The 777,889-nt window shown below is 72.4% G+C and carries 653 protein-coding genes, 4 tRNA genes, 13 pseudogenes and 1 riboswitch (1 of these 671 cut by a window edge); of the genes and pseudogenes, 263 read left to right on the top strand and 407 right to left on the bottom strand.

What is annotated here, in order from left to right:
• From BU52_RS03795 to BU52_RS03785, 3 genes are all read right to left on the bottom strand, one after another.
• Positions 1–2,140 (bottom strand): putative bifunctional diguanylate cyclase/phosphodiesterase (locus BU52_RS03795; protein WP_037927648.1); only part of this gene is annotated, 2,140 nt, incomplete at its 3' end.
• Entirely contained in the window at positions 2,137–2,949 is an 813-nt protein-coding gene (locus tag BU52_RS03790) for an SAM-dependent methyltransferase (RefSeq protein WP_037927645.1), read from the bottom strand. The genes BU52_RS03795 and BU52_RS03790, both read right to left, overlap by 4 nt.
• A 275-nt stretch (positions 2,950–3,224) precedes the next feature.
• Positions 3,225–4,166: an SCO0930 family lipoprotein gene (locus BU52_RS03785; RefSeq protein WP_037927640.1), complete on the bottom strand. Its 942-nt coding sequence runs from the start codon at positions 4,164–4,166 to the stop codon at positions 3,225–3,227.
• Positions 4,167–4,821: 655 nt separating this feature from the next.
• Here BU52_RS03785 and BU52_RS36765 point away from each other — a divergent pair.
• Positions 4,822–4,950, top strand: coding sequence for a hypothetical protein (locus BU52_RS36765; protein WP_037927634.1), 129 nt, complete (start codon positions 4,822–4,824; stop codon positions 4,948–4,950).
• A gap of 37 nt (positions 4,951–4,987) precedes the next feature.
• Positions 4,988–5,752: a bestrophin-like domain gene (locus tag BU52_RS03770; RefSeq protein WP_078903092.1), complete on the top strand. Its 765-nt coding sequence runs from the start codon at positions 4,988–4,990 to the stop codon at positions 5,750–5,752.
• Between the two features lie 91 nt (positions 5,753–5,843).
• On the opposite strand, the gene BU52_RS03765 is transcribed toward BU52_RS03770, so the two are convergent.
• A complete protein-coding gene (locus BU52_RS03765; RefSeq protein ID WP_037927629.1) occupies positions 5,844–6,341 on the bottom strand; it encodes a hypothetical protein in 498 nt (165 codons plus the stop codon).
• Positions 6,342–6,675: 334 nt separating this feature from the next.
• On the opposite strand from BU52_RS03765, the gene BU52_RS03760 reads away from it, so the two are divergent.
• Positions 6,676–7,344, top strand: coding sequence for a class F sortase (locus tag BU52_RS03760; RefSeq protein ID WP_037927628.1), 669 nt, complete (start codon positions 6,676–6,678; stop codon positions 7,342–7,344).
• 30 nt (positions 7,345–7,374) lie between these two features.
• Here BU52_RS03760 and BU52_RS03755 read toward each other — a convergent pair whose 3' ends face one another.
• The gene (locus tag BU52_RS03755) at positions 7,375–8,214 is read right to left on the bottom strand and encodes a polysaccharide deacetylase family protein (protein ID WP_200881141.1); all 840 of its coding nucleotides are present in this window, start codon (positions 8,212–8,214) and stop codon (positions 7,375–7,377) included.
• 150 nt (positions 8,215–8,364) lie between these two features.
• On the opposite strand from BU52_RS03755, the gene BU52_RS03750 reads away from it, so the two are divergent.
• Both BU52_RS03750 and BU52_RS03745 read left to right on the top strand, forming a co-directional pair.
• Positions 8,365–8,826: a universal stress protein gene (locus BU52_RS03750; RefSeq protein ID WP_037927624.1), complete on the top strand. Its 462-nt coding sequence runs from the start codon at positions 8,365–8,367 to the stop codon at positions 8,824–8,826.
• Positions 8,827–8,931: 105 nt separating this feature from the next.
• On the top strand, positions 8,932–10,344 hold the full coding sequence (locus BU52_RS03745) for an amino acid permease (protein WP_037927622.1): 1,413 nt from the start codon (positions 8,932–8,934) through the stop codon (positions 10,342–10,344).
• A 293-nt stretch (positions 10,345–10,637) separates the two neighbouring features.
• Here BU52_RS03745 and BU52_RS03740 read toward each other — a convergent pair whose 3' ends face one another.
• Complete coding sequence (locus tag BU52_RS03740; RefSeq protein ID WP_037927618.1) at positions 10,638–11,792, bottom strand: CapA family protein; 1,155 nt, start codon at positions 11,790–11,792, stop codon at positions 10,638–10,640.
• Positions 11,793–12,002: 210 nt separating this feature from the next.
• Between BU52_RS03740 and BU52_RS03735 the strand changes: the two genes are divergently transcribed.
• The 3 genes from BU52_RS03735 (at position 12,003) to BU52_RS03725 (ending at position 14,010) form a co-directional block, all read left to right on the top strand.
• Positions 12,003–12,548: a sigma-70 family RNA polymerase sigma factor gene (locus BU52_RS03735; RefSeq protein ID WP_037928014.1), complete on the top strand. Its 546-nt coding sequence runs from the start codon at positions 12,003–12,005 to the stop codon at positions 12,546–12,548.
• A gap of 136 nt (positions 12,549–12,684) precedes the next feature.
• Positions 12,685–13,206: a hypothetical protein gene (locus BU52_RS03730; RefSeq protein WP_037927616.1), complete on the top strand. Its 522-nt coding sequence runs from the start codon at positions 12,685–12,687 to the stop codon at positions 13,204–13,206.
• A gap of 150 nt (positions 13,207–13,356) precedes the next feature.
• Positions 13,357–14,010 (top strand): zf-HC2 domain-containing protein, encoded by a 654-nt coding sequence (locus BU52_RS03725; RefSeq protein WP_037927614.1) that lies wholly within the window; start codon positions 13,357–13,359, stop codon positions 14,008–14,010.
• Positions 14,011–14,028: 18 nt separating this feature from the next.
• On the opposite strand, the gene BU52_RS03720 is transcribed toward BU52_RS03725, so the two are convergent.
• Together BU52_RS03720 and BU52_RS03715 are read right to left on the bottom strand one after the other, a co-directional pair.
• Positions 14,029–14,892 carry an Fpg/Nei family DNA glycosylase gene (locus tag BU52_RS03720; protein ID WP_037927611.1) on the bottom strand — a complete coding sequence of 288 codons (864 nt, stop codon included), beginning with the start codon at positions 14,890–14,892 and terminating at the stop codon, positions 14,029–14,031.
• A gap of 31 nt (positions 14,893–14,923) precedes the next feature.
• A complete protein-coding gene (locus tag BU52_RS03715; RefSeq protein ID WP_037927606.1) occupies positions 14,924–17,020 on the bottom strand; it encodes a SpoIIE family protein phosphatase in 2,097 nt (698 codons plus the stop codon).
• 143 nt (positions 17,021–17,163) lie between these two features.
• Between BU52_RS03715 and BU52_RS03710 the strand changes: the two genes are divergently transcribed.
• Positions 17,164–18,585: a lipase maturation factor family protein gene (locus BU52_RS03710; RefSeq protein WP_037927603.1), complete on the top strand. Its 1,422-nt coding sequence runs from the start codon at positions 17,164–17,166 to the stop codon at positions 18,583–18,585.
• Positions 18,586–19,004: 419 nt separating this feature from the next.
• Here BU52_RS03710 and BU52_RS03705 read toward each other — a convergent pair whose 3' ends face one another.
• On the bottom strand, positions 19,005–19,457 hold the full coding sequence (locus BU52_RS03705; protein WP_037927600.1) for a DUF3291 domain-containing protein: 453 nt from the start codon (positions 19,455–19,457) through the stop codon (positions 19,005–19,007).
• 88 nt (positions 19,458–19,545) lie between these two features.
• On the opposite strand from BU52_RS03705, the gene BU52_RS03700 reads away from it, so the two are divergent.
• Both BU52_RS03700 and BU52_RS03695 read left to right on the top strand, forming a co-directional pair.
• Positions 19,546–20,193, top strand: coding sequence for a MerR family transcriptional regulator (locus BU52_RS03700; protein ID WP_037927598.1), 648 nt, complete (start codon positions 19,546–19,548; stop codon positions 20,191–20,193).
• Positions 20,194–20,330: 137 nt separating this feature from the next.
• Positions 20,331–20,726 (top strand): VOC family protein, encoded by a 396-nt coding sequence (locus BU52_RS03695; RefSeq protein ID WP_037927592.1) that lies wholly within the window; start codon positions 20,331–20,333, stop codon positions 20,724–20,726.
• Positions 20,727–20,741: 15 nt separating this feature from the next.
• On the opposite strand, the gene BU52_RS03690 is transcribed toward BU52_RS03695, so the two are convergent.
• Both BU52_RS03690 and BU52_RS34580 read right to left on the bottom strand, forming a co-directional pair.
• The gene (locus BU52_RS03690) at positions 20,742–21,224 is read right to left on the bottom strand and encodes a GNAT family N-acetyltransferase (protein ID WP_037928011.1); all 483 of its coding nucleotides are present in this window, start codon (positions 21,222–21,224) and stop codon (positions 20,742–20,744) included.
• Positions 21,225–21,270: 46 nt separating this feature from the next.
• Positions 21,271–21,444: a hypothetical protein gene (locus BU52_RS34580; protein ID WP_107061065.1), complete on the bottom strand. Its 174-nt coding sequence runs from the start codon at positions 21,442–21,444 to the stop codon at positions 21,271–21,273.
• 421 nt (positions 21,445–21,865) lie between these two features.
• On the opposite strand from BU52_RS34580, the gene BU52_RS36760 reads away from it, so the two are divergent.
• On the top strand, positions 21,866–21,997 hold the full coding sequence (locus BU52_RS36760; RefSeq protein ID WP_268747593.1) for a hypothetical protein: 132 nt from the start codon (positions 21,866–21,868) through the stop codon (positions 21,995–21,997).
• 120 nt (positions 21,998–22,117) lie between these two features.
• Here the strand turns inward: BU52_RS36760 and BU52_RS03685 are convergent, their stop codons facing one another.
• The 12 genes and pseudogenes from BU52_RS03685 to BU52_RS03630 all read right to left on the bottom strand — a co-directional run bounded on the left by BU52_RS03685 (position 22,118) and on the right by BU52_RS03630 (position 40,655).
• Positions 22,118–23,032: an ATP-grasp domain-containing protein gene (locus tag BU52_RS03685; protein ID WP_037927589.1), complete on the bottom strand. Its 915-nt coding sequence runs from the start codon at positions 23,030–23,032 to the stop codon at positions 22,118–22,120.
• Complete coding sequence (locus tag BU52_RS03680) at positions 23,029–23,841, bottom strand: hypothetical protein (RefSeq protein WP_037927587.1); 813 nt, start codon at positions 23,839–23,841, stop codon at positions 23,029–23,031. Before BU52_RS03680 ends, BU52_RS03685 begins: the two co-directional genes overlap by 4 nt.
• Before the next feature lie 16 nt (positions 23,842–23,857).
• Positions 23,858–24,838: a hypothetical protein gene (locus BU52_RS03675; protein WP_037927584.1), complete on the bottom strand. Its 981-nt coding sequence runs from the start codon at positions 24,836–24,838 to the stop codon at positions 23,858–23,860.
• Positions 24,839–24,840: 2 nt separating this feature from the next.
• On the bottom strand, positions 24,841–28,614 hold the full coding sequence (locus BU52_RS03670) for a hypothetical protein (RefSeq protein WP_037927582.1): 3,774 nt from the start codon (positions 28,612–28,614) through the stop codon (positions 24,841–24,843).
• 3 nt (positions 28,615–28,617) lie between these two features.
• Complete coding sequence (locus tag BU52_RS03665) at positions 28,618–32,166, bottom strand: hypothetical protein (protein ID WP_037927578.1); 3,549 nt, start codon at positions 32,164–32,166, stop codon at positions 28,618–28,620.
• A gap of 22 nt (positions 32,167–32,188) precedes the next feature.
• A complete protein-coding gene (locus BU52_RS03660; protein WP_037927575.1) occupies positions 32,189–32,947 on the bottom strand; it encodes an N-acetylmuramoyl-L-alanine amidase in 759 nt (252 codons plus the stop codon).
• A gap of 587 nt (positions 32,948–33,534) precedes the next feature.
• Positions 33,535–33,723, bottom strand: a pseudogene (locus BU52_RS37255) (DUF7715 family protein); the annotation flags it as partial.
• 403 nt (positions 33,724–34,126) lie between these two features.
• Positions 34,127–35,620 (bottom strand): SDR family NAD(P)-dependent oxidoreductase, encoded by a 1,494-nt coding sequence (locus BU52_RS03650; protein ID WP_037927570.1) that lies wholly within the window; start codon positions 35,618–35,620, stop codon positions 34,127–34,129.
• 105 nt (positions 35,621–35,725) lie between these two features.
• Positions 35,726–37,153, bottom strand: a complete 1,428-nt coding sequence (locus BU52_RS03645) for a wax ester/triacylglycerol synthase family O-acyltransferase (RefSeq protein ID WP_037927567.1) — start codon at positions 37,151–37,153, stop codon at positions 35,726–35,728.
• Between the two features lie 293 nt (positions 37,154–37,446).
• Positions 37,447–38,667 carry a glucose-1-phosphate adenylyltransferase gene (glgC, locus tag BU52_RS03640; protein WP_037927564.1) on the bottom strand — a complete coding sequence of 407 codons (1,221 nt, stop codon included), beginning with the start codon at positions 38,665–38,667 and terminating at the stop codon, positions 37,447–37,449.
• Between the two features lie 51 nt (positions 38,668–38,718).
• Positions 38,719–39,870: a glycogen synthase gene (gene glgA / locus BU52_RS03635; protein WP_078903089.1), complete on the bottom strand. Its 1,152-nt coding sequence runs from the start codon at positions 39,868–39,870 to the stop codon at positions 38,719–38,721.
• 38 nt (positions 39,871–39,908) lie between these two features.
• A complete protein-coding gene (locus BU52_RS03630) occupies positions 39,909–40,655 on the bottom strand; it encodes a (2Fe-2S)-binding protein (protein WP_037928008.1) in 747 nt (248 codons plus the stop codon).
• Between the two features lie 228 nt (positions 40,656–40,883).
• Between BU52_RS03630 and BU52_RS03625 the strand changes: the two genes are divergently transcribed.
• Positions 40,884–42,041 (top strand): DMT family transporter, encoded by a 1,158-nt coding sequence (locus tag BU52_RS03625; protein ID WP_051857866.1) that lies wholly within the window; start codon positions 40,884–40,886, stop codon positions 42,039–42,041.
• Here BU52_RS03625 and BU52_RS03620 read toward each other — a convergent pair.
• Positions 42,011–43,297: a transglycosylase family protein gene (locus tag BU52_RS03620; protein ID WP_037927557.1), complete on the bottom strand. Its 1,287-nt coding sequence runs from the start codon at positions 43,295–43,297 to the stop codon at positions 42,011–42,013. The genes BU52_RS03625 and BU52_RS03620 overlap by 31 nt on opposite strands.
• A gap of 402 nt (positions 43,298–43,699) precedes the next feature.
• Here BU52_RS03620 and gndA point away from each other — a divergent pair, with 402 nt between their 5' ends.
• Positions 43,700–45,139 (top strand): NADP-dependent phosphogluconate dehydrogenase, encoded by a 1,440-nt coding sequence (gene gndA / locus BU52_RS03615; RefSeq protein ID WP_037927554.1) that lies wholly within the window; start codon positions 43,700–43,702, stop codon positions 45,137–45,139.
• 474 nt (positions 45,140–45,613) lie between these two features.
• On the opposite strand, the gene BU52_RS03610 is transcribed toward gndA, so the two are convergent.
• The 3 genes from BU52_RS03610 to panD are packed head-to-tail and all read right to left on the bottom strand — an operon-like array spanning position 45,614 to position 47,088.
• Complete coding sequence (locus tag BU52_RS03610) at positions 45,614–46,258, bottom strand: aspartate/glutamate racemase family protein (RefSeq protein ID WP_037927551.1); 645 nt, start codon at positions 46,256–46,258, stop codon at positions 45,614–45,616.
• A gap of 28 nt (positions 46,259–46,286) precedes the next feature.
• A complete protein-coding gene (locus BU52_RS03605; protein WP_037928001.1) occupies positions 46,287–46,631 on the bottom strand; it encodes a GNAT family N-acetyltransferase in 345 nt (114 codons plus the stop codon).
• A 34-nt stretch (positions 46,632–46,665) separates the two neighbouring features.
• Complete coding sequence (gene panD / locus BU52_RS03600) at positions 46,666–47,088, bottom strand: aspartate 1-decarboxylase (RefSeq protein WP_037927547.1); 423 nt, start codon at positions 47,086–47,088, stop codon at positions 46,666–46,668.
• Between the two features lie 506 nt (positions 47,089–47,594).
• Between panD and BU52_RS03595 the strand changes: the two genes are divergently transcribed.
• Positions 47,595–47,846: a hypothetical protein gene (locus BU52_RS03595; protein WP_157847809.1), complete on the top strand. Its 252-nt coding sequence runs from the start codon at positions 47,595–47,597 to the stop codon at positions 47,844–47,846.
• A 304-nt stretch (positions 47,847–48,150) separates the two neighbouring features.
• Here BU52_RS03595 and BU52_RS03590 read toward each other — a convergent pair whose 3' ends face one another.
• From BU52_RS03590 to BU52_RS03575, 4 genes are all read right to left on the bottom strand, one after another.
• Positions 48,151–48,666: a hypothetical protein gene (locus BU52_RS03590; protein WP_037927542.1), complete on the bottom strand. Its 516-nt coding sequence runs from the start codon at positions 48,664–48,666 to the stop codon at positions 48,151–48,153.
• 58 nt (positions 48,667–48,724) lie between these two features.
• Complete coding sequence (locus BU52_RS03585; protein WP_200881148.1) at positions 48,725–49,513, bottom strand: ArsR/SmtB family transcription factor; 789 nt, start codon at positions 49,511–49,513, stop codon at positions 48,725–48,727.
• Positions 49,514–49,712: 199 nt separating this feature from the next.
• The gene (locus BU52_RS03580) at positions 49,713–50,111 is read right to left on the bottom strand and encodes an N-terminal phage integrase SAM-like domain-containing protein (RefSeq protein WP_235216248.1); all 399 of its coding nucleotides are present in this window, start codon (positions 50,109–50,111) and stop codon (positions 49,713–49,715) included.
• Positions 50,112–50,272: 161 nt separating this feature from the next.
• Positions 50,273–52,843 carry a heavy metal translocating P-type ATPase gene (locus BU52_RS03575; RefSeq protein WP_051857892.1) on the bottom strand — a complete coding sequence of 857 codons (2,571 nt, stop codon included), beginning with the start codon at positions 52,841–52,843 and terminating at the stop codon, positions 50,273–50,275.
• Positions 52,844–53,663: 820 nt separating this feature from the next.
• Here BU52_RS03575 and BU52_RS03570 point away from each other — a divergent pair.
• Positions 53,664–53,930 (top strand): SHOCT domain-containing protein, encoded by a 267-nt coding sequence (locus BU52_RS03570; RefSeq protein WP_200881147.1) that lies wholly within the window; start codon positions 53,664–53,666, stop codon positions 53,928–53,930.
• 138 nt (positions 53,931–54,068) lie between these two features.
• On the opposite strand, the gene BU52_RS03565 is transcribed toward BU52_RS03570, so the two are convergent.
• The 4 genes from BU52_RS03565 to BU52_RS03555 all read right to left on the bottom strand — a co-directional run bounded on the left by BU52_RS03565 (position 54,069) and on the right by BU52_RS03555 (position 58,282).
• On the bottom strand, positions 54,069–54,635 hold the full coding sequence (locus tag BU52_RS03565) for a GNAT family N-acetyltransferase (RefSeq protein WP_037927534.1): 567 nt from the start codon (positions 54,633–54,635) through the stop codon (positions 54,069–54,071).
• 81 nt (positions 54,636–54,716) lie between these two features.
• On the bottom strand, positions 54,717–55,163 hold the full coding sequence (locus BU52_RS36120) for a DUF6215 domain-containing protein (protein ID WP_362267683.1): 447 nt from the start codon (positions 55,161–55,163) through the stop codon (positions 54,717–54,719).
• Between the two features lie 6 nt (positions 55,164–55,169).
• Entirely contained in the window at positions 55,170–56,705 is a 1,536-nt protein-coding gene (locus BU52_RS03560; RefSeq protein ID WP_037927531.1) for a glycoside hydrolase family 43 protein, read from the bottom strand.
• A gap of 143 nt (positions 56,706–56,848) precedes the next feature.
• A complete protein-coding gene (locus BU52_RS03555; RefSeq protein WP_037927528.1) occupies positions 56,849–58,282 on the bottom strand; it encodes an endo-1,4-beta-xylanase in 1,434 nt (477 codons plus the stop codon).
• A 436-nt stretch (positions 58,283–58,718) separates the two neighbouring features.
• Here BU52_RS03555 and BU52_RS03550 point away from each other — a divergent pair, with 436 nt between their 5' ends.
• Together BU52_RS03550 and BU52_RS03545 are read left to right on the top strand one after the other, a co-directional pair.
• Complete coding sequence (locus BU52_RS03550; protein ID WP_037927526.1) at positions 58,719–60,185, top strand: non-reducing end alpha-L-arabinofuranosidase family hydrolase; 1,467 nt, start codon at positions 58,719–58,721, stop codon at positions 60,183–60,185.
• 830 nt (positions 60,186–61,015) lie between these two features.
• Entirely contained in the window at positions 61,016–62,425 is a 1,410-nt protein-coding gene (locus tag BU52_RS03545; RefSeq protein WP_037927523.1) for an ABC transporter substrate-binding protein, read from the top strand.
• 62 nt (positions 62,426–62,487) lie between these two features.
• Here the strand turns inward: BU52_RS03545 and BU52_RS03540 are convergent, their stop codons facing one another.
• Positions 62,488–63,804 (bottom strand): ABC transporter substrate-binding protein, encoded by a 1,317-nt coding sequence (locus tag BU52_RS03540; protein ID WP_051857864.1) that lies wholly within the window; start codon positions 63,802–63,804, stop codon positions 62,488–62,490.
• 253 nt (positions 63,805–64,057) lie between these two features.
• Positions 64,058–64,807, bottom strand: a complete 750-nt coding sequence (locus BU52_RS03535; RefSeq protein ID WP_037927520.1) for a hypothetical protein — start codon at positions 64,805–64,807, stop codon at positions 64,058–64,060.
• A 200-nt stretch (positions 64,808–65,007) separates the two neighbouring features.
• On the opposite strand from BU52_RS03535, the gene BU52_RS03530 reads away from it, so the two are divergent.
• Positions 65,008–67,164: a glycoside hydrolase family 9 protein gene (locus BU52_RS03530; RefSeq protein WP_037927519.1), complete on the top strand. Its 2,157-nt coding sequence runs from the start codon at positions 65,008–65,010 to the stop codon at positions 67,162–67,164.
• Positions 67,165–67,370: 206 nt separating this feature from the next.
• Here BU52_RS03530 and BU52_RS03525 read toward each other — a convergent pair whose 3' ends face one another.
• The 8 genes from BU52_RS03525 to BU52_RS03490 form a co-directional block, all read right to left on the bottom strand.
• The gene (locus BU52_RS03525; protein WP_037927516.1) at positions 67,371–68,381 is read right to left on the bottom strand and encodes a DUF6215 domain-containing protein; all 1,011 of its coding nucleotides are present in this window, start codon (positions 68,379–68,381) and stop codon (positions 67,371–67,373) included.
• A 224-nt stretch (positions 68,382–68,605) separates the two neighbouring features.
• On the bottom strand, positions 68,606–68,851 hold the full coding sequence (locus tag BU52_RS03520) for a DUF5302 domain-containing protein (protein WP_037927987.1): 246 nt from the start codon (positions 68,849–68,851) through the stop codon (positions 68,606–68,608).
• 73 nt (positions 68,852–68,924) lie between these two features.
• Positions 68,925–70,346: a DEAD/DEAH box helicase gene (locus BU52_RS03515; RefSeq protein ID WP_037927513.1), complete on the bottom strand. Its 1,422-nt coding sequence runs from the start codon at positions 70,344–70,346 to the stop codon at positions 68,925–68,927.
• Positions 70,347–70,485: 139 nt separating this feature from the next.
• The gene (locus BU52_RS03510; protein WP_037927511.1) at positions 70,486–72,168 is read right to left on the bottom strand and encodes a SulP family inorganic anion transporter; all 1,683 of its coding nucleotides are present in this window, start codon (positions 72,166–72,168) and stop codon (positions 70,486–70,488) included.
• An 8-nt stretch (positions 72,169–72,176) separates the two neighbouring features.
• The gene (locus BU52_RS03505; protein WP_037927508.1) at positions 72,177–72,854 is read right to left on the bottom strand and encodes a GAP family protein; all 678 of its coding nucleotides are present in this window, start codon (positions 72,852–72,854) and stop codon (positions 72,177–72,179) included.
• A gap of 11 nt (positions 72,855–72,865) precedes the next feature.
• Positions 72,866–74,299, bottom strand: coding sequence for a DUF1254 domain-containing protein (locus BU52_RS03500; protein WP_200881140.1), 1,434 nt, complete (start codon positions 74,297–74,299; stop codon positions 72,866–72,868).
• A complete protein-coding gene (locus tag BU52_RS03495; RefSeq protein WP_051857862.1) occupies positions 74,287–75,216 on the bottom strand; it encodes an HAD family hydrolase in 930 nt (309 codons plus the stop codon). The genes BU52_RS03500 and BU52_RS03495 overlap by 13 nt, the downstream gene beginning before the upstream one ends.
• A 46-nt stretch (positions 75,217–75,262) precedes the next feature.
• Positions 75,263–76,855, bottom strand: coding sequence for a DUF1254 domain-containing protein (locus BU52_RS03490; protein WP_037927505.1), 1,593 nt, complete (start codon positions 76,853–76,855; stop codon positions 75,263–75,265).
• Between the two features lie 379 nt (positions 76,856–77,234).
• Between BU52_RS03490 and BU52_RS03485 the strand changes: the two genes are divergently transcribed.
• The 9 genes from BU52_RS03485 to heR all read left to right on the top strand — a co-directional run bounded on the left by BU52_RS03485 (position 77,235) and on the right by heR (position 87,857).
• On the top strand, positions 77,235–78,599 hold the full coding sequence (locus tag BU52_RS03485) for an ABC transporter substrate-binding protein (RefSeq protein ID WP_037927502.1): 1,365 nt from the start codon (positions 77,235–77,237) through the stop codon (positions 78,597–78,599).
• Between the two features lie 83 nt (positions 78,600–78,682).
• Entirely contained in the window at positions 78,683–79,630 is a 948-nt protein-coding gene (locus BU52_RS03480; protein WP_037927498.1) for a carbohydrate ABC transporter permease, read from the top strand.
• Positions 79,627–80,538, top strand: coding sequence for a carbohydrate ABC transporter permease (locus BU52_RS03475; protein ID WP_037927495.1), 912 nt, complete (start codon positions 79,627–79,629; stop codon positions 80,536–80,538). The genes BU52_RS03480 and BU52_RS03475 overlap by 4 nt, the downstream gene beginning before the upstream one ends.
• Entirely contained in the window at positions 80,535–82,574 is a 2,040-nt protein-coding gene (locus tag BU52_RS03470) for a beta-galactosidase (RefSeq protein ID WP_037927492.1), read from the top strand. Before BU52_RS03475 ends, BU52_RS03470 begins: the two co-directional genes overlap by 4 nt.
• A 4-nt stretch (positions 82,575–82,578) precedes the next feature.
• A complete protein-coding gene (locus BU52_RS03465) occupies positions 82,579–83,418 on the top strand; it encodes a DeoR/GlpR family DNA-binding transcription regulator (RefSeq protein WP_051857860.1) in 840 nt (279 codons plus the stop codon).
• On the top strand, positions 83,415–85,586 hold the full coding sequence (locus BU52_RS03460; RefSeq protein WP_037927489.1) for an alpha-galactosidase: 2,172 nt from the start codon (positions 83,415–83,417) through the stop codon (positions 85,584–85,586). Before BU52_RS03465 ends, BU52_RS03460 begins: the two co-directional genes overlap by 4 nt.
• A gap of 106 nt (positions 85,587–85,692) precedes the next feature.
• Positions 85,693–86,157 (top strand): Asp23/Gls24 family envelope stress response protein, encoded by a 465-nt coding sequence (locus BU52_RS03455; protein ID WP_037927974.1) that lies wholly within the window; start codon positions 85,693–85,695, stop codon positions 86,155–86,157.
• Positions 86,158–86,264: 107 nt separating this feature from the next.
• Complete coding sequence (locus BU52_RS32695; protein WP_051857858.1) at positions 86,265–87,038, top strand: ANTAR domain-containing protein; 774 nt, start codon at positions 86,265–86,267, stop codon at positions 87,036–87,038.
• A gap of 36 nt (positions 87,039–87,074) precedes the next feature.
• On the top strand, positions 87,075–87,857 hold the full coding sequence (gene heR, locus BU52_RS03445; protein ID WP_235216246.1) for a heliorhodopsin HeR: 783 nt from the start codon (positions 87,075–87,077) through the stop codon (positions 87,855–87,857).
• 13 nt (positions 87,858–87,870) lie between these two features.
• On the opposite strand, the gene adhP is transcribed toward heR, so the two are convergent.
• The 3 genes from adhP to BU52_RS03430 all read right to left on the bottom strand — a co-directional run bounded on the left by adhP (position 87,871) and on the right by BU52_RS03430 (position 90,615).
• Entirely contained in the window at positions 87,871–88,893 is a 1,023-nt protein-coding gene (adhP, locus tag BU52_RS03440) for an alcohol dehydrogenase AdhP (RefSeq protein WP_037927483.1), read from the bottom strand.
• A 33-nt stretch (positions 88,894–88,926) separates the two neighbouring features.
• A complete protein-coding gene (locus BU52_RS03435; RefSeq protein WP_037927480.1) occupies positions 88,927–89,832 on the bottom strand; it encodes a universal stress protein in 906 nt (301 codons plus the stop codon).
• Between the two features lie 153 nt (positions 89,833–89,985).
• Positions 89,986–90,615 (bottom strand): DoxX family membrane protein, encoded by a 630-nt coding sequence (locus tag BU52_RS03430; RefSeq protein ID WP_051857856.1) that lies wholly within the window; start codon positions 90,613–90,615, stop codon positions 89,986–89,988.
• Between the two features lie 407 nt (positions 90,616–91,022).
• Here BU52_RS03430 and BU52_RS03425 point away from each other — a divergent pair, with 407 nt between their 5' ends.
• Positions 91,023–91,913, top strand: coding sequence for a universal stress protein (locus tag BU52_RS03425; protein WP_037927475.1), 891 nt, complete (start codon positions 91,023–91,025; stop codon positions 91,911–91,913).
• A 247-nt stretch (positions 91,914–92,160) separates the two neighbouring features.
• Entirely contained in the window at positions 92,161–94,440 is a 2,280-nt protein-coding gene (locus tag BU52_RS03420) for a heavy metal translocating P-type ATPase (protein WP_107061074.1), read from the top strand.
• Positions 94,441–94,458: 18 nt separating this feature from the next.
• Here the strand turns inward: BU52_RS03420 and BU52_RS03415 are convergent, their stop codons facing one another.
• The 4 genes from BU52_RS03415 to BU52_RS03400 all read right to left on the bottom strand — a co-directional run bounded on the left by BU52_RS03415 (position 94,459) and on the right by BU52_RS03400 (position 99,282).
• Positions 94,459–94,956, bottom strand: coding sequence for a flavodoxin domain-containing protein (locus tag BU52_RS03415; protein ID WP_037927470.1), 498 nt, complete (start codon positions 94,954–94,956; stop codon positions 94,459–94,461).
• A 28-nt stretch (positions 94,957–94,984) separates the two neighbouring features.
• On the bottom strand, positions 94,985–97,384 hold the full coding sequence (locus BU52_RS03410) for a glycoside hydrolase family 65 protein (RefSeq protein WP_037927467.1): 2,400 nt from the start codon (positions 97,382–97,384) through the stop codon (positions 94,985–94,987).
• A gap of 57 nt (positions 97,385–97,441) precedes the next feature.
• Positions 97,442–98,314, bottom strand: coding sequence for a universal stress protein (locus BU52_RS03405; protein ID WP_037927961.1), 873 nt, complete (start codon positions 98,312–98,314; stop codon positions 97,442–97,444).
• Positions 98,315–98,460: 146 nt separating this feature from the next.
• On the bottom strand, positions 98,461–99,282 hold the full coding sequence (locus tag BU52_RS03400) for a universal stress protein (RefSeq protein WP_037927463.1): 822 nt from the start codon (positions 99,280–99,282) through the stop codon (positions 98,461–98,463).
• Between the two features lie 288 nt (positions 99,283–99,570).
• Between BU52_RS03400 and BU52_RS03395 the strand changes: the two genes are divergently transcribed.
• From BU52_RS03395 to BU52_RS03385, 3 genes are all read left to right on the top strand, one after another.
• Positions 99,571–100,452, top strand: a complete 882-nt coding sequence (locus BU52_RS03395) for a universal stress protein (protein WP_037927958.1) — start codon at positions 99,571–99,573, stop codon at positions 100,450–100,452.
• Between the two features lie 19 nt (positions 100,453–100,471).
• Entirely contained in the window at positions 100,472–101,359 is an 888-nt protein-coding gene (locus BU52_RS03390) for a universal stress protein (RefSeq protein WP_037927460.1), read from the top strand.
• A gap of 63 nt (positions 101,360–101,422) precedes the next feature.
• Positions 101,423–101,677 carry a LapA family protein gene (locus tag BU52_RS03385; RefSeq protein WP_063829989.1) on the top strand — a complete coding sequence of 85 codons (255 nt, stop codon included), beginning with the start codon at positions 101,423–101,425 and terminating at the stop codon, positions 101,675–101,677.
• 22 nt (positions 101,678–101,699) lie between these two features.
• Here the strand turns inward: BU52_RS03385 and BU52_RS03380 are convergent, their stop codons facing one another.
• Positions 101,700–102,584 carry a universal stress protein gene (locus tag BU52_RS03380; protein ID WP_037927953.1) on the bottom strand — a complete coding sequence of 295 codons (885 nt, stop codon included), beginning with the start codon at positions 102,582–102,584 and terminating at the stop codon, positions 101,700–101,702.
• Positions 102,585–102,894: 310 nt separating this feature from the next.
• Between BU52_RS03380 and acsA the strand changes: the two genes are divergently transcribed.
• Genes acsA through BU52_RS03355 form a run of 5 tightly spaced genes read left to right on the top strand, consistent with a single transcriptional unit; the run spans position 102,895 to position 108,398 of the window.
• The gene (gene acsA, locus BU52_RS03375; RefSeq protein ID WP_037927457.1) at positions 102,895–104,685 is read left to right on the top strand and encodes an acetate--CoA ligase; all 1,791 of its coding nucleotides are present in this window, start codon (positions 102,895–102,897) and stop codon (positions 104,683–104,685) included.
• Entirely contained in the window at positions 104,682–105,743 is a 1,062-nt protein-coding gene (gene pdhA, locus BU52_RS03370) for a pyruvate dehydrogenase (acetyl-transferring) E1 component subunit alpha (RefSeq protein WP_078903082.1), read from the top strand. The genes acsA and pdhA overlap by 4 nt, the downstream gene beginning before the upstream one ends.
• Complete coding sequence (locus tag BU52_RS03365; RefSeq protein ID WP_037927454.1) at positions 105,740–106,732, top strand: alpha-ketoacid dehydrogenase subunit beta; 993 nt, start codon at positions 105,740–105,742, stop codon at positions 106,730–106,732. Before pdhA ends, BU52_RS03365 begins: the two co-directional genes overlap by 4 nt.
• 2 nt (positions 106,733–106,734) lie before the next feature.
• Complete coding sequence (locus BU52_RS03360; protein ID WP_037927451.1) at positions 106,735–108,156, top strand: 2-oxo acid dehydrogenase subunit E2; 1,422 nt, start codon at positions 106,735–106,737, stop codon at positions 108,154–108,156.
• Positions 108,153–108,398: an acyl carrier protein gene (locus BU52_RS03355; RefSeq protein ID WP_037927446.1), complete on the top strand. Its 246-nt coding sequence runs from the start codon at positions 108,153–108,155 to the stop codon at positions 108,396–108,398. The genes BU52_RS03360 and BU52_RS03355 overlap by 4 nt, the downstream gene beginning before the upstream one ends.
• 39 nt (positions 108,399–108,437) lie before the next feature.
• On the opposite strand, the gene BU52_RS03350 is transcribed toward BU52_RS03355, so the two are convergent.
• The 3 genes from BU52_RS03350 to BU52_RS03340 form a co-directional block, all read right to left on the bottom strand.
• Positions 108,438–109,484: an alcohol dehydrogenase catalytic domain-containing protein gene (locus BU52_RS03350; RefSeq protein WP_037927443.1), complete on the bottom strand. Its 1,047-nt coding sequence runs from the start codon at positions 109,482–109,484 to the stop codon at positions 108,438–108,440.
• 90 nt (positions 109,485–109,574) lie between these two features.
• Positions 109,575–111,056 (bottom strand): bifunctional aminoglycoside phosphotransferase/ATP-binding protein, encoded by a 1,482-nt coding sequence (locus tag BU52_RS03345; RefSeq protein ID WP_037927946.1) that lies wholly within the window; start codon positions 111,054–111,056, stop codon positions 109,575–109,577.
• Positions 111,057–111,159: 103 nt separating this feature from the next.
• Positions 111,160–112,032, bottom strand: a complete 873-nt coding sequence (locus BU52_RS03340) for a universal stress protein (RefSeq protein WP_037927440.1) — start codon at positions 112,030–112,032, stop codon at positions 111,160–111,162.
• Between the two features lie 247 nt (positions 112,033–112,279).
• Between BU52_RS03340 and BU52_RS03335 the strand changes: the two genes are divergently transcribed.
• The 5 genes from BU52_RS03335 to BU52_RS03315 all read left to right on the top strand — a co-directional run bounded on the left by BU52_RS03335 (position 112,280) and on the right by BU52_RS03315 (position 116,084).
• Positions 112,280–112,882, top strand: a complete 603-nt coding sequence (locus BU52_RS03335) for an Rv1733c family protein (protein WP_037927437.1) — start codon at positions 112,280–112,282, stop codon at positions 112,880–112,882.
• Positions 112,883–112,919: 37 nt separating this feature from the next.
• Positions 112,920–114,311 carry a nicotinate phosphoribosyltransferase gene (locus tag BU52_RS03330; RefSeq protein WP_037927943.1) on the top strand — a complete coding sequence of 464 codons (1,392 nt, stop codon included), beginning with the start codon at positions 112,920–112,922 and terminating at the stop codon, positions 114,309–114,311.
• Positions 114,312–114,321: 10 nt separating this feature from the next.
• Positions 114,322–114,606 carry a DUF1876 domain-containing protein gene (locus tag BU52_RS03325; protein WP_037927434.1) on the top strand — a complete coding sequence of 95 codons (285 nt, stop codon included), beginning with the start codon at positions 114,322–114,324 and terminating at the stop codon, positions 114,604–114,606.
• A gap of 38 nt (positions 114,607–114,644) precedes the next feature.
• A complete protein-coding gene (locus tag BU52_RS03320; RefSeq protein ID WP_037927432.1) occupies positions 114,645–115,112 on the top strand; it encodes an Hsp20/alpha crystallin family protein in 468 nt (155 codons plus the stop codon).
• Positions 115,113–115,208: 96 nt separating this feature from the next.
• Complete coding sequence (locus BU52_RS03315; RefSeq protein WP_037927430.1) at positions 115,209–116,084, top strand: DUF1918 domain-containing protein; 876 nt, start codon at positions 115,209–115,211, stop codon at positions 116,082–116,084.
• A 39-nt stretch (positions 116,085–116,123) separates the two neighbouring features.
• On the opposite strand, the gene BU52_RS03310 is transcribed toward BU52_RS03315, so the two are convergent.
• From BU52_RS03310 to rpmG, 10 genes are all read right to left on the bottom strand, one after another.
• Positions 116,124–116,780 (bottom strand): potassium channel family protein, encoded by a 657-nt coding sequence (locus tag BU52_RS03310; protein WP_037927427.1) that lies wholly within the window; start codon positions 116,778–116,780, stop codon positions 116,124–116,126.
• On the bottom strand, positions 116,777–117,436 hold the full coding sequence (locus tag BU52_RS03305) for a potassium channel family protein (RefSeq protein ID WP_037927422.1): 660 nt from the start codon (positions 117,434–117,436) through the stop codon (positions 116,777–116,779). Before BU52_RS03305 ends, BU52_RS03310 begins: the two co-directional genes overlap by 4 nt.
• The gene (locus BU52_RS03300; protein ID WP_268747592.1) at positions 117,433–120,318 is read right to left on the bottom strand and encodes a cation-translocating P-type ATPase; all 2,886 of its coding nucleotides are present in this window, start codon (positions 120,316–120,318) and stop codon (positions 117,433–117,435) included. Before BU52_RS03300 ends, BU52_RS03305 begins: the two co-directional genes overlap by 4 nt.
• Positions 120,273–122,954, bottom strand: a complete 2,682-nt coding sequence (gene fdhF, locus BU52_RS03295) for a formate dehydrogenase subunit alpha (protein ID WP_037927419.1) — start codon at positions 122,952–122,954, stop codon at positions 120,273–120,275. The genes BU52_RS03300 and fdhF overlap by 46 nt, the downstream gene beginning before the upstream one ends.
• A complete protein-coding gene (locus tag BU52_RS03290; protein WP_037927417.1) occupies positions 122,951–124,636 on the bottom strand; it encodes an NAD(P)H-dependent oxidoreductase subunit E in 1,686 nt (561 codons plus the stop codon). The genes fdhF and BU52_RS03290 overlap by 4 nt, the downstream gene beginning before the upstream one ends.
• Positions 124,637–124,693: 57 nt before the next feature.
• Positions 124,694–125,347, bottom strand: coding sequence for a CBS domain-containing protein (locus tag BU52_RS03285; RefSeq protein ID WP_037927414.1), 654 nt, complete (start codon positions 125,345–125,347; stop codon positions 124,694–124,696).
• 114 nt (positions 125,348–125,461) lie between these two features.
• On the bottom strand, positions 125,462–125,695 hold the full coding sequence (gene rpsR / locus BU52_RS03280; RefSeq protein WP_037927412.1) for a 30S ribosomal protein S18: 234 nt from the start codon (positions 125,693–125,695) through the stop codon (positions 125,462–125,464).
• Positions 125,696–125,760: 65 nt separating this feature from the next.
• Complete coding sequence (locus BU52_RS03275; protein ID WP_037927410.1) at positions 125,761–126,936, bottom strand: GTP-binding protein; 1,176 nt, start codon at positions 126,934–126,936, stop codon at positions 125,761–125,763.
• The gene (locus BU52_RS03270) at positions 126,933–127,190 is read right to left on the bottom strand and encodes a type B 50S ribosomal protein L31 (protein ID WP_037927407.1); all 258 of its coding nucleotides are present in this window, start codon (positions 127,188–127,190) and stop codon (positions 126,933–126,935) included. The genes BU52_RS03275 and BU52_RS03270 overlap by 4 nt, the downstream gene beginning before the upstream one ends.
• Before the next feature lie 5 nt (positions 127,191–127,195).
• Positions 127,196–127,360 (bottom strand): 50S ribosomal protein L33, encoded by a 165-nt coding sequence (rpmG, locus tag BU52_RS03265; RefSeq protein ID WP_037927404.1) that lies wholly within the window; start codon positions 127,358–127,360, stop codon positions 127,196–127,198.
• 87 nt (positions 127,361–127,447) lie between these two features.
• On the opposite strand from rpmG, the gene rpmB reads away from it, so the two are divergent.
• Both rpmB and rpsN read left to right on the top strand, forming a co-directional pair.
• Positions 127,448–127,684 (top strand): 50S ribosomal protein L28, encoded by a 237-nt coding sequence (gene rpmB, locus BU52_RS03260; protein ID WP_037927402.1) that lies wholly within the window; start codon positions 127,448–127,450, stop codon positions 127,682–127,684.
• Positions 127,684–127,989 (top strand): 30S ribosomal protein S14, encoded by a 306-nt coding sequence (gene rpsN, locus BU52_RS03255; RefSeq protein ID WP_037927399.1) that lies wholly within the window; start codon positions 127,684–127,686, stop codon positions 127,987–127,989. The genes rpmB and rpsN overlap by 1 nt, the downstream gene beginning before the upstream one ends.
• Before the next feature lie 55 nt (positions 127,990–128,044).
• Here the strand turns inward: rpsN and BU52_RS03250 are convergent, their stop codons facing one another.
• The 5 genes from BU52_RS03250 to BU52_RS03230 form a co-directional block, all read right to left on the bottom strand.
• Positions 128,045–128,281: a hypothetical protein gene (locus tag BU52_RS03250; protein WP_051857854.1), complete on the bottom strand. Its 237-nt coding sequence runs from the start codon at positions 128,279–128,281 to the stop codon at positions 128,045–128,047.
• 285 nt (positions 128,282–128,566) lie between these two features.
• Positions 128,567–129,022, bottom strand: a complete 456-nt coding sequence (locus BU52_RS03245; protein ID WP_037927397.1) for a VOC family protein — start codon at positions 129,020–129,022, stop codon at positions 128,567–128,569.
• On the bottom strand, positions 129,013–130,059 hold the full coding sequence (gene tgmB / locus BU52_RS03240) for an ATP-grasp ribosomal peptide maturase (protein ID WP_078903079.1): 1,047 nt from the start codon (positions 130,057–130,059) through the stop codon (positions 129,013–129,015). The genes BU52_RS03245 and tgmB overlap by 10 nt, the downstream gene beginning before the upstream one ends.
• A complete protein-coding gene (tgmA, locus tag BU52_RS03235; RefSeq protein ID WP_037927394.1) occupies positions 130,059–130,304 on the bottom strand; it encodes a putative ATP-grasp-modified RiPP in 246 nt (81 codons plus the stop codon). Before tgmA ends, tgmB begins: the two co-directional genes overlap by 1 nt.
• Positions 130,305–130,558: 254 nt before the next feature.
• Positions 130,559–133,474 (bottom strand): AfsR/SARP family transcriptional regulator, encoded by a 2,916-nt coding sequence (locus BU52_RS03230; RefSeq protein WP_157847807.1) that lies wholly within the window; start codon positions 133,472–133,474, stop codon positions 130,559–130,561.
• A gap of 99 nt (positions 133,475–133,573) precedes the next feature.
• Between BU52_RS03230 and BU52_RS36115 the strand changes: the two are divergent.
• The 6 genes and pseudogenes from BU52_RS36115 to BU52_RS03205 all read left to right on the top strand — a co-directional run.
• Positions 133,574–133,695 (top strand): annotated as a pseudogene (locus tag BU52_RS36115) (VOC family protein); the annotation flags it as partial.
• Positions 133,696–133,944: 249 nt separating this feature from the next.
• Positions 133,945–134,331, top strand: coding sequence for a hypothetical protein (locus tag BU52_RS35515; RefSeq protein ID WP_037927388.1), 387 nt, complete (start codon positions 133,945–133,947; stop codon positions 134,329–134,331).
• Positions 134,331–135,305: a tyrosinase family protein gene (locus BU52_RS03220; protein ID WP_037927385.1), complete on the top strand. Its 975-nt coding sequence runs from the start codon at positions 134,331–134,333 to the stop codon at positions 135,303–135,305. The genes BU52_RS35515 and BU52_RS03220 overlap by 1 nt, the downstream gene beginning before the upstream one ends.
• Before the next feature lie 153 nt (positions 135,306–135,458).
• A complete protein-coding gene (locus tag BU52_RS03215; RefSeq protein WP_037927384.1) occupies positions 135,459–136,298 on the top strand; it encodes a hypothetical protein in 840 nt (279 codons plus the stop codon).
• Between the two features lie 33 nt (positions 136,299–136,331).
• Positions 136,332–137,255, top strand: a complete 924-nt coding sequence (locus tag BU52_RS03210; RefSeq protein ID WP_037927381.1) for a hypothetical protein — start codon at positions 136,332–136,334, stop codon at positions 137,253–137,255.
• Positions 137,252–139,522, top strand: coding sequence for an ATP-binding protein (locus BU52_RS03205; protein WP_157847805.1), 2,271 nt, complete (start codon positions 137,252–137,254; stop codon positions 139,520–139,522). The genes BU52_RS03210 and BU52_RS03205 overlap by 4 nt, the downstream gene beginning before the upstream one ends.
• A gap of 187 nt (positions 139,523–139,709) precedes the next feature.
• On the opposite strand, the gene BU52_RS03200 is transcribed toward BU52_RS03205, so the two are convergent.
• Positions 139,710–140,345 (bottom strand): VanZ family protein, encoded by a 636-nt coding sequence (locus BU52_RS03200; protein ID WP_063829988.1) that lies wholly within the window; start codon positions 140,343–140,345, stop codon positions 139,710–139,712.
• A gap of 155 nt (positions 140,346–140,500) precedes the next feature.
• Between BU52_RS03200 and BU52_RS03195 the strand changes: the two genes are divergently transcribed.
• Both BU52_RS03195 and BU52_RS03190 read left to right on the top strand, forming a co-directional pair.
• Positions 140,501–141,682, top strand: coding sequence for a sensor histidine kinase (locus BU52_RS03195; protein WP_157847803.1), 1,182 nt, complete (start codon positions 140,501–140,503; stop codon positions 141,680–141,682).
• Entirely contained in the window at positions 141,679–142,329 is a 651-nt protein-coding gene (locus tag BU52_RS03190) for a response regulator (protein WP_037927375.1), read from the top strand. Before BU52_RS03195 ends, BU52_RS03190 begins: the two co-directional genes overlap by 4 nt.
• Before the next feature lie 56 nt (positions 142,330–142,385).
• Here BU52_RS03190 and BU52_RS03185 read toward each other — a convergent pair whose 3' ends face one another.
• Positions 142,386–142,718, bottom strand: a complete 333-nt coding sequence (locus BU52_RS03185; protein ID WP_037927371.1) for a hypothetical protein — start codon at positions 142,716–142,718, stop codon at positions 142,386–142,388.
• A gap of 135 nt (positions 142,719–142,853) precedes the next feature.
• Between BU52_RS03185 and BU52_RS03180 the strand changes: the two genes are divergently transcribed.
• Both BU52_RS03180 and BU52_RS03175 read left to right on the top strand, forming a co-directional pair.
• Positions 142,854–143,711, top strand: coding sequence for a helix-turn-helix domain-containing protein (locus BU52_RS03180; protein ID WP_051857851.1), 858 nt, complete (start codon positions 142,854–142,856; stop codon positions 143,709–143,711).
• On the top strand, positions 143,708–143,920 hold the full coding sequence (locus BU52_RS03175; RefSeq protein WP_037927367.1) for a DUF397 domain-containing protein: 213 nt from the start codon (positions 143,708–143,710) through the stop codon (positions 143,918–143,920). The genes BU52_RS03180 and BU52_RS03175 overlap by 4 nt, the downstream gene beginning before the upstream one ends.
• Positions 143,921–143,939: 19 nt before the next feature.
• Here the strand turns inward: BU52_RS03175 and BU52_RS36110 are convergent, their stop codons facing one another.
• Both BU52_RS36110 and BU52_RS03165 read right to left on the bottom strand, forming a co-directional pair.
• Positions 143,940–144,875, bottom strand: coding sequence for a hypothetical protein (locus BU52_RS36110; protein ID WP_235216245.1), 936 nt, complete (start codon positions 144,873–144,875; stop codon positions 143,940–143,942).
• 302 nt (positions 144,876–145,177) lie between these two features.
• Positions 145,178–145,498: a hypothetical protein gene (locus BU52_RS03165; protein WP_051857849.1), complete on the bottom strand. Its 321-nt coding sequence runs from the start codon at positions 145,496–145,498 to the stop codon at positions 145,178–145,180.
• A gap of 109 nt (positions 145,499–145,607) precedes the next feature.
• On the opposite strand from BU52_RS03165, the gene BU52_RS03160 reads away from it, so the two are divergent.
• The 3 genes from BU52_RS03160 (at position 145,608) to BU52_RS03150 (ending at position 149,475) form a co-directional block, all read left to right on the top strand.
• Complete coding sequence (locus BU52_RS03160; protein ID WP_235216244.1) at positions 145,608–146,276, top strand: hypothetical protein; 669 nt, start codon at positions 145,608–145,610, stop codon at positions 146,274–146,276.
• Positions 146,277–146,663: 387 nt separating this feature from the next.
• Positions 146,664–148,649 (top strand): N-6 DNA methylase, encoded by a 1,986-nt coding sequence (locus BU52_RS03155; RefSeq protein WP_037927363.1) that lies wholly within the window; start codon positions 146,664–146,666, stop codon positions 148,647–148,649.
• Positions 148,650–148,734: 85 nt separating this feature from the next.
• Positions 148,735–149,475: a nitroreductase family protein gene (locus tag BU52_RS03150; RefSeq protein ID WP_051857845.1), complete on the top strand. Its 741-nt coding sequence runs from the start codon at positions 148,735–148,737 to the stop codon at positions 149,473–149,475.
• A 66-nt stretch (positions 149,476–149,541) separates the two neighbouring features.
• On the opposite strand, the gene BU52_RS03145 is transcribed toward BU52_RS03150, so the two are convergent.
• The 4 genes from BU52_RS03145 to BU52_RS03130 are packed head-to-tail and all read right to left on the bottom strand — an operon-like array spanning position 149,542 to position 155,000.
• Entirely contained in the window at positions 149,542–151,917 is a 2,376-nt protein-coding gene (locus BU52_RS03145) for a beta-xylosidase/alpha-l-arabinosidase (RefSeq protein ID WP_107061063.1), read from the bottom strand.
• Complete coding sequence (locus BU52_RS03140) at positions 151,914–152,732, bottom strand: carbohydrate ABC transporter permease (protein ID WP_037927359.1); 819 nt, start codon at positions 152,730–152,732, stop codon at positions 151,914–151,916. The genes BU52_RS03145 and BU52_RS03140 overlap by 4 nt, the downstream gene beginning before the upstream one ends.
• Positions 152,729–153,685, bottom strand: coding sequence for a carbohydrate ABC transporter permease (locus BU52_RS03135; protein WP_037927357.1), 957 nt, complete (start codon positions 153,683–153,685; stop codon positions 152,729–152,731). Before BU52_RS03135 ends, BU52_RS03140 begins: the two co-directional genes overlap by 4 nt.
• Before the next feature lie 10 nt (positions 153,686–153,695).
• Positions 153,696–155,000, bottom strand: coding sequence for an ABC transporter substrate-binding protein (locus tag BU52_RS03130; protein ID WP_037927353.1), 1,305 nt, complete (start codon positions 154,998–155,000; stop codon positions 153,696–153,698).
• Between the two features lie 138 nt (positions 155,001–155,138).
• Between BU52_RS03130 and BU52_RS03125 the strand changes: the two genes are divergently transcribed.
• Positions 155,139–156,161, top strand: a complete 1,023-nt coding sequence (locus BU52_RS03125; protein WP_037927351.1) for a LacI family DNA-binding transcriptional regulator — start codon at positions 155,139–155,141, stop codon at positions 156,159–156,161.
• A 113-nt stretch (positions 156,162–156,274) separates the two neighbouring features.
• On the opposite strand, the gene BU52_RS03120 is transcribed toward BU52_RS03125, so the two are convergent.
• Positions 156,275–156,610: a DUF6343 family protein gene (locus tag BU52_RS03120; RefSeq protein WP_200881139.1), complete on the bottom strand. Its 336-nt coding sequence runs from the start codon at positions 156,608–156,610 to the stop codon at positions 156,275–156,277.
• A gap of 176 nt (positions 156,611–156,786) precedes the next feature.
• Here BU52_RS03120 and BU52_RS03115 point away from each other — a divergent pair, with 176 nt between their 5' ends.
• Complete coding sequence (locus tag BU52_RS03115; RefSeq protein ID WP_037927348.1) at positions 156,787–157,212, top strand: DUF2267 domain-containing protein; 426 nt, start codon at positions 156,787–156,789, stop codon at positions 157,210–157,212.
• Positions 157,213–157,226: 14 nt separating this feature from the next.
• Positions 157,227–157,871 (top strand): dienelactone hydrolase family protein, encoded by a 645-nt coding sequence (locus BU52_RS03110; RefSeq protein ID WP_037927345.1) that lies wholly within the window; start codon positions 157,227–157,229, stop codon positions 157,869–157,871.
• Between the two features lie 51 nt (positions 157,872–157,922).
• On the opposite strand, the gene BU52_RS03105 is transcribed toward BU52_RS03110, so the two are convergent.
• The 8 genes from BU52_RS03105 to BU52_RS03070 all read right to left on the bottom strand — a co-directional run bounded on the left by BU52_RS03105 (position 157,923) and on the right by BU52_RS03070 (position 164,875).
• Positions 157,923–158,927, bottom strand: a complete 1,005-nt coding sequence (locus BU52_RS03105; protein WP_037927342.1) for a polysaccharide deacetylase family protein — start codon at positions 158,925–158,927, stop codon at positions 157,923–157,925.
• A gap of 25 nt (positions 158,928–158,952) precedes the next feature.
• Entirely contained in the window at positions 158,953–159,945 is a 993-nt protein-coding gene (locus BU52_RS03100) for a glycoside hydrolase family 11 protein (RefSeq protein WP_037927339.1), read from the bottom strand.
• Positions 159,946–160,251: 306 nt separating this feature from the next.
• A complete protein-coding gene (locus BU52_RS03095; RefSeq protein ID WP_037927338.1) occupies positions 160,252–161,679 on the bottom strand; it encodes a flotillin family protein in 1,428 nt (475 codons plus the stop codon).
• 139 nt (positions 161,680–161,818) lie between these two features.
• The gene (locus BU52_RS03090) at positions 161,819–162,328 is read right to left on the bottom strand and encodes a hypothetical protein (RefSeq protein WP_037927336.1); all 510 of its coding nucleotides are present in this window, start codon (positions 162,326–162,328) and stop codon (positions 161,819–161,821) included.
• Between the two features lie 340 nt (positions 162,329–162,668).
• Positions 162,669–163,292: an Rv1733c family protein gene (locus tag BU52_RS03085; RefSeq protein ID WP_037927334.1), complete on the bottom strand. Its 624-nt coding sequence runs from the start codon at positions 163,290–163,292 to the stop codon at positions 162,669–162,671.
• A gap of 42 nt (positions 163,293–163,334) precedes the next feature.
• The gene (locus BU52_RS03080; RefSeq protein WP_037927331.1) at positions 163,335–164,138 is read right to left on the bottom strand and encodes a rod shape-determining protein; all 804 of its coding nucleotides are present in this window, start codon (positions 164,136–164,138) and stop codon (positions 163,335–163,337) included.
• Positions 164,135–164,503 carry a TraR/DksA family transcriptional regulator gene (locus tag BU52_RS03075; protein WP_037927328.1) on the bottom strand — a complete coding sequence of 123 codons (369 nt, stop codon included), beginning with the start codon at positions 164,501–164,503 and terminating at the stop codon, positions 164,135–164,137. The genes BU52_RS03080 and BU52_RS03075 overlap by 4 nt, the downstream gene beginning before the upstream one ends.
• A 45-nt stretch (positions 164,504–164,548) precedes the next feature.
• Positions 164,549–164,875: a TraR/DksA family transcriptional regulator gene (locus BU52_RS03070; RefSeq protein WP_037927325.1), complete on the bottom strand. Its 327-nt coding sequence runs from the start codon at positions 164,873–164,875 to the stop codon at positions 164,549–164,551.
• A 271-nt stretch (positions 164,876–165,146) separates the two neighbouring features.
• Between BU52_RS03070 and BU52_RS03065 the strand changes: the two genes are divergently transcribed.
• Genes BU52_RS03065 through secD form a run of 4 tightly spaced genes read left to right on the top strand, consistent with a single transcriptional unit; the run spans position 165,147 to position 169,617 of the window.
• Positions 165,147–166,151, top strand: a complete 1,005-nt coding sequence (locus tag BU52_RS03065) for a HAMP domain-containing sensor histidine kinase (RefSeq protein WP_037927322.1) — start codon at positions 165,147–165,149, stop codon at positions 166,149–166,151.
• A complete protein-coding gene (locus BU52_RS03060; protein WP_037927319.1) occupies positions 166,148–166,834 on the top strand; it encodes a response regulator in 687 nt (228 codons plus the stop codon). Before BU52_RS03065 ends, BU52_RS03060 begins: the two co-directional genes overlap by 4 nt.
• Complete coding sequence (locus BU52_RS03055; RefSeq protein WP_051857841.1) at positions 166,831–167,247, top strand: hypothetical protein; 417 nt, start codon at positions 166,831–166,833, stop codon at positions 167,245–167,247. Before BU52_RS03060 ends, BU52_RS03055 begins: the two co-directional genes overlap by 4 nt.
• A 42-nt stretch (positions 167,248–167,289) precedes the next feature.
• A complete protein-coding gene (secD, locus tag BU52_RS03050; protein ID WP_051857839.1) occupies positions 167,290–169,617 on the top strand; it encodes a protein translocase subunit SecD in 2,328 nt (775 codons plus the stop codon).
• 106 nt (positions 169,618–169,723) lie between these two features.
• On the opposite strand, the gene BU52_RS03045 is transcribed toward secD, so the two are convergent.
• The gene (locus BU52_RS03045; protein ID WP_037927313.1) at positions 169,724–171,616 is read right to left on the bottom strand and encodes an ABC transporter ATP-binding protein; all 1,893 of its coding nucleotides are present in this window, start codon (positions 171,614–171,616) and stop codon (positions 169,724–169,726) included.
• Positions 171,617–171,863: 247 nt separating this feature from the next.
• Here BU52_RS03045 and BU52_RS03040 point away from each other — a divergent pair, with 247 nt between their 5' ends.
• Positions 171,864–172,961 carry a mechanosensitive ion channel family protein gene (locus BU52_RS03040; RefSeq protein WP_037927311.1) on the top strand — a complete coding sequence of 366 codons (1,098 nt, stop codon included), beginning with the start codon at positions 171,864–171,866 and terminating at the stop codon, positions 172,959–172,961.
• A 161-nt stretch (positions 172,962–173,122) separates the two neighbouring features.
• On the opposite strand, the gene BU52_RS37080 is transcribed toward BU52_RS03040, so the two are convergent.
• The gene (locus tag BU52_RS37080; protein ID WP_051857837.1) at positions 173,123–176,743 is read right to left on the bottom strand and encodes a SpoIIE family protein phosphatase; all 3,621 of its coding nucleotides are present in this window, start codon (positions 176,741–176,743) and stop codon (positions 173,123–173,125) included.
• Positions 176,744–176,746: 3 nt separating this feature from the next.
• Positions 176,747–176,953, bottom strand: coding sequence for a hypothetical protein (locus BU52_RS03025; protein WP_037927308.1), 207 nt, complete (start codon positions 176,951–176,953; stop codon positions 176,747–176,749).
• Positions 176,954–177,401: 448 nt separating this feature from the next.
• On the opposite strand from BU52_RS03025, the gene BU52_RS03020 reads away from it, so the two are divergent.
• Both BU52_RS03020 and BU52_RS03015 read left to right on the top strand, forming a co-directional pair.
• Positions 177,402–179,621, top strand: coding sequence for an NADP-dependent isocitrate dehydrogenase (locus BU52_RS03020; RefSeq protein WP_037927305.1), 2,220 nt, complete (start codon positions 177,402–177,404; stop codon positions 179,619–179,621).
• A 460-nt stretch (positions 179,622–180,081) separates the two neighbouring features.
• Entirely contained in the window at positions 180,082–180,879 is a 798-nt protein-coding gene (locus BU52_RS03015; protein WP_037927303.1) for an N-formylglutamate amidohydrolase, read from the top strand.
• Between the two features lie 75 nt (positions 180,880–180,954).
• Here BU52_RS03015 and BU52_RS03010 read toward each other — a convergent pair whose 3' ends face one another.
• From BU52_RS03010 to BU52_RS03000, 3 genes are read right to left on the bottom strand one after another with little or no spacing between them, the layout of a single operon-like run.
• On the bottom strand, positions 180,955–181,434 hold the full coding sequence (locus BU52_RS03010; protein WP_037927300.1) for a hypothetical protein: 480 nt from the start codon (positions 181,432–181,434) through the stop codon (positions 180,955–180,957).
• Positions 181,431–182,006, bottom strand: coding sequence for an RNA polymerase sigma factor (locus BU52_RS03005; RefSeq protein ID WP_037927295.1), 576 nt, complete (start codon positions 182,004–182,006; stop codon positions 181,431–181,433). Before BU52_RS03005 ends, BU52_RS03010 begins: the two co-directional genes overlap by 4 nt.
• A 59-nt stretch (positions 182,007–182,065) precedes the next feature.
• Positions 182,066–183,496: a S8/S53 family peptidase gene (locus BU52_RS03000; RefSeq protein ID WP_037927293.1), complete on the bottom strand. Its 1,431-nt coding sequence runs from the start codon at positions 183,494–183,496 to the stop codon at positions 182,066–182,068.
• A gap of 165 nt (positions 183,497–183,661) precedes the next feature.
• Here BU52_RS03000 and BU52_RS02995 point away from each other — a divergent pair, with 165 nt between their 5' ends.
• Entirely contained in the window at positions 183,662–186,235 is a 2,574-nt protein-coding gene (locus tag BU52_RS02995; RefSeq protein ID WP_235216251.1) for a CHAT domain-containing protein, read from the top strand.
• Positions 186,236–186,312: 77 nt separating this feature from the next.
• Here BU52_RS02995 and BU52_RS02990 read toward each other — a convergent pair.
• Positions 186,313–186,386: transfer RNA gene (locus tag BU52_RS02990), tRNA-Pro, on the bottom strand.
• A 164-nt stretch (positions 186,387–186,550) separates the two neighbouring features.
• Here BU52_RS02990 and BU52_RS02985 point away from each other — a divergent pair.
• Entirely contained in the window at positions 186,551–187,708 is a 1,158-nt protein-coding gene (locus BU52_RS02985) for a Gfo/Idh/MocA family protein (protein WP_037927289.1), read from the top strand.
• Positions 187,709–187,748: 40 nt separating this feature from the next.
• On the opposite strand, the gene BU52_RS02980 is transcribed toward BU52_RS02985, so the two are convergent.
• Both BU52_RS02980 and BU52_RS02975 read right to left on the bottom strand, forming a co-directional pair.
• Complete coding sequence (locus BU52_RS02980; RefSeq protein ID WP_235216243.1) at positions 187,749–188,354, bottom strand: TMEM175 family protein; 606 nt, start codon at positions 188,352–188,354, stop codon at positions 187,749–187,751.
• 75 nt (positions 188,355–188,429) lie between these two features.
• Entirely contained in the window at positions 188,430–189,464 is a 1,035-nt protein-coding gene (locus BU52_RS02975; protein WP_037927281.1) for a LacI family DNA-binding transcriptional regulator, read from the bottom strand.
• A 109-nt stretch (positions 189,465–189,573) separates the two neighbouring features.
• On the opposite strand from BU52_RS02975, the gene BU52_RS02970 reads away from it, so the two are divergent.
• From BU52_RS02970 to BU52_RS02955, 4 genes are read left to right on the top strand one after another with little or no spacing between them, the layout of a single operon-like run.
• A complete protein-coding gene (locus BU52_RS02970; RefSeq protein ID WP_037927277.1) occupies positions 189,574–190,749 on the top strand; it encodes a phytanoyl-CoA dioxygenase family protein in 1,176 nt (391 codons plus the stop codon).
• Positions 190,750–190,768: 19 nt separating this feature from the next.
• Positions 190,769–191,545, top strand: a complete 777-nt coding sequence (locus BU52_RS02965; RefSeq protein WP_037927264.1) for an SDR family oxidoreductase — start codon at positions 190,769–190,771, stop codon at positions 191,543–191,545.
• 52 nt (positions 191,546–191,597) lie between these two features.
• Positions 191,598–192,602, top strand: a complete 1,005-nt coding sequence (locus BU52_RS02960) for a Gfo/Idh/MocA family protein (RefSeq protein ID WP_037927261.1) — start codon at positions 191,598–191,600, stop codon at positions 192,600–192,602.
• On the top strand, positions 192,599–192,853 hold the full coding sequence (locus BU52_RS02955) for a hypothetical protein (RefSeq protein WP_037927259.1): 255 nt from the start codon (positions 192,599–192,601) through the stop codon (positions 192,851–192,853). Before BU52_RS02960 ends, BU52_RS02955 begins: the two co-directional genes overlap by 4 nt.
• Positions 192,854–192,912: 59 nt before the next feature.
• On the opposite strand, the gene BU52_RS02950 is transcribed toward BU52_RS02955, so the two are convergent.
• The 5 genes from BU52_RS02950 to BU52_RS02930 are packed head-to-tail and all read right to left on the bottom strand — an operon-like array spanning position 192,913 to position 197,869.
• Positions 192,913–193,932 carry a Gfo/Idh/MocA family protein gene (locus tag BU52_RS02950; protein WP_037927256.1) on the bottom strand — a complete coding sequence of 340 codons (1,020 nt, stop codon included), beginning with the start codon at positions 193,930–193,932 and terminating at the stop codon, positions 192,913–192,915.
• 20 nt (positions 193,933–193,952) lie between these two features.
• Positions 193,953–194,855, bottom strand: coding sequence for a sugar phosphate isomerase/epimerase family protein (locus BU52_RS02945; protein WP_037927254.1), 903 nt, complete (start codon positions 194,853–194,855; stop codon positions 193,953–193,955).
• A gap of 1 nt (position 194,856) precedes the next feature.
• Positions 194,857–195,768, bottom strand: coding sequence for an ATP-binding cassette domain-containing protein (locus BU52_RS02940; RefSeq protein WP_037927251.1), 912 nt, complete (start codon positions 195,766–195,768; stop codon positions 194,857–194,859).
• 5 nt (positions 195,769–195,773) lie between these two features.
• On the bottom strand, positions 195,774–196,850 hold the full coding sequence (locus BU52_RS02935; protein WP_037927248.1) for an ABC transporter permease: 1,077 nt from the start codon (positions 196,848–196,850) through the stop codon (positions 195,774–195,776).
• Positions 196,850–197,869, bottom strand: a complete 1,020-nt coding sequence (locus tag BU52_RS02930; protein ID WP_037927245.1) for a sugar ABC transporter substrate-binding protein — start codon at positions 197,867–197,869, stop codon at positions 196,850–196,852. The genes BU52_RS02935 and BU52_RS02930 overlap by 1 nt, the downstream gene beginning before the upstream one ends.
• A gap of 318 nt (positions 197,870–198,187) precedes the next feature.
• On the opposite strand from BU52_RS02930, the gene iolC reads away from it, so the two are divergent.
• From iolC to BU52_RS02905, 5 genes are read left to right on the top strand one after another with little or no spacing between them, the layout of a single operon-like run.
• Positions 198,188–199,180 (top strand): 5-dehydro-2-deoxygluconokinase, encoded by a 993-nt coding sequence (gene iolC / locus BU52_RS02925; RefSeq protein ID WP_037927242.1) that lies wholly within the window; start codon positions 198,188–198,190, stop codon positions 199,178–199,180.
• Between the two features lie 13 nt (positions 199,181–199,193).
• Entirely contained in the window at positions 199,194–200,069 is an 876-nt protein-coding gene (locus tag BU52_RS02920; protein ID WP_037927240.1) for a Cgl0159 family (beta/alpha)8-fold protein, read from the top strand.
• 28 nt (positions 200,070–200,097) lie between these two features.
• A complete protein-coding gene (iolB, locus tag BU52_RS02915) occupies positions 200,098–200,988 on the top strand; it encodes a 5-deoxy-glucuronate isomerase (protein WP_037927238.1) in 891 nt (296 codons plus the stop codon).
• Positions 200,985–202,856 (top strand): 3D-(3,5/4)-trihydroxycyclohexane-1,2-dione acylhydrolase (decyclizing), encoded by a 1,872-nt coding sequence (gene iolD, locus BU52_RS02910; RefSeq protein WP_037927236.1) that lies wholly within the window; start codon positions 200,985–200,987, stop codon positions 202,854–202,856. Before iolB ends, iolD begins: the two co-directional genes overlap by 4 nt.
• A 42-nt stretch (positions 202,857–202,898) precedes the next feature.
• Positions 202,899–203,684 carry a GntR family transcriptional regulator gene (locus tag BU52_RS02905; RefSeq protein WP_037927235.1) on the top strand — a complete coding sequence of 262 codons (786 nt, stop codon included), beginning with the start codon at positions 202,899–202,901 and terminating at the stop codon, positions 203,682–203,684.
• Here BU52_RS02905 and BU52_RS02900 read toward each other — a convergent pair.
• A pseudogene (locus BU52_RS02900) lies at positions 203,674–204,480 on the bottom strand (DUF427 domain-containing protein). The gene BU52_RS02905 and the pseudogene BU52_RS02900 sit on opposite strands and share 11 nt — an antisense overlap.
• A gap of 64 nt (positions 204,481–204,544) precedes the next feature.
• Entirely contained in the window at positions 204,545–205,525 is a 981-nt protein-coding gene (locus BU52_RS02895) for an aldo/keto reductase (protein ID WP_037927234.1), read from the bottom strand.
• Positions 205,526–205,689: 164 nt separating this feature from the next.
• Here BU52_RS02895 and BU52_RS02890 point away from each other — a divergent pair, with 164 nt between their 5' ends.
• Both BU52_RS02890 and BU52_RS02885 read left to right on the top strand, forming a co-directional pair.
• Positions 205,690–206,631: an endonuclease/exonuclease/phosphatase family protein gene (locus BU52_RS02890; protein WP_235216250.1), complete on the top strand. Its 942-nt coding sequence runs from the start codon at positions 205,690–205,692 to the stop codon at positions 206,629–206,631.
• A gap of 456 nt (positions 206,632–207,087) precedes the next feature.
• Complete coding sequence (locus tag BU52_RS02885) at positions 207,088–207,273, top strand: hypothetical protein (RefSeq protein WP_157847801.1); 186 nt, start codon at positions 207,088–207,090, stop codon at positions 207,271–207,273.
• Between the two features lie 204 nt (positions 207,274–207,477).
• Here the strand turns inward: BU52_RS02885 and BU52_RS02880 are convergent, their stop codons facing one another.
• Positions 207,478–208,302, bottom strand: coding sequence for a M23 family metallopeptidase (locus tag BU52_RS02880; RefSeq protein WP_167343492.1), 825 nt, complete (start codon positions 208,300–208,302; stop codon positions 207,478–207,480).
• A gap of 241 nt (positions 208,303–208,543) precedes the next feature.
• A tRNA-Pro gene (locus BU52_RS02875) sits at positions 208,544–208,617 on the bottom strand.
• Between the two features lie 104 nt (positions 208,618–208,721).
• Between BU52_RS02875 and BU52_RS02870 the strand changes: the two genes are divergently transcribed.
• Together BU52_RS02870 and cobF are read left to right on the top strand one after the other, a co-directional pair.
• Positions 208,722–209,252 carry a DUF309 domain-containing protein gene (locus tag BU52_RS02870; protein WP_037927225.1) on the top strand — a complete coding sequence of 177 codons (531 nt, stop codon included), beginning with the start codon at positions 208,722–208,724 and terminating at the stop codon, positions 209,250–209,252.
• 54 nt (positions 209,253–209,306) lie between these two features.
• Positions 209,307–210,080, top strand: a complete 774-nt coding sequence (gene cobF, locus BU52_RS02865) for a precorrin-6A synthase (deacetylating) (RefSeq protein WP_037927223.1) — start codon at positions 209,307–209,309, stop codon at positions 210,078–210,080.
• A 9-nt stretch (positions 210,081–210,089) separates the two neighbouring features.
• Here the strand turns inward: cobF and BU52_RS02860 are convergent, their stop codons facing one another.
• Complete coding sequence (locus BU52_RS02860) at positions 210,090–210,839, bottom strand: cobalt-precorrin-6A reductase (RefSeq protein ID WP_037927221.1); 750 nt, start codon at positions 210,837–210,839, stop codon at positions 210,090–210,092.
• A gap of 120 nt (positions 210,840–210,959) precedes the next feature.
• Between BU52_RS02860 and BU52_RS02855 the strand changes: the two genes are divergently transcribed.
• Entirely contained in the window at positions 210,960–212,366 is a 1,407-nt protein-coding gene (locus tag BU52_RS02855; protein ID WP_037927218.1) for a diacylglycerol/lipid kinase family protein, read from the top strand.
• On the opposite strand, the gene BU52_RS02850 is transcribed toward BU52_RS02855, so the two are convergent.
• Both BU52_RS02850 and BU52_RS02845 read right to left on the bottom strand, forming a co-directional pair.
• Positions 212,352–213,125, bottom strand: a complete 774-nt coding sequence (locus tag BU52_RS02850) for a sulfite exporter TauE/SafE family protein (protein WP_078903075.1) — start codon at positions 213,123–213,125, stop codon at positions 212,352–212,354. The two genes, BU52_RS02855 and BU52_RS02850, sit on opposite strands and share 15 nt — an antisense overlap.
• A gap of 77 nt (positions 213,126–213,202) precedes the next feature.
• Positions 213,203–214,390: a thiolase family protein gene (locus BU52_RS02845; RefSeq protein ID WP_037927209.1), complete on the bottom strand. Its 1,188-nt coding sequence runs from the start codon at positions 214,388–214,390 to the stop codon at positions 213,203–213,205.
• Between the two features lie 266 nt (positions 214,391–214,656).
• Between BU52_RS02845 and BU52_RS02840 the strand changes: the two genes are divergently transcribed.
• The 5 genes from BU52_RS02840 (at position 214,657) to BU52_RS02820 (ending at position 217,670) form a co-directional block, all read left to right on the top strand.
• Positions 214,657–215,139 carry a Dps family protein gene (locus tag BU52_RS02840; RefSeq protein WP_037927206.1) on the top strand — a complete coding sequence of 161 codons (483 nt, stop codon included), beginning with the start codon at positions 214,657–214,659 and terminating at the stop codon, positions 215,137–215,139.
• A 42-nt stretch (positions 215,140–215,181) separates the two neighbouring features.
• Positions 215,182–215,514 carry a DUF3140 domain-containing protein gene (locus BU52_RS02835; RefSeq protein WP_037927203.1) on the top strand — a complete coding sequence of 111 codons (333 nt, stop codon included), beginning with the start codon at positions 215,182–215,184 and terminating at the stop codon, positions 215,512–215,514.
• Positions 215,515–215,516: 2 nt separating this feature from the next.
• Entirely contained in the window at positions 215,517–216,179 is a 663-nt protein-coding gene (locus BU52_RS02830) for an HhH-GDP family DNA glycosylase (protein ID WP_037927200.1), read from the top strand.
• Positions 216,180–216,298: 119 nt separating this feature from the next.
• Entirely contained in the window at positions 216,299–217,111 is an 813-nt protein-coding gene (locus tag BU52_RS02825; RefSeq protein ID WP_037927887.1) for an SAM-dependent methyltransferase, read from the top strand.
• Between the two features lie 31 nt (positions 217,112–217,142).
• Positions 217,143–217,670, top strand: coding sequence for an NUDIX hydrolase family protein (locus BU52_RS02820; protein WP_037927199.1), 528 nt, complete (start codon positions 217,143–217,145; stop codon positions 217,668–217,670).
• 11 nt (positions 217,671–217,681) lie between these two features.
• Here the strand turns inward: BU52_RS02820 and BU52_RS02815 are convergent, their stop codons facing one another.
• The 9 genes from BU52_RS02815 to BU52_RS02775 all read right to left on the bottom strand — a co-directional run bounded on the left by BU52_RS02815 (position 217,682) and on the right by BU52_RS02775 (position 225,930).
• On the bottom strand, positions 217,682–218,860 hold the full coding sequence (locus tag BU52_RS02815) for an ABC transporter ATP-binding protein (protein ID WP_037927195.1): 1,179 nt from the start codon (positions 218,858–218,860) through the stop codon (positions 217,682–217,684).
• Between the two features lie 25 nt (positions 218,861–218,885).
• Positions 218,886–219,719: a carbohydrate ABC transporter permease gene (locus BU52_RS02810; protein ID WP_037927193.1), complete on the bottom strand. Its 834-nt coding sequence runs from the start codon at positions 219,717–219,719 to the stop codon at positions 218,886–218,888.
• Entirely contained in the window at positions 219,719–220,648 is a 930-nt protein-coding gene (locus BU52_RS02805; protein ID WP_037927190.1) for a carbohydrate ABC transporter permease, read from the bottom strand. Before BU52_RS02805 ends, BU52_RS02810 begins: the two co-directional genes overlap by 1 nt.
• Positions 220,645–221,928 carry an ABC transporter substrate-binding protein gene (locus BU52_RS02800; RefSeq protein ID WP_200881138.1) on the bottom strand — a complete coding sequence of 428 codons (1,284 nt, stop codon included), beginning with the start codon at positions 221,926–221,928 and terminating at the stop codon, positions 220,645–220,647. Before BU52_RS02800 ends, BU52_RS02805 begins: the two co-directional genes overlap by 4 nt.
• A gap of 159 nt (positions 221,929–222,087) precedes the next feature.
• On the bottom strand, positions 222,088–222,795 hold the full coding sequence (locus tag BU52_RS02795) for a response regulator (RefSeq protein WP_037927188.1): 708 nt from the start codon (positions 222,793–222,795) through the stop codon (positions 222,088–222,090).
• Positions 222,796–222,812: 17 nt separating this feature from the next.
• Entirely contained in the window at positions 222,813–224,036 is a 1,224-nt protein-coding gene (locus BU52_RS02790; RefSeq protein WP_235216242.1) for a sensor histidine kinase, read from the bottom strand.
• 72 nt (positions 224,037–224,108) lie between these two features.
• The gene (locus BU52_RS02785; protein ID WP_037927186.1) at positions 224,109–224,579 is read right to left on the bottom strand and encodes a hypothetical protein; all 471 of its coding nucleotides are present in this window, start codon (positions 224,577–224,579) and stop codon (positions 224,109–224,111) included.
• 89 nt (positions 224,580–224,668) lie between these two features.
• Positions 224,669–225,607 (bottom strand): hypothetical protein, encoded by a 939-nt coding sequence (locus BU52_RS02780; RefSeq protein WP_037927183.1) that lies wholly within the window; start codon positions 225,605–225,607, stop codon positions 224,669–224,671.
• Between the two features lie 249 nt (positions 225,608–225,856).
• Positions 225,857–225,930: transfer RNA gene (locus BU52_RS02775), tRNA-Pro, on the bottom strand.
• A 135-nt stretch (positions 225,931–226,065) separates the two neighbouring features.
• Between BU52_RS02775 and BU52_RS02770 the strand changes: the two genes are divergently transcribed.
• Positions 226,066–226,773 (top strand): thiamine pyrophosphate-dependent enzyme, encoded by a 708-nt coding sequence (locus BU52_RS02770; RefSeq protein ID WP_037927179.1) that lies wholly within the window; start codon positions 226,066–226,068, stop codon positions 226,771–226,773.
• 41 nt (positions 226,774–226,814) lie between these two features.
• On the top strand, positions 226,815–227,738 hold the full coding sequence (locus BU52_RS02765) for a transketolase family protein (RefSeq protein ID WP_037927176.1): 924 nt from the start codon (positions 226,815–226,817) through the stop codon (positions 227,736–227,738).
• A gap of 33 nt (positions 227,739–227,771) precedes the next feature.
• Here the strand turns inward: BU52_RS02765 and BU52_RS02760 are convergent, their stop codons facing one another.
• The 12 genes from BU52_RS02760 to BU52_RS02705 all read right to left on the bottom strand — a co-directional run bounded on the left by BU52_RS02760 (position 227,772) and on the right by BU52_RS02705 (position 239,621).
• Positions 227,772–228,131, bottom strand: a complete 360-nt coding sequence (locus BU52_RS02760) for an MmcQ/YjbR family DNA-binding protein (protein WP_037927173.1) — start codon at positions 228,129–228,131, stop codon at positions 227,772–227,774.
• Between the two features lie 68 nt (positions 228,132–228,199).
• Positions 228,200–229,105, bottom strand: a complete 906-nt coding sequence (locus BU52_RS02755) for a LysR family transcriptional regulator (protein WP_037927171.1) — start codon at positions 229,103–229,105, stop codon at positions 228,200–228,202.
• A 36-nt stretch (positions 229,106–229,141) separates the two neighbouring features.
• Complete coding sequence (locus BU52_RS02750; RefSeq protein ID WP_037927168.1) at positions 229,142–230,341, bottom strand: glycine C-acetyltransferase; 1,200 nt, start codon at positions 230,339–230,341, stop codon at positions 229,142–229,144.
• A gap of 26 nt (positions 230,342–230,367) precedes the next feature.
• The gene (gene tdh, locus BU52_RS02745) at positions 230,368–231,396 is read right to left on the bottom strand and encodes an L-threonine 3-dehydrogenase (protein ID WP_037927165.1); all 1,029 of its coding nucleotides are present in this window, start codon (positions 231,394–231,396) and stop codon (positions 230,368–230,370) included.
• Positions 231,397–231,577: 181 nt separating this feature from the next.
• Complete coding sequence (locus BU52_RS02740; protein WP_037927162.1) at positions 231,578–232,153, bottom strand: GAF domain-containing protein; 576 nt, start codon at positions 232,151–232,153, stop codon at positions 231,578–231,580.
• A 58-nt stretch (positions 232,154–232,211) separates the two neighbouring features.
• Complete coding sequence (locus BU52_RS02735) at positions 232,212–232,841, bottom strand: GTP-binding protein (RefSeq protein WP_037927160.1); 630 nt, start codon at positions 232,839–232,841, stop codon at positions 232,212–232,214.
• Positions 232,819–233,190 carry a DUF742 domain-containing protein gene (locus tag BU52_RS02730; protein WP_037927157.1) on the bottom strand — a complete coding sequence of 124 codons (372 nt, stop codon included), beginning with the start codon at positions 233,188–233,190 and terminating at the stop codon, positions 232,819–232,821. The genes BU52_RS02735 and BU52_RS02730 overlap by 23 nt, the downstream gene beginning before the upstream one ends.
• Before the next feature lie 2 nt (positions 233,191–233,192).
• A complete protein-coding gene (locus BU52_RS02725) occupies positions 233,193–233,627 on the bottom strand; it encodes a roadblock/LC7 domain-containing protein (RefSeq protein ID WP_037927155.1) in 435 nt (144 codons plus the stop codon).
• A 68-nt stretch (positions 233,628–233,695) separates the two neighbouring features.
• A complete protein-coding gene (locus BU52_RS02720; RefSeq protein WP_037927877.1) occupies positions 233,696–235,561 on the bottom strand; it encodes a sensor histidine kinase in 1,866 nt (621 codons plus the stop codon).
• A 784-nt stretch (positions 235,562–236,345) separates the two neighbouring features.
• Positions 236,346–237,539, bottom strand: coding sequence for an MBL fold metallo-hydrolase (locus BU52_RS02715; protein ID WP_037927153.1), 1,194 nt, complete (start codon positions 237,537–237,539; stop codon positions 236,346–236,348).
• A 112-nt stretch (positions 237,540–237,651) separates the two neighbouring features.
• Positions 237,652–238,437 carry an SGNH/GDSL hydrolase family protein gene (locus BU52_RS02710; RefSeq protein ID WP_037927149.1) on the bottom strand — a complete coding sequence of 262 codons (786 nt, stop codon included), beginning with the start codon at positions 238,435–238,437 and terminating at the stop codon, positions 237,652–237,654.
• A gap of 206 nt (positions 238,438–238,643) precedes the next feature.
• A complete protein-coding gene (locus tag BU52_RS02705; protein ID WP_037927147.1) occupies positions 238,644–239,621 on the bottom strand; it encodes a M23 family metallopeptidase in 978 nt (325 codons plus the stop codon).
• Between the two features lie 2 nt (positions 239,622–239,623).
• Positions 239,624–239,788: riboswitch (cyclic di-AMP (ydaO/yuaA leader) on the bottom strand.
• Between the two features lie 453 nt (positions 239,789–240,241).
• Here BU52_RS02705 and BU52_RS02700 point away from each other — a divergent pair.
• Positions 240,242–241,039: a tyrosine-protein phosphatase gene (locus BU52_RS02700; RefSeq protein ID WP_037927144.1), complete on the top strand. Its 798-nt coding sequence runs from the start codon at positions 240,242–240,244 to the stop codon at positions 241,037–241,039.
• 13 nt (positions 241,040–241,052) lie between these two features.
• Here BU52_RS02700 and BU52_RS02695 read toward each other — a convergent pair whose 3' ends face one another.
• The 20 genes from BU52_RS02695 to BU52_RS02605 all read right to left on the bottom strand — a co-directional run bounded on the left by BU52_RS02695 (position 241,053) and on the right by BU52_RS02605 (position 262,213).
• Positions 241,053–241,181, bottom strand: coding sequence for a DUF6126 family protein (locus BU52_RS02695; RefSeq protein WP_037927140.1), 129 nt, complete (start codon positions 241,179–241,181; stop codon positions 241,053–241,055).
• A complete protein-coding gene (locus BU52_RS02690; RefSeq protein WP_037927137.1) occupies positions 241,178–241,789 on the bottom strand; it encodes a helix-turn-helix domain-containing protein in 612 nt (203 codons plus the stop codon). Before BU52_RS02690 ends, BU52_RS02695 begins: the two co-directional genes overlap by 4 nt.
• Before the next feature lie 80 nt (positions 241,790–241,869).
• On the bottom strand, positions 241,870–243,297 hold the full coding sequence (locus tag BU52_RS02685; RefSeq protein WP_037927134.1) for an aspartate aminotransferase family protein: 1,428 nt from the start codon (positions 243,295–243,297) through the stop codon (positions 241,870–241,872).
• Positions 243,294–245,207: a 1-deoxy-D-xylulose-5-phosphate synthase gene (dxs, locus tag BU52_RS02680; RefSeq protein WP_037927133.1), complete on the bottom strand. Its 1,914-nt coding sequence runs from the start codon at positions 245,205–245,207 to the stop codon at positions 243,294–243,296. The genes BU52_RS02685 and dxs overlap by 4 nt, the downstream gene beginning before the upstream one ends.
• 29 nt (positions 245,208–245,236) lie before the next feature.
• Positions 245,237–246,394 (bottom strand): flavodoxin-dependent (E)-4-hydroxy-3-methylbut-2-enyl-diphosphate synthase, encoded by a 1,158-nt coding sequence (gene ispG / locus BU52_RS02675; RefSeq protein WP_037927131.1) that lies wholly within the window; start codon positions 246,392–246,394, stop codon positions 245,237–245,239.
• A gap of 4 nt (positions 246,395–246,398) precedes the next feature.
• On the bottom strand, positions 246,399–247,421 hold the full coding sequence (gene hpnH / locus BU52_RS02670; protein WP_037927129.1) for an adenosyl-hopene transferase HpnH: 1,023 nt from the start codon (positions 247,419–247,421) through the stop codon (positions 246,399–246,401).
• A 5-nt stretch (positions 247,422–247,426) separates the two neighbouring features.
• Positions 247,427–248,083 (bottom strand): 5'-methylthioadenosine/S-adenosylhomocysteine nucleosidase family protein, encoded by a 657-nt coding sequence (locus tag BU52_RS02665; RefSeq protein WP_037927126.1) that lies wholly within the window; start codon positions 248,081–248,083, stop codon positions 247,427–247,429.
• Positions 248,083–250,122 carry a squalene--hopene cyclase gene (gene shc, locus BU52_RS02660; RefSeq protein WP_037927123.1) on the bottom strand — a complete coding sequence of 680 codons (2,040 nt, stop codon included), beginning with the start codon at positions 250,120–250,122 and terminating at the stop codon, positions 248,083–248,085. Before shc ends, BU52_RS02665 begins: the two co-directional genes overlap by 1 nt.
• 119 nt (positions 250,123–250,241) lie before the next feature.
• Positions 250,242–251,306 carry a polyprenyl synthetase family protein gene (locus tag BU52_RS02655; RefSeq protein ID WP_078903073.1) on the bottom strand — a complete coding sequence of 355 codons (1,065 nt, stop codon included), beginning with the start codon at positions 251,304–251,306 and terminating at the stop codon, positions 250,242–250,244.
• Between the two features lie 71 nt (positions 251,307–251,377).
• Positions 251,378–252,805, bottom strand: coding sequence for a hydroxysqualene dehydroxylase HpnE (gene hpnE / locus BU52_RS02650; RefSeq protein ID WP_037927117.1), 1,428 nt, complete (start codon positions 252,803–252,805; stop codon positions 251,378–251,380).
• The gene (locus tag BU52_RS37075; RefSeq protein WP_362267532.1) at positions 252,802–252,924 is read right to left on the bottom strand and encodes a DUF6380 family protein; all 123 of its coding nucleotides are present in this window, start codon (positions 252,922–252,924) and stop codon (positions 252,802–252,804) included. The genes hpnE and BU52_RS37075 overlap by 4 nt, the downstream gene beginning before the upstream one ends.
• Positions 252,924–253,874 carry a presqualene diphosphate synthase HpnD gene (gene hpnD, locus BU52_RS02645; RefSeq protein WP_037927114.1) on the bottom strand — a complete coding sequence of 317 codons (951 nt, stop codon included), beginning with the start codon at positions 253,872–253,874 and terminating at the stop codon, positions 252,924–252,926. The genes BU52_RS37075 and hpnD overlap by 1 nt, the downstream gene beginning before the upstream one ends.
• Complete coding sequence (gene hpnC, locus BU52_RS02640; protein ID WP_037927112.1) at positions 253,871–254,782, bottom strand: squalene synthase HpnC; 912 nt, start codon at positions 254,780–254,782, stop codon at positions 253,871–253,873. Before hpnC ends, hpnD begins: the two co-directional genes overlap by 4 nt.
• Positions 254,783–255,141: 359 nt before the next feature.
• On the bottom strand, positions 255,142–255,921 hold the full coding sequence (locus BU52_RS02635; protein ID WP_037927109.1) for an ABC transporter ATP-binding protein: 780 nt from the start codon (positions 255,919–255,921) through the stop codon (positions 255,142–255,144).
• Positions 255,914–256,849 (bottom strand): ABC transporter permease, encoded by a 936-nt coding sequence (locus BU52_RS02630; RefSeq protein ID WP_037927103.1) that lies wholly within the window; start codon positions 256,847–256,849, stop codon positions 255,914–255,916. The genes BU52_RS02635 and BU52_RS02630 overlap by 8 nt, the downstream gene beginning before the upstream one ends.
• A 95-nt stretch (positions 256,850–256,944) precedes the next feature.
• Positions 256,945–257,817, bottom strand: a complete 873-nt coding sequence (locus tag BU52_RS02625; RefSeq protein WP_407702027.1) for a glycosyltransferase family 2 protein — start codon at positions 257,815–257,817, stop codon at positions 256,945–256,947.
• An 8-nt stretch (positions 257,818–257,825) separates the two neighbouring features.
• Complete coding sequence (locus BU52_RS02620; RefSeq protein WP_167343491.1) at positions 257,826–258,605, bottom strand: CDP-alcohol phosphatidyltransferase family protein; 780 nt, start codon at positions 258,603–258,605, stop codon at positions 257,826–257,828.
• Complete coding sequence (locus BU52_RS02615) at positions 258,583–259,644, bottom strand: iron-containing alcohol dehydrogenase family protein (RefSeq protein WP_037927097.1); 1,062 nt, start codon at positions 259,642–259,644, stop codon at positions 258,583–258,585. The genes BU52_RS02620 and BU52_RS02615 overlap by 23 nt, the downstream gene beginning before the upstream one ends.
• The gene (locus BU52_RS02610) at positions 259,632–260,384 is read right to left on the bottom strand and encodes a phosphocholine cytidylyltransferase family protein (RefSeq protein WP_037927095.1); all 753 of its coding nucleotides are present in this window, start codon (positions 260,382–260,384) and stop codon (positions 259,632–259,634) included. Before BU52_RS02610 ends, BU52_RS02615 begins: the two co-directional genes overlap by 13 nt.
• Complete coding sequence (locus BU52_RS02605) at positions 260,381–262,213, bottom strand: DUF5941 domain-containing protein (RefSeq protein WP_037927093.1); 1,833 nt, start codon at positions 262,211–262,213, stop codon at positions 260,381–260,383. The genes BU52_RS02610 and BU52_RS02605 overlap by 4 nt, the downstream gene beginning before the upstream one ends.
• Before the next feature lie 300 nt (positions 262,214–262,513).
• Between BU52_RS02605 and galE the strand changes: the two genes are divergently transcribed.
• The 3 genes from galE (at position 262,514) to idi (ending at position 265,438) form a co-directional block, all read left to right on the top strand.
• Entirely contained in the window at positions 262,514–263,503 is a 990-nt protein-coding gene (gene galE, locus BU52_RS02600; protein WP_037927091.1) for a UDP-glucose 4-epimerase GalE, read from the top strand.
• A 133-nt stretch (positions 263,504–263,636) separates the two neighbouring features.
• Positions 263,637–264,575, top strand: coding sequence for a cation diffusion facilitator family transporter (locus BU52_RS02595; RefSeq protein WP_037927090.1), 939 nt, complete (start codon positions 263,637–263,639; stop codon positions 264,573–264,575).
• Positions 264,576–264,844: 269 nt separating this feature from the next.
• Positions 264,845–265,438 carry an isopentenyl-diphosphate Delta-isomerase gene (idi, locus tag BU52_RS02590; RefSeq protein WP_037927087.1) on the top strand — a complete coding sequence of 198 codons (594 nt, stop codon included), beginning with the start codon at positions 264,845–264,847 and terminating at the stop codon, positions 265,436–265,438.
• Here the strand turns inward: idi and BU52_RS02585 are convergent.
• Positions 265,371–265,901 (bottom strand): ATP-binding protein, encoded by a 531-nt coding sequence (locus tag BU52_RS02585; protein ID WP_167343490.1) that lies wholly within the window; start codon positions 265,899–265,901, stop codon positions 265,371–265,373. The genes idi and BU52_RS02585 overlap by 68 nt on opposite strands.
• A gap of 137 nt (positions 265,902–266,038) precedes the next feature.
• Complete coding sequence (locus tag BU52_RS02580) at positions 266,039–266,683, bottom strand: HdeD family acid-resistance protein (RefSeq protein ID WP_037927085.1); 645 nt, start codon at positions 266,681–266,683, stop codon at positions 266,039–266,041.
• 111 nt (positions 266,684–266,794) lie between these two features.
• Here BU52_RS02580 and BU52_RS02575 point away from each other — a divergent pair, with 111 nt between their 5' ends.
• Positions 266,795–267,568 carry an enoyl-CoA hydratase/isomerase family protein gene (locus BU52_RS02575; RefSeq protein ID WP_037927082.1) on the top strand — a complete coding sequence of 258 codons (774 nt, stop codon included), beginning with the start codon at positions 266,795–266,797 and terminating at the stop codon, positions 267,566–267,568.
• Here BU52_RS02575 and BU52_RS02570 read toward each other — a convergent pair.
• Entirely contained in the window at positions 267,537–268,172 is a 636-nt protein-coding gene (locus BU52_RS02570; RefSeq protein WP_037927078.1) for a DJ-1/PfpI family protein, read from the bottom strand. The two genes, BU52_RS02575 and BU52_RS02570, sit on opposite strands and share 32 nt — an antisense overlap.
• A 10-nt stretch (positions 268,173–268,182) precedes the next feature.
• Positions 268,183–269,151: a GlxA family transcriptional regulator gene (locus tag BU52_RS02565; protein WP_037927076.1), complete on the bottom strand. Its 969-nt coding sequence runs from the start codon at positions 269,149–269,151 to the stop codon at positions 268,183–268,185.
• 144 nt (positions 269,152–269,295) lie between these two features.
• Here BU52_RS02565 and BU52_RS36755 point away from each other — a divergent pair, with 144 nt between their 5' ends.
• Both BU52_RS36755 and BU52_RS02560 read left to right on the top strand, forming a co-directional pair.
• Positions 269,296–269,427, top strand: coding sequence for an LPFR motif small protein (locus tag BU52_RS36755; RefSeq protein WP_268253499.1), 132 nt, complete (start codon positions 269,296–269,298; stop codon positions 269,425–269,427).
• Between the two features lie 105 nt (positions 269,428–269,532).
• Positions 269,533–271,893: a Tex family protein gene (locus BU52_RS02560; RefSeq protein WP_037927071.1), complete on the top strand. Its 2,361-nt coding sequence runs from the start codon at positions 269,533–269,535 to the stop codon at positions 271,891–271,893.
• Between the two features lie 40 nt (positions 271,894–271,933).
• On the opposite strand, the gene BU52_RS02555 is transcribed toward BU52_RS02560, so the two are convergent.
• Positions 271,934–273,574 carry an ABC-F family ATP-binding cassette domain-containing protein gene (locus tag BU52_RS02555; RefSeq protein ID WP_037927067.1) on the bottom strand — a complete coding sequence of 547 codons (1,641 nt, stop codon included), beginning with the start codon at positions 273,572–273,574 and terminating at the stop codon, positions 271,934–271,936.
• Between the two features lie 143 nt (positions 273,575–273,717).
• On the opposite strand from BU52_RS02555, the gene BU52_RS35195 reads away from it, so the two are divergent.
• Both BU52_RS35195 and BU52_RS02550 read left to right on the top strand, forming a co-directional pair.
• Positions 273,718–273,867 carry a hypothetical protein gene (locus tag BU52_RS35195; RefSeq protein ID WP_157847799.1) on the top strand — a complete coding sequence of 50 codons (150 nt, stop codon included), beginning with the start codon at positions 273,718–273,720 and terminating at the stop codon, positions 273,865–273,867.
• A 266-nt stretch (positions 273,868–274,133) separates the two neighbouring features.
• Complete coding sequence (locus BU52_RS02550; RefSeq protein ID WP_037927057.1) at positions 274,134–275,087, top strand: FAD-dependent oxidoreductase; 954 nt, start codon at positions 274,134–274,136, stop codon at positions 275,085–275,087.
• A gap of 90 nt (positions 275,088–275,177) precedes the next feature.
• Here BU52_RS02550 and BU52_RS02545 read toward each other — a convergent pair whose 3' ends face one another.
• Both BU52_RS02545 and BU52_RS02540 read right to left on the bottom strand, forming a co-directional pair.
• Entirely contained in the window at positions 275,178–276,908 is a 1,731-nt protein-coding gene (locus BU52_RS02545; RefSeq protein WP_407702025.1) for a BCCT family transporter, read from the bottom strand.
• 137 nt (positions 276,909–277,045) lie between these two features.
• Positions 277,046–277,525, bottom strand: coding sequence for a macro domain-containing protein (locus BU52_RS02540; protein WP_037927048.1), 480 nt, complete (start codon positions 277,523–277,525; stop codon positions 277,046–277,048).
• Between the two features lie 99 nt (positions 277,526–277,624).
• On the opposite strand from BU52_RS02540, the gene BU52_RS02535 reads away from it, so the two are divergent.
• A complete protein-coding gene (locus BU52_RS02535; protein ID WP_037927045.1) occupies positions 277,625–278,332 on the top strand; it encodes a MerR family transcriptional regulator in 708 nt (235 codons plus the stop codon).
• 17 nt (positions 278,333–278,349) lie between these two features.
• Here BU52_RS02535 and BU52_RS02530 read toward each other — a convergent pair whose 3' ends face one another.
• The 4 genes from BU52_RS02530 to BU52_RS02515 all read right to left on the bottom strand — a co-directional run bounded on the left by BU52_RS02530 (position 278,350) and on the right by BU52_RS02515 (position 283,473).
• A complete protein-coding gene (locus BU52_RS02530) occupies positions 278,350–280,527 on the bottom strand; it encodes a 3-hydroxyacyl-CoA dehydrogenase NAD-binding domain-containing protein (protein WP_037927042.1) in 2,178 nt (725 codons plus the stop codon).
• A 47-nt stretch (positions 280,528–280,574) separates the two neighbouring features.
• Entirely contained in the window at positions 280,575–281,789 is a 1,215-nt protein-coding gene (locus tag BU52_RS02525; protein ID WP_037927039.1) for an acetyl-CoA C-acetyltransferase, read from the bottom strand.
• Between the two features lie 11 nt (positions 281,790–281,800).
• Positions 281,801–282,964, bottom strand: a complete 1,164-nt coding sequence (locus BU52_RS02520) for a CaiB/BaiF CoA transferase family protein (protein ID WP_037927038.1) — start codon at positions 282,962–282,964, stop codon at positions 281,801–281,803.
• A gap of 128 nt (positions 282,965–283,092) precedes the next feature.
• Positions 283,093–283,473: an MmcQ/YjbR family DNA-binding protein gene (locus tag BU52_RS02515; protein WP_037927034.1), complete on the bottom strand. Its 381-nt coding sequence runs from the start codon at positions 283,471–283,473 to the stop codon at positions 283,093–283,095.
• A 90-nt stretch (positions 283,474–283,563) separates the two neighbouring features.
• Between BU52_RS02515 and BU52_RS02510 the strand changes: the two genes are divergently transcribed.
• Entirely contained in the window at positions 283,564–284,742 is a 1,179-nt protein-coding gene (locus tag BU52_RS02510; RefSeq protein WP_037927031.1) for a saccharopine dehydrogenase family protein, read from the top strand.
• A gap of 201 nt (positions 284,743–284,943) precedes the next feature.
• On the opposite strand, the gene BU52_RS02505 is transcribed toward BU52_RS02510, so the two are convergent.
• The 3 genes from BU52_RS02505 to BU52_RS02495 all read right to left on the bottom strand — a co-directional run bounded on the left by BU52_RS02505 (position 284,944) and on the right by BU52_RS02495 (position 287,235).
• Positions 284,944–285,666, bottom strand: coding sequence for an endonuclease V (locus BU52_RS02505; protein WP_037927027.1), 723 nt, complete (start codon positions 285,664–285,666; stop codon positions 284,944–284,946).
• 67 nt (positions 285,667–285,733) lie between these two features.
• On the bottom strand, positions 285,734–286,057 hold the full coding sequence (locus tag BU52_RS02500; protein ID WP_037927025.1) for a hypothetical protein: 324 nt from the start codon (positions 286,055–286,057) through the stop codon (positions 285,734–285,736).
• Positions 286,058–286,128: 71 nt separating this feature from the next.
• Positions 286,129–287,235 carry a WD40/YVTN/BNR-like repeat-containing protein gene (locus BU52_RS02495; RefSeq protein WP_051857831.1) on the bottom strand — a complete coding sequence of 369 codons (1,107 nt, stop codon included), beginning with the start codon at positions 287,233–287,235 and terminating at the stop codon, positions 286,129–286,131.
• A 221-nt stretch (positions 287,236–287,456) separates the two neighbouring features.
• Here BU52_RS02495 and ssgD point away from each other — a divergent pair, with 221 nt between their 5' ends.
• On the top strand, positions 287,457–287,870 hold the full coding sequence (gene ssgD / locus BU52_RS33185) for a spore wall synthesis regulator SsgD (RefSeq protein WP_078903099.1): 414 nt from the start codon (positions 287,457–287,459) through the stop codon (positions 287,868–287,870).
• A gap of 12 nt (positions 287,871–287,882) precedes the next feature.
• Here the strand turns inward: ssgD and BU52_RS02490 are convergent.
• Together BU52_RS02490 and BU52_RS02485 are read right to left on the bottom strand one after the other, a co-directional pair.
• A pseudogene (locus BU52_RS02490) lies at positions 287,883–288,719 on the bottom strand (isocitrate lyase/PEP mutase family protein); the annotation flags it as partial.
• Positions 288,720–288,832: 113 nt separating this feature from the next.
• Positions 288,833–289,477 (bottom strand): GOLPH3/VPS74 family protein, encoded by a 645-nt coding sequence (locus tag BU52_RS02485; protein WP_037927020.1) that lies wholly within the window; start codon positions 289,475–289,477, stop codon positions 288,833–288,835.
• Between the two features lie 343 nt (positions 289,478–289,820).
• On the opposite strand from BU52_RS02485, the gene BU52_RS02480 reads away from it, so the two are divergent.
• The 3 genes from BU52_RS02480 to BU52_RS02470 all read left to right on the top strand — a co-directional run bounded on the left by BU52_RS02480 (position 289,821) and on the right by BU52_RS02470 (position 294,960).
• The gene (locus tag BU52_RS02480; RefSeq protein WP_037927016.1) at positions 289,821–291,446 is read left to right on the top strand and encodes an ABC-F family ATP-binding cassette domain-containing protein; all 1,626 of its coding nucleotides are present in this window, start codon (positions 289,821–289,823) and stop codon (positions 291,444–291,446) included.
• Positions 291,447–291,456: 10 nt separating this feature from the next.
• Positions 291,457–293,721 (top strand): ATP-binding cassette domain-containing protein, encoded by a 2,265-nt coding sequence (locus BU52_RS02475; protein ID WP_037927013.1) that lies wholly within the window; start codon positions 291,457–291,459, stop codon positions 293,719–293,721.
• Positions 293,722–293,982: 261 nt separating this feature from the next.
• Positions 293,983–294,960: an acyl-ACP desaturase gene (locus tag BU52_RS02470; protein ID WP_037927010.1), complete on the top strand. Its 978-nt coding sequence runs from the start codon at positions 293,983–293,985 to the stop codon at positions 294,958–294,960.
• A gap of 13 nt (positions 294,961–294,973) precedes the next feature.
• Here BU52_RS02470 and BU52_RS02465 read toward each other — a convergent pair whose 3' ends face one another.
• The 4 genes from BU52_RS02465 to BU52_RS02450 form a co-directional block, all read right to left on the bottom strand.
• The gene (locus tag BU52_RS02465) at positions 294,974–295,219 is read right to left on the bottom strand and encodes a WhiB family transcriptional regulator (protein ID WP_051857828.1); all 246 of its coding nucleotides are present in this window, start codon (positions 295,217–295,219) and stop codon (positions 294,974–294,976) included.
• A 136-nt stretch (positions 295,220–295,355) separates the two neighbouring features.
• Complete coding sequence (locus BU52_RS02460; protein ID WP_037927004.1) at positions 295,356–296,150, bottom strand: VOC family protein; 795 nt, start codon at positions 296,148–296,150, stop codon at positions 295,356–295,358.
• 122 nt (positions 296,151–296,272) lie between these two features.
• Positions 296,273–297,304: a LacI family DNA-binding transcriptional regulator gene (locus BU52_RS02455; RefSeq protein WP_037927001.1), complete on the bottom strand. Its 1,032-nt coding sequence runs from the start codon at positions 297,302–297,304 to the stop codon at positions 296,273–296,275.
• Between the two features lie 85 nt (positions 297,305–297,389).
• Complete coding sequence (locus tag BU52_RS02450; RefSeq protein WP_037926999.1) at positions 297,390–298,376, bottom strand: multicopper oxidase domain-containing protein; 987 nt, start codon at positions 298,374–298,376, stop codon at positions 297,390–297,392.
• A 201-nt stretch (positions 298,377–298,577) separates the two neighbouring features.
• Here BU52_RS02450 and BU52_RS02445 point away from each other — a divergent pair, with 201 nt between their 5' ends.
• Both BU52_RS02445 and BU52_RS02440 read left to right on the top strand, forming a co-directional pair.
• Positions 298,578–301,088, top strand: coding sequence for a ThuA domain-containing protein (locus tag BU52_RS02445; RefSeq protein WP_407702024.1), 2,511 nt, complete (start codon positions 298,578–298,580; stop codon positions 301,086–301,088).
• A 23-nt stretch (positions 301,089–301,111) separates the two neighbouring features.
• A complete protein-coding gene (locus tag BU52_RS02440) occupies positions 301,112–303,301 on the top strand; it encodes an OmpL47-type beta-barrel domain-containing protein (RefSeq protein WP_037926993.1) in 2,190 nt (729 codons plus the stop codon).
• 29 nt (positions 303,302–303,330) lie between these two features.
• Here the strand turns inward: BU52_RS02440 and ligD (BU52_RS02435) are convergent, their stop codons facing one another.
• On the bottom strand, positions 303,331–304,353 hold the full coding sequence (gene ligD, locus BU52_RS02435; RefSeq protein WP_037926990.1) for a non-homologous end-joining DNA ligase: 1,023 nt from the start codon (positions 304,351–304,353) through the stop codon (positions 303,331–303,333).
• A 74-nt stretch (positions 304,354–304,427) separates the two neighbouring features.
• On the opposite strand from ligD (BU52_RS02435), the gene BU52_RS02430 reads away from it, so the two are divergent.
• Positions 304,428–305,495, top strand: a complete 1,068-nt coding sequence (locus BU52_RS02430; protein WP_037926987.1) for an ATP-dependent DNA ligase — start codon at positions 304,428–304,430, stop codon at positions 305,493–305,495.
• 1 nt (position 305,496) lies between these two features.
• On the opposite strand, the gene BU52_RS02425 is transcribed toward BU52_RS02430, so the two are convergent.
• Positions 305,497–306,687 (bottom strand): zinc-dependent alcohol dehydrogenase, encoded by a 1,191-nt coding sequence (locus tag BU52_RS02425; RefSeq protein ID WP_037926984.1) that lies wholly within the window; start codon positions 306,685–306,687, stop codon positions 305,497–305,499.
• Between the two features lie 257 nt (positions 306,688–306,944).
• Here BU52_RS02425 and BU52_RS02420 point away from each other — a divergent pair, with 257 nt between their 5' ends.
• On the top strand, positions 306,945–307,880 hold the full coding sequence (locus BU52_RS02420; protein WP_037926981.1) for a DUF3048 domain-containing protein: 936 nt from the start codon (positions 306,945–306,947) through the stop codon (positions 307,878–307,880).
• Positions 307,881–307,896: 16 nt separating this feature from the next.
• Here the strand turns inward: BU52_RS02420 and BU52_RS02415 are convergent, their stop codons facing one another.
• Positions 307,897–310,584, bottom strand: coding sequence for an ATP-binding protein (locus BU52_RS02415; RefSeq protein WP_037926979.1), 2,688 nt, complete (start codon positions 310,582–310,584; stop codon positions 307,897–307,899).
• A gap of 264 nt (positions 310,585–310,848) precedes the next feature.
• Here BU52_RS02415 and BU52_RS02410 point away from each other — a divergent pair, with 264 nt between their 5' ends.
• Positions 310,849–311,799, top strand: coding sequence for a DUF2510 domain-containing protein (locus BU52_RS02410; RefSeq protein WP_037926978.1), 951 nt, complete (start codon positions 310,849–310,851; stop codon positions 311,797–311,799).
• Between the two features lie 138 nt (positions 311,800–311,937).
• Here BU52_RS02410 and BU52_RS02405 read toward each other — a convergent pair whose 3' ends face one another.
• Positions 311,938–312,552, bottom strand: coding sequence for a TetR/AcrR family transcriptional regulator (locus tag BU52_RS02405; protein WP_037926972.1), 615 nt, complete (start codon positions 312,550–312,552; stop codon positions 311,938–311,940).
• A gap of 642 nt (positions 312,553–313,194) precedes the next feature.
• On the opposite strand from BU52_RS02405, the gene BU52_RS02400 reads away from it, so the two are divergent.
• Positions 313,195–313,791, top strand: a complete 597-nt coding sequence (locus tag BU52_RS02400) for a response regulator transcription factor (RefSeq protein ID WP_037926969.1) — start codon at positions 313,195–313,197, stop codon at positions 313,789–313,791.
• A 42-nt stretch (positions 313,792–313,833) separates the two neighbouring features.
• On the opposite strand, the gene BU52_RS02395 is transcribed toward BU52_RS02400, so the two are convergent.
• The 5 genes from BU52_RS02395 to BU52_RS02375 form a co-directional block, all read right to left on the bottom strand.
• Positions 313,834–315,708: an ATP-binding cassette domain-containing protein gene (locus tag BU52_RS02395; protein ID WP_235216241.1), complete on the bottom strand. Its 1,875-nt coding sequence runs from the start codon at positions 315,706–315,708 to the stop codon at positions 313,834–313,836.
• Positions 315,705–317,495, bottom strand: coding sequence for an ATP-binding cassette domain-containing protein (locus BU52_RS02390; protein ID WP_037926966.1), 1,791 nt, complete (start codon positions 317,493–317,495; stop codon positions 315,705–315,707). The genes BU52_RS02395 and BU52_RS02390 overlap by 4 nt, the downstream gene beginning before the upstream one ends.
• A 127-nt stretch (positions 317,496–317,622) precedes the next feature.
• Positions 317,623–317,751, bottom strand: coding sequence for a mycelium formation morphogenetic lantipeptide SapB (gene ramS, locus BU52_RS02385; RefSeq protein ID WP_006130296.1), 129 nt, complete (start codon positions 317,749–317,751; stop codon positions 317,623–317,625).
• Complete coding sequence (gene lanKC / locus BU52_RS02380) at positions 317,748–320,417, bottom strand: class III lanthionine synthetase LanKC (protein ID WP_037926964.1); 2,670 nt, start codon at positions 320,415–320,417, stop codon at positions 317,748–317,750. The genes ramS and lanKC overlap by 4 nt, the downstream gene beginning before the upstream one ends.
• Before the next feature lie 373 nt (positions 320,418–320,790).
• Positions 320,791–321,450, bottom strand: a complete 660-nt coding sequence (locus tag BU52_RS02375) for an MmyB family transcriptional regulator (protein WP_037926962.1) — start codon at positions 321,448–321,450, stop codon at positions 320,791–320,793.
• Between the two features lie 223 nt (positions 321,451–321,673).
• On the opposite strand from BU52_RS02375, the gene BU52_RS02370 reads away from it, so the two are divergent.
• From BU52_RS02370 to BU52_RS02360, 3 genes are all read left to right on the top strand, one after another.
• Complete coding sequence (locus BU52_RS02370; protein ID WP_037926960.1) at positions 321,674–322,330, top strand: helix-turn-helix domain-containing protein; 657 nt, start codon at positions 321,674–321,676, stop codon at positions 322,328–322,330.
• 31 nt (positions 322,331–322,361) lie between these two features.
• Positions 322,362–322,901, top strand: coding sequence for a hypothetical protein (locus BU52_RS02365; RefSeq protein WP_037926953.1), 540 nt, complete (start codon positions 322,362–322,364; stop codon positions 322,899–322,901).
• Between the two features lie 151 nt (positions 322,902–323,052).
• Positions 323,053–323,289, top strand: coding sequence for a hypothetical protein (locus BU52_RS02360; RefSeq protein WP_037926950.1), 237 nt, complete (start codon positions 323,053–323,055; stop codon positions 323,287–323,289).
• A gap of 57 nt (positions 323,290–323,346) precedes the next feature.
• Here BU52_RS02360 and BU52_RS02355 read toward each other — a convergent pair whose 3' ends face one another.
• Both BU52_RS02355 and BU52_RS02350 read right to left on the bottom strand, forming a co-directional pair.
• On the bottom strand, positions 323,347–324,024 hold the full coding sequence (locus BU52_RS02355; protein ID WP_037926948.1) for a 4'-phosphopantetheinyl transferase family protein: 678 nt from the start codon (positions 324,022–324,024) through the stop codon (positions 323,347–323,349).
• Entirely contained in the window at positions 324,021–324,878 is an 858-nt protein-coding gene (locus BU52_RS02350) for a metallophosphoesterase family protein (protein WP_107061056.1), read from the bottom strand. The genes BU52_RS02355 and BU52_RS02350 overlap by 4 nt, the downstream gene beginning before the upstream one ends.
• A gap of 237 nt (positions 324,879–325,115) precedes the next feature.
• Here BU52_RS02350 and BU52_RS02345 point away from each other — a divergent pair, with 237 nt between their 5' ends.
• Entirely contained in the window at positions 325,116–326,255 is a 1,140-nt protein-coding gene (locus tag BU52_RS02345) for an ATP-grasp domain-containing protein (protein ID WP_037926942.1), read from the top strand.
• A gap of 178 nt (positions 326,256–326,433) precedes the next feature.
• Here BU52_RS02345 and BU52_RS02340 read toward each other — a convergent pair whose 3' ends face one another.
• Positions 326,434–327,771, bottom strand: a complete 1,338-nt coding sequence (locus BU52_RS02340) for a 6-phospho-beta-glucosidase (RefSeq protein WP_037926939.1) — start codon at positions 327,769–327,771, stop codon at positions 326,434–326,436.
• Between the two features lie 270 nt (positions 327,772–328,041).
• Here BU52_RS02340 and BU52_RS02335 point away from each other — a divergent pair, with 270 nt between their 5' ends.
• The 10 genes and pseudogenes from BU52_RS02335 to BU52_RS02290 all read left to right on the top strand — a co-directional run bounded on the left by BU52_RS02335 (position 328,042) and on the right by BU52_RS02290 (position 341,990).
• Complete coding sequence (locus BU52_RS02335; protein WP_037926936.1) at positions 328,042–329,238, top strand: sensor histidine kinase; 1,197 nt, start codon at positions 328,042–328,044, stop codon at positions 329,236–329,238.
• Entirely contained in the window at positions 329,235–329,906 is a 672-nt protein-coding gene (locus BU52_RS02330; RefSeq protein WP_037926932.1) for a response regulator, read from the top strand. The genes BU52_RS02335 and BU52_RS02330 overlap by 4 nt, the downstream gene beginning before the upstream one ends.
• A 130-nt stretch (positions 329,907–330,036) precedes the next feature.
• Entirely contained in the window at positions 330,037–332,145 is a 2,109-nt protein-coding gene (locus BU52_RS02325) for an MMPL family transporter (RefSeq protein WP_037926929.1), read from the top strand.
• Between the two features lie 428 nt (positions 332,146–332,573).
• Positions 332,574–333,621 (top strand): annotated as a pseudogene (locus BU52_RS02320) (transaldolase family protein).
• Entirely contained in the window at positions 333,618–335,273 is a 1,656-nt protein-coding gene (gene zwf / locus BU52_RS02315; RefSeq protein WP_037926927.1) for a glucose-6-phosphate dehydrogenase, read from the top strand. The pseudogene BU52_RS02320 and the gene zwf overlap by 4 nt, the downstream one beginning before the upstream one ends.
• Positions 335,270–336,205 carry a glucose-6-phosphate dehydrogenase assembly protein OpcA gene (opcA, locus tag BU52_RS02310; RefSeq protein WP_037926924.1) on the top strand — a complete coding sequence of 312 codons (936 nt, stop codon included), beginning with the start codon at positions 335,270–335,272 and terminating at the stop codon, positions 336,203–336,205. The genes zwf and opcA overlap by 4 nt, the downstream gene beginning before the upstream one ends.
• Positions 336,198–337,841: a glucose-6-phosphate isomerase gene (gene pgi / locus BU52_RS02305; protein WP_037926921.1), complete on the top strand. Its 1,644-nt coding sequence runs from the start codon at positions 336,198–336,200 to the stop codon at positions 337,839–337,841. The genes opcA and pgi overlap by 8 nt, the downstream gene beginning before the upstream one ends.
• A 6-nt stretch (positions 337,842–337,847) precedes the next feature.
• Complete coding sequence (gnd, locus tag BU52_RS02300) at positions 337,848–338,732, top strand: phosphogluconate dehydrogenase (NAD(+)-dependent, decarboxylating) (RefSeq protein WP_037926898.1); 885 nt, start codon at positions 337,848–337,850, stop codon at positions 338,730–338,732.
• A gap of 3 nt (positions 338,733–338,735) precedes the next feature.
• Positions 338,736–339,320, top strand: coding sequence for a histidine phosphatase family protein (locus BU52_RS02295; protein ID WP_037926896.1), 585 nt, complete (start codon positions 338,736–338,738; stop codon positions 339,318–339,320).
• 276 nt (positions 339,321–339,596) lie between these two features.
• The gene (locus BU52_RS02290) at positions 339,597–341,990 is read left to right on the top strand and encodes an ATP-binding cassette domain-containing protein (protein ID WP_037926895.1); all 2,394 of its coding nucleotides are present in this window, start codon (positions 339,597–339,599) and stop codon (positions 341,988–341,990) included.
• 28 nt (positions 341,991–342,018) lie between these two features.
• Here the strand turns inward: BU52_RS02290 and BU52_RS02285 are convergent, their stop codons facing one another.
• Positions 342,019–342,465, bottom strand: a complete 447-nt coding sequence (locus tag BU52_RS02285) for a PPOX class F420-dependent oxidoreductase (RefSeq protein ID WP_037926893.1) — start codon at positions 342,463–342,465, stop codon at positions 342,019–342,021.
• 48 nt (positions 342,466–342,513) lie between these two features.
• Here BU52_RS02285 and BU52_RS02280 point away from each other — a divergent pair, with 48 nt between their 5' ends.
• Entirely contained in the window at positions 342,514–343,743 is a 1,230-nt protein-coding gene (locus BU52_RS02280) for a serine hydrolase domain-containing protein (protein ID WP_037926890.1), read from the top strand.
• Between the two features lie 10 nt (positions 343,744–343,753).
• Here BU52_RS02280 and ribA read toward each other — a convergent pair whose 3' ends face one another.
• The gene (gene ribA, locus BU52_RS02275; RefSeq protein ID WP_037926886.1) at positions 343,754–344,413 is read right to left on the bottom strand and encodes a GTP cyclohydrolase II; all 660 of its coding nucleotides are present in this window, start codon (positions 344,411–344,413) and stop codon (positions 343,754–343,756) included.
• 41 nt (positions 344,414–344,454) lie between these two features.
• Between ribA and BU52_RS33180 the strand changes: the two genes are divergently transcribed.
• Positions 344,455–345,222 carry a creatininase family protein gene (locus BU52_RS33180; RefSeq protein WP_078903072.1) on the top strand — a complete coding sequence of 256 codons (768 nt, stop codon included), beginning with the start codon at positions 344,455–344,457 and terminating at the stop codon, positions 345,220–345,222.
• 314 nt (positions 345,223–345,536) lie between these two features.
• Here the strand turns inward: BU52_RS33180 and BU52_RS02270 are convergent.
• From BU52_RS02270 to BU52_RS02250, 5 genes and pseudogenes are all read right to left on the bottom strand, one after another.
• Positions 345,537–346,397 (bottom strand): annotated as a pseudogene (locus tag BU52_RS02270) (lysylphosphatidylglycerol synthase transmembrane domain-containing protein); the annotation flags it as partial.
• 92 nt (positions 346,398–346,489) lie between these two features.
• Complete coding sequence (locus tag BU52_RS02265) at positions 346,490–347,440, bottom strand: class I SAM-dependent methyltransferase (RefSeq protein WP_407702026.1); 951 nt, start codon at positions 347,438–347,440, stop codon at positions 346,490–346,492.
• Between the two features lie 98 nt (positions 347,441–347,538).
• The gene (locus BU52_RS02260) at positions 347,539–348,777 is read right to left on the bottom strand and encodes a glycosyltransferase family 4 protein (protein WP_107061055.1); all 1,239 of its coding nucleotides are present in this window, start codon (positions 348,775–348,777) and stop codon (positions 347,539–347,541) included.
• The gene (locus BU52_RS02255) at positions 348,774–349,172 is read right to left on the bottom strand and encodes a 6-pyruvoyl trahydropterin synthase family protein (protein ID WP_037926879.1); all 399 of its coding nucleotides are present in this window, start codon (positions 349,170–349,172) and stop codon (positions 348,774–348,776) included. The genes BU52_RS02260 and BU52_RS02255 overlap by 4 nt, the downstream gene beginning before the upstream one ends.
• A 166-nt stretch (positions 349,173–349,338) precedes the next feature.
• Complete coding sequence (locus tag BU52_RS02250) at positions 349,339–350,334, bottom strand: zinc-dependent alcohol dehydrogenase (RefSeq protein ID WP_037926878.1); 996 nt, start codon at positions 350,332–350,334, stop codon at positions 349,339–349,341.
• Positions 350,335–350,442: 108 nt separating this feature from the next.
• On the opposite strand from BU52_RS02250, the gene BU52_RS02245 reads away from it, so the two are divergent.
• On the top strand, positions 350,443–351,210 hold the full coding sequence (locus BU52_RS02245) for a CDP-alcohol phosphatidyltransferase family protein (protein ID WP_037926872.1): 768 nt from the start codon (positions 350,443–350,445) through the stop codon (positions 351,208–351,210).
• Positions 351,211–351,379: 169 nt separating this feature from the next.
• A complete protein-coding gene (locus BU52_RS02240; protein WP_037926871.1) occupies positions 351,380–352,342 on the top strand; it encodes an ATP-binding protein in 963 nt (320 codons plus the stop codon).
• Between the two features lie 68 nt (positions 352,343–352,410).
• Here BU52_RS02240 and BU52_RS02235 read toward each other — a convergent pair whose 3' ends face one another.
• Positions 352,411–352,905, bottom strand: a complete 495-nt coding sequence (locus tag BU52_RS02235; RefSeq protein WP_051857887.1) for a hypothetical protein — start codon at positions 352,903–352,905, stop codon at positions 352,411–352,413.
• A gap of 170 nt (positions 352,906–353,075) precedes the next feature.
• Between BU52_RS02235 and BU52_RS02230 the strand changes: the two genes are divergently transcribed.
• Entirely contained in the window at positions 353,076–353,699 is a 624-nt protein-coding gene (locus BU52_RS02230) for an HD domain-containing protein (RefSeq protein ID WP_051857825.1), read from the top strand.
• A 19-nt stretch (positions 353,700–353,718) separates the two neighbouring features.
• On the opposite strand, the gene betT is transcribed toward BU52_RS02230, so the two are convergent.
• The 3 genes from betT to BU52_RS02215 form a co-directional block, all read right to left on the bottom strand.
• Complete coding sequence (gene betT, locus BU52_RS02225; RefSeq protein WP_037926868.1) at positions 353,719–355,845, bottom strand: choline BCCT transporter BetT; 2,127 nt, start codon at positions 355,843–355,845, stop codon at positions 353,719–353,721.
• Positions 355,846–355,949: 104 nt separating this feature from the next.
• Complete coding sequence (locus tag BU52_RS02220) at positions 355,950–357,521, bottom strand: GMC family oxidoreductase (protein WP_037926865.1); 1,572 nt, start codon at positions 357,519–357,521, stop codon at positions 355,950–355,952.
• Between the two features lie 75 nt (positions 357,522–357,596).
• Positions 357,597–359,063, bottom strand: coding sequence for an aldehyde dehydrogenase family protein (locus BU52_RS02215; RefSeq protein ID WP_037927860.1), 1,467 nt, complete (start codon positions 359,061–359,063; stop codon positions 357,597–357,599).
• Between the two features lie 597 nt (positions 359,064–359,660).
• Between BU52_RS02215 and BU52_RS02210 the strand changes: the two genes are divergently transcribed.
• On the top strand, positions 359,661–362,525 hold the full coding sequence (locus BU52_RS02210; RefSeq protein WP_037927859.1) for a type 1 periplasmic-binding domain-containing protein: 2,865 nt from the start codon (positions 359,661–359,663) through the stop codon (positions 362,523–362,525).
• Between the two features lie 49 nt (positions 362,526–362,574).
• Here BU52_RS02210 and BU52_RS02205 read toward each other — a convergent pair whose 3' ends face one another.
• Entirely contained in the window at positions 362,575–363,018 is a 444-nt protein-coding gene (locus BU52_RS02205; RefSeq protein WP_037926862.1) for a hypothetical protein, read from the bottom strand.
• Between the two features lie 76 nt (positions 363,019–363,094).
• On the opposite strand from BU52_RS02205, the gene BU52_RS02200 reads away from it, so the two are divergent.
• Positions 363,095–363,430: a hypothetical protein gene (locus tag BU52_RS02200; protein ID WP_235216240.1), complete on the top strand. Its 336-nt coding sequence runs from the start codon at positions 363,095–363,097 to the stop codon at positions 363,428–363,430.
• A 161-nt stretch (positions 363,431–363,591) separates the two neighbouring features.
• On the top strand, positions 363,592–363,918 hold the full coding sequence (locus BU52_RS02195; protein WP_051857823.1) for a barstar family protein: 327 nt from the start codon (positions 363,592–363,594) through the stop codon (positions 363,916–363,918).
• A gap of 83 nt (positions 363,919–364,001) precedes the next feature.
• Here the strand turns inward: BU52_RS02195 and BU52_RS02190 are convergent, their stop codons facing one another.
• The gene (locus tag BU52_RS02190; RefSeq protein WP_037926855.1) at positions 364,002–364,271 is read right to left on the bottom strand and encodes an NYN domain-containing protein; all 270 of its coding nucleotides are present in this window, start codon (positions 364,269–364,271) and stop codon (positions 364,002–364,004) included.
• A 770-nt stretch (positions 364,272–365,041) separates the two neighbouring features.
• On the opposite strand from BU52_RS02190, the gene BU52_RS02185 reads away from it, so the two are divergent.
• Positions 365,042–365,650, top strand: coding sequence for a hypothetical protein (locus tag BU52_RS02185; RefSeq protein WP_037926853.1), 609 nt, complete (start codon positions 365,042–365,044; stop codon positions 365,648–365,650).
• Positions 365,651–365,881: 231 nt separating this feature from the next.
• On the opposite strand, the pseudogene BU52_RS36105 reads toward BU52_RS02185, so the two are convergent.
• The 3 genes and pseudogenes from BU52_RS36105 to BU52_RS02175 form a co-directional block, all read right to left on the bottom strand.
• Positions 365,882–365,989, bottom strand: a pseudogene (locus tag BU52_RS36105) (VOC family protein); the annotation flags it as partial.
• Positions 365,990–366,171: 182 nt separating this feature from the next.
• A pseudogene (locus BU52_RS02180) lies at positions 366,172–366,946 on the bottom strand (hypothetical protein).
• 59 nt (positions 366,947–367,005) lie between these two features.
• On the bottom strand, positions 367,006–367,356 hold the full coding sequence (locus tag BU52_RS02175; protein WP_157847795.1) for a HEAT repeat domain-containing protein: 351 nt from the start codon (positions 367,354–367,356) through the stop codon (positions 367,006–367,008).
• 275 nt (positions 367,357–367,631) lie between these two features.
• Here BU52_RS02175 and BU52_RS02170 point away from each other — a divergent pair, with 275 nt between their 5' ends.
• The 3 genes from BU52_RS02170 (at position 367,632) to BU52_RS02160 (ending at position 371,184) form a co-directional block, all read left to right on the top strand.
• Entirely contained in the window at positions 367,632–368,462 is an 831-nt protein-coding gene (locus BU52_RS02170) for an SAM-dependent methyltransferase (protein WP_037926850.1), read from the top strand.
• 126 nt (positions 368,463–368,588) lie between these two features.
• The gene (locus tag BU52_RS33165) at positions 368,589–369,365 is read left to right on the top strand and encodes a hypothetical protein (RefSeq protein WP_051857819.1); all 777 of its coding nucleotides are present in this window, start codon (positions 368,589–368,591) and stop codon (positions 369,363–369,365) included.
• A 256-nt stretch (positions 369,366–369,621) separates the two neighbouring features.
• A complete protein-coding gene (locus BU52_RS02160) occupies positions 369,622–371,184 on the top strand; it encodes a hypothetical protein (protein ID WP_037926847.1) in 1,563 nt (520 codons plus the stop codon).
• A gap of 223 nt (positions 371,185–371,407) precedes the next feature.
• On the opposite strand, the gene BU52_RS02155 is transcribed toward BU52_RS02160, so the two are convergent.
• Together BU52_RS02155 and BU52_RS02150 are read right to left on the bottom strand one after the other, a co-directional pair.
• Positions 371,408–372,934 (bottom strand): hypothetical protein, encoded by a 1,527-nt coding sequence (locus BU52_RS02155; RefSeq protein ID WP_037926845.1) that lies wholly within the window; start codon positions 372,932–372,934, stop codon positions 371,408–371,410.
• A complete protein-coding gene (locus BU52_RS02150; protein WP_037926842.1) occupies positions 372,931–373,182 on the bottom strand; it encodes a hypothetical protein in 252 nt (83 codons plus the stop codon). Before BU52_RS02150 ends, BU52_RS02155 begins: the two co-directional genes overlap by 4 nt.
• 177 nt (positions 373,183–373,359) lie before the next feature.
• On the opposite strand from BU52_RS02150, the gene BU52_RS36100 reads away from it, so the two are divergent.
• The 3 genes from BU52_RS36100 to BU52_RS36095 all read left to right on the top strand — a co-directional run bounded on the left by BU52_RS36100 (position 373,360) and on the right by BU52_RS36095 (position 375,056).
• Positions 373,360–373,566, top strand: a complete 207-nt coding sequence (locus BU52_RS36100; protein ID WP_235216239.1) for a hypothetical protein — start codon at positions 373,360–373,362, stop codon at positions 373,564–373,566.
• Positions 373,567–373,576: 10 nt separating this feature from the next.
• Positions 373,577–374,458, top strand: a complete 882-nt coding sequence (locus BU52_RS02140) for a hypothetical protein (RefSeq protein WP_037926839.1) — start codon at positions 373,577–373,579, stop codon at positions 374,456–374,458.
• A 469-nt stretch (positions 374,459–374,927) separates the two neighbouring features.
• Positions 374,928–375,056 carry a DUF6408 family protein gene (locus BU52_RS36095; RefSeq protein WP_107061054.1) on the top strand — a complete coding sequence of 43 codons (129 nt, stop codon included), beginning with the start codon at positions 374,928–374,930 and terminating at the stop codon, positions 375,054–375,056.
• Positions 375,057–375,108: 52 nt separating this feature from the next.
• On the opposite strand, the gene BU52_RS02135 is transcribed toward BU52_RS36095, so the two are convergent.
• The 4 genes from BU52_RS02135 to BU52_RS02120 form a co-directional block, all read right to left on the bottom strand.
• Positions 375,109–377,223 (bottom strand): DNA/RNA helicase domain-containing protein, encoded by a 2,115-nt coding sequence (locus BU52_RS02135; RefSeq protein WP_037927846.1) that lies wholly within the window; start codon positions 377,221–377,223, stop codon positions 375,109–375,111.
• Positions 377,224–377,427: 204 nt separating this feature from the next.
• A complete protein-coding gene (locus BU52_RS02130) occupies positions 377,428–379,314 on the bottom strand; it encodes a DUF2075 domain-containing protein (protein WP_037926836.1) in 1,887 nt (628 codons plus the stop codon).
• A 162-nt stretch (positions 379,315–379,476) separates the two neighbouring features.
• Positions 379,477–379,887 (bottom strand): hypothetical protein, encoded by a 411-nt coding sequence (locus BU52_RS02125; RefSeq protein ID WP_037926833.1) that lies wholly within the window; start codon positions 379,885–379,887, stop codon positions 379,477–379,479.
• A 156-nt stretch (positions 379,888–380,043) separates the two neighbouring features.
• Positions 380,044–381,249, bottom strand: a complete 1,206-nt coding sequence (locus tag BU52_RS02120) for an erythromycin esterase family protein (RefSeq protein WP_037926830.1) — start codon at positions 381,247–381,249, stop codon at positions 380,044–380,046.
• A gap of 58 nt (positions 381,250–381,307) precedes the next feature.
• On the opposite strand from BU52_RS02120, the gene BU52_RS02115 reads away from it, so the two are divergent.
• From BU52_RS02115 to BU52_RS02075, 9 genes are all read left to right on the top strand, one after another.
• Positions 381,308–382,048, top strand: a complete 741-nt coding sequence (locus BU52_RS02115; RefSeq protein WP_037926827.1) for a TioE family transcriptional regulator — start codon at positions 381,308–381,310, stop codon at positions 382,046–382,048.
• 346 nt (positions 382,049–382,394) lie between these two features.
• Entirely contained in the window at positions 382,395–383,024 is a 630-nt protein-coding gene (locus BU52_RS35875) for a hypothetical protein (RefSeq protein ID WP_037926824.1), read from the top strand.
• 24 nt (positions 383,025–383,048) lie between these two features.
• Entirely contained in the window at positions 383,049–383,975 is a 927-nt protein-coding gene (locus BU52_RS02105; RefSeq protein ID WP_051857817.1) for a universal stress protein, read from the top strand.
• A 337-nt stretch (positions 383,976–384,312) separates the two neighbouring features.
• Positions 384,313–384,831, top strand: a complete 519-nt coding sequence (locus BU52_RS02100) for a hypothetical protein (RefSeq protein ID WP_051857815.1) — start codon at positions 384,313–384,315, stop codon at positions 384,829–384,831.
• Positions 384,831–386,225, top strand: a complete 1,395-nt coding sequence (locus BU52_RS02095; RefSeq protein ID WP_037927839.1) for a hypothetical protein — start codon at positions 384,831–384,833, stop codon at positions 386,223–386,225. Before BU52_RS02100 ends, BU52_RS02095 begins: the two co-directional genes overlap by 1 nt.
• Positions 386,222–387,640 carry a vWA domain-containing protein gene (locus BU52_RS02090; RefSeq protein WP_037926819.1) on the top strand — a complete coding sequence of 473 codons (1,419 nt, stop codon included), beginning with the start codon at positions 386,222–386,224 and terminating at the stop codon, positions 387,638–387,640. The genes BU52_RS02095 and BU52_RS02090 overlap by 4 nt, the downstream gene beginning before the upstream one ends.
• Positions 387,641–387,697: 57 nt before the next feature.
• Positions 387,698–388,822, top strand: a complete 1,125-nt coding sequence (locus tag BU52_RS02085) for an ATP-binding protein (protein WP_037926816.1) — start codon at positions 387,698–387,700, stop codon at positions 388,820–388,822.
• Positions 388,819–391,728, top strand: a complete 2,910-nt coding sequence (locus BU52_RS02080) for a DUF5682 family protein (protein ID WP_037926811.1) — start codon at positions 388,819–388,821, stop codon at positions 391,726–391,728. The genes BU52_RS02085 and BU52_RS02080 overlap by 4 nt, the downstream gene beginning before the upstream one ends.
• 439 nt (positions 391,729–392,167) lie before the next feature.
• On the top strand, positions 392,168–393,961 hold the full coding sequence (locus BU52_RS02075) for a hypothetical protein (RefSeq protein WP_037926808.1): 1,794 nt from the start codon (positions 392,168–392,170) through the stop codon (positions 393,959–393,961).
• Between the two features lie 67 nt (positions 393,962–394,028).
• On the opposite strand, the gene fusA is transcribed toward BU52_RS02075, so the two are convergent.
• A complete protein-coding gene (gene fusA / locus BU52_RS02070) occupies positions 394,029–396,077 on the bottom strand; it encodes an elongation factor G (protein ID WP_037926805.1) in 2,049 nt (682 codons plus the stop codon).
• A 425-nt stretch (positions 396,078–396,502) separates the two neighbouring features.
• Between fusA and BU52_RS02065 the strand changes: the two genes are divergently transcribed.
• Positions 396,503–397,906: an MFS transporter gene (locus BU52_RS02065; protein ID WP_037926801.1), complete on the top strand. Its 1,404-nt coding sequence runs from the start codon at positions 396,503–396,505 to the stop codon at positions 397,904–397,906.
• Positions 397,907–397,992: 86 nt separating this feature from the next.
• On the opposite strand, the gene BU52_RS02060 is transcribed toward BU52_RS02065, so the two are convergent.
• The 18 genes from BU52_RS02060 to BU52_RS01975 form a co-directional block, all read right to left on the bottom strand.
• Positions 397,993–398,391: a hypothetical protein gene (locus BU52_RS02060; protein ID WP_037926798.1), complete on the bottom strand. Its 399-nt coding sequence runs from the start codon at positions 398,389–398,391 to the stop codon at positions 397,993–397,995.
• Between the two features lie 442 nt (positions 398,392–398,833).
• Positions 398,834–399,457 (bottom strand): DUF6461 domain-containing protein, encoded by a 624-nt coding sequence (locus BU52_RS02055; RefSeq protein WP_037926795.1) that lies wholly within the window; start codon positions 399,455–399,457, stop codon positions 398,834–398,836.
• A gap of 328 nt (positions 399,458–399,785) precedes the next feature.
• A tRNA-Leu gene (locus BU52_RS02050) sits at positions 399,786–399,870 on the bottom strand.
• Positions 399,871–400,164: 294 nt separating this feature from the next.
• On the bottom strand, positions 400,165–401,361 hold the full coding sequence (locus tag BU52_RS02045) for a sugar phosphate isomerase/epimerase family protein (protein WP_037926792.1): 1,197 nt from the start codon (positions 401,359–401,361) through the stop codon (positions 400,165–400,167).
• A 115-nt stretch (positions 401,362–401,476) separates the two neighbouring features.
• Positions 401,477–402,856, bottom strand: a complete 1,380-nt coding sequence (locus BU52_RS02040) for a nucleotide pyrophosphatase/phosphodiesterase family protein (RefSeq protein WP_037926789.1) — start codon at positions 402,854–402,856, stop codon at positions 401,477–401,479.
• Positions 402,853–404,022, bottom strand: coding sequence for a metabolite traffic protein EboE (gene eboE, locus BU52_RS02035; protein ID WP_037926787.1), 1,170 nt, complete (start codon positions 404,020–404,022; stop codon positions 402,853–402,855). The genes BU52_RS02040 and eboE overlap by 4 nt, the downstream gene beginning before the upstream one ends.
• A gap of 3 nt (positions 404,023–404,025) precedes the next feature.
• Positions 404,026–404,916: a TatD family hydrolase gene (locus tag BU52_RS02030; RefSeq protein ID WP_037926784.1), complete on the bottom strand. Its 891-nt coding sequence runs from the start codon at positions 404,914–404,916 to the stop codon at positions 404,026–404,028.
• Positions 404,916–405,647: an EboA domain-containing protein gene (locus BU52_RS02025; RefSeq protein WP_037926781.1), complete on the bottom strand. Its 732-nt coding sequence runs from the start codon at positions 405,645–405,647 to the stop codon at positions 404,916–404,918. Before BU52_RS02025 ends, BU52_RS02030 begins: the two co-directional genes overlap by 1 nt.
• Positions 405,644–406,594: a sugar phosphate isomerase/epimerase family protein gene (locus BU52_RS02020; protein WP_037926778.1), complete on the bottom strand. Its 951-nt coding sequence runs from the start codon at positions 406,592–406,594 to the stop codon at positions 405,644–405,646. Before BU52_RS02020 ends, BU52_RS02025 begins: the two co-directional genes overlap by 4 nt.
• Positions 406,591–407,634 (bottom strand): SCO3242 family prenyltransferase, encoded by a 1,044-nt coding sequence (locus BU52_RS02015; RefSeq protein ID WP_078903071.1) that lies wholly within the window; start codon positions 407,632–407,634, stop codon positions 406,591–406,593. The genes BU52_RS02020 and BU52_RS02015 overlap by 4 nt, the downstream gene beginning before the upstream one ends.
• Positions 407,631–408,785, bottom strand: a complete 1,155-nt coding sequence (locus BU52_RS02010) for an inositol-3-phosphate synthase (RefSeq protein WP_037926775.1) — start codon at positions 408,783–408,785, stop codon at positions 407,631–407,633. The genes BU52_RS02015 and BU52_RS02010 overlap by 4 nt, the downstream gene beginning before the upstream one ends.
• 155 nt (positions 408,786–408,940) lie before the next feature.
• Positions 408,941–412,654, bottom strand: coding sequence for a ThuA domain-containing protein (locus tag BU52_RS02005; RefSeq protein WP_037926772.1), 3,714 nt, complete (start codon positions 412,652–412,654; stop codon positions 408,941–408,943).
• 267 nt (positions 412,655–412,921) lie between these two features.
• The gene (locus tag BU52_RS02000; RefSeq protein WP_037926769.1) at positions 412,922–413,920 is read right to left on the bottom strand and encodes a sugar phosphate isomerase/epimerase family protein; all 999 of its coding nucleotides are present in this window, start codon (positions 413,918–413,920) and stop codon (positions 412,922–412,924) included.
• A gap of 14 nt (positions 413,921–413,934) precedes the next feature.
• Positions 413,935–415,143, bottom strand: coding sequence for a Gfo/Idh/MocA family protein (locus tag BU52_RS01995; RefSeq protein WP_037926766.1), 1,209 nt, complete (start codon positions 415,141–415,143; stop codon positions 413,935–413,937).
• A gap of 80 nt (positions 415,144–415,223) precedes the next feature.
• Entirely contained in the window at positions 415,224–416,270 is a 1,047-nt protein-coding gene (locus BU52_RS01990) for a substrate-binding domain-containing protein (protein WP_037926763.1), read from the bottom strand.
• A 17-nt stretch (positions 416,271–416,287) separates the two neighbouring features.
• Entirely contained in the window at positions 416,288–417,307 is a 1,020-nt protein-coding gene (locus BU52_RS01985) for an ABC transporter permease (RefSeq protein ID WP_037926759.1), read from the bottom strand.
• Positions 417,304–418,821 (bottom strand): sugar ABC transporter ATP-binding protein, encoded by a 1,518-nt coding sequence (locus tag BU52_RS01980; protein WP_037926756.1) that lies wholly within the window; start codon positions 418,819–418,821, stop codon positions 417,304–417,306. The genes BU52_RS01985 and BU52_RS01980 overlap by 4 nt, the downstream gene beginning before the upstream one ends.
• A 279-nt stretch (positions 418,822–419,100) precedes the next feature.
• The gene (locus tag BU52_RS01975) at positions 419,101–420,282 is read right to left on the bottom strand and encodes an ROK family protein (protein WP_037926753.1); all 1,182 of its coding nucleotides are present in this window, start codon (positions 420,280–420,282) and stop codon (positions 419,101–419,103) included.
• A gap of 349 nt (positions 420,283–420,631) precedes the next feature.
• On the opposite strand from BU52_RS01975, the gene BU52_RS01970 reads away from it, so the two are divergent.
• Together BU52_RS01970 and BU52_RS01965 are read left to right on the top strand one after the other, a co-directional pair.
• Complete coding sequence (locus BU52_RS01970) at positions 420,632–422,296, top strand: serine/threonine-protein kinase (protein WP_037927832.1); 1,665 nt, start codon at positions 420,632–420,634, stop codon at positions 422,294–422,296.
• Positions 422,293–422,970, top strand: coding sequence for a hypothetical protein (locus tag BU52_RS01965; RefSeq protein WP_078903070.1), 678 nt, complete (start codon positions 422,293–422,295; stop codon positions 422,968–422,970). The genes BU52_RS01970 and BU52_RS01965 overlap by 4 nt, the downstream gene beginning before the upstream one ends.
• A gap of 59 nt (positions 422,971–423,029) precedes the next feature.
• Here the strand turns inward: BU52_RS01965 and BU52_RS01960 are convergent, their stop codons facing one another.
• Complete coding sequence (locus BU52_RS01960) at positions 423,030–423,977, bottom strand: beta-ketoacyl-ACP synthase III (protein ID WP_037926750.1); 948 nt, start codon at positions 423,975–423,977, stop codon at positions 423,030–423,032.
• A gap of 298 nt (positions 423,978–424,275) precedes the next feature.
• Between BU52_RS01960 and fdhD the strand changes: the two genes are divergently transcribed.
• Positions 424,276–425,124, top strand: a complete 849-nt coding sequence (gene fdhD / locus BU52_RS01955) for a formate dehydrogenase accessory sulfurtransferase FdhD (RefSeq protein WP_037926747.1) — start codon at positions 424,276–424,278, stop codon at positions 425,122–425,124.
• 117 nt (positions 425,125–425,241) lie between these two features.
• Positions 425,242–426,477 (top strand): DUF4185 domain-containing protein, encoded by a 1,236-nt coding sequence (locus BU52_RS01950; protein ID WP_037926745.1) that lies wholly within the window; start codon positions 425,242–425,244, stop codon positions 426,475–426,477.
• On the opposite strand, the pseudogene BU52_RS01945 reads toward BU52_RS01950, so the two are convergent.
• Positions 426,413–426,634 (bottom strand): annotated as a pseudogene (locus tag BU52_RS01945) (bile acid:sodium symporter); the annotation flags it as partial. The gene BU52_RS01950 and the pseudogene BU52_RS01945 overlap by 65 nt on opposite strands.
• A gap of 306 nt (positions 426,635–426,940) precedes the next feature.
• Here BU52_RS01945 and BU52_RS01940 point away from each other — a divergent pair.
• Both BU52_RS01940 and BU52_RS01935 read left to right on the top strand, forming a co-directional pair.
• On the top strand, positions 426,941–428,767 hold the full coding sequence (locus tag BU52_RS01940; protein ID WP_037926738.1) for an AMP-dependent synthetase/ligase: 1,827 nt from the start codon (positions 426,941–426,943) through the stop codon (positions 428,765–428,767).
• A gap of 133 nt (positions 428,768–428,900) precedes the next feature.
• Positions 428,901–429,689 carry an aldo/keto reductase gene (locus tag BU52_RS01935; protein WP_051857885.1) on the top strand — a complete coding sequence of 263 codons (789 nt, stop codon included), beginning with the start codon at positions 428,901–428,903 and terminating at the stop codon, positions 429,687–429,689.
• A gap of 63 nt (positions 429,690–429,752) precedes the next feature.
• Here the strand turns inward: BU52_RS01935 and BU52_RS01930 are convergent, their stop codons facing one another.
• The 3 genes from BU52_RS01930 to BU52_RS01920 form a co-directional block, all read right to left on the bottom strand.
• Entirely contained in the window at positions 429,753–430,454 is a 702-nt protein-coding gene (locus BU52_RS01930; RefSeq protein WP_037926732.1) for an SDR family oxidoreductase, read from the bottom strand.
• Between the two features lie 68 nt (positions 430,455–430,522).
• Positions 430,523–431,425, bottom strand: a complete 903-nt coding sequence (locus BU52_RS01925) for a class I SAM-dependent methyltransferase (RefSeq protein WP_037926729.1) — start codon at positions 431,423–431,425, stop codon at positions 430,523–430,525.
• A gap of 161 nt (positions 431,426–431,586) precedes the next feature.
• Positions 431,587–433,311, bottom strand: a complete 1,725-nt coding sequence (locus BU52_RS01920; RefSeq protein WP_037926726.1) for a glycoside hydrolase family 6 protein — start codon at positions 433,309–433,311, stop codon at positions 431,587–431,589.
• Between the two features lie 493 nt (positions 433,312–433,804).
• On the opposite strand from BU52_RS01920, the gene BU52_RS01915 reads away from it, so the two are divergent.
• Entirely contained in the window at positions 433,805–436,720 is a 2,916-nt protein-coding gene (locus BU52_RS01915; RefSeq protein ID WP_037926722.1) for a glycoside hydrolase family 48 protein, read from the top strand.
• Between the two features lie 288 nt (positions 436,721–437,008).
• Here BU52_RS01915 and BU52_RS33155 read toward each other — a convergent pair.
• The 3 genes and pseudogenes from BU52_RS33155 to BU52_RS01905 all read right to left on the bottom strand — a co-directional run.
• A pseudogene (locus tag BU52_RS33155) lies at positions 437,009–437,425 on the bottom strand (rhamnogalacturonan endolyase family protein); the annotation flags it as partial.
• Between the two features lie 34 nt (positions 437,426–437,459).
• Positions 437,460–438,236: a class I SAM-dependent methyltransferase gene (locus BU52_RS01910; RefSeq protein ID WP_037926718.1), complete on the bottom strand. Its 777-nt coding sequence runs from the start codon at positions 438,234–438,236 to the stop codon at positions 437,460–437,462.
• Positions 438,237–438,241: 5 nt separating this feature from the next.
• Positions 438,242–438,547, bottom strand: a complete 306-nt coding sequence (locus tag BU52_RS01905) for a 4a-hydroxytetrahydrobiopterin dehydratase (RefSeq protein WP_037926715.1) — start codon at positions 438,545–438,547, stop codon at positions 438,242–438,244.
• Between the two features lie 125 nt (positions 438,548–438,672).
• On the opposite strand from BU52_RS01905, the gene BU52_RS01900 reads away from it, so the two are divergent.
• A complete protein-coding gene (locus BU52_RS01900; protein ID WP_037926712.1) occupies positions 438,673–439,494 on the top strand; it encodes a helix-turn-helix domain-containing protein in 822 nt (273 codons plus the stop codon).
• On the opposite strand, the gene BU52_RS01895 is transcribed toward BU52_RS01900, so the two are convergent.
• Positions 439,476–439,901: a hypothetical protein gene (locus tag BU52_RS01895; RefSeq protein ID WP_037926710.1), complete on the bottom strand. Its 426-nt coding sequence runs from the start codon at positions 439,899–439,901 to the stop codon at positions 439,476–439,478. The two genes, BU52_RS01900 and BU52_RS01895, sit on opposite strands and share 19 nt — an antisense overlap.
• A gap of 237 nt (positions 439,902–440,138) precedes the next feature.
• Between BU52_RS01895 and BU52_RS01890 the strand changes: the two genes are divergently transcribed.
• Positions 440,139–441,002 (top strand): helix-turn-helix domain-containing protein, encoded by an 864-nt coding sequence (locus tag BU52_RS01890; protein ID WP_037926707.1) that lies wholly within the window; start codon positions 440,139–440,141, stop codon positions 441,000–441,002.
• An 18-nt stretch (positions 441,003–441,020) separates the two neighbouring features.
• Here BU52_RS01890 and dnaK read toward each other — a convergent pair whose 3' ends face one another.
• From dnaK to BU52_RS01860, 6 genes are all read right to left on the bottom strand, one after another.
• Positions 441,021–442,901 carry a molecular chaperone DnaK gene (gene dnaK, locus BU52_RS01885; RefSeq protein WP_037926704.1) on the bottom strand — a complete coding sequence of 627 codons (1,881 nt, stop codon included), beginning with the start codon at positions 442,899–442,901 and terminating at the stop codon, positions 441,021–441,023.
• A gap of 86 nt (positions 442,902–442,987) precedes the next feature.
• Complete coding sequence (locus BU52_RS01880) at positions 442,988–443,731, bottom strand: glycerophosphodiester phosphodiesterase family protein (protein WP_037926701.1); 744 nt, start codon at positions 443,729–443,731, stop codon at positions 442,988–442,990.
• 79 nt (positions 443,732–443,810) lie between these two features.
• Positions 443,811–444,239, bottom strand: coding sequence for an OsmC family protein (locus tag BU52_RS01875; RefSeq protein WP_037926698.1), 429 nt, complete (start codon positions 444,237–444,239; stop codon positions 443,811–443,813).
• 86 nt (positions 444,240–444,325) lie between these two features.
• Positions 444,326–444,883, bottom strand: coding sequence for a hypothetical protein (locus tag BU52_RS01870; RefSeq protein ID WP_037926695.1), 558 nt, complete (start codon positions 444,881–444,883; stop codon positions 444,326–444,328).
• Positions 444,884–444,927: 44 nt separating this feature from the next.
• On the bottom strand, positions 444,928–447,012 hold the full coding sequence (locus BU52_RS01865) for a phage holin family protein (protein ID WP_037926692.1): 2,085 nt from the start codon (positions 447,010–447,012) through the stop codon (positions 444,928–444,930).
• A gap of 92 nt (positions 447,013–447,104) precedes the next feature.
• Positions 447,105–447,506, bottom strand: a complete 402-nt coding sequence (locus BU52_RS01860; protein WP_037926690.1) for a hypothetical protein — start codon at positions 447,504–447,506, stop codon at positions 447,105–447,107.
• 84 nt (positions 447,507–447,590) lie between these two features.
• On the opposite strand from BU52_RS01860, the gene BU52_RS01855 reads away from it, so the two are divergent.
• Together BU52_RS01855 and BU52_RS01850 are read left to right on the top strand one after the other, a co-directional pair.
• Complete coding sequence (locus tag BU52_RS01855; RefSeq protein ID WP_037926687.1) at positions 447,591–448,364, top strand: MBL fold metallo-hydrolase; 774 nt, start codon at positions 447,591–447,593, stop codon at positions 448,362–448,364.
• A 38-nt stretch (positions 448,365–448,402) separates the two neighbouring features.
• Positions 448,403–449,035: a DedA family protein gene (locus BU52_RS01850; protein ID WP_051857883.1), complete on the top strand. Its 633-nt coding sequence runs from the start codon at positions 448,403–448,405 to the stop codon at positions 449,033–449,035.
• A 12-nt stretch (positions 449,036–449,047) separates the two neighbouring features.
• On the opposite strand, the gene BU52_RS01845 is transcribed toward BU52_RS01850, so the two are convergent.
• The 5 genes from BU52_RS01845 to BU52_RS35510 form a co-directional block, all read right to left on the bottom strand.
• Positions 449,048–450,118 (bottom strand): MBL fold metallo-hydrolase, encoded by a 1,071-nt coding sequence (locus BU52_RS01845; RefSeq protein ID WP_037926681.1) that lies wholly within the window; start codon positions 450,116–450,118, stop codon positions 449,048–449,050.
• Positions 450,115–451,359: an aminotransferase class I/II-fold pyridoxal phosphate-dependent enzyme gene (locus BU52_RS01840; protein ID WP_037926678.1), complete on the bottom strand. Its 1,245-nt coding sequence runs from the start codon at positions 451,357–451,359 to the stop codon at positions 450,115–450,117. Before BU52_RS01840 ends, BU52_RS01845 begins: the two co-directional genes overlap by 4 nt.
• A 126-nt stretch (positions 451,360–451,485) precedes the next feature.
• Entirely contained in the window at positions 451,486–452,172 is a 687-nt protein-coding gene (locus tag BU52_RS01835; protein WP_037926674.1) for a hypothetical protein, read from the bottom strand.
• A gap of 138 nt (positions 452,173–452,310) precedes the next feature.
• A complete protein-coding gene (locus BU52_RS01830) occupies positions 452,311–453,111 on the bottom strand; it encodes an RNA polymerase sigma factor SigF (protein ID WP_037926671.1) in 801 nt (266 codons plus the stop codon).
• Between the two features lie 129 nt (positions 453,112–453,240).
• Complete coding sequence (locus BU52_RS35510) at positions 453,241–453,405, bottom strand: hypothetical protein (protein WP_167343489.1); 165 nt, start codon at positions 453,403–453,405, stop codon at positions 453,241–453,243.
• Positions 453,406–453,562: 157 nt separating this feature from the next.
• On the opposite strand from BU52_RS35510, the gene BU52_RS01825 reads away from it, so the two are divergent.
• The 3 genes from BU52_RS01825 (at position 453,563) to BU52_RS01815 (ending at position 455,057) form a co-directional block, all read left to right on the top strand.
• Positions 453,563–453,955 carry a DUF2795 domain-containing protein gene (locus BU52_RS01825; RefSeq protein ID WP_037926666.1) on the top strand — a complete coding sequence of 131 codons (393 nt, stop codon included), beginning with the start codon at positions 453,563–453,565 and terminating at the stop codon, positions 453,953–453,955.
• Positions 453,956–454,046: 91 nt separating this feature from the next.
• Complete coding sequence (locus BU52_RS01820) at positions 454,047–454,511, top strand: CBS domain-containing protein (protein WP_051857811.1); 465 nt, start codon at positions 454,047–454,049, stop codon at positions 454,509–454,511.
• A gap of 6 nt (positions 454,512–454,517) precedes the next feature.
• Positions 454,518–455,057 carry a type 1 glutamine amidotransferase domain-containing protein gene (locus tag BU52_RS01815; RefSeq protein WP_037926664.1) on the top strand — a complete coding sequence of 180 codons (540 nt, stop codon included), beginning with the start codon at positions 454,518–454,520 and terminating at the stop codon, positions 455,055–455,057.
• A gap of 109 nt (positions 455,058–455,166) precedes the next feature.
• On the opposite strand, the gene BU52_RS01810 is transcribed toward BU52_RS01815, so the two are convergent.
• On the bottom strand, positions 455,167–455,454 hold the full coding sequence (locus BU52_RS01810; protein ID WP_037927826.1) for a DUF6158 family protein: 288 nt from the start codon (positions 455,452–455,454) through the stop codon (positions 455,167–455,169).
• Between the two features lie 61 nt (positions 455,455–455,515).
• Between BU52_RS01810 and BU52_RS01805 the strand changes: the two genes are divergently transcribed.
• Entirely contained in the window at positions 455,516–456,625 is a 1,110-nt protein-coding gene (locus tag BU52_RS01805; protein ID WP_037926662.1) for a baeRF2 domain-containing protein, read from the top strand.
• Between the two features lie 6 nt (positions 456,626–456,631).
• Here BU52_RS01805 and BU52_RS01800 read toward each other — a convergent pair whose 3' ends face one another.
• Positions 456,632–458,251: an ABC-F family ATP-binding cassette domain-containing protein gene (locus tag BU52_RS01800; protein WP_037926660.1), complete on the bottom strand. Its 1,620-nt coding sequence runs from the start codon at positions 458,249–458,251 to the stop codon at positions 456,632–456,634.
• 146 nt (positions 458,252–458,397) lie between these two features.
• Between BU52_RS01800 and BU52_RS01795 the strand changes: the two genes are divergently transcribed.
• The gene (locus BU52_RS01795) at positions 458,398–459,240 is read left to right on the top strand and encodes a methyltransferase domain-containing protein (protein WP_037926657.1); all 843 of its coding nucleotides are present in this window, start codon (positions 458,398–458,400) and stop codon (positions 459,238–459,240) included.
• Positions 459,241–459,311: 71 nt separating this feature from the next.
• Here BU52_RS01795 and BU52_RS01790 read toward each other — a convergent pair whose 3' ends face one another.
• The 13 genes from BU52_RS01790 to BU52_RS01730 all read right to left on the bottom strand — a co-directional run bounded on the left by BU52_RS01790 (position 459,312) and on the right by BU52_RS01730 (position 469,274).
• The gene (locus BU52_RS01790) at positions 459,312–459,647 is read right to left on the bottom strand and encodes a gas vesicle protein K (RefSeq protein WP_407702023.1); all 336 of its coding nucleotides are present in this window, start codon (positions 459,645–459,647) and stop codon (positions 459,312–459,314) included.
• On the bottom strand, positions 459,644–459,832 hold the full coding sequence (locus tag BU52_RS01785) for a gas vesicle protein (RefSeq protein WP_037926654.1): 189 nt from the start codon (positions 459,830–459,832) through the stop codon (positions 459,644–459,646). Before BU52_RS01785 ends, BU52_RS01790 begins: the two co-directional genes overlap by 4 nt.
• Positions 459,829–460,608: a GvpL/GvpF family gas vesicle protein gene (locus BU52_RS01780; protein ID WP_037926651.1), complete on the bottom strand. Its 780-nt coding sequence runs from the start codon at positions 460,606–460,608 to the stop codon at positions 459,829–459,831. Before BU52_RS01780 ends, BU52_RS01785 begins: the two co-directional genes overlap by 4 nt.
• On the bottom strand, positions 460,605–460,946 hold the full coding sequence (locus tag BU52_RS01775; protein WP_037926647.1) for a gas vesicle protein: 342 nt from the start codon (positions 460,944–460,946) through the stop codon (positions 460,605–460,607). Before BU52_RS01775 ends, BU52_RS01780 begins: the two co-directional genes overlap by 4 nt.
• Positions 460,943–462,190: an SRPBCC family protein gene (locus BU52_RS01770; RefSeq protein ID WP_037926645.1), complete on the bottom strand. Its 1,248-nt coding sequence runs from the start codon at positions 462,188–462,190 to the stop codon at positions 460,943–460,945. Before BU52_RS01770 ends, BU52_RS01775 begins: the two co-directional genes overlap by 4 nt.
• Positions 462,190–462,813 carry a hypothetical protein gene (locus BU52_RS01765; protein ID WP_037926642.1) on the bottom strand — a complete coding sequence of 208 codons (624 nt, stop codon included), beginning with the start codon at positions 462,811–462,813 and terminating at the stop codon, positions 462,190–462,192. The genes BU52_RS01770 and BU52_RS01765 overlap by 1 nt, the downstream gene beginning before the upstream one ends.
• A complete protein-coding gene (locus BU52_RS01760) occupies positions 462,810–463,076 on the bottom strand; it encodes a gas vesicle protein GvpG (protein ID WP_037926639.1) in 267 nt (88 codons plus the stop codon). Before BU52_RS01760 ends, BU52_RS01765 begins: the two co-directional genes overlap by 4 nt.
• 4 nt (positions 463,077–463,080) lie before the next feature.
• On the bottom strand, positions 463,081–463,854 hold the full coding sequence (locus BU52_RS01755; RefSeq protein WP_037926635.1) for a GvpL/GvpF family gas vesicle protein: 774 nt from the start codon (positions 463,852–463,854) through the stop codon (positions 463,081–463,083).
• Complete coding sequence (locus tag BU52_RS01750; RefSeq protein ID WP_037926632.1) at positions 463,851–464,285, bottom strand: gas vesicle structural protein GvpA; 435 nt, start codon at positions 464,283–464,285, stop codon at positions 463,851–463,853. Before BU52_RS01750 ends, BU52_RS01755 begins: the two co-directional genes overlap by 4 nt.
• Before the next feature lie 59 nt (positions 464,286–464,344).
• A complete protein-coding gene (locus BU52_RS01745) occupies positions 464,345–464,719 on the bottom strand; it encodes a gas vesicle protein GvpO (protein WP_078903096.1) in 375 nt (124 codons plus the stop codon).
• Positions 464,720–464,806: 87 nt separating this feature from the next.
• Positions 464,807–465,748 (bottom strand): non-homologous end-joining DNA ligase, encoded by a 942-nt coding sequence (gene ligD, locus BU52_RS01740; protein ID WP_037926626.1) that lies wholly within the window; start codon positions 465,746–465,748, stop codon positions 464,807–464,809.
• Positions 465,745–467,592, bottom strand: coding sequence for a transketolase (locus tag BU52_RS01735; RefSeq protein WP_037926623.1), 1,848 nt, complete (start codon positions 467,590–467,592; stop codon positions 465,745–465,747). The genes ligD (BU52_RS01740) and BU52_RS01735 overlap by 4 nt, the downstream gene beginning before the upstream one ends.
• The gene (locus BU52_RS01730; RefSeq protein WP_037926620.1) at positions 467,589–469,274 is read right to left on the bottom strand and encodes an NAD(P)/FAD-dependent oxidoreductase; all 1,686 of its coding nucleotides are present in this window, start codon (positions 469,272–469,274) and stop codon (positions 467,589–467,591) included. The genes BU52_RS01735 and BU52_RS01730 overlap by 4 nt, the downstream gene beginning before the upstream one ends.
• 143 nt (positions 469,275–469,417) lie before the next feature.
• On the opposite strand from BU52_RS01730, the gene BU52_RS01725 reads away from it, so the two are divergent.
• Positions 469,418–470,380 carry an LLM class F420-dependent oxidoreductase gene (locus BU52_RS01725; protein WP_037926617.1) on the top strand — a complete coding sequence of 321 codons (963 nt, stop codon included), beginning with the start codon at positions 469,418–469,420 and terminating at the stop codon, positions 470,378–470,380.
• A gap of 594 nt (positions 470,381–470,974) precedes the next feature.
• Here BU52_RS01725 and BU52_RS01720 read toward each other — a convergent pair.
• A complete protein-coding gene (locus tag BU52_RS01720; RefSeq protein WP_037926613.1) occupies positions 470,975–471,397 on the bottom strand; it encodes a phage holin family protein in 423 nt (140 codons plus the stop codon).
• A 123-nt stretch (positions 471,398–471,520) separates the two neighbouring features.
• Between BU52_RS01720 and BU52_RS01715 the strand changes: the two genes are divergently transcribed.
• Positions 471,521–471,868, top strand: coding sequence for a VOC family protein (locus BU52_RS01715; RefSeq protein ID WP_037926611.1), 348 nt, complete (start codon positions 471,521–471,523; stop codon positions 471,866–471,868).
• Positions 471,869–471,875: 7 nt separating this feature from the next.
• On the opposite strand, the gene BU52_RS01710 is transcribed toward BU52_RS01715, so the two are convergent.
• The 7 genes from BU52_RS01710 to BU52_RS01680 all read right to left on the bottom strand — a co-directional run bounded on the left by BU52_RS01710 (position 471,876) and on the right by BU52_RS01680 (position 480,117).
• Entirely contained in the window at positions 471,876–473,834 is a 1,959-nt protein-coding gene (locus tag BU52_RS01710) for a DUF5107 domain-containing protein (protein ID WP_037926609.1), read from the bottom strand.
• A gap of 48 nt (positions 473,835–473,882) precedes the next feature.
• Positions 473,883–474,437, bottom strand: a complete 555-nt coding sequence (locus BU52_RS01705) for a GNAT family N-acetyltransferase (RefSeq protein WP_037926607.1) — start codon at positions 474,435–474,437, stop codon at positions 473,883–473,885.
• Between the two features lie 18 nt (positions 474,438–474,455).
• Positions 474,456–475,388: a S66 peptidase family protein gene (locus BU52_RS01700; protein ID WP_037926604.1), complete on the bottom strand. Its 933-nt coding sequence runs from the start codon at positions 475,386–475,388 to the stop codon at positions 474,456–474,458.
• Entirely contained in the window at positions 475,385–477,349 is a 1,965-nt protein-coding gene (locus BU52_RS01695) for a prolyl oligopeptidase family serine peptidase (protein WP_107061051.1), read from the bottom strand. Before BU52_RS01695 ends, BU52_RS01700 begins: the two co-directional genes overlap by 4 nt.
• Positions 477,350–477,354: 5 nt before the next feature.
• Positions 477,355–478,659, bottom strand: coding sequence for a M20/M25/M40 family metallo-hydrolase (locus tag BU52_RS01690; protein WP_037926600.1), 1,305 nt, complete (start codon positions 478,657–478,659; stop codon positions 477,355–477,357).
• A complete protein-coding gene (locus BU52_RS01685) occupies positions 478,652–479,485 on the bottom strand; it encodes a M55 family metallopeptidase (protein ID WP_037926599.1) in 834 nt (277 codons plus the stop codon). The genes BU52_RS01690 and BU52_RS01685 overlap by 8 nt, the downstream gene beginning before the upstream one ends.
• A 65-nt stretch (positions 479,486–479,550) precedes the next feature.
• Positions 479,551–480,117 carry a DUF4383 domain-containing protein gene (locus tag BU52_RS01680; RefSeq protein WP_037926597.1) on the bottom strand — a complete coding sequence of 189 codons (567 nt, stop codon included), beginning with the start codon at positions 480,115–480,117 and terminating at the stop codon, positions 479,551–479,553.
• A 144-nt stretch (positions 480,118–480,261) separates the two neighbouring features.
• On the opposite strand from BU52_RS01680, the gene BU52_RS01675 reads away from it, so the two are divergent.
• The 5 genes from BU52_RS01675 (at position 480,262) to BU52_RS01655 (ending at position 486,774) form a co-directional block, all read left to right on the top strand.
• Positions 480,262–481,152 carry an SDR family oxidoreductase gene (locus BU52_RS01675; RefSeq protein ID WP_037926595.1) on the top strand — a complete coding sequence of 297 codons (891 nt, stop codon included), beginning with the start codon at positions 480,262–480,264 and terminating at the stop codon, positions 481,150–481,152.
• Between the two features lie 122 nt (positions 481,153–481,274).
• A complete protein-coding gene (locus BU52_RS01670) occupies positions 481,275–482,210 on the top strand; it encodes an AfsA-related hotdog domain-containing protein (RefSeq protein WP_051857809.1) in 936 nt (311 codons plus the stop codon).
• Between the two features lie 45 nt (positions 482,211–482,255).
• Positions 482,256–483,848: an SDR family oxidoreductase gene (locus tag BU52_RS01665; RefSeq protein WP_037927817.1), complete on the top strand. Its 1,593-nt coding sequence runs from the start codon at positions 482,256–482,258 to the stop codon at positions 483,846–483,848.
• A gap of 42 nt (positions 483,849–483,890) precedes the next feature.
• Positions 483,891–485,264, top strand: a complete 1,374-nt coding sequence (locus BU52_RS01660) for a cryptochrome/photolyase family protein (protein ID WP_037926593.1) — start codon at positions 483,891–483,893, stop codon at positions 485,262–485,264.
• 13 nt (positions 485,265–485,277) lie between these two features.
• A complete protein-coding gene (locus tag BU52_RS01655; protein WP_037926589.1) occupies positions 485,278–486,774 on the top strand; it encodes a cryptochrome/photolyase family protein in 1,497 nt (498 codons plus the stop codon).
• Positions 486,775–486,784: 10 nt separating this feature from the next.
• On the opposite strand, the gene BU52_RS01650 is transcribed toward BU52_RS01655, so the two are convergent.
• From BU52_RS01650 to BU52_RS01640, 3 genes are all read right to left on the bottom strand, one after another.
• Positions 486,785–487,495, bottom strand: coding sequence for an SDR family NAD(P)-dependent oxidoreductase (locus BU52_RS01650; protein WP_037926586.1), 711 nt, complete (start codon positions 487,493–487,495; stop codon positions 486,785–486,787).
• Between the two features lie 87 nt (positions 487,496–487,582).
• Positions 487,583–488,833: an NAD(P)/FAD-dependent oxidoreductase gene (locus BU52_RS01645; protein WP_037926583.1), complete on the bottom strand. Its 1,251-nt coding sequence runs from the start codon at positions 488,831–488,833 to the stop codon at positions 487,583–487,585.
• 212 nt (positions 488,834–489,045) lie between these two features.
• Complete coding sequence (locus BU52_RS01640) at positions 489,046–490,038, bottom strand: MerR family transcriptional regulator (protein WP_037926580.1); 993 nt, start codon at positions 490,036–490,038, stop codon at positions 489,046–489,048.
• Between the two features lie 163 nt (positions 490,039–490,201).
• Here BU52_RS01640 and BU52_RS01635 point away from each other — a divergent pair, with 163 nt between their 5' ends.
• The 4 genes from BU52_RS01635 (at position 490,202) to BU52_RS32675 (ending at position 492,918) form a co-directional block, all read left to right on the top strand.
• Positions 490,202–490,810 carry a sigma-70 family RNA polymerase sigma factor gene (locus BU52_RS01635; protein ID WP_037926577.1) on the top strand — a complete coding sequence of 203 codons (609 nt, stop codon included), beginning with the start codon at positions 490,202–490,204 and terminating at the stop codon, positions 490,808–490,810.
• 104 nt (positions 490,811–490,914) lie between these two features.
• Complete coding sequence (locus BU52_RS01630; protein WP_037926575.1) at positions 490,915–491,751, top strand: DUF4397 domain-containing protein; 837 nt, start codon at positions 490,915–490,917, stop codon at positions 491,749–491,751.
• A 1-nt stretch (position 491,752) separates the two neighbouring features.
• Positions 491,753–492,397: a class F sortase gene (locus tag BU52_RS33145; RefSeq protein ID WP_235216238.1), complete on the top strand. Its 645-nt coding sequence runs from the start codon at positions 491,753–491,755 to the stop codon at positions 492,395–492,397.
• 98 nt (positions 492,398–492,495) lie between these two features.
• Positions 492,496–492,918 carry a hypothetical protein gene (locus BU52_RS32675; RefSeq protein WP_157847793.1) on the top strand — a complete coding sequence of 141 codons (423 nt, stop codon included), beginning with the start codon at positions 492,496–492,498 and terminating at the stop codon, positions 492,916–492,918.
• A gap of 93 nt (positions 492,919–493,011) precedes the next feature.
• Here BU52_RS32675 and BU52_RS01615 read toward each other — a convergent pair whose 3' ends face one another.
• Together BU52_RS01615 and BU52_RS01610 are read right to left on the bottom strand one after the other, a co-directional pair.
• Entirely contained in the window at positions 493,012–495,408 is a 2,397-nt protein-coding gene (locus tag BU52_RS01615; RefSeq protein ID WP_037926569.1) for an MFS transporter, read from the bottom strand.
• 165 nt (positions 495,409–495,573) lie between these two features.
• Positions 495,574–496,017, bottom strand: coding sequence for an SRPBCC family protein (locus BU52_RS01610; protein WP_037926567.1), 444 nt, complete (start codon positions 496,015–496,017; stop codon positions 495,574–495,576).
• Positions 496,018–496,175: 158 nt separating this feature from the next.
• Between BU52_RS01610 and BU52_RS01605 the strand changes: the two genes are divergently transcribed.
• The 4 genes from BU52_RS01605 to BU52_RS01590 all read left to right on the top strand — a co-directional run bounded on the left by BU52_RS01605 (position 496,176) and on the right by BU52_RS01590 (position 499,905).
• Complete coding sequence (locus tag BU52_RS01605) at positions 496,176–497,210, top strand: Rv2578c family radical SAM protein (RefSeq protein WP_037926563.1); 1,035 nt, start codon at positions 496,176–496,178, stop codon at positions 497,208–497,210.
• A gap of 136 nt (positions 497,211–497,346) precedes the next feature.
• The gene (locus BU52_RS01600; protein WP_037926559.1) at positions 497,347–498,927 is read left to right on the top strand and encodes an alpha/beta hydrolase; all 1,581 of its coding nucleotides are present in this window, start codon (positions 497,347–497,349) and stop codon (positions 498,925–498,927) included.
• 55 nt (positions 498,928–498,982) lie between these two features.
• Positions 498,983–499,381: a RidA family protein gene (locus BU52_RS01595; RefSeq protein ID WP_037926556.1), complete on the top strand. Its 399-nt coding sequence runs from the start codon at positions 498,983–498,985 to the stop codon at positions 499,379–499,381.
• A gap of 20 nt (positions 499,382–499,401) precedes the next feature.
• Complete coding sequence (locus BU52_RS01590) at positions 499,402–499,905, top strand: GNAT family N-acetyltransferase (RefSeq protein WP_037927812.1); 504 nt, start codon at positions 499,402–499,404, stop codon at positions 499,903–499,905.
• A gap of 377 nt (positions 499,906–500,282) precedes the next feature.
• Here the strand turns inward: BU52_RS01590 and BU52_RS01585 are convergent, their stop codons facing one another.
• Positions 500,283–500,888 carry an adenylosuccinate lyase gene (locus BU52_RS01585; RefSeq protein ID WP_037926553.1) on the bottom strand — a complete coding sequence of 202 codons (606 nt, stop codon included), beginning with the start codon at positions 500,886–500,888 and terminating at the stop codon, positions 500,283–500,285.
• A gap of 352 nt (positions 500,889–501,240) precedes the next feature.
• On the opposite strand from BU52_RS01585, the gene BU52_RS01580 reads away from it, so the two are divergent.
• The 9 genes from BU52_RS01580 (at position 501,241) to pssA (ending at position 512,156) form a co-directional block, all read left to right on the top strand.
• Positions 501,241–503,046: a 3-hydroxyacyl-CoA dehydrogenase family protein gene (locus tag BU52_RS01580; RefSeq protein WP_037926550.1), complete on the top strand. Its 1,806-nt coding sequence runs from the start codon at positions 501,241–501,243 to the stop codon at positions 503,044–503,046.
• Between the two features lie 163 nt (positions 503,047–503,209).
• Complete coding sequence (locus BU52_RS01575; protein WP_037927809.1) at positions 503,210–504,022, top strand: TetR family transcriptional regulator; 813 nt, start codon at positions 503,210–503,212, stop codon at positions 504,020–504,022.
• A 385-nt stretch (positions 504,023–504,407) separates the two neighbouring features.
• A complete protein-coding gene (gene ccrA / locus BU52_RS01570; protein ID WP_037926547.1) occupies positions 504,408–505,751 on the top strand; it encodes a crotonyl-CoA carboxylase/reductase in 1,344 nt (447 codons plus the stop codon).
• 10 nt (positions 505,752–505,761) lie between these two features.
• Complete coding sequence (locus tag BU52_RS01565; protein ID WP_037926544.1) at positions 505,762–507,789, top strand: protein meaA; 2,028 nt, start codon at positions 505,762–505,764, stop codon at positions 507,787–507,789.
• Positions 507,786–508,751, top strand: a complete 966-nt coding sequence (locus BU52_RS01560) for an HpcH/HpaI aldolase/citrate lyase family protein (protein WP_037926541.1) — start codon at positions 507,786–507,788, stop codon at positions 508,749–508,751. The genes BU52_RS01565 and BU52_RS01560 overlap by 4 nt, the downstream gene beginning before the upstream one ends.
• Before the next feature lie 16 nt (positions 508,752–508,767).
• Positions 508,768–509,280 (top strand): MaoC family dehydratase, encoded by a 513-nt coding sequence (locus BU52_RS01555; protein WP_037926538.1) that lies wholly within the window; start codon positions 508,768–508,770, stop codon positions 509,278–509,280.
• Between the two features lie 2 nt (positions 509,281–509,282).
• Positions 509,283–510,488 (top strand): acyl-CoA dehydrogenase family protein, encoded by a 1,206-nt coding sequence (locus BU52_RS01550; protein ID WP_037926536.1) that lies wholly within the window; start codon positions 509,283–509,285, stop codon positions 510,486–510,488.
• Between the two features lie 170 nt (positions 510,489–510,658).
• On the top strand, positions 510,659–511,315 hold the full coding sequence (locus BU52_RS01545) for a phosphatidylserine decarboxylase (protein WP_037926534.1): 657 nt from the start codon (positions 510,659–510,661) through the stop codon (positions 511,313–511,315).
• Positions 511,316–511,337: 22 nt separating this feature from the next.
• Positions 511,338–512,156 carry a CDP-diacylglycerol--serine O-phosphatidyltransferase gene (pssA, locus tag BU52_RS01540; RefSeq protein WP_037927806.1) on the top strand — a complete coding sequence of 273 codons (819 nt, stop codon included), beginning with the start codon at positions 511,338–511,340 and terminating at the stop codon, positions 512,154–512,156.
• A 256-nt stretch (positions 512,157–512,412) separates the two neighbouring features.
• Here the strand turns inward: pssA and BU52_RS01535 are convergent, their stop codons facing one another.
• A complete protein-coding gene (locus BU52_RS01535; RefSeq protein ID WP_078903067.1) occupies positions 512,413–513,582 on the bottom strand; it encodes a glycerate kinase in 1,170 nt (389 codons plus the stop codon).
• 153 nt (positions 513,583–513,735) lie between these two features.
• Between BU52_RS01535 and BU52_RS01530 the strand changes: the two genes are divergently transcribed.
• The gene (locus BU52_RS01530; protein ID WP_037927803.1) at positions 513,736–514,809 is read left to right on the top strand and encodes an ADP-ribosylglycohydrolase family protein; all 1,074 of its coding nucleotides are present in this window, start codon (positions 513,736–513,738) and stop codon (positions 514,807–514,809) included.
• Positions 514,810–514,821: 12 nt separating this feature from the next.
• Here BU52_RS01530 and BU52_RS01525 read toward each other — a convergent pair whose 3' ends face one another.
• Entirely contained in the window at positions 514,822–515,268 is a 447-nt protein-coding gene (locus tag BU52_RS01525) for a DUF1772 domain-containing protein (protein ID WP_037926528.1), read from the bottom strand.
• Positions 515,269–515,360: 92 nt separating this feature from the next.
• Between BU52_RS01525 and BU52_RS01520 the strand changes: the two genes are divergently transcribed.
• The 5 genes from BU52_RS01520 (at position 515,361) to BU52_RS01500 (ending at position 520,415) form a co-directional block, all read left to right on the top strand.
• Positions 515,361–515,939, top strand: coding sequence for a TetR/AcrR family transcriptional regulator (locus tag BU52_RS01520; RefSeq protein ID WP_037926526.1), 579 nt, complete (start codon positions 515,361–515,363; stop codon positions 515,937–515,939).
• A 131-nt stretch (positions 515,940–516,070) separates the two neighbouring features.
• On the top strand, positions 516,071–516,721 hold the full coding sequence (locus BU52_RS01515) for an NADPH-dependent F420 reductase (protein WP_037926524.1): 651 nt from the start codon (positions 516,071–516,073) through the stop codon (positions 516,719–516,721).
• A 131-nt stretch (positions 516,722–516,852) separates the two neighbouring features.
• Complete coding sequence (locus BU52_RS01510) at positions 516,853–517,356, top strand: NUDIX domain-containing protein (RefSeq protein ID WP_037927800.1); 504 nt, start codon at positions 516,853–516,855, stop codon at positions 517,354–517,356.
• A 59-nt stretch (positions 517,357–517,415) separates the two neighbouring features.
• Positions 517,416–518,153, top strand: a complete 738-nt coding sequence (locus BU52_RS01505; RefSeq protein ID WP_037926520.1) for an SIR2 family NAD-dependent protein deacylase — start codon at positions 517,416–517,418, stop codon at positions 518,151–518,153.
• A 144-nt stretch (positions 518,154–518,297) separates the two neighbouring features.
• Positions 518,298–520,415: a LamG domain-containing protein gene (locus BU52_RS01500; protein ID WP_051857804.1), complete on the top strand. Its 2,118-nt coding sequence runs from the start codon at positions 518,298–518,300 to the stop codon at positions 520,413–520,415.
• Here the strand turns inward: BU52_RS01500 and BU52_RS01495 are convergent.
• The 4 genes from BU52_RS01495 to BU52_RS01480 all read right to left on the bottom strand — a co-directional run bounded on the left by BU52_RS01495 (position 520,375) and on the right by BU52_RS01480 (position 527,429).
• A complete protein-coding gene (locus tag BU52_RS01495; RefSeq protein ID WP_037926517.1) occupies positions 520,375–520,968 on the bottom strand; it encodes a methylated-DNA--[protein]-cysteine S-methyltransferase in 594 nt (197 codons plus the stop codon). The genes BU52_RS01500 and BU52_RS01495 overlap by 41 nt on opposite strands.
• Before the next feature lie 22 nt (positions 520,969–520,990).
• Entirely contained in the window at positions 520,991–522,472 is a 1,482-nt protein-coding gene (locus tag BU52_RS01490) for an AlkA N-terminal domain-containing protein (protein ID WP_327147917.1), read from the bottom strand.
• A 133-nt stretch (positions 522,473–522,605) separates the two neighbouring features.
• Positions 522,606–523,481, bottom strand: a complete 876-nt coding sequence (locus BU52_RS01485) for a DUF72 domain-containing protein (RefSeq protein WP_037926514.1) — start codon at positions 523,479–523,481, stop codon at positions 522,606–522,608.
• A 39-nt stretch (positions 523,482–523,520) separates the two neighbouring features.
• Positions 523,521–527,429, bottom strand: a complete 3,909-nt coding sequence (locus tag BU52_RS01480) for a glycoside hydrolase family 2 TIM barrel-domain containing protein (RefSeq protein ID WP_037926511.1) — start codon at positions 527,427–527,429, stop codon at positions 523,521–523,523.
• Between the two features lie 353 nt (positions 527,430–527,782).
• On the opposite strand from BU52_RS01480, the gene BU52_RS01475 reads away from it, so the two are divergent.
• A complete protein-coding gene (locus tag BU52_RS01475; RefSeq protein ID WP_037927792.1) occupies positions 527,783–528,214 on the top strand; it encodes an NfeD family protein in 432 nt (143 codons plus the stop codon).
• A gap of 4 nt (positions 528,215–528,218) precedes the next feature.
• Positions 528,219–529,280 carry an SPFH domain-containing protein gene (locus BU52_RS01470; protein ID WP_051857802.1) on the top strand — a complete coding sequence of 354 codons (1,062 nt, stop codon included), beginning with the start codon at positions 528,219–528,221 and terminating at the stop codon, positions 529,278–529,280.
• Positions 529,281–529,354: 74 nt separating this feature from the next.
• Here the strand turns inward: BU52_RS01470 and BU52_RS32670 are convergent, their stop codons facing one another.
• Positions 529,355–530,287 (bottom strand): hypothetical protein, encoded by a 933-nt coding sequence (locus tag BU52_RS32670; protein ID WP_051857800.1) that lies wholly within the window; start codon positions 530,285–530,287, stop codon positions 529,355–529,357.
• On the bottom strand, positions 530,287–530,697 hold the full coding sequence (locus BU52_RS01460; RefSeq protein WP_037926508.1) for a hypothetical protein: 411 nt from the start codon (positions 530,695–530,697) through the stop codon (positions 530,287–530,289). Before BU52_RS01460 ends, BU52_RS32670 begins: the two co-directional genes overlap by 1 nt.
• A 56-nt stretch (positions 530,698–530,753) precedes the next feature.
• Between BU52_RS01460 and BU52_RS01455 the strand changes: the two genes are divergently transcribed.
• Both BU52_RS01455 and BU52_RS01450 read left to right on the top strand, forming a co-directional pair.
• Positions 530,754–534,278 carry a CHAT domain-containing protein gene (locus BU52_RS01455; RefSeq protein ID WP_157847791.1) on the top strand — a complete coding sequence of 1,175 codons (3,525 nt, stop codon included), beginning with the start codon at positions 530,754–530,756 and terminating at the stop codon, positions 534,276–534,278.
• A gap of 3 nt (positions 534,279–534,281) precedes the next feature.
• A complete protein-coding gene (locus BU52_RS01450; protein ID WP_037926502.1) occupies positions 534,282–535,814 on the top strand; it encodes a tetratricopeptide repeat protein in 1,533 nt (510 codons plus the stop codon).
• Positions 535,815–535,860: 46 nt separating this feature from the next.
• On the opposite strand, the gene BU52_RS01445 is transcribed toward BU52_RS01450, so the two are convergent.
• From BU52_RS01445 to BU52_RS01425, 5 genes are all read right to left on the bottom strand, one after another.
• Positions 535,861–536,373, bottom strand: a complete 513-nt coding sequence (locus BU52_RS01445; RefSeq protein WP_037926499.1) for an O-acetyl-ADP-ribose deacetylase — start codon at positions 536,371–536,373, stop codon at positions 535,861–535,863.
• Positions 536,370–537,779, bottom strand: coding sequence for a phytoene desaturase family protein (locus BU52_RS01440; protein WP_037926496.1), 1,410 nt, complete (start codon positions 537,777–537,779; stop codon positions 536,370–536,372). The genes BU52_RS01445 and BU52_RS01440 overlap by 4 nt, the downstream gene beginning before the upstream one ends.
• A 99-nt stretch (positions 537,780–537,878) precedes the next feature.
• Positions 537,879–538,727, bottom strand: a complete 849-nt coding sequence (locus BU52_RS01435; protein WP_037926492.1) for an inositol monophosphatase family protein — start codon at positions 538,725–538,727, stop codon at positions 537,879–537,881.
• A gap of 100 nt (positions 538,728–538,827) precedes the next feature.
• On the bottom strand, positions 538,828–540,654 hold the full coding sequence (locus BU52_RS01430) for a gamma-glutamyltransferase family protein (protein WP_037926488.1): 1,827 nt from the start codon (positions 540,652–540,654) through the stop codon (positions 538,828–538,830).
• Positions 540,655–540,758: 104 nt separating this feature from the next.
• Complete coding sequence (locus BU52_RS01425; protein WP_157847788.1) at positions 540,759–542,804, bottom strand: glycosyltransferase family 4 protein; 2,046 nt, start codon at positions 542,802–542,804, stop codon at positions 540,759–540,761.
• Between the two features lie 206 nt (positions 542,805–543,010).
• Here BU52_RS01425 and BU52_RS01420 point away from each other — a divergent pair, with 206 nt between their 5' ends.
• The 4 genes from BU52_RS01420 (at position 543,011) to BU52_RS01405 (ending at position 547,537) form a co-directional block, all read left to right on the top strand.
• Positions 543,011–544,354, top strand: coding sequence for a glycosyltransferase (locus tag BU52_RS01420; protein WP_037926485.1), 1,344 nt, complete (start codon positions 543,011–543,013; stop codon positions 544,352–544,354).
• A gap of 88 nt (positions 544,355–544,442) precedes the next feature.
• Positions 544,443–545,507, top strand: a complete 1,065-nt coding sequence (locus BU52_RS01415) for a lipoate--protein ligase family protein (protein WP_037926482.1) — start codon at positions 544,443–544,445, stop codon at positions 545,505–545,507.
• Positions 545,508–545,688: 181 nt separating this feature from the next.
• On the top strand, positions 545,689–546,354 hold the full coding sequence (locus BU52_RS01410) for a hypothetical protein (RefSeq protein WP_037926479.1): 666 nt from the start codon (positions 545,689–545,691) through the stop codon (positions 546,352–546,354).
• 358 nt (positions 546,355–546,712) lie between these two features.
• The gene (locus tag BU52_RS01405) at positions 546,713–547,537 is read left to right on the top strand and encodes a CAP domain-containing protein (RefSeq protein WP_037926476.1); all 825 of its coding nucleotides are present in this window, start codon (positions 546,713–546,715) and stop codon (positions 547,535–547,537) included.
• Here the strand turns inward: BU52_RS01405 and BU52_RS01400 are convergent.
• From BU52_RS01400 to BU52_RS01360, 8 genes are all read right to left on the bottom strand, one after another.
• Positions 547,534–549,069, bottom strand: coding sequence for an NCS1 family nucleobase:cation symporter-1 (locus tag BU52_RS01400; RefSeq protein WP_037926473.1), 1,536 nt, complete (start codon positions 549,067–549,069; stop codon positions 547,534–547,536). The two genes, BU52_RS01405 and BU52_RS01400, sit on opposite strands and share 4 nt — an antisense overlap.
• Before the next feature lie 27 nt (positions 549,070–549,096).
• On the bottom strand, positions 549,097–550,098 hold the full coding sequence (locus BU52_RS01395; protein ID WP_037926469.1) for a TIGR03842 family LLM class F420-dependent oxidoreductase: 1,002 nt from the start codon (positions 550,096–550,098) through the stop codon (positions 549,097–549,099).
• 9 nt (positions 550,099–550,107) lie between these two features.
• Positions 550,108–551,511, bottom strand: a complete 1,404-nt coding sequence (gene hydA / locus BU52_RS01390) for a dihydropyrimidinase (RefSeq protein ID WP_037926466.1) — start codon at positions 551,509–551,511, stop codon at positions 550,108–550,110.
• A 38-nt stretch (positions 551,512–551,549) separates the two neighbouring features.
• Positions 551,550–552,392: a nitrilase-related carbon-nitrogen hydrolase gene (locus BU52_RS01385; protein ID WP_037926463.1), complete on the bottom strand. Its 843-nt coding sequence runs from the start codon at positions 552,390–552,392 to the stop codon at positions 551,550–551,552.
• 155 nt (positions 552,393–552,547) lie between these two features.
• On the bottom strand, positions 552,548–554,110 hold the full coding sequence (locus BU52_RS01380) for a PucR family transcriptional regulator (protein WP_037926460.1): 1,563 nt from the start codon (positions 554,108–554,110) through the stop codon (positions 552,548–552,550).
• A gap of 31 nt (positions 554,111–554,141) precedes the next feature.
• A complete protein-coding gene (locus tag BU52_RS01375) occupies positions 554,142–555,428 on the bottom strand; it encodes an aspartate aminotransferase family protein (RefSeq protein ID WP_037926457.1) in 1,287 nt (428 codons plus the stop codon).
• Positions 555,425–556,267, bottom strand: a complete 843-nt coding sequence (locus BU52_RS01370) for a nitrilase-related carbon-nitrogen hydrolase (protein WP_037926455.1) — start codon at positions 556,265–556,267, stop codon at positions 555,425–555,427. Before BU52_RS01370 ends, BU52_RS01375 begins: the two co-directional genes overlap by 4 nt.
• A gap of 372 nt (positions 556,268–556,639) precedes the next feature.
• Positions 556,640–556,900, bottom strand: coding sequence for a helix-turn-helix domain-containing protein (locus tag BU52_RS01360; protein ID WP_037927783.1), 261 nt, complete (start codon positions 556,898–556,900; stop codon positions 556,640–556,642).
• Between the two features lie 33 nt (positions 556,901–556,933).
• Between BU52_RS01360 and map the strand changes: the two genes are divergently transcribed.
• Both map and BU52_RS01350 read left to right on the top strand, forming a co-directional pair.
• The gene (gene map / locus BU52_RS01355; RefSeq protein ID WP_037926450.1) at positions 556,934–557,710 is read left to right on the top strand and encodes a type I methionyl aminopeptidase; all 777 of its coding nucleotides are present in this window, start codon (positions 556,934–556,936) and stop codon (positions 557,708–557,710) included.
• A 535-nt stretch (positions 557,711–558,245) separates the two neighbouring features.
• Complete coding sequence (locus BU52_RS01350) at positions 558,246–560,774, top strand: ATP-dependent Clp protease ATP-binding subunit (protein ID WP_037927781.1); 2,529 nt, start codon at positions 558,246–558,248, stop codon at positions 560,772–560,774.
• Positions 560,775–560,813: 39 nt separating this feature from the next.
• On the opposite strand, the gene ggt is transcribed toward BU52_RS01350, so the two are convergent.
• A complete protein-coding gene (gene ggt, locus BU52_RS01345; RefSeq protein WP_037926449.1) occupies positions 560,814–562,622 on the bottom strand; it encodes a gamma-glutamyltransferase in 1,809 nt (602 codons plus the stop codon).
• 152 nt (positions 562,623–562,774) lie between these two features.
• Between ggt and BU52_RS01340 the strand changes: the two genes are divergently transcribed.
• Positions 562,775–563,530 carry a hypothetical protein gene (locus BU52_RS01340; protein ID WP_037926447.1) on the top strand — a complete coding sequence of 252 codons (756 nt, stop codon included), beginning with the start codon at positions 562,775–562,777 and terminating at the stop codon, positions 563,528–563,530.
• A gap of 353 nt (positions 563,531–563,883) precedes the next feature.
• On the opposite strand, the gene BU52_RS01335 is transcribed toward BU52_RS01340, so the two are convergent.
• The 23 genes and pseudogenes from BU52_RS01335 to BU52_RS01230 all read right to left on the bottom strand — a co-directional run bounded on the left by BU52_RS01335 (position 563,884) and on the right by BU52_RS01230 (position 613,630).
• On the bottom strand, positions 563,884–564,291 hold the full coding sequence (locus tag BU52_RS01335; RefSeq protein ID WP_037926444.1) for a DUF6278 family protein: 408 nt from the start codon (positions 564,289–564,291) through the stop codon (positions 563,884–563,886).
• Between the two features lie 75 nt (positions 564,292–564,366).
• Entirely contained in the window at positions 564,367–565,146 is a 780-nt protein-coding gene (locus tag BU52_RS01330) for an exodeoxyribonuclease III (protein WP_037926442.1), read from the bottom strand.
• A gap of 52 nt (positions 565,147–565,198) precedes the next feature.
• Entirely contained in the window at positions 565,199–565,834 is a 636-nt protein-coding gene (locus tag BU52_RS01325; RefSeq protein WP_037926441.1) for an MBL fold metallo-hydrolase, read from the bottom strand.
• Between the two features lie 47 nt (positions 565,835–565,881).
• Entirely contained in the window at positions 565,882–567,180 is a 1,299-nt protein-coding gene (gene pcaDC, locus BU52_RS01320; RefSeq protein WP_037926438.1) for a bifunctional 3-oxoadipate enol-lactonase/4-carboxymuconolactone decarboxylase PcaDC, read from the bottom strand.
• 426 nt (positions 567,181–567,606) lie between these two features.
• Positions 567,607–567,762, bottom strand: a complete 156-nt coding sequence (locus BU52_RS34560) for a hypothetical protein (RefSeq protein WP_010059700.1) — start codon at positions 567,760–567,762, stop codon at positions 567,607–567,609.
• A gap of 398 nt (positions 567,763–568,160) precedes the next feature.
• Positions 568,161–568,454, bottom strand: a pseudogene (locus BU52_RS01315) (hemolysin III family protein); the annotation flags it as partial.
• Positions 568,455–568,461: 7 nt separating this feature from the next.
• Positions 568,462–569,958, bottom strand: coding sequence for a DEAD/DEAH box helicase (locus tag BU52_RS01310; protein ID WP_037926435.1), 1,497 nt, complete (start codon positions 569,956–569,958; stop codon positions 568,462–568,464).
• A gap of 303 nt (positions 569,959–570,261) precedes the next feature.
• Complete coding sequence (locus BU52_RS01305) at positions 570,262–570,465, bottom strand: cold-shock protein (protein WP_009719280.1); 204 nt, start codon at positions 570,463–570,465, stop codon at positions 570,262–570,264.
• Between the two features lie 532 nt (positions 570,466–570,997).
• A complete protein-coding gene (locus tag BU52_RS01300) occupies positions 570,998–572,305 on the bottom strand; it encodes a cation:proton antiporter (RefSeq protein ID WP_051857798.1) in 1,308 nt (435 codons plus the stop codon).
• Between the two features lie 411 nt (positions 572,306–572,716).
• Positions 572,717–574,303, bottom strand: a complete 1,587-nt coding sequence (locus tag BU52_RS01295; protein WP_037926430.1) for an MBL fold metallo-hydrolase — start codon at positions 574,301–574,303, stop codon at positions 572,717–572,719.
• Positions 574,304–574,382: 79 nt separating this feature from the next.
• Positions 574,383–575,195 (bottom strand): desulfo-A47934 sulfotransferase, encoded by an 813-nt coding sequence (staL, locus tag BU52_RS01290; protein WP_037926427.1) that lies wholly within the window; start codon positions 575,193–575,195, stop codon positions 574,383–574,385.
• A complete protein-coding gene (locus BU52_RS01285) occupies positions 575,192–576,499 on the bottom strand; it encodes an FAD-dependent oxidoreductase (RefSeq protein ID WP_037926425.1) in 1,308 nt (435 codons plus the stop codon). The genes staL and BU52_RS01285 overlap by 4 nt, the downstream gene beginning before the upstream one ends.
• A 44-nt stretch (positions 576,500–576,543) precedes the next feature.
• Entirely contained in the window at positions 576,544–577,689 is a 1,146-nt protein-coding gene (locus BU52_RS01280) for a cytochrome P450 (RefSeq protein WP_235216237.1), read from the bottom strand.
• A 76-nt stretch (positions 577,690–577,765) separates the two neighbouring features.
• Positions 577,766–579,235, bottom strand: a complete 1,470-nt coding sequence (locus BU52_RS01275) for a tryptophan halogenase family protein (RefSeq protein WP_037926419.1) — start codon at positions 579,233–579,235, stop codon at positions 577,766–577,768.
• 73 nt (positions 579,236–579,308) lie between these two features.
• A complete protein-coding gene (locus tag BU52_RS01270) occupies positions 579,309–580,505 on the bottom strand; it encodes a cytochrome P450 (RefSeq protein WP_037926416.1) in 1,197 nt (398 codons plus the stop codon).
• Positions 580,495–581,649 (bottom strand): cytochrome P450, encoded by a 1,155-nt coding sequence (locus tag BU52_RS01265; protein ID WP_037926413.1) that lies wholly within the window; start codon positions 581,647–581,649, stop codon positions 580,495–580,497. The genes BU52_RS01270 and BU52_RS01265 overlap by 11 nt, the downstream gene beginning before the upstream one ends.
• Before the next feature lie 20 nt (positions 581,650–581,669).
• The gene (locus BU52_RS01260; RefSeq protein ID WP_037926410.1) at positions 581,670–582,845 is read right to left on the bottom strand and encodes a cytochrome P450; all 1,176 of its coding nucleotides are present in this window, start codon (positions 582,843–582,845) and stop codon (positions 581,670–581,672) included.
• Between the two features lie 112 nt (positions 582,846–582,957).
• The gene (locus tag BU52_RS01255) at positions 582,958–583,167 is read right to left on the bottom strand and encodes an MbtH family protein (RefSeq protein ID WP_037926407.1); all 210 of its coding nucleotides are present in this window, start codon (positions 583,165–583,167) and stop codon (positions 582,958–582,960) included.
• A gap of 15 nt (positions 583,168–583,182) precedes the next feature.
• Complete coding sequence (locus tag BU52_RS01250; protein ID WP_200881137.1) at positions 583,183–588,777, bottom strand: non-ribosomal peptide synthetase; 5,595 nt, start codon at positions 588,775–588,777, stop codon at positions 583,183–583,185.
• On the bottom strand, positions 588,770–600,970 hold the full coding sequence (locus BU52_RS01245; RefSeq protein WP_037926404.1) for a non-ribosomal peptide synthetase: 12,201 nt from the start codon (positions 600,968–600,970) through the stop codon (positions 588,770–588,772). The genes BU52_RS01250 and BU52_RS01245 overlap by 8 nt, the downstream gene beginning before the upstream one ends.
• 29 nt (positions 600,971–600,999) lie before the next feature.
• Positions 601,000–605,475, bottom strand: a complete 4,476-nt coding sequence (locus BU52_RS01240; RefSeq protein ID WP_235216235.1) for a non-ribosomal peptide synthetase — start codon at positions 605,473–605,475, stop codon at positions 601,000–601,002.
• 2 nt (positions 605,476–605,477) lie between these two features.
• Positions 605,478–611,681 (bottom strand): non-ribosomal peptide synthetase, encoded by a 6,204-nt coding sequence (locus BU52_RS01235; RefSeq protein ID WP_200881136.1) that lies wholly within the window; start codon positions 611,679–611,681, stop codon positions 605,478–605,480.
• A gap of 5 nt (positions 611,682–611,686) precedes the next feature.
• The gene (locus BU52_RS01230) at positions 611,687–613,630 is read right to left on the bottom strand and encodes an ABC transporter ATP-binding protein (RefSeq protein ID WP_051857795.1); all 1,944 of its coding nucleotides are present in this window, start codon (positions 613,628–613,630) and stop codon (positions 611,687–611,689) included.
• A gap of 258 nt (positions 613,631–613,888) precedes the next feature.
• Between BU52_RS01230 and BU52_RS01225 the strand changes: the two genes are divergently transcribed.
• Positions 613,889–614,584: a response regulator transcription factor gene (locus BU52_RS01225; protein ID WP_037926398.1), complete on the top strand. Its 696-nt coding sequence runs from the start codon at positions 613,889–613,891 to the stop codon at positions 614,582–614,584.
• Positions 614,585–614,594: 10 nt separating this feature from the next.
• Positions 614,595–615,674 carry a sensor histidine kinase gene (locus BU52_RS01220; protein WP_217437809.1) on the top strand — a complete coding sequence of 360 codons (1,080 nt, stop codon included), beginning with the start codon at positions 614,595–614,597 and terminating at the stop codon, positions 615,672–615,674.
• Between the two features lie 78 nt (positions 615,675–615,752).
• Here the strand turns inward: BU52_RS01220 and BU52_RS01215 are convergent, their stop codons facing one another.
• Positions 615,753–616,217, bottom strand: coding sequence for an RrF2 family transcriptional regulator (locus tag BU52_RS01215; protein ID WP_037926394.1), 465 nt, complete (start codon positions 616,215–616,217; stop codon positions 615,753–615,755).
• A gap of 344 nt (positions 616,218–616,561) precedes the next feature.
• Between BU52_RS01215 and BU52_RS01210 the strand changes: the two genes are divergently transcribed.
• Positions 616,562–619,270 carry an FAD/NAD(P)-binding protein gene (locus BU52_RS01210; RefSeq protein WP_037926391.1) on the top strand — a complete coding sequence of 903 codons (2,709 nt, stop codon included), beginning with the start codon at positions 616,562–616,564 and terminating at the stop codon, positions 619,268–619,270.
• 380 nt (positions 619,271–619,650) lie between these two features.
• On the opposite strand, the gene dpgD is transcribed toward BU52_RS01210, so the two are convergent.
• The 6 genes from dpgD to BU52_RS01175 form a co-directional block, all read right to left on the bottom strand.
• Positions 619,651–620,454 carry an enoyl-CoA-hydratase DpgD gene (dpgD, locus tag BU52_RS01205; protein ID WP_037926387.1) on the bottom strand — a complete coding sequence of 268 codons (804 nt, stop codon included), beginning with the start codon at positions 620,452–620,454 and terminating at the stop codon, positions 619,651–619,653.
• Positions 620,451–621,767 carry a (3,5-dihydroxyphenyl)acetyl-CoA 1,2-dioxygenase DpgC gene (gene dpgC, locus BU52_RS01200; protein WP_037926382.1) on the bottom strand — a complete coding sequence of 439 codons (1,317 nt, stop codon included), beginning with the start codon at positions 621,765–621,767 and terminating at the stop codon, positions 620,451–620,453. Before dpgC ends, dpgD begins: the two co-directional genes overlap by 4 nt.
• The gene (gene dpgB, locus BU52_RS01195) at positions 621,764–622,456 is read right to left on the bottom strand and encodes an enoyl-CoA-hydratase DpgB (RefSeq protein WP_375336282.1); all 693 of its coding nucleotides are present in this window, start codon (positions 622,454–622,456) and stop codon (positions 621,764–621,766) included. The genes dpgC and dpgB overlap by 4 nt, the downstream gene beginning before the upstream one ends.
• Positions 622,453–623,547 (bottom strand): 3,5-dihydroxyphenylacetyl-CoA synthase DpgA, encoded by a 1,095-nt coding sequence (gene dpgA / locus BU52_RS01190; RefSeq protein ID WP_051857877.1) that lies wholly within the window; start codon positions 623,545–623,547, stop codon positions 622,453–622,455. Before dpgA ends, dpgB begins: the two co-directional genes overlap by 4 nt.
• A gap of 223 nt (positions 623,548–623,770) precedes the next feature.
• Complete coding sequence (locus BU52_RS01180; RefSeq protein WP_173943912.1) at positions 623,771–625,009, bottom strand: aminotransferase-like domain-containing protein; 1,239 nt, start codon at positions 625,007–625,009, stop codon at positions 623,771–623,773.
• A gap of 281 nt (positions 625,010–625,290) precedes the next feature.
• Positions 625,291–626,445 carry a prephenate dehydrogenase gene (locus tag BU52_RS01175; RefSeq protein ID WP_063829987.1) on the bottom strand — a complete coding sequence of 385 codons (1,155 nt, stop codon included), beginning with the start codon at positions 626,443–626,445 and terminating at the stop codon, positions 625,291–625,293.
• A 186-nt stretch (positions 626,446–626,631) separates the two neighbouring features.
• On the opposite strand from BU52_RS01175, the gene hppD reads away from it, so the two are divergent.
• Positions 626,632–627,729 carry a 4-hydroxyphenylpyruvate dioxygenase gene (gene hppD, locus BU52_RS01170; protein ID WP_037926369.1) on the top strand — a complete coding sequence of 366 codons (1,098 nt, stop codon included), beginning with the start codon at positions 626,632–626,634 and terminating at the stop codon, positions 627,727–627,729.
• Positions 627,713–628,813 (top strand): alpha-hydroxy acid oxidase, encoded by a 1,101-nt coding sequence (locus tag BU52_RS01165; RefSeq protein ID WP_037926366.1) that lies wholly within the window; start codon positions 627,713–627,715, stop codon positions 628,811–628,813. Before hppD ends, BU52_RS01165 begins: the two co-directional genes overlap by 17 nt.
• 121 nt (positions 628,814–628,934) lie before the next feature.
• Here BU52_RS01165 and BU52_RS01160 read toward each other — a convergent pair whose 3' ends face one another.
• Positions 628,935–629,927 (bottom strand): ParB/RepB/Spo0J family partition protein, encoded by a 993-nt coding sequence (locus tag BU52_RS01160; protein ID WP_078903063.1) that lies wholly within the window; start codon positions 629,925–629,927, stop codon positions 628,935–628,937.
• A 1,408-nt stretch (positions 629,928–631,335) separates the two neighbouring features.
• Between BU52_RS01160 and BU52_RS01155 the strand changes: the two genes are divergently transcribed.
• Both BU52_RS01155 and BU52_RS01150 read left to right on the top strand, forming a co-directional pair.
• Positions 631,336–632,370, top strand: a complete 1,035-nt coding sequence (locus tag BU52_RS01155) for an endonuclease/exonuclease/phosphatase family protein (RefSeq protein ID WP_037926358.1) — start codon at positions 631,336–631,338, stop codon at positions 632,368–632,370.
• Positions 632,371–632,458: 88 nt separating this feature from the next.
• Positions 632,459–633,625 (top strand): lipid II:glycine glycyltransferase FemX, encoded by a 1,167-nt coding sequence (locus BU52_RS01150; protein WP_037926356.1) that lies wholly within the window; start codon positions 632,459–632,461, stop codon positions 633,623–633,625.
• A 12-nt stretch (positions 633,626–633,637) separates the two neighbouring features.
• Here the strand turns inward: BU52_RS01150 and BU52_RS01145 are convergent, their stop codons facing one another.
• Positions 633,638–634,978, bottom strand: coding sequence for a UDP-N-acetylmuramoyl-tripeptide--D-alanyl-D-alanine ligase (locus tag BU52_RS01145; protein ID WP_037926351.1), 1,341 nt, complete (start codon positions 634,976–634,978; stop codon positions 633,638–633,640).
• 127 nt (positions 634,979–635,105) lie between these two features.
• On the opposite strand from BU52_RS01145, the gene BU52_RS01140 reads away from it, so the two are divergent.
• From BU52_RS01140 to BU52_RS01125, 4 genes are all read left to right on the top strand, one after another.
• Positions 635,106–636,098, top strand: a complete 993-nt coding sequence (locus tag BU52_RS01140) for a D-isomer specific 2-hydroxyacid dehydrogenase family protein (protein ID WP_063829986.1) — start codon at positions 635,106–635,108, stop codon at positions 636,096–636,098.
• Positions 636,086–637,126 (top strand): D-alanine--(R)-lactate ligase VanA-Sc, encoded by a 1,041-nt coding sequence (gene vanA-Sc / locus BU52_RS01135; RefSeq protein ID WP_037926348.1) that lies wholly within the window; start codon positions 636,086–636,088, stop codon positions 637,124–637,126. Before BU52_RS01140 ends, vanA-Sc begins: the two co-directional genes overlap by 13 nt.
• A 14-nt stretch (positions 637,127–637,140) precedes the next feature.
• Positions 637,141–637,749 carry a D-Ala-D-Ala dipeptidase VanX gene (gene vanX / locus BU52_RS01130; protein ID WP_037927753.1) on the top strand — a complete coding sequence of 203 codons (609 nt, stop codon included), beginning with the start codon at positions 637,141–637,143 and terminating at the stop codon, positions 637,747–637,749.
• A gap of 98 nt (positions 637,750–637,847) precedes the next feature.
• Positions 637,848–639,533, top strand: a complete 1,686-nt coding sequence (locus tag BU52_RS01125; protein WP_037926342.1) for a ribonuclease J — start codon at positions 637,848–637,850, stop codon at positions 639,531–639,533.
• An 89-nt stretch (positions 639,534–639,622) separates the two neighbouring features.
• Here BU52_RS01125 and BU52_RS01120 read toward each other — a convergent pair whose 3' ends face one another.
• A complete protein-coding gene (locus tag BU52_RS01120; protein WP_030052720.1) occupies positions 639,623–639,826 on the bottom strand; it encodes a cold-shock protein in 204 nt (67 codons plus the stop codon).
• Between the two features lie 251 nt (positions 639,827–640,077).
• Complete coding sequence (locus BU52_RS01115) at positions 640,078–640,566, bottom strand: GNAT family N-acetyltransferase (protein ID WP_078903062.1); 489 nt, start codon at positions 640,564–640,566, stop codon at positions 640,078–640,080.
• Positions 640,567–640,810: 244 nt separating this feature from the next.
• Between BU52_RS01115 and BU52_RS01110 the strand changes: the two genes are divergently transcribed.
• Positions 640,811–641,185, top strand: a complete 375-nt coding sequence (locus BU52_RS01110) for a roadblock/LC7 domain-containing protein (protein WP_037926336.1) — start codon at positions 640,811–640,813, stop codon at positions 641,183–641,185.
• Between the two features lie 203 nt (positions 641,186–641,388).
• A complete protein-coding gene (locus tag BU52_RS01105; protein WP_037926333.1) occupies positions 641,389–641,754 on the top strand; it encodes an ArsR/SmtB family transcription factor in 366 nt (121 codons plus the stop codon).
• Positions 641,755–641,772: 18 nt separating this feature from the next.
• Here BU52_RS01105 and BU52_RS01100 read toward each other — a convergent pair whose 3' ends face one another.
• The 14 genes from BU52_RS01100 to BU52_RS01035 all read right to left on the bottom strand — a co-directional run bounded on the left by BU52_RS01100 (position 641,773) and on the right by BU52_RS01035 (position 660,462).
• On the bottom strand, positions 641,773–642,681 hold the full coding sequence (locus BU52_RS01100) for an endo alpha-1,4 polygalactosaminidase (RefSeq protein ID WP_235216234.1): 909 nt from the start codon (positions 642,679–642,681) through the stop codon (positions 641,773–641,775).
• The gene (locus tag BU52_RS01095; protein ID WP_037926328.1) at positions 642,678–643,352 is read right to left on the bottom strand and encodes a spherulation-specific family 4 protein; all 675 of its coding nucleotides are present in this window, start codon (positions 643,350–643,352) and stop codon (positions 642,678–642,680) included. Before BU52_RS01095 ends, BU52_RS01100 begins: the two co-directional genes overlap by 4 nt.
• A complete protein-coding gene (locus tag BU52_RS01090; protein ID WP_037926325.1) occupies positions 643,349–644,272 on the bottom strand; it encodes an NAD-dependent epimerase/dehydratase family protein in 924 nt (307 codons plus the stop codon). The genes BU52_RS01095 and BU52_RS01090 overlap by 4 nt, the downstream gene beginning before the upstream one ends.
• A 7-nt stretch (positions 644,273–644,279) precedes the next feature.
• A complete protein-coding gene (locus tag BU52_RS01085) occupies positions 644,280–644,993 on the bottom strand; it encodes a sugar phosphate nucleotidyltransferase (RefSeq protein ID WP_037926322.1) in 714 nt (237 codons plus the stop codon).
• A gap of 53 nt (positions 644,994–645,046) precedes the next feature.
• Positions 645,047–646,048, bottom strand: coding sequence for a GDP-mannose 4,6-dehydratase (locus BU52_RS01080; RefSeq protein WP_037926319.1), 1,002 nt, complete (start codon positions 646,046–646,048; stop codon positions 645,047–645,049).
• A gap of 128 nt (positions 646,049–646,176) precedes the next feature.
• Positions 646,177–647,592 carry a hypothetical protein gene (locus BU52_RS01075; protein WP_037927750.1) on the bottom strand — a complete coding sequence of 472 codons (1,416 nt, stop codon included), beginning with the start codon at positions 647,590–647,592 and terminating at the stop codon, positions 646,177–646,179.
• Positions 647,589–649,178, bottom strand: coding sequence for a GT4 family glycosyltransferase PelF (gene pelF, locus BU52_RS01070; RefSeq protein WP_051857788.1), 1,590 nt, complete (start codon positions 649,176–649,178; stop codon positions 647,589–647,591). Before pelF ends, BU52_RS01075 begins: the two co-directional genes overlap by 4 nt.
• A gap of 85 nt (positions 649,179–649,263) precedes the next feature.
• The gene (locus BU52_RS01065) at positions 649,264–651,396 is read right to left on the bottom strand and encodes a hypothetical protein (RefSeq protein WP_037926316.1); all 2,133 of its coding nucleotides are present in this window, start codon (positions 651,394–651,396) and stop codon (positions 649,264–649,266) included.
• 397 nt (positions 651,397–651,793) lie between these two features.
• Complete coding sequence (locus BU52_RS01060) at positions 651,794–652,318, bottom strand: hypothetical protein (protein ID WP_037926313.1); 525 nt, start codon at positions 652,316–652,318, stop codon at positions 651,794–651,796.
• A 360-nt stretch (positions 652,319–652,678) separates the two neighbouring features.
• The gene (locus BU52_RS01055; RefSeq protein WP_037926311.1) at positions 652,679–654,736 is read right to left on the bottom strand and encodes an SWIM zinc finger family protein; all 2,058 of its coding nucleotides are present in this window, start codon (positions 654,734–654,736) and stop codon (positions 652,679–652,681) included.
• The gene (locus tag BU52_RS01050; protein ID WP_037926308.1) at positions 654,733–657,642 is read right to left on the bottom strand and encodes a DEAD/DEAH box helicase; all 2,910 of its coding nucleotides are present in this window, start codon (positions 657,640–657,642) and stop codon (positions 654,733–654,735) included. Before BU52_RS01050 ends, BU52_RS01055 begins: the two co-directional genes overlap by 4 nt.
• 109 nt (positions 657,643–657,751) lie before the next feature.
• Entirely contained in the window at positions 657,752–658,330 is a 579-nt protein-coding gene (locus BU52_RS01045) for a hypothetical protein (RefSeq protein ID WP_037926305.1), read from the bottom strand.
• The gene (locus BU52_RS01040) at positions 658,327–659,475 is read right to left on the bottom strand and encodes an ROK family glucokinase (RefSeq protein WP_037926302.1); all 1,149 of its coding nucleotides are present in this window, start codon (positions 659,473–659,475) and stop codon (positions 658,327–658,329) included. The genes BU52_RS01045 and BU52_RS01040 overlap by 4 nt, the downstream gene beginning before the upstream one ends.
• A gap of 237 nt (positions 659,476–659,712) precedes the next feature.
• Positions 659,713–660,462, bottom strand: a complete 750-nt coding sequence (locus BU52_RS01035) for a GntR family transcriptional regulator (protein ID WP_037926301.1) — start codon at positions 660,460–660,462, stop codon at positions 659,713–659,715.
• A 116-nt stretch (positions 660,463–660,578) separates the two neighbouring features.
• Between BU52_RS01035 and BU52_RS01030 the strand changes: the two genes are divergently transcribed.
• Positions 660,579–661,598 (top strand): Gfo/Idh/MocA family protein, encoded by a 1,020-nt coding sequence (locus BU52_RS01030; RefSeq protein WP_037926296.1) that lies wholly within the window; start codon positions 660,579–660,581, stop codon positions 661,596–661,598.
• 12 nt (positions 661,599–661,610) lie between these two features.
• Here the strand turns inward: BU52_RS01030 and BU52_RS01025 are convergent, their stop codons facing one another.
• On the bottom strand, positions 661,611–662,039 hold the full coding sequence (locus BU52_RS01025; RefSeq protein ID WP_037927746.1) for a PaaI family thioesterase: 429 nt from the start codon (positions 662,037–662,039) through the stop codon (positions 661,611–661,613).
• Between the two features lie 384 nt (positions 662,040–662,423).
• Between BU52_RS01025 and BU52_RS01020 the strand changes: the two genes are divergently transcribed.
• Complete coding sequence (locus BU52_RS01020; protein WP_037926293.1) at positions 662,424–662,624, top strand: hypothetical protein; 201 nt, start codon at positions 662,424–662,426, stop codon at positions 662,622–662,624.
• A gap of 31 nt (positions 662,625–662,655) precedes the next feature.
• Here the strand turns inward: BU52_RS01020 and BU52_RS01015 are convergent, their stop codons facing one another.
• The gene (locus BU52_RS01015) at positions 662,656–663,546 is read right to left on the bottom strand and encodes a universal stress protein (protein WP_407702022.1); all 891 of its coding nucleotides are present in this window, start codon (positions 663,544–663,546) and stop codon (positions 662,656–662,658) included.
• Positions 663,547–663,757: 211 nt separating this feature from the next.
• On the opposite strand from BU52_RS01015, the gene BU52_RS01010 reads away from it, so the two are divergent.
• Complete coding sequence (locus tag BU52_RS01010; RefSeq protein WP_200881135.1) at positions 663,758–664,522, top strand: SDR family oxidoreductase; 765 nt, start codon at positions 663,758–663,760, stop codon at positions 664,520–664,522.
• A 93-nt stretch (positions 664,523–664,615) separates the two neighbouring features.
• Here the strand turns inward: BU52_RS01010 and alc are convergent, their stop codons facing one another.
• Both alc and allB read right to left on the bottom strand, forming a co-directional pair.
• On the bottom strand, positions 664,616–665,713 hold the full coding sequence (gene alc / locus BU52_RS01005) for an allantoicase (protein ID WP_037926287.1): 1,098 nt from the start codon (positions 665,711–665,713) through the stop codon (positions 664,616–664,618).
• A gap of 32 nt (positions 665,714–665,745) precedes the next feature.
• Entirely contained in the window at positions 665,746–667,086 is a 1,341-nt protein-coding gene (allB, locus tag BU52_RS01000; protein WP_037926285.1) for an allantoinase AllB, read from the bottom strand.
• Between the two features lie 237 nt (positions 667,087–667,323).
• On the opposite strand from allB, the gene allR reads away from it, so the two are divergent.
• Positions 667,324–668,130: an allantoin degradation transcriptional regulator AllR gene (gene allR, locus BU52_RS00995; RefSeq protein ID WP_037926282.1), complete on the top strand. Its 807-nt coding sequence runs from the start codon at positions 667,324–667,326 to the stop codon at positions 668,128–668,130.
• A gap of 33 nt (positions 668,131–668,163) precedes the next feature.
• On the opposite strand, the gene BU52_RS00990 is transcribed toward allR, so the two are convergent.
• Positions 668,164–668,478 (bottom strand): DUF5955 family protein, encoded by a 315-nt coding sequence (locus tag BU52_RS00990; RefSeq protein WP_037926279.1) that lies wholly within the window; start codon positions 668,476–668,478, stop codon positions 668,164–668,166.
• Between the two features lie 201 nt (positions 668,479–668,679).
• On the opposite strand from BU52_RS00990, the gene BU52_RS00985 reads away from it, so the two are divergent.
• Both BU52_RS00985 and aceB read left to right on the top strand, forming a co-directional pair.
• Positions 668,680–669,342, top strand: a complete 663-nt coding sequence (locus BU52_RS00985; protein ID WP_235216233.1) for a nucleotidyltransferase family protein — start codon at positions 668,680–668,682, stop codon at positions 669,340–669,342.
• A 122-nt stretch (positions 669,343–669,464) separates the two neighbouring features.
• Entirely contained in the window at positions 669,465–671,090 is a 1,626-nt protein-coding gene (aceB, locus tag BU52_RS00980; protein ID WP_037926276.1) for a malate synthase A, read from the top strand.
• 54 nt (positions 671,091–671,144) lie between these two features.
• Here the strand turns inward: aceB and BU52_RS00975 are convergent, their stop codons facing one another.
• Complete coding sequence (locus BU52_RS00975) at positions 671,145–672,059, bottom strand: HipA family kinase (RefSeq protein WP_037926273.1); 915 nt, start codon at positions 672,057–672,059, stop codon at positions 671,145–671,147.
• A gap of 304 nt (positions 672,060–672,363) precedes the next feature.
• Between BU52_RS00975 and BU52_RS00970 the strand changes: the two genes are divergently transcribed.
• The gene (locus BU52_RS00970; RefSeq protein ID WP_051857787.1) at positions 672,364–673,356 is read left to right on the top strand and encodes a ParB/RepB/Spo0J family partition protein; all 993 of its coding nucleotides are present in this window, start codon (positions 672,364–672,366) and stop codon (positions 673,354–673,356) included.
• A gap of 47 nt (positions 673,357–673,403) precedes the next feature.
• On the top strand, positions 673,404–674,234 hold the full coding sequence (locus BU52_RS00965) for a response regulator transcription factor (RefSeq protein WP_407702021.1): 831 nt from the start codon (positions 673,404–673,406) through the stop codon (positions 674,232–674,234).
• 33 nt (positions 674,235–674,267) lie between these two features.
• Here BU52_RS00965 and BU52_RS00960 read toward each other — a convergent pair whose 3' ends face one another.
• The 4 genes from BU52_RS00960 to BU52_RS00945 all read right to left on the bottom strand — a co-directional run bounded on the left by BU52_RS00960 (position 674,268) and on the right by BU52_RS00945 (position 679,572).
• The gene (locus BU52_RS00960) at positions 674,268–675,272 is read right to left on the bottom strand and encodes a beta-ketoacyl-ACP synthase III (protein ID WP_037926270.1); all 1,005 of its coding nucleotides are present in this window, start codon (positions 675,270–675,272) and stop codon (positions 674,268–674,270) included.
• 196 nt (positions 675,273–675,468) lie between these two features.
• A complete protein-coding gene (locus BU52_RS00955; protein ID WP_037926268.1) occupies positions 675,469–676,620 on the bottom strand; it encodes a DegT/DnrJ/EryC1/StrS family aminotransferase in 1,152 nt (383 codons plus the stop codon).
• The gene (locus BU52_RS00950) at positions 676,617–677,831 is read right to left on the bottom strand and encodes a 3-deoxy-7-phosphoheptulonate synthase (RefSeq protein ID WP_037926266.1); all 1,215 of its coding nucleotides are present in this window, start codon (positions 677,829–677,831) and stop codon (positions 676,617–676,619) included. Before BU52_RS00950 ends, BU52_RS00955 begins: the two co-directional genes overlap by 4 nt.
• Before the next feature lie 142 nt (positions 677,832–677,973).
• Positions 677,974–679,572, bottom strand: coding sequence for an FAD-dependent monooxygenase (locus tag BU52_RS00945; protein ID WP_235216232.1), 1,599 nt, complete (start codon positions 679,570–679,572; stop codon positions 677,974–677,976).
• A gap of 278 nt (positions 679,573–679,850) precedes the next feature.
• Between BU52_RS00945 and BU52_RS00940 the strand changes: the two genes are divergently transcribed.
• A complete protein-coding gene (locus BU52_RS00940; protein WP_051857783.1) occupies positions 679,851–680,609 on the top strand; it encodes a DUF6081 family protein in 759 nt (252 codons plus the stop codon).
• Here the strand turns inward: BU52_RS00940 and BU52_RS00935 are convergent.
• From BU52_RS00935 to BU52_RS00895, 9 genes are read right to left on the bottom strand one after another with little or no spacing between them, the layout of a single operon-like run.
• Positions 680,602–681,303, bottom strand: a complete 702-nt coding sequence (locus BU52_RS00935) for an SDR family NAD(P)-dependent oxidoreductase (RefSeq protein WP_037926260.1) — start codon at positions 681,301–681,303, stop codon at positions 680,602–680,604. The genes BU52_RS00940 and BU52_RS00935 overlap by 8 nt on opposite strands.
• Positions 681,304–681,359: 56 nt before the next feature.
• Entirely contained in the window at positions 681,360–681,998 is a 639-nt protein-coding gene (locus BU52_RS00930) for an isochorismatase family protein (protein ID WP_037926258.1), read from the bottom strand.
• Positions 681,999–682,028: 30 nt separating this feature from the next.
• Positions 682,029–682,814: a 2,3-dihydro-2,3-dihydroxybenzoate dehydrogenase gene (locus BU52_RS00925; RefSeq protein WP_037926255.1), complete on the bottom strand. Its 786-nt coding sequence runs from the start codon at positions 682,812–682,814 to the stop codon at positions 682,029–682,031.
• A 2-nt stretch (positions 682,815–682,816) separates the two neighbouring features.
• Positions 682,817–684,004, bottom strand: coding sequence for an FAD-dependent monooxygenase (locus BU52_RS00920; protein WP_037926253.1), 1,188 nt, complete (start codon positions 684,002–684,004; stop codon positions 682,817–682,819).
• Between the two features lie 10 nt (positions 684,005–684,014).
• Positions 684,015–685,331 (bottom strand): phenylacetate--CoA ligase family protein, encoded by a 1,317-nt coding sequence (locus tag BU52_RS00915; RefSeq protein ID WP_037926252.1) that lies wholly within the window; start codon positions 685,329–685,331, stop codon positions 684,015–684,017.
• Positions 685,328–686,089 (bottom strand): amidohydrolase family protein, encoded by a 762-nt coding sequence (locus tag BU52_RS00910; RefSeq protein WP_037927726.1) that lies wholly within the window; start codon positions 686,087–686,089, stop codon positions 685,328–685,330. Before BU52_RS00910 ends, BU52_RS00915 begins: the two co-directional genes overlap by 4 nt.
• A gap of 32 nt (positions 686,090–686,121) precedes the next feature.
• Complete coding sequence (locus BU52_RS00905) at positions 686,122–687,225, bottom strand: 3-dehydroquinate synthase II (RefSeq protein ID WP_037926249.1); 1,104 nt, start codon at positions 687,223–687,225, stop codon at positions 686,122–686,124.
• A gap of 51 nt (positions 687,226–687,276) precedes the next feature.
• On the bottom strand, positions 687,277–688,101 hold the full coding sequence (locus BU52_RS00900; RefSeq protein WP_037926247.1) for a 2-amino-3,7-dideoxy-D-threo-hept-6-ulosonate synthase: 825 nt from the start codon (positions 688,099–688,101) through the stop codon (positions 687,277–687,279).
• 15 nt (positions 688,102–688,116) lie between these two features.
• Complete coding sequence (locus tag BU52_RS00895; protein ID WP_037926244.1) at positions 688,117–689,385, bottom strand: aspartate kinase; 1,269 nt, start codon at positions 689,383–689,385, stop codon at positions 688,117–688,119.
• A 236-nt stretch (positions 689,386–689,621) separates the two neighbouring features.
• On the opposite strand from BU52_RS00895, the gene BU52_RS00890 reads away from it, so the two are divergent.
• Both BU52_RS00890 and BU52_RS00885 read left to right on the top strand, forming a co-directional pair.
• A complete protein-coding gene (locus tag BU52_RS00890) occupies positions 689,622–691,625 on the top strand; it encodes an anthranilate synthase family protein (RefSeq protein WP_078903059.1) in 2,004 nt (667 codons plus the stop codon).
• Positions 691,622–692,020, top strand: coding sequence for a DoxX family protein (locus tag BU52_RS00885; protein ID WP_037926242.1), 399 nt, complete (start codon positions 691,622–691,624; stop codon positions 692,018–692,020). Before BU52_RS00890 ends, BU52_RS00885 begins: the two co-directional genes overlap by 4 nt.
• 37 nt (positions 692,021–692,057) lie before the next feature.
• Here BU52_RS00885 and BU52_RS00880 read toward each other — a convergent pair whose 3' ends face one another.
• Together BU52_RS00880 and BU52_RS00875 are read right to left on the bottom strand one after the other, a co-directional pair.
• Entirely contained in the window at positions 692,058–694,052 is a 1,995-nt protein-coding gene (locus tag BU52_RS00880; protein WP_037926239.1) for a multicopper oxidase family protein, read from the bottom strand.
• Positions 694,049–694,489 (bottom strand): DUF6220 domain-containing protein, encoded by a 441-nt coding sequence (locus tag BU52_RS00875; protein ID WP_051857781.1) that lies wholly within the window; start codon positions 694,487–694,489, stop codon positions 694,049–694,051. Before BU52_RS00875 ends, BU52_RS00880 begins: the two co-directional genes overlap by 4 nt.
• A gap of 224 nt (positions 694,490–694,713) precedes the next feature.
• Here BU52_RS00875 and BU52_RS00870 point away from each other — a divergent pair, with 224 nt between their 5' ends.
• Entirely contained in the window at positions 694,714–695,406 is a 693-nt protein-coding gene (locus tag BU52_RS00870; RefSeq protein ID WP_107061047.1) for a response regulator transcription factor, read from the top strand.
• An 89-nt stretch (positions 695,407–695,495) separates the two neighbouring features.
• Here the strand turns inward: BU52_RS00870 and BU52_RS00865 are convergent, their stop codons facing one another.
• Together BU52_RS00865 and BU52_RS00860 are read right to left on the bottom strand one after the other, a co-directional pair.
• Positions 695,496–697,205, bottom strand: a complete 1,710-nt coding sequence (locus BU52_RS00865; RefSeq protein WP_037926233.1) for a solute symporter family protein — start codon at positions 697,203–697,205, stop codon at positions 695,496–695,498.
• Positions 697,202–697,537 carry a DUF485 domain-containing protein gene (locus BU52_RS00860; RefSeq protein WP_037926230.1) on the bottom strand — a complete coding sequence of 112 codons (336 nt, stop codon included), beginning with the start codon at positions 697,535–697,537 and terminating at the stop codon, positions 697,202–697,204. Before BU52_RS00860 ends, BU52_RS00865 begins: the two co-directional genes overlap by 4 nt.
• Positions 697,538–697,776: 239 nt before the next feature.
• On the opposite strand from BU52_RS00860, the gene BU52_RS00855 reads away from it, so the two are divergent.
• Positions 697,777–698,172, top strand: coding sequence for a VOC family protein (locus BU52_RS00855; RefSeq protein ID WP_037926227.1), 396 nt, complete (start codon positions 697,777–697,779; stop codon positions 698,170–698,172).
• 90 nt (positions 698,173–698,262) lie between these two features.
• On the opposite strand, the gene BU52_RS00850 is transcribed toward BU52_RS00855, so the two are convergent.
• Both BU52_RS00850 and BU52_RS00845 read right to left on the bottom strand, forming a co-directional pair.
• Complete coding sequence (locus BU52_RS00850; protein ID WP_037926216.1) at positions 698,263–698,670, bottom strand: DUF6223 family protein; 408 nt, start codon at positions 698,668–698,670, stop codon at positions 698,263–698,265.
• A gap of 101 nt (positions 698,671–698,771) precedes the next feature.
• Positions 698,772–700,955, bottom strand: coding sequence for an MMPL family transporter (locus BU52_RS00845; RefSeq protein ID WP_235216231.1), 2,184 nt, complete (start codon positions 700,953–700,955; stop codon positions 698,772–698,774).
• Between the two features lie 229 nt (positions 700,956–701,184).
• Between BU52_RS00845 and BU52_RS00840 the strand changes: the two genes are divergently transcribed.
• Complete coding sequence (locus BU52_RS00840; protein ID WP_037926210.1) at positions 701,185–702,420, top strand: sensor histidine kinase; 1,236 nt, start codon at positions 701,185–701,187, stop codon at positions 702,418–702,420.
• A gap of 313 nt (positions 702,421–702,733) precedes the next feature.
• Positions 702,734–704,197, top strand: coding sequence for a DUF6851 domain-containing protein (locus BU52_RS00835; RefSeq protein WP_037926203.1), 1,464 nt, complete (start codon positions 702,734–702,736; stop codon positions 704,195–704,197).
• A gap of 92 nt (positions 704,198–704,289) precedes the next feature.
• On the opposite strand, the gene BU52_RS00830 is transcribed toward BU52_RS00835, so the two are convergent.
• The 9 genes from BU52_RS00830 to BU52_RS00790 form a co-directional block, all read right to left on the bottom strand.
• The gene (locus BU52_RS00830) at positions 704,290–705,939 is read right to left on the bottom strand and encodes a prenyltransferase/squalene oxidase repeat-containing protein (protein ID WP_037926201.1); all 1,650 of its coding nucleotides are present in this window, start codon (positions 705,937–705,939) and stop codon (positions 704,290–704,292) included.
• A 147-nt stretch (positions 705,940–706,086) separates the two neighbouring features.
• Positions 706,087–706,974 carry an aromatic prenyltransferase gene (locus BU52_RS00825; protein WP_037926198.1) on the bottom strand — a complete coding sequence of 296 codons (888 nt, stop codon included), beginning with the start codon at positions 706,972–706,974 and terminating at the stop codon, positions 706,087–706,089.
• Positions 706,975–707,039: 65 nt separating this feature from the next.
• Positions 707,040–708,197: a hydroxymethylglutaryl-CoA synthase gene (locus tag BU52_RS00820; protein ID WP_235216230.1), complete on the bottom strand. Its 1,158-nt coding sequence runs from the start codon at positions 708,195–708,197 to the stop codon at positions 707,040–707,042.
• Positions 708,198–708,214: 17 nt separating this feature from the next.
• Positions 708,215–709,279: a hydroxymethylglutaryl-CoA reductase gene (locus tag BU52_RS00815; RefSeq protein ID WP_157847785.1), complete on the bottom strand. Its 1,065-nt coding sequence runs from the start codon at positions 709,277–709,279 to the stop codon at positions 708,215–708,217.
• Positions 709,276–710,382 carry a type 2 isopentenyl-diphosphate Delta-isomerase gene (fni, locus tag BU52_RS00810; protein ID WP_037926194.1) on the bottom strand — a complete coding sequence of 369 codons (1,107 nt, stop codon included), beginning with the start codon at positions 710,380–710,382 and terminating at the stop codon, positions 709,276–709,278. Before fni ends, BU52_RS00815 begins: the two co-directional genes overlap by 4 nt.
• The gene (locus BU52_RS00805) at positions 710,379–711,488 is read right to left on the bottom strand and encodes a phosphomevalonate kinase (RefSeq protein WP_037926193.1); all 1,110 of its coding nucleotides are present in this window, start codon (positions 711,486–711,488) and stop codon (positions 710,379–710,381) included. The genes fni and BU52_RS00805 overlap by 4 nt, the downstream gene beginning before the upstream one ends.
• Positions 711,485–712,534, bottom strand: coding sequence for a diphosphomevalonate decarboxylase (gene mvaD / locus BU52_RS00800; protein WP_200881134.1), 1,050 nt, complete (start codon positions 712,532–712,534; stop codon positions 711,485–711,487). Before mvaD ends, BU52_RS00805 begins: the two co-directional genes overlap by 4 nt.
• Positions 712,524–713,624, bottom strand: coding sequence for a mevalonate kinase (gene mvk, locus BU52_RS00795; RefSeq protein ID WP_078903057.1), 1,101 nt, complete (start codon positions 713,622–713,624; stop codon positions 712,524–712,526). Before mvk ends, mvaD begins: the two co-directional genes overlap by 11 nt.
• A complete protein-coding gene (locus BU52_RS00790) occupies positions 713,624–714,712 on the bottom strand; it encodes a polyprenyl synthetase family protein (protein WP_051857779.1) in 1,089 nt (362 codons plus the stop codon). Before BU52_RS00790 ends, mvk begins: the two co-directional genes overlap by 1 nt.
• Positions 714,713–715,150: 438 nt before the next feature.
• Here BU52_RS00790 and BU52_RS00785 point away from each other — a divergent pair, with 438 nt between their 5' ends.
• On the top strand, positions 715,151–717,757 hold the full coding sequence (locus BU52_RS00785) for an AAA family ATPase (protein WP_037926190.1): 2,607 nt from the start codon (positions 715,151–715,153) through the stop codon (positions 717,755–717,757).
• 86 nt (positions 717,758–717,843) lie between these two features.
• On the opposite strand, the gene BU52_RS00780 is transcribed toward BU52_RS00785, so the two are convergent.
• Positions 717,844–719,865, bottom strand: a complete 2,022-nt coding sequence (locus tag BU52_RS00780) for a LuxR C-terminal-related transcriptional regulator (RefSeq protein WP_157847782.1) — start codon at positions 719,863–719,865, stop codon at positions 717,844–717,846.
• Positions 719,866–720,329: 464 nt separating this feature from the next.
• Positions 720,330–721,919, bottom strand: coding sequence for an IucA/IucC family protein (locus BU52_RS00775; RefSeq protein WP_037926188.1), 1,590 nt, complete (start codon positions 721,917–721,919; stop codon positions 720,330–720,332).
• 100 nt (positions 721,920–722,019) lie between these two features.
• On the opposite strand from BU52_RS00775, the gene BU52_RS00770 reads away from it, so the two are divergent.
• The 4 genes from BU52_RS00770 to BU52_RS00755 all read left to right on the top strand — a co-directional run bounded on the left by BU52_RS00770 (position 722,020) and on the right by BU52_RS00755 (position 726,401).
• Positions 722,020–723,534 (top strand): IucA/IucC family protein, encoded by a 1,515-nt coding sequence (locus BU52_RS00770; RefSeq protein ID WP_037926186.1) that lies wholly within the window; start codon positions 722,020–722,022, stop codon positions 723,532–723,534.
• 45 nt (positions 723,535–723,579) lie between these two features.
• Positions 723,580–724,854: a VWA domain-containing protein gene (locus tag BU52_RS00765; RefSeq protein ID WP_107061045.1), complete on the top strand. Its 1,275-nt coding sequence runs from the start codon at positions 723,580–723,582 to the stop codon at positions 724,852–724,854.
• Complete coding sequence (locus BU52_RS00760; RefSeq protein ID WP_037926180.1) at positions 724,854–725,654, top strand: hypothetical protein; 801 nt, start codon at positions 724,854–724,856, stop codon at positions 725,652–725,654. Before BU52_RS00765 ends, BU52_RS00760 begins: the two co-directional genes overlap by 1 nt.
• 207 nt (positions 725,655–725,861) lie before the next feature.
• The gene (locus BU52_RS00755; protein WP_107061068.1) at positions 725,862–726,401 is read left to right on the top strand and encodes a GNAT family N-acetyltransferase; all 540 of its coding nucleotides are present in this window, start codon (positions 725,862–725,864) and stop codon (positions 726,399–726,401) included.
• 87 nt (positions 726,402–726,488) lie between these two features.
• Here the strand turns inward: BU52_RS00755 and BU52_RS00750 are convergent, their stop codons facing one another.
• Positions 726,489–727,118, bottom strand: a complete 630-nt coding sequence (locus BU52_RS00750) for a winged helix-turn-helix transcriptional regulator (protein WP_037926176.1) — start codon at positions 727,116–727,118, stop codon at positions 726,489–726,491.
• 81 nt (positions 727,119–727,199) lie between these two features.
• On the opposite strand from BU52_RS00750, the gene BU52_RS00745 reads away from it, so the two are divergent.
• The 6 genes from BU52_RS00745 to BU52_RS00720 all read left to right on the top strand — a co-directional run bounded on the left by BU52_RS00745 (position 727,200) and on the right by BU52_RS00720 (position 732,410).
• Positions 727,200–728,408 (top strand): pyridoxal phosphate-dependent aminotransferase, encoded by a 1,209-nt coding sequence (locus BU52_RS00745; RefSeq protein ID WP_037926173.1) that lies wholly within the window; start codon positions 727,200–727,202, stop codon positions 728,406–728,408.
• 353 nt (positions 728,409–728,761) lie between these two features.
• Complete coding sequence (locus tag BU52_RS00740; protein WP_037926171.1) at positions 728,762–729,391, top strand: hypothetical protein; 630 nt, start codon at positions 728,762–728,764, stop codon at positions 729,389–729,391.
• 65 nt (positions 729,392–729,456) lie between these two features.
• Positions 729,457–729,879, top strand: coding sequence for an acyl-CoA thioesterase (locus BU52_RS00735; RefSeq protein WP_037926164.1), 423 nt, complete (start codon positions 729,457–729,459; stop codon positions 729,877–729,879).
• A 229-nt stretch (positions 729,880–730,108) separates the two neighbouring features.
• Positions 730,109–730,993: a lysozyme gene (locus BU52_RS00730; RefSeq protein WP_037926161.1), complete on the top strand. Its 885-nt coding sequence runs from the start codon at positions 730,109–730,111 to the stop codon at positions 730,991–730,993.
• A 102-nt stretch (positions 730,994–731,095) separates the two neighbouring features.
• A complete protein-coding gene (locus tag BU52_RS00725; RefSeq protein ID WP_037926157.1) occupies positions 731,096–731,755 on the top strand; it encodes a peptidoglycan recognition protein family protein in 660 nt (219 codons plus the stop codon).
• A 55-nt stretch (positions 731,756–731,810) separates the two neighbouring features.
• A complete protein-coding gene (locus BU52_RS00720) occupies positions 731,811–732,410 on the top strand; it encodes a 3'-5' exonuclease (protein ID WP_037926155.1) in 600 nt (199 codons plus the stop codon).
• Here the strand turns inward: BU52_RS00720 and BU52_RS33130 are convergent.
• The 7 genes and pseudogenes from BU52_RS33130 to BU52_RS00680 form a co-directional block, all read right to left on the bottom strand.
• A pseudogene (locus tag BU52_RS33130) lies at positions 732,379–732,794 on the bottom strand (solute carrier family 23 protein); the annotation flags it as partial. The gene BU52_RS00720 and the pseudogene BU52_RS33130 sit on opposite strands and share 32 nt — an antisense overlap.
• Before the next feature lie 126 nt (positions 732,795–732,920).
• A complete protein-coding gene (locus BU52_RS00705; RefSeq protein WP_037926144.1) occupies positions 732,921–734,300 on the bottom strand; it encodes an 8-oxoguanine deaminase in 1,380 nt (459 codons plus the stop codon).
• 140 nt (positions 734,301–734,440) lie between these two features.
• Positions 734,441–735,346 carry a factor-independent urate hydroxylase gene (gene pucL, locus BU52_RS00700; protein WP_037926142.1) on the bottom strand — a complete coding sequence of 302 codons (906 nt, stop codon included), beginning with the start codon at positions 735,344–735,346 and terminating at the stop codon, positions 734,441–734,443.
• Between the two features lie 6 nt (positions 735,347–735,352).
• Positions 735,353–735,760: a hydroxyisourate hydrolase gene (gene uraH / locus BU52_RS00695; protein WP_037926140.1), complete on the bottom strand. Its 408-nt coding sequence runs from the start codon at positions 735,758–735,760 to the stop codon at positions 735,353–735,355.
• Between the two features lie 5 nt (positions 735,761–735,765).
• Positions 735,766–736,281, bottom strand: a complete 516-nt coding sequence (uraD, locus tag BU52_RS00690) for a 2-oxo-4-hydroxy-4-carboxy-5-ureidoimidazoline decarboxylase (protein ID WP_037926137.1) — start codon at positions 736,279–736,281, stop codon at positions 735,766–735,768.
• Between the two features lie 134 nt (positions 736,282–736,415).
• On the bottom strand, positions 736,416–736,784 hold the full coding sequence (locus BU52_RS00685; protein WP_037926134.1) for a helix-turn-helix domain-containing protein: 369 nt from the start codon (positions 736,782–736,784) through the stop codon (positions 736,416–736,418).
• On the bottom strand, positions 736,781–737,032 hold the full coding sequence (locus BU52_RS00680; protein ID WP_037926131.1) for a hypothetical protein: 252 nt from the start codon (positions 737,030–737,032) through the stop codon (positions 736,781–736,783). The genes BU52_RS00685 and BU52_RS00680 overlap by 4 nt, the downstream gene beginning before the upstream one ends.
• 219 nt (positions 737,033–737,251) lie before the next feature.
• On the opposite strand from BU52_RS00680, the gene BU52_RS00675 reads away from it, so the two are divergent.
• From BU52_RS00675 to BU52_RS36080, 3 genes and pseudogenes are all read left to right on the top strand, one after another.
• Complete coding sequence (locus BU52_RS00675) at positions 737,252–737,491, top strand: hypothetical protein (RefSeq protein WP_037926118.1); 240 nt, start codon at positions 737,252–737,254, stop codon at positions 737,489–737,491.
• Between the two features lie 161 nt (positions 737,492–737,652).
• Entirely contained in the window at positions 737,653–738,339 is a 687-nt protein-coding gene (locus BU52_RS00670) for a hypothetical protein (RefSeq protein WP_037926116.1), read from the top strand.
• 32 nt (positions 738,340–738,371) lie between these two features.
• Positions 738,372–738,629, top strand: a pseudogene (locus BU52_RS36080) (GNAT family N-acetyltransferase); the annotation flags it as partial.
• Here the strand turns inward: BU52_RS36080 and BU52_RS00660 are convergent.
• The gene (locus BU52_RS00660; protein ID WP_037926110.1) at positions 738,626–740,239 is read right to left on the bottom strand and encodes an AMP-binding protein; all 1,614 of its coding nucleotides are present in this window, start codon (positions 740,237–740,239) and stop codon (positions 738,626–738,628) included. The pseudogene BU52_RS36080 and the gene BU52_RS00660 sit on opposite strands and share 4 nt — an antisense overlap.
• The gene (locus tag BU52_RS00655; protein WP_037926107.1) at positions 740,236–741,909 is read right to left on the bottom strand and encodes an AMP-binding protein; all 1,674 of its coding nucleotides are present in this window, start codon (positions 741,907–741,909) and stop codon (positions 740,236–740,238) included. The genes BU52_RS00660 and BU52_RS00655 overlap by 4 nt, the downstream gene beginning before the upstream one ends.
• A 138-nt stretch (positions 741,910–742,047) precedes the next feature.
• Here BU52_RS00655 and BU52_RS00650 point away from each other — a divergent pair, with 138 nt between their 5' ends.
• The 3 genes from BU52_RS00650 to BU52_RS00640 all read left to right on the top strand — a co-directional run bounded on the left by BU52_RS00650 (position 742,048) and on the right by BU52_RS00640 (position 746,222).
• Positions 742,048–742,878 carry a helix-turn-helix transcriptional regulator gene (locus tag BU52_RS00650; RefSeq protein ID WP_037926104.1) on the top strand — a complete coding sequence of 277 codons (831 nt, stop codon included), beginning with the start codon at positions 742,048–742,050 and terminating at the stop codon, positions 742,876–742,878.
• 154 nt (positions 742,879–743,032) lie between these two features.
• Positions 743,033–745,843, top strand: a complete 2,811-nt coding sequence (locus BU52_RS00645; RefSeq protein ID WP_037926100.1) for an ATP-binding protein — start codon at positions 743,033–743,035, stop codon at positions 745,841–745,843.
• Positions 745,844–746,033: 190 nt separating this feature from the next.
• The gene (locus BU52_RS00640; RefSeq protein ID WP_037926097.1) at positions 746,034–746,222 is read left to right on the top strand and encodes a hypothetical protein; all 189 of its coding nucleotides are present in this window, start codon (positions 746,034–746,036) and stop codon (positions 746,220–746,222) included.
• 74 nt (positions 746,223–746,296) lie between these two features.
• Here the strand turns inward: BU52_RS00640 and BU52_RS00635 are convergent, their stop codons facing one another.
• On the bottom strand, positions 746,297–747,421 hold the full coding sequence (locus BU52_RS00635) for a winged helix DNA-binding domain-containing protein (protein ID WP_037926092.1): 1,125 nt from the start codon (positions 747,419–747,421) through the stop codon (positions 746,297–746,299).
• 118 nt (positions 747,422–747,539) lie between these two features.
• On the opposite strand from BU52_RS00635, the gene BU52_RS00630 reads away from it, so the two are divergent.
• Both BU52_RS00630 and BU52_RS00625 read left to right on the top strand, forming a co-directional pair.
• Entirely contained in the window at positions 747,540–748,469 is a 930-nt protein-coding gene (locus tag BU52_RS00630) for a polysaccharide pyruvyl transferase family protein (RefSeq protein WP_037926089.1), read from the top strand.
• 70 nt (positions 748,470–748,539) lie between these two features.
• Entirely contained in the window at positions 748,540–748,860 is a 321-nt protein-coding gene (locus tag BU52_RS00625) for a DUF3040 domain-containing protein (RefSeq protein WP_037926086.1), read from the top strand.
• 269 nt (positions 748,861–749,129) lie between these two features.
• Here the strand turns inward: BU52_RS00625 and BU52_RS00620 are convergent, their stop codons facing one another.
• Genes BU52_RS00620 through BU52_RS00595 form a run of 6 tightly spaced genes read right to left on the bottom strand, consistent with a single transcriptional unit; the run spans position 749,130 to position 754,569 of the window.
• Entirely contained in the window at positions 749,130–750,026 is an 897-nt protein-coding gene (locus BU52_RS00620; RefSeq protein ID WP_037926083.1) for a glycosyltransferase family 2 protein, read from the bottom strand.
• A complete protein-coding gene (locus tag BU52_RS00615) occupies positions 750,023–750,904 on the bottom strand; it encodes a glycosyltransferase family 2 protein (RefSeq protein ID WP_037926080.1) in 882 nt (293 codons plus the stop codon). Before BU52_RS00615 ends, BU52_RS00620 begins: the two co-directional genes overlap by 4 nt.
• Entirely contained in the window at positions 750,901–751,911 is a 1,011-nt protein-coding gene (locus BU52_RS00610; protein ID WP_037926077.1) for a glycosyltransferase family 9 protein, read from the bottom strand. Before BU52_RS00610 ends, BU52_RS00615 begins: the two co-directional genes overlap by 4 nt.
• On the bottom strand, positions 751,908–752,900 hold the full coding sequence (locus BU52_RS00605; protein ID WP_037927701.1) for a glycosyltransferase family 9 protein: 993 nt from the start codon (positions 752,898–752,900) through the stop codon (positions 751,908–751,910). The genes BU52_RS00610 and BU52_RS00605 overlap by 4 nt, the downstream gene beginning before the upstream one ends.
• Positions 752,897–753,568 carry a D-glycero-alpha-D-manno-heptose-1,7-bisphosphate 7-phosphatase gene (locus BU52_RS00600; protein ID WP_078903055.1) on the bottom strand — a complete coding sequence of 224 codons (672 nt, stop codon included), beginning with the start codon at positions 753,566–753,568 and terminating at the stop codon, positions 752,897–752,899. Before BU52_RS00600 ends, BU52_RS00605 begins: the two co-directional genes overlap by 4 nt.
• Entirely contained in the window at positions 753,565–754,569 is a 1,005-nt protein-coding gene (locus BU52_RS00595; protein WP_037926075.1) for a glycosyltransferase, read from the bottom strand. Before BU52_RS00595 ends, BU52_RS00600 begins: the two co-directional genes overlap by 4 nt.
• Positions 754,570–754,872: 303 nt before the next feature.
• On the opposite strand from BU52_RS00595, the gene BU52_RS00590 reads away from it, so the two are divergent.
• Both BU52_RS00590 and BU52_RS00585 read left to right on the top strand, forming a co-directional pair.
• A complete protein-coding gene (locus BU52_RS00590) occupies positions 754,873–755,628 on the top strand; it encodes a polysaccharide deacetylase family protein (protein ID WP_078903054.1) in 756 nt (251 codons plus the stop codon).
• Positions 755,629–755,725: 97 nt separating this feature from the next.
• Positions 755,726–756,166 (top strand): Immediate-early protein 2, encoded by a 441-nt coding sequence (locus tag BU52_RS00585; RefSeq protein ID WP_037926072.1) that lies wholly within the window; start codon positions 755,726–755,728, stop codon positions 756,164–756,166.
• Positions 756,167–756,199: 33 nt separating this feature from the next.
• Here the strand turns inward: BU52_RS00585 and BU52_RS00580 are convergent, their stop codons facing one another.
• The 5 genes from BU52_RS00580 to BU52_RS00560 all read right to left on the bottom strand — a co-directional run bounded on the left by BU52_RS00580 (position 756,200) and on the right by BU52_RS00560 (position 762,862).
• Positions 756,200–757,351 (bottom strand): XdhC family protein, encoded by a 1,152-nt coding sequence (locus tag BU52_RS00580; protein ID WP_037926069.1) that lies wholly within the window; start codon positions 757,349–757,351, stop codon positions 756,200–756,202.
• Between the two features lie 46 nt (positions 757,352–757,397).
• A complete protein-coding gene (locus tag BU52_RS00575; protein ID WP_037926067.1) occupies positions 757,398–758,855 on the bottom strand; it encodes an NCS2 family permease in 1,458 nt (485 codons plus the stop codon).
• A 157-nt stretch (positions 758,856–759,012) separates the two neighbouring features.
• Positions 759,013–761,397, bottom strand: coding sequence for a xanthine dehydrogenase family protein molybdopterin-binding subunit (locus BU52_RS00570; RefSeq protein WP_037926065.1), 2,385 nt, complete (start codon positions 761,395–761,397; stop codon positions 759,013–759,015).
• 2 nt (positions 761,398–761,399) lie between these two features.
• Positions 761,400–761,972, bottom strand: coding sequence for a (2Fe-2S)-binding protein (locus BU52_RS00565; protein WP_037926062.1), 573 nt, complete (start codon positions 761,970–761,972; stop codon positions 761,400–761,402).
• A complete protein-coding gene (locus BU52_RS00560; protein WP_037926060.1) occupies positions 761,972–762,862 on the bottom strand; it encodes an FAD binding domain-containing protein in 891 nt (296 codons plus the stop codon). The genes BU52_RS00565 and BU52_RS00560 overlap by 1 nt, the downstream gene beginning before the upstream one ends.
• Positions 762,863–763,206: 344 nt before the next feature.
• Between BU52_RS00560 and BU52_RS00555 the strand changes: the two genes are divergently transcribed.
• Together BU52_RS00555 and BU52_RS00550 are read left to right on the top strand one after the other, a co-directional pair.
• Positions 763,207–764,895 (top strand): PucR family transcriptional regulator, encoded by a 1,689-nt coding sequence (locus BU52_RS00555; protein WP_037926059.1) that lies wholly within the window; start codon positions 763,207–763,209, stop codon positions 764,893–764,895.
• A gap of 142 nt (positions 764,896–765,037) precedes the next feature.
• The gene (locus BU52_RS00550; protein ID WP_078903095.1) at positions 765,038–765,814 is read left to right on the top strand and encodes a hypothetical protein; all 777 of its coding nucleotides are present in this window, start codon (positions 765,038–765,040) and stop codon (positions 765,812–765,814) included.
• Positions 765,815–765,967: 153 nt separating this feature from the next.
• Here the strand turns inward: BU52_RS00550 and BU52_RS00545 are convergent, their stop codons facing one another.
• Positions 765,968–766,786, bottom strand: a complete 819-nt coding sequence (locus tag BU52_RS00545; RefSeq protein ID WP_037926053.1) for a GntR family transcriptional regulator — start codon at positions 766,784–766,786, stop codon at positions 765,968–765,970.
• A 166-nt stretch (positions 766,787–766,952) separates the two neighbouring features.
• Here BU52_RS00545 and BU52_RS00540 point away from each other — a divergent pair, with 166 nt between their 5' ends.
• On the top strand, positions 766,953–767,810 hold the full coding sequence (locus BU52_RS00540; protein ID WP_037927690.1) for a (2Fe-2S)-binding protein: 858 nt from the start codon (positions 766,953–766,955) through the stop codon (positions 767,808–767,810).
• A gap of 303 nt (positions 767,811–768,113) precedes the next feature.
• Positions 768,114–769,160, top strand: a complete 1,047-nt coding sequence (locus BU52_RS00535) for a DUF2637 domain-containing protein (protein WP_037926052.1) — start codon at positions 768,114–768,116, stop codon at positions 769,158–769,160.
• Positions 769,161–769,256: 96 nt separating this feature from the next.
• On the opposite strand, the gene BU52_RS00530 is transcribed toward BU52_RS00535, so the two are convergent.
• Positions 769,257–769,658 carry an ATP-binding protein gene (locus BU52_RS00530; RefSeq protein ID WP_037926050.1) on the bottom strand — a complete coding sequence of 134 codons (402 nt, stop codon included), beginning with the start codon at positions 769,656–769,658 and terminating at the stop codon, positions 769,257–769,259.
• Between the two features lie 221 nt (positions 769,659–769,879).
• Entirely contained in the window at positions 769,880–770,500 is a 621-nt protein-coding gene (locus BU52_RS00525; protein WP_037926046.1) for a hypothetical protein, read from the bottom strand.
• A 252-nt stretch (positions 770,501–770,752) separates the two neighbouring features.
• Between BU52_RS00525 and BU52_RS00520 the strand changes: the two genes are divergently transcribed.
• A complete protein-coding gene (locus BU52_RS00520; RefSeq protein WP_037927686.1) occupies positions 770,753–772,180 on the top strand; it encodes a helix-turn-helix domain-containing protein in 1,428 nt (475 codons plus the stop codon).
• 6 nt (positions 772,181–772,186) lie between these two features.
• Here the strand turns inward: BU52_RS00520 and BU52_RS00515 are convergent, their stop codons facing one another.
• Together BU52_RS00515 and BU52_RS37070 are read right to left on the bottom strand one after the other, a co-directional pair.
• Complete coding sequence (locus tag BU52_RS00515) at positions 772,187–773,929, bottom strand: pyruvate dehydrogenase (RefSeq protein WP_037926042.1); 1,743 nt, start codon at positions 773,927–773,929, stop codon at positions 772,187–772,189.
• A 67-nt stretch (positions 773,930–773,996) separates the two neighbouring features.
• Positions 773,997–775,091 (bottom strand): protein phosphatase 2C domain-containing protein, encoded by a 1,095-nt coding sequence (locus tag BU52_RS37070; RefSeq protein WP_407702020.1) that lies wholly within the window; start codon positions 775,089–775,091, stop codon positions 773,997–773,999.
• 1,128 nt (positions 775,092–776,219) lie between these two features.
• Here BU52_RS37070 and BU52_RS00505 point away from each other — a divergent pair.
• Positions 776,220–776,702 carry a DUF456 domain-containing protein gene (locus BU52_RS00505; protein WP_037926040.1) on the top strand — a complete coding sequence of 161 codons (483 nt, stop codon included), beginning with the start codon at positions 776,220–776,222 and terminating at the stop codon, positions 776,700–776,702.
• A gap of 13 nt (positions 776,703–776,715) precedes the next feature.
• Here the strand turns inward: BU52_RS00505 and BU52_RS00500 are convergent, their stop codons facing one another.
• Positions 776,716–777,210 (bottom strand): methylated-DNA--[protein]-cysteine S-methyltransferase, encoded by a 495-nt coding sequence (locus tag BU52_RS00500; RefSeq protein ID WP_037926038.1) that lies wholly within the window; start codon positions 777,208–777,210, stop codon positions 776,716–776,718.
• Between the two features lie 2 nt (positions 777,211–777,212).
• Positions 777,213–777,889 carry the end of an AlkA N-terminal domain-containing protein gene (locus BU52_RS00495; RefSeq protein WP_235216229.1) on the bottom strand. The gene runs 766 nt beyond the window's last position, so 677 of the gene's 1,443 nt are visible here — the last part of the coding sequence; its start codon lies beyond the right edge, outside the window — the gene reads right to left on this strand; it ends in the stop codon at positions 777,213–777,215.

Here is a 777,889-nt window from a genome sequence, read left to right as displayed (position 1 = left end):
AGCCCGTCGCGTCGACGAGGGCCAGCTCGTGCAGCCGGTCCGGCGGGCCCGGGCGGGCGTAGTACCAGCCCTGGGCCGTGTCACAGCCGAGGAGGCGGAGCTGTTCGGCCTGGGCGCCCGTCTCCACGCCTTCCACCGTGACCGCGAGGTCGAGGCTGTGGGCCAGGGAGACGATCCCCTCGACGATCTTCAGGTCGACGGGGTCGGCCGGGAACTGCTGCATGCCCTGGGTGAAGGAGCGGTCGAGCTTCAGGACGCTCACCGGGAGACGGCGCAGGTTGGTGAGGTTGGAGTAGCCGGTCCCGAAGTCGTCGAGGGCGATGTCGACGCCCATCTCCGCCAGGCGTCGCAGGGGCTTGAGGAGGTCGTCGTCCGCTCCGATCAGCGCCGACTCGGTCACCTCGAGGCACAGTGCGTCGGGAGCCACGCCGGCGCGTTCCAGGATGTCCACGGTGTCCTGGACCAGCCCGGGGTGAGTGAGCTGGCAGGGTGAGAGGTTGACGTTGATGCGCAGTGGACCGACCGCCTCTCCCCCGTTCCGGTCCCGCCACTCGCGGGCCTGGCGCACCGACTGCTCCAGCACCCAGCGGCCCAGCGGAACGATCAGTCCCGTGTGCTCGGCGAGCGGTATGAACCGGTCCGGCGACAGCACGCCGTGCTGCGGGTGCAGCCAGCGCACCAGCGCCTCGGCGCCCCGGACGCTGCCGTCGCCGAGGTGGACCAGCGGCTGGTACTCGATGAAGAACTCGCCCCGGTCCAGGGCCGTGGGCAGCGCCGTGGTGAGCCCGTGCCGGGTGATGGCGCGGGCGTCGGCCTCCGCGTCGGCGAGCTCGAACCGGTTGCCGCCCGCCGACTTGGCCCGGTACATGGTGATGTCGGCGCTGCGCAGCACCTCCGCCGCGCTGCGCTCCCCGGCCGGTCCCTCGACGATGCCGATGCTGCCGCGCACGGTCAGTTCCCGGCCGTCGACGCTGATCGGGGCGAGCAGCGCGTTCATGATGCGGGCCGCGAGCTCGTCGACGGTGCGCTCGGTGTCGGGGCCGGTGATCAGGGCCACGAACTCGTCGCCGCCGAGCCGGGCCACCATCTCGCCGGGCGCGGTGGCGCAGGCCTGGAGCCGGTCGGCGACCTCGACGAGCAGCCGGTCGCCGGCCGCGTGCCCGAGGCTGTCGTTGACGGTCTTGAAGCCGTCCAGGTCGAGGTAGCACAGCCCGAACCGCTGGCCCTCGCCGGCGCCGAGTGCCTTCTCCAGGCGCTCGAAGAAGAAGGTGCGGTTGGGCAGTCCGGTGAGCGCGTCGTGGGTGGCCTCGTAGCGCAGCCGGAGGTTGAGCAGCCGCCGCTCCGTGGTGTCCTCCATGAGGGCGAGCTGGTACTGCGGCTCGCCGTCGGGGTCGCGCAGCAGGGACACCGTCAGATTGGTCCACAGGACCGTTCCGTCCGGGCGGTAGAACGCCTTCTCCAGGTGATAGTGCTCGCGCTCGCCGGTCACCAGTTCGTCGTAGAGCCGCCAGGTCTGCGGGGCGTCGTCGGGGTGGACCCAGTCCTTGACGTTGCGGCCGCGAAGCCCCTGTTCGGAGAGTCCGAACATGCGCCGCAGCGCGCCGTTGACCTGCAGGACGTTGCCCTCGAGGTCGGCGATGCCGATGCCTATCGCCGCGCCCTCGAACACGGCCCGGAACCGGGCCTCGGTGGCGTGCAGCGCCTGCGCCACGACGCCCTGTGCCTCCAGCGCGGCCTGGGCGACGGCCTCCTGCTCGGCCAGCGTCCGCTCGCGCAACGCCTGCGCGAACCCCGCGGCCATGGCGTGCTGGAGCCTGGCGCTGCGTGCCCTGAGGTCCTCGCGGTCGCCGTCCCCGCCGCAGTACAGGACGAGATAGGCGTCCACGCAGTCGAGGGTCCGGCTGAGCGCCTCCGGGTCGGTGCAGTGCGCCTCCACCAGCGCCGCGCCGGCCGTCCTGCCCGCGTCCGCGTCGAAGGACCTGGCCCGCAGTGCCTCGCTGAGCCGGCGGGCCAGCGGCAGCAGACGTTCCTCGAACTCCGGGCGGGTCGACGAGGTGGAGGTCACCGGGAAGACCGCCCGGCTCCAGATCGTCGCGAACCGGCGCAGTCTGTCCTCCGGCCCGTCCGGCTCCGCGCTCACGCCGTACGCCCCACGCCCGCGAAACCGGAGAAGGCGTAGGGATCCTCGTCCTCCGGTGCGGTGTCCGGCCGCCACTGCGGCATCGGCACCAGTCCGGGTTCCACCATGTCGTACCCCTCGAAGAACCGCGCGATCTCTTCGCGCGTGCGCATGATCAGCGGGTTGCGAATGCTCTGGTACACGTCCACCGCCCCCTCGGCCCGCTCCGGCGGCAGCGGAATCCCGTTGTAGGAGGCATGGGTGAGAATGAGCATGCTGCCGGGCGCGAGGCCCTCGCGCAGCTCGGTCACCGCCGCATACGGGTCGTCCGCGTCTTCCACGAAGTGCAGTATGGCAACGAGAAGCAGCGCCACTGGCCGATTCAGGTCGATCAGCCGGAGCACTTCGGGACTGGTCAGGATCTCCCGCGGTTTGCGGAGGTCCGCGGCGAGAATGCCGGCCCGGTCGTTGCCCTGGAGCACCGCCTGGCTGTGCGCCACGGCCACGGGGTCGTGGTCGACGTACATCACACGTGCGTCCGGGTCGGCCGCCTGGGCCGCTTCGTGGACGTTGCCGAACGTCGGGATGCCGGAGCCGATGTCCAGGAACTGGGTGATGCCCTCGGCGACGGCGAAACGCACCGCCCGCCGCATGAACGCCCGGTTCGCCTGCATGATCTTGGGCAGTCCCGGCATGAACTCCATGGCACGGCGGGCCGCTTGCCGGTCGACCTCGAAGTTGTGCGAACCGCCCAGGTAGAAGTCGTACATCCGGGAGACGCTGGGCACCGTGATGTCGATGCTCCGGGGGGCCCAGGCGGGACGCTCCATGTATCTCTCCAAGGCGTAGGCGATCCGGTGTTCGAGCAGAGGCTACTGATCGCCCGCCAACGGAGCGACCCCAACCGGAAATTGACCATCCGTTCCCGGTCACTGCCAGTGGCACGTGCCGCGTCGGCCCGCTCCTGTGCGTGACGGGACGTGCCCGCGGGAATCCGGAGTGTTCCCGGTCGCGTCACGGCACAGCGGTCCGCCCCTCCGCGGGCTGCGGAGGGGCGGACACATGGCCGGCGGCATCCGGAGTGGACGACACCCTGGGGAGGTTGTTACTTCTCCGAAGCGCCGACCGGCTTTCCGTCGGGGCGTACGGCGTACCAGGTGCCGCCGACTCCCTGACCGTTGGTGTCGCCGGGGGCCTTGTCACCGGCGAAGGTGTAGATGGGCCAGCAGTTGATCGTCTGCTGTTCGGCTCCGTCCGGGCGGGTGAAGGTCATGTAGCCCTTCTTCTGGATGCCCTTGGTGTCCTCGAAGTCGACCGGCGACACCACCGGCCACTTCTCCAGACAGGCACCGGTGCAGGCCGACACGGGCTTCGGCCACGCCTCGTCCTTCATGAAGCGGTAGACGGTCATGCCGTTCTCGTCGACGACGATCTCGCCGAGCTTCGGGTCCTGCCGGGTGGACAGCCCGGCACCCTCGGCCACCTGTGCCTTCTTGCCTTCGGGGGTCAGCGCGTACCACTTGCCGCCCACACCCTGCCCCTTGACGTCACCGGCGTTGACGTCCTTGACGTAGCGGTAGGCGGGCCAGCCGCCGACGGTGAGCTGCTTGGTCCCGTCGGCCCGGGTGACCTCGCCGAGCAGGGACTTGTCGATACCCTCGCCGGCCGTGGCGTCGTCGGCGGGCACCGGCGGCCAGGTCTTGGCGCAGTCGTCCTCGCAGTTGGACGTGGGCGGCTCCGCGGTGTCCTGGTCGAAGCGGTACAGGGTCAGTCCGAGGTTGTCGGTCACCAGCTTGCCCAGTTCGGCGTTGGTGGAGACGTTCAGCTCACCCGCGGTGTTGGAGGGACTCGCGGCGGCCTGCCCGTTGCCGGCCTTGTCGCCGCCACTGCCGGCCGTGCCCGCGTTGCCGTAGTCCCCGGCCGCGGCCGTGGCGCCCACGTTCTGGCTGGAGGCGGGCGGTGGGGCGTCCTGACCGCACGCCGTGGTCAGGGCCAGCACCGCCGCGGCGCTCGCCACCAGTGAGGCGGTCCGCCAGGAGGTCTTCATCGTCAACTCCACATCATCGCCAGGGTCCTGCAGCGCCCTGCTGTGCCGCCGCTCGACGATGGGTACGCACGGAAGCACGCGTGGTGTTCAACGGCGGCCCGGATTTCTTTCGTTAACTCCTTCGGGGCAATCCCCCCGCTCCCGCGCGTGACCGGACGGTTCGCGACTCATGATCCCCCTCGTGCACCCACTCGTTCCCACCCGATCCCGCGTCGCCGCAGAGGTTCTGGCCGCGACGGCGCTGGTCTGGGCTCTCGTCGGCGCCCCCGGCGCGGCGGTGGCGGACGCCTGCGCGTACGCCTCCACGGGGCCGGGCGGCACGGAGGCGGTGGCGGTCGCCGGCAGTCTCACCTGGACGGACCCCCCGCCCTGCGTACCTCCTCCCCCGTCCCCGACGCCCACCCCCACGCCGTCCCCGACGCCCCCGCCCACGCCGACCCCGGCACCCCCGCCCACGCCGACCACACCCGCGCCACCGAGGCCCAGCCCTCCCCCGGAGCCACCTCCGCCGCCCCCGCCCGAGGCCCGTCCCGCACCGCCTCCGGCCCGTCCGGCACCGGCTCCCACCCCCTCGCCCCGCCCGCCGTCGCGCCCCGCGCCACCTCAGCCTCCGGCCCCGTCGGTCACGCCCGGGCCGCGGCCGTCCGTGACACCGGTGCACTATCCGCCGTACCGCGCGGCGCCGTCCCGCAAGCCCTCCCGTGGCGCCACCTCGCCGCTCACCTTCGTCCTGCTGATCACCACTCCCGCGGTGGTCGCCGTCGCCGCGCTCCGTCCGCGCTGACGAGCGGCCCGACCCCGACCCCTTCTGGAGGCACCTCTTGCCGGAATGGCTTGTTCTCACCCTCGCCATGCTCGCCGCGTGCGTCGTCGTGGTGGTCATCACCCTGGTTCGGCACCGCAGGGCGGCCGACGACGAGGACCCCAGCGAGACCCCCGACGTCATCGAGTACATGACGATGTGGATCGGTGTGGTGTACGCCATCGTCCTGGGTCTGGCGATCGCCGGCGTGTGGGAGGGGCGCAGCGCGGCCCAGGAGCACGTACGGGCGGAGGCGGTGGCACTGCACGAGGTCACCGAGCGGGTACGCGTCTACCCCGCAGAGGTGCGTGACCGCATCCGGGGCGATGTCAACGCCTATGTCGGACACGTCGTCACCACCGAGTGGCGCACCATGGCCGACGAGGGCCGGGTGACCGGGCGCGGCACCGAACTGCTCGACCGGGTCCGCCGGGACGTCACCGACTACCGGCCGCGGACGGACCACGAGGCACAGGCCTACCAGCCGCTGATGGACCAGGTGGCCGCCGCCGACGAGGCACGCGGCGCACGGGCCGGGGCGACCGGGCAGACCATGCCGGGCGTGGTGTGGTTCGGGCTCGTCTCGGGGGCCGTCATCACCATCGGCATGATCTTCGCGCTGCAGATCCGGCGCACCGGCCGGGAGCTGGTCCTCGCCGGGCTGTTCTCCGCGCTGATCGCGTTCCTGCTCTTCCTCATCTGGGACTTCGACGCCCCCTACAGCCGGGGCCTCGCCGCGTCGGCGGACCCTTTCCTGCGACTCTTCCCGCACATCGGGACCTAGGAGGGTACGGAAGAGCTTCGCCCCGGATCCGGCGGGATCCGGGGCGCGGCCTGTCGGACACGTGCGGAACGGAACCGAGGGGAACAGCGGCTCAGATCCGCTTCTCGGCGCGACGGCGCATCCAGAAGACACCGCCGCCGGCGACCGCCGCGGCCACCAGTGCGCCGCCGATCGCCATGTCGGTCGGGGTGGCCCCGCTGGTGCTGCTGCCGCCGACACCGCCGCGGACACCGCCGATGACGGTGAAGGCGGCCGGGCGGGTCAGGCTCCTGCCGGAGCAGTGGACCGTGATGTCGTAGGAACCGGGCCGGGCGTCCTCGTCGATGGTGGCGGTGCCCTTCGAGGTGTCGTGGGCACCGTGGACGGGCGTCAGATTCGTCCTCGGGAACGCGTTGGAGGTCGCCGTGCCGCCGTTGGGGCAGCCGTCGACCGTGATGGTCAGCTGGCCACCGCGGGCGATGACGCTGGGCAGGGCGACGATGTTGGACGGGTGGGGAACCCGGCCGGAGTCCGCGACGGCCGCCGGGGCGGCGAGCCCGAGGACGGCGACCGCGGCGCCGGCGGCCGCCAGAGCACGTGAGTTACGCATGTGATCCTCCGCGGAAGACGCCCCGGGTCCCGTCCCCGGTCCGATCGGCGAGAAAGCGCCTCCCAGAAAGACCCTCAGTTGCCCTGCGCGGCACCGCATTTCGGGAATGGTCCGTACCGGTGAGGCCCACCCCGTCGGGAAACCGCGCGAGAGGATATCGCCGCAGGTCACGGACCGTCAGAGGATCTTCGTCGACCCGCGCCCCGGATGGCGCACCCCGCCTCCTCCGCACCACCCGTTCGCCGCCGCCCCGTCGCCGGTCGGGCGCGCTCGGCCTAGCGTCTTCTTCATGCGCGAGTGGTACGGCGACGGCCGTGTCGAGAGGGGAAGGCGAATGTCTGCTTTCGAGCCGGACGAAGCCGAATGGGAGGCGCGGCGGAGGAAGCGCGCCCCGTGGGGCGTGATAGCGCTGGTGCTGCTGACCGGCCTCGCGCTCATCCGCAACGGCTCGGGGGAGTTCGACGCGGGCCCGCCGCAGCCGGCCGGTGCGGCCGCCGCCGACAGCAGGACCCCCGGCGGCATCGTGGTGGACGCGGTGCCGCCGCTGCCGTACGCGGTTCCGGAACGGGTGCGGATCCCGTCGATCCAGGTGGACGCGCCGGTCATTCCGGTGGGTCTGGACATGGAGGGCTGGGTGGACGCGCCGCCGCCCGAGGACCCGAACCTGGCGGGCTGGTTCACCGGCGCCGTCTCACCGGGCGAGAAGGGCACGGCGGTCGTCGTCGGCCATGTCGACAACGCGCAGGGACCGGCCGTGTTCTACGGGCTCGGGGCGCTGAAGAAGGGGAACCACGTCGAGGTCGCACGGCAGGACGGGAAGACCGCCGTGTTCGAGATCTACGGCGTCGAGGTCTTCGCGAAGAACGACTTCCCCGGGGACCGGGTCTACGCCTCCAAGGGCGGCGCGGAGCTGCGGGTGATCACCTGCGGCGGCGGTTTCTCCCAGCAGAACGGCTACGACGGGAACGTCGTCGCCTTCGCCCGCCTGGCCGAGGTCCGCTGAGCGGTCCCCGTCCCGGCGGGCGGGAAACCCTCAGAGGTGCTGCCGGCGGGGCACGGTGACGTGGTAGCCGGAGTCCAGCAGTCGGGGCAGGTAGCGGCGCAGGGCCCGCACGCTCTGCGAGCGGTCGCCCCCGGCGTCGTGCGAGAGCACCACGACGCCGGGGGCGGCGCCGTCCTCCACCCGGTCGACGATGGTGGCGGTGCCCGGCGCGGTCCAGTCGAGGGTGTCGACCGTCCAGGCCAGAGGCTCCATGCCCAGGTCGGCGCCGAGCCGGAAGGCGGCGCGGTTCCATGCGCCGTAGGGTGCGCGGAACCACTCGGGACGTTCACCGTAGGTCTTCTCGATGACGTCGCAGGTGCGCTCCATCTCGGTGCGGATCCGGCGGCGGCCGAGGCGGGTGAGCAGGGGGTGGCTCCAGGTGTGATTGCCGACGACGTGGCCCTCGTCGGCCATGCGGGCCACCAGGTCCCGGTTGCCGGTCACCATCTCCCCGCACACGAAGAACATCGCGCGCACCTCGTACCGGGCCAGCGTGTCCAGGATGTGCGGGGTGTAGCGGGGGTCGGGTCCGTCGTCGAAGGTCAGCACCATGGTGCGACCGCGCCCCGACACCCGCAGCAGCGGTTCCCTGCGCACCGGCGTCCTGCCTGTGGTGGTGGGCGGGGGGCCGTAGCCGGTCAGGGGGCTGAGACGGTACTCGGAGGGCTTGAGCGGGCGGCGGGCGGCCTGGGCCCCGGCGGCGGGCGGAGCGGGGGGCGCGGCCCGGTCCCCCGTGCCCGGGGAGAGCACCGCGGCCACCCCTGCCGCGCCCAGGCCGGCGGCGCCGGTGAGCAACGCCCGCCGTCTGGTGAGCAACTGATCCTTCTGCATGACTCATCAGTCGCCACCCGGAGGGGTGGCGCACCCCGGCGACACCGGTGCGGCGGCACGATTTCATCCGTCCGGCGCAGAGCCGGGCGACGGAGCCTGACGGAGCCCGACGGAGGCGGCCCGGGCACGGCTTCCGATAACCTCGCTCACGTGACGGGACAGCAGGCCCACCGGTTCGAACGGGGCACGGACGGCCCGAAGGTGATCGTGACCGGCGTGGACGGCTCCGACTCCTCGCTGCGGGCGGCGGCCTACGCCTCCGGCCTGGCCCGTCGTCAGGGCGCCCTGCTGGCCATCGTGTACGTGCAGCCGGTGTTGGGGGCCGGCGCGGCGCTCGGCGCGCCGGTGGCCGACACGACGGAGGAGATCGCCCAGGACCTGGTGGCGCAGATCAGGGAGGCGATGGAGCGGTTGAGGGGGATCTCCGACCTCCGCTGGGAGTTCCACACCTCCCGCGGTGATCCCTACAACGGCCTGGTGAAGGCGGCGGACGACCTCAAGGCGGACGCGGTGGTGGTGGGGGCCTCCGAGCAGGCGGGCCACCGGCTCATCGGGTCGGTCGCGGTGCGGCTGGTGAAGGCGGGGCGCTGGCCGGTCACGGTGGTGCCTTGAGTCCGCGAAGGGGTGCCCGGCACGCGTGGTGGCTTCCGTCGGCGACGCCGCGGGGGCATCATGATCCGCCGTCAGCCGTTCGCCGATCGTGAAGAGGTGAGGCACGTGGCCGGTCTCCGGGCGGGTGAGGGGGTTCTCCGCCGCAAACCCATCGAGCACATCGAGGCGACGGAGGCCGGTGAGGGCACGCGGCTGGAACGCTCCCTCGGCCTGTGGCAGCTCACCGCGATCGGCGTGGGCGGCATCATCGGCGCCGGCATCTTCACGCTCGCGGGGACGGTCGCCAACGGCACGGCGGGACCCGCGGTGCTGATCTCCTTCCTCGTCGCGGGTGTGGCCAGCGCCGCCGCCGCGCTGTCCTACGCCGAGTTCGCGGGCCTGATCCCGAAGGCGGGCTCGGCCTACACGTACGGGTACGCGGTGCTCGGCGAACTCGCCGGCTGGTTCATCGGCTGGGACCTGCTGCTGGAGTACACGGCGATCGTGGCGGTGGTCGCGATCGGCATCTCCGGCTACTTCAGCTTCCTCGTGGACGAGATGGGCGCCGACCTGCCCGCCTGGATGCTGGGGGCGCCCGGCACCGGCGACGGCCGTCGCGTCGACCTGTTCGCTGTGCTGCTGTGCCTGCTCATCGCCTTCCTGCTGAACCTCGGCATCAAGAACGCGGCCCGGTTCGAGACGGTGGTCGTGGCGCTGAAGGTGCTGGTCGTGCTGCTGGTGATCGCGGTCGGGGTGTTCCACATCGACACCGCCCACTACAACCCGTTCTTCCCGTACGGGGTCGGCGGGGCGTTCACCGGCGCGGCGACGGTGTTCTTCGCGGTGTTCGGCTACGACGCGATGTCGACGGCGGCCGAGGAGTCCAAGGACGCCCAGCGGCACATGCCGAAGGCGATCATCTACTCGCTGATCATCTCGATGGTCCTGTACGTGGCGGCCTGCCTGGTGCTCACGGGCATGCAGGACTACCAGGACATCGACCCGGAGAGCGGCTTCTCCACGGCGTTCAAGTCGGTGGGGCTGGGCGGGCTCGCGGACGTGATCGCGGTGGGCGCCATCATCGGCATCCTCACGGTGATGTTCACCTTCATGCTGGGTGTCACCCGGGTGTGGTTCGCCATGTCGCGGGACGGGCTGCTGCCCCGCTGGTTCGCCAGGACCCACCCGACCCGGCACGTGCCGACCCGGGTCACCTGGATCGTCGGGGTGGCGTCGGCCGCCATCGCCGGGTTCCTGCCGATCGGAGAGGCGGCCGAACTCACCAACATCGGCATCCTGCTGGCGTTCGTGGTGGTGTGCACGGCGGTGATCGTGCTGCGTCACCGGCATCCGGAGCTGCCGCGCACCTTCCGCACCCCGTGGATGCCGGTCGTGCCGGCGCTGGGCGTGGTCTTCTCCGTCTGGCTGATCACGTTCCTGCAGTGGCAGACCTGGGCACGGTTCGCGATCTGGTTCCTGGTCGGCCTGGTGGTCTACTTCGGGTACTCCTACCGGCGTTCGGAGCTGGCTCGGCGCTGACGCCGCACCAGGCGGCTCGGAGTGCGGCGAGGAACCCGGTGACGAGGTCGTTGCAGGCGTCGGGACGTTCGTCGACGTCGTCCGCGCTCCGGTGCGGGCCGGCCGACGAGGGGCGCCCGGTGATCACCGCCGCGGTCGACCGCGAGCACCGGATACCCCGGGCGGTGGGCGGGGGCGGAGGGCGGAAGCGGTGGGCGGGGCCTCACGGACACCGGGGCGACGGCCCGTCGGCGTGTCACCGGGTCCACGCCGACGGCCCTCGACCGTGTGGACGTCGGCTGACGGGCTCCGGGCTACTTCCCCATCACCAGGCCGTCCTGCGCCGCGCCCCGGCTCAGCACGACGTCGCGGATGCGGTCGCGCACCGCGTGCACCTCCGCGCCCTGCTCCAGCGCCCGGTTGAGGTTGACCACACGCCCGGCGTCCACGTCGAACAGCTGCGGGACGAACTCCGCCCGGGTCACCTCCCAGCGGCCCCCGGGGCGGGCCGGCGGGGCGAAGGTGAAGCGGCCCACGGTGGACTGGTTCCCGCGCGGGTCCTGGAGCCCCTCGTGGTTGGTCATCGCGCCGGCGATCTGGTCGCCCATGCCGTAGATCACCCAGGTGCCGTTGACCTTCTCGTACGCCTGCGGCACATGGGCGTGGGTGCCGAGGATCAGGTCGATGTCGGGGCGGCCGCCGGTCTGCGAGGCGGTGAGCGAGCGGGCCAGGCCGGTCTGCTGCCCGTCGGGCGCCTCCTGCCATTCGGTGCCCCAGTGCAGGGAGACCACGACGACGTCGGCTCCGGCCCGCCGGGCGGCCCGCGCGTCGGCGACGATCCGCGCCTCGTCGACGAGGTTGACCGCCCAGGGGCTGTCCGGCGGCAGCGGGATGCCGTTGGTGTCGTAGGTGTAGGCGAGGTGGGTGAGGCGTGCCGCCCCCGCCCGCAGCACGGTCGCCGTGCGGGCCTCCCGCTCGCTGCGCGCCGAGCCCGCGTGGCGCACACCGGCCCGGTCGAGGGCGTCCAGGGTGCGGCGGATACCGGCCACGCCGTCGTCGAGGGAGTGGTTGGAGGCGGTGGAGCAGCCGTCGTAGCCGGTGGCGGCGAGGCCGTGGGCCACCTCGGGCGGGGACCTGAAGAGGGGGTAACCGGTGTAGTCGCCGTCGGCGCCGTAGACGGTCTCCATGTGGCAGAGCGCCACGTCCGCGGGGGCGACGACGGAGCGGATGCCGGAGAGCATCGGCCGGAAGTCGTAGCCGGTGCCCCCGGCGTCGTAACGGGCGCGTTCGATGATCGAGCTGTGGGGCAGTACGTCGCCGGAGGCGACGAGGGTGAAACCGCGGCGCTCCGCGGCGGACGGGGCCGGACGCCCCGGTTCCGGTGGCCGGTGCTCGCGGGCCTGGCAGGCGGCGCCCGCGGCGAGGACGAAGGTCAGGACCAGGGCCACCTGCCGGCTGCGTGCGATCATCACTCACCCCGCTGTAGTCGTATTTATGGATAAACAGGTAAGAAGCACCACCCGTTCCCCGGCTGTTCCGACACGCTCTTTAGGCCGTCCGGCGTGCGCGAACGGCCTCCTCGACCGTTCGTCGAACCGTTCGTCGACGCGATCGACCGTCCGCCGCACGCCCATGTGCGCGCCCTGTCCCCGGGCAGCGCCGTGCGCTGCCATACGGCCATGACGGCCGGAATCACACTCACGAACGGGACGACCGCCGAGCACGAGCTCGCCGCACTGCAGCGCGAGCACGGCAGGCCCCTCTTCGCGCTGCTGCTCCGGCTCTGCGACGGGGACCGGCAGCGCGCGGAGGATCTGGTCCAGGAGACACTGGTGCGTGCCTGGCAGCACCCCGAGGCCCTGCGCGCGGAGGACTTCGACTCCGTGCGGCCCTGGCTGCTCACCGTGGCGCGGCGGCTCGCGATCGACGCCCGGCGGGCCCGTCAGGCCCGCCCGGCCGAGGTCGGCGACGCCGTGCTGGAGAACGCGCGGGTGATCTCCGACCACGCCGAACGGGCCGCGGCGATGCTCGACGTCCGCGAGGCTGTGAAGACACTCACTCCCGAGCACCGTGAAGTCCTGGTGCTCGTGTACTTCCAGGGGGCGAGTGTGGCGGAAGCCGCGGCGGCCCTCGGAATTCCGCCCGGTACCGTGAAGTCCCGCGCGTACTACGCGCTGCGCGCCCTGCGCCGGGTGCTTCCCGGATACGCCTCCGACATGCGGTGAAACCGGCCGTCGAGTCAAACCTCCGTAAAGCGCCTTGCCGATGACCCCGGTTGAGTAATCGGCTGTCCTCATCCGTGTTCCGGACCGGGGGCCCGGGTTCGGGCGACGCGCACGCACCGGAGGAAGGCAGGAAGGGATGCTGCACAGAGGTCCAGAGAGCACGGACGGCACCGGTGACGGTGAACTGACCGTCCCCATGGCCTGGTTGTACGCCGAGTACATCGCCGACGAACTGCTGCGCAGCGGCGATCTCATGCCGCCGACGTCCTTCGAGTTCCGGGCCGGCCGGGACGCGCTGGCGCTGACCGTCTTCCTGTCCGACACCGACGGCGAGCTGTCCGGCATCCGGGTGGTCACCCAGCTGGAGACCTGGCTGTCGCTGACCGCGTACGACCAGCCGTGGCAGGAGTGGGTCCAGGGGCGTCTGGCAGACCTGGCCGCCGACGCCGGCGCCTCCGGCCGGCCGGTGCCGGATCCGGATCTGGAGCTGGCCCGCGAGGCCTGGCGCTGGCTGCGGGAGACGGAACTGCTCGCGCCCGATCTGAACGCGGTGCCGGGCGGCGGCGCGGTGGCGGGTGAGGACGAGGGGCCCAAGGTGTGGACGCCGGCCTGGCAGCTCGGGCTGCCGCTCGGCCACCTCGCCATCCACCTCTTCTAGATTCCGGGAAATCCGACCAATCCGCGGGCCGGAGGGCTCCGAATCCTTTGGTTACGATTCGGCACGCCGCTTGAGTGATTCGGCCGGCTGGTGCGTACCGGTGGGAGCAAGGAGTAACCCCACCCGCACCCAACGGTACGAGGATTCGGCATGAGGTCCCTGGAGAGGCATCGCGACGTCGGCGCCTACGCGCTCGGCGTGCTGGACGAGGCGGAGGCGTTCCGCTTCGAGGACCACCTCATGGAGTGCCCGAGCTGCGCTGTCCAGGTGACCGAATTCGGCCCCGCCGCACGTCAGTTGATGTTGTACCGGAGCGCCACTCCGCGACCGGTGAGCCCGTTGGCCACGCCCGGCCCGAGGATGCTGGACCGCCTGCTGTCACAGGTCGCGGTCCGCAACCGCGCGGGACGCCGCCGGTTGCTGCTGGCGCTGGCCGCCTCGGTGGTGCTCGCGGTGTCCGCGCCCGCGATCGCGGTGATGGCGGAGGACGGCGGCCCGGACCCCGTGAGCATCGCGGCGACCGACGAGCGGTCCGGGGTGTGGGCGGAGGTGACCGCCGAGGACAAGGCCTGGGGCAGCCGGCTGGAGTTGCGGGTCAAGGACGGCGCGGGCCCGCGCGCCTGCCGCCTGGTGGTGGTCGGCCGGGACGGCTCCGAGGAGACGGTGACCAGTTGGAGCGTGCCCCGGCACGACGCCCGCCCCCACATGATGCCGGGCGGCTCCGCCATGCACCCCGAGGAGATCGCCCGCTACGAGGTGCGGACGGCGGACGGCGAGCGCCTGGTGACCCTGGAGCCCCGCTGACCGGTCCGCACCGGTGGCTCATTTCAGCAGACGGGAGAGCCTGCGGTCGGCCAGCGGCCTGCCGCCGGTCTGGCACGTCGGGCAGTACTGCAGCGAGGAGTCGCTGAAGGAGACCTCGCGGACGGTGTCCCCGCACACCGGGCAGGCCTCGCCGGTCCGGCCGTGGACCCGCAGCCCGCTCCTCTTCTCGGCCTTCAGCCGTCCGGCCGCGACCCCTCGGGAGCGTTCCACCGCCTCGGTGAGGGTGGTGCGCAGGGCCTCGTACAGCCGGGTGGTCTCCTCCGGAGTGAGGGAGCCGGCCGGTTTGTAGGGGGACATGCGGGCCGCGTGCAGGATCTCGTCGCTGTAGGCGTTCCCGACGCCCGCGATCAGGCTCTGGTCGCGCAGCGCGCCCTTCAGGCGGCGGCGTTCCCCGGACAGCAGGTCCGCCAGGCGCCGCTCGTCGAAGTCGTCGGCCAGCGGGTCCGGCCCCAGCCGCGCGATGCCCGGGACCTCCCCCGGGTCCGCCACGACGTACACCGCGAGCCGCTTCTGGGTCCCCGCCTCCGTCAGGTCGAAGCCCGCGCCGGTCTCCAGCGCGACACGCAGCGCGAGGGGGCCCTTGCCGGGGCGGGGAGGGCCGCTGGGCAGGCTGTCCTTCCAGTGCAACCAGCCCGCGCGGGCCAGATGGGCGACGACGTACGGTCCGCCGTCCGTCTCCAGGGCGAGGAACTTGCCGTACCGGCGCACGGCGGTGACCTCGCGGCCCTCGACGGCCGTGAGCGGCGGGTCGTAGGTCTTCAGGACGCTGATCGCCACGGGCAGCACCCGGACGATCTCGTGGCCGGTCAGGTGCTCGGTGAGGAAGTCCTTGAGCGCCTCGACCTCGGGGAGTTCCGGCATACGTCAAGGGTGCCACCGGGGACCGGCGCGGTCAGGCCGGGCCGGGCCCCTCGGGCACGACGAACTCGCTCCACACGCACTTGCCGCCACCCCGTGCCTCCACGCCCCACACGTCGGTGAGCATGTCGACCAGGAGCAGGCCCCGCCCGGAGACCCCCGACTCGCCGGCCTCACGGCGGCGCGGCAGGGCGCTGGAGGAGTCCTCGACCTCCACGCGCACCCGCCGGTCCTTGCCAGTGAGGACCCTGAGGGTGACGACCGCGGTGCCCTCGGTGTGCATCAGGACGTTGGTGATCATCTCGTCGGCGACCAGTTCGATCTCGTCGGCCCGGTCCCCCGCGCCCCACGCGCTCGCCGCCTTACGGATCATGCGCCGGGTCTCGGAGAGCGCGCCGGGGTCGCCGGGCGGCACGTGCTGCTTGAGCCGGCCGCCGGAGCGCGGGCTGTCCAGGGCGCGGCGGCGCAGCAGGAGCAGCGCCACGTCGTCGTCGCCGCCGCGCTCCTCGGCGACGACGATGAGCCGGTCGGCGAGGTCGCGCACGTCCTCGGGGCCCACGGCGATCAAGGCGGACAGGGCCCGCATGCCGTCGTCGAGGTCGGCGCCCGGCTGTTCGACGAGGCCGTCGGTGCACAGCAGCAGGGTGTCGCCCGGGTCCAGCTCTATCGTGCCGACCGGGTAGTCGAGTCCGCCGAACTCCGCGGACAGACCGAGCGGCAGTCCGCCGGGCACGGGAACGCGGTGGCAGGAGCCGTCGGTGCGGCGCACCAGCGGGTCGATGTGGCCGGCCCGGACCACCTGCACCACGCCGGTGGACAGGTCGGCCTCGGCGTAGAGGCAGGTCGCCGAGCGGTCGGTGTCCAGCTCGTCGAGGAAGACGGAGGCACGGGCCATCACGGTGGCCGGCGGGTGCCCCTCGGCGGCGTAGGCGCGCAGCACGATGCGCAGCTGGCCCATGACGGCGGCGGCGTGCGTGTCGTGGCCCTGGACGTCGCCGATGACGGCACCGACCCGGCCCCCGGGCAGCGGGATCAGGTCGTACCAGTCGCCGCCGATGTCCCGGCCGAAGGTGCCACCGAGGGAGGCGGCGCGGTAGCGCACGGCGAGATCGGCGCCGGGCACGCTGGGGATGGTGCGCGGCAGCATGGCCTGCTGCAGGCTCTGCGCGAGGTCCATCTCCTGCTCGTAGAACATCGCGCGTTGCAGGCTCTGCGCGATGCTGCTGCCCAGGGCGACCAGGATGTTGCGCTCCTCGGCGGAGAAGCCGTGCCGGTCGCTGTAGAGCAGGCCCATCGCGCCGATCGGGCGGGCCTGGACGATGAGCGGCAGATAGGCGGCCGAGGTGATGTTCAGACCGGTGATGCCCTGCCAGAGCTTCGGGTAGCGCTCGGCGAACTCCTCCGGCGACTCGATGAAGCACGGGCCGAGGGTCCGCACCACCTCGCTCATCGGGTAGGGCTCGTCTATCCGGGTGATGCGGGTGCCCTCGACGAAACTGCCGTCGGGGCCCTCGGCGATGAGCCGGATGCGGCCCGCCTCGACCAGTCCCATGACGAGGCTGGTCGCGCCCAGATGAGTGAGCCCGTGGGTGTCCTTGAGGGCGTCGATGACCTCGCGCACGGTGCGGGCGTGGGCGAGGGCGGCGGTGGTGAGCTGGACGATGTTGGTCTGCCGACGCCGCGCGTCCTCCTGTTCCGCCTGCGCGCGTCGCGCCTCGGTGTCGCTCAGTTCCTGGGTGGCGTCCCGGACGATGCCGATGATGCGGCGCGGCCGGCCCGTCTCGTCCCGCCGGATGTAGCCCTGGGTGTGGGTCCAGCGCAGCCCGCCGTCGCGGCGGCGGACGCGGAAGTAGGCGCCGTAGTTCTCGCTGCCGTTCTTCAGCGCCTGCGAGACCGCCGAGTCCAGCCGCCGGGCCTCCCCGGGCGGCACCCGTGCCGACAGGGTCTCGGGCCGGTCGTCGTACTCGTCCGGGCGCACGTCGAAGATCTCGTGCGCCCGGGCGTCCATCTGCATGGCCCCGGAGTCCAGGTCCCAGTCGAAGCTGCCCATGCGGTTGAGCACCAGGATCGGATCCGGGTGGTCCGGCCAGTCGTCCGGGAGTGACAGGGGGCTCGCTCCCCGATCAGACATGGGCCCACCTTGCCAGGATTCACGCGATTCTTCGACCGCTGGACGCGTTCTGCCCGCATCTCTCACATGGGTTGCTCGTGCCACCTGATGGTATACGGAGAGTCATACGGATTCGGGCGTGACGGCGGAGGGAGCGCGCGGCCGTGGAGTGGTTCACCGCATCCGACTACTGGCTCGGCCGGCTGGTCTTCCAGCGGGCGCTGGCCGGGCTGTACCTGGTCGCGTTCCTGAACGCCGCGCTGCAGTTCCGTGCGCTGATCGGGGAGCGCGGCATGCTGCCGGTGCCGCGTTTCGTGGAGCGGGTGCCGTTCCGGAGGTCGCCGAGCCTGTTCCAGCTGCACTACTCGGACCGGTTCTTCGCGGGGTGCGTCTGGGCGGGGTGCGCGGTGTCGGCGGCTCTGCTCGCGGGGCTCGACTCGCTGCTTCCGCTGTGGGGCGGGATGCTGCTGTGGGTGGTGCCGTGGGCGCTGTACCTGTCGGTCGTCAACGTCGGGCAGACCTGGTACTCGTTCGGCTGGGAGTCGCTGCTGCTCGAGGTCGGCTTCCTCGCCGTGTTCCTCGGCAACGACGAGGTGGCGCCGCCGGTCGTGGTGCTGTTCCTGCTGCGGTGGGTGCTGTTCCGGGTGGAGTTCGGCGCGGGACTGATCAAGATGCGCGGCGACGCCTGCTGGCGGAAGCTGACCTGTCTGGACCACCACCACGAGACGCAGCCGATGCCGGGGCCGCTGAGCTGGTTCTTCCACCACCTGCCGAAGCCGCTGCACCGGGTCGAGGTGGCGGCGAACCATGTCACCCAGCTGGTGGTGCCGTTCCTGCTGTTCGCCCCGCAGCCGGTGGCCTCGGCCGCCGCCGCCCTGATGATCGTGACCCAGCTGTGGCTGGTGCTGTCGGGCAACTTCGCCTGGCTGAACTGGATCACGATCGTGCTGGCCCTGCCGGTGATCGCCTTCCCCGCCGATCCGCCCGCGGTGCCCGGCGCGCCGCTGTGGTACGTGGTGGTCGTGTCGGCGGTGTCCGCCGTGCTGCTCGGCCTCAGCCACCGGCCCGTCCGCAACATGGTCTCCCGCCGCCAGGTGATGAACCGCTCCTTCGACCCGCTGCACCTGGTCAACACCTACGGCGCGTTCGGCAGCGTCAGCCGCATCCGCTACGAGGTGGTCGTGGAGGGCACGGCGGACGAGGTGCCCCGGGAGGACTCCGACTGGCGGGAGTACGAGTTCAAGGGCAAGCCCGGCGACCCACGGCGCTGGCCGCGCCAGTTCGCGCCGTACCATCTGCGGCTCGACTGGCTGATGTGGTTCGCCGCGCTGTCGCCCGCGTACGCCGGCCCGTGGTTCGGGGCGCTGGTGGAGCGCCTCCTGGAGAACGACCGGGACACTCTGGGACTGCTGCGCCGCTCCCCGTTCCCCGCGGACGCGCCGCCCCGCCACATCCGCGCCCGTCTCTTCCGCTACCGGTACACGACATGGCGGGAGCTGCGGGAGACCGGCGCGTGCTGGGAGCGGACCTACGTGCGGGAGTTCCTGCCGCCGACCCGGCTGACGGGGGCGGCTCCCGGGCCGTAGCCACGGCTGGTCCCGGACAGCTGCCCGTGTTCGGCGCGGCCTCCGGTGAGGCGGGGCAGGGTCCGCCGTCGGGGTGCACCCCGGCCAGTCAGATCCGAGGATCAGCCGTCCGGCCCCGAAGGCGTCCGGCGCGGCTCCGGCGTCCGGCCTCGGGGCGTCGACGGTCCAGCACGCCGGGTCGGCCTCGGTGACCGGTCCCGGGAGCTTGTGCAGGGTGTCGGGCAGGACGGCCAGGCGCGGAGGCCCCACGCCGAGGGTTCGAGGGCGCCGGAGGCGGCGGGCGGCGTGCCCTGGTGGTCCAGGACGAAGGTGAGCCCGCCCTGCACCCCGGCCGCGGTCGCGCGGGCGGGCGGGCAGTTGACGCGGCGACACGACGAGGTCGTACACGAGGCCCGCGTCGGCCACGGTGGGCGCGCGGGTCAGCGCGCCGCGCCGCGGCCGTCCGGTGCGCCGCCGCGGCCGTCCGGGTCACCGGCCCGTGTCCGCGCCTGGGCCTCGATGCGGCGCTTGGCGTCCTCCCAGTCGACCGGCAGCCGTTCGACCGGCACCTCCCAGAAGGTGAACGTCGAGTCGCGCATCGTCTCCCGCAGGCCGGTCATGACGCTCTTGTGCGGTTCGGTGCGGGCGTAGGCGTACAGCGCCTCCCGGCTCTCCCACGCGGACAGGGTGTGGAAGACCCTGCCGAAGGGCTTGGCCTCCAGGGAGGCGCCCAGCGCTCCGGGTGCCCTGCGCACCTGGGCCCAGGCGGAGAGCGACTTCAGGAAGAACCGGGGGACGTCCTTCAGTGACCGCACCTCGAAACGGGAGGCCATGACGAAGGCACGGGTGCCGGGGCGTGCCGGATTCGGCGTGACCCAGGGAAGAACAGGCACGATAGTCTCGCCTCCACAGTTGGTGAGTGACGCTATCCAGATTAGACAGTGCCGCTACCCAATTGCCAGAGGGAGAGCGGAGAAGCATGTGAGAATCTCGGAACTCAGCCGTCGCAGCGGGGTGCCGAACGCGACGATCAAGTACTACCTGCGGGAGGGACTGCTGCCGCCCGGCCGGGCCACCGCGGCGACTCAGGCCGAGTACGACGAGACCCATCTCAGGAGGCTGCGGCTGATCCGCGCGCTGGTCGGCGTGCGCGGTCTGTCCGTGGCGTCGGCCAAGCAGGTCCTGGAGGCCATGACCGAGCACCGGACCGACCCGCACGAGGTGCTGGGGATCGCTTTCGGTATCCGGCCGTCCGGCTCCGGCGACCCGGGCGCGGCCGAGGACGACGGCACCGACGGGACGAACCCCGAGGCCGCCGCCCTGGTCGAGGCGATGGGCTGGTCGGTCTCCGAGCACAACCCCGCACGGCAGATCATCGACCGGACACTTCGGACCCTGCGCTCCCTGGACGTCGCCTACGACTGGCAGGCACTCCTCCCCTACGCCGAACTGGCGGAGCGGACGGCCCGCTACGACCTGGACCGGATCGAGTCGATCACGGACCCGCTGGAGAAGGCCGAGCGGGCGGTGCTCCTGACCTTCCTGCTGGAACCGGCGCTGATGGCCCTGCGCCGGCTGGCGCAGGAGAACGAGTCGACGGCACGGCACGGCGGGCGCGCGCACCCCTAGGACCGGTTCTCCGCGGATCTTGCCGTGAGCGGACCGGGGGGCCCAGGGTCGGCCGGGTGACTGCCGGGTCGGCCGTAGGCCATACACGTAAGGCGTTCCCGGCCTCGATGTGAGGCCGGTGCGGGGCGCGTCCAGCCATGTCCGAAGCACAGCACATCGAGCTGAACCACACCGCCGTCTACGCCAGCGACCGCCACACCTCCGCCGGGTTCCTCGCCGGCATACTCGGACTGGAGGTCGGGGCGCCGTTCGGCCCCTTCCTCCCGGTGGACCTGGGCAACGGTGTGACCCTTGACTACTACGAGAAGCGGGACGAGCCGATCCAGGCCCAGCACTACGCGTTCCTGGTGCGGGAGGAGCGGTTCGACACCATGATCGCGCGCCTGGAGGCCGCCGGGGTCACCTACTACGCGGACCCCGGCCACAGGCAGCCCGGCCGGGTCAACGACCTCTTCGGCGGACGCGGCGCCTACTTCGACGACCCGGACGGCCACAGCATGGAGATCATGACCCGGCCGTACGCCCTGCCCTGAGACCGGACGGATCCGTCACAGTGCCCGGTACATGATGTGCAGCCCGACCGGACCGTGCCGCGGGTGGTCGAACGCATGGGGCACCGTCCCGAGGATCGTGAAGCCGAGTGACGTCCACAGCCGGACCGCCGGGTTGGTCTCGACGACCGCGTTGAACACCATGCCCCGGTAGCCGGCGTCCCGCGCCTCGGACAGGACGTGCTCGGCGAGCAGGCGTCCGACGCCCCGGCCGGCCCGGTCGGGGTCGACCATGAAACCGGCGTTGGCGATCCGGGCGGCGGGGCCGCCGTAGTTGGGGGTGACGTAGGCCGAGGCGACTACGGCGCCCGTGTCGTCCTCGGCGACGTACACCTGTTTCGCCGGACTCATCCACAGAGCCCGGGCCGCCTCCTCGGAGGTGCCAGGGTCCCAGGCGTAGGTCTCGCCGGCGGCGACGATGCGGTGCCAGAACGGCCAGACGCGCGGCCAGTCGTCGGCGGTCGCTTTCCTGATCAGCACGGTCGCGGGACCCGCACACACACGGGCCGGCCGGACGCGGCCGGCGTCAGTCGACGCCGGGCAGGATGTGCGGCTCGGCCAGGTCGTCCTCGTAGCCCGCCAGACGGATCGGGGCCGAACGGGCCCACACGTCGAGGAAGCCGATTTCCCCGGGCCGGCGTCCGGGACGCTCCGTGCGTTCCTCGGGGCGCTGTTCGCATGTCGTCTTCTCCGGTGTCACCGCGCACTCCTTATGTGTCGGTCACCCTCGGGACGTACTGCGTCGGCCCTGCGCCTGGCGCCTGACGTCCGCTCGGGTCTGAGTCGAAAGCCGTTCGGACGCGGTGGCGCCGGTGATTCGGGGGAGAGCAGGCCGTGGTGAACCGGCTGGTCCCAGACGGACCGTGGGTGCGGGTAGGACCCTGACTGCTGTCCGTCCGCATCAGAGTAACCAAATGAGCGACCCCCCGCTCGATGGGGCTCCAAACTGTCGGTAACAATCACGCGACAGGCTGCACTCCATACACCTCCATATGACGCTATTTCGCCACTCAGGCGGCATCTTCCCTCACTCATTCGGACTACTCGGGCATCGACGCATGCGAGGAGGTCGCATGGCCGCGGCGCAGTTCAGGTCCCGTTGACCCGCCCGCAAGCTCGCCATGGTCAGCTGCCGCACCGCAACGGCTGTCTCCCGGGACGACCCGCGCATGGAACTGCGCACCGTCGAGGAGCTGATGGACCTGCTGGAGCTGTTGGCGGAGCGCCACGCACGCTGCGTTCCGTCCGCGTAGTAGGTGAGCGCGGGATCGGACATGGTTCGCGGGGCGGGTCACGTCCGATGTCAGGGGGCGCGGGACCGTGGTTCCCGGTCGGCACATGGCGTTGCCGACCACCCCCGCCGTTCGTCATCGTCATCGTCCGAGCAGGGCCCGGGCAATCGCGTCGGAGATCGGCTGGGCCGTGTGGTCCTCGTAGAAGCTGTACGCGGGGCTGGGGTTGACCTCTAAGCAGTAGAACTCGCCGTCGTCCGTGAGGACGAGGTCGATGCCGGCGAGGGCGAGGCCGAGCCCGGTGGCGAGGTCGGCGCAGCGGAGCGCCAGTTCGCGGGGCGGGGTCCACGGCGTGAGGTCGGCGCGGCCGCCGAACCGGCCGGCGTAGCGGTAGTCCACCTGGTCGGTAGCAATGCGGGTGGCGACGACCTCGCCCGCGACGACGTGCACGCGGATGTTCACGCCGGTGACGTAGCGCTGGAACTGGACTGGGCACGAGCGGATCCGCGGGAGCCGGGCGGTGGCCTCGTCGTCGAGCAGCCGCACGATCGAGCGCACCGAGCTGATCGACTTGTAGACGACCCGCCCGTGCCGGTCTCGGAAGGCGAGGGCGCGGTCCGGGTCGTCGGTGACGAGGGTCTCGGGGACGCGGAACCCGGCACGGCGGATCAACTGGGCCTGGTAGGGCTTGGAGCGGTTGGTCGCCGTCGCGGAGGCGCGGTTCATCACGCGTCCCGGGGCGATCTCGATCCAGGTGGCGAGGGCCTGGTGCCAGGCCTGGCAGTGCCGCAGCGTCTCCCCGTCCGCGCCGCGCGTCCCGGGAAGCAGCCGCCAGTCCATGAGCCGGGTGTAGATGCCGGTGACGTCGGAACAGCTGACGGTCCGGCCGTTGCAGCGCAGGTGCCCGCTCACGTCCGTGCCGTCCACACGGATGTCGATCGGGCTGTCCGCGAAGCGTCGCTGGTGCAGCACGGCGTACGGCAGGCCTCGGCGTCGCAGGGCGTCGGTGACGAGGGCGATCGGCCGCTCGCTGGCAATGCCGCAGACGACGATCACCGTGACCTCGCGGGTAGCCGGGCCAGGTACGCGTAGAGGCCGTCGAGCACCGGGGCGCCCGCGATCCGCAGGTCGGGCAGGAGCGTGGCCCCCGCGAATCGCGCGCCGTGCCGGGCGTGCGCGTCGGGCTCCAGATGGATGCCCAGGAGGTCAGCTCCCGCGCTGCGGGCGAGGCGGATGCAGGCCGGGGAGAGGTCGCCGAGCGCGTCGCCGCCGTGGACGCGGTAGACCTCGTCGCCGAGGACGACCAGGGTACGGGTGGACGGCGGCCGGTCCGTGGGCGGATCGTCCGGGGTGTCGGTGAGTCTCAGCGGCGACACCGCCAGACCCGCGGCGGCGGCGAGCAGCGTCCACTCGGCGGGAGAGCGCAGGGTGCCGGAAAGGCCGAGGGGGCTGGGGCGGTTGACCGTCACGGGGGCGAGGCACTGGAGCCAGCTGAGGACGAGCGCGTCCCATTCCGCCATGGCGTAGACGGTATCGGCATAGGAGGCGAAGCGGAGATGGTGAAGGGGGGCGAAGGTGAGCCGGTTGACCACGCCGTGGACGTCGTCGCTCGCGAGGCCGCGCCCGTCGGGCAGGGTGAGCTCGAAGTCGGCCCGATCGCCCTCGACGGCAGCGCCGCTGGACGGGTCCGGTGCGGTTCGGTCCCGCCCCTGGCCTCGTTCCTCCTCGATCCGGTGCGCGGACCGTTCGGTGCGGGTCAGCGTCCCGGCGTCGACGACCTCCAGCGGGTCGAGCCCCCGTTCGCGCAGTCCCGCCGCGGCCCAGTGGGCCGCCCGGTCCTCCGCGTCGCACAGCACCAGCCACATGACGACCGCCGCCGCGCTACGGCGCCGGGTCCTCGTGGACGAGGGCGCTCGTCGACAGGTCGGGACGCAGTTCCCGGGGGATGAAGTGCACGTGCGGGGAGGCGGCACCGGCCCAGGCGACGACGGGTGAGAGGGGTGTGGGGAAGAGGTCCCCGACCATCATCAGCTCGTGCGGCGTGTCCTTCTGCTCTTTGTCCTTCACATCCTTGCCCTCCTTCTCCTTGCCCTCCTTCTCCTTCTCCTTCTCCTTGCCGAACTTCTCGGAGACGCTGAGGTGGAGCGTCCGCTGCTCTTCGTCGCGCGTGTTGGCCTCCAGGGTGAAGTCGGTGGAGTGTCCGGCGTCGAAGGGGATGCCCCCGACGGGAGGAACGTGGATGGTGAGGTGGCCGCAGCCGTTGACCGGGACGGTCGGTGTCACCTCGTCGAGGACGAAGCCGTCGCCCAGGTCGGTGCCTGCCGGGGTGTCGATGGTCAGGTCCCCCGTACCGACGTTGGCCACGTTCACCACGATGTCGTCGGAGGCTCCCGGGAGGGCTACTCGGCTGTGGGACCGCTCCATCAGAATCCGGGGTTGACGGGTGTCCTCGTCGAGGTCCGAGACGACCCAGACGAAGAGGAGTTCCACCGGCGCCTTGTTCGTGATCCGCATCTCCCAGGGCATGTCGGATGGTTTGGTGATATCCACTCTGATCAGGATCACGCCCCGGGGCTCAGGGAGCCAGGATGCCGTGGCGACCGGCGTCAGGGAGGTGTCATTGATCGTGACGGTGTCCGGTTCGCGTGGCACCGGAACGAAATCGCCCTCTCCCGCGCGCAGTTCGATGACCACGGCCGATTCCCCGGGAGGCGCGCACTTCGTCCCCGCCTTGATGAGGCGAAGGAACACGCTCGTCAGCTGGGCACCCACCACGAAGGCCACCGGGGTGCTGGGTGGCGATCCCACGGCGAGTCGCAGCGGCTCCTCCTCGGGATACATCTGGAAGACGGGGTCGGCCATGGTCACCACACTCCAAGGGGGACGATGTCGGCGTAGACCAGCCGCCCCGGACCTTCCACGGCGGAGCCCGTCTCGTTCGTGGCGGGCGGATGCGTCTCGTACTCCTGGACGACGATGCGCTGGGGGCGGTCCCCGGTGGCGGGGAGGTCGAGGTCGCGGCCCTGACCGAGGGAGCCGGTGGTCCGGAAGACGGTGCTCCAGCCCGCGCCGCTGTCCGCGGCTGGGTCGGACTTGACCTGGAGTTCGGTGCGCACGAGGTTCGACCGGGGGCCGGAAGGGCCGAGTCCGTCGACGAGCACGGTGGCCCGTCCCGTCGTGCGGGTGACGAGGAGGCGGCGATGGGGCGGGAGCTGGACGGGCTCCGTCGGCACCGAGGGGGACAGGGTGGGCACGCCGTCGACGGTGTGGTCCTGGTAGCGGGCCAGGGCCAGCCGGACGAAGGGGAAATAGGAGGCGGTGACGAGCGGGGAGAGGTCGATGTCGGCGTACCAGCGGTCGGCCGTCTCGTCGAAGCGGACGGGGTACGCGATCACGTCGAGCGCGCGTTCCAGTTCCGGCAGCTCCGCCCGGTCGCCGCGCGGGGCGACGACGTCGCTCTGGCTGAGGACGGGGGGCGGGGCGCCGGTGGTCCAGATCGGGTCGCGGCCCGCGACGCTGACGTACCGCAGCACGTCGGCGGGGGCGGAGGGGCTGGGCCAGGTGAGGACGGCGAGGCGTTCGCCGTCCCCAGACACGTACCAGGGCCGTTCGAGCAGGACGCGCAGGCCGCCTCCGTACCGCCACCGGGTGAGTGACTTCTGGCCGTCGTGCGAACGGGTCCAGCGAAACGTCGGCACGGTGTGGAGGACCTTGGGCGCGGGCGGTCGGGCGGAGCTCGGCACGTCCGTGACCTCCAGGACGCCCTCGCTCAGGCAGGCCTGGGGGTCGCCGGCGGTGGCGCGGGGGAAGCAGTCCTGGAAGCGGGAAACGGCGGTGGCGCGGTACGTGACGTGCCGGCGGCGGGTGTCGCCGAACTCCTGGCGGATCGTGGGGAACGCCTCGTGCTGAGGGGCGCGCTGGACGTCGTACGAGCCGAGGATGGCGGTCCGCCGGCGCTCGGCGGGCTTCTGGGGCGGGATGTCCTCGTGGTCGGTCCACTCGGCGCGCAGGTCGAGGCGGCCGGTGCTGGCGATGTGGAGGCGCAGGTCGTCGGTGCGCAGGACGGCGCTGGTCTCTCCGGTGGTCCGGCGGGCGGCGAGCAGGCCGGAGGGGATCGCCAGGGGCCGCTGCACGGCGTGGACGAGCCTGACGGTGCGCGGCGGTGTGACGAGGCGGTTGCGGCCCTCGGTGATGGGCTTGAACGCGGTGGGGTCGGTGGCGTCGATGCCCAGCCAGGTGACGATGCCGAACAGCTGGACGCTGCGGGTGCCGGGGCAGGAGGGGATGTCGAACGTGACCTCTTCGGCGGGGCCGAGCGCGACGGTGAACGTGCGCTGGTCCGGGGAGCGGGTCAGGGTGCAGCCGCCGGGGCCGCCGACGAGGCGGAGCGAGATCGGCGCGTACGCCGGCCAGGTGCCCTGCCACAGGCCGGTCCTTTTGTCACCCACGACTGTTCCGTACTTTCCGGAGTCGGGGTCGATGGGCCTGCGGCGCGGGTTCAGGGCGAGGTGCGTGGTGGCCGGGTCCGGGAGCCACGGCAGGGTGACGCCGGTCTCGGGGAGGAAGACGTACGGGGCGGGGACGGTGGAGCCGGTCTCCGTTCCCACGACGACCGCGCCGGCGATGTCGGAGACGTCCCGGTCGGCTCGTTTGGCGACCTCGAAGAGTTCCTTCACCTTCGCGGTGGGTACGTCGGGGCCGAGGGCGGCGTCGAAGGTGCGTTCGTGCTGGAGGGCCAGTTCGAGGGAGCACGGGGGGGCGAGGAGGTGGCGGAGGTCGAAGGCACGGTGGCCGTGGGCGGCCGCGTACGCCTCCACCGTCGTGTCGCGGTCGCTGCGGATGACCATCAGGTCCAGGGTCTCGCCGTCGGCCAGTTCGCGGGTGGGGACGAGTTCCGGGGGCGGCAGAGGCTCGAAGCGGTGGTACCGGAAGACGTTCGTCCGTTCCTCTTCGAGCCCGGTCTCGTCGGGGCGCAGTCCGCCCCCGGCGAGGTCGGCGATCCGTACGCGGAGGCGGTAGTCGCGGCCGAAGCGCAGGCGGGGCAGCGATCCCGGGTCGGTTTCGACGACCGCGTCGAAGGGGGGCGGGTCCGCCGCCGCCGACATCGTGTCCCCCGTGTCGACGATCCGCTCGGGTCGCTCCACGACCGGGCTCCAGCCGTCGAAGCGCATGACGATCTGGTGGAGGTACAGGGCGTCCTGGTCGCCTGCTCCGGTCGTCGCCGCTTCCGGGCGCAGAAATCCTTCCTCGAGGAGGCTGGCGGGGCCGCCGCCGGTGGCGTCCTGTCCGATCGTCACGTCGCCGATCTTGTAACGGACGCGCCTGCGGCACAGGGGGTACCACTGCTTCCTCGCCACGTCGAAGACGTCCACGCGGTAGCCGCCGAGCAGCGCGTCCGCCGTCACCGGCTGGGAGGTGAGGCCTGCGGCCGTGGCTCGCTGGGCGGCCCGCTCGAGCTGCCTGCGGTGCTCCTGTACGCGGTCCCGCTCGACGAGGGCGAAGCCCATCGACCGCAGGGCGGGCAGCGCGCCGACGCCGGCCCCGTTCTGCGAGGCCGCGCGGGCGCGGTCGGATTCGGCGACGCCGACCAGGCGCAGGGCGGCGCCGTCGACGTCGAAGGGCATCACCTCGTACCGGGCTCCGGCGTCCCCGCCGGAGGACGCCACGCCGGTTCCGGCCAGGGGCAGCATGCCGCGCTTGAGTTCGGTCGCCGCCCCTCCCGGCAGTGACGCGGCGACGAAGCGCTTCCCCTCCAGGAGGTAGGCGGTCTTCGGGGACAGGTCGTCCTGGGTGGCGTGGGACCACCCGGACGGTGCGGAGCCGTCGGGGTTCGGCCAGTGCGGGACGACGCGCAGCTCCTTCGCTCCGCCGGCCGCGGTCAGCGAGGCCGGTTCCACGGCCAGGTCGATCAGCAGTCCGAGCGCGCGGAGGAGCAGCGGGTGGTCGGCGAGGCGGGCGACGGTCTCGTGGAACTCGTGCACGGGTACGGCGGTGGGCGGCGGAAGCGCCGTGAACGCATCGTGGTCGCGCCGGTAGAAGGCGTACGCCTCAGTGAGCGCCGACCGGGGTGCGGACGGGTCCTGCTCCGCCGTGCCGTCCAGGGGTGCGAGCCGCGACTGCCACATCGCGCTCACCCGGCTCAGCGCCGCCCGCAGCTCGGGGTCGGTCTCGGGGGCCTCGCCGTCGTGGTCGAGGTGGACGCGGGCCGTGGCCGTGTACGCCTGGCGGACCTCGGCGGCGGCCTCTGCGGCCGGGAACTCTCGGACGTCCCGTTCGGCGTAGGAGGTCGTCCGGTACGGGACCACCGGCGAGGCACCGGTGAACAGGGCCTTCCAGGCGGAGAGTTGGCGGGCGGTGGTGAAGCGGACCTCTTTCTGCTCGATGGTGAGGTGAGGGACCTGGTGGGCGGTGACGGGCTGCGTCCCCCGGTAGACGTCGAACCGGAGGGCGGCGAGCCGTTCGGGCCAGGTCTGCATGCCGAAGTCCGACAGCTTCCGCTCTTCCGGGGGGCCGATCAGCCGGGGGGTGAGGAGGACGGACAGCAAGGCCATCGGGGTGGAGTGTCCCGGGACGAGGGCGACCCGCCCGGCCGGGACCGTGGTCCAGACGAACTGTCGCCGCAGGCCGGTGGTTGCCATGGCTCACTCCTTCGCGAAGGCCCTGCAGTACGTCTGCCACGGGAACGAGGAGCCCTGGGGACCGAGCGCGGCCTCGACGGCGGAAGTCGACGGCGCCGCGCCCGCGGAGGCCTGCCGGGCCTCCGCGGACGCCGTCAGGGCGTCCCGGGGGCCGGCGACGAGGCTGGGGCCCTTGAAGCTCTTGTGGCATTCGAGGGTGACGGAAGTGGACCAGAAGGTGAGGTCGACGGTGATCACGAGCCGGGCGGAACCGTGCAGCTCGTTGCGCTCCACGTCGTAGGTGAGGCTGAGCGTCAGCTCCACGGAGACCCGGATCAAGCCCAGGACGGAGACACTGCCCCCGATCCGCAGATAGCCCGTGATGTCGACCGTGCCGCCCTGCTTGACGAAGACGACACCGCCGAAGACGTGGACCTCGCCCGCCGCGACGCCGAAGTCCATGGCGACGCTGGCGCCGAACTCGATGCCGCCGACCAAGCGCCGCAGTCCCCCGTCGGACTTTCCGGCGCTCACTCCGATCTCCAGGTAGCCGCCGCCGCCGAAGCCGCTGACGGTGACGAGGAACGGCCGTTCCCGTGTGGCGAAGGCGAAGTCGATCTCGATGGGCCGCTGTTCGAGGGAGAGGGTGAGGCCGATGCGGATGGCCAGGTTCTGCACGGTGAAGACGCCCATGCCGAGGGTGGGCACGGCGATCGTATACGTGGCCCGGATCCGGACCGCCGAGATCTCGACGTGCGGCCCGCCGCGCCCCGCCTGCGGGATCTTGTCGGCCAGTGTCTTGACGAACGTCAGTTTCCCGGCGAGCCGTGCGTCGGCGAGCTCGAAGGTGAGGGAGGGGTTCTCTCCGGAGTTTCCGGTGAAGCGGACCTTCTTGAAGGTGAGGACGACGAGGGCGGAGGCGCGGGTGGGGATCTCCAGCGCGAAGTCCGTGACCTCGCCGGTCGTGCGCAGCTGCGGCCGACCGTCGACGACCTGGGAGACGACCTCCAGGAAGACCAGAGAATCGGGCCTCTTCGGGTAGAAGGGGTCCGCGTCCGTCGTCAGCTTCTCCCTCCACGTCAGCTTCGCGGACGGCGCGCCGGCCACATCGGACCACGTGATCTGAGGCCGGGAGGTGATGACGGACACGATGTCGCGGAGCGAGACGACGCCGAAGAGTCTGGCGTCCTCGGCGAACATGTCCTTCGGTTCGGGCGGGAAGGGGCCGCCGGCGATCGGTCCGGCCAGCCGGGAGATCTCGGTGACGGCCATGTTCGGCGCGGCGACCATGCCCGTACGCGCCCCGGCCGCGGCGAAGTCGATGACCTTCGGCTCCAGGAGGGCGAGCAGGACCTCGGGCCGCTGGGCGTCCGTGGCCGCCAGGAACGCCTTCGAGAACTCGGCCGGCACCGTCGGCGACGATCCGATCAGCTGGCGAACCGCCGGCAGCGCGACCTCCAAGCGGGTGACGCGGGGGTGGAAGCCGACACCGTTCGCGGCGAGGGCGGCGCCGACGCCGCCGAAGGACATCGACCGCACTTCATGGACCGCCCCTTCGAGGGGCTGGGTCGTGGTCTTCATGGCGAGTGCGATCCTGCGGCCGACCTCTCGCGTGGGGTGTCCGATGTCGCGCTGTACACCCGAGCGCGGTCCGCCGGCGTACGCGGCGTCGAGCGAGGCGGCGTGGGAGGTGCCGAGGACCGCGTCGTCGACGAACAGCAACGGCAGCCGAAAGTCGACGACCTCCCGGTCCGCCCGCGCGCGTACGGTGAACTCGACGGTGACTCCCGACTGCTGGGGCCAGAACGCCTTGCAGGGCAGCCACACCGCCGTGTCCAGGTCCGTGAGCTGGCGGGGCTCGACGGACACCTCCTGGAAGGGGAAAGCACGCTCGTACGCCTTTCCCGCGCCGTCGCCGATGCCGTACCGGCGCGTCGGCTCGGTGACGATCAGCGTGCGGGTCGTGCGGAGCGCCGCCACGGCCGGAGCCTGCCGGTCGAACCGGCGCTCGGTGACCTCGACGAAGGCGGCCCGGTGTCCGAAGGGGAAGAGCGCACCGCGGGTGAGCACGCGGACGTAGTAGTCGCGTCCCATCGCAGTCCGGTGGGTCCAGTCCAGTGTGGGCCAGGAGGCGGAGGCGTCGAACCAGGCACCGAACGCGCTGAGAACAAGCCGGTCGACCGTCACGGGCGGGTCGGCGGACTGCACCCCGAGGGCAGCGATCTTCGACGCGTGGTGGCCGAGCGGGGTGGCGAGGGCCGATTCGTTCGGGAGGGCCTTGACGGGCCTCACCCGCAGCGCGTCGGCCCCGTCGGGGCGTGTGACGCGGCTGTGCCACAGCTCGGTGATGCCGTCGTGGCCGACGGCGGGTTGGGTGTGGTGCGTGCAGTGGGCGCCGCCGGGCAGCTGCAGGAGCAGGCGCCAGGGCAGTTCGAGGCGGGCGCCTTCCGCTCCCGCGGTCTCGGGCGTCGCGACCAGGGGCAGTTTGCGCATGGCGGTCAGTACGCCGTCGACGGTGAGCGGTACGGCCTCCTGGCCGATGGCGAAGGCCAGCCGTGAGGGTCCCGCGATCCGCGCTTGGCTGGTCGTGCCCGTCTCGGAGACGGTCTCGGCGATGTGCTGCGGTGGGAACTCCACGATGAGCCGGGCGTCGGACCGGGCGGCGACGAACTCCACCACGCCGTCGACGCGGACTCGTTCGCGCAGTCCGCTCCCGCGGACGGTCAGTGCGACGAGGTCGTCGGGGCGCAGCGCCTGGTAGGTCCGCACGTCGGCCCAGATGTCGACGAGCTGCCAATCGGACCAGGTGCGGTCGAGCTGCCGGTGCATCAGGGCCGTACCGGCCCAGACTGCGAACACGTGGGTGGACCCGGCCTCGTCGTGGGCGGCGGCGATGTGGGGGGCGGTCGTGTCGTCGGTGGTGAGGTCGCCGCCGAGGTCCTCCCATGCGGTGCTCTCCGTCCACATGCGGTGCCACAGTCTGTGACCGGCGACGGCGAAGAGGTCACGTTCCGTCGTGGCGAAGGCGGTAGGGCGAGGGTCGACGTCGGAACGTCGGCCCTCGGAGAGCTGCCTGCGGAGGAGCGTCCACTGCTCTTGCGTCGGGAGCGGGTCGGTCGCCGCGGGCCGCGCGGCGAGCGGGTCGGGCGACGTCCACGGGGTCCAGCCGTGGCCGGCCGCGTCACCGAGGACATCGCCGACGACATCACCGGCTCCGCCGCCCGCCTCGGCACCGGCGGCGTCCCCGGCCTCGGCATCGGCCTCTTCGAGGAGCGTGTCGAGGGCCCCGTCACGGGCCGCCGCGAAGAGCCTGTGCTTCGTCCCGCGACCGCTGTCCAGGGCGAGGAGTTCGATCCGGCCGAGGTCGGAACGCACGACAGTCAGCCAGCCGGTGCGCTCCGGCGCTCCGGGCGAAGGCCACGGCCGGCCGAGCGAGTGCCACGCGCCCCAGCGGCCTCGGAGCGCCGTGCGCGTCCTGTGCCATACGCCGCCGTCACCGTCGCCGACGAACAGGTCAAGGCGGCCGGGAGCGGCCGAACAGGCGGCGAGCGCGGTCACCGTGGAGCCCAGCATGGGACGTCACCTCATTCGGCGGTCACAGCGTCTGGTAGGCGGGCTTCCCGGACCCGTGTACCTCCCGGATCGGTTTGGCGGACGCCGGCGCGGCGCCGGGCGGGGAGTCTGCGGCCATACGGCCGTAGAACCACTGCACGAGGTCGATGTAGTAGTCCCACGGGAAATACGGACCCGGGTCGGTGTGGCTGTTGTTGGGCACGTTGTAGTGTCCGCCGAAGCCCGTGAACCAGTCGCGCTCATCCGGGGCGAGCGGCACCTCGACCGGGATGGCGTACGTGTGGCACAAGTACGCCGACAGCTCCGCCGAGGACTCCATCATCTCCGTGGTCCAGTCCTGGGGGCCGGTCGCGCCCGTGTACCCGTACTCGTGCTCGATGCCGATGTAGCGGGTGTTTCCTCCCTTGCAGTGCCAGGCCGTGTACCGCCCGTCCCGTGGGCCGTTGGTGTCGGGGTCGGGCAGCGGGACCATTTGGATGCGCCGGCCGTCCCTGGCGACGATGAAGTGCGCCGAGACCTTGGACGCGGAATTCTGGAAGTGGCCGATGGCTCCCTGGTACTTGCCCTGGGTGTAGTGGACGACGATGCCCTGCGGGACCAGCGGACCGTACGCGTCACGGTTCGGACTGTTCGTGTACGGAATATCGAGGCTCCGCAGGTTGCCCAGGTCCTGATGGAAGGCCAGGCCCGACTGCTCGGGCGCCTCGCCGTCCGTCTGCACGGGGTACGTCGACTCCTCGCCGCAATTCGGGCAGGTGAACTGCATGTTCTTGATGGTCATGTCGCTCTCCGGAGACTGATCCGGTCCGAGGTGCCCTCCACACAGGGGAGGAGAACGATCGTTGATGTGACAACTTCTAGCCGTGACGGGCGATTCCGGTCCGCACTGAGCTGTCTCCCTCCATACTCGTACGCATTCAGCAACCGCTCAACCGGGGAGCCGTGAGCGAGCGCGCGGGGGACGAGACCGCACCGCATGAGCGAACGATCCGGTGAGTAGGCGACGGTGTTCCGGACGGCCGCCGGCCTGGCGCGCGGCAGGGAAGCCGACGCCGGCGGTGTCGTCGCCGTTCCCGGAATCCCTTACTCGGCCCTGCCGTTCGGCGTCCGACGCTTCGTCGAGCCGTAACCCTCGCGGGCACTGGGAGGGGTCCGCAACAGTACGGCGTTGGCGCCCGTAGCCCCGCAGTCGACGGAGCTTCCCAGGGCGCCCGTGTGGCGCCCCGCTGACGAGACGTCCCACGCGGATAATGAAGCGGTTGAAGAGGCTGCGCTGTGCTGCGACGTGGCGGTCGCCGACTGCTCGGCGGCGGTCGTAGTGGGCACTGGCTCCTGGTGACCAGGTGACCTGGTGCGCGTGCTCCCTATCTTGTCGGTGACCTCGTCGCGGGCGACGTCGAGTGCGGTGACCCGGCCGTGCGTGGTGTACCGGCGGCTGTCGATGCCGGCAAAGGCTTCGTCGGCGCCGATGGTGAGGATCTCTTCGGGGTCGGTCCAATTGTGGTCCGTGGCGGATGCGCGGTAGTGCTGGTCGAAGGCGGGGATGATCAGCTTCATCAGTGGTGTTCCGTGGCGGCCCTGCCGGGAGCGAAGGCGGCCGCCGCAGTCCTCGCTCCCGGGCTGGCTCAGGTGCGCGCCGCCTCGGCCTCCTCGTCCTCGGCCTTGAGCTCTTCGTAGTAGGCGCGGGCGCCGTCGGCCATGCCGGGGAGGTCGCACCCGAAGGACCGGGCCGCGTCCGGAGCACCGCGAGCATGGCGGCCTCTCGTTCAACCCCGGCGGCGGCGACGGCGCACGGGACATCGAGCCTCACGGGGTACGCCTCGCTGCGCAGTCCCTCGGCGGCCTGGTGGAGCTCATGGAGGGTGACCCGCCACGCCGAGCCGTTCACGCGCGGCCAGCTCGGGAACGGGCAACAGGGCCCGGGGGCCGGCCGGCTGACGGCGCCCTCGGGGCGCCGGGGTCACCACCGGCCGGGCGCGTAGTCCTTCAGGAAGACGCCGTACAGGTCCTCGCCGGCCTCGCCGCGCACGATCGGGTCGTAGACGCGGGCAGCGCCGTCGACCAGGTCGAGCGGGGCGTGGAAGCCGGCCTCGGCGAGGCGCAGCTTGTCGAAGTGGGGACGCTCGTCGGTGATCCAGCCGGTGTCGACCGAGGTCATCAGGATGCGGTCGGTGTCGAACATCTCCTGCGCGCTGGTCCGCGTCACCATGTTCATCGCCGCCTTGGCCGCGTTGGTGTTGGGGTGCCCCGCGCCCTTGTAGCCGCGGTCGAACACGCCCTCCATCGCCGAGACGTTGACGACGTACGCGCGACCGTTGGACGCCCGCCGCGCGGCCTCGGCCATCGCCGGGCGCAGCGCGCTGATCAGGATGAACGGCGCCGTGTAGTTGCACAGCTGGGTCTCCAGCAGCTCCACGGGGGAGATCTGCTCGATGGTCTGGACCCAGGTGTTGGAGTCGACGACGTCGGGGACCAGGCCGCCCGCGTCGATCGCCGTGCCGTCCCGGTGGCGCACCACGCTGGCGTTGCCCGCGACCAGCGCCAGGTCGGCCACCTTCTGCGCGTCGAGTCCGCTGACCCCGACGGGGAGCGCGGTCAGTCCGTCGACCGCGCCGGAGTTGAAGGCACCGATGACGTGGTGGGCGGGCAGCTCACCGGCCGGCAGCGGGGCGCTCTCGCCCTCGACGAGCGCGGCGTACGCGGACGGCAGGCGGCGCACGGTCTGGGTGGCGTTGTTGATCAGGATGTCGAGCGGGCCCTGCTCCGCGACCCGGTCGGCCAGCGCGACGGCCTGGGCCGGGTCGCGCAGGTCGATGCCGACGACCTCGAGGCGGTGCATCCAGTCACCGGAGTCGTCCATGGCCTTGAAGCGGCGGATGGCGTCCTTCGGGAAGCGTGTGGTGATGGTGGTGTGGGCACCGTCACGCAGCAGCCGCAGCGCGATGTACATGCCGATCTTGGCGCGTCCGCCGGTGAGCAGCGCCCGCTTGCCGGTGAGGTCGGTGCGGGCGTCGCGCCGGGCCCGGTTCTCGGCGGCGCACGACGGGCAGAGCTGGTGGTAGAAGTAGTCGACCTCGACGTAGCGGGCCTTGCAGGTGTAGCAGGAGCGCGGGCGCTGGAGTATCCCCGCGATCTTCCCGGGCTCGACGCGGGAGGAGGGCAGGATGCCTTCGGTCTCGTCGTCGATGCGCTCGGCGGAACCCGTGGCGGTGGCCTCGGTGACCGCCTTGTCGTGGGCGGTCTTCGCGGCCCGGCGCTCCTGGCGGCGGCGCTGCTTGACCGTGCGGTAGATGTGCGAGGTGGCCCGGCGGACCAGGATCGCGTCCGGGTGGTCGACGTCGAGTTTGTCGAGTTCCTCGAGCACGCCGAGGCAGACGGCCAGCCGCTCGGGGTCGATGCCGGGCCCGTATGCCACCGCGTCCGTGGCCTCGGGGCCGTCCTGTGTCACCGTCATCGCCGCTGCCGTTTCCCGCTCTGCTTCTCGCGGCGCTCCGTTCGCGTCCGCTGTCGAACGCCGGATTTTACTTCAGCGCCCGGCCGCGGCACCAAACCCGCTCGCTCAGTGCTCGCAGACGGCGGTCAGCGTCGTCACCTCCTCGGTCAGCGCGTGGGCCAGGCGGTCGAGGTCCGGGACGGCGGCGCCGTCGGCGACCAGCCCGTAGTGGACGCGCCCGCGGTAGGTGGACACCGCGACCGCGAGGGAGTGGCCGGGGGCCAGGGGCGCGAGCGGGAACACGGCGCCGAGCGGGTTGCCGCCGAGCCTCAGGCCGAAGCCGGGCAGGGGCACGCTGGTGACCAGGACGTCGAACCAGAGCCGGGCCGCCTGGCCCAGCAGCGGCCCGCCGAGCCGGTGGCCGAGCGGCGGTACGTGATCGGCGAGCAGGGCGACGGCGCCCGCACCCCGGTGCGGCCCGGCGTCCTTGTTGCGGTCCATGGCGGTGCGCACGTGGGAGAGCCGGGCGAGTGGGTCCCGCTCGTCGACGGGAAGCCGTGTCAAGTACCCGGAGAGCCGGTTGCCCTGGGGGTGGGCGGTGCGCGGCCTGCGCCGGGAGACGGGGATGAGGGCGCGCGGGGCGACCCCTTCGCTGCCGTCGCCACGTTCGTCGAGCCAGCGGCGCAGCGCGCCGGCCACCACCGCGATCGTGACGTCGTTGACCGTGCCGCCGGCGCTCTTGCGGATCCGGTGCACGTCGTCGAGGTCCACGACCGCGCCGGCGGTGCGGCGGGTGCCGCTGGGCGCGCAGGTCAGGGCCGGCGAGGAGCGCATGTCGAGGGTGGAGCGGGCGACGGCGGCGCCGATGTCCAGGGCCCGGCCCGCGTCGGACAGGGCGTCCCGCACCAGGCCCGGCACCTCGCGCACGTCCGGGAGCAGTCCGCGCGGGGACTCGGCGGGGCGGGACCGGGGGGTGGGCAGGTCCATCGGGTCCATCAGCGCGGCGGCGAGGGCGAGGGCCCGCAGTCCGTCGGCGAGGGCGTGGTGGAACTTGAACAGGACGGCGAAGGAGGCGCCGTCCTCCCCCGGCAGCACATGAGCCTCCCAGGGCGGCCGGGTGCGCTCAAGGGGGCGGCCCATGAGCCGCCCGGCCGCGGTGTGGAAGTCGTCGGCGGCGGCGTGGAGCCGGACGTGGTCGAGCGGGTCGAAGGCGGGGTCGGGCTCCCGGCTGGCACCGCCGAAGGCGCGCGAGAGGCGCACGGCGGAGGCGAGCGGCTGCCGCAGCGCGGCGGTGAGGGGCTCGCCGGGGGCCGGCCACGGGCGGCGCAGCGCCGACAGCGACCGCCGCAGTCCGGGGGCCTGCCAGGTGTCCCGGATGCGCATCCGCAGCCCGGGCACGGCGGCGGCACGGGCGGCCAGCAGGTCCGCCGCGTGGGCCGCGGCGGAGGGTGAGCCGGCGGAGAAGACACCGAGCGCCGCGAGGTGCATCGGGTGACCGGCCGACTCGATGTTCCAGAAGGCCAGATCGAGAGGAGCGAGCGGGTCTGCGGTCATGTCGGGGCCTCGCGTCGACGTCGGGAAAGGATCAGCAGTCAATCGCTCCCGGCCGATTACGGTCAAGTACGATCTGGCTACACGTAGTTAACAGCATGTGACGTCGCTGCCCCACTCAGCGGCACGGCGCAGGGGCGGGTCCGGGGTGTCACACGGGGGCCGACGTGGCACGATCACCGCCCACCGGGCGGCGGATGCCACCCGGACGGGCGCGGCCCACTGGAGGAACGGTTCGCCGCACGCCCGCCTCCGGAGGCGGGCAGCCGCGTCCCCAACCTCTCTGGGCAATACACCTAGGGCACCCGCTGCCCCTTGCCGAGCGCGATCACGCCGCCCTTGGACACCGTGTACAGCTCGGCGTCACGCTGGGGGTTGACGCCGATCGTCGCGCCCGGCGGCACCTCGACGTTCTTGTCGAGCACCGCCCCGCGCACCACCGCGCCCCGCCCGATGTGCACGTTGTCGTGCAGCACCGAGCCCTGCACCACGGCCCCCGGGTCGATCACCACTCCCGGCGACAGCACCGACCGCGTGACCTGGCCCCGGATCAGGCAGCCTGCGCTGATGATCGACTCGCTCGCCATGCCGCCGGCGTTGAAGCGGGCCGGGGAGAGCTGACCGGAGTGGGTGTAGATGGGCCACTGCCGGTTGTAGAGGTTGAAGGCGGGGCGCTCTGCGATCAGGTCCATGTGGGCGTCGTAGTACGCGTCCAGGGTGCCGACGTCCCGCCAGTAGCCCTGGTCCCGGCTGGTCTCGCCGGGCACGTGGTTGGAGCTGAAGTCGTACAGGTGGGCCTCGCCCCGGTCGGTGAGCTGGGGCAGGATCGAACCGCCCATGTCGTGCACCGAGTTCTCGTCCTCCGCGTCCCGGTGCAGGGCCTCGATGAGCGCCTTGGTGGTGAAGATGTAGTTGCCCATGGAGGCGAACACGCACTCGGGGTCGTCGGCGAGGCCCGGCGGATCGGTGGGCTTCTCCAGGAAGCCCTCCACCGTCTGCCCGTCCGAACCCGGCGTGATCACACCGAAGGCGGAGGACTCCGAGCGCGGCACCCGGATGCCGGCCACCGTGACCCCGGCGCCGCTCTCGATGTGCTGGGCCAGCATCTGGCGCGGATCCATGCGGTACACGTGGTCGGCGCCGAAGACGGCCACGTACTCGGGCTGTTCGTCGTGGATCAGGTTCAGCGACTGCAGGATGGCGTCGGCGCTGCCCAGGTACCAGCGCGGGCCGAGGCGCTGCTGGGCGGGGACCGGGGTGACGTAGTTGCCGAGCAGGCTCGACATGCGCCAGGTGGTGGTGACGTGCCGGTCCAGCGAGTGCGACTTGTACTGCGTGAGTACGCAGATGCGCAGGATGTCGCCGTTGACCAGGTTGGACAGGACGAAGTCGACCAGGCGGTAGGTGCCGCCGAAGGTGACCGCCGGTTTGGCGCGGTCCGCGGTGAGGGGCATCAGGCGCTTGCCCTCGCCGCCCGCGAGCACGATTCCCAGGACCGAAGGACCACCACGACGCATGGCCGCTCCCCTCACGCCGAGTTTTCCCAAGACTGCCCCGGACAGGCGGGACTAAGCCTGCTTGAGGATCTCCTCGTAGAGCCCGGCCGTGCGCCGGGCTACCGCGTCCCAGCCGAACTCCGCGACCGCGCGTTCCCGCCCCGCCTCACCCATCCGCCGTGCCGTGGCCGGATCGCCGAGGACCGAGTCGAGGGTCCGCGCGAGGCCCGCCTCGAAGTCGTCGTCCACCTCCACGAGTACCCCCGTGGAGCCGTCCGCCACGACCTCCGGGATGCCGCCGACCCGGGAGGCGACCACGGCGGTGCCGCAGGCCATGGCCTCCAGGTTGACGATGCCGAGCGGTTCGTACACCGAGGGGCACACGAACACGGCGGCGTGCGTGAGCAGCTGGATCACCTCCGGGCGCGGCAGCATCTGCGGAATCCAGTACACCCCCTCGCGCACCCGGCTCAGCTCCTCGTACAGCTCGCGGAACTCCCGGTCGATCTCGGGCGTGTCCGGCGCCCCCGCGCACAGCACGACCTGTGCGGCCGGGTCGATGCCGCGCACCGCCCGCAGCAGCTGGGGCACGCCCTTCTGCCGGGTGATACGGCCGACGAACAGCACGTACGGGCGGGAGCGGTCCAGGCCGATCCGGTCCAGGGCGTCGGTGGCGGGGTCGGGACGGTACAGGGTCGTGTCGATGCCGTTGTGCACGACGTGCACCCGGGCGGGGTCCAGGGCCGGGTAGCAGCCGAGGATGTCGTCGCGCATGGCACCGGACACCGCGATCACTCCGTCGGCGGCCTCGACCGCGGTGCGCTCGGCCCAGCTCGACAGGGCGTAGCCGCCGCCGAGCTGCTCGGCCTTCCAGGGGCGCAGCGGCTCCAGGGAGTGGGCCGTCATCACGTGCGGGACGCCGTACAGCAGCTTGGCGAGGTGACCGCCGAGGTTGGCGTACCAGGTGTGGGAGTGGACCAGTTCGCGGTCCTGCAGGGCGGCGGCCATGGCCAGGTCCACGGAGAAGGTCCGCAGGGCGTCGTTGGCCCCGTCGAGCGTGGACCAGGGGCGGTGGCGGAGCACGCCGTCCGTCCTGCCCTCGCCCCAGCAGTGCACCTCCAGGTCCACCAGGGGCCTCAGCTCCCGGGCGAGGAACTCCACGTGGACCCCCGCGCCGCCGTACACGTCCGGGGGGTACTCCCGGGTCAGTAGTCCCACTCGCACCCGTGAACCCCCTGTCTGCGCGGACGTTCCTCTCATGGTCACTCAGACGGGGCGCGTGGGGAAGAGCAGGGGGGCCGTACGAAGCAACAGTCGCCGCAGACGCCCCCGCCGGGCACCCGGTAGTACAGGCAGCAGCTGCGGCGCCGGAAGACGGTGCCGGTGAGGGTCCCGGTCCCGGCGAGCAGCGGGTCGGCGAGTATGTCGCGGGTCAGGGAGGCGGCGCGGGCGGCGACGTCCGTACGGCCGTGGCGCCGCCCCCAGCGGTCCAGTTCCCGGGCGGCGCCCGCGAGCGCGGAGGCGGCGTTGCCGCGCAGCAGTCCCGGCGCGAGGCGGTGCCGGGTGCGCAGGGCCTCGGCGAGGGGCTCGAGATGGGCGCGCAGGACCAGGTCCACGAGCGTGGGCGCGTCGCCGGCCAGCGGACGCACCTCGGTCAGCCACAGGTCGTCGGGGGCGCTGCCCTCGGGGTCCCACCGCAGCAGCGGCGGGGCGAGGTCGGGGACGGCGCCGCAGAGGACGGCGCTGCCGAGCGCCACGGACCACAGACGGGCGGCGAGACCCTGGTGGGCCACCGACGCGGCGACCCGCGCCTCCGGCACCTTCAGGGCATCGGCGACCCTGCGGATCCGGGAGGCCAGGGCGTCGCCCTGAACGTCCGGGCGTCCGGGACCGTATGCCTGGGTGAGCGTGGGCAGGGAACGCAGGGAACGGCCGGCCGCTCCCTGCGTGCGCAGTACGAAGAAGCCACCGAGCCGGTGAAGGGCGGTGAGGCGGGGGTCGAGGTCCACGACGTGCAGTAGTACCAAGCCCCTTAGGGGAAGCAACCAGGGGCCCTCCGTCCGCGGGCGCCCACCCAGGGGATGACGGGGTCGCCGTCGTACTCCATCGGCAGTAGGACTCATTGAGTGCTCAGGGACGACGACGGGAACATCCTGACACGGCATCGTGTTGGTTATGAGAGCCGACCGTTCGCCGCGCCGGGTCCACCGCCCCGGCCTCACGCAGAGGAGCAGCCGATGAGCGCCCTCGCGTTGTCCGTGCTGCTGTCGTTCGTGTCCGCCGTGGCGTACGCCGGCGGAGCGATCGTGCAGGAGCAGGTCGCGGTGTCCTCGCCCGGCACGCAGCAGTACGCACCGCTGCGCCGGCCGGGCTGGTGGGCGGCGGTCGTGCTCAACGGTCTCGGCGGACTGCTCCACGTGGTGGCGCTGGCCTACGGCCCGCTGAGCCTCGTCCAGCCGCTGGGCGCGCTGACCATCGTGTTCGCGCTGCCCATGGCCGCGCTGTTCGTCGGCCGCAGGGCCGGGGCGACCGCGTGGCGGGGCGCCATCATGGCGACCGTGGGCCTCGCGGGTCTGCTCTCCCTGGTCGGCGCGTCCGACGCGCAGTCGCTGGACACCGCACAGCGGGTGGCGGTGGCGCTCGGGACGGCCGGTGCTGTCGTGGCGCTGATGGCCGCGGCCCGGGCCGTGCACCGGCATCCCGCGGTGCGCAGCATCCTGCTGGCCACCGCGTCCGGTGTCGCCTTCGGTATGTCCTCGGTCTTCACCAAGACCGTCGCGGTGGACTGGACGGGCGGCGTGACGGCCGGGGACCTGCCGTCCCTGGCGGTGATCGGTGTCCTGGCCACGGCCGGCATGCTGCTGTCGCAGGCCTCCTACCGGGGCGCCGGACTGGCGGCTCCGCTGGCCACGCTGACGGTGGTGAACCCGGTGGTGGCAGCCGCGGTCGGCATCACGATGTTCGGTGAGACCTTCCGCTACGGCGCGACGGGCACGGCGCTCGCGCTGAGCTGCGGGGTGGTGGCGGCCGGCGGGCTGATCCTCCTCACGACGGAACGGCTGGCACGCGAGCAGCAGGAGACGGCCCGGACGGCCGACGCCCGGGTGCGCGTACCGGAGGCCGGGTCCGAAGCGGTTCCGGCCACCCGGTCCACGGCGGAGCCCCGCGGGCAGGCGGCGGATCCCGCCGAGGCGCTGCTGGCGCGACTCACGCTGCCCGCGGACGTACGGCACCCGCTCCCCGCACCGTCGGTGGGCGGCCCGTCCGACGGCACGGATCCGGCCCTGGTGCCGCTCGCGCCCTTCCACGGCGGCCCGTACGTGCCGGTTCCGGTGCCGCCGGTGGACCGGCACCGGGGCCCGCGTCACATCCTGACGCCGCCCGCCCTCAGATAGGCGACCGGGTCGACGTCCGATCCGAAACCGGGCCCCGTCCGCACTTCGAAGTGCAGATGCGGGCCCGAGCTGTTGCCGGTCGAGCCGGAACGGCCGATGCGCTGGCCCGCGCCGACGGACTGCCCGCTCTTGACGGAGATCGCCGACAGGTGCGCGTACTGGCTGTAGCGGCCGTCGGTGTGCCGGACCACCACCTGGTAACCGAAGGACCCCTCCCAGCCCGCGCTGACCACGGTGCCCGCCGCGACCGACTTCACGGACGTGCCGGTGGGGACGGGGAAGTCGATCCCTGTGTGGTAGCCCTTCGACCAGGCGGACCCGGCCTTGTGGTAGGGCGTGCCGAGGGCGGCGCTGACGGGGGCGACGAGACCACCGCCGGTCTTGGTGGCGCGGTCGGCACGGTCCTCGGTGCGCGGTGCGGCGGCCTTCCTGTCGGTCTTCTTGTCGGCCTTCTTGTCGGCCTTCTTGTCGGCCTTCTTCGCGGCCTTCTTCGCGGCCTTCTCGCGGGAGTGCTCGTCCGGCCGCTGGTCGGCCTGCCTCTTCGCCGGGGGCGCGGGGGCCTTGGCCGTCCCGTCGGGCAGGGCGAGGCGCTGACCGGGCACGATGAGGTCGGGATCGGCGCCGATCGTCGAGCGGTTGGCGGAGTACAGCCCCCGCCAGCCGCCCCGCACCCGCTCGTCCTCCGCGATGCCGGAGAGGGTGTCGCCGCGGACCACGGTGTACATCTCGGCGCGGCCCGCGCGGGACTGGGGCGTCGTGTGCGGCTTGACGTCCTCGACGGAGGGACGGGCGGACTTCTTGCCCTCGCCCTGTGTGCCCGGCTTGTTCTGCGTGCCGGCCTTCCTGTCGGCGGCCGGCTGGATGTCGGGGGTGTCACCGCCCCGGGTCAGTCCGGCCCGTACCGAGCAGACCGGCCAGGCGCCGGGGCCCTGCCCGTCGAGGACCTTCTCGGCCACGGCGATCTGCTGGTCCTTGGTGGCCAGATCGGCGCGGGGCGCGAACCGGGCACCGCCGAACGCCTCCCAGGTGGACTGGGTGAACTGGAGCCCGCCGTAGTACCCGTTGCCGGTGTTGATGTCCCAGTCGTTGGTGGACTCGCACGCGGCGACCTTGTCCCAGGTCCCCACGTCGGCGGCCTGGGCGGCGCCGGTGCCCATGAGCGGGAGCGCCATTCCGGCACCGCCCGCCGTGACGGTGAGCGAGGCCCGGTTGATCCTGTTCGGCTGATACCGGCGGTGCCTGCCGCGGACGGCCATGGAATCCCCCTCGACAATGCGTCAGGAGGGGCAAAAGTAAGCGCTGCGAACTGGCCGTGACAAGGCGGCTATCGGCCGCACGGATGCGCCAAGTGGCCAAGAGTTTTCGCCCGTTGCGCCCCCCTTGGCGCGTGGAGGCACGCGTGCGCGGGCGGGTGTGCCCGTCCGCGGGGGCACGCGGGTGCGTGCGCCCGGTGGGCGCTGTCCCGCGGGGTGCCGGGCACGGCGGCTGAGTACGGCGGGTGCCTTCGCTCGTATGTGCCTGCGCGGCGTCGAGGCGACCCGCGCATGCGCACGGGAGTGCGGCACGTCAGGATGGTCGTTGGCAGGACTGACGGGCGTCGACCGGCAGCACCGGCGCACCGGCAGTACCGATACCGAGGTCACTAGGAGCCACCCCATATGAGCAGTTCAGCGCAGATCGGCGTCACCGGACTCGCGGTCATGGGCCGCAACCTCGCACGCAACTTCGCCCGCAACGGGTACACGGTCGCCGTGCACAACCGGACGCCGGCGCGCACGCGCACACTGGTGGAGGAGTTCGGACACGAGGGCACCTTCGTGCCGGCCGAGACGGCCAAGGAGTTCGTGGCGGCACTGGAGCGGCCGCGGCGGCTGGTCATCATGGTGAAGGCCGGCGAGCCGACGGACGCGGTGATCGAGGAGTTCGCCCCGCTCCTTGAGCCCGGCGACATGATCATCGATGGCGGCAACGCCCATTTCGCCGACACCCGGCGCCGGGAGAAGGCGCTGCGCGAGCAGGGCATCCACTTCGTCGGCATGGGCGTCTCCGGCGGTGAGGAGGGCGCGCTGCACGGCCCGAGCATCATGCCGGGCGGCCCCGGGGAGTCCTACGACTCGCTCGGCCCGATGCTGGAGAAGATCTCCGCGAAGGCGAAGGACGGCTCCCCCTGTGTCACACACGTCGGCCCGGACGGCGCCGGACACTTCGTGAAGATGGTGCACAACGGCATCGAGTACGCCGACATGCAGCTGATCGGTGAGGCGTACCAACTGCTGCGCGACGTCGCCGGGTACACCCCCGCGCGGATCGCGGAGATCTTCCGCACCTGGAACACCGGCCGGCTGGACTCGTACCTGATCGAGATCACGGCCGAGGTCCTGTCGCACGTGGACGCCGCCACGGGCAAGCCGTTCGTGGACGTGGTGGTGGACCAGGCGGAGCAGAAGGGCACCGGCCGCTGGACCGTGCAGATCGCCCTCGACCTCGGCGTGCCCGTGTCCGGCATCGCCGAGGCCGTGTTCGCCCGCTCCCTCTCGGGGCACGCGGCGCTGCGCGAGGCCTCGCGCGGGCTGGCCGGCCCGAAGGCCACGCCGATGAGCGAGTCGGAGGCGGCGGCCTTCGCGGACCGGGTGGAGCAGGCGCTGTACGCGTCGAAGATCGTGTCCTACACGCAGGGCTTCCACGAGGTCGCCGCGGGCAGCGAGGAGTACGGCTGGAACATCGACCTCGGCGCGGTCTCGGCGATCTGGCGGGGCGGCTGCATCATCCGGGCGGCCTTCCTCGACCGCATCCGGGCCGCCTACGACGCACGGGCCGACCTGCCGAGCCTGCTGTCCGACGAGACGTTCGCGCGGGAGATCGCCGAAGCGCAGGACGACTGGCGCGAGGTCCTGATCGCGGCGACCCGCCAGGGCGTGCCGACCCCCGGTTTCGCGGCGGCCCTCGCCTACTACGACGCCCTGCGCGCGGAGCGCCTGCCGGCCGCGCTCACCCAGGGGCAGCGGGACTACTTCGGTGCGCACACCTACCGGCGCACGGACCGCGAGGGCTCGTTCCACACGCTGTGGGGCGGGGACCGGTCGGAGGTGTCGGCGTAACACCGCGGGACGGAGGCGGTGGACGGCCCCGTGGCCGCCACCGCCTCCTCTGTCCCGGTGGCCCGCTCAGCTCAGCGGAGGGCCGGGTTCCGGGTTCGGCACCGGTTCGGGGCCCGGCGGAATCGGCGACGGGGACGGCTCGGGCGGCCCCGGGTGCGGCGGGGGCGGCTGCGGTCCCGGCCCCGGGGGCTGCGGCGTCGGTTCCGGCCCGGGGCCCGGCGGCGGGGGTACGGGGTCCGGGCCGGGGGGCGGCTCCGGAGACGGCACCGGATCGGGGTAGGGCTCGGGGTGCGAGGGGTCGGGGCCCGGGGCCGGTCCCGGTGTGGGACCGGGCGGGACGGGATCCGGGTACGGATTGGTCATGGCGCGTGTCCTCCGGCCTGTCGGTCGACGTCGGCTCTGGACTACTCCCCCACCTACCCGACGTCCGCGGCTCCAGTCACCCGCCCGCGTGACGCCGCGGGGCCGGCCGGCTCATCCGGAGGGGTCCCGCAGCAGGCCCGCTGCCGCCGCGAGCCCCCATCGAGGGCTCGACAGCACGGGGACCCGGGCCGTGGTGAGCCGCTCCGCCGGAGCCATGGAGGCCTGGGCGAGGACGATCACATCGGCACCGGTGACGGCGTCGGCGGCATCCGCGACCCGCCGCGCGTATCCCGGGGCGTCTCCCGCCTCGAAGCGTTCCCAGGCGCCTGGCACCAGCACGGTCCGCACGCGGACGGACCGCCCGGCGCGACCGGCCTCCTCCTCGATCAGCGCGACCGTCGGCCCGAGCGTGCTCTTCAGCGCGGCGAGGACGACCACACGCGGCCCGGCGGCCACGGCCGCGCCCGCCATCGGCCGGTCGACGCGGACCACCGGAACGCCGGCCCCGGCGGCGGCCGCCTCCGCGACGCCTCCGATGGTCGAGCAGGTGCACAGCACCGCCCGGGCACCGCCGTCGGCGGCGTCCCTCACCCGCGCCCGTACGTCGTCGGCGACGGTGGCGGGTCCGGTGGCACGGGCGCGCTCCAGCAACTCCTCCGCGACGACGTGCCGCAGTTCCAGCCCGGGACGGATCTCGTCGCGCAAGGCCTCGAAGACCGGCACGTGCACCGGAGAGGTGTGCAGGAGTGCGAGCACGAGCGACGCTCCTCGTCGTCAGGGCGCCTCAGAACCGCTCGGGGTGCGCCGCCGGCCACTCCCTCGCCGCCCTGATCAGCTCGGGGTGTGCCGCCGGGGCCTCGTCCGGGTGACGCTCGGCCCACTTGGCGACGTACGGGCACAGCGGGGCGACGGCACGGTCCTCGCGTGCGGCGACGGCGTAGAGCTCGCGGGCGAGGGAGCCCGCGACACCCTTGCCCTCGTGGGCCGTCTCCACGACGGTGTGCACCGGGACGAGCGCGCGCCCGGGCGCGTCCAGGACGAAGTACTCGATCCGCCCGACGACCTCGCCGCCCGCCACGGCCTCGAGCCGGCCCGCCTCCCGGTCGTCACGGATCCCGATGTCACCCACGGCCATGTCACGCTCCTGCCTCGGTCTGCTCCGCTCAGGCCGTGGCGACGGCCTGCGGGCTGCGCTCCTGGTCCAACCCCGGCACCGGCTCGGACGCGTCGGCGCCCAGGGCCACGATGCGGTTGCCGGCGTCCACGTGCACCACCCGGGGCACCAGCGCACGCGCCTCGGCGTCGGTCACCTGGGCGTAACTGATGATGATCACCAGATCACCGGGGTGCACGAGGTGGGCGGCGGCCCCGTTGATCCCGATCACCCCGGATCCACGCTCCCCCTCGATGACGTACGTCTCGAGCCGGGCCCCGTTGGTGATGTCGACGATGTGCACGAGCTCGCCGGGCAGCAGGTCGGCGGCGTCGAGCAGATCGGCGTCGATGGTCACGGAGCCGACGTAGTGCAGGTCGGCCTGGGTGACGGTGGCGCGGTGGATCTTGGACTTGAACATGGTGCGCAGCACGTTGGACTCCTGGAGGACGGCTCCCTGCCTGCTTTTTGCAGGTCAGGGGCGCCCCTCACTGTACATCGGCATGCCTTCGGCTCGAAAACCTTCAGGAAAATCGTGCGTTGCTGTGACCAGGCTTGCCGCCCGCGTCTTTCTGCGCCAGCAGGCTGCCACCAAGCCACCGACCGGGCGCACGCGCGGAGAGCCGTATGGGACTGATGCTGAGTGGATGCTGACTAACCTGACGTCCCATCAGACATGTCGAGGGTCGGCGGCGTTGGGCCTGCTCGGGAGTAGCAGACGGTCAACGTCTTCCTCACTGCTATGGGCGAGCAAGTTCCGAACCGCTCGTGGACCAGCGCGGCAGATCCCTCGCGGTACCCCGTAGAGCTCGTAACACGATCTTGCGGTGCACTTCAGCGCCCAGCAACGCAGCGGCTGTCCACCAAGGGGGAACCAGACGGTCTACGCTCACGCCGGACGCGTCCGGCGGGGCCAGCAGCCCCCTGGATGTGCTGGGCGTGGTTCTGGACCTGTCCCGGGTCGTGTCGCGGGTCTTCAAGCCCCACTCCGTCGATGCGCTCCTCGCCAGGCCCGACGTCAACCTCGACCTCGGCGCCGACCTGGGCGAGGCGGAGCCGGGAGACGCTCCAGAGCCGCATGTGATCGCCCAGCAGATCTCCGGGCGGCTGGAGGACACCTGGCGACGGTTCGCCAGGCTTGCGGAGGAGCTCACGCCACCGCGCGATGCTCGTACGTTCCGGTCCGGCTGAGGGGGATCCGATGCAGCTGCTGCAGCTGAGGCTGCCCGACTACCGCGGCCTGCGGGACTTCACCCTCGACCTGGAGAGCGCCGTCGACAAGGGGCAGACCATTGCCGTACTGATCGGTCCCGACAGAGGCGGGAAGTCCCGGATCCTGCATGCGCTCGCGGAGCTCTTCGGGGCTCTCTACCGCTGCACCTTAGGCCATTCGGGCCGTACGGACTTCGGATACGAGGTGCGCTACCGGCTCCGCGACACGACCGTCGAGATCGTGCAGCCGTCCGCCGAGGCAGATCCGCTGCATGTGCCGTGGTCACCGCGTGGCCTCGGTCATGGCCCGCTCGAGGAGGAGGGCGAGGAGCTGTTTCGTGTGACCGGGCAGTTCTGCCTCCGCCAGTCCGGTGACGATGTCGCGCAGCGGCATGGGCTGATCGACCAGGGGGGTGTCGTTGGACAGGAGCCGGGCGGGCACCAAGGTGTCGAGCTCGGCGTCGCTGAGCGCCGCGCCTCCGGCGAGTGCGCACAGAGCGGCTGCCTGGCCGCTGATGCGGTCCCGGAGCCCGGCGTTGCCGCCGGCATGAGCGATGGTCTGCCGGATGGTCCAGGCGTCGAGGGCGATCCGGTTGTCATACGTCGTGTTGGCCCCCGCTGCGATATCTGCGACGACGGCGATGGTGGCGGCGCCGACGAGAGAGACGTGCGCGAGGATCTGGTCGGCGTTCCACTCGCCGTCCGGTGGGGCGGGGCTGGGGTTGTCGGCGCCGGCCACGGTGGCGGCGGCGTCGAGCAGTGCTCGGTAGGCGTCCTGGAGTGGGCCGGTGTCCAGCATGTGTTGCACCTGTCTGTGCGGGCGTATGCGAAGTGAACCAGGAGCTGAGAGGCGTGGCTCAGGTGTGGGCGCGGGACATCTCCCAGGGCGCCTGCGGCAGGACCTCGCCGGTCTCCAGCATCGACTTGAGGTTGGCCAGCACGGCCGGCCAGCCAACCGAGATGCCGCCCAGCATCTCCTGGTTGGGGAGCCTCTCGTGGGTCACGGTGAGGCGGACGATGTCCTGATGCGGCTCAACGAGGAAGGTGACGACCGACGGATCCCTCGGCGATCGGGCATCGAGGGCGTCATCGAAGGTGATGACCAGCCGGGTCGGGGGCTCGGCCTCCAAGACGCGGCCCACCACGTCGACCTTGCCCGAGCCGTCGGCTCGCCGGTGCTCCCAGGCCGATCCAGGCTGCCAGTCGGAGACGTTCGCGTGACCCCAGTAGCGCGCCGTCAGGTCGGCGTCGGTCAGGGCTTGCCACACCTGCTTCGCACTGGCGCGGATGTAGGTGACGTATACGTAGTCCGGCACCGGTGCGGGTGCATCGGTCATGGCGTACTCCTCTGCCTGGTGCTTGATGGCGCTGATCGCTTGCAGGCGGGGCTTGTCGAAGCCGGAGATCCAGCGCTCCTCGATCTCGTGGATCGGGGCCGGGTTCAGGTAGTGCAGCCGCTCCCGGCCGCGCCGTACGACGGTGACGAGGTTGGCCCGCACGAGGACGTCCAGGTGCTGCGTCGCCGACTGGCGCGCCATGTCAAGGCGCTCGCACAGTTCGCGCAGCGTCTGTCCGTTGTGCTCGCGCAGCCGGTCGAGCAGGAGTCGCCGAGTGGGATCGGCCAGCGCCTTGAACACCGAGTCGATCGCTGTTGCTTCGAGGCTCACACTCGACATTATGCAGGCATTCACCTGCCTATCGTCAAGGGCGCGATGGCCGGCCCTGCGAACCGGGTGCAGCGACGTGCGCCCACCTCTGGGGTCGATCGGCGTCACACCGCGTGTGACTTCGATCGATTGGTGGCCCGGTACTCTCGGGCGCCGCCGAGGTCGGCGGGTTCGAGGATCAGTAGTTCACCTGGCTCCCGCGGCCCACCCCCTCGGCCTCCAACTCGTCCAGGAAACGCTCGACCACGATCGGCGTGACAGAGTTCAGCTTCCTTGATCCGAGACGGGGGACGATGTGCACGTTGATGGAGCTGTCGACGTGCCAGCCCGTGGAGTACTCCGTCATCCTCCGCTGCCGCGGCCGCCACTGCTTCGCGTACTCCGCGACCGTCTGCTGACCGACTTCCCGGCGAGCCTCGGCAACGGACAGCGCCGTCCTCTTTTTCTCCGCGGAAATTTGCGTGAGACGCTCGATCGCATCGTCCTGCGTGTCGTAGCCGGCTTCTTCACGTTGCTTGCCGAGAGCGTCCCGGAACCGAATCGTGTACGGGTGCGGGCAACGGGTCGGCCTGGACAACCGCACTCCTTGAAATTCAGCGGCCAGAGTACGCCGCACTCGCACGGCTGGGTCACGACGCCACCCCGGCCGTCTCCTCTGACTGCTGTTCGTCTCAGGGCTCTCGTGCGCCGTTCGGTACGACGGGCAGGTCGTCCACGCCCTGCCCGTGGCCCGGGAGGTCACGCTGCACGGCGCCCGATGTCGGAGCCGGCGCTCTCCCCGGTGGCGGGAACAGCCGGCGCGCCGGGGGGCCGGCCGACGACGGGCGACTGCGCCGCGGTGGGGAGGTGGAGGCGTTTGAGCGCGAGGGCGTTGACGGCGACGATGATGCTGGACCCGGACATGGACAGCGCGGCGATCTCCGGCCGCAGCACCAGGCCGAGGGCGGGTTCGAAGACACCCGCGGCGATGGGCAGCGCGATGGCGTTGTAGCCGATGGCCCAGCCGAGGTTCTGCCGCATCTTGCGCAGGGTGCCGCGGCCGATGCGCAGCGCGGTCGGCACGTCGAGGGGGTCGGAGCGCATCAGGACGAGGTCCGCGGTCTCGATGGCCACGTCGGTGCCGGCGCCGATGGCGATGCCCAGGTCGGCCTGGGCGAGGGCGGGTGCGTCGTTGACGCCGTCGCCGACCATGGCGACCTTGCGGCCGCCGCGTTGCAGTTCGGCCACCTCGGCCGCCTTGTCCCCCGGCAGGACCTCGGCGATGACGGTGTCGATGCCCAGACGGTCCGCGATCCGCTCGGCGGTGGCCCGGTTGTCGCCGGTGAGCATGACCACTTCGACGCCGAGCGCGTGCAGTTCGGACACGGCGCCGGCCGAGGTCTCCCGGGCCGCGTCGGCGATGCCGATCAGGCCCGCCGCCCGTCCGTCGACGGCGGCGACGACGACGGTACGGCCGGTGGCGGCCAGCGCCTCGCGTCGGACGGCCAGTTGGCCGAGGTCGACTCCTTCGCGCACCGCCAGTCCGCGGTTGCCGACCGCGACCCGGTGGCCGTCGACGACCGCGGTCGCACCGTGGCCGGGGACGTTCTCGAAGTGCCGCGCGCTCACCGCCGTCACGGCCCGGCTCTCGGCGTACCGTACGACGGCTTCGGCCAGAGGGTGCTCGGACTCACGCTCCACCGCCGCGACCAGCCGCAGCAGGTGGTCCTCGTCCGTTCCCGGGGTGGTGATCAGGTCGGTCACTTCCGGTTCGCCCTTGGTCAGGGTGCCGGTCTTGTCCATGACCACGGTCTGGATCCCGGCCGATGCCTCCAGGGCGACGGCGTTCTTGAACAGCACCCCGCGCCGGGCTCCCAGTCCTGTGCCGACCATGATGGCCGTAGGGGTGGCCAGACCCAGGGCGTCCGGGCAGGTGATGACGACGACGGTGATGGCAAACAGCATCGCGGTGCCCAGCGAGCGGTCGGTGGCCAGCAACCAGACGGCCAGCGTCGCGGCGCCGCCGATCAGGGCGACGAAGACCAGCCAGAACGCGGCCCGGTCGGCGAGCCGTTGGCCAGGGGCTTTGGAGTTCTGGGCTTCCTGGACGAGTTTGACGATCTGTGCCAGGGCGGTGTCGGAGCCGACTTTGGTGGCGCGCACGCGGAGCGTTCCGTTGGCGTTGATGGTCGCACCGACGACCTGCGAGCCGGGGGCTTTGTGCACGGGCAGGCTCTCCCCGGTGACCATCGACTCGTCGACCTCGCTCTCCCCCTCCTCGACGGTTCCGTCGACGGCGATCTTGGCTCCGGGCCGGACCAGCAGCAGATCACCGGCCACGACCTCGGCGGTGGGCACCTCCACCGGCTCACCGCCCCGCACGACGAGTGCCTTGGGCGGGGCCAGGTCGAGCAGGGTGCGGATGGCGTCGTTGGCGCCGCCCCGGGCCCGCATCTCGAACCAGTGGCCGAGCAGCACGAACGAGGCCAGCACGGTGGCCGCCTCGTAGAAGACGTCGCCGCCCCCGGTGAGCGTGATGATCAGCGAGTACAGCCAGCCGGAGCCGACGGCTACCGCGACCAGCACCATCATGTCCAGGGTGCGGGCACGCAAGGCTCGAACCGCGCCGACGAAGAAGATCGAGCACGAGTAGAAGATCACCGGCAGGCTCAGCAACAGCGCCCAGACGTCCTGACGCAGCCCGAAGGGCACAGGAGCGACCAGGCCGAAGACGTCCTCGCCGATCGGCGACCAGATGACGATGGGGATCGAGAACAGCAGCGCTACGAGGAAGCGGTTGCGCATGTCGGCCACCATCGACGCCATCGACATGGCCCCGTGGCCGCCGTGCCCCATCAGCTCGTGCGGTGTCGGCATCTCCTCGGCAGCGGCGGGAGCCTCGGCCGCCGCATGCCCGACGTGGTCGGCGTGCTCCGCGGGGGCGCTTGGAGCCGCCACCCGCGCGGCCTGGCCCCTAGAAGTCGCATGACGTTCTTCAGTGGCCTCCACAGCAGGGTCCGGTTCGGCCAGCGGATCACAGACATGGGACGGCACGGACTGGCCCGCGCAGTGATAGCCGCATTCGGTCACCCAGCGGCGCAACTCGGCCAGTGACGTACGCCTCGGGTCAAAGGCCACCGTCGCCGATTGCGCGACCGGGTTGACCTCGACCTGAAGTACGCCGGGCCGTCGCCCGAGCGCAGCGGTGACGGTGTTCTGCTGAGACACCCAGGCCAGACCTCGCACATCCAGAACCGCCGTAGCCCGCTCCTTACCAGGATCCTCGCGCCCGGACGTTTCGTGATCGTGGGGATCCGCGTGATGCTGCACGGCCACTCCTCCTTCGGTGTCCGCAGCGCTGCCCGGTGGCAAGGCCGAGAGCAAGTCACTCTTCGCGCCAGCCGAGTTTGATCAGCAGGTTCTTGGCCTCCTCGGCGACCTCGGCGTCGGCAACCACGTCGTGACGGGCGGCCACGATCCGGCCGCGGGGAGAGAAATCGCGGTGGCCCCCGCTGGCAGCGTGACCGCGAACCCGAAGAGCGCGCCGACGACCGGACGATCGACCTCTGAGGTAGGCGGGTGCTGGGTCGTCGAAGGACTCCCCTCCTCATCAAGCAGCCTGCGCCCGTACCACCTCTCGTGCAACGCAGGCTGCCGTGAGTGAGCGCATGAGGGGCGGAAGAACAGGTCGGCGACCTCGGGGTTCCGGGGAACGCGATGCCTCACCGGTGCCGGCCTCGGCGCGCGCCCCCAGCAGCCTGCCCAGCGGGATCAGGGTGGGCAGGCTGTTGCGCCGAAGAACTCGTGCTGCCGCGGTCTCGCCGCCCGGCGAACTGCTCGCCGACCCGGCTGCAGTCGTGGTGGAAGGAAGCCCGGCGCTGACCCGCAGGTCGGGAAGACGACCCGGGAGGTGCACTCCCCGCTTTCCTGCCGGTCGAAGACCAGCTCCACCGGCCTCTCTGCGTTTCACTCCCTCAGCCTCGCTCGCGGCTACCCCTACCGGGTAGGGGCCGGCCGATCCCGCCGTTCGGGACCGGTGGGCCCTGTGCCCTCAGGCCGGAACGGGAGGACCCTGGAAGTAACACAAGAACGAGGCCGGACAGCGCGGGCCCTGCGCCCGCCGCCCGGGTGACCTGGGGACGTGATGGCGATGATGTTCTGGTACGACCACGACGTCAGCGGGTGGGGCTGGTTCGCGATGTCGGCCGGCATGATCCTGTTCTGGGCGTTGATCATCACTGCCGCCGTCCTGCTCTTCCGGGCCCTGGGCCGCCCCCACGAGCACACGCACAGCCCGGCCGGCCCCTCGCCCGAGCAACTGCTCGCCGAGCGGTTCGCCCGCGGCGAGATCAACGAGGAGGAGTACCAGCGCCGCCTGGCCACCCTGCGCTCCTCAGGCCCTTTCACCACACACTGACCCGCCCTCCCGCGGAGAAGGCCCCGCCATGAGGAACAACCGAACTACGCGGCCCGGGGTGCCGGTGCAGCGCACCCTTCCGGGGGCGGTCGCGCCGGGCGACGGGGGCCTTCCGTCCGTGTGCCGCCTGCTGTCGGCTCAGGGGCAGGGCATGCTCATGTAGAGCGCTTGCTCGCCCTCGGAGGGTGTTCCCTGGTACAGGGCGGTGTCCAGCCCGCAGAAGGTGAAGCCCATGCGCCGGTACGCGTGGATCGCGGGCGCGTTGACGTTGGTGACCTCGAGCCAGAGGTGGCCGGCGCCCCGCTCACGGGCGAACTCGGCCGCGAGCCGCATCAGCGTCCGGCCGACCCCCCGTCCCCGGTGCTCCGGCGCGATCTCGATGTCCTCGACCGTCAGCCGGCGGTTCCACCCGGAGTACGAGACGGCGAGGAACCCCACCAGGTCGCCGGAGGACCCGTGGGCGACGAAGGTACGGGAGTCCGCGTCGTCTTCCTCGACCGCGTCGTCGCCGTCGTGCTCGTCCTCGGGGAAGACCTTGGTCAGGGGCGGGTCCACGGCGATCTCCCGCAGGGCGAACCCGTCGTCGGCGACGGTCACCCGGAAGACCGTGCCGGTGGTGAAGGAGCCGTCCAGGGCGTCGATGGCCTCTGCGTCCCCGGGGGCTGCGGTGCGGTACCGGTAGGCGGTGTTCTCAACAGTGGTCACGGCACCGACGCTAGGGCCGCTCGGACCACGGCGGGACGGCTTTCGGCCGCCCGCGCAGGCGCCCTCGGCCCCGGCCCGGGCTCACACGTGCACCTTTCGTCCCGCCACGGCCGCGGCGGCAGTCACCGGGCCGGCGCGCCGGACGCTCCCGCGCCCGATACCGGCCACATGCCGACCTGAACGGGAACACGTCGCCGGCCTGCTGCATCGTCCGGATCCCGCCCAGCCCTGCCGAAGGACCGGACGGGCTGGAGAGCCGTCGGACCACCCCTGGCGTGATCCGGGAACAGGACGGCGGGCCGGCCGAGGACCGAGAGCGTCCTGACGTCCGTCTCCTCCCCGCTCGCTGTGCGGGAACGAGACGTTCACGGTGCGAGTGCCGAGCCGGACCTCGGCCTCCGGCCGGGCAGCCTTCCCCTCGGTCTGGGCAGCGGTGTTGCCGGGGCCGGATGCCGTCGCCGGGGTCACCGCGGGTGTGCCCGGGAGCCGGGCCGGGTCGGACCGGCTGAGCGCCTTCCGCGCGCGCACCGAGCGTCACACGGACGACGCCCGGGCCGGGGTGTACTCGAACCAGTCGAAAGCGACCGCGCCCTCGGTGGCGTACATGCCGATCACGCGGCCGGTGAAGCCGCAGGCGACCTCGGTGGACAGGTAGCGCCCGTCCAGTTCGGCGAGCGGCCGGGCCTGAGGAGCGACGGGATCACCGAGCCAGAAGGCGATGGTGTCGGGGCCCGTGGTCCCGCCGTCGGTGAGTGCGGGCGACGCGGGCACGAGCCCCGACGTCCGGATCGTCACGGTGAGGGTCAGCGGCCCGGCCGGAACCGGCCGACGGGCCACGGTCTGGCGCAGCGGTCCGATCCGGGCGACGACACCGACCTCCCCGTCCCCGGCCTCCACCTCGTAATGGTGGGCCTCGTCCAGGCGCACACAGAGACCGCCGCGTCCCGTACCCGGGTCGATCACGGCGGTGACGCGGCAGTCGTGATGCTGCTGGCGGCGGCCGACGAAGGTGTACCCGGGGCTGTCCAGGGTGGGGCCGGTGGCGTTGAGGACCAGCCGGCCGGGGTGCTCGGTGAGCGACCAGGAACCCTCCGGGCGGGCGAACGGCGAGATCCAGTGCGGCGCGAGAGCGGAGCCTTCGAAGTCGTCGCGGGCGGGCGGGGCCGGGAGGAGATGCCGGGCACCGCCCGGGGCCGCGTGACTCTCGGGAACCGGCGCGACGACGGGCCAGCCGTCCTCGCCCCACTCCACGGGGGTGAGGAACGTCTCGCGGCCGAGCACGTGCACGTCGGGCGTGAAGCCGCGGGGGCGGACACCGAGCAGCACCATCCACCAGCTGCCGTCGGGAGCCTGCACCAGGTCGGCGTGACCGGTGTTCTGGATGGAGCGGGCGGTACCGCTGTGGGACAGCAGGGGGTTGGCGGGTGCGCCCGCCCAGGGGCCGCGCGGCGAGCGGCTGCGGGCGATGGACACGCTGTGGCCGCGTTCCGTACCGCCTTCCGCGATCAGCAGGTACCACCAGTCGCCGATGCGGTAGAGGTGCGGCGCCTCGGGGTACTTGAGACCGCTGCCCGACCAGGTACCGAAAGGACCCTCCAGCACCTCGCCCTCGGCCGGGTCGATGCGGGCCATGTTGATGCCCCCTTCGGGACCGGAGAAGGCGCACCAGCAGGTGCCGTCCTCCTCCCACGCCAGGTCGGGGTCGATCCCGGAGAGGTCGATCCACACCGGGTCGCTCCACGGCCCCTCGGGCAGCTCCGCCGAGACGACGAAGGTGCCGCCACCGTCGACATTGGTGGTGATGACCCAGTAGCGGCCGTCGTGGTGGCGGATGGTGGGGGCGTAGAGGCCTCCGGACGCCTTCGCGCCAGGGAGGGGCAGCGGCAGTTGTCCGGGCCGGTCGAGCACGTTGCCGATCTGCTCCCAGTGCACGAGGTCCTTGCTGTGGAAGAGCGGCAGCCCGGGAAAGTACTCGAAGCTGGAGCACACCAGGTAGTAGTCGTCACCGACCCGGCACACGCTCGGATCGGGGTGGAACCCGCTGATCACCGGGTTGTCGTAGCGATGCACGGAGACGTCTTCCTCTCGAGTCGCCGGGCGCCGTGACGCCGTGACGCCGTGACGCCGACCACGGGGCCATGCCGATCACGAGGACCGCCACCACCTGGGCGGCGACCCTCGCGAGCGTCGGCGATCTCTTGTGACAGGGCTTGTCAGGCGCGGGTCCAGCGCTGGTTGCTGCCGTTGGAGCAGGTGTAGAGCTGGATCAGGGTGCCGTTGGCGGTGCCGCCCCCGACGGCGTCGAGGCAGAGGCCGGACTGGACGCCGACGATGGATCCGTCGGAGTTCAGGCGCCACTTCTGGTTGTCGCCGCCCCAGCAGCTGTAGATCTGGACCTTGGCGCCGTTGCCGGTGCCGGCGGCGTCCAGGCACTTGTTGCCGTAGACCCTGAGCTCACCGGCGTCGGTGTACGTCCACTGCTGGTTGGTGCCACTGTGGCAGTCCCACAGCTGGACCTGGGTGCCGTCGGTGGTGCTGGCGCTGGGCACGTCCAGGCAGCGGCCCGAACCGGCGCCCTTGATCTGTCCGCCGTCCGCGGGCGGCGGTGTGGTGGAGCCGCCGTTGAGTGCGTTCAGGACGGCGGTGTAGGCCGGCTTCTTGCTGCCGTCGTTGTTGAACAGCAGCGGTGTGTCCCCCGATCGCCAGGAGTCGCTGTCGCGCACACCCCAGACGGTGACGCCGAGGCAGCGGGAGACGGCCAGGCAGTCGTTGACCACGTTGGCGTAGGTCGAGGACGGGGCGCCCTGGATGTCGAGCTCGGTGACGGCCACGTCGACGCCGAGGGCGGCGAAGTTCTGCAGAGTGGTGCGGAAGTTGCTGTTGTAGGGGCTGCCGCTGTTGAAGTGCGACTGGAAGCCGACGCAGTCGATCGGCACACCGCGCTGCTTGAAGTCCCGCACCATGCGGTACATGGCCTGGGTCTTGGCCCAGGTCCAGTCCTCGACGTTGTAGTCGTTGTAGCAGAGCTTGGCGGACGGGTCGGCGGCGCGCGCGGTGCGGAAGGCCACCTCGATCCAGTCGCTGCCGGTGCGTTCCAGGTTGGAGTCGCGCCGGGCTCCCGAACTGCCGTCGGCGAAGGCCTCGTTCACGACGTCCCACTGCGCGATCTTGCCCTTGTAGTGAGCCATCACGCCGTTGATGTGGTCGATCATCGCCTGGCGCAGCGCGCTGCCGCTGAGGCTCTGCATCCAGCCGGGCTGCTGGGAGTGCCAGGCCAGGGTGTGGCCGCGCACTTCCTTGCCGTTCTGCACCGCCCAGTTGTAGACGCGGTCGGCGGCGGTGAAGTTGAACTGGCCCCGCTGCGGTTCGGTGGCGTCGATCTTCATCTCGTTCTCGGCCGTCACCGAGTTGAACTCACGGGCCGCGATCGTCGCGTACGTCGAGTCGCTCAGTCTGTTCGCGGCGATGGCGACGCCGAAGTAGCGGCCGCTCTGCGCCGCCGCGGCGCCGAGCGTGCTCTCGGCGGCCTGAGCCGGCTGCGGCGCGGCCAGCGCGCCGGCCATTCCGAGGGCGCCGACGAGCAGCGTCGGCAGCAGAACGCGGATCTTCCGCCGGACGGCGGCTCTGGGAAGGGCACGAAAGCCCATGGATGTGCCTCCAAGGTAGGTGCGGCACCGTCTGCACAGGACGAGCGGTGTTCGGCATTTCGCACTGCGGTCGGATTGCCAAACAGGATGGTGCGGGGTTGACAGAGGCTCGTCAAGCCTCTCGACGAAAGAAGTTTCCGCATCTCTTTCGAAACTTTCGGCACCTCGTAGAAGCGCTCGGATTCTCGAATCGATCAGCCGTACCACGCACCACCTGCGTATTTCCGGTCGGCCTCAGGGCCCATGACATTCGGAAACGGGGCTTGTTTGCGGTCAGATCAGCGACAGACCTTGACCGGAGGGCTCCGTCTTCCTAGCTTGTGGCGATACGGAGCCGGAATGACCTCGAAACATTCGATCCCGTTCCCGCCCGGCGTGACTGCCGCTCCGCCGTTCACCGGCGTCACCTCGCCCCCCACCTCAAGGAGGCTTTCCGATGTGGCTTCGCCACGCGTTCCCGGTCCGTCCACGACGCTTACTCGGCGTCCTCGCGCCCCTGCTGCTCGTGGCGGCCTTCCTCGGTGCCCAGCCCGCCGAGGCCGCGACCGTGGACCCCAACGCCTCGTACGTGCTGGTCAACCGCAACAGCGGCAAAGCCCTGGACGTCTACAACAGGGCGACCGACGACGGCGCCCGCATCACCCAGTGGACCAGGAACGACCAGAGCCAGCAGCAGTGGCAGTTCGTCGCTTCCGGCGACGGCTACTACCGCGTCAAGTCCCGCCACTCGGGCAAGGTGCTGGACGTCCACAACTGGTCCACCGCGAACGGCGGCTCGATCGTGCAGTGGGCCGACCTGAACGGCACCAACCAGCAGTGGCGGCTGGACGACAGCTCGGACGGCTACGTGCGGCTCATCTCGCGCCACAGCAACAAGGCCCTCGAAGTACAGGGCGCCTCCACCGCCGACGGCGCGAACGTCGTCCAGTACGACGACTGGGGCGGCACCAATCAGCAGTGGCAGCTCGTCAAGGTCGGCTCCGACACCCCCGGAACGTGCGATCTTCCGTCGAGCTACCGCTGGACGTCGACGGGCGCGCTGGCACAGCCCAAGCAGGGGTGGGTCTCGCTCAAGGACTTCACCGTCGCCCCCTACAACGGCAGGCAACTCGTCTACGCGACCACGCACGACACGGGGACGAGGTGGGGTTCGATGAACTTCGGCCTGTTCACCAACTGGTCGGAGATGGCCTCGGCCGGCCAGAACACGATGTCCAACTCGACGGTCGCACCCACGCTCTTCTACTTCGCGCCGAAGAACATCTGGGTGCTCGCCTACCAGTGGGGCGGGACCGCCTTCTCCTACCGGACCTCGACCGACCCCACCAACCCGAACGGCTGGTCCTCCGAGCAGGTGCTCTTCTCGGGAAGCATCTCGGGCTCCGGAACGGGACCGATCGACCAGACGCTCATCGGTGACGGCACGAACATGTACCTGTTCTTCGCCGGCGACAACGGCAAGATCTACCGGGCCGGCATGCCGATCGGGAACTTCCCGGGCAGTTTCGGCTCGACCTCGACAGTGATCATGAGCGACACGACGAACAACCTGTTCGAAGCCCCGCAGGTCTACAAGCTGCAGGGTCAGAACCGCTACCTCATGATCGTCGAGGCGATCGGCTCGCAGGGCCGGTACTTCCGCTCGTTCACGGCCACCAGTCTGAACGGCTCCTGGACGCCCCAGGCCGCGACCGAGGGCAACCCCTTCGCCGGCAAGGCCAACAGTGGCGCCACCTGGACCAACGACATCAGCCACGGCGAACTGATCCGCACCGGCGCCGATCAGACCATGACCGTCGATCCCTGCAATCTTCAGTTGCTCTACCAGGGACGCAGTCCCGACTCCGGCGGTGACTACGGTCTCCTGCCCTACCGTCCGGGTCTGCTGACCCTGCGGCGCTGACGGCGCGACGGAACCCTGCTCCGAGGGGGAGCCGGTGTGGCGGGCCCGGCGGAACGCCGGGCCCGCCACACCGTCGTCCGAACGGCCCGGTCAACCCCACCCGCCTTCGCGGTGAGGGACGTTCAGTGATCGTCCTCCGGTGCGCCGGCCGTGCTGCCGGGCGGAACAAGGCAGCGGCGCACCAGGACGAGCGTGCGCTCCGTGACCGTGTCGAGCGGAGCACCGCCGTCGACGGCGGCACGGCGTGTGCAGCGTCCCGGCGATCAGGTCGGCCGTGAGCGCGGGCTCGGGAGCGCCGAGTCGCCGGACGGCCGCACGGAGCGGCTCGACTCGTGCGACGCCGTGAACGCCGGCAGCCGGCGCCACAGGAGGCGCGGAACTTGGCGTCCAGGGAGGAGACATCGCTCGCAGGCCGCCGGTCATGGTGACGGTGACCTGCTCGCTCCAGGTCGCGGCGGTCGCCGAGAGGTCGGCGCTGGTGGAGACCGCCAGGGTGCCGCTCCGATTTCCAGACCGTTGCGGGTGGCAGCGGCCGGGGCGGCGGCGACACCGGTGCGGGTCTTCGCCTTCGCGGGGGCGGGGTGACCGTCCCACAGGACTCGACGGGCCCCGCGCGGCGCTCCCTGGACCCGGCGCGGTGGGGGGCACTCCTCACCGCAGCCGGCCGCGAACCTGCTGGTCCGGGTGGTCGCAGCACTGGACGCCGCGGACTTGGCGGTGGACGCGGAACGTCACCCGTTCGACGTAGTTCTGAAGGTGCTCCCCCGTCGTGAGGCCCAGTGTGGAGGCAGCCCCGACTCCATCGTCCGGGGGAACACGGAGGGAAGGGCATGGGGTACGACCAGGCAGGTGTGTCTCGGCGCGGGCTGCTGAAGACGGCGGGTGTCACGGGCCTCGGTGCGATAGCGGCCGGGTCCGCCACCGGAGGGGGCGGGAACCCGCCCACCTCGGTGCCACCGGTGCCCGCCACCGTCCACCTCACACCGACGCGGAAGCTCGGCGGCACGTTGTCGATTCTCCAGTTGAACCACTACGTGGCCCGCTACGACACGTGGTTCGACGCCTATGCGCAGGAGTGGGGAAGACGGGTGGGCGTGGACGTCCGCGTCGACCACGTCCCCCCGGAGCGTCTGGTCGCGCGCACGCTGGCGGAGATCTCGGCGGGCTCGGGCCACGACCTCATCGAATGGATCAGCCCTCCCTCCCAGCTGGAGCCGGACGTCGTCGACCTCTCCGACCTGCACGACGAGGCGGTCAGGCGGTTCGGTCTGGAGCAGCCGTTCTGCAAGAAGGCGGCTTACAACCCGTCCACGGACAGGTACTACGGCTACAGCCACGCCTGGACGCCCGATCCGGGCAACTACCGCAAGAGCCTGTGGCGCCAGGTGGGGATGGGCGACGGGCCGTCGACCTGGGAAGAACTGCTCGAGGGTGGCAAGGCGGTCAGGCAGAGGTCCGGGACCCCCCTCGGCCTCGGCATGTCGGACGAGCTCGACTCCAACATGGCGGCCCTCGCACTCCTCTGGTCGTACGGCGCGTCCGTGCAGAACGAGATCGAGCAGGTGGTGCTCGACTCTCCGGAGACGGTCGCCGCCGTCACGTACATGACCCGGCTCTACAAGGAGACGATGACCCCGGAGGTGTTCTCCTGGAACTCGGCCTCCAACAACACGGGGCTCGTCACCGGGCGTCTGTCCTACATCCTCAACGCGGTCTCCGCGTACCGCACCGCGCAGTCCGACGCTCCCGGGACCGCGGACGACATCTCCTTCACCCCCGCGCTCAGGGGCCCGACGGGTCTCGGGATCGCCGGCCAGCACGCCGTGTTCGTCTACGTCGTCCCCCGGTTCTCGGGCAACGTCGACGCCGCCGAGGAGTTCCTCCTCAACCTGTCGGCCAACGACGCGGTCGGTACCTACCAGTCGGAGCTGTACAACCTCCCCGCCTTCCCCACCCGCGTGCCGCAACTCGACCCCTGGCTGGCCACCGACCCGTTCGGGTCACGCCCGTCCGACAAGCTCGAACTGCTGCAGGGTTCGGGAACATGGACCGCGGACATCGGCTATCCGGGGCCGCCCAACCCGGCCGTCGGCGAGGTGGTCACCCGTTTCGTCCTGCCGCACATGATGGCCCGCGCCGCCCAGGGCAGGCAGTCGCCCGAGGAGTCGGTGGCCCAGGCGGAGGCGGAGGTGCGGGCGATCTTCGACAAGTGGCGGGCCCGCGGCCTGGTCGGCCGCTAGGGCGGGACACCCAGACCAGAGCCCGGTCACCCGACCTCGCCCACGCGCGAGCCGGCCCGTCGTCACTTGCCCGCGGTGGGCACCACCTGCTCGCGGTCGCGCGCCGCGGAGATCGGCCAGACGACCTGTCGGCTTCGGAGATCGTCCGGGTGGACGACGCGCCAGCGGCCGTCGAGGAACTGCTCGACGACTCCCCCGGCACCGGTGTTCTGCCCACTGGCGTCGAACCGTACGTGGTCCCAGGAGCCCATGATCAGGTCACGGCGCGGCAGGCTCACGGCGCTCAGCGCCGAGCGGATCCTCTCCGGATCGCTGGAGCGCGCCTCGTTGACCGCCACGGCCAGCGTCATCACGGCGGTGAAGGCGCGCGCGGAGTTCTCCGTCATGGGGGCGCCGAACTCCGCCGCGAACATCTGGGCGACCTTCCTGGCCGTCGGGTCGCGTTCGGCCAGCTCGGCCGACCACGCGGTGCGGCGGATGAAGCCCCGGGCGTCGGCTGCCCGAGCCGGGCCGGACACGAACTCGGGGTCGGAGAAGCCGCCGCCGTAACCGAGCACCGCCGGCGGCAGGTAGCCGAGCCGGGTGAACGCCTTCTGCAGCAGCAGCGCGTCCCTGGTGTACGACAGGACGAAGAGCGCGTCCGGTTCACTGGCGCGGATCTGCCGCACATACGGCACCAGGTCCGAGGACGTCGCGCCGTAGGCGACGTCGGCGCCCACGGTCAGGCCGTGCTCCCGGGCGAGCTGCCGGGTGACCGCGGCGCCCTCGTTGCCGTACTGGTTGTCGACGTGCAGGATGCCGACGGTCGAGATCGGCACCCCGGCGGCCTTGCGGTCCTCGATCAAGGAGAAGAAGGCCCGGCCGAAGGTGAGGTCGCTGGGGCCGGTGCGGAAGAAGTAGCGCAGGCCGCGTCCGGTCAGCGCGGGCGAGGAGGAGTCACCGTTGACGAAGGGGATGTGGAGCCGCTCGGCGCGTTCACTGGCTGTCCGGGTGACGGACGAGTGGTAGGCGCCCGTCAGGGCGACGGCCCCTTGGCCGGCCACCAGCCGCTGCGCCTGGCTCGCCCCGGTTCGCGGGTCACCCCCGGTGTCGGCGTCGACGAGCTCGAGCCTGGCCCCTCCCAGGCCCGGCAGGCCGGGCTCGCCGGCCAGCGGGAGCGCCAGGTCCGGGAATTCCCCGTTGACGATCTCCGCGGCGAGTCGTGCGCCGTTGCGTGCGTCCTTGCCCGCCGAAGCGTCCGGTCCCGAGACCGGCTCCAGGACCCCGATTCTCACCTGCTCGGCCTGTGTGCCCGCACCGCGGTCGGCGCAGGCCACGGCAAGTGCCGGGAAGGGAGCGAGGACCAGCAAGAGGGCCAGACCCCGCAGCGTGCCACGCATGGCAGCCTCCTCTCCGGCCATGTGGCCGGTACGATCGGCGGCTGCCCGCCGGGGATGTGCGCTCCATGCTCGTACCGCCCCGCCGGTGCCGCCACGGGACGGCACCGACCGGGTTACTGGGGCCCGGGTCCTCGGCCCCGCCCGTCCCGCCCTCCGGGACCGGCCCACCGCCCGCCCCGGGGAGCCCGCGCATGCCGGGCGTCACCCGGCGCGAAAGCCGAGGCGGCTCGGCCCGCCGTGTCCGAACGCACGCTCAGAGCCGGTACCGGACCCAGACGTTGGGCTCGCAGTACACGGCGTGCTCGTGCCGGAGGGAGCAGTACACCGGCACCAGCGCCCCGGGAACCGTGACCGGCCCCTCGGAGTCGAACGGCAGCCCGGTCCAGCGACGCCACTGGCCGAGCGAACCGACGACCGTCCTCGACGCGGGGGCGACCGACTCGACCGCGCCGCCTGCCCTGACGTGCACCCGCAGCCAGGGGTCGTGCGGCAGCCCGTCCTCCGGGCGGTCCCGGACGGCGTACGCGGCCGTCGGCGTGTCCGGTTCCCGGTGCTTGGCGCTCGGCCGCGCGGGCGCGACGAGCTCCTTGAATCCGCCCGCGCGGGCGTTGTCCCGCAGGGCGGACACCATGCGGCCGGCGATCCCCCTGCGCTGGGCTCCCGTCGCGACGGTCATGTCGATCGCGCTCACCGTGTCCGGCGTACGGCCGTGCCGCAGGTCCGTCAGTGCCCAGCGCAGCGTCTGGTCCCATCCGGTGGCCGGCAGTTCCCCCCGCCCCTCGGTGCCGAGAACGAACGGGACGCTCAGCGCCCTGGCCACCAGGTCGCCCCCGGGACCGGTGGCGACCAGGACGTGCTGCGGGAACCCGGCGGCGATCCACTCGGTGTCACCCCCGACGAGTTCGTGCTCCATGAACGCCGGCCAGGTGTGCGGCATGCTCCACAGGGATGCGCTCAGCTCCGGCCGCTCCGCCAGGGTCGTGATCACCAGGTCACCGTTCATTCCGGGCAGACTAATCACGCGGATGACGTTTGCCCTTGTTTGCACCGATCCGGGGCGTGTCCGTCCGGCCTTCCGCCTCGCCCACACCACCGGACTCCCGGGAGCCGCCCTGCCCCCACCCTTGAACTCCCACCCCTGCGGGTCCACCATGGGAGCGCTCCCACCACGGGAGCGTCCCCACAGTGACTCAGGAGCCGCTCATGCCACCCTCCCTGTCGTTACCCCGGCGCAGAACCCTCTCCGCCGTCCTCCTGGCCGGTTCGCTCCTCGCCGGTGGTCTGCTGACCGCTCCGGCCGCGGCGGGACTCCCCACCGCCGCGGCGGAGACCACGGCGGTCCGCGTCAATCAGGTCGGATATCTGCCGGACGGCCCCAAGCGCGCCACCGTCGTCACCACGTCGCCGCAGGCGCTCACCTGGCAGTTGCGCACCGCGTCCGGCGCGGTGGCCGCCTCCGGCTCGACCGTCCCGCGCGGCGCGGACCAGGCGTCCGGACAGTCCGTCCAGGTGGCCGACTTCTCCTCGTACCGGGACACGGGCTCGGGATACGTCCTGACGGTGGACGGCAGGAGCAGCGACCCGTTCGACATCCGCGCCGACCTCTACGACCGTCTGCGCTCGGACGCGATGGCGTTCTTCTACCACCAGCGCAGCGGCATCGCCATCGAGTCCTCCCTGGTCGGCTCCGCCTACGCGCACCCGGCCGGGCACCTCGGTGTGGCCCCGAACAAGGGCGACACGTCCGTCCCCTGCCAGTCCGGGGTCTGCGACTACACCCGGGACGTCAGGGGCGGCTGGTACGACGCGGGCGACCAGGGCAAGTACGTGGTCAACGGAGGCATCTCCACCTGGCTCGTCGTCAACTCCTTCGAGCGGGCCGGGCGTGCGGGTACCGACGAGGCGCTGGGCGACTCGACGCTGCGCGTCCCCGAGCGGGGCAACGGCGTGCCGGACGTCCTGGACGAGGCCCGCTGGGAGCTGGACTTCCTGATGCGGATGCAGGTGCCCGACGGCAAGCCGCACGCGGGCATGGCGTTCCACAAGGTGCACGACGCGGAGTGGACCGGCATACCGACCCGCCCCGAACAGGACGCCCAGGTCCGTGAGCTGCACCGTCCGTCCACGGCGGCCACCCTGAACCTCGCGGCGGCCGCCGCGCAGTGCGCCCGCGTGTACCGGTCCTACGACGCCGAGTTCGCCGACCGCTGCCTGGCGGCCGCCCGCAAGGCCTGGACGGCGGCGCGGGCCGAACCGGCCCTCTACGCGCCGGACTCGGACAGCACGGGCGGCGGGGCCTACGGCGACACCCAGGTGACCGACGAGTTCTACTGGGCGGCCGCCGAGTTGTACGCGACGACCGGTGAGAGCGCCTACCGGGACGCCGTCACCTCCTCGTCCTGGCACACCTCCGCCGGCGCCTTCACCCGGTACGGCTTCGGCTGGGCGGACACGGCCGCGCTCGGACGGCTCACCCTGGCCACCGTGCCCAACGGGCTGTCCGCCGCCGATCTGTCCCGCATCCGCTCCTCGGTGACCGCGGCCGCCGACGGCCACCTGTCCACGATGGCCGGACAGGGGTACGGAGTGCCCATCCCCGCGGACGGGTACTTCTGGGGGTCGAACAGCGCGCTCGCCAACAACGCGATCGTCCTGGCCGTCGCCGGAGAGCTGACCGGTGACGCGCGCTACCGCGCCGGAGCGCTGGAGGCGATGGACTACCTTCTCGGGCGCAACGCCCTCGGGCAGTCCTACGTCACCGGCTACGGCGAGACGTCCTCACGCAACCAGCACCACCGCTTCTGGGCGCACCAGCTGGACGCCTCGCTGCCCAACCCGCCGGCGGGCTCGCTCGCGGGCGGCCCGAACAGCGGCCTGCAGGACCCGGTGGCGCAGGAGAGGCTGGCCGGCTGCGCGCCGGCCGCGTGCTACGTCGACGACATCGGCTCGTACTCCACCAACGAGGTGGCGGTCAACTGGAACGCCCCGCTGGCCTGGCTCGCCGCCTTCGCGGCCGAGCGGACGTCCACCGGTGAGCAGCCGGGGGCGGCCTGCGCGGTGACCTACACGGTGGACAACGCCTGGAACGACGGGTTCACCGCGACGGTGACCGTCAGGAACACCGGCCCGGCCGCGGTGGACGGGTGGCGGCTGGAGTGGAGCTACCCGGGCGGCCAGCGCGTCACCAGTGCCTGGAACGCGACCGTCACCCAGAGCGGCACGGCCGTCGTCGCCCGCAACGTGGAGTGGAACCGGGTGATCCCGGCCGGGGGGACGGCCAGTTTCGGCGTCCAGGGGTCGCTCAGCGGGGGCAATCCGGCCCCCACGGCCTTCACGCTCGACGGGAACGCCTGCGCCTGACCGCGCGAACGAACCGCGGGACGAAGGCCGGACGGACACCGCCCGCGCATGGCCCGCCGCATATGCGCGGCGGGCCGTGCGCGGGCTGGTCCGACATGTACGCCGCACCCGGATGCGGCGTCTCCGCGCCGGCCCGCGCCGCCACCCCGACCCCGCGCGCCGGCTCGACGAGACCGGCTCTGTCCACACCCGCCGCCGGGGCCTCGTCAGACGGTCCGGTCGGGAAGCGCCGGAAGGACCGTCTCGGCGATGCCGAGGAGGGCGCTGTCGTCCGGGAGGGTTCCGGACGTGCTCCACACGGTGATGTCGTAGTAGCCGCCCCGGTCCTTCCCGTCGAGGGCCACGGTCAGTGTTCTGGCCAGGGGGCCTTGTTCGACGGGTCCGCCGGACCCGCCGCCCCCGAGGCTGATCTCGATCTTCATGGTGTGATCCGAGAAGAGGACCGCGGGCCGGCCGAGCACCGAGAGCGTCCTGACGTCCGTCTCCTCACCGAACTCCATCAGTTTCACGTACTGGGCGATCGACATCCGGTTGTACGTGGCCGAGACGTTCACGGTGTAGGTGTCGAACCGGACCTCGGCCTCCGGCTGGGCGACCTTCCCGTCGGTCAGGGGAGCGGTGTCGCTGGTGCCGGACGCCACCGTCGCGGTCTCCCCGGGCGTGCCGAGGAGCTGGGCCAGGTCGGACCGGTTGAGCGCCTTGCACAGCTCGTCGCCGGTCACAGCGCGGGACGTCTTCTTGTAGGCGCTCGGCAGTTCCTCGCCTTCCCCGCTCGGACACGAGGCGGCCCGCGGCGTGCCGTCGTCGCCCGAGGGCAGCAGCTGCGGGCCCAGCCACGCCGCGGCCCCGAGTGCCGCGAACACGGCCACGGCCGCGACGGCCTGGCCCCACGCGTTGGGTTCCTTCTCCGAAGCGGCCGGGGTCGGACGCCGCCCCGCCGGAGCCTGCGGCTGCGGCTGCGGCCGGGCAGCATCGTCGGGCACCGCCCCGCCCGCGGACGCCGCCGGGCTCGGGTTCCGGCGGGCGCGCAGGGCCCGGACCACCGTGTGGACACGTACCGCGGTGAACACCAGGAACGCCACACCGATCGCGGCCGCCACCCATGTGCCGTCGCGGAGGGCGAGGTACATGATGCGTACGCCGAAAACGGACCCGACCACGATGAGCAGAGGCTCACGGACCCAGAAGGGCAGGAGACGGAGGAGGAAACCGAGCATCCCACGATCACACCAGGACAAGATCACGTCAGCCGTGATGGAAGCCACAATTCCGGCTCGGGACCCAACCGTGACCAACGAGGGCTCGGGCCCCCCGAGTGCGCCCGGTGCGGACGTGTCTGCTTCCGCCGTCGGTCCGGGCCACACGGCGGGTCGCCAGTTCCGCCGTCAAGGGCTGACCGCATCCGTGCGGGGCACCGGGCAGTGCGCCAGGCAGACCGTGCTCAGCCGCCGCTCTTGCGCCGGAACGACCGCTGGCTCGCGGCCGGTCCGTGCGCCCTGCGCACCTTCGCCGCACCCGGGTTGGCGGCGACATCGGCGGCCTCCGCCTGCGCGCCGCGCTTGCGCGCCAGGGCTTCGCGGAACTTGCGCTTGAGGTCGTAGTTGCCGTCGGCGTCCGGTGCCAGCGGGGGCGTCCCGGGGGCAGCGGGCTGCTCCGAACCGTCCGTTGATGCGGGCTGTGCGGTCATGGTGACCTCCTGGGTTCGGGGTGTGGGCAGGCACAGCTTGTCACGCCGCGCGCGGTGCGGGGGGCCGGCCACGTCATCCCGCTCGGCCGTTGCGGCGCACGAGGGCGGCCTTGCGGGCTTCGGCGAGCTTGCGGGCCTCGCCCGTCTTCCGGGACCTGCCGCCGCCGCGGGAGGTGTCCTTGCTGGTGCCGAGGCCGCGGAAGGGGAGGTTGGTGTTCTTGGGACGCGGCACGGCGGGCCCGCCGTCGAGCGGGATCCCGGACGGAGCCCTGGCGCCGGTGATGCGGCTCAGCTCCGCCTCGCCCGAACGCACCTCGGTGACGGTCGCCTCGATTCCGGCGGCGGCCAGCATGCGGGTCGTCTCGCGGCGCCCGCCCGCCGGCACGAGGGTGACCACGCTGCCCGACGCGCCGGCGCGGGCGGTGCGGCCCGCACGGTGCACGTAGTCCTTGGGGTCGGTGGGCGGGTCGACGTTGACCACCAGACCGAGGCCGTCGACGTGCAGGCCACGGGCCGCGACGCCGGTCGCCACCAGAACGGTGAGCCCGCCGCTGCGGAACTGCGCCAGGGTCCGCGTGCGCTGTGGCTGGGACTTGCCGCTGTGCAGGGCCCCGGCGTGCACCCCGCTGGCCCGCAGATGCCGGGTGAGCTGGTCGACGGCGTGCTTGGTGTCGAGGAACAGCAGGACGCGGCCGTCGCGGGCGGCGATCTCCGTGACGACCGCGTAGCGGTCGGGACCGTGGACGACCAGGACGTGGTGCTCCATCGTCGCGACCGTGCCCGCGGACGGGTCGACCGAGTGGACCACGGGGTCGTGGAGGTAGCGACCGACCAGCTCGTCGACGTCGCGGTCGAGCGTGGCCGAGAACAGCATGCGCTGCCCGTCGGGGTGCACCTGGTCGAGCACCTGGGCGACCTGCGGCAGGAATCCCAGGTCGCACATCTGGTCGGCCTCGTCCAGCACGGTGATCCTCACCCGTCCCAGGCGGCAGGCGTTCCGCTCGATCAGGTCGTGCAGGCGTCCGGGAGTGGCGACGACCACCTCGGCGCCCTGGCGCAGTTCGGCGGCCTGCCGGCCGATCGACATGCCGCCGACGACCGTGGCCATCCGCAGTCGCAGTGCCTCGGCGTACGGCGCCAGCGCCCGGGTGACCTGCTGGGCCAGTTCGCGGGTGGGCACGAGGACCAGGGCGAGGGGCTGCTTCGGTTCGGCGCGCCGCCCGGCCGTACGGGTGAGCAGCGGCAGGCCGAAGGCGAGCGTCTTGCCCGATCCGGTGCGCCCGCGTCCCAGGACGTCGCGTCCCCGCAGGGCGTCGGGCAGGGTGGCGGCCTGGATCGGGAAGGGCTCGCTCGCCCCCTGTGCGCTCAGTGTCCGCAGAACCTCGACCGGCAGTTCGAGGCCGGCGAAGGAGGCGGCCGGGGGCGGTGTCGGAGTCGTGGTCCCGGGCCGGGCGGGACCGCCGGGAGCGTTGCCGGAGTCGTCGGGGTGCTTCATGAACAGCCTTCCGCAGGGGAACGTACCGAGGAAGGCCCGGCAGGACGGAACGGTCCACGCACCGGCGGAACCGAACAGATGGCTGCGCCCACCGCGACGACCACGAAAAACGCATGACCCTACCACGCGGCGGGTCGGGTCACGTGCCGTGCCTGGCCGCGTCGACCGCCGCCCGCACCGTGGGGTACACGCGTCTGAGCTGCTTTCGGGCTTCGGCGGTGCGCAGTACGTCCCTCACCTGGCCCACGTCGCGGGCGAGCAGGAGCCGGACTCCGAGGGAGTCGAGTTCCTCGGCCAGGTCGTCGAGCATGCGCACGGCGCTGACGTCGACGAAGGGGACCGTCTCGCCGTCGATCACGACCGCCGTCACCCCTGTGCGGGCGGCGCCCCTGCGGACCGTGGACCGGATCCGGTCGGCGTTGGCGAAGTAGATGCCGGCCTCGACGCGCAGGACGACCACGCCGGTGATCCTGCGGCTCTCGCTGTGTCTGTCGAGTGCGGCGAAGTGGCCGTTGCCGGGCAGTTGCCCCAGTTCGCTGACGACCGGGCGCGAGGAGCGGTAGAGGAGCAGGAGCAGGGAGACTCCGATGCCGATGAAGAGGCCGGGCAGCGTGCCGAAGACCATCACCCCGAGCATCGCCGCGACGGCGGCGAGGAAGTCGGGCCGCGCGGCGACGCCGTAGGCCTGGCCGAGCCTGCGCGTGAAGACGCGGTGGAGGTGGACCAGGGAGCGGATGTCGACCAGCTCGACCACCGCCGCGATCACCACCCCCGCGAGCACCGCCTCGGGGAGCTGCTCGAAGAGGCCGGTGAGGAAGAGGAGCGTGACCACGGACAGGGCGGCCACGAGAACGCCCGAGAGCTGGGTGCGGGCGCCGGCCGACCAGTTGACCGCGGTCTTCGAGAGGCTGCCGTTGACGACCATGCCGCTGCACAGGCCGGCGCCCAGGCCGGCGGCCCCGAGCCCGATGAGCTCGCGGTCGGCGTCGACCTCGTAGTGGTCGCGGGAGGCGTAGGTCCTGGCCGCACCGAATCCTTCGGCGAAGGCGACGACCAGGACGCCGACGCCTCCGGCGGCGAGGTCGCCGAAGGCGCCGGCCGGGATGTCGGGGAAGCCGAGGGAGGGCAGACCGGTGTCGATGGCCCCGACCACGTCGACACCGTGGTCGGCCAGGTCGAAGGCGGCGGACGCGGCGATCCCCAGCACCACCGCGATCAGTGAGCCGGGCACGGCCGGGGCGACGCGTCTGAGGACGAGGATCAGCACGAGGCCGGTGAGGCCGACCAGGAGGGTGAGGCCGCTGGTCGCGCCGAGGTCCCCGATCAGCCCCCGGACCTTCTCGAAGTAGTTGCCCGAGCCGCCCTCGACGCCGAACAGCTTCGGCAACTGGCCGGCGATGATCGTCATCGCCAGGCCGACGATGAAGCCCTTCAGCACGGGCTCGGAGATGAAACTGGCGAGGAAGCCGAGGCGCAGGAGCCCGGCGAGGAGCGCCGCGACGCCCACCGTGACGGCCAGGGCCGCCGTCGTCGCGGCGAAGTCGGTGCTCGATCCGCCGGCGGTCTCCCCGACGATCGCCGCGGAGAGCGCCGCCGTCGCCGCCATCGGCCCGGTGACCAGATGCCTGGAGCTGCCGAAGGCCGCGTAGAGGATCAGGGCCGCCGGCGCGGCGTAGAGGCCGACCACGGGCGAGACGCCGGCGATCGTCGCGTAGGCGAGGGCCTCGGGCACGAGGACCGCCCACACGGTCACCCCGGCCAGCGCGTCCCGCCCCAGCCACTGCCGCCGGTAACCCCGCAGTGAGGGGAACAGCCGGAGCATGCCCGTCCTCAGGAGGAGAGGTCGGTGACGGCGTCACCGATCAGCTTCGCGGCCATGAGCAGGCAGACCACGGCCGTGATCGCCGCGTTGTTCCGCTCCATCCAGAGTTTGAGGCCGTCGAGGACGTGCTGCGAGCGTTCCCTGAGGGTGAAGAAGAGCACGAGGGGCGCCGCCGTCCCGAGCGCCCCGATCACCACGAAGACCGCGAGGGCCGCGGCCTGCGCGCCGGCGGAGGTGTCCGTACGCGCGATCGCCGCCGCCGCGGCGATCACGAGCAGCAGGTTCTTCGGGTTGAGGGCGGACAGCACGGCCCCCAGCGCTCCGGCCCTGGCGGGGGTGAACGAGTCCACGGTCCGCATCCACTTCGGCAACGCCACCTCCTCGTCGCCGCGCGGCCGGTCGCGCCAGTGCGTCACCGCGACCCACAGCAGCAGCACGCCCAGCGCCAGGTCGAGCGCGCTGACCCAGACGGCCGGCTGCCCCTGTTCGCTCGGGCCCGCACCGCCGGAGACCAGCAGCACGACCGTGCCGACCAGGGCCAGGCCCGCCACCCATCCCAGGAGCAGCGCCGGCCCGTTGGACCGTGCCCTGGGGGTCGCGAGCATCAGCACCATGCCGATGACGGGGAAGGGGCTCAGTGCCACCGCCACGCCGTACGACAGGATCTGACCGATCGCCTCACCCACGTCCGTCTACCTCACACCGGTTCGATCTCGCCCGGCCGCCAGCTCTGGTCGAACCAGCTTTCGAGCGGGCCGTAGAGTCGCAGGACGACGAACCACCCCTTGCCGGGAACGGTCCGGATCCAGTTCGCCTCCCTCCCCTGCGGCGCCGTCGGGCCGAAGTGGACGACCGTCTCCCCGCCGTCCTCGGCCCTGACGTCCTCCGAGAGGCTGTTCACGCTCGGGTGGGGGTCCTCGGTGCGCAACAACGACCGGGTCTGCGGGTCGTAGGCGGTGACGGACCAGAAGTTCTTCACCGGGATGCCGGCCGGCAGGGTGAGCGTGTATCCGCGGCCGCCTTCGAGCAGCGCGCCGGTGGAGTCCTCCGCCGTGTAGACGTACTGCGAGCCGGCCCCGACGGCGGCCGCCGCCATGGCCGGTGAGGTGCCCGCCGCGAAGTAGTGGTACACCGCCCGTGCGTCCAGCAGCCGGGCCCCCTCCGGCGAGAGGAACTCGTGGTTGTGCGACGGCCACGGGTTCTTCCACGAACTGCCGGAATAGACGAAGAAGCCGGGGTCGCGCGGCTTGAAGCACAGCGTCCGTACGATGCCCGAGGCGATCCTGGCGGCGGTGTCGAGGATCGAGCGCATACGGTCGTCCGGCCGGAACGGCTTGCCCGGCACGATGCCGATCGCGGCGAGCTGGCCGGCCCGCTCGGGATCGAGTGCCTGGGGCGGTTCGCCCTGGACGAGGGTGTCGATCTCCTCGAAGAACGTGAAGTCGTTCGCGTGGATGGTGTTGAACTCCGACTCCGCGAAGTTGAGGAACCGCTGCTCGGGCGGGTCCGCCGCCTCCGAGAGCGGATAGATCCGCGACTGGAGCAGGCCCTCCATGCCGTTCAGCGCACGCAGCAGTACCCAGGAGGAGAAGGTCGCCGGCCGTACGACGAAGTACCCCTCGGGGACGTCGCCCTGGTGGCCCGGGGGCAGGAAGAGGTACTTGCCGCCCGCTCCCTTGTCGGGTCCGGCGATGCCCATGTCGGCGACGTGGCGCTGCCAGAGGTCGTTGACGAAGCACAGCGAGTTGCCCGGTGCCTCGATCACGGTGGGTCCGTCCTGGTCGAGTGCCAGGCAGGTCATCCCGTACGTGGTCTCCGTGTTCGCGGTGAGGATCAGTGGCGCGGAGCTGCACCGCGGGGACAGGCAGCCGATCGTGCGGGAGTCGACGCCGATGGCGTGCAGGCCGCGCCGCATCGCCACCATGGAGGCGCCGGGCACGCAGTTGAGGAACACCTCGATCCCGCGCAGCAGGTCCAGCGCGTCATAGCCGTGGCCGACCGCGTCGGGCAGGGGCAGGCCGTCGAAGAAGTCCATCGCGCCGAAGACCGTGTCCAGCCGGTCCGGCATGCTGATCGACGGAAGAGTCCCGGCCGATGTGCCGGGGCTGGGGGCGTCGTTCACCTGTGGCACCGCGTTACCTCCTGGTCGGGTCGTTCCGTGAGCACCGTGTTCCAGTCGTTCTTCACGCTGACCGTCGTCCAGCCGGACCGCTCGGCCGTCGCGCGCGCCCTCTCCGCGTTGTCGGTGTAGGCGTACTCCCGCACGTCGTCGTCGTGCACGACGAGCAGGGCGAACCGCGCGGACTGCAGCATCTCGACGTCCACGTCGTCGTTGCCGGCCGCGAAGCACGGCAGCCGGCCGGTGCGGGCGAGGACGTACTCGGGCTTCCCCGGGCCGAGCGCGAGGGGTCCGTGCAGTTCCGCCCGGCGGACCGGCACGCCGTCCCGGTAGGCGAACTCCGGCGCCGAGCCGATGACGTTCTCCCGCGGCAGGCCCCAGAGCTCCTCGCAGAACACCCGCATGAAGTCGCGCCCGCCGCCCGAGCAGACGAACAGCCGCCAGCCGTGGGCTCTGAGGTAGTCGAACAGCTCCAGCATCGGCCGGTAGACGAGGCCCGTGTACGGCAGACCGAAGCGCTCGTGACGCCAGGACGCCAGGTACCGGGCGGCCTCGGCCTCGTACTCCTCGGGGGTGGTGCCTTCCCAGGCATAGCCGAGTGCCCGCACCATGAGCGTCACGGCGCCCGGATCCTGGGCCTCCAGTGCCCGGAAGAACGCCTCGTCCCCGTCGACGACCGCCCGGTAGGGCTCGCGGCCGGCCAGCGACGGATCGGCCCGCACCCGCGCGGCCAGTTTCCCGAGGACGAACGCCGTCTGCACCGGGGCGGGTTTCTCGACCCACAGGGTCCCGTCGTTGTCGAACACGGCGATCCGGTCCGCCGGGGGGACGAAGCCCGGCGTCCCTTCCCGGGCAGCGGACGTCACGAACTCGACGATCGCCCGCTTGGCGGCACCGTCGTTCCAGCTCTCCAGTGGGCCGGTGTCCATGGCCACCCCTCCGTCCGGGTCGTCGCGCCGTCGGATCGCCGCGCGCTCAGCCGACCGCCTCGATCTCGCCCGGCCGCCACGTCCTGTCGAAGAACGGCGGCAGGGGGCTGTAGAACCGCAGGACCACGAACCATCCCTTGTTCGGCACGGTCTGGATCCAGTTGCCCTCCGGGACGCCGTCGGGCCGGTCCGGTCCGAAGTGCACCGTGGTCGTGCCGTCCGCGCCGGCGACCGCCGCCGGTGTCGGGTAGTCCTGGCTGCCGGCCCGGGGGAAGCGCTGCGGCGTGTCGAGCATCGAGCGGGTCTGGTTGTCGTACACGGTGCACGACCAGAAGCGGGCGGCCGGGATGTCCGGCGGGAGCACCAGACGGTAGTGCCTGCCGCCGTCGAGCGCGCGGTCCTGCCGGTCCGCGAACGCGAACAGGTACTGCGAGCCGATGCCGGGCAGCGGCGCGGTGAACGCCGGGCTGATGCCCACACCCAGGTACCACCACCAGTTCCGCAGGTTGAACCTGCGGGCGCGGTCACTCGGACGGAGCTGGACGCCGCTGTCGGTGATCTCCGGGGGCGGGGTCATGAAGTCGTGGCCGGACACGAGCAGGCCGTTGACCCACTGGGAGGAGGGACCGTAGTAGTGGGCCCCCTCGGCCGGGCGCGGGCGGCAGGCGAGGGTGCGGGCGGTGGCGTTGCCCACCGCGGCCGCCTCGGTGAGGATCTCCCGCATGCGCGCGTCCGGCCGGAAGGGCCGGCCCTTGACGATGCCGACCGCGGCCAGGGCTCCGGCGATCTCGGGGTCGAGCGCCTCCGCCGGCTGGTCGTGAACGAGTTCGCTCGCGAGGTCGAAGTACGTCGCGTCCCCGGGCGGGACCGTGTTCACGACGAACCCGCTGCCCTCGACGAAGCGCGGTGGGTCGGGCCTGCGGAGCGCGGCGGTCCAGGTGTCGGCGGTCCACGGCAGCGGCGGCGCCGTGCCGCCGGTGACGATCTCCCCGATGCTGGTTCCGTAGAGCCCGGGGACGTAGCGGTGGATGCGCAGTCCCTCCTTGATGCGCTCGACCGCCGGCTTCGGGTCGTCGCCCTCAAGGAAGGCGCGCCCGCCCAGGACCAGCCGCGTGGTGCGGGCGGGCTGCGTGAAGAACCCGCCCTGCGGGAGGGGGCCTTCGTAACCGGGCGGCACGAAGAGATATCTGCCGCCGGCCCCGCGGTCCGGCCCCGCCATGCCGGGGTCCGCGACCCAGCGGTACCACATGTCGTTCACGAAGCAGAGGGACAGGGGCGGCATGTCCACCACCAGCGGGCCCTCGGTCAGGTCGAGGAACGTGATGAAGTAGACGGTGTCCGCGTTCCCGGTCAGCACGAGGGTCCGGGGATCCATGAACTCCGAGAAGAGCAGGACGTCGTGGTCCTGGATGCCCGCCGCCAGGAACCCCTTGCGGGACGCCCACATGTTCACGCCGGAGTACGCGTCGAGGAACGCGCCGACCGCGCGGACGTGGTCCAGGTGGTCGTAAAGACGGTGCGCCGTCTCCTCGGTGGGCACACCGAGCGGGAACTCCAGGGTGCCCAGGCGGGTCTCGAGCCGTTCAGGAGTCGAGATCGACTCCACGACCTGCGATGAGATGTGTGCGGCGTGCTGCACGGCTCGCTCCGTCCTCGGGAAGGGGTCGCCCTGTCGACCATGAGCGGTCGCGCCGGGGCCCGCCACCGGACCTGGGCCATCGGAGCGTCGCGAGCGGGCCGGCGGCCCGTCGGGCGGCCGAACACGGACGCTCTTCGCAGGTGCACATTCACTGAAACGTTTTCTGACAACGTTCGACAATCCCGCCCGGCAACCGGCATGTCCAACCCCCGCAGGTAGAGACCAATTTCGGCCGGTCCCGCATGCCGCATAACGGTTCTTGTTTGATTCCGTTATTTAGCGATGGACCCTGTTGACTTCACGAGGAGTTAACAGTCAAGGTGTGCGCACCCCGTTGCTCCGGGACACCTGGCGGAGCGGCACGCACAAAGGAGACGCCATGTCACTGCGGACCCATCGCCCCGTGCTTCGCCGGGCCCTGGTGGCCCTCGCCGCACTCCCCCTGCTCGCCACCGCGGCCTGCGGTGGCTCCGGCACCGAGGACGGCGCGTCGGGCGAGCAGGCCACGTGCGAGAAGAGCGACGGCAAGGTCAAGCTCACGTACTGGTCGTGGATTCCCGGCGTGGAGAAGGCCGTCGCCGAGTGGAACCGCCAGAACCCCGACATCCAGGTGACCGTCAAGTCGACCCCCGCGGGCAACGCCGGCACCTACCAGAACATGTCGAACGCGCTGAAGGCGGGCAACGCCCCCGACCTCGGCCAGATCGAGTACGACTCGCTGGCGAGCTTCCGTCTCCAGGAGGGCCTGACCGACATCGCGTCCTGCGCGGGCGTCAAGGAGGCGGAGGGCGACTTCGCCGACTGGACCTGGTCCCAGGTGACCTTCGGCGCCGGCGGCGAGGACGGCGTCTGGGCGGTGCCGCAGGACACCGGCCCCATGGCGCTCTTCTACCGCAAGGACCTGTTCGAGAAGCACGGCATATCCGTCCCGAAGACCTGGGAGGAGTACCACGAGGCGGCCAAGAAGCTGAAGAAGGCCGACCCGAAGGCGTACATGACGCACTTCTCGCAGACGGACCCCAACTGGTTCAGCGGCATGCTGTGGCAGAAGGGGGCGAACATGTTCGCCCAGGAGGGCGACGCCTGGAAGGTCGACGTCGACAGCCCGGCCGCCGGCGAGGTGGCGGACTACTGGCAGAAGATGATCGACGAGAAGCTGGTCGCCACCGACCTCCAGGGCTTCTCCCCCGCGCTCTACAAGGCGTGGAACAACGGCGAGGTGGCGACCTGGGTCAGCGCCGCCTGGGGTTACAGCACCATCCGGGACAACGCCAAGGCGACCGCCGGCAAGTGGGCCGTGGCGCCGATGCCGCAGTGGTCCGCGGGCGAGAACAAGGCCGGCAACTGGGGCGGTTCGACCACCGCGGTCCTCGGCAAGAGCGAGCACCCCTACGAAGCGGCGCAGTTCGCGCTGTGGCTGAACACGGACGCGAAGGCGCTGGAGATCCTCAACCGTGAGGGCGGTCTCTACCCCGCGGCCACGGCGGGCCTCCGGCTGGAGGCGCTGCAGCAGCCGGTGGACTTCTACGACGGCCAGAAGATCTTCGACGTCTTCGCGCAGGCCTCCGGGAACGTCACCACCGACTGGACCTTCGGCCCGACGATGACCGACACCTACCGCTTCATGGGTGACGGCATCGCGGGAGCCCTGGGCGGCAAGGGCACGCTGAAGGACGCCCTCGCGCAGACCGACGCCAAGACGGTGGACTCGCTGGAGAAGCAGTCCCTCGAGGTCGCCAAGTAGGTGACGAGGGGCCGGCCCGGCCGCGGACCCCGCCGGCCGGCCCCGTCCTCCTCACTCAGCACACCTCAGGAAGTGACCACGACATGACCGCCGACCCCATAGCGGCGACAGCCGCGCCGCCGACACCGCCCGCCCCGGCACGCAAGCCCCCGCGTCGCGGACGGAACTGGGCGCCCCTCTTCTTCCTCCTGCCGTTCTTCGTGCCGTTCGTCCTGTTCACGCTGGTCCCGGTCGGCTACGCGCTCTACCAGAGCCTGCTCAGGACCGAGCGGACCGGCGGCACCTTCGGCCGCAAGACGACCGTCTTCGCCGGCCTCGACCAGTACAAGGAGGTACTCGGCGACTCCGAGTTCCTCGGCAGCGTCGGCCGGGTGCTGGTCTTCGGGCTGGTGCAGATCCCGGTGATGCTGCTGCTGGCGCTCGTGCTCGCGCTGCTGCTGGACTCGACCGTGGCCCGCCTCAAGCGCTTCTTCCGGATCGCCTACTTCGTGCCGTACGGCATCCCCGGCGTGATCGCGGCGCTCATGTGGGCCTTCCTGTACGACCCGAGGCTGTCGCCCATCGTGGAGCTGCTCGACAAGGCGGGGTCCGCGCCGGACTTCCTGGGCTCGTCGATGATGCTGTGGTCCATCGGCAACATCGTGACCTGGACGTACACCGGGTACAACATGCTGATCATCTACGCCGCGCTGCAGGCCGTCCCGTCCGACATCTACGAGGCGGCACGCATGGACGGCGCGAGCGAGGCGGCCATCGCCTGGCGGATCAAGGTCCCGATCCTGCGTCCGGCCCTCGTTCTGACGGGCGTCTTCTCCATCATCGGGACGCTGCAGCTGTTCACCGAACCACAGGTACTGCGGTCGATCTCCACCAGCGTGACCAGCACCTACACGCCCAACCTGGCGGCCTACTCGCTCGCCTCGGCGAACAACTACAGCGAGGCCGCCGCCATGTCGGTGACGCTGGCGCTGGCCACGTTCGTCCTGTCGTTCGGTTTCCTCAAGCTCACGGGTCGAAAGGCTGAATCATGAGCCTCCTCACGGACACCGCGGGCGCCCACGCGCCCCGCCGGACCTCGGGGACGGCACCACGCGGTCCCAGGGAGAGCCGTCTGTCGGTGATCGCCGCCACCGGATTCCTGGTGGTCGTCGCGCTTTACATGCTGCTCCCGGTGTTCTGGCTGGTCGTCTCCGCCACCAAGAGCCAGGGTGACCTGGTCGACTCGTTCGGGCTGTGGTTCTCCGACATCCACCTGTGGGACAACCTGCGGGCACTGTTCGCCAAGCAGGACGGGGTGTACCTGCCCTGGCTGTTCAACAGCCTCCTCTACGCGGGGGCGGGCGCGGCGGTGGGCACGCTGCTGTCCGCCATGGCCGGCTACGCGCTGGCCAAGTACCGTTTCCGGGGACGTGAGTTCCTGTTCTCCGTGGTGCTCGGCGGTGTCCTGGTCCCGGCCACGGCGCTGGCGCTGCCGCTGTTCCTGCTCTTCGCCGAGATGGACGCCACCAACACGTTCTGGGCGGTCTTCCTGCCCAGCGTCGTCAGTCCCTTCGGCGTCTACCTCTCCCGCATCTTCGCGGCCGCCTCCGTGCCGGACGAACTCCTGGAGGCCGCCCGGATCGACGGCGCCGGCGAGTTGCGGACCTTCTTCACGATGGCGCTGCGGCTGATGTCGCCCGCGATGGTGACGATCTTCCTCTTCCAGTTCGTGGTCATCTGGAACAACTTCCTGCTGCCGCTGGTGATGCTCCAGGACGACCGCCTCTACCCGGTCACCCTCGGGCTGTTCACCTGGCAGTCCCAGGTCAGCCGCGACCCCTCGCTGCAGATCCTGAGCCTCACCGGGTCGCTCGTCTCGGTGGTGCCGATCGTCATCACCTTCCTGGTGCTCCAGCGGTACTGGAAGGCCGGGCTCGCGGCGGGAGCGGTGAAGTCGTGAACGACGTGCTCAAGCAACTCTCCGACCGGCTCGGCGGCATCGCCTACGGCGGTGACTACAACCCGGAGCAGTGGCCGCGCGAGGTGTGGGACGAGGACGTCCGCCTCATGCGGGAGGCCGGCGTCAACCTCGTCACCGTCGGCGTCTTCTCCTGGGCGTTCCTCGAACCCCGCCCCGGGCAGTACGAGTTCGGCCTGCTCGACGAGGTCATGGACCTGCTGCACGCGCACGGGGTCGCGGCCGACCTGGCGACGGCCACGGCGTCCCCGCCGCCGTGGTTCTCGCTGCGGCACCCCGAGGCGCTGCCGGTGACCGCCGAGGGCGTCCGGCTGAGCCACGGCTCACGGCAGACGTTCTGCCCGAGCAGCCCGGCGTACGCCGAGGCGGCCGGCCGTCTCGTCGAGCGGCTCGTGGAGCGGTACCGCGACCACCCCGCGCTCGCGCTGTGGCACCTGCACAACGAATGGGGCAACCACAACGCGCACTGCTACTGCGACACCAGCGCCGGGGCCTTCCGGGACTGGCTGCGGGACCGGTACGGGGATCTCGACGGCCTCAACCAGGCGTGGGGCACGGCCTTCTGGAGCCAGCGGTACGGCGACTGGGCGGAAATCGTGCCACCGCGCGCCACGGCCGCCGTCCCCAATCCGACCCAGCAGCTGGACTTCTGGCGGTTCTCCTCCCACGCCCTGCTGACGCTGCACCGGCGTGAGGCGGAGACCGTACGCCGCCTCTCCCCCGGCGTGCCGCTGACCACCAACCTCCTGGTCACGCTGGAGAAGAAGGTCGACGGCTTCTCCTTCGCCCGGGAGTGCGACGTCGTGTCCGTGGACCAGTACCTCACGGCCGCCGACCCCGAGGCGCACATCGGCCTGTCCCTCGACGCCGACCTCGCCCGCGGCATGGGCGGCGGCGCTCCGTGGCTGCTGATGGAGCACTCCACCTCCGCGGTGAACTGGCAGCCGCGCAACGTGGCGAAGACCCCGGGGCAGATGCGGCGCAACAGTCTCGCGCACGTGGCGCGCGGCGCGGACGGCGTCCTGTACTTCCAGTGGCGCCAGTCGCGGGCCGGCGCCGAGAAGTGGCATTCGGCGATGCTGCCGCACGGCGGCACCGACACCAAGACCTGGCGCGAGGTGACCGCCCTCGGCCGGGAGCTGAGGGCACTCGCGGAGGTGCGCGGCAGCCGCGTCGAGTCGGACGTGGCCCTGCTCTTCGACTGGAACGCCTGGTGGACGCTGGAGATGCCGGCCACCCCCTCACAGGACGTGCGCTACCTCGACCAGGTCCGTGCCTGGTACGAGGCCCTGTGGTCGCTGGGCATCACCTGCGACCTCGTGCACCCGTCGACCGATCTGAGCGACCGGCGGCTGGTGCTGGTCCCGAGCCTCTGCCTGACGAGCGACGCCGACGCGTCGTCGCTGGACGCGTTCGTGCGCGAGGGCGGGCACGCGGCCGTCGGCTTCTTCAGCGGCGTGGTGGACGAGAACGACCACGTGCGGCTCGGCGGCCATCCCGGGGCGTACCGGGAGATGCTCGGGATCCGGGTCGACGAGTTCTTCCCGCTGCGGGAGGCCGGGACGGCCCTGCTCTCCGACGGCTCACCGGCGCGTGTCTGGACCGAGCTCGTGGAGCCGAGGGGTGCCGAGACGATCGTGTCGTTCGACGAGGATCCGTCGGCGGGTGGGCCGGTCGCGGGGCATCCCGCGGTCACGCGCAACGCGTACGGCGACGGCGTGGCCTGGTACGTGGCGACGCGGCCGTCCGCCGGCACCTTGCGCGCCCTGCTGGCCCGGGTCTGCCGGGAGGCCGGGGTCACGGCCGCGGCCGAGGTGCCGCCGGGGCTCGAGGCCGTCCGCAGGAGCGGCCGGGACGCCACCTACCTCTTCCTGATCAATCACACCACCCGTGACGTGCCCGTCCGTGCGAAGGGCACCGACCTGCTGAGCGGCGCCGTCGCCGACGGCGCCGCCGTCGTCCCCGCGGGTGACGTCATGGTGATCCGGGAAGACGGCACCCCGCCGTCGGAGCGGTGACGGGATGCTCGCCAGACAACGGCAGGAGGCGATCGCCGAGCTCGTCCGGCAGCACGGTTCGATCCGGGTGGGCGCGCTGACCGAGCGGTTCGGCGTGTCCCACATGACGATCCGGCGCGACCTGGAGTCCCTCGCGCGCCGTGGCCACCTCGACAAGGTCCACGGAGGCGCGGTCACAACCGAGCACGGCAGCACCGCGGAACCGGCGTTCCGGGAGAAGCGGTCCCGTGAGGTCGCCGCCAAGGAGGCGATCGCGGCCGAGGCCGCCCGGCTCGTCGTCCCGGGCTGTGCGGTCGCACTGACCGCGGGGACCACCACCTGGACCCTGGCCCGGTACCTCCTCGACGTCCCGGACATCACGGTGGTCACCAACAGCGTCCGGGCGGCGCACACCCTGCACGCCCACCGGCGGCACCGGCAGACGGTCGTGCTCACCGGTGGCGTCCGCACCCCCTCCGACGCGCTGGTGGGTCCGGTGACGGTCGCGGCTCTGGCGTCGCTCCACGTCGACGTGCTGTTCATGGGGGTCCACGGCATGGACGCCCGGAAGGGCTTCAGCACGCCCAACCTCGAGGAGGCGGAGACGAACCGGGCGATGTGCCGCTCGGCGCGCCGGGTGGTGGTGCTCGCCGACCACACCAAGTGGGACACGACCGGACTGGCGGCCATCGTCGCGCTGGAGGCGGCCGACCTGCTCATCACCGACGCGCGCATCGACCGGCACGGCCGTGAGGTGCTGGAACGCGGGGTCGGTGCGCTGACCGTCGTCGAGCCGGCCCGGCCGCCGCGGCCCGCGGCTCCCCTCCCCCTGACCGACGCACCGACCGGAGGCGTACGCACGTGACATCCGACCGTTCTTCCGGCCTCCTGCATCTCCGTGCCGGAGGCACCGGCCTCGTCCTCGACTGCGCGGGTCCCAGGTTGCCCCGGATCCTCCACTGGGGGGCCGACCTGGGCGGCCCGGAGGCGGACACGCCCGGCGACGACAACGTCCTGACCTCCCTGGCCTGGGCGAGCCTCACCGAGGTGGGCACCAGCGTGCCCGACGCGGTGGTCCCGGTGAGCGTGCTGCCCGAGCAGTCGGCCGGCTGGCTGGGGACGCCGGGGCTGTCCGGCCACCGGGAGGGCGCCGACTTCTCCAGCGCCTTCACCGTGCGGGAGCTGCTCTTCCCGGACCCGCTCTCGCTGGTGGTCGAAGCCGAGGACGAGCGGGCCGGGCTCGCGTTGCGGTGGGAGCTGGAGCTGACCGGGTCCGGACTCGTCCGCCATCGCGCGGTGCTCACCAACCAGGGGCGGGGTCCGTACACGGTGGACGCGCTGCAGCTCGCGCTCCCGGTTCCGGCCCACGCCACCGAGGTGCTCGACCTGACGGGCCGTCACCTCAGGGAGCGTTCACCGCAACGGCACGAGTTCACCCTCGGCACGCATCTGCGGGAGAACCGCCGCGGCCGGACCGGTGTCGACGCCACGCTCCTGCACACGGTCGGTGAGCGGGGCTTCGGCTTCCGAAGCGGTGAGGTGTGGAGCCTGCACGTGGCGTGGAGCGGCAATCACCGTACCTTCGCCGAGCGGACGAACGCGGGGGTCTGCCTCCTGGGCGGCGGTGAACTGCTGCTGCCCGGCGAGATGCGTCTGCGGCCCGGTGCCTCGTACGAGACGCCGTGGATCCTGGGCTCGTACGGCCGTGGCCTGGACGAGATGGCGGGGCGCTTCCACACGTATCTGCGGCAGCGCCCCCACCACCCGGCCGCCCCGCGGCCCGTCACGCTGAACACCTGGGAGGCGGTCTACTTCCGGCAGGACCTGGGCACCCTCACCGCCCTGGCGGACGCCGCCGCGGAGGTCGGCGCCGAGCGGTTCGTGCTGGACGACGGCTGGTTCCGCGGCCGCCGCGACGACCGGGCGGGACTCGGCGACTGGTACGTGGACCCCGAGGTCTGGCCGCGCGGGCTCCACCCGCTCGTCGAGCACGTCCGCTCCCGGGGGCTCCAGTTCGGCCTCTGGGTCGAGCCGGAAATGATCAACCCGGATTCCGACCTGGCCAGGGCCCACCCGGAGTGGATCATGTCGGCGGCCGGGCGCATGCCGCCGGAGGCACGGCACCAGCAGGTACTGGACCTGGGACGGCCGGAGGCGTACGCGTATGTGCTGGAACGCCTGGACGCCCTGGTCACCGAGTACGCGGTCGACTATCTCAAGTGGGACCACAACCGCGATCTGGTCGACGCGGGCAGCGGCCCGTACGGCGTCGGCGGGGTGCACGCCCAGACGACCGCGGTGTACGCGCTGATGGACGAGCTGCGCCGCCGCCACCCCGCGCTGGAGATCGAGTCCTGTTCCTCCGGCGGCGCCCGGGTGGACCTGGGCATCCTCGAACGCAGCGACCGCGTGTGGACGAGCGACTGCATCGACGCGCTGGAACGGCAGCAGATCCAGTGCTGGACGGGCCTGCTGCTGCCGCCGGAACTGATGGGCGCGCACGTCGGCGCCCCGACCTCGCACACCACCGGCCGCACGCACGACCTCGGCTTCCGCGCCGGTACCGCGCTCTTCGGTCACATGGGCATCGAGTGGGACCTCACCCGGGCGACGCCGGGGGAACGCCGTCTGCTCGCCGAGTGGATCGCGACCCACAAGCGGCTCCGGCCGTTGCTGCACGGCGGGACGGTGGTCCACGCCGACCACCACGATCCCGCGGTGCTCGTGCACGGCGTGGTGGCGCCCGACCGGTCCCACGCCGTGTACGCGGTGGTGCAGAAGGCGACCGCCGTGCAGGTCCCGACGGGCCGCGTGCGCCTGCCCGGCCTGGCCGAGGACGCACGCTACACCGTCACCCCGTTGCCGCCGGGGGACGCGGCGCGGGGACCGGTCGTCGGCGCGCTGCCCTGGTGGACACCGGAGGGCGTCGAACTGCCGGGCCGTGTCCTGTCCGTCCTCGGCGTGCAGGCGCCGACCCTCCACCCGGAGAGCCTCGTACTGATCGAGGTCACGCGGATCACCCACCGGGCATGAGGAGCCCCATTCGCCACGGTTAGTCCCTTACGTCACTCCGCACTACAGTGGGCAAGGGGGCAGGACATCCACCCGAGGCCGCACCCACGATCGCGAGGTGACCGTCATGACGGAGACTTCGAATCGCCCCGACACCGGCAAGAAGGGCACGACTCTGCAAGGTCGCCGGGGGACCGACGTCCCTCCGGGGCAGCGCGGGAACACCACCGTCGCGGACGGTGTGGTGGCGAAGATCGCGGGCATGGCCGCCCGTGAGATTCCCGAGGTCTACAACCTGGGAGGCGGGGTGGCCCGTGCGTTCGGGGCGATGCGCGAGCGCGTGCCCGGCGGCGGGAGCGGCGTCACCCGGGGAGTGAGTGTGGAGGTCGGGGAGCGCCAGGCGGCCGTCGACCTGCAGGTGGTCATCGAGTACGACGCCTCGATCACGGACACGGCCGGGGACATACGCGCCAACGTCATCAACGAGATCGAACGGATGACCGGCCTGGAAGTCGTGGAAGTGAACATCGCCGTGAACGACGTCCACCTGCCGGGTGAGGAAGAGCCGGAGGAGGAGCGGCGAGTGACGTGACCGACGTCCCGGGCCCGCGCATGACGCCGGGGCCTGTGCCCCGGACGCGGGCCCGGACCGCGGGGGCGCCGGGTGTCGGCCCCGGCCGACCGGGTAAACGCGGGGGCATGTCGTCGCACGTCGCCCCTGGTCCCGTCGATTTCCGAGCCGCGTTCCTCGCCTCGCCCGCGCCCCTGCTGATCCTGGACACGCACCTGGTCATCAGGGACGTCAACCCCGCCTACGCCGTGGCCACGCGGCGGGAGCGCGACGAACTGCTCGGCCGGCTCATGTTCGACGCGTTCCCGGACAACCCGCACGACCCCGAGGCGGACGGCGTGGCCAACCTCGGTGCCTCGCTGGAGCGAGCCCTTCGCGACCGTGTGACGGACACGATGCCGGTCCAGAGGTACGACATTCCCTGGAAGCAGTCCGCGACCGGCTTCCAGGAGAGGTACTGGACCCCGGTCAACAGTCCCGTCCTCGACCGGGACGGGGAGGTCACCGGGCTCGTCCACCACGTCGAGGACGTCACGGACGTCCACGAGCGGCTGCGGCGGGTGCACGAGGCCCATGAACGGACCGACACACCCGCCGCGCACCAGGCCCAGGCACAGCACCGGTTCGCCCGCTATCTGGCCCGCGCCGAACAGGACCGGATGCGCCTGGAGCATCTGGAGGCGGAGACCGAGCAGCTGCGCCACGCCCTCACGTCACGCGCCGTGATCGACCAGGCCATCGGCATCGTCGGAGCCGAACGCCGGTGCGCCCCGGACGACGCCTTCCAGATCCTGGTCGGCATATCCCAGCGCACCAACGTCAAGCTGCGGGACGTGGCGGCCGCCCTCGTCGGCAGGGCGGCCGCCGAACGCACCGGACCTCTGCTGCCGGACGCCTGGTGAGGCACCGGACGCACTGCGGCGACCCCGGGAGGAACCGTGGGACGAGAGAACGGCACACCGGTGGCCACGGGTGTCACCGCCGAACGGCTCGCCGGGCTCCGCTCGTGGAACCTGGGGCTCACGCTGCTGCACCTGGTCCAGGCCGTGGTGATCGTCCTCCTCGCCGGGAGCTTCTCGATCACCGTGACCTCATCCGTTCCTGAGGGGCCACCGGGGACGCCGGCGCCCGCACCCGACGCGCTGTTCGACGTGCCGATCGGCTGGGCCGTCGCCGTCTTCCTCGCGCTCGCGGCACTGGACCACCTGCTGACGGCGACGGTGTGCCGCGGCACCTACGAACGCGACCTCCGACGCGGCATCAACCGTTTCCGGTGGCTGGAGTACGCGCTGAGCGCGACCCTGATGGTGCTCCTCATCGGCTTCTACGCGGGCATCACCGGCCTGAACGCCGTCATCGCCGTCGCCGGCGCCAACATCGGGATGATCCTCTTCGGCTGGCTCCAGGAGCTGATGAACCCGCCGGGGCGGACGGTGACCACGATGCTCCCGTTCTGGTTCGGGACGCTGGTCGGCGTGACGCCGTGGTGCTCGATCGTCTACAACATCGCCGCGGCCGGCACCGTCCCCGGTTTCGTGTACGGCATCGTCCTCGTCCAGGCCGCTCTCTTCTTCAGCTTCGGTCTCAACCAGTGGCTCCAGTACCGCGGAGCGGGGCGGTGGGCCGACTACGCGTACGGCGAGAAGGCCTACCTGGTGCTCAGCCTCGTGGCCAAGTCGCTCCTGGCCTGGCAGATCTTCAGTGGCTCGCTGGCCGGCTGAGCCCTCGTCCTCGTCAGTCCCGCGCGCCGAGGTCGAAGACGATGCGGGCCTTCACCTGACCGCGCAGGACCTCGTCGATGGATTCGTTGACGGCGGTGAGCGGGCGGGTCTCCTGGATGACCTTCGTCCGGCCGGCCGCGTGGAGCCGGAAGACCTCGGCGAGGTCCTGGCGGGTGCCGACGATGGAGCCGATCACCGAGGTGCCGTTGAGCACGGTGTCGAAGATCGGGAGCTGGATGGTGCCGTGGGCGGGCAGGGCGACCATGACGAGCTTCCCGCCGCGCCGCAGCCCCGAGTTCACGGCTTCGAAGGCGGCCGGGTTCACGGCGAGGGCGAGGGCCGCGTGGGCGCCTCCGTGCCGCTTCAGCTCCGCGCCGACGTCCTGGGTGCGGGCGTCGATGAGGATGTCGGCGCCCAGCTCCCGGGCGAGTTCGAGCTTGTCGTCGGTGACGTCGACGGCGGCTACGGTCGCGCCGGCGATCTTCGCGTACTGCACCGCCAGGTGGCCCAGTCCGCCGACGCCGGAGACGGCGACGAGCTGGGCGGGCCGTACGCCGGCGACCTTCAGGGCCTTGTAGGTGGTGACGCCCGCGCAGGTCAGCGGAGCGGCGTCGAGGGCGCTGACGCCCTCGGGCACCACCTGGGCGAAGTCGGCGCGGGCGAGCATCTTCTCGGCGTACCCGCCGTCGCAGCCGTATCCGGTGTTGACCTGGCTCTCGCACAGCGTCTCCCAGCCGGACAGGCAGTGTTCGCACCGCCCGCACGCGCTGCCGAGCCACGGCACGGCCACCCGTTGTCCCACCGCCAGGTGGGTGACGCCGTCGCCGAGCTTCTCGACGATGCCGACCCCTTCGTGGCCGGGCACGAACGGCGGGACGGGCTTGACGGGCCAGTCGCCGTGCGCGGCGTGAATGTCGGTGTGGCACAGCCCGGACGCCTCGACGCGGACGCGGACCTGTCCGGGTCCGGGCTCGGGGTCCGGACGCTCCTCGATGACCAGGGGCTTGCCGAACTCCCTGACGACCGCTGCCTTCATGATGCTTTCGCTTCTTTCCTGTGGTGATGCGCGTCAGTCGTGCGCGACGACGGCGACGGGGGCGGTGGAGTGGTGCATCACCGCGTGGGTGACGGCACCGATGTGGACGCCGAAGGGGCTCCGGCGCACGCGCCGGCCCACGACGACGAGGGAGGCGTCGCGGGAGGCGTCGGCCAGGAGGGCGGCCGCGCTGCCCGGGCGGGAGACCTCCACGACCCGCACATCCGGGTACTTCTGCCGCCAGGGACGCAGTGCCCCGGCGAGCGCCTCGGCCCGTTCGCGGGCGAACTCCTCGTGGGGCTCGAAGCCCGATCCGACGGTGTAGACGGAGTAGGGCGACGCGTTCCAGGCCTGGACGACGTTCAGGTCCGTGGCACGGCGCTGTGCCTCCTGGAAGGCGAAGTCGACGACGGTGCCGTCGGGGCCTGCGGAGTCCAGGCCGAGCACGACGGGCCGGAACGCGGTGGCGGCGGACGGGACGCCGACGGGGTCCGGCACGTGCTCGTCGGCGGCCTGTTCCCCGGCGCGCACCAGGATCACGGGCACCTCGGTCCGGGCGACCACGGCCTGCCCGACGGACCCGACCAGGAATCCGCCGAGCCCGCTCAGCGCTCGGGAGCCGAGAACCAGCAGTTCCGCCTCACGGGCGGCCTCCACGAGGATGTCGGAGGGCGTTCCGGAGCGGAGTTCGGTGCGCACCTCGACCCGGGGGTGACGCAGGCCCAGGCCCTCCGCGGCCTCGCGGGGGATCCGCTCGATCCACTGCTGCTGCGTCTGTGTGCCCAGGAGCGGAGCCTGGGCGATCGGCTCCGGCACCGGCTGCCACACGTGGACCAGCCTGACCGGCAGGCCGCGCAGCTCCGCCTCACGGGCCGCCCACTCGGCAGCGGCCCGGCTCTCGGCCGAGCCGTCGAGTCCCACGGTGATCGTGCGGGCCATGACGCCCTCCTCCTGTGTCGAATGCTCCGGTACGAGCATCTCGTTCCGGCGGCCTCCCCGGCAGGGGCTGCTGGTCCCCCGTCAGGGACCGACCGGCCCCACCGGCGCACCGGTGCGGCGGGCCCGCCAGGGGGCCCGCCGCACCGGAGGCGTTCAGCGCAGCCATCCCGCGCCGCGGACGAACGGGAGCCGGGCCCACAGGCGTCCGAGACCCAGGGTGTCGCCCGCGGAGGTGACGGCCAGGGCGATGAGCACCACGGCGTAGACGACGTGGTAGTCGGCGAACGGGTTGGTCGACATGCTGAGCGACCCGTCGGACAGGTGCTGGGCGGGCGGCCACTCGGCCACCCACATCAGCGCCATCATCGCCGAGCCGGCGGCAGCCGCCAGGCGCAGCGCCACACCCGCGGTCAGGGCGACGCCGATGCCCAGCAGGCCGAGCATGAACAGCCAGTCCGCCCAGGCGGCGCCGGCCCACGCGTGGAAGGTCGACTCCATCGGGCCGACGGCTACATGGCCGAGGAAGCCCTCGGTGGGGGAACCGCCGTCGATCCAGCCCTTGCCGGACCGGGTGGCGTAGCCGAGGCCGAAGGTCTTGTCGAGGAAGGCCCACAGGAACACGAAGCCCATCAGCAGGCGCGCCGAGGCGAGGACGTAGGCACGGGCGGTGCGGGTGTCGCTGCGTGCCGAGAGGGCGGACTCGGGAACGGAGGTGGTCCGGTTCCTGCGGAAGGACGGCAGGTGGAAGCCCTCGGCGTGGTGAGAGTGCTGGTGCACGGCCATGGCGGTGATCCCTCCGGGAACGGTCCGGGTCGGTTTCTGACACCACTCACTCTGGCGGAGGAACCGGCCTGGGACCGGGTGCCGATGGGCCGCACTCCCGGGGCTCAACGCCCCTTCTCCCTCGGGACGTTCGGCCACGAGCCGGGACAGGGGCCGTCCGGCGCCCGGCAGGACCGTGCGGCCCCTCGCCCACCCGGGGGCCGGTCGGTGCGCGCCCCGCATGCGCACATCCCCTTCGCGGCCCGGCGACCAGGCGATCAGGTCCCGCGTCCTGGGCCCCAGCCCGCTCGCCGCGGCGTTCCGCGGGCCGCGGCCCGTGCCTGGCGCGGGCTCGTCCCGTGGCGGCCGGGCACCACCGGGGCGAGTCTGGGAGGGCAGGCAGGAACGCTCTCGACGCGGGAGGCACCGTGGGTGGTCTGGTGATCGTCGGTGTGGACGGGTCGGCGTCGGGTCTCGCCGCGACGGAGGCGGCCGCCCGGGAGGCCGGGCTGCGGGGGGCCGGACTGAGAGTGGTGCACGCCTTCCTCTGGCCCGCGCTCCACGTTCCCGTCGGCCCCTCCCCCCTGGGCCCTCCGGAGGGCGGGATACGGAACATGGTCGAGCGGCTGGTGGCGGAGGCGGTGGCGCGCGCCAGGACGGCGGCACCGGACGTGGAGGTGTCGCACGCGGTCATGACGGGCGACCCGTTGACGGTGCTGGAGGCGCAGTCGCGGTCCGCGCAGCTGGTGGTCGTCGGCTCCCGTGGGACGGGTGGCTTCGTCGGCCTCGTGGTGGGGTCGACGGCGGTGCATCTCGCGGCGCACGCGCGCTGTCCCGTGCTGGTCGTGCGGGAGGAGGACCGCGCGGACGGACCGGTGGTGGTGGGCGTCGACGGTTCGCCCGCCGGGGACCGGGCGGTGGACTTCGCCTTCACGGAGGCCGAGCTGCGCGGAACCCCCCTGGCCGCCCTGCACGCCTGGACCACGTGGAGCGCGCCGCTGCCGCCCCCGAAGGACCCGGCTGAGCCGTACGCGAACCCGGCGGGTGAGCTCGGGCGGGAGGAGGAACGCCTGCTGTCGGAAGCACTGGCCGGGCATCGGGAGCGGCACCCGGACGTCGTGGTGGAGCACAGGGTGGTGCACGGCCCCACCCGCGAGACGATGATCGCGGCGAGCCGGTCCGCCCAGCTGATCGTGGTCGGGGCGCGGGGGCGCGGCGGGTTCACCGGCCTGCTGCTGGGGTCCGTCAGTCAGGCCCTGCTGCACCACGCGCACTGTCCCGTCGCCGTGGTGCGGGGAGCGGACGCACCCCACCGATGACCACCGGGCACCGGGCGGGCGCCGCGGCCGGCCGCGGCGCCCGGGGAAAAGCGTGGGGCCGTGCGGCCCTGGATCCGTCCCGCGCCCCATCGGATGCTGGACACAGGGCACGGGGCGCACCCGGCCGGCCGGACACGCCACCGTGCTTCCCGCCGCGAACCTGCCGACGGTGAGGACCGCCATGAGTCACATCGAACGCGCCACCCGGGAGAAGCCGGAGCCCGCACCCGCCTCGGCACGGACGCCGATGTCCTGGGTGGAACCCGCTCTCCTGGTGGTGACGGCCTCGGCGCTGGCGGCAGGGGGTGTGCTCCGGCTGCTGGGACACGCGGAGGCAGCCGACATGTGCTGGGCGCTGGGAACGGTCGCCGCCGTGGTGCCCGCGGTCGGCTGGGTGCTGGTCGCCCTGCGGCGCCACCACGCCGGCGTGGACCTCATCGCGGTGCTGGCACTCGGCGGCACCCTGGCCGTCGGCGAGTATCTCGCCGGGGCGCTGATCGGCCTGATGCTCGCCACCGGCCGTACGCTGGAGGCCGCCGCCCAGCGCCGTGCCTCCCACGATCTGCGCGCGCTGCTCGCGCACGCTCCCCGTACCGCACGCCGCCGCACCGGCGCCGAGGTCCGCCCGGTCCCCCTCGCCGAGGTCGCCGTGGGTGATCTGCTCGTCGTGGGCGCGGGTGAGGTCGTCCCCGTCGACGGGCAGGTGGTGGGGCCGTCGGCGGTCCTCGACGAGTCGGTGCTCACGGGCGAGTCGGCGCCGGTGGAACGGGCGGCCGGGCAGACGGTCCGCAGTGGAGTCGTCAACGCGGGTGGCGTCTTCGAGGTGCGGGCGACGGCGACCGAGCAGGACAGCACCTACGCCGGCATCGTGCGGCTGGCCCGGCAGGCGGGCGCCGAGGCGGCCCCCGTCGTGCGCCTGGCGGACCGCTACGCGGCGTGGTTCCTTCCGCTCTCGCTGGTGATCGCGGGAATGGCCTGGCTGCTCAGCGGCTCCGCCGTACGGGCTGTCGCGGTCCTCGTCGTCGCCACGCCCTGCCCGCTGCTGCTCGCCGCCCCGGTGGCGATCGTCTCCGGGCTGTCCCGGGCGTCGCGGCTGGGTGTGGTGGTCCGGGACGGCGGCGCCCTGGAGCGGCTGGGCCGGGCCCGTACGCTGCTGCTCGACAAGACCGGCACCCTCACCGGTGGCCGCCCGCGCGTGCTCGACGTGATCGCCGCCCCCGGGCGGCAGCCCGCCGAGGTGCTGCGGCTGGCGGCCACGGTGGACCAGTACTCCCCCCACGTCCTGGCCCACGCCATCGTCGACGCGGCCCGGGAGCGCGGGCTGGAGCCCTCGGTGGCCACGGACGTGTCGGAAGAGGCCGGCAGGGGCGCGTACGGGGTGGTCGGGGGCCGCAGGACGACCGTGGGCCGGCTGGACCCCGGCGCGGCGGTCCCGGACTGGGCGCGGGGGGCGGAGAACCGGGCGCTGCTGGACGGTGCCGCCGTCGCGTGGGTCACCGTCGACGGCGCTCCCGTGGGGGCCGTCCTGCTGCGCGATCCGCTGCGCCCGGACGCGCCCCGCGCCCTGCGGCGGCTCCGTACGGCCGGGATCGGGCGGATCGTGATGCTCACCGGCGACCGGCCCGAACCCGCCCGCGAGATCGCCGCCGTCCTGGGGCTCGACGGGGTACGGGCCGAACTCGCTCCGGCGGACAAGGTGGCCGAGGTACGCAAGGAGCGCCGGAACGCCGTCACGGTCATGGTCGGTGACGGCGTGAACGACGCTCCCGCCCTCGCCGCGGCGGACGTCGGCGTGGCGATGGGCGCGCGGGGTTCCACCGCGTCCTCCGAGGCCGCGGACATCGTCCTCACCACGGACCGGGTGGACCGGCTGGCCGACGCCACGTCGATCGCCGTGCGGGCCCGCCGCATCGCCGTGCAGAGCGCGCTCGGCGGCATGCTGCTGTCCCTGGCGGCCATGGGAGCGGCCGCCGCCGGACTGCTGCCGCCGGCGGTCGGCGCCCTGCTGCAGGAGGGAATCGACGTGGCGGTCATCCTGAACGCGCTGCGCGCCCTGCGGGTGGATCACGGCGCGCGGCCCGCCCTGGAACCCGCCGCCGAGGCCCTGATCCACCGCTTCGCCGCCGAGCACGAGGATCTGCAGGACGTGCTGCAGGCGGTGCGGGACGCCGCGGCCTCGCTCTCGGCACCCGGACGGGACGGGCAGGCCCTGGAGGCGGTGCGCGAGGTCGACCGGCTGCTCACCGAGCGGCTGCTGCCGCACGAGTACGCCGAGGAGCACCAGCTCTACCCGGCGCTCGAACGCACGCTCGGCGGCCCCGAGGCGACGGCGACCATGAGCCGTGCGCACGCCGAGATCGAACGGCTCTCCGGGCGCGTGGCCGCCCATCTGGCGCTCGCCGAGGGCCGGGAGGCGCTGGAGCCCGAGCAGCTCGAGGACCTGCGCGCCTGCCTGTACGGTCTGCACACCGTGCTGCGGCTGCACTTCACGCAGGAGGAGGAGAACTACTTCTCCCTGGCTCCCTGACCGTGTCCCCGCGGCAGGTCAGCCGTTCGTCAGCTCCTGGCCGATGCGCGCGGCCCACGCCTCGATCCGGCCGAAGTCGCGGTAGTCCCCGCCCTTCCCCTGACGGACGATCATCCGTGCGACCCAGCCCTTCGCTCCCTCCTTCAGGCAGCCGCCGAAGGTCACGTGGTCGCGCGCGTCGAGGCGCGCCACGGCCTTCTGCACCCACGGCACGGGCGGGATGTCCCGCTCCGACGCGGAGGCGTCGAGTGGTCCGCTGCTGAAGAGCCACAGCGGGCGTGCGGCCAGGTCCTCGCCGTGGCGGCGGACGAAGCGGCGGGCGTCGCGGTGCCAGCGGCCGGCGTACAGTCCGCCGCCGACCACGACCGCGTCGTACGACGCGACACCCGGCACGGACCCGGCGGCACGCGCTTCGGCCGTCAGCCCCTCCTTGCGCAGGACCCCGGCGACGGTTTCGGCGATCTCCGCCGTCGATCCGTTCGTTGATCCGTAGGCGACCAGCACGTTCTTCGGCATGGCGGTCGGTCTCCTCTCAGAGCGTCCCTCAGCTCGTCGGCAGTTGCAGCGTGCATGTCTCTCCGGGCGCGACGGTGACGGCCCGGTCGGCCAGCACCACGCGGACCGGCGACTGCTCCGAGTCCGGTACGGCGAGCTCCAGCCGGCCGCTGTGGCGCCGCAGACTGATGCCCCAGTGACCCCGGTGGCTCAGTGCGAACCCGTATTCCGAGAGGGCCGGCAGCGGCACCGGGTCCAGCGCCAGGGCGTCCCCGCGGGTCTCCAGCCCCGTCAGGCAGCGCTGGACCAGGTCGAGGGTGCCCGCCATGGCGCCCAGGTGGATGCCCTCGCCGGTCGTGCCGCCCTGGATGTCGGTGATGTCCGCCTCCAGGGCCTCGTGGAAATACTGCCACGCCTCGGCCCGCCTCACCCGGGTGAGGACCCAGGCGTGCACCAGTTCGCTGAGGGTGGATCCGTGGCTGGTGCGGCGCAGGTAGTAGTCGACGGTCCTGCTCCAGACGTCGTCGTCCAGGTGGTACCCGAGGCGCCGGAACAGGCCGTGCAGCTCGGCGGGCGGGAACAGGTGCCCGAGCATGAGCACGTCCGCCTGTTTGGACGCCTTGTAGCGGTTGACCGTGTCGCCCTCGGCCTCCAGGAGCCGGTCCAGGCGGCGGATGCTGTCGTACCGGGCCCGGTAGGCGTCCCAGTCCAGCTCGGCCAGGTCGTCGTACCCCGCGAACTGGCTGATGACGCCCTGGTGGTACGGCACGTGCAGCCGCCGGGAGACCTCCTCCCACCTCGGGAGTTCGCCCGGGTCCAGCCGGATGCGCTCGAACAGCTCCCGCCGGCGCCAGACGGGAAGGCGGCGCAGGAGGTCCAGGGCGCGGGCGATGACCCAGGCGGCGGTGACGTTGGTGTACGTGTTGTCGTCCAGTCCCGGCCGGTCGGCGCCGGGGTAGCCGTCGTGGTACTCGTCGGGGCCGACCACGCCGCGGATGCGGTAGCGGCCCGCCGCCGGGTCCAGGACCGCGCTGTCCGCCCAGAAGCGGGCGATCTGCACCAGCATCTCGGCGCCCTTGGTGAACAGGAACTCGGTGTCGCCGGTGGCCTCGCAGTACTGCCAGACGTTGTAGGCGACCGCCGAGCCGACGTGGTGCTGCAGCCGGGAGTTGTCCGGCAGCCAGCGGCCCGAGCGAGGGTTGAGGTGCAGCTCCTGTGTCTCCTCGCGGCCGTCGCTGCCGCTCTGCCAGGGGTACATGGCCCCGGCCCGGCCGATGGCCTCGGCGGCCCGGCAGGCCCGGCCGAGACGCCGGTGACGGTAGGTCAGCAGGGCCCGGGAGACCTCGGGGAAGTGCAGGTTGAGATACGGCAGGACGAACAGCTCGTCCCAGAACACATGTCCGCGGTAGGCCTCGCCGTGCAGCCCCCGGGCCGGCACGCCGACGTCGAGATCGGCGGTGTGCGGGGAGAGTGTCTGCAGCACGTGGAACAGGTGCAGGCGCAGGATACGGCCCGCCTGGCCGGGGATGCGGATGTCCGACCGCCGCCACAACCGCCGCCAGGCCGCGGTGTGGGAGAGCAGCAGGGCGGAGAAGCCGGGCGCCGCGGTCACCCGGTCGACGGCCGCGCCGAGCGGGTCGCTGATCGCGGTGTCGCGGGAGGTGTGCAGTGCGACGGTCTTCTCCACCTCGACGGGCCGGCCCGGAGCGAGCGGCACCACCATGCGGTGGATCGCGCGGTGCCGGCCGGGCCGCAGCTGCGAGGACACGGCGGGCGGTCCCACGGCGACGCTCCGGGCCGCCATGGCGATGCCGATGTCGGAGGAGCTTGTCCGGCAGTGCAGCCACACCGTGCCGGGCTCCCGCCCGCCGGTCCGTACGCGGGCCAGGTGGCGGCGGTTGAGGGACCGGTAGCGGTGGACGTTGGCGTTCATGACGTCCCCGTCGAGGGACGACTCGATCTCGACGTCCCCCGACCAGTCCTCGGCGGTGAGCACCGTCCGCAGTGCCGCCAGATGCGGGTCCCCCATGTGCACGAGGCGGGTCTGTTCCACCTGGAGCACTCTCCGGGCCTCGTCCCGGTAGCGCGAGGTCCGCACGAGCACGCCGCGGCGCAGGTCGAGGACCTGCCGGTGGTCGAGCAGGGCCGCGGAGTCCGGGGTGAGCCACGGCCCCCGGACGCCGTCCGGCGACCGCGCGCGGAAGCGGAGCAGCAGCCAGTTCGGCAGATTGACCATGTCCTCGTTGACGACGTCGCGTCCCACCACGGTCGATTCCAGGCGGTTGTAGCACCCGGCGGCGTACGTGCCCGGGCAGTGCACCAGGCCCGGCCGGCACTCGGGGATCGCGCCCCGGGTGGCGAAGTAGCCGTTGCCGAGCGCGCAGAGCGATTCCCGCAACCGCTCGGCGGAGGGGTCGTACCCCTCGTACTCCCATGTCCACTCCGACATTCGGCCGCCCTCGCCCTTCTCCTCGCCGACCAGCGCACGAAGGCGCCCCACGTGGGCTCAGACCCGTTGGGGTACGACGGCGACCGGGCACTCGGCGTGGTGCAGCAAGGTGTGGGCGACCCTGCCGAGCTGGAGACCGAAGTGACCGTGCTGCCGCAGGGCGCCGACCACGACGAGGTCGGCACCGGCCGACGCCTCCAGCAGGACCTCGTGGGCGGGGCCCTCGACCGGTGTCCTGTGCACCTCCACGTCCGGATGTTCGCGCACCGCATCGCGCAACGCCTCGGTCAGCCCGGTGGAGGCCCGTTCCTCGGGCGCGGACGTGCCGTCGTCCGCCGCGCCGGGGGCCGGGTGCCCGGGGGCGGGACTGCGCCAGGCCCGCACGGCCCGCAGGGCCGAGCCGCGCACCGCGGCCTCGCGGAGGGCGAAGCGCACCGCGCCCAGGGAGTGCGGCAGGTCGCCCACCCCGATCACCACCCGCCCGAAGGCCCCCGCCCGGTTCCGCTCCCCGCCACGGACCACGACGACCGGGCACGTCGCGCGGGCCGCCACCCCGAGACCGACCGAACCGAGGGTCAGCCCGGCCAGTTCACCCCGCCCGCGGGAACCCGTGACCAGGAACCACGCCTCGTGTCCTGCCGCGAGCAACGCCGACACCGGGTCGTCGGGAATCACGTCACTCGTCACCTTGACCTCCGGACGGCGCTGCCGGGCGCGTTCCGAGCCGGAGGCGACGATGTGCTGGGCGAGGACCTCCTGCGGGGGACGCTGCCGTCCGAAGGACGGGACGCTGCCTTCGTACCGTTCCCAGAGCGAGGCGTGGACGAGCCGCAGAGGCCGACCGTGCCGCGCCGCCTCCTCCACCGCCCAGTCCACCGCGTCGAGGCTGGGACCGGAACCGTCGACCCCCACCACCAGCGGGAGATCCATGGTCGCCACCGCCTTCCTGTCCTGCGCTTCCCGTCCTGCGGCTCACGAGGTTCTCTGCATACCGTCGCACCACCCACGGTCCGCCGCGACCTCCGGACGCGGTTCCCGGACTCCGCCGCCCCTCCGGTACCGGCCGGCCGCACGCGTCAGATCTGGGGCACGACCGCGACCGGGCACGGCGCGTGGTGCAGCACCGCGTGGCTGGTCAGGCCGAGTTGCAGGCCCCAGTGGCCCTTTCGTCTGCGCGCGCCGACGACCAGCAGGTCCGCGTCTGCCGCCGCCTCCAGCAGTGCCTGGCGCGCCGGTCCCCTGATCACCCTGCGGACCACCGTCGCGTCCCGGTACCGCTCCAGCGGGTCACGCAGCGCGTCGTCGAGTACCCGGTCCGGCGGACGCCGGTGGGCTTCGAGGGCGTACCAGCTCGGGGCCTGGGGCGTGGTGAGGGCACCGGCGCCGGGGCCCCAGGCGTGCACCGCCACCAGCCGGCAGCTCCGCGCCCGCGCCTCCCGCAGCGCGAAGTCCACCGCTGTGCCGCTTCCCTCCCCCTCCTCGACGCCGACGACGACCGTGGCGAACCCCGCGTGCCGGTGCTCCGCCGCGCCGCGCACCACGACCACCGGGCAGTCGGCGCGGGCCGCCACGGCCAGACCGACCGAACCGAGGAGCATGCCGGGCAGGCCCCCGAGCCCTCTCGAACCCAGGACGAGCGCCAGGGCGTTGCGTCCCTCGCCGGCCAGGGCGGCGGCCGCCTCCTCGTGCAGCACCCGGCTCGACAGCGGCACGGTGGGAGCGGCTGTCCGGGCCCGCCCGGCGGCGGCGTCGACGACGTCGGCCGCCTCGCCGTCGCCTGCCGCCGCGTGCAGGAGACGGAGCGGCACGTCGTGCCGCATCGCCTCTTCCGCCGCCCAGTCCACCGCCTCCAGGCTCGCCTCGGACCCGTCGACCCCGACCACCAGAGGAATGGTCACCGCCCGCGTCCCTTCTCCCGCCCGGTCCCGCCCTCCTGCTTCCCTCTCCGTCGGCTGCTTCCGTCTCCGTCGGCGTGCTGCTCCGTGTCCGTCGACCGCGACCGTCCGTCCCGGTCCCTCCCAGCTTCGTACGGATCGGAGGCCGCCGCCATGCCACCGGCCGGCTCCCGCCGCCGCCCACGTTTGAGATGCCGTCCACGGCCCACTCTGGTCGCACGGGGCGTCCGGTGCGGATGGGGCCGTGAGCGGCCCGGTCGTCGCACAGGAGCAACGCGGGAGGTGCCGGCCATGCACGCCGACGGACGGAGGCCGGTCGTGATCGGTGTCGATCCCGATCCCGGCAAACGGGCGGCTCTGGCCTGGGCCGCGGACGAGGCGGACCGGCGCCGCCTGCCCCTGACCCTCGTCCACACACAGGGCGAGCCGGTCCCCGGGTACCGGCTGGAGGGCACCCCGCCCTCGTGGGAGAAGTGGCGCGACGACCTGCACACCGCCGGCAACGACGTCCTCGAGCGCGCCGCGGCCTTCGTCGGCACCCGCCACCCGAATCTGGAGACCTCCCTGGTCCTGGCCGAGGGCCACCCCGCCTGGGTCCTGGCCGAACACTCCCGGCACGCCACCCAGGTGGTCGTCGGCTCCCGGCACCTGGGCAGCACACGCGAGCTGCTCGGCTCCGCGGCCGTCGCCCTGCCGCTGACCGCCCACGCCGCCTGTCCCGTCGTCGTCGTGCGCGACACGGAGCACACCACCCAGCAGCCGCCCTACTTCGTCGTCGGCGTCGACGGCAGCCCCCACTCCGCCGCCGCCGTCGACCTCGCCTTCGAGGAGGCCTCGCTGCGCGGAGCCGCCCTGCGCGCCCTCTATGTCTGGCACACCCCCCTGCTCGGCGTCCTCGACGAGGACGCCGCGCTAAGGGAGTGCCGCCGCCTGCTGTCCGAGACGGTCGCCGGACGCACCAACGCCCACCCCGAGGTGGAACTCCACCACGAGGTCGTCAAGGGACACCCCGTCCAGGAACTGACCAAGGCCTCCGCCCACGCCCTGGGCCTGGTCGTCGGCACCCACGGACACGGCGGCTTCCGCGGCATGCTGCTCGGATCCGTCAGCCAGGGCACCCTGCACCACGCACAGTGCCCCCTCCTCACCGTCCCCCACCCGGCGAAGCCTTAGCGGCACGGGGAGCGTCGTCATGGAACAGCCGGTGGTGGTGGGGGTGGACGGGTCCCCGTCGAGTCTGGAGGCGGTCGGGGCGGCGGCCCGGGAGGCCGCGCTCCGAGGCGTGGGCCTGCGGCTGGTGCACGCCTTCGGACAGCAGTCCCCGCACGGGCCGCCCGCCGGGCCGCCGTGGAACCCGGCCGCGGCGGGCGTGCGCGAACTGATCGACGGCACCCTGGCCGAGGCCGAGCGGCGGGCCCGGCGCACGGGCCCCGAGGTGGAGGTCTCCCGGGACGTCGTCGTGGGTGATCCGTCGGCGGTGCTGGTGATCGCCTCGAGGACGGCCTCGCTCGCGGTGGTCGGCAGCCACGGCCACGGTGCCGTCGGCGGACTGCTGCTCGGTTCGACCGCCGGGCGGCTCGCCGCGCACGGCCACTGCCCGGTGCTGGTGGTGCGGGGACGGACGGCGCCCGGCGGTCCGGTGCTGCTGGCGGTCGACGACGCACCCGTCACCGCGCCGGCCGTCCGGTTCGCCTTCGCCGAGGCCCGTCTCCACGGTGCCGCACTCACGGCCGTGCACGTGTGCCGGCCCGACAGCGCGTACGCCTACGACGGACCGGCGGATCCACCCTTCGTGACGTACGACAGGAGCCACTTGCGTGAGCACGCGGAACGCGTGCTCGACGTGGCGCTGGCCGGGCAGGAGCAGCGATATCGGGACGTCGCCGTGGAGCGCCGGCCGGTCGTCGGCCGCGTGCGCCACACGCTCGTCGGGGCGAGCGCGGACGCGCGGCTCCTCGTCGTCGGCGCGCGGGGCAGGGGCGGCTTCGCGGGCCTGCTGCTCGGGTCGGTGAGTCGGGGCGTCCTGCTCCACGCGCGGTGTCCCGTCGCGGTGGTCCGGGACGGGGCCGGCAAGGAGTAGCGTCCTTCGGCCGGAGGCGGTCACGGGTCGCCGTCGCGCACCCGCCGACCGATAATGACCCGTATGAGCAGAAACGCCTCGCACGCCTATGGTCCGCCGACACTGACCGTCAAGGGACGGGATGTCAGGCTGCGCACCATCGGCGTCGTGCTGCTCGCAGGCCTGGCCATCTGGTTCATCGCCGCCAACACGGGCTCGGTCACCATCAAGCTGTGGATCCCGACCGTCACGCTCCCGCTGTGGAGCGTCCTCACGGTCACGCTCCTCGTGGGCACGGCCATCGGCCTGCTCCTCGCCCGGCGGCGCGCACGCCGGTAGCGCGCCGCCGGACCCGGCCGTCTCACGCGGGCCGGGGCACCTCGGGTACCACCGCCACCGGGCACTGGGCGTGGTGCAGGAGCGTGTGGGCCGCCCGGCCGAGCTGGAGGCCGGCGTGGCCCCGGTGGCGCCGTGCGCCGACGACGGCGAGGTCGGCGGCGGCGGACCGCAGCACGAGGACCTTCGACGCCGGACCCTCGACCGTCGCACGGCGGACCCGGACTCCCGGGTGAGCGGCGACCGCCTCGCGGAGGACCGCGTCGAGCAGGGCGGATGCCCGCTCCTCGTACCGGCGTTCCGGTGCGCCGGTCGTCGCCGGGTGGTCGAGGCTCTCGTACGCCGGGCAACGCCAGGCGCGTACGGCGTCCAGCGCGCATCCGCGGGCCTCGGCCTCGCGGAACGCGAAGCGCACCGCCTCACCGCTCGTGCCGGGGTCCCCCGCGCCCAGCAGGATCCGTCCGTGGCCGCCGGCCAGACCGGCCGGGTCGCCCCGCACCACGATCACCGGGCAGTGCGCCCGCGCCGCCACGGTGAGCCCGACCGAGCCCAGGAGCAGTCCCCGCAACGGGCCGCGGCCCCGCGATCCCAGAACGAGGAACGCCGCGTCGCCGGCTTCGTTCAGCAGGGCACGGGCCGCCTCCTCGGCGAGGACCGCGGTGGAGACCTCGATCCGCGGGTCGCGCCGGTGAGCACGCCCGGCGGCCGCGGCGAGAACCCGCCCGGCCGCCGCACGGGCGGACGGCGGTCCGCCGGACGGGGGCACGGCGCTCTCGTGGGCCGCCCACGGGGACGCGTGCACCAGGCGCAGCGCCAGGTGGTGCCGGGCCGCCTCGTCCACGGCCCAGTCGACCGCCAGGAGAGCGGGCTCCGATCCGTCGACGCCCACGACCAGGGGCAACGGGGCCATGGTGTCCACCGCCTTCCTCATCCCCTGCCGGCCATTCTCCGCCGGTACGGGCCATCCGGCCCTCCCGGCCGGGCCGTCCGGCCCTACGGCAGGCGTCCACGGCGCGGTGTCATGGAAGGGAGCCGAGGGCCACAGCAGACACGGAGAAGCGGAGCGAAACCGCGCACCGTGCAATGAGGGCCCGCAAGAAGCGGGCGGCCCTCGGCTCCATCGCGTGCCGCCACCGCCCTTCCACGGCCCCGGGCCGACGTGCGGCCGGCGCGCCGCTCCGCGACCCTGGACATCAGGGGCAGTGCCGCGAGGAGCACCTATGGACTGGGAAACGATCCGCAAGGACACCGAACCGGTCGTGCCACCCCGGCTCCCCGATTACGAACGGGCCCGTTCGACGTTTACCTGGGCCGAGGCGCACGGCGCGCTGGCCGGCCTGCCCGGCGGCGGGCTCAACATCGCGTACGAGGCGGTCGACCGGCACGCGGCATCGGACCGTGCCGGCAAGGCCGCACTGCGCTGCGTCGCCCGGGACGACACCGTCGCCGAGGTCACGTACGCCGAACTCGCCAGGCGTACGGCACGCTTCGCGAACGTGCTGCGGGCACTCGGCGTCGCCCGCGGCGAGCGGGTGTTCACGCTCCTCGGCCGCTGTCCCGAGCTCTACACCACGGTGCTCGGCACGCTGAAGAACGCCGACGTGCTGTGTCCGCTGTTCCCCGCGTTCGGCCCGGACCCCGTGGAGCAGCGGCTGCGTCTCGGGGACGCCCGGGTTCTGGTGACGACGGCGGCCCTCTACCGGAAGAAGGTGGCCGGCCGCCGGGACGCGCTGCCCGGCCTGGAACACGTCCTGATCGTCGGGCCCGGCGCCGGGGAGCTGCCCGGCACCTCCTCCTTCGACGAGCTGACGGCCGCCGCCGCGGACACCTTCACGATCCCGCCGACCTCTCCCGGTGACATGGCCCTGCTGCACTTCACCAGCGGCACCACCGGCACTCCCAAGGGCGCGGTGCACGTCCACGAGGCGGTGGTCGCCCACTACGTCACGGCCGCCTACGCGCTGGACCTGCACCCCGACGACGTGTACTGGTGCACCGCCGACCCCGGCTGGGTCACCGGCATGTCGTACGGCGTCATCGCCCCGCTGGTGCACGGCGTCACGACGATCGTCGACGAGGGCGACTACGACGCCCGCCGCTGGTACCGGATCCTCGGTGAGCAGCGGGTCACCGTCTGGTACACGGCGCCCACCGCGCTGCGCATGCTCATGCGCGCGACCCCGCGCCACGGGCCCTACGACCTGCCGCGCTCCTACGATCTGTCGGCCCTGCGCCTCATCGCCTCCGTCGGGGAGCCCCTCAATCCGGAGGCCGTTCTCTGGGGCCGGGACGTGCTGGGTCTGCCCGTGCACGACAACTGGTGGCAGACGGAGACCGGCTGCATCATGATCGCGAACTTCGCGGCCTGCGACATCCGGCCCGGCTCGATGGGCCGTCCGTTGCCCGGCGTCGAGGCGACGGTGCTGAGGACCGGTGAGGACGGCCGGGCACGGGTCGCGGGCGGCCGGGTCACGGAGGTGGAGAGCCCCGACGAGGAGGGGGAGCTGGCGCTGCGTCCCGGCTGGCCGTCGATGTTCCGCGCCTATCTGCACGACGAGGAACGCTACGACGCCGCCTTCGCCGACGGCTGGTACCTGACCGGTGACCTGGTGCGGCGGGACGCGGACGGCTGGTACTGGTTCGTGGGGCGCGCCGACGACGTGATCAAGTCGGCGGGTCATCTGATCGGCCCGTTCGAGGTGGAGAGCGCGCTGATGGAGCACCCGGCCGTCGCGGAGGCCGGGGTGATCGGGCGGCCGGACCCCGTGGCGGGGAACGTCGTCAAGGCCTTCGTGTCGCTGCGCCCCGGCGTCGAACCGTCCCCCGGTCTGCGACGCGAGTTGCTCGCCTTCGCCCGTCGGCGGCTGGGACCGGCCGTCACGCCCAGGGAGATCACGTTCGACCCGAACCTGCCCAAGACCCGCAGCGGCAAGGTGATGCGCCGGCTGCTGCGGGCGCGCGAACTCGGCCTGCCCACCGGCGACCTGTCGACCTTGGAGGGATCCGCATGACCGCGTCCCGGCCCACCACCCGTCCACGCAAGGAGCCGTCGTCGGCGAAGCCGGGGCGGAAGGCCGCCGCCAGGAGGTCCGGCGCCGGGCACCGGACGGACCTCCTGGAGGCGATGCTGCGCATCCGGCGTTTCGAGGAGCGGTGCGTCGAGCTGTACAGCGCCGCCAGGATCCGGGGCTTCGTCCACCTCTACATCGGCGAGGAGGCCGTCGCCGTCGGCGTCACCGGTGCCCTGGAGCCCGGGGACGCGGTCGTCTCCACCTACCGCGAACACGGTCACGCGCTGGCCCGCGGCCTCACGCCGGAGTCCGTCATGGCCGAGATGCACGGCAAGGCGACCGGCTGCAGCGGCGGCCGGGGCGGGTCCATGCACCTGTTCGACGCGAGCCGCCGGTTCTACGGCGGCAGCGCGATCGTCGCCGGCGGGCTCCCCCTGGCCGCCGGTCTCGCCCTCGCCGACCTGATGCGCGGCCTGCCCGGCGTCACCTGCTGCTTCTTCGGCGACGGGGCCTTCGCCGAAGGCGAGTTCCACGAGACGGCGAACCTCGCCGCCCTGTGGAACCTCCCCCTGCTGCTGGTCTGCGAGAACAACCTGTACGCCATGGGCACCGCGCTCGCCCGTGAGCACGCGCAGACCGACCTGGCGATGCGCGCCGCCTCCTACGGCATGCCCGCCTGGGCCGTGGACGGCATGGACGTCGAAGCCGTGGAGCAGGCCGCCCGGCGGGCCGTGGGGGGAATCAGGGCGGGCGCGGGCCCGCACTTCCTGGAGCTGCGCACCTACCGCTTCCGCGCCCACTCGATGTACGACCCGGACCGCTACCGCGACAAGGCGGAGGTGGAGCGGTGGAAGTCCCGCGACCCGATCGCCCGGCTGACGGAACGCATGCGCGACGGCGGCGAACTGGACGACGAGGCGCTCGCCCGGACCGAGCAGCGGCTCGCCGAGGAGATCGATCACGCCGTGACGGCGGCCGAGCGGGCGCCCGAGGAGCCGGTCGGGGACCTGCTCCGCCACGTCACCAGCGCGCCGTACGGCGAGGTGAGCCGGCCGTGAGCACGGGGACGCGAGCCCGGGGGACGACGTACCGGGAGGCGATGCGCGAGGCCCTGCGGGAGGCCCTGCGCTCCGACGAGCGGGTCTTCCTCATGGGCGAGGACGTGGGCAGGTACGGCGGTTGTTTCGGCGTCAGTCTCGGGTTGCTCGAGGAGTTCGGTCCGGACCGAGTGCGGGACACACCGCTCTCGGAGTCCGCGTTCGTGGGCGCAGGCATCGGCGCGGCACTGGCCGGGATGCGGCCCGTCGTCGAGATCATGACCGTCAATTTCAGTCTGCTGGCCCTGGACCAGATCCTGAACAACGCCGCCACGCTGCTGCACATGTCGGGTGGTCAGCTGCCCGTGCCCCTGGTGATCCGCATGACGACGGGCGCGGGACGGCAGCTCGCCGCGCAGCACTCGCACAGTCTGGAGAGCTTCTACGCGCACATCCCCGGCATCCGCGTGCTCGCCCCGGCGACGCTCGAGGACGCGCGTCATGTGCTCGCCCCGGCACTGGCCGACCCCGACCCGGTGGTGATCTTCGAGCACGGCAGCCTGTACAACGCCGCCGGTGAACTCGACCCGGCGGCCGGGCCCGTGGAGCTGGACCGCGCGGCGGTCCGCAGGCCGGGAACCGACGTCTCCCTGATCACCTACGGCGGTTCGCTGCCCAAGGCGCTCGCGGCGGCGGACGAGCTGGCCGCCGACGGCGTCGACGCGGAGGTGGTCGACCTGCGGTCGCTGCGTCCCCTGGACGGCGCGACCATTGCCGCGTCCGTGGCTCGGACCCACCGTGCGGTGGTCGTCGACGAGGCGTGGCGGACGGGGAGCCTCGCCGCCGAGGTGTCCGCCCGGATCGCCGAGGAGTCCTTCTACGAGCTGGACGCCCCCGTCGAACGGGTCTGCAGTGCCGAGGTGCCCATTCCGTACGCCCGGCAGCTCGAGGAGGCCGCCCTGCCGCAGACCGCCGACATCGTCGCCGCCGCGCACCGGGCGGTGGACTGATCATGGCCGAGTTCACGATGCCGTCACTCGGCGCCGACATGGACGAGGGCACACTCGTGGAGTGGCTGGTGGCGCCCGGCGACCCCGTCCGCAGGGGCGATCCGGTGGCGGTCGTCGAAACCGCCAAATCCACCATCGAGGTGGAGTGCTTCGAGAGCGGTGCGATGGGACGGCGGCTCGTCGAGCCGGGTACGACCGTCCCCGTGGGCACGCCGCTCGCCCTGATCGAGCCCGCGGCGGAACCGCGGGAGGAGCCCGGGGAAGCCGGCCGGCCCCGGGAGGAGCCACGGGTCCCGTCCGCTTCCCGGCGGGCGGCACCCGCCCCGGCCGCCGGGGCCGGGGCAGGCCCGGCACCCGCCCCGGCCGCCGGGCCCGCCCCGCCCCGCGCACCGGCGGCGTCCGGGGCTCCGGAGCACGGAGCCGCCGAGGCGGGACCGCTGGTCCGGCACCTCGCGGAGCGGAGCGGCGTCGACCTCGGGTCCGTGCACGGGACCGGACCGGCGGGGCGTGTCACCCGGGCCGACATCGAGCGGGCGTCGGCCGGGGCCGCGCCCCGGTCCCCGCGGGTACGGGCCACTCCCCTCGCCCGCCGGCTCGCCGCCGAGCTGGGCGTCGGCCTGTCCGAGGTGACCGGCAGCGGCAGGGACGCCGCCGTCCGCGCCAGGGACGTGAGCGGGGCGGCCGCCCGGCGGAGCGCCGCGCACCCGCCGCAGCGCCCGGCCACCGCCGCGGCCCGGGCCTCCCGCCCTCCCGGGGAGGAGGCTCCCGGTATGCGTCAGGCGATCGCACGTCTCATGACCCGCGCCAACCGGGACATCCCGCACTACTACCTGTCCACCACCGTCGACATGACCGCCGCGACGGACTGGCTGCACGACCACAACCGGCGCGCTCCCCTGCCCGAACGGCTGCTCCCGGCTGCCCTGCTGCTCAGGGCGGCCGCCGTCGCGGCGCGCGAGGTTCCCGAGCTCAACGGCTTCTGGGCCGACGACCGGTTCACCCCGGGCGAGGGCGTCCATCTCGGCGTGGCGGTCTCCCTGCGCGGCGGGGGACTCGTCGCCCCCGTCCTGCACCGGGCCGACACACTCGACCCGCACGCGCTGATGGCCGCGCTGAAGGACCTGGTCACCCGTGCCCGCACGGGCAGACTGCGGGGCTCCGAGGTGTCCGGCGCCACCATCACGGTCACGAACCTGGGCGACCAGGGCGTGGAGACCGTGTTCGGCGTCATCCATCCTCCGCAGGTGGCTCTGGTCGGCTTCGGACGGGTCGTCGACCGGCCGTGGGCCGTCGGCGGACTGCTCGGGGTGCGGCCCGTCGTCACCGTCACCCTGTCGGCGGACCACCGGGCGACGGACGGCGCCGTGGGGGCCCGCTACCTCTCCGCCGTCGACCGCCTGCTGCAGAAACCGGAGAAGCTGTGAACCGAGCCGACGCACTGAACCTGGTCAAGGAGTCGATCACCCAGGTCGTCCCGGACGCCGACCTGGCCGCGCTGGGTCCCGAGGACACCTTCCGGGACGCGCTCGAGATGGACTCCCTCGACTTCCTGTCCTACCTGGAGATCCTCGGTGAGCGCACCGGCGTGCGGATCGACGACGCGGACGCGCCACAGCTCACCACACTGTCCGGCAGCGCCGACTTCCTCGCCGCCCGTGTGACGTGAGCGGGCGGCCGTCGCGCCCCGGGGCCACCCGGGGAACGGCTACCGCGGCGGTTCCGGCAGCTCGCGGTGGAGCACGACCTTGAGGGCGCCGGTCTCCGGTCCCCGTGCGAAGACCTCGTAGGCGTGCTCCATGTCCTCCAGGGCCAACCGGTGGGTGACGAGCGGGAAGACCGCGAGACGTCCGTAGGCCAGCAGGTCGAGCAGCCAGGGCGTCGAGGAGGTGTCGACCTGGCCGGTGCTGATCGTCAGGTTCTTCCGCCACAGGTCCTCGAGGTGCAGGGTGGCGGGATTGCCGTGCATGCCGACGTTGGCGATGCGTCCGCCCGCCCGCACCACGCGGGTGGCCAGGAGGAAGCTCTCCGGATCGCCCGCGGCCTCGATGACGACGTCGGCGCCCGCGCCCTCGGACATGTCGGCGACCATCGCCCCGGGCAGTTCGGCGGAGTCGGCGCCCATCCGGGCGGCGGCCGCCAGCCGGGACGGCGACAGGTCGACGGCGACGATCCGGCGGGGCGAGTAGAGACGGGAGATCATGACGGCGGCGAGCCCCACGGGGCCCGCGCCCACCACGACGACGGTGTCCCCCGGCCCCACGTGTCCGTTGCGTACGCCGACCTCGTACGCCGTGGGCAGCAGTTCGGCGAGCAGGACCGCGTCGTCGAGGGAGAGGTACGGGGGCCGCCGGTGCGTGGAGTGGTCGGCGAAGGGAACCCGCACGAACTCGGCCTGCGTCCCGTTGATCAGGTTGCCCAGCAGCCATCCGCCGCCGCCGCGGCACTGCCCGTACTGGGCGTCGCGGCACAACGGGCAGTGTCCGCAGGCGGACACGGACGACACGATCACCTGGTGTCCGGGCCGCCGGGTGTTCACCCCGCGGCCGACTTCCACCACCTCTCCGACAGCCTCGTGACCGAGGACCGTTCCCGGTTTCACGTCGGGGAGGTCGCCCCGCCGGATGTGCAGGTCGCTTCCGCAGACGGTGGTCGCGTCGACGCGCACGATCGCGTCGGTGTCGTCCTCGATCACGGGGTCGGGGACGGTGTCCCATGAGGTGTGTGCAGGCCCGTGGTAGACGAGTCCTCGCATGGTGACTCCCTCGGTCGCCGTCTCACCTCCACCGTCGCCCCCGGTGGCCTCGTGGGCAACACGGCGGAGTGCCGCTGCCGCGTGCCCGGATCAGTCCGGCTCCATGTAGGGACGGCGGAAGACCGGGGCCCGGCCGGTGCCCCGGGGGCGCAGGACCGCCAGCGCCTGCGCCACCGCGGACTCCAGGGGGCCGCCGGTGTCCACCGTGTGGGCCTCGGGCCACGGCGGCTCCTCGGCCGCCATGGCGGCGGCAACGGCGGGGCCGGCGTCCGACGCCGAGGCGCCGGGGGTGCGTGAGGCGAGGCGGGCCGCCGAGATGCCGCCGGGGACCCGGCAGTGCAGGGCCACCAGGTCGGCGCCGGCGCCTTCGGCCGTACGCAGGGCCGCCTCGCGCTGTTCCGCGTCGGTCCAGGTGGCGTCCAGGACGACGGATTCGCCCGAGGCGAGCAGGGTGGACGCGCGGTCCAGCAGCGCGGCGTAGGTCCTTGCGGTCCACTCCGGCGTGTACAGGCCCTCCCGGTAGCCGGCCGCCGCAGCCTGTTCGGCGGGGACGCCGGCGAGTTCCTTGCGGAGACGGTCGCTGCTCAGCAGGGTCACGCCCAGACGGTCGGCGAGGGCACCGGCGAGCGTGGACTTCCCGCTGCCCGGCAGCCCGCCCACCAGCGTCAGGCCGACGGCCGAGGTGCGCAGGTGCCGCTGTGCCGCCGCGACCAGCCGCCGGGAGGCCGCCTGCGCGCCGGCCGCTCCCTGGCGTGCCTGGATCAGGGAGACCTTGGCGCGGACGAACGCCCGGTAGGCCACGTAGTGGTGCCACAGTGAAGGGGGCGCGGGGTCGCCGGAGTACTCGCTGTAGCGGGCGAGGAAGAAGGCCGCGGATTCCGGGACGCCCAGCTGTTCCAGGTCCATGGCCAGGAACGCGGCATCGTCGAGGCCGTCGACGAAGCGGAGGTGGTCGTCGAACTCCAGGCAGTCAAGGATGCGCGGGCCGTCGTCGAGGCAGAAGACGTCCTCGGCCAGCAGGTCGCCGTGGCCGTCGACGACCCGCCGCTCCCGGATCCGCGTGTCGAACAGCCGTTCACGCCCGGCGAGGAAGCGGCGTACCAGCCGCTCCACCTCGTCGACGCCGTCGGGCAGGGGGACCTCGCCGGACAGGGCGCGGACCTGCGCGAAACTCGCCTCCCACCGGGAGGAGAGCGCGTCGCGGGTGCCGTGCGCGTCCACCTCCGGACCGCGGCGCGCGTCGGCGTGGCGGGCGGCGAGTTGCCGGGCCACCGAGCGCAGGACGTCGTCGACGCGGGCTCCCTCCCGCACCAGCCGGGACAGGCGGCGGTCCGCCGGCATGCGACGCATCACCACGAGCGGTTCGGCCGTGTCGGTGTGCGGCAGCCGGATCTCCCCCAGGCCCAGGTAGACGTCCGCGGCGAAACGGCGGTTGAGGGCGACCTCCTGGGCGCAGGCGGCCCGGCGGGCCGCCACCGTGGTGTAGTCGAGGAAGCCCAGGTCGACCGGTTTCTTGATCTTGTAGGCGTGCTCGCCGAAGAGGAGCACGATCGCGGTGTGCGTCTCGTGCAGTTCCGCACGCGGGAACGCCGCACTGCCGGGCGCGGGGCCGGGACGGAGCACGGACGCGTCGGTCCGGTGCGCGGCCGTCGTCGCTTCCCCCGGGCCCTGCGGCTCAGTCATGGGGGACGACCGCCACGGGACAGCGGGCATGGTGGAGAGCGGCCTGGGCGACGGGGCCCAGACGCGGTGCCGGAAGGCGGTGCCTGCGCCGGCCGACGACCACCAGCCCGGCGCCGTCGGCGGCCCGCAGCACCGCCCTGGCGGGGCTTTCCAGTCCGACGGTGTCGGCCACCTCGACACCGGGGTACTTCACGCGCCAGGGGTGGAGGACCTGCTCCAGTTGCTTCCTGGCGTCCTGCGCGACGCCGTCGGCGACGTCGTGGTCCACCCCCCACGGGACGTAGGCGTGCACGGGCAGGCTCTGCCCGTGCACGGCCCGCACCGGCGCGTTCCGCGCCGCGGCGGCCGCGAAGGCGAAGTCGAGCACGTCGTCGCAGGGTCCGTGCAGCTTCAGCGCTACCACCACGTCGTTCGCCCGCTCGGGTGCGGCAGGCGGCGCCTGCACACGGGTCCCGGCACGGACCAGGACCACCGGCCGCTCCGAGCGCGCCGCGACGGACATGCTGGTGTCGCCCAGGAAGTAGCTCTCGACGAGCTCCAGACCTCGCGAGCCGAGCACGGTCATGGTGGATTCCGACGCCGCGTGCAGCAGCGCGTCCTGGGCCTCGTCGGCCACCAGGCTGACGAGGACGGTCAGACCGGGGCGGCGCTTGCGGAGTTCCGCCTCGGCGTTGTGCACCAGCCGCCTCGCCCAGTAGTTCTGGTCGATCTCGGCGGGCACCGCGGTGGGTTCCGGCGCGAGCAGGGGCCACGCGTGCAGCAGTCGCAGGGTGAAGCCGCGGTACCCGGCCTCGTCCGCGGCCCAGCGGGCGGCCGCGAGACTCTCCGGTGAACCGTCGAGGCCGACGGTGATCACTGGTTCCATGGCGTCCGCCTCCGTCTCGTACGACACTGGACAGGGCGCCGCCGGACCGCGCGGTGCCGCCGTTCATTCGAGAGTTACCGCAAACCCCTCCCCGGCGCACCCGGACCCGGCGGGCCCCGGAGGGGGCAAGCCCGGCACCGGGGCCCGGCGGACCGCCGGCAGGGACCTTCGGCCCCGTGACCGGAGCCCGGCCGCCGTTCGACGGTGGTGAGCGAAGCGACCGGCGCACTGTGCTGGAGGCCCGGCGATGAGTACCCGAAGTTCACCGTACGCGTCCGGACCGCCCCCGCGCGGGGACCAGGCGCCAGAGGTCCGCAATCCCCTGATCCGTACGTCGGACCGGGTCGAGTGCTGGGTGCGTCGCGCGCTCATGGTCGTCCTCGTCGTCGGACTGCCACTCGCGGGGCTCCTCGCGGGCAGGGCGGCGCAGGAGTCGTCGTCGCACGCGGCGCGGGCGCAGTCGGCCGAGCGGCAGCAGGTCGGTGCCCGCGTGCTGTCGGTCACCGGGAACCCCGGACAGCCGGCGAAGGAGCGGGCGCAGGTCCGCTGGACCGACAGCGGCGGAGAGGTTCGCACGGCGACCGCCCTCCTGTCACCGGGCACGGCCGAGGGCGCCACGGTGCGCGTCTGGGTGGACCGGGACGGCACCGTCACACGTGCGCCCCTGACCGAGCGCCAGGCCGTGACCAACGGCTGGTTCGTCGGAAGCGTCACCGTGATCGGCGGGGCGGCCGGGGTCTTCATGACGCGCGCCGGAACGCGTCTCGTGCTGGACCGGAGGAGGTACGCGCGGTGGGACGCCGAGTGGGAACTCGTGGAACCCCGGTGGACCGGCCGGTTCCGGCGGTGACGCCCGCGAGCGGAACGGGATGGAGGAGGCGGCGCTGATGTCCGAGGCGACGACCACCGATCTGTACGAGGTGACGATGGCGATGTCCTACCTGCGGGAGGGGATGACCGCTCCGGCGACCTTCAGCCTCTTCGTCCGGGATCTGCCGCCGGAGCGGGGCTTCCTCGTCGCGGCGGGGCTCGAGTCGGCCCTGGACCACCTGTCCGGCCTGCGGGTCGGCCCGGAGGACGTCGCCGCCTTCGCCGCCGCTCTCCACCGCCCGCCGCGGGATCTGGAGCCCCTGCTCGGACTGCGGTTCACCGGCAGCGTACGGGCGGTCCCGGAGGGGCGGATCGTCCTGGCGGGAGAGCCGCTGCTGGAGGTGACGGCTCCGCTCCCGGAGGCGCAACTGGTGGAGACGTACGTGCTCAACCTGCTCAGCCATCAGACGGCGGTCGCCTCGAAGGCCGCGCGATGCGTGATCGCCGCGGCCGGGCACCCGGTCGTGGACTTCTCCCTGCGACGGACCCACGGTCCGTGGGCCGGCTTCCAGGCCGCCCGGCTCGGCGCGATGGCCGGTTTCGCGGGGACCAGCAACGTCGCCGCGGCCACGGCCCTGGGCATCCCCGCCGTCGGCACGATGGCCCATTCGTACGTGGAGGCGTTCGAGGACGAGGAGGAGGCGTTCCGCGCGTTCGCCCGGACCCACCCCGGCCCGGTGACCTTCCTGGTGGACACCTACGACACCGAGGCCGGCGTGCGCGTCGCGGCCCGGGTCCTGCGTGACCTGGACCGCGGGCCGGGGTGCGCCGTGCGCCTGGACAGCGGCGACCTGGGGGCCCTGGCCGTGCGGGCCAGGGCCGTCCTCGACGAGGCGGGCCCGCCCGGCGTACGGATCACCGTCAGCGGCGGTCTGGACGAGTACGGCGTGGACGACCTGGTCCGCTCCGGAGCGCCGATCGACGTCTACGCGGTCGGCACACGCGTCGGGGTCTCGGCCGACGCGCCGTATCTGGACTCGGCCTACAAAATGGTGGAGTACGACGGGCGGCCGGTCATGAAGCTGTCGTCGGCGAAGGTGACGGCGCCCGGACGCAAGCAGGTGTTCCGCAGGCCCGGCGGTGCCGACGTGATCGGTCTCGCCGACGAGCGGCCGCCGCACGACGGCGCGCCCCTGCTGGAGACGGTGATGCGGCACGGACGGCGCACCGGTGACCCGTCCTCACTCGGCGAGTGCCGGAAGAGGTTCGCCGCGGACCTGGCCGCGCTGCCGCCGTCCGCCCGCCGGATCGGGTCTCCCGTACCTCCCCGCCCGACGCCCTCCGAGCCGCTGAGCGCGCTCACCGACCGCGTCCGGCGCCGCATCGCGGAGCGCACGAGCACACCCGCCGCACGTCACGGGACGCACGAACGGACCGCGTCCGGGCGGCGGAGGTCCGTCCCGAGCTGAGGAGGCACAGATGTCGCACACCCTGGAGTGGAAGACCCGCCTCTACCTCTTCGAGGAGGAGGGAACGACGAAGGCCCGCGCGGTGGTCGACACCGGGACCACGGTGCTCACCGGGCGAGGCACCGCACGCCGGAACCCGGCCGACCCGGAGGTGCCGGAGATCGGCGACGAACTGGCCGCGGGCAGGGCCCTGCAGGACGTGGGCCGCCAACTGATGGACATCGCGAAGCGCGACGTCGAGGGCACGGGCGCGACGCGAGCCGAGCCCCGGCCGGCCGTCGGGTGGTCCACCTGACACCGGCCGGGACATCAGCAACCGAGGAGGAATGACCGATGACGCTTCCAGCGCACCGCGGCAGGGGACCGGTCTCCGGATGGGACCCCTTCCGGGAGCTTCAGGACCTGCGCACCCGCATGGACCAGCTCATGCACTCCACCTTCCCCTTCCCCGGAAAGGGCTTCTCCGAGGCCGGGGCCGAGGCATGGGCGCCCCTGGCCGACGTCGAGGACACCGAGGACGCCTACCTGATGGAGCTGGAGCTCCCCGGCGTCGACAAGGACCAGGTCACCGTGGAGGTCGGAGAGGGTGAGCTCGACATCCACGGCGAGATCAAGGAAAGGGAACGCACCGGCGTGCTCCGCAGGCAGGCCCGGCACGTCGGGGAGTTCGACTACCGCGCGAGTCTGCCTCCGAACGCCGACACCGAGCACATCACCGCGGAGTTGGCCAACGGGGTCCTCACGGTGCGCGTCCCCAAGACCCACAGGGCCGAGGCGCACCGCATCGAGATCACCGGCTGAGAGAGGGGGCAGGGACCGGCCGGCGCGCCCGCGGCGGCCGGGCCCGCCCGGCCAGGGGGGAGTTGTCATGGGTACCTTGAGGAAAGGGCGGCGACCATGCGAGCTCACCTGGGCGATCAAATCGTCATCGAGAGTCCGGCGACCGGCGGCGCGAGGCGCGACGGCGAGATCGTCGGCCTGCACCACGCGGACGGAACGCCCCCTTACGACGTCCGCTGGTCGGACACGGACGACGTGACGCTCGTCTTCCCCGGCCCCGACGCCCACATCGAGCACCTCGGACACGAAGCCGAGGCCGGTGCCGCCGCGCCGCCGCCCGCCGGCCCGCCCGACCCCGGCGACATCGGACGGCGGATCGCCACCGAGCGTGAACGGCAGGGTCTGACCCGCGAGGAGACGGCCCGCCGCGCGCGGATGGCGCCGGCCTATCTCGCCTACCTCGAGGAGCGCCCCGGCGATCCCAGTCTGGCCACCCTCATCAGGCTGGCCGCGGCGCTGAACACCAGCGTGCAGGAACTGCGCGGCGGGGGCGCCGACCGGCCGCCCGGTCAGGGCATGGCGCTGCTGCACCCGCAGCTCCACGACCTCACGCCCGAGGAGTGCCGGACCCTGCTCTCCACGCACGGGGTCGGGCGTATCGCGGTGACGACGCCCGAGGGCCCCACGGTGGTACCGGTCAACTACGACGTCGTCGACGACGTCATCGCCTACCGGACCGCTCCCGGCTCCGTCCCCGCGGCCGCCGTGGGCCTGGAGACCGCCTTCGAGGTCGATCACTTCGACGAGGCCGGAAGCCAGGGCTGGAGCGTCCTCGCCGTCGGCCCGGCGCAGGCGGTCACCGATCCCGACGACGTACGGCGCCTGACCGAACAGGCACGCAGCACGCCGTGGGCCGGGGGCGGGCGTGAGATGTGGGTGTCGATCCGGCCCGAACGGCTGACGGGACGCCGCATCACCCCGGCCGGGCCGTGAGCGGTGCCGCGGCCCGCCGTCCCGGCCGGTGGTGTCCGCCTACTGGAAGGCCGCGTGGATCTCCTCTTCGGTAGCGGCGTGGGAGACGACGAGGAGTTCGTCGCCGGGACGCAGCCGCACCCCGGGCGCCGGGACGGTGGGCCGGCCGTCGCGGACGACGGTGGCGATGACGGTGCCCTCCGGGAGCGCGATCTCGGCGAGGGTGCGGCCCACGGCACGGGACCGCGCCGAGATCGTGGTCTCGATGACGTCGACACCGGCCTTGCTCAGCCTCAGCAGCGCGACGGTGTCGGTGGCACCGGTGGCCTCCTCGATGAGGGAGATCAGGGGTGTGGCGGCGGGTACCGCGGTGTCCACTCCCCAGCTGCGGTCGAACAGCCAGGCGTTCTCGGTGTCGTTGACGCGGGCCGCGACGCGCGGCACGGCGAAGCGGCGTTTGGCGAGCAGACAGATGACGAGGTTGTCCTCGTCGCTGCCGGTGGTGACGACGACGAGGTCGGCGGTGAGGACCCCGGCGTATTCGAGGACGGCGGGCTCGCAGGCGTCCCCGGCCAGGAGGCGCACGGGCAGCCGGCGCTCCAGTTCGGCGACGCGGTCGTCGTCGATGTCGACCAGGGTGACGTCGTTGCGGGCGGCGGCGAGCACCTGGGCGATCTGCGCGCCCAGGCGTCCGGCACCGACGATGAGGGCCTTCACGTCCCCAGCTCCTTGTCCAGGAAGCCGCGCAGCCGGCCGAGCGAGGTGGCGGCGACGGCGAAGGTGACCAGGTCTCCGGGCTCGGCCGGGGTGTGGTGCGCGGGAATGTGCGAGCGGCCCGCCCGGGTCACCTCGATGACGCGGATCTCGCCGTCGACCTCGAGTTCGGCCAGGCGCCGTCCGGTGAGGTAGCCGGGCAGCCGCGAGCGGATCAGCAGCGTCTCGCCGTTGCCGAAGGCGAGTTCGGGGGTGAGGTGGCGGTGCAGCAGCATCCGGTGGATCTGGTGCACGGTCCAGCGGACGCTGGCGACGGTGGGGATGCCGAGTTCGCGGCAGATGCCGGCGCTGCGGGGGGCGTAGACGTGGGCGAGGACCATCGGCACCCGGTACGTGTCCTTGGCCGTCCGCGCGCTGACGATGTTGCTGTTGTCGCCCGAGGTGACGGCGACGAACGCGTCCGCGTGCTCGATCCCCGCGGCCTCCAGGACCGTACGGCTGAATCCGCTGCCCTCGTGGAACCGGCCCTGGAACCCCGCGGGGAGCAGTCTGCGGGCCCTGGCCGAGCGGTCCACGATCCGTACGTCGTGGCCTTCGGTGGCGAGCCGGGCCGCGAGCTGGGAGCCCGCCCGTCCGCAGCCGACGATGATCACCCTCATCGGGTCGCTCCCTTCGCAGCCGTGGAGCCACGGCGCCGCAGCCACATCTTCCTGAGCTCCTCGGCCACCAGGACCAGCGAACCGAGACCGGCGAGGAGGGCCCAGTCTCCCGGGCCCAGCGGGGCGGTGTCGAACAGCGCCTGCAGCGGGGGCAGATAGCTGATGCCCGCCATGATCGTGATGCCGAAGCAGCCCGCGGCCAGCAGCCAGGGGTTGGACAGCAGGCCGATGCGCAGCAGGCTCTGCCGGTCGGTGCGTACCGCGAGGGCGACGAAGAACTGGCTGAGCACGATCCCCGCGTGCACCAGCGTGACCGCCTCCCGGTAGACGAGGTCGTCCTCGTCGAGGTCGGCCCACGGGACGCCGGAGGCGTGGATGTGCCAGAAGAACACGGTGGTCACGCCGATGGCCTGGATGCCGCCCAGGAACAGGATGCGGCCCATCACCGCGGTGGAGAACAGGCGTTCGCTCCGGGAACGCGGCGGGCGGTCCATGACGTCGGGTTCCGGGGGCTCGGCGCCGAGCGCCAGCGCGGGCAGGACGTCCGTGCCCAGGTCGATGGCGAGGATCTGCACGGCGCTGATCGGCACCAGCGGGAACCCGGCGAACGTCGCGGCCACGATCGGGACGAGCTCCCCGATGTTGCTGCTGAAGACGTAGACGAGGAACTTGCGGATGTTCTGGTAGACCGACCGGCCGAGCCGCACCGCGGCGGCGATGGACGCGAACGAGTCGTCCAGCAGCACCATCACGGCCGCTTCCCGGGCGACGTCGGTACCGGAGGCGCCCATCGCCACGCCGATGTCGGCGTGCTTGAGCGCCGGAGCGTCGTTGGCGCCGTCGCCGGTGACGGCGACCACCTCGCCGCTCCGGTGCAGGGCGCCCACGACCCGCATCTTGTCCTCGGGGCTGACACGGCACAGCAGCAGTTCTCCGGGCCGGCCCAGCAGCGCGTCCAGGCCGTCGTCGTCCAGCGCCTCGAACTCCGCTCCGGTCAGCACGGCGGGTGCGGCGCCGGTGACGATCCCGACCCGCCGGGCGACGGCCTCCGCGGTCAGCGGGTGGTCCCCGGTGACCATCACGATCCGGATGCCGGCCCTTCGGCAGGCGGCCACCGCTTCGCTGACCTCGGGCCGCGGCGGGTCCAGCATCCCGACGAGTCCCAGAAGCGTCAGCTCCGACTCGGCCGTCGCGCGGTCCAGCCGGGGATCGGACGCCGGTCGCCGGGCCACCGCCAGGACCCGCAGCCCCTGGGTGGCCAGCCGGTCGTTCGCCGCGAGGACCTCGGCCCGCAGCGCGTCGGTCAGCGGCCGGTGCTCCCCCGCCCAGTCGGCGGCCGCGCAGCGGCCGAGGAGTTCCTGCGGCGCGCCCTTGGCGTACACGAGGAAACCTCCCGTGCCGGTGTCCCGGTGCACGGTGCTCATGAGCTTGCGTCCGGAGTCGAACGGGTGCTCCGCGACGCGCGGCGCCGCGGCCTCCTCGGCCGCCTGATCGAGCCCCGCCTTCCGCGCGGCGACGAGCAGCGCACCCTCGGTGGTGTCGCCGAGCACCCGCCACCCGTGGTGCTCCGAGGGCGGGACCAGGCGGGCGTTGCTGCACAGGGCCCCGACCCTCAGGAGCTCCCGCACCGGCCCGGGATCGTCGACCTCGCCGTCGGGCGCGTAGCCCACGCCGGTGACGGCGTGCTCCGTCCCGCCCGACCAGATCCGCACGACGGTCATCTCGGCCTGGGTGAGGGTGCCCGTCTTGTCGGTGCACACGACCGTGGTGGAGCCCAGCGCCTCCACCGCCAGCAACTGCTTGACCAGAGCGTGCCGCCGCGCCATGCGCCGCACGCCGATCGCCAGGGACACCGACAGGGTGGCGGGCAGGCCCTCGGGGACGAGCGCGACCATGACGCCGAGGGCGAAGACGAACGTCTCGACGAACGGCTGCCCGGTCGGCAGGCGTACCAGGAACAGCAGCGCGCCGATCGCGAGGGCCGTCCCCGCGACCCTGCGTGCCATGAGGGCGACCTGGCGTTGCAGGGGGGTCCGCTGCCGGGGTGCCGCGGCCGTCAGCCGGAAGATCTTGCCGAACTCGGTGGCCGTGCCGGTGGCGAACACCACCGCCTTCGCGGAGCCCGCCGTCACGTCGGTGCCCATGAACACGCAGTTGCGGGCCTGGAGGACCGGTCCCGCGGCCACGGGGTGGGCCGTGCGGCCGACCGCGTCGCTCTCCCCGGTCAGCGCCGCGTTGTTCACGGAGACCTCGTGCGCCTCCACCAGACGGCAGTCCGCGGGCACCGCGTCCCCGGCCTCCAGGACGACCACGTCGCCGGGCAGCACCTCCTGCGAGGGGATCTCGCGTCGCTCCCCGTCGCGCAGGACCCGGCAGGTGTGTCTGACCATCGCCTGCAGCGACTCGGCCGTCCGTTCGGCGGAGTACTCCTGGGCGAAGCCGATGGCGGCGTTCAGCACCACCACGCACCAGATGGCCACGGCGAGCTGCAGCGTGCCGGCGTCCCGGGGGTCCTGCAGCCCGTAGGCCAGGAAGGTGATCGCCGACGCGATGAGCAGGACGACCGCGAACAGGTCGGTGAACTGTGCGGCCAGCCGCCGCCAGAGCCGTCCGCGGGCGGCCGGCGGTAGTTCGTTGGGGCCCCAGCGGGCCCGCAGCGCCGCCGTGCCGGCGGTGCTCAGTCCGCGCGGCGAGGTGCCGAGCGCTTCGAAGACCTCCTCGGCCGGCAGGGTCCGGACCTCGTCCCCGCGCGGGGCGGCCGGGCCGGCGCCCCCCTCCGCGGCCGCCCGCCCGGGACCTCCGGCGCCCGTCACCGGGCTTCCGGCCTCCCGCGCCGTCACGTCGCGACCAGGCGGACCGCCGTCACCTTGTACTCCGGGCACGAGGTCACCGTGTCGGCGTGTCCGGAGGTGAGGCGGTTGACCCCGCTGGCGGGGAAGTGGAAGGAGCAGAACACCTGGCCGGGGGCGGTCTGCTCGCCGATCCGGGCGATGAGGCCGGCCCGGCCGTGCCGGCTCTCCACCGTGACCGGCTCGCCGTCACGGACGGCGTACCGGTGGGCGTCGCCGGGGTGGAGGTCGAGGAAGTCGACGGGGTCGAGGGCGAGGTGGGGACCGCGCCGGGTCATGCTGCCGGAGTTGTAGTGCGCCCAGCGCCGTCCCGTGACCAGGAGGAGCGGGTAGTCGTCGTCGGGGTGTTCACCCGGCGGCAGGTAGGGCGCCGCGGCCAGGTGGGCGCGGCCGTCGGCGGTGGCGAACCGCTCCCGGTACAGCTTCGCCTCACCGGGCCGGCCGGGGTCCGGGCAGGGCCACGGCACGGCTCCCTCCCGGTCGAGCCGGTCGTGGGACAGGCCGGTGAAGACGGGGGCGACGCGACCGCATTCGGCCAGGGCGGCCGCCGGTGTCGGGCAGCCGAGGCCGGCGCCCATCGCCGCCGCGACGGCGTGCACGACGTGGAAGTCGCTGCGGGCCCCGCCCGGCGGGGGAACCGCGGGACGGACCCGCTGGAAGCGGCGGTCGAAGTTGACGAAGGTGCCGTCCTTCTCCAGCCAGGAGGCGACGGGCAGCACCACGTCGGCGCGGCGGGCGGTCTCGGACGGGAACAGTTCGCTGCACACCACGAGGGGGCACGCGTCGAGGGCCGCGGCCACCTTGTTCGTGTCGGGGTCGGTGGCGCACACGTCCTCCCCGATGACCCACAGCGCCCGCAGTTCTCCCGCCCGCGCGGCGGCGAACATGTCCGGGATCCTCAGTCCGGGCCGCTCGGGTACCGGGACGCCCCACACCGCCTCGGCACGGGCCCGCGCCGCCGCGTCGGTCACCTTGCCGTAGCCGGGCAGGAGATCGGGCAGCGCGCCCATGTCGGAGGCGCCCTGGACGTTGTTCTGGCCGCGCAGGGGGTTGACCCCGTGTCCGCGGTCGGTGCCGACGGCGCCGCGCAGGACCGCCAGGTTGGCCAGCGTCCGTACGCCGTCCGTGCCGTGCAGGTGCTCGGTGACCCCCAGGCCGTAGACGATCGCGGGACACCGGGCGCGGCCGTACAGCCGGGCGGCGGCGATCAGGTCGGCGGCGGGCACGCCGGTGATCTCCGCGACCCGGTCCGGCGGGTAGTCGGCCAGCAGCTCGGTGAGCTCGGGCAGACCGGTGGCCCGTGCCCGCAGGAAGGCCTCGTCGGTCATGCCCTCGGCGAGCAGGACGTGGGCGAGCCCGTGGAAGAGCGCCACGTTGGTGCCGGGCCGGGGCCGCAGATGCACATCGGCGTGCGCTGCGAGCCCCACGGCCCGCGGATCGGCGACCACGAGAGCGGCGCCTTCCAGCGCGCGCCGCAGCAGCCGCGCCCCGACCACCGGGTGGGCCTCGACCGGGTTGGCCCCCACGACCAGCAGGCAGTCGGAGCGCTCGACGTCGTCCAGGGTGTCGGTGCCGCCGGACAGGCCGAAGGAGGCGGTCAGGCCGGCCGCGGACGGGGAGTGGCACAGGCGGGAGCAGTTGTCGACGTTGTTCGTGCCGATGACGACCCTCATGAACTTCTGGACGAGGTAGTTCTCCTCGTTCGTCGCGCGGGCCGAGGAGATCGCCGCCACGGAGTCCGGGCCGCCCGCCGCCACGGCCGCGCGCAGCCCGCGGGCGACGTGGCCGAGCGCCTCGTCCCAGCCGACGGGCTCGAGGCGGCCGTCACGCCGGAGCAGGGGCCGGGTGAGCCGTTCGGAGGAGGTGAGGTAGCCGTGGGCGAAGCGGCCCTTGACGCAGGCGTGGCCCCGGTTGACCGGGCCGTCGCGGGCGGGCAGGACGGCGGTGACCGCGCCGTCTGCGGTGACGACGTCCAGGGCGCAGCCGACCCCGCAGTAGCCGCACGTGGTCCGGGTGGCGGGCGGATGGTGTCCGGACGTGAGCCCGCGCGCCGGGCCGGGTTCGGTGAGCGCGCCTGTGGGGCAGGTGTCGACGCAGCCGCCGCAGGCCACGCAGTCGGACTCGGCCCAGGGCCCGCCGGTGCCGGGCGCGACCACGGTGTCGGCGCCCCGTCCGACCAGGGTCAGGGCGAAGGTGCCCTGCACCTCCGCGCACATGCGGACGCAGCGGCCGCAGGCGATGCACAGGTCCCGGTCGAGATGGACGTAAGGGTGGGACTCGTCCCGCCCCCGGTCCGGGGCGCCCCGGGCCGTGTCGGGCCCGATGCCCAGCGACCGGCAGACCCCGGCCAGTTCACTGGGGTTGTCCTCGGCGAGGGCGCGGGGCGGCAGGGCCGAAGCGATGACCTCCACCGCCTCCCGGCGCAGGTGCAGGAGCGCGTCGGTGGCGGTCTCGACGCGCGTGCCGGAGGAGGCCGGGGTGACACAGGCCGCCACGGTCCGTCCGTCGGCGCTCACCAGGCAGGTGCGGCAGGACCCGGCGGGGCCGATCCGCTCGTCCGAGCAGAGTGCGGGCAGGTCGGCCCCGGCCGCCCGCACCGCGGCGAGCAGGGACGCTCCCTCGGGCACGGTGACGCTCGTGCCGTCGACCTGGATCTCGGTACCGGTCATGACTCCCATCCCGCCAGTCGCTCGCCGTAGACGCGGGCGAGGCTGCGCACGGCGGGCGGGATGCGCCGTCCGAACGCGCACAGGCTCGCCTCGGTCAGCACGTGCGCGAGCCGTCCCCACTCGTCACCGGGGCCGACGCCGGCCCCGGCCAGCTCCAGGCCGCGGCGCGAGCCCACTCGGCAGGGGGAGCAGGCCCCGCAGCTCTCCGCCGCGGCGAACTCCCACACGTGCCGCAGCAGGTCCCGCGGCGCCACGTACTGGTCGACGGCGACGAGTCCGGCATGGCCCAGCGCGGCGCCGCGGGCGGACAGGCCGGCCGTGGTGAGCGGCACGTCGAGCGCGTCGGGGCCGAGGAAGCCGCCCAGGGGGCCGCCCACCTGGACGGCGGTCAGGTCGCTGCCGTCCTTCAGGCCACCGCCCAGTGCGGTCACGATCCGCCGCAGTGAGGTACCCAGCTCGACCTCGTACACCCCGGGCCGGGCGAAGCGCTCCGAGAGGCAGACCAGTTTGGTGCCGGTCTCCTCCGGCGTCCCGCGCCGGGCGTAGGCCTCGCCGCCCCGGGCCACGATCCAGGGAACGGCCGCGAGGGTCTCCACGTTGTTCACCACGGTCGGCGCGTCCCACAGTCCGCGCGCGGTCGGGTAGGGCGGACGCGGCCGGGCGCAGCCCCGGTCCCCTTCCAGGCTCGCGATGAGCGCGGTCTCCTCGCCGGCGACGTAGGACCCGGCACCCTGGACCACCTCGACGTCCAGGGCGGTGTCGGTACCGTGCACGGCGGGGCCCAGGTGGCCGTCGGCGTAGGCCTCGCCGACCGCCTCCCGCATCCGTTCCAGCGCCCGCGGGTACTCCGAGCGGACCAGCACCACCGCCCGGCGGGCGCCACAGGCGAAGCAGGCCAGCGCCAGGCCCTCGAGGACCCGGCGCGGGTCGTCCTCCATCAGCAGCCTGTCGGCGTAGGACCCCGGGTCCCCCTCGTCCCCGTTGGCCACGACCACGGTGCCGGGCGCCCGGCCGGCCGCCTCCCACTTCGCCGCCACCCGGAAGCCCGCTCCCCCGCGTCCGCGCAGCCCGGACGCGGCCACCTCCCGCTGGACCCGGTCGGGTCCGCCCGCCCTCACGATCCCCGGCCACACCTGCCACGCGGGCTCACCCGCGACCACGCCCGCCAGCAGCACGGGGTCGCCGGTGTCGTCCGCGACCGGGATCCGCGGCGCGGACGGCGGCTCACGCCCGGAGAGCCGATCGGCGAGCGCGGGCCCCGTGCAGGGCGTGGTCCCGTCGAGTGCGGCGGGGCCGGCGTAGCAGTACCCCAGGCAGCGCACGGCCTGCAGCGAGGTCTCTCCGTCCGGGGAGACGGTTCCGGCGGTGACGCCCAGTTCCCGCTCCACCTGCGGGAGATGACGTCCTGCCTGTGCGGCGAAGCACGCCGTCGCCGAGCAGATCCGGACGTGCCGGCGGCCGTGGGGGGCGACGAGGTCCGCGTAGTAGGCGGCCGGTCCGAGTGCGGCGGCCGCGGGCAGGCCCAGGCCGGCGGCGACCGCGGGAGCCCAGCCCTCCGGCCCGTCCGTCGTGCCTTCTCTGACCCCGGCCAGATCCTCGATCAGCGCCTCACTGGCTCTCCCGTGCCGCTCGGAGAGGGCACGGAAGGCGTCGAACCGGCCGGCGGGACGGATCACAGCCATGCCTTCATCGTGGCGGCAGTCCCGGTGCACCACAATCGGAGCGTCGGCCGGAAGGGGTCAGGGCCCGTCCGTGCGGTGTGCGATGTGTTCGGAGACCGAGACCACGCCGTCGACGCTCCTGCACAGCCGTTCGATGACGGGGATCAGGAGCTTGATGCCGACGGTGCCCCCGAGGGTCACTCCGCCCTCATGCACGTCCACGGTGACCTGGGAGGCGGCGGGTCCCAGCGTCCGCCGCAGGACGTCCCCGGTGATCTCGTCGCGGATGGCGTCGTCGCGGCGCAGGAAGATCCGGAGCAGATCGCTCCTGCTGACGACGCCCTGGAGCCGGTCGCTCTCGTCCACCACGGGCAGCCGCTTGACGTTCTGCACCTCCATGAGGCGGGCCGCCTCGACCACGGTCCATTCGGGACGGGCACACACGGCCGGGGCCGACATGAGCTCCTCGGCCCGTGTGCCCTCGGCCTTGGCCCGCTCCCACGCCTCGAGGTGCGGGATCGGCGCCCGTCCGGACGGGTCGGACCGGCCGGAGGACTTGCGCATCAGGTCGGCCTCGGACACCACGCCCACGGGCCGGTCCAGTTCGTCCACGACGGGCACGGCGCTGACGTCGTTGTCCTCCAGCAGCTTGACGATCTCCTTGAACGGCATGTCACGTCGTGCCCTGACCACGTTCCGGGTCATGAGCTCCCCGACCGTGCGGTGGTGCATGTCGCGTCTCCGTTCCGCGTGGCGGTCCAGACGGTCCTTCGCCTCACAGCCCCATTGTCGGGCAGGGAGCGCGCGGGGGCCCGGCGGCGAGCCGGGCCCCCGCCGCGGCCGGGGCTAGGACCGGGAGCCGTAGGGGAGCAGGGCCATCTCGCGCGCGTTCTTGATGGCCCGCGCCACCTGCCGCTGCTGTCGCCGCGTCACGTGGGTGACCCGGCGGCTGCGGATCTTCCCCCGGTCGGAGACGAACCTGCGCAGCAGATCGGTGTCCTTGTAGTCGACGTGGGTGATGCCGGCGGCGTCCAGCGGGTTGACGCGCGGGCGCCGGTCGGTGCCGGGTCGTCGGGGCATGGTGGATCGTTCCTTCCTTCGATGGCGATGCGGTGCGTACCGCGGTGCGGGCCGGCTGTCGGAGGTCAGGCCGCCGGGTCGAGCAGGTCGTCGAACGCGTGGGGCAACTGCTGCCAGCGGCTCCTGCCCGCCGCGTACTCCTCGTCGGTGAGCAGGCACGAGTCGAGGAGGGCGAGCAGCCCGTCGCGGTCCAGGCCGGGTGCGGTGAAGGTGAGGTACTGGCCGCGGTCACCGTGTTCGGGGTGCCAGTCCACCGAGGCGGCCGCGCGGCGTTCGGCGGGCACCATCTCCCAGGCCGCGTCCGGCAGCGAGGCCAGCCAGGGACCGGCCGACTCCACGCACAGCGCGCCGCCCGCGGCATCCCAGGACAGCAGGGTGTCGGGACGGTCCGCCAGCCAGAACCGGCCACGGCTGCGCGCGGCGGCGCAGGTCAGGTCCTCCAGCGCCGCGTGCAGCCGCTGCGGGTGGAAGGGCCGCTCCCGCCGCCAGACGACGGTGCGCACACCGTGCTCGTCGCCCTCCTGCGGCAGCAGCGCGCAGGCGGGATGCACGCGGGCGGCGGCCGCCGCCACGTCGAAGCCCTCCGACAGAGCGGCGCCCAGGGCTCCGCCGCCCGCGGGCACCTTGCGCGCGCCGGGGGTGAGCTGGGCGAGCAGCGCGTGGTCGCTGTCCTCGGCGGCCTCGTGCTCCTCCCCTCGGACGCCGTCGTCGGCGACGGCGATCACCGTGGGGTACTCCAGTTGCCGGGCGAAGGTGTCGGCGACGGTGCGCCGGTCGGCCGGGGCGGCGGCGAGACCCGCGTCGGCGAGGTCGTCGCTGTTGCAGAGGTACGGCAGGACGAGAGCCGGGTCGACCACGGTGGCCACCCCGGTCAGGGTGAGCGGCGCGCCCGCGGCGGCGACGACCGGGGCCATGCCGTGGGGTTCGACGGAGTCCCACAGTTCCACGACGGCCAGCCGGTGACCGCCCGCTTCCGCGAGCCGGACCAGTTCGGGGACGAGGTCCTCACGCAGCGCGCAGCACGCGCAGTCGTTCACCAGGGGCGCCTCACCGGCACCGAGCAGACCGCCGGCGTCGCGCACGGTCCGGCGCACCGAACCGTCGACGGCGTACGTCAGGTCGTGGTGCAGGGCGACGGAGCCGGGGACCGTGCGCAGGATCCCGTCGACGGCGGCCCGGCGGGCGTCGGCGTGCAGTCCGGCGACGATCGCGACCGGCAGCCGCGTCCGGTCCCCGCTCACCTGCCGCTCCGTTCGCGTCCGTAGCGCCGTTCGAAGCGCTCGACGCGTCCCGCGGTGTCCAGGACGCGCTGGGTGCCGGTGTAGAAGGGGTGACTCGCCGAGGAGATCTCGACGTCGATCACCGGGTAGGTGTTGCCGTCCTCCCACTCGACGGTCCGGTCGCTCGTGGCCGTCGACCGGGTGAGGAAGGCGAAGTCTGCGGCCCGGTCGCGGAAGACGACGGGGCGGTACTCGGGGTGGATTCCGGGCTTCATGATGCTCAGCGCTCCTCACGGAAGTCGACGTGGCGCCCGGCGATCGGGTCGTACTTGCGCAGCGTCAGCCGGTCGGGGTCGTTACGGCGGTTCTTGCGGGTCACGTAGGTGTAGCCGGTGCCGGCGGTGGATCTCAGCTTGATGATCGGTCGCAGTTCGTTACGGGCCATGCACCGCACTCTACACGCTATTGAATTTCATTTTCATCTAGGTGTTAGTGTGCTGCCGTCATCCGCACCCGCACTGAAGGAGGAACCTTGTCCGCCCACTGCCAACTCACCGGCCGCCGGCCCGGCTTCGGGAACCGGATCTCGCACTCCCACCGGCGCAGCAAGCGCCGCTTCGACCCGAACGTCCAGCGCAAGCGCTACTGGCTGCCGGGCGAAGGCCGCCACGTCCGGCTCACCCTGTCCGCCAAGGGCGTCAAGACGGTCGACGCGATCGGCGTCGAAGCCGCGGTGGCGCGCATCCGCGCCCGGGGAGGGAAGGTCTGATGGCGAAGAAGAGCAAGATCGCGAAGAACGAACAGCGGCGACGCGTCGTGGCCCGCCACGCCGAGCGCCGCGCCGAACTCAAGGCGGTCATCGCCTCCGTCCGGACCTCGGACGAGGAACGCGCCGCCGCCCAGCGGGAACTGCGCCGCCAGCCCCGCGACGCGAGCGCCACCCGCGTACGCAACCGCGACTCCGTGGACGGCCGCCCTCGCGGCCACCTGCGCGCCTTCGGACTGTCCCGCATCCGCCTGCGCGAGATGGCCCACGCGGGCGAACTCCCGGGAGTGACCAAGAGCAGTTGGTGACCCGCACCCGAGGCGTGCGAGGCCGCACCCGATGACGGAGCGCCGCCTCGCGACGTCAACTCCGGGCCGCGGTGGGGTTCCTCAGCGCGGGGATCACCGCGCGCAGGTCGTCGCCCTGGACCGACATGGTGGCGGGGGTGCCGGTGTGGGGCGGGGCGTTGACGATGCCCCGCCCCACGGAGTCGACGAGGGCGCTGCCGGCCGGGCAGGCGCCCACAGCGGCGCAGTCCTCCGGGGCGACGCCGAGTTCGTCCGTTCGCCGGCGGGCGAACTCGCCCTCGTCCGTGAGCACGGGTGAGTCTCCGGCCTTGCCCGTGAAGCGGCCGTGCGCCGTCTCCAGGGAGCAGCCGAAGGAGGAGTGGACGCCGAACCGGCCGGCGAGGTGTGCGCCACCGCCACCATGAACGCCGGTCCGGCCGGCCCGAAGACGACCCGCCAGGTGCGCGAGACGGCAGCCTGGTCAAACGCCACCGGGCCGTTGCCACTCGATCCGACAGACTCGCCGTCCGCCACGAAGCAACCATGCCGGCCGCAGCCCATCAACGAGTGGCTGGGACCGGCACCGTCGCAACGCCCCTCAGACAATGTCGAATTCGTTGCCCTCCGGGTCCTGCATGGCGGCGGCGTAGAACCCCGCATCCGGATCGTCCTTGATCCGCAGCACGGTGGCACCGGCTTCGACCAGCCGCTCCACCGTAGCCTTGACCCGCTGTGTGCGGACGTCCAGTGGGACGTCACGGCCCCCACCGACCTTCAGGTCGAAGTGCCACCGGTTCTTGGCGACCTTCGGTTCCGGAACCTCCTGGAACCACACCCGTGGCCCGCGTCCCTCGGGATCGATGATCGACTCCGGAATGTCCCCGGCGCCGGCCGGCAACTCCTCCTCGGGCACCCCCGTCGCCGCCCAATAAGCGCGCCACGTGGCATGCCCGTCCGGCGCAGGCTCAGGTACATAGCCCAGGGCCTCGGCCCAGAAGGCCACCATCCTCCGCGGATCGGAGCAGTCGATCGTCAGCTGCACTGTCATCTCCATGCGCGAAGCATGCCAGGCAGGTCCGACACACGATCCACGTTCACAACAGGCCCCGGGGGACGGGCCGGCTCATGCTCCAGGGCCCTTTGCAGCTCGTCTGCGATGGCATGGCCGATCGAGTCGGTCACCGGGTCGGGCTGCCACGCCCACTGTCCGTTGGGGTTGCACTCGAGGAAGTACCAGTCGCCGGCGGGTGTGACGGCGAAGTCGAAGGCGCCGAAGACCAGTCGGAAGGTGGTGAGGTACGCGGACACCGAGCGCGCGATCCGGGCGGGGACGGCGAGCGGCGTGCACTCCATGAGGGACTGCCGTCGCCGCCAGTCCAGGTCCGGACTGTCGATGCGGACCGCGAACACCCGGCTGCCGACGGCTGTGAGTCGTACGTCGAACGCCTTCTCCACCTTGGCCTGGAACAGATGCGGGCAGACGGCCACGGCGGGCGTGATCTCGTGCGGGCGCACGTCACGGACCCATACCTGTTGTGCCCTGCCGTCGATCGCGTAGGGCGTGTTCCACAACGGCTTGTAGACCACGGAACCGGCGTGCTGGGCGGCGAACTCGCGCGCCTGCTCATGGTCGTTGGTGATCAGCGTGGACGGGACGGACAGACCGCTGCGCTGCGCGGTGACCAGCTGGGCCGGCTTGTACTCGGCTGCCCGGTTGTTCCACGGGTGGTTGACGTAGTGAGCTCCGGGAAGCGACGCCAGGATGCCGCCGACGCCCCACAGGGACTGAGAGGCAGCGAACCGGCGCTCCTGGCCGCTCAGTTCGGGCGGCCCTTGGTAGGGGGAGGGACGGCGTGTCCAGACGGAGCGCACCTCGGTGAGGTCGAGTTCGCGGGTCGGTGTGCGCAAGGTGCCTCGTAGATCACCGCTACGGTACGTGGCGGTGAGCGCGGCACCTGTGTGCAGGTCCGTGCCGGGGTCGAGACGTACCACCGGGACCTGGCGTTCCGCGAGGACGCGCAGGACCACATCGGCGGTCACGTCGTGGAGGCTGGTCAGGACCAGCACCGGCCCGCTCGGGAGTGTCGTCATCAGTCGTGGTCGGAGTCCGACGAGCTGTCCGAGTCGTAGCTGTCGGCGCAGCTGGTACTCGTGGAGCTCGACGTGCCGCTGCCCGTTTGGTGGTGGAGCTCGACCGCCTGGCCGTGTTCGTCGATCACGACGGCGATCTGGGTCTCCGGGTCGATCATCGCGGTGATCAGGGGAACCGGCCGCGTCTCGGCATGCGGTGCCAGGCGGGTGATACCCCAGGGCGCGCCGGCGTTTCGCTTTGTCATCGTGCGTCTCCTTCGTGTGCGACTGTTCGGGGGCTCGCTTCCTCCGTAGGGGAGGTCTCCGGGTTGTTCGTGCTCACTCCCGGCGCCATGTGGGTCAATCTTCGTTGTGGACGCAGGCGCGGCTCGCACGGTGAGCGATGAGTCCATGCTGGCGAGGGGCGTTGAAGTACGGATGAAATCCCGGTTCGTCGGGCGGAGCGGCGGCAGCGGTGCGGCAGGGGGATGACGAACAGCCGTGTGGGACGGATGCGGGCTTACCCGAGTTCACCGGATGCGGTGCGGGAGCGGGCGACAGCCCGCTCGAACCGGTCGCGCGCCTGGAGGAGGTCCTCCGTCGCGGCCTGGTGCCAGCCCAGCCGGTTACGGATCTCCGCCTTCAGTCCGGCGCCGGGCCGTCCGCCGACCGCCGCCTGCGCCTCGGCGTGGAAGCGCGCCGCTCCGGCCGGGTTGCCCAGGCACTCCTCTGCGGCTGCGAGTCTGCCGAGGACCGCAGCGAGGAGGGGGAAGTCCCCCACACGCTCCGCGAGTTCGGCTGCCCTGGTCAGCGCGTCGGCGGCCTGCGCGTGATGCCCGCGGTCCAGCTGGAGCGTACCCATACGGAAGAGCGTCTTGCTCAGGAGCCGGGGCCTGCCGATCCTCTCGGCAAGACCGACCGCTGCCGCGTAGCACTCCTGCGCCTTGTCCTTCTCTCCCACCTGATGGTGGACGGCGCCCACATTGGCCAGGTACATCACGGCGAGCCAGTCGTCCTCCACCCCCCGGGACAGGTCAGCGGACTCGGCCAGGAGCGCGGCGGCCTCGGCCGGCTCCCCTGCCGCGTTCGCGAAAATCCCGAGGGAACCCAGAGCCCGTGCCTGCTCAAGGACGTCTCCGGTGCGGCGGCTGATCCGGAGCGCTTCGCCCAGCCAGCGGCGCGCCTGCCCGTAGTGGCCCTGCAGCCCGTACGCGATGCCCATGCAGGTGCGCAGTTGGGAGACCATGCGCTCGTCGGTGAGCTGCTCCGTGAGCGGCAGCACGATCTCGACGGCGGCCCGGCACTCGTGGTACCGGCCCTGCCGGGTGAAGTAGTCGCACAATCCCTCGGCGAGCCGGCCGGCGTCGTCCACGTGGCCCACGGTCACCGCCTGGGCGACCACCTCGACCAGTTCGCCGCCCGCCGCGTCCAGCCATTCCGTCGCCTCCTCCCCGTCGGCGAAGGGCGCCGTGTCGGCCCTCGGGCCGGTCGGGAACGCGACGGGGCCCCAATCGCTCGCACGGCGGGCGGCGGCCACGTAGAGCCGGAAGACCCCGGCCCGCGCCGCGGCGACTTCTGGGGGGTACGCGGCGGCGACGCGCCGGGCGTAGACCGCGACCAGGTCGTGCAGGCGGTAGCGTCCCGTGACGGCCTCCTGTACGAGACTCGCCTCGACCAGGCTCTCCAGGACGCGCTCGGCGGCGGGCGGGGTGATGCCGAGCAGGGCGGCCAGGGTCAGCCGGTCGAAACTCACGGTGGGCGAGAGGCCCAGTACGCGAAACGCCCGACGCTGCGCGTCGGGAAGCTGATCGTAGGAGACCTGGAAGGCCGCCTCCACACTGCGGTCCTCGGCCGCGAGTTCCTCGAGACGGTGTTCGTCGTCGGCCAGCCGGACCACCATGCGCTCCAGCGCCCACAGCGGGCGGCTCTGCATCCGAGCCCCGACGACCCGCAGCGCCAGCGGCAGCCGGTCGCACAGGCGGGCCAGTTCGCGTACCGCAGCACGCTCCGGATCGGAGGCCGTGCCACCGACGACCCCGGTCAGCAAGGCCTCCGCCTCGTCCGTCTCCAGCGGCGCCAGCGACATCCTGCGATCGACGTCGAGCCCGGTCAGCCGCCGGCGGCTGGTCACCAGCACGAGGCTGCCCGGACCGGCGGGCAGCAGTGGGCGCACCTGTTCTGCGGCGCGTGCGTCATCGACCACCACCATGAGTCGGAGGAAGGCGGTGGCCGCTCTCCAGGACGCCGCCAGGCGCTCGACGTCCCCGGAAGGATCGTCGTCACCTTCCGTGAGGCCGCCGACCGCCCTCAGCAATCGGCGCAGCACGCGCTCCGGCACAGCTGGTTCCCGTCCCTGCCGGTGACCGTTGAGGTCCACGAACAAACAGCCGTCGGGGAAGCGGTCGCGTACCGCCCGCGCGGCGCGCACCACGAGCGCGGTCTTGCCGACTCCGGCCACCCCGTCCACCGCACGGACTGTCACTGCCTGCTCGTCCATCGGCGCGAGGAGGGCGTCCAGCTCGTGGCTGCGCCCGGTGAAACCGCCGACATCGACCGGTAGTTCGTTCCGCAGGCGCCGAAGAGGGCGCGCGGCCGGCGGCCGCCGGTCTGTCGATCGGCTTGCCGGCGGGGGTGCGCCGACGAGGAGACCTTCATCAGCGCGCAGCACCGCCTCGTGCACCCGCCGCAGTTCAGCGCCCGGCTCCGCTCCCTGTTCCTCCACCAGACGGCGGCGCACCTTGGTGAAGACGGACAGCGCGTCGGCTTGCCGGTTGGCGGCATAGAGGGCGCGCATCAACAGGGCGGCCACAGACTCGTTGTGGGGGTGCGTCGCGGACAGAGCGAAGAGCTCCGCGACGACCTCGGCGTGCCGGCCCAGCCGCAGCTGGTACTCCACCTTGTCCCGCACCAGCACGAGCCTGTACTCCAACAGCCGTAGACGCTCCGCCTCGGCGAACGGCCCGGGGAGCGCCGACAACGGTTCACCGTGGAACAGGTCCAGAGCAGCGGACCACGCGCTCACCGCGGCGGCCGGATCACCGGAATCCCGCGCGCTGTGGGCCTCTTCGACAATCTCCCTCAGTCGGGCCACGTCCGTCCGGACGCCTCGCTCGTCGAAGCGGTAGCCACCCCGGTCGGTCACGATCACGGACCCGGAGGTGCTCCCTGCTTCCGTGTCCAGACGCCGGCGCAGCTGGTGCACATAGACCGGGACGACCTTGGCGCCGGTGCCCGGTGGCTCCGGGCCCCATACACCGTCGAGCAGCTGCTGCCGGCTGACAGTGGTGCCCAGCCGCAGCAGCAGAGCCGCCAGCAGGGCCTGTTGGCGCACCGGACCGAGGTCCAGCCGCACGTCGCCGCGCCAGGCCTGGAGCGGACCGAGCACGGCGAACCGGAGCGGACTGCCGTGCATCGACAACTCCCCGTTGGACGGCACGCTCGGGAGTATAGGGCCGCGTTCCCCGCTCACAGGGGCCGGACTTCACCGGCAGCCGGGCGAGAGGCAGGGGGTTTCGGTTTCCCTGAGAGTGCGTCGATGCCGTCGATCAGGCAGTTCCACGTCACCTTCGACTGTGCGGAACCCGGGCGCCTGGCGCGCTCCTGGTACGAGGTGCCGGGTACTTCGTACCGCCGCCGGAGGGTTTCGCCACCTGGGACGGTTGCGCGAAAAGGTGCTGGCCAACCCGGGCGCGATACGACCACCTCCTCGGAAGGGCCACCGACGGCGTCCGTGACGATCGCCGCAGTGAGCCCCGACAACCCGGCTCCGCCCGGCCGGTCGCACCGCGGGGCACCTGTTCGGCCGTGCCCGGCGTGCGGCCGGACCGGCTCGCTCCGAAACTCTCAGCAGGGGAAGGACGTGTATCCCGGAATCCGTCGCCCCCTTCGAGCTCAGGAGGGCCTCCTGTGACCCCCGAGGAACTGGCCGCGGCCGCTGACCCGGCGACGCTGGGCAACTACCTGTCGGCGTTGCCCGAACCACCGCACCACCACGGCCCCCTGACGAGCGTGCGCACCGACGTGTTCCAGGGGCACCACATCATGATCAGGACGACGTACGAGGTCACGGTGGACGGCGCGCAGCTCACCGCTCCGCTCGTCGTGTCGGACGACGGCCACGTCCACTGCCACGCCCTGCCCACCTACGAGTTCCTGTCCGCGACGGAGACCATCCGGGCACTGATCGGCAACTTCCCCGACGACTTCCCGGGCGGCGTCCGCCCCGCCGACGACGACCACGACGGTCACCCGCCGCACCACGAGAACCGGACGGGCGACGAGGGAGGCTCCTGATGGCCGTCGTACGCAAGAACATCATCACGAACCCCGCCGTCCGGGACGCCTTCATCGAGGGTGTCCTGCGCCTCAAGCGGGAGGACTCGACGCTGAAGACCACCGCCTTCGGCATTCCGGGGCCGCCCGCACCGGTGCGGACCTACGACCTGTTCGTCATCTGGCACTACAGGGCCATGATGACTCCCGTCCCCCCGAACGGGGACACCAACATCCGCAACGCCGCGCACCGGGGTCCGGTCTTCCTCCCGTGGCACCGGTTCATGCTCAATCTCTTCGAGGCGCACCTCCAGAGGGTCCTCGGCGATCCCGGCTTCGGACTCCCCTACTGGGACTGGTCGATCGACGGGTCGCTGCCCTCCCCGGAGACCGCGCTGATCTGGAAGCCGGACTTCATGGGCGGCCAGGGCGACCCGGTGAACGACGGGCCGTTCGCGTTCAACCCCGGTGACCCGAACGGCTTCCGGGTACGGCTGGACTCGGGGCCGAACGTCAACCTGCGCCAGACGGACCGGGGCCTGCGCCGCGCCTTCGCCAGTGGATCCCCCACCCTTCCGAACGCCCTGGACGTGGGCGCCGCGTACAACACGCTGCCGGCACCGTTCGGCGACCCCGATCTCGCCACCTACGACTTCGCTCCCTGGCTCGCGAACTCCCGCGGGTTCCGCAGCCGGCTGGAGGGATTCACCGGGACGGGGCTGCACAACCAGGTGCACCGCTGGATCGGCGGTGACATGGCGCCGGCCTCGTCGCCCAACGACCCGGTCTTCTACCTGCACCACGCCAATGTCGACCGGCTGTGGGAGGGCTGGATGAACCGTCACGGACGGACGTACCTGCCCTCGATGGCGGAGTCGGCGGACCTGCTGGGCCATCGGATCGACGACCCCCTGATCTCGCCCCTGGGCGCCGGTGCCACTCCTCGGACGACTCTCGACAACACGGCCCTGTTCACCTACGACGTCGTCCCCTGAACCGGCGTTCCGGACCCAACGGATGCGACGGCTTCCCCACGGTCCCGGGGGAAGGTTTCGGCGTCCGGGCCGGACCATCCCGGCCCACCCGGTAGCCTCTTAGCCGATTGATCAGCGCATCGAGCGGTGGGGGGCTGTCGCGTGCGGAAATCCGTGCTGCTGATACCGTGCGCGGCGCTGCTGCTGGCGTGCGTACTGGGGCAGGGCACGGCCTGGGCCGCATCACCGAGCGACGCCGAGAAGGTGTTCTGTCTGACGGGCGCCGGGCGTCAGGGTGTCGTCGACGCGGCCGTCGCCCTCGGTCTGGCAGCGCCCGGTAGCACCGGCACGACGATCGATCCGACCGGCGGCGGCGCCGAGTCGCTGGGTCTGGAGGCGTGGCAGAAACGCGAGCAGGCCGATTTCCGGCGCGCCTGCGCGGCCCACGTCAAGGCGGTGGGACTCGCGCAGGGGGCCCAACCGTCGTCCCCCGCCTCCCCCGGCTTCCTGACCTGGCTGCTGCCCCTGCTCGTCGGAGCCGCACTCACCGTGGGCTCGGCCGAGTTCAGGAGCACGCGGGAACGCGGACTCGCCGACGCGAACGGGATCAGAGCGGCGTCGGGCGCCTTCCGGGACACCGTGTCGTCGTACGCCGCCGCATGGTCGGAGACGGCGGTCGGTGCCCGGCCCTCCTCCACCGCCCTCGACGCGGCACGCCGTCAGCTGGTCACGACGCTGCGCCGGGCGACGGCAGGCCGGGGTGAGTGGGGGTTCGCCGCCCAGCTGGTCAGCGATCTCGAAGGGCCGCGCTACCGCTTCGAGCTGACGGACGGTTGGCAGGCCGACCGGACGGTCGGGCGTCTGAAGGACCGTGTGGAGCGCCTCGGTGCGCTGCTCGGCGCCCTGGAGTCGGACGTGGAACGGATCGCCACCGCGGTGCAGGAGTTGACTCCCGGCCCACGCCGCCGGATGAGGCGGGACGCTCCCGCCTCCCCCTCGTGTCCCGTTCGCTGACAGTGACGTCGCAGGCCAGGAACAGTCGGAGAGATGATGCCCAACCCCTTCACCGTGCCGGACCGCACCCCGGCCGACAATCGTCCCCTGTGCCCGTGGGAGACGCCCGCACACGACGCGTTGTACGCACCGGTCGACCACTCGGAGGACGCGTACAACGCGTACGTGACGCATCTTCGGGAGGACCCGGACCTCCGGCAGGCAGGCAAGGTCGCTCTCATCACCGGTCCCGAGGGGTGCGGGAAGACCGCTTGGATGCATCGCGCCGCCCACTGGACGCGGGACTTCCTCGAGGGACGGTACGCCCCGCTCAAGGTGCACATCGTCGATCTGACGGCCGACGGACGGCCGGGCGACGACACTCCGACGCGCGTCCGGCACGTGGTCAGCAGGCTCCTGGACGAGCTGGAGTTCTCGGGTGACTTCAGCGCCGGAGAGCTGGAGGGGCTGGACAAGCGACGCGAAGACGCGGCGACACTGTACCCGTACCTCTCCCGGGTGCTCCGCGCCAAGAGTCTCGCCCTGCTCGTCCTGCTCCCGCCGTCCGAGCTGGTCGACGAGGTTCAGCAGTATGTGCGGCTGTCCCAGCGGAGTCTGCTGTTCTTCTGTGAGTCGTCGTACGACTCGGTGGCCCACGCCGCCTCCTCGCTGAGCGCCTCCGGGGCGAAACCCGTCGCCCACTTCGAGGTCGGCACGCTCGACGAGAGCGACGGCTGGAGCTTCGTCAGCCATCGCTTGGCCCTCGCCGCCGCCACCGGGCACGCGGTGCCCGCGATCGACGAATCGACCATCGCGCGGTTCATGCGGACACGGATCAGCGGCCGCGGCCGCACCACCATCCGCGAACTTCAGATCACCTGCGAACACGTCCTGGACTCCGCGATCCGGGCACACAGCAGCAGCATCACCTACGCGGACTTCACCGAGTACTACGCAGCGAAGGCGATGTTGTCATGAGCGCCGGCCCCCACCACCTCCAGGACCTAAGAGGTTCCAATCCGTTCCCCGTCTCCGCGGTGGCCAGGCACTCCGCCTCGGACGGACCCGACTTCAGCATCGAGACCCCGGCACTGCGCCAGGCTGTCGACTACGTACGCGGCTTCCTCCGCTCCCCGGAGACGGGAACCGATCAGCCGGACGCGAGTGGCACCGGCCATGTGATCGCCGTGGTCGGCGAATACGGGACGGGCAAGACGCATCTGACCGTCGAAGTGCTCCGACAGGTGCTGAGCGGCGGGGACGAGACCGTGCACACGCTCTACGTCGACGCGCCCGCCGACACGTTCCTGGCGCTCTACAAGGAACGCTTCTTCCGCAAGCTCGACAAGGCCGACGTGCGACGGCGGGTGACCGAGTACTACGCGGACATCGTTGCCGACGAGCTGACCGACTCGCCTCTCACCTCGGACGCCGCACGGCTGCTGCGGGAGCGGCAGCTCAGCCCTCAGGACGTGGTCCGCAGGCTGGGACTGCGTGAATCGACGTTCCTGCAGGAACTCCAGGCGCGCCTTGGGCACATCACCGAGCACGCCGACTTCGGCACGGCCCTGGCCCTTTTCCTGCGGCCGGAGTTCGAGGCCGCGGTCTGGGAGTGGCTGGCCGGCCATCCCGCCGACCCCGCCCTCAAGGAGCGGGGGGTCGAGCGCACGATCGACAACGACATTTCCGCGCTCGAGGCCATCGGCGTGTTCGCGTTCCTGTACGGCAGGCAGGGGCACCGCTTCGTCCTGGCCGTCGACGAGTTCGAGAAGGTGTTGTCGCGCGGAACACGGAGCGCCCGGCACGAGGGGTCGGTACTCGCCTTCAAGAAGCTGCTCGAAGTCTTCGCGCAGACCCGTTCGCTGCTGATCCTCAGTGGTCTGCCCGACTTCATGGAGATCCTGCCGCCGGACGCCCAGCAGAGGATCTCCTGCCTGGTCCGGCCCACCGCGCTGTCCTTCGAGGACGCCAGGCAGTACATCAGGTACTCGCTGGGCCGAAGCGGCACCGACGCGGGTCTGCGCCCGTTCAGCGACGAGGTCATCGCCTACCTCGTGGAACTGGCCGGGGGCAACGCCCGCAAGGTCATCCGGCTCTGCTATCACGCCTACCAGGCCGGCGCGGCGGCCGGCACCGACATCACCCGGGCCATGATCCGGGAAGTCGCACGCGACCAATTCGAGGTCTCCTCGCCGCAGGACGTGCGTGCCGAGATCGTCCGCGTCCTCGACAGCGGCGGCTGGGCCTTCGAACCCGACCACCGCCTCGGTGAGGACGACGGCACCCAGGTGACCTTCTGGCTGCCGGTCGGTGACAACGGCACGGGGCTCGGCGTCGTCGTCACTCAGTCCATCCTCAACGAGGAGGAGGCACTGCGAGTGGCCCAACAGGGCGAGCAGGTGCTCGCGGCGACCACGGCATCGTCCTTCGTGGTCCTCGTCGTGAACGGCTATCTCGCGGGACAGCTCGCCGACACCGTGACCAGCGAGTTCGCCCGGGTCTTCACCTACTCGCCCCGGCGCTTCCCGGAAGACTTCGCAGCGGCCGTCAAGGGCTTCATGCAGCGGCTGGAAGCCACCTTCAACGACGACCGGATCTCGCTGATCGAGAACCGTATGGCCCAGCTGATGCGCCAGACGTCCAGTGTGCGAGGCTCGCTCGACGAGATGGGCAGCCGTCTGACCTCTCCCGCGATGCTGGAGAGGGCCGTAGCCCGCGGTGTCCAACGCGCCTTCGGCGCCGCCGCGGGGACGATGAACGCACAGGCGGACATCTCGCTGCCGCCGACGGTAGCCCTGCGGTTCCGGCAGTCGGCGCTGGAACTGCAGACGTGGCGGGAAGCACTGGAGACGTCCGTCGACGCACTGTTCGACGGCAGCGATGACCCTTACGGGCCACCGTCGGTGCATACGTCCCTCACCAGGGCACTCGGCGCGCTGTATCTGCAGGAACGGACCTTGAGCGGCTTCCGCGACGCGGTCAACCGCCTGCTCGACAGGACGCCGGAGGAAAGGCACAGGGCCGCGTCGGACTCCCTCGGACAGCTCTGCAGCACCTACGACCGCCTCACTGACGGCAACGCGGACATGCTGGAGCAGCTCGGACCGCTGAACGAGCTCTGGCAGGGGGCGCATCCGACGAGTCGGGGAAGCCTGGCCGACCGGAACACGCCCCACTTGCTCGTCCTCAGCCTCCGCAGCCTCGCCCGTGACGTCTACGACCTGTGTCAGTCCTACTACTACTAGCGCGGCGGGACCGCACAGGTCGCCCCGGCACGGTGTGCGAACCCGCCCTGGCCGCGACGGCGCGCGGTGTCTCTCATCGCCCACCTCGTCCGGCACCGTGGGCGGCTGGGAGGCGGTCGGGCGTACCGAGCTCGCCCTCCCGACGACCGCCGTGCCGGGCCCCGCGAGGAAGCGGGGCCCGCCGGTGTCAAGGGCGGACGGCGGGACCCGCGATCGGGGCCTCCTCGGTGCCGTCGGCGGTAGCCGCCCGCCGGCGGTCGGCCCGCGACGCGGCGGAGCGGGGCAGCGCGGCCGCGAGGAGGGTCCCGCGCAGGGCCGGCACGCGCAGGGCGAGGGTCACCAGGGCGTAGCCGGCGAGCCCGCCGAGCGTGTTGGCGAGGAGGTCGTTGACGTCCACGGAGCGACCGTTGTCCAGGACGATGTACGACAACAACTGGGCGGCTTCCACGGACAGGCTGGCCGCCGCCGTCATCAGGGTCGCCCGCGACGCTGAAGTGGCGTTCCGGAAGAGCAGGGGCAGCAGGAAGCCGGCCGGCACCATCATGATGACGTTGGGCACCATGGTGACGTCCGCGGTGAGCAGCGGGACGAAGTTGATCTGGCCGATCCAGGGGGCCTGGTTGGCGTACTCGCCCCATGTCACGTTCAGCGGGAAGACCGTCAGGGACAGCACGGCGGCGACGTAGACGGCGGCGGCCAGCCGCAGCAGACCGCGGCGCTTGTCCCAGACCCCACGCCTCACCCGGATGACGGTGCCGGTCGCGAACAGGACGAGCGCGGGGCCGAGAACGGGTGCGGAGTCCACCTGGAAGCGCATGTCCATGAGGGCTGGTCCTTCGGTCGGAGCGAGCGGTGCTGACGTGCTTCAGCCTCCTTCCGGGCCGGTCCCGGCGGATCTCCCGAAGGACCCATTGCCCGGTGGATGGCTACGACTTTCGGCAGAGGGACCCGGTGCCGCGCGCGGCTAGGGTGCTCACCATGCTCAGACCACTGCGCGCGCCGGCCGCCGGCCGGTTCGCCGTCAGCGCCCTGCTGCTCTGCCTCCTCGCAGCGGCCCTGCTGACCGACGTCGACACCGGCACCCTCCGAAGCCAGGGCACCGGGGTCACGTTGTTCCTGTCGACGGCCGCGGCGGCGGCCGTCGTCCTCCCGGCCGTGGTGATCAAGTCGTCCCCCGCGGTGCTGGCGTGGGCGGCAAGCGGCACGGCCCTGGTGTCGCTGGCCTGCTCGGTCGCACTGCGCGTGGCGGCGAGCGGCGGTCCGGTCCTGGACCAGGCCTCCGACGCCTACACCCTGTTCGAGCCGACGGCTCTGATGGTGCTGCTGCACGTGACGGCGCGGCGGGGTTCCCCGGTCGGCACCGCTGTCGCTCTGCCGCTGCTGATGGCCGCCGTCATCCTGCGTCCGCTGGTGATCGAGGTGGACGAGGGCAGCAGCATCGTCGCGCTCGTCCTGACGCTGGTGGCCGGCGGCGCCCTGGCCTCCGGCCTCACCGTCCGTCTGGTCGCCGCCTCCCGTCGGCAGCGCGAGGAGCGGATCAGACTCGAACAGCGCCTGGGTTTCGCCCGCGACCTGCACGACTTCGTCGCCCACCACATCTCGGGCATCGTGCTCCAGGCACAGGGCGCCCGTGCCGTCGCGGCCAGGAAGCCCCAGGCGGTGGGCGACGCCCTGGAACTGATCGAGGCCACCGGGGCGGAGGCGCTGACCGCCATGCGCAGGATGGTCGGCGCCCTGCGCGAGGACACCGCCCCGGACACCCGGTCACCGGGCACGGACGCCGTCCGCGCCCTCGTCGCCGGCTGCCGGCTCCCCGAAGCCCGGGTCGGCTTCACCGAGACCGGCCCGGTCGACGGCCTCCCCGCGGACGCCGCCCGCCTCGTGGAACGCGTCGTCATGGAGGCGTTGACGAACATCCGCAAGCACGCCCACGACTGCACCACCGCACACGTGCACCTGGACGTCTCCCGCCGCCGGGTGACCGCGCGGATCACCGACGACGGACACCACCGTCCGTCCGCCGGCACCGGCTACGGGCTGCGCGGCCTGCGCGAGGTCACCGTCGCCGCCGGGGGCACGCTGACCGCTGGCCCCGGCCCCGGGGCCGGCTGGCACGTCGCACTCGAACTCCCCCTCCCTCTGCGGCAGGCTCTCCGATGACCATCCGTGTCCTCCTCGCGGACGACCAGACGATCGTCCGTACCGGCATGGCCATGATCCTGTCGGCCGAGGACGACATCGAGGTCGTCGCCCAGGCCGCCGACGGGGTCGCCGCGATCCAGCAGGCCGACCTGCACCGCCCCGACGTCGTCCTCATGGACATCCGCATGCCGCGGCTGAACGGCATCGAGGCGCTGCGGCACCTGTACCGGCCCGGGGCCCCGCACACCCCGAAGGTCGTCATGGTGACGACCTTCGACGACGACGAGTACGTCCACCAGGCCCTGCACCACGGCGCCTGCGGCTTCCTCCTCAAGGACGCGGGCCCCCGTCTGCTGGCTGAGGCCGTCCGCTCCGCCGCCTCCGGCGAGGCCCTCATCAGCCCTTCCATCACCGTCCGCCTGCTCCAGCGGTTCGCACGCCCCGCCGCCGCTGCCGGCCCGGTCCGTTCCTCGCCCCTGTCCGAGCGCGAGACCGAGGTCACCGCCCTCGTCTCCCGCGGGCACACCAACGCGGAGGTCGCCGCCGCCCTGCACATCAGCGTGGGCACGGTGAAGACCCACCTCACCAACATCCAGGGCAAACTCGGCGCCCGCAACCGGGTGGAGATAGCGGCGTGGGCCTGGGAGTGCGGGCTCGCCCGCTGACCGAGCCACGCACGACGGCCCCGATCCTCACCGGCTGCACGTGGAGCTGTTCTCCGTCACGGCACGTCGTAGCGTACGAGCGCCCTGGCGAAGGGCTCCCCCGTGCGACGGGCGTAGGCCATCCGCTCGCGTACCTCCCTCAGGGTGCGCGGACGGTACCCGGGCCCGCCGCAACAGCTGCTGTGGAAGCGGACCCCGGCGTGCAGGAGAACGGACAGCGCTCGCCAGGCCGCGATGTCCCGGCGCGGGGGCGCCGCGAACGCCGACCCCACGTGGATGAGCGGTTCCGCGCAGCGGGGGCAGGTCCTGTGCGGCCTGTCCCTGTCGTAGGGCTGCTTGTAGGAGGCCCGGCAGGGCAGGCAGACGTAGGAGGTCTTCCCGTGGCTCATCCGGCAAGGGTAGGCGGCGGCCTGCGCGCAGTTCGACGCGTTTGTACGGCCGCCGTACGGGTCCGTGCACGTGGCCCGAACGCCGGTTCCGCCGTTACCGGTCACGACGGAACCTGTGCGGAACCAGGGGGCGCGATGGTCAGGACCACCCAGCGGGAATGCGGTATCACCGGCCGACGTGGACCGGAGAAGGAGCGTCCGGCGGCCTGGAGCGCCTACGGCAAGCTCGTCCGCCTCTTCCGTGAGCGGGCCGGCCTCGCCCAGCAGGCCCTCGCCGAGGCGATCGACTACTCGCTGGAGCAGGTCGCCTCCGTCGAGCAGGGGCGGAGACCGGCGAAGGCGGCCTTCACGGAGGCCGCGGAGCGGGTGCTGGAGGCGGGCGGGGCGCTGCGGGTGCTCCAAGGTGACGTGGACCGGGCCAAACTTCCGCTGTTCTTCCAGGACTTCGCCTCACTGGAGGCGGAGGCGGTCAGCCGCTTCTCGTACGACCCGATGCTGGTGCCGGGACTGTTGCAGACGGAGGCGTACGCCCGGGCACTCCTGGAAGCGCACTTCCCGCCGCTCGAAGAAGAAGCCATCGAGCAGCATCTCACCGCCCGGCTCGCCCGGCAGTCCCTGTTGACGCGCAAGAACCCGTGCGTCGTGTTCTCGTTCATCCTCGAAGAGGGCGCTCTCCAGCGGATGGTGGGAGGCAGAGCCGTCATGGGGGAACAACTCGCGCGCCTGTGGGACTGCACCCGCATGCGAAACGTGGAGATCCAGGTAATGCCCACGAAGCATGCCGCGCACAGCGGGCTCAACGGCCAGATGGTTCTGTTGGAGACCGTCGAACGGCGGCAGTTCGTGTCCATCGAGGCGCAAGGGATCGTGAACATCCGCTCGGACCGAAACGAGGTCAGCGAGTTCTGCCTCCAGTATGGAATGCTGCGCTCACAGGCCCTCAACACCGAGGAGTCTGCCAGGTTCATCGAGCGCTTGGCAGGGGAGCTATGAGCATCGACCAGCACATTGAGCAGCCCGGCGACCTCGTCTGGTTCAAGAGCAGCCACAGCGGAACCAACGGCGGGGACTGTGTAGAGGTGGCCGTGGCCGCCTGCGCGGGTGCCGTGTACGTGCGGGACTCCAAGGCCGTGGGCAGCGGGCTCGTGCTGCGGGTCGGCCGGGACGAGTGGGCTGCGTTCGTGACGCACGCTGCCCGGTAGTCCCGGCGCGTTCAGCCTTTCACGCCTCGATGCGCAGCCAGGTGTCGCCGGTGCGGAGCCAGAGCGTTCCCTCGCGCCCCTGACCGCAGCGGACGACGACCCGGCCGGGAACGTCGAGTACGCGGTGATCGGTCACCGTCCAGGTGATGCCGTCGAGTTCGGCGCGGGTGAGTTCGACGGTGCGCTGGTTGTGGTGGCGGCGGGTCAGTACCGCCCGGTGGCCGCGGAACGCGAACCCGTCCGGGTCGCGGACAGGGCTGGGGTAGGTCGTCACTTCGCCGGTGGACGGGGTGACGCGGGTGAGGAAGGTGCCGTGTCTGCCGCCCGCGTACCAGACCAGCCACACCTGGTCGCCGTCGGTCGCGGCCGTGCAGCCTTCCAGTGGGTGACTGGGCAGTCGCCCCTCCGGACCCCATATCGCGCGGCCGTCGGTGTCCCAGCCCGCGAGGCCGGCCCCGGACTCGGGGTGCCCCCCGTAGATGCCTTCGTCTCCGTAGGCCGTCCAGACCCGCCCGTGGCGGTCGGTCACGAGGGCGGGAATGTCGTCGCCGATGCAGAACTCTCCCTCGGGTGTGCCCGACGGGGAGTACACCACGGCGTTCGGTGCCCAGAGGCCGCTGGTCCTGTCCAGTGGCGCACGTCCGCTCACCAGCAGGAACCGCGAGTCCGGAAGCAGGGCCAGGTGGCTGGGGCGGCCCCCGATGTTCTCCACCGTGGTGCGCCGCTCCTCCTGTCCCGTGACGGTGACCAGCTCGCCGGTGAACGTGCCCTTCGGTATCCATCCGACCCATCCCTTGATGGAGGGGATGTGTTCCAGGTACCGCCGGTGGACGAGCAGGACCGAGAGTTCCCCGGCCGGGCCGACGCTCCACCACAGTGCCTTGCGCCCTTGCGCGATGTCGGCGGCGGGCACGCTCCATGCCTCGTGCAGCGTGGCATCGGTGTGATCACTCATCGAACGACGCGTCATCGAGATCGGTCACCTCAGGAACTCCGGAGGCCGACGCCACCCGAAGATCACCACCTTACTGGCCGCGAGGGCGGTGACATACGGGTTTTCGTACGGGCGTCTTACGGCTCCGAAGACGTGTCCCCGTCTTCGCGACTCGCGTCGGGCCAGGCCCGGCAGCAGGCACGCCACGGTTGCGTCTGCCACCGGCTCCCCTGCCAGACCTTTCGCGCAGTGGGCTACGGAGAACATCGCCGCTTCCCTCTGACGGCCCCGCGGGACAGCTCCTCCGCAGCGGGGCGTGGACGTCAGGGCTTCCGGCTGCGCATGGGTGCCCGGTTCAGTTTCTCGATGTACATGATCCGGCCGTACACCACATCAAGGAGCAACATGCCCTCTGAAGGAAGGAGCGGTACGCATCGGTGGCCCTCGCCGTACGGCGTGCCTTTCTGGTGCACCGCCGTGTGGATGCTCTGGCAGAAGTCGTCGCCACAGTCGCACATGGCGGCCAGACGGACATCCCACACGCAGCTGGCCAGCTCACGCTCTCCCTCGTCTTCCAAGAGGGTGGCCAGCTCGGCGATAAGGTCGGGGAAAACGTCGCGGACGAGGGGATGCTCCTGCTCCATGCGGGGAGGGTAGCCGGAGCGGCGATCGGACGGTTCGGCCAGAGATGTGGAGCAGACGCTGAACACAACGGCACACCCCCCGTCGACACGTGCTCTCACCCGGGAGTCCGTGAGGGCCCGGCAGCTCCTCGCCGCGGGCGAGTGGTGCCTGGCCCCGGCGGACGCCGGGGCGGTGACAGCTGTCCTCGCCCGCCTCACCGCCCCGCTCCCGACCCGGCGGGGCACAGTGGCACGGACCAGGGCGACGGACCGGGACAGACGGCTTCAACGCATACTCCGGACCACCGTCCACCACCTCGACGCCGGTACCGTCAGCCCGGCTGCCGCCGCCCTCCTGGCCGCCGTCGCCCGCGCCCTGCTGCCCTGGCACGCGGCCCCGAATCCGCCCCGAGCGGCCGCGGCGCCGAGGTATGGCATCGTGCCGGGGACGACGGAACACGCGGCGCCGCCGACCGAAGCAGGCGAAGCCCTGCTCCCCGAGCTGACCGAACTGTTCACCGCCCTGGCCGCGACGAACGCACCCGGAGCCGTCCCGCTCACGCCGCCGGTCGAGCCCTGGCAGGCCCGTCATGCGGGCAGATTCCGTCACTACACCAGACCCGCGCCGGATGTATGGGCGGCCGAAACCGTCGGCTGCCCCGAGTGCGGAGGCAAGGACGGCCCCTGGACAGTGACCTGCGACTGGCACCGGGCCACGTTGGGCTGCCCTTGCGGGGCGGTGATGCGTAAGCACGGCCTCGCCTTCTCCGAGATCTGGCTCGTACTGCCGGAGACCTGACCGATCCTCCGGGCAACCAGGGCGTCCGGCCGTCGGCCGCGTCACTAGCCGTGGGCCAGCAGCTGATCGATCCAGCTCGTCACCCGGTACTTCACCGCGTGCCGGCGGTTGCAGTACTTTCGCCACCGGCGCTGCTTCAACGGGCGGTCGCACCGCTTGCACATCACCCCCGGCCGAGCACCGCTGTGAGCGGGTAGCGGTCCAGGAGAACCGTTCCTGGCGCGCATCCCCTCATTTCTCCCGTCCTCCACACGTTCCGCACATCGCATGCGGATATTTGCACTGTGAACACAGTCAATGAGCGTAGTAGCCTCTCATGCACAGCCGCCTGGAGACCCGTACACCGCCGACCCGCTCTCACGCGCCCCAGCACCTCGGAGACTGTCGATGAGCACCACCGGTTCCGTGCCCGTCAGCCTCGCCGAGATCGCCCGGATCGCCGGCGTGGGGCGCGCCGCGGTGAGCAACTGGCGGCGGCGTCACGACTCCTTCCCCACCCGTATCGGCGGCACCGACGTCAGTCCGCAGTTCTCCCTGGCGGAGGTCGAGCGGTGGCTGCGCGACAACGGCAAGCTCGACGCCATCGGGGGGCGGGAGCTCCTGTGGCCCCGGTTCGAGGCGCTGGGCAGCAGGGACGAGTCGGGTCTGGCGATCGCCGAGGCGGCCCGCCGTATGCGCTCCCCCCATACCCACACCCCGCAGGTGGAACTCACCACGGAGGCCGAGGCCCTGGCGGTCGAGGCGGCGAAACTGGGGCAGGACGAGGGAACGCGTGAGACGTTCGAGTTTCTGCTCCAGCGGTGGCTCGAGACCCATGTGCGCCAGCTCAGCACGACGCCCCCGCCGCTCGCGGCCATGATGGCGCGGATCGCGCTCGCCGTCCGCGCCGAGGGGACCGGCGAAGAGCTCACCGTCCTCGATCCGGCGTGCGGCACCGGGCACTTGGCCGCCGCGGCCGTGCAGGAGTACACCGGCGGGAACGTGGCGGTGCTGGCGTGTGAACGCGATCCCGCTCTCGCCGCGCTGGCGTCCGCCCGGCTGGCGTTCGTCGCGGACGAGTCCGACGCCCGTACGGAGATCGCCACGGCCGACGCTCTGCGAGCGGACCCGTTCGCCGCGGCACGGGCGGACATCGCGCTCTGCAACCCGCCCTTCAACGAGCGCGACTGGGGCTACGAGGAACTCGCCACCGACCAGCGCTGGACACACGGTCTCCCACCGCGTACCGAGCCGGAGCTGGCCTGGGTGCAGCATCTGCTGGCTCACCTCAGGCCCGGCGGGACCGCCGTCATCCTCCTGCCGCCCGCAGTCGCCTCACGCAAGGCCGGCCGCCGGATCCGGGGCTCCCTGCTGCGGACCGGTGTGCTCAGGGCCGTGGTCTCCCTGCCGCCCGGCAGCGCCCAGCCGCACAGCGTCTCGCTCCAGCTGTGGGTCCTCAGATGCCCTCCGGCCGGTCCTGACTCCGTCACGCCCGGCCAGGACGCGCTCCTGGTCGACGCGACGCGCTTCGCACGCGCCGGCACGCGGGAAACCGGCCCCCGTTGGGAGGCGCTCCAGGCTTTCGTCCTCTCCGCCGTGCAAGCCCTCGACCATCCGGAGACGGAACTGCCGGACGGCAGCGTCCGCGTACCTCTCATCGACCTCCTGGACGACGAGGTGGACGTCACGCCCGGACGGTACACCTCGGCGAGCACCGAGCCGTCCGGCCTGGAACTCGCGGCTTCCTGGAAGGAAGTGGGATCGATCCTGACCGACCTGGCCCGTCGGGCCCGGCGTCTGGCGGAACTGGAGTTCGACACTGGTAGGCCGCAGACCACGGTCGGCGTCGGGGATCTCGTCAAGGCCGGTGCCCTGTCGCTGCGCGCCGGGCAGCAGCCGCCGGACGACGCGGTGACGTCCGGCGGAGACACCGTGCCTCTCCTCAGCGTCACCGACCTGCTGACGGACGGCACTCCCAGTGGACGCGTCGCCACCGGATCGGCCCCCGCGGTCGTCGAGAAGGGCGATGTCGTGGTCGCCGGTGTCGTACGGGCGTTCCGGGCATGGGTGCACGAAGGACCTCCGACGGCTCTCGGGCCCCAGCTCTACGCCCTCAGAGTGGATCCGGCCAAGCTGGACGCCCACTTCCTGGCAGGCTGCCTGCGAGCGCCCTCCAACGGACGGCAGGCGGGTACCCACGCCTCCAGTTCGTCGAGGGTCGACATCCGGCGCCTGCAGGTACTCCAGCTGCCCCTGGACGAGCAGGCGGCGTACGTCGAGGTCTTCCGCAGTCTCGGGGAATTCGAGGCCCGCCTCGGTCATGTCGCCGGGCTGGGCGGCGAGTTGGTGAACGACGTGTCCGACACGCTCGCGGCCGGCGCGCTCGACGTCTGACTGGCCGGTCGGGAGTTCGCAACCCGTCGCGTGACTTCAACGGGAAGCGGTTCAGGGGTTCTTCACAGTCCCTACACTCACGATCATGACGACCACCGAACACCCCCTCCCCGGCGTGCCGGCCGACGACGCCGGCGACCCGGCCCTCTTCGCGACCATGTCCACGATGAGGGCCATGCGGCGCCTGAAGCCCGATCCGGTGCCCGACGAGCTCCTGGACCGGCTGATACAGGCCGCCGTCTGGGGCCCCAGCGGCGGCAACATGCAGCGCTACGAGTACGTCGTCGTCACCGACCCCGCGGTCATGGCCGAACTCGCGCCGCTGTGGAAGCGGTGCGTGGACGCCTACCTCGCCACGACCGGCAAGTACGCCCCCGCGGGGATGGACGAGGCCGCCTACGCGCGCATGGTCGCGGCCATCGAGTACCAGCGCGACCACTTCGCCGAGACCCCTGCGCTGATCATCCCCTGCTACCGGTTCCCGGCGCCGAGGATCGAGCCGGAAGGGCTGCGCGTCTACGCCGAAGCGCTCGGGGCGGAGGCGACGGAGCGCATGGCGCGGATCCAGGAACGCTTCTCCGCCCTCGCGGAGGGTTCCTGCGTCTACCCCGGTGTGCAGAACCTGCTGCTCGCCGCGCGGGGCCTGGGTCTGGCCGCCAACATCACCATCTGGCACCTGTTCCTGGAGAGCGAGTGGAAGGCGGTCCTCGGCATCCCCGAGGACATGAACACCTTCGCGGCCATCCCGGTGGGGTGGCCGCGCGGCAGGTTCGGTCCGGTGAGCCGCCGTCCGGTCGAGGAGGTCGTGCACCGCGACCGCTGGTAGACGGCGCGCGGCCGTCCGGGACCGCGGGTGCGGTCCCGGACGGCCGGGTGGAGGCCGGGTCCGTCCTTACGCCACCGGCTCCTGTGTGAACGCCGCGTGGAGGCGGCGGGTGTGGTCCACCCGGCGTTCCGGGCCGGTCAGGGTCACTGTCGCCGTCAGGCGCGCGTCGGTGCTCGACGCGGACAGACGGAGTTCCAGGGCCCCGGGTTCGACGATCCGGCGGCCGTCGCGGCCGGTGAAGGACGCCACGTCGGCCGGGACCGTGACGCGCACGCGGCGCGCCTCACCCGGCTCCAGCGGGACACGGGCGTAGCCGACGAGCCGCTGCACCGGCTGGACGACGGAGGCGACCGGGTCGTGCAGGAAGAGCTGGACGACCTCGGTGCCGGACCGGTCCCCGGAGTTGCGGACGGTGAGGGCGAGGGCGAACTCGCCGTCCGTCGGCGCCTCCTCGGCCTCCACGGCGAGGTCGCTCCAGGTGAACGTCGTGTACGTCAGACCGTGGCCGAAGCCGAACGCCGGGGTCGGGTCGATGTTGGAGACCTCGCTGGCCTGGGCGAGCCGGGCGCCGAGGTAGGTGGTCGGCTGGGATCCCGGGCCGCGCGGCACGCTGACCGGAAGCCGTCCGGAGGGGGCGGTGCGGCCGCTGAGGATGCCGGCGATCGCGTCGGTGCCCCCGACCCCGGGGAAGAAGGACTGCACGATCGCCGCGGACTCGGTGACGGCCCGGCCGAGCGCGTACGGCCGCCCGGCGAGCAGGACGGTCACCACCGGCCTGCCGGAGTCGAGCAGCGCGTCGAGCAGGTGCTGCTGGGTGCCGGGCAGGGCGAGGGACTCCGCGTCGCAGCCCTCCCCGCTGGTGCCGCGGCCGAACAGGCCCGCGCGGTCACCGAGGACCGCGATAACGATGTCCGCCTCCCTGGCCGCGTCCACCGCCGTGCCGATGCCGGAGAGGTCCCCGTCGTCGACGCCGGTGCCGCGCGCGACGGTGATGTCCGCTTCGGGGAACTCGGCGGCCAGGGTGTCCCGCAGGGTGGGCAGGTCGATCCCGACCGGGACGTCCGGGTGCTGCACGCCCACGTGCTGGGGGAAGGAGTAGCAGCCCAGCACGGCGGTGGCCTCGGTCGCGTTGGGGCCGACGAGGGCGATGCGGCGGGGCCGGGCGAGCGGCAGGGTGCCGTCGTTGGTGAGCAGGACGACCGCCTTCTCGGCGACCTCGCGGGCCAGTTCCCGGTTCTCCGGCCCGTCCAGGTCGATCCTGCCGCGCAGGGCGTCCGGGTCGTCCAGGTCGGCGCCGTCGAGTGCGGGCGGCACCGGGCTCCACTCCGGGTCGAGCAGGCCGAGCATCGCCTTCTGGGCGAGGACGCGGCGCAGGGCGCGGTCGATGACCGCCTCCGGTACCCGGCCGTCGGCGACGGCCTCGGCGAGCGGTGCGCCGAACGTCTTGACGGTGGGCAGTTCGATGTCGACACCGGCGTTCAGCGCGGCGCCCGCGGCCTGCGCCCAGTCGCCCGCGACGCCGTGCAGGGTCTTGAGGAAGGCGATGCCGAAGTAGTCGGCGACGACGGTTCCCCCGAAGCCCCAGGTGTCGCGGAGCAGTCCGGTCAGCAGGCTCTCGTCGGCCGCTGCGGGGACGCCGTCGGTGTCGGTGTAGGAGTGCATCACGGAGCGGGCGCCGCCCTCGCGGATCGCCATCTCGAACGGCGGCAGCAGGACGTCGGCCCGTTCGCGGGCGCCCATCGGCGAGGGGGCGAGGTTGCGTCCGGCGCGGGAGGCCGAGTAGCCCACGAAGTGCTTGAGGGTGGCGACGATCCCGGTGGACTCCAGGCCCTGGACGTAGGCGGTGCCGATGGTGCCGACGAGGTAGGGGTCCTCGCCGATGGTCTCCTCCACCCGGCCCCAGCGGGCGTCGCGGACCACGTCGAGGACGGGCGCGAGACCCTGGTGGACGCCTACGGACCGCATGTCGCGGCCGATGGCGGCGGCCATGCGGCGCACCACGTCCGGGTCGAAGGTGGCGCCCCAGGAGAGGGGGACGGGGTAGGCGGTGGCGCCCCAGGCGGCGAAGCCGGCGAGGCACTCCTCGTGGGCGACGGCGGGGATGCCGAAGCGGTTGGCCGAGGCGATGCGGGACTGGGTGCGCAGCAGGGAGAGCGCGCCGAGCGCCGGGTCGACGGGTGCGGTGCCGAAGGGGCGGGTCAACTGGCCCAGTCCGTGCGGCAGGAGCGCGTCGAGGTCGACGGCCTCCTCCATGTCGTGCTGGTGCGGGGCGACTTCGCCGCCGTTGGCGGACGCGCCGACCCACACGCCGTACAGCTGGGCGATCTTCTCGTCCAGGGTCATCGCGCCGACGAGTGCCTCGACTCGGGCGGTGACGGGGCGGTCGGGGTCGTTCCACAGGGGGATTTCGGGGGTGGTCTCTACGGCCACGTCGGCAGTCACTTTCCTCCGACACCCATCAGGCCCTGGACCAGGGCGCGACGGGCGAACAGGTAGACGAGCAGGATGGGCACCATGGACAGCACCACGGCTCCCAGCAGACCGGGGATGTCGATACCGTGTTCGGTCTGGAAGTTGTACAGGCCCAGGGTGACCACCTTGGTGGAGTCGGACTGGGTCAGCACGAGCGGGAACAGGAAGCCGTTCCATGCCTGGAGCGCGGAGAAGACCACGATGGTGGACAGTCCGCCCCGGGACAGCGGGAGCACGAGCTGGAAGAACATGCGCCGCGGGGTGGCGCCGTCCATGGCCATGGCCTCGTACAGCTCCGGGGAGATGTCACGCATCGCGCCGCTGAGGATCAGCGCCGACATGGGCAGGCAGAACGCGGCCGTGGGCAGGATGACGCCGAGCAGGTTGTCGTACAGCCCGGCCTCGCTGATCAGGTAGAACATCGGCACGATCACGGCCTGGGCGGGGATGGCGAGTCCGAGGAGGAACAGCCGGAAGATCGCCGACGTGGTCCGGCCGCGGCTCCGGACGATCGCGTAGGCGAGCGGCGGGACCAGCAGCACCACGATGCCGATCACACAGGCGGTGACGACGAGCGTGTTGACGAAGTACTGGCCGAAGCCCGAGTCGAAGGCGCCGGTGTAGTTGTCCAGGGTCAGGCTGTCCGGGAGCGAGACCGGGCCGTTCTCGGCGTAGTCCTGGCGGGTGCGCAGGGTCGCGGCGAGCATCACGTACAGCGGCAGGCCGACCAGGAAGAGCCAGAAGAGGGAGCCGGCGCCGGCCAGGTAGTTCGGTCGGCGCCTCATGACACACCCTCCATGGAGCTGCGCATCTTGTCGTAGCCGGAGACCCGGACGACGATCAGCGAGATGATCGTGGCCGCGACGACCAGCACCAGGGCGATGGCGGAGCCGGTGCCGTAGTCGAAGCTCTTGAACGCCTTGTCGTACATGTAGTAGGCGCTGATGGTGGTGTCGGTGCCGGGGCCGCCCTGGGTCAGGATGAGGACCGTCTCGAACGTGGTCAGGCCGCCGACGATCATCAGGATCATCGAGGTGATCATCGCGTTGCGCAGCTGCGGCAGGGTGATGTGGAAGAACTGCCGGTAGCGGCCCGCTCCGTCGATCTCCGCCGCCTGGTACAGCACGTGGGGGACGGCGCGGGCGGCACCCTGGTAGATGAGGGTGTGGAACGGGGTGAACTGCCAGGTGCTGACGAACGCCAGCACCCCGATGGCGGTGGCCTGCTCACCGAACAGGTTGCCGTCGCCGAAGAGCCAGGCGGCGTCCGCCGGGATGCCGAAGTTCGGGTCGAGCAGCGCCCGCCACAGCACGGAGACGGCCGTCGCGGACAGCAGCAGCGGAATGAAGTAGATGACGGACAGTACGGCCCGGTTGCGCTGGTAGCCGGCGGCCCAGACGCCGAGCACGATGCTCAGCGGCGTCTGGACGACCACGCCGAGCACGGTCAGGAGCAGGGTCAGCCAGATGCTCTTGACCATCACCGGGTCGTCCATGAGGCGCGACCAGTTGTCCATGCCGACGAACTCGGGCGAGCTGAGGCCGTCCCAGCTCATGAAGGACAGCACCGCGACCATGATCAGCGGGGTGATCGCGAAGAGGGCGAAGAACACTGCGGCGGGCAGCGCCCAGGCGAAGCCGGGGCGGCCCACCGTCGTTGCGGACGAGGCGGGCGGCCGCCGCCGGGACCCCTTGCGGGGTCCGGCGGCGGGCCGGGCGCTCGTGATCTGTGTGGTCATGAGCCGTTCGTCACTCGGTCGGGAGGGCCTGCATGGCCTTGACGAAGCCGTCCGTGTCGAGCTGTCCGTTGAAGAACTGCTGGATGGCCTTGTGCAAGTCCGAGCTCGCCTTCTGCGGGTACGCCTGGTCCCAGGACAGCTGGAACGACGGGGCGTCGGCGACCAGGTCGTACTGGAAGCGCGAGTACTCGGCGTTCCCCGTGGTCTCGATGAACTTGTCGGTGTTGGTCGTCGTCGGCAGGTTGCCGATGTCCAGCTGCGCCTTGACGAACTCGTCGGAGTACATGAGCTTCAGGAACTCGGCGACGGCCTCGGGGTGCTTGGTCTTCTTCATCACCGAGTAGTAGTTGTTGGTGTTGCCGGCGACGTTGCCCGGGTCGCCCTTGCCACCCGCGACGGTCGGGAAGGCGGTGTAGCCGAGGTCCTTCTCGGCGAACTCCTTGTGGTCCGTGAGCTGCTGGGAGTAGTACCAGGAGCCCATCAGCTCGAAGCCGGCCTTGCCCGAGGCCACCAGCTGGACCGAGCCGCCGTTGGTGTACTTCACGGAGTCGTAGTTCTTGCCGAAGGCGCCGGCGTCGACGAGTTCCCTGATCATGTTCAGGGCCTTCTTGCTGTCGGCGCTCTCCCAGGCGCTCTTGTCGCCCCCGACGGCCTTCGCGAACAGCTCCGGTCCGGCGATGCGGTCGAAGAGGTACTGGAACCACATCTGCGTCGGCCAGACGTCACCGCCACCGAGCGCGATCGGCGTGACGCCCTCGTCCTTGAGCTTCCCGACGGCGTCGAGCAGTTCGTCCCAGGTCTTCGGCGGCTGGACGCCCGCCTTGTCGAGGACGGCCTTGTTGTGGAAGAGCAGGACCGGCTGGGTGCCGCGCATCGGGATGCCGTACGGCTTGCCGTCGACGACGGCGTTGTTGAAGACGGACGGCAGGAAGTTGCTCTCCAGGCCCGGGTCCTTCTTGATGAAGTCGTCCAGCGGCATCAGCAGGCCGGCCTTGACGAACGGCTTGATGCTGCCGCCGCCCCAGTTGAAGAAGACGTCCGGGGCCTGGGGGGTGCTGATGATCGTCTGCAGCTTCTTCTGGTAGTCCGCACCGGGGATGGTGTCGAGGACGACCTTGACGTCGGACGTCTTGTTGAACGTGTCGACGAGCTGCTTCTCGACCTTGTTGGTGGCGTCCCCGTAGACCAGGACATGGATCTTGCCGTCGTCCGCCGACGCCCCGCCGTCCCCGTCACCGCAGGCCGTCAGGGTCAGGGCCAGGGCGAGCGTCGCACCGCAGGCGACCAGTCTGGGCAAGCGCGCACGTGTCTTCATCGTTCGCCTTTCGAAAGTTTCGGCTTCATCACCGAAAGTCCATGCCGTGGGACAGTAGGTCAGACGGGAGTTTCGGTCAACGGTCGAGTCGGTACTCACCCAAACCGTTATCGACACCCGGTGCCGTATCCTGCGCCTATGCACGATGACGAGGAGACGAGCGGCAGAGTCACCCTGGCCACGGTGGCGAAAGAGGCCGGTGTTTCGATGCCGACAGTTTCGAAGGTCCTCAACGGCCGATCGGATGTCTCTCGCGCCACGCGTGCCAAGGTGGAACGGCTGCTGGACGCGCACGGCTACCGCCGTCGTGCCCAGCCGGCGTCCCGCTCCCCGCTCATCGAGATCGTCTTCCACGAGCTCGAGAGCGTCTGGGCGATGGAGCTGATCCGGGGCGTGGAGAACGTCGCCAAGGAGAACCGCGCGACGGTGGTGCTCACCGAGAGCGGCACCCGGCACACCCCGGCGCCGGAGTGGCTCCCGGGTGTGCTGCAACGCCGGCCGCTGGGCGTCGTGCTGGTCTTCTCCACCCTCCCGGAGGACATCAAAGCCCAGCTCAGGGCGGCGGCCATCCCCTTCGTCGTCATCGATCCGGCGGGCGACCCCGACCCCGACGTCCCGTCGGTCGGGTCGGCGAACTGGGCGGGCGGCCTGGCCGCCACCCGCCATCTCACCGATCTCGGGCACCGGCGGGTCGCCATCATCACCGGCCCCGAGGACATGCTCTGCTCGCTCGCCCGTCTCGACGGCTACCGCTCGGCCATGGCGATGGCGGGCCTGGAGACCGACCCGCGCCTGATGCGCTTCGGCGACTTCCACGTCCAGAGCGGCTTCGAGCACGCCCTGGACCTGCTGGACGGCCCCGGCCGCCCGACGGCCGTCTTCGCGGGCAGCGACCTCCAGGCGCTCGGCGTCCTGGAGGCGGCCCGGGTCAGGGGCCTGCGCGTACCGGAGGACCTGTCGGTGGTCGGCTACGACGACGTCCCCCTGGCCCAGTGGTCCAGCCCGCCCCTCACCACGGTCCACCAGCCGCTGCGCCACATGGCCGAGGAGGCGGCCCGCATGCTCCTGCGCCCGGGCGCCCCGGGCACGGCGGCGCAGCGCATAGAGCTGGCGACCCACCTGGTCGTACGGCAGAGCACGGCACGGCTCGAAGAGATGTGAGCCCGGTACGCGTCAGGCGCCGGCAGCGGGGCGGTGGTGCGGCGCGACCTGTGCGTGGGGACGGCGGCGAAGCCACCCCCGGGAGGGGCGTGGGGCGCGTGGGGCGACGGCTGTCAGCGGGCGGTGCCCCGTTCGCGGCGCAGGCGGCGCAGGATGACGAGGAGGTCCAGGAGGGCCGTCAGGGCGAGGACTCCGCAGACGGCCGAGAGGAGGATCAGCGGGCCCCTGCCGGGGCTGTCCCCGGGGCCGGCGTCCGTGGCCCCTACGGCGAAGAGCGCGCATCCCGCGACGAGGAGCGGCAGGAAGACCGCGGCGAGCAGGAGCCGCAGGCGCAGCGGGCTGCGCGCGGTGACCGGCTCGGTGCCCGTCCGGGGGAAGCGGCGGCCGATCGTTCCGGAACGGGCTCGGGAGACCGGCTTCCCGTCCTGGCCGGTACCTTCGTCGCGCACGCCACGCACCTCCTCGGCCACGTCCGTCCCGGACCGGGTAGCCGTCGGCGACCAGGGCAAACCGGCGCTCGTTGGGGGCAGGCATTCCGGGTACCCGGCAGGTGTCCGACCGCCGACCGTCGCGGGCGACGGCACCATGTCGCGGACGACCGCACCATGAGGAAGGACGACGCCTCATGCAGCACGATCAGATCATCGGAAAAGTGCAGGCTCTCACCCGGCTGCCGGACCGGGGATCGGCCGAGACGGCGACCCGCGCCGTGCTCACCACGCTGGCCGAACGGCTGCCGTCCGGACTGACGGACCACGTGGCGGCCCAGCTGCCGCCGACCCTTGCCGCACCCATGCGGCAGGCCAGGGACTCCGCCACCGAGGGCGCGGCGGCCACCTCGGGCGAGCGCTTCGGCCTGACCACGTTCGCGGGGCGGATCGCCGGCCGCACGGAGACGGACGAGGACGCGGCCCTGCGGGAGGCCGCCGCCGTACTGGAGGTGCTCGACGCCGCGCTCGCTCCGGAGCTGACGGAGAAGGTGGCCGCCGCGCTGCCCAGGGACATCGGCGCGCTGCTGCCCGCCGGCCGTGCCGCCGAGGACACCGACTGAGGAGGTGACCGGGCATGGTCTCCGCATCCGTGACGATCCCCTCGGACGGGGCGGTTCTGGCCGGTGATCTGGAGATCCCCGCCGGAGTGCGCGGGATGGTGCTGTTCGCGCACGGCAGCGGCAGTTCGCGGCACAGTCCCCGTAACCGGGCCGTCGCCACCGCCCTGCAGCTGGCCGGGTTCGGCACGCTTCTCCTGGACCTGCTGACCGAGGAGGAGGAGAGCGAGGACGTCGTCACCGGTCGGCACCGCTTCGACATCGGCCTGTTGTCCCGGCGGCTGGCGCACGCCGTCGACTGGCTGGAACGGCGTCCGGACACCGCGGACCTGCCGGTGGGTCTGTTCGGGGCGAGCACGGGAGCCGCCGCCGCCCTCGTGGCGGCGGCCGAGCGGCCCCAGCGGGTGTCGGCGGTGGTGTCCCGGGGTGGACGTCCGGACCTGGCCGACGACGCGCTGCCCCTGGTCTCCTCCCCCGTGCTGCTCATCGTGGGCGGGGACGACGAGGTCGTCCTCGACCTCAACCACCGGGCCGCCGAGCGGCTGTCCGCCGCCGCCCACCAGGTCCACGTGGTGCCCGGCGCGACCCATCTCTTTCCCGAACCCGGCGCGCTGGAGCAGGTGGCGGAGCTCGCCGCCGACTGGTTCCGCGAGCACCTGTGACACGACGTGCGGCGAGCCGCGGCGCACACCACGCCGCGGCTCGCCCCTCGCTCAGGTGGTGCTGCAGGAGACGGTCGGCCAGGTCCAGTTGCCGTTGGTCTGGATCGTCACCCCCCAGGTGTTGCCGCTGCCGTTGGACTTGGCGACGAGCGTCTGGCTGTCTGGATAGGAGGCGCTGACGTTCCAGGTCGCGGAGACCTTCGCCGGGGACGGCACCTTCATGGTCACGGTCCAGTTGTCCGCACCGCTGACCGACACGTTGAGGTTGTAGCGGTCGCTCCAGCGGCTGCCCGCGGACAGGGTCGCGGTGCAGGCGCCGCCGCCACCGCCTCCGCCGTCCCCTCCCCCGCCGGAGCCGTCGGGGGCCACCGCGCGGCCGGTCGCCGGGGAGATCATGCCGGCGCACAGGCCCCGGGAGGCCAGGTTCTGCGCGATGCGCGGGATCGCGGCGATGGTGTTGGCCGGCCAGTCGTGCATCAGGATCACCTGACCGTCGGTCAGCCGGGAGGCGGCCTGCACGATGGCGTCGGTGCTCGCGTTGTTCCAGTCCTGCGAGTCGACGTCCCAGATGATCTCGGTCAGGCCGTACTTCGCCTCCACCGTCCGCAGCGTCGAGTTGGTCTCGCCGTACGGCGGGCGGAACAGCTTCGGTGTGCCGCCGCCGGCCGCGGCGATCGCCTGCTGGGTGCGGGCGATCTCCGAGTCCATCTGGGACTGGCTCAGCTGGGTCATGTGGGGGTGGGTGTAGCTGTGGTTGGCGACCCACATGCCGGCGTCCACCTGGGCCTTGACCAGGGAGGGGTTGGCGGCGGCGTACTGGCCCTGGTTGAACATCGTGGCCCGCAGCCCGCTCTGCCTGAGCGCGTTCAGCAGGCTCGGGGTGGAGCCGGTCGAGGGGCCGTCGTCGAAGGTGAGTCCGACGTAGCCGTTGCAGGCGGCCGCCCGCGCCGGGGTGGCGTCGACGGCCGAGGTCACGGTGCCTGCCACGGTCAGTGCGGCGACGGCCAGTCCCGGGACCAGGTACCGGGTGACCGGCTTTCGCTTTCCGGTGCTCATGTGTGGGGTCCTCCTCGTCCGCCGGTCAGCCTGCGCTGCAGGAGACCGTCGGCCAGGTCCAGTTGCCGTTGGTCTGGATCGTGGCTCCCCAGGTGTTGCCGCTGCCGTTGGGCCTGGCGACGAGCGTCTGGGCGTCGGGGTAGGAGGCGCTGACGTTCCAGGTGGAGGAGACCTTCGCCGGGGACGGCACCTTCATGGTCACGGTCCAGTTGCTGGAGCCGGTGACCGAGACGTTGAGGTTGTAGCGGTCGCCGAACTTCTCACCGGCGGACAGCGTCGCGGTGCAGCCGCCGGTGTCGCCACCGCCGCCTCCGCCGCCCCCGGAGCCCTCACTCACCGTGATGTTCGAGCTGCCGCTGCTCTGGTAGCCCTCGGTGGCCATGATCATGTAGTTGTGGTTGCCCAGGTTCATCCCCTTGCCGGCCCACGCGTCGAAGTGGTTGCCGCTGGTGATGGTGCCGCCGGTGCGCTTCGACTGCCGGACGCTCCAGTACTGGTCGAAGGTCCTCGTGCCCTCGATGGAGGGGGCGTTGTACCGGGTCGTCTTGTAGATGTCGTACGTGCCGCCGTCGGTGGTGACGGTGCCCTTGTACTCGCCGGTGGGCCGGTAGGTGCCCCAGTTGTCGACGATGTAGTACTCGATGAGCGGGCTGGTGGTCCAGCCGTAGAGCGTCAGGTACGCGTTGCCGGACGGGTTGAAGGACCCGGAGTAGTTGACGGTCTTGCGCCCGCCTGTGCTCCAGCCCTTGCCGGCGACGAAGTTGCCGGTGTTGCTCCACCGGGTGCTGTAGTTGCCGCCGGAGCCCAGGTCCATGGAGACGGTTCCCTGGGCGTCGGTCCAGAACGAGTACCACCAGCCGTTGTGGGTGCCGGTCTGGTTCGTGGTGACGGCGGCGGTGGCGGTGGTGGCGGTCAGGAGCAACGCGGTGACGGCGGCCAGCGCGATGGTCCAGACGCTTCTGACGCCGAGGAGCAGGCGGCCGCGCCTGCGGGCCTCGGGGGGTGCGGACACGTTCATGTGGTGCGCCTCCTGTGACGGCTCGATGGGGAGGTCGATGCCGGACAGTTTTGGTCTGTGCGCGTCAACCGTCAACACTTTCGTTGAATATTTCGAAATCTTCGCTCGACTGAACAAGAGGCGCGCCTGGTGTTCTTGCAGTTCAAACCGCCAGTGGGCCCGGTTTAGTTGAGATGCTCCCTAGCATGTGACAGCGCAACATCGAAGCATGATGGACAGTCATCGAATGTTTCGAGAGACTCTGGTGCTGCACAAACACCGGAGCCCGGACGCCTGTTCGGCGTCCGGGCTCCGAGGGCGTGCGACTCACTCCGTGATGTCGACCTTTCCGTTGCCGGCCTCCACGGGAGCGGGAGTCGCCGGCTTGCCCCGCTGGGCCAGTCCCTGGAGGAGCTGGGCGAGGTCGACGCCCGTGGTGGAGCTGAGCAGTTCCATGCCCTGGGCGACGTTGTCGGCGACCGTGCGCGGGAGTTGACCGGCGCCGTCCGTGGAGATGACCGTCAGCTTGTCGACGGCGGCCAGCGGCTCGGCCGCCTTGCCGACGACCTGCGGCAGCACCTCGACCAGCATCTGGAGCACGGCGGCGTCGCCGTACCGCTCGAAGGCGTCGGCCTTCTTGTGCATCGCCTCGGCCTCCGCCGCACCCTTCGCGGCGATCGCGGCCGCCTCGGCGTCACCCTCCAGGCGTACGGCGTCGGCGAGGGCCGCGCGCTGGGCCTTCTCGCCCTCACCCGTCAGCCTCGCCCGCTCGGCGGCCGCCTCGGCCTCCTTGACCAGGGCGATACGGCGGGCCTCCGCCTCCTGCTCGGCCTGATAGCGGGCGGCGTCGGCGGGCTTGCGGACCTTGGTGTCCAGCTCACGGTCGGTCAGCGCCGCCTGCCGGGTGGCGACCTTCTCCTGCTCCTGCAGGACCTCCTGCCGGCGGGCCGCCTCGGCGAGCGGGCCGGCGGCATCGGCGCGGGCGGCCGCCTCGTCCGTCTCGGCCTTGATCTCGGCCTGCTTCAGGGCGAAGGTGCGCTGCGCGATCGCGATCTCCTCCTCCGCCTTGAGCCGCGCCTGCTCGGAGGCGCGCCGGGCGACGGCCTCGGCGATGTCGGCCTCCTGCTTGGCGCGGGCGGCCTCGGGGCGGCCGAGGTCCTCGAGGTAGGACCCCTCGGTGGTGATGTCCTGGATCTGGAAGGCGTCCAGAACCAGGCCCTGCCCGGACAGACTGGCCTCGGCCTCCTCCGCGACCTGGCCGGCGAAGGCGGCACGGTCCCGGATGATGTCCTCGACCGACATCCGTCCGACGATGGAGCGCAGGGCGCCGGACAGCACCTCCTGGGTGAACCCGACGATGCCGCCCTGCTGCTGCAGGAAGCGCTGGGCGGCGGCGCGGATCGAGTCCTCGGTGCCGCCGACCTTGACGATGGCGACGCCCTCCAGGTTGGCCTTCACCCCGCGCAGGGTGACGGCGCCCCGGACGGCGATCGGGATGTGCCGGCTGGACAGGTCGAGGGTGAACTTCTGCTGGACGAACGGCACGACGAAGACGCCGCCGCCGACCACGACCTTCTGGCCGCTGTTGTCGGTGAAGATCCGGCCGGTCTCGGGGTCGGTGGACTTCTTGCCGCGCCGTCCGGTGACGATGAACGCCTCACTGGGGCCCGCCACCTTGTAGCGGGTGACCACCACCAGGGCCAGCAGGACGACGAGTACGACGACTCCGACCACGGCGATCAGTACTGGGCTCATGCTCGTGCATCTCCTCAGCCCTCCCGGGGGACGGCGGTTCGGATCGGTTCGGGAACGGTCACGGGAAGGGACGCGGGCGTGGCACGGTGCCGTACGCCGCCGTGCCGAGCGCCGTCGTGCGGTGTCGGGGCGGTGCCGGTCAGCGCTCGACCGGACGGACCGCGACCGAGGTCGCGGACAGCGCCGATTCCACCCAGATCTCGGCACCCCTGGCCACGGGCACCGGGCACGTGGCGGCCAGCTTCAGCGGCTGCCCGGCGAGACGCACCAGCACCTCGCCGTATCCGTCGGCCGGGATGGCGGTCACCACGGAGCCCGAGGTGCCGATGAGATCGTCGCCCCGCGGTGTGGCGTCGGTCTGGTCCCGCATCAGGAGCCGGCTCAGCTTCCAGGTCAGCCAGCCCGCGCCGACCCCGGCCAGCACGCCGGTCGCCGTCGCCCCGGTGACTCCGAGGTCCGTCGTGCCCAGCACGATCGCTCCGCCGAAGCCGAGCATGGACACGAAGCCGGCGATCACCGGAAGCGACAGCAGCCCGTCGAACAGCCCGTCCAGCACACCGTCGAACACGCCTTCAAGGATCCCGTCGAAGACCAACGAGAGCAGCAGCAGAACCAGCCCCGCCACACCGAGGCCCACGAACCACTCCACAGGGCCCCCCGCTTTCGCTCGATGGCCTCCCCGCGCACACATGTTCCCATGTGACCGGAGCGCGGCACATTGCCCGAACCCGGCAGTCTTCACGTGGCCTTGATGCCGCCTTCCACCGGATGCCGGGATTCCGCTCATGTTCGGGGCCTCGCGGCGGCAACGCGGCGCGCGACCGGCGACGCCGCACGCCCGTCGCGGACGCGCGGCAAGGGCCGTACGGAGCGGGTGTCTTGCCCGGGTCCGGCAGTCGCCCGGAGGCCGCCGGGCCTCTGCCGAACGGGCCGTCGACGACGCCCGCGCGGGGTCGAGGCCGCCACGACGGGGTTGCGGTGACGGTGCCTCAGGTGGGGGTCGTCCAGCGCGGGGCCGTCTCCGCCCAGGCCGTGTCCCAGCGGGCCAGATTGCGGCGGCGCAGCGCGAGGCCGGTCAGAGCGTGGGCGGCGGCGCCGGTGAGGACGACACCGATGGCGGCGACGAGGGCCCAGCCCATGGTGCGGCTGCGGATCTCCCGCGCGGTGAGCGGCGCCTCGGCCGCCTCGCCGTCGGCGGTGATCCAGAGGCGAACGGTGTTGCCGGCGGTCAGCCCCGGCTGGACCTCGGTCCGGGTGGCGCGGGTCCGTCCCTCGCGGGTGACGACGCGTACCTCGACCGGATAGCGGGTCTTCTTCTCCTCGTCCGAGCCGGGCTCCGGATGGCGGGGAGCGTCCTCAGTGAGCGTCGCGTCGGTCTCGTACCGGGTCTGCCTCTGGTGGCGGGCGGTGTCCTCGTAGTGGCTGCGGGCGGCGTCCGCCACGAGTACCGCGACCACCGGAGCCACCGCCAGTACGGTGATCAGCACGCCGAGGCCCAGCCACGCCTGGAGCGCGTCGGTGCGGCGGCGCAGGGGGTTGCGCCGCCAGCGCCACAGCAGGGGGCGCGAGGGCGGGCCGGGGGGCGGCTGTGCGGGAGGTATCTCGCCCGCCACGTCGTCTCTCCGTTCGTACGGGGTCGCAGGCAGCCGGACGGTTCAGACGGCTCCGGTGACCGAGGGGTGGTGGTGCGCCGCGGCGAGGAGCCCGGCGGCACCCCGCACGGCGGCGGTGTGCGGGGAGGGCACCGGCTGCACCGGGCAGCCGAGGCGGTCGGGGAGGTCACGGGTGATGTCGGGGCGCAGCGCGCCGCCGCCCGCCAGCAGGATGCCGCGACGCAGAGCGGTGCGGGTGAGCGCGGTGCGGTCCTGCCGCAGCATCGCCGTCACCATCCCGGTCACCGCCTCGGTGACGAGCTCGGGTGGCGTGCCGTCGCCCAGGTCACCGGTGCCCAGGGCGGTGCGGCGGGCGTCGGTCACGGCGCCGTCGGCGAGCAGCACCACCTCGGTGAGGTGGGCGCCGATGTCCACGACGAGCAACGGCCTGATGTGGTCGGCGCCCGCGGCCAGGGCCACCGCCCGCGCGCCCGGAACGGTCAGCACGGCGCGCGGCCTGAGGACCTCGACGGCCGTGCGGGCCGCGGTACGGAAGGCGAGTCCGTCCAGGACCGGTGCGGTGAGGACCACGAGCGGGCGGCCGATCCGGGGCATCCGGTGTCCGAGGAGCCGGTCCAGCATGCGGGCGGTGCCGGGGGTGTCGACGATGGTGCCGCGCTGGATGGGGTGGACGGCCCCGGTGCCCGGGAAGGTCACGGTGGGCACGTCCAGCACCATCCCCCGCCCGGCGATCCACGCGCGGGTGCGGGCGCTGCCCAGGTCGAGAGCGATACCCGAGCAGCGCCGGCACAGCGGCCAGTGCCGGTGACGGACGGGTGCCGGCCGGGAGTGCCGGATCACGGTCACCGGCCGGCCTCCCTCACCTGCTGGCAGCGCCCGCAGTAGCGGGCCTGGGGGACGATCAGCAGGCGGTGGCGTTCGACCGGGCGGCGGCACAGATGACACGTGCCGTACTCCCCGGAGTCCATCCGGGCGAGCGCCGCCTCGACGTCGGCGAGCACCATGCGGGCGGAGGCGGCCAGTTTGACGCCGACCTCGATCTGGGCGGCGTCCGCCTGCCGGCGCCGGTCGTCGGCGCGGGACGTCGAGGCGAACTGCCGCAGCTGCTCCTGCCGGAACAACCGCTGCTCGTGCAGGTTCTCGCGCAGTGCGGCGAGGTCCTCGGGGGTGAGGGCCGTGTCGCACTCGCCGATGGTCTGGTGGGTCACCACTGCACCCCTTGGGCAGAGCGGGAGAGAGAAGGACGGGGGCGGGCGTCAGGCCGCGCGGCGCTGGCAGGCCACGCAGTACCGGGTGTGCGGGAGGATCTCCAGCCGCTCCGGCGGCACGGCCTTGGAGCAGCCGAGGCACGTGCCGTAGGTGCCGTCGTCGACCCGGGCGAAGGCCTCGTCGATCTCCGTGAGGACCCGCTTGATGGCGTCGATCTGGTTGGACATCAGGTGGTCACCGGGACTCTGCCCGGTGTCGTCGAGCGCCTTGAGCTGTGCCAGCCGGGTCGTGCGAGCGTGTTCGAGCCGCTGACGGACCTCGTCCGCGGCCGGGTGGGCGGTGCGCGGTTCGGTGCGGGGCAGGTCGAGCGACACGGGGGTCCTCCTCGATGACGTACGGGTGATGTCCCCACCCTCGCCCGTCCCCGGCTCCGCGCCCATCGGGCGCGGTACCCATCTGTGCGGGGGCGGAGGACCCAGCCCGTCCGGGATGGGTCGGGCGGGCCACCGGAAATGGGGCGCGGGGCCCATCGACCCGGACCGTGCGCGCCGTGCACGCTGGCCGCTGTCCGCCGGGACCAGGGGGTCGCGGCCGCACGACGGGGCACGGTGACCGACAGTAGAGGCAGACGAGAAAGAGGAAGGCGTGACCTCCGTGTCCCTGTACTGGCGGATCTTCGGGCTCAACGCGGTGGTGCTGGGCAGCGCCACCGCGCTGCTGCTGTGGGCTCCGGTGACCGTGTCCGTTCCCGTGCTGCTCACCGAGGCGGTGATCCTGGTGGGCGGGCTCGGCGTCATGCTCGTCGCCAACGCGGCCCTGCTGCGCATCGGACTCGCCCCACTGGACCGGGTGACCCGGCTGATGACCACCGTGGACCTGCTGCGCCCCGGTCAGCGGCTGCCCGTACGGGGTGGGGGCGAGGTCGCCGGGCTGGTCAGCGCCTTCAACTCCATGCTGGAGCGGCTGGAGGGGGAGCGCGCCGCGAGCAGCGCCCGCGCCATCCTCGCCCAGGAGGGCGAGCGGCGCCGGATCGCCCAGGAGCTGCACGACGAGGTCGGGCAGAGCATGACCGCCGTGCTGCTGGCCCTCAAGCGGGCGTCGGACGAGGCGTCCGAGCCGCTGCGCGGTGAACTCCAGCAGGCGCAGGAGATCACCCGGGAGAGCCTGGACGAGGTCCGCCGGCTGGTGCGCCGGCTGCGTCCGGGGGTGCTGGACGACCTCGGCCTGGTCAGCGCGGTGACATCGTTGGCCACCGAGTTCGCCACGCACAGCGGGCTGCGGGTGCGGCGCCGGTTCGACCCGGATCTGCCGGAGCTGGACCACGAGACGGAGCTGGTGATCTACCGGGTGGCGCAGGAGAGCCTGACCAATGCCGCGCGGCACGCCGAGGCACGGTGCGTGGAGGTGAGCCTGCGCGGCGGCGACGGGTGTGTCGTCCTGGAGGTGAGCGACGACGGGCGCGGCATCGGTGCCGCGCGGGAGGGCGCCGGACTGCGCGGGATGCGGGAACGTGCGCTGCTGATCGGGGCCATGCTGGACATCTCGAGCCCGCGCGGGACCTCAGCGGACCCCGCACACTCCGCCATCTCCGCACCAGGGAGCGGGACGCGTGTCCGGCTCAGCGTGCCCGCCGTCAGGAAGCAGTCATGACCCCTCACGACATCCCCGCCGACCACCGCACCCGGCCCACGATCCGGATCCTGCTCGCCGACGACCACGCGCTGGTGCGGCGCGGCGTCCGGCTCATCCTGGACCGGGAGCCGGACCTGGAGGTGGTCGCCGAGGCGGGTGACGGCGCGGAGGCGATCGCCATGGCCCGCTCCCACGACGTCGATCTGGCCGTCCTGGACATCGCCATGCCGCGGCTGACCGGTCTGCAGGCCGCGCGCGAGCTGACGGCGCTGAAGCCCGGGCTGCGCATTCTGATGCTGACGATGCACGACAACGAGCAGTACCTGTTCCAGGCGCTGAAGGCGGGAGCGGGCGGTTATGTGCTCAAGTCCGTCGCCGACCGTGATCTGGTCGCCGCCTGCCGGGCCGCGATGCGGGACGAGCCGTTCCTGTACCCGGGCGCGGTGACGGCCCTGATCCGCAACTACCTCGACCGGGTGCGGCACGGGGAGGAGGCTCCGGAGCAGCTGCTGACGCCGCGTGAGGAGGAGGTGCTGAAGCTCGTCGCCGAGGGCCACTCCTCGAAGGAGATCGCCGAGCTGCTGTTCATCAGCGTCAAGACGGTGCAGCGGCACCGTGAGAACCTGCTGCACAAGCTGGGGCTGCGGGACCGCCTCGAGCTGACCCGGTACGCCATCCGCGCCGGGCTCGTCGAGCCTTGACCGCCGGCCCGCGGGGACGCTCCACCCGCCTTCCGTTCCGCGGTGCCGCCGCGGCCCTCGCCGCCTTCGCGGCCGTACTGATGGCGCTCGGGGTGACCGGCGGTGCCGGGCTCGTCCCCGGCGCCGTGCCGCCGTCCTCCCCCGCGGCGTCCACCCCTTCGTCGTACTCCTCCGGCACCCGCCCGTACAGCGACGACGCCTACGTCGGTGCCCGCACCGTTCTCACCAGGCCGGAGCGGGACGTCGGTGAGCGGGCGGTGTCCGCCGGGCATCCGCTCTTCACCGCGGCGTACACGCCGCCCGTGCCGCCGCGGCCGGCGCGTCCCGCGCCGGTGGCCGGCCACGTGCCGTCCGCCGCCGCGCACATGCCGTCCGATCTGGGACGGGCCCCGCCCGCCGTCTCCAGCACCTGAGATTCCCCTTTCCTCATCCTCGCGTGCCTGCTGGAGGCATCTGTGAAACGTCCCGCCCGCGTCAGGGCGTTGTTCGCGCTCGTCGTGATCGCCGCATCCGTGTTCATCGCCGTCACCGTTCCGGTCCGTCTGGGCCTGGATCTGCGGGGCGGCACCCAGATCGTGCTGGAGACCCGTTCCACCGAGACCGTCGAGGCCGACGGGGAGGCCACCGACCGCACCCTGGAGGTGCTGCGCGGCCGCGTCGACGCGCTCGGCGTGGCCGAACCGGGCATCGTCCGCTCCGGTGAGAACCGGATCATCGTCGAACTGCCCGGCCTGCAGGACCCGCGGCAGGCGGCCGACGTCCTGGGCCGTACCGCCCAGCTCTCCGTCCACTCCGTGCTCGGCACCGCGACCGGGACCGACAAGCCGAAGGACAAGGGCGAGCGGGTGCTGCCCGACGAGTCCGGGGAGCGGCTCCGCCTGGGCGCCGCCGCGCTCACCGGCCAGGACGTGAAGGACGCCGAGGGCCGCTTCGACCAGCAGAGCGGCGCCGGCTGGCACGTCACCGTGGACTTCGAGGACGGCAAGGGCTGGGCCCGGCTGACCGGTGAGGCCGCGTGCCACCCGGCGGGCGACCCGAAGCGCCGGGTCGCGATCGTGCTGGACGACAAGATCATCTCCTCGCCCCAGGTCGACCCGTCCGTCGCCTGCGGGGCGGGCATCACCGGCGGGTCCACCCAGATCACCGGTTCCTTCACCAGCGACGAGGCCAAGGAGCTGGCGCTGCTGATCAAGGGCGGCGCCCTGCCGGTGCCGGTCGAGACGGTCGAGCAGCGGACCGTGGGCCCGACGCTGGGCGCCGAGGCCATCGAGGCGAGCGCCTGGGCGGCCGTCGTCGGCACCGCCCTGACCGCGCTCTTCGTCATCGTCGTCTACCGGCTCATGGGCGTCCTGGCCACCCTCGCCCTGCTCTGCTACGGCCTGATCTCCTACGCCGGTCTCGCAGCCCTCGGCGCGACGCTGACCCTGCCCGGTCTCGCCGGTTTCGTGCTGGCCATCGGCATGGCGGTGGACGCCAACGTGCTGGTCTTCGAACGGGCCCGGGAGGAGTACGGCAAACGCAACCGGCCCAGCAGCCGCTCGGCGCTGACCGCCGGCTTCAAAGGCGCGTTCAGTGCCATCGCGGACTCCAACGTCACCACGCTGATCGCGGCGGCGCTGCTGTTCCTGCTCGCGTCCGGTCCGGTGAAGGGCTTCGGCGTCACGCTGGGCATCGGTGTCCTCGCGTCCATGATCAGCGCCCTGGTGATCACCCGGGTGCTCGCCGAGTTCGCCGTGGCCCGCCGCTGGGTGTTCCGCAGGCCGGGGCTCACGGGTCTGGCCTCGATCGGCCGGGTCCGCGCGTACCTCACCCGCCGCGACCCGCAGCTGATGCGGCGCCCGCGCCGCTGGCTGGCCGTCTCCGCCCTCGTGCTCGTCGTCACCGGCGCGGGTATCGCGGTGCGCGGGCTGAACTTCGGCGTGGAGTTCACCGGCGGCCGCCTGATCGAGTACTCCACCGCCACCGCCGTCGACCCGGACCGGGCCCGTCAGGCGCTGGCCGACGCCGGCTTCCCGCAGGCGGTCGTGCAGTCGTCCGGCGACGACAAGCTGACGGTGCGCACCGAGGAGCTGACCAACGCGGAGGCGGTCGAGGTGGCCGATGCCGTCGCCGAGGTCGGCGGCGGGGCGGAGAAGGTCCGTGACGAGCTGATCGGCCCGAGCCTCGGCGACGAGCTGCGGCGCAACGCGCTGATCGCGCTCGGTCTGGCGCTCGGCGCGCAGCTGCTGTACCTGGCCGTACGGTTCCGCTGGATGTTCGGCGCGGGGGCGGTGGCCGCCCTGGCGCACGACGTGGTGATCCTGACCGGCGTCTTCGCCTGGCTGGGCAAGCCGATCGACGGCGTGTTCCTGGCGGCGCTGCTGACCGTGATCGGTTACTCGGTGAACGACTCGGTGGTGGTGTTCGACCGGATCCGCGAGCTGTGGCGGAAGGACGGCAAGGCGCCACTGGCCCAGGTCACCAACCGGGCGATCCTGCAGACGGTGCCCCGGACGGTCAACACCGGTATCGGTGTGCTCTTCATCCTGGCCGCGCTGGCCGTGCTGGGCGGTGACTCGCTCACCGACTTCGCGCTCGCCCTGCTGATCGGCATGCTCGTGGGCACGTACTCGTCGGTGCTGACCGCCTCGCCCCTCGCCATCGAGCTCGACGCGTACGCCGGCGGGAGCAGGGGCGGGAAGGACCGCGGGGGCCGCGGTCGCGACGGCGGCGGTCCCGCGCGCGCGAGGTCGGGCGCCGGTCAGGCCCCGGACCGGGCCGCGGCCACCAGCCGAGGACAGTGACGCAGGGCGGCTCCCGCCCGGGAGCGGCCCTGCGCCGCAGTGCGCCGCCGCCGACCACGGAACCGGGGTCGGCGGCGGCGCGCCGTGCGGGGGCGGTGCGACGTGGTCAGGCCGCCGCCGGTGCGCCGTCGTCCTGGTCTCCCCGCGCGGGAGCGAACTGGGTGCGGTACAGCTCGGCGTAGCGGCCGCCCGCGGCGAGAAGCTGCTCGTGCGTGCCGCGTTCCACGATCCGGCCGGCCTCGACGACCAGGATGAGGTCGGCCGCGCGGACGGTGGACAGGCGGTGGGCGATCACCACGGCGGTCCTGCCCTCCAGTGCCTCGGTGAGGGCCTCCTGGACGGCGGCCTCGGAGGTGTTGTCCAGGTGGGCGGTGGCCTCGTCGAGGATGACGACCCGCTGACGGGCCAGCAGCAGCCGGGCGATCGTCATCCGCTGGCGTTCGCCGCCGGAGAGCCGGTAGCCGCGTTCGCCGACCACCGTGTCCAGACCGTCGGGCAGGGCACGTACGAGGGTGTCGAGGCGGGCCCTGCGCAGGGCGTGCCACAGGTCGGCCTCGCTCGCGTCCGGCCTGGCCAGCAGCAGGTTCGCGCGGACCGTGTCGTGGAAGAGGTGACCGTCCTGGGTGACCATGCCGAGGGTGGCGCGCAGCGACCGGGCCGTCAGGTCGCGGACGTCCACGCCGCCCACGCGGACGGCGCCCGCGTCGACGTCGTACAGCCGCGGCAGAAGCCCCGCGATGGTCGACTTGCCGGCGCCGGACGAGCCGACGAGGGCGACGGTCTGCCCGGGTTCGGCACGGAAGGAGATGCCGTGCAGCACTTCCTCGCCGCCGCGCGTGTCGAGGGCGGCGACCTCCTCCAGGGAGGCCAGGGAGACCTTGTCAGCGGACGGGTAGCCGAAGCGCACGTCGTCGAACTCGACGGACACCGGCCCCTCGGGCAGCTCACGCGCGTCCGGCTTCTCCCGGATCAGCGGCTCGAGGTCCAGGACCTCGAAGACGCGCTCGAAGCTGACCAGCGCGCTCATCACCTCGACACGCGCCCCGGCCAGCGAGGTGAGCGGCGCGTACAGGCGGGTGAGCAGCAGCGCGAGCGCCACCACCGCGCCCGGTTCCAGGGCGCCGGTGAGGGCGAGCCGGCCACCGAGGCCGTAGACCAGGGCGAGGGCGAGGGAGGAGACGAGGGTCAGCGCGGTGATGAAGACCGTCTGCGCCGTGGCCGTGCGGACGCCGATGTCCCGCACCCGGCGGGCGCGCGCCGCGAACTCCTCCGACTCCTCCTCCGGGCGTCCGAACAGCTTCACCAGGGTGGCGCCGGGCGCGGAGAACCGCTCGGTCATGCGGGTGCCCATGGCCGCGTTCAGGGCGGCGGCCTCACGCTGCATGCCGGCCATGCGGCGGCCCATGCGCCGGGCCGGGATCACGAACACCGGCAGCAGGACCAGCGCCAGCAGGGTGATCTGCCAGGACAGGGTGAGCATCACGGCGAGGGTGAGCACCAGGGCGACCACGTTGCCGACCACGGTCGACAGCGTGTTGCTGAAGGCGCGTTGGGCGCCGATGACGTCGTTGTTGAGACGGGAGACGAGCGCTCCCGTACGGGTGCGGGTGAAGAACGCGACGGGCATGCGCTGGACGTGGTCGAACACCGCTGTCCGCAGGTCGAGGATGAGTTCCTCGCCGAGCGCCGCCGACAGCCGCCGGCCCAGAATGCCGAGGGCGGCCTCCACGATCGCGATCAGCGCGATGAGCAGGGCCAGGCGGACGACCGTGGTCTCGTCGCCGCCGGACACGATCGTGTCCACGACGCGCCCGGCCAGTACGGGCGTGGCGACGGCGAGCGCCGCGGTGGCGGTGCCGAGCAGCACGAACAGGACGAGCCGGCGGCGGTGCGGGCGGGCGAAGGCGCCGATCCGGCGCAGGGTCGCCCTCGTGACGGGGCGGTGCTCGTCCTCGGCGGACATGACGCTGCGCAGCTGTGTCCACGCTGTGGTCTCCATGCTCATGCCGACGACGGTAGAACCTCGACCATGATTCAGGTCAAGGACCGGGCGGTCCCGCTCGGGTTCGACCCGTGACACCCGGCGGGGTACGAACTGCCCTTCGGCATACGGCAGGATGAGCCCTCGTGCCGGCCTCGGGCCACGGCGGCGCGGCATCTCGTAGACCCATAGAGATCGAGCAGGTGACACACGTGACACGACTTCACACACGGCCGTGGGCCGGGGACTTCGCCGGGGGTGAGCGGTGACCCGCTCGCTCACCATGGACGATCTGGTGTTCGCCGGCATCGCCCTCGCCGCCGGCATCCTGGCGGCGTTCCTGCTCCGGATGCTGCTGCGCTGGCTGGGGCGGCACGCCGAACGCACCACCTGGCGCGGGGACGACGTCCTGGTGGACGCGCTGCGCATGATCGCGCCGTGGGCCGCCGTCGCGGCCGGGGCGGCCTCGGCTGCGGCGGCGCTGCCGCTGACGCGGACCGTGCAGCACAACGTCAACCAGACGCTGACCATCATGGTCATCTTCGCCGCGACCGTGTCGGCGGCCCGGGTGGTGGCGGGCCTGGTGCGCTCGGTCACCCAGTCCCGCTCCGGCGTCGCCGGCTCGGCGACCATCTTCATGAACATCACCCGGATCCTGGTCCTGGCGATCGGCTTCCTGGTGGGGCTGCAGACGCTGGGCATCTCGATCGCGCCGCTCCTCACCGCCCTCGGCGTCGGCGGTCTCGCGGTGGCCCTGGCGCTCCAGGACACGCTCGCCAACCTGTTCGCCGGCATCCACATCCTGGCCTCCAAGACCGTGCAGCCCGGCGACTACATCCGGCTGAGCAGCGGGGAGGAGGGCTATGTCGAGGACATCAACTGGCGGCAGACGACCGTCCGTGAGCTGTCGAACAACCTGGTGGTCATCCCGAACGGGCAGCTCGCCAGGACGAACATGACCAACTTCATGCGTCCCGAGCAGCAGCTGACCATCCTGGTGCAGGTCGGCGTGTCGTACGACAGTGACCTGGAGCAGGTGGAAGCGGTGACGAAGGAGGTCGTCACCGAGGTGATGACCGAGATCACCGGCGCCGTGCCGGAGCACGAGCCGGCGGTGCGCTTCCACACCTTCGGCGACTCCCGCATCGGGTTCACCGTGATCCTGGGCGTGGGCGAGTTCAGCGACCAGTACCGCATCAAGCACGAGTTCATCAAGCGCCTGCACCGCCGCTACCGCGAGGAGGGCATCCGCATCCCCTCCCCCGCGCGTACGGTGGCGCTCCAGCAGGGCGCGGCGCTGATCCCCCAGCAGCGGGGCGCGGAGTCCGCGCCGGACGACATGACGACGACCCGGCCGATCTGAGGGCCGGGCGCGCGGCCCTGAGCGGTCCGCCTCGACGGCGCGCTCGACGCCCGTCCTGGCGGTCCGCCTCGACGACGGGCTCATCACCGGCCTGTTTCCCGTGAGCATCCCGGGGAGCTCTCGCACGCCCGGCGGGCGGCCGGGTCCGCGGGCGGCGCGGGTCAGCCTCCGGGCGTCCCCGGTGTCGTCTGCTCCGCCCAGATGACCTTGCCCTCCTTGGTGTAGCGGGTGCCCCAGCGCTCGGCGAACTGGGCCACGAGGAAGAGGCCCCGTCCGCCCTCGTCCGTGCTCGCCGCATAGCGCAGATGCGGCGAGGTGCTGCTGTGGTCGGAGACCTCGAAGGTGAGTCCGCGGTCGCGGATCAACCGCGCCTTGATCGGCCCTGTGGCGTGGCGCACGGCGTTGGTGATGAGTTCGCTGCAGATCAGCTCCGTGGAGAAGACGAGATCCTCCAGCTCCCACTCCATGAGCCGGGCGGAGACGGCAGCGCGTACACGGCTGACGGCGGCGGGGTCGCGCTCCACGTCCCACTCGGCGACGTGCCCCGGCCCCAGCACCCGCGTACGGGCGACGAGCAGTGCGATGTCGTCGCTCCGGGGTTCGGGGAGCAGGGCGTCGAGCACGGCGTCGCAGGTCCCCTCGGGCGACGGGTCCGCGCGCGCCAGGGTTTCGCGGAGCAGCCGGAGACCGATGTCGATGTCCAGGGCGCGGCGCTCGACGAGGCCGTCCGTGAACAGGACGAGCCGGCTGCCCTCGGCCAGACTCAGCTCGGTGGCCTCGAAGGGCAGCCCGCCGATGCCCAGGGGAAGGCAGGGCGGCACGTCCAGGAACTCGACCCTCCCGTCGGGGTGGACGAGCGCGGGCGGCGGGTGACCGGCGCTGGCGATGACGCAGGTGCCGGACACGGAGTCGTAGACCGCGTACAGGCAGGTGGCGCCGGTGACGGTGGTCCTGTCGCCGGCCGTGATCGCGTCCTGGTCGATCAGGGTGACCAGCTCGTCGAGATGGCTGAGGAGTTCGTCCGGCGGCAGGTCCAGTGGCGTGGAGAAGTTGTGCACGGCGGTACGCAGCTGCCCCATGGTGGCCGCGGCATGCAGTCCGTGCCCGACGATGTCGCCCATGACCAGCGCCACCCTGGCGCCCGGCAGCGGGATGACGTCGAACCAGTCGCCGCCGACTGCCTGGGCGGGGAGGTAACGGGAAGCGACCTCGACGGCGTTCTGTTCGGGCAGCCCGCGGGGCAGCAGTCTCCGCTGCAGCGCCACGGCCAAGCCGTGCTCGCGGGTGTAGCGGCGCGCGTTGTCGACGGAGACGGAGGCTCGGGTGGCCAGTTCGGCCGCGAGGGAGAGATCGTCCTGATCGAAGGGCTCGGGCTTCTCGGAACGCCAGAAGTGGACCATGCCCAGCAGCACGCCGCGGGCGGACAGGGGAGCCGTGATGAGCGAATGGATCCCGTAGTCGATGACACGGGAGCCGCGCGCGGGGTCCAGGTCCACTTCCCGCCACTGCGTGGACTCACGCAGACGAGGCACCAGGACCGCCACGCCGTTCTCGACGGCGCGGGCCTGTGGGGAGGACGGCGAGAACGTCAGCCGGTCGCCGACGGCGAACAGGGGAGCGTCGTCGCGGATGCCGCTGACGGCCGCGCGCTGCATCCGCTTGATGCCGGTGCTGGTGCCGTCCGCCCCCAGTTCCTCCTCGCGCAGCACGGACTCGGCCAGGTCGACGGCGACGTAGTCGGCGAAGCGCGGAACCGCGACCTGCGCCAGCTCTTCGGCGGTACGGGTCACGTCCAGCGTGGTGCCGATGCCGCCGGTCGCGTCGTAGAGCAACTTCAGCCGCCACCGGACCAGCTCGACCCTCTGTGACGCCTCGCCGATCATCCGCATCACTTCTTCGGTGCCGACCTCCTCCTCTCCGGCGACCGCGGCGACCGCGAGCCGCGCGGACGCGGCGCCCACCGAACCGGCGAGCTGGGCCTCCGCGTGGTGGACCAGCTCCGGTGGCGCTTCGGCTGCCGGTGAGTCAGGTCTCCTTCCGGGGGAGGAGCGCAGCACGCGCTGGGCGCCCTCCGGCCCCAGGAAGCGCTCCAGCAGGGTCTGCAGCTCGCCGACCGTGGCACGGACCTGCCGGCGACGCTCCCTGAGGGGTTCTTCGAGGACCCCGACGAACTGCACCGCCTGTGCCCGCTCCGCAGCGCCCGGTGGGTCCGCGAGCGAGACGACGACGTACCCGCCGACGTTCACCAGCGCACTCCAGAACATCGCATGACTGATCGGGTCCATCGCCGGCATGCCGAACAACTGCTCCGGCCGAAGCAGCCCGATGCCGAGCGGGCCCTCCCGCAGGAACGCGGCAGACAGCAGCCCGGCATCGGCGAAGGTCGGCAGCACCAGGGTGTACGCCCACACGGCGAACCCCGCCACCAGGCCGACCAGCACGCCCCGGCGGGTTCCGCCCGTCCAGAACAGGCCGCCCAGGATGGCGGGCGCGAACTGTGCCACAGCCGCGAACGACACCAGGCCGATCGACACCAGTGCAGTCTCCCCGCCCGCGACCCGGAGGTACCCGTACCCGAGCAGCAGGATCAGCACGATGGCGGCCCGGCGAATGCCCAGCACCAGCCCGGCGAGGTTGTCCCGGTGCGCCAGCCTGGACTTGCTGCGCAGCAGCAGCGGCATCACGAGTGAGTTCGACACCATGGTGCTGAGCGCGATCGTCTCGACGATGATCATGCTGGTGGCCGCGCTGAGGCCACCGATGAAGACGAACAGCGCGAGTGCCTCCTGGCCTCCGGCCATCGGCAGGGTCAGCACAAAGGTGTCGGCGTCGGCCCCCGTCCCGAACCGCAGAAGTCCGCCGGCCGCGATCGGAAGAACGAAGGCACTGATCACGAGCAGGTACAGCGGGAACAGCCACAGCACCCGTTTGAGGTGCCTCTCGTCGACGTTCTCGACCACGCTGATCTGCCACTGGCGGGGCAGCAGCACGATCGCCAGCATGGACAGCACCATGAGCCAGACCCAGGAGCCGTAGCCGGTCTGCCCGCGCAGGGTGAACAGCGTGGTGTGGCCGGCGTCCGCGGCCCGGGAGAACAGGTCGTCGAACCCCCCGAACATCGAGAAGACCACGAAGATCCCGACGGAGAGGAACGCGACGAGCTTGACCACGGACTCGAACGCGATGGCGGCGACCATGCCCTCGTGGCGTTCGGTGGCGTCCAGATGACGGGTACCGAAGAGGATGGTGAACGCGGCCAGCACCAGCGCCGCGTACAGCCCGGTGTCCTGCAGCACCGGGATATGGCTCAGTTCCGTGGCGGAGGTGATCTCGGGGTGGCGCCGAAGGGTCGCGAAGGTGATGGAGACCGCCTTGAGCTGCAGTGAGATGTAGGGAATGACCCCCACCACAGCGATGATCGTCACCAGAGCGCCCAGTGCGGTGCTCTTGCCGTAGCGGGCGGAGACGAAGTCGGCCAGCGAGGTGACCCGGTGCCGGCGGCTGATCCGGATGATTCTGCGCAGCACCAGCCAGCCCAGCGCGAGCATGATCGTAGGCCCCAGGTAGATCGGCAGGAAGCCGACTCCGGCCCTGGCGGCCCATCCCACGCTTCCGTAGTACGTCCACGAGGTGGCGTACACGCCGAAGGACAGCGCGTAGACCGTGGCGTTGTTGATGATGCTCCGGCCGGAATCCGCCCGCCGGTCACCGTAGTGGGCCACGGCGAAGAGCAGGCCGAGGTACGCGGCCGAGACGGCGACGATGAACCAGGTCTGGAGCACTGCCTACCTCGATCTGCCGCCGATCACGGCGACCAGACCGATCATGATCGCCCACACGAGAAACAGGTAGGCCGCGAGAACGGGGACGCCGAACACCTGGCCCACTCGATCGAACCGCGCCAAGAACGGCGGAATGGTCAGCACGAGCCCCAGCACCGCCACCGCCGCCAGGCGCAGACCGAGCTGCTCGTCGTCCCGCGACTCCGCCATGAGCCGCCTCCGCATCCTCGATGTCGCACACCGTGACGTACGCCTGCAGGTGGTCATGTCACACCGCGGCCCGGTCGGCGCCGCGGTGACGCGCACTCCGCTCAGTTCAACACGGCACCGGGACGCCCGCTACCTCGCTGAACCGGCACTCCCACCACCCGCTGCGCATCGGGCCGCGGCTCCCCGTGCCGGTTCGACACGGGACGTACGGCACCCGCGCGGTCCCCCCGGCACGCGTCGGTCGGCCGACCAGCAAGGCGCCGCTGCCGTTCCGGGACCCGGACCACGAGGGCCGGCCGCCGCCCCGGGTCAACCCGGCCAGGTGGCGTGGCTGACGGCCCGACGGCCCGTGCCCGAGGGCAAGCGGCCTCCGCCCCCTGTCGAGCCGCGGGCCGTCACAAGATATCTTGATGTCGAGCAATGTTGCAGACGTGGAGCGGAGCACCCGGTGACTGACTCGACCATCATCTATACGCACACTGACGAGGCCCCGGCCCTGGCGACGTATTCCTTCCTGCCGGTGGTCCAGGCGTACGCCTCGCAGGCGGGTGTCCCCGTGGAGACGCGGGACATCTCGCTGGCCGGGCGCATCATCGCCGTGTTCCCGGAGTACCTGACCGAGGACCAGCGCATCCCGGACGCCCTCGCGGAACTCGGTGAGCTCGCGAAGACGCCCGCGGCCAACATCATCAAGCTGCCGAACATCTCGGCGTCGATCCCGCAGCTCAAGGCCGCGATCGCCGAGCTCCAGGGCCAGGGCTACGCGCTGCCGGACTACCCGGACGACCCGAAGAGCGACGAGGAGCGCGAGATCCGCGCCCGCTACGACAAGATCAAGGGTTCCGCCGTGAACCCGGTCCTGCGCGAGGGCAACTCCGACCGCCGCGCCCCCGCCTCGGTGAAGAACTACGCCAAGGCCCACCCGCACCGCATGGGCGCCTGGACCGCCGAGTCGAAGACCAACGTCGCCACCATGGGCACGGACGACTTCCGCTCCACCGAGAAGTCGGTCGTCATCGCCGAGGACGGCGCGCTGCGCATCGAGCTCAAGGGCGACGACGGCTCCACGACCGTGCTGCGCGAGTCCGTACCCGTCCTGAAGGGCGAGGTCGTCGACGCCTCCGTGATGCGCGTCGCCGCGCTGCGCGAGTTCCTGACCGCGCAGGTCGCCCGTGCCAAGCAGGAGGGCGTGCTGTTCTCGGTGCACCTCAAGGCCACGATGATGAAGGTCTCCGACCCGATCGTCTTCGGTCACGTGGTGCGCGCGTTCTTCCCGAAGACGTTCGCGACGTACGGCGACAAGCTCGCCGCGGCCGGCCTCACCCCGAACGACGGTCTGGGCGGCATCCACAAGGGCCTGGAGTCGCTGCCCGAGGGCGCCGAGATCAAGGCGTCCTTCGACGCCGAGCTCGCCGAGGGCCCGGAGCTGGCCATGGTCGACTCCGACAAGGGCATCACCAACCTGCACGTCCCCTCGGACGTCATCGTCGACGCCTCCATGCCCGCCATGATCCGCACCTCGGGCCACATGTGGGGCCCGGACGGCCAGGAGGCCGACACCCTCGCGGTGCTCCCGGACTCCAGCTACGCCGGTGTCTACCAGGCCGTGATCGAGGACTGCCGTGCCCACGGCGCCTACGACCCGTCCACCATGGGGTCGGTGCCGAACGTCGGTCTGATGGCGCAGAAGGCCGAGGAGTACGGCAGCCACGACAAGACCTTCGAGATCCCCGTCACGGGCACGGTCCGGCTGGTCGACGCGGACGGCAACGCCGTCATCGAGCAGGCCGTCTCCGCCGGTGACATCTTCCGCGCCTGCCAGACCAAGGACGCCCCGATCCGCGACTGGGTGAAGCTGGCCGTCACCCGTGCCCGCGCCACCGGCGACCCGGCGGTGTTCTGGCTGGACGCCACCCGCGCGCACGACGCCAACCTGATCGCCAAGGTCGAGCAGTACCTTCAGGAGCACGACACCGAGGGCCTGGACATCCGCGTCCTGTCCCCCGTCGAGGCGACCAAGCTGTCGGTGGAGCGCATCCGCCGCGGCGAGAACACCATCTCGGTGACCGGCAACGTGCTGCGTGACTACCTCACCGACCTGTTCCCGATCCTGGAGCTGGGCACCAGCGCCAAGATGCTGTCGGTCGTCCCGCTGATGGCGGGCGGCGGCCTGTTCGAGACGGGCGCGGGCGGCTCGGCGCCGAAGCACGTGCAGCAGCTGGTCAAGGAGAACTACCTGCGCTGGGACTCGCTCGGTGAGTTCTTCGCGCTGGTGCCGTCGCTGGAGCAGTACGCCGAGACCACCGGCAACGCCCGTGCCAAGGTCCTCGCCGACACCCTCGACCGCGCCACGGCGACGTTCCTCAACGAGGACAAGTCCCCGACCCGTCGCGTCGGCGGTATCGACAACCGCGGCAGCCACTTCTACCTGTCCCTGTACTGGGCACAGGAGCTGGCCGCGCAGACCGAGGACGCGGACCTGGCGAAGGCCTTCGCCCCGTTCGCCGAGACGCTCGCCGCCAACGAGGCGAAGATCGTCGAGGAGCTGATCGCGGCGCAGGGCCGGCCGGCCGAGATCGGCGGCTACTACCAGCCCGACCCGGCCAAGGCGGCCGAGGTCATGCGCCCGTCCACGACGTGGAACGAGGCACTGGCGTCCCTGAGCTGACCCGAGCGGCCCCGCTCCGCCCCGGCCGGAACCCTCCGGCCGGGGCGGAGCCCTTTCCCGGTCCGCGCGAGGGCCTGACGGCGGCCCCGCACACGCGTACGGGCCGCGCTCGGTGTCCCGGCCACCGCACCCCCACCTGCCGGGACCGACCACAGTCCGCAGCCCGGCGCGTCGCCCCCGGACACGTCCCGCGCGCGGCCCGACGACCCGCCGCGCCGCGTGCAGTCTCCGGGGCCCGCGTGGCGGCCCCGCCGGGGCCGACGACCACTTCAGCGGCGTCGCGTCCCGCTCGGGCACGTCCCGCCGGAGTCGCTGCCGTGGCGGTGGCCCGGCAGGGCCGACCGTGCACGGGGGTGATCGGTTGCCCCCACCGGCTTCCCGGCCGGTGTGCCGGCGGCGTTGTCAGTGGTGTGTGGCACCGTGATCACGCCGTGCACCACCGACACCCCGGAGCAGCCGCATGACCGATGTCCCGCCGTCCTTCGAGTTCCTTCCAGGCGACGCGGACTCCCCCGTGATCCTCCACGTCCCGCACTCCGCGAGGGAGATACCGGCCGGCGTACGGTCCGGGATCGTGCTCGACGACGCCGCGCTGGAGCGGGAGCTGGACCACATCACCGACGCGCACACCGCGTCGGTCGCCGAGGCCGCCGCCCGGGCGGCCGGTGTCACGCCCTGGCGGTTCGTGAACCGGTTGTCGCGGCTGGTCGTCGACCCGGAGCGGTTCCCGGACGGGCGGGAGGAGATGCTGGCCGTCGGCATGGGCGCGGTCTACACGCGGACCACGCACAAGGAGGTGCTGCGGCCCGACGGATTCGACGCCGAGCCGCTGATCGCACGGTACTTCCGGCCGTACGCGCGGGCGATGACGGAGGCGGTCGCCGGCCGGCTCGCGGCGACCGGGCGGGCCGTGGTCATCGACGTGCACTCGTATCCGAGTGTGCCGCTGCCCTACGAGCTGCACGGCGAGGGGCCGCGTCCCGAGGTGTGCCTGGGAACCGACTCCTTCCACACGCCGCCCGGGCTGCTCGACGCCGCCCGCGAGGCGTTCGCGTCGTGCGGGCGGACGGGACTGGACAGCCCGTTCGCCGGTACGTACGTTCCGCTGGAGTTCTACGGCGAGCGGGCCGAGGTGTCCGCGCTGATGGTCGAGATCCGCCGCGACACCTACATGACCGAGCCGGGCGGCCCCGCGGGCCCGGGTCTGCGCGGGCTCGCCTCGGCACTCGCCACCCTGGTCGACGCGGCCTCCCGCTGATGCCGCCACGGCGCAATCCGGCTCCCTCCGGGCGAGTTCGAGGAGCCGGGGTCCGGGGGCAGCGGCCCGGAAGGGCTACACGCGGAGCCACTCCGTGACCACCACGTCGTCGCCGGTGCGCAGGCGCAGCGCGAACGGACCGGAGGGCGCCGTGCCGGCGGTGAAGCGGCCCATGTCGTCGGCGGTGAGCGCGGCGGCCGGCTGCGGGCCGCCGAGCAGCTCGACGCGGACCGGCCCGGGCGGCAGCACCTGGCCGATCAGCCCCTGCTCGGTCACCTCGACGTCCAGCATGACCTCCCCGGCGGTGAACGTCAGCAGGCGCGGCGCGTCCGTCGCCCCCCTGACCGGGAGCGCGTCGACCAGCGAGTCGAAGGTCAGCTCGGCCACCCGGGCGTCGAGGTCGTGCAGCGCGTAGGCGTCGACGGCGCTCTGCAGCAGCGCCGGGGGCAGCGGGTCCAGGACCGCCGCCGCCTGCCGGAGCTCCTCCTCCAGCAGCCCGGTGTCGAAGTCGTCGTCGGACTCGGTGTCGTCGTTGGTGCCGTTCGCGTCGCTCACGCCGCCCCCCGTGACTCGAGCCGGGCCCGCAGCCGGCGCAGACAGCGCTGGCGCAGCGGTCCGATGCTGCCCACCGCGATGTCGAGCGCGGCGGACACCTCCTGATAGCTGGGCGGCGGCGAGGCGATCAGCACGCGCAGCAACTGCCTGCACCGCTCGCCCAGTTCCTCGAACTCCTGCCACAGCCGCCGCACGCGTTCGCTCTGTGCGGCCGCCTCCTCCGCCTCCAGCAGCGACTGCTCCGGCGAGCCGTCCTCACTGACCCGGTCCAGCACATGCGGATCGTCGGTCAGCATCAGCCGGCGCGCGTTCCTGTACACCTTGAGGCACTCGTGCCGCGCGGTACTGGCCAGCCAGGAACCCGCCTTCTCCGGTTCCCGCAGCCGTCCCAGGTGCTGGGCGAACCGGAACCACACGGTCTGGTAGACCTCGTGCGCGTCGGCGTCGGACAGCCGGTGCGCGCGCACCACGGACCACACCAGGGGGCCCAGCCCTTCCACGATCGCCTTCCAGGCCGCCGCGTCACCGTCGACAGCGGACCGGACCAACGCGCCGATTTCACTACGCTCCACGGTCCCACCCCTCGTGTACGGCACGTCATGGTACGCCGCGGAGGGGACGGATCCGGTCCTCATGCCCCGGCCGGGGGCGGCGAGACCTGCGTGGGGCGCCAGGTGGGCGGCAGGAGCGCCGGGACGTGCGCCCCACGCACTTCGGCGAACTCGGTGGTGGCGTCCATCAGTTGCCGGCGTGCCTTGCGCGGGTCGGTCTCCGCCCGCGCGGTCATGTGGGCGGCGATCATGCCGACCGCGACGGGGGTGGCGAACGAGGTCCCGCTCCACTGGGCGAGCCCTTCGAACATCACCTGGTCCGGTTTGCCCGAGCCGCCGTCCTCGCTCAGTACGCCGGTGTGACGCGGGTGGTGGCAGGTGCAGGCGTAGGTGAAGCCGTAGCGGCAGGCGTCGTAGGTGGAGTGCTGGTACACGTACGGTACGGGGCTGTCGAAGCCGGTGAGGGCGCTCACCAGACGCTCGCCGGGGGCGTAGGCCTTGACCCAGCCGCCGTGGTTGCTGAAGCAGGCGCCGAACTCGCCGTCCGCGCGCAGCGCGCCGACCGACAGCACGGCGTTCTCGTAGCCCGGGAGGTCGGCGTAGGCGGCGGGCCAGAAGGGTGTGGCGCTGCCGTTGTTGCCGGCCGCGGCGACCAGCAGGGTGCGCCGCTCGCGCAGTTCCCGCATGAAGGCGTCGACACCGAGGAGACCGTCGGTACGGCCGTTGGACGTGCCGGCGGAGAGGCTGATGACGTCGGGCCAGCCGTCCCGGTCGACGGCGTCGAAGAGCTTCTCGCCGAACTCGGACTCCAGGACGGCGCCGGCGTCGTTGAGCGTGCCCCGGACGGTGATGTCGGTGTTGGGGGCGACGGCGGCGACGAGCCCGGCGATGAACGTGCCGTGGCCGCAGTACTGCTGGAGGATCCCGTCGTCGTCGCACTCCGCGACCTGGGCGTCGCCGCGGGTGTGGGCGAGCAGTGGGTAGGAGCGGTGGTCGTGCATGAGGCCGGTGTCGATGACGAGGACGCCGACGGCGCTCTCCGGGTCGTGGGCGCCGTCGGCGACGGCCGGGTTGGGCCGCCCGCCGGGCGCCACGGGTACGGGCTCGTCGCCGGGGCAGGCGTTGACCGCGATGGACACCACGTGATTGCGGCTGATCAGCCGGCGTCCGGCCCTGCCCTCGGCCGCCGAGAGCGCCCGCAGGGCTCCCGCGACCGCCGGGTCGCCGCTGCCGTCGCCCTCGCCGGGGTCGGCGACGCGGATGCGGGTGATGCCGGAACGGCTGGTCTCCGGGCTCGCGCGGCGCACATGGTCAGGGGTGAGGCCGGCGAAGGTGGTGAAGTGCTGTCGTACGGCGTCCTCGACGACGCGGGCCTCCTCTCCGTCGCGGGCGAGGACGACACCCTTCTCGTAGAGGAACTCACCCGCGTCGTCCGGCCCCACCGCCAGGGGGACGCCGGGCATCGAGCGCTGGATCTGTGTGAACTGCTCACGGAATCTCTGTGGTGCCATGGCGTGTCCTCCACTCGGGCGACGGTGACCGGAGCCGCGGAGCTGTCGTGATACAGAGCCGCAGCGCGGGCGTTTGATACAACGTCGAACCTGTGGGGCGTGGTTGCGGACCACTACGATCGTGGGGTGACAGCGGGAAGCGACACGGTGCTGGAACTGCTGCCGATGGTGTTCGCCGCCCCGGGTGAGGCGCTGGCGAGGGCGGAAGGGGTCCTGGGGGACCGTCCGGCGCCGCTGCACGCCTCCGTCGCGCACCAGGTGATCGGCATCTGGCAACGGGACTTCGGCGACATGCGGCTCGCCCTGAACCATCTGCGGCGGGCCAGGGCCTGGGCGGCACGCGCGGACTCCGCCGAGCGGGAGGCGGACGTCCTCGCCACGCTCGGGGTCGCGCTGGTCCACGCGGGGCGTACCCGGCACGGGCTGGACGCGCTGCGGCGGGGTGTCGAGCGCGGTACGGGGCACACACGCGCGAGGGTGCTGTTCCGGCGGGCGTACGCGTGGTGGGTGCTGGGCCATCACCGGGAGGCGCTGGAGGACGTACGGCGGGCGATTCCCGTGCTGCGGCAGGCCGACGACGTCATCTGGACGGCGCGGGCGCTGACGCTGCGGGCGACGGTGCACCTGGCGCTCGGGGCCGTGGAGCGGGCGGAGGCCGACTTCACGGCGGCGGAGGCCCTGTGGGACACCACCGGCCAGGAGCACGACAAGGCGGACGCCGTGGAGAGCCGGGGGCTGGCCGCGTTCCGCTCGGGCGACGTCCCCGCGGCCCTGCGGCTGCTCGACGAGGCGGAGAAGCGGTACGCCGAACTGGGCACGCCGACGTTCATGCTGAGCATCCGGCGCTGCGAGGTGCTGATGGCCGCGGGGCTGGCCGCGGAGGCGCTGGCCGAGGCGGACGCGGCGATCCGGGCGCTGGACGGGATCGGCGGGCAGTCGACGCGCAAGGCGGAGCTGCTGCTGGCCGCCGCGCGGGCGGCGCGGCTGGCGGACGAGCCGCAGACGGCGATCGCCCGCGCGGCACTGGCCGTGCGGCTGTTCGCGGGACAGCGGCGCACCTGGTGGGAGACGCACGCCCGGCTGGTGCTGATCGGGGCGAGGCACGCCGCCGGACGCGGGTCGCGCCGGCTGGTCGCGGACGCGGCGGCGGTGGCGGAGAAGCTGGCCGCGCTCGGTGCCCCGGCCGCTCCCGAGGCCTCGCTGCTCGCGGGCCGGATCGCGCTGGACCTCGGCCGGACGGCGGACGCGGAGCGGCATCTGGCGGTGGCCGCGCGCAGCAGGCGCGGCGGGCCGCCGCTCGCGCGGATGACGGGTTGGGCGGCACAGGCGCTGCGCGCGCAGGCCGCCGGTTCCGCGCGTGGGGTGCTGGAGGCCTGCCGACGGGGCCTGGACGTGCTGGACGACCACCGGATGACGCTGGGGGCCTCGGAGTTGCGGGCCCGCGCCACGGCGCAGGGCGCGGAACTGGCCGCCCTCGCGCAGCAGGCCAGTCTCGTCTCCGGCGGGCCGCGGCGGCTGCTGGTGTGGAGCGAACGCTGGCGGGCCACCGCGCTGTCCGCACCGCCCACCCGGCCGCCGGCCGACCCGGCGCTGCTCAGCGGCATGACCGCCTACCGGGAGATCGCCGCCCGCGCGGAGGAGGCCCGCATGGAGGGCAGGCCCGTGCCGGCCCTGGAGCGGGAACAGCGGCGCCTGGAGAGGGAGATCCGCTCGCGGACGCTGCACATGCGCGGTGAGGCATTCGACGGCGGTGACCGTTTCGACGTCGGCCGGCTGCTCGCGCGGCTCCGCGACAGCGGCGACGGGCAACTCGTGGAACTGGCCGTGCTCGACGGGCGGGTCCAGGTGCTGCTGTGCGGACGGGGCAGGGTGCGGCGGTTCGAGGCGGGACTGCTGGCGGCGGCGGAGACCGAGGCCGAGCACGTGCAGGCGGGGCTGCGGCGGCTGGCCCATCCCGGGGCGGCCGCCCGGCTGCCGGTGGTGGAGGCGGCGGGCCGCCGGCTGGAGGAGCTGCTGCTGGGCCCGGCGGCCGCACACCTGGGGGACGGCCCGGTGGTGGTCGTGCCGCCGGGGCGGCTGCACCGGGTGCCGTGGGCGCTGCTGCCCTCACTGCGGGAGCGGGTGCTGAGCGTGTCGCCGTCGGCCGGCAGCTGGCTGCGCGCCAAGGAGACCGCGCCGCCGCGCGGGGGCCGTCAGGTGCTGGTGCGCGGGCCGGGTCTCGCGACGGGCGGCGCGGAGGTGCCGGTGCTGGCGGGCCGCTACCGTGGTGCGACGGTCCTGGAGTACGAGGACGCGACGGTGCCGCGGGTGCTGACCGAGCTGGACGGGGCCGCGCTGGCGCACATCGCGGCGCACGGCGCGTTCCGGGCGGACGGCCCGCTGTTCTCCTCGCTGCGCATGGCAGACGGGCCGCTGATCGTGCACGACTTCGAGCGGCTGGACCGCAGCCCGTACCGGATCATCCTGTCCTGCTGCGACACCGCCCGGTTCGCCACGGTGGGAGCCGACGAACTCCTGGGCCTGGTCACGGCGTTGCTGCCGCTGGGCACGGTGGGAGTGGTGGCGTGCAGTGCCCCCGTCAACGACGCGGCCGTCGTGCCGCTGATGCTCGCCCTGCACCAGGGGCTCGACGCCGGTCTCTCCTTGGCGGAGGCGCTGCGTGACGCCCGCGCCGCGCTCCCGGCGGACGCGCTGCACCGTGCGACGGGGTGGGCGTTCACCGCCTTCGGGGCGGCGTGAGCCGGCCGACCGACCGGCCCACGCGCGACGAAGGGAGCCGCACCGGATGAATCCGGTGCGGCTCCCTTCGGCTTCCGTCGGGACGACAGGATTTGAACCTGCGACCCCTTGACCCCCAGTCAAGTGCGCTACCAAGCTGCGCCACGTCCCGATGCCTCTCGCGCGGCGGACCGCGTGATCAAGCAGGTCAACCCTACCTCATGTGAGCGGTGGCTCCGGGGCGCCGGATATTGTCCTGTCAAAAGGTTGACATGACGCATGCGCGGCGCGGAGGGTGGGCGGGCAGGACTCGGACCGGGCCGGAGAGAGGCGTTCATGGTGGATGCGCTGGGTGTCGCCGTCGTGGGATTCGGCTGGATGGGGCGGGTGCACACCCAGGCCTACGCGCGCGTGGCGCACCACTATCCGCTCCTGCCCCTGCGTCCTGAGCTGATTACGGTCGCCGAGGAGGTGCCGGGCAGGGCCGAGGAGGCCGCCGCGCGGTTCGGGTTCGCCTCGGCTGCCCGCGACTGGCGCGAGGTGGCCGCCGATCCACGCGTGCGGGCGGTGAGCATCACCGCCCCCAACTTCCTGCACCGCGAGATCGGTGTCGCGATGGCCGAGGCCGGCAAGCACGTCTGGATCGAGAAGCCGGTGGGACTCGGCCCCGAGGACGCCCGCGCGGTGGCCGACGCGGTCGCCCGGGCGGGGGTGCAGGGCACGGTCGGCTTCAACTACCGCAACGCGCCCGCCGTGGAGGTGGCCCGTGAGCTGATCGCCTCCGGCGAGATCGGCACGGTCACCCATGTGCGCCTCCGCCTCTTCAGCGACTACGCCGCCCATCCTGAGGGTGCCCTGACCTGGCGTTACGAGCGGGAACGGGGCGGTAGCGGGGTGCTGGGCGACCTGGCCTCGCACGGCGCCGACCTGGCCCGGTTCCTGCTCGGTGACATCGACTCCCTGACCGCCGACACGGCCGTCTTCCTGTCCGAGCGGGCCCGTCCGGCGGGCGCCACGGCCGGCCACTCCCGCGCGACGGGCGGCGAGCTCGGCGCCGTGGAGAACGAGGACTACGTCAACTGCCTGCTGCGGTTCGCCTCCGGCGCGCGCGGGGTGCTGGAGGCCTGCCGCGTCTCGGTGGGCGAGCAGAACAACTACGGCTTCGAGGTGCACGGCACGCGGGGCGCGGTGTTCTGGGACTTCCGGCGGATGAACGAACTCGGCGTCAGCCGCGGCACCGACTACCAGGACCAGCCCGTCAGCACCGTCTACGTGGGGCCCGGCCACGGCGAGTTCGGTGCCTTCCAGCCGGGTGCCGCGAACGCCATGGGGTTCGACGACCTGAAGGTGATCGAGGCCTACCGCTTCCTGCGTTCCGTCGCCGAGGGCGTCCCGTACGGCGCCACGCTCGGCGACGCCGTGCGCAGTGCCGTGGTGCTGGACGCGATGGCGCGGTCGGCGGAGAGCGGGGCGTGGGTGCCGGTGGCGTACTGACGTCCCTCCTCGCCGCGGGAACCCCCACCCACCCGCCGCGTCAGGCGTTCTCCCTTCGGCCCAGCCAGACCTTGACCGGTACCAGGACCAGCCACCACCACATCGACGCGGGCCCGACGAGCAGGGTCAACGGGATCGTCACCAGGAAGACCACCACCGTCGCCCCCAGGTCGACGGTGGAGAGCACCCGGTCCCGCACGGGTGCGGCTCCGCCGCGCAGCCAGGGTCGCCGGGCGACCAGGGCGGCGAGCGTGAGGTGGACGGCGCCGAGGGAGGCGACCACCGCCGAGTAGATGATCACGGAGACCTGCTCGTCGCCGTACTCCGAGACCAGGGCGGTGGGGAACGGCACCAGGGCCGCCAGTCCGAGACCGAGCACGGTCAGCGTGATCACGTCCCCGTCCACCTGCTGGACGCCACGGAAGATCGCCCGGTGCTCACGCCAGAAACCGGCCAGCACCGCCAGGCTGATGCCGTAGGCCCCCAGGTTCGGCAGCGTGTCGCTGAGCGCCCGGTGGAACTGCGCGGAGTCCAGCCCCTGGGGCACGGAGATGTCCAGGACCAGCAGGGTGATGGCGATGGCGAACACGCCGTCGGCCAGTGTCACCAGCCGTTCGGGCCCGCCCTCCGGGGTCGGTTTCCTCATGCGCACGACGGTAGGCAGGCCCGGCCCGGCGGGCGGGGGTACACGCCCGGGCCGGGGTGCGCTCCCCGCGGGCCCTCACCCGGCCAACGCGGTGGGCGGCATGTTGTAGGGGGTCACCACCTGGATGGCGGAGGGCAGGGTGGGCCCGGTGGGCGGCAGCGCGCCGTGGGCGCGCATCACGAGGTGACAGGCCTCCCGCACGTCGTGGCGCAGATCGTGATGGAGCACGGCGGACAGCCGGTGCTCGCGCAGCAGCCGGGTGTTGTCCTGGTCGAGGTCGTGCGCCACGAACACGGCGCACTCGCGCCCGGCGTCCTCGAAGGCCCGCAGGGTGGCGATGTTGCCGCCGCCGATCGAGTACACCGCGCGGATCTCCGGGTCGCGGTCCAGGGCGTCCCGGACCAGGTCGTACTGGGTGGCGTCCAGGCCCTGCCCCTCGGTGATCTCGACGAGGGCCCGCCCGGGGTACCGGGCGCGCATGGCGCTGCGGAAGCCCATCTCGCGCTCCTCCTCGTTGCGGAAGAAGCCGCTGGAAAGGCTGGTGAGCACGTTGCCGGGGCGGTCGCCCAGCCACTGCCCCATGAGGTAGGCGGCGGTGGCTCCCGCCGCCCGGTTGTCGCTGCCGACGTGGCCGAGCCGGGCGCTCGCGGGCAGGTCCGTCACCAGGGTCACGACCGGGACGCCCGCCGCCGCGAGCCGGGCGACGGCGGCGGTGACCTCGGGGACGTCGGGCGCCTTGAGGACCACGCCCTGTGAGCCGCGCCGGCCGATCCGGTCGAGGACCGCGACCAGTTCCTCCGCCGGGCCCGTCTCGCGGAAGTGGAAGCGGGAGCGGACCACCGCCGGGTGCAGGGAGGGCAGTTCGGCCTCCAGGGCGGCGCGGACGGCGGTGGAGAACCGCTCCGGCGACTGCATCACGATGTCCACCATGAACGTGCGGCCGACCAGACGGACCTGGGTGCGCTGCCGGTCCAGGTCGGCCATCGCCCGGTGCACCTCTCGCGCGGTGCTCTCCCGCACCCCGCCCCGGCCGTTGAGGACACGGTCCACGGTGGCCTCGCTCAACCCGGCCTGACGTGCGATTTCCCTGATCGGGAACGGGTGGCCCATGCGACTGCTCCTGAGGGGTTTTTGATGGCTTCCTGATGGTTGTTCGAAGGGTTTGTACTGACAAGAATGACATCAGCCGCGTCGCTCCGTGACCCGAAGGGACGACTTCATGTCCGCATCCTCCTCCGTGCAGGACCCCGCGCCGGCCGCCTGGCTGTCCGAGCGGGACTGCGACCTGGAGACCTTCCGCGCACTGGTCGAGCAGGAGACCGACCTCGCCGCCCACCCGCACGCCAGTGCCGTCGAGCGGAACGTGCTGCTCTACGACGCCGAACGGCTCGCCCTCGCCGACCGCCGCGCCGTGCAGGCCGAACTGGTGCGCGCCCTGGCCGGCGGGCCCGGCATCGTGGTCGTGCGCGATGCCTTTCCCGACCCGGCGGTCGTGGACCGGACCAGCGCCGTGTTCGACGCCCTGATCGCCGAACAGCGCGCCTCGGGCGCCACCGCCGGTGACCACTTCGCCGCGCCGGGCGCCAACGACCGGGTGTGGAACGCCCTGGAGAAGGCGGCCCTGTACGACCCGCAGGCGTTCGCCGACTACTACGCAAACGAGGTGATCGCCCTGGTCTCCTCCGCCTGGCTCGGCCCCGGCTACCAGGTCACCTCCCAGGTCAACGTGGTCAACCCGGGCGGGGCCGCGCAGACGGCGCACCGCGACTACCACCTCGGGTTCCTGTCCAACGACGTCGCCGCGGCCTACCCGGCGCAGGTGCACCGCCTCTCCCCCGCGCTCACGCTCCAGGGCGCGGTGGCGCACTGCGACATGCCCGTCGAGTCCGGGCCGACGCTGTACCTGCCGCACTCGCAGAAGTTCGAGCCCGGTTATCTCGCCTGGCGGCTCCCCGGGTTCCGGGCGTACTTCGAGGAGCACCACGTCCAGCTGCCGCTCGCCAAGGGGGACGCGGTGTTCTTCAACCCGGCGCTGTTCCACGCCGCCGGCGCCAACCACTCGGCGGACATCCGGCGCATGGCCAACCTGCTGCAGGTGTCCTCCGCGTTCGGACGGGCCATGGAGACCGTGGACCGCGAGGCCGTGGTGAGCGCCGTGTACCCGGTGCTGCTGGGCCGCAGGGCCGAGGGCGCCGGGGAACAGTGGCTGGAGAACGTGATCGCGGCGAGCGCCGAGGGCTACCCCTTCCCCACCAACCTCGACAACGACCCGCCGGTCGACGGTCTGGCCCCGCCCTCGCAGGCCGACGTCGTGCGCCGGGCGCTGCGCGAGGGGTGGACCCCGCGGACCCTGCGGGGCGAACTGCGTGCCGGTGCCAAGCGGCGCGAGAGCTGAAAGGAACCCGGAACAGATCATGGGACTTCTCGACGACAAGGTCGTCCTGGTCAACGGCGGCAGCCAGGGCGTCGGCGCCGCCGTCGCGCGCGCCGCGGTCCGTGAGGGGGCGGTCGTCGCCGTCAGCGGGCGGCGCCCGGAGCCCGGTGAGGCGCTGGTCGCCGAGCTGACCGCCCGGGGCGGCACGGCGTCGTTCGTACGGGCCGACCTGGCCGACGCGGGGCAGGCCCGGGCCTCGGTCGCCCGGGTGGTGGAGGCGCACGGCCGGATCGACTGCCTGGTCAACTCCGCCGGCCTGACCGCGCGCGGGACGCTCCTCGACACCACGCCCGAGCTGTTCGACCAGCACGTCGCGATCAACCTCAGGGCGCCGTTCTTCGCGATGCAGGCCGCCGTCGCGGACATGGTGCGGCGCGAGGAGCCCGGCACGATCGTCAACGTCATCACCTCCTCGGCGCACGGCGGGCAGCCCTTCCTGGCGCCCTACGTCGCCGCGAAGGCCGGGCTGATCGGCCTGACCCGCAACGCGGCGCACGCCCACCGCTGGGACCGGATCCGGATCAACGGCCTGAACATCGGCTGGACCGCCACCGAGGGCGAGGACGCCACCCAGCGCACCTTCCACGGCGCCGGGGACGACTGGCGCGAACAGGCCGCCGCGCGGCTGCCGATGGGCAGGCTCGGCCTGCCGGACGAGATCGCCGACTTCGTGGTCCTGCTGCTCTCCGACCGTTCCGGCGTGGTCACCGGGTCCGTGATCGACTGGGATCAGAACGTCCTCGGCGGCCTCGACTGAACCCCTCTCCCCCCACTCGTCCGCACCACCCGCACTCAAGGAGCACCGCCTCATGCGCATCGGAATCCTCGGCCTCGGCCGCATCGGCGCCTTCCACGCCGAGACCCTGTCCGGGCTCGACGCCGTCGGCTCCCTCGTCGTCTCCGACCCGTTCACGGACGCCGCGAAGGCCGCCGCCGAGCGGTTCGGCGCCGAGGTCGCGGACTCCCCCGAGGCGATGCTCGCGGCCGGGGTGGACGGCGTGGTCGTCGCCGCGGCGACGGACGCCCACCCGGCGCTGATCCTGGCCTGCGCGGAGGCGGGCGTCCCCGTCTTCTGCGAGAAGCCCGTGGCCAGGACCATGGCCGAGGGGGTGGAGGTGCTGAAGGCGGTCGCAGGGCGGGACGTGCCGATCCAGATCGGCTTCAACCGCCGCTTCGACGCCGGCTTCGTCGCCGCGCGGGCCGCCGTGCGGGGCGGGGAGCTGGGCAGGCTGCACACCGTGCGCTCGACCACGCTCGACCCGGCGCCGCCGCCGGCCGCGTACATCGCCGCGTCCGGGGGCATCTTCCGGGACTGCTCGGTGCACGACTTCGACATCATCCGCTGGGTGACCGGCCGCGAGGTCACCGAGGTGTACGCGGCGGGCGGCAACCGGGGCGCCGGCTACATCAGGGAGGCCGGTGACGCCGACACCACGGGAGCGGTCCTCACCCTGGACGACGGCACCCTCGCGGTGGTCTCCAACAGCCGTCACAACGGGCGGGGTTACGACGTCCGCATGGAGCTCCACGGTTTCGAGGACTCCATCGCGGTGGGCCTGGAGGACAAGCTGCCGCTGCGGTCGGTGGAGCCGGGCGTGACCTTCCCTGCCGGCACCCCCCACGACTTCTTCATGGACCGCTTCACGGCCGCCTACCGGGCCGAGCTGACCGCGTTCACCGAGGTCGTGGCGGGCTCCCGCCCCTCGCCGTGCACGGTCGCGGACGCCCTGGAGGCCGGCTGGATCGCCGAGGCGTGCACCCTGTCGCTGCACGAGCACCGTCCCGTCACCCTCGAGGAGGTACGGCAGGCATGAGCGGGCCCGGCCGGGAACCCCTGCGCACCGGAGTCCCCCGGATCGTGGTGCGCACCGCGGGCGGCGAGCGCAGGGAGCACCTGGGCACCCGGTCGTCGTGCACGTACCAGACGGAGGCGTTCGCCGCCCGGGTGCGCGAGGGCGCACCGCTCGCGCCGGACGCCGACGACGCGGTGACGACCATGCGGCTCATCGACGCGTGCCACGAGGCGGCGGGGCTCGCTCCGCGCCCGCGCGCCGCGACCGGCTGACGTCTCGGGCACCCCACGGGTGACGGCCGCTCCCTCGGGGGCGGCCGTCACGCGTGGGGTCAGCGGTACAGCGGCGGTCTCTCCACCAGGTCGACCGCCACCCGGCGGCCGTCCTCCAGCGCCCGGACGCCCGCCTCGCAGACGGCCGCGGCGGCGTAGCCGTCCCAGGTGCTGGGGCCGGTGACCTCGCCGCGGCGGGTGGTGTCGACCCAGGCCTGCACCTCGTCGTCGTAGGCCTGGGCGAAGCGCTCGGTCCAGTCCTGGGCGACGGTGCCGCCCCAGCGGCCGGCCATGGTGGTGACCAGGGCGTGGCCGTCGCCGATGCGGGCGGTGCCGAGTTCGCAGACCACCTCGGCCTGCACCTGGTAGCCGAATCCGCAGTTGACGAAGATCTCGACGTCCGAGAGCGCGCCGCCGTCGGTCTCCAGGACGACGAACTGCGGGTCGCGCAGTCCCTCGGGGGCTCCGGCCGACCGAGTGGGGCGCAGGACGGTGACGGCGGTGATCTCGTGGCCGAGGAGCCAGCGGGTGGCGTCCACCTCGTGGGCCACCGAGTCGCTGATCAGCATGGAGCTGGTGAAGAAGGGCGGGCTGGCCACGTTGCGGTGCCGGTTGTGCAGCATGAGCGGGCGGCCCAGCCGGCCGGTCTCCAGCAGGGCCTTGAGCCGCACGTACTCGGTGTCGTAGCGGCGCATGAAGCCGACCTGGACCCTCCGGTGGCCGAGGGCCGCTTCGGCTTCCATGACGCGCAGGGCGGAGGCCGCGTCGGGGGTGAGCGGCTTCTCGCACAGCACGGGCAGATCGTGCTCGAACGCGGTGAGCAGGGCGGCCTCGTGGGCCGGCCCCGGGGAGGCGACGAGTACGGCGTCGACGTCGGCCGCCGCCATCGCGGCGGCCGGGTCGGTGTGGGCGGTGCAGCCGTCGACGCCCGCGGCGACGGCCTCGGCCCGTTCGGCGTCGATGTCCACGACGGCGGTGACCCGCGCGCCGCTGATGACCCGGTCGATCCGGCGTACGTGGTCCGCGCCCATGCGGCCGGTGCCGACGACGGCGATGCCCAGAGGCCGGAACCGGTTCATCTCGCGTCTCCCTCCGGTCGTCAGGCGCCGCAGGAACGGAGGAACGCGCGGGTGCGTACCGCGATCGGCAGGGGCTTGTCCGGCTCGCAGGGGTACATGTCCTGCTCGACGATCGCGAACAGGTCCACCCCGAGCTTCTGGGCGGCCGTGAGGACCGGACCCAGCTCGGGGACACCGGCGGGCGGTTCGCACATCACCCCGCGCTGGACGGCGGGCCCGAACGGGATCTCGTTCCTGACGACGTCGGCGAGGATCTCCGGGTCGACCTGCTTGAGATGGAGGTAGCCGATGCGCTCGCCGTAGGTCTCGATCAGCTTCACGCTGTCGCCGCCGCAGTAGGCGTAGTGGCCGGTGTCCAGGCAGAGGCTGACCAGGCCGGAGTCGGTCGAGTCGAGGAAGCGCTCGACGTGCTCCTCGGTGTCGATGTGGGTGTCGGCGTGCGGGTGGACGACGATGTCGAGCCCGTACGTCTCCTTCACCTCGCGGCCGAGGCGTTCCATGCCCCGGGTGAGGTGGCCCCACTGCTCGGTGGTGAGCTCCGGCGGCTCCAGGATCTCGGCGGTCTTGTCGTCGCGCCAGAAGGACGGGATGACGACGAGGTGCTTCGCGTCCATGTCCCGGGTGAGGGCGGCGACGCGGCTGACCTGCTCCCAGGTGGCGTCCCACTCGGACGGTCCGCGGTGCAGCCCGCAGAAGATGGTGCCGGCGGAGACCCTCAGGCCCCGCCGCTCCACCTCCTCGGTGAGGCGGGCCGGGTCGGTGGGGAGGTAGCCGTAGGGGCCGAGCTCGATCCAGGAGTAGCCGGCCTCGGCGACCTCGTCGAGGAAGCGCCGCCAGGGCACCTGCTGGGGGTCGTCGGGGAACCAGACGCCCCAGGAGTCGGGGGCGGAGCCGACCCGGATGCGGTCGAGGGCGACTGCCATGTCAGGACTTCCCTTCCGGAGTTGCGGCTACGGGGGCCTGCAGGTCACCCTCCTCGGGGAGCCCCGCGGTGTCGACACCGCGGACCTGCGCCAGCTCGTGCTTGAGCGCGGCCAGTTCCGCGCCGCCTGCCATGTGGTTGGTCAGCTCCTCGAGGCTCACCTCGCTGCGGTCGGCGCTGAGCTCCATGGTGCCCAGGCGCAGCACGCTGAAGTGGTCGCCCACCATGTACGCGTGGTGCGGGTTGTGGGTGATGAAGATGACGCCGAGGCCGCGGTCGCGGGCCATCGCGATGTACTTCAGGACCACACCGGACTGCTTGACGCCGAGGGCGGCGGTCGGCTCGTCGAGGATGAGGACGCGGGCGCCGAAGTAGACCGCACGGGCGATGGCGACGCACTGGCGCTGGCCGCCGGAGAGCGTGCCGATGGGCTGCTCCAGGTCGTCCAGGACGATGCCCATGTTGCGCAGTTCCTCGTCGGCCGTCTTCTTCATCCGGTCGATGTCGAGGCGGCGGACGGGCCAGGGCCCCTTGGTCACCTCGGAGCCGAGGAAGAAGTTCCGCCACACCGGCATCAGCGGCACGACCGCGAGGTCCTGGTAGACGGTGGCGATGCCCTTGTCGAGGGCCTCGCGCGGGGTGGAGAAGCGCACCGGCCCGCCGTCGACGAGGAACTCGCCCTCGGTGTGCTGGTGAAGTCCGGAGATGATCTTGATGAGGGTGGACTTGCCGGCGCCGTTGTCGCCGAGGACGCAGGTCACCTTGCCGGGGTGGACGGTGAGGTCGACGCCGTGCAGCGCGCGGATGTTGCCGTAGGACTTGCCGGCCGCGCGGAGTTCGACCAGGGGGCGGTCGCCGTCGGCCGGGGTGCCCGTCGGGGCGGCACCGTGGGCGGAGGTCGTCTTGTCGGTCATTGCGGTCACCTCCGGGTCGCCGTGCGCTGGACCCACAGATTGATGAGGACGGCGCCGAGGAGCATCACGCCGAGGAAGGCCTTGAACCAGTCGGGGTTCCAGCCGGCGTAGACGATGCCCTGCTGCACCATGCCGAACATGAAGGCGCCGAAGACGGGCCCGATCGCGGAGCCGTAGCCGCCGGTCAGCAGACAGCCGCCGATGACCGCCGCGGCGATGTAGATGAGCTCCTGGCCCACGCCCTCGCCGGACTGCACGGTGTTGAAGGAGAACAGGTTGTGCATGCCGACGAACCAGGCGCCGAAGCCGACCAGCATGAACAGCGAGATCTTGGTGAAGGTGACGGGGACGCCGACCGCGCGGGCGCTCTCCTTGTTGCCGCCGACCGCGAAGACCCAGTTGCCGTACTTGGTGCGCAGCAGGACCCAGGTGGCCAGGGCGGCGAAGACCAGCCACCACACCACGGTGATCTTCACCTGGACGCCGCCGACGTCGAAGCTGGAGGCGAAGAGCGCCTGGGCCTGGTCGAAGCCGTCCATGTCGCTGATGTCGTCGGTGGCGACGTTGCCGGTGACCAGCTTGGTCACCGCGAGGTTGACGCCCTGCAGGATCAGGAAGGTGCCGAGGGTGACCAGGAAGCTCGGCAGTCCCGTCTTTACCAGCATCCAGCCGTTGAACATGCCGACGGCGAGGGACACCACCAGGGCGACGACCACGCCCACCCACACGTTCAGGGTGAGCTGGTAGCTGAGCATGCTCGCGGTCAGCGCCGAGGTGACGACGGCGACACCGGCCGAGAGGTCGAACTCGCCGCCGATCATCAGCAGGGCCACGGGCAGCGCCATGATCCCGATGGTCGACGACTGGTACAGGATGTTCGCCATCGAGCTGCCGTCCCGCACCGGCGGGGCGGCGAACAGGAAGAACACCAGGACGGCCACGGCACCCAGGAACACGCCGACCTCGGGCCGGGCGAGCAGGCGCAGCGCCAGCGGGCGCCGCGCCGTCCGGCCGTCGGTCTGCCGGGGGCCGGGGGCCGGCGGTGTGTTCACCGCCGGCTCAGCCTGTTGGGCCTTGCTCATCACCGAGTGCCCTTCCCGGCGAACTCGGAGACCGCGTCGACGTTGGACTCGTCGACGAACGCCGGGCCGGTGAGCACCGGCTGCTCACCGCCGCCGCTGTAGTTGCCGTTGTTCTTGTAGAGCCACAGCCCGTCGACGGCGAGGTAGCCCTGGAGGTAGGGCTGCTGGTCCACCGCGAACTGGATGCCGCCGTCCTTGATGGCCCCGGTCAGCTGCTTGTTGAGGTCGAAGGTGGCGACCTTCGCCTTGCTTCCGGACTCTTCCACGGACTGCACCGCGGTCAGCGCGAAGGGCGCGCCGAGGGTGACGACGTAGTCGATGGAGGAGTCCTGCTTGAGCTTCGCGGTGATCGTCGACTTGACCGAGGGCATGTCCGTGCCGTTGACGTTGAGGACCTGGGTCTTGCCCTCGAAGGTCTTCTTCACCCCGTCGCAGCGCTGGGTCAGGCCGACGTTGCCCTGTTCCTGGACGACGCAGACGGCGTTCTTCGCGCCGACCTCGTTGAGCTTCTTGCCGAAGGCCTCGCCCGCGACGGACTCGTCCTGGCCGAAGAACTCCAGCAGGCCGAGGTCCTTCCAGTCGCTCACGCCGGAGTTGAGGCCGACGACCGGGATGCCGACCGCCTCGGCCTTGGCTATGACGCCCTTGAGCGCGTCCGGCTTGGCGAGGGTGACGGCGATGCCGTCGACCTTCTGGTCGATCGCGTTCTGCACCAGGTTGGCCTGGTTGCCGGCGTTCGGGTCGGCGGAGTAGACGAGCTTGACGTTGTCCTTGTCCGCGGCGGCCTGGGCGCCCTTGCGGACGATGTCCCAGAAGGTGTCACCGGGGGACTGGTGGGTGACGAGAGCGACCGTCATACGGGGCGTCGAGGCCTTGCCCGCCGAGGCGTCGGCGCCGCCTTCCTCGGACTTCTTGCCGCCCGAACCGCTGGAACAGCCGGCGAGGGTCAGGGCGGCTGCCGCTGCGACCGCGACGAACGGCGCGATTCTGCGGGAGCGGGTGAGAGAAGAGCGGTCCATCTGTCCTGCACCTCACTGTGCTACGCGGGGAAAGGGCGGGAGTCCGAGGATCCGGTGCCCGGAGCCTCGGAGATCCGGGTGTGTGCCGTGGCACACGGCTGTCGTGCTGGGACGCGATCCAATCCCCAGATACGGCTACTGTCAATACTTTGTTAAGACATCATTTCACGCGCTCGTCCGAATGTAAGTACAAACTATTGACATCGCCGCCCTCCGAGACCTACACCTGAGAGGCGGCAGGTCCCTGGAATCCACGCCCCCCACCGTGGCAGGGCGTCCCGGGACCCGCATCCCCAAGCGTTTCAGGAGCATCGCTTCATGGCCGACTCACCACAGTATTTCGACCTGATCACCATGGGTCGCATCGGGGTCGATCTTTATCCCCTGCAGACCGGTGTGCCGCTGTCACGAGTGGAGACATTCGGGAAGTTCCTGGGTGGTTCGGCCGCCAACGTCGCGGTCGCGGCCGCCCGGCTGGGCCGCTCCACGGCGGTGATCACCCGCACGGGGGCCGACCCGTTCGGCACCTACCTGCACGAGGCGCTGAGGGACTTCGGCGTCGACGACCGCTGGGTCACCCCCGTGCCCGCGTACCCCACCCCCGTGACCTTCTGCGAGATCTTCCCGCCGGACGACTTCCCGCTGTACTTCTACCGCCGGCCCAAGGCGCCCGACCTGGAGATCCACACCCGGGAGCTGGACCTGCCCGCCGTCCGCGCGGCCGGGATCTTCTGGGTCACCGGTACCGGCCTCAGCGAGGAGCCGAGCCGCTCGGCCACCCTCGACGCACTGGCGGCGCGCGACAGGGCCGGCACCACCGTGTTCGACCTGGACTGGCGTCCCATGTTCTGGCGGGACACCGGCCAGGCGCGTCCGTACTACCGCGAGGCACTGCGCCACGCCACGGTGGCGGTCGGCAACCTCGACGAGTGCGAGGTCGCCACCGGCGTGCGGGACCCCGAGGCATGCGCCGAGGCGCTGCTGGCGGCCGGTGTGGAGCTGGCCGTGGTCAAGCAGGGCCCCAGGGGCGTGCTCGCCGTGCACCGCGACGGTACCCGGGCCGAGGTGCCCCCGGTGCCGGTCGAGGTGGTCAACGGCCTCGGTGCGGGAGACGCCTTCGGCGGCTCGCTCTGCCACGGCCTGCTGTCCGGCTGGGACCTGGAGCGGACCATGCGCCACGCCAACGCCGCCGGCGCCCTCGTCGCCTCGCGCCTCGCCTGTTCGTCCGCCATGCCGACCCCGTCGGAGGTCGCGGACCTCCTCGCGCGGGCCGCCTCGCCGGACGCGGCGGGCCTGCCGAGCCAGTCCTGAACGGAGCCCTCCCTTGAATCTCAGCATCCCCGACCTCACCGCGGTCCGCGCCCGCCATCCCGAGGCCGTCGCCGAGGCGGCCGCCCGCCGGGCCCGGCGTCCGCTGATCGGCGACAGCGGCCGGCTGATGATCGTGGCCGCCGACCACCCCGCCCGGGGCGCGCTCGGCATCGGCGACCGGCGCCTGGCCATGGCGGACCGCGCCGACCTGCTGGAACGTCTCTGCGTCGCGCTGTCCCGGCCGGGCGTGGACGGGGTGCTGGCCACCGCCGACATCCTGGAGGACCTGCTGCTGCTCGGGGCGCTGGAGAACAAGGTCGTCATGGGTTCGATGAACCGCGGCGGGCTGGCCGGAGCGTCCTTCGAGATGGACGACCGCTTCACCGGCCACCGCGCCGAGGACATCGCCCGGCTGGGCTTCGACGCCGGCAAACTGCTGGTCCGGGTCGACTACGACGACCCGGGCTCGCTGACCACCCTGGAGTCCGCCGCGCGCGCGGTCGACGCCATGGCCGCGCACCGGCTGCCGGTGTTCGTGGAGCCGTTCATCTCGCGCCGGGTGGACGGCCGGGTCCGCAACGACCTGTCCGCCGAGGCCGTCACCCGTTCCATCGCCATCGCCTCCGGGCTGGGCGGCACCTCCGCCTACACCTGGCTGAAGCTGCCGGTCACCGACGACGTCGACGACATGTCCGAGGTGCTGCGGACCTCGACGCTGCCCGTCGTCCTGCTCGGCGGCGAGGTGGGCGACCAGGAGGCGGCGTACGAACGCTGGGGCAAGGCGCTGCGGCTGCCCACGGTGCAGGGGATGGTCGTCGGCCGCTCGCTGCTCTACCCGGCCGGAGGCAGTGTGGAGACGGCGGTGGACACGGCCGTCGGCCTGTTGTGAGAAGCCCGTCCGACCACGGAGGCATGGCATGACGCATCACCTTCCCGCAGGCGGGGCCGCCGGCCCCTACGCCGTCGACGTGACCCCCGAGACCGCCGGCTGGGGTTACTCCAGCCTGCGCGTCCTGGAGCTGGAGCCGGGCGGCATCCACACCTTCGACGCCGGTGACAGCGAGTGGATCGTGCTGCCGCTGAGCGGCGGCTGCACGGTCGCGGCGGACGACGACCACGGCCACGACACCTTCGAGCTCACGGGCCGCGCCAGTGTGTTCGACGGTGTCACCGACTTCGCCTACGTCCCGCGCGACGCCCGCGCGACGGTGTCCTCGGCCGGCGGCGGACGGTTCGCGCTCACCGGCGCCCGCTGCACCCGCCGGCTGCCCGCCCGTTACGGGCCGGCCACCGGCGTCCCCGTGGAACTGCGCGGCACCGGGAACTGCTCCCGGCAGGTCAACAACTTCGGCGCCGCGGACGCGTTCGAGTGCGACAAGCTCATCGCCGTCGAAGTGCTCACGCCGGGCGGCAACTGGTCCTCCTTCCCGCCGCACAAGCACGACGAGCACCGGCCGGGCGAGGAGTCGGTGCTCGAGGAGATCTACTACTTCGAGTTCACCGGCCACGACGGCACCCCCGGCCTCGGCTACCAGCGGGTCTCCCCCTCCGGCCCGGGCCGCGACACGGACGTCCTGGCAGAGGTGCGCGACGGCGACGTCGTCCTCGTCCCGGACGGCTGGCACGGGCCCTCCATGGCCGTGCCGGGCCATCACATGTACTACCTCAACGTCATGGCGGGGCCCGGGGCCGAACGCGCCTGGCTGATCTGCGACCACCCCGACCACGCCTGGATCCGCGACACCTGGCAGGGCCGGCCGGTCGACCCCCGGCTCCCCCTCTACACCGCACCGGAGAGGTCCGCATGAGTGCCACCACCCGCCGACTGACGACCGCCCAGGCCCTGGTGCGGTTCCTGTCCGCCCAGTACACCGAGCGCGACGGCGTGCGCCGCCGGCTGATCGCCGGCACCTGGGGCATCTTCGGTCACGGCAACGTGGCCGGTATCGGGCAGGCCCTCGTCGAGCACCGCGACGTCATGCCGTACCACCAGGGCCGCAACGAGCAGGCGATGGTGCACGCCGCCGTCGGCCACGCCCGCCAGCTGAACCGGCTCTCGGCGCAGGCGGTGACGACCTCCATCGGTCCCGGGGCGACCAACCTGGTCACCGGCGCCGCCCTCGCCACCATCAACCGGCTGCCGGTGCTGCTGCTCCCCGGCGACTACTTCGCCTCCCGCGTCGCCGACCCGCTGCTCCAGCAGCTGGAGCACCCGGTCGAGGCCGACGTGTCGGTCAACGACACGCTCCGCCCGGTGTCGAGGTACTTCGACCGCGTCACCCGCCCCGAGGCGCTGATCCCCTCCGCGCTGAACGCCGTGCGGGTGCTCGCCGACCCGGCCGAGACCGGCGCCGTCACCCTCGCACTGCCGCAGGACGTGCAGGCCGAGGCCTACGACTGGCCGGAGGAGTTCTTCGCCGAGCGGGTCTGGTCCGTGCGCCGTCCCGCCCCCGACCCGGTGGAGCTGACGGCGGCCGCGGCGGCCGTACGGGCGGCGCGGCGGCCGCTGGTCGTCGCGGGCGGCGGGGTGCACCACAGCGAGGCGGAGGAGGCACTGAGGGCGTTCGTGGACGCCACCGGCGTCCCCGTCGCCTCCACCCAGACCGGCAAGGGCTCCCTGCGCCACGACCACCCCGCCGACCTCGGCGGCATCGGCCACACCGGCACGGCGGTGAGCAACGCACTCGCGCGCACCGCCGACCTGGTGATCGGCGTCGGCACGCGGTACTCCGACTTCACCACCGCCTCCGGCACCCTCTTCCAGCACCCGGACGTGCGCTTCCTCAACCTCAACATCACCGGCTTCGACGCCCACAAGCTGGCGGCGCGCACCCTGGTATGCGACGCGCGGACGGGTCTGGAGCAGCTCACCGAGGCCCTCGCCGGGCACCGGGTGCCGGAGCCGTACGAGGCGGAGTACAGGGCCGGCAAGGAGCGCTGGGAGCAGGTGGTCGAGGCCGCCTACCGGGCCGACGACGACGCGGCCGTCCCGACCCAGACGCAGGTGCTGGGCGCGCTGGACGCGGTCGTCGGCGACGAGGACGTGGTGATCAACGCGGCCGGTTCGCTCCCCGGCGACCTGCACAAACTGTGGCGCTCGCGCAGCCCCCGCCAGTACCACCTGGAGTACGGCTACTCCTGCATGGGCTACGAGATCCCGGCCTCCCTGGGTGTCCAGCAGGCGGCACCCGGCACCCCGGTCTGGGCGCTGGTCGGCGACGGCACCTATCTGATGATGCCGACGGAGATCGTCACCGCCGTCCAGGAGGGTCTGCCGGTCAACATGGTCCTGATCCAGAATCACGGCTACGCCTCCATCGGCGGCCTGTCCGAGGAGACCGGCGGCGAGCGCTTCGGCACCGCCTACCGCCACCGCGCCGCCGACGGCGGCTTCACCGGCGCCCCGCTGCCCGTCGACCTCGCCGCGAACGCGGCCAGCCTCGGCATGGACGTGCTGCGCGCCAAGACCGTGCGGGAGCTGCGCGACGCGCTGGCCGAGGCCCGCGCCTCCGACCGTCCGACGTGCGTGTACGTCGAGACGGATCCGACGCCCACCGCTCCCCCGGCCGAGGCCTGGTGGGACGTCCCGGTGGCCGAGGTGGCGTCCCGTGAGGCGGCGGTCCGGGCCCGCGAACGGTACGACTCGCAGGTCGCCGGCCGCCGCCGCCACCTCTGAACCCGCCCGCACCGACCGCGTCCCCACAGGAAGGCACCTCCCATGGCGAAGACCGGTGACCCCGCACGCGCCGCGACCGGACCCGCGCTGAGCACCCTGGACTTCGCCCTGGACCGGGGCAGTCCGGTGCCGCTGTACCACCAGCTCGCCCAGCAGCTCGAGGCGGCGATCGAGCACGGCGTCCTCGCTCCCGGCAATCTCCTGGGCAACGAGGTCGACCTCTCCGTACGCCTCGGTCTGTCCCGCCCCACCGTCCGCCAGGCCATCCAGTCCCTCGTCGACAAGGGGCTCCTGGTCCGGCGGCGCGGGGTGGGCACCCAGGTGGTGCACAGTCAGGTCAGGCGCCCCCTGGAGCTGAGCAGCCTGTACGACGACCTGGAGGCGGCCGGCCAGGGCCCGACCACACAGGTCGTCCGCAACGAGACGGTCCCGGCCCCGGGCGACGTCGCCGCCGCCCTCGGGCTGGCGGAGGGCGGCGAGGTCGTCCTCCTGGAACGGCTGCGGCGCACCCACGGCCGGCCGGTCGCCCTGCTGTGCAACTACCTCCCGGGGGACCTGCTGGAGCTGGACACCGCCCGCCTGGAGTCGACCGGCCTCTACCGGATGCTGCGGTCGGCCGGCGTCACCCTGCACAGCGCCCGCCAGACCGTCGGCGCCCGCTCGGCCACCGCCCAGGAGGCCGCCCGCCTCGACGAGAGGGAGGGCGCCGCCCTGCTCACCATGCAGCGCACGGCCTACGACGACACGGGCCGGCCGGTGGAGTACGGCACCCACATCTACCGCGCGTCCCGGTACTCGTTCGACTTCCAGCTGCTGGTCAGGTCCTGAGGCCGGCGCTGAACGGGGTGACCGGGCGCGGCAGCCGCTCGCCGTCCACGGTGAGGTCGACCACCTCGTTGAAGAAGGCCACACGGCCCTTGATCGCGGCCACGGCGGGCAGCGGATCGGGATAGCTCCACAGGATGTCCGGCGGCACGGCGCCCGCACCGTGCCAGGACCAGTACTCCCGCGCCGTGCCCTTGTACGGGCACCGGGTGCTGTGGTCCGTGGGCTCGAAGAGATCCAGACGCACGTCCTCACGCGGCAGGTAGTAGCGGATCGGCAGCGACGTCTCGAAGAGCAGGACCGGTGCGCGGGTGTCGGCGACGACCGTGCCGCCGATCTCCACGAGGACGTGGCGGCTGCTGGGCATGGCGTCCACCCGCTTGTACGGGTCGCGGGGGTGGACGAAGACCTCCTCGTCCTCCTCGTACCAGTGGTCGAGTCCGGTGCCGGTGCGCCCGAACCACGCGAAGGCGATGTGCCCGGACAGGTCCTCGCCGGGGAAGGTCCAGGCGGCGTTCGGGCGCGGGTCGCCGCCCGCGACGAGGTCGTAGAAGACCGCCGGGCCCGTGCGCTCCTCCACGGGCGGGTGCCGGGCGGGTCGCAGCAGGTCCGTGCGCACCTCCTCGCGGGGGAAGGCCTACTGCGGGACGGGTAGCCGCGGCTCCCAGACGAGCACCGGGTGGCGGCTGTCGACGACGGTGACGTCGCCCCGGACGCCGCGCACCCAGCGCTCGCTGGGCTCCCACAGCAGGCCTTCGGGGGTCGCCCGCAGGGCACGGGCGGCGGGGTGGGTGGTCATGGCGGGGCTCTCCTTCGTGGGTCCGGGTACCCCTTCCACGGTCCCACCGGGCGGCGCGGACGTCTCAGTGCGCCGCGTCCAGCCGGGCCCGCTGCTCCGGGGACAGTTCGAGGTCCACCGCCGCCAGGTTCTCCTCGAGCTGGGCCGGGGAGGACACCCCGGCGAGCGGGATGACCGGCAGTGCGTGGCCGATCTGCCAGGCCAGGACCACCTGGCCCGGCGTCGCGCCGGTCTCCCGGGCGATCTCGTGCAGCACCGCGAGGCGGGCCGGGGTGCCCGGGTGGTCGTAGTCGTGGGGCAGCCGTCCGGGGTGCGTGTAGGCGCCCTTGAGCAGCGGCGAGTAGGCGACCAGGGTCAGTGCCGGCTCGGCTCGGAGGTAGCAGGCCAGTTCCGCCCCCGCGTGGCCGAGACTGCCGTCCGGGAAGAGGTCGGCCGGGATGTCGGTACGGGGGCGCAGATGGCTGTGCTGGTACTGCAGGACCTCGTAGCCGGGCAGTCCGGCCGCCGCCGCGAGCGCGCGGGCCCGCTCCACCCGCCACACGGCCTGGTTGCTCACGCCGAGCAGTCCCACGGTGCCGTCGGCGACGAGGCCGCCGAAGGCCTCGACCGTCTCCCGCTGCGGGACGGTGTGGTCGTCGATGTGCGCGTACAGCAGGTCCAGCCGCTCCAGCCCCAGCCTCTCGCGGCTGCGCTCGGACGACTCCCGGATCACCTTCGCGGACAGCCCCTCGGGGTTGTCGGTGTAGCTCGTGCCGGGGGCGAGGGGCCGCGCGCCGAGCTTGGTGGCGAAGACGATCTCGTTCCCCACGCCCCGGCTGCGCCGCCAGCGGCCGAGCAGTTCCTCGCTCTGTCCGCCCTGGCCGCCGTCGGTCCAGAAGGCGTAGTTGTCGGACGTGTCGATGAAGTTCCCGCCGGCCTCGGCATAGCGGTCGAGCAGGGCGAAGGCGGTCTTCTCGTCGGTCACCGACCCGAACAGCATCGCGCCGAGCGCGAGTACGCTCACGCGACGGCTGTGCGGACCGGTTCCGATGGTGCGGTACTTCATGGCGGATCCCTCCCGTTTCCCACCCCGTTGCCGGGGGACGGAACGGGAGTCTTCCCGCTGAAGTGCGCTCCAGGTCAAGGGAGCGGCGCCGTGTCCTGGCCGACGAGCCGAGTGGAGGGGGGAACCGGGTGGAGCGGGAGGGCGGCGATGCGCGGCGGACGGCGGTGCCGTGGGGCCGGTGCGTGTGGACGCGGGGCCGGGTGCTCGCCGGGTGCGCCGTGCTGACGGCGGGGCTGCTGGCGTTCCCCGGGGCGGTGCCCGACTCGCCGGGCCGGCTGGGCAGTCTGCTGGACACGTTCCTGCCGTGGCTGGGTCTGGTGATCGTCCTGCTCACCGGTTGGGCCCTGCTGCGCCGTTCGGCCGTCGCCCTGCTGGCCCTGCTGCTGCCCGCCGCCGCCTGGACACAGTTGTACGCCGGATCGCTGCTGCCCGGGGCGGCGTCCGGCCCGCGCGGCCTGGTGGTGGTGCAGCACAACGTCAGCGACGAGAACCCCGACCCGGCGGGCACGGCCCGGGCCCTGGCCGGCACCGGGCCCGACCTCATCGCGCTGCAGGAGCTGGTGCCTGCCGCGCTGCCGGTCTACGCCAGGACGCTCGCCGCGGACTACCCGTACCACGCCGTCCGGGGCACCGTCGGGCTGTGGTCGAGGTATCCGCTCACCGGCTCACGCCCGCTGGACATCAGGCCCCGGGGCATTACGGGGCCGTGGAACCGCGGACTGCGGGCCGTGGTGCACACCCCGCACGGCGCGGTCGCGGCGTACGTCGCGCACCTGCCCTCGGTCCGCTTCGGCGCGGGGGGCCTGGCCTCCTCCCGGCGCGACGAGAGTGCCGGGATGCTGGGCAGGGCCCTGGCCGCCGAGCGGCTGGACCGGGTGATCCTGCTGGGCGACCTCAACGGCACGGTCGACGACCGCGGACTGGCCCCGCTGACCTCACGGTTGGACGGGGCGCGGCGGGGCTTCGCCTTCAGCTACCCCGCGGGCCTGCCGCTGGTGCGGATCGACCAGGTCATGGCGCGCTCGGCGCGCGTCGACCACATCCGCGCCCTGCCCGCCACCGGCAGCGACCATCTTCCGGTGGCGGCCCGGGTCACCCTGCTCTGACGCCGCCGAAGGGCCCTCAAGGGCGGCCCACGTCACGTCCCTGGCCCTCACCCGGGGATAGCCGGGCCGCCGGGCAGGAGGACGCGTACGGGAAGCACGGACACGGAAAGGGTCAGTTTGGTCAGGACTCTCGGCTGCCGACTGCCGTCCGGCAGCCGGTCCTTGGGTCCTCCGAAGGGAGACCGATGCACAGACCACGGGCCGTAAGGCTCCTGGCCTCGGGTGCGGCGCTCGCGGTCCCCGCGACCGTCGCGCCGGTGACGCCGGCGTTCGCCGCGCCACCCGGCACGGGCCGACTCGTCGACGGTCTCCGCGACTTCCTGGTTCAGCAGGACACCGACCCACGGCGTCCTCGGACCGGATGCCGACGCGCTGTCCGACTCGGGCGGTTGGCCGGGGGCCGTGCGCGAGGCTCTCGGGACGGCACAGCAGTACGGGCTGCCGCGGGAAGCCGCCATGTTCTACCCGAGTACGCACGGCGCTCCCTTCACGGTCGTCTCCGCCCGGTCCGGCGAGCGGTACTGGAGGCTGGGCCGGCACGATGCCCAGCTGAATCCCGGCTACTACGTGCCCGACTACGTCCCCGACGGCGACGGGCATACGAGGAGGTGCAACTCGACGCCGACTGACGGGTGCCGCTGAGTGAGGAGGAGCCCTGCCCGGAGCAGATCCGGGCAGGGCCCCGTCCCGTTCCCCTCGGCGGACGAAGGGGAGGAACCCCGGAAACGATGATCGAGGTGCCCGTCGCCGACGTCGTCCCCGCCTGGGGGCCGAGCACCTGGGGAGGCCCGACCGGACACCGTGCCCGGGCGGGCCTCGGCCGCTTCCGTGCGGCCGGCGGTTCCGTCAGTCCCAGCGGTCCTCGTTGAGGAAACGGGCCACCGCACGCCAGGAGTTGGGCCCCATCACGCCGTCGATGGGGCCGGTGTAGCCGTACTTGGCGGCCAGCCGCTGGAGGGCCATGTAGGTGTACTTGCCCGGGACCCCGTCGATGGGGCCGGTGTAGCCGTAGTGGTCACGCATGTTCCGCTGGAGGGCCATGTAGGTGTTCACCCCCGGGACGCCGTCGATCGGTCCGGTGTAACCGGACTCGATCGACAGCCAGTTCTGCGCCCGCATCCAGAAGACCGTCCCCGGCACGCCGTCGTACTCCGTCGAGGTCTTCGGCAGCGCGCCGCCCCCGCCTCCGAGGTAGGTGAGCGGGTTGATGCGGACCCCGTTGGGGTCGATCATGTGCCAGTGGACGTGCGGACCGGTGGACGAGCCGGAACCGGGGGCCCCCACCGCTCCGCCGGAGAGTCCGACGGCGCCGCCGATGCCGACCCAGGTTCCGTTGGCGAGCAGGAACTGGGAGAGGTGCATGTACTGCGTGCGGTAGCCGTTGCTGTGCCGGATGGTCACCGTGTGCCCGCCGGTCCCGTTGTCCGGGGTGTTGTAGACCGTTCCGGCACCGGCCGCGGGTAGCCGGGTGCCGACGCCCATGCCGTAGTCGATGCCGCCCAGGGAGCCCCTGTTGAGGTGGTCCTGCCACGTGCCGGTCATCGTGTAGCCGCTGAAGGGGTTGTAGAAGTCGGCGGCGTGCGCGGGGCCGGCGGCGAGCAGGCTCCCGCCGCCGACCGCGAGGCCGCCGACCGCGGCGGCGGCGCCGCGCATCAGCGTGCGTCTGCTCACGCCGGTCGAGGGTTCCGCAGAGGAGTGGTCGACGCACATACGGGCTCCCGGGGGGAAGAGAAGGTCGGGACGTTGGAACTTTGAAGCTATCCCTTCCCATGACGAGAGCATGTCATTTGCAGGATGCGGAGAGACGCGTTTGCGGACGGTGAGCCCCGACGTGACAACCGGTCCCCGACAATGGCCAAGGGCCGGTTTCGAATGCCTTCGAAACCGGCCCTTGGCCTGCGACTTCGCAAAGTCGGGACGGCAGGATTTGAACCTGCGACCCCTTGACCCCCAGTCAAGTGCGCTACCAAGCTGCGCCACGTCCCGGTGCGTTCACGTGCGGTGAAGTGAACCGCGTGATCGCGCGACCCTCACTTTACCCCACACCCACGCCCGCGCCGAAGCGAGTCCGGGCTTGGGACAATCGGGGCATGGACAGCACCGACAGCACTCCCCCGCACCGGACGGCCGCCGCGCGGGACCGGGACGCCGAGGGGCGGGCGCGCAACGCACGGCCCCGGGACGGGCTCGGGCGGCCCCTGCCGTACGGCGCGGAGGGGGTGCCGCGACAGCCCGAAGGGGTCGTGCGGCGGCCCGAGGAGAGCGTCGCGGAGGCACAGCGGCTGCTGGACGAGGGGAAGCCGTTCCACGCGCACGAGGTCTTCGAGGACGCGTGGAAGTCGGGGCCTCGGGAGGAACGGGAGCTGTGGCGGGGGCTGGCCCAGCTCGCCGTGGGGCTCACGCACGCCGCGCGCGGGAACGTCACCGGCGGGGCGCGGCTGCTGCGGCGCGGGGCCGGCGCGGTGGAGGAGTGGGCTGCGGGGGCGGGTCCCCGGCCGCACGGGATCGACCTTCCCGGTGTGATTGCCTGGGCCCGGGGGCTGGCTGCGGAAGCGGAGCGGGGCGGCGGCGTTGCGGTGGACGCGGCGGCGCGGGCGCCCCGGCTGCGGGGGCCTCGCTGACGGGAGACCGGACGCGGTGCACGGGCCGCCGGGGGTGTGGGGCAGACTCGGGGCGTGCGAGAGATTCATGTCATCGGTATCGGCGCGGGCGACCCCGACCAGCTGACCCTTCAGGCGGTCAAGGCGCTGCGGAGCACGGACGTGTTCTTCATCCTGGACAAGGGGGAGGCGAAGGCGGACCTGACCCGGCTGCGCCGGGACATGCTGGACGCGCACGTACCGGAGGGTGCCTACCGCGTCGTGGAGGCGCGTGACCCGGAGCGGGACCGCACGGCCGGCGGCCAGGCCTACTCCCCCGCCGTCGGGGACTGGCGCAGCGCCCGCGCGGACATCTACGAGCGGCTGATCGCGCGGGAACTGCGGGAGGACGAGACGGGAGCCTTCCTCGTGTGGGGCGACCCGTCGCTGTACGACAGCACCCTCGCGATCCTCGAAGAGGTCCTGGAGCGCGGAGCCGTTCCCTTCACGTACGACGTCGTGCCGGGCATCAGCAGTGTGTCGGCGCTGGTGGCCCGGCACCGTACGGGGCTCAACCGTGTCGCCCGTCCGGTGCAGATCACCACGGGCCGGCGGCTCGCCGAGGGCTTCCCGGAGGGCGTGGACGACGTGGTGGTGATGCTGGACGCCCATCAGGCCTTCCGTGCGTACGCCGAGCAGGACGTCGACATCTACTGGGGCGCCTACATCGGCACCCCGGACGAGATCCTCGTCTCCGGGCCCCTGGCGGAGGCCGGTCCCCGTATCGAGCGGCTGCGCGCGGAGGCCCGGGAGCGCAAGGGCTGGATCATGGACACGTACCTGCTGCGCCGCGGACCGGGCCAGGGCTGAGCCCGGCGGTCAGTGCGCGCGCAGGGCGTCGAGGCGGCGCAGGGCCTCCGGTACGTCGTCGACGGCGGCGACCCCGTCCGGCAGGGGCGGGCGTCGCACGACGACGACCGGGAGGCCGAGGTCGCGGGCCGCGGTGAGTTTGGCGGAGGTCGCCGCTCCCCCGCTGTCCTTCGTCACCAGTACGTCGATGCGGTGGTCGCGCAGGAGGGCCGTCTCGCCGGCCACGGTGAAGGGGCCGCGGGCCAGCAGCACGTGCGTATGCGCGGGCAGGGGTGGCCCGGGGGGCTCCACCGACCGCACGACGAACCGCAGTTCCGCCAGATGGGCGAAGGCCGCGAGGCCCAGGCGGCCCGTCGTGAGGAACACCCGGTGTCCGAGCCGGGGCAGCAGGGCGGCCGCCGCCTCCAGTGACGGGGCCGGGTGCCAGCGGTCCCCCGGACCGGGCCGCCAGGCGGGACGGCGCAGGACCACCAGGGGCACTCCGGTGGCCGTCGCCGCCCGTACCGCGTTCGCCGTGATCGTCCCGGCGAAGGGGTGCGTCGCGTCCACCACGCAGTCCACGCGCCGCTCGCGCAGCCAGGCGGCGAGTCCCTCCGCCCCGCCGAAGCCACCGACGCGCACGTCACCGGCGACGGCGCCCGGACGGCTCACCCGTCCGGCGAGCGAGGTGGTCACCCGCGTTCCGGGGCAGGTGGTCAGCGCGGCGGCCAGTTCGCGTGCCTCGGTGGTGCCGCCGAGGACCAGGACGTGCGGGGACATGCGCCGAGGGTACGGGGCCAGGGCGACACGTCCGGCGCCGGCCCGAGCGTGCGTGATCACCGTCCGGCCGCACGGATGCGCGCTCACGCCCTACGATGACGCCGGGCGACCGAAGGAGTCATGGCCGTGGACTGGAGCGAGCGGGGCTACCACGCCCAGCGCTGGGCGGCCCGGGGGGCGCTGGCCGCCGCCGCGCTCGCGGTGGCGACCCCGTTGGTCTACGGCGGGCTGCGCGGCCTGCTGCTGCTGGTGTGCGGGGTCGTGGGGCTGGCGCTGAGCGCCGCCGCCGTGTGGTGGACGCTGACCCTGCGGGGTCCGCTGCGCTGGGTGTCCGCGCTGATCGCCGTGTGCGTGCCGGCAGGTCTGCTCGCCCTGTTCGCGGTGACCCTGTTCTGGGGCCTGCTGATGTCGCTGGTCTTCTGGTGTCTCGCGGTGTGGAGCGGCCGCTTCGCGCTGCGCGGAACGGGCGGCGGGCACGCCGACCGGCGGGAGCGGCGGCTGCCGCCGCCCCGGAAGCCGGTGCTGATCATGAATCCCCGTTCGGGTGGCGGCAAGGTCGGCCGGTTCCGGCTGCGGGAGAAGGCCGAGCGGATGGGCGCCCGGGTGGTGGTTCTGGAGCCCGGCGAGCAGCACGACGTGACCGCGCTGGCCCGGGCCGCTGTCGCGGACGGGGCCGATCTGCTGGGCGCCGCCGGTGGCGACGGCACACAGGCGCTGGTCGCGGCCGTGGCCGCCGAGCACGACGTCCCGTTCCTGGTCATCAGCGCCGGGACCCGCAACCACTTCGCCCTGGACCTCGGCCTCGACCGGGGGGACCCGGCCGCCTGTCTCGACGCGCTGACCGACGGCGTGGAACTCCGCGTCGACCTGGGGTTCGCGGGTGAGCAGCCGTTCGTCAACAACGCCTCCTTCGGCGCGTACGCGGCGATCGTGCAGAGCCCCGCCTACCGCGACGACAAGATCGGCACCAGCCTGGAGATGCTGCCGGACCTGCTCACGGGTCAGCAGGGGCCCCGGCTGGTCGCCCGGGCGGGGGACACGGTGCTCGTCGCGCCGCAGGCCGTGCTGGTCAGCAACAATCCGTACCGCACCGGTGACCCCTTCGGGCTCGGCCGGCGTGAACGGCTCGACTCCGCCGTGCTGGGGGTCCTCGGGGTCAAACTGGAGGGCGCCATCAGCGCCGCCGGGCTGCTGCTCAACCCGGACCCGAGCGCGCTCACGAGCCTGACCGCTCCCGAGGTCGTGATCGAGGCGGACCGCGAGGAGATCGCGGCCGGCGTCGACGGGGAGGCCGTGGTGCTCCCGGCGCCCGTGCACTGCCGCATCGCGCCGGGCGTGCTCCGCGTCCGGGTCCCGCGCAAGCGGCCCGGCGTCACGCCGCCCCCGCCCCGGCTGGACTGGCGGCGGCTGCGGAAGCTGGCGGCGACGGTGGGCCGTACCGCCGCGCCCCGCCGGCTGCACCGCCCGTTCGCCGCGCCCCACGGGCCCCGGCGGCCGGACCGGCCGTCCTCCTCAGCCCACCAGTAGCTGTACGCCGCCCGCCACGGTCGCCGCGATGACCAACTGCTCGAAGAGCCGCTGGTTGATCCTGTCCACGGCCCATCTGCCGAGCAGCGCGCCGGGCACCACGAACAGCACCAGCGCGGCGTCGAGCAGCAGGGAGTCGGCGTCGATGAGACCGAGACCGGCGCTGAAGGGCAGCTTGGAGGTGTTGACGATCAGGAAGAAGAACGCCGAGGTGCCCAGGAACCCCAGCTTCCGGAAGCCCGCGGAGAGCAGGTACAGCGACATCACCGGGCCGCCCGCGTTGGCGACCATGGTGGTGAAGCCGCCGAGGACGCCGTAGGAGCGGGCCTTGACACGGCCCGCCCGGGTGGTGAGCCCGTCGGGCTCCTCCCCGGCAGCGGCCCGGCGCCGCCGCCAGACCGTCACCCCGGCCATCAGCAGCAGGATCGCCCCGATCGAGGTCCGTACGACGCCGTCGTCGGCCCACATCAGGAACACGGTGCCGACGACGACGCCCGCGGCGACCGCCGGGAACAGCCGCCACAGCGTCGGCCAGTGGGCGTGCCGCCGGTAGACGAGGACGGCGAGCACGTCACCGGCGATCAGGATGGGCAGCAGGACGCCGGTGGAGGCGCGGGCGGGCAGGACGGCGGCGAAGATCGCGAGACTGACCGTGTTGGCCCCGCTGACGGCGGTCTTGGAGAAGCCGACGAGCAGGGCGGCGAAGGCGAGCGCGGCGAATTCCCAGCCGTCGAGGTGCCAGAGCGTCATGGTGTTCATTGCGGGGACCGATGCTACGTGCAAGCAACGGATGCCCGTACGGAACGTCCCGCCCGGTGGCTCCCCGGCGGCGGTGGTCAGTGCCGTTCGACCAGCACCGCGCTCCCCTGCCCCACGCCCACGCACATCGTCGCCAGTCCGCGTTCGGCGCCGGTGCGGCGCATCCGGTGCAGCAGGGTGGTCAGGATGCGGGCCCCGGAACAGCCCAGCGGGTGACCGAGGGCGATCGCGCCGCCGCTGGGGTTGACCAGGCCGGGGTCGATGCCGAGCTGGTCCACGCAGGCGAGCGCCTGGGCCGCGAACGCCTCGTTGAACTCGGCCTCCTGGAGGTCGGCGACGGTCCAGCCGACGCGGGAGAGCACCTTGCGCGTCGCGGGGACCGGGCCGATGCCCATGACGTCCGGGTGGACGCCCGCGGAGGCACCGGCGACATAGCGGCCGAGCGACTCCAGTCCCAGGTCGTTCAGGGCCTCCTCGCTGACCAGGAGCAGGCCGGCCGCGCCGTCGTTCATCGGGGAGGCGTTGCCCGCGGTCACCGTTCCGCCCGAGCGGAAGGCGGGCTTCAGCCGGGCCAGCTTCTCGACCGAGGTGTCCTCGCGGATGCACTCGTCGGCGTCGACGACCACCCCGTCCGGGCGGGTCACGGGCAGGAGCTCGTCGTCGAAGTGGCCGTGTCTGCGGGCGTCGGCGGCACGTTGGTGGCTGCGCAGGGCGAACTCGTCCTGCCGTTCGCGCGGGATGCCGTACCGGGTGGCGACCTCCTCGGCCGTCTCCCCCATGGCGAGCAGACCGTGCAGGTCCTTCATGGCGGGGTTGACCAGCCGCCAGCCCAGGCGGGTGTCGGCGGTCTCCATGCGGTGCGGGAGCGCCTCGTCGGGGCGGGGCAGGACGAACGGGGCGCGGCTCATCGACTCGGAGCCGCCCGCGATCACGATGTCGGCCTCGCCGGCCGCGACGGTGCGGGCGGCGGTGGTGACGGCCTCCAGTCCGGAGGCGCACAGCCGGTTGACCGTGGCACCCGGCACGGAGTCGGGGAGCCCGGCGAGCAGGGCGGCCATGCGGGCCACGTTGCGGTTGTCCTCGCCGGCCTGGTTGGCCGCGCCCCAGTAGACGTCGTCGACGCGGGCCGGGTCCAGCGCGGGCACGTCGGCCACCAGGCCGCGGACGACGGCGGCGGCGAGGTCGTCGGGCCGTACGGCGGAAAGGGCTCCGCGCAATTTGCCGATGGGGGTGCGGCGGGCGGCCGCGAAGTGGACGGGACGCACGACTGGACTCCTGACCCGGTTCCGGTCGCGAGGCCGTGACCGGCGAGGCTGCTCGTAATTAGCACTGCTAGTTTTCGACTATAGACCGGCGGACGGCCCTCTGGGAAGATCCCGGCCGCACCCGCACCCGCGCGTTTGCCCCGGAGGGCCACGGGCACCCGCGCGTCCATGGAGGGGCCGCGGAGCGCGGCCCGCGTCGGCGAGGACGAGCGCGAGGCACCGCCCCGCGGAACCACGGACGAAGCGAGAAGGAGGAACGGCACTTCATGACCGTCGTGAGGAGCACCCTGCCCGACGAGGCCCGCCGGGTTTCCTGCGAGGCCCTGCAGGACACGCTGGTGGACCTGCTCGGTCTGTCACTGATCGGGAAGCAGGCCCACTGGAACGTCGTGGGGCCGCGGTTCCGTTCCGTGCACCTCCAGCTGGACGAGGTGGTCTCGGTCGCTCGCACCCAGGCCGACACGGTGGCGGAACGGGCGGCGGCGCTCGGCGTGCCGCCGGACGGCCGTCCGGAGACCATCGCCAAGGTCTTCTCGCTGCCGGCCCCCAAGGAGGGCTGGCTGCGCGACGCGCAGGCCGTGAAGGTGATGACCGAGGCACTCGGCGCGGCGGTCACACGGCTGCGCGAGCGCATCGACGCCACCGAGAAGGCCGATCCGGTCACCCAGGACCTGCTGATCTCGATCACCGCGGAACTGGAGAAGCAGCGCTGGATGTTCGAGGCGGAGAACTACCCCGGCGACTCCTGACGGCCGCGGCACCGGGAAGCACACGCACGTAAGGGGCACATCATGGGCGACTCCCTCGAGATGGACGCGCTGTGGAACGAATTCCACCGAGTGGTGAACATGACGTCGGCGGAACTGGCGGCCTGGCTGCGGGTGAGTGACGCAGGTGAGACGACGGAGCCGCTGCCCGACCGGGCGGGCCCGGAGACCGGGCAGCACGTCCTCGCCATACTGCAGAAGCGCCGCACCGACCTCACCGAGGACGACCTGCGCGTGATGGAGGAGGTCGTGGACGCCGTCACCGCCCAGACCGACCTGGAGAACGAGCCGCTGGCGGAGGACACCCCCCGCCGGCACCGTCTGATGACGCTCGGCCACGATCCGCTCAAGGCCTGACCGTGTCCCGCCGGGACGAGGGGCGGGCGGTGGTGCGCGCCCTCCTCGACACGCACGGCGAGACCTACGCGGCGGAGGCCGGCATCGGGCTCCGGAACACCCCGCAACCGCTGTACCGGCTGCTGGTGCTGGCCCATCTCCTGAGCGCCCGCATCAAGGGGTCGATCGCCGTGGCCTCCGCCCGTGCCGTGTACGAGGCGGGGCTGGGCGATCCCCGCCGCATGGCCGGGGCCGGCCGGCAGGACCGGGTGGACGCGCTGGGCCGGGGCGGCTACCAACGCTACGACGAGCGCACCGCGGCCCAACTGGGCGACGCGGCCGGTCTGCTGAACGAACGCTGGGGCGGCGACCTGCGCGGGCTCCGCGCGGAGGCGGACGGTGACGTCGGCGAACTGCGCCGTCTGCTGCAGGAGTTCCCGGGCATCGGCCCCGTCGGCGCCGACATCTTCCTGCGCGAGGTCCAGCTCGTCTGGCCGGAGGCGGCCCCGCTCCTGGACGGCAAGGCCCTGCAGGGCGCGCGGCGGCTGGGGCTGCCGCAGGACCCGGAGCGTCTCCTCGGCCTCGCCCGAGGCACCGAACCGGCCGTGCTCGCGGCCGCGTTGGTGCGTGCCGCGATCGACAAGGACGTCGTCGAGGACACCCTGAGCCTGGCCGCCTCCGTGTGAGACCCACGCCGGCCCGACCGCACTTCCCTCGCCCGTTCACGGGACACCGTGAACAGGCGAGGGGCACAATGGCCGCGGTGGTCCGCACGGGCCGTAAGGGCGAGCGAGAGGGAGACGACGTGGGCGGCAGCCGCACCCCGCCGAGCGGTTCGGCCAGACTGGACACCGGTGTGGCGCACAACGCGCGCGTGTGGAACCACTGGATCGGCGGCAGGGACAACTACGAAGTCGACCGGCGGGTCGGGGACCACGTCGCCTCGATCATCCCGGTCATCCGGGACATCGCCCGCGCGGACCGCGACTTCCTGGGCCGGGCGGTGACGTACCTCACCCGTGAGCGCGGTGTGCGGCAGTTCCTCGACGTGGGCACGGGGCTGCCGACCGCGGACAACACCCACGAGATCGCGCAGCGCGTCGCGCCGGACTCACGGATCGTGTACGTCGACAACGACCCGCTCGTGCTGGCGCACGCCCGCGCCCTGCTGACCGGCAGCAGCGAAGGCGCCACCGACTATATCGACGCCGACGTGCGCGACCCGGAGGCGATCGTGGAGCGTGCCGCCGCGACGCTCGACCTGGCCAGGCCCGTCGCGGTGATGATGCTCGGCATTCTGAACTTCGTGCTCGACACCGGCGAGGCCCGGGACATCGTGCGCCGGCTCGTGGCGGCGGTGCCCTCGGGGAGCTTCCTGGTGCTCACGCACCCCACCTTCGATCCGGAGGTCGGCGGCGAGCTGCAGGTCCCCGCCATGGAGTTCTGGAACGAGAACGCCACTCCCCCGATCACCGCTCGCGGCGCCGCGGACATCACCGCGTTCTTCGAGGACCTCGAACTGGTCGAGCCCGGCCTGGTGTCCTGCTCGCGGTGGCACGCCCCGTCCGACTCCGCCGTCGTGGTGCCGCAGTACGGCGCGGTGGCCGTGAAGCCTTGACCGCTGAAAGTATGATCAAGCAATGTCTGACATGACCGAAACCACGCCGGGCTGGCTGTCCTCCGACGACCTGGAGATGGCGCGCGCCCAGATGCCGATCCTGTACGTCGAGGCCGTCCCCGTGCGGGTCGACGACAGCGGCGAAGTCACCAGCGTCGGTCTGCTGCTGCGCATCGGGCCCGACGGAACGGTCAGCCGGACCCTGGTCTCCGGCCGGGTGCTGCACCACGAACGCGTCCGGGACGCCCTGCTGCGTCACCTGGAGAAGGACCTCGGTCCGGTGGCGCTGCCCCGCGTCCCCGCGTCGCTCCAGCCGTTCACGGTCGCGGAGTACTTCCCCACCCAGGGCATCACCCCCTTCCACGACCCTCGTCAGCACGCGGTGTCCCTGGCCTACATCGTGCCCGTGACGGGTGACTGCCGGCCCCGTCAGGACGCGCTCGACCTGGTGTGGTTCAGCCCGCGGGAAGCGGTCTCGGCGGCGGTGCAGAGCGAGATGCCGGGCGGGCACGGGGTGCTGCTGAAGCAGGCGCTGGCGCACGCGGGCTGTGTGATCTGACGCGGAGGACGCTAGCTCGCCGGGTGGGTCAGGTTGGCCCCGGTCGACGGGTCGAAGACGTGGGCCTTGCCCATGTCGATCCGGAGCTCGACGGGTGCGCCCTCGCGGGCGCGGGTGGCGGCGTTCAACCGGGCCACGATCTGCTGGGCGCCTCCGGCACCCGTGTCGCCGAGGCCCGAGTCCGTTGCCAGTTCCTGCAGTTCGGCGGTGGTCACCGGGCCGCCCTCGGCGCTGAAGTAGACGTACGCGTCGGAGCCGAGGGACTCCAGCACGTCCACCGTGGCGGTGACGAGGGGGCCGCCCGTCTCACGGGCGAGGCCCGCGTCCTCGAAGGCCTCCGGACGCAGCCCCAGGATGACCTCGCGGGGCGCCCGGCGCTGTTCCAGCGCCCGGAGCGAGCGGTCGTCGAGCGGCAGGTCGCCCAGCGGAGTGCGCAGGCTGCCGGCGGACAGGGTGGCGTTGACGAAGTTCATGGCCGGGGAGCCGATGAAGCCGGCGACGAACAGGTTGCGCGGTGTGTCGTAGAGCTCGGCGGGGGTGCCGACCTGCTGGACCAGGCCCTGCCGCATCACGACGACCCGGTCGCCGAGGGTCATCGCCTCGGTCTGGTCGTGGGTGACGTACACGGTGGTGGTGCCCAGGCGGCGCTGCAGCCGGGAGATCTGGGTGCGCATCTGCACGCGCAGCTTGGCGTCCAGGTTGGACAGCGGTTCGTCCATCAGGAACGCCTTGGGGTCGCGGACGATCGCCCGGCCCATCGCCACCCGCTGGCGCTGTCCGCCGGAGAGGTTGGCGGGTTTGCGGTCCAGGAACTCGCTCAGGTCGAGCACCCGGGCGGCCTCCTCGACCTTGGTGTCGACGGTGGCCTTGTCCACCTTCGCCAGCCGCAGCGGGAAGCCCATGTTCTCCCGCACGCTCATGTGCGGGTACAGGGCGTAGCTCTGGAACACCATGGCGACGTCACGCTCCTTGGGGGCCAGGTCGTTGACGACCCGGCCGCCGATGCGCAGGGTGCCCTCGGTGATGTCCTCCAGGCCGGCGATCATGTTCAGGGTGGTGGACTTGCCACAGCCCGACGGGCCGACCAGGATCACGAACTCGCCGTCGGCGATGTCGAGGTCCACGTCCCGCACGGCGAGGGATCCGTCGGGATAGCGCTTGGTGACTCCCTCGAGGACGATCTCGGCCATGGGTGCTGCCTCCTTGCCTTCACGCTCATCCCTTGACCGCGCCGGAGGTGAGTCCGGCGACGATCCGCCGCTGGAAGAGCAGGACGAAGATGATGATCGGGACGGTGATCACCACGGCTGCGGCGGCGATCGACCCGGTGGGCTGCTGGAACTGCGAGCTGCCGGTGAAGAACGCGATCGCGGCGGGCACCGTGCGCGCGGACTCGGTGGAGGTCAGCGAGATCGCGAACAGGAAGTCGTTCCAGCAGAAGATGAACACCAGGATCGCCGTGGTGAACACCCCCGGCGCGGCCAGCGGCACGATGACCAGGCGGAAGGCCTGCGCGGGGGTGGCCCCGTCCACCTTGGCGGCCTTCTCCAGGTCCCAGGGGATCTCGCGGAAGAACGCCGACAGGGTGTAGATCGCCAGCGGCAGCGAGAAGGTCATGTACGGGATGATCAGGCCGGACCAGGTGTCGAAGATCCCGATGATCCGCTCGATGTCGAACAGCGGGGACACCAGGGAGATCGGTGGGAACATCGCGATGAGCAGTGACATGCCGATGAGGACCTGTTTGCCGGGGAACCGCAGCCGGGCCACCGCGTAGGCGGCCATGGTGCCGAGGATCACCGCGATCACGGTGGCGATGAGGGCGATGCCGATCGAGTTGATCAGCGCCCGGGTGAACTCGGAGGTCTCGAAGATGCCCCGGTAGTTCTCCCAGGTCCAGTCCCGGGGGATGTAGTTGCCGTCGGTGAGGGTGCCGGGGTCCTTGAACGACAGCGCGGCGATCCACCACACCGGGAAAAGGGCGTACAGCACCACCACGACGTTGACGACGCCCCACCGGGTCGCGTGCGTCCTGCCCGCGGCGGCCATCAGCGCTTCACCTCCGCGCCGGGTGCGGCGGCACCGAACAGCTTGACGAAGGTGAAGGCGATGATCCCGACGCAGAGGAAGATCAGGACCGAGATCGCCGACCCGATGCCCAGGTTCAGCGCGGTGAACAGGTTGTCGTAGCCGAGGATGGACAGGGAGCCGGTGCCGTGGGCGCCCGCGGTCAGGACGTAGATGTTGTCGAAGATCCGGAAGGCGTCCAGGGTCCGGAAGAGCAGGGCGACCAGGATGGCCGGCTTCATCAGCGGCAGCATGACCTTGGTGAACCGCTGCCAGGGGGTGGCGCCGTCGACCATGGCCGCCTTCAGGGTCTCCTCGGGGACGAGGGCGAGGCCGGCGAGCAGCAGCAGCGCCATGAACGGCGTGGTCTTCCACACCTCGGCGAGGATGATCAGCCACAACGCGGGCCACTGTTCGGTGAGCGGGGCGTCGCCGCTGGGCAGCAGCTCGGCCAGATAGCCGAGTTCGGGGGTCCAGGCGTACTGCCAGGAGAAGGCCGCGACCACGGTGACGATGCCGTACGGGACGAGGACCGCGGTGCGCACGGTGCCGCGCAGGAAGAGCGTGCGGTGCATCACCAGGGCGAGGCCCATGCCGAGGACGAGTTCCACCGCCACGGACACGGCGGTGAGGAACAGCGTCACCCAGAAGGCGTCCCACCAGAACGGCGAGGTGAGCACCGCCCCGTAGTTGTCCAGGCCCACGAACTCGGCACGGGCCGGGAAGCGCAGGTCGTAGCGCTGGAGGGACAGGTAGACCGCGTAGCCGATGGGGTAGGCGGTCACGGCGACCATGACCAGGACGGCCGGCGCGCACAGGAGCCAGCCCAGCCGGCGCTCCTGCCTGGCACCGGCGGAGAGGGCCTTCCCGGCCCGCGCCGTGTCCTTCACCGGCTCTGCCGTGGTGCTCACGGGATCACACCCTCGGATCGCAGGGCCTGGTCGATCTGCTCCCCGATGGTGCCGACCGCGCTCTCGGGCTCGATGGCCGACGGCGGGGACAGGGCGTGGGAGACGGCGATCGACACGTTCTGGTAGGCGGGGGTGAGCGGCCGTACGCTCGCCGACTCCAGGGAGGACAGGACCTCCTCGGAGAAGGGGTACTGCTTCATGAACGACGGTTCGTCGTACAGGGCGCGCAGGGTGGGCGGCAGTCCGCCCTCGAGCGCGGCGGTGAGCTGGTTCTCCCGGTCGCGCAGGCACAGGGCCGCCTCGAAGGCCAGGCCGGGGTGGCGGGAGTAGGCACTGACGGCGAGGTCGATGCCGCCGATGGTGGGGCGGGCGGGACGGTCCGCGTCCACCCTGGGGTAGGGCGCCCAGCGGAAGTCCTCGAAGAGCCGCGGGTTGTTCGACCTCATCGACGGATAGACGAAGGGGTAGTTGACCTCGAAGGCCGCCACACCCGACTCCATGGCCAGGCGGTTCTGGTCCTCCATCTGGTTGGGCAGGGAGGGGTCGGCGGCCGGGGAGCGGGCGAGGTCGCGCATGATCGAGGCGGCCCGTACGGCGGGCGGACCGAGTGAGGGCTCGGTGGCGCTCGGGTTGAGGATCGAGCCGCCCGCGCTGTTGACCAGGGAGTTGAACCAGACGGTCAGGCCCTCGTACTGGGCGCCCTGGATCTCCACGTAGTGCGGTTTGCCCTGCCGGGCGAGGCCGCGTGCCGTGTCCAGCATCTCGGACCAGGTGCTGGGCGGGGTGGGCACCAGGTCCTTGCGGTACCACAGGAGCTGGACGTTGGTGTTGTACGGGACGGCGTACAGCCTGCCCTTCCAGGTGGCCGTCTGCAGGGGGACGCGCAGCGTGCCCTCGGTGGCCCGGCGCTTGGTCTCGCCGGTCCACTCGCGGATCCAGCGCGCCTCGGCGAACTCGGCGGCCCAGGTGACGTCGAGTCCGAGGATGTCGAGGGAGTCGTCCTCGGCGGCGAGCCTGCGCACCATCTGCTGGCGCTGGCCGTCGGCGGCGCGGGGCAGCTTGTTGTAGCTGATCCGGTAGCGGCCGCCGGACGCCCGGGTGCACCGGTCGGCGGCCTGTTGCAGGGCGCCGGAGTCGTCCGGGAAGTTGTACCAGTTGAGGGTGGGGCGGGAGGTGTCCTCGTCACCGCCGCAGGCGGCGAGCGTCGATGCCAGCAGGGTCAGCGCGACCAGCGCCCGCGTCCGTCGCGGCCCTCCGGTACGTCCGCGCCTCGCGTGCACGCGCTCCACACCTCGCTCCCGGGGTCGCGGCGCGGGTGTCGGAGCCCGCGGCGGTGCCTACCCGGGGAACGTTAAGCAGTACACAGGGTGACATCAAGGACATCTGCTGACGATTCGCCTGGACCCGCCCGTGTGTGCGAGCGGCGTACGGACGGTTGTTCAGCCGGTGGCACCTCCCGGGGTCACCAGGCCGGTCTCGTAGGCCACCACGACGGCCTGGGCGCGGCTGTCGAGGTCGAGCTTGGCCATGGTGCGGTTGAGGTGGGTCTTGACCGTCGCCTCGCTGATGAAGAGCTGTTCGGCGATCTCGGTGTTGGACAGTCCCCGCGCCGTGAGCAGCAGCACCTCGCGTTCCCGGGCCGTGAGCGCCTCCAACGACGCCGGGGAGTCAGGCACCGGCTCCGAACGCTGGACGTAGGCCTCGATGAGCCGGCGGGTCACGCTCGGCGCGAACAGCATGTCGCCGCGGGCGACCGCCCCGATCGCCTCCAGCAGCCGCTCGGGTCCCGTGTCCTTGAGGAGGAAGCCGGAGGCCCCGGCGCGGAGGGCGGCGTACACGTACTCGTCGAGGTCGAAGGTGGTGAGCACCAGTACGCGCGGCAGTGCGGGTCTTCCCGCCGATGCTCCGGGACCCGGTGGCGCGGCGGCGGCCTCCGCGAGGATGCGTTCGGTCGCGGTGATGCCGTCCGTGCCCGGCATGCGGATGTCCATGAGGACCACATCGGGCCGGGTACGGGCAGCGCAGGCGACGGCGTCCGCACCGCCGGTCGCCTCCCCGACGACCTCCACTCCGGACGCGGCCCGCAGCAGAGCGACGAGCCCCGCGCGGATCAGGTCCTGGTCGTCGACCACGAGCACCCTGATCATCCCCGTAATCGATTCCCTCATTTCCCGGCGGTCCGCACCGCGGTGGGAAGCGTGAGGCACACCCTGAAGCCACCGTCGGCGCGCGGACCGACGTCCACCGTGCCGCCGTAGAGCCTGGCGCGTTCCCGCATGCCGATCAAGCCGTGCCCCGACGACGGCGGAACGTTGGCCGGAAGCGGTCGCTCCCGTCGTCCGTCGTCGGTGACCGTGACGGTCAGTTCCCGCGGGCCGTACGCGACGACCACGACGGCGTCGGCCGGGCGCGCGTGCTTGATCACGTTGGTGAGGGCTTCCTGCACCACGCGGTACGCGCACAGCTCGACACCGGGCGCCAGTGACCGGGGAGTTCCCTCCGTCCGCAGATCCACCGGGACCCCCGCTGCCCGGACCCGCTCGACCATCTCGCCGAGCCGGGACAGACCGGGCATCGGCGCATACGGCGTCGCCCCCGCGTCCGCCGGCCGCAGACCCTCCGGATCCGTGCCGTCCTCGGGCCCGGTGCGCAGCAACGTCAGCATACGGCGCAGTTCGCCGAGCCCTTCTTGGCTGGTTTCGTTGATCGTGCGCAGGGCCGCGCGGGCGGTTTCCGGTTCGGAGTCGAAGACGTAACTCGCCAGACCACCCTGCACGTTGATGACCGACATGTGGTGGGCGACGACATCGTGCAGCTCGCGGGCGATCCGCCGCTGCTCCTCGGCGACGGCGTGACGCATCCGGTCCCGCTGCTCGCGCCGCAACTGCTCGGCCAGTTCGGCGAGCCGGTCGGCGCGGCGGGCGGAGACCTGTGCGGCGACGCCCGCCCGGCATCCGACGGCGGGGAAGACGGCCGCCTGGGCGAGTACGGCGGGCGTGGCCTGCCCGGCCCGCCAGCCGGCGTACATCCACACGGCGCCCACCAGCACCGTGCAGACGACGGCCGGGCGCAGGGGGCGCAGCGAGGCAACCGTGTACAGGGCGAAGAACGGCCCCATCGAGTTCACGACGGGCCAGTAGCCGAGGGTGATGAACAGCGCCCACGCCGAGCCGCTCACCGCGAAGACCGTGAGCGGGGCGCGTCTGCGCAGCGCGAGAGGCGCGTTGACCAGGCAGGTGAGGGCGATCCCGAGGCCGTCCTGGGCCTGCCAGTCCGCCCCGGGTTCCGGCTCACCGCCGAGCAGGACGGCCACCACGGTGAAGGCCGCGGCGATCGCGGTGTCCAGCCAGAGATCCCGACGTTCGATCAGCCGTTTGATCCAGCGCACGGGCGCAGCGTACGGCTACGGCGGCGCCCCGGCCGCCGGTTCACGACGCCCGGGGTCCCCCTTCCCACCGGGTCACGTCAGGAAGTGGCCGTAGCACTCGGACTTCCACGCCCAGCGGTGCGAGCTGATGCCGTTGTTCACTCCGGCCCCGCTGCTGAACCGGTCGTCGCTGAGGTTGCTCGCGTAGAGCTCATTGCGGGCCAGGCAGCTGTAACCGCCGCCCCAGTCGGTACCGGTGCCGTTGTAGACGGCTACGGCCATGGTCGACTTGCCCTTGTTCAGCACGGAGCTCGCCCTGTTGGTGTCGCCGCCCTGGAAGGAGCCGGAGCTGTTGCCCCAGTTGGAGTCGTTGCCCTTGGCCTTACCGAGGAAGCCGGTGCAGTTGGTGCCGTTGTAGGCGTAGAAGTACTCGGGGGTCGCGCCGTACCACGCGTCCTTGCAGGTGGCGGCCGGCTGCGCGGCGGCCTGGGCGGTCGTCGCGGGAACGCCTGCGCCCAGGGCCGCGAGGGCGAATGCCGCCAGGACGGCGGAGGTTTTCCGCATGAGTCATCACTCCTTGCGTCGATGTGCGTACGAGTGCCTGATCGGTGGTGCGCTCCGCGGCTCGGATGCCGCGGAAGTCCTCGCCCGGGTCAGGGCGACGCGGCGCCGGCGCCGAGGCTCCGGGCACGGGCAAGCGCGGTGAGGTTCATGCGCCGGAAGGTGGCGATGTCGTCGCGGTAGGGGCGCAGCCTCTCCTCTCGCAGCCGGCGTTCGAGGGTGCGTGCGGTGCGGACCAGCGGGGTGCTGTTGGCGCAGGTCGCCTCGGCGACGGCGATCCTCACCTCGGTGGCCCGCGCGGCGTCCGGGCTCATGCCCTTGGTGATCCGCGGCCGCTTCTCGCGGATCTCGCGCGGGGTGGCGTAGGGATGACCGGCTTCGCGCATGCAGGCCGCCCATGCGGTGACCGCGCGCTCGAAGCGGGGGTCTGCGACGAGGTCGGGGGCGTAGAGGGCGGTGAGGCTCTGGGCCGTCTTCCTGACGCGGAACCAGGTGGGCAGATCGCCGTACAGCTGCTCCATGGCCGTGGAGCGGCAGCCGTCCCGGGGCGTCGACACCGTGCCGCCCAGCGGCAGTTGGACGGTCAGGACCTCGTCGAGCGTGCCGTCGAGGGTCTTGTTGTAGCGGACGAGGTCCGGCTGGTTCAGACGCTCCGCGTAGGCGGCGTTGCGGTCCGCCAGTCGCGCCCGTTCCGCCCTCTCCTCGAGTTCCCGGCCGTAGCCGTACTTCTGCGCCCAGGCGACGTCGGTGAGCACGTATCCGTGGCCCTGCCGGTCGGCGACGCTCGCGACGGGGCTGAGCCAGTACGGGAAGCCGTGCTCCTTCATGCACCTCCTGACGAGCATCTCCTCGCCGCGCTCGACCGTGATCTGCTCGGCGTACGTCAGGTCGCGCGGCGTTGCCGGGCCGGCGGCCGGAGGCCGGTTCCCGCTCGGGGCGCACCCCGCCACCACGACTGCCGCGGTGGCGGTCAGCACCGCGCAGAGCGGGGCGAGCAGCCACCTCCCCCTGCCATGGCCGTTCCTGGTCATGGGTGACTTCATGCCCGCCCCCCTGCAGCCCCCGTCAGCGAGGTGTTCCCCGCTCGACAACAGAAGGTAGGCCGCCGGCTCCGGGGGATCGTCAGCCCACCGGTTGACGATCCCGGTAAACCCTGGCGGTACTCCGTCGGGTGGACTCAACCGTGGGTGCAGGCGGCACCCGGTCCGGTGTGGGGGCAGAAACGGCGAAGAGGCCGTCCGGGTGTCCCCGATACGGCCTCCGACCTGCTCCTCGGCAAGTCGGGACGACAGGATTTGAACCTGCGACCCCTTGACCCCCAGTCAAGTGCGCTACCAAGCTGCGCCACGTCCCGTTGCCCGCCTGACCTGGGGATTCCCCCGGCCGAACGCGCACGGAAACCATACCGCACTCGGGGCGGTGATGGCGCACCCGTTTCCCCCGGGGGACGACTTGACCTCAACCAAGGTCGAGGTCGCACGATCGGCGTATGACGATCACCGAAGAGCGCACGCGCCCCTACGGCTACACCGATCTGCCGGCCCTGATGGGGCTGATGACGGGCGACGAGAAGCACGGTCCCGCCGCGACGTCCACGCTGGACGTGCTGTGGGTGCTCTACGACCGGGTGCTGCGGGTCGGGCCCGGACGGACGGACGATCCGGGGCGGGACCGGTTCCTGCTGTCGAAGGGGCACGGGCCCATGGCGTACTACGCCGTGCTGGCCGCCAAGGGATTCGTGCCGGTGGACTGGCTTCCGGGGTTCGGCTCGTACGACTCCCCCCTCGGCCACCACCCCGACCGCGTGCTCGTGCCGGGGGCCGAGATCGGCAGCGGGTCGCTGGGGCACGGCCTGCCGATCGCGGTCGGCACGGCGCTGGGGCTGCGCGCCCAGGGGCTGGACGAGCCGCGGGTGTGGACGCTGATCGGGGACGCCGAGCTGGACGAGGGCAGCAACCACGAGGCGATCGCCTTCGCCGGTCCCGCCGGCCTGGAGCGGCTGCACACCGTCGTCGTCGACAACTCCTCCGCCTCCTGGGCCCGGCCCGGCGGGATCGTGGCGCGCTTCGAGGCGGCCGGCTGGTCCGCGCTCACGGTCGACGGCCGCGACCACGAGGCGCTGTACGCCGCGTTCACCGCACCGCATCCGGGCAGGCCGCACGCGGTCGTGGCCCGGGTCGAGCCGAAGAGCGCGTGAATCTCCCCCTGTCGTTCTCCTCAAGGAAGGGACTTGTCTCCGTGGACACCATGCGTGAACGTTTCGCCCCTGTCGTCACCCGGCTGCTGGACGAGGATCCGCGGGTCGCGGTGGTGCTCGCCGAGATCGGCGCGGACGGGTTCGCCGAGGCGCGGCGCAGGCATCCGGACCGGGTCGTCAATGTGGGCATCCGGGAACAGCTTCTGGTCGGTGCGGCGGCCGGAATGGCGCTGACCGGGCTGCGGCCCGTCGTGCACACCTTCGCGAGCTTCCTGGTCGAGCGTCCGTTCGAGCAGGTCAAGCTGGATCTCGGGCATCAGGGTGTCGGGGCGGTGCTGGTGAGTGCCGCCGCGTCCTTCGACTGGCCGGCGGGCGGATACACCCACATGGCCCCCGGTGACGTGGCACTGCTGGACACCCTGGACGGCTGGACCGTGCACGTGCCGGGACATCCGGACGAGGCCGAGACGCTGCTGCGGCACGCGGTGGCCGCCGGTGACGACAAGGTGTACGTGCGGCTGTCGCTGCAGTCCAACACGCGGGGACTGCCCGTGGACGGAGAGCGCTTCCGCACCGTCCGGGAGGGCCGCTCCGGCGTCGTCGTCGCCGTCGGACCGGTGCTGGACGCCGTGCTCGACGCCACGGAGGGCCTGGACGTCACCGTGCTGTACGCCACCACCGTCCGCCCCTTCGACGCGGCCGGCCTGCGCCGTGCCACCGCGGCGGCCGGGACGGACGTCGTCCTCGTGGAGCCGTACCTGGCGGGTACGTCGACGGCCGCGGCGAACGACGCGCTGGCCGATGTGCCGCACCGGGTGCTGGGGCTGGGCGTGGGCCGGGCCGAACTGCGCCGGTACGGGCGGATCGACGAGCATGTCGCCGCCCACGGTCTGGACGCCCGGTCGCTGCGGGCCCGCATCGGCGGGTTCGTCGGTGCGGGCGGGACGGTGCCCGCGGGCGTGTGACCGCCGGGGGCCGGCCTTCCGGGGGCGCGCGTCTCAGTCCGCGGGCGGCAGTCCCAGCCGGGGGTGTGCCTCCAGGAGCCGCGACGGGGCCGCCTGGCGCCAGGAGTCGGCGAGGATGTCGTGCAGTTCGCCCTCGCCGTCCAGGGCCGACAGGCGGACCCTCACCCAGGCGAACTGTGCCTCGTGGCCGGCGATCCAGAACTTCTCCGGTTCCGCGAGGGCCAGTTCGTCGCGCTCCTCCTTGGGGCAGCGCACGGCGATGGAGGTCTCGTCCTCGGGCAGCGTGGCGAACATCTTCCCCGCGACCCGGAACGTGGGCATGCTCCAGGCGGTCTTCTCCGTCGTGTCCGGCAGGGACAGGGCGATCCGTCGTACGTCTTCGGCATCCGGCATGGCAGGCACCGTAGCGGCCGTCACTGACAATCAGAGACGTTGTCCCGGATGTGCGACGCCGGGAAGGTCTAAGCCTCCGCGGCCGCCGCGCCGAGCGCGTCCAGCACCGGCCGGATCAGCGGGTGCTCCTCGGCGCCCCGGCGCACGGCGGCGAAGACCCGGCGGGTCGGTGCCACACCGTCCACCGGGCGGACGATCACGCCCGTGAGGTCCATGCCGCGCAGCGCCGAGCGGGGCACGAGAGCGACGCCCACGTCCGCCGACGCGAGGGCGACCACCGCGCGGAAGTCGTCCGAGGAGTGCTCGAGACGGGGCTGGAACCCGGCGCTCTCGCAGGCCAGCACGACGACGTCGTGGCAGGGGTTGCCGGGGTAGGGGCCGATCCAGGGATCCTTGGCCAGCTCGGCGAGCGGCACCTCGCCGGTGCCGGCCAGCCGGTGGGTGACGGGGACCACCGCGTCGAAGGGTTCCGCGTACAGCGGCAGGTGCGCCAGGCGCGGGTCGTCGGCGGGCGGGGCCCCGCGGTACTCGACCGCCACGGCGACGTCGACCTGGCGGTCGAGGACCATGGGCAGGCTGGCGTCGCCCTCGGCGTCCTGCACCCGGATGCGGATGCCGGGCGCCGAGTCGGCGAGGCGGGCCACCGCGGGCGCGACGACCTGGGCGATGCCGGTGGCGAAGGCGGCGACCGTGACGGTGCCGGCCTGGCCGGACCCGTAGGCGGCCAGTTCGGCCTCGGCCCGCTCCAGCTGGGCGAGGACGGCGTTGGTGTGGCCGAGCAGGATCTCGCCCGCCGGGGTGAGCCGTACGCCCTTGGCACCGCGTTCCACGAGGCGGTGGCCGGTCTCCTGTTCGAGGGCGGCGAGCTGCTGGGACACGGCCGACGGGGTCAGGTACAGCGCGGCGGCCGCCGCCGTGACCGTGCGGTGGTCGGCCACCGCACGGAGGATGTGGAGCCGCCGTGCCTCGATCATGAATGCGATTGTCTCAAATCGCTCGGTGCGCTCCGTTCAGGCGTCGAGCTCCGCCCGCGCCGCCACGAAGGCGTCCACCGCGCGGTTCACGTCGTCCGTGGAGTGCGCCGCGGACAACTGGACGCGGATCCGGGCCTGACCCTGCGGGACGACCGGGTAGGAGAAGCCGATCACGTACACCCCGCGCTCCAGCAGCAGCTCCGCCATGCGTCCCGCGCGGGCGGCGTCGCCGATCATCACCGGGGCGATGGCGTGGTCGCCGGGGAGGATGTCGAAGCCCTCCTCGGTCATCCGGCGGCGGAACAGGGCGGTGTTCCCGGCCAGCCGGACGCGCAGGTCGTCGGCCGACTCCAGCAGGTCGAGGACCTTCAGGGAGGCGGCCGCGATCACCGGGGCGAGCGTGTTGGAGAACAGGTACGGGCGGGACCGCTGGCGCAGCAGGGCGACGATCTCGGCCCGGGCGGCGACGTAGCCGCCTGAGGCGCCGCCGAGCGCCTTGCCGAGGGTGCCGGTGATGATGTCGACGCGGTCCATGACGCCGTGCAGTTCGGGCGTGCCGCGCCCGCCGGGACCGACGAAGCCGACGGCGTGCGAGTCGTCGACCATGACCATCGCGCCGTGCCGGTCGGCGAGCTCGCAGATCTCGTCCAGCGGGGCCACGTAGCCGTCCATGGAGAACACGCCGTCGGTGACGATCAGCGTGCGGCGTGCGCCGCCCTCGGCGGCCTCCTTGAGCCGGCGCTCCAGGTCGTCCATGTCGCGGTTGGCGTAGCGGAAGCGGCGGGCCTTGGACAGCCGGATGCCGTCGATGATCGACGCGTGGTTCAGGGCGTCCGAGATCACCGCGTCCTCGGGGCCGAGCAGCGTCTCGAAGACACCGCCGTTGGCGTCGAAGCAGGAGGAGTAGAGGATCGTGTCCTCCTGGCCGAGAAACGCGGACAGCCGCGCCTCCAGCTCCTTGTGCACCTCCTGGGTGCCGCAGATGAAGCGCACGGACGCCATGCCGTAGCCCCAGCGGTCGAGCGCCTGGTGGGCGGCGGCGATCACCTCGGGGTGGTCGGCGAGGCCGAGGTAGTTGTTGGCGCAGAAGTTGAGGACCTCGCCGGGTCGGCCGCCGGCGGTGACGTTCACGGTCGCGGACTGCGGGGTACCGATGACGCGCTCGGGCTTGTGCAGCCCGGCGGCGCGGATCTCGTCGAGGGTGGCGCGCAGGTCGTCGCGCACGGAGTCGAACATCTCAGAAGCTCCTAGAGGCAGATGGCTTACGCGGTCCAGTCGAGGATGACCTTGCCGCCCTTGCCGCCGGCCGCCTCCTCGAAGGCCGCCTCGAAGTCGCGGAAGGAGTAGCGGCCGGTGATCACCGGGGCGAGGTCGAGGCCGCCCTCCAGCAGCACCGACATGGCGTACCAGGTCTCGAACATCTCGCGGCCGTAGATGCCCTTGATGGTGATCATCGAGGTGACGACGCGGGCCCAGTCGACCGGGAACTCCTCGGCCGGCAGGCCGAGCATCGCGATCCGGCCGCCATGCGTCATGTTGTCGATCATGTCCCGCATGGCCTCGGGGCGGCCGGACATCTCCAGGCCGATGTCGAAGCCCTCCCGCAGCCCGAGGGCGTGCTGCCCGTCGGCGATCGTCGACTCGGCCACGTTCAGCGCCAGGGTCGCCCCGATCTTGCGGGCGAGTTCCAGGCGCTCCTCACTGACGTCGGTGATCACGACGTTGCGCGCTCCCGCGTGCCGGGCCACGGCGGCAGCCATCAGACCGATCGGGCCGGCGCCCGTGATCAGGACGTCCTCGCCGACGAGCGGGAAGGACAGGGCGGTGTGCACGGCGTTGCCGAAGGGGTCGAAGATCGCGGCGACGTCGAGGTCGACGGGGACCCGGTGCACCCAGACGTTGGTGGCGGGGAGCACGACGTACTCGGCGAAGGCACCGTCGCGTCCGACGCCGAGGCCGACCGTGGCCCGGCACAGGTGGCGGCGTCCGGCCAGGCAGTTGCGGCACTTGCCGCAGACCAGATGGCCCTCGCCGCTGACCCGGTCACCGGTCGCGATGTCGGTGACGTCCCGGCCGGTCTCCACGACCTCGCCGACGAACTCGTGCCCGAGGACGCGCGGGGTGCTGATCGTCTGCTGGGCCCAGCCGTCCCAGGACCGGATGTGCAGGTCGGTGCCGCAGATACCGGTGCGCAGCACCTTGATCAGCACGTCGCCGGGTCCGACGGCGGGCTCCGGTACGTCCACGAGCCACAGCCCGGGCTCCGCCTTCTCCTTGACCAGCGCCTTCAACGGTACGGCTCCCGAGGGTGAGTCCCGGCCCCCGGGCACGCCGAAGCGGACCCGGTCCGGGAGGAGGAGTGGAATCGCACTGCAATCTGCCGTACGACACCCTTGCCGGTCCATCGAGGATTTCTTAAGCGCGGCCACAGCTTTGCTTCACACCGTCACTCCATCGGCGGCGCCGGAGCCCTCACAGCGGCGGTCCGCCGGTTCCCCGGTGCTCCAGCCGTACGGCGAGATCCGCCGCCTGTGCCTTGATGGCGGCGAGCCCCGGCTGCCCCCAGGCCCGTGGCCGGACGTCGGTGACCGAGACGGTGCCCAGCACCATGCCGGTGCTGTCGATCAGCGGCGCGCCCATGTAGGACCGGACGCCGAACCCGTCCACCACCGGGTTGCCCGCGAACCTCGGGTAGTCGCTCACGTCCTGAAGGACCAGCGCCTTGCGCCGGGCCACCACATGGGGGCAGAAGCCGTGGTCGCGGGGCAGCACCCGGCCGAGCAGGGCGCCGGTGCCGTCGCCGCGCACGACCGGTGCGACGGCCGGTGTGTGCAGCCCCGCGAAGAACTGCCCCTCCTCGCCGAGGAAGTTGACCATGGCGTACGGCGCCCCCGTGAATTCCGCGAGACCGTGGGCGAAGGCGTCGAGCGCGGGCTCCGGGTGGCTCCCCAGCCCCAGCCCGCGCAGCCTGCGGACGCGAGCCGGGGCCTCCTTGTCCTCGGGGGTGAGCAGCAGACGACCGGCCGGGCGGGGCGGGTCGTAGCTCATGGGCGGGCTCCCGGGTGGTGGGCGAAGGTCATGGAGGGGCTCCGTGGGTGTGCGGGGATCACCTGTGGGCGCCGTACCCCGTCGCGGCGACCGGGGCGTGGACGATGAGGTGGCGGACGAGGGTCAGCAGGGTCTGGACGCCCGAACTGGAGATGCGGGCGTCGCAGCGGACGACGGGGACCTCGGCGGGGAGGTCGAGGGCGGCGCGCACTTCCCCCGGTTCGTAGCGGAACGCGCCGTCGAACTCGTTGACGGCGACGATGAATCCGAGGCCGCGCTGCTCGAAGAAGTCGACCGCCGCGAAGCACTCCTCCAGGCGCCGGGTGTCGGCGATGACGACCGCGCCGAGCGCACCCTCGCAGAGCTCGTCCCACATGAACCAGAAGCGTTCCTGGCCAGGCGTGCCGAACAGGTACAGCACGTGTTCCGCGTCGAGGGTGATGCGGCCGAAGTCCATGGCCACCGTCGTCTCGACCTTGTTCTCGATGCCGTCGAGGCTGTCGGTGGCGGCGCTGACCGTGGTGAGGAGTTCCTCCGTGCTGAGCGGCGCGATCTCGCTGACGGCGCCGACGAAGGTCGTCTTGCCCACGCCGAACCCGCCCGCCACCAGGATCTTGAGCGCGGTCGGGAACGCCTCGTCACCGTGGTCCGTGCCGGCGGCCCGGTCAGAGCTGTCGTCGTAGTCCATCGAGCACTGCCTCCAGAAGGGCCCGGTCCGTCGGGTTGTGGTGGAAGGCGGGGAGCCTGTCGGTCAGCGCCCCGCATTCGACGAGGTCCGCCAGCAGCACCTTGGTGACGGCCACCGGCAGCCTGAGGTGTGCGGCGACCTCGGCGACCGGGACCGGGGCGCGGCACAGGGCGAGGGCCTGCGCGTGCTCGGGGCCGAGGTAGCCGAGGGGGGTGGCGCCGGTGGCTCTCACCTGCGACAGCAGGTCGAGGGCGACGGTGGGGCGGGTACGGCCGTCGCTGACCGTGAAGGGGCGCACCAGCCGACCGGCCGCGTCGTCGAGCCACGGCCCGTCACCGGCCGCCTTCACGCTCAAGGCCTCATCGCCGGCGGTTCGGCGCCCTGCTGCCGGGGAGCGGTCACCAGGTACGGGCGGACGGACTTCACCAGCATGGCCATCTCGTACCCGAGCACCGCGGCGTCCGCCTCGCGGCCCGCCATCACGGCCAGGCAGGTGCCGGATCCGGCGGTGGTGACGAACAGCAGCGTCGAGTCGAGCTCGACGACGACCTGGCGGACGTCACCGCCGTCGCCGAAGCGGACGCCGGCGCTGCGGCCGAGGGAGTACAGGCCGGAGGCCAAGGCCGCCATGTGGTCGGCGCTGTCCGGGTCGAGGCCGTGCACGGACTTCACCAGCCCGTCGCAGGACAGCAGTACGGCGCTGTTCGTGTGCGGTACGCGCTGCACGAGGCCGCTCATCAGCCAGTCGAGGTCGGATACCTGGGCGGTCGGCGCATCGCTCGCCATGGTGGATCGACTCCTTGGGGTACGAAGGTCTGCGGGAGCGCTGGGGACGCGGGTGGAGAGGCGGGTGGTCATCCGGCGGGCCGGCTCCCGTCGTTCCGGGCGGTGTGGTCGGTGCGGGGTGCGGCGGCTGACGGCCGCGGTGCGGCGGTCAGCTCCTGCCGGGACTCCGCGAGGCTGACGCCCCGCTGGAACGCCGCCATCAGCTGGGGGTCGTGGCCGGTGACGTACTCGGTGTCCTTGCGCGGTGCCGGCCCGTCCCGCAGCTGCGGCGCGAGGTGCTCCTGGGCGCGCCGGCGGGGCAGCCGGGGTCTGCCCATGACGCCGCGCACCGTGGTGCCGCGCGGGGTGAGGGGCGTCGTCCCGGCGTCGTCGAGGGCGTCCGGGCCGCCGTGGCGGGGGCCGGGTACGGGCTCGATGGGGTGGGGGCGTGCCTCACCGGTGCCGCGCACGGGCAGCGGCGGGGCGACGGCGCGGTGGCCGGGGTGCGGGGCCGGGGTGCGGGCAGGGGGCTGGGGGGTGACCGGGGTGAGGGACGCCGTGGGCGGGTGCGGGACCGCGGCCTCGTGCGTGGTGCCCGGCCCGTCCTCGGGGCCCGGGGCCACGGGCAGGTGGCGGGCCGCCGGGAACGCGCCGCTGCCGCCGTCCCGCGGTTGCCGTTCCGCTCCCGCGTCCGCTTCCCGCCCGGCGCCCGGGGCGCCCGGCTCCGTGCCGAGCAGGGCCTGCGGCACCACGAGCACGGCCTGGATCCCGCCGTAGATGTTGCTCTGGAGCCGGACGTGGATGCCGTGCCGCCTGGCGAGCTGGGAGACCACGAACAGGCCGATGCGGCCGTCGGCAAGCAGGCCGGCGACCTGCACCTGGTCGGGGTCGGTGAGCAGCGCGTTCATCCGGTCCTGCTCGCCGACGGGCATACCGAGCCCGCGGTCCTCGACCTCGACGGCGAGCCCGGAGGTGACCAGGCCGGCCCGCAGCAGCACCTGGGTGTGGGGGGCGGAGAACACCGTCGCGTTCTCGACGAGTTCGGCGAGCAGGTGGATGACGTCGGCGACGGCGTGCCCGCGCAGCGTGCCGTCGATCGGGGGCACGAGCTTGACCCGCGAGTACTGCTCGACCTCGGCGATCGCGGAGCGCAGCACCTCCGTCAAGGGGACCGGGTTGCTCCACTGCCGCCGGGAGACGGCCCCGCCGAGTACGGCGAGGTTCTCGGCGTGGCGGCGGATGCGGGTGGCGAGGTGGTCGACGTGGAAGAGCCCCTTGAGCAGGTCGGGGTCCTCCATCTCGTTCTCCAGCTCGTCGAGGAGGGAGATCTCGCGGTGCACCAGGGACTGCAGGCGTCGCGCGAGGTTGACGAACACCTCGAGCTTCTGCTCGCTGCCCGTCCGGCCGGAGAGCCGCGCGGCCTGGACGACTGCGGTGACGGCACCGTCGTACGCACGGGCGAGGTCGGCGGAGAGGAGGTCGAACTCGTCGGCATGCCTGTCCTGTTCACCGCGCCGTGCGCGTGGCGGCGGGTTCTCTCCGTGGCGCAGCGCCTCGACGAGGGCGTGCAGATCGGCCTCGCGCCGGGCGGTGCTCCGGCGCAGGGCGGCGACGCGGTCGTGCACGGACCGGGCGGCGCGGTCGGCGGCCACCGCGGCGATGACGATGCCGGCGCAGGTCACCGACAGGGCGCCGCCGAGCACGGCCCACAGGGTGGGACCCGTCCGCACTCCGGTGGAGCGCACGGTGAAGAGCACGGCCGCGCAGGCGCTGAGCGCCACGGCGACGGGAGGCAGCACGGCGAGGCGCAGGAGCTGCGACCGTAAGTGGGTCCCGGGCAGCGTGGGAGCGGTCCGCGCGGGCGGCCGTCCGTGCCGTCCGCCCTCACGCCTGTCCGGCCGGTTTGGCGGACCGGTCCGGCGGGCCCCGGGCTCCCCCTCGTCGCGGTCCGGCACTCGGGCCGCGATCGCGGTGCCGACGGGCACCGGCGTGCGGACCGTGCCCTGCGCTCCGGCCGGCCCCGGGGCGTCGGCCGGGCCCGGGTGCCGGGGCCTGTCGCCCCGTCGACTCCCTCGTCCGCCTTCTGGCTGCACGTACCGGTCCCCGCTCCCTGATCCCGTTCCCATCGACGCGGCCCCTCGGCTCTGCGCGTCCTGCGGCGTGAGCCGTCACGCCTGGCGACCGACACTCACCGTAGTCGTCACCGCATCATGGGCGGGGGGCAGTTGACAAACTCCCGCGGACAGCATCGCGCTCTGGTATGAGGCGTCGTACGACAGACCGATAACCGTTCAGCACAAGGGATCGAGAGTGGACATTGGGAGATCAACCCTGGTCACAAGTGGTCGCCACGAGTCTGCGGGAACGGAGCCGTCCCGGCGGCACACCTCGCGCGATCCGCCCTTCGGCCGTCCGGGGCTGCCCGGCCGGGGCCTCGCGACCGCCGCCTCCCCTTCGGCCAGGGCATCACCCTCCGTAGCGACGAGGGCAGCGGGTCCGTCGGCCGGCACCGGGGCGGCCACGCCGTGCGGCGCGAACCCGGCCGGCCTCCCGGTGACGTCCTTCAGGGAAGACGGCCCGGCGCCACCTCACGGACTGGCTGAAGGTACATGCCCCGGTCTCCTACGCCTCCTGCTGCCGGCCGGCCCCCGAGCAGGCAATCGAGGCCGCGACACCCGGCTGAGGCATCACCTCGGCTTCGGTCTCCCCGCCGAGACCCCCGTTCGGTCCCGACCGACGTCACCGCTCACCGGCGAGGTCGAGTTCACCCCAGCTCGCCTCCGTCACGGCCTCACCACTGCGCGGACGCCGCCACAGGTGCGCGATCGGCCCCGAGACCGCCCGCCACCACGCCTCCACCGGCAGTTTCCCGGCCGGCTCGAACGGCTCGCCCGGCCGCGGGAACGCCACCGCCTGCCCCGCGTCCTCAGCCGTGTCCTTCATCCACTCCCCCGGCTCCGCCCACGCGTGCGGCGCCAGGTTGAAGGTGGCCCAGTGGATAGGCAACAGCACCCCGGCCGCCGCGCCGCCCTGCAGGTCGAGATGCGACCGCACGCCCTCCTCGGGCGTCATGTGGATGTCCGGCCAGAAGTCGGAGTACGCCCCGACCTGGATCATCGTCGCGTCGAACGGACCGTGGGCGGCGCCGATGTCCCGGAATCCGTCGAAGTAGCCGGTGTCACCGCTGTGGTAGATCCGGTGTTCCTCGCCGGCGACCACCCAGGAGGCCCAGAGGGTGTGCTGGGTGTTGCGCAGGCCCCGGCCGCAGAAGTGGCGGGCCGGGGTGGCGGTCAGGGTGAGACCGCCGACCCTCGTCGTCTCGTGCCAGTCCAGCTCGCGCAGCCGGCCCTCGGACACGCCCCAGCGCTCCAGGTGCGCACCGACGCCGAGGGGCACGGCGAACAGGGTGTCCGTGCCCGCCAGTGCCCTGATCGTCGGCAGGTCGAGGTGGTCGTAGTGGTCGTGGGAGATCACGACGGCGTCGACCGGGCCGAGCGCGGCGAGCGGCAGGGGCGCGGGATGCAGCCGCTTCGGTCCGGCGAAGGGGAAGGGCGAGCAGCGCTCACCCCACACGGGATCGAACAGGACCCGGTGCCCGTCGATCTCCGCGAGGACGGCGGAATGGCCCATCCAGGTCAGACGCAGCCCCGTGGCGGGCGGGCGGGAGATGTCGGCGAGGGTGGTGGGGTGCACCGGCACGGCTCCCGCCGGGGCGCGGCGGGACCGGCTGTCCTTGTCGAAGTAGACCTTCGCCAGGTCCCGTGCCGATCCCGAGGGACGGATCCGGGCGGGGCCGCCCGGATTCTGGAACACGCCGTCCCTGAAGTGCGGGGATCTGTGGATGCGGGCCATGCGTTCACCACTCGGGTCCGCGCCGAAGGCCACGGGCCGCAGGGCGCGGAGCCCGGAGCGCTGGAAACGGTAACCGGCCACGGTACCTCCAAGTGGAGTCGGTCAGGCTTTCCATTATGTGTGGGTGGTACGGCACCGGGCTGCCGGTTACCGGCCGGGCTGCCCCGCGGCACCACCGCACGTGCGCGCGGCCTCACGCCACCGAGGCGATCCGTACCTTGATGTCGTCCGGCGACAGCGTGCCCTTCGCCCTCACATGGTCGCCCGAGGACTCGCCCCGCAGCCGGCGGCCGATCCACGGCACCAGGTACTCACGGGCCCAGTGGACGTCGTCCCGGCGGACCTCGAAGGTGCCGCGGGGCGGCAGCGGCGGCCAGGGCTGCTCCGGGTCGGCGGGGACCTCGAGGCCGAGGGCCAACCCGGCGCGGAGCGCCACGCGGGTGTGCCCCTCGGGTGACAGGTGCAGCCGGTCGGCGTCCCAGGCCCTGCGGTCCTGGACGCTCCTGAGGGACCACAGGTCGAGCACCGGGCACCCGTAGCGGTCGGCGATGGCCCGTACGTGCCCGTTGTACGTGGCGATCTTGCCGCGCAGATGCCTGAGCAGGGGAACGCCACGGGTGTCGAACCCGGTCGTCACCATCACGGTGCCCGACACGGCCGCGAGCGCGGCGATCGCTCGCTCGAAGCGCTCGGCCACCTCGTCCGGGTCGGAGCCGGGACGGATGATGTCGTTGCCGCCCGCGCAGAAGGAGACCAGATCGGGGGCGAGTTCGGCTGCCCTGGGCAGCTGGTCCGCCACGATCTGGTCCAGCAGCTTTCCGCGCACGGCGAGGTTGGTGTACGCGAAGTCCCCTTCGGGCCGGCGGTCGGCGAGAAGCACGGCGAACCTGTCGGCCCAGCCGACGAACGCCCCGTCGGGGCCGGGGTCGCCGACGCCCTCGGTGAAGCTGTCCCCCACCGCCACGTACGACCCGATCACTCTTCTGCTGTCACTCTTCGAATCGTCTGCCACAGCAGCTCATGATTCACCGTCGAATGTGACCTACGCGACCGTAGGAAAGGGTTGACGTGCGGTGAGATAAGACACTTTCAAAATGTTGACCAATTGCGGAATACGCCGAGGGCCGGACCCGGGGATCGGGGTCCGGCCTTCGGCGCGCGTGTCAGGCAGGCTTCCGCGAGGTGTCAGAGGGAGACGCCCTTGGAGCGGAGGTAGGAGACCGGGTCCACGTCCGAGCCGTAGTCCGGGGTGGTGCGGATCTCGAAGTGCAGGTGCGGACCGGTCGAGTTGCCGGTCGAGCCGGACAGGCCGACCTGCTGGCCGCCGCTCACGGTCTGGCCGGCCGAGACGGACAGCGAGGACAGGTGGGCGTACTGGGCGTAGTAGCCGTCGTTGAGCTTGATGACGACCTGGTTGCCGTACGCGCCGGCCCAGCCCGCGGAGACGACGGTGCCAGAACCGACGGCCTTCAGGGAGGTGCCGGTCGGAACGCTGAAGTCGACGCCGGTGTGGTAGCCGCTGGACCACATGCTGCCGGCCACCTTGTAGGCGGTACCGACGGCGCCGCCCGGCACGGGGGAGCTGTAGCCGGAGGCGGCCTGGTTCGCGGTGGCCGTCTGGGTGGACGGCTTCGAGGAGGACTGCTGCGAGGACTGCTGCGCAGGCTTCTCGGCAGGCTTCTCGGCCTTCGGCGCGGCAGGCTTCTCGGCCTTCGGCGCGGCAGGCTTCTCGGCCTTCGGCGCGGCGGGCTTCTCGGCCTTCGGCGCGACGGACTTCTGGGGCGCGGCCTTGGCGGCCTCGCCGTCGATGGACAGCTTCAGGCCCGGGTGGATGAGCGAGGGGTCCTCACCCACGGCCTCGCGGTTGTCCGCGTAGAGCTGCTTCCAGCCGCCGTCGACGTCCTGCGTCTCGGCGATCTTCGCGAGGTAGTCACCGGCCTTCACGATGTACGTACGGGCCTCGCCGCTCTTCTCGGCGGTGGCCTTCTGGCCGGCGGAAAGGGACTGGACGGCCTTTTCGGGGGCCGTCTGCGGTGTGGCGGCGTTCGCGCCCGTGGCGCCGAGAAGCGGCAGGGCGAGTGCGGCGCCACCGGTTCCGGCGACGGCGATGGAACGGGCGAGACGCTGAGCCTTGGTACGGCGGTGCTTACCCTTGGCGGGCATGACGAATTCCTCTCCGGCGCCTACGAGGTGAGCTGTCGGGTTCGGACTGGAGATGCCCGGCCGCGATGCAACGCGGCTTAACCCCAAGCCTGTTCCGGGAACCGGAACAGGCAGTCGTACCTGTGGGTCCCCCGCTCCTGCCGTACACGGGTCAGTGTGTGCGGGCTCCGGGCGGCGGCAGGATTAGGCGTCCGTCCGGATCGGTGGTGAACGTAAGCGACCCGGACGCGGAGGGACAAGCGGAGGTTCTCCGCGAACCCGTTTTTCCCGTGATCCACTGGGGGAAATGACGTCACCGAGCGTCATCCGCGGGACGAATGCGCGCCAAATTCCCTTGCGTTTCCCATGAATTACGTGGGCATGGCGACAACACATCGTCACGGATATGACGATGCTCACGCACCCCGTCCCCATCTCACTTTCTACCGGGGCATGTTATGTCTAATCCACCTAAACGGACAGAACGCCCTTATCGCCAGATCGCGGGCGGTGCGGGGAGACGTCCGGCGCGGGCGGGGCCCTGCCTGTGGACAACTCATCACCCCAGGCAGGCATGTCGTATCGTCGGGTGGTGCCCGTCGGCGAGCGGCGGCGGCGGCGCCGAGTGGGAGGAGTCCTCAGTGACGCAGCAGATCCCGTCGACGGAACCCGAACTGGCGGGAGTGCGCAACTTCCGCGACGTGGGCGGACTGCCGACCGTGGACGGTCGGCGGGTGCGGCACGGGGTGCTGTTCCGCAGCGGTCACCTCGCCCACGCGACCGCGGAGGACGCCGTCTTCCTCTCCACGCTCGGACTCCACACCATCTTCGACTTCCGCAACGCGGCCGACCAGAAGCTGGAGGGGCCGGACGTCGCGCTGCCGGGCGTGCGCAATGTGAACCTGCCGCTCAGCGACCCGGCCGACGGCGCCGAATTCTGGAAGATGGTCCGCGACGGCGACCTGGACCAGCTGCGCTCGATCCTCGCCGACGGCAAGGGCGCGGCCCGGATGATCACCTCCTACCGGATGATCATCAAGGAACGCACCGCCGAGCACGCCCGGGTGCTGAGCGCGCTCGCCGAGGACAGCGTCCCCGCGCTGATGCACTGCGCGGCGGGCAAGGACCGCGCGGGTCTCTCGGTGGCGGTGACGCTGCTCGCCCTGGGCGTCGAACGGGACGCGATCGTCGACGACTACCTGAAGTCGAGCGCCAAGCACCGCCGTTACAGGGTGCACCGCAGCAGCAGCTCCGCCTCGGCCTACTCCCCCGAGGTGATGGAGCTGCTCGACCCGCTGTTCGACGCCCGGGCGGAGTACCTGTCGGCGGCCTTCGAGACCGTCGAGGAGACGTGGGGCGGCGTGGACACCTATCTGGAGCAGGGTCTCGGGCTCACCCCCGAGACCCGGGAGCGGCTGCGCGCGCGCATGCTCGACTGAGCCGGGCGCCGCCCTATTTCTTGGGAGCCATCTCGAACAGGAAGTAGATGAAGCCGGCGAAGAGGTGCCCCACCACCACGTAGATGAACAGCCGCACCCACAGGGCCCGGGGGAGCTTCTCCTCCATGTCTTTGCCGGTCATGTCGCATCTCCGTGGATCGGGCCCAGGCACAGGGCGGCCGTGGGACTCTGCAGCAGGGTGTGGACGAACAACAGCTCGACCCCGTCGGGGTCGGAAGCATCGATACGGTGCGGGGTCAGCGAGTCGTAGTGCGCGCTGTCGCCCGGGGCGAGCCGGTGCGGGGTGTCCCCGAGCCGCAGTCGCAGCCGGCCCTTGAGGACGTACAGCCACTCCTCGCCGGGATGGACGCGCACGATGTCGCCCTGGGAGCCGTGCGGCACGTGGACCCTGAGGGCCTGCATGCCGCGCCCGGGTGCACCGGCCGGCCAGTACGTCCAGCCGCCCGCCGCCGTGGGTTCCATGTCGGCGGCGCGGATCACGGCGTCCCGGTCGGTGACCGCCTCACCGAGCAGCTCCGACACCGTCGTACCGTAGATCCGGGCGAGAGAGAGCAGCATCGGCAGCGAGGGCTGGCGCTGCCCGGTCTCCAGACGGGAGAGGTGGGCGGGCGACAGACCGGCGTCGCGGGCGGCGGCCTCGAGCGTCAGGGAGGCCCGCCGGCGCAGTGCGCGCAACTGCGGCGCGACCGCGGGCAGTGCGCCGGCCGGCTCGGTCTCGGAGGAGCTCATGCCCCCATTGAGCCGGAAATTTGCCCCTCTGGCAATTTTCTTGCCTCAGAGGCAAATCCCCCCGGCAGTGACCCGGCCGGTCAGCGGCCCGCGACCGCCTGCTTCACCAGGGTCCGCCCGAACTCCCACACCAGGCCGCCGCCGTCGTGCGCGTCGTCCATCACCGCACTGAAGGCGCTCACGAACCGGTCCACGTCCCGTTCGTCGATGATGAGCGGCGGGATCAGTTTGATCACCTCCATGTGGTCGCCCGACACCTGGGTGAGGATCCGGTGCCGTTGCAGCAGCGGTACGACCACCATCTGCGCGAAGAGCCCCTTGCGGGCCGCCTGGAGCACGGTCCAGCGCGAGCGCAGCTTCAGCGACCGGGGCCGGCCGAACTCGATGCCGATCATCAGGCCCCGGCCGCGGACGTCGGCCAGCAGCTCGTAGCGGTCGGTCAGGGCGGCCAGCCGGGTCCGCAGCAGCTCGCCGGTGGTCCGGACGTGCGCGACGACCTGCTCGTCCTCCATGACCGACAGCACCGCGAGCCCCGCAGCCATGGCCTGGGCGTTGGCCCCGAAGCTGGCCGAGTGCACCAGCACCCGGTCCATCGACGAGTAGACCTTCTTGAAGATCCAGTCCCGCCCGATGGTCGCGCCCACCGGCACGTACCCGCCGGAGAGCGCCTTGGCCACACACACCAGGTCCGGCTCCACGCCGTCCTCGTGCTGGTAGGCGTAGAAGTCACCGGTCCGGCCCAGCCCGGTCTGCACCTCGTCGGCGATCAGCAGGGCCTTGTGCCGGCGCAGCAGCTCCTGGGCGGCCCGCAGGTAGCCGGGCGGGGCCTCGTGCACGCCCTTGCCCTGGATCGGCTCCACGATCAGGGCGGCGACGTCCCCCTTGCGCAGTTCCCGCTCCAGGGCGTCCAGGTCTCCCAGCGGTACGGCCGTGTCGGGCAGCAGCGGGGCGAACCCGTCCCGGAATCCGGACTCGCCGTTGACGGAGAGGGAACCGGTGGTCAGACCGTGGAAGGCGTGCTCGCAGTGCAGGACCCGCGGCCTGCCGGTCGCGCAGCGGGCGAACTTCAGGGCGCCCTCGACCGCCTCCGTGCCGCTGTTGCCGAAGAACACCCGGTCCAGGTGGGGACTGTGCGCGAGCAGCTTCTCGGCGAGCAGTCCGGGAAGCGGCTGGCAGTCGAACCGGGTGAGGTCGGCCAGGGAGGCGTCCAGGACGTCGTGCAGCGCCTTGCGGACCACGGGGTGGTGGCGGCCCAGGCCCATCACCCCGAACCCGGCCAGCATGTCCAGGTAGTCGTGCCCGTCGTCGTCCCAGAAGTGGGCGCCCTCGGCGCGTACGTAGACCTTGTCGAAGCCGATGGTGCGCAGCATGCGCGGGAGCTGGTGGTTGAGGTACCGGGTGTGCAGCTCGTAGCGCTCGGCCCCGCGCTCGGCCAGCAGCGCGCCGAGGTCGAACCCCTTGGTCCCCGACGCCTCCGGCGACTCCGACGCCGACTCCGCGGTGGTCATGCCTGGTGCTCCTGTACGTCCGGTGACTGTTTCGCGAGGACTTCCCCGGCGGCGAGGCTCGCACTGATCCGCCCGGCGATCTCGACGGGCGTGAGACCGATGTCGGCGAGCAGCTCGCCGCGTCCGGCGTGCGCGAGGAACCGATCCGGGATGCCGAAGCGGCGTACGGGCACGTCGACCTCGGCGTCGCCCAAAGCCAGCGCGACCGCCGAGCCCACCCCGGCCGCGCGGCTGTTGTCCTCGACGACCGCCACCAGGCGGTGACCGGCGGCCAGTCGCGGGAGGGCCGGGTCGACGGGCTTGACCCAGCGGGGGTCGACCACCGTGCACCCGGTGCCGCGGGCCTCGAGCAGTTCGGCGGCCCGGAGGCAGACGGGCGCCATCACGCCGACGGCCACCAGCAGCACCTCGGGGGCGTGCGCCCGGTGCAGCACGTCCGTGCCGCCGATCCGGTCGACCGCAGGGATCGCCGGGCCCACGGATTCCTTCGGGAACCGCAGCACGGTGGGCGCGTCGTCGACGGCGACCGCCTCGCGCAACTGGGCGCGCAGCTGGTCGGCGTCGCGGGGCGCCGCGATGCGCAGGCCGGGAACGACCTGGAGGACGGACATGTCCCACATGCCGTTGTGCGAGGGCCCGTCGACGCCGGTGACACCGGCCCGGTCCAGGACGAAGGTCACCCCGCAGCGGTGCAGCGCCACGTCCATCAGGAGCTGGTCGAAGGCGCGGTTGAGGAAGGTGGCGTAGACGGCGACGACCGGGTGCAGGCCGCCGGTCGCCAGACCCGCCGCGGACACGGCGGCATGCTGTTCGGCGATACCGACGTCCCACACCCGGTCGGGGAACCGCTCGGCGAAGGCACCGAGACCCACCGGACGCAGCATGGCGGCGGTTATCGCCACCACGTCCTCGCGCTCCTCGCCGATCCGGACGATCTCCTCACCGAAGACCGAGGTCCAGGACGGTCCACCGGACGGCGCGAGGGGCGCGCAGGTGAGCGGGTCCATCACGCCGACGGTGTGGAAGTGGTCCTCCTCGTGGGCGAGGGCGGGTTCGTAGCCGCGGCCCTTCTCGGTGAGGCAGTGGACCAGGACGGGGCCGTGGAAGCGTTTGGCGCGGCGCAGTGCGGACTCCACGGCCTTGATGTCGTGGCCGTCGATCGGGCCGACGTACTTCAGTCCCAGGTCCTCGAAGAGGCCCTGGGGGGCGAAGGCGTCCTTGAAGCCCTTCTTGGCGCCGTGCAGCGCCTCGTAGAGCGGGCTCCCGACCACGGGGGTGCGCTGGAGCACGTCCTTGCCCCAGGCCAGCACGCGTTCGTAGCCGTCGGTGGTGCGCAGGGCCGCGAGGTGGTTGGCGAGCCCGCCGATGGTCGGGGCGTAGGAGCGTTCGTTGTCGTTGACGACGACGATCAGCGGCCGGTCCTTGGCCGCGGCGATGTTGTTCAGCGCCTCCCAGGCCATACCGCCGGTGAGCGCGCCGTCGCCGATCACCGCGACGACGTGCCCCCGCTCACCCCGCACCTGGCGGGCCTTGGCCAGGCCGTCGGCCCAGCCGAGCGCCGTGGAGGCGTGGCTGTTCTCGATGACGTCGTGCTCGGACTCCTCGCGCGAGGGATAGCCGGACAGGCCGCCCTTGCCGCGCAGCTTGGAGAAGTCCTGCCGACCGGTCAGCAGCTTGTGCACGTAGCTCTGGTGGCCGGTGTCCCACAGGATGCGGTCCACGGGCGACTCGAAGACCCGGTGCAGGGCCACGGTGAGTTCGACCACCCCCAGGTTGGGTCCGAGGTGACCGCCGGTCCTGGCGACGGCCTGCACCAGGAACTCCCTGATCTCGTGCGACAGTTCGCCGAGTTCAGTCTCGGACAGCGCCTTCAGGTCGCGCGGTTGCCGGATGCTCTGAAGAATCGTCACGCTCGGGCCCCCTTCGAATGCCGTGCTGTTCAGTTCACGGTGACGGCCGGCTCCCCCGACGCGATGCCGTCCTTCTCCATCTGCTCGGCGATCTTCATCGCCTCTTCGACGAGCGTCTCGACGATCTTCGACTCGGGGACGGTCTTGACGACCTCGCCCTTCACGAAGATCTGGCCCTTGCCGTTGCCGGAGGCGACGCCGAGGTCGGCCTCACGGGCCTCGCCCGGGCCGTTGACGACGCAGCCCATGACGGCCACCCGCAACGGCACCTCCATGCCGTCCAGCCCCGCGCTGACCTCGTCGGCGAGCTTGTAGACGTCGACCTGGGCACGCCCGCAGGACGGGCAGGACACGATTTCGAGACGCCGCTCCCTGAGCCCCAGTGACTGGAGGATCTGGATGCCGACCTTCACCTCCTCGGCCGGCGGCGCCGACAGCGACACCCTGATGGTGTCGCCGATGCCCTCGCTGAGCAGCGCTCCGAAGGCGACGGCCGACTTGATCGTGCCCTGGAACGCCGGGCCGGCCTCGGTCACGCCGAGGTGCAGCGGGTAGTCGCAGCGCTCGGCGAGCATCCGGTAGGCGTTGATCATGACCACCGGGTCGTTGTGCTTCACCGAGATCTTGATGTCCCGGAAGCCGTGCTCCTCGAAGAGGGACGCCTCCCACAGGGCGGACTCGACGAGCGCCTCCGGCGTCGCCCTGCCGTACTTCTGCAGCAGCCGCCGGTCCAGGGAGCCGGCGTTGACCCCGATCCGGATCGGGGTGCCATGGTCCTGGGCGGCCCGGGCGATCTCCTTGACCCGGTCGTCGAACTGCTTGATGTTGCCCGGGTTGACGCGGACGGCGGCACACCCGGCCTCGATGGCGGCGAAGACGTACTTGGGCTGGAAGTGGATGTCCGCGACGACCGGGATCTGCGACTTGCGGGCGATGGTCGCGAGCGCGTCCGCGTCGTCCTGCGTGGGGCAGGCGACCCGGACGATCTGGCAGCCGGAGGCGGTGAGTTCGGCGATCTGCTGGAGGGTCGCGCCGATGTCGGACGTGCGGGTCGTCGTCATCGACTGCACGGACACCGCCGCGCCGCCGCCGACCACCACCGGACCGACCTGGATCCGCCGCGACGCGCGCCGCTCGGCGAGCGGCGGCGCGGGCGCCCCGGGCATCCCCAGTGGGACAGCGGTCATGACCTCACTCCCGGTTTCCGGAGACGGTCTCGCGCAGGGCACGCAGCGACTCCTTCAGCGAGCCCATGGTGGCGAGGACGGCGGTGGGCTCGTAGCCGCAGTGCGCCATGCAGTTGGCGCAGCGCGGGTCCTTGCCTCGGCCGTACCTGTCCCAGTCGGTGTCCTCGATCAGTTCCCGGTACGTCGGCACGTACCCGTCGCTCATCAGGTAGCAGGGGCGCTGCCAGCCGAAGAGCGAGTAGTTCGGGATCGCCCACGCGGTGCACGGGAAGTCGACCTTGCCCTCGAGGAAGTCGAGGAACAGCGGTGAGTGGTTCAGCCGCCAGCGGCGCCGGTTGCCGCCCGCGAAGGCCTTCCTGAACAGCTCACGGGTCTGTTCCACGCCCAGGAAGTGCTCCTGGTCAGGGGCCTTCTCGTAGGCGTAGGCGGGCGAGATCATCATCTCGTCGACCTCCAGCTCGTCGTTGAGGTAGTTGAGCACCTCGACGACGGTCTGCGGGGTGTCGGTGTTGAAGAAGGTCGAGTTGGTGGTGACCCGGAAGCCGCGCCGCTTGGCCTCCTTGATGGCCTCCACGGCCTCGTCGAACACGCCCTCCTTCGCCACGGACTCGTCGTGCCGCTCCCGCAGGCCGTCGATGTGCACCGCGAACGCGAAGTAGGGAGAGGGCGTGAAGCGGTCCATCTTCTTGCGCATGAGCAGGGCGTTGGTGCACAGGAAGACGTACTTGCGCCTGGCGACCAACTGGCGTGCGATCTCGTCGATCTGCGGGTGCATCAGCGGCTCGCCGCCGGCGATCGACACCATCGGAGCCCCGGACTCCAGCACCGCGCCCACGGCCTGGGCCACGGGCATCCGCTGCTTCAGCACGCCGGCCGGGTGCTGGATCTTGCCGCACCCCTCGCACTTCAGGTTGCAGGCGAAGAGCGGTTCCAGTTCGACGATGAGCGGGAACTTGTCCCGTCTGCGGAGCTTCTGTTCGGCCAAGTATGTAGCGACCTTGACGGACTGACGCAGCGGCATGGCCATCTGGCTCACCTCCTGGGGAGCAGCAAGGAACGGTGCCATTCATAGAAAGCCGGGAGTACGGAACGAAGGACACGGAAAGCCGATATTCCACCGCGGACCGTGCCGATGCGGACGAGTTCGTGTTCTGGAGCGTCCACGACCACCCGGACGGCCGCAACCGGGCGCGCGCCCGCGCGGACGGCGCTCAGGAGCGTGGCCGCCGATTCCATGTCGACCGCGATCGCGCCGGTCGCCAGCAGATCGGACCGTTCGTGGCCGCGGACGACGTGGCCGGAGCCGGTGAGCGGACCGGTGTGGACGGTGCGCCCCGGGACCGCGCGCACCAGCTCCTTCACCAGCCGCTCGGTCCCGACGCAGGGCACGCTGCCGCGCGGGTCCCGGGTCTCCTCGGCGACCACCAGGTCACCCGGGTGCATACCGGGGGCGAGGCCCGCGCAGAAACCCGTGGCCAGCACGGCCGCCTCACGCAGGGCCGGGCCGGCGAGCACCCGGGCGACGGAGCGCTCGGCCGCCGCCGGGCCCATGCCCGTACGCAGGACGGTGACCGGCCCGCCCGGGCCCCGGTCGCCCCGCCCGGCGCGCTCACGTCTGCGCAGGGCGACCTGCTCGATGCCGAGCGCGCAGGCGATCAGCAGCGGGGCCGGGACGGGCTGGGAGCCCATCAGCTTCCCTTCGCCTCGGCCAGGGGCTGCCCGGCACCGGCCCGTGCCGTCACCGGCTTCTTGGTGAAGGGCTCCCCGTGCACGTACCGGCCGAGGGCGGTGAGCGGGAAGACCTGCCGGTACAGGTGGTAGTTGATGGAGAAGTCCCAGGGGAAGCCGGTGCCGGTGAAGTACGGCTCGTCCCAGGAGCCGTCCTCGCGCTGGGTGGCCGCCAGCCACTGGACACCGCGCTCGACGGCCCTGGAGCCCCGCTCCCCCGCCGCCAGCAGCGCCATCAGCGCCCACGCCGTCTGGGAGGCGGTCGAGGCGCCGCGGCCGCTCCACCGGGCGGCGCGCTCGTAGGAGCGCAGGTCCTCGCCCCAGCCGCCGTCGTCGTTCTGCACCTTCTCCAGCCAGGCGACGGCCCGCCGGATGGCCGGGTGCGAGCCGGGAATCCCGGCGGCGGTCAGGGCGGGCACCACGGAGCCGGTGCCGTAGAGGTAGTTGACTCCCCAGCGCCCGAACCAGGAGCCGTCGGGTTCCTGTTCCGCGAGCAGCCACCGGATGCCGCGCCGGGTGCGCGGGTCGTGGGCGAGGCCCTCCACGGCGAGCATCTCCACGACGTGCGCGGTGACGTCGGCCGACGGCGGGTCGATGACCTCGCCGAAGTCGCAGAACGGCAGCCGGTTGGGGAACGGGCTGGTGTTGTCGACGTCGAAGGCGCCCCAGGCGCCGTTCTTCGACTGCATGCCGAGGTTCCAGCGCACCCCACGGCCGATGGCGTTGTCCAGCCGCTCGGGGTCGTGGTGCTTGACGCGGCGCAGCGCGAGGACCACCTCGGCGGTGTCGTCGATGTCGGGGTAGTTGTCGTTGTGGAACTCGAACGCCCAGCCCCCGGGCGGGAGATGAGGCCGGCGCACGGACCAGTCGCCGGGCCGCACGATCTGCTCGCCGAGCATCCAGTCGGCGGCCTTGACCAGTTGGGGGTGGTCGGCGGGCAGGCCCGCGTCGGCCAGCGCGATGGTGGCGAGGCAGGTGTCCCACACCGGGGACTGGCAGGCCTCGATCATGCGGGCCCCGTCCTCCCGCCACACGGCGAACCGGTCCAGCGACTCCAGGCCCGCGCGCATCACCGGATGGTTCAGGTCGTAGCCGAGCAGGTGCAGCGCGATGACCGAGTACACCGCCGGGGGCTGGATTCCGCCCCAGCAGCCGTCGTTCTCCTGGCGCTCGATGATCCAGCGGGCGGCGGTGTTCATGGCCGCCGCGCGCAGCCGGCGCGGCACCGCCCGGCGCAGGGCGTGCAGAGCCCGGTCCAGCCGCTGGAAGGCGCCGTCCCAGGTGTTCGCCGGAGCGAGCGGCAGAGGAGGGCAGGGGTGACGCGGGTCGGTGTGCAGTTCGTCCAGCGGGAACGGGGCGGGGCGCACCGGCCGTTCGGCGGACACGATCGTCAGCGGCACGATGGTCTGCCGGGCCCAGCATCCGAAGTCGTAGATGTTGAGCGGCAGCCAGGAAGGGAACCAGATCAGCTCGGGCGGGAGTTCGGGCAGGTCCTCCCACTTCCACCAGCCGAACAGGGCCAGCCAGATCCGGGTGAAGACCCTGGAGGCGGCGATGCCGCCCCGCTCGCGGACCCATGCCGACGCCTTCGCCATGTGCGGGGCGTCGGGCGGGTCCCCGGCCAGCCGCAGGGCGACGTACGCCTCGATGGTGGTGGAGAGTTCGCCGGGTCCGCCGTAGAAGGTGGCCCAGGTGCCGTCCTCGCGCTGCTCCCCGCGGATGAACAGGGCCGCGGCGCGGGTGGTGTCGTCGTCGCGGATGCCCAGGAACTGGCGCAGTAACAGGTCCTCGGCGTCCATCGTGACGTTGGTCTCGAGGTCGCCCTTCCACCAGCCCTGGTCGTCCTGCCGGGACAGCAGGAAGTCGGTGGCGCGCCGCATGGCGCGGGCGGCGATGTCGGGAACCCCGGCCGCCTCGGGGATGTCGGTGTCGTTTTCGCTGGCCGCGGTCACGCGGGGCGGCAGGGCCGCCCCGGTGCTTCCGTCGGTCGTCGCTGTCATGGCTTCCCCTTCGTGCAGTCCTGCAAGTGGTGCGTCTGCTGTGGGTCCGCCGTCGGCCGGTGCCGTTCTCCCCGCAACACCGGCCGGCGACTACGCGAGGGCTATTCGACCGATAGTGATCATCTCTTTCGTACGACGACGAAGTCCGCGAGCGCCGTGAACTGCTCCCGCACCCGGTCGGGCATGTCCACTGCGTCGAGGGCCTCGAGGGCGATGGTGTGCTGACGGCGTGCCTCTTCGGCGGTCCACTCGCGGCCGCCCGCCTCCTCGATGAGGGCGGCCCGGGCGGCGAACTCCTCCTCGGAGAAGGCCGCGAAGTCGCTGCTCTTGGCGTCGGCCGCGAGAATCTCGCCCAGCCGCCGGGAGGCGGGGCCGTCCGCCGCGAGCGCGGCAACGACCGGGAGGGACTTCTTGCGCTGGCGCAGGTCGCTCCAGGCCTGCTTGCCGGTGGCCTCCGGGTCGCCCCAGATGCCGAGGAGGTCGTCGACGGCCTGGAACGCCAGGCCGAGGTGGTAGCCGTACCTCTCCAGAGCGTCGGCGGTGCGGTCGTCCGCGCCGCCGAGCACCGCGCCGATGGAGCTGGCGCAGGCGAGCAGGGCCCCCGTCTTGTTGCCCTCCATCTCCAGGCACTCCTCGACGCTGACGCGGTCGCGGTGCTCGTAGGAGATGTCCTGGGCCTGGCCGTCGATGAGCGCGCGGCTCGCCGTGGTCAGCCGGCGGGTGGCGCGGCCGGCCTCGACGGTGCCGAGTTCCAGGAGCACCTCGTTGGCCAGGGCGAACAGGGCGTCGCCGACCAGGATGGCCTGGGCGGGGCCGTGCACCTTCCAGACGGTGTCACGGTGCCGGCGCTGTTCGTCGCCGTCCATCAGGTCGTCGTGCAGCAGCGAGAAGTTGTGGACCAGTTCGACGGCGACCGCGCCGGGAACGCCCGTCTGCGGGGCGGCGCCGGTGACCTCAGCGGACAGCACGGCGAGGGCGGGGCGCACGGCCTTGCCGCCGTCGCCGTCCGCGGGCCGGCCCTGGGCGTCGATCCAGCCGAAGTGGTAGGCGGCGACCGTGTCCATGGGAGGTGCCAGGCGGTCGACGGCCGCCCGCAGTACCGGCGTGGCCAGGGTCCGGCCGCGCTCCAGGAGCGCGGACACGTCCACCGCGGTCCTTCGAGCGGCCTGCGAGGCCGGGGGCACAGTGGGCACAGTCTCTCCTCTTGTTGCGGTACGGGGGGTGCGGGGACCTGCCGCGCCGCTCTCCTGCAGCATCAGGCCGCCTCCTCGATCGCGAAGAGGTGTCGGGGGCGGGGCCGGCCGAGGGCGCCCAAGGCGGCGTCCGCCGCGCCGACGCCGCTGCGGACCGCACTCTCCATGGTCGCGGGCCACCCGGTGGCGGTCCACGCTCCGGCCAGGTACAGGCCGGGTGCCTTGGTGCGGGCGCCGGGCCTGAGGCGTCCGACGCCGGGAGCGGGAGCGAACGTGGCGGCGCGTTCCCGGGTGACGAAGAAGTCCTCGACCCGGGCGTCCCGGGTACGTGGCAGCAGCCGCTCCAGTTCGGGCAGATACCGCTCGCGCAGCACCGCCACCGGCTCGTCGATGTCGTCCTGGGCGACCGACTGGGACAGCGCCAGGTACTGACCGCGCCGCAGGCCGGACGCGTCGGTCCGGTCGAAGACCCACTGCACGGGGGTGCCGAGAGCGGCGAAGAACGGGCGCGCGAGCACCTGGCGGTCGTAGACGACGTGGATGTTGAGGATCGGTGCGGTGCCGATCTGCAGGAGCCGCTCGGGGGCGTCGAGGGCGCCGGCGGGCAGCAGGCCGTACGCCTCGCGCTGCGGCACGGCGAGGACGACCGCGTCGGCCCGGATCGTCCCGCCGGGAACGCCGACGCTCCACCCTCCGTCGCCGTTCGCGGATACGGAGGTGACCCGGGTCCGGACCTCGGTGCGCACGCCCGCGGAGTCGAGCGCCCCGCGGGCGAGCCGGTCGTGCAGTTCGCCCAGCGGCACCCGGGCCCAGCCGATGTCGGCCGCCCCCGGGTCGGACAGCAGACCGGTCTTGAACACCATCGCGGCGAGCGACAGGGACGTGTCACCCGCGACCGCGTTGAGGGTGGCGACCCCGACCAGGTCCCACAGGGCCTCGACGGCGCGCGCCGACTGGCCGTGGGCCGCGAGCCAGCTGCCGAAGTCCTGGGCGTCCAGGGCCGGATCGGCGAGGTCGAGCCCGTTCAGCGCGAGCGCGGCCCGGACCGCTCCGGCCCGTTCGGCGAGCGACAGGTGCGGATAGGCGGCGAGGCTGCGCGCCAGGTGCAGGGGCACCGGCAGGGCGTCGCGCCGCAGTCTGCCGAGCCGCCGGCCCGCGGGGCGCGTGACGTCGAGCACGGGCACGTCGAGGCGGTCCTGCAGCGGGGCCAGCGCGGCTCCGCCGATCCGGTCGAGGAACCACCGGTAGGCGGTGCAGCAGCGCAGGTACACGTGCTGGCCGTTGTCGACCGTGAGGTCGCCGCGCCGGAAGGAGAAGGCGAGCCCGCCCAGCCGCGGCCTGCCCTCGAGCAGGGTGACGCCCACTCCGGCGTCGGCCAGGGCGAGGGCCGCGGTGACGCCGGCCAGTCCGCCTCCGACCACGACGGCGTGCCGTCCGGCCGGGACGGAGCCGTCCGGGAGCGGCCCCTCGGTGCGTGTCCCGTGGCTCATGCGCCCTCCCCCGACCGGCCGGGCCGCGTGAACCGTGCACGGCCGGCCGTCTCGGTGGGGGACGCGGTGTCGCGGCGGAGGGTTGCCCACCGCTTTCCGCCGGGGAGCGGGATGCCCATCAGCCACGCCTCCTGACGGCCCGCCGGGTCACGTGCCGGGTGTCCAGACCGGACAGGCCGCGCACCGCGACGTAGGCCTTCTCGCGTCCGGGCAGGGAGACCCGGCCGCGCAGCACGGCCCCGGGGTCGCGCTCGATGCGGTCCAGGAGCCGGCGGTAGATGCCGGCCATGGCGGCGACGCAGGCGCCGCTGCGCCGGTCGAGCAGGGGGAGCAGCCGGTAGCCCTCGGCGAAGAGGGCGCGGGCCCTGCGCACTTCGAAGTGCACCAGGCCCGCGAAGTCGGAGCCCTCCGGTGGCGTCGGCCCGCCGAACCCGGCCGAGCACCCGAACTTGGCGAGGTCGTCGGCGGGCAGATAGGTGCGGCCGCCCTCGGCGTCCTCGCGGACGTCCCGGAGGATGTTGGTCAGCTGGAGTGCGAGGCCGAGCGTGTCGGCGTACTCGGGGGCGCGCTCGGCGCCGCGCGCGCCCGGTTCGGTGCCGAACACGCCGAGGGAGAGCCGCCCGATGGCGCCCGCGACGCAACGGCAGTAGGCCTTGAGGTCGTCCCAGGTCTCGTAGGTCTCGCCGCGTACGTCCATCTGGACGCCGTCGATGAGTTCGTCCAGGCCGCCCAGGGGGATCGGGAAGCGCCCGGCGGCGTGCGCGAGGGCGACGGCGACCGGGTCGGTGTCGTCCTCCTCGACCGCACCGTCCCGGATCCGGGAGAGCAGCGCCCGGGTGTCCTCCAGCCGGGCGACCTTGACGTCGTCCGCCAGGGCGCCGTCGCCGATGTCGTCGACCCGCCGGGAGAACGCGTACAGCGCCGACATCGCGCGCCGCTCGGCCGTCGGCAGCAGCCGGATGCCGTAGGCGAAGTTGCGTGCCTGCTGTCCGGTGACCGTCTCGCAGTAGCTGTAGGCGGCGAGTACCGGTGCGGAGGCGGGTGGATGCGACCCCACGGCCCGGATCACCCCTTTCCTCGCAGAGTCACGCCCGCCTCGCGCAGCAGCCGGACCTTGCCGGGCTTCGGCGGGCCGGGGAGTACGTCGTATTCGGCGGCGGCGATCGCCCGGAGGGCCGCCCTTCCTCCCGCCACGAACCCCGCGAGCAGCAGTCTGAGCCTGCCGTGGACGCTGTCCACGAGCGGGGCCCCCTCGTCCAGCAGGTCGCGGGCGCGTTGCGCCTGGTACGCGACGAGCGCGCGCACCGACGCGCCTGCGGTGGGAGCGGCGAGGTCCGCCTCCTGGACGTGGAAGAGCTTCATGTCCGTGGCGGGCAGGTAGACGCGGTCGCGGCCGAGGTCCTCGGCCACGTCCTGGAGGTGTTCGACGATCTGCAGGGCCGTGCAGATCGCGTCGGAACGGCGGATCCGCTCCGGGGTGGTGGTCCCGGTGACGGCGAGGACGAGGCGGCCGACGGGATTGGCCGACAGTGCGCAGTAGGCGAGCAGGTCGTCGTAGGTCTCGTAGCGCTTGACGAGCTGGTCCTGGCGGTTGGCCGCGATCAGCCCGAGGAAGGGCTCGGGGGTGAGCGCGTGGCGACGGACCGTGGGCCGGAGCCGGATCAACAGCGGATGGCGGGGCTGGGGGCCCTCCGGGTCGAACACCCGGCGCAGGTCGTCCTCGAAGGCGTCCAGGAGCCCCAGCCGGTCCCCGGCCCGATCGGCCGGGACGCCGAGAAGACGGGCGTCGGCGCCGCCGGGGGCCAGATCGCCGTCACCGATGTCGTCGACCAGACGGGCGAAGCCGTAGACGGCCATCAGGTCCTCGCGCCAGGATCTGGGCAGGAAGAAGGGGGCCACGGGGAAGTTCTCGGCGGCGGCCTTGTCGAGCGTGGCGCGCTCGACGCCGGCGCCGCGCGCCCGGCCGGGGGGCGTCATCGTGGACTGCCCGGGGCGGCGACGGCGCACGCTGCGTTCAGCCGGGGAGTTTCCGTAGCCATTGCCGTCACATCTCCCGTTCTACACTGCTGACCCAATGCACACTATTTCGGACACGCCGCCCAGGTATTCCCCACGCGGTATCGATGGATGATGTCGGGCATTATGGCCCTGATTGCCGCCTTTCGGGACCGGTACAGCTTACGTTGTACAACGCGGCGCGCACCGCGGGGGGTCTCCCGGGCAACCCACAACACACCGATCGGCGTCAAGATTCCACGGTTGTGCAGGAGTTGACATTTCCTTTGCAGACGCCGGGCCCCACCGGACAGTTCCGGCGGGGCCCTCGTCGCATCGGGCTACTTCCCCGTGAACTTCTCGTATTCCTTGAGCACCTCGTCGGTCGGCCCGTCCATGCGCAGCTCACCCCGTTCCAGCCACAGCACGCGGTCGCAGGTGTCGCGGATGGACTTGTTGTTGTGGCTGACCAGGAAGACCGTGCCGGCGTGCTTGCGCAGCTCGCGGATCCGGGCCTCGGAGCGCTTCTGGAAGGAGCGGTCGCCGGTGGCCAGCGCCTCGTCGATCATCAGGACGTCGTGGTCCTTGGCGGCGGCGATGGAGAAGCGCAGCCGGGCGGCCATGCCGGAGGAGTAGGTCCGCATCGGCAGGGTGATGAAGTCACCCTTCTCGTTGATGCCCGAGAAGTCGACGATCTCCTGGTAGCGGGCCTTGATCTCCTCGCGGGACATGCCCATCGCGAGCCCGCCCAATATGACGTTCCGCTCGCCGGTCAGATCGTTCATCAGCGCCGCGTTGACGCCGAGCAGGGAAGGCTGGCCGTCGGTGTAGACCTTGCCCTTCTCGGCGGGCAGCAGCCCGGCGATGGCCCGCAGCAGGGTCGACTTGCCGGAACCGTTGGAGCCGATCAGGCCGATGGCCTCGCCGCGGTAGGCGACGAAGGACACGCCGCGCACGGCGTGCACCGTGCGCACCCCCCGCTCCTCGCCCCGCTTCAGGATGCGGCTGAGCGCCGCCGTGGCGCTGCCCTTGCCCGACTTGGCACCGTTGACGCGGTAGACGATGTGCAGCTCGTCCGCGATGACGGTGGGCACGCGCGCGCCCGTCCTGTCGTCAGCCACGGCCGTACCTTTCCTCAGCCTTCCAGAAGTAGACGAAGCCGACCACGCCGGTCAGCAGCGCCCAGCCCAGCGCGAACGCCCACACGTGCGGGGGCAGGTACGAGGAGCCGTAGTCGTCGATCATCGCGAAGCGGACCAGGTCCATGTAGATCGCGGCCGGGTTCCACTGCAGGACGTCGGCGAGCCAGCCCGGCACGTCCTTGCCCTCCAGCATCGCCGGGATGCTGAACATCACACCCGAGGCGTACATCCACGTGCGCAGCACGAACGGCATCAGCTGCGCCAGGTCCGGCGTCTTGCTGCCCATCCGCGCGAAGATCAGCGCCAGTCCGGTGTTGAACACGAACTGCAGCACCAACGCCGGCACCACCAGCAGCCACGACAGATCGGGGAAGATCCCGAAAGCCAGCATGATCACGACGAGCACGACCATCGAGGCCAGCAGCTGCTGGAGCTGCTGGAGCGCGAAGGAGACGGGCAGCGACGCGCGCGGGAAGTGCAGTGCCCGCACCAGCCCCAGGTTCCCCGAGATCGCGCGGACGCCGGCCAGGACCGAGCTCTGCGTGAACGTGAACACGAACACGCCCGTCACCAGGAACGGCACGTACACGTCGCTCGGGATGCCCCGGTTGGCGCCGAGCAGCAGACCGAAGATGAAGAAGTACACGGCCGCGTTCAGCAGCGGGGTCGCCACCTGCCAGAGCTGGCCGAGCTTGGCCTGGCTGTACTGGGCGGTGAGCTTCGCCTGGGAGAAGGCGAGGATGAAGTGCCGCCGGCCCCAGAGCTGACGGACGTACTCGGCGAGGGACGGCCGGGCGCCGCTGACGGACAGCCCGTACTTGGCGGCCAGCTCGACCGGCGTGAGGCCCTCGTCGGGCGACACGGGCGCGGTGGCCGCGACCGTGTCGTCATGCGTTGTCTCACTCACTGGTGAAAAACTTTCGTCCTCGGGATGCGCGGCCCGCGGGCCTGGTATGAGCCGGAGAACCCGGGTACGACCCTGGTTCCCCGGACACGAGCTTGTCAGATGACGGGGGGCCGGCCCAGTCGGGTCAGCCGCCACACCGTACGCCACTTCATGGGCCGGCGGGGACCGCAGGGGGTACTCAGGCCCTCGCGGAAGCCTCCGAACCAGGCCTTCAGGGCCGGGAGCGAGGGACGGCGTACGAGGGTGAGCAGGAGCCAGACGCCCAGGTAGACCGGGACCAGGGGGGCGGGGAGGTTGCGGCGGGCGAGCCAGACGCGGTTGCGGGCGACCATGCGGTGGTAGACCGCGTGCCGCGACGGGGCGGTCGTCGGGTGGTACAGCACCATGTCGGACCGGTAGTCGATCATCCAGCCGGCGTCGAGGGCCCGCCAGGCCAGATCGGTCTCCTCGTGGGCGTAGAAGAACTCGTCCGGCAGCCCGCCCACCTCGGCGAAGACCTTGGTGCGTACGGCGTTGGCGCCGCCCAGGAATGTGGTCACGCGGGAGGAGCGCATCGGGTCGGAGGCACGCAGCCGGGGCACGTGGCGGCGCTGGGTGACCCCGGTCTCCGGGTCGGCGATGCGGAAGCTGACGATGCCGAGCCGCGGGTCGGCGGCGAAGGCCTCGCGGCACAGTTCGGCGGTGTCGTGGCCGGCGAGCAGGCCGTCGTCGTCGAGGAACAGCAGGATGTCGACGTCCCGGCCGCCGGGGCCGAAGGCCTCGATGCCGATGTTGCGGCCGCCCGGGATGCCGAGGTTCTCCGGCAGCTCGACGGTCCGCACCCCCTCGGGAACCTCGGGGACGGGTGAGCCGTTGCCGACGACCACGACCTGGACGGGGTCGCCGTCCTGCTTGGCGACCGAGTCCAGCAGGGCGCGCAGTTCGTCGGGGCGGTTGCCCATGGTGATGATCACCGCGCCGACCTTCATGGCGGCGCTCACTTCAGCCTGCTGGACGCGAGGACGGACACCAGGTGCAGCACGGTCTGCAGCAGGGCGATACCGGCGAGCACGGCGGTGCCGAGCCGGGTGAAGAACAGGTCGCCCCGGGTGGCGTCCAGGATCGCGAGGAGCAGGATCAGCAGCGACGCCTCGATGCCGAGGATGAGCCGGTGGAACTTGAGCGCGGCGGCGGCCCGGCGGGCCAGCGCCATGCCGGAGGAGCGCGGCTCGGACGCGGCCTCCTTCACCGGCGGCAGTCCGCCCTGGTGGCGGGCGACGCCGACCAGGTCGGTCTCGGCCTTGACCAGGATCGCGCCGAGCGCGGCCAGCGTGCCCAGGAAGGCCCACAGCCAGTCGATGCGCCCGGAACCCCACAGGTCGGCGGCGCGCAGGCCGAGCCCGACGAGGACGGCCGCGTCGCACAGGTAGGCGCCGACGCGGTCGAGGTAGACCCCGCCGAGCGAGTACTGCCTCTTCCAGCGCGCGACCTCGCCGTCGACGCAGTCGAGCAGCAGGTAGAACTGGACCATGACCACACCGAGGACGGCCCCCGCGATCCCCGGCACCAGGAGGGCCGGGGCCGCGAGGACGCCGAAGACGGTCATCAGATACGTGAGCTGGTTGGGAGTGACCCTGGTGTTCACCAGGTAGCGGTCCACCCGCAGGGACACCTCACGCATGTAGAGGCGCCCCATCCAGTGCTCACCGCTGCGCCGGTCCTTGACCCCCGCGGGGTGCACGACCGGGCGGAGTTCAGCTACCGATGGCCTTGACATAGTCGGCGTAGACGTCCTTGATCTGGTCGGTCTTCAGGTCGAGGTGCTCGAGGATGGTGAAGCGGCCGGGGCGGGTTTCCGGGGCGAACTCCACGGCGCGGACGAACTCGTCCACCGTGAACCCGATCTCCTCCGGCAGCACCGGGAGCCCGTGCCGGCGCAGCACCTCGGCCGTGGCCGCCGACTCCTCGTGTGCCCCGCGCAGGTACATCGCGAAGGCGGCGCCCAGTCCGCACTGCTCGCCGTGGGCGGCGGCGCGCTTGGGGTAGAGCAGGTCGAAGGCGTGGTTGATCTCGTGGCAGGCTCCGGAGGACGGGCGGGAGTCGCCCGACACGGACATGGCGATTCCGGTGAGGACCAGCGCCTCGGCGAGCACCTGCAGGAAGCCGTCGTCGCCGACCCCGCCGGGGTGGCGCAGCACGGCCTCGCCTGCCTGGCGCGCCATCGCCGCCGCGAGGCCGTCGATCTTCTCGCCGTTGACGCGGTGGGACAGTTCCCAGTCCGCGACGGCGGAGATGTTGGAGATGACGTCGCCGATGCCGGAGCGCACGAACCGGACCGGCGCCTCCCGGATGACGTTGAGGTCGATGACGACCGCGATCGGGTTCGGCACACCGTACGATCCGCGGCCGGCGTCGTTGTCCAGGGTCGCGACCGGCGAGCACAGGCCGTCGTGCGCCAGGTTGGTGGCGACGGCGACGAGGGGCAGGCCGACGCGCGCCGACGCGAACTTGGCGCAGTCGATGATCTTGCCGCCGCCGAGTCCGACGACCGCGTCGTAGCGGCCGCCCTGGACGTCGCCCGCCAGGCGGACCGCGTCGTCGAGGGTGCCTCCGCCGACCTCGAACCAGTCGGCCCCCGGCAGGGTCGGCGACAGCCGTTCGCGCAGCCGGGCGCCCGATCCGCCGCTGACGGCGATGGCGAGGCGGCCCGACTGCGAGATCCGCTCGTCGGCGAGGACGCTCGCCAGGTCGTCGAGGGCACCCGGGCGGATGTCCACGACGACCGGCGAGGGGATGAGCCGGGTCAGTACTGGCACGCGATCTCCCGCCCGCGCGCGAGGTCGTCGTGGTTGTCGATCTCGACCCACGCGACGTCACCGATCGGTGCCACGTCGATCCGGAAGCCGCGGTTCACCAGCTCCTGGTAGCCGTCCTCGTAGTACAGCTGCGGGTCCCGCTCGAAGGTCGCCTTCAGCGCGTCGGCCAGCTCTCCGGCCGCCTCGCCCTCGATGAGCGTGACCCCGATGTACTCACCGCTCGCCTCGGCCGGCTCCATCAGCTTGGTGATCCGCGTCATCCCCTTGTCCGGGTCGACGACGACCTTCATCTCCTCGTCGGCGAGCTTCTTCACCGTGTCCAGCGCGAGGATGATCCTCCTGCCGTCGCCGCGCGCGGCCAGGAGCGTCCTCTCCACCGACACCGGGTGCACGGTGTCGCCGTTGGCGAGGATCACCCCGTCCTTCAGGGCGTCACGGCCGCACCACAGCGAGTAGGCGTTGTTCCACTCCTCGGCCTTGTCGTTGTCGATGAGCGTGAGCTTCAGGCCGTACTTCCGCTCCAGGGCCGCCCTGCGCTCGTACACGGCCTCCTTGCGGTACCCGACGATGATCCCGGCCTCGGTCAGCCCGACCTCGGCGAAGTTGGCGAGGGTCAGGTCCAGGACCGTCGGCTCACCCTCTATGCCCGCGGGTCCCACCGGCACCAGCGCCTTGGGGAGCGTGTCCGTGTAGGGGCGCAGACGCCGGCCGGCGCCGGCCGCAAGCACGAGGCCGATCATGCGGGTTCTCCTTCGTCGTGTACGGCGGGCGCCCCTGCGGACGCCCAGAAGCGGATGCTCTCGGCGAGCACCACGAGGGCCACGGCCACGGCGAGGGCCGTGAGCGCGACGGTGAACTGGGAGGCGGTGAGCACGGCCGCCAGCACGGCGACCCCGAGGGTGCGGCCCTCGTGCCCCCCGATCGCCCGCACCAGCCAGCGCGGGGACGCGCCCGCGTTGCCGCGGATGCGGTAGACCGTGTCGTAGTGATGGTAGGCGACCGCGGCCACCAGCCCGTAGGCCGCCGGAAGGGCTCCGTTCACGTCCGCGTCGGCCGCCAGTGCAAGGACGGTGCCGTACTCGGCGGCGCGGAAGAACGGGGGGACCAGCCAGTCGAGGGCCCCCTTGAGGGGGCGGGCGACGGCGAGGGCCGAGGTCAGGACGTAGCAGCAGGCGGCGACGACCGTCCACGGGCCGCCGAAGCCGGTGAGCGCGGCCGTGGCGACCACGGCGAGACCGCCGGCCAGGGCGACGGCGGGGACGGCGAAGCCGGGCAGACGGCGCGCGGGGTTCGTCAGCGGGCCGGCCAGGGCCTGGGCGAACGGGCCGGAGTCGGCGAGGTCGGCGAGCGCCTGCGCCGCCCGGTCGGTCCTTCGGGCCTTGCGGGGCAGCGAGCGCAGGACGCGGCCCGCCGTGGTGTACGTCGCGGCGAACGCGCAGCCGACGAGCAGCGCGTAGAAGGTGATCCGGGGGGTGGTGAGGGCCGTGAGGACGGCGATCATCGCCCAGCGTTCGCCGATCGGCAGGACGATCATGCGGCGCGCCCAGACCGTCCAGCCGACGCCGTCGAGCTTGTCGGAGAGCGCGGCAGTGGGGCTGGCCGGCGACACTTCACCGAGCGCGGTGGCGTCGTGGTTGGCCTCGTTGAAGGAGAAGTCGACCACGTGCCGGCAGGTCTGCAGGACCATCGCGCCGAGGGCGAGGGCCCAGACGTCGTCCCCGCCGCGGGCCGCGCCGAGGGCGAGGCCGGCGTAGTAGGCGTACTCCTTGGCGCGGTCGAAGGTGGCGTCGAGCCAGGCGCCGAGGGTGGAGTACCGCAGGGAGTAGCGGGCGAGCTGCCCGTCGGTGCAGTCGAGCACGAACGAGGCGATGAGCAGGACGCCGGCGGCGACGAAGCCGCCCCGGGTCCCGGTGGCGGCGCAGCCGGCCGCTATGAGCGCGGTGAGCAGGGAGGCGGTGGTGACCTGGTTGGGGGTCAGTCCGCGGCGGGCGCACCAGCGGGCGATGTAGCGGGAGTACGGGCTGACGAAGTGGGTGGTGAAGAAGCCGTCGCGGGCCTTGACGGCGGACTTGAGGCGTATGGCCTCGTCGTCGACGGCGGCGACGGCCTGCCGGGCCTCGTTGCGGGCCTGGGGGTCGGCGGGAACCGTGGCGACGAGGCTGCCGAGCTCCGGCCGGTGCACGTCGGCGCCCTCGGTGTCGAGGGCGGTGACGACGCGGTCCGCGAGGCTGTCGACCAGGGTGGTGCCGCTCCCGGCCGCCTCGCCCGCCGAGTTCTCGCGGGCCATCGCCCGGGTGAGGGCCCGGCGGCCGGCCTGCTGGGCGGTGACGGCGCCGGGGATCGCGGAGATCGGGAAGCGGGGGTCGGTGAGGCCGAGGCGAAGCGCGTGGACATGGCCCACGAACCGGGCGTCGACCAGGGCGACCCGCTGTCCCGCGGGCACTGAGGCGAGCAGGGTCTCGGCCTCGGCGGTGCCGGAGGCGATCCGCACGTCGAAACCGAGGGAGCGCAGATCGCCCTCGAGTGACGAGCCGGGGACCGGCTGGCCGGTGAGGATGGCGGTCGACAACCGAATCTCACTCCCTGGGTGCCGACGCGATCACGCCGGTCATGTACACGGTGGAGGCGCCCGTGCGGGGCCTCCGGGCGGCATGTCGGCAGAGGCTATCGGATCCCCGGAAGCCCGCGTTCACCGCCCGTTCGGCGGCTGGATCGACGCGGTTCGCCCGCGCCCCCGCCGCGGATCATCATCGGGGATGCGGGGCCCGGCCCACAAACCGCGCCTCCAGAAGGGGCGTACGGGGTCGATCCGGGGCACAGCGGCCGGTTCCCGTACCCGCCGGCGCGGGTCGGCATAGGGTGAGCGACCATGACGTGGCTGATCACCGGCGGAGCCGGATACATCGGGGCACATGTGGTGCGGTCCATGACGGGTGCCGGGGAGCGGGTCGTCGCCCTGGACGACCTCTCGGCCGGTGTGCCGGGACGGCTGCCCGCCGACGTACCCCTGGTCAGGGGCTCGTCGCTGGACGGCGCGACGCTGAAGCGGGTGCTCGCGGAGCACGAGGTGACGGGCGTGCTGCATCTCGCCGCGCGCAAGCAGGTCGCCGAGTCCGTGGCGCAGCCGACCCGGTACTACCGGGAGAACGTGGGGGGCCTGGCGACGCTGCTGGACGCCGTCGCGGAGGCCGGGGTGCGGCGCTTCGTCTTCTCCTCGTCCGCGGCCGTCTACGGCGACCCCCGGGTGGACCTCATCACGGAGGACACGCCCTGCGCGCCCGTGAACCCCTACGGGGAGACCAAGCTCGCCGGCGAGTGGCTGGTGCGGGCGGCCGGCCGGGCACACGGCATCGCCACGGCGTGCCTGCGCTACTTCAACGTCGCGGGGGCCGCGGCACCGGAGCTGGCCGACACGGGCGTCTTCAACATCGTGCCGATGGTGTTCGACCGGCTCACCCGCGACGAGGCCCCGCGCGTCTTCGGCGACGACTACCCGACACCGGACGGTACGTGCGTACGTGACTACATCCACGTGGCCGATCTGGCGGAGGCGCACCTGGCGGCGGCCCGCCGGCTGTCGGACGGGGACGCGGCCGGCGACCTGACGATGAACATCGGCCGCGGCGAGGGCGTCTCGGTGCGCGAGCTGATCACGGCGATCGGCGAGGTCACCGGCGACAAGCGGGCCCCGCTCGTCGAGCCGCGGCGCCCCGGCGACGCGCCCCGCGCGGTGGCCTCCGCCGCCCGGGCGAGGGAGCTGCTCGGCTGGAGCGCACGCCGCTCGGTGCACGAGATGGTCGACTCGGCCTGGCGGGGCTGGCGGCTCCACCAGGCCCGGAACACCACCGAACACCAGTGAGCAGCGCTGACCTGCGGATCGTTTCCGCAGGTCAGGGCACATGACAACGGTGTTCAGTGCCGCGTTGCCCGATACCCCCCGCCCGTAGTTCACTGTGGTCCCAGGAGACGGTCACGGAAGGGCGGCGGCACCCATGGGGGCTGGGCACGATCACGGGCACGCGCACGGTGCGCCTGCCGGCGGGACGGCGAGTGCGGCGTACCGCGGCAGGCTGCGGGCCGCGCTGGCGATCACCGTCGGCGTCATGGTGGTCCAGATCGTCGGCGGCCTGCTGGCCGACTCGCTCGCCCTGGTCGCGGACGCCGCCCACATGGCGACGGACGCGCTGGGCCTGGGCATGGCACTGCTCGCGATCCACTTCGCGAGCCGACCGCCGAGCGAGCACCGCACGTTCGGGCTCGCCCGCGCGGAGATCCTCGCCGCCCTGGCGAACTGTCTGCTGTTGCTCGGTGTCGGCGGCTACGTGCTGTACGAGGCGGTCGAACGGTTCGTCACCCCGGCCGCCACCAAGGGCGGCCTCGCGTTCGGTTTCGGCGCGATCGGCCTGCTTGCCAACCTGGTGTCGCTCACCCTGCTGATGCGCGGCCGGAAGGAGAGCCTGAACGTGCGCGGCGCCTTCCTGGAGGTGGCGGCGGACGCGCTCGGCTCGGTCGCGGTGATGCTGTCCGCGCTGGTGATCGTGACCACCGGCTGGACGGCCGCCGACCCGATCGCCTCCCTGGTGATCGCGCTGATGATCGTGCCCCGCACGGTGAAGCTGCTGCGCGAGACGCTGGACGTCCTGCTGGAGGCGGCACCCAAGGGCGTGGACATGGCGCAGGTGCGGGAGCACATCCTCGGTACTGACGGCGTGGAGGACGTCCACGATCTGCACGCCTGGACGATCACCTCCGGAATGCCGGTGCTCTCCGCTCACGTGGTCGTCAGCTCCGAGGTGCTGAACGCCATAGGGCACGAGAAGATGCTCCACGAGCTGCAGGGCTGTCTGGGCGATCACTTCGACGTGGAGCACTGCACCTTCCAGCTGGAGCCCCGTGGCCACGCCGAACACGAGGCGCGTCTCTGCCACTGAGCCGGCCCGGAAGCGCCCCCGCGCGCCGATGCGCCGGGGAACGCGGCCCTCCGCCCTCCGTACGGCGTCCCTCCATGCACAGGCCGCCCCGCCGCGGCCGCATGTCCGCCGGCCGCCACGGGCACGATCAGCTCCGGGCGGGTTTCCGTCGTCCGGCCGGTGCGACCGCCTCCCCCGTCGCCGGGGGACATGCGGGCGGAGACCGGAGTGCCGGGAGTGCCGGATTCGTGCGGCAGACTTGGGGCGCGAAGACCGAGTGAAGGATGGGTATGCCGATCACACCTGCCACCGCGACGAACAGCCCGTCGAGCGGCACCGCCGAGCCGATTTTGCTGGAACTGGTCGATGAGGACGGCGAGACGATCGGCACCGCGGAGAAGCTCGCCGCCCATCAGCCGCCGGGGCGGCTGCACCGGGCGTTCTCGGTGTTCCTGTTCGACGAGCGCGGGCGGCTGCTGCTCCAGCAGCGGGCGCTGGGCAAGTACCACTCCCCCGGTGTGTGGTCCAACACCTGCTGCGGCCACCCCTACCCCGGTGAGGCACCGTTCGCCGCGGCGGCCCGGCGGACCTTCGAGGAGCTGGGGGTGTCGCCCTCGCTGCTCGCCGAGGCCGGAACGGTCCGCTACAACCACCCGGACCCGGAGTCCGGCCTGGTGGAGCAGGAGTACAACCACCTCTTCGTCGGCATGGTGCAGTCGCCGCCGCAGCCGGATCCGGACGAGGTGGCGTCCACGGCGTTCGTGACCCCGGCCGAGCTGGCGGATCGGCACGCGGAGGCCCCCTTCTCTGCCTGGTTCATGACCGTTCTGGACGCGGCCCGCCCAGCGGTCCGGGAGCTGACGGGGCCTTCGGCGGGCTGGTGACCTGGGGCATTCCCGCGGGCTTGAGCGGCAGGGCGGCCCAGATCACCTTGCCGCCGGTCGCGGTGTGCTCGACCTCGCACGCCCCGCCGGCCTCGCGGGCGGTTTCACGCACCAGGAGCAGTCCCCGGCCGCCGGTGCGGGCGTGGTCGGTCTCCAGTGCGGTGGGCCGGTAGGGGTGGTTGTCCTCCACGGACACCCGGACCCATGCGGCGCCCACGGCGACCTCGACGGCGAGCGTCGGGGACAGCAGCGCCGCGTGCCGTACGGCGTTGGTGACCAGCTCCGAGACGATCAGCAGCAGCCCCTGCACCACCTCGTCCGCGACGGGCACGCCCTGCCGCACCAGCAGGTCCCGTACGGCGTGGCGGGCCCGCGGGACCGAGGCGTCCACGGCCGGGGCGGTGAAGCGCCAGACACCTTCGTACGGCAGTGGATCGCCACTCTCACGCTCGGTTGTCACCACACGTCGAGTGTTGGTACGGAAGGGCCCGCCCCGCGACGCTGAACAGAAGTCGGCGCATATCGAGCGTTCACGACCGTCTGCGTACGACTCCGTCGATCGCGGGACCGTTCTCGTACGCCTTGTGCCGTGTCGGCGAACTATTCGGGTTGTACGGGTTTGGCGGCCGGCGCTTTCCCGGTCCCTTCCGCCCCCTCGGTGGCCAGCCGGTCGGAGACCATGCCGACGATCCGGCGCCCGCCGTACCCGGTGGCGATCAGGCCGAGCCCGTCGAAGAGCAGGGACAGGGAGAAGAACGTTCCGATGACGTACTGGCTGCTGCTCGGCCAGGTGGCCAGCACGAGGGCGCCGAGCAGCAGGCCGAAGGCGCCCTGGACCAGGGTCCAGCCGAACTGCGGCCCGCGCACCACGAGGCTGCCGACCAGCCGGAAAAGCCCGCCCGTGAGGAAGAGCAGGGCGGCGAACATGGTCAGCGCCTCGGCCGCCGCCTCCGGTGTCCGCAGCACCACCACACCGGCCGCGATGTTCAGCGCCGCGACGACCACGCCGAGCCAGAAGAAGTTGGTGTGCCGCGCCTGGACGGCGTGCAGCAGTCCGACCACGCCGCCGATCAGCAGCAGCCAGCCGAACAGCACCATCGAGGTCAGGGTGGCCACGCCGGTGTACACCAGGCCGACCAGCCCGGCGACGACCAGGATCACTCCGAGTACGGCGAGCCAGCCGAAGCCGCGGCTCAGTCTGGCCGCCTCGCCCTGCGGCTTGGTGGTGCCGGTGGACTCGGCCATGCGTGCCTCCCGGGTTGCGTCCCCCTCTCCAGTCCCCCGCCACGGCCGGTCGTAACGTCCCGCCCACTCCTGCCGATCAGCGTGCCGACCGGGACGGATAGCATCCGGCCCATGGAGCCGCAGCTGCTGCACAGCGTCACCGACTCGGTCGCGACGGTCGTCATCCGCCATCCGGCGAAGCGCAATGCCATGACGGCCGGGATGTGGAGTTCCCTGCCGCCCCTGCTGGACACCCTGGCGGCCGATCCCGGCGTACGGGTCCTGGTGCTCACCGGTGAGGGCGCCACGTTCTGCGCCGGGGCGGACATCTCCACGCTGCAGGGGTCGCCGCTGGAGGCGCAGCGGCTTGCCGTCGCGGCGGAGGAGTCGCTCGCCGCCTTCCCCAAGCCGACGCTGGCCGCGCTCCGCGGGCACTGCGTGGGCGGCGGGGCGCAGCTCGCGGCGGCCTGCGATCTGAGGTTCGCCGAGGAGGGGACGCGGTTCGGGGTGACCCCGGCGAAGCTCGGCATCGTCTACCCGGCCTCCGCCACCCGGCGGCTGGTGTCGCTGGTGGGGCCGGCGACCGCCAAGTACCTGCTGTTCTCGGGCGAGTTGATCGATGCCGGGCGGGCCCTGCGCACCGGTCTGGTGGACGAGGTGCTCCCGCAGGGCGAACTGGACGCGCGCGTCGCGGAGTTCACCCGAATCCTGGCGTCCCGCTCGCAGCTGACGCAGGCCGCGGCGAAGGAGTTCGCGAACGGCCGCGCCGACCGGGACGCCCACTGGAGCGAACGGTCGCGGGAGAGCGGCGACACCGCGGAGGGGGTCGCCGCGTTCCTGGAGCGCCGGCCGCCCCGCTTCACCTGGAGCGTGTCTACGTCAGGACGAAGCGGCTCCGCGACCTGAACTCCTCGACGAGATGTGCGGGCGCCTTCCGCGGGGAACCCGCGTCGTAGGGCGGCTGCGGGTCGTACTCGGTGAGCAGCTGGACGGCCTGGGCGTGTTCGTCGCCGGCGATCCGGCCGAGCAGGGTGAGTCCCATGTCGATGCCCGAGGAGACGCCGGCCGCGGTGACGTACTTGCCGTCGGTCACCACGCGCTCGCCGGTCGGCTCGACGCCGAAGCGCTTCAATTGGCCGAGGGCCAGCCAGTGCGACGTGGCCCGGCGCCCCCGGAGCAGTCCCGCCGCGGCCAGGAGCAGGGAACCCGTGCACACCGACGTCGTCCAGGTGCTGGTCGCGTCGGCCGTGCGGAGCCAGTCCAGCAGGGCCCCGTTCTCCATCTGGGGCGTCTGTCCGGGGCCGCCGGGGACGACGACGACATCCGGGCGCGGTACGTCGGCCAGGGTCCGGTCGGCGGTGAGCGCGAGGTCGCCCGTCTCGTTGCGCACGGGACCGGTCCGCTCGGCGACGAAGACGGTCTCCGCGTCGGGGAGGCGGCCGAGGGTCTCGTAGGGTCCCACCGCGTCGAGGGCGGTGAAGCGGTCGAAGAGGACGATGGCGATCTGCATCGGTGGCCTTTCAGGTGCGGGCGGTTGAGGGAGCGGGCCGGAAGCGACGGCGGTACTCCGCCGGTGACGACCCGAGGGTCCGGACGAACGCGCGGCGCATCGCCTCGGAAGTGCCGTAGCCGCTGGCGCGGGAGATCTCCTCGACGCCGTCGCCGGTGTCCTCCAGCAGGCGCCGGGCGTGTTCGAGGCGGACCCGGTCGACGTAGCGGCCCGGTGTCGTGCCGGTCTCGGCGTGGAAGGCGCGGGCGAAGTGGCGCGGCGAGAGGGCGGCGCGGGCGGCGAGCGCCCCGACGGTCAGATCGGCGCCGGGGTGCTCGGTGATGAACTGCTGGACCTCGCGCAGCGGCTCGCGCCGTGCGGTCTGGGCGGCGAGCTGCGCGCTGAACTGGGCCTGGTTCCCGGGCCGGCGCAGGAACACCACCAGGTGCCGGGCGACGGTGAGGGCGGCGTCACGGCCGAGGTCCTCCTCCACCAGGGCGAGCGCGAGGTCGATGCCCGAGGTGACCCCGGCGGAGGTGGAGACGTGGCCGTCACGGACGTAGATGGGGTCCGGGTCGACCTCGACGGCCGGGTGGTCCCGGGCGAGGCGTTCGGTGTGGGCCCAGTGGGTGGTGGCGCGGCGGCCGTCCAGCAGCCCGGCTCCGGCGAGCAGGGCGGCCCCCGTGCAGACGGAGACCAGCCGCTCGGCCCGCGGTCCGTGCCGGCGCAGCCAGTCGGTCAGCCGCGGGTCGGGCCGGCGGCTGCCGCGTCCGCCGGGCACCAGCAGGGTGTGCGGCTCGGGCGCCCCGGCGAGCGCCCCGTCCGGTACGAGGGTCAGTCCGCTGGTGGCCCGTACGGGGGTTCCGTCGAGGGACGCGGTGCACAGCCGGTAGGTCCCGGGGGTGTGCTGCTCGGCGCCCGCGAAGACCTCCACGGGACCGGTGACGTCGAGGCTCTGCACCCCGTCGAAGAGGACGACGAGAACGGTTCGTTGCGCCATGCGGTCGATTCTTGGCGACGCCCGGGGTGGCCGCAATGACGGGTTGCCCACCTTTTCTGCCACGCGCGCACGCATACGGAAGCGCCGGCGAGGTACCCACAGTACTTCCGGCCGGACCGGTCGGAAGTACGAAAGGGGAGACACGTGTTCCGTGCCATCGCAGACGTCCTGCGCCAGATCGGCGGCGCGATCGCCACCGTCGTGACACTGCCGTTCCGGGCACTCGCCCGGCTGTTCGGCGGGGCCTCGTCCACCGCCCGCGGCCGTCGCGCCTGACTCCACCCGTGCGGCCCGGGGGCGAGTCGGCGCCCTGATCCCCGATTGACGGCGTCACCTGCCACAATTGCCGCGCAACCTCAGTGGAGAAGGCGGTACGGGAACGTGACGACACCCCTCGCAGGGTCCATCGAAGGCAGGATCGCCGAAGAGCTCGGCGTAAGGGAGCGGCAGGTCAGGGCTGCCGTCGAACTGCTGGACGGCGGTTCGACGGTGCCCTTCATCGCCCGCTACCGCAAGGAAGCGACCGAGATGCTCGACGACGCGCAGCTGCGTACGCTCGAGGAGCGGTTGCGCTACCTGCGGGAGCTGGAGGAGCGTCGTACGGCGATCCTGGAGTCGGTGCGCGAGCAGGGCAAACTGACCGAGGAGCTCGCGGCCCGGATCCGGGGCGCGGAGACCAAGGCGCGCCTGGAGGACATCTATCTGCCCTACAAGCCCAAGCGGCGCACCAAGGCGCAGATCGCGCGCGAGGCGGGGCTCGGGCCGCTGGCGGAGGGGCTGCTCGCCGATCCGGGGGTGGAGCCCCTCGCCGCGGCCGTCGCGTTCGTGGACGCCGACAAGGGTGTCGCCGATCCGCAGGCCGCGCTGGACGGCGCGCGGGCGATCCTCACCGAGCGCTTCTCGGAGGACGCCGACCTGATCGGTGAGCTGCGCGAGCGTATGTGGGTGCGCGGGCGGCTGGTCGCGAAGGTGCGCGAGGGCAAGGAGGAGGCGGGCGCGAAGTTCGCCGACTACTTCGATTGCGCCGAGCCGTTCACCGAGCTGCCCTCGCACCGCGTACTGGCGATGCTCCGCGGCGAGAAGGAGGAGGTCCTCGACCTCGTCCTGGAACCCGAGGAGCCCACCGACGGGCCGTCGTCGTACGAGGGGGTCGTCGCGCACCGCTTCGGGATCGCCGACCGGGGCCGTCCGGCGGACAAGTGGCTCGGCGACACGGTCCGCTGGGCCTGGCGCACCCGCATTCTGGTGCACCTCGGCATCGACCTCAGGCTCCGGCTGCGCACCGCCGCCGAGGACGAGGCGGTGCGGGTGTTCGCGGCGAACCTGCGCGACCTGCTGCTCGCCGCCCCGGCCGGCACACGCGCGACCCTGGGCCTCGACCCCGGTTTCCGTACGGGTGTGAAGGTCGCCGTGGTCGACGCGACCGGCAAGGTGGTGGCCACGGACGTGATTCACCCGCACGTACCGGCGAACCGGTGGGACGAGGCCCTCGCCAAGCTCGCGCGGCTGGCGAAGGAGCACGCGGTCGAGCTGATCGCGATCGGCAACGGCACGGCGTCCCGCGAGACCGACAAGCTCGCCGGTGAACTCATCGCCCGGCACCCCGAGCTGAACCTGACCAAGGTGATGGTGTCCGAGGCGGGCGCCTCCGTCTACTCGGCCTCCGCCTTCGCGTCCCAGGAACTCCCGGACATGGACGTCTCGCTGCGGGGCGCGGTGTCGATCGCGCGCCGGCTCCAGGACCCGCTGGCCGAGCTGGTGAAGATCGACCCGAAGTCGATCGGTGTCGGCCAGTACCAGCACGACCTGTCCGAGGTGAAGCTGTCGCGCTCGCTGGACGCGGTCGTGGAGGACTGTGTGAACGGCGTGGGCGTGGACGTCAACACCGCGTCGGCGCCCCTGCTCGCCCGGGTCTCCGGCATCACCTCCGGGCTCGCCGAGAACATCGTGGCGCACCGCGACTCCAACGGGCCGTTCCGGTCGCGCGCCGAGCTGAAGAAGGTCGCGCGGCTCGGCCCGAAGGCGTACGAGCAGTGCGCGGGCTTCCTGCGGATCCGCGGCGGCGACCCGCTGGACGCGTCCAGCGTGCACCCGGAGGCCTATCCGGTGGTGCGGCGCATGGTGAAGACGTCCGGTGCGGAGGTGGCCTCGCTCATCGGGAACACCGCGGTGCTGCGGTCGCTGAGGCCGCAGGAGTTCGTGGACGAGACGTTCGGTCTGCCGACGGTCACCGACATCCTCAGGGAACTGGAGAAGCCGGGACGCGACCCCCGGCCCGCGTTCCGGACGGCCGTCTTCAAGGAGGGCGTGGAGAAGATCTCCGACCTGTCCTCCGGGATGGTGCTGGAGGGTGTCGTCACGAACGTCGCCGCGTTCGGGGCGTTCGTGGACGTCGGTGTCCACCAGGACGGCCTGGTGCACGTGTCCGCGATGTCGAAGACGTTCGTCAAGGACCCGCGGGACGTGGTGAAGCCGGGTGACATCGTCAAGGTGAAGGTCCTGGACGTGGACATCCCGCGCAAGCGGATCGCGCTGACGCTGCGGCTGGACGACGAGGCCGCGCCCCAGGCTCAGGCCTCCGGTGGTGAGCGCCGGCAGCGTGGCGGACGTCCGCCGCAGCAGCGCCAGGGCCGCGGTGGCGGTGGCGGCGGCGCGCGCCAGGCGCCCGCGCCGGCGAACAGCGCGATGGCCGACGCCCTGCGGCGGGCCGGTCTGGTCGACCCGAAGCGCGGCAGGCGCTGAGCCCGTTCCGGGCCGGCGCGGTAAGCGTCCGGCCCGGACGTCAGCGTTCGGTCACCTTGCCGTCGGCGACGTCCAGGCGGCGGGTCACGCGGACCGCGTCGAGCATGCGGCGGTCGTGCGTGACCAGCAGCAGGGTGCCCTCGTAGGCGTCGAGGGCGGACTCCAGCTGTTCGATGGCGGGCAGGTCGAGGTGGTTGGTCGGCTCGTCCAGCACGAGGAGGTTGACGCCCCGGCCCTGGAGGAGGGCGAGGGCGGCGCGGGTGCGTTCGCCCGGGGACAGCGTGGCGGCGGGGCGCACGACGTGGTCCGCCTTGAGACCGAACTTGGCCAGCAGGGTGCGGATGTCGGCCGGTTCCAGGCCGGGGACCGCCGGACGGAACGCGTCCAGCAGGGGCTCAGGACCGTGGAACAGCGCGCGGGCCTGGTCGACCTCTCCGAGCAGGACGCCCGAGCCCAGTGCGGCGTGGCCCGCGTCGAGCGGGACGCGGCCCAGCAGGGCGCCCAGCAGGGTGGATTTGCCCGCTCCGTTGGCGCCGGTGACGGCGACCCGGTCCGCCCAGTCGATCTGCAGGGACACCGGGCCGAGGGTGAAACCGCCGCGGCGGACCTCGGCGTCACGCAGGGTGGCCACCACGGCGCCGGAGCGCGGGGCGGACGCGATCTCCATGCGCAGTTCCCACTCCTTGCGCGGCTCCTCGACGACCTCGAGGCGTTCGATCATGCGCTGTGTCTGGCGTGCCTTGGCGGCCTGCTTCTCGCTGGCCTCGCTGCGGAACTTGCGGCCGATCTTGTCGTTGTCGTTGCCCGCCTTGCGGCGGGCGTTCTTCACGCCCTTGTCCATCCAGGTGCGCTGCATCTGTGCCCGGTCCTGCAGCGCGGCCCGCCTGTCGGCGTACTCCTCGTACTCGTCCCGGGCGTGCCTGCGGGCCACGTCCCGCTCCTCCAGGTAGGCCTCGTAACCACCGCCGTAGAGGCCGATCCGGCGCTGGGCCAGGTCGAGTTCGAGGACCTTGGTGACGGTGCGGGTGAGGAACTCGCGGTCGTGGCTGACGACGACCGTGCCGGCCCGTAGTCCGCTGACGAAGCGTTCGAGGCGCTCCAGGCCGTCCAGGTCGAGGTCGTTGGTCGGCTCGTCGAGGAGGAAGACGTCGTACCGGGACAGGAGAAGGGAGGCGAGCCCGGCGCGGGCGGCCTGGCCGCCGGACAGCGAGGTCATCGGCTGGTCCAGGCCGACGGCCAGACCCAGGGAGCCGGTGACCTCCTCGGCACGCTCGTCGAGGTCGGCGCCGCCCAGGGAGAGCCAGCGCTCCAGGCTCGTGGCATAGGCGTCGTCCGCGCCCGGAGCGCCGTCGACCAGGGCCTGGGTCGCGCTGTCCATGGCGCTCTGGGCCTCGGCGACCCCGGTGCGGCGGGCCAGGAACTGCCGCACCGTCTCGCCTGGCCGGCGCTCCGGCTCCTGCGGCAGGTGCCCGACGGTCGCGGTGGGCGGGGAGAGGCGCAGCTCGCCCTGCTCCGGTGGGGTGAGCCCGGCGAGCAGGCGCAGCAGCGTGGACTTGCCCGCGCCGTTGGCACCGACCAGACCGATCACGTCGCCGGGGGCGACGACGAGGTCGAGACCGGCGAACAGGGAGCGGTCGCCGTGCCCGGCGGCGAGGTTCTTGGCGACGAGGGTGGCAGTCATCAGACCGCCGATCCTAGTCGTCGCGCGCGGCCGGCCGCGCGCCGGTTATCGCCGTCGCACGGCTGTCACCAGCACCGTCCCGCCGGTGCGCGCCACGGCGTCCGCCTCGCCCCGCGCACCGCCGCGGCGTCCAGGGGGAGGCGGTGGCGGCCGGCGCCGTCGACGACGTCCCGCGTGGGGGCGCGGGAGAGCCGGTCGACCCGGTACGCGGTGAGCCGCACCCCGGCAGGAGCAGGGGGGCGACCGGGGGCGAGGCCGTCGACACGGTGCTCGTCGACGCGGGCGGGCTGTGAAGGCGCGGCGGACGACGTCGCGTTCGGCGGTGCCGCCCGACGGGCCGAGGACGACGGCGCCGTAGCCCCGCGGCTCCTCGGTGGGGACGCCGTCGGCGCTCTCGGCGCCGATTCGGCGCAGGGCGGCGGCGAGCCCGGCGCGCGGGCGACCCGTGCGCCGATCAGCAGGACACGGCGGCGGGCGCCCGGGAGGCCGCCGTCCAGGGGCATTCCCACCGCGGGCCGCACCTGAGCACGGAATGGAGTCTTCGGCTAACGTCCGCCCGATGGAGAGCGAACTTCCCTGCGACGTACTGGTGGTCGGCGGCGGCGTCGCCGGGCTGACCACGGCCGTGGTCCTGGCCGAGCGCGGTGTGCGGGTGCGGCTGTGGACGCGGGACCCGGTGGAGCGGACCACCTCGGCGGTCGCGGGCGGGCTGTGGTGGCCCTACCGCGTCGAGCCGATGGCGTCGGCGCGCGCGTGGGCACTGCGGTCGCTGGACGTGTACGAGGGCATGGCGGCACGGCCGGAGACCACCGGCGTACGGATGGCGGAGGGAGTACTGGGTGAAACGGGCCTGGACGACGTCGACTCCTGGGCCGCCGCGCGGCTGCCGGGGCTGCGCCGGGCGACGGCCGGGGAGTATCCCGCCGGGCCGGGGGTGTGGGCCAGGCTGCCGCTCATCGACATGTCGGCTCATCTGCCATGGCTGCGGGAGCGGTTCCTCGCGGCGGGGGGCGCGGTCGAGGCGCGTACGGTGACGGATCTGACCGAGACCGGCGCGCCGGTCGTCGTCAACTGCACGGGGCTGGGGGCACGGGAGCTGGTGCCGGATCCGGCGGTGCGGCCGGTGCGGGGGCAGCTGGTGGTCGTGGAGAACCCGGGGATCCGTACCTGGACGGTCTCCACCGGGGCCGACGGCGCCTTGGCGTACGTCCTTCCGCAGCCGGGGCGGCTCGTGCTGGGCGGTACGGCGGAGGAGGACGCCTGGTCCACGGAGCCGGACCCGGCGGTCGCCGAGGCGATCGTACGGCGCTGCGCGGCCCTGCGCCCGGAGATCGCCGGCGCTCGGGTCCTGGACCACCGCGTGGGCCTGCGCCCGGCCCGCGGGACGGTCCGTCTGGAACGCACGGTGCTCCCCGACGGCCGGGTTTTGGTCCACAACTACGGCCACGGCGGCGGGGGCGTCACCGTGGCCTGGGGCTGCGCGGAGGAGGCGGCGGCACTGGCCACCCGGTGAAGGGGGACGACCGGCCCGGGTCGCGCGGCGGCGGTGGCGTGAACGCCGCCGGTGCGCCGGCCCGGGGGCGCACCGGCGGCCGGGGGCGGGTCAGTGTTTGCCGATGGGGTCGCCCTCCACGTCCGTGCCCCGGCCCGGGCCGACACGGAGTTCGAATTCGCCGTCGTACCTCTTGTGGCCCTCGATGACCGCCATCTCCACGGCCTCGGAACCCATCTCGCCCCTCACGATGAGGGGATCGCGGCGCAGGTCGCGCATGAGCGCCACGCACATGAAGAGCATCACGACGACGAACGGCGCCGCCGCGAGGATCGTGAGGTTCTGCAGGCCCGTCAGCGCGTCGCCCTGTCCGCTCCCGACCAGCAGCATGATCGCCGCCACACCCCCGGTGACCACGCCCCAGAACACCACCGCCCAGCGGCTGGGTTCGAGCGCGCCCTTCTGCGAGAGGGTGCCCATCACGATCGAGGCGGCGTCGGCGCCCGAGACGAAGAAGATGCCGACGAGGATCATCACCAGCAGGCTGGTGACGGTGGCGACCGGGTACTCCTGCAGCACGGCGAAGAGCCGGCCCTCCGGGGTCGACTCGTCACCGAGCCGTTTCTGCTCCTGGAGCCGCATCGCCGAGCCGCCGAAGATCGCGAACCAGACCAGGCTGACCGTGCTGGGGACGAGGATGACCCCGCCGATGAACTGGCGGATGGTGCGGCCCCGGCTGATGCGGGCGATGAACATGCCGACGAAGGGCGTCCAGGAGATCCACCACGCCCAGTAGAAGACGGTCCAGCTGCCCAGCCAGTCGGCGACGCCCTCACCCCCGCTGATCTCGGTGCGGCCGGCCAGTTCGGGAAGGTCGCCGAGGTAGGCGAAGACCGAGGTCGGCAGCAGATCGAGGATGAGGATGGTCGGACCCGCGACGAACACGAACACGGCGAGGATCAGGGCCAGCACCATGTTGGTGTTGGACAGCCACTGGATGCCCTTCTCGACACCGGAGACCGCGGAGGCCACGAACGCCACGGTCAGCACCGCGATGATGCCGACCAGCAGCCCGGTGCTGACCCTGTCCATCCAGTCGAGTTTCTCCACACCGGACCCGATCTGCAGCGCGCCGAGGCCCAGTGAGGCCGCGGAGCCGAAGACCGTCGCGATGATGGCGAGGATGTCGATGACCCGGCCGCCGACGCCGTGCGCGTTCTTCTCACCGATGAGCGGGGTGAACACGGCGCTGATGGTCTGCCGGCGGCGCCGGCGGAAGGTGCTGTAGGCGATGGCGAGGCCGACCACCGCGTAGATCGCCCACGGGTGGAGCGTCCAGTGGAAGAGGGTGGTGGCCATGGCCGTCTCCATGCGGTCGCCGGAGTCGGCCGGACTGGTGCCCGGCGGAGGCGTCGTGTAATGGGCGAGCGGTTCGCTCACGCCCCAGAACATCAGGCCGATGCCCATGCCCGCACTGAACATCATGGCGATCCAGGACACGGTGCGGAACTCCGGCTCCTCGCCCTCGGCACCGAGGTGGATCCGGCCGTAGCGGCTGGCCGCGAGCCAGAGGGCGAAGACCACGAAACCCGAGGCGGCCAGCATGAATCCCCAGCCGCCGTTGTGCATCAGCCCGCCGAGCATGCTGGAGGAGACGTCCTCGAGCGAGTCCGTCCAGATGGCGCCCCAGAGCACGAACGCGAGGGTGAGCACGGCGGTGACGCCGAACACCACCCGGTCGGTCCGCGGCCCCTCCCGGCCGGGCAGGCCCGCTTCGGAACCGGGTAGTGGGCCTGCCGTGGGGTCATGGTCTGCGTGCTGTTCCTGTGTCACGGGCGGCACCTTTCCTCGCAGCCGTGGGACGGAGGGCGCTCCTCCCGCTACGCCCTTACCACCTTTGGCGCAAAACTCACCTCATTGGCAGAATGTGTTCGCCACCGCTCCCCCAGGTGGCACGCGGCCCGTCGGCCACCCGCCGTTCAGTCCCCGTGGTCGTACACCGTCACGGATATGCCCTGCCCGGCCAGCCGTCGGTCGATCAGCGGTTCGACACGCGGCCACGTGCCGCCGGCCAGGCCGCAGCCTATGCGGGGCATGTGGACCGAGGCGCCGAGGGCGCGCGCGTGTCCGGCCAGGCGGGCGAGGGCCGTGTCGATCGCCTCGTAGCGGACGGGGGCGCCCTTGCTGCCGGTCCGTGTGCCGCGCTGGCCGATCATGTTGGCCACCAGGACGTACCGCTCCACCCGGACGACCTGCACGGCGCCCAGCGCGAAGTCGTTGGAGGCGCGGTCGCGGTGCCAGGCGCGGTAGGCGGCCTCCGGCTCGGGCCAGCGGCGGGACACGGCCAGGACGAAGCCCTTCCCCCAGCCCCCGATGTCGTTGCAGACGTGGGCGATGATCTTGACACCCTTGACCGACGGAGCGGTGGCGTCGCCCCGGACGTACGTGATCCCCGGCATGGTCTCACCGTAGGCGGCCGCACCGACGACGGGCCGGGCGCGTGGGCGGCCGGGAGGCGGAGGTGTCGCAGTGGTGGTGGCACAGCGATACTGGCGGACATGACGACCGAGACCGAGGCCCTGACGATCGACGAACTGGCGGCCCGGGCCGGGGTCACCGTGCGCACGGTCCGCTTCTACGGCACCAGGGGGCTGCTGCCACCGCCGGCGATCGGTCCCCGGCGGGTCGGTCACTACGGGCGGGAGCACCTGGCCCGGCTGGAGCTCATCGAGGAGCTGCAGCACCGCGGCATGACGCTGGCGGCGATCGAGCGGTACCTGGGGCAGTTGCCGCCGGACCTGAGCGCGCGCGACCTGGCGGTCCAGCGGGCGGTGGTGGCCTCCTGGGCGCCGAGCGCGACGGAGACGGTGTCGCGCGGCGAGCTGGAGCGCCGTGCGGGGCGTGAGCTGGACGAGGAGGACCTGAAGCGGCTGGCGGCGATGGACGTCGTCGAGCCCGTCGGCGGGGCCCCGGACGGCGAGGCCTTCCGGGTCGACGCCGGGCTGCTGCGGCTCGGCGTCGAACTCCTGGACGTACCGCTGTCGCACGAGACGGTCCTCGCCGCCCGCACCACGCTGACCGAGCACTCCCGGGCCGCCGCGCACGAGCTGTCGCGGCAGTTGCGCGACGCGGTCGCGGACAAGGACGCGCGGGACGTGCGGTCCCTGTCCGCGCGGATGCATCCGCTGGTGGTGCAGGCGCTGCTCACCACCTTCCAGCGGTCGCTGAGGGAGGAGCTGCGGGAGTGGCTCGACGAGGAGGGGTGAGACCCCGGTGAACGGCGTCAGCGCGCGTCCTTGAACACCTCTCCCCTCTCCGCCTTCTCCACCAGCAGGGCGGGCGGGGTGAAGCGCTCGCCGTAGCGCTCGGCGAGTTCGCGCGCGCGGGCCACGAATCCGGGCAGGCCGCCCTCGTAGCCGTTGATGTACTGCAGCACGCCACCGGTCCAGCCGGGGAAGCCGATACCGAGGATGGAGCCGATGTTGGCGTCGGCGACGGACGTCAGCACGCCCTCCTCCAGCAGCCGGACGCTGTCCAGCGCCTCGGAGAACAGCATGCGTTCCTGCATGTCGCGGAACGGGATCCGGTGCCCGGGCTTGGTGAAGTGCTCGCGCAGCCCCGGCCACAGGGCGCCCCGCCTGCCGTCCTCGCCGTACTCGTAGAAGCCGGCCCCGCCGCTGCGGCCCGTGCGGCCGAACTCGTCGACCATGCGGTCGACGACCGCCTCGGCCGGGTGCGCGGTCCAGGTGCCGCCGGCCTCCTCGACCGCCCGCTTCGACTCGCTGCGGATCCTGCGCGGCAGGGTGAGGGTCAGCTCGTCCATCAGGGAGAGCACCTTGGCCGGGTAGCCCGCCTGGGCGGCGGCCTGCTCGACCGACGCGGGCTCGACGCCCTCGCCGACCATGGCGACGCCCTCGTTGATGAAGTGCCCGATGACGCGGGAGGTGAAGAAGCCGCGCGAGTCGTTGACGACGATCGGGGTCTTGTTGATCTGCCGGACCAGGTCGAAGGCCCGGGCCAGCGCCTCGTCCCCCGTGCGCTCACCCTTGATGATCTCGACCAGCGGCATCCTGTCGACGGGCGAGAAGAAGTGCAGCCCGATGAAGTCGTCCTGGCGCTCGACGCCTTCCGCCAGGGCGGTGATGGGCAGGGTGGAGGTGTTGGAGCACAGCAGCGCGTCGGGGGCGACGACGTCCTGGATCTCCTGGAACACCTTGTGCTTGAGGGCGGTGTCCTCGAAGACGGCCTCGATGACCGCGTCGCAGCCGGCGAGGTCGGCGGCCTCGGCGGTGGGCGTGATCCGCGCGAGCAGCGCGTCGGCCTTCTCCCGGCTGGTGCGGCCCTTGGCGACGGCCTTGGCGCACAGCTTCTCGGAGTAGCCCTTGCCCTTGACGGCGGCTTCCAGGGAGACGTCCTTGAGGACGACGTCGATGCCCGCGCGGGCGCACGAGTAGGCGATGCCGGCGCCCATCATCCCGGCGCCGAGGACGGCGACCCTGGTGACCCTGCGCGGCTCGACGCCCTTCGGCCGGTTGGCGCCGGAGTTGACGGCCTGGAGGTCGAAGAAGAACGCCTGGATCATGTTCTTCGACGTCTGTCCCGCGGCCAGCTCGACGAAGTAGCGCGCCTCGATGACCTGGGCGGTCTCGAAGTCGACCTGGGCGCCCTCGACGGCCGCGGCCATGATGTTGCGCGGGGCCGGGTAGGGGGCGCCGCCCGTCTGCTTGCGCAGGTTGGCCGGGAAGGCAGGCAGGTTGGCGGCGAACTTGGGGTGGGCGGGGGTGCCGCCGGGGATGCGGTAGCCGGGCCTGTCCCAGGGCTGCGCGGACTCGGGGTGGGCGTCGATGAAGGCGCGGGCCTTGGCGAGCATGTCCTCGCGCGTGTCGGCGATCTCGTCGACCAGGCCGTTCTCCAGGGCCCGGCGCGGGTTGTACTGGGTGCCCTGGAGCAGCACCTTCAGCAGCGCGTCGGTGATACCGAGCATGCGGACGGTGCGGACGACGCCGCCCCCTCCGGGGAGCAGGCCGAGCGTGACCTCGGGGCAGCCGATCTTGGAGCCGGGGGCGTCGAGGGCGATCCGGTGGTGGCAGGCCAGGGCGAGTTCGTAACCGCCGCCGAGCGCGGCGCCGTTGATCGCGGCGACGACCGGTTTGCCGAGGGTCTCGATGCGGCGCATCTGGCGCTTGAGCGCCATCCCGCCGTCGAACAGCTGCTGGGCCGTGTCCGGGGTGACGCGGATCAGGTCCCGCAGGTCGCCGCCGGCGAAGAAGGTCTTCTTGGCGGAGGTGAGGATGACGCCGCGGAGGGAGTCCTTCTCCGCCTCCAGGCGGTCGGTGATCACGGCGAGTGAGTCGCGGAACGCCTTGTTCATGGTGTTCGCGGACTGGTCGGGGTCGTCGAGGACGAGGGTGACGACGCCGGTGTCGTCCTGTTCCCAGCGGATCGTGGTGCTCTCGGTCATGAGGGGTCTCCGGGTCTTCGTGGAAGTCGCGTGCGGTCGCTGGGGGTTCAGAGGCGTTCGACGACGGTGGCGATGCCCATGCCGCCGCCCACGCAGAGCGTGGCGAGGCCGTAGCGCTTGTCCTGGCGTTCGAGTTCGTCGACGAGCGTGCCGAGGATCATCGCGCCGGTGGCGCCGAGCGGGTGGCCCAGCGCGATGGCGCCGCCGTTGACGTTGACCTTGTCGAGGGACAGGCCCATGTCCCTCACGAAGCGCAGGACGACCGCTGCGAAAGCCTCGTTGATCTCGACCAGGTCGATGTCGTCGATGGTCAGGCCGGCCTTGGCGAGGGCCTTGCGGGTGGCGGGGGCGGGGCCGGTGAGCATGATGGTGGGCTCGGAGCCGGAGACGGCGGCGGAGACGATCCGGGCGCGCGGGGTGAGTCCGTTGCGCTCGCCGGCCTCCTTGGAGCCGATGGCGACGAGGGCGGCGCCGTCGACGATGCCGGAGGAGTTGCCCGCGTGGTGGACGTGGTCGATTTTCTCCACCCAGTGGTACTTCTGCAGCGCCACCGCGTCGAACCCGCCGAGTTCGCCGATGTCGGCGAAGGACGGCTTCAGCTTGCCCAGCGAGTCGGCGGTGGTGCCGGGGCGCAGGTGCTCGTCGTGGTCGAGGACGACCAGGCCGCTGCGGTCCCTCACCGGGACGACGGACCGCTCGAAACGGTTCTCCTTCCAGGCGGTGGCCGCGCGCTCCTGCGAGAGGGCCGCGTACTCGTCGACGTCGCGCCGGGAGAAGCCTTCGATGGTGGCGATCAGATCGGCGCCGATGCCCTGCGGGACGAAGTTGACGGCGAGGTTGGTCATCGGGTCGTTGAACCAGGCGCCGCCGTCGGAGGCCATGGGGACGCGGGACATGGACTCCACGCCGCCCGCGAGGACGAGGTCCTCCCAGCCGGAGCGCACCTTGGCGGCGGCCATGTTGACGGCCTCGAGGCCGGAGGCACAGAAGCGGTTCTCCTGGACGCCGGCCACCGTGTCCGGCAGGCCGGCGGCCACGGCGGCGATGCGGGCGATGTCGGAACCCTGGTCGCCGACCGGGCCGACCACGCCGAGCACGATGTCGTCGACGGCGGCGGGGTCCAGGTCCGGGAAGCGGTCGCGGATCTCGTGGATGAGGCCCACCACCAGGTCGATGGGCTTGGTCCCGTGCAGGGCGCCGTTCGCCTTGCCGCGCCCGCGCGGGGTGCGGATCGCGTCGTACACATACGCTTCGGTGCTCACGAGAGGGCCTTTCACTGAGGATTCGAGGGCTTCGGGGGCTTCGGGGTCGAGGACCGCAGCCGGGGTACGTCCCAGTCGCGGGCCACGTCGTCGGTGTCGGCGCCCGGCCGGGCGGGCCCGGTGCGGACGGTGGTGGGGGTCGCGGAGAACCGCGGGGCCGGCGCGGGCTGGGTGACGCCCGCGTGGTCCGTGAACGTGGAGCGGGCGGCGAGGTGCGGGTGGTGCGGGGCCTCGCGCAGGCTCAGCACGGGCGCCACGCACGCGTCCGAGCCGTCGAAGCGGGCCGCCCACGCGTCGCGGGTACGCGTCCTGAAGCGGGCGGCGACCCGTGCGCGCAGTTCCGGCCAGCGGGTGACGTCGGCGTGGGCCCCGGCCCGGTCGTCCAGGCCGAGCAGGCGCAGGAACTCGGCGTAGAACCGCGGCTCCAGCGCGCCGACCGCCATGTGCCCGCCGTCGGCGGTCTCGTAGACGCCGTAGTAGGGGCAGCCCCCGTCGAGGAGGTTGGCGCCGCGCCGGTCCTGCCAGGCGCCGGCGGCGAGCATGCCGTGGATCATCGACGAGAGGTGGGCGGTACCGTCCACGATCGCGGCGTCGACGACCTGTCCGGTGCCGGTCGCGCGCGCGTGGTGCAGGGCGGCGAGGACGCCGACGACGAGGTAGAGGGAGCCGCCCGCGTAGTCGCCGAGCAGGTTGGCCGGGACGGCAGGCGGCCTGTCCGGGTCGCCGATCATGCCGAGGGTGCCGGTGAGGGCGATGTACGCGATGTCGTGTCCCGCACGGTCGGCGAGGGGACCCCGCTGGCCCCAGCCGGTCATCCGGCCGTAGACCAGGCGCGGGTTGCGGGCGTGGCAGTCCCCCGGTCCGACACCGAGGCGCTCGGCGACGCCGGGGCGGTAGCCCTCGACGAGGATGTCGGCGCGTTCGGCGAGGTCGAGGACGCGGGCGGGGCCGTCCGGGTCCTTCAGGTCGACGATCACGGAGCGCTTGTTGCGGTTGGTGACGTCACGGGCCGGGTCGATCCCCAGCCCCGGGCCGCCCGGACGGTCCACGCGTACGACATCGGCGCCCAGGTCTGCCAGGAGCATGGCGGCGAACGGGCCCGGCCCGATCCCGGCCAGCTCGACCACGCGCACGCCGGTGAGCGGACCGCTGCCCGGCGCCTTCGCCTCCGTCATCGAGCCCCCAACGGCTGTGACACATCTGATGTAACACCAGCGATGTTAAGAACACGTTCCACCCGGCACAAGACCGGGCGAGCAAGCGCTTAGCCACTCTACGGGGCGGTGTCCGGCCGCGCGCCCGCTCAGGGTGCGTCCAGCTCCGCCGCCAGCCGCTTGGGCGCGATGGTGCGGTAGCTCTCCTCCACCCAGTCGCACAGCAGGTCGGCCGTCGGGGCGCCCGCGGGTTCGAGGGGAACGCGCACCCAGCCTGCCTTTCCCAGTCCGTATCCGGCGGGCTCGGCGCCGGGGCACGCCAGCGCATGGGCGTGCGCCGTCTCGTCCTTGAGCTTCACCGTCACCCCCATGGGGTAACTGCCGTCGTCGGCGCCGAGGAAGACGAACACCTTCCCGCCCACCTTGGCGACGGTCTCGCCCCAGGGGTGCTCCTCGACGGCTCCCGGCAGCCGCAGGGCGTAGTCGCGCACTTTTTCCCACTTCTTCAGGGCGTTCGGCGGTACGGACATCGCTTTCCTCCGGGCTCGTCGTCGGGCTCCGCACCCCTCACGCTAGCCTCGGCCACCGACAGCGGCGCGGCTGCAGGACCAAGGGGTGTCATGAGCAGGCTGAACAGGACGGACCGTCCCTACGACATCGTGCTCTTCGGAGCGACCGGCTTCGTCGGGACGCTGACCGCGGAGTACCTCGCCGCCCACGCCCCCGCGGGGCTGCGCTGGGCGATCGCCGGCCGCAGCACGGAGAAGCTGGAGCGGTTGCGCGAGCGGCTGCCCGCAGGCGCGGAGCCGGGGCTGCTGCGGGCGGACGTGACCGACCCCGCCTCCCTGCGCGCCCTCGCCGAGAGCGCGCGCGTGGTGGCCACGACCGTGGGCCCCTACGTGGAGTACGGCGAGGAACTCGTCGCCGCCTGCGCGGACACCGGGGCCGACTACGTCGACCTGACGGGTGAACCGGAGTTCGTGGACCTCGTGTACGTCCGTCACGACGCCCGCGCGCGGGAGACCGGCGCGCGGCTGGTCCACGCGTGCGGCTTCGACTCGGTGCCGCACGACCTGGGCGCCTACTTCACCGTGCGGCAACTGCCGGAGGGGGTGCCGCTGTCCGTGGACGGCTTCGTCACCGCCGACGCGGCCTTCTCGGGCGGCACCTTCGCCTCGGCGCTGAACCAGTTCGCCCGGCACCGCGGGCTCCGCGCGGCGGCCCGCGACCGCCGGCACCACGAACCGCGCCTGGTGGGCCGGCGGGCCTCGGCCCCCATGGGCGCGCCGCGCTACGCACCGGAGGTCGGCGCCTGGGCGCTGCCCCTGCCGACGATCGACGCGCAGATCGTGCGCCGCTCGGCGAGGTCACTCGACCGGTACGGCCCCGACTTCCGCTACCGGCACTACGCGGCCGTGCGCCGCCTCCCGGTGGCCATGGGCGGGGTGGCGGCCGTGGGCGCGCTGGTCGCCGCGGCCCAGGTGCCGGCGCTGCGGCGCCGGCTCTCCGAACGCCTCGGGCCCGGCGACGGACCGAGCCCCGAGAAGCGCGCCAGGAGCTGGTTCACCGTCCGCTTCGTCGGCGAGGGCGGCGGCCGGCGGGTGTACACGGAGGTCTCGGGCGGCGACCCCGGCTACGACGAGACGGCGAAGATGCTGGCCGAGGGGGCCCTGTGCCTGGCTCTCGACGACCTTCCGCCGGCCTCGGGTCAGGTCACGACGGCGGTGGCGATGGGCGACGCACTGATCGGCCGCCTGCGGACGGCGGGCATCCGCTTCCGCGTCGCCGCGACCCGCTGACGGCACGGCCGTCGGGGGGCACAGCGGCCACTCGACCAGCGTGTGGATCATCCCGCCGAGCCGGCCGGGATTGGTGAGTACGGCGAGGGCCGGCCGACGGTCACGGGCCGGCCGTCGGCGGCCGGCGGGCTCGGGTGCACGGTGCGTCGTCACGCACGCCGGCCTGCCGGGGCGGGCGGGGTCCCGCATCCGTCGCGGTACTCAGGCCCCGCACTCACCTCGGACGGAATGCCCGGCGGGGGCCGCCCCGGCGAGTGCCCGCCGGCACAGGGCGTCCGCCCGGCGGGTGGTCTCGGGGAGGCGGTAGCGGGGGGCCAGTGCGAGGGTGTGGGCGCAGGCGTTGTCCAGGCTCACGCGGTGGCCGACCGAGACGAAGACGGGCTTGACGGCGTGTCGGGTGCGCAGCGCGCGGCCGACCTCCTCGCTGCCGGCGAGGAGCGGGGAGGAGCTGCCGCGCGGGGGGTCCGGTTCCTCGTGGGTGAAGGTGAAGGGGTTCTTGGCGACGCCGATCGTCGGCAGGCCGGTGAGGACGCCGAGGTGGCTGGCCAGGCCGAAGCGTCGGGGGTGGGCGAGGCCGTAGCCGTCGCAGACCAGCAGCCCGGGCGGGCACGGCAGGGCGTCCAGGGCGGCGAGGACGGCGGGGATCTCGCGGAACGCGAGCAGGCCGGGGACGTACGGGAAGGGGACGCGGCCCACGGCCGTGGACTCGGCGACCACGTCCAGGGTCGCCGCGTCCAGGACGACGGCCGCCGCGGCGACGACGTCCCGCTCGTCGTCGTACGCCACGTCGACCCCGGTGACCCGGCCCGTGCCGGGCGGCGGGCCCGGTTCGTCGCGCACCACCCGGGTGCGGAGCCGGTCCTGGACCGCTCGGGCCTCTTCCTCGGTCACGGGCCAGTCGGCCGGTGTGCGTACGGTCGTCATCGTGCCCCTGAGCCTACGGGGCGGGTGCTCTCCGCGCGGCGGGAGTCCCCGTCCGCGCGGAGGCGGCTCACTTGCCGAGCGCCCGCTGGAGCTGGCTCTTGTTCATGTTCGAACGGCCTTCGACGCCCCGCTTCTTGGCCTCTTCGTACAGCTGGTCCCTGGTGGGGCCCTGGGAGCCCTTGCCGGACCGCTGGCCGCCGCGCCTGCCGGACGACATGTCCTGTGTGGAGGTGCGGCTGGCCGTCCTGGACTCGCCGGACCGGGCACGCTCCTTGTTCACCGTCCGGGCGGCGATCTCCTTGGCGCGCCCGGTGCTCTCACCCCGGTCCTCCGCGCTCTCCTTGATGTGCTCGTACTGACGCTCCCGCTTCGGGCTGGAACCGCGTGGCATGTCCGCTCACTTCCTCTCGTGTACAGCGAACGGGTACCCACGTTGGCAGCGATCAGGTCAGGCCGCACGCGTCAGTGCTCCAGGCGGGCAACCCGTCCCTTCTCCCCCGCCGCCCAGCAGCCGTGGTCGGGCGTGCAGTCGACCGTGTCGTACGACCCGGTGTCGACGGTCCGCCAGGTGCGGCCGGCGTCGGTCGTCAGGTCGGTGCCGGTGGGACCCACCGCGAGGGCCGCGGTGCTGCTGTGCGGGAGCCAGGCGACACCGGAGCGGTAGGAAGAGGGCGGCGCGCCGGCCGGGCGCCAGGTGCGGCCGCCGTCGGCGCTGCGGGCGGCCGCGTCCGGCGAGGCCTCGCCGGGACGGAAGTCGCCGCCGACGGCGAGGCCGTGGGCGCGGTCGCGGAAAGCGAGGGCGAAGACACCGCGCGCCGGGTCGCCGCCCGGGATCGGGCTGTCGGTGACCGTCCAGGTGCGGCCCCGGTCGGCGGAGTGCAGCACGCGTGCCCGTGCGGCTCCCCCGGTGGCCAGCCAGACGTCCTTCGGTCCCGAGGACACCAGGCACTGGCCGCTCGCCGCGAAACCGGCCTCGCCCTCCAGCGCCGGGGGCATCCCCCCGTCGGGCAGCACTCTCCAGCTGCGGCCGCCGTCCCGGGTCGACAGGATGCGGAACCTGCCGTCCACCGGGTCGCTCATCGCGAGGCCGTGGCGGTGGTCGAAGAAGGTGAGGCAGTCGTAGAAGGCCCGGGCGTCGGTGTTGCGGAAGGACTCCGTCCAGGTCGCCCCGCCGTCATCGGTGCGGTACACCCGGGACGCCTCGCCCTCGCCGATGGCCAGCACCACGGCCCGCCGCGCGTCGAACGCCTCGATGTCCCGGAACTGCAACTCCCCCGAGCCCGGCGGGGAGACGTTCCGCCAGCTCCCGCCGCCGTCGGTGGTGCGCAGGACGGTGCCGTGGCTCCCGGCCACCCAGGCGGTGCCGCGGCTGACGGCGGACAGGCCGCGGAACCTGACCTCCGGAGTGCCGGTGTCCTTGACCGACCAGTGCGGCGCCGTCCGCCCGTCCGGTCCGTGCGCCTGGGCCGGTACGGCCGTCAGAGCGGCCAGGGCCGCCGCGCACGCGGCGGCCGCGGTCACCCGGCGGTGGGTTCGTCTCGTCCGTCTCGTGTTCCCCGAGCGCCTCATGGCGGGCGAAGCTAGTCCACCGTCCGGGCGCCGTCCAGAGGGCGTTGGCGAGGCGGGGGCCCGCAAGGAGGCGCGGGAGAGCCGTGTCACTCGGGTGCATGAAGGCGGTGACAGAGGTCACTCGCTCTTCGTGTGCACGGATTGGCTGATTCCGTCGTCTCCTCGAGTAGCCGACCCGATCCGCCCGGAAGCCCGTCCAGCCGTCACGAGGGAGCAAGGCGTTGTCCACCGTCATCGAACAGCCCGTAGAGGCCCGTCTGGTCGCCGCCGCGCCGCGGATGCCGAACATTCCCGCCACGCTGCACTACGACCGCGACGACCCGTTCGCCGTCCGTATGACCTTTCCCGCGCCGGCCACCCTGGAGGGCGTCGAGGTCTGCTGGACGTTCGCCCGCGAACTGCTGGCCGCGGGGCTGCGGGGACCCGAGGGCCACGGCGACGTGCGGGTGCGCCCGTACGGCTACGACCGCACCGTGCTGGAGTTCCACGCCCCCGAGGGGACCGCCGTCGTGCACGTCCGCTCGGGCGAGGTGCGCCGGTTTCTCGACGCCACGAGCGAACTGGTGCCGGCCGGTCTTGAGCACCTCCAACTCGACCTGGACCACGACCTCGCGGAGCTGATGCGCGACGCCTGACGGGTTGGGCCAACGACCTGCGGCCATCAGGGTGTTGAGGACTTCGAACGCCAGGCCGTCGGCTTGCGCGTGGTACGTCCCGTCGTCGAGCAGCTCCCGCGCGGCGCGGCGGACCAGGGCGTGCGCGGCCTGGGCGATGCCGGATCCGACGCTCACGCGGGCCACTCCCAGGGCGGCCAGTTCACCGGCCGGCGGGGCGCCGGGACCGGCCATGACGTTCAACGGGGCGTCGATCCGCTCGGCGAGCTCCCTCACGGTCCCCGGGTCGACGGTACCGGGGACGAAGATCCCGTCGGCGCCCGCGGCGAGGTAGGCGGCGGCGCGCTCCAGGGTGTCGTCCACTGCCCCGGTGCCGCTCAGGAAGGTGTCGACGCGGGCGTTGACGAAGAGCGGCACGCCGGCCGCGTCCGCGGCCGCGCGGGCGGCGGCGATCCGCTCGGCCTGCTCACCGGCCGGGCGCAACGGGCCCCTGCCGCTGCCGTGCAGGGCGTCCTCGATGTTCACCCCGACCGCGCCCGCCGCGAGCACGGCGCGCACGGTGGCGCCGACTCCCGCCGGATCCTCCGCGTAGCCGCTCTCGATGTCGGCGGTGACGGGCACACGGACGGCCGCGGCGATCTCCGCCACGGCGCGCAGGGCCCGCCCGCGGTCCAGCCGGTCCCCGTCCGCCGCGCCGAGGGCCCAGGCGACCCCGGCGCTCGTGGTCGCCACGGCACCGGCGCCCGCGTCCTCCACCAGACGGGCACTGGCGAGGTCCCAGGCGTTGGGCAGGATCAGCGGACGCCCCGGGACGTGCAGGGAGCGAAAGGCGAGGGCGCGGTCACGGAGCTCGGTGGCGGGGTTCGTCATGCCGGCCACTCAACCAGCGCGGCAGGCGTCGTGTCCGGCGAGAATCCGACAGGGGCGTACCCGGCGGAGAAGCGCGCGAGCCGGGCGCGGCAGCCGCCGGCTCCGCCGAGCGTTCAGCGGCCCCGGGTGAACGAGGGCATCGGCGCGGCGGTCGTCAGCCCCGCGCGCAGCTCGCGCAGGACGGCGGCGAACGCGGGTGCCGACGATCCGGCGCGGTGGGTCAGGGCTTCACCGCGCCGGTCGTAGGAGGAACCGTCCGGGGCGGGCGGCAGACCGGCCGCGGACGCGAGGGCCAGGGCGGTGAGCGTCGGCTCGGGGACGCTCCCGACCGGTACGGCCCCGGCCAGGACCCGGTGGGCCTCCCGGCGCAGGGCGTCCGCGCGGGCGGTGTCCGCGAGGACGTGGTCCACGGACGGGAACACCCCGAGGACCCGGTGCTTCTCGGCACGCAGCAGGCCTTCGGCCACCAACTGCTCCCGGACCGCGTCGAGGGTGAGCCGCGCGTGCAGCGTCACCCAGGTGCGCCAGCGGTGCGGGAAGGACTCGCGGGCCAGCTCCAGAAGTCCGTCGAGGACCGCGTCACCCGTGCGGGAGTCCAGGTCGACCGGTGTGGCGATGCCGTCGTCATCGGTCAGCAGCCCGCGCCGGGCCAGCTCGGCGAGGGCACCTGCCCGCACCAGGGGTGACAGCCGGGCGGGGTCGGTGTCCCAGGCCAGCAGGCAGAGACGGGCCGGCAGTGAGAGCGGGCCGCTGGGCACGGGGCCTCCTCGGGGGCGGTGAGGTCGTGGTCGGTGAAAGGCGTTGACAGCCGGTCCGGGCTCTCCTACGTTGTACAGCGGTCCTGTTGCCGTCGAATGGAGAAGGACGTTGCTCGTCTGAGGTTCTGAGACACCGCGTCACACCTGTCGGGTGTGTACGTCGCGTGCGACCTCGGCGTTCGAGCCGTCCTTGCGGTCCCTTCGGAGCAGGGCTCTTCTCATGCCCACGGTTTCCCCTCCGGCTGCCGGTCGTCGTCCCGCGGTGACCGGCTGCCGGTCGTCGTCCCGCGGTGTCTCGATACGCGTTTGCCCCTGATCGCCCCGAGCAACCGCGGAGGCCCGCATGTCACCTTCCCTCACCTGTACGTCCCTCGCCTTCGGCTGGCCCGACGGCACCGCCGTCTTCGAGGGCCTCGACGTCTCCTTCGGCCCCGGCCGCACCGGGCTCGTCGGCGTCAACGGTTCGGGCAAGTCGACCCTGCTGAAGCTGATCGCCGGTGAGCTCACCCCGGCCGACGGCACCGTCCGCGTCGCCGGCGAGGTGGGTTACCTGCCGCAGAACGTGACGCTCGACACCGCGCTGAGGGTCGACGAGGCCCTCGGCATCGCCGCTCGGCGGGCCGCGCTGCACGCCATCGAGGCGGGCGACGTCGCCGAGGAGCACTTCGAGACCGTCGGCGACGACTGGGACGTCGAGGAACGCGCCGTCGCCACGCTCGGCGAACTCGGCCTCGGCCACATCGGCCTCGACCGCACCGTCGGCGAGGTGTCGGGCGGCGAGTCGGTGCTGCTGCGGCTCGCGGCGCTGCTGCTGCGGCGCCCCGACGTCCTGTTGCTCGACGAGCCCACCAACAACCTCGACCTGTACGCCCGCAGGCGGCTGTACGCGGCCGTCGCCGGCTGGCCGGGCGTCATGATCGTGGTGAGCCACGACCGTGAGCTGCTGGAGCTGGTCGACCAGATCGCGGATCTGCGCTCCGGGGAGGTCACCTGGTACGGCGGCAACTACTCGGCGTACGAGGAGGCCCTGGCCGTCGAACAGGAGGCCGCCGAGCGCATGGTGCGCGTCGCCGAGGCGGACCTGCGCAAGCAGAAGCGAGAACTGGTCGACGCCCAGGTCAAGTTGGCGCGCCGAAAGCGGTACGGGCAGAAGATGTTCGAGCAGAAGCGCGAGCCGAAGATCGTCATGGGGGCGCGCAAGCGCGCGGCGCAGGTGTCCGCGGGCAAGCACCGCGTCATGCACGAGGAGAAGCTCTCCGAGGCGAAGGAACGTCTCGACGACGCGGTGGAGGCCGTACGGGACGACGACGAGATCCGTATCGACCTGCCGTACACGGCCGTGCCGCCGGGCCGAGGGGTCCTCACCCTCATGGACCTGGAACTGGTGTACGGCGCCCGGGTGAAGGGCGGCTTCGACCTGCGGGGCCCGGAGCGGGTGGCGCTGATCGGACGCAACGGCGCGGGCAAGACGACGCTGCTGCGCACGATCGCCGGGGACCTGGAGCCGGTCTCCGGCGAGGCGAGGGCCCATGTGCCCCTGCGGTTCCTGCCGCAGCGGCTCGACGTCCTGGACGCGGAGCTGTCCGTCGCCGAGAACGTGGCCCGGTTCGCCCCGGGCGCCACGAACAACCGGGTCCGGGCCCGTCTCGCCCGCTTCCTGTTCCGGGGCGCGCGCGCCGACCAGAAGGCGGCGACGCTCTCCGGCGGCGAGCGGTTCCGTGCGGCGCTGGCCGCGCTGATGCTGGCGGAGCCCGCGCCGCAGCTGCTGATGCTGGACGAGCCGACCAACAACCTCGACATGGCGAGCGTCCGGCAGCTCACGACGGCGCTGGAGTCGTACGAGGGAGCCCTGGTCGTGGCCAGTCACGACCTGCCGTTCCTGGAGTCCGTCGGCATCACCCGGTGGCTGCTGATGGAGGAGGGAGGGCTGAGGGAAATCACGACAGAAGCTGTCGGGTATTCCGCCTAGCGTCTGCGGTATGAGCCAGTCCAGCGAGTACATCACCATCACCGGAGCCGGGGAGAACAACCTCAAGGACGTCGCGCTCCGCATCCCGAAAGGCCGGCTGACCGTGTTCACCGGTGTTTCGGGGTCGGGGAAGTCGTCGGTCGTCTTCGACACGATCGCGGTCGAGTCGCAGCGGCAGCTCAACGAGACGTTCACGTGGTTCGTCCGCAACCGGCTGCCCAAGTACGAGCGGCCGCACGCGGAGGCCCTGGAGGACCTGACGCCCGCGATCGTCGTCGACCAGCGGCCGATCGGCGGCCACTCGCGGTCGACGGTGGGCACGATGACGGACGTCTACTCGGTGCTGCGGGTGCTGTTCTCCCGGCACGGCACGCCGAGCGCCGGGCCGGCGACGGCGTATTCGTTCAACGACCCGTCGGGCATGTGCCGTGAGTGCGACGGCCTGGGCCGCACCGTGCGTCCGGACTGGGACCGCATCCTCGACGCGGACCGCTCCCTGGCCGAGGGGGCGGTCCGCTTCCCGCCGTTCGCCGCGGGGACCTGGCAGGGGCAGGCCTACACCAACAGCGACGACTTGGACCCGCACAAGCCGGTGCGGGAGTTCACCGCCGGGGAACGGCGGTTCCTGATGCGGGGGCGGCCCGGCAGCAAGGTCACCGTGAACGGTACGGGCGGCACCTGGACCACGGAGTACGAAGGGCTCGCCGACCGCTTCGAACGGCTCTATCTCAAGCGGGACCTGGCCGCGATGAGCCAGAAGACCCGGGACATGGTGCGGGAGTTCCTGGCCGAGGGCGTCTGCCCCGCCTGCCGCGGGGCCAGGCTGAACGAGGCGGCGCTGGCCTCCCGGATCGGCGGGCGGTCCATCGCCGACTGTGCCGGGATGCAGGTCACCGATCTCGTCGCCGTGCTGCGGGAGATCGACGACCCGGTGGCCGGGCCGGTCGCCGGGGCCGCCGTCGCCGCGCTCGAGCGGATCGAGAGGATCGGACTCGGTTACCTGAGCCTCGACCGGGAGACGTCCACCCTCTCCGGCGGCGAGGGGCAGCGGCTGAAGACGGTCCGGCACCTGGGGTCCAGCCTGACCGGGATGACGTACATCTTCGACGAGCCCAGCGTCGGACTGCATCCGCGCGACGTCCACCGGCTCGGGGAACTGCTGCTGCGACTGCGCGACAAGGGCAACACCGTGCTGGTCGTGGAGCACGACCCGGACGTCATCGCACTGGCCGACCACGTCGTCGACATGGGGCCGGGGGCGGGCGCCGAGGGCGGCAGAGTGGTGTTCGAGGGGACGCCGCGGGAGCTGGCCGCCTCGGGCACCCTGACGGGGCGGTGCCTGGGACGGCGTACGGCGGTCAAGGACGCGGTGCGGGAGGCGGCCGGCGAGCTGTGGGTGAAGGGGGCCGACCGGCACAATCTGCGCGACGTCACCGTGCGGTTCCCGGCCGGTGTGCTCACCGCGGTGACGGGGGTGGCGGGCTCGGGCAAGAGCACCCTGGTCGCCGAGTTCACCGCCGCCCACGGGGACGCCGTGGTGGTCGACCAGTCCTCGATCGGCATCTCCGCGCGGTCCACCCCGGCCACGTACCTCGGGATCATGGACACGGTACGGAAGATCTTCGCGCGGGAGACGGGTGCCGAACCGGGGCTGTTCAGCTTCAACTCCGACGGCGCCTGCGAGACCTGCGGCGGCCGCGGAATCCTGCACACCGACCTCGCCTTCATGGACCCGGTGACGACGGCCTGCCACACCTGTGAGGGGCGGCGGTTCAAGGACGAGGTGCTGCGGCTGACCGTGGGCGGCCGCTCCGTCGCCGACGTGCTGGGGATGACCGCCGAGGAGGCACTGGGCTTCTTCCACGACACGGGCGTACGGCGCCGGCTGCGCGCACTGCGGGACGTCGGCCTCACCTACCTCACGCTGGGCCAGCCGCTGTCCACCCTGTCCGGCGGCGAGCGGCAGCGGATCAAGCTCGCCACCCGGCTGCACCGCGAGGGCGTGGTGTACGTGCTCGACGAGCCGACGACCGGGCTGCACATGGCGGACGTGGACGGTCTCGTCGGCCTCCTGGACCGGCTGGTCGACGCGGGAAACACCGTCGTCGTCGTCGAGCACAACCTCGATGTCGTCGCACGCGCCGACTGGGTGATCGACCTCGGCCCGGGCGGTGGGAGGGACGGTGGCCGGGTGGTGTTCGAGGGAACACCGGCCGAGTTGCTCGTCGCCGAGGGTTCCTTCACGGCGGAGCACCTGCGGCGGGCCGTGCGCTGAGGCCGTCACCGGTGGTCTCTCGGTGCGCCTGCGGGAGCTGTACGCCTGACCGGCGGGCGTGTCACCCGTACGGCTCAGCGACGTGCGGCTGGGGACACCCGGGGCGCGACACGCCCGTACGGAGGGGACCCCGCTGATCAGGGGTCTTTACGGCGGCCTTAACCTACGGCTACGTAACCTACGGATTCGTAGCCTACGATTCCGTAGGTTCCCGGCACCGCTCGCCGGACCTCCCTGCGTCCCCGTCCCCTGGAGTCACCCGTGACGATCGCCTCTCCCCACCTCGGCAGCCCTTCCGTCTGGACCGACGCACGGCTGTTGTACGCCCTGGAGGAAGTGGTCGAGAAGGAGCTCAACCGGCACCTGCAGGTCGCCAAGGACTGGATGCCGCACGAGTACGTGCCGTTCAGCGACGCCCGCAACTTCCCCGGCTTCTTCGAGGACGGCGAGGCCTGGGACAAGGAGCAGTCGAAGGTCACCGAGGTCGGCCGCATCGCGCTGGTGGTGAACCTGCTGACCGAGGACAACCTCCCCAGCTACCACCACGAGATCGCCACGCTGTTCGGCCGGGACGGCGCCTGGGGCACCTGGGTGCACCGCTGGACGGCCGAGGAGGGCCGGCACGGCATCGTGATGCGGGACTACCTGCTCGCCTCGCGGGCGGTGGACCCGGACAAGCTGGAGCAGTTCCGCATGGCGCACATGAGCGAGGGCTTCGAGTCGGACAACCGGCACTCGATGCTGCACTCGATCGCCTACGTCGCCTTCCAGGAGCTGGCCACCCGCATCTCGCACCGCAACACCGGCCACCAGTCCGGCGACCCGGTCTGCGACCGCATGCTGGCCCGCATCGCGACCGACGAGAACCTGCACATGGTCTTCTACCGCAACCTGCTGAAGTCGGCCTTCGAACTCGCGCCGGACCTCACGATGCAGGCGGTGCGCGACGTCGTGGTGAACTTCCGGATGCCCGGTCACGGCATCCCCGGGTTCGAGCGGGCGGCCGCGCAGATGGCCATCGGCGAGGTGTACAACCTGCGCATCCACCACGACGACGTGCTCCAGCCGGTGCTGCGCTTCCTGAAGGTCCTGGAGATCGACGGGCTGGGCCCCGAGGGCATCAAGGCGCAGGAGGAGCTGGGCCTGTTCATGGGCGGTCTCGACGCGGAGGCCGCGAAGTTCGACGAGAAGCTGGCGGCCCGCAAGGCCCGTATGGCGGCTCGCGCCGGCCAGAGCTGAGGCAAGGGCGGAACTACCGTCCCACGCGCCGCAGCTCCAGGCGTTCCTTCTCCGACAGGCCGCCCCAGACCCCGAAGCGCATGTCGTGGGTCATGGCGTACTCCAGGCAGGCGGCGCGGATCGGGCAGAGACCGCAGATGCGCTTGGCCTCACGGACCGAACTGCCGGGCTCGGGGAAGAAGAAGTCTCCTCCCGTCTGGGCGCACAGCGCCTGCTCCTGCCAGGTGAGGTCGGGCGAGGGGTATGTGTCGGTGTGCATGGCCGGAAGCGTGCCCGACGGCGAAAAACGTTCGATCAACGCCGTATCAACGCGGCAGCAGCAGGGGGTTCTCGCGGCACTCCCCGGCATGAGGATGGCGCCCGGGAGGGTGCCGCGCACGGCGGCACGCCGGTGTTCAGGTCTGGCGCGGATCTCCCTTGAGGACCGCGAAGCGCGCGCCGTACGGGTCCTCCAGGCGGGCGAGGCGGCCGACCCCGGCCAGGGACGTGGCGGGCATCCGCACGCTGCCGCCCAGCTCGACGGCCCTGTCGACGACGGCGTCCGGGTCCTCCACACCGATGTAGGGCAGCCAGTAGGGGTGTCCGCTGCGCGCCTCGACGGGGTCGTCGGCCAGCGGCACCAGCCCGCCGAACATGCCCTCGTCCCCCGCCCCGGCCGGGGTGACGGACGTGTAGACGCCGCCGGGGAAGGTCACGGCCGAGGTCTCCCAGCCGAGGGCGGAGTGGTAGAAGGCGGCGGTCCGGGCGATGTCGGGGGTGTAGAGCTCGACCCAGCACAGCGAGCCGGCCTCGCCGGCCGCCTCGACGCCCTTGCGCCGCGCGGGCTCCCAGATACCGAAGGGAACACCCGCCTGATCCGCGAGGATCGCCGCCCTGCCCTGTTCGCTCACCTCCGCCGGAGGCATGAGCACGCTGCCCCTGGCCTGCCGGGTGGCCTTCGCGGTGGCGTCCGCGTCGGGGCTCTGGAAGTACACGGTCCATGCGGGCGGGCCCTGCTCCGGTGTGGTCCGCATACCGCCCGCGACGGTCCGCCCGGCCAGCTCGAAGAACCCGTACCCTCCGGCGTCGGGCCCCGCCGAACGGAACTCCCAGCCGAACAGGCCCCCGTAGAAGGATGCGGCGCCCTCGATGTCGGCGGTGCCGACGTCGATCCAGTTCGGGGCGCCGTTGACGAAGTGGGTGGTGAGCATGGTGCCTCCTCCGAGCGGTCCGGTCGCCTGCTGCGGCGAGTCTTCCACCGCCCACTGACAATTCCCCTCGGAGCACCCGGACGGGCGTGTCCCGAGCGCTCGGGCGCCGGGCTACCGGTGGTTCACGCGGAGGCCCGGTGGATCAGCGTCGTCGGGAGGACCACGCCGGCGGGGCCGCCGCCCGCCGCCTCGTCCGGCACGCCCGTGCGGTCCAGGTCGCGCAGCAGGAGGCGGGCCATGAGGCGGCCCATCCCCTCGATGTCCTGGCGGACCGTGGTGAGCGGCGGCTCGGTCTGTTCGGCGATCGGCAGCATGTCGTCGAACCCGACGACCGCCACGTCGTCCGGCACCCGCCGCCCGCGCTCGCGCAGCGCGCGCAGGGCGCCGGCCGCCATGAGGTCGTTGCCGGCGAACACCGCGTCCAGGTCGGGGCGGCGGTCGAGCAGTTCCCGCATGGCCCGCTCGCCGCCCGCGGAGGTGAAGTCGCCTTCGACGACCAGCCGCGGGTCGGCGTCGGGCATGACGTCCCGGAAACCGTCGAGCCGGTCCACGGCCGACGTCTGGTCGAGGGCGCCGGTGATGTGGGCGACGCGGCTCCGGCCGAGGGCGAGCAGATGCCGCACGGCGTCACGGGCGCCGCCCCGGTTGTCGCTGTCGACGTAGACGACGCGGCCGTCGAAGTCGGGGCGGCCGCCGAACACGGTCGGCACCCCGGCGCGCTGGATCAGCCCGGGCAGCGGGTCGTCGATGTGGAGCGAGATCACCAGCGCTCCGTCCACGTGACCGCCGGCGAGGTAGCGGCCGACCCGGGCGTGGTCCTCCCGGCCCTCGGTGAGCAGCAGGACGAGCTGGTTGTCGTGCGCCGTCAGTTCCTTGCTGATCCCGCGCAGCTGCCGGGCGAAGAAGGGGTCGGCGAAGACGCGGGTCTCCGGTTCGGCGACGATGACGGCGACCGCGTCGTGCCGCTTCGTCACCAGGCTGCGGGCGGCCTGGTTGGGGACGTACCCGAGTTCCTCCACCGCCTGTCTCACCCGCTCGGCCAGGGGTTCGCGCACCCCGTCGTAGCCGTTGACCACGCGGGAGACCGTGGCCCGGGAGACCCCGGCCCGTGCGGCCACCGCCTCCAGCGTGGGGCGCGGCACTGTCTCGTTCACTCGGGCGCTCCTCACCTGCGGCTGCGGGAAAGGATAGCCCCGGCCCACTCCCGGGTGAGAAGGCTCCCGGATCACCTCCGGCGCGTCAGTGTTCGTGCGCCGGCTCCTCCGCGCCGGCGGGCTCGTGGGCGTGATCGTGCGGGTCGTACCCCGGGATGGTGCCGTCCGGCTTCTTCACCAGGAACAGACCGACCATGCCCATGTCGGAGTGGCTCTGCACGTGACAGTGGTACATCCAGGCGCCCGCGCCGACCCCCTCTCCGGCGACGACCTGGAAGCCGAAGGAGTCGGCCGGACCGCAGATCTTGTTGTCGATGACCTGGCTCGGGTCGTCGGGGCCGGTGAGCATGCCGGTGCGGTTGTCGGCCCAGCGGTGACCGTGCATGTGGAACGTGTGGTAGTACTCGCCGTGCGTGATCATGACGAACTCCACTCGGTCGCCCACGGTGGCCTCGAAGTCCGGGCCGCTGTGTGCGGGCTTGTTGTTGATCGTCATGTCGTTGAAGACGATGGTGTGGGTCGCGTCGGGCAGGACGTCGCCCTTGCGGCGGACGATCACCGGGCCGTAGAGCCCGCTCCGGATGCCGCCGGTGCCGTGCGCCGTGCCGACGACGTGGTCGTGGTAGTGCCAGTAGCCCGCGCTGCCCGCCCGCCAGGTGCCGTCGGGGCGGCGGCCGGGCCTGTGGGTGCGCCAGGTGTAGGTGCGGGTGCCGCCGGGCTCGACGTGGCTCCTGTTCTGCTTGGTGCCGTCGCTGGAGATCTCGTAGTCCAGGCCGTGGACGTGCAGGCTCACGGGCACGTCCATGGTGTTCTCGAACTCGACGTGCAGCGTGTCGCCCTCGTTGAGCTCGATCAGCGGGCCCGGGATCGACGCCTTGCCCTTCTCGAAGCCGTAGCCCATCTGCCCGCCGGCCAGCCGCTCGGCGTACATCGTGACGCGCCGCACCTCGCCCCCGGCGGGCGCGGTCCTCGCCGGCCGCGCCGCGCCCACGGCCTCGGGCGCGACGGACAACGATGTCGCAACGGCAGCGCCGCCCAGCAGTACCCGACGGTTGAAACCGCGTCTGTCCATGCCGAACTCCCCACGTGGCTGTCATGAACCTGTGAAACCGTAGCGACCACCTCCGCGTTTATCCACACCCAGGACAAAGTTCGTTTCATTGCTGCGATAGGTATTGGCGTGTGGTGCAAAGAGGTCTAGCTTCCTTGACGCTGTTGCTGCGACCGAGGAGGGGTGGGTGGCCACGTGCGGTCCACATCGCATCAAGAACCCATGCGCTTGAGAGGGTTGAGCGTTTCAGGCGCCAGGGACACACGGAGGACGAGAACGAGGCGACGCACCTGGGCGGCCACCGTGGCCGCCGGAGCCGTCGCCGCCGGGCTGCTGTCGGGTCCCGCCGCCAGCGCGCGCCCGGCCCCGGAGCCGTCCCTGACAACGATGTCCATCACGTCGCCCCCGGGCGGCGCCAACGTACGCGTGCTGCTGTTCCACGGCTCGGCGGCCGGCGGTGACGAGTCGCCGCTGGTGAACGCGGGGATCGCGGCGATCGAGAAGATCGGCCTGTCCGGCCCGGCGGACCAGCGGTTCAAGGTCACCGCGACCGACGACGCCTCGGTCTTCACCGACGCCAGGAAGCTGGGCCGTTTCAACACCGTCGTGTTCCTGACCGGCGGCGGGGACGTCCTCGACCCGGACCAGGAAGCGGGACTGGAGGCTTACATGGAGGCCGGCGGCGGTTTCGTCGGTCTGCACGACGCCGCCCGCGCGGAGCCGTACTCGGACTGGTTCACCGGTCTGATCGGCGCCCGCCCGGCCGCCTCCGGCCCCGGCACGGTGCAACGGGCGACCGTCGAGGTCGGCGACCGGACGCATCCGGCGACCAAGGACCTGCCGCCGCAGTGGAAGCGGCCCGACAAGTGGCTCAACTGGGTGAAGAACCCCACCGGCGACGTGCACACGGTCGCCAGGGTGCGCGAGTCGACGTACACGCCCGGCGCGGGCGCGAACGGCTGGGACCACCCGGTGAGCTGGTGCCGTGACTACGACGGTGGCCGGTCCTTCTACACCGGCATGGGCGGCACGGTGTCGTCGTACGACGAGACCGACTTCCGCGAGCACCTGCGCGGCGCCCTGCTGTGGACCAACCGGCTCGTCCGGGCCGACTGCACGGCGACCATCACCGGCAACTACACGGCCAAGCGGCTGACCAAGCCCAACCAGCCGGGGCGGAACGACCAGATCGGCGAGCCGCACGGCCTGGTCACCGCGCCCGACGGACGGGTCTTCTACATCGGCCGGGGCGGCGCCGACTCCTCGCAGCCCGTCGTCACCGACTGGAACGACCCGGACATCGGCAAGGGCAAGGGCGAGATCCACGTCTACGACCCGAGGACCGGGAAGGTCACCCTCGCCGGGGCGCTCACCGTCTTCGGCAACAAGGGCGGCGGCGACGAACTGCGGAAGGTCGAGGAGGGCCTGCTCGGCATCGAACTGGACCCGCTCTTCGAGCAGAACGGATGGGTGTACCTGCACTACACGCCCCACTCCGGGATCAACCGGGACACGCACATGGGCGAGCGGCGGGTCTCCCGCTTCACACTCGACCGGGCGACCGGCAAGCTGGACCTCGGCAGCGAGAAGGTGCTGCTGAAGTGGCCGGTGCAGATCCACAGCTGCTGCCACGCGGGCGGCGGGATGGCCTGGGACTCCGAGGACAACCTGTACATCGCCACCGGTGACACCAACTCCAGCGGGTTCAGCGGCGGTTACTCGGGCAACAACCCGGAGCCCAATTTCAAGGGCGTGTCCTTCGCGGACGCGCGCCGGACCGCCGGCAACACCAACAACCTCAACGGCAAGATCCTGCGCATCCACCCCGAGCCGGACGGCACGTACACCCTCCCCGAGGGCAACCTGTTCACCGGCAAGGAGACCGCCGAGGGCGGTGGGAAGACGCGCGGCGAGATCTATGTGATGGGCGTGCGCAACCCGGCGCGCATCTCCGTCGACAAGAAGACCGACACCCTCTACGCGGGCTGGGTCGGCCCGGACGCCGGCTCCCCGTCGCCCACCTGGGGCCCCGCGAAGTACGACACGTTCGCCGTCATCACCGAGGCGTCCAACCGCGGCTGGCCGTACTGCATGGGCAACAATCAGCCCTACCGGGACCGGAACCTGCCCGACCCGTCCAAGCCGCTCGGCTGGTACGACTGCGACGCCCCGAAGAACGAGTCGCCGAACAACGACGGTCTGGTCAACCTGCCGCCCGTGACGGGCAACAACATCTGGTACTCGCCGCAGGGCGGAGCTCCGGACTACCCGCGTGACGAGAACGGCGTCCCGTCGTACGAGCAGAGCGAGGCCACCTACCGGCTGCCCTGGCTGAAGGGCGGCGGCCAGGCCGCGATGAACGGCCCGGTCTACCGCTACGACGCCGGCAGCCCCAGTGAGGTCAAGTGGCCGGCGTACTGGGACGGCAAGTGGTTCGTCGGTGACTTCTACGACGCCGACCAGCCGCGCAACGCGGTGCTCATGGACCCGAAGACGCAAGGAGACGGCGGTCTTCCGGTGCACTCGGAGTCACTGAAGAAGATCGTGCCGGTCGGCAACGACGGCATCAAGAACCTGATGGGCTGGACGTTCGGCCCGGACGGCGCGCTGTACGTCCTCGACTACGGCCGCGGCTTCTTCACCTCCGACGCCAAGTCCGCGCTGTGGCGGGTCACCTACACGGGCGGCGGCCCGACCCCGGCCGCCGGCCGGCTCGCGAGGAAGGCCGAGTGAGACCAGTGATACGGAAACGAGGCATGTGGGCCGGCCTGCTGGCCGCCCTGCTGATGACGCTCGGCCTGCAGACGACGACGTCCGCGGCCGGCGAGCCCGGACCCGGGGCCATTGCTGCGGAGCAGGTGCTCACCTGGACCGCCGGGGACGGCATCACCGCGTACACCGCCGCGCCGGCGACCGCGGTGGCCGGTGCGGCGACGATCGTCTTCGAGAACAGCGCGGCGACCGGCAACACCACGGGAATGCCGCACACGCTGACGTTCGTGACCTCCGACCCGGAGTTCAACGACGACGTCCAGCTGAACATCCTGGCCAGTCCGAACGACGCCCAGGGCGGCCGGCACACCGCCGAGGTGACGCTCACCCCGGGCCGCTACTTCTACCACTGCACCATCCCCGGCCACGGCGAGATGCAGGGCATCCTGACGGTGACCGAGGGCGGCGGCGAGGACACCACCGCGCCCGAGACCACCGCGAAGGTGACCGGCTCGCAGAACGACAGGGGCGAGTACGTCGGTTCGGCCAGCGTCACGGTCGAGGCCACCGACGAGGGCTCGGGCGTGGAGCGGATCGAGTACGCGCTGGGGGCGGACGGCGCCTGGCAGCCGTACACCGCGCCGGTCGTCGTCGACCAGGTCGGCACCCACGCGGTGCGCTACCGCGCCCTGGACAGGGCGGGCAACGTCTCGGCGGAGAAGACGGCCGGGTTCACCGTCGTCGCGCCGCCGACGGACGACACCACCGCGCCGGAGACCTCGGCGACGGTGGACGGCGAGAAGGACGACGACGGCGCCTACATCGACATGGCGACGGTCACCGTCACCGCGTCCGACACCGGCTCCGGGGTCAACACCATCGAGTACGCGATCGGTGCCGACGGCGCCTGGCAGCCGTACACCGGCCCGGTGATGGTGCACCAGGTGGGCACGCACACCGTGCGCTACCGGGCCACCGACAGGGCGGGCAACGCGGCGGCGGCGAAGAGCGTGGAGTTCACGGTCGTCGCCGCTCCCCCGCAGGACACCACCCCGCCGGCGACCGGCGCCACCGTGGAGGGCACCAGGAACTCCGACGGTGCCTACGTCGGCGACGCCACCGTGACCCTCAGCGCCGACGACGGGCACGGGGGTTCCGGTGTCGCGGGCATCGAGTACTCGCTCGACGGCGGACCGTACCTGGCCTACACCGAACCCGTGGTCGTCGACCGGGCGGGCCGGCACACCGTGGCGTACCGGGCGAGCGACGAGGCGGGCAACACCTCCGAGCCGCTCACGGTGAGCTTCACGGTCGTGGCGGACGGCGGGGTGCCCGCGCCCAACTGTCCGGAGTACGACGAACGGCTGACGGTGATCGTCGGCACGGTCGACTCGGGTGTGCCGAACCGGGTCACCAACAACCGGTGCCGGATCGGCGAGCTGATCGAGGACGAGAAGGAGTGGACCTCGCAGGCGCTGTTCCTCAAGCACGTGACGGGCGTCCTGGACGCCCTGCGGAAGGAAGGCGTCATCGACAAGCGGGAGTACCGGGCCATCAGCAAGGCGGCCCGCCAGTCCGGCATCGGCAGGCCCGGCCAGACCGAGGGCTACCGCAAGATCCTCGACGGCACTCAGGAGTCGTTCGCCACGTGGGAGCACGTGGGCGGCGGTTCGTTCGCGCTGAACCCGGACGGGTCGATCACCTCCGGCACCACCCGGGGCGGGCTCGGCATGCTGTGGTTCCCCGAGCGCACGTACGGCGACTTCTCGCTGAGGCTCCAGTGGCGTGACGACGCCCCGGGCACCGGCAACGCCAACTCCGGTGTGTTCGTGCGGTTCCCGCAGATTCACGACCACCCGGAGGAGCCCCGGCCGGAGTGGGCCGCCATCAAGTTCGGGCACGAGATCCAGGTGTTCGACTCGCCCACCGGCGACATGTACAAGACCGGCTCCGTCTACGGGTTCGACCGGGTGGGCCTGGCCGGTGCGGGCGTGACGCAGAAGGGCACCTGGAACGACTATGAGATCCGCGTGGTGGACCAGCACTACTCGGTCTACCGCAACGGTGTGCTGATCAACGAGTTCGACAACACCGGCGGCCAGGACTTCACCCCGCCGCGCTCGGACGACCCGGGCACGGACGGGCGGAGGTACGCCTCCGGATACATCGGACTGCAGGTGCACGGCACGACGGACGTCGTCTCCTACCGGGACGTCCGGATCAAGGACCTGTAGTCCCGCACGGGCCCGTGTGACGCGCCGGGTCAGGAGGCCGAGGATCTCGGCTTCCTGGCCCGGCTCGGCTGTACCCGGCTGGGTTCTCCCGGCATCTTCGGATACTCGGGCGGGTACGGCAGATCGCCCAGGCCGTGGTCGTGCTCGTCACGACGGGCGAGTTCGAGCAGGGGCTCCAGCGAGAAGGCGTGATCGTCCATGTCCGCGTGCACGTCGCCGAACTCGGCGAAACGCGCGGGCATGGTCGTGATGTCGAAGTCCTGCGGACGCGCTGCTCCGACCTCCTCCCAGCGCAGGGGCGCCGACACGGGCGCGTGCGGGCGGGGCCGCACGGAGTAGGCGGAGGCGATGGTGCGGTCGCGGGCGGTCTGGTTGTAGTCGACGAAGATGCGTTCGCCGCGCTCCTCCTTCCACCACTTGATGGTCACCTGCTCCGGCATCCGGCGTTCCAGTTCCCGGCCCACGGCGATGGCGGCACGGCGGACCTGGGTGAAGGTCCAGCGCGGCTGGATCGGGACGAACACGTGGAGGCCGCGTCCACCGGAGGTCTTGGGCCAGCCGCGCAGCCCGTACTCGTCGAGCACGGCGCGCAGTTCACCCGCGGCCCGGACGGCGTCGTCGTAGTCGGTGCCGGGCTGCGGATCGAGGTCGATGCGGAACTCGTCGGGGTGGTCCACATCCGTGCGGCGCACCGGCCAGGGGTGGAAGACGAGCGTGCCGTACTGGGCCGCCCACACCACGGCCGCCTCCTCGGTGGGGGCCATCTCGTCGGCGCTGCGACCGCTGGGGAAGGTGATGTGCGCGGTGGGGATCCAGTCGGGCATGCTCTTGGGCGCGCGCTTCTGGTAGAACCACTCGCCGGTGATGCCGTCGGGGTACCGCTGCAGGGTGGTGGGCCGGTCGCGCAGGGCGCGCAGCAGGCCGGGGGCGACCGCCTGGTAGTAGCGGGCGACGTCCAGCTTGGTGTAGCCGTGCTCCGGGAAGAAGACCTTGTCCGGACTGGACAGCCGTACGGTCCGGCCGGCCACCTCGAGTTCCACCGCGTCACCCATGCGAGCCACGGTAGGCGTAGCGCACATACCTCGCACACCGGGCGGCAGCGGGCGGGGGCGCGCAGAATCGGAGCATGGATCTGCCCGTCATGCCGCCCGTGAAGCCGATGCTCGCCAAGTCCGTGGCGAAGATCCCGCCGGGCATGCAGTACGAGGCGAAGTGGGACGGCTTCCGGGCGATCGTGTTCCGCGACGGGGACGAAGTCGAGCTGGGCAGCCGCACCGGCAAGCCGCTGACCAGGTACTTCCCCGAAGTGGCCGCGGCGCTGCGGGAACGGTTGCCGCAGCGGTGCGTGATGGACGGGGAGATCGTCGTCGCGCGGGAGGGCCACCTCGACTTCGACGCCCTCACCGAACGGATCCACCCCGCGGACTCGCGGGTGCGGACGCTCGCCGAGCGGACCCCGGCGTCCTTCGTCGCCTTCGACGTGCTGGCCCTGGGGGACGAGTCGCTGCTGGACGTCCCGCTGACCGACCGGCGCGAGCTGCTGATCCGGGCGCTGGAGGGGGTCACCCCTCCCGTCCACGTGGCACCGGCGACGACGGACATCGAGGTGGCGCGGGGATGGTTCGAGCAGTACGAGGGAGCGGGCCTGGACGGGGTGATCGCCAAGCCGCTGAACCTGCGCTACCGCCAGGACGAGCGGGTCATGTTCAAGATCAAGCACGAGCGCACGGCCGATGTGGTCGTCGCCGGGTACCGGCTCCACAAGAGCGGCCCGGTCGTGGGCTCGCTGCTGCTGGGTCTGTACGACGACGGCGGCCGGCTCCAGCACGTGGGCGTGTCCGCGGCGTTCCCGATGAAGCGGCGCGCGGAGCTGATCGAGGAGCTCGAGCCGCTGCGGATGGACGACGTGTCGGGCCATCCGTGGGCGGCGTGGGCGGACGAGGCGGCGCACGGGTCCGCGCGGCTGCCCGGCGCGCCGAGCCGCTGGTCGGGGCGGAAGGACCTGTCGTGGGTGCCGCTGCGGCCGGAGCGGGTGGCCGAGGTGGCCTACGACCACATGGAGAACGGGCAGCGCTTCCGGCACACCGCCCGTTTCCGCCGCTGGCGCCCGGACCGCACTCCCCCGAGCTGCACCTACGAGCAGCTGGAGGAGCCGGTCCGCTACGACCTGGCCGAGATCCTCGGCGGGCCCTGAGTCAGGGCTTGAAGACCACCTTGACCGCGCCGTCCTGCTTCTTCTGGAACATGTCGTAGGCGTGCGGTGCCTCGGTGAGCGGCATGTGGTGGGTGGCGAAGTCGTCGACGCCGAGGGGGTCCTCGTCGGTGAGGTAGGGGATGATCTCGTCACTCCAGCGGCGTACGTTGGCCTGTCCCATGCGCATCTGGATCTGCTTGTCGAACAGCGTGAGCATGGGCAGCGGGTCGGCCATGCCGCCGTAGACCCCGCTGATCGAGATGGTGCCGCCGCGGCGCACCAGCTCGATGGCCGTGTGAAGGGCGGCGAGCCGGTCGACGCTGAAGCGTTCCGCCATCGGACCGCTGAGCTTGCGGGGCAGCAGCGCGGACGCGTTCTGCACCATGCGGGCCGCCGCGCTGCCGTGTGCCTCGGTGCCGACGGCGTCGATCACGGCGTCGGGGCCACGGCCGTCGGTCTGGTCGCGGATGGCGGTGACGAGTTCCTTCTCGTCGTCGAAGGAGCGCAGGTCGAAGGTCTCCACGCCGCGTTCCTTCGCCCGGCGCAGCCGCTCGGGGACGAGGTCCACGCCGAACACCCGCCCGGCGCCCTGGACCTGCGCGACCCGGCAGGCCATGTCGCCGATGGGGCCGAGCCCGAGCACGGCGACGCTGCCGCCCTTGGGGACACCGGCGTAGGCGACCGCCTGCCAGGCGGTGGGCAGCACGTCGGAGAGGTAGAGGAACCGGTCGTCGGACGGCCCCTCGGGGACCTTGATCGGGCCGTACTGGGCCTGCGGGACACGCAGGTACTCGGCCTGGGCACCCGGCACCGCGCCGTAGAGCCGGGTGTAGCCGAACAGGGCCGCGCCCATGCCCTCGGCGCTGACCTGCGTGGTCTCGCACTGGGTGGGCAGTCCGGTCAGGCACATCCAGCAGTTGCCGCAGGCGATCTGGAACGGCACCACGACCCGGTCGCCGACCTGGAGGTCGGGCACTGCCGCGCCGACCTCCTCGACGATCCCCATCGGCTCATGGCCGAGGATGTCACCGGGGGTCATGAACGGGGTGAGCACCTCGTACAGGTGCAGGTCGGACCCGCACAGCCCGCTGGAGGTGACGCGGATGACCGCGTCCGTCGGCTCCTCGATCCGTGGGTCGGGCACGGTCTCCACCCGTACGTCCCGCTTTCCCTGCCAGGTCAGTGCCCTCATCGCCGCCCGCTCCCTCCGTTGTGGCCGGTCTGTCGCTCGTGCGGTGGGCGTCCGGGTACCCGGGCGCCGGCCACCGAACCGCGGGACGCTGGACCGTTCGGCGGAAGCCGCCGCGCGGGACCGCCGACGTTCGCCGCTGGCCAGCGACGATCAGACAAGCGCACAATCGAGACAACGGATGATCCGAGGCAGGCGCGGTGACGACGGTGGGCACGGAACGAGGAACGCGCCGGCGGCGCGTCACGGGGGTGGCGGGGATGCTGCTCGCCGCCGTGCTGGTGGCCGGGACGGCCTCGGGTTGTACGACGTCGGACGGTCCGCGCGACGACGGGCGGGGCTCGCCCAGCGAGTCGCCGACCGGGCCCGGCGGTCGGAACGGGCCGCCACTGCTCGCCGTGAAGATCGACAACGCCCCGGCAGCCCGGCCCCACACCGGCCTGGACACCGCCGACGTGGTGTACGCGGAACAGGTCGAGGGCGGGACCAGCAGGCTGATCGCCCTGTACGCCACCGAGCTGCCGGAGACCGTCGGGCCGGTGCGCAGTGCGCGGGAGTCCGACCTGGAGCTGCTGCGCCAGTTCGACCGGCCGCTGCTGGCCTTCTCGGGGGCGCAGAGCAAGCTCATGCCGCTGATCGATCAGGCACCGCTGGAGGCGGTGACGCCCGGGTCGGAGCCCGGCGCGTACACCCGGGGCGCCGGCCGGCCCGCACCCCACAACCTGTATCTGCGCCCGCGGAACCTGACGGACGACCCGCCCGGCGAGGCCGCCCTGACCACGGGTTTCCGCTTCGGCCGGCCCCCCGCCGACGGCGAGCCCGAGAACGAGCTCACGGTGCGCTTCCCGGCGGCCCGCTTCACCTTCACCTGGTCAGGCGACCGGGACCGCTGGCTGGTCTCGATGGACGGCGCCCCGGCGCTCACCACGGACGGCGAACGGCTGGCACCCGCGACGGTCGTCGTGCAGTACGTGACCGTGCGCCCTTCCGGCTTCGGCGATTTCCTCGGCAACAACACCCCCTACACCGAGACCGTGGGCTCCGGCAAGGCCACCGTGCTGCGCGACGGCCGCGCCTACGAAGGGAACTGGGACCGTCCGGCCGCCGAGGACGGCACCTCGTTCACCACCGGCTCCGGCGAGCGCCTGAACTTCGCGCGCGGTCAGGTGTGGGTGGTGTACGCGAAGGCGCCCTGAGCGGACCGGCGCCGCGTTACCCCAGGCCCGCGCCCGTCTCCAGCTCCGCCCCGGCCCGCCGCACCAGGCCGTCCGCTCCGCAGGAGCGGGCGAGCGCCAGGCCGCGTTCGAGGTCGGGAACGGAGCGGGCGAGGATGCCGTACTCGACGCGGGCCGCGGCGTGTTCGTACTGGCAGGGCGAGGACTCCAGGTACGTGACCGCCTGGGCGGCGAGACGCACCGCGCGCTGGCCGGTCTCCAGGGCGGTGGCGACCCGCAGGGCCTCTCCTATGGCGGTGTCCGTGCCGAGGCGCTCGGCGTGTCGGCGGACGTCGACGGCCAGCCGCGCGGCGCGGGCGGGGTCCTCGGTGGCGAGCGCGCGGGCGAGGTCACCGGCCCCGAAGACGTGCACCGGGTTGTGGTGGCCGCGGGCGGCCGCGGCCTTCTCCGCCGTCTCCAGTTCGTTGACGCCGTCCTTGGTGCGGCCCACGGCGAGCAGCAGGCGGCCGCGTACGGAGCGCGGGTCGGGCAGCACCACGGTGGACGGGTAGGGCGGTGTGAAGCCGTGCCGTTCCGCCGTCGCCCAGGCCTCGTCGACGTGACCGCGGGCGAGCAGGGTGTCGACGAGATTGCAGGTGGCCGTCCAGTACAGGGGCAGTCCGCGGCCGACGCGCTCGGCGAGGCGCAGGGACTCGCGCAGTGAGGCCTCCGCCGCCTCCAGCCGGCCCCGTCTGCGGTGCGCGAGACCGACGTAGGCGTGCGCCAGGGCCAGGTGGCCGCCGCTCCAGCCGGCCGTGTCGTAGGCGTGCAGGGCTTCGCTGTACAGGCTCTCGGCGCGGTCGAGGCGGTCGGTGTAGGCGTAGGAGGTCGCCAGCATCAGCAGGAGTTCGACGCCCCACTCGGAGTCGGTCCAGCCGAGGCCCGGCGCGAGGCGGCCGTTGACGAGGGCGCGGTCGCAGACCTCGACGATCTCCTCGGCGTTCTCGCCGCGCATCATGGCGTCGAAGCCGCGCAGGATGAGCAGCGCCCGTTCGGAGTTGTCACGACCGGTACAGGTGGCGGCGAGCCGGGCGAGGCGCTCGGAGCGGCCGGGTGTGACCGTCCCACCGGTGTGGATGCCCTCCCACATGAACTGCACTGCCTGGAGGCGCAGTCGGGCGGGGCCGGGTTCGAGCCGGGCGGCCTCCGCCTCGACGGTGCGGACGGCCTCTTCCATCTGGTCGTTGTGCAGCAGGGCCTGGGACAGCCGGATCACGGCGTCCACCCGGCGGTCGCCGTCGAGGCCGGGCATGCCGAGCGCGGTCCGCAGGTGGCCGATGGTACGGGCGGGAGCGGTGAGGAAGGTGGCGCAGCCCAGTTCGTACAGGACGTGCGCGTGGATCTCGGGGCGGGGTGGCTCCTCGAGGGCGCGTTCCAGACAGCGGCGGGCGGCGTCGGGGGCGCCGACGGCGAGATGTTCGCGGGCGGCCTCGCGGAGTTGCCAGACGAGCTCCTCGTCGTCGTCCGGGTGGACCTCGAGGAGGTGGCGGGCGGCTGACGCGGCGCCGCGTCCGGAGTCGGTGACGATCCGGGCCGCGATGCCGTGCATGGCCCGGCGCAGGGCGTCGGGGATGGAGTTGTAGACGGCCGTGGCTATCAGGGGGTGGACGAACTCGAGGCCGGCGGATCCTGTGCCGCCCGTGCCGGCCGGATCGGGGACGGTGAGGATGCGGGCGCCGCGCAGGCGTTCGGCGCAGCGGTCCGCGTCGTCAGGGGTGAGGGTGGCGAGCCGGGCCACGAGGTCGACGGTGATGTCGTCGCCGAGGATGGCGGCGGCCCAGGCGAACCGGGTGGCGTCTATGCCGAGTTGTTCCAGCCGGGCGACGAGGCCGCCGCCACGGGCGGAACGGTTGAGGTCGCGCAGTTCGCCGGCGTGGGCCTCGACGGGTTCGAGTTCGCTGTCCTGGACCTTGGCGAGGAGCTCGACGGTCTCGTAGGGGTTGCCTGCGGTGACGGCCCACACCTCGCGGCAGAACGCGGCGTCGGCGTTCTCCCCGAGGGTGGCGCGGGTGAGTCCGGCGGCGGCGTCCGGGGTGAGGGCACTGAGGGTGGTGACGGCGCGGTCGGCGGCGGCGGCCACGGCGTCCAGGTACCGGGCTCCGGTCCCGGAGATCTCGCCGGGCCGGCGGGCGACCACGACGAGGACGGACAGGTCGGCCAGGCGCTCGGCGAACGCGGCCAGCCAGTACAGGGTCTCCTGGTCGGCCCAGTGGGCGTCGTCGATCAGCAGGACCAACGGCCAGTCCCGGCGGGCCAGTCGGCGTACCGCGGCGACCAGTCCCTCGCACACGCCCTGCGGATCGGCGTGCCGGTCCCCGGGGTTCGCTATGCCGAGGGCGGGGCCCGCGAGGTCGTACCAGTCGCCGAGGTACACGCGTGCCTCCTCCGGCAGCATCGACACCAGGGCGGGCTGCAGGAGTTGGCGTACGACGTTGAAGGGGACGGAGCGCAGGGTCTCGCCGCCGCGGGCCGACCAGACGGTGCAGCCGCGCTCTTCCGCGATGCGCCGGGGCTCCGCCAGCAGCGCGGTCTTGCCGAGCCCCGCCTCGCCCCGGAACACCAGCAGGCTGCCCGGCGAGGAGCGGTCGGCGCACAGGATGTCGACGGCCTCCTTGATGGCGGCGACTTCCTCGTCGCGCTCCCACAGGGAAGCCGAGGAAGCGGCCGGGGGCCGTACCTCCGTCATCCCGCTACCTCCCCGAGTCGCCCGAATGACGTACCGGTGTCGAGCGTAGCCCTCCTCCCGTCCGAGCGGTGCCCGGTCGGAGCACGTGTTGCCGTGAGGAGTGACACCCGGCGCCCCGGGTCGACGCCGGCCGCCTCCCACCAGGTGTCACCGGTGGTCAACTGCTCTCGTTCCAAGCCGGGTTGCGCGGGGCGTACCGGGCGGGGACGCGCGCCGGCGGGACTCTCTCATACGGCTTTCACCGTCGCCTCATACGGTGGGGGCATGACGCAGGTGACTCCTCCCGGGTGGTACCCCGACCCCGGGCACACGAATGACGGACCGGCCACCGAGCGCTGGTGGGACGGCGCGGCCTGGACGGACCAGGTCCGGCCGGCGGGGCCGGCCACCGCCTGGGGGCCGCCGGCGCCGGGCACCGCGGCCGGGGCGGCGCTTCCGGCCCACCCGGTGCATCCCGTTCCGCCGCCGTCCGGCCGCGGGCACCGTGTGCGCAACGGCATAGCCGTCGCGGTGGCCGTCGCCGTCCTGGCGAGCATCGGTGTCGGCGTGTACGCGCTGACGGACGACGGCGGAGGCGGGGGCTCCACGGCCTCGCGGGGACCGGGCGGGCGGGACGGCCGGCCGGACGACGACTCCGGCGGGGGCGGGGAACCGGGACCCGGCGGTTCCGAGGCGCCGCGGGTCGAGAGCGGATCGGTGACCGACGCGCTGAGCGGGATCAGTCTGCCCGTCCCGGACGGCTGGTACGGGCAGGAACTGCGGTCGGGTGCCGCGGTGACGTCGAAGGACGAGTACGACTGCCCCGGCAACACGTCGAAGAGCTGCACCAAGGGCGGTGCGTACTCGGCGCCCGCCCTGGCGCTCGGCGCCCGGGGCTCGACCGCCGAGGAGGTCGCCAAGGCGGACATCGCCGCCAACGCCGAGCAGAGCTACGGCGGTGACTCCTACGGGAAGATCACCTCCCACGACGTGCTCGCGTCCAGGGCAGTGACCGTGGCCGGGCAGAAGGGCTACCTGGTGCGCTGGAAGGCGGTCACCAGCAAGGGTTCGGACGGGTACGTGCAGTCGCTCGCCTTCCCGTCCCCCGCGCAGCCGAAGCAGATCGTGGTGGTCCGTTTCGGGGTCGACACCGACCAGACGCAGTCCGTTCTCGACGAGATCACCGAGGGCATCGAGCCGGCGTCGGGCGGCGGCGGCAACGGGCAGGACGTCTGACACCCCGCGTACGGCGGCCGGGTGGGACACCCCTCCGCTCAAGAGGTGTCCCACCCGGCCGGGTGGGCGCCGCCCCCGTCCCCACGGTGCGGCGCGTCAGGCCACCGCCCGGTCGGCCCGGGAACGGCGGCCCGGGTCTCAGGGGAGGCCGAGTGCCGGCAGTACGGCGGCCTCCACGAACCGCACCAGATAGTCCGGGTCCGCGTGGCGCCCCTCCAGCATGGGTCGCACCCGCAGCACACCGAAGATCTGCGCCGGGACGAACGCGAGCGCCGGGTTCCCGGCGTCGACCTCCCCGCGCTCGGCCCCGCGCCGCAGAATCTCCTCCAGCGCCGCGAGTTCGGGGTCGACCAGCGCCTCGCGCAGCGCCTCCGCGAGTTCCTGGTCCTGCAGCACCGCGTGGCCGAGTGCCTGCAGCAGCTGGGTGTCCTTCGGTGACCACTCCCCCGCGCACCGCGCCGCCTCGCGCAGGTCCCCGGCCAGGGTGCCGGTGTCGATGCCGGCGAACCGCGCCTGCCGGCGGGACCGCAGGGCGGCGGCGACGAACCGGGGCTTGGTCCGCCACTGCCGGTAGAGCGTCGACTTGCTGCACCGCGTTCTGGCGGCGATGCCCTCCATGCTCACGGCGTCGTAGCCGCACTCCCGGATCCGGTCCAGCACCGCGTCGAAGAACTCCCGCTCACGCTCCGGCGTGATCTTGGAGCGGCGCGAGGTTCCGGCCGACCCCGGTCGGCCCGCGTCCTGCGACGTCATCGGCTCGGCTCCTTGCCCCTGGAGTGCGTTTCGCGTCCATCGATACGCCAGTGTACCGGTACGGAGGCGTATCGATACACCTGCGTATCGGTACGGGTCGGTGGAGCCCGCCCGGACCCCTTGACCGGGCGAGCGGCCCGAGCGGGTCCCCTCGGTGCGGCACGCCTCAGGGCAGGTGACAGGCGCTGAGGGGCGCGAGGCGGCCGCCGCGCGGGAGGGGAACACCCGCGGACGCCGTGGGAATCGCGCCAGATTGCAGCCTGACTGTTTCCAGCCGTACTCCCGGACGGGCAGAAAGCGTCACCCGGCCGTCCGGTTCCACGGGGTGCGGCGGGGCCGGCCGGCCGTGTACGGCCGTGGCCAGCGCCGGGAGCGGCCGTCGCGGGTGCGACGGCCGGCCGCCGCGTTCCGCCTGGGCGGCCGCCGCCCGCCGCAGGGTGGGCGATGCCGCCCTTTTCGGCCGGACGGACGCGGCCGGACCGCCCTTCGGGGAGTGCGGGGGGCGGCGGATTGCGTCCGGTGCGGTTCGCACGTGCGTACGCGCGTGTTCCCCCGGGACGGATCAGGGCACATGGCCCCTGGCTCCAAGGAGTGCGAGGCCGGCTGCCCCGGGGCGCGGGCCGCTGACAAGAGGTGGGGGAGATGGTCCGTACAGTCGTGGTGCACGACGAGGAACTGCTGCGGTCGGCATTGGTGGAACTGCTGAGATCCGATGTCGCACTGGAGGTCTCGTCCATGTCACCCGGCGCCGACCTGCCGGATCCCGATGTGCTGCCCACGGACGTGTGGGTCGTGGACGGCGACTGCCTGCGGTGCCCCGGGCAGACGCACGACGCCCCCTTCCGGGCGCGGCACGGGGACCGGCTCGTCGTTCTGACGAGCGCCAAGCGGCCGGGCGTCCTGCGCAGGGCGTTCGACGGCGGTGCTCTCGGACTGGTCGACAAGAACGCCCCGGGCCGCCGGCTGATCACGGCGGTGCACGCGGTCGCCAAGGGTGAGCGTTTCCTCGACGAGACGCTCACCGTCGCCCTGCTGGAGGGAGCGGAGATGCCGCTGACCACCCGGGAACTGAGCGTGCTGTCCCTCGCCTCCCAGGGGGCGCCGATGGCCGAGATAGCGGCCCGCCTGCACCTGTCCCGGGGGACCGTCCGCAACTACATGGCCACCGCGATCCGGAAGGTGGGCGCCCGCAACCGGGTCGACGCGATACGCATCCTGCAGAGCGCCGGATGGACGTGACCGGCGTGCGGTGACGTCTCCGTGCGGCCCGGCCGGCCACGGTCAGGACCGCCGGGCCGGGCCGCCGTTCCAGTGGCCCGTCAGGTCACGGTAGAGCGGCGAGCGGTCCAGCACCTCCGCGTGGGTGCCGCAGACCGCCTCCGTCCCGTCCAGCACCAGTACCCGGTCGGCACGGACCGCCGACGACAGGCGGTGCGCCACCACCAGCAGCGTTCCCGGGCGCCGTGCGAGAGCCTCCTCCGCCCGCGCCTCGGCCGCCGGGTCGAGGTGGCAGGTGGCCTCGTCGAGCAGCAGCAGCGGCGCGGGCGCCAGGAACGCGCGGGCCAACGCGACGAGTTGCCGTTCGCCGGGGGACAGCTCGGCGGGCCGCACCGGTGCGTCGAGCCCGCCCAGGCGTTTCACCAGGGGCCGCAGGCCGAGGCCCTCGACGGCGGCGTCGAGGTCCGCGCGGCTCACGTCGGGACGCAGATACGCGAGGTTGTCGCACAGGGTGCCGGAGAAGACGTACGCCTCCTGGGGCACCAGTACGCGCAGTGCGGCGAGGTCGGCGGGGGCACGCCCGGTCACCCCCCGGCCGGCCACCCGGACCTCGCCGCCGCTCGGCGCGAGCGTCCCCGCCACCAGGCGGGTGAGCGTGGACTTGCCGATGCCGCTCGGTCCGACGACGGCGAGGTGCTCGCCGGGGGCGACGCACAGGTCGAGCGCGTCGAGTACCGGTTCCGCGCGGGCGCCGTAGGAAAGGGTGACGGCTCGCAGTTCCACCGCCGGGGGCCGGGCGCCGGGGGTGGGGACGCCGACGGTCGTCCGGGGCGGGGCGGTGAGGACGGTCTTCTGCACCGCCTTCGGTTCCGGTTCCGGATCCGGTTTGGGATCCGGTTTCGGATCCGGTTTCGGATCCGGGTCCACCTCCGGATCCGGGCCGATGATGCGGTCGAGGACGACCAGCAGCCGGGAGCCCGCCGCGCCGAGCGCCGTCATCAGCGTGTGGAGGGCGGGCAGGAGCGACTGGACGAGATAGGTGAAGGCGCCCAGCAGCGCGCCGGCGGTCACCCCCCGCCCGCGCAGCCACGGCACGGCCAGCAGCAGTGCCAGGACGGGCAGATGACCCGCGACGCCGAGCGCCGCCGTACGCACCGCCGCCCAGCCGGCCAGGACGCGGGCCGCCGCGGCGGCACCGTCGATCAGTTCCGCCCCGCACCGCGCCGCCTCGGGTCCGGTCCCGCAGGCCGTCAGGTCCCGCAACGCCGCCCGTGTCCTGGCCGCGTGGTCGCCCAGCGCCTCGTCGGCCGCCAGCGCGCGTCGCTGAGCCGCCGCCATGGGCCGCAGCGTCGCCAGGAACAGCACCAGACCGCCCGCCAGCGGTGGCAGCACCACCACGAGGAGGGCGGGATGCAGCGACGCCAGCCCCAGCAGCGCTCCGGCGGCGGTGAAGACGAAGGACCGCAGGGTCAGCACGAGACCGGCGAAGCTGTCCCGGGCGATCTCGACCTGGTTCGTCAGCCGGGAGACGGCCGCCCGGTCCGTCCCGCCGGACCCTCCCGGTGCCGCTCGGGCCAGGGACCGGTCGACCGCCCGCCGCACCAGGCCGTCGCGCAACGGTTCCGTCAGAGAGGCCAGCTCGGTGAACACGCCCCGGATCACCGGCGCTCCGAGCAGCACGGCGACCAGCGCGACCGTGAGCCACAGCAGCCCCCGGCGCGCGTCACCGGCGAGAAACCCCTGGTCGACGGCTCGGGCGACGCCGTAGCCCACGAGGAACGCCTGCCCGGTCTCGGCCAGCGACCAGAGCGCGAGACGTGCCAGTACTCCGGTGCGGCGGGCGAGGAAGCGGCGGGCGTGCGGCGCGATGCGGCGCAGCGCCCCCGACCCGTCACCCGTGCTCCGCGCGTCCGCGGTCACGCGCGGGGCGCGCCTCACGGCCGCGCTCCTTCGGGTTCGGACCGGAGCGTGGCGCTCCCGGGCGGTGCCCCGGCCGCGGTGCCGTCGGCGGCGAAGACCGCCCGGTAGGCGGCCAGGTCCCACAGTTCGTGGTGGGGCGCGACGGCCCGCACCTCCCCGTCCTCCAGCCAGATCACCAGGTCCGACCGGGCAGCCACCGACGGGCGGTGCGCGACGACGAGCCGGGTCCCGGGCCGCACCGAACGGCGCAGTGCCCGGTCCACCTCGTGCTCCGTCGCCGTGTCCAGACTGGACGTCGCGTCGTCCATGATCAGCAGCCGTCCGGCGTGTGCGAACGCCCGGGCGAGCCCGAGACGCTGATGCTCGCCGCCCGAGAGCGGCGCCGCGGGCAGCGGGGTGTCGTAACCGTTCGGCAGCCGGCGGACGAAGCCGTCCGCGCCCGCGGCACGGCAGGCCTCCCGTACCCGCTCCGGCGACACCTGGCGCGGGCCGGTGGCGACCGCCTGGGCGATCGTTCCCTCGCCCAGCGCCGGACGCTCGAACGCGTAGGCGACTTCCGTGCGCAACGCCTCCCGGGTCAGCCGGTCGAGGGCGACCCCGTCCAGCAGCACCTGTCCCTCGTCGGGGTCGGTCAGCCGCCCCGCCACGGCGGCCAGCACGGACTTCCCCGCTCCGCTGCGGCCGACCACCGCGGCAGTGGCGCCGCCCGGCACCCGCACACCGTCCGCGCGCAGCACCTGCCGGCCGTCGCGCACCACCCGTACACCGCGCAGTTCGAGCTCGCCCGGCCCGTCCGGGGGCAGGCGCCGCGTCCCGTGGACCAGTGCGGGCACGCGTGCCAGCGCCAGCGTCCGGTTCCGTGCCTCACGGCCCCGTACCACCGCTCCCAGCAGGGACGCGGCGCCCCCGACGCCGGCCGTCAGCTGCGCGTACCGGAACACCGCGAGCAGCTCGCCCACGCTCAGGGCGCCGGACGCCAGACGCAGGCCGCCGACGGCCGTGGCGGCGAGGGTGAGCAGCGGGACCAGGACGCCGCTGCGGGCCAGGGCCCGGCCGTGCAGCGCCCACATGAGCCGGCCCTGGGCCGCGAGCTGCGTCAACGGCGCGAGGACGCGGGCTCGTTCACGGGCGACGGTTCCTGCCGCGGCGATCGTCGCCGCCCCCTCCAGGGCCTCCAGCAGCCGGGACGCGATGTCCGACTGCGTGTGCTGGTAGGAGGCGACCGAGGCACCGGTGTCGCGGGCGAAGGCCCGCAGGACCAGCGCCAGAGCGGGCAGCCCTGCCAGTACGCAGACCGCCGCCCATATGTCGACGAGGGCGAGCGCGACGAGCGCGCCCACGGGCGTGAACGCCGAGGCCACCAGCGCCGCCCGGGCCGCGGGGGCACCCCCCGCGTCGGCGGCGTTGAGGGTCAGGCGGGTTCCGACGTCCCCCGGCGTGCAGGACCGCGCACGGTCCGGTACGGCGCGCAGCAGACCGTCGTGGGCGCGGGACCGGACGGACGCCGTCCACGCGGCGTTGCAGCGGCCGGTGAACAGGGAGGTGAGACTGTCGAGGAGCAGTTCGCCGACGAGCAGCGCGGCACTCAGCGCCAGCCAGCGTCCCGCGGCACCGCCGCCGTCCGTGCCGTCGTCCAGGAGCAGATCGAGTGTGCGGCCGAGGACGAAGGGCTGGGCCACCGTCGCCGCGGCGGCGGCGACCGAGCACAGCAGGACAAGCACTTCGGGCGTGCGTCCCGGCGTCGGGCCGTCGGCTCCGCTCCGTGCCCCGTCCTCCGGCCGTGCCCGGGTCCCGGTCGTCGGCACCGACCGGCCTCCCTTCCGTCCGTGCCTCGTGGCCTCCCTTGCAGGCGCCGGCGCCCCGGGCACGAGCCCGGGGCGCCGGAGCCGAGCGGTACGACTCACCGCGTCGCCGCGGCGGTCGCTGCCGGCGTCAGTTGCAGGTGGTGACGCTCAGGCTGCTGTCGCCGCAGAGGAGCAGGCTCGCGCGGCTGCCCGTCTCGACGTCCCCCATGGCCTCTTCCTTGGGCGTCTCCATCGACTGCAGGTCGAACAGGTTCATGACGTCTTCCCTTCGTAGAGCAACGGGTTGTCCTCTTTCATCACGACCCCCTGGGGGGCCGAGTCGTGGGGCCGCCCGGCGGTGCGCGGGGGCGGCAGGAACGGCAGCCCGGCGGAGGGGGTGCCGTGGACGGAGGCGACGGCCAGCAGGCATCCCGCCGTGCCCGTGGAAAGGTCCATGGACAGGCGCATCATCTGCTCTCCGGGGAAGGCGAGATGGTCGCGGTAGGACATGGCGTGCCAGGACAGCGCGTCGAGCTGGCGCCGGACGGCCTCCGGACCGGTACCGGGCACCGCGGCCGTGGTGCGGCCGAGGTACAGCACCATCCCGGAGACACCCCGGTACAGGCCGGGCTGGGCGTAGAACATGGCCTGCGCCGCGGCCACGATCTCGCCTCTCGCCTGCTCGAACTCCTCGTCCTCCCGGTGCGCCAGATAGTCGTCGAGCACCATGCCGATGCCCACGCTGCCGGCGCCCAGGTAGGGCATGGTGCGCCATCCCTCGTCCACCTGCAGGGCGCCGCCCGCGCCGCGGACGCAGCGGGACAGGTCCTGGCGCAGCGCGTCCCGTGCGAGGTCGAGCAGCGCGGGGTCCCGGTCGCGTTCGTACAGCCGCACGAAGAGCAGGGCGCGTCCCGCGGCGCCGTACAGCAGTCCCGCGCGGCTCCGGCCGGCGCTCGGGCCGACGGGCCTGTCCCGGGCGGTCAGTTCGGCGCAGCGCAGCGCCGCCGAGCGCAGGGCGGTCTCCCCGGTGGCCGCGGCCAGCGCGTCCAGGGCCAGGCCCAGTCCGGCGGTCCCGCTGTGCAGGTCCTGGGCGAGGTGGTCGAAGGGCTGGTCGAGGAGCAGTTCGGCGAGGTCGAGGGCGCGGTCACGGTGCCCGAGGTACTCCAGCGTCCAGGCGACACCGGCGAGACCGTCGTGGAAACCGAGCGGCATGCCCGACGGAGGCTGTTTCGTCCGCTCCAGCAGCCACTGCTCTCCGTCCTCGTCCCTTCCCGCCCCGCTCGCGGCGAGGGCGTACAGCACTCCCGCCGCGCCGTGGCCGAAGGCCAGGCCACCGCCTGCGGTGGCGAACTGGGCGATGTCGCCGGGGAAGAGGCGGTCGGTCCGGGACGGTGTCGCCGAGGCGCGGACGGCCGCGGCCATGGAGGTGCGGCTGTCGGGCCAGTCGTCCGGCCGGACGGGTGCCACCGGCCCGGCCGTCCGTCGCGCCGCCGGAGCGCCGGCGGTCGCGGTCGCGGTGGTGCCGTCGCCCGTGATCTCGTCGACCGCGGCGTCCAGGAAGGCCCGGTCCACCGGGAACTGGCCGGCCACCACATCGGCCAGGTGGGCCGCCTTGCGGCGGTCCAGCGCCAGCAGGCTGGTGAGCGGGAGGAACAGCGCGAGCCGCAGGCAGGCCAGCGCGTACCGGTCCACCGCGACGCCCCTCCGGTCGGGCGGCGCCACGAATCCCGGGTTGGCGACGGTCTGCCGGCCGGGTCCGCCGACCTCGTGCGCCGCCTCGAAGTCCAGCAGGGCGACGCTGTCGTCCTCGCGGATCATGATGTTGAACAGGTGCAGGTCGTTGAAGACGACGCCCCGTGCGTGCACGTCCTCGACGGCACGTTCCACCCGGGCGTGGACGTCGAGGGCCCAGGCCGTGTACTCGGCCAGCCGCTGCTCACCGGGGTCGGCCTCGATGAGCGGGTGGCGGCGGGCGAAGAACGTGTTGAGCGGCTTGCCCTCGATGTACTCCAGCACCAGGAAGTGGTGCTCCCCGACCGTCAGGTGGTCGAGCACCTCGGGTGTGCAGCCGAGGCCGGAGAGACGCTCCAGCGCCCGGCGTTCACGGTGCAGCCGGGTCACGGCGTCCGCGCCGTCGGCCGCCAGTCCGGCGTGCGGACGGGCCTCCTTGAGGACGACCCGCTGCCCGGTGCGGGAGTCACGGGCGAGGTAGACGCCGCCGCCGTTGGAGAAGTGCAGTGCCGACTCGATGGCGTAGGGCAGGCCGGTCACGGTCAGCGCGTTGCGGGCCTCCAGGTGCGGGCGCAGGAAGGCGGGCGGACCGACCCAGTCCGGTACGCGGAAGACGGGGCCGCGCAGATCGGGCACCAGCGTCCCGTCGGGTCCGGTCACGGCCGGCCGCAGCTCCCCCTGCTCGTCGTAGCAGTTGCGCCGGGTGAAGCCGCCGTACCGCACGTGCACGGGGCCGTCACCGAGCCGCAGGTCGCTCAGGATGTGCGGCCCGGGTTCGCCGGCCAGCAGCTCCGCCAGCTCCCCCGCGAGCCGTTCGAACCCCGCTTCGTCCGCCGGGTACACGGTGATGAACTTGCCGCTGCCGGCCCGGTCCGCGTACTTGGCGTTGCGCTGGTGCAGCAGGTAGCGGCTGGGGACGAACTTGAAGGCCGTGCGCCCGGCGACGCAGTGCCGCCACACCCGCTCGAGCACGGACTCGGCGTTGTCGAGACAGGCGGAGACATGGATCTTCCAGCCCTGGTCGGGCAGTTCGGCGTCGACGGGGCGAAGGGCGAGCCAGTCCCCGCTCTCATTGCGCTGCCAGCCCGGCGGCACGGGCCACGAGGCCGCGGCGTACCGGGAGCGCCCGGAGCCGGCCGGGGAGACGGTGCGGTGCGGGGCGTCGTAGAAGTACGGGTCCGCGTCGCAGTACACGGCATAGCCCTTGTTCACGCCGTCTCCCTCCCGTCGATCGCTGACGGGCATGACGTTGTCACGGGGCGTACCGTCCCGCACAGTCACCGCTGTCATCACTCCGACGTGCGGAACGCACGGGTAACTTCGCGGCGGGGTCTTCGCGGAGGAATCCTCGCGGCGGGACGAAGGTGGTCCGACGGGAGGACTCGTTCACGGACCAGGTGTCCAGGGGCGGTTCACCGCGCGCGTGGAGCCGCGTCCTGCACCCCGGTCCCGGTGCAGGCACAGGCGGCGCCCGCCGTCCCGGCGTCCACTGCCACGACCTCGCGGGCAGGCGGCTCGCTCACGCCGGCACTGCCACACGGCACCTGTGCGGGGAACAGGGCGGTCACGGTCGGCACGGGGCCGCTCAGTCGACGGCGGACACGACCCGCAGATGGGAGGCGGCACGGCGGGTCCTGCGGCCCGGGGCCGCGGCGCGGCGGGTCTCACGCAGCACCAGGGTCAGCCGGACGCAGCCCATCTCCTGGAGGGTCCCGGTCGTCTCGACGACGATGCGGCAGTCCGTGACGCCCCAGCGTGGATCGGGGTGCAGCAACGGCCTGACGGCGCCGTCGTGTTCGGCGGCCCGCTCACCGACGGCCCGGAGCCAGTGCGGCAGCCCGTGCCGGTAGGCGGCCTCCATGATCGGGTCCTGGGCGATGTCCCGGCGGATGGCCTGCAGCCCGTGGTCGTGGCCGTGGCGCTCGACGGCCTTGGCGAAGTGGGCCAGCATCGGCAGGCACCAGCTCGACTCGTGGTCGCCGAGGACCGTGGCGGCGTCCGGATGGAAGAGGACGAACCGCAGGAAGTTGTCGCCGGGCAGGGCGGTGGGATGCGGCTCGACGTCCTGGAAAAGTGTCCGGAAAGCACTGTTGGTGAGCAGCACGTCCCAGCGGTGGTCCACCACAAGGGACGGGAACGGGGCCGCCTCCAGGAGAGCGGCGTAGTCCTGGAGATAGGCCTGGGCCTCGGGAGTCCCGGGGACGGGCCGCGGTGCCGGCCGCTGCCCTCCTGCCTGAAATGCCATCGGGAGGTCACCCCTCTTGCCTGTGCGGCCCTGACGCGGCGCCCCGATCCTGGTGCCCGGACATGTGGCATGTCAACTATCGTGGCATTCCACGACGGTTGACGGCTGAAATTGGCCACAGTTGTGGCGAGACCTGGATGAGAGTGAGAACCACCGGCTAGTCTCCGTGAAGTTCACGGCAATCGCTTGTGAGAAGCCTGTGAGAGACGTAGGAGATCTTTCGGTGACGGGTGGCTTCGAGGGTCCGGGCACCGCGCCGACGACCGCGCTGCCGGCCGTCGTCGGCCGCGTCACCGCACTCGCCGACCGGCTCGGCGTGGCGCACACCGAGGTCTTCGACGTCGGCAGGCTGTCCGTCGCCTCCGGCGTCCCGGAACCCGTGGTCAAGGCGCTGCTGAGCGGCCGGTCCGCGGGCGAGCCCGATGTGCAGGCCCGGTTCGTGCAGCGGCTGGACCTGTTGCGCCGCACCCGGCTCAAGCCGAACGGCCGCAAGTACACGCAGCAGGAGATCGCCGACGGCGCCGGCATGTCGCGGCAGCAGGCCGGCGCCCTGATCAACGGCGACCGGCGGCCCACCATGGAGCACTGCGACGCCATCCAGCGGTTCTTCCGGGTGCACGCCGGCTTCCTGACCGCCGAGGACCCCGAGGCGCTCACGAGCGCCCTCCAGCACACCGAGCAGGAGCTGCTGCAGAAGCTCGCGGACCGGGAGCGGGAGGCGGCGGCGGGCACGGCCGACCCCCTGGAGCGGCTGCTGCAGGACCACGGTGTGCGCGGGATCGCCTGGCGGGCCGCGCAGCTGCCCACCGACCAGCACCGCGACAAGGTCGCGGAGTGGCTGGACATGCTCCTGGAGAGTGTCCAGCGGCCCAAGGCGTGACCCGGGGAGAACTGTGGGCATCGGTAGGGAAATGCGCCGCCTGTGCGGCGAGTTGGTCGCGGAGCTGACGCTTCCCGTCCCGGCACGGCCCGCCGATCTGTACGCCGCCCTGTGCGAGGCGATGAGCAGGCGCCGCGGCCGGCCGGTGCTGTTCCGTACGGCCGCCTTCCCGCCGGGGACGGCGAGCGGGCTGTGGCTCGACATGAGGGACCAGGACCTCGTGGTGATCGAGGAACGCACGGCTCCCGACCACCAGTTGGTGATCCTGGGCCACGAGCTGTGGCACATGAAGGCGGGTCACTGCGGTCACCATGTCGCGGGCGCGGAGGTCGCGACCCGGTTACTGGGCACGGCGCCCGACGAGGACGCCCTGCGGGCGACGGTCCTGAGGGTCGCCGCGCGCACCCGCTTCGACCTCGCCGAGGAGAAGGAGGCCGAGGCGTTCGGTCTGCTGCTGGCCAGCAAGTGCCGCACCCGGCTGGCCGGTTCCGCCCTGCGGGGGCCGGTGCGGCGGGACCACCTGGCCGGCCGCATCGGGGCGTCGCTCGGGTATCTGGGTCCGCAGAGCTGAGCGGGCGCGCCCCGGCGTGCGAGCCCCGCCGGGCGGGCGAACCGGCCCTCGCCGCGGCCCGATTGTCAGTGGTGGACGGCAAGCTGGAGGTGCGCCCCCTCCGTGTGCGGGGGCGCGGGACCGACGACCACGACACGGGGAGAGCCGAGCGATGCCCATCGCCGTACCGACCGACCGCGAGCGCACCGCCGTCCAGGCCTATCTGCGCCTGCTGCACACCGTCCGGGCCGCCCTGGACACCCGGCCCGGCCCGCCGGGCACACCCGGGCCCCCGCTCGTCCCGCCCTCCGTGCTCGCGGAGGCGGAAGCCGCCCTGGCCCGGGCGGGTCTGACCGGCAACGAGGAGGCGTTCTTCCGCATGCTGCGCGACTGGCACCCCGAGCGGTAGGCCGGATGCCGCACCCGGCGCCCCGTGGTGGCGGGCCGCGCCGCCACGGGGGCCCTGTCAGGTGTGCGGGACCGCGATCGCCGTGGCGATCAGCCCGCCCTCGGCGGTCCAGCGGCCGGTGAAGTGGTCCACGCGGCGGCCGCCCACCAGGGGGCCGGGCACGAGCAGGGTGGCGCGGAAGCCGCCCCGGGCGTCTTCCCCGGCGTCGGCGAAGAGGTCGATGTCCGCCTCCTGGAAGTCCAGCCACTTCCCGGTGAGCGGGAACCATGCCTTGTAGACGGACTCCTTGGCGCTGAAGAGCAGCCGGTCCCAGTGCACGTCGGGCACGTCCCCGCTCAGCCGGGCTATGCGGTCCGCCTCCGCGGGCAGCGCCACGGCGGGCAGGACGCCCTCGGGCAGCGGCCCGTGGAGCTCGGCGTCGATGCCGACGGACGCCAGGTCGTCGGCGCGGACCAGGGCGGCGGCGCAGTAGCCCCGGCAGTGGGTCATGCTGCCGGCCAGCCCTTCCGGCCAGAGTGGAGCTCCGCGCTCTCCGGGCAGCACGGGCTGCGGTGGCACGCCGAGCTTCTCCATCGCGCGGCGGGCGCAGGCGCGTACGGCGGTGAACTCGCGGCGGCGTTTGAGCACCGCCCGCTCGACCAGCGCCTCCTCCGCCGGGTACAGCGGGGCGTCCGCGCCCTCGTCGCCGTAGGCCTCGACGGCGACCACCGTCTGCGGCAGCAGGTCCTCGATCATCGTCCCTCCCCCTCCCGGGGCACGATCCGGCGCAGCCGCCCCGGCGGCCGGTCCCGCTTGCGCCACTCGCGCGGGTAGCCCACCGACACCTCCTCGAAGCGGACACCGTCCTGCCAGGTGGTCCGGGGGATGTGCAGATGGCCGTAGACCACCGTGTGGACGGGGAATCTGCGGTGCCAGTCGCCGGTCAGCACGGTGCCGCACCACATGGCGAACTCCGGGTACCAGAGCACCTCCGTCGGATGGCGGTGCAGCGGGTAGTGGTTGACGAGGACCACGGGCAGGCCGTCCGGCAGCTCGGCGAGCCGGCGCTCCGTCCCGGCGACCCGGGCCCGGCACCAGTCCTCCCGGCTCGGGTAGGGGTCGGGGTGCAGCAGGTGCTCGTCCGTGCAGACGACGCCGGTGCCCTGCGCGTACTCCAGCCCCTCGTCCTTGGTGGCGCAGCCGGGCGGCAGGAACGTGTAGTCGTACAACAGGAAGAGCGGTGCGACGGCCACCGGACCCCCGGGGCCCTCCCAGACGGGGTAGGGGTCCTCGGGGGTGACCACTCCGAGGTCGCGGCACTGTTCGACCAGATGGTCGTAGCGGGCGACGCCGCGCAGGGTGACCGGGTCGCTCGGGTGGGTCCACAGCTCGTGGTTGCCGGGCGCCCAGACGACCTTGGCGAACCGCCCCGCGAGGGTCTTGAGGGCCCAGCGGATGTCCTCCACGGTCTCCGCGACGTCCCCGGCCACCAGCAGCCAGTCCTCGTCCGACCCGGGCTGCATCGCTTCGACCAGGGCACGGTTCTCGGCGTAGCCGATGTGCAGATCGCTGATGGCCCACAGCCGTCCGCCGCCGCCTGTCCCCGACATCACCCGTGGTCCCTTCAGCCGTCACCGAACACCACCACGAGATCACATCCGTGCCACCGGAACAAGCACGACCCGTCTCCCGCGGGTGGTGTCAGCGGCCGCCGCCGAAGCCGTATGATCGCCCCGACACCACCGCCGTGAAACGCCCTTCGCGCAGGGCGGTTTGGTGACCCTCCCCACCTCTGCCCGGGCAACGGGCCGCTGAGCCCTGCCCGCGAACCGTGAAAGGCGGCCTGCATGGTCTCTCGCGTACGCGTCTGGCTCAACCGCACGTACGCGGAGAACGTGTTCTTCATGGATCAGCTGAGGAGAAATCCCAGCGACCGGGCCGTCGAGATCCACGCCACCCACGGCGACCCCGACTCCCCCGTGCTGGCCGCCGCGGACACCGCCGAGCTGGAGCCCGAGGGCCTGTCCCCGGCCGCGTACGTCGAGTACGCGCTCATTCAGTGCGAGCGCCGCGGCATCGACGTGTTCGTGCCCCGGCTGCACCAGTCGGCGATCGTCGCGCACCGCGCCGAGTTCGAGGCGGTCGGTACGGCGCTGCTGGCGCCCCCGCCGGAGGCGGTGGCCGTGTTCCAGGACAAGGTGATCGCCTACGAGGCGGTCCAGGCGATCGGGGTGCCCGTGCCGCCGTGGTGGCGGGTGCGGGGCGCGGACGAACTCGTCGCGGCGGTGGAGGAGCTGGAGGGGCGCGGGCACCTGGCCTGCTTCAAGCCCGCTTCCGGGGCGGGCGGGGTCGGGTTCCGGATGATCACGCGTGCTCCCTTCTCGCTCGCGCAGCTGAGCGGCTTCCCGAGCCCGTACGTGCCGCTCGGCCTGGTGCTGGACGCCGTGCGGCAGGCCGAGGAGCCGGTGGACTGGCTGGTGATGCCGCGGCTGGAGCAGCCCGAGGTGTCGGTGGACTGCCTGACCGGGCCCGACAATCGCGTCCGGATGGCGGTGGGACGCACCAAGAACGGCCGGCGCAGGGGCTTCACCCTGGACGACCAGTGGCTGGAGCCGGCGCGGCGGATCGCGGAGGGCTTCGGGCTGCACCACCTGTCGAACATCCAGTTCCGGATGCTCGGCGGTCGGCCCGTGCTCATGGACGTCAACACCCGTCCGGCGGGCGGGCTGCACCAGTTGTCGCTGTGCGGCGTGAACGCCCCGTGGGCCGCCGTGCGGCTGGCGCTCGGTGACGACCCGGGCGAGCTGGTACCGCCGTTCCTCGGCCAGGACTACTCGGTGGTGGCCGGTCCGCGTCCGCTGCTGCCGGTGCCGTTGCCGTTGCCGCAGCGGCACGCGGAGGTGCAGGCGGCCGTGTCCGCGCCGGCTGCCGTACCCGCTCCGGCGGCGTCCGTGGAGCCGAGGACGGCGACCGGGGCACGCTCGTGAGAAATTCCCCCGGGAATTTTTCGCCGGGGGTGTATCAGGGGCCGGTCCCGGTGCTCTAGATGGTGCAGGCGACTGGGGAAGCCGCCGAGGGGGGAGCACGGGGGAGCCGGGGGGCTCGGGTCGGTCGGCCGCTGTCACGGGGGGCGACCGGCCGGCCCGAAGACGTTGCCGGTGGCGGCTACGCCAGGTAGGCGAGGCCGGGGTGGACGGCGGTGTAGCCGTCGACGAGTCGGCGGGCCACGTTCACCGAGTCCACGAGCGGGTGCAGCGCGAACGCCTTCACCGCCGTCGCGCGGGAGCCCGACCGGGCGGCGGCGAGCACCTCGCGCTCGACGGCCTTGACGGCGCAGACCAGTCCGGTGGCGTGGCCGGGCAGCGGGTCCACGGAGACGGGGTGGGCGCCACTGGCGTCCACGAGACAGGGCACCTCGATCACGGCGTCCGCGTCGAGCGGCGAGAGGGTGCCGCGGTTGCGGACGTTGAGGATCAGGGTGGTGCGTTCGTCGCGGGCGACGGCCCGCATCAGGGCGAGGGCCACCTTCTCGTAGCCGCCGGACAGGTCGTCGGCCTCGCGTTCACCCGCGCCCGCCGCCTCCCGGTTCTCGGACATGTAGGTGGCCTCGCGTTCGGCGCGGGTGCGGTCCCACAGGTCCAGGGCGGAGACGCCGGGGTCGTCCGTCCCGGCGTAGAAGTGGGCCTGCTGGTCACGCAGGAACGCGCCGCGGGTCCGCTCGGCCCGCCGGTAGGCGTCCACGGCCTCACGGTTGAAGTAGTAGTAGTGCAGGTACTCGTTGGGGATCGCGCCCAGGGACCGCAGCCAGTCGAGGCCGAAGAGCCTGCCCTCCTCGAAGGAACCGAGCAGGGCGGGGTCGGCCAGCAGGCCGGGGAGCCGGTCCCGGCCGCCGACCCGCAGGCCGCGCACCCAGCCGAGGTGGTTGAGGCCGACGTAGTCGATCCACGCCTCCCGCGGTCGCGCGCCGACCGCCCGGGCGATGCGGCGGCCGAGTCCGACCGGTGAGTCGCAGATGCCGATGACGCGGTCGCCGAGGTGGCGGGACATGGCCTCGGTGACCAGGCCGGCCGGATTGGTGAAGTTGATGACCCAGGCGTCGGGGGCGAGGCGCGCCACCCGGCGGGCGATGTCGACGGCGACGGGCACGGTGCGCAGACCGTAGGCGATGCCGCCCGCGCCGACCGTCTCCTGGCCGAGCACGCCCTCGGCGAGGGCGACGCGTTCGTCGTGCGCCCTGCCCTCCAGGCCGCCGACGCGGATGGCCGAGAAGACGAAGTCGGCGCCGCGCAGCGCCTCGTCGAGGTCGGTGGTCGTGGTCACTTCGGGGGCGTCGGGCACACCGGCGGCCTGCTCGGCCAGGACCCGGGCGATCGCCCGCAGCCGGCTGGCGTCCACGTCGTGCAGGACGACCCGGGTGACCCGCCCCTCGGCATGGTCCCCGAGCAGCGCCCCGTACACCAGCGGCACGCGGAACCCTCCGCCGCCCAGAATCGTCAGCCTCACGTCCGCACCCTTCCCACCACGACGAACGAGGACGACCCTACTCGCGAGGCGGCCCCACGGCGGGCCGCCCGACCGGGCCACGCTCGCCTCCGCGGGCGGCCGGCGGATCACCGGCATTCTCGTCGAGGGGCGCCGGTTCCGGGAGCGGGGCCCACCGGCCGGGGACGGACCGTCGCCTTTCGTTTCCGTGCTCGAAATCCCTCTCACCGGTGAGGACCGGGTCCGGGCCCCTCGTGATACTGGGACGGCCCCTGCCCCGAGGAGCCGCTCATGTCCCTCCGGTCCGCCCTCTCGACGGTCGTCACCCGCTGGCGTCCGGTCAATCCGTACGCCCTCGACACCGCGCTCGCCTCGCTCGTGCTGTTCGCCGTCTCCCTGCAGTGGATCTTTCCCGACGAGGGCGACGACCCGCTGACCTGGCAGGGCTGGCTGCTCGGAGCCGCCACGGCCGTACCGCTGGTCTGGCGGCGGCGCGCCCCCTGCACGACCGCGTGGGCCGTGACGGCCGCCACCCCGGCGCAGGCCCTTTACCACGCGCCCCCGCCCGACGTGATGTACGGCGGGATGGTCGTCCTGTACACCCTGGCGACCGTGGGCCGTCCCTGGCAGCGCAGGATGATGCTCACGGGCTGGGTGATCGGGGTCGTCACGACCATGCAGCACCAGACGGACAAGGAGCCCTTCGAGTACGCCTTCCACCTGATGGGACTCGTCTGCGCCTACGCCCTCGGGATGCTCGCGCGTGTGCAGCGCGCCTACACGACGGAGCTGGAGGACCGGGCACGCCGCCTGGAGCGGGAGCGGGCCGCGGACACCGCGCGGGCGAGGGCCGAGGAACGGGCCCGGATCGCCCGGGACATGCACGACATCCTGGCGCATGCGGTGAGTCTGATGGTCGTGCAGGCGGAGGCCGGGCCGGTCGTGGTGCGCAAGGATCCCGAGCGGGCGGAGGCGACGTTCGACACCATCGCGGCGACGGGACGGGACGCGATGACCCAACTGCGCCGCATCCTCGGTGTGCTGAAGGAGGAGCGGCCGGGCGACGAGACGGGGCGGCGGCTTCCGCAGCCGAGCGTGACGGCCCTGCCCGGCCTGGTCCGCCGGGTCCAGGACTCCACGGGGCTGCGCACCGAGCTGCGCACCAGGGGCGAACCCTGCCCGCTGTCCACGGACACCGAGGTGGCGGCCTACCGTGTGGTCCAGGAGGCGCTCACCAACACCGTGAAGCACGCCCGTGCTTCCCGCGCGGTGGTCGAGCTGGACTGGGCGGAGGACCAGGTGACCCTCACGGTGACGGACGACGGACGGGGCACGTCCGGGCAGGCCGGGGGCCACGGGCTGATCGGCATCCGGGAGCGGGCCGCGGCCTGCGGCGGCAGCGCCGAGACGGGCAGCGGCCCGGACGGCGGGTTCCGGGTCGTCGTACGGCTGCCCGCGGCCGCCGACCGGGAAGGGGCCCTCGGGTGAGTATCCGGGTGGTGGTCGCCGACGACCAGGAGCTGGTCCGGGCCGGCTTCGGCATGATCCTCGACGCCCAGGACGACATCGAGGTGGTCGCCGAGGCCGGTGACGGCGAGGAGGCCGTGGCGGCGGTGCGCCGGCACACGCCGGACGTGTTGCTGCTCGACATCCGCATGCCGGTGATGGACGGTCTGGAGGCGGCCCGCCGGGTGTGCGCGCAGTCGGGCTGCAAGGTGGTCATGCTGACCACGTTCGACCTGGACGAGTACGTGTACGAGGCGTTGTACGCCGGTGCCAGCGGCTTCCTGCTGAAGGACGTCCGCCGGGACGACCTCGTGCACGCGGTGCGGGTGGTGGCGGCCGGTGACTCGCTGCTCGCGCCCGCGGTGACGCGGCGGCTGGTGGCGGACATCGTGCGGCGCCGCCGGGAACGCGCCACGGCCGATGCCGCGACCCCGCGGCGCCTGGACGCGCTCACCGCCCGCGAGGTGGAGACCCTGCGGCTGCTGGCCCGGGGGCTGTCGAACGCGGAGATCGCGACGACCCTGTTCGTCAGTGAGCACACCGTGAAGACGCATGTGAGCAACGTGCTGAGCAAACTCGGTCTCAGGGACCGGGTGCAGGCGGTGATCTGCGCGTACGAGACGGGGCTGACCACGCCCGGCTCCCCCTGAGGAGTGAGGGGGACGGCCGTCTCCCCCGTACGGGCGAGGGCCGCCAACCGCTCCCTCCGGCGATCCGCCGACCCGCCCTCCGGCGCGAGTCTGAGGCGTGTCGACGCACCATCACACGCCGGGAGGGACCGTGCTTTCCGCACTCGCCCGGGCGGCCACCCGCCGCCCCTTGACCGTGATGCTCCTGTGGGGGCTCTTGCTGCTGCTGGGCTTCGGCCTGGGAACGGGGGTCTTCGCGCGGCTCTCCGACAATGTGCCCGAAGTGCCCGGGACCGAGTCGGAGTCGGCCGCCCAGTACCTGGACCGGGTGGATCCGGCGGGCGAGACGGTCACCGGCGTGGTGTCCGGCACCGCCGTCTCGGACCCGGAGCTGCGCGCCGACGTCGAGCGGGCGGTGGCCGACGTCCGGGAGGTCGCCGGGGTGGCCGCCGTGCCCGACCCGTACACCACGCCCGGCCTGACCGCCGAGGACGGGCAGGCGCTCATCATCCCCGTCACGCTGACGGGCGGACTGGACGACGGCGCCGAGGAACGCACGCTCGACGCGGCGGCCGACCGGATCCGGGAGATCGAAGCGCCCGACGTCCGGGTGAGCGGCGGCCCGCTGCTGGGGCAGCAGCTCGGTGAGCGCGCCCAGGAGGACGTGAGGAACGCGGAGCTGATCTCCCTGCCGGTGGTTCTCGCGCTGCTGCTCGTGGTGTTCGGCGGGCTCCGGTCGGCGCTGCTGCCGCTGATCGTCGCGGTCAGCGGGATCGCTGGGGCCTTCCTGGCCCTGTTCGTCTTCAGCGAGGTCACCGACATCTCCGTGTACGCGATCCAGGTGACGACGATGCTGGGCCTCGGACTGGCCGTGGACTACGCCCTGTTGATGCTGGTGCGGTTCCGGGAGGAGCGCCGGCAGACCGACGACGTCGTCGAGGCGGTGCACCGCACGGTCGCCGCCGCAGGGCGGACGGTGCTGTTCTCCGGGCTCACGGTGGCCGTCAGCCTGACCGGGCTGCTGGTGTTCCCCAGTGTGTTCCTGCGCAGCATGGGCCTCGCGGTCGCCGCCGTGGTCGTCATCGACATGCTGGCCGCGCTGACCCTGCTGCCCGCGCTGCTGGCGAGGTTCGGCGGGCGGATCCCCCCGGCGAAGACACCGGAGCGCGGCGAGGAGGGCCGGTTCTTCGCCCGCGTCGCCCGGTTCGCGGCGCGGCGCAGGGTCGCCGTCCTGGCCGTGGTCGTCCCGGCGCTGCTGGTCATGGCGCTGCCCGTGTCCGGGATGAGCATCGCCGTGGGCGACGCCCGGCAGCTGCCCACGGACACCGAGGCCCGGCGGCTGCACGACACCGTCGCCGGGCACTTCCCGCCGGGCACCGGGGTCTCGCCGGTCACCGTCGTGGTCGGGCCCGGCACGGACGCGGCCACCGCCGACCGGATCCGGGCGCTGTCGCCGCGCGCCGGAACGCGTGAACTGCCCGGCGGCGCCGCGGTGATCGAAATCCCGCCGCCGGGCGGGGCCGACGGCCGGGAGGCGACCGAACTGGTCGAGCGGGTACGGGAGGTGCGCGGCGACGAGCCGGTCGAGGTCACGGGCACCGCGGCCCGGCTCGTCGACTTCCGCGCGATGCTCGCGGAACGGGGGCCGTGGGCGGCCGTGACCGTCCTGGCCGGCATCTTCCTGCTGCTGTTCGCGTTCACCGGCTCGGTCCTGCTGCCGCTGCGGACCATCGCGACGACCCTGCTCAGTCTGGGCGCCGCGCTCGGCGCGGTCGTGTGGGTGTTCCAGGACGGCCATCTGGCGGGGCTGCTGGGCGCAGAGGGGCTGGGCGCGCTCAGCCTCACCGCGCCCCCGCTGATCGTCGCGATCGCGTTCGGACTCGCCATGGACTACGAGCTGTTCATCCTGGCCCGGATGCGCGAGGCCCGGCAGCGCACCGGCGACGACCGGGAGGCCGTGGTGGCCGGGCTGCGCCGCTCCGGACGGGTGGTCACCTGCGCGGCGCTGCTGCTGGCGGTGGTCTTCGGCGCCTTCATGACAGGCGGGTTCTCGCCCATCCTGCAGATCGGCCTCGGTCTCACCCTGGCCGTCCTCGTCGACGCGACGGTCGTCCGGATGCTCCTGGTCCCGGCCACCATGGCGGTCCTCGGCCGGCGCGCCTGGTGGGCCCCGGGGCCCCTGCGCCGGGCGCACGACCGCTTCGGCCTGCGGGAGGAACCCGGGGAGGAGTCCCGGCCACGCGTGCCGACAGCGGTGTGAGCGCGGGCCGGCGGACTTCGTGGATGTCGACCGGTCCGCCTTCATAGCACCGGCCCACCCCCGCACCCGGTTCCCCGCGGCCGGCTGACGAAGGGGGCTCCACACGCGTGTGGAGCCCCCTTCCGCATGTCCGTCCCTCTTTGCGCAAGGCCATGCGCATGACCGGAGCGGTTCCGCGGTACCCGCCGCCGGGCGAGGGGCCGCCAGAGGGGGGTGGCCCCTCGCCCCCTAAAAGTCATACTTAATGGTGGACACGCTTCCGTGGGAGGTGGTGCGGCCCGGCCCGACCGGCCCCGAACGGACCAGCGTTCGCGTCCGGAGGGGGCTGACGTGGTACCCGTTCACGCGAGTACGGATTCGCCCCGACGACGGAGTCACCGGGGAATCAGCCGTAGGCGCGCACGGTTGACGCCATCGCGAGAGAGAAGATGATCACTGTGAGCGGAGCAACGGCGGGCGCGGGAGCCCTGACACGGCTGCCCGACGCGGGCGTCTCGGTGTGGCTCGACGACCTGTCCCGCGAGCACCTCGGCTCCGGCGGACTCGCCGGCCCCACTGTGCGGGGCGCGACCCCTGACGAGGCCGTACGGACGACGACCACCACCGACGTCCGGGCGGCCGCCGACGTTCTGCGGCCCGTGGACGAGGCGACGGGCGGCCGGGACGGACGGGTCCGCCTCGGGGCCGACCCGCGCCCGGCGCACGACACGGCGGCCCCCGTGACCAAGGCGAGACGCCTCTCCCGGCTGGTGGACCGGCCCGACGTGCTGATCGGCGTCCCGGCGACCGCGGCGGGCCTCCCCGCCGTCACCGAGGTGATCGGCACCGGGATCGGCGTCACTGTCACGCCGGTCCTCTCCCCGGAGCGCCACCCCGAGGTGATGGACGCCCACCTCGCCGGCCTGGAGCGGGCACACGCCGCCGGATTCGGCCTGGCCGCTGTCCACTCCGTCGGCTCCTTCCCCGTCTCCCCCGTCGGCAACGAGAGCGACGAACGGCTGACGGTGCCGGACACGGGCGAGGCCCTCGCGCTGCGGGGCCGGGCGGCCCTGGCGGACGCGCGGCTCGCCCACGAGGAGTACGAACGGTTCTCCTCGGGTGAGCGCCGGCCGGCGCCGGCCGGCGGGGCCCGGGCCGACAAGCAGCGGCCGCTGCGGGCGTCCACCGGGGTGATGGATCCCGCCCACAAGGACACCCGGTACGTGGAGGAGCCGGCCGCACCCGGGACCGTCGTCACGATGACCGGGGCCACGCTGCGGGCCGCCGTCGGCCACGGGACGGTCCGGAGCGACACCGTGACCGGCGCTCACGTCCAGACACGCCGATCCGGCCGCCGTCGAGCGGCTCGGCCTCTCCTGCGACGAGGTGGTGCGGCAGCGGGGGGACGAGGGCCTCGCGGCCTTCCGGGACGCCGGGCAGGACCTGGTCGACGCGGTGACGAAGTCGCCCGACAGCAAGGGAGTTGACGCCACATGACCGACGAGACGACCGGAGCGGGGACGGGCACCCCCGACGGGACGGCCGCGATGGCGGGCGCCCCGGCGACCGGTGCGACCGCGCCGGAACAGCCGGCGGAGACCCTCACCGCCCTTCCCGCGCCCCCGGCCGGCTGGTCCAATCCGCTGCGCGACCCGCGGGACCGCCGGCTGCCCCGGATCGCGGGCCCCTCCGGACTGGTCATCTTCGGGGTGACCGGCGACCTGTCCCGCAGAAAGCTGATGCCGGCCGTGTACGACCTCGCCAACCGGGGTCTGCTGCCGCCCGGTTTCTCGCTGGTGGGCTTCGCCCGCCGGGACTGGGAGGACCAGGACTTCGCCGAGGTGGTGCACGACGCGGTCAAGGAGCACGCGCGGACGCCGTTCCGCGAGGAGGTCTGGCAGCAGCTCTCCGAGGGCATGCGGTTCGTCCCGGGCGACTTCGACGACGACCACGCCTTCGAGCAGCTGCGCAAGGCCGTCGACGAGCTGGACGCCTCCCGGGGCACCAGCGGCAACTACGCCTTCTACCTCTCCGTACCGCCCAGGTTCTTCCCGAAGGTCGTCCAGCAGCTCAAGAAGCACGGGCTGGCCGACGCCCCAGAGGGCTCCTGGCGGCGCGCGGTGATCGAGAAGCCGTTCGGCCACGACCTGAGGTCGGCCCACGAGCTCAACGCGATCGTGCACGACGTGTTCGAGCCGGAGCAGGTCTTCCGGATCGACCACTACCTGGGCAAGGAGACCGTCCAGAACATCCTGGCGCTGCGCTTCGCCAATCAGTTGTTCGAGCCGATCTGGAACCGGTCCTTCGTGGACCACGTGCAGATCACCATGGCCGAGGACATCGGTATCGGCGGGCGCGCGGGCTACTACGACGGCATCGGCGCCGCCCGCGACGTCATCCAGAACCACCTGCTGCAGCTGATGGCGCTCACCGCGATGGAGGAGCCGGCCTCCTTCGACGCGGCCTCGCTGCTCACCGAGAAGCTGAAGGTGTTCCGGGCCGTGCGGCTCCCGGACGACCTCGGCCGGCACACCGTGCGCGGGCAGTACGCGGGTGCCTGGCAGGGCGGTGCGAAGGTGCGCGGGTACCTGGAGGAGGAGGGCATCGACCCGGCCTCCACCACCGACACCTACGCCGCGATCAAGCTGGCGGTGGACAACCGCCGCTGGGCGGGCGTGCCCTTCTACCTGCGCACCGGCAAGCGGCTCGGCCGCCGGGTCACCGAGATCGCGGTGGTGTTCCAGCGGGCGCCGCACTCCCCCTTCGACTCCGGCGCGACCGAGGAACTGGGTGAGAACGCGGTCGTCATCCGCGTCCAGCCGGACGAGGGCATGACGGTCCGGTTCGGCTCCAAGGTGCCGGGGACCTCGATGGAGCTGCGGGACGTCACCATGGACTTCGCCTACGGCGAGTCGTTCACCGAGTCCAGCCCCGAGGCGTACGAGCGGCTCATCCTGGACGTCCTGCTGGGAGACGCCAACCTGTTCCCCCGGCACCAGGAGGTGGAGGAGTCCTGGAGGATCCTCGACCCGGTCGAGGAGTACTGGGCGGCGCACGGCCGGCCGGCGCGCTACACGTCGGGCAGCTGGGGCCCCGCCGAAGCCGACGAGATGCTCGCACGAGACGGACGGAGCTGGCGCAGGCCATGAAGATCGACCTGACCGACACCACGGCAAGCAAGGTCAACAAGGCGCTCGTGCAGGGCCGACGCGCCATCGGCACCCCCGCCGTGGGCATGGTCCTGACGATGGTGATCGTCACCGACGAGGAGAACGCCTACGACTCGATCAAGGCGGCCGAGGAGGCCTCGCACGAGCACCCTTCGCGCACCCTGGTGGTGATCAAGCGGCACACCCGCACTCCACGCGAGCGCACGCACTCCCGGCTGGACGCCGAGGTCCGTGTCGGTTCGGAGGCGGGCACCGGGGAGACGGTCGTGCTGCGGACGTACGGCGAGGTGTCGGAGCACGCCGACTCGGTGGTGCTGCCGCTGCTGCTGCCGGACGCGCCGGTGGTGGTCTGGTGGCCGGCGGACGCGCCCGAGAACCCCGCGAAGGACCCGCTGGGGGCGCTGGGCCAGCGCAGGATCACCGACCTGTACGCCGTCGAGAACCCCATGGGCGTGCTCCAGGCCCGGAAGCGCACCTACGCGCCCGGCGACACCGACCTCGCCTGGACCAGGCTGACCCTGTGGCGTTCCATGCTGGCGGCGGCCCTGGACCAGGCGCGGGCCGCGGTGACCTCGGCGACGGTGGAGGCCGAGGCGGACAACCCGGCCGCCGAGCTGCTGGCGCGCTGGCTCGAGGCACGGCTGCGGGTCACCGTCGACCGGGTGGTGAGCGCCGGGCCGGTCGTCACGGCGGTCCGGCTGGGCACGGAGGACGGCGAGGTCGTCATCGACCGGCCCGAGGGCCCGCTGGCCACGCTGACCCTGCCGGGCCAGCCCCCGCGCCGGCTGGCCCTGAAGGTCCGTCCCACCTCCGAGCTGATCGCCGAGGAGCTCAGGCGCCTCGACGCGGACGAGATGTACGCCGTCGCCCTGCGCGGCGAGGCCACCGAGGAGGCCCCCGCCCATGTCTGACGTCCCCGAGCCGACCCGGCGCCCCGAGTGGACCGCCCTGGAGGACCACCGCGCGGACACCCTGCCGCACCCGGACCTGCGCGCCCTGTTCGCCGACGATCCCTCCCGCGCGCAGCGGTACGTCGTGCACGTGGGCGACCTGCGCATCGACTACTCCAGGCATCTGGTCGGTGACGAGACGCTCGCCCTGCTGCTGGAACTCGCCGGGGCCACCGGCGTCTTCGCCCAGCGCGACGCCATGTTCCGCGGCGAGAGGATCAACGTCACCGAGGACCGTGCCGTGCTGCACACCGCCCTCCGCGCACCGCGGGACGCGGTGATCGAGGTCGACGGGGAGAACGTCGTTCCGGCCGTGCACGCCGTGCTCGACAGGATGGCCGGCTTCGCCGCACGGATCCGCTCCGGCGAGTGGACCGGCCACACCGGCAAGCGCATCCGCAACGTCGTCAACATCGGCATCGGCGGCTCCGACCTCGGCCCGGCGATGGCGTACGAGGCGCTGCGCGCCCACACCGACCGCGGTCTGACGTTCCGGTTCGTGTCCAACGTGGACGGCGCCGACCTGCACGAGGCGCTGCGCGACCTGGATCCCGGGGAGACCCTGTTCATCGTGGCGTCCAAGACGTTCACCACGATCGAGACGATCACCAACGCCACCTCTGCGCGTGCCTGGTTGCTGAACGCGGTCGGCGACGAGAGGGCGGTCGCCCGGCACTTCGTCGCCCTGTCGACCAACGCCGGGAAGGTCACGGACTTCGGCATCGACACGGCGAACATGTTCGAGTTCTGGGACTGGGTCGGCGGACGCTACTCCCTCGACTCCGCCATCGGCCTGTCGTTGATGATCGCCATCGGCCCGGACCGTTTCCGGGAGATGCTCGACGGATTCAGGATCGTCGACGAGCACTTCGCCAACGCGCCGGCCGAGGCCAACGCCCCGCTGCTGATGGGCCTGTTGGGGGTCTGGTACAACAACTTCCTGAGCGCCGGGTCGCACGCGGTGCTGCCGTACTCGCACTACCTGTCGAAGTTCACCGCCTACCTCCAGCAGCTGGACATGGAGTCCAACGGCAAGTCGGCGGACCGCCAGGGCCGCCCCGTCGCCTGGCAGACGGGGCCGGTGGTGTGGGGCACGCCAGGCACCAACGGGCAGCACGCCTACTACCAGTTGATCCACCAGGGGACGAAGCTGATCCCGGCCGACCTGATCGGCTTCGCCCGTCCGGTCGCCGGGCTGGGCGACGAGCTCGGGGCACAGCACGACCTGCTGATGGCCAACCTGTTCGCGCAGGGGCAGGCGCTCGCCTTCGGCCGGACCGCCGACGAGGTGCGGGCGGAGGGCGTGCCCGAGGAGCAGGTACCGCACCGCGTCTTCCGGGGCAATCACCCCACCACCACGATCCTGGCCACCGAACTGACCCCCTCGGTCCTCGGCCAGCTGATCGCGCTGTACGAGCACAAGGTGTTCGTACAGGGCGCGATCTGGAACATCGACTCCTTCGACCAGTGGGGCGTCGAACTCGGCAAGGTCCTCGCCAAGCGCGTCGAACCGGCCCTCACCACAGGCGCCGACGTCCCCGGCCTCGACCCGTCCACGGCCGCGCTGGTGGCCGCCTACCGCGAACGCAGGAAGTGAACTGACATGCAGATCGGTCTGATCGGGCTCGGCAGGATGGGCGGCAACATGCGCGAGCGCATCCGCAACGCCGGCCACACCGTCATCGGGTACGACACCAACCCGGAGGTCTCCGACGTCACCCACCTGTCCGACCTCGTCGACGGGCTCGACGGGCCGCGCGCGGTGTGGGTGATGGTGCCGGCCGGTGCCGCCACCCAGCTCGTCATCGACCAGCTGTGCAGCCTGCTCAAGCCCGGCGACACCGTCGTCGACGGCGGCAACTCCCGCTGGACGGACGACGAGAGGCACGCCAAGGAGCTGGGTGCCCGGGGCATCGGCTTCGTCGACGCGGGCGTCTCGGGCGGCGTCTGGGGTCTTGAGCACGGCTACGCGCTGATGGTCGGCGGCGACGAGGAGCACGTGGAGCGGCTGAAGCCGATCTTCGACGCGCTCAAGCCCGACGGCCCGTACGGCTACGTCCACGCCGGCGGGGTCGGCGCGGGGCACTTCGCGAAGATGGTCCACAACGGCATCGAGTACGCCATGATGCAGGCCTACGCCGAGGGCTGGGAGCTGCTCGAGAAGGTCGACTCGGTGGACAACGTCCGGGAGGTGTTCCGCTCCTGGCAGGAAGGCACGGTGATCCGTTCCTGGCTGCTCGATCTGGCGGTCGGCGCCCTCGACGAGGACGAGCACCTGGAGCGGCTGCGCGGGTACGCGGACGACTCGGGCGAGGGCCGCTGGACGGTGGAGGCGGCCATCGCCAACGCGGTGCCGCTGCCCGCGATCACCGCGTCCCTGTTCTCGCGCTTCGCCTCCCGTCAGCAGGACTCGCCGCAGATGAAGATGGTCGCGGCGCTGCGCAACCAGTTCGGCGGGCACGCCGTCGAGCCGGTCGAGAAGGCATGAAGGGTGGGTGACCTGCTGCTGGCGCGGCACGGTGAGACGGAGTGGAGCAGGGCGGGACGGCACACCGGCCGCACCGACCTGCGGCTGACCCCGAGAGGCGAGGCCCAGGCCACGTCCCTCGCCCCGCTGCTCGCGGACCGCGCCTTCCGCCTGGTCCTCACCAGCCCACTGGTCCGCGCCCGGCGCACCGCCGAACTGGCGGGCCTGACCGGCGCGGAGGTGGAGCCCGGGCTGCGGGAATGGGACTACGGCGGCTACGAGGGGGTCACCACGGCGGACATCCGCCGCACCCGGCCCGGCTGGGACCTGTGGACCGACGGAGTGCCGCCCGGCCGGGAGTTCCCCGGCGAGTCACCGCAGCAGGTCGGCGAGCGCGCGGACCGGGTGCTGTCCCGGGTGGCCGGGGCGCTGGGCGAGGGGGACGTGCTGCTGGTGGCGCACGGCCATCTGCTGCGCGTCCTGACGGCCCGCCACCTGGGACTCCCACCGGCCCACGGACGGCTCTTCCTCCTGGGGACGGGAACCCTGAGCCGGCTGTCCCTGGAGCACGGCACCCCGGTCGTCGCGGAGTGGAACACCCGCCCGTGACACCGGCCGGCCCCGGTCACGCGCCCTTCGTCGGGCGTGACCGGGGCCGCGTCATGTCCTCGGCCGGTCAGGAATGGAGAAGCGCAGGTGGCCGCCCCGCGCCTAGCCTAGCCTTGGCGCGGGGCCCGGCCGGGGAGGGCCCTCGGCGGACTGCGCACCACGGCCATGACCGCGCCGGCGCAGGACGGCCGGACGCACCTGTCCCCAGTGCTCGGACCGAGCCGGAGGACGCCGGCGGAGACCGCGACGGCGGCTCCGCCCGACGGATGGAGACCGATGAGCAAGGCCACGAGGACGGTCCGGCAGCCGGACGCGCCGCACGCCGCCGACAGCCACGATCTGATCCGCGTGCACGGGGCGCGCGAGAACAACCTCAAGGACGTCAGCGTCGAACTCCCCAAGCGCCGGCTGACCGTGTTCACCGGTGTGTCCGGCTCGGGCAAGAGCTCGCTGGTGTTCGACACGATCGCCGCGGAGTCGCAGCGGATGATCAACGAGACGTACAGCGCCTTCCTGCAGGGTTTCATGCCGACGTTGACGCGCCCCGAGGTCGACGTGCTCGAGGGGCTGACCACCGCGATCACCGTCGACCAGCAGCGGATGGGCTCCGACCCGCGTTCCACGGTCGGCACCGCCACCGACGCCAACGCGATGCTGCGCATCCTCTTCAGCCGGCTGGGCAAGCCGTACTTCGGCCCGCCCGGCGCCTTCTCCTTCAATGTCGCCTCGGTCCAGGCGAGCGGAGGCTTCACGGTCGACCGCGGCAGCGACAAGACCAGGACGGAGAAGGTGTCCTTCAGCCGCACCGGCGGCATGTGCACGCACTGCGAGGGCCGGGGCACGGTCTCGGACATCGACCTGGCCCAGCTCTACGACGACTCCAAGTCGCTCTCCGAGGACCCCTTCACCATCCCCACCTACACCGGGGGCGGCTGGGTGGTGCGGGTGATCGCCGAGTCCGGCTTCTTCGACCCGGACAAGCCGATCCGCGAGTACACCAAGAAGGAACGCCACGACTTCCTGTACCGCGAGGCGACCAAGGTCAAGATCAACGGCATCAACCTCACCTATGAGGGACTGATCCCCAAGCTGCAGAAGTCGATGCTCTCCAAGGACCGGGAGTCGATGCAGCCCCACATCCGGGCGTTCGTGGACCGTGCGGTCACCTTCGCGACCTGCCCCGAGTGCGACGGCACCCGGCTCACCGCGGGCGCCCGGTCGTCGAAGATCAAGGGGATCTCCATCGCCGACGCCTGCGCGATGGAGATCAGGGACCTCGCCGAGTGGGTCCGCGGCCTCGACGAGCCGTCGGTGGCACCGCTGCTCACCGCGCTCCAGCACACCCTCGACTCGTTCGTGGAGATCGGTCTCGGCTACCTCTCGCTCGACCGGGCCTCGGGCACGCTGTCGGGCGGCGAGGCCCAGCGCGTCAAGATGATCCGGCACCTCGGGTCCTCGCTCACCGATGTCACCTACGTGTTCGACGAGCCCACCATCGGCCTGCACCCGCACGACATCCAGCGGATGAACACCCTGCTGCTGCGCCTGCGGGACAAGGGCAACACGGTGCTGGTGGTGGAGCACAAGCCGGAGGCGATCGCGATCGCCGACCACGTCGTCGACCTCGGTCCCGGCGCCGGCACGGCGGGCGGCACCGTCTGCTTCGAGGGCACCGTCGAGGGGCTGCGGGCCAGCGACACGATCACCGGCCGCCACCTCGACGACCGGGCGTCGGTCAAGGAGACGGTCCGCACCCCGACGGGCACGCTCGCGATCCGCGGCGCGGCGGCGAACAACCTGCGGGACGTCGACGTCGACATCCCCCTCGGGGTGCTGACCGTCGTCACCGGTGTGGCGGGCTCCGGCAAGAGTTCGCTGGTGCACGGGTCGATCCCCGCCGAGGAGGGCGTGATCGCGGTCGACCAGACCCCCATCCGCGGCTCCCGGCGGAGCAACCCGGCGACCTACACCGGACTGCTCGAGCCCATCCGCAAGGCGTTCGCCAAGGCCAACGGCGTGAAGCCGGCGCTGTTCAGCGCCAACTCCGAGGGCGCCTGCCCCACCTGCAACGGCGCCGGCGTGATCTACACCGACCTCGGCATGATGGCCGGTGTCTCCGCCACCTGCGAGGACTGCGGGGGCAGGCGGTTCGACGCGTCGGTGCTTGAGTACCGCTTCGGCGGCCGCGACATCAGCGAGGTGCTCGCGATGTCGGTGACGGAGGCCGAGGAGTTCTTCCGTGCGGGCGAGGCGCGGATCCCGGCCGCCCACAGGATCGTCGAGCGGATGGCCGACGTCGGCCTCGGCTACCTCACCCTGGGCCAGCCGCTCACCACGCTGTCCGGCGGCGAACGGCAGCGGCTCAAGCTGGCCACGCACATGGGCGACAAGGGTGGCGTCTACGTCCTGGACGAGCCGACCACCGGCCTGCACCTCGCCGACGTCGAGCAGCTCCTCGGACTGCTGGACCGGCTGGTCGACTCCGGCAAGTCGGTCATCGTCATCGAGCACCACCAGGCGGTCATGGCGCACGCCGACTGGATCATCGACCTCGGTCCCGGCGCGGGCCACGACGGCGGCCGGATCGTCTTCGAGGGCACCCCGGCCGACCTGGTCGCCGCCCGTTCCACCCTCACCGGTGAGCACCTGGCGGAGTACGTGGGCGCCTGAGCGGAGGTCCGCGCACGCGCCGGGGCCGCTACGTCCCGGCGCGGCGCGGGATGCCGTACGCCCGTTCCACCCGCAGTCGCAGGACCAGCCGCCGGTCGCGGACCATCGCCGCGCGGTACTCCTCCCAGTCGGAGTGCTCGCCGTTGATGTCCCGGTACAGCCGGACGAGCTCCTCCACCGTCTCGTCGTACGGGCCCCCGGCGACGGGTGACAGCTCGGCGGTGCCCTCGGCCACCGTGTAGGCCCACCGGTCCGGGGTGGTGACGTGGTAGGACGCTCGGGGGTCCCGCCGCAGGTTGCGGGTCTTGGCCCGGTCGTCGGTGAGCGAGACGCGGATGACGCGTTCCTCGGGGTAGTAAGCGTGCATGACGTTCGACAGCTGCGGCCGTCCGTCGCGCTTCAGGGTGACGAGCACTCCGCCGTGCCCCTCGGAGAGCAGGGCGAGCAGTGCGTTCTGTTCGGCGTCCTGGGTCATGACTCGATCAACGGTCCGCGGCGGGCCGGCGTTCCCCGGAGGAGAGCGATGACAGTGCTGCGGCAGGAGACCGGTCCCGAGGATGCCGGTCTGGACGCGGGGGCGCTGGAGCGTCTGGACCGGCACTTCGCCCGTCTGGTCGACGCGGGGAAGCTGCCCGGTTTCCTCGTGGCGCTCGCCCGGGGCGGGCAGGTCGCGCACCTCACGGCGTACGGGGCGCGGGACGTCACGGCGGGGCTGCCGGTGGAGAGCGACACGCTGTGGCGGATCTACTCCATGACCAAGCCGGTGACGGCCGTGGGCGCGCTGATGCTGATGGAGGAGGGGCTGCTGTCCCTGGACGACCCGGTGGGCCGCCACCTGCCGGCGTTCGCCGAGCCGCGCGTCTACGAGAGCGGCTCCGGTGACCGGGTACGTACCCGTCCGGCCGCCGGCCCCCTCCTCGTACGGCATCTGATGACGCACACCGCCGGGCTGACGTTCGCCTTCTACCATGCCCACCCCGTCGACGCGCTGTACCGCGCGGCCGGCCTGGAGTCGTCGGTGGCGCCCGGGACGGACCTCGCCGGCACGACCGACGTGTACGCGAGCCTGCCCCTGCAGTTCGATCCGGGAACGCAGTGGAACTACTCGGTCGCCTCGAACGTACTGGGCCGGATCATCGAAGTGGTCTCGGGCCGCCCCCTCGACGCGTACCTGGCCGAACGCGTCTTCCGGCCGCTCGGCATGAGCGACGCGGGGTTCCAGGTCACCGAGGAACAGGCGGAGCGCCTCGCGGAGTTGTACGGGGAAACGGACGACGGCGGCATCGAGCCGATCCCGGGGCTGCCCCTGCGGGGACGCCCCCGTTTCCTGTCCGGCAGCGGCGGCATGGTGGCCTCCGCCCATGACCTGCACCGTTTCATGGAGCTGCTGCGCCGTCGCGGCGAACTCGACGGCACGCGTCTGCTCGCCCCCGCGACCGTGGACCTGATGACCCGCAACCACCTCCCCGGCAACGCCGATCTGCGCGCCTTCGGCAGCCGCCCCGCGCACGACGAACCCGGCAACGAGGGCGTCGGCTTCGGTCTCGGGGTCTCCGTCGTGATCGACCCGTCCCGCACCCGGTCCCCGTCCGCTCCGGGCAGCTTCGGCTGGAGCGGGGTGGCCACCACCACCTTCTGGGTCGACCCGGGCCGCGACCTGACCGTGCAGTTCTGCACGCAGGTGCGGCCCAGGTCCTCCCATACCGTCTTCCAGGACCTCAAGCGGCTGGTGCACGAGGCGGTGACGCACTGACCGGGCGCCGTCAGGACAGGTGCGCCACCGCGTCGAGGTGGGGCAGGTGGTGGTCGAGACGCTCCCGCTTGGTGCGCAGATAGGTGATGTTGCTCTCGCACGGCGGTATCAGCAGCGGCACCTGCTCGGCGACCTGGACACCGTGCCGGACCAGCGCCTCACGCTTGCGCGGGTTGTTGGACATCAGCCGCACCGACCGCACGCCCAGGTCCTGGAGCATGCCGGCGGCGACGGCGTAGTCGCGGGCGTCCACGGGCAGGCCGAGTGCCAGGTTCGCCTCGACGGTGTCCAGCCCCTCCGCCTGCAGGGCCATCGCGCGCAGCTTGGCGAGCAGGCCGATGCCGCGCCCCTCGTGCCCTCTCAAGTAGACGACCACGCCGGCCCCTTCGGCGACGACCGCGCGCAGCGCCGCCGCCAGCTGGTCACCGCACTCGCAGTGCTGGGAACCGAAGGCGTCGCCGGTCAGGCACTCCGAGTGCAGCCGGGTGAGGACCCGGTCCGGGCCGAGATCGCCGTACACCAGGGCGACTTGCTCGTCACCGCGGTCGTGGTCCAGGTAGCCGACCGCCTGGAACTTCCCGTACACGGTGGGCAGCGGCGCATTCACGACGCGTTCCACACCGGTCCGCCGCGGAGGCTTCTTGCCGAGTACGCCTACTTTTTCTGTCATGATTCCCGAGTTCCTAAGCAGAGACGAAAGGCCGTGACGTTATGGGTGGTTCACAAAAGCGGTCGGCGGCATACGGCCCGGTACACGGTCTGTTGCCGGCGGATACTACAGAGGATGTACGGAAGCGGGGAGCCGGCGTCTCACGGCAGATCGCGGTACTTCCGGTCGGGAGTTACGAGCAGCACGGTCCGTTCCTGCCGCTGGCGACCGACACGCTGGTCGCCGGCGCGATCGCGCGGGAGATCGCCGACGCCTACCCGGTGCACCTCCTTCCTCCGGTGGCCATCTCCTGCTCGCACGAGCACGCGGCCTGGCCGGGGACCGTCTCCCTCTCCTCCACGACACTTCACGCGGTCGTACGGGACGTCGCCGACTCGCTCCGCCGCTCGGGCGTGGACACCCTCGTGCTGGTCAACGGCCACGGCGGGAACTACGTGCTGGGCAACGCCGTTCAGGAATCCTCCGTACGGGGCGAGCGGATGGCGCTGTTCCCGGCCCCGGAGGACTGGGAGACGGCGTGCGAGCGGGCCGGTGTCGCCACCTCGCTCCTCACCGACATGCACGCGGGCGAAATCGAGACCTCCATCCTTCTGCACACGCATCCCGAATTGCTCCGGCCCGGTTACGAGACCTCCGATCACGTCGCGGACGACCGACGTCATCTGCTCACCCTCGGCATGTCCGCCTATACGGATTCGGGTGTCATCGGCCGCCCTTCGCTGGGCTCACCGGAAAAGGGCAGGGAACTCCTGGCAAGCCTGACGGATTCCTTCGGCGCGTATTTCTCCCTGCTGACCCCGGACACCTGAGAACCGGCCCGGCGGCCACCTCCCGGCCCGTCCGGCTTCGAACCGGCCCGGTCGCCGCTCCCCGGCCCGCCCGGCACCTTCGAACCGGCCCGCGGGGAACCCCCCGGCCACGGGGGCGCCTTGGAGCCGACCCGAGGGTCACCTCCCGGCCCGTCCGGCGTTCGAGGACGAGGCCGAAGGCCGACCGGGGGTCCGGGGTCAGCGCCCCCGGGGACGGGAAGGGAAGGGGCGGCGGGGGCGGGAGAAGCTCGGTCACCGGCCCGGCGGACACCCACGTACCACCGGGCGACAAGCACCACAGCACCCGGCAGACTCGCCACCAGGCTCAGCACGCCGTACACCACGGCAACCGTCAGCCCCCGCCCCGCCCCCAGCCCCGCCGCCCCGAACGCCCACGCGGTGACCCCTTCCCTGGGCCCCCACCCCCCGACGTTCAGCGGCAGCCCCATCGCCAGCAGCGCCAGCACCGCGAGCGGCAGCAACTCGGCCACCGACGCACCCACGCCCACGACGTCCGCGGCGAGCACGAACATCGCGACGTACCCGGCCAGCACGACGACCGACGAGACCAGCACGCCAGGCGCGTTGCGCCGCGAGAACAACCCCTCACGCGCCTCGCCGAGCACCCCGCGCCCCACCCCCGGCCCTCGCCCGCGCGCCGACGGCGCCCGGTTCATCCGCAGGGCCAGAACCACGGCGCAGGCCCCCAGCACCCCGAGCCCGGCGACCGGCGCCGCCTGCCGCACCGCACCGAGCACCGGGGACGGCATGCTCACCAGCACCACACCACCGGCGGCGAACAGTGCGAGCTGCCCCGCCGTACGCTCCAGCACGACCGCCCGCACCCCCCGCCCCAGATCGCCGGCGTCCTTCCCGTGCCGCACGGCCCGGTGCACGTCGCCCAGGACGCCTCCGGGCAGGGCCGCGTTGAGGAACAGGGCGCGGTAGTAGTCCGCGACGGCCGCCGCCAGCGGGAGCCGGATGCCGATGCCCCGCGCCACCAGCGCCCAGCGCCACGCGCTGAACGCGGTGGTGACCGCCCCGATCGCCAGCGCCGCGAGCAGCGTCGCGCCGTCGATGCGGCGCAGCCCGTCCACGAAGGCACCGGTACCGAGCCGCCAGAACAGCACCGCCACGATCGCGGCACCGGCGAGGATGCACAGGCGGGTCCGCATGGTGCGGGTGGTGAGCCGCCCGAGCAGTCGACGGAAGCCGCCCTCCCCGTGCCCGGACGGCGCCTCCGCGGTGGCCTCCGCCGTCTCCCCGCTCATGCGGCCCCGTTCACCGGCCTGCACAGGGCGAGCAGGTCACTGTGGTGAACGACGACCCGCAGTTCCCCTGCCGCACAGGCTTCCAGACGGTCAGCCAGATATCCGTCGGCGCGCGCCCCCAGCTCCGGCCGCTCCTCCACGGCCGCACCGACCCAGCCCCGCAGCCACTGCCCGGTCAGTTCGGCCTGCTCCGGCCCGAGCCGCCAGGGGCTCGGGTTCAGCCGTACGGTCGCCCCGTGCTCGGCGAAGGCCTCGGCCGCGACGGTGACCGCGTCCGGTCCGAGCAGACCGTCGCGCCGCTGATGGGCGTTGAACGCCTCGGTGATCTCCTCGTCCATCGGATGGGGAGCGGTCAGCTCCACGCGTCCGGCCACCGACAGGGTCAGCAGAGCCGGGCAGCCCGCTCCCGCGCAGGCGGCGGCGAGGGCGCCGGCCTCCTCACGCGTGAGGACGTCGAGCAGGGCGGAGGCGGTCACCAGGGAGGCGCCGGACAGGGCGTCCGGGGTGAGCCGGGCGACGTCACCGCGCCGGGTCTCCACGGTGACGTGGCTGCCGTCGGCGGCGGAGCGCGGGGAGGCGACGGCGGCGAAGTGCAGCAGGTAGGGGTCCCGGTCGTGCAGGACCCAGTGCTGGGCGCCGTCGAGGTGGGGAGCGAGCCATCGGCCCATCGAACCGGTGCCGCACCCGATGTCGTGGATGACGAGCCCGTCCGCCGCCCGCCCCGGGAGGTTGGCGAGCCGGATCCGCAACGGGTCGAGCAGGCCGTACGAGCGGGCGGCGGCGTCGGCCGGTTCGCGCAGCTGGAGCCACTCGGGGGCGTACCGGGCCGGTTCCTCCTCGCCGGTGTCCCGCAGCCGCAGCGTGTCCCGCTCCCGGCTGGGCGCGGCGGGGCCGGCGCCCGGAATGACCGACGCTCCGAAGGCCGTGCCGGTGGTCTCGTGTTCCATGTCGCCCCCTCGCCGGCCGGCTGCCGCGTCCGTGACGTCCCGGTGGCCGGGCCGGGCCGGGATCGTGCCGCTGTGCTGGGTGGCGGTCGCCGGTTCGGTCATGCGGCCCTCCGGGGTTCGGTCGGGAGCCTGCGCAGGACCGCCGCCAGGCTCTGTGCGGTGCTCGCCCAGCCGCCGAGCGCGGCCCGCCGGCTGCGGGCGGCGGCCCTCAGCCGGCGCCGTACGTCCGCCTCGCCGAACCAGCCGCGCAGTTCGGCGGCGATGGCGGCGGGGTTCTCCGGCGGGACGAGGATGCCGGGCACTCCGCCGCCGGGTGCGCGGCCGACCGCCTCGGGCAGTCCGCCGACGTCGGTGGCCAGGACCGGGATGCCGCGCGCCAGTGCCTCGGTGACCGCCATGCCGTACGTCTCCGCGTAGGAGGTGAGCACCATCAGGTCGGCGGCGGCGTAGCTGGCGTCGAGGGCCGCGCCGGTCTGCGGGCCGGTCAGCTCCAGCCGGTCCTCGAGGCCGTGCCCGCGGACGAGGTCGCGCAGGTGGGCGACGTACTCGGGGTCCTGGGTGAGCCCGCCGACGAGCGCGCAGCTCCAGGGCAGGTCGGCGACCGCCGCCAGTGCCTCCACGAGCCGGTGCTGTCCCTTGCGCGGCGTGACGGCGGCCACGCACAGCAGCCGTGAGACGCCGTCGGTGCCGGGCGCGAGGGGCGCGATGTCGGCGCCGGGGGCCGCGACGCGGACGCGGTCGGGGGCCAGCCCGTGGTGGGAGACGAGACGGCGTACGGCCCAGTCGCTGGTGGCGATGACGGACGGGACCGCCCGCAGCACCGCACGCTCGCGGGCGTCCAGTTCGGCGGCGTCGGCCGCGTCGAGGCCGGTCTCGTCGCCGAGCGGGAGATGGACGAGGACGGCCGTGCGCAGCCGGCCCTCCTCCGCCGCCGGGACGATGATCTCGGGCACGCCGCAGGCGACCAGCCCGTCGAGCAGGACGACGGCGCCGTCCGGCAGCTCGCGCAGGATGCGGGCGAGTTCGGCCCGGGCGGCGGCGTCCGGGCGGGGCCAGGCGCCGGCCACGGTGTGCCGGTGGGCCTGCCAGCCGAACCCGGGCAGGTCCAGGCAGACACGGCGGTCGTAGGCGTTGCCGCCGCTGGGCGCGGCCGGGTCGTCGACGCCGCCCGGCATCACGAAGTGGACCGTACGCAGGGACATGGGGATGATCCCGCCGTTCCTCTGGAAGGACGCCTGCAGCGGAACATGGCCCGGGCGGGCGGCCCCGGCCCGCCCGGTGGCCTTGCCGGTCACGCCGGTGTTCGTGCCGGTCACGTCGATGGTCGTGTCGGTCACAGCGCACGCTCGTAACTCGCCCAGGCGATGTGGGACTCGTGCAGCGTGACGGCGATCTTCGCGATGCCCTTGGCGCCCTCGCCCAGAGCGCCCTTGTGGACGCGCTCGGCGAGCCGGTCGGCGATGACCTTGGCCAGGTACTCCGTGGAGGTGTTGACCCCCGCGAAGTCGGGCTCGTCGTCGAGGTTGCGGTAGTTCAGCTCGCCGACGACGGCGCCCAGTTCCTGTGTGGCGAGCCCGATGTCGACGACGATGTTGTCCTCGTCCAGCTGTTCGCGCCGGAACGTGGCGTCCACGAGGAAGGTGGCCCCGTGGAGGCGCTGGGCCGGTCCGAAGACCTCGCCGCGGAAGCTGTGGGCGATCATGATGTGATCGCGGACGGTGATGCTGAACAACGGACGACCCTCCAGGTGCGGCGCGTCTGTTCCCCGTCCGGTCTCCGGCGGGGATTGCCGTGTAGTACGGCTGACTGTCTTCCCCTGTTCAGCGTCGGCTACGTCTTTTCTCAGGTCAGGCGTGTTCGCCGTCTTCTCGGCCCAGGCGTGTTCGCGTCGTCTCGGGTCAGGCGTGTTCGCCGCGGTCCGGGTCGGTGTAGCGGACCCGGTGGCAGAGCGCGGGGATCTCGCCGGAGGCGAGCCGGGGCATGACCTCGGGCAGGTCCTCGAAGGCGGATTCGCCGGTGATCAGGGCGTCGAGGGCGGGGTCGGTGAGGAGGTCGAGGGCCAGGGCGAGCCGGTCGGCGTAGCCGCGGTTCGCGCGGGCCGGGGAGACGGTGCCGACCTGGCTGCCGCGGACGGTCAGCCGCCGCGAGTGGAAGGCCTCGCCCAGCGGGAGGCTCACCTTCCGGTCGCCGTACCAGCTGAGTTCGACGACGGTGCCCTCGGGGCGGAGCAGTTCGAGGGCCCTGCTCAGCCCCTGCTCCGTGGCGCTGGCGTGCACCACCAGGTCGCACTCGCCGAGGGCGTCCGCGGGCAGGGCGAACCCCGTGCCGAGAGCCTCGGCCGTCTTCGCCCGCGAGGGGTCCGCGTCGACGAGCTGGACGCGTACGCCCGGGAAACGGGCCAGCAGCGCGGCCACCGAGCAGCCGACCATGCCGCCGCCGACCACGGCGATGCGGTCACCGACCAGGGGTGCCGCGTCCCACAGGGCGTTGACCGCGGTCTCCACGGTGCCGGCGAGCACCGCCCGCCCGGCGGGCACGCCGTCGGGCACAGGCGTGACGGCGCTCGCCGGAACGACGTACCGCGTCTGGTGCGGGTGGAGGCAGAACACCGTACGCCCGGCGAGCGCGTCGGGCCCCTCCTCCACCACGCCCACGCTGAGATAGCCGTACTTCACCGGCCCCGGGAAGTCGCCCTCCTGGAACGGCGCGCGCATCGCCGTGTGCTGGCTCTCGGGCACGCCGCCCCGGAACACGAGCGTCTCGGTACCACGGCTCACCCCGGAGCAGAGCGAGCGCACCAGCACCTCGTCCGCGCCGGGCTCGGGCAGCGTGACCTCACGGATCACCCCTCGGCCAGGCGAGTCGAGCCAGAACGCGCGGGCGGTGCGGTTCATCGAAGTCCTCCTGAACGATCGGGATCCTGCACGCGTACCGAGTGGTGCACAGGCCGCGCACAAGGTAGCGGCGTTGATCGACTCTGTCATACGGCCGGAGGATGCTCGGTGGCCCTGAACAACAGTGACGACGCGAGGCTCGTACAGCAGGAGACCGCCGTGGGGGCGGGCGTGCAGATCCTGCTGCTGGCCCTGATCGGTACGGCGATCGGCATGGGCCCCGCGGGCTGGCTGACCGGTCTCGCGTTCGCTGTCGCCACCTGGGCGGTGCTCTCCCGGGCCCTGCACCGGTCCGGGTCGCGCTCGTTCGGTGCGGCGAACCGGGTCACCCTCGGCCGGGCCACCCTCGTCGGCGGGGTGACCGCACTGGTCGCCGACTCGTTCCAGGACTCCCCGCCCGTGTCCCTGTTCGTGGGCCTGACCGCCGTGGCCCTGATCCTCGACGGGGTGGACGGCAAGGTGGCCCGCAGGACCGGTACGTCGACCCCACTGGGCGCCCGCTTCGACATGGAGGTGGACGCGTTCCTGATCCTGGTGCTGAGTGTGTACGTGTCGATGGCGATGGGCCCGTGGGTGCTGCTGATCGGCGGAATGCGCTACGGCTTCGTCGCGGCGGCCCGGGTCTGGCCCTGGCTGACCGCCCCGCTGCCGCCGAGCACGGCCCGCAAGACGGTGGCCGCGCTCCAGGGCGTGCTGCTGCTGGTGGCGGGTGCGGCACTGCTGCCGCACGCGGTCGGCGTCGCCGTGGTGGTGCTGGCACTGGGTCTCCTGGTGTGGTCGTTCGGCCGCGACGTGCTGTGGCTGTGGCGGACGTCGCGGGTGGCGGCGGCCGCCCCGTCCGGACACGAGGTGCGCCGGGAACTGGTCGCCGGCTGACGGCCGCCCGGGTGGGTGGTCGCCCACGGGCACCATCACCTGCGTGAAGCCTCCCTGGCTGCTCGACGGGGTGAGGATCACCGGACACGACGCGAAGAATTTGACGCGGCCCCGAGACCACCCCTACAACTGCACACATGACATTCATTTTCAACAGCGCGAGGCGCTGGTGAGGATCGCGTTCGTCGGCAAGGGCGGCAGCGGCAAGACCACCCTGTCCGCTCTCTTCACCCGCCACCTGGCCCACTCCGGCGCCCCGGTCCTCGCCATCGACGGGGACATCAACCAGCACCTGGCGCAGGCGCTCGCCCCCAACGAGGACAGCCCGTCGACACCCCCTCCCCTGGGCCCGGCCCTTTCCGGCATCAAGGCCTTCTTACGCGGCACCAACCCCCGCATCACCTCCGCCGAGTCCATGATCAAGACGACCCCGCCCGGCCGGGGCTCACGTCTGCTGCGTCTTCTCGGCGACGACGAGCTGCACACGCGGCACGTCGCCCGGGCCGGCGGAGTGCCCCTGATGGTCACGGGCGAGTTCGACGAGAGCGACCTGGGCGTGGCCTGCTACCACTCCAAGCTGGGCGCGGTGGAGCTCTACCTCGGCCACCTCGTCGACGGCCCCGGCGAATACGTCGTGGTGGACATGACCGCCGGTGCCGACGCCTTCGCCTCCGGCCTGTTCACCCGCTTCGACATGACCTTCCTTGTCGCCGAGCCGACCCGCAAGGGCGTCTCGGTCTACCGTCAGTACCGCGACCACGCACGCGAGTTCGGCATCCCCCTGGCGGTCGTCGGCAACAAGGTGAACGGAGAGGACGACCTTCTCTTCCTCAAGGAACAGGTCGGCGACGACCTCCTGACCCATCTGGTGCAGTCGGACTGGGTGCGCGCCGCGGAACAGGGCCGGGCCGAGTCGGAAGCGCTCGACGCACTGGAGCCGCACAACCACCACGCGCTGACCGTCCTGCGCGCGACGGTGGACGCGCAGACCCGCGACTGGGACCGGCTCCACCGCCACGCCGTGGAGTTCCACCTCCGCAACGCACGCGCGTGGGCGGACGCGCGCACGGGCGAGTCCCTGGCGGCCCAGGTGGACCCGGACTACGTACCGGGCCCCGCGGCCGTGTCCTGACCCCGGCCTTCCTGAACCGGCTACTCGATCCCCGTGGCATCGAGTAGCCGGACCACGTCCTTGCGCCCCTACCCGAGCAGCCGGGCCCGGTCGGCGGCCATCACCAGCAGGTGCGCGACGATCTCCGCCGCGTATCCGTTCTTGGTGTCGGTGTCGAACCACTCCTCGGGCTTCTCGACGCCCAGACTGTTCATCACCAGCCCGTGATCGCGGCGGATATCCGCGACCGTGCCGGCGACCGCGTCCATCAGCGTCTTCCCCGGCCGCTCGCACTCCAGGGCGAAGCACCCCCGGTCGACCGGCACACACCCCTCCGGCGGACGGGCCCGCAGCCCCGCGTACCGCTCGTCACCGAACCCGGAGTCCCGGAAGTCGTCGTGCACCAACGAGAACCGGTGGAACCCGGGCGGCACGGGAGGAGGCGGAGGCGTGTACTCCCACCCGGCGTCCTCGCACAGCTGCCGCTTCACCTCTTCCGCTTCGGCATGCGTCACGGTGAAGCCGTTGGCCTCGTTGCGCCCGGTCGTCGTGCCGTCGGCGTTGCGGTGGAAGGCCAGTTCCATGATGTGCTCCCCGTTTCCGTGCTGAGAAGGGACGACACGTCCCGTCACCAGCTCGAACGGCCCGCGCACCCGGCAGGTGCCCGCTCCCCGGAGCACCATCCGATCGCGTGAAAAAGGGCACCGCGGGAACTGCCCGCCCCGGCCCGGTGAACGGTTGTTACGCTCCCCCGATGAGGATTCCGGGCCCCGAAGAGATCCGCGCGCTGCACGAGAAGCACGCGCCCACCCCCGAGGCGTTCGCCCTCGTCCACACGCACTGCGAGATCGTCTGGGGCGTCGCCGAGCAGCTCCTGGCCGCGCCCCGCCTCGCGCACCTCGACGCCGAGCTGGTCCGCGCCGGCTGCCTCCTGCACGACATCGGCGTCTACCGTCTCTACGACGACGACGGACGCCTGGACCACGAGAACTACATCAGGCACGGTCTCCTCGGCCACGAGATCCTCCAGAGCGAAGGCTTCCCCGAGCCCCTGCGCCGTTTCTGCTCCCACCACACCGGAGTGGGCGTCACCCGGCACGACATCCTGTCCCAGGGCCTGCCCCTCCCGCCCGGCGACTACCTCGCGGTCACGGAGGAGGAGAGGCTGGTGATGTACGCGGACAAGTTCCACAGCAAGTCCCGGCCGTCGGCGTTCCTCTCCCCCGACGAGTACGCCGCCCACGTCCGCCGCTTCGGCGAGGACAAGGTGACGGCCTTCGAGGCCCTGCGCACGCGGTTCGGCGACCCGGACCTCACCGGGCGGGTGCCGGGCGCCGGACCGCAGGGGGACGCGGTGACGTCCGCCGTACGGGCGTAGGCCGGCGGCGCCCGCGCGCCTACTGCTCCGGCAGGTGGGCGTCCGGCGCGTCCGGACGGTGGTCGGGAAGGGCCGACCCGGCGGCCGTCTCATGGCGCACCCTCAGGAATTCCAGGTGCCGCTCGTACTGGTCGAGACTGTCGGCGATGAGCTGCTCCTTGGTGTACCCCATCACGTCGTACTCCTGGTTGCCCTCGGTGAGCCGGACCTCGAAACGCACGTAGGTGTCGTGCGTGGTGACCGACCGGGTGGCGAACGCGGGGGTCGGCAGCTCCACCGGCCAGACCTCGTAGAGGAACGTGTCACTGGTGCCGATAGGCACCCGCAGCCCGACATGGGTGAGGCCGTTCTCCTCGACGGTGCCTTCCAGGACCTCCGCCTCCACTCCCTGCTCCCGCAACGCCTCGGCGACCTCCTGGAAGGCGGGGCGGCAGACCTGGTCGACGAAGCGCGCGGCCGCCCGCCTGCTGGGGAACGCCATCGCGCGCGCCAGCCGGTGCCGCCAGTTCGGCGCCCCCGGCAGACCGTGCTGCGGCATGCGCCCCGACAGCGACAGGGGAAGCGTGGTCACCCTCGCCTCCACCTTCATGTACTCGGTGCGCAACGCCAGATAGAGCCCGGCCATGATCAGGAACATCACGAAGGAGAAGGGCAGCCCCATGATGATGGTGGCGTTGGTGAGTGCCTGCACCCCGCCCACGATGAGCATGGCGAGGGTGAGGAGCCCCGTCGCCACCGCCCAGAAGATGCGCAGCCACGGGGGCGCGTCGGTGACCGGGGTGGGCAGTTCGGCGCTGAGGTTGCCCATGACCAGGGCTCCGGAGTCCGCGGAGGTGACGTAGAGGAGCAGCCCGACGAACGTCGCGAGTCCGGCGCTGAACAGGAACCCCGGATACTGCTCCAGGAGCGTGTAGAAGCCCTGCTCGGGGACGTTCATGGCCGTTTCGCCGAACTCGGCGTTCCCGTCGCGCACCACGAACAGGGCGCTGTTGCCGAAGATCGCCAGGAAGAGACCGGTGAAGAGGAACGGGATGACCAGCGTCGCCGCGACGAACTCGCGCAGGGTGCGGCCGCGGGAGATGCGGGCCAGGAAGAGCCCGACGAACGGCGCCCAGGCGACCCACCATGCCCAGAAGAAGAGCGTCCACGCGTCCAGCCACTCGGTGGGCTGGTCGTAGGCGAAGGTGTTCAGGGTCATCGAGGGGAAACGGCTGACGTAGTCGCCGACGTTCTGGACCACGGCGTTGAGCAGCCGGAACGGTTCACCCACGACCAGGATGTAGAGCATCAGCAGGGTGGCGAGGAGGATGTTGAGCTGCGACAGCCTGCGGATTCCCTTGTCCACACCGGACGCCGCCGACGCGGTGGCCATTCCCACCGCGATGACGATCAGGGCGATCTGCGCGGCGAGTCCCTCCGGCACGTCGAAGAGGACCTTCAGTCCGTAGTTCAGCTGCACCACGCCGATGCCGAGGGTCACGCCGATGCCGAAGACGGTGCCGATGACGGCCGCCAGGTCGACGGTGTCACCGATCCGTCCGTGGATCCGGCGGCCGATGATCGGATAGAGAGCGGAGCGGATGGCGAGCGGCAGCCGGTAGCGGAACGAGAAGTAGCCGAGCGCCATGCCCATCAACGCGTACATGCCCCAGCCGGTGATGCCGTAGTGGAACAGCGTCCACACCACGGCCTGCCGGGCGGCCTCCAGCGTTTCCGGTTCACCCTGCGGCGGCGCGAGGTAGTGGCTGACGGGCCCGGAGACCGAGAAGAACATCAGGTCGATGCCGATGCCCGCCGCGAACAGCATCGCCCCCCAGGTGAAGAGGCCGTAGTCGGGCTTGGAGTGCTTGGGGCCCAGCTTGACCGTGCCGTACTTGGACACGGCGATGAAGACGACGAACAGCAGGTACAGACTCGCGGCGAGGAAGTAGTACCAGCCGAACCAGCCGGAGATCCTGCCGACCACCACTCCGATGGTCTCCTCCGCGCCGGAGGGGGTGATCATCGCCCAGATCGAGATCGCGAGAATGAGGACGGCCGACCCGAAGAACACCACGGGTTTGAGCCGGACCGTCCCCATCGGTACCTCCTCCGACGGCGTCTCGTCCGGCGCCGTCCCGGGACCCTCCCTTCCGGTGGTCGACACGGTCGTGTTCCTCCTTCACTGAGGGCCAGTACGTCGGCCGCCGGCGGCCGACGGCATTCGCCGGCGCTCCACGGCGCGGAAGACCCACGGGGACCGCGGACCGGTCACCGTGCCCCCGCCCGCCCGGTGGGCGCCGGGCGACCCGTGAGCAGGTCGGCGGCGCGTTCGGCGGCGAGCAGGACGGTCACCATGGGGTTGATGGTGGGCATCGTCGGGAACACCGACGCGTCGACGATGCGCACGCCCTCGGCGCCGCGCAGTCTCAGGTGCGGGTCGCAGACGGCCATCGGGTCGTCCGCCGCGCCCATGCGGCAGGTGCCCGCCGGGTGGTAGACGGTGTGGGCCGCGCGGCGCCCGTACTCGGACAGGGCGGCGTCGGAGGTGACGTCCGGGCCGGGTGCGACCTCGCGCACGAGCCAGCCGCTCAGGGGATCGGTGGCGGCGACCTCCCGGGCCAGTTTGAGCCCTTCGACGATGGTGCGCTCGTCGTGGCCGTCGGGGTCGGTGAAGTACCGGAAGTCCAGGGCGGGGTGCTCGGCCGGGTTGGAGCTGCGCAGCCACATGCGGCCGGTGGAGCGGGCCCGGGGCACGTTCGGTGTCATGCACACCCCGTACTTGGGGACGGGGTAGCCCAGACGTTCGGTGTTGACGGTGAACGGCACCTGGTAGAAGTGGAACATCAGGTCCGGGCGCGGCTGCCCCTTGTCGAGGCGCAGGAACAGGCCGGCGTCGGAATCCATCGCGGAGTTGGGCGGCAGCGGGCCTTCCGTCTCCCAGACGATCACCGACTCGGGGTGGTCCAGCAGGTTCTCCCCCACGCCGGGCAGGTCGACGTGGACGTCGATGCCGACGCGGCGCAGGTCGTCGGCCGGGCCGATGCCGGACAGCATCAGCAGCCGCGGGGTGTCGATGGCGCCGGCGCACAGCAGGAGTTCGCGTTCGGCGCGCACGGTGGCGGGCTCGCCGTCGGCGCCGCGGACGGCGACGCGGGTCAGCCTCCCCGACGCGTCGGTGAGCAGCCGGTGGGCCCAGGTCTCCAGCAGCAGCGTGAGGTTGGGGCGGTGCAGAACGGGGTGGAGGTAGGCGACGGACGCCGAGGAGCGCAAGTTGCCCTCCGGCTTGTACGCGAGGGAGAAGAAGCCGGTGCCGTCGGCGAAGGGCTCGGCGTTGAAGTCGTCGATGACGGGGACCCCGGTGGCGCGGGAGGCGGCGGTGACGAAGTCCTTGGCGATGGGATTGCGGTCGGCCTCGGCCACCGGGACGATCGTGGTCCGCAGCCGGTCGCGGTACGGGAGGATCGTCGCCGGGTCCCAGCCGGCGCAGCCCGCGGCGACCCAGTCGTCGAGGTCCTGCGGCAGCGGCAGGAAGCTGATCAGCGTGTTGTGGGAGGAGCAGCCGCCGAGCACCCGGGCCCGTGAGTGCAGGATGTGGGAGTTGCCGCGTGGCTGTTCGACCGTGGTGTAGCCGTAGTCGAACTCCGAGCCGAGCAGGTTGATCCAGTTGCGCAGGCGCAGGATGCGCTCGTCACCGACGTCGCTTGGGCCGCCCTCGATGACGCAGACGCGGCAGTCGGGGTCCTCGCTCAGGCGGGCGGCGAGCACACAGCCGGCGGTGCCGCCGCCGACGACGACGTAGTCGTAGGAGGACTCCGCGCCGTGCGGGGTGGTGGAGGTCATGGAGTGCCTTTCCTCGGGGCCGTCGGTGCCGTCGGGACCGTCGGGTGGTGACGGGCGGTACCGTGCCGTGCCGGGTCAGCCCTTGAACCAGCCGGAGGGCGCCGGAGCGAGGTTCTGGTAGATGTGCTTGGCCTCCTGGTACTCACGAAGGCCCGTGGGACCCAGCTCGCGCCCGACGCCGGAGCGGCCGAAGCCGCCCCACTCGGCCTGCGGTACGTAGGGGTGGAAGTCGTTGATCCACACGGTGCCGTGCCGCAGCCGCTGGGCGACGCGCTGGGCGCGGCTCGCGTCGGAGGTCCACACACCGCCGGCCAGGCCGTAGCGGGTGTCGTTGGCCAGTTCCACCGCCTCGTCCTCGGTGCGGAACCGCTCGACGGTGACCACGGGCCCGAAGACCTCCTCCTGCACGATGCGCATGGACCTGTCGCAGTCGGCGAAGACCGTCGGCAGCAGGAAGAAGCCGCGGCTGAGCGCCGGGTCGTCGGGGCGGGTGCCGCCGGTGACGAGCCGGGCGCCCTCCTCCTGGGCGACGGCGATGTAGCCCTCGACCTTCTCGCGGTGCTCGGCGGAGCTGAGCGGGCCGCTCTCGGTCCCCTCCTCCATGCCGTTGCCGAGACGGATCGCCCGGGCGCGCCGGGCGAGGGCGTCGACGAACCGGTCGTGCAGCGAGTCCTGGACGAGCAGACGCGAACCGGCGGAGCAGACCTGCCCGGCGTGCAGGAAGGCGGCGTCCAGCGCGTAGTCCACGGCGGCGTCGAAGTCGGCGTCCTCGAAGACGATGTTGGGGTTCTTGCCGCCGAGTTCCAGGGCGATGTTCTTCGGCCCCTCGGCGGCGGCGGCCATGATGGCCCGGCCGGTGGCCAGGCCTCCCGTGAAGGAGACCAGGTCGACCTCGGGGTGGGCGGTCAGCGCCGCACCGACTCTCGCTCCGGAGCCGAGCACCAGGTTGGCGACGCCGGGCGGGGCACCGGCCTCCTCGATCAGCCGGATCATGGCGATCGTGGTGAGCGGTGTGGTCTCGCTGGGTTTGAGGACGAAGGTGTTGCCCGCGGCCAGCGCCGGAGCCACCTTCCACGAGGCCTGCAGCAGCGGGTAGTTCCAGGGGGCGATGAGCGCGCACACCCCGACCGGCTGGTGGACGACCCGGCTCAGGACGTCCGGGCCGACGTCCACGACACGGCCGCCGTCCTTGCCCGCCAGTTCCGCGAAGTAGCGGAAGGCGTTCGCCACGTCCTCCACGTCGATGCGGGCCTCGGTCAGCGTCTTGCCGGTGTCGAGGGTCTCGGTGCGGGCGATCTCGTCGATGTCGCGCAGCAGCAGGTCGTGGACCCGCATCAGGAGGTCGGCACGCCGGCGGGTGGGGGCGTTTGCCCAGTCCTCCTCCTCGAAGGCGCGCCGGGCGGCACGCACGGCGCGGTCCACGTCGGCGGCGTCCGCCTCGTCCACGGTGGTGACGACGGAGGCGTCGTACGGGTTGACCACCTCCCGCCGTCCGCCTGCCGCCGCCGCGGTCCACTCGCCGTCGATGTACAGCTCGCCCATCCCGGGGGCCTCCTTCGCATCCGACCGGCACCGATCGGTCCGCCGGTCGGCGACACGGCCCATCGTGCGGCCGACGGCGACGGGACGCACGGCAGCCGTCGCGACCGGGTGGTGACCGGGTGGCCGGGTGACCCGGGCGGCCCAATGGGCGGCCGGGACGGGGCCGGGGAACCGGTTGCCGCGGTCACCCGGCTCCGGGAGTCGGGGGTCGGCGGTCAGCGGTTGGCGGATGGCGGTCGGCGGTCGGCGGTCGGCGGTCGGCGGTCGGCGGTCGGCGGTCGGCGGTCGGCGGTCGGCGGTCGGCACCGAGAGCATGCGGGCTGTCCGTCGTACGACACCACCGCACCGGCCCGTGCCCCGTCCTACGACACCCCCGCCCCCGTACGTGCCCCGCCGTACGGCATCACCCGATCGCAGGACCTTCCGCGGGGGCGGATGACCGCCACGACGAACTGTGTTTTCGCCAGGAGCAGTTGTCGGAGCCGGGCGATATCCTCACAAGGCGCTTGTGACACATGTGTCTTACGACAACGGGGGGTGTCCATGCACGGCCGCGACCAGAACTTCCCTCAGGACTGCCCGGGCGGTCACCCGGGCATGTCGACCGGGGCGGGGATCGACGTGCAGCGACAACTGGAGTCGCTGATCCAGGACTTCCGGGCCGGTGATCCTCCGATGCCGGTGATCGTGCTGCACGCGGAGGACGCCGCCGACGACGACCGCGTCACCGAACTCGTCGACGAACTGAGCGAAGGACAGCAGCGCCACGGTACGCGCCTGGCCGTCGCCCCGACCGAGCCGCAGCCGGGAAGCCTCGACCCCACCGCCCAGGCCGTACGGCTCCTGCGCGACCTCGGCGACCCCCGGAAGTGGGGCGACCGTTCCGCGACCTACCGGCCCTACTCCTTCCCCCGCCTGGGCCTCGTACGCGCCCTTCAGGAAGCCACCGACGATCCGGAGATGCGCGAGCACTGGCCGACCGCCCCGGCAGGCACCCCGGACGGGAACGCCCAGCGGGAGCAGGCCCAGACACACCTTCTGCGCATCCTCGCCCGGCAGCGCTGGCGCCCTCGCAGACCCCCGCGCCGCAACCGGCAGGTGCTGCTCAACGACGTGCAGCAGTTCCTTCCCATGGGTGTCCTGGGAGCCTTCACCGCGCTGCTCACCCGTCCCGAGTGGTACGTCGCCGTCCTGGCGGGCATCGGGCTGATGATCCTGCTCGCCCTCCTGAACCACGTGCCCGGACGCGCGCCCCTCTTCCTGTGGCTGCGCAGGGAGAGCCGGTGGTTCCTGACCACGACGTTCCTGCAGTCCGCCGCCCGCCGCCAGTCGACAAGCGTGCGGCTCCTGCGGCCGGTCCGCTCCTGGCGGGCCATAGCGGCCCGCGCCTACGACGTGTCCGAGGCCATGCGCGAGGGCGGCCCGTTCCCCCTCCAGTTGTACGTGCTGGCGCTCTTCGAGGATCTGCGGGACAGCCACCGGCGCGGCAGCTGGGACCTGCGAGGGCTGAAGCGGACCCGGCCGCCGGTGCTGTTCCTGCGCCGGGTGGGCCGGGAGAACGGAGGTATCGAGCTGATCAGGGCGGTCAGTGACGTCCGCAGCCGACGCAGCGAGCTCGACCCGCTGCTGATCGTGGCGGGCGTGGCGTCGGGCGACGCGGCGCTGCTCGACCGGGGCCCCGACGGAACCGCGCCGATGAACCGGCCGCAGCCCCAGCCCCCGTCCCGGACCGGGCCCTCGCGCCTGCAGCACCGGTTGCGGCACTGGTATGACGAATGGGCCGGGAATCTCCGGGCCGACCAGTCGCCGAGCAGGACCAACGCCCTGCCCTGGGTGCTCAGGATCCCGCTGCCCCGTGACGAGCTGGTTCAGCTGCGCCAGACGGACTGGCGGTGCGTGAGGGCCGGGCACCGGCCGTCCGTGGCCCGTGTCGTGTGGTCGGCGCACAGCCTGATCCTGGTCCTCGCCCTCGCCGCCACCGCGGGCGTCGTCCACGCCCGCGAACTGCACCGGACGTACTGCTCGGCAGGTCTGCTGACCGCCGACCGCGACACCGAGCTGCGTCGCGCGCCCGGGGGCGGCACGGAGTGCGTCGGCATAGCCGCCGGGGACGTGCGGTTCGGCGCCCACCTCTCCGGCGGGGCCGGCGAGGAGGGCGGGAGGCTGCGCGAGCTGGAGGAGCTGGTGCACGCCGAGAACGCCGAGGTGCTGCGCGACCACCCCGGCACCTACGTCACGGTGGTGTACGCGGGACCGCTGAGCTCGGCCGCGGTGGACCCGTCCCTGGTCAAGGGCGCCGAGGAGCTGGCCGGCGTCTACCTCGCCCAGCGTGTCGTCAACGAGAACTACCGGGTGAAGGTACGGGTTCTGCTCGCCAACGGCGGCGCGGACATGGGGCACCAGCGCGTCACGGCCGACGCGATCGCCGCCTACGCCGACCGTGACCCGACCGTCGTCGGAGTCGTCGGCTTCGGCCGCGACCTGCAGAGCAGCCCCGACGTGACGCGCCGGCTCCACGCGGCGGGACTGCCGGTCGTGTCCGGCACCAACTCGGCGACCTACCTGCCGAAGGAGTTCTCCAACTGGTTCAGCCTGGCCGCTCCCGACGAGCACCAGGCGGAGGCGCTCGGTCTCGTCGCCCGGCAGCTGCGCGGCCGGGACAGGGCCCCGCACGCCCTGGTGCTGGCGCGTGACACGAAGGAGTCGCAGGACCGATACACCAGCGAACAGGCGCTGTACGGCGGGGAGATGCTGAAGCGGGAGGGGTTCCGGCTGCTGCCCGCGCGGACCTACCGGGTGGCGAACGGAAAGCCCGAGCTGCGCCTGCACGCGGAGAGCATCTGCCGCGGGGAGAACGTCCCCTCGGTGATCTACTTCGCCGGACGGGTCGAGGACATCGGGCCGCTGATGACCCAGCTGGGCGTCGAACCGGGCTGCGCGAACAGGGAGATCTCGATCCTCACGGGTGACGACCTGAGCAAGGCCAAGTTCTCCGGCACGGGCGGCCGGGACGGCGTGGCTCCGCGGATCACGCTGTACCACGCCGCTCTGGCCGAGCTGCGGGAAGCGGCGTCCGGGACCGCCTTCTACCAGGACGCCGCCGAGCACCTCCCCTGGCTCAAGGACGGGGAGGCCACGTACGACGCCGCCGACTTCGCCAGCGGTCAGACGGCCCTGTCCCACGACGCCACGCGTGCGCTGTACTGGGCGGCCAGCCTCGGAGACGTACCCCAGAGCCGCGCCGCGACCTGGATCAACCTCAGGAGCGTCAAGCTGGACGGGATGGCCACCGGCACGATCGACTTCACCGACGCACCCCTGTACGGCGAACGGCACGGCCACAGCATCGTCCTCGCCCGGGTCCGGAGAACCCCGGAGGGTGTGTCGAAGGCGGAGGTCCTGTGCAGCAGACCGGCGGGCGACACGACACCGCTGGACGTGAAGGAGTGCTCGATCAAGTGAGCGGGGTGCCCGGCGCCGCACCGGGAGGAGACGCGGCACCGGCCACCGTTCAGGCGTAGAAGTCGGGGATCACGTGATCCGCCGTCCCGACGGTCCTGTCGACACGCAGGACCTCTCGGCGTACGGCTCCGCTCTCCGCGATCAGCACGTCGGGGACATCCTCTTCGTAGAAGCGGAGGTGCCCCACGGTGCCCACGGTCGTCGTACGAGCGCCGAGCCAGAGCACGATCCTGCGCAGAGCGTCGAAGTGGTCGGGATGCGTCTCCTGCCGCACGGTCAGCGCCCATCCCGCACCACCACCGGAGTGCAACTCCCCGACCAGCGCGCCCCCGATCCGCAACGCCGCGCCCCGGGCGTCCCACAGGGGGTACGCGTAACCGCCACCCTGCCGTCCGCCCTCCATCCCCAAGTGCCATCGCAGCAGGGCGAGGTCATCGGGTGCGAAGGAGCCCGGAAGGTGGAGAGCGAGTTGGAGTTCGTAGAGGTCGGCCACGCAGCATGCTACGAGTGAGGGCACCGAACAGGGCAAAGCCCTCGTGCCTCCACGTTCGTTGATCTACCGTGACGGCATGACGCAGAAGTCTCTTCCCCACCTCACTCCGACGGGCACCTGCTGGTGCGGCTGCGCAAAGAAGGTCGGCACCGGATCGTTCTTCGCCCCCGGTCACGACAAGGTGGCGGAGGCGGCACTGCTCGCGGTCGAGTACGGCTCCTCCATCGCCCAGTTGCTCCACGGACACGGATACGGGCCCGGCCACTCGGTGAGCGCGCGTGCCGTGTCCGAGGGAGTGTGGCTCACGTGCCCCGCGTGCGACTACGTCGGCGCTCCGGCGAGCATCGCCAACCACTCGAAGAAGGCGCACGCCACGACGATCGGCGAACAGGCACAGGGGGCGGAGCGTTGACCGAGCCGTCCGGCAGCCGGCGCGCCGTCTCGAGAACGACCCACAGGACAAGCACACCCACCAGATCCTCCGGGACCTCGCGAGCGAGGGCCTGCTGGTGAAGGTGGAGGACTGGCCCGTCCCCTACACCGCGGTGCGGGCGGACTGAGACCACAGCCACCATGGCAGACGAAACAAGCGGGGTGGAGCCCACGGATGCTCCCGACGCACTGGTCATCGATCTGACCGAGGTGCGGAACGCCGAGGAGCTCCACCGGCTCCTTCAACGGGAACTGCGGTTCCCCGACTTCTACGGCCGGAACTGGGACGCGCTGTGGGACGCGATCACCGGCCTCGTCGACCTGCCGCACGGGCTGACCTTCACGGGCTGGGCCGCCTTCTCGGCCACCCTTCCTGCGGAAGCACACACGCTGCGCGAACTCTTCGACGGCTGTCTGCGGGAGTACGGCCGGCATCTCGCCGCACCCCGCCGCATCCACTACCAGTAGGACCCGCACCGCAGGGCTTCCCTGCGGTGCGCCGCGCTGGGCCCCGGCGCACCGGAAGTACCGTCAGTGGTCCCCCCCCCCGGTCAGCGACGACGTCCCGCTGCCCCGGTGGCGTTGGGCCTGCGCGGGTTGAAGACCCACACTCCCTGGGACTGCGTGGCACCCAACACCCTGCCGATGTCCAGAAGCCAGGGATTGGCCTTCTGGAACGGGGCGAAATTGTCGTTCGAAACAATCACTCCGTCCACCTCTTCGGCGATGCTGATGACAAGCGCGTCCCCCCGGCCCTCGGTGCCCGCCGGCGGCTGCACCACGGTGCCGGCGGCGATCGCCTCAGCAGACCGGCTCGACACCCGCGCAGCACTGTGACGCCCCCGTCTTGTCTGTCCGCCATACCGCTCTCAGTCCTCTCCGTGCCCCCGTCCTGCTTCCAACCCACAAGCAGGGGACACGAAAGAGCAGCGGTGCACATGATCCAAGGCTGATCGGGTGAGAGACAAGAACGCCTGAGGAAACCAGCCACACGACGCGTTGCCTGGGCTCCCACCGGCGGACAGACGGGCGGGCTCACTCGATAACAAGCTCACACAGCACCAAGCAACGCCGACCACACCTGCAAGCCGACCCCGAGTACAGGCCTACCCTGCGCTACGTACTTCGAGTCACGCACATGCAACACCGACAGCCGTAAGGGCGGCCTTAACGCACGCTCCACCCGACCCCGTGCTGTAACTGCTGGTGCGCCAGCACAGCTTGGCCTCACCGCGCGTCGCGCCTTCCGCGTTCATAGTTCTCCCAGCATCTTCTCGAGTACCCCAGGGACTCGCACCGCGGCTCCCGTGACCACGCCCCTCGAAGACGATATGGGTGATATCTACCGCAGAATCTCTTTAAGTTCCTCCGTGCTACCCAACGCACCCAAATCCATGACCAGTTGATCACCAACACCACGACGAGGGGTACTGCCCTGCGGGTGCGTGATCCCGACCGAGTGGCGCTCGCTTCAATATCCTCCCGTGCAGGTCACTGGAGCATATATACCCAACGATTACTGGGCAGTTGACCTCAGGGTTTCGTGGTAGCGTCCTCGCTCGGAGGGACAGTGCAACCTGAAAGGGAAATCGTGAACACGGAGAAGATCGCCGCTCGCCGCCTCTCACTGGAAGAGGTGACGAAGCTCGGCGTGAAGGACAGGCTCTTCGTTTCCGCCGACACGGAAGTACTCAAACTTCCCGACTGCTATGTCCCTGCTTTTCTGACCAAGCCCGGTGAGGATTTCGAGGGCGGCTCGATCACGGCGAGGACCGTATTCCAGGAAGAGGTCTTCTGCCTTCCCGACGACGAGAACGAAGCCGGGATCTACGTGGCCGACGAGAGTGGTCCGGTGACCATCGAGGTCCTCCAGTCCGCCGGTGTCGTTCTGGACCTGGCGCTCTTCGTCCCCGGTGGGGACAAGGGGTCCCTCTCGGCCCTTTACGCCGCGGCCCGGCAGGCGTTCGGCGCCGACGTCGTGCAGATCTGGCGCCAGGGCCTCAAGGAGGTTCCCGACGTGAAGGTCGACATCTTCGAGGAGCAGATTCCCCGGGGGCGCAAGGCGAGCGACAGCCCCAAGCGTGACCGTCGTGCGATCGACACCTACCCCACCCGTGCGGACTTCATCGAGTTCTCCGCGGGGTGGAAGCCGGTCGTTGAGATTCACAAGCCGGTCGTCGACGACACCCCGACCATCTGAGGCGGGGCCGCCTCTCGTCCCACCCGACCGGGATCAAAGCCTGAAAGTCGTTCTACGACAGCCCCACAGGGCTTCGGTGCCGGCTCTTCGCACAGTCCCTCATGCTCGCGTGTCGATGGGTGCGAAGGGACTGGCATGCCAGGGCGCCGTCTGCGATCTCATGAGGTACGAGCAACGGCCGAGGGCCGCACCCCCGCGCGGGGGTGCGGCCCTCGGTGCATGGGGTGACGAGGCCCAGCCGCCGCCCGGCACGGTGATGAGCTCCATGGGGTGGCCCGCCGGGTCCATGAAGTACGCGCCGCGGCCACCGTCGTTGTGGTTGATCGCGTCAGGCTGCTTGGCTGCTCAGACGCGACAACGCCGGCAGGGAAGACGCCACAGGAGCGACGCATCGGCTCCCTGTTCCCCATGGGGGGCGCCCTCCACTGGGGCGCCGCCAACACCTGAGTGGCAGCACCGCTCCTCCTGAACTCAAGCCCGCGGTAGCAGACGAGGGCGCGGGCCATGCTCATCGCACCGGCTCAGCCGGCCGGAGTGTCCTGTGCCGCCTCACGTGCTTCGGTGAGGGCTCGCTGCCTGATGTTGCCGCCGAACAACTGGATGGTGGTGGCGGCCAGAACGTCGTCCCTGCCGATGGTCCGCCCGTCCCCCCTGCGGGTGGACAGGGCCAGGAGGGAATCCTTGAGGGGCGGAGGCGGGGCCGGTTCGCCCGGCATCACCAGGGCGACCGAACCGAAACGTTTGACCCCGCCCTCGCGGACGACCATGGCCGCGTCCGGGGCGAGGTCCGTCAGGAACACACTCGTGATTCCCCTCAGGTCACGGACCATCGCCGGGACGGCCGTCACCCCCTGCCTCCGCAGCAGCTTCCTGACCCCGGCCTCGAACCTGTGGGCGCCGACCACAGCACTCGGTCGACGCGACCTGCTGCGCTTGGGAGAAGGCACGATGACACCCTGGGCGTCGTGCACGACACCGGTCAGGCCCTGAAACGTCGGGCTGTGGTCGTACCACTGGCTCCCGACCTCGATCTCGACGTTCCGGTCGATCGCCGAGAGAAGGTCCCCGGGAACCAGCCTCTTCCGGGACTCTTCCGCCGCTCCTCGCGCCGTCGATGATCTCCGTCAGCACTGTCCGCGTCACCGACGCGGCGGCCCGCGCGGCCGGCCGGGAGACGTGCATCGGGGTCACGTCCCTGAACACCGCCTTGACGAGAGGAGGCTTGAACGGCGGGACATCCATGACCGAGGCGGTCTCGGGACCACTGCGCTCAGGGCGTGCGGGCTGTGCGGTCATCGGAAGAAACGCTCCCTGCTGTCGGATTGTTCGGAGGCCCACACTTCACCACGGGCGCTTCAGGTCCGGGCCGTGCCTGAGGGTTGAGCGACCGTCCGGAGAGTCGTGGCCGCGGACGTCTCGGCCAGGGCCGTCGCCGCGAGGCCGCCGTAGGAGCCGCTCAGGAACGTCATCGTCCCGGTCCTCTCGGGCGGCCGAGCGACCACCTGCGTCAGTACGTCGACGACGGCCGGGCCGGCGACGCCGAACCGCGTCAACGCGAAGGCGGAGGCCCAGCGCAACTCGGCGATCGGGCTCTCCAGGTAGGGCTCGATGAAGGGGACGGTCGCCGCATCGCCGAGCAGGCCGAGGGCGACCACTCCCGTCGCCGCGGCGCCGGGCGATGCCTCATCGGCGACGAACGCCTGCAACAACGGAACCGACGTCGCAACGGACTCAGGGAACCACGCGAGCAGGTTCGTCGTTTCGGCCCGCAGTTCAGGGCTGCCGACCCGCCCACCCCGCCGGTGGCGGACCGGCGCGCTTCCGGGTTCCCCGACGTCTGCGGCGCCCTCGTCCCGGCCGACCGTACCGGCGGTCGGGGCGACCCTCCCCGCGCGGTCGTGGACCGGGGCCGCCCCGGCCTCGGACCCCGTCCGCCCGGGGATTCAGGAACGCCGGTCGGCAGGTGACCTCGCGGGGGAGGATGGCCGGCATGACGGTTGAAGGTTCCTCCATCGACTCCACCCGGCCGAGCATCGCCCGCGTCTACGACTACCTGCTCGGCGGCAAGGACAACTACGCAGTGGACCGGGAGGTCGGCGATGTGTTCCTCCGGGACCTCCCCGGCTCGGTGGCCATCGCCTTTGCCAACCGTGCGGCGCTGACGCGGGCGATCGCGCAGATCGTTACGACCACCGGCATACGGCAGTTCATCGACCTGGGCAGCGGTCTGCCGACCGCCGACAACGTCCACCAGGTCGCTCAGCGGCACGCCCCGGAGTCCCGGATCGTGTACGTCGACAACGACCCCCAGGTGCTGGTCCACGGCTGCGCGCTGCTGGAGCAGAACGACCGGACCCGGGTCGTCCGGGCCGACGTACGCGACCCCGATGGCGTCCGCACCCACCCGGACACCCTGGAACTGATCGACTTCGACCGCCCCGTCGCCGTCGTCCTCAGCGCCGTCCTCCACCACGTCAACGACGAGGAGGACCCGGCCGGGATCGTCCGCCACTGGCGCGACCACGTACCCTCCGGGAGCCACTTCTTCATCAGCCACTTCCGTTCCGGCGGCAACCCGGAGACCGCGGAGGCCGAGCGGGTCCTCCAGCAGACCTTCGGCCGCGGCCGGTGGCGCACCGACGAGGAGATCGCCTCCCTGCTGGACGGCCTGGAGATCCTCGACCCCGGAATCGTTCCCGCACCCCTGTGGCGTCCCGACACGACCGCCAACCGTTGGAGCGCCGACGGCGCGCAGCCGGAGCTCAGCGTCTGGCAGCACCTCATCGTCGCCGGGCTGGCCCGCAAGGCGTAGTGACCCCGGCGGGCGACGACCCATGGAGTGCTGGACCGGGCGGGGTCAACAGGGGCGGGGCACGGAAGTTGGACTCTCTACAGCGCCGAAACGGCTAATATCGCCTGAGTCTCGGCGGGGGAGGGCATGGTGGCAGGCGCATCCGGTGACCACTCCACTGCCAAGGTGTGGGCACTGATCGGCGGGATCTCATCCGTGCTGTCGATCCTGGGCTGGCTGGGCTTGAACAACGCGGGCGAGCTGAAGGACTTGCTGGCCGACTCGCCCCCCTCCAGTTCCAGCCCGGCCCCGTACACGTCTTCGCCGACCGACCGCATCCCCGATGACTCCGACACCGGTGAGGGGAGCACTGACGAGTCCGGCCCCGAGCCGTCGACACCCGCTCCGGATCCCACCGGAGAGGCGTTCGAAGCCATCTCGGTCGGCCACTGCCTGCCGGTCTACGACACGGGCCGCGGGGGCACCACCAGCGTCGACTGGAGCGTCGGTGCTCCGCCGGACCCCGTGTCCTGCGCCGGCGAGCAGGCGCAGGTCCAGGTGTCCGCCGTCAACACGGCCTGCCCCACCGGCTATGGGAAGTCGTACTGGAGCTACCGGTCCGCCACCACCGGCGACACCACGAAGCTCTGCCTCACCCGCGTCTACCACGCCAACTACTGCATTCTCGGCCGGCAGTCCGGCGACTCGATCTCCCTCGCCCTGATGACGGCCGTGGCCTGCCGACGCGAGCCGGTACCCGTCCCGTACAACCAGATCATGCACATCACAGGGGTCTACCGCGCCCCGGCGGGCGCCGACGCGAACAACTGCCGCCGGGTGGCGGGCGACCAGACGCGCTACTGGGCCGCCCTGGTGGACGACGGCGCCACGCTGCTGTGCACCACGATCTATCAGGGCAGCTGACCGACAGCTCAGTTCCTCCCAGCCGCCCGAGTACGCTCGCGGAAAGGCCGGTTCGGACCCGTCTCCGTCGTCGTGACGGCCGTCGTGCCCGGGTTCACCGACACGCACGGCGTTGTCACCCGAAAGCCCTCACCCTGTGCGATTTCATCCCCCTTCACCTCTGTGCCGCATACCGTGAACCCGCCGCCCGAACACCTCTCGGCACAACGGGAAGCGGCGGCGACACGCAGGTCACGGGAGACGGAGGAAGAACGGGATGACACAGGCCGCCGCAGGGAGCGAGCTGGACGAACGGGTGCCGGGACGCCGGTGGACCGTGCGTCTGGACCCCGTCGGCCGAGGCAGCGCGGAGGTGCGCGTCTCGTGCAGCCGACCCGCCTGTGCCGAGCGGCGTCTGCCCTCCGCGGCGGCAGGCCGTACGGCCGCGGTCGCCCACCTGACGGCGCACCTGCGCGCCACCTCCGCCCCCAGAGCCGACACCTACTGCGCCTGCCGGGCGGACGGCTGCCGCGCCCACCTCCCCGACACCGGCCGGCGTGCGCGTACCGAACAACCCTGGCGGTGCGGCGGACCGGTCGTCCTGGCCGTGATCACCGACCGGGCAGGACGCTGGTGGCAGGCCCTGGAGTGCTGTTCACAGTGTGCCGCCGCCACTCCCGGGGCCCGGCCCGCGGCCACCTCCCCTCCGTCCGCACCCCGGACCGCCGGCCGCCCGACCCCCGCGGCGGCGGGCACCGGCGCGGGCACGCCGCAGTTCTCCGACCAGCAGGTCACCATCCGGACGGGATGTCCTGCGCCCCTCTCCGTACCCGCACCCCGCCCCGTGCCCGCGCGGCGCCGCCGCCCGCCGGAGGCGAGGGTCGGCCGGCGTGTCATTCCGCAGGACCTGCGGCCCGTGTCCCTGCGGGACGAACTCACCGAGCTCGGTGACCTCTTCCGCGCCTACCAGAAGCGCCCCGAGCCCGACCTGGCGCTGCTGGCCGATCTCCAGGAACGCAAGGCCCGCGCCTTCCTCACCTGGTCCGACGTCAGTTGCGACGTCACCCTGAGGCTGGAGGCCCGGCGTGCCGAGCAGGCCGCCGCCGTCATCCGACGCCAGCACCAGCACCGCACCGGCTGCGTCCGGGACGGCGACGAACCGGGCGTGGCGCGCCTGCTGACCGTGCCGGCGCAGTGGGAGCACGCGCGCTCCGTCCTCGCGCACGTGGCCGGCCACACGCCGCTGCCCGGAGCGGAAGCACGGCTGCTGGTGCTGATGCTGACCCTGCGCACCGCGCACACAGGCACCGGCAACCTCGTCGGCCAGGACGTCAACGCGCTGGGCCTGACCGACCCGGAGGACCTGGTCGAGCAGCTGACCGGCTGCGGCTGGCTGTCCCTCCCCGGCACCGTCGGCGACCTGCTCGCCTCCCGGCCGGAGAACCCCACCCCTGTCACCGTCCCCTCCCTGGTGCCCGACGAGGACGGGACGGGCCCGTTCACGTTCGGCAGGAAGACCCGGCCCAAGCTCTCCGGCTGGGCCCAGAGAGTGGTCTCGGACAAGAAGCTCCGCAAGGCCAAAGCCCCCGCCGGCGCCCGGCTGCTCGCCGTGACGCTGGCCACGTGGACGGACGACGTGGGACGCCTCGGACCCGGCGGCCGGGGCGTCACCCTGGACGCCCTCGCCACCCGGGTCCCGGTCGGCCCCGGCGAACTGCGGGACCTGATCGACCGGCTGACCGCAGCGGACTGGCTCACCGACGCCGCCCTCACCGACACCCACCTCACCGGCCGGCTGACCGAACGCGTCCTCCCCCTCTCCTGCCCCCTGCCGGATTGAGCTCCCGCTTACTCTCGTCCGCGACCGCACGCGTGGGCGGGGCGCCGCCGCCCCGTCCACGGGTTCACCACCACTCCACGTCGGTGGTTCGGTCGTTCTCCCTGTCGGCGAGCTCGGAGAATGCCACGCTGACGGTGGTGCGTCGCTCGTGGCAGCGGGCGAGGAGGTGCTTCGGCCGCCCCTGCTTCCCGGCGGGCCGGCCGGCCGCCCGCTGTGCCCGTCCTCAGTCGACCTCCCGCACGCGTGCAGCGGTCCGTTCGGCGAGCTCGCGGACGCCCTTGGCGGCGTTGTCCGAGAGGTCGCCGAGTACGGCGTCGGCGGCGGTGAGGAGGGCACGGGCCTCCTCGGGGTGGCCCGCGTCGGCCAGGGCGAGGGTGAGCCGGTAGTGCTCCTCGGCGATGAAACGGCCGAGGTTGACCCGCTGCCAGTAGCGCAGTGAGTCGTCGCCCGGAGTCGCCAGGGCCTCGCGCACGGCGGCCAGGCTGTCCACCGCCTGCGGCAGCCGACCCGCCTCCCGCTCCAGGCGGGCGAGGGTGTGCCGGGCCGAGGCCCGGTCCCACGCCGTCTCCTGAAGGGCGGCGTACAGGCGCTGGGCACGCAGCGCCTGGGGAAGGTCGCCGAGTTCCTCGAAGTCCTGGGTGAGCGCGCTCAGCGGAGCCGTGGCCAGGGTGCCGGGCGCCCCGGGGCGGCGGAGTCTGCTCTGGTCCATGACGATGCTGTCGAGTTCGCGGATCAGCGTCACCCGCGCGAGGTCCGTCATCCCCTGGTCCCGCGCCAGGTCGGTCCAGGTGGAGACCGGCTCGTCCGACGGGTCCGTCCCGAACATCGACTCGTCGAGTTCCCTCGCCCACTGTTGCAACTCGTCGGCGCTCGCTCCCGGTTCCGGCACACCGCCCAGGCCGCACGCGGTGTCGAAGTCCGTCTCCCGGACCTCCAGCAGCAGCGGCAGGTCCCCGGTGTCCCCGTACAGCCCCACCAGCACGGCAGCGAGCCGCAGTTCATCCGTCATCGATGACTGTGTCTCGTGCCGCAGCAGGTGCCGCAGCAGCTCCAGGTCGCCCTCGACGCGGTCGAACTGCGCGGCGCGCAGGGTGAGCCGGCGCCGGACCGGGTCCTCGGCGACTTCACTCCATGCCGTGGGGTCGCCCTCCCGCAGGCGGGCGAGATCGGCGCGGCCCGCCGCGAGCACCGTCTCCCACAGCGGTGGACCGGCCGGGCCCAACCGGTCGTACGCGCACCCCTCGTCCGCGTTGAGCAGGACGAAGTCCGGCTCGGTGCGCAGCAGGGCGGCATGCAGTCTGCCCACCAGCTCGACCGGGGAGCGTTCCGGGATGCCCAGCGCCGCACGGAGCTCGGCCCGCTCCTCGTCGATTCCGTGGTACTCACGGATCTCGTCCTCGGTCTCCGCGACGTACGCCAGGATCTTCTCCTCGCCGTCGTCCGGCGACAGACGCGTGCAGCCGCGCCAGCCGGGCAGGCCGATCACGACCTCCAGGGCCTCGTCGACGCTGGAGCCGATGATCCCCGCGGCGCCCTCCGAGTCGGCGTAGAGCACCGAGCCGTCCGCGCACACGAAGTACGTGCCGCCGGTGTCGTCCCCGGCCACCGTCTCCAGCGGTCCGCCCGAGGCGAGGCGGACCTCCTCGACATGGCCGTGGGTGGCACGGTCGAGGTCGAAGTCGAAGGGGAAGGCGGCCAGTGCGGCCAGGCGGCGGTCCTGCCGCAGCAGCCGTAGCGCGTGATCGGTCATGTCGCGGAACGTAACACCGCCCAGTGACCGCGGACTCGCGGCCCTTGCAGGAGGCCATGTGAACCGATCCTGCGCTCACCGTCGGCGGTGATGTACGTGAACCACACGCACCGCCCGTCGGGTGCCGTCACCGCGTTCTGCTCGACGTCGCCGGTCGCGCCGCTCAGGCGCAAGAAGTCGTCGGCGTTGCCGCCGCTCTCCACGTAGCCGGCGTGCGTCGTCCTGCCGTCCGCGTCCCATGACCGCATCTCCCTACCTACCCCGATCCGACAGGGCGGCAGCGGCGCTGTGCGCCCCTGCTCGGCTCGCCTGAGGACCTGCGGCAGCCCGGGGTCCGGGAGGCGGCCGAGCGTGCGCGCGACCTGCTGCGGTCGGGTCCGGACGCCGACGAACTCGCGTCCTGCTACCGCGCCCTGGACACGGCGTTGCGTCGGAACGGGGACGCACGCGGGCTGGTCGGCGGATCCCGGGGCGCCACGGCTCCCGGCATCGCGCCCCACATCAAGGTGGCCGTCTGCCCCAGGGCGCCCCTCTGTGCCCGGGTGGAACGGGCCCGCGACCTGCTCCCCGCCTCGTACTGCGCCGTCCACGGCACCCGCATGCGCAAGAGCCGACTGGGCTCGGCACTGTGATTCCGCCGCCGTGAACCCCCTCCTCGCCACCCTGGGCGGCAAACTCACCGAACGCTGGCTGAATTCGCTGGTCCTCGGTGCTCTGTTCCTCGCCGCGACCGCCGTCGGCGCCACCCTGGGGCACCGCCACTGGCTCGACGTCGACCGGCTGCGCACCACCTTGGACGACCTCGCCGCCCGCCCCGCCCTGGACCGCACCGGCACCGCCGCGCTCCTGGTCGCCCTCGTCCTGCTCACCGCGACCGCGGCCTCCCTCGCCGCGCAGTTCCTCGGCAGCGGGATCGAGCGGTGCTGGCTGCGTTTCGGCCGGGACCCGCTCTCGCGGGCCAGGACAGCACGCCGGGCCCACCGGTGGCGGCAGAAGGACGCGAAGCTCACCCGGGCCATCGAACACGCCCACCGTGTAGGTGCCGGACCCGGCGATGCGGGGACGAGCGCGAACGACGCCCTGGCACGGGTCCAGGCCCTCACCGAGGCCCGCGACCGCATCGCGCTGCGCGAACCGGCCCGCCCCACCTGGTACGGCGACCGTATGCAGGCAGCGGCTGATCGCGTCGAGGCCGCCTACGGGGTGAACCTCGCCGTCCTCTGGCCCAGGTTGTGGCTGATTCTCCCCGAACCCGCCGTACGCCGGCTTCAGTCGGCACGCGACTCCTTCACTGCCGCGGCCCGCCTCGCCGCCTGGGCCGTCGGCTGCGCGTCCGTCGCCCGGTCGCGCGCCCGCACCGCTCTCGAGGCACTCGCGGAACTCGCGGAACTCATCGAGGCCGCCGTCGACGTCCACGGCCGCGAGCTGGCCACCCGGATCGGCCTGATGTCTCCGGATGCGCCAGGACGGCTGGCCCAGGACACGGGAGACGCGATGTCGGCGGTCTTCAGGAAGGCCGAGTGACGGACGGACACGTACAGGTGAACCGGGCGTTGTGCAGCGCGAACACGGTCGTGCCGCTCGTGCGGGACGTTGCGGAACTGCTCACTCTGGCCGCTACGAGCAGGGGCTTGGAGAAGCGCACCTCGGTCCTCGGCATGGGGGTGTCGCCCCCTGCGGTGAGCGACCGACGGCCGCCGTACCGGAGGGCAGCACTTTCGACGGCGCCTCACGCCCGCCACCGTACCCCGCCATCCGGCAGGACGATGTGGCCCGGTGCGTCCGCTTAACCTGCGGACCGTACAACTGTGTGTGAAGTAGAGTGACTTGTGCTGCGCATCCTCCCGGAGGGGTACGAGTGCGGAGTTCATGTGCCACTCGGCGGCATGTGAGCAGTGGTGGTGTATCGCCGTACGCGTGCGTGCGGTGTGTGAGCGGATGCCCGGTGGGCCGTCCCCCACCATTCCTGCTCACCACCAAGGAGTGGTCACCCATGGACCCTGTCGAGTACCAGCCTGCGCGTTACGCCCGGCTCCGCAAGATCCTGGCGGACGTCGCCGTCAACGTGGTCGCCAACCTGTTGGTGGCCGCGATGATGTCGGCAGCGCACCTGCTCTTCTGAAGCAGGCGAGTGGCGGGCTCCGGGGCCCGCCACTCCACAGCTGGCCGAGCACTCAGAACAACATCATCTCGCTCTTCCGCTTCGCCTTGTTCCGTGCGCGTCGGGCCCTGCGGCCCCGCGCGCCCCCACCCTGCCGGGTGATCCGCAGCTCGGGCGGGATGGACTCCTGGGTCGGCCGGAGCCCGTGCACGTCGGTCTCTCCGACCAGTTTCCTGAGGTGGCGCCGGGTCTCCTCGTCGGTGGAGTAGAGCACGCTGGCCCGACTCGCCCTGGTCAGGAGCACGTGGTAGGCGTGACGGACGCAGCGGGCGAAGTCTTCGTCGTCGAGGGTGCTCGTGCGGACCTTCGGATCGAGCGACCCCGCCTTCGCCACCCGGTTCACCCCGGCCGCCGGGTCCTTGCGCTGCTTGCCTCGCTGGTACACCCAGCGGTCGGTGCGCCAGACCATGTCGTCGCCCATGATCACTCCGCACCAGTCCCACTCGAGCCCCTGCGCCGTGTAGACGCAGCCGATCTGCCCGATGCCGGCGTCGTGCACGGGCCAGATCCTCGACGGCGGTTCGCCGTTGGCGCAGAAGGATTCACCCGACGCGTTCCACGGGCGGTGCCAGCCGCCGATACGCACGTCGTTCTCGAGGTTCTTGTCCTTGTCCGGCTTGCTCCAGGGCCAGCAGTACCCGGCCACCATGCGGGCGGTCGCACCGGCGTCGAACTCGGTGCGGACGATGCGTTCCATCTCGTCGGGCGTGTCGACGACCTCGATGTGCATGAGTCCGTCCGGGACCCACCCGTACGCCTTCTCCGATGACACACCCAGCAGCGCACGGACCCAGCGGATGTAGGCGTCACTGCCTCCGCACCGGTACTGCTCCACCAGACGGTAGTGACGGAAGACCGCGTCATGGCGTCGCGCCGCGTCCTCGATGAGTTCCGGCGTGCCCACCTCGTAGGGGCGCACGGTCTGTGCCCCGTCGAGGAAGAACACGGTCAGGCGGGACGCGTCGAGGAGTTCGTCCACCTGCGGCTTGGTGCCCTGCTTCTCCGCGGGCAGCCGCCAGTTCTTGGACATGTCCCGCAGCCGGTGCGCCTCGTCGCAGATCAGCACGTCCAGTGGTGGATCCGGCGGGGTCACGAAGCTGCTGAAGTACGCGAAGCGCCCCCGGAACTCCTTCGCGGTGTAGCCGACATTCTCCTTGATCGCGGCATTGAAGGCCCTCGACCCGCTCGCGTACTTCACCGTTCGGCCGGCGGCTTCGAGATCGGCCCGCAACTGCAGTCCGATGGCGCTCTTCCCGGTACCGGCTCCCCCGGTGACCAGGAAGACAGCACGCTGCGGGCGGGGGACGAGCGCCTCTCGGTCCGGTGGGTCCAGGATCATTTCCGAGGCTTTCAGGACCTCGTCGGCGACCTTCTTCTGGCGGCCTCTCAGGGTGAAGACCGTGTCCTCGCCGTTCGACCTGACCATGGCGTCGAGCAGCGGGGTGTTCCGAAGGTTCATCCGGTGCAGGATGTACTCGGCCGCCGAGTAGTCGTCCTCGTCGGTGAAGTGGCGCCGCAGATCCTTGAGAAGCCGACCTCGGGTGTCGCTCGTGTAGGTATGGGCATAGGGGCCCGTGGGCGCTTGGACACCGAGCAGCGGCCGGACGGATTCCTCCGTGGCATTGTGCAGGTAGGCGAATCCGCCGCATTCGAACGACAACCCGTTCAGTGGGCCGGTGGGGCCCGTGAACAGCGCATGGTACTCACCGAGCTGAAGGGCGGGGTGGGCGACGGGCCCCTCGATCCCCTCCACGTACACGAGATCGGCGGTCGCGGCCTCCACCCTCGTCACCGACGACCACTGCTTCAGCTCGACGAGCTGCACGGAAAGGGTGCCTTCCGCGGGATGCCTGCCCACCAGGACCACATCGATCTGGCCGTGTGCTCTCGCCGCCCCCTCGGACGCGTCCACGGTGGGCGAACACTCGACGATCATCTCGACGTTGCCGCGGTCGGCGGCGACCAGGTCCTCCGCCAGCGAGACGAGACTGCGCGCCCACGCGGAGCGCTCCCCGTCGGAGGCATCACCCCGCTCGAAGTGCACCCAGCGGGCCGCAAGGTGGGGCACCAGACGGTGCCGTGCGTTCAGAGCGAGCAGGTCCCGCGCCGCTAAGCGCAGCAGGAGCATGGACACGAGGAGGGTCCCCCAGAGCACGAGTGACTCGTGCGGGTGGGGGCGTGTCCATGCAGGAAGCCCGTCGGGCCGCAACCGGTTTCGGGGGATCTTAGACAGGCACCGCCTCAGCCTGGTAACCACGGGCGGGAACCGGTCCGTTCGGGCGAACCGGATGGCTTGATGACGCCTCGCCGGGAGGGCGGGGCGGGGCAGCAGTCAGGCCGGCGCCAGCTGCCTCGTCGCACCTCCCGCGAGTTGGCGCAGCTTCGCCCGTGTCTCGGGGTCCGTCGACCAGACGACCGTGCCGACCATTCCCCGGGTCAGCAGCACCTTGTAGGTGTTGCGGATCAGTCGGTCCACGTCGGCGTCCGGGGTGGACTTCTTGAACACCGGGTCCTTGGAGGCCGTTCGGTCGGTGATCCAGCGGTCGCCGCGCCACAGCAGGTCGGGGCCGATGATGACGCCGGACCAGTCGTACTCGAAGCCTTGGGCGGTGTAGACGCAGCCGATCTGGCCGAAACCGGCCGGGTCGGTGGCCCACAGGGCGGCCGGAGGCGCGCCCGAGACGGAGCGTTCGCCGCGCAGGTTCCAGGGGCGGGCCCAGTCCCCGATGACGACGTCCAGCGGGAGCGGGTGGCCGGGCTTGGGCTCCGGGGACCAGCGCCAGCAGTAGCCGGCGGACATACGGGCTCCGTAGCCTTGTGCCCGGCGGGACTCGAGGAACGCTTCCATCTCCTGCGGGCTGTCGGCGACCAGCAGTTGCATGCGGTCGTCGGGTTCCCAGACGACTGGGCCGCCGGGATCGAGGCCGAGGAGCCGGACGACCCAGCGCAGGTAGGCGTCGCTGCCGCCGCAGCGGAACTGGTTTTCCAGCGGGACGACGTGACAGGGGATGTCCCGCTTGGCCGCCGCCGCCTTGATGTCGGCCACGGTGCCCATCTCGCCCGGCCGCACCACCTGGTGCTCGTCGAGGAGGAAGACGGGCACGTGGGCGACGTCGATGAGTTCGTCGATCTGGGCCTTACCGGTCCGGTGCTCGGCACGCGTGTAGCGGTTCGCCGACGTCTCCCGGATGCGGTGGGCCTCGTCGCAGATCAGGACGTCCAGGCTGTTCTTCTCGGCGGTCATGAAGCTGTTGAAGTACTTGAAGAGGTCCTGCACCTCCCGCTTGCGGGAGCCCGCGACCTTCCTCATCGTCTTGGTGAACGACTGGGAGCCGGTGGCGTGCAGGGCCGGCATCCCCCGGCGGTACAGCTCGCCGAGCAGTTGGAGAGCGATCACGCTCTTGCCGGTGCCGGGGCCGCCGGTGACGACGACGATCTCCTTGCGGTCGGCGCGCTTGGCCTTCTCCACCGCATTGAGCACCATCCGGTAGGCGACCTGCTGCTCGTCGAGGAGCACGAACTGCTGCCGTTCGCGCACCTCCTCGGCGGCCACGGACATGAGCTGCTTCGACGGCACCGTGGCGCCCGAGAGCAGTTCGTCCGCCGCCCGGGCACCGGGATACCGGTCGCTCAGCCTCGAACGGAGGTGGTCGAGGAATTCGCCGCGCCGTTGCCCCGTGAACAACAGTCCGCGGCCGTCGCGCTCGATCTCCCGCAGGCCGGCGACACCGAACTCGGTGGCATTGTGCAGGAACGCCACTCCGCTGACCCTGTGCCCGTGTTCGGCGACCGCTCCGTTGAAGTTGACCAGGTAGTCACAGTAGCGGCGGACCTGCTCGATCGGGTTGAGAACCGGGTGAGTGTAGCGCTCGACGTGGCACAGCGTGTAGTCGTCCTCGTGGGGCAGGACATCGCTCCACTGTTTCAGTTCCACCACGACGTACGACGGCTCCCCGGTAGAGGGGTGCACGCCGGCGAGTACGACGTCGGCGCGCTTGCTGTTCAGCGGGAGCGCGTACTCCAGCATGACCTCCACGTCGCCGAGCCCCGCGTCGTTGAGCGCGGCCGCCAGGACGGGAATACTGCGCTCCCAGGAGCGCACCTCTGAGGAGCCGGGCCGGTAGCCGTGCATGTGGACGAACTGGTCGGTGAGGTGCAGGAACAGCGAACCGTCGAGCGCCATGACGGCGACCGTTTTCGCGGACGCGCGGAACAGCAAGGACTTCCCCCAGGCAGCACGAAGTGACTCGTGCGGGTGGGGGCATGTCCTTCGAGGCTCCACCGGGGTGGAGCGGAAGCCCGTCGGGCCGCGTTGACGACGTTGTCGAGGTTACCTGGCATCGCCGGGAACCGTGCAGTTGACCTGGAGCGGAAGCCAGCCTCAGCGCAGGAGCGACCGCGGGTCCCGCAAGGCGTGCCACAGTCCCGCCCCGAGCAGTACGACCGTCAGGGCGAAGAAGATCCAGAAGAGGAACGTGGTCCCGGGCGCGAGGTCGTAGACGGTGCCGTCCTCCCACTGGCAGTAGGCGCGCGGCGGGAACGGGGTGGAGATGCCCGAGACCTCCCCGTCCCCCAGGATGCCCTCGCGCATCGGCTCCTTGGGGCAGGGGGCCGTGTCCGGGAAGAGGACGGGGTCGTCCGCCACCATGATCACGGCCCAGGTGAGGGCGCAGAGCGGCAGCGCCCAGAACACCGCTGTCCGCACCCACCACGGCAGGAGCGGATGCACCAGCAGGCCGCGCAGTGCGACCCGGGCGACCACGAGCACGACGAAGACCGTGAGCAGGGTCATGACGCCTCCGAGACGACGCCCGCCGTGGTGACGAGCGCGCCGGCGGCGCAGACCACGACGGGACCCGGGCCCGTCGGCAGCGTCAGCAGCGCCGTCACGTCCTTCCGAGGGGAGGTGGGTTACCGGTAACCGGTCACGACGTCACGGGGACAGACCCTAGCCGCGCGCGACGTCCCTGACGTACACCACCCCTTCCGTGCGCGGCAGTTGGGCCGGGTCGAGTGGGGCGTAGCCGTAGTAGGGGGACACCCGGGGGGCGGGAGGCGGGTCGCCGAGGGTGTCGGTCAGCCGGGAGGAGGCGATGAGGCAGGCGGCGTCCGGGAGGGTGAACAGGAGGCCTTCGAGGGTGTCCGGGGGTGGGGTGTCCACTCCGTGGTGCCGGATCGTGCCGAGGGCGGTGGCGAGGAAGGCGTACTCCTCGCCGAGGTGGGCGCTCACGAGTGCGCCGGCGCTCCACCACTCCAGCAGCGGGTGGTCCCCCATGCGCATCGAGCTCTTGTCCCGCTGCAGATGGCTGTTGTGGGCGTGGACGAGTACGGGGCCCCGCGCGGCGAGCGCGAGGAGGTTGCCGGCCATCATGCCGTCCCGCGTGGCCAGCAGGTGGGTCATGCGAGCCGGTGAGGTGTCGGCCATCCAGGAGTGGTAGCGCAGCAGGCCGGTGGCGGTACGCCCGTACAGGCGCGCCCGGTCCCGGTCGTCCCGTGAGGTCGCCGTGATCAGGTGGGGCGTCTGCGCGTCGAGCAGCGCCACCAGGTCGTCGGCGAGCAGCCGCAGCCGCCGCGCCTCGTCCGACCGGCCCACGGACCGGGACGGGTCCGTCATCACGGCCGCGTCGGTCCACGGCTCGTCGGCGTCGAACAGGCGGTCGAGGGTGTCCGCGGTGCAGGGGAGCAGCGTCGTGTCGACGTGGGCCGCGAGGTAGGCGTGGAGTGCGGTGAGGGACTGGCGCGGGCTCGCGGCGCCGGTGATCTCCAGGGGGCCGTCGATGCCTGAGAAGCGGACCTGCTCGGGTCCCGGGCGGTCGCCGTTGAACGCCCGCATCCAGCGGACCAGTTCGCGGTTGGCCGCCGAGGCGCCCCATCCGTGGCTGAAGCCGTGCTCCATGACCTCGTCCAGGGTGCCGGTGCCGGAGGTGACGTACGCGTCCACGATCAGGCCGGCCATGCAGTCGGTCTCGAGTGCGATCGTCCGGTACCCCTCCCGCTCGACGAGCTGCCGGAAGAGTGCGTTGCGGAGGTCGAGCAGCGTCTCCTCGCCGTGGGTGGGCTCCCCCAGGGCCAGTACGCGTGGGCGGGCCGGAAGCAGCTTCATCACGGCTGCCGCGTCGACGGAACGGGCGATGCCTTTGAGGTCGGTTGCCATGCATTCAACGGTATCGTTGAACTTCCGGTGGAAACTTGGGCGCGATATCGTCGGCCCCGTGGGGCGCAACCTTCAAAGCGGTGAGAAGCTCAGGCCGGTCGACCTGGCGCGACGGCACGGTCTGTCCACGCAGGCGGTCAGGAACTACGAGGACGCCGGCATCCTTCCTGCCGCCGACCGCTCGGCGACGGGCTACCGGGTCTACACACCACTGCACGAACGGGCCCTGGGCGCCTTCCTCGCCCTGGTGCCCGGCCACAGCCATCGGACGGCGACGGCGGTCATGCAGGCCGTGAACCGATGCGATCTCGACGAAGCGTTCCGCCTCATCGACGGGAGTCACGCCCAACTGCTGGACGACCGGCGCACCCTTCAGGCCGTGGAGAGGGCCCTCCGCGGCCTCTCGCCCCGGACGGGCCCTGCGCTCGGCCCGCCCCGGTCGGGCCGTACGTTCATCGGCCCGCTGGCCGCGGAGCTCGGTGTCCGGGCGGCGACGCTGCGCAAGTGGGAGCAGGCCGGGCTCGTGCGGCCGCGCCGTGACCCGGTGACCGGGTACCGGGTCTACGACGAGGCCGACGTGCGCGACGCGCGGCTGGTCCAGCAGCTCAGGCGCGGGGGGTATCCGCTGGAGCAGATCGCCCCGTTGATCACGCAGGTGCGGACGGCCGGCGGGCTGGAGCCCCTGGAGAGGGCGCTGCGCGACTGGCACGGCCGGCTGTCCGCCCGTGGGCGGGCGATGCTGGCCGGGGCCGCTGAGTTGGAGGCGTACCTCCGCGCCCGCGGACGAGTGCTTCCGTAACCGGCACCCGGCCGCAGCACCCCGCGGCGGGGAAGAGAGAGTGTGGCTAATATTTTTTCGCGAAAGTTATTTTACGAAAAATAATTCGCGTAACTCTTGACGGGCGTCAGTCGGCCCGGGGACTCTGAAGACATCCCCCCATGACAGCCGGGGCGGCGGCACAGCCCGGTCACACCGCACTGGATCCCGCCCGCCCAGGGAGGTGAGCGCCTATGTGAACCCCGGACCGGCGGCCGGGCCCGGCTCCCTCCGTAATCCGCCGCGGCCCGGCCACCGCGCCCTCTTCCACCCGTCCCTCCTCACCCCAGCGCACAGCACCGCACGGCACACACGGCAAGGAATCGCCATGACCACCCCCCTGTCCTCCCCGCCGGCCTCCGCCTCCCAGGCCCCCGCCCCGGCCCGAGTGCACCTCCACCGCTTCTCCTCGCGGGCCGACGGCAGCGTCCTGGCGCTGTTCACCGGCTCCCGTGCCGATCAGGAGGTGGCCGCCCGCGCCGCCGACCTGGCCCGGGCCGGACGCCCCGTCGTCGCCGCAGCCGTCGTCCGCTCCACCGGCTTCAGCATCAACGCCGTGCTGCACCACGCCCGCGCCCGCCGGGTCCAGGCCGAGGCCGACGCCATCCTCGCCGCCGTACTGCCCGTCGTCGCCCGTGCCGGGCCCACCCGGACCGGTTCCCTGGTCGTGCCCGCCCGGGTCAACCCCTACCGGGCCCTGCCCGTCGGCCGGGCCGAACGGGCCGCTGTACGCGCCGGCGCCGACGTCGTCCTCAGCCCGGTCCCCCTGACGGGGCGGACGCCGCCCGGCGCACGGCGTCTGCGGGACGTGCAGGCCCCGCAGGACACCCCCGTCCCCGGCCGGCGGGTGGCACCCGGGCGTCACGAGCCCGCAGGCCGAACCGCAGGCCGAACCGCCGGCCACCGATCCCGGAGCGGCCGCCCTGGGCCCGCGGCCGCTCCCGGGACACCTCGGTGACGGTCCACGAGAAGGGCAGTCGTGATGAGTGACCTGGTCATCGCCGGCATCGACGGTTCGGCCTCGAGCCTGGCCGCTGTCGAAGCAGCCGCGCAGGAAGCGCGCTTGCGCGAGGTCGACCTTCATCTGGTGCACGCGTGCGTCCGGACCGCGACGCGCGCGCCGAGGGGCGCATCCGTGCAGATCCCGCCCGACGGTACCCCGCACATGACGGTCGAACGTCTGACGGCCGAGGCCGAGGACCGCGCGAGAGCAGCGGCACCGGAGGTGAACGTGACCACCGCCGTGGTCGGCGGGCACACACCGACCGTGCTCACCGCCCAGTCGTTCGCCGCGCAGCTCATGGTGGTCGGCTCCCGGGGTCTCGGTGGTTTCGCCGGGCTGGTGGCGGGCTCGAACGCGGTCCATCTGGCCGCCCACGGCGCCTCCCCCGTCCTGGTGGTCCGGGCACCGGGCGATCCCACCGGACCGGTCCTGCTGGCCGTCGACGGATCCCCGGCCGGGATCGGAGCAGTCCGGTTCGCGTTCGCCGAAGCGGCGCTGCGCGGGGCGGACCTGCTCGCCCTGCACGCCTGGACCCCCTGGAACGCGCCGATGCCCCCACCGCCCGATGCGGCCATGCCGTACGCCGGTGCCCCGGGCACGCTGGCCGAGCGTGAGGCGTGCCTGCTGTCCGAGGCGATCGCCGACCAGCGGGCCGTCCATCCGGACGTGAACGTCGTGCGCCGGACCGTGCGACGGGGGACCCGTGAAGCACTCCTCGACGCCAGCCGCACCGCACAGCTGCTCGTCGTGGGTGCCAGAGGCCGCGGCGGGTTCGCCGGCCTCCTCCTCGGGTCGGTGAGCCAAGCCATGCTCCACCAGGCCCACTGCCCCGTGGCCGTCGTCAGAGCGGCCGCCGCGGTCCCGTCGGGAGCCGCCACCACCCTGCCGGCGGCCCGCCCCCGCTGAGGCCGGCACGGGACACCCTCTGTGCGGCAGCGTCTTCTGAGACGCCGCCACCGGACCGCACCCCGCCGCACGGGACACCACAGCAGCGGCGGTCAGCTCGCCACCCCGCCTCCGGCTCTTGCGAGGCCTGGGGTCACGCCTGCCGCCTGCGGTACAAGAACGTCCGCCGGACCTTCGGCTGAGCAAGGCCCCCTGGGCGCGGGACACCCCGCGCCGGTCCCGACGCGCGTCGAGAGCGCCCCGAGGGCCGGGTCCGCGTCCGGACGGCGTTGTCAGTGGGCGTCGATAGATTTCTTCCCGTCCCGCCGGTCCGGCGAGGGCGTCCCCTTTCGCATGCATGGGAGATGGTGCGTTGTCCGTCTGGGAGAGGTCGAGTACGGCGCGGGTGGTGCCGTCCGCGCGGCCCCGGAAGCTCGCCAAGGTGCCGTTCGTCGAGTTGGCCGACGGGCGGTTGCAGGGGGTGGTGTCCAGTGGCTCGGACATCGGGCGGGTGTACGTGTCGTCGGTCGAGGCGGGGACGTACGCGTTCGCGTGCAGCACCAACAACAACCGCCCGTGCGGCGGGGCACGCGGGTCGTTCTGCAACCACATACGGGCGCTCGTCGGTGAGGCCCTGCTCCAGTACGGCGTCGAGCGCGTGGCCCGGTACCTGAAGGTGGAGGTCTCCGGTGAGGCGGCGGACGCGAACACCGTGACCGGTGCCATGGTCTCGACGCGGCCCGCGCAGGGGGACGGTTCGGCCGCGGCCCAGGTGTTCAGCCGGTTCCTGCGGCACCTGGCCTATCTCGAATTCGAGCCGACGACCGCCCCGTTGCCGGAAATGCAGTGGTTCCCCAGCACGAGGGCGGTGGCCTGATGCGTGCCGATCTGCTGACCGATGCCGTCGACGGGCTCGACGAGGCCCTGGCCGCCGTGGACGGTTTCGACGAGGTTCTGGTGGACGGGCTGCTCCGTCCGCAGCCCGCCCAGGCCGTGGGGCCGGCCGGGCTGGCCGATGCCGTCGCCGGGTCCCCGCTGGCCGGGCGGGTCGCCGAGGCGGCCGAGAAGACGGCTGCCGGGGCCGCCGGCGAGGACCACTTCGTGGCACTCGCCGCCGCGCGCACCGCGCTGCTCGGTTCCGTGCACGACGCGCTCGTCGTGCGGGCCGAGGAGGCCGTCGGGCGGCCTCGTCCGGAGGAGATCGGCACCGCCCCGCCCGGCGGTGCGGAGCATGCGGTCAACCTGCTGGTGGCCGCCCGCAGTTGGCTGTGCGACCTCGCGCGTGCGGGATGGCGCGGTATCGACCACGAGCTGGTCGCGGGAGCCTCGGCCGTCGTGTCCGCGATGCTGCCCGAGCCGGGGCTGCGCCGCCTGGCGGCGCTGCTCGACGGGTTCGCCGCCGAACTCGCCGCGTCCTGTCCCGGAGCGACCCTGGAGCAGGTTCCCGTACGCCGGTGGGCCGACCTGTGGTCGCGGGCGATGCTGCTGACGCTGCCGGGCGCCGTCTCCGCGCCCGCCGTCGCCGGCGTCACCGGCCGTCTGCTGCCGCTGGGGATGGATCTCCAGGAGCACGCCACCGCCGTGCAGGCGCAGGTGCACGCGGTGTTCGAGCCGGCCGACGGTGGCGCGTCGCGTCTGGTGCGGGCCAGTGTGTCCGCGCCGAAGCCCGACAGCGTCGTCGGGGCGGGGCTGTGGCAGTTGCTCCGGCCGCGCCTGTCCCTGCTGGCCGCCGTGAGTGAGGGGCGTGCCATGGAGCTGGACGCCATGCCGGTGACGGCGGAGGGCGATCTCCTCTGGGACGACGCCCGTGCCAGGACGGGTGAGCCCGCCGAGGTCTTCGCCACCGCGCGGGTGGCGCTGCCCACCGCGGTCGCCTCCCCGACCGCCCCGCTGGACCGGCATCCGGCGCGGATCGCCGTGCCCGTGCTGCTGGAGGGGTACGGGGTGGAGGAGGGCGAGGACGGGCCGGTCTTCCTGGTGGCCGGGGTGCGTCTCGCCGTCGACGTGGACCGGGTTCCGGCCGCCGGTCCGCTGACCCCGGAGGCCGTCGCCGGATCCGGTGCGTGTGTCGGGCTGCTGCGCTGGGACGCCGGGGCGTTCGTGCTGCAGCCGCTCGCCGTCGAGCGGACGGTGCGCAAGAAGGCCGTCGCCGTGCACGCGGGGGCCTGGGCCGGGGGGACGTCCGACAAGGCCGGTGTGCGGGCCGAGAAGGCGGCGACCGACACCGTCACGGTGCTGCGTGAGCGGGCGGGAAGGCTGCTGCGGAAATGAGCGAGGACAGGAGCGGGGGGATCCCGGCGCCCGATCCCGACGAGAACCGGCGGCAGGTGCTCTACTGGCGTCTGCTGGCCCGGCTCTTCGATCCGGAGGAGCAGGCGTCGCTTGAGGCGGCGAGTGTCGCCGTGGTCGAGGACATCGGTCTGCCGTCCGCGCTGCTCGATCCGGGGGCGTCGGTCGACTCCGTGATGCAGCGGCACCCGGAGCTGGCGGCCGAGTTCGACGGGCTGATGACGCCCGGGCCGGACGAGGAGGGCACGCGTGACCGGGCGGCGGAGGTGCGACGCGCCGCGCTCGTGTCGAAGGTGCTGCTGAACGTCTTCGCCACCGGCTCCGGCACCGTCACCGCCGAGCAACTGGCCCGCTGGCAGTCCGACGCGGGCTGGCTGGAGCGGGCGCTGGGCTGCCGGCCCGGTGACCTGCGCGGCGGTGGGGGCCGGCGGGCCGGGGCCGGAGGGGGTGTCAGCCCCACCGGTACGGGTGTCGGCGGGCCCGCGCCCGACCTCAGCCGGCTGATTCCCGAGATCGGGCCCGAGCTGGGCTCGATCGAGGCCGGTCTCGTCAAGCGGATGCATCTGCGCGAGGTGCTGGCCGATCCCGCCCTGGCGTCCCGGCTGACGCCGAGCATGTCGCTGATCGAGCAGTTGCTGCGGGACAAGGACAACCTCTCCGGGGTGGCCCTGGCCAACGCCAAGGCGCTGATCCGGCGTTACGTCGACGAGGTGGCCCAGGTCCTGCGCAGCCAGGTGGAGAAGGCCACGGTCGGCGACATCGACCGGTCGGTCCCGCCCAAGCGGGTGTTCCGCAATCTCGATCTCGACCGCACCATCTGGAAGAACCTCACCAACTGGAGCCCGGAGGAGGAGCGGCTCTACGTCGACCGGCTCTACTACCGGCACACCAGCCGCAGGACGACACCGCAGCGGCTGATCGTGGTCGTGGACCAGTCGGGTTCCATGGTCGACTCGATGGTCAACTGCACCATCCTGGCGTCCATCTTCGCCGGGCTGCCGAAGGTCGACGTGCACCTCATCGCGTACGACACGCAGGCGCTGGACCTCACGCCCTGGTCGCACGACCCGTTCGAGACGCTGCTGCGCACCAAGCTCGGCGGCGGCACCGACGGCACGGTCGCGATGGCGCTCGCCCAGCCGAAGATCGCCGAGCCGCGCAACACGGTCGTGGTGTGGATCTCCGACTTCTACGAGTGGCGCACGGACGAGCTGTTCGAGAGCATGGCCGCCATCCACCGCTCGGGGGCGAAGTTCATCCCGGTGGGTTCGGTGACCAGCTCCGGGCGCGGCAGCGTCAACCCGTGGTTCCGGGAGAAGTTCAAGGACCTCGGTACGCCGGTGATCTCCGGCCACATCAAGAAGCTCGTGCACGAGCTCAAGACGTTCCTCACGTGACCGGCGAAGCGCCCCACGTCTCCCTCTGATCATCCCCGTACGAAAGGCTTTCCCCTCATGTCCGACCTGCTGCGCGCGCCCGCCGAGATCAAGTACGCCGAGGAGCTCGACTGGCTGGAGTCGATCGACGACAACCCCAAGCCGTTCTCGTGGCGCCTGTCGCCGAAGATGGTCCGCCTGTTCATCCTCGGCTCGGAGCGGGCCGACGGGCTGGACCGGGAGGTGTCGCAGAAGTGGTTCGGTGACCGGAGCTTCGTCGAGCGGTCCATCGTCACCCTCGCCTCCGACCGCGGTCTGCTGCTCATCGGCGACCCGGGCACGGGCAAGAGCTGGCTGGCCGAGCTGCTGTCCGCCGCGATCTGCCGCAACTCCACGCTGGTGGTGCAGGGCACGGCCGGCACCACCGAGGACCACATCAAGTACTCGTGGAACGTGTCGATGGTCATCGCCAAGGGGCAGTCGCGGGAGTCGATGATCCCCTCGCCGATCATGACCGCGATGGAGGCGGGCGCCATCGGCCGCTTCGAGGAACTGACCCGGTCCACGAGTGACGTCCAGGACGCGCTGATCTCGATCCTCTCCGAGAAGTACATCTCCGTGCCCGAGCTGGAGAGCGGGGGCGGCGACGACAACATCGTGTTCGCCAAGCCGGGCTTCTCGATCATCGCCACGGCCAACAGCCGCGACCGGGGCGTCAACGACCTCTCCTCCGCGCTGAAGCGGCGCTTCAACTTCGTCCGCATCCCGGTCGTGACGAACAGGAGGAGCGAGGCGGAGATCGTCCGCTTCCGCACCGAGGAGCTGCTGCGCCGGCACTCGATCGAGCTGGACGTGCCGCCGACCCTGCTCGACGTGCTGCTGCAGAGCTTCGCCGACCTGCGCGCCTCCGCCGCGGCGGCCGGCAGCGACGACGAGAAGCTGGAGTCGGCCCTGTCGACGGCCGAGCAGATCGGTGTGCTGGAGGACGCGGTCCTGCACAGCAACTTCTTCGGCGAGCGCGCCCTCACCGCGCGCACCCTGGCCTCCTCGCTGGTCGGTTCGCTCACCCGGCGCGAGCCGGAGGACCTGGCCATCCTCAACAAGTACCTGCACGGGGTCGTCGAGCCGCGCAGCAAGGACGAGGGCGGCTCCTGGCCCGAGTTCCTGGAGGGCGGCCGCGACGCGATCGCCACCCTGTCATGAGCGGGCCCCGGGAGAGCACGTCGTTCGCGGCGCTGCGCGGTCAACTGCAGGAGGCGGCGGCCGCGTTCGCGGGCGGGCCGGACGCCCTGGAGGGCATCCTCCTCGGCATGGTCGACGACGTGGACCGCGCGGCGCGCGAGCCGCTGGAGATCTTCCCGGTCTGTCACCACTCCCCCGCCTCGGCGCTCGCCATGGCCCGGCGGCTCCGGGAGAAGCAGCCGAAGGTGGTGTACCTGGAGCTGTGCGAGGACCTGGCGCCGCTGCTGACGGAGCTGCGCAACTGCCGGCTTCCGGTGGCGGTGCAGGCGTTCGCCGGCGATGTCGACGGCTTCCCCCAGGAGTGGGCGCCGTTGTCGGTCGTCGCGCCGATCACCGAGGCGTCCGCCGAGTACCAGGCCGTCGCCTACGCCCTGGACACCCCGGGGGTGGAACTGGTCCTCGTCGACCGGTCCTCGGACCACGTCTTCCAGTGGGACGGCAGGGGCGACCGGGCCCCGGAGGGCGGCGAGCCCCCGGCCGAGGAGGAGGCCGCGCTGCACGGTGAGGCCGTCGGCGTGGAGATCGGCGACCTGCGGCCGCGCTTCGCCGAGCTGGAGGAGCATCTGCTGCGCCACGGCAAGGTGCGGCACTGGTCGGAGTGGTGGCACCAGTACGTCGAGGTGCCGCTCGGTGACGGCGCCGCCGACCACGACACCTACCGCCAGGTGATGTTCCTCATCGGCAGTCTGTTCCGGCGGCTCGCCCCGGGCGACGGTGCCCGGGTGCGGGTGGACGAGGACCGCGAGCGGTACATGTGGACACGGATGCGTGAGCACCTGGCGGCGACGGGCACGGATCCGGAGGACTGCCTGTACGTGTGCGGGGCGTTCCACGCCGCGAGCCGTGTCGAGGAGTTCGGGGTGCACGGCGGCACCGGCACGTTCACGATCCCGCCGCGTACCGCCACCACCTGGCAGTACGGGCTGATCCCGTCCAGTCACGCGGCGATCGAGGCGCAGTTCGGCCTGGCGGCCGGTTCGATGTCGATCGCGGCGACGGAGTGGGCGAAGAGCCTGAAGCGGACCCGGGTGACGCCGTACCGGCTGGACGGCCAGGCGGGGACGAAGAAGACCGGGAGGAGGAAGGCGGCCGCCGCCCCGGTCGTCGCGGCTGCCCCGTCCGCGGACGCCGGGGACAGGCTGTCCGGGTTCCTGCGCCGGCCGCCGGTGCTGGACGGTCTGGACGAGGCCGAACTGCTCGGCTGGTCGGTGGACATCGTGCGGGCGGCCCGCCGCAACGGCTACCTCGCCTCCACCGCCGACGCCATCGCCGTGTTCGAGACGTCGATCCTGCTCGCCGGCATGCGGGACCGTGCCAAGCCGACGCCGTACGACTTCCAGGACGCGGCGGTCACCTGCATAGAGAAGGACAGCGTCCCCGGGCGGCGGGACGTGCGGCGGCTCGTCGAGATCATGATGGGCGGCGACCGGATCGGCCAGGTGGGCTACGAGGCACTGCCGCCGCTCGCCCGCGACGTGTACGACCGGCTCGAACCGCTGGGGCTGAAGCTGCAGCAGCGGGGCGTGCAGCGGGCGCTCCTCGACATGACGTCCCGGCCGGAACTTCAGGCGTGCTCCGACATCCTGTGGATGCTGCGGCGGCTCATGCCGCACGGCGCCGCGCGGCCGATCATGGGCGAGCGGCGGCTCGGTGAGCGGTCGATCCAGGAGTCCTGGGACCTGGCCATCGGCACCCACCAGCGGGCCCTCATCGAACTCGGCTACGAGGGCGTCAGCCTCGAACAGGTGCTGGAGCAGCGGCTGCGGCGCGAGGCGTACGGGCCGCAGGCGACCACGGCGACCGTGCTGGCGGCGGTCGAGGACACGCTGCTGTACCTGCGCGGCCGCCGTCTCGCCGACGAGCTGGGCACGCACGCGCTGAAGGTGCTCGCCGCGGAGCGCGGTGTCGACGGGGCGCCGGAGGTGCTGCGCCGGGCGCGTGCGCTGCTGGCGTACTACCGGACCAGCGAGCCGGTGCTGCCGGGCTGGATCGAGTCCTTCGTGAAGACGGGTTACGCCCACTACTGCACGCTGCTGCCGACGGCCTTCCGTGACGAGGACGCGACGGTGGGTCAGGTCGCGGCGATGCTCGGCTTCCTGTTCAGCATGGAGAGCCTCGCGCTGTCGCTGGGCTGCGACCGGACCCAGCTGGAGCTGGCGGTCGCCCAGTCGCACCCCGACGACCCGTCGAAGACGGCCCTGCTGTGGGCGGCGCAGGTGCAGCTCGGCACCCTGTCCCGGGCGGAGCTGCGGACGCGGTGCGAGGCGCTGCTGGACAACCCGCTGGTGGTGCCCGCCTACCCGCGCTACCTCAGCGGTTTCGTGCAGGCCCTGGAGCCGGTTCCGGGGCTGGCGGACGTGGTCGTGGAGGCGGTGTCGAACGCCTTCGGACGGCTGCCGGACGCGGTGCTGCTGCCGTGGCTGCCGCTCCTGATCACCACCCTGCGCTCCGGCGCCGGGGATCTCGCCCCGCTGCTGATCCGGGAGGCGGGGCGGATCTTCCCGGGGCGGCTGGCGGCGCTGGACGCGTGGACGCCGCCGTGGCGGATGCCGGAGGCCGATCCGTTCGCCGCCAAGCCCGTGGCCGGTGTCCGCCGTGGCGCGGCACTGCTCACGGCGCACCCGGCGACGTGCGACGCGGTGGCGGGGGTGCTCGGCTGTGAGGGAGGCTGGGCGCCGTCCGAGGCCCCGGCCGCGCGGGGCGTGGGACTGCTGGCCGCGTATCCGGCGGCCTGTGACGCGGTGGCGGGGCTGCTGGGCTGCGCCGAGGCGTGGGTGACGGCCGGTCCCGGCCCGTCGGGCGCCGTACTGACGAGCCGTCATCCCGCGACGGCCGGGGCGCTGGCGTCGTTGCTCACCGGTGACTGACCGCTGACGAGCCGGCCGGCCGCCCGTGGCAGCACGGGCAGCACGGCCGGCCGCCCGTGCTGCCCGACGGAAGTGTCGTCGGGCAGTGCGGGCGGCGCTTCCTCCGGGAGTGTCCGCGGAGGCTCACCGGTGGGCGGCACGGACGGCGTCGTCGGGGTCCACCGGGGATGCACCGCCCCGGACGCCGCCGCCGCGATGCGGACGGTGCCACGGCGGCGGCGGGCATGCCGTGGCGCGGCACCGGCGCAGACAGCGCCACATGGCTTAATTCAAGACGTGAGTTAAGCGGTTCGGTATCGGTCCGTCAAGGGCCTGGACGGACCCGCCCGAGTCGCGCCGCCCCTCTTGACGCGCGCCTTCCACGGATGAACCATTCAGCGGCGAGAGAGCGCTCTCAGCACCCCACGCCGTTCACTTCCCGAACCAGGAGAGCCACCCCATGACGTCCGACTCCCCCTCTTCTCCCCGGCCGCCCGCCGTCGGCCGCCGCACCGTTCTCGGCGCCGCGGCAGCCGCTCCCGTGCTGGCCGCACTGCCCTCGGCGGCCGCCGCCGCGCCCGCGGCCGGGCACGGGGGACCTCGCCGGCTGCAGGGCGGCGGCGACCTCGGCCCCAACGTGATCGTCTTCGACCCGTCCACGCCGGGCATCCAGGCCAGGCTGGACGAGGTGTTCGCCCGGCAGGAGGAGGACCAGTTCGGCCCCGGCCGCTACCAGTTCTTCTTCAAGCCCGGCGCCTACCACGGGCTCAACGCCCAGCTCGGCTTCTACACCTCCGTCTCCGGCCTCGGCCTGTCCCCCGACGACACCACCATCCACGGCGACCTGACGGTCGACGCCGGCTGGTTCGACGGCAACGCCACTCAGAACTTCTGGCGTTCGGCGGAGAACCTGGCCCTCGTCCCGGCCAACGGCACCAACCGCTGGGCGGTCGCCCAGGCCGCGCCGTTCCGCCGGATGCACGTACGCGGCGACCTCAACCTCGCCTCCTCCACCTACGGTTGGGCCAGCGGCGGTTACATCGCCGACAGCCGGATCGACGGCACGGTCGGCCCCTACTCGCAGCAGCAGTGGTACACCCGGGAAAGCTCGGTCGGCGGCTGGACCAACGCCGTGTGGAACATGGTGTTCTCCGGCGTCGAGGGCGCCCCCGCGCAGAGCTTCCCGGACCCGCCGTACACCACGCTCGACACGACGCCGATCTCCCGCGAGAAGCCCTTCCTGTACCTCGACGGCGAGAAGTACCGCGTCTTCCTGCCGGCACTGCGGAGGAACGCGCGCGGCGTCACCTGGGGCAGCGGCACCCCGCGCGGCACCTCCCTGCCGCTGGAGCGCTTCTACGTCGCGCAGCCGGGCGACTCTTCGGCCACCCTCAACCGGGCGCTCGAGCAGGGCCTGCACCTGCTGCTCACGCCCGGCATCTACCACGTCGACCAGCCGGTCCGGGTGAACCGGCCGAACACGGTCGTCCTGGGCCTCGGCTACGCCACCCTCGTCCCCGACAACGGCGTCACCGCACTGAAGGTCGCCGACGTCGACGGCGTACGACTGGCCGGCTTCCTGATCGACGCCGGAACGGTCAACTCCCCGGTCCTGCTGGAGGTCGGGCCGCGCGGCGCCTGCCAGAACCACGCCGCCAACCCCATCACCGTCCAGGACGTCTTCATCCGGATCGGCGGTGCGGGCCCCGGCAGGGCGACCACCAGCATGGTGGTCAACGCCCGGCACACCATCATCGACCACACCTGGGTCTGGCGCGCCGACCACGGCGAGGGTGTGGGCTGGGAGACCAACCGCTGCGACTTCGGTGTCGTCGTCAACGGCCACGACGTCCTCGCCACCGGCCTGTTCGTCGAGCACTTCAACAAGTACGACGTGCAGTGGAACGGCGAACGCGGCCGCACGATCTTCTTCCAGAACGAGAAGGCCTACGACGCCCCGAACCAGGCCGCGATCCAGAACGGCTCGCTCAAGGGCTACGCCGCCTACAAGGTCGGCGACCACGTCACCACCCACGAGGGCTGGGGCATGGGCAGCTACTGCTACTACAACGTCGACCCGACGATCGTCCAGCACCACGGCTTCGCCGCCCCGGAGCGGCCCGGGGTGCGCTTCCACCACCTGATGGTCATTTCCCTGAGCGGGCACGGGCAGTACGAGTGCGTCATCAACGACACCGGAGCGCCGACCTCGGGCACGAACACCGTGCCGTCGGTGGTGGTGTCCTACCCCTGACCGGTGGCGGTCCCTCCCCCACTGGGCGGGGGAGGGACCGCCGGGGACCGGCCACCGCGTCAGCGCGTCACCGCGCGGGCGCTTCGGCCGGTGCCGGTGCGTAACCGGTCGGCCGGGTGGTGAAGGTGCCGCGGCCCTGGGTGCGGCTGCGCAACCGGGTGGCGTAGCCGAAGAGTTCGCCCAGCGGCACGGTCGCGGTGACGACCGCCGCGCCCGCCCGGGTGGCCGAGCCGCTCACCCGGCCGCGCCGCGCCGCCAGGTCACCGAGCACGGACCCCACCGCGTCCTGCGGCACGGTGACCGTGACCTCGGCGACCGGCTCCAGCAGCACCATCGCGCACGCCCGCAGGGCATCCCGCAGTCCGAGCCGGCCCGCGGTGCGGAACGCGGTTTCGGAGGAGTCCTTGACGTGCGTCGAACCGTCGGTGAGCGTCACCCGCAGGCCCGTCACCGGGTGCCCTCCGAGGGGCCCCTCGGTGAGCGCGTCCCGGCAGCCGGCCTCGACGGCACGGACGTACTCCTGCGGCACGCGCCCGCCGACGACCGTCGAGCGGAACTCGAAACCGGCCTCCGGCGAGTCCAGCGGTTCCACGTCCAGGACCACTTGGGCGAACTGACCCGCGCCGCCGTCCTGTTTGACGTGCCGGAACACGAACCCGGACACTCCTCCACCGACGGTCTCCCGGTAACTCACCCGCTGCCGGCCCACGTTGACGCCCAGCCCCTGCTCCCTCCGGATCTTCTCCACCGCGACCTCCAGATGCAGCTCGCCCATGCCGGACAGCACCGTCTGGGCGGTCTCCGGATCGGTGCGCACGACCAGCGAGGGGTCCTCCTCCGCGAGCCGCGCCAGCGCCGACGCCAGGCGCCCGGTGTCCGTACCCTTCAGTGCCTCCACCGCCACGGAGACGACCGGGTCGGCGACACCCGGGGGCTCCAGGACCAGCGGGGCGCCCGGGGCGCACAGCGTGGAGCCCGCGCGGGCGGACTTCAGCCCGACCACGGCGACGATGTCGCCGGCGGTCGCACGCTCCAGCCGGTCGTGGCGGTCGGCCCGCACACGCAGGATCCGTCCGACGCGCTCGGTGCGGCGTGCGGTGGCGTCCCACACGGTGTCTCCCTTCTCGATCGTGCCCGAGTACACCCGCAGATAGGTCAGCCGCCCGGTGGCGGTGGCGTTCACCTTGAACGCGAGGGCGGTCAGCGGTGCCGCCGGGTCGGCGGTCCGCTCCTGCTCGCTGCCGTCGTCGCACGTACCGCGCACCGGTGGCACGTCGAGCGGCGACGGGAGGTAGGCGAGGACGGCGTCCAGCAGCGGCTCGATGCCGCGGTTGCGGTAGGCGGAGCCGCACAGCACGACGACGGCGGAGCCGCTGCGGGTCAGGTCCCGCAGGGCGGCCGCGAGCGTGCCGCTGCCGAGCGCACCCGTGTCACAGAACTCTTCGAGGGCCCCCGGGTGCAGTTCGGCGACGGCCTCCTCCAGCAGCCGGCGCCGCCGGTGCGCCTCCTCCCGCAGCTCCTCCGGCACCGGTGCCGGCTCGCGGGCCACGCCCTCGTCGCTCCAGGTCAGGGCCCGCATGTGCAGCAGGTCGACGACACCGGTGAAGGTGTCCTCCGCGCCGATCGGGAGCTGCACGGCCAGGGGTGCGGGGTGCAACCGCTCGCGGAGGGAGGCGACGGCGGCGTCCAGCACGGCCCCCGCCCGGTCCATCTTGTTGACGAACGCGATGCGCGGCACACCGTGCCGGTCCGCCTGCCGCCACACCGACTCGCTCTGCGGCTCCACACCGGCGACCGCGTCGAACACGGCGACGGCGCCGTCGAGGACGCGCAGTGAGCGCTCCACCTCGTCGGCGAAGTCGACGTGGCCGGGGGTGTCGATGAGGTTGATCCGGTGACCGTCCCAGGCGCAGCTGACGGCGGCGGCGAAGATGGTGATGCCCCGGTCGCGCTCCTGCGGGTCGAAGTCGGTGACGGTGGTGCCGTCGTGGACCTCGCCGCGCTTGTGCGTGGTGCCGGTGGCGTACAGGATCCGCTCGGTGACGGTGGTCTTGCCGGCGTCGACGTGGGCGAGGATGCCGAGGTTGCGTACGGCGGCGAGTGGGTTGGTGCGCATGGCCCGTGGCCTTTCGGGTGTACCGGAGAAGGGCGGCGCGATCTCCCCTGGCGCACGGCGCCGGACGCCCCTTCAGGCGTGGGGCGTCGGCGATCAGGCGTGCGTCAGGGGCATCCGGTGCCGGCCGCGCAGCGGGCACCGGACGGCGGGAGACACCAGGATCACCACGGACCGACGGGACCGGGAACGGGGAGCGGCAGCGGTGGCGTGGTGACGCACGGCCGGTCTCCCCTCACTGGTCATGGATGCGCGGCCCGGCAGCGGGCGGCGCCTGTGCGGTGAGTGTAGGGAGGGAGGGCAGGGCGGAGCCACGCGTTTTCCGCGGCTGACACATGACCTGGTGGTCTCACATATCGGAACTGCTTTCCTGATTGATGAGACATCTGAGAGCCTTGGGCAACCGTTCTCCCTGGAAAGACCGTGAAATGCCCGCACCATCCACCGGCCCGGCCCCCGTCAACTCCCGCTCGCGGGTCCTCATCGCGAGCCTCATCGGCACGACGATCGAGTTCTACGACTTCTACATCTACGCGACCGCCGCCGTCCTGGTCTTCCCCGCGCTCTTCTTTCCGAGCAGCGACCCGACCACGGCCCTGCTGTCGTCCTTCGCGGTGTTCGGCGCCGCGATGGTCGCCCGCCCGATCGGCGCGGTGGTCTTCGGACACCTCGGCGACCGGCTCGGCCGCAAGGGCACGCTGGTGGCCTCGCTCCTCACCATGGGCATCGCCACGTTCCTCATCGGCGTGCTCCCCACCTACGCGCAGGCCGGCTGGATCGCCACCGCACTGCTGGTGCTGATGCGGCTCGCGCAGGGCTTCGCCCTCGGCGGCGAGTGGAGCGGCGCGGCCCTGGTCGCCACCGAGAACGCCCCGAAGGGCAAGCGCGCCCTCTACGGCACCTTCCCGCAGCTGGGCGCCCCGCTCGGCTTCATCATCGGCAACGGGCTCTTCCTGATCATCGGCGCGCTGCTCCCGTCCACGGCGGGCGCCGACCCGTCCCAGCCCTCGGACGCCTTCCTGAGCTGGGGCTGGCGCATCCCGTTCCTGTTCTCCGCCGTGATGGTCGCGATCGGCCTGTGGGTGCGGATGCGCCTGGTGGAGGCCCCGGTCTTCGCCAGGACCCAGGAGGCAGGGCTGGTGCGGAAGCTGCCGCTGGCCACCGTCTTCCGCGACCACTGGAGGCAGTTGGTCCTCGGCACCTTCTTCATGCTGGCCACGTACGTTCTCTTCTACCTGATGACGACGTTCTCGCTGAGCTACGGCCGCACGGCTAAGGACGCGGCCGTGCCGGGCCTGGGGTACGACTACACGACGTTCGTGCTGATGATGATCTTCGGTGTGCTGTTCTTCGCGGCGTTCACCCTGGTCTCCGGCCCGCTCGCGGACCGCTACGGCCGGCGCGCCACGCTGATCGCCGTCACCGCCGGGATCCTGGTCTTCGGGCTGGTCTGGGTGCCGCTGATCGGCCTGGGCACGGTCGGCGTGGTGCTGTGGCTGGTGTTCGGCTTCACGCTGATGGGCATGACGTTCGGCCCGATGGGCGCGCTGCTGCCGGAGCTGTTCCCGACGAGCGTGCGCTACACGGGCTCCGGCATCTCCTACAACGTCAGCTCGATCCTCGGCGCTGCCGTCGCCCCGTTCATAGCGGTCGCCCTGTGGGAGGCCGGCGACGGCTCGCCGTGGCTGGTCGGCGTCTACCTCTCCTCGATGGCGCTGCTGACGCTGGTCGCGCTGCTGCTCGGCAAGGAGACGAAGGACGTGGGGCTGGAGGAGGGCGAGGCCGTCGAGGCACCGGCCCGCGACGAGGCCGCCGCTGCTGCGGCTCCCTGAGGCCCTCTGAACCGCTGAGGCCCTCCGCGTCCGACGATCGGACGCGGAGGGCCTTCTGTCACTGCTCAGCTGCCGCGGGAAACGGATCAGTAGGCGACCTGTCCGTAGCTGGGATTGTCGAACAGCAGGTAGAACTTGGTGCCGTCCAGAACGGTAGTGGCTGCCGTGCCCCAGGTATTGGCGTAGATCGTGCGGTAGCTGTTGCACGTGACCTCGTTGGTGCTGGATTTGAGGAGGCAGGCGCTCACCCTCACCGTACGGCTGGGCTTGACGTTGATGTCTGCGCAGTTGGACGTGGTGGTCGCCCACGCCGTGGCAGTGGGCCAGGCGTAAGTAGTGCCGGTGCTGTAGCTCTTGGCGCTGCCGTAGCAGGACAGGGCGGCAGCAGGTGCCGCCACCGCAGAGGTGCTGGTGGCGGCGGTGAGGCCACCGGCGGCCAGGGCGGCGGCAGCCGCGACGGTCATGGCGCGTGAACGGATTCGCACGTTGTTCCCTCCCCTTGGGTTTGCCGGTAAGGCCCGTGCTCCCTCGCTGTCAGCCAGCCGTGTACCGGCGCCAAGCAGTGTGGCAGTCATCAACCACTGCGTAAACAGCGGTGGTTGAGGCACTCCAGGAACCGGGGCCGGACGGGCCACGGGCAGGGCCCTGTGCGGGGACACCCTGCAGGCGAAGAACCTGAGTGACGAAGAAGCGGACCGAGCGGACGAGGCATGCCGCACGGTTCCGGAAACTCCCGCACCCTCGGCGCGATCGTCGTCGCGCCGACGGTCGGCGAGGAGACGAAGAAGGTCCCGCAAGGCGAAGGCGAAGTACCCACCGCGCCCGGACGGTACGAGGCCACCGGCAGCGGGACAACCCGTTGCCGAGTGCTGGAGGGAGCGGCGTGTACTGCGGTGAGAGGCATGGGCGTAGGGGACGGCCCAGGGCCTACAGCATTTCGATGGCGCCCGGCGGGACCGGGCCCTCGCCCGCGTAGGAGTCGCCGCGTGGTGCGGACGGAGCGTCGTCCTCCGCGACGGTCAGCGTGGGCCAGGGGGCAGCCAGGGTCGCGTCGTCCAGGGTGAGGCCGAGGTGGTCGAGGACGAGGGCGACCACGGGGGCGATTCCGGAGCCCTCACGCTCGGCCAGGGCTTCCTGAATCCTGTCCCACCAAGGACCGGGATGTTCGGGCCGGGGTTGTTCCGGGCCGGGTTCGAAGTTCTCCAGGCACTGGCCGTCGCGCCAGTGCTGGAAGACGGCAAGGCCCTCAGCGGACAGGACGCTGTAGGTCTCGGTGCCGCGGGACAGCGCGGCGAGGAGTTCGGGCCACGAGCCGATGACGCCGTCCTCCTCGACGCAGAACGTCCAGTCGTCGAGCCTTCCCGCCCGCAGGAGCGATACCGTTCCGGCGGCAAACTGACCTGTGGGCAGGTCGGACGCGGCGTCCGCATCCAGCAGGCGGGAACGGGCCGGGTCGGCGCCGTAGCGGGTGAAGACCTCGGCGGGGCCCAGGCCCCGGGTGAAGGTGACGCACATCTGGTCACCAGCCCAGTCGAACGCGTCCGTTGCCATGTTCTGCCTCCGTCCTGTGCACCGGCGCCGTCTGCCGGAACCGTGTCTGCCGGGCCCCCGCGGCGCAGCGCGGGGCCCGGTTCATGGTGCCCGGTTCAGGCGGTGAACTCGATGCGGAACGGGCCGTCCGTCACCAACTGCTGGTACGTGCGCGGGGAGGACGTCGAGGAGGTCACCTTTGGCCCACCGGACCGGACGGCCCGCAGAGCGCATGACCCAGCACCAAGACGTCACTCTGCGTAGGCCCAAAACGACGGTCGGCGACGAAAACGCCACGAGGACCGCGACCGTCAGGTCGAGGCCCTCGTGAACGTATCGTCCAGCTGAGTGTCCGAGGGGGGACTTGAACCCCCACGCCCGATAAAGGGCACTAGCACCTCAAGCTAGCGCGTCTGCCATTCCGCCACCCGGACAAGGTGTGTGTCACATGCGGGGCGGTCCCCGCAGCGACATGGACAACCATATCAAGGTTTCGCGGTGCCTTTCACCTGCGTTTCCGTCGTCCGGGAGGCGGTGCGGACGGCAGCCTGGGCGGCCGGGCCGCGACGGGCTCAGGGCATCTGCCGGTGGTCCGGGAAGCGGCCGGGCAGCCGCTCCCCCGCCGGGCCCCGGTTCACCGCGCGGACCAGGAGCTCGTCGCCTCCCCTTCGAGGCTGCGGCGGCCGCGAGGCCGATGCGGAAGGGCCGCCCGGTCCCTTGTCATGCTGTCAGCGGCAGCGCTTGCGCAGGGCCGCCATGTTGTCGTAGCTGATCTTCGCCTCCCGCAGTGACTGTGCGGGGTCGGTGGCGCTCGGAGAGTTGTCGTCCTCGACCATCGGGTTGTGGTAGTTGCGCTGCCCGACCCGGGAGAAGAACGTCGTGTAGTCGATGTCGCCCGTTCCGAACGGCACCATGTCGTATCCCATGCCGTTGGTCGTGTCGACGACGCCGTCCTTGGCGTGGAACAGCGGGTAGCGCTTGTTGTGCCGGGCGACCAGGCCCGCCGGGTCGAAGACGCTTCTGCGGCTGGAGCCGTCGTGGGCGGTGTACGTGTGGAACTTGTACTGGGCGACGTGCGCCCAGAAGATGTCCATCTCCAGCCAGACGAGCCGGGGGTCGGTGACCTTCAGGAAGTACTCCAGCTTCCGGATGCCCGAGCTGCGGGTCGGGCGGCCCTGGTCGTCCAGCGGGCCGCCGTCGAGCAGGAAGCCGTAGGCGCTGTCGTGGTTGTGGGTGTAGAGCTTGATGCCCTCGCGGCGGGCGATCTCGCCCAGGGCGTTCCACTTGTCGGCGGCCACGTCCCAGTCGGCGCGGTGGGAGCTGCCGGTGGGGTCGCCGCCGGTGCCCATGTGGTCCATGCCGAGAATGTTGGCGATCTCCAGGTGCTTCTTGAAGGTGTCCTTGTCCGCCTCGCTCAGCGGCCAGGAGGACGGGATGAAACCGTGGTTGCCCTGGGCGCGCAGGCCGTTGTCGTCGAGCCAGGAGCGCAGCAGCCGGGCGCCCTCGACGGACTCCAGGTTGTCGCCGCCGGGCGCGTTCGCGTGCTGGCGGTAGCCCGCGAACTCGACCTGGCGGTAGCCGTGGCGGGCCAGCTGCCTGAACACGTCGCGGAAGCCCGAGGGCAGGTCGCTCGCGAGGGGGTCGCGGGCGGTGGCGTCACGCACGGTGTAGAGGATGATGCCGCGCTTGTGCGGGGGGACGAGCACGTGGCCGCGTCCGTGCCCGTGGTCGTGGTCTGCGCCGCGGTCCTGGGCCAGGGCGGGGGCCGCGCCGAAGACGGGCGCCGCGACGGCTCCCGCCGCCACGGCGGTGCAGGTGCTGAGGAAACGGCGCCGGCCCAGACCGAGGCTGCGGCGCAGTCCCTCGTCCGGGGTGGCGGCGGCGACGGCATCGGCGCGGGAGGAGGGGTCGGGATACAGGGTCACGGATGGCCTGCCTTCTCGGTCGTGGCCGGTTCCGGTGCCGCCGGGACCGGCCGTTGTCAGTGCCGTGTGTTTCACTCTCGGTAGTCGGAATGCGGCGGCCGTGCGTGGTGCGGTGTCAGCCGAGTCCGGCGAGCCGGAGCAGGAGTTGTTTCACATCGGTGGCCGCGACGCGGTCGCCGACGGCGCGGGGGGTGGAGCAGATGAGGAGCGGACCGTCGTCGTCGCTCGCGGGGAGGCGGCCGTGGCTGCCGCGAATAGGTGAGGGGTCCAGCGGCACGACCGCCATGCGGTAGCGCATGCCGAGCTTCTTGCGCGCCAGCGCGGTGGCCGCCTTGACCTTCACGTAGGGGTCGAGGGGGTCCATGAACAGTTCGACCGGGTCGTAGCCGGGTTTGCGGTGGATCTCGACGAGCTGCGCGAAGTCGGGCGCGCGGGCGTCGTCGAGCCAGTAGTAGTACGTGAACCAGGCGTCGGGTTCGGCGACGGCGACCAGTTCGCCGGCGCGCGGATGGTCGAGGTGGTGGGCCTTCTTGCCCTCGTCGTCGAGGAGCTGCTCGATGCCGGGCAGTCCGTCGAGGGCGGCGCGGGTGGCGTCGAGGTCCTCGGGGCGGCGCACGTAGACGTGGGCGATCTGGTGGTCGGCGACCGCGAAGGCGCGTGAGGCCATCGGGTCGAGGTACTCCATGCCGTCCTGGGTGTGCACCTCGAGCAGATCCGCGCGGCGCAGGGCGCGGTTGATGTCCACGGGCCGGTTCACGCGGGTGATGCCGTACTCGGACAGGGCGACGACGGTACGGCCCTCGGCGCGGGCGTCGTCGAGGAGCGGGGCGACGGCGGTGTCGAGGTCGGCGGCCGCCTTCAGGGAGCGCGGGTCGTCGGGGCCGAAGCGCTGCAGGTCGTAGTCGAGGTGCGGGAGGTAGCAGAGCGTCAGGTCGGGGCGCCGGGTGCGCATGACGTGGCGGGTGGCGTCGATGATCCACTGGCTGGAGACCAGGTCGGCGCCGGGTCCCCAGAAGTGGAACAGGGGGAACGTGCCGAACTTCTCGGTGAGTTCGTCATGCAGGGCGGGCGGCCGGGTGTAGCAGTCGGGTTCCTTGCGGCCGTCGGCGTAGTAGACGGGGCGGGGGGTGACGGTGATGTCGGTGTCGGCGCCCATGGCGTACCACCAGCAGATGTTGGCCACGGTGTAGCCGGGGTGGGCGCGGCGGGCGGCGTCCCAGAGCTTGTCGCCGGCGACGAGACCGTTGTGCTGCCGCCACAGCAGTACGTCGCCGAGCTCGCGGAAGTACCAGCCGTTGCCGACGATGCCGTGCTCCGCGGGCGGGGTGCCGGTGAGGAAGGTGGACTGGGCGGCGCAGGTCACCGCGGGCAGGACGGTGCCCAGCGGGGCCCGGGAGCCGGACTGTCCGAGCGACGTGAGGTGGGGCATGTGGTCGAGCAGACGGGGGGTGAGGCCCACGACGTCGAGGACGAGGAGAGGGGTGGGGTCGCTCATGGGAGTTCCTTCAGGCCGAGGTCCGTCAGGAGGTCGCGGGCCAGGGCGAGTTCGGCGGCGATGCCGTCGGCGAGCTGGGACCGGCCGCGGGGGCGCAGGGCGGGCGGGAGGGCCTGCCAGGTGTAGGTCTCGACCTCGAGGTGGCGGGTGAGCGGGTGCGGGCCGCCGACGAGCCGGGTCAGGACGGATGTCAGGACGGGCAGCGTGGAGGTGAGGGGCGCGGCGGGGGCCGCGTGCAGCGGGACGTGGAAGTGGGCGCGCCAGGGTGCCGCGTCGGGCAGGGCGTCGGCGGCCAGGGCCTCGTCGAGGTCGTCGGTGCCGCGCAGGCCGGCGAGGGTGGAGGTGCGGGTCTGGTGCAGGAAGCGGGGTTCGGCGAAGGCGGCCAGGGCCTCGCGGACCTCGGGGAGGTGGGGCTGTTCGGCGTGCAGGGCGGCCGAGAGCTGGGACTTGACCACGGGCACTCCGGCCCGGACGAGGTCGTCCAGGGCGGTGTGCGGGTCCTCGAAGGAGGTGGCGAGGTGGCAGGTGTCGACGCAGATGCCGACGCGGTCGTGGCCGATCGCGGTGAGCGGGGCGATCGCGTCGCGCGTGGTCTCGACGACGCAGCCGGGTTCGGGTTCCAGGGCGACGCGGATGGAGCGTCCGGTCAGCTCCTGGAGCGCGTCGAGGCGGTCGGCGAGGGTACGCAGGGCGGTGTGGGCCGTCCCGGCGCGTTGGTCGTCGTAGGCGGTGCGCCAGGCGAGGGGGAGGGTGGAGATGCTGCCGTCGGTGACGTCGTCGGGGAGCAGCCCGGCGAGGACGCGGGCCAGGGCGGCGGTGTGCTCCAGGCGTTCGGGGTCCGCCCAGTCCGGCGTGTAGACGCGGTACTTCACCTCCTCGGCGCCGAAGCCCTCGTAGGGGAAACCGTTGAGGGTGACGACCTCCAGGCCGCGCCGTTCGAGTGCGCAGCGCAGTTGGCGCAGGGCGGACGGGTCGGTCGCGAGGGCGTGGGCGGCGTCCTTGGCGAGCCACAGGCCGATGCCGAGCCTGTCCCGGCCGAGGCGGCGGCGGACGGGCTCGCAGTGGTCGCGGAGCTGGGCGAGGACGCCGTCGAGGGTTTCGGCGGGGTGGACGTTGGTGCAGTAGGCGAGGTGGACGGTGGAGCCGTCGGGGTGGCGGAAGCGCATGGCTCACGCCTCCGTGGCGGAGCCGCCCGCGGCCCGCGGCTCGTCCTTGGGCGCGCCGCGCAGGATGGAGTTGCCCTCGTGGGTGGCGTCCGTGGCGGTGACGTCGAGGTTCAGGCGGCCGCTGAGTCCGTAGAAGGCGACGGGGTTGCGCCACAGGACCCGGTCGACGTCGTCCTCGGTGAATCCCTCGGTGAGCATCAGGTCGGCGACGCTGCGGGTCTTGAGGGGGTCGCTCCTGCCCCAGTCGGCGGCGGAGTTGACCAGGATCCGCTCGGGGCCGTGGGCGCGGAGGACGGCGACCATCCGCTCCTCGTCCATCTTGGTGTCCGGGTAGACGGAGAAGCCGAGCCAGGCGCCGCTGTCCCTGGCCTCCTTGACGGTGGTCTCGTTGAGGTGGTCGACCAGGACGCGGTCCATCGGCAGCGCGGACTCGCGGACGACGTCGAGGGTGCGGCGCAGCCCGGCGAGCTTGTCGCGGTGCGGGGTGTGCACCAGCGCGGGCAGGCCGTGGTCGGCGGCGAGCTGGAGCTGGGCGGCCAGGGCGGTGTCCTCGGCGGGGGTCATGGAGTCGTAGCCGATCTCGCCGACGGCGACCACGTTGTCCTTGACGAGATACCGGGGCAGCGCGTCGAGGACGGGCGTGCAGCGGGGGTCGTTGGCCTCCTTCGGGTTGAGGGCGAGCGTGCAGTGGTGGGCGATGCCGTACTGGGCGGCGCGGAAGGGTTCCCAGCCGAGGAGGGAGTCGAAGTAGTCGAGGAAGGAGGCCGGGGAGGTGCGGGGCTGGCCGAGCCAGAAGGCGGGTTCGACGACGGCGCGCACGCCCGCGGCGTACATGGCCTCGTAGTCGTCGGTGGTGCGCGACGTCATGTGGATGTGGGGGTCGAAGATGCGCATCAGGACTCCTTGCCGTGGGGGTCGTCCGTGCCGTGTGCCAGGGTGGCGGACTCGGTCAGGGCCAGAACGCGGCGCAGGTCCTCCGGTACCGGGCGGCCGGCGGCGCTGCGCTCCTCGGCGTGGTCGCCGAGCATGCGGCCGAGTTCGCGGTCGCCCCGGGCGCGGCGGGCCAGGTCCGTCACCTGGTCGAGGCCGGCGCCGGTGAAGAGGCACTTCAGTACGGCGTGCCGCCAGGCGTGGGCGTCCAGGTGGCGGGCGCCGTAGGGGCCGAGTGCGGCGGTGAGAAGCCGGGTGTCGTTGGTGCGCAGGGCGTCCTCGACGAGCGGCAGGGCGTCGGGGCCGGGCACCAGGTGCGGCAGGGCGTGCAGGACGGCGCGGCGTTCGTCGGCGGTCCCCTGGAAGTAGACCCGGGTCAGGGCGTCGGCGTCGGCGCGGGCCGCGTGCAGGACGAGTACGCGGGCGGCGTCGGCGTGGGCGGGACCGCAGCGGCGGCCGGCTTCGGCGAGGCGCAGCTCCCACACCGAGATGGGGCCGTGGGTGCCGGGGTGGGCGGCGGCCTCGTCGAGGGCCTGGTCGAGCCAGGCGCGGGCGGCTCCGCCCAGCAGGCCGGTGAGGTGGCGGTGCAGCTCGGCGGGCGGGGTGAGGGCCGGGGTGGTGCCGTCACCGGGGGTCGCCGGTCTGCCGGTGGTGTCTGCCTCCGGGGTGGCCGGGGTGGCACGGGGGCGGGTCATGGGGTGCTGCTCCCTTCGGGGGTGGCGGAGGGATCGCCGTGCGAGGGGACGGGGGCGGAGGGGGTGGCGGTCGCCGCGAGCCGGGCGGCGCGGCGGAGGAACGGCAGCGAGTGGGCGGCGAAGTGGGGGCCCGCGTGGGAGTGGCGGGGCAGTTCGACGACGGTCAGGCCCTGGTACCCGGTGGCGGCGAGGGCCGCGAGGACGGGCGGGAAGTCGATCTCGCCGTCTCCGAAGGGGAGGTGCTCGTGGACGCCTCGGCGCATGTCCTCGATCTGGACGTGCCGCAGCCAGGGGGCGGCCTCGCGCACGCAGTCCGCGGGAGGGAGGGGTTCGAGGCACTGGCAGTGGCCGATGTCCAGGGTGAGGCCCAGGGGCTCCGGGTCGCCGAGCATCCGGCGCAGGTGGTGGAAGCCGGCGAGGGTGGCGAGGAGGTGACCGGGTTCCGGTTCGACGGCGAGGGGCACGCCGGCGTCGGCGGCGGCGTCCAGGACGGGGGTGAGGGCCTCGGCGAGACGTTTCCAGGCGGTGTCCTCGTCGGTGCCGTCGGGGACGGTCCCGCTGAAGCAGTGCACGGCGTGCGCGCCGAGGTCGGCGGCGACGCGGACGGCCCGGACGAGCAGGCCGACGCGGCGGGCGCGGTCGTCGGGGTCGGGGTCCAGCAGCGAGGGGCCGTGCTTGCGGCGGGGGTCGAGCACGTAGCGGGCGCCCGTCTCCACCGTGACGCCGAGACCGAGCTCGTCCAGACGGCGCGCCACCCGGCGGGTGCGGTGGGCGAGGCCGGGGGCGAGCGGGTCGAGGTGCATGTGGTCGAGGGTCAGGCCCACGCCGTCGTAGCCGAGGTCGGCGAGCAGGGCCAGGGCGTCGTCGAGGCGGAGGTCGGCGAGGCCGTTGGTGCCGTAGCCGAGGCGGAGGGGAGCCGCGGTGACGTCGCTGGTGTTCCGGCTCACGTGATGCTCACCTTCCTCATGGCGGCCCTCCTCGCGAACGCGCGGCCGGCCGGGACGAGGCACGCGATCAGGAGGGAGGTGGCGGTCGAGCCCGAGCGGGCGGCGAGCGCGGCCTGGAGCGGGACGGTGGCGCGGATGCCGCCGCCGACGGCGCGTTGGGTGAGGGGTGGTGAGGGATTGAGCGCGGCGTGGGCGTAGGGCCTGGCGGCGGTGGCGGCGTAGGCGGCGCCCAGGGCGGCGGCGAGGACGCCGGTGGTCCCGGGCGGGCCGGAGCCCGGCAGGCCGGGGGCGGCTGCTGCCCGCCGGCCTGCCGGGAGTCGGGTGCGGCGGCGGGTGACCAGCCGCGTCAGCGCCCCCGTCGTCGCGAGCGCCGCCAGTGGGGCCAGGACCGAACCGCCGGTGGTCTCCCGGCGGGACACGGCCGTGACCGCGAGGGTGTGGCTGCCGAGCAGCGCGGCGGACGGCAGCGCGGCCCGGGTGCCGGCGCCGGTCGCGGCGGCACCCAGGAGCAGGTCGAGTCCGCGGGCGGCGGCCATGGCCGCGGGGCCGGCGGGCGTGTGCTTCAGGGCCAGGTCGTAGGCCCAGACGGTCGCCGCCAGCGGTGCGGCCACCGCGAGGGCGGGCCGGCCGGCACGGGCGGCGAGCAGCAGTCCGGCGCCGGTGAGACCGCAGGCGGCGGTGAGGGCGGCGGACGGCTCGATCCGGCCGGAGGGAATCGGGCGGTGCGGGCGCTCCGCGGCGTCCTCCGCACGGTCCGCCCAGTCGTTGAGAGCCATGCCGGCCTCGTACAGGCAGAGGGAGGAGCCGATCGCGAGCAGGGTCCGCGGGCCGGGGCGCACGCCGGCCGCCGCCGCGCCGGCCAGGGCGTCACCGGGGACGGTGGGGAGGGCGGGCAGCCGCAGCAGTTCGGCCCAGGCGCCCGCGCGGCCACGGCGGGACGCGGCGTCGGCGGGGCGCGGGGCGGCGTCCCCGGCGGCCGGCAGGCGGTCCGTCGTCGTCGGCGGGGCCGTGCGCTGCGCGGGGATGTTGGTGCGGCTCATCGGCCGGCCCCCCGGCCGTCGGTGTCACGCAGCCGCTCGGCGAAGCCCCTCAGCTCCGCGTACTGCTCGGCCAGTGACGACGGGCCGTCGCCGACCGGGTCCTTGAAGTAGAAGCCCAGTTCGCCCAGCGGCCCGGACAGGCCTCTCTGCCGGGCGCGGGCGGCCAGCCGGGCCAGGTCGAGGACGAGCGGGGCGGCGAGGGCCGAGTCGCAGCCCTGCCAGATCGTCTGCAGGACCATGCGGGAGCCGAGGAAGCCGTCGAAGGCGATGTGGTCCCAGGCCGTCTTCCAGTCGCCGAGCGCGGGCACGTCGTCGATGTGGACCTCGCCCTCGGGCGCGGCGCCGAGGGTGTCGGCGAGGACGCGTTCCTTGCCGGCGTTCTTGGCGGCCGCGGCCGCGGGGTCGGCGAGGGCGGCGCCGTCGCCGCCGCCCAGCAGGTTGGTGCCGGACCAGGCGCGCACGGCCAGGGCGCGCTGCCGGAACATCGGGCCGAGCACGGAGCGCAGCAGGGTCTGCCCGGTCTTGCCGTCACGGCCCGCGTGGGGCAGGCCCGAGGACTCGGCGAGCGGAGCCAGCGCCGGGTGGTGCAGGCCGGTGGACGGGGTGAAGTTCACATAGGGGCAGCCGGCCCGCAGGGCGGCCGCCGCGTAGAGGGAGCTGGGCGGCAGGGAGCCGTCGGTGGGGGCGGGCTCGGTGGAGGCGACGTTCACCACGACGGCGCCCGCGAGGTCCTGGCGGCGGACGAAGTCGCGGATGTCGGCCGCGAACACGTCGATCCACTGGTCCTGGGTTCTGCCGGTGTCGCCGGGCAGGGGGCCGCCGGGCCTGATCTCCCGGTCCGCGGCGACGAGTTCGGCGTGCACGGCAGACGGCAGGCCGTGCGGCAGGACGCCGCCGGCGGCGAGGTGTTCCGCCCGTTTGGGCAGCGGGCAGTCGACGGTGTCGTGACCGCCGAAGACGAGGGAGGACAACGACGGCAGGCCGCACGGGGCGAAGTCGGGGGTCTCGGTGACCATGCCGGTCGGCGGGTGGAGACCGGCGGCGACGGCGGCGCAGCCCGCGACGGCGGTCGTGGCCACGGATCCGCGTGCTCCGACGAACCAGACGCCGTGGCGGGAGGAGGGGGTGGCAGGGGAAGGTTCGGCGGACATGGGCAGCCTCCTTGTCGTACGCGAACCTGGTGCGATCGCCGGGGGGGGTGAGCGGGTGCCGGGCGCAGGGGGTCAGGCAGGATGCCCGGCCCCTGTGCCCGGCGGGACGGCGGGCGGAGGTCCGGCGTCCTCCGCCCGCCGCCGTTCCGGTCGCCCTAGGAGGGCAGTTCCTTCAGCCGGATGTCGCGGAAGGAGACCTGGTCGCCGGCGCCGTGGTTCTGCAGACCGATGTAGCCGTCGGTCAGGCTCCGCCCAGGGTCCTTGTTGGTGAAGTCGTTGATCTTGACTCCGTTGAGGAACACCCGGAGGCGTTCGCCCTGGACCTTGATCTCGTAGGAGTTCCACTGGCCGGGCGGCCGCAGGACCTGGTCACGGGCTTTGATGTTCGCCGACTTGAACGAGTAGACGGAGCCCGTGGTGCGGTCGGGCGCGTCCGTGGCGTCGATCTGGATCTCGTAGCCCTTGTTCACCGCGGACCAGGGGTCGTCGGAGGCCGGGAAGCCGACGAAGACACCGGAGTTGTCGTCGCCCCGCATCTTCCAGTCGAGCTTGAGGGAGTAGGACTTCAGCTCCTTGGCCTGGTACCAGAGCAGGCCCATGCCGCCCTCGGTCTCCATCACGCCGTCCTTGACGACGAACCTTCCTGGCCCGGCCTGCTTCCAGCCGTCCAGGGTGTGGCCGTTGAAGATCGTCCGGTAGCCCTTGTCCGGCGTGCAGTCCGCCTTGACCTGGCCGGTGGCGTACTGCAGACCGCCGAGCAGATGGGCGCGGAAGGCCTCCTCGGCGTACGACTCCTTGGTGTGGCCGCCGCCGGTGTAGAAGGAGCGGCCGCCGCCGTAGCTCTGGCACCAGGCGATCGGGTGGTCGCCCTTCATGGTGCCGCCCTGGTAGGTGGTCTCGTCCAGGGTGGCGAGGACCTTGGCCTGCTCGCGCGGGTTGGTGCGGTAGTTGTACCACTCGTCGGTGCGCTCCCAGGCGTCGTCCAGGTGCGCGGTCGACGGGTGGTCGTGGTCCTCGACGCGGACGGTGGCCTTCTGGATGGCCGGGTGCGAGTCGAAGTAGGCGCCGACGAGACCGCCGTAGAACTCCCAGTCGTACTCGGTGTCGGCGGCGGCGTGGATGCCCAGGTAGCCGCCGCCGCCCGCCACGTAGTCCTCGAACGCCTTCTGCTGCTCGGCGTTCAGGACGTCGCCGGTGGTGGAAAGGAAGGCCACGGCGTCGTACTTGGCGAGGTTGGCGGTGGTGAACTGCCGGGCCTCCTCGGTGGCGTCGACGGTGATGCCGGCCGGGCCGCCGAGCTCCTTCAGCGCGGCGATGCCGGCCGGGATGGAGTCGTGGCGGAAGCCCGCGGTCCTGGAGAAGACCAGGACCTTCTTGCCGCCCTTGAACGGCTCGGTGGAGAACTCGAAGTCGTCCACGTCGTACAGCGCGCCCTCGCCGCCCTTGAAGACCAGGTAGATGTCGGTGGTCTTCTTCGGCAGCGACCGCAGCGGCACGTCGACGTCCTGGAAGGTCTCCCAGCCGCCGGTCGGCGGGATGTAGGCGGAGCCGTGCAGCGGTCCCTCGGGGGACCCGGTGCGCAGCTCGATGAAGCCGCCCGCGCCGCCGGAGGAGGCCCGCACGGTCATCTTCTTCTGCCCGGCGAACTTGTAGGGGCCGAAGGAGATCCAGTCGCCGTCGTGGACGTCGCCGACGGTCCTGCCGCCGTTGGCGCCGGTCTTGTCGATGACGGACACGCCCGACTGGGTGGTGAAATGCTCGGCCTGGCGGTGCAGCGGCTGCAGCACGGTGCGGGCGGTGCCGGTCAGCGCCTCCTGGCCGTTCGCCCCGCCGTCGGTGTAACTGGCGCCGACGACGCCGTAGATGTTGGCGTTGGGGTCGTGACCGCCGTCACCGGGGGGCGGCGTCAGGGTGCCCTCGCAGCCCGTCTCGCTGGTCAGCTCGTGGGCGTGGGAGTCGTGGCCGAGGCTGTAGACGACCTTGACCCTGGAGCAGTCGATCGTCTCCTCGGGGTCGGTGACGGTCACCTTGAACGGGACGGGTTTGCCGAACTCGGCCAGGGTGCCGTTGCCCGGGACGTCGATCCGCACCTTGGGCTCGGTGTTGCCGACCACGATCCGGACGCTGGCGTTGCCGGTGTTGCCCTCGGGGTCCCTGGCGGTGAAGGTGGCGCTGTAGGTGCCGGCCTTCTTGTACCGGTGGGTGGGGTTGAGGCCCTCGCCCCTGGTGCCGTCGCCGAAGTCCCAGCTGTAGGTGAGGTCCGGTGAGTCGGCGTCCTTGGCGGAGCCGGTGAAGGTGACCTTCAGGCCGGCCGCTCCGGACGTCTTGTCGGCGCTCACCTCGGCGATCGGCGAGAAGCCGTCCTCGGCGTTCTCGATCCGGTACAGCGCGGAGTGCTCGTCGCCCTGGAACCAGGAGACGCCGTAGTCGAGCACGTAGAGCGCGCCGTCGGGGCCGAACTCCATGTCCATGATCTGGGTGCCGGTCCACGGGAAGTCGTTGATCTTCGCGACGGAGCCGTCCGCGTTCTGCTCGATCCGCTTGATCCAGCGGCGGCCGAACTCGCCGGCGAAGAAGTCGCCGTCGTAGGCCTCGGGGAACTTCACGCTCGAGTCGAGGTCGGAGTCGTAGCGGTAGACCGGGCCCGCCATGGGGGACTCGGAACCGGTGCCGAACTCGGGCAGGGAACCGCCGTCGTACGGGATCCACGCCGCCTGTGCGGGGGGCAGGTCGACCAGGCCGGTGTTGTGCGGGGAGGTGTTCTTCGGCGCGGCGCAGTCGAACGTCTCGCCGGACTCCTTGGTGGCGAAGTCGTAGTCGACGTAGGCGTCGTTGTCGCCGGTGCAGAAGGGCCAGCCGAAGTTGGCGGCCTCGGTGACCTTGGCGAACTCGACCTGCCCCGCAGGGCCCCGGTTCGGGTCGGCGGCGCCGGCGTCGGGGCCGTAGTCGCCGACGTACACGGTGCCGGTCTTGTCGTCGACGCTCATCCGGAAGGGGTTGCGGAAGCCCATCGCGTAGATCTCGGGACGGGTCTTCTCGGTGCCCGGGGCGAAGAGGTTGCCCTCCGGGATCGTGTACGAGCCGTCCTCGGCGACCTTGATGCGCAGGATCTTGCCGCGCAGGTCGTTGGTGTTGGCGGAGCTGCGGCGGGCGTCGAAGGCCGGGTTGCGGTTCGGGCGGTCGTCGATCGGGGTGTAGCCGTCGGAGGCGAAGGGGTTGGTGTCGTCGCCGGTCGACAGGTACAGGTTGCCGTCCGCGTCGAAGTCGATGTCGCCGCCGACGTGGCAGCAGATGCCGCGGGAGGCCGCGACGTCGAGGACCTTCTTCTCACTGGCCATGTCCAGTGTGCCGTTGGCGTTCAGCACGAAGCGGGAGAGACGGTTGACGCCGTCGAACTTCTTGAAGTCCTCGGCGGTGCCGGTCTCCGGGGCGTCGCCCGCAGGGGTGTCGAGGGGTGGGGCGTAGTAGAGGTAGACGGCCCGGTTGTTCTCGAAGTCCGGGTCGATGCCGACGCCTTGGAGGCCCTCCTCGTCATGGCTGTAGACGGGGATCTTGCCGGCGACCTTGGTGACGCCGCCCTGGTCGGTGAGACGCAGCGTGCCGTCGCGCGAGGTGTGCAGGACGCTGCGGTCCGGGAGCACGGCGAGTGACATCGGTTCGCCCGTCTCGGGTTCGCCCTTGGCGAGCGGTACCTGCTGGAACTGTCCCTCGGCGGCCGCCGGTCCGTCGTGTTCCGGGTGGCCGGGATGGGCGCCGGCGACGGTCGCCGGCGTGCCCACGGCCAGGAGCAGGCCGGTGAGCAGCGCGAGGGGGGTGCGAAGTCCGGTACGCCTCGTGGTTCGGGTGGATGTGAGTCTGCTTCTGTGCACGAAGTCCCTCCGGGAACGGGGTGGGGCCGTACGGAACAGGTGCGAAGACGTGTGGTGCGTGCGGGCGCCGGGGTGCGCCGTCACCCCGGAGGCGTGGGTGTCCTGAACACCTCAGGGACGGTAACCGCGTTCTTCCGGAGGCAACACCCCTTGTACCGGCCCTGGTTGAACTTCTTCCCAACTCAGGACAAAGCGGGACGCGGGCAGGCCGGGCCGGGGACCGGCACCCTCGCCGGACCCCGCTCCCGACCTGGGTCGGCCGGCCGGTCAGCTGTTGAAAGCGGCGTCGAAGGACGCGCTGGGCGGCTCGAAGTCGTACGCCTTCAGCCGGGTCAGCGCCTCGGGGGCGCCTTGGAGGCGGTCCATCCCGGCGTCCTCCCACTCGACGGAGATCGGGCCCCGGTAGTCGATGGAGCGCAGCATGCGGAAGACGTCCTCCCAGGGGACGTCCCCGTGGCCGGCGGAGACGAAGTCCCAGCCCCGCCGGGGGTCGCCCCAGGGCAGGTGGGAGCCGAGACGGCCGTTGCGGCCGTCTAGGCGCTTGCGGGCCTCCTTGCAGTCGACGTGGTAGATCCGGTCGCGGAAGTCCAGAAGGAAGCCGACCGGGTCGAGGTCCTGCCACACGAAGTGGGAGGGGTCGAAGTTGAGACCGAAGGCGGGCCGGCGGCCGACGGCGTCCAGGGCGCGCGCGGTCGTCCAGTAGTCGTAGGCGATCTCGCTGGGGTGGACCTCGTGCGCGAAGCGCACGCCCTCGGCGTCGAAGACGTCCAGGATCGGGTTCCACCGCTCGGCGAAGTCCTCGTAACCCCGCTCGATCATCGACTCGGGGGCGGGCGGGAACATGGCGACCAGGTGCCAGATCGCGGAACCGGTGAAGCCGATGACGGTGTCGACACCGAGGAGGGCCGCGGCGCGCGCGGTGTCCTCGATCTCGGCGGCGGCCCGCCGGCGCACGCCCTCGGGCTCGCCGTCGCCCCAGACGCGGGCGGGCAGGATGGCGTGGTGGCGTTCGTCGATGATGGCGTCGCAGACGGCCTGCCCGACCAGGTGGTTGGAGATCGCCCAGCACTTCAGGCCGTACTTGTCGAGCAGCCGGTGGCGGGAGGCGACGTAGGAGGGGTCGGCGAGTGCCTTGTCCACTTCGAAGTGGTCGCCCCAGCAAGCCAGTTCGAGTCCGTCGTAGCCGAAGTCCCGGGCCAGTCGGCAGACCTCCTCAAGGGGCAGGTCCGCCCACTGGCCGGTGAAGAGCGTGAAGTCGCGCGGCATCCGTATCCGTCCTTTCAGGCGGCGATCGGGGTGTAGACGGAGTTCTTCTCGGCACTCTCCTCCACCGCCGCCAGGACGCGCTGCACCTGCAGCCCGTCGGCGAAGGAGGGTTCGGGGCCCCGGCCCTCGGCGACCGCGTGGACGAGGTCACGGGCCTGGTGGACGAAGGTGTGCTCGTAGCCGAGGCCGTGGCCGGGCGGCCACCACGCCTCGAGGTAGGGGTGGTCGGGTTCGGTGACGAGGATGCGGCGGAAGCCGGCGTGCGCGGCGGGCTCGGTACCGTCGTGGTACTCCAGCTCGTTGAGCCGCTCCAGGTCGAACGCGAGCGAACCGCGCTCGCCGTTGAGTTCGATGCGCAGGGAGTTCTTCCGTCCGGTGGCGTACCGGGTGGCCTCGAAGGAGGCGAGGGCGCCGGAGGCGAAGCGCCCGGTGAACAGGGCGGCGTCGTCGACGGTCACCTCTCCGGTGCCGGAGGCGGAGACGGCGGCCAGGCCGCTGCTGGGGGCGTCGGGCAGCGGCCGCTCCCTCACGAACGTCTCGGTGAGCGCGGAGACGCCCGCCAGCCGCTCACCGGCCAGGTGCTGCGCCAGGTCCACGATGTGCGCGCCGAGGTCGCCGAGCGAACCGGACCCGGCGTGCTCCCGGCGCAGCCGCCAGGTCAGCGGGAACGCGGGGTCCACCAGCCAGTCCTGCAGGTACGCCACCCGTACGTGCCGCAGTCTGCCGATCCGGCCCTCGGCCACCATCCGCCGGGCCTGCGCGGTCGCGGGCAGCCGGCGGTAGTTGAAGCCGACCATCGCCAGCTGACCGCGCGAGCGGCCCTCCTCTGCGGCGCGGGCCATCGCCTCGGCCTCCGCGACGGTGTTGGCGAGCGGCTTCTCGCACAGCACGTGCTTGCCCGCCGCGAGCGCGGCCAGCGCGATCTCGGCATGGCTGTCACCGGGGGTGCAGATGTCGACGAGGTCGATGTCGTCCCGCCGGACCAGGGCGTGCCAGTCGGTCTCGGTCTCCGCCCAGCCGTGCCGGTCCGCCGCCGCGCGCACGGCGTCGGCGTCCCGGCCGCAGATCACGGCCAGTTCGGGGCTGAGCGGCAGGTCGAAGACGCGGCCCGCGGTGCGCCAGCCCTGGGAGTGGGCGGCACCCATGAAGGCGTAACCGACCATGCCGATGCGCAGCGGTGGCTTCCCCGTCTCCGCCCCTTCGGACGCTTGCGGCTGTGCCATTCGGATGTCCTCCTCGTCGTCGTGGCGGGCGGGGGTGGGCCCCGCCCGGTGGGCTGGTCAGGCCCGTGGGGCGGGGCTCCTCACTTGAAGCCGGTGGACATGTAGCGGTCCACGTTCTCCTTGTCGACGACGGCCGAGTAGCAGGTCACCGACGAGGGGATCTCGAACTCGGCGAGGCCGCCGACGCCCTTGCCCTGGCCGAGGGCGCGGGCAAGGTCGATCGCGGAGGCGGCCATGGTCGGCGGGTAGAGGACGGTGGCCTTCAGGACACCGTTGTCGGCCTTGATGGCCTCGAAGGCGGAGAGCGCGCCCGCACCGCCCACCATGAGGAACTCGTCCCGCCCGGCCTGGTCGATGGCGCGCAGCGCGCCCACGCCCTGGTCGTCGTCGTGGTTCCACAGCGCGTCGATCTGCGACTGGGCCTGGAGCAGCTGGGCCATCTTGGCCTGGCCGGACTCGACGGTGAACTCGGCGGCCTGGCGGGCCACCTTCTTGATGTTGGGGTAGTTCTTCAGCGCGTCGTCGAAACCCTGGGTGCGCTGCTTGGTCAGCTCCAGGTTGTCCAGACCGGCCAGCTCGACGACCTTGGCGTCCGGCTTGTCCTTGAGCTTCTCGCCGATGTAGTGGCCGGCGTTGAGGCCCATGCCGTAGTTGTCGCCGCCGATCCAGCACCGGTATGCCTGCGGGGTGTTGAAGATCCGGTCGAGGTTGACGACCGGGATGCCGGCGCGCATCGCCTTGAGCCCGACCTGGGTGAGGGCCTTGCCGTCGGCGGGGAGGATCACCAGGACGTCGACCTTCTTGTTGATGAGGGTCTCTATCTGGCCGATCTGCTGCGCGGTGTCGTTGGAGCCCTCGGTGATCTCCAGGGTGACGTCGGAGTACTTCCCGGCCCGCTTCTCGGCGTTGTCGTTGATGGCGTTGAGCCAGCCGTGGTCGGCCTGCGGGCCGGCGAAGCCGATGGTGACCTGCTTGCCGGGCTTGTCGTCGGCGGCCGGCTGGTCGTTCGCGGCCGGCTCGTCGTCACCGGACTCGTTGCTCGTGCAGCCGGTGACGAGGACGCCGGCGGACACGGCGGCCGCTCCGAAGAGCAGTCCTCTGCGGCTGGTGGAAGGCGTCTTGGGCATGGCGGTGAACCCTCTCCTCAGGTCGTGCTCGCGGTACGGCGCTGGACCAGCACGGCGGCGACGATGATCGCGCCCTTGGCGATCTGCTGGACGTCGCTCTGCAGGTTGTTCAGGGCGAAGATGTTGGTGATGGTGGTGAAGATCAGGACACCGAGGACGGAGCCGACGATGGTGCCGCGGCCCCCGGTGAGCAGGGTGCCGCCGATGATCGCGGCGGCGATGGCGTCGAGTTCGTAGAGGTTGCCGTTGGTGTTCTGGCCGGAGCCGGCCAGCACGATCAGCAGGAAGGCGGCGATGCCGCAGCACAGCCCCGACAGCAGGTACAGGTAGAGCCGCTGGCGGCGTACGTCGATGCCGGCGAGCCGGGCGGCCTCCGCGTTGCCGCCGACGGCGACGGTGCGGCGGCCGAAGGTGGTCCGGTTGAGCACCAGCCAGCCGATGACCGTGACCGCGGCGAACACCAGGACCAGCGGCGGCACGCCGAGCACGTAGGAGTCGCGTTCGCCGAGGTCGAGGACGCCGTCGACGGTGACGATCTGCGTCCGCCCGTCGGTGATCTGCAGCGCGAGACCGCGGGCGGAGGCGAGCATGGCGAGGGTGGCGATGAACGGGACCATCCCGCCGTAGGCGATGAGCACCCCGTTGACCAGCCCGCATCCCAGCCCCACGATCACGGCGGTGAAGAGGATGCCGCCGAAGCCGTACTCCTGCGTGGCCACCGTGGTCGCCCACACCGAGGCGAGGGCGACGATCGCGCCGACCGACAGGTCGATGCCGCCGGAAATGATGACGAAGGTCATGCCGACGGTGACGACGCCGATGACGGAGGCCTGGGTGAGCACGAGCTGGAGGTTGCGGGTGTCCAGGAACTGGTCCGGTGTGGTGATGCCGCCGATGACGATCAGTACGGCGAGCACGCCGAGCAGGGACAGCGTGCGGACGTCGGCGCGGAACAGCACGGCGCGCCAGGCGGGTGGTTCGCCTGCCGGGGAGACCTTGGGAGTGCTGTCCCGCGGCGGGGAGACGTTCTGCGTCATGACGCCGGGCTTCCTTCCATGACCAGGTCGAGTACACGGTGTTCGTCGAGCTCACGGGCGGGTGCCGTGTGGACGACGCTGCCCTCGCGCAGCACCAGGACGCGGTCGGCCAGGCCGAGCACCTCGGGTACCTCGCTGGAGACCAGCAGCACGGCGAGTCCCTCGTCCGCCAGCCGGCGGACCACCGCGTACAGTTCGGCGCGGGCGCCCACGTCGACGCCGCGGGTGGGTTCGTCGAGCAGCAGCACCCGGCAGCCGCGCAGCAGCCAGCGCGCGAGCACGGCCTTCTGCTGGTTGCCGCCGGACAGGGTGCGCACGGGCACGTTCGGGTTGTCGGGCCGCAGGGACAGTTCACGGACCGCCGCGCGCGCCGCCCCCAGTTCGGCGCCGCGGTCGATCCAGCCCGCCCTCGCGAAGCGGGACATGGAGGAGACCGACACGTTGCGGGTGACGGACTCCAGCATGAGCAGGGCCTGCGCCTTGCGCTCCTCGGGGGCGAGCCCGAGTCCGGCGCGCACGGCCGCCCGCACACTGCCGGGTCTCAGCGGTTTCCCGTCGACGAGGACCCGGCCGGTGTCGGGCCTGCGGGCGCCGTAGACCGTCTCCAGGATCTCGGAGCGTCCCGAGCCGACGAGCCCGGCGAGCCCCACGATCTCCCCCGGGCGCACCTGGAGGTCGAGCGGGGCGAACTCGCCCCGGCGGGACAGCCCTTCGACGGTCAGCACCGGCACGCCGTCCGGTGGGGCGGCGGGCCTCTCCGGGAAGACGTACTCGACGTTGCGTCCCGTCATCAGGGCGACCACCTCGCGGGTCGGCGTCGACTTGGCGGGCAGCCCGCCGGCGACGGCCCGGCCGTCCTTCAGGACGGTCACCCGGTCGCCGATGCGCCGGATCTCCTCGAGGCGGTGCGAGATGTAGACGACCGCGACTCCGTCGGCGGTGAGGTCGCCGACGATCCGGAAGAGGTTGTCGACCTCGTCCGGGTCGAGGGCGGCCGACGGCTCGTCCATCACGATGAGCCGCACGTCGTGGGAGAGCGCCCGTGCCATCGACACGATCTGCTGCTGCGCCGCCGACAGGTCCCCCACCAGCCGGGCCGGGTCGATCTCCGGGTGCCCGAGCCGCTCGAGGAGTGCGGCGGCCGACGACCTGGCGGCCCTTCCCCGTACGACGAAACCGGCGGCGGTGGGTTCGTGGCCCAGGTGGACGTTCTCGGCGACCGACAGGTGCTCCACCAGGTCGAGTTCCTGGTAGATGGTCGCGATGCCGAGACGCATGGCGGCGATGGGCGAGCGCAGCGTCACCTCTTCGCCGCGCCAGCGGATGGTGCCCGAGCCGGGCTGGTGGGCGCCGGCCAGCACCTTGATCAGGGTGGACTTGCCGGCGCCGTTCTGGCCGAGCAGGCAGTGCACCTCGCCGGCCTGGACGTCGAGGTCGACGCCGTCCAGGGCCCGGACTCCGGGGAACGACTTGGTGATGCCGGACATGCTGAGCAGCGGTGGTTCTGGTGCCATGCGGATTCCCCTCGGCGGGCGTTCGGGCCGGTGTCAGGGCGGTCCCCTTGCGGGGGCAAGCGTTTTCAGGCAGGGCAGAGCAGGGGCGGGGTGCTGTTGCTCGCGGTGAGGCGGGTGACGCGGTGCGGGGTGCCGTTCCGTGCGGTGGGCGGGCGGGACAGGGGCAGGGCTGTTCCGTGCGGTGGAGCGGGTGCGGCGAACGGCGTGGCCGTCGCGCGCGGTGGAGCGGGTGCGGCGAACGGGTGGAGCCGTTCCGTGCGGTGGGGCGGGTGGGGCTGCTTACGCGGGTGAGAACAGGTGGTCGCTGATGAGCCGGGCCCCGCCGATGACTCCGGCGGTGGGCCCCAGTTCCCCGAGGACGATGGGCAGGTTGCCCGTGGCCAGGGGCAGCGACCCGCGGTACACCTGGGTGCGGATCGCGGCGAGCAGGGTGTGGCCGAGGCCGGTCACCCCGCCGCCGATCACCACCAGGCCGGGGTTGAAGAAGCTGACCAGTCCGGCGATGACCTGGCCGGTGCGGTTGCCGCCCTCCCGGATCAGATCGAGGGCGGTGGCGTCACCGGCCGCCGCAGCGGCGGCGACGTCGACGGCGCTGAGCGTGCCGTTCGACTCCAGTCGGTTCGCGAGTTCGGCGGAGAGCTGCTGCCGGGCGGCCTCCGTCGCGTCCCGGGCGAGGGCCGCGCCGGAGAAGTGCGCCTCCAGACAGCCCCGGTTGCCGCACGCGCACGGACGGCCGTCGGGCACGGCCTGGATGTGCCCGATGTCGCCCGCGCTGCCCGTCGTACCGCGGTAGACCTCACCGCCGACGACGATGCCGCAGCCGATGCCGGTGCCGATCTTGACGCAGAGGAAGTCGCCGACGGTGCGGGCGACGCCCGCGTGCTGCTCCCCCATGGCCATCAGGTTCACGTCGTTGTCGACCATGACGGGGCAGCCGAGGTCCTGGCTGAGCGCCTCCCGCACGGGGAAACCGTCCCAGCCCGGCATGATCGGCGGAGCCACCGGGACGCCCTCGGGGAAGCGGACCGGGCCGGGGACGCCGATGCCGGCGCCGTCGAACCCCTCCGCGAGCCCGGAGGCCCTCAACTTCGCTGCCATGGCGAGCACTTGCTCGAAGACCGCGACCGGGCCCTCGCGCACGTCCATGGGCTGGTTGATGTGCCCGAGGATCTCCAGTTCGGCGTTGGTGACGGCGACGTCGACCGAGGTCGCGCCGATGTCGACGCCGAGGAAGCGCAGATGCGGGTTGAGGCGGATGTTGTGGGAACGCCGGCCGCCGCGCGAGGCGGCGAGTCCGTCGGCCACGACGAGTTCCGTCTCCAGCAGCCGGTCCACCTCCACGGCCAGCTTCGACCGGGAGAGGTCGACCTGGTCGCCCAACTGGGCGCGGGAGTTGGGGCCACCGTCGCGCAGCAGCCTGAGCAGTCGTGCCTGATGGGCGTTCGCGGGTCGCGCGGTCATGCGTCTCACGAGTCCCTCCCCGCCTCATCGGCCTGTGCGCGCCGGATTCCGGCCACGTGTGTGGCGTTCCTTCGGAGGGGAAAATAGCAGCGCCTGCCGGAGGTGGGAAGAAGTCGCGCAGGAATTCGCCCCTACTTTTTCCACTCGCAGGACAAAGGGTGCTCCGGCGGCCCTCGGCCGCCCGTCGCTCCGGCAACGGGCGGGCGGCCCGGCGGGAGGAGCCGCCGACGCCCGGACCCCGTGCTCCGCAACCGCGGTGGCCTGAAGTGTGTCTGTCATCGCGAGGGCCGGATGCCCCGGAGTGCCGCGAGACTCCCGGGGACGGAGGACGGCCCCTGGGGGGATGTCGATGAGCACATGGACGGTGCCGGGGTACACCGAGTCGCTGGAACTCGGTGCCGGTGCGAGCGGACGGGTGGTTCTGGCCATCCACGAGGTGACCGGTGTCCCGGTCGCGGTCAAGTACCTCAGCGAGTCGCTGCACACCCGCCCGGGGTTCGTGCACGACTTCCGCGCCGAGGCGCGGCTGCTCGGCGGACTGGACAGCCCGTACGTCGCCGGGCTCTACGAGTACGTGGAGAGCCCGGACGGGGCGGCCATCGTGATGGAACTGGTGGACGGCGTGTCCCTGCGGGCCGTGCTGGCCAGGCAGGGCCCCCTGGATCCCGAGGCCGCGCTGGTGATCCTCAAGGGGTCGCTGCTGGGCCTCGCCGACGCGCACCGGGCCGGAGTGGTGCACCGGGACTACAAACCGGAGAACGTCCTGGTCACGCCCGACGGCGCGTCGAAGCTCGTCGACTTCGGGATCGCGGTCGACACCCGTACGCGCGCCGGTGTGGCGGGAACCCCCTCCTACATGGCGCCCGAGCAGTGGCGTGGCGAACCCGCGTCCCCGGCCACCGACGTGTACGCGGCCACGGCGACCTTCTTCGAGTGCCTGACCGGCCGCAAGCCCTACGCGGGCGACAACATCGCCGAGCTCGCCCTGCGGCACGTGGACGCGCCGGTCCCGGCCGAGGACGTGCCGGAGGCGGTGCGTCCCCTGGTCCGCCGCGGGCTGGCCAAGGAGGCGGCGGGGCGGCCGGGCGACGCCGAGGCGTTCGTCACCGAACTGGAGGCGATCGCGGGCACCGCCTACGGGCCCGGCTGGGAGGAACGGGGCCGCGGGCGGCTCGCCGCGCTGGTGGCGCTGCTCCCGCTGCTGCTCCCGTCGGCCCGCACGCCGGGGCGGTCCACGGCCGACACCGCCCGTACCGTGCTGCGGCAGCCGCCGGGCCGGGGCCGGGCGGGGGCCTGGAAGCCCACCGGGCCGGGGATGCTGGCCGCCGCGGCGGCGGTGCTCCTGGCGGTCCTGTCGGCCCTCGCCGCCCCTCCGGATTCCGGCGCGGCGCAGGAGCGGGCGGCCGAGGCGTTCGCCACCACCGGCGCCGGTCCGGAGGTGACCGCGGGCCCCACCGTCCCGCCGCCGTCCGCGTCCCCGACGCCCGGCACTCCGGGGGCGTCCGCCTCCGGCCCGGCCTCCGCGAGCGCGGGCGGGCCCTCGGAGACCACGACGGAGCCGGGGCCGGACCCGGGCACGGGCCCCGGGGCGGATCCCGGCACGGACCCCGCGACCGGCACACCCGCCGGTGCGCCGACCGCGACCGGTACCCCCTCCGCGTCCCCCGCGGACACCGCCCCGGCCGCGCCCGCGGTCAAGGACGTCACCGTGTCGGAGTTCCGGCAGACGGGCCCCGGCACCGCCACGACCACGGTCACCGTCCTCACCGACGGCACCGGACCGGTGTCGATCGACCTCCGCTGGTCCGTGGGCGACACCGCGGGCGGGCCGGGCACCCCGGACGGCGCCGGCCAGGTGTTCCGGCGCAGCGGCGCCACCGCGTACACGGTGACCGCCGAGCACGTCTTCCAGAACCTCGGCTGCTACTGGACCGTGACGGCGACGACCACCCCGGCCTCGGCCGACGGGGGCGCGTCCCAGCAGCTCCTCACCAGGCGGTGCGATCTGCGATGAAGGCGACGAACGAGTCCGCTGAGCCGCCGGGCGGGGACGCCCGGCCCGGCGGGGACGACGAGTACAGCGCCACCGTGCTCGCGAGCCACTGGATCCAGCGGCCCGAGCAGGACACCACCGTGACGGCGACGGCACGGGAGGACGGTCCCCCGGCCGGCGCACCCACCCGGCCCGACCGGATCGAGGGCACGGTGCTGCGCTTCGGCCCGGGAGTGCAGGGCGCCCTCGCGCACCGGTCCACCCGGACGCCGCCCTCCGTGCCGCTGCCCGCCGGGCCCCGCCGGCGCGGTCCGCGCCGGCACGCGCTGCCGGCGCTCGTCCTGCTCGCCGTCCTCGCCTTCCTGGCCTGGCAGCGTGTCGGTCCGGGGCTCACGGTGCGGGGGGTGACGGTCACGGCCCCGTCCGCCGCCGTGGGGTGCGACGGCACCGCGGACCTCGTGGGCACGGTCACCACGAACGGCCGCCCGGGCACCCTGACCTACCGCTGGACACGCAGCGACGGCACCTCCTCCGGCGTGCTGCGCGAGGAGGTGACACGGGGTCAGCGGCAGGCGCGACTGCACCTGCTGTGGACCTTCGAGGGCACGGGCCGTTACGAGGCGCGGGCGGAGCTGCGGGTCCTCTCCCCCTCCGGCCGCCACGCGACGGCCGCCCTCACGTACGTCTGCCCCTGAGCACGCGGCCGCGCGCCGTGCCCACGGCGTGTGTGCCGGAAGGCTCGGCAGGGGACGGTTCAGGGGCAGCGCACGACCTGCCCCGCGTACGACAGGTTCCCGCCGAAGCCGAACAGCAGCACCGGGTCGCCGCTCGACACCGCGCCCCGTTCGACGAGTTTCGAGAAGGCCAGCGGGATACTCGCGGCGGAGGTGTTGCCGGACTCGGTGACATCGCGGGCCACCACGGCGTTGACGGCGCCGAGCCGGCGTGCGAGGGGTTCGATGATCCGCAGGTTGGCCTGGTGCAGCACCACCCCGGCCAGGTCCTCGGGCGTCAGCCCCGCCTTCTCGCAGGCCTGCCGGGCGATGACCGGCAGCCGGGTGGCCGCCCAGCGGTAGACGCTCTGCCCCTCCTGCGCGAACCGCGGGGGCGTCCCCTCGATCCGCACCGCGTGGGCCATCTCGGGCACCGACCCCCACAGCACCGGCCCGATCCCCGCCTCCTCGCCCGGGGCGCAGGCCTCCACCACGGCCGCGCCCGCACCGTCGCCGACGAGGACGCAGGTGGAGCGGTCGGTCCAGTCGGCCACCTCGGACATCTTGTCGGCGCCGACGACCAGCACCCTGCTCGCGCCACCGGCCCGCACGGAGTGGTCGGCGGTGGCGAGGGCGTGGGTGAAGCCGGCGCACACCACGTTGAGGTCCATGACGGCGGGTCCGGGCATGCCGAGGCGGGCGGCGACCCGAGCGGCCATGTTGGGCGAGCGGTCGATCGCGGTGGACGTGGCGACCAGGACCAGGTCTATCTCGTCGGGCGTCCGGCCGGCCGCCGCGAGCGCCTTGGCGGCGGCGTGCGCGGCCAGCTCGTCGACGGGTTCGTCGGGGCCCGCGATGTGGCGGGTGCGGATGCCCACCCGGCTCGTGATCCACGCGTCGCTCGTGTCGACCATGCCCGCCAGGTCCTCGTTGGTGAGGACCCGGGCGGGCTGGTAGTGGCCGACGGCGGCGATGCGCGAGCCGATCATGGGTGGTCCCCCTCGTTTCCGGTTGCGGGATGCACCAGTCTGATCAGTGACTCACCGGTACGAGGGCAGGTGAAGCGACAGGAAACGGGCGCCGAGCTTGTCGGCTTCCCTCACCTGCCGGAGTCCGGCACGGTCGTGCGCGGCACGGCCCGCGCACGGCCGTGCCGCCTTGCGCACGCGCGCGTACGGACCGTGGGCGAGCGAACGCAGGCGTGCCGCGGCGCGGGCCGCTGCCTCGGCGCTCCGTGCAGGACAATGGGAACGTGTGGAACCCGGGCTGAGCGGAACTGGTAGGGACATGGGACGAGTCACTGAACGACGCAAGGTGGTCCGCATCCGGGACGGGGCGGTCTCCAGCCGTCCCGACACGCTCGTCACCGAGGAACCCCTGGAGATCCGGCTGAACGGCAGGCCGCTGGCGATCACCATGCGCACGCCCGGGGACGACTTCGCCCTGGCGGCCGGGTTCCTGGTGAGTGAGGGCGTGCTCGCGAACGCCGCGGACCTGCGGAACATCGTCTACTGCGCGGGCGCGACAGCCGACGGCGTGAACACCTACAACGTGGTCGACGTCACCACGGCCCCCGGCGTCGCGGTCCCGGACATCACGCTGGAACGCAACGTGTACACCACGTCCTCGTGCGGACTGTGCGGCAAGGCCAGCCTGGACGCGGTGCGCACGACGGCCCGCCATCCCATCGCCGACACTCCCCCGCTGCGGGTGGAGCCGGGCCTGCTGTCGAGCCTCCCGGACCGGCTGCGGGCGGCGCAGCGGGTCTTCGACCGCACCGGGGGCCTGCACGCGGCGGCCCTGTTCGACGAGAACGGCGAGCTGCTGGACGTACGCGAGGACGTGGGCCGGCACAACGCGGTCGACAAGCTGGTCGGCCGCGCCCTGCAGAGCGGGCACCTGCCGCTGTCCCGGACGATCCTGATGGTCTCCGGGCGGGCCTCGTTCGAGCTGGCGCAGAAGGCGGTGATGGCCGGCATACCGATGCTGGCGGCGGTCTCGGCGCCGTCCTCGCTGGCCGTGGACCTGGCGGCGGAGACGGGTCTGACCCTGGTGGGCTTCCTGCGCGGCAGTTCCATGAACGTGTACGCGGGTGAGGACCGCGTCGCCCTGCGGGCCCCGGCCGCCCGGGGCTGACCGGTCCGGCCCACCGCACGGCGGCGCCCCCGCCCGGACCGCCCGGGGCTTTTCGGATCCGGCCCGCCCCGGGGCCCCATGGACCCGGGCCCCGGCGACCCACTAACGTCCCCGGGCATGCCCGACGACGCTGCCGGAGCACGACGACGCACGGGGACCGGGATCGCCCTGGTGCTGACCCTGGTCCTCGGTGCCCTCCTGGTCACCGGTCTGCCGGACGACGACGACCGTGGCCCGGACGGCGCGGACTGCCGGCCGCGCACGGTCGCCTCCTGGACCGCCGACGACACCCTCACCGCCGAGTTCGCCCGCTACGGCGACGACCCCGGCCGCACCGACGACTGGACCGGCGGCGACGGCACCCACTCGGTGCGGCTGCCGGACGGCCGGCTGCTGTGGCTGTTCTCCGACACCTTCCTGGGCCGGGTGCACCGACCACCGAACCCGGTCGGCGAGTCGTACGCGTGGCGGGACGCGAACACCCCGCTCGTGCGTAATTCGGCCGTGGTCATGCGCGACGGCGGGCTGGAGAGCACCCTGCCCGCGCCGCTCTTCCCCGATCCGGCGCCCGACCGGTGGCGCTGGCCGGTCGCCGCCCGGGTCGAGCCGCGTTCCCCCGGCTCCTCCGAGCAGGTACTGCGGGTCCTGCTGTGGGTGCGCCGGGCCGGGCAGCACCCGTGGATCTACGGCGTGCCCACCGCCACCGAGGTCGCCACGCTCTCCCTGCCCGGGCTGCGCCTGGAGTCGGTGTCGACGGTGCTCGACCAGCAGCAGGTCGCCGACCCCTCCCGGCGGGTGCTGTTCGGGACGACGCTGGTCGAGGAGGGCGGCTGGACGTACGTCTTCGGCGGTGACGACGGCCGCCCCGCCGACCGCCCTGCCTCGCACGCGTACGTGGCCCGCGTCCCGGAGGGCCACCTCGGCGACCCCGCCGCCTGGGAGTACTGGAACGGGTCGTCCTGGCAGACCCGCGCCCGCCCGCGTCCCGTGCTCGGCGACGGGCGGCGCACCGGTGTGGGCAGCGCGTTCTCGGTGGTGCGGGACGAGGGGACGTACGTCCTGTTCACGATGGCCGCGGGCGCCGCGGGGCTGACGACGGTGGCGTCGTACTGGGCCTGCTCCCCGACCGGGCCGTGGCACGGTCCCGCGCGGGAGTTCACCCCCGCGCTGCCCCACGGCGGGACCGCCGCCTACAACCCGCAGGTCCATCCGGAGCTGAGCGGCGACGGGCGGCTGGTGCTCAGCCACGACGTGAACTGGCTGGAGACGGCCGGGGCGGCCGGGATGCTCAGCCGGAACGTGTCCCTGTACCGGCCCCGGTTCGTGAGCGTCCGGCTCGGCCCGGGGCGGTGACCTCCCCGAGGGGATCGTGCGACCGGTGCCTGGCGGTCACCGTGCACACCATCAGCCGCATCCGGTGGAACAGCATCAGCGGCAGCACCGCCGCCGAGGTCTGGGCGCCGAACAGCACACTCGCCATGAGCAGCCCGGCCGCCAGCGACTTCTTCGAGACCAGCACCTTCCGGTGCCGGGTGACGAATCCGCCGATCCAGCGGCGCAGCCGTGGCTTCCCAAGGAGCGGTCATGCGCTCGTACAGATTCGGTGGAGATTGCTCCACCGAACCTTACTCATGGGTCAGGTTTCTGTCCGACCCTTCCCGATGTGAGCGCTTTTTCCTCCCCTGACCAGCGCGGACGAGACCCCGGCCCGATTTTCCGGCCCCTCCCGGCCTCCGGCCGCGTGGGGTAGCTTTCACGGCGCCGTGCGGGACGACGACGTCGCGCAGCGGTCCGGCGCCGAGGAGCGGGGGAGCGATTGCGCGAGTTCACCAACCCTCCGTTGTCCTTGGAGCCCGCGGTGGGCGGTCTGGCCGACGTGGTCTTCCGGTATGCCGAGGAAGACCCGTCGCGCGTCGCGCTCGGCCGCAGGGACGGCACCGGCAGCTGGCGGGACGTGTCCAGCGCCGAGTTCCGCGACGAGGTGCTCGCCCTCGCGAAGGGCCTGCTCGCGAGCGGGGTCCGGTTCGGCGACCGGGTCGCGATCATGTCCCGTACCCGCTACGAGTGGACGCTCTTCGACTTCGCGCTGTGGACGATCGGTGCGCAGGTCGTCCCCGTCTACCCCACCTCCTCCGCCGAGCAGTGCTCCTGGATGCTGCACGACGCCGAGGTGACCGCCGCGGTGGTGGAGCACGAGGACCACGCGATGACCATCGCCACGGTCATCGACCGGCTGCCGCGGATGCGCCGGCTGTGGCAGCTCGACGCGGGCGCGGTGCAGGAGCTGTACGACGCGGGCGCCCATCTGGACGACGAGGTGGTGCACCGGCACCGTCAGGCGGTCACCCCCGACTCGGTGGCGACGGTCATCTACACCTCGGGCACCACCGGCCGCCCCAAGGGCTGCGTGCTCTCGCACGGCAACTTCATGTACGAGGCGGACACCGTCATCGAGCGCTGGGAGCCGGTGTTCCACTCCCGCAGGGGCGACGAGGCGTCGACGCTGCTTTTCCTGCCGCTCGCCCACGTCTTCGGCCGGATGGTGGAGGTGGCGGCGATCCGCGGGAGGGTGAAGTTCGGCCATCAGCCGCAGCTGAACGCGGCCGCGCTGATGCCCGACCTGGCCGCGTTCCGGCCGACGTTCTTCCTGGCCGTGCCGTACATCTTCGAGAAGGTGTTCAACGCGGCGCGGCGCAAGGCGGAACGGGAGGGGCGCTCGGGGGCGTTCGAGAAGGCCGTCGACGTGGCCGTCACGTACGCGGACGCGGTGGAGGCGAAGGCCTGGGGCACCGGGCCCGGCCCGTCGGCGGCACTGCGGATACAGCACCAGCTCTTCGACAAGCTCGTCTACTCCCGGATCCGCGCGGCGATGGGCGGCAGGATCCGGCACGCCATGTCGGGCGGCTCCGCGATGGACCGCCGGCTAGGACTGTTCTTCGCGGGCGCGGGGGTGCGCGTCTACGAGGGGTACGGACTCACCGAGTCGACGGCGGCGGCCACCGCCAACCCGCCCGAACGCACCCGGTACGGCACGGTCGGCCAGCCCGTTCCCGGCGTCACCGTGCACATCGCGGACGACGGCGAGATCTGGCTGCACGGCGACAACGTCTTCGGGGGCTACCTCAACAACCCGAAGGCCACCGGCGACACCCTGCACGACGGCTGGCTGGCCACCGGGGACCTCGGTTCCCTGGACGACGACGGCTATCTGACGATCACCGGGCGCAAGAAGGAGATCCTGGTCACCTCGGGCGGCAAGAGCGTCTCCCCGGGGGTGCTGGAGGAGCGGGTGCGTGACCATCCGCTGGTCAGCCAGTGCATCGTGGTCGGCAACGACCGCCCGTACATCGCCGCTCTGGTCACCCTCGACCCGGAGGCGGTGGAGCACTGGCTGACGATGCGCGGCAAGGCACCGATGCCGCCGGCCGAGCTGGTGCGCGACGCGGACCTGGAGACGGAGGTGCGGCGCGCGGTGGTCACGGCCAACACGCTGGTCTCGCAGGCCGAGTCCATCCGTACCTTCCGGATCCTGGCGCAGCCGTTCACCGAGGAGCACGGGCTGCTCACCCCGTCGCTGAAGCTGAAGCGCAGGGCGATCGAGAAGGCGTACGAGGACGAGGTCGAGGCGCTCTACCGCGCGTGAATCATCCGGTCAGGAATGCGCCGCGGGCCGTGATCGTTGACGATGGGGGTACACCTGTAACACCTGACCACAACCGAAGGATCGAGAGCTCGTGAGCAAGGTCCCCCCGATCATCCTGAACAACGGCGTCGAGATGCCCCAGCTGGGGTTCGGCGTCTGGCAGGTGCCGGACGCGGAGGCCGAGACGGCCGTGGCGACGGCACTTGAGGCGGGCTACCGCAGCATCGACACCGCGGCGGTCTACGGCAACGAGGAGGGCACCGGCCGGGCCGTCGCGAGGTCGGGCGTCCCGCGCGAGGACCTCTTCGTCACCACCAAGCTCTGGAACAGCGACCAGGGGTACGACTCCACCCTGCGGGCCTTCGACACGTCCCTGTCGAAGCTCGGCCTCGACTACGTGGACCTGTACCTCATCCACTGGCCGGCGCCCGCCCGTGACACGTACGTCGACACCTACAAGGCGTTCGAGAAGCTGCACGCCGACGGCCGGGTCCGCGCCATCGGCGTGTCCAACTTCCTGCCGGAGCACCTGGAGCGCCTGATCGGCGAGACGTCCGTCGTGCCGGCGGTCAACCAGATCGAACTGCACCCGCATCTGCAGCAGCACGCCGCCCGCGAGTACCACGCCGAGCAGGGCATCGCCACGGAGGCGTGGTCGCCGCTCGGCTCCGGCAAGGGCATCCTGGAGATCCCGGCGATCGTGGCGATCGCGCGGAAGCACGGCCGCACTCCGGCGCAGGTGGTGCTGCGCTGGCACCTCCAGCTGGGCAACGTCGTCATCCCGAAGTCGGTGACGCCGTCCAGGATCCAGGAGAACATCGACGTCTTCGGGTTCAGTCTGGACGCCGAGGACCTCGCCGCCATCAGCGCGCTGAACGAGGACCGGCGGATCGGTCCCGACCCCGCGGAGTTCAGCGGCTGACCTCACGCGCGCGACGGCCTCCCCCGCTCCGGGGGAGGCCGTCGCGCGTCCGCGGGAGGGTGCTCAGTTGGGCTGGCCGACGGGCCGTACGACCACGGTGTTGACGTCGACCCCGGCCGGCTGTCCCAGGGCCCACACGACGGAGTCGGCGATCTGGCCCGCGGTGAGCAGATGCCCGGGCGGCAGGCTGCCGTGGGCGTCCCAGAACGGGGTCTCCACCCGGCCGGGCGCGATCAGGGTGACGCCGACACCCCACTCGGTGACCTGCCGCCGGGTGTTCTCGGCGAGCCCGGTCACCGCCCACTTCGTGGCGCCGTACAGATTGCCCGGCGTGGGCACGAACCCGGCGACGCTGCCGACCAGGACGATCCGTCCGCGGGTCTCCTTGAGGGCGTCGATGGAGGCCCTGATGAGCAGCGCGGGACCGAGGACGTTGGTCAGCACCATGTCGGTCCAGCCCGCAGGGTCGCCGTCGGCCACCGAGTCGCCGGTGGCGAAGCCCGCGTTGGCGACGACGGTGTCCAGGCGGCCGAATTCCGTGAGCACGGTGCCGACCGCGGCCCGTACGTCGTCGTACTCCGCCGCGTTGCCCGGGATCGTCAACAGCCCTTCCGGCTCCTCCAGTTCCTTCGCGAAGCCGCGCAGCCGCTGCTCGCTCCGCCCGGTGACGGCCACCCGCTGTCCCGCGTCCAGCAGCCGCCGTGCGACGGCGGCGCCGATGCCGCTGCCTCCGCCGGTGACGAGCGCGACCGGAGAGTCGGTCATGGAAACCCCCTGTGTGTGCGTTGCGTGCCGGGGAGTCCATCACTTGGAGAGCTCTCCAAGTCAAGCCGTCACACGGGTCGCACCGCCGCGTGGACCGTGTGGGCCGCCAGGACGAACAGGTCCGGGCGGTGGTGCACGCCCGCCGGGTCGCCGGGGTCGAGGAGGCGGTCGAGGGTGGCGCGGTCGTCGGCGTCCAGGTCCTCGCCGATGATCTCGCGGGTGCGGGTGAGCGCGGCGGTCACATAGGCGCGGGCGCGGTCCGTGGCCGGGGCGGGGAGGTCGAGGAGGAAGGTGCGCGAGCGGGTGTGGTGCAGGCCGGCCGAGGTCAGCAGCGCGTGCCAGTCCTCGACGGCGGGCACCGAGCCCGGCAGTTCGGCGCGCATCCGGCTGAACCGGTCCTCCTCCGCCGCGTCGATGCGGGCCTGGAGTCCCGGCCGGCCGAACCCGATGTCACGGGGCAGGAAACGCGCCGGCAGTCCGCCCTCCATCACCGCGAGGGTGCCGCCGGGCGCCAGGCGCTCGGCGCAGGCGGCCAGCGCGGCGCCCTGGTCGCCCAGGTGGTGGACGCTGCGGCTGGCCCACAACAGGTCGGCCGGGTAGTCCAGTTCGCCCAGCACGTCGGGGAGTTCGCCGGCGAGGGTGCCGAAGCGGTCGGCCGTGCCCTGGCGCTCCGCCCGGGCGCGGGCCCGCTGGAGCAGCGGCTCGGAGCCGTCCACGGCGACGATCCGGGCACCGGGGAACGTCTCGGCGAACAGGCAGGCGATCACTCCGGGCCCGCTGCCCGCGTCCACGATCAGTCCCGGTTCGGTCACCTCCTTCGCCAGCCAGCTCAGGGCACGCTCGTACAGGGGGGTGAACAATTCCGCCTGGGCCTCGAGCAGGGGTGCCATCTCGGCCCAGTCCATGTCGTCGTGGCCGTGGCCGTGGCCCTGCTTGTCCGCGTGGTGCTCGTGCTCGTGGTGGTGCGCCATGCCGATCAGCCTCTCGCTCGGATGCCGTCAGCGTGCGCCGACGCACCGCGCACGGGCAACCGATGTTGCCGTTCACGCAAAAACGTGCCGGGCGGGAGGGTCGCGGCGTCCGCAGGGCCCGGACCTCGTGGCCCGGACCCGGCGGACCGGTGGTCAGCCCGTCACGACAGCGGCGGGTAGGCGTTCTTCATCAGCTCCTGGAACTGGGCGGAGAACCAGTGCCCGGAGATCGGGGCGTCGGGCAGGGCGCCCGACATGTTGTTGTCGTTGCGCGGGTTGCCGGTGTACGTCGGGTCGCACATCCGGTCGAAGCCCTTGCCCTCGTCGTTGTCGATGGCCTTGCTCGCCCCGTCGGACTCGCCCGGGGGCTTCATCCACACGTAGGCGTCGATCCCGGGCTCCGGTGCGGCCTTGGGCCGCTCGCCGAGACCCGCTCCCATCTGGTTGCACCAGTTGCCGGTGTTGAACCGGCGGTCGTAGCGTCCGCCGTCGACGTAGGTGTCCACGCTGGTGGTGGCGCCGGGTCCGGTGGGCCGGTTCGCCCCGCCCCAGCCGTTGCGGGACGTGTCGATCAGCATGCCGATCTTCGAGTCGAAGCCGAGCGAGACCAGCTTCTCGCGCAGGGCCTGGGCGTACGACAGCTCGTCGACGTACCGGTTCCAGCTGACCCACTTCGACTCGCGCACCGACTTGCCGGCCACGGTGTCGTTGATGGAGAAGTGGTCCTCCTTCAGCGTGCTGTAGTTGGCCGTGTTGGCGATGAAGCCGTGCACGTCGGCGACGGTCGCGCCTTCCGCGGTGGCGGCCTGCTTGAACATCTCGGCGGAGGCGCCGAAGTTGTCGTCCCAGCCCAGCCAGCCGTGGTGGCCGGCGTCCACGTAGTTGTAGACGTTGGGCACGTCGCCGAGCTTGTTCAGGGCGTAGCCGACGCCCTTCACGTAGTTGCCGTTGGCCTTCATCACGTCGCAGTTGGGCGTGGCGGTGGCCCGCGGGGAGACGTTGGTGACGAGGTTGGGCAGGGAGTCGATCTCGACCGTGGTGACGATCCGCAGCGAGGCGTACTTCGGGTCGGCGAGGATGGTCTTGATCGGGTCGATGTAGTCGGTCTTGTACTTGTCGATCTCCGTCGGGCCGAGTTCGCCGTTGGAGGCGAGGGCGGCGCAGTCGCGGCCGGGCAGGTTGTAGATGACCAGCTGGACGACGAGCTCTCCCGAACCCTTCTGCCGCAGGGCCTCGTCGAGGTGGTCGCGCAGGCCCATGCCGCCGTTGACGCCGTTGATGGCGGCGGTGCGGTCCAGCCACACGCCGGTGGGCTGGTCCGCGATGCGGCTGCCGCCGGGTTCCGCGGCGGCCTTCGCCGACCACTCGGGGTTCACGTACACCTTGGCGCCGCTGTAGGGGTTGTCCACCCGGCTGCCCGCGGGCGGGTCGGTCGGTGGATCGGTCGGCGGATCGGTGGGGCCGCCGGAGTCGACGTTGCAGGTCACGCCGTCGAGGGTGAAGGTGGCGGGGACGGCGTTGCTGCCGCTGTAGGTGCCCTGGAAGCCGAAGGTGGCCGAACCACCGGTGGCGAGCGCGCCGTTGTAGGCCTCGTTGGCGGCGGTGACGTTGGCGCCGGACTGGGTGACCTTGGCGTTCCAGAAGTTGGTCACCTTCTGGTTGCCGGCGTAGGACCACTTCACCGCCCACGACGACTTGGCGGCGCCGTTGTTGGTGACCTTCACGGACGCGGTGAAGCCGGTGTCCCACTGGTTCTGCACCTGGTAGTCCACGGTGCAGGGGACGGCGGCCGCGCCGGCGTCGCCGGGGACGACGGCGAACGCCGTCCCGGTGGCGCCGGCGACCAGCGCCATCGCGGCGAGTAGCGCGGTTCTGGTGCGACTCATGGTGCGGGTTTCCTATCCGTAGGGGGCTGTCCTTCTGGGGCACGCGCGGACGATCGCGCGGCCTGGTGCCTTACGGGTGGGAGTGCCGTCCGGGCCTGCTTCGGACAGGCCCGTGGGCCGCCCGGGACAGGTCCGGGCAGCACGGACGGCAAGGGGATCCCACGGGAACGAGCGCCCCGCGTCAGGTGCTCCACGTGAGCGCGGGGACGGCTAAAAGTACTGAACGCGGGGGGTGACGCACGAGCGACTCCTTGCAGCTCGGACGCGTCGTGACGGACGCGTCGACTGATGGAACCGCTCCCACTGGTGCACCCGAAGCTAGCGCCAAGTGACGGCGAAGAACAGAGGGTTGCCGACATTCGCCCCGCGGGAACCGTCGAAATGTTTTCGATTCGACACAAGGCTTGACCGCTCACCACGCCGTCCTCACTATGGGAGCGCTCCCACTGGTTCAAGGCTTGACAATGACCGAGTCGCAGGAGGAACCAGCACCATGCATCCCCCACCCAGAAGACGCAGCGGCGTCCGGCGCCTGTTAACGGCCGCCGCGGCCGCTCTGGCGCTTCCGTTGACCATGCTCTCGACCGGCTCGACTCCCGCCCAGGCGGCCGCGGTCCGGTGCAGCGTCGACTACAAGGCGAACGACTGGGGGTCCGGCTTCACCGTCGACCTGACCCTCACCAACCGCGGCGCGGACGCCATCGACGGCTGGACCCTGACGTACGACTACGCAGGCAACCAGAGGCTGGTCAACGGCTGGAACGGCACCTGGTCGCAGTCCGGCCGGACCGTGACCGTGAAGAACGCCGGGCACAACGCCCGGATCGCCGCCGGCGGCGCCGTCACGACCGGCGCCCAGTTCTCCTACAGCGGCAGCAACACCGCTCCCACGTCCTTCGCGATCAACGGCACCACCTGCACCGGGGCCCACCAGCCGCCGATCACCGTGCTGACCAGCCCTGCGGCGGGCGCGGTCTACACGCAGGGCGAGACCGTCCCGCTCGCGGCCACCGCCGCGGCGGCCGACGACGCCACGGTCACCAAGGTGGAGTTCTACGACGACACCGAGCTGCTGGGCACCGACACCAGCGCGCCCTTCACGCTCTCGGTCGCCGGCTTGACCGTGGGCAGTCATTCGCTGGTGGCGAAGGCGTACGACAGCATGGGGGCCTCCGCCGACTCCACCCCGGTCGGGATCACGGTCGCCTCCGGTCCGGCCGTGGTGGCCTCACCGTCCCAACTGGGCGTTCAGCAGGGCGAGTCGGGCACGTACGACGTGAAGCTGTCCAAGCAGCCGACCGCCGACGTGACGGTCACGACGACGCGTGCGAGCGGCAACACGGGACTGTCGGTCTCCGGCGGCGCCTCGCTCACCTTCACGCCGTCGAACTGGAACACCGCGCAGAAGGTGACGATCTCCGCCGACTCCTCGGGCAGCGGCTCGGCCGTCTTCGAGACCTCGGCACCCGGCCACGCCAAGGCGACGGTCACGGTGACGCAGCTGGGCGCCCGGAAGACGTACGACGCGCGCTTCCTGGAGCTGTACGGGAAGATCACGGACCCGGCGAACGGCTACTTCTCGCCGGAGGGAATCCCGTACCACTCGGTCGAGACGCTGATCGTCGAGGCGCCGGACCACGGTCACGAGACCACCTCGGAGGCGTACAGCTACCTGCTGTGGCTGCAGGCGATGTACGGCAAGGTGACCGGTGACTGGTCGAAGTTCAACGGGGCCTGGGAGATTATGGAGAAGTACATGATCCCGACCCACGCCGACCAGCCGACGAACTCCTTCTACAACGCCTCGAAGCCGGCGACCTACGCGCCGGAACACGACACTCCGGACGAGTACCCGTCGCAGCTCGACCCGGGCGTCTCGGTCGGCCCCGACCCGATCGCGGCCGAGCTGAAGTCCGCCTACGGCACCGACGACGTCTACGGCATGCACTGGATCCAGGACGTCGACAACGTGTACGGCTACGGCAACTCGCCCGGCACGTGCGAGGCGGGTCCGGCGGACACCGGACCGTCCTACATCAACACCTTCCAGCGCGGCCCGCAGGAGTCGGTGTGGGAGACCGTCCCGCAGCCCACCTGTGACGCCTTCAAGTACGGCGGGAAGAACGGTTACCTGGACCTGTTCACCAAGGACGCGTCCTACGCCGAACAGTGGAAGTTCACCAACGCGCCGGACGCCGACGCGCGTGCCGTGCAGGCCGCGTACTGGGCGGACCTGTGGGCGAAGGACCAGGGCAAGGGCTCCCAGGTGTCCGCGACCGTCGCCAAGGCCGCGAAGATGGGTGACTACCTGCGCTACGCAATGTACGACAAGTACTTCAAGAAGGTCGGCAACTGCACCAGCCCCTCCTGCCCGGCCGGCACCGGCAAGGACGCCTCGCACTACCTGCTGTCCTGGTACTACGCCTGGGGCGGTGCCACCGACACCTCGGCGGGCTGGGCCTGGCGCATCGGCTCCAGCCACGCGCACGGCGGCTACCAGAACCCGCTCGCCGCGTACGCGCTGAGCAGTTACGCGCCGCTGAAGCCGAAGTCGGCGACGGGCGCGGGCGACTGGGGGAAGTCGATGCAGCGGCAGCTGGAGTTCTACCGCTGGCTGCAGTCCGACGAGGGCGGCATCGCGGGCGGCGCGACCAACAGCTGGGCGGGCCGGTACACCACCCCGCCGTCCGGTACGCCGACCTTCTACGGCATGTACTACGACGAGAAGCCGGTCTACCACGACCCGCCGTCCAACCAGTGGTTCGGGTTCCAGGCGTGGTCGATGGAGCGTGTGGCCGAGCTGTACCAGCAGACCGGCAACGCCCTCGCCAAGTCGGTCCTCGACAAGTGGGTGGACTGGGCGCTGTCCGAGACCACGATCAACCCGGACGGCTCCTTCCGGATCCCGTCGACGCTGCAGTGGTCGGGCAAGCCCGACACCTGGAACGCGTCGTCGCCCGGCGCCAACAGCGGGCTGCACGTCAGCGTCGCCGACTACACCAACGACGTCGGTGTGGCCGCCGCCTACGCCAAGACGCTGACGTACTACGCCGACCGCTCCGGTGACACGGAGGCGGCGTCCACGGCGAAGGCGCTCCTGGACGGCATGTGGCAGAACAACCAGGACGCGCTCGGCATCGCCGTCCCGGAGACCCGCGCCGACTACAACCGCTTCGACGACCCGGTGTACGTCCCGAGCGGCTGGAGCGGCACCATGCCCAACGGCGACGCGGTCAACTCGTCGTCGACGTTCGAGTCGATCCGTTCCTTCTACCAGGACGACCCCGCGTGGTCGAAGATCGAGTCCTACCTGGAGGGCGGCGCCGCGCCCACCTTCACGTACCACCGGTTCTGGGCCCAGGCCGACATAGCCCTGGCCATGGGCTCGTACGCGGAGCTTCTCGAATAGCCCCCGCCGAGCGCTCCGCGGGACGGGCGGTTCCTCGGCTGCGGGCCGTACGTGGCCGGTCGTGCAGTTCCCCGCGCCCCTTGGGGGCGCGGGGGGTACCGCCGCTTTCCGGTGCGCTTGACAGCTCCGTGTACCCGGTCCCGTCACAGGACGACGGGCCCATCCGACCGGGCGGCCCCCACCCACGCCAAGGGCCGCCCGGTCCTCGCGTGCTCCCTCCACCTCCCTCCACCTCCCCCCACGAGGAAGGAACACCGTGCGAAGAACCCGCGTCCTCACGGCCGTGCCCGGCGGGCCGAGCGGTGCGTCCTTGTAGCCCGTGCGGAACTGGATCGCGTGGACCGAGTCGCCCTGCTCGGTGCCGTTCACCACCGCGCGCACGGTGTAGTCGGCGTGCGAGGGGGCGCCGGCGTGGAAGTAGGTGGTCGAGCCGGTGACGGGAGTGGCGTTGACCTTGGTGCCGGCCCGGTAGACGTTGAAGGCGACGGTGTCCGGGTCGGTGCCGAGCCGGCGCCGGCCGACCAGGTTGCCGCTGCCGGTGCGGACGCTGACGACGCCCCGGTCGAGCCTCTCGACCTGACGGGCGGTGGCGGCCTCGGCGGACGACGGCGACATCGCGGTCAGGCCGGCGCCGGCCAGGGCCGCCGCGGCGAGTGCCGCGGGGAGGAGCACACGGCTTCTGCCGTGCCTGCGGGGGTGCTTCACGGGACGGACCTCCTGGGAGACGGACGGATTCCGTCTACCGGTCGCCGCCGGGGGCCTCCGGGTTGCCGCGCAGGGGTCTGCGGTACGCGCGGAGGCTGAACACGGGATCGGGGCGGGGCCGGTCCTGGTCGGGCAGGCCGGCCAGCCGGGAGGCGAACTCCTCGGCGAGCGGTTCCCCGGGGGGCAGGGTGACGAACCAGCCGCGCCGCAGGTCCGCGATGGTGCGGCGGGGGCTGCGCCCCTGACCGTGGCCCCGGAAACGGGCCTCCCCCGCGGGGAGCAGTCCGTGCGCGGACGCGGCGGCCGTCACGGTGGCGGGGGCGTCGGGCACCGGGCTGGGGGGACGCGCGGCGAGCACCGCGTCGATGTCGCTGCCGACGTTGTGGGAGGCCCCCTTGTCCACGGTGGTGACGTACACCCCGCCGGGCCGCAGGACGCGGGCGCACTCTCCGACGACCGTCCGCACCTCCCCCGGTCCGGACAGGAGGTGCAGCAGCCACACGCTGACCACCACGTCGAACCGGGCGTCGCCGAAGGGCAGGGCGCGGCCGTCCGCGCGGACCACGGCGCCCGGCAGGCGGGCGGCGGCCATCCGGGTCATCGACGGGGCGAGGTCGGCGCCCGTCATCCGCAGTCCCGAGCGGGCGGCGGGTAACCGCCGGGTCACGATGCCGGTTCCGCAGGCGACGTCCAGCAGGTCACGCGCACCGCCCGGCACGAGGCTCAGCACGGCCGCGGCGGCGGCCGCCGCCCGGGCCTCGCCCCCGCGCAGGGCGTCGTACCGTTCCGCTTCCTCGTCGTAGTCCAGCACGCGCCTCAGTGTGCACCGTGTCCGGGCGCCAGGTCCTCCACCCTGCGGGCGAGCTCGAGGTCCCTGGCGGTGACGGTGCCGCCCGCGCTGTGGGTGTGCACGGACAGGGACACGGTGTCGTAGCCGAGGGTGAGGTCGGAGTGGTGGTCGAGTTCCTCCTGCACCTGGGCGATGTGGACGACCATCGCCGTCGCCGCGACGTGCGAGCCGAGCCGGTAGGAGCGGGTGAGGCGGTCCCCCTCGAGCGACCAGCCCGGCAGGCCGGCCAGCCGGTCCTCGATCTCCTTCTGCGACAGCGGTTCGTCGGGCATGGGCTGCGCTCCTTCGCCGGTTCGGGTCTCGTGCCGGACTCCCAGGCTGCCACAGGAGGGCTCCCGGGACCCGGCCGGAGGCGGGCGGCTCCCCGGTTCGGCCGCTTCTCGACTACGGTCCTGGCATGACCACTGTCCCGTCCCGAACCGCCGCCGGCGCCGATGGCGTGGGCCCGTTGCTGCGCGCCTGGCGAGAGCAGCGGCGGGTCAGCCAGCTGGAGCTGGCCCTGCGCGCCGACTCCTCCGCCCGGCACATCAGTTTCATCGAGACGGGCCGCTCCCGGCCCAGCGAGGAGATGGTGCTGCGGCTGGCCGAGCAGCTGGACGTCCCGGTACGGGAACGCAACGCGCTGCTGATGGCCGCCGGTTACGCGCCCCGGTTCCCGCACACCCCGCTGGACGATCCCGCGCTGGACGCGCTGCGGGACGGCATCGAGCGGCTGATCGGCGGCTTCGAGCCGTACCCGGCGCTGGTGGTGGACGCGATGTACGACGTCGTGGCGGCCAACCGGGGGGTCATGATGCTCTTCGACGGTGTCCCGGAGTCGCTGCTGACGCCGCCGCTGAACGCGGTGCGGCTCACGCTGCACCCGCAGGGGCTGGCGCCGCGGATCCTGAATCTGCGGGAGTGGCGGGGGCACCTGCTGGAGCAGATGCGGCGGCAGATCGCGCTGCACCGCTCCGAGCCGCTGCGGGCCCTGTACGAGGAGGTCGCGGCGTTCCCGGTGCCCGACACCGACGAGCGGCGCCCGGAGGAACCGGAGGTGCCGGTGGCGTACTTCGCGCTGCCGATGGTCATCGAGCACGAGGGCCGGAGGCTGTCGTTCGTGTCGTCGATCTCGACCTTCAACACACCGATGGACGTGACCGTCGCCGAGCTCGCCGTGGAGACGCTGCTCCCGGCGGACCCGGCGACGGCCAAGTACCTTCAGTCCTGGTTGAGCTGACGTGCCCTCAGCGCCATGTGCTGGAGCACGGCGAAGCCCGCCACGGTGAGCGCCTGGAGGACCGTCCACACCGCGCCCGCCGTGGTCGGGGAGAGCCACAGCGCGAGGGCGGCGACGCTCACCGCCGCCCAGACGAGGTTGGCCTCGACGACGGCCCGCACGGCGAGTGCCGGCGGATGGCGGCGCGCGGCCAGCAGGCCCACTCCGGCGGCGTACACGGCGAGGAACGCGCCGAGCCCGAGGAGCAGGCCGGAGCCGACGCCGAGGAACCGGCCGAGCGGGCCGGCCAGGGCCAGGTAGGCGAGCGCGTTCGCGCCGGTCACCGCGGCGTCGAGGGCCAGGAAGCGGCGCAGCATCCGCTGCGGCTCCACGGTCCTGGCGAGCGCGGCAAGCTGGGTCGCGGACATGATGGATCACCCTCCGTCGGGTCTGTCTGTAGCGGTGGCCGGTGCCGGATCCCGGGCCGGAGTGCGCCGGCCCGGAACCCGGTGCGTCCACGATGGCGCGGAGGCGGCGCCGGGTCGATTACCTGCCGGGTAATGGGGTGGGGAGTAGGGAAACAGGGCGGTTTCCCGTGGCCCGTGAGAGTGTCGGAGGAACATGGCAGACTGAGCGCGTGCCCGGGCGCGTTGGGGAGGCGTGGCGTGAGTGAGCGGCGGGCCGCACCGACCGTGGGCCAGGTGGTCCTGGGAAGGCGGCTGCATGAGCTTCGGGAGGCCGCGGGCCTCTCACGGGAGGAGGCCGCCCGGATCCTGCGGGTGGCGCCCGCGACCGTGCGGCGGATGGAGACCGCCGAGGTCGCGCTGAAGATCCCGTACGTCCAGTTGCTGCTGACCGCGTACGGGGTGCCCGAGAGCGAGTCCGACACGTTCGTGGAGCTCGCCGAGGAGGCGAACCGGCCGGGCTGGTGGCAGCGGTACCACGACGTGCTGCCCGAGTGGTTCAGCATGTACGTGAGCCTGGAGGGCGCCGCCCGGATCATCCGGTCGTACGAGCCGCACTTCGTGCCGGGGCTGCTGCAGACCGAGGACTACGCGCGTGCCGTCCTGGAGGCCGGGACGATCGGCAACGCGGGGCCGGAGGCCGTCGAGCGGCACGTGTCCCTGCGCATGGAGCGGCAGAAGCTCCTGGAGCGTCCCGATCCGCCGCACCTGTGGGTGCTGATGGAGGAGACGGTGCTGCGGCGCCCGGTGAGCGCCGACGGCCGGGTGATGCGCGACCAGCTCGACAAGCTGCTGGAGTACTCCGAACGGGACCGGGTCACGCTGCAGATCGCCGAGTTCGCGGACGGGCCCCACCCGGGGACGTACGCGCCGTTCTCGCTGTTCCGCTTCGCCGAGCCGGAGCTGCCGGACATGGTGTTCACCGAGTACCTGACGGGCGCCCTGTACCTGGACTCCCGCAAGGAGGTCGCGGTGCACCTGGAGGTCCTGGACCACATGACGGCACGGGCGGCCTCGGCCCAGCGCACGGAGAAGCTGCTCCGGGAGTGCCGGGAGCACCACTGAGGCGGGGACGGCCCGGGGTCAGGCCTCGCCGTCCTTGCGGCCCGAGGTGCCGGTGTCCCTGTCGTCGTCGACGATCTCCGCGTCGACGACCCCGTCGTCGTCCTGCGGTGAGGATTCCTGTTCGGTGCCTCCGGTGGGGGCCGACGCGGTCTGCGCGTACATCGCCTGGCCCATCTTCTGGCTGACCGTGGCGAGTTTCTCCACGCCGGCGCGCAGCTCGGCCGTGTCCGTGGCCTCCCGCCCCAGCAGCTGCTTCAGTTCCGCGACGGCGGACTCCACCTCGCTCCTGGTGTCGCCGGGCACCTTGTCGCTGTTCTCCCGCAGGAACTTCTCGGTCTGGTAGACGAGTTGTTCGGCCTGGTTGCGGGTCTCGGCGGCCTCGCGGCGCTTGCGGTCCTCCTCCGCGTACTGTTCGGCGTCGCGCATCATGCGGTCGATGTCGTCCTTGGGCAGGGCCGAGCCGCCGGTGACGGTCATCTTCTGCTCGCGGCCGGTGGCGAGGTCCTTGGCGGACACGTGCATGATGCCGTTGGCGTCGATGTCGAAGGCGACCTCGATCTGCGGGACGCCGCGGGGGGCGGGCGGCAGGCCGGTGAGGTCGAAGACGCCGAGCTTCTTGTTGTAGGCGGCGATCTCGCGTTCGCCCTGGTAGACCTGGATGCCCACCGAGGGCTGGTTGTCGGCGGCGGTGGTGAAGATCTCCGAACGCCGGGTGGGGATCGTGGTGTTGCGCTCGATCAGCTTGGTCATGATGCCGCCCTTGGTCTCGATGCCGAGGGACAGCGGGGTGACGTCGAGGAGCAGCACGTCCTTGACGTCACCGCGCAGGACGCCCGCCTGGAGGGCGGCACCGAGGGCGACGACCTCGTCGGGGTTGACGCCCTTGTGCGGTTCCTTGCCGGTGAGCTCGCGGACCAGGTCGGTGACGGCCGGCATCCGGGTGGAGCCGCCCACGAGGATGACGTGGTCGATCGCGGAGAGGGTCACGCCGGCGTCCTTGACGGCCTGGTGGAAGGGCTTCTTGCAGCGTTCCAGCAGGTCGGCGGTGAGTTCCTGGAACTGGGCACGGGTGAGTTTCTCGTCGAGGTGCAGGGGGCCTTCGGCGGAGGCGGTGATGTAGGGCAGGTTGATCGTGGTCTCCGTCGACGAGGAGAGTTCGATCTTCGCCTTCTCGGCGGCCTCCCGCAGCCGCTGCACGGCCATCTTGTCCTGCGCCAGGTCGACGCCGTAGTGCCCCTTGAAGCGCTTGGCGAGGTACTCGACGACGCGCTGGTCCCAGTCGTCGCCGCCGAGGTGGGTGTCGCCGTTGGTGGCCTTCACCTCGATGACGCCCTCGCCGATGTCGAGCAGCGACACGTCGAAGGTGCCGCCGCCCAGGTCGAACACCAGGACGGTGTGGTCGTTCTCCTTGTCCAGGCCGTACGCGAGGGCCGCCGCCGTGGGCTCGTTGATGATCCTCAGCACCTTCAGGCCGGCGATCTCCCCGGCCTCCTTGGTGGCCTGCCGCTGGGTGTCGTCGAAGTACGCCGGTACGGTGATGACCGCGTCGGTGACCTCCTCGCCGAGGTAGGACTCGGCGTCCCTGCGCAGTTTCTGCAGCACCCGGGCGGACAGTTCCTGCGCCCGGTAGCGGGTGCCGTCGACGGAGCCCTGTTCGGGGAACCGCCACTGGGCGTCGCCCATGTACCGCTTGACCGAGCGGGCGGTGCGGTCGACGTTCGTGACGGCCTGCCGCTTGGCGACCTCGCCGACCAGCACCTCGCCGTTCTTGGCGAACGCCACGACCGAGGGGGTGGTGCGCGCGCCCTCCGCGTTGGCGATGACCGTGGGCTCACCGCCCTCGAGCACGGCCACCACCGAGTTCGTCGTTCCCAGGTCGATTCCGACGGCACGTCCCATCGCTGTCCCCTTCCGTCAGGGCACCTCTCCGGACTTCCAGCAGAAAACTTGAGCGCCCCATTGTCAATGGTTCGTGTGGATGGTTGTCAACGAGAGGTGTGGGCGTCGGGCCTCCCGCGCAGTTCCACGGCGCGGCGGGGGCGGTCGGTGATCAGCACGTCCACGCGCGGGTCGCCGAGGAAGCCCGACAGCGCCGCGTCCTCGTTGACCGTCCACACCATGGTGAACAGTCTGTTACGTGCGGCCTCACGCAGCACGGTGGCGCGGGCCAGACGCTGGTGCACGGCGACCCCGTGGGCGCCGCAGGCGCGGACCCGGCGCATGGGGAGCAGTTCGCTGATCCGGGTGGCCGCCAGCCTGCGCCGGCCGATGCCCTCGCCGCTGCGGCCCAGGGACAGCACGGTGCGCACGCGCGGGCGGGCGGCGGTGATGGCGGCGACGGAGCGGTCCTCTAGGGTGGTGGCCACGAAGCCGTCCTCGCCGAGCAGGGCGACCGCGCGGTCGATCAACTCCCGCTCGTGACCGGTCTCCTTCAGGTCCAGGTGCCCGACGAGCTTCCCGGCGATCAGCTCCATGACCTCCTCCACCACCGGCACGGGGTATCCGGCACGCTCGTTCAGTTCGGCGTGGGTGAGTGTGGACAGCGGCGGGCCGGTGCGGCGCACGCGGGGGTCGTGGTGGACGACGAAGACGCCGTCCGCCGTGCGCCGGACGTCGAACTCGACGTACTCCGCGCCGGACGCGAGCGCGTCCTCGTACGCCTCCCGGGTGGCCGGGGCGGCGCGCTCGGAGCCTCCCCGGTGGGCGGAGACGGCGGGTCGTGACGTCATGGTGGTCGCTCCCGGAGGGGGACGTGCCGCGGGCCGCCCCCCGGGGAGCGGCCCGCGGTGGCCCGACGCGGCGAGCGGGTCAGGCGAGCTTCGCCGTCAGGGTGATGTTCGTGCCCTTCAGCGCCTGACTGACCGGGCAGTTCACCTTGGCGTCCTCGGCCGCGGCGACGAAGCCCGCCTCGTCCAGGCCGGGCACGGTGCCCTCGACGGTGAGGTGGATGCCGGTGATGCCCTCGCCGGGCACGAAGGTGACGTCGGCGGAGGTGGTCAGCCTGGTCGGCGGGGTACCGGCCTTGTCGAGTCCGTTGGACAGGGCCATGGAGAAGCAGCTGGAGTGCGCGGCGGCGATCAGCTCCTCCGGGCTGGTCTTCCCGTTCGCCTCCTCGGCACGCGACGCCCAGGTGACCGGCTGCTCGGCGATGCTGCCGGAGGAGTCGAAGGCGACGACCCCGCTGCCCTTGAAGAGACTGCCTTCCCAAACGGTGTGTGCGGAGCGCGTGGCTGCCATGACGCATCCTTTCGAAAATGTCCGGCCGTGTGTCCGGCGGTGCTCGGTCCGGGCCCCGGGTCACCGGGTGCCCGTCCCCCATCCGATCACATCACGGCTCGGCTCACCCGTAAGACGGGTCCTCTCGCGGTGAGGTCCTCGGCGGCCCGATGCCGGGCGCGCCCCGGAGGAACAGGGGGCAACGCGTTCTCCGCGCGGTCAGCCCCGCCGGGCGCGGTCGAGGGTCTCGACTGGGTGAACCCCCGACGCAGGCGCCGGTGCGCCACGTGGACCTGGGCGCAGGTGTCCGGTCTGAACCAGGCCCAGCCCAAGGGGCCGATCCCGTTGATCCTCGCATGGACGCGGTCGCCGTACACCAGGGCGGCACACCCGTGTTCCTCCGCCTTGTGGGCCGGGACCGTGCCGACCCAGCGGTGGAGCTCGTCGAGGAACCCGTAACGGGCCAGCTCCCGCAGACCGGTCCGCTCCGTCCGGGCGTCCCCGTGGCCGTCGAGGAAGACCATGAGCTGGGGAATCCCCCGGCGTCGGCTCCAGTGGGCGGGGAGGTCCCGGACGACGCGGTCCAGGACGCGGAGGACGTCCGTGCGCACCGCCGGTTCCAGTGCCCGGAGCTGGTGCAGCGTGTACGCGGCGGCCTCGTTCATCGCGTCATCGTCCCCCGGGGACGGCCGTCGGATCAACGGCCCGCTCAGGCGGCGCGCCTGCGGTCCGGGGCCGCGGGCCGCCGCGCCGCGTCCGACTCCGTCAGCCAGCGGCGCAGTACGCGGTGGACCTGCTCGGCGCCGGCGAGTTCCGCGCCGTCGGCGACCGGTGCGGACAGGACGAGCGGGGACAGCAGGAAGGGGCGGGACTGGGCGCCGCCCAGACCGCCGTGGGAGCCGATCTGCTCCTCGAAGGCGAGCACCTCGCCGTCGGTCGGGTCGTGGAAGGAGTTGACCATGATGTCGGCGGTGTGCGGAAAGGTGTGGGTGCGGCGGACGACGTCGGCGGCGCCGGGACCGAACGCGGCCAGCGGCCCGGGGTTGTCGTCCAGCTCGTCCAGCGGGATCTCCGCGCCGTACGCGCCGAGCACGACGCCGCCGTGGCGGGCGCTGCGGACCAGGAGGAAGCCGACGCCGGGATGGTTGGCGAGGGTCGGCAGCAGGGCGGGGTGGCGGGCGTCGATCTCCTCCTTGGTCATCCGGTGCGGCACGTCCGGGAAGGAGACCAGGCCCAGATTGCCGGAGGCGAGCACGACGGGTTCGGAGCCGCGCGAGGGGCGGTAGTGCTCGGTGCCCTCCTCGACGGGTCTGCGCAGCGCCGCACGGACGGCCGCGCGGGCCTCCGCGCCGCTGTGGGTGCGCCGGGCGCGGCGCGGCACGGGCAGCCCGCAGCCGGCCCGCACCAGGTCGGCGAGGGTGAGGCCGTAGCGGGAGCGGAAGGTCTCGCCGGGGCTCTGCCCGTGGTCGGAGAGAACGACGATGCGGTACGGGCGGGGGGCGTGCTCGGCGACGTGCTCGATCAGGGCGAGGGCACGGTCGAGGCGCCGGAGGACCTTGTCGGTGTCCCGGCTCGCGGGCCCGGAGTGGTGGGCGACCTCGTCGTAGGCCACCAGGTCCGCGTAGACGGCGGTGCGTCCGGCCAGCAGGTCGCCCGTCACGGCGGCCACCACGACGTCCCGTTCGACGACGGTCGCGAAGGCCCGTACGAACGGGTAGAGACCGCCGCGCGAGACGCGCGGGCGCTGCTTTCCCAGCCGGGCCCGGGTCGACTGGCCGATCTCCCGGCCCGCCTCGGCGACGAAGGACAGCGCGGTGCGCACGGCGTTGGCGGGGTCGGAGAAGTAGGCGAAGTAGCCCGCGCGGGAGCGAGCGGCCGGGCCGCGGCGGCGGGTGGCGATGGAGAGCACCAGGGCCTGTTCGCCGGCGCCGCCGCTGAACAGGTTGCCGCGGCTGGCGCCGTCGTCGGCGAGCAGTCCGGCGTGGCCCGCGTACTCGACGGCGCGGGCCTGGAGTTCGGCGGCGCTGGTGGGCCGGTTGCAGACCATGACCTCGCGGCGGGCCTTCTCGTACCAGCGGAACGCGGGGACGTCGTGGTTGCTGCCGTGCAGGATGCCGAGCTGGCTGGCGCCGGTCTGGCTGGACCAGTCGGTGCGCCAGGGGGTGAGGCGGTGGCTGGGCCGGTCGCCGGCGGTACCGGTGCCGAGCCAGCGGGCGACGGTGGGCATCAGTCCCTTGCCGACGGCGTCCAGGAGCACGTCGTGGCCGACGCCGTCGAGTTGCAGGAACACGGTGCCCGGGGTCGGGGGGCAGGGCGGGGCGGAGCCCCGTCTTCGGTGGGCGAGGCGGTAGAGGCGGCGGCGGTAGGCGTCGTCGTCGCGCACGGCGAGGGCGGCGCCCGTGGCGGAGGCGACGGCGGACATGACCGCGGCGACCACGACCGCGGTCTGGGGGGCCGCGGCGCCCCGTTCGACGGGGTTGAGCCACAGGGCCAGCCACAGGAGGGCACCGTTGAGGAAGAACACCAGCAGGCCGAGGACGAGTGCCGGCACGAGCAGCAGCAGCCGCACCAGCAGCGGCCAGACGAGGGCGGACAGCAGGCCGAAGGCGCCGGCGCCGAGGGCGGCGGTGACCGCGATGTCGGTGGCGCTGTCACCGTCGGCCGAGCGCAGCCGGAAGTCCGGCAGGATCCCGGCGAGCAGCAGCATGGTGAGGGTGGAGACCACCCACACGGCGACACTCCGCCCGATCTGACTGGCGACCCGTCGCCACCGCTCGCCACCCACGCCCCGCACACCTCACGTCCCGGCCGGTTCCGACTCGTATTCACCCTGTCACAACGTCCGGAGCAGGCGTTCCGTCCCCGGCGGCGCGGGCCGCCGGCGGCTCAGCGGCCGTCGTAGCCGGCGGTCGGCATCGACAGCCGGCGGTGTACACGTGCCTTCATCGCCGCGTCGTACTCCGGTTCCGCGCGGCCCACCGTCTCCACGCGCACCCCGCGTCGCGCGCACTCGGCGGTGAACGCCTCCACGGAGGACAGTGCCCGTTCCAGTACCCGCAGGCTGGGTGCCACGAACAGATCGGTGCCGGGCCGCACGCCCTCCCACAGCACGCCGTGGTCGGGGCGCAGCCCCCGTACCAGCAGTTCCCGTGCCACCACATAGCCCTGCTCGGCGGCCCAGCGGGCGCACATGGCGTGCTGGCTGCGCGAGTCCACCAGGAAGGGGTCGGCGTCGAGTTCCTCCAGCGGCGTCAGACTCGCGATCGCCGTCACCCGCACCGCCCCCATGGCGTCCCCCCTCACCTCCGGTTTTCGCCGCCGACCCTACTCCTGCGCGTAGGCTTCGGGGAGTCGCGCGAAGGAGGCGGGGAAGTGCCGGTGGAGGTCACGTGGTGGGGTCACGCCACCTGCACGGTCGAGGATTCGCACACCCGTGTGCTCACCGATCCCCTGTTCGCCCGCCGGCTCGCGCACCTGCGGCGCAGGCGCGGCGCCGTGCCGCCCGCCGATGCCCGGCACGCGGACGTGGCCCTCGTCTCCCACCTGCACGCCGACCATCTGCACGTGCCGTCCCTGGCCCGGCTCGCCCCGGGCACGCGCCTGCTCGTGCCCCGGGGCGCACGACGCGCGGTGCCGGGACTGCGCCGGCTCACGCATCTCAGCGTGAGCGAGGTGGCACCCGGCGACGTGACGAAGGTCGGGCACCTGGTCGTACGGGCGGTGCCCGCGTGGCACGACGGGCGCCGGCTGCCGTTCGGGCCGCACCGCTCCCCCGCCCTCGGCTACGTCCTGGAGGGTGAGGGGCGGACGTACTTCGCCGGGGACACCGGCCTGTTCGAGGGGATGGCCAAGGAGGTCGGGCCGGTCGACGTGGCACTGCTGCCGGTGGGCGGCTGGGGACCGTACCTCGGGGAGGGGCACCTGGACGCGGGGCGCGCGGCCGAGGCACTGGCCCACCTGGGGGCGCCCAGCGCGGTGCCGGTGCACTACGGCACGTACTGGCCGATCGGGCTGGACGCCGTGCGCCCGCACGAGTTCCACGCTCCGGGCCACGAGTTCGAGCGGCTGGCGGCCCGGCACGTTCCCGGGGTCGCCGTGCACCGGCTCGGGCACGGGGAGAGCGTGCGCCTGGAGGGCGCCCGGTGATCCTGCCCGCCGCCCTGAGCCAGGCGGCCGGTGCGTCCCTGCCGACGGTCGCCTCACCGTCGCTCGTACCGGTCGTGGCGCCCGGTTCGACCCAGCAGGTGGTCGCGTATCCCTCGCTGTTCCTGCTGGTGCTGATCGGGGCACTGGTGCCGGTGGTGCCGACGGGCGCGCTGGTCAGTTCGGCGGCCGTGGTCGCCGTCCACCGGACGGCGCCGTTCTCGCTGGCGCTGGTGTTCGTCACGGCGTCGCTGGCCGCTTTCCTCGGGGACGTGGCGCTGTACTGGCTGGGACGGCGCGGCATGACGTCGAAGAACGGCTCGCGCTGGCTGGAGGCGATCCGGCAGCGCGCCCCGGAGGACCGGCTGGCGCAGGCGCAGCGCAAGCTCGCCGACCACGAGGTGGCCGTGCTGGTGCTGTCCCGGCTGATGCCGGCCGGGCGGCTGCCGGTGATGCTGGCCTGTCTGCTCGCCAAGTGGCCGGTGCGGCGCTTCGTGCGCGGCAACCTGCCGGCCTGTCTTGCCTGGGCGGCGACGTACCAGCTCATCGGCATCCTCGGCGGGTCGCTGTTCGAGGAGCCGTGGGAGGGCGTGCTCGCGGCGATCGTGCTGACGGTGCTGATCAGCGCGGCCCCGAGCCTGTGGCGGCGGGTGCGGGGCACGGCGGCGGGGTGACACCGTCGCCGGTCACTCCAGGATCCGGGAGGCGCCCACCGGCAGGTCCCACAGGTGCTCGCGCGGCAGGCCCGCCTTCGCCCACGCGGCGCGGACGCGGACGAGGGGCTCCAGGACCGGCTCCGCGGAGAGGACGAACGTGCCCCAGTGCATCGGGGCCATGCGGCGCGCGCCCAGGTCCTGGGCGGCGCGGACCGCCTCCTCCGGGTCGCAGTGCACGTCGGCCAGCCACCAGCGGGGATCATAGGCTCCGATGGGCATCAGGGTGAGGTCGATGCCGGGGTAGCGGCGGCCGATGCGGGAGAACCAGTGACCGTAGCCGGTGTCGCCCGCGAAGTGGACGCGCCGGCCCTCCCGGTCGGTGAGCACCCAGCCGCCCCACAGGGAACGGCAGGTGTCGGTGAGGGTGCGCTTGGACCAGTGGTGGGCCGGTACGAAGTCGAAGCGCACGCCGTCCAGTTCGGAGGCCTCCCACCAGTCGAGCTCGGTGACCCGGGTGAACCGGCGGCGGTGGAACCAGCGGGCGAGCCCGGCCGGCACGAACACCGGGGTGTCGCGCGGGAGCCGGCGCAGCGTGGGGGCGTCGAGGTGGTCGTAGTGGTTGTGGCTGATGACGACCGCGTCCACGCGCGGCAGCGCCTCCCAGGCGACGCCGACGGGGGTGATCCGCGCCGGGGTGCCGAGGATGCGGCGGGACCACACCGGGTCGGTGAGCACGGTGAGCCCGCCGATCCGCAGGACCCAGCTGGCGTGCCCCACCCAGGTGACGGCGACCGTGCGGGCGTCCACGCGGGGCAGGGGGCCGGGGGCGCAGGGCAGCAGGGGGATGTCGGCGAGTCCGTCCGGCGTGGGGCGTACGGCGCCCTCGCGGGCGAAGCGGGCGAGCGCCCTGAGCCCGGGCAGCGGGGCCGTCAGCCGGTCGTGGAAGGCGCGCGGCCACACCCGGCGTTCGGCCGGCGGGCGGGGTTCGGCCGGCGGGGGGTACGGGCGGGCGGAGGGGGGCGGGCCGCCGGCGTCCGGTGCCGTCCCGGCGCAGGCCGTGGTCGTGGCCGTGCCCTCGGCCGGCTCGGGCCGCTGCGTCATCGGGGGGACTCCCATCGCCGAGCGTCGTCACGGAGATCGTCGAAGACCGATGTCAGATGGGTCAACGCGCTGTGCACGTGCGGTAGTTCCAGGGGTGCGGGCGCGTTCAGGCACTCCGCGCGCCGCTCGGGGGTGCCGCCCAGCAGAGGAGCGGTGGACAGCCGCACGCGCGGCGCTTCCAGCTCGTCGCCGAAGCGGTGGCCGCCCGGCGCGGGCATGCCGAGCCGGGCGGTGAGGAAGTCCTCCAGCTCCTGGGCGTCCCCGACGCCGTGCGCGGTGAGCGCGGGCGCCAGGGGCGTCAGGTCGACATACAGGTGCCGGCCGCAGCGCGGGGGCCGGGACAGGGCTCCGGCGGCGACGACGGCACGGTGCGCGGCGGCGGCGAGGCGCGCGTGCAGGCGTACGGTGGCGGCGACGCGCTCGGTGAGCGGTGCGGGCTCCGACAGCGCGTACACCGCCGCGGCGGCGACGGGGGCGGCGACGCGCGCGTCGAGTGCGGTGAGCACGTCGAGCACGCGCGCGTGCAGCGCGTTCCCCTGCTCGCCGGCCGGGAAGCGGGCCACCGCGGCGGGCCAGCCGGGCGGGAGCAGGGCCCCCACCAGGTCGGTGACGACCGTGACCCGCTCGGGCACCATCTCGGCGGGGCTGAGCAGCACGGTCTCGCGCGGGTCGTGCAGGGTGTCGCGCCAGGTCTCGTCGCTCACCAGGTGCAGCCCCTCGCCGACCGCGGCCTCCACGGTCTCGTGCAGCAGTTCGGGCGGGGCGACGGTCGCCGTGGGGTCGTCGGCGACGGAAAGCACCAGCAGGCGCGGGTCACCGCCCTCGGCCCGCATCCGGCGCACGGTCTCGAGGAGCGCGTACGGATCGGGCACCCCGCCGCTCTCGGCCGGGGTCGGCACGTGGAAGGCGGGGCGGCCGAGCAGGCGGGCGTAGGGGGCCCACCACGCGGCACAGGGTCTGGGCACCAGGACGTCGCCGCCGATCGCGGCGGTCAGGGCCACCAGCAGGGCGGGAGCACCGGGGGCGACGGCCACCCGGTCGGGGGCGGCGGGCAGTCCGCGCCGGTCGCCGTAGCCGCACGCGGCGTCCAGCAGGGCGGGGCCGCCGCCGACCGGTTCGGCAGCGGCGCGGGAGGCCGCCGCGGCCAGGACGGCGGCCAGTTCGGGGAGGACGGGAAGCCCGTCCTCCGGGTCCGGCGGTCCGAAACGCACGGGGCCGTGGCCTTCCGGATCCGTCCGCATCCCTACCTCCGCGCAGTCCCTGGCGCCCCGGCGTCGTGCGCCGGCGTCCGCTCGTGCCGTCCCTCGGCCGCTCAGTACCCTGCCTGCCGCGAGCCATGGGTCCGGGCCGGGGAGGGACGGCGGCTGTCAGGCATCCGTCCGGGTCGTGCGGTCCCGGTACAGCCGGTGGGCGGCGGCGCCGAACGCGCCCGCGATGAGCAGTCCGCCGGCGGCGAGGGCGGCCACGGAGTCGGTGAAGGTCCCGCCCTCCCCCGCGTGTACGCCCTGGGGCGCGGGCGTACCGGCGCAGTGGGTGCGCTGTGGGGCGGTGGCCCGCGGTTCGGTGGTCCTGGGACCCGGTGTGTGGGGAGCGGCGGTCCTCGACGCGGCGGGCGCGTACACCCCGCCGGTCCCGGTCGGCCCGGGGGCGGGAAACTCGGCGTCGGGCACGGCGGCGTCCGGTGCGGGACCGCCCGGAGCGGGTTCCTCGAGCGTTTCCGGTCCGAGGGCCTCCTCCTCCACGGCCTCCTCCTCGACGGCCTCTTCGAGGGGCTCCTCCTCAAGGGCCTCCTCCTCGAGGGTCTCCTGCTCGAGTGCTTCCTTCGCGAGGTCTTCCGGTTCGGCGGCCTGCGGCCGGGCGGCGCCCGGTGCGGTGCTCCCAGGGGTGTGCCCCTCCCAGCCGTGCCCCCCGGGTTCCGGGCAGGGCGCGTGGGAGGCGGTGCCCCACGACGGTCCGCTGCCGGGCACCGTTCCCGCGGACGCTGCCGGTACGAGCGCGCCGAGGACGGTACCGGCGACGGCGGCGAGGGACAGGGCACGGGCGGTGCGGCGCATGGTGCGGGCTCCTTCGAGCGACGGCGGGGGCACGGTTCTCGGCTGCCCCACAGCCATCACAGCCCGCCCGCCGTCCGGCCGCGCGCGGCCGGACGCCATTGGCGGCACCCGGCGCACCCGTGCGGGTGACGGCCTCCGCTACTCCTCGCCGGTGTCCCGCAGGGCGTGCTCGCGCACCCGGCCGCAGCAGCGGCTGATCAGGCGGGAGACGTGCATCTGCGAGATGCCGAGCTCCTCCGCGATGCCGCTCTGGGTCATGTCGTCGAAGAAGCGCATGTAGAGGATGGCCCGCTCCCGCTCGGGAAGTGCGGCCAGTCCTTCCTTGACGGCCTCGCGGTCGACCACGGTGTCCAGCGCCGGGTCGGGCGCGCCGAGGGCGTCGCCCAGCGAGTAGCCGTCGTCACTGCCGGGCAGCTCGGCGTCCAGGGAGAGCGCGCTGAAGCTCTCCAGCGCCTCCTGACCCGCGCGGACCTCCTCCTCGCTGAGACTGGCGTGCTCGGCGATCTCGGCCACGGTCGGCCGGCGGCCCGGGATGGTCTGGGAGAGTTCCTGGGAGGCGAGCCGGACACGGTTGCGCAGCTCCTGGACCCGGCGCGGTACGTGCAGGGTCCACATGTGGTCGCGGAAGTGCCGCTTGATCTCGCCGGTGACGGTCGGCACGGCGTAGCTCTCGAAGGCGTTGCCGAGGTCGGGGTCGTACCGGTCCACGGCCTTCACCAGGCCCAGCGCGGCGACCTGCCGCAGGTCGTCCAGGTTCTCGCCCCGGCTGCGGAAACGTCCGGCGAGGCGGTCCGCCATGGGCAGCCACGCCTCGACGATCTCGTCCCGGAGCGCTTCGCGCTCCGCGCCGTCGGGCAGTGCGGCGAGGCTGCGGAAGGCGGCCGCGGTGTCGGGGGCGTCGTCGTGCGGACGGTGCTTCGTGATCGCTCGGGTGGGCATGGTGCGTCGCCACTCCCTCGGAGGTGCTCGGGGACGGAACAGTCACCGCGGCGAGCGCACTGAAGGGGGACAGGCGCCCGGAGCGACGTCATGCCGCTGCCACGGGGCGTGCCTCCTGTCCGAAGCACTTCAGGTGCGCATGCCCCTGCTTCGCCGCCCCAAACCACCGAGCGGCGTCCGGTTCGGTGAGTCGTCCTCGGGCCGGGCGGGTGGGAGCAGCAACTCCTCGTAACGGCCCAGCATCAGGATCACGCCGAGCATGAGGGGCGGGATGAACAGGGCGAGCACCGCCATGGCCGGTCCTTTCCAGGAGGCTCGTGGGGGGCGTGCGTACCGGGTCTCCCTCCACCCGGGGGCCAAACCCGGCCCGTGACGATCCGCCTCCCTCAGCCCGTGTCGGCCTCCGCTCCCCGGGTACGCGGTCCGCACCCCGAGGCACCTGGAGGGAGACATGCAGCGAGGCAGTGACCGGCTCAGCGTCCACCGTGACGACGAGATGAAGCACGAACTGCAGGGTCTGCTGAGGTCCGGGCACCCCACCCGCACCGAGGAGTGGCACGACCCGGAGCCGTACGCCGACGACGACCCCGAGGTCACGTACGGCCCGGTGACACCGGGCCGCGGCCCGACGTCGCTGGAGTCGGTACGGCTGGACCTGGCGAGGATCCTGGGCCGCGGGGCGTTCCCCGCGGGCCCGCGCGAGCTGATGCGCGCCCTGGACCGGCGGCACGCGCCCGACGCCCTCGTCGAGGCGCTGGAACGGCTGCCGCGCCAGGCGCGCTACCACAGCGTCCAGGAACTGGCCGAGGCGCTGACCCGGACCCGGGAGACGGAGACCGCGTGAGCGGCCCGTCCGGAGCGCCGTGTCCGCACCGTCCCGCGGGGCGGCGGGCCGCGGCGCCCCGGGGGCCGGAACCGGACGGAGGGCACAGGTCATGGCCGTATTCGTCAAGGACGTGATGACTCCGGGCGTGGTCGCCGTACGCCCGGACGCCTCGATCGTCGAGGCGGCGCAGCTGATGCGCACCCAGAACATCGGCGACGTGGTGGTGGCCGACGGCCAGCTGGTCGTCGGCGTGCTCACCGACCGCGACATCACTGTCCGGGCGGTCGCCGAGGGCGCGGATCCCCTCGGCGTGAGCGTCCGGTCGGTGTGCACGCCGGACCCGCTGACGCTCGCCCCGGACGAACCGGTGTCCGCGGCCGTCGCCCTGATGCGCGAGCACGCCGTACGGCGGGTTCCCGTCGTCGAGGGCGGGATCCCCGTCGGACTGGTGAGTCTCGGCGACCTGGCGGAGGCGCGGGACCCCGGGTCGGCACTGGCCGACATCAGCCGCGCGGAGCCGGACACGAGTGCTGTGACCGGACGAGAACAGCCGAAGGCGGACGAAGGGACGTAGGACATCATGCGCATCGCATTTCTGACCGCACCCGAGGGTGTCGAGCAGGTGGAGCTGACCGAGCCGTGGCAGGCGGCCGTCGACGCCGGTCACGAGGCCGTGCTCGTGTCCACCAAGCCGGGCAAGGTGCAGGCGTTCGACCACCTCGACACGGCGGACACCTTCCCCGTGCAGGAGGTCGTCGGCGAGACGTCGGCGGACTCCTTCGGCGGGCTGGTGCTGCCGGGCGGGGTGGCCAACCCCGACTTCCTGCGGATGGACGACAAGGCCGTCTCGTTCGTGAGGGACTTCTTCGAGCAGGGCCGGCCGGTCGCCGCGATCTGTCACGCCGCCTGGACCCTGGTGGAGGCCGACGTCGTACGCGGCCGGGAGCTGACGAGCTGGCCCAGCCTGCGGACCGACATCCGCAACGCCGGCGGCACCTGGGTCGACGAGCAGGTGAAGGTGTGCGACCACGGGCCGAACAAGCTGGTCACCAGTCGCAAGCCTGACGACCTGAAGGCGTTCTGCGGGACGTTCCTCGAGGTGTTCGGGGCGGAGGCCTGAGACGGGCCCGGTTGGCGTCCGGCACGACGGCAGACAGGACGGCACGAAGGGGCCCGCGTCCGCGCGGGCCCCTTCGCCGTACCCGGGCGGGCGCGGCCGGTGGCCGGGCTCAGGTGCCCGGGGCCGTGGGCGTCGTCGTGTCCGCGGCGTTCCGCTCGCGGGCCCCCTCACGGGTGCGGCCCGCGGCCACCGTGCGGCGCGGGTTGCGGCGCAGGTACTCGCCCTCCAGCTGCGCCATCCGCTCGTTGTGCGTGCGCAGCGCGTCGTTGGAGCCGTACAGCAGTGTGTCGTGGCGCGTGCGGTGGATGGTCTCCAGCTCCTTCATGAGCTGCTGGTCGTCCAGGCGGTCCGGCTCGACTCCGGTCATCGTGGTGCCCCGCTCGTCGTGTGCGTCCATGCGGCCCGGGTACCCGCCGGTCGGCACCAGCACTACCCCGATCGGCAACCGGGAGGGAACCATGGAACTCGCATTCCTCAGTCCACTCTACGAACGTCCCGGCCCCTGGGCATCCGTCTACGTCGACACCTCCCGGCACACGGAGAGCACCCCGCAGGAGCGGCAGCTGACGGCCCGGGCGATGGCCCAGGACCTCGCCGCCCAGGGCGCGGACGAGGCCACCTGCCAGGCGGTGCGCCACGCGATCGAGGAACTCCGGCACTCGGGCGAACCGCACGGGCGCGCTTTCTTCGCCCGGGACGGCCAGGTGGTGCTCGACCCCGCGCTGGCCCGGTCCCCGCAGCGCGACTGGGCGCAGTGGGCGCCGCTGCCGCGGGTCGCGCCGCTGCTGGAACTGGCCGGTGAGAACCCGGTGTGCGTCGTCGCCTACGTCGACCGCAAGGGCGCCGACTTCGAGCTGCGCAGCGCCCTCGGCCGGGACGACGCCGGCGGCGTCACCGGGCAGGAGTGGCCGCTGCACCGGACCTCCTCCGTCGACTGGTCGGAGCGGCATTTCCAGCTCCGGGTGGAGAACACCTGGGAGCACAACGCCGCGGAGATCGCCGACGCGCTCGCGGTCTCCCAGGAGGAGACCGGGGCCGATCTGCTGATCCTCGTCGGGGACGACCGGGAGCGGCGGTCCGTGCGCGAGCGGCTGCCGCAGCGGCTGCACGGACGGGTGGCCGAGGCGTCCCACGGCGCCGGCAGCAGGCTGCTGGACGAGGAGGTGGAGCAGATCCGCGCGGAGCACGTCCAGGAGCGCACCGCCGCCGAGCTGGAGCGGTTCCTGGCCGCCCGCGGACCCGGCGACAAGGGCCGTGCGGGCGCCGTCGAGGGCGTGCCGGCCCTGGTCGAGGCCGCGCGCGAGCACCGGATCGACGAGCTGCTGATCCGGCCGGACGGGCCGGACGCGCACCGGGAGGTGTGGATCGGCGAGGATCCCGACCAGCTGGCGGTGCGGCGCACCGAGCTGAAGGTCCTCGGCGAGCAGAACTCCTGGTCGGCACGCGCGGACGACGCGCTGATCCGGTCGGCGGTGGCGACGGACGCGCCCGCGCTTGCGGTCACCGGTCCGGGCGCCGCGGAGGACGCGCCGGTCGGCGGGCTAGGCGCGTTGCTGCGCTGGAAGTGACGTTCCCTAGCGGACCCGCTGCACCCGGCGCTCGTCCCAGACCGGTTCCGGGGTCTCCCTGACCCGGCCGTCGCTGCCGAAGACGAGGAAGCGGTCGAAGGAGCGGGCGAACCAGCGGTCGTGGGTGACGGCGAGCACCGTGCCCTCGAACGCCTCCAGGCCCTCCTGCAACGCCTCCGCCGACTCCAGGTCGAGGTTGTCCGTGGGCTCGTCGAGCAGCAGGGCGGTGGCACCCCGGAGCTCCAGCAGCAGGATCTGGAACCGGGCCTGCTGGCCCCCGGAGAGCCGCTCGAAGGTCTGCTCGGCCTGGCCCGTCAGCTCGTACCGGCGCAGCCGGGACATGGCGGCTCCCCGGTCCTGGGCGTGCTCCTTCCACAGGATGTCCAGGAGGGTGCGGCCCTGGAGTTCCGGGTGGGCGTGGGTCTGCGCGAAGTGTCCGGGGACGACGCGGGCACCCAGGCGCCATCCGCCGGTGTGCGTCACGTCGTCCCCGGCGAGCAGGCGCAGGAAGTGCGACTTGCCGGAGCCGTTGGAGCCGAGCACGGCGACCCGCTCGCCGTAGAACACCTCCAGGTCGAAGGGCTTCATCAGGCCGGTGAGTTCCAGCTGTTCGCAGGTGACGGCGCGGACTCCGGTACGGCCGCCCTTCAGGCGCATGGTGATGTTCTGCTCACGCGGCGGCTCCGGCGGGGGCCCCGCCTCCTCGAACTTGCGCAGCCTGGTCTGGGCGGCCTGGTAGCGGGAGGCCATGTCGGGACTGTTCGCCGCGGCCTGGCGCAGGTTCAGGACGAGCTTCCTGAGCTGGGCGTGCTTCTCGTCCCAGCGCCGGCGCAGCTCCTCGAAGCGGGCGAAGCGTTCCCTGCGGGCGTCGTGGTAGGTGGCGAAGCCGCCGCCGTGCACCCAGGCGTCGGCGCCGGCCGGGCCCGTCTCCAGGGAGACGATGCGCTGGGCGGCGCGGGCGAGGAGTTCGCGGTCGTGGGAGACGAACAGGACGGTCTTGCGGGTCTCCCCGAGACGCTCCTCCAGCCAGCGCTTGCCGGGCACGTCGAGGTAGTTGTCGGGCTCGTCGAGCAGCAGGACCTGATCGGTGCCGCGCAGCAGCGCCTCGAGGACCAGGCGCTTCTGCTCGCCGCCGGAGAGGGTGCGGACCTCACGCCACTGCGCCTTCTCGTACGGGATGCCCAGCGCGGCCGTGGTGCACATGTCCCACAGCGTCTCCGCCTCGTAGCCGCGGGCCTCGGCCCAGTCGGCGAGGGCCTGGGCGTAGCCGAGCTGCGCCGCCTCGTCGTCGACCGTCATGATCGCGTGCTCGGCCCTGTCGACTGCGTGGGCGGCTTCCCGGATCCTGGGCGTGGCGACGGAGACGAGCAGGTCGCGCACGGTCGTGGCGTCCCGTACGGAGCCGACGAACTGGCGCATGACGCCGAGACCGCCGGTGACGGTGACGGATCCGCCGCGCGGCTTCAGCTCCCCGGCGAGGAGGCGGAGCAAGGTGGTCTTCCCCGCTCCGTTGGGGCCCACCAGGGCCATGACCGCTCCCTCGCCCACCCGGAAGGACACATCGCCCAGGAGAGCCCTCCCGTCGGGGAGGTAGTACTCCAGATGCGCTGCTTCCAGGTGGCCCATGGTGGGGATTGTGCGGTCTCGCCGACGCGGGTGGCAAACGGGTTTCCGGGCGACGCCTGTCCATTATGCGATACGTCGGTCTCATGATGCGGGTACCGCGCGTAGCGTGAGGGGCCTCCTACGACAGCGGAAGGGGTGGGTTCGGCATGCCGGAAGCGCGCGAGACGGCCGTGTACACCCACGGGCACCACGAGTCGGTGCTGAGGTCGCACACCTGGCGGACCGCCGAGAACTCCTCGGCGTACCTCCTCGGGGTCCTGAAGCCCCACATGCGGATCCTGGACATCGGGTGCGGGCCCGGCACCATCACCGCCGGCCTGGCGGCGCTCGTTCCCGGCGGCCACGTCACCGGTCTCGACCGCGAGCCGGGGGTCCTGGAACAGGCCCGGGCGGTGGCCGCGGAGCGGGGACTGGTGAACGTCGGCTTCACGACGGGGGACGTGCACGCGCTGGACTTCCCGGACGACACGTTCTGCGTGGTCCACGCCCACCAGGTGCTCCAGCACGTGGGCGACCCGGTCCGTGCGCTGCGCGAGATGCGGCGGGTGACGAGGCCCGGCGGGTACGTCGCGGTACGGGACTCCGACTACGCGGCGATGACCTGGTACCCCGGGTCGGCGGGCATGGACCACTGGCTGGACCTGTACCGGCGGGTGGCCCGGGCCAACGGGGGTGAGCCGGACGCCGGGCGGCGGCTGAAGTCCTGGGCGCTGGCCGCCGGATTCACGGACATCACGGCGACCTCCGGCACCTGGACGTTCTCGACCGCCGGGGAGCGGTCCTGGTGGAGCGGCCTGTGGGCGGACCGCACCGTGGCGTCCGCCTACGCCGAGCGGGCCGTTCAGGGCGGCCACGCCACCCGTGAGCAGTTGCGGGAGGTGTCCGCGGCGTGGCGGGAATGGGGCGCGCGGGAGGACGGCTGGTTCAGCGTGCTGCACGGGGAACTCCTCTGCCGCGAGGAACACCGAACCCCACCGGTTGCGGGATGAGAGGAAGTCCCCGGGACCGAGGCCCCGGGGACTTCTCTGTCTGTCTCTGTCCGTCTCTGCCTGCGCGGACCTCAGTCCCGGGGAAGCAGCGGTCCCAGCGGCCCGAGGTCCAGATTCAGGTCCTCGGGCCGCAGGCCGTACCGGTCCCGCAGTTCCGCCATCCGGTCCTCGAGCAGCATCAGGGTGAGCCCGACCCGCTCCTCCTGCTCCTCGCTCAGGTCCCCCTCGTCGAACCGGCGCAGCGCCTGGCGCTCCATGAGCTGGCGCAGCAGTTCCACGACGGTGAGCACCAGTTTGATCAGGTCGCGTTCGACCGTGTCCGGCTCCAGGTCCAGCCGCTTGTGCCGACTGGCGTGCGGCTCCACGGCCCGGCCGGCGTGCCGGTCGTCGTCGGGGGCGGCCGTCACAGCGACCCCTCGAACGGCGAGGGGACCTGTTCGTTCACCGAGCTGATGAGCGCGTTGAGGTCGATCCGCACCAGGTCGACGTCCGCGATGCGCAACGTGATGTCGCCCGTGATGACGACTCCGCCGGCCAGGAGCCGGTCGAGCAGGTCCACCAGGGCTATCTCGCGGCGTTCGACGACGGTCACGGTCCCTCCTTCCCGGCCGTTTCCTCACCGGCGAACGAATAGGCCGCCCAGGGGCCGGTGAGTTCCACGCGGATTCCGGGGACCCCGTCCTTCGTCCGGTCCACCCGTTCCACGAACTCCTCGGACCTGGCGCGCGGCACCAGGTACGCGGCGTTGAGCACGTTGCGTCCGGAGGCACCGGAGAGCGTGGGGTTCTGCGGAGCGTGCAGCCGGGAGTCCTCGGCGCTTTCACACAGCGTCTCGTGCAGCCGGGTCGCGAAGGTCTCGGCCCGCTGCCAGAGGTCGTCCTGCGACCTGGTCTGCATGCGCCGCTGCCTCAGGTAGTCACGGCCGGACGCCGGCTTCGGCGCGGGCGCGGCGGACGCCTCGGGCGGACGCTCCGCCTCGACGTACACCTTGACGCCCCATTCGACCCGGCCCTCGAGCCGGTCGAGGACGCGCAGGAAGCTCTCCTCCCGTGCCTCGATCATCGACCGCACCCCGCTGTCGTCGCGGAACACCGTGCCGAGCCGCAGGGGCAGCGGGGTGGTGACGGTGGTGAGCGCGTCGATCACGCCCTGGTGGGCGCGGGCGACCCCGGTCAGCCAGTCGAGGTCCTCCAGGTGGGCGCGCAGCGGGTCCTCGGCGAAGTCCGCCTCCGGGACGTGACTGACCACCGCCACCAGGTCGTGGTGGGGCACCAGCCGGGGCGGATCACCGCCGACCCCGGTCAACTGGGCCTGGAGCGGTGTGCCGAAGGGGCGGCAGACCGCGTAGACGTACCGCAGTCCTGTCACGGCCTCTCCTCCTGTGCGCGACGGGTCTCGAGACCCAGCTCCTCCAGCCGGGCCAGCCGCTCCCGCAGCTCGGCGTTCTCCCTCGTCAGCTCGTCGCGGCGGGCCTTCGAGGACAGCGCCGGGTCGGACTCCCACCAGTCGATCCCCATCTCCTTCGCCTTGTCGACGGAGGCGACGACCAGGCGCAGCTTGATGGTGAGCAGCTCGATGTCGAGCAGGTTGATGCGGATGTCACCCGCGATCACGATGCCCTTGTCCAGCACCCTTTCCAGGATGTCGGCGAGATTGGCGCCGCTCCCCTGGCCGTACGGATCGGGGAGCCGGCTGGGCGTGGTCATCGGCGGCTCCGGCTCTCGGCTCGCTCGGGCTCCTCCTCCGGCTCGAGCTCGTCCTCGTCCTCGTCCTCGTCCTCGGATTCGGCCTCGGGCTCGGGCTCGGGCTCCTCATCCTCGTCCCGGTCCTCGTCCTCGTCCTCGTCCTCCGCGTACTCCTCCTCGGGGTACTCGTCCTCCTCGTCCTCGTCGGCGGGTTCCTCGTCCTCGGACTCCGGCTCGTACTCCTCTTCGGCCTCCGTGCCGGTTTCGTCCTCGGCCTCTTCGTCCTCGTGCTCGCCCTCGGCCTCGTCGCCCTCGTCGTACTCGTCGGACGGGGTCTCCTCGCCTTCCTCGGGCTCCTCGGACTCCGCTTCCTCCTCCTCGGCCAGCGCGTCCTCGTGGCTGCGGACGACCTCGCCGTCGCGGATCTCGCCGCGCCAGCTGTCCTCGGCCTCGCCCTTGAGGGTGATGAAGCGGACGAAGTTCTTCAGGTCGAGCCGGGCGCGACGGCCCTGGGCACGCCAGATGTTGCCGGTCTTCTCGAAGAAGCCCGAGGGGTAGTACTCGATGACCAGCAGGACCCGGGTGAGGTTGTCGCCGAGGCTGTGGAAGGAGACGACGCCCCGCGTCGTGCCCTTGGCGCCCTCGGAGGACCATGCGATGCGGTCGTCCGGCACCTGCTCGGTGGTCTTCGCCTTCCAGCTGCGGTTGGACCACCAGATCTTCGCCTGCCAGTCCGACGTGGTGTCGTCGGCCTTGCTGGCGCTCTTCACGCCCTTGGCGAAGGTGCTGAAGTCCTGGTACTGGGTCCACTGGTCGTAGGCCGTGCGCAGCGGGACCCCGACGTCGATGTGCTCCATGATGACGGTGGGCTTGTTGCCGGACGAGCGCTTGCGCTTGCCCTTGCCGCCGCCCCCCAGTCCCTTGAGCTTGCCCATGACGTTGTCCTTGGCCCGTGAGGCCCCGAGTTCGATGGCGCTGCGCAGCGGCCCCTTGCCCTCGGCGATCTTGCGGCCGCCGTCGAGGGCGAGCTTGGCGAAGCCGGGGCTGTTGCCCTCGGCGATGTCCGTGAGCTTGTTGGTGGTCTCGCCGAGCTTGTTCCCGAGGCCGCTCAGCACGCGGGTGGCCTGGGCCGCGAGGTAGTCCTGCACCTCGGCCTTGAGCCGGTCGGCGGCCTCACTGTGGGCGATGTCGGCGAGGGGGTTCTTCGCTGCCCCGTTCGCCCCGTCACCTGCGGCGGAAGTGGCCTTGCCGATGGTCTCGGTCATCACTCACCGCCTCCCTTCGACGTGCGGGAGCGGCCGCCGCGGGACGCGGCCGCGGTCTTCCTGGCCGCCGTCTTCTTCGCGGGGGCCGTCTTCTTGGCCGCGGTCTTCTTGGCCGGCGCGGTCTTCTTCGCGGCGGCCTTCTTCGCCGGCCGCTCCTGGTCCGGCTCCTCCTCGGAGGCGGGTTCCTCCTCGTGGTCCTCCTCGGAGGCCGGTTCCTCCTCGTGGTCCTCCTCGGAGTCCGGCTCCTCGTCCCGGTCCTCGGGCGCTTCCTCGTCCTCGTCCGCCTTCGACCGCTTCTGCGAACCGCCGCCTGCCATCTCGTCGCGCATCTCGGCGGTACGGCCGTGCAGCCGGTCGGCGAGCGAGCCGAGCTGCCGCTCGACCAGTGCGCCGGAGGCGGCCTTGCCGACACCGCGAAGATCCCCGCGCAACTGGTCGCCGAGCTCCTTGAACTGCGGGTTGTCACGCAGTTGCTGGGAGAGCAGATCGCCGACCATGCGCGGGCTGAGGTTCAGCTTCTTGCCCGCCACCAGGCCGCCGACGGCGACCGCCATTTTGAGCTTCTTGGTCCGTCCGAGGAGATATCCGGCCCCGATCGCGAGGCCAAGTGTCGTTCGATTCATTGTCGTGCCGTCCCGTCGCCTGTGCCCGCGCCTGTGCGCGTGGCGGTCTCCAGCCGGTCCAGGAGTTCGTCCTCCTGCCGGTCGAACTCCTCCTCGGTGATCTCTCCGGCCTCCAGCTGTTCTTCGAGCCGGGCCAGCTCGGCACGGATCGTGGCGGGGTCGTAATAGATGCGCTCCGCCTCCTGGATCACCTGCCGGATGGCCCAGGAGGCGCCGCGTGCCGGTGCGAACGGCAGCAGCAGCACCTCCGAGATCAGGCCCATGACGTCACCCCGCTCCGGTGTCCGCCCCACCGGCCGCGGTGCCCGCCGGCTCGGCCGGCCCCGGCTCGACGAAGCTGTACGGCGGCAGCGGCCCGTTCAGACGGACCTCGAGGTGGGGCATGTCCGAGCGGACCTGCTCCACCGCTGCCAGGAACTCCTCGGCCGTCTCCCGCTTCACCAGGTAGGAGACGTTGGCCAGCCAGCCCGTGGACTCGGGGCCCACGCTCACGGCGTCGGCAGCCCCCTCCAGGGCGCGTTCCACGGCGGCGCCGTCCTCGGACTCCTTGGCCTTGACCGCCGCGGCGACCATCTCGCCGAGCCGGATCTTGTCGTCGTAACTACCGCCGCCGGACTGCCTGTTGGCCTCCGCGAGGGCCCGGATCTCCGGGTTGCCGGCCATGACGTGGTGCAGGACGGCTTCCTCGACGTGGTTGGCCTTGACGTTGTACTCGACCCGGTCGTCCAGCGCGCGCAGCCGCTCCAGGTAGTGATCGGCCCGCTCGGTGAGGACGGCGGTGACGGAGTCGTCGTCCGGAGCGACACTGCCGAACCGCATGGGCAGCACGCAGCCGGCCGCACCGATCTCGCTGAGCACGTTCTGGTGGGCCAGCAGTTCCCTGCGCTTGGGGCGCAGCCCCTCGGGCGCGTCGCTGACGACGGCGGCCAGCTCCCCCGCGCGCAGGATGCGCACCGGGCGCGACGGATCGCCGACACCGCCCATGCCCTCGGGCAGTGACGGGTGCGACGCCGCCGTGATGCCGTAGACGTAGGTGCTCACTCCTGCTCCTCCTTACGCCGGGCGGCGGTGCTCTTACGGGCCCGCGGACGGGACTCGGTCTCGCGCTCGGAGCCGCCCTCACGGGACTGCTTGAAGGCGTCGGAGATGGTCTCGGCCGCACCGGAGAGGGCGCCCTTGGACTTGCCCTTGGCACCGGACTCGGTGACCTCGCCGACGATCTCGGGCAGGCCCGGGCTCTTGCGGGGCCCGGCCTCGAGGTCGAGGCGGTTGCACGCCTCGGCGAAGCGGAGGTAGGTGTCGACGCTGGCGACGACGACCCTCACGTCGATCTTGAGAATCTCGATGCCGACCAGGGACACGCGCACGAATGCGTCGATGACGAGCCCCCTGTCCAGAACAAGCTCGAGCACGTCGTAGAGGCCGCTGCTGCCGCCCCCACCGCCGGTCTGCTGTGCCGGTACGACTGTCATGCCGGCTGTCCCTCCTTGTCTGTGTGTGTGAGTCCGTGTACGAAGTCCAGCCGGGCGGCCTAGCGGCCGCCGCGCGCGTCGGCGCGTCCCCGCTCGTAGCGGCGGACCCGCCGGTAACCGGTGAGTTGCCCGTCCGGGTCGAGCTCGACCTGGTACGTCGCCATCAGGCTCATCGTGTCGGGCACACGCTCGAGTTCGAGGACCTCGACCTCCAGTGCCCAGCCCTCCTCCGTCTGTTCGAAGGACGACACGGACTCGGCTTCCATCCCGGTGAGCTCCGCGAGCTGCCCGCGCGCCTGGCGCAGCACCTCCATCGGGCCCGGCCGTTTGGTGGTCGTGTTGTCTTCGGTCTGCTTGCGGGACGTTCGTGCACTACGGGAAGTACGGGGTTCCTGTGAACCCTGTGACTCTTCGGTGTTCTTCGTGTTCGACATGGCCACCTCCCCCTCCGTGTGGCCGCAAGACTGTTCGCCAAACCTCCATGGGCTCACCCGGTTGCCACGTCCGGGTGTCACACCTGGTCAGCGCGGGTTACCGCGCCCGGTCAGCCCCGCCAGCCGCCTGCGCGCCGGGCCCAGGGCACGCCCCCGGCGCAGCAGACCGGCCCACGGATCGGAGCGGGCCTGCTCGACCGCGTCGGCCACCGTCCAGCGCCGGGCGTGCACCTCCGGATCGTCGAGCTGGTCCCAGGAGACGGGCACGGCGACGGGGGCGCCGGTCAGGGCCCGGACGGTGTAGGGGGCGACCGCGGTCTGCGCGTAGGCGTTGCGCTGCACGTCGAGGTAGAGCCGACCCCCGCGGTCCTTCTTGCGCGCGGCGGTGGTGAGCCGGCCGGGGTGGGCGTCGGCGAGGGCGTCGGCGACCTCGCGGGCGAAGGCGCGCACGTCGTCGACGTCGTGGTCGCCGTTCAGCGGCACGATGACATGCAGGCCCCTCGATCCGGTGGTCATCGGTGCGGAGGGCAGCCTCAGCTCGTCGAGCAGCTCCCGCAGCAGCCGCGCGGCCTCCCGGACCGCCCCGAAGTCGTCACCCGACGGGTCGAGGTCGAAGACCAGCCGGTCCGGCCGGTCGATGCCGGCCGTCCGGGACAGCCAGCGGTGCAGCGTGATGCTCGCCTGGTCGACGAGGTAGAGGAGGGTGGCCGTGTCGTCGCACACGGTGTGTGTGACGGTGCCGTCCTCCTTGGCGACCTCGGCCCGGGTGATCCAGCCGGGGTACCCCTCCGGCGTGTTCTTCTGCATGAACGCCGGGCCGTCGATGCCGTCCGGGCGCCGGTCCAGCATCAGCGGGCGGCCCCGCAGGTGCGGCAGCATGAACGGGGCGACGGCCCGGTGGTAGTCGACGAGGTCTCCCTTGGTGTACTCCTCGGCGTCCGCGCCGCCGGGGAAGAGCACCTTCCCCGGGCGGTGGATCTCCACCGAGCGGCGGCCGGCCCGTACGGTGCGCGACCCGTCGCCGCTCACGACACGACCGCCTCCCCCACCAGCAGCCGGCCGGCCGCGGCGATCGACTCCGCGTCGATGCCGGACGCGTGAAGCTGCTCCTGCGGGGAGGCCGAACCCGGCATGTTCCGCACGGCCAGCCGCACCAGGCGCGGTACGGGTCGCCCGTCGCCGAAGGCCTCCGCGACCGCGTCCCCGAGGCCGCCCTCCGGGTGGTGGTCCTCCACGGTCATCAGGCAGCCGGTCTCCTCGGCGGCCGTGCGCAGGGTCTCCCGGTCGACCGGCTTCACCGAGTACAGGTCGATCACCCGTACGGCGATGCCCTCGCGTTCCAGGGCGTCCGCGGCGGCCAGTGCCTCGGGCACGGTGACGCCCGCGGCGACGAGGGTGAGCCGGTCGCGTCCCGAGGAACGCAGCACCTTGCTGCCGCCGACGGGGAACTCCTCGTCGGGACCGTAGATCACCGGGCTCTCGCCGCGTGAGGTGCGCAGGTAGCGGATGCCGTCCAGGCCGGCCATCGCGGCGACCAGCCGTGCGGTCTGGTTGGCGTCGCACGGGTAGAGCACGGTCGAGCCGTGCACCGCGCGCATCATCGCCAGGTCCTCCAGGCCCATCTGGCTGGGGCCGTCCTGGCCGATGGCGACGCCCGCGTGCGAGCCGACGAGGTTGATGCCGGAGCCGCTGACCGCCGCCATGCGGATGAAGTCGTGGGCGCGGGTGAGGAAGGCCGCGAAGGTGGCGGCGTACGGCGTCCAGCCGCGCGCCGCGACGCCCACCGCCGCCGCGACCATCTGCTGCTCGGCGATGTAGCACTCGATGTAGCGCTCGGGGTGCTCCTTGGCGAAGAACTCCGCGCGGGTGGAGTCGCCGACCTCCCCGTCGAGGGCGACGACGTCGCCGCGAGCGGTGCCGAGCGCGGCCAGCGCCTCCCCGAAGGCGTTGCGGGTGGCCACCTCCTCACCCTTGTCCCAGTGGGGCAGGCGGGGTTCCCCGGTGTGCCGGGCCGGCGGTGTTCCGCCGGAGGACGGCCGGTGCGCCGGGATGCGCAGGTCGCGAGGGCCGCCCAGTTCGGTGACGGCGTCCTCGGCCTCCGGCAGCGGCTTGCCGTGCAGTCCCTCGCGGTCCTCGGCCGACTCGACGCCCTTGCCCTTGAGGGTGCGGGCGAGGATCACGGTGGGCTGGCCCCGGGTGGAGAGTGCCTCTCCGTAGGCGCGGTCGACGGCGTCCACGTCGTGGCCGTCCACCTCGACGGTGTGCCAGCCGAAGGCCTGGAAGCGGCGGGCGTAGGCGTCGAGGTCGTGGCCGTGCCGGGTGGGGCCGCGCTGGCCGAGCCGGTTGACGTCCACGACCGCCGTGAGGTTGTCCAGGTGCTCGTACGCGGCCTGCTCGGCCGCCTCCCACACCGAGCCCTCGGCCAGCTCGCTGTCGCCGCACAGCACCCACACGCGGTAGTCGGCGTGGTCCAGCCGCTTCCCGGCCAGCGCGATGCCGACGCCGACGGGCAGGCCCTGGCCGAGCGAGCCGGTGGCCGTCTCGACCCAGGGGAGCCGCCGCGGGGTGGGGTGCCCCTCGAGGCGGCTGCCGTCCTCGCGGAAGGTGAGCAGTTCCTCGTCGTCGATCGCGCCGGCCGCCTTGAGGGTGGCGTACATCAAGGGCGAGGCGTGGCCCTTGGAGAGGACGAAGCGGTCGTTGGCCGGGTGGTCGGGCTGCTGGAAGTCGTAGGTGAAGTGGCGGGCGAACAGGACGGCCATCAGGTCCGCCGCGGACATCGACGACGTGGGGTGCCCGGAGCCCGCGGCGGCCGCGGCACGGACACTGTCCACGCGCAACTGCTGTCCGAGCTCGACGAGTTCGCCGGTGTTCATGAGTCTCCTTCGGTGAATCGGTCGGTACGCCTGACGGGTCCGGGCGCGACGTCGGGACCGGGCGGCGGCTGGTCGGGCGGCGGCGTGACGCCGGGCTGGTTCTTCGCGGGCTCCCCACCGGGCTGATTCCTGGCGGGCTCCCCACCGGGCTGATTCCTGGCGGGCTCCCCACCGGGCTGATTCCTGGCGGGCTCCCCACCGGGCTGATTCCTGGCGGGCTCGCCGCCGGGCTGATTCCTGGCGGGCTCGCCGCCGGGCTGATTCCTGGCGGGCTCCCCACCGGGCTGATTCCTGGCGGGCTCCCCACCGGGCTGGTTCTTCCCCGGTTCCGTGCCCGCCTCCGGCCCGCCGGGCGCCGACCCCCGGGTCCGCTCCGGCATGCCCGGCACCCGTGCCAGTTCCGGGGACGCCGTGTCCAGCGGCACCGACCAGGACCGTACGAGCCCCAACTGGACCGCCTGGCGCGGCAGTACGGCGTCGAGCAGCCAGTCGGCGGCCACCCGGACGCGGTTGCCCGGCATCGCGGCGAGGTGATAGCCGCGGGTGACCGCTCCCGCCGCGATCCCGGACAGGTTCACGCCGAGCGGGTTGGCGGCGGCCTTCACCCCGCCCAGGTCCACCACGAAACCCATGTCCTTGTGGCGGTAGGCACGCCGCTCACCGTCGCCGAACGACGCGGCGATGTTGTGCCCGCACACCTTGCCCTGCCGCCAGGCGTGCTGGGCGGTCATCGGGGTGTACGACCCCGGCTTCTCCAGATCGGGCACCGCCGCCGCGTCACCGCAGGCGAACACCTCCGGCCGGCCCGGCACCTGGAGGTGCGGGTCGACGAGCAGCCTGCCGCGTTCCATGGGCAGTCCGAGCGACTCGGCGAGCGGGTCGGGGCGGACGCCCACGCACCACACGAGGGTCTGGGTGTCCACGAACTCCCCGTCGGTCAGGAGCACTCCGTCGTGTGTGGCCTCCTTCACGGAGGTGCCCATCCGTACGTCCACGCCCCGCTCGCGCAGGACCGTGTCGGCCGTGCGGGAGAGCCGTTCGTCCAGCTCGGGCAGGACCCGGTCGGCGATGTCCAGCAGGATCCAGCGCGGCCGCATGCCGGTCCGCATGGGGTGCCTGCTGACCTGCGAGTCGGTGAAGAGCTGCCCGTGCGCGGCGACTTCGGTGCCGGTGTAGCCGGCGCCGACGACGACGAAGGTGCAGCGGGAGGCGCAGCGCTTGGGGTCGTCGGTGGTCGCGGCGAGCTCCACCTGCCTGGTCACGTGGTCGCGCAGGTAGAGGGCTTCGGGCAGGCCGCGGAAGCCGTGGGCGTGCTCGGCGACGCCGGGGATCGGCAACAGCTTGTTGACGCTGCCGGCGGCGAGCACCAGCCGGTCGTAGGAGAGGATGCCGCCCTCGCCCTCGGGCCCGGTGTAGTGCACCTGCCGTGCGTCGAGGTCGATGCGGTCGGACTCCCCCAGCACCAGCTTCACGTGCGGCAGCGTGCCGGAGAGGGAGATGGTGACCCGGCGCGGCTCCAGGATGCCGGCCGCGACCTGAGGCAGCAGCGGAAGGTACAGGAAGTAGTCGGTCGGGTTGAGCAGGACGATCTCGGCGCGGCCACGGGCCAGCCGGGACAGGGTCTGGGCCGTGCGGTACCCGGCGAAGCCGGCACCGACGATCACTATGCGGGGTCGACTCACGGTTCGCCTCCGGCGCTGTCGCGTACGTCGGGAGACTTCCGCGTCCCCCTGCCCGGGGCCGCCAAACGTCCGGCCGGTTTCCGCCGGGCCCCCCGGGTACCCGGCACGGGACCCGAACCGCCCATGTCGCGGAGGCACCCCCCATGCCCGAGTACGGTTACTTCCTCTCGTGCGAGCAGTACGGTCCCGCCGAGCTCATCGAGCAGGCGCGGATGGCCGAGCAGGCCGGGTTCCAGGCCCTGTGGATCTCGGACCACTACCACCCGTGGAACGACGAGCAGGGGCAGAGTCCCTTCGTGTGGTCGGTGATCGGCGCGCTGTCCGAGGCGGTGTCGCTGCCGGTGGGCACGGCGGTGACCTGCCCCACCGTGCGGACACATCCGGCGGTGGTGGCGCAGGCGGCGGCCACCAGCGCGGTGATGGCGCCGGGGGAGTTCCGGCTGGGCGTGGGCACGGGCGAGGCCCTGAACGAGCACATCCTGGGGGACGCCTGGCCGCCCGCGCACGTACGTCTCGAGATGCTGGAGGAGGCCATCCAGGTGATGCGCCGGCTGTTCACCGGCGAGGAGGTCAACCATCACGGCACGCACTACACGGTGGAGAACGCCCGCCTGTACACCCTCCCGGACCAGCCTGTGCCCATCGACATCTCCGGCTTCGGCCCGGCGGCGACCAAGCTGGCGGCCCGGGTCGGCGACGGCTACATCACGATGATGCCGGACGCCTCGATGGTGGAGCAGTACCGCAAGGGCGGGGGCGGCGGGAAGCCGGTCAGCGGCGGCACCAAGGTCTGCTACGGCACCGACCGCGACGCGTGCGTGCGCACGGTGCACCGGCTCTGGGCGAACGAACAGCTGCCCGGCGAGCTGGGGCAGGTGCTGCCCTCGCCGAAGCACTTCGAGCAGGCGCAGACCCTGGTCACCGAGGACATGGTGCGCGAGAACCGGGTGTGCGGCGACGACGTGGACGAGCACGTCGCCGAGCTCCGGCAGTTCGCCGACGCGGGATTCGACCGGATCTACGTCAACCAGATCGGGCCCGACCTGCGCGGCTTCTTCGACTTCTACCGCACCAAGGTGCTGCCGCAGCTCCAGCAGGCGGGCTGAGCCCCGGGCGGGGGACGGACCGACGACGGGACTGCGCCGCCTGCCCGGGAGTCCCTGGACATCCCGGCCGTGCACGAGGCGATGAGCCGCTCGGTCCGCGACACCGGCCGGCCGGGCGGCGCGGCCCGTACGGTCCCGGCACCGGACCTCACGCTGAGAAACCTGAAGGCCCGGCTGCTGGAACTGCCCCTGGTGCGAGGGCTGGGGGCCGCGACGGGAGCGGGGCCGGCGTGCGTGCGGGTGGGGCACGTGAGCGACGTGGCCGCCGGGGGCACGGCTTCGACCGGCCGTACTTCGCCCGCACGATCACGGGCCGGTGCGGTGGACCGCTGCCTGGTCGACGCGACACGCCACGGCGGCGTCACCGGTCTCCTGCGCGCGGCGGCGTCGGCGGAGGCACGCGGTCTGGAGGCTCCGCCCGCCGGCCCCGCACGCCCGGGGCGGCGGTGGCGGCCACGGGTCTCGAAGCCGCGGCACGGTCGGCGGCCCGCTCGGGGGTGCCGGCCTCGGTCCGGCCCCGCGGACGGAGGACGCCGCGGAGTACCGGGGGGGCCGGCCGGCCGGACCGTCAGAGGGTCCGGACCTTGTCGGGGGTCACGGCCGGTGGTGGGTGTCACGGCCGGAGTCGTCCGGTCGTGGCGGTACGAGACCCGCGGTGGGCGGGGTGGACGGCACCGGCGGGATCGGGGTGCCCCGGCCTCCGGGTGCGGTGGCCTGCCGGGGAGCCGAAGGCCGGGCCGCGCCGCGCAGGGCGTAGGACAGCGCCGCCAGGATCGCGGCCGTGATCAGCGCGGCGGCCCAGTCCGGCAGGACCAGGGCGAGTGCGAGGCCCACGGCCAGCGAGACCGCCGCGCCCGCGTAGAGGGCGGCGGTGCCGGACGCGGCGTAGAGGGCCGCCTTACGGCGCTGGCCCCGCGCCTGTTCGCGTAGTTCGTCGCGTACGGTCTCGCGGGCCACCTGCGCCAGTTCGTCGACCAGGTGCTTGTCCAGATGCTCCAAGTGCTCCAAGCGCTGCATGGCGCACCGGGTACCCGCGGCCCGGGGCGCGTAACGCCGGCGGACGCGGGGCGTGATGAGCGGCCGGGGTGACCGGCCGGGGCGGGACCCTCGTCCCGGCCGTCCCCAACTAGGCTCCTCCCCATGGAGATTCTGGGTGCCACACTGCGCGTCTGCGTCGACGACATCGAGACCGCCATCCCCTTCTACGAACGGCTGGCGGGCGGCAGGGCCCTCCGGTTCGAACGAGCCGGCGTCCAGGTCGCCGCGGTGGGCTGTTTCCTGCTGATGAGCGGTCCCGCCGCGGAGCTGGAGGTGCTGCGCAAGGTCGCGGCGACCATCGCGGTGCAGGACGTCGACGAGGCCCGCCGGGTCCTCGCGGAGATGGGCGCCGACATCATCGCGGGGCCGGTCCCCACCCCGGTGGGCCGCAACCTCATCGCACGGCACCCGGACGGGGCGGTCTACGAGTACGCGGACCGCCGCGCCTGACACCCGCTCAGGGCGTGGGCCGCATCCGGAAGTCGTGGCGTTCCGGCAGGGGTTCGTCGGTGAGGGCGGACCACAGCCGTCCGATCACCTCGTCCCCCTCCCGCAGGTCGGCCACCTCGAAGCCCGCGTCGAACACGGCGCGGGCCTCCTCGCGCCGGCCCTCGGCGAGCAGCAGCGCCGCCTCGGTCAGCCGGAACCGGCCGCGGGCGCGCGTGGCGGGGTCCAGCCGCCGCCACACGGACCGCGCGTCCGCCGTACGCCCCACCGCGAGCAGCGCCTCGATCGCCTCCCGTCCGAGCGCCGCGGTGACGGCAGTCCCCGCGCCCTCCTCGTCGCAGGGCGCGCGGCACAGGTCGTCGAAGGCCCGCGCGTAGCGGTCGGCGGCGCGTTCGGGATGGCGGGCCTCCTGGTCGGCGACGGCGAGGCAGCGCAGCGCCGGCCACCAGGACGAGGTGTTCCGCAGGGCCCGCTCCCAACTGCGCTCCGCCTGGGCCCGGTCGCCCGCGTGCCACTGGGCGACGCCCAGGTGGTACTCGGTGAGGGGCGTCGCGGGCGCGGTCTCCAGCATGTCCCGCCAGTGCCGGGCGACCAGCGTCCCGCCGGGCGGCCGGGTGCCGGGCGGCTCGGGGAGGGAGCCCGCGCGCAGCAGGTGCAGCCAGGGTGCCTGCTCCTCGCCCAGGGTGCTCTCCTCGAAGGGCGTGCCGGGCAGCTTCCAGCCGGCGCGCAGCACTTCCAGCGCGCCCCAGCCGGAGCCGGCCGCGAGCCGCTCGCCGGGTTCGGTGTCGGCGTACGGCCGCCAGGCCGCGTACGCGGAGTCGACGCCGGCGCGCGGCAGGACCGCTTCGAGCCGGTTCTCCGCCTCCTTCAGTACGCCGTTCCACTCCCCCTCGGGCCGGGTGGTGAAGGGGCCGTAGGCCTCCAGCCAGGACACCTCGCTCTCGGCCTCCAGCCGGACGTGTTCCAGCTGGGTGCGGGCGAGCCCGGCCTGGATCTCGCAGTAGCCGCCGGTGCCGGGCTCGGTGAGCCACCGCTGCCAGCTCCGCCCGCCCGGTCCCCGGCCCCACACGAACAGCTTGCGGCCCCGCAGCGCGTCGGTGGAGGTCTGCACGAGTCCGTGGCCTTCGTGGTCCAGCGCGGCGATCCAGCGCCTGCGGCCGTCGGGGACGTCGTAGAAGTAGTCCGCCGCGTACGTGCTGTGGGGTGGGCAGGTGCGGTCGACGCCGTCGTACTCGGGGACGGGCACCCGGCGCAGCCGGCGCTCGTAGCCGAAGTGCCAGGCCTCCTCGGCCGGCGCGAGGACGCGGCACTCCTCGGGGACGGCGATGTTGGACCACCAGTAGGTCGGCACCGGCATCTCGTGCGGGTTGCGGATCCGGACGCCGGCGTACAGGAAGTCCGAGCCGTCCGGCAGCCACAGGTCGACCTGGAAGGGCAGGTCGCGCAGCCGCTCCCACTCCCACAGGCGCAGCATCTCCCCGCCGCCGGGGGCGGGCACGCGGGCGGCGTGCACGGGCGAGCAGGAGAGGGTGGTGTGCCCGGTGGCGCCGATGTTCCATTCGATGCCGCCGGAGAACCAGGCTCCGTTGAGGGCGAAGTTGGCGGGCTGGAACACCGGGTTGCGGTACAGCAGTTCACGGCCGGTGGGCCGGTGGACGAGGGAGACGACCCGGCCGCCGAGGGCGGGGAGCACGGTGGCGCGCAGCCGGTCGTTCTCGATCACGAGGGCGTCGACGGCGCGGGGCGCGCGCCGGCGGTCGTAGCCGTCACGGACGGGGACGGGCAGCAGACTGTGCAGGGGTGCGTGGCCGATCTGCCGCGCCATGTCGCGCGGCAGGTCCTCCTTGTCGCGGTCCTCGATGCGGTGCGTCTCGTCGAGGGGCCGCAGGGCGGGCAGCGGGTTGTCGGGGCCCAGGTGCGCGGCGGGCAGCGTCAGTACCTCGTGTCGGATCGTCGTCACGACCTCCATGGAAGCCGCCGCGGGCCCGCGTGACCAGGGGGCGGGGGCCGGCCCGCTTCAGCGTCCGGCCGTCATCTCGCTGGTGATGGCCCAGCGTTGGTGGTCGCGCCAGGCCCCGTCGATGAAGAGCATCTTCGGCGAGAAGCCCTCCAGGCGGAACCCGCAGGCGCGGGCGAGGGCGATGGAGGCGGCGTTGCCGGGCTGCACGTTGATCTCCAGACGGTGCAGCCGCATCGGGCCGAAGGCGTACCGCACGACGAGGTCCAGGCCCTCGCGCATCAGCCCCCGCCCCGCCGCGTGCGCGAAGGCGCCGTAGCCCAGCGCGCCGCACAGGAAGCCGCCCTCGACGATGTTGTTGATGTTGATGAATCCGGCGAGGGCACCGTCCGCCTCCTTCTCGCAGACCAGGAACCCCGCCTTGGCGGGGTCCTCGATCAGCCGCCGCGCGTACGCGGCGTAGGCCGGGGCGCTGTCCGGCGGGAACAGCCAGGGGTGGTGCAGGTCCTTGCTCTCCCGGGCACGGGCGGTGAACTCGGCGCCGTCCGCGTGGGTGAAGTGACGCAGGCCCACGCGGGCGCCCTCGGCGAGATAGCGGGAAGTGGTGTGCGGCACCCCGCCACCCTACGACGGTCAGGCGAGCGCCGGTTCCTCCAGCGTCAGCGTGCCCGCGTCCGCGTCGAGTTCGGCGGCGACACCGAAGGGGACGGTGAGCGCGTCGTCGCAGTGCCCAAACCCGAACTGCTCGGCCACCGGCACACCGAGGCCGCCGAGCCGGTCGGCGAGCAGTGCCCGCACCCCGTCGTAGGGCTCGCACTGCGCCCAGGAACCGAGGAGCAGCCCGGCGACCCCGTCCAGCCAGCCGGCCCGCAGGAGCTGGGTGAGGTAGCGGTCGAGCCGGTAGGTCTCCTCCCCCACGTCCTCCAGGCACAGCAGTCCGCCCCGCGCGGAGGGCCTGGCGTGCGGGGTGCCGAGGTCCGCGGCGAGCAGGGAGAGACAGCCCCCCAGGGTGACGCCGCGCGCCCGGCCGGGGACGAGCGCGGTGCCGTCGGAGACGATGGTGCGGACGGTGTCGGGGGCGAGGAGGGTGGCCCGGAGGTGGTCCTGGGCCCGGGTGCTCTTCACGAAGTCGAGGCCGGCGGCCATCGGTCCGTGCAGGGTGACCAGTCCGAGCCGGACGGCGAACGCCTCGTGCAGGGAGGTGATGTCGCTGAACCCGACGAACACCTTGGGCCCGGCCGCCCGCATCGCCTCCCAGTCGAGCGCGTCGACCATGCGCTGCACGCCGTAGCCGCCGCGGGCGCAGATCACCGCGTCGACGTCCGGGTCGCACCACGCGGACTGCAGATCGGCGGCCCGGTCGGCGTCGCTGCCCGCCAGGTAGCCGAACCGGCCGTGCCGGTCGAGGACGTGGGGGGCCACCACCGGGTCGAGGTCCCAGCCGCGCAGCACGTCGAGCCCGGCCCTCAGCCGCTCCTCGGGCACCGGACCACTGGGCGCGACGACGGCCACCCGGGCGCCGGGAGCGAGGCGGTGCGGCCGCCGCAGCGGTTCGGCCCGGCTCACGTGCCCAGCTCCAGGGCCGGGACGCCGGGCGCCTTCAGCCCGAACACCTGGGCGTACAGGGACATCTCCGCCTCCAGGGCGCACACCATCGTCTCCGCCCGCCGGAAACCGTGCCCCTCGCCCTCGAAGGTGAGGTAGGCGTGCGGCACGCCCCGGCCGGCCAGCCGGGCCAGGAACCGCTCGCACTGGACGGGCGGGCAGATCGGGTCGTCCAGTCCCTGGAGCATCAGGAAGGGCACGGAGAGCCGGTCGGCGTGTTCGACGGGCGAGCGCCGCACGTACCGCTCGGGGACCTCGGCGCGCGGGCCGATCAGGCTCTCCAGGTACTGGGACTCGAAGTCGTGGGTCTCCCCCGTGCCCCAGCCGGTGAGGTCGAGCACCGGGTAGATGATCGTGCCGCAGGCGTAGACGTCGGTCGTGGTCAGCGAGGCGGCCGTGGTCCAGCCGCCGGCGCTGCCGCCGCGGACGGCGAGCCGGTCACGGTCGGCGGTGCCCTCGTCGGCGAGGGCCAGCGCGACCGCCGCGCAGTCCTCGACGTCGACCACGCCCCACTGCCCGCGCAGCCGGTTGCGGTACTCGCGCCCGTATCCGGTCGAGCCGCCGTAGTTGACCTCCGCGACGCCGATGCCGCGCGAGGTGAAGTAGGCGATCTCCAGGTCGAGCACGAGCGGCGTCCGGCCGGTGGGGCCGCCGTGTGCCCAGATCACGTACGGGGGACGCTCGTCCGCGGGGCCGGCGCACTCCGGGTGGTGCGGCGGGAAGACCTGGGCGTGGATCTCCCGGCCGTCCGGCCCGGTGAACGTGCGGACCTGCGGCCGCGGGTAGTAGGCGGGGTCCACGGCGTCCTCGTGCGCGGCGCCGATCACGCGCGCCCTGCCCGTCCTGGTGTCCAGCTCCACCACCTCGTGGGCGCTGCGCGGGCCGGCCCCGATGGCGACGACGCGCTCGCCGTGGGCCGCCACGGAGGGCGCGAACTCGGTCCAGGGGCCGACGGCGTCGACGACCTCGCCGGTCTCCGGGTCGAGTACGCCGAGCCGGGGGGCGCCCCGGCCGTGCACGACGGCGATCAGCCCGCTGTCCAGCGGGGCGAACCAGCGGTGCCCGACTTTCCACAACGGTCCGCCGAACTCCTCCTCGCGGGGGCAGAGCGGCTCCCCGTCCCGGTAGAGGTTCCACCAGCCGGTGCGGTCGCTCGAGTACAGCAGCCGGCCGTCGTGGGTCCAGTCGGCCTGGGTGATGGACTCCTCGGGCCCGCCGGCCACCGTGCGGGCGTCGCGCAGGCTGCCGTCGTCGGTGACCTCGGCGGTCATCAGCTCGGTGCCGTCCCACGGCATGCGCGGATGGTCCCAGCCGAGCCAGGCGGCGCTCCGCCCGTCGGGCGAGAGACGTGGCCCCGTGACGAACCGGTGCCGTCCGTCGCTCAGTTCCCGCACGGCGTCACGGTCGTCGGCGGCGGTGCCGTCCAGCGGTACGGCGGCCAGGACCCGGCGTACGTCGCTGGGGCCGTCGCCGGTGAACTCCTCCAGGACGCACCACGCCTCGCCGCGCTCGGGCAGCAGCACCGGGTCGGCCCAGCGCAGGCCCCCTCCGACCGGCGACACCGGGGTGAGCGGGCGCGGCTCGCCGCCCGGCTCGTAGAGGTACAGGCGCTGGTCGGCGAAGTGCGCGAACACCACGAGCGGGCCGCCGTCCCCCACGGCGCCGGCCCAGGGCCGGCCGCCGTACTCGATGACGCGGGTCCGCACGTTCCACGGTGCGGGCAGGACGGATTCCTCCGTGCCGTCGGCGCGCCGGCGCACCAGCGTGCGCCGGCCGGCCTCGGTGGGCCGGGGCTCGGTCCACCACACCTCGTCGCCGACGAAGCCCGCGAACTCGGGGCTGCCGTCATGGGCCGCGGCGGTGGCCGCGTCGATGGGCGAGGGCCACTCGCCGTATGCCAGGATCTGCACTGTCTCCCCCACTTGGCTCAGGCCGAACGCAGGAACCGGTCGAGAACCCGGACACCGAAGTGGAGCGCCTCGACCGGGACGCGCTCGTCGACGCCGTGGAACAGGGCCTGGTAGTCGAAGCCCTCCGGCAGCTTCAGCGGAGCGAAGCCGTACCCGGTGATGCCGAGCCGGGAGAACTGCTTGGCGTCCGTGCCGCCGGACATGCAGTAGGGCACGACGTGCCCCTCGGGTGCGAACTCCTCCACGGCGGCCCGCATCCGGGCGAACGTCGGCGAGTCCACCGGAGCCTGCAGGGCCACCTCGTGGTGTTCGAACTCCCAGCCGACGTCCGGTCCGGTGAGCCGGTCCATCGTCGCGCGGAACTCGTTCTCGGCACCCGACAGGTACCGGCCGTCGACGCGCGCCACGGCCTCACCGGGGATCACGTTGACCTTGTAACCGGCGTCCATCATGGTGGGGTTGGCGCTGTTGCGGACGGTCGCCTCGACGAGCTTGCCCGCCGTGCCGAGCTTCTCCAGCAGGGCGTCGACGTCGGTCAGGTCCGTCTCGATGCCGTACACGGCGGCGAGTTCGGTGAGCGCGGCCCGCACCGTGGGGGTGAGCCGCAGCGGCCACTCGTGTTCCCCGATGCGGGTGAGGGCGGCGGCGAGGCGGGTCACCGCGTTCTCCCGGTTGACCTTGGAACCGTGCCCGGCCCGGCCGCGCGCGGTGAGCTTCAGCCAGGCGGTGCCGCGTTCGCCGGCGGCGATCGGGTAGAGCTGCCGGCCGTCGCCGTCGTGGAAGGTGAACGCGCCCGACTCGCTGACGCCCTCGGTGCAGCCCTCGAAGAGGTGGGCGTGCCGGTCGGCGAGGAACCCGGAGCCGTCCTCGGCGCTGGCCTCCTCGTCGGCGGTGAACGCGACGACGATGTCACGGCGGGGCCGCACGCCCTGCCGGGCCCAGGCGCGCACCACGGCCAGGATCATCGCGTCCATGTTCTTCATGTCGACGGCGCCGCGCCCCCAGACGACGCCGTCGCGGACCTCCCCGGAGAAGGGGTGCACGCTCCAGTCGGCGGCCTCGGCCGGCACGACGTCCAGGTGGCCGTGGACCAGCAGCGCGTCGGCCGACGGGTCGGTGCCCTCCAGGCGCGCGACGACGTTGGTCCGGCCGGGGGTGCGCTCGAGGAGGACCGGCTCCAGGCCCGCCTCGGCGAGCCGCGCCGCGGCGTACTCGGCGGCGGGCCGCTCCTGGCAGTCGCCCCCGCCCCTGTTGGTCGTGTCGATCCTGATCAGGTCGGACGTGAACGTCACGACCTCGTCCAGGGCCCGCTCGTCAGCCATACTGCTCCTCCACCGCAGCCGAGGCGATCGTGGTGACCGCCTTGAACGTGCGGATGCCGTCGTACATGGTTCCGCTGGTGTAGGCGACCTTCCGCTCGCCGGTCCGGGTCACACCCGGCACGACGGTGACGGCCATCGCCAGGTGCTCGGCGTCGAACTCCACCGCGACGGTGAAGGGCCCGCCGTCGGCCGGCTCGCGCCGTCCGGCCAGCGCCGCCGCCTGCTCGGCCGCCGCGCGGATGTCGGCGGCCGTCCGGGCCGGGGTGCGGCACACGGCCGCGTACCGGGACACGTGGTCCTTGACGGCGACCTTCAGCGCCTCCGGCGCGTAACCGAGGGCGTCCTCGCAGGCCACGTCGTCACCCGTGACCAGGACCACCGGCACCCCGTACTCGGCGGCCACGTGCGCGTTGAGCAGTCCCTCGCTCGCCCGTACGTCGTCGACCCACACCCCGGTGATGGAGTTGGCGAGGAAGGTGTGCGCGAGGACGCCCTCCATGCCGGCGCCGGCGTGGTAGCCGACGAACGCGATGCCGTCGACGTCACCGTGCTGCACGCCCTCGACCATGGAGAGCGACTTGTGCCGGCCGGTGAGCATCTGGGCCCGCTCGTCCAGCCGCTCCAGCAGCAGGTTGCGCATGGTCCAGTGGGCCTCGTTGATCAGCACCTCGTCGGCGCCGCCGTCGAAGAAGCCCTGCACGGCCGCGTTGACGTCCGAGGTGAACAGCGACCGGCACCGCTCCCACTGGGGAGTCCCCGGCAGCACGTCGGCCGGCCAGGTGACACCGGTGGCGCCCTCCATGTCGGCGCTGATGAGGATCTTCATGGTGCCTCACGTTACGCGTCGGCCGGGGGCCCGTCCCAGGAGGGGTGGGGCGGGGCACCCCGTGCTCACCGCAGCGCGCGGCGTCCGTCGCGGGGACCGCGCCCCTCTCCCCCGGACAGAGCGGGCGGCTCCGCGTCCGGCGGCGCGAGGGCCCGCGCACCGTCGGCCGTCCGCCCGGCGTGCCGACGGCGCCAGTAGGGATTGTCGCGGGGCAGCCGGCTGGAGACGCGGCCGTACATGCCGAACGTCGCGATGAGCAGCCCCATGACGAAGCTGAAGATCACGTTGGTCATCCCGAAGTCCAGGATGTTGGCGGAGCGGTCCAGCAGAAAGGTGTGGGCGAAGCCGCTCAGCACGAACAGCCCGCCGATCGTCATGTTGAGGTTGGACGCGAAGTTGCCGCCGATGACGGCGCCGACGAGCAGCGCGCATCCCACGACGGTGGAGATGACGCTGAGGGTCACGTTGCTGGTCATGCCGGCGATCGTGTCGCCGGACGTGTCGAAGGGACTGAGGGCGTCGGCGAAGCCGAGGCACGCGAAGGTCAGCAGGACCAGGCCGCAGAAGGCGGCTCCGTAGCGGTACACGGTCGCCAGGTGGTGGTCGACCGGAAGTTCGTCTCGCAGCTTCATGTCACCGTTTCGCCCCGGAAAGTCCGTATGGATGCGCATGCGAGCCGTTTCGGACGCGGAGGGGAGCAGGCCGCCGGCATGCCGACGGCGTCGGCCGTGCTTACGGTGAGCAGGACGAACGCCGCACGGAACAGGAGCCGCCGTATGCCGGTCACCGGGAGCCCGTTGGACGGAAGGACCGCCGTCGTCACCGGAGCGGCGCGCGGCCTGGGAGCGGCGATGGCGCGGGAGCTGTCCGCCCGTGGTGCGCGGGTGGCGCTGCTCGGGCGGGAGGAGCGGACGCTGAAGCGGGTCCAGGACACCCTGCCGGGCGCCTGTGGCTGCTGGCAGGTCGATGTCACGGACGACAGGGGGCTGGCGAGGGCAGGGGCGGACATCCGCGCACGGCTCGGTCCCGTCTCCGTCGTCGTGGCCAACGCGGGCGTCGCCGAGGGCGGGCCGTTCGCCGAGTCCGATCCCGCGGTGTGGCGCCGGGTGGTCGAGGTGAACCTCATCGGCAGTGCCGCCACGGCCCGTACGTTCATCGGGGACCTGCTGGACACGTCCGGCTACTTCCTCCAGGTCGCCTCGCTCGCCTCCATCGGTACGGCGCCCATGATGAGCGCGTACTGCGCGTCCAAGGCCGGGGTCGAGTCGTTCGCCCACGCACTGCGGGCCGAGATGGCCCACCGGCGCGTGGGCGTGGGCATCGCCTACATCAACTGGACGGACACCGACATGGTCCGCGACGCGGACGAGTTCGCGGTGCTCCGTGAGCTGCGCGGCCACATGCCGCCGCCGGCGCGCAAGGTGTACCCCGTCGAGTACGTCGCGGGCCGCCTGGTCACCGCGATCGAGCGGCGCCGCCCGTCGGTCTACGTGCCCGGCTGGCTGCGGTCGGCCCAGCTCGTGCGTGCCGCCCTGCCCCCGCTGGTGACCCTGCTGTCGCGACGCGAACTGCCGCGGCTGGCCGCCGTCGAGCCGTTCGAGGCCACGGGGCTCCTGGGCGCCGGCGGCCGGGCGGACCGGGACGCCACCCGGCCCTCTCGCGGTTAGGGACGGGTCCGACCACATGGGGTGAGGGCGTTCGCGTGACGGGTGCATCCGTCGGGCCGGTGGCCGGTGAAGTGGCTGTGTGGGGCGGTCGCACCGTCCGACGCCTTCGGCAGGAGACGCTCATGCACACTACGGCGATCGATACGGCTCCCGCGCCCGGCGCGTGGTCACGGAGCGACCGTGACGGACCGGATGCCCGGGAGACCGGGCACGGCGACCCGCTGCTGTGGCACACGATCGGGCTGGAGACCATGGCGTCGCTGCTCGTCGTGTCGCTGCGCCGGCAGGGCAGCCACTTCTTCGCTGCCCGGTGCCAGTGGCCCCGGCTGCACCCGCTCAACGAGCGGACGGCCACCGTGAGACACCATCCGCTGATCATGGCGGAGTCGACCCGTCAGCTCGCCACGGCCCTGGAGCACACACATCTGCCCGGGGTGGGGACTGCGACGTTCGAGCCCGTCTCGGTCAGCATGGGGACGCCTCCGCGGACGCAGCCGGTGGAGAGCGGCAGCGCGACCGAGGTGGCCGTCCGGATCGGCGTGAGCGATCTCGTACGGCGGGAGGACGGCGCGCTCGTCGCCTACCGCGTCACGGCCGAGTACCTGCACGCCGGTACTCCCATCGGGTCGTGCACGATGCGGTTCGCCCGTGCGGCGCAGTCCGCCCCGGACGGCGGGCACGCGACGGTCCCGCCCACCCTGCTGCACCCCGCCGCGGCGGCGGTCGGTGCCGCCGCGGAACACGACGTCCTCCTGGCACGGGCGCCGCAGGGGCGTCTGGTGGTCGCCCCGCGGGACCCGGCACACCCCGTTCTCCTCCCCGGGCGCCCGTCCCGCATGCCCGCCCTGGCGCTCCTGGAGGCCGGGCGGCAGGCGGCCCTGCTGAACTGCGGGAGGACGGCGGGCGCCGTGGCCGGGCTCGGCATCGACCTGCGGGCACCGGTACCGGCCCGCGGCGCCCGGCTGGAGGTGGCGGCGGAACCGGGCGGCTTCCGCTTCCTCGTCATGGTGGCCGGCCGCGTCGGCGCGACGGGCACGATCGCCCTGTTGCGCTCATGATCGGACGCAGGAGGACGTCGTGACGGAACAGAAGCCGTGAAGGACATGGGAGGAACAGTCGTGGCGGTCGAGGACGGACAGCGAAGCGGTGAGCGGCTGCACTGCCTGGTCACCGGGGCGTCCGGGTACGTCGGCGGACGTCTGGTGCCGGAACTGCTGCGGGCCGGGCACCGGGTCCGCTGCCTGGCCCGATCCCCCGGCAAGCTCCGCGACCACCCCTGGGCCCCGGACGTGGAGACCGTCCGCGGTGACGTCACGGACGCGGACTCCCTCGCGGCGGCCATGCGCGGAGTGGACGTGGCCTACTACCTGGTGCACGCCCTCACCACCGGCCCCGGTTTCGAGGAGACCGACCGTCGCGCCGCCCTGAACTTCGCCGAGCAGGCGCACGCCGCCGGCGTCCGGAGGATCGTCTACCTGGGCGGGCTCACCCCGGAGGGGGTGCCCGAGCACTCCCTCTCCCCGCACCTGCGCTCCCGGGCGGAGGTGGGGCGCATCTTCCTCGACTCCCCGGTGCCCGCCACGGTGCTGCGGGCGGCGGTCGTCATCGGCTCGGGATCGGCGTCGTTCGAGATGCTGCGCTACCTCACCGAGCGCCTGCCCGTGATGGTGACCCCCAGCTGGGTGCAGACGCGGACCCAGCCGATCTCGGTCCGCGACGTGCTGCGCTACCTCGTCGGCTCGGCCGGCATGCCGCCCGACGTCGACCGGGCCTTCGACGTCGGCGGGCCGGACGTCCTGACCTACGAGAAGATGATGCGCCGTTACGCCGAGGTCGCCGGGCTGCGGCGACGGCTCATCGTCCGGGTGCCGGTCCTCACCCCGCGGCTGTCCAGCCACTGGGTGGGCCTGGTCACCCCGGTGCCCGCCTCCATCGCCCGCCCGCTGACCGAGTCGCTGCGCCACGAGGTCGTCTGCCGGGAACACGACATCGCCCGCTACGTGCCCGATCCGCCGGGCTGTCCGCTGCCCTTCGACCAGGCACTGGTCCAGGCGCTGCGCAAGGTCCGGGACGCCCAGGTGGACACCCGCTGGTCGTCCGCGGCCGTACCGGGGGCGCCCAGCGACCCGCTGCCCACCGACCCCGACTGGGCCGGCGGCAGCCTCTACCGGGACGAACGGTCCCTGCCGGTCGACGCCTCCCTCGCGTCGCTGTGGAAGGTCGTCGAGGGCATCGGCGGCGACAACGGCTGGTACTCCTTCCCGCTCGCCTGGGCGGTCCGGGGGTGGCTGGACCGGTTCGTCGGCGGGGTCGGCCTGCGCCGCGGCCGGCGTGACGCGGCCCACCTGAGGGTCGGTGACTCCCTGGACTTCTGGCGCGTCGAGGAGATCGAGCCGGGCCACCTGCTCCGGCTGCGCGCCGAGATGCGGCTGCCCGGACTCGCCTGGCTGGAGATGTACGCCGAGACGGACCCCGCCGGCCGGACCCGCTACCGTCAGCGCGCCCTGTTCCACCCGCGCGGCCTGCTGGGCCACGCCTACTGGTGGAGCGTCTCGCCGTTCCACGCCGTCGTCTTCGGTGGTATGGCCCGCAACATCGCGCGGGCCGCCGCCAAGGGCCAGGCCCGTACGCGCGGCCGGGCGGCGCGTACGGGCCGGGGCCGGCACGCCCGGCCCGCGCACCGGTTCCGTCCCTGACCGGCCGCCGCGGCACCGCCTCACCCCACCAGGAGCGACGACATGACCCGCGCGGTCGTCCTGTTCACCTCGGATCTGCGCCTGCACGACCATCCGCCGCTGCGCGCCGCACTCGCGGCCGCCGAGGAGGTGGTGCCGCTGTTCGTCCGCGATCCCGCCGTGCACGCGGCGGGGTTCGACGCCCCCAACCGCGGCGCCTTCCTCGCCGACTGCCTGGCGGACCTGGACGCCTCGCTGCGCCGCCGCGGCGGCCGGCTGGTCCTGCGCGGCGGCCCGGTCGCGCGGGAGGTCGGCGCGGTCGCGGCCGAGTCCGGCGCCACGGAGGTCCACATGGCCGCGGCGGTGACGGGGTTCGGCCACCGGAGGGAGGAACGGCTGCGCGAGAGCCTCGGCGCCCAGGGTGTGGTGCTCCACGTGCACGACACCGTGGTCACCGCCGTCGCTCCCGGACGGGTGGCGCCGTCCGGCTCCGACCACTACGCGGTGTTCACCCCCTACTTCCGCCGCTGGTCCGCCGAGCGGCTGCGGGAGGTGTGCCCGGCGCCCCGCGCCGTGCCCGTGCCGGACGGGGTGCGCGGTGAGCCGCTCCCGCCCCGCCCGGCCCCCTCCCTGCTCTCGCCGGGCCTGCCCGCCGGGGGCGAGAAGGCCGGCCGGGAGCGGTTCGCCCGGTGGGCACGGTCGGGGATGCCCGCGTACGAGGACCGGCAGGACGACCTGGCCGGCGACGCGACGTCACGGCTGTCGCCGTTCCTGCACTTCGGCGCCCTGTCCGCGTCGGAACTCGTGCAGCGGGCGCGCGCGCAGGGCGGTCCGGGCGCCGAGGCATTCGTGCGGCAGCTGTGCTGGCGGGACTTCCACCACCAGGTGCTGGCCGCGCGTCCCGAGGCGTCCGCACGGGATTACCGCACCCGGCACGACCGGTGGCGGACCGGGCAGGAGGCCGCCGAGGACGTCGCGGCCTGGCGGGAGGGCCGTACCGGTTATCCGGTCGTCGACGCGGCGATGCGCCAGCTCCGCCACGAGGGCTGGATGCACAACCGGGCGCGTCTGCTGACGGCGAGCTTCCTGACCAAGACGCTCTACGTGGACTGGCGGATCGGTGCCCGGCACTTCCTCGCCCTCCTGGTCGACGGCGACATCGTCAACAACCAGCTCAACTGGCAGTGGGTCGCCGGCACCGGCACGGACACCCGCCCGCACCGCGTCCTCAACCCGGTCGTCCAGGGCCGGCGCTTCGACCCGCGGGGGACCTACGTACGGCGGTGGGTGCCCGAACTGCGCGACGTGGAGGACCGTTTCGTGCACGAGCCCTGGCGGCTGCCGGAGGACCGGCGGGCCCGCCTCGGCTACCCCGCACCGGTGATCGACCTGTCCGACGGGCTGGCACGCTTCCGGCACGCCCGCGGCCGCGACTGAAAGGGGACGCGCCGTGCACTGGCTCTTCGGGGATCAGCTCGGTCCGCACTTCCTCACCCCCGGCGAGGGCGGGCCGGGCCGTGACACACCGCTGCTCATGATCGAGGCCCGTTCGGTGTTCCGCCGCCGGCGCTTCCACCGGGCCAAGGCTCATCTGGTGCTCTCCGCCATGCGTCACCGGGCGGCCGAGCTGGGCGACCGGGTGACCTACGTGCGGGCCGGCACCTACCGGGAGGGGCTCGCACGAGCCGCGGGCGACCGCCCGGTCACCGTCCACCACCCGACCTCGTACGCCGCCCTGCGGCTGGTGCGCTCGCTGCCCCAGGTCACCGTGGGGCCCGCCCGGGGCTTCCTGGTGCCGATGGACGACTTCGCGGCCTGGGCCGACGGGCGGGGCGGCGGGCGGCTGCGGCAGGAGGACTTCTACCGGTGGGTGCGGCGCGGCCACGACCTGCTGATGGACGGCGACGCCCCGGCCGGTGACCGGTGGAACCTCGACCACGACAACCGCCGGCCCCCGCCGCGCGACGCCTCCACCCTCCCGGTTCCCGCGCCGTACCGGCCGCGCGAGGACGAGATCGACGAGGAGGTCCGTCACGACCTGGACCGCTGGGCGAAGGACGGCGACGTGTCGTTCGTGGGGCGGGACGCACCGCGCGCGTTCCCGGCGGACCGCGCCGGGGCACGCGCGGCGCTGAAGCGTTTCCTCACCCACCGCCTCACCACCTTCGGCCCCTACGAGGACGCCGTGCTCGCCGCCGACCCGGTGATGAGTCACAGCCTGCTGTCGTCCTCCCTCAACCTCGGCCTGCTCGACCCGGCCGAGTGCGTCGAGGGCGCGGAGGCGGAGTGGCGCGCCGGCCGGGCCCCCCTCAACAGCGTGGAGGGGTTCGTCCGGCAGATCGCCGGCTGGCGCGAGTACGTCTGGCAGCTCTACTGGTACTTCGGCGAGGACTACCGGCGCTCCAACGTCCTGGGCCACACCGCCCCGCTGCCCGACTGGTGGAACGAGCTGGACGCGGACGCGGTGCGGGCCCGCTGCCTGCGCACGGTGCTGGCCCAGGTGCGGGACACGGGCTGGACCCATCACATCCCGCGGCTGATGATCCTCGGCAGTCACGCGCTCCAGCGGGGCTGGGACCCCGCCGCGGTCACGGACTGGTTCCACCGCTGCTTCGTGGACGGGTACGACTGGGTCATGGTGCCCAACGTCGTCGGCATGTCCCAGTACGCCGACGGCGGCCTGATGACCACGAAGCCCTACACGTCGGGCGGCGCCTACCTGCACCGCATGAGTGACCTGTGCGGGCCGTGCCGCTACCGGCCGGGCGACCGGACCGGGGAGCACGCCTGCCCCTACACCGCCGGCTACTGGAGCTTCCTCGACCGGCACCGCGAACGGCTCGGCCACAACCACCGCACCGCCCGTCCGGTACGGCAGCTGGAGCGGCTCGGCGACCTCGGCGAGCTGCGCCGCCAGGAGCGCGCCCGGGGCGACGCACCGCCGTGACGGGGCCGGCTCACCTGGCGCGCCGTTCCACGACGGGCGTCCCGTCCGGGGCGGTGCGCAGCAGTTCGGCGTCCGCTTCCAGCGCGTCGGCGACGGCCCGCACGACTCGGCCCGGGTCGCCTCCCGGCGCCATCGGCGGGGCCGCGCCCGCGACGGAACGGCCGGCGAAGCCGGTGTCCAGGTGTCCGGGGCTGACCTCCAGCACCCGGACGCCCCCGGTCCGTACCTCGCGGCGCACCGCGGCGAGCCAGGCGCTCAGCGCCGCCTTGGAGGCGCTGTAGTCGGCCATCCCCGCCTGCGGGCGCTGCGCGACCACGCCGGTGAACGCGGCGATCACGGAACCGGGCCCCATGACGGAGAGCGCGGCACGGAAGAACGCGGCGGGCGCGAGGAAGTTGACGGCCGCCAAGTGCTCCGCCACTTCGTCCCCGGTCTCCGCCGCCCGCCCGAAGCCCACCGAGCCGAACGCCGTCACCACGGCGTCCAGCCCGCCCAGCAGCGTGTTCGCCTCGTGGACGGCGCGGGCGCAGGACGCGGGGTCGTACGCGTCGAACACGACGGCCGGGGCACCCGGACAGGCATCAGCGGCTCGGGCGAGACGCGTCGGATCGCGTCCCGCGAGCGCCGGCCGAGCCCCGCGTGCGGCCAGTTCGGCGGTGAGGGCACCGCCGAGGACTCCGGTGGCACCGGCCACCAGGATGTGCGCGCCGTCGAGCTCCATCGTCCGCTCCTTCCTTCGTGGACAGGCCACCGGCCCCGCTCGTGCGCGCCGGTCTCCCCCGGCGTACGTGCCCGGGCCGGCCGGGCGTCAGCCGGACACCGTGTCGGCGAGCAGTTCGCGGGCGGCGCGGGTGCCCGAGGCCAGCGCGCCCTGCACGCTGCCGGTGGCCCGGTGGTCCCCGCAGACGTACCTGTGTGCGGAAAGACGCGTGGTGCGGCTCAGCGGCCACGGAGGCGTCATGGCGGGCAGGGCTCCCTCGACGGTGTACGCGGCGACCTGCCGCCAGGTGCCGGTGTCGGTGCCGTACAGCTCCGCCAGGCGCCGCAGCACCGCTCCGTCCGCCCCGGGCCGGTCGGCGCCCAGTACGGACGTGGACACGAGCGCGGTGCCCGGCGGCGCGTAGGTGGGCGCGACCTCGGTGAGGACGCAGGTGTTCAGCAGGGCGCCGGAACCGTCGACCACCAGGGTGGGCTCGGTCAGCGGCGGGCGCCGTACGGCGTGGTAGTAGGTGGTGACCGTCCGGGTCCCCGGAACGGCGAGCCCCGGCAGCAGGCGCGCCGCGGCGGCCGCGTCCGTCGCCACCACGACCGACGCGGCCGGCAGTTCCCGGCCGTCCGTCAGCAGGACGCCCGAGTCGGTGACCGCGTCCACGGGCGTCTCGAGCCGCAGCACACCGTCGGGCAGACGGTCCGCCAACTGGGCGGGCACGGCGCCCACGCCGTCGGCGGGCAGGCAGAGCGTCCCCCTGACCATGCTGCGCCACACCAGGTGGAAGAAGCGGGCCGAGGTCTCCAGGCGGTCCTCCAGGAAGACTCCGGACAGGAAGGGCCGCAGGATGCCGGTGACCGTCGCGGCCGACACCCCGGCGCGCTCCAGGGCGGCGGCGGTGGAGCGGTCCGGACGGCGTTTGAGGAGGCCGGCGGGCAGCAGGGCGTCCCGCACGGTGAGCGCGGCCAGGGCGGCGAGGTCCCGGGCCGGGAGGACCCGGCCCGGGAGGAGGGCGCCCGCGGCGTCCGGCCGCCTGGTGGGGTCGGCGAGACGGACGGGCCCGGCCGGCGTGTGGGCGATCAGGCCCGGGGTGAAGGGCCTCAGCCGCAGGCTCCGCAGGTTAAGACGCCGTTTGACCTGCGGGTAGGAGGTGTTGAACACCTGGAAGCCCCGGTCGAGCAGGAAACCGTCCCGCCGGTCCGTCCGCATCCGGCCGCCCACGCCGTCGGAGGCCTCGAGCAGGGCAACCCGCCGGCCGGCGCGGCACAGATCCAGGGCGCAGGCGAGACCGGCGAGCCCCGCCCCGACGACGATGGTGTGCGGGGCGTCGCGGTGGTGGTGACTGGTCATGGTCCTCTTCCCTCGTCGCCGGCCGTCGCGCCCCCGGTCGGCCGGCAGCGGTCCCTGGGCGGCGTTCCTGCCGTCGCGTCCTCCGCGGGCCGCCCGGCACGCGGTGCGTCGTTCCTGTTGCGTCGTTTCCGTCGGCGCGGGCGCGCGAGCCCGGGTGCTCCGCCCGGCGGAGGGACCCGGCGCCACCCGTGTACCCGGTGGGCGGTGCCGCCTCACCCACGGACGGCCGACTCCACCACGGCGACGGCCTCCGCCAGCCCGGAGGGGTGCGGCAGGCCCGGCGCCCGCTGACCGGCCCAGCCGGGGCCGAGCGTCATGACGACCGGCTTCCGGCGAGCGCCGCGCACGCCCCACTCGATCGCCGCGACGTGCTGGGCCAGCGGCCGGCTGGCCGTGGTCCGGGACTGCGCCCACAGCCCCACCACGGCCGGCCCGGTCCGCCGCACGGCGGCCACGAGGGACTCGACGGGCAGCGCGCCGCCGAACATGCGCACGGGCAGGTTCCGTTCGGCCAGCGCGGCGGCGAGCACCTCCAGGGGCAGCGTGTGGTTGTCCGCGGGCACGCAGGCCAGCACCGTCACGGCACCGGGGCGATCGGTGGACACGGGGGACGCGTGGCGCCGCAGGGCGCCGGAGACGTGCCAGGACAGGAAGTGCTCGACCTCGACGTACCTCTCCCCCGAGCTCTCCCACTTGCGGCCGACCGCCTGCAGCGTCGGCATGATCACCTCCGTCCAGGCGGCGATCAGGCCGTGCTCCTCGATCGCGTCCCTCAGCAGGGCGTCGAGGGCGGCGGCGTCGAGGCGCAGGGCCGCGCGGGCGACCCCTTTGCACTCCTGACGCACGTCGCCGAGCCCCAGACCGCTGCCGGCCCGGCTGCGCGCGCGGGCCGCCGGCCGCGGCGCGCGAGCGGAGTCCCCTGCGGGCACGGGTGTGTCCGTCGCCGTCGCGTCGAGGGCCAGGCGGGCGGCCTCGGCCGGGGGGAGTCCGGTCGCCGTCAGGGCGCACATGCGCTCCAGCCGGGCCAGGTCCTCGGGGGTCCAGCGGCGGTGCCGCCCACCGGTGTGCGCGGCGGGGCCGAGGCCGTAGCGGCGGTCCCACGAACGGACCGTCGTCGGTGCCACGCCCAGACGCCTCGCCACCTCGCCGGTGGTCAGCCCACCGGCACGCGGCGCTTCAGCCGTGTCGTTCTCGCGCTCGTTCATGTCCACACCCCCATCTTACGACGCACAACCGATGCATGTTGTGTGCGTCGTTTCCGCTCACAAGACTGAACCGCACGAGCCGGTGGCAGCGGCACACGCCGTCCCGACCCGCTCCGCGGGCGAACTCCCCCGCGCACAGCGCCGACGGCAGGAGGAACAGGTCATGACCACGAACTCGCCCCACGCAGGTGTCCGGTCCCAGGTCCCCGAGGAGGACCGCTGCGAGGAGGAACTCGCCCGTGGTCTGCTCGCCGCCGACGAGCACGCGTTCGCGGCCGTCTACCGGCGCTGGGGGTCGCTCGTCCACACGATGGCCACCCGCTCCCTCGGCGACACCCACGAGGCCGAGGACGTGACCCAGCAGGTCTTCCTCGGCGCCTGGCGCGGACGGAACGGCTACCGGCCGGAGAGAGGTCCACTCGGCGGCTGGCTCGTCGGCATCACCCGCCGCAAGATCGTCGACGCGCTGGCAGCCAGGACGCGGCGCCTCACCCTGGTCGACAGCGTGGCCCACGACGCCGACGGCCGGGGCCGGACCGACGGCGCACCGGACGACGTCCTGGACCGGGTGCTCCTGGTCGACGCGCTGTGCCGGCTGCCGCGCAGCCAGCGCGAGGTGCTGTGCCTGGCCTTCTACGAGGACCTCACCCAGGCCCAGATCGCCGAGCGCACCGGCATGCCCCTGGGCACCGTGAAGAGCCACACCCGGCGTGGCCTGCTCCGGCTGCGCGAGGGGATGGAGCAGGGCCGCGCCGTGGACGACGCCGCGTAGCCGCACCAGAAAGGCCGTCCCGCACGCATCCACGGCGACACCCCCGCACGAACCACTCACGAGACCGCGCACTTGGCGCATCCCCCCATGAAGGGACGATCCCCATGACCTCCCGGACCCCCCTCCTCCTGGGCGCATCGGCCGGAGCCTGCGCCCTCGCCCTGGCCGTGACCGCCCCCGCGACGGCCGCCGCCGCCGACGGGGACGACAAGGCCATGGTGTCGGTGTTCCACGGTGTCCCCGGACTGACCGTGGACGTCTACGCCAACGGTGACGAACTCCTGAGCGACTTCGAGCCCGGTACCGTGACCGACCCGCAGTCGCTCGACGCCGGTACCTACGAGATCCAGGTCTTCGAAGCCGGCAAGGGCCCCGACGGCACCCCCGCCGTCGAGAAGAAGATCGAGGTACCGGCCGGCGCCGACGCCACGGTCGCCGCGCACCTGTCCGCCGACGGCACTCCGCAGCTGACGGCCTTCACCAACGACGTCTCCGAGGTCGACGCGGGCAAGTCGCGGCTGACCGTGCGTCACGTGGCCGCCGCACCGGCCGTGGACGTCCGGGCCGGCGGCCAGCCGGTCTTCGAGGACCTGGAGAACCCGAAGCAGGACACCGCCGTGGTCGACGCCGGAACCGTCCCGGCCGACGTGGTGCTCGCCGGCACCGACACGGTGGCCATCGGACCCGCCGACCTGAACCTCGAGGAGGGAACGAGCAACATCGTCTACGCCTGGGGCAGCGCGGAGGACAAGAACCTCGCGCTGGCGACCCAGACCCTCAGCGGCATGGAATCCGCACCGGACACCGTCAACGCGGGCGGCAGCGGCGCGGCGGCCACGCCCAACTCGTCCGACGACTGGCTGGCCTGGGCAGCCGTGACCGGCATGGTCGGCCTGGCCGGTGCCCTGCTGATCCGCCGGACCACGAGCCGGCGTGGGTGACGTGTCACGACGACTCACCGGCCTCACCGTGGCGACCGCCGCCCTGGCGGCGGTCCTCACGTTCGGGGCCGCTCCGGCGGAACACGGTTCGCCGCCACCCGATTTCGGCGCTGCCGGCGCCCCGGACGCCACCGCGTCCGAGGCGTCGCCGGGCGCCGTCTCCGACCGGTCGCGCCCCTCGTCCCCGGCGCGACCCGCGCTCCCGCCCCAGCGGATCCTCATCGACACGGTGGGACTGGACGCCCGGGTCCGGCCGGTGGGCGTCACCGGAGCGGGTGACATGGCCGTCCCGTCCGATCCGGCCGTCGCGGGCTGGTACCGCTTCGGGCCGGCCCCCGGCGGCGACCGGGGTTCCTCCGTGCTCGTCGGGCACGTGGACGGCGACACCGGGGACCTCGGCGAGTTCGCCTCGCTCTACGAGGTGAGGCCGGGAGACCCGGTCGAGGTGCGGCGCACCGGGGACGAACCGGTCCGCTACCGCGTCACCGCGCGTTCGACCGTCCCCAAGGACTCCCTTCCGCCGTCGGCGTTCCGCAGGAGCGGCCCGCCGGTTCTCACCCTCATCACCTGCGCGCCTCCCTTCGTGCCCGAGCGGGGCGGCTACCAGGCCAATCTGATCGTCACCGCGGAACCACTCACCACCTGACACCGAACGGACCCGGTACGGAGGTGAGCACGTCGGCGGACGGTCACCGCCCGCACGGGTTCGGGAGGACGGCCAAGCACACGAACAGGAGGGTGAAGGTGCCGCACGTCGACCCCACGCACCTGGTGGAACTGGCACTGGGAAACGGCGTCTCGCACGACGACGCCAGTGCCCTGCAGCACATCGCCGTGTGCCCGAGCTGCTGGGAGGAACTGAGCCTGATGACCCGGATCGTCGACGCCGCCCGCGGGATCGAGGAGCCGGATCTGCCGACCGCGCCCCCGGACCGGGTGTGGCAGCGCATCACGGAGGAGCTGGCCTGCACGCGGACACCGGCCGCTCCCGCGCCCGCGGCTCCGCTCTGCGGGCACCGGCCGGCCTCGACGTCCCCGCGCACCGGCCCCGTCCCGGACGCCCGGCAGCGAAGAGCCGGTGTCGCGCTCGGCCTCGCTTCCGGCCTCGCCGCCCTGTGGTGGTGGCACCGGACCCGGTCGGCGCGCTGCCCGGCACGGGACGGGTGACCGCCCGCCGGAGCACGTGGACGCGGGCGGCCGGGGACGTGGCCGGACGGGCGAGACCTCCGCCGAGGGAGACATGCCGTCCGGCGGGCCGTTTCAGTCCTCGTGCCCCAGTTGGAGGTCGCGTTCCGTACGGCCCCCGCCGGCCACCTGGAGCACGGTCGCGACCGGCGGGTAACCGGCGGCGATGACGGTGTACTCGCCGGAGGAGAGGTCGACGAAGCGGAAGGTGCCGTCGGGGCCGGTGGTGAGGGTGTCGACGACGTTGCCCGCCGCGTCCAGCAGCGTCACGCGCGCCTCCTCGACGGCCCGTCCGCCGCCCGCCCGTACCGTGCCGCGCAGCACGGCACCGCCGGCCAGCTCGACGTCCTGGCGGGTCTCGCGGGCCGCCTGGACGGTGACGGGGAGCGCGGCCGGGCGGAAGGCGGGGGCGCTCGCGGCGAGGGTGTACTCGCCCGCCACCAGCTCGCTGATGACGTAACCGCCCTCGCGGCCGCTGCGGGTGCTCGCGACGACCTCCCCGTGGACGTTGGTGAGGGTGACGGCGGCGTCCCGCACCGGGCTGCCGTCGGCGGTGAGGACGCTGCCGGCCAGGCGGCCCGCGCCGCCGAGGACGACGTCGAGCTCGACGGGCCGCTCGCCGACGGTCACGGAGACCGCCTGCGGCTGGTGGCCGCCGGCGGCGGCGATCAGAACGTACGAACCCGGCCCCGGCGTGGCCAGCGCGTACCGGCCGTCCTCACCGCTGGCGCCGCGGCCGGTCTGCTGTCCGCAGACGTCGATGAGGGTGAGCGCCGCGCGCGGTACGGCGGTCCCGTCGGGGTGCTGCACGGTCCCGCAGACGGGGATCCCGCCGATGTGCGGGGCGCGGGCCTGGGGCACGCGCGTGGGGGCGTGCGGTGCTTCCTGAGCCGGGTCGGCGAGGGGTGTGTGGTGGGACACCAGGGGTTTCTCCTTGAGGAAGAAGGCGATGAACAGGCCGAGGACGAGCACCGGCACCAGGTAGAGGAAGATGCGCGGCATGGCGTCGGCGTAGGCCTGCACGTAGGCGTCGCGCAGCTCGGGCGGCAGCGCGTGCACGAGCTCCGGTGTGATCGACTCGGCGTCCGGCGTGACCGCGTCCGCGGGGAGGCGCTCGGCGAGCGCGTCGGAGAGCCGGCCGGCGAAGAGGGTGCCGAAGACGGCGGCCCCGACGCTGCCGCCGATCTGCCGGAAGTAGTTGTTGGCGCTGGTGGCCGTGCCGAGGTCGGCGGGGCGCACGGAGTTCTGCACGGCGAGGATCAGCACGGGCATCACCATGCCGATGCCGGCGCCGAGCACGGCCATCCAGATGCTGTAGTGCAGCCGGGGCGTGCCGGTCTCCAGGCGGGAGAGCAGCCACATGCCGAGGACGGACAGGGCGGAGCCGACCACGGGGTGGCGCCGGTAGCGGCCGGTGCGGCTGATGAGCTGGCCGGAGACGACCGAGGCGCCGACGATGCCGCCCATCATGGGCAGCATCAGCAGTCCGGACTCGGTGGCGCTGGCCCCGTCGACCATCTGCAGGTACGTCGGCAGATAGCTGGCGGCACCGAACAGGGCGACACCGATCACCAGGCCCACCAGGCCGGTGACGTTGAAGACGGAGTCCCGGAACAGCCTGAGCGGGATGAGCGGTTCGGCGGCGAAACGCTCGACGACGAGGAAGAGAACGGTGGCCGCGGCGGCACCCGCGCCGAGACCGAGCACGAGCCGGGAGTCCCAGGCGTGCTCGGTGCCGCCCCAACTGGTCAGCAGGACCAGGCAGGTGGAGGCGGCGGCCAGCAGCAGGGTGCCGAGCACGTCGAAGCGCCCCCGGGCCGACGGCTTGGGCAGCTTGAGCACCAGGGCGACGACGACCATGGTGACGATGCCGAACGGCACATTGATGTAGAAGCACCAGCGCCACGAGAGGTGGTCGGTGAAGTAGCCGCCCAGCAACGGTCCGGCGACGGACGCCAGGCCGAAGGCGGCGCCGATCAGACCCATGAAGCGGCCGCGCTGCCGTGCGGGCACGATGTCCGCCATGATCGCCTGGACGCCGATCATCAGCCCGCCCGCGCCGACCCCCTGCACCGCGCGGCAGGCGATGAGCTGGTCCATGGTCGTCGCGCGGCCGGCCAGCGCGGATCCGACGACGAAGACGAGGATCGCGAACTGGAAGACGCCCTTGCGGCCGAGCAGGTCGCCGAGTTTTCCGTAGACGGGCAGTCCGACGGTGGCGGTGAGCAGGTAGGCCGTGATCGCCCAGGACATGGTGTCCAGGCCGTGCAGTTCACCGACGATCTTCGGGAGCGCGGTGGCGACGATCATCTGCTCCAGCGCGGCGAGCAGCAGCGCCAGCATCAGCGCGACGAAGACCAGCCGGACCCGGCGCGGGCTCAGACCCGGTTCCGTGAACGGCGCCGGGGGCGGCGGGCCCCCGGCCGGTGGCGCCGTGACCGGCTCGTCCTGCGTCAGAGTGATCCCGCCCACGTGCCGCTCCCCTCGTCGCACCGCCGGACAATTGCCGCGTAAAAGCGACAACTACGAGCAAGCGCGACGAGTTACGGGACAGAGGCGGTCCGTCGGCGGATCACTCGAACCGGTGAGAGGGCAACTCCCCTCCGGTTCTGCGTTTTTGAGGGTTCGCGACGTCCGCTACTTCTCAACTTCCGTGGCCAGCTTGGCCAGCAGGGCGTCGTAGATGCGGGCGAGGCCCCTGGGGGCGAAGGTCTTCTCGAAGAAGCCGCCGATACCGCCGGCGCCGTTCCACACGGTGGTCACGACGACCCGGGACCGGCCCTCACCGGCGGGCGTGACGCGCCAGGTGGTGACCATGGAGGAGTTGCGGTCCTTCTCGACGAGTTCGCCGTCGGCCGGCTCGGTGACCTCCAGGAGGCAGTCGCGCACGCGCTTGCTGGTGGCCTGGAGCTTCCAGTGCACCAGGGTGCCCTCACCGTCGCCACCCTCGCGGACCTCGTACTCGCTGAACTGCTCGGGCAGCAGCCTGCCGCGGGTGCCGCTGTAGTCGGCGAGGGCGTCGAACACCGTCTCCGCGTCCGCCGCGACGATCCGCTCCGTAGTGGCCTCGACCTGCGCCATCGCTTTCCTCCAGGGCATGGGTTCTCGGGGTCGGGGCAAGCCAATCACCCCCCGGCCCGGCCGCCCAAATCGGGGTTCCGGATCTGACCGAACATGTCACTCGCACGATCATGGGAACACTTGTTCTATTGTGGGCGGAGCACAGCCAAGGAGGCGCCATGCGCTGGGAGAACCTCACCCCGGACTCCGGACACGGCCGGGCCGACGCCGCGCTGTTCGGCGCGGACGCGGTGATCACCCGTACCTTCGACACGCCGGAGTTCCGCGGCATCACCTTCCACGAGATCCGGGCCCGCTCGATCGTCAACCGGGTGCCGGGAGCGTCGCGCCTGCCCTTCGAGTGGACGGTGAACCCCTACCGGGGCTGCACGCACGCGTGCGTCTACTGCTTCGCGAGGAAGACCCACAGCTACCTGGACCTCGACACCGGCCTCGGCTTCGACAGCCAGATCGTGGTCAAGGTCAACGCGCCCGAGCTGCTGCGCCGCCGGCTGTCCTCCCGCGGCTGGCGGGGCGAGCACATAGCCATGGGCACCAACGTCGACTGCTACCAGCGCGCGGAGGGCCGCTACCGGCTGATGCCGGGCATCCTGGCGGCCCTGCGCGACCACGCGAACCCCTTCTCGATCCTCACCAAGGGCACGCTGATCCTGCGGGACCTCCCCCTGCTGCGGCAGGCGGCCGAGGTGACCGACGTGGGCATCTCGGTGTCGGTGGGTTTCACCGACGAGACGCTGTGGCGCACGGTGGAGCCGGGCACGCCGTCCCCTCAGCGGCGGCTGGACGTGGTCCGCGCGCTCGCCGGGCACGGCATCGGCTGCGGGGTCCTGATGGCGCCGGTGATCCCGTTCCTGAGCGACCGGCCGGACCAACTGCGCGCGACGGTGCGGGCCGTGGCGGCCGCGGGCGCCACCTCCGTCACGCCCCTCGTGCTGCACCTGCGTCCCGGCGCCCGCGAGTGGTTCACGGCCTGGCTGGCACACCACCACCCGCACCTGGTGAACCGTTACGAGCGGCTGTACGCGGAGGGGGCCTACGCGCCGAAGTGGTACCAGCGCCGCATCACCCGTCAGGTGCACGACCTGGCCCAGGAGTACGGCATCGGTCCCACCCGCGCGGGCATGCCGCGCCGGGACGCCGCCGCACCCGCGGAGCACCCGACGGCGGAGCCCACCCAGCTGACGCTCCTCTGAGCGCATCCGGGGGCATCCGTCGGCCCAATGGGGTCAACAATCGATCGAACGCGTTCCTGTGGGGTCCTACATCGGGACGATGCCGCGTGGACCACGAGCCTCGCGGTCCACAGCACCTCCGTCCTGGGAGGACCCCATGAGTAAACGCGCAGCCGTGCTGTGCGGTGCCGTCGCCGTCGTGGCCGCGAGCCTCACGGCCGGCCCCGCCGAGGCCGGCACTCCGCGCGCCGCGGAACCCTTCCACGCCGCGAAGCCCGCGTGGAGGAAGTGCGGCACCGACGACTACCCGACGCTGCAGTGCGCGTCCGTCGAGGTGCCGCTCGACCACTCCGCCCCCGCGGGGCGGACGATCACACTGGCGCTGTCCCGCGTGCCGCACACCGCGAAGACGTACCAGGGCCCCCTGCTGGTGAACCCGGGCGGCCCCGGCGGCAGCGGGCTGACGCTCGCCGGGTTCGTGGCGTCGTCGCTGCCGAAGAAGGTGGCCGCCCAGTACGACGTCATCGGTTTCGACCCGCGCGGCGTGGGCGCGAGCGAACCCGCGCTGGACTGCGCGCCGGACCACTTCGCCGCGGTGCGCCCCGACTCGGTGCCCACCTCGCCCGAGGTGGAGCGGGCCAACCTCCGGCGCGCGAAGTCCTTCGCCGAGGCCTGCGGCCGGAAGTACGGCGACCTGCTGCCGCACCTCCATACAGGGGCCGCGGTGCGCGACATGGACGTGATCCGGCGGGCACTGGGCGCTCAGAAGATCAACTACTTCGGCTACTCCTACGGCACCTATCTCGGCACCGTCTACGCCAAGGTGTTCCCGCAGCGGGTGCGTCGGCTGGTCCTGGACTCGGTGGTCGACCCCACCGAGGTCTGGTACGACGCCAATCTGAACCAGGACCACGCCTTCAACGACCGCCACCGCGCCTTCATGGACTGGGTGGCCAAGTACGACACGACGTACCGCCTCGGCACCGACCCGGAGAAGATCGAGGCCAAGTGGTACGCGATGCGCGCGGACCTGAAGAAGCACCCGGCCGGCGGCAAGGTGGGCGCCGCCGAACTGGAGGACACCTACATCCCGGGCGGCTACTACAACGGCTACTGGCCCTATCTCGCGGAGGCGTTCTCGTCCTACGTGAACGACGGGGACGCCGAGCCCCTGATCGAGGCGTACGAGAACTTCGGCGCGAACGACGCCGCAGGGGACAACGGCTACAGCGTCTACACGGCGGTCGAGTGCCGGGACGCCTCCTGGCCGCGGGACTGGCGGCAGTGGCGGAAGGACAACTGGGAGGCCTACGAGCGGGCACCGTTCATGACCTGGAACAACGCCTGGTACAACGCGCCGTGCGCGTTCTGGCCGACCGAGTCCCTGCGGCCGGAGCGCATCGCCAACAGCAAGCTGTCGTCGGCTCTGCTGTTCCAGGCGACGCACGACGCGGCGACCCCGTACCAGGGCGGTGCCACCGTCCACCGGCTGTTGTCGCGCTCCAGCCTGGTCGTCGAGTCGGGCAGCGGCAACCACGGCATCACGCTGAGCGGGAACGCCTGCCTGGACCGGCACCTGGCCGCCTACCTGGCCGACGGGACCGTGCCCCGTGGCCGTCACGGCGAGGCCGACGCGGTCTGCGCGGCGCTGCCCGACCCGAAGCCGCTGACGTCGAAGGCGGCACCGAGCACGGCACGCGGCTCGACGCTGCACGGCCTGCTGGGCCCGCGCGGCTGAGCGCCTGACGCCCCGTCGGGACGTGACTGTCGTACCCGTGGTCCATCATGAACGCATGAGCGACCTGACCCGCATCCCCGCCCCCGACGGCGTGGCCCCCGCGGCCCAGTACACCCACGTGGTGACGGGCACGGGACGCCTCGTCGCCGTCTCCGGCCAGCTCGCTCAGGACGAGGACGGGGAACTCGTCGGCGCGGGTGACGCCGGCGCCCAGGCCCGTCAGGTGTTCGAGAACCTGCGGCGCTGTCTGGCCGCGGCCGGGGCGACGTTCGACGACGTCGTGAAGCTCACCTACTTCGTGACGGACATGGCGCACATGCCGGCCGTCCGCGCGGCCCGCGCCGAGCACATACGCGACGACCGGCTGCCGGCCGCGTCGGCCGTGCAGGTCGCCGGGCTGGTCCGCCCGGAGTTCCTGATGGAGATCGAGGCCCTCGCGGTGGTGGCCGCGTGAGCGGGCTCGTGGTGCGGCCCATGACGGCCGGGGACTGCGAGGGCGTCGCCGAGATCCGGATACGCGGGTGGCAGCACGCGTACCGGGGCCTCGTCCCGCAGCCGTATCTCGACGGCCTGGACGCCCGGGCGGACGCCGAGCGGCATCGCGCCCGCCTGCTGGGGGGCGACGGCAGCGTGGTGGACCTGGTCGCCGAGGCGGCGGGCGGTGAGCTCGTGGGATGGGCCTCGTCCGGCCCGTACCGGGACGGCGACGTGCGCACCGGGGACGCCGAGTTGTACGCCCTGTACCTGCGCCCGGAGCACATCGGCCGGGGCGTGGGGCGGACCCTCCTGGCCGAGGCGGCCCACCGCTGCGCCTCCGGGGGCCCCCGGCGCATGTACCTGTGGGTCCTCGAGCACAACACCCGCGCCCGCCGCTTCTACGAGCGCGCGGGCTTCGCCGCTGACGGCGCCGGGGAACCCTTCGAGGTGGCCGGGGTGACGGTGCCCGAGGTGCGGTACGCGCGGGAGCTCGCCGGCTGACGGCGCGGCCACCACCGGCCGCCGGCACCCCGCGGTACGCAGCCCCCTGCCCGGACCCGCACTCCGGCGCGCGCACCGCCGGCCGGGCCGGAACGCCGCCCGGACACCGACGGTGCCGCGAGACACGCCGAAGCGAACGGGACACGGCACGTCCGGGAGCCCACCGGCCGGGTCCCTGAGGACTCGCGGTCACCCGCCCCGGGCGATCCGGTCGGCACAGGCACCACCGGACGGGCCGCACACCGCGGAGGCACCCTGCTTCGGGAGTCCGCAACCACCCACCCGGGGCCCGGCGCGCGCGCCGCCGAGCAGGCGGTACGCGTCAACGTGCCGGCGGAACGCACGGGTGCGGTACGCGCCGGCGGCCGGCGGCGGGGCTACCGCTGTCCGGGGACCCGTCCCCGGGCGCCTCCCTGCCGGGGGATCCGGGCCAGGGCGCGCACCGCCGCCTCGGCCAGGGCCGGATGGGCGAGGGCGTCGTTCAGCACGGGTTCGGCGCGCGGGTCGCCGAGTTCGCCCAGCCCCTCGACGCAGGCGAGCGCGACCCGGCGGTACGGGTCGCGGGGGTGGAGCCGGCGCCGCAGGGTGGTGATCAGGGCCGGTACGGCCTCGGGTGAGCGCAGCGCGGTGAGCAGGCGGACCGGGTGCAGGGCGTAGGCGACGCGGAGTTCGTTGGTGGCGAGGGCGGCGGCGGCGCGGGCGGTGCGCGGGTCGCCGAGGCGGGCCAGGGCGTGGGCGGCGGAGGCGCAGCGCGGCGGGTCGCGGTGGTTGAGGAGGAGGACGAGGGCCTCGAAGGCCCTGCGGTCCCCCGCCACTCCCAGCCGGAACGCGGCCATTTCCCGCGCCCACAGCGGCTGTCCGGGCTCGGTGAGCACGCCGGCCAGGGTGTCGGGGTCGTCGGTGGCCAGGAGACGGTCGTACGCCGCCGATCCGCCCGACTCCGCCCGTAAGCGCTCCGTGAGCGATCGCAACTCTTCGTCCATGCCCCAGAGATTAGGGGGCGGGCGGGGCCCTCGGGACCTACCTCACACAGCAGGGGGCTGGCGCGCTCGTTACCCGCGGGTTAAGCTCAGACGAGCGAGTTACCCACTCGCCACCCTCCTCACGCCGGTCTGGTGACGCGGCCGTCGTGAGTCGCAGTCGGTTCGGTACCCCGTGTACCGCAGTACGGCCCGGCCCCGGGACAGGGCCGGCCGGATCACCCGTCGCTCGTCGACGGCACCGGGCGTGTGCGCTCGCAGCCCGGTCCACACCCGCATCCCGCACGTACCCGGTGCGCCCCTGGGCGCACCCGGGCGTGTTTCCCGTCGTCACCCTCATTCCTGGAGTCCCGCGATGGCCACTCCCCTGTCCGACATCTCTCTGTCCCCGCTCCGGACCATCGCCGTGGTCGGCCTCGGCACGATGGGCACCGGCATCGCCGAGGTCCTGGCCGCGGCCGGCCGCGACGTCGTCGGCATCGACATCAGCGAGGCCCAGGCCGCCCGGTGCGTCGCCGCCCTGGAGGCCTCGACCACCCGGGCCGTGGAGCGCGGCCGGCTGACCGAGCAGCAGCGCACGGGGCTCCTGGCCCGCGTCACCACCTCCACCGACCTCACGGCCGCGGCGGACGCCGATCTGGTGATCGAGGTGGCGCCGGAGTCGTACGAGATCAAGCAGCAGATCCTCCGGGAACTCGACGGGATCGTGCGGCCGGAGACCATCCTGGCGACGGGCACGAACGCCCTGTCCGTCACCCGGCTCGCCGCCGACTCCGCCCGCCCCGAGCGGGTGCTGGGCATGCACTTCTTCAACCCCGCGCCGGCGATGAAGCTGGTGGAGATCGTCTCCTGTGTACTGACCGCCCCCGCGGCCGTCACCGCGGTCACGAACCTGGCCCTGGACCTCGGCAAGGAGCCGGTGGCGGTCGGCGACAGGCCCGGATTCGTCGCCGACGGCCTGCTGTTCGGCTACCTCAACCAGGCCGCGGCGATGTACGAGGCCAACTACGCCTCGCGGGAGGACATCGACGCCGCGATGCGGCTGGGCTGCGGGCTGCCCATGGGCCCGCTGGCACTGCTCGACCTGATCGGCGTCGACACCGCGCGCACGGTCCTCGAGGCCATGTACGCCGAGTCCGGTGACCGGCTGCACGCCCCGGCCCCCGTGCTCAAGCAGCTCAGCGAGGCGGGCTTGACGGGCCGCAAGGCGGGGCGCGGCTTCTACACGTACGAGGCGCCCGGCAGCGGAACCGTCGTGCGCGACACCCTCACCCCGCGTGCCGACGGCGCCGCGGCCGGGGGCCGTCCGGTCCGCTCGGTGGGCGTCGCGGGCTCGGGCACCATGGCCTCCGGCATCGCCGAGGTCTTCGCGAAGGCGGGCTACGACGTGGTCCTTGCCGCCCGCAGCGAGGAGAAGGCTGTCGGTGCCAAGGCCCGGATCGGGAAGTCCCTGGCGCGCTCCGTCGACAAGGGCCGGATGACCGCGGAGGCCGCCGCCGAGACCCTGGAGCGGGTCCGTCCCACGGGCACCTACGACGACTTCGCCGACGTCGATCTCGCGCTCGAGGCGGTCGCCGAGGACCTGGAGGTCAAGCGGCAGCTGTTCGCGACGCTGGACAAGGTCTGCAAGCCGGGCGCCGTGCTCGCCACCACCACGTCCTCCCTGCCGGTCGTCGCCTGCGCCCGCGCCACCTCGCGCCCGCAGGACGTCATCGGCATGCACTTCTTCAACCCCGCCCCGGCCATGAAGCTGGTCGAGGTGGTCCGTACCGTGCTGACCGCCGACGACGTGCACGCCACCGTGCGCGAGGTCTGCGGGAGGATCCGCAAGCACGCCGTGGACTGCGGCGACCGGGCCGGGTTCATCGTGAACGCCCTGCTGTTCCCGTACCTCAACAACGCGATCAAGATGGTGCAGGAGCACTACGCGTCCCTCGACGACATCGACGCCGCGATGAAGCTGGGCGGCGGTTACCCGATGGGCCCCTTCGAGTTGCTGGACGTCGTCGGGCTGGACGTCTCGCTGGCCATCGAGAAGGTGCTGCACCGCGAGTTCCGCGACCCGGGCCTCGCCCCGGCCCCGCTCCTGGAGCATCTGGTGGCCGCGGGCTGCCTCGGCCGCAAGACCGGCCGTGGCTTCCGCGAATATGCCAAGCGCTGAGCAGCGCCCCGGCGACCGGTTCCTGAGCGGCGCGGAGTGGGGCGGCCTGCTCGACCCCGACCGGTTCCCGCCACCCGCCCGCAGCGCCCCTCCCCCGCCCGCCGAGGGCGGGGGAGCCCCCGGTCACGCGCATCGAGCTGCGCACATGCAGTACGTTCAGGGCATGTCCCAGCCCGCCAAGTCCGCACGTACGCCAGCCACGACCGAGCCGCCGGAAAGCGCCGCAGGCTCTCGTGCCGCCGCCCAGCGGCTCAAAATGCGCCGGGAGCTGGCGGCCGCCGCGATGGAGCTGTTCGCGACCAAGGGGTACGAAGCCACCACCGTCGACGAGATCGCGGCCGCCGCCGGGGTGGCCCGCCGCACCTTCTTCCGCCACTTCCGCTCCAAGGAAGAGGCCATCTTCCCCGACCACGACGACACCCTGGTCCGCGCCGAGGCGGTGCTCAACGCCGCCCCCGCGCACGAGCATCCGCTCGACACGGTGTGCCGCGGCATCAAAGAGGTCATGAAGATGTACGCGGCGCGGCCGGAGATCTCGGTCGCCCGCTACAAGCTGACGCGCGAGGTGCCCACCCTGCGCGAGGCCGAGATCGCGTCGGTGGCCCGCTACGAGCGGCTCTTCACCCGCTACCTGCTCGGCCACTTCGACGAGCACGCGCACGACGACGACGCCAACGACGACCCGCTGCTGGCGGAGGTCGCCGCCTCGGCCGTGGTCACCGCGCACAACCACGTGCTGCGGCGCTGGCTCAGGGCCGGCGGCCAGGGGGACGTGGAGGCCCAGCTGGACCACGCCTTCGCGATCGTCCGCAAGACCTTCGGCAGCGGGATCATGGCGGGCCGGCGCACCGCGCCGCCCGGGCCGCCGGCCGCCACGGCCTCCACGCACGGCGAGGTGCTGGTGACGGTCGCCCACGTGGACGCCTCGCTCGACGAGGTGATGCGGACCATCGAGCAGGCGCTCAAGGAGCGCTGAACAGCCCTCTCACCGCTGTGACGACGGCCACCCCACCGGGTGGCCGTTTTGCCATGTCAGGGCCCCTTTTCGCACCGATTTCAGGGCCCGTTCGATCGATCATCGCTCATCTGATGCGTAAAGATTTCACCTGAGCCCAGGTTCTGGCACGCAGTGCCTTGCCGGATGACACGGCGTGCCATACGTTGAAGGAGTCCGGGCGAACCGTCCCGGCGGGCCCACCGCCCGCACGTCCGGACGCCTGCGTCACAGGCAACCTCCCGCGCCCACCAAGCGCTGCCGAAGCACCACCGCCGAACCGACGGCAAACCCCCGACCCTCAGCAGCACACCGACGTAACCCTCAGCGCCCCTCCCTCAGGGCGCTCATCGCCGGAGGCAACACCGTGACCGTCAAGGACATCCTGGCCGCGATCCAGTCGCCCGACTCCACGTCGGAGGACTTCGCCGCCCTGCCGCTCCCCGAGTCGTACCGCGCCATCACGGTGCACAAGGACGAGACGGAGATGTTCGCGGGTCTCGAGACCCGCGACAAGGACCCCCGCAAGTCGATCCACCTGGACGACGTGCCGCTGCCCGAACTCGGCCCGGGCGAGGCCCTGGTGGCCGTCATGGCCTCCTCGGTCAACTACAACTCGGTGTGGACCTCGATCTTCGAGCCGCTGTCCACGTTCGGGTTCCTCGAGCGCTACGGCCGCACCAGCGAGCTGGCCAAGCGCCACGACCTGCCGTACCACATCATCGGCTCCGACCTGGCGGGCGTCGTGCTGCGCACCGGTCCCGGCGTCAACTCCTGGCGGCCCGGCGACGAGGTCGTCGCCCACTGTCTGTCCGTCGAGCTGGAGTCCAGCGACGGCCACAACGACACGATGCTCGACCCGGAGCAGCGCATCTGGGGCTTCGAGACCAACTTCGGCGGCCTCGCCGAGATCGCCCTGGTGAAGTCCAACCAGCTGATGCCGAAGCCGGACCACCTCAGCTGGGAGGAGGCCGCCGCCCCGGGCCTGGTCAACTCCACCGCCTACCGGCAGCTCGTCTCCCGCAACGGCGCCGGCATGAAGCAGGGCGACAACGTCCTCATCTGGGGCGCGAGCGGCGGACTCGGCTCCTACGCCACCCAGTTCGCGCTGGCCGGCGGCGCCAACCCGATCTGCGTCGTCTCCAGCGAGCAGAAGGCGGACATCTGCCGGTCGATGGGCGCCGAGGCGATCATCGACCGCAGCGCCGAGGGCTACAAGTTCTGGAAGGACGAGAACACCCAGGACCCCAAGGAGTGGAAGCGCTTCGGCAAGCGCATCCGCGAGCTCACCGGCGGCGAGGACATCGACATCGTCTTCGAGCACCCCGGCCGTGAGACCTTCGGCGCCTCGGTCTACGTCACCCGCAAGGGCGGCACCATCACCACCTGCGCCTCGACCTCGGGCTACATGCACCAGTACGACAACCGCTACCTGTGGATGTCGCTGAAGCGCATCATCGGCTCGCACTTCGCCAACTACCGCGAGGCCTGGGAGGCCAACCGGCTGATCGCGAAGGGCAAGATCCACCCGACGCTGTCGAAGGTGTACTCCCTGGAGGACACCGGCCAGGCCGCCCACGACGTGCACCGCAACGCGCACCAGGGCAAGGTCGGCGTGCTCTGCCTGGCGCCCGAGGAGGGCCTGGGCGTGCGCGACCACGAGAAGCGCGCGAAGCACATCGACGCCATCAACCGCTTCCGGAACGTCTGAGGGCCGGGACATGACAGAGCGCCAGAAGGACCGTCCGTGGCTCATGCGGACGTACGCCGGTCACTCGACCGCCGAGGCGTCCAACGAGCTGTACCGGCGCAACCTCGCCAAGGGCCAGACGGGTCTGTCGGTCGCCTTCGACCTGCCGACCCAGACCGGGTACGACTCCGACCACGTCCTCGCCCGCGGCGAGGTCGGCCGGGTCGGAGTGCCGGTGGCCCACCTCGGTGACATGCGCCGGCTGTTCCAGGACATCCCCCTGGAGCAGATGAACACCTCGATGACGATCAACGCCACCGCCATGTGGCTGCTGGCGCTCTACCAGGTCGTCGCCGAGGAGCAGGGCGCGGACATCACCAAGCTCCAGGGCACGACCCAGAACGACATCGTCAAGGAGTACCTGTCCCGGGGCACCCACGTGTTCCCGCCGGGGCCGTCGCTCCGCCTGACGACGGACATGATCGCGTACACGGTCTCGCACATCCCGAAGTGGAACCCGATCAACATCTGCAGCTACCACCTGCAGGAGGCCGGGGCCACGCCGGTGCAGGAGATCGCGTACGCGATGTCCACGGCCATCGCCGTCCTGGACGCCGTCCGTGACAGCGGGCAGGTGCCGCAGGAGCGCATGGGCGACGTGGTCGGCCGTATCTCCTTCTTCGTGAACGCCGGTGTCCGGTTCATCGAGGAGATGTGCAAGATGCGGGCCTTCGGACGCATCTGGGACCAGGTCACCCGCGAGCGGTACGGCATCGAGAACCCCAAGCACCGCCGCTTCCGCTACGGCGTCCAGGTCAACTCCCTCGGTCTGACCGAGGCACAGCCGGAGAACAACGTCCAGCGGATCGTGCTGGAGATGCTGGCCGTCACGCTCTCCAAGGACGCACGCGCGCGTGCCGTGCAGCTGCCGGCCTGGAACGAGGCCCTGGGCCTCCCCCGCCCGTGGGACCAGCAGTGGTCGCTGCGCATCCAGCAGGTCCTGGCGTACGAGAGCGACCTGCTGGAGTACGACGACATCTTCGAGGGCTCGAAGGTGATCGAGGCGAAGGTGGAGGAGCTGGTCGCGGACTCGCTCGCGGAGATGGAGCGGATCGAGGAGATGGGCGGCGCGATGGCCGCCGTCGAGTCCGGCTACCTCAAGTCCCAGCTGGTCTCCTCGCACGCCGAACGCCGTGCCCGGATCGAGTCCGGCCAGGAGAAGATCATCGGTGTCAACGCCTTCGAGGGCACCGAGCCGAACCCGCTGACCGCCGACCTGGACACCGCGATCCAGACGGTGGACCCGGCGGTGGAGGCCCGTGTGATCGCCTCGCTGGAGAACTGGCGCGACACGCGCTACCAGCCGCCCTTCAACCACCCGCGCCCCTGCAAGGCGCTGGAGAAGCTGAAGGAGGCCGCGCGCGGCACCGACAACCTCATGGGGGCCACCCTGGAGTGCGCCCGCGCAGGCGTCACGACCGGTGAGTGGGCCGGGGCGCTGCGCGAGGTGTTCGGCGAGTTCCGGGCACCGACCGGTGTCTCCTCCGCCCCGGTGGCGGTCGCCGCCGAGGAGGGCTCGGCCCTGTCGGAGGTACGCCGCAAGGTGGACCTGACGGCCAGGGACCTGGGCGTGGGCAAGCTGCGCTTCCTGGTCGGCAAGCCGGGCCTGGACGGGCACTCCAACGGCGCCGAGCAGATCGCGGTGCGCGCGCGTGACGCCGGCTTCGAGGTGGTCTACCAGGGCATACGGCTGACGCCTGAACAGATCGTGGACGCCGCCCTGGCCGAGGACGTGCACGCGGTGGGCCTGTCCATCCTCTCCGGTTCGCACGCCCAGCTGGTGCCGGACGTGCTCGAACGGCTCCGTGTGGCGGGTGCCACAGATATACCGGTGATCGCTGGTGGCATCATCCCGAACGGGGATGCCGAACAGCTGCGGGCAGCCGGAGTGGCCGCGGTCTTCACCCCGAAGGACTTCGACATCACCGGGATCATCGGCCGCATCGTCGACGAGATCCGCACAGCGAACAAGCTCGACCCCCTGGAGGTCCCCGCATGACCACGCCTGTCAACCGTCTCCGTCCGCGGCGTTCCTGCCTGGCGGTGCCGGGCTCGAACCCGCGCTTCCTGGAGAAGGCCCAGGGCCTCCCCGCGGACCAGGTCTTCCTCGACCTGGAGGACGCCTGCGCGCCGCTCGCCAAGCCCGAGGCGCGGCACACCATCGTGAAGTTCCTCAACGAGGGCGACTGGACGGGCAAGACGCGCGTGGTCCGGGTCAACGACTGGACGACCGAATGGACGTACCGCGACGTCGTCACGGTCGTCGAGGGCGCCGGCCCCAACCTCGACTGCATCATGCTGCCGAAGGTCCAGGACGCCCGGCAGGTCGTGGCGCTCGACCTGCTGCTGACGCAGATCGAGAAGACGATGGGCTTCGAGGTCGGCCGCATCGGCATCGAGGCGCAGATCGAGAACGCCCAGGGCCTGAACAACGTCAACGAGATCGCGCAGGCCAGCCCGCGCGTCGAGACCATCATCTTCGGCCCGGCCGACTTCATGGCGTCGATCAACATGAAGTCGCTGGTCGTGGGCGAGCAGCCGCCCGGCTACCCGGCGGACGCCTACCACTACATCCTGATGAAGATCCTGATGGCCGCCCGCGCCAACAACCTCCAGGCCATCGACGGTCCCTACCTGCAGATCCGCAACGTGGAGGGCTACCGCGAGGTCGCGCGGCGCGCCGCCGCACTCGGCTTCGACGGCAAGTGGGTGCTGCACCCGGGCCAGGTCGAGGCGTCCAACGAGATCTTCTCACCGTCGCAGGAGGACTACGACCACGCCGAGCTGATCCTGGACGCGTACGACTACTACACGTCCGAGGCGGGCGGCAAGAAGGGCTCGGCGATGCTCGGCGACGAGATGATCGACGAGGCCAGCCGCAAGATGGCCCTGGTCGTCTCCGGCAAGGGCCGCGCCGCCGGCATGCAGCGCACCAGCACGTTCGAGATTCCCACCGACTAGAAGGGCGCTGAGCGCGATGCAGTTCGGACGCACCTACGAGGAGTTCGAGGTCGGGGCGACGTACAAGCACTGGCCGGGAAAGACGGTCACGGAGTACGACGACCACCTGTTCTGTCTCCTCACCATGAACCACCACCCGCTCCACATGGACACGAACTATGCGGAGAAGACGACGGACTTCGGCAGGAACGTCGTCGTGGGGAACTACGTCTACTCCCTCCTGCTCGGCATGTCGGTGCCGGACATCTCCGGCAAGGCCATCGCCAACCTGGAGATCGAGTCGCTCAGGCACGTGGCGCCGACCTTCCACGGCGACACGATCTACGGCCAGACGACCGTGCTCGGCAAGTGGCCGTCGAAGTCGAAGAACGACCGCGGCATCGTCCACGTCGAGACCAAGGGCTACAAGCAGGACGGCACGCTCGTCTGCGTGTTCCGCCGCAAGGTGATGGTGCCGACCGAGACGTACATCAAGGAGCGCGGCGGCGAGCAGCCCGGCCGCCCGGAGCTGAAGCAGCAGGAGAAGTAGCCATGGCGCGACTCGCCCAGACCGCCGGTCTGACGGACGTCCAGCAGGAGATCCTGTCCACCGTCCGCGACTTCGTGGACAAGGAGATCATCCCGGTCGCGACCGAGCTGGAGCACCGCGACGAGTACCCGCAGGCGATCGTCGACGGTCTGAAGGAACTCGGCCTGTTCGGCCTGATGATCCCCGAGGAGTACGGGGGTCTGGGCGAGTCCCTCCTCACCTACGCGCTGTGCGTGGAGGAGATCGCCCGCGGCTGGATGTCGGTGTCCGGCATCATCAACACGCACTTCATCGTGGCGTACATGCTCAAGCAGCACGGCACGCAGGAGCAGAAGGACCACTTCCTGCCGAGGATGGCGGCCGGCGACATCCGCGGCGCCTTCTCGATGTCGGAGCCGGGCCTCGGCTCCGACGTGTCGGCCATCACGTCGAAGGCGGTGAAGGACGGCGACGAGTACGTCCTGAACGGCCAGAAGATGTGGCTGACGAACGGCGGCACGTCCTCCCTGGTGGCCGTTCTGGTCAGGAGTGACGAGGGTCACCCCGAGGGCACGGCACCGCACAGGTCGATGACGACCTTCCTCGTGGAGAAGGAGCCGGGCTTCGGCGAGGTCCGGCCCGGCCTGACCATCCCCGGGAAGATCGACAAGATGGGCTACAAGGGCGTCGACACGACCGAGCTCATCATGGACGGCCTGCGGATTCCCGCCGACCGGGTGCTCGGCGGGGTCACCGGCCGGGGTTTCTACCACATGATGGACGGCGTCGAGGTCGGCCGGGTCAACGTGGCGGCGCGTGGCTGCGGCGTCGCGCAGCGTGCCTTCGAGCTGGGCGTCCGGTACGCCCAGCAGCGGCACACCTTCGGCAAGCCGATCGCCCAGCACCAGGCCATCCAGTTCAAGCTGGCCGAGATGGCTACCAAGGTGGAGGCCGCGCATGCGATGATGGTGAACGCAGCGCGCAAAAAGGACTCCGGGGAGCGAAACGACCTTGAGGCAGGGATGGCGAAGTACCTCGCCTCCGAGTACTGCAAGGAGGTCGTGGAGGACGCCTTCCGGATCCACGGCGGCTACGGCTTCTCCAAGGAGTACGAGATCGAGCGCCTCTACCGTGAGGCTCCGATGCTGCTGATCGGTGAAGGCACCGCCGAGATCCAGAAAATGATCATCGGTCGCCGACTGCTCGAAGAGTATCGATTCCAGGGCTAGATGTCCGGGTACGGGGTGTTTTCTTGGAGAAGAGGATCACACCCCGTATGCACTCTTCGGCGGTCGACTTGGTTGCCTGGCTTACCCAGTTGCCGTCCGAAGCCGCTACGATCGCCGGAAAGCCGCCGTCCCCCGCAGTTGCGCGGCATCATCCGCTACGAAGGTCATCCATGCCCCACAGCCAAACCTCTGCACCTCGCGACAGCCTCGCCGGCGTACGCCTCGCGCGCGGAGCCTCGCCGTGGCTCCTGCCGACCGTCGCCACCGCAGCCGTCAGTCTGCTCCGCTCCCGCCGCTCGGGGGCCGCCCGGGCCGTCGCCGTCCCCGCCACCGCCCTGGCGGCGGGGATGCTGTGGTTCTTCCGCGACCCCGAGCGCGAGATCGCCCAGGGCCGGGTCATCTCGCCCGCCGACGGTGTGGTGCAGAGCATCATGCCGTGGAAGGACGGCCGCACCCGCGTCGCGATCTTCATGAGCCCGCTCAACGTCCACGTGAACCGGGCCCCGCTGGCCGGCACGGTGACGTCGGTCGAGCACATCCCCGGTGGCTTCGTTCCCGCCTTCAACAAGGAGAGCGAGAACAACGAGCGCGTCGTCTGGCACTTCGACACCGAGCTCGGTGACATCGAGATGATCCAGATCGCCGGCGCGGTGGCCCGCCGCATCGTCCCCTACGTGCCCCGGGGCACCAAGGTCGAGCAGGGTGAGCGCATCGGTCTGATCCGCTTCGGCTCGCGCGTGGACATCTACCTGCCGGAAGGCGTGGAGGTGGCCGTCGAGGTCGGTCAGAAGACCGTGGCTGGGGTGACTCGCATTGACCGTGGTTGATCCGGACACACAGGCCGGCTGGGTGCCGGAGGCCGACGAGGCGGACGACGAGGAGGAGATGCCCCTCTCGCTCCGCCTGTCGATAGCGGACACCCTCACCCTGGGCAACGCCACCTGTGGCTTCATGGCGGTGTACTTCACCACCACCGGCATTCTGATCCCGCACCTCCAGGGGAGCCAGGAGACCGGCATGGCCCGCCACAGCGCGGCCACCGCCGTCATCCTGATGCTGTGCGCGGCGGTCTTCGACCTCTTCGACGGCCTGGTGGCGCGCAAGCTGCGCTCCTCGCCGATGGGGGCGGAGCTGGACAACCTCTCCGACCTGATCAGCTTCGGGCTGGCGCCGGCGTACTTCGTCCTCGTCTACGGCATGGTCGCGAACGACGCGCACCAGAGAGTGGCCGCGGTCGGAGCGATCATGGTGCTGCTGGCGGTGGTGCTGAGACTGGCGCGGTTCTCGTGCGTCACGGTGAAGGACGGCACCTTCCAGGGCATGCCCTCGCCCTTCGGGGCACTGACGGTGGTCTCGATCGTGCTGCTGGAGCTGCCGTTCGAGGCGACGCTGATGGCGATCCTGGGTACGGCGTGGCTGATGGTCAGCCGGGTGGAGTACCCGAAGCCGCGAGGGCGTCTCGCCGTGGCGATGCTGACGTGGATCGTACTGAGCATGGGACTGCTGGCGGCGTGGGCGTTCGACGCGCCGGGCGGTCAGCTGCTGCTCCAGATGGGCTGTGCGCTGCAGCTGGTGATGGGGGCGGTGATCCCGCTGTTCGCCACGGCCCGCCGGGTGAACAACTTCCGCGGCAACCGCCGCGAGGCGCGGGCGGCGCAGCTGCCGTAGCGCGTGCGTGCTGGTGGGCCCCGGACCCGGGTTGGGTCCGGGGCCCGTTTCTTTGCCCCCGGCGTGGGCACAGGCCGACTCGGTCGCTCGGAGGGGCACCGCAGGGGCCGGCCCCGGGTTGATCGGAAAGGTACGGTCCGGGCAATCCAGCCCGTCCGGCGTTCGAGGACGAGACCCGTTCAGGGCCGAAGGGGGGCCGGGGCGCAGTCCCCGGAGACGGGACGGGAAGGGGCGGCGGGGGCGGAAGAACCACGCGTCAGCTCAGGAAGTCGCCCGCGATCCGTTCCGCCGTGCGTTCCAGGATCGGCCCCGCCTCCGCGATGCACGTCGCGACGTCCGGCTCCAGGTCCGTCAGGGCGTACGCCCGCCTGATGCCCGCACGGCCCAGCACCTCCGGAGGCAGCGCCAGCCGCCCGCACACCGCGACCACCTCCTTGCCCGCCGCCCGCGCCGCCGCGGCGACGCCCGCGGGAGCCTTGCCGTGGAGCGTCTGCTCGTCCAGGGACCCCTCCCCCGTGATCACGAGATCCGCCCGCTCCAGCGCCGGCGCGAACCCGAGCACGTCCAGCATGACCTCGATGCCCGGCCGGAACGCGGCACCCAGCAGCAGCGCGCCGTAGCCGATACCGCCCGCCGCCCCCGCCCCCGGCGACGCGGCGTACTCGGCGGCCCTCGGCCCGACGGCGCCCTCCAGCACCTTCGCGAAGTGCGTGAGCGCCGCGTCCAGCGCCGCCACGTCCTCCGGGGAGGCGCCCTTCTGCGGGCCGTACACCGCCGGCGCCCCCTTGGGCCCGGTGAGCGGATTGTCGACGTCGCTGGCGAGCACGAACTCCACCGACGACAGCCGCGGGTCAAGGCGGGACAGGTCGGCGGACGCCACGCCGGCGAGTCCTCCGCCCCCGGGCGCCACCGGCTCACCCCCGGCCGTCAGGAACCGCGCGCCCAGCGCCGACAGCATGCCCGCGCCGCCGTCCGTGGTGGCGCTGCCGCCCACCCCGAACACGATGGTCCGCGCCCCCGCGTCCAGCGCGGCCCGCAGCAGTTCCCCGGAGCCGTACGTCGACGCCGTGAGCGGCGCGAAGACCCCTTCCGGCAGCCGCTGCAGCCCGCTGGCCTCGGCCATCTCCACGACGGCGGTACCGTCACGCAGCGCGTACGCCGCGGTCACCTCGTCCCCGAGGGGGCCGGTGACCCGTACCTCCCGCCGCTCGAACCCGGCCGCGACCGCCGCGGCGACGGTGCCGTCGCCGCCGTCGGCCACCGGCAGCGCCTCGACCACCAGCCCCGGTACGACCCGGTGCAGCCCCGCCGTCACCCGCTCGGCGACCTCCACGGCCGTCAGCGACCCCTTGAACTTGTCCGCGGCGACGAGCACCCGTCGTGCCGACCGCGCCGTACCCGTGCCGCTCCCTGCTGCCTCCGCCACGTGCCTTCCCCTCGCTCCGGGGGCCTCGCGCGCGGCGAGGCCAGTCGCGCCGCTGCGACCCTAACCGGCGGGCACCGCCGCCGCCATGCCCTGCCCACCCCGTGGAACGGCGCGGAGCCGCCCGGAATCGGGTACACCGGTTGCATGACCGCCATGACCGCTGTGGGCACGGAGCAGGGGCTCGCCGACCGCATCCTCGGAGGCTGGCTGGGGCGGATCGCGGGCAACATGCTCGGCAAGCCGGTCGAGCAGGGAGAGGTGTGGACGCGCGAACGCATCGACCGCTATCTCCGGCGGGCGGACGCCCTCCCCCTCACCGACTACCTGCCGGAGCCGCCGACCGAGAGCGAGGGCCTGGAGCTGCGCCCCGAGTGGCGCCACTGCGTGCGGGGCCGCGTCCACGGAAGCTGCCGCGACGACGACGTCGACTACGCGATCCTGGGGCTCGATCTGCTGGAGACCCACGGCTTCTCGTTCAGCACCGAGCAGGTGGGCGACCTGTGGCTGCTGCGGCTGCCCTACCTGCAGACCTTCACGGCGGAGCGGGCGGCGTACCGGAATCTCGCGAACGGCATCAGGCCACCGCTCACGGCCACGTACGACAACCCGTACCAGGAGTGGATCGGCGCCCTGATCCGCGCCGACATCCACGGCTGGACCTCCCCCGGTGCCCCGCGCCGCGCCGCCGGGACGGCCCGCCGGGACGCGGTGCTGTCGCACACCGGCAACGGCGTGTACGGCGCGATGTGGGCGGCGGCGCTGATCTCGGCGGCGTTCACGGCGTCCACGGTGCGGCAGGCGGTGGACGAGGCACTGGCGGTGATTCCGGCGAGCAGCCGTCTGGCCCGGATCGTACGCCGGGTGGCTTCCCTGCACGAGGCGGGCCTGGCCTGGGAGGACACGCTCATGACGGTCGAGCGGGAGACGGCGGGCCTCGGCTGGATCCACACGGTTCCGAACGCGGCGGTGCTCACCGCGGGCCTGTTGTACGGCGACGGCGACTTCACCCGCACCGTCACCCTGACGGTGCGCGGCGGCCTGGACACGGACTCCAACGGGGCGACGGCAGGCTCGGTGGCGGGCGTGCTGTGCGGCGCCGCGGCCGTCCCGGACCAGTGGAAGGAGCCGCTCCAGGACACGGTGCGCAGCGCCGTCTTCGGGTTCGACGGGGTGCGGATCAGTGACCTGGCGGAACGGACGCTGCGGCTGGCGCTTTCCTCGCGCTGATGGCCCGCGGAATCAGACGAGTGCGGCGACCAGCAGGGTGAAGGCGGCGACGATGACGGCGACACGGACGTGGTGGAGGCGGTCCCAGCGGTTCGCCTGCTGCTCGAAGTCGGCGGGCCGGTTGTCGGGGGTCCACGTCTTGGCCCGGTTGTTGAGGGGGACGAGCAGCAGGAGCGACATGATCACGCTGAGGATCACCAGCGCGCCGGCGGTGACGACGAGGCCGACGCCGTCGTGGTGGCGTCCGGCCACGGCCCAGACCGCGACGAGGACCAGCGAGCCGATGTACCAGACCGGCATCACGGCGCCGAGCATCCGGCCCCCGTGGGCGCGGCCGAGTATGCGGCTGTCCTCGGGGAGGGCGTCGAGGATCGGGTTGATGACGAAGGCGACGGAGAACTCCACCCCCACCATCACGCCGACGACCACGGTGGTGAACACCTCGAGTGCGTTGAGCATGACGACCCCTACCGGTATCTAGTGCCGCTAGCGAATGAAGCAACGCTAACCCTGTCGCAGCTCGATTGTCTAGCAGTGCTAGAATCGGGCTCATGTCGGTACAGGAACGCAAGCGGCGCGAACGGGCGGAGCGTGAACGCCTCATCGTGGCGACAGCCCGCGAGCTCGCCGAACAGCAGGGCTGGGACGCGGTCACCACCCGCCGGCTCGCCGAGCGCATCGAGTACAGCCAGCCCGTCCTCTACAGCCATTTCCGCGGCAAGCGCGAGATCATCGGCGCCGTGGCCCTCCAGGGCGCCGCCGAGATGGCCACGGCGCTGCGGTCCGCGGCCTCGGCCGCGGACGGCCCGCACGCCCGGGTCACCGCCCTCGCCCGCGCCTACCTCGGGTTCGCCGCGCGCAACCCGGCGGTCTACGACGCCATGTTCCAGCTCGACGGCGGCCTGGCCTTCGCGAGCGAGGACACCCCGGAACCCCTGAAGGACGCCTTCGCCGCCCTGCTGGAGAGCCTCGGCGAGGTCGCCGGCGACGGCGTCCACCCGGGACGGTTCACCGAGGTGTTCTGGGCGGCCCTGCACGGGCTGGCCACCCTGACCCGGGCGGGACGCATGCCCCCGGAGGACACCGGGCGGAGGGTCGAGCTGCTGGTGGACCGGCTCGCCGTCCTCTGACCCACGCTCCCGGCGGGCACGCACCCGGGCTCCCGGGCCCCGCGGTGTCCCGGTCCTAGGACGGACGGTGCAGCGCATCCCTGTCCCCGGCCGGAGGCGGCGACGGGCGGCGGAGCCATAGCGTCGGTCCCATGAGGATCGGAATGATCGGAACGGGCACGGTGGGCCGGACCCTGGCCACGGCGTGGGCGCGCGCGGGACACGCGGTGGTGCTCGGGTCCCGGCGGCACGCCGACGCGCTCGCGCGGACGGAGCTGTCCGCCGCACTGGCCGCGGGCGTCGGAGTCACGGACCCGGCGTCGGCGGCCGCGGACGCGGACGTGGTGGTGAATGCGACACCGGGCACCGCCTCGGTCTCCGCCCTCCTCGCGGTCGGCGCTGCGGCACTGGAGGGGAAGGTGCTGCTCGACGTGGGGGTCGGCTTCGACGAGGAGGGCGGGCTGTCCCATCCCCGGGAGAGCCTGGGAGAGGAGATCCAGCGGACGTTCCCCGGCACACGCGTCGTGAAGACCCTCGTCACCGTCGACAGGGAACTGATGATCGCTCCCGGCTCCCTGGAGGGGCCGAGCACCGTCTTCCTCTCCGGGCAGGACCCGGACGCCAAGCACACGGTCGCGGGGCTCCTGGCCGACCTGGGCTGGCCGAAGGACTCGCTGCTCGACCTCGGGGGCATCGCGACGGCGCGGGGACAGGAGCACTACGCCCTGCTGTTCATGGGCATCGCCGGGGCCATCGGCTCGTACGGCTTCGGGATCCGGGTGGTGCCGCCGGCCGGGGCCTGACGGTTCCGCCGCCCGTGCCCGGCGTGTGCGCCGCCCCGTGCCGGTCACGGGACGGCGTGTGCGGCGGTGCGCCCCGGGAGCCGGTCGCCGTACCCGGCGGGCGGTCCCGCGCCGCCGTTCCCCTTCCCCGCATGACCACCACCCAGGACACCCAGGACTTCGCCGCCTACGTCGCCTCCCTCCCCCGTGTCCTCGCCGGCGCCGCCGTTCTCCTCCGGGACGAGGACGGACGGGTGCTGCTCGTCGAGCCGAACTACCGGGAGGGATGGGCGCTGCCGGGCGGGACGATCGAGTCGGACGAGGGCGAGAGCCCGCGCGAAGGGGCGCGGCGCGAGACGGCCGAGGAGATCGGGCTGGACCGGGAGCCGGGACGACTGCTGGCGGTGGACTGGGTGAAGGGGGCGGGCCGGCCGCCCCTGGTGGCGTACCTGTACGACGGCGGGGTGCTCGGGGCGGACGAGGTCGCCGCGATCCGGCTGCAGGAGTCGGAGCTGCTGTCGTGGCGGTTCGTGCCGCGCGGGGAACTGACCGAGTACCTGCGAGGCTCCCTGGGGCGCCGGGTGCCGGCCGCGCTGGACGTCCTCGCCGACGGCTCGGGCACCGCGGAGCTGGAGGACGGGCACCGGGTGCGCTGAGTGCGCACGCGGCCGATATCCGTTCGCCGGGCGGGTGCCCCCCAACCTACTCTCGGCGCATGAGCAAGCCCCTCGTCGCCCTCCTCAGCGGCGCCGGTGTCAGCACCGACTCCGGCATCCCGGACTACCGTGGGCCGAACGGTCTGTGGCGCCGCGATCCAGACGCCGAGAAGCTCGTGACGTACGAGTACTACATGGGCGACCCGGAGATCCGCCGCCGGTCGTGGCGGATGCGGCGGGAGAACTTCGCACGCGCGGCCGAACCCAACGCCGCGCACCGGGCCGTGGCCGAGCTGGAGCGGTCCGGTGTGCCGGTGCGGGTGATCACCCAGAACGTGGACGGGCTGCACCAGCTCGCCGGAATGCCGGACCGCAAGGTGCTCGAACTGCACGGCACGGTGCACAGCGTGGTGTGCACGACGTGTCATGCGCGGGGTTCGATGCGGGACGCCCTCGCCCGGGTCGAGGCCGGTGAGGACGATCCGCCGTGCCGGGACTGCGGTGGCATCCTGAAGCCGGCCACCGTGATGTTCGGCGAGCGGCTCGACCCCGTGGTGCTCGGCGAGGCGGTGGCGATCAGCAAGGCCTGCACCGTCTTCGTCGCCGTCGGCACCAGCCTCCAGGTCCACCCCGCCGCCGGGCTCGCGGACGTGGCCGCCGACCACGGCGCCCGTCTGATCGTCGTCAACGCGGAGCCGACCCCCTACGACGACCGCGCGGACGAGGTCGTCCGCGAGCCGATCGGCACGGCGCTGCCCGTGCTGCTGGGCCGGATCGTTGCCCGGAAATCGTTCTGAACACGTTCGAAGATCGCTCTATAGTCGTGCGGACCGACGGTGAGCATGACAGCCATGGGGCTCTCCGGGCGGTCCCTGCGCGAAACGAGGGCGGCGAAACGTCCCGCGCAGGACCGGACAACACCACAGGGGGGACCCCACCGCATGAACCCGCATTCCGGCCGACGGGCCAGAACCGCCGCCGCGGCCACGGGACTGGCAGCCGCGCTGCTCGCCGCCACTCCGGGCATCGCCACAGCGGCCGGGGAGAACCTTCCCCCGCTTCAGCCGAGCGTCGACACCCTCACCGTCGACTCGACCAAGGGCTGCTCCGACGAGCCCGTCCACGTCCCCCGCGCGCCCGAGCTCCGGGCAGTCGTCGAGGACACGACGGAGGACAACCAGGAGGGTGAAACCAACGGGGCCGGCGCCCAGTTCGAGGCCTGGTGGACCGACGCCGACGGCACCGAGCAGCGCCGCACCCACACCTCCGGCACGGTGCACTCCCCCATCACCCAGCTGTGGCGGACCCCCGACGACCTCCCGGCCGACACCGTCGTCTCCTGGCACGTCCGGGCGGTCGACGCCGAGGGTGCGACCTCCCCCTGGAGCGACGATTCCCCCGGCATCACCTGCCGGTTCGTCATCGATACGGTCAGCCCGGAGCCGGCGACGATCGTCTCGGAACAGTACCCGGACGACAGCGGCTGGCACGACGGCGTCGGCGTCTACGGCAGCTTCACGTTCGACTCCCCGTCCGAGGACGTCGTCGAGTACGTCTACTCGGTCCTCGGCTCCGCCAACGAGCGGGTTCGGCCCGAAGAACCGGGCGGGCCGGTCACCGTCCGCTGGATGCCGGAACGCAGTGGGCCCCACCACCTCGAGGTCTATGCCGTCGACCGGGCCGGGCGGCGCAGCTCCGGGACGACCCACTGGATACATGTCGCCGAGGGGCGCGCCCCCGTGGCCCACTGGACGCTCGCCGACCCGGCCGGAGCCGGCAGCGCCGCCGCGGACGCCGGCCCCGCGGCCCGCGCCGAGGACGGTGTCGTCTTCGGCTCCCCCGCTCCCTCCCGCACCGACCTCACCTCCACCGTCACCCTCGACGGCCGGGGCAACAGCTACCTCACCCCGGACGCACCCGCGACGGACACCGCCACGACCTTCGCCCTCTCCGCCTGGGTGCGCCCGGCCGCCACCGGCACTCCGATGACGGTGGCCAGCCAGGACGCCGCCGACGGCACCTCCGCCTTCACCCTCGGCCTGCGACCGGCCGAGGGCTCGCCGGCCACCTGGGCCTTTCGCTACGGCTCCACCACCCTCACCGGCGGCAGCGCCTCCGCAGGCGGGTGGGCCCATCTGACCGGCTTGTACGACGGCGAGGACGACACCCTGCGCCTCTACGTCAACGGCAAGGAGGTCGCCTCCAAGACCGGCGTCGCCCCGGTGAGCGCCCCCGGTGCCTTCCAGATCGGCCGTGCCCGCGGCGAGGGAGGTGCCCGTTGGCAGGGCGACCTCGGCGACGTCCGCGTCTGGGACCGGGTCGTGCCCCGTGAGGAGATCGAGAGGCTCGGTGCCCGCCCCGCCGAACTGGCCTCCGCCTGGGACATCGAACGGACCGATGCCGGCGTGATCCCCGACCGGGAGGGCGACAAGCCGCTCACGCTGCACGGCGGCGCCGGCTTCTACACCCCGGACTACGACGCCTGCTTCGAGGACCCCGAGTGCGTCGAATTCCCGGACGCCGCTCTCGACGGCAACGACCACCTCGCCCTGGACGGCACGGACGACTACGCCGCCACCGGCGGCCCCGTCGTCGACACCGCCGACAGTTACAGCGTCGGCCTGCGGGTCCGTTTCGCCGACACCACCCCCGACCGGCCGATGACCCTCCTGTCCCAAGGGGGCGCCGACAGCGACGCCTTCGCAGTCCGCTACGACCCGGCTGCCTCCGAGTGGCAGCTGATCGTCACCCACGGCAGTGAACCGGGCACCGCGCGGACCGTTGTCGCCGGCCCCGGCACTCCCCGGTCCTACTCCGACGACGTGGTCGTCGTGTACGACGACTCCGAGGGCCGCATCACCCTGTACGTCGGGGGTGAGGCCGTGGCCACCGCGGAGTTCAACGCCTCCTGGAACGCCCCCGGCTCTCTGCAGATCGGCCGCGGCCACACCGCCGACGGCGGCTGGGGCGAGTACTTCCACGGCGGGGCGGACACCGTCCGCGTCTTCAGCGGCGCGCTCACCGCGTCCCAGGTGCGCTCGTTCGCCCACCTGTCCTGAGCCGCGCGGAAGGGCCTGTTGTGGCGGTGAGCCCGGGCAGAGGGCTCGTCGAGGCCGAACCGGCGCCGACGGCGCCGGTTCGCTCCCCGCGTTCGAAGTCCAGCAGGCGCCGTTTGCGGTCCAGTCCCCCGCCGTAGCCGGTGAGGCCGCCGCTCGCGCCGATGACCCGGTGGCAGGGCACGATGATGCCGACCGGGTTGCGGCCGTTCGCGAGACCGACCGCGCGGGACGCCTTGGGGTTGCCGAGGAGGTCGGCGAGTTGTCCGTAGGTGCGGGTCTCGCCGTAGGGGATGCGCGTCAGCTGCTCCCAGACCCGCCGCTGGAACGGGGTCCCGTGCAGGCGCAGTTCGAGGGTGAACTCCTTCAGCTCGCCCGCGAAGTAGGCCGCCAGCTGCTCCTCCGTCCCGGCGAAGGGGGCGTCGTCGGGGGCGCCGAAGGTCTCCTCCGGCGGGCGGTGGCGCTGGTCGGTCATGTAGAGGCCGCACAGGACGCCGTCGTCGGCGACGAGCGTCAGCGGCCCGTAGGGGCTGTCGATCACGGTGTGCTGTTTCATCGGCTGTGCGTCCTTGGCTGCTTCAGACCGGCAGGAAGTTGATCGGGTGGTCGTCCGTCGCCCAGAGGTACTGCACCGCGTACGCCCGCCATGGCCGCCAGGCCGCAGCGCGCGCGGTGAGGGCGGCCGGGGTGGACGGCAGGCCCAGTTCCCGGGCGGCTCGGCGGATGCCGAGGTCGGTGGGGAGGAAGGCGTCCGGGTCGCCCAGGGCCCGCATGGCGATGACGTCCACCGTCCAGGGGCCGAAGCCCGGGAGGGCGAGAAGCTCGGCCCGGGTTCCGGGCCAGTCGCTGTCGGCACCCAGGTGGAGGCCTCCGTCGGCCAGCCGGCGGACCAGGGTGGTGAAGGTGGCGCGGCGGGTGCGGGGCATGGCGAGGGTCCCGGGGTCGACCGCGGCGAGGGCCCCGGGCGTCGGGAAGAGGTGGGTGAGGCCGCCCTCGGGGTCGTCCACCGGTGTGCCGTGCGCGGTGACCAGGCGGGCGGCGTGGGTGCGGGCGGCGGCCGTGGAGACCTGCTGGCCGAGGACGGCCCGCACGGCGAACTCCGCCTCGTCGACGGTGCGCGGCACCCGGCGGCCGGGCGCCTTGTCGACCAGGGGCGCGAGGACCGGGTCCGTGCGCAGCTGGTCGTCGACGGCGACCGGATCGGCGTCCAGGTCCAGCAGGCGGCGGCAGCGGGTGATGGCGACGGTGAGGTCGCGGGGGTCGCTCAGGGTGAGGCGGCAGGCGATGTGGTCGGGACGCGGGGTGAGCGCCACGATGCCGTGCCCGTACGGCAAGCGCAGCGTGCGCCGGTAGGCGCCGTCCCTCCACTCCTCCACGCCGGGTACGGCGGTCGCCGCCAGGTGGCCGAAGAGGTTGTCGGGGTTGAGCGGGGCGCGGAACGGCAGGCGCAGGGCGAGCACGCCGGGCGCGCCCCGGGAGGGGTCCCTGGGCGCCCGGGTGCGCAGGGCGCTCGGGCAGAGCGCGAAGACCTCGCGCACGGTCTCGTTGAAGGTGCGGACGGAGGAGAAACCGGCCGCGAAGGCGATCTCGGCCATCGGCAGGTCCGTCGTCTCGACGAGCAGCCGCGCGGTCTGGGCGCGCTGGGCACGGGCGAGCGCGAGCGGGCCCGCGCCCAGCTCGGCCAGCAGCTGGCGTTCGACCTGCCGGGAGCTGTAGCCGAGGCGGGCGGCCAGTCCGGGGACGCCCTCGCGGTCCACGACGCCGTCGGCGATCAGCCGCATGGCGCGGGCCACGAGGTCGGCCCGGTGGTTCCACTCCGGTAAGCCGGGGCTGGTGTCGGGACGGCAGCGTTTGCACGCCCGGAAGCCGGCCTGCTGGCAGGCGGCCGCGCTGGGGTGGAAGACCATGTTCTCGGGCCTGGGCGGGACCACGGGGCAGCTGGGCCGGCAGTAGATGCCGGTGGTCAGGACGGCGGTGAAGAACCAGCCGTCGAACCGCGCGTCCTTCGACCGCACGGCGCGCACGCAGCGCTCGGTGTCGGTGTGCATCCCCTTCTGCATGTCTCAAGCATCGGGTACGGATGCGCGCCGGTCTGGCGAAAATCCGACAACGACGTCAGCTGTCCTGCGGCTCCGCGGATCGCCGGGCTGCTCGACCAGGCCGTCCACCACGGGGAGCGTCTGCGGCCGGGGATCAGCGACACGGCCGGGTGAGCAGGCTCCGCATGGTCTCGGCTGCGCGCACGGCGGCGTCCGCGCAGCAGTTGTTGAACAGGACGTGCAGCTCGTCGGTCTGCCGTGCCGCGCGGCGCAACCGGGGCACCCAGGAGGCGAGTTCGGCCACGTCGTAGTCGTGGCGGAAGCGGTCCTCCTTGCTGCCCCTCCCCCAGGCCCTGCTGCGGCCGTGGAAGCGGACGACGGCCAGGGCGGGGCGGCTGACGGGCGCGACGGGCGGCATCGAGCCGCCGAGCCCCTGGGCCATGTCCACGCCGACGGCCGTCGCACCCAGCCCGGACAGCAACGCGCGGGTTTCCTCGGCCCGTCCGGCCTCCCACCACCCCGGGTGGCGGAACTCGACGGCGAGCGGCCAGCCCGCCGTGCGCTCCGCGCAGTCCTCCAGCACGCGTTCCGCCGGAGCTCCGGGCGCGAACCAGGGCGGGAACTGGAACAGCACGGCCCCCAGCCGCCCGGTCGCGCGCAGCGGCTCCACCGCCTCCGCGAACCTGGCCCACACCGCGTCGAGCAGCGCGCCGCTCACCGGGGCGCGCGGCCCGGACGGCGCCCTGGTCCGCAGATCGGCGGGCAGCGCCTGCGGGCGTGTGGGGTGACCGGTCAGCAGCGAGAACGCCTTGACGTCGAAACGGAATCCGTCCGGCGTACGCTCCACCCACAGCTCGCTGTTGCGGCGGCTGGGCAACGCGTAGTAGCCGGAGTCCACTTCGACGACGGGCAGCCTGGAGGCGTAGTGCCGCAGCCGGCCCTCCGCGTCCCGCCGGCCGCGCGGGTACCACCCGCTCGACACGAGTTGACGGTCCGTCCACGAACAGGCCCCGACGAGAATCTCACCCATGGGAGCCCGGTTACCCCGGGCTCCCACGGGTGTGCCCCCCTACTCGGTCGCCGTCGGCCGGCGTGACGCCGCCGTCGCCTCCCTCACGTCGGCCAGCGGGCGCAGCCGGTAGGTGTACGCGTAGGCGCGGTCGGCGAAGAGCTTGAACTCGTCGTGGGTGTGCGCGCCCCAGCTGTTGTCGCCGCCCACGCCCATCTGCCGGTGGTTGACCCGCAGCACGACGGCGTCCCGCGGGGTCAGCTGGTAGTCGTGCCGGACCCCGGACGACAGGTCCTCCGGGGTGAAGTGCGAGGCGTTGATCTCCAGCAGGGGCTCGCCCGACACGAGCAGACCGCGCCCCTCGCCGTCGGTCAGGGCCGCCCAGCGGACGTCGGTCTTGTTGCCGTTCTCCTGCGGGCGGATGTACGGCGTCCACTGGCCGGCTACGGTCGAGACGTAGCGGCCCACGTCGGTGCCGGTGTTGCGGTCCCAGTGGTTCTCCTCGGGGCCGCGGCCGTAGTAGTGCAGACGGTCGAGGCGGCGCGGCAGGAACAGCAGGGTGCCGACCTCGGGAATGTACGGCAGGTCCGCGGCACCCGGGCGGAGGGTGTTGTCCACCCTGATCTCGCCGTTGCCGAAGACCGTGTACCTGGTGGTGAACGCCGACTCGACCGTGGTGGGCAGCGTGCCGCGGACCTCGATCTCGACGGCCCGGTCGCCGAGCGTCCGCACGGTGACGTCCGTGACCTTCCGGCGGGCGCCCACGTCGCGCCAGGTCTGGTTGCGGACGTGCTGGCCATTGCCCTTGTCGTTGTCGGTGGGTGCCCGCCAGAAGTTGGGCACCGGCCCCGACGTGATCAGGCGGGTGCCCTCCGCCTCGTAGGAGGTGAGGATGCCGCTGCTCCTGTCGACGGTGACCGAGAAGCCCGCGCCGGTGACGTGGATCTCCTCCTCCCGGTCCTCGTGCCGCAGGGCCGGGACGCGCGCCAGGGGCACGGGGGTGACGGCCGGGACCGCGGCGTCCAGGGCGAGCTGCTCCCGGGCCACCTCGAAGCCGGCCTCCGCCCACTTCGTGGACCGCCTGGTGGTGAAGGAGAGCTGGAGGAAGTACTCGGTCCCCGGCGCCGGGTCCTCGGGCAGACGTACGGGCAGGCCGATGTCCTTGGCGGACCGCGGCGGCATGTCCAGCTGGGCCCGGGTCAGCCGTCCGCGCCGCAGGACCTCGCCGTCCGCGACGAGTTCCCACCTGCCGTCGAACTCGCGCAGGCCGGTGAACAGGTACTCGTTGGTGAGGGTGACGGCACCGGGGCCGCCGCCGGGGGTGCGGGCGACCCCGATCGCCTGGTGGACGCGCTTGACCTCGACGGCCTTTCCGGTGTGCCCGCGGTCGGCGGTGAGGATGCCGTCCGCGACGAAGGCGCCGTCGTTGGGGTTGTCGCCCCAGTCGCCGCCGTACGCGAGGAACGACGTCTGCCGGGGACGTTCCTCCGCCGCCCGGACGGTGGCCGCGTCGAACCAGAACCGCACGCCGTCGTCGCCGGGGCCCCGGCCGTCGGAGGCCAGTTCGGCGGCAGACAGGGCCCGGGCGTAGACCCGGGCGCGGCGGATGGTGCCGCTGAACTCCCGGGTCTGGTTGTCGGCGTCGGAGGCGAGCGCGAGCGGCGCGGTGGTGCTGCCGGGCCGCCGGTCGGTGGCACGGGTGGCCCTGACCGCCCCGTCGGCGTACAGGGTCAGCGTGCCGGCGTCGGCGTCGAAGACGCCCGCGACGTGGTGCTCGCGGCCGGTCCAGTCGTCCGGCAGCGCCCAGTCCACGGCGCTCCACCGGCCCGCGGAGTGGATGAGGAACTCCAGCCGCCGGTCGGTCTGCTTCAGCGCGTACTGGGTGTCGCCCTTGGCGACGATCGGCTGGTGGTACCCCAGCACGTCCGGGGTGATCCACGCCTCCAGGGTCAGCGAGCCGGTGAGGTCGAGGCTGTCGTCGCGTTCGAAGACCGTGATGCCGGACAGGCCCTTGTCGCGGTCGAGCCGGCCGCGGGTGGCCAGGATCTCGCCGCGCAGGCCGGCCGGTCCCGACTCGGTGAGCAGGGTGCGGGCGGGGACCGGTGTGTGCAGGGACTGGTCGGCGAAGTCCCAGATCCAGCCGCCCTGGAGGACGTCGTGGCGGCGGATGACGTCCCAGTACTTCCTGAAGTTGCCGCACGAGTTGCCCATCGCGTGGGAGTACTCGATCAGGACGTACGGCCGGGTGTCGGCGGTGTCCCGGGCGCGCTGCTCGATCCGTGACGGGCTCTCGTACATCTCCGAGCGGATGTCGCTGACGCCGGGCCGGTCGTCGCCCTCGTACTGGATGACGCGGGTGGGGTCGTAGGAGCGGATCCAGTCGTGCATGGCGGTGAAGGTGGATCCGCCGCCGGATTCGTTGCCGAGCGACCAGATGACCACCGAGGGGTGGTTCTTGTCGCGGTGGACCATGTTCTGGGCCCTGGCGACGCAGGCCGCGGTCCACTCGGGGTGGTCGCCCGGGTACTCCGCACGGATGCCGTGGGTCTCGACGTTGGTCTCGTCGACGAGGTACAGGCCGTACTCGTCGGCGAGTTCGTACCACAGCGGGTTGTCGGGGTAGTGCGAGGTGCGGACGGAGTTCATGTTCATCCGCTTGACGAGCGTGATGTCCTCGACGAGGTCCTCGCGGGTGAGGGCGGTGCCGCGGGCCGGGTGCATCTCGTGGCGGTTGGTGCCGCGGAAGGAGACGGGCTCGCCGTTGATGCGCATCAGCCCGTCCCTGATCGCGAACTCGCGGAACCCGACACGGTGGGACAGGGTCTCGACCACCATCCCCGCCGGGTCGCGGAGCCGGAGGACGGCCGTGTAGAGGTCCGGCTGCTCGGCCGACCACAGCCGGGGCCCGGTCACCGTCCTGGATGCCCGTACGGTGACGTCCTCGCCGGTGCCGGCCGTTCCGAGGTCGGCGGTCTGCTCCAGCGGGCGGGACCAGACGGCGTGGCCGCGCGCGTCGTACAGCTGCGTCTCGACGGTGTACCGGCCGGCCGCCCGGTCACCGTACGCCCGTACGCTCGCCGTGACGGCCAGCTCGGCGGCCGTGTACGTGTCGTTCAGCGGGGTGTCCAGCTTGAAGTCGCGCAGACGCACGGGCGGGGTGGAGTACAGGTGGACCGGGCGGAAGATGCCGCTCAGCCGGATCATGTCCTGGTCCTCCAGCCAGTCCCCGTCGGAGTAGCGGTACACCTCCACGGCGATCTGGTTGGTGCCGGGCCTCAGGTGGTCGGTGATGTCGTACTCGGAGGGCGTGTAGGAGTCCTCGTCGTAGCCGGCCAGGACGCCGTTGATCCACACGTAGTGCGCGGACTTGACGCCCTCGAAGTGCAGGAAGGTGCGGCGGCCCCGCCAGTCGCGCGGCACGGTGAAGGTGCGCCGGTACTGGCCGACCGGGTTGTAACGGGTCGGGGCGGCGGGCGGCCGGGGGTCCTCGCCCCGGCCGTTGGGGCCCCAGTACGGGTAGGTGATGTTCAGGTAGACGGGGAAGTCGTGGCCGTGCAGTTGCCACACGGACGGCACCGGGATCGTCTCCCAGTCGGTGTCGTCCACGTCGGTGCGGTGGAAGTCGGGGTCCCGGTCGTCGGGACGGTCGGCGTAGGCGAACTTCCAGGCCCCGTCGAGACTCTTCCGGTAGGGCGTGCGGGTGCGGTCGCCGGCGAGGGCCTGTTCCACGTCCGCGTACGGCGTGAGCGTGGTGTGCGGCGGCTGGGTGCCGAGCCGGAAGACACCGACGTCGTTCCACTCCGGGGGTGTGCCGGCCGCCGCTCGCCGGCCGGCCGTGTGCACGGCCGCGGGGGGCGCCGGCACGGCGAGGGCACCGAGCACGGCGGCGCCGGACTCCAGGAGACGGCGGCGGCTGACGACCGGCCGGCCGGACGGGGTGGACCGGTCGGCGGGAAACGCGTGGGGCATGACCGTGGCCTTCCTCGGTTCGACGGGGCGCTGCACGGACTGTGGGCACGCGGATTCCCCCCGGCCCCTCGTCGGGCAGGGGCGCCTGGCCGGGGAAGCGTCGCGACTGCCGGTGACGGAGCAACTACCGAGCCCGCCACACCCTAGGACTCGAACACATGCGAAGCAACGATCCCGTCGGACTCTGTGCGTTCCTGGGGGTTCTCCCGTCCGCACCGGCTTCCTCGCGCACGCGTCTCGGAACTCGGCCTACTCCTGGGTAAAATGGGCGCAAAGGTGCCGGTTGGCGTTCCGTGTCGGCCGGCACCGCGGTTCATGCCCTCGAAACCCGGACCGGTGAGAAGAGGCGCGTCATGGAACCATGGCTGATCTGGCTGATCGTCGCGGCCGTCCTCGCGGTGGCGGAGATCCTCACCCTCACCGCCGCGCTGGGGATGCTGAGCATGGCCGCGCTGGTCACCGCGGGAGCGGCCGCGGCCGGGCTGCCGCTGGGACTCCAGTTCCTGGTGTACGCGCTCGTCGCCGCCGCCACGCTGCTGTTCGTACGCCCCCTCGCCCTGCGCCACGTGGGCCGGCCCCAGGCCGCACGCTTCGGCACGGACGCCCTGATCGGCAAGACCGCCTACGTGGTCTCGGACGTGACGGGCACGAGCGGCAGGGTCCGTATCGACGGCGAGGAGTGGACGGCCCGCAGCTACGACGAGACCCTGGTCATCTCGTCCGGAACGACCGTCGACGTCATGGAGATCAGCGGAGCCACCGCGCTCGTCTACCCCCGGGACTGAAGCCATGGACATCACCGCATCCCTCATCGCCGGACTGATCATCGCCCTGTTCGCGATCTTCACCGTCGTGCGAGCGGTCCGTATCGTGCCGCAGGCACGCGCCCGCAACGTCGAGCGGCTGGGCCGCTACCACCGGACCCTCACCCCCGGGCTGAGCCTCGTCATCCCCTACATCGACCGGGTGCACCCGCTGATCGACCTGCGGGAGCAGGTGGTCTCCTTCAAGCCCCAGCCGGTCATCACCGAGGACAACCTGGTCGTCGAGATCGACACCGTGCTGTACTTCCAGGTCACCGACCCGCGCGCGGCGTTCTACGAGATCGCCAACTTCCTGCAGGCCGTCGAGCAGCTCACCGTCACGACCCTGCGCAACGTCGTGGGGTCCATGGACCTGGAGAAGACCCTCACCTCGCGGGACACCATCAACAGCCAGCTGCGCGGGGTGCTGGACGAGGCCACCGGCAAGTGGGGGCTGCGGGTCAACCGGGTCGAGATCAAGGCGATCGACCCGCCGCAGTCCATCAAGGAGGCGATGCAGAAGCAGATGCGGGCCGAGCGGGACAAGCGCGCCGCGATCCTGGGGGCCGAGGGGCAGCGGCAGTCGCAGATCCTCACCGCCGAAGGGGACAAGCAGGCGGCCGTCCTGCGTGCGGAGGGCAACAGGACCGCCGCGATCCTCCAGGCCGAGGGCCAGTCCCGGGCCATCGACGAGGTGTTCCAGGCCGTGCACCGCAACGACCCCGACCCGGGGCTCCTCGCCTACCAGTACCTCCAGGCGCTCCCTCAGCTCGCGCAGGGCTCGGGCAACAACTTCTGGGTGATCCCCAGCGAGATCACGTCCGCCCTCCAGGGCGTGTCCAGGGCGTTCACCGAAGTGCTGCCCCCGTCGCCGGCCACCCGGGAGAAACAGTCGGCCGACGACAGCGCCGCCAAGGCCGCCGACGACACCGCGCAGGCGGCCCGGGCGGCGGCGGAGGCCGTGGCGGACGCCGCGGAGGCCGATACGTCTCCCGGAAGCCTCCGGCACCGAGGCCTGACCGAGGGGGGCAAGGACAGCAGCGCGTGAGAAGTGCCGCGCGCGGGCCGGACGACCCGCGCGCGGCGTGGGGCCGCCCGCCAGGGTCTCCCGCGGCCCGCGCCTCAGGTGTCGGACGCCGGAACCCGCAGGACGCGGGTGACGCGGTCGGCCACGGCGGCCGAGAACGTGTGGGGACACAACACGCCCAGGCGCCTGGCCGTCTCCCGGAGATACAGGTCCACCGCGCTCTCGACCAGCGGCACCAGGGTGTCGACCGCCGCCCGTCCCCGGCGGTGCCCGGTGATCAGGAGAACCAATCCGAGGGCGGCCGCCGGCCACCAGTACGTGACAGCGGCGACACCGAGGAGCCCTCCACCCCACGCGGTCGTCCGGCCCGCCCCGGCCAGAGTGTCGCGGACGCCCTGGATGTCGTCCCGCACCTGACTGTCGGCGACACACCAGATGTGGGGCCATATCTCGGCCAGGTCCATCCGGTAGCGTTTCGCCACCCTGTCCGTGGCACCCGCCATGCGCTGCGCCATCCAGGTGGGCTGATCCGGCTCACGTTCCGAGTAGGCGTCCCTTCTGAGCAGCAGGCGCCGGAGCTCGCCGGACCGCGAGGGGGTGTCGATGCCGCGGAGCCTGTTGCGCACCAGTTCCCGCTGCGCTTCGGTCTCGGCGGTGCGATACTCCCGCTCCCTCCGGTTCCATCGCCACACCCGCCACCGGACGAGCAGGTTCGCCCACCTGCTGGGCCCGGCGGGAAGCCACAGCCGCTCGACCAGGCCCCCTGCGGACGACGCCGCCAGGCCGGCGACCGCCGCACCGAAGAGCACCACCGATGCGGCCATGACGAGTCCGGCAGGCTCCTGGTACGCCTTGTCCGTACTCACGGACCTGACGTAGGCGCGGAGGTGCGCGAGATCGAACGCGTGCGTGAACCCCTGGTGCCGCCCCACGAGCACACACGCCACGAACAGCAGACCCGGCCCGAGGAGGACGGCCGCCCAGCGTTCCGCGGCCTTCTTGGACAGTTCCTGCAGGAACGTGTTCATCAGGCCAACCGCACGCGCTCGAGCGGCTGCCCGGCGAAAGAGCATCGCGCGCCTTCGGTCTCCACCCGGTCGCACCGCTTCAAGGGGCAGACGTAACAGAAGACTTCGGGGACTCGCTGACGCACCCCCGGCAGCGGGCTCCAGGAACGGTTCGGCCGGGTGAGCCCGTGAAGACCGATGGAGGCGAGCGCCTCGTCGATGGCATCCAGCGCAGCCGAGAGCTCGTCCGGATGGGCGTTCTCCCGAAGGATCAGGGCATTGAAGGTGTCCAGCAGTTCTCCGGCACCGGCCTCTTCGAACATGTCCGCGAGATCGCCATTTCGGCCGTATTCCCGGCACAATCGTTGGACGCGCTCGGCGAGTTCCGCCGCCTCCGGATCGTCTTCGGGGGGCGAGGCGTGATCGGTCACGAGCCGAGGTTACCGACAGAAGCCTCGAACGGCATCACTGCGGAACAACGGGGGTCATGATGCGGCAAGTTCTCCTCACCCGCGTCCAGCGGCGGGTCAGGGCGGCGGAGGCCGGAGCCCCAGGAACGGTCCTGTCGTGTGAAGGGCTGGCGGACGTGGCGGCGCTGCTGGCCCGCCACCGCGCCCCCGGAATCGACCTCCCCGTTCTGAAGGCCTGCGGCCTGTTCTTCTTCCACCGCGCCCGGGGGCATGGGCGGGGGACCCGCACCAGCGCCCGGGACGCCGCGGCGTCGGGCCAGTTGCTCGCCGCGGTGCAGGTGTCGAGCCCGGCCGAACTGCCGCCGTTCTTCACCGACATGTACCGCCGGGTGGGCATCGATCCCCACGACTTGTTCTCCGCGGAGACCGGGTTCACCACCGACCCGCTGGTGTGGCGGGACCTGGGTCTCGAAGTGATGCGCAGCGCCCCGCAGTCGATGGAGGTCCCCCATCGCACCCTTGTCGCCGACCTCTTCCGCCTCAGCCGCCTGGCGGCGACACCGGACCACCCCCACTACCGGGAACTCGTCCCCGTCCTCGGCATCCAGTTGTGCCTGTTACGGTCGGCGACGCAGGACGTGCGGGTCGCGGCCGAGGCGTTCGAGGTCTGCGGGACGGCCCTCGACCTGCTGCCCGAGGACAGTCCCGATCGCCCACTCTTCCTGCGCAACCACGGCAGAGAGGCGATCGTCCTGGCCGAACAGCGGGACGACGTCGACGCGGCACGCACGGCCGTCGAACGCTGCCGGGAAGTCGTCGGGCTCCCCGACGCCGCCGACGGCGACCATGTGAACCTGGGCGGTGCGCTCGCCGAGTTCGCGCGCCTCACCGACGACGAGCAGTCGTACCAGGAGGCACTCCGTACGTTCTGGCAGCTCGCGCACTCCCCGTCGGAACTGCGCATGACGGCCGTCGAGAACCTCAGGTCCCTGCTGGGACGGTTGCTGAAGGACACCCGGCACACGGCGACGGTGTCCGACTTCTGCCGGGCGGTACTCCCCGAACCCGGCGAGGACACCTCGGCCGACGGCCCGGTCCTGTACGCGATGTGGCACCTCACGAGCGTGGACGGCCTGAACAGGCGCGATCCGCGCGACCTGGCCTCCATGGTGGACCTGGGGCGCAGACTCGTGGCCGTGGCCGTGGACGACGAGTCCCGACGCGCGGCCGCCCTCGCCGCGGCGAGCTCGCTGCACCAGCACGCCCAGCTGACCCATTCGGCCGCCGAGGCCCGCGAAGCCGTCGCGCTCGCCCAGACCGGTCTCGACATCACCGAACGGGTGGATCCGTCGCAGGCGTTCGCGTTCAGACACGCGTTGGCCGCCGCCAACGGTGTCCTCTACGAGGTGACGGGGGACCCCGAGACACAGCGCGAAGCCGTCCATCAGGGCCAACTCGCCCTCGACGGACTGGACACCGCGGACGAGGTGCAGCGTGCCACGGCGCTCGCCACCCATGCCGGCCTCCTGCACCGTTACGCGGCACGCATGGCCGACAGGTCGCGTCTGCGCCAGGCTCTCGCCCTCCAGCGGGAGGCGAGCGAGGTCCCCGACCTGCACAGCACACTCAGAGTCACCCTGCTCTGCGGACTCGCCGGCATGCTCACCGATCTCCACGTCCTGGAGCGACCGGAGTCGCAGGAGAACCTCCACCAGGCCGTGGCGGCGGCCGAGGAGGCGCTCTCGATCGCCGAACCGCACGGCGGAGCAGCTCAGTTCGCCCTCCACGAGCTGATGCACGCCAAGCGGCTGCTGGGCACGGCGACGAACGACGCCGGAGTACTGCGTTCCGTCGTCGCACTCGCCGACGAGGTCCTCGCCGACGACGAGACGAACGTGGTCAAGGGGGTCGCCCAGACCGCCGAGCTGGAACGGGCGCGAGCTCTCGGGTCCCTGGCCCGGATCGAGAACGGTGCCGAACACCGCCGGGCGGCCTTCGCCGGACTGGCCCGCGTCGTGGACTCGGCCGAGATCCGTCCATGGGTGCGCATGCAGGCCGCCGTCGCCCAGCTGCAGTTGTCCGACCGCGCCGATCCCGAGTCGCTGGACCGGGTCGCCAAAGCGGTCGACCTCCTCCATCTCAACGTCACGTCCGGTGTCCTGTGGGACGACCGGGCCCACGTGGTCCGGACGTTCGCCGCGCTGCCCGAGGAGATCGTGCTGACCGGGCTCGGCGCCCACGAGCCCGTCAGAACCCTGGCGTTGCTGGAGAGAAGCCGCAACCTGCTGTTCCAGGACCTCGGCACCGGCTTCCTGCTCGGCCCGGAGCACGCCGGTTTCAAGGCGGAGATCGAGGCGCTGGCCGACCGGCTGCGTGCCCTCGACGCCAAGGACCGTGCCGCTCCGGGCGGGCAGGACGAACGCAGGGAGCTGAACCGCGAGATCGTCCGTGAGCGGGCGGAGCTGATGGAGGAGTGGAACCTCCTCAAGGGGCTCCTCCCACGGGAGGAGCCCGTCGATCCGGCCGTCCTGGCGTCCGGGGGTCCGGTCGTCGAGGTGGTGTCGACCTCGGAGGGCGGGTACGCCTTCCTGCTCACCGGGGACCGCGCCGAACCGGTCCGGGTCCTCCCCCTTCCCGGACTCGACGCAGCGACGGCTCACGACCGCGTCCTCACCTTCCTCACCGCCCGCGAGTACGCCACCGAGGGCAGGTTTCCCAGCCGGGTGCGCCTGCGGGCACAGGGCGAGGTACGGGACACTCTCGCCTGGCTCTGGGACGTGGCCGCCCGCCCCGTCGTCGAGGCCCTCGGGCTCACCTCCACGCCCCGGGGCACCTGGCCGCGCATGTGGTGGTGCCCGGTCGGTTTCCTGGGCCACCTCCCCTGGCACGCGGCCCAGTCGGCCGACGGGGAAGGTGTCCTCGACCGGGTGATCTCCTCGTACACCACCAGTCTGCGCTCCCTGCACTTCGCGCGAAGCATCCCGGACCCCGCGGACGGCGAGCGGGCGTTGATCGTGGCGCAGCCCGAGGTCCCCTCCGCCGAGCCGCTGCGAGGAGTCGAACGCGAGGTGTCGGCCGTACGCCGGTATGTCCCGCGCTCGACGCTCCTGGAGAAGGCGGACGCGACGAAGGACAACGTGCTCAAGGCTCTTCAGTCCCACTCGATCGTCCACCTGGCCTGTCATGCCGAGAGCGACGTCCACTCCCCCGGGCGCAGCAGGCTCCTTCTCGTGGACCACGAGGAGTCACCGCTGACCCTGGCCGACCTCGCCGGGCTGCGCCTTGCCGAGCGCCAGCTCGCCGTGCTGTCGGCGTGCAGCACCTTTCAGATCACCCCCGCGCTGGCGGACGAGGCCCTGCATGTCACGGCGGCCTTCCAGCAGGCGGGGTTCCGGCATGTCGTCGGTGCGATGTGGCCGGTCGGTGACGACGTCGCCACCGCCGTCTCCGACATGTTCTACGACCGGCTCACCGGTTCGGCCGCCCATGAGCCGCAGACGGATCTCGCCGCACCGGCCCTCCACGACGCCGTGTCGTCACTGCGCCGCCAGTACCGTGCCGCGCCCACCAAGTGGGCCTCTTTCGTCCACCTGGGGGCCTGACGCATGACGGGTTTCGACCGCCTCTCCCGTTCCGCACGCGAACTGCTGGGCCGAGCCGCCTGGCTGGCTCCCGAGCGCGTACCGGAGGACATGGCCCTGGCCCTGCTTCCCGGCGCCCCGGACGGTGTGGTCGCCGAACTCGTCCGGGCCGGCCTCGTGTCACCGCGTCCGGACGGCGGCTTCGTCATGGAGGCACGGACGGCGGAGTCGGTCCGCTCGGCCTTCGGAGAAGAGGGCAGGGACGAGGCCGTACTGGCGATGAGCCGTTACCTCGGTGACCAGGGCACCCCCGGCGAAGTGGCACGGTGCCTGAAACTGCTTCCCCACCTGCTCCACTGGACAGGACTGACCCGTCCCGAGGACGACATCGTGGACGGCGCCATGCTGATGAACAGGGTCGTCGTTCTGCTGCTCCACCAAGGGATCAGCGAGCCGGCACTGCCCCTGGCCGAGCGCGTCGTGCGCACCGGCGAGATCCACGTGGGCGCAGACGACGCGAGGACGTGGAGCACCCGGGGCCTTCTGGCCTCCGTCCTCGACCAGAACGGCCACGTCCGCAGGGCCGTACGGCAGGCGGAACAGGTGCTCGCCGGCGTCCTGGCCCTGCACGGCGAGGACCACCCCTTGGTGTGGACGACCCGGCAGAACCTGGGGGCCATGTACATGCGTCTGAGGGAGTTCGACCGCGCGGCCTCCCTCGTCCGGCTGCTGATCGAGCACCACACGGAGGTCTCGGGGCCGAGGGACCGCATGACCCTCATGGCACGCCACAACCTCGCCGTGGTGCTGCGGAAGGCCGGACGCCTCACCGAGGCGGTGGAGATCTGGGAGGCATGCGTCCCCGAGTTCGACGCGTTCCTCGGCGTCACGGATCCCGACACCGTGGACGTCCGCCAGGCATTCACCGCCGCATTGGAGGAACAGGCCGGAACGGACACCTCCGGCATGAGCCTGGAGGAGACGGAACGCCTGATCGAGCACGTCCTGCGGGAGGGACGCGGACGGATCACCCAGAGGTATCTGGCGGTACTCGTCCACCGGGCCACCCTCCTGCGGAACCTGGGACGTCTGGACGAGGCGGAGTCCGAGTTCGGCAAGGTCATCGACCTGGGGAGCAAGGAGATCGGACCCGGTCATCCGCTCGTCGTCTCGGCCCACTACCGGCTCGCGCTCCTCCATGACCTCCGCGGTCAGGGCGATCTGGCGCTCGCGGTCGCCGAACGCGGTCTGCGGGAGAGCGAGCGGTCACTCGGCAGGAGACACCAGGAGACCCTGTTCACCGTCACATTCGTACTGACCATGCTCTCGAAGCTGAACCGGGTGACCGAGCTGCAGCAGATGATCGAGGAATGGCTCGCGGACATCATCGAGGGCTGGGGGTTCGGCCATCCGGTGGTCAGGGAACTGGCGCGGCAGCGGTCCGGTCTGGCGCTCTACGGAGCCGAGTGGGCCGAACCGGGACACGGCCGCTCGGTTCGCCCCGGCACCGGGCAGGCGGACGCGCCGGACGCCGCGGAGAGGCGGCGGGAAACGTGACCGGGCGGGCGCCCGGCGGTCCGGAGGTGCCGGACGGTGGTGTGCGTCAGCCGAGTTGCCGGGCGAACGCCTCGTGTGCCCGGTCGTCGAAGAGGACGAACGTCACCTCGTCGACGGCGGTCGGCGTGTTCCGCACCGTCCCGACGGCGATGCGGGCCGCGTCCTCCATCGGCCAGCGGTAGACGCCCGTGGAGATGGCGGGGAACGCCACCGTGCGCGCGCCGAGTTCGTCGGCGACGCGCAGGGACTCCCGGTAGCACGAGGCGAGGAGCGCGGAACGGTCCTCGGCCGCGCTGAACACCGGGCCGACGGTGTGGATCACCCAGCGGGCGTCCAGGTCCCCCGCGGTGGTGGCGACCGCCTGCCCGGTGGGCAGGCCCTTGCCGTATCCGGACGCGCGGAGCCTGCGGCAGTCCTCCAGGATCGCCGGGCCGCCCCGGCGGTGGATGGCACCGTCGACTCCTCCCCCGCCGAGGAGGGAGGAGTTGGCCGCGTTGACGATCGCGTCGGCGCTCCGGCGGGTGATGTCGCCCCGGACGAGTGTGAGGGCGGGGGTCATGTCTGGCGGAGCCTCCTCCAGACGGCCTTCGCCGCGTTGTGTCCGGACATGCCGTGCACGCCGGGGCCGGGCGGGGTGGCCGACGAGCAGATGAACACGGCCGGGTGCGGAGTCGCGTAGGGAAACAGGGACAGCTTCGGGCGCAGCAGCGTCTGGAGCCCGGAAACCGCGCCGGAGGCGATGTCCCCGCCGACGTAGTTGGCGTTACGGGCCGCGAGTTCGGGCGGGCCGGCGGTGGCGCGTGCCAGGACGCGGTCGCGGAAGCCGGGGGCGTAGCGCTCCAGTTGGCGTTCGATGGCGTCGGTGAGGTCACCGGTCCAGCCGTTCGGCACGTGGCCGTAGACCCAGAAGACGTGCCGGCCGGCCGGGGCGCGGGTGGGGTCGGCGACGCCGGGCTGCACGGTGATGAGGAACGGGGCGTCCGGGGCCCGCCCCTCCCGGGAGACGGCCCGCAGGGCGGCGGCGATCTCGCCGCTGTCCGCGCCGATCTGCACGGTGCCGGCGGCGCGGGCCTCCGGGGCGGTCCACGGCACGGGGCCGTCGAGGGCGTAGTCGATCTTGAAGACGCCGGGGCCGTAACGGTAGTTGGCGTAGTGGCCGCCGAAGCCGGCGATACGGGCCAGGGCGGTGGGCGAGGTGTCGAAGACGTACGCGCGGGCGGGCGGCAGGTCGTCGAGGCGCTTGACCTCGTAGTCGGTGTGGACGCTGCCGCCGAGGTCCTTCAGATACGCGGCGAGGGCGTCGGAGATGGCCTGGGAACCGCCGCGGGCGACGGGCCAGCCGCGGGCGTGCGCGGCGAGGGCGAAGACCAGGCCCACGGCGCCGGTGGCGAAGCCGCCCAGGGGAGCCATGACGTGGGCGACGAGGCCGGCGAACAGGGTGCGGGCCCGCTCGTCGCGGAAGCGCCGGGTGAGCCAGGTGGACGGGGGCAGGCCGACCAGCCCGAAGCGGGCGAGGGTGACCGGGTCGCGGGGCAGCGCGCTCAGCGGCAGGGACATGAAGTCGCGGGCCAGGGTGTCCCACCTGGACAGGAAGGGCTGGACCAGGCGGCGGTACGCGCCGGCGTCGCGCGGCCCGAAGGAGGCGGCGGTCTCGCCGACCGACCGGGACAGCACGGCCGCCGTGCCGTCCGGGAAGGGGTGGGCCATCGGGAGGGCGGGGTGCAGCCACTCCAGACCGTAGCGGCCGAGCGGGAGGGCGCGGAACGCCGGGGAGCTGACGGCGAGGGGGTGCGCGGCGGAGCACGGGTCGTGGCGGAAGCCGGGGAGGGTGAGTTCCTCGGTGCGCGCGCCGCCGCCGACGGTGCCCTTCGCCTCGAACAGGGCCACCGAGAAGCCGCGCCGGGCCAGCTCCACGGCAGCGGTCAGCCCGTTCGGCCCCGCACCCACCACGACCGCATCGAGCATCGACGGCACCTTCGGACTCCCTTGTCAGCCGACGGCCACTGGAGGATCAGGATATGCCGGGGCCGGATCTCGTTCCCGGGGCCTCCGGCGCCGGGTCGGTCAGACCCCCTCCGACAGCAGCGCCACCACCCGGTGCGCGGTGGCCTCGTCCCGGGCCGCCGTGAAGGGCAGGGTGTTGCCGCCCCTGATGTCGAAGGGCCTGCCCGCGCGGGTGAGGTGGGCTCCTCCGGCCTCCTCCACGAGGAGCAGCCCGGCCGCGTGGTCCCACGCGGCCTCCCAGGAGAAGGCGGTGGCGTCCGACGTGCCGCGGGCCACGGCCAGGTACTCGAGCCCGGCCGAGCCGCACGGGCGCGGCGCCACGCCCTTGGTCCGCAGGCCGAGCAGGGCGCGCTTCTGTTCGTCCGTCGTGTAGTCCGGGTGGGAGGTGGCCACACGGAGATCACGGCCGGGTTCCGGGGAGCCGGCCCGCAACCGCTCGCCCCCGAGGTGGGCACCGTGTCCCCGGACGGCCGTGGCGAGTTCGTCGTGGACGGGGGCATAGGTCCAGGAGGCGTACACCACTCCGCGCAGGACGAGGGCGACCAGGGTGCAGAAACCGGCGTCGCCGTGCACGAACTGGCGGGTCCCGTCGACGGGGTCGACGATCCAGACCGGCGCCTCGTCCTGTATCGCCCCGTAGGACGCGGGGTCGGCGTGCACCGCCTCCTCGCCCACCACGACCGAGCCGGGCAGCAGGGCGGCGAGCACCTCCGTGAGGTACAGCTCCGCGTTGCGGTCGGCGTCCGTCACCAGGTCGTGCGGGCCGGTCTTGCGGTCCACCTCGTGCTCGGCGAGACGGCGCCAGCGCGGCATGATCTCCTGTGCGGCGGCCTTGCGGACGGCTTCCTCCACGTCGCGGGTGTGCCGGGCGAGAAACTCGTCGATGGTTTCGTTGTGGTTCTCGATCATGTCTCCATGAGAGCACGCGTCACTGACATTCTCGTCCGTCCCGGTGCACGTCGGGTGGAATCGACGGGAAAATGGGGTGCCGGCCGGTCTTCTCGTGGGCTCAGCGGCCCACCGCGTAGCCCTGCTGGCCGCGCGGGTTCGCGGCCGCGGAGAGAACGCCGGTGGCCGGGTCCCGGGCGACCGCGCAGAGCCGGCCCTCCGACCAGGCGTCGCCGACCGTCACGTCGTGGCCGCGGCGGCGCAGCGCCTCCACCACCGCGGGGTCCGTGCGGGACTCGACGGTGACGCTGCCCGGGCGCATGCCGCGCGGGTAGAAGGAGCCGGGGAAGCTGTCGTTGTGCCAGTTCGGAGCGTCGATGGCGCCCTGGAGGTCGAGCCCGCCGCGCACCTTCGTTCGCAGGGCGACCGAGAGGAAGAAGTGCAGCTGCCACTGGTCCTGCTGGTCCCCGCCGGGCGTGCCGAACGCCATGACGGGCAGGCCGTCGCGCAGCGCCAGGGACGGGGTGAGGGTGGTCCGGGGACGGCGGCCCGGTGTGAGGGTGTTGGGCAGACCGTCCTCCAGCCAGGTCATCTGCAGCCGGGTGCCGAGCGGGAAGCCCAGTTCGGGCACGACGGGGTTGGACTGGAGCCAGCCGCCGCTGGGCGTGGCGGCGATCATGTTGCCCCAGCGGTCCACGACGTCCAGGTGGCAGGTGTCGCCGCGGGTGGCGCCGTCGGCGGAGACGTCCGGTTCGCCGGGCACGGGGGACGTGGGGCTCTTGGCGACGGTGGGTTCGCCGACGCCCATGGGAGTGAAGCCGGGATCCTCGGTGGCCACCCCGCGTGCGTGGGCGCTCAGCCGGGGGGTGCGCCCGCCGGGACTGCCGGGCCGCAGGTCGTGGGAGGCGCGAGGGCCGACCCCGGTCCGCCGCTCGGCGTTGTACCCGTCCGACAGGAGGTCGTCGAGCGGTACGTCGGCCGCGTCCCCGTACCAGGCCTCCCGGTCGGCCATGGCCAGCTTGCAGCCCTCGATCAGCAGGTGCATGTAGTCGGCGGACCCGTACCGGGGCAGTTCCGGCGGGAGCAGGGCGAGCTGCTGGAGCAGGACAGGGCCCTGGCTCCAGGGGCCGGCCTTGCACACGGTCCAGCCGCCGAAGTCGTACGTCACCGGGGTTTCGTAGGTCGCGGACCAGCCGGCGAGGTCCGCGGCGGTCAGGGTGCCGGTGTGGCGCTCGCCGCTGGTGTCGAGGGTCGGCCGTCCGGCCTGCCCGACCAGGGCCTCCGCTATGAACCCGCCGCGCCACACCTCCCGCGCGGCGTCGATCTGGGCCTCCCGGTCCCCGGCCCCGGCGACCTCGGCGAGGAGCCGCTTCCAGGTGGCGGCGAGGGCGGGGTTGCGGAACAGCTCGCCGGGGCGGGGGGCCCGGCCGCCGGGCAGGTACACCTCGGCCGAGGTGGTCCACTCGGTCTCGAACAGCTCGCGCACGGTCTCGACGGTCCCGCCGACGCGCTCCACGGGCGGGTGCCCGTCCTCGGCGTACCCGATGGCGTACTTCAGGACGTCGGCGAGGGTCCTGGTGCCGTGGTCGCGCAGCAGGAGCATCCAGGCGTCGAAGGCGCCGGGCACGGCCGCGGCGAGGGGTCCGGTGCCGGGGACGAGGTCCAGACCGAGCCCGCGGTAGTGGGCGGCACTCGCCCCGGCCGGGGCGACGCCCTGCCCGCACAGCACCCGTACCTCCCCGCCGGCCGGCGCGAGCAGGATCGGCACCTCGCCGGCCGGGCCGTTGAGGTGCGGCTCGACGACGTGCAGGACGAAGGCTCCGGCCACGGCCGCGTCGAAGGCGTTGCCGCCGCCCTCCAGCACGGCCATCGCCGACTGGGAGGCCAGCCAGTGGGTGGAGGACACCATGCCGAAGGTGCCCTGGAGGGTGGGGCGGGTGGTGAACACAGGGCCGCTACCTCGCTGTCCGCGTGCAGGGGCCCGAGTCCTTCTCCGGCTCCCCCGGGAGGCTATCGGCGGTGACGGGCCGCGGTCACGGTCCGGCCCGGATCTCAGGTGCGTCCGGCGCTTCGGTACACGCCGGCCAGGGCCTGTGCCATGGGGGCGATCGAGTAACGGGCGGCCACGGTCTCCTGTCCGGCGCGGGCCAGTCGCCCGCGCCGGCTCTCGGGCAGGGACAGCAGCCGGTGCAGGCCGCGGGTCAGGCCGGAGGCGGAACCTGTGTCGAGCAGGACACCGTTGACTCCGTCGCGCAGGTAGTGGCCCACCCCGCCGCGCAGCGGTCCGGCGGCCGGCAGCCCGGCCTCCATGGCCTCCAGCACGGCGATGCCGAACTCCTCCTTGGCGCTGGGGCACACGTACCAGGCGCGCACACCGTGTTCCGGGTCGGCAAGGGCCCGCTCCAGGCGGCGTACCCGGTCGTTGGGCAGGGCGGGCAGGAGCGCCAGCCGCCGTGCCGCCTCCTTGCGCCCGGTGACCAGGGCCCCGAGCGCGGCGCGCACGCGGTGCTCGTCCGGGGTCGGGTGCCGGGTCGCGCCTCCCACCATGACGAGGGTCGCGCGCCGCCACAGATCGGCGGTCAGCCAGGTGCGCAGCAGCAGGTCCTGCTGTTTGACCGGGTGCAGCCGCCCGACGCACAGCAGCAGGGGCAGGTCCCGGTCGGCCGGGTCCAGCGCGTCGGGGCGGTCGCCGCCCGCGAACAGGGAGTCCAGCAACGCGCTCCGCCGCTCCCGCTCGTCCTCCGCGGGCTCGTAGGGGGCGATGCCCTCCGGGGGTGCGGGCGGGCCGTCGGGTCCGTAGCGGTGGGCGAGCGCGGGGAAGTGACGCAGCAGGTCCTCCGTTCCGGAGCCGCCAGGTATGCCGATCACGGTGTCGGCGCGGTCGACGAGCCGGTCGGCGAGGAAGATCCGGTGCAGGTCGCCGCGGAGTGCCTCGGTGGCCGGCGGGTCGTCCGCGCCGGCGTGCGTCTCCGCGAGGCGGCGGTGCGGGTCGGGGGTGGCGGTGAAGACGAGGCGGGCGCCGAGCCGCACGGCGGACTCCGCGAGGGCCAGGCTGCCGTCGTCGGCGTAACGGGCGTGCACCACGTCGCAGGCGCGCGGCAGGGAACGCAGCAGGCGGGTGGCCCACCAGGCGAGGGACGGGCGGTGGGCGGGCATCGCGTGCTGCGGCGGCGCGGTGGGCGCGTCGACCGGCAGCCGCAGCAGCCAGTGGTTCCCCCGGCGCCGTACGAGCAGGCGGGGGTCGAGGTCGAGGTCGTCCCGGCCGGCGAGGACGACGGTGACCACGGCGCCGATCCCGTTCGTCCCGGCGAGCGCGTCACCGAGGCCGCCGAGCAGCACGGACAGTCCACCGCCGGCGCCCTCCCCCGGCCTGTCGAGCCGGCCCAGCAGCATGGTCTGGGCCACCACCAGGCCGCCCTCCGGCCATCCGCTGAGGGCGGCGGGGGGCGGGGGGCCGAGCAGCAGACGTTCGTGGACGTCCCGCGCCCCGGACACCGGGGGGAGGTGGGCCGGGCCCTCGGGCAGCCGGTGCAGGTAGCGCCAGAGCGCGTGGCGGGCCGCCCGGCCGGCCCGTGCCGCGGCGTCCGCGGCCTCCGCGGCGCCGAGCGGTCGCAGCCCGGCCGCCTCGGCGAGGTCCAGCAGCAGCACGGTCCGCGCCGCCCCGGTTCCGGCCTCCCGCAGGCGTTCCCGCAGTGCCTCCTCGGCCCAGGCGGCGCCGTACCGCCGTACCGTCGCCTGCCACATCTCGGTGAGGACGGCGGCCAGGAACGGCCCGCCCTCGCCGTGCGCCAGCAGCGCGTCGGGCGTCAGCGGGACCTCCAGCCGGCAGGCCCGCCGCAGGGAGGCGACCGTCGCGTCCTCGCGCCCGGGCAACCGGAAGTTCCCCGGCGGCAGGAGGCGGGGCAGCGGGCCGTACTCGGCTTCCAGCAGGCACGCGAGAGCACCGGGGCGGGCGAGGGCCGGGCCGGCCCCGGGGCCCTGCCACGCCGGAGCCCCCGCCCGGGTGAAGAACGCGGTCCGGGCAGCCACCAGCGGATCCCGCTCGACACCGGGCTGTGCCGGGCCGACGCCGGGCAGCGGCGGCGGGGCGACGGACACGTGGGCCTCCTCGGGGCGGTCGTTTCGCATAGCGTTCGCCCGCGCTTCCCGGCATGGATGCACCCGGCGGCAGCGGCCCGTGAGGCCGGCGTCCCATGCCGCCGGAAACCTGTCCCGCACCTTACGATGAGCACGTCACCGGCCCCTCGCAACCCCGATCACCACCGGCCCCGCATCCGCCCGTCCCCGCCCGGTGAACAGAGGACATGCCGCGCATCCTGATCGTCAGCCCCCCGTTCCACTCCCACGCCACCCCCCTGTCCGTGCTGGCGGCGGCGCTGGCCGCGCACGGTGCCGAGGTGTTCTTCGCGTGCGCTCCGGCGTTCCGGCCGCTGGCCGACCGCGCGGGAGTCGGGTTCGTGCCGCTGACGGTGACCCGCAACTCCAACACCGGGGTGGCGGAGCGGACCGACCAGGCCGCGCGGGAAGCGGCACGCCTCGCCGAGTTCCTGCGGGCCACCCGTCGCGGCCCCGTCGACACCCTGCTGACCCAGGCACGGCACCGGCGCGCGGACATGCTCGCCGACCCGGAGGGCGTGTACGAGGATCTGCGGTCGGTCGACCGGCGGCTGCGCCCCGACTGGTACGTCGTGGACCAGCTCGCCTACGCGGCCACCCTCGCCCTGCACTGCCTGGGCGTGCCGTACGCGTCGTACTGCCCCGGCCATCCCGGCTATGTGCTCTCCGGCCCCGGGTCCTTCTTCGGCCTGCCCCACGACTGGCCGGAGGCGGTGCGCCCGGCCCCGTCCCCGCTGGCCACGCTGCGCGCCGCCGTGCGGGACAACGACCGGGCCTTCACCGGCCTCTTCGCCGCCTTCGCCCGCGACCGCGCTCCGTCGGCCCCGGCTCCGGGCCGTGCCTTCGCGCTGACCTCCCCGCACGCCGTCCTCTACGCCTACCCCGACCTGCCGTGGCTGCCCGGACGGCCCGAGGGACCCGTCCACCTGTTCGCCGGGCACATGGCCGGCCCGGACGAACCGCCGGCCCCCGACTGGACACGCCGCCTGCGGGAACTGCGCGAGCGGGCCGAGCGGCTGGTGCTCGTGGCTTTCGGGACCTTCCTGTCGGCCCGCGACGACGTGCTGCGCCGCGTGGTGTCGGGGCTGCTGGACGGCACGGACGACACGGCCGTCGTGGTGGCGGCGGGCGCCCGCGCGGGCGCGCTCGCCGATCTCGCGGGCGACCGGGCCGTGGTCGTCCCGACGGTTTCGCAGCGGCAGCTCCTGCCCCACGTGGACGCGATGGTCCACCACGGGGGCGGTAACTCCTTCACCGAGTGCCTGCGGGCCGGGGTGCCCGCCCTGGTCCTGCCGATGTCCAGCGACCAGTTCTCCATCGCGAGGGACGCCGAACGGGCCGGGGTCGGCGTGGTCCGCGACCCCAACGCGCTGCGACCGCCGGACGTGCCGGAAGCCCTCGCGGCGGCGACGGCGGACACCGTGCGTGGGCGCGCCGCCCGCATGGCCCGCGACCTGCGCCGGTACGGCCCCGCGTGGGCGGCCGAGCATCTGGTGGGGGCCATGGAGGCGAGGCTGCCGCTCCCCCGCTGACCGGCCCGCGTCACTCGGCACCGCGCGGGCGAGGAACATCCGCGGCCGGGCCGGTGTTGGTCCCGACGGCGCAACGAAAGGCGGAGCCGTGCACGGTGAGTACAAGGTTCCCGGCGGCAAGCTCGTCGTCGTGGACGTGGACGTGGAGGACGGCGTACTGCGCCGGGCGCGCGTGGCGGGCGACTTCTTCCTGGAACCCGACGAGGCGCTGGACGCCGTGAACCACGCGCTGGACGGCGCGCCGGCCGACACCGACGCCGCCGGTCTGGCCGCACGGATCGACGCCGCCCTGCCCGGCGGGACCGTGATGTACGGGCTCAGTTCGGAGGGCGTCGGCATCGCGGTGCGCCGCGCCCTGGCCCACGCCACCGACTGGACCGATTACGACTGGCAGTTCATCCACGAGGGACCGCAGTCCCCCGCGCTCCACATGGCGCTGGACGAGGTGCTGACCGCCGAGGTCGCCGCCGGCCGGCGTCCTCCGACGCTGCGGGTGTGGGAGTGGGGCGCCCCCGCGGTGATCATCGGAAGCTTCCAGTCGCTGCGCAACGAGGTGGACGCCGAGGGCGCGCGGCGGCACGGCATCGAGGTGGTGCGCCGCGTCTCCGGCGGCGGCGCGATGTTCGTGGAGCCCGGCAACACGATCACGTACTCGCTGTCGGTGCCCGAGTCGCTGGTGCAGGGACTGTCCTTCCAGGACAGCTACGCCTACCTGGACGACTGGGTGCTCGGCGCGCTCGGTGAGATGGGGATCCGGGCCTGGTACCAGCCGCTCAACGACATCGCCACCGACCAGGGGAAGATCGCCGGCGCCGCGCAGAAGCGGATCGTGGGTCCGGACGGCGGTCCCGGCGCGGTGCTGCACCACGTGACGATGGCGTACGACATCGACGCCGACAAGATGCTCGACGTGCTGCGCATCGGGCGGGAGAAGCTGTCCGACAAGGGCACCGGGAGCGCGGGGAAGCGGGTGGATCCGCTGCGCCGGCAGACCGGTCTGCCGCGCGAGGCCGTCATCGGGCGGATGATCGACTCGTTCCGCGCCCGGTACGGGCTCGCCGACGGCAAGGTGACCGACGCGGAGCTGGCCCGCGCGCAGGAGCTGGCGCGGACGAAGTTCACCGCGCCGGAGTGGATCGCGCGCGTGCCCTGACGCGTCCGAATCACCTGTTTCCCAACGGAATCGAGGCAACCGGCGACACCGGACGGTACGCCCCCGTCATCGCGCGCCTACGGAGCGAGTTGACCCTTCCGCACCGTCACGATGCGTGTGACACTGGCGTCCCGTCCGCAGTGCGGACTCCCTCCGCACCGTCATCCACGAGAAGTGCGCCGTGCGTTCCTTTCCTCTGCCGATCGCCCTGACCGCGCGCCTGTCCCCGGTGGTCGTTCTCGCCGCGGCGGGTTGGGCGCTGTCCTCCGGCCCGTTGGCCGCTCCGCAGGCCGCCGAGAGCAAGCCGGCCGAGAACACGCGGACCCAGTCCGCACCCGCCCCGTCGCCGACCCGTGCGGCGAAGACGTACACCGCCGCGCCGGCGCCGTGCGACAGCGTCGCCGAGAAGAGCCTCAAGTCCCTTGTGCCGGGCGCCAAGACGGCCGGCAAGGAGATACCGTCCACGGACGCGAAGCTGCGCCGCACCTGTTCCTGGAACGCGCTCAAGGGGTACGAGTACCGCTGGCTCGACGTGTCCTTCGAGGTGCTGGAGTCGGACGACGCGGCGGAGCGGTCGTACCGGGGCCGGCTGGAGGAGAAGAGCGGCGGGGGCGCGGTTCCCGGGCTCGGGGACGCGGCGTACTCCGTCGTGAACCTCACCACCGAGGACAAGCAGCAGACGCGTGAGGGCGTGGTCGTCGCGCGCGCGTCCAACGCGCTGGTGATCGTGACGTACAACGGCAGCGACTTCGAGTCGAAGAAGGCACCGGACACGGACGAGATCAACAAGGGTGCCATCAAGGCCGCCAAGGAGGCCGTGGCCGCCCTGGGGGACGCGCGGAACTGATCCGGAATTGATGGTTCCGTGACATCTGTCACACGGGGTTCCCGATCTGTGCGGGCCGCTTAGTAGCGATCACCTCGTCGACATAGTGGACTTGTCCGGCTTGCCACGGATGCGGGCCGGAGCGGGGCGGGTGGCGGTCCGACGGGAAGCCGGGGGCCCCGGCTCCCCCCGCACGCGGGGGTTTCTGACGAGGTGGCAGGCGCCCCGGGAAGCCCGCCACCAGGGGGTCGGCACGCTCCCCCGCCCATCGCAAGGCCCCCGCGGTGCTACGAAGCCCGGTAGTAGCGAGGCCCTTTGCGCCCGGCGCCGGACCGTCCCAAGAATGACCAGCCTCCGTACACCAGGGGTGAGGTCACGCATGGGAAAGCACCGCCATCAGCAGCAGTACCGCCGCACGGTCGTCGCGGCAGTCGCCATCGGCGTCATAGGCATACCCTCGGTCGCCATGGCCTGTACCGACTGGCCCGGCGACGGGGAACGGCAGGACCGGAGCACCGCCGCGCCGGTCGCGGACCGGGACGGGTGGGACGGCCCCGGCTGGTACCGCGAATGGAGCGGCCAGCACGAGGGTGAGCCCTCGGCCGCACCGTCCTCGACACCGGCCCCGACGACGACCCCGTCGAAGCCCGCCGCACCGAAGCGCGGCAGCGCCAAGCCGTCGCACAAGCCGAAGAAGACGGCGCCCGAGGCCTCCGCCTCCCGGCCCACCACCGCGGCCCCGAAGCCCACCACGGCCGCTCCCAGGCCCACCACGTCCGCTCCGAAGCCCAGCACGTCCGCTCCGGCGGCGCCCAGCGCCACCGCCTCCGGCGCCGTCGCCCGGGTCGTGGAACTCGTCAACGCCGAACGCGGCAAGGCCGGCTGCTCCCCGGTGACGGTGAACGCCACCCTGACCGAGGCCGCGCAGAACCACAGCGAGGACATGGCGGCGAGCGGCACCATGTCGCACACCGGCTCGGACGGCTCCTCCCCCGGCGACCGCATCACCCGCGCCGGGTACAGCTGGAGCACCTACGGCGAGAACGTCGCCTACGGCTACTCCACCCCCGAGCAGGTGATGCAGGGCTGGATGACCAGCCCCGGTCACAAGGCGAACATCCTCAACTGCGCGTTCAAGGAGATCGGCGTCGGTCTCGCCCAGCCCGGCTCCTACTGGACCCAGGACTTCGGCACGGCCCGCTAGGGCCCGTCCGGCGGCGTGGGCCGCTGCCCCGCCATCAGCGCGGCGTACACCACGAGCGACGCCGTCAGACCCACCGCCCAGCCGTAGTCCGCGAGGGGCTTCAGGAAGGGGACCAGTCCGTCCCGCGGGAAGGGCCCCTTCCCGGGCGCCGAGTGGGAGCCGCCCACCGCGAGCACCCCGCCGATCAGGAAGGCGGCGACGGCACGCGGGTTCCAGCCGGACGTGTACCAGTACCGTCCGCCGGGCCTGTACAGGTCGGGCAGGTCCAGGGCGGTGCGGCGGATCAGCCAGTAGTCGGCGATGAGGATGCCGGCGACGGTGCCCAGCAGCCCGCCGACCAGGCCCAGCCAGGTGAAGATGTACAGCTCGGGTGTCTCCGTGAGCTTCCACGGCATGATCAGCACGCCGACGACGCCGGTGATCAGCGCGCCGGTGCGGAAGCTGATGAGGCGCGGCGCGAGGTTGGCCAGGTCGTACGCCGGGGAGACCACGTTGGCCGCGATGTTCACCGAGATGGTGGCGACCAGCACCGTCACCAGGGCGAAGAGCAGCCCGAAGACGTTGTCGGTCTTGGCGGCGAGTGCGACGGGGTCCCACAGCGGGGCCCCGTACACCGCCTGCGAGCCGGACGTGACGAACACGGACAGCAGCGCGAACAGGGTCATGGTGGTGGGCAGTCCGAGCGTCTGGCCCCAGACCTGGGCGCGCTGGCCCGCGCCGAAGCGGGTGAAGTCGGGGATGTTCAGGCTCAGGGTCGACCAGAAGGCGATCATGCCCATCAGGGAGGGGAAGAACACCGGCCAGAAGTCGGCGCCCCAGCCGAGCCGCGAGGGCTGGTCGAGGAGCGGGCCGAGACCCCCGGCCTTGCCCGCGATCCAGGCCAGCAGGACCAGCGCGCCGACGATGACGAACGGCGCGGCCCAGTTCTCGAAACGGCGCAGTGTCTCCATGCCCCGGTGGATGATGGCCAGTTCGAGGGCCCAGAACAGGACGAAGCACACCCACAGCGTCCACGGCTGGCCCCCGATCCGCGACGCCTCGGCCCACCCGCCGAACAGCTTGCCGAGGAGCACGAAGACGCCCTGGCCGCCGATCCAGGTCTGGATGCCGAACCAGGCGCACGCCACCCCGGCCCGGATCATCGCCGGCAGGTTGGCACCGCGCAGCCCGAACGAGGCACGGGCGAGCACTGGGAACGGGATGCCGTACTTGGGTCCCGCGTGACCGGTCAGCAGCATCGGCGCGAGCACGATGACGTTCGCCAGCGCGATGGTGAACACGGCCTGTTTCCAGTCCATGCCCAGGGCGACCAGACCGGAGGCGAGCAGCCAGGAGGGGATGTTGTGCGCCATCCCCACCCACAGGGCGGTGAAGTTGTACGTCGTCCAGCGGCGGCGGGCCAGCGGCACAGGCAGCAGGTCGTCGTTGACGAAGCGGCCGTCGGTGAGGGCGGCGCCCGGCGGGAGTTCGACGCGTCCCGCCGGGTCGGGTATCGGTCTGTCGGAGGGTGTGGGCGGGACGGTCGCGGTCATGGGCGTGTCCTTCGGCGGTGGTACCGGTCAGTGGTCGAGTGCCGGGATGATCTCCGCGCCGTACGCGTCGATCGTCGCTTCCTGCGCGTCGTGCATGTCGTAGACGGCGAACTGGTCCACGCCCAGGTCGCGCAGCGCCCGCAGCTTCTCGATGTGCGCCTCGGCCGGGCCGAGCAGGCAGAACCGGTCGACGATCTCGTCGGGCACGAAGTCCGTGGACGGGTTGCCGGCCCGTCCGTGGTGGCTGTAGTCGTAGCCGTGACGTTCCTTGATGTACGACGTCAGCGCCTCGGGGACCATGCCGGAGTGCTCGCCGTAACGGGCGACCAGGTCGGCGACGTGGTTGCCGACCATGCCGCCGAACCAGCGGCACTGTTCGCGGGCGTGCGCCAGGTCCTCACCGACGTACGCCGGGGCGGCGACGCAGACGGTGACCGAGGCGGGATCGCGACCCGCCTCCACGGCCGCGGCGCGCACGGCCCTCACCATCCACTCGGTGAGATACGGGTCGGCGAGCTGGAGGATGAAGCCGTCGGCCTTGCGCCCCGCGAGGGCGAGCGCCTTCGGTCCGTACGCCGCCATCCAGACGGGCAGCTTCCCGTCGCTCACCCACGGGATCCGCAGCGGCTGCCCGTCGACCTCGGTCTCCCGCCCCTCGGCCAGGTCGCGGATCACGTCGATCGCCTCGCCCAGCCTGGCCAGGGTGTTGGGTCTGCGTCCGGCGACGCGCATCGCGGAGTCGCCGCGCCCGATGCCGCACACGGTGCGGTTGCCGAACATGTCGTTCAGGGTGGCGAAGGTGGAGGCGGTGACCTCCCAGGTGCGGGTGCCGGGGTTGGTGACCATCGGGCCGACCGTCAGTTTCGTGGTGCCGGCCAGGATCTGGCTGTAGATGACGAAGGGTTCCTGCCACAGCACGGCGGAGTCGAAGGTCCAGCCGTGGGTGAAGCCGTTGCGCTCGGCGCGCTTCATCAGGCTGACGACCCGCGAGGCCGGCGGGTCGGTCTGCAGTACGAGTCCGAAGTCCATGCGGCGCTCCTAGGTGAGGTACTGGCAGGTGGCACGCGGGGTGTAGACACCGTGCCCGGCGCGCCCGGTGTACTCCCGCCCGGTGAGGACCGGGACTCCGCGGGAGAGGACGGTCTCGACGCGGCCGGTGACCCGCATGCCCTCGTAGGCCGAGTAGTCGACGTTCATGTGGTGGGTGCCGGCGGAGATGACCTGCTCGGCCCCCGGGTCGTAGATCACGACGTCGGCGTCCGCGCCGGGCGCGATCGTGCCCTTCTTCGGGTAGAGGCCGAACATCCGGGCCGGGGTGGCGCAGGCGATCTCGATCCAGCGCCGGCGGGAGATGTGCCCGTCGACGACGGCCTGGTGGAGCAGGTCCATGCGGTTCTCCACGCCCGGGAGACCGTTGGGGATCCTGGAGAAGTCCCCCCGGCCGAGTTCCTTCTGGCCCGTGAAGCAGAAGGGGCAGTGGTCGGTGGAGACCACCTGGAGGTCATTGGTGCGCAGGCCGCGCCACAGGGCCGCCTGGTGCTCCCTCGGCCTCAGCGGTGTACTGCACACGTACTTGGCGCCCTCGAAGTCCGGCTCGGCGAGGTTGTCCGTGGACAGGAACAGGTACTGCGGGCAGGTCTCGCCGAAGACGTTCAGGCCCTCGTCGCGGGCCCGGGACAGTTCCGCGACGGCCTCGGTGGCGGAGACATGGACGACGTACAGCGGAGCCCCGGCGACCTGGGCGAGCCGGATGGCGCGGTGGGTGGCCTCGGCCTCGAGGAGGGCCTTGCGGACCTCGCCGTGGTGGCGGGGGTCGGTCTCGCCCCGGGCCAGGGCCTGTTCGACGAGCACGTCGATCGCGATGCCGTTCTCGGCGTGCATCATGATCAGCCCGCCGTTCCCGGCGGAGCGCTGCATGGCGCGCAGGATCTGTCCGTCGTCGGAGTAGAACACGCCCGGGTACGCCATGAACTGCTTGAACGACGTGACTCCCTCCTCCACCAGGAGGTCCATCTCCTTCAGCGTGCCGGCGTTGACGTCCGAGACGATCATGTGGAAGGCGTAGTCGACGGCGCAGTTGCCCTCAGCCTTGGCGTGCCAGGCGTCCAGGCCTTCGCGCAGGGAGCGGCCGACGCTCTGCACGGCGAAGTCGACGATGGTCGTCGTGCCGCCCCAGGCGGCGGCCCGGGTGCCCGTCTCGAAGGTGTCGGAGGCGAAGGTGCCGCCGAACGGCAGCTCCATGTGGGTGTGGGCGTCGACGCCGCCCGGGACGACGTACTTCCCGGTGGCGTCGATGGTCCGGTCGGCGGAGGTGAACGCCTCGGCGGCGGGGGTGCCGGAGGCGGCGAGGGCGGTGATGCGTCCGTCCTCGATCAGGACGTCGGCGTGGATCTCGTCGGAGGCGGTGATGACGAGGCCGCCGCGGATCAATGTTCGGCTCACTGGTCACTCCTCGCGGTGGGTACGTGCGGGTGCTGCCTTCAGGGGGTGGTCAGGGGGCCGTACGCCCCCGGCGCGCGGTCCCGGTAGAACTGCCAGCGGTCGCGCACTTCCCTCAGCTTCGCCATGTCCAGGTCGCGGACCACGAGTTCGGTCTCCTTGTCGCTCGCCGGCTCGCCGACGAACCGGGCCTCCGGGTCGACGAAGTAGCTCGTGCCGTAGAAGTCGTTGTCGCCGTACTCCTCCACGCCCACCCGGTTGATGGCGCCGACGAAGTACTCGTTGGCGACGGCCGCCGCCGGCTGTTCCACCTGCCAGAGGTAGCCGGACAGTCCGCGCGAGGTGGCCGAGGGGTTGAAGACGATCTCGGCGCCGGCGAGGCCGAGCGCGCGCCAGCCCTCGGGGAAGTGGCGGTCGTAGCAGATGTAGACGCCGATCCGGCCGGCCTTCGTGTCGAAGACGGGCCAGCCGCTGTTGCCGGGACGGAAGTAGAACTTCTCCCAGAATCCCTTCACCTGGGGGATGTGTGTCTTGCGGTACTTGCCGAGGTAGGAGCCGTCCGCGTCGATCACGGCGGCCGTGTTGTAGAGGACTCCGGGCTGCTCCTCCTCGTACACGGGCAGCACCAGGACGAGGCCCAGCTCCCGGGCGAGTGCCTGGAAACGCCGGACGACCGGGCCGTCCGGGACGCGTTCGGCGTACGCGTAGAACGCCGGGTCCTGCACCTGGCAGAAGTACGGCCCGTAGAAAAGCTCCTGGAAGCAGAGCACGTGAGCGCCCTGGGCGGCGGCGTCGCGGGCGGCCTGCTCGTGGACCTGGATCATCGACTCCTTGTCGCCGGTCCAGGCGGTCTGGAAGACGGCGGCACGGATCACTCGGCTCATCGGGACCTCCGGTCGCTCGGTGTGCGGTGAGCCTAGGGAGGGGACGAGCCCGCTTTGAGGTGCACCGTGTCACGTCCGCGGGGGTGCGGCGTGTCACCGTGTCACCCGTCGACGATCCCATGTCTCACCGCCGTTGCCGCAGGTGGTCGCTTGTCTCAGTGCTGTTGCGCGTCGTGCGCGAGGAGCGCGATGTGGACCGAGGCGGCCTGCTCGAAGTCGTCGAGGTCCACGCCGAGGCGGGTCCGTATCGCCTCCAGCCGGCGGTAGAGGGCGGGCCGGGAGACGTGGTGGAGCTGCGCGGTCCGGGACTTGTTGCGGCCGGTGGCGAGGTAGGTGCGCAGCACGGACAGCAGGTCCTCGTCCGGTTCGCCGAGCAGGCCGTCCAACTCCCTTTCTGCGAAGGACTGCACCTGCGGATCGTCCCGCAACAGCCTGATCAGTCCGCGCAGGTGGACGTCCCTGAGGCGGACCACGGGCGGCAGGTCCAGCGCGGCGGCGGAGTCCGCCACCGCGTCCGCCACGTGCCGGGCCTCGCGCAGCCCGGCGGGCACGTCGTCGAAGGCGGTGCGGGCACCGGCCGCCGCCACCACGGCGGGCGCGGCCCCGGGCTCGGCGCGCAGCCGGGCGGCGAAGTGGAGGGTGAGCGCGTCGGGGTCCTGGTCGCGGGCGAGGCTGAGCAGCACGGCGGCCGCGGAGCCGGCCAGTTCGGCGGCGATCCCGGGGAGCCCCAGCAGGCGCAGCACGCGGTCCAGCCGGGCGGCGTCCCGGCCGCGTACGACGAGCGGCACGAAGGTGCGCCGGTTGACCGGCAGCCCGGCCGCGCGTGCCCGGGGCAGCAGGGCCCTGGCCGGTACGACGCCGCCGATCAGGTCGGTCATCAGGCTCTGCGCGGACTGTTCCTCCCAGGTGCGGGCGGCGCCGCCGCCGAGCATGCGGTGCAGCACCAGGGCCTCGGCGGCGCGGTCGGCGAGCAGCCGGCCGGTCGCGGTGTCGCCCCGGTAGCCGCACAGCACGATCCGGCCCCACGGCTCGCCCCGCCCGCCGAGCTCGGCGCGGATCCAGCCGTCGCCCTCGCCGCGTCCGGCCTGCCGGGCGATGCGCTCCCAGTCGCGCAGGACGTCGTCCACGGCCGGCCGCTCCCCCGCCGTGCCGAGGACCCGGTGGGCGAGGTTGGTGACGACGACGGGGCATCCGCTGTGCCGGGCGACCTCGTCGAGCAGGCGCTGCAGCGGTGCCCCGGTGGTGATCAGCGCGGTGAGTCCGGTGCGTACGGCCTCGGAGAGGCTGACGGCGGCGAACTTCCGCCGCACCAGCCGGGACTGCACCTCCTCGGTCAACTGGGCGAAGGGCGAAGGGCGGTGGAGGACCACCAGCGGCAGTCCGCACCGCTCCGCCGCACGTCTCATGGCCTCCGGCGGGGACGGGAAGGCCCGGCCGAGCCCGAGGACCACGGCGGACGCCTCCGCGCGGTGCAGGGAGCGGACGTACTCCGCCTGTCTGTCCTCGTCACCGGCGAGCAGCACGCCGGTGGTGAGCACCATCTCGCCGCCGCTGAGCATCACCCCGACGTCGGCCGCCTCGGCGACGTGCACCCAGCGCACCGGCCGGTCCAGCCGCCCCGCGGCCGCCACCACCTCGGGCTCCCCGGCGAGCACCCGCTCCAGGGCGAGGACCTGCCGGACCGACAGGGCCGGTGCGGACGGCTCCCAGGTCGTCATGGCGGCGTCCTTCCGCTCGGGGGCACGGGTCCTACCGGATGCTCCGCAGCGCGCGATCGAGGATCTCCGCGCCCTCCTCGGCCTCCGCGACGTTGAGGGACAGCGGCGGGGCGATGCGCAGGGCGCTGGTGTTGTGCCCGCCGCCCTTGCCGATGAGCAGGCCGCCCTCCCGCGCCGCCTCGAGGACGGCGGACGCCGCCTCGGGGTCGGCCTCGTCGGTGCCGGGGCGGCTCAGCTCGATGCCGATCATCAGGCCGCGTCCGCGCACCTCCCGTACGGCCGGCACCTGGGCCGCGACGGCGCGCAGCCGCTCGATGAGCAGCCCGCCGACCCGGCGGGCGTTGCCCTGGAGGTCGTGTTCCAGGAGGTAGGTGAGGTTGGCCAGGCCCGCCGCCATGGTGATCTGGGTGCCGCCGAACGTGGAAATGCTGTGGGAGTCCAGGCAGTTCATGATCTCGGAGCGGGCGACGACCCCGCCGACGGACATGCCGTTGCCGATGCCCTTGGCGAAGGTCAGCATGTCGGGCGGCCCACTGCGGCCGTGGGCCTGCCAGCCCCAGAAGTGCTCGCCGGTGCGGCCCCAGCCGGTCTGCACCTCGTCGGCGATCCACAGGACGCCCCGCTCGTGCAGCACCTCGCGGAAGGCCGCGTACAGTCCGTCGGGCGGCGAGGTGAAGCCGCCGACGCCCTGGATCGGTTCGGCGATCAGCGCGGCGGGCGGGCGGGTGTGGCCGAGGAGGTCCTTGAGGTCGTCGACGCAGGCGGCGACGAAGTCGTGGTCGTCGAGGTCGGCGAAGGGGCCCCGGGTGCGCACGCCGCCGTGCACGTACAGCGTCTGGAGCGGGGACAGGGAGGTCGGGGACCAGCCGCGGTTGCCGGTGATGCCGACCGAGCTGAAGGAGCGGCCGTGGTAGCTGTTGCGCATCGCCAGGACCGTGTTGCTGCGCCGGTAGGTGGTGGCGAGCAGCAGGGCGGTGTCGTTGGCCTCGGTGCCCGAGGTGGTGAAGAAGACCCGGGCGTCCGGGATGCCGCTCAACTTGGCAATGCGCTCGGCGAGTTCCACCATCGGCCGGTTGAGGTAGAGGGTGGAGGAGTGGACGATCCGCCCGGCCTGCTCACTCACCGCCTTGGTGATCTCGGGCAGGGCGTGGGCGGTCATGGTGGTGAGGATGCCGCCGAAGAAGTCGAGGTACCGGTTGCCCTCGGAGTCCCAGACGTGGCGTCCCTCGCCGTGGGTGATCTCGATGGGCTGTTCGTAGTAGAGGGCGAGCCAGTCGGGGAGCACGGAGCGGTGGCGGCCCAGCAGGTCGTCGGTCACGGCGACACCAGCCCTTCGTAGGCGTCGGGGCGGCGGTCGCGGTAGAAGGCCCACTGCTGCCGCACCTCTTCGATGAGGCCGAAGTCCAGGTCACGGACCACGAGTTCCTCCTTGCTGTCACTGGCGACGTCGCCGACGAACTGACCGCGCGGGTCGACGAAGTAGCTCGTGCCGTAGAAGTCGTTGTCGCCGTACTCCTCCACGCCCACGCGGTTGATCGCGGCGACGAAGTACTCGTTGGCGACGGCCGCGGCCGGCTGTTCGAGACGCCACAGGTGGGACGACAGGCCCCGGTGCGTGGCGGACGGGTTGTAGACCAGCTGCGCTCCGTTGAGACCGAGTTGGCGCCAGCCCTCGGGGAAGTGGCGGTCGTAGCAGATGTACACGCCGACCTTGCCGACGGCGGTGTCGAAGACGGGCCAGCCGAGGTTGCCGGGGCGGAAGTAGAACTTCTCCCAGAATCCCTTCACCTGCGGGATGTGGTGCTTGCGGTACTTGCCGAGAACGGTGCCGTCGGCGTCGATCACGGCGGCGGTGTTGTAGTAGTGGCCCGGCTGCTCGATCTCGAAGACCGGCACGACGACCACCATGCCGGTCTCGCGGGCCAGGGCCCGCATCCGGCGGGTGGTCGGGCCGTCGGGGACGGGTTCGGCCCAGCGGTAGTGCCCGGGGTCCTGGACCTGGCAGAAGTAGGGAGCGTTGAACACCTCCTGGAACCCGATGACCTGCGCGCCCCGCCGGGCCGCCTCGCGGGCGTGCTCCTCGTGCTTCGCCAGCATGGACTCGGTGTCGCCGGTCCAGGTCGCCTGAACCAGAGCGGCACGTACGACGTGGGTCATGAGAGCTGCTCCTTCGACGCGGCGTCAGCGCCTCTACGCCTGTAGAAACGGTCGTAGAGGGACGAACGTAAGCCTCTCGGGCGGCCTTGCCAAGACCATCGTCATCGAGGCCGGGGAGTCGATGGTGTTTGACACCCCTGTGGGTGAGTCGGCCCGATCGCCGGTCAGGCGGCGAATCCCGCGACGCGGAGGGCGTGCAGCAGATCCCGGTGCCGCCCGTCGGACACGCCCCGGGCGGCGGTGAGGAGCAGCGGGACGAGACGGTGCGGGTCCGGTGCGGCCGCGCGGGCGGTGTCCTCGGGGGTGCGCGTGCGGACACAGGCGGTCGAGCAGGGCCCGCGTCTCCTGGCGCCGGGGCCCGGGCGGCCGGGCTCAGGCGGCGACGGACCCGCTGGGCGCACAGCGCTCCACCAGCGCGTCCATGGACAGCCCGAGCACGCCCGCCAGCGCCGCCACGGTGAAGAAGGCCGGGGTCGGGGCCCGCCCGGTCTCGATCTTCCGCAGGGTCTCCGCCGAGATCCCGGCCCGCGCCGCGACCTCCGCCATGCTGCGGTCGCCGCGCGTCTCGCGCAGCAGCCGGCCGAGCCGCTCACCGCGTTCGCGTTCTTCCGGGGTCAAGGGGGTGCGCACCATGACGCCCATTCTAATACCGGTATAGTAATTGGCATGGTGGAGCTGAAGACCGATGCATCGATCGATGCCATGTACGAGGCCGGGCAGGTCGTCGCGAGCGCGCTGACGGCCGTGCGGAAGGCCGCCGGCGTGGGCGTTTCCCTGCTGGAGCTGGACGAGGTGGCGCGGGACGTGCTGCGTGCGGCCGGGGCGACCTCGCCCTTCCTGGGTTACCGGCCGTCCTTCGCGTCGACCCCGTTCCCTGCGGTGATCTGCGCGTCCGTGAACGACGCGATCGTGCACGGGATCCCGGACGGCTACCGGCTGCGGGACGGCGACCTGGTCTCCATCGACTGCGGTGCCCAGCTGGACGGCTGGGCCGGGGACTCGGCGATCAGCTTCATCGTGGGCACCCCGCGTCCGGCCGACGTCACGCTGGTCGAGACCGCCGAGCGGGCACTCGCCTCGGCCCTCGAGGCGGCCGTCGTCGGCAACCGCATCGGCGACATCGCCCATGCGATCGGCACCGTGTGCCGCGGCGCGGGGTACGGGATCATGGAGGACTTCGGCGGCCACGGCATCGGCCGCACGATGCACGAGGACCCCGGGGTGCCGAACGAGGGCCGGCCGGGCAGGGGCATGCCCCTGCGGCACGGCATGTGCCTCGCGATCGAGCCCATGCTGATCGCCGGCGGCACGGACGCGTACCACGTCGCCCCGGACGGCTGGACCCTCCGCACGAACGACGGCACCCGCGCGGCGCACGTGGAGCACACGGTGGCCGTCACGGAGAACGGGCCGCGGGTCCTGACGGCCCGCCGAACCGCCTGACGAGCGGACACCACCGCCGACGGAAACGGAGGCGGTGGTGTGCGGCGGAGTTCCGCGAACGCCCCCGGCGCCTCCCTTCCGCGCCCCCGGGACAACCCGTGCGCCGGGCGGGCGATCCCTCCCCGCACCCCGGCCGGCCGCGGGCACCGGGCCACCGGTGCCCGCGGGCGAGGACCGGTCCACCCGGGCCGTGCTGCTGACCTCGCGGGCTCCGCCCTCGGGCCGGCCCAGCCGCTCGTCGTCCTCCTGGAGCGCACCGGCGAGGGTGTCGTACGACAGCTCCGGCCGGAGATGCGGACGTACGCCCCTCACCGCGGCGGCGACCTCGTCACACGCGTCACCGCCGACACGACGCCGCTGCGCGAGGTCGTCTCCCGGGCCCTGACCGACCCGGTCACCGGGGGCATCGCCGCGGCCGCGCCCCGTCGCCCTCCTGACGTGCCCGTGCCTACGGATCGTGTCATCGTGGGCATGAGCGAGCCCCGGCCGGGTTACCCGGCCCCGGCACGTCGACCCAGCGAAGGAACGGATGACGATGACGAGTGGTTTCGTCGGCCCGGAGGGTGACCCGTTCGCAGAATTCCTCGCCCGCTTCTTCGGCGGAGCGCGCCCCCGTCAGATCGACATCGGCCGGCTCCTCAGCCAGCCCGCCCGTGAACTGGTGCGCGGCGCCGCCCAGTACGCCGCCGAGCACGGCAGCCGTGACCTGGACACCCAGCACCTGTTGCGCGCCGCCCTCTCCGCCGAGCCGACCCGGAGCCTGCTCAGCCGGGCGGGCGCGGACCCCGACTCGCTCGCGTCGCAGATCGACGACCGGTCGGGTCCGGTCCAGCACAGCCCCGGCGAGGCCCCACCACCGACCTCGCTGTCCCTGACCCCCGCCGTCAAGCGCGCCCTGCTGGACGCCCACGAGATGGCCCGGGCGAGCGGCGCCGGCTACATCGGCCCCGAACACGTGCTCAGCGCCCTCGCCGCCAACCCCGACTCGGCCGCCGGGCACATCCTGGGCGCGGCCCGGTTCGCCGCCTCCGGCCCGCCGGAGGCACCGGAGGCCGCGCAGTCCCGCGCCGAACGCCCCCGCACCCCGACGGGCACCCCGACGCTGGACAAGTACGGCCGTGATCTCACGGAGCTGGCCCGCGAGGGCCGCATCGACCCGGTGATCGGGCGGGACCAGGAGATCGAGCAGACCGTCGAGGTGCTCTCCCGGCGCGGCAAGAACAACCCGGTCCTGATCGGTGACGCGGGTGTCGGCAAGACCGCGGTCGTGGAGGGGCTGGCGCAGCGGATCGCCGAGGGGGACGTGCCCGACATCCTCCTCGGACGGCGCGTGGTCGCCCTGGACCTGACGGGAGTCGTCGCCGGGACCCGCTACCGGGGCGACTTCGAGGAACGGATGAACACCATCGTCGAGGAGATCCGCTCCCACTCCGACCAGCTGATCATCTTCATCGACGAACTGCACACCGTCGTCGGCGCCGGGGGCGGCGGCGAGGGCGGCTCGATGGACGCGGGCAACATCCTCAAGCCGGCCCTCGCCCGCGGCGAACTGCACATCGTCGGGGCGACCACCCTGGAGGAGTTCCGCCGGATCGAGAAGGACGCCGCCCTGGCCCGCCGCTTCCAGCCGATCATGGTGCCGGAGCCTACCCCCGCGGACGCCATCGAGATCCTGCGCGGCCTGCGGGACCGCTACGAGGCCCACCACCAGGTCCGCTACACCGATGAGGCGCTGGTGGCGGCCGTGGAGCTGTCCGACCGCTATCTGAGCGACCGCCGCCTGCCGGACAAGGCCATCGACCTCATCGACCAGGCCGGCGCGCGGGTGCGGCTGCGGGCCCGGACCAAGGGCACGGACGTACGGGCCCTGGAGCGCGAGGTCGAGCAGCTGACCTGCGACAAGGACCAGGCGGTCGCGGACGAGCAGTACGAGCAGGCCACCCAGTTGCGCGACCGCATCGTGGAGCTGAAGCAGCGGATCGCGGAGACCGGCGGCGACGGCGAGGTCGACGAGGGCCAGAGCCTGTGGGTGGACTCCGAGGCGATCGCCGAGGTGGTGGCCAGGCAGACGGGAATCCCGGTCAGCCGGCTCACCGAGGAGGAGAAGGACCGGCTGCTGGGGCTGGAACAGCATCTGCACCAGCGCGTCGTGGGGCAGGACGAGGCGGTGCGCGTCGTCTCGGACGCCGTGCTGCGCTCCCGCGCGGGGCTCGCCAGTCCCCACCGGCCGATCGGCAGCTTCCTGTTCCTCGGACCGACGGGCGTCGGCAAGACGGAGCTGGCGCGGGCTCTCGCCGAGGCGCTGTTCGGCAGCGAGGACCGGATGGTGCGCCTCGACATGAGCGAGTACCAGGAGCGGCACACGGTCAGCCGGCTGGTGGGCGCCCCGCCCGGCTACGTGGGGCACGAGGAGGCCGGGCAGCTGACCGAGGTGGTGCGGCGGCACCCCTACTCGCTGCTCCTGCTGGACGAGGTGGAGAAGGCCCATCCGGACGTCTTCAACATCCTGCTCCAGGTCCTGGACGACGGCCGGCTGACCGACTCGCAGGGCCGGACGGTGGACTTCACCAACACCGTGATCGTCATGACCAGCAATCTCGGTTCCGAGGCGATCACCCGGCGCGGCGCGACCCTGGGATTCGCGACCGGCGGCCCGGAGGCGGACGAGGAGGCGCGGCGCGAGCAGATCCTGCGGCCGCTGCGGGAGCACTTCCGGCCCGAGTTCCTCAACCGGATCGACGAGGTCGTGGTGTTCCGCCAGCTGACCGCCGAGGAACTGCGGCGGATCACCGACCTGCTGCTGGAGAGCACCCGGCGCGGGCTCAAGGGGCGGGGCGTCGCGGTCGACTTCACCGACGCGGCCGTGGACTGGCTCGCCGAGCGCGGCTACCAGCCGGAGTACGGCGCCCGGCCGCTGCGCCGCACCATCCAGCGGGAGGTGGACAACCAGCTCTCCCGGCTGTTGCTTGACGGACGCGTCCGGGAGGGCGGCCGGGTGACGGTGGACACCCAGGACGGGCGTCTGACGTTCCGTACGCAGGAGACGCCGGCGCCCGAGCTGTGAGCACGCGGGGGCGCCCGGCCGGGGCGCCCCCGCGCGTGGTCAGCGCGCCGGACGGACCACCATCGCCGAGCCGCCGCCCCGGCGGACCGTCTCGGCCGCCGCGAGCCACGCCCCGCCCGGCAGCCGCTGGACGGCCGTGGCCGCGCCGATCTCCGGGTTCTCGCGGAACGAGTGGCCGACGGCTTCCAGGTCCTGCCGCAGTCCACTGTCGTACAGGCCGGGTTCGAGGTCCGTCCGCGCCGTGTTGCGCTGGCTTGCGCGCGGCGCGGCGATCGCGTCGACGAGGGGCAGTCCGCGGTCGAGGAAACCGGTGAGGGTCCCCAGGACGGTGGTGATGATGGTGGAACCGCCGGGCGAGCCGAGCGCGACCACCGGCCGGTCGTACCGGTCGAGGACGATCGTCGGTGACATCGACGACCGGGGCCGCTTGCCCGGGCCGGGCAGGTTCGGGTCGTGCACGGCCGGGTTCGCCGGGGCGAAGGAGAAGTCCGTCAGCTCGTTGTTGAGCAGGAACCCGCGCCCGGGCACGGTGATGCCGCTGCCGCCGGTCTGCTCGATGGTGAGGGTGTAGGAGACGACGTTGCCCCACCGGTCCGCGGTGGTGAGATGCGTGGTGCTGTCGCCCTCGTACGTCGTCGGGGCGGCCTCGCCGCCCGAGGCGCAGGGCCTCGGGTCGCGGGGGTCACCGGGGGCGAGGGGGCTGCTGAGGACGGCGTCGTCCTCGATGAGGCACGCGCGCGAGTCGGCGAACCGCTGGGAGAGCAGTTCCCTCGTCGGTACGTCCTCGAAGGCGGGGTCGCCCACCCAGCGCCCCCGGTCGGCGAACGCGATGCGGCTCGCCTCGATGAAGCGGTGCAGGTAGCGGACGTCGCTCGCCTCGGAGAGGTCGGTGCGCTCCAGGATGTTGAGGGCCTCGCCGACCGTGGTGCCGCCGGAGGAGGAGGGCGCCATGGAGTACACGTCCAGGCCGCGGTACGAGGTCCTGGTGGGCGGCTGGGACTTGGTGCGGTAGCCGGCGAGATCGCGGGCGGACAGCTCACCGGGGCGGGCGTTCCAGCCGCTGTCGGGGTCCACGGGAGGCTTGTTGACCGTGGTGACGACGTCCCGGCCGATGTCGCCGCGGTACAGGGCGTCGACGCCCTCGCGGCGCAACTCCCGGTAGGTGCGCGCCAGATCGGGATTCTTGAAGGTGGATCCCACGACCGGGAGTTCGCCGCCCGGGAGGAACAGCTCGGCGGTGTCGGGGAAGTGGCGGAAGCGGGTCTCGTTGGCGGCGGTCTGCGCGCGGAAGGTCTCGTCCACGGTGAAGCCGTCGCGGGCGAGGCGTTCGGCGGGCTTCAGGACCGTGCCCAGGCCGCGCTCGCCCCATGTGGCGAGCGCCCGCTGCCAGGTGGCGGGCGTGCCGGGGGTGCCGACCGCCAGGCCGCTGCTGACGGCCTCGGCGAACGGGATCGGTGCGCCGTTCTCCAGGAACAGTCCGGAGTCGGCGGTCAGCGGGGCGGTCTCGCGGCCGTCGAGGGTGTGCACGGTGCGGGAACGGGCGTCGTAGTAGACGAAGTAGCCGCCTCCGCCGATGCCGGCCGAGTAGGGCTCGGTGACGCCGAGCGCGGCGGCGGTGGCGACGGCCGCGTCGACGGCGTTGCCGCCCTTCTTCAGGATCTCGATCCCGGCGGCGGAGGCGTCGGCGTCGACGCTGGAGACCGCGCCGCCGTGTCCGACGGCCACCGGGACCTTGGGCGTGTGTGGGGCGGGCCGCTCGTGCGGGGTGGGCGGCGCGGCCGCCCCCACCGACACGACGGCGGCACCGGCCGCCAGGACTGCGAGACTCCGTGCGACAGGGCGACGCATCCGCACCTCCGGTAAAGGGCCGTCCGCGCAGCTTAGTTCGTCGCCATGCCCCCGTCAGGGATGTCGTCGGGTGCGCCGTGCCCACTGTCCGGAAACGTCCATGACCTGCGTGTCGAACACGGGTTTGTGTCGGCCCGCTAGCATGCGCGCCCATGACCGACGACGTGCGCAACATCGTTCTGGGTGTGGTGGCCGCGGGCATCAGTGCCGCGCTGGGCTGGATCGCCCGCACCTATCTGTGGAAGCGGAAGCTCAGGCGCAAGCAGACCTTCTTCGGCCTGCCGGACAACTCCGAGTCGCTGCTCGTCGTCAACCGCGACCCCGCGACGGCGGAGCCGGCCGTGCACCGCTTCGACGTGTTCGCGCTGCTTGAGCTCTCCGCGCTGGTCAAGGACTGCGGGGCGCACGTCCAGGTGGTCACCCAGGACACGGCGCACCAGGGCTTCGGCGAACGCACGGAGTTCTGCGTCGGCGGCCCGGGGTCGAACCGCCGCATGGTGGCCCACATGGCGGCGATGCTGCCGGGGGTGCGGGTCAACGTGGATCCGGAGCCGGGCCCGGACCGGGGTGCCTTCCAGATCGGCGCCGAGCGGTACCGCATGGACCCGGGCGTCACCGAGTACGTCCTGCTGGCCCGGCTGACCGCGGGTGAACGGCGCGAGACCCGCCCGGTGTTCCTGTTCTGCGGCCAGCGCGCGATCACCAATCAGGCCGCCACCCGCTATCTCGCCCGCCATCACGAGCGGCTGGCCCGCACATACGGTACGGGATCCTTCGTCCTGCTGCTGAAGGTGGTCAACTCCCAGGCCTACGGGCCCGATGTGGTCGAGCTGGTCGCGGACGTGACCAGGGCGGCGCAGACACCCTTGCCGGCTCCGGCGCCGCGCAAGACGCACCGGGCGGACTGAACGGCCGGCCTCACCCGTCCGGCGCGCAGCTGACCTTCTCCTCGTCGGCGCAGACCCGACGTAACGTGTCGGTTCGCCGCGCGAGCAGTGATCTCCGGCTGCCGCCGGACGGGACCGGCCTGTGGTGACCGCCTCCCCGCGGCGGAATCCGCGGTGGGCCCCTCCCGGCGACGGTGTCCGCTCTCCTGGCGCGAAGTCCCCTCCCCCGCCGGGACGGAGGGAACATCGTAGTCGAGGTCCGGACGGACGTGTTTCCCGGCGTCACCCGTTCAGTGCTCGGGCCGGGCGCACGGCGTCTCGCGGCCCGGTCGGCGGATCCGCCGGCCCCACGCATCAGCCGCGGGCCCGGAGCTTCACGCCTCCGCCACCTCCGCGTACAGCTGCGACAGTTCGGGGACTCCGTCGGCCGCCCACTCGTGTCCCGAGTGCACGACGTCGAACTCCCGGCCGGAGGCGAGCCGCACGACCGGCTGTCCGTCGGCGCGGATCTCCCAGGCGGCCCCCCGCACGGTGCGCACGATGACGGTGCCGAGGTACAGCCCCGCGTCGTTGCCCAGCCAGGTGGACGTCTCCTCGTCGTCCCGCCAGCCCGGCACGAGCTGGTCCAGCGCCTCCAGCGAGGCCGGTGAGTCGTCCAGCCGGACCCCCGCCCGGCAGGCCTGGGACCGCAGCAGTTCGCACTCGGCGAGGAGTTCGGCGATCCCCTCGGGACCGGGGACCCCGGCCTTCCGGCGCCGGCTGCCCAGGAACGGGATGTTCATCCCTCCAGCCTGTCATTCGTCCCGCCCGGCGCACCACTGGGCGCGCGGGACCGGACGGCGGCCGGCGGCTCCCCGCTACACGTCCAGGTCCACCACGACCGGCGCGTGGTCCGAGGCGCCCTTGCCCTTGCGCTCCTCGCGGTCGACGTAGGAGTCCGTGACGGCCTTCGCGAACGGGGCGTTGCCGTACACCAGGTCGATGCGCATGCCCCGGTTCTTCGGGAAGCAGAGCTGGCGGTAGTCCCAGTACGTGAAGGGGTGCTCGTACTTGAGGGGGCGCGGCACGACGTCGGACAGGCCGGCCTCGCGCAGGGAGGCGAGGGCGGCGCGCTCGGCGGGGGTGACGTGGGTGGAGCCCTCGAAGGCGGCCCGGTCGTAGACGTCGTCGTCGGTCGGTGCCACGTTGTAGTCGCCCATGACCGCGAACGGGCGGCCGCCCGCCGCGTCGCCGGCCACGGCGGCCTTCAGCGCCTCGAACCACTGGAGCTTGTACGCGTAGTGGGGGTGGTCCACCTCGCGGCCGTTCGGCACGTACACCGACCAGACGCGGACGGGGCCGCAGGTCGCAGAGATGGCGCGGGGTTCGACGGCGCCGTCGTAGCCGGGGTCGCCCGGCAGTCCCTTGACGACGTCCTCCAGGCCCACCCTGGAGAGCACCGCCACGCCGTTCCACCGGCCGGTGGCGTGCACCGCCGACTCGTAGCCCAGCTCGCGCAGCTGCTCCGCCGGGAACTGGTCCTCGGCGACCTTGGCCTCCTGGAGGCACAGGACGTCCGTGCCGCTGCTCTCCAGCCAGGCCAGGAGCCTCGGCAGGCGGGCGGTGATCGAGTTCACGTTCCAGGTCGCGATGCGCATGTCCCACAACCTACCCGGCGGGTCCGACAGCGCTCGACCGCCGCCCGCCGGCTCACAGCTCGGCGGAGCCGCCCGGCGCCAGCCGCAGGTGCTCGGCACCGCCGAGGGCGCCGATCTGGCGGTCGTAGATCGGACGGACGAGGTCGGTGAGCGCGGCATCGTGGATGTCGTAGGCGCGCCGCGGCCGCACCTCGCGGACGTAGTCGATGACCTCGGAGATCTTGTTCCAGGGAGCGATGACGGGCAGCATCAGCGTCTCGACCGGGCGGTCGGGGACGGTGAGCGCGTCGCCCGGGTGGAACAGCTTCCCGCCGTCGACGAGGTAGCCGACGTTGGTGACGCGCGGGATGTCCGGGTGGATCACGGCGTGCAGTTCGCCGTGGACCTGGACGTCGAAGCCGGCGGCGGTGAACGTGTCGCCGTGGCCGACGGTGTGGACGCGGCCGGGGAACGCCGCCGAGATCTGGTCCGCGACCGATTTCAGGGTCCAGATCTCGGCTGCCGGGTTGGCCTCCAGGGCGGTCCGCAGCCGCCCCTCGTCGAAGTGGTCGGGGTGCTCGTGCGTGACCAGGACGGCGTCCGCGCCGAGGGCGGCGTCCTCCTCGCTGAACCCCCCGGGGTCGAGGACGAGGATCCGTCCGTCCTTCTCCAGGCGGACGCAGGCGTGCGACTTCTTCGTGAGCTTCATGGGCCCATCCTGCCCCGGCGCGCGCTGCCGGGCGGAGGGCCCGGGGCTCACTCCTGGGGTGTGGTCTCCTCGCGGACGACCTGCTGGGCCACCCGGAACGCCCTGTTCGCCGCCGGGACGCCGCAGTAGACGGCGGCCTGGAGCAGCACCTCCCTGATCTCGGCGGGCGTGAGCCCGTTGCGCAGCGCGGCCCGGGTGTGCACGGCGAGCTCCTCCTCGTGTCCGCCGGCGACGAGGGCGGTGAGGGTGACACAGCTGCGGGTGCGCCAGTCGAGTCCGGGGCGGTCCCACACCTCGCCCCAGGCGTAGCGGGTGACGAGCTCCTGGAAGTCGCCCGAGAACGCGTCGGTCCGCGCCAGCACCTGGTCGACGTGCGCGTCGCCCAGCACCTCCCGGCAGACCTTGATCCCCGCGTCGTAGGGGTCGGGCCTGCCCTGCGGCTGCTGCGGCACGGCGGCCGGGGCGATCTCGGCGACGGGGGCCGGCTGGGCGGCGGCGGCCGGCGCGGGCTGCACCGCCACTCCCGCGGGCAGGGCGATCTGACCGGTGGCGGACTCGAAGGCGGGCTGCCAGGCGGTGGAGAAGTGCCGCACCAGCAGGTCGGTGACGGCGGCCGGCTGCTCCACCGGCACCAGGTGGGAGGCGCCGGGTACGACGGCGAGCCGGGCGTCGGGGATCCCGGCGACCAGGGTGCGGGCCTCGGCGGGGCCGGTGACCTGGTCCTCGGAGCCGACCAGCACCAGGGTCGGCACGCCGACGCTGCCGAGCTCCGCGCGCACGTCGAACGAGGCGAGCGCCTCACAGGCGGCGATGTAGCAGCCGGGGTCGGTGGTGCGCACCATCTGCACGGCCCACTCGGTGATCGCGGGCTGGGCGGCGGCGAAACCGCCGGTGAACCAGCGCTCGGGCGCGGAGCGGGCGATGGGGTCGAGTCCGTTCGTCCGCACGATCACCCCGCGCTGGCGGAACTCGTCCGCCGTGCCGAAGCGGGGCGAGGCGGCGATCAGCGCCAGGGACGCGAGGCGCTCGGGGTGGCGCAGGGCCAGCTCGATGCCGACGGCGCCGCCGAGCGCGCAGCCCGCGTAGCCGAAGCGCTGGACGCCGAGGCTCTCGAGCGTGGTGAGCAGTCGCGCGGTGAGGTCGGCGACCGAGCCCGCGGGGTGGGCGGGGGCGCCCCCGTGCCCCGGCAGGTCGAACCGGAACACGCGCCACTGGTGGGTCAGCTCGGGGACCTGCCGGTCCCACATGTGCCATGTGGTACCCAGTGAGGGACCGAGGATCAGAACCGGAGCGTCTTCTGGCCCGTCAAAGCGGTATTGCAGGGTGTTCGGTGGTGTCTCACTCACGCCCCAGACCCTCTCACGTCTCACGGACGCCCCTATAACGCAGGGGTGCGGGAAACCGGTCTGCCCAAGTTGAAGACCCCGCGGGCGGCATACCGTTTGAGGCATCGGACGATCTCACGTCAGCCAGGGCCGGACGGCGCCGCCCCGGCTCCCCCCGGGCCGGGGAAACCGGCCGAGACACCAGCAGTTCAGGCTGTGGACCGGGGCACCGTGTCCGAGGCTCACCCGCCTGCCATAGCGCGACAGCGCCCGCGCGTCCGTCCCGCCACCGTGGGCAGGGAGCTGTGCCTCATCGCGGCGCTCGGCCAGCCCCTCCCCGCGGTCGTCGCAGATGAACCGAAGCCGTCGGTCGCCGTGGTTGAGCTCGACCCGCAGGTGATGCGGACAGCCCGCCAACAGCCAGCCGGGGGACGTGGAGCGACAGCTTCAGAAGAAGTGCTTGCGTCCACCGACCGCGCGACCGGTCGCACCCAGGATCCACAGGATGGCGCCAACCAGAATGAGGATGCCACCGATCGTCGTCAGCAGACCCATGCCGACAAGCAGGCCGATGATCAGCAGAATAAGCCCAAGAATGATCATTTTTAACCCCATCGTCAATTCCGGCTCAAGCGCGTGTGCGTACGAGCTTCACAAGGGCCTCAGTTCGTCCCTTGGTGGGCAGATCCCGACCAGTTCCGAATGCCAGGACCTCGGTGCGATAGCCCTTGTGCCCGGCGACACGGTGTTCACGCCCTCCTTCGAGACTTCGTTCAGTACGCCATGCCCTCGACCGTCCTCTGCTCCGGAAGGTCCTTGTCGGGTCCTGCCCTCCTGGCCCCTCCACCGGCGTACGCATGATGTGCCACAGCGAACTGTCCCCCTGATGTCTTCCGCCTCGCCTTTCACGCGCGGGGCGATGCCTCGGCGACCGCCCGGCCCGCCGCGGTCAGCACGCGGCGACGTCGGCGATGAGCGGCGGACCGGGACACTGTCGCGGGTCAGTAGGTGGCGAGGGAGATGGCGGTGCAGTGCGCGGTGAAGGCCACCACGGTCAGCGCATGGAAGACCTCGTGGAAGCCGAACCAGCGGGGTGCGGGGTCGGGCCGCTGGAGGGCGTAGACCACCGCGCCCGCGCTGTAGAGGAGACCGCCGACAACGATCAGAACCACTGCGGTCGCTCCGCCGGTGTGCAGGAAATCGGGCAGGTGGCTCACCGGTGCCCACCCCAGCGCCAGGTAGCACGGGGTGTACGGCCAGCGCGGGGCTCCGACCCACAGGTCCCGGAACGGGACGAAAGTTCTAGGCCGTCGCGCCGAAGCCGGACTGGCGTACGGGGGTGCGCCTGGTCGCCGAGGCGGGGCGGCGGCGGCGGCCTCGGGAAGTGGCGCCGCGCTTGGGGCGTTCGACCACCGGTGCGGTGATGACGACCGGGATGCCGGACGGGGCCTGGGCGCCGGTGATCCGGCTCAGGGCTTCGTCGCCCGAGCGGATCTGAGTGGTCTGCGGCCGGATTCCGGCATCCGACATCAGACGGACCATGCCGCGACGCTGGTTCGGGGTGACCAGGGTGACGACGCTGCCGGACTCGCCGGCGCGGGCGGTACGGCCGCCGCGGTGGAGGTAGTCCTTGTGGTCGGTCGGCGGATCGACGTTGACGACCAGGTCGAGGTTGTCGACATGGATGCCGCGCGCCGCGACGTTGGTCGCCACCAGCACGGTGACGTGCCCCGTCTTGAACTGCGTCAGCGTGCGGGTGCGCTGGGGCTGCGACTTGCCGCCGTGCAGCGCGGCGGCCCGCACCCCGCTGTTGAGCAGGTCCTGGGTCAGCCGGTCGACGGCGTGCTTGGTGTCCAGGAACATGATCACGCGGCCGTCGCGAGCGGCGATCTCGGTCGTGGCGGCGTGCTTGTCCGCACCGTGGACGTGCAGGACGTGGTGCTCCATCGTCGTGACCGCACCGGCCGACGGGTCGACCGAATGCACGACGGGGTCAGTCAGGTAGCGGCGCACCAGAAGGTCGACGTTGCGGTCCAGGGTGGCGGAGAACAGCATCCGCTGCCCCTCCGGACGCACCTGGTCGAGCAGCGCGGTGACCTGGGGCATGAAGCCCATGTCGGCCATCTGGTCGGCCTCGTCCAGCACGGTAATGCCCACGTGGTTCAGCCGGCACTCGCCGCGGTCGATGAGGTCCTTGAGCCGCCCCGGCGTCGCGACGACGACCTCGGCCCCTCCGCGCAGCGCACCGGCCTGCCGGCCGATCGACACCCCGCCCACCACCGTGGCCAGCCGCAGCCGCACAGAGCGGGCGTACGGGGTCAGCGCGTCGGTCACCTGCTGTGCCAGCTCACGCGTCGGTACGAGGATCAGCCCCAGCGGCTGGCGGGGCTCGGCACGCTGTCCAGCGGTGCGGGCGAGCAGGGCGAGGCCGAAGGCCAGGGTCTTGCCGGAACCGGTGCGTCCGCGGCCCAGTACGTCACGGCCCGCCAGGGAGTTCGGCAGCGTCGCTCCCTGGATCGGGAACGGTGCGGTCACACCCTGCCTGCCGAGTTCGGCCAGCAGCTGCTCGGGCATGTCGAGATCGGCGAAGCCCTCAACAGCGGGCAGTGCGGGGGTGATCGTCTTCGGCAGCGCGAACTCACCTTGCACGGCGGCGGGCCGACGGCCGTAACCGCCGGAGCGGACGGGGGCTCCGGTACGACGCGGTGCCTGCGAGCCGTAGCCGCTGCCGCCCCTTCCGGCGTCGGCGCGGCCGCCGCGGGAGCGGGCGGGGCGGTCGTTCGTGTACGTGCGGTTCATGCGGAACCTTCCTCGATGTGGCACATATCAAGGAATTCCCGCTGCGATGGATGGCACGGAGAATTACAAGTATGGACCGGTGGCAAAAGAATGCAGATCTGGCCGGTGAAACATCCGTGGGCACAGGTACTGAAAGAGGTGATGCGATGGGGACCTTGCGATCCGGGCGCCGGCTGCGGTGCAGCGCTTCAGGATGCGTCTGCGTCCTGAGGGAGGAGCCGCTTGTGGTGGTACGGGATACGCGTGCAGCTGGGGCCCGCACCCCGAGGGATGCGGGCCCCAGCTACGGATTGCGCGTGAGCGTCAGGCCGGAACGATGTTCTCGGCCGTCAGGCCCTTCTGGCCCTGCGCAATGTCGAAGTTCACCTTCTGGCCCTCGAGCAGCTCACGGAAGCCCTGCGCGGCAATGTTCGAGTAGTGGGCGAACACGTCGGCGCCGCCACCGTCCTGCTCGATGAAGCCGAAGCCCTTTTCCGCATTGAACCACTTCACGGTACCAGCAGCCATGTCAATCTCCTTTGGGGCAGTGCGCCGGCGTCCGCACTGCGCGGACGCCGTGTCGCCGCGATGATTGCCCCGCCCGGAAATGACCGGAAATACAAAAGTGCTCCCGACCGGCAGAAGCCTGGCGGGGGCACTTGAAGTTTTGGGAACCACAACTGCAACTGAGACAGACAGTAGCACGCCGGAACGGCCCGCGCACGTTGGATAATGCCGCTCTGCTCTTCGCGGCAAAAAATCCCGCTGCACGGCCCCCCAAAAACTGATCCCTCGGGAACAGATATTGATTCACTCAGCGTTCAACGCCTCAGGAAGGGTAGCCAACGGCACGCTGCGCGACGCCCGGGGAAAAGCCGCTGCCGCCAAGAAAACGCAGCTGCGCCACAGGGCTGTGGCGGAGGCGAGTTCGCCTGCTCGCAGGGTGCGAAGCCAGCCGCGACCAGCCCGCGGGTCCCCGTCTCGCACAGCGCCGTCAGCCGTACCGAGTGCCATGGTCCGCCAGCGCCGGCAACTCACTAAGGCGCAGATGCCCCGGCAGTCAGACGCTGTTGTCCGCGTTCTTCACGGGAGCCGGAACCAGTCGCAGTTCCTCGTGGAATCCGAGGCGGTGCAGCAGTGGTCCCGTCATGAAGGTGGTGACCAGTGCCATGACGACCATGGCACTGAACAGACGACTGTCCAGCACGCCGAGCCCGAGGCCCACGTTCAGGATGACCAGTTCTGTGAGTCCGCGGGCGTTGAGCAGGACGCCGAGCGTTCTCGACTCGGCCTTCGAGGCGCCGGTCAGTCGTGCGGAGACGGCGGCGCCGACGTACTTCCCCGTGCAGGCCACCAGCACGACGGCGACGGTCATGATCAGGCCGGTTCTGCCGAGCCCGCCGACGTCCACCGACAGGCCGGTCACGGTGAAGAAGACCGGCAGCAGAAAGAGACTGGTCTGCTCGATGCGCTCGACGACCTGGGGGGCCTGCACCTCTATGTGGCGGTGGGGCACCACGGCGCCGAAGGCGAAGGCACCGAAGACGGCGTGCAGGCCGATCTCGTGGGTCGCCCAGGCGGACACCAGCAGTCCGGTGACGAGGATGGCGTGGATCAGGGAGCTGCCGACCGCCCGCCTCCGCTCCGGGGCCAGCAGCCGACGCAGCCCCGGTCGCACGACGTAGAGGAGGACGCCCAGGAACAGGCCGGACTCCAGCACCATCCGCGCCAGCGGCCACAGACCACTTGCGGTGGCGATCACCACGGCAACGGCCAGTACACACCAGGCGAGGAAGTCCTGGACGACGGCACAGGCGAGCGCCATGGCACCGATGCGGGTGCGTTGCATGCCGTTTTCCGCGATGATCCGGGCCAGCACCGGGAACGCCGTGATCGACATCGCCACCCCGAGGAAGATCGCCGGGGCGAGCACACCGTCGCTGCTGAGCTGCGACTTGTCGTACAGAGGGAAGAGGAGAACGGCGAGCCCGGCCCCCAGCGCCATCGGCAGCGCCATGGAGCTGAGTGAGACCAAGGTGACCCGGCTGCCGGCCCCCCGAAGAAGGGCGAAGTCCAGTTCGTAGCCGATGCCGAACATGAACAGGACGAGTCCGAGCTGCGAGAGCGCCTGAAGGACCGGCCGTGCGTCCGCCGGGAACAACGCTTCGACGGGGTCTCCCGGTAAGAGGCCCAACAGGCTCGGCCCCAGGGCAAGACCGGCGATGATCTCTCCCATGACCCTGGGTTGCCGAATGCGCTTGGCGAGCCGGGCGAAGACGAATGCCACGGCGAAGGTCACCGCGAGGCCCGCGAGCATCTCACCGGTCAGGGAATCGGCGGAGCGGGCGGCGATTGACCAGTGGTCCAAGGTAATCAACTCTCTCCGTTCGAAGGTACCGGGAGGGGCACGGACGGCAAGCGGGGATCAACGGCAGAGATTTTCCGGTCGATCGATGTTGGCCTCGGCCCGACTACCGCACGACGGACAGGGAAAGAGCCGCTCGAAGTCGCCTACCTCGTGTCCCGCTCGCAGGGCACGCCCTTGACCTGATCCCTGGACCGGCCGCCCGCAGCCGCACGCCGGACGAGGAGACATCCGAAGCGAACACCACATGGGCGGACGGCCTGACCCACCCGAATCCGTTGGCGTTGCTGACGGCCAACGGCGCCGCTGGGGATCCAGGCCGTCCCTCCCCGCCGTCGAGGGCGGCCGTCGCCGCACCTGAGGCCGTGGAGCGGGCGTTGCCTCAACGCCTACATACGGTTCCCTTTCGCCCGGCTATGCCCAGTGCCATTCGGCCCGGTTGAGCAGATGGCCGGCCTTGACTCCCTGGCGCGTGCACCATTCCTCGAACTCGGCGATCTGCTGAAGCTGGTAGGAGTCCTCGTTGTAACTGGTGGCCATGACGTGGCCGAGCCAACTCTCCTCACCCATGGCGTAGATGTACACCTCTTCCGCCCCCAGCTCGGTGACGATCGCGCTCGCCTGCTCCGCGTTGGAACCGGACAGTTTGCGGGTGTCACTCATCTTCTTCGGGATCGGCTGGGTGAGCATGGGCTGGTACTTCCAGTTCATCGGCGCGCCGTCGCACTCCATGCCGAGAAATGCGATGTCGACCCGTCCGAGATGCCGACGGACATAGCGGTAGAGGACCGGATCGATGCCGGAGGAGTCCGCTCCCACGTAGACGGACTTCCCCCCGATACTGATCCAGTAGGTCGACTTGGCGCGAATGTCGAGATCGGCGTGCTCCCCGAAGAAGGGAGTGGCGACGATCTTCCCGCCGGGGAAGGGCACCTCGTCGAAGTCGTCCACCTCGATGACGGGGAGCCCGAGGCATTTCAGGAAGAGCGCCAGCGAGGGGTCGCACAGATTGCCGCGCGATGTCCTCGGCACGACGAATGTGCCGACCCGGCCACGCAGCTGGAGCAGGGTTTCGGCCACGAGGTGGTCGGAATGCCCGTGTGTGATGACGACGTAGTCGATGTGGTCGGGCAGGTCGTCATAGGTGTACCGGTCGGTCGCGCTGGTGTCGGCGCTGATGAACGGGTCCGTGAGGATCGACACCTCGGGCGTCTGCAGGAGGAGGCAGGCATGCCCCCAGTAACGGATCCTGGTTCCGGCCGTGACGTGGCGGTCGGCGGCCAGCCCCGGCTCCGCGACCAGCAGGCGGGACAGCTGGGCGGCTTCCGCGTCGCCTAGCTCCAGCGCCTCGCGGAGCGCGGCCACGGTGGTGGGCCGGATCCGGGAGAGGAACAGCTCCTCGATGCCGGGGTGCCGGAAGGGGATGTCCAGCTCCAGCACGTCGGAAGAGGGCAGCCGTGGGGTGCTCATCACGAACGGCCGCTCGATGCCCGTCTCCAGCGAGAGCTGTACCGACTGGCGGTCCTCGGTGTAGGCCTTGCTCTGGTAGGCGAGCGGCTCCAGGAAGTGCAGCGAGGCCTGGTTGCCGGTGTCATAGGTGACTTCCACCAGGCCGGCCAGTTCGGAGGGCAGCTTCGGGTAGAGCGACCTGAGGTCGTAGCCGGTCGCCTCCTCCCGAACGATCTTCTCGGCCTCAGCGATCGCCTCGGCGAACCGGATCATGTCCGCACGGTCGCGCCGGATGGCCGCAAGCAGCGCCTCGACCTCGCCCTTCCGCTTCTCCTCGATACCGACGAAGAATCCGCCGCGGAACTTCGGATCGCGACTACCCGAGAAGTGGTAGTCCGGGGTCTGCAGGTAGGACTCCAGCATCGGGATCTGCCGGAAGGCCAGGTTCATGGTGCCGCTCACTGGAGCCGTCGTGTACAGCTGGGCGTAGAACCGGTCGACCAATGGCTCGATGATGGTGTCGGACCGGAGAAAGAGTTGTTCCTCTGTCACTTCTGCTCCTCACGATCGAATCTGTACGGGGTCGCGTCAGGGCAACATCGAGCGGTGTCGGACTGTTCAAGCGGGGAATTCATTCAGCGTATCCATAGAGACGGGCATAGTGGGCGAAATCGGTTTCCCCATGGAGGAGGTCCGCATAGGCCTTCTCGATGTCGTCGCCCATGAATTTCAGCGACTTCCGCTGCCCGCCCTTGCCCACGAAAGGCAGCTGCTTTCCCCCACGGGTCATCAGTCCCGTCGTCTCCAGGCCGAGGAGCTTGCTCCGCTCCTCCATCTCCCGCATCCGCTCCAGGGTGCAGTTCGCCACCGCGTCCGCCACACCGTCCCGTCCACCGAGTTCGAGGAAGTCCACGACCTTCCACAGCTCCCCTTCGGGGTCCTTCCGAAGGTCCTCGTACCGCACCGCGAGGACGGCGGCGTTCGGGAAGCTCTCGTGCACCGAGTCCGTCCAACTGCGTATGTTCTCCGGCCATGATCCTTCGCCGGCCCAGATGCGCACCGACGAGAATCCCTCGTCGGCGATGAACGTCTCGGCGATCTTCCGGCAGGCCTCGACGTCCTCCGGCGGAATCCCCTTCATCCGCATCAGGCTGAGCATCGCGTCGCGCGGGTTCCGGATCAGGCAGACCACCTTGGCGGTGGACTCCCGGTAGAACCGCAGCACCGGGCGGTCCGCGGTGAAGTGCGTCGCCAGCAGGACCTGCTCGTCCGGGTCGGCGGAGGGGGCCTCCCCGTCACGCAACAACCCTTCGAGGTGCGGCACCCCGGCCTGGATGCCCGGCCAGGTCTCGACCGGCTCGCCGGTGACGTAGGACGTCAGCATGCACCGGAGCCAGTGGCCTCCGGCCTTCGGGTAGGAGGCGATCCAGCACATCCCGTTCATCGGGCGTCCTCTCGTTCCTTCGACGCGGCGGGCAGCCACTTCATTCCGTCGGGCGAGACCGCCAGCCCACCCCGGAACATCGGTTCCCCGGGTGCTGCCGCTCCTCCGCCCTGTGCCGCGAGCGCCCACTCACCGGACGACACTCCGGCGGCCACGTCCACGAACGACTCCGGTTCCGGGTGCTCCTCGCCGGTCATCGTGTGGAACGTCGTGAGCAACTCGGAGAACGCGCCGAGCTCGCGGCGGTACCGCGCCTCGAACTCCGTCAGGGCGGTCTTCTCGTCCACATCGCCCGCGAGAACGCTGTTGATCGAACGGGCGGCCAGCAGGGCGCTGTAGGTCGCGAGGTGAACCCCGCTGGAGAACAGCGGATCGACGGAACACGCGGCGTCTCCGACCAGGAGCATCCCCGGACGCCAGAACGTCGTCCGGTGGTAGACGTAGTCCTCGCGGACTCGCAGTTTCCCGTATTTGCCGGCCGTCACCCGCATCCCCTCCGAGAGGAGATCCGAGATGGCCGGGCATTCGGCGATCAGGGCCTTGAACGCCTCCTCGCGGTCGTCCTGGAGCTTCTCGGCCCGCTCCTCGCTCACCACCGCGCCCACGCTGGTCAGCCCACCGAACAGCGGGACGTACCAGAACCAGCCACCGTCGAAGGTCACGCTCAGGCCGTCACCCGAACGCGGTTCCGGCAGCCGCTTGCAGCCGTTCCCGAAGTACCCGGACAGTGCCAGGCCGCGGAAGGACCCCGCACGGTCGCGGGTGCCGCCGACACTGGCGGACAACGGGCTCTCATGGCCTGACGCGTCGATCACGAAACGTGCGCCGACCTCGTGCTCACCGCCGTCGGGGTCGGTGTGGCGCAGGCCGGTGACCCGGTCGCCCTCCTCGACCACCGCGGTGACCGAGCACCCTTCGCGGACCACCACACCCTTGCGCTTGGCGTTTTTCAGCAGGATCTCGTCGAACCGCGCACGGTCCGCCTGGTAGGCGAATGACGTCGCGTCGGTCAGCCGCGACGACGCCCCGAAGGAGAAGGCCCACGGCTCCGCACGACCGCCCCACTGGAACGTCGCGCCCCGCTTCACCGGGAAGTCCGTCTCCGCCAGCTCGTCCGTGACACCGAGCATCCGGCACACGCCGTGCACCGTGGACGGAAGTAACGACTCACCGACCCGGTGGCGCGGAAGGACCTCTTTCTCCACCAGAAGCACCCGGTGGCCCTGCATGGCCACCAAGGAGGCGGCGGTCGAACCCGCCGGCCCACCCCCCGCCACGACCACGTCGAACGTCTCTGCCGACATCTCTCACCATCCCTCGATCGATCGCTGATCCGTCGTGGCGCCCGCTACCAGGTGACCGGCAAGCGATCCGGGCTGTCTATGAACGCGTTACGGAACTTCACTTCCCCCGCGGGCACGGCCAGGCTCAGTCGCGGGAACCGTCGCCACAGGGACTGATAGGTGATGCGGAGCACCGCCCTTGCCACTGCGGCGCCTATGCAGTGATGGATGCCGTGCCCGAAGGCGACATGCGGGAGGGGTTCACGGTTCGCGTCGAGGAGATGGGAATCCGACGTCAGCCCCTCGTCGCGGTTGGCCATGAGAATCGAGCAGAGGACGTACTCCCCCGCCTTGATCAACTGCCCCTCCACGACGACGTCCCTGACGGCCATTCGCGGAGTCGGCTGCTGCACGGCCGAAAGGAAACGCAGCAGTTCGTTCACCAGGCGGTCGGCCTCCTCGCGGGAACCGAAGAGCAGCCGCCTCTGGTCGGGGTGCTCGAGCAGCGCGAGGACCCCGAAGCCGATCATCCCGGCGACGCTCTCGACGCCGCCGAGGATCAGCGCCGTGCAGACGCCCTTCAACTCCTCGTCGGTGATCCGGTCGCCGTGCTCACGTACGAGCATGCCGAGGAACCCCTCGTCGGGATCCTTCCGCTGCCGGGTGATGAGCGTCATCAGGTATCGGTTGAAGGCCGCGCTGTCCGCCGCCCTGGCCTTGTAGCCGCGGCTGAGGTCGACGTTCTGCCTGACGCGGCGGATGAACTCGTTCCGATCGTCCCGCGGGACCCCGAGCAGCTCGCACAGGGTCTCGCCGCCGACCGGGTCGGCGAACAGCACCTGGAGATCCGCAGGCGGTCCCGCGCCCTCCAACGCATCGAGGTGCTCTTCGATGATGCCCTCGATCGCCGGCTCCAGCCTGCGGATCCGCCGGACCGTGAACTCGGGCGTCAACATCCGCCGCAGCCGCGTGTGTTCGGGCGGATCGTAGATCGAGATCTGTCCGGCCAGCTCCGGCGGGACCGACACCCCTTCGCCACTGAGGGGTTGCGCATCGGTCAGCCGGAGCCGCGTCGTGAAGTTCTCATGATCGCCGAGTATCTTGCGCACCACGTCGTAGCCCATGGCCTGCCAGACGTAGTCCGTGCTCATCTGATCGGACGCGTTGCCCTCGATCCGGATCAGCGGGCCATGCGCCCTGAGGGCGAACATGTCCTCGTGCGGATCGCAGAGCGTTCTTCTCATGTAGTTCGCCGTCGGCCGGACGACCGGGGCGACCTCGTCCGCCTCATCCACGGTAGGGAAGCCACTTCATCCCGTCGGGCGAGGACACCAGCCCGCCAGGGAAGACAGGCTCCTCCGGTGCGGCGTCCTCGCCGAGGACCGCCTTCATCTGGACCTGGCCGCCCTCCTGCATCACCTGCTTGACCACGTGCGACTTGAACAGCGGCACCATGTCCCCGTCGTCACCGCCCGCCATCTGGTCGACGGCGCCGGCGAACTCGGCGCTGCGCTCGGCGAGCCTGGACGCCGCGAGCGCCGTCTCGCCGGACGCCACCCCGCCGACCAGGTCCACGAAGGACTCGAACTCCGTGTGCTCGTTGTTCGTGACCTTCTTGGCGTGCCAGAAATACGATTCCTCGTTCACGTTCATCTGGTAGAACGACACGAGGAACTCGTAGAAGACCCCGTATTCCCGACGGTACCGGCCCTCGAACTCGTCGAAGGCGGTCTTCTCGTCCAGGTCGCCCGCGAGCACGCTGTTGATCGAACGGGCGGCCAGCAGGGCGCTGTAGGTCGCCAGATGCACGCCGGAGGAGAACACCGGGTCGACGAAACACGCGGCGTCGCCCACGAGAATCATTCCCGGGCGCCAGAACTTCGTCTGGTGGTAGGAATAGTCTTTGCGTACCCGCAGTTCCCCGTAATTCCCGGTCGTCACCCGACGCGCGTCCGACAGATACTCCGCGATCAGCGGACATTCGGCGATCAGGGCGTTGTAGGCCTTTTCCCGGTCGCCCTGGATCTTTTCGGCCATTTCGCGGCGGACCACCACGCCCACGCTGGTGAGCGTGTCGCTCAGCGGAATGTACCAGAACCAGCCGCTGTCGAAGGCGACGCTCAGAATATTGCCCGAATAGGGCTCCGGAAGCCGTTTGCCGTTCTCGAAATAGCCGAACAGGGCCAGGCTGCGGAAGAACTCCGAGTATTCGCGAGTACCACCGACGCTGGCGTGCAGCCGGCTCTTGTTGCCCGACGCGTCGATCACGAAACGCGCGCCGACCTCGTGCTCACCGCCGTCGGAGTCGGTGTACCGCAGGCCGGTGACCCGGTCGCCCTCCTCGACCACCGCGGTGACCGAGCATCCCTCGCGGACCGTCACACCCTTGCTCTTGGCGTTGTTCAGCAGGATCTCGTCGAACCGCGCCCGTTCCACCTGATAGGCGAACGAGGTCGGCCCGGTCATCCGCGGGGACACCGCGAAGGAGAACGTCCACGGTTCCGGCCTGGCACCCCAGCGGAAAGTACCGCCGCGCTTCACCGGGAATTTAGCCGCCGCGAGTTCATCGGTGACACCCAGCAGCCGGCACACCCCGTGAACCGTGGACGGAAGTAATGACTCGCCTATCTGATACCGCGGGAATACCTCTTTCTCCAGCAGCAGCACTCGGTGGCCCTGCATGGCGACCAGGGCGGCCACGGTCGAACCCCCCGGTCCGCCTCCCGCCACCACAACGTCGAACGTTTCCACCGACATCTCCCACCATCCCTCGATCGAGTCTTTCGCAATTGTGCTGGGCAACGGATCGCCGCTCAAGCCGTCCATCCGGTCACCACGTGACCATCAGCCTGCTGATTCCATATGCGGGGGTGCTCAGCCGGAACTCGGTCGCCCCGTCGGGATCCGCCAGCCGCAGGTCGGGAAAGCGTCGCCACAGCGCGGTATAGGCGATGCGCAGTTCGAGGCGGGCGAGAGCGGCTCCCAGACAATGGTGAACACCGTGCCCGAACGCGACATGGGGGACGGCCTCCCGGGTGACGTCGAGGCGATCCGCGTCCGGCAGCAGGGCGGGGTCGCGGTTGGCCGTCGGGAGAGAGCAGAGGACCGTCTCCCCCGCCTTGATCACCTGGTCGCCGACGGTGCTGTCCTCGATGGCGGTCCGGGGCGTCGGAGCATAGGGGACCGTCAGGTACCGGATCAGCTCGTCGACCGCCCGCTCCGCCGCCGGGACGTCGCCCCGCAGCGCGGCGATCTGCTCGGGGTTCCGCAGCAGCGCCAGCACGCCCAGGCCGATCATGCCCGAGATGTTGTCGTCTCCGGCCAGCATCATCTGTACGCAGACGCCCCTCAGCTCCTCATCGGTGACCGTGTCGCCGTGTTCGGCGACCACCATGCCGATGAGCCCGTCGCCGGGGTCCTTCCGTTCCCTGGCGACCATGGTCACCAGGTAGCGGGAGAACGCCTCGCCCGCGGCCGCCCGCCGCCGGCCGCTGAGCGAGGCGTCGAGATGCCGGTGGCAGAGCTGGAGGAACATGGCGCGGTCGTCCCGCGGTACCCCGAGCAGCTCGCACAGCACGGGGCCGGGCACCTCGTCGGCGAACAACTCGATCAGATCCGCGGGGGACCCTTCCCGCTCCATCTCGTCGAGGCGTTCCGTCACGATCTGCTCGATGTACGGGGCCATCCGCCGTATCTTGCGATGGGTGAACCCCGGGGCCAGCAGGCGCCGTAGCCGGGTGTGCTCCGGAGGGTCGTAGTCCATCAGGTTGCCGACCAGCTCGCGGGGCCGGAAGACGCCCTTCCCGCCGATCTCGTCGTTCCGGTCGAAGCGGCGGCGCGTGCTGAACCTCGTGTGGTCCCCGAGCACCTGCCGGACGACGTCGTGCCCGGTGGCCAGCCAGGTGTGCTCGGCATCCGCTCCGGATCCGAGCCTGACCCGCGTCAGCTCTCCGGCGGCGCGCAGCTCGTCGGCCGGGTCGAAGCCCTGCCGGAGCGTGTGGATCGGAGGCCGGTCGTCACCACTCAACGGGAAGCTCCTCCACGGCGAAGGGCGCGGGCCGGCCGGGCTTGAACCGCAGGTCCTCCTCGGGGACGGCGAGCCGCAGCGACGGGAACCGGCGGAGCACCGCCGGCAGGGCCACCCGTAGCTGGAGCCTGGCCAGCGGTGCCCCGAGACAGTGGTGGATGCCGTATCCGAACGCCATGTGCTTCGGGTTCTCACGGGTGATGTCGAAGTGTTCGCCCTGCGGACGGTTGACCGCCATCATGGAGCAGGTCAGGACGTCTCCGGCCCGGATGTCACGTCCGGCGACACTCACGTCCTCGAGAGCGACCCGGGGGGCCGGGGCCTCGACGATCGAAGCGTGCCGCAGCAGCTCCTCGGTCGCGCCGTCGACGAGCTCGGGATGTTCGCGAAGCAACGCCATCTGGTCGGGATGGGTCACCAGCAGGAGCACCGCGACCGCCAGCTGGGCAGCCATCTGCTCGGCGGCCATGATCAGGTTGCCCTCGGCGAGCCCCGCCAGTTCCTCGTCACTGACCTCCGCCCCGTGCTCGCGCACGATGACACCGATCATCCCCTCGCCGGGATCGAGGCGCTTGCGGGCCGCCAGCTTCTGGGTGTAGTTGACGACTCCCATCCCCGAAGAGGTCCGCTGCCGAGGGAGCCTGCTCTCCCTGCTCTCCCGGATCATCCGCGACAGCTCGGCCCGGTCGTCGCGGGGGACGTCGAGGAACTCACAGGCGATCAGCGCCGGGATGGGCCAGGCCGCGTACCTGACGAAGTCGACCGGCGACCCCACGTCCTCCAGGTCGTCCAGGCATTCTTCGACGATCTCCTCGATGCGGGGCCGCAGCCGTTCCATCCGCCGGGCGGAGTAGGCCGGGGCCACGGTCCTGCGCAACCGGGTGTGGTCCGGCGGGTCGTACGCCTGCAGGATTCCCGGCAGCAGGGCCCGGTCGGCCTCGTCGTCGACCGGCCGCATGGAGCTGAACCGCTCGGGATCGGCGAGGATGTCCCGAACCTCGTGGTACCCGGTGACCAGCCACTGCTTACGGCCGTCCATCCCGGGCTCGGTGTCGTATTCGTGCAGCGGCCCCTCGTTCTGCAGGTCGTGGAACTCCGGCACAGGATCGAGCCGGTGCCGCCGGTGCGGCAAGGGAAGTGCCATCGGTACTCCTCTGTCCGGTGCTACCAGTCGAGCAGCAGGGCTTCCACATCGAACGGCGGCGGCCCCAACGTGATCTCGCGCTGCGGATCGGCGAGCCGCAGGGTGGGGAAGCGGTGCGCCAGCGCCGGAATCGAGACCTTGAACATCAGCTCGGCCATGGCCCTGCCGAGGCAGTGATGGATGCCGTGCCCGAACGCCAGATGCTCCGCCTTCTCCCGTGTGATGTCGAACTCGTCCTCCGCACTCGGGTAGTTCGGGCGGTTGGCGGCCAGCAGGGAGCACGTGACGGTGTCGCCGGCCTTGACGAGCTGGTTCCCGATCCGCACGTCCTGGGTCGCGACGCGCGGATGGGTCTTCTCGTCGGTCGTGAGGTACCGCATGGTCTCGTCCAGCCACTCCGGTACGGTCTCGGGCTTCTCCCTGAGCAGAGCGAACTGCGCGGGCTGTTCGACCATCAGCCACGCGCCCGCCGCGAGGAGACGGGCCACCTGGTCGGCGGCAGCGCCCATGACGAACGCGGCCACCCCCGTCAGCTCGGCATCCGTGATGGCGTCACCGTTCTCGCGCCCCACGATGCCGAACAGGTCGTCGCCGGAGCCGCGGCGCGACTGGGCGACATGCTGCTTCATGTAGGTCATGAACTTGTTCCCCGCCGCGGTGCGCCGCTTGTCCGACCGGTCGGTCCGGCTGGCGAGGAGGATCCGTGCCAGGTCCGCCTGGTCGTCACGGGGAATGCCGAGGAAGTCGCAGGTCGCCGGCGTCGCGATGGCCCATCCGAAGTGCGGGACGAAGTCCACCGGGCCGCCGAGCGACTCGATGGTGTCCAGGCTGTCCTGGACGATCTGCTCGACCCGCGGCCGGAATTTCTGCATCCGGCGGTGGGAGAACGCGGGCACCACCATCCGGCGGAGCCGCGTGTGCTCCGGCGGGTCGTACTGGGTGAGGAAGCCCGGCCAGGTGATGCCGGCCGCGGTCCCTCCGTAGAGCAGGCGGGCGCTGAACTTGTCCGAGCCGAGGACCTGCCGGACCTCGTCGATCCCGGTGGCGAGCCACGCGGTCCGCCCCTCGGTGGAGTCCTCGGTTCCGAGGACGGTCAGGCCACCCTCCTTCATCAGGGAGTGGAGTTCGGGCACCGGATCGAACCGGTCCCTCCGGTGCAACTGCGACGCCCGGACGACGTTGATCTCCTCGAACATGCCGCGGGTCCTTTCGTCTCATCCGGCCGGCGTACGTGGAACAAGGGTCTCCGGGCAGCCGGACGGGCGTCGAGCCCGTCCGACTGCCCGACCTGAGCGGTTGGACACCCTCTCAGCCGCCGATCTCCGCGATCAGGCTCTTCGGCCGGAGGTCGGTCCAGTTCTCCTCGATGTAGGCGAGGCAGTCCTGGCGGCCGGCCTCGCCGTGCACGGAGGTCCAGCCGTCCGGCACCTCGGCGAAGGCGGGCCAGAGGGAGTGCTGGCCCTCGTCGTTGACGAGCACGAAGAAGGAGCCGTCCTCGTTGTCGAAGGGGTTGGTCATGGTGGTCCTTTCCCGCTACGGCCGCGGCCGGAGCTTCTCGGCGACGACGGCCCCGATCCGGGCCAGCGACGCGGGCTGCATCATCTCGTTGTGGTCGACGGGGATCTCGTGGTGTTCCACGGTCCCGCTGGTCAAGGGCTGCCAGCTGGCGATCGCCCAGTCGACGGGCATGTGCGGGGGACGGTCCTTCGAGGCGACGAACAGCAGGACGTCGCCGGCGAAGCTCGGGGCCTCGTGCCTCGGCCCGACCTCGGCGAGGTTCCGCATGACCTCTTCCAGGCGGGCCCGGGCTCCGTCCCCCCTGACCAGCCCGGCGGCGAGCTCCATCTGCTGTTCCTTCAGCTTGTCGACGGCCGCCTGGGTACGCCCGTCGCCGCGTGCCTTCTTCCCCATGTAGGTGGGATAGGCGTCGAGCAGCGCGAGCACGCCGACCTGCTCGCCCTCGGCCTCGAGCAGCGCGGCCATCGCCTGCGCGATCCGCCCGCCGAGGGACCAGCCGAGGAAGTGGTAGGGCCCGGTGGGCTGCACGGTGCGGATCTGCGAGACGTAGTCGGCCGCCATCTCGTCGACTCCGCCGGGCAGGGCCTCGGTGCGGGCCAGGCCGCGCGCCTGGATTCCGTAGACCGGCTGGTTCGACGGGAGTTCCCGCAGCAGCGGCCCGTAGTTCCAGCTCAGGCCGCCGCTCGCATGGACGCAGAACAGCGGCGGACGGTCGCCGCCGGGACGCAGCGGCAGCAGGACCTCGAAGTCGCCCGCGGCGGTCTTCGCCGCGACGCTGGATCGCCGCCGCTCGCCCAGGAGGGTCAGGGTTCCGGCAGCGGACCAGCGGGCGAGCGAGCCGGTGCGCAGCATGCGCCGCCCCTGCGCCCCGAACGGGCAGGCCAGGCTCCGGTCGGCCGGGACGGCGTCGACCGCGGGGCCGGTGACGTAGAGATCACCGACGGCTCCGGGCGCGACGGGGAGCAGCCGGTCGTCGAGCACGAGCGCGCCGAGCGGGCCGTCCTGGGCCAGGTCGGCGACTGCCGGGGGCACGGACCCGGTCCACACGGCCGGGGCCTCGGCCGGACGCTCGCGCTCGGCGTCGTCCAGCAGGATGTCCAGATCGCTGACGCGCCGGTCGGGGTCCTCCGCCACCTGTTCCAGGACGCGGACCAGCCGTCGTGCCAGCGATTCGGCCGTGGAAGCGTCGAACAGGTCGACGGCGTAGCGGAGTTCTCCGTCGATGCCGTCGCCGTGGTCGTCCTCGTCGCGGTGCTCGGTGAGCTTGAACGCGAGGTCCAGCTCGATGGCCTCGGGCCGGCCGGGTTCGACACTGGTGCGCAGGGCAGGCAGTCCCGTCGCGTCCCACGCGCCGGTGTCCTCCTCGGCCACGTCCAGGGACACCTGGAACACGGGGTGGCGGGAGAGCGAAGCGGGCAGCTCAAGCAGATCGGCGATCCGCTCGAACGGGACGTCCAGGTTCTGGCGGGTGTCCCGGACGGTCTCCTGCACCCGGGCGACGACCTCCCGGAAGGTGGGGTCGCCCGCGACGTCGGTGCGCAGGGGCAGCGGCCGGGCGAACGGCCCGATCATCGGCTCGAGGTCGATCAGGTCCTCGTCCCGCGGCAGCGTCGTGCCGATCACGAGGTCCTCGCCGGCGCCCAGTCGGGTCAGCAGCATGGCGAGCGCGGCATGCACCAACTGGTGGGCGTCCGCGCCCGCCGAGTCCACGGCCGCCAGCAGTTGGGCGTGCGGGGCGCCGTCCAGCCGCAGGGCGACCGCGCCCGCCCGCCGCGACGGGATGGCCTGACGCGGACGGTCGAAGGGCAGGACCGTATCCCCGTCGATGCCGGCGAGGTGGTCCCGCCAGAAGGACGCCTGGTCGTCGATCAGGCTTCCCTGCTCGCGTTCGCCCTCGCGCAGCCGCTGCTCCCAGATGGCGTAGTCGGCGAACTGGAGGGCCAGTGGCGCGCGCTCCGGGACCCGGCCCGCGCGCCGCGCGCCGTACGCGGCCCCCAGGTCCCGGAAGTACACGTCCAGCGAGTCGTCGTCGGCGGCGATCCGGTGCACCGTCAGCGCCAGCACGTGCTCCCGCTCCGCGAGCGCGAAGAGGTCGCAGCGCCACGGCATGTCACGGGTGAGGTCGAAGGGCTGCCGGGCCCGTTCGGCGAGAAGCCCGGGGAGGTCCTCCTCGGCGGCCGGAATCGGCGTCAGCTGAACCGTCGCGGAGTCGTGGACGTGCTGGTGGACGGTCGTGGCCTGGCCGGGGAAGGTCGTCCGGAGGATCTCGTGCCGGGACGCGACGTCACCGAGCGCCGCCTCCAGCGCGGGCACGTCCAGTCGGCCGCGCACGCGCAGCGCGACCGAGGTGTGCATGCCCGCGGTCGTCTCTCCGGGACGGGCCAGCAGCCAGGCGCGGAGCTGTCGGGCGGTGAGGGGCACCTCCTCCGGCCGGGTGGCGGCGGCCTCCAGCGCGGGACGTGACTTCGCCGCCAGCGCCCGGGCGATGCCCGCGGGCGTGGGCGAGGAGAACAGCTGCCGGATGGGCAGATCCGCGCCGATCTCCTCGCGGATCCGCGCGATGAGACGCATGGCCAGCGCCGAGCTGCCGCCCAGGTCGTGGAAGGCGTCGTCGACGCCCACCCGCTCCACCCCGAGGATCTCGGCGTACAGCGCGCACAGCACCTTCTCGGTCTCGCTCTCGGGCGCCTTCTCCGAAGTGCGTCCCGCGAGGTCGGGGGCGGGCAGGGCCCGGCGATCCACCTTGCCGTTCGCAGTGATGGGCAGGCCCGGACGGACGACGATCGCCACGGGGACCATGTAGGAAGGCAGGACGAGGCTCATCCGCTGCCGCATCTCGTCGACGTCGGCCTCGCCTCCGTCGGTGACGACGTAGCCGACCAGACGCCGCTCGCCGGGCTGGTCCTCGCGCGCCATGGCGACCGCCTCGGTCACTCCCGGCTGGGCCGCCAGCACGGCTTCCACCTCGGCCAGCTCCACCCGGAAGCCCCGGATCTTCACCTGGTCGTCGGCCCGCCCGACGAACACCACCTCCCCGTCGCGGTTCCAGCGCGCCAGGTCTCCGGTGCGGTACATGCGCTCACCGGCCCGGAACGGGCATGCGACGAACCGTTCGGCCGTCAGGTCCGGCCTGCCGAGGTACCCGCGGGCCAGGCCGGTACCGACGATGTACAGCTCGCCGGTGATTCCCGGCGCGACCGGCTGCAGGAAGGCGTCGAGGATGTAGATCCCGCGGTTCGCCATCGGGCGGCCGATCGGCAGCTCACGCCCGATCCCGTCACCGGGCTCGATCGGCTTCCACGTCGCGCACAGGGTGGTCTCGGTCGGCCCGTAGGTGTTCCTCACCCGGAGAGCGGGCTGGGCCCGCCGCAGGTTCTCCACCGCGAAGGCGGGAACGACGTCTCCGCCGGTGCCGACCTCGGTCAGGCCGGTGAAGCATTCCGGTGACGCCTCCGCCAGGGCGCGGAAGGTTCCGGCGGTGAGGTGGAGGGCGGTCGCGCCCCGTTCGACGGCCCGGCGCACGCCGTCGGCGTCCACCACTCCCGGCTCGGCGAGCAGGATCCGGCCGCCCGTGGCGAGCGGCACCCACATCTCGTAGAGCGAGGCGTCGAAGACGTGCGTCGCGTGCATCAGCACGCCGTCGTCGGGACCGATCCGCCAGCCCGCGTCGCCCGCCAGACCGGCCACTCCCCCATGGGTGACGGCCACGCCCTTCGGGACGCCGGTGGAACCGGAGGTGTACATCACGTACGCCAGATCGTCCGCGCCGACCCGGATCTCCGGAGCGGTGCCGGCCTGTTCGTCGACGGCCGCGCGGGTCTCCGGCGCGTCGAGGACGATCGCGTTCTCCGGCGCGGCCGCCTGGGTGGCGATCGTGCACACGACGGTCGAGACCCCGGAGTCGGCGAGGATGAGCGCGGTCCGCTCAGCCGGATTCCCCGTGTCGATCGGGACGAACGCGGCGCCCGCCTTCCAGATCGCCAGGAACGTGATCACCAGGTCGGCGGACCTCTCCATGACCACACCGACCAGGGCGCCGCGCCGGACGCCGCGACCGGTGAGGTATGCGGCCAGCCTGTTCGAAGCCTGGTCGACCTCGGCGTAGGTCAGGTCCGTGCCGCTCGCATCGGTGATCGCCACCGCGTGGGGTGCGGTGTCCACCCGCCGCCCGAACAGCTCGACCACGGACTCACCGGGCACCGGGCCAGCGGTCGCGTTCCACTCGTTCACCACCATGGCGCGCTCGGCTTCGCTCAGCAGGGTCAGCCGGCCGACCAGGACGTCGGGCTCGGTGACCAGCCGTTCCACCACCCGGACGAACGCGCCCAGGACGGATTCGGCGACCTCCCGCTCGAACAGGCCCCGGTCGTAGTTGAGAATGACCGGCATCCGCTCGCCCGGCCCGGTGACCAGGGTGAACGGGTAATGCGAGGAGTCGCGTCCCTTTCGCACGGGGCGCATGTTCAGGCCGTCGTCCGCCGGCCGGTCGAGTCCGGTGCGGGGGAAGTTCTCGTAGACGACGAGCGTGTCGAAGAGCGCTCCGAGTCCGGCGACGGCCTGTGCCTCCTGAAGGCCGAGATGCTGGTGGGCCATGAGCGCCGACTGGTTCCGCTGCAGATCGGCCAGCAGATCGACGGCCCGCCGCCCGCCGTCGAGCCGGACGCGCACCGGCAGGGTGCCGAGCAACATGCCGACCATCGACTCGACGCCGGCCAGCTCGGCCGGCCGTCCCGAGACGGTCGCGCCGAACACCACGTCGGTGCGGCCTGCCAGCTGCGACAGCACGACACCCCACACACCCTGGACGACGGTGCTCAACGTGAGGTCGTGGCCGCGGGCCAGCTGTGCCAGATCGTTCGTCAGCTCCGGGGAGAGCTCGGTCATCACCGTGTCGATGTCCGGTATTCGGCTCGGATCGGCCGGGGCGACCGTGGTGGGGGCGTCCAGGCCGGCGAGCTCCTTCCGCCAGGCGGCCCGGGCCGCCTCCTTGTCCTGGCGGCCCAGCCAGGAGAGATAGTCGCGGTAGGAGGCCGTGGCCGCCAGCCCGGACGGGTCCCCGCCCGCCGCGTAGATCGCGGAGAGCTCGCGGTGAATGACCGGCATCGACCAACCGTCGGCCAGGACGTGATGAAGGGTGTGCACGAGCCGGTGGCTCTCCGGGCCGAGCCGGATCAGGTGCAGCTTCGTCAACGGGGCCGTCTCGAGACGGAACCGCTCGGCCAGCTCCTCCTCCGCCAGCCGCCCCACCTCGTCGTCCGCCAGGTCGTCCGGGAGTCCGGAGAGGTCTGTCTCACGCCACGGGATCTTGACGTCGCGTAAGACGACCTGAACCATCTGCGCGCCGCTGACGTACCGGAAACAGACCCGCAGCGCGGCGTGCCGGTCCAGGAGCGCCTGCCAGGACCTCTGCAAACGCTCGGAGTCCAGCGGTCCCTCGATGCCGTAGACGGACTGAACGGTGTAGGTGTCGGGGCCGTCCTTGTCCAGAGCCGTGTGGTAAAGCATTCCCTCCTGCAGCGGCGACAGGGGCCAGACGTCTTCCACGCCGGAGCGCGGCTTTGCACGAGTGTCGTCAACAGTCACGATCTGCTCCTTGTGGAGGTCATCCATCGGTCGGCCCGCTTTGGAGTTGGTCCATCTGGTCGGGCGAGAGAGCCAGGAGCATGCCGTCGTCGGACTCCGGCTCCGAGCTCTCCTCGCCCTCGGCCGGGAGCTCCTTGGCGAGCGCCGCCAGCCGTTCGGGCGTCTTCTCCTCGAACACTTGCCAGGGGGTCACTTCCAGCCCTTCGCGGCGGAGCCGGGCCGACAGCTGCATCGAGCTGATCGAGTCGCCGCCGATCTCGAAGAAGCTGTCGTCGACTCCGACCCGTTCCACCCCGAGGATCTCGGCGAACACCGCGCACAACAGCTCCTCGACGGCCGTGCGCGGACCCCGTCCGGAGGAGTTCCCGGCGAGGTCGGGGGCCTGGAGTGCCCGGTGATCGACCTTTCCGTTCGGGGTCAGGGGCACCGCGTCCAGCGGTACGAACGCCACCGGCCTCATGTGCTCGGGCAGGCGTTCGGCCGCGGTCTCGCGGAGAGCTGCGATCAGTTCGTCGGCCGGCTGCGCGGCCGCCGGCACGACGTACGCCACCAGCCGCTTCTCGCCGGGGCCGTCCTCACGAGCGACGATCACCACCTGGGCGGCTCCCGGATGGTCCGACAGCACGGCCTCGATCTCACCCGGCTCGACCCGGTAACCGCGCACCTTGACCTGCGCGTCGGCCCGGCCGACGAAGACCAGCTCTCCCTCCCGGGTCCAGCGGGCCCGGTCGCCGGTGCGGTACATCCGGCCCCCGGAGGAGAACGGGTCGGCGACGAACCGCTCCGCGGTCAGGCCCGGACGTCCGAGGTACCCGCGCGCGAGCCCTGCCCCGGTGACGTAGAGCTCACCGGCCACGCCGGGCGGCACCGGCTGCAGGAAGGCGTCGAGCACGTACGCCCGCATGTTGGCGATCGGGCGGCCGATGGGGGGCGCGTCGCGTCCCGGAGACAACGGTGCGCTCATCGTCACGCACACGGTGGTCTCGGTGGGCCCGTAACCGTTGATCATCCGGCGGTCCCCCGACCAGCGGTCGACCAGAGCGGGCGGGCACGCCTCACCGGCGACCACCAGTGTCTCGAGGCTGTCCGGCAGGTCCTCCTCGACGGCCAGCACGCTCGGCGGCACAGTGACGTGGGTGATGCGCCACCGGCGCACCGCGTCGCCCAGCGACACTCGCGGCGGCATGCTGTCGGGGTCGGCCAGCACCACGGTCCCGCCTGACAGCAGGGCCATGCACAACTCGGAGATCGCGGCGTCGAACCCGAGGGACGCGAACTGCAGGACGCGTGAGGAGGATGTCACGCCGAAGCGCTCGATCTGCGCGCCGGCCAGGTTGCCGAGCCCGGCATGGGTGACTTGGACGCCCTTGGGCGTACCCGTGGACCCGGAGGTGTAGATCACATACGCTCCGTCGCCCACCGCCACGGCCGGCAGCGCCGCACCCGGGTCGGCGGCGGACCGCTCGTCCAGTACGACCACGACGCCCGCGAACCCGTCCGGCACGGCTGTCCGGGTCGCCTTCGTGCACAGCAGCACCTCGGGGGCGGAATCCGTCAGCATCAGCTCGATCCGTCCGGCGGGATACTCCGGGTCGACCGGTACGAACACCCCGCCCGACAGCGACACGCCGAGCAGGGCCACCACCAGCTCCGCCGACCGTCCGACCAGCACACCCACGCGCGTTTCCCGCCGGACGCCCAGCCCCGCCAGCAGCCGCGCCAGATCCTCTGCCTCTTCCAGCAGCCCCCCGTACGACAGCTTCCGATCCGCGTCCTCCACCGCGATCGCGTCCCGCGAGAGTTCCGCCCGGCGGCGGAACAGTACGGGCAGCGGCTCCGGCACGAAGGGCGCATCGGTGGCGTTCCACTCCTCGACCACCAGGCCGCGCTCCGTCGGGCCGATCAGGCCGACCCGGCCCACCAAGGTCCACGGATCGGCCGCCACCTGCTCCAGTGCCCGGACGACCGCCGCCAGCATCTCCTCCGCCCGGGTCCGGTCGAAGACGTCCGGACGGTAGATGAACTCGCCGTGGACGCCGCCGTCGTGGGAGGCGCGCATGGATATCGGGTAGTGCCCGCTGTCGTTCGGGATCCCCGCGGGGCGCATGACGAGCGCATCGGGGTCCTCGGACGGGAGCGGCGGGCGGGGGTAGTTCTCGAACACCACGATGGTGTCGAACGCGGCGCCCTGCCCGGCGAGTTGCTTGATCTCCGACAGCCCGACGTGCTGATGCGCCATCATCGCGACCTGACGCTCCTGCAGCCGCGTCAGCATGTCGAGGAACGGTTCACCGCCGTCGAGGCGGGCCCGGACCGGCAGCGTGTTCATGAACAGGCCCACCACGGACTCGACGCCGGGAATCTCGGGCGGCCGCCCGGCCACCGCGGAGCCGAAGACCACGTCGTCCCGGCCCGTCAGCCGGGCCAGGAGCAGCGCCCAGATTCCCTGGAAGAGGGTGTTCATCGTGACGCCGTGCCGGCGGGTGAACTCCACCAGCCGGCGGCTCAGGTCCTCGTCCATGTCGAACCGGAGTCGCTCGGGCTCGACGGGCGCGGTGACGGCGTCCGGCGGCACGACGTGAGTGGGCTCGTCGAGCCCGGCGAGCTCGCTCCGCCACGCCTGCCGGGCGGCTTCCTTGTCCTGGCGGGCGAGCCAGGCGAGATAGCTGCGGTACGACGTCGGGGCGGGCAGGGACCGGCCGTCGCCGCCCGATTCGTAGGCCGCCGTCACGTCGCCGGACAGGATCGGCAGGGACCATCCGTCGCAGGAGATGTGGTGGGAGGCGAGGGCCAGCCGGTGGCTGCGTTCGCTGATGCGCATCAGGTGCAGGCGCAACAGCGGGGCCCGATCCAGTTCGAACCGGTCGGCATGCAGTTCCTCCGCGAGTCGCTCGGCCTCCGCCAGCGCCTCGTCCTCGGGCAGGTGCGACAGGTCGGTCTCTGTCCAGGGCAACACCACCTCACCTGCGATCGCCTGCACGGCCTGGCCGGACCCGAGCTGGTGGAAACTCGCCCGCAGCGCGGCGTGCCTGTCGAGGAGGGTCTGCCAGGACGCCCGGAAGCGAGCGACGTCCAGCGGGCCGTCGAGGGCGAGGGTGCGGATACCCGCGTACACATCCGGGCCTCGCTCGTCGACGGCGTGGAACAGCAGTCCCTCCTGGAGCGGGGAGAGCGGCCAGATGTCGGCGAGTCCCGGAACGGCGGCCTCGATCTCCTCCACGTCCTGCTGCGTCAGCGCGGTGAGGGAGAAGTCGCAGGGGGTGTGCCCACCGGCTCCGAGGGCGGCGTGCGCGGCGAGTCCGGACAGCAGGTCCAGCCAGGCCCGGCCGAGCGACTCCGCCTCGGCTTCGCCGAGGATCCGTCCGGCCCAGGTCAGGGTCAGCCGGAGCTCGGGTCCGTCCGGGGAGTCGAGGACGACGGCGTCGACCTCCACGGCGTGGCGCAACGGCGCGTGCTCCTCCGCGGCGCCGCCGATGGTCCCCGTCATCTGCCAGGGCTCCGGATCTCCCTCGGGGCGGGAGGAGAAGCGGCCCAGGTAGTTGAACCCGATCTCCGCCTTCGGCAACGCCGCCAGGACCGGTGCCGTCTCCGCGTTCAGGTGGCGCAGCACACCGTAGCCGAGGCCACCGTCGGGGACGGTGCGCACGTTCTCCTTGACCGCCTTCAGCAGGCGGCCGGCCGCCTCGCCACCGGCGATCACCTCGTCGGTGTCTATCCCGGTCACGTCCAGCCGGACCGGGTGGATGTCGGTGAACCAGCCGACCGTCCGCGAGAGGTCCAGCTCTCCGACGGGCCGGCGGCCATGGCCTTCGACGTCCACCACGACGGCGTCGCCACCGCGCCACCGGGTGACCGCGCCCGCCAGCGTGGCCAGGAGCACCTCGTGGACACCGCAGTGGTAGGCCGAGGCGGCCTTCCCCACGAGCACGCCCGCCCGGTCTCGCGGCAGGGTCCAGGACCGGCGTCCCGCGGTCGCGATGGTGTCGCGCGCGGGGTCGAGGGAGGCCAGCCGCGGTTCCGCCTGGTCGAGGATCTCCGTCCAGGTCCCGAGTTCCGCGGCCCGGACCGCGGCCTGATCGGCCAGTGTCCGCGCCCAGCGCCGGAACGGGACCTCCACCGGGTCGAGAGCGGGCTCCGCGCCCGCGCTCACGGCCTCACATGCCGCACGCAGGTCCAGCAGCAGGATCTGCCACGACACCGCGTCGGCCACCAGATGGTGCGCCACCAGCACGATCCGACCCACACGGCCGGGTCCGGCGTCCACCCACACCGCCCGGATCATCACACCGGCAGCGGGATCCAACCTCGCCGCCGCCTCCCTGGCGCACCGGTCCGCGATCTCGTCGATGTCGCCGGTGTCCGCGTCGACCCGCTCGACCAGACCGGCCGCGTCCACCGCACTCCGAGCGGACACGACCATGCCCGGCTCCTCGCCCGCGGCCGTGACGATCCGGCTCCGCAGCAGATCGTGGGTGCCGATCACCGCGCCCAGCCCGGCCGCCAGCGCGTCCACCGACAGGTCGCCGGGAGCGCCCACGGTCACCCACTGGGTCAGGGCCCCGCCGGTCAGCGCGCCGGGGTCGCGTTCGATGAGCGCCCGCATCACCGGCGTCCACGCGACCTCGCCGACGTCGTCGGCGAGCTCTGCCCGCGGGGCGCCGCCGCGCTCGGCGACCGCCGCGATGGCCGCGGGTGTCTCCTGCTCGAAGACGTCCTTCGCGCCGAAGACGACGTCGGCGCGGCGGGCCCGGGCTGCCAGTTGCATGGAGAGGATCGAGTCGCCGCCCAGTTCGAAGAAGCTGTCGTCGGCCCCGACCCGGTCCAGCCCGAGGATCTCGGCGAACAGTGCGCACAGCACCCGCTCCGCCTCGGTGCGCGGCTCGCGGCCGGCGGGCTTCGCGGAGAACTCGGGAGCGGGCAGGGCCTCGCGATCGATCTTCCCGTTGATCGTCAGCGGGAAGTCGTCCAGGACCACCACCGCGGCCGGGACCATGAACTCGGGCAGCCGCGCCGCGAGGTGTTCGCGGAGCGCTTCGGGGTCCAGGACCTGGTCCGGTTCCGCGATCGCATAGGCGATCAGCCGCTTCTCACCCGGACCGTCCTCCCTCGCGACGACGACCGCCTGCGCGACCTGGGGAGCCTCGGCGAGCACCGTCTCGATCTCCGTCGGCTCGACCCGGTAGCCCCGGATCTTCACCTGGGCGTCGGCCCGTCCGGCGAACAACAGCTCGCCCCGGTCGTTCCGGCGTGCCAGGTCGCCGGTGCGGTACATCCGCTCGCCGGGGACGAACGGGTCGGCGACGAACCGCTCCGAGGTGGCGCCGCGGGCCCCGAGATAGCCGAGCGCCAGACCTACGCCGGCGAGGTAGAGCTCACCGGTCACGTTCGGGGCGACCGGCTGGAGGAAGGCGTCGAGCACGTACGCCCGCCGCCCGGCCAGAGGGCGGCCGATCGGCAGGACGTCGCCCGGCTCGTCCCCCGGCTCGAGGAGATGCCAGGTGCCGCACAGTGTGGTCTCGGTCGGGCCGTAAAGGTGCCGGACCCGGACGTCCGGGCAGGCCCGGCGCAGCTGTGCGACGGAGGCGAGGGGCACCACGTCTCCGCCGGTGAGGATCTCGCGCAACCCGTCGAAGGAGCCCGGCGACTCCTCGGCCAGCACCCGGAAGCTCCCGGCCGTCAGATGGACGGTGGTCACGCCGCGTGCGACCGCCTCCCGCAGGCGCTGCGTGTCGACCGCGCCCGGCTCGGCGACCATGACGCGGGCACCGCGGACCAGCGGCGCCCAGATCTCGAACAGCGACGCGTCGAACGCGTGCGAGGCGTGCATCAGGACGCAGTCGTCGGCATCGAGTGCCCAGCCGGGGTCGCCGGCCAGGGCCGCGACGCTTCCGTGCGGCACCACGATGCCCTTGGGCTCCCCGGTCGATCCCGACGTGTACATCACGTAGGCGGCGTCGCGCGCCGTGACCGTCGGCGTCTCGTGCCTCGTTTCCCCGGCCCACGGCGCGTCCACGGGCACGGGCTCGAGCCCGTCCGGCACCGCGTTCCGGGTCCCCTCGGCGCAGACCGCCACCGTCACGCCGGCGTCGGCCAGCATCCGCTCGATCCGAACCGGCGGGTAGTCCACATGCACCGGGACGTAGGCGGCGCCGGCCTTCCAGACCGCGAGGAATGCGACGAACAGGTCCGCGCCGCGCTCCAGCACCACGCCGACGTGGTCGCCGCGGCGCACGCCCGTCTCGGCCAGACGCCCTGCCAGCCGGTCCGACTCCCGGTCGAGGTCGCCGTAGGACAGGGTGCGGTCGCCGTCGACGACGGCCACCGCGTCCGGCGTGCCTGCCGAGCGCCGCCGGAAGAGTTCCACCACCGACGCACCGCCGGCGGCCTCGCCGGTCGCGTTCCAGCGCTCCACCTCGGACGTGCGTGTCGCGTCACTCGTCACACCCAGGCGCCCCACGGGGAGCGAGGGCTCGGCCGCCACCCGCTCGATGACACGCACAACCTGCCCGGCGACCTCGGCGGCGGTCCTCTCGTCGATCCGGTCGGGCCGGAAGGACACGCGGATCTGCAGGCGCTCTCCGGGACTGGCGCTCATGGTCAGCGGGTAGCCGGTACCGGTCCGGGTGACGGCCGAGCTGATCGTGACACCGCCGTCGTCGCCGAGGCCGGCCGCGTCGAGCGGGTAGTTCTCCACCATCATGATGGTGTCGAAGACCGCGCCCGGTCCCACCGCCTTCTGGATCTCCGACAGACCCATGTACTGGTGTTCCGTCAACGCCGCCTGGCGTCGCTGCAGATCCTGGAGCAGCTCCAGGACCCGCAGGCCGCCGTCGAGGCGCACCCGGACCGGAACGGTGTTGATGAACATCCCCACCATCCGCTCCACGTCCGGTACGTCCGCCGGGCGGCCCGACACCACCGTGCCGAACGCCACGTCCGTCCGGCCCGCCAGCCGGGCCAGCACCAGGGCCCACGCGCCCTGCACGATCGTGCTCAGCGTCAGCCCGTGGCCGCGGGCGAAGTCGGTGAGCGTCCGGGTCGATTCGGCGGACAGCCACGCGCAATGCTCCTGCGGCATCACCATCGCCCTGCCCGCGTCGGCGTCCACCACGGTCGGCTCGTCGGACCCGGCGAACTCCGACCGCCAGGCCGACAGCGTCGCGTCCTGCTCCTGACGGCTCAGCCACAGCAGGTAGTCACGGTAGGAGGGTGACGTCGACGGGCCCGGTCCGCCGGCGTAGCCGGAGGACATCTCGCCCAGGATGATCGGCGTGGACCAGCCGTCCAGGAGGACATGGTGCGACGTCAGGACGAGCCGGTGCCTGTTCTCGCCGAGACGGATCAGCAGCAGCCGGAGCAGCGGCGGGCGGGTCACGTCGAACCGCTCCGCCTGGTCCTCCGCGAGAAGACGTTCGACCTCGGCGGCCGCGTCGGCCTCGCCGAGATGTGACACGTCCGCCTCACGCCAGGGGATGTCGGCCTCGCCCACGACGACCTGCACCGTCTCACCCGAGCCGAGCTGGTGGAAGCTCGTCCGGAGCGACTCGTGCCGGGCGACCAGCGGCTGCCACGCCGCGCGCAGCCGTTCCGGGTCGAGCGGCCCGTCCAGCTCCAGGATCCGCTGGCTCTGGTAGACGTCCACGCCCTCCTCGTCGAGGGCCCGCTCGAAGAGCATGCCTTCCTGCAGGGGCGACAGGGGCCAGATGTCGGTCAGCCCGGGCGCGGCGGCCTCCAGCTCCGCCACGTCCCGCTGCGACATGTCGACGAGGTCGAAATCGGACGGCGTGTGGCCTCCGGCGCCGGGATCGGCGGCGTGGGCGGCGAGGCCGGTGAGCATCTCCAGCCAGGCCTCCCCCAGCCGCTCCACCGTGTCGGGGTCGAGATCCCGGCCGTCCACGGTGAGCCTCACCTGGGGACCGCCCGGCGTGTCCTGCACCCTCGCGCCGACCTCCAGCGCATGGGCGAGGACCAGGTCGGGGGCGTCGGCTCCCGCACCGAGCGGCCCTTCGACGACCTGCCACGGGGTGTCCGGGGAGGCGGCGGCCGACCGGCCGAGATAGTTGAACCCGATTCTCGGGGACGGCAGTTCGGCCAGCCTGGCCCCGGTGTCGGGGTTGAGGTGGCGCAGCAGTCCGTAGCCGAACCCGTCGCCCGGAACGGCGCGGACCTGCTCCTTCACGGCCTTCAGCAGCTCCCCGGCCGCCGCGTTCCCGGCCGCCGCGGCCGCCAGGTCGAGGCCGGAGACTTCGAGGCGGACCGGGTGGACGCTGGTGAACCAGCCCACGGTGCGCAGCAGGTCCTCGCCGTCGGCCGCGTGGCGGCCGTGGCCCTCCAGGTCCACCAGCACCCCGGCGTCACCACCGCGCAGGCGCGCCACCGCGCCGGCCAGGCCCGCCAGCAGCACCTCCTGGACCCCGCAGTGGAAGGCTCCCGGGGCCTGACCCACCAGGCTCCGCGCCGCGGATCCGGACAGTGTCCAGGACCACGAGTGCGGCCGCCCGGCGTGCTCCTCGGGGAACGGGTCCGCGCCGTCGAGGACCCCGACCCAGTGATCGATCTCGGCGACGGTACGCTCGCTGAGCGCCTGCTCGGTCAGCCGCCTCGCCCACTGCCGGAACGACGTCGTCGCAGGTTCGAGAGACGCGGTCCCTCCGGAGATCACCTGTTCATAGGCTGTCCGCAGATCCGGCAGCAGGATGCCCCACGAGACCGCGTCGACCACCAGGTGATGCGCCACCAGCGCCAGCCGGCCCGGCTCGGCGTCTCCGGCATCGATCCACACGACCCGCACCATGGTTCCCGTCGACGGGTCCAGGACGCCCGCGGCCGTCCCGGCCTCGCGTCCGGCGATCTCGTCGAGGTTCGCGGTCGCGGCCGCCACCCGTGTCACCAGTCCGGCCGCGTCCACCGTGCCGCGACCGGGCACGATCAGCCGTCCGTCGGACTCCACCCGGCCGCGCAGCTGGTCATGGGTGTCCAGCACCGCTTGCAGGGCCGCCACCAACGCGCTCCGGTCGAGGCCGGGCGGGGCGACCACGACCCGCGCCTGGGCGAAGCCGGGGCGCTGCGCGTCGGCTCCGAGGGCGCGCATCACCGGCGTCCAGGGAATCTCCCCGATGCCCGCGTCCGCCTCGAAGCGGCCCGACCGCGTCGTTCCCGCCACTCGCGCCAGTCGTTCGGGGGTCCGCTGCTCGAACACCTGCCGGGGGGTGAGGGCGATTCCCTCACGGCGGGCGCGGGCGGCCACCTGCATCGAGGAGATGGAGTCCCCGCCCAGTTCGAAGAAGCCGGCCTCGACCCCGACCCGTTCCAGGCCGAGGACCTCGGCGAACACCCGGCACAGGATCCGCTCGACCTCGGTGGCCGGATCCCGGCCCACCGACTTCGACGCGAAGTCCGGGTCGGGCAGGGCCTGCCGGTCCACCTTCCCGTTGACCGTCAGCGGCAACTCGTCCAGCACGATCACCGCCGCCGGGACCATGAACTCGGGCATCGTCTCGGCGAGCCGCTCCCGCAGCCCCGCCGGGTCGAGGTCCCGCCCCTCTTCCGCGACCACATAGCCGATCAGACGCTCGTCCCGGGCCAGGACCACGGCCTGACCGACGCCCGGAAGCCCGGCGAGGACCGCCTCGATCTCTCCCGGCTCCACTCGATAGCCGCGAATCTTCACCTGGTCGTCGGCACGTCCGCCGAACACGAGCGTGCCCTCGTCCGTCCAGTGGGCCAGGTCACCGGTCCGGTACATCCGCTCGCCGGGGACGAAGGGATCGGCGACGAACCGCTCGGCCGTCAGAGCCGAACGGCCCAGGTAGCCACGCGCGACACCGGCCCCGGCGACGTACAGTTCGCCCTTCACGCCCGGAGGAACGGGGCGCAGGAACGCGTCCAGGACGTGGACGCGCCGGCCGGCGAGGGGACGTCCGATCGGCAGTACCCCTCCGGCCTCGTCGCCGGGCTCGAGCAGCCACCAGGTCGCGCACAGCGTCGTCTCCGTCGGGCCGTAGAGATGCCGCACCCGGATGTCCGGGCACGCCCGCCGTACGCGCCGCACCGCCGCCGGCGGCACCTCGTCCCCGCCGGTCAGCACCTCGCGAAGCCCGGCGACCGACTCCGGTGACTCCTCGGCCAGTACCCGGAAGGCCCCCGCGGTCAGGTGCGCGGCCGTGACGCCGGCCGCCACGTACCGGGCCAGGGCCTCCCCGTCCACCGCGCCCGGTTCGGCGATCATCATTCGGGCGCCGGACAGCAGGGGCACCCAGATCTCGAACAGGGAGATGTCGAAGGCGTGGGAGGCGTGCGTCAGCACGGTGTCGCCGGGCCCGATCTCCCACCGCGGCTCCCCGACCAGCGCCGCCACGTTGCCGTGCGACACCGCGACGCCCTTGGGCGTGCCCGTCGACCCCGAGGTGTACATCACGTAGGCGAGGTCGTCGGCTGAGACCTGCACCGAGGGGCGGGCGCACTCCGCGACGGCCCGCCGGATCTCCGGATCGTCCAGGACGATCGGATCGAGCCCGCCGTCCAGCACGGCCGCCCGGTTCGCGGCCCGGCACACCACCACGGCCGGATCCGCGTCCGCCAGCATGACCTTCACGCGTTCCACCGGGTAGCCGGGGTCCACCGGCACGAACGCCGCCCCCGCCTTCCACACCGCGAGCAGCGTCGCGATCAGGTCGGTCGACCGCTCCATCACCACGGCGACCCGATCACCACGCCCGACGCCCCGCCCGGTCAGGTAACCCGCGAGCCTGTCCGCATACCCGGCCAGGTCTCGGAACGACGTCGTCCGGTCTCCGTCGACGATCGCCGTCTCGTCTCCGCGACGCTCCGCCTGGCGATCGAACAGGACCAGCGGCAGGTCGCCGGGCTCGGCGCCGGGTGCCGTGCCCCACGCGCTCACCAGGTTGCGCTCGGCGGCGGTCGTCACAGCGAGGTCGGCCACGGTGGTCTCGTGGTCGGCCGCCAGGTGGCGCAGAACCCCCTGGAACCGCTCGATGACGGAGAGGGCCGCGTCCGCGTCGAAGAGGTCGGTCAGATGGTCGAGCTTGAGGAGCATCGTGTCGCCGGGGACGGCGACCAGCGTCAGCGGGTAGTGGGCGGCCTCCCTGCCCTGGTTCACCCGAACGGTGAAGGTCTCGGGGGAGTCCGGTTCACCGAGGTCGCGGGGAAAGTTCTCGAAGACGAGCAGGGTGTCGAAGATCGCGCCGGGGCCGGCCGCCTTCTGGATCTCCACCAGACCCACGTACTGGTCCGGGATGAGCGCCGACTGCCGCCTCTGCAGCTCCGTCAGCATGCCGATGACCGGCGTGGCACCGTCCAGCCGTACGCGCACGGGCACGGTGTTGAGGAACAGCCCCACCATGCCCTCCACGCCGGGCAGGTCCGCCGGGCGTGCCGAGACCACCGCCCCGAACACCACGTCCGTCCGGCCCGACAGCTGCGCCAGCACCAGCGCCCACGCGCCCTGCACCACGGTGTTCAGCGTCAGCCCGTTGCTGCGGGCCAGGTCTTCCAGCGATCGGGTGAGGTGCTCGGGGACCTCGACGGTGATGCTCTCCGGCATGCCGGGCGCTCGGCCCGGGTCGGCCGGCGCCACCAGGGTCGGGTCCTGAGCGCCGCGCAGCTCCGCCGCCCATGCCGCCAGCGCCCGCTTCTGGTCCTGCCGGTTCAGCCAGGCGAGGTAATCCCGGTAGGACGCCACTTCCGGCAGGTCCGGCGAACCGGTGCCGGCCGCGTACAGAGCCTGCAGCTCGTCGAACACGATGGGCAACGACCAGCCGTCCATGACCGCGTGATGGCAGGTCACCACCAGCCGGTGCGTGGCGTCGTCGAGACGGATCAACGTGAGGCGCAGCAGCGGGGCCTTCGCGAGGTCGAACCTCCGCAGCCGGTCCTCCTCGGCGAGCTCCCGCACCGCCTCGTCGGGATCGTCGAGGTGGGAGAGATCCACCACCCGCCACGGCAGGTCCACCCCGCTCGCGACGACCTGCACCGTCTCACCCGTCGCACGCTGCCGGAAGCAGGCCCTGAGCGCGGCGTGCCGGGTGAGCAGCGTCTCCCATGCCGTGCGTAACCTGGCCGGGTCGACCGGACCGTCCAGCTCCAGGATCCAGTGACCCAGGTAGACGTGGGGCCCTTCGTCGTCGTAGACCGTGTGAAACAGCAGGCCTTCCTGCAGTGGCGACAGAGGCCAGATGTCCTCGATCCGCGACTGAGCCATCGAAATCTCCCTCGATCCAGCGAAAAGGCTTAAAGGTCGTCGTCGAACTCGGCTTCGAGTTCCTCGATCTCGTCCTGGTTCAGGTCGAGGAGGTCGAAATCGGACGCGGTGTGCCCACCGGCGGAAGAGTCACTCACCAGACGGGCCAGGGCGGACAACTCGTCCAGCCACAGCCGGCCGAAGCGTTCGACCTCGGCCTCCGGGAAGAGTCCGGCCGGCCAGGCCACCGTGAGCGTCAGTTCCAGGCCGTCCGGCGTTTCCCGGACGGCCGCCTCCGCCTCCAGGGCGTGTGACGGCCTCATGTCCGGGTCCGACGAATGGCCGATCCCTCCGGACCGCTGCCACTCCCGCACCTCGGCCGTGGCGGACCGGCCCAGGTAGACGAACCCGATCCGAGGCGAAGGCGAGGCTTCCAGCACCGGTCCCGTTTCGCCGTTCAGATGGCGCAGCAACCCATAGCCGAGCCCGTCGCCGGGCACCGCCCTCGACTGCTCCTTCACCGCCTTCAGCAACGACCCGGACGCCGGGTCGATCCCGCCCACGTCCAGCCGCACCGGATGCACGCTCGTGAACCGGCCCACCGTCCGGGACGGATCCATCCCGCCCACCGGATGACGGCCGTGGTCCTCCACGTCCACCAGCACCACGTGGCCTCCTCGCCAACGCGCCACCGCGCCCGCCAGGCCCGTGAGCAGCACCTCGTGGACACCACAGTGGAAGGCCGAGGTGACCTGCTCCGCGAGCGCACCGGCGCGGTCCTTCGGCAAGGTCCATGATCGGCGTCCCGCGGGCGAGCCGGTGCCGGGCTCGCCCAGCCGTGGCTCCTCTCCGTCGAGGAGCGCCGTCCACCCGGTCAGTTCCGCGACGCGTTCCGCGGAGGTCGCCTGCTCCGCCAATGCGGCCGCCCATCGCCGGAACGAGACGTCCACCGGGTCGACGGACGGCTCCCTGCCCGCGGCGACCGCCTCACAGGCAGCCCTCAGGTCGCGCAGCAGGATCTCCCACGACCTCGCGTCGACCACCGCGGGGTGCGCCACCAGCACGAGCCGTCCGACACGACCGGGTCCCGCGTCCACCCACACCGCACGGACCATCACGCCCGCGGCAGGATCCAGCCGACCGGCCGCCTCCCGAGCGCACCGCTCCGCGACGTCGTCGAGGTCACCGGTGTCCGCCTCGACCCGCTCGATCAGATGCGCGGCGTCCACCGCGCCCCTGCCGGACACGACCATCCGGGGCGTCCCGGCCCCGACGGTCCGGCTCCGCAACATGTCGTGGGCGTCGATCACCACGCTCAGCCCGGCCGCCAGCGTGTCCACCGACAGGTCACCGGGCGCGCCGACGGTCACCCACCGCGCGGCCCCCGGCCCCCAGACCTTCGTCATCGGCGTCCGGGCGACGTCTCCCGTGTCCTCGGGCGGTTCGGCCGACCCGCCGTCCAGGTCGAGGATCCCGGCGATTCCCGCCGGGGTCCTGTGCTCGAACACCTCACGCGCGCCGAAGACCATTCCGGCGCGGCGGGCCCGCGCCGCCAGCTGCATCGAGGTGATGGAGTCCCCGCCCAACTCGAAGAAGCTGTCATCCGCGCCGACCCGATCCAGGTCGAGAACCTCGGCGAACAGCGCGCACAGCGCCCGCTCGGCGTCGGTGACCGGTTCCCGGCCGGTGACGCGTCCGCCGAAGTCGGGGTCCGGCAGCGCCGCCCGGTCCACCTTGCCGTTGGCCGTCACCGGCAGCGCGTCGAGGACCAGCACCGCCGCCGGCACCATGTAGCCGGGCAGCGCCCTGGCGACGTCCTCGCGCAGCCCTTCCGGGTCGACGTCGCCGCCGGACACGACATAGCCGATCAGGCGTCCTTCACGTGCCACCACCACGGCCTGGTCGACGCCCGGCCGCTCAGCCAGCACCGCCTCGATCTCGCCCGGCTCCACACGGTAGCCGCGGATCTTCACCTGGTTGTCGGCGCGCCCGGCGTACACCAGCTCGCCCTCGTCCGTCCAGTACGCGACGTCGCCCGTCCGGTACATGCGCTCACCGGAGGCGAACGGGTCCGCGACGAACCGTTCCGCCGTCAGCCCGGGACGGTCCAGATAGCCGTGCGCCACCCCCGCGCCCGCGATGTAGAGATCGCCCTCGACGCCCGGCGGCAACGGACGCAGGAAGACATCCAGCACGTACAGCCGCCGGCCCGGCAGTGGGCGGCCGATCGGCAGGACCGATCCCAGCCGGTCGCTGGGCTCGATCGCCTTCCAGGTCGCACACAGGGTGGTCTCCGTCGGGCCGTACGTGTGCCAGACGACCAGCTCGGGGCAGGCCCGCCGGACCCGCTCCACCTCACCGAGCGGCACCACGTCGCCGCCCGCCAGCACATCGCGCAGCCCCGAGAACGACTCCGGCGACTCCTGGACCAGCGCCCGGAACTGACCCGCCGTGAAGTTCACGGAGGTCAGGCCCTCTGCGACATGAGCGGCGAGGCGCTCCGCGTCGACCACGCCCGGCTCGGCGAGCAGCACCCGCGCACCCGACACGAGCGGCACCCAGAGGTCGTACAGGGACGCGTCGAAGGTGTGCGGCGCGTGCATCAGCACGGTGTCGCCCGCTCCGACGCCCCACCCCGGGTCTCCCGCGAGGGCCGCGACGCCGCCGTGCGCGACGGCGACGCCCTTGGGTGTCCCGGTCGATCCCGAGGTGTACATCACGTACGCCAGGTCGTCCGCCCCGACCGGGACCAGCGAGGTCTCACCGTCGACGGCATCGTCCATCGTGACGAGCACGTGGCCCGAGGGCACAACGGCCGCGGTCCCCGCACCGCACACCACGGCGGCGACCGCGGCGTCGGACATCATGAACGCGACCCGGTCCGCCGGGTAGTCCGGGTCGACGGGCACGAACGCCGCTCCCGCCTTCCACACCCCGAGCCATGCCGCCACTACGTCCGGCGAACGCTCCAGCAGGACACCGACGCGGTCACCACGTCGCACGCCCCGGTCCTTCAGTACCCGCGCCAGCCGGCCCGACCACTCGTCGAGCTCCGCGAACGACCAGCTTCGTCCCCCGGCCGTCATCGCCGTCGCGTCCGGGGCCCTCTCCACCTGCCGGAGGAAGAGATCCACCGCCGACGGCGCGGCGATCGGGTCGCCCGTCTCGTTCCACCGCTCGACCACCCGCTCGCGTTCGGCGTCGCCCAGCAGGGTCAGGCGGCCCACCGGCGCGCCCGGCTCCGCGATCATCTGGTCCAGGACGCGGACGAGCCCGTGGAGAGCGGCCTCGGCGACTCCGGCGTCGACGATCTCCGGCTGGTACTGCAGTTCGATCTCGATGCTCTCACCCGGCATGACGCCCAGAGTGATCGCGTAGGGGGACGCCTGGTGGAACTCTTGCAGGGTGAGGCCGAGAGCGCGCGGGGACTTCGAGCCCACCGCGGGATCGACGTAGTTCTCGAACACCACGAGCGTGTCCAGACCCGCCCCGCCGAGCTTCTGGATCTCCGGGAGCCCGAGATGCTGGTGCGCGATCAGCGTGGACTGCCGCTCCTGCAGCTCCGTCAGCGTCTCCATGACCGTTCTGCCGCCGTCCAGCCGCACGCGCACCGGCACGGTGTTGATGAACAGCCCCACCATGCCCTCCACGCCCGGCAGGTCCGCCGGGCGCCCGGAGACCGTCGCGCCGAACATCACGTCCTGGCGGCGCGCCAGTCGGGCCAGCACCAGCGCCCACGCCCCCTGCACCACCGTGTTCATCGTCAGCCCATGGCCGCGGGCGAACTCCGTCAGGGCGGAGGTGGAGGCCGGTGAATGGCGGATCACCTCCCGGACCGGCAGTTCCGGTGCCCGGCCGGGCCGTTCGGAGATGCTGAGCGCCGATGATCCGTCGGCACCGGCCAGTTCCGCGCGCCATGCCGCCCGGGCGGCGTCCTTGTCCTGCCTCCCCAGCCATGCCAGATGGTTCCGGTAGGAGGCCGCCGACCGCAGACCCGACACGACTCCGCCGGCCGCGTAGATCTCGAGGAGTTCGGACTCGAGGATCGCCCGCGACCACCCGTCCATGAGCAGGTGGTGGCTCGTCGTCACGAGACAGTGCCGCTTCGCACCGAGCCGGATGAGCGTCAGCCGCAGCAGCGGAGGCCGCGTCAGGTCGAACCCCCTGGCGCGCTCCTTCTGCGCGATCACGCTGACCTCGGCCATCGCGTCGTCCTCGCTCAGGCCGGACAAGTCGCGCTCTGTCCAGGGAAGTTGGACATCCCGAGCAATGAGCTGGACCGTCTCGCCGGACTTCCGTCGGTGGAAGGACGCCCGGAGCGTCGGGTGCCGGTCGAGGAGGGCCTGCCAAGACGTCCGGAGCCGCTCGGTGTCCAGCGGCTGGTCGATGATCTGGGTCTGCTGGATGACGTAGATGTCGGGGGCCGCGTCGTCGAAGGAGGAGTGGTAGAGCATTCCCTCCTGCATCGGGGACAGCGGCCAGATCTCGGCGAGCGCCGATCCAGGAGACGTAGTCGTTGCGGTCACGGTTACCGACCTCCGCCGAAGTCCGTCGCTATGGCTTCAAAACCCTCGATCTCGTCCTGATCGAGGTCGAGAAGGTCGAAGTCGGACGCGGTGTGCCCCCCGGCCGAGGAGTCGTCCGCCAGGTGGGCCAGGCCGGACAGCGTGTCCCGCCACATCCGACCGAACCGTTCGATCTCGGCCTCTTCGAGGAGGCCGGCCTGCCAGCTCGCCATGAGCCTCAGTTCCGGGCCCTGCGGCATGTCCCGGACGACCACGTCGACCTGCAGCGCATGCGGCAGTGCCATGGCCGGGTCCAGGGAACCGCCGATGTCACCGGCCTGCTGCCACTCCGCCACGTCGTTCTGCTCGCCCACGGCGAACCGGCCCATGTAGTTGAATCCGATCCAGGGCGACGGCATGGCCTCCAGCACCGGCCCCGTCGCGGCGTTCAGATGGCGCAACAGCCCGTGACCGAGCCCGTCATCAGGCACCGCCCGTGACTGCTCCTTCACCGCCTTGACCAGATCCCCGGACGCCAGGTCGATCCCCGAGACGTCCAGGCGCACCGGGTGCACGCTGGTGAACCAGCCGACCGTCCGGGACAGATCCAGCCCGCCGACCGCGTGACGGCCGTGACTCTCCACGTCCACCAGCACCACACGGCCGCCGAAGCAGCGCGCCACCGCCCCCGCCAACCCCGCGAGCAGTATCTCGTGGACCCCGCAGAAGAACAGCCCCGGAACACGTCCCAGCAGTGCCGACGCCTCGGCTCCCGCCATGACCCACGACCGTGAGCCCACACTCCCCGTGCTCCCCTGCCGCCCGTCGACCGGCCGGTCCACCTGGCTCAGGATCGCCTGCCACGCCGGCAGTTCGCCGACCCGCTCCGCGGACGTCGCCCACTCCACCAGCAGGCTCGCCCACCGCCGGAACGGCACCGCCACCGGCTCCAGCGCAGGGGTCCGTCCCGCCAGGACCGCCTCGCACGCCGCCCGCAGATCCGGCACCAGAATCCGCCAGGACACGCCGTCGACGGCCATGTGGTGCACCGCCATCACCAATCGGCCCACCCGTTCCGGCCCGGCGTCCACCCACACCGCCTGCACCATCACGCCCGTCTCCGGGTCCAGCCGTCCCACCGCGTCCCGCACCGCGGCCTCCACGGCCTCGTCCAGCGAGCCTCCGTCGAGCCCCACCCTCCGGACCCGACCGGCCGTGTCCACGGAGCCACGTTCACCTACGATCAGGCGTCCCCGCTCCACCCGTGCTCGCAACATGTCGTGGGTGTCGACCAGGGCGGCCAGCGCGGCGGCCAGGATCCCCTCACCCAGATCCGCGGGTGCGCCCACAACCACCCACTGCGCGAATCCCGCACCGGTGATCCGGTCGCCCAGCGTTCGCATCACCGGCGTCCACGGCACCTCGCCCGTACCGTCGGCCGTCGCGGGCCGGAGGCGTTCCGGCAGAGGCGACCGGGCCGCCAGCCGTGCGAGTTCCTCCGGCGTCCTCAGCTCGAAGACGTCCTGCGCGGCGAGGGCCAGTCCTTCCCGCCGCGCCCGCGCCACCAGTTGCATGGAGGTGATCGAGTCTCCGCCCCGCTCGAAGAAGCCGTCGTCCACGCTGACCCGCTCCAGGCCGAGCACCTCGGCGAACAGCCGGCACAGCACCTGTTCGAGCTCCGTGACCGGTTCTCGGCCGACGGTCCCGGCAGCGCGATCGGGGTCGGGCAGCGCGCTGCGGTCGATCTTCCCGTTCGGGGTGGTGGGCAGCGCTTCCAGCACCACCACGGCGGGCACCATGTGCTGGGGCAGCCGGGAGGCGAGGTACTCCCGTACCGCGTGCGGATCGACCTCGGTCGGCGACACATGGGCCAGAAGGCGGTCGTCCCGGACGGTCACAGCCGCTTGAGCGACCTGCGGGTGGCCGGACAGCACGGACTCGATCTCGCCGGGCTCGATCCGGAACCCACGGAGCTTCACCTGGTCATCGGCCCGCCCGGCGAACACCAGCTCACCGCTGCTCGTCAGGTGGGCCAGGTCTCCTGTCCGGTACATCCGCTCACCGGGGACGAAGGGATCGGCGACGAATCGTTCCGCCGTCAGCGCCGCACGGCCCAGGTAGCCACGGGCCAACCCGATCCCCGACACGTAGAGCTCACCGGTGACCCCCGGCGGCAACGGCCGAAGGAACGCGTCCAGTACGTGGCAGCGGCTTCCCGCGATCGGCTCCCCGATCGGGACCACGTCCCGGCCCGCCGTCAACGGCATGCTCATCGCGGCACACACCGTGGCCTCGGTCGGCCCGTAGGCGTTGATCAGCCGTCGTCCCTCGGACCAGCGGTCCGCGAGGCCCGGCGGGCAGGCCTCCCCTGCCACCACCACCGTCTCCAGGCTCTCCGGCAGCACGTCGGCCGTGGCGAGCACCGACGGCGGAACCGTCACATGGGTGACGTCCCACCGCTCCAGTGCCTCGGCCAGCGACACCCGCGGCGGCAGGTCCTGCTTCGGTGCCATCACCAGCGTCGCCCCCGAGAGCAGCGCCATCAGCGCCTCCGAGACCGTGGCGTCGAAGCCGAGCGCCGCGAACTGCAGGACCCGTGACGACGGCGAGACAGCGAACCGGTCGATCTGCGCCGCCGCCAGATTGCCCAGGCCCGCGTGGGTGACGACGACACCCTTCGGGGTTCCCGTCGACCCCGACGTATAGATCACATACGCCACGTCGTCGGGCCCCACCCGCGGCAACTCCGCATCCGGGACCGCCGAGAGATCGACCTCGTCGATCACCAGCGACCGGTCGGCGAACTCCTCGGGCACCGCGTCCCGTGCCTTCCCGTCGCACACGACCAGCACGGGATCCGCGTCGCCCAGAAGCAGGCTCACGCGCTCGGCCGGATACGCGGGATCCACCGGAACGAACGCGCCTCCGGCCAGCGACACCCCCAGCATCCCGACCACCCACCACGCCGACCGCCCCACGGCGAGGCCCACCCGGGACTCCGGTCCGACCCCGCGGGCCCTCAGCACGGCGGCCAGCGCAGACGCCTGTTCCCAGAGCTCCCCGAAGGTCAGCTCGCCGTCGCCGTCCACCACCGCCGTCTCGTGCGGCCGCTCCTGAACGACCCGCGCCACCAGCACCGGCAGGGACTCCCTCGCCGCCGGCGCCGCGGCCGGGCCGCTCACCCGGCCCCCGCCCATTCCGGCACGCCCCACCAACCCGGAAGGGTCGGCGGCCACCGCGCCGAGGGCGCCGACGAACCATCCCAGCGTGGACTCGGCGACGGTTTCCTCGATCTGCCCGTGCCGGTAGGCGAGCTGGATCCTGAGGTGGTCCCCCGGGATGATGCCGACGGTCAGCGGATAGTGGGTCCCCTCGACCGTGCCCAGATAGGTGAACTGGTCGGCGAAGTCCCGCGGGTAGTTCTCGAAGACGAGCAGCGTGTCGAACTTCGCGCCCGGCCCGGCCACCTTCTGGATCTCCGGCAGTCCCAGGTGCTGATGCGGGATCAGGGCCGCCTGCCGCCGCTGCAGACCGGTCAGCAGATCGGCGACCGTCTGCCCGCCGTCGAGCGACACCCGGACCGGCACGGTGTTCATCATGAGCCCGGGCATCGACTCCACCCCCGGAAGCTCCGCGGGCCGGCAGGCGACCGTGGTGCCGAACACCACCTCGGTGCGCCGCGCGAGCCGGGCCAGCACCATCGCCCACGCGCCCTGCACCAGCGTGTTCAGCGTCAGCCCGTGGTCACGGGCCACCTGCGTCAACCGGGTGTGGAGCTCCGGCACGACGTAGGCGATGCGGTACTCGTATCCCGTCCCGGCCGCCGTCTTCGCGATCGACGCGTGCTCGTCGAGGCCGGACAGCTCCGCCTGCCAGGCAGCGCGTGCCGCGTCCTTGTCCTGCCGACCCAGCCAGGCCAGGTAGTCCCGGTAGGATGCCGCGCCGATCCGCTCCGGGAGCCGACCGCCGCCCTCGTACGCCTCGGTCACCTCGTTGAGGATGGCCGCCACCGACCAGCCGTCGGTCAGGATGTGGTGGTGGACGACCAGCAGGCGGTGCCGGTCCTCGCCGAACCGGACCAGCAGCAGCCGGAACAGGGGGCCCGCGGCCAGGTCGAATCGCTGTTCCTGTTCCTGCCGGGCGAGGGCCTGGACGGCCGCCTCGGCGTCGCTCACGCCGGTGAGGTCGACCTCCCGCCAGGGCAGGACGACGTGTCCGGCGACGGCCTGGAGCGTCTTCCCGGACGCGAGCCGGACGAAGCTCACCCTGAGCTCGGCGCGCCGCGCGAAGACCGCTTCCCATGCGGCCCGGAGCCGGGCCACGTCCAACGGCCCGTTCAGCTCCAGGATCCACTGCGCCTGATAGATGTCGAGGCCCTCCTCCTCGAGGGTCGACTGGAAGAGCAGCCCCTCCTGGAGTGGGGCGAGCGGCCAGACCTCCTCGGCACCAGGTACGGCGATCGCCAGCTCCGCCTCCTCCTCCGCGGTGAGGGCGATCAGGGGACGGCCGTCGGGGGTGCCGGGGGTGTCGGCGGCCGCGTCACGCGCCACGGCCGCCAACCGTGCGGGGGTCCTCTCGTTGAAGATCTGCGAGGGCGTCACCAGCAGACCGGCCCTGGACGCGCGCGCCGCCAGCCGCATGGCGACGATCGAGTCGCCGCCCAGGGCGAAGAAACTCTCGTCGACACCGACCCGGTCCAGGCTGAGCAGTTCGGCGAACAGGGAGCTCAGGACGCGCTCGGCCTCGGTGGCGGGTTCGCGACCCGCCGCGTTCGTCCCGAAGACGGGCGCCGGCAGCGCCGCCCGGTCCACCTTGCCGTTGCGGGTCAGCGGAAGCCCGTCCAGCGTGATCACGACAGCCGGGACCATGTACTCCGGCAGCGTCGCCCCGAGACGCTCACGCAGGACGACGGGATCCACGTCCGTCACCGCGTAGCCGATCAGGCGTCCGTCGATCGCCACCACGACGGCCTCGTGGACATCCGGCTGGGCGGTCAGCGCGGCCTCGATCTCACCGGGCTCGATCCGGAACCCGCGGATCTTCACCTGGTCGTCGGCTCTGCCCACGAACAACAGCTCGCCGTCGGCGGTCCACTGGACAAGGTCCCCCGTCCGGTACATCCGGCCGCCGGGTACGGACGGATCCGCCACGAACCGCTCCGCCGTCAGCGCAGCCCGGTCCAGGTAGCCGTCCGCAAGGCCGGCGCCCGAGAGATAGAGGTCACCGACCACTCCCGGCGGCAGGGGCCGCAGCGACGCGTCGAGCACCTGGGCCCGGCGGCCCGGAAGCGGACGACCGATCGGCAGCACGGGACCCAGCGCCTCGCTCGGCTGGAGCAGGTGCCACGTCGCGCACAGCGTCGTCTCCGTCGGACCGTACAGATGCCGGATCCGTGCCTGGGGGACCGCCTTTCTCACCTTCTCCACCGCGTGTGCGGGCACCACGTCGCCGCCCGTCAGCACCTCCTGGAGCCCGGCGAAGGATTCCGACGACTCCTCGGCCAGCGCGCGGAAGCTGCCCGCCGTCAGATGCACCTTCGTGACGCCGGCCGCGATCGCCTCCCGCAGACGTCGGGCGTCCACTGCGCCCGGCTCAGCGATCACCACACGGGCACCCGAGACAAGCGGCACCCAGATCTCGAAGAGGGACGCGTCGAAGGCGTGGGGCGCGTGCATGAGGATCGCGTCACCGGGTTTCACCGCCCAGCCGGGATTCCCCGCCAGCTCCGCGACGCTCCGGTGCGGGACGGCCACTCCCTTGGGTGTCCCCGTCGACCCGGAGGTGTACATCACGTACGCCAGGTCCCCGGGAGACACCGGGACCGCCGACGCGTCGCCCCGGCCCTCGTCCGTGACGACGACCGGCTCGACCCCCTCCGGCACGCGGCCGGCCGTCGCGGCCGAACATGCCATCAAGGACGCACCCGAGTCCGCGACCACGAACGCCACCCGCGGCGCGGGATGGGCAGCGTCCACCGGCACGTACGCCGCTCCCGCCTTCCATACGGCGAGCAGCGTCACCACCAGGTCCGCCGAGCGCTCCATGAGGACCGCCACACGGTCGCCACGGCGGACGCCCCGGCCGATCAGCCGCCCGGCCAGCCGGCCCGCGAGTTCGTCCAGCTGCCGGTAGGTCACGAACCGGTCCCCGTCGACCACGGCCACCGCCTCGGGCGTCCGCTCCGCCTGACGGGCGAACAGCTCCGGCACCGTCGGCGTGGACAGCACGGAATTCATCGTCCCCCTTCAGCAGCCATCTGGGGGACCGGCCCGGCCCCGTCGCCTTCGGGCGCGGCTCCGTCGCCACCCGAATTGGCGAACTGCGTGTGGTACAGCTCCGCGTAGAGGCCGCCCTCGGCCAGCAGCTCCTCGTGCGTCCCGCGCTCACGGACGCCTCCGTCGTCGATCACGACGATCTGATCGGCCTCGCGGATCGTGGACAACCGGTGGGCGATCACCAGAGAGGTGCGGTCGCGCAGCGCGGTCCTGAGGGCCCGCTGGACGGCGGCCTCCGACTCGGAGTCCAGGTGAGCGGTGGCCTCGTCGAGCACGACGACCGAGGGCGCCTTCAGCAGCAGCCTCGCGATGGCCAGTCGCTGCTTCTCCCCGCCCGACAGCCGGTAGCCGCGGTCTCCCACGACGGTGTCGAGCCCTCTCGGGAGGGATTCGATCAGGTCCCAGATCTGGGCCCCCTTGCACGCCTCGATCACCTCGTCCTCCATGGCGCTCGGACGGGCGTAGCGAAGGTTCTCCCGAATGGTGTCGTGGAAGAGGTAGGTGTCCTGGCTGACCACGCCCACCGTCTCGTGCAGCGAGGCGAAGGAGAGATCCCGCAGATCGAGTCCGCCGACACGGACGGTGCCGGAGGTCGGGTCGTACAGCCGGGACACCAGGTGGGTGAGAGTGCTCTTCCCCGCGCCGGACGGGCCGACGAGTGCGGTGAGGGTTCCGGCCGGCGCATGCAGGCTCACGTGGCGCAGGACCTCCGGCGTCGCCTCCCCCGGCTCCCGTCCGCCACGCACGTTCTGCTCCAGCGACGGCAGCGAGACCTCGTCCGCACCCGGATAGCGGAACGACACGTCCTCGAACTCGATCTCCGGGGCTGTGTCGCTCCTGAGCACGACGGCGTCGGAGCGTTCCTCGATCAGCGGCTTCAGGTCGAGGAGCTCGAAGATCCGGTCGAAGCTCACCAGGACGATCACCGCGTTCGCCTGCATCCCGGAGAGCTGGGTGATCGGCCCGAACAGCCGCCCCAGCAGGGTGGCGAGAGCGACCAGCGTGCCGAGCTGGAAGGTCCCGGAGAGCACGAGGCCGCCGCCGACCCCGTAGGTGAGCGCCGTGGCGAGCGAGGCCATCAGCGCCATGATGATGAAGGCCATCCGGCTGAAGACGACGACGTTCACCCCGATCCGGCGGAGCTTGCGCGACCGGTCCTCGTACTCGGCCATCTCCTCGTGCGGACGGCCGAAGAGCTTGGAGAGCATCGCCCCCTGCACGTTGAACCGCTCCTGCAGCAGGCCGGCCAGGCCGGCGTTCACCTCCATCGACTGCCTGGTGTGCCGCTGTATCACTCGGCCCACGTACACCCAGGGAATGAGGAACAGCGGGATCAGCACCAGCGTGATGAGGGCGACGAGCCACGACAGGTAGAACAGCTCGGCCATCACCAGGACGACCGAGACCGCGCCGGTGACCGCCATCAGCAGCTGGCTGAAGGCCTGCTGCGTCATGATCAGGTCCGTGTGGAGCCGTCCGACCAGGACCCCGGTCTGGGTGCGGGTGAAGAACGCGACCGGCAGCCGCTGGACGTGACCGATCGCCCGGATCCGGAGGTCGTAGCTGACCCCCTGCCCGATCGCACCGGCGATGTAGGCGAGCGCCAGCTGCAGTAACGCGTCGAGGACGGCGAGCCCGGCGGTGAGGCAGGCCAGCAGGGTGACGGTTTTGGAGTCGTGCTTGAGGATCCCCTCGTCGACGATCTGCTTGAGCAACAGCGGAGTCGCCACCACGATGAGCGACTCCAGGACGGCGACGACGACGAAGACCGCGATCTTTCCGCTGTGCGGGCGAAGGTAGGCGATCACTCTGCGGGACGTGCCGGGGCTGATCCTGGACGGCTCGGGATCAGCACCTCCGCCGGCCCTCAGCGCCCCCCCGATGGACGGCATCATGACCATGCGGACATCCCCTCTCCCACGACTCTGATCTCCGGAGGTCCATGGTGCTGATCGGACCCGATGTCCACGAGTGGTAGGTCCACGGGCGGTGACCAAGCGATCAGTTCCGACACTTGGACGACATCCGCGGCTCCTGAGGTGCCGCCACCGTTGTCGTCGCCCTTGTCACCCACGCACGTTCGAGCGGAGGTGACGCCGCCGGAAGGCACGCGGTTTTTCCATATGCTGCTGATAAGTTCCAGGTCGTAGCATTGGCGCATGCGTGTCTTGATCGTCGAGGACGAGCTGTACATGGCAGAGGCCATCCGCGACGGGCTGCGCCTGGAGGCGATCGCGGCGGACATCGCCGGAGACGGCGACACCGCGTTGGAGCTACTGAGCGTCAACGCCTACGACATCGCCGTTCTCGACCGCGACATTCCCGGCCCTTCCGGTGACGAGGTCGCCGAGCGGATCGTCGCGACGGGATCCGGAATGCCCATCCTCATGCTCACCGCCGCCGACCGGCTCGACGACAAGGCCTCCGGGTTTCAGCTCGGTGCCGACGACTACCTCACCAAGCCGTTCGAACTGCGTGAACTGATCCTCCGGATCAGGGCGCTCGACCGCAGGCGCGCGCACATAAGGCCGCCCGTGCGGGAGATCGCGGGCCTGCGCCTGGACCCCTTCCGTCGCGAGGTCTACCGCGACGACCGCTACATCGCACTCACCCGCAAACAATTCGCCGTGCTCGAAGTGCTCGTCGCCGCCGAGGGCGGCGTCGTCAGCGCCGAGGAACTGTTGGAGCGGGCCTGGGACGAGAACGCCGACTCGTTCACCAACGCCGTGCGTATCACGGTCTCGGCTCTGCGCAAACGCCTCGGTGAACCTCAGATCATCGCCACCGTGCCCGGCGTCGGATACCGGATTGCCACCCCGACGGACATCAGGCGTGAGGGCGATGCGGGTGCATAGGGCACCGGGCATGAGCGTCCGCCTCAAATTCACCCTCAGCTATGCGGGCTTCGTCATGCTCGCGGGCACGCTGATGCTGGTCACCGTGTGGGTGTACCTGTTGCGCGGCCTGCCCGATGCGGCGAGCAGCCCCAACGGGCTCGTACCCGTCCGCGCCATCGTGCTGCACGCCTACGCTCCGGCGACGGCCGTAGTGCTGGCCCTCCTGCTGGTGTTCGGCCTGCTGGGAGGGTGGCTGCTCGCCGGCCGGATGCTCGCCCCACTGACCCGCATCACCGACGCCACCCGCACGGCCGCGAACGGCTCGCTCTCCCACCGGATCGAGCTGGAAGGCCGCAAGGACGAGTTCCGCGAGCTGGCCGACGCCTTCGACACCATGCTCGCGCGCCTTGAGGCGCACGTCGCCGAGCAGCGGAGGTTCGCGGCCACCGCCTCCCACGAGCTGCGCACCCCGCTGGCGATCACGAAGGCCCTTCTCGAAGTGACGATCAACGGCCCGGGGCGAGACCTGGGCGAGCTGATCGGACGCCTCCACAACGTCAATGCCAGGGCGATCGACCTCACCGAGGCGTTGCTCCTGCTCAGCCGCGCCGACCAGCGCTCCTTCACCCGGGAGCCCGTCGACCTGTCACTGAACGTCGAGGAGGCCGTCGAGACACTGCTTCCCCTGGCGGAGAAGCACGGCGTCGCCATCGAGGCCTCCGGCGACATCACCCCGGCCATGGGCTCCCGCGCGCTCCTGCTGCAGCTGACGGTCAATCTCATCCATAACGCGATCGTCCACAACCTGCACGGTCGGGGCATCGTGCGAGTGACGACCGGCATCGAGTCCGGAAGCGTGACGCTCAGCGTCGAGAACACCGGCGAGGTTCTCCCGGCTCAGCTGGTCTCGACCCTCACCGAGCCCTTCCGGCGGGGCACCGAACGCATCCGCCAGGACCACGCGGGCGTCGGCCTGGGTCTGGCCATCGTCAAGAGCATCACCGAAGCACACGACGGAACGCTCACCATCGTCCCGCGACCCGGAGGCGGCCTCCAGGTCACGGTGCGGCTGCCGGCCGCGCCTCCGCCGGAAACCCTCAACAGGTGATCGTGTTTCGTCGCTGACGCGGTGCGAGCTCCACGCCGGGCCTCACCGGAACGGAATGTGCCAGGAATCCACTTCGTGTCACTGCTCGTGATCGCGAACGCCGGTGCGGTACTCCTCGGCCCGGGACCGCACGATCTCCGGCAGCTCGCCACGGGCGAGGTCGGCAAGCGTGGTGGTCTCCAGCACCTGGCGCAGACTGGTACGCACCGCCCGCCACACGTCGGGGAGAACGGCGGCCGGCCCCGGGTACTCGAGGCCCGTCAGGCTGAGCTCCCGCACGCTGGCCAGCGGGCCGTCCACCGCGCGGATCACGGCCGCCAGAGTGATCTCCTCCGCGGCGGAGGCCAGCAGGTATCCGCCCTGGGGACCACGCACGCTGTGCACCAGACGGGCCAGGCGCAGCTCCCTCAGGATGCCGAAGAGGAACCGCACCGGGATGTCCTGGCGGGCGGACAGCTCCTCGGCGGTCAAGGGGGTCTCACCCTCGGCTGCCAGCTCCGCCATCGCCCGCACCGCGTAGTCCGTCCGTGCCGTGATCCGCATCCGGTCAATCTCTCACACCCGCACGGCACTTGACCGCTCCCGCCGCCGACCTCCGGCCGGCACCGCGTCCACCGAGCGTGAGCGACACCCGCCAGGAATCAGCCGGAAACAGGCATCCGGCGGCCAACTCAGCGCTGCTTGCAGGTAGTTCATGAAAATGGTGAACTACGGCACAACGACAGCACGGGCCCGCATCCGGAATTCGTGAGCCGGCCGATGTCGTACGGCCGAGAACATCCATCGCGTCCATCAGCGACCGTGCGAGCGGCAGGCAACAGGTCGAAGCGACAGGGGCACCGGTACGCCCGTCAGAACCAGACCGAACGGCCGACAGGAGACATCGCATGACGTCAACGACAGCGCAGGGTCCCGTCGCCATCGTGGGTGCGGGCGCGGCCGGCGCCCTGGTCGCCCTCCAGCTCTGCGAGACGGCGGTCCGTCGGCATACGCCCCTGGAACTGCTGTTGATCGACCCGGCGCCCGAGGCCGGCCGCGGCACCGCCTACGCCACCCGTGACCCGCGGCACCTCCTCAACGTTCCGGCGGGCGACATGAGCTGTTACCCCGACGACCCGGGGCACTTCGTCCGCTGGCTCTGTCGCCACGGCGAACCCACCGTCACCGCCGCCGACTTCGCCTCCCGCTACCGTTACGGCGCCTACCTGGCGGACACCCTCGGCCGGGCCGTCATCGCCGCACAGGGCACCGTCCGCGTCCGCCGGCTGCGCAGCCGGGTGGTGGACTGCCACTGGAGCGGCGGACTCGCCCGGCTCCAGCTGGCCGACGGCACGGCCGTGGACGCCGCCGGCGTGGTGCTGGCCACCGGCCCCACTCCCTCGTCCCCGGCGTCACTGCCGTCCGCGCTGCGCGCGGGCGACCGGTTCATCGCCGACCCGTGGGCGCCGGGCGCCCTGGACGCCCCGGCCGACGAGGGCCGCCGGGACGACGTCCTGCTGATCGGCACCGGGCTGACCGCGGTGGACGTGGCCTTACGGCTGGGCCGCTTCGGCCGCACGGTGTACGCCGTGTCCCGCAACGGCCGGCTGCCCGAGGCACACGCGGTGAGCCCCCTGCCCGCCGCGGCCTGCACCGAACCCCTCAGGGACCTGCCGCTGCCGGAACTGCGCGCCACGATCCACCGGCACATCGGAAGGGTCATGCGGGCCCAGGGCGACTGGCGCCCCGCGCTGGACGGGCTGCGCCCGCACACCGCCGAGGTGTGGGCGTCGCTCACCGCCGAGGAGCGCGCCGAGTTCCTGCGGCGGGACGGCTCGCTGTGGAACACGCACCGGCACCGGATGCCCCCGGCCACCGCGGAGAGTGTGCATCGTATGCGCCGTACCCGGCGGCTGCGTACCGGGCGGGGGCGGATCACCGATGTCAGAACGCTCCCGGACGGCGCGCTCTCGGTCTCCTTCACCGACGGCCGGGAGTTGCGGGTGGGCTGGGTGGTGGACTGCACCGGCCCCGGTCTGCTGCTGGCGGACACGCCCGATCCGCTGTGGCGCACCCTGTTGCGGCGCGGCGAGGCGGTGCCCGGCCCGCTGGGCATCGGCGTGTCCACCGCCGGAGGACGCCTGCGCGGCCGGGACGGGCGGACGAGCCGCGCCATGTGGACGCTGGGTTCGCCGCGCCGCGGCGAACTGTGGGAGACGACCGCGATTCCGGAGATCCGCGCGCAGGCGGTGGCCGTGGCCGAGGCGGTGCTCGCCGAGCGGGCGCCTCTGGCCTCCGGCGCCGCACCCGCCCGGCAAGGAGTGCGGCGGCCCACCGACGGCGGCGGGCTTCCGCTCAGTACGCACCACGCCGCTGCCGCCGCCTACCGCTCGGGAGTGGACCGTCTGCTGAAGGTGCGGGCCGGGGCCCAGGAGGCGTTACGCCGAGCCGTCGCGCTCGACCCGGGCTTCACCGCCGGCCACGCGGCGCTCGCGCTGATCGGGCACGAGTGCGGGGCCGACGTGGACGTGCCGCGGGCCCTGGCCGAGGCCCGGCGCTGCGCGCGTGAGCGGGCCGACGAACGCGAGCGTTCTTTCGTGGAGGTGGTCTCCCGGCGGGTCGAGGGCAGCCCCGCGGAGGGCGACGCCGCGCTCCTGCGCCACCTGGACAGCCATCCCGGCGACCGGCTCGCGCTCGCGGCCGCCGTCCCCACCATCGCCTTCTCCGGCCTGTACGACCTCGACGGCAGCGCCGCGCTGCGGGTGGTCGAGCGGACCGCACCCGCACACGAGGGGCACTGGTTCCACACCTCGCTGCTGGCGTTCGTACGCCAGGAGCAGGGCCGTTACGACGAGGCCGGCACCCTCGCCGAGCAGGCCCTCGGCGAGGAACCCGCCTCCGGACACGCCATGCACGCCCTGGCGCACGTGCACTACGAGCAGGGCGACCATCCCCAGGGCCGGGACCGGCTCGACGCATGGCTGGGCGGCCACGGCCGCGGCGGCACGCACCGCGCCCACTTCGCCTGGCACGCCGCCCTGCACGAGCTGGCATCCGACGACGCGGAAGCCGTTCGCCGCAGGTGGGCCACCCATCTGTCGCCCGGGAAGGTGGCCGGCATCCGGGCGCTGGTCGACTCCGGTTCGCTGCTGTGGCGGGCCCGGATGGCCGGCCACTGGCAGGGCCGGGTCCCCGTCGACGACGTACTGGAGTCGGTCGCGGCGGACGTCCTGGAGCGCCCGGCCACCGCCTTCACCGCCCTGCACGCCGCGGTCACCCTCACCGCCGCGGGGGACCTGCCCGGGCTGCGCCGCCTGCAGGCCCACGCGCTGGGTGCCGACTCGGTGCAGCGGGCGGTGATCGCCCCGCTGTGCGAGGCGTTCGCACACGTGGTGGAGGAGAACTGGGCCGAGGCGGCACAACGGCTGGAACGCGTCCTGCCGGCACTGCGCGCGGTGGGCGGCAGCGCTGCGCAGCGCGAGGTCGTCGAGGAGACGCTGGTGTACGCGCTGATCTCGGCGGGTCGCTGTGACGCGGCCAGGACGCGTCTGGCGGAACGCCTGGACCGCCGCTTCTCCCCCTACGACCGACGCCGCCTGGCGACGCTCCCCTCCTGACGACCGCGCCCGGCACCGGGGCCGCTTCCCTCCTGACGTCCACGCTCGGGCGCCGTGGTCCGTCCCCGGCCGGACCGGCCGGCGGACCAGGCCGGTGCGCCGGGGGACGGGGCGTCGGCGTACCCCCGGCGCGGCGCCGCACCTCGACCGCACATGGCCCTGGGCCGGGGTGTTCACGATCGTCCGGAGGCGGGCCACCGAGCTCCCGGTCCGCACCTGACGGCCGCCCACCCCTCCCGACGGCACCGGAGGGGAGAGGACAGGCGAGGACGGGAGAGGACCGCAGCTCCCGCGGGCCCGTGCGGACCGACGCCCGCGGCGTCACGCGGCGCCCCGCTCCCCTTCCCGCCCCCGTACGTACTCCGCGCTCGGTGCTCGGCTCAGCGGCCGGTCCAGACGGGATCGCGCCTGTCCGCGAAGGCCCGGACTCCTTCGACCGCGTCGCTGCTGCGCCTGCGGCGCTCCTCCCAGCCGTACTCGGCGGTGAACGCCTGCTCGAGGGGCATGTCGACGGATTTCGCAGCGGCTTCCTTGATGGCCCGGACCGAGAGCGGGGCGCTGCGGACCAGGTCGTCGGTCCACTCCTGGACGCAGGCGTCCAACCGGTCGGCCGGGACCACCTCGTTGACGAGCCCGTGGCGCAGGGCCGTCGCGGCGCTCAGCCGACGACCGGTGAGCAGGTACCCCATGGCGATCTTCTCCGGCAGCTGCCTGGCCAGCCGGAACGCACCGCCCGCACCGGGCACGAGACCGAGCCGCGCCTCGGGCAGGGCGAAGACCGCCTGGTCCGAGGCGATGATCAGGTCGCAGGCCAGGGCGAGTTCGAAACCGCCGCCCAGGGCGTAACCGTGGACCCGTGCGAGCACCGGTTTGTACAGCGTGAAGCGGTCGGTGAGCCGGGGCCAGCCCGGCTGCCCGCGGCTGCCGAAGGTCGTCGGAGCGACGCCCTGACGGTCCAGGCGGGCCCGCTCCTTGAGGTCCTGGCCGACGGAGAAGGCACGGTCACCCGCTCCGGTCAGCACGGCGACCCTGATGTCGTCGTCGGCCTCGACGTCGTCCCAGATCTCGGCGAGCTCCTCGTGCATGCGCAGATCCATCGCGTTGAGCACGTCGGGACGGTCGAGCGTGATACGGGCGACGTGCTGCTTCTTCTCGTAGCGCACCCGCGTACGGTCGCCGGTCATGCGGGGGGCCGCCCTCCGAATCGGCCGACCTTGTCGATCACGTCGTGGCCGTAGAGCCGCAGAGCCTGCATGAGGGCGAACTCCGCCATGTACGCGCGGAATCCGTCCGGTGACTCGTCGGCGAGGTTCAGCATCCGCCGGTTGGCGAGCACGGCGTCGCCGTCGAGTCGCGTCAGGCTCCGCTCGATGGCAGCGTCCAGCTCGTCCGGCTCCACGACCTCGTCGACCAGCAGGCGCGCCTCGGGTTCCTTCGCCCAGATCCGGCGGCCCTCCAGAATGACCTGCCGGGACACGCGCGGCCCGGCGAACCGGCCGAGCCGCAGGTTCGCGGCTCCCGGGATGATGCCCTCCTTCGCCGCGGGAAGGCTGAAGTAGGCGTCGGAGGAGGCGAGTACGCGGTCGAAGACCAGCAGCAACTGGGCTCCGCCGCCGATCGCGAAGCCGTCCACCGCCGCGACCCACGGTTTCTCGATCCGGGGTGAGTGCCACCAGCCGGGTCGGTCGTCGTTGGTGAGCACGCCCCGGACGAGCTTGTGGATGTAGCCGAGTTCCCGGCGCATCAGGAAGTCGACCAGTGAGATGCCGCCCTGGCTGAGGTACTTGAGGTTGATGCCGGCGCTGAACACCCGCTTGCCCCGGTAACGGGGATGGCTCATCACCCCGCCGCGCAACAGTCCCACCCGGACGCCCGGATCGAGCAGGGCGAGGTCGACGGCGGTCTCCATGTCATCGACCTGCTGACCGTCCTCGGCGTTCAGGCGGTCGTCGCGACACATGGTCAGCCGTGCCACGCCGTCCCGGCGCTCCAGGTGGACGGCTTCCATCTCCACCTCACCGGTGCGCACGAACTCCGGAAGCAGCTCCAGGGCGCGCGGGGTCGGACGGAGCATGGCGTCGAGCAGATGCGGCCCGGCAAGAGGCGACCGCAGCACCGCTCGCAGGAAGATGCCCTGGTCGATCTCGTGGCCCTCCTTGGCGGCCTGGGGCAGGGACCGCTCCACGGCGAGCTGCTGCTGGGTGGGTACCAGCCCGGGGAAGGCGGTGGCGGCGGCTTCGACGAGCTCCGCGAGCCGTAGGTGGACGCGACGGTGGTCCGTGAGCCGGTCGTAGACGGCGTCCGCGTGCGTGTCCAGGAAGCGGACGCGCAGCGCGCGGGCGGCATCGTGGGCGGCGGCGATCTCGGCCCGCTCGGCGGAGGAGCGCGCGCCGTGCTCCGGAAGTGTGGCCAGCAGCTTCTCCACGCTCGCGGCGGCCTCGGTCAGCGCCGCCCAGAGGCCGTCGGTGTCCTCAAGGGGTGGCAGGACGGTCGTCATACAGACTCCTCGGCTACGTCCTTGCCGCGCAGGGCGCGGTCGCAGGCGGCCAGGTGGGGGCCGAGGACGTCCTCGAAGCTCGTCGTCGTGGCGTCGAACAGGAGCTGGCGTCTGATCGCCACCTCCTTGCCTGCCAGACCGGCGACCAGTTCCGCCGCTGCCGCCACCGCAGCCGCCGGATCGTCGGCCAGTTCGTCGACGATCCCCAGCCGCACCGCGTCGGCGGCGCCGATGGGCAGGCCGAACAGCACCGCCCGGCGGATCCTGCCGACGCCGGCCTGCTGGACGAGCCGGTATGCGGCCATCCCGGGCCAGGTGGCGGAGCCGTCGCGGGGGACCGACATCCGCGTGTCGGGGGTGGCCACGCGGATGTCGGTGGTCAGGAGGACGTCCAGGGCCGGCCCGCCGCAGTCACCCGAGGCCACCGCGACGGTGGCCATGGGGAGCCGTTCCAGCCGACGCAGAACCCGTTCCCACTTGGTGACCAGCATGACGTCCAGCCCGCTGGTCCAGGCCCCTTCGGGGGCTCCGGAGACGTGCACGGTCACCACGCCGGCGCCGCGGTCGTCGCGGGCGAGGTCCTCGGCCCGGTCACAGACGGCCGCGACTGCCTTGACGGAGGCGGCCGACAGCGGCTCCGTCCCGTCGATCGTGAGGGTCAGCGCGTCCTCCACGCTCTGCGGCCTCACCACTGGACCAGCGCCGTTTCGATCGTCGAGCCCGGTCCCATGGTCATGAGCACTCCGTACTCTCCCGGTCGTGTGATGCCCTCTTCGAGGAGCCGTTCGTACGAGAAAAGGAACGAACCGCTGGAAACGTTGCCCTGGTCGCGCAGCACACCGATGGTGTGCCGGACGTCATGCCGGGTGAGTCCCAGGTTGACGACGACGGCGTCGATCACCTTCTTGCCGCCGGAGTGCACCAGCCAATGTCCGATGTCGCTGCGGCGCAGGCCCGTGCCGGACAGCAGGCGGTCGACGACGGTCTCGGCGTGCGCGCCCACCACGTACGGGATCTGCGGGTCGAGGAAGAAGCTGAACCTGCCCTGGGTGCGGTCCCAGTCGTAGCGCATGGCGTCGACCGCTTCGGGGATGATGCAGCTGGCGAACTTCAGAACGGTCGGGCCCTCGGAGGTGGCCGGCGTGGCGCCGCCGGGGCCCGCGAGCAGCGCGACGGCCGCGGCTCCGTCGCCGAACAGGCTGTTGACGACTGCGGTACGCATCGTCGAGTCCATCGTGTACGCGGCCGAGCAGGCCTCCGCGCACAGCACCACGGCGAGTTCCCCGGGATGGGCGGCGGACCAGCCCGCCACCACGTTGAGGGCGTTGAGTCCCGCGTTGCAGCCCATGCCGACGATGTCGCTGCGGCTGCAGTGGCGGTCGATGCCCAGTTCCCGTATCAGCAGCGCGCTGAGTCCGGGGGTGAGGAAGCCGGTGGACGTCACGCAGCACAGGTGACGCAGATCCGAGAGTTCGGCGCCGCACCGCTTCAGACAGGCGTGCAGAGCCTCGGCGCCCATCTCGATCGCCAGCTTCTTGTGCTTGTCGAGCAGGTCGCCCTGGGACTCCGAGACCCGGACGGAGTCGCTGTCCATGGGCGGCAGGGTGAGGTTGCGTCGCTCGATGGCGCTGTTGAGGAAGATGGAGCGGACCTTGCGATCGGTGATCCCGAAGGCATCCAGCACTTCCTGCTGTGAGTAGGACGTGCGGGTCACGGCCGTGCCCACACCGACGATGCGGGGCCGTGGAGGAGTGGGGAGTGCGCGGCCCTCTGCGGACAGGACCCCGGTCTCCAGGACAGGAGCGTCGAGTAATTCGGGATGATCGAGGTTGACGGTCACCTGAAGGTCCACCCCCACATGCGCGGCTTGCTGCGCGGCTTGCTCACGATGCCGCTGACGGTCATGTTCATCACCTTTCCTCATGAGTCGTGCTGGTTCATCGGCTCCGGGCGGGAACGCCTCCGGGTTCTTCCGGGCACGCTGCTGCCGGCCGGTGAGGTCGTCAGGCCTTCGCGCTCTCCGCCTCGATGAAGCGGGCGAGGCGAGCGGTCCCCTCGTCGATCTCGGTGGGAGTCAGATAGCTGATGGAGAGCCGCATGGCGTGGTGGCCGCCCTTTTCCGGGTGGAAGTGCTCCATCGGGGTCCAGATCACGCCGAAGTCCTGTGCGGACCGGGTGAGTGCGGCCTCGTCCGCCCGGAACGGGACCTGCACGGTCAGGAAGAATCCGCCGGTCGGTTCGTTCCAGCGCACCCCCAGAGATGCTCGCCGGTCCGCCGGAAGGCGTGCGTCCAGATGCCGGAGCGTGCACTGCATGGCGTCGCCGTAATAGGCGCCTGCTCTGGCGTTCAGCTCCGAGACCCGGCCCTGGGCGGCAAGCAGCGCGCCCGCCACGGCGGCCTGGCTCAGCGACGAGGTGTTCACCGTCACCATGCTCTTGATCTTGACGAGTTCGTCCGCGAGGAGGCTGCTCCGGCCGTCCTGGTCCACGACGACCTGGTCGGCGACGACGAAGCCGACCCGGGCGCCGGGAAAGATCGTCTTGGAGTAGGAACCCAGGTGGACGACCGTGCGGGCGCGGTCCAGGGACTTCAGGGTCGGCAGCGGGCGGCCGGGACTGACCATCCGGTAGGGGCTGTCCTCCAGGATGAGGATGCCGTGGCGCGCGGCGAGTTCCAGGAGTTCGGCGCGGGCCCGCAGCCCCAGTGTGTTCCCCGACGGATTGGCGTGGTCGGGCACCAGGTAGAAGGCACGGGGACGGCGCCCGCGGGCCTTCTCGTGCTGGATGGCCGCCTCCAGGTCGGCACAGGAGAACCCGTCCTCCCGTTCCACGACCGGAGTCAGTGCGATGTCCAGCAGGCGGGCCGCGCCGGTGATCCCCACATAGCAGGGACTGGAGACGAGCAGGACGTCGTCGGGGCCGCTGATCAGGGCACGCAGCACCAGCAGCATGGCCTCCTGGGCGCCGACGGTCACCACGACGGACTCGGCGGGGGCGTCGATGTCCTCGTCGGCGCGCAGCGAGTCGGCGATGATCTCGCGGATCTGACCGGCCGTCGGCCCGTACTGGTACATGGCGGTGCGGATCTGCTGCGGTGAACTCCCCTGTTCCTGGAGGTGCTCCAGGTACCGGCGGATGTGGGAGAAGATCTGCTCGTTGTCGAAGAACCCGTCATAAGGACGGCCGGGAGCGAAGGAGATCGCGTCGGGATAGCGAAGCGTAACCTCGTTGAGGAAGTTCATCGTGTCCAGGACCGGATCGGAGACGCTGCCGTGCAGGTCCGTCTTCCGTAAGGTCACCGGTTCGGTCGCGGTGAGGGCCGCGGGGGAATTCGCCTGTGGCGTGAGGAAACCCGACAGCATGGAGACGAGTCCTTCATCCGCGTGGTGCGTATACTCGTGCACGCCGCGTTCGGCCATGGATTTACCCCCACGCGAAACAAATCAATGAGTTTTGGGGTTTACCGGCTCAGGATCACACACCGAGAGGCGTCCGACAACCGTCGTCCAACCGGCATGAATGCTCACTTAGACACGGCTTCCGACGGGATACCGTCTTCTTTTCGCGCCATTTCCCTGAAGTACGGTCCGATGCCGTTCGGCCGGACCGCCTCCCATCCATCGGCCCTGAGCTCGGCCACCATCCGGTCGGCGGCCCCCGGCGGGACGGTGAAGTCCACGGTGAGCGCGCCGGCCTCGTCGGCGTCGACGGTGGCGTCCTCGGGGACGACGCCGAAGTCCGCGACGACGCCCAGCAGCCGCGGCAGCTCCCCGGGACGGTCCCGGACGGTCACACGTACGGCCCTCCCACCGCCGCCGACGCGGCGCCCGGGGATCTCGGCAAGCCCGGCGACACCCCGGTCGAGCAGCTCCATCATCGTCCGCAGGCCGTCGTCCCGGTCCTCGCCGCCCCGCTCGGCGAGCTGGTCCAGGGCGGCCACCAGCCGGGTCAGGTCCTCGTGCACGCGCTTCACGACACCCACCACGGCCCCCGCGTTGGACTGGAGGATGTCGCCCCACAGGCGTGAGTCACCGCCCGCGATCCGGGTGACGTCGCGCAGTCCGTTACCCGCGAGCCTGGACATCTCGGCCGGGGCGTCCCGCAGCCGCGCCGCCATCAGGCTCGCCAGCAGATGCGGTACGTGGGAGGTGAGGGCAACCGCGTCGTCGTGTGCCTGGCTCTGGGTCACCACCGGCACCGCGCCGCACAGCGCCACCAGTTCCAGGGCCCGGTTGAAGGTCGCGTTGGACGTCATCGGCGACGGGGTGAGCGCCCACGGGCGGTCCCGGAACAGTTCGGCACGGGCCGCCAGCGGGCCCGACTGCTCCCGGCCCGCCAGCGGGTGACCCCCGATGTAGCGGGACGGATCCGGAGCCTGGGCCAACGCGACCTGTTCCGGCCCGGCCTTCACGCTCGCCACGTCGGTGTAGCTGACGGCGAGCTCGCGTTTCTGCACCTCCGTGAGCACCGTGCCGACCTGGCTCGGCGGTACGGCGAGCACGGCCAGGTCCACCCGCTCCGCGGGAGTCTGGGTGAGTCCCGCACCGAGTGCGGCGGCCGTCCTGGCCGCAGACGGGTTCCGGTCGGACAGATACACCACCACTCCCTGCCGACTTGCCGCGAGCGCGACCGAGGTACCGATCAGACCCGTGCCGATGACGGCCATGGCGCGCATCATGAGACATCACCCTCGGAAAGTCCACCGGCCATAACTGAATCCCCGTCCAGTTTCTGCACGGGTCCGGCCGACAATACCCGACAGGCCTGTAGTCCATCCGTCCAGCGGTCATCTCCTTTTTTCCGCCGGAGTCATCTATTACAGTTCACGGATCCCTGCCCTTCTCCTCCTGACATGGGGACAGTCATGAGCGAATTAGCAATGGCGGCGGATCCGCTGGCGGATCTCTCGGTCGACTACGTAGAGATGTACGTGGAGAATCTGGAGGCGGCCGCACTCACCTGGGTCGACAAATACGCCTTCACGGTGGTCGGCTCCGGCGACTTCGCCGATCACCGAAGCACCGCACTGCGCCACGGACGGATCACCCTGGTACTCACCGAAGCCACGTCGGACGAGCATGTGGCCTCGACCTACGTCGCCTCACACGGCGACGGCGTCGCCGACATCGCCCTGCGCACCGCGGACGTGACCGCCGCCTTCGACGCGGCGGTCGCGAACGGCGCCCGCGTCCACCGTCCGCCGACCCCGCACGGGGGGGACGGGCCGGCCGTGACGGCCGTCCTCCACGGCTTCGGCGACGTCGTCCACACACTCGTCCAGCGCGCTCCCGGGGAGGAGCCGGGGCTGCCCGCGGGCTTCTCACCGATATCGCGGACCGGCGACGGCCCGGCGGGCGTGGACCTGCTCGACCTCGATCACATCGCGGTGTGCCTGAACACCGGCGATCTCGACCCCACGGTCGACCACTACCTGACGGCGTTCGGGTTCCGGCGCATCTTCGAGGAGCGCATCGTCGTCGGCAGGCAGGCCATGGAGTCCGCGGTGGTGCAGAGCCCGTCGGGCTCGGTGACCCTGACGCTCATCCAGCCCGACCCCTCGGCCGACCCGGGACAGATCGACGAGTTCCTCAAGGCACACCAGGGGGCAGGCGTCCAGCATCTGGCCTTCTCCTCCCCGGACGCGGTCCGTTCGGTGCGGGCCCTGGCCGACCGGGGCGTCACCTTCCTCACCACTCCTCAGGCCTACTACGACCTGCTGGGCGAGCGGATCGCCCTGAGCGAGTCCAGGGTGGACGACCTCCGGGCGACGAACGTGCTCGTCGACGAGGACCACGGCGGCCAGCTCTTCCAGATCTTCACGGCGTCGACCCACCTGCGGCACACGCTGTTCTTCGAGGTCATCGAGCGCCAGGGTGCCGAGACCTTCGGCAGTGCCAACATCAAGGCACTCTACGAGGCCGTGGAACTGGAGAGGACGGGGCAGCGTGGGCCACGGCAGTGAGACGGCGGCCGCTCCGGCCCACTGCCTGGCCGACTTCGAACGCGCCGCCGCTTCGGTCCTGCCCGCCGACGTGCGGGACTTCGTCGCGGGAGGAAGCGGAGCCGAGGTCACGCTCGACGCCAACCGCACCGCGCTGGACCGCGTCTTCCTCGTCCCCCGGGTGCTCAGGGACGTGTCGCGGTGCACGGCTGACTCCACCCTGCTGAAGCGGCCCGTCCCGATGCCGGTCGCCGTCGCGCCCGTCGCCTACCAGCAACTGGTCCACCCCGATGGCGAGAGGGCCGCCGCCCGGGCGGCCAAGGCGGCCGGCGTGCCGTTCACCGCGAGCACGCTGAGCAGTGTCCCGATCGAAGAGCTCACGGCGATCGGCGGAACGGTCTGGTTCCAGCTCTACCGGCTCCGGGACGCCGCGCAGTCCCTGGAACTCGTCCGCAGAGCGGAGGACGCGGGCTGTGAGGCGATCATGCTCACCGTCGACGTGCCGTGGATGGGGCGCCGGCTGCGCGACGTACGCAACCGTTTCGCCCTGCCCAGCCATGTGCGGGCGGCCAACATCAGCACCGGCTCGACCGCGCACCGACGGCATGCCGACAGCTCCGCGGTAGCCGTCCACACGGGCCAGGCCTTCTCCTCCGCGACGACGTGGTCGTCGTTGGCGGCCCTGCGGAAGCAGACCCGGCTCCCCCTGCTGCTCAAGGGTGTCCTGGCGGCCGAGGACGCGGTGCGGGCGGTCGAGTCCGGGGTCGACGCGGTCGTGGTCTCCAACCACGGGGGCCGCCAGCTTGACGGAGCCGTTCCCAGCATCGATGTGCTGCCGGAGGTGGCCGCGGCCGTGAACGACGGCTGCGAAGTGCTGTTGGACAGCGGCATCCGCAGCGGCACCGACGTGCTCAGGGCGCTCGCTCTCGGGGCGTCCGGTGTCCTGGTGGGCCGACCGCTGATCTGGGGCCTGGCCGCGGCCGGAGAGGCCGGTGCCCGCCGGGTGCTCGACCTGCTGGCCGACGAACTCCGCGACGCCCTCGGCCTGTCGGGCTGCGACGGTGTCGCCGCGGCCAGGCAGTTGCGCACCCTCGTCCCCGGCTGAAGGTCGTAAGCCGTCGAAGTCCTCCTACCGCCGCGTGGTAGGAGGACTTCGACGGCTCACCGCCCTACGTCCGTCCCCGACCAATTGGCCATTTTCGACGCTTGGACACGGCGACGGCGGACTATGCGGTTTCGGTGACCCTGCCACCCAGCCGAAGGGCCAGCTCCGACCACATCACCGCGTACTCGTCGGCCAGACGTGCCACGATGCCGCTGCAGTGGGGCGGTACGTTGTCGATGATCCTCTGCCACTCCGTCGCATCGATCGTGTGGAGGTTGAGCAGCCGCAGCAGTGTGCGTCCGGTCTCGCTCAGCCGCAGGGCCGGATCCGCCTTGAGCCTTTCCACCACGACGCTGTGATCCTGCCCCGACGGCCTGCCGTGCACCGCCGCGTCGCCGGCAGAGCGCTGCGGCGCCGGGAGCTTCGCGCCGGGGTCCGCCGATGTCCTGCTCTGCCGGCCGGGCAGCGGATCCTCTCCTCGGCGGAGCCGGCTTCTCACATCGCGGGCCGTCTCGGGGGATATGCCGGCCATCCGGGCGATCTGGCGTAAGGAGAGACCGGGGTTCCCGGCGATGATCTTCGCCGCGTTCCTGCGTCCCGCGGCGGCGTTGATCGGGCGGACCCGGCCGTCCTGGCCGATTCTGCTCTCCTCGGCGGCCGACGCACCCGGGAGCCCTCTGCGTATGTCGGCCACCGTGCCGGGGGCAATACCGGCGACCGATGCGACCATCCGGTCCGACCACTGCGGATGCGAGGTGACGATCCGCGCCGCCGCCCGCTTGCGGTCGGCCTTCGACAAGGGGAGTCCGTGCATGGTGTTGGACTCGACCGCCAGCACGAACGCGTCGGCCTCGCTGCCCTCGAAGAAGCTGACGGCGATCTTGTCCTGGCCGCGCAGTTCAGCCGCACGCACACGATGGAGACCATCGATGACGCGCATCGTCGGACGGTGGACGAGGATGGGAGGAAGCGGGGACTGCGCGACGGACAGCGCCTCCACGTGGTCCGGATCCTCCCCCGAGGTCCGCGGTGAGTCGACTGTTGACAGTAAGCTGATCTCCACTTCGACGCAGGTCTGCCGATCGATCTGTTCCTGCTCTCGCTGCAACGCCATCTCCCTCATGATCTGATTGCCTGTGCACGGATCTGTGAAGGCATGCAGAAGATCCCTAGGTGGATCTGGGACGCGTTTCGTTCCGCGACATGAACTACGGAACGCCGTGGTATCGGAGAGCTATGGGGGGTCTACTCACGGCCTTGACAACAGTCCTGTCATGCCTTGGCGCCACCACGTTCGTGAGGCGGCTACCGGTCAGCCGCGGCTGATCTTGGGTGGAATTTCCATCACACCAGATCAGAGCACCGGGCATGGAACTCGGCAGCACTCCGGAAGAAGGTCACCTGGACCCTGGGAAAGACCGGGGAAACGCGGAACGCCGTCCCGTCGCCGGTCGCGTCAACCGACACCACGAATCATGTCGGACCGACATGGCGTCGCAGTGCGGGCTCTTTCCCGTAGCCAGAGCCGTTCCGTCTCCCCGTTGTCACCACGTGTCACTCCTGCATGGATGAATATTCACCAGCCGAAACGCCCATAGGACGGTAGCACTTCTGTGCGATTCAAAAAACTCCCCCGCCTGCCACAACAACCGCAACTCCGGTCGTGCGACTACTCGCGGAGTGCATGTCAGCGCTGATGACGGGCTTGCGCGAGGGGCTGAGGGTGGCGGCTTCAGGCCATCCGGTGCGGGGCGTGAGGCCTCTCCGGGCGGTGCGGTGAGGGCGAACGCCCCACGGAATCGAACAAATTGAGACAGGACGCAGGAGTCGTGCCTGCCCTGCGGGGGGCGGTGGCGCGGGCCGGCACAGTCGAGTGCGCCGGAGCAGCGGCGGCCCAGGGCTCCGTCAAGTCCAGGTGCGTGCGTGACCGAACCCCGTGCCTGTACTGCTACCCGCCCCTACCAGGCGCGATCGCCGGCGCTACGCACACTCCCGGAACTTGACGGAGCCCTGACGAGAGCAGGCGCGGCGTGGGTGCGGACGACCTGGTGGGGTCCACGACCTGAAGACCTATGTCGGCTCGTCGGTTCAAGACTACGGGCCGGCACATATCGTCCGCGTATCGAAAATCGCATACGCGCTGGCAACATCCGGTTGCTTTACCTGGTTGCATGCCTCGAACCCAGCCCTCAGCACGGACGACGACCCGTCGGGTTCGCCGGCTGGTCGTCCGCGGCCTTTCAGACCTCTCGGCCACCGCGCCGAACGGCGACGAATTCCCTGCTACTCACGTCGACAGCGACTGTCGTTCACCGGAATACCAGAATGATCCACCCGTATGATGCCGCATCAGAGCTGCGCCGGATCCACGGGATCGCACCCTGGTACTACGAAATGCGCACCGAGGCGACCACCAGCGGCTGCCCGCGGACGTATGCCGATCCCACCCATGGCCCGAAAACGCAGCAATGATCAATGAGCACCTGCGATCAGCGGTGAGCAAGAGCGAGCGAGGACAGACGATGGCGGAAGTGGACATCGCGGAGACCGTACGGGGCAGTCAGTCGGCCGACGACGAAGGACATCCGTCCGCGGGTCTCTCCGGTCCGGGCCCGTGGAGGCGCGGCCCGGTACTCACGGCGTGTGCGCTGCTGCTCGGCCTGCTTCTGCTGCTGCACGGGGAGGTCACGGACTGGGCCGGTCTGGGCAGTCTGGTGGAGACCTTCCTGCCGTGGTTCGGTCTGTTCATCCCGGTTCTGGTTGCCGGAGCGCTGTGGCGCCGCTCCGCCTCGTCGGCCGTCGCCCTGCTATTGCCGGTCACCGTGTGGTGGAGCCTCTTCGGCGGGCTGCCCGGCGGCCCGACCGACCAGGCCGGCGATCTCATGGTGGTCAGCCACAACGTGGCCGTCGAGAACCCTGATCCAGCCGGCACCGCCCGTGACCTGGCCGCCTCCGGCGCGGACCTGCTGGCGCTCCAGGAACTGACCGACCAGACCAAGGCCAGCTACGAGAAGGAGCTGGCGAAGACGTACCCGCACTACGCCGAGGAGGGCACGGTCGGGCTCTGGAGCAAGCTGCCGCTGTCCGGCACCCGGCCGGTCGAGCCGCCGGTCGGGAAAGCGCAGCAGGATGGCATCCCGGTGCAACCGCTTCGGGCGCTGCGCACCACGGTGGCCACCGAGGAGGGGCCGCTGACGGTGTACGTGGCGCATCTCGGTTCCGTGAGGGTGATGCCCAGGGGCGGTTTCTGGACGGAATCGCGGGACGCCGACGCGACGAAGCTCGCCGAGGCCGTCGCCGCCGAGCGCAGCAAGCGGGTGCTGGTGCTCGGTGACTTCAACGGCACCCTGGACGACCGTGCGTTCGACGGCCTCACCTCGCAGCTGCGTTCGTCCCAGGACGTGGCGGGGGACGGGTTCGGCTTCAGCTGGCCGGCGAAGTTCCCGGTGGCACGGATCGACCAGATCCTGGTCCGCGGCGTGGAGCCGACGAGTGCGTGGCTGCTGCCGCGCACGGGCAGTGACCACCGTCCGGTGGCGGCCCGAATCAGCTGGTGAACGCCGCGGGCCGCCGGGTGCTGATATATCGTCGGCGTATCGAAAATCGCATACGTCCGGGCAACACTCCCCTGCATTGACTGGCAGCATGTCCAACAATTCCTCCCGCGCACTCACACGAACCGCAGCCGGAAATCCGGTCGTCAGGCCGATCAGCGCCGCCGATCACTTGGCGTTCGTCCGGGCCCAGCGGTCGGTCAGCTTCCTGCAGACCCCGGCGTGGGGCCGGGTCAAGACCGAGTGGCGCAGCGAGTCCCTCGGCTGGTTCGACGGTCCGCGCCTGGTGGGTGCCGGGCTCGTTCTGCACCGCCCGGTACCGCGGCTCGACCGGTACACCCTGGCGTATCTGCCCGAGGGCCCGGTCATCGACTGGAGCAGCGAGATCGGTGCGTGGCTCGATCCGCTGGCGGCATATCTCAAGGAGCACGGCGCGTTCGCGATCCGGCTCGGTCCGCCGGTGGTCACGGACACCTGGGACGCCACCCAGATCAAGGACGGCATCGCCGACCCGCAGATCCGGCGGCTGACCGACATGCCAGGACGGTGGGACGACCCGGTCGGCGCCCGTGTGAGCAGCCAGCTCAAGGACGCGGGCTGGCTGCCGCAGAACCCGCTGGACGGGTTCGGGGTCGGGCATCCGCAGTTCAAGTACGTTCTCCCGTTGGCGGGCAGGACCGAGGACGAGCTGCTGAGAGGCATGAACCAGCAGTGGCGCCGCAACATCAAGAAGTCGGCCAAGGAGGGCGTCGAGGTCACGGTCAGCGACGGGGGTCCGGAGGACCTGAAGGCGTTTCACGACCTCTACGTCCACACCGCCGAGCGCGACCGCTTCACACCCCGCCCGCTGAGCTACTTCGAGACCATGTTCACGGCACTGCGCGCCGAGGACCCCGAGCGGATCAAGATCTACCTGGCCCACCACCAGGGCGACCTGGTCGCGGCCACCGTCATGGTCCGCGTCGGATCCCACGCGGTGTACTCCTACGGCGCCTCCGCCACCGCGAAGCGCGAGGTGCGCGGCTCCAACGCCTGCCAGTGGGCGATGATCCGTGACGCACTCGCGGCCGACTGCGACGTCTACGACCTGCGCGGCATCACCCCGACCCTCGACGCCGACGACCCACACGTCGGCCTTGTCCGGTTCAAGGTCGGCACCGGTGGCCAGGCGGTGCGGTACGTCGGCGAGTGGGACCTGCCGCTGCGGCCGATGATCTACCGGGCCTTCGACCTCTACATGAGGCGCCGCGGGCACTGAACCGCACACCGGCTACGCGAGTCCGGCGGCGACTTCGTCGAGGCGCGCCCCACGGGAAGCCTTGACCAGCACCACATCCCCGGCGGCCAGGTGGTCGCGCAGCCAGTCGACGGCCGCGTCGTTGCCGGCGAGGACCACGGCCCGCTCTCCAGCACCGTCGGCGAGGGGCCGGGCGGCCTCGCCGACGGCCACCACCACGTCGGCCCGGGCGGCGGCGTACGCCCCGACGGCACGGTGCTCCGCCTCGCTCCCGTCGCCGAGTTCGAGCATTTCGCCGAGTACGGCGATGCGGCGCCCGCCCTCGATGGCCGACAGCGCGTCCAGAGCGGCGCGGGTCGAGTCGGGGTTGGCGTTGTAGGAGTCGTTGAGCAGCGTCGCCCCGCAGGCGAGGTCGCGCAGTTCCATCCGCCACGGCGACAGCGAGGCGGTGGTCAGCGCCGTCGTGGCCAGGTCGAGGGGAACCCCGGCCGCGAGTGCCGCCGCCGCGGCGGCCGAGGCGTTGAGCGCCTGGTGGGCACCGACGAGCGGCAGCGCGAGGCGAGCCGAGGTGTCGACGGTCCTCAGCGTGCAGGACGGCCGGCCGAGTCGGTCGAGGACCACGTCGAGTACCTGTACGTCGGCCGGGTCCGTCCGGCCGAAGGTCAGAACCGGACCGTCGGTGAGCACGCTCATCGAGGCCACCCTCGGATCGTCGGCGTTGAGCACGGCGGTGCCGCCGGGCACAAGGCCCTGCACCAGTTCGCCCTTGGCCCTGGCGATGGCGGCACGCGACCCGAACTCGCCGAGGTGGGCCACGCCGACGTTGAGCACGACGGCGATGTCGGGTGCGACCAGGCCGGTGAGCTCGGCGATGTCGCCCTCGTGGCGGGCTCCCATCTCCAGGACGAGGAACCGGGTGGCCGCCTGGGCGCGCAGCATGGTGAGCGGCACACCGAGTTCGTTGTTGAGCGAGCCGGTCGTGGCGACCGTCGGCCCGGCGCCCGACAGCACGGCCGCCAGCAGGTCCTTGGTGCCGGTCTTGCCCTGCGAACCGGTCACCCCGACGACGGTCAGCCCGTCGCGCAGCCGGGCCACGACATGGGCGGCGAGCGTCTGCAGCGCGGTCCGGACGTCCTCGACGACGACGGTGGGCAGCGACGTGGGCCGGGAGCCGAGCACGGCCACCGCACCGGCCCGCCCGGCCCGCTCGGCGTAGTCATGGCCGTCGGCATGCTCGCCGGCGAAGGCGACGAAGAGGCCGCCCGGCTCGGCCTGTCGGCTGTCGAGCACGGCCGGCGCGGTCACGGTCACGGATTCGCCCGTGGCCTTTCCGCCAACGATTTCGGCGATCTCGCCGAGCCCGAGCGGAATCACGCCGGCTCCCTGAACGTCATGCCCGGTGCTTTGTGAGTCATGGGTCCAGTCAAGGGAGCGGGGCGTATCGCGGGCATATCGAAAAGCACATACGTTCCGGCAACAGCACTTCCCCTTGACTGGAGGTATGACCCACAGCGAGAAGGCCCATATCGCCGTATACGGGTGTGGTCCGGACGAAGCCGTTCTGTTCCGCGAGCTGGCGCCCGGCCTCGGTGTGCAGCCGGTCATCACCGACGCCCCGGTGTCCGAGGCCAACAGTGAACTGGCCTTGGGCAGCCGGTGCGTCAGCATCAGCCACAAGACGCCCGTCACCCATGCCACGCTGCGTGCGCTCGGCAGGGTCGGCGTCGGCTACATCTCCACCCGGAGCATCGGGTACAACCACATCGACGTGGAATACGCGGACAGCATCGGCATCGTTGTGGAGAACGTCTCCTACTCGCCGGACAGCGTGGCCGACTACACCCTGATGCTCATGTTGATGGTGCTGCGGGACGCGAAAGCCATCGTCCGTCGCACCGACATGCACGACTACCGGCTGAGTGAGGTGCGCGGGAAGGAACTGCGCGATCTGACGGTCGGAGTGGTCGGGACGGGGCGTATCGGCACGGCGGTCCTGGACCGGTTGCGAGGTTTCGGCTGCCGCGTTCTGGCCCATGACAACCATCCGGCGGACCGCCCCGGTGTCGCCGAGTACGTTCCGCTCGACGAACTGCTGCGGCGGAGCGACGTGGTCACGCTGCATGCGCCGCTCACCACGGCCACGCACCATCTGCTCGATCAGCAGCGCCTGGCGCGGATGAAGGACGGCGCGCTGGTCATCAACACCGGACGTGGTGGGCTCATCGACACCGAGGCCCTGGTGCACGAATTGGAAAGCGGCAGGCTGGGCGGCGCGGCGCTGGATGTCGTCGAAGGCGAGGAGGGCATCTTCTACGCCGACTGCCGGGACAGACCCATGGAAAGCAAGGCACTGTTGCGGCTTCAGGAGCTGCCGAATGCGCTCATCACTCCGCACACCGCCTACTACACGGATCACGCCCTGCGCGACACCGTGGAGAACTCTCTCACCAACTGCCTGACATTTCGAAAGCAGGAATCAGCATGGCCAGACTGAAGATCGGCATCGTATTCGGAGGCCGTTCCGAGGAGCACCCCGTCTCCATCAAGTCCGCGCGGGAGGTGGCCCGGAACCTGGATCTCGAAAAGTACGAACCCTTCTACATCGGGATCACGAAGAGCGGTGCCTGGAAGCTCTGCGACGGGCCCGACGCGGAATGGGAGGACGGCGACTGCCGCCCGGTCGTGCTGTCGCCGGACAGCGACGTGCACGGACTGCTGGTGCTGGAGCAGGGAGGCTGCAGCACGATCCGTCTGGACGTCGTACTGCCCGTGCTGCACGGCAAACTCGGCGAGGACGGCGCGATGCAGGGTCTGCTGGAACTCTCGGGCATCCCCTACGTCGGCTGCGACATCCAGAGTTCCGCCGTGTGCATGGACAAGTCCCTTGCCTATGCGGTCGTCAGGAACGCGGGAATCGCCACGCCGAACTTCTGGACCGTCGCGGCGGACGAGACCGTCGATGCCGCCCGGTTCACCTATCCGGTCTTCGTGAAGCCGGCCCGATCGGGGTCGTCCTTCGGCGTCACCAAGGTGTCCCGGGAGGAGGAGATGTCGAGTGCCGTGGAAACGGCACGGCAGTACGACTCGAAGGTGCTGATCGAAGAGGCCGTCCCCGGCAGCGAGATCGGCTGCGCCATCCTGGGGACCGGAACGGATCTCGTCGTGGGCGAGGTGGACCGGATCGCGCTCTCGCACGGATTCTTCAGGATCCATCAGGAGGACTCCCCCGAGACCGGGTCCGAGAACTCCATCGCGATCGTTCCCGCCGACATCCCCGAAGCGTCACGGCTGCGCGTCCAGGAGGAGGCCAAGGCCGTGTACCGCGTCCTGGGATGCCGCGGCATTGCTCGGGTGGACATGTTCCTCAAGGAGGACGGCGAAGTCGTCCTCAACGAGGTCAACACCCTCCCCGGATTGACCTCGTACAGCCGTTATCCGCGGATGATGGCGGCCGCGGGTCTGCCGATGTCCGAAGTGATCGACCTCACCGTCTCCCTCGCTCTGACAGGGAAGATGCGATGAAGCCGACGGAGTCCATGACGGACGGCTTCGTCTTCGCGGACGACTTGGTGCCCGGACTGCGCTGGGACGCCAAGTACGCCACGTGGGACAACTTCACCGGCAAACCTGTGGACGGATATCTGGTCAACCGAATCGTCGGTACGAAGGCTCTGTGCGCGGCTCTGGAGCGGGCGCGGGACGAGGCCGCGTCACTGGGGTTCGGCCTGCTGCTCTGGGACGGCTATCGACCGCAGCGCGCCGTCGACTGCTTTCTGCGCTGGTCGCAGCAGCCGGAGGACGGCCGGACGAAGTCGCGGCACTATCCCAACATCGCCAGGGCCGAGATGTTCGAGAAGGGATATGTGGCCGCCAGGTCGGGCCACAGCAGGGGCAGCACCGTCGACCTCACACTCTACGACCTGGCCACGAACGAGCTCGTTCCCATGGGCGGCGACCACGACCTGATGGATCCCGTCTCGCACCACGGGGCACAAGGGCTCGCCCCCGTCGAGGCGCGGAACCGTCAGCACCTGCGGTCCGTGATGGAGTCCTGCGGTTTCAAGGCGTACGAGTACGAGTGGTGGCACTACACGCTCGCCGACGAGCCCTATCCGGACACGTACTTCGATTTCCCCATCATGTAGTACTCCAGTCGCACGAGGTGCGAAGGCCGACATCACACCCTCGCCGGATCACACAGGCAGTGGATCACCCCGTCCCGCTCTCCGGGTACCGTCAGGGTATGAGTCATCCACACCCCGAACTGAAAGCCGCCCCGCCCCTGCCCGAGGGAGGGCTGCGGGTCGTCGCCCTGGGCGGCTTGGGGGAGATCGGCCGCAACATGACAGTCTTCGAGCACGCCGGCAAACTGCTGATCGTCGACTGCGGCGTGCTGTTCCCCGAGGAGACCCAGCCCGGCGTGGACGTGATCCTGCCGGACTTCACCTCGATCCGGGACCGGCTGGACGACGTCGTGGCCGTGGTCCTCACCCACGGTCACGAGGACCACATCGGCGGCGTGCCGTATCTGCTGCGCGAGCGCAGGGACATCCCGGTGGTCGGCTCCAAGCTGACCCTGGCGTTCCTGGAGGCCAAGCTCAAGGAGCACGGCATCCGGCCGCGCACGGTGCGGGTACGGGAGGGTGACCGGCGCGGTCTTGGTCCCTTCGACTGCGAGTTCGTGGCGGTCAACCACTCCATCCCGGACAGCCTCGCGGTCGCGATCCGCACCCGCGCCGGGATGGTGCTGCACACCGGCGACTTCAAGATGGACCAGTTCCCCCTCGACGACCGCATCACCGATCTGCGCGCCTTCGCCCGCCTCGGCGAGGAGGGCGTGGACCTGTTCCTCACCGACTCCACCAACGCCGAGGTACCCGGCTTCACCACCTCCGAGCGGGAGCTGAACCCGGCGATCGAGCAGGTGATGCGCACCGCGCCGCGCCGGGTCATCGTCTCCAGCTTCGCCAGCCACGTTCACCGCATCCAGCAGGTCCTGGACGCCGCCCACCAGCACGGCCGCAAGGTCGCCTTCGTCGGCCGGTCGATGGTCCGCAACATGGGCATTGCCCGTGACCTGGGCTATCTGAAGGTCCCTTCCGGTCTGGTCGTGAGCACGAAGGAGCTGGAGAAGCTCCCGGACCACAAGATCACTCTGGTGTGCACCGGCTCGCAGGGCGAACCGATGGCCGCGCTGTCGCGGATGGCCAACCGGGACCACATGATCCGCATCGGCAAGGGCGACACCGTCCTGCTGGCCAGCTCCCTCATCCCCGGCAACGAGAACGCCATCTACCGGGTGATCAACGGGCTGACCCGGTGGGGCGCCCACGTGGTCCACAAGGGCAACGCCAAGGTGCACGTGTCCGGACACGCCAGCGCCGGCGAGCTCGTGTACTGCTACAACATCGTCAAGCCCCGCAACGTCATGCCGGTGCACGGCGAGTGGCGGCATCTGCGGGCCAACGGCGACCTCGCCATCCGCACCGGCGTCGACCCGGAGCGGGTCGTCATCGCCGAGGACGGCGTCGTCGTCGACCTCGTCGACGGGCGCGCGTCCATCACGGGCAAGGTTCCCGCCGGCAACGTCTACGTCGACGGGATGGAGGTCGGCGGCGCCACGGAGGCGTCCCTCAAGGACCGTCTCACCCTGGCCGCCGAAGGCGTGGTCACGGTGGTGGCCATCGTCGACGCGGACACCGGTGCCCTCGCAGAGGCCCCCGACTTCCTGGCCCGCGGCTTCGTCCACGACGACGCCACGTTCGAGCCGGTCGTCCCCGTCATCGAGAAGACCCTGGCCACCGCGGCCGAGGAAGGCGTCGGGGACGCCCACCAGCTCGAACAGCTCATCGCCCGCGCCGTGGCGAACTGGGCGTTCCGCACGTACCGCCGCAAGCCCCTCATCATCCCCGTCATCATCGACGCCTGACCACGGCTACGCCGACAGGGCCGCGCAGCGACGGCTGCGCGGCCCTGATCCCGTGCACGCCCGGCAGGAGAGGGGCGCGGGCCGGGAGGTCAGGCCAGGTTGATGTTCTCGGCCTGCGGACCCTTCTGGCCCTGGGTGACGTCGAACGTCACGGCCTGGCCCTCCTGGAGCTCACGAAAGCCTGTGGAGTTGATCGCGGAGTAGTGCGCGAAGACATCCGGGCCGCCGCCGTCCTGGGCGATGAAGCCGAAGCCCTTCTCCGCGTTGAACCACTTCACAGTTCCCGTTGCCATGTCGTATGCCTTCCAGTCGATGAACGCCTCCCACTTCCTGTGGCAGACGGAGGTGATCGCCCTGGTCCCTGCGGCACAGCACAGCAATGAGCCCACATCAAAGGCGTGGGCGAGAGGGAATTCCGAACCACGACAGCTGACACAGACGCTACACGCCCGCACACCGCGTCACCATAGGAAAAGATCATCCCGCCTCACCACGCGGGTCTCACGCGGTACGGCCCGGACGCCCCGCGAACCGGCACACCGCGTCATTCCGGGGGGACGCGGAACTCGAACGCGGGACGGTCCCACAGCACGGCGGGCGGGTTCGCGGGCACGGTCCCGGTCGGCACCGCACCGACGCGGTGGTAGAAGCCCTCGGCGGGAGGATGCGACACCACCGTGACACGGTCGAACCCGGCGGCACGGGCCTCGGACCGCATGTGCGCGACGAGCAGTCGTCCGATACCCCGTCCTTGCGCTCCGTCGACGACGAACAGCAGGTCGAGCTCCGGTGGAGCGAGGACGAGCGAGTAGAAACCGAGGATCCGGTTGTCGTGCTCGTCGCCGCCGACGGCCACGAAGGCGCGGTGGGCCTCGAGGTAGTCAGGACCTACCCGGTAGCCCGCGACCGCGGCTGCGTACTTGCCCGCGTAGGCGCCCGAGCCGCGCACCAGCCGCGTGAGCCGTCCGGCATCCCGCGCGACGGCCCTCCGTATCGTGACCGGCCGGCTGATCGGCGAAGTGCGTGACCTCATCGGGAGAGTATGTCGCACGGAGGGTGCCTTCGCGCGGCGGGTCCGCGCTGCGCCCGAAGCTTTCCGAACACGTGAGCGCCAGATGGCAGTCCCCTGGCGCAAGCATTCGATCATTGGCGGTCATCCCTGGAAACCGGTGCCCCCGGGCCGGTGCCGCCTGCCTACGGTTCCACCGCGGCCAGGGCGAGAACCGGCGCCCCGTCGAGGCCGACGCGACCCACGAAACGACTAGAGGGAGACGCCCATGGCGACCGTGGAAGTGTCACTGAAAGACATCATGACCGAAGCGGAGGGAGCCCTCGGAGCGGCCGTCGTCGACTACTCCAGCGGCATGGCCCTCGGCACACTGGGCGGGGGCAAGGACCTCGACCTGAACGTGGCGGCCGCCGGCAACACGGATGTCATCCGGGCCAAGGTGCGCACCATGGAACTGCTGGGTCTGAAGGGCCAGATCGAGGACATCCTCATCACGCTCGCCACCCAGTACCACCTCATCCGGCCGGTCACCGGCCGGAGCGGCAACGGCCTTTTCCTGTACCTGGTGCTCGACAAGAGCCGGTCGAACCTGGCGATGGCCCGCCACCAGCTCAAGCGGGTCGAAGAGCAATTGGAAGTGTGAACGCCCCGGGAACCGGGCCGACGCGCGCCCACGATGTGAAGACTTCTTCAAGTCACCACATCAACATGGGCCCAAGCCGTGGGTGCGCGCCGCGCCGGGCGAGAAGGATCGGTGGCGACGGACGGCAGTCGTGCGGCGGCGCGCCCTCGGGGGCGCCGCCGCGCCTCGCACAACATCCCCGATGCGGCAGGGAGCACGCACCCATGCAAGTCCCCCTCTATCAGGCCAAGGCAGAGTTCTTCCGCATGCTGGGACACCCCGTGCGCATCAGGGTCCTGGAGCTGCTGCAGCACGGGCCCGTGCCGGTGCGGGACCTGCTCGCCGACATCGACATCGAACCGTCCAGCCTCTCGCAGCAGCTTGCCGTGCTGCGCAGGGCCGGGATCGTCGTCTCGGTCCGGGAGGGCTCCACCGTCCGGTACGCCCTCGCCGGCGGCGACGTCGCCGAGCTGCTGCGCGCGGCCCGGCGGATCCTGACCGAACTCCTCGCCGGGCAGAGCGAACTCCTCGCCGAGCTGCGGCAGGCCGATACCTCCATGGCGTCGGTCACGAGGAGCGGGGCGGGATGAGGGAGGGCGGCCCGGTGGTCAGCACGGGTCCCGCCACACCCCCAGTTCCGGCTTCTTCCGCATGGACGACAGCCCCAGCTGCCGGGAGAGGCCGCAGAACGCGCCGGTCGGCTCGGAGTACTCCACGTGGAAGACCGCCTTGCCCGCCTCGACGAACGGGGAGAGTTCGGCGCACTCGCCGTACTGCGCGCATTCCTCGTTGACGGCGAAGTCGAAGTGGTCCACGAGCTGGGGGATCTGCGGCAGGTCGTTCTTGAGGCCCACCGACAGACCACGGTCGTGCGCGATGTCCGCGATCATCCGGTTGTAGCGGAGCTGGTCGCCGGCGGTGAGCGGGAAGCCCGTGTCGTTGCCGTAGCCCTCCACCAGGTCGGGTTCCACCGCGTCGAAGCCCTTGTCCCGGCACATGTCGAACCGGCGCTCCATGATCGGCCGCAGGACGTGGACGCGGCGGATGTCCAGCCAGCGTTCGCCCCGCCAGCCGTTGGGCCGACCGAGCACGGAACGCGGGAACGCGTCCCTGTCGGGCCGGAACTCCTCCCACGCGCCGACGTTGACGTAGCAGATCACCTTGCGGCCCTCGCGGTGGAGGCGGGCCACGTCCCGCGCCGTGTTCTCGAAACCGTCGATGTCGTAGACGGGCACGTCGGCCGACGGGTCGGCCCGGCCGTCGAGCTGCCACTGCCAGGAGAGCCCGGGGCGTGGGCGCCAGCGTGTCCCGCCGGGGGTGTGCGAGGGGCGGGGCGGGGACGGTGACGCGCGGGGGCCCGGCGGCGGGGCGGCCGACGCCGTGCGGGCCGGGCCGGACCCGGCGCCGGTGCTCCCGGTACGGTCCGGTCCGGAACACCCGGACAGCGCGAGGGCCGCGACGGCCAGCAGGGCCGGCACGGCCGTGGGAAGCGCGTACGGGGAAAGTGTCCTGCTCATTCCGGTCCCTCGGGGGCGGTCTCGGTCAGGGCCGGCGTCAACGCGGCCCAGGGGTTGGGAAGTTCGCCGGTCACGGGACCGCACACCCCCGCGCCGCGGTCCCGCGCGGTGCGCACCGCCAGCGGTACGAGGGCCTCGGGCACCCCGTAGACGAGATGGCAGAGCCGTTCGGGCGGATGCCGTTCCGTCCGGGAGGAACGGCTGAACGCGGAGACGTAGGTGGACCAGTGACCCTCGAACGTCACGGTCAGGTCGGCGATGCGGAGGTAGCCGGGCGCCGGCTCCACGCCCGGGTTGAGCACGACGGTCCCCGCGCCCGACCGGCGGAGGGAACGGACCAGTCTCCGGCAGCCCGGCAGGGCGTCGGACCCCGCCGTCACCCGGTCCAGGAAGCAGCCGTCGGCCGCGTACCACTCCCGGTGCCGGCGCGCGTCGGCGACGATCTCGGCCGGGGCACGGGCCCCGTAGGCGGTGTCGACGTAGCCGAGCAGCCGGGCGCCGGCCGCCCGCAGCGCCTCCGCGGCCGCCACGTAGGCCCGCTCCGGTCCGGCCCCGGGGCCGTCGGCCGGGTTGAGCACGACGGCGTGGGTCCGGGCGGCGGCCGTGACGAGCCGGTGCCAGGCACCCGGGTCCTCGGCCGGGTGCACGTACAGGGGAATCAGCAGGCTCACGGAGCACGGCCGCCTTCCGGGCCGGGGGTGTCCCCGCCGCCGTCCCCCCACAGCGCGGCCAGCGACTCCTCAAGACAGTACGCCGGGCGCCAGCCCAGCGCCCCGGCCGCCGCCGTGATGTCGGAGCATTGCCACGACACCGCGGCCGAGCGGGCCGACCCGCCGGTGTCCTCCTCGATCCGTCCGCCGAAGCCGGCCCGGCGGGCCAGCCGGTGCACCAGGTCGCGCACCTGGACCGCCCGGCCTCCGCCGATGTTGAGGACGGGCGGCAGGGGCCCGGGCGCCGTGACGGCGAGCACCACCGCGCGGGCGACATCGCGTACGTCGACGAAGTCGCGGTACGCGGAGAGGTCCCCGAGGCGCAGCACCGCGTCGGGTCCGGGGCCGGCGTCGCGCAGCAGGGCGGCGACCCGGCCGGGCAGCCCGGTGGGCGGGGCCCCCGGCCCCACCGGATTGCCCACCCGCAGCACCACCGCGTCCAGGCCGGAGGCGGACACCGCCGCCGTGCCCGCGAGTTTGGTCGCGCCGTACGGCCCGAGCGGCCGGGTGGCCGCCGACTCCGTCGCCCGGGTGCCCTGCTCCCCGGGGCCGTACTCGGCGGCCGAGCCCAGGTGCACCAGGCGCGCCCGGGGCGCGGCCTGCCGCAGCGCGGCACACAGGGCGGCGGGGCCCCGGGCGTTGACCTCGGCCAGGGTGACCGCGTCGCCGCCGGTCGCGCCCGCGCAGTTGACGACCGCGTCGGGCGCCGCCTCCGCAAGGGTCTTGGCCAGCCGTTCGGGCGGGTCGCAGGCCAGGTCGAGGCGCGGGCCGCCGCCGGCCGCCCGGCCGGCGGCGGTCACCGTCGCGTCCGGCAGGCCCCGCAAGTGGGCGACGACGTGACGGCCCAGGTAGCCGGTGCGGCCCAGGACGAGAATGCGCATGCTCGGCTCAGGCCCCCTTGAGCAGCAGGGACCTGCGGCTGGTGAACTCCGCGTTCGCCCGGTCGTAGTCGTCCGGGCGCCCGATGTCCAGCCAGTACCCGTCGAACTCGTAGGCGTGCGGCGGACGTCCCCCGGCGAGGAGATCCAGCACGAGTTCGTCGAAGCCCAGTGGGAGACCGGGTGTGTAGCCCTCGAGGGTGGAGCGGGACAGCCCGTAGACGCCCATGGAGACGCGGTAGTCCATGCTCGGCTTCTCGGTGAAGGCGACCACCTCGCCCTGCCGCGTGGTCAGCACGCCGAAGTCGATGTGCACCGTACGGGCGTACGTCGCGATGGTCAGCGGGGCACCGGAGCGGGTGTGCCGGTTCAGGACGTCGGCGTAGTCCAGGTCGGTCAGGACGTCGCCGTTCATCACCAGGAAGTTCTCGGGCAGTCGCTCGCGCAGCGTGAGCAGGGGGCCCATCGTGCCCAGCGGGCTCTCCTCCGTGGCGTAGTCGATGTCCATGCCCCACTGGGAGCCGTCGCCGACGTAGGCCCGGATGATCTCACCGAGGTGGCCGATGGCGATGGTGCAGTGGGTGAAGCCGGCCGCGGCGAGCTGGCGCAGCACGATCTCCAGGATGGCGTGCTGGTCGCCGATGGGGACGAGCGGCTTGGGGAGCGCCGTGGTGTAGGGCCGCAGCCGGACGCCCTTGCCTCCTGCCAGTATCACTGCGTGCATGGGCCTTCTCCTTCACATGCTTCGTGGTCCCCGGGGACGTGCCGGACGACGGGTCAGATGTTGTAGATGCCGGTCTTGTAGCGGGCCAGGTTGGCCGGGTCGCGGAAGAACGTCACGGTCCGGGCGAGTCCCTCCTCCAGCGTGTGCACGGGCTGCCACCCGGTGGCGGCGGTGAGCCGTGAGGCGTCGGCGACCAGCCGCATCACCTCGGAGCCGGCGGGCCGCAGGCGCGCGGTGTCCGCGCGTACGTCGAGGGCGGTGTCCATCACCTTGCCGATCAGCGCGACGAGGTCGCCGACCGAGATCTCCCCCCCGGTGCCGGCGTTGAAGGTGCGGCCCACGACCCGGTCGGCGGGCGCGGTGCCGACGGCGAGGAACGCCCGCGCCGTGTCCCCGACGTAGGTGAAGTCCCGCGTGGGCCGCAGGTCACCGAGGGTGATGGTGCGCTCCCCCGCCGCGACCTGCCCGATGACGGTCGGGATCACCGCGCGCATCGACTGCCGCGGCCCGAAGGTGTTGAACGGCCGCAGCGTCACCACCGGGGTGTCGAAGCTGGCGTGGTAGCTGTCGGCCAGCCGGTCCCCGCCGGCCTTCGAGGCGGCGTACGGGGACTGGGTGTTGATGGGGTGGTCCTCGGTGATGGGCACGGTGCGGGCGGTGCCGTAGGTCTCGCTGGTCGAGGTGTGCACCAGACGGGGCGTTCCCAGCTGACGTACGGCCTCCAGCACGTTGAGGGTGCCGGTCACGTTGGTGTCCACGTAGCTGTGCGGTGCCCGGTAGGAGTACGGGATCGCGATGAGCGCGGCCAGGTGGTAGGCGCAGTCGGCACCGTCGAGCAGCCCGCGCACGGAGCCGGGGTCCCGGACGTCGCCGAGGACGATCTCCACCTGGTCCAGGACGTCCGGTGACAGGGTCTCCAGCCATCCGTAGGAGGAGAAGGAGTTGTACTGGGCCATGGCCCGGACGCGGTGCCCGGAGGCGACGAGGGCCTCGGTGAGGTGGGAGCCGATGAAGCCTTCGGCCCCGGTGACGGCGGCGAGCGGTGCGGAGGTCAACTCGGTGGTCCTTCCGGTGAGTCGGGCGGCGGTCGCCGTGCGACGGTGCGGTGGTCTCGCGGTCCTGCTCGGTGCGGTGGTGCTCAGTGGTGCCGGTGGTGCCGTGTGCGCGGCGGTGCGTGGGCCGGTCAGGCGTGCACGGACGGCCGGCCGAGCAGCCGCAGTGCGCACACCGACAGGCACAGGGCCGCCGCGCCGCAGCACACGGGCAGGGCGGCCTGCCCGGGTGGCAGGCGCAACAGGGTGACGACCGCGGCGCAGCCCGCGGCGGCCAGGCAGATCAGGGCGGAGGGCCAGGCCACGCCGAACGCCTGGAGCAGCAGCGCCGTCCAGAGCGTCGCGGCGAGGAGCAGCAGGGCGGCCGGGTCGGATCCGGTGAGGAGCGCGGCGGGCGTCAGCGGCAGGAGGTAGGCGGCCAGACAGAGGGCGAGGAGTCCGGCCGAGCGCAGGAGGAAGGCGGCGGGTGTCGCGGTCGTCCGCAGCGCTGCGACCGACCAGCCCCGGTAGCGGTAGAGCAGCCACTCGGCCGGTCCCATGCTCACGGTCAGCGCGATCACGGCGTACGGGTGCCGCAGCCCTTCCAGGAGCACCAGCACCGCCGCCGCCAGGCCGAACAGCCCGTAGGGCAGGGAGGCCGACAGCCGTGGCGGGCGCGCACCGCCGGTGGCGGGCGGCGCGCCCCTCGCCTCCCGCAGCGCCCAGCCGGTGGCGGCGAGCGTGGCCGCCAGCGCGAGCAGGGGCGCTGCCGCGCGCGGCACGGGGCCGGGCTCGGCCCAGGGCAGCACCGCGGCAGCGGCGACGAGCGGGGTGAGGGCGGCGAGCAGCAGCAGCTCCCGGGCCAGCACGAGGAGCACCCCCGCGGCGGCGAGGTACAGGGACTGTCCGGCGGCGATCGGGACGGCCGCCCCGTCGCCGGTCACGACGGCGGCGGTGGCCGTGGCCAGGGCCGCGCCGAGGGCCCCTCCGCCGAGCAGCGTGCGGCCCGCCTCACGGCGTCCGGTCGCCAGCCGCAGGTGGGCGCGGTGTCCCAGCGCCTGGCCCCAGGCCCACGAGACGACGGCGGACGCGACGAGGGCGGGGGCGTGCCGTGCGGCCTGCCACAGCGGCGCGGCGAGCAGGTGGGCGAGGCCCGGCAGGGCGAACAGCGCCCCGCGCAGCAGGCAGCGCACGGTGTCGGGGCGCCAGGGGTCGGGCGCGGGCGGGGGCTCGGGATGGACGCGGGGGACGCGTTCGTAGAGGGCGGAGGCGAGGGAGAACAGGTTCGGGTGGCCGTACCGGTGACGGACGGCGTCCGCGGTGAGTCCTTCCGACTCCAGCAGCGCGGCCACCTCGTAGGGGTGGACGGCGGGGCCGACGCGGTCGGCCATGGCGGCGGCCAGCCGGTCCACCTCCGCCCGGTCGGGCGCGGGCGGCGCCGGCCGTACGACCAGGGTGGGGTCGTCGGCGGGGCGGTGCGGCGGCAGCCGTGCGGCGCTCGCGGCCAGCCGGAGCGCGAGGGTGTCCTGTTCGGCCCCGCCGGGTTCCAGGGCCATGGGCCCGCTCACAGGGCCACGCTCCGGGTCGCGGTGGGTGCCGTGGGACGCGTGGACCACCCGTCCCCGGGCGGTACGGCCGTGGCGGCGGTCCTGCCCGGTGGCCGCGCGTGGGCGGCCGCGCGGGGCCGTGCCGTGGTCACGGGCGGCTGCCGCCGGGAGCCGGCGAGTTCGAGGTAGATGGCGCGGAAGGTGTCGACGGTGCGGCGCAGGGTGAACTGTTCGATGACGCGGAGCCGGGCGGCCTCTCCCATGGCCCTGCGCCGGCCGGGGTCGCCGAGCAGTTCCAGCGCGGCGGCGGCCATGGCGGCCGGGTCCCGCGGCGGCACGACCAGCCCGGTGTCCCCGACGGCCTCGCGTACCCCGCCGACATCGGTGGACACCGTCGCCCGGCCGCAGGACATGGCCTCGATCAGGGTGAAGGGGAAGCCCTCGCTGATGCTGGACAGCATCACGACGCTGCCGGCGGCGTAGGCGTCCTTGATGTCGTCGACGCGGCCCTCGAAGGTCACGGCGTCCCCGTGGCCGAGGCCGGCGGCCAGTTGCTCGCACCGCTCGCGGTAGGCCTCCCCGCCGCGCGGCGTCCCGCCGAAGAGGCGCAGCCGTACGTCGGGGCGCTCCGCCCTGACCAGGGCGACGGCCCGGATGAGGGTTTCCAGGTCCTTGATCGGGTCGACGCGGCCGGCCCAGCTCAGGGTCGGCTGCTCGGGCTCGGGCCCGGCGGGCGGGAAGGCCTGCGGGTCCACCCCGTTGTAGACGGTGCGGATGGATCGCGGGTCAGCGCCTCCCTCCTCCTCCCACAACCGGTTGTAGCGGTTGCCGGGTGTGATCAGGGCGGCCCTGCGGTAGCTCTCCTCGGCCAGCAGCCGGAAGAAGCCCAGGACGACCGCCTTGACCGGCCAGCGGTAGGGGGCGGTGCGGTATCCGAGGTAGCGCTCGCGGAGGTAGACGCCGTGCTCGGTGAGCAGCAGGGGGACGCCGTGCCGTTCCAGGGCGGCCAGCCCGGGGAGCGCGGCGACGCCTCCGCTGACCGCGTGGGCGACCCCGTCCTCGGGGAGCGGGGCGGCCAGCGGGCGCAGGGCGTGCTCGAGCAGCCCGGTGGCGGTCACCGCGTCGTGCAGGGTGGGCCGGGCCTCGCGGACCGCGAGGCCCCGGCGGTTCCACACGGCGGTCAGTACGGCGATCGCGCGGTCGCCGCGCAGGAACGGGCTCAGTACGCCGTCGACGGCGGCCCGCGCCATCGTGTACAGGGCCGGGGCGAAGCCGCTCTCCGCGCACGGGTCGAGCAGTGCCGTCAGGAACTGCTCGTAGGCGCCGGAGAGCCGGTCGCGCCGGCGCCCCCGGGGCGGGCGGCCCTCCGGCGGGGCTCCCCACATCGGGACGGACGTGACCCGCGCGACCTGGGCCGGCAGGTCCCAGACGACCGGCTCGCGGCCGGTGCCGGTGACGGCGAGCACGTCGAAGCCGATGTCGGGCATGCCGCGGACCAGTTGGTCGCACCAGACGCTCACACCGCCGTGGCTGTGCGGGTAGGTGCCTTCGGTGAGCAGGGTGACGCGCGCCGCGCGGGAGCGCCGCGCGCCGTGGTGAACGTGCATGGGGTGCTCCACGGCCGGAATATGGGGAGGGTCGTGCCGGTCCCGGCCGGGGGTCGACGGCCGGGACCGCGGGTCGGTGCGCCGCTCAGCCGCGCGGGGCGGGTGGGACGTGGTCGCGCACGCCGGCGGGGACCCTGGTGCCGGGGGCCGGCGGCGTGGCCGGGAGCGGTCCGTCGCCGACGGTGCCGGAACCGGTCGCGTGGGACTGCGGCAGTGTGAAGGTCAGCGCCTGGCCCGCCGAGGGCGTCCAGCCGGACGCGCGGCCCGCGTACGCCTCGCCGAACGCCTCGCCCGCGAGGGTGGTGCCGGTGGGCACGGTGACGGTGACGGCCGTGGTGTCCGGCGCCTCGACGGTGACCGTGCCGCCGATGCGGTGGGCGGTGACCTGGCCGCCCTCCAGGGCCGCGGTCCAGGCCGCGCGGCGCTGGAGCTCGCGTCCGATGTCCTTCATCCGCAGGTTGACCACGGGGGTGTTCCCGGCGAACAGCTCCTCGTAGTCGTCGAGGACGCCGTCCAGGACGGGGTAGGCGATGCGGTCCTCGGCCAGGTTGGACTGGTGGATGAAGTGCGGCCTGGGATCGTTGGCGAGGACGTGTCCCAGTGCGATCCGGGTCTCCACCGGAACGATGTGCGCGGTGTATCCGGTCGCGGTGTCCAGCGGAGCCGGCAGGCACGTCGTGGTGGCCGGGTTGTCCTCACAGATGCCGCTGCCGCCCTGGGCGCGGCTGGTGTAGATCCAGTTGTACTCGTCGACCTGCTCGGCGGCGCGCCCGGCGTTGTAGAAGACGTTCATGGGATAGCGGGAGACGGTGGTGGCCGGACCGACCCGACGCTGCACGGGGTCACGGGAGTTGTCCGAGGCGAGCCAGGCGATGTCGTTGTCGGCGAGCGCGGGTGCCAGGTTCGGGTTGTCGGCGGGCTGCTGCGGCAGCACCTTGAGCCCCGAGTGTTCGCCGGTGACCAGTTCGTCGTCGTGCAGGGGCAGCCCGGCGGTCCGCCCCCACACCCGGTTGGTGGCGATCTCGTCGGAGATGGCGGTGCGGGAGACCCACCGGGTGCTGCCGTCGGGGTGCGTGGCGCAGCGCCAGGGCACCACCGTGGTGTCCTGTTCGCAGCCGAGGAAGGCGTGCGTGTAGGTGTGGTTGACCCAGCGGAAGCGGGCGCGTTCGGCGATCAGCCGGTCCGCCAGGGCGTCGGCGCCGCCGTTGTCCTCGCGCTGGTCGACGCTGCCGGCCCCGTTGTAGGCGAGGTCGAGGGTGAAGTCGCGTTCGTCCTGCCATGTGGTGGCGTGGTCGACGTCGGCGGGCGTCATGCGGATCGGGTCGGGCGTGCCCTCGCCGTCGGGGCAGTCGACGTCGCCCGGCGTGCAGTTCAGCTCCGTGTCCCAGCGGTCGTCGGCGGCGAAGACGTCGTCGACGTGCACGGCGAAGTAGTTGCGGGAGGCGCCCAGGTGCGTGCCGCCGGTCATCCAGTCCACGATGCCGCGGGCCAGCAGCCTGAACTGCTGCTGGTGGCGGTTGTACACGAAGGTGACGACGAGTTCGCGCCGCCCGTCGTGCCGGTACTCCCCCACCAGCGATCCCCGGGCGGTTCGCCCCGGGATCGTGGCCTCGACGTACGGGGTGAAGTCCGCGCCGGCCACGGGCGCCGACAGGTAGGCGTAACTCTCGCCCACGTCGGCGGAGTTGTCCTCGAAGGGCACGACGCCGTCCAGGTAGCCGAAGGGGCCGGACCGGCCGGCGGCGGTCACCTCGGCCCGCGCCCCGTCGAGGCTGCCGGCGTAGCCGCCGTACACGGGGTACTGCAGGCCGGCCTCCGGACGCGCGTAGGTGTAGGCGTCGACCTGCGGGATGTCGTAGGTCCGCTCGTAGGCGGCGAGGGCCGCCATCTCGGGGGAGCCGGCCGGGAACGGGTTGTCGTTCGGCAGGACCACCGCCTGGTACTTGGCGCGTGGCCGGCCGTCCACCGTGTCGGCCAGGAACGCCGCGTCGACGGCGGGGCGGTCGGACCGGGTCAGGTCGACCTCCGTGTACGGCGTACCGGCGGTCTGAAGTTCGGCCGCGACGGCGTCGACGGCCGGGCCGCCGTCGCTCACCACCAGGACGCGCAGATCGACGCGGGGCGCGAGGTCGTCGGCGTGGGCCGCCGTGCTCGGCAGGCCGAGGGCGGCGATGAGCGCGCCCGCCGTGAGCGCGGCGGTGCGTGTGATCCGCTTCATGCGGTGAAGTCCCCTCCCGCGGGCAGGGGTGAACACCGCTCCGATGGAGCCGACGCACCCCCTTGCGTCGCGCCGGCGTCCCCCTCAGAAGCCGGTCGTCGACACATCCGTCGCCTCATATGGTGATGCGCTTGTGTGCAATTCGTGAGCGTGTCGCGGAACCTGACGGAAAGACGCGGGTGCCGATCAGGACACCCGCGGACCGGAAGTGACCGGTCGGCACCGTCGGGCCGGCTGTGAACGGCGGGGCCGTGCGGAACACCGGAGCAGGTGGCGGGCCCGGACGCGGCGCCGGCGGGCCCGCTCGGCCCGCCGGCGCGACTGCCGGAGGTCTGGACCTCACACCGGGTGCGGAACCGGCACGGATTCGGTCAGCGGCAGTGAGCCGTGCGGTGCGTCAGGCGCAGAGCACCCGGGTCTCGGGCGTGTAGACCGGGCCCCCGCTCCTGCTGGAGCTGTCGCTGAACTCCGCGTAGTAGTAGGAGTAGAAACCGATGTTGCCGTTGCAGCCGGAGTCGGACGCGATCTGCAGGGTCAGCGTGACGGTCCGGCTCTGCCCGGGCGGGACGGTGGCGCCGTAGTTGGCGCCCAGGTCGGCGGGCCCGGTCCCCGAGCAGGAGGTGCTGCCGGTCGCGGTGGCCAGGGTGCAGCCGGTGAAGCCGTACTTCAGGTCGGGACGCTGAGTGGTGAGCCACGTGGGGTCGATCGTCTGGTACACGAACCAGATGTCGTACGTGTGGTTGTTGGTGAGGGTCATCGACAACTGGACCGTCCCACCGGGCGTGGTGGTGGCCGTGTCGGTGGCGAACGTCAGCTCCGCGGGTGCGGGGCCGGCCGCGCTCGCGCCGGGAGCCGTGCCGAACAGGGCGAGGGCGAGGCCGAGAACCGTGGCGAGCCCGAGGCGTCTCAGTGGTGATCGCATGACCCGGGAGGCTAGGCAGACGACGCGTGGCCCGTCTCCCCCGTGCCGGGACCCCGGCCCGCCCGGCGACCAAAAGCGCACCCTTCGTGAAGGAGTCGTGGACGCAGTGTGACGACCGGCGGTGAGGTGTGTCTCCGGGCGTCACGGACGGTGCGGAGGGCCCGCACGGGGGCCGACCGCGGCAGTGGTGCGGTACCGGGCCGCGCGCGGAGACTTTGGCGCGTATCCCTGCGGTGGCGGGCCGGGAGGGCGGGTGAGCGGCGTGTGCCCCCGGACCGGACCGGAGGAGGGCCGTCCCTGCCGCACCGGCGACCACGGGCCGGGGCCGGTGCGGCCGTGTCCGGTCCGCCGCCGATGCCCTCAGAGGCCGCCCGGTGAGTCGAGGCCGGTCAGGGCGCCCACGGGGTCCGGGTCGGGGGTCCCGCGGGGCCACCAGTCGTCGTGGTCCGGCTCGGACTCGTAGGCGTACCAGAGGTTGTCGCGGCCGAGGCGGAGCTGGACGTGGCCCCGGGGGTGGGTGAGCCGGTTGTGCCAGGGACGGAAGGCGGGGAGGTCGGCCGCGCGGAGGAGGGGGCGGGCACGGTCGAAGCGGCCGGCCGGCGGGTCCCAGGGCTCCTCCAGGACGGCGAGGCCGGCCGGGCCGCCCTGGCGCCAGGCGGCGACCGCGCGCGCCAGCTCCGCGGGGGTGCGGCCGGCGGCCCGGGCGAGGGAGGAGTACAGGGCGCGCGTCGCCGCGGTCAGTCCGGAGCCGGGGCGGGCGGCGGCGAGGCGCACCGCGTCCTGCCACAGGGTGAGCCCGCCGACCGGGTCGCGACCGGTGGTGAGCAGGGCGTGCGCGCGGGCGGCGGCGTCGGTGGCCAGTTGGTCCAGCGCGAACGGGTCCGGCCCGCCGGGGGACGCGGGGTAGACGGGTGGCTGCTCCGGATGGGCGGGCGGGGGCAACGGGGCGGGCAGCGGCGGGAGGTGCCGACCGCCTCGGGCCACGGCGTCGGCCGCTCGTATGCCGGGCAGGGGCTCGGGCTCCTTCTCCCGGGCGGCGCGGGCCGCGCGGGCGGCGCTCAGCCGGCTGAGCGCGTCGATCACCTCCCGCTCACCGCGTCCGCGCAGCAGGAGCAGCACGAACGGGTCGGCGTCGAGCAGCCGGGCGGTCTGGTAGCAGAGGGCCGCGGCGTGCTTGCAGGGGTGGCCGGGGTCGGGGCAGCTGCATCGTGGGGCGAGCTCGGCGGAGACGGGCAGCAGCGGGACCCCGCAGTCGGCGAGGGACTGGGGCATCTCCCTGTCCAGCAGGGCCGCGATGTGTCCGGGCCGCTCGGCGGCGGCGTCCAGGAACCGCTCCCAGTCCGCGTCCCGGAACGTCCGCAGCCGCACCTGCACACGGTAGGGGCGCGGGCGGCTGCCCCGCACGTACGCGAGGACCAGCCCCGGTGTGACGGTGATGGCGTCGACGTGTCCCCGCTCTGCGTATCCGCGTCCGCGCGCGAGCCGCGCGGGGTCCAGGGCACCGTCCTCCAGCGCGGTGACCCACGCCCTGCCCCACCACGTCCCGGCGAAGCCCTCCTCGCCCGGGGGCACGGGCGGGAATGCGGGGAAGGTACGGCGCAGGTCGCCGTCACGGGCGGGGGCGGCCATGGCCGGGGGCGTGGCGGGCAGGGGCGGTGCGGTGGCCTGCGGGGTACGGGACGGGCGTGTGCCGGCGCGCTGCGTGGCCCCGGCCCGGCCGCGGAGGGGCTGCGGGCCGCCGGACGTCGCCCCCGCGGCGTCGGGCGTCGCGGGGGCGGCGTCGGTCTCCGGGTCCGGTCCGGGCATGCGGAAGGCGTCCGCGAGCGCCTCCCGTACCTCACTCGCCCGGGCCTCGGCCGCCCGGTCGCCACGGGTCGTGCGCGGGACCCGGGGCGACGGGGCGGGCCGTTCACCGGGCCCGGTGTCCGTCGCACGGTCGCCGGGCTGCGGGCGCGCCCGCAGCGCCTCCTCACGCGCGGAGCGCAGCGCCTCCCGCGCGATGTCCCCGGGGCGCGGGGGCACGCGATGTCCGGCGGCAGCGCCGGCAGCGGCCTCCGTGTCCCCGGACGACGCGCCGTCGGGGGAAGGAGCGCTGTCGTGGGGCCCCTCCCCGGCGGGTGCCTCTCCCTCCGGCTCCGGTGCGCCGGCGTCCTCGCGGTCCGGTTCCTCCGCGTCGGCGGCCCCTGGCGCGCCGCGCCGGGCCCGCACCGCCTGCCACAGCGCCTCGCGGGCCACGTCGCCCGGGCGGGGTCCGGTGCCGGGGCGACCGGGCCCGTCGGGCTGTCCGGCGGCCGGGGCGGTCGGCCGGTCCGGAGCGGGCCCGTGCTCCGGTGTGTCCGTGTCCGCCGGTTCACGGCTCGTTCGTGCCCGTGCCGCGCGCAGGGCCTCGCGGGCCTCGTCGGACGGGCGGGGGGTCATGCCGGCCTCCGCAGGGACACCAGGGCGGACAGGTCGCGGTCGGACAGTTCCGTGAGGGCCGACTCGCCGGAGCCGAGGATCGCGTCGGCCAGGGCCCGCTTGGACTGAAGCATCTCGGCGATCCGGTCCTCGACGGTGCCCTCGGTGACGAGGCGGTGGACCTGGACGGGCTGGGTCTGGCCGATGCGGTACGCGCGGTCGGTGGCCTGCTCCTCGACCGCAGGGTTCCACCAGCGGTCGAAGTGCACGACATGGCCCGCGCGGGTGAGGTTCAGGCCGGTACCGGCGGCCTTCAGGGACAGGACGAGCACCGGGGTGTGTCCGCTCTGGAAGCGGTCCACCATGCGTTCCCGCTCGGGCACCGGCGTACCGCCGTGGAGCAGGTCGACGGGGACGGCGCGCTCGGCGAGGTGCGCGGTGATCAGCCGGGCCATCCCCACGTACTGCGTGAACACCAGCGCCGCACCGTCCTCGGCGAGCAGGGTGTCCAACAGCTCGTCGAGCAGGGCGAGTTTGCCGGAACGGGCCGCGAGCCGGTCGCCTCCGGCGTGCGCGTGCTCCTCCTTCAGATACAGCGCCGGATGGTCGCAGATCTGCTTCAGCGAGGTCAGCAGTTTCAGCACCAGGCCGCGGCGGCCCATGCCCCGCGCGGTCTCGATGGCGGTCATCGACTCGCGCACCACCGCCTCGTACAGCGCGGCCTGTTCGCGGGTGAGCGGCACGGGGTGGTCCGTCTCGGTCTTGGGCGGCAGCTCGGGAACGATGCCGGGGTCGGACTTCCTGCGCCGCAGGAGGAACGGGCGCACCAGGCGGGCGAGGCGCTCGGCCGCCTCCTCGTCCTCGCCGGTCTCGACCGCGCGTGCGTGCCGCGCCCGGAAGGACTTCAGCGGGCCGAGGAGTCCCGGGGTCGTCCAGTCGAGGAGGGCCCACAGCTCGGAGAGGTTGTTCTCCACGGGCGTGCCGGTGAGGGCCACCCGCGCGGGGGCCGGGATCGTGCGCAGTGCCTTCGCCGTCGCGGAGTGGGGGTTCTTGACGTGCTGCGCCTCGTCGGCGACGACCATGCCCCAGCGGTGTGCGGCCAGCGCCGGGGCGGCGGACCGCATGGTGCCGTAGGTGGTGAGGACGAAGCCGCCGTCCGCCTCGTCCAGGCTGCGGCCGGCGCCGTGGAAGCGGCGCACGGGGACGCCGGGCGCGAACCGGGTGATCTCCCGCTGCCAGTTGCCGAGCAGTGAGGTGGGGCAGACCACCAGGGTGGGCTCGCGGCGGGTCCGCTTCAGGTGCAGCGCGATGAGGGTGACGGTCTTGCCGAGACCCATGTCGTCGGCGAGGCAGCCGCCGAGACCGAGGGAGGTCATGAGGTCGAGCCAGGCCAGGCCCCTGAGCTGGTAGTCGCGCAGGGTGGCGTCCAGGCCCGGCGGTGGCGCGGCGGGCCGTATGCCCGCGGTCAGGCGGTCGCGGAGCGCGGCCAGGGTTCCGGCGGGGACGGCCTCGACGGTCTCCCCGTCGATCTCCGCGCTTCCGGTGAGGGCCACGGAGAGCGCGTCGACGGGGTCGAGCAGGCCCAGGTCGCGTTTGCGTGCCTTGCGGACGAGGGCGGGGTCGACCAGCACCCACTGGTCGCGCAGCCGGACGACGGGGCGGTGGGCCTCGGCCAGGGCGTCCATCTCGCCCTCGGTGAGCGGGTCGCCGCCGAGGGCGAGCTGCCAGCCGAACCGCAGGAGGTCCTCGCTCTCGAAGAAGCCGCTGCCGTCGGTGGCCGAGCCGGGTGCCGGCCGGACCACCGCGGTGGCGGTCAGGTCCTGGGCGAGGTCGCGGGGCCAGTGCACGGCGACGCCGGCCGCGGCGAGCCGGGTGGCCGCCACACCGAGCAGGTCGCCCAGCTCGTCCTCGGAGAGCGCCAGCACGTCGGGCACGTCCTGGTCGGAGAGCCGGTCCAGCGGCGGCCAGACGCGCGCCGCGCGGCGCACCGCGAGGGCGGCGTCCACCCGGGCGCGGGGGCCGAAGGCGCTGTCCGCCTCGCCCGCCCACAGCGCGGCCGCGTCGGCCACCAGGGTGGGGTCGGCGAGGCTGTGCACCTGCACGATCGCCGCGCCCGCACCGCGCGCGCCGCTGCCGTCCCCGCCGGCTCCCGCGTCGAAGAGGTCGTACGCGGAGAGGTCCAGGCGCAGGGAGACGCGCACCCCGGCGTCCATGCCGGCGGCGACCTCGGCGGCCCAGTCGTGGGCGTCGGGCAGCCGCTGGGCCTTGCGGGCGGCGAACGGCGCGCCCGAGGCGTAGGGCGCGGCCGGCGTGCGGGGCAGGGTGTCGGCGACCGCGTCGAGGAAGGCGCGCACCAGCGCCTCCGGCCGGGGCAGCCGGATCGGGCCGGGTCCGGGCAGCGGCACGGCGTGGCCCTCGTGGGGCAGGGCGGCGGCCACCGCGCGCAGGTGCGCCACGTCGTCCGGTTCGAGCGGGCCGGCGCGCCAGGCGTCGTGGCCGGCGGGTGTCAGGCCGGGGAGCAGCCGCCCGCGGGCGGTGAGGCGCAGCGCGTGCAGGGCGGCCGCTCCCCAGCACGCGGTGGCTGGGTGGGCCGCCGGATCGTGCCGGGCCCGGACCAGCAGGGGCAGTGCCTCGTCGACGGGCAGGGAGAGGGCCGGGACCGTCCGCCGCCGTACGCCGGTGCCGTGCGGGCGGACGACGGTGAGGTCGGTACGGCGCGCGGGCCCGGAGTTGTCCGGCCCGTGGCCGGGGGGTTCGGGGAGACCCTTGGCGTCCGGGGTGCCTTCGGGGTCGTAGAAGGCGACGCGTCCGTCGCGTGGGACGGGCGCGGGCAGGAAGACGGCCGCGAGCCCGGCGGGGACGTCGGTGGCGTGCGCGCCGGCCGGTGGGGCCGCGGGCCGCTCGGCCGTCACGGCTCGCTCACTCATACGCCTTCTCACCTCCTCGCCCGCGTGTCGGACCAGTCGTCTTCGACTCTACGGGCGGGGTCCGACAATCGGTCCCGGCGGCCGGTGCGGCGCCGGGCCGGGGCCGGGGTCAGGGCACGGTGCGGGAGACGACGTACACCCTCGGGTAGCCCGGCTTGTGGTGGTGGACGACGACGTCGTGCGTGGGAGCCGGGTCCTCCTGCTCGTGGACCAGGCCCGACCAGGTGCCGGGTCCCTCGAACGTCCAGCCGGTGATCTCCCGGTCGCGCTCGCCGATCGTGAGGTCGCCCCGCTTCAGCTCGCTCTCCTGTACGCCCATGGCGGTGAGGAACGCGCTCAGGCCTGCGTCGCTGGTCTCGAACTCGACGTACAGGCGGCTGGTCTTCCAGTTGTTGGTCTCGTAGGAGGCCACCCACCAGGCCGGCTGCGGGACGGGCACCTGGTAGATGCGGCGCTGGAGCTTGGACGGCCAGCCCTCGGTGAGCCCGGTCGCGGAGTACTTGGCCTCCTTGTCCTTGCCGCTGGCCCGGCTCTGGTTGGCCGAGATGACCAGGTATCCGGCGGGTACGCCGATGAGCAGGACGATGATCAGCAGGGTGAGGGCCCTGCGGCGGATCATGTGCCGCCGGTCCTCGGCCGGGCGGGTCCCGTCCGGCACGGCGGGCCGCTGGGGGAACTCGCCGGTCACAGCGACTCCTGGGTGGTGCGGCGGGCCTCCGCGTACCGCTCGTAGCGCTCGTAGCGCTCGACCCGGCGGCGCTTGGCCCGGCGGAAGCGGCGGGCGACCAGGCGGGCGAGGTCGGCGGCGCCGACCATGCCCGCCTCGGGGCCGAGCTGGGCGCGGACGATGCGGGCCTCGGGGCGGTAGCCGCGGCCGGTGAGGTGGCGCCTGAAGGCGTCCCGCGCGGGGCCGATCAGCAGGTCGTCGGCGGCGGAGACGCCCCCGCCGATGACGAAGCAGGAGGGGTCGAGGGCGGCGGCGAGGTTGGCGATGCCGACGCCGAGCCACTGGCCGATGTCCTGGAGCAGTTCGACGCACATGGCGTCGCCCTCACGGGCCAGTTCGGTGATCATCGGGCCGCTGATGTCGGCGATGTTGCCCTTGACGTGCTCGATGATCCCGTACGCGACCGGCGAGTCGGCGGCGGCCATCTCGCGCGCCTCGCGGACCAGCGCGTTGCCGGAGCTGTACTGCTCCCAGCAGCCGCGGTTGCCGCAGGGGCAGCGGTGGCCGCCCGGGACGACCTGCATGTGACCGAACTCGCCGGCCACCCCGTACTTGCCGCGCTTGACCTGACCGTCCTCCAGGATCGCGCCGCCGATGCCGGTGCCCAGGGTGATCATCACCAGGTGGTCCTCGCCCCGCCCGGCGCCGAAGCGCCACTCGGCCCAGGCCGCGGAGTTGGCGTCGTTGTCGACCAGGACCGGGACGGCGAGCCGCTCGGCGAGGCGGTCCCGCAGCGGCTCGTTGCGCCAGGACAGGTGGGGGGCGAACAGCACGCGGTTGCGGTCGGCGTCGACCCAGCCGGCCGCGCCGATGCCGACCGCGTGCACGTCGTGCCGGTCGGAGAGGTCCAGGACCAGTTCGACGATGGTGTCCTCGACGACCTTCGGGCTCTTGGACTTGTCCGGGGTCTCCGTGCGGAGCCGCTCCAGGATGGTGCCGTCGGCGTCCACGACACCCGCCATGACCTTGGTGCCGCCGATGTCGATGCCCACCGTGGGGACGCGGGGCGCCGTCAGGTGCGAGCGGCGCTCCCGGGTGCCGACGGTTCTCAGGACCGGGGCGCGGCGGGAGCCGATGGGGGCGGTGAAGTCGCGGTAGGTGCTCATCGAGTGCGATTCTGCCGCACGGCTGTGCCGGGAGCCGAACGGGAAGGGTGCGGGGCCCTGCCTTCCGCACCGGGGCCGGGGGCGTCCTTGTGCCGGGTCCGGCTGCGTCGTGGCTGGTCGCGCAGTTCCCCGCGCCCTGGGGCACCGCCCCGCCGGCGTCGGTGAGCTCCCGGGCGTCGCCGGGGGAACGACCCCCGGTCACTTGTCCGGACATTGCGACGAAGGCCGCCCGCGCGCTCAGGACCGTACGAGGAGCTGGAACTCGAAGGAGTAGCGGGAGGGCCGGTAGGTGTGCGTGCCGTACTCCACCGCGCGGCCGGTGTCGTCGAAGGTGACGCGCTGCATGGTGAGCAGCGGGGCGCCGGCCTGCTCGCCCAGCCGCTCGGCCTCGGCGGCGGTGGCGGCGCGGGCGCCGATGGTCTGGCGGGCGCTGTGCAGGGTGATCCCGGCGGCCCGCATGAGCCGGTACAGACCGGTGGCCTCGAGCTGCCGGGTGTCCAGGTCGAGCAGCCCGGGCGGCAGGTAGTTGCACAGGTGTGCCATGGGCTCGCCGTGGGCGAGCCGCAGCCGCTCGATCCGGTGCACCTCGCTGTCCTCGCTCACCCCGAGCGCGGCCGCGACCTCGGCGGACGCGGCGACGACGGTGTTGACCAGCACCCTGGTGGCGGGACGCTGACCGGCCGACTCCAGGTCGTCGTAGAGGCTGCTGAGTTCCAGCGGACGCTTGACCCGGCTGTGCACCACCTGGGTGCCGACCCCCCGGCGGCGCACGAGCAGGCCCTTGTCGACGAGCGACTGGATGGCCTGGCGGACCGTCGGCCGGGACAGACCGAGCCGCGCGGCGAGCTCGATCTCGTTGCCCAGCAGGGTGCCGGGGGTCAGCACGCCGTGCTCGATGGCGGACTCCAGCTGCTGGGACAGCTGGAAGTACAACGGCACGGGGGAGCCGCGGTCGACGCTCAGCTCCAGTTGTACGGTCGGGTCCACTTCTGGTTTCGGCACGGCCCGAGCGTAGCCCCGGGCGCTGTTGACGGGAAGTCGTGTAGTCCGGTTGTCCGGACATACGCATTGACAGGGAGCGGCGCGGGGCCCACTTTGATTCCATGCGCATCGGGGTCATCGGTACCGGCCGGATCGGCACCATTCACGCCCACACACTCAGCAGGCACCGCGACGTCGGCTCCCTGATCCTCACGGACGTGGATCCCGCGCGGGCCCAGGCCCTCGCACACCGGCTCGGTGAGACGGCGGCACCCGGGGTGGACGAGATCTACACCTGGGGAGTGGACGCCGTGGTGATCACGACGGCGACGTCCGCCCACGCCGACCTGATCGGCCGGGCGGCACGGGCCGGGCTGCCGGTGTTCTGCGAGAAGCCCGTCGCCCTGGACCTCGCGGCCACATTACAGGCGGTCACGGAGGTCGAGACCGCCGGGACCGTGCTGCAGATGGGCTTCCAGCGCCGGTTCGACGCCGGTTACACCGGCGCGCGGGAGGCGGTGCGCTCGGGCAGGCTCGGACGGCTGCACACGGTACGGGCGATGACCAGCGACGCGGAGCCGCCGCCGGCCGGATACCTGGCGCAGTCCGGCGGGCTGTACCGGGACACCCTGATCCATGACTTCGACATCCTGCGCTGGGTGACCGGCCGGGAGGTCACGGAGGTCTACGCGGCCGGGTCCGACGCCGGCCCCGCGATGTTCCGCGAGGCGGGCGACGTCGGCACCGGCGCGGCGCTCCTCACCCTCGACGACGGCACCCTCGCCACGCTCACCGCCACCCGGCTGAACGGTGCGGGCTACGACGTCCGCATGGAACTCGCCGGGGAGCGGGACCAGATCGCCGTCGGCCTGGACGACCGTACGCCGATCGCGTCCACCGAGCCGACCGGGCCGCCGGCCGCCGACAAGCCGTGGCGGGGGTTCCTGGAGCGGTTCGGGCCCGCGTACGAGGCCGAACTGATTGCCTTCGTCGAGGTGGTGCGGGGCGAGCGGGCCAACCCCTGCGACGGGCGTGAGGCCCTCCAGGCGCTGCTGGTCGCGGAGGCGTGCGAGCTGTCCCGGCGGGAGCGCAGGCCGGTCCGGCCGACGGAACTGCTGCGCGGGGCGGCGGCGCCGGCCTGACCCGGGCGACGGTCAGGGCGCCTGGACCGGCAGGACGGTGCCCTGGGCGACCGCGCACAGCGTTTCCGCGCCGTCCTCGGCGAGGGTGAGCAGATCGCAGCGGACGACGGCCTGGCGCCTGCCGGCGTGCACGACCTCGGCGCGGGCGCGCAGGGTGCGGCCGGTGGCCGGGCGCACGTACTGGACGGAGAAGCCGCCGGTGAGCACATACGGGCCGAGGACGGCACCGGCGGCGAAGGTGAGGGCGTTGTCGGCCGCGTAGGCGAGGACGCCGCCGTGCAGGAAGCCGTTCTGCTGGTGGAGTTCCTCGCGGATGTCGAGCTCCAGCGTCGCCCCGCCGCCCCCGAAGGAGGTCAGCCGGGCGCCGAGGAGCCTGCTGAAGGGCTGGCTGTCCAGGGTCCGCCGGGCGGTGGCGAGGTCGAGTACGGGGGACGGTTCCATGGGCCGGGGCTCCTCGGAAGGACGGGCGGGCGGGTGACGGGGTTCAGTGCCTGTCGGTCTCCTCCAGCAGACCGGCGTCGTGGGCGTGCGGGGCGATGCACACGGTAGGTGAGACCGAGCCCGGCCAGGATCCCGCCGGCGACAGCACCGGGCCACCGGCCGTGACCCGGCGCGCCGCGGCGAGGATCCCGGCGGGGCGGGTTTCCCGGAGGACGAACCCGCGGGGAGGCGGGCACGCCCTCGCGCAGCGCCTCGACGACCGGGGTGCGGCCGACGACGAGCTCGGAGGCCGAGCGGCCCCCGCCGCGCCGCTGCGGCCGGTCGTCGGCGTCGACGGCCTCACCGCGACGTGGGCGGGCGGCTCGCGGGGCGGGAGTCGGTGGCATGAAGCAGACGCTGGAGGTGCTGGGGTTCCTCGCCGTGGTGCGGGCGCTCGCGGGTCCGGCGAGCGAGTTCGCCGGCTGGGACCGGGGACCCGTCCACGGGTTCGCGTTCCTCGAGGGCCACGAGATCCACGCGGGCATCGCCCCGCCGGTGCCGGGCGGCGCCCCGTTCGCCGCCGCGGAGAGCCGGAAGGCCGGCTGACCGCCGGCCTTCCCGTCCCGTGCGGGGGCCCTCAGTCCCGCTCGCCGGCTCCCCGCACCACCGCGACCGGGCAGTGCGCGTGGTGCAGGAGGGCCTGGCTGACGGACCCCAGCAGCAGTCCGGTGAAACCGCCGCGCCCGCGCGCTCCGACCACGACGAGCTGCGCGGACCGGCTCGCCTCGATCAGCGCCTCGCGGGCGCCGCCGTGCACCGTCCGGTGCTCGACGACCACGTCCGGGTAGCGGTCCTGGTGGCCGGCGATCGCCTCGGCGAGCAGCCGCTCCTCCTCCCCGGCCAGCGCGCCGGGCGGGTTCGCGTACGGCGCCGCCTCGCCCTCCGGCGCGGGCAGGGGCGCGTTCCAGGTGGTCCAGGTGTGCAGCGCCACCAGGGGCGCCTTGCGCAGGGCGGCCTCGGCGAACGCGAACCCGACGGCCCTCTCCCCGGCGGCCGAGCCGTCCACGCCCAGCACGACCGGGCCGTCCGCCTGCGGCTCCTCGCGCACCACCAGGACGGGGCAGCGGCCGTGCGCCGCCAGGTGCACCGCCGTCGAACCCACCAGGAGCCCGACGAACCCGCCCATGCCCCGGGACCCGACCACCACCAGCTCGGCGCCGCGCGACTGCGCCTCCAGAACCGTCAGGGGTTCACCGGTCACCACCACCTGGTCGACGGCGACCTCGGGTGCCGCCGCCCGCGCCCGTTCGACGGCGTCCGCCACGAGGCGGTCGACCATGTTGCGCAGCCCGCCCTCCGGCGGTCCCATCGGCGACGGCCCCATGGGCACGTGCAGGGCGGGCCAGAGGCACGCGTGCACCACCCGCAGTCCCGCGCCGCGCAACGCCGCCTCCCGCGCGGCGACCTCCACCGCGGCGAGACCCGACGTCGAACCGTCCACGCCCACCACCACGAGACCGCTCACCATGCCTCCACATCCATCTGTTCCGGGGCTGTCACGTCTCAGCATCACACCCGTGCACCGCGGTCGTCTTGGGCCGTTCGGCACCGGCGGGGGCCGAACGGCATCGTCCGGCGTCGTCGGTGCGGACCTCGGTGGGGCCCGCGGCGCGGCGGCGTGTGAGGACGGCGTCCGTTCGCCGCCAGCAGCCGATCGGCGGGGGCGCTGGGATGGACGCATGACGACACACACATCCGTGAGGACCACGGAGCAGAACCTGATCGGCAAGGCGGCACTGGTCACCGGCGGCAGCCGCGGGATCGGCGCGGCGACGGCACTGCGGCTCGCGCGGGAGGGCGCGGAGGTCGCGGTGACCTATGTGAACGGCAAGGAGGCGGCCGGGGACGTCGTACGGGGGGTGGAGGCGCTGGGGCGCCGCGCGGTGGCCCTGCGTGCGGACGCCGGTGACCCCGAGGACGCGGCCGGTGCGGTGACCGCCGCCGCGCGGGAACTGGGCAGGCTCGACGTCCTGGTGAACAACGCGGGGGTCGGCGTGCTCGGCCCCGTGGAGACGCTGTCCCTGGAGGGTGTCGACCGGGTGCTCGCCGTGAATGTGCGCGGGGTGTTCCTGGCCTCGCGCGCGGCGGTGGCCGTCATGCCGCGCGGGGGGCGGATCATCACCGTCGGCACGTGCATGACGCAGCGCGTGCCGGGGCCCGGGGGAACGCTCTACGCGATGAGCAAGTCGGCGCTGGTGGGGCTGACCAAGGCGCTGGCGCGGGAGCTGGGCGAGCGCGGGATCACGGCGAACATCGTCCATCCGGGGCCGATCGACACGGACATGAACCCGGCGGGCGGGCCGTTCGCGGCCGGTCAGGCGGCGGTGACGGCGCTGGGTCGGTTCGGGACGGCGGAGGAGGTCGCGGAGACGATCGCGCATCTGGCGGGGGCGGGGTACGTCACCGGGGCGGAGTTCGCGGTGGACGGGGGGCATGCGGCGTGACGTCCGCCGTGCGGCGGCCGGAGCTCCGGCCGCCGCACGGCGTGTGGTGCCCCAGGCGGCACGACGGCCCGCGGTTGCGGCGGGGCGGCTGAGTCACGGCCGTGGCAGGGTGGCGGTTCCCCGGTCCGTCAGTGAGCCGAAGAGGCGGAGGCGGGAGATGCCGCCGTCCGGGTAGATGTCCACGCGGGCATGGGTGCCGACCGCGGGTTCCGGGAGGACGAAGCGGTGGTTGGTGTCGGGCTGGAGGCGCGTGCGGGGCAGGATCTCCTGCCAGTCGCCGTCGTCGCCGTCCCGCACCGACACCGACGCCCAGCCCGCGCTGTTGCCCTTCAGGTACGCCGTGTCGATCTCCAGGGCCCGGATCCGCGCCTGCGCCACCAGCCGGTAGCGGATCCAGTCGTGGCCCTCGTCGCGGCGGCGCCGGGTCTCCCAGCCGTCGTCCATCTTGTGCGAACGGCCCGGCCGGACGGTGTTGGCGGCCGGCGAGTAGAACAGGTCCGAAGCGTCCTCGACCCGGCCGCCGTTCTCCAGGGCGACGACGTCGAAGGTGCCGAGCGCCGCCAGCCACACCGGGTCCGGGACGACCTCGCCGTACACCCGCAGGCGGGCGATGCCGCCGTCGGGGTGCTGCTTGAGGCGCAGGTGGGTGAAGCGCTGTCCGGCCGACACCGCGAAGCCGTTGGCCGCGTGGCCGCCGACCGGGGTGCGCGGGACCAGCGTCGTCCACGTCACCTCGTCCGAGAGCAGTTCCTCCGGGGACGGTGACCCCGCCACCGAGGCGCCCTCGACGGTCACGGCCTGCGGGTGGTTGCCACGGAAGTGGGCGGTGTCCACGACGACGCCGCGGACGATCCCGGGCGCGCCGAGCCGGATCAGCGCCCAGTCGTGGTCGTCGGCCGCCGGCCAGGGGTGCTCGGCTGAGGTGCCGCGCCGGCGCCGGGTCTCCCAGCCGTCCATGATCTTGCCCTTGTGCCCGAAGTGCCCGGGGTCGAACTCGGCGCGCCCGGGCAGCAGGAGGTTCTCCCGCTGGGCGAAGAACTCGTCGTTGGCGGCGATGACACCGGCGCCGAGCCGCCGGTCGGCGAGGTCGGCGAGGTGACTGAAGGGGAAGTCGGCGGTGCGGTAGTCCGCGTACGGGTCACCGCCGCTGTAGGGGTGGGCGTCGCCGGTGAAGTTCTCGATCGCCGTCACGGTGATGTGGTCCTGCCTCTCGGGAGTCGGTGTCAGTGGGGACGGGTGAGCAGGAGGCCCTTCGGTTCGGTGAACTCGCCGTCGGCCGCGATGCGGCGGCCGCGCAGCCAGGTGGACCTGACGACGCCGTACAGGGTCCTGCCCGCGTACGCGGTCACGCGGTTGCGGTGCTGGAGCGCCGCCGGGTCGACGGTGAAGGTCTCGTCGGGGGCGAGGACGGCGAAGTCGGCGTCGCGGCCGGGCGCGATGGCGCCCTTGCGCCCGTCGAGTCCGGCCAGCCGGGCCGTCCGCTCCGACATCCAGCGGACCACGTCCTGAAGGCCGTGGCCACGCCTGCGGGCCTCGGTCCAGACGGCGGGCAGGCTGAGCTGGAGGCCGGAGATGCCGCCCCAGGCGGTCGAGAAGTCGTCCGTCTTGAGGTCGGCGGTGGACGGGGAGTGGTCGGTGACGACGCAGTCGATGGTGCCGTCCGCCAGGGCCTGCCAGAGCAGGTCCTGGTTGGCGGCCTCGCGGATGGGCGGGCAGCACTTGAACTCGCTGGCCCCGTCCGGGACTTCCTCAGCGGTGAGGGTGAGGTAGTGGGGGCAGGTCTCGACGGTGACCCGTACGCCGTCCGCCTTGGCCGCGGCGATCAGGGGGAGCGCGTCGCCGGAGGAGAGGTGGAGCACGTGCACGCGCGCGCCCAGCCGTTTCGCCTGCTCCACGAGGTGGGCGACGGCGGTGTCCTCGGCGTCGCGCGGGCGGGAGGCGAGGAAGTCGGCGTACTTGGGACCGCCGTGCTGCGGGGCGGCGGCGAGGTGGTGCGGGTCCTCGGCGTGCACGATCAGCAGGCCGTCGAAGGCGGCGATCCCGGCGAGCGAGCGGGCCAGTTGCTCCCGATCCAGATGCGGGAACTCGTCCACGCCGGACGGTGACAGGAACGCCTTGAAGCCGAAGACGCCGGCTTCGTGCAGCGGGCGCAGGTCCTCGGCGTTGTCCGGCAGGGCGCCGCCCCAGAATCCGACGTCGACGTGGGCCCGGCCGGCGGCGGCGTGCCGCTTGGTGCTCAGGTGGCCGACCGTGGTGGTCGGCGGCAGGGAGTTGAGCGGCATGTCGATCAGGGTGGTGATGCCGCCGGCCGCCGCCGCGCGGGTGGCGGTCCAGAAGCCCTCCCACTCGGTGCGGCCCGGGTCGTTGACGTGCACGTGGGTGTCGACCAGGCCGGGCAGCAGGACGTCGTCCCCCAGGTCCTCCAGGCGGGCGCCCGCCGGTACGGGTGCGTCGTGGGGCAGTACGGCCGTGATCGTGCCGTCGGTGACCACGACGGACGCGGCGCGCGTCGCCTCGGGAGTGATGACGCGCGTCGAGCGCAGCACCAGTTCGGCGTCGGACACCCGGATCCTCCTGATCTTCCACCCCGAATTCAACTTTCTGTTGAAGGAGTCTTCACTTCACTCCCGGGCCCGTCAAGGGCATGCTTCCCGTGCGGCCGGGCCGATGACCCGCTCTGGACCTTTCCACAAACCGGAACGACACTTTCGACAAGCAGAACGTAGCTCCGCGCCAGCGGGCAGTCGAGCGGCTGCCGGGTAGGCTGCTGCCCCTCCCGCCAGCCCCGAAAGGAACGCGCCGTGCCGACGTCCAGCGCCAGCACCACCGACTCCGCCCGGACCGCCCCCAGTGGCGGCGTGCAGTCCCTCGAGCGCGCCTTCGACCTGCTCGAACGGATGGCGGACGCGGGGGGCGAGGTCGGCCTGAGCGAGTTGTCGGCGAGCAGCGGGCTGCCCCTGCCGACGATCCACCGCCTGATGCGCACCCTTGTCACCTGCGGCTACGTCCGTCAGCAGCCCAACCGCCGATACGCGCTCGGTCCGCGCCTGATCAGGCTCGGCGAGTCCGCCTCCCGGCTGCTGGGCACCTGGGCGCGCCCGTATCTGGCCCGGCTGGTGGAGGAGACCGGCGAGACGGCGAACATGGCGCTGCTCGACGGGGACGAGATCGTGTACGTGGCGCAGGTGCCGTCCAAGCACTCCATGCGGATGTTCACCGAGGTCGGGCGGCGCGTCCTGCCGCACTCCACAGGCGTGGGCAAGGCCCTGTTGTCCGGCTTCCCGCCCGAGGAGGTGCGGGCCCTGCTCGGCCGTACCGGCATGCCCGCCGCGACGGACAGGACCATCACCACCCCGGAGGGTTTCCTCGCCGCCCTGGAGGACGTACGCCGCCAGGGCTACGCGATCGACGACAACGAGCAGGAGATCGGCGTCCGCTGCCTCGCGGTTCCGGTGCCGGACTCCCCGACGGCGGCGGCGATCTCGATCTCTGGGCCCGCGGGCCGGGTCACGGAGGCGGCGACGGAGAGGATCGTCCCGGTGCTCCAGCAGGTCGCGGCGGAACTGTCGGAGGCGCTCACCACCCCGGGCACCGCGCCGACCGCCTGACGGTCCGGGGCCGGGCATGCGTACGGGCGCGCGTCAATCGCGCGGCGCCCGGCCGAACTGGTCCACCGCCTCGCGCAGTTCGCGCACGCCCTGCGCCAGTGCGCTGACCGAGCCGATGGCACCGGCGACCAGCAGCAGGGAGCGTCGCAGCCGGGGAATGTCGGGGGTGTCGGCGGCGGCCAGGCCGGCCAGCGCGGCGAGCTCCTCCTCCGCGACGCCCCGGTCCCGGAACTCCACCGGGTGGGCGGCGAGCCGGCGGCGCAACCGGGCCACGGCGGAGCGCAGCTCCGTCACCCGTGGGTCCACCTGACCGCCGGACACGTGCCTGTGCTCCACGCTCCGCAACACAGTCCTCCCCCTCACACGTCGTCGTGCGCCGCCCCTTCCGGCCCCGGCCCCCGCCGGTCGGTGCGCGCCAGTAAACGCCACCCCGGGGCCCTCGCGCCAGTCCGCTGCGTCATCGGCTTGTTCCACAGAGTGACATCCGGCCCCTGGGCACCCGCGCCCGGCGCCTCACCGGACGCGCGGCCGGTGAGGTATGCAGGACTCATGACGGACGACGAAGACCAGGTCGTGGGACTGCTGCTGGCGGCCGGCGGCGGACGGCGGCTCGGCGGACGCCCCAAGGCGCTGCTCACCCACCGGGGACGGCCGCTCGTGGAGCATGCGGTGGCGGCCCTGCGCGCCGGCGGCTGCGCCCGCGTGCACGTGGTGCTCGGGGCGCGCGCGGACGAGGTGCGCGCCCGCGCCTCGCTGCCGGACTGCGTACTCGTCGGCAACCCGGCGTGGGAGCGGGGCATGGGCACCTCCCTGCGGGCCGGTCTCGACTCCCTGGCCGGCACGGGTGCGCGGGCCGCACTGGTGTCCCTGGTCGACCAGCCCGGGATCGGGCCGGAAGCGGTCGCCCGGGTGCTCGGCGCGTACGGCTCCCCCGAGTCCCTGGTGTCCGCCGCCTATGACGGCGTGCGCGGCCATCCCGTCCTGTTCGGCGCCGCGCACTGGGCGGGGATCGCCGCGACCGCGACCGGCGACCGGGGGGCACGCGCCTACCTGAAGGAGCACGCGGACCGGATCGCGCTCGTCGAGTGCGGCGACGTGGCCGAGCCCTACGACATCGACACCGAGGCCGATCTGGCCCGGCTCGAACGAGCCGGTGACACCGAGCGCCCTGGTGGCTCGACCCGGCGGATCTCGACATCAACAAAACATTGAAGTTCCACCATGAGGAAACTAGCATCCACTGATCAGAAGCAGCTGACGTCCGCACGGGCGTCCACCGCCGTACCCGGGCCGACCGGCACCCGGTGCCACGCACGCGAAGGAAGTGACAGCTGATGTCCGCACCAGCGCCGTCCCCGCTGGCCGTCGTCGACGCCGAGCCCCTGCCCCGGCAGGAGGAGGTCCTCACCGAGCCGGCGCTCGCCTTCGTGGCCGAGCTGCACCGGCGGTTCACGCCCCGGCGCGACGAGCTCCTCGCCCGCCGCGCGGAACGCCGCGCCGAGATCGCCCGCACCTCCACGCTCGACTTCCTCCCGGAGACGGCCGCGGTCCGCGCGGACGACTCCTGGAAGGTGGCCCCGGCCCCCGAGGCGCTCGACGACCGCCGTGTCGAGATCACCGGCCCCACCGACCGCAAGATGACCGTCAACGCCCTCAACTCCGGCGCGAAGGTGTGGCTCGCGGACTTCGAGGACGCGTCCGCGCCCACCTGGGAGAACGTGGTCACCGGCCAGCTCAACCTGATCGACGCCTTCACGCGGAACATCGACTTCACCGACCCGGGCACCGGCAAGTCCTACGCCCTGCGCCCGGACGAGGAGCTGGCGACGGTCGTCGTGCGCCCGCGCGGCTGGCACCTCGACGAGCGTCACCTCACCGCCCCGGACGGCACCCCCGTGCCCGGCGCGCTCGTCGACTTCGGCCTGTACTTCTTCCACAACGCCGAGCGGCTGATCGACCTCGGCAAGGGCCCGTACTTCTACCTCCCCAAGACGGAGTCCCACCTGGAGGCCCGGCTGTGGAACGAGGTGTTCGTCTTCGCGCAGGACTACCTGGGCGTCCCCCGGGGCACCGTGCGCGCCACCGTCCTGATCGAGACGATCACGGCCGCGTACGAGATGGAGGAGATCCTCTACGAGCTGCGCGACCACGCCTCCGGTCTGAACGCCGGCCGCTGGGACTACCTCTTCTCCATCGTCAAGAACTTCCGTGACGGCGGGTCCCGGTTCGTCCTGCCGGACCGCAACGCGGTGACCATGACCGCGCCGTTCATGCGCGCGTACACCGAACTCCTCGTGCGCACCTGCCACAAGCGCGGCGCACACGCGATCGGCGGCATGGCGGCGTTCATTCCCTCCCGCCGGGACGCGGAGGTCAACAAGGTGGCCTTCGAGAAGGTCCGCGCCGACAAGGACCGGGAGGCGAACGACGGGTTCGACGGCTCCTGGGTCGCCCACCCCGACCTGGTCCCCCTCGCCATGGAGTCCTTCGACCGGGTACTCGGCGACAGGCCGAACCAGAAGGACCGCCTCCGCGAGGACGTCGACGTCCACGCCGCGGACCTCATCGCCATCGACTCCCTGGACGCGAGGCCGACGTACGCCGGCCTGGTCAACGCCGTGCAGGTCGGCATCCGCTACATCGAGGCCTGGCTGCGCGGGCTCGGCGCGGTCGCCATCTTCAACCTGATGGAGGACGCGGCCACCGCCGAGATCTCCCGCTCCCAGATCTGGCAGTGGATCAACGCGGAGGTCGTCCTCGACAACGGCGAGCAGGTCACCGCCGAGCTGGCCCGCGAGGTCGCCGCCGGGGAACTGGCCGGCATCCGCGCGGAACTCGGTGAGGAGGCCTTCGCGGCCGGCAACTGGCAGCAGGCCCACGACCTGCTGCTGAAGGTCTCCCTCGACGAGGAGTACGTCGACTTCCTCACCCTGCCGGCGTACCGGCAGCTCCAGGGCTGAGCCCGGCCGGATGTCCCGGACGGCGCGGATCGCCCGGGGCACCCGCGTCCGCCGTCACCCCAGGTGTACCGACCAGTCCTGTTCCGCCGCCGGTTCACCGTGCAGGTCCGGAACCCGTTTCAGCCAGTCGGGCCGCCCCTGGCGGGTCCGCGCCGCACGCCGGGCGTTCTCCTCGGCGAGCTGCCGCGCGGTGGGGAAGTCGGTGGGCAGCCAGGCCCGCGACGACCGCACACGCGCGTGGAGGTACGCCACATAGGCCTCCCGGACCTCGCCGGGCGTGGCGAAGCGGGAGTCGCCCGCCAGCCAGTCGTCGGGGACCTCCGCGGCGATGGACCGCAACAGCTCCTCGGTCACCTTCGGGGCCAGCTCGGCGTCCGCGGCGCGGACGTCGGGACCGTACCGGCCGAGGGCGTGGTGACGGAAGTCGTAGGCCCTGCCGGGGTCGGAGCCCTCCCAGCGGTGGTGGAAGACGAGGGCGGCGCCGTGGTCGATCAGCCACAGCCGCGCGGGTGCGACGCCGAGTGCCGGCCAGACCACCAGGTTGGAACTGTGCACGGTCCGGTCCACGTTCACCGTCAGGGCGTCGAGCCAGACGACGCGCCCGGCCTCCAGCGGATCGACGGCGAACACCTCGGCGATCTCCGGGGTGAAGTCCCGGGCACCCGGCAGATGGTCCATGCCGAGATTGATTCCGGCACTGGCGGCGTGCAGGTCCCGCACCTCCTGGTGCGGCTCGCCGTCCGCCACCGCCGGATCGAAGTGCACCAGCACCAGCTCGGGGAACCGCAGCCCGAGCGCCCGCGCCAGCTCCCCCACGATCACCTCGGCGACCAGCGCCTTGCGTCCCTGCGCGGACCCGGTGAACTTCACGACGTAGGTGCCGAGGTCGTCGGCCTCGACGACGGCGGGGACGGAGCCGCCGGTGTGCAGCGGTTCGACGTAGCGGGTCGCGGTGACCTCTCTCAGCATTGTGCGTGCGCCCCCTGCTTCCGGCCGTCGGCGTGACACATGAAAAGGGCATGGTAACGGCCCGTCCACTACTCGATCGAGCAGTGGCCACTACCCACCTTGGAGTCCTGGTGGTGTTGCTGCGGTACTGGCCGGATGGCGATGATGCCGGGGGAAGACGCACGGCCTTTCCGCGAACGCGCTCAACCCTACCTTCCGACAGGTGAGTGGACGCATGTGGAGTAATGTGGAGGCCCTTATAACGGGAAACGACTCCGCCGACACTGAATTTCCGGCGCAGAAGACACCGTCGCACAGGGCCCGCGTGGACGACGCCGCCACGTCAGAGGGGCCGGCCCCCGCACGGGTCCCGATCTCCTCCCTGCTGCCGGCCGACTCCCCCCGGCTCACCGGGGAGAACCCCGAGCACGTGGAGTCACTGGCAGCGGCGCGGAATCTGCCGCCCATTCTCGTCCAGCGCGGCACGATGCGGGTGATCGACGGCATGCACCGGGTACGGGCCGCGCTACTCCGGGGCGAGGACACGATCACCGTCACGTTCTTCGAGGGGGACGACGGCGAAGCCTTTCTCCGGGCCGTCGACGCCAACATCACACACGGACTGCCGCTCTCGCTGGCGGACCGGGAGGCCGCGGCCCGCCGGATCCTCGCGACCCGCCCGCAGTGGTCGGACCGGACAGTCGCGGCCGCCACCGGACTGTCCCACACGACGGTGGGAGCGATCCGGCGCCGCTCCGGTCTCCCGGCCGCGCGGGACGGCAGCCGGGTCGGAAGGGACGGACGGGCCCGCCCCGTGGACGCCGCGGCGGGCAGACGGCGGGCGAGCGAGGTCATCGCCATGCAGCCCGACGCCCCGCTGCGGGCCATCGCCCGGGAGGCCGGCATCTCGGTGGGGACGGCCCGGGACGTGCGGGAACGCCTGCGAGCGGGCCGGGACCCGGTCCCGGACTCGCAGCGCGGCCCCGCCCGGGAGCCCGTCCCGTCGGCCGGCGGCCCGGCGGAGTCACCGCGGCCGAGCGCGGGCAGCATCCGTCAGGGCCCGGACTGGCGCTCGGTGGTGGGCAGTCTGAGCAGGGACCCCGCGGTGCGGTACGCGCAGAACGGCCGGGCCTTCGTCCGGTGGGTCGACGGCCACGTGATCGAACCCGTCGAATGGTGCGAGCTGATCGACGCCGTGCCGCCGCACTGGCGGAACTCCATGGCCGAGCTGGCCCGGTCCTGCGCCGGGGCGTGGCTGGAGTTCGCGCAGGAGCTCGAACAGAGGGCGCGGACGACGTCCGGGCCGGGAGTGGCGTGAGCGGCATCCGGCGGATTCCCGGGCGGCGTGCCCGGCGAGGGGGAAGCGTGAGCACTGCAGGCGACCGTCCGCACCTGACGCTGACACGCGCCGGGCACGACCGCCGTCGGCCGGAGCACCCGGACCGCCGACGGGCCACCACCGCCGAGCACGTCGCACAGCCGGCTGTCGCCTGGCACATGCTCGTGGTGGACAGCGACACGGCGTGCGCGGACGTGCTGGTGCGGAGCCTGCTGCGGCAGGGTCACGAGGCGGAACGGGTCGCCACGGGCATGGCCGCCCTGGACTCCCACGGGCAGGCCGACATGGTCCTCATCGATCTCGACCTGCCCGACCTCGACGGCCTCGAGGTCTGCCGGCGCATCCGCGCCGGCAGCGGCGTCCCCGTCATCGCCGTCACCGGGCGCGGCAGCGAACTGGACCGGGTCCTCGGCCTGCAGGCCGGGGCGGACGACTATGTCGTCAAGCCCTACGGGTTCCGCGAACTCATGGCCCGCATCGAAGCCGTGATGCGCCGCAGCCAGGGCTGCGCGCCCCCGGCGGATCCGTCGGTGATCGCGCACGGACCGCTGCTCATCGACGTGTCCGCACGCAGGGTCAGCCTGGACGGCCGCCCCATCGACCTGACGCGCAAGGAGTTCGACCTGGTGCGTCTCCTCGCCTCGCAGCCCGACGCCGTCCTGCCGAGGCAGCGGATCATGCGGGAGGTGTGGGGGGACGCGTGGTCACGCCGGACCATCGACACGCACATCAGCAAGATCCGCAGCAAACTCGGCTCCCCGGGGTGGATCGTGACCGTGCGCGGCGTCGGCTTCCAGCTGGGCCGGCAGGGGGCCGCGGGCGGCGACCCGGGGTCCGGTGCCGCGTCGGAGGGCTGAGGCCCCGCTGCCTCCCGGCGAGTGGTGGCGCGACTACGGCAGGACGGCGACGGTCGCCGCGTAGCACAGGCCCGCCCCGTAGCCCACGAGCAGGGCGAGGTCTCCGCTCCGGGCCTCTCCCGAGGACAGCACCGCGTCCAGGGCCAGCGGAACGGAGGCACCGGAGGTGTTGCCCGCCGTCACGATGTCCTTGGCGACGACGGTCGATTCCGGCAGTCCCACCCGCCTCGCGATCGTGTCGATGATCCGGACGTTCGCCTGGTGCGGGATGAAGACGTCGACGTCGGCGGGCTTGATCCCCGCTGCCGCCAGAGCCCGCTTCGCGACGTCCGCCATCTCGTAGGCGGCCCAGCGGAAGACCCGCTGGCCTTCCTGCCGCAGATACGGGAAGGGGTCCTCGCCGGTGCCGTTCCTCAGCGCGTCCCACGGGACGCTCTGCTCGATCGCGTCCGCCTGGGACCCGTCCGCCCCCCAGACCGCCGGACCGAACCCGGGGCTCGTGGCGGGGCCGATCACCACGGCCCCGGCGCCGTCCCCGAAGATGCAGGCCGTGGAACGGTCGCGCAGGTTCAGCAGGTCGGTCATCCGCTCCACGCCTACGACCAGGACATGTCCGCCGCGGCTGCGGACGGAGTCGGCCGCGAGCACGACCCCGTGGACGAAACCGGCACAGCCCGCCGACACGTCGAAGGCGGCTGCCCGTGTGGCGTCGATCCGGTGGGCTATCTCGGTCGCGATGGCCGGCGTCTGTTTGAGATGGGTGAACGTGGCGGCGATGACGCAGGTGATGTCCGCCGTGCTGAGACCGGCGGCCGCGACGGCCTTGAGCGCGGCCTGCTCCGCCATCACCCCCAGGGTCTCGTCCGGGCCCGCCCACCGCCGTGTGACGATACCGGTGCGGGAACGCACCCAGTCGTCGGAGGAATCGATGAGCCGGCATGCCTCCTCGTTGTCGACGATCCGACGCGGGCGGTACGAGCCCACTCCCATGATCCTTGCGTACCGGGCGCCTTCGGGCGCGTCAAGCTCTGGTTTCACCGTGCTCCTCCACGAACGATTTTCAGGGAATTTCTTCGCGGGCCGGTTCGTGCAATGAGTCTCTTTCACGGGTACGGAACGGAAAAGGGTCGCGCATTCAACTCGACGTCAGGAAATGTCAATTCCGTGCGGCGTGTCGGCGCGGTCTCCGGAAAATGTCAGAAGAGTGTCACCTTCGATGAACGTCGCTCTTGAATCAGCCCGTCCGGACCATGGGCGCCGGTCTGCGGGTCCGCAGCGCCGTCCGCAGGGCGTCCGCGACCCGTTCGACCTGACCCGGGGTGAGCTCGGCGTGCATGGGGAGGGCGAGGTTGTGCCGGAAGAGGTCCGCCGAGACGGGGCAGGCGTGCTTCGCCGCCTCGTACGCGGGCAGCAGGTGGGTCGCCCACGCGCCGTGCCCGCAGCCGATGCCCCGCGCCCGCAGCTCGGCGGCGACCGCCGCGCGGTCCACGCCCGGGTCCAGCGTCACCACGTAGGACTGCCACGCGTGGCAGCGGTTCTGCGGCACATGCGGCAGCGAGAGCAGCTCCTCGTCCGCGAGCAGGCCCGCGTAGCGGGCCGCGACGGCCCGCCGGCGCCGCAGCAGCTCCTCCGTCCGGGCCAGCTGCACCCGCAGGATCGCGGCGGCGACGTCGGACGGCCGGTGGTCGCGGGCGACGTCGACGCACTCCGGGGCGGCCGCGAGGCCGGCCGGTCCCTCGTCGACAGCGCCTCCGAGGACGGCCGACGACCGGGTCCGCGCGGTGGCGCCGAAGACAGGATCGCGGGTCAGCAGTGCCGCCCCCTCACCTCGCACGGCCCCTTGGTGCCCGGGGGGCGAAAGGCAGGCCACCGGTGCGAGGGCGCCCGCTCGGCGTCCCTTGTAGCTCGCGCCCGCCGCGCAGATGGCGTCCTCGACGAGGAACAGGCCGTGGCGGTCGGTGAGCCACCTCAGTTCCGTGTAGTCGGCCGGCAGGCCGACGGTGTCCACCGCGATCACGCCCACGGTCCGGGGCCCGATCAGGTCCGCGACCGCCCACGGGTCGACGGTGCCCGTGTCGGCGCGCACGTCGGCGAGGACGGGGACGGCACCGGCGTGACGCACCGCGTGGGCGGGGACCGGAGACCCGTAGTCGGCGACGATCACCTCGTCGCCCTGCTCGACCCCGAGCCCGAGCATGGCCAGCCGGAGCGCCCCGGCACCGTCGCTCACCACGACCGCGTCGGCGGCGTCGAAGCGGTCGGTCAGCTCCGCCTCCAGCTCCCTCGCCGGCCGGCCCGCGGACCGGCCGGCGGCGAAGACCTCGGCGACGGCGGCCAGTTCCCGCTCTCCCAGGCTTGCCTGCACCAGGGGAATCACTGTCGTCACCCCGTTCCCTTGGCCCACGCCTCGATGAGCTCGGTGGCCTGGTCGGCGTTGAGTCTCGGATCGCACAGCGTCGTGTAGTGCCGTTGCAGTGCGTCCTCGTTCTCCACGGGCCCGCCGACGCACTCGGTCACGTCGTCGGCGGCGACCTCGATGTGGAGTCCGGCGGCGTGCTGCCGTCCGCCCTCGACGATGTCGCGGAACCGCAGCGCCTCGTCGATCACGTCGGTGAGGTGGCGTGTCTTGAGGCCGAGACCGGATTTCACGGTGTTGCCGTGCATGGGGTCGCTCAGCCACACCACCGGGTGCCCGGCGTTCGCCACCGCGCGGACGAGGGGCGGCAGCGCCTGCTGGATCCGGTGACGGCCCATCCGCGGTATCAGGACGAGGCGGCCGGGCTCGCGCCGCGGGTCGAGCACCTCGCACACGCGCAGGACGTCGTCGGCGTTCGCGGTCGGTCCGATCTTGCACCCCACCGGATTGACCACGGCGGAGAGCAGGGCGACATGGGCCTGGTCCGGCCGGCGGGTCCGCTCCCCCACCCATGGCAGGTGGGTGGAGCCCAGGTACAGCTGGTCGGTCTCGGGGTCGCGGCGCACCAGCCGGGACTCGTAGTCCACGACCAGGGCCTCGTGGCTCGACCACGGCCCGTCCGTGGTCGACGGCCCCCCGTCCCCCCGGCGGTGCGTCCGCATCGCCCGCTGCACGGCGGAGCCGGCCTCGTAGGCCCACACCATGCGCCGCGGGTCGGGCTGCCGCGTCTGCGGCACGGCGAGCTCGGAATTGATCATGTGCCCCCGGAACGAGGGGATCACCAGCGCGCCGTGGTTCTCGGTCGGCTGCGACCTGGGTTTGGCGAACTGCCCTCCCATGCGGCCGACGCGCAGGACGCGCCGTCCGGTGAGCTCGCTGAACCGGCTTCCCAGCCGGTCGATGACCTGGAGCTTCTGAGCCGTGTGCCGTGGCGTGCACTCGTAGAGGCTCTCTGCGCAGTCACCCAGCTGAAGCAGGAGCGCGCCGGTGGTCAGCAGGTCCGCAAGCGACCACCGCAGCTGCTGGACCTCGGCGGCCCGCACCAGGGGCGGGGCCGACTCCAGGATCCGGCATGACGCGTCGTAGGCGGCGTGGTCCCGCCACTGAGGTTGCTGCGCCGCCGGCTTTCCCTCCCACGGCCCGCTGTGGTTGACGTCCGCCGTAACGCCTGATGGCTGCATGTGTGCTCCTGTCGAGGATCAGCACCGCCCGGTGGAGGAGTGCGAATGGCGTGTCCCGGCGGCCGACGCCCGTGGGGCGGGGTGACGGCACACGGTGAGCAGGCACCGTCGCCAGGGGTCGTGCGGCATGCGGTCGGGCGCCTCACCCGGCGCCCCTGACGCGCCGGATCACGGCGGACGGGTCCGGATGGGGCCGGTTCCCGCGCCAGGCCACGTGGTGGTCGGGCCTCAGGAGGACGAGGTCCCGTTCCCAGATCTGCCGGGCGCCGGCATCGGTGACCACGGTGTGGGCGACCGGGAGTCCCTGCGCGGCCGCCGCGTCGAGGAGCGGCGCCGCCCGGCCGTCGCCGGCGAAGTCGACCAGAGTGAAGGACGGTGCGTAACGGTCGAGGATCGGGGTGCCGTCGTCGAGGAGGAGGCCGGGCGGGCGCCCTCCCGGCCAGGTGGTCGGCGTGTACTCCCGGGGGCTCCACGGGGGTTCGGGACCGTCCTCGTGGCAGACGACGGGAGAGTCGCGGTAGCGGTGGCCGAGTTCGATCCCCCGGTACTCGTTCTCCCCTCGCTCGGCGTCGAGGTGGGAGGCCACGGCGTCCGGCGGTGCGCCCTCGCGCAGGAGCGCCCCCGCCTTCAGGTGGACGCCGAGGTGCCGGTGCGAGGTGTGCAGGGTGCGCAGGCCCACCGGGTGGCGTTCGGCCTGGTAGCTGTCCAGCAGGGCCGGGCCGCCGAAGCCCTTGACGAGTGCGGCGGTCTTCCAGGCCGCGTCGACGGCGTCGCCGATGCCGGTGTTCATCCCGTAGGCGCCGGTCGGGAACATGCGGTGGGCGGAGTCGCCTGCCAGGAGGACCCGTCCGGCGCGGTAACGGTCCGCGATCATGAATCCGGGGCGCCAGCGCGAGGTCAGCAGCACCTTGTCGATCTTGAGATCGACGCCCGTCGTCTGTCGCAGGAAGGCCGCCGGGTCGGCCGGGGGCGTGTCGAACTCGGCCGGTTCCAGACCGTTGACATGGATCGTCCAGGTGTCGACCTCGTCCTGGGCGATGATGACGTACCGGAAGGCGAAGTAGTGCCAGAACCGGCCGTGCCGGTGCAGGGTGTCCAGGTCCCGGCTCTTGAAGTGCACCATGAAGGCCCCGGGGAGGCCGGGTACGTCGAAGCCCTGCTCGCCGATGCCCGAGACCTCGCGCACCCGGCTCGACGCACCGTCGCACCCGATGACGTAGCGGGACCGCAGCAGGACCTGCTCGCCGGTCATCACGTCGGCCAGCCGGCTGGTCACCCCCGCGTCGTCCTGTGTCAGGGTGTCGAACCGCAAACCGCAGCGCAGCTCGACCAGCGGTTCGCGCCGGCAGTGCGCGCGCAGCACCGGCTCCAGCTCGATCTGGGAGATGCGCTGGCCCGGCTCGGCGGGCTGGGTGCCGTCGTTCCGCTCGGCGATGCGCCGCCGTTCCTCGTCCACCGAGGGAAGTCTCCAGGTGGTGATCGGCTCACCGGCGAGGCCCGTCGACCAGATCACGTCGGCCCGGTGCCCGGGGGCGACGCCGGCCGCGCGGACGTCGTCGGCGAGGCCGAGCCGGCGGAAGAACTCCATGCTGCGGCTGTTGACGTAGTCCAGTTTGGGGTGGACGGACGTCTCGACGCCCTGGTCGACGAGTACGCAGGGAACGCCCTGACGGGCGAGCGCCAGGGCGGCGACCATCCCCACGGGGCCCGCGCCCACGACCAGTACCGGTACCGGCTCCACGATTGCCCTCCAAGCGCGCTGGGTCGGTTCGACCGCCCCACGAGGTCCGTGGTCGGCCGGTGTGCTGTGCCGTGTGTCCTGCTCGGCCGGGCCCGCCCGTGACCACGCCGCCGGCGGGCGGACGCGGCGGCCGGTACGCAGTCTCGGACCGGCGCTCCGCCCGGGCATGCCCCATTCACGGGATTCCGGACGGCCAAGCCGGGCATGGCGCGCGCCCCGGTCCGAACGGCGTGAACGGGCGATGGTCCCGGGCGGCGGACGGGATCGATGGTGACGGCATGACGTCGTTGCCTCAGACCGAGTCAGTGCCCCGGACCGATGCGTGGACGTACGACGACTTCACGAGCCCGGAGCTCGACCCCGCCCGCTGGACGATCATGTCGATCACCGGCGCGGACGGCGCGCGGCACGAGTACCGGGACCGCAACGCCCGGGTGCGCACCGGGGACGGGCGACTGGAGCTGACCGTCAACCCGTTCACCCGCTTCCACGACACGGACCCGCGGCAGAACAACGCCAAGCAGATGTACCGGTCGGCGCGGCGCTTCGCCGTGCCGGCGTCCGGCCTGCTGACGTTCGAGGTCGAGATGGGGGTGCGGACCTACGGTCAGGTCCCCCACGACCTGCTGGACGCCTTCGGCACCGTGAACGTCTTCGACCTCGAGACGGGTGTGGTGCTCAACGCCGCCGCGACGAACGACACCGTGTACGCGGTGATCGAACGACTGGCGCTGCCGGGAGTGGCGGAGCCGCACGAGCACTTCATCCACCGGGTGGTGCTGAACGTGCCGACGGAGCCGGGACAGCGGCACCGGTACGCCATCGGTTACCGGGCCGGCACGTCGGAGGCGGAGTTCCGTGTCGACGGCCGGCTCGCCTACTGGGCACGGCTTCCGGTGGCGGTGACGGGCTTCCACGCCGGCATGGCCCTGTTCTCGGCCCGTGATCTCTCGCGCTACACGCGCGCGGAGCGGGAGCACGGACAGGGCGCGACCGGCCGGTGGGGACCGTGGCGTGTCACGGCCGGCGTCAGATGAGCACTTCTCCGCCGTCGATGTTCAGGTTGACGCCGTTGATCGCACGGTTCTCCAGCAGGAACCTGATCGCGTGGGTGCAGTCCTCCATCGTCACCGGCCGCCGGGTGAGGGCACCCGCCGCGGCGGCCTCGCGTGCGGCGGGCTTGTCGCTCCAGAACGGCGTGTCCGAGACGATGCTCGGGTGCAGGGCGCTGACCCGGATCGGCGAGAGTTCCACCGCCAGCGTCCGCACCAGCGCCCCGATGCCGCCGTTCGCGGTCGTCACGGACGTGGAGCCGGGGTAGGGCCGGTGACTGGCCAGGCCGCCGATCAGGACGGCGGCGCTGTCGTCGGTCATCCGCGGGGCGAGGGCGTGCAGCACCTCCGTGTAGCCGGTGAGCTTCACCGTCAGCAGCCGGATCGCGTCGGCCGGCCGGTACCCGCGCACCGTGTTGTGGTCCCGGTCGAGCGCCGCGAGCACCAGCTGGTCGACGCGCCCGACCTCGGCCAGCGCGGACCCGATCCGCTCCGGGTCGGCCAGTTCCAGGGCGAGTCCGCGGGTGCGCCCGCCGATCTCGTGGGCGACGCTCTTGGTCCGCTCCTCCGAACGGCCGGTGATGATCACGTCGTCACCCCGCTCGGCGCAGGACCGGGCGAAGTGCCTCCCGATTCCCGACGTTCCGCCGATGACGACGACATGGGTGCGCTGGGACATGGACGTGTACCTCCGTGGGTGGGTGAGGGTCGGGCAACGGACGCGAGGGGTGCGGTTCAGGCCCCGAGTGCGGCCAGCACGTCGGCCGCGGTCAGCGGTACGGCGCAGCGGTCCGCGGCGTAGCGGAGTGCCATGAGGTGGTCGTCGAGCGAGAGGTCGGCCAGGGCGTCCGCCACGAGGAACGGCTGGATGTCGCGGCTGAACGCGTCGCAGGCGGTCATGAGGCAGCCCATGTGGGCGTAGACACCGCAGACGACGAGCTGGTCCCGTCCCGACCGCCGCAGCCGTTCCTCCAGGTCGCTGCGGAAGAACCCGCTGTAGCGCCACTTCGTGAGCACCGTGTCGCCCTGCTCCGGGGCGACGTCGTCGGCGATGGCGCGGTCGGCCTCCCCGGCATCCATGCCGGGTCCCCAGAAGTCGTGCAGCAGCCCGCGGTCCTTCCGGCTCATTCCGCCCGGCTGCGCCGTGTACACCACCGGCACCCCTGCCGTACGCGCCGCGGCGAGCAGCTTGGCGACGTTGCCGAGGAGTTCGGACAGCGGCGACTGCCCGGCCGGGAACGGGCGCAGGAAGTACCGCTGCATGTCGTGCACCAGTACGACGGCGCGCTCCGGCTCCGGCCGCCAGGTCACCGCCGCGGTCGGCAGATCGGCCTGTCCGGGCATGCGGTACGGCGCGATCGGTTTCATGGCCATGGTCCGTCTCCTGAAGTCCGTCGGGTGGCGTCACACGTGCAGCGCGGCGCCGCCGTCCACGTAGAGGTCGTGCATCGTCACGTGACCGGCCTGGTCGGACACGAGGTACGCGACGGCCTCGGCCACGTCCTGCGGCCGGGCCAGCTTCCGCAGCGGGATGCCGACGCGGTACGCGCTCGGCGAGCCCTCGATCACCTGCCGGGGATCCCCGCCCTCGCCGAGCATCGCGCGCAGCATGGGGGTGTCCGTCGAGCCGGGCGAGACGACGTTGCACCGGATGCCGTAGTCGGCGAGCTCCAGCCCCAGGCACCGGGTGAACTGCGCCGACGCCGCCTTGGACGCGGCGTAGGCGGACATCTCGGTACGCGGCACACCGGCCGCGTTGGACGCCACGGTCACGATCGCTCCGCCGCGGCGGAGCATCATCCGCCGGGCCACCGCGCGGGACACGTGGAACACCCCCGAGGCGTTGACCGAGAAGATCTCGTTCCACTGCTGGTCCGACAGCTCGACCACCCGGCCGGTGTGCAGCACGCCGGCCGCGTTGACGAGGATGCCGATGGGGCCGAGCTCCTCCTCGACGCGCCGCACGAGCGCGTCCACCGGCTCGCTGTCGCACACGTCCGCGCGGTAGGCGCGGACGGAGGCCCCCTCGGCCTCGAGTTTGGACACGACGGTGGTGAGCGCCTCGATGTCGCGGTCCACGGCCGCGACACGCGCTCCCGCGCCCGCCAGGGTGCCCACCACGGCGGCACCGATGCCCCGCGCCGCTCCGGTGACCAGGGCGACCGTGGATTCGATTCCGGTCAGTTCCATCATCAACTCCTGCTGCTCGTGGCGGCCTGCTCGGCGTCGTACCCGAACAGCCACTCGTGCCGCTCCAGACCCGATGAGGTCTGTGTGGAAGCGTCGCGACGGCGTTGTTCGTCTCCGTCGGCGAGGTGGAAGGTCGTCGCGTTGGCGCGGGACTGCTGCTGAACGCGGGTGGTACGGGGCAGACGGATCCGCTCGTAACGGCGCAGGGCCGTGGCGAGGCCGCCCGCGCCCGCGCCTGCCAGACAGGAGGCGAGCACGACGGCGTCCTCGATCGCCTGGTTGGCGCCCTGCGCCTGGAAGGGCAGCATCGGATGGGCCGCGTCGCCGATGACGGTCACCCGTCCGGTGCTCAGCCGGCCGAGGCTGTCGCGGTCGTGCAGGGCCCACCGGCTGACCGTGTCCGCCGCCGCGATCAGCCGGGTGACGTCCGGGTGCCAGGCCGCGTACGCGGCCGCGAGCTCGGCGCGGTCACCCGGTGCCGACCAGGACTCCTCCCGCCAGTGCGACGAGGAGACGGTGGCGCCGAAACTGACCTGCCGGCCGGAGGACACGGGATAGCACACGCAGTGCTGGTCCGGTCCGAACCACAGCCGCACCCGAGGATCGGCGGTGAGGAAGGGCACCCGGTCCGCCGGCACCAGGCCCCGGTAGATCGTCTGTCCGGAGTACCGCGGCCGGTCGGCCACGATCTGCTCGCGGGCCACCGAGCGGATGCCGTCAGCTCCCACGACCAGGTCCGCCGCCACCGTCGTACCGTCGGACAGGTGCAGCCGCGCTTCGCCGGTGCTCTGCGTCACCGCGACGAGGCGGGTCCCCAGGTGCACCCGGTCGGGCGGGACGTGGGAGAGCAGGGCGTCGTGCAGATGGGCGCGGTGCACGGTGTAGTACGGCGCCCCGAAGCGGCGGCGGCACGGACCGCCCAGCTCCGTCCGCTGCAGCAGGCTGCCGTCGTCCCAGCGCCGCATCTCGATCGCCCGCGGCGCCACCGCGACGGCGCGCAGACGGTCGTGGAGCCCCAGCCGGTGCAGCAGCCGGGTGGCGTTGGGTGTGACCTGCACACCGGCGCCCACCTCGGTCAGCCGTTCGGCCTGCTCGTAGAGGTGGCAGTCGATACCGGCCCGGCGAAGGGCGAGGGCGAAGGTGAGGCCGGCGATTCCGGCCCCGGCCACGGCCACCCGTATCTGCGGCATGTCGTCCGCCTCAGTAGTAGAGGAGCGCTTTGCCCCAGTCCTCGTCGGGCCCGAACAGGCTGCGCGGTTTGACCACGTCGGGCATGGCCGTCAGCGCGTCGTGGGGGATCAGGGTGCCCGGGGGCAGCCCGGTGACCTCGCTGTCCACTCCGAGGGCGGACCGTACCGAGGCCGTCAGTTCCGCGACGGCGGCCCCGCGGTGCTCCTCGGCCACCTCGATCTCGATGCGCAGGGCCGCCGGTTCCGCCCGCGCCCGCCAGAACAGCACTCCGTGGGACTCCGGGAGGGAGAAGACGAGCTCCTCCAGCCGGTGCTGGGTGACGGTCGCGTCGCCGACCCGGTGGCCGAAGGCGGCCCTGCCGAGCACCTGGACGGTGGGCAGGTTCCAGCCGCAGTCGCAGTCGTCGTGGGAGACCCGCACGTTGTCCTCGAGGTTGTAGCGCAGCAGGGGCATCGCCTCCCGGAACAGCGGCGTGACCACGAGCTGGCCCTCGCCCTCCGTACCGACCCTGCCGGTGGCCGGGTCGTACACCTCGAACAGCGCGCGGTCCGCCCACAGGTGCATCCGGCCGTGCGGGCACTCGCCGGCGAGGCTGCCGGTCTCCGTGGAGCCGTACTCCTCGATCACCGGCACCCCCCACAGCCGGCTGATGCGCCGGCGGCGGGCGGCGGTCAGCGGCTCGCCGCCGACGAACAGCGCCCGCAGCGCGGGGAAGTCGGCGTCCGGCCGGTGGCCGGCGGCGGTCGCCGCGACGGCCCAGATGAGGCACTCGGTCGGTACCGACCAGGTGAGCGTGACCCCGAGGTCGTGCAGGGTGCGGACGACGCGGGCGTACGGCATGGCCAGCGACCGGTTGTCGCCCGGCACCACCGTGGCCCCGCGCAACCGGCCGGCGGCGTGCGCGAGATGCCCCGTGAGCAGCAGCGCGTAGGGGGTGCGCACCAGGAAGACGTCCTCGTCGGACATCCCGATCCACTTGCGGGCGAAGCGCTCGGCCAGGTCGGTCCAGTCCTCCGCGGTGTAGTACGAAGGCGTGGGCCGTCCGGCGGTGCCGCTCGACTCGTGGTAGGTGGCCAGCCGCTGCTTCGGGACGGCGAGCATCCCGAAGGGGTAGTTGTCCCGCAGGTCCTGCTTCGTCGTCAGCGGCAGGTCGGCGAGATCGGCGGTGGTGGCGGGCAGGGCCGCCGCGTCCAGCCGTCCGCGGTAGAACGGCGAGCGGGCCGCCCAGGCGACGGTCTGCGACAGCTGCTTCTCCTGGATGCGCTGCAGTTCGTCCGGCCCGTGCCACTGGCCGAGTTGAGGCAGACGTGCACGCGAGTCGTTCACCACTTCTCCTCTCCTAGCAGTCGATGCGCGTTGTCCCAGGCGATCTGCCGCCACTGCTCGGGCGGCAGCGGCAGCACCTGGAACTTGGCCAGCTCCACGGCCGGGTGCTGGAGCGGATACTCGGAGCCGAACACCACCCGCCCGGCCCCCAGCCGGCTCACCGCCGCCTCGGCCACGCACGTGTAGCCGCCGGAGGTCTCCAGCCAGATGTTGGGTTCGTCCCGGATCAGGTCGAGCGCGTGGAAGTCGATGTTGCCGATGCCGCTGTGCCCGAGCACGAAGCCCACCCGCGGGAACCGGCGGGCCAGGGAGACCAGGTCGGCCACCCCCGCACCGGGCCTGGCCAGGCAGACCACGTACACGGGGTGGGCGAACTCGGCGGCCACCCGGACGAGTTCGGTCACACGGGGATCGTTCAGACCGACGCCGTGCACCGCGGGCGAGATCTCCAGGCCGCGGAACTCGGCGGCCCTGGACCGGTACGCCTCGGGTGAGCGGTGCGGATTGGCGAACCAGAACGGCACCAGGCGCCCGTCGGTGCCACCGCAGGCGTCCAGCACCGCGTCGTTGTCGGCGTCGGTCTCGACGTGCCCGCCCTCGACGAGCTGGCGGGCCAGCCGGTCCAGGTCGATGGTGCCGCCCGCGCACACCACCGCCCGCTTCAGTCCGCACGCGTCCAGCGTCGTCAGCAGCCGCGCCACGGCGCCGGGCCGGGGAGCGAGACGTACGTGGAAGTCCAGCACGGGTTGTGCGGCCATCGCGGTCACCTCTCGCTCCTCGCGGCCCCCGCTCACTTCTCGATGCAGAACTCGTCGATCGGGTAGCCGACGTGCCGCTGCTCGACCGGCAGGCAGCCGAGGACCTTCGTGCCCTCCGTCAGCTCCGTGACGTTCAGCACCGTGCCGCCCGGCCCGAGCACCCGCACGTGCCAGTCGTCCTGCACGATGAGGTTGACCTTGACGCCCGAGGGCGCGACCGCGTCGATGGCGAGCAGGGGCCGCGTCTCGATCTTGACCCGGCCCACGGTGACGATCCGGGACTTCCCCTTGGCGTCGACGGCCAGCACGCGGCCGCCGGAGCGGAGTTCGCTGAGGTAGTTGGTGCGCCCGTCGGCGGAGAGCGTGTACGAGTGCAGCGCGCCGGCGTTGACCCGGAACGGCCTGGTCGGCATGTACGGCAGCGGGTGGGTCTCGCTGCAGCACAGGATCATGCCGGTGGAGTGCGAACCGACGAGGATCCCCTCGTCGAGGCCGAAGTTCGTGCAGGTGTCGACGCAGGCCCGCTCGCCCATCCCCACCCGGCGGATGCCGGTGACCTCCAGTTCCACCAGGTCCAGGTCCGCGGCCTTGCTGACCGCGGCGGCCTTCAGCTCGGTGGCGTCGCCCACGGTGCGCGGGGCGAGCATCACGCCGTCGGAGCCGTGCTCGAGGACACCGAAGACGATCTCCGCCTCCTCGACGTCGGCGACCTGGGTGATGATGCTGCCGTTCGCTCCGGCCGCGGCGGCCAGCACGATCTCCAGCGGGATCTTGGTGGGGTCCCGGAAGTACAGCAGGCTCCACCTGTCGAGGCGCGCGGCGCGGCAGGCGTCCTCGAGGCTGTCGGCGTCCGTGATCTCCACGAACCTCCCGAACTCCACATCGGGGTACTGCTGGGCGAGTTCGGCGGGCTCCCCGTGCCGGCCCGGCTCGACGATGACGAGGTCGGCGGGCGTCAGCTTCTCGGGCAGCGGCAGGTCCTGCGGGAACAGGACCTTCTTCACCGTCGGGGGCAGCGTCTCCAGATCGGCCGGATCGGCCGCCACGACGGCGTCCACCCTCTGGTGGACCGCCTCCTCGATGATGGCCTCCTTGGCGCCGTTGACGTTGCGGATGTCCAGCCAGCACAGCTTCACAGGTATCTCCTCGGCGGAAGAATCGCGGAAGGTCGCGGAAGGGTCAGGGAGTCAGGACGTGAGGGCGAGCCGGTCGTCGACGCCGTCCCGGCCCGGGACGTGCGGCGTGTCGTGCACCAGCCGCGCGATCGTGGCCGCCATCCGGCCGGGCCGGTCGGCCTGGAAGACGTTGCGTCCCATGGCCACGCCGGCCGCGCCACCGCGCAGCGCGTCGGACACATGGGCCAGCACCGTGTCGGTGTCGTCCGAGCGCGGGCCGCCGGCCACGATGACCGGAATGGGGCAGGCCCGGACGACGTCGGCCATCTGCTCGGGGGTTCCGGCGTAGTCGGTCTTGACGACGTCCGCGCCGAGGTCCGCGGCCAGCGTGGCGGCGTGCGCCACGAGTTCCGGGGCCCGGGAGTCGGGGATCTGCGGTCCGCGGGCGTACACCATGGCCAGCAGCGGGACGTTCCACCGGTCGCACTCCCCCGCCACGGCCGCCATGTCGGCGATCTGCCGGGCCTCTTGGGGTGACCCCATGTTGACGTGCACGCTGACCGCGTCGGCGCCCAGCCGCAGCGCCTCGTCCACGTGGGCGACCAGGTACTTGGCGTCGGGGTCGGGGGCGTGCCGGGTGCTCACGCTCAGATGCACGATGAGCGACATGTCGCGGAACCAGCCGTGGCCGACGTGGCGGAGGCTGCCCTTGTGCAGCACCACGGCGTCGACGCCGGTTCCGGCGAGCTCACCGAGGAGGGGGTCCAGACCGCCACGGCGCAGCGGTCCGTCCGTGACGGAGTGATCGAGCGGCACGACGAGCAGTCGCCCGTCGCCCTGGCGGAAGAGGCGCCGCAGTCGCAGACTGCGAGCGAACGGCGCGTTGTGTACAGCCACTGTGCCCTGCCTCTCTCAAGCGGTCGCGGAACGGCCGGAGGCCGTCGCGGACGTGACGTCTGCCGGCTCGGGCCGGTCGAGGTGGAACTCGCGGTGCAGCGTCTCGACGGCGTCGACGACGCGTTCGCGCGGCACGACCACGGAGAGCCTCATCTGGGAGGTGGCGATCCAGCTCGTCGGGATCCCTGCGCCGGCCAGCGCGGACATCAGCCGGGCGGTGTACTCGGGACGGCTGAGCAGCCCCATCCCGACCACCGACACCTTGCCGACGTTCTCGTCGAAGCGCACGCCCCCGCCGAAGGCGGCCGTCAGCCTGTGCAGTGCGGCCCGCACGGGTTCGGCCTGGCTGCGGCGGATCGTGAACCCCATGCGGAACTCGTTCTCGTGCGGGCCCGACCTGGCGACCAGGTCCACCACCGTCCCCTGCGCGGCCAGCACCTCGAACACGTCCGGGGCCAGGTCCCGGTAGACGTCCCGGCAGTGCACCAGCACGCGTGCGACGTCGGTGTCGTGGGTCACCGCCATGACGGCCCGCCGTGTCTCCAGCGGGGCGGTGTCCTGCCGGTCGACGACGGTGGTTCCGGGCGCCTGCGTGGACGCGTTTCGGACGTGCACTTCGACCCCTTCCATGGCGGCCAGTTCGATGCAGCGGGTGTGCAGCACCCTCGCGCCCGCGAAGGCCATCTCCGCCATCACGCCGGGTGGGACCCACGGCAGACGGCGAGCCGCGGGCAGGGTGCGGGGATCGGCGCTGAAGACGCCGTCTACGTCGGTGTAGATCTCGCACACCGATGCGCCCAGCCGCGCCGCCAGCGCCACCGCGGTCGTGTCGGAACCGCCGCGGCCGAGCGTGACGACGTCCCCGTCGGGGTCCACGCCCTGGAATCCCGTGACCACGGCGACCTTGCCGCCGTCGAGAGCCGACCGCACCCGGGCGGCCCCGATGGCCGTGATGAGCGCGTCGCCGTGCCGCTCCGTGGCCTGGATGCCGGCCTGGTGCCCGGTCAGCGAAACGGCCTGCACTCCGGCCCCGTTCAGGGCGAGGGCCATCAGCGCCGCCGACTCGGACTCGCCCACGGCGAGCAGCTGATCCAGCTCCCGGGACGGACCGGCGGCACCTACGTCGGCCGCCAGCCGCAGCAGGTCATCGGTCCTGCTGCCGCGCGCCGAGACGACCACGGCCACCGCCGCTCCGCGGCGCCGCGCCGTCGCGATGCGCAGGGCGGCCCGCCGGACGTGGTCGAGCGTCTGCAGGGAGGTACCGCCGAATTTCTGGACCAGCACATCCACAGTCGAATTCACCACCCCTCGTGGAATGTCGCACCGGATTCGGGACCGACAGTAGGCGGGCCGTCGGGCCGGGCCCACTACTCGCCCGAGTAGTGGCACCGCATTCAGCGGTTCACGCCATGCGGCGGGGCGTAACCGGAATCACGCGATGGCGGCTTCACGTCATGTACGGCGCCTTTCGCCGCCGCACCATCCGAAGGGGTCATCCGGTCTCACCGAAGGGGAGCGATATGCACGGGACCGATTCGAGTACGGACATTCACCCGGACGTTCCGGCCGACCCCCGCGACGCGCTGGCCGGCCTCGGTGCGGACGGAGGCGCCTTCGCCCTCCTGTACCGGCCCGGCTCGGAGCCGGACGCCCGCGTGGAGGTCCTCACCGGCGAGGTCGAGGAGGTGGGCGGCCTCGCCGGGCTGCCCCTGCCCGACGGGCGCGCGGACGGAGCGCGGCACGACCTGCTCGTGGCGGTCCCGTACCGGCAGATCACCGAGCGGGGCTTCGCCTGCCTCGACGACCGGGCTCCCCTGCTGGCCCTGCGGGTCGCCGGGCAGAGGGCGCTCAGCCGCGAGGCGGCACTGGCCGCCCTGCCCGAGCAGGACGTACGCGTCACCGGCGCCGGCTTCGACATCGGCGACGACGCGTACGCGGCCACCGTCGAGCGGGTGCTGGGCGAGGAGATCGGGCAGGGCGCCGGTTCCAACTTCGTCATCAAGCGTTCCTTCACCGCGCGGCTGGAGGACGGCTCCCTGCGCACCCGACTCGCCATTTTCCGGAGGCTGTTGACCGGTGAACTCGGATCGCACTGGACGTTCCTCTTCCACACCGGCGCCGCGACCTTCGTCGGAGCGTCACCGGAGCGGCACGTCGGCATGACCGGCGGCACCGTCTCCATGAACCCGATCAGCGGGACCTACCGCCATCCCCCGGGCGGGCCGGAGGCGTCCGGCCTGCTGGCCTTCCTGAACGACCGGAAGGAGGCCAATGAGCTCTACATGGTCGTGGACGAGGAGCTGAAGATGATGGCGCGCATGTGCACCACCGGTGGCCGGGTGCACGGTCCCTATCTCAAGGAGATGGCGCGCCTGACCCACTCCGAATACGTCCTGACCGGCGACAGTGAACTCGACGTGCGCGACGTGCTGCGGGAGACCCTGCTCGCACCGACCGTCACCGGCAGTCCCCTGGAGAACGCCTTCCGGGTCATCGCCCGCCACGAGACCACGGGCCGCGGGCACTACGGCGGCATCCTCGCGCTCATCGGCCGTGACGCGGCGGGCAGCCGTACGCTCGACTCGGCGATCATGATCAGGACCGCCGAGATCGACGGAGACGGCCGCCTCGGCATGGGCGTCGGCGCCACCCTGGTCCGCGACTCCGACCCCGGCTCCGAGGTGGCCGAGACCAGGGCCAAGGCAGCGGGCATGTTCGAAGCGCTCGGCCTCGCGCCGGCCGGCGCCGGCGGCCGGCCCGCTCCGGTGGGAGGGGCCGCGTCACCGGCCGACGACCCCCGGGTGCGCCGCGCGCTGCGGAGCCGCAACGCCACCCTGTCGCGGTTCTGGCTCGCCGGTGCGCACCGGGACGGACCGGACCCGGCGCTGGACGGGCGGCGGGTGCTGATCGTCGACAACGAGGACACCTTCATGGGGATGCTCGGCCACCAGATGCGCGCCCTCGGCCTCAGGGCCACGGTCACGCGCTTCGACCGGGCCCCGGCGCCGGAGGGACACGACCTGGTCGTCGTCGGTCCCGGCCCGGGCGACCCGCGCGACACGGCCTCCCCCAGGATGCGCACGCTCCGCGCGCTCACCCGCGACCTGCTCTCCGGTTCCGTGCCCTTCCTGTCCATCTGCCTGGGCCATCAGATACTCGCCTCGGAACTCGGCTTCGAACTGGTCCGGCGCACGGTGCCCAACCAGGGTGTGCAGAAGCGCATCAACTTGTTCGGCCAGTCCGAACTCGTGGGCTACTACAACACCTACGCCGCCCGCGCGGAGCACGACTTCGTACCGGGGACGGACCGGCGCAAGCCCATCGAGGTCAGCCGGAACCCCGGCACCGGCGAGGTGCACGCCCTGCGCGGCACGGGCTTCCGCTCCGTGCAGTTCCACCTCGAGTCCGTCCTCACCCAGCACGGCCCGCGCATCCTCCGTGACCTGCTCGTCTCCCTGCTCAGCGAGGCGGGGGACTCCGGTCTTGCGCGCGTCTACGCCCAGCACGTGGGCGGCAGCCGGTGAGCGGGCGGGCGGCACCGGCGAGCGCAGGGCGGCACCGGGCCGCGGGCATCGCCCTGCTGGTGATCCAGGTGCTCCTGGTGCCGTTCTACCTGGCCGCCGGCTCGGCGAAGCTCGCCGGTTCGGAGAAGATGATCGAGTTCTTCGACCAGATCGGGGCCGGGCACTGGCTGCGGTACCTCACCGGCGCCCTCGAGGTCGCGGGCGCCCTCGGCCTGCTCGTGCCGCGTCTGTCGGGTCCGGCCGCGCTCGGGCTGACGGGCCTGATGACCGGGGCGGTGATCACGAACCTCGTCGCCGGCACGCCCTCGGTCCTGGCGCTGGTCCTGCTCCCGCTCGTCGCCGTACTCGCGTGGGGGCGCCGGGACAGCACGCTGGAACTGCTCGGCCGGCGGTGATCCGGGCCGGCGCCGCCGGTCGGGGCGCCGCCGGCCGTCACCCGTGGCCGGCGTGCCCGTCCGCGAACGGTGTGGTGACCCCGTCGTAGGAGACGTGGAGCATCATTCCCTGCTCCGCGTGGGGCAGGTTGTGGCAGTGGTTCATCCAGATCCCGGGGTTGTCGGCCTTGAACGCCACCTCCCAGACCTCACCCGGCCGCACGTCGAACGTGTCCATCCACAGGGGACTGCCCGAGCAGCGCGATCCGTCCCTGGACAGGATCAGCACGGGATGGCCGTGCAGATGCCAGGGGTGGGTCTCCAGGCTCCGGTTGACGACGGTGAACCGGACGACGTCGCCCTCGGCGACCAGCAGGTCGGGGATCGACGGGTGCCCGAGTCCGTTGACCGCCTGCGCGTAGGAGGGCCGGCCGTCGACCATGGCGACGGCGCGGTCCAGGACGAGGGTGAACTCCCGGTCGGCGGTGTCCGGGTCGAACGGGAGGCGAGCGGGCGTTCCGTAGCGCAGGAGGTCGAGCTCCGGCCAGCCGGAGGTGTCCTCGGTCCGCGGCTCGTGTCCGGCGTCGCCGGGGCGCAGCCACACCCCTTTCTCCCGGTCGTCGTCGAGCACCAGCGCGACGGCCGTGTCCGGCATGACGAACACCAGGTCGTAGCGCCCGCCGGCGGGCAGCCGCAGGCTCACCTCACGGACGGGTCCGGGGCGGTTGAGGTCGCGGCCGTCGACGGCCGCGACCCGGAACGAGGTTCCGGACAGCGCGACCCGGTGCGGATCGGAGTCGGTGTTGACCAGCCGCAGCCGTACCGCCGTACCGGGCGCCGCGGTGTGTCCGGCGCGCCCGTCCCGGTCCCCCACGACCACGGCTCCGGCGAAGGTGTGCACGGGAAGGGTGAGGTCGAGCCGTTCCCGGCCGCCGCCGTCCTGGTCCGTCCGCCGCGCTTCCCTCGGTGTGACGACGAGCGTCCCGTACAGCCCCTTGCGCACACCGGGGTCCGACGCCTCGTGGGTGTGGTACCAGTACGTGCCCACCTGGTCGGCGCGGAACCGGTAGACGAACTCCTCGCCGGGGCCGACGGCGTGCTGCGTCAGGCCCGGCACACCGTCCTCACCGCACGCCACGTCGTAGCCGTGCCAGTGCAGCGTGACGCCGTCGTCGATGTCGTCGTTGCGCAGCGTCACCTCGATGACGTCACCCTCGGTGGCGGTGAGCGCCGGGCCCGGCAGCCGGCCGTCGTAGGTCCACGCGTCGATCTCGCGTCCGGAGTCCAGGCGGACGGTGGCCGTCTTCGCGGTGAGCACGTGCCGGCGCACGGCACCGTCCGGGGACGGTTTCCCGGGACCGCGCAGATCGGCCACGGACAGGGCCGTACCGGAGCCGGACGGATGTGCCGGTCCGCCACCGGTGACGACGGAGTCGGTGGATCCGGACATCAGAACGGCGCCGGTGCCCCCGGCGCCCAGGGCGGCGACGCCGACGGCGGTGTTGACGAACCGCCGTCGGGTGAGGGCGGACCGGCGGTCCGGCTCCGCGCGCTGCTCCTCGTCCTGCTTCTCGTCCTGCGCCTCCCCCGTCATGGCCCGGGCGGTCAGCAGGGCGCAGGCGGCCACGGACGAGACCGTGATCAGCGCCGTCGGCCAGGTGAGGGGATACCCCGCGGCGAAGGTGACCACGAGGCCGGCCAGCGCGGCACAGGCGGCGGTGAGGAGCGAGACGGCGCAGCTCGCCGGCAGGCGCTCGCCGCTCGTCCTCCTGGCGGCCCACAGGCCCGGGCCCGCGATGACCACCGCGGCGGTCCCCGCGACGCAGAGCAACGGCAGCCCCAGGAGCGCCTTCTCCGCCACGAACCACCAGCCGCGGCCGGCCAGGACCGACACGGTGGCGACCCGGACGAGCGTGACGAGGACGGCTCCGACGAGCAGTCCGAGGCCGAGCCGGTGACGCCGGAGGGCCGCCGCGACACCGGCCCCGAACCACGAGGCGACGCCCGCCAGGGCGACGCCGTGGTCCAGGAGGATCAACTGGGCCGTGGTCACGGCGCGGACCGGGCGCCGCCGGCGGTTCGGTCGGTGGACGCGGTGGAGTTCGACGGGCTCCGCGCCTCGCGGAGGATCCTGCCCGCCACGCCCATCATGAACAGGCCGTTGACCGCGTGCAGGCCGAAGACCAGTTGGCCCCCGGTGGACGTCCCCGTGTCACCGAACGCCTCGGCGATCACCGCGATCAAGGGCTGTGCGATCGCCAGCCCGGCGAGCAGGCCGGTCATGCCGATGAGCCGGCCGGGCACACGGGCCACGGCCGCGGTCAGCGTCGTCACGAGCGCGAGGAGGACGACCATGTAGCCCAGCGCACGGTGCGGCCGGAAGGCCTCGTCGGTGGGCGCGGTGTCGAACGCTCCGCTGCCTGCCAGGAAGAACTGCCCCACGACCGCGAGCATGAGCACTGCCGCCAGTACGGCTATGGTCCTACGCATCGATGAGCGCCCTTCGGGTTGGTGTGGTCACGGACGTGCCTGTTTCCGTCGGCGAGTTCACCTGGGAATCGTCGCGTCGGCACTCCGGGGCGTCCTCCGACGGCGGACGGCTGTGCATACGCAGATCTGCGTACCGGGTCGGCGCCTGAACGCGCACTTCGCCGTAGTCGATCACGGGCGGGCGTGCATGCGGCGCCGTCCGCCCCGGCAGTATGATCCCGGGCATGAGCGCAGCAGACCCGTCCTCGCTCGACCGTGCCCCGATCAAGGTTCTGCTCGCCGACGACGAGCGTCTCGTTCGGTCCGGATTCAAGGTCCTGATCGACGTCGAGGACGACATCGAGGTGGTCGGGGAGGCCACCAACGGTGCCGAGGCCGTCGAACAGGCCCGTGCGACCCGTCCGGACGTCGTCCTCATGGACATCCGCATGCCGAAGGTCGACGGGATCCAGGCGACCGAACAGATCGTCAAGACACATGGGCTTCAGCATGTGCGGGTCCTGATCCTCACCACGTACGAGACCGATGCGTACGTCTTCGAGGCACTGCAGGCCGGTGCCAGCGGTTTCATGCTCAAGGACGCCGGGCCGGCCGAACTCCTCCATGCCATCCGGGTCGTCGCCGCCGGGGACGCGCTGCTCGCCCCGCGGATCACGCGGCGCCTGATCGGCCAGTTCACCTCGCAGCGGGTGGCCGCGCAGGCCGCCGAGGACCGGCTGTCGGTCCTGACCCAGCGCGAGCGCGAGGTGCTTGCTCTGGTGGGACAGGGCCTGAGCAACGACGAGATCGGCTCCGAGCTCTGCCTGAGCCCGGCCACCGCGCGCACCCACGTCAGCCACGCGATGGCGAAACTGGGTGCGCGGGACCGCGCCCAACTGGTCGTCATCGCCTACCGCACGGGGCTGGTCAGCCCCTAGTTCCCAGGGGGTGTCCGCACCCCGGCACCGCGTGGGGTCCGGCGGCGAACCGCCGGACTCCCCACAGGTGTCGGGGGCGGCTTCGTCGCTCACACGGCGCTGGGTGTCTGGCTCTCCCGGTCCTGCCCGTCCGCGCCGCCGGTGGCGACCGGGGACGTGCGGCTGGGGACGGTGACCCCCGTCAAGGCACGGACCTGCAGTTCGGCGAAGCCCGCGTCGTTGCGCTCGTCGCTGGTGACCGTCCCGATGTAGCCGAGCAGGAAGGCGATCGGCGTCGAGAGCAGTCCGGGCTCGATGTCGAAGATCTTGAAGTTCAGGTCGGGGAACATGGCGGTGGTGGGGTCACCCGACACTCCGTTGGAGAACACGATCATGAATACGGTCACCGCCATCCCGCCGTAGACCGTCCACTTCAGTCCCCGGGTGTTGAAGCGCCTCCAGTAGAGGGTGTACAGGATGGCCGGCAGGACGGTGGCGGCCCCCAGGTCGACCACGGTCGGAATGAAGATGTGGGTGAACAGGGGCACCATCGCCCCGCCCACGACGATGGAGAGGAGCCCGATGACCAGCACGTTGCGCCGTATCTCCCTCAGCTCCGCGGCCGGCTCCGGCCGCCTGCCACGTGCCGCGTTGATGTCCTTGGTGAAGGACGTCACCCCGTTGATGAGCAGGCCCGCGAAGACCGCGGCGACCGAGATCAGTGCGAGCCCGCCGAAGATGCCGGACATCCACGGACCGCCCAGTTCGTCGGCGAGCTTGGGCAGGGTGATGTCGCGGTGTTCGGACCTCATGCCGAAGTTGTTCGCGCCGAGTATCGCGACGGCGCCGAGGCCGAGGATGGCCAGGCACTGGTAGAACCCGACGGCGATCACCGACGCCCAGCCGGCCGACTGCCGTGCCGCCCGCGCGTTGGTCGCCACGTAGAAGCGCATGAAGACCCAGGGCATCCCCATGCCGCCGACCGCGATGCAGAAGAGCTTCGAGGCGTGGACCCACGGGTCCTGATCAGACAGCGGCGTGGAGCCCTCTCCGAACTGCCTCCCCGGCTCCAGGAGTTCGAACCCGCGCGCATCCGGCTTCGCGTTCGCCTGGGCGTCGTCGAGCAGCCCGAGGATGTCCATCTTGTACTTGGCCAGCACCACCACGGTCAGTACCAGCACGAAGGCGGCCATCAGGACCGTCTTGAGCGCGAGCATCCGGGTGACACCGAGCATTCCGCCCATGTACACCCACGCGATGACGACCAGGCCCACCACGACGACCACGAGGCCGCCCAGGAGCATGTTGGGTTCGCTGCCGGTGTCGAACATCCGGATGGCGACCTGGCCGACCGCGGCCAGCATGGAGACCATGAACATGGTGTACGTGGTCAGCGTGATCACTGCCGACGCGATCCGTGCGGGACGCTCGCGGGCGCGCAGCACGAACAGGTCGCCGATCGTGTGCCCGCCCACGTTCCGCATCGGCCCGGCGTAGATCAGTACACCGATCACCGAGCCGATCGTGAAGGCCGTCACCATGAGGATGGCGTCGAAGCCGTTCAGTGCGATGTGCCCGACCATGATGATCACGGTCGAGTACATGATGAAGGCACCCAGGTGCGCGAGTGTGTTCTGCGCGGCGGGGACCTTCCGGTCCGCGAGGAGGAAGCCGTCCGGGGTGCGTGTGCTGTCACGCGCCGACCTCACGACGACGGTCACCACGACCACGAGCACGATGGCGACGGCGGTGGAGATGGCGGGTGCCGCCCAGGTGTTCTCCACCGGGGGCAGGTGAGGCATCGAGAGGAAGCCGCTCATCGAAGGTCTCCTTCCAGGTTCGCCCGGACCCGGTCACCGAGGGGGTCCAGCCGCGTGCGGGCGAAGCGCATGTAGGCCGAGGAGACCACCACCACCAGGTTGAACGACACGAACACGAACAGCAGGCCCACGTTGATCGGACCGACGAGGCCCTGCCGGTAGAAGCCCGGCGCGAAGGCGGCGAGCAGGATGACGAGGAACCACCACCCGTAGAAGACGACGCCCGCCCAGGCGGTGAAGGTATGCGATTGACGCCGCAGCGCCCTGAACTCGGGACTGTTGTGCAACGAGACGTAGCGGTCACCGTCCGCTGTCTGGTCGATCGTGCCCATGACACCTCCGCTATGAGAACGCCGTAGTGACGACGACGTCATGTGTGCGCGGTACAGCACTCTCGGGTCTCGGCACCCACGGGCGCATGGCCCATTCACGGGATTCCCGCGTGCCGTGACCGAATGGCGCGCCGCCGCGCGGGGTGGACGCGGCCTATGCTCTGGCCGTCGACCTGCCCGCGGGGGGACGTTCCCGCCTCACCGCGCACTCCGCGACCACCGCCGCAAGGAGATGCCGTATGACCGGTAACGAGAGCGAGGGCGCCCTGGCGAGCGTCCGCTACATCGTCGACGACGTCCGGGCGGCGATCGACTTCTACACCACGCACCTGGGCTTCACGGTGCTCAACGCGTTCCCGCCCGCGTTCGCCGACGTCGTACGCGGTCCCCTGCGGCTGTTGCTGTCCGGCCCGACCAGCTCGGGAGCGCGCGCCACGCCAAAGGACGCCGCCGGCTGCGGGCGCAACCGCATCCACCTGGTCGTCGACGACCTCGAGGCCGAGCGGGAACGGCTGCGGCAAGCGGGTGTGGTGCTCCGCGGCGACATCGTCTCGGGCCCCGGCGGACGCCAGTTGCTGCTGGCCGACCCCGCGGGCAACCTCGTCGAGCTGTTCACCCCGGCAGAGCGCCGCTGAGCGGTGCGAGGGCGCCGGCCGAACGGCGTCGCCCCGGCCGCCACATGGGTGGCGGCCGGGGCGAGGTGAGGGGAACCGGTCCCTGAAGGGTCAGGCGGTGCGCCGTGAACGGGCCAGCGCCAGACCGCCGACGACGATGCCGACCACCGCCAGCACCACGGCGACCATGGCCCCGCCCTGCCCGTTCCCGGTGCCGACGCCGGCGTCGGAGCCGGCCAGCGCGACACCGCCGACGACGGCGCCGACGAGGCCGAGGCCCACGGCGGCGAAGGCCGCGCCCGGCCCCTTCCCTCCGTCGGCCCGCCCGGCGGAGCGCAGCGCCAGCACGCCGGCGACCACGCCGGCCAGGGCCAGCAGCAGGGCCACGACGGACACGCCCCGCCCGCCGCCGCTGTCGTCCTGGGCGATCGAGACCTGTGCGGCTGCCGCCGGTGCGGCGAGCGCCGGCAGGGCGAGCAGGGCTGCCGGTGCGGCAAGGAGCAAGCGACGGACGGACATCGGACTTCCTTTCGAGTGCTGGACGGGTGTCGGCGACTGCGCGGGTACGGCGGGGTGCCGGTCCGGATCCCGCGTGGCGCTGGATCCGGACCGGCGGGGGGTCAGACCCTGACCCCCTCCTCGACCTCGGCGGGGGATTCCGAGGCCGTCTTCGGTGCCCGGCGTCCGGGCATCCACCAGTTGGCCTTGCCGCACAGCTCCATCACCGCGGGGACGAACACCATCCGGACGATGGTGGCGTCGATGAGCACGGCGACCGCCATGCCCAGGCCTCCCTGCTTGACCGCGACGTCGGGGCCGAGCAGGGAGGTGGTGAAGACGGCGATCATGATGGCTGCCGCGGCCGTGATCACCTTGGCGGTCCGCGCCAGCCCCCGGGCGACGGCCTCGCGGGTGTCGCCGGTTCGCTCGTATTCCTCGCGGACGCGGGAGATGAGGAACACCTGATAGTCCATCGACAGGCCGAAGAGGACCGGGAACATCATCATGGGGACCCAGGTGGTGACCGGCATGGCGGTGGGGAAGCCGAGGGCCGGACCGAACCAGCCCCACTGCACGACCGCGACCACGACGCCGTAGGCGGCGCCGATCGACAGCAGGTTCATCACGGCGGCCTGCAGGGCGATGGTGACCGACCGGACCAGCGCGATGAGCAGCACCATGGACATCGCCACGACGACCGCGATCATCAACGGCAGGCGCGAACCGGACTCTTCGGCCACGTCGATGGTGCTGGCGTTCGGTCCACCGACGAGGACCTGTTCACCGCCCGGGGTCCCCGGCAGCACGTCGTCACGGAGCTCGTGCACCAGGTCGGCGGTCGCCTCGTCCTGGTACCCGGTCGTGGGGAAGGCGGTGAAGGTGGCCGCCCGTCCGTCCTCACTGACCCGGGGTGGTGTGGCGTAGGCGATGCCCTCCGTCCTGCTGACCGCCTCGACGACGGGACGCAGATCGGCGTCCTTGGAGCCGACCTCGGTGGCGAAGACGAGGGGGGCTCCGTAGCCCGGGCCGAACCCGTCGGAGAGGATCTCGTACGAGATGTAGCTGCTTCTGTCATGGGGCTGCACGCTGGCGTCGGGCTGGCTCAGCCGCATCGACAGCATGGGGATGGCCAGCACCAGCAGGCTCGCGCCTGCGAGGAGTGCGGCGATCAGCGGCCTGCGCTGCACCACGCCGGCCCAGCGCTCGGCGAACGTGGGGCGTGCCTCGGCCGGCGCACTCGCCTCGCGGTTCCGGCGGGAGGCGCGACGAGGCAGGCGCAGCGAGTTGATCCTGTATCCGGTGAAGCCGAGGAAGGCGGGCAGCAGGGTCACCGCGGCGATCATCGTCACCAGCACCGTGAGCGACGTGGCGACGGCCACCCCGGTCATCAGCCGCTGCCCCATGACGACCAGACCCATCAACGCGATGACCACGGTCGTGCCGGCGAACAGCACCGCGTGACCGGCGGTGGTGATGGCCTTGACGGTGGCGCCCTCGGGGTCGTCGCCCTCCCGGAGCGCGTCCTTGTAGCGGGTCACGATGAACAGGGCGTAGTCGATGCCGACGCCGAGCCCGATCATCGCGCCGAAGACCATCGTGAAGTCCGGCGCGGGGACCAGGTGCGCCACCAGCTTCATCAGCGCCAGGCCGCCCACGATGGCCAGGAGGGCGGTGACGATCGGCAGGCCCATGGCCACCAGTGACCCGAAGGCGATGAACAGGATCACTGCCGCTGCCAGGATGCCCACGCTCTCGGCCGGGCCCTGCGGAGGCGTCTCGGCCTTCTCCGCCATGTAGCCGCCCAGCGCCAGCGTGACGCTGTCGTCCGAGGCGTCCTTGACCAAGTCCACCAAGGGCTTGACCTCGGTCTTCTCCACCTCCTTGTCGCTCAGCGGGATGGTGGTGCGGGCAATGCGGCGATCCTCCGTCACCAGTTTCGCGTCCTGGTACGGCGAGATCACCGGTCCGGTGACGGCCGAGTCGGCGAGCCCGGCGATGGTTTTCTCGATCTTCTGCCGCGCGGCGGGATCGTCGATCCCCTTGTCGGCCCTGATCGCGAGGGTGAGCCTGTCGCCCTGTTCCTGCGGGAAGTGCTGCGCCATCAGCTTCTGCGCCTTGGCCGACTGCGAGTCTCCGCCGGAGAAGTCGTTGTCGGGGGCGGCGCCGTAGCCGAAGCCGACGAACGCCACGGCGATCACACCGATGACCCACGTCAGGAGGACCAGGCGGCGGCGGCGGAAACAGAAGCGCCCCAGTCCCGCCAGGGCCCCGTCCGCACGTGGAGACTCGGTTGTCGTCATCATCTGCTCCTCAGTCGTCGAGCCTCGCGGCACGGCTCGCATCTCGGCATGGGTGCGGTCGATCGGTCACCACGGCGATCGTGCCGTGCGCGGGGCGGCTCCGCCTCTGACGACGGATGGCGGTGCCTACGCAATCGGGCGTAACCGGCTGCGGCGCGCCGCGCCTTTCGACGTAGTGGATCGCGCCTCGAAGCGGAGCGTCGGGCGCCGTCCCGGACATTAGGATCGCGGCATGAGAATCCGCCCCGGGTCGTCATCCCTGCGGGTACCGGCCCAAGATCTGCTGCTGGCGCTCTTCGTCACCGTGATGCAGGTGCAGGGCACGGTCGTCCTCGCCGCCGCCAGGGGGACGGAACAGCGTCCGCTCTCCGACCTCGGACACCTCGGGTTCGCCCTGCTGGTCGTGGGCGGTCTCGTCGTGGCCGTCCGCCGGCTGTGGCCGGTCGCGGCGTTCGCCACGGCCGCGGTCGCCAGCCTGGCCTACTACCTCCTCGAGTTCCCCGACGGGTACGGCTGGCTCGGACTCCTGGTCGCCCTGTACAGCCTCGCCGCCTACGGTGACGGGCGCCGGTCACTGGCCATCGCCGGCACCGGTACCGCGGTCCTGGCCGCCGGGTGGCTGTACGCGGCCGCCGACGTGGAGCCGCGCGAGGCCATCGGCTGGGTCTTCTTCCGCATCGGTGTGTCGGTCATGAGCGTCACGCTCGGCGAATCCGTCAGGTCCCGGCGGGTCATCGCGGCCGAGGCGGAGCTGCGTGCGGAGCTGGCGGAGCGGACCCGGGAGGAGGAGGCACGCGCGCGGGTCGACGCCGAGCGGCTGCGGATCGCGCGCGAGGTCCACGACACCGTCGCTCACGCCATAGCGATCATCAACGTACAGTCCGGGGTCACCGCGCACGTGCTCGACAAGCGGCCGGAGCAGGCGCGTGAGGCGCTGCGGACCATCGAGCAGACGAGTTCGCGGACGCTGCAGGAGATGCGAGCCATCCTCGGCGTTCTCCGGGGCGACAACGACGACCCGGTGCCGCACGCCAGCCTGGAACAGATCGACGACCTCACCGTCGAGGCGCGCGCCGCCGGACTGGACCTCACGCTGGAGGTCGACCCGCCCGCGGAGCCGCTGCCGAGCGCGGTGGACAGTGCCGCCTACCGCATCCTGCAGGAGTCGATCACCAACATCATCCGGCACACGGGCCCGACCCGGGTGACGGTCGCGGTGAACCCGGGGATCGACCATCTGGAGATCCGAGTCACCGACCAGGGGCGCCCCGGTCCCCGTGGCGGCCCTGCGCTCCGGCCGTCCGTCAACGGCACGGGCACACCGGCAGCCAGGACCGGCCGCGGGATCCTGGGCATGCGCGAGCGCTGTCAGCTGCTCGGCGGAGACTTCAACGCCGAGCCGACACCCGGCGGGGGGTTCGAGGTGACCGCACGCCTGCCCCTCGCGCCGACCGGGTCGCGCCTCTGACCGCGCGCGGTGGGAGTGCCCTGGAAGCGATGACCGCTTCCAGGGCACATTGTCGTCCGCGGCCGTGGCTGCGGGCAATACCCGCCCACCTCCAACATGAGTAGTCCCGACTACCAGAAGGAGCAGTGGCCGAGCGCGGGACGAGTCAACTAATTTCAGTGCGACAGAGATCACGTTACCGTGCGGTCAAATTCTGCGCTCGAAAAAACCCCATCCTTTCCGCCGGCGACCTCTGAGGACTCGCAAGTCGACTGAATGGAGAATTCCGGTGACCCATGCACGGCGGCCGCGGAGTCGGCGTCTGAGGTACGCGATGGCCATCGCCACCGCCACGGCCCTGACCGGATCACTGACCAGTGCTGTGACCGCGTCACCGCAGCAGGCGGCGGGCTTCGACTTCGATCACGGGAATGCCGTGACCGGGATCATCTACATGAAGCTCGCCGCGGTCTCACGCGCGAACAACACGGGCAGCAGTCCGGTGAACAGGGACTCCACCATTTTGCTGGAGGTGCCGTGGTTCGACGCCATTGCTCCGTACCACCCGACAGCGGTGGGCATCTTTTCGGACCTCGGCCGGCGACCGGTCTCCGAACACACGACACGCAACAAGAACATCGCCGTCATGTACTCCGCCTTCACCTCGCTGAACGTGCTCTACCCGGAACACAAGCCCAAGTGGCGGGAGATGATGCAATCGGCGGGCCTCGATCCCGACAACACCGAAGCGGACCCCACCACACCGAGCGGTATAGGCATTCTGGCCGCCAAGAACGCCTTCGCGGCCAGGAAGAACGACGGAACCAACCGCGACGGCACGGCAGGCGGCCGGCAGTACAACCGGCAGCCCTACGCCGACTACACGGGATACAGGCCGGTCAACAGCGCGGAAAAGCTCCGCGACCCGTCCCGCTGGCAGCCGAACACGTTCGAGAAGAACGGTGTCTTCACCGTCCAGAAGTTCGCCACTCCGCACTTCGGCCGGGTCAAACCGTTCACGTACGACAGTCCCACCCGGTTCAAGGTGTCTCCCCCGTGGAAGAGCAACCACCACCACCACACGGCCTACAAACGACAGGCCGACGAGGTTCTCAGGGCATCGGCGCTCCTGGACGACCGCCGGAAGATGGCCGCTGAACTCTTCAACAGCAACTTCGACACCTTCGGACTCGTCGGTACGGTGCCGGTCATCGTCGGGGGAAGGTACGACGTCGAGAAGACCATTCACTACACCGTCGTGCGCGACATCGGGTTCTACGATCTCTCCATCGCCACCTGGCACCTGAAGCGGAAGTACGACTCGGTCCGGCCGTTCAGCGCCATCCGCCACCTGTACGGGAAGAAGAAGGTGACGGCGTGGGGCGGCCCCGGAGAGGGGACCGTCAACGACCTCAGGGGCGACGAGTGGCGGGCTTATCTGGACGCCTGGCCCGCCGACCACCCGGTCAAGGCTCCCGACCACCCCGAGTACCCCTCCGCGGAAGCCGCGGAGTGCCTGGCCTTCGCCCACCTGACACGGCGTTTCACCGGCACGGACACGCTCAACATCGCCCACTCCGTCGCCAAGGGCTCCTCCTTCGTCGAGCCGGGAGTCACCCCGGCCGAGGACATGACGCTGCGCTGGAGCAGCCTGACGGACTTCGCCCGGGAATGCGGTGAGAGCCGTCTCTGGGGCGGTCAGAACTTCCGCGCCTCCATCGAGGCGGCGTCCCAGTACGCTCCGCAGATCGGCGACCTCGCCTACGAGTACGTTCAGCGCAAGGTGAACGGCGGCTGACCCTCCTCACCGTCCACAGCCGACTGCCGGCGAAGCCCGATGGCTTCGCCGGCAGTCGGCATGTCGTGTCCTGTCGGCGAGTGGTACCGCCGCTATGCCACGTCTCTGAGCAGGGTCGCCGTGCCCTGCACCCGGTGGCGCACGTGCCCCAGCGCGAGGAGCACGGGGGCGTCGGTCAGGACCGGGATGTGGTACGGGAACGGGCGGGGGCCGACCATGTCGGGCGGGCCGCTGTAGCCGCCGTCCGCGTTCTGGTGGGCGAGCAGCCAGGACAGGGCGCGCCCGACGGGCGGCGACGCGGTCCCGTAGCACAGGATGATCAGCCCGTAGGCGGTGCTGATGGGGTCGCTGGGATCGCCCGGCTGCATCCCCCAGCCGCCGTCGGGGTTCTGCGTCTCACGCACCGAGTGGTCGATCCGTTCGGCCATGCGGGCCGCACGGTGGTCGTCCGGGCCGGCCGTGCAGGCCGCGAGGCGCGCACGGAACATCGCGTGCAGCCGGCTGCGGCTCCACCCCGGTTCGAATCCGCCGTCCGGGAGCTGGCTGCCGGCCAGGAACGCCAGAGCACGCTGCCGGGCCGGCCGGGTGGAGGGGTGCGGGGCGAGCGCGTTGACGGCCGCGGCGGTCATGCACGGCTCGGAGGCGGCGCCGGCGACATAGGTGGGGAACCCTCCGTCGGCGCCCTGGACGGCGAGCAGCGCGTCCACGCCGCGCCGCACGGCGCCGCCGTGGCCGACGGGGTCGACGCCGTGCAGGAACTCCAGGATGCACGAGGTGCAGTCGACGTCGTTCTGCGCCACACGGGGACCGAAGGACCAGCCGTCCGCCAGCGGCTCACCGCGGGAGAGGGAGAGGCACAGGGAGCGCTGCGACTCGTCGACCTCGTGGGCGACCAGCGCCTCCGCCATGGCCCGCAGCACGCCGGGGCGCGAACCGGCTGCGGCGAGCGCGATGCCGGCGGTCGACGTGCACCAGTGCTGGAGGTCCACCACGAACGGGAAGCCGCCGTCGTCACGCTGGTACCGCAGCAGGGTCCGCAGGCCGCTGCGGACGGTCTCCTCCTGCCCGGGTACGCCGGCGAGCCCGTGCAGCGACAGCAGGTGCAGCAGTACGTAGCCCTCCCACACCGTCGTCGCCGGACGCACGGCGTTCAGCGTCCGCAGTGCGGCGGACGTGGCTCCGTTGCTGACGCCCGAGGCGTTGGAGAGGACCAGCGTGACCGCGGCCTGCTGGACGGCGGCCCAGGAGTGGACGGAATCCGTGGGGGCCTTCTCGTCGGCTTCCGGGGCGGCGTCGGGCGGCACCGGGCATCCGAACAGCGACAGCACGGCGTACAGCATCCTGCGCCGGCGGCCGGAGATGAACGCCGGTGCGGCGCCGAGCAGCGCCTCGGTGAGCTTGCCGACGATGTCGGCGTCCGCGGCGGATGCCCGGTCGGTGGCGCGCCCGACTGCCAGCGTGGCGAGGACCCGGTCGAACTCATGCGGGGAGTCGAGGTGTTCCCGGAGGAAGGCGAGTACCCGGTCCCGGGCCGGCGAGGCGGCACCGGTGCGCGTCATCAGCGACAGCGCGAGCGCGGATTCCAGCACCCGGCTGTGGCACTCCCCGCGTATCGCGCCCCCGTCGTCGACCTGACCGCTGACATGTGTGACCAACCGCGATGTGGCCTCGCGCAGGTGCTCCGGGTCGACTTCCGCGGGCCACGGAATGAGGGCCCTGTGCAATGTGTTCACTGGTCTCATGGCGCACTCCTGTCTGGATGCCTGGTGGTCGGTGAGGGACTGGAGAAAAACCTGTGCGCCGGCCGTTTTCGGGCATGGCCGACCGCGCGCAGTTCCCGGCGGTGCATGTTCACGGCGCCAGGAGCTGCGCGCATACCGGCTTTTCGATCAGATGAAGGCCACGGTCCCGGGATTCCACTTGTAGTGCGTCTCGAGTTTGTAGTACTCCCCTTCGGCGGCCGCGGCGACGCCGTACACGAATTTTCGGTCCGCGCCGCCGTAGGGAACGCTCTCTGCGAATTTCTCGAGCTGTGGCTCGACGGGAACGGGAAGGCTCGACAGGTCCGTGGTCGTCACACCGAAGCAGAACCGCTCGATCGCCGGAGAGTCCCAGTTCAGGGTGATGTAGAGCCCGAAGGCCCGGCTGCCGATCCCGAGCATGCGCTCGCTCGGCTCCGGCAGTCCGATGTCACGGAGCATCCGCCGGATTCCGTCGGCCTCGAAGCATGCCGCGGGCACGTCGTTGAAGTACACGTTCACGGTTCTGTGCAGGTAGTCGACCGCAACGAACGCGACCTTGTCGTCCAGGCCGTTACGGACGAAGAAGTCGAAGTTGTGGGCGAGGCTGTCCGGCATGGCCGGTGTCCCGACGAGCTCCGACACCTTCTGCAGGTCCTTCGGAGCGAAGCCCGCATAGACCTTCGTGAAGCCGCTCACCACTCCGAAGTCGATACCGAACCCGTCGACCGGAAAGCGTTCCTCGATGTCCGGGAGCAAGGCTCCGACGGGGTGGCTCGTCCTCGGGGTGAGCCCTTTGGACACGGCCAGCGGATACGGGTTCCGGTCCTTCGGGTGCGTGATGAAACGGCAGTCGACATCACCCGCGTGCCGCGGACCGGTCGCCATCCTGAAGGCCAATGGCATGGCATGCGCGAAGGCGTCCCCGTACGCCGAAAGAATGGGACGGACCTTGTCGCGCGAAAAGGCTATGCCCAGCCGTCCTGCTGTTTCCGTGACGGCGGAATAGATCTCGTCCGCCTCGGAGGTTGTGGACATGTACGACTCCAAGCGATTGAGGCATGCGGTCGCATGCGCAGACAGCTGATGGGCGCGGTGGGTCCTTACCGCGCCGCGTAGATGCGCTTGTGGCCGGAGAGCCCGACGAGCCGGTACGGCCCCGTGGTCTCCCGCGGCGTGGGATGGTCCCCGCCGTCGGCCGGGAAGGACCGCTCGTGGAGCTCGCGGTACCTGGCGTAGTCGATCTGCTGCCGGCGGCCTATCGCCTCGCGGTGCGCGTCGGAGCGCAACCGCGCGCGGTATCCCGGGACGACGGTGCCGGCGAAGAACTCCGCGACGCTGCCGGACCCGTAGCTCAGGAAGCCGATGACCTCACCGCTCAGGTCGTCGGCGTGGTCGAGCAGCGAGGCCAGCCCGACGTACATCGACGCGGTGTAGCTGTTGCCGATCTCGACGTTGTAGGCCGTCGTGTGGCCTATGGCGCGGGTGATCTCCTCCTCGTCGGCGGCGTGACCGTTGTGCTGGAGCAGGTGCCGGTGCGCCTTGTGGGCCATCTTCGTGAACGGCTGGTGGTAGCAGAAGGCGCTGAACTCGCCGAGCTTCCGGCCGCCGCGCTCGGTGTAGTCCTTCCACGCGCCTTCCACCGCCTGCAGGTAGGCGGAGATGGACTCCCGGCCGTCGACCAGGGCGGTGGTGAGGTAGTTCGGCCGCCAGAAGTCCATGATGTCGGCGGTGAACATCCCTGACCGGTCCTCCAGGCGCACCAGTGCCGGATCCGCGCCGACCAGCATGGCCACCGCCGCGGCGCCCTGCGTCGCCTCGCCCGGACTGCCCAGCTCGTACCTGGAGACGTCACTGGCGATCACGAGGACCTGCTCCGAGGGGTCCCGGTGCACGAGTCCCATGGCGAACTGCAGGGCCGCCGTCCCGCTGTAGCAGGCCTGCTTGAGCTCCACGACGCGGGCGGCGGACGGCAGCCCCAGCAGCGAGTGGACGTAGACCCCCGCCGCCTTCGACTGGTCGACGGACGTCTCGGTCGCGAAGACCACCGTCCTGATCCGGTCGGCGCCGTGCCGGGCGACGACGGGCGCGGCGGCGTCGGCGGCCATCGTCACGATGTCCTCGTCGGCGGCCGGCACGCTCATCGCGCGCTGGCCGATGCCCCGGTGGTACTTGGCGACACCCGTGCCGTTGTGGCCGGCCAGCGTCTCGTGCGTCAGGACGTACTGCGTCGTCGCGACGGACAGGTCGTGGATTCCCACGGTGAGGTCCCCGGGCATCACTTGCCTCCGATCCTGGTCGTCGCGTTCCTGCGCTCCAGCCGGACGTGCGCCCGCATCAGCTCACCGGGGTTCGTCTGGGCCGCCATCAGGGAGAGTTCTCCGCACAGCACCGTCGCGGCCGCGATGACCGCGAGACGCCGGGCGTTGTCGCCGGGCTCGCGCGCCGCGCGGCAGCCGAGCCGCTCAAGGTTCTCTTCGACGAAGTCGAGTCCCTTGCCGTTGCCGACCGTCCCCACGATCAGGTTGGGCAGGGTGCAGGAGAAGTACAGGTCGCCGTCCCGGTCCTCGGCCACGGTCACGCCCTGGGAGCCCTCCACGATGTTCGCCGCGTCCTGGCCCGTCGCCAGGTAGAAGCCGAGCAGCATGTTCGCGTAGTGGGCGTTGGCCGAGCGGATCCCGCCCGCGAGCAGGGTGCCGATCATGTTCTTGCCGATGTTCAGGTCGGCCATCGCGGCGGCCGTCGTGCGCAGCGACTTGTGGACGATGTCACGGGGCAGCAGGAGTTCGGCGACGACCCTCTTGCCCCGCCCGAGGATGCCGTTGACCGCGGTCGCCTTCTTGTCCGTGCAGTAGTTCCCCGAGATCGAGCCGTAGGTGATTCCGGGGATGGCCTGCAGGATGTGGCTGAGGAGCGCGTCGGCGGCCAGCGTCGCCATGTTGTGCCCGGACGCGTCGCCCGTGGTGAACTCGAACCGGAGGAACAGCAGGTTGGCCGCGATCTCGTGGTGGAATCCGATGAGTTCGACGAACCGGCCGCAGGTGCGCACGACGTCACGGAGTTCGTCGAGGCGGGCGTCGACCTCCAGGGCGGCCATGTGGGCGGCCTGGGCGTCCTCGGCCCTCACGAAGACCGAGCGCGTCATCCGCTCGTCGACCAGTGTGGTGACGATGCCCTGTTCGACCATGGTGGACAGCCGTGCGCCGCGCCCGACGGAGGGCCACAGCGGTGACTCGTAGGTGGCGAGCGGCACGTGGGTCTCGAGCTCGGCGACGTTCCCCGACATGCGCAGGGGACCCACCCATTTCATGGGAACGCCGGCGACCGCATGGGACTCGGTCATCGGGAACCTCCGATCGTCTCGTGGTGCGTGCTGGAGGAGTTGGTGCGGTAGGAACGGGAGCGGGTCGCCAGCCACCGGGTCTCGATCCCCCGGTCGGCGCAGAACGCGCGCAGGTCGCCCTGGACGAGCACGTCGCACCGGGCGAGGTCGGCGGGGGTGGGCGCGCCCAGCGCGGTCATCAGGGCTGTGAGCTGGTCGATCCACGAGGACAGCAGCGAGATCAGGGCCGGGGCGCCGCCGTCGAGCACGGTCTTGAGGAACAGGCCGGACGCCCCGACGGCGGAGGCGCCGAGTGCCAGTGCGCGCGCCACGTCGAGCGGATGACGGACACCGCCGGAGGCGAGCACCGGGAGGCCGACGCCGTGGGCGTCCAGGAGGCAGGCCGGGGTGGACTGTCCCCAGCCGTTGAGGTACGAGTAGTCGGGCCGGTCACGCCGGTCGTTCTCGATCCGTGCGAAGTCCGTGCCGCCGCTGCCGGAGACATCGGCGACCCGTACGCCCATCTCCTGGAGCCGCAACAGGGTCTCGCGGCTGAGCCCGAAGCCGACCTCCTTCACGATCAGCGGGACGTCGACGGCTGCCGCGATCTCCTCGATCCGCGGGCCCCAGGAGGCGAACGACCGGTCGCCCTCCGGCATCACCGTCTCCTGGATCACGTTGAGGTGGATCTGGAGGGCGTCGGCCTGCAGCAGGTCCACGGCGCGGCGTGCCTTCTCGACGGTGGCGTTGGCGTTGATGTTCGCCAGGATGAAACCACCGGGGTTCTCCTCGCGCATCACGCTGAAGGTGTCCGCCACCGACGCGTCGGCGAAGTACGGGCTGATGGATCCCGTGGCGACGGCGACCCCGGTCTCGCGGGCGGCGATCGCCAGATCGCGGTTGATCTCCCCGGTCTTGGGGCTGCCGCCGGTCATCGCGTTGATGTACAGCGGAACCTGCCACTCCATGCCGCCGAAGCGGGTGACCGTCGAGACGTCGGAGCGGTCGATGCCGGCCAGCGCGTGATGCACGAAGGACACGTCGTCGAACTGGTTGTGCCCGCCGCGCCGGCGATGCTGCTCGGTGGCGAACCGCACGTGGGCGTCCTTGCGCTCAGCGATCATGCTGGGCTCCCTTTCGTCGGCTGGATGTGAATCGGCAGGGGGAGCACCCCCGCGGCGGACCACCGCTCCCGCAGTCGCGACACCCGCGACGCCTCGGCGGCCTCCAGGAACGCGATGCCGCAGTCGCCGCCTCCGGCGCCCGAGGGCTTGGCGGCGCCGCCGACGGCCTCGGCGACGTCGCACAGGGCCGTCAGCACCGGGGTGAAGATGCCGAGACGGACGGCGCCGTCGAGATCGGCGAGCATCCGGCGCGCGCCGCGGATCCGGTGCAGCAGCTCGTCGTCGTCCCCCCGCTCGAGCGCGCGGATCGCGGCCTCCACACAGGCGTCGCTGCGACGGACGAAGTCCCGCTGGGCCGTGCTGCCCCGCCACTCCCCCGTCTCCAGGCGGCCCGTCAACGAGGCGGTGCTGGCCGGTTGTCCCGTCCAGCCCACCTCCAGCGCGAGTCCGCGCGGCGGCGGCAGCCGGCGCACCGAGAACCCGGGCCACGGCTCCCGGAGGGCGTGCTCGACACCCCCGCGCCGCGCCAGGGCCAGCACGGCTGCCCGGTCGGGCGCACGGTAGGCGACCCAGCCGCCCCAGACGCTCGCGGCGAGATCGCCGCCGGAGGAGCGGGGGTCGCGCCGCGCCGTGGCCAGCAGCGCGAGCCGGAACCGGTCGTCCGGTGACAGTTCCATGCCGTAGTACGCGGCCAGGGCAGTCACCGTGGCGACCGTCACCGCGCCGCTCGATCCCAGCCCGAACTTCGTTCCGTCACGGTGCAGGCGGCTGGTGACCGAGACGCGGATCGGCGGCGCGCGCCGTCCGCGCTCGGCCAGCAGTCCGTCGACCACGTCGATCGCCGACACGACGTGGCCGAGGCGGTCCAGGACCCGAGGCTCGGCACCGGCGTCGGCGCCGAGCCCGGCGGCACCGCGCCGCAGGCACGCCGCTCGCGGGGAGAGGTCCGACTCGATCACGACCTCTGCCCCGTCGGCCGCCGACACGGTGACGCCGACGTGGCGGTCGACCGCCACCAGGACCGCCGGGTGGCCCGGTTCCAGCACGGCGTACTCGCCGAGGACGAACAGCTTGCCCGGGGCGTGCCGGGTGACCGCCGCGCTCACCGCTCGGCCTCCGTCGTCAGCCGGGCGCCCGGCCCGCGCCGCGCGGTGAACACCGTGCAGCCCGGGGCGGCGCCGCGCACCGCCTCGGCCACCCGGTCGGCGTCCGCGGGGTGGCAGAACACCTTGACGTTGGGTCCGGCGTCCATCGTCGCGTAGGCCGGCACGCCGTCCGAACGCAGCCGCAGCACGCCGTCGAGCACGGACACCGTGGCCGGCGACAGATAGCGCACCGCCGGCCGTGCCGCCAGCATCGTCGCGTGCATGCCGAGGGCGTTGCGCTCGGCGATCTCCCCGACCGCGTCGAGATCTCCCCGCCGCAACGCCGCCCGCATCTCGGCCAGATCGGCCTTGCCGGAGGTCGCCCACGCGCGGTAGAGCGGCGAGGTCTCGACGGTCCGCCGCATGGCGGCCCGGCTGGACACGGCCTTGGCCCCCGCGTCGACCACCGCGATCACCAGCGCGGGATCGAAGTCCGCAACCGGCACCGGTTCCGCGTAGGAGCCGAGGTCCGCGGCCGCACCGGTGCCGCGGCCCGCATGACAGACCGCGAAGCCGCCGAACATCGACCGGGAGGCCGACGCGGACCCCCGGCGGGCCAGCCGGGACAGCGCGGTGCGATCGAGGTCGAGCCCGTAGGCGGCCGCGCCGGCCAGGGCCAGGGCTGCGAAACCGCTCGCCGAGGACGCCAGTCCGGCCCCGGTGGGCACGGAGTTGCGGGTGTCGACGACGGCCGGCTCGCAGCGTCCGGACCTCTCCCGCAGCAGGTCGAGGAAGCCGACGACGCGCCGGCGCACCTCGCCCTCGGCGGGGGAGCCGTCGAGGGTGAAACTGTCGGCCGGCGCCCCGGGGTCCAGCCGGACCGTGGTGGTCGTCGGGAAGATGTCCAGCGTCATCGACAGGCTGTCGACGTACGGGATCATGAGCCGCTCGTCGCGCTTGCCCCAGTACTTGATCAACGCGATGTTGGGGTGGGCCACAGCCGTCACTCCGTGGCCCGGGGCGTCGACGGCCGGCGCGACCGGCCCCGCCCGATGGTCAGTCCGCATGGTGCGCATACCTTCCTGCCGGCACGATCCAGGTCCGGACGGCACCGGCTTCTCGGAGGCCGCTCACGACCGCCGCCGTCCGGCCGGGTTCGTCGGCGAGCGCGATCATGCAGCCCCCCAGGCCGCCGCCACTGAGCTTGGCGCCCAGGCCGCCCGCGGCCAGCGCGGCCTCGACCAGGGCGTCGATGCGGGCCGTGCTGATCCCGATCTCGCGGAGCAGCCGGTGGTTCTCGGTCATCCGCGTGCCGAAGTCGTCCCACCGGCCGTGGGCGAGGTCGCGCACGGCCTCGTCCGTCAGGTCCGAGACCTGGCCGACGAACGCCTCCCGGGTCCGCGGTTCGCGCGCGAACCTGCGCCGCAGCAGCTCCACCGCCTCCCTGGTGCCGCCGCTCATCCCGCTGTCCGCGATGACGAACACTCCGCCGGGGCCGCGGTACCCGTCGGGGGCGGCGCGCTCCGCGGCCCGCTCCCGGGGAGGCGCGGGGGCGTCCCCGGGCATCGGCATCGGCAGCTCCCGGGCGGTGCCGGAGCGGAACAGCAGGGGGGAGGTCGCGCCGGTGGCGAGCGCGTCGATGCCGCTCGCCCTCCCGTGCGTCACCTTCTCGGAGGCCTGTACGAGGTCGAACGTCGTCCTGGCGTCGAGGCGGCGGCCGAGGAGGTCCGCGAGGGCCAGGACCGCCGCCCGGGCGCAGGCGGCGCTGGAGCCGAGCCCACGCCCCTGCGGGATCGAGCAGTCGATGAGCACGTCCGCACGCAGGCCGTCCACGGCGCCGGCCCACTTCCTGAACTCTGCGACCAGGCGCTGCAGTCCGCTCGAGGACGACGGTATCCGTGACGTGGACCCGGGACCGGCCAGCTCGAAGGTCACCTCGTCCGCGCCGTCGTCCCCGGGGCGCCGCGTCGCGCTCGCGGTGACCGGCAGCTGGGGCACCGGAACGGCCAGCGCCGGGGCGCCGTACACGACGGCGTGCTCACCGAGCAGGATGGCCTTGCCGTGGGCGCGTCCGACACCGGAGGACCGGTGCCCGGAGTCCGGCTCGTCCACGAGGTCCGCGCGGCCGCCGACGGTGCGCTGTGGTGTCGTCGCCATCAGTGGGCCCGCTGCGTCGCCTTGGTCGCCATCGCGGCGAGCTGTTGTTTCGCGAGACCGGTGGCGCTGCTCGCCTCCAGCACCGCCATGGCCCGGTCGGTGCGGCGTTCGATCTCCCGTTCGATGTGCCGCACGGCGCCGACATCGGTGAGGACGGCGCGGACCCGGGCGAGGTCGTCGTCCCCGAGGTCGGTCCCGATCGTCGCCCTGAGGAACGCCGCCGCCCGCGGATCGCGCGCGTCCGCGCGCTGCAGTGCCGTCGCGAGCAGCACCGTCCGCTTGCCCTCGCGCAGGTCGTCCCCCGACGGCTTGCCCGTCACCGCCGGGTCGCCGAACACGCCCAGCAGGTCGTCGCGCAACTGGAAGGCGATGCCGATGTCGGCGCCGAACGCCCGGTAGGCCGCCACGAGCCCGGAGTCGGCGCCGGCGATCGCGGCACCGAACTGCAGGGGCCGTTCCACCGTGTACGAGGCCGTCTTGTACTGGTCGACGAGCAGTGCCGCGTCGACGTCCTCCTCGTCGCCGGCCTGGCTGATCAGGTCGAGCAGCTGGCCGTACATCACCTCGTACCGCACCGCGGACCACACCGGTCCGAGCCGGGTCTGCGCGTCCGCCGGCAGCCCGGAGGCACGCACCATGACGTCGGACCACACCAGGGCGAGGTCCCCGACGAGGATGGCGGCGCCCGCGCCGAAGGCGCCCGGGTCACCGGAGAAGCGCCGCATCCGGTGCCGCTCGGCGAAGACCACGTGCGCGGCGGGATGGCCCCGACGGGTCTGGGACGCGTCGATGATGTCGTCGTGGATCAGCCCCGACGCGTGCAGCAGCTCGAATCCCGCGCAGGCGCGAAGCACGGCAGGGGCCACCGGGTCGTCCGGGTCACCCCCGGCACCGATCCAGCCCAGCCAGGCGAACGTCGGCCGGACGCGCTTGCCGCCGCGCAGGACGTAGTTCTCCAACTCCTTGACGGTCGCCGCGAAGTCCTCACCGAGCGAAGCGGCCTCGGCTCGGCGTTCCGCGAAGAAGTCACTGATCGCGGCATCAATGGCGGCCGGCTCCACGGCTGTTCCGAGATAACTCACGGTCATGCTTTCATCTCCCGGTCGAGGCGGCGGTCACTCTCGCACTCATGCGTCCCGGACTTCCGTGAATTCGCCGAGAACAGTCACGTCGAACGCGGAGCGGCGCCCGGCCCATTCCGAATGCACGTCATCCCGCACGAAAACAAGGAAACCTTGGAAAGAGTTCGTCAAAGTCGCTGCTCTGCTCGCCAGCGAATCGCAACGACACGAACGGTAATGACGAACCGTCTGCGCTGCCCACTACTCGGGCGAGTAGTGCGAATGCGACCGGGCATTCCCCCACCCCGGCGGGCATCCCGTATAACTGAAGCGGCCACGCTGATCGCTCGACTCGATCACGGGTGGACGACAGGTGTGCAACTGGCCGCTCCGGACAGTTGCACACCGCGTTGCGCCTGACGGAAAGCTGCTTGGACGGCTCTGCAGAGCAACACGGGGGGAATCATGAATCCATTGGCCGGGCGTGAGCGGATCCTGTCCGTCCTGGGCTCCCACCTGGACGCCACGACGCGTGGGTCCGGGAGCTGCGTCGTCGTCGAGGGCCCGTTCGGGGTGGGCAAGACGCAGCTGTTGCAGGCCGCGGCGCTGGAGGCGGCCGACCGCGGCCTGACGGCGGTCGTGGGGCGGACGGGGGGCGTCGACCAGCCGACCACTCCCGTGCATCTGCTGATCAACTTCCTGCGGCGGGCCCTGCCCGGCGCGGACGGACTCGACGAACTGGCACGCCCGGACAGCAACCCCTTCTGGCTCGTGGACCGGATCGGCTCCCTGGTCGAGGACGCGGCGCGCAGACACCCCCTGGTGATCGTGCTGGACGACGCCCACCGGATCGACGACGTCAGCGCGCTGGCCCTGCGCGAACTCGTCCGCTCGCTCGCCTCGTCGCCGGTGCTCTGGCTGCTGGCCCGCCGGCCGGTTCCCTCGTCGGTGCTCGCCCAGCACGCCCTCGACTGGCTGATCGACCACGCCGCGGTCCGGCTTCATGTGGGGACGCTGGACGACGAGGCGGTGGCCGAGCTGTGCACCGGCGTCCTCGGCGCCAAGCCCGACGCGTCCGTGCTCCGGTGGGCGGAGCGCTGCCAGGGCAACCCCTGGTTGCTGAAGAACGTCTTCCGCGCGCTCATGAAGGCCGGGCAGGTCGTGGTCCTGGACGGCACGGCCTCGGTGCTGACCGAACGCGTGCCCGTCGGCGTCCGTACGGCGATCGACCGGCTGCTGGCCGGCATGTCGCCCGTGGTCCGGCGGCTCCTGGAACACGGCGGGCGGTCCGGCCGTCCGTTCACGGCCGAGCACGTGGCGGACCTGCTGGGCGAGCCGGCCGGCGCGCTGTCCGCCGCCGCCGGGGAGGCGGTGCAGGCGGGTCTGCTGCGCAGGGAGGGCGCGGAGCTCGCGTTCACCCACGAGGTGATCGCCGAGGCGCTTCGGCACGGCGCCCCGGCGGAAGGCGCGACCGCCGGGCCCGCTCTTGCCGTGGAGCCTCCCAGGCCCGGCGCGCGGGACGTCCGCCCCGCTCCGCCGGCCTCCGCATCGTCTGCCGTCACTCCGGCCGTGCCGGGGCAGCCGTCACCGGCGGGTGACAGGAACGACGCCCTGACGGCCCGAGCCGTCTCGGCACTGGCGTGTCACGGCGACGACGGGCCGGGGGCACTGGCGCGGGCCCTGCGCCTGCTCGTCACGGTGGGCCGGCATGCCGAGGCCTCCCGTCTCCTGGACCTCGCCGTACGTCCCGGCCCTGACGCGGTGGCGGAGACGCGGCTCGTGCTGGAGCTGGGGCAGGGGCTGCGGGAGGCCGGCTGCCACGACCTGTCCGCCGTCCTGCCGCGCCGGACGCCCGCCCGGCAGGACGGGTGCGGGCCGGGCGCGGCGTCGGTGTGGGACGGACGGCCCGCGGCCACGCCTGACTCCGTCCCGTGCGACAGCCCGCTGTGGACATGGCTGGTCCGGGCCCTCGTCGCGGTCGACCAGTGCGAGGAAGCGGACGCCGTCCTCACTGCCGTCATGGAGGAGGCGGACAGGGCCGGCGGGGCCTGGCCCGAGTCCCTGTGGCACGGGCACCGGGCCGAGCTGCTGGCGGCGACGGGCCGGCTCGAGGAAGCCCGCGCCGAAGCCGAGAGCGCGCTCCGGCTGGTGGAGCGGTCGCCGTCCGGGCACGCGGTGCCGGCCCGCCTGGTCCTGGCCCGCGTCAGTACGCAGTGCGATGATCTGGCGACCGCCAGTGAACAGCTGCGCCTGGCCGAACACCTGGTGCCCCGAGCCCCGGCAGCCGACAGGACCCGCCTGGACTGGGCGCTCGCACAGTTCCACGCGGCCAGTGGGCGCCCTGCGATGATGGTCCGCACCCTGATCGACGTCGAGGCACAGGCCTCGCCCGACCCGTTGCTGTTCTCCGAGGCCCCCACCGCCGCCGCGACGCTCGTCCGCCAGGCCAGGCAGGCGGGTCTCGACGCGGAAGCCGAACAGGCGGCCGCGTTCGCGCGGCACGTCGCCGAGCGCAACCCGGGGGTGCGGTCGCTGAGGGGTGGAGCCGAACACGCGGAGGGCGTGCTGCGCGACGACGCGACCGCACTGCACCGCGCCGCGGAGCTCCACCGGCTCGCCGGACGTCCGCTCGCGGCGGGCAACGCCCTGGAGGACGCGGCGCGGGTGGATCAGGGCATGGGTGACAGAAGCCGGGCGGTCCAGCTCCTCGAGTCCGCCCTGGACCTCTATCTGGAGTGCGGGGCGTCGCGTGACACGGCACGCGCGCAGAAGAAGCTGCGCCGTCTCGGCGTGCACCACGTGCGCCGACTCGGCGCCGGCCGGCCCAAGTCGGGCTGGGAGAGCCTCACGAGTGCCGAGTTGCGCGTGGTACGGGCGATCGTCGACGGCAGGACCAACCGTGAGGCGGCGAGCGTCCTGTTCCTGTCGCCCCACACCGTCGACAGCCACCTGCGCCGGGTGTTCTCGAAGCTGGACATCAACAGTCGCGTCGAGCTCACCCGGCACTTCTTCGCTCACGAGGCACCTGCCCCGGTGCCGGCCGGCGCCTCCCGGTCCGGATCCACGAGCTGATCCGTCCGCCACGCGACGCCGGCCGGGCCACCCCCTGCCCGTCATGCCCATGATTCGGTAATGAACATGACATGCCAAGGGGTGGCTCAGAGGCTGTTCTCCTCCCCCTCCATCGAGTAGACGGCGGCCCCACTCGAATAGGTAGCCGCCTGGCGCGCCAGTTCGACGCGCGTGTTGATCCCCAGTTTCCGGTAGATCTTCCGGAGGTGGTAGTTGACCGTGTGGGCCGACAGGTGCACGCGCCTCGCGATCTGGCGGTTCGTCAGTCCCACGCTCACCAGATAGGAGATGCGCTGCTCCATCTCCGTAAGGCGCGACCAGCAGGTGAGATTCCGGAGTGACGAGGTGTCCTCGGACGGCGGGGAAATCGTCTTCCGCCACCGCGCCGGGGCCTGGGCCGCGTACAGCGTGGCGAGTTCCTCCGTCGCCAGGGCGACGGAAACGGGATCCGGCGACTCCACGATGATGTGTGCCAGGGCGGCCGTGTCACTGTCGGCCAATGCGTTGGCATGCATGGCCGTGAGGCCGACGATCTGGAAACCGGGATTGTCGCCCGCGAGACCGTCCACGGTGTCGAGGACGCTGCGCTTGAGCTCGCTGTCACCGACATCGCGCGCCAGACGGACGAGAAAGGCGGCGGAACTCGGGTCCTCGATGTAGAGAGACCGCTGCGTCGGCAGGTGACCGTATGTGCCGGACAGCAACTCGACGGCCGCCCGGGGCCCGTCCTTCTTGGCCGTGACCAGTATGTCCGTCCAGGCGTACTGGGCGGACAGCAGCACTCCCTGACACCTCGTCAGGTCGGTGTGCATCCGCTCCACGTGCTCGATCGCCGCGGGCAGGTCCCCCAGGTACAGCGAGATGGTGCCGAGCACGGAGGACGCCAGCGGCCGGAGCACGGGGACAGCCTCCTGCTCCCACGCGGCGGTCGCCGCCTCCGCCTGCTGCCGCGCGTCGCCCAGACGCTTGGACTGGAGATACACCCGGGCCCGCATGGCCGCGGGCGCAGCCGTCCAGACCGGTGAGACCATGTCCCGCAGACCAGCCTCCGCGGCATCGATCAGCGATTCCGCCGTGTCGAATTCCCGGAGGTTGGCGAACTTTCCCGCAAGGGCGAGCTGGAAATGCAGCCGCCACACGGGATCGGCATCCTCGCCGTGGCGTACGGCGGTGCGCCCGAGACTTAGCCCTTCGGCCAGTTCTCCGGCCCGCCAGCGCACATTGGACAGAGTGGCGAGCGCCATCAATGCGGCGACGTCCCCCGGCCGGGTGCCGCGCTCCCGAAGAATGCGCTCGGAAAGGGTGACGGCTCTTTCCTGCCCGAGCAGGAAGCATCCCAGAATCACTGACGCCTCCGCATCGACCCGGTCCGCATGCGATGTTCCCGGATCGGCGAGAAGGCTTTCCGCGACGCGTACGCCGGCGACCGCGTCGCCCTTCATGATGAGACTGTGGGCCCTGGAACACGGGCCACCGGATCCCTCTCCGGCCGCACGGCGTGAAGCGGCCGGCCGCCCGGCCGTTCCGCCGCGCACGGCGTTCTCACGGGTGCGTTGCGCGGAGGTGCCCATTGCCTCACGCTGCAACGCGCCGCGCGCAGGCGCGGGAATGGACTCGAACACCCCCCGGAAGTGGAAATCGCTCTGGAACGCCAGTCGGTGTTCGGCTTCGACGACGAATCCGGAGAGCAGGGCCTCGTCCAGAGGGGCGAGCAGACTGGCCGAGGACCGGTCCAGCATTCTGGACACGTCCTCCAGCATGAAGGTCCTGCCCAGCACCGCCGCGACTTTGAGGAACTGCTGGCACGACGCACTCAGTTCGCTCAACTGGCTGCTCACCGCGGTCAGCACACGGCGCGGGATCCGCCGCACGGTGAGCCGGACCACACCGTTGCGCCGTTCGGTCAGCCCCTCCTCGGCGAGGCCGAGCGCGAACTCGGCCAGCAGGTGGACGTCTCCACCGGCACCCGCGGCGAAGTCGACCAGTTCGTGACTGACATCAGCCCCGAGAATATCGGATAACGCGTCCCTCCGGGATGCTTCGTTCAGTGTCCCCCGAGCCCACCGCCCGATTGCGACGTCAGATATCTCGTCGGACTCTCGGTGCACAGTTGTAGGCCTCACCGACATTACCCCCACCCGATCACACTCGTGCAACTGAAAAGAACATGTTGAAATCGATCGGCCACAGCGCATCAAGCGCGGCACGGATTTCCGATTTCAAACGTGGAGTTCATCAATTGATGGCGAGGACGCGATCAGCGTCGGACCGGTTCAAGGTATGCCATCGCCTGCCATGACTCACCCCCGTATACCGTCCGGCCCCTGAGGACCGGATCATCTGGCACAGCCGGCTCTTACTCAGCAGTACTATTCGACTGGACGTCAGCAGCGACAGGCAGAAGCCTGCACCCTTCTGACCAAAGCGGGCATTTGCGACTATCCACAGCTGCCCCACTATAGCACGGTGCAACGTTTCGGCCAGTCGCTTCGTCACGATCACCTGCTCACTTCGAGACGCTTCAGCAGTTTCCCCGAGGCGGGGTAACCCGTGGTTACCAAAGCCTTCTCCATTACTTTTTCGACTGACGCGATCGGTCGCCGGTCAGCGGGCTGGGCAGCGGGAGATACCGCGCGTCGGCGCCGTCCGCCGCGGTCCAGCGCAGGAGGAGGTTGGTCTTGGCCGGGAGGGCCGGGGCGGTGAGGAGGGCGGGGATCTCGGGCAGGTCGTGGCGCGCCAGTTCACGGCGGACGGCGGGCCAGGGGTCGAGGCCGGGGTGGTGGCCGGACAGGGTGGCGGCGATCTCCATCAGGTGGTTGACGACCAGGCAGTACACCAGACGTTCCCAGCCGGCCTCCCGGGTCACCGTGGGCACGGGTGCCCCGGCGGCCGCCCGCGGGAGGAGCTTCACGCCCTCGGCGTCCCGGAACAGGGCCTGGACGGGTGTGCCGTCACCGTCCACGGCGATCAGCGTGTTCTGCAGGTGGGCCTCCAGGACGACGCCGTGCCGGGCGAAGGCCGTCAGGACCGGGGGCACCACGCGGGACAGGTACGCCTCCCACCACACGTGAGGGCGGGACGTGCCGGCGAGGGGGTCGCCGGCGAAGCCCTCGGCCAGCGCGGCCGCCAGGTAGCACGTGGCGCCGGGCGCCAGGTGCCCGCGCAGTCCGTCGCGCACCACGACGGCCAGCTGCTCGAAGGCGAAGTCCGCGGTGCGGTGGCCGCGGTCGCTCAGCCAGGCCGGGGCCGCCGGGCCCTCGTACCCGGCGAAGGCGGACCGCGCGGCCGTGTCCGTCGCGCGCAGTCGCGACAGGTCGTGGCGCCACAGCCGGCGGATGTCGTTGGTGATGCGCACGTCCAGGCTGAACTTCAGGAACAGGTCCTCGCCGGGGGCGTACACGGTGCGGATCGCCGCGGTGGGCCACACCGGGAAGGGGGTCGTGCCCAGCCGGACCAGGCGGCCGTCGGCGAAGGCGGGGGCGAGGTCGCGGGCCGCGAGGTCCAGTTGCCAGGGGTGGGCGGGCAGCAGGCGGTAACCGGGCGGAGGGGTGCCCAGGCGGTCCAGGGCCACGGTGTCGCCCTCCTCCACCACCGTGTCCTCGCGCACGCCCAGCAGCGTCAGCGGGAAGCGGGCGTACGCCTCGGGTGCGTACGGCAGCCAGGCGGCCGCGGGTCCGCCGCCCCTCGCCTTGGGCGCGGGATGGTGGGTGTGGCCGGTGAGCAGGGACTGCTCGGAGCGCAGATACGGGTCGTCGGGCGGTGCGGCCCGGGCGCGGGCGTCGAGCAGGGCGGCCACGGCGTCCCTGCTGTCGAGCATCTCCGCGGGCAGTTCGTGATTGGACAGGCCGGTGCTCCGGCGCAGTTCCTCGGCGACCAGCTTCACCAGCTCCATGTGGCCCACGCGGTGCCAGGCACCCGCCGTGCGCACCTCGGGGGCGGCGGGGCGATGGGTGCCGCGCACCCGCAGCAGCCGGTTCACCCCGGGGAGCCGGTACGTCCGGTGGGTGCCGCCGTCCCGCGCGCCCTCCGGGCCGGGCAGGGGCCGGGCCACCTCGCGCAGCAGACAGTTCAGCAGCGGAACGGCCGCGTACGCGTCGGCACGCCGGGCGAGGGCGGCACGGTGCGCCGCGTCGCCGTCTGCGGGCGGAGGGGTGAGGTCCACGCGTTCTGGTTCCCTACGGTCTGTCCGGCGGAGACGATCAGTATGTCTGTCATCGTCCCCCCGGACGTTCCGCCCCGCGCGTACCCCGAGGAGTCCGCCCGTGCACCGTCCCCCCGCCGCCGAGGCCGAGATCGCCGACGAGCTGACCGCCGTACGGCCCGGTCTCGTGGCCGGGTACACGGGCGAGCTGCCCGGTGCCCGCGCGGCCGTGCTGACCCGGCTGTGGCGTGGTCTCGCGCACGAGCCGCTGCCATGGATCGTCCGCCGGGACGCGGGAGGCGGCGGGCTCGCCCTGTGGCTGGCGGACGGGCGGCGGCTGCGCGGTCCGCGGGCGGATCCGTACGCGACGGACGCCTACGTCACGCAGGTGTGGCTGGACGGGACGGCGTACGACGATCCGGCGCGGCTGATGACGGATCTCGCCGTGCCGCACTCGGCGCTCTTCGCCGCCGAACTCGGGCACAGCGTCGCGTCGTTGGCGCTGTCGCGGGCGGGGCGGGGGGATCAGGGGAATCACCCGCGGGAGTGGCCGGCGCGGGACTGGGAGTGGGAGCAGCGGGTGGTCGACGGGCATCCCTTCCATCCCGGCTGCCGTTCCCGGCCGGGGTTCTCGGCGGCCGAGCAACTGGCCTACGGTCCCGAGCACGGGCCCCTGGTGGAGCTGGTGCTGGTACCGGTGCCGGCCGGGGAGTGCCTGGTGACGGGGGTGTGGCCGGGGTGGCTGCGGGAGGCGGGGCGGGTGGTGGTCCCGGTGCATCCCTGGCAGGCGGCGCACGTGCTGAAACGGACGGGCGGGCGGCGGCTCGCGGCGCATCCGCTGATGGCACTGCGCACACTGGCGCTGCCGGACGGGCCGCACGTCAAAACGGCGCTGAGCGCCCGGCTGACGTCCTCGGTGCGGGACATCTCGCTCGGGTCTGTCGCCGCGTCCGCGGTGCTGTCGGACTTCGGGCAGGCGGTGGCCGCCCGGACGGACGGACTGCTGCACGTCACCCGCACGCTGGGCGCGGTCGCGGCGGGATCACCCGATCTCGCCGCGGTGCTGCGCGAGTCGCCCGAGGAGTACGCCCGGCCCGGGGAGCGGGTCGTCCCGGTGGCGGCGCTGGCGACCACCGGACTGCCCTGCTCCGAGGCGTGGCTGGCGCGGTTCGCGGGGCTCGCCCTCACCGTCGGACTGCGGCTGCTGGAGATGGGGGTGGCGCTGGAGGCGCACGGCCAGAACCTGCTGGTGGTGCTGACGCCGGACGGGAATCCGGTGCGGCTGGTCTATCGCGACCTGGCCGATCTGCGGGTGGGGCCCGCCCGGCTGGCCCGGCACGGCCTGCCGCTCCCCGAGTTGCCCGCACGCATGGTCACGGACGACGAACGCGCGCTGCGCCGCAAGCTGTTCGGTTCCCTCGTCGCGGGCGCGCTGGCGGGTACGGCCGGTTCCGGTCCCGTCCTGCGCGCGGCCCTGGAGAGTGCCGTACGGGATCTGCCGCGCACCCCGGACCTGGCCGCGCTGCTGCACGAGCCGCTGCCGGCGAAGGCGCTGACGCTGATGCGGCTGTCACCGCGGACGGCCGGTGACCAGTGGGCCGAGCTGCCCAATCCCTTCCGGGTCGAGGGCCGGTGACACTCCGTTTTGGAGCGCGGCACTCCCCATCAATAGGATCCGCCGATGATCAGAAGAAAACGGCCGGTGGCAGGCGTCTGCGTCCTGCTCGCCGCACTGACGGCCGGGCTCGCCCTCCCGGCCGGGGCAGCCGCCGATGAACCCGCGGGCCAGGACGCACCCAAGGTGAACCTGCTCCTCGACGTGAGCGGCTCCATGCGCGCCAAGGACATCGACGGCCAGTCCCGGATGGCGGCGGCGAAGCAGGCGTTCAACGAGGTGCTGGACGCGACGCCGGAGGAGGTGGAGCTCGGCATCCGCACCCTGGGAGCCGACTACGCCGGCGACGACCGCAAGGAGGGCTGCAAGGACACCGCGCAGCTCTACCCGGTCGGCCCGCTGGACCGCACCGAGGCCAAGACGGCGGTGGCCACGCTCGTCCCGACCGGCTGGACCCCGATCGGTCCCGCGCTGCTGAAGGCGGCCGACGATCTCGAGGGCGGTGACGGCTCCAAGCGCATCGTGCTGATCAGTGACGGCGAGGACACCTGTGCGCCGCTCGACCCGTGCGAGGTGGCCCGGGAGATCGCGGCCAAGGGCATCGGCCTGACCGTCGACACCCTGGGCCTGGTGCCGAACGCCAAGCTCAGCCGGCAGCTCAGCTGCATCGCCGAGGCGACCGGAGGCACCTACACCTCCGTCGAGCACCAGGACGAACTCACCGACCGCGTGAACGAGCTGGTGGACCGGGCGGCCGAACCGGTGGTGACGCCGGTGGCCACGCAGGGCGCCGACACGTGCGCGAAGGCCCCGACACTGCGGTCCGGTCTCTACACCGACCGCGAGGAGTTCGGGCAGCAGCGCTGGTACCGCGTGGAGCTGCTGCCGGGGCAGGAGCTGCGCGCCTCGGTGAGCGTGGCGGCGGACCGGGCCGTGCGTCCGGACCACGGTGTGCTGCTGCGGGCCGTCACGCTGCACGGCCGGGAGATCGTGCGCGGCGAGGCCGCGGGCACCGGCCGTACCGATGTCCTCTCCACCGGTCTGCGCCACCCGAAGCCCGAGCGGGACGACGACGACAGCGGCAAGCCGGCCGCAGAGACCGTGTGCCTGGCGGTGACCCACTCCTTCTCGGCGGAATCCGGGGTGAAGACCACACCCGGCCTTCCGCTGGAGCTGACCGTCGACGTCGTGGACGGTCCGCACGGGGCGGACGACGTGGCCTCCTTCGGTCTGGGCCGGGGCTGGTGGCTCCTCGGCGCACTGATCCTCACCGGCTTCGTCGCCGGTCTGCTCTGGGGCTGGCTGTCCCGCTGGCGGTTCGCTGTCTGGAGGACCCACTGATGCGCGCCATACGTGTCCTGGGCGTCGCCCTGCTGACGCTCGGCCTGGCCGCGGCCCCCGCCGCGGCCGACGACTCGCCCTCCCCGGAGGCGTCCGGCGACGGCCGGGGACCCACCCGCGCGGGCACCTCGTTCCGCACCGCGGCGGAGGTCGAGCAGGGGCAGACCGCCACCGCCCGCGCCTCCACGGGTGACTACCTGTACTGGTCGTTCCCGGCGGACGCCGGGCAGCGCCCGACCGTGACGGCGACGGTGAAGCTGCCCGAGAGCCACGCGGCGGAGACCTGGCAGATCGACGTGTACGACGGACTGCGCCGCCGCCAGGCCTGCCAGTACGGCGCACAGACCCGCACGGCCGGGGCGGACGCGGCCTCCGTGGAACTGGAGTGCGTGCTGCGCACCGTCCGCGCCTGGTCGGAGCCGTGGGCCAACGACCCGCTGCCGGGCACGTACTACGTCCGCCTCACGGCGCTGCGGCTGTCCACGGCCGATCTGGGCCAGCCGGTGGACGCCGAACTGCGCGTCGGGTCCAAGGACATGGGCGGCGCGGTGGCGGTGGACGGCGCGCTGTCCGAGCCGCTGGTGCCGGGCATCGCCACACGTGCCGAGGCGGACGAGGAGAAGGACGACGCGGCCGTGCTGGCCGGCCTGGAGCCCGAGGACGGCTGGACCTCCGGCTGGTGGTCCGACCGCTGGATCTGGACCGCGGTGGGCGGTGCGCTCGCCGCCCTGGCGGGCGTCGCCGGCTACCGCCTGACCCGCGGATCGGGCCGCCCGCCCGGGGTACCACCGACCGCCTGACGCACTCCCGGAAGGCCCGCCCCGCTCGAGTTCCCATGGTCCTCGCGACACCCCAGCTCGGGGAACGCGAGGGCTTCGGGGTTCGGGCGGATCGACGGCCCCTGGGCGTGAGAAGTCGGTCCGCGAGCGGGAGACAGACCTTCCGCTCGCGGATCAGGGAACTTCAGTCGCTGGTCACGGGCCTTCGGGGTGTGTTTCCATGCCGCGGTGAAGAGCGAGAGCGTGTCCGGCGCGGACGTACCCCCGAGTGCCCGGCAGCGGGATGATCGTGACCTCAGTGACTGTGTGCGGGTGCTGAGAGAGGTCCATGAGCACGACGGCTATCCGGTGAACTGGCCCGACCTGCCCGGGACATGGCTCACGCCGCCCTCGCTCGTTGCCTCGTGGGTGGCGGAACTGGACGGCCGCGTTGCCGGCCATGTCGGCCTGTCCCGGAGCGACGCAGGAGACGCCGCACCTGGGCTGTGGAGCGCTCGTGCAGGGGTGAGCATCGACGCGACCGCCGTGGTCAGCCGGCTGTTCGTCGCCCCGTGGGCTCGCGGCCACGGGATCGGTGCGCTGCTGATGGCGCGGGCCGTCACGGAAGCACAGGGTCGCGGCTTGCATCCGGTGCTCGACGTGGTGGCTTCTGACACGGCGGCGGCAGCTTTGTACGAGCGGCTCGGCTGGCAGTTGCTGGCCACAGTCGAACAGCAGTGGAGCCCGGAGCAGAAGGTGGCCGTCCGGTGTTATGCGGCGGCAACCTGACGGGGGTGCCTTCGGTTCGTGAGCAGATGGGTCCTTCCGCGCGGTGCCCTCGACCCGAGCCTGCTCGCCGTCAGCCCGTCGTTGAGCTCACCCCTCCCGCAGGGCCTCGGCGAGCGTGCCGTCGCCCTTCACCTCGACCCGGCCCGCGCGGATCGCGTCGGCCAGGGGCAGTTCGCCACGGCTGATGGCCGTGCAGGTGGCGGTGTCCAGGGAGAGAAGGGCGTCGGGCTCTCCCGGGGCGGGTCCGTCGCCGTAGACGGGGCCGGCCTCGGCGCCGGCGTGCAGGTGGAACCGCCCCTCCTCCAGGTGGACTTCGACCAGGCCCGTCCCGCCGTCCAGTGCGCGCAGCAGAGGCAGAGCGAACCAGTGGGCCCGCACCGCGTCGGTGGGGCGCCGCTCGCCCAGTTCGGTCTCGCCCCAGGCGCCGAGGGCCTGGAGGACGGGCAGCAACGCTTCACCCCGCGGGGTGAGTTCGTAGACGTAGGCCGCGCCGGGCGGGGCGAGCCTGCGGCGGGTGGTGAGGCCGTCGCGCTCCATGTCCTTCAGCCGTGAGGCCAGTACGTCCGTGCTGACACCCGGCAGGTCCGCGTGCAGGTCGGTGTAGCGACGCGGTCCCGCGAGGAGTTCCCGGACGATCAGCAGGGTCCAGCGGTCGCCGACGGTGTCGAGCGCACGGGCTGCGGAGCAGTACTGGTCGTAGCTTCGGCGTGGTGGCATGCGACGCAGTCTAGACATGTCGTTGGACTTTCCAAGCGTCTACTTGGTAAAACCAAGCAACATCACAATCCGGAGGGGCGCATGGAGTTCCGGCAGTCGAGCAAGCTCAGCGAGGTCTGTTACGAGATCCGCGGCCCGGTGATCGAGCACGCCAACGCGCTGGAGGAGGCGGGGCACAGCGTGCTGCGCCTGAACACCGGCAATCCGGCCCTGTTCGGGTTCGAGGCGCCGGAGGAGATCCTCCAGGACATGATCCGGATGCTCCCCCGGGCGCACGGCTACACCGACTCCCGCGGCGTCCTCTCCGCCCGCCGCGCGGTCGCCCAGCGCTACCAGACGCTGGGCCTCGAGGTCGACGTGGACGACGTCTTCCTCGGCAACGGCGTGTCCGAGCTGGTGTCGATGGCCGTACAGGCGCTGCTGGAGGACGGCGACGAGATCCTGATCCCCGCGCCCGACTTCCCCCTGTGGACGGCGGTGACCCACCTCGCCGGCGGCAAGGCCGTGCACTACCTGTGCGACGAGCAGGCCGAGTGGTACCCGGACCTGGACGACATGGCCGCGAAGATCACGGACCGCACGAAGGCCCTGGTCGTCATCAACCCCAACAACCCCACCGGCGCGGTGTACCCGAAGGAGATCGTCGAGGGCATCCTCGACCTCGCCCGCCGGCACGGACTGATGGTGTTCGCCGACGAGATCTACGACCAGATCCTCTACGACGACGCCGTGCACCACTCGGCCGCCGCGCTCGCCCCCGACCTGGTCGTCCTCACCTTCTGCGGCCTGTCCAAGACCTACCGCGTGGCCGGCTTCCGCTCCGGCTGGCTGGTGGTCACCGGCCCGAAGCAGCACGCGAAGGACTACCTCGAGGGCCTGACCATGCTGGCCTCCATGCGGCTGTGCGCCAACGCGCCCGCGCAGTACGGCATCCAGGCCGCGCTCGGCGGCCGGCAGTCCATCCGCGAGCTGACCGCGCCGGGCGGACGGCTGCGCGAACAGCGGGACGTGGCCTGGGAGAAGCTGAACGAGATCCCCGGCGTGAGCTGCGTGAAGCCGAAGGGGGCGCTGTACGCCTTCCCGCGCATCGATCCCACGGTGCACCGGATCCACGACGACGAGAGGTTCGTCCTCGACCTGCTGCTCCGCGAGAAGATCCAGGTCGTCCAGGGAACCGGCTTCAACTGGCCTTCCCCCGACCACTTCCGCATTCTCACGCTCCCCCACGCGGACGTCCTGGAGACGGCGATCGGCCGGATCGGCCGTTTCCTGAGCGGATACCGGCAGTAGGCGAGGCGGCTCACCCCAGGGTTCACCCCCGGGGCGACCTCACACCACACCGTCCTGGTGTACACGTCCCCCGCGGCCGGACTCCGTGTCGGGTCCGGCGGGGGTCAGCGCACCGGGCGTCGGCGGGCGCCGCTGCGGCGGCCGAGCACACAGCGACATCCCACTCGTCAGTCGCTTGACCTCGGACCGGAGAGAGATCCAGATTCTCGAACTGCGCTATGGGATCATCCGGGCTCAGGCCCTCGCGCCTCGCGCATCACTGACCTATGGCGAGAAACTGCCGGGAGAGACATGAGCCTGACCTTGGCCCGCGAGCAGTGGGCCGCCTTCCTCCCCTACGCCTCAGGACGCCGATGACCCGACCGCTCACCGCCGCGCAGCGCCGCGTCGTCGAGGCCGCCGATCCCGGCACCGGGCGGCTGACGGGCACGCCGGCACAGCTCGCCGCGCTGGTGAGGCGCGGGCTCGCCTTCCGGCATCCGAGGCCGCCGCACGATCACTTCCTGACTCCGGCGGGCCACCGGCTGCGGGAGGCGGAGCCCGCACCCGAGCCGGTGGAGCAGCCGGCCACGACCGGCGGGTTCGCGGCGCGGACGGGCGGCGAGGAGTCACCTCCCGCGGACGGCGCCGCCCGGCTCCGGGAGGTGCGGAGCGCCTGGCAGGGCATGCTGGAGCTGCGCCGGATGACCAACCCCGACGGCGCGACGGACCGGCCCTGCGGATGGGAACGCGCGCACCTGGTGCGGGCCGCGGCGCTCGCCCTGGAGGCCGCCGGACACCGTCCGGCCGGCGCGGACCCCGAAGCGGGCGGCTACCGGGTACGGGAGACTCCGCAGCCGGAGGCGGTCGCCGTGTACGAGCCGGACGGTACGGCGCTGCGGGCCTGCGCGGTCACGCTGGAGCGGGCCGGCTGGCAGGCCGGGGAGTACACGGAGCCGAGGACGCGGGCGCGCTATCTCCTGGCCTCCCCGCGCCGGGTCTGAGGGGCATGCCAAGATCGGTGGGGTCGGGCAGCCAACCGAGCAGGCGTGAAGAGGGGACAGACCCAGTGAGCGAGCCGTTCTCCGTCCGGGTGACCGTGCGCGGATACGAGACCGACGTACAGGGCCACCTCAACCAGGCCGTGTACCTCAACTACGCGGAGCACGCGCGCTGGTCGTTGCTCCAGGCGGCGGGAATCACCCAGTCCCGCCTGATCGCCCAGGGGGTGGGACCGGTCGCCCTGGAGACCACCATCCGCTACAAGCGGGAACTGCTCGCCGGTGACGAGGCCGACGTGAGCTGCTCCTTCGTCTGGAGCGGCGGCAAGATCTTCACCATGGAGCAGACGATCACCAGGGCGGACGGCACCGTGGCGGCCGAACTCACCGGAGCCGGCGGACTGATGGACCTGAAGCAGCGCAAGCTCCTGCCGCATCCGCAGGACGTCTTCCGGGACCTGGCGACGGATCCCGGCCTGTTCGGGCTGTAGCCGGGGTTTCACACGCTGAAAGTTTCCGCCGCCGGGTTCCCAAGTTTCCAGGCCATCCCCCCCTACAGTGGTCCAGACCACCAGAGAGGAACGAAGGCTCTTTACAGGCCTGGAATCTACGTGCGTAACTAATGACGCGCGCACGTCAAACAGCAACTATCTGCCCAGGTGGCAGCGGCCGACGTCACCTCCTTCGCTCATCCCCACGTGTGTCAGGAGGCAGTCCCCCATGTTCTCTCTCCCCAGACCCTTCGTCGGCCCCCGCAGACGGATCGCCACGGCACTCGGCGTCCTCGGCGCCGCCCTCTCCCTGACGGCGACCGCCGTCGGCGGCGCGACCGCCGCACCCCAGCCCGACCGGGACCGCGTCACCATCAAGCCCGGCCAGGCGTACATGGGGGTGGGCACCCGCATCCACGAAGGCGTGCCCGCCGGTGAGCCGTCGATGGGCGTCATGGCCCCGACCGACGGCGTCCAGGGCATCGACGTCTCGCACTGGCAGGGCGCCATCAACTGGACCTCGGTACGCAACTCCGGGATCCAGTTCGCCTGGATGAAGGCGACCGAGGGCACCACGTACAAGGACCCGAGCTTCAACACGAACTACCCGGCCGCCTACAACGCCGGCGTGATCCGCGGGGCGTACCACTTCGCGCGCCCCAACGTCTCCAGCGGAGCCACCCAGGCGAACTACTTCGTCAACAGCGGTGGCGGCTGGTCGCGCGACAACCTGACCCTGCCCGGCGTCCTGGACATCGAGCACAACCCGTACGGGGCGATGTGCTACGGCCTGTCCACCACGCAGATGCGCAGCTGGATCAGCGACTTCTACAACACCTACAAGTCGCGCACCAGCCGTGACGTGGTCATCTACACGACGGCGGGCTGGTGGAACACCTGCACCGGCAACTGGACCGGCATGTACAGCAAGAGCCCGCTGTGGGTGGCGCACTGGACCACCGCGTCGTCGCCGACCATCCCCAGCGGATTCCCCACCTGGACGGTGTGGCAGTACACCAGCACCGGTTCGGTCAGCGGTGTCTCCGGCAACGTGGACCGCAACCAGTTCAACGGCTCCCGCGACCGGCTCCTGGCGCTCGCCAACAACACGTGACCGTGTAGACCCCGGCGCGTGGCGATCACCCGGTGGAGCCGGCGGCCGTCCGTCGCCGGCTCCACCCCCTCCCCCCACCCCCTCCCTCCCCGAGGAGTGACCGTGCATCCCGAGAACGCCCTGAGGCGCCGTCTGCTGCTCTCCGGCGCGGCCTCCCTGGCCGCCGCCGCGGCCCTGCCGGGCACCGCCCACGCGCGGGACGCCGAGGTCGTCGAGCCGGACATCGACAGCACCGCGGACTGGGACGCCCGGTCCCCCCAGGGGAACATCAGCGTCCTGCAGTACCGGCCGAGCAAGATCGTCGTCCACCACACGGTGAGCGCCAACACCTCCGACTTCTCCCGCGCCCAGGCGCACGCCCACGCCCACTGGGTCCAGGACCTGCACCTGGACAAGAACGGCTGGGTCGACACCGGCTACCACTTCCTGGTCAGCCGGGGCGGCTGGATCACCGAGGGCCGGCACGGCAGCCTCCAGGCCCTCACCGGCGGGCGGACCTTCGTCCTCGGCTCCCACACCTCCGGGCAGAACAACCAGGCCATCGGCATCGCGTGCGAGGGCGCCTACCACGCGGGCGCGGTGCCGCCCGACGCCCAGTGGGAGGTCCTGGTGACCCTGTGCGCGTACGTGTGCACGCGGTACGGCATCCCCTCGGCGCAGCTCTACGGCCACAAGGACTACGGCGAGACCCTCTGCCCGGGCGTGTACCACGACATGCTCCCGCGCCTGCGCCAGGAAGTGGCGGCGGCCCGCGCCTCCTGACCGGCGGCGGAATCCGGATGCGGGAGCACGCCCCCGCCTGCGATCCTTGCGTCCCATGGCCCCACGACGCGTCAGACCCAGCCTGTACATCTCCGTCGACATCGAGGCCGACGGGCCCATCCCCGGGCCTTACTCCATGCTGAGCCTGGGCGCCTCGGTGGCCGGCGTGCAGGACGCCGAGGGGTTCCGGGCGGCCGACCCCGAGGAGCGCACGTTCTACCGGGAACTGAGGCCGATCAGCGAGGAGTTCGTTCCCGAAGCCCTGGCGGTCAGCGGACTCGACCGGGACCGGCTCGGTTCGGAAGGCACCGAACCGGTCCTGGCGATGGGCGAGTTCACCGACTGGGTGCGCGAGGCGGCCGACGGCGCCCAGCCGGTGATGTGCGGTTACCCGGCCTCGTACGACTGGACGTTCCTGTACTGGTACCTGATCCGCTTCACCGGTTCGAGTCCCTTCGGGCACTCGGGCTGTCTGGACATGAAGACCCTGTACGCCGCGAAGGCGGGGCTGCCGCTGCGGGCGGTCGCGAAGGGCACCATGCCGCGCGAGCTGCTCTCCCGGCGCCGGCACACGCACCATGCCCTCGACGACGCCGTCGAGCAGGCCGAGTTGTTCGCCAACCTCATGGCGTGGCCGGGGCCTTCGCGCCCGTGAGCTCCTCGCCCGGTTCCCTCGGATGGGTGACCTCGGACGCCTCCCGGCGGCCGGTGCCGAGGTGGCTGGAGACGACGTTCAGCAGGACCGCCACCACGCAGCCCGTGGGGATGCCGGAGTCCAGGACGATCCGGGCGGGCGCGGTACGACGGTGATCAGCGAGGCGGCCACCGGGCACAGCCCCATCAGCACGAGGAAGCCGCCACCGGTGGCGACGACGTACCGGCTGCGGATCCTCGTCATCGCGACCAGGCCGATGTTCTGGGCGAACGCACCGCACATGAAGCCGTTGAACAGCGGGCCGACCGTGGAGCCGAGCGTGTCGGCGCGCAGGCCGGCCGCGGTCGTCCGCTCGTCCGCCGGGCGGTCGACGATCTCCCCCAGGACGGGGGGCCGTCTCCGGGGCGCGCGTTGACGCGCGCCCCGGAGACGGCCGCCGCGGGCCCCGAGGTCGGGGTCCGCGGTCTCCGGCCGGGAGCCGTCCCTCCCGGCCGGAGACGTCGGTGGGGCTCAGCCCCGCGCGGCGATCCGGGCCAGCCGCCGCGCCTCGGCGCGGGTGGAGCGGGCGATCGCGTCCTCGTCGGCGGTGAGCAGCCGACCGTTCTCGACGATCTGCCGGCCGTTCACGAAGGACGCGGTGACCGGGGCCGCCGCGCCCAGGACCAGCGCGGCCACCGGATCGGCGATGGAGGCGTGGGCGAGGGTGTCCATCCGCCACAGCACCACGTCGGCGAGCTTGCCCGGCTCCAGGGAGCCGATCTCGGCCGCCCGGCCGAGCACCCGGGCGCCGCCGTGGGTGCCGAGGCGCAGGGCCTGCCGGGCGTTCAGGGCGGCCTCGCGGTGGGCGCCCAGGCGGTTGACGAGCAGGGCGTTGCGCAGTTCGGTGTGGAGTTCGCCGGATTCGTTGGAGGCGGTGCCGTCCACGCCGAGGCCGACCGGGACGCCGGCCGCCAGCATGTCGGGGACACGGGCGATGCCGGCCGCGAGCCGGGCGTTGGAGGACGGGCAGTGGGCGACGCCGGTCCCCGTACGGGCGAAGGCGGCGATGTCGGAGTCGTTCATGTGGACGCAGTGCGCCATCCAGACGTCCTCGCCGAGCCAGCCGGTGGACTCGAAGTAGTCGGTCGGGCCCATGCCGAACAGCTCGTGGCAGAACTTCTCCTCCTCCACGGTCTCCGAACCGTGGGTGTGCAGGCGCACTCCGAGTCGGCGTGCCAGCTCGCCTGCCTGACGCAGGAGTTCGGTGGAGACGGAGAAGGGCGAGCAGGGGGCGACGGCGATCTGCGTCATGGCGTCGAAGGAGGCGTCGTGGTGCCGGCGCACCGTCTCCTCGGTGGCGGCGAGCGCGTCGTCGAGGGTCTCGACGGCGAAGTCCGGGGGCAGTCCGCCATCCTTCTCGCCGCGGTCCATCGAGCCACGGGCGAGGGTGAAGCGGACGCCCATGTCCCGGGCGGCGCGGATGATGGTGCCGGACAGGTCGCCGGCGTCCCGCGGGAAGACGTAGTGGTGGTCCATGGCGGTGGTGACGCCGCCGCGGGCCATCATCGCCAGCGAGCCCTCGGCCGCCGCCCGCACCATCGGCTCGTCGATGCGGGCCCAGGTCGGGTAGAGGGCGACGAGCCAGTCGAACAGGTTGTGGTCGGTGGCCAGGCCCCGGGTGATCCACTGGTAGAAGTGGTGGTGGGTGTTGACCAGGCCGGGGGTCGCCAGGTGCCCGCTCGCGTCGATCCGGCGTACCACGTTCCCGAGCCCTTCGGGGGCCGTGCCCGCGCCGAGCGATTCGATGCGGTTGCCGGCGAGGACGAGGTACCCGGAGGCGTACTCGGTGTCCTTCGCGTCGACGGTCGCGATCGCGCAGTTCTCGATGACGATGCGCCGGTCTGCTGCCATGGTGCGTCCTTTTCGCCTACGGGTTGAGGGCACGGCAGGACCCAGGGTGTTCGAGTGCCGTGGCCGGGGCGGGGGTGCCCGTGCGTTCGTATGCCTTCCCCCGCGTTCCCCGGCCACGGGTGCCGACATGGGGGGGGCGGTCAGAGGTTGGTGAGGTCCACCGGTATCCGCGCCTCGCAGCCGTCCCGCAGCACGGTGCCCTCGATCAGGCCGTAGGGGCGGTCGGCGGCGAAGTACACCGCTCCGTCGGCGGTGTCGTTCTTCAGCCCGAACGGCTCCAGGTCCACCAGGAAGTGGTGGCTGTTGGGGAGGGAGAAGCGGATCTCGTCGATCTCGCCGAGGTGTTCGACGACCCGCGCGCCCATCTGGTAGAGCGTCTGCTGCAGCGACAGGGAGTAGGTCTCGGCGAAGGCCTGGAGCATGTGCCTCTTGACCTGTTCGTAGGACGTCTCCCAGTCGGGCATCGACTGCTCGTCGGTGGTCCAGTTGAAACGCCAGCGGGCGGAGACCGAGGTGGCGAGGATACGGTCGTAGGCCTCCTTGAGCGTCGTGTACGTGTCCTTGACGTAGCCCCAGAACTCGGAGTCCGTGGTGTTGAGCACCGTAAGGTCCTTCAGTCCTGAGACGACCTCCCAGGTGTCACCGTCGTAGGTGACCTGGGTCAGCCGGGTCTCCTGGCCCTTGCGGACGAAGGAGTGCTCGGCCTCGCCGGAGACCTCGATGCGCTCCCAGGCGTACTCCTCGACGCGGATGCGCGCCCGGCGGATGGGCTCCTGCGAGGTGACGAAGTGCCGGGCGAGGTGGATGCCGAACTGTTCGGCCGACTCGATGCCGTGTTCCTTGGCGAAGGCGAACACCGTGTTCTTGGTGGTGTCGGTCGGCAGGACGTTCGCGTTCGATCCGGAGTAGTGGACCTCCTCCATGTCGCCGGACAGGGCGACGGAGACGTTCAGGTCCTTGATGTGGTGGGTGGCGCCGTCCCGCGTGATCTTTACGACTCGGTTCTCGGCCTTGCCGTACTGGTTCTGTCCCAGGATCGTGGGCATGGTGTGCTAGCTCCCTCGGTAAACGGAGTAGCCGAACGGGTTGAGCAGCAGCGGCACGTGGTAGTGCTCGCCCGCTACGACGGCGAACGTGATCGCCACCTCGGGGAAGAACACTGCGGCGCCGCTGTCCCGGTTCGCGGGGGCGTCCTGCTGCGCATCGGCTCGCTTCTTGGCGTCCTTCTCCTCGAAGTACGGCTCCACGGCGAAGTCGAGCCGTACGTGGGTGGTTCCCTCCGGCAGGGCCGGCAGGTCCGTGCACCGCCCGTCCGCGTCGGTCGTGCCGCCGCCGAGCGGCCGCCAGTCGGACCGGCGGCCGGTGCGGGCGGAGAGGTGGACGGCGACGCCCTGGGCGGGGCGGCCGACACTGGTGTCCAGGATGTGCGTGGACACGGAGGCGGTGGTGTCGGTGCTCATGTGCGTCAGTCCCCTTCGACGTCGACGAGACGGGCCAGCCGGATGCGGTTGATCTTCCCCAGTTCGGTGCGGACGATCTCCCGCTCCCGCTCCGGCGCGTTGCCGAGGCGTTCCCTGACGGCGTCCCGCATCTGCTCGCCGGTCCGGCCGGTGGCACAGATGAGGAACACGTGGCCGAACTTCTCCTGGTAGGCCAGGTTGAGTTCGAGCATCTCGGCCTTGAGTGCGTCCGGGGCGCCGGTCATCCCGCTCTGTTCCCGCGCGGAGGCCGGGTCACCGGGCCGGGGGCGGCCGATCGGCGGGTGCCCCGCCATCGCCTCGTCCAGGTCCGCCGCGGTCAGTTCCGCCGTGGCGGCGTCGCCGGCGGCGTGCAGCTCGTCGGCGGTGGCGTACGGGCGGCCGGCGAGCAGGCGCCGGGCCCAGGTGGTGGAGGCGCAGGCCTCGTGGAGTGCGGCGAGCGCCGCGTGCTCTGCCAGGGCGTTGAAACGGGCCAGGCCCGGGGGCGTGGGTGTCGACGTCACGGGAGCCTCCGTGGCCGCGAACGGCCTAGTGCTGCGAACGGGCGTGCCGACAGTGAACGCCGCCGCGGACTTCGCGTCAACAGTTTGTTGAAAATTCGGGCGGGCCGCTGGAGAAGCACCCGCCAGGCGGAGGGTCAGGCGCCCTTCTCGCGATTGAGGTAGTTGTAGACGGTGAAACGGCTGACCCCGAGCGCACTCGCCACGGTCTCCACACCGTGCCGCACGGCGAAGGCGCCGCGCGCCTCCAGACTGCGTACGATCTCCTGCTTCGCCCGGCGGTCCAGTTCCGCGAGCGGCACGCCCTTCCGGCGCTCCAGGGCGGCGAGGATGTGGTCGAGGGAGTCCGCGAGCTGCGGCAGGCGCACGGCGACGGCGGCGCTGCCCTCCCAGGACAGCACGACGTCGTCGGCCCCCGCCTCGTCCGGCGGGACCATCTCGCCGCCCATGGCGTCGACCAGCGGCTTGACCGCCGCGATGAAGGCGTCCTCGCCGGAACCGCTCACCGGTCGCCCTCCTCGACCACGTTGATCTGGAGCGAGACACGGGTGGCGCCGGCCGTCAGGGTGCGGCGCAGCAGCGCGTCCACGGCGGTGAGCACCGCCTCGGCGCCGCCCTCGGCGGTGTTGCCGAACGGGCCGACGTCCACCGCGTCGAGCTCGGCCCCCTCGACGACCTCCCGCGCCACCACGGCGTGCGTGGGCGCCTCGTCGAGGTCGAAGGGCTCTGTCGTGAACTCCACTCTCAATCGCACTGTGCCCCCATGGCATCGGCTCCGACCTGCACGGCCCCTCGGCCGTCCGACTCGGGGAAGAGACGACTGCAGACGTCCGGGGTGATCGCGGCGTCAGTGCGCCCCAGTCGCTCCGGCACGACCTTAACGGACTCCCCTCCGCCCCGCCGCCTTCGAGGTGAGGGGAGGAGCCCGGCGTGCGGGGGTGCGGATCCGTCCGGCGCGCAGCAGCCTGGGGGCATGGCACATCCGACGGAGCATCCGCACATCGTGGTGCACTCCCCGGCCCTTGACGGTTCCCGGCGGGTCACCTCGGACGACGAGACGCTGGGCATCGCCACGCACGTCGACGACGTGGGCGAGATCCTACGGCTGGCCGACCTGTACGTCACCGACGTCGAGGAGACCGACCTCATCGAGTGGCAGGGCGGCGGCCCCGACGACTGGCCGGGACTGTCCGAGCACCACGAGACACCCTGAGCGCCGCTACGGCATCGGCCGTACACCGGCTACGTCACCCTCAAATGAACCTCTGAAGACGGCCCGGGAGGCTTCGGCCACCCCCGCCGGCGGGCACACTCCTGGCACACGGGGCCCGCCGGCACGGGGGCGGCGGGCCCCGGCCGAGGGGGTGCCGTGGCATGACCACCGTGGGGAACGTCCGGGGAACGCCGCACGAGCTCGCCCTGCTGGCCGGCGGCCCACGCGCCGCGGTCACGGTGGCCGTCGTCGCCCTGCATCTGCGGGGCGCGGTCGAGGCGGGCGCGCCGGGCACGGTACGGGCCGTCGACGGGGAGGCGGGGCGGGCCCTGCCGCCACTGCCGACGCCCGAGCAGTACCTGGAGCAGGAGGGGGTCGTCCCGGCCGGCATGCGGGCGCCTTACCTGGAGAGCGCGGTGTACCACTGCCTGGAAGAGCCCTCGGACGTCGGGGAGTTGCTGCGGCACCCGGACGTCCGCTGGGCGCTGGCCGAGCTGCGGGTCGGGCTCGCGGAGGCGGGGATGCTGGGACATCCGCTGCTCAGGCGCACCAGGGCCGCCCGGCGACGGGTGCAGGTCCTGCGGAAGGCGTTTCCGCTGCCGTCGAGCCGGCACGGCCGGCCGGACCAGGAGAAACTGCTGGCCGTCGCCCTGCACGGCACGGACGCCCTGCGCGTCTTCGTCCCGCGCTTCGCCCTCCGGGCGGGGCTGACCGAGCGGGTGAGCCTGAGGGACGAGCGCCCGCTCCGCCACTCGCCGCGCGGCGGAAGCTACGGCGGCGGAGGCGGTCACCTCTTCTGCGGGGGCGGTGGCGGAGGAGGCTGCGGAGGCGGGGGCGGCTCGGACTGAACCTCCCCCGCGCCCAACGTGGGTGGTCAGGTGGCCGGGCCCTGCTCGCCCATGCGGCGGACCGGGCGCGCGAGGAGGGGCTGACGGCGCTGACGCCGACCACGTTCGACGTCCCGTGGAACGCCCCGTACTACAGGCGCCTGGGCTTCCGCACGCTGGGCGAACCCGAACTCACCCCCGGGCTGCGCCGGATGCGCGCCGAGGAGGCCGCGCACGGGCTCGACCGGTGGCCGCGCGAGTGCCTGCGCGCCGACGTGCCGCGCACCGGTGGGACACTCGCCGCGCCCTAACCGGCCGCGTACCGCTCCCGCAGCTCCACCTTGCGCACCTTCCCGGAGACGGTCATCGGGAAGGACTCCAGTAGCTGCAGACGGCTGGGCACCTTGTAGTGCGCGAGGCGCCCGTCGCAGAAGGCGCGCAGTTCCTCCAGGGTGAGCGGATCGGCGGCGTCGCGGGGGACGACGCAGGCGAGCACCTCCTCGCCCCAGCGCTCGTGCGGCACGCCGACGACCTGGACGTCCGCGATCTTCGGATGGGCGTGGAGGAACTCCTCGATCTCGCGCGGGTAGATGTTCTCCCCGCCCCTGATGATCATGTCCTTGATACGGCCGACGATCTCCACGTACCCGTCGTCCCGCATCACCGCGAGGTCCCCGGTGTGCATCCAGCGGCCCGCGTCGACGGCCTCGGCGGTCTTCGCGGGCTCGTCCCAGTAGCCGAGCATCACGCTGTAGCCCCGGGTGCAGAGCTCACCGGAGGTGCCGCGCGGCTGCGTCACCCCGGTGGCCGGGTCGACGACCTTGACCTCGATGTGGGGCAGCACCCGGCCGACGGTGCCGGTGCGGTGCTCCAGGTCGTCGTCCATGCGGGTCTGCAGGGAGACCGGGGAGGTCTCGGTCATGCCGTAGCAGATGGAGACCTGCTCCATGTGCATCTCGGTGACCACGCGCTTCATCACCTCCACCGGGCACGGTGAGCCCGCCATGATGCCGGTGCGCAGCGAGGTGAGGTCGTAGGACGCGAAGCCGGGCAGGTTCAGCTCGGCGATGAACATGGTGGGCACGCCGTAGAGGGAGGTGCAGCGCTCCCGCTGGACGGCCTCCAGCGTGGCCCCCGGCTCGAAGGAGGGGGCAGGGATGACGATGCAGGCGCCGTGCGAGGTGGCCGCCAGGTTGCCCATGACCATGCCGAAGCAGTGGTAGAAGGGCACCGGCAGGCAGACCCGGTCCTGCTCGGTGTAACCGATGGTGCGGCCCACCCAGTAGCCGTTGTTGAGGATGCTGTGGTGGGAGAGCGTGGCCCCCTTGGGGAAGCCCGTGGTGCCCGAGGTGTACTGGATGTTGACCGGGTCGTCGCAGCTCAGCCCCGCGGCGACCGCGTCGAGCCGCTCGGCCGGCACGGCGGCTGCGCCCGCGGTCAGCGCGTCCCACGACGGGTCGCCGATGTACACGGTCTCCCGCAGCCCGGGGCAGGATCCGCGGACCTGGTCCACCAGCGCCCGGTAGTCGCTGCCCTTGTGGGCGAGCGAGGAGACCAGCAGCGCCACGCCGGACTGCCCCAGCACGTACTCCAGCTCGTGCGCCCGGTAGGCCGGGTTGATGTTCACCATGACCGCGCCGATGCGGGCCGTGGCGTACTGCACGAGGACCCACTCGGGGCAGTTGACCGCCCAGATGCCGACCCGGTCGCCCGTGGCGATGCCCTTCGCCAGCAGTCCGCGCGCCACCTCGTCGACGGCGGCGCCGAATTCGGCGTAGGTCCAGCGCCGCCCGGAGGGCACGTCGACCAGTGCCTCCCGCTCGGGCCAGGCGGCGACCGCGCGTAGCAGGTTGGCGCCGATGGTGTCGCCGAGCAGGGGCGTCGTGCTGGTGCCGTGGGCGTACGACAGGGGTGCGGTCACCGGAAGTCCTCCTCGCGGTACTCGCCGGCGGAGCCGGCCGCCGTGGCCTCGCGCAGTGCGATGCGGCGGATCTTGCCGGAGACGGTCTTGGGCAGCTCGCCGAACTCCAGGCGGCGGATCCGCTTGTACGGGGCGAGCACCCGGCGGGAGTGCTCGAACAGCACCTTCGCGGCGTCGGGGCCTGGCTCCCAGCCCTCCGCGAGCACGACGTACGCCTTCGGTACGGCCAGCCGCAGTTCGTCCGGCGCGGGCACCACGGCCGCCTCGGCAACCGCCTCGTGCTCCAGCAGGGCGCTTTCCAGCTCGAAGGGGCTGATCTTGTAGTCGGACGCCTTGAAGACGTCGTCGGCCCGCCCGACGTAGGTGATGTACCCGTCGTCGTCGCGGGAGCCGATGTCGCCGGTGCGGTAGTAACCGCCGGCCATCGCCTCGGCGGTGCGGTCCGGGTCGCCGTGGTAGCCGGCCATCAGGCCCACCGGGCGGGCGGCCAGGTCGAGCGCGATCTCGCCCTCGGCGGCGCCGGGGGCACCGGAGACCGGGTCGAGGAGTTCGACGCGGTAACCGGGGCTGGGGCGTCCCATGGAGCCGGTCTTGAGTACCTGGCCGGGGCTGTTGGAGACCTGCACGGCGGTCTCGGTCTGCCCGAAGCCGTCCCGGATGGTGACGCCCCAGGCGCGCCGGACCTGCTCGATGACCTCGGGGTTGAGGGGTTCCCCGGCGGCGACGACCTCACGGGGCGGGGTGCGCAGCTGGGTGAGGTCGGCCTGGATGAGCATGCGCCACACGGTCGGCGGGGCGCAGAAGGTGGTGACGCCGGCCTTGTCCATCTCGGTCATCAGGCGGGGCGCGTCGAAGCGCGTGTAGTTGTGCAGGAAGACGGTCGCCTCGGCGTTCCACGGGGCGAAGAGGTTGGACCAGGCGTGCTTGGCCCAGCCGGGCGAGGAGATGTTGAGGTGCACGTCGCCGGGTTTCAGCCCGATCCAGTACATCGTCGCCAGGTGGCCGATCGGGTAGGAGGTGTGGGTGTGCTCGACCAGCTTGGGCCGGGCGGTGGTGCCCGAGGTGAAGTACAGCATCAGCGGGTCGTCGGCGAGGGTGGGCCCGTCGGGCGCGAAGTGCCCGTCCGCGCCGTACGCGTCGGCGTACGGCACCCAGCTCCCGCCGGCCCCCTCCCCCACGGCGATCCGGGTGTAGTCGCCGGGCACCTCGTCGAACTTCGCCGTGTCCGCGGCGCGGACGATCACATGGCGGACGCGGCCCCGGTCGACCCGGTCGCGCAGGTCGGCGGGGCCGAGCAGCGGGGTGGCGGGGATGACGACGGCGCGCAGCTTCATCGCGGCGAGGGCGGTCTCCCACAGTTCGGCCTGGTTGCCGAGCATGACCAGCACCCGGTCCTCGGCGCCCACGCCCCGCTGCCGCAGCCAGGTGGCGACCTGGTCGGAGCGGCGGGCGAGCGCGGCGAAGGACAGCCGGGTCTCGTCGCCGTTCTCCTCGACGAGGTGCAGGGCGGTGCGGTCGTTCCCGTCCGCGATCACGTCGAACCAGTCGAGCGCCCAGTTGAACCGCTCGGGCCGGGGCCAGGCGAAGTCCCGGTAGGCGGTGTCGTAGTCCTCGCGGTGTTCCAGCAGGAAGTCCCTGGCCCTGCGGAACGCGTCCGTCCCCGTTGTCATGTTTCCTCCTCGTGCCGGACCATTGCCGCGGCTCCCCGCCATCGTGTAATCCGTGATGCAGGTCTCACTACCCCCGAACGGGGGTGTGCGCCCGCACAGGAGCCGCGGTGGAGGGGCGAACAGGTGACAGCTGACCCGATGAGGGCGGGCGACGCGGTGGAGATCCGCGGGGCGCTGGCCCGGCTGCGGCGCGCGACCGGGCTGCCGGTGGCCTTCGGCGGCCTGATGGAGCCCGGGCGGCGGCACGTGCGCATCAGCGAGCTGAGCGGCACCGCCACACCCTCGCTCAGCTCGCTCGCGGTCACCCGGGGCAGCGGTCTGGGGGGAAAGGCGGTGGCGCTCGCCCGGCCGTGCGCGGTGACGGACTACTCGGTGTCACGGCAGATCAGCCACGAGTACGACGTCCCGGTCGCCGCCGAGGGCCTGCGCGCCGTCGTCGCCGTGCCGGTGGTGGTGCGGCGACGGGTGCGGGCGGTGCTCTACGGCGCCCTGCGCGCCGCCCAGCCGCTCGGCGACCGCACCCTCGGCGAGGCGGTGCAGACGGCGCGGGACGTGGAACAGGCGCTGGTGGTGCGGGAGCAGGCGGCGGACCTGCTCACGGCCGCCCACCCGCGGCCGGAGCCGGGGAGGGCGTCCGGCGCGGACTGGGAGCAGGTGCGGGAGGCGCACGCGGCGCTGCGGGCGCTCGCCCCGCGGATCGCGGACCCGGTGCTGCGGGCCGAGCTGCTCGCGGCGTGTGCCCTGCTCACCTCCCGGACCGCCCCGGCCGCGGCGGTGCGGCTGGCGCCCCGGGAGGTGGACGTGCTCGCCTGTGTGGCGGCCGGGGCGACCAACGCGGTGGCCGCCGAGCGGCTGGGGGTGACGGCCGAGACGGTCAAGGCGTACCTGAGGTCGGCGATGCGGAAACTGGGGGTGCGGACCCGCGGTCAGGCGGTGGTCGCGGCCCGCCGGGCGGGGTGGTTGCCCTAGATTTGTGATGATTGGCCGTGAGGTGCATTACCACCGGTTCGACTTTGCATTTACCGTTGCTCCGCCCGCTGTAATTTGCCTCACTACACCGTCCGCCCGAATTAAGGAGCCTGTTGCCTAATATTGGCCAGGACACGCCACACGGAGGGGAGCGGTGACCGTGCGACGGGACTTCAAGGAGCCTGCCAGGTACCGCCCCGACCTGGTCATCGGCCGGGAGGCGCTGTTCTCCGACGCGCGGGAGCAGCTCGCCGGAGGCGGCAGCGTGCTGCTGCACGGGCCCGCCGGAATAGGAAAGTCGACCGTGCTGCGGGCACTTGCGGCGGAAAACGCCGGTGCGGCCCGGACGGTGCTGCGCTGCTCGGCCACGGAGTCCGAATCCCACCTGCCGTTCCTGGCGCTGGCCGATCTGTTCGGCCTGGTCCTCGACGAGGTCGCCCCCCGGCTGCCCGCCGCCCAGCGCACCGCCCTGGAGTCGGCGCTGACCGGGCGGGGCGAGTCCACGCTCCAGCGGGACGGGCTCGCGCTGCGGCTCGCGGTGCTGTCGACGCTGCGCGCGCTGGCCGCCGACGGCCCGGTCCTCGTCGTCGCCGACGATCTGCAGTGGCTGGACCCGGCCAGCGCCGAGCTCCTCGGGTTCGCCGCCCGGCGGCTCGGCGACAGCCCGGTGCGGATGCTGTGCGCGGTGCGCACGGAGGGCGAGGAGTACGACCGTCATCTGCGCGCCTGCCCGCCGGACACGCTAGAGGTGCGGCTGGGTCCGTTCACCCGCTCCGAGGTGTCCGCCCTGCTGGACCACCGCGGCTACACGGGCCTGTCCCGCTCCACGGTCCGCGACATCCACCGCACCAGCGCGGGCAACCCGCTGTTCGCGCTGGAGCTGGGCCGCGCCCTCGCGGAGAGCCCCGCCCGGCCCCGTCCGGGTGAGCCGCTGCCGGTGCCGACGTCGCTGCGGGCGCTGGTCCTCAGCCGTCTGGAGATGCTCTCGGACGAGGCCCGCCGTACCCTCCTGGTGGCCAGCGCCGGCGCCCGTCCCACCCTGGCCCTCCTGCACGCGGCCGGCCGGGACAACGCCGAGGCCGAGACGGCCCAGGCCGCCGCCCTGGGGCTGCTGGCGACGGACCCGGAGGAACCGGCCCTGCGCTTCGCGCACCCGCTGATCTCGGCAGCCCTGTACGCGGAGGCGCCCGCGCAGGAGCGGCGGGCCGTGCACACGGCGCTGTCCACGGCGGCCTCCGATCCCATCGAGCGGGCCCGGCACCTGGCGCTGGCCGCCACCGGCGCCGACCCGGAGGTCGCGGCCCGGCTCGCCGAGGCCGCCGCGCTGGCCCGGGACCGCGGGGCGCCCTCGGTCGCCGCCTCCCTCGGGCTGCTCGCCGCCCGGCACACCCCGGCCGACGGCGTGCCGGGACCGGACGAGCGGCGGCTCCAGGCCGCCGAGGACGCGATCACCGCGGGTGAGGCCGACCTGGCCCGGGACATAGCGCGCGAGGTGCTCACCCGGGCGACGGTGCCGGCGGAGCGGGTGCGGGCCTGGATGGTGGTCATCGAGGCGGCCGGGCAGGCGCTCGGCGAGGTCGACGCGGTGTTCCCGCAGGTGCTGGCCGACGCCGGTGACGACCCCCGGCTCCTGGCGCTGGTCCACTACCAGCTGGCCTGGCGCGAGGTGGTGGTGGACGGCGACTTCGCCGAGTCCCGCAAGGAGGCCGCCCACGCGGCGGAACTGGCCGCCCGGGGCGGGGACCGCCGCACCGAGCTGATGGCGCTGGCCTTCCAGTCGTCCACCGAGACCCTGATGGGCCACCCGGACGCTCCCGCCACGATCCGGCGGGCGCTCCAGGAGCCGCAGGACCCGGACGTCGCCAGCCACCACAACGGCGCCGCGATGGCGAGGTTCCGGTGGCTGCTCATGAGCGACCAGCTGCCGGAGGCCCGTACGGCCATCACCGCACTGCTGCGGGAGGCGCGGCGGCGCGGCATGGTCGAGAGCGAGGTGCACTTCTCGCGGCTGCTCGCCGACACCGAGCTGCGTTTCGGGCACTGCGGCCGGGCCCTGGACCTGGCCGGCGAGAGCCTGCGGCTGGCCCGGGACTCCGGGATCGGCGAGAGCGCCTCGGCCATGCAGGCCTCGCTCGCGGAGGCGTCGGGCGGGGACGTGGACCGGGCCCTGGCGCTGGCCCGGGAGTCCGCGGACCACGCCGAGGTCGACGGCGACCAGCTGTACCTCTCCCTGGCCCTGGCCGCCCTCGGTTACGCCCAGCTGGTGGCCGGGGACGCGCAGGCCGCGGTCCGCTCGCTGCGCCGGGTGCGGGAGCTGGAGCACGGCATGGGCGTCCACGACCCGGCGCGGGGCCGCTGGCAGGGCGACCTCGCTGAGGCGCTGGTACGGATCGGTGAACCCGGCGAGGCGCAGGAACTCATCAACCACACCCGGGTGCACGCGCTGCGGCTGAACCGCGCGAGTGTGCTGGCGGTGCTCGACCGGGCGGAGGCGCTGGTACGCGCGGCGCGCGGTGAGCACCAGGCGGCGGTGGCGCAGTTGACGTCGGCGCAGGAACGACTGGCCAGGCTGGGGTTCGGCCTCGAGGAGGCGCGGGCGGCCTTCACGCTGGCCCGGCTGCGTGCCCGGGGGCAGGGTCCGGGCGGGTACGAGGAGGCCGCGCGGCTGTTCCGGCGCTGCCGCGCGCTGCCGTGGCTGCGGCAGGTGGACGCGGCGGTGGCCGCCGGTCCCGCGGAGACGGAGCCGGTGCCCGCCACCGCCCCGGCGGTGCTGGACGGACTCGCCTCGATGGAGCGCCAGGTCGCCGCGCTGGTCATGGAGGGCGCCACCAACCGGGAGATCGCCGGCCGGCTGTTCATCAGCGTGAAGACGGTGGAGGCGACGCTCACCCGGGTCTACCGCAAGCTGGGCATCCGCTCGCGGGTCGACATCGTCCGCCTGGCGGCGGGGCGCCGCACGACGTAGCGCCCGGGGGCGCAGGGGGTTCGACCGAGGGTTTTCCCTGCCCCAACTCGCTTAGGGGGTTCCCTCATTGGGCCGGTCGCGCGCCGGGTCGTAGCGTGATACGCGTGCCGCTCGCCGGTCACACGGAGGCCGAGCCCTCAGGTTCGGCCCCCGCTCCGCGCGACCCCCACCGGCAACCCCGAGGAGACCCATGTCCGGGCTCACCCGCGCCAGACGGGCCGCCGCCGTACCTGCGGCGACCGCCGCCGCAGCCACGACGGCGCTGCTCACCGCCTCCTCCGCCGCAGCCCGTCGCCGACGGGACGACCACCACGACGTCCGCGTACCCGTCCATGACGGCGCGGGTCCGTGCGTGACGGACCGCGGATTCCCTGAGTGACCCTCAGGCAGTGAACCAGGGGGCGCTGCGGGCTTCCACGAGCAGCCCGCAGCGCCCCCTCTCCATGTCCGGGCTCACCCGCGCACCGTTCCGAAGCGGATGTCGTACGCCCTCTCCGGGTGCATCACCGCGAGCATCCGCTCCCCCTCCGCGGCGACCTCCTCCCGCCGCGCCGCGTCGAGCCGGCCGAACGGCTCGACGACGAGGGCGTCCTCGTCGAGCCGCCACAGCCCGGCGAGGAAACCGTCGACGAGCAGGGTGCGGTGCGCGACGTTCCCCTGCCAGCTGCGGCCCCGGTACTCCGGCGGCACGACGCGGGTGCGGTCGGCGTGGGAGAGCAGCAGGTTGTCGAACTCGGGGAGGAAGCGGGGCGGGGCCGGGGTCCCGGGGTCGGGGCGGGGCGCTTCGGGGAGGTCGAAGAGCTCGGCTCCGGACGCGTCCCGGAAGGTGACGAGCCGGGGGCGCAGCCGCTCGAAGGCCTCGCGCAGCCGGGTCAGTCCGGCCCAGGTCTGCATGTCCTTGACGGAGGCGGGGCCGAAGGCGGCCAGGTAGCGCAGCACCGTCTCGTCGGGCGTCGTGGGGGACGGCTCGGCGGGGCGTCCCAGCCAGTGCCCGGCGGTGGTGAGCCGGACCTGTCCGCTGCGGCCCCACAGTCCGCGCGGGGTGACCTGCACGAGGGGGAGCTTGCAGCGGGCGGCGATGGAGAGGGCTCCGGGGTCGGCGCCGGGCCACTCCTGCAGCAGGGCCTCGCGCAGCTCCTTCATCGTGCGCGGCTCGGCCTCGACGAGGTCGCGGGCGAGGGCGGCGAGCCGGTCCAGGTCGACGCCGGTGAGCCCGTCGCGGAACTGGTTGAGCTCCCGGTCGCGGGCGGGCTGCACCAGGGGCCGCAGGGTGAGGCAGTCGCGGACGGTGTGCGTGTGGATGGTCGAGCGCATGGTGACGATGCGGACGACCTCGCGGTCGGCCATCGGCCGGGACAGCGCCTCGGGCGTGAAGCCGTCGAGGCGGGCGGCGAGCGCGTAGTAGGGCGGCTTGACGTTCTGCGCCTGGAGACCGAGCAGGTGCCCGACCGCGTCCACGGCCGACATCGGCGAGCGGCGCAGCAGCAGCTGCCGTTCGAGCGTGGCCCGGTTGAGGGCCCGCGGGCCGAGCACGGCGGCCGGCGAGAGCGCGGCGCTCCGCTTCGTCGTCTTCGTCATACCGTCACGCTACCGGCCATCGAGGTCAGGATCTGTCCTCGATGCCCGCACCGGCGCGACGGGGTGAGCGCGCTCCGGGCCGATTGGCTCACCCCGGAGCGGGGCACTCGGTGGCACTGTGTACGGACAAGAGACCTCCGGACCCCGAAGGGTCCTGCTGACCGGGTGGTTCAGCTTCCGCGACGGGGAGGCGACCGCCGGGGACGTACTGGCGCTGCGCCGGGTGGAGGAGGTGCTGCGGGCCTCCGGGACGCCGTACGACGTCGCGTGGAGCCCCGGTTTCCTGCCGGACGCCCTGCACCTCGACGGCCTGCGGCCCGGTGACTACTCGCATCTGGTGTTCGTGTGCGGGCCCCTGCACGGACCGCAGGTCGAGGAGCTGCACCGGCGCTTCGCGCACTGCGTGCGGATCGCCGTGGGGACCTCGGTGATCGACCCGGCGGACGCCGCCGCGACGGGCTTCCACCGCGTGCTGGCACGGGACGCCCCCGGCAGCGAGCCGACCGAGGACCTGGCGGCACGGGCGCCGGCGGTGCCCGCGCGGCCCGTGGTCGGGGTGATCCTCACCCACGGCCAGCAGGAGTACGGGGAGCAGCGGCGGCACGGGCAGGTCGCCGACCGGGTGACCCGCTGGCTGGCCGGCAAGGACTGCGCCCGGCTGGAGCTGGAGACCCGCCTGGACACCCGTGACTGGCATCTGAGCGCGACACCCGCGCAGGTGCAGTCGGTGCTGGCCCGCCTCGACCTCGTCGTCACCGACCGGCTGCACGGGCTGGTGCTCGCCCTGCGGGTCGGCACCCCGGTGCTGGCCGTGGACCCGGTGATCGGCGGCGCCAAGGTGACCGCGCAGGCACGCGCGTGCGGCTGGCCCGCGCTGCTGGGCGCCGAGCAGCTCGACGAGCGCCGGCTGGAGCGGTGGTGGGACTGGTGCCTGACCTCGGGCCGGGTGGCCGCACGGCAGGTGCGCGACGCGTTCCGGGACGGCCGGGTGCCGGACGGCGCGGACCGGCTGATGGAGGTGCTCGCGCCCCGTGCCACCGCCGGTTAGCGCGGCGGCCGTCCGGGCACCCGGGTGCCTCGCGGTCGTCCCGGTCCTCACGGTGGTCCCTGGAGGAGACGTGTCCATCAACCGGCTTCCCGAGCACGAACAGCGCATCCTCGACGAGATCGAGCGGACACTGCGCCGCGACCGCCGGCTCGACCGGCGGCTGCGCACGCTGAGGGTCCGCCGGGGGCCCGACGTCACGCGCCTCCTCGCGCGCGTCGCGTCCTACCGCCCGCGCGGGTGGACGGTGGCCGGGCTCCTCGCGGTGTCGGTCACCCTGATGGTGACCGGCATCGTCACCTCGACCCCCTGGGCGATCTGGGCGTTCGCCGCGCTGTGGCCCCTCACCCTCTTCGCGGCGTTCCGCCTGCTGTGCCGTTGGTCCGGCGGCTGAGCGGTCTCCTCCCGGCCTTCACCGCCGCACCACACTCCGCCACGCCACCCGATCCGCGGCGCTTCCGGCAGCCCGTCCTGCGGGTACCCCCTCCGGGGGAGTTCGAGGACGAGGCCCGTGCAGGGCCGAAGGGGGTCCGGGGGCACAGCCCCCCGGGGAGGCCGGACCGGCCCGGTCCCGGCCGCGCACCGCGCGCGGGTGCCGGTCCACGGGCGGACGCCCGGGCGGTGAGGGCCGGGTGCGCGTGCCGGGACGTGGAAGGCAGGTCCTCAGCCGGTGTAGCGGCGCGCGGTGGAGGTGCGCTGGGCGGGTTCCAGCAGACGCAGCCGGGACTCCACCTCGCGGGGCAGGACCCGGCGTTCGCGCAGGATCCAGGGCAGGGCGGCCGCCGCCTCGGCGAAGGCGAGCAGTGACGCCGTGTCCCGTGGGACGGTACGGGCGAGGTTCAGGGTGCGGCGCAGGGCGGGGCCGGCCGGGCGGCGCAGCCAGGTGAACCACAGGGTGTTGCGGATGCCGTGCCGGCGGCGCAGGGTCACGTCCCGGACCGCCGAGGCCTGGTGGTGGACCGTCAGGTGGTCCGCGTAGGTGAGCCACCAGCCGTCGGCCGCGAGGTCGGCGGCCAGGAGTTCCTCCTCGCCGCCGAGCCAGAGCCGCGGGTGGAAGCCGCCGGCGGTGCGGAAGGCGTCGGTGCGCAGCACGGTCGCGGCGGCCAGGAAAGAGCCGAGGGCCGGCCCGGGCAGCCAGGACGGGCCCGGCACCGGGGAGTCGCGCAGCTCGCGGACGATCGGGTCCTCGGTGCCGCCGGGCTCGACGACGATCCGCGCCGTGACCGATCCGAGCGCCGGGTTCCGGTCGAGCAGGTCGGCTGCGCCGGCCAGGGAGCCGGGGGCCCACCAGGAGTCGTCGTCGCAGAACGCGACGTAGGGCGTGCGGACCTCGCGCACGGCGAGGTTGCGGCCCACGGCGCCGAGGTTGCGGCCGGGGCGCAGCAGCCGGACGTCGGGGTGGTGGCGGGCGACGGCCTCCGCGGTGCCGTCGGTGGAGCCGTTGTCGGTGACGATCACCCGCGGCCGCTCCGGGAGTGCGGCGAGGCGGCCCAGGGTGCGCAGGAGTTCGGGGCGCCGGTTGTACGTGATGACGACGACGGTGGTGCGGGGGTCGGTCATGCGGCCGTCCCCTCCAGCAGCCGGGCTGCCCTCTCCACCCACGGGGGCAGGGGCCGGCGCTCGCGCAGGGCGCCCGGCAGCCGGACGAGGGCCTCGCGCAGGGCGCGCCGCGCGTGGCGGTCGCCGCGCGCCTCGGCGGCGAGGGCCCAGGTACGGGCGAGGGCGTACGGGACGGGACGGCGCAGCCACGCGGTCAGGAGCGCGTTGCGGTGCTGGAGCGCCGGGCGGCCGGCGCGGGGGGCGGGGGCCGGGTGGTGGTGGGCGACGACGTCGGGGCAGTGGCTGACCCCCCAGCCGCGCGCGGCGAGGTCGTAGGCGAGCAGGGTCTCCTCGCCCCCGAAGAACAGCAGCCGGTGGAATCCCCCGGCGTCGAGGTAGGCGCTGCGTCGCACGACGGCGCCGCAGGCGAGGAAGCCCAGCACCTGGGTGCCGGGCAGGTCGGTGGCCGGGCCGAGCGGGGAGCCGGCGAGGACGTCGTTGAGCGGGTCGGGGTCCGCGGCCGGGCCGACGAGGGTGCGGGCGGCGATCAGGCCGAGCCGGGGATGGGCGTCGAACAGCTCGGCGGCCCGGCCGAGGGCGCCGGGCGCCCACCAGGAGTCGTCGTCGCTGAACGCCACGTACGGGGTGCCGAGGGCGAGGGCGCCGTGGTTGCGGGCGAGGGCGCCGTGATTGACGGGGAGCGCCAGCACGCGTACGGCGGGGAAGTCGCGGGCGACCATGGCGCGGGTGCCGTCGGTGGAGGCGTTGTCCGCGACGAGGATCTCTGGCCTCTCGGGCAGCTTCCGCAGATGGCGCAGGGTCACGGCGAGCCGGTCGCACCGGTTCCGGGTGGCGATGACGACACCGAGGGGGCGGTGGTCCGCGGGCGGGACGGTCATCGTGTGGTCACCTCTTCCGGTGGTGCGTGGGGGCCCGCCGGCGTGACGGGCAGGCGGTCCAGCGCGCGCAGGACCTCGGCGGGGGTGATGCGCAGGAGCGCCGGGTCGGGGCGCGGCCCGTGGGGGTCGCCCGGCGGGCCGTGCCAGAGGGCGACGTGGCGCGGGTGCCGGGGCGGGCCCCACAGGGCGGGCGGGACCGGGCCGAAGAGTGTGACGGTCGGGGCGGCGTGGGCCACCGCCAGGTGGGCGATGCCGGTGTCGCCGCTGACGACGGCCCGGCAGCCCGCGACGAGTCCGGCGAGCCGGCCGAAGGGCAGGCCCCCGGGGAAGACGTCGTCGCCGGGCAGTCCGGCCAGTGCGGCCAGGCGCGCCACCAGGTCCTCCTCGTCCGCGCCGCCCGTGACCACGACCCGCAGGCCGCGCTCGCGCAGGGCGGTCGCGACGGCCGCGTACCGTTCGGCCGGCCAGCGGCGGGCGGGGGCTCCGGCGCCGGGGTGCAGTACGACGGCGCCGGGGGCGGGGGACGGAGTCCGCGGGCGGGGCAGCAGCAGGTCGGCGGGGTCGGCGTCAAGGCCGTACCAGCGGAGCAGCCGGCACCAGCGGTCCCGTTCGTGTTCCTCCGCGTACCACGGCGGGCCCTCGATCTCCGGGGTCCCGGGGTGCGCGAACGCCAGCAGGCGCCGGGGGTGCAGGGACTGCAGCAGGCGGTGGCTGGGGGGACCGTTGCCGTGCAGGTCCACCGCGACGTCCGGGGGCGGACCGGTCCAGTGCAGGGCGCGCGGCACCGCGCGGGAGGGCGCGGACGCGGGCAGCAGCCGGTCGACGGCTCCGGTGGCCGCGGCGACCGGCGCGAGTCCGGCGGGCGCGGCCAGCACGAGCTCGTACCCGGGGAAGGCCCGCCGCAGGGCCCGCAGTGCGGGGACCCCGGCGAGCAGGTCCCCGAGGCCGAGGGCGCGCAGCACGAGCAGCCGCCCCCGCGGGGCGTCGGGGGTGCGCCGCGGGCTCACCGGATCACCTCCACGAGTTTGTCGACGGCGGCGACGACGTCGTACGCGGTGATCTCCTCCAGACACGGGTGGCCGGGTACGGGACACCGCCGGGCCCTGGTGCCGGCGCACGGTGCCCGCTGGTCGCCGAGCAGCACGTACGGCACCCCGTAGGGGCGCCACCGTTCGGCGGGTACCACCGGCGCGAACAGGGAGACCACCGGGGTGCCCACGGCGGCGGCGAGATGGGCGGGGCCGGTGTTGCCGGTGACCACGCAGTCGGCGCCGGCGAGGACTCCGGAGAGTTCGGCGGCACCGGTGCGGCCGCCGAGGTCGAGGGCGTGGCCGCCGGCGACGTACGCGGTCAGGTCCCGCTCCCCCGCGCCGCCGGTGACCACGACCCGGCGCCCGGCGGCGGCGAGTTCGCGGGCCGCCTGGGCGCACCGGCCGGGGCTCCAGGCGCGGGCGGGCACGCTGGCGCCCGGGTGGACGACGACGTAGGGGCCGGGGCCGGTCAGCGCCTCGGTCGCGGGCGGCGGCAGCACCCGCAGCCGTCCGTCGTCGGGCCGGGGGAACCCGGCGGCCTCGGCGAGGTCGAGCGCGGCCTCGGCCTCGTGGGCGTGCGGGGCGCGGTGGTGGCGTACGTCGAGGAGGGAGCCGGGGTAGTCCTCGCTGTCGGCGGCGATGAAGCGGACCCCGGCCAGGCGCAGCAGCAGCGCGGTGGGCAGGGGCGACTGGTGGAAGGAGGTGAGGATCAGCGCGGTGTCGGCGTCGACGGCGCCGACGACGCGGTCGATCTCCTCCCGGCTGACCTCGGGCGGCTGGAACCCGGTCCAGGGCGAGTCCCAGACGAGCACCTCGTCCACCCCGGGCAGCAGTCCCGCGGCGGGTGCGCCGTGCGGCCCGCACAGAAGGGTGACGCGGTCGGCCCGGGCGGCTACGGCGCGCACGGCGGGCCCGGCGAGGAGAACGTCGCCGAAGCTGTCGAGGCGGGTGACGAGGGCCTTCACACGCGCCTCCTCTGCGGGGACCGGCCGGCGTCGTACGGCCGCCCGGTCCCGCCCGCCGCGGAGTGCGCCGTCGGGCCGCTCGCGCACAGACCGGGCCCCGGCCGCGGGTCCGGGTGGCGGGCCGGTGGGCCCGCGGGGCGGTCCCACGGCGGGGTGCCGAGGAGCAGGCGCACCGCGGCCGGGAGATCCGGGGCCACGTGGGGGGCCGCGGCCGTCTCCTCAGGGCGGGTCTCGGGGGTGGGGACCAGGATGCCGTGGGCGCCGGCACGGCGGGCGGCCTCCACGTCGGCGCCGATGTCACCGACGACCACGCAGTCGGCGGGGTCGGCGCGGACGCGGCCGGCGGCCCACAGGATCATGCCCGGCCGGGGCTTGCGGCACGGGCAGCCGTCGTCGGGCCCGTGCGGGCACAGGGCCCACACGTCGAAGGGTCCGAGGAGTTCCTCCACGCGCCGGTTGACGCGGCGGGCGTCGGCCTCGGTGAGCAGTCCGCGCGCGATGCCGGACTGGTTGGTGACGACGCCCGTGCGGATGCCGCGTGCGCGCAGCTCGTCCAGCGCCTCGCGGGCGCCCTCGACGGGCCGTACGCGGCCGGGGTCGGCGTTGTAAGGGACGTCGTGGACCAGGGTGCCGTCGCGGTCGAACAGCACCGCCCGCACGGGGCTCATCGGGGCACCTCCCGCCAGGCGTGGGCGTTGCGGTGGCGCCAGGCCCCGGCCAGCCGGTACCAGGTCGCGGCGGGCGGGACGACCACGCTGGTGGCCAGCATGGTCGTCACCTCGTCGCGGGTGCGCGGTCCCGGGGCGATGCGGGCACGGGCGAACTCGGCCGTACCGGCGGCCCAGCCGAGGGCGCAGACGGCCGCCGCGCGGCGGTGCCCGGTGGCCCCGAGGACGCAGGCGGCGGTCCCGGCGGCGGTGATCGCGGTGTGCCGGCGGATCCGGCCGCGCGGCGCGACCGCCTTGTCCCACCAGTCGGGGCCGTGCAGCCGGCGCATCAGGGCGTCGTCGGCGTTGCCGCGCTGCTGTCCCACCGACGCCCAGCGGGAGGCGGGGCGCACGGGGTGCAGGGTGGTGCGGTGGCCCCGGCGGATGCGCCAGCCCGCGTCGAGAAGGCGCAGCGCGAGGTCGGCGTCCTCGCGGAAGGCGCGGCGGAAGCGTTCGTCGAAACCGCCGGCCTGCTTCAGGGCATCGGTGCGGTAGGCCATGTCCGCGGTGATCCAGCGGGCCCGGGCGAGCCCGGCCGTGCGGCGTTCCCAGTCGGTGGGGCGGCGTCCCTCGGGCAGCGGCACGGTGATGACGCCCTGGACGCCGGCCGTGTCGGGGGACGCCTCTGACAGGTCCCGCACGAGCTGCGCGCACCAGTGCGGCCCCACCTGGACGTCGTCGTCGAGGAAGGCCACCCAGGGCGCCGTGACGGCGCGCAGGCCGGTGTTGCGCGCGGCGGCGGGCCCGTGTCCGCCGCCGGCCAGGACGGTGGTGCGTGCGCGCAGGTCGCCCAGGACGCTCAGCGCGTGGCCCAGCGCGTCGGGGGCGTGCACCGCCCCGGGGCGGTCGTCGACGAGGACGATGCCGTCGGGACGCGGCCCGGTCGCCGCGGCGAGCGCGGCGAGGCAGTCGGCGAGGGTGTCCCGCACCAGGGTGGGGATCACGACGGCGTACGACGTCATCCGCACGCCCTTTTCCGGGCTCTGGTCACGAGGAGGCGCATCGGGGCTGTGCTCCGTCCCTGAGTGGCTCGGTGCTGTTACCGGGACGCGGGTGCCGCATTCGCGGTTGTCTCAAACACTTGGACACAGCTTGTCCCATACGGGCGAGTTGAGCACGTCTGGGCATCGAGCCGGGCATCGCCCGCCGGCGAGTGACGACCCTCACACCCCGGCGTTCACGCCGACGGAGGCACGCGAAACGGACTATACATCTCGTGTATATACGCTATGTATAGTCCGCGCATGCCTTCTCCGACCAAGAAGATGAAAAGACGGGGGACCGCGTTCCGTGCGGCGGCGGCCCTGGCCGTGACCGTGGCGCTGACGCCGGCCCTGAGCGGGTGCACACGACTGGAGACGACCGCTCCCAGCGCCGTCCGGACCACCGACGTCCAGGCCCGCTTCGGCACCGTCGACTGCCGCGTGGCCAAGTGCATCGCGCTCACCTTCGACGCCGGCCCCGGCGAGAACTCCGCGCGACTGCTGGACATCCTGGAGGAGCAGCAGGTCCCGGCGACGTTCTTCCTGCTGGGCAAGGGGCACATCGACACGTATCCGGAGCTCGTGCGGCGGATGGCCGACGAGGGCCACGAGGTGGCGAGCCACACCTGGACCCACCGCATCCTGACGGAGCTGGAGCCGGAGGAGATACGCGAGGAGCTGCGGCGCACCAACGAGGCGATAGAACGCCTCACCGGCCGCCGCCCCACCCTGATGCGCCCGCCGCAGGGCCGCACGGACGACACCGTGCACGGCATCAGCCGCGAACTGGGCCTCTCGGAGATCCTCTGGAGCGTGACGGCGAAGGACTACTCGACCACCGACTCCGCCCTCATCACCCGCCGCGTGCTCGCCCAGGCCTCCCGCGACGGCATCATCCTGCTCCACGACATCTACGACGGGACCGTCCCCGCCGTGCCCGGCGTCATCGACGCGCTGAAGAAACGGGGCTACGTGTTCGTCACGGTTCCCCAGCTCCTCGCCCCGGGGAGGGCGGAGCCGGGCACGGTGTACCGGTGAGCGGCCGGGGGCGGTCACCGAGGCCGGTCACTGGGCCGACCGGGTGACCCGCACCCGGATGCGCCGCCGGGCGGCCCGGGTTTCCTAGGATTCCCCCGTGGCCACCTTCCAGCTCCAGCGCACGGTTCCCCTCCCCCTCGACGAGGCCTGGCGGCGGCTCACCACATGGCCCCGCCACGGCGACGTGGTGCCGCTGACCCGGATCACGGTGACCACTCCCCCGCCCGCGGGCGAGGGCACCGCCTTCGTCGCCCGCACGGGACTGGGCCCGCTCTCCTTCGACGACCCGATGGAAGTGACGGTGTGGCGGCCGCCCGCGGGCGACTCCCCCGGCCTCTGCCGGCTGGAGAAGCGGGGCCGGGCCGTGCGCGGCTGGGCGGAGATCGAGGTCCGCCCGGGACCCGGCGGCCGGGCGCGGGTGATCTGGCGGGAGGAAGTGCGCGTCCGCGCCGTCCCGGCCGTGTTCGACGCGGCACTGGCGCGGGCGGGCCGCCTGATGTTCGGGCGGGCGGTGAACCGCCTGCTCCGGCAGCCGTGACGCCCCGGGGGCCCTGGGGGTGTCCGGCAAGCCCTAGGCCACGGACCCGATGCGGCCCGTCGGTGGCGTCGTGGTGTCGTGGTGGATCGGGGTGTGGGCGCCGGTGAGGGACACCCCGGTGCCGCCGCGGCGGTCGGCGACGATCTCCGCCGCGATGGACAGGGCCGTCTCCTCCGGCGTGCGGGCGCCCAGGTCCAGGCCGATGGGGGACCTCAGGCGGGCCAGTTCGAGGTCGGTCACGCCGGCTTCGCGCAGGCGGGCGTTGCGGTCCAGGTGGGTGCGGCGGGAGCCCATCGCGCCGACGTAGGCCACCGGCAGACGCAGCGCGAGCCGCAGCAGCGGCACGTCGAACTTGGCGTCGTGGGTCAGGACGCACAGCACCGTACGGGCGTCGACGGTCGTGCGCTCGAGGTATTCGTGGGGCCACTCGACGACGATCTCGTCGGCCTCGGGGAAGCGGGCCCGGGTGGCGAAGACGGGGCGTGCGTCGCACACGGTGACGTGGTGGCCGAGGAACTTGCCGACGCGTACCAGTGCCGACGCGAAGTCGACGGCGCCGAAGACGATCATCCGGGGCGGAGGGACCGAGGACTCGACCAGAAGGGTGAGCGGTGCTCCGCAACGCGAGCCCTGCTCACCGATTTCCAGCGTGCCGGTGCGGCCGGCATCCAGGAAGGCGCCCGCCTCGGCGGCGACCGTGCGGTCCAGTTCCGGGTGGGCGCCGAACCCGCCCTCGTACGAGCCGTCCGGGCGGACCGTCAGCGCGCGGCCCGTCAGCCCGGCCGGGCCGCTCACGATCCGGGCCAACGCCGCCGCCCCGCCCCGCGCGGCGGCGGTGAGCGCGGACGCGAGGACCGGACGGGCGGGGTCGGCCGCCCGTACCGGGGTGACCAGGACGTCGATGGTCCCGCCGCAGGTCAGACCCACGGCGAAGGCATCCTCGTCGCTGTAGCCGAAACGCTCCAGGACGGTTTCGCCGTCCCGCAGTGCCTGCTCGCACAGCGCGTACACCGCGCCCTCCACGCACCCGCCGGAGACCGAGCCGACGGCCGTGCCGTCGGCGTCCACCGCGAGCGCGGCGCCGGGCTCGCGGGGCGCGCTGCCCGCGACCGCCACCACGGTGGCGACCGCGAAGTCTCGGCCCTGCTCGACCCACCGGTTCAGTTCCTCGGCGATGTCCAGCATGTCTCGGTCTCCTCAGCTGCGATTGCGTGGACGGTCGGTGCGGCGGCTAGTGCACGCCCAGCCAGCTCTCGATCGGGGCGAGGGCGAAGTAGACGACGAAGACCAGTGTCAGCCCCCACATGAAGGCGCCGATCTCCCGCGCCCTGCCCTCGGCCGCCTTGACGGCGGTGTGGGAGATGACTCCGGCCGCCACGCCCGCGGTGATGGAGTAGGTGAACGGCATGATCACCACGGTCAGGAACACCGGGATCGCGGTGGCGCGGTCGGCCCAGTCGACATGGCGGGCGTTCATCATCATCATTCCGCCGATCACCACCAGGGCCGCGGCGGCGACCTCGCCCGGCACGATCGCCGTCAGCGGGGTGAAGAAGAGGCAGGCCGCGAAGAGGAGTCCGGTGACAACGGAGGACAGGCCGGTGCGGGCCCCCTCACCGACACCGGTCGCCGATTCGACGAACACCGTCTGGCCGGAGGCGCCGGACACACCGCCGATGGCGCCGCCGGCACCGTCGATGAACAGCGCCTTGGACAGGCCCGGCATCCGGCCCTCTCCGTCGGCGAGCTTCGCCTCGGTGCCCACGCCGATGATCGTCGCCATCGCGTCGAAGAAGCCGGCGAGGACGAGCGTGAAGACGATCAGCCCCACCGTCATCGCGCCGGCCTCCCCCCAGCCGCCGAACTCGACGTCCCCGAAGGCCGAGAAGTCGGGCATCGACACCGCGCCGCCGCTCAGCTCGGGGGCGCCGCCCGCCCACTGCTCCGGGTCGACGACGCCGAACGCGTTGAGCGCGACGGCGAGCACGGTGCCGCCGCCGATACCGATGAGGATGGCACCGGGGACGCCTCGCGCCTGGAGCATGAAGACGGCGAGCAGGGTGACGGCGAACAACAGCACCGGCCAGCCGGCCAGTTCCCCCGCGGGACCTAGGGTGACCGGGGTCGCCTCGCCCCGGTGCACGAAGCCGGCCTTGTAGAAGCCGATCAGGGCGATGAACAGGCCGATGCCCATGGTGATCGCGTGTTTGAGTGCGAGCGGGATCGCGTTCATGATCATCTCGCGCAGACCGGTGACGACCAGCAGCATGATGACCACGCCGTACATCACGCACATGCCCATGGCCTGCGGCCAGGTCATCTCGGGCACGACCTGCGAGGCGAGGACGCCGGAGACGGAGAGTCCGGCGGCGAGGGCGAGCGGCACCTTCCCGACGAAGCCCATCAGCAGGGTGGTGAGGGCCGCGGCGAAGGCGGTCGCCGTGATCAGGGCGGTGCGGCCGAGGGTGTTCCCCGCGGCGTCCTGCCCGGACAGGATCAGGGGGTTGAGCAGGAGGATGTACGCCATCGCCATGAAGGTGGTGACGCCGCCGCGCACCTCGCGGGCGACGGTGGACCCCCGGTGCGTGATGTGGAAGTACCGGTCGAGCCAGGACCGGCCGGCCGGGACGCGGGTTCCCGTGGCCGCGTCCTCGGCGGTGGTCGCCGGGGTGAGTGACTGCTGGGTCATGTGGGCCTGCTCCCAAGGTTCATAGGGACACCCGGCGCCGCGCTTGCGCGCCCGCACGGGATTTGGGGAGGTGCACGACCCGGGGGACGGCCCGAGACGAACAAGGTGGACGGCGCCGGGGTCGCCGTGGGGTGTGTCGGGTTCCCCGGCGACGGTCTTACGCCGTGCCCGTGAGGTGTTCCGGGCGGACCGGTGTCCTGTCGAGTTCCAGGCCCGTGGCGTCGCGGATGGCTGCCAGGACCGCCGGTGTGGAGGACAGGGTGGGGGCCTCGCCGACGCCGCGCAGCCCGTAGGGGGCGTGGTCGTCGGCGAGTTCGAGCACGTCGACGGGGATGGTCGGCGTGTCGAGGATGGTGGGGATGAGGTAGTCCGTGAAGGACGGGTTGCGCACCTTCGCGGTCTTCGGGTCGACGAGGACCTCCTCCATGACCGCCACGCCCAGGCCCTGGGTGGTCCCTCCCTGGATCTGGCCGATGACGGACAGCGGGTTGAGCGCCTTGCCGACGTCCTGGGCGCAGGCCAGTTCGATCACCTTCACCAGGCCGAGTTCGGTGTCGACCTCGACGACGGCGCGGTGCGCGGCGAAGGAGTACTGCACGTGGCCGTTGCCCTGACCGGTGCGCAGGTCGAAGGGCTCGGTCGGCCGGTGCCGCCACTCCTCCTCGACCTCGACGGCCTCGTCGCCGAGGACGTCCACCAGGTCGGCGAGCACCTCGCCGCCGTCGGTGACGACCTTGCCGCCCTCCAGCAGGAGCTCGGCGGTGGCCCAGGCCGGGTGGTACGGGCCGAACCTGCGCCGGCCGAGTTCCAGCACCTTCTCGCGGACCAGCTCGCAGGCGTTCTTGACGGCACCCCCGGTGACGTACGTCTGCCGGGAGGCGGAGGTCGAGCCCGCCGAGCCGACCCGGGTGTCGGCCGGGTGGATGGTCACCCGGCCGACGCCCAGCTCGGTGCGGGCGATCTGCGCGTGGACGGTGACGCCGCCCTGGCCGACCTCCGCCATCGCGGTGTGCACGGTGGCGACCGGCTCGCCGCCGACGACCTCCATCCGGACCCGTGCGGTGGAGTAGTCGTCGAAGCCCTCGGAGAAGCCGACGTTCTTGATGCCGACCGCGTAGCCGACCCCGCGGACGACTCCCTCGCCGTGCGTGGTGTTGGACAGGCCGCCCGGGAGCTGGCGCACGTCGGCGCCCTCGCTGGACTCCCACTGGCGCTCCGGCGGCATGGGCATCGCCTTGACGCGGCGCAGGAGTTCGGCGACCGGCGCCGGCGAGTCGACCGGCTGCCCGGTGGGCAGGAGCGCGCCCTGCTCCATGGCGTTGAGCTGCCTCAGCTCCACCGGGTCCATGCCGAGCCGGGCCGCCAGCTTGTCCATCTGGGCCTCGTAGGCGAAGCAGGCCTGGACCGCGCCGAAGCCACGCATGGCGCCGCACGGCGGGTTGTTGGTGTAGAGGGCGATCGCCTCGATGTCGACGTCGTCCACGACGTACGGTCCGACGCCGAGCGAGGAGGCGTTGCCGACCACGGCCGGGGAGGCGGAGGCGTACGCGCCGCCGTCGAGGACGATGCGGCAGGCGATGTGGGTCAGTTTGCCGTCCGCGGTGGCGCCGTGCTCGTAGAACAGCTTGGCCGGATGGCGGTGGACATGGCCGAAGAACGACTCGAACCGGTTGTAGACGATCTTGACCGGCTTCCCGGTGCGCAGGGCGAGCAGGCAGGCGTGGATCTGCATCGACAGGTCCTCGCGACCCCCGAAGGCGCCGCCGACGCCGGCCAGGGTCATCCGCACCTTGTCCTCGGGCAGGCCGAGCACGGGTGCCATCTGGCGCAGGTCGGAGTGGAGCCACTGGGTGGCGATGTAGAGGTGGACGCCGCCGTCCTCCTCGGGGACGGCGAGTCCGGACTCGGGGCCGAGGAAGGCCTGGTCCTGCATGCCGAAGGTGTACTCGCCCTCGACGATCACGTCCGCGCGCTCCCGAGCGGACGCCACGTCGCCGCGCACGATGGGCTGGCGGTGGACGACGTTGGGGTGCGGGACGTGGCCGATGTGGTGGTCGTCGCGGTGCTCGTGGACGAGGACCGCGTCCGGGGCGAGGGCGGAGGCCTCGTCGGTGATCACGGGGAGCTCGCGGTACTCGACCCTGATCTTCGCTGCGGCGCGGCGGGCCGTCTCCGGGTGGTCGGCGGCGACGATCGCGACCGGTTCGCCGTGGTGGCGGACCTTGCCGTGGGCGAGGACCGGGGTGTCCTGGATCTCCAGCCCGTAGTGCCTCACGTCGGCCGGCAGGTCGTCGTACGTCATCACCGCGTACACGCCGGGGGTGGCCAGCGCCTCGCTCGTGTCGATCGACACGATCTCGGCGTGCGCGACGGTGGAGCGCAGGATCTGGCCCCAGAGCATGTCCTCGTGCCACATGTCGGAGGAGTACGCGAACTCGCCGGTGACCTTCAGGGTGCCGTCCGGGCGGAGGGTGGACTCGCCGATGCCGCCCCTGGTCCCCGAGCCCTGGGTGAGCGTGGTGGGAACACCGTTCGTGGGCATGCTCAGACCCCCTCGGGCTGGCGGGCTGCCGCCAGGCGGACCGCGTCCATGATCTTCTCGTAGCCGGTGCAGCGGCACAGGTTGCCCGACAGGGCCTCCCGGATGTCCGCGTCGCTCGGGTTCGGGTTGCGCTCCAGCATCTCGTCGGCGGCGACCAGCAGACCGGGGGTGCAGAAGCCGCACTGGACGGCGCCGGCGTCGATGAACGCCTGCTGCACGGGGGACAGCCGGGTGCCCTCGCCGGTCTGCGAGTCGGTGCCCCGGGCCTGCCACTGCCGGGCCTCGTCCAGGGAGGTGCCGTGGGCGCCGCCGGCGTGGGAACGCTGCTCGGCGTGGTCCGCCAGGCCCTCCACGGTGACGACCTCGCGGCCCTCGGCCTGTCCGGCCGCGACGAGACAGGAGCACACGGGCACGCCGTCCAGGCGGACCGTGCACGAGCCGCACTCGCCCTGCTCACAGGCGTTCTTGGAACCGGGCAGGCCGAGCCGCTCGCGCAGCACGTACAGCAGGGACTCGCCCTCCCAGACGTCGTCGGCTTCCTGGGGGCGTCCGTTGACGGTGACGTTGAGTCGCATTACGCGGCTCCCTCCGTGGTGCGGTGGGCGCCGCGGTACGACTCCCAGGTCCAGGTCAGGGTGCGGCGGGCCATGACGCCGACCGCGTGACGGCGGTAGCTCGCGGTACCGCGCACGTCGTCGATCGGGTTGCAGGCGGCGGCGCACAGATCCGCGAACCGCTTGGCGACGGAAGGGGTGATGATCTTCCCGTTGTCCCAGAAGCCGCCCTCCTCCAGCGCCGCGTTCAGGAACTCCTCCGCGGTCCCGGCCCGGACGGGCGTCGGGGCGGCGGAGCCGATGCCGGTCCGCACCGTCCGCGTGGCGGGGTGCAGGGCGAGCCCGAAGGCGCACACGGCGATGACCATGGCGTTGCGGGTGCCGACCTTGGAGTACTGCTGCGGGCCGTCGGCCTTCTTGATGTGGACGGCGCGGATCAGCTCGTCGGGCGCCAGCGCGTTGCGCTTCACACCGGTGTAGAAGTCGTCGATCGGGATGCGGCGCGATCCGCGCACCGACTCGGCCTCGACCTCGGCGCCCGCCGCGAGCAGTGCCGGGTGGGCGTCGCCGGCCGGGGAGGCGGTGCCGAGGTTGCCGCCGACACCGCCGCGGTTGCGGATCTGCGGGGAGGCGACCGTGTGGGAGGCGAGGGCGAGACCCGGCAGCTCGGCGCGCAGGTGCTCCATGATCTTCGCGTAGGGGACGGAGGCGCCGAGCCGGACGCTCTTCTCGCCGACCTCCCATTCCTCGAGGTCGGCGATGCGGTTCAGGTCCATGAGGTACTCGGGCCGGCGGTGGTCGAAGTTGATCTCGACCATCACGTCGGTGCCGCCCGCGATCGGCACAGCGGTGGGGTGCTCGGCCTTCGCGGCGAGCGCCTCCTCCCAGCTGGCGGGGCGAAGGAAGTCCATGACCGGCTCTCTTCTTCGTCTCGTAAGGCGTACAGATTGAGCCAATCCGTGTGCGGCGGGCCCGGCTCGTCGGTGTGCGGTTCACTCGGAGTGAGCCCAGTACACCGCCGCGTGATCCACCCGGGTCAGTCACGGAAAGCACGAAGGAGTTGGCTGGCCAACGAGGGCATCTTGTAGATTCGTATGAACGGAGGTCGTCTGCTACCTCCCCATCTTCCTCCGGCACCGGGGAACAGCGTCCGCGAAACGGCCGACACCGCTGATCAGCCACCCCGAGGGCCCGCACCGGAAGATCCCTTCACGGTCCATCGTAGATACCGAGACAGAGAACGGCGGCGACGAGAATGCGGTTGCGCGCACTGCTGGACACCGACGCGCTGGGCCTGAGGCTGCTCGGCGGGGAGGACGAGCTGGACCGCGGTGTGCGGGGCGTGATGACCACCGACCTGCGGGACCCCAGCCGCTATCTCTCCGGCGGGGAACTGGTGCTCACGGGCCTGGCCTGGCGCCGGGGCGCCGCCGACTCGGAGCCGTTCGTACGGATCCTGGTGCAGGCCGGGGTGGCCGCCCTTGCGGCCGGTGAGGCGGAACTGGGCGACGTGCCCGACGACCTGGTCGTGGCCTGCGCGCGGCACCGGCTGCCGTTGTTCGCCGTGCACGAGTCGGTGGCCTTCGCGACCATCACCGAGCACGTCGTGCGGCAGGTCTCCGGCGAGCGGGCCGGGGATCTGGCGGCGGTCGTGGACCGGCACCGGCGGATGATGACGTCGGGCCCGGCGGGCGGCGGTCCCGACGTGGTGCTCGACCTGCTCGGCTCCGACCTCGACCTGCGGGCCTGGGTGCTGTCGCCCACCGGCCGGCTGATCGCGGGGCCGAAGGTCGCGGGGCCGCGGGGGGCGGAGCCCGCACTGCCCGCCGACGTGTGCGGCCGGCTCGCCGCGGAGCAGCTGACCGCCGCCCGCACCGGCCGGCCGGGACCGCACCGGGTCACGCTGGGCCAGATCACGTACAGCCTCTTCCCGGTGCGCGGCAGCGGGCACTCCGCCTCCACGGCACGGGACGTGCGCGAGACGGTGCTGTCGGACTGGCTGCTGGCCGTCGAGGCCGACGCCGGGGACTGGGCCGAGGAGCGGCTGGACCTGCTCCAGGGCGTGACCCAGCTGATCGCCGTCGAACGGGACCGCCGTGACGCGGCCCGCGCGGTCCGGCGCCGGCTCGCCCAGGAGGTGCTGGAGCTGCTGCAGACGGGTGCCGCGCCCGCCGAGACGGCGGCGCGGCTGCGGGTGGCCGCGCCGGTGCTGCTGCCCGGGCTCGGCACGGCGCCGCACTGGCAGGTCGTGGTGGCCCGTGTCGACTGGGACGGCGGGGAGGGCGACGGCGGGCCGGTGGCCCGGGCACTGCTCGAGGAGATCCTGGTCGACCCCGCGTCGGCCGGCCCCGAGCACTCCGACCGCATCGCCGTGGCGCACACCGGTGACGAGGCGATCGCGCTCGTCCCGCTGCCCGCGGTGACCGGCGACCACGACGGCGCCGGTGCCGGGGTCGTCGCCGACGTCCTCCTGGAGGCCGTGCGCGCCCCCCTCTCGGCCGGGCTCGACGGCGACGGGCGGCTCACGCTCGGCGTCTCGGCCGCGGTGCACTCGGCGGAGGGGCTGCGCGGTGCGCTGGAGGAGGCGCGCCACGCCCGGCGCGTCGCCGCGGCCCGCCAGGGCCGGGTCTGCGCGGCCGGCCACCAGGAACTGGCCTCGCACGTGCTGCTGCTCCCCTTCGTCCCCGACGACGTGCGGCGCGCGTTCACCGCGCGTCTCCTCGACCCGCTGCGGGACTACGACCGCCGCCACCGGGCCGAGCTGATCCCCACCCTGGAGGCGTTCCTCGAGTGCGACGGCTCCTGGACCCGCTGCGCCTCCCGCCTCCACCTGCACGTCAACACGCTGCGCTACCGCGTCGGCCGCATCGAGCAGCTGACGGGCCGTGACCTGTCCCGTCTGGAGGACAAGCTCGACTTCTTCCTGGCCCTGCGCATGAGCTGAGCCCGGGCGGCCGTCGGCCGGTTCGGGCCCGCGGCGCACGACTTTGTGAAATCCTTCACCCACCCTCTTGGCCGGGCCCCGTGGTTCGTGCTGAGATGCGGCCACCACTCAACAGCTCGATGGCGTGCTCGGGGAGGGCAACGTGGCGCATACCGCCATGTCCGGTGACGGAACGACCGCCGAAGACGATCCCCTCCAGACGGCGGTGTGGCGGCTGCGCTCCCGTGCCTGCTGGGCCGACGCCGCCGCGCTGCTCGCACCCGACTCCCCGGACGCGGCCCTGCAGCGGGCGTCGCTGCTGGTCGAGCGGTGCGTGTACACCGAGGCCGGGTGGGAGGAGGCGGAGGACGCGCTGCGGACCGCCGAGGCGATGGCGCACAGCGACGACGAGCGGGGGGCGGCCGCTTGTGAACGCGGGTACTTGGCCTACGCGGCGACCCTGTTCCGGGTGCGCGACCGGGCGGACGAGGCGCGGGCCGCGCTCGGCCGGGCGGCGGCGCTGATCGCTCCGGGGGCGGCGGGGCGGGCGCTGCTGGACTTCCGGCGCGGGCTGATCGCGGAGAACCTCACCCGGTCGCCTCAGGCGGCGCGGGCCGCGTACCGCCGCGCCCACGCGGGTGCCACGGCGCAGGCCGACCCGCTGCTGCTGTCCGGCACATGGCGCCACCTCGCCGGACTCGCCCTGCGGGACGGGGAGCTGACGGAAGCGCGGCACGGGTTCGCGGAGTCGCTGCGGATCCGCGAGGAGTTGGGCTATCTCGTCGGTACGGCGCCGGCCCTGGTGTCCCTGGCGGATACGGAGACCGGCCCGGAGGCGTCCCGCCTGCGGGAGGAGGCCCGCCGCCTGTTCCGCCTCCTGGGCGGCGTCCCCACCTGGCTGGCCGGCCAACTGGCCCCACCGGGCGCGGCCACGGCGTGACAACCTCATCCGCATCCGGCCCGTCCGGGGCCACCTCCTCCGGGGGATGTCGAGGACAGGGCCCGTTCAGGGCCGGAAGGAGGTCCGGGGGCGCAGCCCCCGGTAACGGGATGGGACGGGGCGGCGGGGGCGGGGAAACGGGCAGCTCCCCCGTCAGCCCGCCCCGTTGAAGTGCTCCCCCACCAGCGACCGGATCACGTCCAGATCGCCGGCGATCAACGCGTCGAGCAGCGCCGTGTGTTCGTGCGCGTCGGCGATCAGTTGCGCACGCCCCCGGGTACCGGAGACGCCGCCGACCAGCGGCCACTGGGCACGCCGGTGCAGGTCCTCGGCGATCCGGACGAGCTGCTCGTTCCCGGTGAGCGCGAGCACCGCGGCGTGGAACGCGCGGTCGGACTCCGCGTACGTGGCCCGGCACCCGGAGGACGCGGCACGGACGGTGGCCTCGGCGAGCGGGCGCAGCCCGGCCCACCGCTCGGCGGGCACCGTACGCGCCAGTCGCAGCATCACCGGCACCTCGATCAGCGCCCGGACCTCGGCCAGCTCGGCCAGCTCCCGCGCGCCCCGCTCGACGACCCGGAACCCCCGGTTGGGCACGACCTCGACCGCGCCCTCGAGGGCGAGCTGCTGCATGGCCTCGCGCACGGGCGTCGCGGAGACGCCGAACCGCTCGGCCAGCACGGGTGCGGAGTACACCTCGCCGGGGCGCAGGTCACCGGTCACCAGCGCGGTGCGCAGCGCGGCGAGTATCTGTCCGCGCACGGAGGACCGCTGGACGGCGGGCCGGGGAAGGGGCCCTTCGCCGTGCGTGTGCTCGCCGCGCACGGCGTCGCCCTCGGTACCGCCCGCCCGGTCGCGCAGCCGGTCGGCCGCGCCCTGCGCCGCCGGCTGGGCGGGCACCCGGCAGCGGCCAGGGGCGGCGGTGGCCGCCGCCTCCGCCGCCCCTGCGGGGCCCTGCGTGCGCTGCTTCACAAGGTCCTCCTGCGGACGTGTCGGTACTTGCGGTCATTACGGCGGGTTGTCACCTGTCCGTCAAGCACCATAGGCGCACCGGACGCCAGTTCCCATATCCGCGATCTTCGGTAAGGTGAGCCTTACCTTTATTGCTCGGATCCACGAGAAGCGAATGGGTGGTCCCATGCCTGTGCCCGGTTCGGCCGTCGCGGACGCGTACGCCCGTCTGGCGGAGGCCTTTCCCGCGCTGGCCGTCACCGAGCTCGCCACCGGCGAGGAGGCCCCCCGGGGCGGCGGCTGGGTCACCGCCTCCGAGCTCGCCGAGGCGGGGACCGGCCTGGACGCCTTCCTGGCCTGGGACGAGACCCAGGTACTGCGGGACTACGGCCGGCAGGGCCGCCCGGACGTGATCGCGAGCTTCGGCCTGCACCGCTACGCGTGGCCCGCCTGCCTGCTGATCACCGTCCCGTGGTTCCTGCACCGCAGGGTGCCGCGCTACCCCGTGACGCATGTCTCGTTCGACCGCACCGCGCCCGGTCTCGCCGTGGGCCGCATGGCCGTACGGCCGGAGGGTTTCGCCTGCCTGCCCGACGACCCGGCCGCCGTGCTGCCGGGCGCCCGGGTGGTGCCCGACGAGGAGGCGCTGCGGGCGGAGGTGCGCGCCGCGGTCGCCCAGCACCTCGAACCCGTCCTGGCCGGTTTCGGCCCCCGGATGCGGCGACGCGGCCGCGCCCTGTGGGCCATGGCGACCGACGAGATCGTCGAGAGCCTGTGGTACGTCGCCCAACTGCTCGGCGAGGAGGAGCGGGCGATGCGCGAGCTGGAACTGCTGCTGCCGGGCGCGACCGGGCCGTACGTCGGCGCCGCCGCCTTCCGCCCCGCCGGACCCGGCGGGGCGGCGGAGCGCGCGACCCGGGACCGGGTGAGCTGCTGCATGTTCTACACACTGCGACCCGCGGACATGTGCGCCACCTGCCCCCGCGCCTGCGCCAGGGACTCCGTCACCGCACGCGCCACCGCCGTGGCCGCGCAGGCGAGTTGACGTCACGTCGGACACCGGCACCCCGTGCGGGGACGTAAGATCATCCGGTCGGCACGCCGCAGAGGTCACGACTGCTTCACAATGTCCTCACCCGCCGCGGGAACTTTCCGCGGAACCACCCGTACGGGTAATCTTATTCGAACTCAACTCCCGCCCCTCACGCGGCAGTTCGAGCAGAAAGCCGCCCTGTGCACCCCCCTCGCACTTCCTTGGCGGCCTCTTGCCCCGAAACCCCCTGAGGGCTGCTGGGATTGGGCCACTATGGCGGGCGTTACGCCCTATCCCAATGCAAGGGACCCCTAGATGAGACTGACCGACATATCGCTGAACTGGCTGCTTCCGGGCGCCGTGCTGCTCCTGGGCATGCTGGCGGCGGTGGCGGTGCTGGCGCGCGGGAAGCGCTCCTCGGTCAAGGACACGCGCGCGGACGACTCCTGGGAGCGCAGCGAGGAGCGCCGTCGGCGCAAGGAGGCCGTCTACGGCACCGTCTCCTACGTCCTGCTGTTCTGCTGTGCGGCGGTGGCCGCCGCACTCTCCTTCCACGGCCTTGTCGGCTTCGGCGAACAGAACCTCGGCCTCTCCGGCGGCTGGCAGTACCTCGTCCCGTTCGGCCTGGACGGCGCGGCGATGTTCTGCTCGGTGCTCGCCGTGCGCGAGGCCAGCCACGGTGACGCGGCACTCGGCTCGCGGATACTCGTATGGACGTTCGCCTTCGCCGCGGCCTGGTTCAACTGGGTCCACGCTCCCCGGGGCATCGGCCACGCGGGCGCCCCGCACTTCTTCGCGGGCATGTCCCTGTCGGCGGCGGTCCTGTTCGACCGCGCGCTGAAGCAGACCCGCCGGGCCGCCCTGCGCGAACAGGGCCTGGTCCCGCGTCCGCTCCCGCAGATCCGTATCGTGCGCTGGCTGCGCGCCCCCCGGGAGACCTACAGTGCCTGGTCGCTGATGCTGCTGGAGGGCGTCCGCAGCCTCGACGAAGCGGTCGAGGAGGTGCGCGAGGACAAGATCCGCAAGGACCAGGCCAAGCAGCGCCGGCGGGACCAGCAGCGGATGGAGCGGGCCCGGCTGAAGGCGATCAGCCGCGGCCACCGGGGTTTCGTCGGCCGGGACGGCGGGCGCGAGCTGGAGACGGCCACCGTGGAGCGCGACTCCGACATGGTCTCCGCGGAGCCTGCCATACCGGCGCCGGAGGCCCTGCCCGTGCGTGCGCGCCCCTCCCTGCAGCCGGTGCGTTCCGGCGGCGCTGACCCGCAGACCGTCGACCTCACCGCCGAGGACGACACCCAGGCCCTGCCGCGCCTGGACTCCCTGGAGCGCAAGCTCAAGGACCTGGAGCAGCAGTTCGGCTGACGACGGACGACGGACGACGGACGACGGGGGCGGCCCGCACGGGCCGCCCCCGCGGCCATGCGGGCCGCCGTTCGGCCCGCCGCGTGGCCGGCGCCGTCAGGCGGCGTCCGCGCCGAGTTCGAACCAGACGGACTTGCCCACCTCGTGCGTGCTGACCCCCCACTCGTCGGCGAGGGCCTCGACCAGCACCAGGCCCCTGCCGTGCGTGCCGTCGTCGGTGCACGGCAGCCGCGGCCGGGGCTCGCGGGAGACGAAGTCCCGCACCTCCACCCGCAGTCCACGCGGCCCCACGGTGGCCGTCAGCACCGCCTCGTCGTCGGTGTGGACGAGCGCGTTGGTGACGAGTTCGCTGGTGAGCAGTTCCGCGACCGCTGACTGTTCCGGTGTGCCCCAGTGCGTGAGCAGCTCACGCACCGCCCTGCGGGACTCGGGCACCGCTCTCAGATCCGCCCGCCCCAGTGTGCGCCTCAGCCGATCCGCCGAAGCCTGACTCCTCATGGCCCCCGCCCGCGTGCCGATGTCGATTCCCCCCGCTGCTCGAACGCGTTCACGGGAATCATTGCCCCGTCACCCACCAGGCAGTCATGTGACGGCGTCGACGGCCGGTTGTTGGCCGAAGTGCAGTGGCCACGCATGCGCGCGGGGCCGTCCTCCCGACCCCCGTGGCGAGAGGACGACCCCGGCTCCGTGATGGCCGTGGTGCGGTGGGGCCGTGGGGTTCAGTAGAGCTTGGCGACGGCCTTCTTCGTCGTCTTCTTGAAGGCGGCGACCGGGGCGTCACCGAAGTCGCCCATCTGCCCCCACCCGACGACGGTCACGGTCCTGCCGTCCCGTCCCACGGACAGCAGGTGGATGTCCGTGGCGCCCCAGGAGGTCTCCGTGTGCAGCCCGCGCACCGTCGCTCCCTCCTCGACCGGCAGGGTGCCGTAGTACCGGCCCTCCGCCTCGGTCTCCGGGTCGGACAGCTCGATCCGGTCCGCGCAGGAACGGATCTCCTTGTCGAGCAGGGCGGCCAGCGCCTTGCCCTTGGCGGCGGAGCCGGTGACCACGGTGACCTGGACGGCGCCCGTGTCCAGGTCGGTGTGGAAGACGCGGTGCCGGTAGTCGTAGGCCGGTACGCCCTCGCCCAGGCAGTACGCGAGCTCCACCGGGAAGCCGTCGGTGACCGGACCCGCGGTCCAGCCGGACGACGGGTGCGGCGGCAGCTCGGAGGCGGTGAGGAACGCGGGTGAGGCGGCCTTCTTCGGAGCGGCGCCGGCCGGTGCGGTGAGCGCCGTGCCGGCCGCGAGCGCGGCGACGGTGAGCGTGGCGAGTGCGGCGGCCCGGGTGCGCATGGGCATGGATGTCCCCCGTGAGGTGTGCGGGATGGAAGGGTGAGGCAGTACGCCGTGACGACCGGGCCGGTCCTCCGGCGACCGTCGGCTCGGTGCGTACCGAGAGCATCGGCCGCCCCGGGAGGCGGGCGCAAGCGTCGCCGCCGTATCCACCGGCATGGAACCGTCCCAGCCCGTCCGACGTGCAGGTACATGGGGTGCCTGGGATGCCGTACCAGGGCCCGGCCGGGGTCGGAGCGAGTGCGGGGTGACGTGTCGGTGTCGGCACAGGACGAGGTGGCGGAGTTCGCGGCGCTGCTGCGGGAGCTGAAGGAACGCACGGACCGCAGTTACGGCTCGCTGGCCCGTCGCCTGAACATGAACACCTCGACGCTGCACCGCTACTGCGCCGGCGAGGCGGTTCCCGTCGACTTCGCCCCCGTGGAACGGTTCGCCGCGCTCTGCGGTGCGTCGGGCACGGAACGCGTGGAGCTCCACCGCCGCTGGCTCCGTGCCGCGGAGGCACGCCGTCACCCGCGGGGGCCGGACGGCGGCTCGGCGGGGGCAGCAGGGGGAGCACCCACAGGCCCGGTGCCCGGCCCCGGCCCGGCCGCCGGTCCCCGCAGCATGCCGGCGTGGTCGAGCGACGTTGCCGTTGGTGCGTCGGACGCCGGGCGCGCCGGTGCGGGGGCCGGGGAATCGGCGCCCCAGGGGGGACCCGTGGCGGAAGGTGGTGCCGTGGGCGGGACCCGGGCGGCGGAAGCCGGCGGGCGACGGCCCTGGTACCGGCGGCGTGAACGGGTTGGCGTCGCCGTGGCCGCCGTGTGCGCGTTGCTCGCGACCGTGGGGAGCCTGTCCGCGCTGCCGGACGACCGGCGGCCGTCCGGAGGGCGGGAGAACTCCGGCGCGCCGCCGCGTACGTCCGCGCCGGCCGGGACCGCTGCGAAGCCCCACAGCCGTAGCTCCCCGCCCACGCCCTCCGCCACCGCTTCCGGCACCGGCAGCGCGGCACCGGAGAGGCGTCCCGGGGCCCCGGGGTCGCCGCGCGGCACCACCGCCCCGCCGGAGCCGGCCGTGTCCGGCGGGCCCCCGCCGCTCACCTGGTCGGCCGACTCCCACGTGTGGGCGTACGGGTGCGGGCACGACTACGTCGTCGCCAGGCCGCCGAGACAGGTCCCGCCGCCCCCGGCCCCGCAGGACGCCAGGACGTGGGCGGAGGCGCAGTCGGCCGTGCACGGCGGCGAGACGAGGGTGGAGCTCTCGGTGCAGGGGACGTCCGACACGGCCGTCGTCCTCACCGCGCTCCGGGTCCGGGTGACCGGCCGCGCCGCACCCGCCCCGGGCAACGTGTACGCCATGGACGAGGGCTGCGGCGGCGCGCTCACCCCGCGGTACTTCGACGTGGACCTGGACAAGGACCGGCCCATCGCCCGCGCCGTGGCCGGGAACGACGCCGGCACGCCGATCCCGGCCGTGCGGATGCCCTACCGGGTCTCCGCGACCGACCCGGAGGTGCTGGCGGTCACCGCCCGGACCGGTGCCTGCGACTGCAGCTGGTACCTGGAGCTGGACTGGTCCTCGCAGGGCCGCACCGGCACGGTCCGCGTCGACGACCACGGCCGCCCGTTCCGCACCAGCGGTGTCGAGGAGCTGCCCCGCTACGCCTACGACACCTCCGTACGCGACTGGCGGCCGCACGCGGAGTGAACGCCCTCACGGCCGGGGCACGTTGCGCAGGTTGGACCGGGCCATCTGCAGCATCCGGCCGACCCCGCCGTCCAGCACCATCTTGGAGGCGGACAGGGCGAATCCGGTCACCATCTCCTTGCTGATCTTCGGCGGGATCGAGAGCGCGTTGGGGTCGGTGACGACGTCGACCAGGGCCGGGCCCTTGTGCCTGAACGCGGACTTCAGCGCCCCGGCGAGGTCCTTCGGCTTCTCCACCCGCACCCCGTGGGCGCCGCACGCCCGGGCGACGGCGGCGAAGTCGGGGTTCTTCATGGCCGTGCCGTGCGAGGGCAGACCGGCGACCAGCATCTCCAGCTCCACCATGCTCAGCGAGGAGTTGTTGAAGAGGACCACCTTCACGGGCAGGTCGTACTGCACGAGGGTGAGGAAGTCCCCCATCATCATGGTGAAGCCGCCGTCGCCGGACATCGACACGACCTGCCGGCCCCGGTCGGTGAACTGCGCCCCGATCGCCATCGGCAACGCGTTGGCCATCGAGCCGTGGGAGAAGGAACCGATCACCCGGCGGCGGCCGTTGGGCGAGACGTAGCGGGCCGCCCAGACGTTGCACATGCCGGTGTCGACGGTGAACACCGCGTCGTCGTCGGCCAGTTCGTCCAGGACGGACGCCACGTACTCGGGGTGGACGGGTACGTGCTTCTCCACCTTCCGCGTGTATGCCTTCACCACCCCCTCCAGTGCGTCCGCGTGCTTCTTCAGCATCCGGTCGAGGAACTTCCGGTTGTCCTTGGTGCGGACGCGGGGCGTCAGGCAGCGCAGGGTCTCCTTCACGTCGCCCCACACCGCGAGGTCCAGCTTGGAGCGCCGGCCGAGGTTCTCGGGCCGCACGTCGACCTGGACGATCCGCACGTCGTCGGGGAGGAAGGCGTTGTACGGGAAGTCGGTGCCGAGCAGGATCAGCAGATCGCACTCGTGGGTCGCCTCGTAGGCGGCGCCGTAGCCGAGCAGTCCGCTCATGCCGACGTCGTACGGATTGTCGTACTGGATCCACTCCTTGCCGCGCAGGGCGTGCCCGACCGGGGACTTGATCTTCTGGGCGAACTCCATGACCTCGGCGTGCGCGCCCTTGGTTCCGGCGCCGCAGAACAAGGTGACCTTCTCGGCCTCGTCGATCATGTCCACGAGCCGGTCGATCTCGGCGTCGCCGGGGCGGACGGTCGGCCGGGAGGTGACGAGGGCGGTCTGGAGGGGCTTCTCGGGCGCGGCGTGGTCGGCGATGTCACCCGGGAGGGTGACGACGCTGACGCCCGAGCGGCCGACCGCGTGCTGGATGGCGGTCTGCAGCAGCCGGGGCATCTGCTGCGGGCTGGAGATCATCTCGCTGTAGTGGCTGCACTCACGGAACAGCTGCTCGGGATGGGTCTCCTGGAAGTACCCGAGGCCGATCTCGCTGGACGGGATGTGGGAGGCGAGGGCGAGGACCGGGGCCATGGAGCGGTGGGCGTCGTACAGCCCGTTGATGAGGTGGAGGTTGCCGGGACCGCAGGAACCGGCACAGGCGCCCAGTCTGCCGGTGATCTGGGCCTCCGCGCCGGCGGCGAAGGCCGCGGTCTCCTCGTGCCGGACGTGGATCCAGTCGATGGCGGGGTTGCGGCGCACGGCGTCGACGACGGGGTTGAGGCTGTCGCCGACGACGCCGTAGAGGCGTTTGACTCCCGCACGGGTGAGGATGTCGACGAACTGTTCCGCGACGTTCTGTCTGGCCATGGTGTCCCGTCTGCCCCTCCGGAGTCGAAGATGCCTGACGGGTTCCATGAATTCACACCGGGAGCGCTCACGCCTCCCAGACGGCGACGGCCGTGCGGTCGTCCGCGTATCCCTTGACCCGCACCTGGGTGTCGGCCAGGAACGCGGCGAGGCCGGGCGGTTCGGGGCGGGACCACCGGCCGGCCAGGTGGGCGCGGAACTCGTCCTCGCCGTGCATCGGGTCGGCGAGTCCGGTGCCGCACATCAGCAGGGTGTCACCCGGGCGGGCTACGGAGGTGCGGAAGCGAAAGGGCTCGCGGGGTGGTTCGGGCGCGGGCTCGTACGGACTCGGGGGTGTGGGGATGCCGAGGTCCATGGTGAGCCGGTCGCCCTCGGGGGTCTCGGAGGGCGGTGAGCCGAAGCCGACCACGGGTTCGCCCCTGACCTCGGCGACCTCCGGTTCGATGTCCTGCCACGCGCCGTCCCGCAGCCGGAACAGTCCGCCGGGGCCGACGCCGAAGAAGACCCTGGTGCGGCACTCGGGGTCGGCGGGCAGGAGGAGGCAGCGCAGGGTGGCCGTGTAGGCGTCGGGCTCCAGGCCCTGTTCGGCGGCCCCGGCGCGGAGCCTGCCGAGACTGCGGTCGGTGAGGCGGTGCAGGCCCGACTTGAGGTCGCCGCGCCGGGCGGCCCGTATGTCGTCGACCAGGCGGACGTGGCTGCGCCCCACCGCCCGGCCGATCCACCGGCAGGCCTCGGCGGCGGCCAGGTGCGCCAGCGGCGCGGTCCGGGCGCCGGTCGCCAGCGCCACGAGGAGCAGCGCCCGCTCTCCCGTGCCGAACCGCGCGGTGAGCAGCGCGTCGCGTCGCGGTTCTCCCCGGTACCGCGCGGAGTCCCCGCGCACGGAGGCGGCCCGCAGGGTGCAGGCACCGTACCGCGCCCCGTCGAGGACGGTGTCCGGCACCAGGCCGTCCAGGTCGTCGGGGTCGGCAGCGGGGAGGGCGGTGGGTTCGGGGTCGTACGTGGGAGGCCGGGCCCCGACGAAGCCGCGGGACGGCGGCGGGCACGGGGGCGGTTCCGGACGGGAAGGCCGGGGACCGGCGGGCCCCGCGGCGGCATCGGGTTCCGGGGCGGTGCGGGCGGGAGGGGCCGAGGCGGGAAAGGGTGTCCAGGTACCGAAGGCCATGGGCGGCAAGGGGGGCGACGGCTCCTGCCGGGGACGCGGAGGCACGCCCGGCACGGCGGACGGAGGCGGGACCTGCCCCGCGGACGGAGGCGGGACCTGCCCGGCGGACGGAGGCGAATCCTGCCCGGGACGCGGAGGCACGTCCGGCACGGCGGACGGAGGTGCGCCCGACGCGGCGGACGGAGGCGGGACCTGCCCCGCGGACGGAGGCGGGACCTGCCCCGCGGGCGGAGGCGGATCCTGCCCGGGACGCGGAGGCACGTCCGGCACGGCGGACGGAGGTGCGCCCGACGCGGCGGACGGAGGCGGGACCTGCCCCGCGGACGGAGGCGGATCCTGCCCGGGACGCGGAGGCACATGCGGCACGGCGGACGGAGGTACGCCCGACGCGGCAGGCGGAGGCGGGACCTGCCCGGCGGACGGAGGCGGGACCTGCCCGGGACGCGGAGGCACGTCCGGCACGGCGGACGGAGGTGCCCCCGACGCGGCAGGCGGAGGCGGGACCTGCCCGGCAGGCGGAGGCGGAGGCACGTCCGGCCTGGCGGGGAGAGGCGCGTCCTGTCCGGCGGGCGGTGGTGGGACCTGGCCGGGGCGGGGTGGCGGGTGCTGCGGCGGGCGTGGCGGGGTCGGGGAGGCGTCCTGGTCCGCGGCCGGCGAGGGCCGCGACCCGGGTGGACGGCCGGTGTCCGGCGGGAAGGTCACCGGGTCCGGCGGAGTGGCGGGCGGGGGTTCCGCCGGGGCGTGGGAGGTGGATGCGGGCGTCGGACGGGGCGCGGGGACCTTCGCCGCGGGCGCCGGGGGCGGCTGCCCCGTGCTCAGGGTGCCGGACGCCGAGGCGAAACGGTCGTCCAGGGAATCGGGCGCCGGCGCGGGGCCCGTGTCACCGGCGGTGTCGTCGTACAGCTGCCTCCACCAGTCGTCCTCAGGACCGGTGGACCTTCCCCCCTGCTGACTCATGCCCCCGATTGTTCACCGCCGGGGCCGCGGGAAAACGGGGCATCCGGAAATTCCCCGCCGCGCGGCACGCACGGGACGGCCTGTCGGGTGAACCATGGGACGGCTGTGCGACGAGGGGCGGAACGGCCGTCCTGTTCTGCGCCGCTCGCACGCCTCCTGCACCCTGGACGGATGGGAGCGTGGGACCTCCTGCTGGCCGGGCTGGTACTCCTGCTCGGCCTGTGCGGAGTGCTGCTGCCAGGGGTACCCGGCTCGTGGCTGGTGTGGGCCGGGGTCCTGTGGTGGGCGCTGAAGGACCCGCGGCCCGCCGCGTGGTGGCTGTGCGTGGGGGCGACGGCGGTGCTGCTCCTGTCCCAGGTGGTGCGCTGGGCCCTGCCGCCCCGCCGGCTGCGGTCGAGCGGCTCCGACGCCAGGATGCTCGCGTACGCGGGCTGCGGCTCGTTCCTCGGTTTCGTTCTGCTGCCCGTGATCGGCGCGGTCCCGGGCTTCGTCGGCGGTGTCTGCCTCCACGAGCGGCTGCGGCTCGGCCGGCGCGCCGAGGCGGTCGCGGCGACGCGCACGGTGATGCGCTCGGGGGGCTGGAGCGTGTTGACGGAACTGTTCGCCTGTCAGCTGATCACGGCGGCATGGCTGGCCGTGGTCCTCCGGGGGTGACCGCGGGCCCGGGTCAGGACCGCAGCGCGCCCTCGTGGGTCAGCAGCCGCACCTTCCGCTCCAGCCCGCCCGCGTACCCGGTCAGCGAGCCGTCGGAGCCGATCACGCGGTGGCAGGGGCGGACGATGAGCAGCGGGTTCGCGCCGATCGCGCCGCCCACGGCCCGTACGGCGGGCCGGGACGCGCCGATCCGCGCCGCGATCTCGCCGTAGGAGACGGTCGCCCCGTAGGGGACGTCGTCGAGCGCGGCCCACACCTTCTCCCGGAACGGTGTTCCGACGGCGCTCATGGCCAGCCGGAACTCCTTCAGCTCGCCGGCGAAGTACGCGGCGAGCTGCCGCTCGGCCTCACGGAACGGTCCCGGATCACGCCGCCAGTCGTCCCGCACGGTGCGCCCGCCCTTCTGGCCGGGCACGGAGAGCGAGGTCAGCTCACCGGTCGGCGCGGCGGTCAGCAGCAGGGGCCCGACGGGGCTGTCCACACCGGTCCAGTACGTCGTGGTCGTCATGCTTACTCCAACTCCCCTGCGGCACGCAGGTGGTTCAGGGCGTACGAGCGCCAGGGGCGCCAGCTGTCGGGGGCGTCCGGCCCGGGCGCGGCCACGTCCGGGTCGCCGAGCGCGCGGGTGCGGATCACGGCGGCCGTCCGTTCGTCGAGGCCGGGGACGGCGGCCAGGGCGTCCTCGGCGGCGTCCCGGTCGGCGCCGGGCCCGAGGCGCAGGGCGCCGTCGGCGAGGGCGGCGGCGAGTGCGCCCAGGGTGCCGTCGGGTTCGGCCCCGGCGAGGACACCGGGTTCGGGGAACAGGTGGGTGAGGGTGCCACAGGGCGCGTCGAGCCTCTTGCCGTAGCGCCGGACCAGTTCCGCGGCCTCGTCACGGCCCACCAGCGCGCGCACCGCCAACTCGTCCGGGTCGGCGGCTCCCGGTGAGCGCAGCCCGGGGCGGGCGGCGACCAGGGGGGCGAGCCGGACGTCCGCGCCGAGGCGCCCGTCGACGGCGTACGGGTCGGCGTCCAGGTCGAACAGCCGCCGCAGCCGCTGGACGGCGGTGGTCAGGTCGCGGAGGTCGGTGAGGTGGACGCGGGCGTCGAGCCAGCCGCCGGGGTGGGCGCCCGATCCCGTGTGCGGGCGCTCGCCGACGGCGGCGATACCGGTGCCGTAGGGAAGGCGCAGGGTCCGCCGGTAGGTGC

The organism is Streptomyces toyocaensis, assembly GCF_000725125.1.
Taxonomy (GTDB): Bacteria; Actinomycetota; Actinomycetes; order Streptomycetales; family Streptomycetaceae; genus Streptomyces; species Streptomyces toyocaensis.
The sequence above is the reverse complement of the archived record's forward strand: the minus strand, read 5'-3'. Positions and strand labels throughout refer to the sequence as shown.

Coding starts and splice junctions, on each gene's coding strand:
- BU52_RS03195 (WP_157847803.1), top strand. CDS start 140,501: ATGCTCAGACCACTGCGCGCGCCGGCCGCCGGCCGGTTCGCCGTCAGC.
- eboE (WP_037926787.1), bottom strand. CDS start 404,022: ATGCGCTTCCGCCACCCCGACGGCTCCACCGTCCACCTCGCCTACTGC.
- BU52_RS02860 (WP_037927221.1), bottom strand. CDS start 210,839: ATGTCCCCGCACGTCCTGGTCCTCGGCGGCACCACCGAGGCACGCGAA.
- BU52_RS01395 (WP_037926469.1), bottom strand. CDS start 550,098: ATGGACTTCGGACTCGTACTGCAGACCGACCCGCCGGCCTCGCGGGTC.
- BU52_RS36110 (WP_235216245.1), bottom strand. CDS start 144,875: ATGAGTGATCACACCGATGCCACGCTGCACGAGGCATGGAGCGTGCCC.
- hpnC (WP_037927112.1), bottom strand. CDS start 254,782: ATGACGCCCCCCGGCCGGGCGCGCGGCGCCGGCGTCGAGCGCGCCACG.
- BU52_RS02235 (WP_051857887.1), bottom strand. CDS start 352,905: ATGGAACTGGCCTTCCACCGCAACGCCGACGGCACGACGACCGGGCGC.
- uraH (WP_037926140.1), bottom strand. CDS start 735,760: ATGAGCACCGACACCACCGCCTCCGTGTCCACGCACATCCTGGACACC.
- BU52_RS03045 (WP_037927313.1), bottom strand. CDS start 171,616: ATGGAGACCACAGCGTGGACACAGCTGCGCAGCGTCATGTCCGCCGAG.
- ramS (WP_006130296.1), bottom strand. CDS start 317,751: ATGAACCTGTTCGACCTGCAGTCGATGGAGACGCCCAAGGAAGAGGCC.
- BU52_RS03390 (WP_037927460.1), top strand. CDS start 100,472: ATGGAACAGCCGGTGGTGGTGGGGGTGGACGGGTCCCCGTCGAGTCTG.
- BU52_RS01875 (WP_037926698.1), bottom strand. CDS start 444,239: ATGGCAGCCACGCGCTCCGCACACACCGTTTGGGAAGGCAGTCTCTTC.
- BU52_RS02840 (WP_037927206.1), top strand. CDS start 214,657: ATGACCGTCGTGAGGAGCACCCTGCCCGACGAGGCCCGCCGGGTTTCC.
- BU52_RS01605 (WP_037926563.1), top strand. CDS start 496,176: ATGCGCTGGGAGAACCTCACCCCGGACTCCGGACACGGCCGGGCCGAC.
- BU52_RS02080 (WP_037926811.1), top strand. CDS start 388,819: ATGAGCGGGCCCCGGGAGAGCACGTCGTTCGCGGCGCTGCGCGGTCAA.
- BU52_RS01515 (WP_037926524.1), top strand. CDS start 516,071: ATGAGGATCGGAATGATCGGAACGGGCACGGTGGGCCGGACCCTGGCC.
- BU52_RS03430 (WP_051857856.1), bottom strand. CDS start 90,615: ATGGCCGTGCACCAGCACTCTCACCACGCCGAGGGCTTCCACCTGCCG.
- BU52_RS01470 (WP_051857802.1), top strand. CDS start 528,219: ATGGACATCACCGCATCCCTCATCGCCGGACTGATCATCGCCCTGTTC.
- BU52_RS03515 (WP_037927513.1), bottom strand. CDS start 70,346: ATGAAGCACCCCGACGACTCCGGCAACGCTCCCGGCGGTCCCGCCCGG.
- BU52_RS03755 (WP_200881141.1), bottom strand. CDS start 8,214: ATGCAGAAGGATCAGTTGCTCACCAGACGGCGGGCGTTGCTCACCGGC.
- BU52_RS00740 (WP_037926171.1), top strand. CDS start 728,762: ATGACCCGACCGCTCACCGCCGCGCAGCGCCGCGTCGTCGAGGCCGCC.
- BU52_RS01980 (WP_037926756.1), bottom strand. CDS start 418,821: ATGGCACCAGAACCACCGCTGCTCAGCATGTCCGGCATCACCAAGTCG.
- BU52_RS34560 (WP_010059700.1), bottom strand. CDS start 567,762: ATGATCATTCTTGGGCTTATTCTGCTGATCATCGGCCTGCTTGTCGGC.
- BU52_RS36095 (WP_107061054.1), top strand. CDS start 374,928: ATGGACCCTGTCGAGTACCAGCCTGCGCGTTACGCCCGGCTCCGCAAG.
- BU52_RS02935 (WP_037927248.1), bottom strand. CDS start 196,850: ATGAGCAAGGCCCAACAGGCTGAGCCGGCGGTGAACACACCGCCGGCC.
- BU52_RS02510 (WP_037927031.1), top strand. CDS start 283,564: ATGAGCAGGCTGAACAGGACGGACCGTCCCTACGACATCGTGCTCTTC.
- BU52_RS02955 (WP_037927259.1), top strand. CDS start 192,599: ATGAGCGGGCCCGGCCGGGAACCCCTGCGCACCGGAGTCCCCCGGATC.
- BU52_RS01125 (WP_037926342.1), top strand. CDS start 637,848: ATGAGTCATCCACACCCCGAACTGAAAGCCGCCCCGCCCCTGCCCGAG.
- BU52_RS03110 (WP_037927345.1), top strand. CDS start 157,227: ATGGTCTCCGCATCCGTGACGATCCCCTCGGACGGGGCGGTTCTGGCC.
- BU52_RS02410 (WP_037926978.1), top strand. CDS start 310,849: ATGACGCAGGTGACTCCTCCCGGGTGGTACCCCGACCCCGGGCACACG.
- BU52_RS01635 (WP_037926577.1), top strand. CDS start 490,202: ATGACCACGAACTCGCCCCACGCAGGTGTCCGGTCCCAGGTCCCCGAG.
- BU52_RS03185 (WP_037927371.1), bottom strand. CDS start 142,718: ATGAGCCACGGGAAGACCTCCTACGTCTGCCTGCCCTGCCGGGCCTCC.
- BU52_RS03535 (WP_037927520.1), bottom strand. CDS start 64,807: ATGAACGGTGACCTGGTGATCACGACCCTGGCGGAGCGGCCGGAGCTG.
- BU52_RS01065 (WP_037926316.1), bottom strand. CDS start 651,396: ATGAAGCGGATCACACGCACCGCCGCGCTCACGGCGGGCGCGCTCATC.
- BU52_RS00950 (WP_037926266.1), bottom strand. CDS start 677,831: ATGCAGCCATCAGGCGTTACGGCGGACGTCAACCACAGCGGGCCGTGG.
- fdhD (WP_037926747.1), top strand. CDS start 424,276: ATGGGACGAGTCACTGAACGACGCAAGGTGGTCCGCATCCGGGACGGG.
- BU52_RS02025 (WP_037926781.1), bottom strand. CDS start 405,647: ATGACCCGCCCCCGTGCCACCCCGGCCACCCCGGAGGCAGACACCACC.
- BU52_RS02415 (WP_037926979.1), bottom strand. CDS start 310,584: ATGACGGAGGTACGGCCCCCGGCCGCTTCCTCGGCTTCCCTGTGGGAG.
- hppD (WP_037926369.1), top strand. CDS start 626,632: ATGAGCGAATTAGCAATGGCGGCGGATCCGCTGGCGGATCTCTCGGTC.
- BU52_RS00825 (WP_037926198.1), bottom strand. CDS start 706,974: ATGTCCACAACCTCCGAGGCGGACGAGATCTATTCCGCCGTCACGGAA.
- BU52_RS01840 (WP_037926678.1), bottom strand. CDS start 451,359: ATGCGGACGGATCCGGAAGGCCACGGCCCCGTGCGTTTCGGACCGCCG.
- BU52_RS01215 (WP_037926394.1), bottom strand. CDS start 616,217: ATGCGGATCACGGCACGGACGGACTACGCGGTGCGGGCGATGGCGGAG.
- BU52_RS03590 (WP_037927542.1), bottom strand. CDS start 48,666: ATGCTGGACACCGGCCCACTCCAGGACGCCTACCGAGCACTGCTCGAC.
- BU52_RS02570 (WP_037927078.1), bottom strand. CDS start 268,172: ATGCAGATCGCCATCGTCCTCTTCGACCGCTTCACCGCCCTCGACGCG.
- BU52_RS00565 (WP_037926062.1), bottom strand. CDS start 761,972: ATGCGACTCAACGTCACCGTCAACGGACGCCCCCAGGAAGCCGACGAC.
- BU52_RS02980 (WP_235216243.1), bottom strand. CDS start 188,354: ATGAGGAAACCGACCCCGGAGGGCGGGCCCGAACGGCTGGTGACACTG.
- BU52_RS01800 (WP_037926660.1), bottom strand. CDS start 458,251: ATGGGCCACCTGGAAGCAGCGCATCTGGAGTACTACCTCCCCGACGGG.
- BU52_RS01825 (WP_037926666.1), top strand. CDS start 453,563: ATGCAGCGAGGCAGTGACCGGCTCAGCGTCCACCGTGACGACGAGATG.
- BU52_RS02960 (WP_037927261.1), top strand. CDS start 191,598: ATGCGCATCGGAATCCTCGGCCTCGGCCGCATCGGCGCCTTCCACGCC.
- BU52_RS01970 (WP_037927832.1), top strand. CDS start 420,632: ATGAGCACATGGACGGTGCCGGGGTACACCGAGTCGCTGGAACTCGGT.
- BU52_RS01525 (WP_037926528.1), bottom strand. CDS start 515,268: ATGCTCAACGCACTCGAGGTGTTCACCACCGTGGTCGTCGGCGTGATG.
- vanA-Sc (WP_037926348.1), top strand. CDS start 636,086: ATGGCCAGACTGAAGATCGGCATCGTATTCGGAGGCCGTTCCGAGGAG.
- BU52_RS01685 (WP_037926599.1), bottom strand. CDS start 479,485: ATGAAGATCCTCATCAGCGCCGACATGGAGGGCGCCACCGGTGTCACC.
- BU52_RS02965 (WP_037927264.1), top strand. CDS start 190,769: ATGGGACTTCTCGACGACAAGGTCGTCCTGGTCAACGGCGGCAGCCAG.
- BU52_RS01055 (WP_037926311.1), bottom strand. CDS start 654,736: ATGACCCCCCGCCCGTCCGACGAGGCCCGCGAGGCCCTGCGCGCGGCA.
- ligD (WP_037926990.1), bottom strand. CDS start 304,353: ATGGGTGACGCGGTGGAACTCGAGGTGGCCGGCCGGACCGTACGGCTG.
- BU52_RS01495 (WP_037926517.1), bottom strand. CDS start 520,968: ATGAAACAGCACACCGTGATCGACAGCCCCTACGGGCCGCTGACGCTC.
- BU52_RS01255 (WP_037926407.1), bottom strand. CDS start 583,167: ATGACCAACCCCTTCGACAACGAGGACGGCTCCTTCTTCGTGCTCGTC.
- BU52_RS03205 (WP_157847805.1), top strand. CDS start 137,252: ATGAGCGCCGGCCCCCACCACCTCCAGGACCTAAGAGGTTCCAATCCG.
- BU52_RS02885 (WP_157847801.1), top strand. CDS start 207,088: ATGTTCTACCCGAGTACGCACGGCGCTCCCTTCACGGTCGTCTCCGCC.
- BU52_RS02550 (WP_037927057.1), top strand. CDS start 274,134: ATGGAGAGCGAACTTCCCTGCGACGTACTGGTGGTCGGCGGCGGCGTC.
- BU52_RS00640 (WP_037926097.1), top strand. CDS start 746,034: ATGTCCGGGCTCACCCGCGCCAGACGGGCCGCCGCCGTACCTGCGGCG.
- BU52_RS03405 (WP_037927961.1), bottom strand. CDS start 98,314: ATGGATCTCCCGCTGGTGGTGGGGGTCGACGGTTCCGGTCCCAGCCTC.
- BU52_RS02215 (WP_037927860.1), bottom strand. CDS start 359,063: ATGGGCGAGCTGTACATCGACGGCGAGTGGACCGCGGCGGCGGCAGGC.
- BU52_RS01905 (WP_037926715.1), bottom strand. CDS start 438,547: ATGCCCGACGAACCGCTGTCGCAGAAGGAGATCGAGGACCGGCTGGCC.
- BU52_RS00635 (WP_037926092.1), bottom strand. CDS start 747,421: ATGACGAAGACGACGAAGCGGAGCGCCGCGCTCTCGCCGGCCGCCGTG.
- BU52_RS01230 (WP_051857795.1), bottom strand. CDS start 613,630: ATGGTCATGATGCCGTCCATCGGGGGGGCGCTGAGGGCCGGCGGAGGT.
- BU52_RS02230 (WP_051857825.1), top strand. CDS start 353,076: ATGAGGATTCCGGGCCCCGAAGAGATCCGCGCGCTGCACGAGAAGCAC.
- BU52_RS00575 (WP_037926067.1), bottom strand. CDS start 758,855: ATGACCCAGCAGTCACTCACCCCGGCGACCACCGCCGAGGACGCGGCC.
- BU52_RS01450 (WP_037926502.1), top strand. CDS start 534,282: ATGACGGGTTTCGACCGCCTCTCCCGTTCCGCACGCGAACTGCTGGGC.
- BU52_RS02940 (WP_037927251.1), bottom strand. CDS start 195,768: ATGACCGACAAGACGACCTCCGCCCACGGTGCCGCCCCGACGGGCACC.
- iolB (WP_037927238.1), top strand. CDS start 200,098: ATGACGCATCACCTTCCCGCAGGCGGGGCCGCCGGCCCCTACGCCGTC.
- BU52_RS01830 (WP_037926671.1), bottom strand. CDS start 453,111: ATGCCCACCCGAGCGATCACGAAGCACCGTCCGCACGACGACGCCCCC.
- vanX (WP_037927753.1), top strand. CDS start 637,141: ATGACGGACGGCTTCGTCTTCGCGGACGACTTGGTGCCCGGACTGCGC.
- BU52_RS02065 (WP_037926801.1), top strand. CDS start 396,503: ATGCCCGCACCATCCACCGGCCCGGCCCCCGTCAACTCCCGCTCGCGG.
- BU52_RS01305 (WP_009719280.1), bottom strand. CDS start 570,465: ATGGCTGCTGGTACCGTGAAGTGGTTCAATGCGGAAAAGGGCTTCGGC.
- BU52_RS03270 (WP_037927407.1), bottom strand. CDS start 127,190: ATGAAGCCCGGAATCCACCCCGAGTACCGCCCCGTCGTCTTCCGCGAC.
- BU52_RS02850 (WP_078903075.1), bottom strand. CDS start 213,125: ATGAACACCATGACGCTCTGGCACCTCGACGGCTGGGAATTCGCCGCG.
- BU52_RS02125 (WP_037926833.1), bottom strand. CDS start 379,887: ATGACCCTGCTCACGGTCTTCGTCGTGCTCGTGGTCGCCCGGGTCGCA.
- BU52_RS03715 (WP_037927606.1), bottom strand. CDS start 17,020: ATGTCTGATCGGGGAGCGAGCCCCCTGTCACTCCCGGACGACTGGCCG.
- BU52_RS02095 (WP_037927839.1), top strand. CDS start 384,831: ATGCGTGCCGATCTGCTGACCGATGCCGTCGACGGGCTCGACGAGGCC.
- BU52_RS32670 (WP_051857800.1), bottom strand. CDS start 530,287: ATGAACACGTTCCTGCAGGAACTGTCCAAGAAGGCCGCGGAACGCTGG.
- BU52_RS03105 (WP_037927342.1), bottom strand. CDS start 158,927: ATGAGCACCGGAAAGCGAAAGCCGGTCACCCGGTACCTGGTCCCGGGA.
- BU52_RS03380 (WP_037927953.1), bottom strand. CDS start 102,584: ATGGCCCCGTTGCCCCTGGTCGTGGGCGTCGACGGATCGGAGCCCGCT.
- BU52_RS01815 (WP_037926664.1), top strand. CDS start 454,518: ATGCGCATCGCATTTCTGACCGCACCCGAGGGTGTCGAGCAGGTGGAG.
- BU52_RS01060 (WP_037926313.1), bottom strand. CDS start 652,318: ATGCGATCACCACTGAGACGCCTCGGGCTCGCCACGGTTCTCGGCCTC.
- BU52_RS02665 (WP_037927126.1), bottom strand. CDS start 248,083: ATGGGCTCCCAGCCCGTCCCGGCCCCGCTGCTGATCGCCTGCGCGCTC.
- BU52_RS01715 (WP_037926611.1), top strand. CDS start 471,521: ATGGAGATTCTGGGTGCCACACTGCGCGTCTGCGTCGACGACATCGAG.
- BU52_RS02335 (WP_037926936.1), top strand. CDS start 328,042: ATGTCCCTCCGGTCCGCCCTCTCGACGGTCGTCACCCGCTGGCGTCCG.
- BU52_RS01925 (WP_037926729.1), bottom strand. CDS start 431,425: ATGGCGCACCACCACGAGCACGAGCACCACGCGGACAAGCAGGGCCAC.
- BU52_RS01350 (WP_037927781.1), top strand. CDS start 558,246: ATGACGAGTGGTTTCGTCGGCCCGGAGGGTGACCCGTTCGCAGAATTC.
- BU52_RS00890 (WP_078903059.1), top strand. CDS start 689,622: ATGCACGGGACCGATTCGAGTACGGACATTCACCCGGACGTTCCGGCC.
- BU52_RS02355 (WP_037926948.1), bottom strand. CDS start 324,024: ATGATCGAGGACCTGCTGCCGCAGACGGTGGTCGCCGTCGAGGCCTAC.
- BU52_RS02530 (WP_037927042.1), bottom strand. CDS start 280,527: ATGACCGAGAGCACCACGATCCGCTGGGAACAGGACGACACCGGCGTC.
- BU52_RS01435 (WP_037926492.1), bottom strand. CDS start 538,727: ATGATCGAGAACCACAACGAAACCATCGACGAGTTTCTCGCCCGGCAC.
- BU52_RS02540 (WP_037927048.1), bottom strand. CDS start 277,525: ATGCCGGGGATCACGTACGTCCGGGGCGACGCCACCGCTCCGTCGGTC.
- BU52_RS02945 (WP_037927254.1), bottom strand. CDS start 194,855: ATGGCAGTCGCCCTCGACCGCATCCGGGTCGGCTCCGCCCCCGACTCC.
- BU52_RS00920 (WP_037926253.1), bottom strand. CDS start 684,004: ATGCCGCAGATACGGGTGGCCGTGGCCGGGGCCGGAATCGCCGGCCTC.
- BU52_RS01010 (WP_200881135.1), top strand. CDS start 663,758: ATGACGACACACACATCCGTGAGGACCACGGAGCAGAACCTGATCGGC.
- BU52_RS01420 (WP_037926485.1), top strand. CDS start 543,011: ATGCCGCGCATCCTGATCGTCAGCCCCCCGTTCCACTCCCACGCCACC.
- BU52_RS03555 (WP_037927528.1), bottom strand. CDS start 58,282: ATGGGCTTTCGTGCCCTTCCCAGAGCCGCCGTCCGGCGGAAGATCCGC.
- BU52_RS01585 (WP_037926553.1), bottom strand. CDS start 500,888: ATGGACGAAGAGTTGCGATCGCTCACGGAGCGCTTACGGGCGGAGTCG.
- BU52_RS01820 (WP_051857811.1), top strand. CDS start 454,047: ATGGCCGTATTCGTCAAGGACGTGATGACTCCGGGCGTGGTCGCCGTA.
- BU52_RS00930 (WP_037926258.1), bottom strand. CDS start 681,998: ATGGCCATGAAACCGATCGCGCCGTACCGCATGCCCGGACAGGCCGAT.
- BU52_RS03135 (WP_037927357.1), bottom strand. CDS start 153,685: ATGACCACACAGATCACGAGCGCCCGGCCCGCCGCCGGACCCCGCAAG.
- BU52_RS01860 (WP_037926690.1), bottom strand. CDS start 447,506: ATGGGGGCGGTGCGGGTGACGGCGATCGCGAGTCTGACGCCGCTGGAG.
- ggt (WP_037926449.1), bottom strand. CDS start 562,622: ATGCGTCGCCCTGTCGCACGGAGTCTCGCAGTCCTGGCGGCCGGTGCC.
- BU52_RS03150 (WP_051857845.1), top strand. CDS start 148,735: ATGACGACCACCGAACACCCCCTCCCCGGCGTGCCGGCCGACGACGCC.
- ribA (WP_037926886.1), bottom strand. CDS start 344,413: ATGACAGAAAAAGTAGGCGTACTCGGCAAGAAGCCTCCGCGGCGGACC.
- BU52_RS00515 (WP_037926042.1), bottom strand. CDS start 773,929: ATGGCCAGACAGAACGTCGCGGAACAGTTCGTCGACATCCTCACCCGT.
- pucL (WP_037926142.1), bottom strand. CDS start 735,346: ATGCCCACGATCCTGGGACAGAACCAGTACGGCAAGGCCGAGAACCGA.
- BU52_RS00925 (WP_037926255.1), bottom strand. CDS start 682,814: ATGGAACTGACCGGAATCGAATCCACGGTCGCCCTGGTCACCGGAGCG.
- BU52_RS00535 (WP_037926052.1), top strand. CDS start 768,114: ATGAGACTGACCGACATATCGCTGAACTGGCTGCTTCCGGGCGCCGTG.
- BU52_RS03540 (WP_051857864.1), bottom strand. CDS start 63,804: ATGCGTGGCACGCTGCGGGGTCTGGCCCTCTTGCTGGTCCTCGCTCCC.
- pelF (WP_051857788.1), bottom strand. CDS start 649,178: ATGCACGTTCACCACGGCGCGCGGCGCTCCCGCGCGGCGCGCGTCACC.
- BU52_RS02075 (WP_037926808.1), top strand. CDS start 392,168: ATGACGTCCGACTCCCCCTCTTCTCCCCGGCCGCCCGCCGTCGGCCGC.
- BU52_RS00650 (WP_037926104.1), top strand. CDS start 742,048: ATGAGGGCGGGCGACGCGGTGGAGATCCGCGGGGCGCTGGCCCGGCTG.
- BU52_RS00670 (WP_037926116.1), top strand. CDS start 737,653: ATGACCACCGTGGGGAACGTCCGGGGAACGCCGCACGAGCTCGCCCTG.
- BU52_RS02195 (WP_051857823.1), top strand. CDS start 363,592: ATGGCAGACGAAACAAGCGGGGTGGAGCCCACGGATGCTCCCGACGCA.
- BU52_RS02685 (WP_037927134.1), bottom strand. CDS start 243,297: ATGACCACCGCGGAGTCGGCGTCGGAGTCGCCGGAGGCGTCGGGGACC.
- BU52_RS00570 (WP_037926065.1), bottom strand. CDS start 761,397: ATGCCCACGAACGGTGTTCCCACCACGCTCACCCAGGGCTCGGGGACC.
- BU52_RS03725 (WP_037927614.1), top strand. CDS start 13,357: ATGAGGTCCCTGGAGAGGCATCGCGACGTCGGCGCCTACGCGCTCGGC.
- BU52_RS00600 (WP_078903055.1), bottom strand. CDS start 753,568: ATGAGCCCCGTGCGGGCGGTGCTGTTCGACCGCGACGGCACCCTGGTC.
- BU52_RS02755 (WP_037927171.1), bottom strand. CDS start 229,105: ATGATCGAGGCACGGCGGCTCCACATCCTCCGTGCGGTGGCCGACCAC.
- BU52_RS01260 (WP_037926410.1), bottom strand. CDS start 582,845: ATGTTCGAGGAGATCAACGTCGTCCGGGCGTCGCAGTTGCACCGGAGG.
- BU52_RS01265 (WP_037926413.1), bottom strand. CDS start 581,649: ATGGCACTTCCCTTGCCGCACCGGCGGCACCGGCTCGATCCTGTGCCG.
- BU52_RS00745 (WP_037926173.1), top strand. CDS start 727,200: ATGGAGTTCCGGCAGTCGAGCAAGCTCAGCGAGGTCTGTTACGAGATC.
- BU52_RS03735 (WP_037928014.1), top strand. CDS start 12,003: ATGACGGCCGGAATCACACTCACGAACGGGACGACCGCCGAGCACGAG.
- BU52_RS01490 (WP_327147917.1), bottom strand. CDS start 522,472: ATGCAGAAGGGGATGCACACCGACACCGAGCGCTGCGTGCGCGCCGTG.
- BU52_RS01735 (WP_037926623.1), bottom strand. CDS start 467,592: ATGAACACCGGCGAACTCGTCGAGCTCGGACAGCAGTTGCGCGTGGAC.
- BU52_RS03730 (WP_037927616.1), top strand. CDS start 12,685: ATGCTGCACAGAGGTCCAGAGAGCACGGACGGCACCGGTGACGGTGAA.
- BU52_RS01985 (WP_037926759.1), bottom strand. CDS start 417,307: ATGACGCAGAACGTCTCCCCGCCGCGGGACAGCACTCCCAAGGTCTCC.
- dpgC (WP_037926382.1), bottom strand. CDS start 621,767: ATGACGACCGTCCTGCCACCCCTTGAGGACACCGACGGCCTCTGGGCG.
- BU52_RS02855 (WP_037927218.1), top strand. CDS start 210,960: ATGGCCGTGGACTGGAGCGAGCGGGGCTACCACGCCCAGCGCTGGGCG.
- BU52_RS33165 (WP_051857819.1), top strand. CDS start 368,589: ATGGTGGCAGGCGCATCCGGTGACCACTCCACTGCCAAGGTGTGGGCA.
- BU52_RS01550 (WP_037926536.1), top strand. CDS start 509,283: ATGGCGCGACTCGCCCAGACCGCCGGTCTGACGGACGTCCAGCAGGAG.
- BU52_RS02750 (WP_037927168.1), bottom strand. CDS start 230,341: ATGTTCGACTCCGTGCGCGACGACCTGCGCGCCACCCTCGACGAGATC.
- BU52_RS01630 (WP_037926575.1), top strand. CDS start 490,915: ATGACCTCCCGGACCCCCCTCCTCCTGGGCGCATCGGCCGGAGCCTGC.
- BU52_RS03330 (WP_037927943.1), top strand. CDS start 112,920: ATGTCCGAGGCGACGACCACCGATCTGTACGAGGTGACGATGGCGATG.
- BU52_RS37075 (WP_362267532.1), bottom strand. CDS start 252,924: ATGGGCATCCCGCTCCCCGGCGGAAAGCGGTGGGCAACCCTCCGCCGC.
- BU52_RS03765 (WP_037927629.1), bottom strand. CDS start 6,341: ATGCGTAACTCACGTGCTCTGGCGGCCGCCGGCGCCGCGGTCGCCGTC.
- BU52_RS03305 (WP_037927422.1), bottom strand. CDS start 117,436: ATGAGGGTGATCATCGTCGGCTGCGGACGGGCGGGCTCCCAGCTCGCG.
- BU52_RS00865 (WP_037926233.1), bottom strand. CDS start 697,205: ATGAGCGGCTTCCTCTCGATGCCTCACCTGCCCCCGGTGGAGAACACC.
- BU52_RS01310 (WP_037926435.1), bottom strand. CDS start 569,958: ATGAACCGCACGTACACGAACGACCGCCCCGCCCGCTCCCGCGGCGGC.
- BU52_RS02280 (WP_037926890.1), top strand. CDS start 342,514: ATGACAGTGCTGCGGCAGGAGACCGGTCCCGAGGATGCCGGTCTGGAC.
- BU52_RS01920 (WP_037926726.1), bottom strand. CDS start 433,311: ATGAGTCGCACCAGAACCGCGCTACTCGCCGCGATGGCGCTGGTCGCC.
- BU52_RS01105 (WP_037926333.1), top strand. CDS start 641,389: ATGCAAGTCCCCCTCTATCAGGCCAAGGCAGAGTTCTTCCGCATGCTG.
- BU52_RS03220 (WP_037927385.1), top strand. CDS start 134,331: ATGGCCGTCGTACGCAAGAACATCATCACGAACCCCGCCGTCCGGGAC.
- BU52_RS02055 (WP_037926795.1), bottom strand. CDS start 399,457: ATGGCAACGGACGCGTTCGACTGGGCTGGTGACCAGATGTGCGTCACC.
- BU52_RS00940 (WP_051857783.1), top strand. CDS start 679,851: ATGACGTCGTTGCCTCAGACCGAGTCAGTGCCCCGGACCGATGCGTGG.
- BU52_RS02995 (WP_235216251.1), top strand. CDS start 183,662: ATGGTGTTCGCCGCCCCGGGTGAGGCGCTGGCGAGGGCGGAAGGGGTC.
- BU52_RS02450 (WP_037926999.1), bottom strand. CDS start 298,376: ATGGACAGACGCGGTTTCAACCGTCGGGTACTGCTGGGCGGCGCTGCC.
- BU52_RS03740 (WP_037927618.1), bottom strand. CDS start 11,792: ATGATCGCACGCAGCCGGCAGGTGGCCCTGGTCCTGACCTTCGTCCTC.
- fusA (WP_037926805.1), bottom strand. CDS start 396,077: ATGCGCACCAACCCACTCGCCGCCGTACGCAACCTCGGCATCCTCGCC.
- BU52_RS02815 (WP_037927195.1), bottom strand. CDS start 218,860: ATGGCCGAGATCGTCCTCGAGGGAGTCACCAAGCGCTATCCCGACGGA.
- BU52_RS01590 (WP_037927812.1), top strand. CDS start 499,402: ATGACGGCCGGGGACTGCGAGGGCGTCGCCGAGATCCGGATACGCGGG.
- BU52_RS01155 (WP_037926358.1), top strand. CDS start 631,336: ATGGCGGAAGTGGACATCGCGGAGACCGTACGGGGCAGTCAGTCGGCC.
- BU52_RS02290 (WP_037926895.1), top strand. CDS start 339,597: ATGAGCAAGGCCACGAGGACGGTCCGGCAGCCGGACGCGCCGCACGCC.
- BU52_RS01380 (WP_037926460.1), bottom strand. CDS start 554,110: ATGACGACCTGGGAGCCGTCCGCACCGGCCCTGTCGGTCCGGCAGGTC.
- BU52_RS02170 (WP_037926850.1), top strand. CDS start 367,632: ATGGCCGGCATGACGGTTGAAGGTTCCTCCATCGACTCCACCCGGCCG.
- BU52_RS02220 (WP_037926865.1), bottom strand. CDS start 357,521: ATGACCTCCACCACCCCGCACGGCGCGGAGTCCTCCTACGACTACGTC.
- BU52_RS01935 (WP_051857885.1), top strand. CDS start 428,901: ATGCCCCAGCTGGGGTTCGGCGTCTGGCAGGTGCCGGACGCGGAGGCC.
- BU52_RS03210 (WP_037927381.1), top strand. CDS start 136,332: ATGATGCCCAACCCCTTCACCGTGCCGGACCGCACCCCGGCCGACAAT.
- BU52_RS00910 (WP_037927726.1), bottom strand. CDS start 686,089: ATGGCCGCACAACCCGTGCTGGACTTCCACGTACGTCTCGCTCCCCGG.
- BU52_RS03675 (WP_037927584.1), bottom strand. CDS start 24,838: ATGGCCGACCCCGTCTTCCAGATGTATCCCGAGGAGGAGCCGCTGCGA.
- BU52_RS03720 (WP_037927611.1), bottom strand. CDS start 14,892: ATGCCGGAACTCCCCGAGGTCGAGGCGCTCAAGGACTTCCTCACCGAG.
- BU52_RS01930 (WP_037926732.1), bottom strand. CDS start 430,454: ATGACCGACTCTCCGGTCGCGCTCGTCACCGGCGGAGGCAGCGGCATC.
- BU52_RS03620 (WP_037927557.1), bottom strand. CDS start 43,297: ATGGCCGTCCGCGGCAGGCACCGCCGGTATCAGCCGAACAGGATCAAC.
- BU52_RS01325 (WP_037926441.1), bottom strand. CDS start 565,834: ATGAAGCTCACGAAGAAGTCGCACGCCTGCGTCCGCCTGGAGAAGGAC.
- BU52_RS03495 (WP_051857862.1), bottom strand. CDS start 75,216: ATGGACACCGGCCCACTGGAGAGCTGGAACGACGGTGCCGCCAAGCGG.
- BU52_RS03395 (WP_037927958.1), top strand. CDS start 99,571: ATGCACGCCGACGGACGGAGGCCGGTCGTGATCGGTGTCGATCCCGAT.
- BU52_RS02465 (WP_051857828.1), bottom strand. CDS start 295,219: ATGCACACCGACACATACCCCTCGCCCGACCTCACCTGGCAGGAGCAG.
- BU52_RS02770 (WP_037927179.1), top strand. CDS start 226,066: ATGACGATCACCGAAGAGCGCACGCGCCCCTACGGCTACACCGATCTG.
- BU52_RS00975 (WP_037926273.1), bottom strand. CDS start 672,059: ATGCTGAGAGAGGTCACCGCGACCCGCTACGTCGAACCGCTGCACACC.
- BU52_RS02040 (WP_037926789.1), bottom strand. CDS start 402,856: ATGAGCGACCCCACCCCTCTCCTCGTCCTCGACGTCGTGGGCCTCACC.
- BU52_RS01950 (WP_037926745.1), top strand. CDS start 425,242: ATGCCCGACGACGCTGCCGGAGCACGACGACGCACGGGGACCGGGATC.
- BU52_RS03480 (WP_037927498.1), top strand. CDS start 78,683: ATGACCGCCGACCCCATAGCGGCGACAGCCGCGCCGCCGACACCGCCC.
- BU52_RS01360 (WP_037927783.1), bottom strand. CDS start 556,900: ATGGTGCGCACCCCCTTGACCCCGGAAGAACGCGAACGCGGTGAGCGG.
- mvaD (WP_200881134.1), bottom strand. CDS start 712,534: ATGCGGACTGACCATCGGGCGGGGCCGGTCGCGCCGGCCGTCGACGCC.
- BU52_RS02030 (WP_037926784.1), bottom strand. CDS start 404,916: ATGCGCATCTTCGACCCCCACATCCACATGACGTCGCGCACCACCGAC.
- BU52_RS01440 (WP_037926496.1), bottom strand. CDS start 537,779: ATGCTCGATGCGGTCGTGGTGGGTGCGGGGCCGAACGGGCTGACCGCT.
- BU52_RS02440 (WP_037926993.1), top strand. CDS start 301,112: ATGTGGGCCGGCCTGCTGGCCGCCCTGCTGATGACGCTCGGCCTGCAG.
- glgC (WP_037927564.1), bottom strand. CDS start 38,667: ATGCGTCGTGGTGGTCCTTCGGTCCTGGGAATCGTGCTCGCGGGCGGC.
- BU52_RS01520 (WP_037926526.1), top strand. CDS start 515,361: ATGTCGGTACAGGAACGCAAGCGGCGCGAACGGGCGGAGCGTGAACGC.
- BU52_RS02970 (WP_037927277.1), top strand. CDS start 189,574: ATGTCCGCATCCTCCTCCGTGCAGGACCCCGCGCCGGCCGCCTGGCTG.
- BU52_RS03435 (WP_037927480.1), bottom strand. CDS start 89,832: ATGGCCCGCACGATCACCGTGGGACTCGACGGCTCGGCCGAGAGCCGG.
- BU52_RS02565 (WP_037927076.1), bottom strand. CDS start 269,151: ATGGCGCAACGAACCGTTCTCGTCGTCCTCTTCGACGGGGTGCAGAGC.
- BU52_RS03650 (WP_037927570.1), bottom strand. CDS start 35,620: ATGACGGTGACACAGGACGGCCCCGAGGCCACGGACGCGGTGGCATAC.
- adhP (WP_037927483.1), bottom strand. CDS start 88,893: ATGAAGGCAGCGGTCGTCAGGGAGTTCGGCAAGCCCCTGGTCATCGAG.
- BU52_RS02555 (WP_037927067.1), bottom strand. CDS start 273,574: ATGACTGCCACCCTCGTCGCCAAGAACCTCGCCGCCGGGCACGGCGAC.
- BU52_RS03165 (WP_051857849.1), bottom strand. CDS start 145,498: ATGGAGCAGGAGCATCCCCTCGTCCGCGACGTTTTCCCCGACCTTATC.
- BU52_RS35875 (WP_037926824.1), top strand. CDS start 382,395: ATGACCACCCCCCTGTCCTCCCCGCCGGCCTCCGCCTCCCAGGCCCCC.
- BU52_RS01505 (WP_037926520.1), top strand. CDS start 517,416: ATGAGCAAGCCCCTCGTCGCCCTCCTCAGCGGCGCCGGTGTCAGCACC.
- BU52_RS03000 (WP_037927293.1), bottom strand. CDS start 183,496: ATGGCACCACAGAGATTCCGTGAGCAGTTCACACAGATCCAGCGCTCG.
- BU52_RS01455 (WP_157847791.1), top strand. CDS start 530,754: ATGATGCGGCAAGTTCTCCTCACCCGCGTCCAGCGGCGGGTCAGGGCG.
- BU52_RS03550 (WP_037927526.1), top strand. CDS start 58,719: ATGTGGCTTCGCCACGCGTTCCCGGTCCGTCCACGACGCTTACTCGGC.
- BU52_RS00815 (WP_157847785.1), bottom strand. CDS start 709,279: ATGACCGAGTCCCATGCGGTCGCCGGCGTTCCCATGAAATGGGTGGGT.
- BU52_RS02135 (WP_037927846.1), bottom strand. CDS start 377,223: ATGCTCCTGCTGCGCTTAGCGGCGCGGGACCTGCTCGCTCTGAACGCA.
- BU52_RS00760 (WP_037926180.1), top strand. CDS start 724,854: ATGCGCGCCATACGTGTCCTGGGCGTCGCCCTGCTGACGCTCGGCCTG.
- BU52_RS00675 (WP_037926118.1), top strand. CDS start 737,252: ATGGCACATCCGACGGAGCATCCGCACATCGTGGTGCACTCCCCGGCC.
- BU52_RS37070 (WP_407702020.1), bottom strand. CDS start 775,091: ATGGCCTTCGGTACCTGGACACCCTTTCCCGCCTCGGCCCCTCCCGCC.
- BU52_RS01150 (WP_037926356.1), top strand. CDS start 632,459: ATGTCCAACAATTCCTCCCGCGCACTCACACGAACCGCAGCCGGAAAT.
- BU52_RS01795 (WP_037926657.1), top strand. CDS start 458,398: ATGCCGGAAGCGCGCGAGACGGCCGTGTACACCCACGGGCACCACGAG.
- BU52_RS02740 (WP_037927162.1), bottom strand. CDS start 232,153: ATGAGCTACGACCCGCCCCGCCCGGCCGGTCGTCTGCTGCTCACCCCC.
- BU52_RS02150 (WP_037926842.1), bottom strand. CDS start 373,182: ATGCGGTCATGGGACGCGGACGGCAGGACGACGCACGCCGGCTACGTG.
- BU52_RS03665 (WP_037927578.1), bottom strand. CDS start 32,166: ATGCTGGGCTCCACGGTGACCGCGCTCGCCGCCTGTTCGGCCGCTCCC.
- BU52_RS02575 (WP_037927082.1), top strand. CDS start 266,795: ATGGAGCCGCAGCTGCTGCACAGCGTCACCGACTCGGTCGCGACGGTC.
- BU52_RS02535 (WP_037927045.1), top strand. CDS start 277,625: ATGACGACCGAGACCGAGGCCCTGACGATCGACGAACTGGCGGCCCGG.
- BU52_RS01575 (WP_037927809.1), top strand. CDS start 503,210: ATGTCCCAGCCCGCCAAGTCCGCACGTACGCCAGCCACGACCGAGCCG.
- BU52_RS02285 (WP_037926893.1), bottom strand. CDS start 342,465: ATGACCCAGGACGCCGAACAGAACGCACTGCTCGCCCTGCTCTCCGAG.
- idi (WP_037927087.1), top strand. CDS start 264,845: ATGCCGATCACACCTGCCACCGCGACGAACAGCCCGTCGAGCGGCACC.
- BU52_RS01285 (WP_037926425.1), bottom strand. CDS start 576,499: ATGTCGGCAGAGACGTTCGACGTGGTCGTGGCGGGGGGTGGGCCGGCG.
- BU52_RS01645 (WP_037926583.1), bottom strand. CDS start 488,833: ATGACCAGTCACCACCACCGCGACGCCCCGCACACCATCGTCGTCGGG.
- BU52_RS00790 (WP_051857779.1), bottom strand. CDS start 714,712: ATGACCGTGAGTTATCTCGGAACAGCCGTGGAGCCGGCCGCCATTGAT.
- BU52_RS01675 (WP_037926595.1), top strand. CDS start 480,262: ATGCCGGTCACCGGGAGCCCGTTGGACGGAAGGACCGCCGTCGTCACC.
- BU52_RS02350 (WP_107061056.1), bottom strand. CDS start 324,878: ATGTCGGGGACAGGCGGCGGCGGACGGCTGTGGGCCATCAGCGATCTG.
- BU52_RS03115 (WP_037927348.1), top strand. CDS start 156,787: ATGCAGCACGATCAGATCATCGGAAAAGTGCAGGCTCTCACCCGGCTG.
- BU52_RS01015 (WP_407702022.1), bottom strand. CDS start 663,546: ATGGTGAGCGGTCTCGTGGTGGTGGGCGTGGACGGTTCGACGTCGGGT.
- BU52_RS00580 (WP_037926069.1), bottom strand. CDS start 757,351: ATGCTGGACATCGCCGAGGAACTGAACCGGTGGGTCGAGCAGGGCCGA.
- BU52_RS01690 (WP_037926600.1), bottom strand. CDS start 478,659: ATGGCTGACGAGCGGGCCCTGGACGAGGTCGTGACGTTCACGTCCGAC.
- BU52_RS01745 (WP_078903096.1), bottom strand. CDS start 464,719: ATGTCGAACACGAAGAACACCGAAGAGTCACAGGGTTCACAGGAACCC.
- BU52_RS00875 (WP_051857781.1), bottom strand. CDS start 694,489: ATGCGTAGGACCATAGCCGTACTGGCGGCAGTGCTCATGCTCGCGGTC.
- BU52_RS00785 (WP_037926190.1), top strand. CDS start 715,151: ATGAATCCATTGGCCGGGCGTGAGCGGATCCTGTCCGTCCTGGGCTCC.
- BU52_RS02015 (WP_078903071.1), bottom strand. CDS start 407,634: ATGAGCCGCACCAACATCCCCGCGCAGCGCACGGCCCCGCCGACGACG.
- fdhF (WP_037927419.1), bottom strand. CDS start 122,954: ATGACCGGTACCGAGATCCAGGTCGACGGCACGAGCGTCACCGTGCCC.
- gnd (WP_037926898.1), top strand. CDS start 337,848: ATGCAGATCGGTCTGATCGGGCTCGGCAGGATGGGCGGCAACATGCGC.
- BU52_RS32695 (WP_051857858.1), top strand. CDS start 86,265: ATGTCGTCGCACGTCGCCCCTGGTCCCGTCGATTTCCGAGCCGCGTTC.
- BU52_RS01545 (WP_037926534.1), top strand. CDS start 510,659: ATGCCCCACAGCCAAACCTCTGCACCTCGCGACAGCCTCGCCGGCGTA.
- BU52_RS02835 (WP_037927203.1), top strand. CDS start 215,182: ATGGGCGACTCCCTCGAGATGGACGCGCTGTGGAACGAATTCCACCGA.
- BU52_RS01805 (WP_037926662.1), top strand. CDS start 455,516: ATGGAACTCGCATTCCTCAGTCCACTCTACGAACGTCCCGGCCCCTGG.
- BU52_RS03455 (WP_037927974.1), top strand. CDS start 85,693: ATGACGGAGACTTCGAATCGCCCCGACACCGGCAAGAAGGGCACGACT.
- BU52_RS01085 (WP_037926322.1), bottom strand. CDS start 644,993: ATGCACGCAGTGATACTGGCAGGAGGCAAGGGCGTCCGGCTGCGGCCC.
- BU52_RS01720 (WP_037926613.1), bottom strand. CDS start 471,397: ATGCAGCGCTTGGAGCACTTGGAGCATCTGGACAAGCACCTGGTCGAC.
- BU52_RS01660 (WP_037926593.1), top strand. CDS start 483,891: ATGACCCGCGCGGTCGTCCTGTTCACCTCGGATCTGCGCCTGCACGAC.
- BU52_RS02610 (WP_037927095.1), bottom strand. CDS start 260,384: ATGATCGGCCTCGTGCTTGCGGCCGGCGCCGGCCGGCGTCTGCGCCCC.
- BU52_RS02870 (WP_037927225.1), top strand. CDS start 208,722: ATGGACAGCACCGACAGCACTCCCCCGCACCGGACGGCCGCCGCGCGG.
- rpsR (WP_037927412.1), bottom strand. CDS start 125,695: ATGCCCCGACGACCCGGCACCGACCGGCGCCCGCGCGTCAACCCGCTG.
- BU52_RS01965 (WP_078903070.1), top strand. CDS start 422,293: ATGAAGGCGACGAACGAGTCCGCTGAGCCGCCGGGCGGGGACGCCCGG.
- BU52_RS02705 (WP_037927147.1), bottom strand. CDS start 239,621: ATGCCCGCCAAGGGTAAGCACCGCCGTACCAAGGCTCAGCGTCTCGCC.
- BU52_RS00765 (WP_107061045.1), top strand. CDS start 723,580: ATGATCAGAAGAAAACGGCCGGTGGCAGGCGTCTGCGTCCTGCTCGCC.
- BU52_RS02780 (WP_037927183.1), bottom strand. CDS start 225,607: ATGACCAGGAACGGCCATGGCAGGGGGAGGTGGCTGCTCGCCCCGCTC.
- BU52_RS02250 (WP_037926878.1), bottom strand. CDS start 350,334: ATGAACCGCACCGCCCGCGCGTTCTGGCTCGACTCGCCTGGCCGAGGG.
- shc (WP_037927123.1), bottom strand. CDS start 250,122: ATGACAGCGACGACCGACGGAAGCACCGGGGCGGCCCTGCCGCCCCGC.
- BU52_RS03285 (WP_037927414.1), bottom strand. CDS start 125,347: ATGCACCACCGCACGGTCGGGGAGCTCATGACCCGGAACGTGGTCAGG.
- BU52_RS03545 (WP_037927523.1), top strand. CDS start 61,016: ATGGGGTACGACCAGGCAGGTGTGTCTCGGCGCGGGCTGCTGAAGACG.
- BU52_RS33180 (WP_078903072.1), top strand. CDS start 344,455: ATGGGTGGTTCACAAAAGCGGTCGGCGGCATACGGCCCGGTACACGGT.
- BU52_RS02905 (WP_037927235.1), top strand. CDS start 202,899: ATGGCGAAGACCGGTGACCCCGCACGCGCCGCGACCGGACCCGCGCTG.
- BU52_RS01595 (WP_037926556.1), top strand. CDS start 498,983: ATGAGCGACCTGACCCGCATCCCCGCCCCCGACGGCGTGGCCCCCGCG.
- BU52_RS02100 (WP_051857815.1), top strand. CDS start 384,313: ATGGGAGATGGTGCGTTGTCCGTCTGGGAGAGGTCGAGTACGGCGCGG.
- BU52_RS03790 (WP_037927645.1), bottom strand. CDS start 2,949: ATGGAGCGTCCCGCCTGGGCCCCCCGGAGCATCGACATCACGGTGCCC.
- hpnE (WP_037927117.1), bottom strand. CDS start 252,805: ATGAGCCACGGGACACGCACCGAGGGGCCGCTCCCGGACGGCTCCGTC.
- BU52_RS02620 (WP_167343491.1), bottom strand. CDS start 258,605: ATGTCAAGGCCATCGGTAGCTGAACTCCGCCCGGTCGTGCACCCCGCG.
- BU52_RS03140 (WP_037927359.1), bottom strand. CDS start 152,732: ATGAGGCGCCGACCGAACTACCTGGCCGGCGCCGGCTCCCTCTTCTGG.
- BU52_RS01340 (WP_037926447.1), top strand. CDS start 562,775: ATGACCGACGACGTGCGCAACATCGTTCTGGGTGTGGTGGCCGCGGGC.
- BU52_RS03350 (WP_037927443.1), bottom strand. CDS start 109,484: ATGCGAGGACTCGTCTACCACGGGCCTGCACACACCTCATGGGACACC.
- BU52_RS02090 (WP_037926819.1), top strand. CDS start 386,222: ATGAGCGAGGACAGGAGCGGGGGGATCCCGGCGCCCGATCCCGACGAG.
- BU52_RS03680 (WP_037927587.1), bottom strand. CDS start 23,841: ATGTGGCTGGTGCTGTGCGACGCGGAGGACCGGGCGGCCCACTGGGCC.
- BU52_RS01175 (WP_063829987.1), bottom strand. CDS start 626,445: ATGATGCGCGCCATGGCCGTCATCGGCACGGGTCTGATCGGTACCTCG.
- BU52_RS03530 (WP_037927519.1), top strand. CDS start 65,008: ATGCCACCCTCCCTGTCGTTACCCCGGCGCAGAACCCTCTCCGCCGTC.
- BU52_RS03340 (WP_037927440.1), bottom strand. CDS start 112,032: ATGGAACCAGTGATCACCGTCGGCCTCGACGGTTCACCGGAGAGTCTC.
- BU52_RS01370 (WP_037926455.1), bottom strand. CDS start 556,267: ATGACCCACGTCGTACGTGCCGCTCTGGTTCAGGCGACCTGGACCGGC.
- BU52_RS01975 (WP_037926753.1), bottom strand. CDS start 420,282: ATGACCGCGCGACCCGCGAACGCCCATCAGGCACGACTGCTCAGGCTG.
- BU52_RS01665 (WP_037927817.1), top strand. CDS start 482,256: ATGGGAGGAACAGTCGTGGCGGTCGAGGACGGACAGCGAAGCGGTGAG.
- BU52_RS01765 (WP_037926642.1), bottom strand. CDS start 462,813: ATGAATCGAACGACACTTGGCCTCGCGATCGGGGCCGGATATCTCCTC.
- BU52_RS02795 (WP_037927188.1), bottom strand. CDS start 222,795: ATGATCAGGGTGCTCGTGGTCGACGACCAGGACCTGATCCGCGCGGGG.
- BU52_RS02760 (WP_037927173.1), bottom strand. CDS start 228,131: ATGCCGGATGCCGAAGACGTACGACGGATCGCCCTGTCCCTGCCGGAC.
- BU52_RS01580 (WP_037926550.1), top strand. CDS start 501,241: ATGGCCACTCCCCTGTCCGACATCTCTCTGTCCCCGCTCCGGACCATC.
- BU52_RS01115 (WP_078903062.1), bottom strand. CDS start 640,566: ATGAGGTCACGCACTTCGCCGATCAGCCGGCCGGTCACGATACGGAGG.
- tgmB (WP_078903079.1), bottom strand. CDS start 130,059: ATGACGACACTCCCGAGCGGGCCGGTGCTGGTCCTGACCAGCCTCCAC.
- BU52_RS02200 (WP_235216240.1), top strand. CDS start 363,095: ATGACGCAGAAGTCTCTTCCCCACCTCACTCCGACGGGCACCTGCTGG.
- BU52_RS03465 (WP_051857860.1), top strand. CDS start 82,579: ATGCTCGCCAGACAACGGCAGGAGGCGATCGCCGAGCTCGTCCGGCAG.
- BU52_RS02210 (WP_037927859.1), top strand. CDS start 359,661: ATGTCGACCGGGGCGGGGATCGACGTGCAGCGACAACTGGAGTCGCTG.
- BU52_RS01760 (WP_037926639.1), bottom strand. CDS start 463,076: ATGGGCCTGATCTCGGAGGTGCTGCTGCTGCCGTTCGCACCGGCACGC.
- BU52_RS02155 (WP_037926845.1), bottom strand. CDS start 372,934: ATGACCGATCACGCGCTACGGCTGCTGCGGCAGGACCGCCGCCTGGCC.
- BU52_RS02475 (WP_037927013.1), top strand. CDS start 291,457: ATGAGCCAGTCCAGCGAGTACATCACCATCACCGGAGCCGGGGAGAAC.
- gndA (WP_037927554.1), top strand. CDS start 43,700: ATGAGCAGTTCAGCGCAGATCGGCGTCACCGGACTCGCGGTCATGGGC.
- BU52_RS02895 (WP_037927234.1), bottom strand. CDS start 205,525: ATGAAGTACCGCACCATCGGAACCGGTCCGCACAGCCGTCGCGTGAGC.
- BU52_RS03015 (WP_037927303.1), top strand. CDS start 180,082: ATGACCGATGTCCCGCCGTCCTTCGAGTTCCTTCCAGGCGACGCGGAC.
- BU52_RS02360 (WP_037926950.1), top strand. CDS start 323,053: ATGCCCATCGCCGTACCGACCGACCGCGAGCGCACCGCCGTCCAGGCC.
- BU52_RS03190 (WP_037927375.1), top strand. CDS start 141,679: ATGACCATCCGTGTCCTCCTCGCGGACGACCAGACGATCGTCCGTACC.
- BU52_RS01110 (WP_037926336.1), top strand. CDS start 640,811: ATGGCGACCGTGGAAGTGTCACTGAAAGACATCATGACCGAAGCGGAG.
- BU52_RS02265 (WP_407702026.1), bottom strand. CDS start 347,440: ATGGAACACGAGACCACCGGCACGGCCTTCGGAGCGTCGGTCATTCCG.
- BU52_RS03570 (WP_200881147.1), top strand. CDS start 53,664: ATGATGTTCTGGTACGACCACGACGTCAGCGGGTGGGGCTGGTTCGCG.
- BU52_RS02725 (WP_037927155.1), bottom strand. CDS start 233,627: ATGGCGAGCGATGCGCCGACCGCCCAGGTATCCGACCTCGACTGGCTG.
- BU52_RS00530 (WP_037926050.1), bottom strand. CDS start 769,658: ATGAGGAGTCAGGCTTCGGCGGATCGGCTGAGGCGCACACTGGGGCGG.
- BU52_RS01500 (WP_051857804.1), top strand. CDS start 518,298: ATGAACCCGCATTCCGGCCGACGGGCCAGAACCGCCGCCGCGGCCACG.
- BU52_RS01100 (WP_235216234.1), bottom strand. CDS start 642,681: ATGAGCAGGACACTTTCCCCGTACGCGCTTCCCACGGCCGTGCCGGCC.
- BU52_RS03155 (WP_037927363.1), top strand. CDS start 146,664: ATGAGCACCACCGGTTCCGTGCCCGTCAGCCTCGCCGAGATCGCCCGG.
- pgi (WP_037926921.1), top strand. CDS start 336,198: ATGTCTGACGTCCCCGAGCCGACCCGGCGCCCCGAGTGGACCGCCCTG.
- BU52_RS01480 (WP_037926511.1), bottom strand. CDS start 527,429: ATGCCCCACGCGTTTCCCGCCGACCGGTCCACCCCGTCCGGCCGGCCG.
- BU52_RS01210 (WP_037926391.1), top strand. CDS start 616,562: ATGACGTCAACGACAGCGCAGGGTCCCGTCGCCATCGTGGGTGCGGGC.
- BU52_RS00830 (WP_037926201.1), bottom strand. CDS start 705,939: ATGAGACCAGTGAACACATTGCACAGGGCCCTCATTCCGTGGCCCGCG.
- BU52_RS01870 (WP_037926695.1), bottom strand. CDS start 444,883: ATGAACGAGGCCGCCGCGTACACGCTGCACCAGCTCCGGGCACTGGAA.
- BU52_RS03290 (WP_037927417.1), bottom strand. CDS start 124,636: ATGGCTGTGATCCGTCCCGCCGGCCGGTTCGACGCCTTCCGTGCCCTC.
- BU52_RS36760 (WP_268747593.1), top strand. CDS start 21,866: ATGGTCAGCTGCCGCACCGCAACGGCTGTCTCCCGGGACGACCCGCGC.
- BU52_RS01610 (WP_037926567.1), bottom strand. CDS start 496,017: ATGGCGCAGGTCGAGGCCACTACGGAGCGGATCGTCGCGGCGGACGCG.
- BU52_RS01475 (WP_037927792.1), top strand. CDS start 527,783: ATGGAACCATGGCTGATCTGGCTGATCGTCGCGGCCGTCCTCGCGGTG.
- BU52_RS00505 (WP_037926040.1), top strand. CDS start 776,220: ATGGGAGCGTGGGACCTCCTGCTGGCCGGGCTGGTACTCCTGCTCGGC.
- BU52_RS03420 (WP_107061074.1), top strand. CDS start 92,161: ATGTCCTGGGTGGAACCCGCTCTCCTGGTGGTGACGGCCTCGGCGCTG.
- fni (WP_037926194.1), bottom strand. CDS start 710,382: ATGATCGCTGAGCGCAAGGACGCCCACGTGCGGTTCGCCACCGAGCAG.
- BU52_RS01995 (WP_037926766.1), bottom strand. CDS start 415,143: ATGGCACAGCCGCAAGCGTCCGAAGGGGCGGAGACGGGGAAGCCACCG.
- BU52_RS03175 (WP_037927367.1), top strand. CDS start 143,708: ATGAGCATCGACCAGCACATTGAGCAGCCCGGCGACCTCGTCTGGTTC.
- BU52_RS03660 (WP_037927575.1), bottom strand. CDS start 32,947: ATGACCATCAAGAACATGCAGTTCACCTGCCCGAATTGCGGCGAGGAG.
- BU52_RS00540 (WP_037927690.1), top strand. CDS start 766,953: ATGCCTGTGCCCGGTTCGGCCGTCGCGGACGCGTACGCCCGTCTGGCG.
- BU52_RS02950 (WP_037927256.1), bottom strand. CDS start 193,932: ATGAACCGGTTCCGGCCTCTGGGCATCGCCGTCGTCGGCACCGGCCGC.
- BU52_RS00845 (WP_235216231.1), bottom strand. CDS start 700,955: ATGATGACGACAACCGAGTCTCCACGTGCGGACGGGGCCCTGGCGGGA.
- BU52_RS00855 (WP_037926227.1), top strand. CDS start 697,777: ATGACCGGTAACGAGAGCGAGGGCGCCCTGGCGAGCGTCCGCTACATC.
- BU52_RS03385 (WP_063829989.1), top strand. CDS start 101,423: ATGAGCAGAAACGCCTCGCACGCCTATGGTCCGCCGACACTGACCGTC.
- opcA (WP_037926924.1), top strand. CDS start 335,270: ATGAAGATCGACCTGACCGACACCACGGCAAGCAAGGTCAACAAGGCG.
- BU52_RS01565 (WP_037926544.1), top strand. CDS start 505,762: ATGACAGAGCGCCAGAAGGACCGTCCGTGGCTCATGCGGACGTACGCC.
- BU52_RS03335 (WP_037927437.1), top strand. CDS start 112,280: ATGAGTACCCGAAGTTCACCGTACGCGTCCGGACCGCCCCCGCGCGGG.
- galE (WP_037927091.1), top strand. CDS start 262,514: ATGACGTGGCTGATCACCGGCGGAGCCGGATACATCGGGGCACATGTG.
- BU52_RS01385 (WP_037926463.1), bottom strand. CDS start 552,392: ATGAGCCGAGTGATCCGTGCCGCCGTCTTCCAGACCGCCTGGACCGGC.
- BU52_RS01050 (WP_037926308.1), bottom strand. CDS start 657,642: ATGAGTGAGCGAGCCGTGACGGCCGAGCGGCCCGCGGCCCCACCGGCC.
- BU52_RS02985 (WP_037927289.1), top strand. CDS start 186,551: ATGGTGGATGCGCTGGGTGTCGCCGTCGTGGGATTCGGCTGGATGGGG.
- BU52_RS01915 (WP_037926722.1), top strand. CDS start 433,805: ATGCATCCCCCACCCAGAAGACGCAGCGGCGTCCGGCGCCTGTTAACG.
- BU52_RS03415 (WP_037927470.1), bottom strand. CDS start 94,956: ATGCCGAAGAACGTGCTGGTCGCCTACGGATCAACGAACGGATCGACG.
- BU52_RS02930 (WP_037927245.1), bottom strand. CDS start 197,869: ATGGACCGCTCTTCTCTCACCCGCTCCCGCAGAATCGCGCCGTTCGTC.
- BU52_RS00985 (WP_235216233.1), top strand. CDS start 668,680: ATGACGGACGACGAAGACCAGGTCGTGGGACTGCTGCTGGCGGCCGGC.
- BU52_RS00840 (WP_037926210.1), top strand. CDS start 701,185: ATGAGAATCCGCCCCGGGTCGTCATCCCTGCGGGTACCGGCCCAAGAT.
- BU52_RS03100 (WP_037927339.1), bottom strand. CDS start 159,945: ATGAACGTGTCCGCACCCCCCGAGGCCCGCAGGCGCGGCCGCCTGCTC.
- BU52_RS01530 (WP_037927803.1), top strand. CDS start 513,736: ATGACCGCTGTGGGCACGGAGCAGGGGCTCGCCGACCGCATCCTCGGA.
- BU52_RS00560 (WP_037926060.1), bottom strand. CDS start 762,862: ATGGACTTCCTTCGCCCCGCCAGCTGGGAGGAGGCGCTCGCCGCGAAG.
- BU52_RS03130 (WP_037927353.1), bottom strand. CDS start 155,000: ATGAAGACACGTGCGCGCTTGCCCAGACTGGTCGCCTGCGGTGCGACG.
- BU52_RS01030 (WP_037926296.1), top strand. CDS start 660,579: ATGCGCATCGGGGTCATCGGTACCGGCCGGATCGGCACCATTCACGCC.
- BU52_RS01400 (WP_037926473.1), bottom strand. CDS start 549,069: ATGACCGCGACCGTCCCGCCCACACCCTCCGACAGACCGATACCCGAC.
- BU52_RS02405 (WP_037926972.1), bottom strand. CDS start 312,552: ATGACGTCGCAGGACGCGGGCCGACCGGGGTCGGCCGGAACCTCGCGC.
- BU52_RS02105 (WP_051857817.1), top strand. CDS start 383,049: ATGAGTGACCTGGTCATCGCCGGCATCGACGGTTCGGCCTCGAGCCTG.
- dnaK (WP_037926704.1), bottom strand. CDS start 442,901: ATGGGACGTGCCGTCGGAATCGACCTGGGAACGACGAACTCGGTGGTG.
- BU52_RS01275 (WP_037926419.1), bottom strand. CDS start 579,235: ATGTCGGTGGAAACGTTCGACGTTGTGGTGGCGGGAGGCGGACCGGGG.
- BU52_RS01640 (WP_037926580.1), bottom strand. CDS start 490,038: ATGAACGAGCGCGAGAACGACACGGCTGAAGCGCCGCGTGCCGGTGGG.
- BU52_RS03320 (WP_037927432.1), top strand. CDS start 114,645: ATGACGCTTCCAGCGCACCGCGGCAGGGGACCGGTCTCCGGATGGGAC.
- BU52_RS01895 (WP_037926710.1), bottom strand. CDS start 439,901: ATGTCCGCGACCCAGCTTGCCGCGCTCGCCAGGACCGTGGAGCCGCAG.
- BU52_RS03200 (WP_063829988.1), bottom strand. CDS start 140,345: ATGGACATGCGCTTCCAGGTGGACTCCGCACCCGTTCTCGGCCCCGCG.
- BU52_RS01775 (WP_037926647.1), bottom strand. CDS start 460,946: ATGACCACGCCCAGCCGGCTCCCCGATCCGTACGGCCAGGGGAGCGGC.
- BU52_RS01160 (WP_078903063.1), bottom strand. CDS start 629,927: ATGGCGTTGCAGCGAGAGCAGGAACAGATCGATCGGCAGACCTGCGTC.
- BU52_RS02160 (WP_037926847.1), top strand. CDS start 369,622: ATGACACAGGCCGCCGCAGGGAGCGAGCTGGACGAACGGGTGCCGGGA.
- BU52_RS00500 (WP_037926038.1), bottom strand. CDS start 777,210: ATGACGACCACGACGTACTGGACCGGTGTGGACAGCCCCGTCGGGCCC.
- BU52_RS02975 (WP_037927281.1), bottom strand. CDS start 189,464: ATGGGCCACCCGTTCCCGATCAGGGAAATCGCACGTCAGGCCGGGTTG.
- BU52_RS00705 (WP_037926144.1), bottom strand. CDS start 734,300: ATGGCAGCAGACCGGCGCATCGTCATCGAGAACTGCGCGATCGCGACC.
- BU52_RS01025 (WP_037927746.1), bottom strand. CDS start 662,039: ATGGAACCGTCCCCCGTACTCGACCTCGCCACCGCCCGGCGGACCCTG.
- zwf (WP_037926927.1), top strand. CDS start 333,618: ATGACCGACGAGACGACCGGAGCGGGGACGGGCACCCCCGACGGGACG.
- BU52_RS01220 (WP_217437809.1), top strand. CDS start 614,595: ATGAGCGTCCGCCTCAAATTCACCCTCAGCTATGCGGGCTTCGTCATG.
- BU52_RS03095 (WP_037927338.1), bottom strand. CDS start 161,679: ATGAGCCCAGTACTGATCGCCGTGGTCGGAGTCGTCGTACTCGTCGTC.
- BU52_RS00655 (WP_037926107.1), bottom strand. CDS start 741,909: ATGACAACGGGGACGGACGCGTTCCGCAGGGCCAGGGACTTCCTGCTG.
- BU52_RS01245 (WP_037926404.1), bottom strand. CDS start 600,970: ATGGCTCAGTCGCGGATCGAGGACATCTGGCCTCTGTCGCCACTGCAG.
- ispG (WP_037927131.1), bottom strand. CDS start 246,394: ATGACCGCTGTCCCACTGGGGATGCCCGGGGCGCCCGCGCCGCCGCTC.
- BU52_RS02520 (WP_037927038.1), bottom strand. CDS start 282,964: ATGACGGAGGCGAAGGCGCCGGGCAGCGGTCCGCTCACCGGCGTGCGC.
- BU52_RS03625 (WP_051857866.1), top strand. CDS start 40,884: ATGAGCGCCCTCGCGTTGTCCGTGCTGCTGTCGTTCGTGTCCGCCGTG.
- BU52_RS00555 (WP_037926059.1), top strand. CDS start 763,207: ATGCGGTTGCGCGCACTGCTGGACACCGACGCGCTGGGCCTGAGGCTG.
- BU52_RS00595 (WP_037926075.1), bottom strand. CDS start 754,569: ATGACGTCGTACGCCGTCGTGATCCCCACCCTGGTGCGGGACACCCTC.
- BU52_RS00620 (WP_037926083.1), bottom strand. CDS start 750,026: ATGACCGACCCCCGCACCACCGTCGTCGTCATCACGTACAACCGGCGC.
- BU52_RS02625 (WP_407702027.1), bottom strand. CDS start 257,817: ATGAAGGTCGGCGCGGTGATCATCACCATGGGCAACCGCCCCGACGAA.
- BU52_RS01330 (WP_037926442.1), bottom strand. CDS start 565,146: ATGCGCATCGCGACCTGGAACGTGAACTCGATCACCGCCCGCCTGCCG.
- BU52_RS00615 (WP_037926080.1), bottom strand. CDS start 750,904: ATGACCGTCCCGCCCGCGGACCACCGCCCCCTCGGTGTCGTCATCGCC.
- BU52_RS02460 (WP_037927004.1), bottom strand. CDS start 296,150: ATGCTCACCACCCACTTCGTCAACGGCGCCCCGAACTGGATCGACGTC.
- BU52_RS00835 (WP_037926203.1), top strand. CDS start 702,734: ATGGCCATCGCCACCGCCACGGCCCTGACCGGATCACTGACCAGTGCT.
- BU52_RS35510 (WP_167343489.1), bottom strand. CDS start 453,405: ATGGCGGTGCTCGCCCTGTTCATCCCGCCCCTCATGCTCGGCGTGATC.
- BU52_RS01880 (WP_037926701.1), bottom strand. CDS start 443,731: ATGACGTCACGACCCGCCGTCTCCGCCCACCGGGGAGGCTCCGAGCGC.
- hpnH (WP_037927129.1), bottom strand. CDS start 247,421: ATGGCCATGCCGCTGCGTCAGTCCGTCAAGGTCGCTACATACTTGGCC.
- BU52_RS00870 (WP_107061047.1), top strand. CDS start 694,714: ATGAGCGCAGCAGACCCGTCCTCGCTCGACCGTGCCCCGATCAAGGTT.
- BU52_RS02595 (WP_037927090.1), top strand. CDS start 263,637: ATGGGGGCTGGGCACGATCACGGGCACGCGCACGGTGCGCCTGCCGGC.
- BU52_RS01445 (WP_037926499.1), bottom strand. CDS start 536,373: ATGACCCCCGCCCTCACACTCGTCCGGGGCGACATCACCCGCCGGAGC.
- BU52_RS01650 (WP_037926586.1), bottom strand. CDS start 487,495: ATGGAGCTCGACGGCGCGCACATCCTGGTGGCCGGTGCCACCGGAGTC.
- BU52_RS01600 (WP_037926559.1), top strand. CDS start 497,347: ATGAGTAAACGCGCAGCCGTGCTGTGCGGTGCCGTCGCCGTCGTGGCC.
- BU52_RS03315 (WP_037927430.1), top strand. CDS start 115,209: ATGCGAGCTCACCTGGGCGATCAAATCGTCATCGAGAGTCCGGCGACC.
- BU52_RS03325 (WP_037927434.1), top strand. CDS start 114,322: ATGTCGCACACCCTGGAGTGGAAGACCCGCCTCTACCTCTTCGAGGAG.
- BU52_RS00750 (WP_037926176.1), bottom strand. CDS start 727,118: ATGCCACCACGCCGAAGCTACGACCAGTACTGCTCCGCAGCCCGTGCG.
- rpmG (WP_037927404.1), bottom strand. CDS start 127,360: ATGGCCCGTAACGAACTGCGACCGATCATCAAGCTGAGATCCACCGCC.
- BU52_RS01555 (WP_037926538.1), top strand. CDS start 508,768: ATGCAGTTCGGACGCACCTACGAGGAGTTCGAGGTCGGGGCGACGTAC.
- rpsN (WP_037927399.1), top strand. CDS start 127,684: ATGGCGAAGAAGAGCAAGATCGCGAAGAACGAACAGCGGCGACGCGTC.
- BU52_RS02480 (WP_037927016.1), top strand. CDS start 289,821: ATGTCACCTTCCCTCACCTGTACGTCCCTCGCCTTCGGCTGGCCCGAC.
- BU52_RS01670 (WP_051857809.1), top strand. CDS start 481,275: ATGCACACTACGGCGATCGATACGGCTCCCGCGCCCGGCGCGTGGTCA.
- BU52_RS03410 (WP_037927467.1), bottom strand. CDS start 97,384: ATGTCGGAGTGGACATGGGAGTACGAGGGGTACGACCCCTCCGCCGAG.
- BU52_RS01835 (WP_037926674.1), bottom strand. CDS start 452,172: ATGCGCCGCACCGCCCGTGCCCTGTCCCTCGCCGCCGTCGCCGGTACC.
- BU52_RS01040 (WP_037926302.1), bottom strand. CDS start 659,475: ATGAGCACCTACCGCGACTTCACCGCCCCCATCGGCTCCCGCCGCGCC.
- BU52_RS02580 (WP_037927085.1), bottom strand. CDS start 266,683: ATGGCCGAGTCCACCGGCACCACCAAGCCGCAGGGCGAGGCGGCCAGA.
- BU52_RS01680 (WP_037926597.1), bottom strand. CDS start 480,117: ATGAAGCTGCGAGACGAACTTCCGGTCGACCACCACCTGGCGACCGTG.
- BU52_RS02400 (WP_037926969.1), top strand. CDS start 313,195: ATGGTCCGTACAGTCGTGGTGCACGACGAGGAACTGCTGCGGTCGGCA.
- BU52_RS01990 (WP_037926763.1), bottom strand. CDS start 416,270: ATGCCCAAGACGCCTTCCACCAGCCGCAGAGGACTGCTCTTCGGAGCG.
- BU52_RS01710 (WP_037926609.1), bottom strand. CDS start 473,834: ATGGAGGTCGTGACGACGATCCGACACGAGGTACTGACGCTGCCCGCC.
- pdhA (WP_078903082.1), top strand. CDS start 104,682: ATGACCGCGTCCCGGCCCACCACCCGTCCACGCAAGGAGCCGTCGTCG.
- BU52_RS01120 (WP_030052720.1), bottom strand. CDS start 639,826: ATGGCAACGGGAACTGTGAAGTGGTTCAACGCGGAGAAGGGCTTCGGC.
- BU52_RS02120 (WP_037926830.1), bottom strand. CDS start 381,249: ATGGCAACCGACCTCAAAGGCATCGCCCGTTCCGTCGACGCGGCAGCC.
- BU52_RS01845 (WP_037926681.1), bottom strand. CDS start 450,118: ATGACGCAGCGGCCCGAGCCGGCCGAGGGCACGGCCACGACCACGGCC.
- BU52_RS01725 (WP_037926617.1), top strand. CDS start 469,418: ATGCCCGAGTACGGTTACTTCCTCTCGTGCGAGCAGTACGGTCCCGCC.
- iolC (WP_037927242.1), top strand. CDS start 198,188: ATGGCCGACTCACCACAGTATTTCGACCTGATCACCATGGGTCGCATC.
- acsA (WP_037927457.1), top strand. CDS start 102,895: ATGGACTGGGAAACGATCCGCAAGGACACCGAACCGGTCGTGCCACCC.
- BU52_RS00850 (WP_037926216.1), bottom strand. CDS start 698,670: ATGTCCGTCCGTCGCTTGCTCCTTGCCGCACCGGCAGCCCTGCTCGCC.
- BU52_RS00525 (WP_037926046.1), bottom strand. CDS start 770,500: ATGCCCATGCGCACCCGGGCCGCCGCACTCGCCACGCTCACCGTCGCC.
- BU52_RS03525 (WP_037927516.1), bottom strand. CDS start 68,381: ATGCTCGGTTTCCTCCTCCGTCTCCTGCCCTTCTGGGTCCGTGAGCCT.
- BU52_RS03785 (WP_037927640.1), bottom strand. CDS start 4,166: ATGAAGACCTCCTGGCGGACCGCCTCACTGGTGGCGAGCGCCGCGGCG.
- BU52_RS03245 (WP_037927397.1), bottom strand. CDS start 129,022: ATGGAGATGACAGTGCAGCTGACGATCGACTGCTCCGATCCGCGGAGG.
- BU52_RS01225 (WP_037926398.1), top strand. CDS start 613,889: ATGCGTGTCTTGATCGTCGAGGACGAGCTGTACATGGCAGAGGCCATC.
- dpgD (WP_037926387.1), bottom strand. CDS start 620,454: ATGACCGGCGACCGTACGCGGGTGCGCTACGAGAAGAAGCAGCACGTC.
- BU52_RS02500 (WP_037927025.1), bottom strand. CDS start 286,057: ATGCCACGCGGTTCCAGCCCGAAGCGGGAGCGTCAGTACGAGCACATC.
- BU52_RS01810 (WP_037927826.1), bottom strand. CDS start 455,454: ATGGACGCACACGACGAGCGGGGCACCACGATGACCGGAGTCGAGCCG.
- BU52_RS02430 (WP_037926987.1), top strand. CDS start 304,428: ATGGATCTGCCCGTCATGCCGCCCGTGAAGCCGATGCTCGCCAAGTCC.
- BU52_RS01405 (WP_037926476.1), top strand. CDS start 546,713: ATGGGAAAGCACCGCCATCAGCAGCAGTACCGCCGCACGGTCGTCGCG.
- tgmA (WP_037927394.1), bottom strand. CDS start 130,304: ATGACAAAGCGAAACGCCGGCGCGCCCTGGGGTATCACCCGCCTGGCA.
- BU52_RS02515 (WP_037927034.1), bottom strand. CDS start 283,473: ATGTCCGTACCGCCGAACGCCCTGAAGAAGTGGGAAAAAGTGCGCGAC.
- BU52_RS03180 (WP_051857851.1), top strand. CDS start 142,854: ATGGTCAGGACCACCCAGCGGGAATGCGGTATCACCGGCCGACGTGGA.
- BU52_RS01485 (WP_037926514.1), bottom strand. CDS start 523,481: ATGGGTGAGATTCTCGTCGGGGCCTGTTCGTGGACGGACCGTCAACTC.
- iolD (WP_037927236.1), top strand. CDS start 200,985: ATGAGTGCCACCACCCGCCGACTGACGACCGCCCAGGCCCTGGTGCGG.
- BU52_RS01750 (WP_037926632.1), bottom strand. CDS start 464,285: ATGACAGTCGTACCGGCACAGCAGACCGGCGGTGGGGGCGGCAGCAGC.
- BU52_RS02495 (WP_051857831.1), bottom strand. CDS start 287,235: ATGAGGCGCTCGGGGAACACGAGACGGACGAGACGAACCCACCGCCGG.
- BU52_RS03510 (WP_037927511.1), bottom strand. CDS start 72,168: ATGCTCCGGCTGTTCCCCTCACTGCGGGGTTACCGGCGGCAGTGGCTG.
- BU52_RS03670 (WP_037927582.1), bottom strand. CDS start 28,614: ATGGCAACCACCGGCCTGCGGCGACAGTTCGTCTGGACCACGGTCCCG.
- BU52_RS03645 (WP_037927567.1), bottom strand. CDS start 37,153: ATGACCGCAGACCCGCTCGCTCCTCTCGATCTGGCCTTCTGGAACATC.
- BU52_RS01140 (WP_063829986.1), top strand. CDS start 635,106: ATGACCCACAGCGAGAAGGCCCATATCGCCGTATACGGGTGTGGTCCG.
- BU52_RS02445 (WP_407702024.1), top strand. CDS start 298,578: ATGCGCTTGAGAGGGTTGAGCGTTTCAGGCGCCAGGGACACACGGAGG.
- BU52_RS02365 (WP_037926953.1), top strand. CDS start 322,362: ATGCGCCGCCTGTGCGGCGAGTTGGTCGCGGAGCTGACGCTTCCCGTC.
- BU52_RS02085 (WP_037926816.1), top strand. CDS start 387,698: ATGTCCGACCTGCTGCGCGCGCCCGCCGAGATCAAGTACGCCGAGGAG.
- BU52_RS02425 (WP_037926984.1), bottom strand. CDS start 306,687: ATGAGGGCACTGACCTGGCAGGGAAAGCGGGACGTACGGGTGGAGACC.
- BU52_RS02810 (WP_037927193.1), bottom strand. CDS start 219,719: ATGGCCGCCGCGGGCAGGACGCACGCGACCCGGTGGGGCGTCGTCAAC.
- BU52_RS01335 (WP_037926444.1), bottom strand. CDS start 564,291: ATGAACATCCCGTTCCTGGGCAGCCGGCGCCGGAAGGCCGGGGTCCCC.
- BU52_RS00720 (WP_037926155.1), top strand. CDS start 731,811: ATGGCCCCACGACGCGTCAGACCCAGCCTGTACATCTCCGTCGACATC.
- BU52_RS02735 (WP_037927160.1), bottom strand. CDS start 232,841: ATGGACTACGACGACAGCTCTGACCGGGCCGCCGGCACGGACCACGGT.
- mvk (WP_078903057.1), bottom strand. CDS start 713,624: ATGGCGACGACACCACAGCGCACCGTCGGCGGCCGCGCGGACCTCGTG.
- BU52_RS02505 (WP_037927027.1), bottom strand. CDS start 285,666: ATGACGACCGTACGCACACCGGCCGACTGGCCCGTGACCGAGGAAGAG.
- BU52_RS03360 (WP_037927451.1), top strand. CDS start 106,735: ATGGCCGAGTTCACGATGCCGTCACTCGGCGCCGACATGGACGAGGGC.
- BU52_RS01180 (WP_173943912.1), bottom strand. CDS start 625,009: ATGAACTTCCTCAACGAGGTTACGCTTCGCTATCCCGACGCGATCTCC.
- BU52_RS02010 (WP_037926775.1), bottom strand. CDS start 408,785: ATGTCCGCCGAACCTTCCCCTGCCACCCCCTCCTCCCGCCACGGCGTC.
- BU52_RS03485 (WP_037927502.1), top strand. CDS start 77,235: ATGTCACTGCGGACCCATCGCCCCGTGCTTCGCCGGGCCCTGGTGGCC.
- BU52_RS01560 (WP_037926541.1), top strand. CDS start 507,786: ATGACCACGCCTGTCAACCGTCTCCGTCCGCGGCGTTCCTGCCTGGCG.
- BU52_RS03520 (WP_037927987.1), bottom strand. CDS start 68,851: ATGACCGCACAGCCCGCATCAACGGACGGTTCGGAGCAGCCCGCTGCC.
- BU52_RS00860 (WP_037926230.1), bottom strand. CDS start 697,537: ATGGGCACGATCGACCAGACAGCGGACGGTGACCGCTACGTCTCGTTG.
- BU52_RS02000 (WP_037926769.1), bottom strand. CDS start 413,920: ATGCCGCGCGACTTCACGCTCTTCACCGGCCAGTGGGCGGACCTGCCC.
- BU52_RS00730 (WP_037926161.1), top strand. CDS start 730,109: ATGTTCTCTCTCCCCAGACCCTTCGTCGGCCCCCGCAGACGGATCGCC.
- BU52_RS00590 (WP_078903054.1), top strand. CDS start 754,873: ATGAAAAGACGGGGGACCGCGTTCCGTGCGGCGGCGGCCCTGGCCGTG.
- BU52_RS02785 (WP_037927186.1), bottom strand. CDS start 224,579: ATGCGGAAAACCTCCGCCGTCCTGGCGGCATTCGCCCTCGCGGCCCTG.
- BU52_RS01900 (WP_037926712.1), top strand. CDS start 438,673: ATGACCACTGTCCCGTCCCGAACCGCCGCCGGCGCCGATGGCGTGGGC.
- BU52_RS02420 (WP_037926981.1), top strand. CDS start 306,945: ATGCTGCTCGCCGCCGTGCTGGTGGCCGGGACGGCCTCGGGTTGTACG.
- BU52_RS02820 (WP_037927199.1), top strand. CDS start 217,143: ATGACCGAAACCACGCCGGGCTGGCTGTCCTCCGACGACCTGGAGATG.
- BU52_RS01960 (WP_037926750.1), bottom strand. CDS start 423,977: ATGATCGGCTCGCGCATCGCCGCCGTCGGCCACTACCAGCCCGCCCGG.
- BU52_RS02695 (WP_037927140.1), bottom strand. CDS start 241,181: ATGACCGGCAAAGACATGGAGGAGAAGCTCCCCCGGGCCCTGTGGGTG.
- BU52_RS03695 (WP_037927592.1), top strand. CDS start 20,331: ATGTCCGAAGCACAGCACATCGAGCTGAACCACACCGCCGTCTACGCC.
- BU52_RS03125 (WP_037927351.1), top strand. CDS start 155,139: ATGCACGATGACGAGGAGACGAGCGGCAGAGTCACCCTGGCCACGGTG.
- map (WP_037926450.1), top strand. CDS start 556,934: ATGGTGGAGCTGAAGACCGATGCATCGATCGATGCCATGTACGAGGCC.
- BU52_RS01770 (WP_037926645.1), bottom strand. CDS start 462,190: ATGACCGAGACCATCGGCAAGGCCACTTCCGCCGCAGGTGACGGGGCG.
- BU52_RS01020 (WP_037926293.1), top strand. CDS start 662,424: ATGAAGCAGACGCTGGAGGTGCTGGGGTTCCTCGCCGTGGTGCGGGCG.
- aceB (WP_037926276.1), top strand. CDS start 669,465: ATGTCCGCACCAGCGCCGTCCCCGCTGGCCGTCGTCGACGCCGAGCCC.
- BU52_RS03475 (WP_037927495.1), top strand. CDS start 79,627: ATGAGCCTCCTCACGGACACCGCGGGCGCCCACGCGCCCCGCCGGACC.
- BU52_RS00935 (WP_037926260.1), bottom strand. CDS start 681,303: ATGTCCCAGCGCACCCATGTCGTCGTCATCGGCGGAACGTCGGGAATC.
- BU52_RS01090 (WP_037926325.1), bottom strand. CDS start 644,272: ATGCGCATTCTCGTCCTGGGCCGCACCGGCTACCTGGGCCGTCACGTC.
- BU52_RS03060 (WP_037927319.1), top strand. CDS start 166,148: ATGACCCCTCACGACATCCCCGCCGACCACCGCACCCGGCCCACGATC.
- BU52_RS02690 (WP_037927137.1), bottom strand. CDS start 241,789: ATGAGCTCCTCCGAGACCGAGCCGGCCGGCGCACTGCCCGCGGTCGCG.
- staL (WP_037926427.1), bottom strand. CDS start 575,195: ATGAACGGGATGTGCTGGATCGCCTCCTACCCGAAGGCCGGAGGCCAC.
- BU52_RS02375 (WP_037926962.1), bottom strand. CDS start 321,450: ATGGCATTTCAGGCAGGAGGGCAGCGGCCGGCACCGCGGCCCGTCCCC.
- BU52_RS03025 (WP_037927308.1), bottom strand. CDS start 176,953: ATGGCGGAGTCGCGGGACGACGAGCAGCTCGGTCTGCGCCTGGCGGCG.
- BU52_RS03760 (WP_037927628.1), top strand. CDS start 6,676: ATGTCTGCTTTCGAGCCGGACGAAGCCGAATGGGAGGCGCGGCGGAGG.
- BU52_RS02345 (WP_037926942.1), top strand. CDS start 325,116: ATGGTCTCTCGCGTACGCGTCTGGCTCAACCGCACGTACGCGGAGAAC.
- BU52_RS01250 (WP_200881137.1), bottom strand. CDS start 588,777: ATGGATGACCTCCACAAGGAGCAGATCGTGACTGTTGACGACACTCGT.
- BU52_RS01280 (WP_235216237.1), bottom strand. CDS start 577,689: ATGTTCGCCCTCAGGGCGCATGGCCCGCTGATCCGGATCGAGGGCAAC.
- BU52_RS01510 (WP_037927800.1), top strand. CDS start 516,853: ATGACCACCACCCAGGACACCCAGGACTTCGCCGCCTACGTCGCCTCC.